General features: G+C 70.7%; 822 protein-coding genes, 10 tRNA genes, 2 other RNA genes, 4 pseudogenes and 2 riboswitches (2 of these 840 only partly in view). Of the genes and pseudogenes, 309 read left to right on the top strand and 529 right to left on the bottom strand.

Features of this window, described 5'->3' with window-relative positions:
• Together ABFY20_RS09440 and ABFY20_RS09435 are read left to right on the top strand one after the other, a co-directional pair.
• Positions 1-2,027, top strand: the 3' portion of a protein-coding gene (locus ABFY20_RS09440) for a 3-hydroxyacyl-CoA dehydrogenase NAD-binding domain-containing protein (protein ID WP_368499675.1). Its footprint begins 118 nt before the window's first position; the window shows 2,027 of its 2,145 coding nt (coding positions 119-2,145); its start codon lies beyond the left edge, outside the window; the stop codon is at positions 2,025-2,027.
• A gap of 131 nt (positions 2,028-2,158) precedes the next feature.
• Positions 2,159-2,701: a dihydrofolate reductase family protein gene (locus tag ABFY20_RS09435; RefSeq protein WP_368499674.1), complete on the top strand. Its 543-nt coding sequence runs from the start codon at positions 2,159-2,161 to the stop codon at positions 2,699-2,701.
• Positions 2,702-2,720: 19 nt separating this feature from the next.
• Here ABFY20_RS09435 and dxs read toward each other — a convergent pair whose 3' ends face one another.
• The 6 genes from dxs to dut form a co-directional block, all read right to left on the bottom strand.
• On the bottom strand, positions 2,721-4,676 hold the full coding sequence (dxs, locus tag ABFY20_RS09430) for a 1-deoxy-D-xylulose-5-phosphate synthase (RefSeq protein ID WP_368499673.1): 1,956 nt from the start codon (positions 4,674-4,676) through the stop codon (positions 2,721-2,723).
• Positions 4,677-4,774: 98 nt separating this feature from the next.
• The gene (gene acnA, locus ABFY20_RS09425) at positions 4,775-7,612 is read right to left on the bottom strand and encodes an aconitate hydratase AcnA (RefSeq protein WP_368499672.1); all 2,838 of its coding nucleotides are present in this window, start codon (positions 7,610-7,612) and stop codon (positions 4,775-4,777) included.
• A 141-nt stretch (positions 7,613-7,753) separates the two neighbouring features.
• Entirely contained in the window at positions 7,754-10,132 is a 2,379-nt protein-coding gene (locus ABFY20_RS09420) for an HAD-IC family P-type ATPase (RefSeq protein ID WP_368499671.1), read from the bottom strand.
• Complete coding sequence (locus ABFY20_RS09415) at positions 10,129-10,905, bottom strand: DUF3159 domain-containing protein (RefSeq protein WP_368499670.1); 777 nt, start codon at positions 10,903-10,905, stop codon at positions 10,129-10,131. Before ABFY20_RS09415 ends, ABFY20_RS09420 begins: the two co-directional genes overlap by 4 nt.
• A 2-nt stretch (positions 10,906-10,907) precedes the next feature.
• A complete protein-coding gene (locus tag ABFY20_RS09410) occupies positions 10,908-11,573 on the bottom strand; it encodes a DUF3710 domain-containing protein (RefSeq protein ID WP_368499669.1) in 666 nt (221 codons plus the stop codon).
• Complete coding sequence (gene dut / locus ABFY20_RS09405) at positions 11,570-12,028, bottom strand: dUTP diphosphatase (protein ID WP_368499668.1); 459 nt, start codon at positions 12,026-12,028, stop codon at positions 11,570-11,572. Before dut ends, ABFY20_RS09410 begins: the two co-directional genes overlap by 4 nt.
• A gap of 39 nt (positions 12,029-12,067) precedes the next feature.
• Here dut and ABFY20_RS09400 point away from each other — a divergent pair, with 39 nt between their 5' ends.
• The gene (locus ABFY20_RS09400; RefSeq protein WP_368499667.1) at positions 12,068-12,514 is read left to right on the top strand and encodes a DUF3093 domain-containing protein; all 447 of its coding nucleotides are present in this window, start codon (positions 12,068-12,070) and stop codon (positions 12,512-12,514) included.
• 22 nt (positions 12,515-12,536) lie between these two features.
• Here ABFY20_RS09400 and ABFY20_RS09395 read toward each other — a convergent pair whose 3' ends face one another.
• Positions 12,537-12,830: a DUF4193 domain-containing protein gene (locus ABFY20_RS09395; protein WP_171704923.1), complete on the bottom strand. Its 294-nt coding sequence runs from the start codon at positions 12,828-12,830 to the stop codon at positions 12,537-12,539.
• 199 nt (positions 12,831-13,029) lie between these two features.
• On the opposite strand from ABFY20_RS09395, the gene sepH reads away from it, so the two are divergent.
• On the top strand, positions 13,030-14,160 hold the full coding sequence (sepH, locus tag ABFY20_RS09390; protein WP_368499666.1) for a septation protein SepH: 1,131 nt from the start codon (positions 13,030-13,032) through the stop codon (positions 14,158-14,160).
• Positions 14,161-14,184: 24 nt separating this feature from the next.
• Here sepH and ABFY20_RS09385 read toward each other — a convergent pair whose 3' ends face one another.
• Positions 14,185-15,333, bottom strand: a complete 1,149-nt coding sequence (locus ABFY20_RS09385) for an alkaline phosphatase family protein (protein WP_368499665.1) — start codon at positions 15,331-15,333, stop codon at positions 14,185-14,187.
• 41 nt (positions 15,334-15,374) lie between these two features.
• Between ABFY20_RS09385 and ABFY20_RS09380 the strand changes: the two genes are divergently transcribed.
• Positions 15,375-17,867 carry a DNA topoisomerase (ATP-hydrolyzing) subunit A gene (locus tag ABFY20_RS09380; protein WP_368499664.1) on the top strand — a complete coding sequence of 831 codons (2,493 nt, stop codon included), beginning with the start codon at positions 15,375-15,377 and terminating at the stop codon, positions 17,865-17,867.
• A gap of 23 nt (positions 17,868-17,890) precedes the next feature.
• Here ABFY20_RS09380 and ABFY20_RS09375 read toward each other — a convergent pair whose 3' ends face one another.
• Positions 17,891-18,121, bottom strand: coding sequence for a hypothetical protein (locus tag ABFY20_RS09375; RefSeq protein ID WP_368499663.1), 231 nt, complete (start codon positions 18,119-18,121; stop codon positions 17,891-17,893).
• 191 nt (positions 18,122-18,312) lie between these two features.
• Between ABFY20_RS09375 and ABFY20_RS09370 the strand changes: the two genes are divergently transcribed.
• Positions 18,313-20,400 (top strand): type IIA DNA topoisomerase subunit B, encoded by a 2,088-nt coding sequence (locus ABFY20_RS09370; protein WP_368499662.1) that lies wholly within the window; start codon positions 18,313-18,315, stop codon positions 20,398-20,400.
• 310 nt (positions 20,401-20,710) lie between these two features.
• Here the strand turns inward: ABFY20_RS09370 and ABFY20_RS09365 are convergent, their stop codons facing one another.
• The 5 genes from ABFY20_RS09365 to ABFY20_RS09345 form a co-directional block, all read right to left on the bottom strand.
• Positions 20,711-21,454 (bottom strand): type 1 glutamine amidotransferase, encoded by a 744-nt coding sequence (locus ABFY20_RS09365; protein WP_368499661.1) that lies wholly within the window; start codon positions 21,452-21,454, stop codon positions 20,711-20,713.
• A complete protein-coding gene (locus ABFY20_RS09360) occupies positions 21,451-22,773 on the bottom strand; it encodes a MurT ligase domain-containing protein (protein WP_368499660.1) in 1,323 nt (440 codons plus the stop codon). The genes ABFY20_RS09365 and ABFY20_RS09360 overlap by 4 nt, the downstream gene beginning before the upstream one ends.
• A 4-nt stretch (positions 22,774-22,777) precedes the next feature.
• Positions 22,778-24,091: an RNA polymerase sigma factor gene (locus ABFY20_RS09355; RefSeq protein WP_368499659.1), complete on the bottom strand. Its 1,314-nt coding sequence runs from the start codon at positions 24,089-24,091 to the stop codon at positions 22,778-22,780.
• A 169-nt stretch (positions 24,092-24,260) separates the two neighbouring features.
• Entirely contained in the window at positions 24,261-25,607 is a 1,347-nt protein-coding gene (locus tag ABFY20_RS09350) for a nitrate/nitrite transporter (protein ID WP_368499658.1), read from the bottom strand.
• Between the two features lie 91 nt (positions 25,608-25,698).
• Positions 25,699-26,631, bottom strand: coding sequence for a proteasome assembly chaperone family protein (locus ABFY20_RS09345; protein WP_368499657.1), 933 nt, complete (start codon positions 26,629-26,631; stop codon positions 25,699-25,701).
• 104 nt (positions 26,632-26,735) lie between these two features.
• Between ABFY20_RS09345 and ABFY20_RS09340 the strand changes: the two genes are divergently transcribed.
• The 3 genes from ABFY20_RS09340 to sucB all read left to right on the top strand — a co-directional run bounded on the left by ABFY20_RS09340 (position 26,736) and on the right by sucB (position 31,265).
• The gene (locus tag ABFY20_RS09340) at positions 26,736-28,244 is read left to right on the top strand and encodes a leucyl aminopeptidase (protein WP_368499656.1); all 1,509 of its coding nucleotides are present in this window, start codon (positions 26,736-26,738) and stop codon (positions 28,242-28,244) included.
• An 85-nt stretch (positions 28,245-28,329) separates the two neighbouring features.
• The gene (lpdA, locus tag ABFY20_RS09335; protein WP_368499761.1) at positions 28,330-29,703 is read left to right on the top strand and encodes a dihydrolipoyl dehydrogenase; all 1,374 of its coding nucleotides are present in this window, start codon (positions 28,330-28,332) and stop codon (positions 29,701-29,703) included.
• Between the two features lie 74 nt (positions 29,704-29,777).
• Positions 29,778-31,265 carry a 2-oxoglutarate dehydrogenase, E2 component, dihydrolipoamide succinyltransferase gene (gene sucB / locus ABFY20_RS09330; protein WP_368499655.1) on the top strand — a complete coding sequence of 496 codons (1,488 nt, stop codon included), beginning with the start codon at positions 29,778-29,780 and terminating at the stop codon, positions 31,263-31,265.
• On the opposite strand, the gene ABFY20_RS09325 is transcribed toward sucB, so the two are convergent.
• Positions 31,262-32,866, bottom strand: a complete 1,605-nt coding sequence (locus tag ABFY20_RS09325) for a hypothetical protein (RefSeq protein ID WP_368499654.1) — start codon at positions 32,864-32,866, stop codon at positions 31,262-31,264. The two genes, sucB and ABFY20_RS09325, sit on opposite strands and share 4 nt — an antisense overlap.
• Positions 32,867-32,998: 132 nt before the next feature.
• On the opposite strand from ABFY20_RS09325, the gene ABFY20_RS09320 reads away from it, so the two are divergent.
• From ABFY20_RS09320 to glnA, 3 genes are all read left to right on the top strand, one after another.
• The gene (locus tag ABFY20_RS09320; RefSeq protein WP_171704937.1) at positions 32,999-33,712 is read left to right on the top strand and encodes a DUF4191 domain-containing protein; all 714 of its coding nucleotides are present in this window, start codon (positions 32,999-33,001) and stop codon (positions 33,710-33,712) included.
• A 7-nt stretch (positions 33,713-33,719) separates the two neighbouring features.
• The gene (locus ABFY20_RS09315; protein ID WP_368499653.1) at positions 33,720-34,130 is read left to right on the top strand and encodes an RDD family protein; all 411 of its coding nucleotides are present in this window, start codon (positions 33,720-33,722) and stop codon (positions 34,128-34,130) included.
• A 116-nt stretch (positions 34,131-34,246) separates the two neighbouring features.
• Entirely contained in the window at positions 34,247-35,671 is a 1,425-nt protein-coding gene (glnA, locus tag ABFY20_RS09310) for a type I glutamate--ammonia ligase (protein WP_368499652.1), read from the top strand.
• Between the two features lie 158 nt (positions 35,672-35,829).
• Here the strand turns inward: glnA and ABFY20_RS09305 are convergent, their stop codons facing one another.
• From ABFY20_RS09305 to ABFY20_RS09285, 5 genes are all read right to left on the bottom strand, one after another.
• Positions 35,830-36,225 carry a hypothetical protein gene (locus ABFY20_RS09305; RefSeq protein WP_368499651.1) on the bottom strand — a complete coding sequence of 132 codons (396 nt, stop codon included), beginning with the start codon at positions 36,223-36,225 and terminating at the stop codon, positions 35,830-35,832.
• Between the two features lie 98 nt (positions 36,226-36,323).
• A complete protein-coding gene (locus ABFY20_RS09300; RefSeq protein ID WP_368499650.1) occupies positions 36,324-37,520 on the bottom strand; it encodes an Ig-like domain repeat protein in 1,197 nt (398 codons plus the stop codon).
• 171 nt (positions 37,521-37,691) lie between these two features.
• The gene (locus tag ABFY20_RS09295; RefSeq protein ID WP_368499649.1) at positions 37,692-40,685 is read right to left on the bottom strand and encodes a bifunctional [glutamine synthetase] adenylyltransferase/[glutamine synthetase]-adenylyl-L-tyrosine phosphorylase; all 2,994 of its coding nucleotides are present in this window, start codon (positions 40,683-40,685) and stop codon (positions 37,692-37,694) included.
• A 28-nt stretch (positions 40,686-40,713) separates the two neighbouring features.
• Positions 40,714-42,051, bottom strand: coding sequence for a glutamine synthetase family protein (locus ABFY20_RS09290; RefSeq protein ID WP_368499648.1), 1,338 nt, complete (start codon positions 42,049-42,051; stop codon positions 40,714-40,716).
• A gap of 125 nt (positions 42,052-42,176) precedes the next feature.
• Positions 42,177-44,108 carry an alpha/beta fold hydrolase gene (locus tag ABFY20_RS09285; RefSeq protein ID WP_368499647.1) on the bottom strand — a complete coding sequence of 644 codons (1,932 nt, stop codon included), beginning with the start codon at positions 44,106-44,108 and terminating at the stop codon, positions 42,177-42,179.
• Positions 44,109-44,208: 100 nt separating this feature from the next.
• Here ABFY20_RS09285 and panB point away from each other — a divergent pair, with 100 nt between their 5' ends.
• The 4 genes from panB (at position 44,209) to rnpB (ending at position 46,500) form a co-directional block, all read left to right on the top strand.
• Positions 44,209-45,042 carry a 3-methyl-2-oxobutanoate hydroxymethyltransferase gene (panB, locus tag ABFY20_RS09280; protein WP_368499646.1) on the top strand — a complete coding sequence of 278 codons (834 nt, stop codon included), beginning with the start codon at positions 44,209-44,211 and terminating at the stop codon, positions 45,040-45,042.
• 80 nt (positions 45,043-45,122) lie between these two features.
• Positions 45,123-45,311 (top strand): SPOR domain-containing protein, encoded by a 189-nt coding sequence (locus ABFY20_RS09275; RefSeq protein ID WP_171704947.1) that lies wholly within the window; start codon positions 45,123-45,125, stop codon positions 45,309-45,311.
• Positions 45,311-46,111, top strand: a complete 801-nt coding sequence (gene ppgK / locus ABFY20_RS09270; protein ID WP_368499645.1) for a polyphosphate--glucose phosphotransferase — start codon at positions 45,311-45,313, stop codon at positions 46,109-46,111. Before ABFY20_RS09275 ends, ppgK begins: the two co-directional genes overlap by 1 nt.
• A 14-nt stretch (positions 46,112-46,125) precedes the next feature.
• Positions 46,126-46,500: RNase P RNA component class A (gene rnpB, locus ABFY20_RS09265), an RNA gene on the top strand.
• Between the two features lie 34 nt (positions 46,501-46,534).
• On the opposite strand, the gene ABFY20_RS09260 is transcribed toward rnpB, so the two are convergent.
• From ABFY20_RS09260 to ABFY20_RS09250, 3 genes are read right to left on the bottom strand one after another with little or no spacing between them, the layout of a single operon-like run.
• The gene (locus ABFY20_RS09260) at positions 46,535-47,272 is read right to left on the bottom strand and encodes a zinc ribbon domain-containing protein (protein ID WP_368499644.1); all 738 of its coding nucleotides are present in this window, start codon (positions 47,270-47,272) and stop codon (positions 46,535-46,537) included.
• 58 nt (positions 47,273-47,330) lie between these two features.
• Positions 47,331-48,149, bottom strand: a complete 819-nt coding sequence (locus tag ABFY20_RS09255) for a Nif3-like dinuclear metal center hexameric protein (protein ID WP_368499643.1) — start codon at positions 48,147-48,149, stop codon at positions 47,331-47,333.
• A gap of 20 nt (positions 48,150-48,169) precedes the next feature.
• Entirely contained in the window at positions 48,170-48,436 is a 267-nt protein-coding gene (locus tag ABFY20_RS09250; RefSeq protein WP_368499642.1) for a hypothetical protein, read from the bottom strand.
• A gap of 79 nt (positions 48,437-48,515) precedes the next feature.
• Between ABFY20_RS09250 and ABFY20_RS09245 the strand changes: the two genes are divergently transcribed.
• Positions 48,516-48,588, top strand: a tRNA-Val gene (locus tag ABFY20_RS09245).
• Positions 48,589-48,636: 48 nt separating this feature from the next.
• Here the strand turns inward: ABFY20_RS09245 and ABFY20_RS09240 are convergent.
• A complete protein-coding gene (locus ABFY20_RS09240) occupies positions 48,637-50,130 on the bottom strand; it encodes an FAD-dependent monooxygenase (RefSeq protein WP_368499641.1) in 1,494 nt (497 codons plus the stop codon).
• A 136-nt stretch (positions 50,131-50,266) separates the two neighbouring features.
• Here ABFY20_RS09240 and ABFY20_RS09235 point away from each other — a divergent pair, with 136 nt between their 5' ends.
• Entirely contained in the window at positions 50,267-50,701 is a 435-nt protein-coding gene (locus ABFY20_RS09235; protein ID WP_368499640.1) for a winged helix-turn-helix transcriptional regulator, read from the top strand.
• 28 nt (positions 50,702-50,729) lie between these two features.
• Here ABFY20_RS09235 and ABFY20_RS09230 read toward each other — a convergent pair whose 3' ends face one another.
• Complete coding sequence (locus ABFY20_RS09230) at positions 50,730-51,485, bottom strand: DsbA family protein (RefSeq protein ID WP_368499760.1); 756 nt, start codon at positions 51,483-51,485, stop codon at positions 50,730-50,732.
• A 135-nt stretch (positions 51,486-51,620) separates the two neighbouring features.
• Here ABFY20_RS09230 and ABFY20_RS09225 point away from each other — a divergent pair, with 135 nt between their 5' ends.
• The gene (locus ABFY20_RS09225) at positions 51,621-52,325 is read left to right on the top strand and encodes a hypothetical protein (RefSeq protein WP_368499639.1); all 705 of its coding nucleotides are present in this window, start codon (positions 51,621-51,623) and stop codon (positions 52,323-52,325) included.
• 33 nt (positions 52,326-52,358) lie between these two features.
• Here the strand turns inward: ABFY20_RS09225 and ABFY20_RS09220 are convergent, their stop codons facing one another.
• From ABFY20_RS09220 to ABFY20_RS09210, 3 genes are read right to left on the bottom strand one after another with little or no spacing between them, the layout of a single operon-like run.
• Positions 52,359-53,216: a hypothetical protein gene (locus ABFY20_RS09220; protein WP_368499638.1), complete on the bottom strand. Its 858-nt coding sequence runs from the start codon at positions 53,214-53,216 to the stop codon at positions 52,359-52,361.
• On the bottom strand, positions 53,213-53,854 hold the full coding sequence (locus ABFY20_RS09215; protein ID WP_368499637.1) for a SatD family protein: 642 nt from the start codon (positions 53,852-53,854) through the stop codon (positions 53,213-53,215). Before ABFY20_RS09215 ends, ABFY20_RS09220 begins: the two co-directional genes overlap by 4 nt.
• A 50-nt stretch (positions 53,855-53,904) precedes the next feature.
• A complete protein-coding gene (locus ABFY20_RS09210; RefSeq protein WP_368499636.1) occupies positions 53,905-54,378 on the bottom strand; it encodes a peroxiredoxin in 474 nt (157 codons plus the stop codon).
• Positions 54,379-54,588: 210 nt separating this feature from the next.
• On the opposite strand from ABFY20_RS09210, the gene aceE reads away from it, so the two are divergent.
• From aceE to ABFY20_RS09180, 6 genes are all read left to right on the top strand, one after another.
• Positions 54,589-57,315 (top strand): pyruvate dehydrogenase (acetyl-transferring), homodimeric type, encoded by a 2,727-nt coding sequence (aceE, locus tag ABFY20_RS09205; RefSeq protein ID WP_368499635.1) that lies wholly within the window; start codon positions 54,589-54,591, stop codon positions 57,313-57,315.
• 49 nt (positions 57,316-57,364) lie between these two features.
• Positions 57,365-58,618, top strand: coding sequence for a PucR family transcriptional regulator (locus ABFY20_RS09200; RefSeq protein ID WP_368499634.1), 1,254 nt, complete (start codon positions 57,365-57,367; stop codon positions 58,616-58,618).
• Between the two features lie 124 nt (positions 58,619-58,742).
• Positions 58,743-59,663 (top strand): ACP S-malonyltransferase, encoded by a 921-nt coding sequence (locus ABFY20_RS09195; protein ID WP_368499633.1) that lies wholly within the window; start codon positions 58,743-58,745, stop codon positions 59,661-59,663.
• A gap of 50 nt (positions 59,664-59,713) precedes the next feature.
• Positions 59,714-60,718, top strand: coding sequence for a beta-ketoacyl-ACP synthase III (locus ABFY20_RS09190; protein WP_368499632.1), 1,005 nt, complete (start codon positions 59,714-59,716; stop codon positions 60,716-60,718).
• 93 nt (positions 60,719-60,811) lie between these two features.
• Positions 60,812-61,060 carry an acyl carrier protein gene (locus ABFY20_RS09185; RefSeq protein WP_066038612.1) on the top strand — a complete coding sequence of 83 codons (249 nt, stop codon included), beginning with the start codon at positions 60,812-60,814 and terminating at the stop codon, positions 61,058-61,060.
• A gap of 124 nt (positions 61,061-61,184) precedes the next feature.
• A complete protein-coding gene (locus ABFY20_RS09180) occupies positions 61,185-62,423 on the top strand; it encodes a beta-ketoacyl synthase (RefSeq protein WP_368499631.1) in 1,239 nt (412 codons plus the stop codon).
• Between the two features lie 126 nt (positions 62,424-62,549).
• Here ABFY20_RS09180 and ABFY20_RS09175 read toward each other — a convergent pair whose 3' ends face one another.
• Complete coding sequence (locus ABFY20_RS09175) at positions 62,550-63,053, bottom strand: DUF3145 domain-containing protein (protein WP_368499630.1); 504 nt, start codon at positions 63,051-63,053, stop codon at positions 62,550-62,552.
• Between the two features lie 197 nt (positions 63,054-63,250).
• On the opposite strand from ABFY20_RS09175, the gene ABFY20_RS09170 reads away from it, so the two are divergent.
• On the top strand, positions 63,251-63,829 hold the full coding sequence (locus ABFY20_RS09170; RefSeq protein ID WP_368499629.1) for a PadR family transcriptional regulator: 579 nt from the start codon (positions 63,251-63,253) through the stop codon (positions 63,827-63,829).
• Here the strand turns inward: ABFY20_RS09170 and ABFY20_RS09165 are convergent.
• The 5 genes from ABFY20_RS09165 to ABFY20_RS09145 all read right to left on the bottom strand — a co-directional run bounded on the left by ABFY20_RS09165 (position 63,776) and on the right by ABFY20_RS09145 (position 69,586).
• The gene (locus ABFY20_RS09165) at positions 63,776-66,064 is read right to left on the bottom strand and encodes a transglutaminaseTgpA domain-containing protein (protein ID WP_368499628.1); all 2,289 of its coding nucleotides are present in this window, start codon (positions 66,062-66,064) and stop codon (positions 63,776-63,778) included. The two genes, ABFY20_RS09170 and ABFY20_RS09165, sit on opposite strands and share 54 nt — an antisense overlap.
• Before the next feature lie 236 nt (positions 66,065-66,300).
• On the bottom strand, positions 66,301-67,794 hold the full coding sequence (locus ABFY20_RS09160; protein WP_368499627.1) for a DUF58 domain-containing protein: 1,494 nt from the start codon (positions 67,792-67,794) through the stop codon (positions 66,301-66,303).
• A 10-nt stretch (positions 67,795-67,804) separates the two neighbouring features.
• On the bottom strand, positions 67,805-68,740 hold the full coding sequence (locus ABFY20_RS09155) for an AAA family ATPase (RefSeq protein ID WP_368499759.1): 936 nt from the start codon (positions 68,738-68,740) through the stop codon (positions 67,805-67,807).
• 86 nt (positions 68,741-68,826) lie between these two features.
• Entirely contained in the window at positions 68,827-69,267 is a 441-nt protein-coding gene (locus ABFY20_RS09150; protein ID WP_368499626.1) for a hypothetical protein, read from the bottom strand.
• Complete coding sequence (locus ABFY20_RS09145; protein ID WP_368499625.1) at positions 69,248-69,586, bottom strand: hypothetical protein; 339 nt, start codon at positions 69,584-69,586, stop codon at positions 69,248-69,250. The genes ABFY20_RS09150 and ABFY20_RS09145 overlap by 20 nt, the downstream gene beginning before the upstream one ends.
• 119 nt (positions 69,587-69,705) lie before the next feature.
• On the opposite strand from ABFY20_RS09145, the gene ABFY20_RS09140 reads away from it, so the two are divergent.
• A tRNA-Ile gene (locus tag ABFY20_RS09140) sits at positions 69,706-69,779 on the top strand.
• Positions 69,780-69,979: 200 nt separating this feature from the next.
• Here the strand turns inward: ABFY20_RS09140 and ABFY20_RS09135 are convergent.
• The 4 genes from ABFY20_RS09135 to ABFY20_RS09120 form a co-directional block, all read right to left on the bottom strand.
• Positions 69,980-70,336, bottom strand: coding sequence for a hypothetical protein (locus ABFY20_RS09135; RefSeq protein ID WP_368499624.1), 357 nt, complete (start codon positions 70,334-70,336; stop codon positions 69,980-69,982).
• Between the two features lie 4 nt (positions 70,337-70,340).
• A complete protein-coding gene (locus tag ABFY20_RS09130) occupies positions 70,341-70,856 on the bottom strand; it encodes a hypothetical protein (RefSeq protein ID WP_368499623.1) in 516 nt (171 codons plus the stop codon).
• A 234-nt stretch (positions 70,857-71,090) separates the two neighbouring features.
• Positions 71,091-72,287, bottom strand: coding sequence for a glycosyltransferase (locus ABFY20_RS09125; protein ID WP_368499758.1), 1,197 nt, complete (start codon positions 72,285-72,287; stop codon positions 71,091-71,093).
• A 133-nt stretch (positions 72,288-72,420) separates the two neighbouring features.
• On the bottom strand, positions 72,421-73,335 hold the full coding sequence (locus ABFY20_RS09120) for a DMT family transporter (protein WP_368499622.1): 915 nt from the start codon (positions 73,333-73,335) through the stop codon (positions 72,421-72,423).
• Positions 73,336-73,377: 42 nt separating this feature from the next.
• On the opposite strand from ABFY20_RS09120, the gene def reads away from it, so the two are divergent.
• Positions 73,378-73,944 carry a peptide deformylase gene (def, locus tag ABFY20_RS09115; protein ID WP_368499621.1) on the top strand — a complete coding sequence of 189 codons (567 nt, stop codon included), beginning with the start codon at positions 73,378-73,380 and terminating at the stop codon, positions 73,942-73,944.
• A gap of 13 nt (positions 73,945-73,957) precedes the next feature.
• Here the strand turns inward: def and ABFY20_RS09110 are convergent, their stop codons facing one another.
• From ABFY20_RS09110 to dusB, 8 genes are all read right to left on the bottom strand, one after another.
• Positions 73,958-74,263: an AzlD domain-containing protein gene (locus ABFY20_RS09110; protein WP_368499620.1), complete on the bottom strand. Its 306-nt coding sequence runs from the start codon at positions 74,261-74,263 to the stop codon at positions 73,958-73,960.
• A complete protein-coding gene (locus ABFY20_RS09105; RefSeq protein WP_368499619.1) occupies positions 74,260-74,955 on the bottom strand; it encodes an AzlC family ABC transporter permease in 696 nt (231 codons plus the stop codon). Before ABFY20_RS09105 ends, ABFY20_RS09110 begins: the two co-directional genes overlap by 4 nt.
• A 73-nt stretch (positions 74,956-75,028) precedes the next feature.
• Positions 75,029-75,101, bottom strand: a tRNA-Asn gene (locus ABFY20_RS09100).
• Between the two features lie 67 nt (positions 75,102-75,168).
• Entirely contained in the window at positions 75,169-76,107 is a 939-nt protein-coding gene (locus ABFY20_RS09095) for a D-isomer specific 2-hydroxyacid dehydrogenase family protein (protein ID WP_368499618.1), read from the bottom strand.
• Entirely contained in the window at positions 76,104-77,144 is a 1,041-nt protein-coding gene (locus ABFY20_RS09090) for an ATP-binding cassette domain-containing protein (protein ID WP_368499617.1), read from the bottom strand. The genes ABFY20_RS09095 and ABFY20_RS09090 overlap by 4 nt, the downstream gene beginning before the upstream one ends.
• Before the next feature lie 24 nt (positions 77,145-77,168).
• On the bottom strand, positions 77,169-79,187 hold the full coding sequence (gene dnaG / locus ABFY20_RS09085) for a DNA primase (protein ID WP_368499616.1): 2,019 nt from the start codon (positions 79,185-79,187) through the stop codon (positions 77,169-77,171).
• Between the two features lie 4 nt (positions 79,188-79,191).
• A complete protein-coding gene (locus ABFY20_RS09080) occupies positions 79,192-80,511 on the bottom strand; it encodes a deoxyguanosinetriphosphate triphosphohydrolase (RefSeq protein ID WP_368499615.1) in 1,320 nt (439 codons plus the stop codon).
• A complete protein-coding gene (gene dusB, locus ABFY20_RS09075) occupies positions 80,504-81,694 on the bottom strand; it encodes a tRNA dihydrouridine synthase DusB (protein ID WP_368499614.1) in 1,191 nt (396 codons plus the stop codon). Before dusB ends, ABFY20_RS09080 begins: the two co-directional genes overlap by 8 nt.
• Before the next feature lie 81 nt (positions 81,695-81,775).
• On the opposite strand from dusB, the gene ABFY20_RS09070 reads away from it, so the two are divergent.
• Positions 81,776-82,288, top strand: coding sequence for an aminoacyl-tRNA deacylase (locus ABFY20_RS09070; protein WP_368499613.1), 513 nt, complete (start codon positions 81,776-81,778; stop codon positions 82,286-82,288).
• Between the two features lie 64 nt (positions 82,289-82,352).
• On the opposite strand, the gene ABFY20_RS09065 is transcribed toward ABFY20_RS09070, so the two are convergent.
• From ABFY20_RS09065 to leuA, 6 genes are all read right to left on the bottom strand, one after another.
• A complete protein-coding gene (locus tag ABFY20_RS09065) occupies positions 82,353-82,535 on the bottom strand; it encodes a hypothetical protein (RefSeq protein ID WP_368499612.1) in 183 nt (60 codons plus the stop codon).
• Positions 82,532-83,209, bottom strand: a complete 678-nt coding sequence (locus tag ABFY20_RS09060) for a DsbA family protein (RefSeq protein ID WP_368499611.1) — start codon at positions 83,207-83,209, stop codon at positions 82,532-82,534. The genes ABFY20_RS09065 and ABFY20_RS09060 overlap by 4 nt, the downstream gene beginning before the upstream one ends.
• Before the next feature lie 27 nt (positions 83,210-83,236).
• Positions 83,237-84,097 (bottom strand): isoprenyl transferase, encoded by an 861-nt coding sequence (locus tag ABFY20_RS09055; protein ID WP_368499610.1) that lies wholly within the window; start codon positions 84,095-84,097, stop codon positions 83,237-83,239.
• Complete coding sequence (recO, locus tag ABFY20_RS09050) at positions 84,094-84,846, bottom strand: DNA repair protein RecO (RefSeq protein ID WP_368499609.1); 753 nt, start codon at positions 84,844-84,846, stop codon at positions 84,094-84,096. The genes ABFY20_RS09055 and recO overlap by 4 nt, the downstream gene beginning before the upstream one ends.
• Before the next feature lie 96 nt (positions 84,847-84,942).
• Entirely contained in the window at positions 84,943-85,617 is a 675-nt protein-coding gene (locus ABFY20_RS09045; protein WP_368499608.1) for a GAP family protein, read from the bottom strand.
• Between the two features lie 74 nt (positions 85,618-85,691).
• Positions 85,692-87,458: a 2-isopropylmalate synthase gene (gene leuA / locus ABFY20_RS09040; protein WP_368499607.1), complete on the bottom strand. Its 1,767-nt coding sequence runs from the start codon at positions 87,456-87,458 to the stop codon at positions 85,692-85,694.
• 205 nt (positions 87,459-87,663) lie between these two features.
• Between leuA and ABFY20_RS09035 the strand changes: the two genes are divergently transcribed.
• The 4 genes from ABFY20_RS09035 to ABFY20_RS09020 all read left to right on the top strand — a co-directional run bounded on the left by ABFY20_RS09035 (position 87,664) and on the right by ABFY20_RS09020 (position 90,061).
• The gene (locus tag ABFY20_RS09035; protein ID WP_368499606.1) at positions 87,664-88,107 is read left to right on the top strand and encodes a TlpA family protein disulfide reductase; all 444 of its coding nucleotides are present in this window, start codon (positions 87,664-87,666) and stop codon (positions 88,105-88,107) included.
• Entirely contained in the window at positions 88,104-88,571 is a 468-nt protein-coding gene (locus ABFY20_RS09030) for a DUF4395 domain-containing protein (RefSeq protein WP_368499605.1), read from the top strand. The genes ABFY20_RS09035 and ABFY20_RS09030 overlap by 4 nt, the downstream gene beginning before the upstream one ends.
• 94 nt (positions 88,572-88,665) lie before the next feature.
• On the top strand, positions 88,666-89,091 hold the full coding sequence (locus ABFY20_RS09025; protein WP_368499604.1) for an OsmC family peroxiredoxin: 426 nt from the start codon (positions 88,666-88,668) through the stop codon (positions 89,089-89,091).
• A 73-nt stretch (positions 89,092-89,164) separates the two neighbouring features.
• Positions 89,165-90,061, top strand: coding sequence for a TIGR01777 family oxidoreductase (locus ABFY20_RS09020; RefSeq protein WP_368499603.1), 897 nt, complete (start codon positions 89,165-89,167; stop codon positions 90,059-90,061).
• Between the two features lie 37 nt (positions 90,062-90,098).
• Here ABFY20_RS09020 and ABFY20_RS09015 read toward each other — a convergent pair whose 3' ends face one another.
• Complete coding sequence (locus ABFY20_RS09015; RefSeq protein WP_368499757.1) at positions 90,099-90,536, bottom strand: hypothetical protein; 438 nt, start codon at positions 90,534-90,536, stop codon at positions 90,099-90,101.
• A gap of 23 nt (positions 90,537-90,559) precedes the next feature.
• A complete protein-coding gene (gene dapB, locus ABFY20_RS09010; RefSeq protein WP_368499602.1) occupies positions 90,560-91,432 on the bottom strand; it encodes a 4-hydroxy-tetrahydrodipicolinate reductase in 873 nt (290 codons plus the stop codon).
• Positions 91,433-91,504: 72 nt separating this feature from the next.
• On the opposite strand from dapB, the gene ABFY20_RS09005 reads away from it, so the two are divergent.
• Complete coding sequence (locus ABFY20_RS09005; RefSeq protein WP_368499601.1) at positions 91,505-91,978, top strand: GNAT family N-acetyltransferase; 474 nt, start codon at positions 91,505-91,507, stop codon at positions 91,976-91,978.
• Here ABFY20_RS09005 and ABFY20_RS09000 read toward each other — a convergent pair.
• The 10 genes from ABFY20_RS09000 to rpsO form a co-directional block, all read right to left on the bottom strand.
• Complete coding sequence (locus ABFY20_RS09000) at positions 91,975-92,577, bottom strand: histidine phosphatase family protein (protein ID WP_368499600.1); 603 nt, start codon at positions 92,575-92,577, stop codon at positions 91,975-91,977. The genes ABFY20_RS09005 and ABFY20_RS09000 overlap by 4 nt on opposite strands.
• Positions 92,577-93,938, bottom strand: coding sequence for a M16 family metallopeptidase (locus tag ABFY20_RS08995; protein WP_368499599.1), 1,362 nt, complete (start codon positions 93,936-93,938; stop codon positions 92,577-92,579). The genes ABFY20_RS09000 and ABFY20_RS08995 overlap by 1 nt, the downstream gene beginning before the upstream one ends.
• Before the next feature lie 42 nt (positions 93,939-93,980).
• Positions 93,981-94,766 (bottom strand): hypothetical protein, encoded by a 786-nt coding sequence (locus tag ABFY20_RS08990; RefSeq protein ID WP_368499598.1) that lies wholly within the window; start codon positions 94,764-94,766, stop codon positions 93,981-93,983.
• A 143-nt stretch (positions 94,767-94,909) separates the two neighbouring features.
• Positions 94,910-97,207 (bottom strand): polyribonucleotide nucleotidyltransferase, encoded by a 2,298-nt coding sequence (locus tag ABFY20_RS08985; RefSeq protein WP_368499596.1) that lies wholly within the window; start codon positions 97,205-97,207, stop codon positions 94,910-94,912.
• A 250-nt stretch (positions 97,208-97,457) separates the two neighbouring features.
• Complete coding sequence (locus ABFY20_RS08980; protein WP_368499595.1) at positions 97,458-98,057, bottom strand: hypothetical protein; 600 nt, start codon at positions 98,055-98,057, stop codon at positions 97,458-97,460.
• Positions 98,058-98,061: 4 nt separating this feature from the next.
• Positions 98,062-98,802 carry a class I SAM-dependent methyltransferase gene (locus ABFY20_RS08975; RefSeq protein WP_368499594.1) on the bottom strand — a complete coding sequence of 247 codons (741 nt, stop codon included), beginning with the start codon at positions 98,800-98,802 and terminating at the stop codon, positions 98,062-98,064.
• Entirely contained in the window at positions 98,802-99,968 is a 1,167-nt protein-coding gene (locus tag ABFY20_RS08970; protein ID WP_368499593.1) for a type III polyketide synthase, read from the bottom strand. The genes ABFY20_RS08975 and ABFY20_RS08970 overlap by 1 nt, the downstream gene beginning before the upstream one ends.
• A 102-nt stretch (positions 99,969-100,070) precedes the next feature.
• Positions 100,071-100,721: an FMN reductase gene (locus ABFY20_RS08965; protein ID WP_368499592.1), complete on the bottom strand. Its 651-nt coding sequence runs from the start codon at positions 100,719-100,721 to the stop codon at positions 100,071-100,073.
• Positions 100,721-101,872 carry an LLM class flavin-dependent oxidoreductase gene (locus ABFY20_RS08960; protein ID WP_368499591.1) on the bottom strand — a complete coding sequence of 384 codons (1,152 nt, stop codon included), beginning with the start codon at positions 101,870-101,872 and terminating at the stop codon, positions 100,721-100,723. Before ABFY20_RS08960 ends, ABFY20_RS08965 begins: the two co-directional genes overlap by 1 nt.
• A 170-nt stretch (positions 101,873-102,042) precedes the next feature.
• Positions 102,043-102,312 (bottom strand): 30S ribosomal protein S15, encoded by a 270-nt coding sequence (rpsO, locus tag ABFY20_RS08955; RefSeq protein WP_171704996.1) that lies wholly within the window; start codon positions 102,310-102,312, stop codon positions 102,043-102,045.
• A gap of 195 nt (positions 102,313-102,507) precedes the next feature.
• Between rpsO and ABFY20_RS08950 the strand changes: the two genes are divergently transcribed.
• Positions 102,508-103,578, top strand: coding sequence for an isopenicillin N synthase family dioxygenase (locus ABFY20_RS08950; protein WP_368499590.1), 1,071 nt, complete (start codon positions 102,508-102,510; stop codon positions 103,576-103,578).
• Positions 103,575-104,897 (top strand): MFS transporter, encoded by a 1,323-nt coding sequence (locus tag ABFY20_RS08945; RefSeq protein WP_368499589.1) that lies wholly within the window; start codon positions 103,575-103,577, stop codon positions 104,895-104,897. The genes ABFY20_RS08950 and ABFY20_RS08945 overlap by 4 nt, the downstream gene beginning before the upstream one ends.
• 34 nt (positions 104,898-104,931) lie before the next feature.
• Here the strand turns inward: ABFY20_RS08945 and ABFY20_RS08940 are convergent, their stop codons facing one another.
• The 8 genes from ABFY20_RS08940 to ABFY20_RS08905 all read right to left on the bottom strand — a co-directional run bounded on the left by ABFY20_RS08940 (position 104,932) and on the right by ABFY20_RS08905 (position 115,393).
• Positions 104,932-107,268, bottom strand: coding sequence for a UvrD-helicase domain-containing protein (locus ABFY20_RS08940; protein ID WP_368499588.1), 2,337 nt, complete (start codon positions 107,266-107,268; stop codon positions 104,932-104,934).
• A 476-nt stretch (positions 107,269-107,744) separates the two neighbouring features.
• Positions 107,745-108,119, bottom strand: a complete 375-nt coding sequence (locus ABFY20_RS08935; RefSeq protein WP_171704999.1) for an FKBP-type peptidyl-prolyl cis-trans isomerase — start codon at positions 108,117-108,119, stop codon at positions 107,745-107,747.
• An 80-nt stretch (positions 108,120-108,199) separates the two neighbouring features.
• Positions 108,200-109,492: a PrsW family intramembrane metalloprotease gene (locus ABFY20_RS08930; protein ID WP_368499587.1), complete on the bottom strand. Its 1,293-nt coding sequence runs from the start codon at positions 109,490-109,492 to the stop codon at positions 108,200-108,202.
• Positions 109,493-109,530: 38 nt separating this feature from the next.
• Positions 109,531-110,925, bottom strand: a complete 1,395-nt coding sequence (locus ABFY20_RS08925; RefSeq protein ID WP_368499585.1) for an FAD-binding oxidoreductase — start codon at positions 110,923-110,925, stop codon at positions 109,531-109,533.
• On the bottom strand, positions 110,922-112,469 hold the full coding sequence (locus ABFY20_RS08920; RefSeq protein WP_368499584.1) for an aspartate ammonia-lyase: 1,548 nt from the start codon (positions 112,467-112,469) through the stop codon (positions 110,922-110,924). The genes ABFY20_RS08925 and ABFY20_RS08920 overlap by 4 nt, the downstream gene beginning before the upstream one ends.
• A gap of 65 nt (positions 112,470-112,534) precedes the next feature.
• Positions 112,535-113,935 carry an aldehyde dehydrogenase family protein gene (locus tag ABFY20_RS08915; RefSeq protein WP_368499583.1) on the bottom strand — a complete coding sequence of 467 codons (1,401 nt, stop codon included), beginning with the start codon at positions 113,933-113,935 and terminating at the stop codon, positions 112,535-112,537.
• A gap of 40 nt (positions 113,936-113,975) precedes the next feature.
• Complete coding sequence (locus ABFY20_RS08910) at positions 113,976-114,212, bottom strand: hypothetical protein (RefSeq protein WP_368499582.1); 237 nt, start codon at positions 114,210-114,212, stop codon at positions 113,976-113,978.
• A complete protein-coding gene (locus ABFY20_RS08905; RefSeq protein ID WP_368499581.1) occupies positions 114,209-115,393 on the bottom strand; it encodes an anion permease in 1,185 nt (394 codons plus the stop codon). Before ABFY20_RS08905 ends, ABFY20_RS08910 begins: the two co-directional genes overlap by 4 nt.
• Positions 115,394-115,542: 149 nt before the next feature.
• On the opposite strand from ABFY20_RS08905, the gene ABFY20_RS08900 reads away from it, so the two are divergent.
• Positions 115,543-117,663 carry a S9 family peptidase gene (locus ABFY20_RS08900; RefSeq protein ID WP_368499580.1) on the top strand — a complete coding sequence of 707 codons (2,121 nt, stop codon included), beginning with the start codon at positions 115,543-115,545 and terminating at the stop codon, positions 117,661-117,663.
• Between the two features lie 52 nt (positions 117,664-117,715).
• The gene (locus ABFY20_RS08895; RefSeq protein ID WP_368499579.1) at positions 117,716-118,777 is read left to right on the top strand and encodes a hypothetical protein; all 1,062 of its coding nucleotides are present in this window, start codon (positions 117,716-117,718) and stop codon (positions 118,775-118,777) included.
• A gap of 30 nt (positions 118,778-118,807) precedes the next feature.
• Here ABFY20_RS08895 and ABFY20_RS08890 read toward each other — a convergent pair whose 3' ends face one another.
• Positions 118,808-120,922, bottom strand: a complete 2,115-nt coding sequence (locus ABFY20_RS08890) for a DEAD/DEAH box helicase (RefSeq protein WP_368499578.1) — start codon at positions 120,920-120,922, stop codon at positions 118,808-118,810.
• A 103-nt stretch (positions 120,923-121,025) separates the two neighbouring features.
• Positions 121,026-121,361: a DUF6804 family protein gene (locus ABFY20_RS08885; protein WP_368499577.1), complete on the bottom strand. Its 336-nt coding sequence runs from the start codon at positions 121,359-121,361 to the stop codon at positions 121,026-121,028.
• Between the two features lie 39 nt (positions 121,362-121,400).
• Between ABFY20_RS08885 and ABFY20_RS08880 the strand changes: the two genes are divergently transcribed.
• From ABFY20_RS08880 to ABFY20_RS08865, 4 genes are read left to right on the top strand one after another with little or no spacing between them, the layout of a single operon-like run.
• Positions 121,401-121,799, top strand: coding sequence for a hypothetical protein (locus ABFY20_RS08880; protein WP_368499576.1), 399 nt, complete (start codon positions 121,401-121,403; stop codon positions 121,797-121,799).
• Between the two features lie 14 nt (positions 121,800-121,813).
• Positions 121,814-122,761 carry a pseudouridine-5'-phosphate glycosidase gene (locus tag ABFY20_RS08875; protein ID WP_368499575.1) on the top strand — a complete coding sequence of 316 codons (948 nt, stop codon included), beginning with the start codon at positions 121,814-121,816 and terminating at the stop codon, positions 122,759-122,761.
• Between the two features lie 12 nt (positions 122,762-122,773).
• A complete protein-coding gene (locus ABFY20_RS08870) occupies positions 122,774-123,757 on the top strand; it encodes a carbohydrate kinase family protein (RefSeq protein WP_368499574.1) in 984 nt (327 codons plus the stop codon).
• Entirely contained in the window at positions 123,754-125,199 is a 1,446-nt protein-coding gene (locus ABFY20_RS08865; RefSeq protein ID WP_368499573.1) for a M20/M25/M40 family metallo-hydrolase, read from the top strand. The genes ABFY20_RS08870 and ABFY20_RS08865 overlap by 4 nt, the downstream gene beginning before the upstream one ends.
• 40 nt (positions 125,200-125,239) lie before the next feature.
• Here the strand turns inward: ABFY20_RS08865 and ABFY20_RS08860 are convergent, their stop codons facing one another.
• Both ABFY20_RS08860 and ABFY20_RS08855 read right to left on the bottom strand, forming a co-directional pair.
• On the bottom strand, positions 125,240-125,824 hold the full coding sequence (locus ABFY20_RS08860) for an SGNH/GDSL hydrolase family protein (RefSeq protein ID WP_368499572.1): 585 nt from the start codon (positions 125,822-125,824) through the stop codon (positions 125,240-125,242).
• Positions 125,821-127,338, bottom strand: coding sequence for an SDR family oxidoreductase (locus ABFY20_RS08855; RefSeq protein ID WP_368499571.1), 1,518 nt, complete (start codon positions 127,336-127,338; stop codon positions 125,821-125,823). Before ABFY20_RS08855 ends, ABFY20_RS08860 begins: the two co-directional genes overlap by 4 nt.
• Before the next feature lie 147 nt (positions 127,339-127,485).
• On the opposite strand from ABFY20_RS08855, the gene ABFY20_RS08850 reads away from it, so the two are divergent.
• Positions 127,486-127,905 carry a hypothetical protein gene (locus tag ABFY20_RS08850; protein ID WP_368499570.1) on the top strand — a complete coding sequence of 140 codons (420 nt, stop codon included), beginning with the start codon at positions 127,486-127,488 and terminating at the stop codon, positions 127,903-127,905.
• 180 nt (positions 127,906-128,085) lie between these two features.
• Here the strand turns inward: ABFY20_RS08850 and ABFY20_RS08845 are convergent, their stop codons facing one another.
• From ABFY20_RS08845 to ABFY20_RS08805, 9 genes are all read right to left on the bottom strand, one after another.
• Complete coding sequence (locus tag ABFY20_RS08845) at positions 128,086-128,949, bottom strand: aldehyde dehydrogenase family protein (protein WP_368499569.1); 864 nt, start codon at positions 128,947-128,949, stop codon at positions 128,086-128,088.
• A complete protein-coding gene (locus ABFY20_RS08840; protein ID WP_368499568.1) occupies positions 128,946-130,412 on the bottom strand; it encodes an aldehyde dehydrogenase family protein in 1,467 nt (488 codons plus the stop codon). Before ABFY20_RS08840 ends, ABFY20_RS08845 begins: the two co-directional genes overlap by 4 nt.
• Before the next feature lie 10 nt (positions 130,413-130,422).
• Positions 130,423-131,430 carry a deoxyribose-phosphate aldolase gene (deoC, locus tag ABFY20_RS08835; RefSeq protein ID WP_368499567.1) on the bottom strand — a complete coding sequence of 336 codons (1,008 nt, stop codon included), beginning with the start codon at positions 131,428-131,430 and terminating at the stop codon, positions 130,423-130,425.
• A 66-nt stretch (positions 131,431-131,496) separates the two neighbouring features.
• Entirely contained in the window at positions 131,497-132,807 is a 1,311-nt protein-coding gene (locus ABFY20_RS08830; protein ID WP_368499566.1) for a CynX/NimT family MFS transporter, read from the bottom strand.
• Complete coding sequence (locus ABFY20_RS08825; protein ID WP_368499565.1) at positions 132,794-133,732, bottom strand: bifunctional riboflavin kinase/FAD synthetase; 939 nt, start codon at positions 133,730-133,732, stop codon at positions 132,794-132,796. Before ABFY20_RS08825 ends, ABFY20_RS08830 begins: the two co-directional genes overlap by 14 nt.
• Positions 133,729-134,142 (bottom strand): hypothetical protein, encoded by a 414-nt coding sequence (locus ABFY20_RS08820; protein ID WP_368499564.1) that lies wholly within the window; start codon positions 134,140-134,142, stop codon positions 133,729-133,731. The genes ABFY20_RS08825 and ABFY20_RS08820 overlap by 4 nt, the downstream gene beginning before the upstream one ends.
• Positions 134,143-134,167: 25 nt before the next feature.
• Positions 134,168-134,536, bottom strand: a complete 369-nt coding sequence (locus ABFY20_RS08815) for a hypothetical protein (RefSeq protein WP_368499563.1) — start codon at positions 134,534-134,536, stop codon at positions 134,168-134,170.
• On the bottom strand, positions 134,533-135,522 hold the full coding sequence (gene truB, locus ABFY20_RS08810) for a tRNA pseudouridine(55) synthase TruB (RefSeq protein ID WP_368499562.1): 990 nt from the start codon (positions 135,520-135,522) through the stop codon (positions 134,533-134,535). Before truB ends, ABFY20_RS08815 begins: the two co-directional genes overlap by 4 nt.
• A gap of 10 nt (positions 135,523-135,532) precedes the next feature.
• Positions 135,533-136,147, bottom strand: a complete 615-nt coding sequence (locus ABFY20_RS08805) for a hypothetical protein (protein WP_368499560.1) — start codon at positions 136,145-136,147, stop codon at positions 135,533-135,535.
• Between the two features lie 54 nt (positions 136,148-136,201).
• On the opposite strand from ABFY20_RS08805, the gene ABFY20_RS08800 reads away from it, so the two are divergent.
• A complete protein-coding gene (locus tag ABFY20_RS08800) occupies positions 136,202-137,092 on the top strand; it encodes an A/G-specific adenine glycosylase (protein WP_368499559.1) in 891 nt (296 codons plus the stop codon).
• Positions 137,093-137,170: 78 nt separating this feature from the next.
• Here ABFY20_RS08800 and rbfA read toward each other — a convergent pair whose 3' ends face one another.
• The 5 genes from rbfA to ABFY20_RS08775 all read right to left on the bottom strand — a co-directional run bounded on the left by rbfA (position 137,171) and on the right by ABFY20_RS08775 (position 143,930).
• Positions 137,171-137,608, bottom strand: a complete 438-nt coding sequence (rbfA, locus tag ABFY20_RS08795; protein ID WP_368499558.1) for a 30S ribosome-binding factor RbfA — start codon at positions 137,606-137,608, stop codon at positions 137,171-137,173.
• A 152-nt stretch (positions 137,609-137,760) separates the two neighbouring features.
• On the bottom strand, positions 137,761-140,583 hold the full coding sequence (infB, locus tag ABFY20_RS08790) for a translation initiation factor IF-2 (RefSeq protein WP_368499557.1): 2,823 nt from the start codon (positions 140,581-140,583) through the stop codon (positions 137,761-137,763).
• Positions 140,584-140,667: 84 nt separating this feature from the next.
• Positions 140,668-140,940 (bottom strand): YlxR family protein, encoded by a 273-nt coding sequence (locus tag ABFY20_RS08785; protein WP_368499556.1) that lies wholly within the window; start codon positions 140,938-140,940, stop codon positions 140,668-140,670.
• Between the two features lie 169 nt (positions 140,941-141,109).
• Positions 141,110-142,108: a transcription termination factor NusA gene (gene nusA / locus ABFY20_RS08780; protein WP_368499555.1), complete on the bottom strand. Its 999-nt coding sequence runs from the start codon at positions 142,106-142,108 to the stop codon at positions 141,110-141,112.
• A 58-nt stretch (positions 142,109-142,166) separates the two neighbouring features.
• Positions 142,167-143,930, bottom strand: a complete 1,764-nt coding sequence (locus ABFY20_RS08775; RefSeq protein ID WP_368499554.1) for a proline--tRNA ligase — start codon at positions 143,928-143,930, stop codon at positions 142,167-142,169.
• Between the two features lie 125 nt (positions 143,931-144,055).
• Here ABFY20_RS08775 and ABFY20_RS08770 point away from each other — a divergent pair, with 125 nt between their 5' ends.
• The gene (locus tag ABFY20_RS08770; protein WP_368499553.1) at positions 144,056-144,571 is read left to right on the top strand and encodes a methylated-DNA--[protein]-cysteine S-methyltransferase; all 516 of its coding nucleotides are present in this window, start codon (positions 144,056-144,058) and stop codon (positions 144,569-144,571) included.
• Between the two features lie 13 nt (positions 144,572-144,584).
• On the opposite strand, the gene ABFY20_RS08765 is transcribed toward ABFY20_RS08770, so the two are convergent.
• The 23 genes from ABFY20_RS08765 to ABFY20_RS08655 all read right to left on the bottom strand — a co-directional run bounded on the left by ABFY20_RS08765 (position 144,585) and on the right by ABFY20_RS08655 (position 167,842).
• On the bottom strand, positions 144,585-145,334 hold the full coding sequence (locus ABFY20_RS08765) for a YaaA family protein (RefSeq protein WP_368499552.1): 750 nt from the start codon (positions 145,332-145,334) through the stop codon (positions 144,585-144,587).
• A 76-nt stretch (positions 145,335-145,410) separates the two neighbouring features.
• On the bottom strand, positions 145,411-145,677 hold the full coding sequence (locus ABFY20_RS08760) for a F0F1 ATP synthase subunit epsilon (protein WP_368499551.1): 267 nt from the start codon (positions 145,675-145,677) through the stop codon (positions 145,411-145,413).
• 2 nt (positions 145,678-145,679) lie between these two features.
• Positions 145,680-147,143 carry a F0F1 ATP synthase subunit beta gene (gene atpD / locus ABFY20_RS08755; RefSeq protein WP_368499550.1) on the bottom strand — a complete coding sequence of 488 codons (1,464 nt, stop codon included), beginning with the start codon at positions 147,141-147,143 and terminating at the stop codon, positions 145,680-145,682.
• Positions 147,144-147,166: 23 nt separating this feature from the next.
• Positions 147,167-148,069, bottom strand: a complete 903-nt coding sequence (locus tag ABFY20_RS08750; protein WP_368499549.1) for a F0F1 ATP synthase subunit gamma — start codon at positions 148,067-148,069, stop codon at positions 147,167-147,169.
• A gap of 2 nt (positions 148,070-148,071) precedes the next feature.
• Complete coding sequence (gene atpA, locus ABFY20_RS08745) at positions 148,072-149,709, bottom strand: F0F1 ATP synthase subunit alpha (protein WP_368499548.1); 1,638 nt, start codon at positions 149,707-149,709, stop codon at positions 148,072-148,074.
• 53 nt (positions 149,710-149,762) lie between these two features.
• Complete coding sequence (locus ABFY20_RS08740) at positions 149,763-150,560, bottom strand: F0F1 ATP synthase subunit delta (RefSeq protein ID WP_368499547.1); 798 nt, start codon at positions 150,558-150,560, stop codon at positions 149,763-149,765.
• A 4-nt stretch (positions 150,561-150,564) separates the two neighbouring features.
• Entirely contained in the window at positions 150,565-151,113 is a 549-nt protein-coding gene (locus ABFY20_RS08735; RefSeq protein WP_368499546.1) for a F0F1 ATP synthase subunit B, read from the bottom strand.
• A 30-nt stretch (positions 151,114-151,143) separates the two neighbouring features.
• Complete coding sequence (gene atpE, locus ABFY20_RS08730; RefSeq protein WP_269909045.1) at positions 151,144-151,380, bottom strand: ATP synthase F0 subunit C; 237 nt, start codon at positions 151,378-151,380, stop codon at positions 151,144-151,146.
• A gap of 48 nt (positions 151,381-151,428) precedes the next feature.
• A complete protein-coding gene (gene atpB / locus ABFY20_RS08725) occupies positions 151,429-152,211 on the bottom strand; it encodes a F0F1 ATP synthase subunit A (RefSeq protein WP_368499545.1) in 783 nt (260 codons plus the stop codon).
• Between the two features lie 192 nt (positions 152,212-152,403).
• Positions 152,404-152,874, bottom strand: a complete 471-nt coding sequence (locus tag ABFY20_RS08720; protein WP_368499544.1) for a hypothetical protein — start codon at positions 152,872-152,874, stop codon at positions 152,404-152,406.
• A gap of 3 nt (positions 152,875-152,877) precedes the next feature.
• Complete coding sequence (locus ABFY20_RS08715) at positions 152,878-154,074, bottom strand: MraY family glycosyltransferase (protein WP_368499543.1); 1,197 nt, start codon at positions 154,072-154,074, stop codon at positions 152,878-152,880.
• A 3-nt stretch (positions 154,075-154,077) separates the two neighbouring features.
• The gene (locus ABFY20_RS08710) at positions 154,078-154,740 is read right to left on the bottom strand and encodes an L-threonylcarbamoyladenylate synthase (RefSeq protein WP_368499541.1); all 663 of its coding nucleotides are present in this window, start codon (positions 154,738-154,740) and stop codon (positions 154,078-154,080) included.
• 46 nt (positions 154,741-154,786) lie between these two features.
• Positions 154,787-154,975, bottom strand: coding sequence for a PLDc N-terminal domain-containing protein (locus ABFY20_RS08705; RefSeq protein WP_368499540.1), 189 nt, complete (start codon positions 154,973-154,975; stop codon positions 154,787-154,789).
• 21 nt (positions 154,976-154,996) lie between these two features.
• Positions 154,997-155,890, bottom strand: coding sequence for a peptide chain release factor N(5)-glutamine methyltransferase (prmC, locus tag ABFY20_RS08700; protein WP_368499539.1), 894 nt, complete (start codon positions 155,888-155,890; stop codon positions 154,997-154,999).
• Positions 155,891-155,900: 10 nt separating this feature from the next.
• Positions 155,901-156,980: a peptide chain release factor 1 gene (gene prfA / locus ABFY20_RS08695; RefSeq protein WP_368499538.1), complete on the bottom strand. Its 1,080-nt coding sequence runs from the start codon at positions 156,978-156,980 to the stop codon at positions 155,901-155,903.
• Positions 156,980-159,286 (bottom strand): transcription termination factor Rho, encoded by a 2,307-nt coding sequence (rho, locus tag ABFY20_RS08690; RefSeq protein ID WP_368499537.1) that lies wholly within the window; start codon positions 159,284-159,286, stop codon positions 156,980-156,982. The genes prfA and rho overlap by 1 nt, the downstream gene beginning before the upstream one ends.
• Before the next feature lie 192 nt (positions 159,287-159,478).
• Positions 159,479-160,450, bottom strand: coding sequence for a homoserine kinase (gene thrB, locus ABFY20_RS08685; protein ID WP_368499536.1), 972 nt, complete (start codon positions 160,448-160,450; stop codon positions 159,479-159,481).
• Positions 160,447-161,553 (bottom strand): threonine synthase, encoded by a 1,107-nt coding sequence (gene thrC, locus ABFY20_RS08680; protein WP_368499535.1) that lies wholly within the window; start codon positions 161,551-161,553, stop codon positions 160,447-160,449. Before thrC ends, thrB begins: the two co-directional genes overlap by 4 nt.
• Positions 161,553-162,890, bottom strand: coding sequence for a homoserine dehydrogenase (locus tag ABFY20_RS08675; protein ID WP_368499534.1), 1,338 nt, complete (start codon positions 162,888-162,890; stop codon positions 161,553-161,555). Before ABFY20_RS08675 ends, thrC begins: the two co-directional genes overlap by 1 nt.
• Positions 162,887-164,293, bottom strand: a complete 1,407-nt coding sequence (gene lysA, locus ABFY20_RS08670; protein WP_368499532.1) for a diaminopimelate decarboxylase — start codon at positions 164,291-164,293, stop codon at positions 162,887-162,889. Before lysA ends, ABFY20_RS08675 begins: the two co-directional genes overlap by 4 nt.
• Positions 164,294-164,430: 137 nt before the next feature.
• Complete coding sequence (locus tag ABFY20_RS08665) at positions 164,431-165,228, bottom strand: DUF2993 domain-containing protein (RefSeq protein WP_368499531.1); 798 nt, start codon at positions 165,226-165,228, stop codon at positions 164,431-164,433.
• A 57-nt stretch (positions 165,229-165,285) separates the two neighbouring features.
• A complete protein-coding gene (gene argS / locus ABFY20_RS08660; RefSeq protein WP_368499530.1) occupies positions 165,286-166,962 on the bottom strand; it encodes an arginine--tRNA ligase in 1,677 nt (558 codons plus the stop codon).
• Positions 166,963-167,047: 85 nt separating this feature from the next.
• Complete coding sequence (locus ABFY20_RS08655; RefSeq protein ID WP_368499529.1) at positions 167,048-167,842, bottom strand: transglutaminase family protein; 795 nt, start codon at positions 167,840-167,842, stop codon at positions 167,048-167,050.
• Positions 167,843-167,923: 81 nt separating this feature from the next.
• On the opposite strand from ABFY20_RS08655, the gene ABFY20_RS08650 reads away from it, so the two are divergent.
• From ABFY20_RS08650 to ABFY20_RS08635, 4 genes are all read left to right on the top strand, one after another.
• Positions 167,924-167,996, top strand: a tRNA-Arg gene (locus ABFY20_RS08650).
• 121 nt (positions 167,997-168,117) lie between these two features.
• Positions 168,118-168,318 carry a hypothetical protein gene (locus tag ABFY20_RS08645; RefSeq protein WP_368499528.1) on the top strand — a complete coding sequence of 67 codons (201 nt, stop codon included), beginning with the start codon at positions 168,118-168,120 and terminating at the stop codon, positions 168,316-168,318.
• 128 nt (positions 168,319-168,446) lie between these two features.
• Complete coding sequence (locus tag ABFY20_RS08640; protein WP_368499527.1) at positions 168,447-168,806, top strand: hypothetical protein; 360 nt, start codon at positions 168,447-168,449, stop codon at positions 168,804-168,806.
• Between the two features lie 175 nt (positions 168,807-168,981).
• Positions 168,982-169,173, top strand: coding sequence for a hypothetical protein (locus ABFY20_RS08635; protein ID WP_368499526.1), 192 nt, complete (start codon positions 168,982-168,984; stop codon positions 169,171-169,173).
• Between the two features lie 33 nt (positions 169,174-169,206).
• Here the strand turns inward: ABFY20_RS08635 and ABFY20_RS08630 are convergent, their stop codons facing one another.
• Together ABFY20_RS08630 and ABFY20_RS08625 are read right to left on the bottom strand one after the other, a co-directional pair.
• On the bottom strand, positions 169,207-170,508 hold the full coding sequence (locus ABFY20_RS08630) for a C40 family peptidase (RefSeq protein ID WP_368499525.1): 1,302 nt from the start codon (positions 170,506-170,508) through the stop codon (positions 169,207-169,209).
• A gap of 168 nt (positions 170,509-170,676) precedes the next feature.
• Complete coding sequence (locus tag ABFY20_RS08625) at positions 170,677-171,414, bottom strand: gamma-glutamyl-gamma-aminobutyrate hydrolase family protein (protein ID WP_368499524.1); 738 nt, start codon at positions 171,412-171,414, stop codon at positions 170,677-170,679.
• 105 nt (positions 171,415-171,519) lie between these two features.
• Here ABFY20_RS08625 and ABFY20_RS08620 point away from each other — a divergent pair, with 105 nt between their 5' ends.
• The 5 genes from ABFY20_RS08620 to ABFY20_RS08600 all read left to right on the top strand — a co-directional run bounded on the left by ABFY20_RS08620 (position 171,520) and on the right by ABFY20_RS08600 (position 177,357).
• A complete protein-coding gene (locus ABFY20_RS08620; RefSeq protein WP_368499523.1) occupies positions 171,520-173,778 on the top strand; it encodes a TPM domain-containing protein in 2,259 nt (752 codons plus the stop codon).
• 78 nt (positions 173,779-173,856) lie between these two features.
• Entirely contained in the window at positions 173,857-174,600 is a 744-nt protein-coding gene (locus tag ABFY20_RS08615) for a PspA/IM30 family protein (protein ID WP_368499522.1), read from the top strand.
• Positions 174,601-174,615: 15 nt separating this feature from the next.
• Complete coding sequence (locus ABFY20_RS08610; protein ID WP_368499521.1) at positions 174,616-175,455, top strand: arginase family protein; 840 nt, start codon at positions 174,616-174,618, stop codon at positions 175,453-175,455.
• 55 nt (positions 175,456-175,510) lie between these two features.
• Complete coding sequence (locus ABFY20_RS08605) at positions 175,511-176,959, top strand: NAD(P)/FAD-dependent oxidoreductase (RefSeq protein ID WP_368499520.1); 1,449 nt, start codon at positions 175,511-175,513, stop codon at positions 176,957-176,959.
• On the top strand, positions 176,956-177,357 hold the full coding sequence (locus ABFY20_RS08600; RefSeq protein WP_368499519.1) for a Fe-S oxidoreductase: 402 nt from the start codon (positions 176,956-176,958) through the stop codon (positions 177,355-177,357). Before ABFY20_RS08605 ends, ABFY20_RS08600 begins: the two co-directional genes overlap by 4 nt.
• A gap of 19 nt (positions 177,358-177,376) precedes the next feature.
• Here ABFY20_RS08600 and ABFY20_RS08595 read toward each other — a convergent pair whose 3' ends face one another.
• The 10 genes from ABFY20_RS08595 to add all read right to left on the bottom strand — a co-directional run bounded on the left by ABFY20_RS08595 (position 177,377) and on the right by add (position 188,124).
• A complete protein-coding gene (locus ABFY20_RS08595) occupies positions 177,377-177,763 on the bottom strand; it encodes an SIP domain-containing protein (RefSeq protein ID WP_368499518.1) in 387 nt (128 codons plus the stop codon).
• Positions 177,764-177,807: 44 nt separating this feature from the next.
• Complete coding sequence (locus ABFY20_RS08590) at positions 177,808-178,938, bottom strand: acyl-CoA dehydrogenase family protein (protein WP_368499517.1); 1,131 nt, start codon at positions 178,936-178,938, stop codon at positions 177,808-177,810.
• Between the two features lie 50 nt (positions 178,939-178,988).
• On the bottom strand, positions 178,989-179,729 hold the full coding sequence (locus tag ABFY20_RS08585) for a GntR family transcriptional regulator (protein WP_368499516.1): 741 nt from the start codon (positions 179,727-179,729) through the stop codon (positions 178,989-178,991).
• Complete coding sequence (locus tag ABFY20_RS08580) at positions 179,726-180,646, bottom strand: ABC transporter permease (protein WP_368499515.1); 921 nt, start codon at positions 180,644-180,646, stop codon at positions 179,726-179,728. Before ABFY20_RS08580 ends, ABFY20_RS08585 begins: the two co-directional genes overlap by 4 nt.
• Entirely contained in the window at positions 180,643-181,818 is a 1,176-nt protein-coding gene (locus tag ABFY20_RS08575) for an ABC transporter permease (protein WP_368499514.1), read from the bottom strand. The genes ABFY20_RS08580 and ABFY20_RS08575 overlap by 4 nt, the downstream gene beginning before the upstream one ends.
• Complete coding sequence (locus ABFY20_RS08570) at positions 181,815-183,614, bottom strand: adenine deaminase C-terminal domain-containing protein (RefSeq protein ID WP_368499513.1); 1,800 nt, start codon at positions 183,612-183,614, stop codon at positions 181,815-181,817. The genes ABFY20_RS08575 and ABFY20_RS08570 overlap by 4 nt, the downstream gene beginning before the upstream one ends.
• A complete protein-coding gene (locus ABFY20_RS08565) occupies positions 183,611-185,209 on the bottom strand; it encodes an ABC transporter ATP-binding protein (RefSeq protein WP_368499512.1) in 1,599 nt (532 codons plus the stop codon). Before ABFY20_RS08565 ends, ABFY20_RS08570 begins: the two co-directional genes overlap by 4 nt.
• Positions 185,209-186,231, bottom strand: coding sequence for a BMP family ABC transporter substrate-binding protein (locus ABFY20_RS08560; protein ID WP_368499511.1), 1,023 nt, complete (start codon positions 186,229-186,231; stop codon positions 185,209-185,211). Before ABFY20_RS08560 ends, ABFY20_RS08565 begins: the two co-directional genes overlap by 1 nt.
• 64 nt (positions 186,232-186,295) lie before the next feature.
• Positions 186,296-186,988, bottom strand: coding sequence for a hypothetical protein (locus tag ABFY20_RS08555; RefSeq protein ID WP_368499510.1), 693 nt, complete (start codon positions 186,986-186,988; stop codon positions 186,296-186,298).
• On the bottom strand, positions 186,985-188,124 hold the full coding sequence (gene add / locus ABFY20_RS08550) for an adenosine deaminase (protein WP_368499509.1): 1,140 nt from the start codon (positions 188,122-188,124) through the stop codon (positions 186,985-186,987). The genes ABFY20_RS08555 and add overlap by 4 nt, the downstream gene beginning before the upstream one ends.
• A gap of 197 nt (positions 188,125-188,321) precedes the next feature.
• Between add and ABFY20_RS08545 the strand changes: the two genes are divergently transcribed.
• Positions 188,322-188,822, top strand: a complete 501-nt coding sequence (locus ABFY20_RS08545; RefSeq protein ID WP_368499508.1) for a nucleoside deaminase — start codon at positions 188,322-188,324, stop codon at positions 188,820-188,822.
• An 8-nt stretch (positions 188,823-188,830) separates the two neighbouring features.
• Here the strand turns inward: ABFY20_RS08545 and ABFY20_RS08540 are convergent, their stop codons facing one another.
• Positions 188,831-190,024: an amidohydrolase family protein gene (locus ABFY20_RS08540; RefSeq protein WP_368499507.1), complete on the bottom strand. Its 1,194-nt coding sequence runs from the start codon at positions 190,022-190,024 to the stop codon at positions 188,831-188,833.
• Positions 190,025-190,098: 74 nt separating this feature from the next.
• Here ABFY20_RS08540 and ABFY20_RS08535 point away from each other — a divergent pair, with 74 nt between their 5' ends.
• Positions 190,099-190,557: a PPC domain-containing DNA-binding protein gene (locus ABFY20_RS08535; RefSeq protein ID WP_368499506.1), complete on the top strand. Its 459-nt coding sequence runs from the start codon at positions 190,099-190,101 to the stop codon at positions 190,555-190,557.
• On the opposite strand, the gene ABFY20_RS08530 is transcribed toward ABFY20_RS08535, so the two are convergent.
• The 6 genes from ABFY20_RS08530 to ABFY20_RS08505 are packed head-to-tail and all read right to left on the bottom strand — an operon-like array spanning position 190,472 to position 195,371.
• Entirely contained in the window at positions 190,472-191,317 is an 846-nt protein-coding gene (locus ABFY20_RS08530; RefSeq protein ID WP_368499505.1) for a creatininase family protein, read from the bottom strand. The genes ABFY20_RS08535 and ABFY20_RS08530 overlap by 86 nt on opposite strands.
• A 40-nt stretch (positions 191,318-191,357) precedes the next feature.
• Positions 191,358-192,785 carry an amidase gene (locus tag ABFY20_RS08525; RefSeq protein WP_368499504.1) on the bottom strand — a complete coding sequence of 476 codons (1,428 nt, stop codon included), beginning with the start codon at positions 192,783-192,785 and terminating at the stop codon, positions 191,358-191,360.
• 32 nt (positions 192,786-192,817) lie between these two features.
• The gene (locus tag ABFY20_RS08520) at positions 192,818-193,408 is read right to left on the bottom strand and encodes an N-acetyltransferase family protein (RefSeq protein ID WP_368499503.1); all 591 of its coding nucleotides are present in this window, start codon (positions 193,406-193,408) and stop codon (positions 192,818-192,820) included.
• Between the two features lie 9 nt (positions 193,409-193,417).
• On the bottom strand, positions 193,418-194,110 hold the full coding sequence (locus ABFY20_RS08515; RefSeq protein WP_368499756.1) for a uracil-DNA glycosylase: 693 nt from the start codon (positions 194,108-194,110) through the stop codon (positions 193,418-193,420).
• A gap of 14 nt (positions 194,111-194,124) precedes the next feature.
• Complete coding sequence (locus ABFY20_RS08510; RefSeq protein ID WP_368499502.1) at positions 194,125-194,868, bottom strand: peptidase S51; 744 nt, start codon at positions 194,866-194,868, stop codon at positions 194,125-194,127.
• A complete protein-coding gene (locus ABFY20_RS08505) occupies positions 194,865-195,371 on the bottom strand; it encodes a phosphoribosyltransferase (RefSeq protein WP_368499501.1) in 507 nt (168 codons plus the stop codon). Before ABFY20_RS08505 ends, ABFY20_RS08510 begins: the two co-directional genes overlap by 4 nt.
• 42 nt (positions 195,372-195,413) lie before the next feature.
• Between ABFY20_RS08505 and ABFY20_RS08500 the strand changes: the two genes are divergently transcribed.
• Positions 195,414-196,871, top strand: coding sequence for an MFS transporter (locus tag ABFY20_RS08500; RefSeq protein WP_368499499.1), 1,458 nt, complete (start codon positions 195,414-195,416; stop codon positions 196,869-196,871).
• Here the strand turns inward: ABFY20_RS08500 and ABFY20_RS08495 are convergent.
• The gene (locus ABFY20_RS08495) at positions 196,861-197,631 is read right to left on the bottom strand and encodes an SDR family oxidoreductase (RefSeq protein WP_368499498.1); all 771 of its coding nucleotides are present in this window, start codon (positions 197,629-197,631) and stop codon (positions 196,861-196,863) included. The genes ABFY20_RS08500 and ABFY20_RS08495 overlap by 11 nt on opposite strands.
• Before the next feature lie 67 nt (positions 197,632-197,698).
• Here ABFY20_RS08495 and ABFY20_RS08490 point away from each other — a divergent pair, with 67 nt between their 5' ends.
• The 6 genes from ABFY20_RS08490 (at position 197,699) to ABFY20_RS08465 (ending at position 205,266) form a co-directional block, all read left to right on the top strand.
• Entirely contained in the window at positions 197,699-198,790 is a 1,092-nt protein-coding gene (locus tag ABFY20_RS08490; protein ID WP_368499497.1) for an acyltransferase family protein, read from the top strand.
• Positions 198,791-198,855: 65 nt separating this feature from the next.
• On the top strand, positions 198,856-200,181 hold the full coding sequence (locus ABFY20_RS08485; protein ID WP_368499496.1) for a bifunctional o-acetylhomoserine/o-acetylserine sulfhydrylase: 1,326 nt from the start codon (positions 198,856-198,858) through the stop codon (positions 200,179-200,181).
• A gap of 521 nt (positions 200,182-200,702) precedes the next feature.
• Positions 200,703-201,935, top strand: a complete 1,233-nt coding sequence (locus ABFY20_RS08480) for a homoserine O-acetyltransferase (protein ID WP_368499495.1) — start codon at positions 200,703-200,705, stop codon at positions 201,933-201,935.
• 181 nt (positions 201,936-202,116) lie between these two features.
• Positions 202,117-203,280, top strand: coding sequence for an ATP-binding protein (locus ABFY20_RS08475; RefSeq protein WP_368499494.1), 1,164 nt, complete (start codon positions 202,117-202,119; stop codon positions 203,278-203,280).
• Entirely contained in the window at positions 203,277-204,542 is a 1,266-nt protein-coding gene (locus ABFY20_RS08470) for a hypothetical protein (protein WP_368499493.1), read from the top strand. The genes ABFY20_RS08475 and ABFY20_RS08470 overlap by 4 nt, the downstream gene beginning before the upstream one ends.
• A 19-nt stretch (positions 204,543-204,561) precedes the next feature.
• Complete coding sequence (locus ABFY20_RS08465; RefSeq protein ID WP_368499492.1) at positions 204,562-205,266, top strand: response regulator; 705 nt, start codon at positions 204,562-204,564, stop codon at positions 205,264-205,266.
• 6 nt (positions 205,267-205,272) lie between these two features.
• On the opposite strand, the gene ABFY20_RS08460 is transcribed toward ABFY20_RS08465, so the two are convergent.
• Both ABFY20_RS08460 and ABFY20_RS08455 read right to left on the bottom strand, forming a co-directional pair.
• The gene (locus tag ABFY20_RS08460; protein ID WP_368499491.1) at positions 205,273-205,581 is read right to left on the bottom strand and encodes an MTH1187 family thiamine-binding protein; all 309 of its coding nucleotides are present in this window, start codon (positions 205,579-205,581) and stop codon (positions 205,273-205,275) included.
• A 2-nt stretch (positions 205,582-205,583) separates the two neighbouring features.
• On the bottom strand, positions 205,584-206,864 hold the full coding sequence (locus ABFY20_RS08455; RefSeq protein WP_368499490.1) for a glycosyltransferase 87 family protein: 1,281 nt from the start codon (positions 206,862-206,864) through the stop codon (positions 205,584-205,586).
• Positions 206,865-206,973: 109 nt separating this feature from the next.
• On the opposite strand from ABFY20_RS08455, the gene ABFY20_RS08450 reads away from it, so the two are divergent.
• The gene (locus ABFY20_RS08450; protein WP_368499489.1) at positions 206,974-207,648 is read left to right on the top strand and encodes a YceI family protein; all 675 of its coding nucleotides are present in this window, start codon (positions 206,974-206,976) and stop codon (positions 207,646-207,648) included.
• Here the strand turns inward: ABFY20_RS08450 and ABFY20_RS08445 are convergent.
• A complete protein-coding gene (locus tag ABFY20_RS08445) occupies positions 207,629-208,522 on the bottom strand; it encodes an NAD(P)H-hydrate dehydratase (protein ID WP_368499488.1) in 894 nt (297 codons plus the stop codon). The two genes, ABFY20_RS08450 and ABFY20_RS08445, sit on opposite strands and share 20 nt — an antisense overlap.
• A gap of 77 nt (positions 208,523-208,599) precedes the next feature.
• On the opposite strand from ABFY20_RS08445, the gene ABFY20_RS08440 reads away from it, so the two are divergent.
• Positions 208,600-209,691: an NADH:flavin oxidoreductase/NADH oxidase gene (locus tag ABFY20_RS08440; protein WP_368499487.1), complete on the top strand. Its 1,092-nt coding sequence runs from the start codon at positions 208,600-208,602 to the stop codon at positions 209,689-209,691.
• 13 nt (positions 209,692-209,704) lie between these two features.
• Here the strand turns inward: ABFY20_RS08440 and ABFY20_RS08435 are convergent, their stop codons facing one another.
• From ABFY20_RS08435 to ABFY20_RS08425, 3 genes are all read right to left on the bottom strand, one after another.
• Complete coding sequence (locus ABFY20_RS08435; RefSeq protein ID WP_368499486.1) at positions 209,705-210,739, bottom strand: hemolysin family protein; 1,035 nt, start codon at positions 210,737-210,739, stop codon at positions 209,705-209,707.
• Positions 210,732-212,075: a hemolysin family protein gene (locus ABFY20_RS08430; protein ID WP_368499485.1), complete on the bottom strand. Its 1,344-nt coding sequence runs from the start codon at positions 212,073-212,075 to the stop codon at positions 210,732-210,734. The genes ABFY20_RS08435 and ABFY20_RS08430 overlap by 8 nt, the downstream gene beginning before the upstream one ends.
• A 92-nt stretch (positions 212,076-212,167) precedes the next feature.
• Positions 212,168-213,607 carry a GuaB1 family IMP dehydrogenase-related protein gene (locus ABFY20_RS08425; RefSeq protein WP_368499484.1) on the bottom strand — a complete coding sequence of 480 codons (1,440 nt, stop codon included), beginning with the start codon at positions 213,605-213,607 and terminating at the stop codon, positions 212,168-212,170.
• Positions 213,608-213,754: 147 nt separating this feature from the next.
• Between ABFY20_RS08425 and ABFY20_RS08420 the strand changes: the two genes are divergently transcribed.
• A complete protein-coding gene (locus ABFY20_RS08420; RefSeq protein WP_368499483.1) occupies positions 213,755-217,573 on the top strand; it encodes a multifunctional oxoglutarate decarboxylase/oxoglutarate dehydrogenase thiamine pyrophosphate-binding subunit/dihydrolipoyllysine-residue succinyltransferase subunit in 3,819 nt (1,272 codons plus the stop codon).
• 72 nt (positions 217,574-217,645) lie between these two features.
• On the opposite strand, the gene ABFY20_RS08415 is transcribed toward ABFY20_RS08420, so the two are convergent.
• The 3 genes from ABFY20_RS08415 to ABFY20_RS08405 all read right to left on the bottom strand — a co-directional run bounded on the left by ABFY20_RS08415 (position 217,646) and on the right by ABFY20_RS08405 (position 219,780).
• Complete coding sequence (locus ABFY20_RS08415) at positions 217,646-218,659, bottom strand: cell wall-binding repeat-containing protein (RefSeq protein ID WP_368499482.1); 1,014 nt, start codon at positions 218,657-218,659, stop codon at positions 217,646-217,648.
• Between the two features lie 249 nt (positions 218,660-218,908).
• Positions 218,909-219,148, bottom strand: coding sequence for a zf-HC2 domain-containing protein (locus ABFY20_RS08410; RefSeq protein ID WP_368499481.1), 240 nt, complete (start codon positions 219,146-219,148; stop codon positions 218,909-218,911).
• Complete coding sequence (locus ABFY20_RS08405) at positions 219,145-219,780, bottom strand: sigma-70 family RNA polymerase sigma factor (RefSeq protein WP_368499480.1); 636 nt, start codon at positions 219,778-219,780, stop codon at positions 219,145-219,147. The genes ABFY20_RS08410 and ABFY20_RS08405 overlap by 4 nt, the downstream gene beginning before the upstream one ends.
• Before the next feature lie 97 nt (positions 219,781-219,877).
• On the opposite strand from ABFY20_RS08405, the gene aroA (ABFY20_RS08400) reads away from it, so the two are divergent.
• From aroA (ABFY20_RS08400) to ABFY20_RS08385, 4 genes are all read left to right on the top strand, one after another.
• On the top strand, positions 219,878-221,251 hold the full coding sequence (gene aroA / locus ABFY20_RS08400) for a 3-phosphoshikimate 1-carboxyvinyltransferase (RefSeq protein WP_368499479.1): 1,374 nt from the start codon (positions 219,878-219,880) through the stop codon (positions 221,249-221,251).
• 24 nt (positions 221,252-221,275) lie between these two features.
• Positions 221,276-222,319, top strand: a complete 1,044-nt coding sequence (gene rsgA / locus ABFY20_RS08395) for a ribosome small subunit-dependent GTPase A (RefSeq protein ID WP_368499478.1) — start codon at positions 221,276-221,278, stop codon at positions 222,317-222,319.
• A 20-nt stretch (positions 222,320-222,339) separates the two neighbouring features.
• Positions 222,340-223,164 carry an inositol monophosphatase gene (locus ABFY20_RS08390; protein ID WP_368499477.1) on the top strand — a complete coding sequence of 275 codons (825 nt, stop codon included), beginning with the start codon at positions 222,340-222,342 and terminating at the stop codon, positions 223,162-223,164.
• Between the two features lie 87 nt (positions 223,165-223,251).
• Positions 223,252-223,758, top strand: coding sequence for a septum formation family protein (locus tag ABFY20_RS08385; RefSeq protein ID WP_368499476.1), 507 nt, complete (start codon positions 223,252-223,254; stop codon positions 223,756-223,758).
• Between the two features lie 52 nt (positions 223,759-223,810).
• On the opposite strand, the gene ABFY20_RS08380 is transcribed toward ABFY20_RS08385, so the two are convergent.
• Positions 223,811-224,611: an META domain-containing protein gene (locus ABFY20_RS08380; protein ID WP_368499475.1), complete on the bottom strand. Its 801-nt coding sequence runs from the start codon at positions 224,609-224,611 to the stop codon at positions 223,811-223,813.
• Positions 224,612-224,743: 132 nt separating this feature from the next.
• Here ABFY20_RS08380 and ABFY20_RS08375 point away from each other — a divergent pair, with 132 nt between their 5' ends.
• The 4 genes from ABFY20_RS08375 (at position 224,744) to ABFY20_RS08360 (ending at position 227,721) form a co-directional block, all read left to right on the top strand.
• Positions 224,744-225,403 (top strand): histidine phosphatase family protein, encoded by a 660-nt coding sequence (locus tag ABFY20_RS08375; protein ID WP_368499474.1) that lies wholly within the window; start codon positions 224,744-224,746, stop codon positions 225,401-225,403.
• 402 nt (positions 225,404-225,805) lie between these two features.
• Positions 225,806-226,012 carry a hypothetical protein gene (locus ABFY20_RS08370; RefSeq protein ID WP_368499473.1) on the top strand — a complete coding sequence of 69 codons (207 nt, stop codon included), beginning with the start codon at positions 225,806-225,808 and terminating at the stop codon, positions 226,010-226,012.
• 188 nt (positions 226,013-226,200) lie between these two features.
• Complete coding sequence (locus ABFY20_RS08365) at positions 226,201-227,364, top strand: MFS transporter (protein ID WP_368499472.1); 1,164 nt, start codon at positions 226,201-226,203, stop codon at positions 227,362-227,364.
• 162 nt (positions 227,365-227,526) lie between these two features.
• Positions 227,527-227,721: a hypothetical protein gene (locus tag ABFY20_RS08360; RefSeq protein ID WP_368499471.1), complete on the top strand. Its 195-nt coding sequence runs from the start codon at positions 227,527-227,529 to the stop codon at positions 227,719-227,721.
• A gap of 317 nt (positions 227,722-228,038) precedes the next feature.
• Here ABFY20_RS08360 and ABFY20_RS08355 read toward each other — a convergent pair whose 3' ends face one another.
• Complete coding sequence (locus ABFY20_RS08355) at positions 228,039-228,299, bottom strand: hypothetical protein (RefSeq protein ID WP_368499470.1); 261 nt, start codon at positions 228,297-228,299, stop codon at positions 228,039-228,041.
• Between ABFY20_RS08355 and ABFY20_RS08350 the strand changes: the two genes are divergently transcribed.
• The 3 genes from ABFY20_RS08350 to ABFY20_RS08340 all read left to right on the top strand — a co-directional run bounded on the left by ABFY20_RS08350 (position 228,298) and on the right by ABFY20_RS08340 (position 229,335).
• Positions 228,298-228,444, top strand: coding sequence for a hypothetical protein (locus tag ABFY20_RS08350; protein ID WP_368499469.1), 147 nt, complete (start codon positions 228,298-228,300; stop codon positions 228,442-228,444). The genes ABFY20_RS08355 and ABFY20_RS08350 overlap by 2 nt on opposite strands.
• Positions 228,444-228,749, top strand: a complete 306-nt coding sequence (locus ABFY20_RS08345) for a hypothetical protein (RefSeq protein WP_368499468.1) — start codon at positions 228,444-228,446, stop codon at positions 228,747-228,749. The genes ABFY20_RS08350 and ABFY20_RS08345 overlap by 1 nt, the downstream gene beginning before the upstream one ends.
• Before the next feature lie 202 nt (positions 228,750-228,951).
• A complete protein-coding gene (locus ABFY20_RS08340; protein ID WP_368499467.1) occupies positions 228,952-229,335 on the top strand; it encodes a hypothetical protein in 384 nt (127 codons plus the stop codon).
• 596 nt (positions 229,336-229,931) lie between these two features.
• On the opposite strand, the gene ABFY20_RS08335 is transcribed toward ABFY20_RS08340, so the two are convergent.
• Together ABFY20_RS08335 and ABFY20_RS08330 are read right to left on the bottom strand one after the other, a co-directional pair.
• Entirely contained in the window at positions 229,932-230,255 is a 324-nt protein-coding gene (locus ABFY20_RS08335) for a hypothetical protein (RefSeq protein WP_368499466.1), read from the bottom strand.
• 133 nt (positions 230,256-230,388) lie between these two features.
• Positions 230,389-231,222 (bottom strand): hypothetical protein, encoded by an 834-nt coding sequence (locus ABFY20_RS08330; RefSeq protein ID WP_368499465.1) that lies wholly within the window; start codon positions 231,220-231,222, stop codon positions 230,389-230,391.
• A gap of 82 nt (positions 231,223-231,304) precedes the next feature.
• Here ABFY20_RS08330 and ABFY20_RS08325 point away from each other — a divergent pair, with 82 nt between their 5' ends.
• Positions 231,305-231,553 carry a DUF3263 domain-containing protein gene (locus ABFY20_RS08325; protein WP_368499464.1) on the top strand — a complete coding sequence of 83 codons (249 nt, stop codon included), beginning with the start codon at positions 231,305-231,307 and terminating at the stop codon, positions 231,551-231,553.
• Between the two features lie 497 nt (positions 231,554-232,050).
• Positions 232,051-232,239 carry a helix-turn-helix transcriptional regulator gene (locus ABFY20_RS08320; RefSeq protein ID WP_368499463.1) on the top strand — a complete coding sequence of 63 codons (189 nt, stop codon included), beginning with the start codon at positions 232,051-232,053 and terminating at the stop codon, positions 232,237-232,239.
• 278 nt (positions 232,240-232,517) lie between these two features.
• Here the strand turns inward: ABFY20_RS08320 and ABFY20_RS08315 are convergent, their stop codons facing one another.
• The 3 genes from ABFY20_RS08315 to ssrA all read right to left on the bottom strand — a co-directional run bounded on the left by ABFY20_RS08315 (position 232,518) and on the right by ssrA (position 234,503).
• Positions 232,518-232,955, bottom strand: a complete 438-nt coding sequence (locus ABFY20_RS08315; RefSeq protein WP_368499462.1) for a hypothetical protein — start codon at positions 232,953-232,955, stop codon at positions 232,518-232,520.
• A 188-nt stretch (positions 232,956-233,143) separates the two neighbouring features.
• Positions 233,144-233,689 (bottom strand): hypothetical protein, encoded by a 546-nt coding sequence (locus ABFY20_RS08310; protein ID WP_368499461.1) that lies wholly within the window; start codon positions 233,687-233,689, stop codon positions 233,144-233,146.
• Between the two features lie 415 nt (positions 233,690-234,104).
• Positions 234,105-234,503: a transfer-messenger RNA gene (gene ssrA, locus ABFY20_RS08305) on the bottom strand.
• Between the two features lie 129 nt (positions 234,504-234,632).
• Between ssrA and ABFY20_RS08300 the strand changes: the two genes are divergently transcribed.
• Positions 234,633-235,355 (top strand): SIMPL domain-containing protein, encoded by a 723-nt coding sequence (locus tag ABFY20_RS08300; RefSeq protein ID WP_368499460.1) that lies wholly within the window; start codon positions 234,633-234,635, stop codon positions 235,353-235,355.
• Positions 235,355-236,260 carry an SDR family NAD(P)-dependent oxidoreductase gene (locus ABFY20_RS08295; protein WP_368499459.1) on the top strand — a complete coding sequence of 302 codons (906 nt, stop codon included), beginning with the start codon at positions 235,355-235,357 and terminating at the stop codon, positions 236,258-236,260. The genes ABFY20_RS08300 and ABFY20_RS08295 overlap by 1 nt, the downstream gene beginning before the upstream one ends.
• 27 nt (positions 236,261-236,287) lie before the next feature.
• Here the strand turns inward: ABFY20_RS08295 and smpB are convergent, their stop codons facing one another.
• The 4 genes from smpB to prfB all read right to left on the bottom strand — a co-directional run bounded on the left by smpB (position 236,288) and on the right by prfB (position 240,070).
• Entirely contained in the window at positions 236,288-236,764 is a 477-nt protein-coding gene (smpB, locus tag ABFY20_RS08290; protein WP_368499458.1) for an SsrA-binding protein SmpB, read from the bottom strand.
• 59 nt (positions 236,765-236,823) lie between these two features.
• The gene (gene ftsX / locus ABFY20_RS08285; protein ID WP_368499457.1) at positions 236,824-237,738 is read right to left on the bottom strand and encodes a permease-like cell division protein FtsX; all 915 of its coding nucleotides are present in this window, start codon (positions 237,736-237,738) and stop codon (positions 236,824-236,826) included.
• On the bottom strand, positions 237,735-238,850 hold the full coding sequence (gene ftsE, locus ABFY20_RS08280) for a cell division ATP-binding protein FtsE (RefSeq protein WP_368499456.1): 1,116 nt from the start codon (positions 238,848-238,850) through the stop codon (positions 237,735-237,737). Before ftsE ends, ftsX begins: the two co-directional genes overlap by 4 nt.
• Before the next feature lie 113 nt (positions 238,851-238,963).
• Positions 238,964-240,070: a peptide chain release factor 2 gene (gene prfB / locus ABFY20_RS08275; RefSeq protein WP_368499455.1), complete on the bottom strand. Its 1,107-nt coding sequence runs from the start codon at positions 240,068-240,070 to the stop codon at positions 238,964-238,966.
• A gap of 65 nt (positions 240,071-240,135) precedes the next feature.
• Here prfB and ABFY20_RS08270 point away from each other — a divergent pair, with 65 nt between their 5' ends.
• The 3 genes from ABFY20_RS08270 to ABFY20_RS08260 all read left to right on the top strand — a co-directional run bounded on the left by ABFY20_RS08270 (position 240,136) and on the right by ABFY20_RS08260 (position 242,327).
• Complete coding sequence (locus ABFY20_RS08270) at positions 240,136-241,386, top strand: MFS transporter (RefSeq protein ID WP_368499454.1); 1,251 nt, start codon at positions 240,136-240,138, stop codon at positions 241,384-241,386.
• 42 nt (positions 241,387-241,428) lie between these two features.
• A tRNA-Leu gene (locus ABFY20_RS08265) sits at positions 241,429-241,510 on the top strand.
• Positions 241,511-241,568: 58 nt separating this feature from the next.
• Complete coding sequence (locus ABFY20_RS08260; protein WP_368499453.1) at positions 241,569-242,327, top strand: DedA family protein; 759 nt, start codon at positions 241,569-241,571, stop codon at positions 242,325-242,327.
• A gap of 16 nt (positions 242,328-242,343) precedes the next feature.
• On the opposite strand, the gene ABFY20_RS08255 is transcribed toward ABFY20_RS08260, so the two are convergent.
• Genes ABFY20_RS08255 through murI form a run of 4 tightly spaced genes read right to left on the bottom strand, consistent with a single transcriptional unit; the run spans position 242,344 to position 245,624 of the window.
• Positions 242,344-243,366, bottom strand: coding sequence for a cation diffusion facilitator family transporter (locus tag ABFY20_RS08255; protein ID WP_368499452.1), 1,023 nt, complete (start codon positions 243,364-243,366; stop codon positions 242,344-242,346).
• Between the two features lie 46 nt (positions 243,367-243,412).
• Positions 243,413-244,009, bottom strand: coding sequence for an RdgB/HAM1 family non-canonical purine NTP pyrophosphatase (rdgB, locus tag ABFY20_RS08250; protein ID WP_368499451.1), 597 nt, complete (start codon positions 244,007-244,009; stop codon positions 243,413-243,415).
• Positions 244,006-244,770 carry a ribonuclease PH gene (gene rph / locus ABFY20_RS08245; RefSeq protein ID WP_368499450.1) on the bottom strand — a complete coding sequence of 255 codons (765 nt, stop codon included), beginning with the start codon at positions 244,768-244,770 and terminating at the stop codon, positions 244,006-244,008. The genes rdgB and rph overlap by 4 nt, the downstream gene beginning before the upstream one ends.
• Positions 244,767-245,624 carry a glutamate racemase gene (murI, locus tag ABFY20_RS08240; RefSeq protein ID WP_368499449.1) on the bottom strand — a complete coding sequence of 286 codons (858 nt, stop codon included), beginning with the start codon at positions 245,622-245,624 and terminating at the stop codon, positions 244,767-244,769. The genes rph and murI overlap by 4 nt, the downstream gene beginning before the upstream one ends.
• A 48-nt stretch (positions 245,625-245,672) precedes the next feature.
• Here murI and ABFY20_RS08235 point away from each other — a divergent pair, with 48 nt between their 5' ends.
• Positions 245,673-247,001 carry a nicotinate phosphoribosyltransferase gene (locus ABFY20_RS08235; protein WP_368499448.1) on the top strand — a complete coding sequence of 443 codons (1,329 nt, stop codon included), beginning with the start codon at positions 245,673-245,675 and terminating at the stop codon, positions 246,999-247,001.
• Here ABFY20_RS08235 and ABFY20_RS08230 read toward each other — a convergent pair.
• From ABFY20_RS08230 to ABFY20_RS08220, 3 genes are read right to left on the bottom strand one after another with little or no spacing between them, the layout of a single operon-like run.
• Positions 246,974-247,273: a DUF3039 domain-containing protein gene (locus tag ABFY20_RS08230; RefSeq protein ID WP_171705110.1), complete on the bottom strand. Its 300-nt coding sequence runs from the start codon at positions 247,271-247,273 to the stop codon at positions 246,974-246,976. The genes ABFY20_RS08235 and ABFY20_RS08230 overlap by 28 nt on opposite strands.
• 35 nt (positions 247,274-247,308) lie before the next feature.
• Positions 247,309-248,880 carry an ABC transporter permease gene (locus tag ABFY20_RS08225; RefSeq protein WP_368499447.1) on the bottom strand — a complete coding sequence of 524 codons (1,572 nt, stop codon included), beginning with the start codon at positions 248,878-248,880 and terminating at the stop codon, positions 247,309-247,311.
• A complete protein-coding gene (locus ABFY20_RS08220; RefSeq protein ID WP_368499446.1) occupies positions 248,856-250,010 on the bottom strand; it encodes an ATP-binding cassette domain-containing protein in 1,155 nt (384 codons plus the stop codon). The genes ABFY20_RS08225 and ABFY20_RS08220 overlap by 25 nt, the downstream gene beginning before the upstream one ends.
• A 209-nt stretch (positions 250,011-250,219) precedes the next feature.
• Here ABFY20_RS08220 and ABFY20_RS08215 point away from each other — a divergent pair, with 209 nt between their 5' ends.
• From ABFY20_RS08215 to ABFY20_RS08200, 4 genes are all read left to right on the top strand, one after another.
• Positions 250,220-250,912, top strand: coding sequence for an NTP transferase domain-containing protein (locus ABFY20_RS08215; RefSeq protein ID WP_368499445.1), 693 nt, complete (start codon positions 250,220-250,222; stop codon positions 250,910-250,912).
• A 65-nt stretch (positions 250,913-250,977) separates the two neighbouring features.
• On the top strand, positions 250,978-251,784 hold the full coding sequence (locus tag ABFY20_RS08210) for an ABC transporter permease (protein WP_368499444.1): 807 nt from the start codon (positions 250,978-250,980) through the stop codon (positions 251,782-251,784).
• A gap of 1 nt (position 251,785) precedes the next feature.
• Positions 251,786-252,535 (top strand): ABC transporter ATP-binding protein, encoded by a 750-nt coding sequence (locus tag ABFY20_RS08205; protein ID WP_368499443.1) that lies wholly within the window; start codon positions 251,786-251,788, stop codon positions 252,533-252,535.
• Between the two features lie 81 nt (positions 252,536-252,616).
• Positions 252,617-252,922: a hypothetical protein gene (locus ABFY20_RS08200; RefSeq protein WP_368499442.1), complete on the top strand. Its 306-nt coding sequence runs from the start codon at positions 252,617-252,619 to the stop codon at positions 252,920-252,922.
• Positions 252,923-252,936: 14 nt separating this feature from the next.
• Here ABFY20_RS08200 and ABFY20_RS08195 read toward each other — a convergent pair whose 3' ends face one another.
• From ABFY20_RS08195 to ABFY20_RS08185, 3 genes are all read right to left on the bottom strand, one after another.
• The gene (locus ABFY20_RS08195) at positions 252,937-253,242 is read right to left on the bottom strand and encodes a helix-turn-helix domain-containing protein (protein ID WP_253743749.1); all 306 of its coding nucleotides are present in this window, start codon (positions 253,240-253,242) and stop codon (positions 252,937-252,939) included.
• A gap of 102 nt (positions 253,243-253,344) precedes the next feature.
• Positions 253,345-255,786, bottom strand: coding sequence for an ATP-grasp domain-containing protein (locus ABFY20_RS08190; protein ID WP_368499441.1), 2,442 nt, complete (start codon positions 255,784-255,786; stop codon positions 253,345-253,347).
• Complete coding sequence (locus ABFY20_RS08185) at positions 255,783-256,307, bottom strand: SRPBCC family protein (RefSeq protein ID WP_368499440.1); 525 nt, start codon at positions 256,305-256,307, stop codon at positions 255,783-255,785. The genes ABFY20_RS08190 and ABFY20_RS08185 overlap by 4 nt, the downstream gene beginning before the upstream one ends.
• 58 nt (positions 256,308-256,365) lie before the next feature.
• On the opposite strand from ABFY20_RS08185, the gene ABFY20_RS08180 reads away from it, so the two are divergent.
• Positions 256,366-256,656, top strand: coding sequence for a hypothetical protein (locus tag ABFY20_RS08180; protein ID WP_368499439.1), 291 nt, complete (start codon positions 256,366-256,368; stop codon positions 256,654-256,656).
• Here ABFY20_RS08180 and ABFY20_RS08175 read toward each other — a convergent pair.
• A complete protein-coding gene (locus ABFY20_RS08175; protein WP_368499438.1) occupies positions 256,616-260,296 on the bottom strand; it encodes a TM0106 family RecB-like putative nuclease in 3,681 nt (1,226 codons plus the stop codon). The genes ABFY20_RS08180 and ABFY20_RS08175 overlap by 41 nt on opposite strands.
• A gap of 72 nt (positions 260,297-260,368) precedes the next feature.
• Here ABFY20_RS08175 and ABFY20_RS08170 point away from each other — a divergent pair, with 72 nt between their 5' ends.
• Positions 260,369-261,190, top strand: coding sequence for an SDR family NAD(P)-dependent oxidoreductase (locus ABFY20_RS08170; protein ID WP_368499437.1), 822 nt, complete (start codon positions 260,369-260,371; stop codon positions 261,188-261,190).
• A 15-nt stretch (positions 261,191-261,205) separates the two neighbouring features.
• Here ABFY20_RS08170 and ABFY20_RS08165 read toward each other — a convergent pair whose 3' ends face one another.
• On the bottom strand, positions 261,206-261,859 hold the full coding sequence (locus ABFY20_RS08165) for a TetR/AcrR family transcriptional regulator (protein ID WP_368499436.1): 654 nt from the start codon (positions 261,857-261,859) through the stop codon (positions 261,206-261,208).
• A 91-nt stretch (positions 261,860-261,950) separates the two neighbouring features.
• On the opposite strand from ABFY20_RS08165, the gene ABFY20_RS08160 reads away from it, so the two are divergent.
• Positions 261,951-263,480 (top strand): MFS transporter, encoded by a 1,530-nt coding sequence (locus ABFY20_RS08160; RefSeq protein WP_368499435.1) that lies wholly within the window; start codon positions 261,951-261,953, stop codon positions 263,478-263,480.
• A 27-nt stretch (positions 263,481-263,507) separates the two neighbouring features.
• Here ABFY20_RS08160 and ABFY20_RS08155 read toward each other — a convergent pair whose 3' ends face one another.
• Together ABFY20_RS08155 and ABFY20_RS08150 are read right to left on the bottom strand one after the other, a co-directional pair.
• The gene (locus ABFY20_RS08155) at positions 263,508-264,233 is read right to left on the bottom strand and encodes a PhzF family phenazine biosynthesis protein (protein ID WP_368499434.1); all 726 of its coding nucleotides are present in this window, start codon (positions 264,231-264,233) and stop codon (positions 263,508-263,510) included.
• A 75-nt stretch (positions 264,234-264,308) separates the two neighbouring features.
• The gene (locus ABFY20_RS08150; RefSeq protein WP_368499433.1) at positions 264,309-264,746 is read right to left on the bottom strand and encodes a hypothetical protein; all 438 of its coding nucleotides are present in this window, start codon (positions 264,744-264,746) and stop codon (positions 264,309-264,311) included.
• 122 nt (positions 264,747-264,868) lie between these two features.
• On the opposite strand from ABFY20_RS08150, the gene ABFY20_RS08145 reads away from it, so the two are divergent.
• Positions 264,869-266,158, top strand: a complete 1,290-nt coding sequence (locus ABFY20_RS08145; RefSeq protein ID WP_368499432.1) for a M18 family aminopeptidase — start codon at positions 264,869-264,871, stop codon at positions 266,156-266,158.
• A 110-nt stretch (positions 266,159-266,268) separates the two neighbouring features.
• Here ABFY20_RS08145 and ABFY20_RS08140 read toward each other — a convergent pair whose 3' ends face one another.
• Positions 266,269-266,721: a DUF3817 domain-containing protein gene (locus tag ABFY20_RS08140; RefSeq protein ID WP_368499431.1), complete on the bottom strand. Its 453-nt coding sequence runs from the start codon at positions 266,719-266,721 to the stop codon at positions 266,269-266,271.
• Between the two features lie 81 nt (positions 266,722-266,802).
• Here ABFY20_RS08140 and ABFY20_RS08135 point away from each other — a divergent pair, with 81 nt between their 5' ends.
• Positions 266,803-267,462, top strand: a complete 660-nt coding sequence (locus tag ABFY20_RS08135) for an HAD family hydrolase (RefSeq protein WP_368499430.1) — start codon at positions 266,803-266,805, stop codon at positions 267,460-267,462.
• 18 nt (positions 267,463-267,480) lie between these two features.
• Here the strand turns inward: ABFY20_RS08135 and ABFY20_RS08130 are convergent, their stop codons facing one another.
• On the bottom strand, positions 267,481-268,416 hold the full coding sequence (locus ABFY20_RS08130) for a LysR family transcriptional regulator (protein ID WP_368499429.1): 936 nt from the start codon (positions 268,414-268,416) through the stop codon (positions 267,481-267,483).
• 131 nt (positions 268,417-268,547) lie between these two features.
• On the opposite strand from ABFY20_RS08130, the gene ABFY20_RS08125 reads away from it, so the two are divergent.
• Positions 268,548-269,903: an MFS transporter gene (locus tag ABFY20_RS08125; protein WP_368499755.1), complete on the top strand. Its 1,356-nt coding sequence runs from the start codon at positions 268,548-268,550 to the stop codon at positions 269,901-269,903.
• Complete coding sequence (locus ABFY20_RS08120) at positions 269,900-270,685, top strand: 3-hydroxybutyrate dehydrogenase (protein ID WP_368499428.1); 786 nt, start codon at positions 269,900-269,902, stop codon at positions 270,683-270,685. Before ABFY20_RS08125 ends, ABFY20_RS08120 begins: the two co-directional genes overlap by 4 nt.
• A gap of 139 nt (positions 270,686-270,824) precedes the next feature.
• On the opposite strand, the gene ABFY20_RS08115 is transcribed toward ABFY20_RS08120, so the two are convergent.
• Positions 270,825-271,430: a GIY-YIG nuclease family protein gene (locus ABFY20_RS08115; RefSeq protein ID WP_368499427.1), complete on the bottom strand. Its 606-nt coding sequence runs from the start codon at positions 271,428-271,430 to the stop codon at positions 270,825-270,827.
• Between the two features lie 162 nt (positions 271,431-271,592).
• Here ABFY20_RS08115 and ABFY20_RS08110 point away from each other — a divergent pair, with 162 nt between their 5' ends.
• Together ABFY20_RS08110 and ABFY20_RS08105 are read left to right on the top strand one after the other, a co-directional pair.
• Positions 271,593-272,744 carry a hypothetical protein gene (locus ABFY20_RS08110; RefSeq protein ID WP_368499426.1) on the top strand — a complete coding sequence of 384 codons (1,152 nt, stop codon included), beginning with the start codon at positions 271,593-271,595 and terminating at the stop codon, positions 272,742-272,744.
• A gap of 9 nt (positions 272,745-272,753) precedes the next feature.
• Positions 272,754-273,515 (top strand): DUF1992 domain-containing protein, encoded by a 762-nt coding sequence (locus ABFY20_RS08105; protein WP_368499425.1) that lies wholly within the window; start codon positions 272,754-272,756, stop codon positions 273,513-273,515.
• A gap of 32 nt (positions 273,516-273,547) precedes the next feature.
• On the opposite strand, the gene ABFY20_RS08100 is transcribed toward ABFY20_RS08105, so the two are convergent.
• The 7 genes from ABFY20_RS08100 to ABFY20_RS08070 form a co-directional block, all read right to left on the bottom strand.
• The gene (locus ABFY20_RS08100) at positions 273,548-275,788 is read right to left on the bottom strand and encodes an acyltransferase family protein (protein ID WP_368499424.1); all 2,241 of its coding nucleotides are present in this window, start codon (positions 275,786-275,788) and stop codon (positions 273,548-273,550) included.
• Between the two features lie 12 nt (positions 275,789-275,800).
• The gene (locus ABFY20_RS08095; RefSeq protein ID WP_368499423.1) at positions 275,801-276,424 is read right to left on the bottom strand and encodes a signal peptidase I; all 624 of its coding nucleotides are present in this window, start codon (positions 276,422-276,424) and stop codon (positions 275,801-275,803) included.
• Positions 276,421-277,278 (bottom strand): hypothetical protein, encoded by an 858-nt coding sequence (locus tag ABFY20_RS08090; protein ID WP_368499422.1) that lies wholly within the window; start codon positions 277,276-277,278, stop codon positions 276,421-276,423. Before ABFY20_RS08090 ends, ABFY20_RS08095 begins: the two co-directional genes overlap by 4 nt.
• Complete coding sequence (locus ABFY20_RS08085) at positions 277,275-278,207, bottom strand: hypothetical protein (protein ID WP_368499421.1); 933 nt, start codon at positions 278,205-278,207, stop codon at positions 277,275-277,277. Before ABFY20_RS08085 ends, ABFY20_RS08090 begins: the two co-directional genes overlap by 4 nt.
• 11 nt (positions 278,208-278,218) lie before the next feature.
• The gene (locus ABFY20_RS08080) at positions 278,219-278,812 is read right to left on the bottom strand and encodes a hypothetical protein (RefSeq protein WP_368499420.1); all 594 of its coding nucleotides are present in this window, start codon (positions 278,810-278,812) and stop codon (positions 278,219-278,221) included.
• Positions 278,813-278,831: 19 nt separating this feature from the next.
• The gene (locus tag ABFY20_RS08075; RefSeq protein ID WP_368499419.1) at positions 278,832-279,410 is read right to left on the bottom strand and encodes an alternate-type signal peptide domain-containing protein; all 579 of its coding nucleotides are present in this window, start codon (positions 279,408-279,410) and stop codon (positions 278,832-278,834) included.
• Between the two features lie 191 nt (positions 279,411-279,601).
• Positions 279,602-281,284 carry a CHAD domain-containing protein gene (locus ABFY20_RS08070; protein ID WP_368499418.1) on the bottom strand — a complete coding sequence of 561 codons (1,683 nt, stop codon included), beginning with the start codon at positions 281,282-281,284 and terminating at the stop codon, positions 279,602-279,604.
• 67 nt (positions 281,285-281,351) lie between these two features.
• Here ABFY20_RS08070 and ABFY20_RS08065 point away from each other — a divergent pair, with 67 nt between their 5' ends.
• Complete coding sequence (locus ABFY20_RS08065; RefSeq protein WP_368499417.1) at positions 281,352-282,251, top strand: aminotransferase class IV; 900 nt, start codon at positions 281,352-281,354, stop codon at positions 282,249-282,251.
• A gap of 552 nt (positions 282,252-282,803) precedes the next feature.
• On the opposite strand, the gene ABFY20_RS08060 is transcribed toward ABFY20_RS08065, so the two are convergent.
• Positions 282,804-283,184, bottom strand: a complete 381-nt coding sequence (locus ABFY20_RS08060; protein ID WP_368499416.1) for a winged helix-turn-helix transcriptional regulator — start codon at positions 283,182-283,184, stop codon at positions 282,804-282,806.
• A 109-nt stretch (positions 283,185-283,293) separates the two neighbouring features.
• Here ABFY20_RS08060 and ABFY20_RS08055 point away from each other — a divergent pair, with 109 nt between their 5' ends.
• Positions 283,294-284,163 (top strand): SDR family oxidoreductase, encoded by an 870-nt coding sequence (locus ABFY20_RS08055; protein ID WP_368499415.1) that lies wholly within the window; start codon positions 283,294-283,296, stop codon positions 284,161-284,163.
• 109 nt (positions 284,164-284,272) lie between these two features.
• On the opposite strand, the gene ABFY20_RS08050 is transcribed toward ABFY20_RS08055, so the two are convergent.
• The 3 genes from ABFY20_RS08050 to ABFY20_RS08040 all read right to left on the bottom strand — a co-directional run bounded on the left by ABFY20_RS08050 (position 284,273) and on the right by ABFY20_RS08040 (position 286,682).
• On the bottom strand, positions 284,273-285,238 hold the full coding sequence (locus ABFY20_RS08050; protein ID WP_368499414.1) for a TIGR03557 family F420-dependent LLM class oxidoreductase: 966 nt from the start codon (positions 285,236-285,238) through the stop codon (positions 284,273-284,275).
• Between the two features lie 125 nt (positions 285,239-285,363).
• Positions 285,364-285,924, bottom strand: coding sequence for an MOSC domain-containing protein (locus tag ABFY20_RS08045; protein ID WP_368499413.1), 561 nt, complete (start codon positions 285,922-285,924; stop codon positions 285,364-285,366).
• A gap of 14 nt (positions 285,925-285,938) precedes the next feature.
• Positions 285,939-286,682 carry an acetolactate decarboxylase gene (locus ABFY20_RS08040; RefSeq protein WP_368499412.1) on the bottom strand — a complete coding sequence of 248 codons (744 nt, stop codon included), beginning with the start codon at positions 286,680-286,682 and terminating at the stop codon, positions 285,939-285,941.
• A gap of 48 nt (positions 286,683-286,730) precedes the next feature.
• Between ABFY20_RS08040 and ABFY20_RS08035 the strand changes: the two genes are divergently transcribed.
• Entirely contained in the window at positions 286,731-287,552 is an 822-nt protein-coding gene (locus ABFY20_RS08035) for a hypothetical protein (protein WP_368499411.1), read from the top strand.
• A 98-nt stretch (positions 287,553-287,650) separates the two neighbouring features.
• Positions 287,651-287,899, top strand: a complete 249-nt coding sequence (locus tag ABFY20_RS08030; RefSeq protein WP_368499410.1) for a hypothetical protein — start codon at positions 287,651-287,653, stop codon at positions 287,897-287,899.
• A 40-nt stretch (positions 287,900-287,939) separates the two neighbouring features.
• Here the strand turns inward: ABFY20_RS08030 and ABFY20_RS08025 are convergent, their stop codons facing one another.
• From ABFY20_RS08025 to ABFY20_RS08005, 5 genes are all read right to left on the bottom strand, one after another.
• On the bottom strand, positions 287,940-289,232 hold the full coding sequence (locus ABFY20_RS08025) for a CDP-glycerol glycerophosphotransferase family protein (protein WP_368499409.1): 1,293 nt from the start codon (positions 289,230-289,232) through the stop codon (positions 287,940-287,942).
• A 99-nt stretch (positions 289,233-289,331) separates the two neighbouring features.
• On the bottom strand, positions 289,332-290,204 hold the full coding sequence (locus ABFY20_RS08020) for a glycosyltransferase family 2 protein (RefSeq protein WP_368499754.1): 873 nt from the start codon (positions 290,202-290,204) through the stop codon (positions 289,332-289,334).
• A complete protein-coding gene (locus tag ABFY20_RS08015; protein WP_368499408.1) occupies positions 290,201-291,031 on the bottom strand; it encodes a CDP-alcohol phosphatidyltransferase family protein in 831 nt (276 codons plus the stop codon). The genes ABFY20_RS08020 and ABFY20_RS08015 overlap by 4 nt, the downstream gene beginning before the upstream one ends.
• Positions 291,032-291,033: 2 nt before the next feature.
• On the bottom strand, positions 291,034-292,104 hold the full coding sequence (locus ABFY20_RS08010) for a glycosyltransferase family 2 protein (protein WP_368499407.1): 1,071 nt from the start codon (positions 292,102-292,104) through the stop codon (positions 291,034-291,036).
• A 118-nt stretch (positions 292,105-292,222) separates the two neighbouring features.
• Complete coding sequence (locus ABFY20_RS08005) at positions 292,223-294,001, bottom strand: S1C family serine protease (RefSeq protein WP_368499406.1); 1,779 nt, start codon at positions 293,999-294,001, stop codon at positions 292,223-292,225.
• 197 nt (positions 294,002-294,198) lie between these two features.
• Between ABFY20_RS08005 and ABFY20_RS08000 the strand changes: the two genes are divergently transcribed.
• The gene (locus tag ABFY20_RS08000; protein ID WP_368499405.1) at positions 294,199-295,404 is read left to right on the top strand and encodes an aminotransferase class I/II-fold pyridoxal phosphate-dependent enzyme; all 1,206 of its coding nucleotides are present in this window, start codon (positions 294,199-294,201) and stop codon (positions 295,402-295,404) included.
• Here the strand turns inward: ABFY20_RS08000 and ABFY20_RS07995 are convergent.
• Genes ABFY20_RS07995 through ABFY20_RS07970 form a run of 6 tightly spaced genes read right to left on the bottom strand, consistent with a single transcriptional unit; the run spans position 295,391 to position 301,911 of the window.
• The gene (locus ABFY20_RS07995) at positions 295,391-296,215 is read right to left on the bottom strand and encodes a carbon-nitrogen hydrolase family protein (RefSeq protein WP_368499753.1); all 825 of its coding nucleotides are present in this window, start codon (positions 296,213-296,215) and stop codon (positions 295,391-295,393) included. The genes ABFY20_RS08000 and ABFY20_RS07995 overlap by 14 nt on opposite strands.
• A gap of 26 nt (positions 296,216-296,241) precedes the next feature.
• A complete protein-coding gene (locus ABFY20_RS07990) occupies positions 296,242-297,279 on the bottom strand; it encodes an alcohol dehydrogenase catalytic domain-containing protein (RefSeq protein WP_368499404.1) in 1,038 nt (345 codons plus the stop codon).
• A 9-nt stretch (positions 297,280-297,288) separates the two neighbouring features.
• Positions 297,289-298,494, bottom strand: coding sequence for a cytochrome P450 (locus tag ABFY20_RS07985; protein WP_368499403.1), 1,206 nt, complete (start codon positions 298,492-298,494; stop codon positions 297,289-297,291).
• Positions 298,491-299,504 (bottom strand): 3-oxoacyl-ACP synthase III family protein, encoded by a 1,014-nt coding sequence (locus tag ABFY20_RS07980; protein WP_368499402.1) that lies wholly within the window; start codon positions 299,502-299,504, stop codon positions 298,491-298,493. Before ABFY20_RS07980 ends, ABFY20_RS07985 begins: the two co-directional genes overlap by 4 nt.
• Complete coding sequence (locus tag ABFY20_RS07975; RefSeq protein WP_368499401.1) at positions 299,501-300,532, bottom strand: NAD-dependent epimerase/dehydratase family protein; 1,032 nt, start codon at positions 300,530-300,532, stop codon at positions 299,501-299,503. Before ABFY20_RS07975 ends, ABFY20_RS07980 begins: the two co-directional genes overlap by 4 nt.
• Positions 300,529-301,911 carry a F390 synthetase-related protein gene (locus tag ABFY20_RS07970; protein WP_368499400.1) on the bottom strand — a complete coding sequence of 461 codons (1,383 nt, stop codon included), beginning with the start codon at positions 301,909-301,911 and terminating at the stop codon, positions 300,529-300,531. Before ABFY20_RS07970 ends, ABFY20_RS07975 begins: the two co-directional genes overlap by 4 nt.
• A gap of 62 nt (positions 301,912-301,973) precedes the next feature.
• Here ABFY20_RS07970 and ABFY20_RS07965 point away from each other — a divergent pair, with 62 nt between their 5' ends.
• Positions 301,974-302,681 carry a GAP family protein gene (locus tag ABFY20_RS07965; protein WP_368499399.1) on the top strand — a complete coding sequence of 236 codons (708 nt, stop codon included), beginning with the start codon at positions 301,974-301,976 and terminating at the stop codon, positions 302,679-302,681.
• A gap of 115 nt (positions 302,682-302,796) precedes the next feature.
• Here ABFY20_RS07965 and ABFY20_RS07960 read toward each other — a convergent pair whose 3' ends face one another.
• The 6 genes from ABFY20_RS07960 to ABFY20_RS07935 form a co-directional block, all read right to left on the bottom strand.
• Entirely contained in the window at positions 302,797-304,335 is a 1,539-nt protein-coding gene (locus tag ABFY20_RS07960; RefSeq protein WP_368499398.1) for a family 14 glycosylhydrolase, read from the bottom strand.
• Between the two features lie 66 nt (positions 304,336-304,401).
• On the bottom strand, positions 304,402-306,102 hold the full coding sequence (locus ABFY20_RS07955) for a M28 family peptidase (protein WP_368499397.1): 1,701 nt from the start codon (positions 306,100-306,102) through the stop codon (positions 304,402-304,404).
• 61 nt (positions 306,103-306,163) lie between these two features.
• Positions 306,164-307,027 carry an ABC transporter ATP-binding protein gene (locus ABFY20_RS07950; protein WP_368499396.1) on the bottom strand — a complete coding sequence of 288 codons (864 nt, stop codon included), beginning with the start codon at positions 307,025-307,027 and terminating at the stop codon, positions 306,164-306,166.
• On the bottom strand, positions 307,014-307,841 hold the full coding sequence (locus tag ABFY20_RS07945) for an ABC transporter ATP-binding protein (protein WP_368499395.1): 828 nt from the start codon (positions 307,839-307,841) through the stop codon (positions 307,014-307,016). Before ABFY20_RS07945 ends, ABFY20_RS07950 begins: the two co-directional genes overlap by 14 nt.
• Positions 307,831-308,688, bottom strand: coding sequence for an ABC transporter permease (locus ABFY20_RS07940; protein ID WP_368499394.1), 858 nt, complete (start codon positions 308,686-308,688; stop codon positions 307,831-307,833). The genes ABFY20_RS07945 and ABFY20_RS07940 overlap by 11 nt, the downstream gene beginning before the upstream one ends.
• 5 nt (positions 308,689-308,693) lie before the next feature.
• Complete coding sequence (locus tag ABFY20_RS07935) at positions 308,694-309,506, bottom strand: ABC transporter permease (RefSeq protein ID WP_368499393.1); 813 nt, start codon at positions 309,504-309,506, stop codon at positions 308,694-308,696.
• A gap of 5 nt (positions 309,507-309,511) precedes the next feature.
• Here ABFY20_RS07935 and ABFY20_RS07930 point away from each other — a divergent pair, with 5 nt between their 5' ends.
• Complete coding sequence (locus ABFY20_RS07930) at positions 309,512-309,802, top strand: hypothetical protein (RefSeq protein ID WP_368499392.1); 291 nt, start codon at positions 309,512-309,514, stop codon at positions 309,800-309,802.
• Here ABFY20_RS07930 and ABFY20_RS07925 read toward each other — a convergent pair.
• The 4 genes from ABFY20_RS07925 to ABFY20_RS07910 all read right to left on the bottom strand — a co-directional run bounded on the left by ABFY20_RS07925 (position 309,799) and on the right by ABFY20_RS07910 (position 315,054).
• Positions 309,799-311,358, bottom strand: coding sequence for an ABC transporter substrate-binding protein (locus tag ABFY20_RS07925; protein ID WP_368499391.1), 1,560 nt, complete (start codon positions 311,356-311,358; stop codon positions 309,799-309,801). The two genes, ABFY20_RS07930 and ABFY20_RS07925, sit on opposite strands and share 4 nt — an antisense overlap.
• Before the next feature lie 46 nt (positions 311,359-311,404).
• Entirely contained in the window at positions 311,405-312,811 is a 1,407-nt protein-coding gene (locus ABFY20_RS07920; RefSeq protein WP_368499390.1) for an LLM class flavin-dependent oxidoreductase, read from the bottom strand.
• A 77-nt stretch (positions 312,812-312,888) separates the two neighbouring features.
• Positions 312,889-314,220, bottom strand: a complete 1,332-nt coding sequence (locus ABFY20_RS07915; protein ID WP_368499389.1) for an aminotransferase class I/II-fold pyridoxal phosphate-dependent enzyme — start codon at positions 314,218-314,220, stop codon at positions 312,889-312,891.
• Between the two features lie 87 nt (positions 314,221-314,307).
• The gene (locus tag ABFY20_RS07910; protein WP_368499388.1) at positions 314,308-315,054 is read right to left on the bottom strand and encodes an alpha/beta hydrolase; all 747 of its coding nucleotides are present in this window, start codon (positions 315,052-315,054) and stop codon (positions 314,308-314,310) included.
• 129 nt (positions 315,055-315,183) lie between these two features.
• Between ABFY20_RS07910 and ABFY20_RS07905 the strand changes: the two genes are divergently transcribed.
• From ABFY20_RS07905 to ABFY20_RS07895, 3 genes are all read left to right on the top strand, one after another.
• Entirely contained in the window at positions 315,184-316,509 is a 1,326-nt protein-coding gene (locus ABFY20_RS07905; RefSeq protein WP_368499387.1) for an O-acetylhomoserine aminocarboxypropyltransferase/cysteine synthase family protein, read from the top strand.
• A gap of 20 nt (positions 316,510-316,529) precedes the next feature.
• On the top strand, positions 316,530-317,588 hold the full coding sequence (locus tag ABFY20_RS07900; protein WP_368499386.1) for an LLM class flavin-dependent oxidoreductase: 1,059 nt from the start codon (positions 316,530-316,532) through the stop codon (positions 317,586-317,588).
• Positions 317,589-317,731: 143 nt separating this feature from the next.
• Positions 317,732-318,076: a hypothetical protein gene (locus ABFY20_RS07895; RefSeq protein ID WP_368499385.1), complete on the top strand. Its 345-nt coding sequence runs from the start codon at positions 317,732-317,734 to the stop codon at positions 318,074-318,076.
• A 64-nt stretch (positions 318,077-318,140) separates the two neighbouring features.
• On the opposite strand, the gene ABFY20_RS07890 is transcribed toward ABFY20_RS07895, so the two are convergent.
• From ABFY20_RS07890 to ABFY20_RS07865, 6 genes are all read right to left on the bottom strand, one after another.
• Positions 318,141-320,918, bottom strand: coding sequence for a glucosidase (locus tag ABFY20_RS07890; protein ID WP_368499384.1), 2,778 nt, complete (start codon positions 320,916-320,918; stop codon positions 318,141-318,143).
• A gap of 59 nt (positions 320,919-320,977) precedes the next feature.
• Positions 320,978-321,418, bottom strand: coding sequence for a Fe-S cluster assembly sulfur transfer protein SufU (sufU, locus tag ABFY20_RS07885; protein ID WP_368499383.1), 441 nt, complete (start codon positions 321,416-321,418; stop codon positions 320,978-320,980).
• Complete coding sequence (locus tag ABFY20_RS07880; protein ID WP_368499752.1) at positions 321,418-322,677, bottom strand: SufS family cysteine desulfurase; 1,260 nt, start codon at positions 322,675-322,677, stop codon at positions 321,418-321,420. The genes sufU and ABFY20_RS07880 overlap by 1 nt, the downstream gene beginning before the upstream one ends.
• An 84-nt stretch (positions 322,678-322,761) precedes the next feature.
• Positions 322,762-323,319: a DUF4287 domain-containing protein gene (locus ABFY20_RS07875; RefSeq protein ID WP_368499382.1), complete on the bottom strand. Its 558-nt coding sequence runs from the start codon at positions 323,317-323,319 to the stop codon at positions 322,762-322,764.
• Positions 323,320-323,347: 28 nt separating this feature from the next.
• The gene (locus ABFY20_RS07870; RefSeq protein WP_368499381.1) at positions 323,348-323,671 is read right to left on the bottom strand and encodes a YbjQ family protein; all 324 of its coding nucleotides are present in this window, start codon (positions 323,669-323,671) and stop codon (positions 323,348-323,350) included.
• A 48-nt stretch (positions 323,672-323,719) separates the two neighbouring features.
• Complete coding sequence (locus ABFY20_RS07865) at positions 323,720-324,694, bottom strand: AraC family transcriptional regulator (RefSeq protein ID WP_368499380.1); 975 nt, start codon at positions 324,692-324,694, stop codon at positions 323,720-323,722.
• Positions 324,695-324,883: 189 nt separating this feature from the next.
• Between ABFY20_RS07865 and ABFY20_RS07860 the strand changes: the two genes are divergently transcribed.
• From ABFY20_RS07860 to ABFY20_RS07850, 3 genes are read left to right on the top strand one after another with little or no spacing between them, the layout of a single operon-like run.
• A complete protein-coding gene (locus ABFY20_RS07860; RefSeq protein WP_368499379.1) occupies positions 324,884-326,065 on the top strand; it encodes an acyl-CoA dehydrogenase family protein in 1,182 nt (393 codons plus the stop codon).
• Positions 326,066-326,114: 49 nt separating this feature from the next.
• Complete coding sequence (locus tag ABFY20_RS07855) at positions 326,115-328,664, top strand: ATP-binding protein (RefSeq protein ID WP_368499378.1); 2,550 nt, start codon at positions 326,115-326,117, stop codon at positions 328,662-328,664.
• Positions 328,661-329,377, top strand: coding sequence for a response regulator transcription factor (locus ABFY20_RS07850; RefSeq protein WP_368499377.1), 717 nt, complete (start codon positions 328,661-328,663; stop codon positions 329,375-329,377). The genes ABFY20_RS07855 and ABFY20_RS07850 overlap by 4 nt, the downstream gene beginning before the upstream one ends.
• A gap of 67 nt (positions 329,378-329,444) precedes the next feature.
• Here the strand turns inward: ABFY20_RS07850 and ABFY20_RS07845 are convergent, their stop codons facing one another.
• The 4 genes from ABFY20_RS07845 to ABFY20_RS07830 all read right to left on the bottom strand — a co-directional run bounded on the left by ABFY20_RS07845 (position 329,445) and on the right by ABFY20_RS07830 (position 334,396).
• Positions 329,445-329,909: a BLUF domain-containing protein gene (locus tag ABFY20_RS07845; RefSeq protein ID WP_368499376.1), complete on the bottom strand. Its 465-nt coding sequence runs from the start codon at positions 329,907-329,909 to the stop codon at positions 329,445-329,447.
• Positions 329,910-329,990: 81 nt separating this feature from the next.
• Positions 329,991-330,064, bottom strand: a tRNA-Met gene (locus ABFY20_RS07840).
• An 85-nt stretch (positions 330,065-330,149) separates the two neighbouring features.
• The gene (locus ABFY20_RS07835) at positions 330,150-333,050 is read right to left on the bottom strand and encodes a UPF0182 family protein (protein ID WP_368499375.1); all 2,901 of its coding nucleotides are present in this window, start codon (positions 333,048-333,050) and stop codon (positions 330,150-330,152) included.
• Positions 333,051-333,271: 221 nt separating this feature from the next.
• Positions 333,272-334,396 carry a PDZ domain-containing protein gene (locus ABFY20_RS07830; RefSeq protein ID WP_368499374.1) on the bottom strand — a complete coding sequence of 375 codons (1,125 nt, stop codon included), beginning with the start codon at positions 334,394-334,396 and terminating at the stop codon, positions 333,272-333,274.
• Between the two features lie 164 nt (positions 334,397-334,560).
• On the opposite strand from ABFY20_RS07830, the gene ABFY20_RS07825 reads away from it, so the two are divergent.
• Complete coding sequence (locus tag ABFY20_RS07825) at positions 334,561-335,928, top strand: zinc-dependent metalloprotease (RefSeq protein ID WP_368499373.1); 1,368 nt, start codon at positions 334,561-334,563, stop codon at positions 335,926-335,928.
• 896 nt (positions 335,929-336,824) lie between these two features.
• On the opposite strand, the gene ABFY20_RS07820 is transcribed toward ABFY20_RS07825, so the two are convergent.
• Positions 336,825-338,573 carry an ATP-dependent helicase gene (locus ABFY20_RS07820; RefSeq protein WP_368499372.1) on the bottom strand — a complete coding sequence of 583 codons (1,749 nt, stop codon included), beginning with the start codon at positions 338,571-338,573 and terminating at the stop codon, positions 336,825-336,827.
• Entirely contained in the window at positions 338,570-339,592 is a 1,023-nt protein-coding gene (nudC, locus tag ABFY20_RS07815) for an NAD(+) diphosphatase (RefSeq protein ID WP_368499371.1), read from the bottom strand. The genes ABFY20_RS07820 and nudC overlap by 4 nt, the downstream gene beginning before the upstream one ends.
• A gap of 61 nt (positions 339,593-339,653) precedes the next feature.
• Between nudC and ABFY20_RS07810 the strand changes: the two genes are divergently transcribed.
• Positions 339,654-340,715, top strand: a complete 1,062-nt coding sequence (locus ABFY20_RS07810; RefSeq protein ID WP_368499370.1) for a phosphotransferase — start codon at positions 339,654-339,656, stop codon at positions 340,713-340,715.
• A 61-nt stretch (positions 340,716-340,776) separates the two neighbouring features.
• Here the strand turns inward: ABFY20_RS07810 and ABFY20_RS07805 are convergent, their stop codons facing one another.
• Positions 340,777-344,085: a UvrD-helicase domain-containing protein gene (locus ABFY20_RS07805; RefSeq protein WP_368499751.1), complete on the bottom strand. Its 3,309-nt coding sequence runs from the start codon at positions 344,083-344,085 to the stop codon at positions 340,777-340,779.
• Between the two features lie 89 nt (positions 344,086-344,174).
• On the bottom strand, positions 344,175-347,462 hold the full coding sequence (locus tag ABFY20_RS07800; RefSeq protein ID WP_368499369.1) for a PD-(D/E)XK nuclease family protein: 3,288 nt from the start codon (positions 347,460-347,462) through the stop codon (positions 344,175-344,177).
• 134 nt (positions 347,463-347,596) lie between these two features.
• Between ABFY20_RS07800 and ABFY20_RS07795 the strand changes: the two genes are divergently transcribed.
• Both ABFY20_RS07795 and ABFY20_RS07790 read left to right on the top strand, forming a co-directional pair.
• Positions 347,597-347,821, top strand: a complete 225-nt coding sequence (locus ABFY20_RS07795) for a DUF3107 domain-containing protein (protein ID WP_368499368.1) — start codon at positions 347,597-347,599, stop codon at positions 347,819-347,821.
• 4 nt (positions 347,822-347,825) lie between these two features.
• On the top strand, positions 347,826-348,134 hold the full coding sequence (locus ABFY20_RS07790) for a hypothetical protein (protein WP_368499367.1): 309 nt from the start codon (positions 347,826-347,828) through the stop codon (positions 348,132-348,134).
• Positions 348,135-348,152: 18 nt separating this feature from the next.
• Here ABFY20_RS07790 and ABFY20_RS07785 read toward each other — a convergent pair whose 3' ends face one another.
• Positions 348,153-348,869 carry a ferritin-like fold-containing protein gene (locus ABFY20_RS07785; RefSeq protein WP_368499366.1) on the bottom strand — a complete coding sequence of 239 codons (717 nt, stop codon included), beginning with the start codon at positions 348,867-348,869 and terminating at the stop codon, positions 348,153-348,155.
• Between the two features lie 251 nt (positions 348,870-349,120).
• On the opposite strand from ABFY20_RS07785, the gene ABFY20_RS07780 reads away from it, so the two are divergent.
• On the top strand, positions 349,121-350,641 hold the full coding sequence (locus ABFY20_RS07780; RefSeq protein WP_368499365.1) for a DEAD/DEAH box helicase: 1,521 nt from the start codon (positions 349,121-349,123) through the stop codon (positions 350,639-350,641).
• 51 nt (positions 350,642-350,692) lie between these two features.
• Here the strand turns inward: ABFY20_RS07780 and ABFY20_RS07775 are convergent, their stop codons facing one another.
• On the bottom strand, positions 350,693-351,562 hold the full coding sequence (locus ABFY20_RS07775; RefSeq protein ID WP_368499364.1) for a PHP domain-containing protein: 870 nt from the start codon (positions 351,560-351,562) through the stop codon (positions 350,693-350,695).
• 61 nt (positions 351,563-351,623) lie between these two features.
• Here ABFY20_RS07775 and ABFY20_RS07770 point away from each other — a divergent pair, with 61 nt between their 5' ends.
• Entirely contained in the window at positions 351,624-353,153 is a 1,530-nt protein-coding gene (locus tag ABFY20_RS07770) for an aminopeptidase P family protein (RefSeq protein ID WP_368499363.1), read from the top strand.
• A 64-nt stretch (positions 353,154-353,217) separates the two neighbouring features.
• Here ABFY20_RS07770 and ABFY20_RS07765 read toward each other — a convergent pair whose 3' ends face one another.
• Positions 353,218-353,712, bottom strand: coding sequence for a general stress protein (locus ABFY20_RS07765; RefSeq protein ID WP_368499362.1), 495 nt, complete (start codon positions 353,710-353,712; stop codon positions 353,218-353,220).
• 82 nt (positions 353,713-353,794) lie between these two features.
• On the opposite strand from ABFY20_RS07765, the gene ABFY20_RS07760 reads away from it, so the two are divergent.
• From ABFY20_RS07760 to ABFY20_RS07745, 4 genes are all read left to right on the top strand, one after another.
• Positions 353,795-355,138, top strand: a complete 1,344-nt coding sequence (locus tag ABFY20_RS07760) for a CBS domain-containing protein (protein ID WP_368499361.1) — start codon at positions 353,795-353,797, stop codon at positions 355,136-355,138.
• On the top strand, positions 355,119-355,721 hold the full coding sequence (locus tag ABFY20_RS07755) for a DUF1003 domain-containing protein (protein ID WP_368499360.1): 603 nt from the start codon (positions 355,119-355,121) through the stop codon (positions 355,719-355,721). The genes ABFY20_RS07760 and ABFY20_RS07755 overlap by 20 nt, the downstream gene beginning before the upstream one ends.
• Positions 355,718-356,887, top strand: a complete 1,170-nt coding sequence (locus ABFY20_RS07750; protein WP_368499359.1) for an Mrp/NBP35 family ATP-binding protein — start codon at positions 355,718-355,720, stop codon at positions 356,885-356,887. The genes ABFY20_RS07755 and ABFY20_RS07750 overlap by 4 nt, the downstream gene beginning before the upstream one ends.
• Positions 356,888-356,979: 92 nt before the next feature.
• Positions 356,980-357,951 carry a hypothetical protein gene (locus ABFY20_RS07745; RefSeq protein ID WP_368499358.1) on the top strand — a complete coding sequence of 324 codons (972 nt, stop codon included), beginning with the start codon at positions 356,980-356,982 and terminating at the stop codon, positions 357,949-357,951.
• A 360-nt stretch (positions 357,952-358,311) separates the two neighbouring features.
• Here the strand turns inward: ABFY20_RS07745 and ABFY20_RS07740 are convergent.
• Positions 358,312-358,569 (bottom strand): annotated as a pseudogene (locus tag ABFY20_RS07740) (Sec-independent protein translocase TatB); the annotation flags it as partial.
• A gap of 93 nt (positions 358,570-358,662) precedes the next feature.
• On the opposite strand from ABFY20_RS07740, the gene ABFY20_RS07735 reads away from it, so the two are divergent.
• Complete coding sequence (locus tag ABFY20_RS07735) at positions 358,663-359,295, top strand: O-methyltransferase (protein WP_368499357.1); 633 nt, start codon at positions 358,663-358,665, stop codon at positions 359,293-359,295.
• 120 nt (positions 359,296-359,415) lie between these two features.
• On the opposite strand, the gene ABFY20_RS07730 is transcribed toward ABFY20_RS07735, so the two are convergent.
• The 3 genes from ABFY20_RS07730 to dapE form a co-directional block, all read right to left on the bottom strand.
• Entirely contained in the window at positions 359,416-359,589 is a 174-nt protein-coding gene (locus tag ABFY20_RS07730; RefSeq protein ID WP_022897336.1) for a DUF3117 domain-containing protein, read from the bottom strand.
• A 71-nt stretch (positions 359,590-359,660) separates the two neighbouring features.
• The gene (locus ABFY20_RS07725; protein ID WP_368499356.1) at positions 359,661-360,932 is read right to left on the bottom strand and encodes a mannosyltransferase family protein; all 1,272 of its coding nucleotides are present in this window, start codon (positions 360,930-360,932) and stop codon (positions 359,661-359,663) included.
• A 19-nt stretch (positions 360,933-360,951) separates the two neighbouring features.
• Entirely contained in the window at positions 360,952-362,052 is a 1,101-nt protein-coding gene (gene dapE / locus ABFY20_RS07720) for a succinyl-diaminopimelate desuccinylase (protein ID WP_368499355.1), read from the bottom strand.
• Between the two features lie 43 nt (positions 362,053-362,095).
• Between dapE and dapD the strand changes: the two genes are divergently transcribed.
• Complete coding sequence (gene dapD / locus ABFY20_RS07715) at positions 362,096-363,061, top strand: 2,3,4,5-tetrahydropyridine-2,6-dicarboxylate N-succinyltransferase (RefSeq protein WP_368499354.1); 966 nt, start codon at positions 362,096-362,098, stop codon at positions 363,059-363,061.
• Positions 363,062-363,365: 304 nt separating this feature from the next.
• On the opposite strand, the gene ABFY20_RS07710 is transcribed toward dapD, so the two are convergent.
• The 5 genes from ABFY20_RS07710 to ABFY20_RS07690 all read right to left on the bottom strand — a co-directional run bounded on the left by ABFY20_RS07710 (position 363,366) and on the right by ABFY20_RS07690 (position 367,915).
• Positions 363,366-364,370 (bottom strand): hypothetical protein, encoded by a 1,005-nt coding sequence (locus ABFY20_RS07710; RefSeq protein ID WP_368499353.1) that lies wholly within the window; start codon positions 364,368-364,370, stop codon positions 363,366-363,368.
• A gap of 166 nt (positions 364,371-364,536) precedes the next feature.
• A complete protein-coding gene (locus ABFY20_RS07705) occupies positions 364,537-365,790 on the bottom strand; it encodes a citrate synthase (protein WP_253743855.1) in 1,254 nt (417 codons plus the stop codon).
• A gap of 220 nt (positions 365,791-366,010) precedes the next feature.
• On the bottom strand, positions 366,011-367,126 hold the full coding sequence (gene dapC, locus ABFY20_RS07700; protein WP_368499352.1) for a succinyldiaminopimelate transaminase: 1,116 nt from the start codon (positions 367,124-367,126) through the stop codon (positions 366,011-366,013).
• A 13-nt stretch (positions 367,127-367,139) separates the two neighbouring features.
• Entirely contained in the window at positions 367,140-367,460 is a 321-nt protein-coding gene (gene fdxA, locus ABFY20_RS07695; protein WP_368499351.1) for a ferredoxin, read from the bottom strand.
• 20 nt (positions 367,461-367,480) lie between these two features.
• On the bottom strand, positions 367,481-367,915 hold the full coding sequence (locus tag ABFY20_RS07690; protein ID WP_368499350.1) for a DUF6113 family protein: 435 nt from the start codon (positions 367,913-367,915) through the stop codon (positions 367,481-367,483).
• Between the two features lie 158 nt (positions 367,916-368,073).
• Here ABFY20_RS07690 and efeU point away from each other — a divergent pair, with 158 nt between their 5' ends.
• The 4 genes from efeU to ABFY20_RS07670 all read left to right on the top strand — a co-directional run bounded on the left by efeU (position 368,074) and on the right by ABFY20_RS07670 (position 373,049).
• Complete coding sequence (gene efeU, locus ABFY20_RS07685; protein WP_368499349.1) at positions 368,074-368,940, top strand: iron uptake transporter permease EfeU; 867 nt, start codon at positions 368,074-368,076, stop codon at positions 368,938-368,940.
• Positions 368,941-369,001: 61 nt separating this feature from the next.
• Complete coding sequence (efeO, locus tag ABFY20_RS07680) at positions 369,002-370,195, top strand: iron uptake system protein EfeO (RefSeq protein WP_368499750.1); 1,194 nt, start codon at positions 369,002-369,004, stop codon at positions 370,193-370,195.
• Positions 370,196-370,211: 16 nt separating this feature from the next.
• Complete coding sequence (gene efeB, locus ABFY20_RS07675; protein WP_368499348.1) at positions 370,212-371,558, top strand: iron uptake transporter deferrochelatase/peroxidase subunit; 1,347 nt, start codon at positions 370,212-370,214, stop codon at positions 371,556-371,558.
• Positions 371,559-371,663: 105 nt separating this feature from the next.
• Complete coding sequence (locus ABFY20_RS07670) at positions 371,664-373,049, top strand: MFS transporter (protein ID WP_368499347.1); 1,386 nt, start codon at positions 371,664-371,666, stop codon at positions 373,047-373,049.
• Here the strand turns inward: ABFY20_RS07670 and ABFY20_RS07665 are convergent.
• The 6 genes and pseudogenes from ABFY20_RS07665 to ABFY20_RS07640 form a co-directional block, all read right to left on the bottom strand.
• Positions 373,019-373,489 (bottom strand): hypothetical protein, encoded by a 471-nt coding sequence (locus ABFY20_RS07665; protein WP_368499346.1) that lies wholly within the window; start codon positions 373,487-373,489, stop codon positions 373,019-373,021. The two genes, ABFY20_RS07670 and ABFY20_RS07665, sit on opposite strands and share 31 nt — an antisense overlap.
• Before the next feature lie 56 nt (positions 373,490-373,545).
• Positions 373,546-375,452 (bottom strand): annotated as a pseudogene (gene typA / locus ABFY20_RS07660) (translational GTPase TypA).
• Between the two features lie 96 nt (positions 375,453-375,548).
• Positions 375,549-377,294, bottom strand: a complete 1,746-nt coding sequence (locus ABFY20_RS07655) for a dipeptide ABC transporter ATP-binding protein (protein ID WP_368499345.1) — start codon at positions 377,292-377,294, stop codon at positions 375,549-375,551.
• Positions 377,291-378,244: an ABC transporter permease gene (locus ABFY20_RS07650; RefSeq protein WP_368499344.1), complete on the bottom strand. Its 954-nt coding sequence runs from the start codon at positions 378,242-378,244 to the stop codon at positions 377,291-377,293. The genes ABFY20_RS07655 and ABFY20_RS07650 overlap by 4 nt, the downstream gene beginning before the upstream one ends.
• Positions 378,234-379,163, bottom strand: coding sequence for an ABC transporter permease (locus ABFY20_RS07645; RefSeq protein WP_368499343.1), 930 nt, complete (start codon positions 379,161-379,163; stop codon positions 378,234-378,236). The genes ABFY20_RS07650 and ABFY20_RS07645 overlap by 11 nt, the downstream gene beginning before the upstream one ends.
• 102 nt (positions 379,164-379,265) lie before the next feature.
• Positions 379,266-380,873, bottom strand: coding sequence for an ABC transporter substrate-binding protein (locus tag ABFY20_RS07640; RefSeq protein ID WP_368499342.1), 1,608 nt, complete (start codon positions 380,871-380,873; stop codon positions 379,266-379,268).
• A 204-nt stretch (positions 380,874-381,077) separates the two neighbouring features.
• Here ABFY20_RS07640 and ABFY20_RS07635 point away from each other — a divergent pair, with 204 nt between their 5' ends.
• On the top strand, positions 381,078-381,854 hold the full coding sequence (locus tag ABFY20_RS07635; RefSeq protein WP_368499341.1) for a CPBP family intramembrane glutamic endopeptidase: 777 nt from the start codon (positions 381,078-381,080) through the stop codon (positions 381,852-381,854).
• Between the two features lie 8 nt (positions 381,855-381,862).
• Here ABFY20_RS07635 and ABFY20_RS07630 read toward each other — a convergent pair whose 3' ends face one another.
• From ABFY20_RS07630 to ABFY20_RS07600, 7 genes are all read right to left on the bottom strand, one after another.
• Positions 381,863-382,720: a pentapeptide repeat-containing protein gene (locus ABFY20_RS07630; RefSeq protein ID WP_368499340.1), complete on the bottom strand. Its 858-nt coding sequence runs from the start codon at positions 382,718-382,720 to the stop codon at positions 381,863-381,865.
• A 73-nt stretch (positions 382,721-382,793) separates the two neighbouring features.
• Positions 382,794-385,682, bottom strand: coding sequence for an aminomethyl-transferring glycine dehydrogenase (gene gcvP / locus ABFY20_RS07625; RefSeq protein ID WP_368499339.1), 2,889 nt, complete (start codon positions 385,680-385,682; stop codon positions 382,794-382,796).
• An 8-nt stretch (positions 385,683-385,690) separates the two neighbouring features.
• Positions 385,691-386,062, bottom strand: coding sequence for a glycine cleavage system protein GcvH (gcvH, locus tag ABFY20_RS07620; protein WP_171705210.1), 372 nt, complete (start codon positions 386,060-386,062; stop codon positions 385,691-385,693).
• Position 386,063: 1 nt separating this feature from the next.
• A complete protein-coding gene (gene gcvT / locus ABFY20_RS07615; RefSeq protein WP_368499338.1) occupies positions 386,064-387,209 on the bottom strand; it encodes a glycine cleavage system aminomethyltransferase GcvT in 1,146 nt (381 codons plus the stop codon).
• Between the two features lie 62 nt (positions 387,210-387,271).
• Positions 387,272-387,374: riboswitch (glycine riboswitch) on the bottom strand.
• Positions 387,375-387,462: riboswitch (glycine riboswitch) on the bottom strand.
• A 65-nt stretch (positions 387,463-387,527) separates the two neighbouring features.
• Positions 387,528-388,259 (bottom strand): copper resistance protein CopC, encoded by a 732-nt coding sequence (locus ABFY20_RS07610; RefSeq protein ID WP_368499337.1) that lies wholly within the window; start codon positions 388,257-388,259, stop codon positions 387,528-387,530.
• 29 nt (positions 388,260-388,288) lie between these two features.
• Positions 388,289-389,245, bottom strand: coding sequence for a fatty acid desaturase (locus ABFY20_RS07605; RefSeq protein ID WP_368499336.1), 957 nt, complete (start codon positions 389,243-389,245; stop codon positions 388,289-388,291).
• A gap of 336 nt (positions 389,246-389,581) precedes the next feature.
• A complete protein-coding gene (locus tag ABFY20_RS07600; protein WP_171705213.1) occupies positions 389,582-389,788 on the bottom strand; it encodes a cold-shock protein in 207 nt (68 codons plus the stop codon).
• 172 nt (positions 389,789-389,960) lie between these two features.
• Here ABFY20_RS07600 and lgt point away from each other — a divergent pair, with 172 nt between their 5' ends.
• The gene (gene lgt, locus ABFY20_RS07595; RefSeq protein ID WP_368499335.1) at positions 389,961-390,947 is read left to right on the top strand and encodes a prolipoprotein diacylglyceryl transferase; all 987 of its coding nucleotides are present in this window, start codon (positions 389,961-389,963) and stop codon (positions 390,945-390,947) included.
• 4 nt (positions 390,948-390,951) lie between these two features.
• Here lgt and ABFY20_RS07590 read toward each other — a convergent pair whose 3' ends face one another.
• The 9 genes from ABFY20_RS07590 to ABFY20_RS07550 form a co-directional block, all read right to left on the bottom strand.
• Positions 390,952-391,797, bottom strand: coding sequence for a hypothetical protein (locus ABFY20_RS07590; RefSeq protein ID WP_368499334.1), 846 nt, complete (start codon positions 391,795-391,797; stop codon positions 390,952-390,954).
• A 72-nt stretch (positions 391,798-391,869) separates the two neighbouring features.
• Complete coding sequence (locus ABFY20_RS07585) at positions 391,870-393,363, bottom strand: FAD-binding oxidoreductase (RefSeq protein ID WP_368499333.1); 1,494 nt, start codon at positions 393,361-393,363, stop codon at positions 391,870-391,872.
• A gap of 113 nt (positions 393,364-393,476) precedes the next feature.
• The gene (locus tag ABFY20_RS07580) at positions 393,477-394,118 is read right to left on the bottom strand and encodes a LysE family translocator (protein WP_368499332.1); all 642 of its coding nucleotides are present in this window, start codon (positions 394,116-394,118) and stop codon (positions 393,477-393,479) included.
• An 18-nt stretch (positions 394,119-394,136) separates the two neighbouring features.
• Complete coding sequence (locus ABFY20_RS07575) at positions 394,137-394,598, bottom strand: aromatic ring-opening dioxygenase LigA (protein WP_368499331.1); 462 nt, start codon at positions 394,596-394,598, stop codon at positions 394,137-394,139.
• A 112-nt stretch (positions 394,599-394,710) separates the two neighbouring features.
• Entirely contained in the window at positions 394,711-395,118 is a 408-nt protein-coding gene (locus tag ABFY20_RS07570) for a hypothetical protein (RefSeq protein ID WP_368499330.1), read from the bottom strand.
• A 3-nt stretch (positions 395,119-395,121) separates the two neighbouring features.
• Positions 395,122-395,280, bottom strand: a complete 159-nt coding sequence (locus tag ABFY20_RS07565; RefSeq protein ID WP_368499329.1) for a hypothetical protein — start codon at positions 395,278-395,280, stop codon at positions 395,122-395,124.
• Positions 395,281-395,310: 30 nt separating this feature from the next.
• Positions 395,311-395,661, bottom strand: coding sequence for a hypothetical protein (locus tag ABFY20_RS07560; RefSeq protein ID WP_368499328.1), 351 nt, complete (start codon positions 395,659-395,661; stop codon positions 395,311-395,313).
• A gap of 19 nt (positions 395,662-395,680) precedes the next feature.
• On the bottom strand, positions 395,681-396,754 hold the full coding sequence (ychF, locus tag ABFY20_RS07555) for a redox-regulated ATPase YchF (protein WP_368499327.1): 1,074 nt from the start codon (positions 396,752-396,754) through the stop codon (positions 395,681-395,683).
• A 99-nt stretch (positions 396,755-396,853) separates the two neighbouring features.
• On the bottom strand, positions 396,854-398,353 hold the full coding sequence (locus ABFY20_RS07550) for a CoA-acylating methylmalonate-semialdehyde dehydrogenase (protein ID WP_368499326.1): 1,500 nt from the start codon (positions 398,351-398,353) through the stop codon (positions 396,854-396,856).
• 154 nt (positions 398,354-398,507) lie between these two features.
• On the opposite strand from ABFY20_RS07550, the pseudogene rmuC reads away from it, so the two are divergent.
• Positions 398,508-399,995, top strand: a pseudogene (gene rmuC / locus ABFY20_RS07545) (DNA recombination protein RmuC); the annotation flags it as partial.
• A gap of 698 nt (positions 399,996-400,693) precedes the next feature.
• Here rmuC and glpX read toward each other — a convergent pair.
• The gene (gene glpX, locus ABFY20_RS07540) at positions 400,694-401,677 is read right to left on the bottom strand and encodes a class II fructose-bisphosphatase (protein ID WP_368499325.1); all 984 of its coding nucleotides are present in this window, start codon (positions 401,675-401,677) and stop codon (positions 400,694-400,696) included.
• Positions 401,678-401,810: 133 nt separating this feature from the next.
• Positions 401,811-403,091 (bottom strand): four-carbon acid sugar kinase family protein, encoded by a 1,281-nt coding sequence (locus ABFY20_RS07535; protein WP_368499324.1) that lies wholly within the window; start codon positions 403,089-403,091, stop codon positions 401,811-401,813.
• 140 nt (positions 403,092-403,231) lie between these two features.
• Here ABFY20_RS07535 and fbaA point away from each other — a divergent pair, with 140 nt between their 5' ends.
• Positions 403,232-404,257: a class II fructose-bisphosphate aldolase gene (gene fbaA / locus ABFY20_RS07530; protein ID WP_368499323.1), complete on the top strand. Its 1,026-nt coding sequence runs from the start codon at positions 403,232-403,234 to the stop codon at positions 404,255-404,257.
• Positions 404,258-404,345: 88 nt separating this feature from the next.
• Positions 404,346-404,936: a DUF6264 family protein gene (locus ABFY20_RS07525; protein ID WP_368499322.1), complete on the top strand. Its 591-nt coding sequence runs from the start codon at positions 404,346-404,348 to the stop codon at positions 404,934-404,936.
• Between the two features lie 22 nt (positions 404,937-404,958).
• Here the strand turns inward: ABFY20_RS07525 and ABFY20_RS07520 are convergent, their stop codons facing one another.
• Positions 404,959-405,993 carry a 4-hydroxy-3-methylbut-2-enyl diphosphate reductase gene (locus ABFY20_RS07520; protein WP_368499749.1) on the bottom strand — a complete coding sequence of 345 codons (1,035 nt, stop codon included), beginning with the start codon at positions 405,991-405,993 and terminating at the stop codon, positions 404,959-404,961.
• Between the two features lie 146 nt (positions 405,994-406,139).
• On the opposite strand from ABFY20_RS07520, the gene xseA reads away from it, so the two are divergent.
• From xseA to ABFY20_RS07495, 5 genes are all read left to right on the top strand, one after another.
• The gene (gene xseA, locus ABFY20_RS07515) at positions 406,140-407,378 is read left to right on the top strand and encodes an exodeoxyribonuclease VII large subunit (protein WP_368499321.1); all 1,239 of its coding nucleotides are present in this window, start codon (positions 406,140-406,142) and stop codon (positions 407,376-407,378) included.
• Positions 407,379-407,402: 24 nt separating this feature from the next.
• Positions 407,403-407,621, top strand: a complete 219-nt coding sequence (locus tag ABFY20_RS07510) for an exodeoxyribonuclease VII small subunit (protein ID WP_368499320.1) — start codon at positions 407,403-407,405, stop codon at positions 407,619-407,621.
• Positions 407,622-407,629: 8 nt separating this feature from the next.
• On the top strand, positions 407,630-408,322 hold the full coding sequence (locus tag ABFY20_RS07505) for a DUF4245 domain-containing protein (protein ID WP_368499319.1): 693 nt from the start codon (positions 407,630-407,632) through the stop codon (positions 408,320-408,322).
• On the top strand, positions 408,319-408,990 hold the full coding sequence (locus tag ABFY20_RS07500) for a carbonic anhydrase (protein ID WP_368499318.1): 672 nt from the start codon (positions 408,319-408,321) through the stop codon (positions 408,988-408,990). Before ABFY20_RS07505 ends, ABFY20_RS07500 begins: the two co-directional genes overlap by 4 nt.
• A gap of 111 nt (positions 408,991-409,101) precedes the next feature.
• The gene (locus ABFY20_RS07495; protein WP_368499317.1) at positions 409,102-410,520 is read left to right on the top strand and encodes a class II fumarate hydratase; all 1,419 of its coding nucleotides are present in this window, start codon (positions 409,102-409,104) and stop codon (positions 410,518-410,520) included.
• 277 nt (positions 410,521-410,797) lie between these two features.
• Here ABFY20_RS07495 and ABFY20_RS07490 read toward each other — a convergent pair whose 3' ends face one another.
• The 4 genes from ABFY20_RS07490 to ABFY20_RS07475 all read right to left on the bottom strand — a co-directional run bounded on the left by ABFY20_RS07490 (position 410,798) and on the right by ABFY20_RS07475 (position 414,819).
• Positions 410,798-411,472, bottom strand: coding sequence for a hypothetical protein (locus ABFY20_RS07490; RefSeq protein ID WP_368499316.1), 675 nt, complete (start codon positions 411,470-411,472; stop codon positions 410,798-410,800).
• Between the two features lie 99 nt (positions 411,473-411,571).
• Complete coding sequence (locus tag ABFY20_RS07485) at positions 411,572-412,207, bottom strand: dihydrofolate reductase family protein (RefSeq protein WP_368499315.1); 636 nt, start codon at positions 412,205-412,207, stop codon at positions 411,572-411,574.
• A gap of 109 nt (positions 412,208-412,316) precedes the next feature.
• Positions 412,317-413,687 carry a PhoH family protein gene (locus ABFY20_RS07480; RefSeq protein ID WP_368499314.1) on the bottom strand — a complete coding sequence of 457 codons (1,371 nt, stop codon included), beginning with the start codon at positions 413,685-413,687 and terminating at the stop codon, positions 412,317-412,319.
• Between the two features lie 349 nt (positions 413,688-414,036).
• Positions 414,037-414,819: an isoprenyl transferase gene (locus ABFY20_RS07475; RefSeq protein WP_368499313.1), complete on the bottom strand. Its 783-nt coding sequence runs from the start codon at positions 414,817-414,819 to the stop codon at positions 414,037-414,039.
• 57 nt (positions 414,820-414,876) lie between these two features.
• Here ABFY20_RS07475 and ABFY20_RS07470 point away from each other — a divergent pair, with 57 nt between their 5' ends.
• Entirely contained in the window at positions 414,877-415,659 is a 783-nt protein-coding gene (locus tag ABFY20_RS07470; RefSeq protein ID WP_368499312.1) for a hemolysin III family protein, read from the top strand.
• Here ABFY20_RS07470 and ABFY20_RS07465 read toward each other — a convergent pair.
• On the bottom strand, positions 415,649-415,990 hold the full coding sequence (locus ABFY20_RS07465; protein ID WP_368499311.1) for a hypothetical protein: 342 nt from the start codon (positions 415,988-415,990) through the stop codon (positions 415,649-415,651). The two genes, ABFY20_RS07470 and ABFY20_RS07465, sit on opposite strands and share 11 nt — an antisense overlap.
• Entirely contained in the window at positions 415,987-416,898 is a 912-nt protein-coding gene (gene mca, locus ABFY20_RS07460; protein ID WP_368499310.1) for a mycothiol conjugate amidase Mca, read from the bottom strand. The genes ABFY20_RS07465 and mca overlap by 4 nt, the downstream gene beginning before the upstream one ends.
• 139 nt (positions 416,899-417,037) lie before the next feature.
• On the opposite strand from mca, the gene ABFY20_RS07455 reads away from it, so the two are divergent.
• Entirely contained in the window at positions 417,038-417,442 is a 405-nt protein-coding gene (locus tag ABFY20_RS07455) for a DUF4307 domain-containing protein (RefSeq protein ID WP_368499309.1), read from the top strand.
• A gap of 61 nt (positions 417,443-417,503) precedes the next feature.
• Positions 417,504-417,989, top strand: coding sequence for a transcription elongation factor GreA (greA, locus tag ABFY20_RS07450; protein ID WP_368499308.1), 486 nt, complete (start codon positions 417,504-417,506; stop codon positions 417,987-417,989).
• 618 nt (positions 417,990-418,607) lie between these two features.
• On the opposite strand, the gene ilvA is transcribed toward greA, so the two are convergent.
• The 6 genes from ilvA to ABFY20_RS07420 form a co-directional block, all read right to left on the bottom strand.
• Positions 418,608-419,873 (bottom strand): threonine ammonia-lyase, encoded by a 1,266-nt coding sequence (gene ilvA, locus ABFY20_RS07445; RefSeq protein WP_368499307.1) that lies wholly within the window; start codon positions 419,871-419,873, stop codon positions 418,608-418,610.
• On the bottom strand, positions 419,866-421,161 hold the full coding sequence (locus ABFY20_RS07440; RefSeq protein WP_368499306.1) for an AI-2E family transporter: 1,296 nt from the start codon (positions 421,159-421,161) through the stop codon (positions 419,866-419,868). Before ABFY20_RS07440 ends, ilvA begins: the two co-directional genes overlap by 8 nt.
• Positions 421,162-421,214: 53 nt before the next feature.
• Positions 421,215-422,312 carry an ABC transporter ATP-binding protein gene (locus tag ABFY20_RS07435; protein WP_368499305.1) on the bottom strand — a complete coding sequence of 366 codons (1,098 nt, stop codon included), beginning with the start codon at positions 422,310-422,312 and terminating at the stop codon, positions 421,215-421,217.
• Positions 422,309-423,187 carry an ABC transporter permease gene (locus tag ABFY20_RS07430; RefSeq protein WP_368499304.1) on the bottom strand — a complete coding sequence of 293 codons (879 nt, stop codon included), beginning with the start codon at positions 423,185-423,187 and terminating at the stop codon, positions 422,309-422,311. The genes ABFY20_RS07435 and ABFY20_RS07430 overlap by 4 nt, the downstream gene beginning before the upstream one ends.
• Complete coding sequence (locus ABFY20_RS07425; protein ID WP_368499748.1) at positions 423,184-424,026, bottom strand: ABC transporter permease; 843 nt, start codon at positions 424,024-424,026, stop codon at positions 423,184-423,186. Before ABFY20_RS07425 ends, ABFY20_RS07430 begins: the two co-directional genes overlap by 4 nt.
• Positions 424,027-424,100: 74 nt before the next feature.
• Positions 424,101-425,240 carry an ABC transporter substrate-binding protein gene (locus ABFY20_RS07420; protein WP_368499303.1) on the bottom strand — a complete coding sequence of 380 codons (1,140 nt, stop codon included), beginning with the start codon at positions 425,238-425,240 and terminating at the stop codon, positions 424,101-424,103.
• 233 nt (positions 425,241-425,473) lie between these two features.
• Here ABFY20_RS07420 and ABFY20_RS07415 point away from each other — a divergent pair, with 233 nt between their 5' ends.
• The gene (locus ABFY20_RS07415) at positions 425,474-426,661 is read left to right on the top strand and encodes a winged helix-turn-helix domain-containing protein (RefSeq protein WP_368499302.1); all 1,188 of its coding nucleotides are present in this window, start codon (positions 425,474-425,476) and stop codon (positions 426,659-426,661) included.
• Between the two features lie 395 nt (positions 426,662-427,056).
• On the opposite strand, the gene ABFY20_RS07410 is transcribed toward ABFY20_RS07415, so the two are convergent.
• The 7 genes from ABFY20_RS07410 to ABFY20_RS07380 all read right to left on the bottom strand — a co-directional run bounded on the left by ABFY20_RS07410 (position 427,057) and on the right by ABFY20_RS07380 (position 434,591).
• Positions 427,057-427,929, bottom strand: coding sequence for a M48 family metallopeptidase (locus ABFY20_RS07410; protein WP_368499301.1), 873 nt, complete (start codon positions 427,927-427,929; stop codon positions 427,057-427,059).
• Between the two features lie 26 nt (positions 427,930-427,955).
• Entirely contained in the window at positions 427,956-428,522 is a 567-nt protein-coding gene (locus ABFY20_RS07405; protein ID WP_368499300.1) for a LemA family protein, read from the bottom strand.
• A gap of 76 nt (positions 428,523-428,598) precedes the next feature.
• Positions 428,599-430,086: a GH1 family beta-glucosidase gene (locus ABFY20_RS07400; protein ID WP_368499299.1), complete on the bottom strand. Its 1,488-nt coding sequence runs from the start codon at positions 430,084-430,086 to the stop codon at positions 428,599-428,601.
• The gene (locus tag ABFY20_RS07395) at positions 430,086-431,399 is read right to left on the bottom strand and encodes a D-arabinono-1,4-lactone oxidase (protein WP_368499298.1); all 1,314 of its coding nucleotides are present in this window, start codon (positions 431,397-431,399) and stop codon (positions 430,086-430,088) included. Before ABFY20_RS07395 ends, ABFY20_RS07400 begins: the two co-directional genes overlap by 1 nt.
• Positions 431,396-432,649, bottom strand: coding sequence for an alanine racemase (locus tag ABFY20_RS07390; RefSeq protein ID WP_368499747.1), 1,254 nt, complete (start codon positions 432,647-432,649; stop codon positions 431,396-431,398). The genes ABFY20_RS07395 and ABFY20_RS07390 overlap by 4 nt, the downstream gene beginning before the upstream one ends.
• Positions 432,650-432,651: 2 nt before the next feature.
• On the bottom strand, positions 432,652-433,944 hold the full coding sequence (locus ABFY20_RS07385; protein ID WP_368499297.1) for an MFS transporter: 1,293 nt from the start codon (positions 433,942-433,944) through the stop codon (positions 432,652-432,654).
• Positions 433,941-434,591 carry a TetR/AcrR family transcriptional regulator gene (locus ABFY20_RS07380; RefSeq protein WP_368499296.1) on the bottom strand — a complete coding sequence of 217 codons (651 nt, stop codon included), beginning with the start codon at positions 434,589-434,591 and terminating at the stop codon, positions 433,941-433,943. Before ABFY20_RS07380 ends, ABFY20_RS07385 begins: the two co-directional genes overlap by 4 nt.
• A 189-nt stretch (positions 434,592-434,780) precedes the next feature.
• On the opposite strand from ABFY20_RS07380, the gene ABFY20_RS07375 reads away from it, so the two are divergent.
• Together ABFY20_RS07375 and ABFY20_RS07370 are read left to right on the top strand one after the other, a co-directional pair.
• On the top strand, positions 434,781-437,192 hold the full coding sequence (locus tag ABFY20_RS07375; protein ID WP_368499295.1) for an Ig-like domain-containing protein: 2,412 nt from the start codon (positions 434,781-434,783) through the stop codon (positions 437,190-437,192).
• A 55-nt stretch (positions 437,193-437,247) separates the two neighbouring features.
• Positions 437,248-437,853, top strand: coding sequence for a flavin reductase family protein (locus ABFY20_RS07370; protein WP_368499294.1), 606 nt, complete (start codon positions 437,248-437,250; stop codon positions 437,851-437,853).
• 11 nt (positions 437,854-437,864) lie between these two features.
• On the opposite strand, the gene ABFY20_RS07365 is transcribed toward ABFY20_RS07370, so the two are convergent.
• The gene (locus tag ABFY20_RS07365; RefSeq protein WP_368499293.1) at positions 437,865-438,215 is read right to left on the bottom strand and encodes a hypothetical protein; all 351 of its coding nucleotides are present in this window, start codon (positions 438,213-438,215) and stop codon (positions 437,865-437,867) included.
• A 126-nt stretch (positions 438,216-438,341) separates the two neighbouring features.
• Positions 438,342-438,698, bottom strand: a complete 357-nt coding sequence (locus tag ABFY20_RS07360) for a hypothetical protein (protein WP_368499292.1) — start codon at positions 438,696-438,698, stop codon at positions 438,342-438,344.
• A gap of 193 nt (positions 438,699-438,891) precedes the next feature.
• Between ABFY20_RS07360 and ABFY20_RS07355 the strand changes: the two genes are divergently transcribed.
• Positions 438,892-439,035, top strand: a complete 144-nt coding sequence (locus tag ABFY20_RS07355) for a hypothetical protein (protein WP_368499291.1) — start codon at positions 438,892-438,894, stop codon at positions 439,033-439,035.
• A gap of 185 nt (positions 439,036-439,220) precedes the next feature.
• Here ABFY20_RS07355 and ABFY20_RS07350 read toward each other — a convergent pair.
• The 12 genes from ABFY20_RS07350 to hisS form a co-directional block, all read right to left on the bottom strand.
• Positions 439,221-439,294: transfer RNA gene (locus ABFY20_RS07350), tRNA-Leu, on the bottom strand.
• Positions 439,295-439,401: 107 nt separating this feature from the next.
• The gene (locus ABFY20_RS07345) at positions 439,402-440,961 is read right to left on the bottom strand and encodes an NAD(P)/FAD-dependent oxidoreductase (protein ID WP_368499290.1); all 1,560 of its coding nucleotides are present in this window, start codon (positions 440,959-440,961) and stop codon (positions 439,402-439,404) included.
• Positions 440,962-441,004: 43 nt separating this feature from the next.
• The gene (locus ABFY20_RS07340) at positions 441,005-442,249 is read right to left on the bottom strand and encodes a S8 family serine peptidase (RefSeq protein WP_368499289.1); all 1,245 of its coding nucleotides are present in this window, start codon (positions 442,247-442,249) and stop codon (positions 441,005-441,007) included.
• Positions 442,249-442,764: a DUF501 domain-containing protein gene (locus ABFY20_RS07335; protein WP_368499288.1), complete on the bottom strand. Its 516-nt coding sequence runs from the start codon at positions 442,762-442,764 to the stop codon at positions 442,249-442,251. Before ABFY20_RS07335 ends, ABFY20_RS07340 begins: the two co-directional genes overlap by 1 nt.
• Positions 442,761-443,276: a septum formation initiator family protein gene (locus ABFY20_RS07330; protein WP_368499287.1), complete on the bottom strand. Its 516-nt coding sequence runs from the start codon at positions 443,274-443,276 to the stop codon at positions 442,761-442,763. Before ABFY20_RS07330 ends, ABFY20_RS07335 begins: the two co-directional genes overlap by 4 nt.
• 33 nt (positions 443,277-443,309) lie before the next feature.
• A complete protein-coding gene (gene eno, locus ABFY20_RS07325; protein WP_368499286.1) occupies positions 443,310-444,590 on the bottom strand; it encodes a phosphopyruvate hydratase in 1,281 nt (426 codons plus the stop codon).
• Between the two features lie 60 nt (positions 444,591-444,650).
• Positions 444,651-445,253 (bottom strand): TetR/AcrR family transcriptional regulator, encoded by a 603-nt coding sequence (locus ABFY20_RS07320; RefSeq protein ID WP_368499285.1) that lies wholly within the window; start codon positions 445,251-445,253, stop codon positions 444,651-444,653.
• On the bottom strand, positions 445,250-445,699 hold the full coding sequence (locus tag ABFY20_RS07315) for a MarR family winged helix-turn-helix transcriptional regulator (protein ID WP_368499284.1): 450 nt from the start codon (positions 445,697-445,699) through the stop codon (positions 445,250-445,252). Before ABFY20_RS07315 ends, ABFY20_RS07320 begins: the two co-directional genes overlap by 4 nt.
• A 20-nt stretch (positions 445,700-445,719) precedes the next feature.
• On the bottom strand, positions 445,720-447,399 hold the full coding sequence (locus tag ABFY20_RS07310; RefSeq protein ID WP_368499283.1) for an MDR family MFS transporter: 1,680 nt from the start codon (positions 447,397-447,399) through the stop codon (positions 445,720-445,722).
• Between the two features lie 127 nt (positions 447,400-447,526).
• Positions 447,527-448,750 (bottom strand): MFS transporter, encoded by a 1,224-nt coding sequence (locus tag ABFY20_RS07305; protein WP_368499282.1) that lies wholly within the window; start codon positions 448,748-448,750, stop codon positions 447,527-447,529.
• 2 nt (positions 448,751-448,752) lie between these two features.
• Positions 448,753-449,226: a MarR family winged helix-turn-helix transcriptional regulator gene (locus tag ABFY20_RS07300; RefSeq protein WP_368499281.1), complete on the bottom strand. Its 474-nt coding sequence runs from the start codon at positions 449,224-449,226 to the stop codon at positions 448,753-448,755.
• A gap of 35 nt (positions 449,227-449,261) precedes the next feature.
• A complete protein-coding gene (gene hisS, locus ABFY20_RS07295) occupies positions 449,262-450,569 on the bottom strand; it encodes a histidine--tRNA ligase (RefSeq protein WP_368499280.1) in 1,308 nt (435 codons plus the stop codon).
• A gap of 165 nt (positions 450,570-450,734) precedes the next feature.
• Here hisS and ABFY20_RS07290 point away from each other — a divergent pair, with 165 nt between their 5' ends.
• A complete protein-coding gene (locus ABFY20_RS07290; RefSeq protein ID WP_368499279.1) occupies positions 450,735-451,697 on the top strand; it encodes an ABC transporter ATP-binding protein in 963 nt (320 codons plus the stop codon).
• Complete coding sequence (locus ABFY20_RS07285; protein WP_368499278.1) at positions 451,694-452,830, top strand: ABC transporter permease; 1,137 nt, start codon at positions 451,694-451,696, stop codon at positions 452,828-452,830. Before ABFY20_RS07290 ends, ABFY20_RS07285 begins: the two co-directional genes overlap by 4 nt.
• A 129-nt stretch (positions 452,831-452,959) precedes the next feature.
• Here the strand turns inward: ABFY20_RS07285 and ABFY20_RS07280 are convergent, their stop codons facing one another.
• From ABFY20_RS07280 to mfd, 3 genes are all read right to left on the bottom strand, one after another.
• The gene (locus tag ABFY20_RS07280) at positions 452,960-453,718 is read right to left on the bottom strand and encodes a MazG family protein (protein ID WP_368499277.1); all 759 of its coding nucleotides are present in this window, start codon (positions 453,716-453,718) and stop codon (positions 452,960-452,962) included.
• Positions 453,719-453,740: 22 nt separating this feature from the next.
• Positions 453,741-455,588 carry a cell wall-binding repeat-containing protein gene (locus tag ABFY20_RS07275; RefSeq protein ID WP_368499276.1) on the bottom strand — a complete coding sequence of 616 codons (1,848 nt, stop codon included), beginning with the start codon at positions 455,586-455,588 and terminating at the stop codon, positions 453,741-453,743.
• 150 nt (positions 455,589-455,738) lie between these two features.
• Positions 455,739-459,362: a transcription-repair coupling factor gene (gene mfd / locus ABFY20_RS07270; protein WP_368499275.1), complete on the bottom strand. Its 3,624-nt coding sequence runs from the start codon at positions 459,360-459,362 to the stop codon at positions 455,739-455,741.
• A 135-nt stretch (positions 459,363-459,497) separates the two neighbouring features.
• On the opposite strand from mfd, the gene ABFY20_RS07265 reads away from it, so the two are divergent.
• Positions 459,498-459,932, top strand: coding sequence for a hypothetical protein (locus ABFY20_RS07265; RefSeq protein WP_368499274.1), 435 nt, complete (start codon positions 459,498-459,500; stop codon positions 459,930-459,932).
• A gap of 3 nt (positions 459,933-459,935) precedes the next feature.
• Here the strand turns inward: ABFY20_RS07265 and pth are convergent, their stop codons facing one another.
• Positions 459,936-460,520, bottom strand: a complete 585-nt coding sequence (pth, locus tag ABFY20_RS07260; RefSeq protein ID WP_368499273.1) for an aminoacyl-tRNA hydrolase — start codon at positions 460,518-460,520, stop codon at positions 459,936-459,938.
• Between the two features lie 11 nt (positions 460,521-460,531).
• Positions 460,532-461,146 (bottom strand): 50S ribosomal protein L25/general stress protein Ctc, encoded by a 615-nt coding sequence (locus ABFY20_RS07255; RefSeq protein WP_368499272.1) that lies wholly within the window; start codon positions 461,144-461,146, stop codon positions 460,532-460,534.
• Positions 461,147-461,381: 235 nt separating this feature from the next.
• Here ABFY20_RS07255 and gndA point away from each other — a divergent pair, with 235 nt between their 5' ends.
• Positions 461,382-462,839: an NADP-dependent phosphogluconate dehydrogenase gene (gene gndA / locus ABFY20_RS07250; RefSeq protein WP_368499271.1), complete on the top strand. Its 1,458-nt coding sequence runs from the start codon at positions 461,382-461,384 to the stop codon at positions 462,837-462,839.
• Between the two features lie 191 nt (positions 462,840-463,030).
• Here gndA and ABFY20_RS07245 read toward each other — a convergent pair whose 3' ends face one another.
• Entirely contained in the window at positions 463,031-467,008 is a 3,978-nt protein-coding gene (locus tag ABFY20_RS07245; protein WP_368499270.1) for an AAA family ATPase, read from the bottom strand.
• A 144-nt stretch (positions 467,009-467,152) separates the two neighbouring features.
• Between ABFY20_RS07245 and ABFY20_RS07240 the strand changes: the two genes are divergently transcribed.
• Positions 467,153-468,457 (top strand): ThiF family adenylyltransferase, encoded by a 1,305-nt coding sequence (locus tag ABFY20_RS07240; RefSeq protein ID WP_368499269.1) that lies wholly within the window; start codon positions 467,153-467,155, stop codon positions 468,455-468,457.
• 88 nt (positions 468,458-468,545) lie between these two features.
• Here the strand turns inward: ABFY20_RS07240 and ABFY20_RS07235 are convergent, their stop codons facing one another.
• Together ABFY20_RS07235 and moaA are read right to left on the bottom strand one after the other, a co-directional pair.
• Positions 468,546-468,800, bottom strand: coding sequence for a MoaD/ThiS family protein (locus ABFY20_RS07235; protein ID WP_368499268.1), 255 nt, complete (start codon positions 468,798-468,800; stop codon positions 468,546-468,548).
• Complete coding sequence (gene moaA / locus ABFY20_RS07230) at positions 468,800-469,909, bottom strand: GTP 3',8-cyclase MoaA (protein WP_368499267.1); 1,110 nt, start codon at positions 469,907-469,909, stop codon at positions 468,800-468,802. Before moaA ends, ABFY20_RS07235 begins: the two co-directional genes overlap by 1 nt.
• A 172-nt stretch (positions 469,910-470,081) precedes the next feature.
• On the opposite strand from moaA, the gene glp reads away from it, so the two are divergent.
• The 5 genes from glp to ABFY20_RS07205 all read left to right on the top strand — a co-directional run bounded on the left by glp (position 470,082) and on the right by ABFY20_RS07205 (position 477,016).
• Positions 470,082-471,467, top strand: a complete 1,386-nt coding sequence (gene glp, locus ABFY20_RS07225) for a gephyrin-like molybdotransferase Glp (RefSeq protein WP_368499265.1) — start codon at positions 470,082-470,084, stop codon at positions 471,465-471,467.
• Positions 471,460-471,939, top strand: coding sequence for a cyclic pyranopterin monophosphate synthase MoaC (gene moaC / locus ABFY20_RS07220; protein ID WP_368499264.1), 480 nt, complete (start codon positions 471,460-471,462; stop codon positions 471,937-471,939). Before glp ends, moaC begins: the two co-directional genes overlap by 8 nt.
• The gene (locus tag ABFY20_RS07215; RefSeq protein ID WP_368499263.1) at positions 471,936-472,958 is read left to right on the top strand and encodes a molybdenum cofactor biosynthesis protein MoaE; all 1,023 of its coding nucleotides are present in this window, start codon (positions 471,936-471,938) and stop codon (positions 472,956-472,958) included. The genes moaC and ABFY20_RS07215 overlap by 4 nt, the downstream gene beginning before the upstream one ends.
• Before the next feature lie 141 nt (positions 472,959-473,099).
• Positions 473,100-473,996, top strand: a complete 897-nt coding sequence (locus ABFY20_RS07210; RefSeq protein ID WP_368499262.1) for an FAD binding domain-containing protein — start codon at positions 473,100-473,102, stop codon at positions 473,994-473,996.
• The gene (locus ABFY20_RS07205; protein WP_368499261.1) at positions 473,993-477,016 is read left to right on the top strand and encodes a molybdopterin-dependent oxidoreductase; all 3,024 of its coding nucleotides are present in this window, start codon (positions 473,993-473,995) and stop codon (positions 477,014-477,016) included. Before ABFY20_RS07210 ends, ABFY20_RS07205 begins: the two co-directional genes overlap by 4 nt.
• A gap of 215 nt (positions 477,017-477,231) precedes the next feature.
• On the opposite strand, the gene ABFY20_RS07200 is transcribed toward ABFY20_RS07205, so the two are convergent.
• Positions 477,232-478,173, bottom strand: a complete 942-nt coding sequence (locus ABFY20_RS07200) for a LysR family transcriptional regulator ArgP (protein WP_368499260.1) — start codon at positions 478,171-478,173, stop codon at positions 477,232-477,234.
• Between the two features lie 69 nt (positions 478,174-478,242).
• Between ABFY20_RS07200 and ABFY20_RS07195 the strand changes: the two genes are divergently transcribed.
• Positions 478,243-478,866, top strand: a complete 624-nt coding sequence (locus ABFY20_RS07195) for a LysE/ArgO family amino acid transporter (protein ID WP_368499259.1) — start codon at positions 478,243-478,245, stop codon at positions 478,864-478,866.
• Between the two features lie 173 nt (positions 478,867-479,039).
• Here the strand turns inward: ABFY20_RS07195 and ABFY20_RS07190 are convergent, their stop codons facing one another.
• Both ABFY20_RS07190 and ABFY20_RS07185 read right to left on the bottom strand, forming a co-directional pair.
• Positions 479,040-480,566, bottom strand: a complete 1,527-nt coding sequence (locus tag ABFY20_RS07190) for an 8-oxoguanine deaminase (RefSeq protein ID WP_368499258.1) — start codon at positions 480,564-480,566, stop codon at positions 479,040-479,042.
• Positions 480,563-481,834 (bottom strand): XdhC family protein, encoded by a 1,272-nt coding sequence (locus ABFY20_RS07185; protein WP_368499257.1) that lies wholly within the window; start codon positions 481,832-481,834, stop codon positions 480,563-480,565. Before ABFY20_RS07185 ends, ABFY20_RS07190 begins: the two co-directional genes overlap by 4 nt.
• Before the next feature lie 195 nt (positions 481,835-482,029).
• On the opposite strand from ABFY20_RS07185, the gene ABFY20_RS07180 reads away from it, so the two are divergent.
• Positions 482,030-483,337, top strand: a complete 1,308-nt coding sequence (locus tag ABFY20_RS07180; RefSeq protein ID WP_368499256.1) for an amidohydrolase family protein — start codon at positions 482,030-482,032, stop codon at positions 483,335-483,337.
• 207 nt (positions 483,338-483,544) lie between these two features.
• On the opposite strand, the gene ABFY20_RS07175 is transcribed toward ABFY20_RS07180, so the two are convergent.
• The gene (locus ABFY20_RS07175) at positions 483,545-484,534 is read right to left on the bottom strand and encodes a 2Fe-2S iron-sulfur cluster-binding protein (protein ID WP_368499255.1); all 990 of its coding nucleotides are present in this window, start codon (positions 484,532-484,534) and stop codon (positions 483,545-483,547) included.
• Entirely contained in the window at positions 484,531-485,121 is a 591-nt protein-coding gene (locus ABFY20_RS07170; protein WP_368499254.1) for a helix-turn-helix domain-containing protein, read from the bottom strand. Before ABFY20_RS07170 ends, ABFY20_RS07175 begins: the two co-directional genes overlap by 4 nt.
• Before the next feature lie 246 nt (positions 485,122-485,367).
• Between ABFY20_RS07170 and ABFY20_RS07165 the strand changes: the two genes are divergently transcribed.
• The 7 genes from ABFY20_RS07165 to ABFY20_RS07135 all read left to right on the top strand — a co-directional run bounded on the left by ABFY20_RS07165 (position 485,368) and on the right by ABFY20_RS07135 (position 492,500).
• Complete coding sequence (locus ABFY20_RS07165; protein ID WP_368499253.1) at positions 485,368-486,675, top strand: amidohydrolase family protein; 1,308 nt, start codon at positions 485,368-485,370, stop codon at positions 486,673-486,675.
• An 8-nt stretch (positions 486,676-486,683) separates the two neighbouring features.
• A complete protein-coding gene (locus tag ABFY20_RS07160) occupies positions 486,684-487,457 on the top strand; it encodes an ABC transporter ATP-binding protein (RefSeq protein ID WP_368499252.1) in 774 nt (257 codons plus the stop codon).
• Positions 487,458-487,470: 13 nt separating this feature from the next.
• Entirely contained in the window at positions 487,471-488,322 is an 852-nt protein-coding gene (locus tag ABFY20_RS07155; protein ID WP_368499251.1) for an ABC transporter permease, read from the top strand.
• Positions 488,323-488,417: 95 nt separating this feature from the next.
• A complete protein-coding gene (locus tag ABFY20_RS07150) occupies positions 488,418-489,593 on the top strand; it encodes an ABC transporter substrate-binding protein (RefSeq protein WP_368499250.1) in 1,176 nt (391 codons plus the stop codon).
• 176 nt (positions 489,594-489,769) lie between these two features.
• Positions 489,770-491,101 carry an FAD-binding oxidoreductase gene (locus ABFY20_RS07145; protein ID WP_368499249.1) on the top strand — a complete coding sequence of 444 codons (1,332 nt, stop codon included), beginning with the start codon at positions 489,770-489,772 and terminating at the stop codon, positions 491,099-491,101.
• Positions 491,098-491,931 (top strand): creatininase family protein, encoded by an 834-nt coding sequence (locus tag ABFY20_RS07140; protein ID WP_368499248.1) that lies wholly within the window; start codon positions 491,098-491,100, stop codon positions 491,929-491,931. Before ABFY20_RS07145 ends, ABFY20_RS07140 begins: the two co-directional genes overlap by 4 nt.
• A complete protein-coding gene (locus ABFY20_RS07135) occupies positions 491,928-492,500 on the top strand; it encodes a pyridoxal 5'-phosphate synthase (RefSeq protein WP_368499247.1) in 573 nt (190 codons plus the stop codon). Before ABFY20_RS07140 ends, ABFY20_RS07135 begins: the two co-directional genes overlap by 4 nt.
• 74 nt (positions 492,501-492,574) lie before the next feature.
• Here the strand turns inward: ABFY20_RS07135 and ABFY20_RS07130 are convergent, their stop codons facing one another.
• Positions 492,575-494,296, bottom strand: a complete 1,722-nt coding sequence (locus tag ABFY20_RS07130) for an alpha-keto acid decarboxylase family protein (RefSeq protein WP_368499246.1) — start codon at positions 494,294-494,296, stop codon at positions 492,575-492,577.
• Entirely contained in the window at positions 494,293-495,408 is a 1,116-nt protein-coding gene (locus ABFY20_RS07125) for a methylenetetrahydrofolate reductase C-terminal domain-containing protein (protein WP_368499245.1), read from the bottom strand. The genes ABFY20_RS07130 and ABFY20_RS07125 overlap by 4 nt, the downstream gene beginning before the upstream one ends.
• A gap of 157 nt (positions 495,409-495,565) precedes the next feature.
• Here ABFY20_RS07125 and allB point away from each other — a divergent pair, with 157 nt between their 5' ends.
• Both allB and pucL read left to right on the top strand, forming a co-directional pair.
• On the top strand, positions 495,566-496,963 hold the full coding sequence (allB, locus tag ABFY20_RS07120) for an allantoinase AllB (protein WP_368499746.1): 1,398 nt from the start codon (positions 495,566-495,568) through the stop codon (positions 496,961-496,963).
• A 127-nt stretch (positions 496,964-497,090) separates the two neighbouring features.
• Positions 497,091-498,011, top strand: a complete 921-nt coding sequence (pucL, locus tag ABFY20_RS07115; RefSeq protein ID WP_368499244.1) for a factor-independent urate hydroxylase — start codon at positions 497,091-497,093, stop codon at positions 498,009-498,011.
• 130 nt (positions 498,012-498,141) lie between these two features.
• Here the strand turns inward: pucL and uraH are convergent, their stop codons facing one another.
• Both uraH and ABFY20_RS07105 read right to left on the bottom strand, forming a co-directional pair.
• Positions 498,142-498,492, bottom strand: coding sequence for a hydroxyisourate hydrolase (gene uraH, locus ABFY20_RS07110; protein ID WP_368499243.1), 351 nt, complete (start codon positions 498,490-498,492; stop codon positions 498,142-498,144).
• Positions 498,489-499,040: a 2-oxo-4-hydroxy-4-carboxy-5-ureidoimidazoline decarboxylase gene (locus ABFY20_RS07105; RefSeq protein WP_368499242.1), complete on the bottom strand. Its 552-nt coding sequence runs from the start codon at positions 499,038-499,040 to the stop codon at positions 498,489-498,491. Before ABFY20_RS07105 ends, uraH begins: the two co-directional genes overlap by 4 nt.
• A 14-nt stretch (positions 499,041-499,054) precedes the next feature.
• On the opposite strand from ABFY20_RS07105, the gene ABFY20_RS07100 reads away from it, so the two are divergent.
• Entirely contained in the window at positions 499,055-499,771 is a 717-nt protein-coding gene (locus ABFY20_RS07100) for an NTP transferase domain-containing protein (protein WP_368499241.1), read from the top strand.
• Positions 499,772-499,788: 17 nt separating this feature from the next.
• The gene (locus tag ABFY20_RS07095) at positions 499,789-500,439 is read left to right on the top strand and encodes an NADPH-dependent F420 reductase (RefSeq protein ID WP_368499240.1); all 651 of its coding nucleotides are present in this window, start codon (positions 499,789-499,791) and stop codon (positions 500,437-500,439) included.
• Between the two features lie 49 nt (positions 500,440-500,488).
• Here the strand turns inward: ABFY20_RS07095 and ABFY20_RS07090 are convergent, their stop codons facing one another.
• Genes ABFY20_RS07090 through ABFY20_RS07070 form a run of 5 tightly spaced genes read right to left on the bottom strand, consistent with a single transcriptional unit; the run spans position 500,489 to position 506,997 of the window.
• Positions 500,489-501,364 carry a MurR/RpiR family transcriptional regulator gene (locus ABFY20_RS07090; RefSeq protein WP_368499239.1) on the bottom strand — a complete coding sequence of 292 codons (876 nt, stop codon included), beginning with the start codon at positions 501,362-501,364 and terminating at the stop codon, positions 500,489-500,491.
• Positions 501,361-502,704 (bottom strand): allantoate amidohydrolase, encoded by a 1,344-nt coding sequence (locus tag ABFY20_RS07085; RefSeq protein WP_368499238.1) that lies wholly within the window; start codon positions 502,702-502,704, stop codon positions 501,361-501,363. The genes ABFY20_RS07090 and ABFY20_RS07085 overlap by 4 nt, the downstream gene beginning before the upstream one ends.
• Entirely contained in the window at positions 502,701-504,077 is a 1,377-nt protein-coding gene (locus ABFY20_RS07080) for an alanine--glyoxylate aminotransferase family protein (RefSeq protein ID WP_368499237.1), read from the bottom strand. Before ABFY20_RS07080 ends, ABFY20_RS07085 begins: the two co-directional genes overlap by 4 nt.
• A gap of 51 nt (positions 504,078-504,128) precedes the next feature.
• Positions 504,129-505,892, bottom strand: coding sequence for an AtzH-like domain-containing protein (locus ABFY20_RS07075; RefSeq protein ID WP_368499236.1), 1,764 nt, complete (start codon positions 505,890-505,892; stop codon positions 504,129-504,131).
• Positions 505,885-506,997 (bottom strand): acetamidase/formamidase family protein, encoded by a 1,113-nt coding sequence (locus ABFY20_RS07070; RefSeq protein WP_368499235.1) that lies wholly within the window; start codon positions 506,995-506,997, stop codon positions 505,885-505,887. The genes ABFY20_RS07075 and ABFY20_RS07070 overlap by 8 nt, the downstream gene beginning before the upstream one ends.
• Positions 506,998-507,160: 163 nt before the next feature.
• On the opposite strand from ABFY20_RS07070, the gene ABFY20_RS07065 reads away from it, so the two are divergent.
• Entirely contained in the window at positions 507,161-507,862 is a 702-nt protein-coding gene (locus tag ABFY20_RS07065) for a YoaK family protein (RefSeq protein WP_368499234.1), read from the top strand.
• Between the two features lie 99 nt (positions 507,863-507,961).
• Here the strand turns inward: ABFY20_RS07065 and ABFY20_RS07060 are convergent, their stop codons facing one another.
• The 5 genes from ABFY20_RS07060 to ABFY20_RS07040 form a co-directional block, all read right to left on the bottom strand.
• Positions 507,962-508,945, bottom strand: coding sequence for an Fpg/Nei family DNA glycosylase (locus ABFY20_RS07060; RefSeq protein ID WP_368499233.1), 984 nt, complete (start codon positions 508,943-508,945; stop codon positions 507,962-507,964).
• An 8-nt stretch (positions 508,946-508,953) separates the two neighbouring features.
• Positions 508,954-509,691 (bottom strand): ribonuclease III, encoded by a 738-nt coding sequence (rnc, locus tag ABFY20_RS07055; protein ID WP_368499232.1) that lies wholly within the window; start codon positions 509,689-509,691, stop codon positions 508,954-508,956.
• A gap of 23 nt (positions 509,692-509,714) precedes the next feature.
• Positions 509,715-509,918, bottom strand: a complete 204-nt coding sequence (rpmF, locus tag ABFY20_RS07050; RefSeq protein WP_368499231.1) for a 50S ribosomal protein L32 — start codon at positions 509,916-509,918, stop codon at positions 509,715-509,717.
• A gap of 66 nt (positions 509,919-509,984) precedes the next feature.
• Positions 509,985-510,494, bottom strand: coding sequence for a DUF177 domain-containing protein (locus ABFY20_RS07045; protein ID WP_368499745.1), 510 nt, complete (start codon positions 510,492-510,494; stop codon positions 509,985-509,987).
• A gap of 65 nt (positions 510,495-510,559) precedes the next feature.
• Entirely contained in the window at positions 510,560-511,555 is a 996-nt protein-coding gene (locus tag ABFY20_RS07040; RefSeq protein WP_368499230.1) for a LysR family transcriptional regulator, read from the bottom strand.
• 143 nt (positions 511,556-511,698) lie between these two features.
• On the opposite strand from ABFY20_RS07040, the gene ABFY20_RS07035 reads away from it, so the two are divergent.
• Positions 511,699-511,896, top strand: coding sequence for a hypothetical protein (locus ABFY20_RS07035; RefSeq protein ID WP_368499229.1), 198 nt, complete (start codon positions 511,699-511,701; stop codon positions 511,894-511,896).
• Here the strand turns inward: ABFY20_RS07035 and ABFY20_RS07030 are convergent.
• From ABFY20_RS07030 to ABFY20_RS06995, 8 genes are all read right to left on the bottom strand, one after another.
• Positions 511,863-513,200, bottom strand: coding sequence for an aspartate aminotransferase family protein (locus ABFY20_RS07030; protein WP_368499228.1), 1,338 nt, complete (start codon positions 513,198-513,200; stop codon positions 511,863-511,865). The two genes, ABFY20_RS07035 and ABFY20_RS07030, sit on opposite strands and share 34 nt — an antisense overlap.
• A 140-nt stretch (positions 513,201-513,340) precedes the next feature.
• On the bottom strand, positions 513,341-514,495 hold the full coding sequence (locus ABFY20_RS07025; protein ID WP_368499227.1) for an ABC transporter substrate-binding protein: 1,155 nt from the start codon (positions 514,493-514,495) through the stop codon (positions 513,341-513,343).
• Positions 514,496-514,597: 102 nt separating this feature from the next.
• Positions 514,598-515,371 carry an ABC transporter permease gene (locus ABFY20_RS07020; RefSeq protein WP_368499226.1) on the bottom strand — a complete coding sequence of 258 codons (774 nt, stop codon included), beginning with the start codon at positions 515,369-515,371 and terminating at the stop codon, positions 514,598-514,600.
• A complete protein-coding gene (locus ABFY20_RS07015; RefSeq protein WP_368499225.1) occupies positions 515,368-516,249 on the bottom strand; it encodes an ABC transporter ATP-binding protein in 882 nt (293 codons plus the stop codon). The genes ABFY20_RS07020 and ABFY20_RS07015 overlap by 4 nt, the downstream gene beginning before the upstream one ends.
• Positions 516,246-517,106, bottom strand: a complete 861-nt coding sequence (locus tag ABFY20_RS07010) for an ABC transporter permease (protein ID WP_368499224.1) — start codon at positions 517,104-517,106, stop codon at positions 516,246-516,248. Before ABFY20_RS07010 ends, ABFY20_RS07015 begins: the two co-directional genes overlap by 4 nt.
• A 6-nt stretch (positions 517,107-517,112) precedes the next feature.
• The gene (locus ABFY20_RS07005) at positions 517,113-518,129 is read right to left on the bottom strand and encodes a TIGR03842 family LLM class F420-dependent oxidoreductase (protein WP_368499223.1); all 1,017 of its coding nucleotides are present in this window, start codon (positions 518,127-518,129) and stop codon (positions 517,113-517,115) included.
• Positions 518,130-518,155: 26 nt separating this feature from the next.
• Positions 518,156-519,592: a dihydropyrimidinase gene (gene hydA, locus ABFY20_RS07000; RefSeq protein WP_368499222.1), complete on the bottom strand. Its 1,437-nt coding sequence runs from the start codon at positions 519,590-519,592 to the stop codon at positions 518,156-518,158.
• Positions 519,593-519,618: 26 nt separating this feature from the next.
• Positions 519,619-520,467: a nitrilase-related carbon-nitrogen hydrolase gene (locus ABFY20_RS06995; RefSeq protein WP_368499221.1), complete on the bottom strand. Its 849-nt coding sequence runs from the start codon at positions 520,465-520,467 to the stop codon at positions 519,619-519,621.
• A 137-nt stretch (positions 520,468-520,604) separates the two neighbouring features.
• Between ABFY20_RS06995 and ABFY20_RS06990 the strand changes: the two genes are divergently transcribed.
• Complete coding sequence (locus ABFY20_RS06990; protein WP_368499220.1) at positions 520,605-521,942, top strand: aminotransferase class I/II-fold pyridoxal phosphate-dependent enzyme; 1,338 nt, start codon at positions 520,605-520,607, stop codon at positions 521,940-521,942.
• Positions 521,943-521,952: 10 nt separating this feature from the next.
• Here the strand turns inward: ABFY20_RS06990 and ABFY20_RS06985 are convergent, their stop codons facing one another.
• From ABFY20_RS06985 to ABFY20_RS06970, 4 genes are all read right to left on the bottom strand, one after another.
• On the bottom strand, positions 521,953-522,747 hold the full coding sequence (locus ABFY20_RS06985) for a MerR family transcriptional regulator (protein WP_368499219.1): 795 nt from the start codon (positions 522,745-522,747) through the stop codon (positions 521,953-521,955).
• Positions 522,740-523,273, bottom strand: a complete 534-nt coding sequence (locus tag ABFY20_RS06980) for a VOC family protein (protein ID WP_368499218.1) — start codon at positions 523,271-523,273, stop codon at positions 522,740-522,742. Before ABFY20_RS06980 ends, ABFY20_RS06985 begins: the two co-directional genes overlap by 8 nt.
• A 61-nt stretch (positions 523,274-523,334) precedes the next feature.
• A complete protein-coding gene (locus tag ABFY20_RS06975) occupies positions 523,335-523,601 on the bottom strand; it encodes a hypothetical protein (RefSeq protein ID WP_368499217.1) in 267 nt (88 codons plus the stop codon).
• Positions 523,602-523,756: 155 nt separating this feature from the next.
• A complete protein-coding gene (locus ABFY20_RS06970; protein ID WP_368499216.1) occupies positions 523,757-524,293 on the bottom strand; it encodes a hypothetical protein in 537 nt (178 codons plus the stop codon).
• Positions 524,294-524,337: 44 nt separating this feature from the next.
• Between ABFY20_RS06970 and cofD the strand changes: the two genes are divergently transcribed.
• A complete protein-coding gene (gene cofD, locus ABFY20_RS06965; RefSeq protein ID WP_368499215.1) occupies positions 524,338-525,339 on the top strand; it encodes a 2-phospho-L-lactate transferase in 1,002 nt (333 codons plus the stop codon).
• Positions 525,340-525,367: 28 nt separating this feature from the next.
• Here the strand turns inward: cofD and ABFY20_RS06960 are convergent, their stop codons facing one another.
• Together ABFY20_RS06960 and guaD are read right to left on the bottom strand one after the other, a co-directional pair.
• Positions 525,368-526,369 (bottom strand): hypothetical protein, encoded by a 1,002-nt coding sequence (locus tag ABFY20_RS06960; protein ID WP_368499214.1) that lies wholly within the window; start codon positions 526,367-526,369, stop codon positions 525,368-525,370.
• 5 nt (positions 526,370-526,374) lie between these two features.
• The gene (guaD, locus tag ABFY20_RS06955; protein ID WP_368499213.1) at positions 526,375-527,775 is read right to left on the bottom strand and encodes a guanine deaminase; all 1,401 of its coding nucleotides are present in this window, start codon (positions 527,773-527,775) and stop codon (positions 526,375-526,377) included.
• A gap of 223 nt (positions 527,776-527,998) precedes the next feature.
• Here guaD and ABFY20_RS06950 point away from each other — a divergent pair, with 223 nt between their 5' ends.
• Positions 527,999-530,644 (top strand): bifunctional FO biosynthesis protein CofGH, encoded by a 2,646-nt coding sequence (locus tag ABFY20_RS06950; protein WP_368499212.1) that lies wholly within the window; start codon positions 527,999-528,001, stop codon positions 530,642-530,644.
• 103 nt (positions 530,645-530,747) lie between these two features.
• Here ABFY20_RS06950 and glpK read toward each other — a convergent pair whose 3' ends face one another.
• From glpK to ABFY20_RS06935, 3 genes are read right to left on the bottom strand one after another with little or no spacing between them, the layout of a single operon-like run.
• Positions 530,748-532,277 (bottom strand): glycerol kinase GlpK, encoded by a 1,530-nt coding sequence (gene glpK / locus ABFY20_RS06945; protein ID WP_368499211.1) that lies wholly within the window; start codon positions 532,275-532,277, stop codon positions 530,748-530,750.
• Between the two features lie 54 nt (positions 532,278-532,331).
• The gene (locus ABFY20_RS06940) at positions 532,332-533,099 is read right to left on the bottom strand and encodes an MIP/aquaporin family protein (protein ID WP_368499210.1); all 768 of its coding nucleotides are present in this window, start codon (positions 533,097-533,099) and stop codon (positions 532,332-532,334) included.
• A gap of 41 nt (positions 533,100-533,140) precedes the next feature.
• Positions 533,141-534,880, bottom strand: a complete 1,740-nt coding sequence (locus ABFY20_RS06935; protein ID WP_368499209.1) for a glycerol-3-phosphate dehydrogenase/oxidase — start codon at positions 534,878-534,880, stop codon at positions 533,141-533,143.
• A gap of 138 nt (positions 534,881-535,018) precedes the next feature.
• On the opposite strand from ABFY20_RS06935, the gene ABFY20_RS06930 reads away from it, so the two are divergent.
• A complete protein-coding gene (locus ABFY20_RS06930) occupies positions 535,019-535,984 on the top strand; it encodes a sugar-binding transcriptional regulator (protein ID WP_368499208.1) in 966 nt (321 codons plus the stop codon).
• Here ABFY20_RS06930 and cofC read toward each other — a convergent pair.
• Complete coding sequence (gene cofC, locus ABFY20_RS06925; RefSeq protein WP_368499207.1) at positions 535,944-536,627, bottom strand: 2-phospho-L-lactate guanylyltransferase; 684 nt, start codon at positions 536,625-536,627, stop codon at positions 535,944-535,946. The genes ABFY20_RS06930 and cofC overlap by 41 nt on opposite strands.
• 62 nt (positions 536,628-536,689) lie before the next feature.
• On the bottom strand, positions 536,690-537,163 hold the full coding sequence (locus tag ABFY20_RS06920; protein ID WP_368499206.1) for a hypothetical protein: 474 nt from the start codon (positions 537,161-537,163) through the stop codon (positions 536,690-536,692).
• A gap of 127 nt (positions 537,164-537,290) precedes the next feature.
• On the opposite strand from ABFY20_RS06920, the gene ABFY20_RS06915 reads away from it, so the two are divergent.
• The 3 genes from ABFY20_RS06915 to ABFY20_RS06905 all read left to right on the top strand — a co-directional run bounded on the left by ABFY20_RS06915 (position 537,291) and on the right by ABFY20_RS06905 (position 539,247).
• Positions 537,291-537,704 carry a DapH/DapD/GlmU-related protein gene (locus tag ABFY20_RS06915; protein WP_368499205.1) on the top strand — a complete coding sequence of 138 codons (414 nt, stop codon included), beginning with the start codon at positions 537,291-537,293 and terminating at the stop codon, positions 537,702-537,704.
• A gap of 167 nt (positions 537,705-537,871) precedes the next feature.
• Complete coding sequence (locus tag ABFY20_RS06910; RefSeq protein WP_368499204.1) at positions 537,872-538,318, top strand: DUF6412 domain-containing protein; 447 nt, start codon at positions 537,872-537,874, stop codon at positions 538,316-538,318.
• Between the two features lie 131 nt (positions 538,319-538,449).
• Positions 538,450-539,247 (top strand): YidC/Oxa1 family membrane protein insertase, encoded by a 798-nt coding sequence (locus tag ABFY20_RS06905; RefSeq protein ID WP_368499203.1) that lies wholly within the window; start codon positions 538,450-538,452, stop codon positions 539,245-539,247.
• Between the two features lie 130 nt (positions 539,248-539,377).
• Here ABFY20_RS06905 and ABFY20_RS06900 read toward each other — a convergent pair whose 3' ends face one another.
• The 5 genes from ABFY20_RS06900 to ABFY20_RS06880 all read right to left on the bottom strand — a co-directional run bounded on the left by ABFY20_RS06900 (position 539,378) and on the right by ABFY20_RS06880 (position 544,987).
• Positions 539,378-540,205, bottom strand: coding sequence for a coenzyme F420-0:L-glutamate ligase (locus tag ABFY20_RS06900; protein WP_368499744.1), 828 nt, complete (start codon positions 540,203-540,205; stop codon positions 539,378-539,380).
• A gap of 62 nt (positions 540,206-540,267) precedes the next feature.
• Positions 540,268-541,269, bottom strand: coding sequence for a TIGR03557 family F420-dependent LLM class oxidoreductase (locus ABFY20_RS06895; RefSeq protein ID WP_368499202.1), 1,002 nt, complete (start codon positions 541,267-541,269; stop codon positions 540,268-540,270).
• A gap of 3 nt (positions 541,270-541,272) precedes the next feature.
• The gene (gene coaD / locus ABFY20_RS06890) at positions 541,273-541,764 is read right to left on the bottom strand and encodes a pantetheine-phosphate adenylyltransferase (protein WP_368499201.1); all 492 of its coding nucleotides are present in this window, start codon (positions 541,762-541,764) and stop codon (positions 541,273-541,275) included.
• Positions 541,765-541,800: 36 nt separating this feature from the next.
• The gene (locus tag ABFY20_RS06885) at positions 541,801-542,547 is read right to left on the bottom strand and encodes a hypothetical protein (RefSeq protein ID WP_368499200.1); all 747 of its coding nucleotides are present in this window, start codon (positions 542,545-542,547) and stop codon (positions 541,801-541,803) included.
• A gap of 139 nt (positions 542,548-542,686) precedes the next feature.
• Entirely contained in the window at positions 542,687-544,987 is a 2,301-nt protein-coding gene (locus ABFY20_RS06880; RefSeq protein WP_368499199.1) for an ATP-dependent DNA helicase RecG, read from the bottom strand.
• An 83-nt stretch (positions 544,988-545,070) separates the two neighbouring features.
• On the opposite strand from ABFY20_RS06880, the gene rsmD reads away from it, so the two are divergent.
• The gene (gene rsmD, locus ABFY20_RS06875) at positions 545,071-545,673 is read left to right on the top strand and encodes a 16S rRNA (guanine(966)-N(2))-methyltransferase RsmD (RefSeq protein WP_368499198.1); all 603 of its coding nucleotides are present in this window, start codon (positions 545,071-545,073) and stop codon (positions 545,671-545,673) included.
• Between the two features lie 31 nt (positions 545,674-545,704).
• On the opposite strand, the gene ABFY20_RS06870 is transcribed toward rsmD, so the two are convergent.
• Positions 545,705-546,826: a thiamine-phosphate kinase gene (locus tag ABFY20_RS06870; RefSeq protein ID WP_368499197.1), complete on the bottom strand. Its 1,122-nt coding sequence runs from the start codon at positions 546,824-546,826 to the stop codon at positions 545,705-545,707.
• A gap of 24 nt (positions 546,827-546,850) precedes the next feature.
• On the opposite strand from ABFY20_RS06870, the gene ABFY20_RS06865 reads away from it, so the two are divergent.
• Positions 546,851-547,456 (top strand): DUF3515 family protein, encoded by a 606-nt coding sequence (locus ABFY20_RS06865; RefSeq protein ID WP_368499196.1) that lies wholly within the window; start codon positions 546,851-546,853, stop codon positions 547,454-547,456.
• On the opposite strand, the gene ABFY20_RS06860 is transcribed toward ABFY20_RS06865, so the two are convergent.
• The 6 genes from ABFY20_RS06860 to leuC all read right to left on the bottom strand — a co-directional run bounded on the left by ABFY20_RS06860 (position 547,453) and on the right by leuC (position 553,842).
• Positions 547,453-548,541 carry a D-alanine--D-alanine ligase family protein gene (locus tag ABFY20_RS06860; RefSeq protein ID WP_368499195.1) on the bottom strand — a complete coding sequence of 363 codons (1,089 nt, stop codon included), beginning with the start codon at positions 548,539-548,541 and terminating at the stop codon, positions 547,453-547,455. The genes ABFY20_RS06865 and ABFY20_RS06860 overlap by 4 nt on opposite strands.
• On the bottom strand, positions 548,441-549,589 hold the full coding sequence (locus ABFY20_RS06855) for an NAD(P)H-dependent glycerol-3-phosphate dehydrogenase (RefSeq protein WP_368499194.1): 1,149 nt from the start codon (positions 549,587-549,589) through the stop codon (positions 548,441-548,443). The genes ABFY20_RS06860 and ABFY20_RS06855 overlap by 101 nt, the downstream gene beginning before the upstream one ends.
• Positions 549,586-550,299, bottom strand: a complete 714-nt coding sequence (locus tag ABFY20_RS06850; protein ID WP_368499743.1) for a lysophospholipid acyltransferase family protein — start codon at positions 550,297-550,299, stop codon at positions 549,586-549,588. Before ABFY20_RS06850 ends, ABFY20_RS06855 begins: the two co-directional genes overlap by 4 nt.
• A gap of 65 nt (positions 550,300-550,364) precedes the next feature.
• Positions 550,365-551,735 (bottom strand): UDP-N-acetylglucosamine 1-carboxyvinyltransferase, encoded by a 1,371-nt coding sequence (gene murA, locus ABFY20_RS06845; protein WP_368499193.1) that lies wholly within the window; start codon positions 551,733-551,735, stop codon positions 550,365-550,367.
• Positions 551,736-551,779: 44 nt separating this feature from the next.
• A complete protein-coding gene (gene leuD, locus ABFY20_RS06840; protein ID WP_368499192.1) occupies positions 551,780-552,376 on the bottom strand; it encodes a 3-isopropylmalate dehydratase small subunit in 597 nt (198 codons plus the stop codon).
• Positions 552,377-552,381: 5 nt separating this feature from the next.
• A complete protein-coding gene (leuC, locus tag ABFY20_RS06835) occupies positions 552,382-553,842 on the bottom strand; it encodes a 3-isopropylmalate dehydratase large subunit (protein WP_368499191.1) in 1,461 nt (486 codons plus the stop codon).
• Positions 553,843-554,035: 193 nt separating this feature from the next.
• Here leuC and ABFY20_RS06830 point away from each other — a divergent pair, with 193 nt between their 5' ends.
• Positions 554,036-557,140, top strand: coding sequence for a hypothetical protein (locus ABFY20_RS06830; protein ID WP_368499190.1), 3,105 nt, complete (start codon positions 554,036-554,038; stop codon positions 557,138-557,140).
• Positions 557,141-557,170: 30 nt separating this feature from the next.
• On the opposite strand, the gene ABFY20_RS06825 is transcribed toward ABFY20_RS06830, so the two are convergent.
• From ABFY20_RS06825 to ABFY20_RS06805, 5 genes are all read right to left on the bottom strand, one after another.
• Entirely contained in the window at positions 557,171-558,475 is a 1,305-nt protein-coding gene (locus ABFY20_RS06825; RefSeq protein WP_368499189.1) for a cell wall-binding repeat-containing protein, read from the bottom strand.
• Between the two features lie 97 nt (positions 558,476-558,572).
• Positions 558,573-559,598 carry a TerC family protein gene (locus ABFY20_RS06820; RefSeq protein ID WP_368499188.1) on the bottom strand — a complete coding sequence of 342 codons (1,026 nt, stop codon included), beginning with the start codon at positions 559,596-559,598 and terminating at the stop codon, positions 558,573-558,575.
• A 232-nt stretch (positions 559,599-559,830) separates the two neighbouring features.
• Positions 559,831-560,499, bottom strand: a complete 669-nt coding sequence (locus tag ABFY20_RS06815; protein ID WP_368499187.1) for a PadR family transcriptional regulator — start codon at positions 560,497-560,499, stop codon at positions 559,831-559,833.
• Positions 560,496-561,377, bottom strand: coding sequence for a DUF4097 family beta strand repeat-containing protein (locus ABFY20_RS06810; RefSeq protein WP_368499186.1), 882 nt, complete (start codon positions 561,375-561,377; stop codon positions 560,496-560,498). The genes ABFY20_RS06815 and ABFY20_RS06810 overlap by 4 nt, the downstream gene beginning before the upstream one ends.
• 164 nt (positions 561,378-561,541) lie before the next feature.
• Entirely contained in the window at positions 561,542-562,255 is a 714-nt protein-coding gene (locus ABFY20_RS06805; RefSeq protein ID WP_368499185.1) for a M23 family metallopeptidase, read from the bottom strand.
• 117 nt (positions 562,256-562,372) lie between these two features.
• On the opposite strand from ABFY20_RS06805, the gene ABFY20_RS06800 reads away from it, so the two are divergent.
• On the top strand, positions 562,373-564,148 hold the full coding sequence (locus ABFY20_RS06800) for a glycoside hydrolase family 15 protein (protein WP_368499184.1): 1,776 nt from the start codon (positions 562,373-562,375) through the stop codon (positions 564,146-564,148).
• Positions 564,149-564,198: 50 nt separating this feature from the next.
• Positions 564,199-564,693 (top strand): FBP domain-containing protein, encoded by a 495-nt coding sequence (locus ABFY20_RS06795; protein WP_368499183.1) that lies wholly within the window; start codon positions 564,199-564,201, stop codon positions 564,691-564,693.
• A 65-nt stretch (positions 564,694-564,758) separates the two neighbouring features.
• On the opposite strand, the gene ABFY20_RS06790 is transcribed toward ABFY20_RS06795, so the two are convergent.
• The 4 genes from ABFY20_RS06790 to ABFY20_RS06775 all read right to left on the bottom strand — a co-directional run bounded on the left by ABFY20_RS06790 (position 564,759) and on the right by ABFY20_RS06775 (position 566,874).
• Complete coding sequence (locus ABFY20_RS06790) at positions 564,759-565,352, bottom strand: DUF998 domain-containing protein (protein ID WP_368499182.1); 594 nt, start codon at positions 565,350-565,352, stop codon at positions 564,759-564,761.
• Between the two features lie 85 nt (positions 565,353-565,437).
• Positions 565,438-565,644, bottom strand: a complete 207-nt coding sequence (locus ABFY20_RS06785; protein ID WP_368499181.1) for a hypothetical protein — start codon at positions 565,642-565,644, stop codon at positions 565,438-565,440.
• 185 nt (positions 565,645-565,829) lie between these two features.
• Positions 565,830-565,902, bottom strand: a tRNA-Glu gene (locus ABFY20_RS06780).
• Positions 565,903-565,956: 54 nt separating this feature from the next.
• Positions 565,957-566,874, bottom strand: a complete 918-nt coding sequence (locus ABFY20_RS06775; protein WP_368499180.1) for a diacylglycerol kinase family protein — start codon at positions 566,872-566,874, stop codon at positions 565,957-565,959.
• Between the two features lie 111 nt (positions 566,875-566,985).
• On the opposite strand from ABFY20_RS06775, the gene ABFY20_RS06770 reads away from it, so the two are divergent.
• Entirely contained in the window at positions 566,986-567,624 is a 639-nt protein-coding gene (locus tag ABFY20_RS06770; protein WP_368499179.1) for an MBL fold metallo-hydrolase, read from the top strand.
• Here ABFY20_RS06770 and ABFY20_RS06765 read toward each other — a convergent pair.
• Positions 567,590-569,098: a phytoene desaturase family protein gene (locus tag ABFY20_RS06765; protein ID WP_368499178.1), complete on the bottom strand. Its 1,509-nt coding sequence runs from the start codon at positions 569,096-569,098 to the stop codon at positions 567,590-567,592. The genes ABFY20_RS06770 and ABFY20_RS06765 overlap by 35 nt on opposite strands.
• A 114-nt stretch (positions 569,099-569,212) precedes the next feature.
• Between ABFY20_RS06765 and ABFY20_RS06760 the strand changes: the two genes are divergently transcribed.
• From ABFY20_RS06760 to ABFY20_RS06700, 13 genes are all read left to right on the top strand, one after another.
• Positions 569,213-570,889 carry a class I adenylate-forming enzyme family protein gene (locus tag ABFY20_RS06760; protein WP_368499177.1) on the top strand — a complete coding sequence of 559 codons (1,677 nt, stop codon included), beginning with the start codon at positions 569,213-569,215 and terminating at the stop codon, positions 570,887-570,889.
• Between the two features lie 98 nt (positions 570,890-570,987).
• A complete protein-coding gene (locus ABFY20_RS06755) occupies positions 570,988-571,494 on the top strand; it encodes a sigma-70 family RNA polymerase sigma factor (RefSeq protein WP_368499176.1) in 507 nt (168 codons plus the stop codon).
• Complete coding sequence (locus ABFY20_RS06750) at positions 571,491-572,336, top strand: anti-sigma factor (RefSeq protein WP_368499175.1); 846 nt, start codon at positions 571,491-571,493, stop codon at positions 572,334-572,336. Before ABFY20_RS06755 ends, ABFY20_RS06750 begins: the two co-directional genes overlap by 4 nt.
• 110 nt (positions 572,337-572,446) lie before the next feature.
• Positions 572,447-573,799 (top strand): 3-phosphoshikimate 1-carboxyvinyltransferase, encoded by a 1,353-nt coding sequence (aroA, locus tag ABFY20_RS06745; protein WP_368499174.1) that lies wholly within the window; start codon positions 572,447-572,449, stop codon positions 573,797-573,799.
• Positions 573,796-575,607, top strand: coding sequence for an AMP-binding protein (locus tag ABFY20_RS06740; protein ID WP_368499173.1), 1,812 nt, complete (start codon positions 573,796-573,798; stop codon positions 575,605-575,607). Before aroA (ABFY20_RS06745) ends, ABFY20_RS06740 begins: the two co-directional genes overlap by 4 nt.
• Positions 575,604-576,821 (top strand): acyl-CoA dehydrogenase family protein, encoded by a 1,218-nt coding sequence (locus ABFY20_RS06735; protein WP_368499172.1) that lies wholly within the window; start codon positions 575,604-575,606, stop codon positions 576,819-576,821. Before ABFY20_RS06740 ends, ABFY20_RS06735 begins: the two co-directional genes overlap by 4 nt.
• The gene (locus ABFY20_RS06730) at positions 576,818-577,753 is read left to right on the top strand and encodes an SDR family oxidoreductase (protein WP_368499171.1); all 936 of its coding nucleotides are present in this window, start codon (positions 576,818-576,820) and stop codon (positions 577,751-577,753) included. Before ABFY20_RS06735 ends, ABFY20_RS06730 begins: the two co-directional genes overlap by 4 nt.
• A gap of 7 nt (positions 577,754-577,760) precedes the next feature.
• The gene (locus ABFY20_RS06725) at positions 577,761-579,941 is read left to right on the top strand and encodes an FAD-dependent oxidoreductase (protein WP_368499170.1); all 2,181 of its coding nucleotides are present in this window, start codon (positions 577,761-577,763) and stop codon (positions 579,939-579,941) included.
• Between the two features lie 72 nt (positions 579,942-580,013).
• On the top strand, positions 580,014-580,658 hold the full coding sequence (locus tag ABFY20_RS06720) for an FMN-dependent NADH-azoreductase (RefSeq protein ID WP_368499169.1): 645 nt from the start codon (positions 580,014-580,016) through the stop codon (positions 580,656-580,658).
• A gap of 128 nt (positions 580,659-580,786) precedes the next feature.
• The gene (locus tag ABFY20_RS06715; RefSeq protein WP_368499168.1) at positions 580,787-582,079 is read left to right on the top strand and encodes a sensor histidine kinase; all 1,293 of its coding nucleotides are present in this window, start codon (positions 580,787-580,789) and stop codon (positions 582,077-582,079) included.
• A complete protein-coding gene (locus tag ABFY20_RS06710) occupies positions 582,076-582,771 on the top strand; it encodes a response regulator (RefSeq protein WP_368499167.1) in 696 nt (231 codons plus the stop codon). Before ABFY20_RS06715 ends, ABFY20_RS06710 begins: the two co-directional genes overlap by 4 nt.
• A 175-nt stretch (positions 582,772-582,946) precedes the next feature.
• Positions 582,947-583,285 (top strand): SHOCT domain-containing protein, encoded by a 339-nt coding sequence (locus tag ABFY20_RS06705; RefSeq protein WP_368499166.1) that lies wholly within the window; start codon positions 582,947-582,949, stop codon positions 583,283-583,285.
• A 266-nt stretch (positions 583,286-583,551) separates the two neighbouring features.
• Positions 583,552-584,121, top strand: a complete 570-nt coding sequence (locus tag ABFY20_RS06700; protein WP_368499165.1) for a cyanamide hydratase — start codon at positions 583,552-583,554, stop codon at positions 584,119-584,121.
• 756 nt (positions 584,122-584,877) lie between these two features.
• Here ABFY20_RS06700 and ABFY20_RS06695 read toward each other — a convergent pair.
• A complete protein-coding gene (locus tag ABFY20_RS06695) occupies positions 584,878-586,854 on the bottom strand; it encodes a DUF222 domain-containing protein (RefSeq protein WP_368499164.1) in 1,977 nt (658 codons plus the stop codon).
• 36 nt (positions 586,855-586,890) lie between these two features.
• Positions 586,891-587,454, bottom strand: a complete 564-nt coding sequence (locus ABFY20_RS06690; RefSeq protein ID WP_368499163.1) for a type II toxin-antitoxin system PemK/MazF family toxin — start codon at positions 587,452-587,454, stop codon at positions 586,891-586,893.
• 190 nt (positions 587,455-587,644) lie between these two features.
• Here ABFY20_RS06690 and ABFY20_RS06685 point away from each other — a divergent pair, with 190 nt between their 5' ends.
• Together ABFY20_RS06685 and ABFY20_RS06680 are read left to right on the top strand one after the other, a co-directional pair.
• Entirely contained in the window at positions 587,645-589,030 is a 1,386-nt protein-coding gene (locus tag ABFY20_RS06685; protein WP_368499162.1) for a hypothetical protein, read from the top strand.
• A 111-nt stretch (positions 589,031-589,141) separates the two neighbouring features.
• A complete protein-coding gene (locus tag ABFY20_RS06680; protein ID WP_368499161.1) occupies positions 589,142-589,480 on the top strand; it encodes a hypothetical protein in 339 nt (112 codons plus the stop codon).
• A 30-nt stretch (positions 589,481-589,510) separates the two neighbouring features.
• Here the strand turns inward: ABFY20_RS06680 and ABFY20_RS06675 are convergent, their stop codons facing one another.
• On the bottom strand, positions 589,511-590,362 hold the full coding sequence (locus ABFY20_RS06675) for an SDR family oxidoreductase (protein WP_368499160.1): 852 nt from the start codon (positions 590,360-590,362) through the stop codon (positions 589,511-589,513).
• Between ABFY20_RS06675 and ABFY20_RS06670 the strand changes: the two genes are divergently transcribed.
• Both ABFY20_RS06670 and ABFY20_RS06665 read left to right on the top strand, forming a co-directional pair.
• Complete coding sequence (locus ABFY20_RS06670) at positions 590,361-590,534, top strand: hypothetical protein (RefSeq protein WP_368499159.1); 174 nt, start codon at positions 590,361-590,363, stop codon at positions 590,532-590,534. The two genes, ABFY20_RS06675 and ABFY20_RS06670, sit on opposite strands and share 2 nt — an antisense overlap.
• Positions 590,535-590,565: 31 nt before the next feature.
• Positions 590,566-591,579 carry a LysR substrate-binding domain-containing protein gene (locus ABFY20_RS06665; RefSeq protein WP_368499158.1) on the top strand — a complete coding sequence of 338 codons (1,014 nt, stop codon included), beginning with the start codon at positions 590,566-590,568 and terminating at the stop codon, positions 591,577-591,579.
• Between the two features lie 4 nt (positions 591,580-591,583).
• Here the strand turns inward: ABFY20_RS06665 and ABFY20_RS06660 are convergent, their stop codons facing one another.
• The 6 genes from ABFY20_RS06660 to ABFY20_RS06635 all read right to left on the bottom strand — a co-directional run bounded on the left by ABFY20_RS06660 (position 591,584) and on the right by ABFY20_RS06635 (position 600,131).
• On the bottom strand, positions 591,584-592,891 hold the full coding sequence (locus ABFY20_RS06660; protein ID WP_368499157.1) for an acyl-CoA dehydrogenase family protein: 1,308 nt from the start codon (positions 592,889-592,891) through the stop codon (positions 591,584-591,586).
• Positions 592,888-594,078: a zinc-binding dehydrogenase gene (locus tag ABFY20_RS06655; protein WP_368499156.1), complete on the bottom strand. Its 1,191-nt coding sequence runs from the start codon at positions 594,076-594,078 to the stop codon at positions 592,888-592,890. Before ABFY20_RS06655 ends, ABFY20_RS06660 begins: the two co-directional genes overlap by 4 nt.
• A gap of 41 nt (positions 594,079-594,119) precedes the next feature.
• Positions 594,120-595,715, bottom strand: a complete 1,596-nt coding sequence (locus ABFY20_RS06650) for an FAD-binding oxidoreductase (RefSeq protein WP_368499155.1) — start codon at positions 595,713-595,715, stop codon at positions 594,120-594,122.
• Between the two features lie 2 nt (positions 595,716-595,717).
• Positions 595,718-596,278, bottom strand: coding sequence for a nuclear transport factor 2 family protein (locus ABFY20_RS06645; protein WP_368499154.1), 561 nt, complete (start codon positions 596,276-596,278; stop codon positions 595,718-595,720).
• 140 nt (positions 596,279-596,418) lie between these two features.
• Positions 596,419-597,942: a dihydrolipoamide acetyltransferase family protein gene (locus tag ABFY20_RS06640; protein WP_368499153.1), complete on the bottom strand. Its 1,524-nt coding sequence runs from the start codon at positions 597,940-597,942 to the stop codon at positions 596,419-596,421.
• Positions 597,942-600,131, bottom strand: a complete 2,190-nt coding sequence (locus tag ABFY20_RS06635) for a thiamine pyrophosphate-dependent enzyme (RefSeq protein WP_368499152.1) — start codon at positions 600,129-600,131, stop codon at positions 597,942-597,944. Before ABFY20_RS06635 ends, ABFY20_RS06640 begins: the two co-directional genes overlap by 1 nt.
• A gap of 158 nt (positions 600,132-600,289) precedes the next feature.
• Here ABFY20_RS06635 and ABFY20_RS06630 point away from each other — a divergent pair, with 158 nt between their 5' ends.
• From ABFY20_RS06630 to ABFY20_RS06620, 3 genes are read left to right on the top strand one after another with little or no spacing between them, the layout of a single operon-like run.
• Positions 600,290-600,844: a VOC family protein gene (locus tag ABFY20_RS06630; RefSeq protein ID WP_368499151.1), complete on the top strand. Its 555-nt coding sequence runs from the start codon at positions 600,290-600,292 to the stop codon at positions 600,842-600,844.
• Between the two features lie 5 nt (positions 600,845-600,849).
• The gene (locus tag ABFY20_RS06625) at positions 600,850-601,515 is read left to right on the top strand and encodes a GntR family transcriptional regulator (RefSeq protein WP_368499150.1); all 666 of its coding nucleotides are present in this window, start codon (positions 600,850-600,852) and stop codon (positions 601,513-601,515) included.
• 45 nt (positions 601,516-601,560) lie between these two features.
• A complete protein-coding gene (locus ABFY20_RS06620) occupies positions 601,561-602,937 on the top strand; it encodes an aldehyde dehydrogenase family protein (protein ID WP_368499149.1) in 1,377 nt (458 codons plus the stop codon).
• Between the two features lie 413 nt (positions 602,938-603,350).
• Here the strand turns inward: ABFY20_RS06620 and ABFY20_RS06615 are convergent, their stop codons facing one another.
• The 3 genes from ABFY20_RS06615 to ABFY20_RS06605 form a co-directional block, all read right to left on the bottom strand.
• Positions 603,351-604,475 carry a zinc-binding dehydrogenase gene (locus ABFY20_RS06615; protein WP_368499148.1) on the bottom strand — a complete coding sequence of 375 codons (1,125 nt, stop codon included), beginning with the start codon at positions 604,473-604,475 and terminating at the stop codon, positions 603,351-603,353.
• 208 nt (positions 604,476-604,683) lie between these two features.
• Complete coding sequence (locus ABFY20_RS06610; RefSeq protein ID WP_368499147.1) at positions 604,684-605,655, bottom strand: DMT family transporter; 972 nt, start codon at positions 605,653-605,655, stop codon at positions 604,684-604,686.
• Positions 605,652-606,680 (bottom strand): ketopantoate reductase family protein, encoded by a 1,029-nt coding sequence (locus ABFY20_RS06605; RefSeq protein WP_368499146.1) that lies wholly within the window; start codon positions 606,678-606,680, stop codon positions 605,652-605,654. Before ABFY20_RS06605 ends, ABFY20_RS06610 begins: the two co-directional genes overlap by 4 nt.
• 178 nt (positions 606,681-606,858) lie before the next feature.
• On the opposite strand from ABFY20_RS06605, the gene ABFY20_RS06600 reads away from it, so the two are divergent.
• Together ABFY20_RS06600 and ABFY20_RS06595 are read left to right on the top strand one after the other, a co-directional pair.
• Positions 606,859-607,170: a Dabb family protein gene (locus ABFY20_RS06600; protein ID WP_368499145.1), complete on the top strand. Its 312-nt coding sequence runs from the start codon at positions 606,859-606,861 to the stop codon at positions 607,168-607,170.
• Positions 607,167-608,240, top strand: coding sequence for a zinc-binding dehydrogenase (locus tag ABFY20_RS06595; RefSeq protein WP_368499144.1), 1,074 nt, complete (start codon positions 607,167-607,169; stop codon positions 608,238-608,240). The genes ABFY20_RS06600 and ABFY20_RS06595 overlap by 4 nt, the downstream gene beginning before the upstream one ends.
• A 90-nt stretch (positions 608,241-608,330) precedes the next feature.
• Here the strand turns inward: ABFY20_RS06595 and ABFY20_RS06590 are convergent, their stop codons facing one another.
• Positions 608,331-609,041: a helix-turn-helix domain-containing protein gene (locus ABFY20_RS06590; RefSeq protein ID WP_368499143.1), complete on the bottom strand. Its 711-nt coding sequence runs from the start codon at positions 609,039-609,041 to the stop codon at positions 608,331-608,333.
• Between the two features lie 171 nt (positions 609,042-609,212).
• On the opposite strand from ABFY20_RS06590, the gene ABFY20_RS06585 reads away from it, so the two are divergent.
• Both ABFY20_RS06585 and ABFY20_RS06580 read left to right on the top strand, forming a co-directional pair.
• On the top strand, positions 609,213-610,595 hold the full coding sequence (locus tag ABFY20_RS06585; RefSeq protein WP_368499142.1) for a M24 family metallopeptidase: 1,383 nt from the start codon (positions 609,213-609,215) through the stop codon (positions 610,593-610,595).
• On the top strand, positions 610,592-611,521 hold the full coding sequence (locus ABFY20_RS06580; RefSeq protein ID WP_368499141.1) for an NAD(P)-dependent oxidoreductase: 930 nt from the start codon (positions 610,592-610,594) through the stop codon (positions 611,519-611,521). The genes ABFY20_RS06585 and ABFY20_RS06580 overlap by 4 nt, the downstream gene beginning before the upstream one ends.
• A 123-nt stretch (positions 611,522-611,644) precedes the next feature.
• Here ABFY20_RS06580 and ABFY20_RS06575 read toward each other — a convergent pair.
• A pseudogene (locus tag ABFY20_RS06575) lies at positions 611,645-612,474 on the bottom strand (ABC transporter permease).
• Positions 612,475-612,490: 16 nt separating this feature from the next.
• Between ABFY20_RS06575 and ABFY20_RS06570 the strand changes: the two are divergent.
• Positions 612,491-612,619, top strand: coding sequence for a hypothetical protein (locus ABFY20_RS06570; RefSeq protein ID WP_368499867.1), 129 nt, complete (start codon positions 612,491-612,493; stop codon positions 612,617-612,619).
• A gap of 103 nt (positions 612,620-612,722) precedes the next feature.
• Here the strand turns inward: ABFY20_RS06570 and ABFY20_RS06565 are convergent, their stop codons facing one another.
• From ABFY20_RS06565 to ABFY20_RS06540, 6 genes are all read right to left on the bottom strand, one after another.
• Positions 612,723-614,255 (bottom strand): sugar ABC transporter ATP-binding protein, encoded by a 1,533-nt coding sequence (locus ABFY20_RS06565; protein WP_368499140.1) that lies wholly within the window; start codon positions 614,253-614,255, stop codon positions 612,723-612,725.
• Positions 614,256-614,259: 4 nt separating this feature from the next.
• On the bottom strand, positions 614,260-615,459 hold the full coding sequence (locus ABFY20_RS06560; protein ID WP_368499139.1) for a substrate-binding domain-containing protein: 1,200 nt from the start codon (positions 615,457-615,459) through the stop codon (positions 614,260-614,262).
• Positions 615,460-615,491: 32 nt separating this feature from the next.
• Entirely contained in the window at positions 615,492-616,679 is a 1,188-nt protein-coding gene (locus tag ABFY20_RS06555; RefSeq protein WP_368499138.1) for a sugar ABC transporter substrate-binding protein, read from the bottom strand.
• A gap of 141 nt (positions 616,680-616,820) precedes the next feature.
• The gene (locus ABFY20_RS06550) at positions 616,821-618,785 is read right to left on the bottom strand and encodes a hydantoinase B/oxoprolinase family protein (protein ID WP_368499137.1); all 1,965 of its coding nucleotides are present in this window, start codon (positions 618,783-618,785) and stop codon (positions 616,821-616,823) included.
• On the bottom strand, positions 618,782-620,818 hold the full coding sequence (locus ABFY20_RS06545) for a hydantoinase/oxoprolinase family protein (RefSeq protein ID WP_368499136.1): 2,037 nt from the start codon (positions 620,816-620,818) through the stop codon (positions 618,782-618,784). The genes ABFY20_RS06550 and ABFY20_RS06545 overlap by 4 nt, the downstream gene beginning before the upstream one ends.
• A 10-nt stretch (positions 620,819-620,828) precedes the next feature.
• Positions 620,829-621,050 (bottom strand): hypothetical protein, encoded by a 222-nt coding sequence (locus tag ABFY20_RS06540; protein ID WP_368499135.1) that lies wholly within the window; start codon positions 621,048-621,050, stop codon positions 620,829-620,831.
• 131 nt (positions 621,051-621,181) lie between these two features.
• Between ABFY20_RS06540 and ABFY20_RS06535 the strand changes: the two genes are divergently transcribed.
• The gene (locus tag ABFY20_RS06535; RefSeq protein ID WP_368499134.1) at positions 621,182-622,009 is read left to right on the top strand and encodes an SDR family NAD(P)-dependent oxidoreductase; all 828 of its coding nucleotides are present in this window, start codon (positions 621,182-621,184) and stop codon (positions 622,007-622,009) included.
• A 19-nt stretch (positions 622,010-622,028) separates the two neighbouring features.
• Here the strand turns inward: ABFY20_RS06535 and ABFY20_RS06530 are convergent, their stop codons facing one another.
• Positions 622,029-623,171 carry a flavin reductase gene (locus ABFY20_RS06530; protein WP_368499133.1) on the bottom strand — a complete coding sequence of 381 codons (1,143 nt, stop codon included), beginning with the start codon at positions 623,169-623,171 and terminating at the stop codon, positions 622,029-622,031.
• A 129-nt stretch (positions 623,172-623,300) separates the two neighbouring features.
• Between ABFY20_RS06530 and ABFY20_RS06525 the strand changes: the two genes are divergently transcribed.
• Together ABFY20_RS06525 and ABFY20_RS06520 are read left to right on the top strand one after the other, a co-directional pair.
• Positions 623,301-623,747: a cupin domain-containing protein gene (locus ABFY20_RS06525; protein WP_368499132.1), complete on the top strand. Its 447-nt coding sequence runs from the start codon at positions 623,301-623,303 to the stop codon at positions 623,745-623,747.
• 5 nt (positions 623,748-623,752) lie between these two features.
• Positions 623,753-625,318, top strand: a complete 1,566-nt coding sequence (locus ABFY20_RS06520; RefSeq protein ID WP_368499131.1) for an FAD-binding oxidoreductase — start codon at positions 623,753-623,755, stop codon at positions 625,316-625,318.
• Positions 625,319-625,334: 16 nt separating this feature from the next.
• Here the strand turns inward: ABFY20_RS06520 and ABFY20_RS06515 are convergent, their stop codons facing one another.
• The 11 genes from ABFY20_RS06515 to ABFY20_RS06465 all read right to left on the bottom strand — a co-directional run bounded on the left by ABFY20_RS06515 (position 625,335) and on the right by ABFY20_RS06465 (position 636,150).
• Positions 625,335-626,492, bottom strand: coding sequence for a zinc-binding dehydrogenase (locus ABFY20_RS06515; RefSeq protein ID WP_368499130.1), 1,158 nt, complete (start codon positions 626,490-626,492; stop codon positions 625,335-625,337).
• Positions 626,489-627,319 (bottom strand): SDR family NAD(P)-dependent oxidoreductase, encoded by an 831-nt coding sequence (locus tag ABFY20_RS06510; RefSeq protein WP_368499129.1) that lies wholly within the window; start codon positions 627,317-627,319, stop codon positions 626,489-626,491. Before ABFY20_RS06510 ends, ABFY20_RS06515 begins: the two co-directional genes overlap by 4 nt.
• A 38-nt stretch (positions 627,320-627,357) precedes the next feature.
• A complete protein-coding gene (locus tag ABFY20_RS06505; protein ID WP_368499128.1) occupies positions 627,358-628,743 on the bottom strand; it encodes an FAD-binding oxidoreductase in 1,386 nt (461 codons plus the stop codon).
• A 38-nt stretch (positions 628,744-628,781) separates the two neighbouring features.
• Positions 628,782-630,356 (bottom strand): FAD-binding oxidoreductase, encoded by a 1,575-nt coding sequence (locus ABFY20_RS06500; protein WP_368499127.1) that lies wholly within the window; start codon positions 630,354-630,356, stop codon positions 628,782-628,784.
• A complete protein-coding gene (locus tag ABFY20_RS06495) occupies positions 630,353-631,117 on the bottom strand; it encodes a carboxymuconolactone decarboxylase family protein (RefSeq protein WP_368499126.1) in 765 nt (254 codons plus the stop codon). Before ABFY20_RS06495 ends, ABFY20_RS06500 begins: the two co-directional genes overlap by 4 nt.
• On the bottom strand, positions 631,114-632,025 hold the full coding sequence (locus ABFY20_RS06490) for an NAD(P)-dependent oxidoreductase (protein WP_368499125.1): 912 nt from the start codon (positions 632,023-632,025) through the stop codon (positions 631,114-631,116). The genes ABFY20_RS06495 and ABFY20_RS06490 overlap by 4 nt, the downstream gene beginning before the upstream one ends.
• On the bottom strand, positions 632,022-632,429 hold the full coding sequence (locus tag ABFY20_RS06485; RefSeq protein WP_368499124.1) for a carboxymuconolactone decarboxylase family protein: 408 nt from the start codon (positions 632,427-632,429) through the stop codon (positions 632,022-632,024). Before ABFY20_RS06485 ends, ABFY20_RS06490 begins: the two co-directional genes overlap by 4 nt.
• A gap of 4 nt (positions 632,430-632,433) precedes the next feature.
• A complete protein-coding gene (locus tag ABFY20_RS06480; protein ID WP_368499123.1) occupies positions 632,434-633,411 on the bottom strand; it encodes an NAD(P)-dependent oxidoreductase in 978 nt (325 codons plus the stop codon).
• 1 nt (position 633,412) lies between these two features.
• Positions 633,413-634,228 (bottom strand): N-acyl homoserine lactonase family protein, encoded by an 816-nt coding sequence (locus ABFY20_RS06475; protein ID WP_368499122.1) that lies wholly within the window; start codon positions 634,226-634,228, stop codon positions 633,413-633,415.
• Positions 634,225-635,187, bottom strand: coding sequence for an NAD(P)H-binding protein (locus ABFY20_RS06470; protein WP_368499121.1), 963 nt, complete (start codon positions 635,185-635,187; stop codon positions 634,225-634,227). Before ABFY20_RS06470 ends, ABFY20_RS06475 begins: the two co-directional genes overlap by 4 nt.
• 117 nt (positions 635,188-635,304) lie before the next feature.
• A complete protein-coding gene (locus tag ABFY20_RS06465) occupies positions 635,305-636,150 on the bottom strand; it encodes an SDR family NAD(P)-dependent oxidoreductase (RefSeq protein WP_368499120.1) in 846 nt (281 codons plus the stop codon).
• A gap of 201 nt (positions 636,151-636,351) precedes the next feature.
• Between ABFY20_RS06465 and ABFY20_RS06460 the strand changes: the two genes are divergently transcribed.
• The 7 genes from ABFY20_RS06460 to ABFY20_RS06430 all read left to right on the top strand — a co-directional run bounded on the left by ABFY20_RS06460 (position 636,352) and on the right by ABFY20_RS06430 (position 644,018).
• Positions 636,352-637,071 carry a GntR family transcriptional regulator gene (locus ABFY20_RS06460; RefSeq protein WP_368499119.1) on the top strand — a complete coding sequence of 240 codons (720 nt, stop codon included), beginning with the start codon at positions 636,352-636,354 and terminating at the stop codon, positions 637,069-637,071.
• A 105-nt stretch (positions 637,072-637,176) separates the two neighbouring features.
• Entirely contained in the window at positions 637,177-638,214 is a 1,038-nt protein-coding gene (locus tag ABFY20_RS06455) for an ABC transporter substrate-binding protein (RefSeq protein ID WP_368499118.1), read from the top strand.
• 2 nt (positions 638,215-638,216) lie between these two features.
• Positions 638,217-639,089 (top strand): ABC transporter permease, encoded by an 873-nt coding sequence (locus tag ABFY20_RS06450; protein ID WP_368499117.1) that lies wholly within the window; start codon positions 638,217-638,219, stop codon positions 639,087-639,089.
• Positions 639,089-639,943 carry an ABC transporter permease gene (locus ABFY20_RS06445; RefSeq protein WP_368499116.1) on the top strand — a complete coding sequence of 285 codons (855 nt, stop codon included), beginning with the start codon at positions 639,089-639,091 and terminating at the stop codon, positions 639,941-639,943. Before ABFY20_RS06450 ends, ABFY20_RS06445 begins: the two co-directional genes overlap by 1 nt.
• A gap of 14 nt (positions 639,944-639,957) precedes the next feature.
• Positions 639,958-640,809, top strand: a complete 852-nt coding sequence (locus ABFY20_RS06440) for an ABC transporter ATP-binding protein (RefSeq protein ID WP_368499115.1) — start codon at positions 639,958-639,960, stop codon at positions 640,807-640,809.
• On the top strand, positions 640,806-641,909 hold the full coding sequence (locus tag ABFY20_RS06435) for a zinc-binding dehydrogenase (RefSeq protein WP_368499114.1): 1,104 nt from the start codon (positions 640,806-640,808) through the stop codon (positions 641,907-641,909). Before ABFY20_RS06440 ends, ABFY20_RS06435 begins: the two co-directional genes overlap by 4 nt.
• Before the next feature lie 81 nt (positions 641,910-641,990).
• The gene (locus ABFY20_RS06430) at positions 641,991-644,018 is read left to right on the top strand and encodes a cell wall-binding repeat-containing protein (protein WP_368499113.1); all 2,028 of its coding nucleotides are present in this window, start codon (positions 641,991-641,993) and stop codon (positions 644,016-644,018) included.
• A 104-nt stretch (positions 644,019-644,122) separates the two neighbouring features.
• Here ABFY20_RS06430 and ABFY20_RS06425 read toward each other — a convergent pair whose 3' ends face one another.
• Positions 644,123-644,581 (bottom strand): MarR family transcriptional regulator, encoded by a 459-nt coding sequence (locus ABFY20_RS06425; RefSeq protein ID WP_171705418.1) that lies wholly within the window; start codon positions 644,579-644,581, stop codon positions 644,123-644,125.
• A 133-nt stretch (positions 644,582-644,714) separates the two neighbouring features.
• On the opposite strand from ABFY20_RS06425, the gene ABFY20_RS06420 reads away from it, so the two are divergent.
• The gene (locus ABFY20_RS06420; protein WP_368499112.1) at positions 644,715-645,944 is read left to right on the top strand and encodes a hypothetical protein; all 1,230 of its coding nucleotides are present in this window, start codon (positions 644,715-644,717) and stop codon (positions 645,942-645,944) included.
• A gap of 81 nt (positions 645,945-646,025) precedes the next feature.
• Here ABFY20_RS06420 and ABFY20_RS06415 read toward each other — a convergent pair whose 3' ends face one another.
• The 3 genes from ABFY20_RS06415 to ABFY20_RS06405 form a co-directional block, all read right to left on the bottom strand.
• Positions 646,026-647,090, bottom strand: coding sequence for an alpha/beta fold hydrolase (locus ABFY20_RS06415; protein ID WP_368499111.1), 1,065 nt, complete (start codon positions 647,088-647,090; stop codon positions 646,026-646,028).
• The gene (locus ABFY20_RS06410; protein WP_368499110.1) at positions 647,087-648,367 is read right to left on the bottom strand and encodes an acyl-CoA dehydrogenase family protein; all 1,281 of its coding nucleotides are present in this window, start codon (positions 648,365-648,367) and stop codon (positions 647,087-647,089) included. Before ABFY20_RS06410 ends, ABFY20_RS06415 begins: the two co-directional genes overlap by 4 nt.
• A 61-nt stretch (positions 648,368-648,428) precedes the next feature.
• Positions 648,429-649,136, bottom strand: coding sequence for an SDR family NAD(P)-dependent oxidoreductase (locus tag ABFY20_RS06405; RefSeq protein ID WP_368499109.1), 708 nt, complete (start codon positions 649,134-649,136; stop codon positions 648,429-648,431).
• A gap of 172 nt (positions 649,137-649,308) precedes the next feature.
• Between ABFY20_RS06405 and ABFY20_RS06400 the strand changes: the two genes are divergently transcribed.
• Positions 649,309-650,754 (top strand): amidohydrolase family protein, encoded by a 1,446-nt coding sequence (locus ABFY20_RS06400; protein WP_368499108.1) that lies wholly within the window; start codon positions 649,309-649,311, stop codon positions 650,752-650,754.
• Positions 650,755-650,858: 104 nt separating this feature from the next.
• On the opposite strand, the gene aroQ is transcribed toward ABFY20_RS06400, so the two are convergent.
• The 4 genes from aroQ to ABFY20_RS06380 are packed head-to-tail and all read right to left on the bottom strand — an operon-like array spanning position 650,859 to position 654,340.
• On the bottom strand, positions 650,859-651,515 hold the full coding sequence (gene aroQ, locus ABFY20_RS06395) for a gamma subclass chorismate mutase AroQ (RefSeq protein WP_368499107.1): 657 nt from the start codon (positions 651,513-651,515) through the stop codon (positions 650,859-650,861).
• Positions 651,516-651,536: 21 nt separating this feature from the next.
• Positions 651,537-652,217 (bottom strand): NUDIX domain-containing protein, encoded by a 681-nt coding sequence (locus tag ABFY20_RS06390; protein ID WP_368499106.1) that lies wholly within the window; start codon positions 652,215-652,217, stop codon positions 651,537-651,539.
• Positions 652,218-652,241: 24 nt separating this feature from the next.
• A complete protein-coding gene (locus tag ABFY20_RS06385) occupies positions 652,242-653,261 on the bottom strand; it encodes a hypothetical protein (protein ID WP_368499105.1) in 1,020 nt (339 codons plus the stop codon).
• Between the two features lie 50 nt (positions 653,262-653,311).
• Positions 653,312-654,340, bottom strand: coding sequence for an alpha/beta hydrolase (locus ABFY20_RS06380; RefSeq protein WP_368499104.1), 1,029 nt, complete (start codon positions 654,338-654,340; stop codon positions 653,312-653,314).
• Positions 654,341-654,601: 261 nt separating this feature from the next.
• Between ABFY20_RS06380 and ABFY20_RS06375 the strand changes: the two genes are divergently transcribed.
• Together ABFY20_RS06375 and ABFY20_RS06370 are read left to right on the top strand one after the other, a co-directional pair.
• A complete protein-coding gene (locus ABFY20_RS06375) occupies positions 654,602-657,004 on the top strand; it encodes a CocE/NonD family hydrolase (protein ID WP_368499103.1) in 2,403 nt (800 codons plus the stop codon).
• Positions 657,005-657,104: 100 nt separating this feature from the next.
• Positions 657,105-658,769: an ATP-binding protein gene (locus ABFY20_RS06370; protein ID WP_368499102.1), complete on the top strand. Its 1,665-nt coding sequence runs from the start codon at positions 657,105-657,107 to the stop codon at positions 658,767-658,769.
• Between the two features lie 88 nt (positions 658,770-658,857).
• Here the strand turns inward: ABFY20_RS06370 and ABFY20_RS06365 are convergent.
• Positions 658,858-658,929 (bottom strand) — tRNA-Gln (locus ABFY20_RS06365).
• Positions 658,930-659,096: 167 nt separating this feature from the next.
• The gene (locus ABFY20_RS06360) at positions 659,097-659,558 is read right to left on the bottom strand and encodes an Lrp/AsnC family transcriptional regulator (RefSeq protein ID WP_368499101.1); all 462 of its coding nucleotides are present in this window, start codon (positions 659,556-659,558) and stop codon (positions 659,097-659,099) included.
• 105 nt (positions 659,559-659,663) lie between these two features.
• Between ABFY20_RS06360 and ABFY20_RS06355 the strand changes: the two genes are divergently transcribed.
• A complete protein-coding gene (locus tag ABFY20_RS06355; protein ID WP_368499100.1) occupies positions 659,664-660,131 on the top strand; it encodes a DUF2000 domain-containing protein in 468 nt (155 codons plus the stop codon).
• Positions 660,132-660,275: 144 nt separating this feature from the next.
• On the opposite strand, the gene ABFY20_RS06350 is transcribed toward ABFY20_RS06355, so the two are convergent.
• From ABFY20_RS06350 to ABFY20_RS06340, 3 genes are all read right to left on the bottom strand, one after another.
• The gene (locus tag ABFY20_RS06350) at positions 660,276-661,967 is read right to left on the bottom strand and encodes a phosphatase PAP2 family protein (protein ID WP_368499099.1); all 1,692 of its coding nucleotides are present in this window, start codon (positions 661,965-661,967) and stop codon (positions 660,276-660,278) included.
• A gap of 209 nt (positions 661,968-662,176) precedes the next feature.
• Positions 662,177-663,001, bottom strand: coding sequence for a putative glycolipid-binding domain-containing protein (locus ABFY20_RS06345; protein WP_368499098.1), 825 nt, complete (start codon positions 662,999-663,001; stop codon positions 662,177-662,179).
• 118 nt (positions 663,002-663,119) lie between these two features.
• On the bottom strand, positions 663,120-663,566 hold the full coding sequence (locus tag ABFY20_RS06340; protein ID WP_368499097.1) for a MarR family winged helix-turn-helix transcriptional regulator: 447 nt from the start codon (positions 663,564-663,566) through the stop codon (positions 663,120-663,122).
• A gap of 71 nt (positions 663,567-663,637) precedes the next feature.
• Here ABFY20_RS06340 and ABFY20_RS06335 point away from each other — a divergent pair, with 71 nt between their 5' ends.
• Positions 663,638-664,006, top strand: a complete 369-nt coding sequence (locus ABFY20_RS06335) for a VOC family protein (RefSeq protein ID WP_368499096.1) — start codon at positions 663,638-663,640, stop codon at positions 664,004-664,006.
• 167 nt (positions 664,007-664,173) lie between these two features.
• On the opposite strand, the gene ABFY20_RS06330 is transcribed toward ABFY20_RS06335, so the two are convergent.
• The 3 genes from ABFY20_RS06330 to gltX form a co-directional block, all read right to left on the bottom strand.
• A complete protein-coding gene (locus ABFY20_RS06330; protein WP_368499095.1) occupies positions 664,174-664,827 on the bottom strand; it encodes a DedA family protein in 654 nt (217 codons plus the stop codon).
• Positions 664,828-664,926: 99 nt separating this feature from the next.
• The gene (locus ABFY20_RS06325) at positions 664,927-665,904 is read right to left on the bottom strand and encodes an NAD(P)/FAD-dependent oxidoreductase (RefSeq protein ID WP_368499742.1); all 978 of its coding nucleotides are present in this window, start codon (positions 665,902-665,904) and stop codon (positions 664,927-664,929) included.
• A gap of 23 nt (positions 665,905-665,927) precedes the next feature.
• Positions 665,928-667,442: a glutamate--tRNA ligase gene (gltX, locus tag ABFY20_RS06320; RefSeq protein ID WP_368499094.1), complete on the bottom strand. Its 1,515-nt coding sequence runs from the start codon at positions 667,440-667,442 to the stop codon at positions 665,928-665,930.
• 98 nt (positions 667,443-667,540) lie between these two features.
• Here gltX and ABFY20_RS06315 point away from each other — a divergent pair, with 98 nt between their 5' ends.
• A complete protein-coding gene (locus ABFY20_RS06315) occupies positions 667,541-668,362 on the top strand; it encodes a DUF1206 domain-containing protein (protein WP_368499093.1) in 822 nt (273 codons plus the stop codon).
• Between the two features lie 135 nt (positions 668,363-668,497).
• On the opposite strand, the gene ABFY20_RS06310 is transcribed toward ABFY20_RS06315, so the two are convergent.
• The 3 genes from ABFY20_RS06310 to ABFY20_RS06300 all read right to left on the bottom strand — a co-directional run bounded on the left by ABFY20_RS06310 (position 668,498) and on the right by ABFY20_RS06300 (position 671,625).
• The gene (locus tag ABFY20_RS06310; protein ID WP_368499092.1) at positions 668,498-670,078 is read right to left on the bottom strand and encodes a transporter; all 1,581 of its coding nucleotides are present in this window, start codon (positions 670,076-670,078) and stop codon (positions 668,498-668,500) included.
• Entirely contained in the window at positions 670,063-670,821 is a 759-nt protein-coding gene (locus tag ABFY20_RS06305; protein ID WP_368499091.1) for an ABC transporter ATP-binding protein, read from the bottom strand. Before ABFY20_RS06305 ends, ABFY20_RS06310 begins: the two co-directional genes overlap by 16 nt.
• A gap of 183 nt (positions 670,822-671,004) precedes the next feature.
• Positions 671,005-671,625, bottom strand: a complete 621-nt coding sequence (locus tag ABFY20_RS06300; protein WP_368499090.1) for an NADPH-dependent FMN reductase — start codon at positions 671,623-671,625, stop codon at positions 671,005-671,007.
• Between the two features lie 142 nt (positions 671,626-671,767).
• On the opposite strand from ABFY20_RS06300, the gene ABFY20_RS06295 reads away from it, so the two are divergent.
• The 8 genes from ABFY20_RS06295 (at position 671,768) to ABFY20_RS06260 (ending at position 679,909) form a co-directional block, all read left to right on the top strand.
• On the top strand, positions 671,768-672,127 hold the full coding sequence (locus ABFY20_RS06295) for a winged helix-turn-helix transcriptional regulator (protein ID WP_368499089.1): 360 nt from the start codon (positions 671,768-671,770) through the stop codon (positions 672,125-672,127).
• 118 nt (positions 672,128-672,245) lie between these two features.
• Complete coding sequence (locus tag ABFY20_RS06290) at positions 672,246-672,623, top strand: hypothetical protein (protein ID WP_368499088.1); 378 nt, start codon at positions 672,246-672,248, stop codon at positions 672,621-672,623.
• Positions 672,624-673,139: 516 nt separating this feature from the next.
• Positions 673,140-673,895 carry a VOC family protein gene (locus ABFY20_RS06285; protein WP_368499087.1) on the top strand — a complete coding sequence of 252 codons (756 nt, stop codon included), beginning with the start codon at positions 673,140-673,142 and terminating at the stop codon, positions 673,893-673,895.
• 94 nt (positions 673,896-673,989) lie between these two features.
• Positions 673,990-675,090: a BMP family protein gene (locus tag ABFY20_RS06280; protein WP_368499086.1), complete on the top strand. Its 1,101-nt coding sequence runs from the start codon at positions 673,990-673,992 to the stop codon at positions 675,088-675,090.
• A gap of 101 nt (positions 675,091-675,191) precedes the next feature.
• Entirely contained in the window at positions 675,192-676,130 is a 939-nt protein-coding gene (locus tag ABFY20_RS06275) for a nucleoside hydrolase (protein WP_368499085.1), read from the top strand.
• Positions 676,131-676,133: 3 nt separating this feature from the next.
• Entirely contained in the window at positions 676,134-677,657 is a 1,524-nt protein-coding gene (locus tag ABFY20_RS06270; RefSeq protein ID WP_368499084.1) for an amidohydrolase family protein, read from the top strand.
• A 149-nt stretch (positions 677,658-677,806) separates the two neighbouring features.
• Complete coding sequence (locus ABFY20_RS06265) at positions 677,807-679,291, top strand: MFS transporter (protein WP_368499083.1); 1,485 nt, start codon at positions 677,807-677,809, stop codon at positions 679,289-679,291.
• Between the two features lie 42 nt (positions 679,292-679,333).
• Entirely contained in the window at positions 679,334-679,909 is a 576-nt protein-coding gene (locus tag ABFY20_RS06260) for a histidine phosphatase family protein (protein WP_368499082.1), read from the top strand.
• 86 nt (positions 679,910-679,995) lie between these two features.
• On the opposite strand, the gene ABFY20_RS06255 is transcribed toward ABFY20_RS06260, so the two are convergent.
• From ABFY20_RS06255 to ABFY20_RS06245, 3 genes are all read right to left on the bottom strand, one after another.
• Positions 679,996-681,036, bottom strand: a complete 1,041-nt coding sequence (locus ABFY20_RS06255) for a hemolysin family protein (protein WP_368499081.1) — start codon at positions 681,034-681,036, stop codon at positions 679,996-679,998.
• Positions 681,033-682,421, bottom strand: a complete 1,389-nt coding sequence (locus ABFY20_RS06250; protein ID WP_368499080.1) for a hemolysin family protein — start codon at positions 682,419-682,421, stop codon at positions 681,033-681,035. Before ABFY20_RS06250 ends, ABFY20_RS06255 begins: the two co-directional genes overlap by 4 nt.
• A 202-nt stretch (positions 682,422-682,623) precedes the next feature.
• Positions 682,624-682,899, bottom strand: coding sequence for a hypothetical protein (locus ABFY20_RS06245; protein WP_368499079.1), 276 nt, complete (start codon positions 682,897-682,899; stop codon positions 682,624-682,626).
• Between the two features lie 154 nt (positions 682,900-683,053).
• Here ABFY20_RS06245 and ABFY20_RS06240 point away from each other — a divergent pair, with 154 nt between their 5' ends.
• Entirely contained in the window at positions 683,054-683,560 is a 507-nt protein-coding gene (locus ABFY20_RS06240; protein WP_368499078.1) for a cyclase, read from the top strand.
• A 254-nt stretch (positions 683,561-683,814) separates the two neighbouring features.
• Here the strand turns inward: ABFY20_RS06240 and ABFY20_RS06235 are convergent, their stop codons facing one another.
• The 5 genes from ABFY20_RS06235 to ABFY20_RS06215 all read right to left on the bottom strand — a co-directional run bounded on the left by ABFY20_RS06235 (position 683,815) and on the right by ABFY20_RS06215 (position 688,761).
• Positions 683,815-684,063: a hypothetical protein gene (locus tag ABFY20_RS06235; protein WP_368499077.1), complete on the bottom strand. Its 249-nt coding sequence runs from the start codon at positions 684,061-684,063 to the stop codon at positions 683,815-683,817.
• Between the two features lie 99 nt (positions 684,064-684,162).
• On the bottom strand, positions 684,163-685,929 hold the full coding sequence (locus tag ABFY20_RS06230) for a cellulase family glycosylhydrolase (protein ID WP_368499076.1): 1,767 nt from the start codon (positions 685,927-685,929) through the stop codon (positions 684,163-684,165).
• A 151-nt stretch (positions 685,930-686,080) separates the two neighbouring features.
• The gene (locus ABFY20_RS06225) at positions 686,081-686,980 is read right to left on the bottom strand and encodes a response regulator (protein ID WP_368499075.1); all 900 of its coding nucleotides are present in this window, start codon (positions 686,978-686,980) and stop codon (positions 686,081-686,083) included.
• The gene (locus ABFY20_RS06220; RefSeq protein WP_368499074.1) at positions 686,977-688,431 is read right to left on the bottom strand and encodes a sensor histidine kinase; all 1,455 of its coding nucleotides are present in this window, start codon (positions 688,429-688,431) and stop codon (positions 686,977-686,979) included. Before ABFY20_RS06220 ends, ABFY20_RS06225 begins: the two co-directional genes overlap by 4 nt.
• Positions 688,432-688,515: 84 nt before the next feature.
• The gene (locus ABFY20_RS06215) at positions 688,516-688,761 is read right to left on the bottom strand and encodes a hypothetical protein (RefSeq protein WP_368499073.1); all 246 of its coding nucleotides are present in this window, start codon (positions 688,759-688,761) and stop codon (positions 688,516-688,518) included.
• Between the two features lie 23 nt (positions 688,762-688,784).
• Here ABFY20_RS06215 and ABFY20_RS06210 point away from each other — a divergent pair, with 23 nt between their 5' ends.
• The 5 genes from ABFY20_RS06210 to ABFY20_RS06190 all read left to right on the top strand — a co-directional run bounded on the left by ABFY20_RS06210 (position 688,785) and on the right by ABFY20_RS06190 (position 691,835).
• Entirely contained in the window at positions 688,785-689,258 is a 474-nt protein-coding gene (locus ABFY20_RS06210) for a MarR family winged helix-turn-helix transcriptional regulator (RefSeq protein WP_368499072.1), read from the top strand.
• A 64-nt stretch (positions 689,259-689,322) separates the two neighbouring features.
• Positions 689,323-690,030, top strand: a complete 708-nt coding sequence (locus tag ABFY20_RS06205; protein ID WP_368499071.1) for a class I SAM-dependent methyltransferase — start codon at positions 689,323-689,325, stop codon at positions 690,028-690,030.
• An 83-nt stretch (positions 690,031-690,113) separates the two neighbouring features.
• Complete coding sequence (locus ABFY20_RS06200; protein ID WP_368499070.1) at positions 690,114-690,998, top strand: class I SAM-dependent methyltransferase; 885 nt, start codon at positions 690,114-690,116, stop codon at positions 690,996-690,998.
• 65 nt (positions 690,999-691,063) lie between these two features.
• Entirely contained in the window at positions 691,064-691,585 is a 522-nt protein-coding gene (locus ABFY20_RS06195) for a ribonuclease H (RefSeq protein ID WP_368499069.1), read from the top strand.
• 34 nt (positions 691,586-691,619) lie between these two features.
• Positions 691,620-691,835, top strand: a complete 216-nt coding sequence (locus ABFY20_RS06190) for a DUF2945 domain-containing protein (RefSeq protein WP_368499068.1) — start codon at positions 691,620-691,622, stop codon at positions 691,833-691,835.
• Positions 691,836-691,842: 7 nt separating this feature from the next.
• Here the strand turns inward: ABFY20_RS06190 and ABFY20_RS06185 are convergent, their stop codons facing one another.
• Entirely contained in the window at positions 691,843-692,685 is an 843-nt protein-coding gene (locus ABFY20_RS06185; protein WP_368499067.1) for a LuxR C-terminal-related transcriptional regulator, read from the bottom strand.
• 110 nt (positions 692,686-692,795) lie between these two features.
• Between ABFY20_RS06185 and acs the strand changes: the two genes are divergently transcribed.
• Complete coding sequence (gene acs / locus ABFY20_RS06180) at positions 692,796-694,766, top strand: acetate--CoA ligase (RefSeq protein ID WP_368499066.1); 1,971 nt, start codon at positions 692,796-692,798, stop codon at positions 694,764-694,766.
• Between the two features lie 17 nt (positions 694,767-694,783).
• On the opposite strand, the gene ABFY20_RS06175 is transcribed toward acs, so the two are convergent.
• A complete protein-coding gene (locus ABFY20_RS06175) occupies positions 694,784-695,635 on the bottom strand; it encodes an SDR family NAD(P)-dependent oxidoreductase (RefSeq protein ID WP_368499065.1) in 852 nt (283 codons plus the stop codon).
• Between the two features lie 46 nt (positions 695,636-695,681).
• Here ABFY20_RS06175 and ABFY20_RS06170 point away from each other — a divergent pair, with 46 nt between their 5' ends.
• Positions 695,682-696,026, top strand: coding sequence for a DUF3140 domain-containing protein (locus ABFY20_RS06170; RefSeq protein ID WP_368499064.1), 345 nt, complete (start codon positions 695,682-695,684; stop codon positions 696,024-696,026).
• A gap of 34 nt (positions 696,027-696,060) precedes the next feature.
• Here ABFY20_RS06170 and ABFY20_RS06165 read toward each other — a convergent pair whose 3' ends face one another.
• From ABFY20_RS06165 to ABFY20_RS06120, 10 genes are all read right to left on the bottom strand, one after another.
• Positions 696,061-697,584, bottom strand: coding sequence for an alpha-N-arabinofuranosidase (locus ABFY20_RS06165; RefSeq protein WP_368499063.1), 1,524 nt, complete (start codon positions 697,582-697,584; stop codon positions 696,061-696,063).
• Position 697,585: 1 nt separating this feature from the next.
• Complete coding sequence (locus ABFY20_RS06160; protein WP_368499062.1) at positions 697,586-698,917, bottom strand: family 1 glycosylhydrolase; 1,332 nt, start codon at positions 698,915-698,917, stop codon at positions 697,586-697,588.
• A gap of 9 nt (positions 698,918-698,926) precedes the next feature.
• Positions 698,927-699,745: a carbohydrate ABC transporter permease gene (locus tag ABFY20_RS06155; protein ID WP_368499061.1), complete on the bottom strand. Its 819-nt coding sequence runs from the start codon at positions 699,743-699,745 to the stop codon at positions 698,927-698,929.
• Positions 699,745-700,695 (bottom strand): carbohydrate ABC transporter permease, encoded by a 951-nt coding sequence (locus ABFY20_RS06150; protein WP_368499060.1) that lies wholly within the window; start codon positions 700,693-700,695, stop codon positions 699,745-699,747. Before ABFY20_RS06150 ends, ABFY20_RS06155 begins: the two co-directional genes overlap by 1 nt.
• Entirely contained in the window at positions 700,692-701,960 is a 1,269-nt protein-coding gene (locus tag ABFY20_RS06145) for an ABC transporter substrate-binding protein (protein WP_368499059.1), read from the bottom strand. Before ABFY20_RS06145 ends, ABFY20_RS06150 begins: the two co-directional genes overlap by 4 nt.
• Before the next feature lie 146 nt (positions 701,961-702,106).
• Complete coding sequence (locus tag ABFY20_RS06140; RefSeq protein ID WP_368499058.1) at positions 702,107-703,126, bottom strand: LacI family DNA-binding transcriptional regulator; 1,020 nt, start codon at positions 703,124-703,126, stop codon at positions 702,107-702,109.
• 56 nt (positions 703,127-703,182) lie between these two features.
• Positions 703,183-704,130: an NAD(P)H-hydrate dehydratase gene (locus ABFY20_RS06135; RefSeq protein ID WP_368499057.1), complete on the bottom strand. Its 948-nt coding sequence runs from the start codon at positions 704,128-704,130 to the stop codon at positions 703,183-703,185.
• On the bottom strand, positions 704,114-704,854 hold the full coding sequence (locus tag ABFY20_RS06130; RefSeq protein WP_368499056.1) for a histidine phosphatase family protein: 741 nt from the start codon (positions 704,852-704,854) through the stop codon (positions 704,114-704,116). The genes ABFY20_RS06135 and ABFY20_RS06130 overlap by 17 nt, the downstream gene beginning before the upstream one ends.
• A 96-nt stretch (positions 704,855-704,950) precedes the next feature.
• Positions 704,951-705,352 (bottom strand): hypothetical protein, encoded by a 402-nt coding sequence (locus ABFY20_RS06125; protein ID WP_368499055.1) that lies wholly within the window; start codon positions 705,350-705,352, stop codon positions 704,951-704,953.
• A gap of 35 nt (positions 705,353-705,387) precedes the next feature.
• Complete coding sequence (locus tag ABFY20_RS06120) at positions 705,388-706,410, bottom strand: TerC family protein (RefSeq protein ID WP_368499054.1); 1,023 nt, start codon at positions 706,408-706,410, stop codon at positions 705,388-705,390.
• A 212-nt stretch (positions 706,411-706,622) separates the two neighbouring features.
• Here ABFY20_RS06120 and ABFY20_RS06115 point away from each other — a divergent pair, with 212 nt between their 5' ends.
• Positions 706,623-707,303, top strand: coding sequence for an RraA family protein (locus tag ABFY20_RS06115; protein ID WP_368499053.1), 681 nt, complete (start codon positions 706,623-706,625; stop codon positions 707,301-707,303).
• Positions 707,304-707,813: 510 nt separating this feature from the next.
• On the opposite strand, the gene ABFY20_RS06110 is transcribed toward ABFY20_RS06115, so the two are convergent.
• From ABFY20_RS06110 to ABFY20_RS06100, 3 genes are all read right to left on the bottom strand, one after another.
• Positions 707,814-709,862 (bottom strand): hypothetical protein, encoded by a 2,049-nt coding sequence (locus tag ABFY20_RS06110; protein ID WP_368499052.1) that lies wholly within the window; start codon positions 709,860-709,862, stop codon positions 707,814-707,816.
• Positions 709,855-711,240 (bottom strand): magnesium chelatase, encoded by a 1,386-nt coding sequence (locus ABFY20_RS06105; RefSeq protein ID WP_368499051.1) that lies wholly within the window; start codon positions 711,238-711,240, stop codon positions 709,855-709,857. The genes ABFY20_RS06110 and ABFY20_RS06105 overlap by 8 nt, the downstream gene beginning before the upstream one ends.
• A 75-nt stretch (positions 711,241-711,315) precedes the next feature.
• Positions 711,316-712,905 carry an ABC-F family ATP-binding cassette domain-containing protein gene (locus ABFY20_RS06100; protein ID WP_368499050.1) on the bottom strand — a complete coding sequence of 530 codons (1,590 nt, stop codon included), beginning with the start codon at positions 712,903-712,905 and terminating at the stop codon, positions 711,316-711,318.
• Between the two features lie 60 nt (positions 712,906-712,965).
• Here ABFY20_RS06100 and ABFY20_RS06095 point away from each other — a divergent pair, with 60 nt between their 5' ends.
• Entirely contained in the window at positions 712,966-713,886 is a 921-nt protein-coding gene (locus ABFY20_RS06095; RefSeq protein WP_368499049.1) for a DUF5996 family protein, read from the top strand.
• A 2-nt stretch (positions 713,887-713,888) separates the two neighbouring features.
• Here the strand turns inward: ABFY20_RS06095 and ABFY20_RS06090 are convergent, their stop codons facing one another.
• The 7 genes from ABFY20_RS06090 to ABFY20_RS06060 all read right to left on the bottom strand — a co-directional run bounded on the left by ABFY20_RS06090 (position 713,889) and on the right by ABFY20_RS06060 (position 720,443).
• Positions 713,889-714,116: a hypothetical protein gene (locus ABFY20_RS06090; protein ID WP_368499048.1), complete on the bottom strand. Its 228-nt coding sequence runs from the start codon at positions 714,114-714,116 to the stop codon at positions 713,889-713,891.
• 116 nt (positions 714,117-714,232) lie between these two features.
• Positions 714,233-715,237 carry an alpha/beta fold hydrolase gene (locus ABFY20_RS06085; protein WP_368499047.1) on the bottom strand — a complete coding sequence of 335 codons (1,005 nt, stop codon included), beginning with the start codon at positions 715,235-715,237 and terminating at the stop codon, positions 714,233-714,235.
• Positions 715,234-716,133 carry an SDR family oxidoreductase gene (locus tag ABFY20_RS06080; RefSeq protein WP_368499046.1) on the bottom strand — a complete coding sequence of 300 codons (900 nt, stop codon included), beginning with the start codon at positions 716,131-716,133 and terminating at the stop codon, positions 715,234-715,236. Before ABFY20_RS06080 ends, ABFY20_RS06085 begins: the two co-directional genes overlap by 4 nt.
• 96 nt (positions 716,134-716,229) lie before the next feature.
• Positions 716,230-717,777, bottom strand: a complete 1,548-nt coding sequence (locus ABFY20_RS06075; protein ID WP_368499045.1) for a GMC family oxidoreductase — start codon at positions 717,775-717,777, stop codon at positions 716,230-716,232.
• Entirely contained in the window at positions 717,774-719,246 is a 1,473-nt protein-coding gene (locus ABFY20_RS06070) for an alpha/beta fold hydrolase (protein ID WP_368499044.1), read from the bottom strand. Before ABFY20_RS06070 ends, ABFY20_RS06075 begins: the two co-directional genes overlap by 4 nt.
• Complete coding sequence (locus ABFY20_RS06065; RefSeq protein ID WP_368499043.1) at positions 719,239-720,324, bottom strand: putative zinc-binding metallopeptidase; 1,086 nt, start codon at positions 720,322-720,324, stop codon at positions 719,239-719,241. Before ABFY20_RS06065 ends, ABFY20_RS06070 begins: the two co-directional genes overlap by 8 nt.
• Positions 720,321-720,443 carry a hypothetical protein gene (locus ABFY20_RS06060; RefSeq protein WP_368499042.1) on the bottom strand — a complete coding sequence of 41 codons (123 nt, stop codon included), beginning with the start codon at positions 720,441-720,443 and terminating at the stop codon, positions 720,321-720,323. Before ABFY20_RS06060 ends, ABFY20_RS06065 begins: the two co-directional genes overlap by 4 nt.
• A gap of 180 nt (positions 720,444-720,623) precedes the next feature.
• Between ABFY20_RS06060 and ABFY20_RS06055 the strand changes: the two genes are divergently transcribed.
• Positions 720,624-721,844, top strand: coding sequence for an MFS transporter (locus ABFY20_RS06055; protein ID WP_368499041.1), 1,221 nt, complete (start codon positions 720,624-720,626; stop codon positions 721,842-721,844).
• 47 nt (positions 721,845-721,891) lie between these two features.
• Here ABFY20_RS06055 and ABFY20_RS06050 read toward each other — a convergent pair whose 3' ends face one another.
• The 5 genes from ABFY20_RS06050 to ABFY20_RS06030 form a co-directional block, all read right to left on the bottom strand.
• Positions 721,892-723,751 carry a glycoside hydrolase family 15 protein gene (locus ABFY20_RS06050; RefSeq protein ID WP_368499741.1) on the bottom strand — a complete coding sequence of 620 codons (1,860 nt, stop codon included), beginning with the start codon at positions 723,749-723,751 and terminating at the stop codon, positions 721,892-721,894.
• A gap of 52 nt (positions 723,752-723,803) precedes the next feature.
• Positions 723,804-724,604 carry an SDR family NAD(P)-dependent oxidoreductase gene (locus ABFY20_RS06045; RefSeq protein WP_368499040.1) on the bottom strand — a complete coding sequence of 267 codons (801 nt, stop codon included), beginning with the start codon at positions 724,602-724,604 and terminating at the stop codon, positions 723,804-723,806.
• 56 nt (positions 724,605-724,660) lie between these two features.
• Positions 724,661-724,819: a hypothetical protein gene (locus ABFY20_RS06040; protein WP_368499039.1), complete on the bottom strand. Its 159-nt coding sequence runs from the start codon at positions 724,817-724,819 to the stop codon at positions 724,661-724,663.
• A 29-nt stretch (positions 724,820-724,848) separates the two neighbouring features.
• Complete coding sequence (locus tag ABFY20_RS06035) at positions 724,849-725,739, bottom strand: SDR family oxidoreductase (protein ID WP_368499038.1); 891 nt, start codon at positions 725,737-725,739, stop codon at positions 724,849-724,851.
• 141 nt (positions 725,740-725,880) lie between these two features.
• The gene (locus ABFY20_RS06030; protein WP_368499037.1) at positions 725,881-726,822 is read right to left on the bottom strand and encodes a 5'-3' exonuclease H3TH domain-containing protein; all 942 of its coding nucleotides are present in this window, start codon (positions 726,820-726,822) and stop codon (positions 725,881-725,883) included.
• Between the two features lie 87 nt (positions 726,823-726,909).
• Between ABFY20_RS06030 and ABFY20_RS06025 the strand changes: the two genes are divergently transcribed.
• The 3 genes from ABFY20_RS06025 to ABFY20_RS06015 all read left to right on the top strand — a co-directional run bounded on the left by ABFY20_RS06025 (position 726,910) and on the right by ABFY20_RS06015 (position 729,676).
• Positions 726,910-727,764, top strand: a complete 855-nt coding sequence (locus tag ABFY20_RS06025; protein ID WP_368499036.1) for a M23 family metallopeptidase — start codon at positions 726,910-726,912, stop codon at positions 727,762-727,764.
• Between the two features lie 118 nt (positions 727,765-727,882).
• Complete coding sequence (locus tag ABFY20_RS06020) at positions 727,883-728,890, top strand: hypothetical protein (protein WP_368499035.1); 1,008 nt, start codon at positions 727,883-727,885, stop codon at positions 728,888-728,890.
• Between the two features lie 111 nt (positions 728,891-729,001).
• Positions 729,002-729,676 carry a response regulator transcription factor gene (locus tag ABFY20_RS06015; RefSeq protein ID WP_368499034.1) on the top strand — a complete coding sequence of 225 codons (675 nt, stop codon included), beginning with the start codon at positions 729,002-729,004 and terminating at the stop codon, positions 729,674-729,676.
• A 58-nt stretch (positions 729,677-729,734) separates the two neighbouring features.
• Here the strand turns inward: ABFY20_RS06015 and ABFY20_RS06010 are convergent, their stop codons facing one another.
• From ABFY20_RS06010 to ABFY20_RS05995, 4 genes are all read right to left on the bottom strand, one after another.
• The gene (locus ABFY20_RS06010; protein WP_368499033.1) at positions 729,735-730,916 is read right to left on the bottom strand and encodes a sensor histidine kinase; all 1,182 of its coding nucleotides are present in this window, start codon (positions 730,914-730,916) and stop codon (positions 729,735-729,737) included.
• Between the two features lie 160 nt (positions 730,917-731,076).
• Positions 731,077-732,522 (bottom strand): hypothetical protein, encoded by a 1,446-nt coding sequence (locus ABFY20_RS06005; RefSeq protein ID WP_368499032.1) that lies wholly within the window; start codon positions 732,520-732,522, stop codon positions 731,077-731,079.
• 14 nt (positions 732,523-732,536) lie between these two features.
• Positions 732,537-733,337, bottom strand: a complete 801-nt coding sequence (locus ABFY20_RS06000; RefSeq protein ID WP_368499031.1) for a TIGR03943 family protein — start codon at positions 733,335-733,337, stop codon at positions 732,537-732,539.
• Positions 733,330-734,379 carry a permease gene (locus tag ABFY20_RS05995; RefSeq protein WP_368499030.1) on the bottom strand — a complete coding sequence of 350 codons (1,050 nt, stop codon included), beginning with the start codon at positions 734,377-734,379 and terminating at the stop codon, positions 733,330-733,332. Before ABFY20_RS05995 ends, ABFY20_RS06000 begins: the two co-directional genes overlap by 8 nt.
• Before the next feature lie 154 nt (positions 734,380-734,533).
• On the opposite strand from ABFY20_RS05995, the gene ABFY20_RS05990 reads away from it, so the two are divergent.
• Positions 734,534-735,349, top strand: coding sequence for a dienelactone hydrolase family protein (locus ABFY20_RS05990; protein WP_368499029.1), 816 nt, complete (start codon positions 734,534-734,536; stop codon positions 735,347-735,349).
• A 66-nt stretch (positions 735,350-735,415) separates the two neighbouring features.
• On the opposite strand, the gene dgt is transcribed toward ABFY20_RS05990, so the two are convergent.
• Positions 735,416-736,987, bottom strand: coding sequence for a dGTP triphosphohydrolase (gene dgt / locus ABFY20_RS05985; RefSeq protein ID WP_368499028.1), 1,572 nt, complete (start codon positions 736,985-736,987; stop codon positions 735,416-735,418).
• A 6-nt stretch (positions 736,988-736,993) separates the two neighbouring features.
• Positions 736,994-737,329: a hypothetical protein gene (locus ABFY20_RS05980; protein ID WP_368499027.1), complete on the bottom strand. Its 336-nt coding sequence runs from the start codon at positions 737,327-737,329 to the stop codon at positions 736,994-736,996.
• A gap of 104 nt (positions 737,330-737,433) precedes the next feature.
• Here ABFY20_RS05980 and ABFY20_RS05975 point away from each other — a divergent pair, with 104 nt between their 5' ends.
• A complete protein-coding gene (locus tag ABFY20_RS05975; RefSeq protein WP_368499026.1) occupies positions 737,434-737,778 on the top strand; it encodes a LysR family transcriptional regulator in 345 nt (114 codons plus the stop codon).
• Between the two features lie 6 nt (positions 737,779-737,784).
• On the opposite strand, the gene ABFY20_RS05970 is transcribed toward ABFY20_RS05975, so the two are convergent.
• The 6 genes from ABFY20_RS05970 to ABFY20_RS05945 all read right to left on the bottom strand — a co-directional run bounded on the left by ABFY20_RS05970 (position 737,785) and on the right by ABFY20_RS05945 (position 743,905).
• Positions 737,785-738,462 (bottom strand): Pr6Pr family membrane protein, encoded by a 678-nt coding sequence (locus tag ABFY20_RS05970; RefSeq protein ID WP_368499025.1) that lies wholly within the window; start codon positions 738,460-738,462, stop codon positions 737,785-737,787.
• A 32-nt stretch (positions 738,463-738,494) separates the two neighbouring features.
• Positions 738,495-738,671 (bottom strand): twin-arginine translocase TatA/TatE family subunit, encoded by a 177-nt coding sequence (locus tag ABFY20_RS05965; RefSeq protein ID WP_368499024.1) that lies wholly within the window; start codon positions 738,669-738,671, stop codon positions 738,495-738,497.
• 3 nt (positions 738,672-738,674) lie between these two features.
• Positions 738,675-739,709 (bottom strand): intradiol ring-cleavage dioxygenase, encoded by a 1,035-nt coding sequence (locus ABFY20_RS05960; RefSeq protein WP_368499023.1) that lies wholly within the window; start codon positions 739,707-739,709, stop codon positions 738,675-738,677.
• A 67-nt stretch (positions 739,710-739,776) separates the two neighbouring features.
• A complete protein-coding gene (locus tag ABFY20_RS05955; protein ID WP_368499022.1) occupies positions 739,777-741,696 on the bottom strand; it encodes an ATP-binding cassette domain-containing protein in 1,920 nt (639 codons plus the stop codon).
• A 196-nt stretch (positions 741,697-741,892) separates the two neighbouring features.
• Positions 741,893-743,320 (bottom strand): MFS transporter, encoded by a 1,428-nt coding sequence (locus ABFY20_RS05950; RefSeq protein ID WP_368499021.1) that lies wholly within the window; start codon positions 743,318-743,320, stop codon positions 741,893-741,895.
• Positions 743,321-743,329: 9 nt separating this feature from the next.
• Complete coding sequence (locus ABFY20_RS05945) at positions 743,330-743,905, bottom strand: ArsR/SmtB family transcription factor (protein ID WP_368499020.1); 576 nt, start codon at positions 743,903-743,905, stop codon at positions 743,330-743,332.
• A gap of 106 nt (positions 743,906-744,011) precedes the next feature.
• On the opposite strand from ABFY20_RS05945, the gene ABFY20_RS05940 reads away from it, so the two are divergent.
• The gene (locus tag ABFY20_RS05940) at positions 744,012-745,403 is read left to right on the top strand and encodes a GNAT family N-acetyltransferase (protein ID WP_368499019.1); all 1,392 of its coding nucleotides are present in this window, start codon (positions 744,012-744,014) and stop codon (positions 745,401-745,403) included.
• A 45-nt stretch (positions 745,404-745,448) separates the two neighbouring features.
• Here ABFY20_RS05940 and ABFY20_RS05935 read toward each other — a convergent pair whose 3' ends face one another.
• Complete coding sequence (locus ABFY20_RS05935) at positions 745,449-745,655, bottom strand: hypothetical protein (RefSeq protein ID WP_368499018.1); 207 nt, start codon at positions 745,653-745,655, stop codon at positions 745,449-745,451.
• A gap of 144 nt (positions 745,656-745,799) precedes the next feature.
• Between ABFY20_RS05935 and ABFY20_RS05930 the strand changes: the two genes are divergently transcribed.
• Positions 745,800-746,648, top strand: coding sequence for an MBL fold metallo-hydrolase (locus tag ABFY20_RS05930; protein WP_368499017.1), 849 nt, complete (start codon positions 745,800-745,802; stop codon positions 746,646-746,648).
• A gap of 32 nt (positions 746,649-746,680) precedes the next feature.
• Here ABFY20_RS05930 and ABFY20_RS05925 read toward each other — a convergent pair whose 3' ends face one another.
• Entirely contained in the window at positions 746,681-747,241 is a 561-nt protein-coding gene (locus ABFY20_RS05925) for a TetR/AcrR family transcriptional regulator (protein ID WP_368499016.1), read from the bottom strand.
• Between the two features lie 102 nt (positions 747,242-747,343).
• Here ABFY20_RS05925 and ABFY20_RS05920 point away from each other — a divergent pair, with 102 nt between their 5' ends.
• A complete protein-coding gene (locus ABFY20_RS05920) occupies positions 747,344-748,279 on the top strand; it encodes an SDR family oxidoreductase (protein WP_368499015.1) in 936 nt (311 codons plus the stop codon).
• A gap of 174 nt (positions 748,280-748,453) precedes the next feature.
• On the opposite strand, the gene ABFY20_RS05915 is transcribed toward ABFY20_RS05920, so the two are convergent.
• Positions 748,454-749,332 carry a LysR family transcriptional regulator gene (locus ABFY20_RS05915; protein WP_368499014.1) on the bottom strand — a complete coding sequence of 293 codons (879 nt, stop codon included), beginning with the start codon at positions 749,330-749,332 and terminating at the stop codon, positions 748,454-748,456.
• 81 nt (positions 749,333-749,413) lie between these two features.
• Here ABFY20_RS05915 and ABFY20_RS05910 point away from each other — a divergent pair, with 81 nt between their 5' ends.
• Positions 749,414-750,721, top strand: coding sequence for an MFS transporter (locus ABFY20_RS05910; protein ID WP_368499013.1), 1,308 nt, complete (start codon positions 749,414-749,416; stop codon positions 750,719-750,721).
• Positions 750,722-750,734: 13 nt separating this feature from the next.
• Here ABFY20_RS05910 and ABFY20_RS05905 read toward each other — a convergent pair whose 3' ends face one another.
• Positions 750,735-750,953: a DUF1653 domain-containing protein gene (locus ABFY20_RS05905; protein ID WP_368499012.1), complete on the bottom strand. Its 219-nt coding sequence runs from the start codon at positions 750,951-750,953 to the stop codon at positions 750,735-750,737.
• Between the two features lie 25 nt (positions 750,954-750,978).
• Between ABFY20_RS05905 and ABFY20_RS05900 the strand changes: the two genes are divergently transcribed.
• The 11 genes from ABFY20_RS05900 to ABFY20_RS05850 all read left to right on the top strand — a co-directional run bounded on the left by ABFY20_RS05900 (position 750,979) and on the right by ABFY20_RS05850 (position 763,869).
• Complete coding sequence (locus ABFY20_RS05900; RefSeq protein ID WP_368499011.1) at positions 750,979-751,380, top strand: hypothetical protein; 402 nt, start codon at positions 750,979-750,981, stop codon at positions 751,378-751,380.
• Positions 751,377-752,399: an aldo/keto reductase gene (locus ABFY20_RS05895; protein WP_368499010.1), complete on the top strand. Its 1,023-nt coding sequence runs from the start codon at positions 751,377-751,379 to the stop codon at positions 752,397-752,399. The genes ABFY20_RS05900 and ABFY20_RS05895 overlap by 4 nt, the downstream gene beginning before the upstream one ends.
• A gap of 49 nt (positions 752,400-752,448) precedes the next feature.
• Positions 752,449-753,540 carry a hypothetical protein gene (locus ABFY20_RS05890; protein ID WP_368499009.1) on the top strand — a complete coding sequence of 364 codons (1,092 nt, stop codon included), beginning with the start codon at positions 752,449-752,451 and terminating at the stop codon, positions 753,538-753,540.
• Between the two features lie 105 nt (positions 753,541-753,645).
• Positions 753,646-754,299: a hypothetical protein gene (locus ABFY20_RS05885; RefSeq protein WP_368499008.1), complete on the top strand. Its 654-nt coding sequence runs from the start codon at positions 753,646-753,648 to the stop codon at positions 754,297-754,299.
• Entirely contained in the window at positions 754,296-755,699 is a 1,404-nt protein-coding gene (locus ABFY20_RS05880; protein ID WP_368499007.1) for a serine/threonine-protein kinase, read from the top strand. The genes ABFY20_RS05885 and ABFY20_RS05880 overlap by 4 nt, the downstream gene beginning before the upstream one ends.
• 4 nt (positions 755,700-755,703) lie before the next feature.
• Positions 755,704-760,377 carry an FtsK/SpoIIIE domain-containing protein gene (locus ABFY20_RS05875; protein WP_368499006.1) on the top strand — a complete coding sequence of 1,558 codons (4,674 nt, stop codon included), beginning with the start codon at positions 755,704-755,706 and terminating at the stop codon, positions 760,375-760,377.
• A 9-nt stretch (positions 760,378-760,386) separates the two neighbouring features.
• Positions 760,387-760,683: a WXG100 family type VII secretion target gene (locus ABFY20_RS05870; RefSeq protein WP_368499005.1), complete on the top strand. Its 297-nt coding sequence runs from the start codon at positions 760,387-760,389 to the stop codon at positions 760,681-760,683.
• 2 nt (positions 760,684-760,685) lie between these two features.
• The gene (locus ABFY20_RS05865) at positions 760,686-760,979 is read left to right on the top strand and encodes a hypothetical protein (protein ID WP_368499004.1); all 294 of its coding nucleotides are present in this window, start codon (positions 760,686-760,688) and stop codon (positions 760,977-760,979) included.
• Positions 760,972-762,573, top strand: coding sequence for a hypothetical protein (locus ABFY20_RS05860; protein WP_368499003.1), 1,602 nt, complete (start codon positions 760,972-760,974; stop codon positions 762,571-762,573). Before ABFY20_RS05865 ends, ABFY20_RS05860 begins: the two co-directional genes overlap by 8 nt.
• Positions 762,566-763,177: a hypothetical protein gene (locus tag ABFY20_RS05855; RefSeq protein ID WP_368499002.1), complete on the top strand. Its 612-nt coding sequence runs from the start codon at positions 762,566-762,568 to the stop codon at positions 763,175-763,177. The genes ABFY20_RS05860 and ABFY20_RS05855 overlap by 8 nt, the downstream gene beginning before the upstream one ends.
• Positions 763,174-763,869, top strand: coding sequence for a hypothetical protein (locus ABFY20_RS05850; protein ID WP_368499001.1), 696 nt, complete (start codon positions 763,174-763,176; stop codon positions 763,867-763,869). The genes ABFY20_RS05855 and ABFY20_RS05850 overlap by 4 nt, the downstream gene beginning before the upstream one ends.
• A 135-nt stretch (positions 763,870-764,004) precedes the next feature.
• Here the strand turns inward: ABFY20_RS05850 and ABFY20_RS05845 are convergent, their stop codons facing one another.
• Entirely contained in the window at positions 764,005-765,312 is a 1,308-nt protein-coding gene (locus tag ABFY20_RS05845; RefSeq protein ID WP_368499000.1) for an MFS transporter, read from the bottom strand.
• Between the two features lie 226 nt (positions 765,313-765,538).
• Between ABFY20_RS05845 and ABFY20_RS05840 the strand changes: the two genes are divergently transcribed.
• The 4 genes from ABFY20_RS05840 (at position 765,539) to ABFY20_RS05825 (ending at position 769,548) form a co-directional block, all read left to right on the top strand.
• Positions 765,539-766,609, top strand: a complete 1,071-nt coding sequence (locus tag ABFY20_RS05840; RefSeq protein WP_368498999.1) for a FecCD family ABC transporter permease — start codon at positions 765,539-765,541, stop codon at positions 766,607-766,609.
• The gene (locus ABFY20_RS05835) at positions 766,606-767,634 is read left to right on the top strand and encodes a FecCD family ABC transporter permease (protein WP_368498998.1); all 1,029 of its coding nucleotides are present in this window, start codon (positions 766,606-766,608) and stop codon (positions 767,632-767,634) included. The genes ABFY20_RS05840 and ABFY20_RS05835 overlap by 4 nt, the downstream gene beginning before the upstream one ends.
• Positions 767,631-768,425 (top strand): ABC transporter ATP-binding protein, encoded by a 795-nt coding sequence (locus ABFY20_RS05830; RefSeq protein ID WP_368498997.1) that lies wholly within the window; start codon positions 767,631-767,633, stop codon positions 768,423-768,425. Before ABFY20_RS05835 ends, ABFY20_RS05830 begins: the two co-directional genes overlap by 4 nt.
• 100 nt (positions 768,426-768,525) lie before the next feature.
• Positions 768,526-769,548, top strand: coding sequence for an ABC transporter substrate-binding protein (locus ABFY20_RS05825; RefSeq protein WP_368498996.1), 1,023 nt, complete (start codon positions 768,526-768,528; stop codon positions 769,546-769,548).
• 110 nt (positions 769,549-769,658) lie between these two features.
• On the opposite strand, the gene ABFY20_RS05820 is transcribed toward ABFY20_RS05825, so the two are convergent.
• Complete coding sequence (locus ABFY20_RS05820) at positions 769,659-770,021, bottom strand: MmcQ/YjbR family DNA-binding protein (RefSeq protein ID WP_368498995.1); 363 nt, start codon at positions 770,019-770,021, stop codon at positions 769,659-769,661.
• A gap of 80 nt (positions 770,022-770,101) precedes the next feature.
• Here ABFY20_RS05820 and ABFY20_RS05815 point away from each other — a divergent pair, with 80 nt between their 5' ends.
• Both ABFY20_RS05815 and ABFY20_RS05810 read left to right on the top strand, forming a co-directional pair.
• Entirely contained in the window at positions 770,102-770,968 is an 867-nt protein-coding gene (locus ABFY20_RS05815) for a siderophore-interacting protein (protein WP_368498994.1), read from the top strand.
• Position 770,969: 1 nt separating this feature from the next.
• Complete coding sequence (locus tag ABFY20_RS05810; RefSeq protein WP_368498993.1) at positions 770,970-771,431, top strand: GNAT family N-acetyltransferase; 462 nt, start codon at positions 770,970-770,972, stop codon at positions 771,429-771,431.
• Between the two features lie 111 nt (positions 771,432-771,542).
• Here ABFY20_RS05810 and ABFY20_RS05805 read toward each other — a convergent pair whose 3' ends face one another.
• Positions 771,543-772,592, bottom strand: a complete 1,050-nt coding sequence (locus tag ABFY20_RS05805) for an NAD(P)-dependent alcohol dehydrogenase (RefSeq protein WP_368498992.1) — start codon at positions 772,590-772,592, stop codon at positions 771,543-771,545.
• 280 nt (positions 772,593-772,872) lie between these two features.
• Here ABFY20_RS05805 and ABFY20_RS05800 point away from each other — a divergent pair, with 280 nt between their 5' ends.
• A complete protein-coding gene (locus ABFY20_RS05800; RefSeq protein ID WP_368498991.1) occupies positions 772,873-773,562 on the top strand; it encodes an exonuclease domain-containing protein in 690 nt (229 codons plus the stop codon).
• A 26-nt stretch (positions 773,563-773,588) separates the two neighbouring features.
• Here the strand turns inward: ABFY20_RS05800 and ABFY20_RS05795 are convergent, their stop codons facing one another.
• Positions 773,589-775,070: a cation:dicarboxylase symporter family transporter gene (locus tag ABFY20_RS05795; protein WP_368498990.1), complete on the bottom strand. Its 1,482-nt coding sequence runs from the start codon at positions 775,068-775,070 to the stop codon at positions 773,589-773,591.
• A gap of 192 nt (positions 775,071-775,262) precedes the next feature.
• Here ABFY20_RS05795 and ABFY20_RS05790 point away from each other — a divergent pair, with 192 nt between their 5' ends.
• Both ABFY20_RS05790 and ABFY20_RS05785 read left to right on the top strand, forming a co-directional pair.
• Positions 775,263-776,861, top strand: a complete 1,599-nt coding sequence (locus tag ABFY20_RS05790) for an ATP-binding protein (protein ID WP_368498989.1) — start codon at positions 775,263-775,265, stop codon at positions 776,859-776,861.
• Entirely contained in the window at positions 776,858-777,610 is a 753-nt protein-coding gene (locus tag ABFY20_RS05785) for a response regulator (protein WP_368498988.1), read from the top strand. Before ABFY20_RS05790 ends, ABFY20_RS05785 begins: the two co-directional genes overlap by 4 nt.
• Before the next feature lie 11 nt (positions 777,611-777,621).
• Here the strand turns inward: ABFY20_RS05785 and ABFY20_RS05780 are convergent, their stop codons facing one another.
• Positions 777,622-779,151 carry an MDR family MFS transporter gene (locus tag ABFY20_RS05780; RefSeq protein WP_368498987.1) on the bottom strand — a complete coding sequence of 510 codons (1,530 nt, stop codon included), beginning with the start codon at positions 779,149-779,151 and terminating at the stop codon, positions 777,622-777,624.
• A 241-nt stretch (positions 779,152-779,392) separates the two neighbouring features.
• Here ABFY20_RS05780 and ABFY20_RS05775 point away from each other — a divergent pair, with 241 nt between their 5' ends.
• Positions 779,393-779,830: a MarR family winged helix-turn-helix transcriptional regulator gene (locus ABFY20_RS05775; protein WP_368498986.1), complete on the top strand. Its 438-nt coding sequence runs from the start codon at positions 779,393-779,395 to the stop codon at positions 779,828-779,830.
• A 43-nt stretch (positions 779,831-779,873) separates the two neighbouring features.
• On the opposite strand, the gene ABFY20_RS05770 is transcribed toward ABFY20_RS05775, so the two are convergent.
• The 4 genes from ABFY20_RS05770 to serA are packed head-to-tail and all read right to left on the bottom strand — an operon-like array spanning position 779,874 to position 784,458.
• A complete protein-coding gene (locus tag ABFY20_RS05770; protein ID WP_368498985.1) occupies positions 779,874-780,635 on the bottom strand; it encodes a fumarylacetoacetate hydrolase family protein in 762 nt (253 codons plus the stop codon).
• A 2-nt stretch (positions 780,636-780,637) separates the two neighbouring features.
• Positions 780,638-781,750, bottom strand: a complete 1,113-nt coding sequence (locus ABFY20_RS05765; protein WP_368498984.1) for a branched-chain amino acid aminotransferase — start codon at positions 781,748-781,750, stop codon at positions 780,638-780,640.
• A gap of 14 nt (positions 781,751-781,764) precedes the next feature.
• Positions 781,765-782,838: a 3-isopropylmalate dehydrogenase gene (locus ABFY20_RS05760; protein WP_368498983.1), complete on the bottom strand. Its 1,074-nt coding sequence runs from the start codon at positions 782,836-782,838 to the stop codon at positions 781,765-781,767.
• Positions 782,839-782,868: 30 nt separating this feature from the next.
• Positions 782,869-784,458 (bottom strand): phosphoglycerate dehydrogenase, encoded by a 1,590-nt coding sequence (serA, locus tag ABFY20_RS05755; RefSeq protein WP_368498982.1) that lies wholly within the window; start codon positions 784,456-784,458, stop codon positions 782,869-782,871.
• A 64-nt stretch (positions 784,459-784,522) separates the two neighbouring features.
• Here serA and ABFY20_RS05750 point away from each other — a divergent pair, with 64 nt between their 5' ends.
• On the top strand, positions 784,523-784,921 hold the full coding sequence (locus tag ABFY20_RS05750) for a DoxX family membrane protein (protein ID WP_368498981.1): 399 nt from the start codon (positions 784,523-784,525) through the stop codon (positions 784,919-784,921).
• Positions 784,922-785,008: 87 nt separating this feature from the next.
• Here the strand turns inward: ABFY20_RS05750 and ABFY20_RS05745 are convergent, their stop codons facing one another.
• From ABFY20_RS05745 to otsA, 8 genes are all read right to left on the bottom strand, one after another.
• Positions 785,009-785,371, bottom strand: coding sequence for a hypothetical protein (locus tag ABFY20_RS05745; protein ID WP_368498980.1), 363 nt, complete (start codon positions 785,369-785,371; stop codon positions 785,009-785,011).
• Position 785,372: 1 nt separating this feature from the next.
• A complete protein-coding gene (locus ABFY20_RS05740; protein WP_368498979.1) occupies positions 785,373-785,879 on the bottom strand; it encodes a DNA polymerase III subunit gamma/tau in 507 nt (168 codons plus the stop codon).
• Between the two features lie 78 nt (positions 785,880-785,957).
• On the bottom strand, positions 785,958-786,983 hold the full coding sequence (ilvC, locus tag ABFY20_RS05735; protein WP_368498978.1) for a ketol-acid reductoisomerase: 1,026 nt from the start codon (positions 786,981-786,983) through the stop codon (positions 785,958-785,960).
• Positions 786,984-787,028: 45 nt separating this feature from the next.
• Positions 787,029-787,538 carry an acetolactate synthase small subunit gene (gene ilvN / locus ABFY20_RS05730; RefSeq protein WP_368498977.1) on the bottom strand — a complete coding sequence of 170 codons (510 nt, stop codon included), beginning with the start codon at positions 787,536-787,538 and terminating at the stop codon, positions 787,029-787,031.
• Between the two features lie 4 nt (positions 787,539-787,542).
• Positions 787,543-789,360 carry an acetolactate synthase large subunit gene (locus ABFY20_RS05725; protein WP_368498976.1) on the bottom strand — a complete coding sequence of 606 codons (1,818 nt, stop codon included), beginning with the start codon at positions 789,358-789,360 and terminating at the stop codon, positions 787,543-787,545.
• A 43-nt stretch (positions 789,361-789,403) separates the two neighbouring features.
• Complete coding sequence (ilvD, locus tag ABFY20_RS05720) at positions 789,404-791,098, bottom strand: dihydroxy-acid dehydratase (protein WP_368498975.1); 1,695 nt, start codon at positions 791,096-791,098, stop codon at positions 789,404-789,406.
• 9 nt (positions 791,099-791,107) lie between these two features.
• Positions 791,108-791,908 carry a trehalose-phosphatase gene (otsB, locus tag ABFY20_RS05715; RefSeq protein ID WP_368498974.1) on the bottom strand — a complete coding sequence of 267 codons (801 nt, stop codon included), beginning with the start codon at positions 791,906-791,908 and terminating at the stop codon, positions 791,108-791,110.
• Positions 791,905-793,506 (bottom strand): alpha,alpha-trehalose-phosphate synthase (UDP-forming), encoded by a 1,602-nt coding sequence (otsA, locus tag ABFY20_RS05710; protein WP_368498973.1) that lies wholly within the window; start codon positions 793,504-793,506, stop codon positions 791,905-791,907. Before otsA ends, otsB begins: the two co-directional genes overlap by 4 nt.
• 67 nt (positions 793,507-793,573) lie before the next feature.
• Here otsA and ABFY20_RS05705 point away from each other — a divergent pair, with 67 nt between their 5' ends.
• Entirely contained in the window at positions 793,574-793,768 is a 195-nt protein-coding gene (locus ABFY20_RS05705; RefSeq protein WP_368498972.1) for a hypothetical protein, read from the top strand.
• A 114-nt stretch (positions 793,769-793,882) separates the two neighbouring features.
• Positions 793,883-794,521, top strand: coding sequence for a hypothetical protein (locus tag ABFY20_RS05700; protein ID WP_368498971.1), 639 nt, complete (start codon positions 793,883-793,885; stop codon positions 794,519-794,521).
• 60 nt (positions 794,522-794,581) lie between these two features.
• On the opposite strand, the gene ABFY20_RS05695 is transcribed toward ABFY20_RS05700, so the two are convergent.
• Both ABFY20_RS05695 and ABFY20_RS05690 read right to left on the bottom strand, forming a co-directional pair.
• On the bottom strand, positions 794,582-795,967 hold the full coding sequence (locus tag ABFY20_RS05695) for a glucose-6-phosphate dehydrogenase (RefSeq protein ID WP_368498970.1): 1,386 nt from the start codon (positions 795,965-795,967) through the stop codon (positions 794,582-794,584).
• 423 nt (positions 795,968-796,390) lie between these two features.
• Positions 796,391-799,156 carry an AAA family ATPase gene (locus ABFY20_RS05690; protein ID WP_368498969.1) on the bottom strand — a complete coding sequence of 922 codons (2,766 nt, stop codon included), beginning with the start codon at positions 799,154-799,156 and terminating at the stop codon, positions 796,391-796,393.
• 216 nt (positions 799,157-799,372) lie between these two features.
• Between ABFY20_RS05690 and ABFY20_RS05685 the strand changes: the two genes are divergently transcribed.
• Complete coding sequence (locus ABFY20_RS05685) at positions 799,373-799,657, top strand: hypothetical protein (RefSeq protein ID WP_368498968.1); 285 nt, start codon at positions 799,373-799,375, stop codon at positions 799,655-799,657.
• 232 nt (positions 799,658-799,889) lie between these two features.
• Positions 799,890-800,570, top strand: a complete 681-nt coding sequence (locus tag ABFY20_RS05680) for an SDR family NAD(P)-dependent oxidoreductase (RefSeq protein ID WP_368498967.1) — start codon at positions 799,890-799,892, stop codon at positions 800,568-800,570.
• Positions 800,571-800,627: 57 nt separating this feature from the next.
• Here ABFY20_RS05680 and ABFY20_RS05675 read toward each other — a convergent pair whose 3' ends face one another.
• Together ABFY20_RS05675 and ABFY20_RS05670 are read right to left on the bottom strand one after the other, a co-directional pair.
• Positions 800,628-800,843: a hypothetical protein gene (locus ABFY20_RS05675; protein ID WP_368498966.1), complete on the bottom strand. Its 216-nt coding sequence runs from the start codon at positions 800,841-800,843 to the stop codon at positions 800,628-800,630.
• Between the two features lie 4 nt (positions 800,844-800,847).
• The gene (locus ABFY20_RS05670) at positions 800,848-801,078 is read right to left on the bottom strand and encodes a hypothetical protein (protein WP_368498965.1); all 231 of its coding nucleotides are present in this window, start codon (positions 801,076-801,078) and stop codon (positions 800,848-800,850) included.
• A gap of 192 nt (positions 801,079-801,270) precedes the next feature.
• Between ABFY20_RS05670 and ABFY20_RS05665 the strand changes: the two genes are divergently transcribed.
• Positions 801,271-801,762: an N-acetyltransferase family protein gene (locus tag ABFY20_RS05665; RefSeq protein ID WP_368498964.1), complete on the top strand. Its 492-nt coding sequence runs from the start codon at positions 801,271-801,273 to the stop codon at positions 801,760-801,762.
• Between the two features lie 206 nt (positions 801,763-801,968).
• On the opposite strand, the gene ABFY20_RS05660 is transcribed toward ABFY20_RS05665, so the two are convergent.
• Both ABFY20_RS05660 and ABFY20_RS05655 read right to left on the bottom strand, forming a co-directional pair.
• A tRNA-Lys gene (locus ABFY20_RS05660) sits at positions 801,969-802,044 on the bottom strand.
• 58 nt (positions 802,045-802,102) lie between these two features.
• Positions 802,103-802,627, bottom strand: coding sequence for a septum formation family protein (locus ABFY20_RS05655; protein ID WP_368498963.1), 525 nt, complete (start codon positions 802,625-802,627; stop codon positions 802,103-802,105).
• A 113-nt stretch (positions 802,628-802,740) separates the two neighbouring features.
• Here ABFY20_RS05655 and bcp point away from each other — a divergent pair, with 113 nt between their 5' ends.
• Positions 802,741-803,223, top strand: coding sequence for a thioredoxin-dependent thiol peroxidase (gene bcp / locus ABFY20_RS05650; RefSeq protein WP_368498962.1), 483 nt, complete (start codon positions 802,741-802,743; stop codon positions 803,221-803,223).
• Between the two features lie 63 nt (positions 803,224-803,286).
• On the opposite strand, the gene ABFY20_RS05645 is transcribed toward bcp, so the two are convergent.
• On the bottom strand, positions 803,287-803,733 hold the full coding sequence (locus ABFY20_RS05645; protein WP_368498961.1) for a hypothetical protein: 447 nt from the start codon (positions 803,731-803,733) through the stop codon (positions 803,287-803,289).
• Positions 803,734-803,924: 191 nt separating this feature from the next.
• Between ABFY20_RS05645 and ABFY20_RS05640 the strand changes: the two genes are divergently transcribed.
• Entirely contained in the window at positions 803,925-804,173 is a 249-nt protein-coding gene (locus ABFY20_RS05640; RefSeq protein WP_077055322.1) for a WhiB family transcriptional regulator, read from the top strand.
• A gap of 456 nt (positions 804,174-804,629) precedes the next feature.
• Here the strand turns inward: ABFY20_RS05640 and ABFY20_RS05635 are convergent, their stop codons facing one another.
• Positions 804,630-806,123: a sensor histidine kinase gene (locus ABFY20_RS05635; RefSeq protein WP_368498960.1), complete on the bottom strand. Its 1,494-nt coding sequence runs from the start codon at positions 806,121-806,123 to the stop codon at positions 804,630-804,632.
• A 433-nt stretch (positions 806,124-806,556) separates the two neighbouring features.
• Here ABFY20_RS05635 and ABFY20_RS05630 point away from each other — a divergent pair, with 433 nt between their 5' ends.
• Positions 806,557-806,976 (top strand): Rv3235 family protein, encoded by a 420-nt coding sequence (locus ABFY20_RS05630; RefSeq protein ID WP_368498959.1) that lies wholly within the window; start codon positions 806,557-806,559, stop codon positions 806,974-806,976.
• 64 nt (positions 806,977-807,040) lie between these two features.
• Here ABFY20_RS05630 and secA read toward each other — a convergent pair whose 3' ends face one another.
• The 6 genes from secA to mtrA all read right to left on the bottom strand — a co-directional run bounded on the left by secA (position 807,041) and on the right by mtrA (position 815,699).
• Positions 807,041-809,923, bottom strand: coding sequence for a preprotein translocase subunit SecA (gene secA, locus ABFY20_RS05625; protein WP_368498958.1), 2,883 nt, complete (start codon positions 809,921-809,923; stop codon positions 807,041-807,043).
• A gap of 130 nt (positions 809,924-810,053) precedes the next feature.
• Entirely contained in the window at positions 810,054-810,761 is a 708-nt protein-coding gene (raiA, locus tag ABFY20_RS05620) for a ribosome-associated translation inhibitor RaiA (RefSeq protein ID WP_368498957.1), read from the bottom strand.
• 108 nt (positions 810,762-810,869) lie between these two features.
• Complete coding sequence (locus ABFY20_RS05615) at positions 810,870-811,526, bottom strand: ComF family protein (protein ID WP_368498956.1); 657 nt, start codon at positions 811,524-811,526, stop codon at positions 810,870-810,872.
• Positions 811,527-811,613: 87 nt separating this feature from the next.
• Complete coding sequence (locus ABFY20_RS05610; RefSeq protein ID WP_368498955.1) at positions 811,614-813,326, bottom strand: GerMN domain-containing protein; 1,713 nt, start codon at positions 813,324-813,326, stop codon at positions 811,614-811,616.
• Positions 813,323-815,011 (bottom strand): MtrAB system histidine kinase MtrB, encoded by a 1,689-nt coding sequence (mtrB, locus tag ABFY20_RS05605; RefSeq protein WP_368498954.1) that lies wholly within the window; start codon positions 815,009-815,011, stop codon positions 813,323-813,325. The genes ABFY20_RS05610 and mtrB overlap by 4 nt, the downstream gene beginning before the upstream one ends.
• Before the next feature lie 10 nt (positions 815,012-815,021).
• Complete coding sequence (gene mtrA, locus ABFY20_RS05600) at positions 815,022-815,699, bottom strand: MtrAB system response regulator MtrA (RefSeq protein WP_368498953.1); 678 nt, start codon at positions 815,697-815,699, stop codon at positions 815,022-815,024.
• Between the two features lie 206 nt (positions 815,700-815,905).
• Between mtrA and ABFY20_RS05595 the strand changes: the two genes are divergently transcribed.
• From ABFY20_RS05595 to ABFY20_RS05575, 5 genes are all read left to right on the top strand, one after another.
• A complete protein-coding gene (locus tag ABFY20_RS05595; RefSeq protein WP_368498952.1) occupies positions 815,906-817,396 on the top strand; it encodes a hypothetical protein in 1,491 nt (496 codons plus the stop codon).
• Positions 817,393-818,073, top strand: coding sequence for a DUF4129 domain-containing protein (locus ABFY20_RS05590; RefSeq protein ID WP_368498951.1), 681 nt, complete (start codon positions 817,393-817,395; stop codon positions 818,071-818,073). The genes ABFY20_RS05595 and ABFY20_RS05590 overlap by 4 nt, the downstream gene beginning before the upstream one ends.
• Positions 818,070-819,341, top strand: coding sequence for a DUF4350 domain-containing protein (locus ABFY20_RS05585; protein ID WP_368498950.1), 1,272 nt, complete (start codon positions 818,070-818,072; stop codon positions 819,339-819,341). The genes ABFY20_RS05590 and ABFY20_RS05585 overlap by 4 nt, the downstream gene beginning before the upstream one ends.
• Before the next feature lie 111 nt (positions 819,342-819,452).
• A complete protein-coding gene (locus ABFY20_RS05580; protein WP_368498949.1) occupies positions 819,453-820,439 on the top strand; it encodes an AAA family ATPase in 987 nt (328 codons plus the stop codon).
• Positions 820,440-820,452: 13 nt separating this feature from the next.
• The gene (locus tag ABFY20_RS05575) at positions 820,453-821,760 is read left to right on the top strand and encodes a DUF58 domain-containing protein (protein ID WP_368498948.1); all 1,308 of its coding nucleotides are present in this window, start codon (positions 820,453-820,455) and stop codon (positions 821,758-821,760) included.
• A 22-nt stretch (positions 821,761-821,782) separates the two neighbouring features.
• Here the strand turns inward: ABFY20_RS05575 and ABFY20_RS05570 are convergent, their stop codons facing one another.
• Complete coding sequence (locus tag ABFY20_RS05570) at positions 821,783-822,778, bottom strand: stage II sporulation protein M (RefSeq protein ID WP_368498947.1); 996 nt, start codon at positions 822,776-822,778, stop codon at positions 821,783-821,785.
• A 17-nt stretch (positions 822,779-822,795) separates the two neighbouring features.
• Here ABFY20_RS05570 and ABFY20_RS05565 point away from each other — a divergent pair, with 17 nt between their 5' ends.
• Entirely contained in the window at positions 822,796-823,623 is an 828-nt protein-coding gene (locus ABFY20_RS05565; protein ID WP_368498946.1) for an RDD family protein, read from the top strand.
• A gap of 29 nt (positions 823,624-823,652) precedes the next feature.
• Here ABFY20_RS05565 and ahcY read toward each other — a convergent pair whose 3' ends face one another.
• Positions 823,653-825,158 (bottom strand): adenosylhomocysteinase, encoded by a 1,506-nt coding sequence (gene ahcY / locus ABFY20_RS05560; protein ID WP_368498945.1) that lies wholly within the window; start codon positions 825,156-825,158, stop codon positions 823,653-823,655.
• 66 nt (positions 825,159-825,224) lie between these two features.
• Positions 825,225-825,428, bottom strand: a complete 204-nt coding sequence (locus ABFY20_RS05555) for a DUF3499 family protein (RefSeq protein ID WP_368498944.1) — start codon at positions 825,426-825,428, stop codon at positions 825,225-825,227.
• Between the two features lie 92 nt (positions 825,429-825,520).
• Here ABFY20_RS05555 and ABFY20_RS05550 point away from each other — a divergent pair, with 92 nt between their 5' ends.
• Positions 825,521-825,964 (top strand): metallopeptidase family protein, encoded by a 444-nt coding sequence (locus ABFY20_RS05550; protein ID WP_368498943.1) that lies wholly within the window; start codon positions 825,521-825,523, stop codon positions 825,962-825,964.
• 122 nt (positions 825,965-826,086) lie between these two features.
• Here ABFY20_RS05550 and ABFY20_RS05545 read toward each other — a convergent pair whose 3' ends face one another.
• The 3 genes from ABFY20_RS05545 to ABFY20_RS05535 all read right to left on the bottom strand — a co-directional run bounded on the left by ABFY20_RS05545 (position 826,087) and on the right by ABFY20_RS05535 (position 832,084).
• Complete coding sequence (locus ABFY20_RS05545) at positions 826,087-827,520, bottom strand: DUF5719 family protein (RefSeq protein ID WP_368498942.1); 1,434 nt, start codon at positions 827,518-827,520, stop codon at positions 826,087-826,089.
• Between the two features lie 74 nt (positions 827,521-827,594).
• The gene (locus ABFY20_RS05540; RefSeq protein WP_368498941.1) at positions 827,595-831,659 is read right to left on the bottom strand and encodes a glycosyltransferase; all 4,065 of its coding nucleotides are present in this window, start codon (positions 831,657-831,659) and stop codon (positions 827,595-827,597) included.
• 104 nt (positions 831,660-831,763) lie between these two features.
• Positions 831,764-832,084 carry a WhiB family transcriptional regulator gene (locus ABFY20_RS05535; RefSeq protein WP_368498940.1) on the bottom strand — a complete coding sequence of 107 codons (321 nt, stop codon included), beginning with the start codon at positions 832,082-832,084 and terminating at the stop codon, positions 831,764-831,766.
• Positions 832,085-832,274: 190 nt separating this feature from the next.
• Between ABFY20_RS05535 and ABFY20_RS05530 the strand changes: the two genes are divergently transcribed.
• Positions 832,275-833,231, top strand: coding sequence for a GlxA family transcriptional regulator (locus tag ABFY20_RS05530; protein ID WP_368498939.1), 957 nt, complete (start codon positions 832,275-832,277; stop codon positions 833,229-833,231).
• Between the two features lie 42 nt (positions 833,232-833,273).
• Here the strand turns inward: ABFY20_RS05530 and manA are convergent, their stop codons facing one another.
• Positions 833,274-834,554 (bottom strand): mannose-6-phosphate isomerase, class I, encoded by a 1,281-nt coding sequence (gene manA / locus ABFY20_RS05525; protein WP_368498938.1) that lies wholly within the window; start codon positions 834,552-834,554, stop codon positions 833,274-833,276.
• 171 nt (positions 834,555-834,725) lie between these two features.
• Between manA and ABFY20_RS05520 the strand changes: the two genes are divergently transcribed.
• From ABFY20_RS05520 to ABFY20_RS05505, 4 genes are read left to right on the top strand one after another with little or no spacing between them, the layout of a single operon-like run.
• On the top strand, positions 834,726-835,904 hold the full coding sequence (locus ABFY20_RS05520; RefSeq protein WP_368498937.1) for an acyl-CoA dehydrogenase family protein: 1,179 nt from the start codon (positions 834,726-834,728) through the stop codon (positions 835,902-835,904).
• A 32-nt stretch (positions 835,905-835,936) separates the two neighbouring features.
• A complete protein-coding gene (locus ABFY20_RS05515) occupies positions 835,937-837,328 on the top strand; it encodes an O-antigen ligase family protein (protein ID WP_368498936.1) in 1,392 nt (463 codons plus the stop codon).
• The gene (locus tag ABFY20_RS05510; RefSeq protein WP_368498935.1) at positions 837,325-838,656 is read left to right on the top strand and encodes an O-antigen ligase family protein; all 1,332 of its coding nucleotides are present in this window, start codon (positions 837,325-837,327) and stop codon (positions 838,654-838,656) included. The genes ABFY20_RS05515 and ABFY20_RS05510 overlap by 4 nt, the downstream gene beginning before the upstream one ends.
• Positions 838,653-839,534 (top strand): glycosyltransferase family 2 protein, encoded by an 882-nt coding sequence (locus ABFY20_RS05505; protein ID WP_368498934.1) that lies wholly within the window; start codon positions 838,653-838,655, stop codon positions 839,532-839,534. Before ABFY20_RS05510 ends, ABFY20_RS05505 begins: the two co-directional genes overlap by 4 nt.
• A gap of 57 nt (positions 839,535-839,591) precedes the next feature.
• On the opposite strand, the gene ABFY20_RS05500 is transcribed toward ABFY20_RS05505, so the two are convergent.
• The 4 genes from ABFY20_RS05500 to ABFY20_RS05485 all read right to left on the bottom strand — a co-directional run bounded on the left by ABFY20_RS05500 (position 839,592) and on the right by ABFY20_RS05485 (position 843,920).
• Positions 839,592-840,806, bottom strand: coding sequence for an LCP family protein (locus ABFY20_RS05500; protein WP_368498933.1), 1,215 nt, complete (start codon positions 840,804-840,806; stop codon positions 839,592-839,594).
• Positions 840,807-840,872: 66 nt separating this feature from the next.
• Complete coding sequence (gene erm, locus ABFY20_RS05495; RefSeq protein WP_368498932.1) at positions 840,873-841,631, bottom strand: 23S ribosomal RNA methyltransferase Erm; 759 nt, start codon at positions 841,629-841,631, stop codon at positions 840,873-840,875.
• A gap of 199 nt (positions 841,632-841,830) precedes the next feature.
• On the bottom strand, positions 841,831-842,580 hold the full coding sequence (locus ABFY20_RS05490; protein WP_368498931.1) for a glycosyltransferase: 750 nt from the start codon (positions 842,578-842,580) through the stop codon (positions 841,831-841,833).
• 41 nt (positions 842,581-842,621) lie between these two features.
• Entirely contained in the window at positions 842,622-843,920 is a 1,299-nt protein-coding gene (locus tag ABFY20_RS05485; protein ID WP_368498930.1) for a hypothetical protein, read from the bottom strand.
• Positions 843,921-844,015: 95 nt separating this feature from the next.
• On the opposite strand from ABFY20_RS05485, the gene ABFY20_RS05480 reads away from it, so the two are divergent.
• Genes ABFY20_RS05480 through ABFY20_RS05465 form a run of 4 tightly spaced genes read left to right on the top strand, consistent with a single transcriptional unit; the run spans position 844,016 to position 847,731 of the window.
• Positions 844,016-844,942 carry a glycosyltransferase gene (locus ABFY20_RS05480; RefSeq protein ID WP_368498929.1) on the top strand — a complete coding sequence of 309 codons (927 nt, stop codon included), beginning with the start codon at positions 844,016-844,018 and terminating at the stop codon, positions 844,940-844,942.
• A 25-nt stretch (positions 844,943-844,967) separates the two neighbouring features.
• Positions 844,968-845,723, top strand: coding sequence for a glycosyltransferase family 2 protein (locus tag ABFY20_RS05475; protein WP_368498928.1), 756 nt, complete (start codon positions 844,968-844,970; stop codon positions 845,721-845,723).
• The gene (locus ABFY20_RS05470; protein ID WP_368498927.1) at positions 845,720-846,148 is read left to right on the top strand and encodes a DUF2304 domain-containing protein; all 429 of its coding nucleotides are present in this window, start codon (positions 845,720-845,722) and stop codon (positions 846,146-846,148) included. The genes ABFY20_RS05475 and ABFY20_RS05470 overlap by 4 nt, the downstream gene beginning before the upstream one ends.
• On the top strand, positions 846,145-847,731 hold the full coding sequence (locus tag ABFY20_RS05465) for a DUF2142 domain-containing protein (RefSeq protein WP_368498926.1): 1,587 nt from the start codon (positions 846,145-846,147) through the stop codon (positions 847,729-847,731). The genes ABFY20_RS05470 and ABFY20_RS05465 overlap by 4 nt, the downstream gene beginning before the upstream one ends.
• 112 nt (positions 847,732-847,843) lie before the next feature.
• On the opposite strand, the gene ABFY20_RS05460 is transcribed toward ABFY20_RS05465, so the two are convergent.
• The 7 genes from ABFY20_RS05460 to ABFY20_RS05430 all read right to left on the bottom strand — a co-directional run bounded on the left by ABFY20_RS05460 (position 847,844) and on the right by ABFY20_RS05430 (position 859,918).
• Positions 847,844-848,917, bottom strand: a complete 1,074-nt coding sequence (locus ABFY20_RS05460) for an NAD-dependent epimerase/dehydratase family protein (protein ID WP_368498925.1) — start codon at positions 848,915-848,917, stop codon at positions 847,844-847,846.
• A 57-nt stretch (positions 848,918-848,974) separates the two neighbouring features.
• Positions 848,975-851,809: a hypothetical protein gene (locus ABFY20_RS05455; protein WP_368498924.1), complete on the bottom strand. Its 2,835-nt coding sequence runs from the start codon at positions 851,807-851,809 to the stop codon at positions 848,975-848,977.
• A complete protein-coding gene (locus ABFY20_RS05450; protein WP_368498923.1) occupies positions 851,806-852,351 on the bottom strand; it encodes a hypothetical protein in 546 nt (181 codons plus the stop codon). Before ABFY20_RS05450 ends, ABFY20_RS05455 begins: the two co-directional genes overlap by 4 nt.
• Positions 852,352-852,427: 76 nt before the next feature.
• Positions 852,428-852,952 (bottom strand): hypothetical protein, encoded by a 525-nt coding sequence (locus tag ABFY20_RS05445; protein ID WP_368498922.1) that lies wholly within the window; start codon positions 852,950-852,952, stop codon positions 852,428-852,430.
• 86 nt (positions 852,953-853,038) lie between these two features.
• Positions 853,039-855,573: a hypothetical protein gene (locus ABFY20_RS05440; RefSeq protein WP_368498921.1), complete on the bottom strand. Its 2,535-nt coding sequence runs from the start codon at positions 855,571-855,573 to the stop codon at positions 853,039-853,041.
• A gap of 140 nt (positions 855,574-855,713) precedes the next feature.
• Entirely contained in the window at positions 855,714-857,921 is a 2,208-nt protein-coding gene (locus ABFY20_RS05435; RefSeq protein WP_368498920.1) for an acyltransferase family protein, read from the bottom strand.
• 125 nt (positions 857,922-858,046) lie between these two features.
• Positions 858,047-859,918, bottom strand: a complete 1,872-nt coding sequence (locus ABFY20_RS05430; protein WP_368498919.1) for a hypothetical protein — start codon at positions 859,916-859,918, stop codon at positions 858,047-858,049.
• 54 nt (positions 859,919-859,972) lie between these two features.
• Between ABFY20_RS05430 and ABFY20_RS05425 the strand changes: the two genes are divergently transcribed.
• Positions 859,973-863,521 (top strand): glycosyltransferase, encoded by a 3,549-nt coding sequence (locus ABFY20_RS05425; RefSeq protein WP_368498918.1) that lies wholly within the window; start codon positions 859,973-859,975, stop codon positions 863,519-863,521.
• Between the two features lie 25 nt (positions 863,522-863,546).
• On the opposite strand, the gene ABFY20_RS05420 is transcribed toward ABFY20_RS05425, so the two are convergent.
• Positions 863,547-864,629, bottom strand: coding sequence for a glycosyltransferase family 2 protein (locus ABFY20_RS05420; RefSeq protein ID WP_368498917.1), 1,083 nt, complete (start codon positions 864,627-864,629; stop codon positions 863,547-863,549).
• 87 nt (positions 864,630-864,716) lie between these two features.
• Between ABFY20_RS05420 and ABFY20_RS05415 the strand changes: the two genes are divergently transcribed.
• Positions 864,717-867,272: a glycosyltransferase gene (locus ABFY20_RS05415; RefSeq protein ID WP_368498916.1), complete on the top strand. Its 2,556-nt coding sequence runs from the start codon at positions 864,717-864,719 to the stop codon at positions 867,270-867,272.
• 78 nt (positions 867,273-867,350) lie between these two features.
• On the opposite strand, the gene ABFY20_RS05410 is transcribed toward ABFY20_RS05415, so the two are convergent.
• On the bottom strand, positions 867,351-868,112 hold the full coding sequence (locus ABFY20_RS05410) for an ABC transporter ATP-binding protein (protein WP_368498915.1): 762 nt from the start codon (positions 868,110-868,112) through the stop codon (positions 867,351-867,353).
• The gene (locus tag ABFY20_RS05405; RefSeq protein WP_368498914.1) at positions 868,109-868,945 is read right to left on the bottom strand and encodes an ABC transporter permease; all 837 of its coding nucleotides are present in this window, start codon (positions 868,943-868,945) and stop codon (positions 868,109-868,111) included. The genes ABFY20_RS05410 and ABFY20_RS05405 overlap by 4 nt, the downstream gene beginning before the upstream one ends.
• 64 nt (positions 868,946-869,009) lie before the next feature.
• On the opposite strand from ABFY20_RS05405, the gene ABFY20_RS05400 reads away from it, so the two are divergent.
• The 3 genes from ABFY20_RS05400 to ABFY20_RS05390 are packed head-to-tail and all read left to right on the top strand — an operon-like array spanning position 869,010 to position 871,890.
• Entirely contained in the window at positions 869,010-870,140 is a 1,131-nt protein-coding gene (locus ABFY20_RS05400) for a glycosyltransferase family 4 protein (RefSeq protein ID WP_368498913.1), read from the top strand.
• On the top strand, positions 870,137-871,072 hold the full coding sequence (locus tag ABFY20_RS05395) for a glycosyltransferase family 2 protein (protein ID WP_368498912.1): 936 nt from the start codon (positions 870,137-870,139) through the stop codon (positions 871,070-871,072). Before ABFY20_RS05400 ends, ABFY20_RS05395 begins: the two co-directional genes overlap by 4 nt.
• Positions 871,069-871,890, top strand: a complete 822-nt coding sequence (locus tag ABFY20_RS05390; protein ID WP_368498911.1) for a hypothetical protein — start codon at positions 871,069-871,071, stop codon at positions 871,888-871,890. The genes ABFY20_RS05395 and ABFY20_RS05390 overlap by 4 nt, the downstream gene beginning before the upstream one ends.
• A gap of 30 nt (positions 871,891-871,920) precedes the next feature.
• On the opposite strand, the gene ABFY20_RS05385 is transcribed toward ABFY20_RS05390, so the two are convergent.
• From ABFY20_RS05385 to ABFY20_RS05360, 6 genes are read right to left on the bottom strand one after another with little or no spacing between them, the layout of a single operon-like run.
• Complete coding sequence (locus tag ABFY20_RS05385) at positions 871,921-872,910, bottom strand: SDR family NAD(P)-dependent oxidoreductase (RefSeq protein WP_368498910.1); 990 nt, start codon at positions 872,908-872,910, stop codon at positions 871,921-871,923.
• A gap of 53 nt (positions 872,911-872,963) precedes the next feature.
• Positions 872,964-873,836: a glucose-1-phosphate thymidylyltransferase RfbA gene (gene rfbA, locus ABFY20_RS05380; protein ID WP_368498909.1), complete on the bottom strand. Its 873-nt coding sequence runs from the start codon at positions 873,834-873,836 to the stop codon at positions 872,964-872,966.
• Complete coding sequence (locus ABFY20_RS05375) at positions 873,836-874,447, bottom strand: dTDP-4-dehydrorhamnose 3,5-epimerase family protein (protein WP_368498908.1); 612 nt, start codon at positions 874,445-874,447, stop codon at positions 873,836-873,838. The genes rfbA and ABFY20_RS05375 overlap by 1 nt, the downstream gene beginning before the upstream one ends.
• A gap of 23 nt (positions 874,448-874,470) precedes the next feature.
• Positions 874,471-875,295: a hypothetical protein gene (locus ABFY20_RS05370; protein ID WP_368498907.1), complete on the bottom strand. Its 825-nt coding sequence runs from the start codon at positions 875,293-875,295 to the stop codon at positions 874,471-874,473.
• A gap of 1 nt (position 875,296) precedes the next feature.
• Positions 875,297-876,145 (bottom strand): FkbM family methyltransferase, encoded by an 849-nt coding sequence (locus tag ABFY20_RS05365; RefSeq protein WP_368498906.1) that lies wholly within the window; start codon positions 876,143-876,145, stop codon positions 875,297-875,299.
• A complete protein-coding gene (locus ABFY20_RS05360) occupies positions 876,142-878,331 on the bottom strand; it encodes a glycosyltransferase (RefSeq protein ID WP_368498905.1) in 2,190 nt (729 codons plus the stop codon). Before ABFY20_RS05360 ends, ABFY20_RS05365 begins: the two co-directional genes overlap by 4 nt.
• Positions 878,332-878,447: 116 nt before the next feature.
• Here ABFY20_RS05360 and ABFY20_RS05355 point away from each other — a divergent pair, with 116 nt between their 5' ends.
• A complete protein-coding gene (locus tag ABFY20_RS05355) occupies positions 878,448-879,257 on the top strand; it encodes a methyltransferase domain-containing protein (protein ID WP_368498904.1) in 810 nt (269 codons plus the stop codon).
• Between the two features lie 46 nt (positions 879,258-879,303).
• Here the strand turns inward: ABFY20_RS05355 and rffA are convergent, their stop codons facing one another.
• Genes rffA through ABFY20_RS05330 form a run of 5 tightly spaced genes read right to left on the bottom strand, consistent with a single transcriptional unit; the run spans position 879,304 to position 884,822 of the window.
• Complete coding sequence (gene rffA, locus ABFY20_RS05350; RefSeq protein ID WP_368498903.1) at positions 879,304-880,455, bottom strand: dTDP-4-amino-4,6-dideoxygalactose transaminase; 1,152 nt, start codon at positions 880,453-880,455, stop codon at positions 879,304-879,306.
• Positions 880,452-881,555, bottom strand: a complete 1,104-nt coding sequence (locus ABFY20_RS05345; protein ID WP_368498902.1) for a glycosyltransferase — start codon at positions 881,553-881,555, stop codon at positions 880,452-880,454. The genes rffA and ABFY20_RS05345 overlap by 4 nt, the downstream gene beginning before the upstream one ends.
• A 14-nt stretch (positions 881,556-881,569) precedes the next feature.
• On the bottom strand, positions 881,570-883,468 hold the full coding sequence (locus tag ABFY20_RS05340; protein WP_368498901.1) for a hypothetical protein: 1,899 nt from the start codon (positions 883,466-883,468) through the stop codon (positions 881,570-881,572).
• On the bottom strand, positions 883,465-884,304 hold the full coding sequence (locus ABFY20_RS05335) for a glycosyltransferase family 2 protein (RefSeq protein WP_368498900.1): 840 nt from the start codon (positions 884,302-884,304) through the stop codon (positions 883,465-883,467). The genes ABFY20_RS05340 and ABFY20_RS05335 overlap by 4 nt, the downstream gene beginning before the upstream one ends.
• A complete protein-coding gene (locus ABFY20_RS05330; RefSeq protein WP_368498899.1) occupies positions 884,304-884,822 on the bottom strand; it encodes a GtrA family protein in 519 nt (172 codons plus the stop codon). Before ABFY20_RS05330 ends, ABFY20_RS05335 begins: the two co-directional genes overlap by 1 nt.
• A gap of 110 nt (positions 884,823-884,932) precedes the next feature.
• Here ABFY20_RS05330 and rfbB point away from each other — a divergent pair, with 110 nt between their 5' ends.
• From rfbB to ABFY20_RS05315, 3 genes are read left to right on the top strand one after another with little or no spacing between them, the layout of a single operon-like run.
• Positions 884,933-885,919 carry a dTDP-glucose 4,6-dehydratase gene (gene rfbB / locus ABFY20_RS05325; RefSeq protein ID WP_368498898.1) on the top strand — a complete coding sequence of 329 codons (987 nt, stop codon included), beginning with the start codon at positions 884,933-884,935 and terminating at the stop codon, positions 885,917-885,919.
• Between the two features lie 8 nt (positions 885,920-885,927).
• A complete protein-coding gene (rfbD, locus tag ABFY20_RS05320; RefSeq protein WP_368498897.1) occupies positions 885,928-886,779 on the top strand; it encodes a dTDP-4-dehydrorhamnose reductase in 852 nt (283 codons plus the stop codon).
• Positions 886,779-887,918, top strand: coding sequence for a glycosyltransferase family 4 protein (locus ABFY20_RS05315; protein ID WP_368498896.1), 1,140 nt, complete (start codon positions 886,779-886,781; stop codon positions 887,916-887,918). Before rfbD ends, ABFY20_RS05315 begins: the two co-directional genes overlap by 1 nt.
• 293 nt (positions 887,919-888,211) lie before the next feature.
• On the opposite strand, the gene ABFY20_RS05310 is transcribed toward ABFY20_RS05315, so the two are convergent.
• The 6 genes from ABFY20_RS05310 to ABFY20_RS05285 form a co-directional block, all read right to left on the bottom strand.
• Positions 888,212-888,526 carry a DUF2277 domain-containing protein gene (locus ABFY20_RS05310; protein ID WP_368498895.1) on the bottom strand — a complete coding sequence of 105 codons (315 nt, stop codon included), beginning with the start codon at positions 888,524-888,526 and terminating at the stop codon, positions 888,212-888,214.
• Between the two features lie 138 nt (positions 888,527-888,664).
• Positions 888,665-890,101, bottom strand: a complete 1,437-nt coding sequence (locus ABFY20_RS05305; RefSeq protein ID WP_368498894.1) for an LCP family protein — start codon at positions 890,099-890,101, stop codon at positions 888,665-888,667.
• The gene (gene purE, locus ABFY20_RS05300) at positions 890,098-890,613 is read right to left on the bottom strand and encodes a 5-(carboxyamino)imidazole ribonucleotide mutase (RefSeq protein ID WP_368498893.1); all 516 of its coding nucleotides are present in this window, start codon (positions 890,611-890,613) and stop codon (positions 890,098-890,100) included. Before purE ends, ABFY20_RS05305 begins: the two co-directional genes overlap by 4 nt.
• A 17-nt stretch (positions 890,614-890,630) precedes the next feature.
• Positions 890,631-891,767 carry a 5-(carboxyamino)imidazole ribonucleotide synthase gene (locus ABFY20_RS05295; protein WP_368498892.1) on the bottom strand — a complete coding sequence of 379 codons (1,137 nt, stop codon included), beginning with the start codon at positions 891,765-891,767 and terminating at the stop codon, positions 890,631-890,633.
• A gap of 41 nt (positions 891,768-891,808) precedes the next feature.
• Positions 891,809-892,621: a PH domain-containing protein gene (locus ABFY20_RS05290; protein WP_368498891.1), complete on the bottom strand. Its 813-nt coding sequence runs from the start codon at positions 892,619-892,621 to the stop codon at positions 891,809-891,811.
• 59 nt (positions 892,622-892,680) lie between these two features.
• Positions 892,681-893,523, bottom strand: a complete 843-nt coding sequence (locus ABFY20_RS05285) for a biotin--[acetyl-CoA-carboxylase] ligase (protein ID WP_368498890.1) — start codon at positions 893,521-893,523, stop codon at positions 892,681-892,683.
• A gap of 140 nt (positions 893,524-893,663) precedes the next feature.
• Between ABFY20_RS05285 and ABFY20_RS05280 the strand changes: the two genes are divergently transcribed.
• Positions 893,664-895,235, top strand: a complete 1,572-nt coding sequence (locus ABFY20_RS05280) for an acyl-CoA carboxylase subunit beta (protein ID WP_368499740.1) — start codon at positions 893,664-893,666, stop codon at positions 895,233-895,235.
• A gap of 133 nt (positions 895,236-895,368) precedes the next feature.
• Here ABFY20_RS05280 and galE read toward each other — a convergent pair whose 3' ends face one another.
• A complete protein-coding gene (gene galE, locus ABFY20_RS05275; RefSeq protein WP_368498889.1) occupies positions 895,369-896,367 on the bottom strand; it encodes a UDP-glucose 4-epimerase GalE in 999 nt (332 codons plus the stop codon).
• Positions 896,368-896,413: 46 nt separating this feature from the next.
• Entirely contained in the window at positions 896,414-898,924 is a 2,511-nt protein-coding gene (locus ABFY20_RS05270; RefSeq protein ID WP_368498888.1) for a rhomboid family intramembrane serine protease, read from the bottom strand.
• Positions 898,925-898,972: 48 nt separating this feature from the next.
• Here ABFY20_RS05270 and ABFY20_RS05265 point away from each other — a divergent pair, with 48 nt between their 5' ends.
• Positions 898,973-899,209 (top strand): acyl-CoA carboxylase subunit epsilon, encoded by a 237-nt coding sequence (locus ABFY20_RS05265; RefSeq protein ID WP_368498887.1) that lies wholly within the window; start codon positions 898,973-898,975, stop codon positions 899,207-899,209.
• A 239-nt stretch (positions 899,210-899,448) separates the two neighbouring features.
• On the opposite strand, the gene ABFY20_RS05260 is transcribed toward ABFY20_RS05265, so the two are convergent.
• Positions 899,449-900,459, bottom strand: coding sequence for a hypothetical protein (locus tag ABFY20_RS05260; RefSeq protein WP_368498886.1), 1,011 nt, complete (start codon positions 900,457-900,459; stop codon positions 899,449-899,451).
• On the bottom strand, positions 900,456-901,594 hold the 3' portion of the coding sequence (locus tag ABFY20_RS05255) for a sensor histidine kinase (protein ID WP_368498885.1). It continues 121 nt past the right edge of the window; the window shows 1,139 of its 1,260 coding nt (coding positions 122-1,260); its start codon lies beyond the right edge, outside the window; the stop codon is at positions 900,456-900,458. The genes ABFY20_RS05260 and ABFY20_RS05255 overlap by 4 nt, the downstream gene beginning before the upstream one ends.

The following is a 901,594-nucleotide window of genomic DNA, read 5'->3' as shown; positions in this document are numbered from 1 at the left end:
TCACGCTCGACAACGGGCGAGACCACACCCGGCCGAACACGCTCGGGCCCGTGGGCCTGCTGGAGTACCTGCACACCCTGCAGGCGCTCAAGGTGCGCGCCTCCGCCGGCGAGATCGACGCCGTCGCCGTCACCGGAAAGCCGTACATCCTCGCTGCAGGCGCCGACCTCAGCAAGGTGGGCGAGGTGCCGAGCAAGGATGCGGCGCGCAAGCTCGCCCAGCTCGGTCACTACGCCTTCGCCTCGATGAAAGACATCGGGGTGCCCACGTTCGCCTTCATCAACGGGCTCGCCCTCGGTGGCGGTGTCGAGGTGGCCCTGGCCGCCGACTACCGCACGGTCGACTCGTCCATCCCCGCCCTGGCGCTGCCCGAGGTGTTCCTCGGCATCATCCCCGGCTGGGGTGGCGCATACCTCCTGCCGAACCTCATCGGCATCGAGAACGCCCTGAAGGTCATCGTCGAGAACCCGCTGAAGAACAACCGCACACTGAAGGGCCAGGAGGTCTTCGACCTCGGCATCGCCGACGCCATCTTCTCCCCGCGCAACTACCTCGAGGAGTCGCTGGCGTGGGCAGACGGCGTGCTCGCCGGTCGCATCAAAGTGAAGCGGCCGAACGAGCCCGGCAAGATGGAGCGCCTGGTGAAGTGGGACGTCGCCATCGGCATCGCCCGCAAGATGCTCGAGTCGCGCATCGGCACCGTCGCGAAGTCGCCGTACGCAGCCCTCGATCTGTTGAAGGCCGCGAAGTCGGGTACGCCAGAGGAGGGCTTCGCCCGCGAAGACGAGGCTCTTGCCGAGCTGATCTCCGGCGACCAGTTCCAGGCCAGCATCTACGCCTTCAACCTGGTGCAGAAGCGCGCCAAGAAGCCGGCCGGCGCGCCCGACAAGGCGCTGGCGAAGCCGGTCACCAAGGTCGGCATCATCGGCGCCGGCCTCATGGCCTCGCAGTTCGCGCTGCTGTTCGTGCGCCGCCTGCAGGTACCCGTCGTCATCACCGATCTCGACCAGTCGCGGGTCGACAAGGGGCTCGAGTACATCCGCGGCGAGATCGCGACGCTGCTGTCGAAGGGCCGCATCTCCTCCGACGACTCGAACCGCCTGAACGCCCTCGTCACCGGCACCACCGACAAGTCGCAGTTCGACGACGCCGACTGGGTCATCGAGGCCGTGTTCGAAGAGCTCGGGGTGAAGCAGGACGTCTTCGCCGAGATCGAGCAGCACATCTCCGAGACCGCCGTGCTCGCCACGAACACCTCCTCGCTCTCGGTCGAGCAGATCGGTGCGAAGCTGAAGCACCCCGAGCGCCTGGTCGGCTTCCATTTCTTCAACCCGGTCGCGGTGATGCCCCTCATCGAGGTCGTGAACACGCCGGCGACGGATGAAGCGACGCTGTCGACCGCCATGGTCACGGCGGCGAAGCTCAAGAAGAACGCCGTCATCACCCGCGACACCCCCGGGTTCGTGGTGAACCGCATCCTGGCCAAGGTGCTGGGCGAGGCGATGCACGCCGTCGACACCGGCACCCCGTTCGAGGTGATGAACCGGGCGCTCGACCCGTTCGGCCTGCCGATGACGCCGTTCGAGCTGCTCGAGCTCGTCGGGCTCAAGGTCGGCGCGCACGTGCTCGACACGCACCATGCGGCGTTCCCCGACCGTTTCTTCGAGAGCACGAACCTGCACGAGCTCGCCGAGCACGGAAAGATCTTCGACCGCGACGACAAGGGCAAGATCAAGGGCTTCGACAAGAAGGCCGTCGCGATCGTGTCGCCGCCGAAGGGCTCCGCCACCCCCATGACCGAGGCGGAGATCCTCCGCCGCGTCGAGGACGGCCTCGCCGACGAGGTGCACCGCATGCTCGAAGACGACGTCGTGCACGCGGCAGAGGACATCGACCTCTGTCTCATCCTCGGTGCGGGCTACCCCTTCCAGATGGGCGGGCTCACCCCCTACCTCGACCGCGTGGGCGCCTCGGAACGCGTCTTCGGCGACACCTTCCACCATCCCGTCATCCGCGGCGTCGACTAGAGCCTGCGGTTCGAAACCATAAACGTCGCGCCGTCCGCAGCCCTCCCGGGCTCGGGCGGCGCGACGTTTGCGTTTCTGAACCGGCCCGGCAGTGAGGAGGGAGTGTCGGGGGTGGCGGGTACGGTCGGGGCATGACGAAGACGCAGTACTACGTGGCGGCGAGTGTCGATGGGTTCATCGCCGATCGGGAGAACGGGCTCGGGTGGCTGCTCGAGTTCGGGATGGAGGAGTTCGAGGGCGACTACGAGGAGTTCCTCAGCGGCGTGGGCGTGGTGGTGATGGGGTCGCGCACCTATGAGTGGCTGCTCGCCGAGGGGAGCCCGTGGGTGTACCCCGAGCAGGAGGCCTGGGTGCTGACGTCGCGCGAGCTGCCGCCCATCGAGGGTGGGGAGCGCATTCGGTTCGCCTCGGGCGATGTCGCCGCCCTGCATGCCGACTGGGTCGAGGCTGCCGCCGGGAAGAACATCTGGGTGGTCGGCGGCGGCGAGGTCGCCGCACAGGTGGCCGATTCGGGGCTGCTCGACGAAATCTGGCTCACCATCATGCCGGTGGTGCTGGGCGCGGGTGCTCCCCTGCTGCCGATCGCGGCGAACACCTCAGCGCTCACGGCATCGAACGTCGTCGCGCTGCCGAGCGGTGCGATCGGCGTGCGCTACGACCTCAGGGCGAGCTGACCCGCGCCGGCGCGAGTGCCTAGCGGGTGAGGTGCTCGATCGAGATGCTGCCGGTGTCCGAACGAGGACCACGCGGGCGTGCGATCGGGATCTTGTCGCCGCGCACCTGCGCGATGACGTCTTCGGCGATCTTCGCAGGCGTCAGCCCCACGCGGTCGAGGATCTCGTCGCGACTCGCGTGCTCGAGGAACTCGTCGGGAAGCCCCAGCTCGGTGACCGCGGTGTCGACGCCCGACTGCCGCAGGTCTTGACGGATGCGCGTTCCGATCCCGCCGACCCGCACGCCGTCTTCGATGGTCACCACGAGCCGGTGCGCATCCGACAGCTCGATGATGCTCCACGGCACGGGCACCACCCAGCGCGGGTCGACGACGGTCGTGCCTATCCCCTCGGACGCCAGCAGCTTCGCGACGTCGAGCGCGATCTCCGCCATCGTTCCGACAGCGACGATGAGCACGTCGCCGCGCTCGTCTTCGCGCAACACGTCGACGCCGTCGTTCGTACGCCGTACCGCTGTCAGCTCCGCGCCCACCGACCCCTTCGGGAACCGGATCACCGTGGGTGCGTCGGTCACCTGCACCGCCTCGCCCAGCAGCTCGCGCAGCCGCTCGGCGTCGCGCGGCGCGCTGAGCCGGATGCGCGGCACGACCTGGAGGATCGCCAGATCCCACATGCCGTGGTGGCTCGCCCCGTCGGGGCCCGTGACCCCCGCACGATCGAGCACGAAGGTGACCCCCGCCTCGTGCAGGCCCACGTCCATGAGAACCTGGTCGAAGGCGCGATTGACGAAGGTGGCGTAGAGCGCGACGACGGGGTGCAGCCCGCCGAACGCCATGCCGGCGGCCGAGGTGACCGCGTGCTGCTCGGCGATCCCCACGTCGAAGACGCGGGCCGGGAAGCGCTCGGCGAGCTTGTGCAGTCCTGTCGGGCGTAGCATGGCGGCGGTGATGCCGACGATCGAGGCGTCGCGCTCGGCCTGCTTCACGATCTCGTCGGCGAACACACCCGTCCAGGACGGGGTTCCCGAGCCCGAAGAGAGCGGCTCGCCGGTCTCTGGATCGATCTGCCCGACGGCGTGGAACTGATCGGCCACGTCGGCGAGGGCGGGCTCGTAGCCGCGGCCCTTCTCGGTGATGGCGTGCACGATCACCGGCGCCGCGTAGTCCTTCGCCTGCCGGAGAGCCTCCTCCATCGCCTGCACGTCGTGCCCGTCGACCGGGCCCACGTACTTGATGTCGAGGTTCGCGTACAGCGAGGCGTTGTTGGTCATGCGGCTGAGGAAGCCGTGGAGACCGCCGCGCACACCCCGGTACAGCGCCCGGCCGAAGGCCCCGCCGACCCGGTCGAACACGCGCCAGCTGGTCTGGTGCAGTTGACGGTAGCCGTTCGCCGTGCGCACCCCGTTGAGGTAGCGCGCCATGCCGCCGATGGTGGGCGCGTAGGAACGGCCGTTGTCGTTGACGACGATGACGAGGTTGCGCGAGTTGTCGTCGCTGATGTTGTTGAGGGCCTCCCAGGTCATACCGCCCGTGAGCGCCCCGTCGCCGACGACCGCCACGACGTGCCTGTCGGTCTGGCCCGTCATCTCGAACGCCCGCGAGATGCCGTCGGCCCACGACAGCGAACTCGAGGCGTGCGACGACTCCACGACGTCGTGGTCGCTCTCCGAGCGCTGCGGGTAGCCGGCGAGGCCGCCCTTCTGGCGCAGCCGAGAGAAGTCCTGCCGGCCCGTGAGCAGCTTGTGCACGTACGACTGGTGCCCGGTGTCGAAGACGATCGAGTCGCGCGGGGAGTCGAAGACCCGGTGGATGGCGATCGTCGTCTCGACGACACCGAGGTTCGGCCCCAGGTGACCGCCGGTCTTGGAGACCTCGGTCACCAGGAAGGTGCGGATCTCCGCCGCGAGCACCTCGAGCTCCTCCGAGGAGAGAGTATCGAGGTCTCGCGGCGTGGTGATCTTCTCGAGCAGGCTCATGTCATCCACCTTCCCATGACACCGTGATCTTTGAGTCTACGACGCGGGAAAGCTCGGCGAGCTGTGACGCGGGAACGACGGGCGAGCAGTCAGGCTCCTCAGACGAGGCTCCGCAGCACGTACTGCAGGATGCCGCCGTTGCGGTAGTAGTCGGCCTCACCGGGCGTATCGATGCGCACGACGGCGTCGAACTCGACGGTCTCCTTGCCTGCGGGCGAGTTCTCGCTCGGGGCGGCGACGACGTGCACCGTCTTCGGGGTGCGACCCTCGTTGAGCTCCTCGATGCCCGTGATCGACACGATCTCGGTGCCGTCGAGGCCGAGTGACTCGACGCTCTCCCCCGCCGGGAACTGCAGCGGAACCACGCCCATGCCGATGAGGTTCGAGCGGTGGATGCGCTCGAAGCTCTCGACGATCACGGCCTTCACACCGAGGAGCGAGGTGCCCTTCGCCGCCCAGTCGCGCGACGAACCCGATCCGTACTCCTTGCCGCCGAAGATGACGAGCGGAATGCCCTGGGCCTGGTAGTTCATCGACGCGTCGTAGATGAACGACTGCGGGCCGCCCTCCTGCGTGAAGTCGCGCGTGTAGCCGCCCTCCACGCCGTCAAGCAGCTGGTTCTTCAGACGGATGTTCGCGAAGGTGCCACGGATCATCACCTCGTGGTTGCCGCGACGCGAGCCGTAGGAGTTGTAGTCCTTGCGGGCCACACCGTGCTCGTCGAGGTACCTGCCGGCGGGGCTGTCGGCCTTGATGTTGCCTGCGGGCGAGATGTGGTCGGTGGTGACCGAGTCGCCGAGCTTCGCGAGCACGCGGGCACCGCTGATGTCGGACACCGGGGTGGTCTCGAGCGTCATGCCCTCGAAGTACGGGGGCTTCCGCACGTAGGTCGACTCCGAGTCCCACTCGAAGGTGGGGCCGGTGGGCGTCGGCAGCGACCGCCAGCGCTCGTCGCCGTCGAAGACGCCGGAGTACTCGTGGTCGAACATCTCGGTGTTGATCGAGGTGTCGATGGTGCGCTGCACCTCGGCCGAGTCGGGCCAGATGTCGCGCAGGAACACGTCGTTACCCTCGGTGTCTTGCCCGAGCGCGTCGGTCTCGAAGTCGAAGTTCATCGAGCCGGCCAGGGCGTAGGCGATGACGAGCGGCGGCGACGCCAGGTAGTTCATCTTCACGTCGGGCGAGATGCGGCCCTCGAAGTTGCGGTTGCCCGAGAGCACCGCGGTGACGGCGAGGTCGTTGTCGTTGATGGCGGCGCTGACCTCGTCGATGAGCGGGCCGGTGTTGCCGATGCACACCGTGCATCCGTAACCCACGGTGTAGAAGCCGAGGGCCTCGAGGTCGGCGGTGAGGCCGGCCTTGGCGTAGTAGTCGGTGACGACCTTGGAGCCGGGGGCGAGCGTCGTCTTCACCCACGGCTTCGCCTTGAGCCCGAGCTTGTTGGCGTTGCGTGCCAGCAGGCCCGCCGCGAGCATGACCGAGGGGTTCGAGGTGTTGGTGCACGAGGTGATCGCGGCCACGGCGACGGCCCCGTGGTCGAGGGTGTACTTGTCGCCGGATGCGGTGGTCACCTTCGTGGGCTTCGAGATGGCGGGAGCATGGCTCACGTGGCTCGTCGAGTGGGAGTGCTCGTGCGCCTGGTTCTCGTCTTCGGCGGTGAAGCCGATGGGGTCGGAGGCCGGGAAGGTGCCCTCGACCGCGGCGTCGACGACGGTGAGGTCGTCGGCCGCGGCGTAGTTGGCGAGGTCGCGTTCGAAGGTCTCCTTGGCGACCGAGAGCTCGACGCGGTCTTGCGGGCGCTTCGGGCCCGAGATCGACGGCACGACGGTACCGAGGTCGAGCTCGAGGTACTCGCTGAACACGGGCTCCTGCGAGGGGTCGTGCCAGAGCTTCTGCAGCTTCGAGTAGGCCTCGACGAGGGCGACCTGCTCGTCGCTGCGGCCGGTGAGTCGCAGGTAGTCGAGCGTGACGTCGTCGATGGGGAACATGGCGGCGGTGGAGCCGAATTCGGGGCTCATGTTGCCGATGGTGGCGCGGTTCGCGAGGGGCACCTGGCCGACGCCCTCGCCGTAGAACTCGACGAACTTGCCGACCACACCGTGCTTGCGCACCATCTCGGTGATGGTGAGCACCACATCCGTCGCCGTGACTCCGGCGGGGATGGAGCCGGAGAGCTTGAAGCCGACGACCTTGGGGATGAGCATCGAGACGGGCTGGCCGAGCATCGCGGCCTCGGCCTCGATGCCGCCGACGCCCCAGCCGAGCACGCCGAGCCCGTTCACCATGGTGGTGTGCGAGTCGGTGCCGACGCAGGTGTCGGGGTAGGCGCGCAGCACGGTCTGACCGAACGAGTCGACGACCTCGCGGGTGTAGGTGACGCGGGCCAGATACTCGATGTTCACCTGGTGCACGATGCCGGTGCCCGGGGGCACCACCTTGAAGTCGTCGAACGCGGTCTGGCCCCAGCGCAGGAACTGGTACCGCTCGCCGTTGCGCTCGTACTCGATCTCGACGTTGCGCTCGAGGGCGTTCTCGGTGCCGAACAGGTCGACGATGACGGAGTGGTCGATGACGAGCTCGGCGGGGGCGAGTGGGTTGATCTTGGTGGGGTCGCCGCCGAGGGCGCCCACAGCCTCGCGCATGGTGGCGAGGTCGACGATGCAGGGCACACCGGTGAAGTCCTGCATCACCACGCGCGCCGGGGTGAACTGGATCTCGGTGTCGGGCTCGGCGGTGGGAACCCAGCTGCCGAGCGCCCTGATGTGCTCGGAGGTGATGTTCGCACCGTCTTCGGTGCGGAGGAGGTTCTCGAGCAGCACCTTCAGGCTGAACGGGAGCTTCTCGTGGCCTTCGACCTTGTCGATCCGGTAGACCTCGTACGACTTGTCCCCGACCTCGAGGGTGTCTTTCGAGCTGAAACTGTTCACTGCCGACACGTCGACCTCACCTTCGCTGACTCACGACAATCTTTGTTCGCGAGGGGCGTGAGGGCTAGGAAGGCGAGCCTTACAACAGGCCTGCATCCCAGCATCCACGCCGAAAAAATTTATCTTGACGTCAAGATAAATGTACCACCGTCACTCGCGGTCGAACACCAGGCCGCGGCTCTTCGCGACGCGATACCAGAGCTCGATGCCCGCAGCGCCGAGCGCTCCGACCCCGATCGCGAACAGCAGGGCGACCGGGTGGCCGAGCTGCAGGGCGAAGAAGTCGCGGGAGAGCGGCACGAGGAACGCGGCGGTGAACACGACGGCCACGACGACGACCATGCCGAGGCGCCACGAGGTGAGCGGTCGCGCCAGAACGCAGAGCACCCAGAGCGAGACCAGGAAGAGCGTGACGGTGACGAGGCTGCGCGCCTCGGCCAGCGGCACCCAGGCGCGCAGCACGGCGAAGGAGGCGAGGATGGCGACCGCCGCGAGGAGGCCCGAGGGGATCGAGAACGCCAGCACGCGCTTCAGCACCCCCGGCTGGTAGCGACGACGGTTCGGGGCGAGGGCGAGGAAGAAGGAGGGGATGCCGATGGCCAGTGACGACACCAGGGTCATCTGCCGGGGAAGGAAGGGGAACTGCCAGAGCAGGAAGGCGCTGGCGAGGGCGAGCACGATGCCGTAGACGGTCTTCGAGAGGAAGAGGTTCGACACGCGCTCGACGTTGGCGATGACCCGGCGGGCATAGGCGAGCACGGTGGGCAGCCGGTCGAAGCGGCTGTCGAGCAGCACGATGCGCGAGACGGCCCGGGTCGCGGGGGTGGCGTTGCCCATGGCGATGCCGAGGTCGGCGTCTTTCACCGCCATGGCGTCGTTCACGCCGTCGCCCGTCATCGCGACCACGCGCCCGTCGCCCTGCAGCGACTTCACCACTCTCCGCTTCTGCTCAGGGGCGACGCGACCGTACACGCTGGTGCGGCCGAGCGCCTCGGCGAGCTCCTCGTCGCTCTCGAGCGTGCCGGCGTCGACCGCGCCGGGCGGCAGGCCCAGCTCGTCGGCGATCGCGCCGACCGTCACCGGGTTGTCGCCCGAGAGCACGACGACCCGCACGCCCTGGTCATGGAAGTACGACAGCGTGTCACGCGCATCCGGTCGCACCGATTCGTGGAACACGGCGATGGCCGCAGGGCGGAAGCCGCCTCCCGGGTCGGTGCGATCGGCGTAGTCGCTCGCGAGACCGGTGCCGAGGCCGAACGCGAGCGCCCGCCTGCCCGAGGCGGCGATGGCGTTCGCCTGGGCGAGGGCGGCGGGGTGCGCGGCGAAGAGCCGCTCCGGGGCGCCGAGCAGCCACGTCTCGTCCCCGTCGTCGCGCTGCAGGCTGATCGCACTGAAGGCGCGGCGCGAGCTGAACGGCAGACGTTCGAGCACGTGCGATCCATCGAGCACGAAGTGCGGGCGCAGCGCGAGCGCCGTCTGGTTCGCCGCGACGTCGTGGGCGATGATGCCGAGCACCCGGTCGAGCCGCTCGGTCGCGAAGCCCTCGTCGAGGGTGACGAGCCGCTCGAAGCCGATCTCGCCCGTCGTGAGGGTTCCGGTCTTGTCGACGCAGAGCACGTCGACCCTGGCCAGCGCCTCCACCGCGGCGAGCTCCTGCACCAGCACCTTCTGCCGCCCCAGCTGGATGACGGCGACGCCGAAGGCGAGGCTCGTGAGCAGCACGAGCCCCTCCGGGATCATGCCCACCACGCTGGCCACGGCATCGAGCCCCGCGGCCCGCCACGACTCGATGCTCACGGTGTGCAGGCCGTCGAGCCCGCCGTAGGCGAGCACCCGGCCCACCACCACGATGGCGATGACGGGCAGCAGCAGCCAGGTGAGGTACACCAGGATGCGCGTGGTCGCCGCCCGCAGCTCGGAGTACACGAGGGTGCGCTTCTTGATCTCGCGGGTGAGCGAGTTCGCGTAGGCGTCGGCTCCGACGGCCGTGACGAGCGCCTCCGCGGTGCCGGAGACGATGAGGGAGCCCGACAGCACGGTCTCGCCGGGGCGCTTGGCGACGGGCTCCGACTCCCCGGTGAGCATGGACTCGTCGACGAGGAGGTCGGCGACCTCGCCGAGCTCGGCGTCGGCGGTCACCTGGTCGCCGGGGCGCAGCAGCATGAGGTCGCCCAGCACGACCTGCTCGGGCCGCAGCACCACGACGTCGCCGCCGCGTCGCACGGCGGTCTCGGGCGCGGCCAGCAGGGCCAGCCGGTCGAGGCTCGCCTTGGCCCGCAGCTCCTGCACGATGCCGATGAGCGCGTTCACCACGACGATGCCGTAGAACAGCCCGTCGCCCAGGTCGCCGAGAAGCAGCACGGCGACGAAGCAGACGGTGAGGATGCCGTTGAAGAAGGTGAAGACGTTCTCCCGCAGGATGCTCCCCACCGACCGCGAGGTCGTGGAGTCGCTCACGTTCACGAGGCCGCGGGCCTGTCGATCGGCGACCTCCGCCGCATCGAGCCCCGGCGACCCCGGCGGGATCACGCCGCCGGTTTCTTCGCGTAGGCGGCGCGCACGAGCAGCCACGTCACCCAGAGCAGGCCCGCGTACAGCGGGACACCCATGATCAGCTTGACCGACCCGAGCAGCTCCGTCTGACCCGCCCAGTAGAGGGGAAGCTCGACGATGAGACGGGCGGCGAACAGTCCCACCCAGCACCAGGTGGCGACGAGCACCACGCGGCCCTTGGCCTTGTCGGTGCGGTAGCCGCCCGGGTCGTTGGCGAGCAGGCCCACGATCACCCCGATGAGCGGTCTGCGGGCGATCAAGGAGACCAAGAGCACCACGAGGCACACCACGTTGATGGCGATGCCCACCAGGAAGTTGTCTTCGGCGCGCCCGGTGAACAACGCGAGCCCCGCAGACACCCCGACGCCGATGAGCCCGGCGATGGCGGGCATGGGCGCGCTGCGGGTGATGAGCCGCACGATGACGAACACCACCGAGACGGCGACCGGCGCGCTGACGGCCAGCACGAGATTCTTCGTGAAGGTGAAGAGCACGAGGAAGGCGAGGCCGGGCAGGATCGACTCGATCAGCCCGCGCACCCCGCCGATGGCGCGCAGCAGCGACGACGCTGTCGGCGTCTCCCCCGGCTTCACCTGCCCGATGCCGGCGTTGCGCGCCGCCTGGGCGAAGGCCTCGTGGAAGGTCTGCGGCGCATCCGTCTTCTCGGCCGGCGCAGCAGCGCGGTCGATGGATGCCGCGGTGTCGTCGGACGGGCTCGGCACCCCGGCCTCGTGCGGCTGGCTCGTCATGCTCAGGCGCCGGCGGCCTGCGCCCCGCCCGAGGCGGCGGTCTTCGGGATGGTGAGCGGGATGAGGTCGCGCGGCGGCATCGGCGCGGTGCCACGCACCACGACGACGCTGCGGAAGAGCTCCTCCACCGCGGCCTTGGCGGTGGGGTTCGTCATCGCCTCACCTGCGATGACCCCGCGCAGCAGCCAGCGCGGACCGTCCACCCCCACGAAGCGCGCGACGCGCATGCCCTGCTGGCCATCGGGCCCGACCGCGGGCACGCCCGCCACGAGCTCGGGGCCGAACGGGCCGTTCTGCACCGTGCTCTTGCCGCCCTGCTTGAGGATCTGGTCTTCGATCTGCTCGCGGATCTCGTGCCACAGGCCGGTCGAGCGCGGCGCGGCGAAGGCCTGCACTTGCAGGGTCGAACCGGCGTAGTCGAGCCCGACGGCGACGACGCGGTTCGTTCCTTCCTCGACCTCCAGGCGGAGGTGGAGTCCCTCCCGCGGAAGGATCTTGAGCCCGCCGAGATCGACGTAGGGCCGCGCGGGGCTCGCCTCGCTGGCGTCGAAGGGGCCCTCGGTGGCACGGTCGTCGGGGGCCGACTTGCTGTCGTCGGGAGCGGAGTCGCTGCCGTCGGGCGTCTGGGGTTCCGGCTGCTCGTCGGGCACGATGTCTTTGTCGGTCATGACTGGCTTCCGTTCGTGGGCGACGAGTATCCGGTCGACCCGAATCCGCCTGCCCCGCGATCACTCCCGGGGAGCGTCTCGACGGGCACGAACACGGCCCGGGTCACCGGCATCACGATCAGTTGCGCGATTCTGTCGCCGACGGCGATATCGTACGGCACGTTGCTGTCGGTGTTGAGGAGCACGACCTTGATCTCCCCGCGGTACCCGGCATCGACCGTGCCGGGAGAATTGACCACGGTGATGCCGTGCTTGGCGGCGAGCCCGCTGCGCGGCACCACGAAGGCGGCGTAGCCGTCGGGCAACGCGATCGAGACCCCTGTGCCGACCATCGCCCGTTCACCGGGGGCCAGGGTGAGCGCCTCGGCGGAGTGCAGGTCGGCGCCGGCGTCTCCGGGGTGGGAGTAGGCGGGGGCGCGTTCCGCGGTGAGCAGGATCTCGATCGAAGAAGTCACGAGTCGAGGCTAGTGCAGAAAGAATGATCGAATAGAGCCATGCAGCACTACCGCGAGAGGCTCCACCCGTCGCTCTGGGTCTACCTCTCCACAGCTCTCGTCCTGCCCGCCAGCACCATCGTGTTCGCACCGCTCACCACGGTTCCCGGCGTGCTGGTCGGCCTCGTGGTGGGGCTCGTGCTCTACGCGGGCATCGTCGTGATCCTCGTCGCCACCTCACCCGTGCTCGAGGTGACCGAGAACGAGGTGAGGGTGGGGCGGGCCCGCATCGCAAAACGCCTCGTCGGAGACTGCCAGGCCTACACGGGCCAGGATGCCGCCCTGCAGCGAGGCCGCCTGCTCGATGCGCGCGCCCACCTCTGCATCAGGGGGTGGATCGACCCGGTGGTGAACATGCGAATCGCCGATCCGCAGGATCCGACACCCTACTGGCTGGTGTCGACCCGGCGTCCCGGCGATTTCATCGATGCGGTGACGATGCGCTGAGCGCGCGTGCCGCGGGAGGCGCTTAGGAGGCGCACTCCACGCAGATCGCGCCGAACTTCTCCTCGTGATCGATCTGCGAACGGTGCTTCACCAGGAAGCAGCTCATGCAGGTGAACTCGTCGGCCTGCGGGGGCAGGACGACGACGTCGAGATCGAGGTCGGAGAGATCGGCTCCGGGCAGCTCGAAGCCGCCCGGGTTGTCGGCGTCATCGACATCTACGACGCCGGACATCTTGTCCGGAACCCGCTCCTTCAGCGCTTCGATCGAATCCGAGTCGTCATCGGTCTTGCGCGGTGCGTCGTAATCAGTCGCCATGCCTATCCACTTCTTGAATACCCATTAACAAAATCGGCGGCGTTAGTTTGCATCAAAGAGGCTGGAATAGCAAACCGCCGAATGAGCAGTGATTACTCACGCGGCCATCAACTTGCGGCGCGCCCGGAACATTCCCCGTCGCGGCAGCCGCGACGTGTCATCCTGTCAGCGAACAGCGACCTCTGGAGGGCCTTTCACCATGCAGGAATTGACGGTTGTCGGCGTCGAGGACGAGGCGCTCGTCGTCTCGAGCGACAGCGGCGAACGCTTCAGGATCGTCATCGACGAGGTTCTCCGATCCAAGCTCAGGCAGGGTATCGCCGCGGGCTCGGGCGGCCGGAAGGTGCCGCCGCGCGAGATCCAGACCCACATCCGTGCCGGCCTCTCCGCCGCAGAGGTGGCCGAGCTCACCGGGGCCTCGGTGGAGTACGTCGAACGCTTCGAGGGCCCGGTGGTCGCCGAGCGCCAGTTCATCGTCGATTCCGCTCTCCGCGTAGCCGTGCAGCCCACCTCACCGGCCGACCCGCTCGGCGAGGAGCCGCTCTCCACCTTCGGCGAGGCGCTCGAGGAGCGCCTCGAGGGTCTCGACGCCCGCGACGTGCGCTGGGCCAGCTGGAAGGACGAGACGGGCTGGACGGTGAAGCTCACCTTCACTTCCAGGGAGATCGAGCACGACGCCCGCTGGCAGTTCGACCCGAAGCGGCACGTCCTCACTCCGCTGAACAACGAGGCGACGACGCTCTCGCGCCACGGCGAGCTCACCGAGGGCCTCATCCCGAGGCTCCGCGCCGTCGGGTTGCCGAGCGACGACGACTCCCGCTTCGACAGCGGGGCCTTCTCCCCCCTCGATCGCGAGCAGCCGGCTGCCGCCGCTCCGACCGAGACGACGGATGCTGCAGCCACGACCACCGCGGAGACCGCGGCCCGAGAGCTGCCTCCCCGCCCGCTCGGCACCCGGGAGCCGCGCCCCTTCGACGCCTACTCCGTGAAACGCGCTTCCGACGACTCCGACACGGCCGACCACAACCAGACCGCCGACCTGCTCGAGGCGCTCAGGCGTCGGCGCGGGGAGCGCGAGGCCGCCACCTTCGACGGCAACCCCGTCGACGAGCACCCCGTCTTCTCCGGCCCGCGGGCCGTATCGGCCCCGCCGGCAGAACCGGTCGACACCCCGCTGCCGGGGCTCGAGCCCGAGCCCACGGTCGATGCCGAGGGCACCCCCGCGCCCGACACCCGCGCCAAGCAGACGGCCGCACGGCGCCAGCGGGCGGCGATGCCGAGCTGGGACGAGATCGTCTTCGGCGCACGCAGCGAGGACGACCCGGCCTAGCGCGGCGCGTGTCGGGGTGGGCTCTCAGCCCGCCGCGTAGGCTCCCGCGCGCAGCAGAGGCACCATCGTCTCTTCCGCGGTGAGGGAGCCGTGCTGGCCGATCATCGACCTGCCGCTCGTATCGCCCCCGCGACCGTCGTAATAGGCGACGAGTTTGCGAGCCGCGACGAGTACGTCGCCGATGCGGGGAAGCACCTCGCCGTCGACGTCACCGAACCACCCGGCACCCACGGCCTCCTCGCGCGTCGCGACCCAGGCGCGGGTGCTCTCGCTCGCCCGCCAAGCATCCGCGAGCCGTTCGCGCTCGGCTGCCGACGCATCCGGAGCCAGGTAGAGCTGCAGGCAGCGCGGGTCGCCGCCCACGTGCTCGACGCCGGCGACGAGCTCGGGTGCCTCACCGAAGACGATCTGCGATGTCGCAGGCACGTCGACCACGCCGTGGTCGGCGGTCAGCAGCAGGCCCTCCCCCCGGCGGAGCGTGCGTTCGAACGCGCCGAACTCGGCGTCGAGCGCTTCGAGGGCCGCGAGCCAGCGGTCGGATTCCCACCCCTTCGCGTGCGCGAGCTGATCGAGCTCGGGCACGTACAGGTAGACGAGCTCGGCCGACCCCTCGTCGAGCACCCGGCGCGCGGCGGCGAAGCGGTCGGCGATACTGCGGGCCGGCGTGTACACGGCGCCGCGGAGAATGGCCCGGGTGAGGCCGGAATCGGCGTACTGGGCCGGACCGATGGCGGCGGAGGCGCCGCCGGCCTCGGCCGCCCGCTCGAAGACCGTCGGCCGGCGCTGCCAGGTGGCCGGTGGCATGGCGTCGTTCCAGCCGGAGAGCTGGTTGAGCACGCGCCCGGCCGCGGGCACGAGGGCCGTGTAGCCGACGAGCCCGTGCTGCCCGGGTGCCGTGCCGGTGGCGAGGCTGGCGAGGGCGGCAGCGGTCGTCGTGGGGAAGCCGCTCGAGAGCACGGCGCGCTTGGTGAACAGGCGGGCCAGCGCGCGTGCGTGCCCGACACGGGCCCGCAGGGCTGCGGCGCCGAGGCCGTCGACCAGCACCACGACACCCCGAGAGGCCGGAGGCAGACCCAGCCGGTTCGCCCCGCCGCCGAGCGACGCGACGCAACTCGGCAACACGTCGGCGAGCGTCGGCTCCCCCGCGGCACGCGTCGGTAGCATGGTGGACATTCGGCCAAGTCTGGCACAGCACCTCTTTCAGAAAAACAGGAATGACACAAGCGAAGAACGATCCCTCCGAGAGCGCGGTCGAGAAGATCCTCGACGTCGACGTCGCCACCGAGATGCAGGATTCGTTCCTCGAGTACGCGTACTCGGTCATCTATTCGCGCGCGCTCCCCGATGCGCGCGACGGATTGAAGCCGGTGCAGCGCCGCATCCTGTACATGATGAGCGAGATGGGGCTGCGCCCCGACCGCGGGCACGTCAAGAGCGCCCGCGTCGTCGGCGAGGTGATGGGCAAGCTCCACCCGCACGGCGACACCGCCATCTACGACGCCCTGGTGCGACTCGCCCAGTCGTGGACCATGCGGGTTCCGCTCATCGACGGCCACGGCAATTTCGGTTCGCCCGACGACGGGCCGGCCGCCCCGCGCTACACCGAGGCCCGGCTCGACTCCCCCGCCATGACCATGGTGGAGGGCCTCGACGAAGACGTCGTCGACTTCGTGCCGAACTACGACAACCAGCTCACCCAGCCCGACGTGCTCCCCGCCGCCATCCCGAACCTCCTGGTCAACGGAGCGAGCGGCATCGCGGTCGGCATGGCGACGAACATGGCACCGCACAACCTCATCGAGGTCGTCGCGGGTGCCAGGTACCTCATCGAGAACCCCGATGCGACGCTGGACGAGCTGATGACGTTCATCCCCGGCCCCGACCTGCCGGGTGGCGGCACGATCGTCGGCCTCGCGGGCGTGCGCGACGCCTACGAGACCGGCCGCGGAGCCTTCAAGACCCGGGCGAAGGTGTCGATCGAGAACCTCACGCCCCGCAAGACCGGGCTCGTCGTCACCGAGCTGCCGTACCTCGTGGGCCCCGAGAAGGTGATCGCGAAGATCAAGGACGGCGTGACCGCCAAGAAGATCCAGGGCATCAGCGACGTCACCGACCTCACCGACCGCACGAACGGGTTGCGCCTGGTCATCGGAATCAAGACCGGCTTCGACCCCGCGGCCGTGCTCGAGCAGCTCTACAAGCTGACGCCGCTCGAAGACGGGTTCAACATCAACAACGTCGCCCTGGTCGACGGCGGGCCGCTCACGCTCGGCCTCCGCGACCTGCTCGTGGTCTACGTCAACCACCGCATCGACGTCGTCACTCGTCGCACCCGCTACCGACTCGATCGGCGCCGCGAGCGGCTGCACCTGGTGGAGGGCCTCCTCATCGCGATCCTCGACATCGACGAGGTCATCCAGGTCATCCGCGGAAGCGACGACACGGAGCAGGCGCGCGTGCGCCTCATCGACGTGTTCGAGCTGAGCGTGCTGCAGGCCGACTACATCCTCGAACTGCGATTGCGCCGGCTCACCAAGTTCTCGCGCATCGAGCTCGAGGCCGAGCGCGACCAGCTGCAGGCCGAGATCGCCCAGCTGGAGGCGCTGCTCGGAGACCCGGCGCTCATCCGCAAGGCCGTCTCCGACGAGCTCGACGAGGTCGCCGAGAAGTACGGCACGCCGCGCCGTACGTTGCTCACCGAGGCGCGGCCCGCGCTTCCTGCGGCGTCGCGACGCGCCGCCCCCGTGCTCGAGGTCACCGACGTGCCCTGCGTCGTGTACCTCAGCACCACAGGGCGGGTCGTGCGGGTCGACCGCGAGGACGCGGAGGGGGCAGCCGGCTCCGGCATCGGCTCGGCGCTCGGTGCGCCGACGGCTCCGGTGCGCCGCAGCAAGCACGACGCCATCCGCAGCGAGGTCGTCACCACCCGCCGCTCCGAGATCGGCGCCATCACCGATGCAGGGCGGCTCGTGCGCATGCCCGTGCTCGACCTGCCGGCCGTACCGGCCTCGTCGGTGCAACTCGGCGCGGGCGTGAAGGTGGGCGAGTACCTCGCGCTCGACACGAAGCGGGAGAAGGTCGTGGCGCTGGTGTCGCTCGACTCCCCCGTGCCCGTCTCGCTCGGCACCGCCCAGGGTGTCGTGAAACGGGTCGCCCCGGGCACCTACCCCGCGCGACCCGACTTCGAGATCATCGCGCTGAAGCCGGGCGACTCCGTGGTGGGCGCCGCGCAGCACTCCGAAGACGACGAGCTCGTCTTCATCACCTCAGACGCCCAATTGCTGCGCTTCTTCCAGGCGAGCGTGCGGCCCCAGGGTGCCGCCGCAGGGGGAATGGCGGGGATCAACCTGGCTGCCGGAGCATCCGTCATCTGGTTCGGGTCGGTGCCCGACGGGCAGGATGCGGTGGTGGTGACCATCGCGGGCAGCACCTCCACGCTGGCCGGCACCGACGCCGGGAGCGGCAAGGTCTCCGACTTCGCCGAGTTCCCGCCCAAGGGTCGAGCCACCGGCGGCGTGCGCGCCCACCGCTTCTTGAAGGGCGAAGACGTGCTCACGGTGGCGTGGGCCGGCGTCGCGCCCGCCCTCGCCGTCGGAAACGACGGCGCCGCCCGGAGCCTCCCCGAGGTGGGGGCCCGGCGCGATGCGTCGGGGGCGGCTCTGAGCGGCGTCGTGGGTTCGATCGGGTCGGCCCGCTCCGCGAGCTGAGCTCGGCGGGCGGGGCGACAGCGCTAGTCGTTCAGCAGTTTGGACGACTCGTCGTGCCAGCCGGTCGCGACCTGGGAGAGCTTCTCCTGGTACTTGCGACCGTGGTGCGCGCAGAAGAGCAACTCGGCTCCCGACGGCATGTCGACGCGGATGTAGGCCTGCGCTCCACAGCTGTCGCAGCGGTCGGCCGCCGTGAGCTGGTAAGCGTTCTCGAGATCGGAAACAGCGCCGGGTTCTGTTGCAACGGTGTGCATCTTCTGCTCCTTAACGGCTCGAACGGTGACTGACTGGTACAGCCATCCAAGCACTGTTCCATCACGGTCAGGACTCAATCCGGTTGCGTTTCGCTGTGCGCGTAGTGTGCGTTCGCCTCGGCGCCCGGCAGGAAGCACCCCGGGCGGGTGTCGTGGCGCCCGCTGTCGGAGGCGGCAAGTAGCCTTGACGGGTGGCATCAGCGTCCGACTACTCCGCCAGACACCTCTCCGTGCTCGAAGGGCTCGAGGCGGTGCGCAAACGCCCCGGCATGTACATCGGGTCGACCGACTCGCGCGGCCTCATGCACTGCCTCTGGGAGATCATCGACAACTCCGTCGACGAGGCGCTCGCCGGCCACGGCACCTCCATCGGCGTCGTGCTGCACGACGACGGCAGCGTCGAGGTGCGCGACACCGCCCGGGGCATCCCGGTCGACATCGAACCGAAGACGGGGCTCTCGGGCGTCGAGGTCGTGTTCACCAAGCTGCACGCGGGCGGCAAGTTCGGGTCGGGATCGTACGCCGCATCCGGTGGCCTCCACGGGGTGGGCGCCTCGGTGGTGAACGCCCTTTCCGAACGGCTCGATGTCGAGGTCGACCGCGACGGGAAGACCTGGGCCATGTCGTTCCACCGCGGCGAGCCCGGCGTCTTCGACGACGGCGGCAAGGAACCCAGCCCGGATGCGCCGTTCACCCCGTTCGACAAGCGCAGCGAACTGCGGGTCGTCGGCAAGGTCGCCAAGGCGAAGACGGGCACGCGGGTGCGCTACTGGGCCGACAGGCAGATCTTCACGAAGGGCGCCGAGTTCCAGAGTGACGAGCTCCTCGTGCGCGCGCGGCAGACCGCGTTCCTCGTTCCGGGCCTCGAGATCAGCATCGACGACGAACGCGGCGACGAGCCCCGCACCGATTCCTTCCGGTTCGAGGGAGGCATCTCAGAATTCGTCGACCACCTCGCCACCGACTCACCCCTTACCGAGATCTGGCGCATCCAGGGCAGCGGCACCTTCAAGGAGACCGTGCCCGTGCTGAGCGACAGCGGGGCGATGGTGCCCACCGAGCTCACCCGGGAGTGCACCGTCGACCTTGCTCTGCGCTGGGGCGTCGGCTACGACACCGCTTTCCGCAGCTTCGTCAACATCATCTCGACCCCGAAGGGCGGCACCCACCAGGCCGGGTTCGAAGCGGGCCTGCTGAAGTTCCTGAGGCAGGCCGTCGAGGCCAATGCTCGCCGGCTCAAGGTCGGCAACGACAAGCTCGAGAAAGACGACGTGCTCGCCGGGCTCACCGCCGTGCTCACCGTGCGTCTGCCCGAACCGCAGTTCGAGGGGCAGACGAAGGAGATCCTCGGCACGCCCGCCGTTCGTGCGATCGTCTCCAACGTCGTCACGAAGGGGCTCGCCGAGCGGTTCTCGTCGGCCAAGCGCGACGACAAGGCGCAGACCGCGCTCGTGCTCGACAAGGTCGTCGCCGAGATGAAGTCCCGCATCTCGGCGCGCGCCCACAAAGAGACCCAGCGCCGCAAGAACGCACTCGAGTCATCGTCGCTGCCCGCGAAGCTCGTCGACTGCCGCAGCAGCGACGTCGCGCAGAGCGAGCTGTTCATCGTCGAGGGCGACTCCGCGCTCGGCACCGCGAAACTCGCCCGCAACAGCGAGTTCCAGGCGTTGCTGCCCATCCGTGGCAAGATCCTCAACGTACAGAAGGCCACGGTGGCCGACATGCTCTCGAACGCGGAGTGCGCGTCGATCATCCAGGTCATCGGGGCGGGCTCCGGCCGCTCCTTCGACCTGTCGGCGGCCCGGTACGGCAAGATCATCCTGATGAGCGACGCCGACGTCGACGGGGCGCACATCCGCACCCTGCTGCTCACCCTGTTCTTCCGCTACATGCGCCCCCTCATCGAAGACGGGAGGGTCTATGCGGCCGTCCCGCCGCTGCACCGGGTGGTCGCCATCAACCCCGGCTCCAAGCCGAACGAGACCATCTACACCTACTCCGAGGCCGAACTGCAGGGTGTGCTGGCATCGCTCAAGAAGTCGAACCGCCGCTACCAAGACCCCATCCAGCGCTACAAGGGCCTCGGCGAGATGGACGCCGACCAGCTCGCCTCCACCACCATGGACAAGCGCTACCGCACCCTCCGCCGCGTCGGAGTCGCCGACGCGGCGGCCGCCGAGCACATGTTCGACCTCCTCATGGGCGACGACGTCGCCCCCCGCAAGGAGTTCATCATCCAGGGATCAGACGCGCTCTCGCGCGAGCGCATCGATGTCTAGCTGCCGGCGGGGCCGTGCTGCGCGCGGCCCCGCCGGGGCGCGCCGCCGCTTCTGCGGCGCGCCGCGACATGTGAGTGTGCGGTCGCTTCGCGGCCGCGCACTCACCCTGGGTCGTTGATAAGAGCCCGTTGCGTCGGACCCCGCGCCGAAGCTCGGGCAGAGTGAGCTCGCCCCTAGTTAGTCGCCCGAAGTGTCCCCATTCCCGGGAATGCGAGCACTTTGCGCGACTAAAGCCGTGGGGGCGCCTTGCGCGGGGCGGGCACCCTCGGGGGTCGGTGTGCAGCGCCGCGAGGCGACCCGCGCCCTCGGGTTACTCGCTCAGCGGCCGAGCGGCGATGGTCGCGCGAGCCTGGCGGGCTCGCTCGTCGATCACGCGGAGGGCGTCGGGGTCGGGGGTGGTGTAGTCGAGTCCGCGGCGGAGACGGGCGGTGTCGAGGAGGGAGTCGGCGATGACGGGGTTGTTCGCGAGGAGCGGCCCGTGCATGTGGGTGCCGAGCAGGTTGCCCTCCCAGAAGCCCTCGTTGCCGGGGGTCTCGGTGTTGCCGCGACCGTAGACGACCCGGCCGAGGGTCTCGTGGGGGCCGACCTCCACGAACGAGCCGCGGTTCTCGAAGCCGACGACGGGACCGAGCCGGGGCGAGTCGAGCACGAAATCGCCCACCACGCGGGTGCCGCCGTGGCGGGTCGTGACGGGGAACACCCCGGCGCCTTCGAGCACCTCGCCGTTCTCGAGGGTCACACTCTCGCCGAGCAGCTGGAACCCGGCGCCGATCGCCAGGAAAGGCACACCGTCGGCCGCGAGCTCCCGCAGCGGGGCCGCGATCGTCAGCACGAGCGGATGCGCGATCACCTCTGCCGAGACCGGTCCGCTTCCGATGAACACGAGATCGGCATCCGCGAAGCCGACCGGCTCGCCCCCGTCGTAGCGGGTGACCTCGACGGGCAGCCCGCGCCACTCCGCGCGCAGCCTCAGGATCTCGACGTTGCCGGCCTCACCGTTCAGCCCGAGCAGCCGGGGGAACAGGTGGAGGATGCGCAGAGCACTGCCGGTCATGCCGCTCCCCCGCCCTCGAGCTCTTTGAAGCCCAGGATCTTGCGGATGTCCATCATCTGCTCGTAGTTGAGGATCATCACCTTGTGTCCGGTCGAGGGCTTCGGCAAGGCGAGGAACGCCTTGAGCGCCGCCCGCACGTCGAGGTCGACCGACCCGACCGGGATGCTGAGATACCCGAAGCGCACCGCGAACTGCCACGCCTTCGATCCCGTGATGCCGTCGACGTGATCGAGTGCGGAGAAGTCGATGTCGTAGATCCACGAAGGGTCGGGGGTTCCCTCGTCGACCGCCAGGAACACCTGCTCCGGCGCACTCTCCAGCGAGTCGAGGTTCAGCTGCAGGCTCGCCGGGTTCTTCATCATGATGATCTCGATCTGCTCGCCGTTCACCACGAGCATCTCCCCGCGTCCGTACACGGTGGCGAGCGAGTCGAGGGCGGCGGTCACGAGTGCCGGCTTGAAGCGGGCCCCGAGCACGCTGCGTGCCGCGGCCGCGGCACCGGCCGCGTCGAGCGCGTAGTGCAGTCCACGGGCGGGCAGCCGCACCTCTATCTCGGTGCGCTCGGCCACACCCGAAGTCGGCAGCACAGCGCCCTCGATGGCGAGGGTCGCCCGGGCGCCGTTCAGCGCGACCACCTCGACGGCCGCGGGGCGCGAACCAGGGCTCGCCGCCGACTCGCCGAAACGATCGGCCGACGCCACTCCGTGGCTCGCCGGCTCCACGAGCGCCGGCACGCCGCCGAAGAACGACACCGCACGACCGGCCTTGGCCGGGATCTGCTGGTCGAGATCGACGAGGAAGTTGTCTTCGCGGTTGAGGATGAGGCCCTCGGTCGAACTCGCCGCGACCCGGCCCAGCATGGCGGCGACGCGATCGGGCTCGTGGTACCGGTTGAGCTGGTCGATCTGGATGTTGAGCAGCAGCACCGTCTTCGGCTTCAGCAGCTCGGCCAGGCGCGTGCCGTATCCCTCGTCGACCTCGAGCACGGCGATGTCGGAGTCGAGCTTGCCCGACACCGATACCTCGGAGAGCAGGGCAGAGGCGATGCCCTGCGGCAGGTTGCCGCCCGAGGGGTTCGTGAACACCGAGAGACCGTGCGCACGCACGATCGCCGAGAGCATGTTCGTGGTGGTCGACTTGCCGTTCGAGCCCGACACCGCGACGACACCGTCGGGGATAGCGGCGATCGTGCGCTCGAGGAACCCGGGATCGATACGCAGCGCGATGTTTCCCGGTATCGCCGAGCCGCCGCCGCGCAACCGCGCAGCGACGCGCACGGCACGCCCGACGAGAACCGCCGCCGTGGTTCGCAGACCCATCGGCCTACTCGAGGTAGTCGCGCAGCGACTGCGATCGCGACGGGTGGCGGAGCTTCGCCATGGTCTTCGACTCGATCTGACGGATGCGCTCTCGCGTCACGCCGAAGGTGTCACCGATCTGGTCGAGCGTCTTGGGCATGCCGTCGCCCAGCCCGAAGCGCATCCGGATGACACCGGCCTCGCGCTCCGACAGCGAGTCGAGCAGCGACTCCAGCTGCTTCTGCAGCATGGTGAAGCCCACGGCGTCGGCAGGCACGACCGCCTCGGTGTCTTCGATCAGATCGCCGAACTCGCTGTCGCCGTCTTCACCGAGCGGGGTGTGCAGCGAGATGGGCTCGCGGCCGTACTTCTGCACCTCGATGACCTTCTCGGGGGTCATGTCGAGCTCGCGGCTCAGCTCCTCGGGCGTGGGCTCGCGGCCCAGGTCTTGGAGCATCTGGCGCTGCACGCGGGCGAGCTTGTTGATGACCTCGACCATGTGCACCGGGATGCGGATCGTGCGCGCCTGGTCGGCCATGGCGCGTGTGATGGCCTGGCGGATCCACCACGTCGCGTACGTCGAGAACTTAAAGCCCTTGGTGTAGTCGAACTTCTCGACCGCGCGGATGAGGCCGAGGTTGCCCTCCTGGATGAGGTCGAGGAACTGCATGCCGCGGCCGGTGTAACGCTTGGCGAGCGACACCACGAGACGGAGGTTCGCGCCCAGCAGGTGGCTCTTGGCGCGCTGACCGTCTTTCGCGACCCACTGCAGCTCACGCTTGGCCGAGGGGCTGAGGTTCTCGGTGGTGGCCAGCTTGTCTTCGGCGAACAGACCCGCCTCGATGCGCATGGCGAGCTCGACCTCTTCGGCGGCGTTGAGCAGCGCCACCTTTCCGATCTGCTTGAGGTAGTCCTTCACCGGGTCGGCGGTCGCGCCCGTGATCGTCGTCGAGTAGACGGGCACGTCGTCCTCGTCGTCGACGAGCGAGAGCACCAGGGCACCGCTCGGCAGCGCCTCCTCGGCAGCGGCAGGGGCCTTCTTGGCCTCGTCGTCGGAGTCGCCCTCGGCATCCGTGTCGGCGGAGTCCGCGTCGGTGGCGTCGGTGTCGGCCTCGGCGGTGTCGCCGTCGGCCTCGTCGTCGAGCTCTTCCTCGTCGATCTCGTCTTCAGCGTCGTCGTCGACCTTCGAGGCCTTCTTCGGGCTCGCCTTCGACGCCGCCTTCTTGGCGGGTGCTCGCTTCGCGGCGGCGCGCTTGGGCGCGGCTGCGGCCTTCACCGACTCCGTCTCGTCGGGCGCCACTGCCGTCTCGAGGGTGTCGGCGGACTTGGGGGTGGCCATGAGATCACCTTTCATGCCACGTGGGGTGAGGAGTTGAGTGCGTTCCCCCGGCAAGCGATCCGCCACGTGAAGATGTTTTTGGACAGTACTAAGACCCATGTCAAGTGCTGGTTCGTCGCAGCCTCATCAGAGCTACTGCACCACGCACAGGAACGGGTCTTCATATCAATTATTGCACGGAACCGGTAGCCCTCTTGCCGCCCGGGCCCCGGCGTTTCCATGCCCTGTACAGTGCAACCCAGATGGGGCCCACGGATATTCCCTCGTCCTCCTCGAGCTTGCGCCTGGTGCGCCGCCGCGCAAGCAGCAGCATCACCACCCCGAACCCGATCACCGGGTACTGCACCGCGAACGCGATCCGGAACGCGTCGAGATCGTAGAGGGTGCCGCTCAGCCCGCTGTCGAACTGCAGGTCGAGCACGAGGCCGATGAGGAACATGATCACGAAGCTGGCCGTGAACCCGCCGACGTTGACGATGCCGTTCGCCGAGCCGAGCGACCGGATGGGGTTGAACGACCGTGCGAAGTCGAAACCGATGAGCGAACCAGGCCCCCCGACTCCCATCGCGACCACCAGCACGAGGATGAGCCACGCCGGCGGCACACCCGGCCAGAGCAGTACCGCCGCCCACACGGCGAGCAGCAGCGCGGCGATGCCCAGCACGAGGTTCGAGCGGCGCAGCGGGAAACGTGCGGTGAGGATGCCGAGCACCGGCCCCGCCACGAGCCCCGTGAGCACGATGACGACGAGGTAGAAGGATGCGGTGCCTTCGTCGAATCCGAGAGCCGAGACCATGAAGGGGAAGCCCCAGAACAGCGCGAAGGCGGTGCCCGACGACTGGCTGACGTAGTGCGACCAGAAGCCGAGTTGGGTGCCCGGGCGCCGCACCGTCTGCCCGAGGCCGTGAAGCGCCTCCTTGATGGAGGCGGCCCGCGGTGGTTCGGCGGCGTCTCGTGGGCGATCGGCGAGGAAGACCAGGCACAGCACGAAGCCGGCGAACGAGAGGGCTGCGGCGGCCGAGAAGGCGACCGACCAGCCAGCCTCGTGCAGCAACCAGGCGAACGGCACCGCCGACAGGATCTGGCCGATGGCCCCCACATTGCCCGTCCACTGCGACAGCATCGGGACGATGCGGCCCGAGAACCAGGAGTTCACCAGTCTGATCAGCGAGATGAAGATGGCGGCGTCACCCGCACCGACGAGCATCCGGCCGACGATCGCCACACTGATCTCGGGGGCGAAGGCGAGCGTGGTCTGACCGGCGACCATCACGGCCGAACCGACGGAGATGAGCACTTTCGGGCCGACGCGGTCGATGAGGATGCCGATCGGTACCTGCAGGCCCGCGTACACGATGAGCTGCACGACGGCGAGGGCCGACAGCAGCGCGGCCGTGGTGTCGAAGCGTTCGGCTGCCGACACACCGGCGACTCCGAGTGTCGAGCGTTGCATCACGCCCGCCATGTAGGCGAACACGCCGACCCCGAAGACGAGCCAGGACCGACGGGAGTTCACCGCCCCCAACCTACTCCGTGCGCGCGGCAGGGATGTGCGCACGGAGTACCACGTGCGCCGGGCCCGCGGAGGGGCCGCGGTCGCCCCCGCGTCAGCGCCCCGTGGCCTCCGGCGAGTCGTCGCCCGGGCGGTTGCCGGCGAGGAACCGCTCGAGCTCGTCGGCGATCTCGTCGGCCGAGGGCAGCTCGCCGTCGACGTCGGTGAGCGGCGACCGCAGGCTCGTGCCCTCCATGTAGGTGTCGTGGCGCTCCTCGAGCGTCTGCACCAACCGGGCAAGCTCGGCGTTCGACTGCACCTGCTCGTCGATCTTCGACGCGAACACGCGCCCTTCTTCGCGCAACCGGTCGGTGGGGAAGATGAGGCCGGTCGCCGAGCTGATGCTCTCCACGCCCACCAGGGCGGTGGCAGGGTACTCGGTGTCGGCGAGATAGTGCGGAACGAGCAGCACGAACCCGGCGATCGGATGCCCGAGCTCCTGCAGCCGGTACTCCACGAGGTGAAGCACGTTGGCGGGGGCCTGCGTGCTCGGCCGCCACACCGAGAGCGCGTCGATGAGCTCGATGCGGTTGCCGCTCACCGTCACGTTGATGGGGCGGGTGTGCGGAACGGGCATGGGGATCGCGTGCACCCAGGTGGTGGTCGAGATCTTGAACCTGTCGACCAACTGGATGACTGCTGCGGCGAACCGCTCCCACTGGAAGTCGGGCTCGAAGCCGTTGAGGAAGAGGAAGCGCTGGCCGAGCTCGTCGGTGACGAGGTGAAGGCGCAGCGTCTGCGGCTCGTACTCGCTCACGTGGTCTTGGTCGAAGGTGATGATCGGCCGGCGAGCACGGTAGTCGAGGAGGATGTCGGCATCGAACTCGACGACCACGGAGCTCTGCAGGGAGTCGAGGAGGTAGTCGCCCAGCTGCGAGACCGCACCGCCCGCGTCGGTGAACCCAGTGAGCGCAGCTACGAGTGGCAGCCCCTCGGGCACCAGGCCGTCTTCGGCCACGATGTCGTACAGTCCGCGGGGGTCGTCCATGCATCAACTCTAAACCGCGGTGCTGACGGCGCCCCGGAGCCGCAGCATGCCGAGAGCGAACACGCATCGGGAATATCGGGCGCGCCGCTGGATAGCATCGAGGGATGACCTCCTCCCCGCTCTCCGTCTCCCCCGCACACCGCGACGCCACCGCCGAGGAGCTGCTCGTCGTCGGCGCCTCCGTCATCGACGGCGGGCCCGTCGTGCGGGGCGATGCGGCATCCGCGTTCCCCACGCTGGCGGGTGACCTCGCCGCCGTGGGCTTCACGGGCAAGAAGGACGAGCTCGTGCGCCTCCCGGCTCCGGCGGGCAGCTCGGCCGCGGGGCTGGCGGTGGTCGGTCTCGGCGCAGCCGAGGCGGATGCGGATGCGCTGCGCTACGCCGCGGGAGTGGCGGCTCGCCGGCTCTCCGGGTCGTCGGCGCTGCTCCTGCACCTCACGCCGTCGTCGGGTGAGGAGCTCGACGCCCTCCTCGAAGGCGCGGGACTCGGCTCCTATGACTACGCCGAGCAGCGGGGCGCCGGATCGCGCTCCGGGGACGACGAGAAGGGTCCGCACGCCATCGAGGTCGACGCCGGAGACCTCGCTGCCGACGCCGCCGAGCGGGCGCTCCGTCACGCCGGAGCCACGGTCGACGCGGTGAACCTGGTGCGCGACCTCGTCAACGAGCCGGCACTCGACCTCTATCCCGAGTCGTACGCCGACCGGGTGCTGCAGCTCACCGCAGACCTTCCGCTCGACGTGCGGGTGTGGGGGCTCGACGAACTGCGCGAGGGGGGCTTCGGCGGGATCGTGGGGGTCGGCCAGGGCTCCAGCCGGCCGCCTCGCCTGGTGAGGGTGGACTACGCGCCGGCCGGAGCATCCGCGCACCTCGCCCTGGTAGGCAAGGGGATCACCTTCGACACCGGCGGCCTGTCGTTGAAGCCCCCGGTGTCGATGATCGGCATGAAGTACGACATGGCGGGCTCGGCGACCGTGCTCGCCGCCACCGTCGCGGCGGCACGGCTCGGTCTTCCGGTGCGCATCACCGCGTGGCTCTGCCTCGCCGAGAACATGCCCTCGGGCACGGCGATCCGGCCGGGCGACGTGCTCACCATCCGTGGTGGGCGCACCGTCGAGGTGCTGAACACCGATGCCGAGGGTCGGCTCGTGCTGGCCGACGGAATCGTCGCCGCCGGCGAGGAGAACCCCGACGTCATCGTCGACGTGGCGACCCTCACCGGCGCGGCGATCGTGGCGCTCGGCAACCGCTACGTCGCCACCATGGGCGACGACGAGGTGGTGCGACGACTCGTCGAGGCCGCCGGCCAGACCGGGGAGACACTCTGGCCGATGCCGCTGCCCGGCGAGCTCCGGCCGATGCTCGCCTCCGACATCGCCGACATCGCGAACGTGAAGCCGGGCAACACGGCGGGCGGGATGCTCGTGGCCGGGGTCTTCCTCAAGGAATTCGTCGGCGACCGCGAAGACGGCACGCCGATCCCCTGGGCGCACCTCGACATCGCGGGCGCCGCGCACAACAAGGAAGGCGCCTACGGGTACACCGGCAAGGGACCGACCGGGGCCACCGTGCGCGCCCTGGTCCGATTTGCCGAGTTGTATACCAGCGCGTAGTAGGCTCGGAGGGGCGAAAAAATCTCGCCCTTCTCCTGTGTCGTCTGAATCGGCACAGATGAGTGATGCACGAGGGAGTTACGTGGTGTCGGAGCAGAATTTTGACATTGTGGTCCTCGGCGGTGGCAGTGGCGGCTACGCAGCCGCACTGCGCGCCAGCCAGCTGGGCTTCACGGTCGCGATGATCGAGAAGGACAAGGTCGGGGGGACGTGTCTGCACCGCGGCTGCATCCCGACCAAGGCGCTCCTGCACTCGGCCGAGGTGGCCGACGTCTCGCGCGAGTCGGCCAAGTACGGCGTGAACACGAGCTTCGACGGCATCGACATCGCCGCCGTCACCGCGTACCGCGAGGGAATCGTGTCGTCGAAGTACAAGGGCCTCGAGGGCCTCGTCAAGGCGCGCGGCGTCACCACCATCGCCGGGGAGGGCCGGCTGACCTCCCCCACCACGGTGCAGGTCGGCGACGACGTCATCCGCGGCAAGAAGATCGTTCTCGCCACCGGCTCGTACTCGCGCACCCTCCCCGGCCTCGAGATCGGCGGGCGGGTCATCACCTCGGAGCAGGCACTCTCGCTCGACTTCGTGCCCAAGAAGGTCGTCATCCTCGGCGGCGGCGTCATCGGCGTCGAGTTCGCCAGCGTCTGGAAGTCGTTCGGTGCCGACGTCACCATCATCGAGGCGCTTCCGCACCTCGTCCCGAACGAGGACGAGGCCATCTCGAAGCAGTTCGAGCGCGCCTTCCGCAAGCGCGGCATCGCCTTCAACCTCGGCGTGCGCTTCTCCGGCGTCACCCAGAACGAGAACGGCGTCGTCGTCACCCTCGAAGACGGCAAGACCTTCGACGGCGAGCTGCTGCTCGTCGCCGTGGGCCGCGGCCCCGCCACCCAGGGGCTCGGTTTCGAAGAGGTCGGCGTCACCGTCGACCGCGGCTTCGTCATCACCAACGACCGCCTCGAGACCAGCGTGCCCGGCGTCTACGCCGTCGGCGACATCGTGCCTGGCCTCCAGCTGGCCCACCGCGGCTTCCAGCAGGGCATCTTCGTGGCCGAGGAGATCGCAGGGCTGAACCCGCAGGTCGTCGAAGACGTGAACATCCCGAAGGTCACCTATTCCGACCCCGAGGTCGCCTCCGTCGGCCTCACCGAGGCGAAGGCAGCCGAGAAGTACGGTGCCGACAAAATCTCGTCGTACGACTACAACCTGGCCGGCAACGGCAAGAGCCACATCATCGGCACCACCGGCTCGGTGAAGGTCGTGCGCGTGAACGACGGGCCGGTCATCGGCATCCACATGATCGGTGCGCGCGTCGGCGAGCTCATCGGCGAAGGCCAGCTCATCGTGAACTGGGAGGCGTACCCCGAAGACGTCGCTCCTCTGGTGCACGCCCACCCGACCCAGAACGAGGCCCTCGGCGAGGCGCACCTCGCCCTCGCGGGGAAGCCCCTCCACGCCATCTGAGCCGGTTCCCCCGAGCGCAGCACCAGACACGCCAGTAGGCTTGCAACGAACCGTTCCATAAGGAGACAAAGGTCATGAGCGAATCCGTCAACCTTCCCGCACTCGGTGAGAGTGTCACCGAAGGAACGGTCACCCGATGGCTCAAGAACGTCGGCGATCGCGTCGAGGTCGATGAGCCCCTTCTCGAGGTGTCGACCGACAAGGTCGACACCGAGATCCCCTCGCCGGTGGCGGGCGTGATCGAGGAGATCCTCGTGCAGGAAGACGAGACCGTCGAGGTCGGCACCGCCCTGGTGACGATCGGAGACGGGTCAGGCGCCGGTGCCGCTGCGGCCGGGCCGCAGGCTCCGGCCGAGGAGGCGCCCGCCGAGGTCGTCGAGCCCTCGACCGAGGCGCCCGCGCCCGCCGAGGAGACGCCGGCCGAGCAGCCCGCGCCGGTGCAGGAGGCCCCGGCCGCCGCGCCGGAGGCGACTCCCGCTCCGCCTGCTGCGCCCGCACCTGCCGCTGCTCCGGCTCCCGCTGCTGCGCCTGCTCCGGCTGCCGCCCCCGCGGCTGCTCCGGCTGCCGCCCCCACGGCTGCCCCGGCTCCTGCTGCCGCGCCGGCTCCTGCCGCTGCACCCGCAGCTGCCGCTCCGGCCGCGTCGTCGGCACCCTCCGGCTCGAATGCCGGTTACGTGACTCCTCTCGTGCGCAAGCTCGCTCACGACCGCGGTGTCGACCTCGCGTCGGTGACCGGCACGGGCGTCGGCGGTCGCATCCGGAAGGAGGACGTGCTCGCCGCTGCTGAGGCGCCTGCTGCTGCAGCTCCCGCTGCGTCGGCCAAGCGCGCCCCGCTCGAGGTCTCGCCGCTGCGCGGCACCACGCAGCCCATGTCGCGCCTGCGCAAGGTCGTCGCCGAGCGCGCGGTCGCGTCGATGCAGGCGTCGGCCCAGCTCACCACGGTCGTGGAAGTCGACGTCACCAAGGTGGCTCAGCTCCGCGACAAGGTGAAGGCGTCGTTCCTCGAAAAGACCGGCACCAAGCTGTCGTTCATGCCGTTCTTCGCCATCGCGGCGGCCGAGGCGCTGAAGGCGTACCCCGTCATCAACGCAACGGTCGACGGCGAGAACATCGTCTACCCCGACCACGAGAGCATCAGCATCGCCGTCGACACCGAGCGTGGACTCCTCACCCCCGTGGTGAAGAATGCCGGCGACCTCGACATCGCGGGCTTCGCGGCGCAGATCGCCGACCTCGCCGCTCGCACCCGCGACAACAAGCTGAAGCCCGACGAGCTTGCCGGCGGCACCTTCACGCTCACCAACACGGGTTCGCGCGGCGCGCTGTTCGACACCCCGCTGGTGTTCCTGCCCCAGGTCGCGATCCTGGGCACCGGTGCCGTCGTGAAGAAGCCCGCCGTGGTGACCGTCGACGGAACCGACGCGATCGCCATCCGCTCGACGGTGTTCCTGGCGCTCAGCTACGACCACCGCATCGTCGACGGCGCCGACGCCGCGCGCTTCCTCACCGCCGTGAAGAACCGCCTCGAAGACGGCGACTTCGAGGGCGACCTCGGCATCTAGCCAGGGTCGTCGCGACTCGCGTCGATCGGTCTGACCTTCCAGCCGGTCTCGCTCCTCACCACGAGGAGCGAGACCGGCTTCGTCGTCTCCTCCCCCGCAGCGCCCGTCGAGACGAGCTGCCCCGCGACGATGACAGCACCCCCGAGCTCCTCGTCGACCCGCGCCCCCTCGAGCCGAGCGCCCCAGCTCGCGACCTCGTCCGCCGCAGCCTTCACGGGGTCGCCCCCGGGCGCCGAAGCGGTGGGTACCGAGTTCGTCGGAGGCGACAGCGGTGCCGGGGGCGGTGAGGGCAGCGAGGTCGCCGGTGGCTCAGAAGCGGGCATCCCGTCGAGCACCGGGTTCGCGCCCGCCCCTGACTCAGGTGTCGCCGTTCCGCTGACCGTCGGCTCTCCCACGGCAGCACTCTGATGCGCGGTCGCACCGCCCTCGACCGCCGCCGTCTCCCCGGCGCTCCTGCCGGGCAGAAGGCCGCAGACAGCGGCCGTCACCACGACCGCCCCGACCACTCCACCCACCAGCAGCTTGCGTCGCCTCGTCGACACCAGCTCCCGTCGGCTCGACCGCACCTTCCTCCGCACCGCCCTCCGCACGACATCCGCCAGCGCGACGACCGCCTCCCACGCCGGATCGATGGCCTCCGCCATACTCGGCTCCCGCCGCTCCTCCTCGACCACCGCCTCCTCCCACACCCATTCACCGGCCCCCGCCCGCGTGAACCCCACCCGCGCCTGCTCGACGAACGCAGCACCTCCGACACCCACCCCAGGGTCCGAAGAAACCTCCAGCGCCGTCCCACCGCCGCGCCGCACCTCCTCCACCCACGTGCCACCGCAGCGCCGCGCCTCCTCCACCCACGTGCCACCGCCGCGCCGCGCCCCCTCCGCCGACGGGTCGTCGGCCGGCGTCGTCGCGGGCGGCGCGGCGCCACCTGGCGTCGCCACGGTCGCCGGGCCACCGCCGGGACCCACGCGCGGGGCCGCAGCACGACCGCTGAGCGGAACGACGCGTGCGACCGGAGCGCCGACGGCGGCGGCGAGGGCGGTCAGGGCGTCGAGGTCGCGGGCGCGCATCCGTTCGAAGCGTGGGTACGTGCTCGCCACTGAACGACCGAAGCCCACGAGGCTGACCCGCCCGCTTCCCTCGAGCAGCACGCTCGAACCGTCGATCCCCCCATGGGCGAAGCCCGCCGCATGCAGGGTCTGCACCAGCTCGCGCAGCGACTCCCCCACACCGTCGAACCCACAACCGTGCCGACCGAGCAGCGCTTCGAGCGGCACCCCCGCGCAGCGCGTCATGACGACAGCCGTCGGCGGCGCGCCACGCGCACCCCCGTCCACCACCTCGATGAGCCGGGGCATCCGCTCGAGGGGCCGAGCCCGCAGCACCTCGACCTCCGCCCCCGCCCAGGGGCCCGCGGCGGCACCATCTGCGGCCCGCGCGTGCCGACCACGCGTCATCGCCACCTTCAGCACGACCACCTCTCCCTCCGCGCGGCCCTCGCGCCCCTCCCGCCGCGCGAGGTACACCGTCGCCCGCATCCCCACCGACACCACCTCGAGCAGCCGGTAGCCGGCGACCAGGGGCCGGGGATCACTTCGCATGCCTTCGAGACTTCAGCACGACCTTCCGAGCCGCCGGGCGACCGCGAGATCTGTGCACAGAACCGCGCGTGCGTCCGGCTGTGCACAATTCCCGTGCGCGGGAGCGCGGGTCGGACGAAGTATCCTGGTGGTATGGCACGCAAGACCGACACCGCACCCAAGAAGCCGAAGGAGCCGGGCCGCATCAAGCAGATGTGGCAGGTCTTCCAGATGACCCGCCGCTACGACTCGAACGCCGTATGGTTCATGGTGCTCGGCTTCGCGCTCCCCGTGCTCGCCGGAGTGGCAGCCGCGCTCATCTTCGCGGGCGGCAACGTCTTCGGCATGGTGATGTGGATCCTGGCGGGCGTGCTCGCGGGCCTCCTCGCCGCTCTGATCATCCTCGGTCGTCGCGCCGAGCGCGCCGCCTACAAGCAGATCGAGGGGCAGCCGGGTGCCGTCGGTGCCGTCTTGCGCAGCTCGCTGAAGCGCAGCTGGACGGGCAGCGAGATGCCTGTGGCCGTCAACGGCAAGACTCAGGATGCGGTCTACCGCGCCGTCGGCCGCGGCGGCGTCGTGCTCATCAGCGAGGGCCCGCGCAGCCGCACCACGAAGATGCTCGAGGAGGAGCGCCGCAAGGTGCTCCGCATCCTCCCCAACGTCCCCGTGACCTTCCTGTCGGTCGGGCCAGACGCCGATGCCGTTCCGCTGCACCGGGTGGCCGCTCAGATGGCGAAGCTGAAGCCCAACCTCACGAAGCCCGAGGTGCTCGCCGTGAGCAACCGCCTGAGCTCGCTGTCGAACTCGCCGCTGCCCATCCCGAAGGGCATCGACCCGATGCGGATGCGCCCCCAGCGCGGTCGCTGAGGCCCGGGTGACAACCTCGTCGGGCAGTGCTGCGCCGAGTCAGTGGCCGGGCGAGCGGCTCGGCTTCAACAGAGAAGGGCACGGATCGGTCGCGCGCCCAGGGCGACGCATCGCCGCCCTGCTGATCGATTTCGCCTTCTGCTACGTCGTCTATTTCGCCTTCTTCTTCGAGAACCCGTGGGCGTCGAGCCTCATCTTCCTCGTCGAGCAGGTCGTGCTCATGGTCACGCTCGGCGGTGGCCTCGGTCATCTCATTCTCGGCATGCGTGTCGTGAGACTGGACGGCGGCTACGCAGGCTGGTGGCGACCCAGCCTCCGCACCGTGCTGCTCATGCTGCTCATTCCGGCGTTGATCTGGGATTCCGATCAACGGGGTCTGCACGACGTGTTCTCCGGGACGGTGCTGGTCAAGAGGTAGCGCCGTAACATTCCGGAAACAATGGCGTCACGGACGGGTAATCGGGTCACGCTACCCTGGGATCGGCTACTCTTTCGTAGTTTTTCCAGTTCCAAGCCAGTTGGAGACCCCTTCACATGTTCAGTGATTCTTCCGAGGTGCTCAAGTTCATCAAGGACACCGACGTCAAGTTCCTTGACATCCGCTTCACCGACCTTCCCGGCGTGCAGCAGCACTTCAACATCCCCGCGTCCACCGTCGACGAGGAGTTCTTCGCCGTCGGTCAGCTCTTCGACGGCTCCTCGATCCGCGGCTTCGCGTCGATCCACGAGTCGGACATGCAGCTCATCCCCGATGTCTCCACGGCTTACATCGACCCGTTCCGCGCCGAGCGCACCCTCATCCTCGTGTTCGACATCTACAACCCGCGCAACGGCGAGATCTACTCCCGCGACCCGCGCCAGGTGGCCAAGAAGGCCGAGAAGTACCTCGCCTCGACCGGCATCGCCGACACCGCCTTCTTCGCACCCGAGGCCGAGTTCTACATCTTCGACGACGTGCGCTACGAGGTGAAGCAGAACTCCTCGTTCTACTCGGTCGACTCCTCCGAGGCCGCCTGGAACACGGGCCGCGTCGAAGAGGGCGGCAACCTCGCCAACAAGACCCCCTACAAGGGCGGCTACTTCCCCGTCTCGCCGGTCGACCAGCACGCCGACCTGCGCGACGACATCTCGCTGAAGCTCATCGACGCCGGGCTCATCCTCGAGCGCGCGCACCACGAGGTCGGCACCGCAGGCCAGGGCGAGATCAACTACCGCTTCGACACCATGGTGCACGCGGCCGACGACATCCTGAAGTTCAAGTACATCGTCAAGAACACCGCGAACCTCTGGGGCAAGACCGCGACCTTCATGCCGAAGCCGCTGTTCGGCGACAACGGCTCGGGCATGCACACCCACCAGTCGCTCTGGAACGACGGCTCGCCACTGTTCTACGACGAGGCGGGCTACGGCGGCCTCTCCGACATTGCTCGCTGGTACATCGGCGGTCTGCTGAAGCACGCCCCCGCCGTCCTGGCCTTCACCAACCCCACGGTGAACTCCTACCACCGTCTGGTGCCGGGCTTCGAGGCCCCCGTCAACCTGGTCTACTCGGCCGGCAACCGCTCGGCGTCGATCCGCATCCCGATCACCGGCACCAACCCGAAGGCCAAGCGCATCGAGTTCCGTGCTCCGGATGCTTCGGGGAACCCCTACCTCGCCTTCGCCGCGCAGCTCATGGCCGGTCTCGACGGAATCCAGAACCGCATCGAGCCGCACGAGCCCGTCGACAAGGACCTCTACGAGCTTCCGCCCGAGGAGGCCAAGAACATCCCCCAGGTGCCGGCGTCGCTCGGCGAGGCCCTCGACGCGCTCGAGGCCGACCACGAGTTCCTCACCAAGGGCAACGTGTTCACCCCCGACCTGATCGAGACCTGGATCTCATACAAGCGCGAGAACGAGATCAAGCCCATCGCCCAGCGCCCGCACCCCTTCGAGTACGAGCTCTACTACGGCGTCTAGCCACTACCGCTGACTCAGCGGGGATCGGAGGGCCTCCGATCCCCGCTGGGCCGCCCCGGTCCGCACGAGCCCCAGACCCTTCTGGACGACGGCTCGTGCGGATTCGTCGTTTCAGCAGTGGATGCCCGGGAAGCCGAGAGGTTCAGGCCACCCAAGGGTCAGACAGGCGGGAGCGACAGGGGGCCCGCGATGAGGACGTCGCCGGAGGGCTTGAGGATGACGGCGCGCACGGCCAGGTGCGATGAGGCGGCCTCGGGGGTGAGGGTGAAGAAGGCGATGCCGTTCGCGTCGAGGGTTCCGCGCACATACACGTCGTAGGTGGCGCTGTCGAGCTCGAGAACCTCGGCCTCGTAGGGCCATTCCACGAGTTCCTCGCCGGGCGCGTCGACGATGACGCGGTAGGTGTGCTCGCCGCTGGCGATGCCGACGTAGAGGAGGTTCGCGGTGGTCTCAGCCGTCGAAGCGGCAGCTGTCGGCGCAGCGGCGGCGAGCACCACCACAGGCACCGACCAGGCTCCGGCTCGCATCAGGTCTCGGCGTGTGAAGTCCCCCATACCCCTGACCGTAGCTGATGCGCACCGCTCAGGAGAGTCCCCCTTCCGTGTGCACCTCGTTGGAGGGGTACGGGGATCGGCGAAACGCTTGCGCCTTCTCAGTGGGCGGCGCGGCGGCGGGCCCGCGACTGCACGACGGCGAGGGCCGAGGTCGAGGCGAGGAGCATGAGGCCCGCGAAGATGGCGACGAAGACCAGCCAGAACGACGGCCCGACGGTCGCCTCCTCGCTCACGCTTGTCGACGAGATCGTCTCCGGGGCGCTACCGTCACCACCGGGCGCACCGCCGCTCTGAGCGGGGGCCACCGGAGTCGCCGCCGGCGCCGGCGCTGCCGGCTGCTGCGGCTGCCGCGGGGCAGCCGGCGCGGGGGCGGCCGCCGCCGCGGGGGCGACGGGCACCACGACCGTGGGGCTCGAGGAGGCGTTGTAGACGGCGTCGCCGGTGTAGGTCACGACGAGCGACCGGTCTCCGGCGCCGCCGAGGGTGACGTCGGCGAGGGCGTACCCGCGAGGGTCTCCCGGCAGGGCGAACACCGGTGAGGTGGAGACCAGCGCGCCGTCGTAATAGAACTCCACGGCTCCCGACACGGGTGCGGGCCGCAGCGAGCCGTCGCCGGTCACCGGATGCTCGACGGTGGCGGTGACGGAGATGGCCCGCCCGCTCACCAGGTCGGAACCGCGGGTGTAGTCGACCGATGCGGAGGTGGCTGCCGTCTCGACGGCGATCTCGGTGGTGCTCACGGAGGGCGCGAGCGTGCTGCCCTCCGCGGGCAGGAACTTCGCCCCGACCACCAGCGCACCGGGCTGCGGCAGCACGAGGCCTCCGTCGACGCCCTCGGCCAACCCGGTGAAGCTGAACTCGGCGGTGCCATCGGTGAGCGGAACAGGCGCCCCCTGATCGACGCCGTCATGGGCGATGAACTGCACGCTCCCTGACGCCACGGCGCCGGCACCGTCGGTGACGCGCGCGACCACCCTCGTCGACTCGCCGTAGCCCATCGTGTCGGGAGCCTCGAGCGCCACCACGGCGGGCACCCGGTCGTCGGGGGTCGCGGAGGGTGTGGGCGTGCCTGTCGGGCTCGTCGATTCGCGGGGAGACGGCGCCGACGTCGGTGAGGGCGTCGACTCGGACGAGCTCGGCGCAGAGAGGGCGACGACGGCGGGCGCCGGACGAGCGGAGATGGCCGGCTTCTCGAACGCAGCGGCCGGTGCGGCAGCACCACCCAGGGCGAGAGCCCCGACAGAAGCGGCGACGAACACGTGCAGAAGCGCGCGACCACGCCCCTGCCTCGTCATGCAACCCTCGATCCGCACCCACGGATGCGCCCCATCCGTCAGAGAAAATCGTACCCCGGGCGCCCCACCGGGCATCGGAGGCACGCATCACAGCTGCGTAACGTCGCTGCCACGACCCACCCCGCAGACACCCGCCGGCCCGGGGCCGAGCCGGCCACGCGCATCCGCTCGTCAACCGCCGTAGAACAGCCTCTCGAACACCGCCCGCGAGCGACGGGTGACACCGAGATAGTCCTCCTCGAGCTGCGTCGCCGAGCCGGGCGGGTATTCGAGCAGGCGCGCCACACCCTCGAGCTGCCGCCGATCGGTGGGCAGAACGTCGGACGTCTTGTTCGTCCACAGGGTCATCGCCGATCGCGCCCGGCTGGCGAAGATCCAGGCGTCGTGAAGCCGTCGCGCGTCGTCATGGCCGATCAACCCGGCATCTTCCTCGGCCTTCAGGGCCTCGAGCGTCGAGGTGGTGCGGATGGCGGGAACGTGGGCGGCGTGCTCCAGCTGCAGCAATTGCACGAGCCACTCGACGTCACTCAGCGACCCACGGCCGAGCTTGAGGTGCCGGGCGGGGTCGGCGCCCTGGGGCAGCCGCTCCTTCTCCACCCGCGCCTTGATGCGCTTGACCTCCCGCACCTCCGTCTCGGAGATGCCCGCGGGATACCTGACCGTGTCGGCGAGGGCGTGGAAGTCCTCGATGAGCGCCTGGTCGCCCGCCACACCGTTGGCCCGCAGCAGAGCCTGCGCCTCCCAGGTGAGCGACCAGCGTTCGTAGTAGGCGGCGTACGACTCCAGCGATCGCACCGCCGGCCCGTTCTTGCCCTCCGGGCGGAGGTCGATGTCGAGGACGAGCGGAAGCCTGCTGTCGTCGGTGAGCCGGTTGAGCTCGTTCACGATGAACTGGGCGACCGACTGCGCGGTCGGCTTGTCGACGCGCACGGGCCGGTAGACGTAGAGCACGTCGGCGTCGGAACCGAACCCGAGCTCGCCTCCGCCGTTGCGCCCCATGCCGATGATCGCGAACTCGATGCCGTCGCCCGCAGCCGGCGCCGCCGACTGCCTGATCACGCTGAGGGTGCCCCTGAGGTGCGCCGTCGTGATGGCCGTGAGTGCCGCGCCGAGCTCCTCGACGGTGACCATGCCGAGGATCGACGAGATCGCCATGCGCAGCACCTCGCGCCGGCGCGCGAACCGCAGGGCCATCGCCGCGGTGTCGGGCGACTCGTGCCGCGCCGCGATCGCGGCGACCTCCTCGAGCAGAAGTTCGAGCGGGCGTGGGCGCAGCTCCTCGTCGTTCTCGAGCCAGGCCGCGGCTTCGGGGATGCGCTCGAGCAGCTCGCCCACGAACCGCGAGCCCGAGAGCAGCTGGGTGAGCCTCGCGGCGGCGCCCGAGGAGTCGCGCAGCATGCGCAGGAACCAGTACGTCTCGCCGAGCGTGTCGGAGAGCCGCCGGAACGCGAGCAGCCCGTAGTCGGGGTCGGCCCCGTTCGCGAACCACTGCAGCATCACGGGTAGCAGGGTGCGCTGGATGGACGCCCGCCGCGACACGCCCGACGTCATGGCGGCGATGTGGGCGAGCGCCCCGCCCGGGTTCTCGAAGCCGATGGCCGCGAGCCGGGCCTCTGCCTGCTCGCTGGTGAGCGCCTGCTCGTCGGGAGACAGGGCCGCGACGGCGGCGAGCAGAGGGCGGTAGAACAGGCGTTCGTGCAGGCTCCGCACGCGTACCTTCACGTCGGTCCACCGGGCGACGAGCTCGCTCGCGCTGGAGGCGAGGCCACTCCCCCGCGCCAGCACGCGCTGCTCGGCCTCGTCGCGGGGCATGAGGTGGGTGCGGCGCAGGTGCCGCAGCTGCAGCCGGTGCTCGAGCAGCCTCAGGATGCGGTAGTCCTGCGCGAACTCCACCGACTCCACGCGCCCGATGTAGCCGAACTCCGCCAGCGCGGCGAGGGCGTCGAGCGTCGAGCGCTGCCGCACGCGCTCGTCGGTCTGCCCGTGCACGAGCTGAAGCAGCTGCACCGTGAACTCGATGTCGCGGAGGCCCCCCGGCCCGAGCTTCAGCTGGTACTCCACGTCTGACGACTTGATGTGCTCGGTGACGCGTTCGCGCATCCGTTGCACCGACTCGACGAAGTTCTCGCGCGACGCGCTCGACCACACCTTCGGAGCCACGACCCGGGTATAGGCGTCGCCGAGCTGGAGGTCTCCGGCGAGGGGCCTCGCCTTCAGCAGCGCCTGGAACTCCCAGTTCTTCGCCCAGCGGTCGTAGTAGGCGGCGTGCGAATCGAGCGAGCGCACGAGCGCGCCCGCCTTGCCCTCGGGGCGCAGGTTCGGGTCGACCTCCCACAAGGAAGGCTCGAGCCCGGTCTCCCCGATGCCGCGCATGGTCACCATGGCGAGTCGGGTGCCGATCTCGACGGCGGTGCTGGTGGCGAGTCCCGCGGCCTCGTCGCCGTCCGCGACGAAGATCACGTCGACGTCGCTGACGTAGTTGAGCTCGCCCGCCCCGGCTTTGCCCATGCCGATGATCGCGAACCGTGTCGCGCGCACCTGCTCGGCCGGGAAGTACCAGAGCCCGTGCCCCTTCGTCGAGACCTCCGTGCGGGCCACGGCCAGCGAGGCCTCGAGCGCGCCCGCGGCGAGATCGGCGAGGCTGCGGGCGACCCGGTCGAGCCCGGCCACCGGGTTCGGTTGCTCGAGGTCGTAAGCGGTGACCCGGGCGAGCAGCACGCGATACCGGATGCGCAGCGCCGTCCAGGCGTTCTCCCCCATCACCGCAGAGAAGCCGTCCTGGGCGCCGACCGAGTCGAGCAGCGCGCGCTTGGCCTCGTCGGCGTCGGGCAGTTCGAGTCGGGCGTCGCCGAGGGAAGCCAGTTGCGCCGGGTGCCTGCAGAAGAAGTCGATGAGACCCTCGGAGGCCCCGAAGAGGCGCACGATGCGGCCGCGCAGCACCTCGTCGCGCAGGGCGGAGTGTGCGGCATCGGCCGAGCGCTGCTCGAGTCGCAGCACCCCCTCGAGCGCGAGGTCGGGGTCGGGAGCGTCGCGGAACACCGCGAGCAGCTCATCCGCGATCACACCGGCACGCTCGCCGAGCGCCGCGAGCTCCTCACCGGCCCAGCTCAGCCGGGAGAAGCCGGCTCTGGCCAGGTCGGTGAGGGTGGTGTTGGAACGCGGCATGACGGAGGGCGCCCCCGGGCGCCGTGGTTCAGAGGATCTCGAGGTTCGACTTCAGCTCGTACGGGGTCACCTGAGCCCGGTAGGCCTTCCACTCCTGGCGCTTGTTGAGCAGCACATAGTTGAAGACCTGCTCGCCGAGGGTCTCGGCCACCAGCTCCGACTCCTCCATGAGGCTGATCGCCCGGTCGAGCGAGGCCGGGAGCGCGTCGTACCCGAGGGCACGGCGCTCGGCGTCGGTGAGACTCCACACGTTGTCTTCCGCCTCCGGCGGCAGCTCGTAGTTGCCTTCGATGCCGCGGAGGCCCGCGGCCAGCAGGAGCGAGTAGGCGAGGTAGGGGTTCGCCGCCGAGTCGATGGCGCGGTACTCGATGCGCGACGACTGGCCCTTGTTGGGCTTGTACAGCGGAACCCGCACGAGCGCCGACCGGTTGTTGTGGCCCCAGCAGACGAAGCTCGGCGCCTCGTCGCCGCCCCAGAGCCGCTTGTAGGAGTTGACGAACTGGTTCGTCACCGCGGTGATCTCGGGGGCGTGGCGCAGCAGGCCCGCGATGAAGTTGCGGCCGATCTTCGACAGCTGGTACTCGGCGCCCTGCTCGTAGAAGGCGTTCGCGTCGCCCTCGAACAGCGACAGGTGCGTGTGCATGCCCGACCCGGGGTGGCCAGAGAGCGGCTTCGGCATGAAAGTGGCGTACACGCCCTGCTCGATGGCCACCTCCTTGATCACCGTGCGGAACGTCATGATGTTGTCGGCGGTGGTGAGGGCGTCGGCGTAGCGCAGATCGATCTCGTTCTGGCCGGGACCCGCCTCGTGGTGGCTGAACTCCACCGAGATGCCGAGGTCTTCGAGCATCCGCACCGACCGGCGCCTGAAGTCGTGGGCGGTGCCACCCGGCACGTTGTCGAAGTAGCCCGCCGAGTCGACCGGCTCCGGCCCCTCTGGCCCGTACTGCGACGACTTCAGGAGGTAGAACTCGATCTCGGGGTGCGTGTAGAAGGTGAAGCCGCGGTCGGCGGCCTTCGCCAGGGTGCGCTTCAGCACGTTGCGCGGGTCGGCGACGGCGGGCTGGCCGTCGGGGGTCGTGATGTCGCAGAACATGCGCGCGGTGGGGTCGATCTCACCGCGCCACGGGAGGATCTGGAAGGTGGTGGGGTCGGGATGCGCGAGGACGTCGGCTTCGAACGACCGGGTGAGGCCCTCGATGGCGGAACCGTCGAAGCCGAGGCCCTCGGCGAAGGCGCCTTCCACCTCGGCGGGGGCGATCGCAACGGATTTCAGGGTTCCCACGACGTCGGTGAACCACAGTCGCACGAACTTGATGCCGCGCTCTTCGATCGTACGAAGAACGAAGTCCCGTTGCTTATCCATCGTCGGAACAGACCCTCTCTCCGGCACCGGTTCATGCCCATCTCTAGGCTAGTGGCTCCGCCGCGAGAACGGGTCTCGTCGACTCCCGTGTCGATGCCGTCGGCCCCTCGGCCCGCCGGCCGGGGTCAGCTCGGGAGCACCGCCACCCAGACGAACCAGACGATGGCCGCCAGCCAGACCAGGGTGGCGCTCGCGGCAAGCGCGGCCGAACCGCGGCCGCCGAGCCGCCACACCGGGATGAGACCGAAGAAACCGACACCGAGAAGTGCCAGGCCGAGCCAGGGCACGATGGTCGGCACGCCGACGAGAGTGAAGCCCGGGTAGGCGGCCTGCCCTGCGCTGACGGTGAGCCAGAGCGTGCCGAGGAAGGCCAGGCCCGTGACGGGGGCGATGCCGCTGGCCAGCATGAGCCCGAACGGCTCGCGCCTGATGGCCTGCACCAGCACACCGATCACCCACCCGACGAACCACAACGCGGCGAACACGCCGAAGATGAGCGGGATGGTGAGCTCGAACCAGTTGCGCTGATCGACGGCGGTGACCACCGAGGAGAACCGCGAGGTCGGATGCACGGCGTCGGCGGGCAGCACGGGGAACGCCTCGGCGGCGTCGGCGCAGTTCGTCGTGCTGACGGGCGATCCCGGCGAGGCGAGCCAGCCGGCGAGCACGTCGAGTGCGCAGGCGTCGGAGGCGGCGCCGGCGCGGCCGTTGGCCTCCACCACGACCATCTGGTTGTCGGCGAACACGGCGCGGCCCGCCTCGGCGCCCGGCCCGGCGTACAACGGGTCGGAGTCGCTGCGGAAGATCAATGTCGGCTGCGACACCGGCGTGGGTGCGCGCAGCTCCCCCGACGACGGCGGAAGCCCGATCGCACCGCAGAGCTGGTCGGCGGCCGTGAAGTTGCTGAGCACAGGCAGGGGCACCGGGTCGGTGCTGTCGGAGCCCTCCTCGGGGGCGACCGTGGGGTCGGCGCTCCAGTAGGGCTGCTCGTCACGGCAGGCGTTCAGCCAGAACAGGCTGAGATCGCCCGAGGTGAGCTGGTCGAGGGCGGCGGGGATGAAGGGGTTGATCGCATCCTTCTCGCCGTCGGCGAGCCGGCTGAGCAGGTACGGGACGGCCGAGGCGGTCGCCGGGTCGTACAGCGCCTGCTGCACGATGGTGACGACGTCGGAGCCGGTGAGCGAGTAGTAGCGCTGCTTTCCCGTGACGGGGTTCGTGAGCAGCCCGTGAGCGGGGTCGTCGCTGAACACCTCGGCAGCAGCGGTGAGGTCGCCGTTCAGGTCGGGATACTCCCCGTTCGAGCGCGCCGAGATGGCGTTCAGCGTGTCGGCGAGGGCGAAGTAGGCGTCGCCCTTCAGGTCGCGGTCGAGCGGCGAGAAGCCGTCGAGAACGATGGCGTCGACCCCGGCGTTGTCGCGCTGGGCGGTGAGCTGCATGATCTTCGTCGACCAGGACTCGCCGTACAGCGTCCAGGTCGGGTAGCCGAGGGTGGCGCGAAGGTCGACGAGGTCGGCCGAGAAGTCGGCCCTGGTGTAGGCGGAGGTGTCGCCGCCGGCCTCCGCGAAGGCGGTGAGGCAGGCCTGCATCGCCAGTCCGACCTCCGACATCTCGGTCGAGGGCGGGTCGTCGGTGGTGAAGGTGTCGATGTACGCCGAGGTGGCCGCGGGGCAGGAGAACGGGGCACTCGACTCGGTGCTGCCGCGCTGCGCGAGCACCACGACGTCGCGGCTGCCGCCGATGCGCGGGTCGGCGGCGAGGGCCTCCGCGGTGGCCGTCGTGGTCTCCCCAGGGCCGCCCGCGAGGGTCACGACCGGGGTGCCCGAGGCCGGCTGCGTCTCGGCGGGGATGACGACGTAGGGAAGGTCGAGGAAACGCGACTCGGGGTTCGATCGACCCTCCGAGACGGTGAGGGTGCCGCAGACGGCGCGGTCGGGAAGACCCGGCTCACACTCCCGCTCGGTGACGCCCGCGGCGTTCGCTGCGGCGCTCTGTCCGGCGACGAGAAGAGCCGCGATGACGACGCCCCACGTGATCTGGGCGATGGTTCGACGGCCCACGTCTCCCTCTCGGCTTCGGGTCAGGATTTCACGCATTCGGGTTACGTGCCCCCCAACCTAACCCATCCCCCGCCTCCGACGGCGGAACTAGGATGGGGACATGCCAGAGCAGACACCGCCGTCGACCGACTCCGCGCCGAAGCGGGTGCGCACCCGGCATTTCCAGAACGCGAAAGACAACGGCATCCGCATCACCGGCCTCACCAGCTACGACATGCTCTCGGCCCAGATCTTCGACGAAGCGGGCATCGACTTCCTCCTCGTCGGAGACTCCGCCGGCAACAACGTGCTGGGCTACGACACCACCGTGCCTGTGACGGTCGACGAGCTCATCCCCCTCGCGCGCGGCGTGGCGGGGGCGGTCAAGCGCGCCTTCGTGGTCGCCGACATGCCGTTCGGCTCCTACGAGAACAGCGCTGAGGAGGCCCTGCACACCGCGGTGCGCTTCATGAAGGAATCGCGGGCGCACGCGGTCAAGCTCGAGGGCGGCGTGCGCAGCGCCGACAAGATCAAGCGCATCGTCGACGCCGGCATCCCGGTGATGGCCCACGTGGGGTTCACACCGCAGAGCGAGCACGGCCTCGGCGGGCACATCATCCAGGGCCGAGGCGACGCGGGCGAGGAGGCCCTGCTCGCCGACGCGCTCGCCGTCGAGGAGGCCGGAGCGTTCTCGGTGGTGCTCGAGATGGTTCCCGCCCAGGCGGCGGCCCGGGTCACCGAAGCCCTGCGCATCCCCACCATCGGTGTCGGTGCCGGCCCGCACGTCGACGGCCAGCTCCTCGTCTGGACCGACTTCGCGGGCTTCTCCACCGGGCGCATCCCGAAGTTCGTGAAGCAGTACGCCGACCTGCGTGGCGTGCTCACCGACGCCGTCACCCGCTTCCGGGCCGACGTCGAGTCGGAGAGCTACCCGGGTCAGGAACACAGCTACTGAGACGGATGCGCGGCCTCGCCCGCGCATCCGTCGCCATCGGCCATGATGGATGACGACCACCCAGCGACAACGGAGGAACCATGAGTGAAGACCCCTCGACCCAGTACTGGTACAACATGAAGACCGGAGAGGTCGAGAAGGGCTACCAGTCGTCGGTCGTCGACCGCGTCGGCCCTTTCGCCACCCATGAGGAGGCCGAGCACGCCCTCGAGAAGCTGCGCGCGAACAGCGCGAAGTGGGCCGAAGACGACGCGGCCGACAACCGCTGATGTCGGAGAGCACGCCGGAGCCCTCCGCTGCCGACACCAAGACGGTCGCCGTCGGCATCGACATCGGCGGCACGGGCATCAAGGGCGCGATCGTCGACGTCTCCACCGGAGAGCTGCTCACCGACCGCAAGAAGCTCAACACGCCCGAGGGCGGCAAGCCCGACGACATCGCCGAGACCGTGAAGGAGCTCGTCGCCTCGCTCGGCGACATCCCCGCTGAGGCGAGTGTCGGCATCTGCTTCCCTGCCGTGGTGCGGCACGGGGTGACCATGTCGGCGGCGAACGTGTCGAAGAAGTGGATCGGTTTCGAGGCCGAGAAGCTGTTCGAGAAGACCCTCGGCCGCGACATCGCGTTCGTCAACGACGCGGACGCGGCCGGCTTCGGCGAAGCCACCTACGGCGAGGCGAAGGGCAAGGGCGGTCTCATCATCGTCACCACCCTCGGCACCGGCATCGGCTCGGCGCTGATCTACGACGGCGTGCTCATCCCGAACGCCGAGCTCGGCCACCTCGAGATCGGTGGGGTCGACTACGAGACGAAGGCCGCCTACTCGGCCAAGGAGCGCGAAGACCTCAGCTGGAAGAAGTGGGCCGAGCGTCTGCAGGTCTACTACGAGACGCTCGAGAAGCTGTTCTCGCCCGATCTGTTCATCGTCGGCGGCGGCGTGTCGAAGAACCACGAGCACTTCCTGCCCCTGCTCGACCTCGACACCCCCATCGTGCCGGCGACGCTGCGCAACAACGCGGGCATCCTCGGTGCCGCTCTGCTGTCGACCAAGCGCAGCTCGCTCGTGGAGTAGGCTGTCGGTCGTGAATGGGCCGGCAGACGGTCGCGTCATCCGTTCCCGGTCTCGTGCCGGGCGGGTGCCGAGGAACGTCCGGGCTCCACAGAGCAGGGCGGTGGGTAACACCCACCCGGGGTGACCCGCGAGACAGTGCCACAGAGAACAGACCGCCACGGGCTCCGGCCCGCGGTAAGGGTGAAACGGTGGTGTAAGAGACCACCAGAGGCCGCGGTGACGCGGTCGGCTCGGTAAACCTCGCCCGGAGCAAGGTCAGACAGGATGCGTCAACGCTGCTCGCTCAGCATCCGGGTAGACCGCTCGAGGGCTGCGGTGACGCAGCTCCTAGATAGATGGCCGTCAGGGATCCGTCCCTACAGAACCCGGCGTATCGCCGGCCCATTCACCTCATCGGCCGCTCGGGTCGTCGGCCGCTCGGGGTCACAGCCCCGACTCGTCGGTGCGCACCAGGATGCAGCTCGACTCGGGGTCGATGATGACGTCGTCGGGAGCAGCCGCCCTGATCTGCGCCAGGTCGGTGGCCGTGAAGGCCACGTTGCTGCCGAGCGAGACACCACGGTGCAGCATCGCCGCGCCGATGCCGTAGCGCTCGCGCTGCTTCTCGTAGAGGGCGAGGAGTTCGGCGCTCGCGATACCCGCCGCCACCGTCTCGCGATCGCGGCGCGCCGCGGCGAGCTGCGCTTCGAGGCGTACCTTCTGCTCGTCGCGCGTGCCCGCGAGCAGCCGCTCCTCCACCCCGATGTCGTCACGGCGGGCGGCGATGGCGGCGAGACGCAGCTCGATCTCCTCGACCCGTTCCATGAGCTCGAGCTCGGTGTCTTCGAGGGCGGAGCGGCGGGCGGCGAGCGAGGCGAGCTCGTGCTCGAGGCCCTGGATGTCCTTCGATGAGGAACTCGCCTGCAGCCGTTCGCGGTCGCGCTTCTCGCGGGCCTCGACCGTGGCGATGTCGGCTTCGACGCGCGCGATCTCGGCCCGCGCATCCTCGAGTTCGCCGTTCACGCCGCCGTACTCCTGGCGGGCCGCGGCGGAGTCGCGCTGCAGCTCGGCGAGGCGTGACTCCTGCGGCAGGGTGCGCAGCGAGTGCTGCAGCTGGGCGATGAGGTTGTCGGCCGCCTGGAGGTCGAGGAGCTTCAGCTGTTCGGATGCGGGAGCCTTCATTCGTGGTCCTTCAGGTCGGGGGCGGAGGGGGTGTCGGCTGCGGCGCTCGGCCTGCCGCTCATTGCGTGACGACGAAGTCCCACGGGTCGGTGTTGAGGTCACTCACCGTCACCTCGAGCTCAGGCAGGGCATCCCGAAGCTGCCGGGCGGCGACGTCGAGCCACAACCATTCGCTCGCCCAGTGCGAGATGTCGATGAGCGCGGGGCCGGTGCCGGCGAGGCTCTGCTCGCGCGACTCGGAGGCCGGGTGGTGGCGCAGGTCGGAGGTGATGTAGAGGTCGGATGCGCGCACAGCGGGGTCGGAGAGCAGCGAGTCTCCCGCTCCCCCGCAGAGGGCGACGGTCGAGACGAGCTGGTCGTAGTCGCCGGCGACCCGCACGCCCGTCGCCGTGGCCGGCAGCAGCTCGCCGAGCGCGAGCGCGATGCGGCCGAGCGGCTGCGGCTCGGGGAGCGTGCCCACCCGCCCGAGGCCGGTGCCCGGGCGCTCGCCCTGCACGATGGGGCGCTGCTCGATAAGGCCGAGGCCGCGGGCGATCACGGCCGAGGTGCCGTCGTCGACGATGTCGGCGTTCGTGTGCGCGGCGATGAGCGCGCACCGCGAGCGGATGAGCTTGGCCAGCAGGGCGCCCTTGTACCCCGTCTCGGCGACGGTGGTGACGCCGCGCCGCAGCAACGGGTGGTGCACCAGCAGCACGTCGGCGCCGTTCGCCACCGCCTCCTCGACCGTCGCGGAGACGGCATCGACGGCGAGGAGCACGCGCGAGACCTCGTCGTCGGGTGCACCGCTCAGAAGCCCCGGCGCATCCCACCCCTCGGCGAAGGCCGTCGGCCAGAGCGACTCCACGACCGCGTTGAACTCGGAGACCGTTGTCGACACCCCCCAAGCCTACCGGCGGCTCATCTCATCAGCAGCATGATCGAGACGTACATCCCCACCGCGACCGCCACGACGCTCGCCACCCCCAGGCCGAGCGCGATGCCACCGACCATCCATCCCGAGAGCGCGCGTTCACGGCGGGCCAGGAGCCCCCATACCAGGATGTTGAGCCCGAGCACGATCACGAAGTACGAGATGAACAGAAGCCCCAGGTCGGCCCACCCCAGGAAGCAAGCCACGGCGAGCAGCAGGCCGATCCCCGCAAGCACCACGCCTGCTCTGCACATCGCCCTCGACTCCATGCCCTCACCGTAGTCAGGCGAGCCCGCCGCACCCGCTAGGATCGTGGTGCGCCGTGAGGCGCGGGGGCCTTTAGCTCAGCTGGTAGAGCGCCACGTTTACACCGTGGATGTCATCGGTTCGATCCCGGTAGGGCCCACCGAGAGGTGAGACGCCGACCCGGCGGCGGGCGCGGGGGCGAGCCTGGTCAGGCGCCGAGGCGGGCCGCGTGGGTGGCGAGTTCGGGGGCGTCGGCGGGGCGGAAGGCTCCGGCGATGTAGCCGTCGGGGCGCAGCAGCACGGTGCCGCCGTGGGAGGCGAGGCCGAGGGAGCGGGCGGCCGGATGCTCGGCAGCCACGTCGACGCGCGTAGCGCCGAGCGGTGCGCCCGCCGCAGCATCCGTCGTGCGCAGCGATACCGGGAGGGCGTCACCGGCCCGCACGTGCGCCCGGTGGGACGCTCCGTCGGTGGCGCCGAGCGGGCCGCCTCGGTAATCGACCCCGATCTCCTCGATCTCGGCGGCGAGGCGCGCGCGGGCGGGGGCGAGCCCCGACATCGCAGCGAGCAGGTGGTCGCGCACGAATCGGCCGGGGCGCGTGTCGAGGGTGCCCACCTTCGTCATGCCCGTGCTGAACCGGATGACGCGGGCGGCGACGGGGTGCCGCTCGGCCTCGTAGCTGTCGAGCAGCCACTCGGCGTCGGCCGGTGCGAGCGCCCCGTCGGCGACGAGGGCGAGTTTCCAGCCCAGATTGAACGCATCCTGCATGCCGGTGTTCATGCCCTGCCCTCCGGCCGGCGAGTGCACGTGCGCGGCGTCGCCGGCGAGCAGCACCCTCCCGACTCGGTAACGCGGCACCTGTGCGTGGTGGATGTCGAAGGTGGTCAGCCAGTGCGGGTCACGGAGCCGCAGCCCCATGCGCCGCTCGTCGACGACCCGCTGCAGCCAGTCGAGCGTGGCAGGCGGCGCCTCGCCGGCGGAGTCGATCTCGACGATGACCCGCGCCCGGGTGCCGGCCATGGGGAACACGACTCCTGGCCCGTCGGCCGCGCCCAGGTACATCTGCATCGACGAGCGGTCGAGCTCCCTCTCGGCGTCGGCTTCGACGTCACCCATGAGGAAGCGCTCGCCGTGGAAGGAACCGACGAGCCTCTCGCCCACGTGGTGCCGCACCGCGCTGCGCGCCCCGTCGCATCCCACCACCCACCCGACCTCGAGCGTCTCGGTGCCCAGCTCCCCCGCGAGCTGAACGCGCACGCCGGACTCGGTCTGCGTGAGATCGGTCAGCTGCACCCCGCGCTCGATGGTCACGCCGAGCTCGTTCAGCCTCCGCGTGAGGATGCGCTCGGTCTCGGTCTGCGGGGTCGTGATGCTGTACGGATGCGGGCTGTCGACCCCCTCGAACGAGAAGCGGGCGACGGTGCGTTCCGCTCCATGGAACTGCACTCCGGTGGTCACGACTCCGGTCGCCCGGAGTTCGTCGACCAGCGACCCGCCGAGTGCATCCATCATCTCGAGGCTCCGCGCGTGCACGACCACGGCCCGCGACTCGGTGGTGGGGGCGGCGAGCCGATCGACGATGCGGAACGCGACGCCGCGGCGGGCGAGTTCGATGGCGAGCACGAGGCCCACGGGGCCCGCCCCGACTATCAGCACCTGCGATGCGGCGGACGGGCGGACGGACGCTTCTTCGGGCTCGACCATGCGCCCACCCTGGCAGACCGGTGGTGCACCGCACCAGCACCCCGTCCGGGGGAACACCGCGGCTCCCGCGATGACATACTCATGGTGAGGTAGCCCGACGATCAGTGGGTGACGAGGGCTCGGAGAGGATGAGCGGATGGCATCGCCCAGGACGATCAGCGGCCCGTGCCTGGCCTGGCCCGAGAACAGCGCCTTCATCCGCGAAGTGCTCGACCGCATCGGCGACAAGTGGTCGGTGCTCGTCATCAGCACGCTCGGCGGAGAACCCCTGCGCTACTCGGATCTTCAGGCGAGCATCCCGGGCATCTCGCAGCGGATGCTCACCGTCACCCTCAAGGCGCTAGAACGCGACGGGCTGCTGACCCGTACCGCCTACCCCGAGGTGCCGCCGCGCGTGGAGTACGCGCTGACGCCGCTCGGTCGCTCGCTGCTCGACGCCGTGATGGCGCTCGCCGGATGGGCGGCCTCCCACCACGAAGGCGTCGCCGCCAGCCGGCGCGAGCACGAGGAGACCGGCGTGGGTCGCGGTAAGGCGCAACGCCCCCGGGGCCCGCTGGCCACGGCCCCCTGAACCCCGGGAGCCTCCTCCGGCGGCGGGCTCAGCCGGTCGCGCCGGTCGCGCCGGGGGCGCCGTTCGTGCCGGGGGCATCGGTCGCGCCGTTCGCGCCGGGGGCACCGGTCGCGCCGGGCGCGTCGACAGCCTCCACCACCGCGTCGAGTGCCCGCCGATACCCCTCCACCGACTGCGCGCCCGACGCCCCGAAGCGTCGACCGAACACCGCGAACGGCACGCCCCGCGCCCCGAGCGCCGCTCCCTCGGCGACGTCGGCGCGCACCGCGTCGGCGTACTCGTCGCCGGCCAGCACCTCGCGCACGCGCGACCCCGAGAGGCCGAGCGACTCCGCCACCGACGCCATCGTGTCGGCGTCGTAGGGGTCGATCTCCCCCGCGAAGAAGCGGTCTTGGAGCCGCGAGAAGAACTCGAGGCCCTTGCCCGCCTCCTCGGCGTAGTGCATGACCCGGTGCAGGTCGAAGGTGTTCGCGTTCAGGCGATCGAGGTCGAACGCGAGCCCCTCGCTGCCGGCGAGGGCCTGGACGCGGCGCTCCGCCCGCATCACGCCCTCCGCGTCGCCGCCGTGGGTGCGCAGGAACACGGCTTCGATGCTCTCCGGCTCCTTCGGCGCATCGGGATTCAGCTCGAAGGAGCGGATCTTCAGCTCGAACCGTTCAGCATCCGGCCGCTCCTCGATCGCCCGCTGCAGCCGGTGCTTCCCGACGTAGCACCACGGGCAACCGAGATCGGCCCAGACCTCGATCACCACCGGGGTCTGTGTGGCCTGCTCGGATTTCTCCATCACCCTTACCTCATCCTTTGTGCGTCACGCCATTGTTCGCCGGTGAGAGGGCCGCTACAAAAGGCACTTCGGAGTGCGTGCCGGGCCGGTCGCGCCTCCGCAGGAACCGGAGCAGGGCGGGAATAGACTGCGACGATGGCTGATGAGGATGCGCCCACGGCGCACGACGAGCGGGCCGAGGCCGAGCACCGCTGGCCTGCGGCGGTGGGGGCGCTCGTCATCCTGACGAGCTACGTCACCCTGTCGCCCGAGCTGTTCGGCGTCGTGCGCTACGGGGTCGCCGTCGTGTGCCTGCTGCTGCTCGTCCCGATCATCGTGATCAACCCGCACCGGTTGCGACGTCAGACCACGTGGTCGCGGCGCGTGAGCGTGGCACTCGTGCTCATCATCGGTGTCACCAATCAGGTTCTGCTCGTCGGGCTCGTGCAACTGCTGGTGGCGAACACCGAGGACGGGCCGACGGTGCTGCTCGCCGCGCTGCAGGTCTGGCTCACGAACGTGATCGGCTTCGCGCTGCTCTACTGGGAGATCGACCGCGGCGGGCCCGTCGTGCGCACGCAGCGTCGACGCTCGGAGCTGCCGCCCGCCGACTTCCGCTTCCCGCAGGACGAAGACCACGACGCCTCCCCCGAGGTGGCGGCCCACTCGTCGAAGTCGAGCAACTGGCTGCCGGGGTTCGTCGACTACCTCTACTTCTCGCTCAGCAACTCCATGGCGTTCAGCCCCACCGACGTCATGCCTCTCACGCACCGGGCGAAACTGCTGATGGGGCTCGAGGCCTTCGCCGGGTTCGTGTTGCTCGCCCTGGTGATCGCCCGCGGCGTCAGCCTCCTCGGCTGAGAAGATAAGCCGAGCGCTTATATTCGTGAGATATCAGCTCTGAGCTGATATCCAGATACCCCCGGCCAGAGCGAGCGCGAGCGACCAGCTGACGAGACTGCCGACCAGGAAATACTCGGCCTTCGAACCCCGTGCCCCGTCGGCCGAGATCTCCGGGAAGCGCACGATGCCCTTCGCCGCGAAGACGCCCGCCACGATCGGCAGTGCACCGGCGAGCGTGAGCGCCACGATGAGCAGTCGCTCGAGCGGCCCGATCAACCTCCCGCCCTTCAGATCGGGGATCGGGACCGGGGCGGCCACCGGCGCCGTCGGGCGTGACCACCAGTGCCTTCGTGGCGGGGCGGACGCCTCCCGCTCACTCGCCGCGGACTGCCGAGGCGCCCCGTCGGCTTCAGCAGCGGCGACGGCGAGGGCCGCATCCGCAGCATCCGACTCCTCCACCGCGGGCCTCAGTGCAGCCCGCACGATGATGTTGGAGCTCTCGATCAGGAAGACGAGCGCCCCGAGCGCGAACACCAGCGTCTCGAGCGGCACGGCACCCACCGCCGGGGGCGCCGAGGCGTGCCAATCGACGAGGAAGCCCCGCGCCTCGAACAGCAAAGGCCCGCTCACCAGCGACACCGCGACCACCACGAGCACACCGATGCCCGGAAGGATGCCCGACGCGCGCCTGACGTCGGCCTTGGCCGAGGTCGTCGCGAGCCACACCGCAGCGAACCCCGCTACGACGACCGCCCACCACCAGGGCACGCCCAGACCGGTGACGGCGACGGCGGCGAGTGCCCCCCACAGGACGAGGACGACGACGGTGGCGGCGGCCCGGCCGAGCCGCGCCACCCGCACCAGGTCGGCCGAGCCGACGACGAGCAGCAGCAGCGCACCGAGAATCACAGCGACTCCCCCAGCCTGTCGATGGTGGCGATGAGGCTCGCCCCACCCGACCGCCGGAGCGCCTGCGACACCGCGGACTGGGTGATCCCTTCGTCGGAGGCGATGTCGCCCTGAAGCCTCCCGGTCATGGTGGCGAAGGTCACGCGGCGCGCGCGATCGTTCATTCCCCCGATCACGTGGTCGCGGGCGAGCAGGTAGGCGTTGACGAGCGCCTCGAGACCCGCCTCGTCGTCGGCAGCCCTGAACCAGCTGCGGGCCGACGGGGTGCGCCCGTCTTCCCGCTCGTGCGCCTCGACGATCGCCTCGCGGGCGCGCCACCAGCCGGGGCCGTCCTGGATGGCGGCGGAGGCAGCGCCCTCGCCCACCTCGCTGACGGAGCCGCTCCCCAGCCCGAACCGGCAGTCGACCTCGGCGGGAAGTGCGAGCCGCGCGAGCAGGGTCGCGTGCAGCGCCGCGCCGAGTGAAGGGTAGAGCGCCTGGAACTCGTCGCCGACGGTGGGACGGATCGGCTGCGTGTGCAGCCCCCGGCGATCGATGCCGGCGAACGCCTCTTCGATCGCCCGCTGCGCGCCCCGGCGGTCGGTGAGCTGCCGAGACCCCACGATGTCGATGATGACGGCGACTGTCGTGTCGTTCATGAACATTAGCTTAGCGCTAATATTCGAGGAATATAAGCCCTGGGCTTATGTCAGACGCGGGCGCCGACGAGGTCTTCGAGCGCCGCTCGGTAGGCGGCGATGGAACGGGCCTCACCGGGAGCGGTGATGAAGGAGGCGCGGATGATGCGGTTCTCGTCGATGAGGAAGGTGGCGCGGTTCGCGAACCCCTTCTCCTCGAGGAACACGCCGTAGTCCTTCGCCACGTCGCCGTGCGGCCAGAAGTCGGCGACCAGCGTGAAGTCGTAGCCCTCCTTCTCGGCCCAGGCGCGCAGGGTGGCCTTGGAATCGACCGAGATCCCGATGAGCTCGACGTTCGCGTCTTTGAACAGCGCGAGATTGTCTTCGAGGGCGCACAGCTCGCTGGTGCAGACACCCGAGAAGGCGAGCGGGAAGAAGACGAGCGCGACGAGCTTCTTCCCCTGGAACTGACTCAGCCGCACCCGCTCGCCGTACTGGTTCGGCAGATCGAAGTCGGGGGCGAGTGTGTCGTTCTCCAAAGCCATGATCGGCTTCCTTTCCGCGCCGGTCCGTCCAACCGGCAAACGCGGCAATGGTAGTCCTCCTCTGCGAAAACGCCAAACACCGGGGCACCCTCGGCCCGGACGGCGCTCACCGTTTAACTCACTAGGCTGGTCGGTGGCGTTCGGCCCATCATCCCGGGTCACGACGCACGACACGAAGAAGTCTGTCTACAACAGAGGAAGAGGTCGACGGTGACGGTCAACGACCAGGACCCATATTCGGCGGGACACGTCGATTCCGATCCCGAGGAGACCGCCGAGTGGAATGAATCCCTCGACGCCCTCGTCGCAGCCCAGGGCCATGGCCGGGCGCGCGACATCATGCTCAGCCTGTTGAAGCGGTCGAAGGAGCTGCACCTCGGTGTTCCGATGGTGCCGACCACCGACTACATCAACACCATCGCTCCCGAGAACGAAGCCGAGTTCCCGGGCGACGAGGCCCTCGAGCGCAAGTACCGCGCCTGGATCCGCTGGAACGCGGCCATGACCGTGCACCGCGCCCAGCGCCCCGGCATCGCCGTCGGCGGCCACATCTCCACCTATGCCTCGAGCGCGGCGCTCTACGAGGTGGGCTTCAACCACTTCTTCCGCGGTCAGGACCACCCGGGCGGTGGCGACCAGATCTTCATCCAGGGCCACGCCTCCCCCGGCACCTACGCCCGCGCCTTCCTCGAGGGCCGGCTCTCCGCCGACCAGCTCGACGGCTTCCGCCAGGAGAAGTCGCACGCCGGCGGCGGGCTCAGCTCCTATCCGCACCCGCGGCTCATGCCCGAGTTCTGGCAGTTCCCGACGGTGTCGATGGGCCTCGGCCCGATCAACGCGATCTACCAGGCGCAGCTCAACAAGTACCTCACCAACCGTGGCATCAAGGATGCGTCCGACCAGCAGGTCTGGGCCTTCCTCGGCGACGGCGAGATGGACGAGGTGGAGAGCCGCGGCCAGCTCCAGGTGGCGGCCAACGAGGGTCTCGACAACCTCAACTTCGTCATCAACTGCAACCTGCAGCGACTCGACGGCCCGGTGCGCGGCAACGGCAAGATCATCCAGGAGCTCGAGAGCTTCTTCCGCGGTGCCGGCTGGAACGTGATCAAGGTCATCTGGGGCCGCGAGTGGGACGACCTGCTCGCCCGCGACAGCGAGGGCGCCCTGCTCAACCTCATGAACACGGTTCCCGACGGCGACTTCCAGACCTACAAGGCCGAGTCGGGCGCCTACGTGCGCGAGAACTTCTTCGGCCGCGACCCCCGTGCCCTCGAGCTCGTCAAGGACTACACCGACGACGACATCTGGAACCTCAAGCGCGGCGGCCACGACTACCGCAAGGTCTACGCGGCGTTCAAGAAGGCCTCTGAGCACAAGGGCCAGCCGACCGTCATCCTGGCGCACACCATCAAGGGCTACGGTCTCGGCCCGGCCTTCGAGGGTCGCAACGCGACGCACCAGATGAAGAAGATGACCCTCGACAACCTGAAGACCTTCCGCGACCAGATGCACATCCCGGTCTCGGATGCCCAGCTCGAGGAGAACCCCTACCTCCCGCCGTACTACCACCCGGGCGAGAACGACGAGGCGATCCAGTACCTGCACGAGCGCCGCCGCGCGCTCGGCGGCTACGTGCCGGAGCGCCGCACGAAGCACACGGCCTTCACCCTCCCCGACGACTCCTCGTACCAGACCCTGAAGAAGGGCTCCGGCAACCAGGAGATCGCCACGACCATGGCGTTCGTGCGCCTGCTGAAAGACCTCACCCGGGCGAAGGACTTCGGCACCCGCGTGGTGCCGATCATCCCTGACGAAGCACGCACCTTCGGTATGGACGCGTTCTTCCCGTCGAACAAGATCTACAACCCCAAGGGTCAGCACTACACCTCCGTCGACCGCGAGCTGCTGCTTGCGTACAAGGAGAGCCCGCAGGGCCAGATCATCCACGTGGGCATCAACGAGGCGGGCGCCCTCGCGGCGTTCACCGCGGTGGGCACGAGCTACTCGACCCAGGGCGAGCCGCTCATCCCGATCTATGTGTTCTACTCGATGTTCGGCTTCCAGCGCACGGGCGACGCCCTGTGGGCCGCGGGCGACCAGATGGCGCGCGGCTTCGTGATCGGAGCCACCGCGGGCCGCACCACCCTCACGGGTGAGGGCCTGCAGCACGCCGACGGCCACTCGCACCTGCTGGCGGCCACGAACCCCGCTGTCGTCTCGTACGACCCGGCCTACGGCTACGAGCTCAACCACATCGTGCGCTCGGGCCTCGAGCGGATGTACGGGGGCACGCACAGCGACCCGAACGTCATGTACTACCTCACGGTCTACAACGAGCCGCACGTGCAGCCCGCCGAGCCCGAGAACCTCGACGTCGACGGCCTGGTGCGCGGCATCTACAAGCTGAAGGGCGGTGCGATCGAGGGCCCGAAGGCCCAGATCCTCTCCTCCGGCGTGGCGGTGCCGTGGGCCCTCGAGGCGCAGCAGCTGCTCGCCGACGACTGGGGCGTGTCGGCCGACGTGTGGTCGGTCACCTCGTGGACTGAACTCCGCCGCGACGGCCTCCGCGCCGAGGAGCACAACTTCCTGCACCCGAATGAGGAGCGCCACGTGCCCTACCTCACCTCGAAGCTGCAGGATGCGCCTGGCCCGTTCGTCGCCGTCAGCGACTACATGCACGCGGTCACCGACCAGATCCGGCAGTTCGTGCCGGGCGAGTACGCCACGCTCGGCGCCGACGACTTCGGCTTCTCCGACACCCGGCCCGCCGCCCGTCGCTACTTCAAGATCGACGGCCCCTCGGTCGTGGTGCGGGTGCTCGAGCAGCTCGCCGCCCGCGGCGAGGTCGACCAGAACGCTCCGGGCTGGGCGATCGAGAAGTACCGCCTCTACGACGTGACCGCGGGCACCAGCGGTTCCGCCGGCGGCGAGAGCTGAGCCGCACCCGAACGATGACAGTGCTGATCGATCGCGGTCGGGGGCGATGATGCCCAAGACGAAGGCGCAGACCCTGGCGTGGCTGCGCACCATCTCGGGTGAGCTCTCGACCGCGACGATCAAGAGGCTCGACGCCACGCTGCCCTGGTACGGCGACATGCCGCCGGGGCGGCGTTCGGCGGTCGGGCTCGTGGCGCAGGCCGGCATCAAGTCGTTCATCCAGTGGTACGAAGACCCGTCGACCACCACCTGGATCGCCGCCGACGTCTTCGGCTCGGCACCCCGGGAGCTCCTGCGCTCGGTGAGCCTGCAGCAGACGCTGCAGCTCATCAGGGTCGTCGTCGAGGTCGTCGAAGACCGTGTCGCGGGGGCGGATGCCTCCCTCCGCGAGGCCATCCTCCTCTACTCCCGTGAGATCGCGTTCGCTGCGGCCGACGTCTACGCCCGCGCCGCCGAGGCCAGAGGCCTCTGGGACGCAAGGCTCGAGGCGCTCGTCGTCGACAGCATCCTGAGCGGCGAGTACGACGACGAGCTGCCGAGCCGCATCGCTGCCCTCGGCTGGCACGGGCACGGCGAGGTGAGCGTGCTCGTGGGCACCACGCCGCGTCAGCTCGACGTCGACCAGCTGCGCCGCACCGCCAGGCACCTCAACGCCGACCTGCTCATCGGTGTGCAGGGCGGGCGGCTGGTGCTCGTGATCGGCCGCGCCATGCCCGTGAACGGCGGCGCGCACGGCGACGGCACCGAGAGCAACGGTCTCGCGCTCGCCTCGGCCCCGGAGGAGGAGAACGGCTCAGCGTCGGATGCCGAGCCGCTGTCGTTCCTCGACATCGCCACGCAGCTCGAGCCGGGCTTCGGCCCTGGCTACCTCGTGCTCGGGCACGAGGTGCCGAGCCTCGTCGACGCCTCACGGAGCGCCAAGGCCGCTCTCGCCGGGTTCGCCGTCGCCCGCGCCTGGCGCAACGCCCCGCGCCCGATGCTCGCCGACGACCTGCTCCCCGAGCGGGCCCTCGCGGGAGACCCGCTCGCCAGGTCGACGCTCGTGAACCGGGTCTACCGGCCGTTGCAAGACCAGTCGCCCGAGCTCATGGCCACCCTGTGGTGCTACCTCGACAACGGCCGCTCGCTCGAGGCGACGGCGCGCGAGCTGTTCGTGCACCCGAACACCGTGCGGTACCGCCTGAAGCGGGTGACCCAGGTGATCGGGTGGGATGCGACGGGGGCGCGTGAGGCCCTCATCCTGCAGTCGGCGCTCATCCTCGGGTCGATGAACGACCACGACGGCGCGGCCCCCCGGCGATGAGACGGCGGGACGGATGCGCCGACGCTACTGTGAGGCCGCTACTGTGAGCCTTGGACAACGAATTCACGAATCTCTTGGATGTGCCCGACACATCCTCTGACCGAACTCTTGGGAGACTGAAGCAATGATCGTCGTCGTATGCCCCGGCCAGGGGTCGCAGACCCCCGGATTCCTCGAGCCCTGGATCGCCGATGCCGGCGTGCGCGCCCGCCTCGTCGAGCTGGGCGAGGCGGCCGGGGTCGATCTGGTGCAGCACGGCACCCTCAGCGACGCCGACACCATCCGTGACACCGCTGTCGCCCAGCCGCTCATCGTCGCGGCGGGTCTGCTCACACTCGACGCCCTCCGCGCCGACGGCCGCGCCGAGCGAATCGGCGGCATCGCCGGCCACTCCGTGGGCGAGATCACGGCAGCGGCCGGGGCGGGCATCCTGTCTCCCACCGACGCGATGCGCATCGTTGGAGAGCGCGGGCGGGCGATGGCGGACGCTGCGGCGCTCACCGAGACCGGCATGAGCGCCGTCGTGGGCGGCGACCAGGCCGAGCTGCTCGCCCTCTTCGACGAGGTCGGCGTCATCCCCGCCAACTACAACGGCGGCGGCCAGATCGTCGTCGCCGGCGCGCCGGAGGCACTGGCCGCCCTCGCCGAGCGGGCACCGCGCGGCGTGCGCGTCATCCCGCTGCAGGTGGCGGGCGCCTTCCACACGCACTACATGCAGCCTGCCGTCGAGCGGCTCGCCGCGGTGGCCGCCACGGTCACCCCCGCAGACCCGGTGCTGCCCATCTGGACCAACAACGACGGCAGTCGCGTCACGAGCGGCGCCCGCTTCGTCGAGCTGCTCGTCGGCCAGGTGTCGTCGCCGGTGCGCTGGGACCTCGACATGGAGGCCTTCGCGGAGGCCGGGGTCACCGGCATCATCGAGGTCGCCCCCGCCGGGGCCCTCACCGGCCTCGCCAAGCGCGGTCTCAAGGGGGTTCCGGCGGTCGCCGTGAAGACGCCCGACGACCTCGCCGCCGCCTACGAGCTTCTCGACCAGGCCGCCTGAGCGACCGTCACCGACCACCCTCTACGCACGGAAGGCATCGCGGCAGCGCCATGACCCACCCCACCCTGAAGCAGGCCACCGGCCCCCAGTTCACCCGCATCTACGCGATCGGGGCCGCCCGTGGCGACCTCTCGGTGCCGAACGACGAGCTGGTCGGCCCGATCGACTCCTCCGACGAATGGATCCGCCAGCGGACGGGCATCGTCGAGCGCAAGCGCGCCTCGCACGACGTCTTCGCCGTCGACCTCGCCGAAGCTGCAGCGAAGGAGGCGATCGAGGGTGCGGGCATCATGCCCTCTCAGATCGGCGCCATCCTGGTCTCGACCATCAGCAACCCGGTCATCACCCCCTCACTCGCCACCCACGTGGCTGAGCGGATCGGCGCGCCACTCGCCGCCGCCTACGACATCAGCGCGGCCTGCGCGGGCTACGCCTACGGCATCGGCCAGGCCGATTCGCTCATCCGCTCGGGAATGGCCGAGTACGTGCTCGTGATCGGTGCCGAGAAGCTCTCGGAGTACGTGCACCCCGCCGACCGCTCCATCTCGTTCCTGCTCGGCGACGCCGCGGGGGCTGCGGTGGTGGGCCCGAGCGAGTTCCCCGGCATCGCCCCCACCATCTGGGGTTCGGATGCGACGAAGCGCGACGAGATCCACATGACCGGCACCTCCATCCAGTTCCGCGATCAGGAGGCCGAGTGGCCCACCCTGTGGCAGAACGGGCAGGCCGTGTTCCGCTGGGCCGTGTGGGAGATGGTGAAGGTGGCCAAGCAGGCCCTCGACGCCGCCGGTGTGACCGTCGACGACCTGGCCGCGTTCATCCCGCACCAGGCGAACATGCGCATCATCGACGAGTTCGCGAAGCAGCTGAAGCTGCCCGAGGGCGTCGTCATCGGCCGCGACATCGAGACCACCGGCAACACCTCGGCCGCCTCCATCCCGCTGGCGACGCACCGGCTGCTCACCGAGCATCCGGAGCTCTCGGGCGGACTCGCCCTGCAGATCGGCTTCGGAGCCGGGCTCGTCTACGGCGCCCAGGTCGTGGTGCTGCCCTGACCCGTGTCGTGCACCGGCTCCGCCGTGCACGAACACCGCCCTGTGCCGCGACTACACTGAGTCTCGGTCACAATCACCCCCAAGGAGAGAACAATGGCATTGTCCACCGAAGAAGTACTGGCCGGACTGGCTGAGCTCATCAACGACGAGACCGGCATCGCGACCGACACTGTCGAGCTGGACAAGTCCTTCACCGACGACCTCGACATCGACTCGATCTCGATGATGACCATCGTCGTGAACGCCGAGGAGAAGTTCGACGTGAAGATCCCCGACGAAGAGGTGAAGAACCTCAAGACCGTCGGCGACGCGGTGACCTTCATCGTCGCGGCCCAGGGCTAGGCTCCGGCCTCTGCCCTCCCCCACGCGGATGGTCGGCGGGCTCGCTGACGACAACGGCGAGCCCGCCGACCGAACTGCGCCGTCCCGGCGCGCACTGGACTGACCACCCACAGAAAGTTTCACCATGAGCACGAAGAAGATCGTCGTCACCGGCATCGGTGCCACCTCTCCCATCGGCGGTACCGCCGAGGAGAGCTGGAAGAACCTGCTGGCGGGCCAGTCGGGAGCCACCACCCTCGAGCAGGAGTGGGTCGCCGAGCGCGAGCTCCCCATCACCTTCGCCGCTCAGGCCCGGGTTCCCGCCTCGGAGGCACTCGAGCGCATCGAGACCAAGCGCCTCGACCCGGGGAGCCAGTTCGCGCTCATCGCCGCCCGTGAGGCGTGGGCCGACGCGGGGGCACCGGATGTGGTTCCCGAGCGTTTCGGCGTCGACTGGGCGACCGGCATCGGTGGCGTGTGGACGCTCATCGACGCCTGGGACACCCTGCGCGAGAAGGGCCCCCGACGCGTTCTGCCGATGACCGTGCCGATGCTCATGCCGAACGGTCCTGCTGCCGCCATCGAGATGTCACTCGGTGCCCGCGCCGGAGCGCGCACCGTCGTCTCCGCCTGCGCCTCGAGCACCGAGTCGATCGTGAACGCCTACGAACACCTGCAGGCAGGTTACGCCGACATCATCATCGCCGGTGGTTCCGAGGCCGCCATCCACCCGCTGCCGATCGCCGCCTTCGCGGCCATGCAGGCGCTGTCCAAGCGCAACGACGATCCGGCCACGGCTTCCCGCCCCTACGACCTCACGCGCGACGGCTTCGTGCTCGGTGAGGGCGCAGCCGCCCTCGTGCTCGAGACCGAGGAGCACGCGCTCGCCCGCGGTGCCCGCATCTACGCCGAGCTGCTCGGCGGCGCGGTCACGAGCGACGCCTACCACATCACCGCCCCCGACCCCGAAGGGTCGGCCGCGGCACGCGCCATGCTCGCCGCCGTCGAGAACGCCGGGCTCTCGCTCGACGACGTCGCTCACATCAACGCGCACGCCACCAGCACCCCGGTCGGCGACATCGCCGAGTACAAGGCCCTGCTTCACGTCTTCGGCGACCGCCTCCACGACATCCCCGTCTCGGCCACGAAGGCCTCCACCGGGCACCTCCTCGGCGGCGCCGGCGCCATCGAGGCGATCTTCACCGTGAAGGCCCTCCAGGAGCGCACCGCACCCCCCACCATCAACCTCAGCGAGCAAGACCCCGAGATCCCCCTCGACGTCGTGCGCGAACCGCGCCCCCTCGGCGACGGCGACCTCGTCGCCATCTCGAACTCGTTCGGGTTCGGCGGCCACAATGCCGTGGTGGCGTTCAAGACTGTGTGAGGGGGCGGCAGGGCCGCGCCGCGCGAGGCTCTGCCACCTCTTGTTGGTCGAGTTGGTCGCGCAGAGTGCTCTCATCTCACGGGATGAGAGCACTTTCTGCGACCAGGATGCGCTGGCGGGCTTCTCTCAGCCGACGCGGTGGAGGTAGACGACGGGGTTGAAGTCGCTGGCGTAGCGGAAGGGCTCGAGTTCGTCGTCCCAGGCCTGGCCGAGGGCGAGGCGGAGTTCGCGGTGCAGCTCGAGGGCGTTGGTGCCCGCGGTCTCCATGGCGTCGCGGATGCGGTTCTCGGGGATGACGGTGTTGCCGGCCGAGTCTAGTTGGGCGTAGAACACGCCGAGGTCGGGGGTGTGCATCCAGCGGCCGCCGTCGCTGCCGTCGCTCGGGTCTTCGGTGACCTCATAGCGGAGGTGCTCCCAGCCGCGGAGCGCCGATGCGATGGCGGCGCCGGTGCCGGGCGCGCCCTCCCAGAAGAAGTCGGCGCGCTGGGAACCGCGCAGCACAGGCTGCTCGATCCAGTCGAAGTTCACTGCACGACCAATGGCGCGACCTGCGGCCCACTCGACGTGGGGGCAGAGCGCGCGGGGAGCGGAGTGGATGTAGACCACTCCGCGTGCGACGGTTGCCACCATAGCTCTCTCCATTCCTGAGGTGCGTCTTCCCCAACGACCTCGAACAGAAAACCTGGTGGCGTGTGCAGTTGTGCTCACATTATGCCGGAGCCGCGGAGCGAATCACAACCGTGTCATCCCCGACGCGCCCGACTCTCAGAACTATACTGAGCGGACAATTGCGAAAGCGAGTCGTCTCGCGGCGGATCGGAGGGTGCATGTCGGTGCGAGCGGGCATCCTTGCGCTGCTCTCCGAAGGCGACGCCTACGGGTTGCAGCTGCACGGCGAACTCGAGCAGCGCACCGATCGGGTGGGCCGCGTGAACGTCGGCCAGATCTACTCCACCCTGGAGCGGCTGAGCGGCGCCGATCTCGTCGCCGCCGCCGGGAGCACCTCCGACGGGCTGCCCCTCTACCGCATCACCGAGCTCGGGCGCGCGGAGGCCGACACCTGGTTCGGCGCATCGGAAGTCGACTCCCCCACCGCCTGGCCCGACATGGTGTTCAAGGTTCTGCTCTGCACGAGCCTCGGTCGCCCCGAATCGTCGGCGCTCCTCGACGGCTATGGGCGAGCCTGGCGAGCCCAGCTCGACGAGACGCAGCTCGACGAGACGCAGCGCGACGCCGCGCCCCCACAAGCGGATGCGGCAGCCCTCGCGCGCGCCTCCCTCGCGCACGCGGCCGTGCGCTGGCTCGACACCCTCGCGTCACTGCCCGGGGGCCTGCCCTCTCTTGCGCGGGAACTACGGAGCGAACGCCCCCGCCGCGGGCGTCGACCGGCGACGACGCAGGAGTGACACCGGGACGAATCGAGCCCGATACCGCGCCCCACGTTCCTCACCGGCGTCGATGGCCGTGAGGAGCCGACGCAGGTCGCTCTCGATCGCGCCCCGCGCATCCGCATCGACCCCGTCGGGCACCCCGTACTGCTCCCGCTCCACGGCCCGGCGCAGTCGGCCGAGAGCCTCCTCTGCCTCGCTGTCGAGCGGCAGCTCGTCGAGCAGACGCCGCTCGAGATCGTGCACGGTGTCGCCCTGCGATCGCTGCACGCGGTGATCGTCGAGCGTGTCTTCCCACTCCGCCCAGGCGAGGGTTCCCGGCAGCGGGTGATGCAGCAGGCGCGCGAAGCGGTTGCGCCGGCGCAACCGACGGATGGCCCAGGGGGTCAGTACGACCAGAGCGACGGCGGCGACGATCCCCACGAACGAGGCCCAGCCGCGCAGCTGACCGAGGGCGAGCTGCTCCGGGCTCTGCACGGCGCCCACGTCGAGAGCGTCGTCGGGTCGTTCCGCGGCCGACGTGGAGGTGCTGCTCGGGGCGGGCGCTGACGTGTCGCTGGTCGACGACTGCTGCGCGTAGTCGGGCAGGCTGTAGTCGGGCGGTGTGAAGTCGAGCCCGGGGGTGGGCTCGAACGGCAGCCAGCCGACACCCTCGAAGTAGAGCTCCGGCCAGGCGTGCAGCTGGTCGGTGTAGACCTCGTAGACCGCACCACCGGCGGCGGTGGAGTCGGGCGATTGACCGGGTGCGTAGCCGACCGCGATGCGGGACGGGATGCCGAGCGTTCGTGCCATCACGGCCATCGCCGCGGAGTAATGGACGCAGTAACCCGACTTCACGTCGAGGAAGACAGCGATGGCGTCGGCCGTGTCGCCATCGAACCCGCCTTCGACGGGGGTCTGCAGGGAGTAGCTGAACTGGTCGGAGCGGAAGTACTCCTGCAGTGCAACCGCTCGCTCGTACCCGGTCGACGCCCCCGCGGTGACGGCGGCGGCGGTGTCGGCGATGACGGGCGGGAGTCCGCCGGGCAGCGCCAGGTAGTCGAGCAGGGGGTCGGGAATGACCGACCCCGCCACAGCGAGCTGCTCGGCGGTGGGCTGCGGAGACAGCGAGGTGACCTGGTAGGCGAGGCCCCTGGTGTCTCCACGCAGGTCGGTCATCGTGAATGTCGACGGCGTCAGCAGCCAGCCGTCGTCGAGACCGTCGACCTGTTGCGTGGGGTACGGGAGGGGAAGCCAGTCGCTGCGGAGAGCGGCTATCGTCACGGAGGTGGTGGTCTCGGCGACGGGCACGTCGGCAGCGAGCCCGGGTGGGCTCCCGAACGACTCCCCGTCGGTGTATCCGTTCGCCGAGTAGGGCTGCTCGGGCTCCCAGGCGCCGGTCGAGAAGTCGCCGAGGGTGAGCATGCGGAGGTAGAGTCCCTCCTCGGAGTCGGTCGAGTACGTCAACGAGAGCACGGGCTCGCTGCGGCGGAGGTCTCGGCCCAGCTGGATCGACGGGTCGATGCCGGTGCTGTACACCGAGGGCAACAGGTTGCCGCCGGGTTCGGTGAACGAGTCCGCGGTGAGGCCCGGGGTGACGGTCGGCACGACGATCATGGTGGCGATCGCCGCAGCGCCGAGGCCCGTCGCCGCCAGGCCGTTGCGACCAGCTCGCGTCAGCGTGGGGTTCGCGCGAGCCGAAACGCCGCCGGGGGGCGAGGATGCGCCGTACTCCTGGCCGCGGCCGATGCGCGAGCCGAACCACAGCACGCCGAGCCAGGCGACGGCGGTGCACACGTACACGACCAAGTTCGGGTCGTCGCGGCGCACCAGGGGGGCGATGGAGAGAATGGCGACCGGTCCGACACCGCTCAGCACCGGCGTGCGCAGACCGGAGGCGAGCTCGTCGGAGACCACGGCGATGAGCCCCACCGACATCACCAGCAGCTGGGTGATGGCCCCGTCGGCGACGGCCGGTGCCTCCTGCACGGCTATCGAGACGCGAGCCGCGTCGAGATCGGCGCCGAGGTCGGTCAGGGTGCCGACGGTCGGGAAGACGAACCAGAGCGAACCCGGTGCGTAGAGCAGCACGACCAGCACGGCCCAGCCGACCGCCGCCGACAGCACGACCACGAGCTCGGGCGCGCCTCGCCCGCGGATGACGGCCATCCCTCCGAGCAGCACGGTCACCATCGCCATGACGGCGAACCACCACCCGATGCCCTGCAGCAGCGGGCTCAAGGAGAAGAGCGCGGCGCCGATCCCCGCCGCCACGCACAGCGTGCTGCGCCAGGCACCGCGACGCTCGAGCCGCCGGAGGGCCGCAAGGCTTTGTCGTGCCCCACTCGCGCGGCCGCCGCCGCCGCCGCCGCCGCGGCCTGCATCGGCGCCGGCGCGCCCGGCCTCACCGGATCGCGCATCCGCACCGGAGCCGGCACCGACCCCTGCACCGCGCTCCGACCTCGCGCTGCCGGGCCGCCGAGGGGCAGCGGTACCCGCCGCCTGGGCGTTCACGACAGCCCCCGCGCGGCGCCGAGCGACTTCCACAACGCCGGCAGGTCGTCGCCGGGCCGGCACGCCACCACGGCCCAGCCGGCACCGCGCAGTGCCGCCGCCTCGCTCGACTCGCCGCGCCCCTGCTCCGAGCGGCGTCGGCCCGCTCCGCGGAGCCGACGCGTGCCGGCCGGTGAGCCCGAGCCACCCGACAGGGCGGAGCCGCCCACGAGGAAGACGACGGGGTGGGACGACAGGGCGGCGAGGTCGCGGATGCGATCGCCGGCCCCGGGGGCGTCGGCGACGACGGCGAACACCGGTGGGGCGTCGGGCGAGGTGAGCGAGGCCTGGTCGATGGCTTCACGGAACTCGGCGGCGTCGTTCAGCGACTCCGGCTCGACCACGGCGAGATCGCGCAGTATGCGCGACGCACCGAACGGTGCCACGTAGACCTCGTCGGCCGACGTCGCCCCCGACTCGCCTTCAGCCCCCACCACCCGAACGCCGAAGCCCTCGTTCATGAGGTGCACCGCGATGGAGGCGACCGCTGAGACCGCCCACTCGAAGGCCACCTCGTCGGCGTCGAGACCGCCGGGCCCACCTGCCAGGAGTTGGTCGAGGCCTTCGACGCCCGTCGCCCCGGCACCGCTGCCTGCGCCCCATCCCGGTCCCGCGAAGCCACGCCCCGAACGCCCCGCCGTCGCTGCGGCGGCGTCGAACCACGACGTCTCGCTGAACGAGGCCGCGTCGAGCAGTACGACGGCGTCTTGATCGTTGCGCTGGTCGTCTTGCCGCACCATCAGCTCGCCGTGCTTCGCGGTGGCGGGCCAGTGCACGCGACGCATCGAGTCACCGGGCAGGTACTTGCGCGCGATCACGTCCTGCTCGCCGCCGCCGACGAGCCGCCGGGAGACCTGCTCGGCCCCGTCGCCGGTGGCCAAGCGCAGGTCGATGCGGGCGAGCTCGAGCGCGATCGGGGTTACCAGCACGCTGTCGGTGGAACCGACCCGCAGCTGCCGTCGAGCGCATCCGAACGGATCGGTGATCGAGACCGTGAACGGACCCACCCGATGAGCTCCGCGCGAGCGGGTGTCGAGCCGATAGCGCAGGGGCGTCGAGACCGGCGTGTCGAGTGCTGACGAGGCGAAGCCCGGCAGCGGCGGCAGCACGGCGGGAGAGCTCGGCGCGAGCGGCGCCGCGGCCTCGTCGGACCACAGCATCGTGGGGGTGCGGAGGCTCCCCCAGTTCTGCACGAGCAGCGTGACGGTGATGTTCTGGCCGACCGAGCCCGACTCGGGAGTGAAGATGCGACGAACGCTGAGGGAGGAGCGCCGAAGCGCCACCCAGAGGAAGGAGTAGAGCGGCACCGCGAGGAGGAAGCAGGCGAGATACACCAGCTCGTGCCGGTTCACCACGTGCGCAACCACGAACGCGGCGATCGACGCGATGACGAGACCCCAGCCCCTGATGGTGGGGAGCGGGATGCGGTGGTCGGTCGTCGGTGTGGCCATGGGGGTGCCGTCAGGCGCCGCGCGACCTGGTCAGGGGCACGGGTGTCGCAGCGACGATGGCCCGGAGGGCAGTGGCGATGGCTTGGAGGCCTCCGCCCCGCGCGTCGCCCGCCGCACGGCGGGTGGCGACGATGCGGTGGGCGAGGATGGGCACCACGAGCTGATTGACATCGTCGGGCACCACGAACTCCCGGCCGTTCAACGCCGCCAGCACCTTCGCCGCCCGCACGAGATGCAGCGTTCCGCGGGGGCTCGCGCCGAGCCTGAACTCGGGGTGGCTGCGGGTCGCCTGCACGATCGAGACCACGTACGACTCGACGGCCCGGCTGACGTAGATGGAACGCGCGGTCTCGATCATCTCGGCGAGCTGCGACTTGTCGACGACGGCGGTGAGCTGGTCGAGCGGACTCGTCGTCTCGCGGTGGTGCAGCATCGAGAGCTCGGCCGCGGCGTCGGGGTAGCCCATCGAGATGCGGGCCATGAAGCGGTCGCGCTGGGCCTCGGGCAGAGCGTAGGTGCCCTCCATCTCGATCGGGTTCTGGGTCGCCACGACGATGAAGGGCGGGTCGAGCGGATGCGTCGTGCCGTCGAGCGAGACCTGCTGCTCCTCCATGCACTCCAGAAGTGCCGACTGGGTCTTCGGCGAGGCCCGGTTGATCTCGTCGGCGATGACGATGTTGGCGAAGATCGCCCCCCGTTTGAACTCGAACGCGTGGTCGACCTGGTTGTAGATCGACACACCCGTGACGTCGGAGGGAAGGAGGTCGGGGGTGAACTGGATGCGGCTCACCGTGCATCCGACACTCGTCGCCAGTGCCTTCGCCAGGGTGGTCTTGCCCACACCGGGGACGTCTTCGACGAGCAGGTGCCCCTCGGCGATCAGGACGATGAGGGCGAGGGTCGCGGCCTCGGTCTTGCCGTCGATGACCCGCTCGAGGTTCGCCATGATGGCGCCGGTGTAGTCGTTGAACTCGGTGAGCGACAGCGGTGCGCCCGTGGTCTCGGCGGGCAGGGCGTGGTTGGGCTCGAGGCTCATGAACGGGCATCCCATCGGGTGGCGAGCAGGAAAACGGTGCCGATGAGTGTGGCCAGCCCGAGCAGGGTCAGCCAGGGCGACAACTGGAACATCATCATGAGCATCGGGTAGTTCTGTGTGAATCCGCTGGACGAATAGATCGCCTCGTTGAGCGCGGTGAGCACGACGATTCCCCCGACCACCAGGGCCGCCCCCACCACCCAGAGGGCGACGACGAACCCGTCGACCAGTCGGCGGGGCCGCAGAAAGCCGGCGCCCCGGCCCTCCGACGCCCCCTCGTCGCCGGTCAGACCCGAGTCGTCGAAGAGCGAGGCCGCATCGGTGTCGATCTGGTCGCTTCCGGAGGACGCCGCGAAGGGGTCGGGCTCCTCGAAACCGGGCTGGAAGGCACGATCGAATCGAGAGTCGTACGTTCTCTCAGGGGTGCTGTCTCGCACTCTGCTCCTCGGGTCTGCGCCGCTGCCGTGCCTCAACGATAGGCACAGGCGCCGACATTAGCGAGTGCACTCTCTCGACGGGCAGGATCGCGGTGGGGACTCCGTGACCGATGACGAGCTGCACCGTGCTGCGTTCGAGGTCGTCGCCGAGGTATCCGTAGAGGGTGTGCACGGCGGTCCTGCGCCGCCGGCAGAGCTGATGGATGTGCGCGGCGAGCAACTGCGACTGGGTCTCGTCGACGTCGATGGTGGCCCGCCCGTAGTGCACCCTCTTCATCGGTGCGGCAGCGCGGGCGGTCTCTCGTGCATCCGTCTTCATACTCCCAAGGTAGGCAGCCACCGCCGCCGTCACGATGGGGAGCACTCCCCGTGCAATGCGCCCGCAATGCCGTCGGCGGCACGGTATCGTGGTGTCGCGGTCGGCTGGTGCCGGCCGACGGGGCGGTAGCTCAGCTGGTCAGAGCAGTGGACTCATAATCCATCGGTCACGGGTTCAAGTCCCGTCCGCCCTACTCGTCTAATTACCAAGGATTTATGCCCTCACGGACTCTCGGCTTTAGCAACCGGCGCGCCCGGATAGCGCAAGGTTCGCGCGAGCACCAGCCGTGGTACCTGCATCCCTACCAGCAAGTGCCCTAAGAGGTGATCCTCGAATGCTAGCGATTTCAACAGCACTACGCCCGTCCGGATCAACCCGCCGTTCGAGTCAGGGCTATTCGGAGTCCAGTTCCGTTAGGTCGTTGAAGATTTCGTCCTTTAACGAGCCGATGCCTAGAGCGGACAATTTAGAGGACGAGTACAGGGTGCTCATCGCGTTTTGAAGCTCGAGTTCATCTCGGCTGCTGATGACTTCAAGCACCATTCCACGATTTCCCTCTGCGTACACCTGAAACTGATATGGCGGAGCATCGTCGTCGTCTCGCGGCTTGATGTAGTAGACGAATTTTGCGGTTTCGGCCTCCATTTCACCTCGGTCTTGGTAGGGCCGCCACTTCAGCTTTCCGCTCTTAGTCGAATTGATCAATCTCTCAATCACGGCTAACAGTTCATCCTTCTCAAGCAATGCCATGATTTCAGTCCACTTCGTTTTGTAGTCGGGCAATCAACTCAGTTGCTTCATCGGTAGCCTTTGAGACTTTGTCTAGGGTTACCTTCGCGATCTCGAACAAGGGCCGCGAAGTGCCGCCAGCAATCTCCACTTTTGCGGCTCTCGCAGCGCTTCGACTAGCTCGGATAAGCGCCACCAATTTCTCATCCTTCACCGTCTCGTTGGTCGAGAGGTGACCTTGGATTGTTCCGGCATGCCGCGCGTAGAGGACCAGTGCCTTCTCAAGTTGGTCAGCATCGTTGCCCTTTGCCCGTTCGAAGAGGTCGTCTTCGAGGGCATGCAGCTGAGGAAGCAGGATAAGCAAGTCATTCGTCAGAAGGCGCTTCGAGAGCAGGTCTCGCGTAGCGCGAACGGCGCTCGCTGTTTTCCACAATGGGATCGCCGCGAGACCCAAACCGACCACAGTTCCGACAAGCTGGCCCAACGAAAGCCAATCGCCGGTAGACCAGCCGGTCTCCCTGATCGCCTGTGCCAACTCCACAGTCATAGATTAGTGCAGCGACCACTTGCGTCCGGAGAAACCGGCATTCAGGTTTCCGAACTGAACTTCGGAAAGCGCTAGAGGTAGCGCCCTCATTGTAACTACTCGATGTGGTTCACGAAGACTTCAACACGTCCTGTGACGCCCCATAATCCATCTGTCACAGGTCAAATCCCGTCCGCCCTATCAAGGTTGACACGGTTGCGAGTCTCCGAAGCACAAGACGGCACCGGCTCAGGACGGGCGGGGAGCTCCATCGGGCTCGCGGGTGGGGGGAATGACGACCGGGTCGGTGACGGGCTCGCCGCGGTAGAGGTGCTCGAAGGTGGTCAGCGTGCGCTGGATGTCGTGCGCCGACACGATGCGGAGCGACTCGCGCTTGAACGCCTCGAGCTCGGGCTCGGGCATGCCCAGCACCCTCTCGAGCTTCGCCGCGAGGTCGCCCGCGTCGCTCGGGGTGAACAGGTAGCCGTTCTCGCCGTCGTGAACGAGGTGCGGCAGCGCCATCGCGTCGGCGGCGACGACCGGCAGACCGCTCGCCATGGCCTCCATGGTGGCGATGCTCTGCAGTTCGGCGATGGAGGGCATCGCGAACACGGTCGACCGCGTGTAGGCCTTGCGGAGGTCTTCTTCGGAGAGGTACCCGGTGAAGGTGGTGCGATCGCCGATGCCGAGCTGCTGGGCCATGACCTGCAGGTTCTTCAGCTGGTCTCCGCCGCCCACGATCTCGAGCTTCACGTCGAGGTCGGCGGGCAGCTGCTGAACCGCCTTCAGCAGCACGTCGATCTGCTTCTCCCCCGCCACCCGTCCGACGAAGAGGATGCGGTTCTCGGTGCGCGGGGTGAAGTCGGGGGTGTAGCTGTCGGCGTTGATGCCGCAGGAGATGGCGTAGACATCGTGGATGCCCGTCGCCTTCTCGAAGAAGTCGGCGGCACGGCGGGTGGGAGCCGTCACCGCATCCGCCCGGATGAAGGAACGACGTGCCGCCGCCCATTGCAGGCCGATGGCCCAGGCCTGGAGGAACTTCGGGATGCCGCTGAACTGCAGCATGTTCTCGGGCATCACGTGGTTCGTGCCCACGATGCGGATGCCGCGCTTCTCGGCCTCGCCCGAGAGCCCCCGGCCCACCACGATGTGCGACTGGAAGTGCACCACGTCGGGCTTCACCTCGTCGATGATGCGAGCGGAGTTCTGACGGATGCGCCACGGCAGGGCGAACCGCAGCCAGTCGTGCGGGTACCAGCGCCAGCTGCGCAGCCGGTGCGCCGTGACGACCTGGCCGTCGTAGACCTCTTTCCAGGTGCCGTGCTTGCGGCTCGCCGCCGGCACCACCACGTGCACGTCGTGCCCGCGGGAAGCGAGCCCCGAGGCGAGGTGCTCGGCGAACCGCGCCGAGCCGTTCACGTCGGGTGAGAAGGTGTCGGCACCGATCAGGATCCTCAGCGGCCGTGCCTCCTCGCCCTGCGCTCCTGGCGCATCCGCTCGGGTGCTCGGTACTCGGGAGTCAGTCAAACCATCGTCTCTCTTGCTCGTCGTGGAAGGTTCGTCTTCGCAAAAATGTACCCTAGCGCTTCGCCTGAGGGTGGTATCGCGCGAGGCCGAAGACACCCAAAATGGCCACGGCACCGAAGATGACGAAGGCGATCAGCGCCCACGCCGGCGCCTGCGATGCCTCCCCGAGCACCGTGATGCCGATGGCCACCGCCACCAGCGGGTCGATGACCGTGAGACCCGCGATGACCAGGTCGGGTGGGCCGGAGGAGTAAGCGTTCTGCACGAAGTACCCGCCGAGCGCCGCGGCGGCGAGGAGGCCGATCAGGGCGAGCACCGTGAGCCACTCGAAGTGGGCCTGGAAGATGCGGCTGATGACCACCTTCGCGAGCGTCGCCACGAAGCCGTAGAGCACCCCGGCGCCGACGATGTAGGCGATCGCCTTGAACCGGCGGCGCAGCACCACGAAACCGAAGGCGAACAGGAGGAGCACGATCGCCAGGATGATGAGGATGACGATGAGGTCGCGCGTGGTGACCGGCTTGTCGACGGCGGTGAACGCGGCGACCAGCACGAACAGCCCCACACCTCCTACGCAGAGCACGATGGAGATGACGGAGCTGCGGTTCAGCTTCACCTTGCTCACCCGCGAGTTGAGCACCGCGGTGATGACGAGCGCCACGGCACCGAGCGGCTGCACCACGATGATGGGCGAGAAGCCGAGGCTGGTGAGCTGGAACACGACGGCGAGGCCGAGCATGAGGGTGCCGATCACCCACGACGGCCGGGCGAGCAACGCCATGAGCTGCTTGACGCTCAGCCCCTTGTCGGCACCGTGGGTGCGCGCCTCGACCTTGGCGACGCCGCGGTGCTGGAACTGCGCGCCGAGGCTGAGGAAGACAGCTCCGACGAGGGCGATCGGGATGCCGATGAACTGTTTCGGGTCGAGGGCGATCGTCTCGCTGAGCTCGCTAAGTCCGGGGGGCACCCGTAGACACTACCCCGGTGGGCCCGCCGTTAGGCTTAGCGAATGGCCGTTCTCCCGATCCGGATCTCCGGAGACCCCGTGCTGCACTCCCCCGCCCGCGAGGTGGAGCAGATCGACGACGAACTGCGCACCCTGGTCGCCGACATGTTCGAGACGATGGATGCGGCGCCCGGGGTGGGTCTCGCCGCACCGCAGGTGGGCGTGCCGCTTCGCGTCTTCGTCTACGGCTGGACCGACGACGACGACGTCGAGCACCGCGGCGTCGCTGTGAACCCCGAGTTGTTCATCACCCCCACCTCGACCGAGCCGGCCGACCCCGACGACGAGTCGGAGGGCTGCCTCTCCTTCCCGGGTGAGCGCTTCCCGCTCGCCCGCGGCGCCCGCGCCCTGTTGCGCGCCACCGACCTGGAGGGCGCCCGCTACGAGCTCGAGGTCGACGGTTGGCTCGCCCGCATCTTCCAGCACGAGTTCGACCACCTCGAAGGACGCCTGTACGTCGACCGTCTGGGCAGGCCGTTCGACCGGGTGGCCCAGAAGATCGAGCGCAAGCGCGGCTGGGGTGTCGCAGGGCTCAGCTGGCTGCCGGGGCGCGACGACCTCGACGCCTGACGCGGCGGCCTCGTCAGAACACGGCGCGGATGAGCGCCGCCACCACCGCGGCGGCGATCACCACGACGACGAACGGCACCTTCAGCGCGTACAGCACCGCCGCCACGACGACAGCGGGTACCCGAGCGTCGAGCTGCACGCTCTGGCCGACTCCGAGCGTCTGCACCGCGATCAGCGCCGCGAGGAGGGCCACCGTGAGCAGGTTCGCGATGCGGGCGATGGTCGGGTGCTCGAACGCCTTCGCCGGAATGAGGTAGCCCAGCACCTTCAGGCCCACGCAGATGATCGAGGCGAGCAGCACGATGTTCCAGGTGCTCACGAGGTGCGCCTCGCTCCCAGCAGGTTGAACGCTCCCACGACCACGGCGACGGATGCGGCGACCAGCACGGGCAGGCCCGGCACCAGCACGGGGGTGAGCAGTGTCGCCACGACGGCGGCGCCCACCGCCACGGCCTGGGTCTGCCGTTCCTTCAGCCGCGGCCAGAGAAGGCCCAGGAAGGCCGCCGCAGCGGCCGCGTCGAGACCGTAGGCGCTCACGTCGCCGAGGAGGTCGCCGATGAGCGCTCCGACAAGGGTGGTCAGGTTCCACCCCAGGTAGATGGCGACGCCTGTCACCCAGAATCCGAGGCGCTGGCTGCGGAGGGTCGGCTGCGCGGTCGCCACCGCCACCGACTCGTCGATGGTGAGCTGCGCGGCGGCGGCCCGGCGCAGGAAGCCTCGGCCGATGACGGGCGACATGCGGATGGAGTAGAACACGTTGCGCGTGCCGAGGAGCGCTGCACTCGTGATGGCCGCAGGCCCCGCGGCGAGCCCGCCCGAGGCCAGCACGCCGATGAGGGCGAACTGCGAGCCGCCGGTGAACATGACGAGGCTGAGGAAGCAGGTCTGCCAGACGTCGAGGCCCGAGAGGGTGGCGAGAGCTCCGAACGAGACGCCGTAGACGGCGGTGGCGAGGCCCACGGCGAGACCCGCGCGCACGGCTGCGCGCTCCTCCGGCGATCGGGCGGCCATCGGCGCTCCCCCCCTCGTGGCGTCTCGCAGCGGCAACGAAAAAGGCCCCGCGGGTGGAGCCGCGAGGCCTTCGCTCCCCGACTTGGACTCGAACCAAGAACCTGCCGGTTAACAGCCGGCTGCTCTGCCAATTGAGCTATCGAGGATTATCGCTGTCGAAACAGCGATGGAAACACTATCACCCTTTCGAGAGTGATTTCGCCACCCGGCGGCTCAGTACCCCTGGCCGGGGTCGACGACGCCCGTGAATCCGCCTCCGTCGAGGTACGCGCCGACGTTCGCGCGCACGCGGTCGGCGAGCAGCGGTCTGGTCATCTCGGGCGTGTCCGCGGTGTGCGGGGTGACGATGGCGCTCGGGTGCCGCCAGAGCGGGTGCCCGTCGGGCAGGGGTTCGGGGTCGGTGACGTCGAGGCCGGCCCCGGCGAGGCGACCGTCGTCGAGGGCGGCGACCAGAGCATCCGTGTCGAGGAAGGCTCCTCGTGCGACGTTCACGAGGTAGGCCCCGGGTTTCAGACGGGCGATCCTCTGCGCATCGAACAGTCCTGTCGTGGCGGGTGTGAGCGGCGCCGCGAGCACGACCACGTCGGCGGACGCCAGCGCCTCGTCGAGGCGATCGATGCCGACGGTGCGCGCCGCATCCGGAACCGCCGTCGTCTTGCGGCGTACCATCGTGACGTCGACCCCGAAGGGCCGGAGGAGCCGCAGGAGCTCTTGTGCGATGCCCCCGGCGCCGACGATCAGCACGTGGAGCCCGTGGAGCGACGTACCGCCCTTGCCGCCCCAGGAGTCGGCGCGGATGCGCGTGGGCATCAGTCGGAGCAGCCCCAGCAGCAGGGTGAGGGCGTGCTCGGCGACGGGCCGCGCGTAGGCGCCCTTCGCACTCGTCCAGACCCGCCCGGGGCGGTCGTGCCGCCGCAGCACCTCGGCGAAGGCGTCGACGCCCGCCCACGGCAGCTGCACCCAGTCGACAGCGGGGTGCGAGTCGAGCACCTCATCGAGACCGGCACCGCCCGCGTTGTCGAGCCAGACGATACCGCGGGTGGCCGAGGACAGGGGCGCCACGGTGCCGCCCGCCGAGCGCACCGCGTCGACGAAGAGAGGGTCGGCGGAGGGGAGGACGGCGAGCGGGCCGGGATGCGGCGTCTCGGTCATCGGGGGCCGGTGGAGCCGCGGTTCCCGGTTCGCTCGGACTCAAGGCCGTCGGCTACGGCGTCGTGGGCGACGGTGTCGTGGGCGACGGTGTCGGCGTCGTGGGCGCCGGGGGCCTCGTCGTCGTAGGCGGGCTCATCGGAGTCGTCGTCGAGGTCGTCGTACGGGAGCTCATAGCCCCCAGCATCTCCGTCGGCGTCACCCTCGGTCTCGGGTTCGGCGTCGGCGTCGATCTCGGGCAGCACCTCACGGGCCAGACTCGCCACGTAGGGGTGCCTCGGGTCGCCCAGCACCTCGTCGATGGTGCCGAGCCCCACGACGACGCCCTCGTGGATGATCGCGATGCGGTCGACCGAGCGGCGCAGCGCGTCGAGATCGTGGCTGACGATGAGCGCGGCAGCCCCGCGGCGGCGTTGCAGTGCCGCGATCACGTCGATCACAGCGCCGCGCACTGAGACGTCGACTCCCGCGGTGGGCTCGTCGGCGATGAGCAGGGAAGGCTCGAGAATGAGGCCGCGGGCCACGGCGACCCGCTGGCGCTGGCCACTCGAGAGCTCGTGCGGCTGCTTCAGCATCGTGCCCACGGGCAGCAGCAGCGCATCGACGAGGGTCGCGGCCCTGAGGCCCGCTTCGTGCCGGTCGAACCGCTTGTCGCGGAGGAAGAGGGGTTCGGCGACCAGCTCGGCGACCGTCATGTTCGACGTCAGTCGCGAACCCGCATCCTGCGCCACGTAGCCGACACCCAGGGCGAGCTTGCCCGCTTTCGATCGCCGCATGCCTCGCACCCGGTAGCCGAGGACCTCGAGCTCGCCGCCCACGATCCGGGGCGAGCCGTCGCCCGCCGTGCGCAACGCCGCTTGCCCGGAGGCGAGCTGGGCGAGCGTCGACTTGCCCGAACCGCTCGAGCCGACCAGGCCGACGATCTCGCCGGGCGCGATGTCGAGCGTGAAGCCCTTCACGGCGGTGTAGGCGGGGCTCACGCTGTGCGACGGATACTCGATCGTCACATCGGAGGCGGACAGGACCTTCGGCTCACTCATCGATTCGAGCCTATGCCGACGACCTCATTCCGCCAGGAAGGCGCGACGGTCGGCCTCGAGTTGCACCAGCTGCACCTGCAGGTCGCGATACCCGACGGGGTCGGCGACGGCGTCGGTGCGCTGGAGGCGGCCGATGAGGTCGTCTTTACGGCGCTGGAGGTGCCGGGTGATGAGGTCGCGCACGATGCTGCGGAGGTAGCCCTCAGGCTGGCGCTCGGGACGTTCGGGAATGGGGGCGACAGCGAGTTCTTCGACGAGCGTGCGGTACTCCTCCGGCACGTCGGCCTGCACCGTTGCCACCCACTGCGGGCTGTCGAAGGCGTCGAGGTTGCGCCCGATGGAGTCGCGCACGGCTGCGAGGGGTGCATTGCTGAACCCGCACACGGTGGCGTGGGCGATGAGGTCGCGGCCGACGATGACGGGGGTCTGCAGGATGGCGACGAGCGCGTCGCGCTCCGTGCGCATCGCCGTGGTGACGGGCAGCTGGGTGAGAGTGACCCGGGGGCGCACGGCCGGCTCGGGGGCGAGGCTCGTGACCGAGGGCACCGACGACTCCGACACCGCCAGCACACCGGATGCCGCGGGGTCGACACGGCCGCCGTCGCCGGGCCGCGCTCCCCCGATTCCATGATCGCCACCTCGCGGGAGGGCCCCGCGATCGCCGCGGTCACCACGATCGCCGCGGTCACCGCCGCGCTCGGCCCCCCGGTCGCCTCCGCCCGAACGGCTGCCCGAACGCTCGACCACCTGGCTCACCTCGCCCAGCTCCATCGCGAGCATCTTCGCGAGCTCACGGGTGTAGGCGGGGCGCAGGGCGCTGTCGCGGATGTCGGCGACCACCGGCGCGGCGTCGCGGAGCGCCGCGACCCGTCCCTCCACCGAGTCGAGGTCGTAGGCGGCGAGCTTCTGCTTGATGACGAACTCGAACATCGGCTTCTTGCTCTTCACGAGCCGGCGCACCGCGTCGTCGCCCTTCGCCAGACGCAGATCGCAAGGGTCGAGCCCGTCAGGCGCCACGGCAACGTAGGTCTGCGCGGCGAACCGCTGCTCCTCGCTGAACGCGCGGAGCGCCGCCTTCTGGCCCGCGGCGTCAGGATCGAAGGTGAAGACGACCTCGCCGAGCCCCGAGCTGTCGTCGGAGAGCACGCGCCGCATGATCTTGATGTGGTCGACGCCGAAGGAGGTGCCGCAGGTGGCCACCGCGGTGGTGACCCCGGCGAGGTGGCAGGCCATCACGTCGGTGTATCCCTCGACGACCACCACCTGGCGGGTGCGCGAGATGTCGCGCTTGGCGAGGTCGAGCCCGTAGAGCACCTGGGCCTTGTGGTACACGGCGGTCTCGGGGGTGTTGAGGTACTTCGGGCCCTTGTCGTCGTCGAACAGGCGGCGTGCGCCGAAGCCGACGGTCTGACCGGTCTGATCGCGGATGGGCCAGACCAGCCGGCCGCGGAACCGGTCGTAGCTGCCGCGGTCGCCCTGGCTCACGAGCCCCGCCGCCGAGAGCTCGGCCTCGGTGAAGCCCCGCCCGCGCAGATGCTTGCCCAGGTTGTCCCATCCCTGTGGGGCGTAGCCGACACCGAAACGGGAGGCAGCCGACGCATCGAAGCCTCGTTCGCCGAGGAAGGCCCGCCCGGCGTCGGCGCCGGGTGCCGTGAGTTGCTCGGTGAAGTACTCCCGCGCCGCCTCGTTCGCCGCGAGCAGGCGTGCGCGGTTGCCGTGGTCGACGGCGGCGCCGCCGTCTTCGTAGTGCAGTTGGTAGCCGATGGTGGCGGCGAGTCGCTCCACCGCCTCCGAGAAGGTGACGTGGTCCATCTTCTGCAGGAAGGTGAAGACGTCGCCGCCCTCGCCGCAGCCGAAGCAGTGGTAGTAGCCGACCTGGGGACGGACGTGGAAGCTCGGCGACCGCTCGTCGTGGAACGGGCACAGCCCCTTCATCGAGCCGACCCCGGCGCTCTTCAGGGTGACGAAGTCGCCCACCACGTCGGCGATGTTGATGCGCGAGCGCACCTCGTCGATGTCGCTGCGGCGGATCAGACCTGCCATGGGCTCACGACACGTTCCGCACGGGGAGGGCGAGCCTCGGTCGCGAGCCGCCGCACAGCCGCTCGTACCAGGCCACGGCGGTCTGGTCGGTGAGGCTCGCCACCTGGTCGACGACGACGCGCCGGCGTGCCGTGTCGTCGACGGCCTCCCGCCAGTCAGCGGCGAAGGCGGCGTCGAGGTTTGCACCCTCCGACTCGAGCAGAGCGTCGGCGAGCTCGCCGAGCAGTTCACGCTGGTCGACGTACAGGGGCTGGCGCGCATCCGTGCTCATGACGAAGACCGACACGATGCCCTTCAACGTCGCGATCTCGGCGGCGACCCAGTCGGGAACCACGACGTCGGCGCCGTAGCGGGTGATGCTCGGGGTGGGGAACGCCTCCCGCGTGGCGCGCGTCGCCGCACCGGCGAAGCGTCCGATCAGCTGGCTGGTGAGGTTCTTCAGAGAGGCGTGGGCGGCGCGCGAATCGTCCCACTCCGACAGCCAGACCTTCAGCGAGTCGAGGCGGTCGAAGGCCTCGGCCAGCTCGTCGAGCTCGAAGCCGCCGCCCGCCCGTAGGTGGATGCGGCGCACCAGGTCGGCGTGGTCGACCCGGTCGCCGAGCACCGAGACGTCGATGTAGCCGTTCAGCACGGCGTCTTCGAAGTCGTGCACGGAGTAGGCGATGTCGTCGGAGAGATCCATCACCTGCGCCTCGACACAGAGCCGGCGTGAGGGCGCCTCGGCCCGGAACCAGTCGAACACCTCGATGTCGTCGTCGTAGACGCCGTACTTCAGGCGGCCGCTCGGGTCTTGAACGGGGTCGCTCGCCGACCACGGGTACTTGCAGCTGGCGTCGAGGCTCGCCCTGGTGAGGTTGAGGCCGAAGCTGCGGCCGGTCTCGCCGACGACCTTGGGCTCGAGGCGGCTGAGGATGCGCAGGCTCTGGGCGTTGCCCTCGAAGCCCCCGATCTCGCGCGCCCAGTCGTTGAGCGCCCGCTCGCCGTTGTGACCGAAGGGCGGATGCCCGAGGTCGTGGGCGAGGCAGGCGGTGTCGACGACATCGGGGTCGAGGTCGAGGCTCGCGGCGAGCTCGCGGCCCACCTGGGCCACCTCGAGCGAGTGGGTGAGCCGGTTGCGGGCGAAGTCGGCGACGACCGCGGGGCTCAGCACCTGAGTCTTCGCGGCCAGCCGGCGCAGCGACGACGAGTGCAGCACGCGGGCGCGGTCGCGCGCGAAGTCGCTGCGCCTGGTGTAGTGCTCCTCGGGCAGCAGGCGCTCGGCATCGGCCTCGCTGTAGCCCTTGGTGGGCGCGTAGGTGGCGAGGTTCTGCAGGGGTTCAGCCACCGCTGTGGTCCAGTTCGGCTTCGGCGAGGTCGGCGCGCCCCGCGCCGCCGAGGGCGCGCGAGTCGAGCCAGTGCTCGGGCAGGGCGGGCTTCTTGGGGCTGCCGGTGCGGCCCCGGGGGCCCTCGGCGTCAGCCCCCGGGTAGGGCATCGACCAGTCGAGGGTGGCGAGGATCTCGTCCATCGCGTCGAGCGTCTTCACGGTGCTGAGCGCTGCCCGCACCTCGTGGCCGGCCGGATAGCCCTTGAGGTACCAGGCGACGTGCTTGCGGATGTCGCGGCAGGCGCGGTCTTCGTCGCCGAAGAACTCGGTGAGCAGCTCGGCGTGCCGGCGCAGGGTACGCGCGACGTCGCCCAGCGAGGGGGCCGCGCGCAGTGCCGCCGCCTCCTCTGCGGGGAGCTCGCCCGACCGCACCCGGAACGCCGCGGAGAGGTCGCCGAACAGCCACGGGCGCCCGAGACAACCGCGACCGACCACCACGCCGTCGCACCCGGTCTCGTCGACCATGCGCACCGCATCTTCTCCCGACCAGATGTCGCCGTTGCCGAGCACCGGAACACCGGTGATGGTCTCTTTCAGGGTGGCGATGGCGCCCCAGTCGGCCGTGCCGCTGTAGAAGTCGGAGGCGGTGCGGGCGTGCAGGGCGATGGCGGCGACCCCCGCGCCCTCCGCCGCGCGGGCGGCCTCGAGGTAGGTGAGGTGGTCGGAGTCGATGCCCTTGCGCATCTTCACCGTCACCGGGATGTCTCCCGCGGCGTCGACGACCGACTCCACGATCTCTCGGAAGAGATCGAGCTTCCAGGGCAGTGCCGCTCCCCCGCCCTTTCGGGTGACCTTCGGCACGGGGCAGCCGAAGTTCATGTCGATGTGGTCGGTGCGGTCTTCGTCGACCAGGATGCGGGCCGCGTCGGCCATCGTCTTCGGGTCGACACCGTAGAGCTGGATCGACCGCGGCGTCTCGCTCGGGTGGTGGGTGATGAGCCGCATCGTCTCTGGCGTGCGCTCGACGAGGGCGCGGCTCGTGATCATCTCGCTCACGTACAGACCGGCACCGAACTCCCGGCACAGGCGGCGGAACGCGGTGTTCGTGATGCCGGCCATGGGTGCGAGCACGACGGGGACGTCGAGCTCGATGGGGCCGATGGCGAGCTTGGAGCCGCCCGCGAGGAGAGTGGAGGAAGTCATCGGGGTCAATTCTTCCAGACGGATGCGGCGAGCGCGTCGCCGACGGGAATCCTGTGCACGCGCATCCGGTTCAATGGTGCTGTGGAGAACTCATCCGACACCGCAGCCCAGCCCGAGGGGATCGAGCGGGTGCGCGCCGACGCCGCGCGCCTCGGACTCGACGTGGAGATCGTCGAACGGCCCGCCGCCGACTCGCTCGAGGCCGCCGCGGCGCTGCTCGCCCTCGAGCCCGCCGACATCATGAAGAGCCTCGTCGTGAAGCGCCACGACGGCGGCTTCCTGTTCGCACTCATCCCGGGCGACCGCCAGATCAGCTGGCCGAAGCTGCGCGCGCTGGTGGGGGTCAACCGGCTGTCGATGCCCCACCAGGACGTGGCTCGCGAGGCAACGGGGTACGAACGCGGCACCATCACCCCGCTCGGCAGCAGTACGCCGTGGCCGGTGTACCTCGATGCGGCGTTCGCCGGCCGGTCACGTGTCGCGATGGGGGCGGGTGCGCACGGCCACAGCGCCTTCGTCGACGCCGATGCGCTGGCCGCCGCGCTCGGGGCCACTGTGGCCGACATCTCCGATCCGATGGCGCCGCGGTCGTGAGCCGGGTCGCTGCCGTGAGCCGCTCCGCGACCTGAGTCCGCTGCGACGACAACGCGCTGCGGGCTCAGAACGAGCAGGAGTCGCCTTCGCAGCTCGCACCGGCCGGCCCGAGCAACGCCAGCGGCATCACCGCCGGCGTGACGGCGGTCTCCGGCGTCTCGGGGGCGTCGGTCTGTCCGACCCGGACGACGACGGGACCGTCCGCCTGAGTCGCGGCCTCGGCCGGGGTGGTGCCGGCCGAGCTCACGCCCCCACCTCGCGTCGGTCGCCCGCGACCTGCGACAGCACCTGCACGAACGCCGCGGCATCCTGAGCACCCGAGACGCCGTACTTGCCGTCGATGACGAAGAAGGGCACGCCCTGGATGCCGTAGGCCGCCGCCTGGCGCTGGTCGGCGTGCACGTCGGCGAGGTATTCGTCGGTCTCGAGCGAGCGCACCACGTCGTCGCGGTCGAAACCGAGCTCGGTCGCGAGGTCGGCGAGGTCGTCGAGGCGCCCCACGTGCCGTCCGTCGACGAAGTAGGCCTTCAGCAGAAGCTCCTTCGCCTCCAGCTGCTTGCCGCGGGCCTTGGCGTAATGCAGCAGCTCGTGCGCCTTCACCGTATTGGTGTGCTTCACCGCGTCGAAGTCGTAGTCGAGCCCCACCGACGACGCGATGCCCGTGACGCGGTCGAGCATCTGCTCGACCTGCGCGACCGGCATGCCCTTGCGCGCGGCGAGGTAGTCGGTCGTGCTGCCGTCGAAGTCGACCGGGGTGTCGGGCGACAGCTCGAAGGAGTGGTATTCGATCTCGACGGGCAGGGAGTCGCCCGACTGCGCGTACTCCTCGAGCCCGTTCTCCAGCTTGCGCTTGCCGATGTAGCACCAGGGGCAGGCCACGTCTGACCAGATGTCGATCTTGATGGGTTCGGTTTCACTCACGACGGAAGCAACGCGCAGCGCGCCCGACTATTCCGCCTCCGACTCCTCCACAGCGACGGATGCCGACGGCTTGTCCACAGCTCCGCCGAAACGGCGGGCGCGCCCCTTGTAGCGCTCGATAGCCTCCCACAGGTCGACCCGCGTGAAATCGGGCCACAACCTGTCCAAGAAGACCATTTCGGCGTAGGCCGACTGCCAGGGAAGGAAGTTCGAGGTGCGCTGCTCTCCAGAACTTCGCACGAAGAGATCGACGTCGGGAAGCTCGGGCACGTACAGGTGCCGTTGGATGAGCTTCTCCGACACCGCGGAGGGGCGGATGCGCCCCGCGGCCACGTCGTCGGCGATGGCCCTCACGGCGTCGGCGATCTCGGTGCGGCCGCCGTAGTTCACGCACATGGTGAGGGTGAGGGTCGAGTTCGCGGCCGTGAGCTGCTCGGCGAACTGCAGCTCTTTGATCACGCTCGCCCAGAGCTTGGGCTTGCGGCCCGCCCAGCGGATGCGCACTCCCCACTCGTTCAGCTGGTCTCGCCGGCGGTGCAGCACTTCGCGATTGAAGCCCATGAGGAAGCGCACCTCGTCGGGCGAGCGCTTCCAGTTCTCGGTCGAGAACGCGTAGACGCTCACATGCTTCACGCCGATCTGGATGGCGCCTGCCACCACGTCGAGGAGCGCGGCCTCACCGGCGCGGTGACCCTCGATGCGGGTGAGGCCGCGCTGGTTCGCCCAGCGCCCGTTGCCGTCCATCACGATCGCGACATGCTTCGGGACGGCAGCCGCGGACATGTCGGGGGGCTGCAGGCCGGTCCAGTCGAGCGGCCTGAAGGGCTCTGCGTAGCGGGAGGTGGTGCGGGGAGGCTCGGCGCCTGAGCGTCTGAGGACAGGACTCACGGGGAGGGGACCTTCTTCGTCGTCTGCGACCGTTCGACGTGCTCGAGAGAGCGGAGCCCGCGTTCCAGGTGCCATTGGGTGTAAGCCGCCACGATACCGCTCGCCCGTGATCGGGTCGGCGCTTCCGACGCGTCGGCGGTCTGCCAGTCTCCTGTGAGGAGGGCGGCGAGAAGCTCGAGGGTGCCGGGGTCGAGGCGCGGCGTGCCGGGAGGTGCGACGCCGTCGCTCACCACCCCGCCGAGCTGCACCACGAAGGCGGAGTGCGGGCCCGCCTCCCCCGTCACCGCGCAGTCGTAAAAGCTCGGCGCCCAGCCGGCCATGGAGAGCGCACGAAGCAGGTAGGAGTCGAGGGTGAGCGCGGGCCCGTGCTCTCCCCGGGCGAGGGAACGGAGGGCGCCCACCAGGAGGAGGTACTGCTGCAGCGACGGCTCGGTCTCGGTGAGCTTGTCTGCGGTCTCGACCATGGCATTGGCCGCCGTGTAGCTGGCGTAGTCGGCGGTGATCTCGGCACCGTACGAGCCGAGCGTCACGGCCTGCGTGATGGTGTCGAGGGTGCGGCCCTCGTAGAACTGCACGTCGGCGACCATGAACGGCTCGAGCCTGGCCCCGAACTTCGAGCCGGTGCGGCGCACACCTCGGGCCACGGCACGCACCTTGCCGTGCTGGCGGGTCAGCAGGGTGACGATGCGGTCGGCCTCCCCCAGCTTGTGGGTGCGCAGCACGACGCCTTCATCTCGGTAGACGGGCACCCTTCCAGTATCCCTCTCACCGGTGCCCCCACGGCCGGGCCGCGCCGCGCACGCGCTGCGCCCGCACCCGCGCCTCCGCGGCACCCGTCTCGCGGCTCAGAACGACTCGAACGCCCTGCCGAGCTGGATCGCGCCGAGCAGCACGAACAACACCGCCATGATGAGGGCGTTGTGCCTGATCAGTCCCACCTTGGCCGACTGCAGCCCGGCCGACACTGTCGTCGAGCCCGAGCCGCCCACCGCGCAGAGCACCAGGAGCCCGAGCGACGACACCCCGGCGAACACCGCGCTCGCCACGATCACGAGCGGCCAGTCGAGGTGCTTGCTGCCGATGACCGCGCCGGCCGCCACGGCGATCGGGATGTTCTTGAGGTTCACGAGGCCCAGGAGGAGTCCGAGCCCCGCCGACTTCATCACGCCGAACGAGTCGATCGACGCGAGCCACCTCGGCTCCGCCGGCTTCTGGACTTTCTTCGGCCGCTTCTGCCAGCTGCGGAAGGCCAGGTAGAAGAACAGTGCAGCGAACGCGAACCCCAGCACGATGTGGAACACCCGGGCGAAGAACGCGTCGTTCTCGGTCGTGCCCTTGAGGCCCGACGACAGACCGAGAGTGAGCGCGAAGAACGCGACGGCGAACGCCACGGTGAACACCACGGCGTTGCCTCGGCCGCGCGGCCCGAGCGAGAGCGTGATCACCGCGACCAGGGGCAGCGGCGAGATGATCACCGCGAACGCGAGCGGGAGCGTCTCCCCCAGCACCTGCCAGAACATGTGCTCACCCTAGCGGGCGGGCTCACTGTCGACGGTCGGATGCTGCGAGGAGACGCCCCCGGAGAAGCGTGCGGTCAGACCCCGGCCAATTCGCGATCGGCGTCGCGCACCCGGATCGCCCGGTTCACGGCGCTCACGACCGCCTTCAGCGAAGCGGTCGAGATGTCGGCGTCGATTCCGACGCCCCACAGGCGCGTGCCGTCGACCTGCAGCTCGACGTACGCCGCGGCCAGCGCGTCGCCCGATGCACTCAGCGCGTGCTCGACGTAGTCGTACAGCTTGATGTCGACGCCCTGCTCGCTCATCACCTTGAGGAAGGCGTCGATCGGGCCGTTGCCGACGGCACCCGCGTCGATGACCTCGTCGCCGATGCGCAATTCGACGTCGAGCGACACCGATCCGCCCAGATCGCTCGCCGTGCGGGTGCGGGTGAGCTCGAAGCGCCCCCACTTCTCCTCGGCGCGGTCGGCCGGAGCCGGCAGGTACTCGTCGTTGAAGATCGCCCAGATCTGGTCGCTGGTGACCTCGCCGCCCTCCGCATCCGTCTTGGCCTGCACGACCCCGGAGAACTCGATCTGGAGCTTCCGCGGCAGGTCGAGGGCGTGGTCGGTCTTCAGCAGGTAAGCGACACCGCCCTTGCCCGACTGGGAGTTCACCCGGATGACGGCCTCGTACGAGCGGCCCAGGTCTTTCGGGTCGACCGGCAGATACGGCACCGCCCAGACCAGGTCGTCGACCGACTTGCCGTGCTCGGCGGCCTCGGCGGCCATCGCCTCGAAGCCCTTCTTGATCGCATCCTGATGCGACCCGCTGAACGCGGTGTAGACCAGGTCGCCGGCCCACGGGCTCCGCTCGTGCACCTTCAGCTGGTTGCAGTACTCGGCGGTGCGTCGCACGTGGTCGAGGTCGGAGAAGTCGATCTGCGGGTCGATGCCCTGGGTGAACAGGTTGATGCCGAGCGCCACCAGGTCGACGTTGCCCGTGCGCTCACCGTTGCCGAACAGGCACCCCTCGATGCGGTCGGCCCCGGCCAGGTAGCCCAGCTCGGCAGCGGCAACCGCCGTGCCCCTGTCGTTGTGCGGGTGCAGCGAGATGATGACGTTCTCGCGGTACTTCAGGTGGCGCCCCATCCACTCGATCGAGTCGGCGTAGACGTTCGGAGTCGCCATCTCGACGGTCGAGGGCAGGTTGATGATGACCTTGCGCTCCGGCGTCGGCTCGAACACCTCCAGCACCTGGTTGCAGACGTCGACGGCGAACTCCAGCTCGGTGCCGGTGTAGCTCTCGGGCGAGTACTCGTAGTAGACGGCGGTCTCGGGCACCGTCTTCTCGAACTCGCGGCACAGTCGCGCGCCCTCGAGCGCGATGTCGATGATGCCCTGCTTGTCGGTGCGGAAGACCACGTCGCGCTGCAGCACGCTGGTGGAGTTGTACAGGTGCACGATCGCCTGCTTCGCGCCGGCGATCGCCTCGTAGGTGCGCTTGATGAGGTGCTCCCTGGCCTGCGTCAGCACCTGGATGGTGACGTCGTCGGGGATGGCGTTCTCCTCGATGAGCGAGCGCACGAAGTCGAAGTCGGTCTGCGAGGCGCTCGGGAAGCCGACCTCGATCTCCTTGTAGCCCATCTGCACCAACAGATCGAACATGATGCGCTTGCGTTCGGGACTCATCGGGTCGATGAGTGCCTGGTTCCCGTCTCGCAGGTCGACGGCGCACCAGCGCGGCGCCTGGGTGATGACCTTCGACGGCCAGCTGCGGTCGGGCAGCTCGACCGCGATCTGCTCGTGGTACGGGCGGTACTTGTGGATCGGCATGGCCGACGGAGCCTGATTGTTCTTCATGACGTGCGTTTCCCTCTGCGTTCTCGGCGAGATGTGTGGTCAGCCCATGGCGAACTCCGCGACGAGGGAGGCCTGAGAATTAGGACTCGTCGCGGCAGCTAAGAAGGAGCAGACCGAACAGCACGGCCCCAGGTTACCACTACGACGCGTCACAATCGTCACACTCGCCCCGGCCCGGGCTGCAGCGCCCTACTCTTCCCTCATCATGAGCTGGACAGCACCCCTCGCCTTCATCGTCGCCCTGGTGGCGCTGTCGACCGTGCTCGGCGTGCTCTGGCGCGCCCGTCAAGGACGCGCCACGCCCACCCCGCGGCGCGTGACCGGCACGGGCGCGAACCGCCAGGCGCTCGAGCCGGCCCTGTTCGCGGCGGGCGGCTTCGGAGACCGGGCGACCCTGGTGCAGTTCTCCACCGACCACTGCGCCTCGTGCCCGTCGACGCGGCGCGTGCTGCGCGAGATCTCGGCGGCGACGACGGATGTCGCGTACCTCGACGTCGACGTCACGAACCGCGCCGACCTGGTGCGACGGTTCGCCATCCTGCAGACCCCCACCACGCTCGTGCTCGACCGCCACGGCGTCGTACGCACCCGCATCGGCGGTGCCGCCCGCCGCGCCGTCGTCGAGAAGACCCTCCAGGAGCTTCGATGATCGACCCCCGCGCACCCCGCTTCGCCGCCGGCATCACCGCCGTGCTCCTGCTCGTCGTGGTAGGCCTCGCCTTCGCCTTCCCCACCGGGCCGGAGACTCCGCTCGAGGTCCGCATCGGCAACCCCGCCTTCGCCCTGCTCGCGGCGCTGGCACTGCTCTTCCTCTGGGGAGCCACGGCGGGCGTGCGCCGGCACCCCTTCGGTGTGCTGTTCCGCGAGCTGGTGCGCCCCCGACTCGCCCCTCCCACCGAGCTCGAAGACCCCCGGCCACCGACCTTCGCGCAGCTCGTGGGGTTCGTCGTCACCGCGGCAGGCCTGCTGCTCGCCCTGATCGGAGTGCCGTGGGCCCTTCTCGCGGCGGCCTCGCTCGCCTTCGTCGCCGCGTTCCTCAACGCCGTGTTCGGCTACTGCCTCGGGTGCCAGATCTACCTCCTCCTCGTGCGCCTGAAGCCCGTGCGCGTCTGAGCTGCAGCTCGGTGCCCCGCGTGGCGACCAGCGCATCCGGTGTCTGCGCACGACGGAGCGCATAGTCTGGGAGCTACCGAGAGGGAGGTTGCCCATGGCCATCACGAGTGAAGCGACGACGGTCTGGCACGGAGACCTCCTCTCCGGCGCCGGCACCACCACCCTCGACAGCTCCGGTGCCGGGGCGTTCTCGGTGAACTGGAAGGCCCGTTCCGCGGGAGCGGCAAGCACCACGACCCCCGAAGAGCTGCTCGGCGCCGCGCATGCCTCCTGCTTCTCGATGGCGTTCTCGCACGCCCTCGCCGAGTTCGGCACCGTGCCCGAGTCGCTGCAGACCACGGCCGCCGTCACCTTCGACCCCGCCGAGGGCATCACGGGCAGCCACCTCCTCGTGAGCGCCGTCGTGCCGGGCATCGACGAGGCCGACTTCCAGCGCATCGCCGAAGAGGCCAAAGCCGGCTGCCCCGTGTCGCGAGCCCTGGCCGGTGTGCCCATCACCCTGGAGGCGAGCCTGGCATGACGCACCCGCCGACCGTGCGTGACGAGATGACGACCGACGGATGCGCGAAGCGGCGCACTGAGGAGACGACCCGATGAGCGCCTCCAAGACCGTCCTGATCGCCGGGGCCTCCGGGTTCATCGGCACCGAGCTCACCGCCCAGCTGGAGGCCGCCGGACACACGGTGCTGCGCCTCGTGCGACGCCCCGCCCGCACCGCGCTGGAGCGCACCTGGGACCCGGAGGCGCGCTGGATCAAGACCGTGCACCTCGACGACGCCGACGCCGTGGTGAACCTCTCCGGCGCCTCGATCTCCCGCCTGCCGTGGACCTTCCAGTACAAGAAGGAGATCCTGCAGTCGCGCATCGCCGCGACCACCACCCTCACCGAGGCCATCCTCCGCTCGGAGAACCCGCCCGAGGTGTTCGTCAGCGGTTCGGCGGTCGGCTTCTACGGCGACCGCCCGGGCGAGCTCCTCACCGAGTCCTCGCCGATGGGCACCGGGTTCCTCGCGAAGGTCGCCGCGGCGTGGGAGCGTGCGGCCGAACCGGCCCGGGCGCGCACCCGGCTCGTGACGGCGCGCACCGGCATCGTGGTGGGCAACGGCGGCGGGGCGCTGAAGCCCCTTTCTCTGCTCGCCAAGTTCGGTCTCGCGGGCCCCCTCGGCGACGGCTCGCAGATCTGGCCCTGGATCAGCCTGCACGACGAGGCTGCCGCCATCCGTCACCTGCTCTTCGGCACCGAGGTCGCCGGCCCCGTCGACCTGGTCGGTCCGCACCCGGTGTCGGCGGGCGAGATCGCCCGCAAGCTCGCCGAGAGCATGCACCGCCCGTACTGGCTGCCGGCTCCCGCGTGGGCGATCAAGGCGGTGCTCGCCGACGCGGGGCGCGACCTGCTGCTGTCGAACCAGAACGTGTCGGCGCAGAAGCTCGTCGCCTCGGGGTTCGTGTTCCGCGAGCAGACGATCGACGAGGCGCTCGCGCGGCTGTAGAGATTCGGAACGCGGACACGCCCGCAGCCGGCGTGCCTCAGGCGGAGGCGGGCCTGCCCTTGCGCTCGTCGCGCTCGAGTGCGATCGCGGTGCGCAATGCCGCGCGGGCCCTGCGGCGGTCGCCCGACGCGTCATAGGCGAGTCCGAGCCGGAACCACGCCCGCCAGCTCGTCTCGTCGGCCTCCACGTCGAGGCGGTACTGCTCGAACTCCGCGTCGGCCGCGGCGCGCTCGGGCCTCCCGCTCGGGCGCTTCGGCAGGTCGTCGACGGGCAGCTCGTCTTCGCGTTCGAGCCGCTCCACCAGCTGCTGGGTGCGCACCCCGAACATGAGCTCGCGCACGAGCGCCCAAGCGCCCACGATCGGCAGCACGATGAGGAAGACGCCGATGGCGATGCCGATCGGCTCGCCGGTCATCACGAACATCACGGCGCGCTGGCCCACCAGCACCAGGTAGACCGCGAGCAGCACCGCCATCAGGATGGCGGCGGCGCGACCTCTCACGGGGTCACGCTCGTGGCCGAGGCGGCCTGTCCCGAGACGTTCTCGGGGGCCGCGTCCGGGGTGTCGGCGTCGGCGCCCGGTGCGCCGGAGGCACTCGTGCCGTCACCGGCACCCGCCTTCGCACCACGGCTGCTCGCCGCGTCGAGGTCGAGCACCTGGTCGAGCCCCACGACGACACCCCGCGCCGTGACGGCGGCGGCCAGCGCCACCCGGATCCCCGACTCGTAGGCGGTCGACGAGATCGTCTCATGGCTGATGGTGAGCACCTCGCCGGTGCCACCGAACACCACGTCCTGTTTGGCCACGATGCCGTTCAGCCGCAGGCTGTGCACCGGGATGCTCGCCACCTGCTGGCCGCGAGCCCGCTGGTCGCTGTGCGGCGCCGCGACCGGCCCCTGCGCGGCGCGCGCGGCCTGCATCAGCTCCGCCGTGCGCACAGCGGTGCCCGACGGTGAGTCGACCTTCGAGGCGGAGTGCGCCTCGATCACCTCGATCGAGTCGAAGAACCGCGCGGCGAGGGCGGCGAACGAGGTGGCCAGCACCGAGCCGAGGGAGAAGTTCGGGATGACCACGACCCCCGACTGCGGCTCGTCGCCGAGGGTGCGGCGGAGCGCGGTGATGCGCTCGTTCGACCAGCCGGAGGTGCCGATGAGCACGTTGCGCCCGTGGGCGACGGCGAACTCCACGACGCCCTGGCTCACCCCGGGCACGGTGACGTCGACCACGACGTCGCCTGCGAGCATCTCCTCGAGCTCGCTGCGGGAGTCGAGGGCCGCGGCCAGCTCGTACTCCTCCGACGCCTCGACGATGGCCGTGACGACCCGTCCCAACTTGCCCGTCGCGCCGACGACCGCCACCTTCGTTGTCATGCCTTCAATCTACCCGGCACGAGCCTGCGCCCGGCCGAGCGCCCACCTCGTGGGGGTTTGTACTGTGGATTCATGCGCATCCGCACCGGCGACGTCTCGGCCCCGGCCGAACGCGCCCTCCTCGACGACTACTTCGCGTACCGCGCCGCGGCGTTCCCCACGGCAGGCGGCTACTCCGTCGCCCATCCCGACCCCGCAGCCTTCGAACCCCCGGCCGGGGTCTTCCTGGTCGTGGAGGACGATGCAGGAGTCGCCGTAGGGTGCGGCGGCATCCGGATGCTGCCCTCGACCGAGGCGGAGACTGTGCGCTACGAGGTCAAGCACGTCTGGATCGACCCGGCAGCCCGTTCCCACGGCTGGGCGACCGAGCTGCTGCTCGAACTGGAGCGGCGGGCGCTCGAGCTGGGCGCCACCGAACTCGTTCTCGACACCCACCACACCCTCGAAGCGGCGGCCCGGCTGTACTCCCGCCTGGGCTACCTGCCCACCACCCCCTACAACACCAACCCCAACGCCACCCGCTGGTACCGCAAGCCCCTGGCCTAGTAGGGCTGCGGCTCGTTCACGCCCGTCCGCAACTCCACAGGCAGGTGTCCGAGGTCGTTGTAGGCGACGAGTTCGGGCATGCGCCCCGACTTCGACCTGATGATGGTGAGGCCGCAGTGGGCCTGGTTGAGGCCGACCCAGCGCCAGTCGGGCGCGTCCATCGCTTCGCGGACGAACCAGGCGATGACGAAGTTGTGGGTGATGAGCAGCTCGTGGGTGGTTCCGCGCCCCGGGGTGAGGAACTCGGCGGTCGCGTCGGCCATCTGCGCCCGGCCGGCCTCGGTCTGGTCGTCGGTGACGGAGTTGAAGAAGGGCTCGAAGCTGTGCGGCATCTGTGGCGAGTAGCCGGTGGGCACGCAGTCGAAGAGCAACGCGGAGGGTTGCGGGTCGAGCGCCGGGAGATGCTCGGCCATGATCGTCGCCGTCTCTTCGGCGCGCTGCAGGGGAGAGTGCCAGACGGCGTCGAACGGCACCCCGCCGAGCCGGTCGGCGAGGGCCCGCGCCTGCCTCTGGCCGCGCGGAGACAGCGGGCCGTCGTCGACGCCGTGCTCGGCGTCGAGCTGCTCGCCGTGGCGGACGAGGTACAGGGTGTGAGCCATCAGACCGGCGCCACCTGACGGAAGGCGTAGTCGTCGATGGGGCCCACCGCCGCGACGCTGAGGGGGCCGGCGGCGAGTTCGCGGGCGAGTTGCTGCACGTCGTCGGCCGTGACGGCCATGAGCCGCCGCACGCTCTCGTCGAGGTCGACGAACTCACCCAGCGTGAGCTCCGAGCGACCGAGCCGCGACATGCGGGTGTCGCTGTCTTCGAGCGCGAGAGCTGCAGAGCCGGAGAGCTGGCCGTGTGCCCGGTCGAGCTCGTCGGCGGTGATGCCGTCGGAGGCGAGGCGGCCGAGCTCGGCGAGCATGAGTTCGCTGACATCGCCTTCGCGGCCGGGCGTGCATCCGGCGAACATGGCGAACACGCCCGCGTCGGAGTAGCTGGGGGCGAAGGAGTAGACGGAGTAGGCGAGGCCGCGCTTCTCACGCACCTCCTGGAACAGCCGCGACGACATGCCGCCGCCGAGCACCGAGTTGAGCACGGCCATGGTGGTGCGGCGCTCGTCGGTGGCGACGATGCCGGGCAGACCGAGCATCAGGCTCACCTGCTCGGTGGGCTTGCCGACGACGCGCAGCGGGGAGGCGCCCACGAGCGGGGCGGCAGTCGACGAACGGCGGGGGCGGGGCGCGGCGGCGAGGCCGAGGTTCCAGCCGGCCGCGACGAGGGCGGTGGTGACCTGGGCCACGAGCACGTCGTGGTCGACGGCTCCGGCGGCAGCCACCACGAGGTCATTGGCCCGGTACTGGGCGCGATAGTGCTCCCAGACGGCGTCGCGGGTCGCCGCTCGGATGGTGTCCGGGGTTCCGCCGACGGGCCGGCCGAGCGGATGCGCGCCCAGCACCGCCTCGAACAGCCGCTCCCCCACGACGTCGCCCGGGTCGTCTTCGGCCATCGCGAGCTCTTCGAGGATGACCCCACGCTCGGTCTCGAACTCGTCGCTGTCGAGGAGCGAGGAGGTGAGCATGTCGGCGATGACCTCGACCGCCATGGGCAGGTCGGCGTCGCGCACCTTCGCGTAGTAGCAGGTGTATTCCTTGCTGGTCACCGCGTTGTGCTCGCCGCCGACCGAGTCGAAGGCGATCGCGATGTCGAGCGCCGAGCGGCTCGGGGTGCCCTTGAACAGAAGGTGCTCGAGGAAGTGGGTCGACCCGAAGTGCGACGGCGAAGCGCCCTCGGCGCCGGTCTCGTCGCGCGAGCCCGCGGCCACCCAGTAGCCGATGGTGGCACTGCGTGCGCCCGGGATGTGCTCGGTGAGGATGCGCACCCCGCTCGGCAGGATCGTGAGACGTACGACCCCTTCGGCGACATCGCCGATGGTGAGCTCGGACAGGTCGAGAGGGAGAAGTACGGCGCCGTTCATCACCTCAACCCTATCCGGCGCATCCCGTCCCCCACCTGTGCGTTACGCCCGTGGCGTACCCGCTGCCATCACACTCCAACCGTCGCTCCACCCGAGTGCGAGCCCGTCGGGCCCGGCGTCCACCCTGATGGGTGGGTCGCAGATGACGAGGTACCCGGAGCGCATCCAACAGTGGTCGATCAGCCGAGCGGCCTCGATGAAGGGCCGCCATGCCTCGAATTCGCGGGCTCCGAGCTCGGTCATCACCTCGGCGAATCGGGCGTCGAGCGCGAAGTCGATCGAGTACAGGTCTCGGTAGAAGTACCATGCCGGTGGCGACGCATCGTCGAGGGCATCGATGATGGAACGCCGGAGGTCGGCGAGCTCAGGGGGCTCGCAGGCACCCCAGCACTCGTCGACGACATCGGCGCCGTGCACGTCGCGAGCGCGTCGCAGGATGTCGGCCCACAGCCGCGCCTCCGGCGGCACCTCCCGGTCGAGGGCGAGCGCCCGACGGGGTCGGCCGGCAATCGACGAGCCGACCTGTCCGCGGAGGTCTTCGACGAACCGGTGAGGCACAGCATCCTCGGCCCGAGAGTCGGCGGGCGGACGGTCGAGTCCCAGCGCATCGCCGTAGAGAAGCGGTGCGATCCCGCACGCCCACATCCCGGCGCGGGGCGACTCCACATGCACCACGAACTGGGCGTCGCAGGCGTAGGCGACCCGGTAGGCAGCTCTGAGGGCGGTTTCACGCTCATGTCGCCCGATACCCGTGGTGCGCGTCGGCCAGTTGGCGAATCGGGCCGCGACGCGACATCGAACCTCGTGTGGGGTGAGCGTAGGCGACATCTACTCAGTTTAGTGGCGCAAAGCGCTCTCAACACGATCTTGGGAGCACTGTGCGCGATCGACGCGGCAATCCGGAGCGCCAGACGACGGATGCCCGCCCCACCGGAGTGGGACGGGCATCGGTCATCGTGCCTGCGGGGCTCTCAGCCCTCGGCGGGCGCCTCGGGGCCCTCGCTGTGCGCGGAGGAACCCTCGGTGTCGGCCGGGTCGGCCTCGGCGAGCACCGGGGCGAGCGACAGCTTTCCGCGGTCGTCGATCTTGGTGATCTCGACCAGGATCTTCTGGCCGACGCCGAGCACGTCTTCGACGTTCTCCACACGCTTGCCGCCGGCGAGCTTGCGCACCTCGGAGATGTGCAGCAGTCCGTCTTTGCCCGGGAGGAGCGAGACGAAGGCACCGAAGGTCGCGAGCTTCACGACGGTGCCGAGGAACTGCTCGCCCACCTCGGGGTTCTGCGGGTTCGCGATGGCGTTGACCTGGGCGCGAGCGGCCTCGGCCGACGGGCCGTCGACGGCGCCGATGTACACGGTGCCGTCGTCTTCGATCGAGATGTCGGCGCCGGTCTCGTCCTGGATGGCGTTGATCGTCTTGCCCTTCGGGCCGATCAGCTCGCCGATCTTGTCGACGGGGATCTGCACCGAGATGACGCGAGGTGCCGTGGGGGCCATCTCGTCGGGCTGGTCGATCGCCGCGTTCAGCACGTTGAGGATCGCCTCGCGGGCGGCCTTGGCCTGCTTCAGCGCACCGTCGAGCACCGAGGTGGGGATGCCGTCGAGCTTCGTGTCGAGCTGGATCGCGGTGATGAACTCCGAGGTACCGGCGACCTTGAAGTCCATGTCGCCGAGCGCATCCTCAGCACCCAGGATGTCGGTGAGCGCCGCGTAGCGGGTCTCACCGTCGACCTCGTCGGAGACGAGGCCCATCGCGATGCCGGCGACGGGTGCGCGCAGCGGCACACCGGCGTTCAGCAGCGACAGGGTGCTGGCGCACACCGATCCCATCGACGTCGAACCGTTGGAGCCGAGGGCCTCCGACACCTGACGGATGGCGTAGGGGAACTCCTCGCGCGAGGGCAGCACCGGCACGAGCGCGCGCTCGGCCAGGAAGCCGTGCCCGATCTCGCGACGCTTCGGCGAACCCACGCGGCCGGTCTCACCGGTCGAGTAGGGCGGGAAGTTGTAGTGGTGCAGGTAGCGCTTCTTCGTGATCGGGCTCAGCGAGTCGATCTGCTGCTCCATCTTCAGCATGTTCAGCGTGGTGACGCCCAGGATCTGGGTCTCGCCGCGCTGGAAGATGGCCGAACCGTGAACGCGCGGGATGACCGCGACCTCGGCGTCGAGCGGACGGATGTCGGCGAGGCCACGACCGTCGATGCGCACACCCTCCTTGAGGATGCGACCGCGCACGACCACCTTGGTGACGGACTTGTAGGCGGCCGAGACCTGGCCGAGCACGGAGGCGTCGAGCGAACCCTCCTCGACCCGGGCCGCGATGGCGGCCTTGACGCGATCCTTGAGGGCGTCGTCGGCGTTCTGGCGCTCGATCTTGTCGGCGATCTGGTAGATGCCGACGAGCTCGTCGTAGGAGAGCTCGGCCACGGCGTCGTAGGCGGCCTGGGTGTACGGCGGGAAGACCGGGTAGTCGAGCACGGCCTTGTTCGCCTGCTGCGCCATCGAGGCCTGCGCCTCGACGAGCTGCTTGATGAACGGCTTCGCGGCCTCGAGGCCCTCGGCGACGACGGCCTCGTTGGGTTTCGTGGCGCCGGCCTTGATGAGGTTCCAGGAACCCTCGGTGGCCTCGGCCTCCACCATCATGATGGCGACGTCCTGCGAGCCGTCGGCCGCGGTGACGACACGACCGGCGACGACGAGGTCGAACACGGCCTCCTCGAGCTGCGAGGCCTTCGGGAACGCGATCCACTGGTCGGGCTCGGTGCCGAAGCCCGGCATGAGCGCGAGGCGCACACCACCGATGGGGCCCGAGAACGGGATGCCGGAGATCTGCGACGACGCCGAGGCGGCGTTGATGGCGAGCGAGTCGTAGAACTCGTCGGGTGCGATCGACAGCACGGTGATGACGACCTGCACCTCGTTGCGGAGGCCGTTGACGAACGACGGGCGCAGCGGGCGGTCGATGAGACGGCAGACCAGGATCGCCTCGGTCGAGGGACGGCCCTCACGACGGAAGAACGAGCCGGGGATCTTGCCGGCGGCGTAGGAACGCTCTTCGACGTCGATGGTCAGCGGGAAGAAGTCGAAGTTGTCTTTGGGGTGCTTCGACACGCTCGTCGCGGAGAGCAGCATGGTCTCCTCGTCGAGGTACGCGGCGACGGCTCCCTGAGCCTGCTGCGCGAGACGGCCGGTCTCGAACCGGACCGTGCGGGTGCCGTACTTGCCGTTGTCGAGAACGGCTTCGGCGAATTTGATCTCAGGACCTTCCAAGAGGTCTTTCTCCTTTGTTTAGCGTCGCGGCCCCGTGTGGGCGCGCGACTCCTCGCGTGGGAGCAGGCGGAATAGCAGGGATTTCAGACGTTCCCTGAACGTGTCGAGGGGCGTGTGCTGGCCACCAGTAGACAATCTCCGAACGAGGGTTCGGAAACCAACCACCGAGGACCAGCTTCCTGCCGGCCTGCTCTCAACTTCACCATTCTAGCAGCCCCGGCCCACGGAACCGAGGATGGCTCGCGCCGATTCACGCTGTGATCTCCACGGTGAACGGCCGCGCGGTGCCGATGAGCCGCACCGGGACCTCGGCGACCCGGCCCTCGGCGGCCAGCGGATGCACGAGCCGGTTCAACCGCGCATCCACGTGCCGCGGCACGAAACCCGCTCGGTACACCCGCCCGTCGTCGCCCACCAGGTCGACGGCGACCCGCAATTCCCTTCCCAGCCAGCGGCTCGCATCCGGAGTCAGCACCGCACGGAGCGTGCGCGAGGTCGCCTGGGCGGCGTCGATGGAGGTCTGCCGGCGCTCGGAGCCCTCGAGCTCCATGCGGTGCACCGGCGTGTCGTCGCCCGCGGCCGCGGCGATCTCGCTGAGAGGCACGGGCTCGAGCGAGCCGAGGGTACGAAGGGTGTTCTCGCTGTCGCGGCCGGAACCGCGAAGCAGCGGCACCACGAGCGCTGCGGCGAAGGCCACCGCGAGGGCGAGCAGCAGCACGGTGAGCACCGGCGTCAACACCGGCCAGTCGGCGCGGGTGACCACGTTGGCGGCCATGGCCGAGACCAGCACCATCGCGAAGAGGAAGACCTCCCAGCGCCAGAACGGCTTGAAGCGTCTGTTCTCCTGCATGCCCCTAGTCTGCCGTGCCAGACGGTTCCGTCTCGCGCGCTGCAGCACTCGCGGCGTAGGTGAGGAGATTGCGGAACGGAGCCTGCGACTCCACGTTCCACTCCCGCCGGGCGGCGACCCTCAGCTCGGGGGTGGTGTAGCTGCGCCTGATGGAGGTGAGACCGTCCTGCCGCACGAACGACCCGCGGAAGAGCACGAGGGTCGCCGCCCAGTACTCCAGGTAGGCGAGCCTGCTGCGCCGGATGTCGCTGTGGATCGACAGCCCTCGGCACAGCAGCTCGCAGTCGATGAGGAGGTCGGTGAGCTGCTGGGGGCTCAGGTGGTGCAGCACGTGGTTCGAGATGACGAAATCGAACCGGAACGCGCGGTCGACGAGCGCACTGCTGTCGAGGGTGAGGAAGGTCACCCCGTCGGGGTTCGGCGCCCGCGTCGCCGCGGCGATCGCCCTCGGGTCGGGGTCGATGCCGGTCACCTCGAGCAGCAGACCGTCTCGCCTGGCCCAGCGCGCGAGGTCGCGCGCGATGTCGCCGCCACCGCAGCCCACGTCGATGAGCGTCGACGGGGTCGTCGCCGACAACAGGGGCCGGATGCGCTCACGATACGTCCCCTTCCAGCCGGCCACGAGACGGTTGACCCCTTGGAACTGCTCGAAGGTGCGGGCGAGCAGCTGCGGGTCGCAGTCGGGGTCGTCCATCAGCTCCCGCGCGGTGACCGCCCGCTTGCGGAGGTCGGGCAGGACGGGCATCAGCGAACCTCCTCCGACCGCCCGGCGATGGTGAACAGACCCGCCTCGACGGTGAGCCCTGGCCCGAACGCCATCGCGCAGACGCGCTCGCCCGCCGCGGCGCTCCCCGATTCGAGGATGCGGCGGAGCACGAAGAGCACGGTCGCGCTGGAGAGGTTGCCGACCGTGCGCAGCGTCTGCCGCGAGGGATCCATCTCCGCCTCCCCCAGCTGCAGCGCACCCTGCACGCGGTCGAGCACGCTGCGCCCGCCGGGGTGCACCGCCCAGTGACCGGCCATCGACCGCGGGGTACCTCCGGCGGCGCCGAGCAGCGGGGCGAGAGCACCCTCGATGTGCTCGTCGATGATCTTCGGCACGTAGCTGCTCAGCACCATCTCGAAGCCCTCGTCGCCGATGGTCCAGGCCATCGCCTCCTCGCCCGTCGGCGTGAGGGTGGTGGTGAACTCGTCGAGCCGTAGGGCGAGGCCGCCCCCGTCTCCGCCACGGTCGCCGGAGGTGACCACGGCGGCTGCGGCACCGTCGCCGAAGACCGACGACGCGACGATCTGGTCGCTCTCGTTCGAGGAGCGCATGTGGAGGGTGCAGAGCTCGACGCTGACCACCAGAACCACGGCATCCGGATCGGCCTCGCAGAACGCCTTCGCCGCACGCAGGGCGGGGAACACCCCGTAGCAGCCCATGAAACCGACGTGAAGGCGTTGGGTGGTCGGCCTCAGCCCGAGTTCGCGCACGAGCACGTAGTCGGGACCCGGGGCGAAGAAGCCCGTGCAGGAGACGGTGACGACATGGGTGACGTCGGCGGCGGCGACTCCCGGCACCCCGGCGAGAGCCTCGCGCGCTGCGTCGAGGGCGAGCTGAGGCGCCCGCTCGATGTAGCGCTCGTTGCGGATGCGCGTGGAGGGAGCGAGGAAGACCCCGTCTGCGCCGACGAAGACGGGTTCGTGAACGTCGGGCCCGTCGGTCGAGCCTGGCACAGCGGAGCCCTCGGTCAGCTCGTCGACCACGGTGTACCGGGTGTCGATGGCCGAGGCGTCGAAGGAGGCGGTGACGAGACGGCGGCCGAGCCGCGAGAGGCCGGGCTGGGCGGCGAAGAGGTCGCGGGCGCGCCCCTGCGGGAGGGCGGCGCCGGGCAGCGCCGTTCCGATGCTGCGGAGGTACACGGCCATAGCCCCATGTAAGCACGATCGCCCGACAGCGGAGCCGCGCCACGGAGAACTCCGACGGCCTCGACGGGCCGCCGGAGTTCTGCTACCGTCCAGCGCCTTGCGCTACTGCGCGCCGAACCCGCCGACCGGGCTGAAGCCCGCGTCGAGGGCGAACGGGTCCTTGATCTCGCCCGAACGGGTCGACGCCGCGACCGACGTGGCGAGCTCGCCCGCCGCGCGGTGGATGCGGTCGGGCAGCGTGGGGAACCCGTCGTCGGCCGCGCCGCTGCCCCAGTCCTCCGCCGCCGCGAACACGCTCGTCGGCAGCACGGGCGCCCTGAGGTAGCCGAACAGCGGCCGCATGGCGTGGTCGAGCACCAGCGAGTGGCGGGGTGTGCCGCCGGTGGCGGCGATGAGCACCGGCAGGCCGGTGAGCGCGGTGTTGTCGATCACGTCGAAGAACGACTTGAAGAGGCCCGAGTAGCTCGCGGTGAACACGGGGCTCACCGCGATGAGCCCGTCGGCGCCGGCCACCGCGTCGAGGGCGGCCTGGAGCTTGGCGCTCGGGAACCCGGTGAGCAGGTTGTTCGTGATGTCCTGCGCGAGGTCGCGCAGCTCGATCACGGTCAGCTCCACGTCCACCCCGCGCCCGGCGAGGTCGGAGACCGTGGCCTCGGCCAACCGGTCGGCGAGCAGCCTCGTCGACGACGGCTGGCTGAGCCCGGCCGAGAGTTCCACGAGGCGCTTCGGCGCCGTGGTCTCGTAGCCGGGCATCAGGCACCCACCCGTGCGGCCTCGGCGGCGACTGCCGACTGGGTCTCGTCGTCCTGAGCCTGCTTCGCGGCCTCGCGGGCGCGCATCCGCTCGATCTGCGACTGGTGGGTCGGGCCGTCGGGCACGTGCGCGGGTCGCTTGGCGTCGAACTCCTTGCGGAGCACGGGCACCACGAGCTCGCCCAGCATGTCGAGCTGCTCGAGCACCGTCTTCAGCGGAAGGCCGGCGTGGTCCATGAGGAACAGCTGGCGCTGGTAGTCGCCGAAGGTCTCGCGGAAGGTGAGTGTGCGGTCGATCACCTGCTGCGGACTGCCGACGGTGAGCGGGGTCTGCTCGGTGAAGTCCTCGAGGCTGGGGCCGTGTCCGTACACCGGCGCGTTGTCGAAGTAGGGGCGGAACCGGTTCACCGCATCCTGCGAGTTCTTCGTCATGAAGACCTGGCCGCCGAGGCCCACGTAGGCCTGGTCGGCCTGACCGTGACCGTAGTGCTCGAAGCGCTGACGGTAGAAGGCGATGAGGCGCTGGAAGTGCTCCTTCGGCCAGAAGATGTGGTTCGCGAAGAAGCCGTCGCCGTAATAGGCGGCCTGCTCGGCGATCTCAGGGCTGCGGATGCTGCCGTGCCAGACGAAAGGAGCGACGCCGTCGAGGGGGCGCGGGGTGCTCGTGAAGCCCTGGAGCGGGGTGCGGAACTGGCCCTCCCAGTCGACGGTGTGCTCCGTCCAGAGGCGGTGCAACAGCGCGTAGTTCTCGATGGCGAGCGGGATGCCCTGGCGGATGTCCTTGCCGAACCAGGGGTAGACCGGTCCGGTGTTGCCGCGACCCATCATCATGTCGACGCGGCCGTCGGCGATGTGCTGGAGCATCGCGTAGTCTTCGGCGATCTTCACGGGGTCGTTCGTCGTGATGAGCGTCGTGCTGGTCGAGAGCAGGATGTTCTCGGTCTTCGCCGCGACGTAGCCGAGCATCGTCGTGGGGCTCGAGGGCACGAAGGGCTCGTTGTGGTGCTCGCCGAGCGCGAAGACGTCGAGGCCGACCTCCTCGGCCTTCTGCGCGATGGTGAGGATCGCCTTGATGCGCTCGTGCTCGGTGGGGGTGGTGTCGTTCGTCGGGTCGGTCGTGACGTCTCCGACGGTGAAGATTCCGAACTGCATGTCGACCTCTCAAGTCACTCTGCCGCCTGTCGCGGCTTTCAATGCGTTTGCATGAACATCCTTCTCAACACCCCGTCGGCGAATCTATTCCCGACCTCGAGCAGGAATGCAGAAAGGCCGCCACCCCGGAGGGTGACGGCCTTCTGTGACGTCTGAGACGACCCGGTCGCTTAGCGGCGGAGGCCGAGACGCTCGATCAGCGAGCGGTAGCGCTCGATGTCGATGTCCTGGAGGTAGCCGAGGAGGCGACGACGCTGACCCACGAGGATGAGGAGGCCACGACGCGAGTGGTGGTCGTGCTTGTGCTCCTTCAGGTGCTCCGTGAGGTCCTTGATGCGCTTGGTCAGGATGGCGACCTGCACCTCAGGGGATCCGGTGTCACCGGGGTGGGTAGCGTACTCGTCGATGATCGCCTTCTTGACGTCTGCTTCGAGTGCCATAGATGGGATCCCCTTTCTCTCGTTGCGCGGTGCCAGTCAGCCGGATGCTGTGGCTCTCTTTATCCGCGGCCGTTCACACGGCAACCTGAAGAGCTTAGCAGAAACGCCGTCGTAACATTCGGTGCTCCAGTTCGACGGCGAACCGGGAACACACCATAGTTGACATGCGTTAGTAGTTCGCGGAACGGACGGAAAATGACACTCGACATCCCCAGCACCAGCACCCTCGACTCGGCCACCCTGCCGGTTCTCGACCTCAGCCGCCTCTCGCAGGGCGACGCCGAGGCGGAGGCCTTCCGGGTCGACCTGCGCGAGGCCACCCACGACTACGGCTTCTTCTACCTCACCGGGCACGGCGTGCCCCAGCAGCTGATCGACGACGTGATGGCCGTCTCGCGCCGCTTCTTCGACCTTCCCGAGGCCGACAAGATGGCGATCGAGAACATCAGGAGCCCGCACTTCCGCGGCTACACCCGCGTCGGCGGCGAGCTCACCCAGGGCAAGGTCGATTGGCGCGAGCAGATCGACATCGGCACCGAGCGCGAGCCGGTCACCGACCCCGACGCGCCCGACTTCATGCGGCTCGAAGGCCCGAACCAGTGGCCGGATGCGCTCCCCGAGCTCCAGACGACGGTCTCCGAGTGGTACGACGAGCTCAGCCGCGTCGCCCTCACCCTGCTGCGCGCCTGGGCCGTCTCGCTCGGCGCATCCGAGGACGTCTTCGACGAGGCCTTCGCCGAGCGCCCCTCCACCCTCATCAAGATCGTGCGCTACCCCGGCAAGAGCGACCCGGAGCCCAAGCAGGGCGTCGGCGCGCACAAGGACAGCGGCGTACTCACCCTCCTCCTCGTCGAGCCCGGCAAGGGCGGCCTGCAGGTGGAGAAGGACGGTGAGTGGATCGACGCTCCCCCGATCGACGGCGCCTTCGTCGTGAACATCGGCGAGCTGCTCGAGGTCGCGACCGACGGCTACCTCAAGGCGACGGTGCACCGCGTCATCTCGCCGCGCATCGGCACCGACCGCATCTCGATCCCGTTCTTCTACGCCCCGGCGCTCGACTCGACGATCCCCGTGCTCACCCTCCCCGAGGAGCTCGCTGCCGAGGCGCGCGGCATCACCGTCGACCCCGGCAACCCGATCTTCACCACCTACGGCGAGAACGCGTTCAAGAGCCGGCTGCGCGCCCACCCCGACGTGGCGGCGATCCACCACTCCGACCTCGTGGAGAAGAACGCGGCCGCCGCCGCGCAGAACAGCATCGCGTGAGCGACCCGCAGTCGGAGCCGGCCGCGCGACGCAATCCGTTCGCCGATCTCACTCCGCTGCGGGCCAGCCCCGCGTTCGCGCGGTTGTGGGCGGGCCAGGCGATCTCGGGCATCGGCAGCCAGATGACAATCGTGGCCGTCGGACTCGACATCTACCGCCTCACCGAGTCGACCCTCGCGGTCTCCGGGGTCGCGCTGTTCGCCCTGCTGCCCATGATCATCGCCGGTCTCTACGGCGGGATGCTCGCCGACGCCTTCGACCGCCGGAGGGTCGCCCTCCTCGCCGCGATCGTCGCGTGGGGTTCGACGGCACTGCTCGCCACCCTCGCCTGGACGGGCGCCGACAGTGTCGCCGCCCTCTACGCGCTGGCGACGGTGAACGCCGTGGCGGCGACAGTCATCCAGACGACGCGTGCGGCGATCTACCCACGCATCCTGCCGCGCGAGCTCCTGCCTGCGGCCGCGGCCCTCAACGGCATCACCATCGGCGTGATGGTCACGCTGGGCCCGGCCCTCGCGGGCGTGCTGGTGGCCACGGTCGGCTACGGCTGGACCTACACGATCGACGTCATCCTCTTCGTCGCGGCGTTCGTCGGCATCCTCGGCCTCCCGCGCATCCTGCCCGAGGGCGACATCCATCGCCCGGGTCTCGACTCGCTGAAGCACGGGTTCGCCTTCCTGAAGCGCGCGCCGAACATCCGCGCCTCCTTCCTCATCGACATCGCGGCGATGACCTTCGGGCAGCCGCGCGTGCTGTTCCCCGCCATCGGCGTGCTCGTCATCGGCGGCGGCCCCATCACCGTCGGCATCCTCACCGCCGCCTCGGCGATCGGAACGATGCTGGCGAGCGTCTTCTCCGGCCGGCTCGGCGGGGTGCGCTGGCAGGGCAGGGCCATCGCGCGCGCCGTGCAGTCGTACGGCGTGAGCATCGCGCTGTTCGGGTTGGTGCTGCTCGTCACCACACTCGCCGGGGCACCCGCGAACGACGACTTCTCGGAGGTGAACGTCACGGCGCTCGTGCTCGCCTCGCTGGCACTCGCCGCGTCGGGGGCCTCCGACGAGGTGAGCGCCATCTTCCGGTCGACGATGCTGCAGACCGCGGTGCCCGACAACATGCGCGGGCGGCTCCAGGGTGTGTTCACCGTCGTCGTGACGGGCGGGCCCCGCATCGGCGACATGTACGTCGGGCTGCTGTCGGTGTTCGCGGCGCTCTGGTTCCCTCCCCTTCTCGGCGGGATCGTGATCGTCGTGGCGGCGGCGCTCATCCTGCGCCTCGTGCACACCTTCCGCGCCTACGACGCCCTGAACCCACTGCCGTGAGGCCAGGGCACCGGCGCGCGAGCGGGCCCGCATCTCAGAGCCCGGCGGGCGGCGTCTCCCCCGATGCGAGCACGAGCACGAGCCGCTGCGTCGGCCTGGTCATCGCGACGTAGAGAGCGGATGCGCCCCGCGCGTTCTGGTCGACGACGGCGGCCGGGGAGACCAGCACCACGTTGTCGAACTCGAGCCCCTTCGCCTCCGCGGGGTTGATGACGGCGACGGGGCGCGAGAGCCCCGCTGCGCCGACACCGACCCGATCACCGAACGCCTCGGTCAGCGCGTCGGCTGTCGCCGAGACCGCAGAGTCGGCGGCGATCACGGCCGTGGTGCCGCCCCCGCCGACCATCTCGGCGGCGATGCGCTCGACGAGCGAGCCGAGTTCCGCGTCCGTCGTCGACGAGAGCGCCTCGACCGGCCAGTCGGTGGTGCGCACCGAGCGTGAGTGCGTCACCTCGAGGCCGCCGGCCACCGCCACGCGCTCGGCGGCGTCGACGATCTGCGCGGGAGTGCGGTAGTTCACCGTGAGCTCCTCGAGACGCCAAGAATCGCCGAGCAGCGGGTCGAGGGTCGAGCTCCAGCTCGTGGCCGAGGCCGCCGAACTCGCCTGGGCGATGTCGCCGACGATGGTGAAGGAGCGCAGCGGGGCGCGGCGCAGCAGCAGCCGCCACTGCATGGGTGAGAGCTCCTGAGCCTCGTCGACGACGATGTGCCCGTAGGTCCAGGTGCGGTCGGAGGCGGCCCGCTCGGCCGTGGTGAGGCTCGCCGCGCTCTCGGCGAAGCCCGCCACGACCGTCTCGGCCGAGACCAGGCCCGCGACGTCCATGTTGCGGATCGCGTTCTTCGCGTTCTCGAGGTCGCGCTTGTGCTGGGCCTTCTCGGCACGCTTGCGGGCACTGTCGCCCTCGTCGTACTCGCCGAGCAGTTCGGCAGCCTCGTCGAGCAGCGGCACGTCGGAGACGGTGAACGCCGAGCCCCGCTCCCGGCGCAGCAGCTCGCGCTTGGCCTTCGACCAGTGGCCGGTGAGCGAGGTGAGCCACTGCGGCCTGGCATAGAGGTCTTCGAGGAGCTTCTCGGGGGTGAGCGGGATCCACGCGGTGTTGAGCGCGACGCGCACGTCGTAGGCGGTGCGGATGTCTTCGCGGAGGTACGCGAGGTCGGCGTCGTCGACCGTGCCCCCGCGGCGGCGCAGCTGCTCGGCGAGCTGCTTGGTGAGCTGGCCGAGCATGGTCTTCACGAACGACACGCGTGCCTCGTTGTAGGGCTTGCCCGACTCGCGCGCCTTCGCGATGGCATCGGCGATGGCCTGCGGCAGCAGCTCGATGCGCTCCCCGTTCACCTCGAGCGTCTGCGGTTCGGCGGGCACGCGCTGACGGGAGCGCACGGCACGACGGATGAGCGCCGCCATCTCCGACGACCCCTTCAGCGCGGCGACGGCGGGCTCGTCGTCGGCGACCGCCTCCACCCCCGGGTAGAGCTGCCCCAGGCTCGCCAGCACCACACCGGTCTCGCCGAGGCTCGGCAGCACCGCGTTGATGTACTGCAGGAAGGCGCGGCTCGGGCCCACGACGAGCACACCGCTCGAGCCGAGGCGTTCGCGGTGCGTGTAGAGCAGGTAGGCGGCGCGGTGGAGGGCCACGGCGGTCTTGCCGGTGCCGGGGCCGCCCTGCACCACGAGAACCCCTGAGAGCTCGGAACGGATGATGCGGTCCTGCTCGGCCTGGATCGTCGACACGATGTCGTGCATGCGGCCGGTGCGCTGCGCGGAGAGCGCGGCGAGCAGGGCCCCCTCGCCCTGGAGGCGGGTTCCCTCCTCGTCGAGGAGAGCGGTGTCGAAGACCTCGTCCTCGATGTGCACCACCTCGCGGCCGCGAGTGGTGAGGTGACGGCGGGCACGGGCACCGAGGGGCGTGGCCGCGGTGGCCTGGTAGAACGCTGCCGCCTGCGGCGCGCGCCAGTCGAGCAGCAGCGGCTCGAGGTTCTCGTCGCGGAGCCCTATACGCCCGATGTAGCGCAGCCGCGATCCCGCAGCGCCATCGACGCCATCGGCGCCGTCGGCGCGGGTGTCGCGGTCGGCGTCGCTCGCGCCGTCGGCGCGCGCGTCACGCGAACCGGTGCCGCTGTCGCCGTCACCCGGATCGGCGAGCTCGAGGCGGCCGAAGGCGAGGCGCTCCCCCACGTCGCGCAGCTGACGGATGCGGTCTTCGTACACGCGCGCGAACGCATCCCGCTCGGAGCGCGACTGGTGGTTGCCGCCCACGCTCTCGCGCCGCACCGAGGCGAGCTCCCGCTCCGCCTCAGCCCGCAGCCCGTCGAGCCGTGCGTACAGCCCGGCCACGTAGTCCCGCTCCCCCGCGAGTTCGGAATCCGCCACGCCCGCACCTCTCGTCACCCCGGAACTCGAATTTCCCGGCAGATAAGTCTAGCTGTGCCAACCACCCCCCACGCTGGTCGCGCAAACCGCCCCACCCCACCCCGCCGCACGAGACTGAGCCAGCCCACATTGGTCGCGCAAATTGCTCGCATCTCGCGAAATGGGGACAGTTTGCGCGACCAACGCGCACCTGTCACGAGCACGAACCCCGAGCGAGGCCCGAGGCCCGAGGCCAAAAGGCCGTTATCGACGACCCAAGGCGGCGAGGTGAAGGGTGGCCGCGCCAGCGGCCACCCATGTTGGTCGCGCAGAGTGCTCGGGCGGGAGCCACGAGGGGCGACGCAACGGGCCGTTGTCGACGACCCAAGGTGAAGGGGTGGCCGCGCCAGCGACCACCCCTTCACACGCCGCGTCGCGCCGCAGCAGCGGCGGCGCGACCCGTCGGAGCCGCGCGCAGCACGGCCCCGACGGCAACATCACGGCACAGAGATCAGGTCGATCACGAAGATCAGCGTCTTGCCCGCGAGGAAGTGGCCGGAGCCGGCGGGGCCGTAGGCGAGGTGCGGGGGGATGGTGAGCTTGCGGCGGCCGCCGGCCTTCATGCCGGGGATGCCCTCCTGCCAGCCGGCGATGAGGCCGTTCAGGGGGAAGCTGATGGTCTCGCCACGGTTCCAGGAGGAGTCGAACTCTTCGCCGGTCTCGTACTCGACGCCGAGGTAGTGCACCTCGACGGTGCCGCCGGGAACGGCTTCGGCGCCGGTGCCCTCGACGATGTCGACGATCTCGAGCGTGGTGGGGGCGGGGCCTTCGGGGAATTCGATCTCGGGCTTGGAACCGGTGGAATCTGTCATGACTCCATCCAAGCCCACCCGGAGGGACAGGTCAAAAGGCCCGCCCGCCGGGCAAGTCACACGGTCACGGGGTCACGACGTCACACCCCGCGCGCCTGCAGCACGGTTCCGAGCGCCGCCCGGTCGGCGAGCAGCTCGTCGAGCAGCTGCGCCTCGTCATGCCGCGGGCCGATCGCGGAACGGCCGACGAGCATCCGCTGCCGCACGAAGGCGAGCCGGGTGGCGTGCTTCATGAACGACTTCATCGCCGCAGACCCCCCGGGCGGCAGGGTGCGTGCCCAGGCCTTCGCCTGCCGGCGCCCGGTGCCCGTCGAGAGCATGTCGACCTCGGCGTCGCTGAACCAGCCGGCGGCGGCGTACTCCTGCAACCTCGCCCTGGTGAGTCTCGTCTCGGCCCGCCGCAGCAGCACGACGAACACCACGGCGAGGGCGAACAGCGGCACCTGCACGACGAGGTAGAGCAGGAAGAAGCCGCCGAGCCCCTCCACGAGGTAGGTCGAGCCGTTCCACAGCGCGTGCAGCCCGATCGCGAGCAGCAGGCCGAGCAGGAAGATGCCGACGCCGGCGAGCCAGGCGCGGCGCCGCACCGCGAACCCGAGCGCGACACCGGTGCACGCGGTGAACATGACGTGGGCGAACGGCGACATGATGCCCCGCAGCACGAAGGTGAAGCCGAGCCCGACGCCGCCCGACTCGATGAGCGACTGCCCGAAGTAGAGGATGTTCTCGGTGAACGCGAACCCTGCGGCGATGGTGGCGCCGTAGACGAGCCCGTCGACCGGGCCGTCGAACTGCTTGCGGAAGAACAGCAGCAGGATGAGGATTCCCGCCGCCTTGGCCCCCTCCTCCACCACCGGCGCCTGGATGACCGACCCCCATAGCTCGCTCGTCGTGTTGAGACCGTCGCTCGCGGCGTACACGATGAGCTGGATGCTGAAGTCGGCGATGAGCGCGATGGCGACGGATGCCGCGGCGCCCCAGAGGAACGCGAACCACAGCGCGGGCCGCGGTTCGGGCTCCCAGCGGTCGATGAGGGTGATGGCCGTGATGACGACGGCGAGCGGCACCAGCGCGACGACGGCGCAGATGACGAACGCGACCGGCCCGAGGCCGAGCACCAGGTAGCCGATGACGGCGAGGAAGACGAAGCCGAGCACGAGCAGCCCGACGATGCCGAACACGAGCGACGAGGTCGACGCCCCGCGAGGCCTGGTCGCGACGGGCATCATGGGTGCGGCGGGCAGAGCGCCGGCGGGCGCTCGAGGCGCAGGCGACTGCAGTGCGGCCGCGGCCACGGCGGGTGACTGCACCCCGGACGGCGAGGCGGCGCCGCCGGTCGGCGCGCCGGACGGGTCGAAAGCACTCAAGAGCATTCCTCACTTCGCAGGGACGACACCCAGCGTAGCGGCCCTCAGTAGACCTTGCCAGGGTTCATGACCCCGCGCGGGTCGAACACCGCCTTGACACGCTTCTGCAACTCGAGCTGCTCGGCGCCGAGTTCGCCCTCCAGCCAGCGCTTCTTGAGCAGCCCCACCCCGTGCTCTCCGGTGAGGGTTCCCCCGAGCGCCACGCAGGTCTCGAACAGCTCGTCGGCGGCAGCCCAGACGTGGTCGGGCACCTCGAGAGGGGCGCCGGACGGGCGGGCGGCGCCTTCGCGAGGGATGACGAAGTTCGGGTGCAGGTTGCCGTCGCCCGCGTGCGAGACCGTCGGGATGCTCAGCCCGTACGCCGCGCCGATGCGCTCGATCGCCGCGAACATCTCGGCGAGCCGCGACCGGGGCACGCACACGTCTTCGACCAGCACGTCGCCGTCGGCCTCGAGCGCGGCATGGAAGCTGCGACGGAACGCCAGCTCGGCCTCCCCCTCCGCCGCATCGGCGGTCGAGCGCAGGCCGAGCGCCCCCGCGGCACCCAGCACTGTCGCGATCTCCGCCGCCTCGATCTCCGCCCCCGCACCGTCGGTCTGCACCAGCACGTAGGCGGCGCCCGCCGCCGCGGAGGGCCGGCCGAGCAGCCGGTTCACGGCGGCGACCGCCGCGGCATCCATCAGCTCCATCACCGCGGGCCGGAGCCGCGCCGCCGTCACCGCGGCGCACGCGGCGGCGGCCTCCGTCACGCTGCCGAAGAACGCACCGAGGGTGACGACGGGGCCGGCAGGCAGGGGCCGGATGCGCACGGTCGCCTCCACGATCACCCCCAGGGTTCCTTCCGACCCGGTGAACAAGGCGGTGAGGTCGTAGCCCGTCACGCCCTTCACCGTGCGCCGGCCGGTGTGCAGCAGGGAGCCGTCGGCGAGCACGACGGTGAGACCGAGCACCGCCTCCCGGGTCACCCCGTACTTCGCGCACAGCAGCCCGCCGGCGTTCGTGGCGATGTTGCCGCCGATGGTCGAGATCGCCTTGCTCGCCGGGTCGGGCGAGTAGACGTACCCGTGCGGCAGCAGGGCGTCGCTCAGGTGCTGGTTGATGACTCCGGCCTGCACCACCGCGAGCTCGTCGTCGAGCGAGATCTCGACGATGCGGTCGAGCCGGTCGAGAGCGAGCACCACCGAGCCCTCGGTCGAGGTGGCGCCGCCCGCGAGCCCGGTGCCCGTGCCCCTCGGAACGATGGCGACCCCCTCCGAGGCGGCGAGGCGCACTGCAGTCTGCACGTCGGCGACCGACTCGGCGGTCACCACGCATAGGGCACCCTCCTCCGACCGCCAGCCCGACTTGTCGCTGCGCACCTGTTCGAGCGTCGCGGCATCCGTCGTCACCCTGTCGCCGAGTTCGGCCCGCAGCGCGCCGAGCAGCTCCGCGGGAGTCACTCCGGGGTTCCGGAACCGCCGCGCGACGCCGAAGAGGACGCCGATGCCGCCGCCGCTGCCTCACGCGCCGCCTGTGCCGCCGCCTCGGCCCGCGCCTGCTCGGCCTCCAGGTCGATGATCGGCATCGCCGCCGTGATCGCCTCGATGCCCGACAGCCGCGCCGGCGACGTCAGCTTCGTCACCTGCTCCCGGCTCATCAGGTCGGCCTCCACGACGAGGTCGGCGATGTTGCGGTGGGTGAGCAGGGCGGTCTTCGCGAGTGCCGACGCCGCCGCATAACCGATGTAGGGCGTGAGCGCCGTCACCACTCCCACCGAGGTCGAGACCATCGTGTCGAGCCGGTCGAGGTTCGCGGTGATGCCGTCGACGCAGTTCAGGCGCAGGGTGCGGCAGCCCGCGGTCATCCAGGCGAGGCTCTGCAGCAGGGAGTGCGCCATCACGGGTTCGAAGGCGTTCAGCTGCAGCTGCCCGGCCTCGGCGGCCATGGTGACGGTGAGGTCGGCGCCCGCCACCGCGAACGCCACCTGGTTCACCACCTCGGGGATGACCGGGTTCACCTTGCCGGGCATGATGCTCGAGCCCGCCTGCCGCGGCGGCAGGTTGATCTCGCCGAAGCCGGCCTGCGGTCCGCTGGAGAGCAGCCGCAGGTCGTTGCAGATCTTCGAGAGCTTGATCGCCGAGCGCTTCAGCACGCCCGAGAGCGTCATGAACACTCCCGTGTCGCTGGTGGCCTCGACCAGGTCGGCTGCGGTGACGAGGTCGAGCCCCGTGAGCTCGCGCAGCTGCCGGCAGACCGTCGCCGCGTAGTTGGGGTCGGCGGTGATGCCCGTGCCGATGGCGGTGGCGCCGAGGTTGATCTCGCACAGGAGCGGCACGGTGTAGCCGAGCCGATCGGTGTCTTCGGTGAGGGTGGTGGCGAAGCCGTGGAACTCCTGGCCCAGGGTCATCGGCACCGCATCCTGCAGCTGCGTGCGGCCCACCTTGAGCACGTGCTCGAACTCCACGCCCTTCGCGGCGAACGAGTCGCGCAGCAACCCGTGCTCCACCAGCAGCCGTCGGAGCGAGAACACCGCGGCGAGCTTCACCGCGGTGGGGTACACGTCGTTGGTGCTCTGGCTGCGGTTCACGTCGTCGAGCGGATGCAGCACCCCGTAGTCGCCGGGAGCGTGGCCGTTGGCCACCAGGGCCACGTTGGCGATGACCTCGTTCGCGTTCATGTTCGTCGAGGTCCCCGCCCCGCCCTGGATGACCCCCACCACGAACTCGTCGTGGAACTCGCCCGCCTTGATGCGCTCGCAGGCGGCGTCGATCCACTCGGCCTTCCACGCATCCAGCACGCCGATCTCGCGATTGGCCCGCGCCGCCGCCTGCTTCACCGTGGCGAGGGCGTTCACGAGATCGGGGTAGACGGAGATGGGCCGGCGCGAGATGGCGAAGTTCTCGAGCGCCCGGGCGGTGTGGATGCCCCACAGCGCGTCGCGGGGTATCTCGATGCTGCCCAGGCTGTCGGTCTCGGTGCGGGTGGGCGGCGGCGTGGTGGTCACGGTGGTTCCTCTCGGTGCGACCGCACTCGTGGTGCGGCTCCTGGCTCGGCGCTCGTGGCGCCCTTCTACCGCAGCCGTCGCATGAGACCGCGGATGAAGTTCTCCTTCTTCGCCGTGAACGGCGGATACACCAGCTTGAGGGTGTCGGGCGCGAGCCGCTTCGACAGCACCGACTTGGTGTGGCTGAAGATCTCGATGCTGCGCCGCCCGTGGTACGAACCCATCCCGCTCTCGCCGACGCCGCCGAAGGGCAACCCCGGCACCGTGAGGTGAGCGACGGGGACCCCGAAGCCGACGGCTCCCGACGAGGTCTCGGTGAGGATGCGCCTCGCCGTCTCCTTCGACGAGGTGAAGGCGTAGAGCGCCAGCGGCTTCTCCCCCGAGCGGATGAAGGCGATGGCGTCGTCGAGGCCCGTCACCCTCACGATGGGGAGGATGGGGCCGAAGATCTCCTGGGCCATCACCGGTGCGTCGCGCGACACCTCGTCGAGCACGGTGGGGGCGAAGTAGCGGGCGCGCTCGTCGCGCTTGCCGCCGGTGCGGACGGTCTGACCCTCCAGCAGCCCTGACAGCCTGGTGAACTGCTTGTCGTTGATGATGCGGCCGTAGCTCGAGCTCGTGCGCGGGTCGCCGTCGTACAGTTCGCTGATGGCGTCGACGAGGTGCGGCACCAACCGCTCGGCGACCGAGTCGGTGGCGAGCAGGTAGTCGGGGGCGACGCAGGTCTGCCCGGCGTTCATGAACTTGCCCCAGGCGATGCGCCTGGCGGTGGCGGCCAGGTCGACGGTGTCGTCGACGTAGACGGGAGACTTGCCCCCGAGTTCCAGCGTCACGGGCGTGAGGTGCTTCGCGGCGGCCTCCATGACGATGCGCCCGACGGTGCCGTTGCCGGTGTAGAAGATGTGGTCGAAACGCTCGGCGAGGAGCGCCGTGGTCTCCTCGACCCCGCCCTCAACCACCGCAACGGCGCGGCTGTCGAGGTAGAGCGGGATGAGCTCCGCCATCACCGCGGAGGTCGCCGGTGCCAGTTCGCTCGGTTTCATGACGACGGCGTTTCCGGCGGCCAGCGCGCCCGCAACGGGAGCGAGCAGCAACTGCAGTGGGTAGTTCCAGGGGGCGATGACGAGCACGACGCCGAGCGGTTCGAGCATGGTCGCGGCGGAGGCAGGTGCGAGGGCAAGCGGCACCGGTACACGCCGCGGCCGCAGCCAGCGGCGCAGATGAGTGAGCGTGTGCTCGATCTCGCCCGCCACCACCCCGATCTCGGTGAGCTGAGACTCGGCGGGGTTCTTGCCGAGGTCGGCGAACAGGGCGTCCTCGATCTCGGCCGACCGCTCCTCGAGCATCGACTTCAGCGCCCTGAGCTGCCTGACCCGCCAGGCGTAGGAGCGGGTCACGCCGTGCTCGAACGACGACCTGAGGATCGGGACGACGGGCGATTCGGCGACGGTGCTCTGCGCTGTCATCCCCTCATCGTAGGGGAGGGCGCCCGGTCGCGGTAGCGGATCAGCTGTGGAAGAAGGGGACGATCAGGTAGATGCCGAACAGCACCGCGCATCCGCTGAGGACGAAGCACAGGTACGACAGCACGGTCGCCCACGCGGGCCGTGAGCTCTCGCCTGTCGTGGCATCGATGCGGCTGAGGAACCGGAACCGCAGCCCGAAGGAGTACAGGCTCACCACGGCGGCCGTGGCCACCAGGGAGGCGGCGGCGACCACCAGGAAGGCGCCCCAGTCGATCATCGTTCGGCCTTCCTCTTGCGGCGGGTCGCTTTGGGACTGCGCACGGCGATGGTGGCCGCGTCGACCTCGCTGATGGCGTTGCCGGAGTCGACCCGGTTGCGGCGCGAGAGCAGGAAGATGGTGCCGATGATGGCGAGGCCCACCACCAGGTCGATGACGATGCCGACCGTGCCGAAGGTCGCCACGAACGCGGCGAGGGCGCCCACGAGGGCTGAGGCCGGGAGGGTGACGACCCACCCGAGGCCGATGCGCCCCGCCGTGCGCCACCGCACGGAGGAGCCCTTGCGGCCGAGGCCGGAGCCGATCACCGAACCGGAGGCGACCTGCGTGGTGGAGAGCGCGAACCCGAGGTGGCTGGAGGCGAGGATGGTGGCGGCGGTGCTCGTCTCCGCGGCGAAGCCTTGGGCGGGCTTGACCTCGGTGAGCCCCGAACCGAGGGTGCGGATGATGCGCCACCCGCCCATGTAGGTGCCGAAGGCGATGGCGAATGCGCAGGTGACGATGATCCAGAGGTCGGGGCCGCTGCCGGCGGGGAGCATTCCTGCCGAGATGAGGGTGAGGGTGATGACGCCCATGGTCTTCTGGGCGTCGTTGGTGCCGTGGGCCAGCGCGACGAGCGACGAGGAGAAGATCTGGCCGTAGCGGAACCGGCCGCGCACCCCTGACTGGGCGCTCGAGCTCGGCATGTTCGTGATGGCGTAGGCGAGGCGGGTAGCGACGAAGGCGACGACCCCGGCCACGACGGGGGCCACGAGCGCGGGCAGCACCACCTTGCTGAGCAGCACGGAGTAGTCGACCACACCGAAGCCCGCCCCCACGATGGCGGCGCCGATGAGGCCGCCGAACAGGGCGTGCGAGGAGCTCGACGGCAGACCGAAGAGCCACGTCACCAGATTCCAGACGATGGCTCCGATGAGGCCGGCGAAGATCATCTCGGGGAGGATCTGCACTCCCCCGTCACCCTCCTTGATGAGGCCGCCCGAGATGGTCTTCGCGACCTCGGTGCTGAGGAACGCCCCGACGAGGTTGAGCACGGCGGCCAGGGCGACGGCGACCTTCGGTTTCAGAGCGCCGGTCGCGATCGGCGTGGCCATCGCGTTGGCGGTGTCGTGGAAGCCGTTGGTGAAGTCGAAGAACAGGGCGAGGGCGATCACCAGCACGACGATGACGGTGATATCCACCAGGGGGCTGCTCCAGACTGTCGCGCGGGTTCGCAGCCACCGGATGTTCACTCCGAGTTCGTCCGTTCGCGGTTGCCGGAGGATGGCGCGAGTCGATAATCGCATCCGCCTCTGCCGAGGTCAACTCGGGCGGGCCGTACGCTGGAACCATGGCATCCGTTGCTCCCCACGCCCGCAGAGTCCCGACCGAACGCGTGCACCACGGAGACGTCGTGATCGACGCCTTCGAGTGGCTGCGCGACAAGGACGACCCGGAGGTGATCGCCTATCTCGAGGCGGAGAACGCCTACACAGAGGAGCAGACCGCGCACCTCGAGACACTCCGCGGGAAGCTGTTCGACGAGATCAAGTCCCGCACCCTCGAGACCGACCTCTCCGTGCCGGTGCGCGACGGCGACCACTGGTACTACACCCGCACGATCGAGGGTTCGCAGTACGGCGTGCACTGCCGCGCGGCCGTGGCGGGGCCCGGCGACTGGACGCCGCCGAAGCTCGTCGCCGGGGAGCCCGTGCCCGGCGAGCAGATCGTGCTCGACGACAACGTCGAGGCGGAGGGCCACGAGTTCTTCTCTCTCGGCTCCTTCGACGTGAGCCCCGACGGCAATCTGCTGGCCTACGCCGTCGACGTCGTGGGTGACGAGCGGTACACCCTGCGCATCCGTGACCTCCGCACCGGCGAGAACCTGCCCGACGAGGTGGGCAATACCTTCCCCGGAGCGGTGTTCTCGGGCGACGGGGAGTCGGTGTTCTACCCCACGGTCGACGAGGCCTGGCGGCCCGACACCATCTGGCGGCACCGGCTCGGCACCGACGCCGCAGACGACGAGAAGGTGTTCACCGAGCCAGACGACCGCTACTGGGTGGGCATCGGCCTCACCCGCAGCAAGCGGTACCTCGAGATCGCGCTGGGGTCGAAGATCACCAGCGAGGTGCACCTGCTCGACACCACCGACGCCGACGCGACCTTCGAGGTCGTGTGGCCCCGTCGCGAGGGTGTGGAGTACAGCGTCGAGCACGCCGTCGTGGGCGGCGAAGACCGGTTGCTCATCCTGCACAACGACGGTGCGCTCAACTTCGAGCTCATCTCGGTGGCTCCGGATGCGCCCCTCGACCGGTCTCGATGGGAGGTGGTGCGGGCTCACGACCCCGCGGTGCGGCTCGAAGACGTCGACGCCTTCGCGAACCACCTGACGCTCGACTCGCGGCGCGAGGGGCTCACACGGGTGTCTGTGCTGCAGCTCGACGCCTCTGTCACCTCACTGGAGAACGCGCCCTTCGCCGAGCTCGAGTTCGACGAGCCGCTGTTCTCCGTGGGCACCTCGGGCAACCCCGAGTGGCAGCAGCCGACCATCCGCTACGGCTTCGGCTCGTTCGTCACGCCCTCCTCGGTGTTCGACTACGACATCGCCTCGGGCAGCTCGACGCTGCTGAAACAGGCTCCGGTGCTCGGCGGCTACGACCCCGCACGCTACGAGCAGCGCCGCGATTGGGCGACCGCGGCCGACGGCACTCTGGTGCCGATCTCGCTCGTGGCGGCGCGAGGCGTGTTCGACTCGGGCGCTCCCGCCCCCCTCGTGCTGTACGGCTACGGGTCGTACGAGGCGTCGATCGACCCGGCGTTCTCGATCTCGCGGCTGTCGCTGCTCGACCGCGGCGTCGTGTTCGCCATCGCGCACGTGCGCGGCGGCGGCGAGATGGGGCGTCAGTGGTACGAAGAGGGCAAGACGCTCACCAAGAAGAACACCTTCACCGACTTCGTCGCCTGCGCCTCGCACCTGGTCTCCTCTGGCGTGACCGCGCCCGAGCGGCTCGTGGCGCAGGGCGGGAGCGCCGGCGGGCTGCTCATGGGAGCCGTGACGAACCTCGCGCCCGAGCTGTTCGCCGGGGTGCTCGCGCAGGTGCCGTTCGTCGACGCGCTCACCTCGATCCTCGACCCCGAGCTGCCGCTGACGGTGATCGAGTGGGACGAGTGGGGTGACCCCCTGCACGACCCCGAGGTGTACTTCTACATGAAGGAGTATTCGCCCTACGAGAACGTGACCGCCCAGCGCTACCCGCGCATCCTCGCCGTCACGAGCCTCAACGACACCCGCGTGCTCTACGTCGAGCCCGCCAAGTGGACGGCGCGGCTGCGCGAGGTCGACGCCCCCGTGCTCCTCAAGACCGAGATGTCGGCCGGCCACGGCGGCGTCTCCGGCCGCTACGAACGCTGGCGCGAGGTCTCCTACGAGACCGCCTGGATCCTCGACGTCCTGGGTCTCGCCGCCTGAGCGGGATGAACCGCCTGAGAGGGATGAACGGCCTGAGCGGGAGGGACGCGCCGTGAGCGACGAGGGCCTGTACCTCGTCTTGGCGGCTGCCGGCGGGCTTGCCACCGTCGTGCTCCTCCTGACGGCGTGGGCCGCCACCGGCGTCACCCGTCATCTTCCCGCGTCGCCGGTGGTCGAGTTCGGGCCGCCCCCGGGGGAGCTGATCGACCACGCGATCGCAGCGCGCGCAGAGAGGCGCATCCTCGCCGCGGGGGTCGTCGATCTCGCGGTGCGCGGTCGGGTGCAGGTGATCGCCCCTGGCGGATCATCAGGCGCGGTGGCGATCCAGCGCATACCGGGCGTACCGCTCGGCGAGTGGGAGTCGAGCCTGTTCTCGGCGCTCGTCGGCCCTGACACCACGGGCAGGCAGCGGCGTCGACGCGGCCGGGCGCTCGCCCTGATCGGAGTCGCGGAGGACCGAGGCGACGTGGCGTTCCTCACCGGTCCTGCGTCGTTCCCCGTGCAACGCGCGCGGGCGCTCGCGCTCCTCGTCGACGACCGGCGTCAGCACCTCGAACGGCGCGGGCTGACGAAGGGACGTCCTGTCGGTCTCCATCTCGCCGTGGTCGCCCTGGCGTTCCTCACGGCGCTCACCGTCGGGGTGGTGCTCGGCCTGGCCGCTCTCGTCGACGGACTCTGGCCGGTCGCGGTGCTCGTGCCGGTGGTGCTCGCAGCACTCGTGTGGGTGATCGCGCTGACACCGCCCCCGATCCAGCGCTTCACGGTGAAGGGCGACGAGCTGCGGCGTCAGCTCTCCGGGCTGCGCGATTACCTGAGGTTCGCAGAACGTGACCGCATGCGGTTGCTCCAAGGTCCGTCCACAGCCCTCCGCGACGACGCGGATCGTCTCGTGCTCACCGAGAAGCTGCTCCCCTACGCGATCATCCTCGGTGAGGAGCGCGCCTGGAGGAGAGAGCTGGCGCAGCTCGCCGATCTCCAGTCCAACGACGGCCTCCTCGCGCTCGGGTCGACCGTCGACTCACTCGCGTCGATCCTGGACGCGATCTCGGCGATCAGCGCCGTCGCCCGGCTCGTCGGACTCGTCTTCGGCTCAGTGCTCCGCATCTTCGACTGAAACCGTGCACGGCACCGGCCGGACCGTGCGTCAGCGTTCCAGGGCGGAGCGGAGGAGGGAGACGAGGGCGTCGAGCTGCACGCTGTCGGAGGAGGTGACGTCGACGTCGGAGCCGTCGAGGGCTCGGGCGGCGAGGCCCTGCTTCGAGTCGATGAGCTCGGCGATCCGGGTGTCGATGGTCTGCGCCGCCACGATGCGCCAGGCGGTGACCGGCTCCTCCTGACCGATTCGGTGCACACGGTCGATTGCCTGGGTCTGCTCGGCAGCCGTCCACGACAGCTCGGCGAGCACGACGTTGGACGCGGCCTGGAGGTTCACGCCCACGCCGGCCGCGGTGAGCGAACACACCGCCACCGAGACCTCGGGGTCGGTGTTGAAGGCGTCGATCTCACGCTGACGCAGCAGCGCCGACTGGTCGCCACGGATGGAGACGGTCTTGAGCTCGCGCTTGGCGAACAGCTCCTCCGCCTGGTTCATCACGTCGATGTGCTTGGCGAAGAACACCACCTTGCCCACGGAGCGCGCGAGCTGCGCCGCGTAGTCGGCGGCGAGGCCGGCCTTCGCCGTGCCGATGCGGCGCACCATGGTGAAGACGTTCAGGCCGTCTTCGGTCGCCTTGGTGTCGTCGAGCTCCTGGCGGGCGACGAGGCGCATGAGGTCGTCGTCGGGCAGCTCGTCGGGCTCGTCGCCGCGCGATGCCGCTCGGGCGGCGACCAGGCGGCGGTAGCGGGTGACGAGCCTCGCACCCAGCTCGCGCTCCGCCTCACGGATCGACTTGCCCATCTCGTCGTCGAGCTCCACCGGCAGGTCGACGATCCGCTTCGCAGGCAGGTCGGCTGCCACGTCGATCTTGCGGCGTCGCACGATGCCCATGTCGATCACCGCCTCGCGCGCCTCGGCGAAGAACCCGGTGTCGGCGGGCGTCAGCCCGACCTCCTCGAGCCGCTCCATGAGCACCGGCGTGGGCTTCTGCCCGTCGATCCAGCCGAGGAACTGCCAGATCGCCCTGAAGTCGTCGACGTCGTTGATGAGCGGCGTTCCGGTGAGCGCCATCATGAGCGGGTTGCCGCCGGGAGCGGTGCGACGGATGCGGTCGGCGAGCGCCAGCACGTTGCGCGACCGCAGCGACGACATGTTCTTGATGAAGTGCGCCTCGTCGACCACCATGCCGCGGAAGCCCATGGTGCCGAGCCACGACAGGTGCCGGTCGAGCACCTCGTAGTTCACCACCACGACGTCGGCGAAGGCGTCGAGGTTCTCGCCGTCGCCGTGCACGACGGTGGCCCTACGGTGCGGGGTCCAGATCTCGACCTCGCGCGCCCAGTTCATCTTCACCACGTTCGGCACGACGGCCAGCAGCGGGTAGGCGTCGGCGACGGATGCGGCGAGCAGCGACTGCGCCGTCTTGCCGAGACCGGGCTCGTCGGCGAGCAGGAAGGTGCGGTGGCCCGCCTGCACGCTCTGCAGGAAGCGGGACTGGTGCACCATGAGCTCGCGGCCGGCGGGCGAGAGCCGGTCGATGGTGGGCGCGGGGGGCAGCTCCATGCTGGCCGCGTTGCCGCCGGCGCCGTACTCGAACGCGCGGTAGAGCGGGCCGAGCAGCTCCCAGTTCGAGAGCCTGCCCACGCCGTGCGGCTTCGCCGGCGTGAGGTCGGGGGCCATGAACGGGTTCGCGAGCTGCCTCGACTTCACCGAGGTGGGCACCACCTGGCGCTCGGCGAGCTCCGGGGGTACGACGGTCGCGGTGGGAGCCGGCACGTCGGGCTCCTCGTCGGGCACGTCGTAACCGGCGTCTTCGAGGTACTCGCGGCGCAGCTTCTTCGCGGCGGGCGAGACGGCGGCGTCGTTCTCGAGCAGGGCGATGAGCGAGGTGTCGCGCGCCGCGGTGCGGGCGAGGATGCTGGCGATGCCGTCGAGCCGTTTCAGCTGCTCGGCGCGCTCGGCGTCGCTGAGCGACGCATCCGTCTTGATGGAGGCGCGCTCCTCGCGCATGAGGAGCGCCACGACGAGGAACTTGGTGCGGTTCGAGGGCGCCACCTTGCCGCGCTGGGCGGCGGCTTCGACCTCGCGCACCTTGCGGGCGAGGATGGGGATCAGACCGGTGTTGTCTGCGGTTCGCGTTCGGCGGTTGCCGGACCTTGACATCGTTCTCCTGGGGAGTCTGCGGAACACCACGGGAGCCTGGGCACCTGAGCAACGTGACGGGGGTCACGGTCGGTGCGAAGAGCGGGTTGACCCGCGGCGGCACCTAGTCTACGCGATGCACCTTGATGAGGAGTCCACTCGCCACGAACACGATCGCGCCGACCACGTGGCAGATCTGCCAGGCCACGAGCGGCAGGTCGAGCGGGAGCACCGGGTTCCAGAGCACGGCGATCGCGAGGAGCGGCGGAATCCACCACCACTGCTTGGCCTGACCGGCGAACACGCACATGATGAGCGCGAGGATGCTGACGACGTAGCGCGCGATGGTGAACCAGTCGGTGTCGACCACGGCGATGAAGGCCATCATGGCGACGGCACCGAGGAGACCGGGCGCGAGGGCGGGGCGGGTGAAGGCCGGCTGGGTCTGTCGGGAGCTCATGTCTCGCCAATCCTACGCGCCGGTGGCTAGTCTGATTTCATGACATTCTCGACGCCGTCGTCCGGCTCTGTGTTCGCAGGTCCCGAAGGACTCTGGACAGCCGACCCCGAAGAGCTCGCAGCCCGGCTCTTCGTCACGGTGTTTGCCGGCCAGGGCGCCGTTCCCCTGCCGCAGAAGGATGTCTCGGAGGTGTACTCGACCCTCGCCGGCCTCGGCGGCTACTCGCTGCCGGATGTGCGCTCGGGCAACACGCAACCGCTCGGCCTCACCGTGCAGCTGGCTCAGGAGGCCATCCTCATCTGGGAGCGCGCGACCGTCGCCACCCGCCTCAGCGCGGGTGCGGGCCCGGTCTCGCACACCATCACGATGCTCCGCTTCGGGCCCGGCGTGCTGAACGCCTCCGACCCGGTGGCCGCGCTCAAAGCGCGCCTGCACTGAGCGGGGTGAGCACGGTGTCGCGAGCGTCCCGGCCCTTCCACGTCTCGGCCGAGGTCGCCGAGGCCCTCGACTCCGGTCGCCCGGTGGTGGCGTTGGAGTCGACCATCATCTCCCACGGCCTCCCGCGTCCCCGCAATCTCGAGGCGGCGCAGGAGTTCGAGGAGATCCTCCGCTCGGCGGGCGTGACCCCCGCGACCATCGCCGTGCTCGACGGCGTGCCGCACATCGGTCTCGACGCCGAGGGCGTGCGCCGCATCGCGGGCGAGGAGATGGCCAAGGCCAGCGTGCGCGACCTGCCGATCCTCGCCGCCAAGGCCGCGAGCGGAGCGACCACGGTCGCGGCCACCGCGTACCTGGCCGGTCGCGCCGGCGTACGGGTGTTCGCCACGGGCGGCCTCGGCGGGGTGCACCGCGGCGCCTCCGAGTCGTTCGACGAGTCGGCCGACCTCAGCGCTCTCGCCCTGTCGGGCGTCACCGTGGTGTCGGCGGGAGTGAAGTCGGTGCTCGACATCCCGGCAACCCTCGAGCGCCTCGAGACGCTCAGCGTTCCGGTGGTGGGCTACCGCACCACCGACTTCCCGAGCTTCTGGCTGAGCGGCTCGGGCCACACCATCGACTGGAGCGTCGACGACGCCCCCGAGATCGCCCGCGTGATGCGCAGTCAGGACGAGCTCGGTCACGGCCAGGGCATCGTCGTGGCGAACCCGCTGCCGCTCGAGAAGCAGTGGAACCCCGAGGAGCACGACCGGGTGCTCGCCACCGCGTTCGCCGCCGCCGAGGAAGCGGGCGTGACCGGTAAGGCCGTCACCCCCTTCCTCCTCGGCTTCATCGTCGAGGCCTCCGGCGGTACGAGCCTCGAGGTGAATCTCGACATCGCACGCAACAACGTGCGGCTCGCCGGCGAGATCGCCATCGCGTGGAGCTCGCTGGTCTCCGACGCCTCCGACGACTCGGCCGACTGAGCCGGGCAGCCCGTGCCCGCCACTTCCGCCGCACCGATCCTCGTCGTCGGCGACGTCTTCGACGACCTGATCGTCACCCCGCACGGCGAGGTGCGGCCCGACACCGACACCACGGCGAGCATCGAGCGTCGCGACGGCGGCTCGGCGGCCAACGCGGCGGCCTGGTTCGCGGCCTCGGGCCATCCGGTGCGCTTCTTCGGCACAGTGAACCGCATCGACGTCGACCGGCACACGGCCTCCCTCGCCGAGGCCGGCGTCACCGCCGTGCTCGCACCCTCGGAGCTGCCGACCGGCACCATCGTCGTCATCCTCCAGGACGAGCGCACGCGCACCATGCTCACCGAGCGGGGCGCCAACGCCGTCACCTCCGCCGCCGACGTCGACCCCGGTCTCCTCGTGGCGGGCGCGCACCTCCACCTCACCGGCTACACGCTGTTCAACGGCGGCGACGAGCCGACCGTCGACCGTGGGGTGCACGAGTTCGCCACGCTCATCGGATGCGCGCGGGCGGCTGGCGCATCCGTTTCGGTCAACCCCGGTTCGGCCGGGTTCCTGCTCGACCACGGTGTCGACGACCTGCTCGAGGCCACCGACGGCGCCACCGTGGTGCTGCCGAACCTCGACGAGGGTCGCGTGCTGACGGGCGAGGAGGAGCCGGAGCGGATCGTCGCCGCGTTGCTTCAGCGGTACGAGGTCGTCGCGCTCACCCAGGGCAGGAACGGTGTGCTCGCCGGCGCCCGGTCGGGCGCGCGGGCCGAGGCGCCCGCCGTGCTCGTCGACCCCGTCGACACGACCGGTGCGGGCGACGCGTTCGGTGCGGCGTTCGTGAGCAGTCTGCTCGGCGACGGCTCGCAGCAGCTCGTGGGGCGCCGCGTCGACGAAGGTGCGTTGCGCGCGGCCGCGGAGGAGGGAGTGCGGGCCTCGTCGCGCGCCGTGACTCGGCTGGGGGCGCGCCCGCCCGCGTCGGGCACGCCACGGGCGGAGGCCGTGCGATGAGCGGGTCGTCGCCGGAGCCGTCGCCGCAGCCTCAGCGGCCGTCGTCGCCGCAGCAGCCCTCGGCGTCGCAGCCGCAGCCCCGGCCGCCCGCGGCCGCCAGCGCCGAGCTCGACGAGCAGGCGGCGCTCGAGCGATTTCGCGCCCTGCTGCGCATCCCCACCATCTCGAGGCTCGAGGTCGACGCGGTCGAGTGGCAGAACTTCGACGACTTCGTCGCGACGGTCGAGCAGCTCTACCCCGCCCTGCACGCGGGCCTCGAGCGCGAACTGGTGGCCGGGCACACCCTGCTCTTCCGCTGGCGGGGCCTCGACGACACGGGTGCCGCATCCGTGCTCATGGCGCACTACGACGTGGTGGCGGCGACCGACGAGGGGTGGGAGCATCAGCCGTTCTCGGCCGAGCTCACCGGCAGCGGCTCCGGGCGCGTGCTGTGGGGTCGGGGCACGCTCGACGACAAGGGATCGGTGGTGAGCATCCTCGAGGCCGTCGAACGCGCGGTTGCCGCGGGCTTCACCCCCGCCCACGACGTCTACCTGCTTTTCGGGCACGACGAGGAGACCCACGGTACGGGCGCCGAGACCGCCGCGCGGCTGCTGCGCGAGCGCGGCGTCGAGATCGGGCTGGTGCTCGACGAGGGCGGGGCGGTCGTGGAGGGGGTGATCCCCACGGTCGAACGCCCGATCGCCGTGGTGGGGGTGAGCGAGAAGGGCACGACGAGCTTCTCCCTCACCGTGGAGCAGAGCGGCGGTCACGCCTCGACTCCCCCGCGCGTGACGGCGAGCGATCGGCTCGCACGCGCGATCGTGCGCCTCAACACGCACCCGTTCCCGGCGCGGCTGAACAGCGTGACCGAGACCATGATCCGCACGGTGGGGGCCCACGCCCGCAATCCGCTGCGCTTCGTGTTCGTCCGCGCGAGGTTCTTCCGCCCGCTGTTGGTGGCGGTGTTCGGCCGGCTGGGCGTCGACACCGCCGCGATGGTGCGAACGACCACGGCGGTCACCCAGCTCTCGGGCGGGCTCGCGGCGAACGCGCTACCCGAGCGGGTGCAGGCGACCGTGAACGTGCGCATCGCCATCGGCTCGTCGGTGAAGGCGACGAAGGCGCGACTGGCCCGCATCATCGACGACCCCGCGGTGCAGATCGGCGTACTGTCGAGCGGCGAGCCGGCCCGCGTGTCGCATATGAACGGCCCGCGGTGGGAGCTGCTGAAGGCCGCCATCGAGGCGGGCTACCCCGACGCCGTCGTCACGCCCTACGTGCAGACCGGCGCGACCGACTCGCGCCAGTTCTCCCCCGTGAGCCGCTCCGTGTACCGCTTCAGCCCGTTCGAGATGACGGGCGAGGAGCGGTCGACGCTGCACGCGAAGAACGAACGGATGCGCGTGCAGACCTGGTTCACCGGCATCCGGTTCTTCGACGGTCTGCTGCGGAATCTGTGAGGGTCGAGAGCCAACCAGCCGGCCGTCGAGCCGCGCGCGCTCAGCCCTTCAGCTCGCCCAGCTCGGGCAGGCGGATCGGCCTGCTCGACGGCGGCAGCCCCTGCACCCGCTCGAGCGCCGGTTCGAGCTCGGAGAGCCACGCCTCGTAGCCCGCCGCGTTCAGGTGCAGGCGGTCTTCGGTGTAGGCGGGGTTCAGCTCGCCGTCCTCCTCGGCCATCACGGGCCAGAGGTCGAGGTAGTGCGCCTTCACCGTGGCAGCGAACTGCCACACGTGACGGTTGATCTCCTTGACGAACTCGGCGTACTCCCGCCCACGCGGCAGCACCGACTGCACCAGGATGCGCGCATCCGGCAGCTCTTGCCGCAGGTTCACCAGGATGGTCTCGATGTTGCGCACCACCTGCTCGACGGCGCGGCGGTTGGCCACGTCGTTCGTGCCGATGAGGAGCACCACCGTGTCGGGGTCGTGCTCGGCCACCTCGCCGAGGCGCTCGATGAGCCCCTCGGTGGTGTCGCCGCCGACGCCGAGGTTGATCGCCTCGATGTCGGGGAACCACTCCTGCCAGGAACCGCCCTCGGTGAGGCTGTCTCCGATGAACACGGTCGTCGATCGTTTCTCGGTCATGAGGTCCTCCCGGATTCTTCGCTGTCAAGTCTAGGGGCGGGCTCGGTCGAGGCCAGTGCGGTGGCCGTGATGCGGTTGGCCATGCCGTTGAAGATCACGCCGTGGAACGGCAGGATCGCGAACCAGTAGAGCCGCCCGCCGAGGCCGCGGGGGAAGAAGATGGCGCGCTGGTCGTAGACCGAGCCGCCGCCCTCGGCGGGTGTCGCCCGCATCTCGAGCCAGGCCCGACCCGGCACCCGCATCTCGGCGCGCAGCCGCAGGAACGAGCCGCGGTCGATCTGCTCGACCCGCCAGAAGTCGAGGGCGTCGCCGGTGTTGAGGCGGGTGGCGCTGCGGCGGCCGCGGCGGAGGCCGACGCCGCCGACGAGCTTGTCCATCCACCCGCGCACCGCCCAGGCGAGCGGGAAGGAGTACCAGCCGTTCTGGCCGCCGATGCCCTCGATCACCGTCCAGAGGGCCTCGGCAGAAGCATCCGTCTCGCGCTTCTTGATGTCGAGGTACACGGTGTGCCCGGCCCAGTCGGGGTCGCTCGGCAACGGGTCGCTGGCGGCGCCTTCGACGAAGCCGTCCTGCCAGCTGGTCTCGACCTCGCCCGCCTTCATCTTGCCGAGGGCGAGGCGCACCGCGCGCCGATAAGGGGTGAGGCCGCCCTCGGGGTCGGGCACGAAGTCGCGGATGTCGTGCTCGTGGGTGACACAGTCGAACTGCAGCGAGGCGATGATGGGCATGGCGAGGGCACGCGGAATGGGGGTGACGAGGTTCACCCACTGCGACGCCAGCCAGGGCGTGAGCACGGGCAGCGCGGCGATGGGGCGCTGCTTGAGGCCCGCCTCGAGGGCGTAGCCGTTCATCATCTGGCCGTAGCGCAGCACGTCGGGGCCGCCGATGTCGAAGGTGCGGTTGACGCTCTCGGGCAGATCGGCGGAGCCGATGAGGTAGTGCAGCACGTCGCGCACGGCGATGGGCTGGATGTGGTTGCGCACCCACTTGGGCGCGGGCATGTAGGGCAGCACCTCGGTGAGGTGCCTGATCATCTCGAACGAGGTCGAGCCGGATCCGATCACCACACCCGCCTGCAGCGCCGCGGTCGGCACGCCGGAATCGAGGAGGATGCGCCCGACCTCCACCCGCGACCGCAGGTGCGGCGAGAGCTCGCCCTGCTCGGGGTGCAGCCCGCCGAGGTAGACGATGCGCTTCACGCCCGAGGCCGCCGCGGCGTCGGCGACGTTCTGTGCCGACTCACGCTCGATCTGCTCGAAGTCGCCCTTGCCGCCCATCGAGTGAACGAGGTAGTACAGCACGTCGATGCCCTCGGTGGCGGCGCGCAGTGAGTCGACGTCGCCGAGGTCGCCCTCGGCCACCTCCACCCGGTCAGCCCAGGGCACGTCCCGCAGCTTGTCGGGGTTGCGCACCAGCACCCGCACCTGGATGCCGGCGTCGAGCAGTCTCGGCACCAGCCGGCCACCGATGTATCCCGTGGCCCCGGTGACAAGGGCCTTGCGCACGTCACTCACCCCCTCGACGCTATCCCCCCTCGCCCCCTCCCGCACCGTCCCCCCGCCTCAGGCTCCCTCCGCACTTGCTACGGACAAAGTCCGTCCGAACGCGACTTCTGTCGGACTTCGTCCGCAAGAAAGTGCAGGGGCGGGTACCGTGGCGGCATGGGGTGGATGCGCGGGGCGGGCGTCGTCATGACGCTGGCCGTGGTCGTGGGGCTCAGCGGATGCACGTTCCTCCGCGGCGGCGACTCGTGTCTTCCCGGGCTCGAGGTCGCGCCCTCCCCGGCGGTGGCGGGTGCCTCGATCACGATCTCGGCGCCAGACCCGTGCGGCGTCGAGGTACCCGACGGGGGCTGGGAGGTCGTCGTCACCCTCGGAGACGGCGGCGACCCCGTGCTCACCCGCACCACCACGCAGCCCTTCGACGGCTCGTTCGAGCTCACGATCGACCTCCCCGCCGATCTCCCGCCCGGGCAGGCCTACGTCGACGTCGCCAACTGGACCTACGTCCCCTGCGACGACACCGGCACCGGCAGCTGCGCCACCGCCGCCCGCCCCTTCGAGATCGTCGCCCCCGAGTAGCACTCCCGCCGAGAGGGCGCGTAGTGCCGCCTCACGCGTCGGGAAGCGGCACTTTGCGCCCCGTCGCCGACGCGTCTCGAGCTGGTCGCGCCCTGGCCGCACCCACGAGAGGGCACGAAGTGCCGCCTCAGGCGGGGCGAGGGGGCACTTCGCGCTCTGTCGCGGGTGGAGGGCCGGGCTCTACAGGAGGCTCTTGGTGTGCCAGACGGTCTTGGTCTCGGTGAAGGCGGTGATGCGGCCGAAGGTGGGGGCGGCGGCGTCGGGGCCCTGCTCGGGCGGGAGCACGCGCGTGAGTGTCTCGGCGGCGGCGATCTCGAGGTCGACCCAGTCGAGGTCGGCGGCTCCCGTGAGGTCGAGCGCGTTGACGTCGGCGTGGGCGGCGAGCCACGGGGCGATCTCGGCGGGCGAGCCGGTGAGCACGTTCACGACACCCTTCGGGAAGTCGCTGGTGGCGAGCACCTCGGCGAGGGTGATGGCCGAGAGCGGATGCTTCTCGCTCGCCACCACGACGACGGCGTTCCCCGGCACCAGCGCCGGCGCTATCACGCTGACGAGCCCGAGGAGCGCCGAGTCCTGCGGCGCGACGATGGCGACGACACCCGTCGGCTCGGGCACCGAGATGTTGAAGTAGGGCCCGGCGACGGGGTTGGCGTTGCCCGCCACCTGCGCGAACTTGTCGGCCCAACCGGCGTACCAGACCCAGCGGTCGATGGCCTCGTCGACCTGGGCGCGGGCGGCACCGCCCGACACGCCCTCCTGCTTCACGATCTCGTCCTCGAACTGGGCGCGACGGCCCTCGAGCACCTCTGCCACCCGGTACAGCACCTGCCCACGGTTGTAGGCCGTGGCACCGGCCCAGCCGGAGACGGCGGCGCGGGCGGCAACGACGGCGTCGCGCGCATCCTTCCGCGAGGCCTTCGCCGCGTTGGCGAGGAACGCACCCTTGGCCGACACGACCTCGTACACCCGACCCGACTCGCTGCGCGGGAACGCGCCGTTCACGAATAGCTTGTAGGTCTTCGGAATGCTGATGTGCGCGCTCATGCGAGCCCTCCCTTGCGGTCGGCGGCGAGCCCTGGCTTGAGGTACGCGGCGAGGCCGTGGCGGCCACCCTCGCGCCCGTAGCCCGACTCCTTGTAGCCGCCGAAGGGCGACGCCGGGTCGAAGCGGTTGAAGGTGTTGGCCCAGACGACCCCGGCGCGCAGCTTGTCGGCGACGGCGAGGATGCGCGAGCCCTTATCGCTCCAGATGCCGGCCGAGAGCCCGTAGGGCGTGTTGTTGGCCTTGGCGATGGCCTCGGCCGGGGTGCGGAAGGTGAGCACCGACAGCACCGGGCCGAAGATCTCCTCGCGCGCGATGCGGTGCGAGGTCGAGACGTTGGTGAAGATGGTGGGCGCGAACCAGAACCCGTTCTCGGGCAGCTCGCAGGCCGGGCTCCAGCGCTCGGCGCCCTCGGCCTCGCCGATCTCGGAGAGCTCACGGATGCGCGCCAGCTGCTCCGCGCTGTTGATCGCCCCCACGTCGGTGTTCTTGTCGAGCGGGTCGCCGACGCGCAGCGTCGAGAGGCGGGCCTTCAGGCGTTCCACGACGTCGTCCTGGATCGACTCCTGCACGAGCAGACGCGACCCGGCGCAGCAGACGTGCCCCTGGTTGAAGAAGATGCCGTTCACGATGCCCTCGACCGCCTGGTCGATGGGCGCGTCGTCGAAGACGATGTTCGCCGCCTTGCCGCCGAGCTCGAGGGTGAGCTTCTTGCCGGTGCCCGCGGTGGAGCGGGCGATCTCACGGCCCACGGCCGTCGACCCGGTGAAGGCGACCTTGTTCACGTCGGGGTGGTTGACGAGCGCACGGCCCGTCTCCCCCGCGCCCGTGACGATGTTCACGACCCCAGCGGGGAGGTCGGCCTGCTGCAGGATCTCAGCGAACAGCAGCGCCGTGAGCGGGGTCGTCTCGGCGGGCTTCAGCACCACCGTGTTACCGGCGGCGAGGGCGGGCGCGATCTTCCAGGCGAGCATGAGCAGAGGGAAGTTCCAAGGGATGACCTGGGCCGCTACTCCGAGCGCGCGAGGGTTCGGCCCGAGGCCGGCATGATCGAGCTTGTCGGCCCAGCCGGCGTAGTAGAAGAACCAGGCGGCGACGAGCGGAACGTCGACGTCGCGGCTCTCTTTGATGGGCTTGCCGTTGTCGAGCGACTCGGCAACGGCGAGCTCGCGGGCACGCTCCTGCACGAGCCGCGCGATGCGGAAGAGGTACTTGCCGCGGTCGCGGCCCGAGAGCTTCGACCAGGTCTTGTCGTAGGCCCTGCGTGCGGCAGCGACCGCGCGGTCGACGTCGCCTGAGTCGCCCGCGGCGACCCGGGCGATCACCTTCTCGGTGGCCGGCGAGATGGTGGCGAAGGTCTCGCCCGACCCGGCGATGAACTCTCCGCCGATGAAGTGCCCGTACTCGGGCTTCAGGTCGAGGATCTTCGTCGACTCGGGGGCGGGTGCGTATTCGAGGAATGACATCTGCGTGCTCCTAGTCGATCGTCACGTAGTCGGCGCCGGAGTAGTGCCCGGTGCGCAGCTTCTGCCGCTGCAGCAGCACGTCGTTCAAGAGGCTGGAGGCCCCGAACCGGAACAGGTGCGGCACGAGCCACTCCTCCCCCACAGTCTCGGCGACGGTGACGAGGTACTTGATGGCGTCTTTCGACGAGCGGATGCCGCCGGCCGGCTTCACACCGATCTGCTCGCCGGTGAGGCGGTGCCAATCGCGCACGACCTCCAGCATGAGCAGCGTCACCGGAAGGGTGGCGGCGGGCGCCACCTTTCCGGTGGAGGTCTTGATGAAGTCGCCGCCCGCGAGGATGGAGAGCCAGGATGCCCGGCGCACGTTGTCGTAGGTGTTCAGTTCGCCGGTCTCGAGGATGACCTTGAGGTGGGCGAACGAGCCGTCGGCCCGCTGACAGGCCTCCTTCACGGCCACGATCTGGTCGAAGACCTCGCCGTAGCGCCCCGCGAGGAAGGCCCCGCGGTCGATGACCATGTCGATCTCGTCGGCTCCCGCCGCCACAGCGTCGGCCGTGTCGGCGAGTTTCACCGCGAGCGAGGCCCGACCGGAGGGGAACGCGGTGGCCACGGCGGCGACGTTGATGCCCTCGTCTCCGCCCCCGGCGTGAGCCGAGCCGAGCGCCTCGACGGCGTAGGGCACCATGTCGCCGTACACGCAGACAGCCGCCACCCGCGGGGTGCTCGGGTCTGACGCATCCGGAACCAGGGCCTTCGCCACGAGCGACCGCACCTTGCCGGGCGTGTCGGCGCCCTCGAGCGTGGTGAGGTCGATGAGCTCGATGATGCGGTCGAGCGCCCACGCCTTCGACGTGGTCTTGATGGAGCGGGTGCCGAGGCCGGCCGCCCGCTGTTCGAGGCCCACGGCGTCGACGCCGGGGATGCCCTCCAGGTAGCGCTTGAGGGTGGACTCGGTGAGATCGTCACCGAGCACCTCGAGCGCGCGTTGTGCGGGGTTGACCGCTCTGTCGATGGTCACGACGCCTCCGTGTCTGTCTCGTCGCTCGCGGCACCTCGGCCGCAGGGGCGCCTCACGGCGCACCCGTCAATTGTGCCACTGGTCTTCGAGCATCCGCGGTTTCGCGACCACTGCACCGGCGATCCACAGGGCGAGGGCGCTGCCGATCAGCACCAGGAGAGCGGCTGTCCAGCCGCCCGTGAGGTCGTGCAGCACGGCGAGCAGCAGGGGGCCGAGCGCACCCAGCACGTAGCCGAAGCTCTGCACGAAGGAGCTCAGCGCGACGGTTCCCTGCGGCGTGCGCGTGCGCAGGTTGATGAGCACGAGGCAGAGCGGGAACAGCAGCGGGCCGAGCCCGATGAACGCCACCCAGAGCCAGAGCGGCCCTCCAGGCAGGAGCAGCAGGCCTCCGTAGCCCGCCAGGTAGAACAGCACACCGGCGGTCAGCAGCGACCCCACCGAGCCGAGCCGTGTCGCGAGCACGGGGACGAACAGCGAGGCGGGCAGCCCCATCACCGAGAACAGCGAGAGCAGGAGACCCGCCGTGGCCTGGTCGACACCCGCCACCTGGGTGAGGATCTCCGGCAGCCAGGCGAACATCGCGTAGGCGTTCATGGAGGTGATCGCGAAGGTGAGCATGAGCGACCAGGCGATGGGCGACCGCACCATCCTGCCGAAGGTGACCGCAGGCGCGCCCGCCGCGGGGGCGCCCGCGGCGGGGGCGGCGCCCGGCGCGGCGGCGGGGCGGGTGCCCTGCGCTGCCTCGGCGGCGGCACGCGTCCGGTCGGCGGATGCGTGCATCCGTTCGCTCACGGTCAGCGTCACCAGCGGCGCGAGCGCCAGCGCGGCGAACACCGCCCAGAGCGCTACCGAGGTGCGCCAGCCCGCCGACTCGGCGACCGGCACGGCGACGAGCGGCGGCACCGTCGCGCCGATGGCCATGACGGTGGCGTAGACCGAGGTGAGGAGTCCGATGCGGTCGGGGAAGTAGCGGCGCACGAGGGGCGGGAGCAGGATGTTCGCCACCCCCATGCCGGCGAAGGCGAGGGTGCTCCCCACCACGAGCACGAGGTAGTCGCCCGAGCTCGCCCGCACCAGGTGGCCGGCGAGGAGCACCACCATCGCGCCGATGACGGTGGGCTGAAGCCCGAAGCGGCGCTGCAGGAAGGGGGCGACGAGGCCCACGACTCCGAAGCAGACGGGCGGGAGCAGGCCGAGGAACCCGATGCCGATGCTGCCGAGCGCGATGTCGTCGTCGATCTGGTCGAAGATGGGCGAGAGCGCCCCGACGGCGGTGCGGAGGTTCAGCGCCACGAACACGATGGTGAACAGGGCGAGCACCCTGCCGCGCCAGAGCGGCGACGGGCGGAGTGGCCCCGGGCGCTCAGTCTGCGGCACGGAGGATGGCGCGCACGCCCTCGACATCGCGGTTCATCTGATCGATCAGCGGGTCGATGCCGGTGTACTTCACCATGCCCCTGATGCGCGCCACGAACGCCACCTCGACCACGTGCCCGTACAGGTCGAGGTCTTCGTCGAGCACGAACGCCTCGACCTGCTTCGGCGGCACCCCGTCGAAGGTGGGGTTGCTGCCCACCGACACGGCTGCCGGGTAGCGCCGGTCGCCGTCGGTGAGCCAGCCGGCGTAGACGCCGTCGGCGGGGATCATGCCCTCCGACTCCGGCGAGAGGTTCGCCGTGGGGAAGCCCAGCTCGCGCCCGCGCTTGGCCCCGTGCACCACCTCGCCGCGCACCGCGGGCGCCCGGCCGAGGAACTCGCCGGCACGGGCGACGTCGCCCTCGGCGAGCAGCTGCCTGATCCAGCTCGACGACACCTTGCGGGCGTCGCCTGGCTTCACCTCGGGAATGAGGTCGACGTCGAAGCCGAACTCCTCCCCCAATTCGCGGAGCGTGCCGACGTTCCCGCTGCCGTCGACGCCGAAGCGGAAGTCGTCGCCCACCATGACCACCGACGCGCCGCACACCTCGACCAGCACCCGCTCGACGAACTCGCGCGGGCTCATCGAGGCGAACGCGGCGTCGAAGCCGAGGAAGAGGGTGGTGTCGATGCCCGTGGCCTCGAGCAGCTCGAGCCGCTGCTGGTTGCTCACCAGCACGTCGGGCCGGGCCTTCGGGTCGAGCTGGGCGAGCGGATGCCGGTCGAAGGTGATGACCACCGACTCCAGCCCGCGCGCCCTGGCCACGTCGATGAGCTCGCCGATGACGGCCTGGTGGCCGATGTGCACGCCGTCGAACTTGCCGATGGTGACCGCGGAGGGGCCGAGCGGGGCGGGGACGGACGAGAGGTCGAAGTACGTCTTCATCGGGTGCGCCGCAGCCAGAGCATGCCGAGCACGGGGAGCACGAGCGGGATGAACAGATAGCCCATGCCGTACCACGACCATACCGAGGCCTTGGCGAACAGCTCCGGCAGGAAGAGGCTGAGCGTGCCGACAGTGAGCACGCCGGCGAGCTCGAAGGTGATGGTGACCCAGGCCACGCGATACCAGACCGGGCCGGGGACCATGAGCGCGATCGTGGCGACGATGTAGACGACGGCGGCGACCGCCGAGAGCGTGTACGCGAAGGGTGCCTGATCGAACTTGCCGATGATCTCCACCACCGAGCGCCCGGTCGCGCCGAGGGCGAGGATGGCGTAGACGACGATGAGCACCCGCCCCACGCCGCGGGCACGGGTTCGGGGCGCAGGCGGTGCGAGGGTGTCGTTGGTCATGGCAGTACGAGTTTATGGCACCGGCTCAGGCCAGCTGCACGAACCAGATGACGTTCATGCGGTACACCATGACGGCGACGGCGAGGCACACCGCGCCGAGCACCACGGTGCTCCAGCGGGTGCGGTCGATGAGCGCCCAGAACCCCCCGGCGAGCGGCAGCAGCACCGCCGAGACGAGGTACACCCAGAACTCGAGCGGGTCGCCCGTCGGTGTGTTGCCGAACGCGGGGGCGACGAGGGACATGACCAGCTGCACCACGAGCAGCACCTCGACGAGTGCGGTGGCGCCCATGGTGAGGTCGTTCGGCACCTTGCCGATGAGGCCGAGCACGACGCAGAGGAGCCCCGCGACGACGGCGACGGCCACCTGGGTGTAGCTGAACCACTCGATCACGCCGTCACCTCGCGTTCGTCGGGCGGAAAGTTGACGACGCTCTTGGCCGTACGGCCCGTCACCTCGACGAGGCCGAGCAGGGCGCCACCGGGAGCGATCGCCGCGACGGGAGTGCTGCCCTGAGCCGAGGCGCGCACGTCCTCCGGCGCCTCCACCCGCTGCCCGTGGCCGAGCGCGACGGCCTGCGCCTCGTCGAGCCGCCAGACCGGGAACAGCGTCTCGGCGGCCGCCGCAGCGGCGATGAGCGGTACGGATGCGCCCGACTCCACGACGGAGCCGAGCTCGTCGAGGGAGTGCGCATCGTCGACCGAGAACGGCCCGATGCGCGTGCGTCGCAGCGCGGTGAGGTGCCCCCCGACGCCGAGCGCGGCGCCGACGTCACGCGCGATGGCGCGGATGTACGTGCCCGAGGAGCAGACCACCCGCACGTCGACGTCGACGACCTCTGCACCAGTGCCGGGCGTTCCGTCGTCGGCGACCGCACGGCGCGGAGCGCCCAGCAGCTCGATCTCGGCGATCGTGACGCGCCGCGCGGCGAGCACGACGTCCTCCCCCGATCGCACGCGCGCGTAGGCCCGCTTGCCGTCGACCTTGATGGCGCTCACCGAGCTCGGCACCTGCTCGATCTCTCCGGTCTGGCCGGCGAAGGCGGCGGCGAGGCGCGCATCCGTCACCCCGGCGAGGAGCCCGTCGCCCGCGGGTTCGCCGAGGGCTTCCCCCTCGGCGTCGTCGGTGGTGGTGACCACGCCGAGCCGCACGGTGGCGAGGTACTCCTTGTCGAGGCCGACCACGTAGGTGAGCAGGCGGGTCGAGCTGTTGACGCCGAGGATGAGCAGGCCCGTCGCCATCGGGTCGAGGGTGCCGGCGTGCCCGACCTTGCGGGTGCCGGCGAGGCGCCGGGTGCGTGAGACCACGTCATGGCTCGTCATGCCGCCGGTCTTGTCGACGAGCAGGATGCCGCTTGCCGTGCTCGTCGCGTTTTTCACGCCTGCAACGCTAACAGGAGTCGGCGAAGCTCCGACGCGGCCGCTCGGGGTCGTTCACGTCGATGATGGCGCTCGCCCCGAAGCGGGGCCCGGCCTCGGCCTGGTAGAGCTCGTCGGCACCGGCGACCACCTCGGGCAACCCGAACCGGCGGGTCTCGAGGTAGGCAGTGAAATTGAGCTGGCCGCGCAGGCCCGGCCGCTGCAGGAAAGGGCCGTCGAGCACGAGCACGGCGTCGGCGGGGGCGGTGAGCCAGCGCGACTCACGAGCCGTGTCACGCTCGGCGTCGAACGACGCGGTCTGGAAACCGGCGCTGCCACCCAGGCGGAAGGGCTCGACGAGCACCCGCTTCAGGGTCGAGTCGTCGTAGCGGTCGAAGTAGTAGCCGGCGGCGGAGTCGGCGCCCCGCAGCTCGCGCTCGACCCTGGGCCTCTGGAAGTCGTCGAGGGAGGCCCTGAAGGTGTCGACGCCGTCGCGGCGGAACGCCTCGGCCAGGGAGTCGGCGAAGCGCGCCGTGCCCTCGACGCCGTCGACGCCGACGATCACCCGGCCGCGCCGGTAGTTGTGCCGGATCTCCCCCACCAGGGCGTCGGCGAAGTCGGACTCGGGGGTCGGCGGTTGCACCATGCTCCGAGTGTACGACCGTGCGGGGCGGGTGCTGCCGCCGCCTACAGTGGAAGGATGCCCGCATCCGCAGCACCGCGCGAGGAGTTCGCGCGTCTCGTGGTCGACTGGTTCACCGTGCACGCCCGCGATCTGCCGTGGCGCCGGCCCGGCTTTCCGCCGTGGGGCACGCTGGTGAGCGAGTTCATGCTGCAGCAGACGCCCGTGGTGCGGGTCATCCCGCGTCTCGAGGAGTGGCTGCGACGCTGGCCCACGCCGGCCGACCTCGCGGCGGAGCCCCCCGGCGAGGCGGTGCGCGCCTGGGAGTCGCTCGGCTATCCGCGCCGCGCCCTGCGACTTCACGCCTGTGCCGTCGCGATCGCCGAGCGTCACGACAACGCCGTACCCGACGACGTCGACGCGCTGCTCGATCTCCCGGGCGTGGGCGACTACACGGCGCGTGCGGTGGCCGTGTTCGCGTTCGGTTCGCGCCATCCGGTCGTCGACACGAACATCCGCCGGGTGATCGCGCGGGCGGTCGACGGGCTTCCGGATGCACCGGCACCCAACGCGAGGAGAGACCTGCCCGCGATGACCGCCCTGCTGCCCGCCTCCGACGACGACGCGGCGCGGTTCAACGCGGGGATGATGGAACTCGGGGCGCTGGTGTGCACGGCTCGCTCCCCGAAGTGCGAGAGCTGTCCGCTGGCGTCGGTGTGCGCGTGGCGCGCCGCCGGCTACCCGGAGACGGAGGTCGCGCGCAGGCCCGTGCAGAAGAAGTACGAGGGCTCCGACCGGCAGGCGCGCGGTGTCGTGCTGCGCGAGCTGCGCGCCGTCGACGGGCCCGTGCGGCACGAGCGGCTGCGCGCCGCACTCCCCGAGGCGGCACGCCTCGGTCGCGCCCTCGAGGGACTCCTCGCCGACGGCCTCGTCGTTGCCGTCGGCGACGACCTGTACGCCCTCCCGTAGCCGTCGGCCCGTCGAGAGAGCACGAAGCGCCTCCTCCGCGGTCGGGAGGGGGCGCTTCGTGCTCTGTCGAGGCGACCGTCAGTCGTCTTCGTCGAGGGTCTTGGGCTTGACGTAGGGGTCGGCTTCGCCGGCGTACTGGGCGCCCTTGGCGAGGCCTTCGACCTGGGCGTCGCGCGCGCGGGCCTCGGCGAGCAGGTCGTCGAGCACCTTCGCGTTCTCGGGCAGCGCGTCGGCGATGAACTCGAGCGACGGCGTGAGCCGCGCGGTGATGTTCTTGCCCACCTCGCTGCGGAGCATCCCGGTCGCCGACTTCAGCGCCGCAGCCGAGTCGGCCCGCTCCTTCTCGTCGCCGTACACGGTGTAGAAGATCGACGCGTGCTGCAGATCTCCCGTCACCCGCACATCCGTGATCGTCACGAAGCCGAGCCGGGGATCCTTGATCCCCTTCTCCAACCTCCGCGCCACGATCTCCTTGATCCGATCCGCCATCTTCGCAGCCCTCTGAGGATCAGCCATGTCTCTCTCTTCTCTCTCACACTCACATCACCATCGACCGTGCCGGGGGTGAACGCAAGGAATCCGAGGGGGGTCTTCGCTCCCCGCCGCCTTTGAGCTGCGCTCAACCCCTAGGCGGGGAGTGAAGATCCCCCTCGGATTCCGACCGAAGGTCAGACCCGCGGCTTCTCTTTCATCTCGATGGTCTCGATCTCATCGCCCACCTGGATGTCGTTGAACTTCCCGAGCCCGATACCGGCTTCGAAGTCCGTGCGCACCTCGGTGACGTCGTCCTTGAAGCGACGCAGCGACTCGATGGCGAGGTTGTCGCCGACGACGACGCCCTCGCGGATGACCCGGGCCTTGGCGTTGCGCGTGATCGTTCCCGACCGCACGATGACACCGGCGATGTTGCCGAACTTCGACGAGCGGAAGATCTCGCGGATCTCGGCGACACCCGACTGCACCTCTTCGAACTCGGGCTTGAGCATGCCCTTGAGCGACGACTCGATGTCGTCGAGCGCGTTGTAGATGACCGAGTAGAAGCGGATGTCCACTCCCTCACGGGCTGCACGCTCGCGCGCCTTCGTGTCGGGTCGCACGTTGAACCCGATGATGATGGCGTTGTCGACGGTGGCCAGGTTGACGTCGGACTCGGTGACCGCACCCACACCGCGGTGGATGATGCGGAGCTGAACCGAGTCGTCGACCTCGATCTTGAGCAGCGACTCCTCGAGTGCCTCGACGGCACCGGAGACGTCACCCTTGATGATGAGGTTGAGGGCTTCGACCTTGCCTTCTTCGAGGGCACGGGTGAAGTCTTCGAGCGAGATGCGCTTGCGGGCCTTGGCGAGCGACGCGTTGCGCTCGGCTGCTTCGCGCTTCTCGGCGATCTGACGGGCGGTGCGGTCTTCCTCGGTGACGAGGAAGGTGTCGCCGGCGCGGGGCACGGTCGACAGACCCTGCACCTGAACCGGACGCGACGGGGTGGCCGCGGTGACGGTCTCGCCGTTCTCGTCGACCATCGCACGCACGCGGCCGTAGGCGGTGCCCGCCACGATCGCGTCTCCGACGTGGAGGGTTCCCGACTGGATGAGCACGGTCGCGACGGCGCCGCGGCCCTTGTCGAGCTTGGCCTCGATGGCCACACCGCGTGCGTCCTTGTTCGGGTTCGCCCGCAGGTCGAGACCGGCGTCGGCGGTGAGGAGCACCGCGTCGAGCAGTTCCTGGATGCCGATGTTGTTGCGCGCCGACACGTCGACGAACATGACGTCGCCGCCGTACTCCTCGGCGACCAGATTGTACTCGGTGAGCTGCTGGCGCACCTTGGCCGGGTTCGCGTCTTCCTTGTCGACCTTGTTGACCGCGACCACGATCGGCACGTTGGCCGCCTGGGCGTGGTTCAAGGCCTCGATCGTCTGCGGCATGATGCCGTCGTCTGCGGCGACCACGAGGATGGCGATGTCGGTCACCTGCGCACCGCGGGCACGCATGGCGGTGAACGCCTCGTGGCCCGGGGTGTCGATGAAGGTGATCGGGCGCTCGATGCCCTCGTGCTCGGTGACGACCTGGTAGGCACCGATGTGCTGGGTGATGCCACCCGCCTCACCGGCGACCACGTTGGCGTTGCGGATCGCGTCGAGCAGGCGCGTCTTACCGTGGTCGACGTGACCCATGACGGTGACGACCGGGGGACGGATCTCCAGGTCTTCGTCGGTCTCGTCTTCCAGCTCCTGGTCGAGGTCGATGTCGAAGCCCTCGAGGAGTTCGCGGTCTTCGTCTTCCGGCGACACCATCTGGATCTTGTAGCCGAGCTCTTCGCCGAGCACCTGGAAGGTGGCCTCGTCGAGCGACTCGGTCGCCGTCGCCATCTCACCGAGGTGGAACAGCACGGTCACCAGGTTGCCGGGGCTCGCGTCGATCTTGTCGGCGAAGTCGGTGATGGAGGCACCACGACGAAGACGGATGACGGTGGAACCGTCGCCGCGGGGAACGCTCACGCCGCCGAGCGACGGGGCTTCCCTCAGCTCGAACTCGGCCCTCTTCGTCCGCTTCGACTTGCGCGCCTTGCTCTTGCCGCCACCGCGACCGAAGGCACCCGCGGTACCACCGCCGGGGCCACGGCCGCGACCGCCACCACCGGGGCGCGAGAAGCCGCCGGCGCCGGGAGCGCCGCCACCCGGGCGGAACCCGGGCGAACCGGGAGCCGGGCGAGCGCCGCCGCCCTGCGGGGCACCGGGACGGAAGCCACCGGCCGCGCCGGGGCGAGGTGCGCCCGGGCGCGGGGCGCCGGGACGGGGAGCACCCGGACGCGGAGCGCCGGGGCGAGGAGCGCCCGGACGCGGGATGGCGCCGTTCGCGCCACCACCGCTGCCGCTGCGGCCCATGCCCTGCTGGCTCGCGAAGGGGTTGTTGCCGGGGCGCGGGGCGCCGGGGCGCTGCATGCCCTGCTGGCTCGCGAACGGGTTGTTTCCCGGGCGCGGGATGCCGGGGCGCGGGGCACCCGGACGGGGCGCTGCACTGCCGCCGGCACCCGGAGCGGGGGTCGACGACGACGGAGTCGACGGGGCCTGCGCCGCGGGGGCCGCGGGAGCCGCCGGCGCGGGAGCCGAGGGGGCCGCGGGAGCGGGAGCGGCGGGAGCCGCCGACTCCGCCGGAGCGGCCGGGGTCGAGGCGGCCGCAGCCGCGGGAGCCGTCGGCGCCTGCGGTGCCGGAGCACCGGGGCGTGCGCTCGAGGGGGTCGGCGCACCGGGGCGGGCGCCCGGGCGGGGCGCGTTCGACCGGGGCGCGGCGGGAGCCGCGGCTGCGGCAGAGTCGCCACCTGAGGCGGCGCCGGCCTTGATCAGAGCTTCTTTGAGGCGTCGAGCCACGGGCGGCTCGATGCTCGAGGACGGGCCCTTGACGAACTGGCCCATCTCCTTCAGGGTCGCGAGGGCGACCTTGCTGTCGACGCCGAGCTCGGCGGCGACTTCATGTACGCGTGGTTTTGCAGCCACAATTCTCCTGTCTGGGGCCCGCCCCGGACAGGGCAGGCGTTAGTTGCGGACGGATCTCATTTCGAGCCGCTCATCAGTTGCCACTCATGGGTTCACGGTGCCGTTCAGCCTGTTCTCTACTGTCGACGTGCCGAGGGTTCCCTCGACACGGAGTGCGCGCCCGAAAGCCCGCCGCGTGACCGCGGCACGAAAGCATTCGGGTGAAGGGTGGAGCCACGCGCCACGGCCGGGAAGAGTGGCCGTCTCGTCGACGACCAGTTCAAGCCCTGTCGGGCCTTCGGCCCTGGCCACGACCCTCAGCAAGGAGGACCGGCTGGCGCGCGCGCGGCACCCCACGCACGTTCTAACGGGTTCCATCGTACTCCATATTCGCTGAACGCTCGCCGACCGACCCGGCCGCACCGAGCATCCGGAACTCTGCGATCAGTCCTCGTCGAGGATGGAATCGGGCTGGATGCTTCACATTCCACCGAGTAGCCGACGCGATGCGTCGTCTGCTCGGCGCGAAAATCGGCATCCAGCCCGATCAGTCCTCATCCAAAATGGAATCGGGCTGGATGTCGATCTTCGCGCCCGTGAGCTTCGCCGCGAGTCGAGCGTTCTGGCCCTCCTTGCCGATGGCGAGGGAGAGCTGGTAGTCGGGAACCAGGGCGCGCACGGCCTTGGTGTTCGCGTCGATGACGAAGGCGCTCGACACCTTGGCGGGCGAGAGCGCGTTGGCGACGAAGGTGGGCAGGTCGTCGGAGTAGTCGACGATGTCGATCTTCTCGCTGCCGAGCTCGGAGGTGACCGCACGCACGCGCTGGCCCAGCTCGCCGATGCAGGCGCCCTTGGCGTTCACACCGGGCTCGGTCGCCCGCACCGCGATCTTGGTGCGGTGACCCGCCTCACGGGCGAGCGACACGATCTCGACGACCCCTGAGGCGATCTCGGGAACCTCGAGCGCGAACAGCTTGCGCACGAGTGACGGGTGCGTGCGCGACACGGTGATCGACGGGCCCTTCGGGCCCTTGGCGACACTCGTGACGTAGACGCGGATGCGCGAACCGTGCGCGTACTCCTCGCCGGGCACCTGTTCCTCGGGCGGCATGATCGCCTCGATCGTGCCGAGGTCGACGTGCACCATCTTCGGGTTCGGACCCTGCTGGATGACGCCCGCGACGATGTCGCCCTCGCGCCCCTTGAACTCGCCGAGCACCTTGTCGTCGCCGATGTCGCGAAGGCGCTGGTTGATGACCTGCTTGGCGGCGAAGGCGGCGATGCGACCGAAGTCGCTCGGGTTCTCCTCCGCCTCGCCGATCACCACCCCGTCGTCGTCGATCTCGGGTACGAACACGCTGATGTGGCCCGACTTGCGGTCGAGGTGCACACGCGCCGACGGGGTGCCGTCGTCGAAGGAGGCGGGTCGGTCGGTGTGCTTCAGGTACGCCGTGAGGATGGCCTGCTCGATGATCACCACCAGTTCCTCGAAGGGGATCTCTCGTTCACGCTCCAGGAGACGTAAGACGCTGAGGTCGATGTCCACTTCCGGCCTCCTCTGTTCAGATCTGGACGCCGAAGTCTCCGGCAGTCAAACGTCTAGATTACCCGAAGCTCGCCGCGACGTCATCCAGGGCGACGCTCGTGCGCTCCCCCGTCGCCCGGTTCCAGAGCTCGACCTGACCCTCGGCGACCCCGCGCCCCACGATCACGATCATCGGCACACCGATGAGCTCGGCGTCGCCGAACTTCACACCGGGCGAGACCTTGGGGCGGTCGTCGTAGAGAACCTCGAGGCCCTTCGCCTCGAGGTCGGCGACCACCGACTCCGCGGCCTGGTAGACCTCGGCGTCGCGGCCGGTGGCGATCACGTGCACGTCGAACGGTGCGACCGAGGCCGGCCAGACGAGACCCTTCTCGTCGTTGTTCAGCTCGGCGATGATGGCCAGGATGCGCGTGACACCGATTCCGTACGAGCCCATGGTGACCGTCACCAGCTTGCCGTTCTCGTCGAGCACCTTGAGCCCCAGGGCCTCGGCGTATTTGCGGCCGAGCTGGAAGACGTGACCGATCTCCATGCCGCGGGCGAGCTCGACCGGGCCCGAACCGTCGGGGGCGGGGTCGCCCGCCCGCACCTCGGCCACCTCGACGATCCCGTCGGAGGTGAAGTCGCGCCCGGCGACCAGGCCGAACACGTGCTTGCCGTGCTCGTTGGCGCCCGTGATCCACCCGGTGCCGTCCACCACGCGGGGGTCGACGACGTAGCGGATGCCCGTGCTCGACTCCTCGCCGAGCACCGCACCGTCGGCCGACCAGGGCCCGATGTAGCCCTTCACGAGTCCCGGGTGTTTGGCGAAGTCGGCCTCGGTGGCCGCCTCGATCTCGGCGGGGGCGAAGGCCACCTCGGCGCGCTTGACGTCGACCTCGCGGTCGCCGGGGAGCCCGACGACGACGAGTTCGCGCGACCCGTCGAGGTTCGTGAGCGCCAGCACCACGTTCTTCAGCGTGTCGGCTGCAGTCCAGGCGCGGCCGTCGGGCCTGGGGTGCGCCTCGTTGGCCCTGTCGACGAGCGTCTGGATGGTGGGGGTGTCGGGGGTGTCGAGCACCTCGGCGGGGGTGAGCCCGTCGAAGGAGCGGGGCTCGGGCGGCACGGTCGTGTAGGCCTCGACGTTCGCCGCGTAGCCCCCGGCCGAGCGCACGAAGGTGTCTTCGCCGACGGGGGTGGGGTGCAGGAACTCCTCGCTCTTGGAGCCGCCCATCGCGCCCGCGTCGGCCTTCACGATGACGTACTCGAGGCCGAGGCGGGTGAAGATGCGCTCGTAGGCGTCTCGCTGGGCCTGGTAGGAGGCGTCGAGCCCCGCATCCGTGTAGTCGAAGGAGTAGGCGTCCTTCATCGTGAACTCACGGCCGCGCAGGAGGCCCGCGCGGGGGCGCGCCTCGTCGCGGTACTTGTCCTGGATCTGATAGATCGACAGCGGCAGGTCTTTGTAGCTCGAGTACAGGTCTTTCACGAGCAGGGTGAAGACCTCTTCGTGCGTGGGCGCGAGCACGAAGCCGGCGTCCTTCCGGTCGTTCAGCCGGAACATGCCGGGGCCGTACTCGACGTAGCGGCCGGTTGCCTCGTAGGGCTCCTTCGGCAGCAGGGCGGGGAAGTGCACCTCGAAGGCGCCGGCGGCAGCCATCTCCTCCCGGATGATCGCCTCGATCTTCGCCTTCACGCGCAGCCCCAGCGGCAGCCACGCGAAGATCCCCGGTGCCTGTCGGCGGATGTAGCCGGCCCGCACGAGGAGGCGGTGGCTGGTCACCTCGGCGTCGGAGGGGTCTTCGCGGAGCGTACGGAGGAAGTAGTTCGAGAGGCGTGTAGGCACGAGAACGAGTGTAGCCGCGAGCTGCGGGGCGGTCTGTTCTGCACAGGCGAGCGGATGCGCGCCCCTGTCCACAGGCGCGCACCGGTCGGGTTCAGGGCGACCGCGCTGTGCGTAGCGTCGCGCCCATGGACACACTGACGCAGATCCGCTCGGCCTCTCCCTATCTGCAGCGCTGCAGCACGCCCATCGGCCGGGTCGAGGTGATGAGCGACGGGGAGAGCATCACCGGCGTGGGCCTCGAGCACAACGGCATGCTCCCGCACGACGGTCTGGCGTTCGACTCGACGGCGGTGGCCGATGAGGCCATCGCGCAGTTGCTCGACTACTTCCAGGGCACGAGGCGCCGTTTCACGGTGCCCATCGCCCACTACGGCACGCCGTTCCAACTGCAGGTATGGCGGGTGCTCGCGGCGATCCCCTGGGGTCACTGCACGAGCTACGGGGCGATCGCGGCGACGGTGGGGCGCGCGGGTTCGGGCAGGGCCGTGGGCGGAGCGATCGCCTCGAACCCCACTCCCCTGCTCGTCGGCTGCCACCGGGTGCTCTCGGCTGCCGGCCGAGTCACGGGGTGGAGCTGGGCCGACGGCACGCGCACCAAGTCGTGGCTGCTGCACCACGAGCGCATCCCCCACCTCCTGTGAAGGCGGTCGCGGGTCAGACCTCGAGAACGAGCTCGCCGTCGGCCGCGAGCGAGAGGCGGTGACCGCTCGCGGCCCCCCAGGCGATCAGCTCGTCGACGTCGGCGAAGTCGACGCCGTGCTGCACGAGGGCACGCACGAGCTCGCCCTTGCCCTTCTTGTTGAAGTGGTTGAGCGCACGCCGCACGCCGTCGTCGCCGGTCGTCACGACCCGGAGGAAGTAAGTGCGCGAGGCCGCGGGTGGAACCGGGCCGAGGTGCACGTAGGCCTCCGAGCGCAGGTCGAGCACCAGCTCGTCGCGATGGGCGAGCAGCTCCTTCGAGACGGCCTCGGCCCACACCGTCTTGATCGAGGGCGCGTCGAGCCGCGAGTCGTGGGAGAGACGGTAAGCGGGGACCGGGTCTCCGGCGCCGACCAGCCCGAACAGGGCCGAATGGATTCGCACGTGCTCGGCCGCGAAAGCGCGCGCCGCGGGATCGAGAGCGGGAGCGTCGAGGGCTTCGTACAGCACCCCCGTGTAGCGGTCCATCGCGGGCATGGTCGCGCTCTTCGTGACGAGGCGGTTACGCTCCACCTCGAAGGCGAGCTTCGGGCCGAGCTTCAGCCGCTGCATCATCTCGTCGGGGGTGCGGGCGAGCGTCGCGACCCGACGCACCAGCGGCTTCCGCACCCGCGTCAGCGCCGGGTGCGACAGCGCCGCGAAGTCGAGCGGCGCGCCCTCTCCCCCGTCGCGTTTGGTCTCGGAGGGTGGCAGCAGCACGAGCACGCGCATCCCCTTTCACGAAGAAAGACCGCCGCACCCGGCTCCGAGGAGCGGGTGCGGCGGTCGGGTGTCTTGACGGCTACTTGATCAGCTCGGCGTCGCGAGCGACGATCGTGACTGTGTCGTTCTCCACGGAGAGGAACCCGTCGTCGGCGCGAACGACGAGTCGCTCACCGCTGGCGGCGTTCACCCGCACCTCGCCCGCCGAGAGGATGGCGAGCAGCGGCTCGTGACCGGCCAGGATGCCGATCTCGCCCTCGACCGTCTTGGCGATCACCATCGTCGCGTCGCCGGCCCAGATCTGCTGATCGGCCGAGACGACGCTGACGCTGAGGTTCTTCGCCATGATCAGCCGTTCTCCTTCTGGATCTGCGCCCACTTCTCCTCGACGTCGGAGATGCCACCGACGTTGAAGAAGGCCTGCTCGGCGACCGAGTCGAACTCGCCCTTGACGATCGCGTCGAACGACTCGATGGTCTCCTTGAGCGGAACGGTCGAGCCCTCGACACCGGTGAACTTCTTCGCCATGTAGGTGTTCTGCGAGAGGAACTGCTGGATGCGCCGGGCGCGGGCCACGGTGATCTTGTCTTCCTCGGAGAGCTCGTCGACACCGAGGATGGCGATGATCTCCTGCAGCTCCTTGTTCTTCTGCAGGATCTGCTTCACGCTCGTCGCCACGCGGTAGTGGTCGGCGCCCAAGTAGCGCGGGTCCATGATGCGCGAGGTCGAGGTGAGCGGGTCGATCGCCGGGTAGAGACCCTTCGACGCGATCTCACGCGAGAGCTCGGTGGTGGCGTCGAGGTGGGCGAAGGTGGTCGCCGGAGCCGGGTCGGTGTAGTCGTCGGCAGGCACGTAGATCGCCTGGAGCGAGGTGATCGAGTGACCACGGGTCGAGGTGATGCGCTCCTGGAGCACACCCATCTCGTCGGCGAGGTTCGGCTGGTAGCCCACCGCGGAGGGCATGCGGCCGAGCAGCGTCGACACCTCGGAGCCCGCCTGCGTGAAGCGGAAGATGTTGTCGATGAACAGCAGCACGTCCTGGTTCTGCACGTCGCGGAAGTACTCCGCCATGGTCAGAGCCGACAGGGCGACGCGAAGACGCGTTCCCGGCGGCTCGTCCATCTGGCCGAAGACGAGCGCGGTCTTGTCGAAGACGCCCGCCTCCTCCATCTCGTGGATGAGGTCGTTGCCCTCACGGGTGCGCTCGCCGACACCGGCGAACACCGACACACCACCGTGGTCCTGCGCCACGCGCTGGATCATCTCTTGGATGAGGACGGTCTTGCCGACGCCCGCACCACCGAACAGGCCGATCTTTCCACCCTGCACGTACGGGGTGAGGAGGTCGATCGACTTGATGCCGGTCTCGAACAGGTTGGTCTTCGACTCGAGCTGGTCGAACGCCGGGGGCTTGCGGTGGATGGGCCAGCGCTCGGTGATCTCGATGGTCTCGCCGGGCTCGGCGTTGAGCACCTCACCGATGACGTTGAAGACCTTGCCCTTGGTGACGTCGCCGACGGGCACCGAGATGGCAGCGCCGGTGTCGCGCACCTCCTGGCCGCGCACGAGACCGTCCGTAGGCTTCAGGGCGATGGCGCGCACGAGGTCGTCGCCGAGGTGCTGAGCGACCTCGAGCGTGATCTCGGTGGCGGTGTCGCCGATGGTGATCGTGGTCTTCAGGGCGTTGTAGACCTCGGGGATCGAGTCATGGGGGAACTCGATGTCGACCACGGGCCCCGTGACGCGCGCAATTCGGCCGACGCCGCTGGGCGCCTCGGCGGCCGGGACTGGCGCGATAGCAGTGTCAGTCATTGTGCTTCTCTTTTCTTCGATGACTACTTGGCGGAGCTGAGCGCGTCGGCGCCGCCCACGATTTCGGAAATCTGCTGCGTGATCTCGCTCTGACGCGCGTTGTTGGCAAGACGCGTGTAGTCGCGGATGAGGTTGTCGGCGTTGTCGCTCGCCGACTTCATCGCCTTCTGGCGCGCGGCGTGCTCGGCGGCCGCCGACTGCAGCATCGCGTTGAAGATGCGGCTCTCGACGTAGATGGGCAGCAGCTTGTCGAGCACCGTCTCGGCGTCGGGCTCGAACTCGTAGAGCGGGTAGACCTCGTTCGACGAGGCCTCGGGCGCTGCGCCCTCGACGATCTCGAGCGGGAGCAGACGCACGACCTCGGGAACCTGGGTCACCATGCTCACGAAGCGGTTGTAGACGAGGTGGATCTCGTCGACGCCACCCTCCTGGTCGTCGAGGTTGTAGGCCTCGACCACAGCATCCGCGATCTCCTTGGCCGTCTCGAACACGGGCTGGTCGGTGCCGCCCGTCCACGAGGCCACCGAGGCGCGCTTACGGAAGCTGAAGTACCCGACCGCCTTGCGACCGACGAGGTAGTACACGACCTTCTTGCCCTCGCTCCGCAGGAGCTCGGCGAGCTGCTCGGCCTCCTTGAGGATGGAGGACGAGAAAGCGCCCGCGAGACCGCGGTCGGAGGTGAAGATGACGATCGCCGCGGTGTCGAGCTTCTCGCGCTCGCTGGTGAGCGGGTGATCGACGTTCGAGTACGTCGCGACCGCCGAGACCGCACGGGTGATGGCGCGCGAGTACGGGGCCGAGGCGGCCACGCGCTGCTGCGCCTTCTGGATGCGCGAGGCGGAGATGAGCTCCATCGCCCTCGTGATCTTCTTGGTCGTCTGGGCAGACTTGATCTTCTGCCGGTAGACCCTGAGCTGAGCACCCATCTCTAGCGGCGACCCTTGACGATCTTCTCCTGGCCGACGTCTTCCTTGGCGGTGGCGTCGAACTGCTCCTTGCCCACCGAGGCGAGCGGCTTGCCCTCACCCGTCTGGAACTCGAGCTTGAACTGGTCGACCGCCTTGTCGAGCGCGGCGACGGTGTCGTCGTCGAGCTTGTTGGTCTCGCGGAGGGTGGTGAGGATGTCGGTGGTGCGGCCGATGTAGTCGAGCAGCTCGGCCTCGAAGCGCAGGATGTCTTCGACCGGCACCTCGTCGAGCTTGCCCTTCGTGCCGGCCCAGATCGAGACGACCTGCTGCTCGACCGGGAACGGGGAGTACTGCGGCTGCTTCAGCAGCTCAGTGAGGCGGGCGCCGCGGGCGAGCTGACGACGCGAGGCGGCGTCGAGGTCGGAGGCGAACATCGCGAAGGCCTCGAGCGAGCGGTACTGGGCGAGCTCGAGCTTGAGCGTTCCCGAGACCGACTTGATCGACTTCACCTGGGCGTCGCCACCGACTCGCGAGACCGAGATGCCGACGTCGACAGCGGGGCGCTGGTTGGCGTTGAACAGGTCGGACTGGAGGAAGATCTGGCCGTCGGTGATGGAGATCACGTTCGTGGGGATGTACGCCGAGACGTCGTTGGCCTTGGTCTCGATGATCGGGAGGCCGGTCATCGAGCCGGCGCCCAGCTCGTCGGAGAGCTTGGCGCAACGCTCGAGCAGACGCGAGTGCAGGTAGAACACATCGCCGGGGTACGCCTCGCGTCCCGGCGGGCGACGCAGCAGCAGCGACACGGCGCGGTAGGCCTCGGCCTGCTTCGACAGGTCGTCGAAGATGATGAGGACGTGCTTGCCGCCGTACATCCAGTGCTGGCCGATGGCCGAGCCGGTGTAGGGGGCGAGGTACTTGAAGCCGGCGGGGTCGGAGGCCGGGGAGGCGACGATGGTGGTGTACTCCATCGCTCCGGCGTCTTCGAGGGCGCCCTTCACCGAGGCGATGGTCGAGCCCTTCTGGCCGATCGCCACGTAGATGCAACGCACCTGCTTGTTGACGTCGCCCGACTCCCAGTTAGCCTTCTGGTTGATGATGGTGTCGATCGCGATGGCGGTCTTGCCCGTCTGGCGGTCGCCGATGATGAGCTGGCGCTGACCGCGGCCGACGGGGATCATGGCGTCGATCGCCTTGATGCCGGTCTGCAGCGGCTCGTGCACCGACTTGCGCTGCATGACGCCGGGGGCCTGGAGCTCGAGCTCGCGGCGGCCCTCCGCTGCGATGTCGCCGAGGCCGTCGATCGGGTTGCCGAGCGGGTCGACCACGCGGCCGAGGTAGCCGTCGCCGACGGGCACCGACAGCACCTCGCCGGTGCGAGTGACCTCCTGGCCCTCCTCGATGCCGGTGAACTCACCGAGCACCACGACACCGATCTCGTCCTCGTCGAGGTTCTGGGCAAGGCCCAGGGTGCCGTCGGCGAAGCGGATGAGCTCGTTGGCCATCACACCGGGGAGTCCTTCGACGTGCGCGATGCCGTCGGCGGCGTCGACGACGTAGCCCACCTCGGTGGTCGCCGCCTTGCCGGGCTCGTACGCCGCGACGAAGTCTTTGAGAGCGTCGCGGATCTCATCGGGGCGGATCGTAAGTTCAGCCATCGTTTTCCCTTTTCTGATGGGGTATGCCCCCAGTGTGTTCCTGTGCGCGCCGATCAGCCGGCGAGCTGAAGTCTCAAATCGTTGATGCGGGTGGCGACACTGCCGTCGATGACGTCGTCGCCGATCTGGATGCGCACACCGCCGACCACGGACGGGTCGACGATCTGGTTCACCTGCACCGCACGGCCGTACTGGCCCGCGAGGGCCGACTCGAGCCGCCCGCGCTGGGCCGCGCTGATTGGAGCCGCAGTGGTGACCGTGGCGACGGCGGAGCCGGACTGGTCGGCGACGACGCTCGAGGCGAAGCGGAGCAGCTCACCGATGCGGCGGCCACGGGGCTGGGTGATGAGCTGACGCACGATGGCGACCGTCTGCGCCGAGAAGCGGCCTCCGAGCAGACGCTCGACGAGCGCGCGCTTCTGGTCGGTCGAGCCGAGCTTCGACCCGAGGGCCAGCTCGAGCTCGGCGTCGCCGGAGACAGCGCGCGCGAACTCGAACAGCTCCGAGTCGATGGCGAGACCAGCCGGAGCCGAGCTCGCCACGGCGCGGATGCCGATCTCCTCGATGCCGGCGAGCAGGTCGCTCTGCGTCGACCAGCGGCTGGTGGCCACCGTCTCGAGCAGACCCACCGTGACGGCCGAGTACGAGGGGCCGAACAGCCGGGAGACGAGCGCGGCCTTGGCGGCCGGCTCGGCTCCGGGGTCGGAGAGGGCTCCGAGCAGGTGCGACGAATCACCGATGATCCGACCAGCGGCGAAGAGCTCTTCTCCCGTGGCCAGATCGACCTGGGAGCCCAGAGCCGCGAGGCGGTCTCTGGCGTCACCGAGGGCTACTCTGGTCGCGCTTCCCATCGTGTTACTTCTTTCCTGAGGTGTCAGCCTCGAGGTCGGCGAGGAACCGGTCGACGAGGGCCGTGGCCTTGGCGTCGTCGGAGAGGGACTCCCCGATCACGCCGGAGGCCAGGTCGATCGCCAGCGTGCCGACCTCGGAGCGGAGCGAGACGAGGGCTGCCTGACGGTCTGCCTCGATCGCCACCTGGGCGTTGGCCTTCACGCGCTCGGCGTCGCTCTGCGCCTGCGCCTGGATGTCGGCGCCGATGCGCTGGGCGTCGACACGGGCCTGCTCGCGGATCTTCGCGGCCTCGGCGCGCGCCTCGGCCAGCTGAGCGGTGTACTGCTGAAGAGCGGCCTCCGCTTCGCGCTGAGCGATGTCGGCCTTCTCGATGTTCCCCTCGATCGCGGCGGCACGCTCGTCGAGGAGCTTCTTCATGCGAGGCAGCACGAGCCTCCAGAAGAAGAAGAGGATGACGACGAAGCACACGAACGACCAGATGATGTCGTACGGAGCCGGGATGAGCGGGTTCGTCGATTCGCCCTCGGTCGCAGCCAGAACTGCCTGAAGCATTCCAGCCTCCTTATCGATCGAAGCGGGCTACTAGTTGGTGAAGATGAAGTAGGTAGCGATACCGATGAACGCAAGCGCCTCGGTGAACGCGATACCGATGTACATCAGCACCTGGAGACGGCCGGCGAGCTCGGGCTGCCGGGCGACACCCTCGATGGTCTTGCCGACCACGATGCCCACGCCGATGGCGGGGCCGATCGCTGCGAGGCCGTAGCCCATGGTCGCGACGTTGCCGGTGACCTCAGCGAGGATCGATACATCTGCCACGTTGTGTTCCCTTTCGTGATGGTGGTTCAGGCGGACGCCTGGAACCGCTTAGTGTTCCTCAGCCAGCGCGAGCTGGATGTAGACGGTGGTGAGCAGGGCGAAGACATAGGCCTGGAGCACGGCCACCAGGATCTCGAACAGCGTGAAGACGAAGCCGAAGGCCAGGGTGCCCACGCCGAACAGCGACCAGAAGCCGCCCGCGGTGAAGAAGAAGAACTGGGTGGCCGCGAAGAAGAGCACCAGGAGGAGGTGGCCCACGACCATGTTCATGAGGAGTCGGAGCGTCAGCGTGATGGGCCGGAGCACGAAGGTGGAGACCAGCTCGATCGGCGTGACGATGATGTAGAGGGGCCACGGCACCCCGGGCGGGAACAGCGCGTTTTTGAAGAACGCCCCCGGGTGCTTCTTGAGACCGGCGTAGATGAACGCGAACCAGGCCACGACGGCGAGCACGAGCGGCACACCGATGACCGAGGTACCGGCGATGTTCAGGAACGGGATGATACCTGTGATGTTCATGAACAGCACCATGAAGAAGATCGTGGTGATGAGCGGCAGGAAGCGACGACCGTCCTTCTTGCCCAGCAGGTCTTCGGCGATGTTCACCCGGGCGAAGTCGAGGCCCATCTCGACGACCGACTGGAAGCGACCCGGAACCACCTTCATGCGGCGGGTGCCGATCCAGAAGATGAGGACGATGGCCAGCACCGCCAGGAAGCGGATGAGGATGATCCTGTTGATCTCGAACGGCGTGCCAGCGAAGAAGATGACCTCGGGGAAGAATTCCTCGATCGATGGGCCGTGGAAACCGCCGTCATCGGAGGTGGCCATCGGGGCTAGCAGGTTCACAGCGTTAGCTATCAGCGCTATCTCCTGTTTCGGGGCGTGGAACTGGTCAGAGTTCTCGCGACGACGAACGGTGGGGGGTTGTGCGAACTCCGGACGCTGAAGGCGACTTCGGTCGGCGGAACGTGCATCCTAACCCTATCAAGTGTTGGGAGCTCCTGACGAATCGGCAGGCTCTCAGTGGCCGCCCGGGAGCTTCACATCCGACGCGTACGGCATGCGCCCCTTCGCCACCACCACGACGTCGACCACCAGCGTGCCAATGACCGCCACGACGATGCTGAGGAAGAGGATGAGGTCGTTCACGAACGGCTGGCCGCGAAGCAGCACCACGAGCACGATGAACAGCACGAACTTCACGATCCACGAGCCCAGCACGATGACGAAGAACAGTGTCGTGTAGAGCGGCGACGCGGTGAATCGGTTGGCCACGAGGATGCTCGCCGCGGTGATGCCGGCGAACACCAGCACCATGGCGGTGCCGATGAGGGCGCTCACCGTTCCGGTCCATCCGTCGGCGAGGTAGCCGACCACTCCTCCCACCACGGCGATGACCGCGGCCAGCAGGGCGTCGAACTTGAGGATCGTGGCGAAGATGCCGCTCGAGCTCGGGGTCGGGTAGTTGCCTTTGATCACGGGGTCGGTCACGGCTCAGGGCTCCTTGATGGGGTCGGCTGCCGCGTCGAGCGGGTCGTCGCCGGCTTTGAGGTCGGCTTCGAGGGTACCGGCATCGGCTGACTGGGCAGCGATCTCGCGGCGCTTCAGGGGGCTGAGGGGGGCGAGCGTGAACGCGGCGCACACCACGATGCCCACCCCCAGGAAGATGAAGGCGAGCCAGTACGGCGTCAGCACGAACAGCAGCAGGCAGCCCACCGAGATGACGGCCGTCCAGCCGTAGAAGATGAGCACGGCCTGCAGGTGCGAGTGACCCATGTCGAGCAGGCGGTGGTGCAGGTGCTTCCTGTCGGCGCTGAACGGGCTCTTGCCCGCTCGGAGGCGCCTGATGACGGCGAGACTGAAGTCGAGCAGTGGCACGACGAGGATGGCGAAGGGCAACAGGATCGGCAGGAACGCGGGGAACAGCTGCGATCGGCCGAGCTGGGCCGGGTCGACCTGACCGGTGACGGCGATGGCGCTGGTGGCCATGAGCAGGCCCACCAGGAGCGCACCGGCATCGCCCATGAACAGCTTCGCGGGGTGGAAGTTGAGCGGCAGGAAGCCCGCGCAGGCTCCGATGAGCACAGCGGTGATGAGCGACGCGAGGTTGAAGTAGTCGGTGGGCGAGGTGTCGCGGGCCAGCAGGTAGCTGTAGAGGAAGAAGACGCCGTTCGCGATGAGGGCGACCCCGGCCACCAGCCCGTCGAGCCCGTCGATGAAGTTGATTGCGTTCATCACGAGCACCACGGCGAGGATGGTGATGAACAGCGACATGCCGCTCGAGCCGATGGTGAGGCCACCGATCGGCAGCGAGACGATCTGCACGCCCTGCCAGGCGAGGAGGCCTGCGGCGATGATCTGGCCGGCGAGCTTCGTGAGCCAGTCGAGGTCCCAGATGTCGTCGGCGACGCCGATCGCGACGATGATGAAGGCGGCGCCGAGGATCGCCCAGACCTTGCCCGGTTCGGCGAACACCAGGTGGAACCAGCTGATCTGCGAGGCGACACCGATGGCCACCACCACGCCGAGGAACATGGCGATGCCGCCGAGCCGCGGGGTGGGGCGGGTGTGCACGTCGCGCTCGCGGATCTTCGGGTACAGCCGGTAGCGGTGGCTGAGCTTGTAGATCACCCAGCTCAGGCCGAAGCTGACGACCGCCGAGACGAGTGCGACGAGGAGGTAGAACCGCATGGATCAGGCGCCGGGTCCTGGCGCCAAGAGCTCCCCCACGACCTCGCGGATGCGCTCCTCGGCCACGGCGCCGGCACGCACGATGCGCAGCATCCCGTCGTCGCCCGTCGCATCGACGATCGTGGAGGCGAGCGTGTCGGAGCGCTCACCGGCGTCGAGGTAGACCTCGACGCTGTCGCCGAGCATCTCCACCGCCTCGGCGGCGCTCGTGGCGGCGGGACGGCCGGTGAGGTTGGCGCTCGAGACGGCGAGCGGCCCGGTCTCCTGCAGCAGCTCGAGGGCCAGCGGGTCGGCGGGCATGCGCAGCGCGACCGTGCCGTTCGTGTCGCCCAGATCCCACATCAGCGACGGCGTGGCGCGGAGGATGATTGTGAGGCCGCCCGGCCAGAACTCGGCGACGAGCGTGCGCGCCGCCTCGGGGATGTCGGTGGCCAGGGCGTCGAGCGTCGCGAGTGCGGGGATGAGCACGGGCGGGGGCGACTGGCGGGTGCGGCCCTTCGCGTCGAGGAGGCGCTGCACCGCGCGCGGGGAGAAGGCGTCGGCCGCGATGCCGTAGACCGTGTCGGTGGGGATGACGACGAGCTCGCCCCGGCTGATCGCACCGCGGGCGAGGCGCATTCCGGAGAGGAGCTCGGAGGACACGGAGCAGTCGAATGTGGCAGCCATCGAGCCTCAATGATAGTCGCGGTGGCCGGGAGAGGCCCGCACGACGTCAGCGGTTGACGCGACCGCGCCCGAAGATCAGCCAGAGGATCGACCCGAGGATGGAGAGGAAGAATGCCACGAGGATCCAGACGAACTTGCCGAGGCCCCCGTGGTTCGGGTTCCTGACGATCGACACCACGGTGACGATGAAGATGATGAGCCCGACGATGCCGAAGGTGAAGCTGATGGGTTCCATGCTGCCGAGTGTACCGGCGCGTCAGCGCACGGCGGTGGTGGCGCGGTCACGCCCGGTGAGGTCGCGGTGCGTCGCCACGGCGCGCCAGCCGTCGGCGGTGAGGAGCGCGCGCATCTCGGCGCCCTGCAGGTCGCCGTGCTCGATGACCAGGGCTCCACCCGGGCGGAGCAGGCGGCGCGCGGTGGCCGAGACCTCGCGCACCACGACGAGACCGTCGTCGCCCCCGTAGAGCGCCTGCTCGGGGTCGAACAGCCGCACCTCGGGGTCGCGCGGAATCGCGCCGAGCGGAATGTACGGGGGGTTCGACACCACGACGTCGACCGTGCCGTCGAGCTCGGGCAGGGCGTCGGCGAGGTCGATGAACACCAGCCGCGCGTTGCCGGGATCGACCCGGCGCAGATTCTCCTTCGCCCAGACGAAGGCGCGCGGCGAGTTCTCGACGCCCACCACCGCCGCGTGCGGCACCTCGACGGCGAGCGACAGCGCGATGGCCCCACTGCCGGTGCCGAGGTCGACCGCGACCGGTGGGTCCTCCCCCGCCGGCACCACCGCGCGCAGGGCGTCGATGGCGAGGCCGGCGACGAACTCCGTCTCGGGCCGAGGCACGAACACGCCAGGGCCCACCGAGAGCTCGAGGGAGCGGAACCAGGCGACGCCCGTGATGTGCTGCAGCGGCTCGCGCGCAGCACGGCGTTCGACGGCCTCGACGATGGCGAGCGTGTCTTCGGGGCCGACCGGAGCATCCGTCACCGTCATCGACTGCACCCGGCCGCGCGAGGCGCCGAGCACGTGCCCGATGAGCAGCTCGGCGTCGACCTGCGGATCGAGCACGCCGCCGGCGGCGAGGATCTCGACCGAGCGCTGGTAGAGCGAGCGCACGGTGACGGGTCGGTCCCTGGTCTCGGAGACGGTCATCCCCCGGCGCCTAGCTCTCGGTGCCCACCGCGGCGAGCCGCGACTCCTCGTCGGCGGCGATCGCCGACTGGATGATGGGCTCGAGAGCGCCGTCCATCACCTGGTCGAGGTTGTAGGCCTTGAACCCGGTGCGGTGGTCGGCGATGCGGTTCTCGGGGAAGTTGTAGGTGCGGATGCGTTCCGAGCGGTCGACCGAGCGGATCTGGCTCTTGCGCGCGGCACTGGCCTCGGCGTCGAGCTCCTCCTGCTGCTTGGCCAGGATGCGCGCACGCAGCACGCGCATCGCCGCCTCGCGGTTCTGCAGCTGGCTCTTCTCGTTCTGCATCGAGACCACGATGCCCGTCGGCAGGTGGGTGATGCGCACCGCGGAGTCGGTCGTGTTCACCGACTGGCCACCGGGGCCGGAGGAGCGGAAGACGTCGATCTTGAGGTCGTTCTGGTTGATCTCGACCTCTTCGGGCTCGTCGACCTCGGGGAAGACCAGCACGCCCGCGGCGGAGGTGTGGATGCGGCCCTGCGACTCGGTGGCGGGAACCCGCTGCACGCGGTGCACCCCGCCCTCGTACTTCAGGTGCGCCCAGACGCCCTCGGCGGGGTCGCTCGAGCGCCCCTTCACCGCGATCTGCACGTCTTTGTAGCCGCCCAGATCGCTCTCGGTGCGTTCGAGGAGCTCGGTCTTCCAGCCCTTCGACTCGGCGTAATGCAGGTACATGCGGAGGAGGTCGGCGGCGAAGAGCATGCTCTCGGCACCGCCCTCGCCCGCTTTGATCTCCATGATCACGTCGCGCGCGTCGTCGGGGTCGCGCGGGATGAGCAGGCGCCGCAGCTTCTCGGCGTTCTCCTCGAGGCTCACCTCGAGGGCGGGGATCTCGTCGGCGAAGGCCGGATCTTCGGCGGCCAGCTCACGCGCGGCCTCGAGGTCGTCGACGTTCTGCTGCCAGGCGGCGTGCGCGGCGACGATGCGGCTGAGCTCGGCGTAGCGCCGGTTCACCCGCTTCGAGCGCGCCGGGTCGCCGTGCAGTTCGGGGTCGGAGAGCTGCTGCTGCAGGTCGTCGTGCTCGGCCCGCAGCGCGGCCACGGACTCGAACATCACTCCCCCTTGTGGTGACCGTTGCCGTTGCCGCCCGCGGGGGTGGGCATCGACTTCTGCACCTGCATGAGGAACTCCACGTTCGAGGAGGTCTCCTTGAGGCGCGACAGCACGATCTCGAGGGCCTGCTGCTGGTCGACGCCCGCGAGGGCACGGCGCAGCTTCCAGGTGATCTTGGTCTCGTCGGCGCCCATGAGCAGCTCTTCGCGACGGGTCGACGAAGCGTTCACGTCGACGGCCGGGAAGATGCGCTTGTCGGCGAGCTGGCGCGACAGACGCAGCTCGGAGTTGCCGGTGCCCTTGAACTCCTCGAAGATCACCTCGTCCATCTTCGAGCCGGTCTCCACCAGCGCGGTGGCGAGGATGGTGAGCGATCCGCCGTTCTCGATGTTGCGCGCCGCGCCGAAGAAGCGCTTCGGCGGGTAGAGAGCGGATGCGTCGACACCGCCCGAGAGGATGCGGCCCGAAGCCGGTGACGCCAGGTTGTAGGCGCGGCCGAGGCGGGTGATGGAGTCGAGCAGCACGACCACGTCGTGGCCGAGCTCGACCAGTCGCTTGGCGCGCTCGATGGCGAGCTCGGCGACCGTCGTGTGGTCTTCGGCGGGACGGTCGAAGGTGCTCGCGATGACCTCGCCCTTCACCGTGCGCTGCATGTCGGTGACCTCTTCGGGTCGCTCGTCGACCAGCACCACCATGAGGTGCACCTCGGGGTTGTTGGTCGAGATCGCGTTGGCGATCTGCTGCAGCACGATGGTCTTGCCGGCCTTCGGGGGCGCGACGATGAGGCCGCGCTGGCCCTTGCCGATGGGGGCCACCAGGTCGATGATGCGCTGCGTCAGCTTGGCCGGCTCGGTCTCGAGGCGCAGGCGCTCCTGCGGGTAGAGCGGGGTGAGCTTGCCGAACTCGACGCGGTTCTGCGCCTCGTCGACGGGGAGGCCGTTGATCGACTCGATGCGCACGATGGCGTTGTACTTCTGGCGGCCGCCCGCGTCGCCCTCGCGGGGCTGGCGGATGGAGCCGACGACGGCGTCGCCCTTGCGCAGGTTGTACTTCTTCACCTGGCCGAGCGAGACGTAGACGTCGCTGTTGCCCGGGAGGTAGCCGCTCGTGCGCACGAAGGCGTAGTTGTCGAGGATGTCGAGGATGCCGGCCACAGGCAGCAGCACGTCGTCTTCGCTGATCTCGGGCTCGACGTCGTCGCCGCCCGACTGGCCGCGGCGCTTGCGGTCGCGGTACCGGTTGCGTGCGCCTCGCTCGCTGCGCTCCTCCTCGGCGGGGCCGTTCCGGTCGTTGCCGCGCTGGCCCGACTGCTCGCCCTGCTGCTTGGACTCGTTCTGCGCGTTGCCGCCCTGGCCCGAGCCGCCCTGAGCGGCGCCGTTCTGGCCACTGCTGTTCTGGCCGCCGCTGTTCTGGCCGTTGCCGCCCTGAGCGGCGCCGTTCTGGCCGCCGCCGTTCTGGCCGCCGCCGTTCTGGCCCTGCGCGTCGGCGTTCTGGTTCGCACCGCCGTTGTTGTTGCGGTTGCGACCACGGCGGTTGCGACCACGGCCGCCCTCGGGCCGCTCGTTCTGCTCGGGCTGGACGCCCTGCTCCGAACCCTCGACCGCGGCGGGCTGCTCGGCGTCGTTCTGCCTGGTGTCGTTCTGCTTGGCGTCGTTCTGCTCGCCCTGCTCGGCCGGCACGAGGCCGGCGACGGTGGCGTCGTCACGGTTCAGGTGGCCACCGGCCGGCACACGCTCCGCGCCGCGACGCGAGCCGCCGCGCTCGGCTGCGGGAGCCTCCTCGCCACTGCGGCCGGAGGCGGTGCGCTCGATGGCGTAGCCGCCGTCGACCGACGTGACGCGGCGCGAACCGCGACGCTTGGGGGCGACCGGGCCCTCGGGCAGTTCGATGACGATCTGCTCGCGCGGGGCGCTCTGCGTCGCCGGGGCCGCACGCAGCAGCTCGTCGGGAACGATCGGGCCGTCGACCGGCGCTGCCTGATCGGCGGCGGGGGTGTCGAAGTCGAAGGTGAGTGGCGCGGAAGCCGGCGCCTCGTCGGCGGGGGCCGCCGGTGCCTCATCGGCGGGGGCCGCCGGTGCCTCATCGGCCGAGGCGGGAGCCGCTGCCTCGGGCTCCGCAGCGACGGGCTCGAGCGTCACCGGGAGGCCGGCGGGGAGCTCCTGGCCCTCCTGAACCTTACGGATGGCCTCGATGAGGTCGCCCTTGCGGAGCTTGGAAGCGCCGGCCATGCCGAGCTGGGAGGCGATCGCCTGCAGCTGGGAGACCTTCAGTGTCGAGAGCTCGGCGCTTGAGTTGACGTCTGTCACGGGAGAAATGTGTCCTTCCCCTGCCGGCAGGAAGAGCCAGACAGAGACTGCCTGCGCACCGCTACGTCGTCGGTGTGCGCGATCACCGGGATCGCCCACGGGGCCGGAACGTCTCTGCACGCGGCAGGAATGAGTTGAGGAAATACAGCCGGGACGGGATTCGAAGAACCCCGGAGCTTAGTCGCTCGGAGGTTACTTGCCTTCGTCCGGGTGCAGCACAACTGTAGCACCTTTGAAGTCGACGGCCAGAACGAGCGACTGCCAGGGTGTCGCGGAGCGCCGGGCGACGAGCTCGACGGCTTCGAGCCGCTGCCCGGGGTCGCTGCAGAGCACCAGGATGCTGGGGCCGGCCCCCGAGACGACCGCAGGGAAGCCCTCGGCGCGGAGCTCCTGGATGAGCCGGTCGGTCTCGGGCATGGCGCTCGCCCGGTAGCTCTGGTGCAGCTTGTCCTCCGTCGCCGCGAGCAGCAGCTCGGGGCTCTGGATGAGCGCGGCGATCAGGAGCGTCGAGCGCGACACGTTGAAGATGGCGTCGGCGTGCGGCACCGACTCCGGCTGGAGGCTGCGCGCCAGCGCGGTCGACATCGTCTCCTGCGGCACGAGCACGAGCGGCGAGACGCCGCGGTGCACGTTGAGCTTCTTGAACTGGGGGCCTTCCGGGGTGACCCAGGCGATGGTGAGCCCGCCGAAGAGGCCGGGTGCGACGTTGTCGGGGTGGCCCTCGAGCTCGGTCGCGCGGGCCAGGAGGCCGAGCGGGTCGATCTCGACGATGCCGGAGAGCAGGCCCTTGGCGGCCATGATGCCCGAGACGATCGCCGCGCCCGAGGAGCCGAGGCCCCTGCCGTGCGGGATGACGTTGCGCGCCGTGAGGTGGAGCCCGGGCAGCGGCTGCCCGTAGGCGGCGAAAGTGTGCGCGATCGAGCGCACCACGAGGTTGCTCTCGTCGGTGGGCACCTCGCCCGCACCGACGCCGTTCACGTCGACGAAGGCACCCGGCTGCTCGCGCACCGTGACGGTGAGCTCGTCGTAGAGCGCCAGGGCGAGCCCGAGGGTGTCGAAGCCGGGCCCGAGGTTCGCCGTGGTGGCCGGAACCCGCACGGTGACCGTGCGCCCCACCGGCACGACGGCCTCCGCGGTACCCTCCGTCGAGGGGGCGTCGGTCACGACGCGTCTTTCGCGAGGCCGAGCACGCCGGCGATCTCGGCGGTGTCGACGGGCACGATCGTGGGCTGCACCTCGGAGCCGTCGGCCGACTTGAGGGCCCACTGCGGGTCTTTCAGGCCGTGGCCGGTGACCGTGATGACGACGGTCGCGCCCGCGGTGATGACGCCGGCGGCCGCGCGCTCGAGGAGTCCGGCCACGCCGATCGCAGAGGCCGGCTCGACGAAGATGCCGACTTCGGCCGAGAGCAGGCGGTGGGCGGCGAGGATGTCGGCGTCGCTGATGGCGCCGAAGTACCCGTCAGTGCGCTCGCGCGCCTGGAGCGCGAGCTCCCACGAGGCCGGGTTGCCGATGCGGATGGCGCTGGCGATGGTGTCGGGGTCGAGCACCGGGTGGCCGAGCACGATGGGGGCCGAACCCTCGGCCTGGAAGCCGAACATGCGCGGCAGCTTGGTGGTGACGCCACGGTCGAGCTCTTCGCCGTAGCCGCGGGAGTACGCGGTGTAGTTGCCCGCGTTGCCGACCGGCAGCAGGTGGAAGTCGGGCGCATCCTGCAGCACCTCGACCACCTCGTAGGCTGCGGTCTTCTGGCCGTTGATGCGGTCGGGGTTCACCGAGTTCACGAGGTGCACCGGGTAGTTCTCGGCGAGCTCGCGGGCGAGGTCGAGGCAGTCGTCGAAGTTGCCCTGCACCTGGATGAGCTCGGCGTTGTGCGCGATGGCCTGGCTGAGCTTGCCGAGGGCGATCTTGCCCTCGGGCACCAGCACGGCGGCGGTGATGCCGGCGTGGGTGGCGTAGGCGGCGGCCGAAGCCGAGGTGTTGCCGGTGGAGGCGCAGATGACGGCCTTCGCACCGTGCTCGACGGCCTTCGAGATGGCCATGGTCATGCCGCGGTCTTTGAACGAGCCGGTGGGGTTCATGCCCTCGAACTTGATGTACACCTTGGCGCCGGTGCGCGCGGAGAGCGCGGGGGCGGGGATGAGCGGGGTGCCGCCCTCCCCCAGCGTCACGACGGGAGTGGCGTCGGTGATGTCGAGCCGGTGGGCGTACTCGTGAAGGACCCCGCGCCACTGGCGGGAGGGGATGCGGGGCGTGCTGTCGGCCACTAGGGCGTTTCTCCTTCGACTCGTAGGACTGATTCCACCCGAACGACGGCGTCGTGCGAGGAAACAGCCGCCACCGTGGCCGAGAGGGCCGCGTCGGTGGCTTCGTGCGTGACTATCACAAGGGTAGCGGTGAGCGGCTCGTCGCCCGACCGCCCGGGCGGCGCGGTGGCGACGGTCTGCTGCACGGCCTCCACCGAGACGCCGTGCTCGCTGAACAGCCCGGCGATCTGAGCGAGCACACCCGGCTTGTCGGTGACGACGAGGGTGAGCTGGTAGCGGGTGGTGACGGCGCCGATCGGGAACACCGGGAGGTTCGCGTGCGTCGACTCCCCCACGCCGGGGCCTCCGGCAAGGTGCCGGCGCGCTGCCGACACCAGGTCGCCGAGCACCGCGGAGGCCGTCTCGGTGCCGCCGGCACCCGCGCCGTAGAACATGAGGTCGCCCGCGGCCTCCGCCTGCACGAACACGGCGTTCTTGGCCTCGTGCACGGCGGCGAGCGGATGACGCCGGCTGATGAGCGAGGGATGCACGCGGGCGACGACGCCCTCGACGCCCGTCTCGGGGTCGGTGAGACGCTCGCAGATGGCGAGCAGCTTCACCACGAAACCCGCCTTCTCGGCGGCCTCGACCTGGGCTGCCGTGACGGTGGTCATGCCCTCACGGTGCACGGCCTCGACCGGCACCACGGTGTGGAAGGCGAGACTGGCGAGGATTGCCGCCTTCTGCGCGGCGTCGTAACCCTCCACGTCGGCCGTGGGATCGGCCTCGGCGTAGCCGAGCTCGGTCGCCACGGCGAGAGCGTTCTCGAACGAGTCGCCCTCGAGGTCCATGCGGTCGAGGATGAAGTTGGTGGTGCCGTTGACGATGCCCATCACGCGGTGCACGCGGTCGCCTGCGAGCGAGTCGCGGAGCGGACGGATGATCGGGATGGCTCCACCGACCGCCGCCTCGTAGTAGAGCTGGGCGCCCACCTGGTCGGCGACGGCGAAGAGCTCCGGGCCGTGCGTGGCGAGCAGCGCCTTGTTGCCGGTGACGACGTCGGCACCCGAGTTCATGGCGAGGGTGATGTATTCGCGGGCGGGCTCGAGGCCCCCCATCAGCTCGATCACGATGTCGGCCGACTGGATGAGGGCCGTCGCATCGGTGGTGAGCAGCTCGCGCGGGATGGCGCTGTCGCGCGGGGCGTCGACGTCGCGCACCGCCACGCCGACGAGCTCGAGACCGGCGCCGACGCGGGCCGCGAGTTCGTCGCCGTGCTCGAGCAGCAGCCGGGCGACCTGCGAGCCGACCGAGCCTGCCCCGAGCAGGGCGATCCTGAGGTTGCGGTATTCGATCATCGTGACTCTCCGAGGTAGGCGGTGTCGCGCGCGAGCAGGTCGTGCTCGGTCTCGCGGCGGATCAGCACCCGGGCCTCGCCGCCTGCGACGGCGACGACGGCGGGACGCCCGAGGTAGTTGTAGTTGCTCGACAGCGACCAGCAGTAGGCGCCGGTCGCCGGCACCATCACGAGGTCGCCCGGGGCGACATCGCCCGGCAGGTAGTCGGCCTGCACCACGATGTCGCCGCTCTCGCAATGCTTGCCCACCACGCGCACGAGCGCCGCATCCGCGTCGCTCGTGCGATTCGCGAGGCGCACGGAGTAGTCGGCGCCGTAGAGCGCGGGCCGGGCGTTGTCGCTCATGCCGCCGTCGACGCTCACGTAACGGCGCACGGAGTCGGTGCCGTCGGCACCCACGAGCACGTCTTTGATGGTGCCCACCTCGTAGAGGGTGGCGCCCGAGCGGCCGATCACGGTGCGACCGGGTTCGAAGGCGAGCGCGGGAACCGGGATGCCGAGGCGGGCGCACTCCGTCGCGACGGTGCCGACGATGAGCGACGCCAGCTCGGCGATCGGGGTCGGGTCGTCGGCGGTGGTGTAGGCGATGCCGAAGCCGCCGCCGAGGTTGAGCTCGGGCACGTCGCCGTCTGCGAGCAACTCGGCCTGCAGCTCCAGCAGGCGCGCAGCCGACTCGGCGAAGCCCTCCGAACCGAAGATCTGCGAACCGATGTGGCAGTGCAGACCCAGGAAGCGCAGCGACTCGTGCGAGCGGATGGCGGCGACGTACTCGGCCGCCTGATCGAGCCGCACCCCGAACTTCTGGTCTTCGTGGGCGGTGGCGAGGAAGTCGTGGGTGTGGGCGTGCACGCCGCTGTTCACCCGCAGACGCACCTCTTGCACGCGGCCGAGCCGCGCAGCTGTCGCCGCGACCCGCTCGATCTCGATGGCGCTGTCGAGAACGATCACGCCGACGCCCGTCGCGACGGCCCGCTCGATCTCGTCGAGCGACTTGTTGTTGCCGTGGAGACCGAGGTGCGCGGGGTCGACGCCTGCGGCGAGAGCGACCGCGAGCTCTCCCCCGCTGCAGACGTCGATCGAGAGACCGGCCTCGCTCATCCAGCGCGCGACCTCGATGGTGAGGAACGCCTTCCCCGCGTAGTACACCTTCGCGCGGGTGCCGGCCTCGGCGGCGGCGGTGTCGAAGGCGGCGCGCACCTCGACGGCCCTGGCCCGTGCATCCGTCTCGTCGACGACGTAGAGCGGGGTGCCGAAGCGCTCGGCGAGCCGGGAGACGGCGACCCCGCCGATCTCGATCTCGCCGGCGGCCGTGCGACCCGCGGTGGCGGGCCAGACGAGCGGCGGCAGCGCATCGGCATCGGCAGGCTCGGAGAGCCACTCGGGGGCGAGCGGGCTGGAGGTCATGAACGGTTCCCTTGGCGGTGTCGTCGACGTGCGGATGCACGGCCTGGCGAGTGGAAGGGGCGAGCGGACCCGGCTTGGTCCCTGAAGCCGTTCCCGGGGTGCGATCACCCGGGTGCTACGAGCTTAGCGGCTCCGGCTCACCCGCAGCTGCCGAGGGTGCGCAGGCTCTCCTCGTCGACCACGAAGTCGTCGGCCGAGAGCACGGCCGTGGCACGGCCCTCGGTGATCTCGAGCGAGTCGACGGTGGCGCCCTCGGGGAGGTACTGCGCGACGCACACGGAGATGGGGTCGTCGGCGAGGCTGCCGAGCAGCTGGTCGAGGTCGATGTCGAGGTTGCCCGCCCCCTGGGTGAGCGAGGCCGAGCGCGGCTCGACGAGCACACGGTCGCCGTCGGCGGTGACGACGCCCGTCACCTGGTAGCCGAGCTGGAAGCCGAAGATCGACAGCGTGCCCTCGTAGGAGACGTCGCCCGCGCCCAGCACGAGCCCGGAGTCGCCCGGGATGTCGACGATGCCGTTCACCGCATCCTGATCGATGGAGATCGAGGCGCTGATGGTCTCGATCGGCTTCATGAGATCGGTGGGCACCCCGTTGGCCACCGCGTGGGCGGCGAGCGGCACGCCGTTCACCGAGAGCTCTGGCGCGTCGAGCACGACCTCGGAGAGCCTGCCGGTGAGGGCCTGGGCGAGGAAGGAGAAGCCGCCGATCTCGACGGTGACGTCGCCCTCGACGTTCTCGGGCAGCTGTTCCTCGATCTGGGCGGCCGCCTGGGACTCGACCGAGGCACGCACCGCGATGTCGGCGATCACGAGCCCGACGGCGACGAGCACGAGCACCACCACGAGCACCCACGGCCAGCGGCGCCGGCGCCGCGCCGGGGCGGTCGCTACGGGAGGGGTGGCGGCGGGCGGCGGAGTGATCGGCTCTGTCGTCATGCGTCAATCCTGCCGTGTGCGGCGCGCATCCGCTTCGACGACGGATGCGCGCACGCCTCACATGCGGTCGGGAGCGGAGACGCCGATGAGATCGAGACCGTTGCGGATGACCTGGCCGGTGGCGTCGTTCAGCCACAGCCGGGTGCCGTGGATGGCCGAGACCTCCTCGTCGCCGAACGGCAGCACACGGGTGGCGTCGTACCAGCGGTGGTAGTGGCCGGCCAGGTCTTCGAGGTAGCGGGCGACACGGTGCGGCTCGCGCAGCTCGGCGGCGTGCGCGAGCACCCGAGGGTACTCCTGCAGGGCGCCGAGGAGCGCGGTCTCGGTGGCGTGGTCGAGGAGCGCGGGCTCGAAGGCGTCGCGGGTGACACCTGCCGCGGAGGCGTTGCGCGCCACGGAGCGGGTGCGGGCGTGGGCGTACTGCACGTAGAACACCGGGTTGTCGTTGGTGCGCGAGCGCAGCTTCTCGCCGTCGAGCGACAGCGGCGAGTCGGCCGGGTAGCGGGCGAGCCAGAAGCGCAGGGCGTCGGCGCCGAGCCAGTCGAGGAGGTCGTCGAGCTCGATGATGTTGCCGGCGCGTTTGGAGAGCTTCGCGCCGTTGAGGTTCACCAGCTGGCCGATGAGCACGCTGAGCCCGGTGTCGGGGTCGTCGCCCGCCGCAGCGGCGAGGGCCTTGAGGCGCCCCACGTAGCCGTGGTGGTCGGCGCCCAGCAGGTAGATCTTCTCGGGGAAGCCGCGGTCTTTCTTCGACAGGTAGTACGCCGCGTCGGCGGCGAAGTAGGTGACGACACCGTTGCCGCGGGTGAGCACGCGGTCTTTGTCGTCGCCGAAGTCGGTGGTGCGCACCCAGACGGCGTCGTCGGCCTCGAACACGTGCCCCTGGGCGCGCAGTCGCTCCTCGGCGTCGTCGATGGCGGTCTTGCCGGTCACCGCATCCGGAGTGTGGAGGGTGCGCTCGGAGAAGAACACGTCGAAGTGCACGTGGAAGTTCGCCAGCGACTGCTTGATCTCGGCGAGCTGGTACTCGTAGGCGAGGTCGCGGGCGATCGCCACCGCCTCGTCGTGCGGTTTCTCGAGCAGATCGGGCACCGCCTCGAGCACGCGCTGGGCCAGGGTCTGGATGTAGGCGCCCGGGTAGCCCTTCTCGGGCGTGGGCTCTCCCTTCGCGGCGGCGAGCACCGAGAGGCCGAAGACGTCCATCTGGCTGCCGGCGTCGTTGATGTAGTACTCGGCGGTGACCTCGGCTCCGGATGCGCGCAGCACCCGGGCGATCGAGTCGCCGAGGGCGGCCCAGCGGGTGTGGCCGATGTGCAAGGGGCCGGTGGGGTTTGCCGAGACGAACTCCATGTTGATGGTGTGGCCGGCGAGCACGTCGCTGCGGCCGAACGACTCCCCCGCCTCGACGATGGTGCGGGCGATCTCGGCGGCCGCCGCGGTCTCGAGAGTGATGTTGATGAAGCCGGGGCCCGCCACCTCGACGGAGGCCACGCCGTCGATCGCCTCGATCGCCGGGGCGAGCTCGAGGGCGAAGGCGCGCGGGTTGGTGCCGAGGCGCTTGGCGAGCTTCATGGCGATGTTCGACGCCCAGTCGCCGTGCTCCCGGTTGCGCGGGCGCTCGAGCGCGGTGTCGGCCTCGGTGACGGTGAGCGCGGGCTCGCCGTTCTCGGGCGCGACCGCGGCCAGGCGGGCCGTCACGATGGCGAAGAGGTGGGCGGAGAGGTCTTCGGGAGTCACGAGGGTCGATTCTATCCCGGCGGATGCGGGGCGATCGGCGGCCGAGCAGGGAGGGAGGGCCGGTGGTGCGGGCTCGGCCCCGCGGTCAGCCGAGCTCGACGAGGAGGTCGAGGTCGTCGATCGGGAGGAGGTCGGCGGTGGCGGTGACCTCGAGGCGGTCGAGGGTGAGGTAGCCGCCGTGGTTGGTGAGGAACGCGGTGTCGGCGGCGTCGCGGCCGGTCGCGATGCGCACGAGGCTCTGCCGGGGCGCGAGCACGGTGGCGTCGATGACGTGCCAGGCGCCCTCGGTGTAGGCCTCGGCGACGGCGTGGAAGTCCATCGGCGACAGACCGGGCGCGTAGACGGAGACCAGGCGGGCCGGCACATCGAGCGCGCGCAGCAGAGCGATGGCGAGGTGCGCGTAGTCGCGGCACACGCCCTGGCGCAGGAGCAGGGTCTGCACCGCGCCGTCGGTCGGGGCGCTCGACCCCGGTACGTAGCGGAGCTCGGCCCCCACCCACGAACTCACCGCGTCGAGCAGCGCCCGGCCCTCGAGCCCCGTGAACTCGGCGGCGGCGGTGGGCAGCAGCCTGTCCGACTCGCAGTAGCGGCTCGGGCGGAGATAGCGGATGAGGTCGAGCTCGTCGATCGGCGCCGGTGCGGCCTTGCCATCGACCTCGGCGTGGTAGCGCGCCGTGAAGCCGCCCGGCGGAACGTCGAAGCGGTGCAGGCGGGTGCCGAGCGCATCCGTCAGCTCCACCGGTTCGATCGGTTCGCCGTCAATGCGGTAGTCGATCGACTCCGCGACGACGTCGGCCCCTTGGGCGACGGCGAGCGAGAACACGACGGTGGTGGCGCGGTCGACGGTGGCGTCGATCTCGGCGGACACGATGCGCTTCATGACACGATCCTCACACGGCTGACGAGGTGGTGATGACGGTGGCGGCCCCCACGGCCTGCTACCCTGGATAACGCACCCCGGGCCCCCATAGCTCAGGGGATAGAGCGTCTGCCTCCGGAGCAGAAGGCCGTAGGTTCAAATCCTACTGGGGGCACACCATCCACCCGCCTCGAGCGTTCTCGGCGGATTCCGCCCTCCGCATCCCCCTGGCTCTACAATGCTGGGCACGGCCCACCCAGCCGCACCCGTGTCATCGTCAGCGAAGGAGCGCGATCATGACAGCCGTCGAGACGTTCAGGAGCCGCAACATGTGGCACAACCGGATGCAGGGCGAGGAGAGCGACCTCTCCACCCACGTCATCCGCACCCAGGCCATCGCCGAGGGCCGCACCTGGGCGATGACCCGCCAGTGCGACCACATCATCCGCAACGCCGACGGCACCGTCGAGTCGATCACCTCCTACGCCCGCGACTGACCCGCCCCTGACGGCGACCGGCGGCGGTCCTCGCTGTCGGACACGAGCTGCTGGACGGACCGGAAGACGGTACGCTCACGCCATCGGCTGCCCGGCTGTATCTGCTCCGCACGCTCGACGCCGATCACGTGCCGGGTGACTCCCTCGCCGAGTTCAACCAGCTCATTCCCTGCTGCGGACACTTCATCTGGGAGGAGGAGGGTCGCTGCGTGATCCTGGGCTGCCCCTCCGGCGTCGACCTGTCCGTCGTCACCGTAGGAGATCGCGTCACCCTCACTCGCGGGAACCGCTCTGCCGTCGCGACGCGCTCGCAATGGCGCGACGCGATTCTCGGATTCGTCGATCAGATCGACGCGTTCTACGCCGACTCCGCTCCTCGAGCACCGATCGACGACAACGAGTTGTCCGCCGGCTGGGCGTCGTTCTTGCGAGAGTGGCGCCACCGCCGCCACGCTGGCGCTCAAGAGAGTGTGGGTTTTGCTGACTGAGCCCACAGCGCGCGACGAGTGGGCACTCGCGGCGGCGCCTTCGTTTCCTGGGGCTCCTTCTCGTCGTAGGGTGCACGCAGGGTGTGGGGAGAGGCGCGAGCTTTGAACGAGGGGTGATCGTGGTTGCGATGTTGGTCGGCATCGCCTCCGCGTCGTTGTGCGCGAGGTGGTGGAGATGACCTTCTACGTGCTGTTGGCCGCATCGCTGGTGTGCATTCTCGTTCCGGCGTTCTGGCAGGGCCGGCATCCGAGGTACAGGAGAGGCGAGCCCCAGTTCCGGATGCGGCTGTTCATGCTCGGCCTCGCCGCGTTCGGGGCGTCGCTCGCGATTCTGAACCTCGTGCTGTTTCTGCTGGTGCAGCGGTGACGAGTGACGTTCCGGCTCGCACGGGGCGGCGGGTCAGACGAGGCGGACGAAGTAGTAGCTGCCCCAGAGGCCGGTGGCGTGGGTGACGTAGCGGCCCCAGTCGGGTGAGTGGATGACGCCGCCGTGGCCGTCGTAGATGCCGATGTGGGCTCCGGGCCACACCACGAGGTCGCCGGGCTGGGCGTCTTGGGGCGACACGCGCACGCCCATCGCGGCCTGGCGGCTCACCAGGCGCGGCAGGGAGATGCCGAACTGGCCGTAGACGTACTGGGTGAGACCGTCGCAACCGAAGCTGTCGTTGGGGTCTGCTCCCCAGCCGTAGGGGACGACGCCGACGAACTGCTCGGCGTAGTCGACGACGGCCTGGCCGCTGTACGACTGGGCGGGCGGAGAGACCGAGATGCCGCCGCCACCGCCGCCTGACGAGCCACCGCCGCCGCCGCCTGACGAGCCGCCACCGCCACCGGCAGCCTCGCGGTTCCGCGCCTCCTCCTCGGCAGCAGCAGCAGCCGCAGCCGCAGCCGCCTGCTCCTCGGCGATGCGCCGCTGGCGCTCGGCCTCGACGCCGGCCTGGTACTGAGCCTCGGTGGTGATCGTGTTCTGCTGCAGGGCGGCGAGCTGCACGGTGAGCTCCGCCTGATGCTTCTCCTGCTCGAGCAGCGCCCCCTGCACCGCCTTCTGCGCCTCGACCGCGGCCTGCAGCGACGCGTCGGCAGCCGCCGCGAGGGAGGCGAGCTCGGCCTGGGCCACGTCGGCCTGGTCGCTCAGCGACGACGCGGTGTTCGCATCCTGCTTCGCCTTCTCGAACACGCCCTGGCTGGTCTCGCTGAGCTTCGACATGGCGCCGAGCTGATAGAGCAGGTCGTCGCTGCCGTCGCCCGAGACCATGAGCCGCGAGGTGAGGTCGTTGCCGGCGCTCCGCGCGAACTGGCCGGCGAGGGCCGCGGCCCGCCGGTTCGACTCCTCTGAGCGGGCGGCGGCGGCATCGGCGCCGGCCCGCAGCTCGTCGGCCTTCCTGGTGCCTTCGGTGAGCGCCTGCTGCGCCACCTGGTCGGCCTGCCAGGCCTGATCGGCCACGGCTTCGGCGGCGGAGACCTCGGCCTCGAGCCCGCTGATGAGCCCCTGCAGCTCGGCGATCTGCGCCGACTTGGCCGTCTCGCTCGACTTGGCCGCGAGCACGTCGTCCCACGACGGGTAGTCGGTGGCGGCTGCGGGCGAGCCCGCCATCAGCGTGGCGACGAGGGCCCCCACCGCCAGAAGCGCGCCGGACGACCTCACGGCTCGGCGCCGGCGCGCGTGAACGACGCCCGTGCTCGTCTCAACGGTGGTGTGCATAGGGGTTCCCGACCGATCGGATGCTGCGCCGACAACCCAAGCCCGTCACTTGTGTCTCACTCGTCACAGAAACAACACGAGTCACATTAGCAACACACCGGCGATTCGCCCAGCCCGAGCGGAAACCCGACGTATAGTTCGCGCCCCAGCCGGGCGTGTCGCAGGGGCTCAGGCGGCGAGACGGAGAGCGGGCGTCGCCAGGCCGGCGAGGAGAGCACCGAGCTGCCCACGCGGCGCGCGCGGGTCTTCGGGGTGCCACTGCACACCCGTGATGGGCGCGGTCTCGTGCTCGACCGCCTCGATCAGACCGTCGGATGCACGGGCGACGACCCGGAGGCCCTCACCCAGCCGGTCGATGGCCTGATGGTGCGCACTCCGCGTGATCACCCGGCCGCCGAGAACCCCGTGCAGACGCGAGCCCGGCTCCAGCTCGACCTCGTGGTCGCTCATCACCCGATGGATCTCGACGCCGTCGTTGCGATGCCCCGAGTGCTCACCCAGGTCTTGCACGAGCGTGCCGCCGAGGGCCACGTCGATGATCTGGTGACCGCGGCAGATGCCGAGGAGCGGCGTGTGCCGCCCGAGCGCCCGGCCGACCAGCGCGATCTGCGCCTCGTCGGCGCGCTCGGCGTGGGCGCCCTCGGCGCGGTAGCCGCGCGCCGCCCGGTAGAACTCGGGCGCGATGTCCTCTCCCCCGAGCAACACCAGCGCCGCGGCGCGCTCGGTGCGGCGAAGGGTGGTGGCGACGGAGACGTCGGCTGCTGCCACCCTCTCGACCCGCCAGCCCGCGCGACGCGCCCCCCGCGCGGTGCGCTCTGCCAGCATCGCCGAGTACGCGTGGTACTCAGGGGCGTGCGGGCGCGCATCCGTCACGGAGACGATGCTGAGCAGGGGGGCTGACGACACCTCTCCATCCTGTCGAGCGGCACGGCGGCGCGCATCCGTGACGTCACACGACGCAACACAGATTCCGGAGGCGCTTTCGAGCGGTCCCTCCTAGACTCGGGAGGGATGAGAGCTCAGCACCGAACTCGCCGCGTCGCGAGCATCCGATCCGTCCTCGCCGCCGTCGCCGGCCTCGCCGCGGGGCTCCTCGTTCCTGTGCTGCTCATCGCAGCACCGGCCTCCGCCACCGACCCCGTCGACCTGGCCGGCCGCTATGTCGTCGACGACGCCGGCGTTCTCGACGCCGCCGCCCTGCAGCAGGTGCAGGACGCCGTCGACGAGCTGGCCACCGAGCAGGGCGTCAACCTGTTCGTCGTCTACACCGACTCGTTCACGAACCCCTCCGACCGCCAGGCCTGGACGGACGAGGTCGCCTCGATCAACCAGTTCGGCCGCAACGACGTGCTGCTCGCGGTGGCCGTCGACGATCGCGTCTACCAGCTGTCGGTCGACTCGTCGTTCGCCCTCGACGACGACCAGCTCACCTCCATCGAGACCGACGACATCGTGCCGCAGCTGCACGACTCCGACTGGGCGGGCGCCGGCGTCGCCGCAGCCGACGGCATCTCGCGCGAGCTCGGCGGCGACGGGGTCGCCGGGGGCTCGGGTCACGCGCAGGAAGGTCTCGGCATCGGCGGCTTCATCTGGGTGATCGCCGGCATCATCATCGTCGTGGGCCTCGCCGTGCTGGTGATCGTGCTGGTGCGTCGCCGCAAGACGCTCGACCGGCGCGACACGGCCGCCGCCGAGCTGGCGGGCCCCACACAGAAGGAGCTCGACCAGCGAGTGGGTGCCGTGCTCATCGACCTCGACGACGCGGTCACCTCGAGCGAGGAAGAGCTCGGGTTCGCCGTCGCGCAGTTCGGCCAGGAGGCGACAGCCCAGTTCACCACTGTCCTCGGTGAGGTGAAGGGGTCGCTCTCGCAGGCGTTCGCCCTCAAGCAGAAGCTCGACGACGCGGTTCCCGACACCGACGAGGAACGTCGTGCCTGGTCGCAGCAGATCATCGAGATCTGCGACGCCGCCGCCGACCGCCTCGACGACCAGCTCGAAGCCTTCACCGCCCTCCGCGACCTCGAACGCGACCCCGCACCCGCCCTCGCCGCGGCGCGCCAGACGCTCGCCACCGTGGGCGCCTCCGAAGACGACGCCAGGGCTCGCCTCGCCACGCTCGGCACGAACTACGACCCCGGGGCCCTCGGCACGGTGGCGGGCAACGTCGACCAGGCCGACAAGCTCCGCGACTTCGCCGAGGCCGAGCTCGACACCGCCGCAAGGCTCGTCGGGGCGGCGGATGCGTCGACGGCGGCCGGGCCGTCGGCGAGCCCGGCGGCTCACGCGAACCCCGCCCCGACCCCCGCCGCCCAGGCCGGCGCAGCCGCCCCGGTCGGCTCACCCGACTCGGCCGCAGCGCGGGGCGGCAGCGCCGAGGCGGCCCTGCGCATCCGCAATGCCCAGCAGGCACTCGCCCAGGCGGTCACTCTGCTCGAATCCCTCGCCACCCTCGAGCGCGACCTCGGCGCCGCCCAGTCGGGCCTCGGTGCCGCCGTCGACGACGCCGCCCTCGACATCGCCGAGGCGGAGAAGCTCGCCGCAGCGCAACCCGGGGCGAACGCCGAGATCGAGCGCATGGCGGCGGCTCTCCGCATCGAGCTCGACCGGGCCCGTTCGCTCGGCGCGCGCGACCCGCTGAACGCACGCATCGCGCTCGAGAAGGCGAACGCGCCGCTCGACACCGCCCTCGCCGCCCTTCGCGACGAACGGGAGCGGGCGGCGCGGCTCCAGGCGCAACGCGACCGCGCGATCGCTTCGGCGCAGAGCGAGGTCGCTGCCGCTCAGAGCTTCCTGCAGACCCGCCGCGGCGCCGTCGGGTCGGACGCCCGCACCCGGCTCTCCGAGGCCGAACGGCACCTGCAGCAGGCGATCGCCCTCTCCGCCACCGATCCCGCGAGGTCGCTCGACGAGGCCACCCAGGCTTCGAGGATGGCCTCCCTCGCCACCGCCTCCGCCCAACAGGACGTCACGTGGGCCCGCGACACGAACTGGGGCGCGGGAACGTCGAGCTCCTCCCGCGACGACAGCTTCGGCGGCGCCGTCCTCGGCGGCATCCTGGGCGGGCTCTTCGACGACGACCGGGGTGGCGGCAGCAGCTGGTCGAGCGGCTGGAGCGGCGGCTGGGGCGGGGGCAGCCGAGGAAGCAGCTGGTCGAGCAGCAGGCGCTCGAGCGGCGGGAGCTTCGGCGGCGGCCGGTCGAGCAGCAGGGCGAGCAGGTCGAGCAGCCGCTCGAGCGGCGGCGGTCGACGCGGCGGAGGCGGCCGCTTCTGACCCCGCCGGCCTGACCCCGATACAGGGACCATCAACCACACGACACGATTGATCACGCACGACACGAAGGAGAACCACATGTCCACCAAGCAATCGATCTTCGGCCGCATCGCCCAGCTCGCGAAGGCCAACATCAACGCGTTGATCGACCAGGCCGAAGACCCGCAGCTCATGCTCGACCAGCTGGTGCGCGACTACACCTCGAACATCGCCGACGCCGAGAGCGCCATCGCGCAGACCATCGGCAACCTGCGTCTGCTCGAGGACGACCACCGCGAAGACGTCGCGGCCGCCGCCGACTGGGGCCGCAAGGCCCTCGCCGCGAGCACCAAGGCGGATGAGTTCCGCGCTGCGGGCAACACGGTCGACGCCGACAAGTTCGACGCCCTGGCCAAGGTCGCACTGACGCGCCAGCTGCAGTCGGAGAACGAGGCCAAGAGCGCCGAGCCCTCCATCGCGTCGCAGACCGAGTCGGTCGAGAAGCTCAAGTCGGGCCTTGCCGCCATGAAGGAGAAGCTCAACCAGCTGAAGATGAAGCGCGACAACCTGGTCGCCCGCGCCAAGACCGCCGAGGCGCAGGGCAAGGTGCAGGATGCGCTGAAGAACATCAACGTGCTCGACCCGTCGAGCGACCTGGGCCGCTTCGAAGACAAGATCCGCCGCGAGGAGGCGCGGGTGCGTGGCCAGGAGGAGCTGAACGCCTCCAGCCTCGACGCTCAGTTCGAGAGCCTCGACGACCTCGGTGAGCTCACCGAGGTCGAGGCGCGCCTGGCCGCGCTGAAGGCCGGCTCGCCCACCAAGGCCGTCACGAGCGGCGAGTAGCGGGCAGCGGCAGTCATGTCGGCGACCTTCATCGTGGTGCCGCAGTGGCAGGGCTCGAGCTCGAGCCGGGCCATGCGGCTGATCGACGGCGCCGAGGCGATCCGCGGCGACCTCCCGTCGGCGGCGACGCGTACCGTCGAGATCCCGGCGGGAGCCGGCGAGTCCCTCGAGACGGGGATCGCCCGCTTCTCGTCGATCTCGGCGGTCGCCGACGCCCTCGACGCAGCGCTCGACGACACGGTGCCCGGCATGACCCCGGTCGTCGTGGGCGGCGACTGCGGTGTCGAGTACGCCGCCGTGCGCCACGCCGTGGCGGCGCGGAGCGAACCCGTCGCCGTGGTGTGGTTCGACGCCCACCCCGACATCCACTCCCCCGAGACCTCGCCCACGGGCGCCTTCCACGACATGGTCGTGCGGGCCCTGCTGGGCGAGGCTCCCGAGCAGCTCACCGGCGGGCGTCGCGTCGTGGCGCCTGAGCACCTCGTGCTCGCCGGCACGCGGGCGTTCGACGACGCCGAGGCCGCCTACCTCGGCTCCACCTCGATCGCCGTCATCGACGCCGACGGCCTCGGCCGTGGCCCACAGGCGCTCGTCGACGCGGTGCGCGCCACGGGAGCCGGGGCCGTCTACATCCACGTCGACCTCGACGTGCTCGACCCGGCCGAGATCAGCGGCATCACGCATCCCGAACCGTTCGGGCTGAGCGTCGCCGCTCTCACCGACGCCGTGCGCGCCGTGCGGGCCGAGTTCGAGCTCGTCGGCGCGGGGATCACCGAGTTCGCGCCGAGCGCTCCGGATGCGGTGGTCGACGACCTCCCCGCCATCCTGCGCATCGTGTCGGCCCTGGTGCGCTGAGCGAGCATCCTCCGCCCACCCCTTCCCACCCCACCAGCGACCAGCAGGAGCAGTCATGTCCCAGGAATTCGACGTCATCGTGATCGGCGCAGGGGCGGTGGGCGAGAACGTCGCCGACCGAGCCGTGCAGGGTGGCCTCACCGTCGCGCTGGTGGAGGCGGAGCTGGTCGGCGGCGAGTGCTCCTACTGGGCCTGCATGCCCTCGAAGGCGCTGTTGCGGGCGGGCGAAGTGGTGCACGCCGCGAAGACGGTCGACGGGGCCGCGCAGGCCGTGACCGGCGACATCGACGTGGCGGCGGTGCTGAAGCGCCGCAACTCGTTCACCAGCGACTGGAACGACAGCGGGCAGGTCGACTGGGTGCGCGGGGCCGGCATCGACCTGGTGCGCGGGCATGCCGTCTTCACGGGGGTGAAGGAGCTGTCGGTGACCGCGGGCGATGGCACCGTGTCGAAGCTCACCGCCCGGCACGCCGTCGTGGTCTCCACCGGCTCGACGGCGCTGCTGCCCGACATCCCCGGCCTCGCCGAGGCGGCGCCGTGGACGAGCCGCGAGGCGACCAGCGCCCAGAGCATCCCCGAGCGCTTCACCGTCATCGGCGGAGGCGTTGTCGCCTGCGAGCTCGCGACCGCCTACGCCACGCTGGGCTCCCGGGTCACGGTGGTGTCGCGCGGCGCGCTGCTGGCGAACCAGGAGCCCTTCGCGGGCGAGGCCGTCGCCGAGTCGCTCGGGGCGATGGGCGTCGAGCTGCACCTCGGCGCCTCACCCGCCTCCGTCGAGCGGCGCCCCGACGGGGTCGTCGTCACCACCCTCGACGACGGCACCGCGATCGAGGGCGACGAGCTGCTCGTCGCCACGGGGCGGCTCCCCCGCACCGGCGACCTCGGTCTCGAGACCGTCGGGCTGGAGCCCGGCGAGTGGCTTCGCACCGACGACACGCTGCTCGTGCTCGGCTCCGACGGCAAGCCGCTCGAGGGCGAGTGGTTGTACGCCACCGGCGACGTCAACCATCGCGCATTGCTGACCCACCAGGGCAAGTACCAGGCGCGGGCCGCCGGCGACGTGGTGGCTGCGCGGGCGAAGGGCGAGCCCGTCGACGACGCCCCGTGGGGACGTCACGTGGCGACCGCCGACCACCAGTCGGTGCCGCAGGTGACCTTCACCGACCCGCAGGTGGCGTCGGTGGGCCTCACCGCCGCCGCCGCAGAGAAGGCCGGCCACAGCATCCGGGTCGTCGACTACGAGATCGGCAACGTCGCGGGAGCGAGCGTGCACACCGACGGCTACCAGGGCACCGCGCGCGCCGTGGTCGACGAGGAGCGGAAGGTGCTGCTCGGCGTCACCTTCGTGGGCCCCGACGTGCAGGAGCTGCTGCACTCCGCCACCGTCGCCGTCGTCGGCGAGGTGCCCCTCTCGCGGCTCTGGCACGCCGTGCCCTCGTACCCCACCATCAGCGAGGTCTGGCTGCGGCTGCTCGAGACCTACGGTCGAGACGGCAGCGCATGAGCGACGAGGGGGCGATGGCCCGCGTGCGAGCCGTGCTCTACGCGCCGCCGGTCGCCCGGGCGGGCTACCTCTACGCCACCGGTGTCGCCCTCCTCATCGGCAGCGTGTTCGGCACCGGGCGCATCCGCCGGGTCGACGGCCTGTTCGTGTGCACGGGGCTGCCGCGCTGGGCCTTCCGCCGCGGCGGCACCTGCGTGGGCGGGGTGTACCTCACCGACGACAACGACGCGCCCGCGGTGCTGCGGCACGAGAAGGTGCACCGGCAGCAGTGGAAGCAGTACGGGATGATGTTCCCGCTGCTCTACGCGCTCGCCGGGCAGAACCCCCTGACGAACCACTTCGAGGTCGAGGCGGGGCTCGAAGACGGGAACTACGTCAAGCGGGGGCGGGCGCGATAGCCCCTGAGCGGGTTCTCGCTCACACCCCGGCGAAGTCGTTCGGCACGTCGCGGCCGAGCCACACGCACACCGCGTCGCCGTCGATCTCGGCGTCGCCGGTCGACATCTCGCCCACCCAGGCCCGTACGGCCCGGCGCAGCGCCTGACCGGGGGCGCAGGCGAGGCCCGTGCCCATCTCGCCGGTGCGGATGTCGCGGCGCAGCCACGTCACGGTGACCCGCTCCGGCGTCTGGATCGGGTCGATCTCGGCCGCCGAGGGCACCTCGACGAAGACCTGGCCATGGGCACGCTCCCCCAGGGTGGCGACGATGGCGCGCACCTCGTCGAGGTTCGACTCGGTGGCGGCGATCAGCACGCGACCGGATGCTCGGGAGACGACGGTGGAGTCGGTGGCGATCTCATACATGGCGAGATCAGTATAGGCATACCTAAGTTAGGCATGCCACACCTCTAGCTGGGAACCGGCTCCGACAGCACCCAGCCGCCGACGATCTCCTGGCTGAACGGCACCGAGTAGGCCATGAGAGCCCCCGCCTGCGCGTCACGGAAGATGCGCTGGATGGGCGAGCGCGCGAGGAAAGCACTGCCACCGCCCACCTTGAGGGCGAGCGCGGCGGCCTTCTTCGCCACCTCGTTGGCGAGCATCTTCGCCTCCGTCGCGGCGGCCATCGCCTGCGGGTCGCGGCGGTCGGCGAGCCACGCGGTCTGCTCCGCGAGCAGCCGCGCCGCACGCAGCTCGGCCCACACCATCGCCGTCTCCGACTTCACCCAGGGGGCGTCGGCGAGCCGCTCGGCCGCCGGCCCCTTCGCCACCGAGGCCGACGCGGTCAGCGCGTCGATCGCCGACTCGGCGATGCCGATCGAGAGCGAGGCGAAGCCGACGGTGATGAGGTTCGCGTAGTCGGCCGGCGGGATGCCGCAGCGCCTCGACGCCGGGAGGTGGGTGCCGTCGAACACGATCGTGCGGCTGCGGGTCGCCCGCATGCCGATGGTCTGGTCGAACTCGGGCAGCGAGAAGGTGTCGTCGCGGTCGACTCCGAAGAAGCCTGGAGTGCCGTCGACGCGGACGTTGAGGAAGACATGGTCGGCGATCTCGGCGCCCGAGACGAAGAGCTTCCGCCCCGAGAGCGTCCAGCCGCCGTCGGCCGGCTCGACGTCTTGCTGCGAGGAGAGGAAGAAGTTGCCGCCGGCGGGCTCCGAGAGCGCGTTCGAGAAGCGCGCGCCCGACCGCAGCCGCTCGGCGAAGAACTCCGCGTTCGAGGGTGTCGAGAGGGTCACCAGGGCATGGGCCGCCCCGATGTGCATGAGCCACACGGCGGCGGCAGCGGGATGCGCGGCGGCGAGGATGCGCACCACCTGCGCCAGAGCGGCGTACGACAGCGTCTCGCCGCCGAACTCCTTCGGCAGGAAGGCGACGTCGAGGCCGCTGGCCGAGATCGCCCGGAGCCCGTCGGCCGGCAGCTCTCCCGAGACGTCGTCGGCGGCGACCTCGCGACTCAATCGTGCGGCGAGGGCCGTCGCGGTCTCGATCCAGGCGAGCTCGTGTTCGGGAACCTGCACCGGAGAGGGTCGGGTGAGCATGGGCTGGTCCTTTCGCGAACGGGTCGGGTGGGGCGGGGGTGCGCCCGGGGTCAGAACTGGTAGCGCGCCGTCGAGAACACCTGCGGCGGCCGCACGGTGCGCATCATCGAGTACGAGACGGTCTTGGGGTCGTGGAGCTCCCGGGCGTGGAACAGGCGGCGCCCGCTCAGCCCGATCCCCACGATGTCGAGGGTGAGCACCGGCGTGCCCACGGGGTGCTCGAACAGCGCTGCATCCTGTTCCCCGAGCACCTCGGCCGACGGGGTCGCCACCTCCCAGGCGACCGCCTCGCCCCACACCCGCGTGGCGGCGGTGTAGATCGAGTCGCCGAGGTCGACCTCGTCGCGCGGGAACGGAAGCGGCATGATGCTGAACGCGAGCATGGCCACGGCGCCGTCGGCGCGCCAGCGCTTCACGATGCGGGCGGCGGGCCGCCCGGGCTCCACCATGAGCAGCCCCGCGCTCTCGGGCGGCATCGGCACGTCGGCGATCTCGAGCACGTCGACGCTGCTGGCGTAGCCGAGCTGGCGCAGCAGAACGCTGTACTCCAGCTGGTCTTCGAACCGCACGCTCATGCGGGTGGCCACGGGGTCGACCTCGGTCGCCGCACCCTGCCGGCGCAACACCACGCCCTGCTGCTCGAGCGAGGCGAGCACATCGCGCACCTGGCGGCGGGTGCAGCCGACGCGCTCGGCGAGCTCGACCTCACCGGGGAGGGTGGAACCGGATGCCGCGGCATCGCGCACGAAGCGCAGCACCCCGGCGAGCACCCGCTGGTCTTCGTCGGTCATGTCGTTCTCACCTTCGTGCTGCGGTACAGCCTCCGCAGCTGCCGGCGTGACGTGATGACGAGCACCACGAGGGTCACCACATACGGTATCGATTGGTAGACCTCGCTCGGGAGGGTGAGCGCCGTCGACTGCGCCAGCAGCGCGAAGCTCTGCAGGAAGGCGAACAGCAGGGCGCCGAGCGCGATGCCCACGGGGCGGCTGCGGCCCATGATCACGATGGCGAGCGCGATGTAGCCGCGGCCGGCGGTGATGTCGGGGGTGAACGATCCGATCGTGCCGATGGTGATGACGGCGCCGCCGAGCCCGGCGAGCGCTCCCCCGATGAGGAGCGCCGACGCTCCGGTGCGCTCCACCCGCACCCCGCGGAGGGCGGCGGAGGCCGGGTCGGTGCCCACCGCCTGCACGGCGAGACCGAACCGGGTGAACCGCATCACGGCCCAGGCGACGACGAGCAGCAGCGCGGCGAGGTAGACGAGGGGACTCTGCCCGAACAGGATCGGGCCGATCACCGGGATGTCGGCGAGGGGGCCGAGACCCGTGCGCGGGACGGTGGGCACGGTGACGTTCGTCTGCCCGCTCGGCACCCAGAGCTGGAACAGGTAGGTGCTGAGGCCGAGGCCGAGCATCGTGACGCCGAGGCCCACGACGATCTCGTTGGCGTGCAGCCGGTACACCACGAGGTTCATCCCGACGGCCAGGAGGAGCCCCACCGCGATGCCGGCGAGGAGGCCGACGAGGGGCCCGCCGAGGCTCGCGCCCCACACGCCCGCGAGAGCGCCCATGATCATCATGCCCTCGATGCCGAGGTTGATGCGGCCCGCGCGCTCGACGAAGCCCTCGCCGATGCCGGCGAAGACGAGCGGAGCGGCGAGGGCGAGGGTGCCGGCGAGGATGGCGACCCAGAGTTCGACGGTCACGGGCGGCCTCCTTCGTTCTCGGCCTCGACCAGCGTTCCGATGGTGGCCTCGTGGGCGGCGCCGCCGCCGGGCGGCTCGGCCGAGAGCACCGTCGGGTCGTCGGCCGCCTCCTTCGCGCCCACGGGCCGCACGGCGGCGGCGGGGTTGCGCTGGTAGGCGGCGATGCAGGCGACACCGATGAGCAGCACGCCCTTGATCACCTCGGCGATCGAGGCGGGCACGGTTCCGGTCGCCGACTGCATGCCGACCGCGCCCGCGGCGAGCGCCGAGAAGAACAGTGCGGCGAGCACGATGCCGACGGGGGCGAGGCCGCCGAGGAGGGCTACCGCGATGCCGGAGAAGCCGACCCCTCCCGAGACCGAGTTGAGCAGCCGGTCGTTGACGCCGGCCACCTGGATCCAGCCGACGGCGCCCGCACCGATCCCCGAGATCAGCATCGTCGAGTAGACGGTGCGCGAGCGGGTGGCGCCGAGCCGGAGGGCGAGCTTGGGGCGGCTCGCGAAGACGGTGAGGCGCGTGCTGGCGGCGGAGCGGTTCCACAGCACGAGCAGCACGGCGATCACGACGACGAGCAGGATGCCCCAGTGGGCCCGGGTGCCGGGGAGGAGCGGGGGCAGCGAGGCCGCCTCGGGCAGCTTCGCGCTCTGCGGCGTGGCGGTCTGCTCGGGGGTGGCGAGCCAGGTGCGCAGGGTCCAGCCGAGGAAGCCGGCGGCGAGGTAGTTGAGCAGCAGCGTGCTGAGGATCTCGTTCACCCTCCAGCGCACGGCGAGAAAGGCGGGGAGAAGGGCCGTCGCGGCGCCGCCCGCAGCGCCGGCGAGAAGACCCACCGGCCAGAGCACGAGGCTCGGCGCCGCCCCCCCGAACAACTGGTCGACGGCGAACACGGACCCGGTGGCGGTGATGGCCCCGATGATGATCTGCCCCTCGGCGCCCACGGAGAACACTCCGGCGCGGAGGGCCGGGATGAGGGTGAGAGCGACGATGCCGATCGGTACGGCGCCGACGAGCACCTCACCCACCCGGTAGGGCGAGCTCGACACCCCCTCCACGAGACCCTGGAGTCCCTCCAGCGGGTCGGCGCCGGCGAACAGGATGAGCGCCCCGGCCGTCACCAGCACGACGGCCACGACGGCGGCGGTGAGCAGCCAGCGCTGCCGGTCGAGCGACCTCACGAGCCGTGCCCCTCGTGGCCGCAGCGGTCGACGTGACCGGGCAGCAGCACGTCGACGAACGACTGCGAGGTCGTCTCGATGAGCCCGAGCTCGGTGATGCCGAGGTCGGGCACGACGTACAGGCCGACGAACGACAGGATGATGTAGGGCGACGGGATGGTGCAGCCGAGTGCGTGGGTCGCCTCGTGCCCGGCCCGCAGCGCCTCCGCCGTCTCCTCGAACGGGGCCGCGCTCATCATGCCGCCCACCGGCAGCGGCACCCGCCCCACGACCTCGCCGTCGGCGACGGTGACGAAGCCGCCCTGCATCGCACGGAGCTCTTCCACCGCCTGCAGCATCGATGCGTCGTCGACGCCGACCACGGCGATGTTCATATTGGGGCAGTTCATGGTGATCGCGATGGCGCCGCGGCTGAGGCCGAAGCCCTTCACGAAGCCCAGGCCGGTCAGCGCGTCGCCGTGGTGGCGGTCGACCACGGCGATCTTCAGCACGTCGTTCGCGGTGTCGGTCTGCACGAGTCCGTCGACCACCTCGAGCTCGGCCTCGAAGGCGTGCTTGAAGTAGCCCTTGTACATCTCCATCGCTCGCACCCGTGCCGTGTCGCCGGGAGCGGGGAGCGCGAACATCTGCGGGTCGAGCATCTCGGGGAGCCGTACCGTGTCGGTCATCCAGGCAGGGAGCGCATCCGTGTTGGCGAACAGGGCTACGCCGTTGCGGGCGACGACCCTGCCCTCCACCACCACGACCGAGGGTCTCACCTCGGCGAGGTCGGGGATGAGCTGCAGGTCGGCGAGGCGCGACGGGGCGAGCAGCCCGAGCACCTGGTCGAGCCGGTAGTACGCGGCGGGCTGGGTCGTGGCCATGCGGTAGGCGAGCTGGGGGTCGACCCCGAACCGGATCGCCTGCCGCACGTGATGGTCGATGTGCCCCTCGGTGTGCAGGTCGAGCACGTGCTTGTCGTCGGCGCAGAAGCAGAGACTGCGAAGGGCGGGGGCGACGCGGTCGAGGTCGGCGAAGATGGGGACGGTGTTGTCGGTGAGCGAGGCACCCATGACGGTGATCATCGCCCCTAGCCGCACCCGCTCGAGCACCTCGTCGACGGTCGAGGAGTTGTGGTCGTCGCCCACCCCCGCGGCGAGGTAGCCCCAGAGCGACTCCTCGGTCTGCGCGGCGGTGTGGCCGGTGATGCGGCGGCCGGCGACGAGCGCCTCGCGGAACCTGCCGGTCGACTCCTCGCCGTAGTCGAAGGGGTTGCCCTCGCCGAGGTTCGTCGTCACCTGGTCCCAGAGCCGGGAGCGCACCTCGGCCTCGGGGATGACGGCGCCGCCCCGCTCGAGCTCCGGCGAGCCGGGGGTCTTCGGCGACACCTGCTGGAAGATGTGCAGCGGCGTCGAGGTGCGAAGCAGCTCGTCCATGCCGCGGGTGCCCCACACGTTCGCGGCGCCGTTCGGGTCGGTGAGCACCGTTCCGGTGCCGCGCGCCACGCTCAGCCGGCCGAGTTCGCCCGGGGTGAGATTGGTGTACTCGATGTGCAGATGGGCGTCGATGAAGGTCGGCACCACGTGGCATCCGGATGCGTCGATCTCCTCGACCGCGTCGGCGACATGCCCCCAGGGCGTGAGGGCGGCGATGTGCCGGCCGGCCACGAGGATGTCGCGCTCCAGCCACTCCTCGGTACCCGGGGACTGCACCAGGCCGCCGCGGATGACGAGGTCGGGCAGCTCGGCCCCGACCGCCACGGCGCGGAGCCTGCCGAGCTCGGCAGCCGTCGGGTAGAGATCGGTCTTGTCGGTCATGGGAGCTCTCTCTCGAAGCCGGCGGGCCGGGCGGCGCCGGCGGGGCCTTCTGGTTCGCCGGGGGCCCCGGATGCGGCGGGGTCGTCGTATGCGGCGGGGTCGTCGGCGAGGCCGGCCATCGCCCGCCCGAGGCGGTCGGTGGTGGCAAGGGCTGCGGGGAGGTCGGCCACCAGCCGCCCCCCGAACATCACCACGATGCGGTCGGCGACGGCGAGCACCTCCTCGAGGTCGTGCGAGGCGATGACGACCGCGGCGCCGGCGGCGGCCTGCTCCACCAGCCGGTTGCGGATCGCCTGCGCCGCCCGCAGGTCGAGGCCCTGTGTCGGGCCGTAGGCGAGCACAGCGCGGGGCGCGGTGTGGGGCCCGAGCTCCCGGGCGGCGAGCAGCTTCTGCTGGTTCCCGCCGGAGAGCCCCGAGGCCTGCAGTTCGGGGCGGGCCGGGCGCACGTCGAACGCGCCGAGCACCGCCTCGACGTCAGGGCGGGTGCGGTCGCCGGCGGCGGCGCCGCGCGCCGCCGAGTAGAGACCGAGGTTCTCGCGCAGCGAGAGCCCGGGCACGAGGGCTTCGGCGCGCTCCTCCGGAATCCAGGCGAGCCCGCCGTTCAGCAGCTGAACCGCGGAGCCACCCGGCGCGCATCCCTCGAGGGTCACCGTGCCCTGGTCGGGCTGTACGAAGCCGCCGAGCACGTCGAGCAGCAGGTTCTGTCCGCTCCCGGCGACCCCGGCGATGCCGAGGATCTCGCCCGAGCGCACCTCGAGGTCGACCCCCTCGAGGCGGGCGTCGCGGGTCGACCCGGCGACGATGCCCCGCGCCGACAGCACGACCTCGCCGAGGGTGCGGGGCGTCTTCGCCGGCGCGGGAGGCAGCTCGCCGACCATGAGGCGGGCGATCTCGCCCGAGTCGAGGCCGGTGGCCGAGCCGTGGTGCACCCCTTCGCCGTGCGAGAGCACCGTCAGGTCGTCGGCGACCTGGCGCACCTCGTCGAGGCGGTGGGTGATGAGCAGAACCGCCGTGCCGAGGTCGCACAGCGACCGGAGGTGCTCGAACAGTCCGCCGACCTCGAGCGGACCGAGGCTCGCGGTGGGCTCGTCGAGGATGAGGGTGTGAGCACCCTCCGCCAGCGCCACCACGATCTCGCCGAGCTGACGGTGGGCCTGGGTGAGTGACGAGGTGGGCGCGTCGAGATCGACCTCCACCCGGGCGCGATCCAGGGTGCGGGCGAGCAGCGCGCGCGCCGAGCGGCGGTTCGCCACGCTCCGCGGCCCCACCAGTAGGTAGTTCTCGACAAGGCTCAGCTCGCCGACGAGGCTGAGCTGCTGCGGCACCATGTTGATGCCGCGACGCTTGGCCTCGCTGCGGTCGCGCGGCGCGAACGGCGCCCCGCCGAGCGTCATGGCGCCGGAGGTGGGACGCTCGATTCCGGCGAGCACCTTGGCGAGCGTCGACTTGCCTGCGCCGTTCTCGCCCACCAGGGCATGCACGGCGCCCGGTCGCACGACGATCGACACGTCGCTCAGAGCGGCCACAGGGCCGAAGCTCTTGGAGATGGACCGCGCCTGCACGACGCGGTCCATCTCCTCGGAAGACGAGACCATCAGCCGATCGTGACGGATCCGTCGCCGATGCTCGCGATGAGCTCCTCGACCTTGCCTGCGACATCGTCGGAGACCTTGCCGTCGACGGTGTTGACGGGCTGGTACACAATTCCGCCGTTCTGAACAGTGGACGTCACGCCCTTGCCGCCGAACTTCCCTGCGGCCACCTCGTCGACCCAGGCCTTCACGATGGGGTACATGTCGAGGTCGACGGTCGAGACGTTGGTGGCGAGGGCCGCCTCGCCCGCGGCGGAGGAGACGCCGATGCTCAGCACGCCGGCGTCGGCGGCGGCCGATCCGACCCCCGTCGCGATCCCGTCACCCGTGGTGTAGACGAGCTGGGCGCCCTGGCCGACGAGGCCCGTGGTGGCCGCCGCGGCCGCCTGCGCGTCATCGAAGCTCCCCGCGTAGACCACGGGCAGCAGGGTGGCGGAGGGGTTGGCCGCCGTCACACCCTGCTGGAAGAACGCGTCGGTCGCCTTGATGAAGTCGAGCTCGAGGCTCTCGACGCGCCCGATCGGAGTCGCGCCGGTGAGGCCTGCGATGTACCCCGAGAGGTAGCCGACCTGGGGGGTGTCGTAGGTCCAGGTCTCGACGTTGTCGGTGTACTTCTCCAGGATGTCGGGGCCACCGGATGCGGTGAACTCCACGTCGGGGAACTGCTCGGCGACCGAGAAGATGGCGTCGCCCAGCTCGATGCCGTGGCCGATGACGAGGTCGTAGCCCTGGCTGGCGAAGTCGGCGATGACCGGTTCGCTCTCGGCGGGGTCGGACATCTGGTCGCGCAGCTCGTACTCGATCAGCCCCTCGTCCTGCAGCTTCTGCAACGCGTCGGCGAGCGACTGGTTGAAGGCGCCGTCGTTCGTGTTGCCTGGGGTGAGCGCGCCGACCTTGATGACCTCGGAGGCGGAGGTGGCCGCCCCCGTCGAGGTGCCGGAGCTGCTGGAGCTGCACCCGGCGAGGCCGAGGGCTGCGACTGCGGTGAGAACGGCTCCGGTGAGGAGTGCTCCGCTTCTTCTCATGGTGTTCCTTTCGGGAGGTGGTGCGGGACGTGGTGCGGTGGGTGTGGTGCGGTGGTGGTGCGGGTCAGCGCGGCTGATCGACGAGCCCGTCCGCGAGGGTCGGGCCCACGAAGGCCGAGCTGGGGGTCGACCAGTGCCCGAGGAGGGCGCCGGTCGCGATCGAGAAGCAGGGGTCGAGGCCATCGACGGTGGGTGGAGAAGCCGGGTAGAGCATCCGGTCGGAGACGCACACCACCGGGTGGCCGTGGAGGGTGCGCGCGGTTCCGGTGGCGTCGGCGGCGAGCACGCCCCGCTGCAGGGCGCCGAGCAGCGCGGCTTGGGCGAGGAAGCCGCGGAGGCCGGGGTCGTCGGCGCACTCGGCTGCCGGCTTCGTGCAGCCCTCCATCCAGCTGACGCGGCCATCCGGGTCGAGCTCGACGGCACCGTGCTGCACCCCCAGGGCGCTCTCCCCCTGCGACTCGACGTCGATGGTGAGCGTGAAGCGGTCGCCGTCGCGGAGCGAGGTGATGTGCTCGACATACAGCGGCTCCGACTTCGTGCCCGAGACGGCATAGCCCGTCGGCCACGCCGCGGCCACCGGCGCGAGGGCGATCGACGCCCCGTCGGGCACGGCTGCAGCCCCGGCCGCCGGCCTGCCGTCGCCGTCGCCCGCGACGGCGCTTCCGGCCGCCAGGAGGAGCACCGTCACCAGGGTCGCCGCCGCGACCACCGAGACGACGGCGGGAACGACGGCACGCGGAAGGGGGCGAGCGGTCACGGCACCGGCTCCGGGTCCGGCACCGTCGTGGAGCGGGTGAGCGCCTCGGTGGCGTCGGTGAGCTCGGCGAGCAGGTCGCGCTTCAGGTCGTCGTCGGCGAACGACGCCCTGATCGACTCGGCCGCGAAACCGGCCAACGCTGTGAGGTCGTAGCCGAACACTCCCGCGGCGACAGCCCAGTCCTCGTCGAGGGTGCAGCCGAGGGGCGCCGGGTCGTCGGTGTTGATCGTCACCCGCACCCCGGCGGCCGCGAGGCGGGGCAGCGGATGCGACGCCCAGTCGGGGTAGACGCCGAGCGTGATGTTGGAGCGGGGGCACAGATCGAGCGGGATGCCCTCGTCGGCGAGACGGCGCACGAGCACCTCGTCCTCGATGGAGCGCACTCCGTGGTCGATGCGCTCGGCGTGCAGGTGGTCGAGGGCGTCCCACACCCCGTCCGGCCCGCTCGACTCCCCCGCGTGCACGGTGCGGTGGAGCCCGCCGGCCTCGGCGAGGCGGAACGCCGCGCGGAACTTCTCGCCGGTGGGGCCGCTCGCCTTCTCGTCGCCGTCGACGCTCAGCGCCACGACGCGCCGGGGTCGCCGCTCGAGCAGCGCGCCGACCGCCTGCTCTGCTTCGGGCGCGGTCTGCGTGCGCAGCAGCGAGTAGGCGATGCCGGTGACGCACAGGCCGTCCTGCTCGGCCTCGTCGAGCCCGGCGGCGAGAGCCTCCATGAGGGCGACCTCCCGGCCGCGCCACGCGCTCCAGTGGGTGGGATTGACGATGACGTCGGAGTAGCGGATGCCCGACGTGGTCTGGCGGGCGGCGAAGGAGTAGGCGATGCGCGCGGCCTGCTCGGGCGTGCGCACGAGACCGCACTGCCAGTCGAGGAAGCGCAGGAAGCCGGTGAGCCCGGCGCCGCCGACCCCCCGGCCGGTGCCGCCGGTGGTGACCTCGGGCATCGCGAAGGAGTCGTGGGTGCTCACGTCGAAGATGGTGGCGGCGGGCCCGGGAAGGGCGACGCCGTTCTCCTTGGCCAGGGTCAGCAGGTCGACGAGCGCGAACGTCCCCTCGAGGTGCACGTGCACCTCGGCCTTCGGGAGCAGCCGGATGTCCTGTTCGTCGACTCGAACCTCGGCGGGGACGTGCGCGGGCATGGTGACCTTTCGGGAGGGAGAGCGGCTCGCGGACTGCGGCGCGACAGCAGGCTAACCCGCGCGCTCCACTTGTGAACAAGTTGAGCGCAAGTTGTTCCACGACGGTAACGGGGCCGTAACACACCGACGCATTTCCGGTGTTCGATGACATCGTGAAGACTTGTACAGCACGTCTTGTGCACAGGTGGGAGGACTCCATGGACGACCAGACGACGACAGCACTCGACACCGCCGACGCGGAATTCCTGCGGGAGAGCCTCCGGGTCGCCGAACTCTCGCGTGCAGACGGCCGGCATCCCTTCGGCGCCATCGTCGTCGACGCGGCGGGCACCGTCGTGGCGTCGTTCGGCAACAACTCCCTCCCGCCCGAGGGCGACCCCACCCAACACGCCGAGATGCGGGCGGTCGCCGCCGCCTTCCGCAACCTCGGGACGGACGGCATGGTCGGCAGCACGCTGTTCACCAGCGCCGAGCCCTGCGCGATGTGCTCGGGAGCGGTGTACTGGACGGGCATCGACCGTGTGGTCTACGCCCTCTCCGAGCGGCGCCTCCTCGAACTCACCGGAGACCACCCCGAGAACCCGACCTTCTCGCTCCCCTGCCGCGAGGTGTTCGCCCGGGGCCAGCGCGCCATCGCCGTCTCGGGCCCGCACCTCGAGGAGGAGGCGGCCGCCGCCCACCTCGACTTCTGGAACTGACGGATCGCTCAGTCGGGCAGGGAGCCTGCGAGCAGTCTCCCCCGGCTCACCACGGCGACGATGCTCTCCGCGGTCAGCTCGCCGAGGTCGCGCCACGGCCTCGCCCGCACCACGACGAAGTCGGCGGCGTACCCCGGCTCGACCAGGCCGAGCCGATCGCCGAGGCCGAGGGCGTCGGCGGCATCCGAGGTGCCGGCCACGAGCGTGCGCTCGTCTGACCAGCCGAACGCGGTCTTCATCGCCCTGAGCTCGTCGAGCTGCCCGCCGTGCCGCACGAATCGGCCGTTCGCATCGGTGCCCAGCACGAAGCGCACGCCCGCACGCCCCGCCGCGAGAAAGGCGGGATCGCGCCCGTCGATCGCCTCCCTGGCCTTGGCCGCGGCATCGGGCCTGATGCCGTCGCCACCCCGCGCGACCAGGTCGTTGATGAGCAGCGTCGGTGCGACCGGGATACGCGAGGCGACGAGCGCATCGAACTGCCGGGGGACGATGCCGGTGGCGTGCTCGAGCGAGTCGACGCCCTCCTCGAGGGCGATGTCGATCCCCTCCTCGGTGTGCGCGTGGGCGGCCACGAGCATCCGCAGGGCGTGGGCCTCGTCGACGGTCGCTGCGATCTCGGCCCGGGTCTGATTGCGCCAGCCGACCCGGTCGCCCATCGAGAGGATGCCCCCGCTGGTGTAGATCTTGATGCCGGTCGCACCCTCCCTGGCCCACTGACGCACGAGACGGCGGCACTCGTCGGGCGAGTCGGCGACCGGCGGCCGGTTCGCGAAACGGGGAGGGGTGAACAGGTCTCCATGGCCCGCGGTCATGCCGACCGGGCCGCTGGCGAGCAGACGCGGGCCGTCGACCACACCCTGGTCGAACGCGCGGCCGACGGCGATCTGCACGGGCGACGCGGCCAGGTCGCGCATCGTCGTCACACCGAACGAGGCGAAGCGAAGGGCGTGGGCGACCACGTGCACCGCCTTCTCGGCGTCGGGCGTGACGAGGGGCCACGAGTCGCCCGCGCCCGCGCCGTCGAGCACGCTCGTGTCGAGGTGCACGTGGGTGTCGATGAGCCCAGGGATGACGGCGAGACCCGGATGCCGATCGTCGGCCGAAGCCGCCTCCTCGATGCGATCACCGGCCCAGCCGAGGCGCACGGCGCCTCGTTCCTCCCGGCCGTTCCACAGCGTGATCCCGTCGAGAACGCGAGTCATGGGGGCTCCTGTCGGCAAGTCGTGAGACGACTACGCTATCGGTCGGCGGAAGAACCCCGCCCGGGAGGATGCCCATGTTCGCGGCCATCGCCGAGACCGGCCGCACGGTGCTCGCCGTGCTCGAACCCGGAGACGGGGTGCTCGAAGGCCTCGCCGAGGCGTGCTCCCGGTTCGGCATCGAGAACGCGGTCATCCCCGTCTTCCTCGGCGCGTTCAGCGAACTCGCGTTCATCGGCGCCCCGGAGCCGCCCCTCGACGAGGACGAGCCGATGACGTCGGCGACGGTGGTGCGCAATTGCGAGGGTCTCGGCTCGGGCACGGTGACGAGCGGGCCGGAAGGGCCGCAGATCCACCTGCACGCCTCCGTCGGGGCCAAGGGCGAGTCGGCTCGCGCGACCGCGGGGCACGTGCTGCGCGGCACCGTGCAGTACCCCGTCGAGGTCGTCATCACCGAGGTGCTGTCGCCCGCCCTCTCGCGCCGCCGCCCGAACGACCGCGCCCGGGGCATCGCGACGCTCCACTTCGAGGGCTGAAACAGACCGGAGACTCGCCCGCGGGCTCGCTCACGCCCGGCCGCGGTGAGAGTCGATCTCCTCGATCGCCCGAGCGACCACGAACGAGATGATCGTCTCGCCCTTCGCCGCCGTCGAGGCGCGCGGGTCGCCGAACACCCCGCTCGGCGAGAGGGTGTCGAAGGGGATCGGCCGCGTGCCGAAGTCGGCGGGCAGCTCGGGGTAGGCCGCTTCGTAGCGCTCCGGCCGCCAGTCGAGGTTCGAGAGCGAGCACCATCGAGGTCTCGAGCTCGTCGGCGTGGCAGAGACCGGGTGCCGCCCACGGCGATTCCTTCACCGCGTCGCCCACCTCGACGAGGCCCGGGTAGTCGAGCACCAGCACGTCGCCGTCCGCCGCCAGGGCGGCAGCCGCGGCGTGCACGGGAGCCCGGTTGCCGTAGTCGCCGTTGACGATGACGAGGGTGGTGACGCCGAACGACCAGACCGCTTGGGCGATGTCGGCGCAGAGGGCGCTGACCGTCGAGGGCTTCAGCGACACCGTTCCGGGGAAGGCGGCATTGTCCCAGGTGCTGCCGTAGGAGACGGGCGGCAGCAGAAGGGCGGAGTAGTGCTCGGCCAGCCGCTCGGCGACGGCGGTGCACTGCAGGGTGTCGGTCGAGAGCGGGAGGTGGGGCCCGTGCTGCTCCAGCGCGCCGAAGGGCAGGAAGGCGAGCGTGCCGCCCGACGCGACGTGGTCTCGCACGTCGGTCCAGCTCGCCTCGGCGAGTCTCAGCAACGTCATGCCCTCACGATAACGCCCGTGCCGCGACGGCCGGCCGAGCTCACCACTGCGGGGGGTGCATCCGGTCGCCGTGCAGGCGCCGCTCGAGCTGGCGGGCGAGGGAGAGAAGCGTCGCCTCTCCCCCGGGCCGGCCGATCAGCTGGGCGCCCATCGGCAGACCCCCGGCCGTCTGCAGCACCGGAAGCGTGATCGCGGGCAGGCCGCTCACGTTCACGAAGGAGGTGAACGGGGTGAAGAGCACCTGCTGCTCGAAGTTGCGCTCTCCGTCGTCGGGGTCGTACCAGCCGAGCGGCCGCGGCGGGAGGGCGAGAGCGGGCGTGAGCACGGCGTCGAAGCGGCTGAGCTGGGCGATCAGCGAGCGCTCGTAGAGCGACAGCGTGCGCAGCGCCCACGCCAGCTCGGAGGCCGGCAGGGCGCGACCGCGGTGCATCAGCCAGCGCGTGAGCGGCTCGAGCAGGTGCTCGTTCGAGTCGTCGGCGGGCAGCTGCGAAGCGCCCGCCTGCCAGATCACCCGGAAGGCGCGACCGTAGTCGGGGGCCGGGTCGAGGGCGAGCTCCTCGACCCCGTGCCCGAGAGCGTCGAGTCCGCTCCGGGCGGCATCGAGCGCCGCACGCGCCTCGGGTGAGACCACGATCTCGTAGTCGGTGGCCCACGGTGTGTCGGTGGTGACGCCGATCTGGAACCTGCCCTCGCCCCGCACGGCCGCACCGAGGAAGAGCCCGTCGTCGTCCTCCGGTGGCCGCAGCGTGTGCGTGAAGGCGATGCGGTCGCCGCGGCGTTCGATGAGCCCGTCGAGGAGGAACGCAGCGTCGGTGACCGTGCGGGAGATCGGGCCCGCCACGGGCAGCCCGGCGAGCGCGTCGAGGCCGGAGCCGGCGGGAACGAGCCCGCGCGACGGCTTGAGGCCCACCAGCCCGCAGGCAGCGGCCGGGATGCGCACCGACCCGCCGCCGTCGGAGCCGGGAGCGAACGGCACGAGCCCTGCCGCCACGGCGACCGCAGCCCCGCCGCTCGACCCGCCTGGGCTGAGCGCGGTGTCGTAGGGATTGCGGGCGGGCGGGGCGACGAGCGTCTCGCTGTGGCTCGGCAGCCCGAACTCCGGCGTCGCCGTCTTGCCGAGGCTGACGGCTCCGGCGGCGTCGACGCGCAACGGCAGGGCGTCGCTCTCGTCGGGCACGAAGTCGGCGAACAGGCGTGAGCCGAAGGTGGTGCGCACCCCGGCGCGTCGCCACAGGTCTTTGTCGGCGAGCGGGAGGCCCCAGAGCGGCGCCGTGCGGTCGTCGGAGGCGTCGAGCGCCCGCGCGCGCTGCCGGGCGGCCTCGGGCGTGACCGTGACGAAGGCGCCGAGCTCGGGGTCGATCCGCTCGATGCGCTCCAGGTAGTGGTCGACCAGCTCGAGCACCGAGAGCTCTCGGCTCTGCAGCAGTCGGTACTGCTGCAGAGCCGTCAGCTCGTGGATCCGCACCATCCTCAGAGCCTAGGGCGTGTCGTCGGCGCCGCCTACTTCAGCGACTTCTGCAGCAGCACCGTGCCGAGCCAGTGCCCGAACTTGAAGCCCACCCGGCCGAGCCGTCCGGCCTCCTTGAACCCGAAGCTCTCGTGCAGCTTGATGGAGGCCTCGGCGCCCTGGTCGGCGATCACCGCGAGCATCTCCTTGATGCCCGCCTGCTTCGCCCGCACGATCAGTTCCCCGAGGAGCGCCCGCCCGAGACCCTTTCCCGTCGCTGCCGGGCCGAGATAGATCGAGTTCTCGACGGTGCGCCGGTAGGCGGCCTTCTGCTTCCAGGCCGAGACGTAGGCGAAGCCGAGCAGGGTGCCGCTCGGCGAGACGGCGACGAGGAACGGGTAGTTCTGCTTCCTGGTCCAGGCGAACTTGTGCCGCCACTCCTTCAACGTCATCGCGTCTTCGTCGAAAGTCACCACGGTGTTCGCGACGTAGTGGTTGTAGATCTCCCTGACGTACGGCAGATCGGTCTCCACCGCATCCCGGATCGCGTACTCGAAGGGAACCTCGAGCGGTGGCTTCTCGGTGGTGGCGGGGCGCAGCCGACGCGGCAGCTCGCGGCGCGGCTGATACTCCTCTTCCAACATGCGTCAAGCCTACCGAGCGCGCCAGTCGACCGCCGGGGCACCCTGGGCGGCGAGCAGCTCGTTCGCCCGTCTGAACGGCCTCGAGCCGAAGAAGCCGCGGCTCGCCGAGAGGGGGCTCGGATGCGCCGACGAGACGTGAGGCACGTCGCCGAGCATCGGCACGAGTCCCGTTGCGTCACGCCCCCAGAGAATGGCCACGAGCGGCAGCTCCCGGGCGACCAGCACGCGGATGGCGTGCTCGGTCACCTCCTCCCACCCCTTGCCTCGGTGCGAGGCGGGGGTGCCGGGGCGCACGGTGAGCACGCGGTTGAGCAGCATCACGCCGTTCTCGCTCCAGGCGGAGAGATCACCGTGCTCGGCGGGCGGGATGCCGAGGTCGTCGTTGAGCTCCCGGTAGATGTTCGACAGGCTCCGCGGGAGCGGGCGCACGTGGCGCTCGACGGCGAACGACAGGCCGATGGGATGCCCGGGGGTCGGGTAGGGGTCTTGCCCGACGATGAGCACCCTCACCTCCGACAGCGGCGCTCGGAACGCCCTCAGCACGTCGGGGCCGGCGGGGAGGTAGCCCCGCCCGGCCGCGTTCTCGGCGCGCAGGAAGTCGCCGAGCGCGGCTATCCGGGGTGCGACCGGCTCGAGTGCCTCCGCCCACCCCTGGTCGATCGACCCGGCGGCGGCGAGTTCGGGAAGAGAGAGCGCGGGCACGGGGTGGTCTCCGGTCACGCCTCGGAACCGGGCTCGGCGTCGGCACCGACAGTCGACACGCGAACGCTGCCCGAGTCGGGAGTGACCTTCCAGACGCTCCCCCGGCCGGCGACGCGCAACGGACCCTCGCCGATGATGAACGCCGTGTGCTCGTCGATCGCCACACCGCCGTCGACGAGGCCCGCCTCCGTCGCGGCGATGAGCCGCGAGACGGTTCCCCACTGGGCGGCGTGCACGTCGACGGCGAGGTCGATGAGGCCGATGCCGGGCGCGACGGTGAGCTGCTCGAGGTCTTCGGAGGCCTCTTCGGCGCCGATCTCGACGGAGTCGATCTTCCAGCCCCCGACGAGGGCCTGCTCGGCGGCGATCGCCGCGCCGGCCGAGAAGCCGAGATAGGGCACTCCGCCCGCCACCAGACGGCGGAGCTCGCCGAAGGAGGGCTCGAGCGAGGTGCGGTAGGCGGGGGTCAGACCGCCCCACACCACGATGCCGTCGGCTCCGTCGAAGACGCCGGGCTGGATGGGCGCGTTCTCGGCCGCGAGCACGGCCACGGGCTGGATCTTGCCGAGCTGCGAGAACGCGGCGACGATCTCGGCGAAGCGCTCGGCGGCGTCGCCGTCGCGCACCAGCACGACGGGGAGGGTCGCACCCTCGAGCTTGCCCGCTGCCTCGGCGTGGGCGGCGATCTCGGCGAAGAAGCGGCGGTAGACGACGTCGTCGTCGATGGGCCAGCCCCCGCCGACGAGGTGGATGCTCATGCGGCGCCCACCGGGGGCAGCGCCGACCAGGGGAAGACGATCCACTTGTCGGTGGTCTTCCAGTGGAAGTCGGGGGCGATCACCGAGCGCGGCTTGATGTAGAGCGTCGCCGAGCGCACCGTGATGTCGACCTTCTCGAGCAGCTCCACCACCAGGGCGAGGGTACGGCCCGAGTCGGCCACGTCGTCGACGAGCAGCACGCTCTTGCCGATGAGGGGTTCGTTGTCGAGCAGCGGCGGCAGGATGATCGGCTCCGGCAGCGTCTCCTCGATGTCGGAGTAGAACTCGACGTTGAGGCTGCCGCAGCTCTTCACCCCGAGCGCGTAGGCGAGCGCTCCGCCGGGGATCAGCCCGCCGCGGGCGATCGCGATGACGAAGTCGGGGCGGAAACCCGAGGCCACGATGTCTTCGGCGAGCGAGCGGGTGGCGTCTCCGAAATCGGAGTAGCTGAGCACCTCGCGCTCGGGCGCTGCGGTCGTGTCGGCGGTGTCGGTCTCGCTCATGCGACAACTCTATGGGGTGCGCGAATGCCCTAACATCCGATCATGACGTCGACACTGCGCGGTTCGATCGGCATCACCGCCTCCCTCATCGGGTTCCTCGCGCTGGTCGAGGTGACGAGCGGCATCATCCAGGGCTTCTACGTCCCGCTCATCCCCGACCTGGTCGACCACCTCGGCATCGTCGACGCCGACTTCAACTGGTTCGAAGCCGCGCAGCTGCTGCTCTCGGCGATCGTGGTGCCGGTGCTGGCGAAGCTCGGCGACATGGTGGGCCACAAACGGATGCTCCTCCTGGCCACGGTGGTGACCGCCGGCGCCAGCTGGTGGCTGGTCGCCGCGGGCGACTTCACGAGCTTCCTCATCGCCTGGGCGCTGCAGGGCTTCTACGTGGTCTGGCTGCCGCTCGAGGTCGCCCTCATCTTCGACCGCGGCCGCCGCAGCGGGCGGGGCGCCGCGCAGACCAGGCGCGCCGCCGGCCTCCTCGTCGTCGCCCTCGAGGCCGGCGCGATCGCCGGTGCACTCGCGAGCGGCCGTGTGTTCGACGCCGTCGGCGGGAACGTCGCCCTCACCCTGATGGTTCCTGCCGTCGCCGTGACCCTCGTGTTCTTCGTCATCCTGTTCGGAGTGCCGGAGTCGACCCCGTCGCCCGGGCGACGCCTCGACGTCGTGGGGTTCACCCTGCTCACGCTCGCTCTCCTGCTCATCACGAGCGGCTTGACGTTCGTGCGCATCAACGGGCCGGAGACCTGGTGGGTGTGGCTGCTCGTCGCCGCCGGCATCCTCATGTTCCTGCCTTTCGGCGCCTGGGAGCTGCGCACACCCGACCCGGCCATCGACCTGCGGATGCTCCGCCGGCCCACCATGTGGCCGGTGCAGCTCACCGCCGGTCTCATCGGCATCAGTCTGCTGGGGGCCCAGGCCCCGCTCAGCACCTTCGCCGGGACCGATCCGGTGAACGGCTACGGCCTGGGGCTCGACGCCAGCTCCATCTCGAACCTCATCGGGCTCTACCTGGTCTCGATGATCGTCGGCGCTCTGCTGTTCCCCGTGGTCTCGAACCTCACCACGCCGCGCATCACCCTGATCGGGGCGGCGGCGCTCGTGGGCGTCGGCTACGCCCTCTTCCTGCCCTTCCACGTGGAGACCTGGCAGGTGTTCGTGAACATGGCCGTCGCAGGAGTCGGCTCCGGCGCCCTGGTCGGCGCGATGCCGGCGGCGGCCGCCGCTGCGGCACCCATCGGCCAGACCGGCATCGCGTCGGCCCTCACCAACACCACGAAGACCATCGGCGGGTCGTTCGCTTCCGCCGTGTTCGGCGTCGTGCTGTTCCAGGGCGCGTCGAGCGCGGTGACGGCCACCGCATCCAGCCTCTCCGGCTACATGACCGTGTGGGCGGTGTGCGCCGGGGGCGCGTTCGTGGCGGCGGTGATGCTGCTGTTCGTGCCGAAGCTCGCCTTCGGCGACCCGCAGCAGCCCACCGCCGCGCTGCCTACTCCTTGACCTTCAGCTCGCCGCGGGCGACCTTGTACACCGCCGACTGCGCCACCGGCTTGATCACCACCAGGTCGAGACTCACGTGCGGCGGCATGGTGAGCATCGCCGTGATGGTGGCCGCCACGTCGTCGGCGCTCAGCGGGTCGGGCACATTCGCGTAGACCGACTCGGCGCGATCCTGGTCGCCCTTGAAGCGGTTGAGCGAGAACTCCTCGGTCTTCACCATGCCCGGAGCGATCTCGAGCACGCGGATGGGCTCGCCCGAGAGCTCGAGCCGCAGCACGTCGACGAGCGAGTGCACGGCGAACTTCGCGGCGTTGTACCCGCCACCGCCCTCGTACGACCAGTGCGCGGCGGTGGAGCTGACGGTGAGGATGTCGGCCGAGCCGCCCGGCTCGACCGAGGCTCGAAGCAGCGGCAGCAGCGCGCTCGTCACGCGCCGCACGGCGAGCACGTTGACGTCGAACATCCACTGCCAGTCGGCGGTCGAGCCGTTCTCCACCGAGTCCATCCCTGCCGCGCCGCCGGCGTTGTTGACCAGGGAGCTCACTCCGCCCGTCGCCGCCAGATGGTCGCGCAGCGCCTCGACGTCGGCATCGGAGGTGACGTCGGCGACGAAGTACTCCGCGCCGGTCTCCTCCGCGAGCTCCTTCAGCCTGTCCTCGCGACGGGCCACACCCACCACCGACCACCCTGCGCGGCGGAGCGCGCGCACCGTCGCTGCTCCGATACCCGAACTCGCTCCCGTGACCACTGCGCGCTTCATCGACGTCCTCTCACGACGACCGGGACCACCCCGGTCCCTTCCGTACCCACAACGGTAGTCTGGAATGATGTCCTCACCGGTCGCCGCAGCCCCTCGCACGCCGCGACGACCCGTGCGCATGCCGCTCTGGGACAACGCCCGCTTCGTCGCCATCACGCTGGTGGTGATGGGCCACGCCATCCTCAAGCTGATCGCCGAGTCCGATCCCGCCTACGGCGTCTATCTCTTCATCTACGCCTTCCACGTGCCCGTCTTCGTGGCGGTGGCAGGCTACTTCGCCAAAGCGACGCCTCCCGGCGTCAAGCAGCTGAAGAAGCTCGTCACCGACCTGGTGCTCCCCTACCTCATCTTCGAGGTGATCTGGACGATCGTCCGGGCCCTCGTCACCGGCCGGTTCAACCCCGACCTCGCCACACCGTCGTGGACCCTCTGGTTCCTCCTCGCCCTCATCATCTGGCGGGTCGCCCTGCCCTACCTGGCGCTCCTGCGCTTCCCGCTGCTCATCGCCGTCGTCATCTCGGTGGCGAGCGGCTACCTGCCCGCCATCGGCAGCGTCTTCGCTCTCGACCGCACCCTCGCGCTCCTGCCCTTCTTCGTGCTCGGCTGGAAGCTCAGGATGCTGCCGGTCACCACCCTCTGGACGGAACTGCCGCTGCGGCGCGTCTGGTGGTGGCGGGCGGGAGCGATCGCCGTGTTCGCCGCCCTCGCCCTGGTGATCGCCACGAACGTGCCGCTCTGGCGCGAGCTCAAGGTGCGCCGGGTGCTGCTGTTCGAGGAGGCCTACCCCGAGTTCGGTTACGACCAGTGGTGGGCCGGCGGGCTGCGCCTCGCGGCCATCGCCCTCGCCGTGCTGCTCGTGTTCTCGTTCCTCGTGCTCATGCCCCGGCGGGCCACCTGGATCTCACCACTCGGCCAGGCGACGCTCTACGTCTACCTGCTGCACAGCTTCGTGCTCTACCCGATCCGCGAGTCGGGCTGGCTCGACGTGCCCCGCGACGACCTGTTGCTCATCGGCATGATGCTGTTCAGCATCCTGCTCACGCTCGCCCTGACGAGCCGGCCCGTGCGGCGGGTGTTCAGGCCGCTCGTCGAACCGCGCGCCGAGTGGCTGTTCGCCCGCGGCGACGAGAAGATTACGCCGCGCGTCGGCGCCGATTGACCCTGCCGGGCACCGCTCCTACGCTTCCATCAGTCCCCCACCCCACGACTTTGAGGAAGAAGTCCATGAGCGACAACTCGGCGAACTGGAAGTTCGAGACCAAGCAGATCCACACCGGCGCCCAGCCCGACCCCACCACGAACGCGCGCGCCACGCCGATCTACCAGACCACCTCGTACGTCTTCAACGATGCAGACCACGCGAAGAACCTGTTCGCGCTCGCCGAGTTCGGCAACATCTACACCCGCATCCACAACCCCACGCAAGACGTCGTCGAGCAGCGGGTCGCCGCCCTCGAAGGCGGCACCGCGGCCCTCCTGGTCTCCTCCGGCCAGGCCGCAGAGACCTTCGCCGTGCTGAACATCGCCCAGGCCGGAGACCACATCGTCTCCTCGTCGTCGATCTACGGCGGCACCTACAACCTGTTCAAGTACACCCTCGCGAAGCTCGGCATCGAGACCACCTTCGTCGAGAACCAGGACGACCCCGAGGAGTGGCGCCGCGCAGTGCGCCCCAACACCAAGCTGTTCTTCGCCGAGACCATCGGAAACCCGAAGATCAACATCCTCGACATCGGCCTGGTGTCGGGCGTCGCACACGAGAACGGTGTGCCGCTCATCGTCGACAACACCATCGCCACCCCCTACCTCATCCGCCCCCTCGAGCACGGAGCCGACATCGTCGTGCACTCGGCCACCAAGTTCCTCGGCGGCCACGGCACCGTCATCGGCGGCATCATCGTCGACGGCGGAAAGTTCGAGTGGTCGAAGAACGTCGAGAAGTTCCCCGGCCTCACCGAGCCCGACCCGTCGTACCACGGCGTCAGCTACACCGGCGTGCTCGGCGACCCCATCGCCTACATCATCAAGGCGCGCGTGCAGCTGCTGCGCGACCTCGGTGCGGCGATCGCGCCCGCCAGCGCCTGGCAGCTCATCCAGGGCATCGAGACCCTGTCGCTGCGCATCGAGCGCCACGTTCAGAACGCGCAGGAGATCGCGGAGTGGCTCGACCAGCACCCCGACGTCGCCACCGTCTACTACGCCGGGCTCCCCACCAGCCCCTGGTACGCCTCCGCCAACAAGTACGCGCCCAAGGGCGTCGGCGCGGTGCTGTCTTTCGAGCTGAAGGGCGGAGTCGACGCCGGACGCACCTTCGTCGAGAGCCTCTCCCTGTTCAGCCACCTGGCGAACATCGGCGACGTGCGCTCCCTCGTCATCCACCCCGCCTCCACCACCCACTCGCAGCTCACCCCCGAGCAGCAGCTCACCACCGGCGTCACCCCCGGACTCGTGCGTCTCTCCGTCGGCCTCGAGAACATCGACGACCTCAAGGCCGACCTCGAGAGCGGGCTGGCGGCGGCGCGGGAGACGGTGCGGGCTAACGCTGTTTAGGTGCCGGATGGGGGGTACCGAACGTGCGGTACCGCGCGTCTTGGGTTCGCGCGCTGTGCTGGCTGCCGGCGGGGCCGTGCTTCGCGCGGCTCCGCCGGGCGAAGCCGGTCCTCGCCCGGCTTCGCGCGACATGTGAAGGGGTGGTCGCTCTCGCGGCCACCCCTTCACCTTGGGTCGTCGAAAACGGCCTGAAACGATCGCCACTCGGTGCCCTGGCTCGGCAGAATGGCGGGTTCGGCACGAGGGGTCGAGGGCAGGCACGTAACATTCACATCCGAAGCTCTTCGTATTGCCAGAATGAAAGCTGCGGGCCGCTCTTGGACAACCCAGGGTGAGTGCGTGGCCGCGAAGCGACCGCGCACTCACATGTCGCGTCGCGCCGGGCGAGGACCGGCGCGACCGGCCGGAGCCGCGCGCAGCACGGCCCCGGCCGCAGCCAACACAGCCGCGTGCCTGACCAAGAACTCCCGGTACCTCTCCAGCACCCGAGAACGTCCGGCACCCGACCCCGATAGGACCCCATGGACTGGCAGACCAACGAAGACACGGTGCCGAGCGGGTTCATCACGGAGGCGCAGATCCGGTCGTTGTTCGGCAAGCCGCCGGCGTCGGGGGCGTGGCGGGAGGGTGACCCGGTGGGTCGGCGGTCGTTCGCCGAGATCGGGCGGGTGGAGTTCGAGAGCGGGGAGAGCATCCCGAACGCCCGTCTCGCGTATCAGACCTACGGCACGCTGTCGCCGGAGCGGGACAACGCGATCCTGGTGCTGCACGCGCTCACGGGTGACAGCAACCTCAATCATCCGGCGGAGCCCGGGCATCCGACCGACGGCTGGTGGCCTGGGCTCGTGGGGCCGGGTCTCCCGGTCGACACCGACCGCTGGTTCGTCGTGGCCCCCAACATGCTCGGGGGGTGCCAGGGCAGCACGGGCCCGGCGTCGATCGCTCCCGACGGCGCGGAGTGGGGCGCGCGGTTCCCGTTCACCACGATCGCCGATCAGGTGCGGGCGCAGCACGCGCTCGCGCGGTTGCTCGGCATCGACCGCTGGTTCGCCGTGCTCGGCGGGTCGATGGGTGGGATGCACGTGCTGGAGTGGGCTGTGCAGTTCCCCGACGAGGTCGACCGCATCGCGGTGATCGCCGCGCCCGCCATCAGCTCGGCCGACCAGATCGGCCTCAACTCGGTGCAGGTGCAGGCGATCAAGGCCGACCCGCTGTTCCGCGGCGGGCGGTACTACGACGCGCCCGACGGGGAAGGACCGCACCAGGGGCTCGCCTTGGCCAGGCGCATGGCGCTGCTGAACTACCGCAGCCCGAGCGAGCTGAACGACAGGTTCTCCCGAAGCTGGCAGAGCGGCATCAGTCCGCTGGGCGGCGGCGGGCGCTTCGCTGTGGAGTCGTACCTCGACTTCCACGGCAACAAGTTCACCCGGCGCTTCGACGCGAACAGCTATGTCACGCTGGTGGAGGCCATGAACTCGCACGATCTGGGGCGGGGCAGGGCGGGCGTGCAGGCGGCGCTGGAGTCGATCACCGCCACCGCACTGGTGGTGGGCATCGACAGCGACAGACTCTTCCCCGTGGCCGATCAGGAGTACATCGCGAAGCACCTGCCCGGCAATCTCGACGGCGAGGTGCCGGTGGTGATCGAGTCGAAGTTCGGTCACGACGGCTTCTTGATCGAGTTCGACGTGGTGGGCCGCGAGATCTCGAGGCTGCTCGCCGCCGACGCGCCGACGCGCGCGCAGGGCTCCTGACCGTCATGGGGCCGGGGGGCCGCACACGGTGCGAGCCCCCCGGCCAATTCCCCCCGGATCTGCACTCCACGATACCGACACCTGTCGAATGCACCACGCCCCACTTATGGGGACACGGCTCGCGTTATCATTCGAGAGTGCGGAGACCGGGGGCGACACCACGTCAGAGCCGTCGTCGCTGATGGCACGCACCGAGCGCGAGCGGCGCAAACTCCTCACCAGGGCCTCCCGGAGCCTCGGTCTGCTCTTCACCGGAGCGTCACTGCTCAGCCTCCTGGTCGCCGTGCTCGACGAACCCGCCGTGCTCTGGCCGAGCCTCACGCTCATGGCCGCGACCGGTGTCGCGTTCTACTTCGTCGGCGGCTCCCGCACCCAGGCGTGGCCCCTCCTCACCTACGTCGTCGCGCTGCTCGCACTCGGCGCCTTCCTCGTGCCGGGACAGGCGGTGTCGAGCATCGCCGCCACCTCGGCGGTGACCTTCTTCGCCTCCACGGCCATCCCCTCGCTCATCCCCACGCTCGCCTCGTCGGGCCGCCTGTTGTGGCTGGTGCTCCCCGCCTATGCGCTCGTGCTCGGACTGACCGTCGCCGCCACCTGGCCGTCGGGTCGCGGCGTCTTCGTCGTCGCCTCGGTGCTGGTCGGCTGGCTGTCGCTGTTCGTCTGCGCCGTCTGGCTCTCGGGCAGCCTCCGCCGGGCGTTCGTGGGCATGGCGCGTCTCGGCCGCGCGCACGCGCTCGAACGCCAGTCGAGCGAGTTCGAGGCGCAGCGCCGCCAGGGCGCGCGGCTGCTCCACGACACGGTGCTCGCCACGCTGACGCTGCTCGCCCACTCCGGCATCGGCGCCGACCCCGACGCCCTGCGCCACCAGGCCGCCGAAGACGCCCGGCTCCTGCGGCAGCTGCGGCTCGGCGGTACCCCGATGCCCCGCTCGTCGGGCGGCTACACGCTCGAACGCGTGGAGACCGGTGAGCTCGGCCACACCCTCGAGTCGGTGAAGCAGCGCTTCGGCCGCATGGGCCTTCAGGTCTCCTGGCACGGCACCGGGCAGATCCTGCTGCCGAGCCACGTGCTCGACGCCTTCCTGCTCTCGCTCTCCGAGTGCCTCGAGAACGTGCGCCGCCACGCCCAGGTCGGCTCCGCCGACGTCACCATCACCGAGGACGAGCTGAGCGTGCGTGCCATGGTCACGGATGCCGGCGTGGGTTTCGACCTCGACAGCGTCGACGTGGGCAGGCTCGGCCTCGCCGAGTCGGTGATCGCCCGGGTGCGCGACGTCGGGGGCAAGGTGCGGCTGTTCAGCTCCCCCGGTTCGGGAACGACGGTGGTGCTGGAGGTGCCGAAGTGAGCGGTCCGACGAATTCCCGGGTGCGCACCCGGCCGAGCGACGACGGCGTCCTCACTCAGCTGGTGCGCGCCAGGCGGCTCGGTCCGGATGCGGTGGAGGCTCTGCGCCACGACCTCCAGCGCGATTCCCGGCTGGGTCTCGGCTACCTCGGCGTGGGCTCGGTGATCGTCGGTGTCATCCTGATCGGCCGTGGCCTGGTGTCGTTCGGCTGGACACTGCAGAGCAATCCGTGGCTCTGGCTCACCGCGGTCGGCTGGCTTCTCGTCATCGCCGCCTTCAGTCTCCTCGCCGTCTCGGCTCGCCGCCGCCGGGGAATGGTGCCGCTCGGCGTGTACGTGATGGTGCTGACCTTCGACGGCGCGGCCCTCACGCTCGACTCGATCGCGCTCTGGGGGAGCAACGACCCGGCGAACTATCTCACCGTCGGCATCGGTATCGGCGCCACCCTGCTCGCCGCCGTCACCTTCAGGCCGCTCGACAACACGGTGGCCGCCACGGCCTCGCTCACCGTGCTGCTGCTCGCCGACATGGTGGCGCGGGCCGTGCTGGCCCCCGGCACCATCGGGCCCGCGGTCGGGACGATGGTCTTGAGCGTCGCTCCCGTGACGGCCGGGATCATCGTCGTGCGCTCTTTCGGGCAGCTCGTGCAGCGCGAGCTCGACCGCACGGTCGCCGAGAGCACCATCACCGCGCCGCGCTACGGCGTGGGGCTCCTCGCCTCCACCGAGCTGGCTCGGCTCGACCTCGCCGCCGAGGAACTGCTGCAGGACGTCGCCACCGGGAGGGTCACCCTGCCCCTCGACCGCGAGCTCGCCTCCACCGCCTCCGGGCTCGCCACCGACCTCCGCCGCATGCTGGTGGCGGGCCGGCGCGAGAGCTGGCTGCACCACGCCATCACCGAATCGGAGTACCTCAACCCGATCGTGATCCTCGTCGACTCCGACGGACTCGCGGGCTACCTCGAGCCCGCCCAGCGCGACGGCCTGCTCTCGGCGGTGTGGCTCATCCTCGACGAATCGGGGCGGCAGACACCCACCATCGAACTCGAGATCGGCCACCCCGCCGCCCGAACCGGGTCGGCGCCTGACGATAGGATGGTGCTCCCGATAGTCATCTCGATCGGCGGAGTACCCCGTCGCCGCATCGAGTCGGCTGTGTGGTCTGCTCTGTCCCGGGTCGGCCAGTACTCGGTGGAATCCCGATCCGGACGCCTGCGAGTCAGAGTCGACGCCCATGTTGTCGTACCGGATCCCTCACGGTGATCCGCTGGAAGGAGATGCTGTGAGCATCGAGCGAGACCCGATCCGCCTGGCCATCGTCGACGACCACCGCATGCTCCTCGGTGCGCTCACGGAATGGATCCGTGGCGCCGCCGACGACATCAGCATGGTCGCCGCCGTGACGACCTGGCCGGACCTCCTCACGCATCCGGAGTTCCCCGTCGACGTCGTGCTGCTCGACCTCGACCTGAAAGACAACCTGCCGGTCTCGGTGAAGCTGCGCGCGCTGAAGTCGGCGGGCGTGAAGACGGTGCTCATGAGCACGTACTCCGAGCCCGTGATGGTGCGCGAGGCGATCGCGGCCGGCGCCCTCGGCTACCTGGTGAAGAGCGAGGAGGCCGACATGATCGTCGAGGCCATCCGCGCCGCCGCGGTGGGCGACAGCTTCATCTCGACCGAGCTCGACCTCGCCCTCGCCGCAGACGACCTCGACTCCTCGCCGCGCCTCAGCGCCCAGGAGCGCCGCGTGATGGCGCTCTACGGCGGCGGCGAGCCGGTGAAGCAGGTGGCGAAGGCGCTCGACATCTCGGAGGAGACCGCGAAGTCGTACCTCAAGCGCATCCGCGAGAAGTACCGCATGGTCGGCATCGACGTCGGCACCAAGGTGGCGCTGCGCAAGCGCGCCATCCAAGACGGCCTGCTGCCGCGCGACGAGTACCTCGCGAACCAGACCGCCGACGACTTCGAAGACGACCTGCTCCCCTGACGCCCGTCAGGCGTTGTCGCGGATGGCCTCTTCGAGGCGCTCGACCTTGCCGGTGAGCTCGCCGGTGTAGCCGGGGCGGATGTCGGCCTTCAGCACCAGCGACACGCGGCTGCCGTAGGCGCCGACCGCCTCGGTGGCACGGCGCACGACGTCGAAGACCTCGTCCCACTCCCCCTCGATGGTGGTGAACATCGCGTCGGTGTGGTTCGGTAGCCCGCTCTCGCGCACCACCTTCACCGCGGCCGCCACCGCGTCGTGCACACTCGCGTCGGGGGCACCGCCGCCGGAGGGGGCGACGGAGAAGGCGACCAGCATCGTCAGCTCCTCGTGGTGGATCGGTCGGGGTCTGTTCCGACTCTACCCATCCCGTCTTCGCTCGGCAGCCCCGCGGTTCGGCGGGAGCGCCAGAGCATCACGGTGGCGAGCACCAGCATCACGATGCTGAGGCCGTTGCGCAGGGTGAGCACGCCGATCATCAGCGGGTCGAGTCCGAGCAGCCAGTCGTAGCCGTTCGGGTAGATGATCTGGGTGAGACCGCCCATCACGAACGCGAGCACGGCGGGCGCGAAGAAGCGCCTGCCCTGGGTGACGATGCCCAGGATGATCGGAGCCGAGAGCCACACCATGAACTGCGGCGAGCCCACCTTGTTGAAGACGATGAGGGCCATCACGAGGGCGAGCACGAGCGGCGGCAGCACGACGGTCGACGGCGTACCCGAGCGCACCACGATGACGGCGAACACCAGCACCACCGCCACCGCGACGACGAGCAGCGGTGTCATGAGCATCGCGGCGACATCGCTCCCGGCACCCGTCACCTGGAAGGTGAGGATGTCGAAGTCGTAGTACGCCCGCGCACCGGTACCGGCGGAGGCGAGCCACATCCAGATGGTCGACACGGGAGCTTCCACCTGGAGCCCGCGGCCGGTCTGCTCGGTGACGAAGCTGAAGACGTTGAGGCCGGCGCCCATCGCGAGAGCGGCGACCGCCACCGCGACGAGCGTGACGCCGGCGCCCACGGCGACGCGCAGCCGCGTGCGCATGGCGATGACGGCGGCGGCGATGACGGCGGCCGGCCACACCTTCACCCAGGTCGCGAGCGCGAGCAGCACCCCCGCGACCGCGGGGCGGTTGCGGATGACGAGGAGACCGGCGATCACGAGGTCGACGGTGAAGATGTCGATGCGGCCCACGGCGACCGGGCCGATGAGCAGCAGGAACAGCAGCCACCACCAGGCCGCGACGATGCGGCGCCCGCCCGCCGACCCGGTGCGGCGAGAGCCGGTGAGCAGGTAGGCGAAGACGGCGGCGTCGGCGAGGGTGACCATGAGCATCCAGCCGACGCCGTAGAGGTCGGGGCCGAGCACCATGGAGGCGAGCATGGGCACGAAGGCCAGCAGCGGGTACACCCAGGGCCCGTCGATGCCGAGCCGATAGCCCTCGAGCGACTGCTCGACCCAGGGCCGGTACACGTTCGTGACGTCGCCGAAGGGGAGGTTCGGATGCGTCAGGCCGCTGTAACCGAGCCACAGGTGCACGGCGAGGAAGACGATCCACAAGACCACCGGCGACGCGGCGAGTCGGCGGAGAGTGAGCACGACGGCCAGCCTAGCGCCCGCGGCACAGCGCCCCTTGCGCTCTCTCCCAGGCAGCCACCACCTTCGCTTGATTGACTGGGTGAGACCGTCCCGACCGGAAAGTTGACGCGTGAACAAGCCCGCCAAGTACTTCGTCGCCCTCGCCGCCGGTGTCGCGGCCGTCGGCGTCGTTGCCGTGGTGGCTGTGCCCATCGTCTCGAGGGGCGCCGAGATCGACATGTCTGCGACCATGCAGCAGGTCGTACCCACCGTGGTGGGCTCGTCGGCCGACGGCCACGACGTCGACTCGGCGCACACCTGGACCCTCGACGCCGGCTCCTCGGTGGGGTACCGCGTCGGCGGCGCCGACGCGCCCGTGGTGGCGGGCCGCACCGAGCAGATCTCGGGTGCGATCACCCGCACCGACACCACGGTCACCGACGCCGAGTTCATGGTCGACCTGTCGACCCTGGTGGGCGACGACCTCGCCAAGGCGGCGATGCTCGACGCCCTCATCCGGGCCACCGGCGGCAACTCCGTCGCCTCGTTCGTGCTCACCAGCCCGGCCGAGCTCCCCGAGGGCGGCGAGGGCACCGTGCCGATCGTCGGCACCCTCACCCTGCGCGGCGTGAGCCAGCAGGTGGAGGGCGAGGCGACCATCTCCTTCGACGACAGGCAGGCGGTGATCGAGGGCAGCATCCCGATCGAACTCGCCGACTACGGCATCCCGGTGCCGTCGCTCGGCGGCTCGGTGCTGGGCGGCACAGCCGCGATCGACGTCGACCTCACCGCCTCGCCCCGCTGACGCCCCCGACGCCCGTGAGCAGGCGGGCGACGACGGCGGGCAGCGCCGCCGCGATGTCGAGCGCGGCGATCGGCCCGCCGCCCGAGGCGCGCTCGGCCGCCCAGGCGTGGAGGTACGCGCCGGTGGCGGCGAGACCCACGAGGCGGGCGGGGTCGTCGGCGAGTCGATCGGCTTGACCGGCGAGCAACGCACCCAGCACGCCGCCGAGCACATCGCCCGAGCCCGCCGTCGCGGCCCAGCTCGAGGGCGCCTCGACACGCGCGGCGACGCGCACGCCGCCGGGCGCCCACCGCCCCGACGCGGGACCGCAGACGTGCGTGACGCTCCCTTTCAGCACGATCACCTTGCCCGTGAGGTCGGCGGCGCGCTCCGCCCAGCCTGCCGGGTCGGCGCTGACCGTCGCGCGGTCGGTGTCGACGCCCCGCGCCGACAGCAGCGTGACCAGCTCGCCCGCGTGCGGCGTGAGCACGGCCGGGCCGGCCGCGGCATCGGAGAGGTCGAGGGCTCCGGCGTCGACGACGACGGGCACCTCTTGGGCCAGCGCCCTCTCGAGCCGGTCGAGCGTGGCCTCGTCGCGCCCCGTGGGCGACATGCCCGAGCCGATCAACCAGGCCTGCACCCTGCCGTCGGCGGTCACCGCCTCGGGCCGCGCCTGCAGCACGAGGGAGCTCGGCCGCTCCGCGCCGAGGTAGCGCACCATGCCGAGACCGGTGCGCACGGCGGCCTCGACACCGAGCACCGCGGCACCCGGGTACTCCTCCGAGCCGGTGACGACACCGAGCACCCCGCGCGAGTACTTGTCGTCGTCGGCTCGGGGCGCCCGGAGGTGCTCCGAGGCCGCGAGCTCGGTCCAGTCCCGCCACTCGGTCGTCATGATCCCACGATACGGCGGCCGTGACGGGAGAGGTCGAGGAGCCGGAGATAATCGAAGGCGACGACGAAAGGCGCAGTATGACCGCATCCGCTCTGTTCACCCCGCTCACCGTGCGTGCCACCACGATGCGCAACCGCCTGTGGGTGGCGCCGATGTGCCAGTACTCGGCCGAGGAACGAGACGGTCTCACCACCGACTGGCACCTGGTGCACCTCGGCTCCTTCGCGGTGGGCGGTGCGGGGCTCGTGATGACGGAGGCGACTGCGGTCTCGCCCGAAGGGCGGATCAGCCCGGAAGACCTGGGCATCTGGACGGACGAGCAGCGCGACCGCTTCGCGCGCATCACCGCCTTCATCAGGGCTCAGGGGGCGGTCGCGGGCATCCAGCTGGCGCACGCCGGGCGCAAGGCGTCGACCTGGCGCACCTGGGCCGAACAGCAGGGCTCGGTGCCGCTCGAGGAGGGCGGCTGGGAGACGGTGGGGCCTTCCGCCGTTGCCTTCGACGGCTACCGTGCTCCGCGCGCGCTGACCGTGCCGGAGATCGCGGGCGTCGTCGACGACTTCGTGGCGGCCGCCCGGCGGGCGCTCGACGCCGGCTTCGAGGTGCTCGAACTGCACGCGGCCCACGGTTACCTGGTGCACCAGTTCCTCTCGCCGCTGTCGAACCTGCGCGACGACGAGTACGGCGGCCCGCTGGAGAACCGGGCGCGCCTGCTGCTCGAGGTGGTCGCCGCCGTGCGGGCCGAGGCGGGCGAGGGGGTGCCACTGTTCGTGCGCTTCTCGGCCACCGACTGGGCGGAGACGGGCGGCTGGACGGAGGAGGACACGGCCGTCGTCGCCGGCTGGGCGGCGGAGGCCGGGGCCGACGTGATGGACATCTCCTCGGGCGGCAACCTCGCCGGTGCGCGCATCCCGGTGGGGCCGCTCTACCAGGTGCCGTTCGCCGGGTATGTGAAGGAGCGCGTGCCCGAGCCGGTGCGGGTCTCGGCGGTCGGCCTCATCACGACGCCTCAGGAGGCGGCCGACGTGGTCGACTCGGGCCGGGCCGATGCGGTGATGCTCGGCCGCGAGATGCTCCGCGACCCGCACTTCCCCCTCCGCGCCGCCACCGCCCTCGGCACCACCATCCCCTGGCCCGTGCAGTACGAGCGCGCCCGACCCCGCCCCTGACCCCGAGCGCCGGCTACCGCCGCGTCGCGTCCTGCACCTCGCCCACGAGCTCCTCGATGATGTCTTCGAGGAAGAGCACGCCGCGGGTGTCTCCGGTCTCGGAGAAGGAGCGGGAAAGGTGTGCGCCGGTGCGGCGCATGGTGGCGAGGGCGTCTTCGAGCTCGGTCTTCTCGAAGATCGAGGGGAGGATGCGCACCCGTTTCGTCGGGATGGGGTCGTCGTATTCGTCGTCGTCGAGATCGATGACGTCTTTGAGGTGCACGTAGCCGATGGGGATGCCTCCCTCGTCGACGAGCACATAGCGCGAGAAGCCGTGCTTCGCCACGGCGCGCTCGACGTCGCCCGGGGTGGCCGTCTCGGGGAGGCTGACCAGCGACTCGAGCGGTACCGCCACATCCGCCACCGTCTTCGAGGTGAACTCGAACGCGGCGCTGAGTGTTCCGGTGCGGTCGGAGAGCACCCCTTCGCGGGTCGACTGCTCCACGATGGTCGACACCTCGTCGAGCGTGAACGCGCTCGCGGCCTCGCTCTTCGGCTCCACCCGGAACAACCGCAGTACCCCGTTGGCACTGGCGTTCAACGCCACGATGACGGGCCGGAACACCCGGGCCACTCCGACCAGCGGCGGCGCGAGCAGCAGCACGGCGCGGTCGGGCAGCGAGAACGAGATGTTCTTCGGCACCATCTCGCCGAGCACCACGTGCAGGAACGACACCACGAGCAGCGCCACGATGAACGCGATGGTGCCGATCATCTCCTCCGGCAGCACGGTGAGGTGCAGCGGCACCTCGAGCAGGTGGTGGATGGCGGGCTCTGAGACGTTCAGGATGAGCAGCGAGCACACCGTGATGCCGAGCTGCGTGGTCGCGAGCATGAGCGTCGCGTGCTCCATCGCGTACAGCGCCGTCTTGGCGCTCGCTCTGCCCTGCTCGGCGAGCGGTTCGATCTGCGAGCGGCGCGCCGAGATGACGGCGAACTCGGCCGCGACGAAGAAGGCGTTGCCGGCCAGCAGCACCACGAGCCAGACGATTCCGAGCCAGTCAGCCACGTCGGGCCTCCTCCTCGACGGCGGCGGCCACGGCACTGGTCACCGGGTCGGCGATGAACCGCAGCCGGTCGATGCGCCGGCCCTCGAGCCGCTCCACACGGAGCGCCCCTTCGGGCAGCCTCACGGTGTCGCCGACCACCGGCAGCCGCCCCAGCTCGCTCATGACGAAGCCGCCCACGGTCTCGTACGGGCCGTTGTCGGGCACACGGATGCCCGCCTGGTCGGCGAGCTCGTCGGGGCGCAGGAGTCCGGGGAACACGGTGTCGCCGCGCGACTGCACCACGCCCGCTCTCGTGCGGTCGTGCTCGTCGACGAGCTCGCCCACGAGTTCCTCCACGAGATCTTCGAGGGTCACGACGCCGGCGGTGCCGCCGTACTCGTCGATGACCACCGCCATCTGGTAGCCGCGCCCGCGCAGTTCGCCGAGCAGCAGGTCGAGCTGCATCGTCTCGGGCACCCGCAACGCCTCTGTCATGATGGCGGCGGCCGGCACCTCGGGGCGCCGGTCGCGCGGGATCGCCACGGCCTGCTTCACGTGCGCCAGCCCGACGATGTCGTCGACGCCCTCGTCGATCACCGGGAAACGGGAATGCCCCGTCGTGCGCGCGAGCTCGAGCACCACCTCGACCGAATCGTCGCGTTTGACGCTCCGGATGCGCGGTCTCGGCGTCATGACGTCGGAGGCGTCGTGCGAGGAGAACAGGAGGGTGCGGTTCAGCAGTGTGGCGGTGTCGACATCGAGACTGCCCTCCATGGCCGACCGGCGCACGAGCGACGACAGCTCCTCCGCCGTGCGCGCTCCGGAGAGCTCTTCCTTGGGTTCGATGCCGACGAGGCGCAGCAGGGCGTTGGCGCTGTTGTTGAGCAGTGCCACCGCAGGGCGGAAGACCGTCGTGAACACGAGCTGGAACGGCACGACGATGCGCGCGGTCGCACGTGGCAGAGCCAGAGCGAAGTTCTTCGGCACCAGCTCGCCGATGATCATCGACAGCAGGGTCGCGACGGCGATGCCGATCACCGCGGCGAGAGGAGACACCACCGACTCGGGGATGCCGATGGCGGTGAACGGACCGCGCAGGAGGCTCGAGATCGCCGGCTCCATCGTGTACCCGGTGAGCAGCGTCGTGAGGGTAATGCCGAGCTGCGCACTGGAGAGGTGCGTCGAGGTGTGCTTCAGCGCGGTGATGGGCGGCTGCAGCCCCTTCTCCCCCCTGGCCGACCTGGCCTCGAGGTCGGAGCGGTCGAGGTTCACGAGCGAGAACTCGCTCGCCACGAAGAAGCCGGTGCCCACCGTGAGCACGAGGCCGATGCCGAGCAACACGAGCTCAGAGACCACGAGGGCCTCCGCTCATGGCCGGGACGGCGGTCACGATGGGAACCGGATGCGCAGAGGGAGGGTCGTCCATGGTGTGCTCGATCCTACCCGCGCTACCAGCTCACCGGGAGCGCCTTGCCCTCCTCGTACCCCGCAGCCGACTGGATGCCGACGAGGGCGCGGTCGTGGAACTCGGCGAGCGTCGACGCCCCGGCGTAGGTGAACGAGCTGCGCACCCCCGAGGTGATCATGTCGAGCAGGTCTTCGAGCGAGGGCCGCAGCGGGTCGAGGTAGATGCGGCTCGACGAGATGCCTTCCGCGAACAGGGTCTTGCGTGCCAGCTCGTAGGCGTCGAGCCGGCCGAAGCGCTCCTTCACCGCCTTCGTCGATGCCATGCCCCAGCTCTCCTTGTAGAGCCGGCCCTCCGCATCCGTGTGCAGGGTTCCCGGCGCCTCGATGGTGCCGGCGAACCACGAGCCGATCATCACCGAGGAGGCGCCCGCAGCCAGCGCGAGCGCGACGTCGCGCGGGTAGCGCACGCCGCCGTCGGCCCAGACGTGGGCTCCCCGCTCGTGGGCGGCAGCCGCCGTCTCGAGCACGGCCGAGAACTGCGGCCTGCCGACCGCGGTCATCATGCGGGTGGTGCACATGGCGCCGGGCCCGACACCCACCTTGAGGATGGTCGCACCGGCGTCGACGAGGTCGTTCACCGCCCGGGCCGTCACCACGTTGCCCGCGGCGATCGGCACGCCGAGGGCTGCGGCGCCCAGAGCCTGGAGCGCCCGCAGCATGCCCTCCTGGTGGCCGTGCGCGGTGTCGACCACGAGCACGTCGACACCGGCGGCGACGAGCGCCCTCGCCTTGTCGACGACGTCGCCGTTGATGCCCACCGCCGCCGCGACCCGCAGTCGCCCGTCGGCGTCGACCGCCGGGGAGTAGAGGGTGGCGCGCAGCGCGCTGGTGCGGCTGAGGGTTCCGACGACGGCGCCGTGGCGCAGCACCGGGGCGAAGTCGATGTCGGCCGCGACCATCGCGTCGAAGGCGTCGCGCGGCCCGTCGAGGTCGTCGGCCGAGAGCGAGGTGAGCGCGCCGTGCACGAGGTCGCCGAGCTTCGCGTCGGGCAGGGCTGTGGCGAGCCTCGCCGCCGGGATGCAGCCGAGGTACTCCCCCGCGCCGTCGTGGAGCACGATGCCCTGACCCGCGACAGCGGGGACGAGCAGCAGTGCCTCCTCCACGGTCTGCTCGGGGCGCATCTCGAAGGGTGTGTCGTAGTCGACCGGCTGCGCCTTCACCCAGCGGATGGCTTCCGCCAGCTGCTGCAGCGGCATGTCCTGCGGCAGCACACCGAGACCGCCACGGCGGGCGAGACTCGCGGCAAGGCGCGGGCCGGTCACCGAGTTCATGTTGGCCGACACGATCGGGATGGTCGCGCCGGTGCCGTCGTCGGGAGCGAGCGACACGTCGAGCCGCGAGGTCACCGCGGATCGGGAGGGGATGAGGAACACGTCGGAATAGGTCAGGTCGTCGCGAGCGGGGCCACCGTAGAACTCCATGGGAACAACGCTAGACCGCTGCCGGCATGGCCGGAGCACCCGCGTAGAAGGTCTAGGCTTGACGGTGCACGTGTCCACGCGTGAACAAGCAGCGCAGCAGACACCGGCACGTGCCACGTGAGGCAAACGGGAAGTGGGCGATCGGCTTTGGCTAGCCAGGTGACGGGAACGAGTACCGACGAAGGTGCATCAGGCGAATTCGGCGCGAACGAATGGCTCGTCGACGAGCTGTACGAGCAGTACGTAGCCGACAAGGAGTCGGTCGACAAGTCGTGGTGGCCGGTGCTCGAGAGCTACCGCTCGCACCTCGCCGCGAACGGCGGCCAGGCCGATGCGGAACCCGCCACCGCTGATGCGTCCGCCACGGCCGAGGCGGCACCCGCCGAGGCTGCAGCTCCCGCCGCGCCGGCGCCCGCCGCCCCGGCGGCGCCCGCCGAAGCCGCTCCTTCCCCCGCCACCGACCCCCGCCCGGCCACCCAGCCCATCGCGAAGACCACGAGCGTCGAGGCGAAGCCCCAGCCCATCCCGGCCGAGGCCCCCTCCACCCGGTCGGTCACCGCGGAGGAGGCCGCGAAGGACGCCGCCGAAGACGCCGAGAAAGACGTCGTGACGCCGCTGCGCGGCATGGCGAAGTCGCTGGCCACGAACATGGATGCGAGCCTCACCGTTCCGACGGCGACGAGCGTGCGCTCCATCCCGGCCAAGCTGATGATCGACAACCGCATCGTCATCAACAACCACCTCCGCCGCGCCCGCGGCGGCAAGGTGTCGTTCACGCACCTCATCGGCTGGGCGCTGGTGCAGGCGCTCAAGGAGTTCCCGAGCCAGAACGTCTACTACGACGAGGTCGACGGCAAGCCCTCCGTCGTGGCCCCCGCCCACGTGGGCCTCGGCATCGCCATCGACATCCCGAAGCCCGACGGCTCCCGCGCCTTGCTGGTCCCCGGCATCAAGCGCGCCGACACCATGAGCTTCAACGAGTTCCTCGGCGCCTACGAAGACCTGGTGCGCCGGGCCCGCGCCAACAAGCTCACCGCCACCGACTTCCAGGGCACCACGATCTCGCTCACCAACCCGGGCGGCATCGGCACCGTGCACTCCGTGCCGCGTCTCATGAAGGGTCAGGGCGCCATCATCGGTGCCGGTGCCCTCGAGTACCCGGCGGAGTTCCAGGGCTCTTCGCCGAAGGTGCTGGCGAACCTCGGCATCGGCAAGGTCATCACGCTCACCTCCACCTACGACCACCGGGTCATCCAGGGTGCGGGGTCGGGCGAGTTCCTGAAGAAGGTGCACGAACTGCTGCTCGGCGAGCGCGGTTTCTACCACGACATCTTCGCCGAGCTCCGCATCCCCTACGAGCCCATCCAGTGGGCCGCCGACATCGACGTCGACCTGGCCAGCGCCATCGACAAGACGGCGCGCGTGCAGGAGCTCATCAACGCGTTCCGCGTGCGCGGCCACCTGATGGCCGACATCGACCCGCTGGAGTACCGTCAGCGCACGCACCCCGATCTCGACATCGCCACCCACGGTCTCACCTTCTGGGACCTCGACCGCGAGTTCGTGACGGGCGAGTTCGGCCTCACCCGCCAGTCGTACCTGCGCGACATCCTCGGTGTGCTGCGCGACTCCTACTGCCGCAAGATCGGCATCGAGTACATGCACATCCAAGACCCGGCGCAGCGCCGCTGGATCCAGGAGAAGGTCGAGCGCCCCTACGCCAAGCCGGGCCACGACGAGCAGATGCGCATCCTGGCCAAGCTCAACGAGGCCGAGGCCTTCGAGACCTTCCTGCAGACGAAGTACGTCGGCCAGAAGCGCTTCTCGCTCGAGGGCGGCGAGTCGGCGATCGCGCTGCTCGACGCGATCATCCAGGGCGCCGCCGAGGAGGGCCTCGACGAGGTCGCCATCGGCATGGCCCACCGTGGCCGGCTCAACGTGCTCACCAACATCGCCGGCAAGACCTACGGTCAGATCTTCCGCGAGTTCGAGGGCACCCAAGACCCGCGCACGGTGCAGGGCTCGGGTGACGTGAAGTACCACCTCGGCACGGAGGGAACCTTCACCTCGGCCGACGGCACGGAGATCCCGGTCTACCTCGCCGCGAACCCCTCGCACCTCGAGGCCGCCGACGGTGTGCTCGAGGGCATCGTGCGGGCCAAGCAGGACCGCAAGCCCATCGGCACGTTCTCGACCCTGCCCATCCTCATCCACGGCGACGCGGCCCTCGCAGGCCAGGGCGTCGTCGTCGAGACCCTGCAGATGTCGCAACTGCGCGGCTACCGCACGGGCGGCACCATCCACGTCAACATCAACAACCAGGTGGGCTTCACGACTCCGCCCACGGAGTCGCGTTCGTCGGTGTACTCGACCGACGTGGCGAAGACCATCCAGGCGCCGATCTTCCACGTGAACGGCGACGACCCCGAATCGGTCGTGCGCGTCGCGCAGCTGGCGTTCGAATACCGCCAGCAGTTCCACCGCGACGTCTTCATCGACCTCATCTGCTACCGCCGTCGCGGGCACAACGAGGGCGACGACCCCTCGATGACCCAGCCGCTCATGTACAACCTCATCGAGGCCAAGCGCTCGGTGCGCAAGCTCTACACCGAGGCGCTCGTCGGCCGAGGCGACATCACCGAGGAGGAGTACGAGGCGGCGCACCGCGACTTCCAAGACCGCCTCGAGCGCGCCTTCGCCGAGACGCACGCCGCGCAGACCTCGTCGATCCCGGTCATCACCGACGACACGAAGCCGGTCTCCGATCTCGAACGACCCGAGGCGCAGCGCGACGACAGCGCCACCGCGCCGTTCGAGACGGCGGTCTCCGAATCGACAGTGCACCTCATCGGCGACGCCTTCGACAACAAGCCGGCCGGTTTCACCGTGCATCCGAAGCTGCAGCAGCTGCTCACCAAGCGTGTCGACATGAGCCGCAACGGCTCCATCGACTGGGCCTTCGGCGAGCTGCTCGCCCTCGGCTCGCTGCTCGTGGAGGGCACCCCCGTGCGTCTCGCGGGTCAGGATGCACGCCGCGGCACCTTCGTGCAGCGTCACGCGGTGCTGCACGACCGGGAGAACGGCCAGGAGTGGCTGCCGCTCGCGAACCTCTCCGACGGTCAGGCCAGGTTCTGGATATACGACTCGCTGCTCAGCGAGTACGCGGCGATGGGCTTCGAGTACGGCTACTCCGTGGAGCGCCCCGACGCGCTCGTGCTCTGGGAGGCGCAGTTCGGCGACTTCGCCAACGGGGCGCAGACCATCATCGACGAGTTCATCTCCTCGGCCGAGCAGAAGTGGGGCCAGCGCTCCTCGCTGGTGCTCCTCCTCCCCCACGGCTACGAGGGTCAGGGTCCCGACCACAGCTCGGCGCGCATCGAGCGCTACCTGCAGCTGTGCGCCGAGGACAACATGACCGTGGCGCGGCCGTCGACCCCCGCGTCGTACTTCCACCTGCTGCGCCGTCAGGCCTACGCCCGCCCGAGGAAGCCGCTCATCGTCTTCACCCCGAAGGCCATGCTGCGTCTGCGCGGCGCCACCAGCTCGGTCGACGACCTCACCTCCGGCCGTTTCGAGCCGGTCATCGACGACGCCCGCATCACCGACAAGGGCGCCGTCACCAAGGTGCTGCTGCACTCCGGCAAGATCCACTACGACCTGGCGAGCGAGCTGCAGAAGAACCCGAACGAGGGCATCGCCCTGGTGCGGCTCGAGCAGTTCTACCCGCTGCCGCTCGTCGAGATCAACCGGGTGGTGTCGCAGTATCCGAACGCCGAGCTGGTCTGGGTGCAGGACGAACCGCAGAACCAGGGAGCCTGGCCGTTCATCTGCACCGAGCTCGCCTCGCGCCTCGAGGGCCGCACCATCTCGGTGGTCTCGCGCCCGGCAGCGGCGTCGCCTGCCGCAGGCTCGGCCAAGCGCCACGCCGTCGAGCAGGCCGAGCTGCTGGCCCGCGCGCTCAGCTGATCCCGCTCAGCCCCGAAGGGCGGCCGCCGGTTCGCACCGGTCGGCCGCCCTTCGTCGTTTCCGCGACGGGCCTCACCACGCGCAGGGTGTGAGCGCTGCGACGTCGGCGCTGAGGGACGCCGTGCCGCCGAGGAGCACGACCTGGCTCGTGCCGTTGGCGTCGAGCTGGGAGAGCACGCCCCTCGGCACGCAGGTGCCGGGCACCACGAACAGAGGATTGTGCCGCGTTCCGGCGAGCACTCCCCCCGCCAGGGCATCGGGGAAGTTCTCGCCCGTCACCAGGTAGACGCGGCTGAAGTCCTGCAGCACGCGCGCGTTCAGCGCCTGGGACACCCGGTAGCGATCGACCCCGTCGATGCGCTGCACGTCGCGGGTCAGCTTCAGAGCGAACTCCGCCTCGGCCGAGACCGACGATGTGCCGCCCACCAGCACCGCGGTCGTGGTGCGGAGGCTGCCGAGGAAGCTCTCGGTCGGGATGTCGACGCCGGGCAGGGCTCCGTCGACGAGCAGCACCGGCAGATCGGAGGTGCCGGCGGCGGCGCCTGCCGAGAGCGCATCGGGGAACGACCGGCCCGTGGCCACGAAGGCCACGGACGCTCCCCCGGGGAAGGCGTCGCGAATGACCGCGCGGCTGCCCTCGTATCGGTCGGCGCCCGACACCCGCGCCACGCCGGCCCGCGGCACCGCAGCGGAGATCTCGGCCAGCACCGCGTCGCTCACCGAGAGCGGCCCGCCGACGACGATCACGCTCGTCGGCGCGAGGGCCACGAGCGCCGAGCGCGCCACGGCGGGGAACGCAGTGGGCTGGACGAGAAGCAGGGGCGCGCCGCGGTGCACGGCGGCCGGGCCGGCGCTCAACGCGTCGGGGTAGTTCGCCCCCGACGCGACGTAGACGGTGCGGGCCCCTGCGGGCGCGGTCTCGAGGGCGAGGCGGGCGGCGAGCTCGTAGCGATCGGCCCCTGCGATGCGGGTCACCGTGGGTCGCAGCGCCGAGTCGACCACGTCACCGCCCGAGTCGGCCGATGCGGCCGGTGCTGCGACCAGCCCTCCGGCTACGACCACCAGCAGGGCGACGAAGGCCGACACGGCCCTCCTCGCCCGAGAGTCGTTCCTGTCGTACGCCAAATGCACATCCATGCGACACCGCTTCCCAAACACGGAGCCGCACCCCTGCGGCTCGTTCGCGGGCAAGCCTAGGGGCAGATTCGCGCAGTCATGAGAAATACTCAGACCGTTGCGCTCCTGCCGTGCGAGGCATTACAGTCTTCGGTCGCCGACGAGGCGGCTCAGTGGGCGTGCAGGCTCGTGGGGTCTGCAGGTCAGTAGGTCTGCAGGTCAGTGGGTCTGCAGCGTGCGGAGGCGTGCCAGCAGCTGATCGCGCAGCTCCTCGGGTGCCGTCTCCTTGCACGCGCGCTGCACCGTCTGGGTGAGCACGATGCCGATGTGGAGCTCCGACTGGCACCCCTCGCAACTCTCGAGATGGGCGCGGATGTCGTCGGCATCCGTTCGGCAGATCTCGTTGCGCAGATACTCCTCGAGCTCCGCCCTGGCCTTGTCGCAGCCGCAGTCGTTCATTTCTTGCTCCCTGTGCCGGTCGCCTGGGCGACGGCGAGGCCGCGCTCCCGGGCGTAATCGGTGAGAAGACCGCGCAGCAGCCGTCGGCCACGGTGCAGACGGCTCATGACGGTGCCCACCGGGGTCTTCATGATGTCGGCTATCTCCTGGTAGGAGAAGCCCTCGACGTCTGCCAGGTACACGGCCAGACGGAAGTCTTCGGGAATCGACTGCAACGCCTCTTTCACGTCGCTGTCGGGGAGGTGGTCGATGGCCTCCGCCTCGGCGGAGCGACTCGACATCGCCGTCGCCGACTCGGCCGAACCGAGCTGCCAGTCCTCCATCTCGCTCGTCGAGCCCTGGTAGGGGTCGCGCTGCTTCTTGCGGTAGGTGTTGATGAAGGTATTGGTGAGGATGCGGTACAGCCACGCCTTGAGGTTCGTGCCCTGCTCGAACTGACCGAACGCGGCGTAGGCCTTGACGAACGTCTCCTGCACCAGGTCTTGGGCGTCGGCGGGGTTGCGCGTCATACGCAGCGCCGCGCCGTACAGCTGGTCGAGGAAGGGGATGGCCTGCTCTTCGAAGAGCGCGCGGGGGTCGGCGGGTGCCGGCGTCGCCTCGTCGCCTTCTGGTGCGGTGCTGGGAGTGCTCATCACCGGCAAGTCTACGACCGGTGGTGCCGTCAGAACGGCTGTGGCCATCACGCGGGGATCCTCCAGGGTTTTCGGGAGCGGACTATCCTCATAACCGATGCCTGTTCAGAGATATTCCGCGCCGCAGTTCAACCCCTACGGCGACGACGCGCCGGTGGAGCGCGAGGAGCACTGGGCCGCGCCGCGGGCGACGGCCCCGCTCGACGCCGTCGTGTCGTTGCCCGGCTCGAAGTCGCTGACCAACCGCGAGCTCGTGCTCTCGGCCCTCGCCGCCGAGCCCTCGGTGCTGCGCTCGCCCCTGCACTCGCGCGACTCCGAGCTCATGGTGGAGGCATTGCGCTCGCTCGGCACCACCGTGGAGGCCCTCCCCTGTGCGGGACCTTTCGGCCCCGACCTCGCCGTCAGCCCCGCCGCAGAACTCCTCGGCAGCACCACGATCGACTGCGGCCTCGCCGGCACCGTCATGCGCTTCCTCCCCCCGGTCGCCGCGCTGGCGCTCGGCCCCACCACCTTCGACGGCGACGAGGGGGCGCGCCGCCGCCCGATGGCGACCACCATCAGCTCGCTCCGCGCCCTCGGCGTCGACATCGGCGACGACCGGCGCGCCGCGCTCCCGTTCACGGTGCACGGCACCGGGCGCGTGACCGGCGGGTCGCTCACCATCGACGCCTCCGCCTCGAGCCAGTTCGTCAGCGGGCTGCTGCTGAGCGCCGCACGCTTCGACGAAGGGCTCGAGCTTCGGCATGAGGGCGCCCGCCTGCCGAGCCAGCCGCACATCGATATGACCCTGGCCGCCGTGAGAGCCCGCGGTGTCGAGGCCACGAGCACCGGCGAGGGCGGCTGGTCGGTCGCGCCCGGCGTCATCGCCGGCGCCGAGGTGGCGATCGAGCCCGACCTCTCGAACGCCGCTCCCTTCCTCGCGGCAGCCCTCGTCACGGGCGGTAGCGTCACCATCACGGGGTGGCCCGAGTCGACCACCCAGGTCGGCGCCGATCTCGCCGAACTCCTCCCCCTGTTCGGCGCCACCGTCACGCGCGACGGCGACAGGCTCACCGTCACCGGCAGCCCCGACGGCATCAGGGGCGTCTCCCTCGATCTCAGCACCGGCGGCGAGCTCGCACCGCCGCTGGTGGCCCTCGCCGCGCTCGCGAACGAGCCGAGCGAGATCACCGGCATCGGCCACATCCGTCATCACGAGACCGATCGGCTCGCCGCGCTCGCCACCGAGATCAACAACCTCGGCGGCGAGGTCACCGAACTTCCCGACGGTCTCGCCATCGCCCCCCGCCCGCTGCACGGCGGACTCTGGTCGAGCTACGCCGACCACCGCATGGCGACGGCGGGCGCGATCATCGGGCTCGCGGTCGACGGCGTGCTGATCGAAGACATCGCCACCACCTCGAAGACCCTGCCGCAGTTCCCCGAGCTCTGGCACGGCATGATCGCCGGTCGCGCAGCGGCGGGCGCATGACGGCAGAAGGGTGAGCCCGGCCGCATGAGCTGGTGGAACGACGGCACCGACGACGAAGACGACGACGACTTCGACGAGTCGATGGTGCGCGTGCGCCCCAACCCCAAGGGCAACCGGCCGCGCACCAAGACCCGGCCCGACCATAAAGACGCGGTGCCCGGCCGCATCATGACCGTCGACCGCGGGCGCTTCGCGGTGCTGGTGGGGCAGGACACCGACGACGAGCACGAGATCACCGCCTCGCGCGCCCGCGAGCTCGGTCGCACCCCCATCGTCACGGGCGACTGGGTCGACCTGGTCGGCGACACCACCGGCGAGGCGGGAACCCTCGCCCGGGTCGTAAGGGTTCACGAGCGCAGCACGCTGCTCCGTCGCAGCGCCGACGACTCCGACGCGGTGGAGCGGGTGATCGTGGCGAACGCCGACCAGATGCTCATCGTCGTCGCCGCCGCCAACCCCGAGCCGCGCGCCCGTCTCATCGACCGCTACCTGGTCGCCGCGTTCGACGCGGGAATCGAGCCGGTGCTCTGCGTCACCAAGACCGACCTCGCCGACCCTGCAGCCCTCCTCGCCGAGTTCGCCTGCCTCGACATCCGGGTTGTCACACTCTCCCGCGACGACGTTCCCGTCGACGAGCTCACCGAGCTGCTCGTGGGGCGCACGACGGTGACGGTGGGGCACTCCGGTGTGGGCAAGTCGACCCTGGTCAACGCGTTGGTTCCGGATGCACGGCGCGCGACGGGCGTGGTCAACACCGTCACCGGTCGCGGCCGGCACACCTCCTCCTCCACCGTGTGCCTGCGGCTGCACGCGCCCGACGGCCGCACCGGCTGGATCATCGACACCCCCGGGGTGCGCTCCTTCGGTCTCGGACACGTCGACCCCGAGAACATCCTGCGCTCCTTCGCGGCCACAGCGCACGTGCCGGAGGGCGACCCGCCGGGCGGCATCCCGCTCGCCGAGGCCCACGACTGGGAGATCGTCGACCGCGTGCAGGCGGGAGAGCTCGGCGAGGGCGGCAAGGCACGGCTCGAGTCGCTGCAGAAGCTGCTCGAGAGCACCGCCTGAGCCGCCGGTAGCCTGAAGGGGTGACCCAGAACCACACGGCCGACGCCGATCTCGATCTCGCCCTCCGCCTCGCCGACCTCGCCGACGGCATCTCCCGCTCGCGCTTCCGAGCCTTCGACCTTCACGTCGTGGCCAAGCCCGACCGCACGCCCGTCACCGACGCCGACCGGGCGGTGGAGGAGGCACTCCGGGCCCTCCTCGCCGAGGAGCGCCCGCACGACGGGCTGCTCGGCGAGGAGTTCGGCGAGCGGGCGGGCGACGAGGGCGCGTCGACCAGGCAGTGGATCATCGACCCCATCGACGGCACCGCGAACTACATGCGCGGCGTGCCCGTGTGGGCGACCCTCATCGCACTCGCGGTCGACGGCGCGCCCGTGGTCGGCGTCGTGAGCGCGCCCGCGCTCGGCCGCCGCTGGTGGGCGGCGAAGGGCCTCGGCGCGTTCACCACCGATGCCCTCGACGACCGCACAGATGCGCCGGTGCGGCTGCGCGCATCCGGCATCTCCGAGCTCGCCGACGCCTCGATCAGCTACAACAGCCTCAAGGGATGGGACGAGGCGGGCCGGCTCGACGAGCTCACCGCCCTCTCACGAGCGGTCTGGCGCACCAGGGCGTACGGTGAGATGTGGTCGTACATGATGGTGGCCGAGGGGCAACTCGAGGTCGCCGCCGAGTTCGATCTGCAGCCCTACGACATGGCTGCACTGGTGCCCATCGTCGAGGAGGCCGGGGGCCGGTTCAGCTCCGTCGACGGGGTGCCCGGTGTATGGGCCGGCAGCGCGCTCGCGAGCAACGGTCTGCTTCACGACGCGGTACTCGGGATCGTGGCACAGTCGTCGAATTGACCCGCGTACAGGTGCCCCCCATAATGGTGACACGAGGGGGCTCTCAGCCTCCTCACAGGCACCGATTCCCTACGCACCGGAGTACCCATGACGATCTCAGCCCCCACCCGCATCACCCTCGGAGTCGCCGCAGCACTCGCCCTCGGGCTGACCTTCTCGGGGTGCACCGCGCTGTTCCCGAGCTCGGCCCCGCCCGCCACCGACTCGTCGACGGGTGAGGAGATCGAGCAGACCGACACCGACGTGTTCACCCTCGCCGTCGGCGACTGCATGAACGACACCTCCTCCACCGAGGTCACCGAGGTGCCGATCGTCGACTGCGCCGACGAGCACGACTTCGAGGTGTACTACGACTTCCAGCTCGATGGCACCGACTACCCGGGCGACGAGGCCGTCGACACCGACGCCAACGCCGGGTGCCTCGAGGCCTTCGACGGCTTCGTCGGCATCTCGTACGACGAGTCGCAGTACGACTACACCTACTTCACCCCCACCGAGGGCTCGTGGACCGATGGCGACGACCGCCTTGTCTCGTGCCTCATCGGTGACGCGAACGGCAAGCTCACGGGTTCGCTGAAGGGCGTCGCGCAGTAACCGCAACGTCCGTCATCCCGGCAGCACCCTCAGGCGCCCGGGTCGGCACACCTCAGCCCTCGAGGCGGAGCGTGCCGATCTGGGCGCCTGCCGCATCCACCACCGTCGCCGACGACCCGTCGAAGCTCAGAGCGTTCGCGCGCGACAGCCAGGTGTCGACGCCCTCGCAGGCCTTCTTGGTGCTGGCGAGGCCGCCGAAGGTGACGACGCCGTCGGCCTCCGTCCAGCTGCCGGTGAGGGTGTTGCAGCCGTCGGAACCCGACACCGAGCCGTCGGCGGCGAGGGTGAGGTGCACGTCGACCCCGGCAGGGGTCTCCGCGCGCCAGGTGCCGGCGGCGCCGCCGACGACCGCGCCCGCGTCGTCGCCCGCAGCGGCGCCCTCTGTGGCGTCAGCCGTCGAGTCGTCGGAGGGGACGAGGGTCACGATCGTCGCGCCGTCGCCGTCGGTGAGCAACAACGATCCGTCGTCGATCAGGGCCTTCGACGCCTTCGTCAACGACTTCGGCAACGGTGCGCCCGAGCAGGCCATCAGCGTGCTGAGTCCGGCACTCGTGGTGAGGCCTCCGTCGGAGGAGATCGACCACTCTCCCGAATTGCCGTTGCACCCGTCGGAACCGTTCCAGCTGCCGTCGGCGGCGAAGGTCAGGAACGGCAGCTCGGGCGAGTCGTAGCTCTCGCCGGTCACCCAGGTGCCCACGAGCTGCTCGGCGGTGGCCGGAACGGGGCCCGTCGCGGGGTCGTCTTCCGCGTCGGTGCCCGACGAGGAACCGCCCGCACAGGCGGAGAGCGCCAGCAGCACCGAGAGCCCGAGGGCGGTGGCGCCCGAGACGGCGGACAGTTTGCGGAATCGCATGGTGCTCCTCACCGCGGCCCCCGCACCTCGGGGTGCCGCCCCTACCAGGCTAGCGACCGGTGGTCGTCGCGGGTCGAAGGTTCCCTCCGAATCGTCGAACGCGGCTTCGTCGATCACCGTAGGGTGAGAGGGATGCGACTCCTCCTCATCCGCCACGGCCAGACCATCGACAACGTCAAGGGCGAACTCGGCACCATCGTGCCGGGGCCGGGGCTCACCGCCCTCGGGCGCCGGCAGGCCGAGGCCATACCCACGGCGCTGTCGGCCGAGCGGCTCGACGCGATCGCCGTCTCGACGATGCTCCGCACGCAGGAGACCGCTGCAGCGCTCGCGTCCGCTCGCGGCCTGACCCCCCGCGTGCTCGACGGCCTCCGCGAGATCGACGCGGGCGACCTCGAGGGCCGGTCGGACCACGAGGCGGTCACCACCTACCAGCACACGCTCTACGCCTGGTGGACCGACTTCGGCGCGCGCATCCCCGGCGGCGAGAGCGGCACGGAGTTCGTGGAGAGGTACGACGCGGCGATCGCGGCGCTGTTCGACGAGCATCCGCACGGCACGGTCGCCGTGGTCAGCCACGGCGCCGCCATCCGCACCTGGGCGGCCTGGAACTCCGTCAACGTCGACGCCGAGTTCAGCCGCACCCACGGTCTCGAGAACACCGGCGTCGTCGTGCTGGAGGGCGGGCCCGCTACGGGCTGGCGGGCGCTCTCGTGGCAGCAGACCCCGCTCGGCGGCACGGCCCTCGACGATGCGGCAGCGCCCGATCCGACCGGCGAGCCCGTCGCCTGAGCGCGAGTCGGCCGCGCCACGTCTTCCAGGCTCCTCAGCGTGCGACAGCGACCGTCGTGGAGATGGGGGGGCATTGCGCTCCGAGCTCGCTGATCGCCGCAATGACGCGGATCGCGAGCGGTTCAGTCCGCCCCTAGTCCGCGAGAGTGTCGCGCATCAGCTGCGACAGGGCATCCTTTGCTCGTGAATCCGGGCCGCGGAACCGGGCCGCGTACACGTCGAGGGTCAGGCTGCGGTGCTTGTGCCAAAGCTGCCTTTGAACGGTCGCGGCGTCGCAGCCGGCCGCGATCATCCCTCCCGCTGCGTAGTGGTGCAGGTTGTGGAACTTGGTGTCAACGCCGGCCGCTCGCCGGGTGCGCGTCCACTCAGCCGGTACCCACGGCGGCGCCACTGAACCTCTGCATGGCCCACCTCGCAGAGGCCGCCCACTTCTTCCGCAGCATCGATACCACCGAGCGCGCACCCCACACATGCGACACCTGCCAGGAGACGACCTCCTTTGACCTGCCCCTGGGCGGGACCGAATGCGCGTACTGCGGACAGCGAACCGACGATGCCCGCGGGGAGCTTGTGCTCACCGATCGCGAGCGCGAGCAACTTTCTTTCTGAATCCGCTTGACAGCCCCACGATGTCGTCCCCTAGCTTCGAAACTACGCACTACTGCACCACCGGATGAGCCGCACGAGCGGGCCCGGTGGTTTCGCACTTCTGGGGCGTCAATCACGTCTTCCGCCGATCTGTTCCGGCAGGAGGCCGCGAGGTGCGGCGAGGGGCCGCGAACTCATACAGTGGTCGGATGTCGATGAACCCCGTGCGCAGCCGAGCGATAAGGACATCGGCGACGCTGCTGAGTGGGCCTGTCGAACTGCTCGACTTTCTCGTTCCGCTGTGGGCGGGAGCGATGCTTGGGCTCGGAGCCCCTGTGATCGGATGGCTGGTGGCCGCAGAGCTTGTCGTGTCGGTGCTCGTGCGACCTCTCGCCGGCTATCTTGCTGATACACGACCGCGGTCCCGGGTTGCGGCGGTCGGAGCCTTCGTCTTCAGCCTCAGTTGCTTGATCTACGCAGGAGCGAGTACACCCGCAATGGCGTTCGTTGCGGCAGTCCTCGGCGGGATCGCAGGCCCGCTGTTCTGGATCTCCCTACGCGCGATTGCCGCCGAGTATCTCGCAGACAACTCGGGAACGTTCGCGGGACTCATGTCCGCAGAGGCTCTCGGATCATGGATCTTCTGGGGGCCAGCGATGGTCCTTCTCGGGGCCTTCGGATACTCGGCAGTCTTCATCGGACTCGCCGTTGCGGCGGTCGCCGCCGGCGCACGCTTGATGCTCACCCCCAAGGAACCGCTCGTCGTGCGAGCGGAGCTCGTCGGCGGAATCCGTGAACATGTCCGCCGACTCGCACCTTTGATGACGATCGGAGGCTTCGTCACTGCAGCCGAGGCTGGTGTGGGGCTGGCGCTTCTGCTGCAGCTGCAAGCTGCTGGTCTTGAGGTCTGGCAAATCGCTCTGGTCTACCTGCCAGGCGGTATCGCGCTCACCGTTCTTCCGCGCCCCCTTCACGCTGTCGTTGAGCGATGGGGTCGTAAACCCGCCTACGTCGCTGCTTCTCTCGCGACTGCTGTGAGCACGGCTGCGCTGGCCTTCTCGCCGCCGGTGATCCTCATAGCCGCACTGTGGATCATCATGTCCGCCTCACTCGCGGTCCTCTACCCGCTGCAGAAGACCCTCGTCTCGGAGGCAAGCGGCGACCGGGTCGCCCGCGGGATGAGCCTGCAGGCGAACGCGGACACGATCGGTGCGGCAGTCGGAGTGGTCGCTGTGGGCGCCATCGTCGCCGACGGCCGGTGGGCACCCGCATTCATCGCCTGTGCCATCATCATCTTGTGCGGCGCGGCCCTAGCTCCCTGGGTCATTGATCGCACCGGCCAGGAGTACCGAAAAGAGGCAGCGAGGGGCTGAACGCCCCTCGAAGTGGTGGTCAGACCAGTCGATGACACGTCGGCGCCCGGCGGCTTCCCTATCGAGGAGTGATGGGCGCAGCACTTCACCCAGTTCGCCTGACCCGCGGCACGGCGGCCGGAACGGCACCCACGTCACCGCACCGTCAGATTCAGCACAAGGTTGAGGATCGCGGACCCGAGCCCGACCAGGGCGACGACGACCATCGACCACCTCATCCGGCTGCGCAGCCCGGCCCGCCCCGTTGGATACCTCCTCAGCCCCGGCCTCGTCACCACGAACACGCAGACCAGCGTCACCGCGAGCAACGGCAGCGTGAACCACATCATGATCGGACTCCTCGGCGCGTCACGTTGACGCCGAAGAGCAGTCCCCACGCGCTCAACGCCAGCCAAAGAATTGCGGACACCCCGAAAGGCAGGGGCACCGGCCCAGCGTGACCCCAGAACGGCTGAGACGCCAGAAGCCAACCGGCCATACCAAGCAGAGGTGGTAGGGGCAGAAGAACAAGGAGCGCACACCACCGAGGCGTGCCCGTCCTGACCGGCGCGAGCCGGTCCAACCAATCGCCCCTTCGCGAAGTCACAGCGACCACCTTGCCGGAAGCGCGACCAGCATGATGACGACGAAGATCGCCAGCGCGATGATGACGAGCACGGCCCGCGACGCCCGGTTCACTCGCGCTCACCGGCGGCTGCGACGTCGGTCTCGGCCACCTCCCGGCGCTCCAATTCAGCCCGCCACAATTGACGAGCCTGCACAGCGTGCACCAACCCGATCACAGCCCACATTGCCGCCAGGAGCCACCGGGCGGCGATCCAATTTGAGTCGGAACCCCAAAGCAGGTTGACGACCGCGCTTCCAAGCGCGATGAATCCATACCCGATTGCGATGAGCCGCATGCTCTTCCAGAGCGCCCGCTTCCGTTCCCCCATGCGTGCACCCTACGACGGAAAAGACACGATGAGACCCCTGCCCGTGCTCATCGTCTGCGTGACGCTCGCAAAGCTCGCCGTGCTCACCGCCCTGTACTCGCTGCGCCTCTCACCCGCCGACCCAGGCCCCCTCAAGGACGACTGATGGTGGCGAAGCGCGCACGCGACGGCAAGGGACACCGCGCCTACCGCCGTGCCCAAGCCGCGTTGAAGAAGCGCACCCGCGCCGAGCAGCTGCCCTGCGGTCACCAGTCACCGTCCAGGTGGGGATGCGGTGAACAGATCGACACCACCCTCGGCTCGAAGGACGCCATGTCCTTCACCGCCGACCACGACATCGTGCTCGGCAATGGGGGCCGCCTCGTCGGTCAGGCGCTCGTGCCCATGCACCGGCGCTGCAACAGCATGAAGAACGACCACGCCACCGTTGAAATCTGGACCGCAACCTAGAGAGCTGCACTATCTTCAACCCATGAGCGTGTGCGGATGCTGCCGTCTTACCCCCGTCTCCGGAAGCCAGAGGGATCATGACGATCATCGCCCGCTGCTGTGCGAGCCATGTCGGGAAACTGAGCACAAGCAACATTCGGGGAGGCGTGACGAGGATCACAAGGTGCGGTGGCGTGAGCACCACGAAAGAATCGTCGCTCAAATGTCCTCTACCATCCAGGACCTGCGCGTCAAACTCGAGGACCCCGATGCCCGCGTGAACGACGCCGAAAGCCGGGCAGCATCCGCACTTCGAAGTCGCGACCGGGTCCTCGGTTTAGCCTCTTATGTCGAGGAGCTTCATCACTCAGCGGGTGCCGACCTTTGCACATGTGGCAAGAAGCAGATCGCGTGTTCCGAGTACAAAGCTATGTACGTGATGCGAGAAGCTATCGCCCAGTGGGAACGTCGCAACAAAGACCGCATGCGACGAGGTCAGGCACATGACCTCCCGCGCGACCATACCCTCGCGGAACCGGACCGCGCACCGCTCTGGCGCGGCCCTCAGTCGCTAGAAGACGAGTACCGGCAAGCCCGACGCAGCTGAGAAAAATTTAGCAAGTTCGATCTGCTGCCCACCTCCCACATCCATCTACGTGTGAGTGACGACCCCGCTGTCGGCGACTCCGGCGAAAATTACCCTCGTGATCGCCCCGCTGGATGACCCGGAGGCCCCATTCTCGCGATCGGAGCCGGAAGCTCCTGGGTGGGTTGTCTCCATGTCCGGGTATGTGGCGGTGGCAGAAACAGTTGCGCCGGTGGAGCCGGGATCGACCACCGTGTTCTGGTTCAGCTATTCTCTGCCGGCCGCCGCTGTTCTGACGAGTAGCACAGTGCAGTATCCCGGCTACCCTGACGTGGAGCTGACAGCGATCTCTGCTGGCGGGGTCTAAGTCTCAGCCTGCTTTCCTTCGCTCCGTCTCTCACCAGGCGTGAGACTCCTCGTAGTTCGTGGCGCATTCGTCGGAACAGAACCGGTCGCCGGAGAACCTTTTCGCGCCGGGCAGATGCCTGCCGCACTGACGGCACCGTAGCCCGAAGAAGAGGCCGAGGTATCGGGCGAGCCTGGCTGCGGGAGTCATTGCTCCTATTCGGAGCGGTCGCCTGCAGCGACTGGTTTGGGCGGAGCCGGATAAGGGGGCTTCACCACCGAAGAGCATCGCGAAGTACAGTGGCCGCAGGTGGGGATCGCAGCTTACCCCACGCGCCCTTCGGTAGGAGGTTCAGCGCGAGCCGGATGCGCCCCGCAGGCACCGTGTAGCCGACGGCGCGATCGGCTGCCTCCCGCGTGCGGAACCGGCCGATCAGGCGACGCTCCGCTGGGTCGATGTCGAAGGTCACGACACGGTAGTGCTCGACCTCGGTACCGGGGTGCATCCGTCGCACGAGCGCGGCAGGCGCGCAGGGGTCGTTCCGGACCAGCGTCGACTCGTGCTCACCGATGCGGATGCGGCCGGTGCCGATCATGCTGCGCTCCCTCGTGGTGGAGCGCGCCGGCCCGCGCAGCATCGATCGTAAACAGCCCCACCGGCGACACGCCAAACGCGCGAATGCCCTCGACCAGCGCCTCATGCTGGCCGAGGGCATTCTCTGTTTTCTGCTACGGCTTGACGAACACGTCGTCGGCCAGGATCCCCGGACGCACGCGCACGAGAGCTGTCTCACCGTCAGGCACGGCGAAAGCCGCAGAGCCGGTGGCGGAGGCTCCGTTGAACAGCTCATCGAGGCTGATCGAGTCGTTCAGTGAGACGATGGTGTCGTAGCTGTTGATCACGTTTCCTGCACTGGTTACCATGTCGACGCCGACCTCGGCGGCGATGCTCGAGTCCTCGCCAGTGTAGGTGACCGTGTAGTTCACGATCTCGTAGTGAGACCCCGCTGGGGCAGTGTCGTTGAACTGATTCGCTTCAGCGACGACTGCGTTGCCGTCGGCGTTCACGGAGTTGATGACGACCGTCCAGTCCTCCGACGCGATCGTTGCGCCAACAGCGACAGGATTATCGCGGCTGCCAGCTTCGCCCGCAGCGTCTTCGGCCTCGGCGTGCTCTTCGGCGGGCGCCTCAGCCGCTCCGGTCGACTCTTCGATGACGACCGTGTCGTCGCTGAAAGCGTCGTTGAACGATGCGGCCACGACTGCAAAGAAGACTACGAATGCGACGATCGTGCCGACGATAGAGATGATGAGGCCTGCGATGCCGAGGCCCTTCCCACGGCCCTTCAGGAACAGAGACACGAGCGAGAGAACGAACGCGATCGGGAGAAGGACCCAGCCGACGATGAGCGCGCCAGGGATGCAGGCGAAGATGAACCCGACGACGGCGACGATCAGAGCGATGAGGGCTAGGACGTTCCGGTTGGCTGGCGGCGGCGGCGCGAGAGGCGCTCCGGGCTGTGGGGGTGGGGTGTATGCGGGAGGTTGCTGTGAGTACGTCATGAACGAATGATGGCAGACAGGTGTCGATGGGGCGAGTACCAGTGGTGGTATCTGTGGCGGTGGGTGCTGGAATGATCCCGGCATGCTTACCGACAACGACCGCATCATTCTGGACTTCGAACGCAGATGGATCGACCGCCCCGAGGGCGCCCGAGAGAAGGCCATCCGCCGCACCTTCGGATGGAGTCACGCCCGATACCTGCAGCGACTCAACCAGCTGCTCGACACCCAGGCCATCGCGGCGGACCCGCAGCTCGTGTATCGGTTATGCGGGCGCATCGAGGCCCGGAGAGCGACGGAGGTCCGGCGCCTGCTGGACCGCTCGACGTGACCGAGCCGACGCGATACCTGTCGCCCGAGCAGGTGTGCGAGCTCGTTCCTGGGATGACGACGAAGCGCCTCGCAAATCTCCGCGGAGCTGGTCGTGGGCCGCGCTACTACAAGCCGACGGCAAAGACTGTCGTGTATGCGCTGGACGACGTCAATCGGTGGGTGGCTGCTTCCGTTCTCTGAGACTCAGCAGTCACCGTAGTCACGTGAGCATCGAGCAGATCATCCGAGCCATCGTCCGAGAAGAGCTGCAGCTCATAATCAGTCGCTTCCCCGCGGCGCCAGCACCGCCACCGCGTCCTTCACGCGACCCACACCGGCACACCGTTACCGCGGCTGCCGAGTATGCACGTAAGCACCCGGTTACCATCCGCAACGCGCTCCGCTCTGGCACCCTGCACGGAGGGCAAGCCCGCAGAGGCGGCACCTGGAGGATAGTGCGCCAGTGCCTCGATAGGAGATGTCAGGGCAGGCTTGCGATCACATGTCAGCGCGCCCATGAGACGAATGATGTCGCCCGACGAGCTCGCCGAGTATGTCGGGGTTGCGAAGCAGACGCTCGCGAACTGGCGCGTCATGAAGGTCGGCCCCACCTTGTTCAAGATCGGCCGACTCGTCCGCTACTGGGAGGCCGACGTCGACCAATGGCTCGCCTCCGGAGGGGGTGCTACATCGGAGTCCGAGTGACCTCGACCTGACCCGACCGCATGCAGGTGTCGACCTCGTCCTCCGCGTACCGGACCAGGCGCCCGATCCGCGAGAACGGAAGATGTAGCCGCTTCAAGCGCCAGTCTCGAAGCATCCCGACCGGTATACCTGTCATCTCCGAGGATTGCCGCTCGGTCAGCCAGCGAGTGACCATCACGAGTCCAGCATGGACAGACTGGCCGGGGGGGTGGGCAACCCGTCGCGTTGGCGTCTGAACGTGGGTTCGAGACGCCCCGAAACCCGGCCGAGAACGACCTTTAGCGCCGTGTGGTGGAGTCGCGGACCTCGGCGAGCACGGCACTGACGGCAAGCTGCACCTCGAGCGCGTCGCGCTTGTAGCGCGGCATCTCAGGGTCTGCCATAGCGGCGCGTAGCTTGTTGTCGTCGCCGATCTTCTCGGCCCACAGCTTGGGCAGACGGTCGGGTGCGAGTGGCCCGGTGAGGGTGAGCGCTTCGATGCCCATCCTGGCCGACTCGTCAACGTCGGCCGAGCCGCCGCGGTTCATGTTCTCCGAGAGCTTCACGAGCGCGTCGAGCTCGAACATGAGGTGCGCCTGACGCAACGCTTCGCGGCGGTCGTCAGCGGCGATGTCGCGGGTGTTCTTCCGGTCTTTGGCGGAGATGACGAGGGCGATGATGGCGGCGCCCACAGCGGCGATTACGGCCGCGGCCTGGATGATGTCGGAGAAGGTCATTTGAGTCAGCCCCCCGTGATCATCTTCGCCACGGTGTCGCTGTCTGCGATTAACCCGAGGGTGTAGCCAACTGGACTGGCGACGGGTACGAGTCGCGCTGCGAGGGCCCGCATCTTGTCGATGGGGCCGGCGGGTTGCTCGTTCGCTTCTGCGTTGTTCGCGAATGTGAGCAGAACGCCGATCAACTCCTAGATGTGGCGCAGTAGATCGACGTCTCCGTATGAGTCTGCGTCTTCCAGCAGATTCCGGATCGACAGGATGAGGCGCCGGACATAGGCAGAGCTGGGTCCGTCGAGGGGCAGCTCACCGCTGTCCAGTAGCTCGTCAAGGTCGTCGAGGACGGACCCGATGTCGAGCTTCGCTTTCTCAGGGACCGTCACGCCTGAGAAACCTACGTCGTCTATGTTGTCGGCGAGGCCCGCGATCTGATTGATGGCCCACTGGGGGATCAGCTCGACCTTCTGTCCGCCGTGGTTCCATTGAACGTCTGGGGCGAAGATGCATCGGAAGGCCGCCACCATCGCTTCTCGATAGTGTCCGACGGGCCGGCCGGCAGACTCGCGCGCTTCGAGGATCTGATCTACCTCCGCTACGAGCCGTAGAGCTCGTGCTTGGCCTCGCCAGAACTGCACGTCGCCGGGGTCTACGCCGTCGCGGGTTGGGTAGATGCCGGACACACCCCACAGCCGGTAAGCGGAGAGGATATGGACGAGCTCGCGCGCTGGATTCCCCATCCTGGGAGCGTATCGGCGGCATCGGGCAGACGACCCGATCGAAGTCGTACTTTCGCTTCATGGTCGTGTGAGAATCGTGCAGCGCCCCCTCGCAATGGCAAGATGCCAGCTGCACGGCCCGTAGAGGCCCCTCGTCGGCCCGCGGGCCTTTCCGCTGTTCTGAGACGTGCACGGGGCGCAGAGCGGCTGGGAGGGGTGTCTGGCGGACGGACGCCCTCGCCCCGCGGGTGTGCGTGCGACGCACACCCACTCCCTGGTAGCAAACATGGGGCGGGCGGATGGCGAGCATCCCCGCTTAGTCCGCAGGTAGTCCGGGCGAACGCCAATGTGGTACGCATCTCGCCAACTCCCCACAACGCACAGATCGGCGGAATGACGGGAGACTCACGCTCCTCAGCGTGCGACAGCGGACCGTGGGTGGAGATGGGGGGAATTGAACCCCCGTCCATCGCTGTGATCCCACGTCTTCTACGGGTGTAGCCTGTGCAGGCGTTCTGCTCGGCCCCGACCCTTGCCACAGGCAGCCAGGTCGACGGGCCCAGTCACAGTAAGAGTCCCGCGTGACCCTGAGACACGATCACGCAGCAAGCTCTCTAGCTGATGCCGGAACCCGGGTAGAGAGCATTCCCGGACCGACAGTTCCTAGGTGCTAGGTAAGGGGACCTTACGCCGCGAGGGCGAAGGCGGCCTTCTTAGCCGGAACAGTGCTGTTGGAATTGGCACTTATAGGTTGCGGAGGGCGTTAACGAGATAACCCCGCATCCTCGACCCGCTTCTCGTCGTTTCGCAGGCGATGTCGAAACCGATCATCCCCGTGCTGGGTCGCTGTCGCACGCTGTGGAGTTGTCAACCGCTTCTCGCGACGAACCCGTTCTGAAGCAGCCCTCAAGTCTACGACAGCGACAGCCCTCCAGTCCACTCCCGATGGAATATCGTGGAAGCCATGCCAGACACGATCATCACCGTCTCCGGGTCGAACGAGCAGCGCCACAACCCCGAGCTCGCGGTGGTGCGCATCGGGGTGGGCTTCGAGGGCTCGAAGCGCGACAGCGTGCTGGCTGCCACCCGCGCCGCCCACGAATCGCTCACCGGCTCGCTCGAGAGCCTCCGCGACGAAGACCACGGGCCCGTGCGGGTCTGGCACTCCGAAGACATCAGGGTGTGGGGCCAGCGCCCGTGGAGTCAGGACGGCACGCGTCTCCCGGTCGAGTTCCACAGCGCCGTCTTCGTCGACGCCGAGTTCGACGATTTCGAGGCGCTCTCGGAGTGGATCGACGTGGTGGCCGTGCGCGAGGGCATCGCCGTCGACGGCATCACGTGGTCGCTCGCCCCAGAGACCGACGCCGTGGTGCGGGCCGAGGCCCGTCGCGCCGCGGTGGCCGACGCCGTCGCGAAGGCGGAGGACTACGCCGCAGCGCTCGGGCTCGACGAGATCTCGCCCGTGTCGATCGCCGACGCGGGCCTGCTCGACGACACGGGGTCGAGCGGCGGAGCACCCGCGCCCCGCGCCATGGCACTCATGGCCAAGAGTGCGCCGACCCCCGGCGGCATGGAACTGCGCCCGGCGGCGATCGTGGTGGAGGCGGTGGTGCACGCCCGCTTCGCGGCGGCCCGCGCAACGACCGAGTCCTCCACGAGTGCCGACGCCACCACGGCGAGCGAGTGATGACCACTCCCGTCCACATCGTCACGGGCGGCACCGGGGGCCTCGGCTACTGGGCCGCCGAGCAGCTCGCGGCCGCGGGCGCCTCCGTGGTCATCGCCGCCCGCTCCGAAGCCCGGGGCGAAGCAGCCCTCGCGAGCATCCGGCGGCACACACCGGGCGCCGAGGTCTCCTTCGTGCACCTCGACCTCGCCGACCAGTCCTCCGTCGCCCGGGCGGCCGAGGAGCTCTCCGCCCTCCCCCGCATCGATTCGCTACTGGCCAACGCCGGCGTGCTCTCGACGAAGGGCAGACACGAGACCGTCGACGGCTTCGAGACGATGATGGGCACCAACCTGCTCGGTCACGCAGCCCTGATCGGCCGGATGCTCCCCGCACTCTCCGCGCAGCCCGCGGCCCGCGTGGTGAGCCTCGGCAGCATCAGCCACGAGTTCTTCCGCCTCGACCTCGACGATCTGCAGTCCGAACGGGGACGGTTCCGCGAGTTCCGCAGCTACGGCCGCTCGAAGCTGGCTGTGATGACCTTCGCGTTCGAGCTCGACCGGCGCCTGCGCGCGGCGGGCTCCCGGGTGTCGAGCCTGGTGGCGCATCCGGGGTTCGCCGTCGACGAGCTCGCCCCCGGCCGCGACATCCTGCCTCGCCCGAAGACGGGGAACGCCGTGAGCCGCGCGGCATTCCGCACGATCGGCCAGGGAAAGGATGCGGGGGCGCTCCCCCTCGTCGCAGCGGTCACCGACCCGCAAGCGGCGGGCGGCCAGTACTGGGGGCCGAGTGGCTGGCGGCAGCTCAAGGGCTCCCCCACCATCGTCTCCGCCAAGGACTACGCACGCGACCCGGCCGTCGGCGCAGAGCTCTGGGCGCGCGTCGAGAGCCTCACCGGCGTGCGGTTCGCCCTCGGTCCGGCCTGAACGGGGGTGACCTGGCCCCGCCCCGGCTCAGTCGCCGAGGTTGCGCCGGCTCGCCATGGCGCGGTCGGCCTCGCGCTTGTCCTGCCGCTCGCGCAGGGCGTGACGCTTGTCGTACTCGCGCTTGCCCTTCGCCACCGCGAGTTCGACCTTCGCGCGCCCGTCGCTGAAGTAGAGCGACAGCGGAACCAGGGTGTAGCCGCCCTCTTTGGTCTTGTTGTGGATCTTGAGGATCTGCTCCTTGTGGAGCAGCAGCTTGCGCTTGCGCCGCGGCGGGTGGTTGTTCCAGGTGCCCTGGTTGTACTCCGGGATGTGCACGGCATCGAGCCACGCCTCTCCCCCGTCGATGAAGGCATAGCCGTCGACGAGCGATGCGCGCCCGGCCCGCAGGGATTTCACCTCGGTTCCGGTGAGCACGAGGCCGGCCTCGTAGGTGTCTTCGATCGTGTAGTCGTGACGCGCCTTGCGGTTGGTCGCGACGGTGGTCTGTCCGCGTTCGCGTGGCATGGCGCCCCTTAGGTCGAGTGAGAGAAGATGAGCCGCTCCGAAGGAGGCAGCCCACCATTCTAGACCTTGAGGTACCTCGTGATGGCGAACTTCGCCGAGAACGCCGCGAGCACCGCGCCGAGCACGACGAGTATCGGCACCACGAGGAGCGCGTCGCCGAGGTTCACGAACGAGGTGAACGGCAGCGACGGCACCAGGAAGTCGCGCACGAAGAACTTCACGATAGCCACGATGGCGAGCCCCGCCAGCACCGAGCCGATGAGCGAGGCGATGATGCCCTCGAGGATGAACGGGGTCTGGATGAACCGGTTGGACGCGCCCACCAGCCGCATGATGCCGAGCTCCCTCCTGCGGGAGAATGCGGAGAGCCTGATGGTGGTGGCGATGAGCAGCACCGCGGCCACGAGCATGAGGGCGGCGATGCCGATGGCCGTGTAGCTCGCGGCGTTCAGGATGGAGAAGATCTGCTCGAGGTAGCTGCGCTGGTCGGTCACGCTCTCCACCCCGGCGAGGCCGGAGAGGCTCTCGACCAGCACGTCGGACTGCGTGGGGTCGACCAGGTTCACCCAGTAGGTCTGGTTGAGCAGGTCGGCGGTGACGTAGTCGGTGACGGGGTTGCCGGCGAACTGCTGCTGGAAGTTCTCGAACGCCTGCTCGTGGTCTTCGAAGTAGTACTGCTCGATGAACGGCGCCAGGGTGGGCGAGTCGAGTTGCGCCATCACGGCGTCGATCTGGTCTTGGGACGCCTCTCCCCCGGCGCAGTTGTCGCCGCCGGAGGTCGCCGTGCACATGTAGATGGCCACCTGCGCCTTGTCGTACCAGAAGCTCTTCATCTGGTCGATCTGCATCTGAAGCAGGATGGCGACACCCACGAAGGTGAGGGAGATGAACGTGACGAGCACGACGGAGACGACCATCGAGACGTTGCGTCGGAGGCCGGTGCCGACCTCGCCGAGGATGAGTGCGAATCTCACGTCGTGGGCCCCACGTTCTGGTCGTTCGAGGAGGAGCCGCTGCTTCCGGGCGCGCGCAGCCCGAGCTTCTCGGCCAGCGACAGCGACTCGGTCGCGGGGTCGCCCGGCTCGGGAGCGGTCGGGGTGAGCGGCATCGGCGGCACGACTCCGGTGTGCTGGGGGGCCGCGGGAGCGGCCTGCGGCGCCGCGGGGGGCACCGTCGGGTTCTGCGAGGTCACGGGGGCGGTGGGCATCTGCGGAACGGTGCCCGTGGCAGCGGGGGCGGCGGGGGCGGAGGCCGCTGCGGCGGCCGTCTGCGTCGACCCACCCGCCGGCGCGCCCACCGGCTGAGGGGCCGGATGCGGCTGCGCCGGCCCCGCCCGGCGCACGAGCCCTTCGGCGAGTGCGATCTCGGCGGTGAGCCCGGAGTCCTGGAGGGCGATCTCGGCGGTCATGCCGTAGCCGCCCTGGTCTTCGTCGCGCACGATCTGGCCGGTGACCAGCTCGATCACACGGCGCTTCATGTGGTCGACGATGGCGTTGTCGTGGGTGGCCATGACCACCGTGGTGCCGCCGGCGTTGATGCGCTCGAGCACCGTCATGATGCCGGCGCTGGTCGACGGGTCGAGGTTGCCCGTCGGCTCGTCGGCGAGCAGGATGGCGGGCTTGTTCACCACGGCGCGGGCGATCGCCACGCGCTGCTGCTCGCCGCCGGAGAGCTCGTTGGGGAGGCGGTTCGCCTTCTCGGCGAGGCCCACCATCTGCAGCACGTCGGGCACCGCTTCCTGGATGAAGCCCTTCGACTTGCCGATGACCTGGAGGGTGAACGCGACGTTGTCGAAGACGTTCTTGCCGGGGAGGAGGCGGAAGTCCTGGAAGACCACACCGAGGTTGCGCCTGAAGTAGGGCACCTTGCGGTTGGAGATGGCCCCGAGGTCTTGCCCGAGCACGTGGATGTTGCCGCTCGTGGGCTTGTCCTCCTTGAGGATCAGCCTCAGGAAGCTCGACTTGCCGGAGCCCGACGCCCCCACGAGGAAGACGAACTCACCACGGAGGATCTCGAGGTCGATCGCGTTCAGCGCCGGCCTCTTGGTGCCCCGGTAGGTCTTGGTTACACGGTCAAAGCGAATCATGTCGTGACGACTTTAGGCAGACGCATCCGGAATCGACGCCGCGACTCGCTGGGGTGCCGGATTCATAGGATTCACATGTTCGCGGGGAGCCGCGGCGCCCCCGCCCGCGGCGATCAGTCGTGCTTTTGCTTGCGCCACCGGATGCCGGCGTTGATGAAGCCGTCCAGGTCGCCGTCGAACACGGCGGAGGGGTTGTTGACCTCGAACTCGGTGCGGAGGTCCTTGACCATCTGGTAGGGCGCCAGCACGTAGCTGCGCATCTGGTCGCCCCAGCTGGCGGTGATGTTGCCCGCGAGCTCCTTCTTCTGGGCGGCCTCCTGCTCGCGCTGGATGAGCATGAGGCGCGACTGCAGCACCCGCATCGCCGCGGCGCGGTTCTGGATCTGGCTCTTCTCGTTCTGCATCGAGACCACGGTTCCGGTGGGGAGGTGGGTGATGCGCACCGCGGAGTCGGTCGTGTTCACCGACTGGCCACCGGGGCCGGAGGAGCGGAAGACGTCGACCCTGATGTCGCTCTCGGGGATCTCGATGACGGCGGCCTCCTCCATCAGCGGGATGACCTCGACCGCGGCGAAGCTGGTCTGACGCTTGCCCGCCGCGCCGAACGGGCTCATGCGCACCAGGCGGTGGGTGCCCGCCTCGACACCCAGGGTGCCGAAGGCGTAGGGGGCGTCGATCTCGAAGGTCGCCGACTTGATGCCGGCCTCTTCGGCGTAGCTCGTGTCCATGACGGTGGAGGAGTAGCCGTGCTTCTCGGCCCAGCGCAGGTACATGCGCATGAGCATCTCGGCGAAGTCTGCGGCGTCGACGCCGCCGGCGCCGGCACGGATGGTGACCACAGCGGGTCGCGCGTCGAACTCGCCGTTCAGCAGCGTCTGCACCTCGAGGTCGCCGAGCACCTTCTGGATGGCGGCGAGCTCGACCCGTGCCTCCTCTGCGCTGTCTTCGTCGCCCGCCTCGTTGGCGAGCTCGATCAGCACCTCGAGGTCGTCGAGCCTGGTCTGGATGCTCTCGATCTTCGCCAGCTCCCCCTGCCGATGACTGAGAGCACTGGTGACCTGCTGCGCCTTCGCCGTGTCGTCCCAGAGATCGGGCGCCCCCGCCTCCTCGCTCAGCCGGGCGATCTCCGCGGTGAGGGCGTCGACGTCGACGACGGTGCGGATGTCGTGGAAGGTGCTGCGCAGGGCGGCGATCTGTTCGGAGAGGTCGAGTTCAAGCATCGTGCGGCAAGTCTATCGAGTGGGCCGACGCGCCCGAGGTACTTGCCGCGCGTAAACTAGACGGAATGACCACCTCGATCGACGACGGCTTCCGCTTCAGGTCGATCGCCCTCCCCGCCCTCGTGCCCACGCTGCTGTTCGGGATCGGCGAGGGCGCCGTCATCCCGATCATCCCCGCGGTCGCCGCGTCGCTCGGCGCCGACCTGGCGGGTGCGGCGCTCATCGCCGCAATGATCGTGGTCGGGCAGCTCGCGGGCGACATCCCGGCCGGCTGGCTGGTGTCGAAGATCGGAGAGCGCCGGGCGATGATCGGCGCCGCCCTGCTCTCCCTCCTAGGCATCGCCCTCGCAATCATCGCGGTGCAGGCCGCCGTGTTCGGCCTCGCCGTGTTCCTCATCGGCCTCTCCGCCGCCACCTTCGCGCTGGCCCGCCAGGCGTTCATGACCACCTACGTGCCGGTGCGCATCCGTGCCCGTGCCCTGTCGACGCTCGGCGGTGCGTTCCGCGCGGGCTGGTTCGTCGGCCCCTTCCTCGGAGCCGCCGTCATCGCCGTGACCGGCACCGTCGAGGCGGTGTTCTTCGTGCACGTGGCCTGCGCCGTCGCCGTGCTCGTGGTGCTCGTGGTCATGCGCGACCCCACTGAAGGGCTGCAGCGACCGGATGCGGGTGAGCGCGAGCTCGCCGCCGAGGCGCCCGGTCTCTTCCGCACCATCTGGCTGCACCGCGGAGTGCTCCTGCGGATGGGCACCGGCGCGGGCGTGGTCGGCGCGCTGCGGGCGAGCCGTCTGGCCATCCTCCCGTTGTGGGCGGTGAGCATCGGACTCTCCGAGCAGACCACGGCACTCGTCATCGGCATCGGCGCCGCCGCCGACTTCGCCCTGTTCTACACCTCGGGCCAGATCATGGACAGGTTCGGCAGGCTCTGGAGCGTGGTGCCGTCGATGCTCGGCATGAGCATCGCGTTGCTGACGCTCTCCGTCACGCACGAGCTCGGCAGTGCGGTGCAGTGGTTCGTGGTCATCGCCGTGTTCCTCGGGGTGGCCAACGGCGTCGGGAGCGGCATCATCATGACCCTGTCGGCCGACCTCGCACCGCGCGAGAACCCCGCGCCGTTCCTCGGCGCGTTCCGTTTCGCCGCCGATGCCGGCGCCGCCGTCGCGCCGCTCGCGGTGGCGGGAGTCGTGGCCGTGGCCTCCCTCTCCGTCGCGACCGGGCTCGTGGGTGTCGTGGGGCTGGCGGGTGTCGCCATCCTGTGGCGCAACATCCCCCGCTACGTGCCGCATCCGCGGGCCCGGCCGGCGGGCGGCACCGGCTGAGGATGCGCCGCCAAGCCACCCCCTACACTGGATTCCAGCCGCGCGGGAGTGGTGAAATTGGCAGACACGCAGGATTTAGGTTCCTGTGCTTTCGAGCGTGAGGGTTCAAGTCCCTTCTCCCGCACTCCCGAGCCGACTCACCGCCGGGTGGCGTGGCCGCCCCGACGACTGGAGACCATGCAGTGACCGCCGTACCGTCAGCCCTCATCCCGTGGCTCGATCCCAACACGCTCCTGGGCGGGGTGTTCGGCCCGGTGGCGCTCCTCGTGGTGTGCGCGATCGTCTTCGCCGAGACGGGCCTGCTCGTCGGTTTCCTCCTCCCGGGCGACACGCTGCTGTTCTTCACCGGCGTGCTCGCCGTCGGCGGCAAGTTCGGCATCGACATCTGGTGGGTGTGCCTGGCGATCTCCTTCGCCGCATTCCTCGGCGGTGAGGTCGGCTACCTCATCGGCCACAAGCTCGGACCCCGCGTGTTCGAACGCCGGGAATCGGGGCTGTTCAGCGTGCGCAACGTCGAACGCACCAACGCCTTCTTCGAGCGCTTCGGCGCCCTCGCCGTGATCATGGCCCGCTTCGTGCCGATCGTGCGCACCTTCGCTCCCATCGCCGCGGGCGTCGGGCACATGAACTACAAGAGGTACTCGCTCTACAACGCCATCGGCGCCATCATCTGGGGCTCAGGGGTCACGCTTCTCGGCTACGGTCTCGGCCAGATCCCGATCGTGAAGGAGTTCGCCGAGAAGTACCTCGACGTCGTGCTCATCGCCGTGGTCGTGCTCACCGTCATCCCCACCGTCTTCCACTACCTGCGCGAGCGCAGCAAGGCGAAGAAGTCGGTCGCCGCCGCCGAGGCCGAAGAGGTGGAGATCACCGGCGCCGCCGAGAAGCTCACCCTCGAGCCCGAGGTGTTCGGCAACGACCTCGACTCACCGCGCTCCTAGCGCCAGCGTCGACCATTCACTCGTGAGCCGACTGCTCGTGCCGGGCGTGCTCGGCGGGTTCGAGCTGGAAGGTCGAGTGCTCCACGTCGAAGTGCCCTGACAGGCAGCCGCCGAGGCTGTCGAGGAGGGGGCCCGTCTCGCCGCGCTCGAAAACCTCGCGCTCCACCACGACGTGCGCCGAGAACACGTAGCGGCCCGAGGTGATCGCCCACACGTGCACGTCGTGCACGTCGACGACGCCGGGCTCGGCGAGGATGTGGCCGCGGATGCCCGCGACGTCCATCGACGCCGGGGTCGACTGACTCAGCACGGCGACGACGTCGCGCAGCAGCGAGATCGCGCGCGGCACGATCATGGCGGCGATGACGAGCGAGGCGATGGCGTCGGCCTTCTCGAAGCCGGTGAGCAGGATGACGCCCGCGGCGACGATGACGGCGACGGAGCCGAGGAGGTCGCCGAGCACCTCGAGGTAAGCGCCACGCATGTTGATGGAGGTCTTCGCCCCGCCGCGCAGGATCATGAGCGAGACGAAATTCGCCACCAGGCCGATGCCGGCCACCAGCAGCATCAGGCCACCGCGCACCTCCCCCGATTCCTCGGCGAGGAGCCGCGAGACGGCCTCCCAGGTGACGAAGACGGCGAGCCCTACCAGGATGAGGCCGTTGGCGAGCGCGCCGAACACCTCGGCCCGCTGGTAGCCGTAGCTGTGGCGCTGGTTCGCGGGGCGGGCCGCCACGATGGTGGCGACCAGAGCGATGATCAGCCCGATGAGGTCGGAGAGCATGTGTCCGGCGTCGGCGAACAGCGACAGCGAGCCGCTCAGCACCGCCCCCACGGTCTCGACCACGAGCACCGTGGCGACGATGGCGATCGCGATCGACAGCCGCGTGCGGTTGGCGCCGGAGGCGTGGTCGTGCGAGTGGCCGCCGCCGGTCGGGGTTGCCGCCCCTGCCGTCTCGGAGACGGCGTGCGTGCGCGCGACCGAGCCGCCGCATCCGTGGTCTGCGACGTGATCGTGGGTGTCGGTGTGCTCGGCCATCGCATCAACCGTAGCTCGCCGCGAGCGGTGCGAGGGCGCGTCGGGGCTAGTCGGGAATGACGTTCATTCTCAACACCGGGATCGCCGCCTCGAACGCGCGGGCGCGGTGGCTGATGGCGTTCTTCTGCGCGGCTGTGAGCTCGGCCGCCGTGATGTCGTGCCCCTCCGGCACGAAGATCGGGTCGTAGCCGAAACCGCCCTCCCCGTGCACCTCGGTGGCGAGCCGCCCCGGCCAGCTTCCCGAGACCACCGTCTCGAAGCCCGAGGCGGGGTTCACGATGGCGATGTGGCAGGCGAAGGAGGCGGCGCGGTGCTCAGGGGCGATGTCGGCGAGCTGGTCGAGCAGCAGCTCGAGGTTCGCGACGGCACCACGACCGTGGCCGGCCCAGCGGGCGGAGAAGATGCCGGGCGCGCCACCCAGCACGTCGACGCAGATGCCCGAGTCGTCGGCGAGGGCGGGCAGGCCGGTGTGCGCGGCGGCGGCACGCGCCTTGATGAGCGCGTTCTCGTCGAAGCTCGTGCCGTCTTCGACCGGCTCGGGGCCGTCGTAGGCGACGATCTCGAGCTCGGGAAGGGCGCGGCCCAGGATGCCCTGGAACTCCTCGACCTTGTGGGCGTTGTGGGTGGCCAGCACGACCTTCATCGGGCGGTGCCCTCGTCGCCCGGGGCTGCGAGCACCGCGCCCTGCAGGAGGGCGAGCTCCGAGGTGCCCACCAGCGCGAGGTCGAGCAGGGAGTCGAGCTCACGGCGGTCGAACGGAGCGCCCTCGGCGGTGCCCTGCACCTCGACGAACAGGCCGCGACCGGTGACCACGACGTTCATGTCGGTCTCGGCCCGCACGTCTTCGACGTAGGCGAGGTCGAGCATGGGCTCGCCGTCGATGATGCCCACCGAGACCGCCGACACCGAGTCGATGAGCGGCTTCGCCTTCTGCGCGATGAACTTCTTCGTGCGCGCCCACTCGATGGCGTCGGCGAGGGCGACGTAGGCGCCGGTGATGGCTGCGGTGCGGGTGCCGCCGTCGGCCTGCAGTACGTCGCAGTCGATGACGATGGTGTTCTCGCCGAGCGACTTCATGTCGACGACCGCGCGCAGCGACCGCCCGATGAGGCGCGAGATCTCGTGAGTGCGGCCGCCGATGCGGCCCTTCACTGCCTCGCGATCCATGCGGTCGTTCGTCGAGCGCGGCAGCATCGCGTACTCGGCGGTCACCCAGCCCTTGCCGGAGCCCGCCTTCCACCGCGGCACGCCGTTGGTGAAGGACGCGGTGCAGAGCACCTTGGTCTTGCCGAAGGAGACCAGGGCGCTGCCCTCGGCCTGCTCGCTCCAGCCGCGCTCGATGGTGACGGTGCGGAGCTGGTCGGCGGTTCGGCCGTCTTTGCGCAGGGGTGCGGTGTCGGTCACGGGTTCTCCTCGGTGGATCGGTGGGGTCGTGGCTCGCTGCGGGGCAGCTGGATGGCTCCGGTGTGCACCAGCTCGACCGAGGAGACCTCGGGGCCGAGGAACTGGTCGGCGAGGCGCAGGAACTCGGCGGCGCTGCCGCCGGTGGCCTCGTAGCGGTAGACGGGGCGGCCCGGCGCGGTGCGTTCGATGCCGGCACCCACCAGGGTGCGGTAGACGTCGTTCGCCGTCTCGGTGTCGCTCGACACCAGGCGCACGCCCTCCCCCATCACGTAGCTGATGGCGCCCTTGAGGAACGGGTAGTGGGTGCAGCCGAGCACGAGGGTGTCGACCTCGGCGGCGACGAGCGGGGCGAGATACTCCTCGGCGAGGGCGACGAGCTCGCGGCTCGTCGTGTCGCCCGCCTCGACGTGACTGACGAACTCGGGGCACGCCTGGGTGAACAGCTCGAGGTGCGGGGCCGCGGCGAAGGCGTCGTCGTAGGCGCGCGACATGATGGTGGCGGCCGTGCCGATGACCCCCACCCGGTTGTTGCGGGTGGTGGTGACGGCCGTGCGCACGGCGGGCTGGATGACCTCGACCACGGGTACGCTGTAGCGCTCCCTGGCGTCGCGGAGCATCGCCGCCGAGGCCGTGTTGCAGGCGATGACGAGGAGCTTCACGTCTTGGGCGACGAGGTCGTCGAGCACCTCGAGGGCGTAGCGCCGCACCTCGGCGAGCGGCTTCGGGCCGTAGGGCGAGTGCGCGGTGTCGCCGACGTAGAGGATCGATTCGCGGGGCAGCTGGTCGCGCACCGAGCGGGCGACCGTGAGCCCGCCGACCCCGGAGTCGAAGATGCCGATGGGTCTGTCGCTCACGACAGACCAGCCTACGACGTGCGGAGACCCCACCGTATGCTCGGAGGCGTGGACACGTCGACGGCACTCCTCACCGACCGGTACGAGCTCACCATGATCGATGCGGCGCTCCAGGCGGGCACGCACGATCGGGAGAGCGTGTTCGAGGCCTTCGGGCGGAAGCTGCCGGGGGGCAGGCGCTACGGCGTGGTCGCCGGAACCGGGCGGCTGCTCGAGCTGGTCGAGCGGTTCCGCTTCGGAGACACCGAGCTCGACTTCCTGCGCGAGCACGCCGTGGTGAGCTCCGCCGCCCTCGACTGGCTCGCCGACTACCGTTTCGGCGGAACCATCCGGGGGTACCGGGAGGGCGAGGCCTATTTCCCCGACTCGCCCATCCTCATCGTAGAGGCAGGCTTCGCCGAGGGCGTCGTGCTCGAGACGCTCGTCCTCAGCGTGCTGAACTACGACTCGTCGGTGGCCGGTGCCGCCGCGCGCATGGTCCAGGCGGCCGGCGGCCGTCCGCTCGCGGAGATGGGGTCGCGGCGCACCGGAGAGCGTTCGGCCGTCGCTGCCGCGCGCGCCGCCTACATCGCGGGCTTCGGGGCCACCTCGAACCTCGAGGCCGGCCGCAGCTGGGGCGTTCCGACGATGGGTACGGCGGCCCATGCCTTCACGATGCTGCACGACAGCGAGGAGCAGGCCTTCCGGGCGCAGGTCGCCGCGCTCGGCGCTTCGACCACGCTGCTCGTCGACACCTATGACGTGGCGGCCGGTGTGGAGACCGCGGTGAAGGTGGCGGGCTCCGGGCTCGGTGCCGTTCGCCTCGACTCCGGAGACCTGCTCACGCTGGTCGGTGAGGTGCGCCGGCAGCTCGACTCGCTCGGCAACCGAGCGACGAAGATCACGGTCACCAACGACCTCGACGAGTACGCGATCGCGGCATTGGCCGCCACCCCGGTCGACTCCTACGGCGTCGGCACCTCGCTGGTGACCGGCTCCGGGCATCCGGCAGCGGGCATGGTCTACAAGCTGGTGGCACGCCGCGGCGACGACGGGCGGTGGGTTCAGGTGGCGAAGCGCTCGGCCGACAAGGCGACCCACGGCGGACGCAAGGATGCCGTGCGGGTGCTCGACGCATCCGGAACCGCGGTGTCGGAGACCGTGCTCGTCGGTGAGCCCACCGGGCCGATGCCCGAGGGCAGGCGACTCGTCGTGCCTCTCATGGTCGACGGCGTCGCCGACGCGAGCATGACCGGGCCCTCAGGCGTGCAGGCCGCGCGGGCGCACCGTGAGCTGTCGCTCGGCGAGCTCCCCCGCGAGGCCTTCCGCCTCACTGCGGGAGACCCGGCGCTGCCGACCGTCTTCGTCGATCACTCGTCGTCGAGCAGCCGTTCGTAGATCTCTTTGCAGGTGGGGCAGATGGGGAACTTGTCGGGGTCACGCCCCGGCGTCCACTTCTTGCCGCAGAGGGCCTTGACCGGCTTGCCGGTGAGAGCCGACTCGAGGATCTTGTCTTTCTCGACGTAGTGCGAGAAGCGCTCGTGGTCGCCCGGATCGATGTTCTCGGTGTTGAGCAGCTCTTCGAGCTCACGGTCGAGCGTCGTGGTGCCACCACCGCCGTCGGGGAGGCCGCCCGGCTCGGAGACTCGAGCGGAGGGGATGTGTGCCATGCTCTCGATTCTAGGCCGAGGGAGGCGCGGCACGGTCAGTTGCGCTGGGCGGCAGCGAGGATCTCGGGGCCGCGGCGGTTGAAGACACGGGCGCCGATCGCCACCCCGGCCACCAGCACGACGACGCCGACGCCGATGCCCCACCACAACGACAGCCAGTAGTACTCGCGGTTGACGAACACGCCGAGCACGCCGTAGACGATCGCGGGCGTCGACAGCAGCACCGTGCCGAGCAGCGAGAAACCGGGTGAGAGCACCCAGGCCGCCCCCGCCGACTGGGGCTGGGTGAACGCCCCGTCGCCCGGCCGGGTCGCGGCGTAGGGGAAACGCGCCGAGAACACGCTGCCGAGTCCGAGGCCCACGAGCACCAGGCAGGTGCTCGTGCCGAGCACGGCGGGGAGCGCGTCGAGCTCGTTGGCGAAGAACACGCTGAGGAACGAGCCGATGCCGATGAGCGGGATGGCGATGAACACGATGGGCACCATGCGACCGATGCGGTCGGCGACCCCGAGCCGGCCGGCGGCGACGTGCAGCCAGATCGCCGTGTTGTCGAAGGCGACGTCGTTGTGCACCACCCAGCCGAGGAACATGCACATGACGGGCACGGGAAGCAGTGCCGTGTACTCGATGGGCACGCCGACGAAGACGAAGACGATGATGGCCACCACCGGAACCACCGGCACGATCACCAGCTGGGCGTAGTACCGCGGATCGCGCGCCCAGTAGGTGAGCAGCCGCGCGGCGATGGCACCGGTGGGCGTCGTCGGGGTGCGCCCGAACCAGCCGAGGCCGCTGTGCTCGCGCACCTCGACGCTCCGCCCGGGCGTCACCGTCATGACGGCGACGAGGCCCTTCCAGGCCAGCCAGATGAGGGCTGCAGTGGCGAGGGCGATGAGCAGCTTGAGCACGGCGAACACCCACTGGCCGTTCGCGGCGTCTGCGGGAACCGCCCAGACCGCGCCGAGCGGCGTCCAGCCGAGCACCGAGGAGAGGGAGGAGAAGAAGCCGCGTCCGTCGTCGCCCCACCCGGTGAGGGCGAGCAGCACGATGGCGGGGACGATGAGGATGATCGCGAAGACCCCTGTCGCCGCACCGATCTCTCTCGCCCGCCGCGTCGCGAAGGCGAACGCGGCCAGCGAGACGCTCAGCCGGGCGCCGAGCACGCAGGTGAAGGCGCCGACGATCGCTGAGACCAGAGCGAGAACGGCGAGGCCGGGTGATCGCGACCAGGTCGCGACGGTGGCGAAGCTCGCGACGGTGACGACGAGGGAGGGGACACTCACGAAGGCCACCACGGCGAGGGCTGTGGCGATCTTCGAGTCAGTGAGGCCGAGCAGGCTGAACGATCGCGGATCCATCGAGTCGCGGATGGAGAACACGACGGGGACGAGCAGGAAGCCCGCCACCACGACGGAGCCGCCGATGACGACGACGTTGCGGGCGAATTCGGGCTCGGCGTCGCGGAGGCCCGCCAGCACCAGCACGAGCAGCACCGCCATGATGACGGCGTAGGCGACGCCGACGATGAGGCCGATGAGCTGAGGGGTGGTGCGTCTGCCCGCGTTGCCGATCAGGCGGAACTTCAGTCGGAGGAACTCAGCAACCATTCCATGCCTTCCGCGCTCTTGCGCCCGCCCGCGAGGTCGAGGAACCGCTGCTCGAGGGTACCGCCCTCGCGCACCTCGTCGACCGTGCCCTTGGCGAGCACACGCCCTTCGACGATGATGGCGACACGGTCGCAGGTGCGCTGGATCATGTCCATGCTGTGACTGGAGAGCACGACGGTGCCACCCCCCGAGACGTACTTCTCGAGGATCTCGATGACGTTGGCCGCCGAGACCGGGTCGACCGACTCGAACGGTTCGTCGAGCACGAGCAGGCGCGGCGAGTGGATCATCGAGGAGGCGAGCGCGATCTTCTTCGTCATGCCCGCCGAGTAGTCGGCGACCAGGCGGCCGAGCGCATCTTCGAGACCGAAGGCCGCGGCGAGGTCGTCGCTGCGCTGCCGCACGGTGGCGGAGTCGAGACCGCGGAGGGAGCCGGAGTAGTGCAGCAGCTGCCGGCCGGTGAGCCGGTCGAACAGCCGCAGGCGGTCGGGCAGCACGCCGATGAGCCGCTTCGCCGCGGCCGGGTCGCGCCAGACGTCGTGACCGAGCACCGTGATGCTGCCGCCGTCGGGTCGCAGCAGGCCCGTGACCATCGAGAGCGTCGTGGTCTTGCCTGCACCGTTCGGGCCCACGATGCCGTAGAACGAGCCGACGGGCACGTCGATGTCGACACCCGCGACCGCTGTGGTGCTGCCGAACTTCTTGGTGAGGCCGGAGATGGCGAGGCCGATGTCGTTCGGGTCGAGATCGCGCACCACCGAGGGCGGCGGCGCGGCGACGGTGCGGGGACGGGCCGGCGTGCGCGGCGTGCGGGGGGTGCGCGATGCGGCGGCCGTTCCGTCGGCGGGGCGCGCCCCAGAGGGCTTGCGCGGTGCGGCGGGGCGCTTGGGCGAGACGGGCTTCGCGGCTGAAGCCGCAGGGGCCGTTTCTTCGAGGGCACCGTCGTCAGCAGCTGGGACTGCTTTCTTCGCGGCTGCCGTCTTGGCCGGGGTCGCACGGGGCTTCGAGGCAGCGGGCCGCTTCGCCGGCTGGCGGGCGCCCGACGCCGCCTTGGCGGGAGCTCGGCGCGGGGCGGGAGCACGTCCGGAGTCGGTGGTGCCGACGTCTGGAGTGTCTGACTCTGAGCTCACCGCACCAACCTATCAATCCCGCCGATGCCACGCATGGGAGGCGTCACGCATCGAACCCCTGCCGCGAGGGCGTCCCGGGCCACTCCCCCTCGCGGCATCACGAAAGAGAAACGATACAGGCCCGGCGCCCTTGCCGCGACCGACGACCCGGATAAACTGTTCACGAAATGTTCACCCGTGTGAACGACGAACATCGTTAGGAGCTGCTCGTGACCACCCAGGTCGTCATTCTCGCCGCAGGCATGGGAAGCCGACTCGGTCGCGCCCTCCCGAAGCCCCTCACCGAGCTGAGCGACGGCCGCACCATCATGGGCCAGCAGTTCGACAACATCCGTCACACCTTCGGGTCCGCGGCCCGCGTGAGCATCGTCGTCGGTTACAAGCTCGAGCACATCATCGAGGCTTTCCCCTCGGCCTCCTTCGTCTACAACGAGGAGTACGACCAGACCAACACCTCGAAGAGCCTGCTGCGCGCCCTGCTCGCCTCCCCCGCCGGAGGTGTGCTGTGGATGAACGGAGACGTCGTCTTCGACCCGAGCGTTCTCGACCGGGCAGTTCCCTTCATCGCACGAGACCAGTCGTTCGTGACGGTGAACACCGCCAAGGTCAGCGACGAAGAGGTGAAGTACACCACCACGGCCGAGGGCTACATCGACGAGCTGTCGAAGACGGTCGTCGGGGGTCTCGGCGAGGCCGTGGGAATCAACTACATCTCGAGCCGCGACAAGGCCGCCTTCGTGCGCCAGCTGCAGCGGGTCGGAGACCAGGATTACTTCGAGCGCGGCCTCGAGCTCGCCATCGCCCGCGACGGCGTGCTCGTCGAGCCGATGGACATCTCCGACCTCTACGCCGTCGAGGTCGACTTCGCCGAAGACCTCGACCGCGCGAACCTCTACGTCTGAGCCCTTCCTTCGCCGCGCCGAGGGCGCTGCTCGCGTTAGAGTGAGCCCTTGATGAGAGAGCTTCCATGGTGATCACGCCGGCCGTGGCGCCGCGAGGTCGGCGGCCCACCGGGTGGCGCGCCTACGGCCATTCGCTCTGGCTCCTCACACGCCGCGACCTGCGGGTGCGCTACTCGACCTCGGCGCTCGGCTACCTCTGGTCGATCCTCGATCCGCTGGTGATGGCGGGCATCTACTGGTTCGTCTTCACCCAGGTGTTCCATCGCCCGGTCGGCACCGAACCGTACATCGTGTTCCTGCTCACCGCGCTGCTGCCCTGGATGTGGTTCAACGGGGCGGTCTCCGACTCCACGCGCGCGTTCCTGCGCGAGGCGAAGCTCATCCGTTCCACGAAGATCCCCCGAACCATCTGGGTGAACCGCCTGGTGCTGTCGAAGGGCATCGAGTTCGTGGCGAGCATCCCGGTGCTCGCCGTCTTCGCCATCGTCGGCGGCGCATCCGTCGGCCCCGACCTGCTGCTGTTCCCGCTCGCAATCGTGCTCCAGGGCGTGCTCACCGCGGGTGTCGCCCTCATCGTGGCACCGCTCGTGGTGTTCTTCCGCGACCTCGAGCGGGCCGTCAAACTCGCCCTGCGCTTCCTCTTCTACGCCTCCCCCATCATCTACGGCACCCACGATCTGCCCGGGGCCCTGCAGCCGCTCGCCGCCTTCAACCCGCTGAGCGGCATCTTCTCGCTGTATCGCGCGGGCTTCTTCGCCGATCAGCTCGACTGGTACCAGGTGGGGGTGGGTGGAGCGATGTCGGTGCTGCTGCTGGTCGTCGGGCTCCTGGTCTTCCGCTCCTCCGAGCGAGCCGTGCTGAAGGAGATCTGAGATGAGCGAGCAGGGCGCGGCGGCGGTGATCGAGGTGACGGATGCGGGAATCCGCTTCAAACGCAACCGCCGTGCCCGGCGCAGCTTCAAAGACCTCTTCGCCGGCAGCCGCCGGCGGGCGAGGCCCGACGAGTTCTGGGCGTTGCGCGGTGTGAGCTTCAGGGTGCAGCCCGGCGAGGCGATCGGGGTGATCGGCCGCAACGGCCAGGGCAAGTCGACCCTGCTGAAGCTCGTGGCCGAGGTGGTGCTTCCCGACGAGGGCCGGGTTGCCGTACGCGAGGGGGTGGCGCCGCTCATCGAGATCACGGGCGGCTTCGTCGACGACCTCTCGGTGCGCGAGAACGTGTACCTCACAGCGGGCCTGCACGGTATGACGAAGCGTGAGGTCGATGCGCGTTTCGACGACATCATCGCCTTCGCCGAGATCGGCGACTTCCTCGACACTCCGTACAAGCATCTCTCGAGCGGCATGCGGGTGCGCATCGCGTTCTCCGTCATCGCGCAGCTCGAGGAGCCGGTCATCCTGGTCGACGAGGTGCTCGCGGTCGGTGACAAGGCGTTCCGCGAGAAGTGCTATCGGCGCATCGAGGAGCTGCTGGCGGGCGGACGCACCCTGTTCTTCGTCTCGCACAACGAGCGCGACCTCAGGCGCTTCTGCACCAGGGGCCTCTACCTCGACGGCGGGCGGCTGGTGTTCGACGGACCGATCGACGAGGCGCTCGAGCTCTACGCCTCCACCACAGGCAGCTGATCTGCACCGGTTCTCCACAGCTCTGCGGCGACAGGGCGGATATCGGCCCCGAGCGTCGGTGGTCGGGTCTTCACTTCCGGCATGGCAACCAGCTCACTCTCCGAACCACGCTCGCTCCCGACCGCCTACCCCGTGCCGCTCCGTCTCGACCGGCGCGACGCTCCGCACAGCTACACCCTGAAGAACATCGGCGACGAGCCTCTGCGCGGCATCTCCTTCAGCCTGCTCGGCCCCGGTCTCATGCGGGCGACACCCCCCGTGCTGCTGCAGCCGGGCGAACGACTGCGCCTGCGCATCCGGGGCACCGGCCTGTCGGTCGGCACGGTGCTCGTGGTGCGCTGGTTCCGGCCGGGGGGTGACGAGTACCTCTGGCGCATCAGCTTCTAGGTGCGAGCGACGGCTCAGTCGACGCTGCCCTGCTCGCGGGCCCTGATGAGATCGGCGACGGTGATCTTGTGCGGCCGGTCGGGCAGCATGTCGGCGGTCATGCCGTCGACGAGCACCGCGGGGTTCAGGTTGAGGGCCCCGGCGATGCGCAGGATGGTGTGCAGCGACGGGTTCGCCTGCCCGCGTTCGATCTTGCCCAGGTTGGTGAAGTGCAGGCCCGCGAGTTCGGCGAGCTCCATCTGGTTGATCGCGAACTTCTGTCGCTCATCACGGATGCGGGAGCCCAGCAGCCGTGCTGCGTCGGAAGGCGTCGAACTCACACACCATGCCTACCTGCCCGACGCCCGCGCAACCAGAGCTTCACCGACGCATGTGTCACTGCACCCGGCACTAACACCACATGTGATGAAGTCTCATGGCTGTCACAGGCCCGCGCGAGTCACCAACGGCACGGCGATGCCGCGCACGACGTGCTCGAGCGCCGCCCAACCGAGACGGCGAGGCCAGGGAAGGTGGCGCGTGAAGACGGCGGTGTACTCGATTTCGGGCTCGGCACCGCGGTGGCGCTTGAACGCGGCGACGCCGCTGGAGTTGTGCAGCTCGACGCCTGCCGCATGGGCACGCCGCGCCACCTGCAGGCTCAGCATGCGGTAGAGACCGAGCCGCTGCGGCAGCGCGGTGTCGTAGCCGAAGACGGGCGCGGCCAGGTATCCGTGAGCGACCGAGTACCCGAACACGCCGTCGACACTGCCGTCGGCTCGCTGCAGGAGCACGAAGCGGAGGAAGCCCGCGCGCTGGGCGGCCGCGACGAACTCGGCCGTGTACCGCGGATTGAGCGCCGAGTACTTCTCGACGTAGAGCAGGCCGTAGAGTTCGGCGATGCGCTCGCGGAGCTCGAGCGGCGACGCGCCGGTCGCCGGGTCGAGCGGCGCGTCGACCTCCCGGTACCCCGAGCGCTCGAAGACCGCCCGATCGCGCGCGGCGTCGCGAAGCCGCTCCCACTCCCCCGTGGTGGTCGGAGTGAAGAGCACGCTGCGCGACGGGATGAGGCGGTACCCGGCGCGCCGGAGCACCTCGGGGTTCGTGCTGCGCCGGCCGTGCACGCTGCGCCAGGCGATCGCCGAGTCGGGATGCTCGCGGGCGAGGGCCTCGGTGAGGGTGCGGAGTTCCCGCTCGTCGAGCTCGGGGAGCAGGTTCGTCGAGACCACGCCGTTGCCGACGATCACCGTGCGGTCCAGGCGCGCGGGGGCGACGAGGCGATCGAGCACCGCGATCACCGCACCGGCGACGGCACGGAGGGTGCGGGAGTCGAGTTCGCCGAGTTCCTCGCGCGCATAGCCGATGAAGTGCGTGCGGGGCGCGATCACATAGCTGAGGCCCTCGGCGGGCCCGCGATCGGCCGGCCTGCGATCGGCGGGCCCGCGATCGGCCGGCGGCTGCGGTGGCGACACCGGCGACGGCGGGAGCGGCGGGGGGACGGTGACCGGCACGCTCTCGCCCGATACGCGCACCGAGGTCATCTCGCCCGCGAGGTTGGGCGCGAGCGACGCGAGGCCGCCGGAGCGGCCGACCTCCTCGACGAGACGCGCTCCCCAGCCGGGGTCGCGCCCCGAGCCGCGGGCGCCGGGCCCGTTCCATTCGAGGTCGTGGGTGGAGGCGGCCGTGAGCGGAACACCTCGGGTGACGGCGGTGCGCAACTGCACGGCGAGCGAGCGGAGGAGCGCCGGGGTGCCGACGCCGTCGTGGCGGGTGACCAGCGCATCCGGTGCGCGCAGCAGACCGAGGAAGGTGGCGGCGTCGCGACGGTTCCGGATGCTTCCGGCGGCCATCAGGTGCGGCAGCCCGAGCCGCGCGGCCCTCCGTGACGCCGTGACGAGACCGTCGCGTGATCGGGTGCGGTCGGTGAGTTCGAAGGCACGGGGCAGCCCGTCGGCCGGGGTGAAGAGATGCACACCGCTGGTGGCGCGGGGGTTGCATTCGAGAAGAGTGACACCCTCCGGTGCGGCGATGAGGTCGAGGCCGAACTGACCGGTGAGGTCGAGGGCGGCGGCGAGGCGGGAGGCCGCTGCGAAGGCCTCGGCGGCCGCGCCGGTGCGGTGGTCGAGGCGCTCGAAGGCGACTCCGGCCCCGGCGCCGAGGCGCCAGGCGGGGCGGTAGGCGACGAAGGCTGTGAGGCGGCCGGCGACGGCGATCGCCGAGACGCACAGTTCCTCGCCCAGCACCCGTTCCTGAAGGAGCCAGGGGGCGTGGGGGTGGAGGCCGCCGAGCGTCGGCAGCGGCTCACCCCGGCCGATGCGCATCACCCGCGTTCCGAAGCGGGAGAACGCCGGCTTGGCGATGAGCTCCGGGGCGCCTGCACCCCGGGCCGCCGAGCGACGACGCCAAGCGATCCCCGTGGTGACGACCTCGGTCTCCGGCGCTCGGAGTCCGAGCGTGCCGACGAGGGTGACGAAGGCCGCCTTGTCATGGAGGCGGGTCAGGGTCGGCGGATCGGGAGCGAAGAGGGCGCGACCGAGAACCGCCGCCGGGCCCTCGCCTCCCTCGCCTGCCCCGCCTGCCCCGCCTCCGGCGGCGAGCCAGAAGACCTCCTCGCAGGTGGGCACCACGAGATCGACACCATGCCGCGACACGATGCCGGCGACGGCCGCGCGGTACTCCTCGGGCCGGAACCGAGCCGAGGGGACGCGATACGCCCGGGTCACGGCTCGCGACCGGGAGGCGAGTGCCGGCTCGCTGTCGGCGGTGAAGACGGTGGCGCCGTCGGCGGCGAAGAGGCGAGCCAGATCGAGCGCGACGGGCGCCCTCGACCCCGTCACCAGCACGCGACGGCCAGGCACCCCGGTGTCGGCAACGCTCGCGCTCACCCGGTCTCCGCCACCCGCGCGCAGACGGCGATGCTGCGGTGCATGTAGCGCATCCAGATCGGGCCGATCACCCGCCGCACCAGGAACGTCCTGCCCGGCAGGGGGCGGTAGGCGTAGCTCCACTCGATGACCGAGCCCGAGGTGGCGAAGTCGAGCCCGTTGGGCCCGTCGGCCACCGGCGCAGGCCGGTACCGCCAGCGGGCCTCTGCGTCGGAGACGAGCAGCGACAGGATGCCCGTGAACCGATCGACCGCGTAGTCGAACCTCCCCTCCGCCTCGGGCCGATCGGGTCGGTCGTAGCGGGTGATCCGTTCGCGGAAGCTGCCGCCGTCGGAGAGCAGCACGGTGCGCTCCTGACCCACCACGTTCCACGGACCGGTGGCTCCGCGCACCCCGGCGACCGCCGGCAGCACGAGGTACCCCGTGAACAGCGTGCTGTCGTCGCGCGGCACCACCCGGTCGAACGCGAGCTGCGCCGGCACGGCGGCGAGGGCGTCGACAGTGAACCGCACGAGCTCCATTCCCCCACCGTAGCCGGTGGGTGCAGCACGCCACAGCTGACGCTCTAGCCTTGGGGGCATGAGCTCCTATCGCGTCACCATGATCGTCGGCCCCCTCGAGCTGGGCGTGAAGCCCGAGACCGTGCTGCCCACGCTCACCCAGGCCATCGCCGACTACACCGTCGTGGAGTCGTCGGACATCGCCGTGGTCGCCGGCTCGCCACGCGTCACCGTGCGGTTCACCGCCGACGGCGATGAGGCGGCCTTCCTCGTCGCCGAGCAGGGCATCGACGGTGCCCGCGTGTCGGCTCAGCCGATCGCCTGGCAGCTCACCCGGATGGTGCAGGGTCGCTGGGAGCCGCTCGACTGAGCCGAAGGAACGCCGAGAGCGTGGCGAGCTCGCGAGCGTCGTAAGGCAGGTGGTCGGCGAGCGCGGGCGAGAACACCAGGTGTGCCGCCCACATGGCCCGCGAGATCGCGACGTTCAGGCGGTTCTTCATGAGAAGGAACTCCATGCCGCGCGGCACCTCGGCCGCCGAGGAGGCGGCGAGGCTGACGATGGCCACCACGGCTTCGCGCCCCTGGAACTTGTCGACCGTGCCGACCGGCACACCCTCGAGGCCCGCCGCGGCGAGGGCGGCGCGAACCGTCTCGACCTGCGCGTTGTAGGGCGCGACGACGATGACGTCGTCGACGCCGAGCGGACGCGCACCGTCTCCGTCTCGACCCGTCTCCACACGGTCGCCGCCACCCGCCACCGCGTCGCCGTCGAGCCACCGATGACCGAGCACACTCCTCACGATCTGCACGACCGTCTCGGCCTCCGCCACCGACGACGTCGAGTCGCCGTGATGCACGACCGGATGCACGGTGAGCCCGGGCGCCACGCCCTCCAGCGAGCGATCCGTGGTCTCGGGCAGCTTCGAGTGCAGGGCCCCCTCGTAGGAGAGCTCACTCACCGGGGCGCAGACGGCGGGGTGCATGCGCCAGCTGCGGTCGAGGAAGTAGCCGAGGTTCGCCGGCAGCACGTCGTGGCCGTCGCTCAGCCAGCCGAGGGCCGAGCTGTCGACGGCCTCCGGATGCACGCCCTGGCTCACCTGGGGAAGCTGCTGAGGGTCGCCGAGCAGCAACAGGTTGCGCGCGGCGACGCTGACGGCGATGGTGTTCGCGAGCGAGTACTGCCCCGCCTCGTCAACGACGAGCAGGTCGAGGCGCCGCCGAGGCACCCGACCGACGTTCGTGAAGTCCCACGCCGTTCCGCCCACGACAACGCCCCGGCCGGCATCGGCTGCCTCGTGCAGGTACCGGCCGAGACCGTTCGGGCGCTTCGGGAGTGCCGTGTAGGGGGTGTTCTCCTGCTCGTCGACCTTCGCCACCGACCCGGCATCGAGGCCCGCCCGCACCACGGCACCGAGCATGTTCTCGACGACGGCGTGCGACTGGCCGACCACGCCCACCGTCCAGCCGTGATCGCGCACGAGCTCGGCGATCACCCGGGCACCGGTGTAGGTCTTACCGGTTCCCGGCGGGCCCTGCACGGCGAGATAGGAGTCGTCGAGTGCCAGGAGCGTGTCGCGAATGGCCCCGGGCATGCCGTCGGGCCCCACCGGTTCGGGACCACCGCCGTCACGCCGGCGAGGGGGTATCCGGCGCAGCAGATCGACGGCGGCGTCGGCCGGGAAGGCGGGAAGCGCGGTCGCGAGCGCACGACCCCACGAGGTGATCGCCGCCTGCAGCGGGGCCGTCATGGGCGGTCGAGCCGGCACCACGGCCAGGGGCGTCGCCCGGTATCGTTCGCCGCCCACGGGCAGCGCCTCCTCGAGGTGATACACGGTGGCACCGTCGGTCGCGACGGTGACGTCGGTGATGAGGGTGCGGTCGTGCGCGACCCGCTCGCTCGCCCGAGAGCGCGGCGAGGGCCACGGGTGCGGTGGGTCGTACACGACGAAACGCCGGCTCGCCCCCGCCTCCAGTCGGCTGCCCGGCGCGAGCTCACCGCGCAGTCGCACCAGTCGGCGCTCCGCGCGACGCGCTCCGTCGCTCGACCACTCGTCGTCGACGCGCGCAGCGCTGACGACGAGCACGTCTCGGCTCTCCGCCCACTCCTCGACCGGCTGGTCGAGCCGGTTGTAGTGCTCCCACCAGAACGACTTCTCCTCGCGGCGGTGGTAGTCGATGGCTGCGGCGGCGAGCGCCAGCGCAGTCTGATCCGCGGTGCGGTCGCCATCGGCGCCGCCGTCGGAAGCCCGACCAGCGGGGAGATGACCGATCCAGGCCTGCAGCGCCTCGTGCAGGGCACTGGGCTCGAAGGCCGCCTCGATCTCGCTCCGGCTGGGCGGCGCGACCTCCTCCTCATCGCTCGGCTCCGGTGGGGAGACGGGAGGGTCGGGTCGCACGCCGTTCTCGGCGGCGCGATCGCGCAGCCAGTCGCGGAGCCCCAGGGTGCTGACGCAGTCGTACTCGTTGTAGTCGGCGATCTGGCGCAACTGCTCCACGGCCTCGGCCGCCGCCACGGGATCGGTGCGCCCGGCCTCGCGCAGCTGCGCGTAGTGCACGTACGCCGTGATCGAGTCGGCGCCGGTGGTGACCTCGCTGGCGCGGTAGCGGTCGCCCATGTAGAGCGGCTCGAGCTTCTTCAACCCGTAGGAGGGGGAACCGACCCTGATCGATTTCTTCACCAGCGGGTAGAGGTCGACGAGCACTCCGCGGCGCAGCAACTCGTCGAGCTGCTCCTCCCCCACTCCGTGACGGGCGCAGAGCGACTGCAGATGCGCCCGCTCGTAGTTGGCGTAGTGGTAGACGTGCAGGCCGGGATGCCGGCGGAGCCGCGCGGTGACATGGTCGAGGAAGGCCACCAGCGCGGCCTTCTCCTCGGCGTGATCGTGGGCCCAGAACGGCCGGAAGACTGTCGCACCCGGCACGACCGGGTCGTGTTCGACGAGGCCGAAGAGGTAGTCGAGACCCCAGTCGTGCCCGTCGCCCTCGGTGTACAGCGGGTCGCCCTCGAAGTCGAAGAAGATGTCTCCCTCGTCGGGCTCGGGCAGAGCGCCGAGTGGTGCGGGGTCGTAGACGCGGTAGACGAGCCCGCCCGCGCTCGGCAGACCGGCGGGCGGTGCCGCCTGCATGCGTGCCTGGTCGCGCAGCGACTCGAGGGTGGAGGCGGCCAGCGCGGGTACGGCTCCCGTCGACGCGGCGAGTTCGTCGATGGTGGTGATTCCGGCGGCGCGCAGGCGTTCGCGCTGCGACGGGCGCATACCTGCCACCAGCAGCAGGTCGCGGTGCAGCTCGACCTCGGGCTGGCAGACCTCGCAGCGGCCGCACGCGGTGTACCGCGGGTCGCCCCACTGCACGGCCTCCTCGTCAAGCCGTGAGTCGAGAAGACGCTCGAGCCGCTCGCGCCGATCGAGGTAGACGGGAAGGATGTCGCGGAGGGCGTGACTCGAGGTCGACCCGTCGCCGAGCAGCAGGTGCACCTGCTGCTCGACCGGGATTCCCGAGCGCTCGAGCTGATCGGCGTAGGCGGCGACCTGAAGGAGCGCTGTCACCTTCGCCCGCCGCGCAAGCTTCGTGTCGAAGACCGCGTAACGGGGGGCCTCGCCCTCCCCGCCCTCGACCCTCACCAGGAAATCGGCGTACCCGAGGAAGCGGCCGTCGAAGAACGCCGCCTGGAACACCACATCGGCACCGGCCCGCAGGGCGGCGAGCGACTCCTCTTTCGCCGTCTCGAGACCGTCGGGGAAGGCCCGCTCGGGGCGGTCGATCTCGGCGACGCCGCGACCCTCGTCGGGGCGGTAGGGGCCGAACCGCTCCCGGTACTGCTCGAGCACCCGCTCCTCGTGGCGGTCGCCGAGCCTCGCCGCACGCTCGAGCATGGGGTCGTCGGGGTCGGGCGGCGTCTCCACGCGCCCGAGCTTGGCGTCGAGTCGGCGCACCAGGTTGAACTCGCAGCGCGCAGCGGCGGTGAGATCGGTGGCGCTGTAGAACACCACCGGGCCGTCGACGACTATCACCTGCACTCCCTCTCTGTCACGCCCCAGGCTAGTCGGGGCCACTGACAGCCGACGGGGCTAGGGTCGAGCACCATGGACAGGACGATCGTGGTGACGGGCGCCAGCGACGGCATCGGTGCCGCAGCGGCGCGGGCCTTCGCCGCCCAGGGCGAGCGCGTCGTCGTGGTGGGGCGCTCGCCCGACAAGACCCGCGCTGTTGCCGAGGGCATCGGCGCCGAGCACCACCTCGCCGACTTCTCCCGGCTCGAGGAGGTGCGCGACCTCGCCGACCTGCTGCTGGAAAGGCACGAGCGCATCGACGTGCTCGCCAACAACGCGGGCGGCATCATGGGCGAGCGCACGGTGACCGTCGACGGCTACGAGCTCACCTTCCAGGTGAACCACCTCGCGCCGTTCCTGTTGACCACGCTCCTCCTGCCCCGGATGCTCCCCGTGGGCGGGCGGGTCATCACCACGTCGAGCGTGGCCCACCGCTTCGGCGGCACCCTCGACCTCGACGACCTCGGCTCCGCGCGGCGGTACAGCCCCGAACGCGCCTACGGGGCGTCGAAGCTCGCGAACATCCTGTTCACCGTCGAGCTGCATCGCCGGTATCGTGCCGATGGCCTGCTGAGCGCCGCCTTCCACCCCGGCGTCGTCGCCACGGGCTTCTCCGCCGACTCGAGCACCGCGCTGCGGCTGCTCTACCGCACGGGGCTCAGCCGTTTCATCCGCTCCCCCGAGAACGGTGCGGAGACGCTGCTCTGGCTCGCCGACGGCGAGGAGGGCGTCCACTGGATGAGCGGCGGCTACTATGCCAGGCGCGCGCCAGCCCGGTGTTCGAAGCAGTCGCGCGACCCCGCCCTGGCCCGTGGCCTCTGGGAGCGCTCGGAACAGCTCACCCGCCCGAGGTAGGCAGGATCGGGCGGCTCAGCCGCGCGCGGCCGGCGCGATGCCGGCGGCGGGGAGGATGACGCCGTCGATGATGCTCAGCAGGAACTCGCGGTCGACCGGCTTCTTCTGCACCAGGCTCCGGTAGGCGGCCATCGAGACCGACACGTTCGAGAGCACGTCGATGTCGCAATCAGGAGAGGCCTCCCCCCTGTCGACGGCGCGCTGCAGGAACAGACGGTTGAGTCGCGCCCGGGGTTCGATGATGGCGGCGTCGACGGCTCCGGCGAGCTCGGGCGAGCGCGTGAGCACGGAGGCGAGCCCGGCCATCACCTGCACCTTGCGCTCGGCGTCCTCGATGGTGCGCGGCCTGATCATGGCCACCAGGTCGCCTCGCAGCGTGCCGGTGTCGGGGAGGGCGTCGTAGTCGATGTCGCCCTGCTTCATGCAGGCGACGGCGTCGACGACGAGCTCGCCCTTCGAGGCCCAGCGCCGGTAGACCGTCGCCTTACCCGCCTTGGCCCGGGCCGCCACCATGTCGATGGTCATGCCGTCGTAGCCCTCTTCGGCGAGCACCTCGATCGCCGCGGTGAGGATGTCGGCGTCGCGGGTGTGATCGCGCCGTCGGCCGGGGCGGACGGCCTCGGCGGGCGGCAGCCCGGAACCGGCGGCGTTCGCTTCGATCTGCGTCATCGCAGGCCTCCTTCCCTCCCTGCGATGATACGCGGGACTGAATCGAAACTCAAGGTTTCCGAAACTGGTCAGTTCCGTATAGAGTCCTGCCATGGCATCCGAAACCGCAACGTCACCGACGTCCGCCGCCGCGCCCGCCGCCCCGTCCCGGCGGCGCTGGCTCACCCTCACCACCGTCGCGCTCGCCCAGCTCATGGTGGTGCTCGACGCCACCGTCGTGAACATCGCCCTCCCCTCCGCCCAGGCCGACCTCGGCTTCTCCGACGGCGACCGCCAATGGGTGGTCACGGCCTATTCCCTCGCCTTCGGCAGCCTGCTGCTGCTCGGCGGCCGGCTCTCCGACCTCATCGGGCGCAAGCGCGCCTTCATCATCGGCCTGGTCGGATTCGCCGCCGCCTCCGCCCTCGGCGGAGCCGCCGACAGCTTCGGCACGCTCGTCGCCGCCCGCGCCCTGCAGGGCGTCTTCGGCGCACTGCTCGCCCCCACCGCCCTCGCCGTGCTCACCACCACCTTCACCATCCCCAAGGAGCGCGCGCGGGCGTTCGGCGTGTTCGGCGCGATCGCCGGGGCCGGCGGCGCGATCGGCCTCCTGCTCGGCGGCGTGCTCACCGAGAGCTTCGACTGGCGCTGGAACCTCTACATCAACGTGGTCATCGCGGCGATCGCGATCGCCGGCGCCGTCGTGTTCGTGCGCCACGTGCCCCGCACCGGCCCGCGCCCGAAGCTCGACGTGCCGGGAACCGTACTCGTCTCGGGCGCCCTGTTCGCCCTGGTGTTCGGCTTCTCCCACGCCGAGACCGACGGGTGGGACGCCCCGCTGACCTGGGGCATGCTCGCCGCCAGCGTCGTGCTGCTCGTGGCGTTCGTGCTGTGGCAGCGTCGCGCCGAGCATCCGCTGCTCCCCCTCTCGATCGTGCTCGACCGCAACCGTGGCGCCGCCTACAGCTCGGTGCTCATCGCCGGCATCGGCATGTTCGCCATCTTCCTGTTCGTCACCTACTACCTGCAGGCGACGCTGCACTACACGCCCATCCAGACCGGGCTGTCGTTCCTGCCCATGATCGGCATGCTCGTGGTCGCCGCGCAGCTCGGCACGAACATCTTCGTTCCCCGCTTCGGCCCCAAGGTGATGGTGCCGATCGGCATGAGCCTCGCCGTGGTGGGGATGGTCTACCTCACGCATCTCGGCCCCGACAGCCAGTACGCAGCCGACCTGCTCGCGCCGCTCATGATCCTCGGCACCGCGATGGGCACGATCATGCCGGCGTCGATCCAGACGGCGACGCTCGGCGTCGACCGGGAGTTCGCCGGGGTCGCGTCCGCCATGGTGAACACCAGCCAGCAGGTGGGCGGCTCGATCGGCACAGCGCTCCTCAACACCCTCGCCGCGACGGCAGCCGCCGACTACGTGGCAGCGAACCTGCCGAGCACGCCAGAGGTCATGGCCGAGGCCGCCGTGCACAGCTACGCCACCGCCTACTGGTGGGCAGCCGGGTTCTTCGCGGTGGGCGCCGTGCTCTCGGCGCTGCTGTTCCGCCGCAGCGGCCATGGTCGCTCCGGGCAGCAGCCTCACGATGCGGGCGACGGCGCGGCCGAGGCGGTGCCGACCTCCGCGCACTGAGCCTGCACGGAGGGTGGCGGCGCCCGCTCAGTCGAGGGTGATCGTCACCGGCTCGACGGGGCGGGTGCGGCCGCCCACCTCGACCAGACCGTCACCGAGTACGCGGGTGAGGATGCGCGAACCGGCCCCCTGGTCGATCATCAGGTCGCGGCCGAGCAGGGTGGTCAGGCGCACCGCCGCCGCGCCGGTCGCCTCGTCTTCGACGATGCCGAGGTCGGGGGCGAACATCCGCGATCTGAGGTGGCCCGCCTCCTCGTCGACCCACGCCCAGGCGTAGTGCTTGCCGCTCGCGAACTGCGCGGGGTCGAGCCGGTCGACCTCGGCCGGGTCGGCGAGCTCGTGCCAGATGAACTCGGGCGCCCATTCCGCCCGCCCGGCGATCCAGGTGATGTCGCCGTCGGCGCGCACCGGTACGTCGCCCGCGCCGACCGCGAGTCGCGTCACCGGGGTGCCCGCCGCGGCCAGCCACCACGACACGCCGACGCTCGGGTGCCCGGCGAAGGGCAGTTCTTCGGCGGGGGTGAAGATGCGCACGGTCGCCACCCTCTCCCGAGGCGCCCCGGGGGCGTGCGGAGCGCCCGTCTCGAGCAGCTCTTCGACGAAGACGGTCTCGCTGTAGCCGAGAACTCGCGCGATCTCCTGCTCCCGCCCGGCGGCCGCAGGCGACCGCACGATGCCGAGGAGGTTGCCGTGGCCACCCTCCGAGTCGGTGAACACGGTGACGACGTCGACGACGAGTTGCTGGGGGCTCATGCCACGAGTCTGCCCGATCGGGGCGCGCGGCGTCGGCCTGGCGTCACCCGTGAGTGGCGCGCTCATCGGCTCGCGTCACTCGCGCACCGCGATGTTCGGTGCGATCGAGGTCCAGCCCGCACCCACCGTCATGTACTCGGTGTGCAGCCAGAAGCGCTGGCCCGGCTCCCCCACCTCGAGCGTCGCCCCGCGGGCGCCGAAGCGCTCCGCCTCGACGCACTCGGCCTGCGTGTCGCCCGCCTCCGCGATGAAGCAGACCCGATCGTCCTTCGTCACTCCCACCCAGAACGAGGTACCGTCGTGCTCGGTGAGGCGGCGCAGCGACGAGTCGACGATCCCTCCGTCGACCCCTGACACCACAGGCGGAAGGAGCGCGGAGCCAGGGTGGTCGCCCGCCGCGAGGTGGGCGAGTTTCGAGAGAGCGTCGGTGGGCTGTGCCGAGCACCCGGCGAGGAGGATGCCGGCCGTCACGACAAGACAGGCGACCACCGTCGTCGAACCCGGTCTGCGCATCCGCTCCCCCACTCCAATAGCCCCGACGGAATATGACGTCGGCGGTGACTCTACGGCACGAAGATGACCGCACGCTCGGAGCGGGCTCGCTCCTGGACGAAGGCCGGTGGTTGGATGGGGGAATGGCCGACAGCACCGCTTACATCGACGATCTCGCCTCCTTCGTCACGGCATCGCCGTCGTCGTACCATGCGGCTGCCGAGGTGGCGCGAAGGCTCCGCGCGGCGGGCTTCGAGCAGCTCGACGAGAGCGCCGACTGGGCGGGGGCGACGGGCAGGTACCTCGTCGTGCGCGACGGAGCGGTGCTGGCCTGGGTGGTGCCGGAGGGCGCCGATGCGTCGGCGCCTTTCCGCATCCTCGGTGCCCACACCGACTCACCCGGCTTCAAGCTGAAGCCGCAACCCACGGTCGCGGCGCAGGGCTGGCTGCAGGCCGGGGTCGAGGTCTACGGCGGCCCGCTGCTGAACTCCTGGCTCGACCGCGAACTGGAACTCGCGGGTCGCGTGGTGACGGTCGCAGGCGAGGAGATCCTGGTGCGCACGGGGCCGTTCCTGCGCATCCCGCAACTGGCCATCCATCTCGACCGCGATGCGAACGCGGGCCTCACCCTCGACCGGCAGCGCCACACCATGCCCGTGTTCGGCGTGGGCGACCGGGGCGACGCCGACCTCGTGGGCATCCTCGCCGGGCTCGCCGGGCTCACGAGCGGCGACGAGATCGCGGGGTTCGACATCGTCACCGCCGACACCGCCTCCCCCGCGCGCTTCGGTCTCGACCGGGCGCTCTTCGCCTCGGGCAGGCTCGACAACCTCAGCTCGGTGCACGCGGGCGTCACCGCCCTCATCGAGTCGACGGGGCGGCCGGATGCGCGTGCCGGCCACATCTCGATGCTCGCCGCCTTCGACCACGAGGAACTCGGCTCCGAGTCGCGCTCGGGGGCCAGCGGCCCGCTGCTCGACGACGTCACGGCACGCATCACTGCCGCCCTCGGGGGCACGCCGGCCACCAGGGCCCGGGCCTTCGCAGCGTCGTGGTGCCTGTCGAGCGACGCAGGGCACTCGGTGCACCCGAACTACCCCGAGAAGCACGACCCCGTGAACCATCCGGTGGCGGGCGACGGGCCGATGCTCAAGATCAACGCGAACCAGCGCTACGCCACCGACGCCCACGGAGCTGCGCTCTGGCGACGGCTCACCGAGGCCGCGGGGGTGCGCGCCCAGGAGTTCGTGTCGAACAACACGGTGCCGTGCGGGTCGACCATCGGTCCGCTGACGGCGACGCGCCTCGGGCTCCGCACGGTCGACGTGGGGGTGCCCCTGCTCTCGATGCACTCGGCCCGCGAGCTCGCGCACGTCGACGACCTGGTCGCGCTCGGGGCGGTGGCGCGGGAGTTCTTCGCCGGCGCCGCCTGAGAGGCGCGTGGGCGCGAGTCGCTCGGCTCGGTGTGCCCTCGACGGCAGCCGTGCGCGCCTCCGCGGCGTGCGCCGACCTGGCGCGCCGCGAACGCGCGGTGCCCCTCGGCTCAGACCGGCGGGCCCGCCACCAGAGCGACCACCGTGAGCAGCGCCACCACCACGACGAGGGCGGCGGCGAACAGCCACGGCCGGGCGAGGAACCAGCGCAGCATCCTGTCGATCGGGTGTGCGTCGCGCGGGTCGTCGCCCGGCTCCAGCCGCCAGGCGCCCTCGAGGCGCCCCCGCCGCTCGAGCACGACGTCGGCGACGACGGTGCCGTAGGGCGGCACCGCGGCCAGCGCGGAGAGCACGATGGCCCACCAGGCCCAGCGCTGATTGAGTCCGACCACGACGCACACGGCGACGAAGGCGATGAACACGACGCCGTGGGCGAGACCGACGGCGAAGAAGAACGGAACCTCGGCCGCGAACACGTACCGGGCGACCATCGCGGCGATGAGCGCGGTCCAGGTGACGGCTTCGGCGACTGACGCGATGCGGAAGACGGTGCGGGGAGTCATCCCTCCCGAGCCTATCGGAGCGCGGCGCGAGGGCCGGCCCGGACCGCCCGCGGGGTCGCCAGCCGCGCCTACACTCGGAGGGTGCTGCTCCTCGTCGACCTCGACAACACCCTGCTCGACCGGGCCGGAGCGTTCGTGCGCTGGGCGGAGCATTTCGCGGGCGAGTACGCGCTCGGCGAGGATGCCGTCTCGTGGATCGTCGGCGCCGACCGCAACGGGCACACGCCGCGCGCCGAGCTCGCCGCTGCGATCGTCGGGCACTGGCAGCTCGACGTCGAGCCGACGGAGCTCGTCGAAAGACTGGTGTACGAGCACGTCGACACCATCGAGGTCTACGACGGAGTCGCGGAACGCCTGCACCGGCTCGCCGATTCCGGCGTGGTGCTCGTCATCGTCTCGAACGGTCCGGTCGAGCAGCAGACCCGCAAGATCAGGCGCACCGGCGTCGACGAGTGGATGCTCGGCACCGTCATCTCCGAAGCGGTCGGCGTGAAGAAGCCGGAGCGCGGAATCTTCGATGCGGCGTTCGAGCTCGCCGGGGGCGCGCATCCGGAGACCTGGATGGTGGGCGACGACGTCGTCAACGACATCCAGGGCGGCCGGGCACTCGGCCTCAGCACGGGCTGGGTGTCGCACGGCGCCCGGTGGGCGAAGCAGTGGCGGCCCACGGTGACCGCGGAGACGCCCGCCGAGGTGCTCGATCTGATCGGCGAGACCAGGGCCGAGGCCCAGCGGGGCTGACGCAATCGGCCGACGGGATCAGCCCACGCCGCCGCGCAGCTCCCCCGCCATCTCCCGGGTGCGGCGGCGCACCGCCTCCACCACGGCAGCCACCGCCGGCTGCGCGAGCGAATCGGGCCGCAGCACCATCCAGTACGGCAGCACCTCGGCGACCTCCTGCGGCAGCACGCGCACCAGGTCGGTGTGGCGATCGGCGACGAAGCAGGGCAGGAAGCCGATGCCTGCTCCCGCGCGCGTGGCCTCGACGTGCACGAACACGTTCGTCGAGCTGAGCGAATCACGCATGGCGGGAACCAGCCGGCGGGGTGCGTCGAGGTCGTCGACCTGCAGCATGGAGTCGATGAAGTAGACCAGCGGATGCCCGGCCAGCTCGTCGAGCGAGAGCGGCTCCCCGTGGCGGTCGAGGTATTCACGGCAGGCGTACATGCCGAGAACGTACTCGCCGAGCAGCAGGGCCTCGGCCCGGTGCACCTGGGGACGGCCGACCACCACCTCGATGTCGAGCCCGGAGCGCTGCTGCAGGGCGCGCCGGGTGACGGTGACGATCTCGACCCTCAGCTGCGGATGCTCGCGCTGCAGGGCGGCGACCGCCGGCGCGGCGATGAGGGCGCTGAAGCCGTCGGTCGCCGACATGCGCACCACGCCCGACAGGCTCGGCGTGGCGGCCTCCGAGTCGAGCGAGCCGACCGCCTCCTCCACCTCCTCGGCGGCGCGCACCGCTCGCCGGCCCAGCTCGGTGAGCTCCCAGCCGCCTGCGGCGCGGGAGAGCACGCGCCCGCCGAGGGCGCGCTCGAGGCTCGCGATGCGCCGTGAGACCGTGGTGTGGTTCTGGCCCAGGGCGTCGGCTGCGGAGGTGAACCGCCCGGTGCGCGACACGGCGAGCAGCACGAGCAGATCCTGCGGGTCGGGCTTCACATCTGCAATTATGCACATCTGCTGTTCGGAATTGACCATTGCTCGCCTGGAGGTGTGCACGAATACTCGTTGCAGTCAACGACGACCAGCAAGGAGTCACCGTGAGCGTCAATCCCACTGCCACCCGAACAGCCCCCGCCGACCGAGGTCGCGCCCCCGCCCCGACCGGTCTGAAGAAGGTCGTCGCCGCGTCGATGGTCGGCACTGTCGTCGAGTGGTACGAGTTCTTCCTCTACGCCACCGCGGCCAGCCTCGTCTTCGGCACCGTGTTCTTCCCCAACGCCGGCACGAAGCTCGACGGCATCATCGCCGCCTTCCTCACCTACGCCGTGGGCTTCGTCGCCCGACCGCTCGGTGGAATCGTGTTCGGGCAGATCGGAGACCGCCTCGGCCGCAAGCACACCCTCCAGGTGACGATCGTGCTCATCGGCGTCGCCACCTTCCTCATCGGCTGCTTGCCCGGATTCGACACCATCGGCTACTGGGCGCCTGCACTGCTCGTGGCGTTGCGCTTCCTGCAGGGCTTCGCGCTCGGCGGCGAGTGGGGCGGGGCCGTGCTCCTCGTCGCCGAGCAGAGCCCGGACCGCTCGCGCGGTTTCTGGGCCAGCTGGCCGCAGGCTGCGGTGCCGGTGGGCAACCTACTGGCCACCCTGGTGCTGCTCATCCTCTCGACCGCCCTGCCTTCCGACCAGTTCCTCGGCTGGGGCTGGCGCATCGCGTTCTGGATCTCGGCGGTGATCGTGCTCGTCGGCTACTACATCCGCACCCACGTGAACGAGGCCCCCATCTTCGTCGAGGCGCGTGCCGAGATGGAGGAGGAGAAGGCGGGCTCGTGCGGCGTGTTCGAGGTGCTGCGCCGCTACCCGAAGGGTGTGTTGAAGGCGATGGGGCTGCGCTTCGCCGAGAACATCCTCTACTACCTCATCGTGAGCTTCTCGATCGTCTACCTCACCACGGTGCACGAGTACGCCACGAGCCAGCTGCTGCTCGCTCTGCTCATCGCCCACGCCGTGCATTTCGCCGTCATCCCGCTCGTGGGTCGGCTGTCCGACCGCATCGGCCGGAAGCCCGTCTACTTCGCCGGCGCCGTGCTCGGCGCCACCTGGGCCTTCTTCGCCTTCCCGATGTTCGACACGCTGAACCCGGTGCTGATCGTGCTCGCGGTGACCATCGGCCTGTGCTTCCACGCGCTCATGTACGCCGGGCAGCCGGCGATCATGTCGGAGATGTTCCCCACGCGCATGCGCTACTCGGGGGTGTCGCTCGGCTACCAGGTCACCTCCATCGTGGCGGGCTCCCTGGCCCCCATCATCGCCTCGGCGCTGCTGCAGCAGTACCAGGCCTGGCTGCCGGTGGCGCTCTACCTGGTCGCGGCCTGTGCGGTCACCGCGGTCACCGTGCTGACGCTGCGCGAGACGAAGGGCGCATCGCTCCGGGCCATCGACGAGGCCGACGCCATCCGCTTCGCAGCCCAGCGAGGGACGACACCGCGAGGCGTGCAGGGCTCGCGCGGGTCGCGGGCATGACCGCCCCGGAGCGCTCCCTGACGCTCCGGGGGCGCACCGCCCTCGTCACGGGCGGCGCGGGCGGCATCGGCGCCGCCGCGGCACGCGAGCTCGCCGGTCTCGGCGCCCGGGTCGTGGTCGCCGACCGTGACGGTGAGGCGGCGGCACGGCTGGCCGACGAGCTCGAGGGCTCGTCGTGGGAGATCGACCTGGCGGAGCTCGACGCGCCCGCGTTCGCCGACGACGCGTTGCAGGAGCGACTCGGCGACGTCGACATCCTCGTCAACAACGCCGGACTGCAGCACGTCGCTCCCATCGCCGAGTTCGGCCGGGAGGAGTACCGGCGCATCCTCGCGGTGATGCTCGAGGCGCCCTTCCTGCTCGTGCGGGCAGCGCTGCCCGGCATGTACGAGCGCGGTTTCGGCCGGGTCATCAACGTCTCCTCGGTGCACGGGCTGCGCGCGTCGCCGTTCAAGAGCGCCTACGTCGCCGCCAAGCACGGCCTCGAAGGGTTCTCGAAGGTCGTCGCCCTCGAGGGAGGGCCGCACGGGGTGACGAGCTGCTGCGTGAACCCGGGCTACGTGCGCACCGCCTTGGTCGAGCAGCAGATCGAGCAGCAGTCGGCGCTGCACGGCATTCCGCCGCAGGAGGTGCTCGAGCGCGTGCTGCTCGCCGAGAGCGCGGTGAAGCGGCTGGTCGAGCCCGAGGAAGTGGCGTCGCTCATCGGCTGGCTGGCGTCGCCCGCGGCGGGCATGGTGACGGGATCGAGCCACACCATGGACGGGGGATGGACGGCGCACTGAGGGGTGCGCACTCCCCAGCCGCAGCCGGGCGCGTGGCGCCACCGGATGCGCGACGCGGGTGGGGGTGCCGGGCGCGGGCGCGCGGTGGCCGGGGTCGCTCGGCGGCGGGCGGAGGGTGGCACGCCCAGCCGCGACGCGCTCAGCCGCGGCGGGCGAGCGCTTCGCTCCGCCAGCGGGCGTGGAGCTCCCACGGGTCGACTTGCTCGGCGCGGAGCCCCTCGATGTGCTCGAGGAGCTCGGGGGCCCGCTCGAACCACTCGCGGCCCGCGCGGCAGGCGGCGAACTCGCGGTGCCGACGCTGCTCGAGCGCGCGGCCGCCGCGCTCGAAGGCGAGCAGCTCCTCGTGGGCGATCTGCGCCAGCCGGGCGCGCGGGTTGGAGGAGGTACCGATCTTCACCAGCCCGCGCGAGGCGAGGTAGTAGACGACGTCGACCCGCACAGGAGCCACGTCGTCGTCGGGGATCTCGCCGTGCCGCCACTCGCACACCGCGCACAGCCAGCCCGACGGGTACCGCACCCCGAGCCTCGACCCGCAGGCGATGCACGGCGAGGGCAACGGGTCGGTGACCCCCACCTCCCCCAGCACCGCCTCGTGGGCGAGCAGCAGGTGCCGGCGGCACAGCACGAGACCGGCGGATGCGCCCACCGGGTCGCCGGGAGCGCCGCACGCCGCCGAGACGGTCGCGTCGAGTGAGAGCTCGACGACGCCGCAGCGCGGTTCGTCGGTCTCGGTGGGGGCGGTCATCGCATCTCCTTCGTCGGGGTGACGCTACCCGCCGCCACCGACACGGCGGCCCGACCGTGCGCGGCGGCCCGTCCGGACGCGGCGAGGGCGGATGTCGGTGGCCGCGGCTATCGTCGCGCGGGAGGGCGCGGAGGCGTCACCGAGAGACGGGAGCCGACGGTCGTGCCGGAGAACATCGAGGCCTGGTGGAGCAGAAGGCAGCGCTCCAAAGGGGTCGAGGTGCCCTATCCGGTGGGGAGCTACCGCGAGGCCTGGGCGCCCTACGCGGTGCTCAAGCGGCAGTACCACCCCGACCTCAATCGAGGCATCACGCTCACCCAGATCCCGCCCGCCGCCGACGTGTACCTCACCTGGCAATGCGAGGTGGGTCACTACTTCATCGCCACCCCCGCCGAGCAGCGCAGCCGGCCGGGCGGCGGGGTGCGGCGCCGATCGGTGTGGTGCACCCTCTGCACGCTGCTCGCGAACCCTCCGCGCATCGCCCCCGCCAAGCCGCCCGTCGCCGAGAAGGCTCCCGCGCCGATGCACCACCCGGTCGGCCCGGCCACCACGCAGAGAGCGGCCCCTCAGACTCCACCTCCGCGCCGACGACGGGCGGCCACGGGCCTTCCGTCGTCGCACGCGAGCCCCGGCTCCGGACTGGCTGCACAGCGTGCCCTGTCGACCGAGAGCCGACGACGAGCACCCCTGTCACGCAGCGGCGGATCGGCCAGCCGGGGTGGGCCTCCGTCGCCACCGCGCGTGCAGAGCCCCACGCCGAGCCCCTCCGCATCCGTCCCGGGGAGCATCGAGTGGCTCGAGTCATCGGGAGCGGTCATCGACGAGGCACCCGTGGTGCGCGCACCGGGCCAGGCCTTCTGGAGCGCCCGGGCCCCGAAGCCGGCCTCGGCCGCCGAGGCCGAGCTGCGTCAGCGCCTCGGCCGCCGGGTCGACCTCGACCTGGGCCTCAACGCCGTCGCCGTGCGCCAGCCCTTCTTCGGTAGACACGAGGTGTGGCCCGACTTCGTGCTCGCCGAGCTCGCGGTGGCGGTGGAGTTCGACACCCCGGGTCGTTTCGGTCTCGAGCACCTCGGCTCCCGCCTCGACGTCGACCGGCGCAAAGACCGCCTGTTGCGCGCTGTGGGGTGGGAGGTGGTGCGCATCCGCTGCGGTTCCCTGCCGCTGCTCGGCGAGCACGACATCGAGGCGGCGGGGGTCTCGGCGCGGCTCGTCGATCGCCTGCTCGACCGGCTGCGCGAGGTGCGCGGCCCCTTCCTGGTCGACGCCTATCTCCGCGAGCCCGGCTCGGAGCGGACGCCGGGAGATGGTGCCTAGGCTGGATCCATGGTGAGACGCAGGCCGCTGAGCGACGCGAGACTGAGCGCCGCCCGCTATCGCTCGCAGCAGGTCACACCTGTCGGCGGCGATCAGGTGTCCGGCGATGCTGTGCGCGGCGACAGCGCGCACGGGGACGGCCCTCATCGCGACAACGCGAAGGTCGACGGCGTGCACGGCGCCGGCAGCGAGAACCCGACGCACCACGACGCGCGGGCCGGAGCCGGGCTCGGCACCGCGGGCCGTTCGGCCGACGACGAGGCCGATGCGGGCGCCCCCACGATGGAGCAGCGGGCGGCGATCGTCGAGATCGCCATCACGCAGGCCATGCGGCGCGGCGACTTCGACGACCTCCCCGGGGCCGGCAAACCGCTCGCCGGTCTCGGCCGCACGTACGACCCCGACTGGTGGATCCGTCAGAAGATCGAACGCGAACGCCTCACCGGTCTCGGCCCGCCCGCGCTGACGCTGCGCACCGAGCACGCCGAGCTGGATGCCCGCCTCGACACCCTCGGCACCGAGCACGAGGTGCGCGAGGTTCTCACCGACTTCAACCGTCGCGTCGTCGAGGCCCGCCGCCAGCTCCTCGGCGGCCCTCCCGTCGTGACCCCCACCCGCGACATCGATGCCGAGGTCGAGGCCTGGGCCTCCCGCCGCGACGAGCGCCGTCGCGAGTCGGAGCTCGCTCGAGTCCGTGCCGAGGAGGAATGGTCGCGCCTGTCCCGCCGCGAACGCCGCGCCGCCCGCCGCAACGGCACCGCCCCGCACTGACCCCGCCCGCGAGCCTCAGAGGCACAGCTACCTCAGAACAGGCCCTGCGCCGCGAGCTCCCATCGGATGGACGGGGCGACCTTCTCCGCGTACGCCGGGGTGAGGTGCACCTGGTCGTAGCGGGTGGGCACCGTGCCCGCGAACGCCGGACAATACCCCTGGGCGCAGCTGAAGCCGAGCGAACTCACGTAGTGGTCGCCGGTGCCCGCCGCGGCGAGGGCGGCTCGGGTCGCCGACTCGAAGTCGTACCAGGCCTGATCGATGCCTGTCATGCAGTTCTGCGGGCTGGTGACGGGCGAGTAGCAGGCGCCGAGGTTCGCCCCGAGCGGAGGGGGTGCGAGCTGCACCACACGTCCGGGCACCTGGTAGGAGGCCGCCTCGGCCAGGGTCGATGCGACGAGGTCGGTCGTCGAGAGCGGACGGCGGTCGGGCGTGTTCCCGAGCGCGTAGGCGTTCGACATCACGACCAGGCGCGGCTGGTCGGCGGCGATCATCGCCCGCACGTCGGCTTTGCGCTGCTCGCACCATTGCATGACACCGTCGCCGTCGTTCTGCACCGCCACCTGCGTGAAGCGGCAGCCGTACAGCCCGATCGCCGTCACCCGCCACCGGCCGCCGCTCTGTTCGGCGAGCGCCTTGAACGCGGGTGCGTACGACAATGCGGTGGAGTCGCCGACGAGGTAGAGGTGGTCGGGTGCGTCGCCGCTCCCCCACGTGCACGCGCCGGCGTCGGGGGTCGGGCCGGGGGTGAAGCAGTCGCGTGCCGGGTTGTGGCTGGAGTTGTCGGAGATGGCCTGATCGAGCGAAGGCGAGAGGTCGCCGGGCCAGGCCGTGGCCGCCGCTGCCGCATAGAGCTGGGCCTGCAACTCGTCCTCCGGGTTCACGGATGCCGGTGCCTGCGCCTCGCCCGACCCTGCGTCGGTCTCGCCACCCGGCTGGCCCTTGTCGCCCGGTGAGCCGGCCGCAGCATCCGGGGCCGGCGCGTCGGGGGTCTGCACCACGGGGGCGCTCGGCAGAAGGGCGGCGAGCGGCCCCTCGCCCTTCACCCCGAGCTGCACCACGACCGTCGCGGCGATGACGAGCACGACCAGGGCGGCGCCCGAGAGCATGGCTTGCGCGCCGAAGCGGTCGCGCCACTCCTGCCAGGCCTTCGACCGCTCCTCCGATGCGGTGCCGCGCGGCGACTGCGGGGCGCGGTGCAGCGGCTGTTCGACGAGGAAGTACGACAGCAGTGCGACCACGAGCACCAGCCCCAGCACCACGAGGGTCGTCTCGAGGGAGGCCGGCAGCAGCAGGGTGACGAACACCAGCACCGGGAAGTGCCAGAGGTACAGCGAGTACGACACGTCGCCCACGAAGGTGGTGACGGGGTTGACGATCGGAACGAGGTGCCGCTGTGCGCCGGCGGTCGAGCCGGCGGGCGCGATTCCCGCCACCACCACGGCGACGGTGGCGAGCACCGGGGCAGCCGCCCAGGGGCCGGGGAACGCGAGCGACGAGTCGATGAGCAGCATCGAGGCCACGACCCCGGCCAGACCCGCCCAGCCGAGCAGCACCCGGGCGCCGAACGGCATCGTCGCGAACAGTGGCGCCGCCACAGCGAGCAGGCCTCCGGCTCCGAGCTCCCAGACACGGGTGAGAGTCGAGAAGTACGCCGTGGTGGGCGCGGCGCTGCTCTGCCAGAGAGCGAAGACGAAGGAGGCGACGACCACGACGGCGAGCACCACGCCGAGGGTGGGCCGGAGCCGCGACCGGCCCGTCGGGGCCCCCGCGCCCGACGGCCTGCCCAGCACGACCGCCACCACGATGAGCACGATGAGGGGCCACACCAGGTAGAACTGCTCCTCGACCGACAGCGTCCAGAAGTGCTGCAGCGGCGACACGGCGTCGCCCGCCGAGAAGTAGTCGGTGCCTTCGGCGGCGAAGCGCCAGTTCGACACCAGCAGCAGAGCCGAGACGGCGTCTCCCACCGTGCTCCAGAACCTCGGCTGATTGAACAGGAACCACGCCGTGACCGTGGTGGCGACGAGCACGAGCACCGCGGCCGGCGCGATGCGTCGCACCCTCCTGCCGAAGAAGCCGGTGAGCGATACCCGGCCGTCGCGTTCGGCCTCGCGCAGCAGCAGACCGGTGATGAGGAACCCGGAGAGCACGAAGAAGACGTCGACGCCGACGAAGCCCCCGGAGGGCCACCCGAGCACGTGGTCGAGAATGACGGCGATGACGGCGAGGGCCCTGAGCCCCTGGATGTCGTGACGAACCTGAGACTTCATGGCTCGGGAATCTTAGCGCGAGCGACGACCCTCTTTTCGACGGTCGACGACCGCCGACACCAGCATCCACCCGGCGTACCCGAACAGCAGCGTCACCGCCACCGGCACGATCACCGAGCGCGCCTCGCCGTTCACCGCCTGGTTCACCCAGCCGAGCAACGGGATGCTGTACCAGAGCGTGCCCACCACCTGCACCTCGCGCACCGGCTTCTCGTCGGCGGCATCGTTGTTGTCGCCCTTCGTGACGAACTCGATCTCGCCCCGTGAGCTGGTCGATTTCTCGACGACGCGATGGCTGACGACCCCGGGCCTCCCCGACTCGATCTGGTAGGTCAGCACGTCGCCCAGGCGGATCTCTTCCGCCGGCATCGGCCGCACCACGACGAGGGTTCCGGGAGGGAACCCGGGCTCCATCGACGAGGTGAGCACGGTGAGCGCCCGGCCTCCGACGAGGAGCGGAAGGAGGATGGTGAGCACCGCCAGCATCAGCACGAGCACCAGCGACGCGGCGCTGAGGGCGACACCCAGGTAGTGGAGCAGCGACGGCGACGCGCGTCCGGCCGCGCCCTCGGCACGGTGTCTCGCCGGTGGCAGGGCCCGGTGCCTGGCCCCGGTGACAGCCGGCGCGCCGGTCACGGCGATGCCTCCGCGCGCCCGGGCGGCCCGGGGTGCTCCGCCGATTCCGGATGCTCGGCGGGCCGGGCGGTGGAGGCGCGACGCCGTCGCCGCACCGAGGCGAGAGCTGCGGCGCCCGCGACCACCCCCACCGACCCCGCCATCGCCAGCGCCACGGCTCCGAACCCGGTGGCCGCGATCGGGTCGCCGGCCCCCGCAGAGGGGCGGTCGGGAAGGGCGGAGACGACGGCCCCGCCCGAGCACCCGTCAGCGTCGGCGTCGGGGTCGGAGGGATCGCGCAGCCCCGCCACGAGGTCGAAGCCGGCGTGGGCGTCGTGACCGGTGCGCCCCGTGGCCGAGGCCGCGAAGGTCACCGCCACCCGCACAGCAACGGTGCCTCCCGGCTCGAGCACCCCACCGGAGAGCAACACGGCGCACTCGCCACCGCGGGTGAGCGGCACGGCCACGGTGTCGGGCGACCCGGCCCCGGAGTCCGCGACGGCCCCGGACAGCGCGTGCCCGGCCTCCGCCGACAGCAGCAGCTCGTCGGCGAACGCATCGCTCGTCCACCACCCGTCGACGACGCTGAGCCGCAGCACCCCGGGCAGCTCGCCCGCGTTCCGCACCCAGAGCGTGCGGGCGACGCTGTCGCCGGGCACGACCGTCGGCGTGGACTCGAACAGCGGGAGGTCGAGGCTGCCCGAGAAGCGCGTGCCGTCGGAGCTCACCTCCACCCCGGGCTCGGTCGTCGTCGTCGCGGCCGCTGCCTTCTGCCCGCCGGCCGTGAGCAGCAGAGCGAGCGGGACGAGCGCCCCCGCCACCAGCACGCCCGTCAGCAGCGTGCCGCGCGCCCCGCGCATCCGCTCGTCCGTCATGTGCCGCACGTCACGTTGAGCAGCACGCTGTAGTTCGCGTTGCGGGTCACCGCGGTCGACGTGGTGCCGTAGGTGGTCTCGTTCGCCGTGATGGTGATCGGGATGCTCCCTGCCGTCAGCACGGTCGAGAGCCCGAGCTGCAGCGAGCCGATGTCGACCTGGGGCCGGGTGGAGCCCGAGGGCTGCGCCACCGTGGTGATGACGGTGGTGGTGCCCGACACGGTGCGGCTCACGGTGTAACTCGTCGCCGAGGGCACCTGCGCCCAGGAGAACCGGGCGACGTCGCCGACGCCGATGATGGTGACGTTGGCGCACTGCAGGGCGGTGGGCGGCCCGATGCGGTAGACGCTCTGGGTGAAGCCTGGCGTGGTGCCGGCGGTCGCCGTCCAGAGGCCCGCGGTTCCGGTGAGGGCGAAGCTCGCCGTGAGCGACTGCCCCTGCGACTGCGCGACGGTCGTGGAGAGCTTGGTGGCGGCGCACAGGGTGAGGGTGGTGCCTGGCGCGACCGCCGAGAAGGCACTCGGCAGCGACGGGGTCGAGGCGAGGGTGCCGACCGAGGTCCCCGTGCCGGGGACGGATGATGCGCACACGCCCGCGGCACCTGTTCCGAGCCAATAGGTCAGCGACACGTTGGCTGCCGAGAGGGTTCCGCTGGTGGTGACGCCCACGGCGAAGGCGAGCGGCGACGTTCCCGTGTTCTGGAAGGTGAACGGCACGATCGCCGGGGTCTGGTTGGGCGGGAGCGTGGCGGTGCTGAACTTGTACTCGAAGGTCGTGCCGCTCCCCCCGCTCGCGCTCACCGTCGCTGTGGCCGCGTTCACGGTGGCGGCGAGCGGAACCGGGGCCGCCGACCAGAGCGCAGCGGCGCCGAGGTGGGTGGCGCCGAGGAGGAACACGAGGGCGAACACGCCGAACGTGAGGCGGAGCATCCGGCCGCCGCTCACGGCTGACGCCCGTCGATGTTCACCGTGAACGTGGTGGCGGCGAGCCCCTTTGCCGCGTCGGGAGCGGTGGTCGCCAGCTCCGCGATGACGCACAGCACCCCGCTGCCCTGCTTCGCCAGTGTGAGCGGGAGGTCGGAGGTGGTCGCCGCGGCGAAGGTGCCGCTCCAGCTCGGCGTCGCCGCAGTCGTGCAGGCGGCTGTGGAGCTCACCACGCCCACCCGGATGACGAGGGCCTGCGAGAAGGCAGTCGACGAGCTGGTGCGGGTGAGGCCGGCGGCGCGCACGACGAGCGGCACGTCGCCGGTGTTCTTCACGACTGCGGCTGCCGCCACCTTCGCACCCGGGTAGAGAGCCGTGGTGGGCAGGGCCAGCGGGGTCGTCACCGAGAGGGTGGCGGTGCCCGCCGCGATGGTGCCGCCGCCGGTGCTGCGCGACGCGGTGAGGAACGCGTAGGTGCCGCCGGAGGCGGCGACGCCGACCGCCACCGCCGCAGCGACGGCGGCGGTGACGGTGAGCATCCTCGCCACGAGCGACCGGGCCACCCCGCGGGGGGCGGCTCGGACGTGCCGCGGCGGGTGGGCCGTGGTCACGGAGAACTCCTCGAGGGTGCTACTGGATCTGGCTGAGGTTGACCGCCATGTCGTCGAGCACGGCCGTGCCGAGCTTCGCGTCGTTGTTGCTGCCGGCGGTGCCGTAGGGGAACGGCACCGTGACGGTGACCACGACCGGCACGTCGGTGATGCCGGAGGCGCCCGCGGTGATGGTGTAGTTCGGGCTGGTGCCCGAGATCGCGGGGTCGTTCGCGGCGAGGTCGACCGTGGTGTTGGCGGTGAGGTAGCCGACGAGCGCGGTGTCGGCGGCGGTGGGCGAGGCCGGGGTGTGGATCGCGTTCGAGGTGAGGCCGAGGGTGGCCTCGAGGTTCTGCCCGACGGCCGTGACGAGCAGGGTGTCGGTGTACGTCAGCGTGTCTCCCGGCACGATCTTGTAGGTCGAGAGGTTCACGGTGGCGCCGTTCTGGTCTGTCCAGACGCCCGCGGCTCCGTCATCGGTGACGACGAGGTTTCCGGCGCTGATGGTGCCGCCCGTCACGGCGGCGGTCGAGTTCCAGAAGGCGAAGGTTCCGGCGCCTCCGAGGAGGAGGACAAGGCCGGCGGCTCCGGCGATCGCGCCCTTGGCGAGCTTGTTCATTGCTGTGCTGTCCTTCCGTGCCGTCGTGCGGCACACGTGCGCGACACTCGTCGCAGAGCTGGTGATGCATCGAGTGTCGGAAATCCCGCACAGCACACGGGAGAGGCGGGGGTTTCATGGCGCGCGCACGACGCCTCCTGTCGCGCAGATCATGCACCCCCCTCGCTCGGGGGACACGAATCGGCGGCGCCTCAGACCATCCGCTTCAGCGCCCTCCTGGCGTCGTCGGCGAGGGCGAGCGCCCTGGCCGCCTGGTCGCGGGCTCGCTGATGGAGCACACCGTAGGTGAACGTCGACTCCCCCGCCGCGTCGGCGCGATGCGCGGTCAGCAGCACGAACTCGGCGAACAGTGAGGCGTCGCGGTGCCAGCCGAGCGCATCCTGCAGCTCCTCGGCGGCGTCGGCGACGCGTTCGCCGCGGCCGCCCAAGGTGCTCGCCGGCGCCGTGTCGGCGAACTCGACGGTGTAGCGCAGCCGCCGGGCGGCCTTGCGCGAGGCGTGGAGGGCGGCGAGGGCGCGTGCAGCCTCGACCGGATCGACGTCGTCGACCCGGCGGGCGTGCCGGGGGGAGACTGTGCGCTTCAACGCCCGGCTCGCCTCCCGCCCCGCGACCCTGCGGGAGAGCTTCCGTGGCGACGACGGGCCGGAGGGGGCGTCGGCGAGCAGCGCGGGCACGGGCCCCGCGAGGAGGAGGTCGAGTTCGTCGAGCAGTCGGTAGTAGGGCGTGTCGCTCATGGCGGAGACGAGGCGACGGTGCGCGTCGGCGTGCTCGGCCCTGGTGTCGTCGACGAGGCGGCGGCGGGCGTCTGCGTCGACGACGCCCCGGTCGGCCTCGACCTCGGCGAGCGCGTCGGCGGCCCACCGGGCACGCACCTCGAGGTCGCGGGTCTCGCCGAGGAGGGCGCCGAGACGGGAGAGCGAGTCGCGGAGCCGACCGAGCCCGTCGCCGTCGAACAGCTCCCGGTGCGAGGCCAGCACCGACCGCAACCGCCGTACGACGACGCGCAGGCGGTGCACGGCGTCGTCGTCGTCGGCGCGCACCCGGGGGTCGAGCTCGACGATCTGCGTCGCGAGGTCGCGCACCCCGGCGAGCACCACGGCTGCAGCGGGGGTGAGCGTCGACTCGATGGTGCGAGCGGATGCGTGGGCCGGCTGCTCGGCGTCGGCGCCCTCTCGCTCGGGCCCTCCAAGGCCCGTGCGGCCGAGCGCCTGTGCCAGCTTCGACACGCTCGGCGAGACCTCCGCTCCGGCCGCCAGGAGCACGGCCGCCGCCTCCTCGAGCAGGGCGGCTCGCTTCTTCGGCGTTCCGGGAGCGGCCTCGCCCAGTTCGACCTCCCACTCGCGCCAGGCCCGCACCACTCCCGCCCTCGCATCGCTTGCGACCACCCGGTCGTCGGCGAGCTCGATGACGACCCGCCCGTCGGAGTCGAGCAGGTTCGTCACGGTCCGGGTCGTCGAGATGCGCGCCAGAGGGGTGAGGCGGTGGTCACGCACGTGCACGCGCACGGCGTCGAGCACCTCGAGCGGAACCTCGACCGCCTCAGCGGTCGACGGCTGCCCGGTGTCGCTCACGCCGTCGCTGCCGCCGTACGGGAGCGCACCCTCCACGGCGAGCGGCCACTGGAGTTCGGTGCGCCCCTCTGCGGCGGGCAGCTTCACGTGCCACCCCTCGTCGTGTCCGCCCTGGCGACGTCGCAACGCGATGCGCCGGCGCGCCAGCGCGAGGGAGTCGGTGTCGTAGTAGACCGCTTCCAGCACGACCGGGTCGACGTGATCGACCGCGGTGACAGCGCCGATGCCGGTGAGCTCGGGCACCGCCCTGTCGTCGGCGATGGAGAACTTCTGCTCGATCTCGGTCTGCACGGTGTGGGCCATCGTTCCGGTCTACCTCTTCGCGGCGCGTTCCGCCCGGGGGCGGGATGATACGGAGGACACTGGGAGCGTGTCGGCCCCCGTACTCATTCTGGTCACCCGGCCCGTCGAGGTCGAACCCGGCGCGGAGCCGGGCGAGGCGTCCCGTCCCTTCCGCCTCGCCGACGTCGCCCTGCCCCAGCTCAGTGTGCTCGACCTCGGCGTGACGCGCGGCGACGGAGTGTTCGAGAGCGTGCGGGTGGGGCCGTCGGGCTCCCCCGACCTCGAGGCCCACCTCCGGCGCTTCGTCGTCTCCGCGAGCCTGCTCGACCTTCCCGCCCCCGACCTCGAGGTATGGCGGCAGGCCTTCGCCGCGGCGGTCTCCGAGGCCCGCCGTCGCGGAGGCGACGACGAGGTGCTCGGAGTGAAGCTCGTGCTCACCCGGGGAATCGAGGGCCGGGGTGTGCCCACGGCGTGGGTGCTCGCCCAGCCCGCCCCCGATCACACGGCGGTGCGACGCGACGGCCTCGCAGCGATCACCCTCGACCGGGGCTACCGGCACGACGCCGGCGCCGCCTCACCATGGCTGCTGCTGGGCGCCAAGACGCTCTCCTACGAGGTGGCTGCCGCCGCGACGAGGGAGGCGGCGAGGCGGGGAGCCCGCGAGGTGGTCTTCGTCAGCTCCGACGGTTTCGTGCTCGAGGCCCCGACCTCGAGCGTCGTCATGCGCTTCGGCGACCGGGTGGTCTCCCCGCCCGCCGAGGTCGGCATCATCGCGGGCACCACGGTCACCCGAGCACTCGCGTTCTTCGCCGAGCGCGGGTTCGAGACGGCCGAGGAGCGCATCCCGGTCTCCCGCCTCGCTCGGGCCGACGCGGTGTGGCTCGTCTCGAGCGTGCGCCAGGCCGTCCCTCTCACCGCGCTCGACGGGCGCCCCCTCCACCTCGACGCCACCCTCACCGCGGCCCTCAACGCGCACCTCGGCACCTGACCCACCCGCCCCGCCCACCGCGCACGCACGTCCCACCCGAGAGACCCCAAAACGCCCCCTCACCCGCCCCGACCCGGCACTTCCCGCCCTCTCGCCGGGTGGGTGACGCGGATGCGAAGCGCACCACGAAAGAACACAACACGCCCCCTCACGCCACGTGAGGCGGCACTTCCCGCCCTCTCGACGCAGGTGGCTGGGTGCGCGGGGCGCGGGTGCACGGGGGCGCTGCGACAGGGCGGAAGTCGCCCCTTCACGCCGGGCGAGGCGGCACTTTGCGCCCTCTCGCGGCGGGATGAGACGCGGATGCGCGGCGCACCACGAGAGAGCACAACACGCCTCCTCACGGCAGGTGACGCGGCACTTCGCGCACCTTCGGCGCGCGGGTGACGAGGTGCGTGGTACGCGGGGCGGCGGGCCCACCCGCGCCGCGAGAGGGCGCAAGTCGCCCTCTCAAGCCAGGTGAGGCGGCACTTTACGCCCTCTCGACGCGGTGGTGGGGTGCGCGGCGGGCGCCGACGCGGGGCGCGAGGGGCACGGGCGCGCGAGCGCGGGTCAGGCGGAGGCGGCGAGGGGCACGGTGGTGCGGTGCACGTTGTCGCCGACCCAGCGCACGAGGGGAACGAGCACCTCGGCGAGCTCGCGGCCGAGCGGGGTGAGGCTGTAGTCGACGCGGGGCGGCACGGTGCCGTGCGACTCGCGCAGCACGAAGCCGTCGCTCTCGAGCGCCCGCAGCGTCTGCGCGAGCATCTTCTCGCTGATGCCCTCGATGCGGCGGCGCAGCTCGCCCCAACGGCGGGGCTCCTCGTCGAGGGCGACGAGCACGAGCACGCCCCACTTGCTGGTGACATGGTCGAGCACCACCCGGCTGGCGCATCCGGATGCGAAGGGGGACGCCGCGCGCTCGCGGCCGAGGCTCTGCCAGATGTCGTCCATTCCCTTAACTTACCAAAAAGTGGGTACCCCCAGACGGGAAGTTTGGGCGGAAGACCCCGGTTCACCCTCTCGACGGCCCGCGAGCGCGGCGCCGGAAAGGACACAGACCATGACCATCGTCGTCACCGGAGCCACCGGACACCTCGGCCGCCTCGCCGTGGAGCACCTCGTCGCCCGCGGCGTCCCCGCGAGCGACATCGTCGCCGCCGGCCGCACCGAGTCGAAGCTCGCCGAGCTCGCCGAGACCCTCGGCGTGCGCACCGCCGTCGTCGACTTCACCTCCCCGGCGACGCTCGACGGCGCCCTGGCCGGTGCCGACACGCTCGTACTGGTCTCGGGCAGCGAGGTGGGGCAGCGGGTCGCCCAGCACCGCAACGCCGTCGAGGCGGCCGCGCGGGCCGGTGTCTCCCGGTTGGTGTACACCAGCGCGCCGTTCGCCACCGAGAGCCCCCTCATCCTGGCCCCCGAGCACAAGGCGACCGAGGAGCTCATCGCCGCCAGCGGCATCCCTGCCGTCATCCTCCGCAACGGCTGGTACCACGAGAACTACGCCGGAGCCTTCGAGCAGGCCGCCGCGTCGGGCACCTACACGGCGTCGACCGGCTCGGGCCGCGTGTCGAGCGCCGCGCGCAGCGACTACGCCGAGGCGATCGCCGCCGCGCTCACCACCGACGGTCACCTCGGGCAGGTGTACGAGCTGTCGGGCGACACCGCGTGGGACGGCACGGAGTTCGCGGCCGCCGCCTCTGAAGCACTCGCCAGCACCGTGGTGTTCAACCCCGTCTCGCCCGAGGAGAATCTCGCCCTGCTCACCGCCGCCGGCCTCGACGAGGGAACAGCGGGCTTCGTCGTCGCCCTCGACGCGAACATCGCCGAGGGGCTGCTCGGCCACACCCCAGGAACCCTGCACGAGCTCATCGGGCACCCCACCCTGCCCCTCGTCGACTACTTCAGAGCGCTGGTCGCGCAGCGGGGCTGACCCCGCGGGGCACCGCTCGGCGTAGCCCACCGAGACCGGCCCGGCCGAGCCGAGCAGGGCAGGCCGGTCGTGCACCCGGCTCAACCGGGTCGCGCGACCGGCCTTCCGTCTACAGCGCCCGCAGCTTCTCGAGCAGCGCCGGCGCGACCTCCGCCAGGAAGCGGTCCTGACCCTCGTCGCCCACCTGCACCAGCGCCACGTCGGTGAAACCGGCCTCGAGGTAGGGCTTCACGCTCTCGGCGAGCTCGTCGAGATCGGGGCCGCAGGCGATCGACCCGGCGACGTCCTCCTCGCGCACGAACTGCGAAGCCGCCGCGAAGCCGGCCGGGGTGGGCAGATCGGCGTTCACCGACCATCCGCCGCCGAACCAGCGGAACTGCTCGTGGGCCTGCGTGACGGCCGCTTCCTTGTCGGGCCCCCAGCAGATGGGGATCTGCCCGATGGCACGGCTCGGCTCACCGGCGACCGCCGACCAGCCCGAGACGAGCTCCGCATCCGGTTCGACCGCGATGAGGTGGTCGCCGAGAGGCGCGAAGCGCTCGATCGACTTCTCGCCCGAGACGGCGAGCGCGATCGGCACGCCGCCCTCGGCGACGTCCCAGATGCGCGCGGAGTCGACCCGGAAGTAGTCGCCCTCCCAGGTCACGAGCTCGCCGGTGTGCAGCTCGCGGATGATGTGCACGGCCTCTTCGAGCATGTCCTGCCGGGCGGCGACGGCCGGCCACCCCTCCCCCACGACGTGCTCGTTGAGGTTCTCGCCCGAACCGAGGCCGAGGATGAACCTGCCGTCGGAGAGGAGGCCGAGGGTCGCCGCCTTCTGTGCGACGACGGCGGGGTGGTACCGGATGCTCGGGCAGGTCACGTAGCTGACCAGCTCCACCCGGGAGGTGGCGTGCGCGACGGCGCCGAGCACCGACCAGGCGTAGGGGGCGTGGCCCTGCTCGGTGAGCCAGGGCGAGTAGTGGTCGCTGGAGACCTCGAAGTCGAAGCCCGCCTCCTCGGCCGCCACGGCGTAGCGCACCAGATCCTTGGGGCCGCTCTGCTCGGTCATCAGGGTGTAGCCGAAGCGCACCATGTCATCCTCCCGTCGCGGTCGCCCGCGGTCAGTCGCGAAGGGCGGGCCGGACGGCCGCCCCATCGTCGACGCTGCCACGGAGGCACGCCCCCCGCAGGGGCTTGCGGCGGAACCGGCGGAGGCGTTTACTCGGCGGCCGCGAACAGGGCGGGCTCGCGCTCGACGGGCACGAGGGTGGAGAGCACGGCCGGGCCGAGTCGCAGCACCCCGTCGACGAGCGGCTCGCACCTCACGCCGCCCCGGCGGCGCAGGGCCTTATGGGCGCCGTCGGCGAGCACCACGTTCATCCAGGCGCAGGGGTTGGCCGCGCGATGGCCCTGGAACCGCACCGGGCCGTCGCCCGAGTCGAGCTCGAACTGCTGACCGACGAGGGCGTCGATGTCGGCACCGCGCACGATGATGTTGCGGCGCGTGAGCGCCGGGTCGAGCCGGCGGTCGAGGCCGAGGCCCGCCCGCACCTCGTCGAGCGACTCCGCCGCCATCACCGTCACCGCCGAGGTGCGATGGGCGCCGTGCCCGAAGAACCGGTCGCCCACGATGCCGAGGCCCGCCCGCACCTCGATGCACTCGCGCGACTCGGTCGCCCCGGCCGGCAGCGGCAACGGACCGTCGGCGGGGCGCCCCTCGTAGCGGTGCAGGGGCGAGGCCAGCAGGTGGACGATCTCGACCTCGGTCCGGAACGTCATCGGGTCGGGCGCGCTCATCGCTGGTGGTCGGACTCGGCGTGACGGATGGCGCCGTCGACGTCGCCCAGCTCGAGATCGGCGCCCAGGAACTCGGGGGTGGTGGGCAGGCGCACCGTCACCCCCGGGTAGGTCTCGACGGCGAGCTCCCCGGTCGCGCCCCCGATGCCGAGCACGTGGCCGCCCACCGTGCCGGTGGTATCGAGGAAGTGGAAGTGCGGGCCCGCCACGCTGATGCCCTGGAACACGCTCGGCGCGACGAACCCCAGCAGCGTTCCCGTCACATCCGTCACCGTGTTCTCGCGCTGGTCGTGCACCGCCTCGGCGAGCGGCAGGTAGGGCTTCGTCTGCCGCTTCGCCTCTCGGAGGCTGAGCGTGGCGAAGTGCGCGTCGAAGCGCACGGCGTGGAAGAGGTTCGGGCTCACCACCCGTTCGGCGACGGCTGCGGTGAGGGCGTCGATCGAGTCGACCGCCTCGACGAGCTCGGCGGCGACGGGGCCGAAGTCGACGACCTCGGCGAAGGCGAGGGTGTCGTCGGCGGCGAGCACGCTCACCGTGCCGTCGCCGTGGCAGAGGTGGAAGACACCGTCGAGCACCACGAGCTCACCGTCCATGTGGTCGCCGCAACCGAGCCCGAGGTGGCCGCGTCGGCCCACCTCCTCGACGCTGAACACCCCGTCGAACAGCCCCGCCACCAGGGCGTCGACATGGGAGAACTGCTCGACGAGCTTCGCGTCGCGGGCGGCGGGTCTGTGGCGCATGTAGGGCATTCTCGCGCACTGCACAGCAGAACGCAGCAGAGTAGGAGTATGTCCTCCCGAATCGAGCGCAACGTCGACCGTCTGCTGAGCGTGCACCGGCCGGTCGTGCTCGCCCATCTGCGCAGCATCCGCCGACTGCACCCGAACGCCTCACCGGAGCAGCTGCTCGTCATCCTGGAACGTCGTTACGTGACCGCGGTCACGACCGGAGGGGCGGCCGTCGGGGCGAGCTCGATGCTGCCGTTCGTCGGCACGGGCGTGTCGCTCGGGCTCAGCGCACTCGAGACGGCCGGGTTCCTCGAGACCACCGCGCTGTTCGCGCAATCGGTGACCGAGGTGCACGGCATCGCCGTCGACGACCCCGATCGGGCAAGGGCGCTCGTCATGACCCTCCTCATGGGCAAGGCGGGAACGGATCTGCTCAAGCAGATCGCGGGCCAGGCCACCGGCGGGCTCGGGCGCAACGCCTACTGGGGCCAAGTGGTGACCTCGAGCCTGCCGCAGTTCGTGGTGGGGCCGATCGCCGATCAGCTGAAGAACCACTTCCTCCGGCGATTCGCCGTGGGCCAGGGCACGAACGCCGTCGGCCGCCTGGTGCCGTTCGGCATCGGCGCCGCGATTGGCGGCGTCGGCAACCTCATGCTCGGGCGCACCGTCATCGAGAGCGCACGCTCCGCGTTCGGGGCGCCGCCTTTCGGCTACCCGCCGGAGCTCGCCATCGAGATCAAGGTTCCGAAGACCAAGGCTCCGAAGGCCGTGCGCGAGGGCCGCAACCCGCTGGCTAAGCTCGCGCCGCGCCGCCGTCGCGAGGTCACGATGGCTCCGCAGCACGTCTCCGACGTCGGCGCTCCGGGCGACATCCGCATCTGAAATACCGCTGTCCAGCGACCCGGTGATAATCTGGGGGTGTTGCCAGGTTGTTCCCGGGCAGCACGAAGATGCGACGAGACGACGTCAGGAGGCCGAGCGTGACCATCACCCGCCGCCTCCGCCGCGCCGTCGTCGCCTTCGTGGGAGTGCTCGCGGCCACCGCAGCCGTCGTGCTCGGGGCGAGTTCGGCGGCCTGGGCCGGCCAGCGCGACGAGACGCAGCCGGTGCTCGCGCAGACGGGCTACGACTTCACGCCGATGCTCGTCACCGCCGCCGTGGTACTGCTGGTCGCCGGTGTCGTCGTGCTCATCGCGAAGTACGCGCTGGCACGCTCCAGCCACTCCTGACGCAGCGCCGGTAGGTACCGACGGCGCCGCGCGCCACCCCTCAGGCCGTGAGCCGTTCGTCGTCGTCGGCGGTCACCTCGTGGTCGCGCAGGTCGACGGGAAGGTCGCGCGCGTGCAGCGCCGCGTTCCGCGACCACTCCGCGAACAGGTGCTCGACGGCCTCGTGGAACCGCGCCGTCGCCGCGCCGGGCGTCGTGTCGCCGAAGTAGTGCTCGACCCAGCGGCCGAGACGCACCCCGGCGGCGGAGTCGTGCGAGACCTGGTCGAGGCGCGAGCGCACCGCGGGTGCCTCCTCGGCAGACAACCATTCGCAGTCGGAGAGGTAGCCGCCCGTGTCGAGCTGAGCATCCGGCGACACCGGCCGGGTGACCAGGAGGGGCTTGCCGGTGGCGAGGCGGTCGTAGATCATCGCCGAGACGTCGACGATCGCCACGTCGGCGGCGGCGAGCTGCCAGCCGAGCTCGGGCCCGGTGTCGTAGACGTGCCCGGCCGACGGGTCGGCACGGTTTGCCGCGGCGATCATGGCCACGATCTCCCGGTTCGCCGCGCCGTACGCCGGGTCGACGACGCCGCTGCGCGGGTGCGGCCGGTAGATGAGCCTGTGGTCGGGCGAGGCGAGCAGGTCGCGCACGAGAGAGACCCCGTGGCTGGCGATCGACCCGTAGTGGGCTGCGGCGCGGTCACCCTCCCAGGTGGGCGCGTAGAGCACGACCTGGCGGTGGTCGGCGGTGAACGGCACTGTGCCGGCGTAGTGGTCGGCCTGGGGGCGCCCGATGCGGATGGCGCGCTTGTCGAAGTCGTAGTCCCAGAGCACGCGCTGCAGCCGCGAGATGGCGGCGTCTCCGGCGACGAAGCTGTAGTCGTAGGCCTTGAACTGGTTCGTCGTCATGTACATCTTGTCGCTCTCGCCGTGATTGATGAACACGTGCCAGCGACGGCCGTACCGCATCATCTGGAAGTTGCGGGCGTTCTGATTGACGTAGAACACGATCTTGAGCTCATGGTCGAGCAGCAGCTCTTCGAGCGAGCGCACCGAGCGCACATGGGCGACCGGAACCGGTGACTCCTCGAGAAGGGCGGAGGTGGCGGTGGGGTTACGGCTCAGGATGACGACGGGGTGTGTCTTGTCGAGCTCGGCCAGCGGGCGGTACCACTGGCGCAGCTGATAGAGGTTCACGTCGCCGTCGGCGAAGTACACCCCGATCTCGTAGCGGCGCTTCGGAAGCGGGCCGCGGGCCTCGAGCTGGGAGGCGAGCTTCGACCGGATGCGCCGCGACCGCAGGAGGTCGCGCGCCACGCGCCAGCCGAGTTTCGCGTCGTTCATCAATCCCACCGCACAAGGCTAACCATGGGCTCGGGCCGAGCCCGACCGATCAGCGGCCACCCGGGTCTTCTTTAGGCAATCGTGACCTTCGCGGTCGTGCTGCGGCGCTCAGACGACCGGGGGCCGGCCCGCCCGCGCCATCCGCGCCACCGTGCGCCACGACATCGGCCGCCGCTCCCCCGCGTCGCTCCGCCACCCTTCCGCCCAGCCGCCGAACCAGGCGCGCAAGGCCGCCGGCCGACGCGCCCAGCGCAGCACCTGGATGCCCGTCCAGCTGCCCACGTACAGCGGCACCAATAGCCACGGCAGGTTGCGCTTGGCGAGCCAGACCCGATTGCGCGCGTTCAGCCGGTAGTAGTAGGCGTGACGGGTGGGCTCGATCGCCGGGTGGTTGGCGACGAGGTCGCCGGCGTACCAGGTGACGAGCCCCTGGTTCCACACCCGCCAGGCCAGCTCGATGCCCTCGTGGGCGTAGAAGAACGGCGCGGCCCACCCCCCGGTGCGATCGAACACCGCCCGCGGCAGGAGTGTCGCACCCTCCCACACCGAGAACACCGGCCCGGAGTCGCCCGCGTCGCCCTTGCGGATGCGGGGCACCCAGCGCCTCGGGTTGGTGGCGCCCGACGGGTCGACGACCCGCGGCTGGAGCAGCCCGATGCGCGGGTCGGCGACGAGCTTCACGATCGCGTCGGCGAGGAAGCCGGGGTCGGGCAGGCTCGCGTCGTCGTCGAGGAAGAACACGTACTCCCCCGTCACGACCCGGGCGCCGGCGTTGCGGCCGGCCGGGATGCCGACGTTCTCGGGCAGTGCCAGGGTGCGCACCGCATCCGGGAGCCCCTCGGGCACCCAGCCGTTGCCCACGCAGACGATGTCGAGCGTCACCCCCCGCTGGGCGAGGAGCGACTCGGCGCCTCGGAGCAGCTCGGCGGGCCGCGTGCCCCGGGTGAGCAGCACCACGCCGACGGTGGGTGCGGTGCTCAGGACCGCACCCGCTTCGACGCCATGATGGCCACGAAGTGCCCCACCAGCGCGAGCATCGACAGCGGCACCAGCGCCACCAGCAGGATGCGGTCGGCAAGCACCCCACCGATGAACAGGCCCACCACGGCGAAGACGAACACCAGCATGGTGAGCTCGACCGAGTGGTAGAGCCGGTGGAACGGCACGAACCGGGCGGCCCGGCGGAGCTTCGCCACGAGGGCCTGCGAGGGTTCCGACTCGCCCTGCTTGTCGGCGAGTTTCTCCAGCCCGGCGTTCGCCCGAGCGACGTGCACCATGTCGTTGAGCGCCTTGTTCAGCACGATGACGAGGGCGAGCAGGAGGCCGAGGGTGGTCCAGAGGAAGTCGTCGGGCGTGTCGAAGGGGAAGCCGGCGGCGCGGATGCCGAGCACGATCGGGATGAGCGCCTCGGTCGTGTAGTGCCCGACCTTGTCGAGGAAGACGCCCGCGGGAGACGAGGTGCGCCGCCAGCGGGCGACCTCGCCGTCGCAGCAGTCGACGAGCATCTGCATCTGGCCGAGCACCAGGGCGAGGGCGGCGCCCGCGATGCCCGGGATGAGCAGGGCCGCTGCGGTGGCCCAGCCGGTGAGGATCATGAGCCCGGTCACGCCGTTGGCCGAGATGGAGGTCTTCAGCAGCACCCAGGTGACGTAGGGCGAGAGCCGCCTGAGGTAGAGCGAGGCCGTCCAGTGCTCGGCGTTGCGCCGGCCGCGCACCTCGGGCGGCTGGGCCACGGCCTTGAGCTCGGCGATCGAGCCGGGGCGGGCGGTGTTCGGCCCTGCGGCGTTCGGCCCTGCGGTAATCGGCACTGTCACCTTCCCGTGTGCGCGGCGATGTTCTTCGTCAGCTTGAGGAAGCCGAGGATGAAGCCGAGACCCCAGCTGAAGTGGATGCACGGCAGGACTACGAGAAACCATACCCCGGTTGGCGCACCCTCCTTCCGGGCCGCGCCCAGCGCCGCGACGGCGACGAAGAGCAGGTAGACGGCGGGAACGACGAAGCCGACGAGGAGCCAGGAGGCGGGCCCGCCGCCCGCCAGCGCGCTGACGAGCCCGACCACCCCGAGCACGAAGCCCAGCACGGCCGCAGTCACCATGACGGGCGGCACGAAGTAGCGCAGGGCGTTCGCCGAGAAGAATCGCCGGGCGAGCTCCCCGCGCCAGAGTCCGGTGGAGAAGAACTGCCGGGCGAGCCGCTCGAGCGACGGGCGGGGGCGGTAGACCACCACGAGCTTCGGGGTGAACCAGACCACGCCGCCGGCGGCCCGCAGACGGCGGTTGAGCTCCCAGTCCTGCCCGCGCCTGATGTCTTCGTTGAACAGCCCGACCCTGCTGAGCCAGGAACGGTCGAACACGCCGAGGTAGACCGTCTCGGCGGGCCCCTCCTCGCCGCCCAGGTGGTGGGCGCCGCCGCCGAGCCCGGCTTTGGAGCCGTAGGCGAGGGCGACCGCCGACTCGAACGGCGTGGTGCCCTCGGCCTTCATGATGCCGCCGACGTTGGCGGCCTTCGTGCGGAGGATGGTCTCGACCGCGGTGCGCGCGTAGTCGCGGGGCAGCAGGGAATGGGCGTCGACCCTGATGACGATCGGATGCTGCGACGCCTCGATGGCGACGTTCAACCCGCTCGGGGTGGAGCCCGTGGGGTTGTCGATCACCCGGATGCGGCGGTCGACCCGGGAGAGTCGCTCCACGAGCTCGGTCGTGCCGTCGATCGAGGGGCCGAGGGCGACGATGACGTCGAACGGGCCCCGGTAGTCCTGGTCGAGCAGGCTCGCGATCGCCGCCTCCACGTGGGTGACCTCGTTGAGCACCGGCATCACGTAGGAGACACCGGGAAGCACCTCACCGTGGGGCGCCTCGGTCTCGTCGCGGGGCTGGGTCATCGCATCCGTTCGCTCGTCGCCGCACGCCGACGAGGCCGGTGGGCCGACGCCGCCTGAGGGCGACGACGAGCCTACCAGCCTCGTCAGGAGTGGGGTCGGAGCGCCGGGCTCCCGCCGGTTACTGCGTGAGCTGCCCGAGGGTGACGTCGATGGTCTTCGAGTCGCCGCCGCGCAGGTAGGTGATCTTCGCGTCGGCTCCGGCGGCCTGGGTGCGCACCAGGGCGGTGAGGTCGATCGAGTCGGTGACCGGGAGGCCGTTGAACTCGGTGACCACGTCGCCCGCCTGGAGGCCCGCCTTCTCGGCGGCGCCACCCGAGGTGACCGACTGGATGATCGCTCCCGCGGTGGTGCTGCCCTCGGCCGAGGCGGCGTCGCCGACCGTCGCTCCGAGGAGGCCGTGGGTGGCGCTGCCGTTGTCGATGATCTCCTCGGTGATGCGCTTGACCAGGTTGACCGGGATGGAGAAGCCGACACCGATGTTGCCCGAGGCGCTGCTGCTGCTCGAGGAGCCCGCACTCGCGATGGCGACGTTGATGCCGATGAGCTTGCCCTCCGAATCGAGCAGGGCGCCACCGGAGTTGCCGGGGTTGATCGCGGCGTCGGTCTGGATGACCGAGAGCGAGATGGACTGCTGCTGCGACGGGGCCTGCTGACCCTGCTGGCCCTCCGAGCCGCCCTGGCCGGGGATGTCGAAGTTCCAGAAGTCGTAGGGGCCCTGCGACCCGTCGCCGTTCTGGTCGGGTGCGGGGTTCGTCTCGGTGTCGTTCGGAGCAGCGGACGAGGCCACCGTGATGCTGCGGTTGAGCGCGCTCACGATGCCGTTGGTAACCGTGCCGGAGAGCCCGAGCGGCGCGCCGATGGCGATGGCGACGTCACCCACGTTGAGCTTCGAGGAGTCGCCGAACTCGATCGGCGTGAGGCCTGAGGCGTCGGTGAGCTTGATGACGGCGAGGTCGGCGACCGGGTCGGTGCCGACGACGGTCGCCTTGTAGAGCTTGCCGTCGTTCGTCTGCACGTTGATGCTCGCGTCGGCGGTCTCGCCGTCGAGCGTGACCACGTGGGTGTTCGTGACGACGTAGCCGTCGGAGCTCAGGATGACGCCGGAACCCGTGCCCGCGGCCTGGTCGCTCGCCACCGAGATGGTGACCACGGAAGGAGAGGCCTTCGCCGCTACCGCGGTGATGAGGTTCGCGTCGCCGGGGTTGTTCACGGTGATGCTCGTGGGGCTCGAGGCGCTCGTGCTGGAGCCGCCGCCGTTCTGGTTCACGGCCCAGGCGGTGACACCGGCACCGGAGGCGCCGCCGATGAGGGCGCCGATGGCGAGGGCCGCCACGAGGGCGACGCCGCCGCGGCGCTGCTTCTTCGGCTTGCGCTGCTGGTTCGCCTGGTTGGTGTAGGCGCCCGACGCCGCGTAGTGGGCGGAGTTGAAGTTCGGGTCGGGAACCGCGCCGTAGCTCGCGCCGCCGGCGGGCGGGGTGCCGAAGGAGCCGTTGCCGTAAGAGGCGCCGGCCGTGGCGGGAGCGGCCTGGGCGTACCCGGGGTGGCGCACGGCCTGCTGCTGGCCGTAACCCGGGTGCGGGGCCGGCTGAGCGGGGGTGTGCGGGGCCTGGTAACCCTGCGGTGCCGCCGGGAAGCCCTGGGCGGGGTACGGCGTGGTGGGCTGCGCTGCCGGCACCTGGTTCTGCACGGGGGCGACGACCGGGGGAACCACGACGGTGGTGTTGTCGTTCGGAGCGGCCGGGGCTTCGGGGACTGCCGGGGCGTTGTGGCCGGCCGGGGCCTCGGAAGCCGCGGGAGCGATGGGGGCAGCCTGAGGGGCTGCAGAAGTCTCGGGGGCGGCGGCCTCGCCGGTGCTGTCGGCCGAGATGTGGTCGGGGTTCTCGGTGCTGTCTGACATGTGGTGCTCCTTCCAAGCACTCGCAAGCTTCCTCACCCAAGCTGAGGGAACTCTATGGACAGGCTGTGCGCCGACTGCCGTGTGGTTATGACGGAGCTAAGGAGTGCATCCGGGGCAGGTGACCGGCGTGCTCGGGCGAAGAGGAGAGGCTGTCGGGCAGCCGGTAGGTTGGAGGGCGACCCGAATCGGAGACACCCATGAGCATCAGCGGATCCTGGCAGCGTACGGCACGAGGTGCCGGCCTCCTCGGCGCCGACGGCCGTATCGCCTCGACGATCTTCGCCGAGATGAGCGGACTCGCCCAGCGCACCGGAGCCATCAACCTCGGCCAGGGCTTCCCCGACGAGGACGGACCGGCCGAAGTTCTCGAGATCGCCCGTCAGGCCATCGCCGACGGGGTGAATCAGTACCCGCCGGGCCCCGGCATCCCGGCCCTCCGGCACGCCGTCGCCGACCACCAGAAGCGCTTCTACGACCTCGACGTCGACGGCGACACCGAGGTGCTCGTCACCGCAGGAGCGACCGAGGCCTTGGCCGCCACCATCCTCGCCCTTGTCGACGAGGGCGACGAGGTGCTCACCCTGGAGCCCTTCTACGACGCCTACGGCGGGCTCATCGCCCTCGCGCGCGGCGTGCACACCACCGTGCCGCTCCGGCTGCCCGACTTCCAGCCCGACCACGACGACCTGAGAGCCGCGGTGACCGACCGCACCCGGGTCATCCTGATCAACAACCCGCACAACCCGACCGGTGCCGTGCTCCCCCGCGAGACCCTCGAGCTCGTGGTCGAGCTGGCCGAGGAGCACGACGCGGTGATCGTCACCGACGAGGTGTACGAGCACCTCACCTTCGGGGTGAAGCCGGTTCCGGTGGCGACGCTCCCCGGCGCGCGCGAACGCACCGTCACCATCTCGTCGGCGGGCAAGACCTTCAGCACCACGGGGTGGAAGATCGGGTGGATCGTCTCGACACCCGAGCTGGTGACGGCGATCACGGCGGTGAAGCAGTTCCTCACCTTCACCTCGGGTGCGCCCTTCCAGCCCGCCGTCGCCGCGGGGCTGGCACTTCCCGACTCCTTCTACGAGGGCATCGCCTCGACGCTGGAAGCCAAGCGCGACCTGCTCTCGGCGGGCCTCCGGGCGGCGGGGTTCGATGTCTCGACCCCGCAGGGCACCTACTTCGTTGTGGCCGACGCCGCGCCGCTCGGCTACCGCGACGGCGCGGCGCTCTGCCGGGAGCTCCCCGGCCTCGCCGGCGTCGTCGGGGTTCCGATCAGCGCCTTCTGCCACCCTGCGCTGGCCGAGGAGTACTCGAGCCTCGTGCGCTTCGCGTTCTGCAAGAAGACCGAGGTGCTCGAGCGCGCGGCAGGCCAGCTGGCGCAGCTGCAGCTCAGCGGGGCCTGACCTCAAACCGCCGCAGCGCGAGGGCGGGGTTCACCCGGCGCACCTCGTCGATGCGCCGCGGATCGACCCAGGCGACCGCCACGTCTTCGCGCTCGCCGAGCGAGGCGATCGTCACCCCCATCGGGTCGACGACGAGGCTCGACCCCACGCCGATCGGAGGGGTCTGATCGGCGGCGGCGACGTAGATCGTGTTCTCGAGAGCCCTGGCCACGACGAGCGAGCGCCAATGGTGCTCCTTCAGCGGGCCGCGCACCCACTCGGCGGGAACGGCGACGAGGTCGGCACCGGCATCGACGAGCCGCCGCGTCACCTCGGGGAAGCGGATGTCGTAGCAGGTCTGGAGCCCGATGGTCACGCCCTCGATCGAGAAGGTCTCGGGCTCGTCGAGGCGCCCTGCCTCCACCCAGTCGCTCTCCCGGCCACCGAACGCGTCGTAGAGGTGCAGCTTGCTGTAGCGGGCGACGAGCCCCTCGGTCGGCGACACGGCGACCAGCACGTTCGCGAAGCGCCCCGGGTCTGCGGCCGTGGCCACGAGACCGGCGATGAGGTGCACGTCGAGTTCGTTCGCGAGGGCTGCGAGCTCCGTGACGAACGGGCCGTCGAGCGGTTCGGCGTTCTGCACCAGCAGCTCACCCAGAGGGTCGACGAAGTAGGAGGAGTACTCCGGGAACACCACGAGCGAAGCACCGCGCGCCGCGGCTTCGCGGGCGAGCCGACGGATGGTGGCGAGGTTGGCCGCCTTGTCGTCGCCGGGCGCGAACTGCGCGACGGCGACGCCGAACCCGACGGCACCCTCGCCCGCGGGGTGCAGGCCCGCGCGGTGCTCCTCGGCCGCGCTCACGACACCCTCGCGAAGGCCTTGACGGCCCGCCGTTCGTCCATCGCCGCGTACCCTTCGGCGAGGTTCTCGAACGACACCTCGTAGTCGATCACCTGCCCGGGCGCGACGCGCCCCTCGAGCACTTCGGTGAGGAGCTGCGGCAGGTAGGCCCGGGCCGGGGCGAGGCCCCCGCCGAGCCCGACGTTGTTGCGGAAGGCGATGCCGAGCGGGAACTCCACGTCGTGCGGCATGCCCACGATGCCCACGCGGCTGCCCGGCCTCGCTAGGGCGAACGCGGTGGTGAACGACTCGGCCGTGCCCACGCACTCCAGCGTAGCGTCGACCCCCACACCGCCCGTGAGCTCCACGACCTCGGTCACCGCATCCGCTCCCCTGCTCTCGACGAGGTCGGTGGCGCCGAAGGCGGTGGCGATGGCCTGCCTGGCGGGGTTGCGGCTGAGCGCGACGATGCGGGAGGCGCCGAGGCGCGAGGCCGCGAGCACCCCGCTGAGGCCCACGGCACCGTCGCCCACGACCGCCACCACGTCTCCCGGGCGCACCCCGGCCGTGGTCGCGGCGTGGAACCCCGTGCAGTAGACGTCGGAGAGCGCGAGCAGGTGGGGCAGCAGCTCGACGGCGGGCTGACCGCCCGGCACCACCACGAGCGTGCCGTCGGCGAGCGGCACCCGCACGAATTGGCCCTGGCCGCCGTCGACGCCCCCCGAGGCGTAGAACCCGCCGTGCACGCACGAGCTCGTGATGCCGTTCACGCAGTGCACGCAGCTGCCGTCGCTGTACATGAAGGGCGACACGACGAAGTCGCCCACGGCGATGTGCCCGACGTCGGTGCCGACCTCCTCGACCACGCCGATGAACTCGTGGCCGATGCGCGAGCCCGGCGGGCGCTCCGACTCGCCCCGGTAGTACCAGAGGTCCGACCCGCAGACGCAGGTGGCGACGACTCGCACGATGGCATCGGTCGAGACCTCGATGACGGGGTCGGGGACGTCGCTCATGGTGACCGAGTAGGCGTCGTTGTAGAGGAGCGCGCGCATGATCAGACTCTACCGGCGTGCGAGCACCAGGGAGCGGTACCCCGGGATGAGGGTTCGCCGCTGGGCTCGCCGGTCGACGATCTCGAGCGGAGCCTCCTGCTCGGCCGCGAGCACCGCCTCGAGCACGAGCCCGATCTGGGCCATGGCGAGCGGTGCACCCAGGCAGAAGTGCGCCCCGGCGCCGAACCAGAGTTGCTTGAGCGAGGCAGCCGGGTTCGCCACGGGGTCGAAGGCCCCGGATGCGCGGTCGGCGAGGAAGGTCGCCAGCACCAGGCGGTCACCCGGCCGCACCCGCACGCCGGCGAGCTCCGCCTCGGCGACGACGCTGCGCAGCATCACCGGCGACGGCGTCGTCACCCGGAGCCCCTCCGCGACGGCGGCGTCGACGAGGGAGCGGTCGTGGGCGAGCCGCCCCAGCCATCCGGTGTCGGCGAGCACGGCGATCAGGCGGGGAAGGTACGACACCAGGGTCTCGGTGCCGGTGAGCACGAACGCCCCGACCGCCCCCATCGCCTCACTCTCCCCGAGGCCGAGTTCGCGCATCCGCCCCGGCACGGTGTCGGCACTTCCGTCGCGGTAGGCGCGACGGGCGTGCCGGGTGAGGTCGTCGAGCACCGCGCGGGCGGCGGTGGCCTGCTCCTCGGTGAACCGCGGACGCGACAGCCGCACCAGCCCCGTGACCCCCGAGACCCGCGCGAACAGCTCCTCGCCGAGCACCTCCTCGTCGAGACCGACCAGCCGGCTGATCACCCGCCCGGCGTACTCGCGCACCTCGGCCACGAGGTCGACCCGCTCCCCCGCGCGCAATCGCTCGGTGAGACGTTCCGCCGACGCACCGACGGTGTCCCGGGTGAGCTCGGCGACGTAGCCGGGGGCGAACAGGGGGGCGAGCCGTCGGCGCAGGGCGTGGTGGTCGGCGCCCTCCATGTTGAGCAGCACCGAGGGGCCGAGCACCGGGGTCCACAGGTCGGCGGGCGAGCCGGGCCCGGTCTTCGTGAAGCGCTCCTGGTCGAGCAGCACCGAGCGCAGCACCGCGGCGTCGGAGACGACGACGCCGATGCGCGGCACCCGCAGCACCGGGCGCCGCACCCGGCTGAGGAGCGGGTAGACGAGCGGATGCGCGGTGCGCTGCACCCGCTCCTCCCACCGCCGCTCCGGGGCGACGGCCCGCGCATCCGTTCGCGTCACCGCCTCGCCACGGCGCTCCCGCGTCACAGCCGCACCACCATCACGCCGAGCGAGATGCCGCCCGCGAGCCCCACCAGCGCCACGAGGCTGCCGGGGCCGACGAGGCCGCGCTCCCGGGCGAGCTGGAGCTGCAGGGGCAGGGTCACCGAGGCGAGGTTGCCGTGCTCGGCGACGGTGAGCAGCGAGCGGCCCGGATCGAGGCCGAGGGCCGCGACGATGGTCTCGTGGTACGCCGCCGCCACCTGATGCACCGCGACGAAGTCGAGCTCGTCGACGCGGTGGCCCACCTCGGCGAGCGCCTCCTCGACGAGCCCGACACCGAGTTCGGCGAAGGCGCGCTGCAGGGCCGCGCCGTCCATGTCGAAGTAGCTGCCGCCCTCGGCGTGGGGGTTCACCGACCCGCCGGTGGGGAGGGTGCCGACGGGCCAGTGCTCCGAGTGGGCGATGAACCTGCTGCCGAGGATCCCCTGCTCCGCCCCTGCCGGGGCCGCCTCGAGCAGCACCGCGGCTCCGGCATCGCTCATCGTGTAGCCCGCGAAGCTGCGGAGGAACTGCGCCTTGTCGTCGACGCGCCAGCGCACGGCGTGGGAGGGCTGCTCGCCGCTCGCGACGAGCACGCGCCGGTAGCGGCCGCCCGCGATGAGCGCCTCGGCGACCTCGAGCGCGTTGATGACGCTGTTGCAGGCGTTCTTGACGTCCATCACCGGGCAGTCGAGGCCGAGCTTCGCCGAGACGATGTGGCTGGTGGCGGGTTCGATGAGGTCTTGGCTGGCGGAGGCGAACAGCAGCAGGTCGATCGGCGCCGGCGACTCGGCGAGCGCCGTGCGGGCGGCGGCCACGGCGAGGTCGGAGGTCTGCCAGCCCTCGGGGCGCAGGTGCACCGCCTCGACACCGGTCAGCCGCGCGACGAGCCCGGCCGGGAGGGCCAGGTCGGGGTTCTCCTGCCGCAGCCGTGCCTCCGTCTCGCCCGCCGAGCGGCGCTCCTCCGGGAGGTAGGTGGCGACGGCGGCGAGGCGGGCGCGCATCCGTGCCGTCATCCCTGCTCGCCCTTCACGGAGGCGATGAAGCGCTCGATCCCCTCATCGAGCGTTACCGCGGGTTCGCCGAGCAGAGCGAGGCACGGGCTCACGTCGAAGGTCTTGCTGAAGGCTGACACGATGATCGAGTATCTCGTGATCGGGGGCTCCCCGCGACGCCGGAGCACCCGCCACGCCGCCTCCACCGCCGTCGCCGCCGCCAGGGCGACCCGCCGCGACACCGTGCGGGTGGGGGCCGGGAGCCCGGCACCGGTGAGGATCCGCGCGAGGGTCGCCTGCAGCGGCACCGGATGCGCGTTGGTGACCGCGATCGTGCGGCCGGGCACCCCGTCGGCGGTGAGCGACCGCACGAGGTACTCGACGAGGCTGTCGATGTAGACCAGGTCGCTTAGCACGGGGCGGGCCCGCGGCTCCCTGAAGCGCGGGAGCCTCCCGCGCTCGGCGAGGGCGGCGAGACGGGGGTAGAGCGTCGTGTCGCCCGGCCCAAACACCGCCCGCGGCCGCAGCACCACCCACTCGCCGCGGTAGCCGCGCACGACCTCCTCGGCCTCGGCCTTGGTGGCGGCGTAGCGGTTCACGAAGCGCGGGGGCAGCGGGGCGTCGTCGCGCAGCAGCAGCTGGTCGCGCGCCTGGTAGAGAACGGATGCGGTCGACACGAACACGAGGCGCGGTGCCCGGGCGAGGCCCTCGGCGTAGCGCACGACGGCACGGGTGGCGCCGACGTTCTCGGCGGTGAACTCGGCGGCGGTGCCCCAGGGTGCGCTGCGAGCCGCGGCGTGCACGACCACGTCGGGGGTGAACGGCGCGAGCGCGGCTAGCTGCTCCTCTGCGCCCGGTAGGGAGAGGTCGACCGAGTGGTAGAGCTCGTCGTCGAGGGCGCGCCGGCCGGTGCCCCGCACGTCGACGGCGGGGTCGTGGCGCAGGCGCTCGACGAGCGCTCCGCCGACGAAGCCCGACGCCCCCGTCACGAGCACGCGGATCGGGCCGGCCGCGGCGGCCTCGCCCGGCGGGGTGGTCTCGCGCGTCACGCGGCGGGCTCCCGCGCGATGCGCCGCAACTTCGTCGCCGGATCGCGCCCGGCCCAGGGTTCGACGACCAGCTGTGCCGCGCATCCGTGGCTCTCGAGCAGGCGCTCGATCGCCGCCACTACAGTGTCGACGGCGCCGGGGGCGGGGTCGAGCAGCGAGACGTGCAGGTCGAGCCCGCGCTGCCGGAGCGTCCAGTCGGCGAAGGGCTCGCCGCCCTGCGGCAGCCTCACCGAGGCGAAGGCCTGGCGCACGGTGTCGGGGAACAGCTCGACGACTCGGCGCCCGTCGGTGGCCGGCAGCTCGAGAACGGCGTCGGCGCGCCCCTCCACCTCGGCGACCACCGTCGACACCCGGCCGCAGGAGCAGCGTTCGGGGGCTGCCGGGTCGATGCGGAGCACGTCGTCGAGCCGATAGCGCAGCACCAGCTGGGTGCGGCGCTCGACGTCGCTCAGCACCGGAACGAACCGGGTTCGGGCCGCATCGAGCCACTCGCGCTCGACCAGCACCGACTCCTCGTTGAGGTGCAGCGCCCCCGCCGAGCAGGTGACCCCCAGCAGCCCCTCGGTGGCCTGGTACACCTGCCGCACCGGCCGGCCCCAGGCCGCCTCGATGCGGCGGGCGAGGTCGGGCTCGAGCACCTCGGCGACCGACACCACCTGCAGCGGCCTGAACTGCGAGGCACCGGCCAGGGCGTCGCGCGCCAGGGCGTCGAGCATCGATGCGGGGGCCACGAGCAGCTCGGGCGCCTCCCCCGCCGCCTCGGCGCGGGCGAGTTCGGCGCGGTGCACGTCGAGAGGCTCGGTGAGGTCGAAGAAGGTGAAGCGCACCCGCGAGCTCGACACCGACTCGTAGAGGTGCCCGCCCGCTCGCAAGAAGAAGGCGATGCGCAGCGGCGGCTCCCAGAACCGCGCGATGCGGCCCAGGGCGCCCGTGTCGAGCAGCCGGCCGAGCACGGTGCCTGCCCAGAGCATGCGCTCGCGGGGACTCACGAGGAACACGCCGCGCCGGCCGGAGGTGCCGCTCGAGAGCCCCACGGTGAGGTCGCCGGCCACGACCGGCGCGAAGTCGCGGCTGCGCTCGGCCTCGAGCGCGACGGCGAGCGCTTCGGCGAGTCGTACGCCCCGGATGTTCAGCTCATCGAAGTGGGCGAGCACCGTGTGCTTGTCGACCACAGGGAAGTCGGCGAGCCGGGTGGTGCCGGGAGCGACCCGCGACGCGTAGAACGGCGAGCGACCCGCGCGTCGCAGCAGGGCGGCGAGCAGGCGTGCCCGGCGGCGTTCGAACGCGGCGCGCGACCGGGAGCGGCGACCCCAGCGGGCGGTCACGAAGCGACCGAGCAGTGTCGCGGTGAGGAGGTGCTCGGAGAGGTGCCGCGTCACTCCTCCAGGATACGGGCCGCGTTCCGCCGACGAGGGAACCCGCCGCCTCGTAGACTGACGCCATGGCAGGGATCATCGGGCACATCCTGCCTCTCGCGCTCGGCGTGGCGCTCAGCTCGGTGCCGATCGTGGTGATGGTGCTCATCCTGCTGTCGCCCCGCGGCCGATGGTCGGGTCTGGCGTACCTCATCGGTGCCGTCGTCGGCCTCGCCGGGCTGACCGGGCTGTTCACGGCGGTCGCCTCGCTCATCCCGCCGGTGCCCGGGTCTGGTCACAGCCCGCTCATCGCGGTGATCGAGTGGGTGGTGGGAGCCGGCCTCATCGTGATGGCGGTGATCCGCCTCGTGCGCGCCCGGCGCAAGGCGCACTCGTCGGCCGACGGCCTCGCGCTGCTCGACGACGAGGTGCCCGCCACCACCCCGGCGTGGATGACGCGGCTCACCCGCCTCGGCCCGCTGCCCTCGCTCGGGGTGGGCTTCGTGCTCATGCTGCGACCGAAGAACCTGCTGCTCACCATCGCCGCGGGTGTCGCCATCGCGACCGGCAGCACCTCGTTCGCCGAGACGGTCGTGGCCATCGTGGTCTTCGTCGTGTTGGGCATCTCGACGCTCGCCGCCCCGATCATCGTCGCGCTCGCCGACCCCGCCCGCACGGCGAAGCCGCTCGAGGAGACGCGGGTGTGGATCACCCGCAACAGCGCGACCGTCACCACCATCGTGCTGCTCGTGCTCGGCACCGTCGTCATCGGCAGCGGCCTCACCCACTTCTGAGCGGCCCCTCCCCCTCGGGTGGCCCCCACCCCTCTCACTTCGAGTTGGTCGCACAAAGTGCTCTCAATTCGCAGAATGCGAGCACTTTGCGCGACCAACGCGAGGTCTGTCCCTCTCAGTGGAAGTCGCGCAGGAAGCGCTCGAACTCCACGCGGCCCGTCGAGGCGGGCGCACCCGTCACCTCGCCGATGCGAAGCACCGTGAGCCCCGAGTAGGCGGGCGTGATGCCCGAGAACGCGTCGCGGATGTGCGACCAGCCCACCGCGCTCGTCGTGCCCGCGGCCGCGAGGTTGTCGGCGAGGGCGTTCTCGCCCTTCAGGGTCACGCCGGCCTTGTTCGCGGCCGCCCCCACCCAGCGCACGAGCGATGCCGCATCGGAGTAGGCGTGGTCTCCCCCGTCCCACTCCCGACCGTCGGGCATCTCGAGTGCCGTGAAGTGCAGCACGACGGGGTGCGGGCCCGACGCGGTGGCGATGCCCCGCACGGCGGCGAGCAGGGGGTCGTAGCCGAAGTCGGTCGACGAGCCGTTGTAGTCCTGGTCGGTGTGGACGAGCCCGGCGGCCACTTCAGGAGCCCGGCGGAGGGGGCTCGTCGACATGGTCTGCCAGTGCACCCCGGGGATCTTGATGCCGAGCGGCACCGTGCCGAACCCGCCGTCGAAGGCCCTCGCCGCCTCGGCCATCACCTCGCTGCCGTGCCTCATGAGGCTCTCGTGGTACCAGCGGGTGAAGTCGCGGCCGTAGCGGATCGCATGGTACGACCCCGAGGTGATGAAGCGGTCGTGGTCGGTGGGGGGCGTGATGGCGGAGTAGCTCAGACCCGGGATGCCCCAGGCCGCACCGACACCGGCGACGGAGCCGTACCGGGCCACCGCCCAGTCGGCGAACGACCGCACCGCGGAGTCGGTGTAGCTCTGGAAGGTGCCCCGGTTCGGGTAGCCCGCCGGATTCCCCGCGACCTTCGAGTCGTGGATGTTGTACGAGGGGTAGCGCAGCTCGCCGGCCGGGCCGGTGCTCACCGAGATCTCCTGCACCCGCCCGGTGTAGTCGTGGCCGGGCGAGGTGAAGTGGTCTTCGAAGGCGTTCATGAAATCGCGCATGTCGGCCAGCGTGCGATCGGCGCCGACACCCCAGGGGGCGGGCGCCTCCTTGCTCACGTTGCCGTACTCGCTCACGTAGTAGTCGTCGACGGGTGCGCTCGAACAGCCGGCGATGCCGCAGATCTGGTACGGCTCCCACACCCAGGCGGGAACGGAGATGTCGCAGACGTCGCCGACGTTGCTCTTGCACTCGTGGAACGACATGAGGGGCACCAGGTCCAGCCCCGCATCCGTCACCGCGGCGAACAGCTTGTCGTAGTAGCCCCAGTCGAAGGAACCCCTGGCGGGCTCGGCCTTGCCCCACCAGACGTCGACGGCGACCGCGTCGACGCCCTGCCCGGCCGCCACCGACAGCGAGGAGGAGAACTGACGCCAGCGCGGGCCGTCGCTCGCCCAGTCGTCGATGAACAGCGGGGCCATGACGTTGACCGTGTGGGCCGGCCCAGGTGGGGCGGCGGTGGCCGCCGGGGCCAGAGCCGGGGCTGCGGCGAGGGAGGAGGAGAGGAGGACGGTGGCCGCGAGCGCGAAGCCGGTGCGGGTCAAGCGAGTAGACATCCCGTCACGCTAGGCGCGAGCGGCCACCGTTCCTCCTGAGTACTTTCCACCTACGCGGTGGCGCGGCTAGCGCACCGAGTGGCTCCTCCGGCGCAGCACCACGAGGGTGGCGCCGGCCACGACCAGCAGCAGGGCGCCGGGCACGATCACGCCGAAGGCCGCGGCCTCGACTCCCGTCGCCGCCAGCTCGCCACCGCCCGAGCCGCCCGAGCCGCCACCGGGCGTGGGGGTCGAGGTGGGTGCGGGAGTGGGCGCCGGAGTCTCGGTGGGCTCGGGGCCGGGCAGCGGGGCCACCCCGTTGATGGCCGAGGTGTCGTTCGCGAGCTCGGCGGTGACCGACGAGATGGCGCCGATCATGATGCCGAGAGCCTCCTGGTTGACGTTCGAGATGTCGTCGGCGGCCGAGTGGTAGTTCGGGTCGTGGGTGATGCCCTCGGTGCCCCCGAACAGCTCGACCTCCTCCGCGGTCTTCACGTCGTCGGCGCCGGTGAACAGGCCCGAGGCGGGGATGTCGTTGAGGATGAACGCCTCGTAGTCGCTGCGGCCGTCGAAGGCCGTGTCGATCCACGGCTGGCCCTCGGCGTCGAAGTGGTCGGTGAGGGACTTCTCCGTGGCGACGGAGCCCTCGGGCACCTCCACCGGAGCCTCGTAGGTCGACTGGTCGGCGTCGTAGACGCTGATGACGTAGTTCGGGGAGGCCACCATGTCGAAGTTGAGGTAGGTGGCGATCTTGTCGAGCTCGCCCTCGCCCTCGGGCAGCTCCTCGTCGGCGAGCGCGAGCTGGTCGACGTAGTAGGTGGAGCCCACGAGGCCCACCTCCTCGGCTCCCCACCAGGCGAAGCGCACAGCGTTCTCGAGCTCGCCCGAGGCGGCGAGCTGCACGGCCGTCTCGAGGATGGCGGCCGAACCGCTGCCGTTGTCGTTGATGCCGGGGCCCTCGGGCACCGAGTCGAGGTGCGCGCCGAGCATCACGACGTTGTCGGTGCGGCCCGTCGGCGTCTGAGCGACGATGTTGAAGGTGTCGACCACCGTGGTCGTCTCCTGGATCTGCAGGTCGACGGTCACCGGCCCCTCGGCCAGTGCGGCGACGACCTCGGCGCCCTCCTCCTGGCTGAGGCCCACCGAGGGCACGAACTCGGGCTGCTGCTCGCCGAGCGTTCCCGACAGGGCTCCCGGTTCGTTGTTGTACACCAGCAGCGCCTCGGCACCCGCGGCGCCCGCGGCGATCGACTTCTCGGAGAAGGAGCAGATGCCGCGCGAGACGACGGCGACCTTGCCCGTCGCGTCGACGCCGCCCCACTCGGCGGAGTCGCATCCCGTGGCCGTGGTCGGTGCGATGAGCTCGAGACCCGTGAGGCCCTCGACCGGCGTGGCCGGTGTGCCCTCCATGGGAAGGCGTGTGGCGTCAGGGCTCTCGATATCGTCGAGGTCGGTCGTGGTGCCGAGGAGCGTGATCGAGAAGGCGTCGATCGTCTGGCTCGTGGCCTGGAAGTCCTGTCGCTCGGGGCTGTACCCGGCGGCGGTGAGCACCTGCTCGATGTACTGGCCGCTGGCCTCGTACCCCGCGGTGCCGATCGCGCGGTTGCCGTCGTTCGCGTCGGCGATCTGCTGCAGCGCCTCGAGGTGACCCATCACCCCGGCGACGGTGACCCGGCTCTCGAGGTCGTCGGGCTCGACGGCCCAGGCGGCGCCGCCGCCCGCGACACCCGCCACCACCACCCCCGCTCCTACTCCGAAAGCGGCGAGCCTGCGATGGCGTCTTGTCACGTGTGTCTCCCCTGATCGCGTGAGCGTTTGCAGAAGAGTACCCCGAGAGGGGGGTACGAGATCAAGAGCCGGGCGACGAGTCGGCCGCCAGCTCCCGGCGAAGCCGCCCCCTGGTCTCGCGGTCGACGCCGCCCCCGGCGAGGGTCGTCGCCGACCCGATGAGCAGGCGCGTGTACGGGTGGCGCGGACGCGCGATCACCTCGCCGGTGGGCCCGGTCTCGACGATCTCGCCGCGGTACAGCACGGCGATGCGGTCGGTGATGCCGGCGACCGAGCCGAGATCGTGCGAGATGAACAGCTGCGCGATGCCGTTCTCGCGACCCAGCCGCCGCAGCAGGTCGAGCACCTGGATGCGGTTGGCGGCATCCAGAGCGCTCACCGGTTCGTCGAGCAGCAGCAGCCGGGGCTCGACGGCGAGCGCCCGGGCGATGACGACCCGCTGACGCTGGCCGCCCGAGAGCTGCGCGGGGAGCCTGTGCAGGAGCGCCTCGTCGAGGCCCACCGCCACGAGTGCGCGGCCCACCGCCGCGTCGACGGCGTCGCGATCGAGACCGCCGCGAAGGCGCAGCCCCTCGGCGATCGAATCACCCACCGTCACATCGGGGTCGAGGCTCAGCAGCGGGTCTTGGAAGACGTACTGCAGGGCCCCCGATCGGCGGAGCTCGCGGAGCGCCCGGCCGCGGAGCCCCGAGATCGCCGCCCCGTCGAAGCGCACCGACCCCGAGCTGAGGCGGGTGAGCCCGAGAACCGTGCGCGCGAGCGTCGTCTTGCCCGAGCCGGTCTCGCCGATGAGCCCCACGGCCTCGCCAGGAGCGACCTCGAGCGACACACCCTTCAGCACCCGTCGCTCGGCCTTCCCGCGGCCGTACGAGACGTCGACGCCGTCGACAGACAGCAGAGCCCTGCCTCGGTCACGCTCGGACATGCCAGTCACCCTCCTCGAGGAAGCGTTCGATGCCGTAGGCGGCGTGGTGCTCGATGAGCGACCTGGTGTAGTCGTGGGCGGGCCGGCGCAGCACCTCGTCGGTGGGGCCGGCCTCGACGATCGCGCCGTCCCTCATCACGACGACGTGCTCGCACACCTGAGCCACCACGGCGAGGTCGTGCGAGACCAGCACGAGGGTGAGCGATCGTTCGCGCCTGAGGTCGTCGAGCAGGTCGAGCACCTCGGCCTGCACCGTCACATCGAGCGCCGTCGTCGCCTCGTCGGCGATGAGCAGTTCGGGCTCGGCGGCGAGGGCGATGGCGATCAGCACGCGCTGCAGCATGCCGCCCGAGAGCTCGAACGGGTACTGGTGGTACACGTGGGCGGGCTCACGGAGGCCCATGCCGGCGAACAGCTCGACGGCCCGCTGGTGCGCTGCACGTCGTCCGAGGCCCGTCTTCACCCTGAGCACCTCGGCGAGCTGCCTGCCGACGGTGAGCGAGGGGTTGAGGTACGACGCGGGGTCTTGGAACACCGCCGAGATGCGCGTGCCGCGCAGCGCCTGCCACTCGCGGTAGCCGAGCTGCGTGACCTCCTGGCCGTCGAAGACGACGGAGCCCGAGCTGGTGTGGAGTCCGGGCGGGAGGATGCCCAGCACGGCACGGCAGGTCAGCGACTTGCCGCTTCCCGACTCGCCGACGATGCCGAGGGTGCCGCCCCGGGGCACCGAGAACGAGACCCCGTGCACCAGCCCGGTGCCCGCATCCGTGCGGATGCGGAGGTCGTCGACGCGCAGGATGTCGTCATGCGGCATGGCTGAGCTCCCGTCGGGTCTTCTTCGCCACCGGCGCGGCGACGCCGCCGGAGTCTTTGAGGGCGTCGGCGAGCGCGTTCAGCGCCCAGACCGTGCCGATGATGACGAGCGCGGGCACCACCGGGCCGAACGGCCGCTGGTAGAGGTTCGCCAGATCGGTGGCGAGGAGACCGCCCCAGGTGGGCTCGGGCGGCACGATTCCGATGCCGAGGAAGGTCAGCGATGCGACGATGACGAGGCTCGCGCCCGTCATGCCCGCCGTCGTGACGGCGACCGCCGGAAGCACCTTCCGCCAGACGTGCTTGCGTACCACCCAGCTGGTCGAGGCACCGAGCAGTTGCGCCGCCTCGACGTAGGGCGAGTGCGACACGGCGAGCGCCGCCGCCCGGGTGACCCGGTAGAACGCGGGGGCGATGAGGATGCCGACCGCGATCATGGCCTGCGTGAGCCCGTTGCCGAGCAGGGCCGTCATGGCGATGGCGAAGACGAGGAACGGCAGGGTGATGAAGCTGTCCATGAGGCGGAGCGTCACCCACTCGAACGCGCGGCCGAGGTACACCGACAGGAGGCCGGGCAGTGCGCCCAGCGCGAGCCCGACGACGACCGATTGCAGGGCGGCGAGCACCGAGACGGTGGAACCTGCGAGCAGGCGGCTGAGCACGTCGCGGCCGAGGCCGTCGGTGCCGAGCCAGTGCTCGGCGGTGGGGCCCTGGAGGATCTCCTTCGAGTTCTGGGCCAGCGGGTCGAGGGGGGCCAGGAGCGGGCCGAAGAGCGCGAGCACGGCGATGACGACGAGGATGCCGACGGCGATCCTGGCGCTCGGGAGGCGGAGAGCGGAGCGGAGCACGGGCGTCACCTCCCCCGCCGGGAGGCCGGCCGCAGGCTGCCGAGCACGACGTTCACCACGACGTTGCAGAACAGCACCAGCACGATGGCCACGACGAGCGTGCCCTGCACCACGGGGACGTCTCCGCGCAGGGCGGAGTCGGCGGAGAGCATCCCGAACCCCGGCATGCTGAAGATGGTCTCCGTCACCACGGCACCGCCCAAGAGGGTCGGGATCTTCATGCCCAGGATGGCGACCGCCGGGCCCGCCCCGTTGCGGAGGGCGTGCCCGAACAGCACCCGCCGCCGGCTGAGCCCGCGCACCACGGCACCGGTGATGTAGTTCTCCTGCAGGGTCGAGACGAGGCCTGTGCGCAGCTGCCGGGCGAGCTCGGCGACGGTGTCGAGGCTGAGCGCGATGGCCGGCATGGTGATGAGCGAGAGCCAGCGCCAGAAGTCCTGCTGCGGCGGCACGTACCCGGCCGAGGGCAGCAGGTGGAGCCAGATGCTCAGCACGACGATGAGCCCGATCGACACCACGAAGGGCGGCAACGTCGACATGAACGAGGCGACCGCGGTCACCGCCCGGTCGACGAAGCGCCCCTGGTTCACCGCGGCGACGAGGCCGAGCAGGGTGCCGAACACCACCCCGATCACGAGGGCGAAACCCGCGATCGAGGCGCTGCTGATGGCCAGCCGCTGGCCGATGAGCTCCGCCACCGGGGTGTTGTTGAACCACGAGGTGCCGAGGTCGCCCGTGAGCACGCCGCCGATCCACTGCAGGTACTGCACGACGAAGGGCTGGTCGAGGCCGTACTGCGCGTCGATCTGCGCGATCATCGGGGGTGGCGTTGTCGCCCGCGAGGGCGGCGGCGGGGTTCAGCCCGCTCGCCGACCCCAGGGCGAAGGTGATGAGGGTCGAGAACAGGAACACCGGCACCACGACCAGCAGGGTGCGCGCGAGCCACCACAGCACGGTGCGCACGCGGCGCCATCCGTCTCCCCGCACGGGGTGCCTGAGCTCGGCGACCCGCGGGGCGAGCGGCGCCGCGAGCGCGTCGCCGGGCGGTGCGATCAGCTGGGTGGTCATGGTCGTGCTCCTGTTCTCGACATCGACGGATGCGCGCCGGGGCTAGTGCCCCACCGTCACGCCCTCCCAGCGGAACTGGGACGGCAGCAGGTTGAGCTCGCTCACCGACGAGCTGGAGGCGACGACCCACGGCGAGCTGTAGAGGTAGTTCGTCGGCGACTGCTCGACGCCCGCCTTCACGGCTGCCTGCAGCACCTCGGGGTAGGTGGCGTCGTCGAGGGGCGTCTCACGCACCTTCTGCAGCGCGGCGAGGAACCCGTCGGAGGCGTTCGGGCCGGAGAGGTTCATGATGCCCTGCGGCCCGTAGACCGCGAGCAGGTTCTGCACGGGGGTCTCGCGGCCGATGGTGCCGTCGATGGCCAGCTGCGGGTTCTTCGCGATGTAGACCTCGCTCTGCCAGGTCGACGACCCCGGCGGCACGAGCGAGATGGTGGAGTCCACGCCGATCTCGGCGAGCTGCGCCTGGGCGATCTCGGCACCCTGCTCGCTGAACGACGCCGCCGTGATCTCGAGCGAGAGCTCACCCTCGTCGTAGCCCGCCTCCTTCAGCAGGGCCTTCGCCTTCTCGGGGTCGTAGTCCCAGAACTTCTCGACCTCGGGGTTGAAGGCCGGGTTGCCCTTCGGGAACGGCTGGTGCGTGACCTCACCCTTGCCCGAAGTGATGACGTCGACGAACTGCTGGCGGTCGAAGGCGTAGCGGAACGCCTCCACCACCTTCGGGTCGTCGAACGGAGCCTTGTTCGCGTTGATGGAGACGTCGCTCACCGCGAGCGACGGCTTCACGGTGACGGTGAGCCCCGCCGCCTCGGCCTCCTCGATCTTCGTGGCGGGGAGGGTGGCGACGTCGAAGGAACCCGACTGGATGCCGGCCACCAGCGTCGCCGCATCGGGGGCGACGGTCAACTCGAAGCGGTCGATGTGGATGTCGTCGGCATCCCAGTAGTCGGGGTTCTTCTCGAAAGTGGCGTGCGACTCGGGCACGAACTCGGTGATCGTGAACGGGCCGGCGCCCACCGGCCAGGCGGCGAGCTTCTCGGGGTCGGCCTCGGCGGCAGTGGGGCTCGCGATCGCTCCGGTGCGGCCGGCGACGAGGGCGGGCACCTGGTAGTCGACACCGGTGAGGTGAAGCGTGACGTCGGTCGCACTGTCGGCGGTGATCGTGTCGACGGTGGCGAGCTGGTCGCGCAGGAAGGAGTCCTCCTGCGTCTTCCCGCGCTCGAAGAACTCTTTCACGGCCTCGGCGTCGAGCGGCGTGCCGTCGCTAAAGACGAGGTCGGGGCGGAGGTGGAAGGTGACCGCGGTTCCCGCGTCGTCGTAGTCCCAGCTCTCCGCGAGGGCCGGCAGCACGGTGCCGTCGGCGTCGATCTGGGTGAGCGAGGCGTAGGCGAGGCTGATCGTGTTGATGTCGTTGCCGGTGCGGCTGGTCACCGGGTCCCACGAGGTGGGGAGGCTGAACGCCCAGCGCAGAACGCTCGGCTCGGTGCTCGTCGCATCCGTCGAGCTGGCGGGGGCCGCGCATCCGGTGAACAACAGGGCTGCGGCGGCGACGACGGCTGCCGTGCGGGCGGCTCGGAACAGGGGTCTGGGAGGTGAGGTGGTCATGGTTCTCCGGAATGCTGTGTGGGCAGGAATTGAGCAGTGTCTCGGGTCAGGCGTTCGCCACGAGGCCGTGCGCGGCGTCGAGCTCCTCGCGCTCGGCCTGCTCGGCGCGGCGGCGGGCGAGGGTATGGCGGTTCTCCAGGAACGGCAGCCCGAGGTTCTCGCGGAGGGTCGATCCGCTGTACTCCTCGCGGAACAGACCCCGCTCGCGCAGGATCGGCAGCACCTCGTCGGTGAAGCGGCCGAACTGGTCTGGCCTGCCGACGTGCAGGTTGAAGCCGTCGACGGCGCCCGCCTCGAACCACTGCTGCAGCGCGTCGGCAACGGTCTCGGCCGTGCCGGTGAAGGGACCGGGCTTCGGGCTCGCCACGGCCTCGATCACCTGCCGGAGGGTGAGCCCGTCGGCCTCGGCGAAGGCCACGATCTTCTCGGCCTGGGTGCGGAAGCTGCGCTCGGCGAAGCGCAGCACCCCGGCGGGGAACGGCGCGTCGAGCTCGTACTGCCGGAAGTCGTGCCAGCCGAAGGAGCGCCCGAACTCCCCGAGCGCCTTGTCGAAGCCGCCGTCGGCGAGCTGGGTGGCGCGCTCGATCTCGCGTGCTTCGTCGTCGGTGTCGCCCACGAAGATCGTGGTGCCGGGCAGGATGAGCACGCCCGAGGGGTCGCGGCCGAGCGCCGCTGCCCGCGCCTTGAGGTCGGCGGCGAAGGCCTTGCCCTGCTCGAGCGAGGGCGCGAAGGTGAAGATGCCCTCGCCGATGCGCGCGCCGAGGTCGCGGCCCTGTTCGGAGTCGCCGGCCTGGAAGATCACCGGCTGGCCCTGCGGCGAGCGCGAGATGTTGAGCGGGCCCGCCACCTGGAAGTGCTCGCCGCGGTGGTGCAGGGCGTGAAGCCTCGACGGGTCGAGGAACACCCCCGACTCGCGGTCGCGGGGGAAGGCGTCGTCCTCGTAGGAGTCCCAGAGCGCCTTCACCACCTCGACGTGCTCGAGGGCGCGGCCGTAGCGGGTGTCGTAGTCGAAGTGCTCGTCGAGGCTGAAGTTCGACGCGGTGCCGGCGTCGCCGCTCGTCACGACGTTCCAGCCCGCGCGCCCGCCCGAGATGAGATCGAGCGAGGCGAAGCGGCGGGCGGTGTTGAACGGGTCGTTGTAGCTCGTCGTCACCGTGCCGACCAGGCCGATGTGGGTGGTGGTCACCGCAAGGGCCGAGAGGAGCGTGAACGGCTCGAGGCGGTTGAGGTAGTGCGGCGGCGAGTCGGGGGTGATGAACTGCGAGTCGACGATGAACACCAGGTCGAGCTTCGCCTGCTCGGCGAGGCGGGCCTGCTCGATGTACCAGGTGACGTCGATCGAGGAGTCGGCCTGCACCTGCGCATCGCGCCAGGCGTTGGCGTGGCCGGGGCCGCCTGCCCCGGTGAGGATGGCGCCGAAGATGATCTGACGGCCGTTGCTCTGTTCGCTCATGCCTCGATCATGGCGAGCACGCGAACAAAGATCCCGAACGTTGCACTTTGTTTCGGTCACAGACCGTTACAAAGAGATCAGTCGAAGAACTCCCTGGCGCCACCACGCGCCGCCCGGGCGACGGCGCGGGCGAGCTCACCCACCCGCTCCTCGTCGTCGGGCAGCTGCGTGACCGAGATGCGCAGGAGCGGCACCGGCACCGCACCCGCGAACGACTTCGAGCCGAGCCCCACGTACATGCCCTCCCGTGCCAGGGCGACGGCCGCCGTCGCCTCGTCGGCGACCTCGACCCAGACCACGAGCGACTGCTCCCCCGACCGCGCGACGGCGCCCTCCCGCCGCAGCGCGGAGAGCAGCGCCATCCGTCGCGAAGCGTAGGCGGCCCGAGCCGTCGCCACCGACCGTGCGGCGGCGTGCGATTCGACGAGATGCGCCAGCGTGTTCTGCAGGATGCGGCTGTTCGAGCCCACCCCGAAGCTGCGCAGGCGGATGCTGCGGTCGACGAGCTCGCGGGCGCCGCCCAGCACCGAGGTGCGCACGTCGATGCCGAAGGCCTTGCAGTAGCTGCGGATGCGGATGACCCGCTCGGGAAGCACCGCACCGAGCGAGGGCGGCTCGGAGCCGGCCAACGGCCCGATGGAGTCGTCTTCGACCACCCAGAACGCGGTGTCGGCGGCCTGCCGCTCGATGACGGAGGCGAGCTCGGCGGCGCGCTCGGCGGTCACCGTGTAGCGGTCGGCGAACGGCGCGCCCGGCTGGAAGACGAAGGCGACGGCACCGGCGGCCAGCGCTCCGGCGAGCGCGTCGGGGAGCGGCCCGTCCTCGTCGGCGGCGACGGCGATCGGGGTGAGGTCGAGGTCGCGGAGGGTGTCGAGGAAGCCGGGGCTGAGCGGCTCGTCGACGGCGACGAGGCTGCCGCGGGGTGCGGCGGCCGCGGTGGCGAGAAGGAGAGCCTCGGTGCCGCCGCCCGCCGTCGTCCAGGACTCGGGAGCGAAGGGCCAGCTCGGCTCGACCGCCGCGCGCAGCCGCTCGGTCATGTGCTCGCGGCCGAAGACGTTGAGATCCTTGTCACCGAGCGAGGCCAGCAGCGCCTCCCCGAGCTCCGGCTGCAGGGCGATGTCGGGGGCGCTCTGCGCGAGGTCGACGGCGGCCCAGCCCGGGAACGGCGGTGCCTCGGGTGCGGGGGCGGCACCGAGCACCGTGGTGCCGCCGCGGCGGTGGGTCTCGATGAGCCCGCGCTCACGCAGCAGGTTCCAGGCGGCGAGCACCGTGCCGATCGAGGAGTCGGCGACCCCGGCGAACTCCCGCACCGTGGGCAGGCGCACACCCTGTTCGAGCTCCCCCGAGACGATCAGCGACTCGACGGCGGCGGCGACCCCGGCGGCGGTGCGGTCGCCGAGGCGTTCCACGAGCCACGCGGGGTCGACGGCCCGGCGGCCGGCCTGGGAAACGACGATGGTGGTGCCCTTCGATCCGCACGCCGCCGGGCGACGGCGTCAGATCTTCATCGTAGCCAGCGGCAGGGCGTCGCGGGCGGGCACGACAACCCGCTCCCGCCCAGGGTTCCGCAGCCGTTCGAGGAAGAGCACGATCGTCGCCGCCACCGAGCGGTGGGTGACGTCGTTGAGGATGTCGTGCCTGCCACCCTCGACGAGGTAGCTCTCGATCTCGGGTGCGGCCTCGTAGACGGCGGCGGCCGTCCCGGCCGGACTGATCACGTCGGCGCTGCCGTGCACCGTCAGCACGGGCACGAGCACCCCGGCGAGGGTGCGCGCGTCGACGGAGTCGAGCAGGGGGTGGCGCCTGGCGAGCGCGCCGTGATCGACGGCTCCCGGCTCGGCGAGCACCCCCCGGTGCACGGGGCAGGCGCTCCGCGCCTCGAGCTCGTCGCTCCAGTCGAGCTCGCCGGCCCTCCCGGGCGCGTCGACCGGGAGCCCCGCGAGCACGGCGACGTCGGCGAACACGAGCCCCTGGGCGAGCAGGGTCGCCGCGACGGAGGCGCCTGTGTCCGACCCCACGAGAACCCGCGGCACGTCGGTGCGCTCTCCGAGCAGCCGCGTCGCCTCGGCGACGGTGTCGTCGAGGTCGGCGGCGGCGTCGGCGATCACGGCGACGCGGTAGCCGTCGTAGGCGAGCCTCGCGGCGAAGCGGCGGTACACCGCCCGGTGCTCGCCCCGGCCCGCCAGCACGACGATCGATCCCCGGAGGGCGGCTGTCGGCTCGACCCAGTCTTCTGTCGTCACGGTGCTCCTTCAGCTGTCCGGTCGCGGCGAAGTGTTTGTTCGGGCCAGTATGACCCAGCTGGTGCTTTTGTTCTGAAACAAATCGTAAGAAGGGGGCCGTCGGTGACGCCTCCCGGTGAGACTCGGTGGGTGACCACAGACGACAGCGCGACCGCCGAGCGGTTCTCGACCCTGCAGACACGCGCCGGCTTCACCACCGCGACCGCCCAGAACCCCGCGGCGGTGCCGATCTACCAGACCGCCGCCTACGAGTTCGAGAGCTTCGCCGCGGCCCGGGCCGTGTTCGCGCTGCAGAAGAAGGGCAACCTCTACAGCCGCACCGGCAACCCGACCCAGACCGTGCTCGAGGAGCGGGTCGCCGCGCTCGACGGCGGCGTCGCGGCGCTGGCCACCGCGTCGGGGCAGTCGGCGGTGCTCGTCTCCCTCCTCGCCTTGGCGAAGAAGGGCGAGCACATCGTCGCCGCCCGCCAGCTCTACGGGGGCACCCTCGACCTGCTCACCGACACCTTCGCCGACTTCGGCATCGACGTGACCCTGGTCGACCAGAACGACCTCGCGGCCTGGCGGGCCGCCGCCCGCCCCACCACCCGGGCGTTCTTCGCCGAGACCATCACGAACCCGACGGCCTCCGTGCTCGACGTGCGGGCCGTGGCCGACATCGCCCACGCCGCGGGCGTGCCGCTCATCGTCGACAACACCGTCGCCACTCCCTACCTCCAGCGTCCGAAGCAGTTCGGCGCCGACATCGTGGTGTACTCCGCCACCAAGTTCCTGGGCGGTCACGGCACCTCGCTGGGTGGGGTCATCGTCGACCTCGGCACCTTCGACTTCGGGGCCGACCGCGCTCGCTGGCCCCAGTTCACCGAGCCCTTCGAGCGCGTGGGCGACATCGTGCTCTGGGATGCCTTCGGCAGCGCGGGCAGCGCCTACCTGGTGTACGCCAAGGTCAAGCTCGTGCACGACCTCGGCCCCGCGCTGTCGCCCTTCAACAGCTTCCAGATCCTCCAGGGGCTCGAGACGCTCGACCTCCGGGTCGCCAAGCACTCGGCGAACGCCCTCGCCGTCGCGGCCTTCCTCGACTCCCATCCCGCCGTGTCGCTCGTGCGCTACCCCGGCCTCCCCGACGACCCCGGCTACGAGGCGGCCCGGCGCTACCTCCCCCGCGGCGCCGGCTCGGTGTTCTCCTTCGACCTCGTGTCGGGCGACCAGCGGGTCGAGGAGTTCATCGACAGCCTCGGGGTGTTCAAGCTGGTCGCCAACTTGGGTGACGCCAGGAGCCTCGTCATCCACCCCGCCACCACGACGCACAGCCACCTCAACGACCACGATCTCGAGGGGGCCGGCTTCACCCGCGGCACCGTGCGGCTCTCGATCGGGCTCGAAGACGTCGAAGACCTCATCGCCGACCTCGACTCCTCTCTCACCCGGCTGCTCGAACCGGCCGGCCGGCTCTAGTCACACCCCTCAGGAGAATCATGCACTTCGGATACTGGACCCCCGTCTACGGCGGCTTCCTCCGCAATGTCGGCGACGAGAGGATGCCCGCCACCTGGGACTACATCAGGCAGGTGTCGACGCTCGCCGACCGGCTGGGCTTCCACACCACCCTGGTGCCCGAGCTCTACCTCAACGACAGGAAGGGCGTCGAGGCGCCGAGCCTGGAGGCCTGGTCGCTGTCGTCGGCGATCCTCGCCGTCACCGAGCGGCTGCGGGTCATGACCGCGGTGCGCCCGGGGTTCCACCTGCCCACGGTGGTCGCCAAGACCTCTGCCACGCTGAGCGACATCGGGTACGCGGCATCCGGAACCGACCGCTTCGCCCTCAACCTCGTCGCCGCCTGGTGGGCGGAGGAGGCCAGGCAGTACGGTGGCACCTTCGCCCCGCACGACGACAGGTACGTGCAGGCGGGCGAGTTCGTCGAGGTGCTGAAGGGGCTCTGGCGCGAGACGCCGTTCTCGTTCTCGGGCAACTACTACGACGTCGACCAGGCCGTGCTGTCGCCGAAGCCGGCGACGGCACCGGTGGTGTTCGCGGGCGGTGAGAGCGAGTCGGGCCGCGAGGCCATCGCGTCGTTCGCCGACGCCTACGTGCTGCACGGCGGCACGGTCGAGGAGGCGCGTGAGAAGGTCGCCGACCTCGACGCACGTCGGCTGCGGCGTGTGGGCGAGCCGTTCCGGGAGTTCGGCATGGCGGCCTACGTCATCGTGCGCGACACCGAGGCCGAGGCGCGGCGCGAGCTCGAACGCATCACCACAATCGACCCGGCCTCCCCCGGCTACGCCTCCTTCGAGCAGTTCCGGGCGAACTCCCGCCTCGACGTCGAGCTGTCCAAGCGCGAGTACTCGGTGGGCACGAGGGGCCTCCGGCCGAACCTCGTGGGCACGCCCGAGCAGGTGGCCGAGCGCATCCTCGAGTTCGAGCGGGCCGGCATCACGCTGCTGCTCATCCAGTCCTCCCCGCTGCACGAGGAACTCGAGCGCATCGCCACCCAGGTCTTCCCCCTCGTGCGCCAGGCCTCCCCCGCCCTCGTCTGAGCGGCGGCGGGCCACCCCGCCCATCACCGCGCCGTTCGAAACCGCACACGTCGCGGCAACCGAGCCCTCTATAGGTCCGGATGCCGAGACGTGTGCGCTTTCGAACGCTCCGCGCGGGGGCGCGGCGTAGACTCGCCCGCATCATGCAGGATGGCGAGAAGGAGCCCGACCCCGACGACGACCCCACCCGGGTCGTCAACCAGCCCTCGCTCACCCGCTCGCAGGGCACCGTGTGGCTCGTCGTCGGCGGCGTGATGGCGGCGATCTCGGTGGTGCTGCTGCTCGCGCTCCGCGACGTCGACAGCGGCGCGACCCCGCTCGTTGCCGTCGCGGTGATCGTGCTGCTCTACCTCGCGATGGTCGAGGTGCGCCTGCTGGTGCGGCCGTTGCGCCTCCGACTCGGGCTGATGGCGGTGTGCTTCGGGGCGATCGCCGCGGTCGCGCTGCTCTCGGTGGTGCTCATCGGCATGGGGCAGGTGCTGCCGTAACCGCGGCCGCCGCCCGGCTCGGCGCAGCGGCCGGCACCCCGCAGCGGCTCCCGCAGCCCGCCCCTCAGCGCCGCCGCGTCACGATCAGGTGCGCCACCAGCGCCGTCCACCCCGTCTGGTGCGAGGCCCCGAGCCCCTGCCCGGTGTCGCCGTGGAAGTACTCGTAGAACGCGATGTTCTCCCGCCACCGCGGGTGCTCCGACAGCAGCGGATACCGCGCATCCGAGGGCCGCGGCCCCCCGTCGGGCGCGCGCCGAAACAGCGACACCAGTCGCTTCGCCAGGTCGTCGGCGATCTCGCCGAAGCTGTGCTGCACGCCCGAGCCCGCCGGGTACTCCACCGTGTGCCGTTCGCCGAGACTCACGTCGTAGCCGCGCAGCGACTCGATGATGAGCACGTTGAGCGGGAACCACACCGGCCCGCGCCAGTTCGAGTTGCCCCCGAACAAGCCCGAGGTCGACTCCCCTGGCTCGTAGTCGACGACCGCCTCGACCCCGTCGACCTCGACCCGGAACGGATGCTCGCGATGCCAGGCCGAGATGCTCCTGATCCCGTAGGGCGACAGCATCCGCGTCTCGTCGACGACACCGGTGAGCACGCGCTCGAGCTTCTCGGGCGTCACGAAGGCGAGCAGGCTCTTCACCCCGTCGGCACCGCGACGGATGTGCACGAGCGAGCGGTACGCCGGGTGGCGGTCGAGGAAGACGGCGCCCCGGCGCACGAACTCGTCGAGCTCGCCCATCTTCTCGCGCTCGAACACGAGCGAGGCCGTCACCGGCACGAGACCCACCAGCGACCGCACCTTCATCGGCACGTCACGGCCGTCGGCCAGGTGCAGCACGTCGTAGTAGAAGGCGTCTGTGTCGTCCCACAGCCCCGCCTCGTTGGCGCTGCCCGCGATGGCGAGGAAGTGCTCGAGGAACTTGGTCGCCACGTCTTCGTAGGCCGGGTCGTGAGCGGTGAGCAGCAGCGCCATGTCGAGCAGGTGCAGCGCGTAGGTCGCCATCCAGCCGGTGGCGTCGGCCTGCTCGAGGGTGCCGACCTCGGGCGGCAGGGTCGACCGGTCGAGCGGCGCGATGTTATCGAGGCCCATGAAGCCGCCCTCGAACAGGTTGTTGTCACCGTGGTCCTTGTTGTTCGTCCACCAGGTGAAGTTCATCAGCAGCTTGTGGAAGATGCGGCTGAGGAAGTGGAAGTCACGCGACCCGTCGATCTCGAACACCCGGAGCGCCGCCCAGGCCTCGATCGGCGGGTTCACGTCGCCGAAGTCCCACTCGTAGGCGGGCAGCTGCCCGTTCGGATGCATGTACCACTCGCGCAGGATGAGCACGAGCTGCCGCTTGGCGAACTCCGGGTCGATGTGGGCGAGGGTCACGCAGTGGAAGGCGAGGTCCCAGGCGGCGAACCACGGGTACTCCCACGGGTCGGGCATGAGGATGACGTCGTGGCTCGACAGGTGCCGCCAGTCGCCGTTGCGCCGAGCCCCGCGACCGCGCGGCGGGGGCGGAGCCGTCGGGTCGCCGGCCAGCCAGCGGCGCACGTCGAAGTGGTAGAACTGCTTCGACCAGAGTAGACCGGCGAAGGCCTGGCGGGCGATGCGGTGTTCCTCCTCGTCGGCCTGGGCGGGGAGGACGGATGCGTAGAAGTCGTCGGCCTCGGCTCGTCGAGTCGCGACCGTGGCGGCGAAGTCGGCGAACGCCGTGGCTGCGGCAGGAGCATCCGCTCGTCTGGTGAGCCGCAGCCGCAGCTCGCGGCTCTCGCCGGGAGGAACGGTGAGGATGCGGTGGAACGCGGCCTTCGAACCCTCGCCCGCGGGGTTCACGGTGGGGGTGCCGGAGACGACGTGATCGCCGATGCCGTCTTTCGGGTAGGGGGTGGTGGCGGGTTCGTCGTAGAGGCGGGAGCGGTTGCTCTCGTTCTCGCAGTACAGGAGACGGTCGGCGGGGGCTGCGGTGTCGGCGGCGCGCGTGCCGGTGATGCGGTCGAGGCTGGGATCGAGGCGCAGCAGCAGCTCCTCGTCGCCGGGGAGCTCGGCGACCACGGCGGTCGGCTCGCCGTCGACCGTGCGGAGGCGCGGTCTCGGCGGCTGCTCGAGATCCCAGCTCCAGGTGTCGCGCAACCACAGGCTCGGCAGCACGTGGAGGGTCGCCTCCTCGGGGCCCGCGTTCTCGACGGTCACGGTCATGAGCAGGTCGTGGGCGCTGGCCTTGGCGTAGTCGACGGTGACCACCCAGAACCTGTCGTCGTCGAACACGCCGGTGTCGGCGAGCTCGAACTCGGGCTCGTCCTTGCCGCGACGGGCGTTCTCCTCGACCAGCCGCTCATAGGGGAAGGCGGCCTGCGGGTAGTGGTAGCGCCAGCGCTGCCAGGAATGAGAGGGGGTGGCGTCGAGGTACCACCAGTACTCCTTGGCGTCTTCGCCGTGGTTGCCCTCGGGGCCCGCCAACCCGAACATCCGCTCTTTCAGGATGGGGTCTGCGCCGTTCCACAGCGCGAGACCGAGGCACCAGCGCTGCTGCTCGTCGCAGAAGCCGGCCATACCGTCTTCGTTCCAGCGGTAGGTGCGCGATCGGGCGTCGTCGTGAGGGAAGAACCGCCACGCGTCGCCGCTCACCGAGTAGTCCTCTCGTACCGTGCCCCAGGCGCGCTCGGCGAGGTAGGGTCCCCAGTCGCGCCAGGCGCCCGGCGAGCCCGGCCCGGCGGCATCCGCCTCGGCGAGCCTCCGTCGCTCGGCGCCCCGCTCGGCGCCCGGCTCGGCTCGAGGCACGCGCTCGGGGCCGCCCTCGTACGCGTCGCCGGTGTCGGGTCGGGCGTCGGGCGCGGGCACAGCGTCGAAGCTCATACCGCGATCCTAGGGACTCCCGCGCCACCTCAGGGCAGCCGGCGGAGACAGGCGCGGGCTCAACGGCCGAGCAGCGCCTGCTCGAACGCGACCCAGGGCAGCATCGCGCACTTGATGCGGGTGACGTACCGCGACACCCCGCCGAGGGCGACCGCGTCGCCGAGCAGCTCCTCGTCGCCCTCGACGGCCCCCTTCGACTGCATGAGCTCGCGGAACGCGTCGATCCGCGCCCCCGCCTCGTCGTCGCTGAGATCGACGACGAGGTCGTTCAGCACCGACGCCGACGCCGTCGAGATGGAGCAGCCCTGCCCCTCCCAGCTGATCGACTCCACCCGCCCCGCCGCGTCGCGGTGAACCTGCAGGGTCACCTCGTCGCCGCAGGTCGGGTTGATCTGGTGCGAGGAGCCGGTCGCCCCCTCGCGCAGCCCGAAGCCGTGCTTCTCTTTGGCGTGGTCGAGGATGACCTGCTGGTACATCGACTCCAGTTCTCGCGACGCCATCACGCCACCCCGAAGAACACGCGCGAGTCGGCGACCGCGGCGATCGCGGCGTCGACGTCGGCCGTCGTGTTGTAGAGGTAGGCCGAGGCGCGGGTCGTCGCCGTCACGCCGAAGCGACGGTGCGCGGGCTGCGCGCAGTGGTGACCGACGCGCACGGCGATTCCGCGGTCGTCGAGGAACTGCCCCACGTCGTGGGCGTGAACCCCGTCGACCACGAAGCTCGCGAGACCGACCCGCTCGACTCCGCCCGACGCATCCGGAGCGGGCCCGAGCACGCGCACGCCGGGAAGGGCCGAGAGGCCCTGGTAGAGGCGCCCGCCGAGCTCGCTCTCCCAGGCGTGGATGCGATCCGGCCCGACCCTCTCGAGGTAGCGGACGGCCTCGGCGAGGGCGATCGCCTGCGACACCCGCTGGGTACCGGCCTCGAAGCGGAGCGGCGCAGGGAGGAACTCCGACTCGGTGAGCCCGACCGTCGTGATCATCGAGCCGCCGGTGAGGAAGGGGGGAAGCGCGTCGAGCAGCTCCTGCTTGCCGTAGAGCACGCCGATGCCGGTCGGGGCCAGCATCTTGTGCCCCGAGAACACGGCGAAGTCGACGTCGAGGGCGCCGAGGTCGAGGGGCATGTGCGGCGCCGACTGGCAGGCGTCGAGCACGGCGACGGCACCGACGCCGTGGGCGAGGGCGACCAACTCGGCCACCGGGTTGACGGCCCCGAGAACGTTCGAGACGTGGGCGAAGGCCACCAGGCGGGTGCGCTCGCCGATGATCTCGGCGGCCTGCCCGAGGTCGAGGCGGCCGTCGTCGGTGAGCCCGATCACGCGCAGGGTGGCGCCCGTGCGGAAGGCGAGCTCCTGCCAGGGCACGAGGTTCGCGTGGTGCTCGAGCTCGGTGACGACGATCTCGTCTCCCTCGCCGAGGCGGAACCGTCGGGCAGCCTCCCCGCCGCGACCGAGCGTGGCGTTCGAGATGCCGTAGGCGATGAGGTTGAGGCCCTCGGTGGCGTTCGAGGTCCAGACGATCTCCTCCGGCCGCGCCCCCACGAAAGCGGCGACGGTGGCTCGGGCGTCTTCGAAGAGCTCGGTGGCCTCGCCCGCGAGGGTGTGGGCGCCGCGGTGCACCGCCGCGTTGGTGGTCTCGTAGTAGGCGCGCTCGACGTCGATGACGCTCTGCGGCTTCTGCGAGGTGGCGCCCGAGTCGAGGTAGACCAGCGGATGCCCGTTCACGGTGCGCGAGAGGATCGGGAAGTCGGCGCGCAGCAGCTCGGCGGCCCCGTCGTCGAGGAGAGGCGCGGTCGTGGTGTCGGGCGGCGAGGGGTCGGCGTGGATCGTCACCCCTCTATTGCATCACGCCTCGGCGTACGCCCTGTCGATCCAGCCCAGAAGCTCGGCGTCGAGCTCACCGGGCTCGTCGAGACGGGCGCGGTGGGTGACCATGGCGTTCCACGTGCCCGACGGTTCGAAGCGCTCTCCGGGGTCGTCGTTCTTCAGCTTCACGCCGAGGTCGAGGCGCTTCGCGGTGGCGGCGACGACGGCGAACTTGCGCCCGTCGCGCACCAGGCTCACGTAGCTGTCGGTGGGGGCGACATCGACGTCGGAGCCGAGTGACCTGGCGTGCGCGACGATGGCGTCGAAGGTGGGGCGCCACACCGCCTTCGCGCCCGCGAACTGCTTCGCGACCCTCTCGTCGGGAGCAACGCGGGGTGCGGCGTCGTTCTTCAGGATCGAGTAGATCGCCATCGCGTGACCGCGCCCGAGCCCGAAGTCGTCGGCGAGCCACGCCACGACGTCGCCGGCCTTCACCCCGGGGCCGGTGAGCCCGCGGTCGGCCGCGAGCGCCCGGAAGTCGTCGGGCCCCTTGCCGGTCTTCGCCTTGATGGTGTCGAGGTAGGCCTGGAAGGTCATGGCCCCGTCGTCCCCTCTGCAGCCCTGGTCAGAGCTGCTCGACGGTGACGGCCGTGCCGTAGGCACAGACCTCGACGCCGCCGGTGTCGGCGTAGTCGTTGGTCTCGAAGCGGAAGGCGACCACCGCGTTCGCGCCTTTCTGCTGCGCCTCCGCCTCGAGGCGCGACAGCGCCTCCTGCCTGGTCTCGTGCAGCAGCTCGGTGATGCCCTTGAGCTCGCCGCCCGCCAGCGCCTTGAACGAGGCGCCGATGTTCGAGCCGATGTGCCGCGAGCGCACGGTGAGGCCGAACACCTCCCCGTAGACCTGGGTGATGCGGTGGCCGGGAACGTCGTTGGTCGTCACGATGAGCATGCGCTCACCCTACTTGCCGCCCCCGACGCCCGACCAGACCCGAGCTGCTCACCGCGGTGAACCCCGCAGCGTCTCGTGCGGGCTCTCCCCGAACCGCTCGCGGTACTGGGCAGCGAATCGGCCCAGGTGGTGCAGCCCCACCGAGTGCGCCGCGTGCGCGACCGAGTCACAGCTCCCGTCGCTCAGCGCCCGGCGCGCGCGGTCGAGCCGCAGTCCGCGGAGGTGGCGCTGGGGCGAGGTGCCGACGGAGCGGCGGAAGGCGTCGTAGAGAGTGCGCTCCGAGACGCCGACCGCGGCGGCCAGCTCGGCGGAGGAGATCGGTGAGGCCAGGTCTGCCTCCAGATGCTCGACGGCACGCGAGACCAGCCGCGGTGAGGGGGCGGCGACCGGAGCGGAGAGTGCCGCGCTGTAGCTGTGACGGTGACCGAGCAGCAGGGCCGAGATGAGCAGTTCTTCGAGCCGGCCTATGAGCCCCGGGTTCGGGCCACCCGCGCTGGTGCCCTCGAGCGCTCCCGACATGGCGAGCACGGCCCCTGACACGCTGCCTCCTGCGCCCGACCGCGCGAGGAACGGCGAGAAGACGAGCGGCTCACGGCGGAGCCGCACCATTCCTCCGAGCCGGTCGAGCAGAGCGTCCTGGTCGATGCGTGCGACGACGAGACGGAGATCGCTCGACCACCTCATGCGCACCGGGCTGCCGTGCGAGAAGACGGCTGCGGCATCCGTCTCCACCCGGTGCCAGACGCCGTCGTGCTCCACCAGGAGCCGCCCCGCCACGGGCACGTGAACCGTGGAGTAGCCCTCGAGCGGGGCCGAGCAGATCTCGGTGGCGAGACCGTACTCGAAGGAGAGCAGCGCGGAGCGCTCGAGCCGGGCCGCCCGGATGCTCGCCCGCATCGTCCGCACCGGCCCGGGCAGGTACATCCGATGGTCGCTCATCAGCCGTCGCGCCTCGCGGTAGACGACGTCGGGGCTCGTCGAGCTGAGGTCTCGCACCTCTCGCAGGGGGCTGACGGAGTCCACCGGCGGGCACCTCCTCGTGCGGGTCGACGTCGCTCGCATTATGCCCCGCGCAGTCGCCGCGTTCAACCACGTCGGCTGCAGGATGCGGACGACGCTCTCCGGAATCGGATCGAATCGAGCGGCGCATCCGTCTAGCGTCGCCCTCACGGCCCGCGGGCCGCTCAGGGCACTGCGACGAAGGAGACAGCCATGACGATCACCGACACCCTCGAGGCCACCACCGTGATCGAGGCCGTCGACTCCGCACGGGAGACTCTGCGCGAGAACGGCCTCCGCGGCGAGAACGAACGCCGCGTGCCGCAGGAGTCGATCGACCTGCTCGAACGCGCGGGCGTCTACCGCATCAGCACACCACGGGAGTACGGAGGGCTCGAACTGCCGCTCACCGATCAGGTGAAGGTGCTGTCGGCGGTCGCCAGGGGCGACCTCTCCACCTCGTGGGTGAGCTCGCTGCACAGTGTCGGCACCTACTTCGTCGCCCACTACCCCGACGAGGCGCAGCGCGAGGTGTTCACCACTCCCGACGTGAGGGTCGCCAGCATCTTCAGCCCGGGTGGGCGGCTCACGCCTGTCGACGGCGGGTACCTGCTGAGCGGTCGCTGGCCCTTCAACACCGGGTGCCGCTCGGCGAGCTGGGACACGCTCGCCGCCGTTCTCGACGACGGCAGCGACGGGCCTCCCATGATGCTGCTCGCGCTGCTGCCCATGACCGAGCTCACCATCGAGGACGACTGGGACCCGTCGGGCCTCGCCGGTACCGGCAGCAACGCCGTCACAGCCGACGCCGTCTTCATCCCCGCCCATCGGGTTCTGCCCCTCATGGAGGCGCTCGGCGGACTCAACCTCTCCGAGACCACGAAGGCCTCTCCGCTCTACCGCGCCGCCTTCTTCCCGTTCGTGCTGGTCAACAGCATGGGCGCCCCGGTCGGTGCTGCCGAGGGTGCTCTCGACGCCTTCCTCGATCGGCTTCCCGGGCGCTCCATCACCTACACCTCCTGGGTGCAGGCCGAGGCCCCGATGACCCACATCGACGTCTCCGACGCGGCGAGCACCACGAAGGCCGCCGCGCTGTTGCGCGACGATCTCGCCGAGCGGGTGATGTCGGCGGCGATCGACGGCCGCGACCTCGACGTCTCCGCCCGAGCCGCGGTGCGAGGCGAGGCCTCGCAGGTGGTGAAGCTGTGCCGCCAGGCGGTGCGCACCCTGTTCGACATCAGCAGCGCCTCGGCGATCCAGCGCACCGTCGACATCCAGCGCATCCATCGCGATCTCGATGCGCTGTCGCTGCACGGCGCGCTCGCACTGAAGACGAACTTCGAGGTGCACGGGCGGGTGCTCACGGGGCAGGAGCCTGCGACGCCGTTCCTGTAGAGCGAGGCGTCGGCCTCGGCGTGGGAGAGACTGGTGTCGTGAAGGCACGATGAGGCAGGGTCGGTTGCGGGTGCTGCTCGGCGCCGCCCCGGGCGTGGGGAAGACCTACGCCATGCTCGAGGAAGGCAGGCGGCTGCGTGCGGCGGGCAAGGACGTGGTCGTCGCGATCGTCGAGACCCACGGGCGCGCTGCGACCAAAGCGATGACGGCCGGGTTCGAGATCATCCCCCGCGCGCTGGTCTCCCACCGGGGTGTGCAGCTGGAGGAGATGGACCTGGATGCGGTGCTCGCCCGCGCACCTCGGGTCGCGCTCGTCGACGAACTCGCCCACAGCAACGCGCCCGGGTCACGGCACGAGAAACGGTGGCGCGACGTCGAGACCCTCCTCGACGCCGGTATCGACGTGATCTCCACCGTGAACATCCAGCACATCGAGTCCCTCAACGACGTCGTGCAGCAGATCACCGGGGTCCCCCAACGCGAGACGATCCCGGATGCGGTGCTCCGGCAGGCCGACCAGATCGAGGTCATCGACCTCGCCCCCCAAGCCCTCCGCGACCGCCTCTCCGAGGGGGTGGTGTATCCGGCGGCGCGGATCGACGCGGCCCTGTCGAACTACTTCCGGCTCGGGAACCTCACCGCCCTGCGTGAACTCGCGTTGTTGTGGCTCGCCGACGAGGTCGACTCGTCGCTGCAGAAGTACCGGGTCGAGCACGGCATCGGCCAGAAATGGGAAGCCCGCGAACGCGTCGTCGTCGCCCTCACCGGCGGCCCCGAAGGCGAGACCCTCCTCCGCCGCGGCTCCCGCATCGCCGCCCGCTCCGCGGGCGGGCAGCTGCTGGCCGTGCACGTCACCAGCCAGGACGGTCTCCGCCAAGCCGACCCCGGAGCCCTCGCCGCCCAACGGTTATTGGTCGAGAGCCTCGGGGGCACCTTCCACCAAGTCGTCGGCACCGACATCCCCGCCGCGCTGGTGGAGTTCGCGCGATCGGCGAACGCCACCCAGCTCGTCATCGGCGTCAGCCGCCGCTCCCGCCTCGCCGCGCTCATCACCGGAGCAGGCATCGGCGCGACCGTCATCCGCGAATCCGGCGACATCGACGTGCACATCGTCAACCACCCCGCCGCCGGCGGCCGGGTCTCCCTCCCCCTCGCGCGAGGATCGCTCACGCTGCGGCGGCGCATCCTGGGCTTCGTGCTGGCCCTTGCCGGCGGGCCGCTGCTCACCTGGTTGCTCGTGACGCTGCGCAGCGACGACTCCATCACCACCGACGTGCTGAGCTACCAGCTGCTCGTGGTCGTCGTGGCGCTGATGGGCGGCATCTGGCCGGCCCTGTTCGCGGCGGTGATCGCCGCCGTCACCCTCGACTTCTTCTTCATCGAGCCGTTCTACACCGTGACCATCGACAGACCGACCCACCTGGCGGCCCTGGTGCTCTCGGTCGTGATCGCGCTGCTGGTCTCCCTCGTCGTCGACCGCGCGGCGCGGCGTTCGCGGGCGGCGCGGCGCTCGGCCGCCGAGTCGGAGCTCATCGCGGGTGTCGCGGGCGAGGTGCTGCGCGGGCAGGACTCGCTGCAGGCCTTCGTGACCCGCACGCGCGAGGCCTTCGGGCTCGCCGGGGTGCGGCTCGTCGTGAGCGAGCGCGTGCTCGCGAGCGACGGCGAGCCGGCGGGACTCGGGAGTGCCGCGAGCGCGGAGACCGAGAGCAAGGACTCCGCGGACATGTCGGACACCCCGACGTCCACCACCGAGCCCCGCGACCGCATTCCCGTCACCGGCTCCGCCGTGCTCGAGCTGCATGGCCGGCCCCTCTCGGCGGGCGACCGCAGGCTGCTCGGGGTGATCGTCGCCCAGCTCGCGGCGGCCCTCGAGCAGGCCGATCTCGAGCAGAGCGCCCGCGAGCTCGCCCCGCTCGCCGCCGCCGACCGCGTGCGCAGTGCGCTGCTCGCGGCGGTCGGCCACGACCTCAGGCGACCGCTCGCGGCCGCCACCGCCGCGGTGACGGGCCTGCGGGGCGGTGCCCTGAACGACGACGACCGCGCCGAGCTGCTCGACACCGCCGAGACCGCCCTGCGGCAGCTGAACACCCTGCTCACCGACCTGCTCGACGTGAGCCGACTGCAGGCGGGCGTGCTCGCGGTGTCGTCGCGGCCCGTCGACGTCGCCGACCTCGTGCCCTCCGCCCTCGAGGAGCTCGGCGTCGGCCCCGACGACGTCGACATCGACCTCCCCGCCGACCTCCCCCTGGTCGAGGCCGACCCGGTGCTGCTCGAACGCGTGCTCGTCAACCTGCTCTCGAACGCCCTGAAGCACTCCCCCGCAGGCGCCCGGGTGCTGGTCTCCGCCTCGGCCTTCCGCGACACGGTGCAGCTGCGCGTCGTCGACCGGGGTCCCGGCATCCCGCCAGATCGGAGGGAGGATGTCTTCGTGCCCTTCCAGCGACTCGGCGACACCGACAACACGACGGGCCTCGGCCTCGGCCTCGCGCTCTCGAAGGGATTCGTGGAGGGGATGCGCGGCACGCTCGAGGTCGAGGAGACCCCTCAGGGAGGATCGACGATGGTGGTCACCCTGACGGCGACGGCGGTGTCGGCATGAGGATCCTGGTCGCCGACGACGACCCGCAGATCGTGCGCGCGCTGCGGGTGACCCTCGGTGCCCACGGCCACGAGATCGTCACCGCCTCCGACGGCCGCGAGGCCATCGCCGCCGCCTCCGCGCATCCGCCCGACCTCATCCTTCTCGACCTCGGCATGCCGCACCTCGACGGCGTGGAGGTGATCACGGCGGTGCGCGCCTGGTCGGCGTTGCCCATCCTCGTGGTGTCGGGCCGCACCGACTCCGCCGACAAGGTCGACGCGCTCGACGCCGGCGCCGACGACTACGTCACGAAGCCCTTCGCCATCGACGAGCTGCTCGCCCGGGTGCGTGCGCTCACCCGTCGGGCGCCCGCGCCGGGCAGCGCGGGAGCGGGGGCCGCGAGCCCCGTGGTGACCCTCAGCGGTCTCACCGTCGATGTGGGCGCGCACGTCATCTCGGGCGGGGGCCGGGGGTCGGTGAAGCTGACTCCGACCGAGTGGAAGATCCTCGAGCTGCTCGTGCGGCATCCGCACCGGCTCCTCACACACGCCGATCTGTTCACCGAGATCTGGGGCACCTCGAACGTGCACGAGACGGGTTACCTGCGCCTCTACATCGGTCAGCTGCGCAAGAAGCTCGAGCCGGTGCCCTCGCAGCCGCGCCACATCCTCACCGAGACCGGCATGGGCTACCGCTTCGAGCCCGACCCACCCGCCGCGCCCGCCGCCTGAGCGGTCGGTCCGCCATCAGAGCCGCCTGCCCCTCGCACCCGCTCGATCCAGCACCGGTGCCCTCCCGCTACTCCCGCTCGCCCGTCGCGCGGGCCCGGTGCTCGAACCAGCGGATGAGCGCCCTCAACTCCGGCACGCGAACCGACGACCCGGTGTCCGCCTCGATGTCGGAGAACGTGCCGAGGAACCCGGGCACGTCGCCCACGTCGTGCGCATCGACAGCGACGTCGGACGGGAACCCCATCGTCCACTCCGGGAACTGGCGGGCCGCCGACTCCTCGTCGACCAGCACACGCACCTTGCGGTGGCGACCGTCTGCGACGATGACGGCCATCCGAGCGTGCACGGCCGACGCGGGGCCTTCGAGCACCTGGATGAACCGGCCGGCGTGATGCAGCAGCAGCCCGGTGAGACCGTCGCGCCCGTTGTTGCGACGGCTGGTGTCGAGCAGCGCGAACAGCTCGGCCGCGCCGAAGGGCTCCGAGGCGATGCTGGTGTACACGAGCGTGCCGATCGGTGTCGGTTCCGTCATCGCGCGCTCCCCGGGCCGCTCGCTCGTCGCAGAAAAAGCGAGAGCCCGTCTCGAACTTTCGTTCGAGACGGGCTCTTCTCGTTGCGGGGACAGGATTTGAACCTGCGACCTCTGGGTTATGAGCCCAGCGAGCTACCGAACTGCTCCACCCCGCGGCACAAGAAGAAACTCTAGCACGGGATTCGGCACGATGCGAATCGGCGCTCGATCGGGCCCGAGATCGGGCCCGATCGGCTCCGATCAGCCGTTCGCGGCGGCGATCGCCCGGTCGATGGCGGCCTTGAGGCGGGCGTCGGCCTCCCCGTACGCGGTCCAGTCGCCGGCGGCCATGGCGGCGTCGCGGTCGGTGAGCGCCTGCTCGGCGTCGGCGAGGGCGGAGGCCACGGCGGGGTTGCCCGAGACGGGCGAGCCCGTGCCGGTTCCCGTGTCGGTGCCGGTGCCCGTGCCCGTATCCGTGCCGGTGCCCGTGTCTGTTCCCGTCCCCGTTCCGGTGTCGACGGGCGTCACGTCGCCGTCGCCGGCCGACGCCCCCGAGTCTCCCCCGAAGAGGGAGTCGAGTGCACCGTCGAGCGTGTTCTCGAACGCGATCTTGTTGCCGAACGAGACCAGCACCTTCTGCAGCAGCGGGAAGCTCGTCTCACCGCGCGACTGCACGTAGACCGGCTGCACGTAGAGCAGACCGCCGCCCACGGGCAGGGTGAGCAGGTTTCCGCTGATCACCGAGCTCTCGCCCTGGCGCAGCAGGTTGAGGGCCGAAGAGACCGACGGGTCGGCCGAGAAGCTGTTCTGCACCTGCCCGGGGCCGGGGATGGTGTCGTCCTTCGGCAGGGTCAAGAGCCTCAGCTTGCCGTAGTCGGGAGACTTCTCCCCCGCGGTCTCGCCCGCGTTCGCGTCGACGGCGAGGTAGCCCGTGAGCACGTTCCGCGACGACTCGGCCTCCTGCTGCGAGAGCGGGATGAACGTGGAGTAGAGCGAATACGACGGGTCGGTCTGCGTCGGCATCTGCAGCGTGAGGTAGTACGGCGGCTGCAGCGTCGGGTTGGTCGACGGCGAGGTCGGGTCGTTGGGCGTCGTCCAGGCGTCTTCCTGCGAGTAGAAGGAACCCGCATCCGTCACGTGGTACTGGCCGAGGATGGAGCGCTGCACCTTGAACAGGTCTGCCGGGTAGCGCACGTGGCTCATCAGGTCGCCCGACATGTCGCTGATCGACTTGATGGTGGCCGGGTAGATCTTCTCCCAGGTCTGCAGCAGCGGGTCGCTCTCGTCCCACGCGTACAGGGTGACCTTGCCGTCGTAGGCGTCGACAGTCGCCTTCACCGAGTTGCGGATGTAGTTGATGTCGTCGACCGCGTACGCCGGGGTGGGCGTGTAGGTGTCGGCGATCGACTCGCTGAGCGACTGCACGCGGGAATAGGGGTAGTTCGCCGAGGTGGTGTACCCGTCGACCACCCAGACCACCTTGCCGTCGACGACGGAGGGGTACGGGTCGGAGTCGATGGTGAGGTACGGCGCCACCTTCGACACGCGCTCCGCGGGGTCGCGGTCGTAGAGGATCTGCGAGTCGTCGTTCACGGCGTCGGAGAGGAAGATCTGCTCCGACTGGAACTTCAGCGCGTAGACCAGGCGCTTGAAGATGTTGTCGAGCTTCGGCCCACCGTCGCCCTGGAACGTGGTGTAGGTCTGCGAGGCCCCGTCGGAACCCGAGGGGTAGTCGAGCTCGATGTTCGAGCTGCCCTCCGGGCCGCCCACGATGGAGTACGGCGGCGAGTTCTCGCCGAAGTACACCCGCGGCTCGAAGTCGCCGAGCTCGCCCACCGACGGGATGCCCGACTCGAGGAACACCGGCTGGCCGTCGGCCGAGCGCTGGTTGCCGTAGGCGGCGACCACGCCGTAGCCGTGGGTGTAGACGACGGTCTGGTTGTACCAGGTCGCCGACGAGCCGAGCGCGTCGATGTCGATGTCGCGCACGGCGACCACCGCATCCTGGCTCTGACCGTTGATGTCGTAGCGGTCGACGTCGAGCTGGTCGGGGAACTGGTAGTACTGCCGGAACTGCTGCAGCTGCTGGAACGACCGCGTCACGAGGGCAGGGTCGAGGATGCGGATGTTCGCCGTCGTCGCCGCGTCGTCGCGCAGCGCCCCGGCCTCGGCGTTCGTGGTCGCCTCGTAGGGCGTCTCTTCGAGGTCGGAGACGCCGTAGGCCTCGCGGGTCATGTCGATGTTGCGCTGGATGTACGCCTGCTCGAGCGTGCGCTCGGAGGGGTCGACCTGGAAGCGTTGCACGACCCACGGCGCGAGCGAGCCGAGGATGAGCGCACTCACGATGAGGAGTGCGGTACCGATGATGGGCAGCCGCCAGCGGCCGATGACCGCGGCGACGATGAACAGGATGGCGACGATACCCGCGATGCCGGCGAGGATCTGGAGGCCGGGGATCGTGGCGTTCACATCGGCGTAGCTCGCACCCGTGATGAGCCCCGAGCTGTTCGCCAGGGTGGCGTACTGGTCGAGCCAGATGCTCACGGCCTGCAGCAGCAGGTAGACCGTGGCGGTGACGGCCATCTGGATGCGCGCGATCTTCGAGATGCGCACCTCCCGCTGGGAGAAGCGGATGGCGCCGTAGAGGTAGCTGGTTGCGATCGCGGCGAGGCCGGAGACGATCACGACGGCGCTCGCGAACCCGACGACCCCGCGCCAGAACGGCAGGTCGTAGATGTAGAAGGAGATGTCGAGACCGAACTGCGGGTCGGTCTGGCCGAACGCGGTGCGGTTCAGGTACTGCAGGGTGAGCTGCCAGCGCGAGGCGGTCGCCACGCCGGCGAAGAGGCCCAGCACGGCGGGCACACCGAAGGTGGCGAGGCGGCGGAGGGGCTCGATGACCTGCTGGTAGCGGTCGAGCTGCGAGTTGAGCTTGGCGTAGACCGGCCGCCAGCGGAAGGCGATCTCGATGGAGGCCCAGACCGGGATGGCCATGGCCAGGAAGCCGATGACGAACATGACGCCGCTCGCGAACCACTGCGTGGTGAGCACGTTCAGGAAGCCCAGCTGGTCGTACCAGAGGATCTCGGTGTACAGCGTCGAGAAGACGAAGAAGAGGATGGCGAGAACCACCACGATCGCTATCGCGATGGCGAGCGTCACTCTCGATCGTCGTGCGGGCTTCTCTGTCGTTTGGGAAGTCACTTGTGCCTCTGTGCTCTTGCGGCGATACGCGGGTTCGCTGTGCGGTGTCCAACAATCCTAGACGCCCCCGATCCTAGGGAGGGCGGCTGAGAGGGCGCTGGCCACCCGGTCACGGGGAGGTCACAGTGGAGGTCACGGATGCGCGGGCCGACACGGCGTGCACCGCCGGCGCACGGGCGTCACGACCCGGCGAGCACGCTGTCGCAGGTGGGCAGCGCCTGGGTGTCGCCGCCTGAGGAGATGGTGTCGAGCACAGCGATGGAGTCGTCGAGCGTCGACACCGCGAACACCTGGATGCCGTCGGGAACGTGGCCGACGACCTCGTCGCAGTTGCCGGCCGGCGCGAGGAACCAGGTCGCCCCCGCGTCGCGCGCGCCGAACATCTTCTGGCGGATGCCGCCGATGCGGCCCACGTTGCCCTGGGCGTCGATGGTGCCGGTGCCTGCGACGTTCTGGCCCCCGTTCAGCTCTCCCGGGGTGAGCCGGTCGATGATGCCGAGGGCGAACATCATGCCGGCGCTCGGGCCGCCCACGTCGTCGAGCTTGATCTCGACGTCGAACGGGAAGGTGTAGTCGTAGCCGACGCTGATGCCGATGGCCGGAGCACCTGTCTGCTCAGACACCACCGGCACGATCGACAAGGTCTCCTCGGTGCCGTCGTCGTGGCGCACCAGCACGCTCGCCGCAGCATCCGTGCCGTTCGCGGCGAGCGCAGCCCGCAGCCCCTCGAGGTCGTCGGCGGAGACGCCGTTCACCGAGACGATGACGTCGCCCGCGGTGAGCACGCCGGCGCTCGGCCCGTCGGGGTCGACGGCGGCGACGTCGACCTGGGTCTGGTAGGCGATGTCGAGGTGCCCGAGGGCGGCGGCGATGGCCTCCTGCTGGCTGTCGACCATGAGCGCGGCGTTCTCCTGATTGCGCTGCTCGGTGGTGACGGTGGGCGGGTAGACCGCGTCGATGGGCAGCACGGCGCGGCTCGAGTCGAACCAGGAGGTGAGGATCTCGGCCCACGACGGGCGCTGCTCGCGTGTGCCGCGCACGGAGACGGTGAGCATGTCGAGGGTGCCCGCGGTCGGGTAGGTCTCGGCGCCCTCGATCGAGATGAGCGGCACGTCTTCGCCGTCGTGCTGCTGGGTGCCGAGGGTGTCGAACACCGGGCCGGGCTGCTCGATGACGTAGGGGGCGGGCAGGAAGCTCATGACGAGCCCGAGCACGAGGCCGACGATGAGCACGGTCCAGCCGGTGCGGGCGCGACGCGACGGGCGCGGCCGGGGATCGCCCTCCGCGGGTTCGAACAGGCTCACGGAATCCTTTCGCTGCGGCTCGTGGCCGGTTGTTCGCCACGGGCGCACGGCACGGCGCTCAAGCATATGGAAAACCCAGCCTGGGCGGTGGGCCACGGGCTAGCGTAGGAGCACAGTCTGACAGCACGCATGGAGCTTGTCGGGAGCGCAGGGAAGGACACATCGTGAGCGACGAGCCACGCGACCAGCCGGAGGACGAGTTCCGCGACATGCTGCGCTCCTTCCTCTCGGGCAACTCCGACATCGACCCCTCGAAGCTGGCGAGCGCCGCGGGCCTGCCCTCCGACCCCGCGGCGGTGTCGCAGCTCATGGCCCAGCTGCAGAACGCCATGCAGGCGAGCACCGACGGCGTCAACTGGGACGCCGCGCGTGCCCAGGCGAAGGAGATCGCCGGGGCCGGCAGCCTCTCGGTCACCGACCAGACCCGCACCCAGCTCGACCAGGCGCTGCACATCGCGTCGCTCTGGCTCGACGAGGTGACCGGCCTCTCCGACAGCGCCGCGACGCCGCGGCTGCTCACCCGTGAGGAGTGGGCCACCACGACCATCCCGGTGTGGACGGAGATCGCCGAGCCGGTCGCGCTCAGCATCTCGGATGCGCTCACCGACGTTCTGAAGGAGCAGGCGCCCGAGGAGATGGCTGGCATGATCGCAGGCGCGAGCCAGCTCATGCGCAACCTCGGCGGCACCCTGTTCGCGATGCAGCTCGGGCAGATCGTCGGCCGACTCGGGCAGGAGGTCGTGTCGGGCGGCGACATCGGCATCCCGCTGCTCGAGGAGGGCCAGGCGGCTCTGGTGCCGCAGAACATCGCGGTGTTCGGCGAGGGCCTCGACATCCCGGCCGAGGAGGTGCAGCTCTACCTCGCCATCCGTGAGCTGGCGCACGCCCGGCTGTTCCGGCACGCGCGCTGGCTGCGCCTGCACGTCATCTCGTCCATCAGGGAGTTCGCCCAGGGCATCACCATCGACACCGAGCGGCTCGAGCAGCTCGCCGAGAGCTTCGACCCCTCCGACCCCGAAGAGCTCAAGGAGGCGATGGCGAGCGGAGCGCTCATCCCGCCGAAGTCGGAGCAGCAGCTGCACGCGCTGGCCCGCCTCGAGACCACCCTCGCCCTCATCGAAGGATGGGTCGACGTGGTCACGGCTCAGGCCTCGGCGCGGCTGCCACGCTGGAACGCCATCGCCGAGACGGTGCGGCGCCGGCGAGCCACGGGCGGGCCGGCCGAGTCGGCGTTCGGCGCCCTCATCGGTCTTGAGCTCCGGCCCCGACGTCTCCGCGACGCCGCCGCCCTGTGGCAGACGGTGACGGATGCGGTGGGCCAGGAGCAGAGAGACGCCCTGTGGTCGCACCCCGACCTGGTGCCCACCTCGGCCGACCTCGACGACCCTGCGGGGTTCGTCGCCCGGCTGCAGGCCGGCGAGCCCGAGCCCGACGAGATGGACCAGGCGCTCGAAGACCTGCTCCGCGAGGAAGAGGGTCGCGACGGCGATCGCGAGGAGGGACGCGGCGGCGATCAGCCGCCGGCGGTCTAGCTCGTCACCTGCTGCGGCGGGTTGCTCACAGCTGGCGGTTTCTGCCGCCGGTGTCGGGTCTGCTGTGGATAACCGCGGCGCGTGGCCGTTCGTGGTGCACGATTCGGTGATGGCCCTCCGTCTCGACCCCGCGCATCCCCTGGTCTGGCGCACGCCGCGCTGCGTGCAGTTCGGCGTCGAGCACCCCGTCGCCGTGATCGGCGAGGTGCAGCCGGTCGAGGAGTTCGCGCTCGGGTTGCTGGCGCGGGGCATCACCCGGGTCGTCGCGGAGCGACTGCTCGCCGAACGCGGGTTCGGCCCGGCGCGGTTCTCGGCGTTCCTGACGCGACTCGGGCCCGCCGTCGTCGACGTCGACGAGACGTCCGTTCCACCGCCCGGGCCCTGGGTCGCCGTCGACGGGCGCGGGCGGGCAGCCGAGAGCATCGCCTCGCACTTCGTGATCGGCGGCGCCCGGCTCGGCTCCCCCGACGACCCGGTCGAGCTCGCCGTCATCGTCTCGGCCTTCGCCACGGCGCCGCGGCGGGCTGCGGCGTGGTTGCGTCGCGACATCCCCCATGTGCTCGTGGAGTTCGGCGATCGCTCGGTGCGGGTCGGTCCGGTGGTGCGGCCGGGAACCGGGCCCTGCGCCAGCTGCCTCGAGCTCGCCCGCCGCGACGCCGATCCGTGCTGGCCCGCCGTCGCGTCTCAGCTCGTCGATCGAGCGGCCCCGGCTGCCGACGCCCTCGGCATCGCCGTGGCGGTGCCGCTCGTGGAGCGGGTCGCCCGCGAGCACCTCGCCGACCCCGGGTGCGGGTGGGGAGAGCACGCGGTGCGATGGCTGCACCCCCTGCGTGGCCCGTCGCCCGGAGTCGCGGGAGGGCCCTCGACGCTCGGCGACGCGCTCGTGGTCGAGCGGGTCAGAGCCCATCCCGAGTGCGGATGCCGATCTCCTGAAGGAAACGGGAGGGCTGACGATCGACCCCTCGGCGCACCCCGGCCGCCGCCCACGACAGCTCGAGTCGTTCCCGTGCCCGCGTGATGCCCACGTAGAGCAGCCGGCGCTCCTCGTCGGCGCCTTCGAGGCCACTGGCGTGACTGATGGGAATGAGCCCCTCGGCGACGCCCACGATGAACACCACCGGCCACTCCAGACCCTTCGCGGAGTGCAGGGTGGCGAGGTTGACGGCGCGCACGGTCGGCTCGTGCTGAGTCGCCTGCCTGGCCATCAGTTCGTCGGTGAACTCGCGGAAGGTCGTGCCCGCAGGCATCGACTCGGCGAGCCCCATGATCGCGTTCAGCGACTCCCAGCGGTCGCGCACGGCGCCGACGCCCTCGGGTTCGTGCTGGGTCCAGCCGCGGGAGCGCAGGACGTCGCTCACCGATTTGAACAGCGGCTCTGCGGTGATCGACACCGAGGCGGCGCGCAGCTCCATCACGGCGCGCTTCACGTCGGGCTGGTCGAAGAACCGGGTGCCCCCGCGCAGCTGATAGCTGACGCCGGCCTCCGTGAGTGCCTGCTCGAGCGGCGCCGACTGCGAATTGACGCGGTAGAGCACGGCGATGTCGTTCGGAGCCACCCCCTCGGCCACGAGCTCGGAGATACGGGCGGCAACGCCTGCCGCTTCGGCGAGGTCGTCGCGGTAGGCGGTGACGACGGGCTCGGGCGGCCCGGGGGTCATCGGCGCAGCCGGGGCCGCGGGCGATTCCGCCGCGCTTCGCGATGCCGCGTGAAGGGTGAGGGCTCCCGCTCTGCCCCGCATGAGCCGGTTGGCGGCGGCGACGATGGGTTCGGTGGAGCGGTAGTTGCGTTCCAGCGACACCACCGTCGCGCTCGGGTGACGGCGCTCGAAGCCGAGCAGGTAGTCGGCGCTCGCCCCGGCGAAGGAGTATATGGTCTGGCTGGCATCGCCCACCACGCAGAGGTCGCGACGGGTGCCGAGCCAGAGCTCGAGCAGGTGGTGCTGCAGCGGCGAGACGTCCTGGAACTCGTCGACCACGAAGAATCGGTACTGCTCACGCACCTGGATGGCGACCGAGGGCTCGAGCTCGATCATGCCCGCGGTCGCGAGCAGCACGTCTTCGAAGTCGAGCTGGCGGCGCTCATCCTTCAGCGCCTCGTAGCGCTGCTGCAGCTCGAGCATCTGCTCGAGACCGAGGTTCGACGGCAGCGTGCGCGACGACCGCGCCGCCAGCGCGTACTCCTCGATGCTGAGGTTCGACACCTTGCGCCATTCGATCTCGGCGGCGACGTCGCGGAGCGTCGCGGTGTCGACCCGCAGCTTCACCAGCTCGGCGGCGTGGGCGATCGCCTTCGCCTTGTTGTCGATGATCTTCGGCGCCTCACCGCCCACCACCTGCGGCCAGAAGTAGTTCAGCTGCGACAGCGCAGCGGCGTGGAAGGTGCGCGCCGCGACCCCGCCTGCCCCCAGCGGACGCAGTCGCGACCGCAGCTCGGCGGCGGCCCGACTGGTGAAGGTGAGGGCCATCACGCGGTTCGGCGAGTACACCCCGGTCGCTACTCCGTAGGCGATGCGATGGGTGATGGCACGCGTCTTCCCGGTTCCTGCACCCGCGAGGATGCACACCGGGCCGAGCAGGGCACGGGCGGCGACGCTCTGTTCGGGGTCGAGCGCGGTGAGGAGGTCGTCGGCAGACGAACCCGTCATGCCCTCTCCCGCTCGGGCAGCGGCCCGCCGAACCAGCGTTCGACGATGGCGCGCGCGATGGAGGAGCGGCCGGGAAGCAGCACGTCCGACCGCGGGTCGGCGATCTCGTCGCGGGTGAACCAGCGCAGTTCGAGGATCTCGTCGCCGTCGGGGCGGAGCTCCGCTTCGTGGTCGGCCGAGACCCGTGCCATGAAACCCACCATGAGCGATGCGGGGAACGGCCACGGTTGCGAGCCCACGTACTCGGGATCGTCGATGACGACTCCCGACTCCTCGCCGATCTCGCGCACGGCGGCCGACTCGAGCGACTCCCCCGGCTCCACGAAGCCGGCGAGGAGCGAGAAGCGGTTGTTCTCCCAGAGCGCGTTCGAGCCGAGCAGGAGACGATCATCGGCGTCGACGATGCCCACGATGACGGCGGCGTCGGTGCGGGGGAAGAGCTCGATGTCTTCCTTCGTGCAACGGCGAACCCATCCTCCGGCCTCGACCGTGGTCGACGAGCCGCAGCGGGGGCAGAAGCGGTGAGTGGCGTGCCAGTTGGCCATCGCCAGCGCCTCGGTGAACACGCCTGCACCCACGTCGTCGAGGTCGGCGGCGACCATCCGCAGGTCGAGCCACTCCGCCGGCGCCGGGTACGACTCGGCGAGGAGGTCGTCGAGGGCGAGGGCGAACAGCGGCGAGCCCTCCGGCAGCTCGGCGGAGCCGGCCGTGACCCGGCCCAGGTAGAGCCTCACCGGGGCGGAGTCGCCCTCCGCCGCCCGCACCGCCTCTGCCATCAGGCGCGGTTCGGTGAGCGCGATGACGGGCCGCACGGGCACCTCGGGGGCCGAGCCGAATCCGTCCCAGCCCACGGGGTTCGAACCCGTGGCCGCGAGCGCGCGACCGCGGTGCAGCAGCAGCACCCGCGCCTCGGCAGAAGCCCAGAGAGCGTCGAGCGCGGCGGGGTCGGAACGGGTGGCGTGGTCGCGATCCACACCGTGGCGGGCAAGAGGCAGCGAAGCCTGAAAAGCGCGTGACATGGTTGCTCAATCGTGCGTGGCGAAAACCGTGGCCGGACCAGGTCGCCCTACCCTAGAGGCTATGGCGAGATCCCACCTCACTCTAGCCGCGCTCGCGACCTCGGCCGTCGCCGGTGCCGACATCGTGGGCTCGCGTCCGCTCTCGAGCTCCACCACCCACCGCTTCGACTCGGCGGTGGTGACGCTGCGCTCCGGCGAGGAGTACGCGGTGCGGGTGCCGGTGAACTCCGACGCCGAGGCGGAGCAGTCGCGCGACCTCGTCGCCCTCCGTGCCCTCACCGCGGGGGTGCGTACGAGACTGCCGTTCCACATCCCCGACCAGCTCGGCCAGGCCCCCATCGGCGAGACCCGCGCCGTGGTGTACGACTTCATCCAGGGGCGCCCCGCCTCGCTCGCCGACGTGGGAGGCGAGGGCAGTGCCAGCGACTCGATCGGCCGGGCGATCGCCGCCATCCACTCCCTCCCCACCTCCGTCGTGTCGGATGCCGGACTGCCCTCCCACACAGCGAGCCAGATCGCTCTGAGCTCCCGCAAGCTGAGCGACCGTGCAGCCGCGTCCGGCCGGGTGCCGAAGGAGCTGCTGACGCGCTGGTCGCTGGCCCTCGAAGACAGCGCGCTCTGGCAGTTTCAGCCCACGGTGGTGAACGGGTCACTCGGGCCGGAGTCGTTCCTCGTCATCGACGACCAGGTGATGGGTGTGCTCGGCTGGCAGGAGCTCAAGGTCGGCGACCCCGCCCTCGACCTGTTCTGGCTGAACTCCGCGGCGCGCTCCGAGAGCGCCGACCGGGTGTTCGCGGCCTACGAGCACGCTCTCGCCCGACCCGCCGACCGTCAGCTGCGCAAGCGCGCCCGGCTGTACGCCGAGCTCGAGATCGCACGCTGGCTGCTGCACGGGGTCGACAGCCGCGACGAGTCGATCATCGCCGACGCCGAGGGCATGCTCGACGCACTGCGCACAACGGTGCAGAACGACCTGCTCAACCCGCTGTCGACCGACACCGGGCAGATCATGGCGGTCGAAGACGTCGAGGCCATGCTCGATCGCACGCCGCTCCCCGGCCGCTCGACCACGAGCGTGGGCGGGGAGAGCAAGGCCCACGCGAACCGCATCGCCGAGGACTGACCCTCCGCGCAGCTCGGCACGGTACGGCCCGCTCGCCTCAATCCGGCTCGACGCAGCTCAGCTAGCTCAGCGAGGTGAGCACGAGGCGCTCCAGCTCCTCCTCGGCGTACAGCCGTTCGGGGCGCACCACGCGATCTTCGGGCACGAAGTAGAAGCAAGCGTCGACGCGCTCAGGCTCGATGCCCTTCCAGCGCGCGTAGGCGAGCCGGTACAGAGCGAGTTGCAGTTGCTTCAGCTCGAGGTCGTCGGCGTCGCGGGGTGCCTTTCCCGTCTTCCAGTCGACGACCAGGAACCCGTCGTCCTCGGGGAAGACGGCGTCGATCTTGCAGACGATCACTCGGCCACCGAGCACCAGATGGATCTCGGTCTCCACCTCCACCGGCTTGCGCGTGGCGAACTCCGACGCCTCGAACACCTCGATCAGGCCGCGCATCCGCTCTTCTTCGTCTCGGTCGTCTCGGTCGTCGTCCCCGGCGCCGCGGTCATGATCAGCCCCCGTGCCACTCCGGGGCAGGGGTTCCACCTCGACGGCCGAGGCGGGTGTGCCGGCACCGAACGACTCGAGCTCATCGTCGAACGGTTCGAGCTCGTCGTCGTAGACGTCGACCAGGTCGCCGCCCGAGAACGGGAGATCGACCAGGTGGTCGTCGCCTCCGCGGAACCTCTCCTCCACCCAGCTGTGGAAGCGGGTGCCCAGTCGCGTCTGCCGGAAGGGCCGTTCGGGCATCGGCCGCCGCAGCGCCCTCACCACGGCCTCCGGGTCGGAGACGTAGTCCTTGAACCTCGACGCCGGGATGCGCACCGGCACCTCGAGCCGGTCTCCGGCTCCCAGGGCGGCGCGTTCGGCGAGCAGCAGCTCGATCTCGGCGTCCCACACCGTGGCGGCGCCGGGGTCGGCACCGCGCACCGCTTCGGCGGCGAGTTCGAGGCGGCTCCGCCGTCCGCCGAGCGGGTCGCGTGGCCATTCGACCCGGTTCTCCGACTCGGCGAGCGGATTCTGCTCGAAGGCGGAGGCCTCGGGAAGCACCCCCTCCGCGACAACTCCGACCGCCTCGAGCTCCCGAAGGTAGCGGCTCGGCGGGCGGGGCTTCACCCCCGTCGACCAGAACGAGCCGCTCAGCAGCAGCGAGTGCCGGGCACGGGTGAGCGCGACGTAGGCAAGCCTGCGCTGCTCGGCGGCGTGGTGCTGGGCGTTGGCCTCGCGGAACTCGTCGAGCACCGCACCGAACTCGTTCTGAGCCTCGAGGCCCTGCCAGGCCAGGGAGGGGAGCTCGGCGGAGTCTCCCCGGAAGTCGAAGGGCAGCTCGCCGAAGGTGAGCCAGCCGAGCTTCGAGCGGGGTTCGCCGGGGAGTTCACCCTCCACGAGGCGCGGCACCACGACGACGTCCCATTCGAGACCCTTGGCGCCGTGGATGGTGAGGATCTGCACCGTGCCGGGTTCGGCGTCCTCGGTGCGGGGTTCGAGGCGCTCACGCTTCTCGGCCTCCTCGAGCCAGGCCAGGAAGTCGCCTAGCCCTGCAGAGGGGTCGAGGGCGAGGAAGGCCACCAGCTGCTCCGAGAACGCCTCGAGCCCGGCGCGCCCCTCGGCGGCGTGGGGGCTCGCCAGCACCTCGATGTCGAGCATCAGCTCCTGCTGCACGAGGTCGACGTAGTCGACGAGGCCGAGGCCCGCACGGGTGCGCAGCTGCGCCAGTTGCACCGCGGCGCGGCGCAACCGCTCGAGACCGGGCTCGCTGAAGCCCGCGAGTGCGGAGTGCGCCGGATCGGCGGTGGCGACGAAGTCGAGGGCGTCGACGATCGACCTGTCCTCCTCGGCGACCACCGAGCCGCGCAGGCGCTCGGAGACCCCGGTGTCGAGGCGCTGGAAGCGGTGGTCGCGCTCCGCGATCCAGGAGGCGAGCGCCCGGAGTGCCACGAGGTCTTTCGCCCCGATGCGCCAGCGTGCCCCGCCGAGCACCCGCACGAGGTCGGCGCCGGCCGTCGGGTAGTACAGCACGCGCAGAGTCGACACCAGATCGGCAACGGCGGGTTGGGCCAGCAGCCCGCCGATGCCGAGCACGTGGTACGGGATTCCGCGGGCGTCGAGTGCCGCGGTGAAGGGCTCGATCTTCTTCACCGAACGGCACAGCAGCGCCGCGCTCGGACGGGTGCCGTCCGGCGCGTCGGGCGTCAGACGCTCGGCCAGCCAGTCGGCAACGGCTCGCGCCTCGTCGGCGACGGTCTCGGCGAACACGGTGTCGACGAGCCCCTTCCCGGCCCCGGGCCGCGCCGAGAGCTGTTCGACTGCGACCCCTGCGCCCGCCGACAGCGGGCCGACCAGGGTGTTGGCGGAGTCGAGCACCCCCGTGGGGTTGCGCCAGCTCGTCGACAGGGCGAAGGGCGCCGAGCCGCGGGGGGCCGCGAAGTCGGCGGGGAACCTCGCGAGGTTCGCCGCGCTCGCGCCGCGCCAGCCGTAGATCGACTGGTGCGGGTCGCCCACGGCCATGACGGGGTGGTCGCGGAACAGCGCAGCCAGCAACCGGGTCTGCACGACGCTGGTGTCTTGGTACTCGTCGAGCAGCACCACCCGGTAACGGTCGCGGTAGTCGGCGACCACCCCGGGCGAGCTCTCCACGATCTGCAGGGCGAGGGCGATCTGGTCGGAGAACTCCACGTAACCTCTGCGCACCTTCTCGGCCGCGTAGGCGTCGGCGAGCTCCAGCACGAGCGGCAGCGGGGCGACGGCGTCGATGGCGCTCTGCAACGGGCGGTAGACGTTCTTCACCCGCGCCGAGCCGGTGGGCAGCTCCGCGAGAGACACGAAGCGCTCGGCATACCGCGCGACCTCCGACGAGCCCACCACGTTCTCGGAGAGCGCTCGGCTAAGGGCCAGCACCGCCGAGGTCACGACGTCGACCGAGCGGTCGACCTGCAGCAGGCGCTGGTCGCCGCTGCCCACCACGACCTTGCGCGCCAGCTGCCAGGCCGAGGCCTCGCTCAGCACCGCCGCCTCGCCCTCGCGGCCGATCGTCACGGCGCTCTCGCGGAAGATGCCGTTGGCGAAGGCGTTGTAGGTCGAGATGGCGGGCACGTCGAACGGGTCGGATTCGCGCTGAACGAGCCCGGAGGCCGTGAGCTCTCGAAGACGCTTGCGGATGCGCTCGGCGAGCTCACCCGCCGCCTTGCGTGTGAAGGTGAGGCCGAGCACCTCTGGCACCTCCACCAGGCCGTTGGCGATGAGCCAGACCACCCGGTTCGCCATCGTCTCGGTCTTGCCGCTGCCGGCTCCCGCCACCACGATGCGCGGCTCGAGCGGAGCTTCGATCACCGCCTGCTGCTGAGGAGTGGGCCGGGGCAGGCCCAGCCGGTCGGCGATCTCGACTGCCGGCACGACGGCCCGCGCCGCAGGCTCCGGCGTCTGCCCGGGCGGGGCGAACGCCTCGGGCCGTTCGAGGTCGGCGAGGTCGAACAGCGCGTCGCTCACTCCGACACACCCTTGATGAGCTGGATGCGGTACTCGTACCGGTTCTGCACGTCGCGTTCCTCGGGTTCGGCCACGCCGTCGAAGGTGGCGGCGGCCATGCCCTCGGCCACGGCCTCGATGCGTGCGGCGACCGCCGCGAGCGCCTCCTGGTCGAGCGGCTCCTGCTCGAGCAGGGTGAACCGGATGCTCTGGGTTCCCTTCGCGACGTACAGCAGCGCCGCCCCAGCCGACTCGGGACCAGGGTGGGCCGCACTCTCGCCGCCGGCCTCGAGGTCTGTGCCGAGCCCCTCCACCGACGCCGTCGCGAGGGCCAGCTGATAGCTCGCCAGCTGGGCATGGCCAGGAAGATCGGCGCGCCGCACCGGTGTCTTACCGGTCTTGAGGTCGATCACGAGAAGTCGGCCATCGGGAAGCCGCTCCACCCGGTCGATCGACCCGTTCACCTCAGCCCGCCCGGTGCGGAAGGAAAACCGCGCCTCGGCGCCCGCGAGCTCCCGCTCGCCGGCGTCGAAGTCGCGGAGATAGTCGGCGAGGCCCTCGAGCTTCGTGCGCAGCGCGCGTCTCTCGCGCTCCTCGATCCACGGCGCCTCGAAACTCAGCTCGCTCCACCGCTCCTCGGTGGCACGCATCAGCTCGTCGACCCCGACGCCCTGATGCCCGGTCGTGGAGGCCTGCTCCAGAACGGAGTGGACGATGGTGCCGATGCCCGCGGCGACGCTCTTCGACCCACCAGCCACCTGGTCGACGAACCAGACCAGAGGGGACTGCTCGAACGACTCGATCTTCGATGGCGACACCCGCACCACGGCCTCGGTGTCGGCCGGATCGACCAACGGCTCCTCGGTCGACGGCGGCAGGAGGCCGTACCACTCCGACGGGTCGGCGCCCGCGACCTCGGCAGCGGCGAGGCGGGCGAGCGCCGCGGCTGCACGCCGGTCGCCGTCTTCGGTGAGCCTGCGGCGCAGATGCCCGGTGAGCCCGCGCAGGGTCAGCGGATGCCGCACGGCGGGAACGGGATCGGCGTCGGGCGCCAGCCCGATGAAGGCCGAGGGCTGCTCGTCGTCGTTGGCCACGCAGCTGAGCACCGTGAGCTCGGTCGAGCGCGACACGGCGAGGGCGAACATCCGCAATTCGTCGGAGAGCACTTCGGCACGGCTTTCGCCGGGCGCCGCGTCGACCGCCGGGTCGGCGTGACCGGCCGCGAGGGGCGCGAGGCGCTGTGCGTGAAGCAGCGAGCCGCGCAAGCGCAGATTGGGCCACACCGACTCCTGCAATCCGGCCACCACGACCACCGCCACCTCGGCGCCGACCACCCCGGTGGGGGTGGTGACGAGCACCGAGCCCGTGCGGGAGCGCGGGGAGAGCGTGTCTTCGGGCACCTCGGCACCGAAGAACTCATCGACGAAGAGCGCGGCCGGGCGGTCGGGGTCGCGTTCGACCGCCCGGCGGGCCGCCGTGAACAGCGCGACGGCTCCGTCGAGGTTGCGATCGGCCTCGTCGGCGAGGATTCCCGTTCCCTTCGCCAGCTCGCCCCAGCGCGCGGCGAGCCCGCTGCGCTGCCACAGCCCCCAGAGCAACTCCTCGACGCTCGCCCCTGCGAGGGCGCTCTCCCGCGCTGCGGCGAGGGACGTACCCAGGGAGGCGACTCGCCGAGCCGGTGCCGAGTCGATCGCGACGAGCACGCCCGGGGTCTCCAGCGCCTCGCGCAGCAGCTCGTCGGAGTGCCGGCCTCCGCCGTGCGCCAGCTCTTCGTGCCGGAGCGCGAGCCTCAGCCGCCGGAGGCCGACGGCGTCGACACCGCAGAGCGGACCGAGCGCGAGCGATTCCACGACCTCGGGGGTGGGTTCGAGACGGTCGAGAGCCACGGCGAGCGCTTCGGCGAGGTGGCGCGCCGCGTAGTCGTCGCGGAGAGCCTGCACCGCCGACAGGGTGCGGGTGGGAACCTCGGCCAGGCCGAGCCCGCGCGCGACGGCGGGCACCAGCGAGCCCGACCGCACCACCACCGCCATCTGCGACCAGGGCGTGCCGTGCAAGAGGTGCCGCTCGCGCAGCAGTCGCGCCACCGTGGCGATCTCCCCCGCCCGCGTCTCCGCCTGAATGCGCAGCACCCGCCCGGCCACCCGGCCCGGTGCGGCGTGCTGACGCGTTCGTTCTCCCCGTCCGCCCCCCGGGCCTGCCGCAGCCCCCGCCTGCTCGGCGGCCTCGGGCACGTCGTCTGACCGCACTGCCGCCCCTGCCTGCTCGGCGGCACCGGGCTCCACGGTGTCGCGCTGGCGCCCCGCCGCCGCGGCGCCGATGCGCTCGGTGACCCGACGGGTGAGGGCGCGCAGCTCGCCCCGCTGTCGATGCGACGTGCGCAGAACGACCGGTTCGCCCACCTCGACGCCGAGCACCCGGCCGAGCTGGCCGAGCGCCCTCACGTCGGAGCCGCGGAAACCCGCCGTCGCGGCGTCGGGGTCGCCGAAGGCGACGACGGCTGCGCCCTGCCGCGCGAACTCGCGCAGCAGGTTGAGCGCTCCGACGGGCAGGTCGTGAACGTCGTCGGCCACCACGAGGCGCGCGTCGAGTGAGACGGCGCCCGTGCGCAGCAGAGCTCTCGCCTCCGCCAGCAGCTCGGCAGAGTCGAGGTGGGCGACATCGAAGCTCTCGACCGTGTTCTGGTACTGGCCGAGGAACGCCCCAGCCGAGACCCACTCGGGAACGCCGTGCTCGGCACCCAGACGGGAGAGTCGCTCGGGCGACACGCCGTTCTCGGTGGCGCGCATCATGAGGTCTCGGAGCTCGGTGCGGAACGCGCGCAGCCCCCTCACTTCAGGCGGCAGCCCCTCGGGCCAGGCGATGGCCTCGCGCCCCTCTTCGGCGTCGTCGATGCCGCCCTTCAGCAGCTCGGCGATGATGCGGTCTTGCTCGGCGCCCGTGAGCAGCGCCGCGCGGCGCGAACCGGGGAGGGCATCGCGGGTGCCCGCCCGGCGCACGAGGTCGAACGCCGCCGAGCTCGGCGTGCGGGCCAGCGGCCCGTTGCTCGGGAGCCCGAGCCGCAGCGCGACCCGGTCGCGAAGGCGGGTGGCGCTCTGCCTCGTGGTGGTGAGCACGAGCACCTCTTCAGGCGCGAGCCCGCCGTGCAGCACCCGATCGGCGACGAGCTCGACGAGGGTCGTCGTCTTGCCGCTGCCGGGAGCGCCGATGACAGCGAACGACGACTCGAGCGGCCGCGTGAGCACCGCACGCTGGGCCTCGTCGAGGGGCACCGCGCCCGCCGTCTCGAGACCCGCCTGAACTGTCATGGCCCCCACGCTAGCCGCGCCCACCGACAACGCCCGGCCGACCCGCGAGACGGGGGTCGCGTTGTTCGCTCAGGGCGGGAGGAATCGACAGCCGGGCGACTCTGGCGTGCGCGACCGTGCCGTAATCTGGCCTCATGGACATCCGCATCGGCATCGCCAACTCGCCCCGTGAACTCTCCTTCGAATCGAACCAGACCCCGGCCGAGATCGAGCAGACCGTCGCCGCAGCACTCGCCTCAGCGGGCACCCACATCTCGCTCACCGACAACAAGGGCAAGGTCTACGTCGTGCCCGTCGGCGCACTCGCCTACGTCGAGATCGGCAGCGAAGAGTCGCGCCGCGTCGGCTTCGTCGGCTAGCACCGTGGAGCTGCTGTTCATCACGCTCGGCGGGGCCATCCTGGGCCTCGCCGCCCGCTACCTGCTGCCCGACCGCGACCGGCACGGCGTCGTGCTCATGCCTGCCGTCGGAGCCGGTGTCGCCGCGGTCGTCTGGGTCGCCCTCACCTGGCTCGGCTGGGCGTGGGACGGCGGGTGGATCTGGGTGGTCAGCCTCGTCGTCACCGGCCTGGCGGTGGTCGCCACCGACATCCTGGTCGGCCGCCGCCGCAAGGAGCACGACGTGCACCGCCTCGACGCCCTGCTGAACGGTCGTGCCCCGCTCGCCCGCTGACCTGGCGCGAGCGCGGTCTCAGGCGGTGAGCCCCAGCCCGTCCATGCGGCGGGTGTGGGCGGCGATCATCTCGGTGAACACCGGCTCGATGCGCTGCTCGTCGGACTCGGGGTTACCAGTGAGGTGGATGGCGGAGCGGCACACCAGCAGGGTGTCGCCCACCACGCGCCGCCCCCACATCGCCAGGCGCGAGCCCAGCACCGGGTCGGCGGTGATCGCCTCGGACAGCAGCGCGGTGATCGCGCCCCGCGCGTGCTCGGCATCGAGGATGGCCACGCACCGCGGGCCGATGTCGCTCGGCAGCCCCTGGGCGAGCAGGCTGAAGAAGTCGTCGAGGATGCCGGCGGTGAGGTACACGCTCGCCAGCTGCTCGAACCAGTCCCCGCCCTTCACCACGGCGCGGTAGCGGTCGATGCCCACGGTGAACGGCTCGATCACCTCGGAGGGGTTCGCCACGCGGCGACGCAGCTCGGCCACGAGGCGCTCGTGCTTGTCGAGCGCCTGCCCCGCCGCCGGGGCCAGCATCTGCTTCGCGGCGACCGTCGGGGCCGCGTTGATCGCATCCGAGATCTCCTCGAACACCGCCAGCTGCACGTAGGCGACCTGCCCCAGATACGGGAGCACCTCGGGCGTCAGCTCGGCGAGGTTCACCTTCGGATAGTTCGCGACGTCTTCCCGGGGCTTCAGCCGCGGGATCTCGATGCGCACCTTCGGGCGGCGGAGGAATCCGAACACGACGCCAATCCTATCCGGGCCGCGCGGGCGACCCTGACGCGCCGCCCGGAGGCCTTCCAGGCCGCCCGAGCCGCCGTTCCGCTAAACTCGGCTCGGGCCCTGACGACAACTCGGGGCAATCGCCGCCGTCCGGCGCCATCGCCGGTCATCGCTCCGCCGCCGTGCACTGCATCTCGCAGCCGCGGCCGGGCGCCGTTCTCCCCCACGGCGGCACCGCATCGAACGGGTTTCCCCAGACAGGTTTCCAGACAGTGACTTTCAGCGAACTCTCCATCGACCAGGACATGGTCGACGCCCTGGCGTCGAAGGGCATCCTCGAGCCCTTCCCCATCCAGGAGCAGACCATCCCCCTCGCCCTCTCCGGGCAGGACATCATCGGCCAGGCCAAGACCGGCACCGGCAAGACGTTCGGCTTCGGCCTCCCACTCATCCAGCGTCTCGGCACCGACCCCGCACCCGGCGTCAAGGCGCTCGTGGTCGTCCCCACCCGCGAACTCTGCGTGCAGGTCACCGAAGACCTCGAGCTCGCGGCCTCGAACCGGCCCACCAAGATCGTGTCGATCTACGGCGGCAAGGCCTACGAGGGCCAGATCGAGCAGATCAAGGCCGGCGCCCAGATCGTGGTCGGTACCCCGGGCCGCCTGCTCGACCTCGCCGGGCAGCGCCTGCTGAACCTCGGCGCCGTGCAGGAGATGGTGCTCGACGAGGCCGACAAGATGCTCGACCTCGGCTTCCTCGCCGACATCGAGAAGCTGTTCGCGCAGACCCCCGCGAACCGCCACACCATGCTGTTCTCGGCGACCATGCCCGGCCCGATCGTCGCGCTGGCGCGTCGCTTCATGAACAAGCCCATCCACATCCGGGCGAGCGATCCGGATGAGGGGCTCACCCAGGCGAACATCAAGCACCTCGTCTACCGAGCTCACAACCTCGACAAAGACGAGGTCATCGCCCGCATCCTGCAGGCCAAGGGCCGCGGCAAGACCGTCATCTTCACCCGCACCAAGCGTGCGGCTGCGAAGCTCGTCGAGGAGCTCAACGACCGCGGCTTCAACGCCGCCGCCGTGCACGGCGACCTCAACCAGGAGCAGCGCGAGCGCGCCATGGCCGCGTTCAAGGCGGGCAAGAAAGACATCTTGATCGCCACCGACGTCGCGGCCCGCGGCATCGACGTCGACGACGTGACGCACGTCATCAACCACACCATCCCCGACGACGACAAGACCTACCTGCACCGCGCCGGGCGCACCGGCCGCGCCGGCAAGACCGGCATCGCGGTGACCTTCGTCGACTGGGACGACCTGCACAAGTGGGCCCTCATCAACCGCGCGCTCGAGTTCGGTCAGCCCGAGCCCACCGAGACCTACTCCTCGTCGCCGCACCTGTTCACCGACCTCGACATCCCCGAGGGGACTCGCGGCCGCCTGGCTTCGGCGGCCCCCAAGTCGGCCGAGGGCTCGGGTTCGGCCGGCCGCAGCGGCTCGCGCAGCGCCACCGCGGGCCCGCACGGCGGCACAGATGCGGGGGCCGGCTCCGGCGAGGGCCGCCCCGCCCGCAGCCGCAACCGCAACCGCACCAGGAGCCGCAGCGGCTCGGCGGGCGGCGCGACCACCGCATCCGACACCACCGCGGGTGCGGGCGCGGCCACCGCCACGGCGGCGGCCACCGAGTCGACCTCGGCCGGCGCCGGCTCCGAGCACCACGACGGCAACAGCGCCCCGCGCCGCCGCAGCCGCACCCGCCGCCGCTCCCCCCGCCCCGCGGCCGAGTAACCCGCCGCCCGGCGCCGCCGCCGCTTCCCCGCGCTGCCGCTCCCCCGCGCCTCAGGCGTAGGTGGGGGTGGTACCGGTGGCGCGGGCGATCATCGCCTCGAGAACCTCGGGGCGGGTGGTGTTCTCGCCGAGGCGGTTGGGTTTGCCTGCGCCGTGGTAGTCGCTCGAGCCGGTGACGGCGAGCCCGTAGCGCTTCACCAGGCGCTCTAGCCGCACCCTGCCCTCCGGGGTGTTCTCGCGGTGGTCGAGCTCGAGGCCGAACAGCCCCGCGTCGACGAGCGCGTCGAACTCCTCGTCGAGCTGGATGTCGGCGCGGCTGCGCGTCGCCGGATGCGCGATGACGGGCACTCCCCCGGCCGCCACCACGAGCCGCACCGCCTCGAGCGGGTCGGGCGCGTCGTGCGGCTGGTAGTAGCCGGCCCGCCAGTGCAGGATGCCCGCGAACGCCGCACTGCGGTCGTCGGCGAGCCCGCGTGCCACGAGCGCGTCGGCGATGTGCGGGCGGCCTACGGTGGCCCCGGGCTCGGTCTGGGCGAGCACGTCGTCCCAGCTCACGTCGTAGTCGCGGGCGATGCGCTCCACCATCTGCTCCGCCCGGTGCAGCCTGGCCTCCCGGATGCGCGCCGTCGCGTCGAGCAGATCGACGTTCTCGGGGTCGAACAGGTAGGCCAGCAGGTGCACGCTCGACCACCCGATGCGGGTGCTGAGCTCCATGCCCGGGATGAACGTCACGCCCACTCGGGACGCCTCGGCGACGGCTTCGGCCCACCCGGCCGTGGAGTCGTGGTCGGTGAGTGCGACCGTGCCGAGCCCCGCATCCTTCGCCGCCCGCACCAGCTCGGCGGGCGCTTCGGTGCCGTCGGAGACCCTGCTGTGCGTGTGCAGGTCGATCGGCTCCCTGAACAGCCGAGCGGAAGACATCCCCCCATCGTATCCCGCCGCTTCGCCCCGACCGTCAGCACCCGGGGTGGAGAATGGAGGCATGGCCGAGACCACCGAGACCGTCCCCACCACCGCGACCGACACGACCGCGACCGACGCCGCCGCGCCCACCACCCCGGGGCACGTCGACACCGACGCGCCAGAACCCCGCGCCACGAGCAACCGCTCCACGACGCCGGGCTCCGACGCCTTCCGCGACTACATCGCGAGCGGCTGGGCCGAGCGCACCGAGACCCTCCCGCCCGCGCGGGAGCAGGCGAGGTTCGCCGCCCGGCGCCGGCGCCGCCTCTCGGAGGCCTTCCCCGGCAAGCGGCTCGTCATCCCCTCGGGCGCCCCGAAGCAGCGCTCGAACGACACCGACTACCCCTACCGCGCGCACTCCGCCTTCTCGTACCTCACCGCGTGGGCCTCCGACGCCGAGCCGGGCACCTTCCTGGTGCTCGAGCCCTCCGCCGCCGGCCACGACGCCACCCTCTATTTCCGCGAGCGGGCCGGCCGCGACTCCGACGAGTTCTACGCCAACCCCGAGATCGGCGAGTTCTGGATCGGCCCCCGCCCCTCGCTCGCCCAGGTCGCGAGCGATCTCGCCCTCGCCACGCGCGGCATCGCCGAGTTCGAGGCCGTCGACTTCGACGAGAGCACGATCGTGCTGCGCGAGGCCGACCCGGCCCTTCCCGCCGGCGCCGGCGACGCCGCCGACGAGGAGCTCGCCCGCGTGCTCTCCGAGCTGCGCCTGGTGAAGGACTCCTACGAGATCGCGCAGATGCGCGAGGCGGTCGCCGCGACCGCGCGCGGCTTCGACGACGTGATCGCCGACTTCGCCCGCAGCTCGCAGCACGCCCGCGGCGAGCGCCTCGTCGAGGGCGTGTTCAACACGAGGGCGCGCCTGGACGGCAACGCGGTCGGCTACGACACGATCGCCGCCTCGGGGCCGCACGCCTGCATCCTCCACTGGACCCGCAACGACGGGCCCGTCACGCCCGGCGACCTCATCCTGCTCGACGCCGGCGTGGAGCTCGACTCGCTCTACACCGCCGACATCACCCGCACGCTCCCGGTGAACGGGCGCTTCACCGAGGTGCAGCGCCGCGTGCATGAGACCGTGCGCGAGGCCGCCGACGCGGCGTTCGCCATCGTGCGGCCCGGCATCCGGTTCCGCGAGATCCACCAGGCGGCGATGGCCGTGATCGCCAGGCGCACCGCCGAATGGGGCCTGCTGCCGGTGACCGCCGAGGAGGCGCTCGAGGTCGACAACCAGCAGCACCGCCGCTACATGGTGCACGGCACCAGCCACCATCTCGGCATCGACGTCCACGACTGCGCGAAGGCCCGCCGCGAGATGTACCTCGACGGTGTGCTCGAGCCCGGCATGGTGTTCACCATCGAGCCGGGGTTGTACTTCCAGCCCGACGACCTGACCGTGCCCGAGGAGCTGCGCGGCATCGGGGTGCGCATCGAAGACGACATCCTGGTCACCGACGACGGCGCCGAGAACCTCTCCATCGGCATCCCGCGCACCGCCGACGACATCGAGGCCTGGTACGCCCGGCTGAACCCCGAGGTGTCGTAGCCGCAGGCCGAGCGGACGTGGGCCGACCGGGAGGCCCCGCGCGGGGCGAGCCGGGCGACCTCCTCTAGCCCTCCGAGCGGTCGAGCACGTTCCGCGCCCGGTTCGCGAGCTCCACGCTGACGACGACGGCGTAGGAGCTCGCGACCACCTGCATCACGGAGGTGTAGTCGCGCCTCCGGCGGCCGAGGCTGTAGACGACGATGTTGAAGAACAGTCCGAAGCCCGCGCCGATGAGCGCGGCGGCGACGAGGAACAGCGGTGTGGTGCTGGTGGGCGAGAGCAGCACGAGCAGCAACCCGAAGAAGATGCCCACCCAGAGCCCCGAGAGGGCACCGGCGAGCGCCGCACGACCGTAGCTCATCTTGCCCGTGACGCGCTCGACGCTCTTGAGGTCGCTGCCCACGATCGAGAGCTCCTTCACCGGGAACTCCGCCCGCGCGAGCCGGTCGACCGCGGCCTGCGCCTCGGCGTAGCTGTCGAAGGTGGCGACCGTCTCGCCCGAGGGGATGACGGCTCCGCGCGGCTGGCGACGGCGGGCTGAGGGCTGCGGATCGGTCACCCCGGCATTGTCCCACGGCCACCTCCGGCGCGCCTGAGCGCTCCCGGCCGGAGGCGCAGGGCGAAGGTCTAAGTTAGTAGTCGTGAGTGCCACCAGAGTCTTCGTCGCCCGATTGGTGGGGTGCACCGTCTTCGACCCCTCCGGCGACCGCCTGGGCAAGGTGCGCGACGTGCTCGTGGTCTACCGCAAGAACGACCCGCCGCGTGTCGTCGGCCTCATCGTCGAGATCCCCGGCCGCCGGCGGGTGTTCGTGTCGATCGGCCGGGTGACGAGCATCTCGAGCGGCCAGATCATCACCACCGGCCTCATCAACGTGCGCCGCTTCGAGCAGCGCGGCGGCGAGGTGCGCGTGGTGGCCGAGCTGTTCGGCCGGCAGGTGGTGTTCGCCGACGGCTCGGGCCAGGCGACCATCGAAGATGTCTCGATCGAGGAGCACGGGCCCGGCGAATGGTCGGTCGCCCAGCTGTTCGTGCGCCGCCCGAAGACCGGCCCCTCCCCCTTCGCCAAGGGAGCCACGGTGTTCGCGGCCTGGGACGAGGTGCGGGAGCGCACCTCAGCCGGGCAGGCGCAGTCGGCCGAGCAGCTCATCGCCACGTTCAGCGACCTGAAGCCCGCCGACCTCGCCAACACCCTGCTCGACCTCCCCCCGGCGCGCATGCTCGAGGTGGCCGAAGAGCTGCCCGACGACCGTCTGGCCGACGTCCTGGAGGAGATGCCGGAGGTCGATCAGGTCGAGATCCTCTCGAAGCTCGACGACGACCGCGCCGCCGACGTGCTCGACCAGATGCAGCCCGACGACGCCACCGACCTCATCGCCCTGCTCTCCGACGAGCGCGGCGAGCACCTGCTCGAGCTCATGCAGCCCGAGGAGGCCGACGACGTGCGCATGCTCCTCGCCTACGCCCCCGACACCGCCGGCGGTCTCATGACCACCGAACCCATCATCGTCTCGGCCGACGCGACGGTGGCGGAGGGTCTCGCGCTCATCCGGCGGCACGAGCTCGCCCCGGCCCTCGGCGCGGCCATCTGCATCACCCTCCCCCCGTTCGAGCCGCCCACTGGGCGCTTCCTCGGCATGGTGCACTTCCAGCGGATGCTGCGGTACCCCCCGCACGAACGGCTCGGCACCATCCTCGACCAGGGTCTCGAACCCGTCACCGCCGGCACCTCGGCGGCGGTCGTGGCGCGCATCCTGGCCAGTTACAACCTGGTCTCCGTCCCGGTCGTCGACGACAACCACCGACTGGTCGGGGTGGTGACCATTGACGACGTCCTCGACTACCTCTTGCCCGACGACTGGCGAAGTAACGACAGCGATGACGACACCGACGAGGTGTCGGATCGCACCCCCTCGCGAGCGCTGAGCGGAGCGCCGCGCACCCCTGCACGCGGAAGGAGGACCGGACATGGCACGATCGGGCGATAACAGGCAGCGCTCGGCGCTCGACGCACCGAAGGGCCGTCGCACCACGGTCATCCCGCGGCGCCCCGTGACGAGCCGCGACCGGTTCGGGCGGGTGACGGAGGCGATCGCGCGGGCGATGGGCACCCCGTGGTTCCTCGTGGGGCTCACGCTTTTCGTCGTGGTGTGGATGCTGTTCAACACCTACGGCCCCGAGAACTGGCGCTTCGACTCCGCGGCCATCGGCTTCACGGCCCTCACGCTCATCCTCTCGCTCCAGGCCAGCTACGCCGCGCCGCTCATCCTGCTCGCCCAGAACCGGCAGGACGACCGCGACCGCGTGCAGTTCGAGCAAGACCGGCAGCGGGCCGAGCGCAACCTCGCCGACACGGAGTACCTCGCCCGCGAGGTGGTCGCGTTGCGGCTCGCGCTGCAAGACATGGCGAGCAAGGAGTTCATCCGCGCCGAGCTGCGGTCGCTGCTCGACGAGCTCGACCGCGACCGCGATCGCGACGACACGGATGCTCGCACGGCCTCCCCCTCCTCCCCCTCCCTGCTCGGCCCGGCCACCGGCTCGGTGCCCACGCAGCGGAACCCGCGCCGGTGAACGCAGCCACCGCATCCGGTCTCCCCGAGGCCGTGCGGGGGGCGCTCGCCCGCGTCGTCGACCCCGAGATCAGGCGGCCCATCACCGAGCTCGACATGGTGGGCGCGGTGGCGGTCGACGACTCCGGGGTGGCCGACGTCGAGCTGAAGCTCACCATCGTGGGGTGCCCGGCGGCCGCCACGATCGAGCGCGACGTGCGCGAGGCGACGCTCGGCGTGCCGGGCGTCAGCGCGGTGCGGGTCGACGTCACGGTGATGACCAACGAGGAGCGGGCGGCGCTCACCGAGCGGCTGCGAGGGCCGGGGCGGCGCGAGATGCCGTTCGGGCCCGGAACGCTCACCCGCGTGTACGCCATCACGAGCGGCAAGGGCGGGGTGGGCAAGTCGACGCTGACGGCGAACCTCGCGGTGGCGCTCGCCCGCCGCGGGCTGTCGGTGGGGCTCGTCGACGCCGACGTGTACGGGTTCTCGATCCCGGGCATCCTGGGACTCGTCGACGACACGGGGGTGGCGGCGCGGCCGACCCGGCTCGACGACATGATCCTTCCGCCCGTCGCCCACGGGGTGAAAGTCATCTCGATCGGCATGTTCATCGACCCGTCGCAGGCATCTGCCACCGGCGGCGCCGTCGCGTGGCGCGGGCCGATGCTGCACCGCACGATCGCCCAGTTCCTCACCGACGTGTACTTCGGTGACCTCGACGTGCTGCTGCTCGACCTCCCGCCCGGCACCGGCGACGTGGCGATCTCGGTGGGGCAGCTGCTGCCGAACGCCGAGGTCGTGGTGCTCACCACCCCACAGCCCGCCGCCGCCGACGTCGCCGAGCGCTCGGGTCTCGTCGCCATGCAGACCGGTCAGAGCGTCTACGGGGTCATCGAGAACATGGCGGGCTTCGCCGGACCCGACGGGCAGACGGTCGAGCTGTTCGGGTCGGGCGGCGGTGCCGAGGTGGCGAGACGGTTGAGTTCGCGAGCCGGCCGGGAGGTTCCACTGCTCGCCTCGGTGCCCCTCAGCGTCTCGCTGCGCACCGGGGGCGACGCAGGGGCGCCCGTTGTGCTCGCTCACCCCGACGACCCCGCCGCCCGCGCCATCGACGCCGTCGCCGACACCATGGCGCGCCGCGGCCGTGATCTCGCCGGCCGCCGCCTGGGGCTCGCGCCGGTATGAGCGGCGACCGCGCCCGGCTACCCGCGCGCGGCACGGGAGCTGCGGCGCGGGGTTCGAGGTGGATGCGGCTACCCGCGCGCTTGCGGGCCGGCATGGCAGGTCTCGTGCTGGCGGCGGCCGCCACGACGAGCGGATGCACGATGTCGGGCCCCGAGGGCGACACGACGTCGGCCACGGCGGCAGTCGCGGCGACGCCCTCGGTTGCGGCCACGCCCGCGCCGACGTCCGCTCCCACCGTGGTCGACGGGGTCGGCCTCGAGATCCTGCAGAGCCGCACCGACTACGCGACCCGCGGCCTCCAGGTCTCGATCACCAACGCCGGTGACGAGCCCATCGTGGTGACGGCGGCGAGCTTCGAGAGCCCGCACTTCGCGACCCCCGCCCACTGGAGTGGCGCGCCCGTCGAGGTGCCGCCCGGGCTCACCCGCCACCTGCCGGTGGCGCTCGGGGCCGCCGTGTGTCCCGCACCCGAGGGCCCGTCAGAGTTGATTGTCGAGCTCAGGGGCGGGGGCGACAGCGAGGGCAGCAGCGGGGGCAGCAGCGGGGGCAGCAGCGACAGCGGTGTGGGCGATGCACGCACCGTTCGGGGCGAGCCGAGCGACCCCTTCGGCGCGTTGTCCCGCATCGCGAGCGAGGACTGCCTGCAGCACGCGGTCGCCGAGACGGCGGCGCTGAGCTTCTCGGCGCTGCGGGTGGAGGGCTCGGGCCCGGGCTCGACAGCCCTCCTCGAGCTGCGCATCGCTCCCACCGGAGCTGCCGGCGGCCCGGTGCTGCAGCTCACCGAGGTGCGGCCCAGCATCCTCCTGCAGCCCCGCAACGGCGGCTCCTGGCCGCTCGATCTCGAGGTGGAGCCCGGCGACCCGCCCTCCGCCCTGACTCTGGAAGCGGTTCCCGCCCGCTGCGACCCCCACGCCGTCGCGGAGGACAAGCGCGGCACCGTGCTGCCCCTCGACCTCGTGCTCGACGACGGCACCGACGGCACCGTCGATCTCGCCGCCGACGCTGCGGTCACGCAGCAGGTCTACGACTTCATCGCCGAATCGTGCGGGTTCGCCACCGAATGAGGTCGCGCATCCGTCGGCACACCTGAGTCAGCGGTGTCAGGTCGCTTCGGAGTCGTAGGCCGAGGCGGCTGCGGGAGCGGGGGCAGGCGCGTGCTCGCCGGTGGTCTCGCCCGGGAAGGCGGGGTCTCCGGCGACCGGGTCGCCCTCGGTGCCGGCTCCCGAAGCCGCCACGGCAGCAGCTGCCGCGCCCGCGGCAGCCCCGGCGATGCCCGTCGGCCCGCCGGCCCCGGTCGCGCCCGCGGCGCCTTCGCCGGTCGTGCCGATCGCAGTCGGCCCCCCGGCCGACTTCGCCTTGTGCTGGAGGTACGCGGGCTCCGGCCTCGTCGCCGGCTTCGTCACCGGGCGCACGGCCGGCGTGGCCGGGGTGTCGTCGAGCAGTGCCTCGCGGATGATGCGGCGCGGGTCGTACTGCCTCGGGTCGAGCTTCTTCCAGTCGACGTCGTCGAAGTCGTCGCCCATCTCGTCTTTCATGCGGGCCTTGGCACCGTTGGCCATGTCGCGCGCGCTGCGGATGAACTGCGCCAGCTTCTGCGCGTAGCCGGGAAGACGTTCGGGGCCGAGCACGAAGACCGCGATGATCCCGATCAGCAGCAGCTTCTCGAAGGTCAACCCGAACATGCTGAAACTATACCTTCCGCAACCGACCAGCCCCCGCGCGTGGCGACCCGGCGGAGCCTGGGCCGTTCTCTAAGCTGTCAAGCGGAGGGCACCGTGTCAAGCAAAGAGTCCAGCTGGAAGTACGCCGACGACCTCGTCGCCGAGACGCCGCAGATCGTGGCGGCGCGCGCGCACGCCGCCGAGGTGGGCGTCGAGTCGGTGTCGCCCGCCATCGGCAGCCAGCTCGGGGTGATCGCCGCCGCCACCGCGGCGAAGTCGATCGTCGAGATCGGCACCGGGCTCGGCGTCTCGGCGCTCTGGATGCTGCGGGGCGCTCCCGAGGCCACCATCACCTCCATCGACACCGAGCTGGAGCACCAGCAGGTGGCGCGCGCGGCGCTGCTCGACGCGAAGGTGCCGGCCAACCGCATCCGTCTCATCACCGGGCGGGCGGCCGACGTGCTCCCCCGCCTCAACGAGAACTCCTACGACCTGGTGCTCGTCGACGCCGATGCAGCGAGCGTCATCGAGTACGTCGAGCACGCCCTGCGACTCGTGCGCCGAGGCGGAACCGTGCTCGTGCCGCACGCCCTCTGGAAGGACAAGGTCGCCGACCCGGTGCAGCGCGGTGAGACCGTCACCGACTTCCGCACCCTCATCGCCGAGCTGGCCGCCTCGGAGGCCGTGCTCACGGCGCTGTCACCCGCCGGCGACGGGCTGCTCCAGGTGACGAAGATCGTCGGCTGACGCATCCGCTCGCCCGTCGCGAGCACGTGCCACCCCGCCCACGCGAAGGCCCCGCCACCGGATGCACCGGGGCGGGGCCTTCGCTCGTGCAGGGCGCCTGAGCGCCGTGCGCCAGGGGCGCTACGCGGGATTGACCACGCCGGCGAGAGCGTCGTGCAGCTCCTTCGCCTCCGCGTCGTTGACGGAGACGACGAGGCGACCCCCGCCCTCCAGCGGTACCCGAACGATGATGAGGCGTCCTTCTTTCACTGCCTCCATCGGTCCGTCTCCGGTCCTGGGTTTCATGGCGGCCATTCGGCTCCCCTTTCGTGGTGTCGGTTACCATTATCGCCGAATCGCGACAACTGACGAAACTCACGCACCGGTCACGGCGGTGTCCAGTCGCGGCCGTCGACCCCCCAGCCGATCGCCATCCACCCCACCTGCCCGGCGATGCACACGACGACGAGCGCCACCCGGTACACCGGCGAACGCGGCAGGGCGAGCGCGCCGAGCGCCGGGAACAGCGGCATCAGCAGCCGGAACGTGCTCGACTGCGGGAAGAACACGGCGAGCAGGTAGAGCGCGTAGCTCGCGAGCCACAGCCTCAGGTCGACGCCCAGCCGCTTCACCACGGGCGTGAACAGGAACGCGGCGAACCCCGCGATGAGGAGCACCACCACGACGGCGCCGAGCGGCGCCCCCAGCCACCAGTTGCCGCCCTGGAACCAGGCCGTGAAGGGCACGAGCTCGCCGTAGCCGATGTACGACGCGCGCCAGGCGAGCTCGGTGTCGGTGTAGGCGGTGAGCTCGCCCGTGACGAGCCAGGCGATGCCGGGCCAGGCGAGCCCCATGAGCCCGCTGAACACGGCGAGCGCCACCGTCGTCACGCGCTCCCTCACCGGGAACGGGTCGCGGCGCCGCGTGAGGTACCGGTGCACGACGTGCAGGCCGACGAACAGCGCGAAGGCGAGGCCGGTCGGCCGCGTGAGCGCCATCACCACCACCACCGGGAACACCCAGGCGTAGCGCCTCGTCACCATGAGGTAGAGCGCGGTGACGAGCAGCAGCAGGCCCATCGCCTCCGCGTAGGCGAACTGCAGCAGCGGCGACAGCGGTGCGACGCAGAACAGCACCACGCTGAACAGCGCCGCCCCGTCGTCGTGCAGCACGTGCTTCATGAGGCGGTGGAACACCAGCGCCGCGCCGAGCGAGCAGGCGATCGACACCACGACCGCGATGAGTTCCCAGCTCGAACCGGTCGCCCAGCGGAGCACGCTGACGAGGAAGGGGTACCCCGGCATGAACGCCCAGGCGTTCTCGCCGATGTGCCCGTCGGCGTTGACCGGCAGCTGAGACGGGTAGCCGTAGAACGAGATGATCTTGTACCAGTTGCCGTCCCAGATGGCGGCGTAGCTGAGGTACGGCGGGTTCGCACCCGTCCAGGCGTTCGGGCCCTGCGCCCGGGCGAAGAGCAGGGCGATCACCGTCGTGATCACCCGCGAGAGCGCGAACACCACGAGCACCTGCGCCCAGCCCGGTACCCGGCTGAGCAGAGCGGATGCGCGACCCGGCCCGGTCACCCGGCCGCGACCGGCTGCGGGGCCCGGTCGCCCGTTGGGGGCGGCGGCATCCGTCGACGCAGTCGTCTCGCTCACCTCGCGCTCGCCCGCGGGCTCAGCTGGCGCCGGTGAGCCAGGCCCGCAGGCCCGCCTCGCACGACTCGATCTGGCTCACCCGCACCCGCTCGTCGTCGGCGTGCGCCTTGAGCGGGTCGCCCGGGCCGTAGTTCACGGCGGGAACGCCCATCGCCGAGAAGCGGGCGACGTCTGTCCACCCGTACTTGGGCTTCGCCTCGCCGCCCACCGCGGCGAGGAAGCGCTGCGCGAGCGGGGCGTCGAGGCCGGGGCGGGCGCCGACGGCGAGGTCGACGATGCGCACCTCGTAGTCGCCGAACAGCTCCTCGATGTGCGCCACCGCCTCCTCGCCCGAGCGGCTCGGCGCGAAGCGGTAGTTCACGTGCACCATCACCTCGTCGGGGATGACGTTGCCCGCGACTCCCCCGCTGACGCCCACGGCGTTCAGCCCCTCGCGGTACACGAGCCCGTCGACCTCGACCTGGCGCGGCTCGTAGGCGGCGAGCCGGTCGAGGATGGGTGCCGCCTTGTGGATGGCGTTGTCGCCCACCCAGCTGCGGGCCGAGTGAGCCCGCAGGCCGTAAGCACGGATCTCGGCGCGCAGGTTGCCGTTGCAGCCGCCCTCGATCTGCGAGTTCGACGGCTCGCCGAGGATGGCGAAGTCACCCGCGAAGAGGTCGGGGCGGTTCGCAGCGAGGCGGGTGAGGCCGTTGAGCTCGTTCGAGACCTCTTCGTGGTCGTACCACATCCAGGTGATGTCGACGACGGGGTCGGTGAGCTCAGCGGCGAGCTTCAGCTGCACCGCCACCCCCGCCTTCATGTCGACGGTGCCGCGACCCCAGAGGTACTCCTCGCCGTCGAGCGTCTCGTACCGGGTCGGCAGGTTCGCGTTGAGGGGCACCGTGTCGATGTGCCCGGCGATCACCACGCGCTGCTCGCGGCCGAGGTTCGTGCGGGCGACGATGGTGTCGCCGTCGCGGAACACCTCGAGATGCGGCGCCTGCTCGGCGAGCGCGGCGACGATCGCGTCGGCGAGCAGCGCCTCGTCGCCCGACACCGACTCGACGTCGCAGATCTGCTGGGTGAGCACCGTGGAGTTCTCGGTCAGGTCGAGAACCGGATGCGCGGGGTCGAAGGCCATTGCCCAAGTCTAGAGGCGGGCCGCATCTCGCTACGCTGGAGTCATGCCCGCAGACGAACTCGCCACAGCATCCGCCACCCACGCCTGGGGTCACGGTCTGCAGACCGTCGCCGCCGACGGCACGGTGCTCGACACCTGGTACCCGGCTCCCGCACTCGGCGAGCTGCCCGCCGACGCCGTCGCTCCCGAGGAGCTGCAGGCTCACGCGGTACCGGATGCGCGGCGGGCCGTCACGGTCGAGGTCACCACGGTGGGCATCGAGCTCGCCGCGCCGCCCGCGTCGACCCCCGACGCGTACCTGCGCCTGCACCTGCTGTCGCACCTGTTGGTGGCGCCGAACGGGCTCAACCTCGACGGCATCTTCGCTCACCTCCCGATCGCGGTGTTCACGAACGCCGGCCCCGTGCATCCTGACGACTTCGATCGTCTGCGTCCGTCGCTGCAGCGGGCGGGCATCCAGGCCTACGGCATCGACAAGTTCCCGCGGCTGCTCGACTACGTCACGCCCGCGAAGGTGCGCATCGCCGATGCGTCGCGCGTGCGGCTCGGCGCGCATCTCGCGCCCGGCACCACGGTCATGCACGAGGGCTTCGTGAACTTCAATGCCGGCACCACGGGCGCCTCGATGGTGGAGGGCCGCATCTCGCAGGGGGTCGTGGTGGGAGACGGCTCCGACATCGGTGGCGGGGCCTCCATCATGGGAACGCTCTCGGGCGGCGGAACGCAGCGCGTCTCGATCGGGCGCCGGTCGCTGCTCGGCGCGAACGCGGGCATCGGCATCTCGATCGGCGACGACTCCGTGGTCGAGGCCGGGCTCTACGTCACGGCGGGCACCAAGATCGTGCTCATCGACGGATCGGGCTCCGACGACGAGAACCGCATCGTCAAGGCGTTGGAGCTCTCCGGTGTGCCGAACCTCCTCTTCCGCCGCAACTCCCTCACCGGCGCCGTCGAGGCCGTCGCCCGCACCGGCACCGGCATCACCCTCAACCCCACCCTCCACGCCTAGCCCCCGCGCGTGCCGCGCCGCCCCGCGCCCCGCATCGCACCCTCGCCGAGAGAGCGCAAACCGCCCCCTCCCGACGCCTGAGGCGGCACTTCGCGCCCTCTCGCCCCGGGTCCGGCACCCCACTCACCCGCCACGCGCACCTCGCACCCGCCGAAAGAGCGCAACACGCCGCCTCTCGGGGCACGAGGCGGCACGTCGCGCCCTCTCGCGTGATGAGCGACGGGCCCTGGAGAGGTGGGCGGATGCACGCACCACGACACGGGCGGGCTTGCCTTCAACCGCGCCACCCTCAACCGCGCCACCCTCAACCGCGCCACCCGCGGGCGCGCAGAGCGCGAGCAGCACGTGTGGGGGCGGAGCGCGGGCCCACCCGGGGCGACTCCTTGGTCTCGCGGATGAGCACCCATCCTGCACGCTGCAGAGCTTCGTGGCGCTCGATGTCGCGGTAGAACTGGCGGGCGTCGGTGCGGTGCTGCTCACCCTCGTACTCGACCAACACCTTGAATTCGGGATAGACGAGATCGCCGAACGCGATGAACGCGCCGCGCGACGACCGGATCGCGGCGTTGAGTACGGGCTCGGGCAGCCCCCACCGCACGAGATTGAGCCTGAGGCGCGTCTCGCGTGCCGACTCGGCGCCGTCACGTATCCACGGCAGCGCTTCGACAGCGAGCCGTCTACCCCGCCCCGAGAACGCCGACACGCGCCGACGAAGCTCCTCCACCGTCGTGTACGGTCTCTCCGCTCCAGGCGTCGCCCGCCGCGGCGTGAGCACGAGGTGGTCGCCCGCCGCCACGAGTTCGTCGAAGCGCGATGTCGCCGCGAGCTGGAGCCAGACAGTGGCAGGGTCGACGACGGGCAGCTCCTGCCTCAGGAGGATGAACACTGCCGGGTCGGACAGCACATGGCCGGTCACTCCTGCACACCGCGGTCGCGGCCCGCCGTGCAGGGCCGAAACGTGCAGCGCCCGCTGCCCGTCGGGACGAGCGTCGCCACGTTCGCGGTCGGGGGCGACCTTGGAGCCGGCCGCACCGCCCCGCCGATGTCCGTCGAGGGGAACGCCCCAGAGCGCAGCCGCCGTCTCGTGGCTGAACGCTTGCGCGGGCTTCATCCGCACCGCGTACGCCCGACAGACCGCGAGCAGCCCGTTGTCGGCAGCACCTCGCCGCCTGCGCACGCCGTGGAACGGCCGGTCGAGGTCACCCGCGCGCATCCGTCGCTTCGACAGCCCCGCCTGCGCCCCACGGCCCACGGAGAACGCGACACCCTCGAGATCAAGGGGTAACGGGCGGGCGGGGACGGGCGACATGCGCCCATGCTGCGCGCCCACGACCCCACACCCCCGACCCCCCCGAACCTGTGGACGCATCCCGCACCCCCGCGCCCCTGTGCAGAACGTCGAGAGAACGCAAAGTGCCCCCTCCCGGGCGGGGAGGCGGCACTTTGGGCACTCTCGGTGAGAGAGGGGGCGGGCCCTAGGGCAGGTCGCGGGAGGGGGAGCCCAAGTAGAGCTGCTGGGGGCGGCCGATCTTGGTCTGGGGGTCGGTGGCCATCTCGCGCCAGTGGGCGATCCAGCCGGGGAGCCGACCGATGGCGAAGAGCACCGTGAACATGCGGGTGGGGAAGCCCATGGCCTTGTAGATGACGCCGGTGTAGAAGTCGACGTTCGGGTAGAGGCGACGCGAGATGAAGTAGTCGTCGTTCAGGGCGACCTGCTCGAGCTCCTTCGCGATGTCGAGCAGCGGGTCTTTGACGCCGAGCGCCTCGAGCACCTCGTCGGCGCTCTCCTTCACGAGCTTGGCGCGCGGGTCGTAGTTCTTGTAGACGCGGTGGCCGAAGCCCATGAGACGGATGCCCGCCTCCTTGTTCTTCACCCGCTCGACGAACTTGTCCACGCCCTCACCCGAGTCGCGGATCTGCGCCAGCATCGACAGCACCGCCTCGTTCGCCCCACCGTGCAGCGGCCCGAAGAGCGCGTTGATGCCTGCCGAGATCGACGCGAACATGTTCGCCTCGGTGGAGCCGACGAGCCGCACGGTCGAGGTCGACGCGTTCTGCTCGTGGTCTTCGTGCAGGATGAGCAGGCGCTCGAGCGCCTTCGACAGCACCGGGTCGATCTCGTAGGGCTCGGCCATTGTGCCGAAGTTCAGGCGCAGGAAGTTGTCGACGAACGACAGCGAGTTGTCGGGGTAGAGGAAGGCCTGCCCGATGCTCTTCTTGTGCGCGTAGGCCGCCATCACCGGCAGCTTCGCGAGCAGGCGGATCGTCGAGATCTCGACGTGCTCGGGGTTCCGCGGGTCCATCGAGTCCTGGTAGTAGGTCGACAGGGCCGAGACGCCCGACGAGAGCACCGACATGGGGTGCGCGTTGTGCGGCAGGGCGTCGAAGAAACGCTTGAGGTCTTCGTGCAGCAGGGTGTGGTGACGGATGCGGTCGTCGAAGTCGCTCAGTTCAGAGGGCGTCGGCAGCTCGCCGTAGATGAGCAGCCACGCCACCTCGAGGTAGGTGAGCTTCGTCGCCACCTGCTCGATGGGGTACCCGCGATAGCGGAGGATTCCGGCGTCGCCGTCGATGTACGTGATCGCCGACTTGGTGGCTGCGGTGTTGACGAAGCCGTAATCGAGCGCCGTGAGGCCCGTCTGCTTGGTGAGGGTGGAGAGGTCGATCGACGACGCCCCATCGACCGAGGGCAGGAGCGGGAACTCCGCGGTGCCGCCCGGGTGGTTCAGCGTGACCGTTCCGGGCCCCTCGGCAGAGCCGGTTTCTGCCTTCGCGGTGTGATCGACGTCCGTCACGGCGCCTCCTCGAGATGATCTGCAAGCGTTGTCGTCAGCGGGCGCCGCAGCGAGTTCGTGACCGTGACTGCGCTGACCCTCATACAGCCTAATGTCACCGGAACCCTACTGTTGCATTCACCCAGAGTGGGCGGTGAACCTTGGAGGAACTCTCCTACACGCTGCGGTAGCCGCCGAGCCGGGAGGCGGCAGCGGCGATGCGCTCGTCGTGGGCGGTGAGGGAGAACCGCACGTGCTGCGGGTAGTGCTCCCCGTAGAACGGCCCCGGCCCCGCGACGATGCCGATCTCGGACAGGGCCCGGATGCTCTCCCACGAGTCACGCCCCTCCGTCGCCCAGAGGTAGAGCCCGGCCTCGCTGCGGTCGATGCGGAACCCCGCTGATTCGAGCGCCGGTTTCAGCACGGCGCGCCTGGCCCGGTAGAGCTCTTTCTGCGCCGCGACGTGCTCGTCGTCGCCGAGCGCAACGGTCATGGCGGCCTGCACGGGTGCGGGCGGCATCATCCCCGCGTGCTTGCGCACGGTGAGCAGTCGGGCGATGAGCGCCGGGTCTCCGACCGCGAACGCCGCCCGGTACCCCGCGAGGTTCGACTGCTTGCTGAGGGAGTACGCGGCGAGCACCCCGCTCGGGTCTCCCCCGGTGACGCGCGGGTCTAGCACGCTGGGCACCGGGGTCGACGCCCACTCGCCCTCCCAGCCGAGCTCGGCATAGCACTCGTCGCCCACCACGACCGCACCGAGTTCGCGGGCCCGTCGGACGGCGGCGGCGAGCTCGTCGACGCCGAGCACGCGACCGTCGGGATTGCCCGGGCTGTTCAGCCACACCAGACGCGTCGTCTCGGGCCACGAGGCCGGGTCGTCGGCGGCGACGGCCGTGGCACCGGCGATGGTGGCCCCCATCTCGTAGGTGGGGTAGGCGGCGAGCGGATGCACGACCACGTCGCCCTCGCCGAGGCCGAGCATGAACGGCAGCCAGGCCACGAACTCCTTCGAGCCGATGGTGGGGAGCACCATCTCGGCGGTGAGCCCGGTGACTCCGCGTCGCCTTGCGTACCACTCGACGACCGCCTCGCGGAGCGCCGGCGTGCCCGCGGTCTGCGGGTAGGCGTGGGCGTCGGTCGCCTCGGCGAGCGCCGCGCGCACCACCTCGGGGGTCGGGTCGACCGGCGACCCGATGGAGAGGTCGACGATGCCGCCGGGGTGGGCGCGAGCCCGCTCGACGAACGGGGTCATCGCGTCCCACGGGTAGTCGGGCAGGGCGCCTAGAGCCACCGGTGCGGGCCGCTCAGTGCTCTTGCGGCGGGAGTGCGGCGATCACGGGGTGGTCGTGCTTGATGACGCCCACCTTCGCGGCGCCGCCCGGCGAACCGATCTCGTCGAAGAACTCGACGTTCGCCTTGTAGTAGTCGCCCCACTCGTCGGGCAGGTCGTCTTCGTAGTAGATGGCCTCGACGGGGCAGACGGGCTCGCAGGCACCGCAGTCGACGCATTCGTCGGGGTGGATGTAGAGCGAACGCTCGCCTTCGTAGATGCAGTCGACGGGGCACTCGTCGATACACGCGCGGTCTTTGACATCCACGCACGGGAGGGCGATGACATAGGTCACAGTGGTTCAGATCCCTTCGATTACCCGAGCTTCAAGTCTAGGGCGTCGGAACCGGTGGTCGGCACCGCGGACTCCCGCGGTTCACGCGGCTTCACGCGCGGCCAGGCCAGGACGACGACCGCCACGAGGGTCGAGCCGATGAGCCAGGCGAGGCCGAGCGGACTGTCGGGGATGAGCACCGAGCCGCCCGGGCTCGGCAGCGCGAGAAGAGCGACCATGCAGATCGAGCCGATGGCGGCGGCGAGCGCCGCGAACCGCGTGGGCGCCGCCAGGCGGAGGCCGATGAGGAGGAGCGCTAGTGCGGGAAGCGCGACGATGAGCCCCACCGGCAGGTCGAACAGCCCGAACACGCTCACCGAGATCTGGTGCACGATCGTGCCCAGCACGCCGAACAGCAGGCCGAGGAACAGCGAGGCCCCGATGGCGAGGAGGCGGGTGGTTCGTGCAGGATTCACGCGATCAGCGTACGGCCGCGTGCCGCGAACATCCTGAACCCGGCGGATCTGTGGACAGATCGGCGCGTGCGCTCCGGAGTGGACAAACCACCGGCGGAGGTCTAGCCTCAATCTTTGGTAAGGCAACCCTTACCGCTTTCCTGTGAAGAACGGTGCCCGTGTTCGCCAACTTCTTGATCGGCCTGCGTGAAGGCCTCGAGGCCGCATTGGTGGTCGGCATCCTCATCGCCTATGTGAGGAAGCTCGGTCGCCACGACGTGCTCGCCCGCCTCTGGATGGGCGTCGGCCTCGCCGTCCTCGTCGCCCTCACCCTCGGCGCGGTGCTCACCTTCGGCGCCTACGGGCTGAGCTTCGAGGCGCAGGAGGCGATCGGCGGCTCGCTCTCGATCATCGCCACGGGCTTCGTGACCTGGATGGTGTTCTGGATGCTCCGCACCAGCCAGAACCTCAAGGGAACCCTCCACGACGACATCGACAAGGCGCTCGTCGGCGCCGGGTGGGGACTCGTGCTGGTCGCCTTCCTCGCGGTGGGCCGCGAAGGCATCGAGACGGCGCTGTTCATCTGGGCTGCGGTGCAGGCCACCGGCGAGACGACCCTGCCCATCCTGGGTGCCGCCCTCGGCATCGCCGCCGCCGTCGTGCTCGGCTACCTCATCTACCGCGGGCTCGTGCGGATCAACCTCTCGACGTTCTTCGCCTGGTCGGGCGGGTTCCTCATCCTGGTCGCCGCCGGCGTGCTCTCGTACGGGGTGCACGACCTGCAGGAGGCGGGGATCCTGCCGGGCCTCAACAACCTCGCCTTCGACGTGAGCGGCGTCATCCCGCCCGCGAGCTGGTACGGCACCCTGTTGAAGGGCACCGTCAACTTCTCCCCCGCCACCACGTGGCTCGAGCTCGCCGTCTGGCTCGCCTACTTCGTTCCCACCATGCTGCTCTTCCTCCGCGCCGTGCGCCGGGGGCCGAAGAAGGTGGCCACCACAGCACCGGCCGCAGCAGCAGCAGCAGCACCCACCCGCACCGCCTGACCTCTCCCCGATCACCAGAACAGGAGCTCCTGTGAGACTCACCCCCGCCACGAAGCACGCGATGCCCGTGAAGCCCGCACTCCTCACCGCGTCTGCGGCCCTCGCCCTCCTCGCCCTCTCCGGCTGCGTGCCCAACAGCCCCGCCTCCGCGGGCGACGGAGCCGCGGCCGGTGCGATCACCGTCGACAGCTCGTCCGACGCGTGCACCGTGAGCGCGTCGAGCGCCACGAGCGGCACGCTCACCTTCTCGGTCACGAACTCCGGCGACCAGGTGACCGAGTTCTACCTGCTCGCCGACGACGGCCTGCGCATCGTGGGCGAGGTCGAGAACGTCGGCCCCGGCATCTCCCGCGACCTCGTGGTGCAGGCGCAGCCGGGCGACTACTTCACGGTCTGCAAGCCGGGCATGGTGGGCGACGGCATCGGCAAGGCCGCGTTCACGGTCTCGGGCGACAAGGTCGAGCTGGCCGGCGACCTGCAGGACCAGGTCGACGCCGCAGCACTCAACTACGTCGCCTACGTCAAAGACCAGGTGGCCCAGCTCGTGGTGGGCACCACGACCTTCACCGACGCCTACCTGGCGGGCGACGACCAGAAGGCCCGCGACCTCTACGCCGTCACCCGCGCGAATTACGAGCGCATCGAGCCCGTCGCCGAGTCGTTCGGCGACCTCGACCCGGCCATCGACTTCCGTGAGGCGGATGTGGCCGACGGCGAGGAGTGGACCGGCTGGCACCGCATCGAGAAAGACCTCTTCCCGCCGACCGCGGCCGAGAACGGCGGTGTCGAGTACACACCGCTCACCCCGGAGGAGCGCGCCACCTACGCGGACAAGCTCGTCGCCGACACCCAGCTGCTCGCCGACGCCGTGAACGACCCCGGCTACACGGTGTCGATCGACGCCATCTCGAATGGCGCGATCGGCCTCCTCGAGGAGGTCGCCTCGGGCAAGATCACGGGCGAGGAGGAGATCTGGTCGCACACCGACCTGTGGGACTTCCAGGCCAACCTCGAGGGCGCCCGCGTCGCCTACGAGGGTGTGCGCGACATCGTCGAGACCAAGGACCCGGAGCTCGTCACCACCATCGACGAGCGCTTCGCCTCGCTCGAGAAGACGCTCGCCGGGTACGGCAGCCTCGACACCGGGTTCACGTACTACGACGAGCTCACCCCCGACCAGGTCAAGCAGCTCGCCGACGGCGTCTCGGCGCTGAGCGAGCCGCTCAGCCGCCTCACGGCGACGCTGGTCGGCTGAGCCCTACCCTGATTCCATGACCGATCACGACGAACCCGCCCAGGCGAAGCCCGGCATCTCCCGCAGGGGGCTGCTCGGCCTCGTCGGGGCGGGTGTCGCCGGGGTCGGCGTGGGGGTCGCCGCCGATCGCTTCGCGGCACCGGCGATCGCCCAGGCGGCCTCGGCCGCCTTCGGCGCGGGCGAGGGCGCAGGCACCGGCCCCGGCGGCAGCGGCATCGCCTCCGGCACCGTCTACCCTTTCTACGCCGAGCACCAGTCGGGCATCGTCTCCCCCGCCCAAGACCGGCTGCACTTCGCCGCCTTCGACGTCGCCTCCGATCTCACCCGCGACGACCTCGTCGAGCTCCTGAAAGACTGGAGCGCCGCCGCCGCGCTCATGACCGCGGGCGACCCGGTCGGCGTCTACGGCGCGGTGAACGGCCCCTACGACGCCCCGCCCGACGACACCGGCGAGGCGCTCGGGCTGCCCGCCGCCGGCCTCACCATCACCTTCGGCTTCGGCCCCACGCTGTTCACCGCTGCCGACGGCACCGACCGCTTCGGCATCGCCGACCGGCGCCCCGCGGCGCTGGTCGACCTGCCGCACTTCCCGGCCGACATGCTGAGCGAGACGCTCACGGGCGGCGACCTCTGCATCCAGGCCTGCAGCGACGACCCCCAGGTCGCGGTGCACGCCATCCGCAACCTCTCCCGCATCGCCTTCGGGCGGGCGGCGATCCGCTGGTCGCAGCTCGGCTTCGGCCGCACCAGCTCCACCACCACCGCCCAGGCGACGCCCCGCAACCTGTTCGGCTTCAAGGACGGCACCGCGAACGTCAAGGCGGAGCAGACGGATGTCGTCGACCAGCAGGTGTGGGCCTCCGCAGACGACGGCGCCGACTGGATGGCGGGCGGCTCCTACCTCGTCGCCCGCAAGATCCGCATGACCATCGAGACCTGGGACCGCACCTCGCTTCGCGAGCAGGAGGCGATCGTCGGCCGCACGAAGGGCGAGGGCGCGCCCTACTCGGGCGGCACCGAGTTCTCCGAGCCCGACTTCGAGGCGACCGGGCGCGGCGGTGAGCCGCTCATCGCCGCGGATTCGCACGTGAGGCTGGCGCATCCGACCCAGAACGCGGGCGCCCAGCTGCTGCGCCGCGGCTACAACTTCGTCGACGGCAACGACGAGCTCGGCAGGCTGAACGCGGGCCTCTTCTTCATCGCCTTCCAGCGCGACCCGCGCACGCAGTTCATCCCGATCCAGATGAACCTCGCGAAGAACGACGCCATGAACGAGTACGTCAGGCACGTCGGCTCGGGCATCTTCGCGGTGCCGCCCGGCGCCTCGGAGGGCGGCTACGTCGGCGAGACGCTGTTCGGCTGAGCCGAGGCGCGCCGCGCCGCTGAGCCGAGCCGCACCGCGCCGCGCCGCGCGGCTGAGCCGAGGCGCGCCGCGCCGCTCGGCACCCCACCCGCTACGGTCGTAGTCGTGACTGTTCGCGAGGGACCGATGTCGGCCCGCTACCGGCTCATCACCCTGGGTTCGGTGGTGCTGGTGTTCGTCGCCGCGTTCGAGAACCTCGCCGTCACCACCGTGATGCCGGTCGTGAGCGACGAGCTCGACGGCGCGACCCTCTACGCCGTCGCGTTCGCAGCCCCGCTCGCGGCGTCGGTCGTCGGCATGGTGGTCGCGGGCATCCTGTGCGATCGCGGCAGCCCGCGCCTACCGCTCGTCGTCTCGATCGCGCTCTTCGTCGCCGGGCTCGTGCTGGCCGGAACCGCCGTCTCGATGCCGATGCTCGTGCTCGCACGGCTCGTGCAGGGCCTGGGCTCAGGGGGCACCATCGTCGCCCTCTACGTCATCATCGCGCGGGTCTACCCGGCACCGCTGCAGGCACGCATGTTCGGCCTGTTCTCGGCGGCGTGGGTCATTCCGGCGCTCGTCGGCCCGTTCGTGGCGGGCGTGGTGGGCGAGACGTTCGGCTGGCGCTGGGTGTTCCTCGGCGTGGTGGCGCTGGTGCTGCCCGCCGCGTTCCTGGTGCTCCCGGCCGTGCGCAGCCTCCGCTCGGGGCCCGCGACCGAGACCTCGGCCGTCGTCGGCGCCCCGTGGCCCGTGGCGCGCGTGATGTGGGCGGTGCTGCTGGCCGTCGCCATCCTCACCCTCAGCGTGGCCGCCGAGTTCGAGCTGGCGCTCACCGTCGTGGTGGCGCTCGTCTCCCTCGCCGTCGCGGTGGTGGTGCTGCGCCCCCTGGTTCCGCGCGGCGTGCTGACGGCCCGGCCGGGACTGCCGAGCATCGTCACGACGCGGCTCCTGCTCGCCGCCGGCTTCTTCGCCGTCGAGACCTACCTGCCCTACCTGCTCACCGCGCAGTACGGCCTCAGCCCTGCGTTCGCGGGCCTCACCCTCACCGCGAGCGGCATCGCCTGGGGTGCGGCGTCGATCCTGCAGAGTCGCGCGGGGGGCCGCCTCGCCGAGGGCAGCGGCGTTCCGCTCGGCGCGTGGATCACCGTGGCGGCGATCGCCCTCGTCGTCGTGTCCGCGGTGCTGCACCTGCCCGCGGCCGTCGTCATCGTGGGCTGGGCGCTCTCGGGCGCGGGCATGGGCCTGGCCTACCCGCGGCTCTCGGCCCTGCTGCTCGCCCGGTCGGCACCCGCCGAGCAGGGCTTCAACAGCGCCGCACTGACCATCGCCGACGGAGCGGGCCCGGCCGCCTCGCTCGCCGTGGCGGGCATCCTGTTCCACAGCGTGCCCGCGCCGGAGCCGGGCTCGTTCCTGGCCGTCTTCCTTCTCGGGCTCGGCCTGATGGTCGCCGCGGCCGTGGTGGGGCCGCGGGTGCGCGAGCGCTACTCGGCGGAGTTGGCCGACACGATGTAAGTGGCGGTCACCTGGCCCGAACCGTCGTCGGCGACCGTGACGAGCACGCCGTAGTTCGCGCCCTGGTACATGCCGGTGCCCGTGCCGTCGGAGAACCCGGAGAACTGCGACTCGAAGCCCGCGGCCACGAGCTGGTCGTTGATCGAGGTGAAGGACGCCTCGGGGTCGGCGACCTTGACGATGACGGTCCACCCGCCGTCGCCGTCGGCGACCCCCACGCCCATGCCTCCCACGATCTCGCCGTCGTAGAGCGGCACCTCGGTGGGGAACCCGTCGGGCAGCCCGCCGTCGGAGTTGAGGTCGACGTCGCCGCCGCCGGCCTGCTCGACGGCGCCCTCGACGATCTGCTCGACCGGGTTGCCGATGCAGCCCGCGAGCGCCGGGGTGAGAAGGATCGCAAACGCGACCGCGAGAGCGGCCGACCTGGTCGTGTGCCTCATGGCCACGATTCTCCCAGCTCGGCCGCTCTCGGCGCTACAGCGATCGGATGCGCGTGCTACTGGTTCGCGCGCTTGAGGTTCGCGGTGCGGCGGGCACGCGCGTTCTGATCGAGCTCCACCTTGCGGATGCGCACCATCTCGGGCGTCACCTCGACGCACTCGTCTTCGCGGGCGAACTCGAGGCACTCCTCGAGCGAGAGCTGCCGCGAGGGCGTCATCGACTCGAAGTTGTCGGCGGTCGACTGACGCATGTTGGTCAGCTTCTTCTCTTTCGTGATGTTCACGTCCATGTCGTCGGCACGCGAGTTCTCGCCGATCACCATGCCCTCGTAGACCTCCTCGGTGGGGTTGACGAAGAAGGTCATGCGCTCCTGCAGCGCGATGATGGCGAACGGCGTGACGACACCGGCACGGTCGGCGACGATGGAGCCGTTGTTGCGGGTGACGATGGCACCCGCCCACTCGCCGTAGCCGTGCGAGATCGCGTTGGCGATGCCGGTGCCGCGGGTGATGGTGAGGAACTCGGTGCGGAAGCCGATGAGACCGCGCGACGGCACGATGAACTCCATGCGCACCCAGCCGGTGCCGTGGTTCGACATGCCCTCCATACGGCCCTTGCGCGCCGCGAGCAGCTGCGTGATGGCGCCGAGGTACTCCTCGGGGGCGTCGATCGTGAGGTGCTCGTAGGGCTCGTGGGTCTTGCCGTCGACCTGCTTCGTGACCACCTGGGGCTTGCCCACCGTGAGCTCGTAGCCCTCGCGGCGCATGTTCTCGACGAGGATGGCGAGCGCGAGCTCGCCGCGGCCCTGCACCTCCCAGGCGTCGGGCTTTCCGATGTCGACGACGCGGAGCGACACATTGCCGATGAGCTCGCGGTCGAGGCGGTCTTTCACCATGCGCGGGTGAGCTTGTGACCCTTCACCTTGCCGACCAGGGGCGAGGTGTTGGTGCCGATGGTCATCGAGATGGCGGGGTCGTCGACGACGATCGCCGGCAGCGGCCGCACGTCGTCGGGGTCGGCGATGGTCTCGCCGATGGTGATGTTCTCGATGCCCGCGATGGCGACGATGTCGCCGGGGCCCGCCGACTCGGCGGGCACACGGGTGAGGGCGACGGTCTTCAGCAGCTCGGTGATGCGCTGGTTCTGCACCGTGCCGTCGTGCTGCACCCAGGCCACCTGCTGGCCCTTCTTGATGGTGCCGTTGAAGACCCGCAGGAGCGCCAGACGACCGAGGAAGGGCGAGGAGTCGAGGTTCGTGACGTGGGCCTGCAGCGGCGCCTCGTCGTCGTAGGTGGGGGCCGGGATGTGCTCGAGGATGGCCCCGAACAGCGGCTCGAGGTCGTCGTTGTCGGGCAGCGAGCCGTTCTCCGGCTTGTTCAGCGACGCGGCGCCGTTTCGGCCGGAGGCGTAGACGACCGGCACGTCGAGGATGGCGTCGAGGTCGAGGTCGGGAACGTCGTCGGCCATGTCGGATGCGAGGCCGAGCAGCAGGTCCTGCGACTCGCCCACGACCTCGTCGATGCGCGCATCCGGGCGGTCGGTCTTGTTGACCAGCAGGATGACGGGGAGCTTCGCCTCGAGCGCCTTGCGCAGCACGAAGCGGGTCTGAGGCAGCGGGCCCTCGGAGGCGTCGACGAGCAGCACCACGCCGTCGACCATCGAGAGGCCGCGCTCGACCTCGCCGCCGAAGTCGGCGTGGCCGGGGGTGTCGATCACGTTGATGGTGATCGGCTTGCCGCCGGCGTGCACGCCGTTGTATGAGATCGCCGTGTTCTTGGCGAGGATCGTGATGCCCTTCTCACGCTCGAGGTCGTTCGAGTCCATCATGCGGTCGTCGGCGTCGAAGTGCGCGTCGAAGGAGTTGGTCTGCGTGAGCATGGCGTCGACCAGTGTGGTCTTGCCGTGGTCGACGTGGGCGACGATCGCGACGTTGCGCAGGTCATCGCGGGTGGCTTGTGCCATGGGAGTTCCTCAGGATTCATGAACCCGGAACGATGGCACAGCCACCCAGACGGGCTCGCAGGAGCGGGGTTGGAGTGGGCTTCGTGGCCCGGAACGCTAAACGCCCAGGGTGATTCCAGCGCCCGGGATGGCGTTCAGCAACTCCTTAGTGTACTGCTCCTGCGGGCTGTCGAAGACCTCGTCGGTCGAGGCGGCCTCCACGATCCTGCCCTTCTGCATCACGCAGACGTTGTCGGCGATGACGCGCACCACCGCGAGATCGTGCGTGATGAAGAGGTAGGTGAGCTCCAGTTCCGACTGCAGGTCGGCGAGGAGTTTCAGGATCTGCGCCTGCACCAGCACGTCGAGCGCCGAGACAGCCTCGTCGAGAACGACGATGTCGGGCTTCAGCGCGAGGGCTCGCGCGATGGCCACGCGCTGGCGCTGGCCACCCGACAGCTCGTTCGGGTAGCGGGCGATGAGCGTCTGCGGCAGGGCCACCTGGTCGAGGAGCTCCAGCACGCGCTCACGGCGCGCGGTGCGGTCGCCCACACCGTGCACCTGCAGCGGTTCGGCGATGGTGTTGCCGATGTTGCGCAGCGGGTCGAGCGAACCGTACGGGTCTTGGAACACCGGCTGCATGCGGCGACGCAGGTCGAGCAGTGCCCGGCCCTTAAGCGGCGCCACATCGGTGCCGTCGATGAGGATGGAGCCGCTCGTCGGGTCTTCGAGCTTCAGGATCATCTTCGCCACGGTCGACTTGCCCGAGCCCGACTCCCCCACGATCGCCGTGGTGGTGCCCTTCTCGACGGCGAAGTTCACGTGATCGGCGGCGGTGAGCTCGCTCGCCGCCCCCTTCTTCTGCCCGCGGATCTTGTAGACCTTGGTGAGGTCGCGCACCACGATGGCGTCGGGCCGCTTCACGGCCGGCTGGTGCTCGACCCGCTCCTCGGCGGCGGCGATGAGGTCGATGCCCGAGGTGACCGAGGTCGGCGCGTAGTCGAGGTCGCTCAGCGTGTGCGACTCCGACTGCAACGTCGCGGTCTGGATGCGGCGAGAGGCGAGGCTCGGTGCCGCGGCGACGAGACGCTGCGTGTACGGGTGCACCGGGTTCTGCAGGATCTCCTTCGACGGGCCCGCCTCGACGATGCGGCCCTTGTACATCACCACGAGCTGCTCGGCGCGCTCAGCGGCGAGTCCCAGGTCGTGGGTGATGAACAGCACGGCGGTGCCGGAGTCGCGGGTGAGCGTCTCGAGGTGGTCGAGGATGCGCCGCTGCACGGTGACGTCGAGGGCGGAGGTCGGCTCGTCGGCGATGAGGAGCTTGGGACGGCTGGAGAGTCCGATGCCGATGAGCACGCGCTGCCGCATACCGCCGGAGAACTGATGGGGGAACTGCTTCAGTCGCTTGTCGGCATCCTGCAGCCCCGCCTCACGGAGCACCTGGATGGCGTGCTGGCGCACCGCCTTCTTGCCCGAGGCGATGCCGTTGGCGCGGATGGTCTCCTCGACCTGGAACCCGACGCTCCACACTGGGTTGAGGTTCGACATCGGGTCTTGCGGCACGAAGCCGATCTGTCGACCGCGCACCTCTTCCATCTTCTTCTCGGAGTAGGAGGTGAGCTCCTGCCCGTCGAACATGATCGACCCGCCGGTGATGCGCCCCGCACCCGGGAGCAGGTTGATGATGGCGTGCGCCGTCGTGCTCTTGCCCGAGCCCGACTCCCCCACGATGGCCAGGGTCTGGCCGGGCATCAGGGTGAGGTCGACACCGCGCACCGCGGGAACGATGCCGCTCGTGCTCTGGAACCCGACCTCGAGGTCTTTGATCTCGAGCAGCGGTTTCTGGGTGGGGTCGCTCATCGCTGGGCCCTCGCCTTCGGGTCGAGGGCGTCTCTGATGACCTCGCCCATCATGATGAAGGCGAGGACGGTCACGGAGAGCGCGATGGACGGATAGATGAGCGTCTGCGGGGCCGTGCGCAGGTCGACCTGGGCGGCCGAGATGTCGTTGCCCCACGACATGGTGGAGTTCGGGAGTCCGACGCCGAGGAACGACAGGGTCGCCTCGGCGACGATCGCGGCACCGAGCGAGATCGTGGTCACCACGATCACCGGCGCGATCGAGTTCGGCAGCACGTGCCGCAGCAGGATCTTGAAGTTCGACACACCGAGGGCGCGGGCGGCCATCACGTAGTCGGACTGCTTCACCCGGAGGATCTCGGCCCTCAGCACGCGAGCGGTGGCCGGCCAGGCGAAGATGCCGATGGCCAGGGAGATGACGAACACGTTCCGGTAGGCCGAGAACACCGACATGATGACCACGGCGGCGAGGATGTAGGGGATCGAGAAGAAGATGTCGCCCGCGCGGGAGAGCACCGAGTCGACCCAGCCGCCGTAGAAGCCGGCGAAGGCACCGAACAGGATGCCGAGCACCGTCGTGAGCACCACCACGATGATTCCCACCGAGAGCGAGGTCGAGGTGCCGTGCACGATGCGCGAGAACACGTCGCAGCCCTGCTTGTTGAAGCCGAGGATGTTGGCTGCCGTCGGCGCCCCGTTGCTCTGGGAGAGCACGCACTCGCGCGGATCGACCTGCGTGAACAGCGTCGGGAAGAGCGCGACGATCACGACCAGCAGGATGAACGCCGCCGAGATCCAGAACATCGGGCGGCGGCGCATGTCGCGCCAGGCGTCGATCCAGAGGTTCGACTTGCGCTCTCCGACGTTGACGGCGTCGACGGCGACGAGAGGGGTCTCCTCGAGCGGGGCGACGAAGTGGCCGGGGGTTGGGGCCGGGGTGTTATTTGACATAGCGGATCCTCGGGTCGAGAAGGCCGTAGAGGAGGTCGACGACGAGGTTGACCACCAGGTAGATGAGCACCATCACGGTCACGAAGGACACGACCGTGGGTCCTTCGCCGCGGATGATGGCCTGATAGAGCGTGCGCCCGACGCCGGGCACGTTGAAGATGCCCTCCGTCACCGTCGCGCCCACGAGCAGCACGCCGAAGTCGGTGGCCGCGTAGGTGACCACCGGGATGAGGGAGTTCCGCAGGATGTGCACCGGGATGATGCGGCGTCGGCTGAGACCCTTCGAGTAGGCGGTGCGCACGAAGTCGAGGCCCTGGGTCTCGATGACGGATGCGCGGGTGAGCCTGATGAGTTGGGCGAAGGTGATCGAGGCCAGCACGAAGGCCGGGAGTATCAGGTCTTGGATCGGCGCTCCGGTGGACACCGTCGTCCTCACCCAGCCGAGCTGGATGCCGAACACGTACTGACCGACGAAGGCGATGACGAAGATGGGGAGCGAGATGAAGATCAGGCTGATGACGAGCGCCGATGCATCGAACAGCTTGCCTTTACGGAGGCCGGAGATGAGACCGATCAGCACGCCGCCGACGAACTCGATGATGAGCGCCATGATGGCCAGCCGGATCGTGACCGGGAAGGTGCGGGCGAGGATCGCCGAGACCGGTTCACCCGAGAACGAGGTGCCGAAGTCTCCGCGGAAGATCCCGCCGAGGTAGAGGAAGTATTGCACGATGAACGGCTGGTCGAGGTGGTATTCCTCGCGGAGCCGTTCGAGAAGTGCCGGGTTCGGGGTCTTGTCCCCGAACAGGGCGAGCAACGGGTCGCCCGGCATGGCGAACACCATGAAGTAGATGAGGAAGGTCGTGCCCAGCAGGACGGGGATCGCCTGCAGAAGACGCCTGAGGATGTAACCGGCCACGAATCAGACCGTACCAATCAAGCTCGGGGGCGGGAAGCCACGGGATCAGGAACATGAAGTGGGGGCGGCGGCACATGGCCGCCGCCCCCACAGGAGCGGGTGTTACTCCTTGGTGATCTCGTAGTAGAGCGGCACCGAGTTCCAGCCGAACTCCACGTTCTGCACGTTCTCGCCGTAACCACCGGTCACGTTCGAGTACCACAGCGGGATGGCGGGCAGGTCCTTCAGGAGGATCTCCTGGGCCTTCTGGAAGTCCTCGTTCGCGGTGGCGGAGTCAGCCGTCGACGAACCCTCCTGCAGCAGCTTGTCGAAGTCGGGGTTCGAGTAGTCGCCGTCGTTCGAGGATGCGTTGGTGGCGTACAGCGGGCCGAGGAAGTTGAACAGACCCGGGTAGTCGGCCTGCCATCCGGTGCGGAACGCGGTCTGGATGGAGCGGTCGGTGATCGCGGTGCGCGCCTCGGCGAAGGTCGGGTACGGAGCACCCGACGCGTCGATGCCGAGCGTGTTCTTGATGCTGTTCGACACGGCGTCGACCCACTCCGCGTGCCCGCCGTCGGCGTTGTACGCGATCTGGAACGAGCCCGACCAGGGCGAGATGGCGTCGGCCTGGGCCCACAGCTTCTTGGCCTCGTCGGCGTCGTACTTCAGCACGTCGGCGCCCTCGAGCGAGTCGCTCCAGCCGTCGATCACCGGGGAGGTGAAGTCGCTGGCGGGGGTGCGGGTGTTCTCGAAGATGATGTCGGTGATCTCGTCGCGGTTGATCGCCATCGACAGAGCGGCGCGGCGGAGCTTGCCCTCTTCGTCGTTGCCGAAGTGCGCGAGGCGCTCCGGGATGGTGAACGACTGGAAGATCGCGGCGGGCTGGTTGACAGCGCGGTCGCCGAGGTCGTTCTCGAAGGTCGCGAAGGCGCTGGCCGGCACGGCGTCGAGCACGTCGAGGTTGCCACCGAGGAGGTCGGCGTAGGCCGCGTCTTCAGAGGCGTAGAAGACGATGGTCAGACCACCGTTGGCAGCCTTGCGGCCGCCCTGGTAGTCCTCGTTCACGACCAGGTCGATCTTCTCGTTGTGAGCCCAGGCGGTGTCGGAGGCCAGCTTGTACGGGCCGTTGCCGACGGGGTTCTGACCGAACGCGTCCATGTCCTCGAAGGCCGAGGCGGGCAGCGGGTAGAACGCCGAGTAGCCGAGCCGCAGCGGGAAGTCGGAGCGCGCTTCCTTCAGGGTCACGGTGAAGGTGAGGTCGTCGACGACCTCGAGGCCGGTGAGGGGGCTGTCCTCGTCGTAGCTGAAGCCCTCGATGTCTTCGAAGAAGTAGCTGTTCAGCTGCTCGTTCGACAGGAGAGCGCCGTACTGCCAGGCGTCGACGAAGCTCTTCGCGTCGACGGGCTCGCCGTTGGTGAACTTCTGGTCGGGCTTGACCTTGATGGTGAAGGTCTTCGAGTCGTCGGTCTCGATCGACTCGGCCATGTCGAGCTGGGGGGCGCCGGAGGCGTCGTAGTACTCCAGGCCCGCGAAGATCGAGTCGAGGATCTTGCCGCCACCGGTCTCGTTGGTGTTGGTGGGGATCAGGGGGTTCTGCGGCTCGGAGCCGTTCGCCGTGATGACCGCTGCGCTGTCGCCGGACGAGCTGTCGGTGCTGCCGCTGGCGCAACCGGACAGGGCGAGCGCACTCGCGGCGATCAGCGCGATCGCGCCGATGCCATACCGTCTCATTTTCAATTTTCCTCCTGTGCAGAATGGGTTGGCCGCAGGACCCTTCGTGAGGGGCGAGACCTAAGGAAGTACCCTAAGTGGGGGGCACCCCCGCTGCAAACCACGGGGAAAAAAGTTACAGACTAGAAACTAATTCTTGGGATTCTTTGTGCCGATCCCACAGATGACGTGAGAATCTGGCGTCTTACGCAAGAAAGTGGAGCGATGTCCCGAGCCCTCGACTGGACCGCACTCCGGCGCCGCCGGCTGGGCACCGAGATCGCCATCGTGCTCGCCGTCTCGCTCGGCGCATCCGCCGTCTACTCGGTGGTGAGCCTCGTGGCCAAACTCACCAAGGGCACCGCCCTGGCCGACCAATCGACGACCCTGAACGGGGCGCTCAGCGACCGGCAGTGGCTCGATGTGACCTACCAGTTGCTCGCCATCGCCTTCGACCTCGCCCCGGTCGCCCTCGCCCTGTACCTGCTCGCCATCTCGGGAGCGAATCCGTTCCGGCGTGTCGGCCTCGACTTCCGGCAGCCGCTGCGCGACCTCGGGCGCGGCTGGCTGCTGGTGCTCGTCGTCGGCGTGCCCGGCATCGTGCTCTACGCGGTGTGGCGGCTGCTCGGCCAGAGTGCCGCGGTGATCGCCTCGCCCCTCGACGCCCACTGGTACACCATCCCCATCCTGGTGCTCTCTGCCCTCCGGGCGGCCCTGCAGGAGGAGGTGATCGTCGTCGGTTACCTCTTCACCCGGCTCAGGCAGCTCGGCTGGCAGAAGTGGTGGATCATCCTCGCCGCGGCGGCACTGCGCGGCAGCTACCACCTCTACCAGGGGCCGGGTCCGTTCGTCGGCAACTTCCTGATGGGCGTGATCTTCGGCTGGTGCTACTGGCGCTGGGGCCGGGTGATGCCGCTCGTCGTCGCCCACTGGATCATGGACATCGTCTCGTTCGTGGGCTTCCCCGTGGCTGTCGCCTGGTTCCCCGACCTGTTCGGCTGACTCGCGGCTCAGGCCGCTCGACGGCCCCTCGGCGAACTGCCCGATTCCCGGCCGCGCGATCGACGTCCCGACCCGCCTCCGCCCGATCCGCGGTTCGCGAACACGAATGCGGCGATGCCGAGCACGAGCAGCAGCCCGCCCCCGATGAACCCGATCACCATCGCGACGTTGAGCTCGTCGTCGTCGCCCGCCGCCGGCGTGCTGGGCGGGTCGGTGAACAGCGGCTCGCTCGTGACAGGCGTGGCGGGCGGAGCCACCTCGATGGCGACGAGGGCCGTCGCGGTGCCGGTGAACGACGACGAGATGGTGCACACCATGTTCGACGTGCCGACGGGGAAGGCCTGACCCGACTCGACGGGGGTGCCCACGATCGTGCAGCCGTCGAGGGTGAGCCCGGCCGGGGTGACGGGCTCGATGGCGACGGTGGCCGTGCCCGAAGCATCCGCCTCGGCCTGGAGGGTGGCGGGGAGGATGCTCGAACCGGTGAAGTCGGCACCCACGATGCGCGCACCGGTGAAGTCGGCCCCGGTGAGATCGGCACCGGTGAACACGGCTCCCTGCACGTCGCCGTCGACGAACGACGCGCCGGTGAGGTTCGCCCCCCGGAAGTCGGCCTCCCCGAACCGGGTGCCGCTCAGGTCGACACCGGCGCACTGCGCCCCGCCGCCTCCCCCGTCGGTCGTCGGCAGCACGACGCACGCGCCGTCGTCGAACAGCGGATCGGCGACGACGGCCGCAGGAGCGGCCTCCGCAGCACGGGCGGGCACCGCCGCGCCCGCTCCCGCGAGCGCCATCGTCGCCCCGAAGCCCGCCACCAGCCCCGTCAGGAGCAGAGAACGGATGCGGGCGACCGGCTCGACAGGCATGGTGCGACCCTACCAGCGGGGTCCACGGGGTTCTCCGTGCCGCAGACCCCTTGACCGGAGGGCCGGGTCATCCCTACTCGAAAGCCTCCGGCGGTGGGCAGGCGCAGACCAGGTTGCGGTCTCCGTAGGCTTGGTCGATGCGCCGCACCGGCGGCCAGTACTTGCCGCGCACGAGCGACTTCACGGGATACACCGCCCGTTCGCGGTCGTACGGGTGGCTCCACTCGCCCTCCACCACCGAGCGGGCGGTGTGGGGGGCGTTCCGCAGCGGGTTGTCGTCGGCGGGCCACACCCCCGCGGCGACGGCGTCGATCTCGGCCTTGATGCCGATCATCGCGTCGATGAAGCGGTCGATCTCGGCGAGGTCTTCGCTCTCGGTGGGCTCCACCATGAGCGTTCCCGCCACCGGGAAGCTCATGGTCGGCGCGTGGAAGCCGTAGTCGACGAGCCGTTTGGCGACGTCGTCGACGCTCACCCCCGTGCTCTGCGTGATGCCGCGCAGGTCGAGGATGCACTCGTGGGCCACGAGACCGTTCTCGCCGGTGTAGAGCACCGGGTAGTGGGGCGCGAGCCGGGCGGCGACGTAGTTCGCGGCCAGCACCGCCGACGCGGTGGCCTCGGCGAGCCCCTCGAGGCCCATCATGCGCACGTAGGCCCAACTGATGGGAAGGATGCTCGGGCTCCCGTACGGCGCGGCCGAGACGGCGCCCCCTCCGTGCACGACGCTCGAGCCGTCGACCATCAGGTGCTCGGCCTCCTGGGCGAAGATATGCCCCGGGAGGAATGGAGCCAGGTGCGCTTTCGCCGCCACCGGCCCGACTCCGGGGCCGCCGCCGCCGTGCGGGATGCAGAAGGTCTTGTGCAGGTTGAGGTGCGAGACGTCGCCGCCGAAGTCGCCGAATCGGGCGAAGCCCAGGAGCGCGTTGAGGTTGGCGCCGTCGACGTAGACCTGCCCGCCCGCCTCGTGCACGCGCGCGCAGATCTCGACGACGTCGTGCTCGTACACCCCGTGGGTGGACGGGTAGGTGATCATGAGGGCGGCGAGCTGCTCGGCGTGGGCCTCGATCTTCGCGCGCAGGTCGTCGAGGTCGACGTTGCCGAGCTCGTCGCAGGCCACCACGACCACCCGCATGCCCGCGAGCACCGCCGATGCCGCGTTGGTGCCGTGGGCGCTCGACGGGATGAGGCACACGGCGCGTTCGAGGTCGCCGCGTGAGCGGTGGTAGCCGCGGATGGCGAGGAGTCCCGCCAGCTCGCCCTGGCTGCCGGCGTTCGGCTGCAACGACACCGAGTCGTACCCCGTCACGTCGGCGAGCCACCGCTCGAGCTGGGCGATGAGTTCGAGGTAGCCCTGCGCATCCGTCTTCGGGGCGAACGGATGCACGCCCGCGAACTCCCGCCACGTCACGGCCTCCATCTCGGAGGCGGCGTTGAGCTTCATGGTGCACGAACCGAGCGGGATCATGCCGCGGTCGAGCGCGTAGTCGGCGTCGGCCAGCCGCTTGAGGTAGCGCATCATCGCCGTCTCGGAGCGGTGGCTGGAGAACACCTCGTGCCCGAGGAAGGCGCTCGTGCGCTCGAGGCCCGCCGGGAGCGACGGCGCGGTCTCGTCTCCCGCGTCACCCGTGGTGACGTCGAAGACCCGCAGTAGCTCGAGCAGCTCGGGGTCGCCCGTGGTCTCGTCGACCGAGACGGCGACCGTGTCGTCGTCGACGAAGCGCAGCAGGATGCCCCGGGAGTGCGCGTGCTGCACGAGACGCGCCGCACGCTCGGGCACCGACACCTCGAGCGTGTCGAAGAACTCGGTGTGCCGCAGACGGTGACCGGAGGCCACGAGCCGCGAGCCCAGGGTGCGGGCGGCGCGGTTGACCTCGCGCGCGATCGCGGTGAGCCCCTCCGGCCCGTGATAGACCGCGTACATCGCGGCCATCACGGCGAGAAGCACCTGGGCGGTGCAGATGTTCGACGTCGCCTTCTCGCGCCTGATGTGCTGCTCGCGCGCCTGGAGGCTGAGCCGGTAGGCCGGATGCCCGTCGGCGTCGACGCTCACCCCCACCAATCGGCCGGGGAGCTGCCGCTCGAGTCCGGCGCGTACCGCCAGGTAGCCGGCGTGCGGGCCGCCGAAACCCATCGGCACGCCGAAGCGCTGACTGGTGCCGACCACGACGTCCGCGCCGAGTTCCCCGGGCGGCGTCAGCAGCGTCAGCGCGAGCAGGTCGGCGGCCACGACGGCGATGCCGCCCTGCGCCTTCACGGCGGCGATGACGGCCGAAGGGTCGGCGACCCGGCCCGAGGCGCCCGGGTACTGCACGAACACGCCGAAGGCGTCGCCGAGAGCCGCTGGGGCCCCCGCGACCTCCGACGCCTCCGCATGAAGCGGCAGCACGTCGATCTCGATGCCGACGGCCTCGGCCCGCGAGCGGAACAGCGAGATCGTCTGCGGGAAGGCGTCGGCGTCGACGACGAAGCGGTTCGATGCCGACTTGCCGGCGCGGCGCGCCAGCAGCATCGCCTCGACGGCGGCTGTCGACTCGTCGAGCATCGAGGCGTTCGCGGTCGCCATGCCGGTGAGGTCGGTGACCATGGTCTGGAAGGTGATGAGCGCCTCGAGGCGCCCCTGCGAGATCTCCGGCTGGTACGGCGTGTAGGCGGTGTACCAGCTCGGGTTCTCGAGCACGTTGCGGGTGATGACCGCGGGCGTGATGGTGTCGTAGTAGCCGAGCCCGAGGTACGAGGTGGCGACCGTGTTGCGCGCGGCGAGGGCGCGGAGCTCCGCCACGGCCTCCCGCTCGGTGGCGGCCGGGGGCACCAGCGAGTCGTGCAGGGTGCGGTCGAAGGCGATCGAGCCGGGTACGGCGGCGGCCATCAGCTCGGCGAGGCTGCCGTAGCCCACGGTCTCCAGCATGTGGGATCGCGCAGCAGCATCAGTTCCGATGTGGCGGCGGGCGAAGACGTCGGTCATCGGTGCGGTCACTCCCCCGTCAGAGCCGCGTACTCGGCTGCCGAGAGCAGGGCGGGGAGCTCGGTGAACTCCACCTTGAGCAGCCAGCCGGCGCCGAACGGGTCGTCGTTCACGAGCTCGGGGCTGTCTTCGACGGCGGAGTTCTTCTCCACGACGGTGCCGTCGACGGGCGCGAACAGCTCGCCGACCGACTTCGTCGACTCGATCTCGCCCACCACCGAACCGCCCGCGACCTCGGTTCCGGCGTCGGGCAGGTCGAGGTAGACGATGTCGCCCAGCTGGGCCGCGGCATAGGCGGTGATTCCGATCGTGGCGACGGAGCCGTCGACCTTCACCCACTCGTGCTCGGCGGTGTAGCGCAGTTCTTCGTGGTCGGCCATGTCAGTCCTTCTTCCGGCGGTAGAACGGGTGGGGTGCGGTGCGGTAGGCGAGGCGCTTGCCCCGGATGTCGACGCTCAGCTCGGCGTCCGGTGCGGCGAATGCGGGCGCCACGTAGGCGAGGGCGATCGGATGCCCGAGGGTCGGTGAGAGTGCGCCGCTCGTCACGACGCCCACCGCCTCGGTGGAGTCGTCGGAGGCGAAGACCTCGTAGCCGGCGCGAGCCGCTCGCTTGCCCTCGGCCACCAGCGCGACCAGCACGGGCGCACCGTCGGGAGCGCCGGCGAGGAGCGCCTCGCGGCCGACGAAGTCGCTCTTGCCGAGGTCTGCCACCCGACCGAGGCCCGCCTGCTCGGGCAGCGTCTCGAGCGAGAGCTCGTGGCCGTAGAGCGGCATCCCCGCCTCGAGGCGCAGGGTGTCGCGGCTGGCGAGACCGGCGGGCACGAGGCCGAGCGGCTCGCCCGCGGCGAGCAGGGCGTTCCAGAGCGCGGGCGCGGCGGCACGGTCGAGGTACAGCTCGAACCCGTCCTCCCCCGTGTAGCCGGTGCGCGCCACGAGGAGGTCGACACCGTCGAACGATCCGGGGGTGCTGCGGTAGTACCGCAACCCGTCGAGACCGGCGATCCGGATCCCCGCGGTCTGCTCGAGCACCTGCCGGGAGGCCGGGCCCTGCACCGCGACGAGCGCCGTGGCCGCGCTCTCATCGGCGATCTGCGCGTCGAAGCCCGCCGATCGCTCGCCGAGCGCCTCCGCCACCGGGTCGTGGTTCGAGGCGTTCGCCACCACCAGGAACTCCTCGGCCCCCAGCCGGTAGACCACGACGTCGTCGACGATGCCGCCCGACTCGGCGAGCAGCAACGAGTACTTCGCCTGACCCTCCTCGATCGCCGAGAGCCGGCCCGCCAGCGCGTGGTCGAGCAGGGCGGCGGCCTCCGGCCCTCTCACGCGGAACTCCGCCATGTGCGAGAGGTCGAACAGACCGGCGGCGGTGCGCACCGCGTGGTGCTCGGCGAGGTCGCTGGAGTAACGCACCGGCATCTGCCAGCCGGCGAAGTCGGTGAAGGAGGCGCCGGCGGCGCGATGCGTGTCGAGGAGCGGCGACTCGAGGGCGGGTGCCTCGGGTGTCGCGGGGTCGGTGGAGCCGGTCACGAGTTCTCCGTTCCCGCCGGCGCAGCCGGCGATACGTGGGAGCGCTGATGCGCTACGAGAACTCCCCCTCTGTCATCGTGCCTGAGAGTTTCACCCTCCGGTCGTCGGGAGGGCTTTCACCGTGGGCGAGCCGCCGTCGATGCCGCGGACTGCTTTCCAGAGTGGCCAAGCGATGCGGTACGAGGACCTGAGAGATTATCGGGGAGGATTGCTCCTTCGGTGTCGCCTGAGGCGACTCTCCCGCATCGGGTTGATGGCCGGTCGATGTTCGATTGTGAGCGGATGCGGGGCACCCGCTGCGCCGAGTGTAGCGCGAAGTCACTGCCCGCCGAAGCCGCCGCCCCGGCTGCGCCGCACCACGATGACGATGATGACCGCCAGGGCGCCCGCTGCGGCGACGGCGATCAGCACGATCGCGTACCAGGGAAGGGGGGCGGGTGCTGCGGCGGGGTCGCCGGAGTCGGCACCCGGGTCGGTCGCCGCCGCGGTGCTCGGAGCCGTCGTCGCCACGGAGGAGTCATCGGTGGCCGTGGGGGTGGGCTCGGCCGCCGTGGGGGTCGGCGTCGGGGAGCCGTCGGGTGCTCCCGACCACGGCTCGCCGCAGACCGGCGCCTGAGTGAGCCCGTCGGCGGCGTTCGCCAGCGACTGCGGCTCGTAGTCGAACTCGAACTGACCCGAGGTGGGGTGCCCGTCGGAAGAGACGACCTGCCACAGCACGACGTAGCCGCCGGCGTCGCCCAGCGCGACCGGACTCGTCACCTGGGCGCCGTCGAGGGCGAGGCATCCCGATTCGTAGTGCAGGCCCTCGGGGTCGACGACCTGCAGGGCGAAACCGTCGGTCGACTCCCCCAACGAGAGCAACGGCTCGGAGAAGGCCAGCGTGACCACGCCCGGGTCGTCGGCGATCGACGAGTCGGCTGCCGGGTTCGACGACACGAGGTCGTCGTGCGCCCATGCCGACGCGGCCGGCAGCGCCGCGAGCCCGACCGCGGCGACGGCGGTCGCAGCTAGGAGGACGGCACGGCGGGCGACGGCGATCGGTGAGTTCACGCCTCCACGATACCGAGCACCGTGCGGGCTCACGCCCGCTTGACGCGGTACTGGTTCACCAGGGGGCAGTCGAACGGGTCGGGTGCAGCGAGCCCGACGCGGCTCATGTAGGCGATCACCTGGCGATGGGCCTCGAGCAGCGATGTCTGGGTGTACGGGATGTTGTGGGAGGCGCAGTACTCCTGCACGATCGGGCGCACCCGCATGAGACTCGGGCGGGGCATGCTCGGGAAGAGGTGGTGCTCGACCTGGAGGTCGAGGCCGCCCATGAACGTCGTCATGCCCCAGCCGCCGCGGATGCTGCGCGAGGAGAGCACCTGCTTCGACAGGAAGTCGACGCGCGAGCCCGCCGGGAACACCTTCATGCCGATGTGGTTCGGGGCGAAGGAGGCGCCCATGTAGAGCCCGAAGACCGCGAGCTGAACGCCGATGAAGGCGAAGGCCATGCCGAGCGGGAGGCACCAGAACACGACGCCCAGGTACACCGCGAGTCGCAGACCGATCGACCACAGCTCGACCTGCCTGCCCTCGACCTTGCCGCGGCCGAACAGCGTCTTGAAGGAGAGGTAGTGCAGGTTGATGCCCTCGAGCAGCATGAGGGGGTAGAGCAGCCAGCCCTGGTGGCGGGTGAGGAGCTTCATCGGGCCCCTCGCCCGCGCGGCGTCCTGCTCGACGAACGAGACCGTGTCGCGATCGATGTCGGGGTCTTTGCCGACGGTGTTCGGGTTGCCGTGGTGGCGGGTGTGCTTCGACATCCACCAGGCATAGCTCATGCCGACGAAGGCGGTGGCGAGCGTGCGGCCGGCGCGGTCGTTCGCGCGGTTCGACTCGAACACCTGACGGTGGGAGGCCTCATGGGCGAGGAAGGCGAACTGCGTGAGGATGATGCCGAGCGCGGCGGCGATGAGCAACTGGTACCAGGTGTCGCCGAGCAGGATGAACCCGGTCACGGCACCGCCGAGCGCCGCGACGAGCACGCTGAACATCGTGATGTAGAAGCCCTGGCGCTTGCGCAGCAGACCGAGGTCTTTGACGGTGGAGAGCAGCTCGGCGTAGGCCGCGGTGGGATGCGCACGGCCGGATTTGCGCGGAACGGTGGCACGGGCGACGGACGAAGAGGAGATGCTCAGGGGGGCCTCGCAGAGTCGGATTCGACTTCTCAGCCGCGGTGGTGAGCTGATGCGCTCGTCAGATGCTTCGACCGTACGCGCCGAACCTGCGTGTTGCCCCGGTAGGCGTCGGGGCGTCGCCGATGATGCGCCTCACACGGCGACGAGCCCGCACCCTGTCGCGGGTGCGGGCTCGTCGAGGAGAAGGCGAGATCAGCCGAGGGGCGTGATGTTCTCGGCCTGCAGGCCCTTGCGGCCCTGGGTGACGTCGAACTCGACGCGCTGGTTCTCTTCGAGGTTCTTGTAACCGGATCCGTTGATGCCGGAGTGGTGGGCGAACACGTCTTCGCCGCCGTCGTCGGGGGAGATGAAGCCGAAGCCCTTTTCGGAGTTGAACCACTTCACGGTGCCAGTAGGCATTGATTTTCTCTTTTCGAAATCAGCGGCCCCGCCTGCCGGGACCTACTGTCGCGGTGTACTTTCTTCCGCATTCGAAATACAAGCCAACACAACAACTGTGTCAATCATAGCGGCGCACCGATTCGGAGGCTACTGGTTCGTCTCGGAGAGCCTCCACGCTTTACAATTCAGCGTGCCCTCCTTCTCGCCACTCAGCATCCCGAGCCCGGATCCGGTGTTCCAGCAGTTCAACATCGGGCCGCTCACCATCCACACCTACGCTCTGTGCATCCTCGCCGGCATCATCGTCGCGATGTTCTGGGTGAACGCCCGCCTCACCAAGCGCGGCGGCGAGCCCGGGGTGGTCGTCGACATCGTGCTGTGGGCCGTGCCGCTCGGCATCGTGGGGGCGCGGTTCTACCACGTCTTCACGCACCTCGGCGACTACTTCTACGACGGCGCGAACCTGCTCAACGTCTTCGCCATCTGGGACGGCGGCAACGCCCTCTACGGCTCGCTCATCGGCGGAGCCATCGGCGCCTACATCGGCTGCCGCTTCTCGGGCATCAGGCTGTGGTCGTTCGCCGACGCACTGGCCCCGGCCATGCTCGCCGCGCAGGCCATCGGCCGCATCGGCAACTACATCAACCACGAGCTGTTCGGTCTGCCGACCACGCTCCCCTGGGGTCTCGAGATCGAATCGACCAACGGTAAGTTCCCGGTGGGCCTCGCCGACGGCACCCTGTTCCACCCGCTGTTCCTCTACGAGATCATCTGGAACGTCGTGGGCATCGCGCTGCTGCTCCTCCTCGAGCGCCGCTTCCAGCTGCGCTGGGGCAAGCTGTTCGCGCTCTACCTCGTCTGGTACGGGCTCGGCCGCTCGTGGCTCGAGGCCATCCGCATCGACCCGACGAGCGACGGCTTCCTCGGCATCCCGGCGAACGTGTGGGCGTCGTTCCTCGCCGTCGCGCTCGGCATCGTGCTCTTCATCGTGCAGTCGCGCCGCCACCCCGGCCTCGAGAACTCGGTCTACCGCCCGGGTCGTGGGCCGCGTGTCGTCGAGCCGCGCAAGAAGAAGGGCGCGGCTGCGGAGGCCGACGCGTCGGGCTCCGACTCCGACGTCGCCTCGGAGGATTCAGGCGTGTGGACCGACGAGGAGCTCTCCACCCCGTCGAAGTGACGCCTCAGCGCGCGGTGGCACCCGCATCCGCTTCGTCCTCAGCCCCGACCTGCTCGCGCAGTGCGGGGCTGAGGTGTTCCAGGCGACGGCGGTCGCGGATGGCGACGAAACCGACGCACACCACCCACACCAGCCACGGGAAGGTCGCGAGCATCGCGGTGGCGGCGCCGCCCGCGGCGAAGAACGAGTCGGGAGCCGTGCCGCCGAACATCGTCGGTACCGACAGCAGGTTGAGGCCCGCGACGGCGTAGGCGATGTATCCCGTCCACTTCGGCAGTGCCTCGGAGGCGATGGTGAGGTAGGCGGCGGAGGCCGCGACGAGAGCGTTCAGCGTGCATCCGATCGAACCGAACATGAGAGTGTGGCCCACGGTGAGCGCACGCAACGACGACGCATCCGGGTCGAGCCCCATGGTGTCGAGGGCGGTGCCGCCCTCCATCGCGTCGCCGACGAGGGTCACCGCGATGAACAGCAGGCCCGCACCGTACATGATGTTCGCGACCCACTGCAGGTCGGGCCTGGTGTGGGTGATGAGCTGACGGAAGCCCGAGATGAAGACGATGAGCGCCGCCATAAGGAAGGTGTCGATGAGGATGGTGAAGAGGGTCTGATTGGCCGTGCGGGTCATGAACTCGGTGAGCGCGCGGTCGTCGTCGAGAGCCGGGCGCGCGCCGACGAGCAGCGCCTGCACGAGGAACTCGGCGAAGGTGAGCAGGCCCACGGCGATGGCGGCGATGCCCGTCCAGAGCCGCACGTCGGGGTTGAGTCTGCCGTTCTTCACGACGGTGAGCATGTGCGCGTGCGTGTGCATGTGCAGATGCGTGTGCGTGTTCGTGTTCCCGGTGCTCATCCGACCCCCTTGACGTGCGACGGCGACCTCCAGCGGTGCGCCACGCTCCGACAGTAGCAATGCGTGGGGGTGTCACTCCCCCGGGTAGCTGTGGAACACGCCGTCGGGGTCGAAACGCCGGCGCAGCTGCTGGATGCGCTCCCAGTCCTCGGCACGGAAGGAACCGGGCACTCGCTCGGGACGGTGGCGGATGTCGGCCTCGCTGATGAAGTTCCCGGTCGCGGTCGGCTCGAGGGCCGCTGCCACCTCGTCGAGCCAGGCGCGGTTGCGGGCGTCGTCGGCCGGGTCGTCCCAGATCGTGTAGACGATGAGGCACGTCGTGTCGTGCATGCCGTAGGCGGCCTCGCCCGGGGTGAGGAGGTCAGCTCCCGCGCCGTTCGCCGGGAGTCCTGCGAGCACATAGCTGCGGCCGGAGGGTGCCTTCGCCATGAGGTCGGGCAGGAGTGCCGTCGTCTCGACGAGGTCACCTGAGAACCAGAAGGTGTCGGCGAGGTAGCGGGCGCCCTCGGGGTAGGTGGCGTCGACGGGCACGTGGAGCTGATCGAGGCGCACGTCGAGGAAGGCGGCGTGGTCGAGCGGCTCGACGCCGGTGGCGGGTCCATCACCCAGGGGCGCGAGGGCCCGTCGTGCCTCGTCGTCGTCGGCGGCGAAGACCGTGGCCGCGACGCCCACGACAAGCGGATGCGGGTCGTCGGCACCGAGGCCGCCCGGCCGCTGGGGGCCCGACGTCACGAGGGAGAGCTCGACGTTCGTCGGGAGCAGGGGTGACGCATCCGTGATCCAGGCGGTGACGGCCGCGAGATCGGTGAGCGGGAACGACCAGGTCGAGACGCGGATGGCGCGGGGCAGCGGCTGCAGCTCGAGCTCGAAAGCGGTGACGACGCCGGGGAAGCCCGGGCCGCTGCCGCGGGCGAGCCAGAACAGATCGTCGTTCTCCACGGGCGAGGCGGTCACGGCCTCGCCGTCGGCGGTGACGACCCTGAGACTGCGGATGGAGAAGCAGGCGGGTTTCCAATGCCCCCAGTTCACACCGAGGCCGCCGCCGAGCAGGAAGCCTCCGACGGCAGGGCGCCCGCAGTGCCCGACCGGGAACGCGACGCCGGCCGCGACGAGCTGCGGCGACAGGTCACCGCCTCGCACGCCAGCGCCCACGGTCGCGCGAAGGGCGGGCGCGTCGAGCTCGACGCCGTCGAACGCCTCGAGGTCGACGAGCACGCCATCGCCCCGCACCGTCGACGCCACCCAGCTGTGGCCCCCGGAGCGCACCGCTATGCGCTGCCCGGTGGCGCGGGCGGCACGGACGATCTCGACCACGTCCGCCTCCGTCTGCGGAAAGACGATCGCGTCGGGCAGCGGCAGCGGCTCCCCCGTCGCGGCGGCGACGACGTTGAACACGCCGTCGGTCACGGCCTCTTCGAAGCCTTCGTCGCCTCTCAGAAGGCCCGCGGGCCGCGTCGACCCGTGGGGCCGGCCGTGGGCGTGCCGCCCCGGGCCGTGCTCACCCGAATCGGACTCCGCTGTGCCGTGCTCCCCCGAATCGGACTCCGCTGTGCCGTGCTCACCCATGTCGCTCCTCCTGCACCGAGCGACGCGCCCGCCCTGCGCCCCGAGCGTATGCCGCGCCGGTGCACCCGCGCCTCCCCCAGAACGGGCCGGTCGGGCGGCGGGACGCTATGACGCTACGACTTCGAGCCGGTGAAGACGAGGGCGCCGCCGAGGCCGATCATCATGACGCCGCCGGCGGCTCCGAGGCGCGGGAGGCTGCGGGGGTGGCGGGCGAGGAAGGCGCGGGCCGAGCCGGCGGCGAGCGCCCAGACGCTGTCGCAGGCGAGGGCGATCGTGAAGAAGATCAGGCCTAGTTCGGCGAGCTGGAACGGGATGTTGCCCGCGCCGTAGTCGACGAACTGCGGCAGCACCGCCACGAAGAAGACGATCGTCTTGGGGTTGGTCGCCCCGACGACGAAGCCCTCCCCCACCAGGCGCCACGGCGACGGGCGACGGCGGGGAGCATCCGTCTCGCTGTCGGTGTGGTCGTTGCGGTGACGGATGACCTGCACCCCGAGGTAGACGAGGTAGGCGGCGCCCGCGATCTTCATGATGGTGAACACGACGACCGACTGGGCGACCAGCGTTCCGACACCAAGGGCGACCAGGGCGATGGCGGGGAGCATACCGAGCGCGTTGCCCAGCACGCTCAGGAGGCCGCCGAGACGCCCCAAGGCGAGGGAGCGACCGACGACGAACAGCACGCTCGGGCCGGGGATGAGGATGAGCGCGAGGGCCGCGAGGGCGAACGTGCCGGCGAGGGAGGCGGGTACCATTACGGGCTACCCGCGGTTCTACCGACCGGCTCGGCGCAGCACCGAGCCGGTCACGACGAAGAAGGCGCCGAGGCCCGTCACGAGGGCGCTCACGCCGTAGGCGAGCACGGAGGTCATGAGCGCGGTGCGCAGCGACGCGGCGGTTGACAGCGACATGCTCTGCTTGCGGAGTTCTGCCGCCTCGTCGCTGCCTGGTGCCACCTCGCGCAGGGCTGCGCTGATGTCGGCGAAGGTGCGGCCGCCGGCTCCGCGCTCAGCGTTGCCCTTGATCACGAGCGCCTCCACGTAGGCCGTCGCGGGGCCCTGCACGGGCTTGCCCGCGAATGCGGGTGCGTTCCCCGGCACCTCGATCTTCTCGGCGCGAAGTTGCCGGGTGACGACCGTCCACGCGGTCGCGCCCGCGGCGACGAACACCGCACCGGCGGCCAGGGTGAAACCACCGGCACGGGCGAGGGCGTCGGTGGTGGTCGATGTCGGCATGGAGCATCCTTCCGTGACAGTGCTGCGACTCGGATGCTACCGGAGAACATCCGTGTCAGAGAGCCGCTCGTCCCGATCTGTGGACACGGCCGGGCCTGTGCAGGAGGTCTGCTCAGGCCCCGACTCCGCGCAGCGGCACGAGTCCCCGGTTGCGCCGGATGTCGCGGTAGTTCCACTGCAGTTCGCGCGCCTTGCCCAGCCAGCGCCGAAGCGCCGCCGAATCGATCTGCCCGGGGTCGGTGTAGCGCGCCTCGGCGGCCTGGAAGCTGCCCTCGGGCGTCAGGCCTGGTTCGTCGAAGGCCCGCCCGCTCCAGAACAGCAGCCGCACCGAGGCCTTCAGCCGGTCGTACCCCACCACCGGGTTCCCCTCGAAGAACCACACCGGATGCGCGTGCCACACCTTGCGGTCGGCGTCGGGGAGCTCTCCTTCGATGACTCTGAGCAGCACATCGCAGACGGCCCGAGACTCGTCGTCGAGCCGAGCCTGGTAGCCGAGGATGTCGTCGGGGACGCTGCGCACGAGTCAGCCCCAGATGTCGGAGACGGGCATGGCATTGCTCATCGTCCAACCGTACCCGGGGACGAACGCAGCGGAGCGGAACTCGGTGTAGTTGCCGATGGCCAGCCTCGGCAGTGCGCTGATGTAGTACCCCAGGAGTTGGTCGACTGGCCCTCTCGCCACCGAGCGCGATGGCGCGGCACATCGCGCGGCTCACTCGAACCGCCTGACCTCCTCGATCACGCCGATGATGTTGTCGTTCAGCGCTTCCAGATCCTCCGCCGGAATCCAATACTCGAGGATTGTCTGACCGCCCACCTGATGGACGTCGAAGTCGTCGAGGAAGGCCTTGCGGACGGCGAAGCGAGTCACGTACCCGACTCCGGACGCCGGCACGTTCCACTCGCGAGCGATCCGATCCGCGTAGTCTTCGTTCAGGACGGGATAGAAGATCGGCTGATCCGGGAGACGGGGTGGCCACCGCTTGAATCCCGACTCCCGAACGAGCTCGAACTCTTCCGGACCGGTCGGCCGCCACAACCAGACGACATCCGGCGCCCCCATGATGCTGACCGGCTCCGGCTCAGTTGTTGAAGCGGAACTCGACGACGTCGCCGTCGTGCATGATGTAGTCCTTGCCCTCGATGCGGGCCTTGCCCTTGGCGCGGGCCTCGGCGACGGAGCCGGTCTCGACGAGGTCGTCGAAGGAGATGATCTCGGCCTTGATGAAGCCCTTCTGGAAGTCGGTGTGGATGACACCGGCCGCCTGCGGAGCCGTCCAGCCCTTGCCGATGGTCCAGGCGCGCGACTCCTTGGGCCCGGCCGTGAGGTAGGTCTGGAGGCCGAGCGTGTCGAAGCCGATGCGGGCGAGCTGGTCGAGGCCGCTCTCCTCCTGGCCGGTGGAGGCGAGGAGTTCGGCGGCGTCTTCGGGGTCGAGGTCGATGAGCTCCGACTCGAGCTTGGCGTCGAGGAAGATCGCGGTGGCGGGCGCGACCAGGGCGGCCAGCGCATCCTTGCGGGCAGGATCGGTGAGGATCTCCTCGTCGACGTTGAACACGTAGATGAACGGCTTCGCGGTGAGCAGCCCGAGTTCCTTGATGGGCTCGAGGTCGATCGACGAGGTCGAGAGCGGCTTGCCCGTGTCGAGGTAGGCACGCGCCTCCTGGGCGGTGGAGAGCACGATCGGCTCGAGCTTCTTGCCGCGCACCTCCTTCTCGTAGCGCGCCTCCGCCTTCTCCAGCGTCTGCAGGTCGGCGAGGATGAGCTCGGTGTTGATCGTCTCCATGTCACTCGCCGCGTCGACCTTGCCGTCGACGTGCACGACGTCGGAGTCGGTGAAACCGCGGATGACCTGCGCGATGGCGTCGGCCTCACGGATGTTCGCGAGGAACTTGTTGCCGAGCCCCTCACCCTCGCTCGCACCCTTGACGATTCCCGCGATGTCGACGAACGACACCGGGGCCGGCAGGATGCGCTCACTGCCGAAGATCTCGGCCAGCTTGGTCAGACGCGGGTCGGGCAGGTTCACCACTCCCACGTTCGGCTCGATGGTCGCGAACGGGTAGTTCGCCGCCAGAACCTGGTTCTTGGTGAGGGCGTTGAACAGGGTGGACTTGCCCACGTTGGGGAGTCCGACGATCGCGATAGTAAGAGCCACGAGGGTCAATCCTAGCTTCCGGATGCGCGCCCGCCGGATCGGGGGTGCGCCGACGGATGCACGGGCCAGTCTGTGTGGGCCGGCCCGCGCATCCGCTCGTCAGTTCTGCGGGAAGCCGAGGTTGATGCCGCCGTGCGAGGGGTCGAGCCAACGCGAGGTGACCGCCTTCTCCTGGGTGAAGAAGCGGAAGCCCGCGAGGCCGTAGGCCTTCGTGTCGCCGAAGATCGAGTCTTTGACACCGCCGAAGGAGTGGTAGGCGACGGGCACCGGGATGGGCACGTTGATGCCGATCATCCCCACCTCGACCTCGTTCTGGAAGCGGCGGGCCGCACCCCCGTCGTTGGTGAAGATGGCGGTGCCGTTGCCGTAGGCGCCGTTGTTGATGAGGTCGACGCCCTCCTCGTAGGAGTGGACGCGCACGACGGAGAGCACCGGGCCGAAGATCTCGTCGAGGTACACGGTGGAGCTCGTGGGCACGTTGTCGATGAGGGTGGGGCCGAGCCAGAAGCCGTCGGCCTCGCCGTCGACCTCGACCCCGCGGCCGTCGACCACGACGGTGGCGCCGTCGGTGTGCGCGACGTCGATGTAGCCGGCGACCTTGTCGCGGTGCACCCTCGTGATGAGCGGGCCCATGTCGCAGGAGCGGCGGCCGTCGCCGGTCTTCAGCCCGGCCATGCGCTCCTGGATCTTCGCGACCAGCTCGTCGGCGATGGTGTCGACGGCGACCAGCACGCTGATGGCCATGCAGCGCTCACCGGCCGACCCGAAGCCGGCGTTGATGGCGGCGTCGGCGGCGAGGTCGAGGTCGGCGTCGGGAAGCACCAGCATGTGGTTCTTCGCGCCGCCGAGAGCCTGCACGCGCTTGCCGTTGCGGGCCGCGGTCTCGTAGATGTAGTGGGCGATGGGGGTCGAGCCGACGAAGGAGATGCTCTTCACGTCGCGGTGCTCGAGCAGGCCGTCGACCGCCTCCTTGTCGCCGTGGAGGACGTTGAACACGCCGTCGGGAAGACCGGCCTCTTTGAACAGCGCAGCGAGCCAGTTGGCGGCGCTCGGGTCTTTCTCGCTCGGCTTCAGCACGACCGTGTTGCCCGCCGCGATGGCGATGGGGAAGAACCACATCGGCACCATCGCCGGGAAGTTGAACGGGCTGATGATGCCGACGACACCGAGGGGCTGCTTCAGCGAGTAGACGTCGACCCCGGTCGACACGTTCTCGGAGTACTCACCCTTCAGCAGGTGCGGGAAGCCCGTGGCGAGCTCGACCACCTCGAGGCCGCGCGCGATCTCGCCGGCCGCGTCGGAGAGCACCTTGCCGTGCTCGCTCGTGAGGATCTCGGCGAGTTCGCCGCGGCGGCTGTTCAGCAACTCGCGGAACGCGAACAGCACCTGCTGCCGCTTCGCGATGCTCGTGTCGCGCCAGCCCGGGAAGGCCGCCTTCGCCGCGGCGACGGCGGCGTCGATCTCGGGGCCGTTCGCGAGGGCGACCTCTTTCGTCTGCACACCGAGAGCGGGGTCGTAGACCGGTGCGGTTCGGCCGCTCGTGCTCACGAGTTCGGCGCCGGAGACCCAGTGGTTGACCACGGGGAGCGTGTCTGGCATGGTTCCTGCTTCCGTCAGAAGGCGTGGCCGGCACTCGTCGGCCCGTTCGATGCAGGCAAGCCTAGATGCTGCCACCGACGCCGGACAGGGTGTTTTCGACGGCCCCGCGACGAGCCGCCGACCCGATGTCGGTGGCTCCTGCCACACTTGCTGCATGGAAGCCCTCCTCCCCCTCCTCCTCGGTCTCGTGATCGGCCTCGCCCTCGGCGTAGTCGGCGGCGTGCTGGTCGCCCGCGCTCGCAGAGCGGATGCAGGGGTCGGCTCAGATCCCGCCCTCGAGAGCGCCCTGGCCGAGCGCACCGCAGACCTCGCGGGTGTGCGCACGAAGGTGGAGAACCTGGTCGAGGAACGCTCGACGCTCCAGGCTCGGCTCGCCGCCGTCGAGGCCACGGCCCTCGCACTGCGCGAGCAGGCGGAGGCCACGGCCCTCTCGCACCGCGAGCAGCTCGCGCAAAACCGCGAGCAGGCGGAGGCCGTCGCCGCGGCCCACCGCGAGCAGACGGCAGCGGCCAGGCAGCAGTTCGAGCAGCAGCTCGCCTTCGCGCAGGAGCAGAGCCGGCAGCGGCTCGCCCAGCAAGACGAGCAGTACCGGGCGCAGATCGCGGCGCAGGAGGAGCGTCTCACCGAGTTCCAGGAGCGCCTGCGGGCACTCAAGGAGGCCGAGGCGGCCCGCGTCGAAGAAGACGGCAAGGTGCTCGTTGCCCTCAGCCCGGTGCAGGAGAGCCTGAAGGCCGTGCAGGCGAAGGTCGTCGAGCTCGAGGCCCAGCGCCAGCAGCAGTACGGCGAGCTGTCGCAGCAGCTCAAGTCGGCGACCGAGTCCGAGGAGCGGCTGCGCTCGACCGCAGAGTCGCTCGCCTCGGCACTGCGCTCGAACAGCACGCGCGGCGTGTGGGGCGAGACGCAGCTGCGCAGCGTGGTCGAGGCCGCCGGCCTCATCGAACGGGTCGACTTCGACGTGCAGACCTCCATCGTGAGCGACTCCGGCGCGGGGCGCCCCGACATGGTCGTGCACCTGCCGGGCGGCAAGAACATCGCCGTCGACGCGAAGGTGCCGTTCGACGCGTACCTCGAGGCCTCGGCCATCCCCGCCTCGGCAACCGGCGCCGAGGGCGATCGCCGCAGCCAACTCATGAAGAAGCACGTGAAGGCGCTGCGCGACCACATCACGGCTCTCGGCAGCAAGGGGTACTGGAACGGGCTCGAAGCCTCCCCCGAGCTCGTCATCGCCTTCATCCCCAGCGAGTCGCTGGTGTCGAGCGCCCTCGAGGCCGACCCCGGCATCATGGAGTTCGCCTTCGGCAAGCGCGTCGCGCTGGCCTCGCCCGTCACCCTCTGGTCGGTGCTCAAGACCGTCGCCTTCTCCTGGCAGCAGGATGTGCTCACGCAAGAGGCGCGGCAGCTGTTCGACCTCAGCCAGCAGCTCTACACACGCCTCGGCAAGACGGCCACCCACATCGACAAGCTCGGCCGCACGATCGACCGAACGGTGAAGGACTACAACGCCTTCATCGGCTCCTTCGAACGTCAGGTGTTCCCCACGGCGCGCAAGCTCGGCGCGCTCTCAAGCGAGAGCCTCTTCCCCGAGCTCACCACGCTCGAGGAGTCGCCCCGCGAGATCGCGGGCCACGAACTGCTCGCCGAACTCGAAGCGGCCACCCCTGCGGCACTCGACGCGGTCGCGCACGCGAACGACTCCGCCACCCGCGACGACACCAGCGCTCCGAAGCGCGCCCGCGGCTCCAACCGCACTCCACGTCCAGGCGCGAAGCGTCTCTCCGGTGACGCTGCCGACGAGAGCGCCGGGGTCGCGGCAGACAGCAACGATTCAGCACCTGAGTCAGAGACGGCCGGGCCCATCGAGCAGAGCGACGAGGAGCGCACGGCCGAGGTCGAGCGCACGGTCGCCGAACTCGACGCCCTCGGCGGCGGCGCTCCGCGCCGCGACGCCGACTACCTCGCTCGCGAACACGACGCCCTCGTCGTCGATCTCGAGATCGACCTCGACGACGACCGCCCCACCGGCACCACGGGCCCCCGCCTCCTCTGAAACCCCAGGGCGCGCGACCAGCCTCGGGACAGGTCGCGCGACAATCCATCACATCAACGATGCCGCCCAGGCTCGACACGAACCGGGCGGCTTCGTCGTCTCCGGGCCCGCCGGCGACGCACATCCCCGAGTCCCTTTCGGGCTCTCCCCTGTGGGCCGGCACCGCGCCAGGCCGACATCGCGCCCAGCTGGGCGGCCGCCGCCCACCTGGGCGGCGGCAGGCACCACACGGGGAGACGCCCCTCATGCGGGCTCGGTGGCCCGCCCGCGACCTCACCGGGCCGGAACGGCCGCTAGAGCCACTTCTCCAGCAGGTGGTCGGCCTCGATACGGCGGATGGTGCCCGAGTGCGAGCGCAGCACGATCGACTCGGTGCGGATGATGGGGCCGAGACGCTTCACGCCGGCGACGAGGCCACCGTCGGTCACACCCGTCGCGACGAAGAAGGTGTTGTCGCCCTTCACCAAGTCGTCGGCGGTGAACAGCTTGTCGATGTCGAGCCCGGCGTCGATGCCCTTCTGACGTTCCTCGTCGTCCTTCGGGGCGAGCCGCGTCTGAATGAACCCGCCGAGCGCCTTGATGGCGCACGCCGTGGCGACACCCTCGGGGCTGCCGCCGATCCCCACGCACATGTCGATGCGCGTGCCGTACCGCGCCGCGTTGATGCCACCGGCCACGTCGCCGTCGAGCATGAGCCGGGTTCCGGCCCCGGCGGCACGGATCTCGTCGATCAGCTGCGCGTGCCGCGGCCGGTCGAGCACGGCCACGCGGATGTCGCCGACATCCTTGCCCTTCGCCTTCGCCAGCGCCCTGATGTTGTCGCCGATGGGCCGGTCGATGTCGATCACCCCGATGCCGTCGGCGTCGGTGACGATCTTGTTCATGTAGAACACCGACGATGCGTCGAGCATGGTGCCACGGTCGGAGACCGCGAGCATGGAGATCGCGTTCTGACGCCCCGCCGCGGTGAGCGAGGTGCCGTCGATGGGGTCGACGGCGATGTCGCAGGAGGGCCCGCGGCCCGTTCCGACGTGCTCGCCGTTGAAGAGCATCGGCGCTTCGTCTTTCTCCCCCTCGCCGATGACGATCACACCGTCGAAGTCGACGGTGCCGAGGAACGCGCGCATCGCGTCGACTGCCGCCCCGTCGGCGGCGTTCTTGTCGCCCTTGCCGATGAACGGCTGCGCGCGGATGGCGGCGGCTTCGGTCGCGCGCACCAGCTCCATCGCCAGGTTGCGGTCGGGGTGGGCATAGAGGGGTGCGGAGTCCGCGGTCATCGCTGTCCTTCCAGAACAAGATCAGATCAGCGCGTGATCGCGCCGTGACGTACGCCGGGAGGCGGCGAGCCGCCGTGCCGTGCCGTCTCAAGCCTACCGGGAGGGCTCCACCCCTACCGGGAGGGCTCCACCCCTACCGAGAGGGATCCACCCCGAGGGCGTCGAGCACGCGCACCAAGGTGCGGTCGTCGCCCACGTTCCCCGGCACCACGACGTACAGCAACGACCGTCCGTCGACCGCAGTGAGCCGCCACACCGACACCCCGGGCAGCACCTGCCCGAGCACCGTCGCCGACCCGGCGCCGAGACCCACGCGGGCCACCTCGGCCGAGGTGATGCCGCCCTTCGACACCACCACACCGACCTCGGGCAGCAGCGCGCGCACCGCGGTGGTGAGCGCCTCCATCACCCGCTCCCCGTGCCCGAGTGTGTTGTGCGACGTCGATCGCACCCGCTCGGTCGTCACGACCGCCATCGACCGGGATGCGAGCCCCGAGCGCGCGGCGTCGGCCGCCCGCCGCCCCTCCGCGGCCGCCGCGACGAGCGCGCGGTCGGTGTCGATCACCGAGAACCCGCCCCACAGCCGCGCCACCTCGGCCAGTTGGGCCGTCGCCCCCGCCGTGTGCGACCCGCACACGAGCAGCGTCGCGACCGGCTCCGAGACGAGCGGCACAGGGAGCAGCCCGACGCTCTCCACGCCCGCCAGCGCCGCGGCAAGCGGCGACGCGCTCCGCACGACCACGGCGCGACCACCCCGGCGGGCCTGGCCGACGGCCCGCGCGATCGACCGGATGTCGTCGTTCGTCTCCGCATCCGGAACCACCACCGACCCCGCAGGGGCAGAAGACAGCAGCGCCGCGAGTGCACCAGGCTCCGACCGCACACGCGCGAGCGGGAACGGCACAGCCGCCCGCGACGACTTCGCCGCCACGTAGTCGACGAGGCGTGCCGTCTCGAACGGGAACACCGGGTCGTCGGCGAACTCGGTCTCGTCGGCCGGGAGCGTCTCCCCGTTCACCGAGACGTAGTGCACCCCGTCGACGGTGGTGCGCCCGCCGTCGGGGAACGCGGGAACGAAGACGAGCACCGCATCCGCATCCGCCTCGAGGAACACCTCGCTCTCGGCGAAGACGTGCCCGCGCAACGTCGAGTCGCCGCGCAGCACGAACTGCACCTCCTCGCGGAGGGCCTCGCCGGCGAGGAGGCTCTGCTCGCGGATGCGCGTCACGAGCGAGACCGCGGCCGGCTCGTCGACCGCCCTCGAGTTGGTGAGGAGGTACACGCTGTCGTGCTGCTCGAGAACCTCGACCAGGAGTGCCGAGTCGAGCGGGTCTGCCGAGGTCGCGAACAGCACAGGGACGTTCGAGGCCGACTGCGTTCCGGTGGGGTCGTCGTCGAGGATGACGGTCTTCATGGCGCGGCCTCCTGGCAGAAGGGTCGGAGCTTCCAGGCTAGAGCCCCGGCGGCACCTCGGCGGCCGGGCGCGCATCGCTAGACTCGGAACCGAACGGCACCGGCCGGCGCGACGCTTCCGCGCCCACCAAAGGAGATGACATGCCCATTGCAACCCCCGATGAGTACGCAGAGATGCTCGACAAGGCGAAGGCAGGCGGCTTCGCCTACCCCGCCGTCAACGTCTCCTCGTCGCAGACCCTGAACGCGGTGCTGCAGGGCCTGGCCGAAGCCGGTTCCGACGGCATCATCCAGGTCACCACCGGAGGTGCCGACTACTTCGCCGGGCACACCGTGAAGGCTCGCGCCACCGGCGCCCTCGCCTTCGCCGCCTTCGCCCACGAGGTCGCCAAGAACTACTCGGTCAAGGTCGCTCTGCACACCGACCACTGCCCCGAGCCCGCCCTCGCCGACTTCGTGATGCCCCTCATCGCCGCCTCGGAGGAGGAGGTCAAGGCCGGCCGCAACCCGATCTTCCAGTCGCACATGTGGGACGGCTCGGCCATCCCGCTCGACGACAACCTCCGCATCGCCGAAGACATGCTGAAGCGCACCAAGGCCATCAACGCCATCCTCGAGGTCGAGATCGGCGTCGTCGGCGGCGAGGAAGACGGCGTCAGCCACGACATCAACGAGCACCTCTACACCACGCTCGACGACGCCATCAAGACGGTCGAGGCCCTCGGGCTCGGCGAGAACGGCCGCTACATGGCCGCCCTCACCTTCGGCAACGTGCACGGCGTCTACAAGCCCGGCAACGTGAAGCTTCGCCCCGAGCTGCTGAAGGAGATCCAGGACGGCCTCGCGGCCAAGTACGGCCACGGCCCGAAGCCGCTCGACCTCGTCTTCCACGGCGGCTCGGGATCGACCGACGCCGAGATCGCGGAGGCCGTCGCGAACGGCGTCGTGAAGATGAACATCGACACCGACACCCAGTACGCCTTCACCCGCTCCATCGCCGGCAGCATGTTCACCGGCTACGAGGGCGTGCTGAAGATCGACGGCGAGGTCGGCAACAAGAAGCAGTACGACCCCCGCGCCTGGGGCAAGGTCGCCGAGACCGCCATGGCCGCCCGTGTGGTCGAGGCCACGCAGCAGCTCGGCTCGGCCGGCCACTCCTCGAAGTGAGAGAACGGATGCTGCGCCGGGTCTGGTCGGCGCAGCATCCGTCTCCCCTGTCAGAACAACGATCGATCAGAAGGATGCGTCACCCCGCGTGAGCGACGAACGACCGAAGCCGAAGTACGGAGAGCTCGCACCCGAAGGCTGGGTGTGGCAGCCGCCTCAGGAGCGGCAGCCCGAGAGCGCTCCGCCGGCTCCCCCGGCCGCGCCCGTCGGCGCGCCCGTCGGCCCGAACCCGTCGCAGCCGCAGCAGCCGCAGCAGTGGGCGGCGCCGGCACCGGGAACCGAGGTTCCCGGATCGGCCCCCGTGCCCCGTCGCAACGGCGACCGCATCGCCACGCTCGTGCTGCTCGTGATCGGCGCGTTCTGGAGCGTCAACACGGCGTTCGGCATGTTCAGCCTGCCGGCGGCGCTGCAGCAAGCCATGGACATTCTCGGCATCCCGGGCACCTACACCGCCTACGACACCGCCAACTCGGCGGGCGTCACCGGAGGCGTGCTCACCCTGCTCACCTTCGCCCTCACCGTGCTGTACTCGCTGCGGCGCCTGCGAGCGAACAAGCTGGCGTTCTTCATCCCGCTGATCGGCGCCGTCGTGGCGTTCGTCATCAGCCTTGTCGTGTACACGATCGCCATGACCGCCGACCCCGCGCTCATGGACGGGCTGCTGCGCACGGCGCCGTAGCTCGCACCCAGCCGCGGGCGGCTCAGGCGCGGTGACGGCCGCCGAGGGCGCGCGAGTCGCGCTTGCCCGAGGTGTCGCGACGCAGTTCTTTGGGGAGCGAGAACACGAGGTCTTCCTCCGCCGTCTGCACGGTCTCGATCTCGCCGTAGCCCGCACCCGCGAGGTCGTCGAGCAGCTCCTGCACGAGCACCTCGGGCACGGAGGCGCCGGAGGTGACGCCGACGGTCTCGACGCCGTCGAGCCACTCCTGCTTGACCTCGTGCGCGTAGTCGACGCGGTAGGCAGCCTTGGCGCCGTACTCGAGAGCGACCTCGACGAGACGCACCGAGTTCGACGAATTCGCCGAGCCGACGACGATCACGAGGTCGGCTCCCTGCGCCACCTTCTTGATCGCGACCTGGCGGTTCTGCGTGGCATAGCAGATGTCGTCGGAGGGCGGGTCTTGCAGGTTCGGGAACTTCTGGCGCAGCCGGCGCACCGTCTCCATGGTCTCGTCGACCGAGAGAGTGGTCTGCGACAGCCACACCACCTTGTCGGGGTCTTTCACCTCGATGTCGTCCACAGCATCCGGGCTGTTGACCAGGGTGATGTGCTCAGGCGCCTCGCCTGCAGTGCCCTCCACCTCTTCGTGGCCCTCGTGGCCGATGAGGAGGATCTCGAAGTCGTCGCGGGCGAAGCGCACGGCCTCGCGGTGCACCTTGGTGACGAGCGGGCAGGTGGCATCGATGGCCTGGAGGCCGCGATCGGCGGCACCCTGCACCACCGCCGGCGAAACGCCGTGGGCCGAGAAGACGACGTGGGCGCCCTCGGGCACTTCGTCGACCTCGTCGACGAAGATGGCGCCACGCTTCTCGAGCGTGGAGACCACGTGCACGTTGTGAACGATCTGCTTGCGCACGTAGACCGGGGCGCCGTAGTTCTCGAGTGCCTTCTCCACAGCCACCACCGCGCGGTCGACTCCTGCACAGTACCCCCGGGGGGCGGCGAGGAGCACACGCTTCTGACCGGCCACAGGGTTATCCTTGAGCCGGTTGCGCGCGCCGGGGATTCTCGGCATGGGCAGGCTGATGGTCGTCGCAGTGCTCACCCTGGAAGTCTACGTCGGCCTGACTGTGCGGCGGCCGATCATGCAACGCCGGTTCCGCCGTCGTCGCCTGTCCCCGCCGACCACTCCCCTGCCGACCCCCCTGAAGGAGATTCACCGTGAGCGAGACGCCCGCCTTCGTCTCGGGCCCGCCCACGCTCGAGAACCCGTGGCCCGTGGGCGAGCTCGCGCAGAAGGTGCGCGCCTACATCGACCGGCTCGGCACCGCGTGGGTGGAGGGAGAAATCACCCAGTGGGGCGTGTCGGGAGGCAACGTCTACGGCAAGCTGAAAGACCTCACGGGCGACGCCACCATCGGCTTCACGGTGTGGTCGTCGGTGCGGGCGAAGATCCCCGCCGACCTCAAGCAGGGCGACCACGTCATCGCGCTCATCAAGCCGAACTACTGGGTGCGCGGCGGCACGCTCACCATGCAGGTCTTCGACATGCGCCACGTGGGCCTCGGCGATCTGCTCGAGCGCCTCGAGAAGCTCAGGGCACAGCTCGCCGCGGAGGGACTGTTCGCGCCCGAGCGCAAGCGCCCCCTCCCCTTCCTCCCCAGCGGCGTCGGACTCATCACCGGCAAAGACAGCGACGCCGAGAAAGACGTGCTGCGCAACGCCCAGCTGCGCTGGCCCTCGGTGCGCTTCGAGGTCGTGCACACGGCCGTGCAGGGCGACCGCACGGCGCGCGAGGTGGCCAGGGCCATCGCCCGGCTCGACGCCGACCCCGCCGTCGACGTCATCATCGTTGCCCGCGGCGGCGGCGACTTCCAGAACCTCCTCGGGTTCAGCGACGAGGCGGTGGTGCGGGCCGCGGCGGCCGCGACCACTCCCATCGTCAGCGCCATCGGCCACGAGGCCGACACCCCGCTGCTTGACCTGGTCGCCGATCTGCGCGCCTCGACCCCCACCGACGCCGCCAAGCGGGTCGTTCCCGACGTCGGCGAAGAGCTGAGCCGGGTCGACCAGGCCAGGTCGCGCATCCGGAGCCGGATCGCTCACCTCGTGTCGGTGCAGGTCGACCGGGTGGAGCAGATCCGGTCCAGGCCGGCGCTCGCCAACCCGCGGTGGATCGTCGACTCCCGCTCAGAAGACCTCACCCGCTTCGTCGCTCGCGGCGACGAGCTCGTCACCCGCGTCATCGAGCGCGAGAGTGACCGGGTGCGCGAGCTGGCAGGGCACCTGCGGGCGCTCTCGCCCCAGCGCACGCTCGACCGCGGCTACGCCATCGTGCAAGACGGCGGCGGTCACATCGTGCGACAAGCGGATGCGGCGCCCGCGGGCGCCTCCCTCACCGTCACCGTGGCCGAGGGAGCCTTCGACGCCGTGTCGTCGGGCGCTCGCAGCGACCGGTGACCTCGAAACGTTAGGATTGTATACATGCCCACCACGCCCGCGTCCGACGTGCAGACGCTGAGCTATGAAGAGGCTCGCGACGAGCTCATCCGGGTGGTAGGAGAGCTCGAGCAGGGTTCCTCGACCCTCGAGCAGTCGCTCGCCCTCTGGGAGCGCGGCGAAGCGCTCGCCACGCGCTGCGAGGAGTGGCTGCTCGGCGCCAGGGAGCGGCTGGACGCCGCCCGCAAGTCGGCCGGCGAGTAGGCGGCGAAATGGCGAAGAACACCGAGCGGCGCGTCGTCGCCGAACTGGGCCGGCCGGAGACTCCCGAGGAGGAGGCAGCCCGCAAGGCCGAGCAGTCGCGGCTCTACCGCGACCGCAAGACGCTGCGCAACCTGCTCTACGCCCTCCTGGTCTCCGTGGGGCTGGTCGCCGCCATCGTCTTCCTCGTGCCGCGCTCCGAGGAGTCACTGCTGCAGCCCGTCGACTTCGCCCAGGTCGCCGCCAGTGCCCAGAACGCCGTGCCGGTGCCCCTCGCGGTGCCCGAGCTGCCCGAGGGCTGGACGTCGAACGCCGCAGAACTGCGCACGGCCACGGCCGACGACGTGGTGTCGTGGTACATCGGGCTCATCACTCCTAGCGACGAGTACGTCGGGCTCACCCAGGCTCTGAACGCCAACCCCAGCTGGGTGTCGGAGCAGGTGGGCCGTGGGCTCGCGACCGGCACCGTCGACATCGACGGAGTCTCCTGGACCGTCTACGACAACCGCGCCACCGCTGCCGGCGGCACCGACCTCGGCAATGTGGAGTACGCGCTCACCGCGGAGTCGGGCCCCACCACCTACATCGTCTTCGGCACCGCCGACGACGCCGAGATCGCCGAGGTCGCGGCGTCGATCACCGGCAACCTGCGCGATCAGCCCGCCACGGCACCCGCCGACGACACCACGGAGGACAACGGATGACCCCGCCCGACAGCGATTTCGCGACCGACCCGGAGCCCACCACCCCGGCCCGCGTGTGGGCGACGATGCAGCGCGGAAACGCACGATTCGTCGGCGGCACCCCGAAGCATCCGCGGCAAGACGTGGAGACCCGGTCGACGCTCACCGCCTCCCAGACGCCCCGCGCCGCCCTGTTCGGCTGCAGCGACTCGCGCCTCGCTGCCGAGATCATCTTCGACCTCGGCCTCGGCGACCTGTTCGTGGTGCGGAACGCCGGCCAGGTCGTCTCCGATTCGGCGCTCGGCAGCCTGGAGTACGCGGTCGAGGTGCTCGGCGTCTCGCTCATCGTGGTGCTCGGCCACGACTCCTGCGGTGCGGTGCGTGCCGCCATCGACTCGCAGCTGCCCGGCGCCGCTCCCCTGCCCGGTCACATCCGCGGGCTCGTCGAGCAGATCGTGCCGGCCATCTCCCAGCTCTCCCCCGAGCGCGACGCCGAGGGCGCCCTCGTCAGCGAACCGGATGCGGGGGCCGTCGGCAAGGCGCACCTGCGGGCGACCGTGGGCAAGCTGCTGGAATCGTCGGAGATCATCAGCGCCGCCGTCGCCGAGGGTCGTCTCGGCATCGTGGGCGCGAACTACCGCCTGGCGGAAGGCCGCGCCGTGTCCCACGTCTCCATCGGCGACCTCTGATCTCGTCGAGCCGAGGCTCGCGCTCTCTTTTCCGAACATCCGCACTCTTCCGAACAGCCACAACACACCAGCTGCCACCCGCGGCAGCGACGAGGAAAGGACGACCACACAGTGGTGGACAACGCTCCCAGCACCGAATTCCGCATCGAGCACGACACGATGGGCGAGGTGAGGGTTCCGGCCTCGGCGCTCTACGGCGCGCAGACGCAGCGGGCCGTCGAGAACTTCCCCGTCTCGGGTGACGGCCTCGAGCCCGCTCAGATCGCCGCCCTCGCCCGCATCAAGAAGGCAGCGGCCATCGCCAACGCCCGTCTCGGCGTGCTCGACCAGGGAATCGCCGACGCGATCGCCGCCGCTGCCGACCGCGTGGTCACCGGCGAGTTCGACGGCACCGACTTCCCGATCGACGTGTACCAGACCGGGTCGGGCACCTCGTCGAACATGAACATGAACGAGGTGCTGTCCTCCCTCGCGTCGGCCTCGCTCGGCTCGAAGGTGCACCCGAACGACCACGTGAACGCCTCGCAGTCGTCGAACGATGTCTTCCCCACCTCGGTGCACGTCGCTGTGACGGGCGCACTCATCCACGACCTCATCCCCTCGCTCGAGCACCTCGCCGAGGCACTCGAGGCGAAGTCGACGCTCTGGGCCACCGTCGTGAAGTCGGGCCGCACCCACCTCATGGACGCCACGCCCGTCACCCTCGGCCAGGAGTTCGGCGGTTACGCCGCGCAGATCCGCCTCGGCATCGAACGCGTGAAGTCGGCGCTGCCGCGCGTCGCCGAGGTGCCGCTCGGCGGCACCGCCGTCGGCACCGGCATCAACACGCCCGCCGGTTTCCCGCAGCTCGTCATCTCGCTGCTCGCCGAGGAGACCGGGCTCCCCATCACCGAGGCACGCGACCACTTCGAGGCGCAGGGTGCGCGCGACTCGCTGGTCGAGGCATCCGGCGCCCTTCGCGTGCTCGCGGTGTCGCTGACCAAGATCTGCAACGACCTGCGCTGGATGGGCTCGGGCCCGAACACGGGAATCGGCGAGCTGCACATCCCCGACCTGCAGCCCGGGTCGTCGATCATGCCCGGCAAGGTCAACCCCGTCATCCCCGAAGCGGTGCTCATGGTGGCGTCGCGGGTGATCGGCAACGACGCGTCGATCGCGTGGTCGGGCGCGTCGGGGGCGTTCGAGCTGAACGTGGCGATCCCGGTGATGGGCACGGCACTGCTCGAGTCGATCCGCCTGCTGGCGAACTCGGCGGTGCTGCTTGCCGACAAGACCGTCGACGGCCTCGAGGTGAACGTGGAGCGTGCTCGCGCCCTCGCCGAGTCGTCGCCGTCGATCGTCACGCCGCTCAACCGCATCATCGGGTACGAGGCGGCGGCGAAGATCGCCAAGCACTCGGTGGCGCGCGGCATCACGGTGCGCGAGGCCGTCATCGACCTCGGCTTCGTCGAGCGCGGCGAGGTCACCCTCGAGCAGCTCGACACCGCCCTCGACGTGCTCTCGATGACGCGGCCGCCGGCCGCGAAGTAGCGCGCGGCGGCGCCGCAGCCGCGCGCTGCTCGCGCGGCGGCGCCGCTGGCACCTCTCGCGCCTCCTCCGAACGACGGAGTCTCAGCCCTTCACCGGGTCGAGACTCCGTCGTTCGGTGTTTCGGGCCCGAAGCTCCGTCCTTCGCCGTGTCCCACCTCCGCCCCCTCCGAAGCGGATGGAGATCGAGCCCGGCACGCCATGGAGGCTCCATCCGCCCGCACGCACATCCGAACTCCATAGCGCTCGGCAGAGGAGGGAGCTCGGGAGCGGGACGCGGCTAGCGTGCGAAAGGGAGGAGCACGCCGAACCAGAAGCCGGCGAGGAGGGCGGGGCCGAACGGGATGCGCACGGTCACGCGCTCGGGACCGGTCGCCCGCCGTGCGCCCACACCCGCACCCGCCCCGGCGCCGCCGCGCCCGCGCGCGAGGGCCGCGTGCACGACGGCCACGCGCTCGGGACCGGTCGCCCGCCGTGCGCCGACACCCGCGCCCGCCCGGGCGCCGCTACGCGCGCCCGCGAGGGCCGCGAGAACGAGGGCGCAGGAGGCGGCCGCCGCGGCGGCGAGGCGCACGGGGTCGAGGGTGCCGGTGAGGGCGGATGCGCCCGCCATCCAGCCGAGCAGCTTGACGTCGCCGAGCCCGAGCCAGCCGGCGCGCCACCCCAGCGCCGTCACGGCGAGCACCCCGACGAGGCTCACCCCGGCGAGGCCGTCGCCGACGACGACCACCACCGTGATGGTGACGACGAGTCCCGGCATCGTCAGCGCGTTCGGCAGCCGCAGCGCCTGCGCGTCGGCCCACGCCAGCGGCAGCGTCACCAAGCCGAGGTGCAGCAACGGCAGCAGCGACACCGTCCCCACCCCCGACGGCGCCAGCGGCGCCAGCGCCAGCGTCACCGCGCCGAAGTGCAGCAACGGCAGCAGCGCGAGCACGCAGGGCCATGCATCGTCCATGCGGGAACGGTAGGTCGCTGCCGAAACCCACCGCGCATCCGTCGGCACATCTGTGGACGGCGAACCCCGCATCCGGGACGTGCAGGAGTCGCCTGAGGGTCAGACCCCGCGGTCGTCGGCGCTCATGTCGCCCGTCGCCACCGCAGGCCCCGGCCTGTACCGGAGCAGCAGCGAGCCGCGCACCCCGACGAGCGGCGGCTCGAGCAGCGTCAGCCCGAGCGCCGGGCCGTCGTCGGGGAACAGTCGTTTGCCCCGGCCCAGCACGATCGGGTAGACCCACAGGTTGAGCACGTCGAACAGGCCCCCGCGCACCAGCGAGCGCGAGAAGTCGATGCTGCCGATGACGTGAACCGACGCGTGTCGCTCGCGCAACTCCGCGATCTCCTCCGCGAGCGAGGGCCCGAGCAGATGCGAGTCGCGCCACGGCAGCGACGGTGCGCCCCGCGAGGCCACGTACTTCGGAATCGAGTCGAACTTCCGGCCGATCTCACCGTCGGGCCCGTCGACGTGCTGCGGCCAGTAAGCCGCGAAGATGTCGTAGGTCGTGCGGCCGAGCAGCAGCGCATCCATCGACCGGATGCCCGCGATGACCTGCTCCCCCATGCTCTCGTCGAGCAACGGCGCCTGCCAGCCGCCATAGGCGAACCCGCCGCTCGGGTCTTCGTCGGGCCCGCCCGGTGCCTGAGACACCCCGTCGAGCGTCGTGAACAGGTCGATGACGATCCTGCCGGTCATGTCGTCCTCCCCGTCGAGGTCGAGTCCCGCCCGTCTCGCAGCCGGGGACAGAAAGCTCAGGGATGCGGCGCCGCCCCACGCAGGAACGCGAGGCGGCGCCGCACCAGAGTCACGCCAGCTCGTTCGACTCCAGCATCTCGGTGACGAGCGCGGCGATCGCCGACCGCTCCGAGCGCGTCAGCGTGATGTGGCCGAAGAGCGAGTGGCCCTTCAGCGTCTCGATCACCGAGGCGACACCGTCGTGCCGGCCCACCCGCAGGTTGTCGCGCTGCGCCACGTCGTGGGTGAGCACCACCCGCGAGTTCTGGCCGATGCGCGAGAGCACGGTGAGCAGCACGTTGCGCTCCAGCGACTGCGCCTCGTCGACGATCACGAACGCGTCGTGCAGCGAGCGGCCGCGGATGTGGGTGAGGGGCAGCACCTCCAGCATCCCGCGGTCGATCACCTCGTCGAGCACGTTCTGCGACACCAGCGAGCCGAGCGTGTCGAACACGGCCTGCGCCCACGGGTTCATCTTCTCGGCGGCGTCGCCCGGCAGGAAGCCGAGCTCCTGCCCGCCCACCGCGTAGAGCGGACGGAACACCATGATCTTCTTGTGCTGCTGCTTCTCGAGCACGGCTTCGAGTCCGGCGCAGAGGGCGAGCGCCGACTTCCCCGTCCCGGCTCGACCTCCCAACGAGACGATGCCGACCTCGGGGTCGAGCAGCATGTCGATCGCCACGCGCTGTTCGGCCGAACGGCCGTGCAGCCCGAACACATCGCGATCGCCGCGCACCAGCTGGAACGAGCCGCGACCGGTCACCCGGCCGAGCGCCGACCCGCGGTCGGAGTGGATGACGAGCCCGGTGTTGATGGGCAGCTCGGCCACGAGGGGCGACTCGAGCGACTCGTCTTCCCACAGCTTCGCCATCTGGTCGGCGCCGAGGGTGATGTCGGCCAACCCCGTCCATCCGGAATCCGGGGCGAGCTCGGCGCGGTACTCCTCCGCGGCGAGGCCGATCGAGGCGGCCTTGACGCGCAGCGGCAGGTCTTTCGACACCACGGTGACGTTGAGCCCGTCGTTCGAGAGGTTCTGCGCCACCGCGAGGATGCGCGTGTCGTTGTCGTTCAGCTGCAGACCCGACGGCAGCACCGACATGTTGGAGTGATTCAGCTCGACACGGAGGCTTCCCCCCTCCGTGCCCACCGAGATCGGGAAGTCGAGACGCTCGTGCTGGATGCGCAGTTCGTCGAGGTTGCGCAGCGCCTGGCGGGCGAAGTACCCGATCTCCGGGTCGTTGCGCTTCGACTCCAGCTCGCTGATCACGACGACCGGCAGCACGACCGAGTGTTCGGCGAAACGGAAGATCGCCTTCGGATCAGACAGAAGAACCGAGGTGTCCAGTACGTAGGTCACCTCGGCCGTGTGCGTCGAGCTCGTCGTGCGGGTGGTGGGTGATGCATCCTTTCCGGTGTTCGTCCTGCTGGGCTTCTGAGTCATGGGCTCGGCCACATCCACTCCAACCCCGGGCGCCAGGCGCTCGGATCAGTAGGCGATCGGGCCACGGTCAGGTCGGTCGAAACGTACTTGTGTGGCCGTCTCGATCAGGCGCCATGCCTGATGAGATGAACCTACGTCCGATTCCGGATGCGCGGGTTACGACACGCATCACAGTTGATTAACGCTGTGTTACACGGTTGTAATTCGGGCAGAGCCGCACCACGGAGGCGACGCGACGGGCCCTTGTCGACGACCCAGGGTGAGCGCGTCGCCGCGGAGCCCGACCGCAGGCCGGGCTCCGCGACGGCACGCGAACATGTCGCCCGCGCCGCAGCAGCGGCGGCGCGGCCTAAGAACCGAACCTCCGCTGCCGCCGCGAGTAGTCGCGGAGGGCGCGGAGGAAGTCGACCTCGCGGATGTCGGGGCCGAGCGCCTCCATGAAGTAGAACTCGCTGTGGGCGCTCTGCCAGAGCATGAAGTCGCTGAGCCGCTGCTCGCCGGAGGTGCGGATGACGAGGTCGGGGTCGGGCTGACCGCCCGTGTACAGGTGGTCGGCGATGAGCTCCTGGTCGATGTCGGCCTCGAGCTCGTCGAAACCGTGGCCGAGGGCGCGGTGCTTCTGGATGATGCTGCGCACCGCATCCGCGATCTCCGACCGCCCGCCGTACCCGACGGCGAGATTGACGTGGAGGCCGGTGCGCCCCGCGGTGCGCGCCTCCGCCCCGTCGAGGGCGGCGATGAGCGGCTCGGGGAGGCCCGCGTTCGAGCCGACGTGCTTCACCCGCCAGTCGCGGTAGCGCGAGATGTCGTCGGCGAGATCGGCGATGATCTCGATGAGCTCGGTGAGCTCCTCGCCGTCGCGGTTGGAGAGGTTGTCGGTGGAGAGCAGGTAGAGCGTCACGACGTCGATACCGAGGTCGTCGCACCACACCAGGAACTCGCGGATCTTCGCCGCCCCCGCCCGGTGCCCGTGTGCCGCGGTGCCGAGCAGCCGTTGCTTCGCCCAGCGCCGGTTGCCGTCGAGGATCATCGCCACGTGCTTCGGCAGCACCTGCCCGTCGAGGTGCTGACGGATGCGCCTCTGGTAGAGACGGTAGAGGAGGCCTTTCCCGGCTGGCTGGCGTTTCGGCACACGCATACGTTACCCGCTTTCAGCGGCCGTGCATGGGAGCGGGGTTAGTCTGAAGCCATGGCTGCACCCGACACTCCCGACACGCGCCAAAGCTCTGTTCCGCCCGCCCCGGGCGCGACGGCGGAGACGGAGCGGGACGGGGGCCCGGAGCTGCCGAAGATCCCGCTGCTGGAGGATGCGCTCGACCACCCACCGGTCGAGGTCAAGCCCACCTGGCGCGGCTGGATCCACGCCGGCATGTTCCCCTTCACCATCGCCGCCGGCATCGTGCTCATCTGCCTCGCCGACGGCGCGACGGCGAAATGGGCGAGCGCCGTCTTCATGCTCACCTCGATGATGCTCTTCGGCAACTCGGCGCTCTATCACCGCATCAACTGGAAGCCGAAGACGAAGCTGCTCCTGAAGCGGATCGATCACTCGAACATCTTCCTGCTCATCGCGGGCACCTACACGCCGATCGCTCTGCTGGCGCTGCCGCCCGAGAAGGGCGTGCTACTTCTCAGCATCGTCTGGGCGGGGGCGCTGCTCGGAATCGGCTTCCGGGTGTTCTGGATCGGCGCGCCGCGCTGGCTCTACGTCATCCTCTACCTGGCGCTCGGCTGGGCGGCTGTGATGTACCTCGTCGACATCCTGAACGCCAACGCCGCGTCGATGATCCTCGTCGTCGTCGGAGGTGTCGCCTACACGGTCGGCGCCCTCGCCTACGCCCTGAAGCGGCCGAACTTCTTCCCGGGGCGGTTCGGGTTCCACGAGGTGTTCCACACCTTCACGGTGATCGCCTTCCTCTGCCACTGGACGGCCATCCTGCTGCTCGCGATCGACCCGCCGTTCAACGGCTGACGCCGGGCGCGTCTGCTTCGCCGTCACCGGTGGCGGGGGCCGCACCCGGTGCTCCTTCGCCACCGTCAGCATCCGCCGCGCTCTTCGCGGCCAGCTCCGCCTCGAGCTCCTCGCGCACCTGGGCACGGTAGTTCACCCGGCGCACCCGCCGCACCATGTCGATGACGAGCAGCAGCGTCACCGCTGCCACACCGAAGGTGGCGATGAAGCCGATGATGCCGGGGGTGACCGAGTCGGGATCAGGCGTCTTCGTGTCGGCCACGAACGCCGCGACGGTCGAGAAGGCCGAGGTGAGCGTGGTCGCGACCGCGGTCAGGGCGATGGCGCTCATGCGCGCACCGCGTCGTTGCCGGGCTGTTCATCGACCGGCGTGCCCACCGCATCCGTATCGACCACACCGTCGAAGAGATCGCTCTCGTCGTCGACCGCGGGAATGCGCGACTTCGCGAGCTGGAAGTCTTCGTACGGCCACGCCCGCTTCGACAGGTCGTCAGGCCAGAAGAAGAAGGGGTGGTCGGGTGCCACCTGGCTGGCGTGGGCGCGCAGGGCGGCGTCTCTGGCGTCGAAGAAGTCGACGGCGGGCACGCGCACGGTCGCCACGTAGGGCCACTCCTCGGTGCGCCGCTCCCGCATCTCGGTGAGCTGCTTGAGGAACGGATGCTCGGGCGCCTCCACGCTGAGCAGATCGAACACGGCCTGGAAGCGCCTGGGGTTCATGATCTGGTCGTAGTAGAGCTTCGACACGGCCCACGGCTCGCCGAGCTCGGGGTAGGCGTCGGGGTCGGCAGCCGCCTCGTAGGCCCGGGCGGAGACCTCGTGGCAGCGGATGTGGTCGGCGTGCGGGTAGCCGCCGTTCTCGTCGTAGGTGACGAGAACCTGCGGCTTGAACTCGCGAATGAGTCTCACGAGCGGCGCCGCCGAGATCTCGACCGGGATGACGCTGAACGCATTGGTGGGGACGACGTCGTCGGAGCCGGGCTCCTGGTAGCCCGAGTCGGCGTAGCCGAGCCAACGGTGCTCGAAACCCACAACGGCCTGGGCGGCCGCCATCTCGACCCGTCGGAGGCCCGCCATGTCGCGCTCGGCCCAGGCGCGCGGCTCGAGCTTCTCGTTGAGCACGGAGCCGCGTTCACCCCCGGTGCAGCTCACCACCATCACCTCGACACCGCGGTCGAGGTAGTAGGCATAGGTGGCCGCGCCCTTCGACGACTCGTCGTCGGGGTGGGCGTGAACGGCCATGAGGCGCAGCGTCAGCGGTCTCAACTCCTCGTTGTTGCGATTAGCCTTGTTGTGAAGGGCGTCTCCAGCTTAATCGCCCGCGCCTGACGTTCAGCCCCATCCGCCGCATCCACCTCGCCGACCGACCCGGGAGACCCTCGTGAGCACAGACGACGATCTGCTCGCCTCGCGTTACGGCCGCACACCCGGCCGACGGATGCGCGGCCGCCTCATCGCGGGCATCGCCGGGGCCGCGGTTGCCGTCGTCATCGCCGCCTGGGTGGTGTGGGCGGGGCTCGACGGCACCAACTCCACCATCGGCACGCAAGACACCGCGCACCGGGTGATCGACGACCGCAGCGTCGAGGTGTCGTTCGACGTCACCATCCCGGTCGGTGACACCGCGAGCTGTGTAGTGCAGGCGCTCAGCGAGAAGTTCGCGGTGGTGGGGTGGAAGGTCATCGACATCCCCGCCTCCGATCGCGCGACGCAGTCGTTCAGCGAGCTGGTGCGCACGAGCGAACTGGCCACGACGGGTTTGATTTACGACTGCTGGCTCACATAGGCTTTCCTGATCGTCCGGGCCGGTTCGGCCTGGGCGCACGTGTGTTCGAGGGAGAAGTCCGATGTCCGATGGCACCGTCACCTGGCTCACCCAGGAGGCCTACGACCGCCTCGCGAACGAGCTCGAAGAGCTGAGCGGCCCGGCCCGCACCGAGATCGCCAAGCGCATCGAGCAGGCGCGCGAAGAGGGCGACCTCAAGGAGAACGGCGGCTACCACGCCGCGAAGGACGAGCAGGGCAAGATCGAGGCGCGCATCCGTCAGCTCACCCAGCTGCTGCGCACCGCCGAGGTCGGCGAGACGCCCGAGAGTCACGGCGTCGTGGAGCCCGGAGTCGTCGTGACGGCGCTGGTCGCGGGCGGCGAGGAGAAGTTCCTCCTCGGCAGCCGCGAGATCGCCGGCAACACCGACCTCGACGTCTACAGCGAGCAGAGCCCGCTCGGCACCGCCATCCTCGGCCTCAAGATCGGCGAGAAGACCACCTACCAGGCCCCCAACGGCCGCGACATCACCGTCGAGATCACCGACGTCGCCACCTTCACCGGCTGAGTCCCGGGCTGGCGCGCGTCGACGCGTCATAACCCCGTGAGGGCGGCGCTTGGTGCGGTTCGTTACGGACGCTTTGCGCCTAATCAGTCAGGAAATGGCGACGCACGGGCGCTTAACGAAGGCAGACGACACCGTCGCCGGGCAGCCTCGTGCACGAGCTGAAGCTGAATTCATATTTCAGAAGAACTGCGTCGGTGTCCGTCATCGGAACCCCGTCGCGCCGATCGAAGAACCATGCTGTAAGTCCGTTCGCGGTCTGTTCCGAGACAGCATAGAAGTCCAAGAACCCGCCGGGACCCCAAGGTCCCCATCCGGGCCCGCCCGTTCCATTGCCGAGAGGGCCGGCTTGGCAGCCTCCGTATGGTGATTCAGTGCACGCGGGCGGCTCAGTCATCTCTGCATGGGCTGCGGTGGGAAAAGCGACGGCAGCAAGCGCGGCTAGAGTGACGGCGGCCATTGCAGTCTTTGTGATACGGAACATGCGAAGAGAATAGTGATCTCCGGTCGAGATTCGACGCGAGTAATTCTTACTCAGTCGAAGGCCGAGCGTCCCGCGCATCGACCGGTCACGCATCGCCCCTGAGTGCGGGGTTCGGGGCGGTTCGGCGCGGCTGCCGCTTACTGCTCGACGCGGAGTTCGAAGCCGGCGTCGCGGAGTTTGGCGACGACCTGGTCGCGGTGCTCGGGGCCGCGGGTCTCGATGTGCAGCTCGAGCTCGACCTGGCTGATCTGCAGGCCCTTGCCGTGCCGGGTGTGCAGCACCTCCACCACGTTCGCGTTGGCCTCGGCCACGAGCTCGGCGGTGCGGGCCAGCTGGCCCGGGCGGTCGGGGAGCATGATGCGCAGCTTCAGGTAGCGGTCTGACGCGGCGAGGCCGTGGCTGATGACGCGCTGCATGAGCAGCGGGTCGATGTTGCCCCCCGAGAGCACGACGACCGCGGTTCCGGCGTCGACGATCTTGCCCGAGAGCATCGCCGCGACGCCCACCGCACCGGCCGGCTCGACGACCTGCTTGGCGCGCTCGAGCAGCAGCAGCAGAGCGCGGGCGGTGTCGGCCTCCGACACCGTGACGACCTCGTCGACGAGCTCGGTGATGATGTCGAAGTTGAGCAGCCCCGGCTTCGACACCTGGATGCCGTCCGCGATGGTGGGCGTGGTGGTGATCTCCACCGGCGCCCCGGCGGCGAGGGAGGGCGGGTAGGCCGCCGCATTGGCGGCCTGCACACCGATGACCCGCACGGTGCGCCCGGTCTGGGCGGCCCGCTGCTTCACAGCGCTCGCGATGCCCGAGATGAGTCCGCCGCCCCCGATGGGAACCACGATGGTGTCGGCATCCGGAACCTGGTCGAGGATCTCGAGCCCGAGGGTCGCCTGCCCCGTCACGACGTCGATGTGGTCGAACGGCGGGATGACCACGGCACCCGTCGCCGCGGCGAACTCCGCCGCCGCCCGCAGCGCCTCCTCCACCGAGTGACCGCGCAGGATGACGTCGGCGCCGTAGTTGCGCGTGGCCTGCAGCTTCGGCAGCGGCACACCGATCGGCATGAAGATCGTCGCCTTGATGCCGAGCTCGCGCGCCGCGAACGCCACTCCCTGCGCGTGGTTGCCCGCCGAGGCGGCGACGACGCCGCGCGCCTTCTCGTCGTCGCTGAGACTCGAGATGCGGTTGTAGGCGCCGCGGATCTTGTACGACCCGGTGCGCTGCAGGTTCTCGCACTTCATGAACACCGGCGAGCCGATGATCTCGGCGAGGAAGCGCGAGCTCTCCATCGGCGTGACCTGCGCCACCCGACCCACACGCTCGCGCGCCGCCTCGATGTCGGCGAGCAGCGGCGCCGCGGAGACGGCGGTCTGGACGCGGGGCGAGAAGTCGGTGTCAGTCATGCGGAGAGGGTTCTTTCTGCGGGGGTTCGAGGAGAGCAGGAGGGACGGATGCGCGCCACGCTCCCCCGGCCACGTAGGCGATCATGACGTTGAGGGTCGCGACCAGCGGCACGGCGAAGAAGGCTCCGGCGATGCCGGCGACCATCGACCCGCCGGCGACGGCGAGCACCACGGCGAGCGGATGCACCTTCACGGCGGTGCCCATGACGAAGGGCTGCAGCACGTGGCCCTCGAGCTGCTGCACCAGCAGCACGATGCCGAGCATGATGAGCGCGATCACCCAGCCGTTGTAGACGAGCGCGATGAACACCGCGACGGCTCCGGTGACGACCGCTCCGATGATGGGGATGAACGAGCCGAGGAACACCAGCACGCCGATCGGGATGGCGAGCGGCACGCCCAGGATGGCGGCTCCGACGGCGATGCCCACCGCGTCGACCGACGCGACGAGGATCTGCACCTTCACGAAGTTCTGAAGCGTGCGCCACCCGGTGCGGCCAGCCCCGTCGGTGGCCGCGCGGGCCTTCCGCGGGAAGAGCTTGACGATCCACGACCAGATGCGCTCCCCGTCGATGAGGATGAACAGGGTCGAGAACAGCACGAGCAGCACCCCGGCGAGCACGTGGCCGATGCTCGAGCCCACCGCGGCGGCACCTGAGAGCAGGGTCTGGCTGTCTTGCTGGATCGACTGCCAGATCTGCGCGACGTAGGAGTTGAAGTCGTCTTCGGAGACCTGCAGCGGCGACTGCGCGAGGAAGGCTTTGAGGTCGTTGTAGGAGGCGACCGTCTGGTTCTTGAGGTCGTCGAAGCCCGACGACACCTGGGTCGCGACCAGGAAGACGAGCCCCGCGACGACGACGAGGGTACTCAGCTCGGCGACCGTGACCGCGAGCCACTTCGGCCAGCGGTGACGCACCAGGAAGTTCTTGAAGGGCACCAGGAGCGCCGAGAGCACGATCGCCACCATGAGCGGGATGACCAGGAACCGCAGCTGCACGATGAGGAAGCCGAACACCGCCAGGGCACCGAGGAGCACCAGGATGCGCCACGACCAGGCGCCCGCGATCTGCATGCCCATCGGCACCGCGTCGAGGGCGGTGCGCGAGGGGGGTTCGGCGGGAACGCTCGTGCGCGTGACCCGCGCGGCGGGTTCGGCACGCGGTGCCGGCCGAGACGCGACAGACTCGGAGCGCGGCGCGGCCCCGGCGGAGCGCGATACGGGCGCCTCGGGGCGCGGCGAGAACAGGCGCTTCAGCAGGCCACGGCGCGGTCGACCGGTCTCGGACATGAGCCAATTGTAAGAGCGCTCGTATGCGCCCGCCCGCATGTGCGCCGAATGAGTCAGACGGCGCGACGCTCGACCGCGACCGGGGCCCCCGCGAAGGTGAGCACGAGGCGATCGTCGACGGCGGGCGCGAAGCCCGCGGCGTGCTGCACCGAGACCACGGTGCCGTCGTCGAGGGCCACCGAGGTGCGGCGGTACGAGCCGAGGAAGCTCGTCGCGACGACCTCGACCGGCAGCCCCTCGCCCGACACCGACAGCCCGAGGTCTTCGGGCCGCACGAAGGCGACGACGTCGCCGTCGGGGGTCGTCTCGTCGATGAGCGGCAGCCGCACGCCATCGAGGTCGACCGCACCTCCCGAGACGACACCGGCGAGCCGGTTGGTCTGCCCCACGAACTCGGCGACGAACGGGGTCGCCGCCCGCCCGTAGAGCACCTCGGGCGCGCCGATCTGTTCGATGCGCCCCGCCCGCATCACGGCCACCCTGTCGGCGACCGCGAGGGCCTCCTCCTGATCGTGGGTGACGAACACGGTCGTGATGCCGAACTCGCGCTGGATGCGGCGGATCTCATCGCGCAACTGCACCCGCACCCGGGCGTCAAGGGCCGACAGCGGCTCGTCGAGCAGCAGCACCCGCGGCTCGGTCACGAGCGCCCTGGCGAGCGCGACCCGCTGCTGCTGCCCCCCAGAGAGCTCGTGGGCGTAGCGCGAGCCCATGCTGCCGAGCCCCACCATCTCGAGCGCCGCCGCAGCCCGTTCGCGACGTTCCTTCGGGGCGACCTTGCGCATCCGGAGACCGAACTCGACGTTCGACTGCGCCGTCAGGTGCGGGAAGAGCGAGTACGACTGGAACACCATGCCGATGTCGCGCCGGCGGGCCGGCACGCCCGAGACGTCGCGCCCGTCGACGAGCACCTCCCCCGCGGTGGCGGTCTCGAGCCCCGCGAGCACACGGAGCGCCGTCGTCTTGCCGCAGCCGCTCGGGCCGAGCAGCGCCACGAACTCGCCGGGCTCGATGACGAGGTCGATGCCGTCGAGGCCGCGGTGCCCGCCCGGGAACTCCTTCTCGATGCCGCGCAGCTCCACCCGCGAACCGGTGGTGGCGGAGGACGGCGCGGCGGCCGAGGTGTCGGGGCGGTCGATCGAGATCGTCATGCTCGTGCTTTCTGTGGAGCGTTCTGGCGAATGGTGGGGATGCGGTCGCGGCGTCTCGCAGACGAATCACGCCGCGACGACGGGCCGCGGGCGCCGATGAAGCCGATGGCGAGCAGCAGCACGAAGGCGAACACGAGGGCCAGCACCGCGAAGATGATCGAGACGAACGGATCCGCCTTGCTCACGATGACGAGGGCGGTCTGCAGGTTCACCCGGTTGAGCAGCGCGGCGATGGTGTATTCGCCGAGCACCACCGCCACCGAGATGAACGAGGCGGCGAGCAGCCCCCGCCTGATGTTCGGCACCACGACCCGCAGCAGGATGGTGGGCCACCCGGCTCCGAGCGTGCGCGCGGCCTCGCTGAGGGTGACCACGTCGATCGCCTGCAGGTTGGTCTGGATGGCACGGTAGGCGTAGGGCAGCACGATGACGCCGTAGGCGAAGGCGAGCGGCCACACCCCTGAGCCGACGATGCGGGCCACCACCGAGTACACCGGCGCGAGCCCCACCACGAGCACGATCGCGGGAATCGTGATCGGGACGAGGCACACGAACTCCAGCACCCGCTGCAGCTGCGGGAAACGGATGCGCACCAGCACCATCGTGGGCACGAGCAGCACCAGCATGATGGCCACCGTGACGACGGCGAGCAGCAGCGAGTTCGTGCTCCCGGTGAGGATCGGCTTGTACTCCCCCGTCAACCCCGTGCTGAACACGGCGCTCCAACGGCTGAGGTCGTAACCGCCCTCGAGGCCGCGGCGCATCGTGAACTCGAGCATTGCGACGATGGGGACGAGGAAGAGGCCGCCGATCACCGCGACGATCACCCAGCGGGTGACACGGCCCGGCCCCGGGTGCACCGACCCGGCGCTCACCGCTGCCACCTGGCCGCGCGCCGCATGAGCAGCGAATAGAGGGCCATGACGAGCACCATCACGACGATCATGCCGAGGGCGAGCGCGCCGGCGAGATTCTCCCGCCCGAGCACGGTCTCACTGGTGAGCGCGCCGCGGATCTGCAGCGGCACGATCTGCGACCCCTGACTGGTGAGGGCGGCAGCCGTCGCGAACGAGGAGAAGGCGTTGGCGAATAGCAGCAGCAGGCAACCCACGAAGGAGGGCAGCAGCACCGGACCGCCGATGTGCCGCCAGTACCCCGCCCCGCTGCCCCCCAGCATCGCGTTGGCCTCGGCCCACTGCGGCTTCAGCCCCTCGAGGGCCGGCAGGAAGGTGATGATCATGAGCGGCACCTGGAAGTAGATGTAGGGCAGGATGAGCCCGGGCGCCTCATAGAGCCAGACACCGTTCGCGAAGATGTCGATGCCGACCGTGTCGCGCAGGAAGATCGTGATCATGCCCTGGATGCCGATGGTCGCCACGAAGGCGAAGGCGAGCATCACGCCGCCGAACTGGGCGAGCACTCCGCTCGCCGCATCCACCACCCGTCGGAGGATGCCGGTCGGCTTCGCACCGATGAGCGGGTAGCAGAAGAGGGCGCCGAGCACCGCTCCGACGGCTGCGGTGAGCGCGGAGAGCCAGAGCGAATTGCCGAAGGTGCTGAGGATGACCGGGTCGCCGAGGGCGGCGACGTTGTCGAGGGTGAACGCGCCGTCGCCGTCGACGAACCCGGTGACCAGGGCGATCACGGTGGGCAGCGCGAGGAAGAGCACGATGTAGGCGGTGAAGGGCACGAGCCCGAGAACGCTGCCGTTCAGGAGCGTGCGGGGCCGCGCCCGGGAGCCCCGGGCAGGCGCGGTGGCCTGCCCGGGGCTCAGGGCGACGGTGTCGGTCACTGGACGGCGGCCGCCCACTTCGCGCCGAGCAGCTCGGCCGCGGCGGCGGCCTGGTCGGCGTCGGGCACGACGGTCTCGCCGTCGATGACGGGAAGCGCCTTGTAGAGCGCGTCGTCGATGGTGCCGGCCTCCGCCATCGCCTCGGCGCGCACCGGGCGGGCGCCGCCGGCCAGCCAGAGGTTCTGCGCCTCGTCGCTGTAGAGGAACTCCTGCCAGAGGCGGGCGGCGGCCGGGTGCGGCGCGTCGACGTTCACGGCCTGGTTGTAGTAGCCGGCGTAGCCGGTGCCGGGCAGCACCGTGACCTCCCAGTTGCGCTGGCCCTCGAGGTCGGCGCCGTACCCCACGTTGAGGTAGTCCCAGTCGAGCACCACGGGGGTCTCACCCGAGGCGATCGTGGCGGGGGTCGGGTCGATCTTCAGGAAGTTGCCCGCCTTGTTGAGCTCGGAGAAGAAGTCGATACCGGGTTGGAAGTCGTCGACCGATCCGCCGTTCTGCACGGCGGCCATGCCCACCGCGGCGAACGCGGCGCCGGCCTGGGTGGGGTCGCCGTTGATGGCGACCTTGCCCTTGTAGGCGTCGCCCAGCAGATCCTTCAGGCTCGTGGGCTCCGGCACGGCGTCGGGGTCGTAGCCGATGGCCATGTAGCCGCCGTAGTCGCCGACCCAGAGGCCCGACTGCTCCTTCAGCGCATCCGGGATGTCGCCCCAGGTCGCCACCTGGTAGGGCGCGAACTGGTCGGTGTTGGCGAGGGCGACCGCAGCGCCCACGTCGAAGACGTCGGGGGCGGTGTCCTGGCCGGCAAGGCTCTGCGCCGCCTGGATCTCCTCGGCGCTCGACGCGTCGGGCGTCGCCTCGTTGATGGTGATCTCGGGGTACTTCTCGGCGAAGGCGTCGAGCACGGCGCCGTAGTTCGCCCAGTCGCGCGGGAGCGCGATGACGTTGAGGGCGCCCTCGGCCTTGGCGGCCTCCTCGAGACCGGCGAGGCCGCCGAAGGCGTCGAGGTTCGTGGCGGTGGCGGCGTCGACGCCGGAGGCGCCGGTCGAGGATGCGGTGGCGTCTGACGAGCATCCGCCGAGTGCGAGGGCAAGGGCTGCGGCGACGGCGGTACCGGTGATCGCGAGGCGCTTGGTGTGCAAAGGAGTTCCTCCATCGTGCGGCCCGTGGCCGCCCGCGCTGTGTGCGGGCTGTTCTGTGCCGTCGGGCCGACTCCTGCACGGTAGGGGTGGCGAAAGGCGCGTCGCCGACGGGGTCGTGAACCGTGCGTGAACGACGGGTGTCTGCGCGCTGCACCGCGCATCCGTGCCGGTACCGCCCGTGACCTGGCTGGGGCGTCGTGCCGCTGTCGGAGGTGCTCGCTAGGCTCGCCTCGATGGTCGAGACGATTTCTCCCGCGTTGGCGCGGCGTGTGGCACTGGCGGCGCAGGGCTTCGGAAGGGTTCCGGATGCTCGGCCCGGCACCCGCCAGTTCAACCTGCTGCTGAGGCGGCTGGGGCTGCTGCAGATCGACTCCGTGAACGTCTACGAGCGCAGCCACTACCAGCCGGTGTTCGCCCGGCTCGGCGAGTACGACAAAGCGGTGCTCGACAAGCTGACCTACGGCAGGGGCGTGACGGAGTACTGGGCGCACGAGGCATCCTTCCTGCCGGTCGAGACGCTTCCGCTGATGGACTGGCGGAAGGCCGACTACCGCGAGTGGTACCGCACCCACCCCGAGTCATGGGGGGCCTCGAACGAGAAGACGATCGAATGGCTGCGCGCCGAGCTCGCCGAGAAGGGGCCGCTGCGCGCGAGCGAGATCGAGCACGAGTCGAACGTGCGGCAGGGGCCCTGGTGGGGGTGGTCAGACGTCAAGCGCGGGCTCGAGACGATGTTCCGCCGGGGCGACGTGGTGTCGGCGGGGCGCACGCGCTTCGAACGGGTCTACGCGCTGCCCGAGCAGGTGCTGCCGGCCGAGGTGCTGAACGCCTCGGTGTCGCGCGAGGATGCGATCGCCGAGCTGATGTCGATCTCGGCGCGGGCGCACGGCATCGGCACGCTCACCGACCTCGCCGACTACTTCCGCCTGAAACGCGTCGACGCGCAGCCCGCGATCGACCGGTTGGTCGAGTCGGGCGAGCTGCTGCCCGTCACCGTGCCGGGGTGGGGGAAGCCCGCCTGGCTGCACCGCGACGCCCGCCTCCCGCGGCGCGTGGAGACCGCGGCACTGCTCTCGCCGTTCGACCCCGTCGTCTGGGAGCGCGCCCGGGCGCTGCGCCTGTTCGGCCTGCACTACCGCATCGAGATCTACACCCCCGCGCCCAAGCGCGTCTACGGCTACTACGTGCTGCCCGTTCTCATCGACGACCGCATCCCTGCCCGCCTCGACCTCAAGAGCGACCGCCAATCGGGAGTGCTTCGCGTGCAGTCGGCCTGGGCCGAACCCGGCCTGGTGCCCGATGACCTCCCCCGCATCGCCGCTCTCCTCCGCTCGGCCGCCACGTGGCAGGGCCTCCCCGGCGATATCGTCGTCGCCGACCGCGGCACCCTCAGCGCGGCGCTGCGCGCCGAGCTGGGCTAGCTGCGGTGCTAGCTGCCGGCGGGGCCGTGCTGCGCGCGGCTCCGCCGGGGCGCGCCGCCGCTTCTGCGGCGCGCCGCGACATGTGAGTGTGCGGTCGCTGACGCGGCCGCGCACTCACCGTGGGTCGTCGACAAGGGCCCGTTGCGTCCCGCCCGCCACTCGTGTCAGGGCGCGGTGGCGTGTCCCACCCCCACGCTGGTCGCGCGAATGGTCCTCATTCCCGGGGATGGGAGCATTTTGAGCGCCCAACGCGTGTTGCGGGCTGCCTTCACGGGCCACACCCCTCGCACCAGTGCCACACGCTGGGGCAGAGGGGGATCATCCACCCTCGAGTTGGTCGCGCAGATGGTCGCCATTCCCGGGGATGGGAGCACTTTGAGCGACCAACGCAGGAGCTAGAAGCTGCCGCCCATTTTGTGGAGGCGCTCGACGCGGTCGGGGATGGGCGGGTGGGTGGAGAAGAGACGGTCGATGATGCCGGGCTTGTTCGGGTCGGCGATCCACATGTGCGACATGGAGGTCGACTGGCGCTGCATGGGCCGGCCGTAGGCGGCGAGCTTCTCTAGGGCGCTGGCGAGGGCCTCGGGGTGGCGGGTGGTGAGGGCGCCGGTGGCGTCGGCGAGGTACTCGCGCTGGCGCGAGACGGCGAGCTGCACCACGGTCGCGACGAGTGGTGCCACCAGGATGGCGACCAGCCCGAACACCATGACGATCGGGTTCGAGTTGTTGTTGTTGCGGCCGAAGAACGCCATGCGCAGGAACATGTCGGCGATGAAGCCGACGGCGACGACGAGCCCGAACACGATCATCGACACCCGGATGTCGTAGTTGCGCACGTGCCCGATCTCGTGGGCCATGACGCCCTCGAGCTCCGCGTCGTCCATGATGGCGAGGAGGCCGGTGGTGGCCGCGACCACCGCGTGCTCGGGGTCGCGCCCCGTGGCGAAGGCGTTCGGTGCCGGGTCGTCGATGATGTAGACCTTCGGCATGGGCGTGCCGGTGGTGATGGAGAGGTTCTCGACGACGCGGTACAGCCTCGGGTTGTCGCGCTTCTCGATCTGCCGCGCGCCGCTCATGGCGAGCGCCTGGCCGGAGGCCGCGAAGTATTGGATGAGCGCGTAGCCGATCGACACCACGATCGTGATGACGACGATCGACAGGTTGCCGTAGATGTAGCTCGCCAGGTAGCCCAGCCCGCCGATGATCAGCAGGAACAGGATGATGATGAAGACCGTGTTGCGCTTGTTCTTCGCGATCGCGGAATACATGGAACCCTAGTCAGGCGGGCGACGCGTCAGAACTGCACGCGCGGCGGCTCGGCGATGGCCGCGACGTCGGAGACCTCGAAGAACTCGCGCTCGGAGAAGCCCAGCTGGCGCGCGAAGATGTTGTTCGGGAAGACCTTGATCTTGGTGTTGAGCTCGCGCACACCGCCGTTGTAGAACCGGCGCGAGGCCTGCACCTTGTCTTCGGTGTCGACGATCTCGGCCTGCAGCTGCAGGAAGTTCTGGCTCGCCTGGAGCTGCGGGTAGGCCTCGGCGACCGCGAAGATCGACTTGAGCGCGTTCTGCATGTGGTTCTCGGCGACGGATGCTTCGGCCGGCCCCTGCGCGGAGAGCGTCTCGGCGCGTGCCTTGGTGACGTTCTCGAACACGGCCTTCTCGTGCGCCGCGTAGCCCTTCACCGACTCGATGAGGTTGGGCAGCAGGTCGGCACGACGCTTCAGCTGAACGGTGATGTCGCTCCAGGCCTCGTCGACGCGCACGTTCAGCGTGACCAGCGAGTTGTAGGTCGCCCAGAGGTAGATGCCGATGATCGCAACGATCACGACGACGATGATTACCGGGATCAGCCATTCCATGGCTCAACTATATCGAGTGACGCTCACGCGGTCACGAGCGGCGGGCAGCCTCACAGCAAGCCGCTCTCGACAGCTGTCAGCGCGACTCGGCGAGGAGTCTCAGCCATCGGTACGAGTCTTTCGGCGTGCGCGTGAAGTCGGCGAAGTCGACGTGCACCAGCCCGAAGCGCTGACTGTACCCGGCGGCCCACTCGAAGTTGTCGAGCAGCGACCACACGTAGTAGCCGACGACCTCCACCGATGACGCCGAACCCGCCGCGCCCGAACCCGACCCCGCCGCCCCCAGCAGCGCGTCGAGGTGCCGCGCCAGGTAGTCGATGCGCGACCCGTCGTGCACCTGGGCCTCACCCGTCTCCGGATGCAGCTCGACCGCGTCCGGGAAGCTCGCCCCGTTCTCGGTGATGACTACGGGCGGCAGCAGCGAGCCGTAGCGCTCCCCCAGCTCGGCGAGCGTCGTGACGAAGAACTCAGGGGCGATGGGCCAGCCGAACCCGGTGCGCGGGTACTCCGGCCAGTCGGCGAGGTGGAACGGCAGCGACGCCATCGCCGACGACTCGCCGTCGGGGGTCGCCGCCGTCCCCGATCCGGCGGCGATGCGCGTGGGCATGTAGTAGTTGAGGCCGTAGAAGTCGAGCGGTTGGGCGATGAGCGCCAGGTCGGCGGGGTCGACCTCGGCGAGGGCGGTGAACAGCGCCTCGAAGCCCTCGGGCGGCTGCGGGTAGTGCCCGAGCAGCACCGGGTCGGCGAAGACGCGGTTGTGCAGCACGTCGAACAGCTGCGCGAACACGGCGTCGGCCTCGGCCGAGGGCCCGGAGTCGGTGGCCGGCACCACGGGCGTGTGCACGTTCACGATGCCCACCCCACCGCGCACCCCGGCCGCCCTGAGGGCCTGCACGCCGAGGCCGTGGGCGAGCAGCTGGTGGTGGGCGGCGGGCAGCGCGTTGAACAGGCGGGCGGCGCCCGGGGCGTGCAGCCCCAGCGCGTAGCCCTCGAGCGTCACCGTGGCGGGTTCGTTGACCGTTGCCCACTGGGTGACCCGGTCGCCGAAGCGCTCCCCCATGGCGTGGGCGAAGTCGCCGAAGCGCAGGGCGGTGTCGCGCGAGAACCAGCCCCCGGTGAGCGCCGTGGGCGTGTCCCAGTGGTAGAGCGTGGCGAGCGAGCGGATGCCCGCGGTCTCGAGCTCGTCGAGCAGCCGCTCGTAGAAGTCGACGCCCTCCCGGCGCAGCGCGCCCTTGCCCTCGGGCTGCAACCGGGGCCAGGCGAACGAGAAGCGGTAGGAGTCGACCCCGAGGTCGCGCACGAGCGCCACGTCTTCGGGGAAGCGGTGGTAGTGGTCGGTCGCCCGATCGGCCGTCGCGCCGCCGAGGATGCGTCCGGGTTGCGCCGAGAACGCGTCCCACGCCGACTCCCCGCGCCCGCCCTCGTGGGTCGCCCCCTCGATCTGGAAGGCGCTCGTGGCGACGCCCAGGGTGAACCCCTCGGGCAGCCTCGCGCCGAGCTCGCGGGCAAGCTCCCTGCGTTCTTCGGGGCTCATCGCGCCGGAGCGCGCATCCGTGCCGGCCATCAGGCGCCCAGCACGCGATCGAGGTAGTCGTTGGCGAACAGTCGTTCGGGGTCGAGCCTGTCACGCAGCGCGACGAAGTCGGCATGGTGCGGGTACAGCTCGGCGAGCGCCGCCGCGTCGCGGGTGTGCAGCTTGCCCCAGTGCGGCCGGCCGGCGTGCGTCGTCATGATCTCCTCGACTGCTTCGAAGTACTCCTCGTGATTCTCCCTGAAGTAGCGGTGCACCGCGATGTATCCGCTCGGCCGGCCGGAGGCGGTGGAGAGCCAGAGGTCGTCGGCGGCGGCGAAGCGCACCTCGACGGGGAACGAGATGCGCCACCCGCGCGAGTCGATGAGCCGATCGACCTCGGCGAGCGCCTCGGGGACGTCGGCCGCCGGGAGCGCGTACTCCATCTCGCGGAACCGCACGGTGCGCTTGGTGGCGAACACGCGGTGCGAGGCGTCGGAGAACGAGCGGTCGCCCCACAGCCGCTCGGCGAGCGAGTTCACGGCGGGCACGATGGCGGGTGCCACCGAGCCCGCGGCGCAGGTGACCCGGTAGACGCCGTTGGCCATGAAGGTGTCGTCGACGAAGCTGCGCAGCGGATGCAGGGGCCGGGTCGGCGACGCGGAGTCGCGCCGCATGTTGGTCTTCGTGACCGCGGTGCGCGTGCCCGGGAACCAGTAGAACTCGAAGTGATCGCAGCCGTCGACGTGGGAGTCGAGCCCGGCGAGCACGCCGTCGAGGGGCAGTGGCTTCTCGACGGCCTCGAGCACGAAGGCGGGCACGCACTGCAGCGTGATCTCGACCAGGATGCCGAGGGCGCCGAGCCCCAGGGCGACCGCGGGGAGCAGCTCGGGCTGGTGCTCCTCGTCGACGGTGAGCAGCTCGCCATCGGCGGTGACCATGGTGGCCCCGACCACCTGGGTGGAGATGCCACCGAACCGAGCGCCGGTGCCGTGGGTTCCGGTCGAGATGGCGCCCGCGATCGACTGCCGGTCGATGTCGCCCATGTTGGTGAGCGCGAGCCCGTGCGGCTTCAGCAGGGCGGGCAGCTGGAACAGCCTGGTGCCGGCGAGGAGGGTCACCCGGGCGCGCTCGCGGTCGACGCTCACGATGCCGCTCAGCTCGTCGAGGTCGAGCAGCACACCGGTGGCGACGGCGATGCCGGTGAAGCTGTGGCCGGCGCCCACCGCCTTGATGCGGGTACCCGACCGCGCGGCTCCTTTCACGGCTCGCTGCACGGCGCCGATGGTGGCGGGCCTCTCGACGCGTTCGGGCGTGACCTTCTGGGTGCGCGCCCAGTTGCGCCAGGTTCCGTTGAGGGCGGTCACAGGAACGCCTTCCCTTCTCCTCGGTAGCTCGGCACGACGTCGACGACCTCGCCGTCCTGCACGAGCTGGAACTCGTTCACGTGCTCGGAGAGCTCGCCCGACTTGGTGTGCCGCAGCCACACGCGGTCGCCCACGCCCAGGGCCGCAGCACCCCTGCCCGAGAGAGGGGTCTGCACCTCCCCCGCCATCTCGCGCGCCTGCATGCGGGTGTTTCGGGGCCACACCACCTCAGGCAGCCGGTCGGGGCCGGGAGGGCCGGATGCGATCCACCCGCCGCCGAGGAGGGTCGCCATGTCGGGGGTCGGCTTCCGCACCACTGAGAGGGCGAAAGCTGCCGCAGGGGCCGGGCGGAAGCGCGAATAGGTGTCGAAGAGGTGGCCGCCGAACAAGCCGCTGCCGGCGGCGATCTCGGTGACGGAGGGGTCGTGCGAGGTCGACTCGAGCGACCCGGTGCCTCCGCCGTTCACGAACTCGAGCGGAGCGATACGCCGCACCGCCTGGACGGCGGCGCCGCGCCGCTCGGCCAACTCGGCGGCCGAGGCCCGCTGCATCCGCTCGATCACGCGCCCCATCACGGCGCCCTTGAGGCTGCCGCGGCCCGGACGGTCGCCCACCCCGGCGATCTGCGACTCGTACGCCATCATGCCCACCAGCGCGTAACCCGGGCGCGCCACCACCTCGCGCGCGAGCGCCGCAGCCTGCTCGGCCGTCGACACGGGCGACCGCCACACCCCGAGCCGGCCGAGCCCAGGCGCAGTGAACGCCGCGTCGAGCTCGAGGGCGACCCGGATGGGTGCGGCCCGGCGCGCGGCGGGCGCGGCGAGGTCGATGAGGTCGAGGTGCTCGACCGAGTCGATCATGAGGGTCACCCGCGCGAGCAGACGCTCGTCGGCGGCGAGACGCGCGATCGCCCCGCGGTCGACGCTCGGGTAGCCGACGACGACGTCGTCGACGGTCTCCCCGAGCCAGAGCGCCTCGGGGAGGGTGTAGGCGAGAACCCCCGCGTACCCCGGAAGGGCGAGCAGAGCATCCTGCACCGCGCGCACCCTGATCGACTTGCTGGCGACCCGGATGGGGCGGCCGCCCGCCCGGCGCAGCATCGACAGCGCGTTGTGGGCCATCGCCTCGGCGCCGATGACGGCGAGCGGCGGATCGAGTCGCGCGGTCGCCTCGGTGAGCCCACGCCAGTAGCGCTGCTCGTCGCGCCAGAGCGCGGGTGCCGACTCCGCGGCCTCGAGGTCGATCGTGATGGTCACCGCACACTCCTCACCCGGGACACCGCGACGGCGCCCGCGAAACCGAACAGCGCCGACACCAGGAACAGCGCCGGGAATCCGCCCAGCCAGCTCACCACGGCCGCCCCGAGCAGCGGGGCGACGGCCTGCGGCACGGCGGTGGCGATGTTCATGATGCCGAGGTCTTTGCCCCGCGACGCCGGGTCGGGAAGCACCTGCGTGGCGAGCGCCTGGTCGACCGAGAGGAAGCAGCCGTAGCCGAGGCCGAGCAGCGCCGCCGCCACCATCGTGACGGTGAGCTCGGGCACGAAGGCGAGCAGCAGCGCGGCGAGCGCCTGCAGCACCGCGGCCACCAGAACGAAGGCGCGACGCCTGGCGAGCCGGTCGGAGAGCGCGCCCGCGCCGATCGAGGCGACCACCACGAACACCGTGTAGATGACGATGAGCAGGAGCAGGTCGTCTTCGGCGTTCGGGTCGTTCAGGCCGAACATCAGGAAGTACAGCAGCAGGGTCGTGCCGAGCGCGTTGCCGATGTTCACCAGGATGCGGCTGAGCAGCGTGAAGCCGAAGTCCGGATGCTCGCGCGGGCTCACCCACATGCCCTCCACGAGAGCGCGGAAGGTCAGCGGCGGCCGGTCGGCCGGGTCGAGCCGTGCATCCGGCATGGTGAGGCAGAACGGGGCCACGAGCACGACGAGGAGCACCGCCATGGCCGTGTAGCCGAGGAACTGGCCGGTGAAGAGCGTTGTCGCGAGCAGCACGCCGAGGATGAGGCCCACCGCCTGCGGCGCCGAGATGAAGCTCGATACGAAGCCGCGCTGGTTCACCGGCACCTGGTCGGAGATGGCGGCGGTGAGGGCCGAGGAGAGCACGCAGAAGCCGATGATGGCGAGGGTCCACCAGAGTCCCACCCCGACGAGGTCGCTTTGGAGGCCCAGAACGAAGAGGGCCACGGCGAACAGGGCGCCGCCGCCCGCGATCCACGGGCGCCGGCGGCCGAAGCGCGAGGTGGTGCGATCGGAGAGCGCGCCGGTGAGCGGGAAGGCCAGCAGCGCGAACACGCCGGCGATCGCCGAGATGATGCCGAAGGCGACGACCGAGTCGGTCCAGTGACCGCTCGCCGTGGAGAGGCTGAGGCGGTCTTCGATCTGCACCGGGAGGAGGAGTTGCACGGGGGTGAGCTGCGCCATCCAGATGCCGAGCCAGGCGGTGCCGAACAGGGCGATCCAGGCGCCGCCGACCCGGCGTACCGGTTCGGCGAGGGCCGCCGGCGCGGCGGTGGCGCCGGCGGCGTCGGCATCGGCGCTCATCGGGCTCCTCCCGTAGCGCCGCTGACGGAGGCCACGGGCACGGGCGCGTCGCCATCGGTCTGCGCCTCCGCCGCCAGGGCGCGGGCGGCGAAGGCGAGCCCGGCGAGAGCCCGCTCGTCGTCGCCGTCGGCGAGCCACGCCAGGGTGACACCGTCGGTGAGAGCGACCAGCCACCCCGACACCCGGTCGACCGGTACCTGCCAGCGGGCGCCCGTGCGGCGCGAGGCCTCCTCGAGCGAGCGGCGCGCGAGGCGGCGGTAGCGTTCGTATTGCCGCTCGGCGACGGGGGCGAGGCCCGGAGTGCGGAGCGCGTACTGGGTGAGCTCGAACAGGGCGCGCTCCCTCAACGGGTCGCGGCGCACGCCGTCGAAGTAACGCACGAGCCCGTGGTGGAGCACCTCGACGAGGGAACTGCCGGGGGCGGCGGCGATCTCGAGCACCTCCTGCTGGGTGTCGAGCACGGCGTCGACGAGCTCGGCGAGAAGCTCCTCCCGCGACGCGAACGCGTAGTGGAAGCTGGCGAGCTTCATGCCCGCCTCCTCCACCACGGCGCGGGTGGTGGCTCCCGACACGCCCGACCGGGCGATGACGGCGAAGGCGGCCTCGAGCAGTCGCGCTCGGCGCTCGGCGACGGGTAGGCGGGCCATGCTTCCTCCTCGATCTCGGTGAGGTGGTGCGTCGGAGCTGCGGGTGAGAGACGGCGACTGGGTCGTCTGACCCAGTCGCGCCAGTATGGCGCACGACGACCGCTCTTGTACACGGTGCTCTCCGAATCCCGCACGAAACTGTGCCCTGGGACTTGGATTCGGGCACCGTTTCGTGTTGGAGTGGGGTAGGTGTCGGATTCGCGGAGCGTGTGGGGTCGAGCGCCGTCGCGACCGAGTGACGGCGTCGCCGGGCGATCCCGCAGCCGGGCGAAGCGTCCCCGTGCGGCGGTCGCCGCAGGTCTGGCGGGCCTCGCCCTCATCGGCATGACGCTCGTCGGCACGGGGCTCGGTGCCTCACCCGCCGCGGCGACGACGGCACCCACGCCCTCCGCGGCACCGAGCCCCGAGACCACGCCGACACCCGCACCCACGGCCGCCCCCGAGCCCTCCCGCACCCCCGTCACGCCGACCGACCCACCCGGGTCGACGCCGCCGCCCACCGATCCGGGCGGCCCCGGCACCCCCACCCCGCCGCCGCCCTCACCGGTCGAAGCGACTCCCCCGGTCATCGTCGCCCCCGCCCCGGGCGAGCTGCTCGACGGCTCCGTGGAGGCCCTCGGTGAGGCGACGCCCGGGGCGACCGTGCAGATCCTGCTGGCCGGAGCATCCGAACCCTTCTGCATCGTCGAGGTGCCCGCCTCGGGCGCCTGGTCGTGCACGATCGAGGGGCTGGAGAGCGCGAGCTCGACGACCCTGCGCGCCGTCGAGATCGCCGAGGGGTCGACGGCTGAGTCGGGCGTGCAGGTGCGCGTTCTCACCGCGCCCGTCGTCACGGGAGGCCCGCGCGGCCCCCTCACCAACGCCGTGGTGCAGGGCACCGCCTACCCGGGCGCCACCGTCACCGCCACCACGGGGGCCTTCGACTGCACGGGCACCGCCGACTCCTCGGGCGCGTGGATCTGTCCGCTCGACCCGGCCATCACCGACGGCCCGTATTCGGTGACCGCGACGCAGACCACCTCGTGGAGCGAGGGTGCCTCCTCCCCCGCCGGGCCCGCCGTCGACATCGAGGTCGACGTGACGGTGCCCGAGGCACCCGTGGTGCTGTCGCCCGCGGCGGGGGCGCGACTCCCCGTCTCCGGCGCCCTGTTCTCGGGCACCGGAGAGAACGGCGCCACCGTGACGGTGTTCGCCGCGGCCGAGGTGCTCTGCGACGCGACCGTCGCCGACTCACGCTGGTCGTGCACCGGCTCGCCGCTCGCCGCCGGTCGCTACGCCGTCGCCGTGCTGCAGCAGGATGCGGCGGGCAACGTGAGCGTGCAATCGGGCCCGCTGGCTGTCGTGTTCGGCGCGCCGTCCCCCTCCGCCACACCCCGGCCCACACCGGGTGCGACCGTGCCCTCCGCGCCCTCGGCGAGCGGTTCGCCCACCACGCCGCCCGCTCCGGGAACCGACGACGGCGCGACCGGTGCTCCCTCTCCCTCCGACGGAGCTCCGGGCGCCGACGGAAACGGGGACGGAGGAGGAAGCGACGCACCGGACGGCACCTCCCCGACCCAGGTCTCCCCGGGCGACGGAGGCAGCTGGGCCGACGGCACACGATTCACCACCGCGCTCCAGCCTGTGCTCGGCGCGGGCGCCTGGTGGTGGGTGGCCCTCGTCGTGGCCGCCCTCGTGCTGCTGCTCGTCGCGCTGCCGGCCCGCCTGCTCGCCGGCACCGTGGGAGCCCTCTCCGCACCGCTCGCCGAGGGATCGACCCGCCGACGGATGCTCGCCCGCCTCACCGGGCGCAACCGCACCCCGGTGCAGGAGTACGACGAGGCCCCCCGCATCGCGCTCGGCCGGCCGGCACGTGCAGCCCTCGCCGTGGTCGCTTCGGCGGCGCTCGTCACCCTCTCGGCACCGGTCTTCGGCGAACCGGCCTACCTGCGCCTGTTCCTGTCGGCGGTCCTCGCCGTGGCCCTCCTCAGCGCCGCGGCCACCGTCGTTCCCGCACTCCTCGCCCGCCGCCTCCTGGGCGTCTCCGCGCACGTCGCGATCGAACCGCGACTGCTGTTCGTCTCGGCCGGCTTCGCCCTTGTTTCGAGACTCGCCGACCTCGACACCGCGCTCGTGTTCGGGCTCGTCGCGAGCGTCGCTCTCACGGCTCCCGTGAGTCGCGCAGCGCGCGGCATCGTCGCCGCCCTGCAAGTGGGGGCGCTTCTCGCCACGGGTGCCGGCGCGTGGCTGCTGGCCCGAGCGGCCGGCCCGGCAGGCGTCGACGCTGTCGGCGGCCCGACGGGGGTCGTCGCGGCGGCAGGGTCGGAGCTCACCACCATCGTGGTGCTCGGTGCCTTCGGCGCAGCATCCGCCGTTCTGCTGCCGTTCGGCGGGTCGGTCGGGCGACGCATCGTCGACTGGTCGCCGCTCGTCTGGGTGGCGCTCACGCTCGGCTCCTTCGCCGGACTCGCCCTCGCCTTCGCACCGGCTCTGGCCCGGGGAGCGCAGAACGGTGGACTGACGGTGCTCGTGGTGACGGCGATCGGGTTCGCCGTGGTGAGTGTCTCGGCCTGGGCCTGGACGCGCTTCGTCGTACCCGAGGCCGAGGACGAGGAGGGATGACGCCCCGTTACGGGCGGGCGACCGGCGGCAGGTGAGCACGACCTACACTCGAACCATGAGTGCGAAATCCGAGTCCGACCGACGCTTCGAGCCCAAGTCGACGCCTGCCGGCGAGGTTCTCCAGCACACCGCGGGCGCGACCACGGTCACGCCCGAGCAGTTCAAAGCGGCGTTCCGCAACCACCCCGCCGGTGTCGCCGTCATCACCGCCGACGCGGGAGACGGCCCGGTCGCACTCACCGCCACCTCGGTGTTCTCGGTGAGCGCCGAGCCGCCGCTGCTCGTCTTCTCGGTGTCGGAGCTCTCGTCGAGCACCCCCACCATCAAGCGGGCCGACACGGTCGTGGTGCACCTGCTCGGCGCCGGTCAGCTCGACATCGCGAAGCTCGGCGCCACGAGCGGCATCGATCGCTTCGCCGACACGTCCATCTGGAAGCGGCTGCCCACGGGTGAGGCGTACTTTCCCGCTGCGCACGCGTGGATCCGCGGGCGGGTCGTCAACAAGATGGAGGCCGGAGGGTCGACCGTGGTCGCCGTGCAGGCGCTCGAGATCCACGCGCCGCCCGCGGGAGACCCCGCCGCCGACGCCTCGACGGCCGAGCCGCTGGTGTACCACAACCGCACCTGGCACCGGCTCGGCGATCACTCGAAGATCGGCTGACGCATCCGGGCTCACCCCGCGATGAGCTCGATAGCCTCTTCGAAGGTCGCCACGGGGGTCATGAGCGACGTGACGTCAGGGGCGAGCTCGGAGGGGGCGCCCGCACTGCGCACGACGATCACACGCGCGTCGGCGAGGCGGCAGACCCTGATCTTGTAGTTGATCGAGACGCGCTCGCCCGGCCGTTGTTCGACGATCATCACATCGGTGGGGAACGCAGGACTCGTGAGCATCTGACCGAGCGACTCCGCGGCGATCCGCAGCTCCAGCCCGGGCACCGCCTCGAGAGCCGCGCTCTTGACCGCGAGTGACCGCGGATCGGCATCGAACACGCCGACGGTCGTGTGCGTGGCACCGCTCATCTGGAATCTCCCCACAGCGCACCCTTGCGCCGGTTCATCTTCGACCCTACCCAGTTCGCCCGGTTCCGCCCACGTCGCTCGCGGAACCGGGCGGAAACCGGGCGGGATGCGACGCAGAATCGATCGCTACTCGATGCAGGCCATGGCATCCTGGACGGCCGGTGAACCGGTGTCGACGTCGCCGGCCGTGAACACTGAGTACTCGCCGGCCGTCTCCCCCACCGAGGTCAGCGTGACGGGTTGCTCGACCGTGGGGTCGTCCCCCGTCCACCACACGGCCTCGAGCGCGCCGGCGGCGTCCGAGGTGGTGAAGGTCGCGGTGACGAACCAGCCGCCCTTCCCGTCGGACATCGCGGCGATGGCGTTCATCGCCGCATCCGGGCGCGCATCGGTGAGACCCTGCTGCACGAGATCCATCGCGGTGCGGCTCACACTGGTGCACGGCTGAGGCGGCAGCGGCGGCGCGGTCGCCGCGGTCTGCATCGACGGCACCCCCACATGCGCACACCCCGCCAACAGCACGACAAGAAGTGCCGTGGCCACCCCAACTGGCACCGAAGAACGTCTTGACATACGCCCACCGTGCACCCGCGCGACAGTGCTGACAAGCCCTCGCCAGAGACGCCGTTCGGGCGTAGGAAGGAGAGTTCACGTTCCCCCGCCCGAAGGAGCAATCATGAGCGACGAGAAGAAGCCGGACACCGACGAGGCGAACCTCGGCAAGGACGGCACCATCCCGAACTCCGACGACGGACTCGCGGTGGGCCACGACCCCGACGGATCGCACTTCAACCAGGAGGAAGAGGCCGGCGAGGAGTAGGCCGTCCGGGACGGGTCGCCGTACGCCGCGCAGCGTCAGCTCGGCGGCAGCGCCATCGCGGCGGGCCCTGTCATCGCGGCGGTGAAGTGGTAGCCCGCCTCTGGCACGAAGACCCGCACCCGCGCCGCGTCGGAAAAGTCGATGGCGGCCTGACAAAGCGGGCCGTCACCTCGGAGCGATACTCGTACCCCCACTGGGACTCGAACCCAGACTGAAACGATTTTAAGTCGTCTGCCTCTGCCGATTGGGCTATGGGGGCGGGGAGTTCATCGTAGCGGCAGCTTCTGCGGCTGGAGCCGAAACGGCGAAGCGCGCCGCGCATCCGGGCTCTGCTGAGCGGATGCGCGGCGCGCGTCGTGAGGTCGGCTACTCGCCGGCCGTCGCTGCCGCCTTGGTGCGCGGCTTCGCGGTCTTCTTCGCCTGCGCGGGCGCCGCGGCGTCGTTCTTCGGGGCCTCGGGAGCGCTGTCGGTCGCGGCGACACCGTTGACCTCGGCGGTGGCGGCCGGGGTGGAGCTGTGCGAACCGGGGAGCTCGGCGTTCGGCTGAGCAGCGGCAGCACCACCCGACGCAGCCGGAGCCGCGGCAGCAGGGGCCGCAGCGGGCGCGGCGACGCGCGGACGGGCGGCGAACTCCTCGAAGGCACGGCGCGGGTGCACGCGGGCCTCGAGCGACACGTTGTCGCGACCGAGGAAGAAGTTGTTCACCCATCCCCAGATGACGCGCAGCTTGCGCTCCCACGACGGCATCGCGAGCCCGTGGTAGCCGCGGTGGGCGAACCAGGCGGGGAGGCCCTTGATGGCGAGCTTGCCCGACTGGAACACGCCGATGCCGATACCGAGACCGGCGACCGCGCCCATGTTCTTGTGGTAGTAGTCCTTGATGCCCTCGCCACGCAGGTCGGCGACGATGTTCTTGGCCAGCAGCTTGCCCTGGCGCACGGCGTGCTGGGCGTTCGGCACGCAGTAGCCGCCGACACCGCCACCCGTGAGGTCGGGCACCGCCGACACGTCGCCGGCACCCCAGGCGCCCTCGACGATGCCGTCGTCGCCCTCGACCCGCAGGTCGGCGCGCACGCGCAGGCGCCCGCGCTCCTCGATGGGGAGGTCGGAGTTCTTGATGTCGGGCGTGGCCATGACGCCGGCCGTCCAGATGATGAGGTCGCTCTCGAAGCTCTCACCGGTCGACAGCTCGACGACGCCGCCGACAGCCGACTTGAGCTGGGTGTCGAGGTGCACGGTCGCGCCGCGCTTGGCGAGGTTGTCGATGACCCAGAGGCTCGTCGGGAGGCTGACCTCGGGCATGATGCGGCCCATGGCCTCGATGAGGTGGAAGTGGGTGTCTTCGAACCCGATCTCGGGGTAGCTCTCGATGAGCGCCGAGACGAACGAGCGCAGCTCGGCGAACACCTCGATGCCCGCGAAACCGCCGCCGACGACCACGACGGTGAGCAGACGGTCGCGCTCGGGGCCGGCGGGCAGCTGGGCCGCCTTGTCGAAGTTGGTGAGGATGCGGTCGCGGATGGCGGTCGCCTCCTCGATCGTCTTGAGGCCGATCGCCTCGTCGGCGACACCAGGGATGGGGAAGGTGCGCGAGACGGCGCCCGCGGTGACGACGATCTGGTCGTACTCCTCGTCCCACTCCTCGCCGACGTTCGCCACGATGTGCGCGGTCTTGTCGGCGTGGCTGATCTTCGTGACCTTGCCCGCGACGACGCGCGTCTTCTTGAGGTGACGACGGAGCCCGGTGACGGCGTGACGGGGCTCGATGGAGCCGGCTGCCACCTCGGGGAGGAAGGGCTGGTAGGTCATGTAGGGCAGCGGGTCGACGACAGTGACCTCGGCCTCGCCGGACCTGAGCCACTTCTCCAGCTTCCACGCGGTGTAGAACCCGGCGTAGCCGCCGCCGACAATCAGGATCTTGGGCACAGTGAAACGCTCTCCTCAGTACAGGTGGCCTGGGTACAGGCTACTACTTGTGGAGCAGTCGCCTGAAATGAGCGACAGCCCCCAGAGCGAGTGTCGCCATGAGGATGAGGAAGCCGAGCAGCAGCCCCAGCGGCACCGCCCAGTGAATCAGAGTGTACACCCCGGGTTCGCCCTCCTCCAGAGCCACGGCGGGCGGCGGGGTGGGAGGGGGCGAGTCGGCGGGGATGACGATGGAGTCGATCGATCCTGCATCGGAGGAGGGGCGGTAGGTCGAGATCCACGAATCGAGGTCGCCCATGGGGTTCGCGGTGACGGGCGCGACGTCGGCGCCGACCGCAGCACCGGCATCGATGAGACCGTGACCGTAGATGGGCCCGGGAACCGGCTCCCCCTTCGGTCGTGCGGTCGCGACGATGCGGTTGATCACGTTGGCCGCATCGAGCTCCGGATGCGCGGCCTTCACGAGCGCCGCCAAGCCGCTCACGAGGGGGGCGGCTCCGCTGGTGCCGCTCCAGTCGACGTAACCGCCGCCCGGCACGACCCCCACCAGCTGTTCGCTCGGAGCCGCCACGGCGATGGTGATGCCCTGCGAGGAGGCGTCGAAGCTCGCGTCGCCCGCCACGTCGACTCCGGCCACGGCGACCACGCCGGGGATGGTGGCGGGGGCTCCCACCTCGTTGGTGCCGTTGGCCCGGTTGCCCGCGGCAGCGACCACCACGACGTCGTGGTCGAAGGCGTAGGAGAAGGCGTCATCCCAGCTCTCCGGCCAGTCGAGGCTGTTGCGGGTGAGCGACATGTTGATGACGTCGGCCCCGTGGTCGACCGCCCAGCGCACGGCGTCGGCGACCTGCTCGTCGGGGTCGACGACCTCGCCGTTGGCCAGCGCGATCGAGATCGACAGCAGAGACGCCTCGGGCGCCACGCCGAGCACCCCGTCGCCGTAGCCGGTGCCGCGACCGGCGATGAGGGAGGCGACCATGGTGCCGTGCTCGGGGTTGTCGTCGCCGACGGGCAGCTGCCCGTCGGGCGCGCCGAGCCCCGACACGTCGGTGCCGTCGACGACGGCGCCGCGGAGTTCGGGCACGCTGCCGTCGACCCCGGTGTCGATGACGGCGACCGTCGCGCCGGCGCCGAGGGTGTACTGCCAGGCGTCGTCGAAACCGTAGGCGTCGAGCCAGTACTCCGCGCCGCGCACGGAGTCGGCCTGGGCGGGCGCCGCGACGGCGAGCGGCGCGAAGACCGCCAGGGCGATCACCGCAGCTGCAGTCGCCCGCCGCACAGCCGCCATCAGGGCTCGAGCACGTAGTCGACGCACTCGCAGACGGCGGGCGACCAGTCGCCGCGCTCGAGGGCGAGGTCGCCGATGGGGTTCACGCCGGGCCCGGCCGCGAGCGAATGGGCGGCCAACGCGTGCAGGCACTTCACGCGCGTGGGCATGCCGCCGGCCGAGATGCCGGCGATCTCGGCGACCTCGCCGTAGACGGCACGGTCGGCGAGGTACGACTCGTGCGCAGCCGCATAGGCCTCGCCGCGTGCCGGGTCGTCGGCGAGCGACTGCTGCAGCTCGGCCATGACGTGCTCGGCCTCGAGATCGCTCATCGCCGCCGTCGCGGCGGGGTGGCTCAAGTAGTAGAGCGTGGGGAACGGTGTGCCGTCGGCGAGCCGGGGTGCGGTCGCGACCACCGTGGGGTTGCCGCAGACGCAGCGCGCGGCGATGCCGAGCACATTGCGCACCGGTCGGCCGAGCTGCGCCGAGGCGACCTTCAGGTCGCGCTCGGAGGCGGGCTCGAAGGGCGGTCTCACTGTACGACTCCGTCGTTCTGAAGCTGGTCGGGGGTGGCGGTGGAGAGCCCGGCGGTCATGCCGGAGACGAACAGCGACGACAGCCAGTCCACCTGCGTGGTGCTGATGGTGTCGCTCGGTGCACCGTCGGTGCCGCCGCCGGAGACCGCAGGCACGTCGTCGACCACCAGGAAGCTCGTCTCACCGGGCATCACGTAGTACAGCCGGTCGCGGGCCTCGGCCTTGATGTAGGCCGGGTCGCTCCACCGGGCGACCTGTTCGGTGAGGCTGTCGTTCTCGGCACTGCGGTCGTCGACGGCAGCGTGCAACGCGGCGAGCTGCTGCCGCTGCTCGATGTAGACGCGAAGACCCGGCGCGATGATGATGACGAACATCACGATCACGACGAACATGAGTACGGTGAACCCGGAGAAGCGGATGCTCCGCAGCCAGCTTCCCGGGCCGGCGGCGGTGGCCTGCGGCAGCGCGACCGGAATCCGCTTCGAGCGGGATTCGGGTGCGCGCTGCCGCATGACTACCTCTGCTTCTCGGCGCCTCGCGGGATGCTAGGCGGTGAAACGGGGGAACGCGCTGCGGCCGGCGTAGACGGCGGCCTCGGCGAGCTCCTCCTCGATCCTGAGCAACTGATTGTACTTGGCCACGCGCTCGCTCCGGGCAGGCGCACCGGTCTTGATCTGGCCGGCGTCGGTGGCGACGGCGAGGTCGGCGATGGTGGTGTCCTCGGTCTCACCCGAGCGGTGCGACAGGATCGCCGTCATGCCCGAGCGCTGCGCCAGCGAGACGGCGTCGAGGGTCTCGGTGAGGGTACCGATCTGGTTCACCTTCACCAGGATCGAGTTGCCGGCCTTCTGGGCGATGCCCTGGGCGAGACGCTTCGGGTTGGTGACGTAGAGGTCGTCGCCGACGAGCTGCACCTTCTGGCCGAGCTCGGCGGTGAGGTGCGTCCAGCCCTCCCAGTCGTCTTCGGCCAGCGGGTCTTCGATCGAGACCAGCGGGTAGTTCGCCACGAGCTCGGCGTAGTACGCCGACAGCTCCTGCGACGACAGCTGCTTGCCCTCGAAGGAGTACGAGCCGTTCTCGAAGAACTCGGTGGAGGCCACGTCGAGCGCGAGCGCGACGTCGGTGCCCGGCGTGAACCCGGCCTGGGTGACGGCCTCGAGGATGAAGTCGAGCGCCTCACGGTTGTTCGGGAGCTCAGGGGCGAAGCCGCCCTCGTCGCCGAGACCGGTCGACAGGCCCTTCGACTTCAGCAGCGACTTCAGCGAGTGGTAGACCTCGACACCCCAGCGCAGGGCCTCGGAGAAGGTCTCCGCGCCGAGCGGCACGGCCATGAACTCCTGGATGTCGACGCCGGTGTCGGCGTGCGCGCCGCCGTTCACGATGTTCATGAGCGGCACGGGGAGGGTATGCGCGTTGGGGCCGCCGACGTAGCGGAACAGCGGCAGGTCGGAGGAGTCGGCGGCAGCGCGCGCCACGGCGAGCGAGACGCCGAGGATGGCGTTGGCGCCCAGGCGCTTCTTGTTGTCGGTGCCGTCGCGCTCGATGAGCGCGGCGTCAACGAGACGCTGGTCGGTGGCGTCGAAGCCCTCGATCGCCGGGCCGAGCTCGTCGATGACGGCGTCGACCGCCTTCTCGACGCCCTTGCCGAGGTAGCGACCCTTGTCGCCGTCGCGCAGCTCGTAGGCCTCGAACGCTCCGGTGGAGGCGCCGGAGGGGACGGCGGCGCGCGAGACGACGCCGTCGTCGAGGAGGACTTCGACCTCGACGGTCGGGTTTCCTCGCGAGTCTAGGATTTCTCGAGCGCCAACGGCTTCGATGAGTGCCACGGGTGGTTTCTCCTCTGATAGCAAGCGGGGTGGTGGTCGCGTTGCTGCGCCCGCCGCAGGCTAGTCTAACGAGTCGCGGCAGACCGCCTGCATGGTCGTGACGGCGCCGAACAGCCACTCCGCGAACTCCTCGGCACCGCCTTCGAAGGCGTCGGTCTCGAGCGGCCGGTGGAGGGCGCAGTCGACCGCCGACATCACCATCGCCACCGAGAGCTGGGCGCGCTCGGGGGTGGTGCGCCGGCTCGCCAGCAGCACGATGTCGTGCCGCAGCTCGGCGGCGAACTTGATGACGTCGGGGGTGAGTTCGGGCCGCCGGTGCAGCAGCTCACGGATCGCCTGGCGGTCGGAGCCGTCGCGCGCCGAAGCATCCATGATGCCGCCGACGAGGGTGCACAGGTCGCGCACCAGCCATCGCTCTCCGTCGTTGTGAAGGAAGGCCTCGCGTTGCGCATCCGTCACCTCGAACGACGACAGCCCGACGATCGCCGACACCTTCGACGGGAAGTAGTTGAAGAAGGTTCGGGTGGAGACGCCCGCCTCGGAGCAGATCGCGTCGACCGAGGCGTGGGCGGTGCCGTTCTCGGCCACCAGCCGCAGTGCGGCCTCGTGGATGGCCTGCCTGGTCTCCACCTTCTTGCGCTCCCGCAGTGACGTGGTGGTCATCGCCGTTCGATCCTGTCGTTGAACTCGCCGAGCAGTCGCACGAACTGGGCGACGTCGCCGTCGCTCCAGTCGGCGAACACGTCGGCGTAGAGGCTCTGGGTCTCCCGGCGGATGCTCGCCATGCGCTCCACCGTCGCATCCGTGGGGGCGTACAGACTGGCGCGCCCGTCGGCCGGGGCGGGCTCGCTGGTGACGAAGCCCAGGTCTTTCAGCACCCGCAGCTGCCTGCTGAGGGCGCTCTTGTCGATGCCGAGCTGGGCGATGATCTCACCGGGCGGCGTGGGGTGGTGCTTCACGATGAAGCCGAGCACGAGATACCCCGACGGCTGGAGCTCGGGCGAGAACAGCTGCGCGTGATGCTGCACGACCATCCTCACCCGCCGGAGGATCCGCGCCATCTCGCCTTCGACGGCGAGGATGGCTTCGGATCGATCGGTGCTGTTCACAACCTCCAGGGTATCGGGAGTCATCGCGAGCCCGGCCGCCCGCTCCGCTCGGCGTCGTCCTCCTCGAGGGTGAGGCTGACGCCCTCGGTGTCGGCGGCGACCTCGGCACCCGAGACGGCGACCACGGTGGCGGCCTCCTGCTCGGCGATCTGCTCGACCGAGGTCTTCGTGCCGAGTGCGCGGTTCGGCAGCAGGGAGATGGCGACGATGGAGATCACCGCGAGCGGCACAGCGATGAGGAACACGTCGGCGACGGCCTCGCCGTAGGCCGACTCCACCAGGATGCGGATGGGATCGGGCAGCTTCGACAGGTCGGGGATGCCGCCGCCCTCGAGTCCTCCGGCTTGCGAGGGGTCGACGCCGAGCTTCGTGAGACCGTCGGTGACGAGCGTGGTGATGCGGCTTCCGAGCACGGCACCCATGACGCTCACGCCGATGGTGCCGCCGAGGCTGCGGAAGAAGGCGACCGAGGCGCTCGCCGTGCCGATCTGGCGCGGATCGACGGCGTTCTGAACGATGAGCACGAGGTTCTGCATCACCATTCCGACCCCGGCGCCCATGACGAACATGTAGAGGAAGACCAGGGCGAAGCTCGTGTCGTAGCGGATGGTGCCCATGAGCGCGAGGCCGATGGTGAGCAGCACCGAACCGGTGACCATGTACCGCTTCCACTTACCGGTGCGGCTGATGACCTGACCGATCACCATGCTCGACACCAGCACGCCGGCGATCATCGGAATCGTGTAGAGCCCCGACTCGGTGGGGGTCTTGCCGCGCGCCAGCTGCATGTACTGGCTGAGGAAGACGCTCGTGCCGAACATCGCGACGCCCACCGAGATGGAGGCGACGACCGCCAGCCAGAAGGTGCGGTTGCGGAAGAGCGTCATCGGGATGATGGGCTCCTTCACCTTGAGCTCGGTCAGAACGGCGAGACCCAGCAGAGCGACGGCGCCGACGACCATGAGGATGCTCGTCACCGAACCCCAGTCGAACTGGTTGCCCGCCATGGTGACCCAGATGAGCAGCAGGGACACTCCCGCGGCGATGAGCACGGCGCCGAGGTAGTCGATGGTGACCTTGCGGCGGTGCGATGGGATGTGCAGGGTGCGCTGCAGCACGATGAGCGCGGCGACCGCGAAGGGCACGGCGATGTAGAAGTTCCAGCGCCAGCCGATGGAGTCGGTGATGACACCGCCGAGCAGCGGGCCACCCACCGTGGCGACAGCCATCACCGCACCGAGCAGGCCCATGTAGCGGCCACGCTCGCGGGGCGGGATGATGTCGGCCATCGCGACCTGCACGAGGGCGGTGAGACCGCCCGCGCCGAGGCCCTGCAGCACGCGGAAGAGGATGAGCATCTCGGTCGACTGGCTGAGACCGGCGAGCGCGGAGCCGACGACGAAGACGACGAGCGAGAGCTGGATGAGGAGCTTGCGGTTGGTGAGATCCGCGAGCTTGCCCCAGATGGGCGTCGAGACGGTGGTGGCCAGCAGGGTCGAGGTGACGACCCAGGTGTAGCCGGCCTGGGTGCCGCCCAGGTCGCCGATGATCTTCGGCAGCGAGCTCGACACCACGGTCGACGCGAGCATCGCCACGAACATGCCGAGCAGGAGGCCGGAGAGGGGGACGAGCACGTCGCGGCGCGAGGGCGATGCCTGGTCGGCGCCCTGCGCGGGCGCGTCGGAGGTTTTCAGGGACACGGTTCTCCAGAACTAGAAAAAGTTGATCTGGGTCAACAGTACGCCGACTGTTGATCCAGATCAACTAATTCCTGCAGAAAGTGCAGAATTGCAGTTCCTGCATGGCGCGGGCCGCGCATCCGCAGCTCTAGAGCTGCTCCCCCGCCGTGATGGCCTCGGCCTCGACGAGCTCCGCCTCCTCCTCGTGGTCGACGTGAGCGATGGCCCGGTGGCCGACGATGACGATGAACGAGGCGACGACCACCGAGCCTGCAGCGACGTAGAAGGGAACCGCATCCGTCGTCGCGGCGGCGATGAGCGAGGCGACCGGCGGCGCGACGGCACCGCCCAGGAAGCGCACCGCGGAGTACGCCGACGAGGCGACCGGACGGGGCAGGTCGGTGGCCGCCATCACCGACTCGGTGAGCACGGTGTTCATGACTCCGAGGAGCGCGCCACCGACGATGACGCAGGCGATGAGCCCCGCCGCCGACTGCACGAACAGACCCGCGGCGACCAGATCGGCGCCGAGCAGCAGCAGCACCACCCACAGCACACGGGTGCGTGGCAGCCGGCGGGTGAGCCAGGGGGCGGCCCACACCGAGGTCACCGCCACCGCGATGCCCCAGCCGAAGAAGGTGAGGCCGAGGCCCATCGCGTCCAGCCCGAGGGGGAATGGTGTGTACGCGAGCAGGATGAAGAAGCCGATGTTGTAGAACAGCGCAGCGACGGCGAGCACGGCGAGAGCGGGCCGGGTGAGTGCCTTGAACGGCGCGGACAGCGGGCTCGGGGTGGGCCGCTGCGGCTCCTTCTTCATGAGTACGAGGATGGCGATGAAGCCCACCGCCATGAGCGCCGAGGTGCCGAAGAACGGCCCGCGCCAGCTGATCGAGCCAAGGAGGCCGCCGAGGAGTGGGCCGATGGCGATGCCGAGGCCGAGCGCGGCCTCGTACAGCACGATCGCCGAGCTCGCTCCCCCGCTCGCGGCGCCCACGATGGTGGCGAGCGCCGTCGAGATGAACAGGGCGTTGCCGAGGCCCCAGCCCGCACGGAAGCCGATGACCTCCTCGACGCTCTGCGAGAGACCGGCCGCCAGGGCGAACAGCACGATGAGGCCGAGCCCGATGAGCAGGGTGCGCCGCGCCCCGATGCGGGTGGAGAGCCAGCTGGTGAAGAGCATCGCGAACCCGGTGATGAGCAGGTAGCTCGTGAACAGCAGGCTGGTCTGGGTCTGGCTGGCGTGCAGGCTCTCCGCGATCGCGGGGAGGATGGGGTCGACGAGGCCGATGCCCATGAAGGCGATGACGCAGGCGAAGGCGACGGCCCAGACGGCCTTCGGCTGCTTGAGGATGGAGTTTCCCGCGGCGGCCATCCTCAGGCCGCCTTCACGACGGAGTCGCTCTTCGCACGCAGCTCGGTGGCCTCGCTGATGAGGTCGACCGCGCGGCTGATGACGTCGAGCTCGGAGGCGTCGAGATCGTCGAACAGGGGCGAGAGCGCCGAGCCGAGCCGGGCGCGCCAGTCGGCGAGCGCCGCGATGCCCTTGGGGGCGAGGGCGATCTGCCAGCCGCGGGCGTCGTCGACGACAGCGATGCGGCGGATCCACTCCACCTCGTTGAGGTTCGCGACGATCTTGGTCATGGTGGGCTGGCTCACCCGGCTCTGCTTGGCGAGCTCGCCGAGGCGCATCGGCCCGAAGGAGCTGAGCACGCTGAGCGTGCGCCAGGTGGCGGGTGAGGTGGAGTCGCCCGTGGCCTGGGCGGCGATGCGGGTGAGGCGGTGCGTGACCGAGACGAGGTCGGAGAGCAGGGCGGAGAGTTCGGGGGTTGAAGGGTTGTCGTTGATCACGAACAACTATTTTACATAGGTAAACTATGTTTCGGTCATTCCGGTGAAGAAAGTTCCTTCAGCTCGAGCTCATCGGCCCGAACCGTCTCCCGCCCCACCAGGGCGAAGTGGGAGAAACCGGATGCTGCGGCACGGTCGAGCAGCGGGGTGAGGTTCTTCGTGCGGCGCTCGAGGCGCACCCTCACGCCCTGCTCCAGGAAGCCTGCCTTCAGAGCGAGCAGACGCTCGGGCTCGGCGGCCTTGTCGTGCACCAGCACGATCGAGCGGGATTCCGACCCCGCGGGGTCGTCGATGAGGTCGATGATGCGCTCGAACCCGATGGAGAAGCCGCAGGCGGGAACCTGCTCGCCGAGGAACCGGCCGATCATGCCGTCGTAGCGGCCGCCACCGCCCAGCGAGAAGCTGAAGTCGGGGTGCTCGATCTCGAAGATCGTGCCGGTGTAGTAGCCCATGCCGCGCACGAGGAAGGGGTCGAAGACGAGCTCGCCGTGCACCCCGGCCGCCTCGAGGGCCGCGCCGATGGAGGCGAGGGCGGCGACCGCATCCGGAGCCACCCCCTTGGGGAGGGCAGCCGTCACGGAGGCTACGGTGAGGAGAACGCTCTCGGCAGCCCCCGTCACGGGGGTCGACTCGAAGTACGCGGCGAGCGCGTCGACGGCGGCGGGGGTGGCGCCCTTCGAGCGCAGCTCGTCGACGACTCCCCCGGTGCCGACCTTGTCGAGCTTGTCGACGGTGATGAGCACCGAGGCGTGCTCCTCGGGCGCGAAGCCGAAGGCGTCGAGCATGCCGGTGAGGATGCGGCGGTCGTTGATGCGGATGCGGCACCCCGTGAGGCCCAGGGTGTCGAGCGTCGCGAGGGTGGCCGTGAGCAGCTCGATCTCGGCGAGGATTCCCGCCTCGCCGATGATGTCGATGTCGCACTGCACGAACTGCCGGTAGCGACCCTTCTGGGGGCGCTCGGCCCGCCACACCGGGGCGATCTGCACCGCGCGGAACACCTGCGGCAGAGCCGCGCGGTGGGTGGCGTAGAAGCGGGCGAGCGGAACGGTGAGGTCGAAGCGGAGGCCGAGGTCGGCGAGTGCGTCGGGATCGTCGGCAGCGGCGGCATCGGCGAGATCGGAGGCGGCGAGTCCGCGCTTCATCACGTTGAACGCGAGCTTCTCGTTGTCGCCGCCGAGGCCGGCGTGGAGCCGGTCGAAGTCCTCGACCACGGGCGTCTCGATCTCGTCGAACCCGTGGGCGGCGTAGGTGGAGCGGATGACGCCCAGCACCCTCTCGCGCTTGGCCTTGTCGGCGGGGAGGAAGTCGCGCATGCCGCGCGGTGCGGAGACGGGAGTTGCCATGGAATGAGTGTATTTGGCGGCCGGTATCCCTCCCGAACTCGGTGGAGTTCTGGCCCCGTGGCGGAACTCGATGGACAACGGGCCCCAATTCCTCCGAATCCTCCATCGACTTCGTCTCGCCTCGGGGCCGGCTGTTACGTTCGGAGACGACGAAGTGGGGGGACTATGAGTCAGCTACCGGTCTATCCGGGCGGGGCGTCGGCCGTGGGGGCGGGGATCGTCGTGGAGGGGGTGCGGCGGGCGTTCGGGGCCGTGGAGGCGGTGCGGGCGGTGAGCTTCGAGGCGCAGCCCGGCAGCGTCACGGCGCTGATCGGGCCGAACGGGTCGGGGAAGACCACGCTGCTGCTCATGCTGGCGACGCTGCTGCGGCCCGATGCGGGGCGCATCCTGATCGACGGCGTCGACCCGGTCGCGGAGCCCCGCGCGGTGCGCCCGCTCATCGGCTGGATGCCCGACGCGCTGGGCTCGTGGAACAACCTCACCGTGCACTCCGCGCTCGAGATGACACACCGCTTTTACGGGCATCCGCGCGCCGTCGCGACCGCGCGGGCGTGGGAGCTCATCCACCTCGTCGGGCTCACCGAGCTCGCCACCCGCCCCACCCGGGTGCTCTCCCGCGGCCGGAAACAGAAGCTCTCGCTCGCGCGGGCGCTCGCCAACGACCCTCGCGTGCTGCTTCTCGACGAGCCGGCATCGGGACTCGACCCGGTGGCACGCATCGAACTGCGCGAGCTGCTGCTCGGGCTCGCCGCCGAGGGACGCACCATCCTCATCTCGAGCCACGTGCTCTCCGAGCTCGACGAGCTCGCCACCGACGCCGTCTACCTCGACCACGGAGTCACCGCGTCTCGCGAGGCCGTGGCGCGGGCCAAGGCGTCGTCGCGGGTGTGGCGGGTGAAGTCGCTCGACGGCTTCTCCCTCGGTCCGCAGCTCGAGGGCATCGGGGTCGACGCCTCGCGCATCGGCGCCGACAGTCAGGGCTTCACGGTCGCGATGGCCGACGAGACGGATGCTGCTGCCGTGCTCACGGCTCTGGTGGCGGCCGGGGTGCGGGTCACCTGGTTCGCGCCCGCCTCGGGCGAGCTCGAACGTACGATGCAGGGGTTGCGGGACGGGGGCGCGGCATGAGCGGGCAGGGCGATGTGAGCGGGCACGCGGGCGCAGGAGGGAATGCGGGTGTGAGCGGGCCGGGCGGATTCGCCGGATTCGCTGGATTCTGGCGCGGTGTCGCCCTCATCCTGGCGCTCGAGCTGAAGCAGCGGGTGCGCGGGGTGGCGTGGTACGTCATCCTCGGCGTCTCGTTCGCCCTCGTCGCCGTCGTGACCCTGGGGGTCGCCGTCATCGCGGGCGGCTTCGGCACGACGGGCGGCGCGCTGTACTCCTCGGTCGTCTACTTCGTGCTGCTGCTGGCGAGCCTCATCACGCCCGCCCTCTCGGGCGCCGCCGTGAACGGCGAGCGCGAGGGCGGAACCCTGGCGACCATCCAGGTCACCTCGGTCACCACGGGTCAGATCGTCATCGGCAAGTGGCTCGCCGCCTGGGTGGCGTCGCTCGCGCTGCTGGCGGCGACCTCACCCTTCCTCGTGCTGGCGTCGGCGTTCGGCGAGGTGTCGGGAGCGACGGTGCTGTCGTCGCTGCTCATCCTCACAGCTCAGCTCGGTGTGCTCTCGGCGATCGGCGTGGGGCTGTCAGGGGTCATCCGCAAGCCGCTGTTCTCGGTGGTGGTGAGCTACCTCACCATCGCAGCGCTCAGCCTCGGCACCCTCATCGCCTTCGCCATCGCCGGATCGGTCACCCAGGTGACCGTGACGAGCACCACCGTCGAGCCCGTCTACTCGGCCGACGGCTCGACCTTCGAGTGCAAGCCGGGCACCACCACCTCGACCTACACGGTGCCGCGCTTCGACCCGTACTGGGGGCTGCTCGCGGTGAACCCCTACGTCGTCGTCGCCGACGCGTCATACGGCGACTTCGACGACAACGGCAACCCGCAAGACCTCTTCGGCTACATCGCTCTCGGCGTGCGGCAGGCGCAGATCGCGCCCGAGACCGAGACCTTCACCGACTACTGCGCCCTCGCCGTCTCGGGCTTCGAGGGCGACGACGAGCCGACCCCTGAAGAGCTCCTCCGCACCGGGGTGCCGAGCTGGTTCATCGGCCTCGCTCTGCAGGCCGGGCTCGCCGCCCTGGCCCTCTGGGGTGCCTGGGCGTCCACCCGCACCCCGGCCGGCGGCCTCGCGAAGGGCAGCCGCATCGCCTGAGCGGCAGGCAGCCCCGCTGCCCGCGGCCTCACGGCCCGGCAGCACGACGGCTGCTCGTGGCGAGCCGCCGAGCCGACCGAACGACGGAGTCTCAGGCCATTCCGGCAGAACGACGGATGCTCGTGCGGCTCAGCCGCCCGGCTTCCGTTCTTCGGCCACGTAGTCGGCCCCCGCATCCGGGGTCTCGGCCGCGGTCGACTCTGACGTCGCCACCTCCGCCGCCGACATCTCGGCCCGCAGAGTACGCAAGGCGGAGCGGAGCGCACGCTCGGGGTCGAGGCCGCGTGCGCGCGCAGACCCGACGACGGAGAGCAGCTGCGCCCCGAGCTCGTCTTCGTCGGCGGCGGGCGCAGCGAGCGGCACCTCGGGCGCCGTCACGCCGAGCTTCCGGGCCTTGCCGAGCAGCTTGTCGGCGAGCGCGAGCGCGGGCATGCCGAGAGGCACGCCGTCGAGCACGCTGGTGCGGGCGGGTTTCTCGGCGGCCTTGAACGAGTCCCAGGCGTTCTCGACGTCGCCCGCCGTGCTGAGGTCGAGGTCGCCGAAGACGTGCGGATGCCGGCCCACCATCTTCGCGGTCATGTGTGCCGCGACATCCTCGATGGTGAACTCCTCCCCCGGCGTGTGCGCGGCGATGTCGGCGTGGAACACGACCTGGTAGAGCACGTCGCCGAGCTCCTCGAGCAGTTCGTCGCGCGACCCCGCCTCGATGGCGTCGATGAGCTCGTGGGTCTCCTCCGTGAGATAGCGCACGAGCGACTCGTGCGTCTGCTCCGCATCCCACGGGCACCCGCCCGGCGCCCGCAGCAGTGCTGTCACCGCCACCAGCCTCTCGAGCTCGCTCGACGCATCCGGAAACGGCATCGGCAGGGGCGCTCGGTTCTCGCTCATGCCCCGAGCCTAGTTCGCGCCCTCACGCACACCGCTTCAGGTCGAGCACGGATGCGGAGAGCGAGTTCGGCCCACCGAGCAGCGTCACCTGGGTGGTGCCCCAGTCGGCCAGGGCGTCGAGCACGCTGCCCGGCACGCAGTCGGCGCGCGCGAGGAGCAGGGGCGCCTCGTGCTCGGCTGCGAGCGTGCCTCCGGTGAGGGCGTCGGGGAAGTTCTGGCCGGTCGCCAGGAACACCTCGGGCGCCGTCGAAAAGTAGGCCCGGTTTACTGCCTCGGCAACTGCATACCGATCAGGACCGCCGATACGTGTCACGTGCCCCGCACCGAGCCGGCTCACCAGGTCTCGTTCGATGTCCGGCGACACACTCACCGGTCCGCCGACGATGACGACGTCTGTCGGTCGCATCCGCCGCACGGCATCCGCCGTTCCTTCGTCGAGAGCACCGCCTCGACCGTCGACGAGGAGGATCGGCGCGTGCTGGGACGCAGCGGCCGGCACCGTCGAGAGTGCGTCGGGAAAAGTCGTGCCGGTGGTGATGAAGACGGTCGAGGGCGAACCGGGGAAGGCCTCGACGGCGATCGTGCGCGAGACCTCGTAACGGTCGGCACCGTCGATTCTGCGCGTCAGGGTCTGACCGTGCTCCTGCTGGAATTCGAGCTCCCACCCGGGCGAGACCGAGCGCGGACCTCCGACGATCTCGACAGTCCTCGGAGTGAACGTCTGCACGTAGGCGACCATGGGCCGGTACTGCGGATCCCAGGAGTCGTAGGCCGACGGAACAAGGAGGAGCGGCCGATGGAGGGCTGCCGCCAGGGGCGCGATGCTGAGGGCATCGGGAAAGACCTCTCCCGAGGTCACCTCTACGGTGTCAGCCGTCCGCAGGAAGGACGCGCGGGCCACCGCGGATGCTCCGGCATACCTGTCGGTCCCGGAGATGCGCGTGGTCGTGACTCCACCGCCCGCATCGTCGCCGAGAACGATCCTGGAATACAACACAGACTGGTGACGTGGGCCTTCGACGACGACAGCCAGCCAGACCCGGCCGGACAGGGCGAGCAGAGGCGCCAGGTCGAACTCCTGCGGCACGCTCACGCTCACGACCTCGTTCTCGGCCGACACTTCGGTGGCGAGCGCCACACCCGGGTCGATCTCGGGCTGCTCACCCCATGTGAAGACACGCGCAGACACGTGATCGCCCGGCTGGGTCTTCAGACCTCCGACCTCGAGAGGTGCGCCGGGTGCGACCCAGAGGTCGTCGACGGGCTCGAACCAGCGGAACGCCGAGTACTCGAAGGTCGTCGCCCTGTCTGCGTCGAGCGCGATCGTGGGTGTCACGCCGGAGTCATCCCCCATCAGATAGAAGCGGCCCGTGATGTCGATGTGATCGGGCGACTGCGACACGAACAGGGCGTTGGGCGGCATGGGCTGGGTGGGGCGAGACCAATCATCGGCGTAGACGCGAAAGGCGAGGTAGGGCTGCTCTCCATCGAACAGAGGCGTGATGGCGGAGAGCTCGCCGGCACCGAACATTTTCATCGCGGTGTTCGTGGTGCTGTCGACCTCCACCGGGTCGCCGCTGATGCGCTCGCTCTCGCCGCGGACGGAGATGGAGACCTTCTCGATGCCGAATGTCGTGAACTCGACGGGGAGTTCCCAGGCCACGGTCGTGGCCGCCACGGGGATCCCGAAGCCGCCTTCCGACATCGGAGCGTCGAAGGTCGCCGAAAGCGACTGCCGATAGGCACCGTCTGGCGCGACGATCGAGTCAGCTGCTTCCTCGATCGTCCGGCTCGTGCCACCGGGTGCCGCAGCGGCAGGGGCACCCACGACGATCGTCGTGGTGATGGCCATGATGGTGGCGAGTGCCACAGTTCGCGCTTCGGTGCGCATCATTCTCCCCGAGGGCCGTGTCGACGACGATCGTCGAACAGCACTCACTGTAGACCTGAGCGCGGGGCGCCCCGCACACGTGGTCGGCGCGGCCGATGGCTGCGCTCGCGACTCGTCGCCGAACCTGCCCTACGCCGACGCCGCCGTTCCCGCGGGCTCCGACTTCGAGGCGGGGAAGAGCGCGTCCAGGAGCTGGGTGGCCCAGGCGATGAGGTCGGCGTCGGCGAGGGGGGCGCCGTCGACGACGGGCATGGGGAGCGAGATCGAGCTGGTCTGCGCGAAGTACTTCGAGCCCGGGTACATGCGCTTCAACCGCACCTGCAGCGAATCGGGCAGGTCGGCGGGGGCGATGCGCAGGTTCGAGCCCATCGTCACCACCTCGCTGAGCGACGCCTTCTGCGCCTGACGTCGGAGGCGCGACACGGCGAGCAGGTTCTGCACGGGCTGCGGCGGCTCGCCGTAGCGGTCGGTGAGCTCCTCGACGACACGGTCGATCGAGTCGTCGGAGGCGGTGGGCGCCGACGCGGTGGAGAGCTTCTGGTAGGCCTCGAGGCGCAGCCGCTCGCTGTCGACGTAGTCCTCCGGGATGTGCGCCTCGACGGGCAGTTCGAGCCGAAGCTCGGTCTGCCCCTCCGCGACGTCGCCGCGGAAGGTCGACACCGCCTCGCCGATCATGCGCAGGTACAGGTCGAAGCCGACACCGGCGATGTGGCCCGCCTGTTCGCCCCCGAGCAGGTTGCCAGCGCCGCGGATCTCGAGGTCTTTGAGCGCCACCTGCATGCCCGAGCCCAGCTCGTTGTTGGCGGCCAGAGTCGAGAGCCGGTCGTTCGCGGTCTCCGACAGCGGCTTGTGCTCGTCGAACAGCAGGTACGCGTAGGCGCGCTCGCGCCCGCGACCCACACGCCCGCGCAGCTGGTGCAGCTGCGACAACCCGTACTTGTCGGCCCGGTCGACGATGAGCGTGTTCGCGTTGGCGATGTCGATGCCCGTCTCGATGATGGTCGTCGACACGAGCACGTCGAACTTGCGCTCCCAGAAGTCGACGATGACCTGCTCGAGCACGTGCTCGTTCATCTGCCCATGCGCCACCGCGATGCGCGCCTCGGGCACGAGCTCGGCGAGCTGCGCGGCGACCCTGTTGATCGACGACACCCGATTGTGCACGAAGAACACCTGTCCCTCGCGCAGCAACTCGCGCCGGATCGCGGCCGCCACCTGCTTGTCGGAGTAGGGCCCGACGAAGGTGAGGATGGGATGCCGGTCTTCGGGCGGCGTCGCGAGCGTCGACATCTCGCGGATGCCGGTGACCGCCATCTCGAGCGTGCGCGGGATGGGCGTGGCGCTCATGGCGAGGATGTCGACGTTCGTCTTGAGCTTCTTCAGTGCATCCTTGTGCTCCACGCCGAACCGCTGCTCCTCGTCGATGATGAGGAGACCGAGGTCTTTGAAGGCGATGTTGTCGCTCAGGATGCGGTGGGTCGCGATGACGACGTCGACGGTGCCGTCGGCGAGCCCCGCGATGGTCTCGCGGGACTCCTTCTCGGTCTGGAACCGGCTGAGCGCCTTGAGGTGTACGGGGAATCCGGCGAAGCGCTCCTGGAAGGTCTCGAGGTGCTGCCGCACGAGGAGCGTGGTGGGCACGAGCATGGCGACCTGCTTGCCGTCTTGCACCGCCTTGAACGCGGCGCGGATGGCGATCTCGGTCTTGCCGAAGCCGACGTCGCCGGAGAGCAGCCTGTCCATCGGGATGGGCCTCTCCATGTCGGCCTTCACCTCGTCGATGACGGTGAGCTGGTCGGGGGTCTCCTGGAACGGGAAGGCCTCTTCGAGCTCGTGCTGCCAGGGCGTGTCGGGGCCGAAGGCATGACCCTTCGAGGCCATGCGCGCCGAGTAGAGCTTCACGAGCTCGACGGCGATGTCGCGCACCGCCTTGCGTGCCTTGCCCTTGGCCGCCGCCCAGTCGCTGCCGCCCATCTTGCTGAGACCGGGGGCCTCGCCGCCGACGTAGCGCGAGAGCAGGTCGAGCTGGTCGGTGGGCACGTAGAGCTTGTCGCCCGGGTAGCCGCGCTTGGACGGCGCGTACTCGATGACGAGGTATTCACGGGTGGTCTTGACCGCGTTGCGGCCGCCCGAGGAGACCTCGCGCTGGGTGAGCTCGAGGAACTTGCCGATGCCGTGGGTCTGGTGCACGACGAAGTCGCCGGCCTTCAGTTGCAATGGGTCGACGACGTTCTTGCGCCGGCTCGCGAGCTTCTTCACCTGGCGGTTGTCGTAGCCGACGGTGCGGCCGTAGAACTCGGTCTCGCCGATGAGGGCGATCTTGAGTTCGGGCAGCTCGAAGCCGTGCTCGACGCCCGCCTGCACGAGGTAGGCGGCCCCCGTCTCGGGGTCGGCGGGGAGGTCGTCGACGATGCGCGCCGCGACCTCGCGTTCGCCGAGCACGTCGGCGGCGCGCTCGACGAGCCCCTGGCCCTTGGCGGCGACGACGACCACCCAGCCGTCGGCGAGGCGGCTCGCCACGTGCGCGATGGCGCCGTCGGCGTTGCCGGAGAAGCTCGGCACGGCGTCGGCCTGGATGCGGATGGTGAGGTGCTCCTCGAGCTCGCGGTGCTCGGGCAGCACCTCGCTCTCGTCGGGGCCCTGCTGGAACTCGCTGAGCGTCCACCACGGGCGGCCGGTGCCGGCCGCGTGCCGCAGGTCGGTGAGGGTGATGAACTCGCCCGAGGCGAGGTCGATGGGGGCCTCGGCCCCGGCGGTGGCCGCCGTCCAGGCGGCGGCGAGGAACTCGCGGTTCGTCTCGGAGAGGTTGACCGCGCGCGTCGCCACCCGCTCGGGCGAGACGACGGCGACGGCGGCGCCCTCGGGCAGGTAGTGGGCGATGGTGACGAGCTGGTCGAGCAGGGCGGGCGCGAGCGACTCCATGCCCTCGACCGGGATGCCCGCCGAGATCTTCTCGAGCATGCCGGCGAGGCTCGGGAACTCGTGCTGCATCTCACGGGCACGCTGTCGCACCGGGTCGCTGAGCAGCAGCTCGCGGCTCGGCGGCAGCACGACCTGCTCGACGGCGTCGGGCAGCGACCGCTGGTCGGCCACCGAGAACGCACGGATCTCGTCGACCTCGTCGCCGAAGAAGTCGACGCGGTAGGGGTGGTCGGCGATGGGCGGGAAGACGTCGAGGATGCCGCCGCGCACCGCGTACTCGCCGCGCCTGGTCACCATGTCGACGCGCGAGTAGGCGAGCTCGACCAGCTGCAGCGACAGCGCCGAGAGGTCGAAGCCGCGGGCGCCCTTCTCGAGCACGATGGGGTCGAGGTCGGCGAGGTTCGCGGCGATCGGCTGCAGGGCCGCGCGCACGGAGGCGACGACCACGATCGGGTCGGGGTTCTGCCCGGCGTCGGATGCGCGCTGCCAGTCGACCAGACGCCGCAGGGCGTCGATGCGTCGGCCCACGATCTCGGCGCTCGGGCTGAGGCGCTCGTGCGGCAGCGTCTCCCAGGCCGGGAACTCGACGATGCACGCGGCGGGCAGGTAGCTCGAGAGCGACTCGCGGAGCTTCTCCGACTCGCGGCCGGTGGCGGTGACGACGAGCATCGCCGCCGGGAGACCCCGCTCGACGCGACGGCCGAGCATGGCGGCGAGGAACGGCCCGCGGATGCCCTCGGGCATTGAGAAATCGCTGTCGCGGCCGGCGTTCGCCAGCCCTCGTTCCACCGTGGAGGCGCGCGAGAGCGCAGAGATCAGGCCCTGAAGCATGCCTGCGAGTTTACGCGCCCCCACCGACACCGGGTGCGAGCCGGGTCGACGTCTCCGCACCGAGGCCGCGCGGGGACTACCATGACGACAGCCGTACTTCCGGGGGAAGGTCGGCGGGGCCGAGCCGGGGGAAGAATGACGGAGAACGCCTACTCATCAGACGTGGTCGACCGCGACCGCACGGCCCGCACCGCTCGCACGGAGCCACGCACGGCGGGCGTGGTCGCGTTCGTCATGAGTCTCGTCGTGCTCGTCGGCACCACTCTGGCGGTGACTCTCCTCTGCGTCGCGGCTGCGGACTTCATCCGCGAGGCGGCGACCGGTGCCGTCGACGTCAGCCGGCCCACCACGTCCCAGCTGGACACCGCCGCCGAGTTGCGCGGAGAGCTCGCGACGTTCCTCACGCTCGGAACCGGGTTCGGCCTGTGGGCCCTCGTCCAGGGCATCGTCGCCGCGGTCCGGCGCCGCGGCCGCGCCTGGGGTGTCGCCGCCATCGCGATCTCCGCGGCCGCCCCTGTCGTGTGCCTGGTGCTCTACGTGGCACTGACGATCGGCCTCACGACGACCTGACGACTAGCCCGTGTGCACCTTCAGCTGGGCGGCGGTGAGGCCGGAGCCGGCGATCAGTTCGACCGCATCCGCTGCGTCGACGATGAGGTTGGGGAGGGTGTCGCGTTCGGTGGCGGAGAAGTTCTGCAGCACGAAGTCGGCGGCCTGCTGCCGGCCGGGGGGCCGCCCGATGCCGACGCGCACGCGCACGAAGTCGCTGCTGCCGGTGGCGGCGATGATGTCGCGCAGGCCGTTGTGGCCGCCGTGGCCGCCGCCCTGCTTGAGCTTGAGGGTGTCGTAGGGGATGTCGAGCTCGTCGTGCACCACGATGAGCTGCTCGGGCGCCAGACCGTAGTACTTGAGCAGGCCGTTGGTCGGCCCGCCCGACACGTTCATGTAGGTGTTCGGCTTCGCGAGCACGAAGCGCGGGCCCCCGGGGACTGTTCGTCCTTCGGCGACCCGCGCGTTCGCTTTGTGCGGCTTGAACGATGCGCGCATCCGGCCGGCGAGTTCGTCGACCACCATCTGGCCGACGTTGTGCCGGTTGGCCGCGTAGCCGGGCCCGGGGTTGCCGAGCCCGACCACGAGCCACAGATCGGATGCGCTCATACGGAGGGGTGCTACTCGGCCTCGGGAGCCGGGGTGACCGACTCCTCTTCGCCCTCGCCCTCGGCGGGCGCCTCGTCGTCGGACTCGGCGACGGGCACGGTGATGCCGACGACGACCATGTCCTCCTCGCTCAGGAGGGTCGCGCCCTTGGGCAGCTCGAGCTCCTTCGCGTGGACCAGGGTGCCCTCCTCGAGGCCCTCGATCGACAGCACGATGCGCTCGGGGATGTTCGTGGCCTCGACCTCGAGCAGCACGGTAGCCGCATCCTGCGTGGCGATGGTGCCCGAGAAGGACTCGCCCTCGAGGTGCACGGGCACCTCGACCTGAACCTTCTCGCCCTTGCGCACGACGATGAGGTCGATGTGCTCGATGATCTGCAGCACGGGGTCTTTCTGCACGTCCTTGACCAGGGCGAGCTGCTCGGTACCGTCGATGTCGAGCTCGAGCACCTGGTTCGCCTTGCGCAGGATGAGCGCGGTCTGGTGACCGGGCAGGGTCACGTGCTGCGGGTCGGTGCCGTGGCCGTAGATGACGGCGGGGATCTTGTGGGCGGCACGGATGCGGCGGGCCGCTCCCTTGCCGAACTGGGTGCGGACCTCCGCAGAGACCTTGTTCTCGTCAGCCATGATGTTCTCCTTCTGCGGCGAGCATCGTGGCCCGCCTGATTCGTATGATTTTCAACTCGACCGCGTGAAGCGAGAGGAAAGACGGTTCAAGGTCCAGCCCACCGCGTCGATAACGGATGCTCGTGCCGGCCCTCACGGACCCGCTGCGGCATCCCTCGCCGAAGTTCAGTCGCCCAGCCTACCGCATGCGCTCTACTACGCTGGAGCCATCCACCTCTTCCAAGGAGCAACACGCATGTCTGAAGCGTCGGGAACCGCCAACATCGGAGTCGTCGGGATGGCGGTGATGGGATCGAACCTGGCCCGCAACCTCGCCAGCCGCGAGGGCAACACGGTGGCCGTCTACAACCGCTCCCCCGAGCGCACCCGCAAGCTCGTCTCCGAGCACCCCGAGGCCGGCTTCGTCGCCTCGGAGTCGATCGACGACTTCGTCGCGTCGCTCGCGAAGCCGCGCACCGCGATCATCATGGTGCAGGCGGGGGCAGGCACCGACGCCGTCATCTCCGAGCTGGCCGAGCGGTTCGAGCCCGGTGACATCATCGTCGACGGCGGCAACGCGAACTTCCACGACACCATCCGCCGTGAGAAAGACGTGTCGGCGACCGGCATCCACTTCGTCGGCACCGGCATCTCGGGCGGCGAGGAGGGCGCGCTGAACGGCCCTTCGATCATGCCCGGCGGCACCGCCGAGGCGTACAAGACGCTCGGCCCCATCCTCGCGTCGATCGCCGCCGTGGCCGAGGGCGAGCCCTGCGTCACCCACATCGGCACCGACGGCGCCGGTCACTTCGTGAAGATGGTGCACAACGGCATCGAGTACGCCGACATGCAGCTCATCGCCGAGGCCTACGACCTGCTCCGCACGGTGACCGGCCGCGAGCCGGCCGAGATCGCCGAGGTGTTCGACGCCTGGAACTCCGGTGACCTCGAGTCGTACCTCATCGAGATCACCGCCGAGGTGCTGCGCCAGGTCGACGCCGACACGGGCAAGCCGTTCGTCGACATCGTGCTCGACCAGGCCGGAGCCAAGGGCACCGGATCATGGACCGTGCAGAACGCCCTCGACCTGGGCGTGCCGGTGGGCGGCATCGCCGAGGCCGTGTTCGCGCGCTCGGTGTCGTCGAAGCCCGAGCAGCGCGCGGCGGTGCAGGGTGTCGTCACCTCGCGGCCGTCGGTCGTCTCGGTGGACGTCGACTCGTTCGCCGACGACATCCGTGCCGCCCTCTACGCCTCGAAGGTCGTCGCCTACGCGCAGGGCTTCGACGAGATCATCGCGGGCGCCGCGCAGTACGACTGGGACATCGACAAGGGTGCTGTGGCGAAGATCTGGCGGGCGGGCTGCATCATCCGCGCGCAGTTCCTCAACCGGATCGTCGAGGCGTACGAGAACAACCCGCAGCTCGCGACGCTGCTCGAAGACCCGTACTTCGCTTCGGCGGTCGCTGACGGCGAGGCCGCGTGGCGGCGCGTGGTGTCGACGGCGGCGCTGTCGGGCGTGCCGATCCCGGGCTTCGGTGCGGCGCTGTCGTACTACGACTCGCTCGCGTCGACGCGGCTCCCGGCCGCGCTCGTGCAGGGGCAGCGCGACTTCTTCGGCGCCCACACCTACAAGCGCGTCGACCGCGAGGGCACCTTCCACACCCTGTGGTCGGGCGACCGCACCGAGGTGGAGACCGAGCCCTCCACCCACTGAGCGCGCGCTGAGCCGGGCCCGCGGGCCCGACTCGCGCCGCGCGGTCATCGACCCGTCACAAAACGCCCCTTCCGCCCGTCGGAGGGGGCGTTTTGCGACGGGTCGGTGGTGGCTGCGTGGCGCGAGAGGCGGGTTGGTCGCACAAAGTGCCCTCTCCCGCCCACGAAGAGCACTTCGCGCTGGGGCGCGGGTCAGGAGGCGGCGCGGTCGGGGGCGACGCGTTGGCCGACGACGGCGGAGACGCCGTCTTGGCGCATGGAGACGCCGTAGAGGGCGTCGGCGATCTCCATGGTGCGCTTCTGGTGGGTGATGACGATGAGCTGGCTGGTGGCGCGGAGGTCTTCGAAGATGGTGAGGAGCCGGCCGAGGTTGGCGTCGTCGAGGGCGGCCTCCACCTCGTCCATGATGTAGAACGGGCTGGGGCGCGCCTTGAAGATGGCGATGAGGAGGGCTACTGCCGCCAGCGACCGCTCGCCGCCCGAGAGCAACGAGAGGCGCTCGATCTTCTTGCCGGCCGGCTTGACGCTCACCTCGATGCCGGTGGTGAGGAGGTTGTCGGGATCGGTGAGCGAGATCGACCCGGTGCCGCCCGGGAACAGCACCGGGAAGACCTTCGTGAAGGCCTCCTGTGTGTCGGCGAAGGCGCTCTCGAAGATCGACTGCATCCGTTCGTCGATCTCGTCGATGATCGTGAGCAGGTCTTTGCGGGTGTTGGTGAGGTCGGTGAGCTGCTCGGTCAGAAAGCGGTGCCGCTGCTCGAGGGCGTCGAACTCCTCGAGGGCGAGCGGGTTGACGCGCCCCAGTTCGGCGAGCTTGCGCTCGGCCTTCGCCAGTCGCTGCTGCTGCTCGGCACGCACGAACGGGTGACCCTCGGGCTCGGAGGGCTCGGCGGGCTCGGAGTCGGCGGCGACCCCCGCACTGCCGTCGCTCGCAGCCGTGACCCCGTCATCGTCTGCCGGCACCGGGCCGACACCGGATGCGCGTGACGACATCTCAGGCACGATGGCCCGGAAGGCTTCGTCGTCGTCGCTCTCGGCCGCCAGACGATCGGCCTCCAGCTGCTCGGTGGCGGCACGCACCGCGGCCTGGCTGGTGTCGATGATCGCGACGGCGGAGTCGTCGGGGATGAGCTGGTCGGGCCCGTACTCGGCCACGAGCACCTCTTCGACGAGCCCGAGCTCACTCGCTGCCCGTTCGAGGAGGCCCGAGAGGTGGAGCTTCTTCTCGTAGATCTGCAGTTCGAGCCCGTGCACGTTCTCGGTGATGGCCTGCAACCGCTCGCGGAGAGTCGCCTCCTCACGTCGCAGAGCCAGCAGCTCCTCGTTCTGCTGCGCCCGCTCGGCCTCGCGCTGCGAGAGCTCGAGCCGCGCCTCGGCGACGGAGCGGTCGACGGAGTCGAGCACCGCGGGCAGTGCCTCGGCCACGTCGGTCGCCGCGGCGATCTGGCGGCGACGGATGACCGCACGCCGCGCCGCGGCCTCGGCCGCCGCACGATCGGCCTCGAGCTGCCGCTCCAACGCGGCCGTTCTCGCCTGCTCGGCGCGAACCCGCTCGCGGGCCGTCTCGACACCCAGCCGGGCCTCGACCTCGCGCTCGCGCGCGGACTCGAGCTCGGCGAGCAGCCCCTCCCGAGCACTGGCGTCGAGGATCGGCCGCGGACGCGCCCTCACCACGTCGAGCTCTGCCCGGGCCTTCTCGGCGGCCTGCTCCGCCTGGGCGACGTTCTCCTCGGCGAGCTTCGACGACTTGCCGAGACGCTCGAGCTCGGCGACCGAGGCGTCGAGCTGCGCCTTGAGCCGGCTCACCCGTTCGCTGCGGGAGGCGAGCTTCGCATCGAACTCGCGCAGCGCCGTGAGCGCCCTCTGCGACTGCTCCTTCGCCACCTGCACGACGCCACGCTGCTCGGCCAGCTCGAAGCGAGCCCGTTCGATGATCGAGTGCTCCTCGGCGAGCAGCGCCGCCGCCGAGTCGCGCTCGGCGACGAGCTCGATGCGCGAGCGTGTCGCCCCCGACCCGCCGCGGAGCACATAGCGCGAGAGCACCTCCCCCGCCTTCGTCACCAGGGTGAGCGAGGCGAGCTGCGAGGCAGCGAGATCTGTCCCGCCCGTCGCCCCGGAGCCACCGCGGACACCGGACGACCCCGCACTGCCGGCCGCAGCTTCTTCGAGCGCCGCCCAGGCCGCACGTGCGGACTCGAGATCGTCGGCCACCGCCACCGCGCCGAGCACCCCGAGCACCCCGTCGGGTGCGGTGACGACGTCGACGGCGGGCACGACCCCGTCGACGGCGCTCCGGTCGGAGGACGCCCGGGCACGCTCGAGCAGCAGCGCTGCGGTACCCAGGCCCAAGCCGTCGCGGCCTCCACCGGCACCATTCGCGCCGCCGCCGACGGCCGGTCCCTCGTCATTTGCACCCGAACCCGCTGCCGAGGACGAACCCTGACCTGGGCCCGGACCAGAACCCGCGCCCGGCCGCGCGATGACGAGCTCGACCCGCCCCATGTCACCCGCAGCCGCCGCGGAGGCCGCCGCCACCGCCGCACCCTGGTCGTTCGCGAGCACTGCGTCAGCGAGACTGCCGAGCGCTGCGGCGACGGCGGCCTCGTAACCGGGCGAAACCTTCATGTGCTCGGCGACGAGACCGGCGATGCCCTCCAGGCGCGCGGCGACGAGCTCTGCCGATCCGTCTTTCTGGTCGAGTGCCATGCCGAGCGCGCTGGTGCGCGCCGCGAGGGCATCGCGCTCGCGCTCGTGGGTGTGTAGCTCTTCACGCAGCAGTTCGATCTCGGCCTCGGCCTCGAACACCTGCGACTGCGCGAACTCGTACCCCTCGTCGAGGCCGGTGGCGTCGAGCTCCGACTCGGCCGACTCCTCCTCGGCCTCGGCGTAGTCGGCGGCGGCCCGTTCACGGCGGGCTTCGGCCGCCTCGAGGGCATTGCCCTGCCGCAGCACCTCGCCGCGCACGGCGGCGAGCCGGGAGTTGGCCGACTCGAGCTGGCCGGTGAGCTTCGACAGCTCGAGGTCGTGCTTCGACACGAGGGAGCTCTGGTAGGCGATCTGCTCGTCGAGCGCGTCGAGCGCAGCCCTCGCCGCGGCAGTCGCCTGCTGCGCCGCCTCCCATCGCTGCTGCGAGGCGAGCACCTCGCCCTGAAGTCGCTCGGCTTCGTCGCGCGAGTCGGCGACCATTCCCGGGCTGACGCTCGGCGACGCCTCGGGAAGACCCTCTTCGCCGCCGAGCAGCGCGAGACGCTGGGTGGCTAGATTGAACAGGTTGCGCAGGCGTTCTTGCACCGACTCGAGACCGAATGCGGTGCGCCGTGCGAGGTCGACGGCATCGCCCACCTGCGCCTGCTCGAGGCGGCCGATGCGCAGCTGGTTCTGCTCGAGCCGCTCCTGCAGCACCAGGCGCTCGGTGTGGCGCTCGTTCTCGCTGCGGGCCGCGGCGTCGAGGGCGGCCCGCAGGCCCACCACCTCATCGGCGAGCAGTCGTGCCTTGGCGTCGCGAACGATAGCGGCGATCGATTGCGCCTGCTTGGCCACCTCGGCCTGCCGCCCGAGCGGCTTGAGCTGGCGCCTGATCTCCCCGGCCAGATCGCTCAACCGCGTGAGGTTGCCCTGCATGGCGTCGAGCTTGCGCACCGTCTTCTCCTTGCGGCGGCGGTGCTTCAGGATGCCGGCGGCCTCTTCGATGAATCCGCGCCTGCCCTCGGGGGTGGCGTGCAGCACGGCGTCGAGCTGGCCCTGACCGACGATGACGTGCATCTCACGCCCGAGCCCCGAGTCGGAGAGCAGCTCCTGCACGTCGAGCAGGCGGCACCCCTCCCCGTTGATGGCGTACTCGCTGCCCCCGTTGCGGAACAGGGTGCGCGAGATGGTGACCTCGCTGTAGTCGATGGGGAGCGCGCCGTCGGCGTTGTCGATGGTGAGCGTGACCTCGGCCCGGCCGAGCGGGCCCTTGGTCGAGGTGCCCGCGAAGATGACGTCTTCCATCTTCCCGCCGCGCAGCGTCTTCGCCCCCTGCTCCCCCATCACCCAGGCCAGCGCGTCGACGACGTTCGACTTTCCCGAGCCGTTCGGACCGACGACGCAGGTGACGCCGGTCTCGAAGGCGAAGGTGGTGGGGTTGGCGAAGCTCTTGAAGCCCTTGAGGGTGAGGCTCTTCAAGTACACGCGCCACCCCTTTCGCTGCGGCCGACGAGCGGGACTGCCCGAGCGGTGAGCACTACGGTATCGAATCGCCCGCCCGATCACGGTCGGCGCGGCGACACTGTTGACGGATCCGCCGCCTACGCTGGTTGTGCAGAAAGGACTCCGATGCCCCGCCAAGCCCTCGTCTCCCCGGCAGCCGAGCTCACACGAGCCGAGCTCGTCCGCTACGCGCGCCAGATCTCGCTGACCCACATCGGCCTGGAGGGGCAGCGACGGCTGAAGAACTCACGCGTCGTCGTGCTCGGCGCGGGCGGCCTCGGATCACCGGTGCTGCAGTACCTCGCCGCCGCCGGCGTCGGCACGCTGGGCATCGTGGATCACGACACCGTCGAGGTCTCGAATCTGCAGCGCCAGACCATCCACCCGGATGCGGCGGTCGGCTCCCGCAAGACCGCGTCGGCCGCAGCGGCGGTGCGCGCCCTCAACCCCCTCGTCGAGGTGATCGAGCATGATGTCGAGATCACGCCCGACACCGTGCTCGAACTGGTCTCGGAGTACGACGTGGTGGTCGACGGCACCGACAACTTCGAGGTGCAGTACGTGATCGACGCCGCCTGCGCCCTCGTCGGCACACCCATGGTGTGGGGTTCGGTGCTGCGTTTCGACGGGCAGGCCACGGTCTTCTGGGCCACGGCGGAGGGCGACGGTGCCCGCACACTCGACGACCTCTACCCCGAGCAGGGTTCCGATCCCGCCGAGAGCTGCGCCGTCGCCGGCGTGCTGGGTCCGGTGTGCGCCGCTGTCGGTGCCGTGCTGGCGACCGAGACGTTGAAGCTGCTCGGCGGCTGGGGCGAGGTGCTGCTCGGGCGGCTGCTCGTTCACGACGCGCTCGACGCGAGCTGGCGCGAGGTGCCGTTCGGGAAGTCGGCGATCCGCCCTGGCACGAGGGGAGCGACCCGCGGCGCCGCGAACATCGGCGAGCCGTACGACGCAAAGGTGCAGGGGGTCGGCGCCTCCAGCCCCGCCACCCGCCTGTTCGAGCGGCAGGCGGCCACCACGGCCACCACGGCCTCGGCGAGCGCCACAGCCCCAGGAGCCGAGACCTCGCGCCCGGCCGCCCCCGCATCCGTCTCCCCCGCATCCGTCTCCCCCACCGAGCTCAAGGAGATGCTCGACGCCCGTGACCGCGGCGACGCCGACTTCGTGCTGGTCGACGTGCGCGAGAGCTACGAGCACGAGCTGGTCGCCATCGAGGGCGCGCACCTCGTTCCGCTCGGCAACGTGCTGAGCGACGCGGCCCGCGAGGTGCTTCCGCCGCAGGAGAAGGTCGTGCTCTACTGCCACCACGACACGCGTTCGGCTCACGCCGCGCAGCTGCTGCAGCAGAACGGCTGGGACGACGTCGTGTTCGTCCGTGGCGGCATCGACGCCTGGGTGCGCGAGATCGAACCAGGCAAGCCCCGCTACTGACGATCCAGGCGAACCCGGCGAGCCCTGCAGCCTCCGCGCCCGGCACACCCGGCAAGCCTGTGCCGTACCTCCGACGAGGCTGGCGCCCTCACCCCCCGGCGAACGGCGGCAGCACGTCGACCGTGTCGCCGTCGGCGAGCACCGTCGAGAGTTCCTTCGTCGCCCGCGTGTTGTGCAGGAAGCTGCACCGCCCCAGCACGGTCGCCGTCGTGGCGGCGTCGGCAGTCCCCGCGGCGAGCTCGTCGAGCACCGACGCGATCGTGCGTCCGGCGGCGTCGAGCTGCTCCGAGGGCCGACCGAGGGCCGCTTTGGCCGCCGCGAAGTAGGTGAAGGTGACGCTCATCAGCCGCCGATCGCGCTCATCGGGCGCTCGGGCTGGGTGAAGCCGAGCTCGTTCATGCGGTGCCCCGCGGGCTTCGCCCACATCGCTCCGCGCCAGAGGTCGGCGACCTCCGCGTCGCCCGCCCCCGCCCGCATCGGGCCGAGCAGGTCGATCTCGTCGTGCGAGAACAGGCAGCTGCGCACAGCACCCTCCGCGGTGAGTCTGGTGCGTCGGCAGTCGGAGCAGAACGGCTCGGTGACCGAGGCGATCACGCCGACGAGTCCGAGCAGTCGATCGTCTCCGTGCTCGCGCACCTCGAACAGCTCGGCGGGAGCACCGTCGCGTGGCGCCGGGTCGGGGGTGAGCAGGTACCTCTCGGCGATCCGCTCGCGGATGCCTTCTGCCGTGATCATCGACTCCCGGCTCCATCCGTGGTCGGCGTCGAGGGGCATCTGCTCGATGAAGCGCAACTGGTGCCCTCCGGCAAGCGCCCAGGCGAGCAGGTCGACGGCCTGGTCGTCGTTGATGCCCGGCATGAGCACGGCGTTGATCTTGGTGCGGGTGAGACCGGATGCGCGCACCGCGTCGATGCCGGCCAGCACCCGGTCGAGGAAGGGTCGCCGGGTGATCGCGGCGAAGGTGTCGGGGTGGATCGAGTCGAGCGACACGTTCACCCGGTCGAGCCCGGCCTCGGCCAGCGCCTGGGCGCGGGAGGCCAGGCCGATGGCGTTCGTGGTGAGCGAGATCTCGGGCCGCGGCTCGAGCGCGGCGACGGAGCGCACGATGTCGACGAGGTCGCGTCGCAGCAGCGGCTCTCCGCCGGTGAAGCGGATCTGCCGCACCCCGAACTCGGTGACGGCGATCCGCGCGAGCCGCGTGATCTCGTCGAGCGACAGGAGCGCGGGCGGCGGGAGGAACGGGAGACCCTCGGCGGGCATGCAGTAGGTGCAGCGGAGGTTGCAGCGATCGGTGAGCGAGATGCGCAGATCGGTGGCCTCACGGCCGAAGCGGTCGAGCAGGGTCGGCACTGCGGGCCGCTCGGAGGGAAGCTGCGCCACGCCGCCGTCGGCGCGCCCGGAGGGCCGCGGGTCGCCCGCGCGCATCCCCGGCATACCCAGTGCGACGCTCATCCCCTCAGCGTAACCCGCTGACGGGAGAGTGCTGCCAGGAAGGAGGGTGCTGCCAGGAAGCGCGGATGCTCGGATGCGCGGATGCGCGGATGCGCGGCGCAGCATGCGACAGGACACAGTGGGACGACGGACGGCCGGGCCGGGGCGCCGCCCGGTGGGGCAGGATGGAGGCGTGCGAACCATCGACGACCACAGGCGCGAGATCTCGGCGCTGCTCGCGCCCGTCTCCGAGGCGCTCGGGATCGAGACACTCCCCGTCGACGCGGCGATGATGGCCGCTTCGCCCGAGCTCTACCGTCGTCGTGTTCTCGCCGACGACCTGCGTGCGCCGTCGAGCCTCCCTGCCTTCGACAACTCGCAGATGGACGGCTACGCGGTGCTCGCCGCCGACCTCGCCTCCGCCACCGCCGACTCCCCCGTCACGCTCCGCGTCGTTCAGCGCATCGCGGCGGGCGACGCGGCCGGCGAGCACCTCGGCGGCACGGCGACACCCATCATGACCGGGGCACCCGTTCCGCGGGGAGCCGACGCCGTCGTGCAGATCGAGCGGGCCGACCCGCCGGTCTTCCCGTCCCAGGTGAGGGGCCAGGCACGCTCCGGCCAGAATCATGCAGGGCAGGCCCGGGAGACCGTGCCTGGCGAGGCCGCGCCTGCGGAGGCCGCGGGGCCTCCGGAGCCTCCGGCGGCCGCGCCTGTCGTCGCGTTCGCCTCCCCCGTCGACCCGGGCACGTTCATCCGTGCCGCCGGAAGCGACGTCGCCACGGGCGAGGTGCTTCTGCCCGCGTCGACCGAACTCGGCCCCGCCCAGTTCGGCGTCATCGCCGGAACCGGAGCCATCGAGATCACCGTGCGCGCCCGCCCCAGGGTGCTGCTGGTGTCGACGGGACACGAGATCCGCGACCCGGGGTCGCTGCTCGCACCCGGCCAGATCTTCGACGCCAACAGCGCAGCACTCACGGCGGCACTGCTCGAGATCGGCTGCGCGGTCACCCCGGTGCCCTGCCGATCCGACGACGCCGAGGTGCTGCTCGAACTGCTCGACGAGCACGCACCGCACCACGACGTCGTCGTCACGGTCGGCGGCGTGAGCGCGGGCGTGCGCGAGGTGGTGCGCGACGCGCTCGGGCCCCGCGGGGTCTCGTTCGTGAAGGTGGCGATGCAGCCCGGTGGCCCGCAGGGGTTCGGGATGCTGCGGCTCGGCGACGCAGACACCCCCGGCCCGGCGATCCCCACGGTCTGCCTGCCCGGCAACCCGGTGAGCGCACTCGTCTCGTTCGAGGCGTTCCTGCGCCCGGCTCTCCGGGGCACGCTGGGGGTCTCCCCTGTGCTGCGCGAGAACAGGAGGGCGCCGGCCGCGCATCCGTTCACCTCTCCTGCCGGACACCATCAGCTGCGCCGCGGCGTGCTGAACGACGACGGAGCACTCGAACTCGTGGGCGGCCCGTCGAGTCACCTGCTGCATTCCTACGCCGCCTCCACAGTTCTCGTGCACGTGCCTGTCGGCACCGCCGAGGTCTCGGCGGGCGACGAACTCGACTACTGGAGGATCGATGGCTGACGGCGACGAGCTCACCCACCTCGGGGCCGACGGCTCCGCGCGCATGGTCGACGTGTCGGAGAAGGCGGTGACGAAGCGACAGGCCACCGCGCAGGCTGTGCTCCACACCACCCCCGAGGTGATGCGATTGCTGGTGGCGGGCGAGCTGCCGAAGGGTGAGGCGCTGGCGGTGGCGCGGGTCGCCGGCATCCTGGGCGCGAAGCAGACCTCGTCGCTCGTGCCACTGTGCCACCCCCTGCCGATCTCCTCGGCCGCCGTCGACTTCGAGCCCGCCGGATCGTCGGTGCGCATCGTCGCGACGGTGAAGACGACGGGTGTGACCGGTGTGGAGATGGAGGCGCTCACCGCCGCCTCGATCGCGGCGCTCACGGTCTACGACATGATCAAGGCGGTCGACCGCGCCGCGGTGATCGGCGAGGTGAAGGTGCTCGCGAAGTCGGGTGGAGCGAGCGGCGACTGGGAGCAGGCATGAGCGACGGCGGCGTGATGGATGCTCGGGTCGTCGTGGCCTCGACGCGCGCGGCGACAGGGGTCTACGACGACGAGACCGGACCGATCATCCGGGAGTGGCTCGAGGGCCGCGGATGGGCGGTCGCGGTGGAGGTGGTCGCCGACGGGGAGCCGGTCGGCAGGGCGCTGCGCGCCGCCGTCGACTCCGGCGCCGGGCTCGTCGTCACCACGGGTGGCACGGGGGCGAACCCCACCGATCGCACGCCCGAGCAGACCAGGCCGTTGCTCGATCTCGAGCTTCCGGGTGTGGCGGAGGAGATCAGGCGGCGCGGCACCTCCGCGACCCCGCTCTCGGTGCTCTCCCGCGGGGTCGCCGGAGTTGCGGGACGCACGATCGTGGTGAACCTTCCCGGGTCGCGGGGCGGGGTGCGCGACGGGCTCGGGGTGCTGGCGGAGGTGCTCGATCATCTTGTGGATCAGGTGCACGGGGGCGATCACGCGCGCGGTGGCGGGGGTGCGGACGCCGGTGCTGGTGCCGGTGCTGGTGCCAGTGCGGGCGCTGGCGCGGGCGGCGGTGCGGGCGCGAGCGGCGGTGCGGGTGCCCCCGCAGCGGGTTCGGGGCGGGTGGCGCTGACGCGGATCTCCGAGACGCCGATCACTGTGGAAGAGTGCTCCGACGCCGTGGCGACGGCGACCGCCGGCGCCGTCGTGACCTTCGCGGGTGTCGTGCGCGACCACGACGAGGGCCGCGGTGTCACTGCGCTGTCGTACACCGCGCATCCTGACGCCTCCTCGTTCCTGCGTGCGGCGGCGGAGCGCGTCGCGGCGACTCACCCCGAGGTGGCGCTCGCCGTCACGCACCGGGTCGGTGATCTCGTCGTCGGTGATCTGGCGCTCGGCGCCGCCGTCTCGTCGGCGCACCGGGCCGAGGCCTTCGCGGCCTGCGCCGCGCTCGTCGACGATGTGAAGGCGACGGTGCCGATCTGGAAGGAGCAGTCGTTCGACGACGGCAGCACCGAGTGGGTGGGCGCACTGGGCTGACCCGCCGCGCCTCGCGCCCGGCTGCGTGACTTCTCCACAGGTCGACCGATGAATCGGGTTACCCCCAAAACAGGGCGGCGTTACATCACAGACACATTCCTGAGGTTCACTGAGGGGAGCACCACACGAACGGAGCCCCAGGTGGATCTCAACACCGTCACCGCCATCACCCCCGCACGATCCCGGTCCGACCTCGCCGCTCTCGGTGAGGGCGTCGCACCGTTGGCGGGAGGCTCGTGGCTGTTCTCCGAGCGGCAAGACCATCTCACCGGTCTCGTCGATCTGATGGGGCTGCGGTGGGAGTCGCTCGTTCCGGGCGTCGACGGTCTCGAGGTGGCCGCCACCTGCACCCTCGCCGAGCTCGCGGCGATGCCTTCTCGGCCCGGCTGGGCCGCGCATCCGCTCTTCTACCAGTGCTGCACGGCGCTTCTCGGGTCGTTCAAGGTGTGGAACGTGGCGACGGTTGGCGGCAACGTGTGTGCGTCGCTCCCCGCCGGCCCCATGACCTCGCTGTTCTCCTCTCTCGACGCGGATGCGTTGGTCTGGCGCGCCGACGGCTCCGACGAGCGGGTACCGGTGGCGCACGTCGTCACAGGCAACGGCATGAACGTGCTCGGCCCGGGCGACGTGCTGCGCTCGTTCCACGTGCCCACCGGCTCGCTCGAAGCGCGCAGCGCCTATCGCAAGATCGCCCTGTCGCCGCTCGGCAGGTCGGGAGCAGTCATCGTCGGGCTGCTCCGCACAGACGGCTCGGTGCTGCTCACCGTCTCAGGGGCCACCGTGCGACCGGAGCAGCTCCGCTTCGACTCGCTGCCCGGTGCGGAGGAGGTGGCGGCCCGGGTGGATGCGATCGACAGCTGGTTCACCGACCCGCACGGTGCCGCCGACTGGCGGCGCTCCGTCTCCACGGCTCTCGCCCTCGAGATCGTGAACGAGCTGGGGCTGCCGCCGGGCGAGGCACCGCCTTCCGCGTACACCACCGAGCGGTACGTTCCGACCGCACCCGCGACCGCAGGCTCCGAGGGAGAGGCACGATGAGATTCGTCATGAACGGTCGCCAGCTCGAGGCCGATCCGGCTCCCGGCCAGTGTCTCCGCACCTTCCTCCGCGAGCAGGGAGGGTACGAGGTCAAGAAGGGCTGCGACTCGGGCGACTGCGGGGCGTGCTCCGTCATCGTCGACGGCACCCCGGTGCACTCGTGCATCTACCCGGCCTACCGCGCCGAAGACCGCATCGTCACGACGGTCGCCGGCCTCGGCGACCCCGACGACCTCAGCCCCGTGCAGCAGAGCTTCGTCGACAACCTCGGCTTCCAGTGCGGCTTCTGCACCGCCGGCATGGTGGTGACGGCGTCGACGCTGACGCCCGAGCAACTCGGAGACCTTCCGCGACTGCTGAAGGGCAACCTCTGCCGCTGCACCGGGTACCGGGCCGTCGAGACCTCCATCCGCGTGGGCGTCTGCGCGGCGGCGAGCCTGCGCGGGGGTGCGGATGCTGCGGGTGCCGGTGGCACCGGCGGCTGCGGTGGCGTGTGCGGCTCGACCTCAGGTGCACCGGCGCACGCCGCGGTGGATGGCACGACACAGGATGCCGAGACGTCTGGCGTCGCGAGCGCCACCCCTGACGCTGCTTTCTCCGTCCGCGATGACGCGGCCGTCGGCACGGATTCCTCCGTGCTCGACAACACGGCCCCCGCCGACGTCGCGAGGCTCCCCGAAGACGCACCGGCGAGCGTGCCGACGCCGCGCACCGTGGGCACCTCGGTGCGGCCCCCCGCTGCGCGGCGCATCGTGTCGGGTCGCGAGCCCTACACGCTCGACGAGCCGGTTCCCGGCGCTCTCCACCTCAAGCTCGTGCAGAGTCCCCACGCGCACGCGCGCATCCTGTCCATCGACACCGCTGCGGCGGAGGCGCTCCCCGGTGTCCACGCGGTGCTCACGTCCGCCGATTCCCCGGCGAGGCTCTATTCGACGGCGCGTCATCAGTTCCGCGTCGACGACCCCGACGACACCCGGTTGTTCGACACCGTGGTGCGGTACCGCGGCCAGCGGGTCGCCGCGGTCGTCGCCGACTCCGTCGCCATCGCCGAAGCGGCCTGCCGGCTCGTCGAGGTCGAGTACGAACCGCTGCCCGCGGTCTTCGACCCCGAAGACGCACGACGCCCAGGTGCTCCCCTGCTGCACGGCGACAAGTCGACCGAGGTCTCACGCATCGCCGAGCCCGAGCGCAACGTCATCGCCTCCGTGCACAGCGAGATCGGTTCGGTCGCCGAGGCCCTCGACGCCTCCGAGGTGCGGGTGTCGGGAACGTGGCAGACCCACCGGGTCTCCCATGCCGCCCTCGAGACCCACGGCTCGGTCGGCTGGTTCGACGACGACGGGCGTCTCGTCGTTCGCACGAGCTCACAGGTGCCCTTCCTCGTGCGCGACGAGCTCGCGCACGTCTTCGGTCTCGACCCCGCCTCGGTGCGGGTGTTCACCGCGCGGGTCGGCGGCGGGTTCGGGGGTAAGCAGGAGATCCTCACCGAAGACGTCGTCACCGCGGCCGTGCTGAAGACCGGCAAGCCGGTGCAGTTCGAGTTCACCCGCAGCGACGAGTTCACCATCGCGCCGTGCCGTCACCCCATGCGGGTGAAGGTCGAGCTGGGGGCGAACCGCGACGGCAGGCTCACGGCGATCGCCGTCGACGTGCTGAGCGACACCGGCGCCTACGGCAACCACGGCCCCGGCGTGATGTTCCACAGCGTGGGCGAGACGGTGAGCCTGTACACGGCTGCGAACAAGAAGATCGATGCCGAGGTGGTCTACACGAACAACATCCCCTCGGGCGCGTTCCGCGGCTACGGTCTCGGCCAGGTGGCGTTCGGCATCGAATCGGCGATGGACGATCTCGCCCGCGAGCTCGGCATCGACCCGTTCGAGCTGCGCCGCCTCAACGTCGTGAAGCCGGGCGAGCCGCTCGTGGCCTCACACGTCGAGGGTGACGACCTGGTCTTCGGCAGCTACGGCCTCGACCAGTGCCTCGATCTCGTCGAGGCCGCGCTGCACCGCGGCGGGGGTTCCGCTGACGCTGCGCCTGGCGCGACCGCTGCCATGCCTGCGGGCGGCGCAGTCCCGGCGGTGGCGAGCGCACCCGAGGGCTCGGAGTGGCGGGTCGGGACAGGCATGGCGGCCGCGATGATCGCGACGATGCCGCCCCGGGGCCACTTCTCCACGGTGTCGATGTCGCTCGAATCAGACGGCTCCTACGTCGCGGCGGTCGGCACCTCGGAGTTCGGCAACGGCACCACCACGGTTCACACGCAGATCGCCTCGAGTGTGCTGGGGACGGCGGCGGAGCGCATCCGCATCCGTCAGTCCGACACCGACGCCTCGGGTCACGACACCGGCGCCTTCGGGTCGGCGGGCAGCGTCGTGGCCGGCAAGGCGCTCTACTCCGCTGCGCTGTCGCTGCGTGCCGCCATCCTGCGCACGGCTTCGACGCTCGTGGGCGCGTGGAGCGAGGGCCACCTCGAGGCCGACGGCGTGCGCATCGGCGACCACTTCGTGCCGCTCGCCGAGATCGCGGCCGCCGCCGGGGGGTCGCTCACCGCCGAGGGCAGTGAAGACGGCTCGAAGCGCTCGATCGCGTTCAACGTGCAGGGCTTCAGGGTGGCGGTGAACACCACCACCGGCGAGGTGCGCATCCTGCAGTCGGTGCACGCGGCCGACCCCGGCGTGATCCTCAACCCCGAGCAGTTGCGTGGGCAGATCGAGGGGGGCGTGGTGCAGGCGATCGGGTCGGCGCTGTACGAGGAGATGATCCTCAAGGAGGGCTACGTCACCACGCAGGTGTTCCGCAGCTACCACCTCCCGCAGCTCGCCGACGTGCCCGTCACCGAGGTGTACTTCGCCGAGACCGAAGACTCGGTCGGGCCCTTCGGCGCCAAGTCGATGAGCGAGGCGCCCTACAACCCGGTCGCACCCGCCCTCGCCAACGCCGTCCGCGACGCCATCGGCGTCCGGCCCCACGAACTCCCCATCTCCCGCGACCGCGTCTGGAGGTCGCTCCAGAACTGACCAGCCGGAACTCTCCCGACCCCGCCGGCACCGGCTCGCTCTCGCGCGAGCTGCGAGCCCGTGTGGGTGGAGCCCGAACCCGCGCAAGCGGGTCCGCCTCCCGCCCCTGCGCGCAGCCGACGCGCTACGCCGGAATTCCCACCATCCCGTGGTGAGCGGGCCGCTCGCGGGCGCGGTGGGGTCAGGATGAGAGCCCCCCCCCGCCATTGCGAGGCTCAGCGGCGGAGGGCACGGGAGGCAGCGACTCGCACCGCTTCAGCAGTGCGAGCGAGGGCAGCGGTGTGCAGCTGCCACTGCTGCCAGTGGAGCAGCACGTCGACGCGGTGGGAGGGGTCGAGGGCGACCAGGGAGTCGTCGTCGCGCACCTGGAGTTCAGGAACCATGCCCCAGCCGAATCCGCGACGAACCGCCTCGACGAAGTCGGCCGACGACGGCACGAAGTGGCAGGGCGGCGACGACGCCTCGACGCCCCTGAACCTCAGGTAGCGGTACTGCAGGTCATCGGAGCGGTCGAACACCACGACGGGCGCCGCCGTGAGACCCTCGAGCCGCTGTGCGCCGGTGCCGCCCCTGCGTGCGCCACCGCTCGAGAGCCACCTGTCGACAAATTCCGGAGAGGCCATCGGCCGGTAGCGCATGGCCCCCAGCGCCACCGACGAGCATCCCTGCACGGGTGCCGGGTCGGTGGTGATCGCCGCCATCACCGCACCCTGTCGCAGCAACTCCGTGGTGCGGCTCTCGTCGGCGCGCTGCATCTCAAAAGCGATGTCGCCCGCGAGCGGTTGCAGTGCCGGCAGCAGCCAGGTCGCGAGCGAATCGGCGTTCACAGCGAGTGACAGCGGCTCGAGGCGCGGCAGCGCTGCGTCGCCGTCGTCCCCATCGCCGTCGCCCGGGGCTCGCTCCCGCCCGAGCGCCGCATCCGCGTCGCGCCCGAGCGCGTCGACCTGCCGCGCCAGCCGCAGCAGCACTTCGCCCGACGCGGTGGGGCGCACCGGCTTGCTCCGCTGCACCAGCACGCGCCCGGTCTCGGTCTCGAGCGAACGGATGCGCTGGCTGATCGCCGACGGCGTCACAGACAGCTCGCGTGCCGCCCCCTCGAAGGTTCCGGCATCGACGGCGGCGCGAAGCGCGTCGAGGCGCGCTTGGTCGAATCGCATGAAGCCACTCTAATGATCCATGAGAATATTTAGCTGGAGTCGCCCCCGCGCGGCTTTTAGGGTCGGGGTGTGACCACAACCTCCCTCGACCCGCTGGCAGCCCTGGCCGGTCTCGGCTTCGGACTCTCGCTGATCGTGGCGATCGGCGCCCAGAACGCCTTCGTGCTGCGGCAGGGGTTGCTGCGACGCCACGTTCTTTCCGTGGTGGCGGTGTGCGCGCTCTCCGACGTGGCGCTCATCGCCCTCGGTATCGCCGGCGCCGGCGTCGTCTTCGACGCGGTGCCCTGGCTCGCCACCGCCGTGCGCCTCGCGGGAGCCGCGTTCCTCCTCGTGTACGCCGTGCTCGCCGCTCGACGCGCTTTCCGGCCTGCCGCCCTCACCGCGGGCGAGGAGCGCTCCTCCCCCGGCCTCGCCGCCACCATCCTCACGTGCCTCGCCCTCACCTGGCTGAACCCCCACGTCTACCTCGACACCGTCGTGCTGCTCGGCACGGTGGCGAACACGCACGGCGACTCGCGCTGGCTGTTCGGTGCCGGCGCCGCAGCGGGCAGCATCCTGTGGTTCAGCGCACTGGGTTACGGCGCTCGTCTTCTGCAACCCCTGTTCGCGCGCCCGCGGGCCTGGCGCATCCTCGACGGCGTCATCGCCCTGGTCATGACCGCCATCGCCGTGTCACTGCTGCTGGGTCTCTGACCTCACGCGCTCATCCCGCCTGCGCCTCGGCTCCCCCGCCTACCTCCGCCCGACTGGGGCCTCCGCGCACCTCGGCTCACGCACCTGACCTCCGCTCGACTCGGGCTCCGCGCACCTCCGCCCGCTCGGGCCCTCTCGCACCTCGGCCCGCGCACCTCGGCCCGCCGCGGCCGTCAGCCCCGCAGCACCCCGACTGCGGCGCGAACCTCCCGTGCGATCGCACCCTCGTCGGCGTTCACCAGTGCGCCCTCGCGCACCACCGGCAGCCCGTTCACGAGAAGCAGGTCGAGCGGCGGCATCGCGCCGAGAGTCAGAGCGGCCACCGGGTCGGTGATCCCCGCATGCTCGACGCCGTCGATGCGCCACAGCGCCAGATCGGCGAGCTTGCCCACCTCGATCGACCCGAGCTCGGCCTCGCGCCCCAGCACCCGCGCTCCACCCCGGGTGGCGACGAAGAGCGCGTCGCGCCCGCTCATCGCCTGTGCGCCGCCCCGCAGCCTGTTGGCGAGCACCGCCATGCGCAACTCGGTGCCGAGCTGCCCCGACTCGTTGGACGCCGCGCCGTCGACACCGAGCCCCACCGGGACTCCGGCCCTCAGCAGTTGTGGCACCGGAGCGATCCCCGCCGCAAGCCGCGCGTTCGACGACGGACAGTGCGCGACCCCCGTGCCGGTGGCCGCGAAGCGCGCGATCGCCGCGTCGTCGAGGTGCACGCAGTGCGCCATCCACACGTCGTCGCCCAGCCAGCCGAGCTCGTCGAGGTACTGCGTGGGTGTGCGGCCGAAGCGCTCGAGGCAGTAGGCATCCTCCTCCACCGTCTCCGAGCCGTGGGTGTGGAGCCGCACCGCTTGGTCGAGCGACCGCGCCAGCACGGCCGCCTCGCGGAGCAGCTCGGCGGTCACCGAGAACGGCGAGCAGGGAGCGATCGCGATCTTCACCATCGCCTCGCGGGAGGGGTCGTGGAAGCGCGCCACCGCATCCGCGCTGGCCTGCAGCGCATCGGCCGTGGTCTCGACGGCGAAGTCGGGCGGGAGGCCGCCCTGCGAGGCGCCGAGATCCATCGAGCCCCGGGTGGCATGGAGTCTCAGCCCCAGGGTCGACGCGGCGTCGACGATCGACCCCAGGATGTCGCCCGACCCGCGCGGGAAGACGTAGTGGTGGTCGCCCATCGTGGTGCACCCCGACAGCGCGCCGACGGCGAGGGCACCGAGCGCTCCCGGGCCCACCGTGTCTGCGGTGATGCGCGACCAGGTGGGGTAGAGCGCGGTGAGCCAGTCGAACAGGATGGCGTCTTGCGCGATGCCTCTGGTGAGCCACTGGTACAGGTGGTGGTGGGTGTTGATGAGCCCCGGGGTGAGCAGGTGCCCGCTGCCGTCGACCCGCTCGACGCGGGTGGGAACCGACGCGGCACGGGAGCCGGATGCGCCTCCGGGTTCGGCTGCGCGGCCGGAACCGGATGCGCGGGCGAGCCCGGATGCGTGGCCGGAGTCGGATGCCTGGCTCGCCTCGCCTGCAGTGGCCCACACAGGGGCCGGGCCCGGCCCCACCGCCACGATCTCGGCCCCGTCGACCACGACGTGCCCGCTCTCGAACTCGGTGCCGAACGGGTCGACGGTCGCGACGTGGGCACCCTCGATGACCGTGCGGATGAACGGTGGCGTCAGCGGTGGGGCGTCGACGGGCGAGTGCCCGGCGCTCACCGAGCGACCTCGGCGACCCGCGTCGGTTCGGCGTCGGCGGCCGGCCGGTGGATGGCCCCCGACGTCTCGCGCAACGGGCGCGCGCTCGCACCCGTCTTCACCGCGAGCACCTCGGCGAGGATCGACAGCGCCGTCTCCTCAGGCGACGACGCACCGAGATCGAGACCGATCGGCGAGTGCAAGGCAGCGAGAGCATCCTCCGCCACGCCGCGCTCGCGCAGGGCGCTCAGTCGCCGCTCGTGCGTGCGCCTCGAGCCCATCGCGCCCACGTAGGCGAGGGGAAGCGCGAGCGCCGCCTCGATGAGTGGCACGTCGAACTTGTCGTCGTGGGTGAGGATGCACACGACCGTGCGCTCGTCGATCTCGGCCTCGGCGAGGTAGTCGGTGGGCCAGCGGTTGACCACCTCGGCCGCGGGGAAGCGTTCGGGCGTGGCGAACACGGGGCGGGCGTCGCACACGGTGGTGCGGTATCCGAGCAGCGCCGCCGCGTTCGACAGCGCCACCGAGAAGTCGACCGCCCCGAAGATGATGAGGTGCGGGGGCGGGGCGGAGACGAGCAGCACGGCATCGAGCACCTCGCCCTCGCACTCGATGGCGCGCCGCGACGACAGCCCGGCCCGCACGGCCCCCGAGAGCTCGGCAGCCACCCGCGTGTCGACGTCGAGCAGCGACGCGATGCCCCGCGCCCCCTCACCCCGCGGCGCCTCCGCCCGTGACTCCTTATCCCGCGGCCCCCCGGCCCGCGATTCCTCCACCTGCGGCCCTTCGCCGCGCGACCTCTCGCCGCCCGACCGCTCACCGCCCGACCCCTGGGCGGAGACCACCACACCCGAGTGCGCCCCCACGAGGCGAACCGGGTCGGCGCCGATCAGCACAGCCAGGCCCGCCGCCCGCTTGTCGCGCGCCCGCTCGAGTTCGACCCGGAGGGCGGCATCGACCGCACCAGGCTGCCCTTCGGGCGCGAGCTGCTGAACCCACACGGTGAGCCGTCCACCGCACGCAAGACCGACGGCGAAGGCGTCGTCATCACTGAAGCCGAACTCGCACAGCTCCGGCCGGCCGGATTCCAGCACCCGGCAGCACGCGTCGTAGACGGCACCCTCGACGCAACCGCCCGAGATGCTCCCCATCACCCGCCCGTCGACGGTCACCGCCATCGACGTGCCGAGCGCTCGCGGTGCACTGCCGTCCACGGCGACCACCGTCGCGACCGCGAGCCGCTCCCCCGTCTCGAGAGCGGCGAGGAGGGGGCGGGCCAGCTCGAGCATCCGTTCTCCTCCTGAGTCTGATCGTGCACCCCGCCCCGGGAAGGCCGCGCCGCAGCGCGGGTGCGCGTGCGGGTGCGGGTGCGCGTGACCTCACCCTAACGCCGCCGACCGGGCGCCCTGTAGTCCGCAGCACCACGGTAACGAACCCGTCATCTGCGCAATCAGCCCGACACATGGGCGTGTTAGAACGGCACCATGCTCATCGTGCACGACGCCTTCCGCATCATGATCGACTCGCAGACCGAGACGGGCGGGGATCTCGTCGTGGCGGAGGAGGTGCTGAGCCCCGGCGCCGTCGACCCGGGCGACCTGGCGGCAGCCGAGCGCCTCGACGCCTCGGGCTGCGTGGTCACCCCCGGGCTCGTGAACGCCCATCACCATCTCCTGCAGAGTGCCTTCCGCACGCTCCCTGGCACCCGTGGGGTGCCGATGCACGTCTGGCTCCCCACGATGGCCGCGGCGTATGCCGCTGTCGGCATAGATCCCGAGCTCGCCCGTGTCGCGGCGAGGGTCGGGGTCGCGGAGGGCCTCCTCAACGGCGTCACGACCGTCGCCGACCACCATCTCACCTGGCCCTCGGGACGTGACACGGTGTCCATGGCCCGTGCCACCGCGGGCGCCGCCCGCGAGCTCGGTGGCCGCCTCGCCTTCGTGCGCGGCTCGGCCCGCGACGACCCTGAGGAGGCCGCCGCCTCGGCCGACGCCATTGCCGAGGCGCTGCTTCCGGATGCGGTGGGCGGTGTGAGCGACGATGGCCTGCTGCAGCTGGCGGTCGGCCCGGCCGGCGTGCACAGCGACAGTGAGGCGACGTTCCGGCTGCTCGGCGAGGTCGCGGAGCGACGTGGACTCCGTCGGCGCACGCAGGCCAACGAGCAGGTCGACGTCGCGATCGCCCTGGAGAAGTACGGGCGACGACCGATCGAGCTGCTCGAGGAGTGGGGCTGGATCGCACCCGACGTCACCCTCGCCCACCTCTGCGCCGTGACGGAGCGCGAGATCGAGCTCCTCGCCGCCCAGGGCGTGACCGCGACGCACGCACCCGGATGCGACCTGCCGATGGGCTGGGGCGTCGCCCCCGTCGCCGCCCTGCTCGACGCCGGAGTGCCCGTGGGCCTCGGTACGAGCGGCGGGGGCAGCAACGACGCAGGGCATCTGCTCGCCGACGCACGTCTGGCAATGCAGGTCGCGCCGCTGGCGGGGCGACCCCTCGACGCCCGCACCGTGCTCGGCCTGGCCACCGAGGGCTCGGCGATCGGCCTCGGCCGCAGCGAACTCGGGCATCTTCGCCCCGGTGCCGCCGCCGACCTCTGCGTCTGGGACGTGTCGGGCGTCGCCGATGCCGGTGTCGCCGACCCGGTGGCGGGTCTCCTCTGGGCCTCTCCCGGGAGGCGCCCGAAGCACGTGGTGGTGGCCGGGCGGGTCGTCGTGCGCGACTACCGCCTCGTCGCCGACGACGACCGCGCCATCGCCGCCGAGCTGCGAGCGCTCCTCGACGCCCGCTGACGGAGCCGCACGCCGCACGCCGCACACCGCAGTCCGGCAGCCGCACGCCGCAGGCCGGGAGCCATAGTCCGCAGGCCGGCAGCCGCACGCCGCACGCCGGCAGCCGCACGCCGCAGGCCGGGAGCCGCAGGGCCGCACGCCGCACGCCGCAGGCCGCGCCGCGTACCCGCTCGGGCCGCGGCACGCGCGCACCGCCCGGACCGCGCCCTACAGCTCCAGCACCAGTCTCGGGCAGGCAGCCCGCGACACGCAGATCATCATCACCTCGTTCGCCTCCTGCTCGTCGGGGGTGAGCACCGAGTCACGGTGGTCGACCTCTCCAGACACGACGGGGGTCTCGCAGGTGCCGCAGGTGCCCTCGCGGCACGACGAGAGCACGAGCACCCCGGCCTCCTCCACCACCTCGAGGATGGAGCGGTCGGGCGGTATCTCGATGGTCAGCCCCGAGAGTTCGAGCTCCACCTCGAAAGCCTCGTGCCGCACCGGTTCGGTCATCTCCTTGGCCTCGAAGCGCTCGAGGTGCAGGGTGCCCGACGGCCACGCTGCGGCGGCGGCGACCTGTTCGAGCTCGGCGAGCATCCGTGCCGGGCCGCAGCTGTAGACCGCGACGGGGCGCGACACCGACCCGCCGTCGAGCGACGAGAGGTCGAGTCGCCGGCCGTGCTCGGGCGTGTACACCGAGACCCGCGAGCCGTACGAGGTCACCAGTTCGTCGACGAACGGCATGCGCTCGAGCGAGCGACCCGCGTAGTGCAACTCCCACGACACGCCCGCCGCGGCGACGGCACGCACCATGGGCAGGATCGGCGTGATGCCGATTCCGCCCGCCACGAACACGTAGTGCGGCAGGAGCGGGGTCGAGGCGGGCGGCAGAGAGAGCTCGAAGTGGTTGAGCGGCCCCCGCACCCGGAGCGTCGAGCCCTCGGCGACGTGCGCGTGGAGGTGAAGCGAGCCGCCGCGGCCGTCGGGCTCGCGCAGCACGGCGATCCGATAGACACTGCGGTCTGTGGGGTCGCCGCAGAGCGAGTACTGGCGCTCGACGCCGGGCTGCACCTCGACGTCGAGGTGGGCGCCCGGGGTCCAGGCGGGGAGGGAGGAGCCGTCGGCGGCCCGGAGGGTGAGCAGCACGACGTCGGTCGCCACCACCTCCGCGGCGGTCACGACGGCCTCGATCTCGGTCAGGGTGACACCGGTCATGCGCCGGCCCTCCGCTCTTTCACGATGAACAGGTGGTACTCGCCCTCGCCGAGGGAGCACCAGCGGTGGAGGGTTCCGCCGCGGTAGTGGATGGAGTCGCCCGGCTCCAGCCGGTGCTCCCCCTCGTCGCCCAGATCGACGAGCACGACACCCGCCACCACGTGCAGGAACTCGTCTTCGTCGTGGCGGTAGAACTCGCCGAGCTCACGGTTGTGGCCGCGGAACTCCATCGGCACGAACGACACGTCGCCGTGCACCAGGATGCGCGCCTCACCGCCACCGAACGGCCCCTGCGGCCCTTCGCGCCGGTGCACCACCGACACACGCGAGGCGCCGGCGGGAGGCAGCAGGTCGTCGGTGGCAGCGGCGATGAGCTCGATCTGGCTCGACCCGAGCGCCCGGGCGATGCGTTCGAGCGAGACCATGCTGGGCCTCGCCTGACCCCGCTCGAGCTGACTGAGGAACGGATGCGACAGGCCGGCGAGCCTCGCCAGCTCCACCAGGGTGAGCCCCCTGGCGAGCCGGAACGAGCGGATGCGCGCACCCAACCGCACGGTCTGCTCATCGATGGCGACGCTGGAGGACATGGGTCGGGTACCGCTTTCGACGGGGGCGGGCTCGGGCCGGCGGGAACGGCCGGGGGCCGGGTTCGCGAGGGAACACCACGACAGTAACCACGAAGTCGCTCCCGCGCGAAATCGGCGCGGAACGGAATTTACAGAGGGAAATGTTTGCGTTACGTGATGGAAACGCGCTCTCCGTAGCGTGGCCCGTGTTGAGCCCATCAACATCACCGAGTCGGCCCTGCGCCGCGCAGCAAGGAGGGATGCATCGTGGAGACCCTCCCCGCCCAGCTCGCCGCCATCACGAACGCGACCCTCCCCGACGGCTCGCTGGTCGACGTCGAGATCGCGGGCGACACCGTGGTGTCGGTCTCCCCCGCCTCCTCGGAAGGACGCCGCGACGCCGCCGATCACCCGCGCTCGACAGGGCCGACCCTCGATCTCAGCGGCTTCCTTCTGCTCACCGCTCCCGCCGAGCCGCACGCGCACCTCGACAAGGCGCTCTCCTGGGACCTCATCGACCCGCCCATGGGCGACCTCGGTCTCGCCATCGACTCCTGGAAGCGCTACTCGGCCGGCATGACCGTCGACGACATCGCCGACCGCGCCCGTCGTCAGGCGCTCGCCATGCTGGCCAACGGCACCACCGCGATCCGCTGCCACGTCGACATCCTGCAGGGCGACCAGCCGCTGCGCGGGGTGCAGGCACTGGTGCGGGTGCGCGAGGAGCTGAAGGGCCTCCTCGACCTCGAGCTCACCGCGCTCGCCGGCCCCACGGTTCCCAGCGAGCACGTGCTCGCGGCGCTCGACCTCGGCGTCGACCTCGTGGGCGGCGCTCCGCACCTCGCCGACGACCCGGATGCCGACCTCCGCCGCCTCCTCGACATCGCGACCGATCGCGGCATCGGCGTCGACATGCACACCGACGAGAGCCTCAACGGTGCCCTCACGATGCGCACCCTCGCCGCCGTGGTGCGCGACTGGCCGGCCGAGCGGCCGGTGACCGCAGGGCATTGCGTGCGCCTCGGCACCCTCGAGCGTGCCGAGCTCGCCGAGGTGATCGCCGAGATCGTCGCGAGCGACATCGGCATCGTCACCCTCCCCATCACAAACCTCTACCTGCAGGGCTGGGAGCACCCGGTCGCCACCCCGCGCGGTCTCACCGCGGTGCGGGAGCTCCTCCACGCCGGGGCACGCCTCGCCGCCGGCGCCGACAACGTGCGCGACCCGTTCAATCCCGTCGGCCGCAGTGACGCCCTCGAGACCGCCTCGCTCCTCGTGACCGCCGGTCACCTCACCCTCGACGAGGCCTACACCGCGGTCAGCGACGGGGCGCGCTCAGTCCTGAGCCTGCCGACGGCCGGAGTCGCCGTCGGCGCCAAGGCGGAGCTGCTCGCCGTGCGCGGCGACACCCTCTCCCAGGTGATCGGCGAGGCCTCGGGCGACCGCTACGTCGTGCACGGCGGCCGGCTCGTCGCCCACAGCGAGGTCACCCGCCGCATCGCCCTGCCCGCCCTCGACCCGACGACCGGTCAGCCGACCGTGCCGGCCACCGAATCCCTTCTCGAAACGAGGTGAGAAGCACCATGACCATCGCCCCACCGACAGCCGCGCCTTCCACGAAGACCGACCAGCTGCTGCACTTCGAAGACGTCGCGATGACCTTCCCGAACGGCACCACCGCCCTCTCGGGAGTGGATCTCACCGTCAACCGCGGTGAGTTCGTCACCGTCGTCGGGCCCTCCGGATGCGGCAAGTCGACACTGCTGCGCATCGCGTCGGGTCTCACCCCGGCCACCGAGGGCGTGACCGAGGTCGACACCACCCGCATCGGCTACGTCTTCCAAGACGCCACCCTGCTGCCCTGGCGCGACGTGCAGTCGAACGTGGAACTGCTCGCCGAGCTCAACGGCATCCCGAAGGCCACCCGACGCACGACCGCCGCCGAGGCGATCGAGCTGGTGGGGCTGAAGGGCTTCGAGAAGCACCTGCCGAAGACGCTCTCGGGTGGCATGAAGATGCGCACCTCGCTCGCCCGTTCACTCACGCTCGACCCCGAGCTCTTCCTCTTCGACGAGCCGTTCGGCGCCCTCGACGAGATCACCCGCGAGCGCCTCAACGACGAACTCATCAAGCTGTTCACCGAGCAGCAGTTCGCCGGGCTCTTCATCACCCACTCGGTCTCCGAGGCCGTCTACCTCTCGACGAAGGTCGTCGTCATGTCGGGTCGCCCCGGCAAGATCGTCGACACCTTCCCCGTCGACTTCGCCTTCCCGCGCGACCCCGAGATCCGCTTCACAGCGGAGTTCGCCGAGCTCTGCGGCAAGGTCTCCCACGCCCTCCGAGAAGGCCACCACTAGGAGGCATGACAGCATGACCACCACCCCTCCGGCCCCGCCGAAGAACCGCACGCTGATGCGACCCGCGACCGTGAAGTCGGGGCGCAAGAAGAGCGCCACCTGGGTTCCCCCTCTTCTCGTGGCGCTCGGCATCATCGCCGTCTGGTACCTCGTCTCCTACGTCTTCCTCGACGAGAAGCGCCGCTTCCTGCTGCCGCCGCCGCACGAGATCTTCACCGAGGCGTTCTTCCAGCCCGACGTGTTCGGCGACATCATGATCGCGCTCGGCCGAACGGCGGTCGTCGCGCTGGTGGGCCTCGCCATCGCGATCGTCATCGGCATCGCCTGGGCGGTCGCCATGTCGCAGGCGCGCTGGATCGAACGCTCCACCTTCCCCTACGCCGTCATCCTGCAGTGCATCCCGATCCTCGCGCTGGTTCCGCTCATCGGATTCTGGTTCGGTTTCGACTACCCGGCCCGCATCATCGTCTGCGTCATGATCGCGCTGTTCCCGATGGTGTCGAACACCCTGTTCGGGTTGCAGTCGGTCGACAAGGGTCAGCGCGAGCTGTTCCAGCTGCAGAAGGCGTCGCGGTGGACTGTTCTCACGAAGCTCGAGTTCCCCGCTGCCCTTCCCGCCATCTTCGCCGGGATGCGCATCTCGGCGGGCCTCGCGGTGGTCGGCGCGATCGTCGGCGACTACTTCTTCCGTCGCGGTGAGCCGGGCCTCGGCTCGCTCATCTCGAACTACCAGTCCCGCGTTCAGTCGGCCGAGCTGTTCGCCGCGATCATCACCGCGAGCCTGTTCGGAGTCGTCATCTTCGCCTTCTTCGGCTGGCTCGGCAAGCGCGTCGTCGGCAAATGGTACGACTTCAGCGCGAGCTGACAGTAGGCACCGAGCGCCAGCTGACCTTTTCCCATCCGCACCACAGCAGCATCCCTTCCGCATCACCCCTGCATCACAGAACCCAAGGAGTAGCCATGCGCAGCACCCGATCCCGGCTCGCCATCGCCGTCGGTCTCACCGCGGTCACCGCGGTCGCCCTCACCGCCTGTTCCAGCGGCTCGTCGGCGACCGACTCGACCCCGTCGGCCGACCTCACCATCGGCTCCACCGACCTCGCCGCGGCGGGCTGCCCGGCGAAGGTCGTCATCCAGACCGACTGGAACCCCGAGGCCGAGCACGGCCACCTCTATCAGATGCTCGGCGACGACTACACCGTCGACGCCGACAACAAGCTGGTCTCAGGCCCGCTCATGTCGAGTGGCGAGTACACCGGTGTCGACGTCGAGATCCGCTCGGGCGGCCCCGCCATCGGCTTCCAGACGGTGACCAGCCAGATGTACACCGACCCCGACATCCTGCTCGGTTACGTCTCCACCGACGAGTCGATCCAGCTCTCGTCCGAGATGCCGACCACCGCCGTGTTCGCACCGCTCGACATCAGCCCGCTGATGATCATGTGGGACCCGGAGACCCACCCCGACGCCAAGACCGTGCAGGACATCGTCGCCGACGGCGCCGTCATCCGCTACTTCGGAGGCTCCGCCTACATGGAGTACCTGATGGCCGCGGGCATCGTCCCGGAGGCCCAGGCCGACGGCTCCTACGACGGCACCCCCGCCTCGTTCATCGCGTCGGCCGGCAAGGACGCTCAGCAGGGCTTCGCCTCGGCCGAACCGTACATCTACGAGAACGAGGTCGAGTCGTGGATGAAGCCGGTCGCGTACCAGCTCATCAACGACACCGGCTACCCCTTCTACATGTCGGCGATGGCCACCCGCGCCGATGACCTCGAGGCCAACAGCGAGTGCTTCAAGGCCCTGGTGCCGGTGCTGCAGCAGGCCGAGGTCGACTACTTCGCCGACCCGGCCAAGACGAACGCGCTCATCCTCGACCTGGTCGACCAGTTCGACACCGGCTGGGTGTACTCGCAGGGCGTCGCCGACTACTCGGTGAAGACCATGATCGACGAGGGCATCGTCGGCAACGGCGAGAACGACACGCTCGGTGACTTCGACGAGGCTCGCGTCTCGGAGCTGCTCGAGAAGACCACTCCGGTCTTCACCGACCTCGGCACCGCGCCGGCCGACGGTCTCACCACCGCCGACCTCTACACCAACGAGTTCATCGACACCTCGATCGGCCTCAAGTAGCACCCGGGGGCGGTCTGCGGCGTGGGAACTCCCCGCCGCAGGCCGCCCCGCTCCGTCTGCACCGCATCCGCACCGCCCGCACCGCACCGCACCCTCCGCATCCGCACCGCCCGCACCGCCCCCACCGCATCCGCACCGCCCGCACCGCCCGCTCCGCTCGCAAAGGACCGCCGACCATGACCGCCACCGCCGAACAGATCATCGCCCTCGCCGACGAGCTCGTCGCCCTCCTCGGCCCGCGCGGCGTCACCACCGAACTGCGCGGCCGCGAGAAGGCGTCGCTCGACGGCGCCAAGATGTCCCCCATCCTGAGCGAGCAGCTGCCCCTCGGCCTCGCCGACATCGTCGCCTTCCCGGCGAGCGCCGAGCAGATCGCCGAGACCGTCGCCGCCGCCGTGCGACACGGCGTCGCCGTCACCCCCCGCGGCAAGGGCACCGGAAACTACGGGCAGGCCATCCCGATGCGGGGCGGCCTCGTGCTCGACATGTCGAAGGCCCGCGCCATCGTCGAGGTGGGCGACGGCTACCTCACCGCCGAGGCCGGTACCCCCATGATCACCATCGAGCAGGCCGCCCGCGAGGCCGGCCAGCAGATCCTCATGTACCCCTCCACCGCCCAGTCGAGCCTCGGCGGGTTCCTCTCGGGAGGCTCGGGCGGCACCGGTTCGATCAAGCACGGCAGCAACATGAGCGGCGACTACGTGCTCGGTCTCGACGTGGTCTACGCCTCCCCCGTCGCCGAGCTCGTGCACGTGGAGGGCGAGGAGGCCCAGCCCTACGTGCACACCTACGGCACCGCGGGCATCATCGCGCGCGCCACCATCGCTCTCGAGCCTCTGCAGGAGTGGGTCGGGTTCTACGCGAGCTTCCCGGCCTTCGAAGACGCGACCGGCATCATCCGCCAGATCGGCTGGCTCGAGCCCACCCCGCGGCTCGTCTCGGCCGACCTGCCCACCATCGCCAACGCCCTTCCCGCCGACCCCGCCATCCCCCGCGACCGTGCGTCGCTCCGCGCCATCCTCGACCCTTCCACCGTCGCCGCGGCCACCGCGCTCGTCGAGGGTGCGGGCGGTCGTGTCGAGGAGGTGCGCGAGGGGCCGCAAGCCACGGTCAAGATCTCGATGCTGAGCTACAACCACCCCATCGAGTGGCTGCAGAAGTCATCGGTCGAGACCTACTTCCATGTGGAGGTCTCGGGTGCCGCCCTCGTCGAACGGCTCGACGAGGTGCATCAGGCCTACCCTGGGGCCATGCTGCACATCGAGGCCCAGCGCGACCACCCCATCGGCATGCTCGCCGCGCCCTACGTGAGCGCCGAGGAGGTGTACGCCGGGTTCGAGCGCCTCACCGCGATCGACGTGGGTTACCACAGCCCGCACCAGTGGTTCGTCGACTGGAACGTCGAGCGCACCCGTGAGCTCGCCGGCACCACCGACCCCGACGGGCTTCTCAACCCGGGCAAGCTCCCGGCACCCGGCACCGTCACCACCGCGGGAAAGAAGGCATGAACGCCGTGACCTCCACCCGCAAGCTCGCCGAGCTCTCCGGCAACGCCGCGGCGGCGGCCCTCGGCCCCGACTCCGTCGTCGTGCTGCCCACGGGGGCGATCGAGTACCACGGGCCGCATCTGCCGCTCATGACCGACTACCTCATCGCCGACAGCGTCGCGAACGCCGCGGTCGACGCCGCTGCCGCGAAGGGCCTCGACGTGTGGATCCTCCCCACGATCGCCTACACCAAGTCCGACGAGCACCACTGGGCCCCCGGCACGATGTGGATCAGCTGGGACACCCTCATGCAGACCGTCGTCGAGCTCGGCAGCTCGCTCGCCGCCACCCCGGCGAAGAAGCTCGTGTTCTTCAACGGCCACGGCGGCAATCTCGCGCTGCTGCAGGTGGCGTGCCGGGAGCTCCGCCGCCGCTTCGGGCTGCAGACCTTCCTCATGGGCGCCACCGTGCCTCCCGGCGACCACGACGGCCCCGAAGAGCTCGGTCTCGGCATCCACGCCGGTCACGCCGAGACCTCGCTCGTGCAGCATCTGCGCCCCGAGCTCGTCGACCTCTCCGTCGCCGAGCCGAGCGTTCCCGCGCACCTCGCCGAGTACGAGCACATCGGCTTCCGCAAGCGGGTGACCTTCGGCTGGCTGTCGAACGACTTCGCCACGAACGGCACCCTCGGCGACCCGACCGGCGCGAACGCCGCCTACGGCGCAGAGCTGTTCGACAGGTCGGTGACGGATGCGGTGGCCGCCTTCGCCGAGATCGCACGGTTCGACGCGGCCGGCGGTGCGGGCGGCGGCATGGCCGGCGGTGCGACGCCCGCCGGAGCCTCCTCGTGAGCCTTCCCGCGTCGGCTGCCGCGCTGCTAACCGAGTGGCTGCCGAGCAACGACGACCCGGTCAGACCCCTCATGACCCTCGGCACCATCGACCCGTCCGGGTATCCGGATGCGCGCTCGGTGCTCCTGTCGGAATACGACGACACCGGGTTCTTTTTCCACACCGACTCGCGCTCGCGCAAGGTGCGCGACGTGACGGAGACCCCGCGGGCGGTGCTGACGCTGGTGTGGCCCGGTCGACAACTGGTGGTGCAGGGTGACGTGAGTCCCGCATCCGCCGACGAGCTCGACCGGGCGTACGCGCACCGCTCGCGCTACCTCCAGCTGCTGGCCTGGCTCAACACCCCCGAGCTCGCGATGCTCGACCACGAGGAGCGCCTCGCGCGCTGGGCAGCGTTCGCGGCCGAGCACCCGGAGGGCACGCTGAGCGCCCCCGAGACCTGGGCGGGCTTCGTCGTGGAGCCCGTGCGGCTGACGTTCTGGCACGGCGACCCCGACACCGCGTCGCGGCGGGTGGAGTTCGCGCGCGCCGCGAACGGGGAGTGGGCGGAGTCGATCCTCCCCGGCTGAGGCACACGCGCCGACGCGGCGTCGTCGAGGGGTCTGCTCCGGTGCACCGTCGGCCCGCGACGCGGCACGTCTCGTCAGCGCGCGGCTGCCGCCTTCGCGGCGGCGGCGATCGCGTCGGTGAGCACCGTGAGCAGGCGCGGAGAGTCGAGCTTCGGCAGCACGACCTCCACCAGCACGGCCTTGTCGTCGGCCGAGTGGGCGAGCGAGAGCGCTGCGGCGAGTTCGTCTTCGGTTCGTGCGGTCGTGGTGAGCACCCGGTCGCCCGCGCCGAGGGCTGCGGGGATGAGGGTCCAGTCCCACGACGTGATGTCCTGATAGACCGCCGACGGGCTCTGGATCTTGCGCTCCACCGTGTACCCGTCGTTGTTGAGCAGGAAGATAACCGGCGTGAAGCCGCGGTGGAGGATGGTGGCGAGCTCCTGCACCGTGAGCTGGGCCGCCCCGTCGCCCACGAAGAGCACGGCCCGGTGGCCCGGTGCGGCGACGCAGGCGCCGAGGGTCGCCGGCACGGTGTAGCCGATCGCCGACCACACCGGCTGGCCGAGCAGCGCCGAGTCGTCGGGCAGCACGAGGTCGAGGGCGCCGTAGAACGAGGTGCCGGCGTCGGCGATCACCGTCGTCCCCGGACGCAGCCAGTTCTGCACGGCACCCCAGAAGTGCTCCTGGCTGAGCGCCTTGCCGGCCACCGGGGCATCGGCGTCGGGAACGGGCGGATGCCCGACCGGCACCACGGCCTCCCGCTCGAAGCGGCCGAGCACCTCGTGCAGCGCCGCGAGCGAGTCGGTGAGCCGCACGCCGTAGAAGGTGGTGTCGGCGATGCGCGCCGAGGTGAGTCCGAGCTCCACCGCCTGCTGCTCGTCGAAGCGCTGGGTGAAGAAGCCGGTGAGGAAGTCGCTCATCACCGTTCCGGCGAGCACGAGCAGCGGCGCCTGGTCGACGGCGTCGCGGGCCTCCTCGATGCGGGTGAAGGCTCCCATGTAGGTGCCGAGTGAGGCGGGGTGCGACTCGTCGAGCACCGCCTTCGACATGTTCTGCGACGCCACGTACACCCCGTCGTGGTCGGCGATGCTGCGGATGAGCGGCTCCTGCGAGGTGCGGTGCACCTGGGGCCCGACGAGCAGCGTCACGCGCGGATGCTCGGAGACGGCCTCCTCGAGGGCTGCGGTGAAGCGGGCGAGCTCCCCCGCATCCGAGGTCGCGGCCACGAGAGGCGACCGCAGGTTGGCCGAGGGCACCGGTGCGACGGCGACGTCGGCGGGGATGCCGAGGTAGACCGGCTTCGACTCGCGGAGCGCCGTCATGAGCGCGGCGTCGATGTCGCGCGTCGCTGTCGTCGCCTTCACGATGGTGGCGGAGGCGGTGACCTCGCGGTAGGCCCGGTAGAAGTGGTCGTAGTCGCCGTCGATGAGAGTGTGGTGCAGGTGCAGTCCTGCGGCGCGGGCCGTGGTGGAGGGCATGCCCGTGATCTTGACGACGGGGACGTCTTCGGAGAAGCTGCCGGCCACCCCGTTGATCGCCGAGAGCTCGCCCACGCCGAAAGTGGTGACGAGGGCGCCGATGCCCCGTCGCAGGCGGGCGTAGCCGTCGGCGGCATAGGCGGCGTTGAGCTCGTTCGTGGAGCCCACCCAGGTGAACCCGTCGACCGTCACCATCTGATCGAGAAGGCTGAGGTTGAAGTCGCCGGGGAGGCCGAACACGTGGTCGGCGCCGAGCTGCACGAGGCGGGTGGCGAGGTACTGGCCGACTGTGACGACCGCGGGGTGGGAGCTTGTTCCGGATTGTGTCTGGTCACTCATGGTGTCAGCTTAGGGCTCGCCGCTCGGCCGTCGGGGCGGCCGAGCTGCAGCCGGTCGGCGACCTCGGCGAGCGCCGCGGCGAACTCGCGCTCCTTGCCGTCGGCGGCCCCGCCGGAGAGGTTCACCCCGACGACTCCGTCGAGGGCGAGCAGCTGCTCGCTGAGGGCGAGAGCGGCATCGATCCCGGCGCGGCGAGGATCGGCAGCGGCCAGGATGCCGTCGAGATACCCCTCGGGGAGCACGAGGGTGGTGAACGAACGGAGCAGGGTCGCACTGCCGTGGTCGACCACCATCGGGACGCACGCGATGAAGCCTGGGGCGGCACCCGCATCCCAGCTTTCGGCGATGAAGCGGCGCACGGGCTCCGCTCCCCCGGCGTGATTCACGAAGCAGAGGTCTGCCCCCGCCCGCACCTTCTCGGCGAGACGGGCGGCACGGCGGTCGTGCGGCGGAGTCGTCGGGGACTCGCCCACCGAGACGAGATGGCCGGCCCGCCGCGCGAGCGCGGCGGCCCTGGTGGAGTCGAGGTCGAAGACGGGCAGCGCGTCGGGGCGGTCTCCGGTGAGGGTGTGGTCACCGGTCACGCAGTGCACGGCGGCGACGCCCACCTCGGAGAGGCCGGCGAGTTCGCTCTCGAGCGCGACGCGGTTGCGGTCGCGGCAGTTGAGGCCGGTCCACACGGCGAGCCTGCGCTGCTGGATGAGGTGGGCCCGGTAGGCGGGCGGGAACTGCACGCGGCTGCGGCCGGAGTCGCCGGCGAGGGCGGCGTCGACGCGGCCGGCGAGAGTGTCGGCGCACTCCTCGAGGGATGCCAGGTCGAGGGCACGGCCCGGGAAGTCGGCGACGACGATCTGGCGGGTGGCGAGGAGGGCGCGCATCGCTCGCGCGCCCGAGGAGCCCGGCGCAGTCGGCGCGCCCGTCGCGCCCGGCGCGTCCCTCGCAAGGCGGTCGTCGTCACCCTCGCCGCCACCCCGCCAGCGCACGGTGGGGAGGTCGAGGAACACGCAGCGGAACTCGCCCACCTCGCAGCTGCCGTCGAAGTCGACGCCCCCGCAGGGGCCGTACTCCATGTGCTTCGGGCAGGCCTCCCGCAGCTCGGGCGTCGCGTTCATGCGGTCATGCTAGCCAGCTGCTGTGACGGGGGTGTTTCAGCGGGCGCATCCGCCGCGTTTCAACGTCACGGCGCTGTCGGAGGGTCGCCCTAAGGTGGTGGGAGCATCAGCCGTGAGGCACCGGCCCGGGCAGGTGCGCGACAGCGAGGAGTCACCGATGAGCAACCCCTACGACCTGGTCGTGCGCGCCGAGTCGGTCTTCGTCGACGGGGAGTGGCGGGCGGCCGCCGTCGCCGTGCGCGACGGCGTTGTCGCGGCGATCGCCGAGTACGACGAGGAGATCCCGGCGCACCAGGTGGCCACCCTGCCCGAGGGGCAGGTGCTCGTGCCGGGGATCGTCGACACGCACGTTCACGTCAACGAGCCGGGCCGCACCGAGTGGGAGGGCTTCGACACGGGCACGCGGGCCGCCGCCGCGGGCGGGGTCACCACCATCGTCGACATGCCGCTCAACAGCATCCCGCCCACCACCACCGTCGAGGCGCTCGAGCTCAAGCGCGCGGCCGCGGCGCCGCAGGCACGGGTCGACGTGGGGTTCTGGGGCGGCGCGATCCCCTCGAGCCTCGGCGCCCTCGAGCCGCTCTGGAACGAGGGGGTGTTCGGGTTCAAGTGCTTCCTCTCCCCCTCGGGGGTCGACGAGTTCCCGCACCTCGACACCGAGCAGCTGAACGCCGCTCTCGCCGAGATCGCGGGCTTCGGCGGGCTGCTCATCGTGCACGCCGAAGACCCCGACGTGCTCGACGCCGCCTCCTCGGCGTCGCACGGTGGCCCCGGCTACCTCGACTTCGTCGCCTCGCGACCCGACCTCTCCGAGGAGGATGCGATCGCCCACGTCATCGCGGGCGTGCGGGCGACGGGTGCCAGGGCGCACATCCTGCACCTCTCGAGCGCCCGTGCCCTCGACGCCCTGCGCGCTGCCAAGGCGGAGGGGCTGCCCCTCACCGCCGAGACCTGCCCGCACTACCTGAGCTTCTCGGCCGAGCACATCCCCGACGGGGCCACGCAGTACAAGTGCTGCCCACCCATCCGCGACGAGGCCAACCGCGACCTGCTCTGGGAGGGCCTCCTCGACGGCACCATCGACCTCATCGCGAGCGACCACTCCCCCTCCACCGCCGAGCTCAAGTTCGCGGGCTCGGGTGACTTCGCCGAGGCCTGGGGCGGCATCTCGGGGCTGCAGCTGTCGTTCCCCGCGGTGTGGACGGCGGCGCGCGAACGCGGCATCCCGCTCGAGCGCGTGCTGGGGTGGATGGCCGTGAACACGGCGGCGCTCGTAGGGCTGGGCACGAAGGGCGCCATCGCGGTCGGCGGCGACGCCGACCTCGTCGCCTTCGCCCCCGAGGAGACCTTCGTGGTCTCGGCCGAGGAGCTCGAGCACAAGAACAAGGTGTCGGCCTACGACGGCAGCACCCTGCACGGAGTGGTGCACACCACCTGGCTCGCGGGCGAGGTCGTCCACGTCGTGGGCGACCGCCCGGGGGCGCCCGAGCGGGTGCCGAGCGGCAGGCTGCTCACCCGCCCCGGTGCGGGGCCCGAGGCCCGTTCCACCGAGTGAGCCCCCTTGTAAACAGATCGTAAAATCAGGCGGCGGCCCCGCGCATCCGTTCTCCGGCGACCGGCGCAGGCGCAAGACTTGAGGCGCGCACCACTCATGCGACCCGGTGCGCAGTGAGCAGGAGAGCATGTCGATCGTCCTCGGACCGCACCAGTACGGCAAGGCGGAGAACCGCATCGTGAGGGTGTACCGCGACACGGCGCGGCACGAGATCCACGACGTGAACGTCTCGACCGCGCTGCGCGGAGCCTTCGACGCGGCCCACCTCGTCGGCGACCAGAGCGCCGTGCTTCCCACCGACACGCAGAAGCAGACCGCCTACTCCTACGCCAAGGAGAAGGGGCTCACCTCGATCGAGAGCTACGGACTGGTGCTCGGCACCCACTTCGTCGACGACGTCGAGCCCGTCTCGGGCGCCCGCATCGAGATCGAGGAGTACGCCTGGGAGCGCGCCGTCGTCGACGGGGTCGAGCACGACCACGCCTTCGTGCGCAAGGGCCAGGAGGTGCGCACCGCCGCCATCACCGTGGAGGGCAAGGGCGCCGAGCAGAAGACCTGGGTGATCGGCGGCCTCAAAGAGCTCGTGCTGCTGAAGACCACGGGTTCGGAGTTCAAAGACTTCCTCGAGAACTCCTACACCCGGCTGCAGCCCACGACCGACCGCATCATGGCGACCTCGCTGGTGGCGAAGTGGCGCTTCTTCGAGCCCGCCGAGGGGTGGGGGTCGATCGACTGGGAGGCCACCTACACCGGCATCAAGCAGACCATGGTGAGCGTGTTCGCCACCCTGCATTCGCTCGCGCTGCAGCAGACCCTGTACGAGATGGGCAAGGCGGTGCTGGAGGCGTACCCGTTCCTCGCCGAGATCCGTCTGTCGGCACCCAACAAGCACCACTTCCTCTACGACCTGTCGCCGTTCGGGGTCGAGAACGACAACGAGGTGTTCCACGCCGACGACCGGCCCTACGGCCTCATCCAGGCCTCGGTACTCCGCGACGACGCGCCCCCAGCCGGCCCCGCCTGGGACATCGCCGGCGGCTTCGCGTAGCCGACCGACGGTCGGGCCATCCGACCCGGACGTTCTCGCCCACTTCTGCCCTCGCCGCGACGTTCTCGCGTACAAAGTCCGTGAAGACCTCGGTTATCACGGACTTTGTGCGGGAGAACGCCGGCGGAGGTCAGCTCCCGCGGTAGGTCGAGTAGGCGAAGGGGCTGAGCAGCAGCGGCACGTGGTAGTGCGCGGCGGGGTCGGTGAGCTCGAACACGATCTGCACCTCGGGGTAGAACGCGCGGATCTCCTGCTCGTGGAAGTACACGCTCGTGTCGAAGCTGAGACGGTAGCGCCCGGCAGGCAGCTCGGTGGGGCCGAGCGCGGTGGCCCGCCCGTCGGCGTCGGTCTCGGCCGAGGCGATCATCACCCAGTTGCAGAGGTCGTCGTGCTCGAGCCGCACCGGCACGCCGGCGGCCGGCAGCCCGATCCCTGAGTCGAGCACGTGCGTGGTGACCTTGCTGCGGACATGGGCGTTCATGCGTCTCCTTCGGCACGAGGCGAGGTTCCGGATGCGGCGGTCGCAGCGGTTCCGGATGCTGCGGTGGGCGGGTAGAGCGACGCGAGGCGCAGGAGGGTGATGTCGTGAAGCTCGGAGGCCACCGTCGCCGCCTCGGCGGCGTCGTCGAGCACGAGCCGGCGGGTGAGCTCGGCGAGGATCTCGGCCCGCCCACGCCCGGCCGCCCTGACGAGGAACACGCGGTCGAAGCGCCGTTCATAGGCGGCGTTGCCGTCGGCGATCGCTTGGGCGAGGCCCGCATCCGAGGCCTCGGCCGACGACTGCTCCGAGCGGCTGAAGCGCTGCGACTGCCCGTCGCCGGCGGCCCGCTCGCCGATGCGCGGGTGGTGGGCGAGCGCCGCGTCGACCTCGGCCGGCGTGAGCGTGCGGGCCACGGCGTCGGCGGTGGCGAGCAGTTCGTCGTTCGTCGCGAAGGGCGCGGCGCCGGCGACCTCGGCGACGAAGCGCTCGACCCCCAGGCACGACCTCAGCGCTTCGCGCAACTCCCCCGAATCCACGACTCCCGTCATACCCCGAGTTTACGATGAGCACCATGCACGCGGATGCCACCGACCCCGGTTCGGGGCCTGCCCCGAGCCCACCGGTCCGGTCGGGCGTGCGGGCGACCGGCGTGCTGCTCGCGGCGGGCGCCGGCACGCGCATGGGCCGGCCGAAGGCCCTCGTCTCCGATCCACTCACGGGTGAGCCGTGGCTGCTGCGCGGCATCCGCGCCCTCGTTGACGGCGGCTGCTCCGCCGTCGTCGTGGTGCTGGGCGCGCGAGCCACCGAGGCGCGTGAGCTGCTTGCCACCACAGTGGGTGGCTCCCCCGCCGGAGGCATCCGTGTCGCCCCATCCACGACGACGATCACGGTCATCGAAGCGCCCGACTGGCACGACGGCCTCTCCGCCTCCCTGAGGGCCGGGCTCTCCTCCCTCGACCCCACCACCATCGACGCCGCCCTCATCACCCTCGTCGACCTCCCCCGGCTGCCCGCCGCATCCGTGGCTCGGCTGCTCGACGTCGCGTCACCGCGCACCGCCCTGCGGCAGGCGGTCTACGACGGCCGCCCCGGGCATCCGGTGCTCATCGGGGCCGATCACCTCGCAGCGCTCGGCGCGTCGCTCGGCGGAGACCGGGGCGCCCGCTCCTACCTGCGCGCGCACGGCGCCGAAGAGGTCGACTGCACCGACCTCGGGGGCGGCGACGACGTCGACGGACCCCGGCGAGCACTCCGAGAATCGGGAACACACAGCCCCTGACGCGGGTTGGCGTCTGCATGACCGCAACAGGACTCACCACCATCGGATTCATCGGCTCGGGCAACATCGGGGGCCAGCTCGCGCGACTCGCCGTCGCTCACGGCTACTCGGTCGTGCTCAGCAACTCGCGTGGGCCCGAGACGCTCGCCGACCTCATCGCCGAGCTCGGGCCCCAGGCCACGGCGGGCACACCGGAGGAGGCGGCGACGGCGGGCGAGCTCGTCGTCGTGACCGTGCCGCTCAAAGCCTACGAGCAGGTGCCCGTGGCGCCCCTCGAGGGCAAGATCGTGATCGACACGAACAACTACTACTTCGAGCGCGACGGGCACCTGCCGGTGCTCGATGCCGGAGAGGCCACCGTGTCGGGTCTGCTGCAAGCCCACCTGCCCGGCTCGACCGTCGTGAAGGCGTTCAACAACATCATGGCCGCCGACCTCACCACCACCGGATCGGCGACCGGAACGCCCGACCGCCGCGGCCTGCCGATCGCCGGCGACGACGCCGCGGCCAAGCAGCTGGTGGCCACACTGCTCGACGAGTTCGGCTTCGACGCCGTCGACGCCGGCACCCTCGACGAGAGCTGGCGCTTCGAGCGCGACCGCCCCGCCTACGTGGTGCGGATGACCGCGGCCGAGATCCCCGGCAAGCTCGCCGGGGCCGTGCGGTAGCACGGGTCCCGAACCCCGGGTCAGGGCCCCGGGCCCGCGCCCCGGGGCCCTACTCGAGCTCGCCGAAGGCGTCGTAGAGCGTGTTGATCGAGGCGATCCGCGTGCGCGCGTCGCGGGGCCGCGCCGCGAGAGCCCCGGAGGCGAGCACGTTCACCAGGCTCATGGCGCTCGCGTAGCTGTCGAGCGGGGTGACGCTGTCGATGGGGCACTCGAGCCAGAGCTGAGCGAACTCGGCGTAGCGCCTGGCCGATGCGTCGCCGATGAGGAGCACTGGCACGCCGCGTGCCGCGATCCCCTGCACCAGCCGCGCGAAGCCCGCCGGCCGCCGCCGGAAGCCGAACACGACGGCGACGTCACGCGCATCCCGATCGGCGAACTCCTCGGCGATGGTCTGGCCGGGCTGGGGCGCGAGCAGCACCCCGGTGCGGGCCTGCGCGAGCTGCTCCCTGAGGTGCAGCGCCGGCGCGAAGCTGTTGCGCATGCCCACGACCACCACCGAGCGGCTGTGCACGAGGAGCGAGATGGCCTGCTCGAGCCGCTCGGGGCCGAGCGCGTCGAGGCAACGCCTGAGGTTCTCGACCTCCCGCACGAGGTGGGCGCTGAGATCGGCCGATGCCCCGGGCGTCGCTCCCCCGACCGGCACGCCGGACGAGCGCAGCGACCGCGCGTGCTCGCGCACCTCCTGGGCGTTCTCGAAACCGAGCCGCCTGAACAGCCGCGAGACCGTCGCCTTCGAGACTCCGCTGCGGTGCGCGAGCTCGGTGCCGGAGTAGATCGCCAGGTCGGTGAGGTGATCGAGGATGAAGTCGGCGGCGCGCTGCTCCTGCGGAGACAGCTCGCCGTAGCTCTTGTCGATGCGCTGCCCGATGGTGAGCGGGCGCTCGGCGACGTCGTCGGGCCGAGCCTGCACGCCGCCGCGGTTCACAACCCCTGCTCCGTCTGCACCGCCGGCGCGGGAGCATCCGTCTGCCCGACCGGCGCGGGCGCATCCGTCTGCTCCGCCAGGGCGAGCACCGCACGCTCGAAGGCGTCGATGGTCTTCGCCACGTCGTCTTCGGTCACCCGTTCCTCGGGGTTGTGGCTGACCCCGCCCTCGCAGCGCACGAACAGCATCCCGATCTCGGTGATCTCGGCCACCGCCATCGCGTCGTGCCCGGCCTTCGAGAACAGCGACATCGGCCGCTTGTCGCCTGTCGACCTGATGCCGTCGGCGATCACCCCGCGCAGCCGCGCACTGCAGACCGCGGCGGGTGCCGAATGGGTCTCCACGCTGTCCCAGCGCAGTCGCCGCTGCCGGCAGATGTCGTCGAGCAGCCCCTGGATGACCGTCCAGATGCGATCGCGCTCCGAGTCGTACTCACCGCGCAGATCGAGACTGAACTCGACCTTGCCCGGGATGACGTTCACTGCATCCGGGAACACCTGCAGGTGCCCGACCGTGGCGATCAGCTGTGCCGAGCGGGCGAGCCGTTCGATGGCGATGATCGCATCCGCCGCACCCGCGAGGGCGTCGCGACGCCGCTCGTAGGGGGTTCCCGAGTGGCCTGCCTTGCCGGTGACGGTGAGGATGAAGCGGCGTGCGCCCGCGATCGACGACACGATGCCGAGTGCCTTGTTCTCGTCTTCGAGGTAGGGACCCTGCTCGATGTGCGCCTCGAGGTAGCCGATGAGCTCCTCCGGCCGGCGGGCGGCGTCGCCGATCGTCGCCGGGTCGAGACCCCAGGCGGTGAACGCGTCGCGAAGCGACACACCGTCTTCGCCGTGCAGCTCCCACCAGGCGTCGTCCCAGGTGCCGGCGAGTGCGCGGCTGCCGAGCAGGGCGCGGCCGAACCGGGTTCCCTCCTCGTCGGCGAAGGCGACGACCTCGAGCGCGAACGGCAGCTCGCGCCCCGAGGCGTTGATGCGCTCCACCACGGCGATGGCGCTCAGCACACCCAGGATGCCGTCGTACTTGCCGGCGGCGGGAACGGTGTCGAGGTGGCTGCCGAGCAGCAGCGCCGGGAGCCCCGGAACGGCGCCCTCGAGTCGCCCGCACTGGTTGCCGGCGGCGTCTTGCCAGGTGGTCATGCCGGCGGCCTGCATCCACTCGGCGGCGAGGGCGTTGACCTGGCGGTGCTCCTCGGAGAGGTAGACGCGTTCGATGAGCCCGTCGGGCATCGAGGAGTACCCCGCCAGCACCTCGCAGCGGCGCAGCAGCTCGGCGGCGGTGGTGGACTCGGGAACCTCGCGCGCTGTGGCGGTGACGGGGGTCTCGACGGGGGTCATCGGGCGATCTCCTCGGCGGGGATGGGGGCGGCGGCGGTGCCGGCGCCGGCGCCTGCGCTTGCTCGCGTCTCAACGCCCACGCCCACGCCCACCCTGGTGCCGGCGGCCGTGTTGCTCACCGCATCCTGATACACCTCGTAAGCGGCCCCCACGCCACCTCCGCCCACGACCGCCGCACCCTGCCGGCGCAGCACCTGCTCGAGCGCGGCGAGCGTGGTGAGCACCGCATCCTTCCGGGCGTTGTAGCCCATCGTGCCGATGCGCCAGACCTTCCCGTGCAGCGGACCGAACGAGGTGCCGATCTCGATGCCGAAGTCGTTCAGCAGCTCGCCGCGCACCGCGTCGCCGTCGACCCCCGCGGGGATCTTCACCGCCACCACGTTGTTCATCTTCACGGCCAGGTCGCCGAAGGTCTCCAAGCCGAGCCCGCCGACACCGGCGAGCATCGCGGCGCCGTGCAGGCGGTGCCGCTCCACCGCGTTCGCGAGTCCTTCCTCGACGAGCAGCCTGGCGCACTCGCGGGCGCCGTACAGCATCGAGGTGGCCTCGGTGTGGTGGTTGAGGCGCTTCTCACCCCAGTAGTCGAAGATCATGGCGAGGTCGAAGTAGTTCGAACGGATGCGCGCCGCCCGCACCACGTCGCCCTCCGACGCGATGCCCGCCTCGATGCTCTTGCGGGAGTCGATGACCTCGACGGCCCGAGCCGAGAAGGTGGCGGGCGCCGACCCCGAGGGCCCGCCCAGGCATTTCTGCAGGCCGGCGGTGACGGCGTCGAGGCCGAGAGCGTCCGTGTCGAACTCGTTGCCGGCGAGACTCGCGGTGACGTCGGTGTAGAACAGCACGCCGTGCTTCGCGCAGAGTTCGCCGACGCCCTCGAGGGGCTGGGCGACCGTGGTGCTCGTGTCGCCGTGCACGACGGCGAGCAGCTTGGGCTTCGTAGCGGCGATGGCCTGCTCGAGCTCGGCGAGGGTGAAGACGGTTCCCCACTCGCGCTCGATGACGTGCACCTCGGCCCCCGCCCGCTCGGCGATCTCGCGCAGCAGATGCCCGAAGCGGCCGAAGACGGGCACCAGCACCCGGTCGCCCGGCTCCACCAGCGACACGATCGCCGCCTCGATGCCGGCCCGCGAGGTGCCGTCGATCAGCAGCGTCTGCTCGTTCCGCGTGCGGAAGACCTCGCGGTACAGCCCCATCGTCTCGTTCATGTAGGCCGTCATGACGGGGTCGTACTGCCCCACCAGCTGCGCCGACATGGCACGCAGCACACGCGGGTCGGCGTTGATCGGCCCCGGCCCCATCAGGAGGCGGGTGGGCGGGTTCACGGGCTGTGCGACGATGACGACTCCTCGAAAATCCTGTTTCTCTCCTCCCATCCTACGAAACGAACGTTTCAGGAGTGTTTCGGATGCGCCTCCGCCCGTTGGTCAGGGGGTGAGATGCGTGGCGACGGATGTGGCGAGGTCGAGGAGGGGGAGGTCGGTGCCGCGGGGGCCGATGAAGCAGAGGCCGACGGGGGCGGTGCCGCCCGGGGCCGGCACCCGCAGCAGGGGGGCCGAGACGGCGGGGTACCCGCCTGCGCCCGCCACCGAGGTCATGCGCAGGGTGGCGGCCCGCACCGAGGCGATCACCTCGGCCGAGGCGTCGAGCGCGGGCGCCGACGACGACGCCGAGGGCAGGAGCAGCACGCGGCCGGCGAGCACCTCGTCGAAGCGGTGGCGGGCCTCGGCGAGGAGGGCGCGGGCCGCGTCCTCCTCCGCGGCCGTCACGCGCGACCCGGTCTCGAAGCGCTCGGCGATGTCGGGGCCGAGGGCCCCCGGATGCTCGGAGATCCACGCCCCGTGCTGACGCCAGGCCTCGGCGCCCTGCACGGTGCGGAAAGCCGCGAACACGGCGTCGAGATCACCGAGGTCGACCTGGTCGACGAGCCCGAACACGAGCTCGTCGGTGACGTGGTCGAACGCCTCCTGCACCTCGGGCGTGCAGCCCGCCACGAGGTCGGCGCACACGACGAAGCCCGACTCGAGCGCGGCCGAGCCGCCGGCCCCGGCGCCGGCCGCGGCCCCGGCACCGGCTCCGAACGTCGCCACCGCCGCCGCCCGCAGCACCTCGGGCGTGCGGGTCAGCCACCCGACCGTGTCGAACGTCGGCGCGAGGGGCAGCAGTCCGCGCGCCGACACCGACCCGTGGGTCGTACGGATGCCCCACAGCCCCTGATACGACGCCGGCACCCTGATCGACCCGCCCGTGTCGGTGCCGAGCCCGATCGTCGCCTGCCCGAGGGCGACCGCCGACGCCGGTCCGCTCGACGAACCCCCGCCGATCGCTCCCGGCACGGCCGGGTTCGGCGTGGTGCCCGAGTGCACGTTGCGGCCGGCGACGCTGTAGGCGAACTCGTCGGTCTGGGCGATGCCCACCACCGACGCTCCGGATGCGCGCAGAGCAGCCACCGCATCCGCATCGTCGTTCTCGAACGGCGCCGTCGCGAGATACTCGGGTACCCCGGCACCGATCGCGAACCCGCGCACCGCGAACAGGTCTTTCACCGCCACGGTCATGCCGTCGAGCGGGCCGCTGCCTGCCGGCGGAACGAGCGGCGCTCCCGCCACGCGCCAGATGCGGCCGTCGACCGCGGGCGCCGCAGCGTGCACGTGGGCCGCCGAGATCGCCCACCCGGTGTCGAGGCGGGTCCAGAGCTGCGTCTGCAAACCCGAGCCGCCTTTCGCGGGCACGCTGACCGATACCACGAGCACGGAGAGCGGGTTCGACCCGGCGACCACCCGCAGGTGCACCTCGGTGAGGCTGCGCGGGGGAACGCCCCCGCGCAGCCCACGGAACGCGCTGATGCGATCGTGACCCACGAGCAGGGCCGCCGTGTCGCCGCGGAGCGTGGCGGGGCCGGGAGCGAAGAAGCGGTCGAGCGCGTCGAGGTCGTTCGCCATGAGGGCCGCCTCGTACCCGCGAAGGGCCCGGAGCAGCTCGTCGAGCGTCTCGTCGTCGAGCACACCGTCGATCGAGGTCACGCCCTCGGGGGCATCGTCACCGGCGGCGAAGACGGGTTCGCGCACGACGTCGGCGCCGGCCTCCTCGTCGACGACCTCGCCGTCGGGGCCCATCCCCGCCCGCACCGCTCGCGCATCCGCGTCGTCGGCGAACTGCGCCTCGAAGTCGTCGACCCAGCCCTCAACCACGGTGCTTCACCCCCGCTGCGACACCGGCGAAGTCGGCGACCCGCACCCGCGCGTGCACGCCTTTCACGATGTCGACGACCTGCGAGATGTCGAAGTCGGTGGCGGCGCTGAGGTAGGCGTAGGCGAGGGCGCGGTCCATGCCGTAGCGTGCCTCGAGCAGTGCGAGGGCGGCTCGCACGCAGTTCTGCACGGCGACGTCGAGGTCTTCGTCCATGCCCGTCGGCACGAGGAACTCGCTCGTCTCGGCCATCGGCCCCACCAGTTCGCCGAACGAGGCGACTGCTTCATCCTGCGGAACCAGGTCGAACCGCACGGTCACGCGCAGCGACGCCTCCATCGCCGTGAGCGCCACCTCCCCGTCGCCCTGTGCGAAGTGCGGGTCGCCCACGTAGGCGAGCGCCCCGGGCACTTGCACGGGCAGGTAGAGCGACGAGCCGACCGTGAGCAGGTTGATGTCGATGTTGCCACCGTGCGCCCCCGGCGGCACCGAGTGCGGCCGCACGTCACCTGCCACCGCCACGCCCATGATGCCGAGGAACGGCCGCAGCGGGAACCGCACCAGCGGCTCGCCGCCGGGAACGAGCGGCAGCGCCCCGACCTGGAGCCCGTCGAGCGTGTGCTGCAGCTCGGCGAAGATGCTCACGTTCGCCTCGGCCGCCGGTAGCTCCCCCACCAGGGCGCCCTTGCCGTGCCGGTTCGAGATGACGCCGTAGGGCACGCGGGGGGTGGTCTCGACGACGGTCATCTTGAGCAGGTCGCCCGGCCGGGCCCCACGGATGCCGATCGGCCCGGTCACGACGTGCGGTCCGTCGGCGGGCGTGCGCGGATAGTCGGAGCCGGCCAGCGCGATCGCGTCGTCGAGCACGAACGAGCTGTCGACGCCCTGGGCGGCGAAGAAGGCGCGCGGGTCGCGACCCTGGTCTTCGAGCAGTCCCTCGTGGCTGATGGTGTCGATGGTCACCTCGGTGCCCGGGTCGATCTCGAGGACGGGCCGGTCGGCGGCGCAGGGCAGCCGGCCCCAGACGACGTGATCGCGGGTCGCGGCGAGGTACTCGGTGGCGCGGATCTCTCCCGCGCCGGGCTGGAGGGCAGCTGTCATCGACATGCTCCCGAGGGTAACGCCCGTTTGCCCCGTGCACCGTCGCCGGGCTACCGTGTCAACGCCCCGTGGGCGCGGACGGCCCGAATCTGTTACAAGCCCGAAACGTGCACGCGCGAGGCTCTAGCCCTATCACCTCATCGACTCAGCTCACTCGACGGGACAGCTCGTGCTCACGAAACTCCGCGCCAAGCGCGACAACCTCCACCTCGCGCTCATGCTCGCGCTCACCTTCTCGACCGGAGTGGTCGACGCGGTGGGGTACCTGGGTCTCGACAAGGTGTTCGCGGGCAACATGACCGGCAACGTCGTCATCCTGGGCATGGCCCTCGCCGGCGCCGACGATCTCCCCTGGGTCGGCCCGCTGCTCGCCCTGTTCGCATTCATGTTCGGCGCCGTCATCGGTGGCCGGGTGCTGCGCCCGGTGAAGGCAGGCTGGACCACCCGCACCACGTGGCTCTTCCTCGTGGTGGGGATCGTGCTGACCGCGTTGACGGTGACGCTGTTCATCACCCAGGGCAAGCCGCCGCAGCCGTGGGAGCTGCTGATCACCTTCTTCCTCGCCGCCGCGATGGGTCTCCAGGCCGCCACCGCCCGCCACATCGCGGTGAAGGACGTGACCACGGTGGTGGTCACCTCCACCATCACGGGCTTCGCCGCCGACTCGCGACTGGCGGGCGGGAAGGGTCAGCCGTGGTTCCGTCGCGCGGCGGCCATCGTGCTGATCGCCGCGGGTGCCGGCGTCGGTGCCCTGCTGCTTCTCCTCGGCATCGCGTGGGGTGTCGCCGGCGCGGCCCTCATTACGCTGATCGCCGCTCTCCTCGGCCACATCGCCGCCCACGTCAAGTACCCGGTCGCCGACCCCGCGTAGCCCCCCGCCACTCGCCGCCCCGCCACTTTCGTGCGGACAAAGTCCGTCGGAACGCACATTCGGACGGACTTTGTCCGCAAGAAAGTGGGGCGGGGCGTGTCAGCCGGCCGCCGGCACCCGCGCCCGGCGCTGACAGCGGGGGCAGAAGTGCGAGCCGCGGTTCATGAACGACTCGCGCACGATGAGGGTGCCGCAGCGCGGGCAGGGCTTGCCCTGGCGGCCGTAGACGTTGAGGCTGTGCGAGAAGTAGCCCGAGGCGCCGTTCACGTTCACGTACTGCGCGTCGAAGCTCGTGCCGCCCTCGGCGAGGGCCCGCTCGAGCACCAGCCGCACTTCGGCGAGAAGCTGCCGAGCCCTGGCCCGCGGCAGCCGGTCGGCGGGATGCTCGTAGTGCACACGCGCCGCCCAGAGCGATTCGTCGGCGTAGATGTTGCCGATGCCGCTCACGAGGGTCTGGTCGAGCAGCGCGCGCTTGATGCCGGTGCGCTTGCGGGCGAGGGCCGCGAGGAACGCGCGGTCGTCGAACGCGGGGTCGAGCGGATCGCGCGCGATGTGCGCCACCTGCGACGGCACCGTCGCCAGCCAGTCGAGCGCCCCGCCGGAGTCAGAGGTCGAGTCGGCGGAGTCGGCGGCGGAGTCGGCGGCGAGCGCACCGGCCGCCCCCGCGAAACCGCCGGGGGCGCCGTCGGGTGTCGGCAGCATCCGGTCGACGGCCATCGAGCCGAAGATGCGCTGGTCGACGAAGTTCACCCAGAACTCGCCGTGCACCGGATGCTCGATGCCGAGCCGGATGCGGAGCAGGCCGTCTTCTTCGACGCCCGGTGTGCGCAGCAGCACCTGCCCGCTCATGCCGAGGTGCGTGACGAGCGCCCGCCCTGACGAGAGCGGGAACCACAGGAACTTGCCGCGGCGCACGGCAGCGAGCATCCGTTCTCCGCCGAGGAGCGCCTCGAAGTCGCCCTCGACGGGGCTGTGGCGCTTCAGCGACCGGCGGTCGAACACCTCGACGGCGCCGATGACGGCGCCGGTGACGGCGGGCTCGAGGCCCGCCCTGACCACCTCAACCTCGGGGAGCTCGGGCACGCCGGGCCTCAGCCGTCGCCGAGCAGGAGGAACGCCGACGCAGCCGCGGCCATCTCGGCCTGCTTCTTGCTCGACCCGGCGCCCTCGGCCGCCACGACGCCGCGGCGCCGGGCGGCGGCGGCACCGGCCGAGCCTGCTGCGGGTGTCAACGACACCGTCGCCCGGAAGCTCTTCTGGTGGTCGGGGCCCGACTCCTGCATCGCGTAGACCGGCGACTGGTACCCGCGCTGCGCCGCGCGCTCCTGCAGGGCGGTCTTCGGGTCCATCGAGATGCCGAAACGACCCGGGTCGTCGGCGAGGGGCATCACGAGCCGCAGCACCAGTGCGGTGGCGACCTCGGGCCCCTGGTCGAGGTAGGTGGCGCCGATGATCGCCTCGACGGTGTCGGCGAGGATGGAGGCCTTGTCCCGACCCCCGGTGAGCTCTTCTCCCCGGCCGAGCTTGAGGTAACCACCGAGCCCGACCGTGCGGGCGATCTCGGCGAGCGCCACCGTGCTCACGAGTGCGGCACGGCGCTTGGCCAGCTCGCCCTCGTCGAGGCTCGTGTAGGTGGTGTAGAGCATCACCGTGACGGCCTGGCCGAGGATGGAGTCGCCGAGGAACTCGAGTCGCTCGTTGGTGGGCACGTTGCCGTGCTCGTAGGCGTACGACCGGTGGGTGAGTGCGAGGTCGAGCAGCTCGGGCGAGAGCTCGATCTGCAGGGTCGCCAAAAGGTGCGACCGGTCTCCTTCAGCGTCAGAAGACATGGGCCGCACCTTTCGAACCGGCTTTAGACGTCGGCGACCTTACGGCCCTTGTACTCCATGAAGAGCGGGGTGCCGGCGGAGTCTTCGACGACCTTCGCGCGGTGGGGAAGGCTGTAGGTGGTCTTGCCGTTCTCGACGGTCTTGACGAGGGTGGGGACCTCGGCCTTCCACTGCGAACGACGCGCGTGGGTGTTGGAACGTGACTTCTTCCGCTTCGGAACAGCCATGACTATCTCTCTTCTCTTCTGTCGGTGCCGCGCTCTCGCGCCACACCGGCGGTTTCGACACCCGGGCTAGTTGCCTTCGGTGTCCGTGTCTTCGGAAGCCTCCGCCTGCTCGGCCCCGCCGCCTTCCGACCCGCGCAGGCCGGCCAGCGCCGACCATCTCGGATCGATCGGCTGGGCAACAGGGGCTACCGGATGATCGGCCAGTCTCTCCCCCGTCACGGGGTCGAGGCCCGGGCAATCCGGCGTGCACACCGGCTGGAACGGCAGTGACAGCACCACCGAGTCCCTGATCAGAGGTTCGAGATCGACATGGTCGTCGTGAACCTCGTGATCGAAAGCTTCGTCAGAAGAATACGCGAAAAGCTCCTGGAATTCGACTTCGACAGGCTGACGGATCTCCCGGAGGCACCGACCGCACTCGCCGTCGGCCTCCGCCTCGACCTCGGCGGTCACCAGGATGCCCTCGTGCACCGACTCGAGCCGGAGCTCGACATGCAGCTCCTCACCCGCCTTCACGGCGATGAGGCCCTCGCCGAGCTTCTCGGTGACCGGGATGTCGAAGGAGTGCTCGCGCATCTCCCCCGGCTTGTGGAGGAGGTCGCGCACGTTGACCGTGTAAGGGGTCTTCTTGAATGTGCTCACTACGAGATCCTACCGTCGCCCGAGGGGGTCGGCGTCGCTCGGGGTGGGTCGGCGGGCGCCGCGGCGGGTGGGTTGCGGTGGGCGTTCGCCGCGACGACCGCAGCCGCCTCCGCCCGCAGCGCGTCGATGACGGTGCGCACCGCGAGCCGCTCGGCGCGGTCGGGGCGCATGAGGGCGAAGATGTGCCGCTCGGCGACCACGCCGCGCAGGTTCCGCAGCACGATCTCGCTGCGATAGGCGCCGCCGGCCGTGTAGCAGGGCAGGATGGCGATGCCGAGCCCCGCGGCCACGAAGGCCTCGGTCACGCGGGTGTCGCCGAAGCGCTGCACGATGTTCATGGGGGCGCCGGCCGCCGCCGAGATCTCGTGGATGGTGCGCTCGAACGGGTACCCCCAGGGAACCCCGATCCAGCGCTCACCGATGAGGTCTTCGGGGTCGAGCAGGTCTTTCGCCGCGAGCGGGTGCCCGGGCGGCAGGGCGATGTCGAGCGGCTCGGTCATGAGCTTCACCATCACCACCTCGCGGCTGGCCCAATTGGTGGCGGCCGGGGTGGGCGTATGGGCCAGCACGATGTCGAAGTCGGCGGTGATGGAGGGGAAGTCGTCGCTCTCGAGGTCGCGGTCGGAGCAGTGCAGCGTGAGCCCGCCCACCTCGTCGAGCCGGTGCAGCACCCCGGGCAGGAGCATCTGCCCGCCGGTCGGGAACGAGGCCAGCGACACCTCTCCCGTCGGGTCGTTGCGGAATTCGTCCCAGAGCGCGTTCGCGTGCTCGATGGCCACGGCCACGTCGGTGGCGCTCCTCGCCAGGGCCCGGCCGGCGTCGGTGAGCACGATGCCGCGCCCCGACTTCTCGGTGAGCGGCAGACCGGCCTCGCGCTCGAGCACGCGCAGCTGCTGCGACACCGCCGACGGGGTGCGGTGGGTCGCCTTGGCGACCTCGGTGATGCTCCCCCGCTCGGCGAGTTCGCGCAGCAGCTCGAGCCGTCTCACATCCATGAAGCGATGCTACACCGAAGGCGAAGAACTCTGCGATTGATCTACAGAGCGGATGCTGCCACCGTGAGCCTTACCGACCAGCACCACCGCACCGCCGGCCCACCCCCGCCGGAACGCCCTCGACCCTCATGAAAGGAACCCCGATGATCACTGTTCTCGTCCTCCTCGGCGCACTCGCCGCATCCGGAATCGCCGCCACGGTCGTCGCCGTGGCCCGTGACGGCCACCGCAGGGTCACGACTCGGGGCAGCGGCCGGGCCGAGGGGTGGGCGCACGCCGCCTGGGCGGGCACCCCACCCCTCCCCGACTACGAGGCGAGCGAGGCGAACGCCTCGTCGTAGATCGCCAGCGCGCGGTCGACCTCGTCGTCGGTGACGACGCAGGGCGGCACCACGTGCAGCCGGTTGTCGGCGAAGAACGGCAGCAGCCCGCGCTCGAGCAGCGCCGACTTCAGCGCTCCGACGACGGATGCGGGAACCGGCTCGCGGGTCTCGCGATCGGTGACCAGGTCGAGCGCCCAGAACACCCCGAGCCCGCGCACCTCGCCGATGAGCTCGTACTTCCCGGCGAGCGCGGCGAGGCCAGGGGCGAGCTTCTCGCGCCCGATGCGCTCGGCGTTCGCGACGATGCCCTCCGCCTCCATGGCGTCGATCGTGCCCACGATGGCGGCCATGGCGAGTGGGTGGCCGGAGTAGGTGAGGCCGCCGGGGAAGACGGCGTCGTCGAACTGCTCGGCGATGGACGGGGAGATGATGACCCCGCCGGCCGGCACGTAGCCGGAGTTCACGCCCTTGGCGAAGGTGATGAGGTCGGGCTGCACGACGACGCCGTCCTCGGCGAGCGACTGGAAGGCGAACCAGCCGCCGGTGCGGCCGAACCCGGCCATCACCTCGTCGAAGATGAGCACGATGCCGTACTCGTCGGCGAGCGCCCGCACCCCGGCGAGGTAGCCGGGCGGGGGCACGATGACGCCCGCGGTGCCCGGGACGGTCTCGAGGAGGATGGCGGCGATGGAGGCGGGCCCCTCGGCCTGGATCACCCGGCGCAGGTGGTGCAGCGCGCGCTCGCTCTCCTGCTCTGGGCTCTCCGCCCAGAACTCGGAGCGGTAGGAGAACGGCCCGAAGAAGTGCACGTGCCCGCGCGAGTACTCGTTCGGCACCCGACGCCAGTCGCCGGTGGCGACGACAGCCGCCCCGGTGTTGCCGTGGTAGGAGCGGTAGGTCGAGAGCACCTTGTCGCGACCGGTGTGCAGCCGCGCCATCCTGATGGCGTTCTCGTTGGCGTCGGCGCCGCCGTTGGTGAAGAACACCTTCGAGAACGAGCTGCCCGCCTTCTCGAGGATCTTCTGAGCAGCCTTCCCCCGCGTGAGGTTCGCGTGGGCCGGGGCGACCGTCGTCAGCACGTCGGCCTGCTCCTTGATCGCGGCGACCACCGCCGGATGCTGATGCCCGATGTTGGTGTTCACCAGCTGCGACGAGAAGTCGAGGTACTCCCTCCCCTCGAAGTCCCACACGGTCGCGCCGAGCCCTCCGGCGATCACCATCGGGTTCAACGCCCCCTGCGCCGACCACGAATGAAACACATGCGCCTGATCCAACTCCCGCGTCAGCCGCTGCTTCTCCGTACCTTCTTCTTCAACACTCATTCTTCTAGCCGTTCTGTGTGGTGCCGCTTGCTACTCGAGGTGATGCGGGGGGCGGATTCTCGGCCTCAGCCGCCTTTGAGCTCCGCTCAACCCTTAGGCTGAGGACGAGGATCCGCCCCCCGCATCACCGCCGCGAGAACCTAGTTCCCGCCCTCCTTCAACTCAACCGTGATCGGCTCGAAGTCCGCCCCCATGACGTCCACTCCCTCATCCTTCAACTCCGCGAGCGCCTTCTCGACGTACTCGTTGCTGTAGGCGGTCGCCGGCGGCTCGGAGGTGATGACCGTGGCTCCGGTCTCATTCGGGGTGTCCATCGCGATCTTCACGGTCTGGTCCCACTGGTCCTGGTTGATCGTGCCGACGCCCGAGGTGCTCGGCCAGATGAGCTTGTTGACCTCGTTGGTCATCCAGAGCTGGTGGCTCTCCCCGAGCTGCGAGCCGGAATCGGTGACGATCGCCGCGGCCTCTGCCGCGTTGTCGCGGGCGTAGGCCCAGCCCTTGATGGAGGCCTTGATGAACTTCACCGCGGTGTCGGCGTAGTCGGCGTCGTCGGCGAGGCGGTCGCTGTCGGCCCAGATGGCGTCTTGCAGCATCGCGGTGCCCTCTTTGTTCCAGTCGATGAGGTTGAGCTCATCGGGCTGGTAGAGCTCACCTGTTGCCGGGTTGACGGTCTCGAGAACCTGGGCGTACTCGTTGTAGGTCATCGCCTGCGCCGCCTGGATGTCTCCGGCGAGGAAGCCGCTCATGTCGAAGGCCTGCTGCACGAGCGAGATCTTGTCGAGGGTGACACCGGCCTTCGCCATCCCGGCGAACAGCTCCCATTCGTTGCCGTAGCCCCAGCTGCCCACGGACTTGCCTGCCAGGTCGGCGGCGGTGGTGATGTCTTCGTCCTTGAACGAGACCTGCGTGGTGCCCGAGCGCTCGAAGATCTGGGCGATGTCGGTGACCGCGGCGCCCTGCTCGATGGAGCCGAGCACCTTGGGCACCCAGGAGATGGCGAAGTCGGCGTCGCCGCCCGTCAGCACGTCGATCGGCACGATGTCGGCGGCGCCTTCGAGGATGGTGACGTCGAGGCCCTCGTCTTCGTAGTAGCCCTGCTCGAGAGCGGCGTAGTACCCGGCGAACTGCGCCTGCGAGTACCACTGCAGCTGCAGCGAGACGGGGGTGAGCTCGCCGGCGTCGCCGTCGGCGGCGCTGGTCGAGGTGCCCGAGCCTCCGCTCGAGCAGCCCGCGAGCGCGAGGGCGGTGACGGCGAGAGCGCCGACCCCTGAGATGAGACGGGTGCTGTGTTTCATGTGTTCCTCCTTGTGTGCTGCGGCGTGTGGTGCGGAACGGTCGGTGATGCTGTCGGATGCCTCCGGCCGGGCGCGTGGGCGGGCCGGGGGCGCGGTGCGGGTCTAGGTGCTGGGGCTGTAGTGCCGGGTGGCGAACTTCTCGACGGCGAGCGTGACGCAGTAGAACACGAGCCCCACGAGGATGGCGCCGAGCACGTAGGCCCAGGCGAGGTTGTAGTTCGACGAGGCGGCGGCCGAGGTGATCGACTTGCCGAGGCCGCCGACCGGCCCGCCGAAGTACTCGGCGATGAGTGCTGAGATGACGGCGAGGCTCGACGCGATGCGCAGCCCGGTGAAGATGAACGGCAGGGCGCCCGGCACGGTGACCGTGCGGGTCATCTGCCACGACGACGCCGCGTACACACGCATCAGGTCGCGGTGCACCGGCCGTACCTGGCGGAGGCCGCGCAGGGTGTTGATGTAGACGGGGATGAACACAGCGATCGCCGCGACGAGCTGCCTCGCCGTCTCGGCACCCGCACCGAACATGTTGTAGAGCACGGGGGCGAGCGCCACGATGGGCACCACGGCGACGGCCGAGACGATCGCGGCGCTCAACTCGTCGACCACGCGCACCAGGGCGGCCAGCACGGCGAACAGGATGCCCACGACGCCGCCCACGACGAGCCCCACGAGGGCGTTGCCCCCCGTGACGAAGGCGCCCTGGGCGACCGTGGCGATGTTGTCGCCGAACTCGGCGCCGATCGCGACCGGGCCTGGCACGATGAACGGCTTGATGTCGAAGGCGACGACGATGAGCTGCCACAGCGTCAGCGCCACGATGCCGAGCACCACGGGTGCCAGCACCGTGCGGAACGGCTGCGCCTCGGCCCTCATCGGTTCTCGACCCCCTTGATGCCGACCGGTGTCTCCCCGTGCAGCAGCTCCCGCACCTTGCTGACGTTCTCGAAGAAGCCCTCGTTCTCGCGCAGTTCGTCACCGCGCTCCCCCGCCGAGCCGAGCGACACGGTGAGGATGTCACGGATGCGACCGGGGCGCGGCGACATCACGACGACGCGGTTCGACAAGAACACGGCCTCGGGGATGGAGTGCGTGACGAACACGACGGCGGCACCGGTCTCGCCGCAGATGCGCACGAGCTCGGTCTGCATCCGTTCGCGCGTCATCTCGTCGAGGGCTCCGAACGGCTCGTCCATGAGCAGCAGGCGCGGGCTCTCGGCGAGCGCCCTGGCGATCGCCACGCGCTGCTGCATGCCACCCGAGAGCTGGTCGGGGTAGCTCTCGGCGAAGTCGGCGAGGCCGACGAGGGCGAGCAGTTCGGCAGAGCGGGCCTTGCGGGCCGCCGACGAGACCCCGTGGAGCTCCAGCGGCAGTTCGATGTTACCGGTGACGGTGCGCCAGGGCAGCAGGCCCGCCTGCTGGAAGGCGATGCCGTACTCCTGGTCGATCCTCGCCTGTCGGGCCGTCTTGCCGAACACCTCGACGGTTCCGGTCGACGGGCTGTCGAGGTCGGCGATGAGACGCAGCAGGGTCGACTTGCCGCAGCCCGACGGGCCGATGAGGGAGACGAACTCGCCGGGGGCGACGGTGAGGTCGACCGCCTGCAGCGCCGTGACGCTCGGCTTCGACTTCTTCTTCGGCACGAACACCTTGTCGACGCCCACGACCTTCACGGCGGGCACGGATGCGGCAGCGGCCGCTGGCCCCGATGCGGCGGCAGCGGCGGGAACGGATGCGGGGGTGGCGTCGCTCATGCGGGCACTTCTCCTCGACGGTAGCGGCGGAGCAGCACTCCGAGCAGGGCGATGAAACCGGCGGCCACGAGGCCCACGGCGATGGCGCCGAAGATCGGCGCCCAGGTCTTGGCGGGGTCGCCGGAGGCCTGCTGGGCGAACTCGATGATCATGCGGCCGATGCCGCCGCGGAGCCCGATGGAGACCTCCGCCACGACGGTGCCGATCACGGCGTTCGCGGCGGCGAGTCGGAGGGCCGGCAGCAGGTACGGGACACTCGCCGGAAAGCGCAGCGTGACGAGGGTGCGCCACCAGCCGATGCCGTAGCTGCGGAACAGCTCGACGTGGATTCGATCGGGCGAGTTGAGCCCGCGGAGCGCCCCGATCGACACCGGGAAGAAGGCGAGGTAGCTCGCGATGACGGCGACCGACATCCAGTTCTCCCAGGTGAAGTCACCGAACTGCAGCTGCGCTCCCCAGCGCCGCACCAAGGGGGCGATGGCGATGAGCGGAACAGTCTGGCTGAGGATGATCCACGGCAGCACCGCCGACTCCGCCGTGCGGAACCGCTGCATCAGCACGGCGAGCAGGAGGCCCACCACGACGCCGACGACCCACCCGACCGCGGCCACCCCGAGGGTGAACACGGCGGCCTGCCCCACGGCGAGCCAGACCGGCATGGCCCTGCGCCCGTTACCGCTCATCTCGAACAGCCTGGCCACCATGTCCCAGACGTGGGGCATGGCGAGGTCGGTGGTGCGGGGCAGGATCGTGAGATCGCCGACCATCACCCCGGTGGCGGGCCCGAGCGCTTTGTAGAGTTCCCAGACCACGACGAGCAGCACGATGCCGCCGGCGCCGAGGAGGACTTTACGCATCCGGGCTCAGGCTTTCGCGGTGATGTGCTCGCGGAGCGCGGGCATCACGGTCTCGCCGTACACGCGGAGGGTCTCCTCCTTGTTGTCGTGCTGCAGGTATCCGGCGAACTGGGTGCAGCCGATCTCGCGGTACTGCTCGAGCTTCTCGATGTGGTCCTTCGCGGTACCGAGCACGCAGAACCGATCGACGATCTCGTCGGGCACGAAGGCGGCGTGGGTGTTGCCGGCCTGCCCGTGCTGGTTGTAGTCGTAGCCCTCTCGGCCGGCGATGTAGTCGGTGAGCGCCTGCGGAACGGCGCCGTCCGTTCCGTACTTCGCCACGATGTCGGCGACGTGGTTGCCCACCATGCCGCCGAACCAGCGGCACTGATCGCGCATGTGCTCCCAATCGGTGCCGATGTACATGGGAGCCGCGATGCAGAACTTGATCGCCAGGGGGTCGCGCCCGGCGTTCGAGGCGGCGGTGCGCACGGTCTCGATCATCCACTTCGCGATGTCGACGTCGCCGCACTGCAGGATGAAGCCGTCGCCGACCTCGCCGGTGAGCTTCAGCGCGAGCGGGCCGTAGGCGGCCACCCACATCTCGAGCTCGGAGCCGTGGCTCCACGGGAACTGCAGCGTCGCACCGTTGTACTCCACCGCCCGGCTCGACGCGAGTTCGCGGATGACGTGGATCGACTCGCGCAGCGCCTTCAGCGTCGTGGGCGCCCCGTTGGTGACCCGCACCGCCGAGTCGCCGCGGCCGATGCCGCACACCGTGCGGTTGCCGTACATCTCGTTGAGGGTGGCGTAGACGGATGCGGTGACCGTCCAGTCCCGGGTCGCCGGGTTGGTGACCATCGGGCCGACCTTGATCTTGTGCGTCTCGGCGAGGATCTGGCTGTAGATGACGTATGGCTCCTGCCAGAGCAGGTGGGAGTCGAAGGTCCAGAAGTAGTCGAAGCCGTACTGCTCGCTGAGCTTCGCGAGCCCCACGGTGCGGGCTGCGGGGGGATTGGTCTGAACGACCGCGCCGAATTCCATGGTGGTTCCTGTCTGTGGAGTGCGGGTCAGATGAGGTACTGGCTGAGGCCGCGCTTGAAGTACGCGCCGTCACCCTTGCGGCCGAGGTAGCTGTCGTCGTCGACGATCTTGCGACCGCGGGAGAACACGGTGTCGACGTGGCCGTCGATCTCGAAGCCCTCCCAGGCCGAGTAGTCCATGTTCATGTGGTGCGTCTTGCCGAGGCCGATCGAGGTGTGGCCGTTCGGGTCGTAGATCACCACATCGGCGTCGGCACCGGGCTGGATGACACCCTTCTTGCCGTAGACCCCGAACATCCGCGCCGGCGTCGTGCTGGTCAGCTCGACCCAGCGCGGCAGTGAGATCTCGCCCATCACGACGCCCTGGTAGATGAGGTCCATACGGTGCTCCACCGAACCGATGCCGTTCGGGATCTTGGCGAAGTTGCCGAGGCCCATGTCTTTCTGGCCCTTCATGCAGAACGGGCAGTGGTCGGTCGAGATCACCTGCAGGTCGTTCGTGCGGAGGCCCTGCCACATGTGGTGCTGGTGGCCCTCGTGCTTCGAGCGCAGCGGGGTGGAGCACACCCACTTGGCGCCCTCGAAGTCACCCCATTCCTCGCTCGAGGCGCCCAACTGGTCTTCGAGCGAGAGATACAGGTACTGCGGGCAGGTCTCGGCGAACACGTTCTGGCCGTTGTCGCGGGCCGCGGCGATCTGCTCCACCGCCTGCTTGGCCGAGACGTGGACGATGTAGAGCGGGGCGCCGGTGAGGTTCGCGAGCATGATGGCACGGTGCGTGGCCTCCTCCTCGGCCTGCCACGGGCGCGAGACGCCGTGGTAGTACGGGGAGGTCTCGCCGCGCTCCAGGTGCTGCTGCACCAGCAGGTCGATGACCGAGCCGTTCTCGGCGTGCATCATGATGAGCGACCCGTTGTCGGAGGCGCGCTGCATCGCCTTCACGATCTGACCGTCGTCGCTGAGGAACACACCCTTGTAGGCCATGAACAGCTTGAAGCTCGTGACGCCCTCGTTGATGAGCTCGTCCATCGCCGTGAGCGAGCTGTCTTGCACGTCGGAGAGGATCTGGTGGAAGCCGTAGTCGACGGCGCAGTTGCCCGCCGCCTTCTCGTGCCAGAGGTTGTACTGGTCGAGGATGTTCTCGCCCGCGTACTGCACGACGAAGTCGATGATGCTCGTCGTGCCGCCGTGCGCCGCGGCGCGGGTGCCGGTCTCGAAGGTGTCGCTCGCCTCGGTGCCGCCGAACGGCATCTGCATGTGCGTGTGGGCGTCGATGCCGCCCGGGATGACGTACTTGCCGGTGGCGTCGACGACCTCGTCGACATGGCCGGCGACGTCGAAGCCGAGCAGCGTCGAGCCGGGCGCGAGAACCGCGGCGATGGTGTCGCCGTCGAGCAGCACGTCGGCCTGGGCGGTGCCGGTGGCGTTCACGACGGTGCCACCGGTGATGAGGGTCTTGGTCATGGTCAGCTCCGTTGCTCGGCTCGGGGTCAGGGTTTCGGGATGCTCGTGTAGGCCTCCGGACGGCGGTCGCGGTAGAACTGCCAATCGTCTCGCACCGCACGGATCATGTCGAGATCGAGGTCGCGGATGACGAGGTCCTCCGCATCGCCCGAGGCGTAGCCGCCGACGATGTTGCCCTGCGGGTCGGCGAACTGGCTGGTGCCGTAGAAGGTGACGGCGAGGTCGCCGTACTCGTTGTCCTCGCGGCCGACCCGGTTGGGCGCGGCGACGAAGTAGCCGTTGGCTGCGGCCGCCGCAGGCTGCTCGAGCTCCCAGAGGCGGTTCGACAGGCCGGGCTTCGTGGCGTTGGGGTTGAAGACGATCTCCGCGCCGTTCAGCCCGAGCTCGCGCCAGCCCTCCGGGAAGTGGCGGTCGTAGCAGATGTACACGCCGATGCGGCCGACCGCGGTGTCGAACACCGGGAAGCCGAGATTGCCCGGGCGGAAGTAGAACTTCTCCCAGAAGCGGTCGACGTGCGGGATGTGGTGCTTGCGGTACTTCCCGAGGATGGTGCCATCGGCATCCACCACGACCGCCGTGTTGTAGTAGATGCCCGGCTGGTCCTCCTCGTAGATGGGGAGCACCATCACGAGGTTCAGCTCCTTCGCCAGGGCGGCGAAGCGCTGCACGATCGGGCCGTCTGCGGCCTCCGCGTAGGCGTAGTACTTCTTGTCCTGCGTGATGCCGAAGTAGGGCCCGTAGAACAGTTCCTGGAAGCAGATGACCTGGGCGCCGTCGGCTGCCGCGTCACGGGCGAACTGCTCGTGCTTGGCGATCATCGATTCCTTGTCGCCCGTCCAGCTGGCCTGGGTGATCGCCGCGCGTACTGTTGTCATCGAGGATCCTTCCGGTCTTTTGTTATTATTCGGCTTGAACATTTCTCGTGTGTTTCACCATGTGACGCAGGCGTAAATATGTCAAGAGTTGTCAAGCAGTCGTCCATGCGCTAGCCGAACCACGGAATCGGGGCCGGATGCTCGTCCAGATCGTCGATGCGGTGGAACACCGCACGCCCGACGGCATCGCTGCCGCCATCTCTCGTCTCATCCGTTCCGGTGAGCTCGCCGCCGGGGAGCGCCTGCCCACGGTGCGCGTGGTCGCGAGCGAGCTCGGGGTGAGCCCGGCCACGGTGAGCAACGCCTGGCAGGCCCTCGCGGGCGTCGGGCTCATCACCTCGCGCGGGCGCGCCGGCAGCTTCGTGCTGCAGGCCTCCACCGCCTGGATGCCGCCGCACTTCGGCGAGCTGGCCGGCTCGCACGTGGAGGCACGGCTCGACCTCTCGACCGGCACGCCCGACCCCGAGCTCCTCCCCGACCTCAGCGCGGCGTTCCGCTCGTTACCCACCCGCGCCGACACGGCGAGCTACCTCAGCTCGCCCGTGCTGCCCGAGCTCGAACGCCACCTGCGGGCGTCATGGCCCTACCCCGTCCCCGCGATCACCATCGTCGACGGGGCGCTTGATGCCGTGTCGCGGTCGCTCGAGAGCCTCGTGCGGTTCGGCGACCGGGTCGTGGTGGAGAATCCGGGCTTCCCGCCCTTCCTCGACCTGCTCGACCACTTCGGCGTGGAGCGGCTGCCCGTCGACATCGATGCGGAGGGGCTGCGGCCCGACCGCCTGGCGAACGCGCTGGCGTCGCATCCGGTGGCGATCATCCTGCAACCGCGCGCCCACAACCCGACCGGCATCTCGATGACCGAGGAGCGCGTGCGCGACATCGCCCGGGTGCTCAAGAGCCACTCGCACCTCGGCGACCCCGTGGTGATCGAAGACGACCATTCGGGAGAGATCTCGAGCGCGCCCGCGTTCAGCGTCGGCAGCTGGCTCCCCCAGCGCACGCTGCACGTGCGGAGCTTCGCGAAGTCGCACGGGCCCGACCTCCGCATCGCCGCGCTCGGCGGGCCCGACCAGCTGCTCGATCGGATCGTGGCGAGGCGGATGCTCGGGCCGGGTTGGACCTCGCGGATGCTGCAGACCATCCTCTACGAGCTGCTCACCGCGAGCCCGTCGCTCAACACGGTTCACGATGCCCGGCGCATCTACCAGGCCAGGCAGCGCCGGCTCTCGGAGGCCCTGGTGCGGCACGGCATCGGGCACTTCCCCTCCGACGGCATCAACACCTGGGTTCCCGTCGCGGACGAGAAGGCGGCATCGGTCGCCCTGGCCGCCGGGGGTATCCGGGTGGCCTCGGGGTCGACGTTCTCGTCGTCGTTCTCGCCGGAGCCCGAACAGCACCTGCGGGTGACCGCCGGCAACGTGCGCGACGACTTCGACCGCATCGCGGGGCTGCTGGCGGGTGCGGCCCGGGCGTGATGCCCGCGGGTCACTCCCATTCGGCGGTCTCGGGGTCGATGCCATGCGAGCGCGCGCTCGCGTCGATGCTGCGGCGGAGCCAGGCCGCGAGGCCGGGGCGCAGCCCGTCGTAGTGAGCGGCGAAGGCGGGATCCCCCTCGTACAGGCGCCCGAGCACCACGTGCTTGCTGCGGGAGATCGGGAAGTACGCCGAGAACGCCGCGCGGTGACGTTCGACCAGCTCGTCCGCCTCCGGACTGCCCGGCTCGACGCCCGCCGCCATCGCCTCGGCGAGGGCTCGTTCCGCGGCAGCACTCGCGTCGGCGACCGCTTTCCAGTCGCCCGGTGCGCGCCCGGCCGAGCGCTCGGCATACTGCTGCCACTCAGCCGAGTCGCCCCAGCGCTCCCGTGCCTCGGCGGGCCAGCTCGGGTTCCAGCCGGGGCCGAAGGCCGCTGTCTGCTCCTCGTCGCTCAGCACGATGCCACGCTCGTGCGCCGTGATCATCGTGTCGAGCTCGCCGCCCAGCGCGGTGAGACGCTCGACGCGCTCGGCCAGCTGCGCCCGCTGGGCGCGCAGGGCGCTCACCACGTCGGTCGCGGGGTCGTCGAGCACGGCACGCACCTCGTCGAGGCCGAGGCCGAGCTCGCGGTAGACCACGATGCGGCGCAGCCGCTCGAGGTCGGCCTCCGTGTAGAGGCGGTAGCCCGCCGCCGAGCGGGAGGTGGGCCGGGCGATGCCGATCTCGTCCCAGTGGTGGAGGGTGCGCACGGTGAGGCCGAGCACCGCCGCCGTGGCGCCGACCGTGAGTTCGGTGTCGTCAGGCATGGTCACCGTCGTTCGGTCCACCGGTCCGCGAAGGTTCGATGCCCATCTCCTCGAGGTTCCGCGCCGCGGCGCTGCCCGGGTCGAACTGCTTGCCCGCCGTGAACACCACGCGCACGTTCTCGGGGGTGACGACCTCGACGTCCCTGGTGTTCCACGGCGTGTCGTGCGGCTCGCCCACCGTGCCGGTTCCGACCTCACGGCAGCGCTCCGCGATCGTGTCGAGCTCGTTCAGCACGCACGCGAAACTGGCACTCATCGACGGCACCGTGTCGCCCGGCGACCCCGGCACCAGCAGCACGTCCTGGAACATCCACCGCCGCAGGTGCACGAGCCGGCCCGGCACCCCGAACAGCTCGAAGAATCCGAGCCCGCGCGTCCAGAACTCGACGGATGCCGCCAGGTCACCCGACGGGATCGTCACGAACGCGGGCATGCCGTAGATCCCCCGGAACAGCTCCGGTGCCATCGCTCCGTCTCCGGGCACCGGCACCGGACTCACCTCGAACGCCTCGAACATCTCACTCATACCCCCACCCTCACCCCTCCCGCTCCGTGAGGGTCAACCCCAGGATTCCTCCCGCCGCGGGTCAGACGGGACGGGCGGCGAGGTGGTCGACGAGGTAGACGGCGGGGCGGAGGTCGAGGTGGGGTTCGGAGGCGCGGAGGGCCGCCACGGCCCGCACCGGTGAGGCGGCGGGGTCGACCTGGTGCTCGGCGAGCACGCGGGCGCCCCAGGCGATGGCCTCGGGCTGCGGAGCTGCCGAGTTCGGGTCGGCCTTCGTGCCGACGATCTGTTCCAGCGCGACGCGCGGGTCGCGCGAGTCACCGTGCAGGAGTCGCTTCAGTCGGTTCATGCAGTCGATGCTACGAGCGGCCGTCGACACCCGCATCCGTCGCGCGGATGAACGTGTGCGTCGACCACCTCGGCCAGCAGCGGGGGCGCTCAGCAGCGGTCGCGGGACGCGCATCCGTCGTTCAGGTGGAATCGACACCGGCGGCACCGGACGGGTCAGCACTGCGGGTCGGTGACGCGGATGCGGAGGGTGAAGTCGGTGCGATCGGTGTCGACGAGTTCGAAGCGGGCGCCGGAGGAGTCGAGGGTGCTGATGCCCGTCACACCACCGTCGAGCTGGCGTTCGCCGTCGACGGGCGCGAAGCCGTTCGCCTCGAGCGTGGGGCCGAGCACGGCGAGCAGCTCGTCCCAACCGCCGGCCGTTTGCACGAGCGAGGGGCGGGCTTCGGCGGGCCCGACCACGACGACGCAGCCCTCCCCGCTCGTCGACTCGATGCGCGGGCCACGATCGTCGGCCCGCGTCACGGCCACCGACGGGAAGGCCTCGGTGAGCGCTCCGGTGATCGCGGCGGCAACCCCACCGTAGGTCTCGAGCGCCTGGCTCGACGCCATGGTCGGCTCGGGCAGCTCCGTCGTCGTGCTGCAGCCCGTGAGCAGCGCCGCGGCTGCCGCAGCCAGCACCATCGCCGCGCCCCGTCTCGCCCGGCGCGAAGAGGCGCCGGCGCGCCGTTCACGAACCCTCAGACCTCTCACGCGACAAGCCTAACCACGCCCGGCGCGCATCCGGATGCTGTTGAATGAATGCCGTGAAGGTGACGGTTCTCGCGGGCGGTGTCGGGGGTGCGAAGTTCCTGAAGGGGCTGCGCACCGAGCTGCGGAGGCGCTTCCCGAACGGCGACGGCGGGTCGACCGCCGAGATCACCGCCGTGGTGAACACGGGCGACGACATGTGGCTCACGGGCCTGCGGGTGTGCCCCGACCTCGACTCGATCATGTACGCCCTCGGCGGCGGCAACGACGAGGTGCGCGGCTGGGGCCGCGCCGACGAGACCGAGCGGGTCGCCGCCGAGCTCACCGCCTATGGCATCGGCTGGCCCTGGTTCACCCTCGGCGACCTCGACCTCGGCACCCACATCGCCCGCTCGAGCTTCCTCCGCGACGGCCTCACCCTCACCGAGGCGACCGCCCGCCTCTGCGAGCGCTGGAACCCGGGCGTGCGGCTGCTGCCGATGAGCGATCAGCCCGCCGAGACGCACGTCGACATCCTCGTCGACGGAAAGCGGCGCATCGTTCACTTCGAGGAGTGGTGGGTGAAGTACCGGGCGACGGTTCCGGCGCAGCGCTTCATCCAGGTCGGGGTCGACAAGGCGAAGCCGACACCGCAGGTGCTGCACGCGATCGAGCACGCCGACGTGGTGCTCGTCGCCCCGTCGAACCCGGTGGTGTCGATCGGCACCATCCTCGGGGTGCCCGGGATGCGGGAGGCGCTCCGCGGGGCACGCGCACCCATCGTGGGTGTCTCGCCCATCATCTCGGGTGCCGCCGTGCGCGGCATGGCCGACGCCTGCCTCACGGCGATCGGCGTGGAGACCACGGCCGCCGCCGTGGCGAAGCACTACGGGGCGCGCAGCCGGGGCGGCATCCTCGACACGTGGCTCGTCGACACGAGCGACGCGGCGGTCGTGCCGGTGCTCGAGGGCTCGGGCATCCGCACCCTGGCGGTTCCGCTGTGGATGAGCGACACCGACACGAGTGCGACCCTCGCGGGCGACGCGCTCGACGCCGCCCGCGCGCGCTGACGCCGCAGCCGGCGCCGGCCCGGCGAGCTCAGCCTCCGGCACCCCCGTACGGCACCGGCCCGAGCGAGATCAGCCATGCGTACACCGCCATCGACACCGCGTACAGCGCCACGATGATGGCGTAGCCGGCGAAGTGCACGCGGGGTGCACGGTCGCGCTTGATCCACCAGCCGAACAGCTTGAACGCCCACGGCACCAGCAGCCAGCCGAGCAGCTGCGTCGACACCAGGTTGCCGATGAACAGGGCCAGCCAGAACGGCATGCCGTTGCCGATGAGCAGCGGGTCGGCGATGAAGTAGCCCCAGAGGAAGACGACGGGGTACAGCATCAGCAGCACGATGAGGTTGCTCTTGAATACCGGGTCGGGGAGCGAGGTGCGGCTGCCCGTCCAGAACCCGAAGCCGTAGCTCGCCTTCGTCAGCGTGAGCTGCTCGTTGTAGGCCTTGCCCTCCTCGAGCAGCTCCTTGCGCTCGGGCGAGTCGATCCAGGCGTTCAGGTGCGCCTCGGTATCGAAGCTCAGCACCACCACCCAGTCATCCTGCACGCCGGGGACGGGCCGCTCGATCTTGTGCCCGAGGAAGCCGTCGAACCGTGATTCCGCCGCCGAGATCTGGCGCTGCCAGTCGAGGAACGCCCCTTCCTCGTCGACCGGCACGCGGCTCGAGATGAGCACGGATGCTGCCTCCGACGGATGCCTCGCCTCCTCCGTGAAGAGGTGGATGTCGTCGTTGCCGATGAAGCGGTCTTTGATCTCGCCCATCAGCTGCGCGCGCTCGGCGCTCTGCAACCAGCCGCGGGCCGACTCGACGTCGCGGAAGCGCTGCACGATGATCCAGTCCACCTGGAGCGGCGGCTTCGGCGCGATGACCTGCCGGTCGAGGAAGCCGGGCCAGTGCGCGATGCGCTCGCCCACCTTCTTCTGCCACGCCTCGTAGGCGGCGTAGCTCTCCTCCGCCAGTCGTCGGCGCACCACGAGCGACACGGCCTCTCCGGCCAGGCCGGCGGGAACGCCCGAGGCCGTCTCGGTCATGGCTGTCACGCCTTCTGGTAGGCGAGCTCGCCCATCACCCAGGTCTGGTCGACGGCGCGCTCGTCGGCGACCATCATGATGCCGAAGAGCAGGTCGGAGACCGTGTCGAGCGAGAGCTCGTTCCCGCCCTTCTCGAGCAGCAGCGAGGCGTGCCACGGTGCTGCAGGGGGCCCGGCGGTCCAGTCGAGGGCGACGAAGTCGGCCTCCTTGCCGATGTCGAAGGTGCCCACCTTGTCGTCGATGTAGAGCGACTCGGCGCCGCCGCGGGTGAGCAGGTAGAAGGCCCGCAGCGAGGAGAGCTTGTTGCGCTCCGACTCGGCGAGGTCCTGGTCGCTCGGCACAATGGAGCCGTCGAGGATGGTGTTCTGCAGCATCCCCACCTTGTAGGCGTCTTCGAGGGAGTTGAGCAGGCTGAAGCGGTTGCCGCCGCCCATGTCGGTGCCCACCGAGATGAGCACGCGGTGCTCGGGGTCGAGGGCGCGGCCGAGGCGGAAGAGACCGGAACCGAGGTAGAGGTTCGACGAGGGGCAGAACGCCACGGCGGCCCCCTTCTCGCTGAAGCGCCGGAACTCGTTGTTCGACAGCCACACGCCGTGACCGCCGGTGAACTTGGGGCCGACGAGGTCGAACTTCTCGTAGACGCCGAGGTAGTCGGTGCAGTCGTCGTGCAGGGCGAGCACGCCGTGGATCTCGGCCGGATTCTCGGAGATGTGCGTGTTCACCCACAGATCGGGGAACTCCTGCTTCAGCCTCTGGCAGGCGGCCATGAGCTCGACCGAGGCGCCGAAGGCGAAACGGGGGGTGATGGCGTAGAGGTTGCGGCCGGTGCCGTGCCATTTCTCGATGAGGGTCTTCGAGTCGTCGTAGAACTGCTCGGGCGTGTTGGCGAAGTAGTCGGGCACGTGGGTGTCGATGCCGGTGAGGCCGCCGATCATGCGCATGTTGCGCCGCGACGCCTCTTCGAAGAACACCTCGTTGCAGGTGAGGTTGCCCGTGGTGAAGGTCTGCGCGGTGGTGGTGCCGGAGGCGAGCAGGTTGTCGAAGAAGTGCTTGGTGCCCTCCTCGGCGTACTCGCGCTCGGAGTACTTGTGCTCCTCGGGGAAGACCCACTTCTGCAGCCACGGCAGGAGCTGTTCGCCGTACGCGCCGAGCACGCGAGTCTGCGGCAGGTGGATGTGCCCGTCGATGAAGCCGGGGAGGATGATGCGGTCGCGGATCTCGGTGATCTCCACACCCTCGTGACGTGGTGCCACCTCGTCGTAGGCGCCGAAGTCGGTGATGATGCCGTCCTCGGTCACGAGGAGTCCGTCGACGTGGAACCGCACCGCGGCCTGCTCGTCGCCGACATGCTTCCACGGGTCGTCGATGAAATCGACGAAGGTGCCGCGCACTGCTTTCTTGACCACGTGAAATCCCCTTTTGTCGTGTTGTGTCCATGCTCACACAGAGCATCCCTCAGCGCTCCGGAGGGGGCCGCCCCAATGCAGGGGGTAGGCTCGAGGCATTCTGTGTACGGGCCTGGCTTTGGGCTCACTTCTCGTCGTTCCCTCTCGACCGTTTTCCTCGGCTCCGCACGAGCATCCTCGTGCGTGAGCTCACCGAGACCCACCGAGACCCACGAGGTTCACCATGCCGTCCGACCTTCCCGTACCCACCCGCCGCCGCGCCGAGCCGCAGCCCGTGGTGCAGAGCTTCATCCCGAACGCCTCGGCCATCCGCCGGGCTCTGAAACGCGCCGATGAGGGTGTCGCGCTGAACGCCACCGAGGCGGAGACGCTGCTCCACGCTCGCGGCGACGACCTCGAACGCCTCCTCACCGCCGCGAGCCGCGTACGCGATGCCGGGCTCGAGATCGCCGGCCGCCCGGGTGTCATCACCTATTCGCGCAAGGTGTTCATCCCGCTGACCCACCTCTGTCGCGACCGCTGCCACTACTGCACCTTCGTCGAGACCCCCGGCGGGCTCGCCAAGCAGGGCAAGGCCCCCTACCTCTCCCCCGACGAGGTGCTCGACATCGCCCGTCAGGGTGCGGCGCTCGGCTGCAAGGAGGCGCTGTTCACGCTCGGCGACCGCCCCGAAGACCGCTGGCCCGCCGCCCGCGAGTGGCTGGATGCGCACGGCTACGACTCGACGATCGCCTACCTACGCGCCATGGCCATCCGGGTGCTCGAGGAGACCGGGCTCCTCCCCCATCTCAACCCCGGCGTAATGACGTGGGAGGAGATCCAGCGCCTCAAGCCCGTCGCGCCGTCGATGGGGATGATGCTCGAGACCACCGCCACCCGCCTGTGGAGCGAGAAGGGCAACGCCCACTTCGGCTCGCCCGATAAAGACCCGGCGCTGCGCCTGCGGGTGATCGAAGACGCCGGCCGCTCGAACGTGCCGTTCACCAGCGGCCTCCTGCTCGGAATCGGCGAGAACTACGAGGAACGCGTCGACGGCATGTTCGCGCTGCGCTCCGCGGCCCGCCGGCACGGGCACATCCAGGAGGTGATCGTGCAGAACTTCCGGGCGAAGCCGGCCACCGCCATGATGGGTGCCGACGACCTCGAGACCCAGGAGTACGTCGCAGCGGTCGCCGTCGCCCGCCTCGTGCTCGGGCCGAAGGCGCGACTGCAGGCACCGCCCAACCTCACGGATCCGCGGGAACTGTCGCTGCTCATCCGTGCCGGCATCGACGACTGGGGTGGTGTCTCCCCCCTCACGCCCGACCATGTGAACCCCGAGCGGCCGTGGCCGCACATCGACGACCTCGCGCGCCTCACCGCCGAGTCGGGCTTCTCGCTACGCGAGCGCCTCACCGCGCATCCGCACTACGTACGAGCGGAGGAGCCGTGGCTCGACCCACGGGTCATCCCGCACGTGCGCGCGCTCGCGGGCGCCGACGGGCTCGCCGTCGAGGGCACGGTGCCGAGCGGTCTGCCGTGGCAGGAGCCGGAGTGGGGTTCGACGTCGTCGGGCCGCACCGAGCTGCACACCGAGATCGACACCGTCGGGCGCAGCGCAGACCGCCGCAGCGACTTCGACGACGTCTACGGCGACTGGTCGGAGCTGCGCGAGCAAGTCGGGGCGAACCCCGGCAACCGCACCCGGGCTTCCGGCGACCCCGCGGTGCGCGCGGCGCTCGCCCGCGCCGCCGAGAACCCCGCAGGGCTCGCCGACGCCGACTACCTCACGCTGCTCGGCGCCGACGGCCCCGACCTCGACGCGCTGGCCGCTGTGGCCGACGACGTGCGCCGCGCCACCGTGGGCGACGAGGTGGGCTACGTGGTGAACCGCAACATCAACTTCACCAACGTCTGTTACACCGGGTGCCGCTTCTGCGCGTTCGCGCAGCGGCGCAACGACGCGGATGCGTACACGCTGTCGATGGAGCAGGTGGGCGACCGCGTCGACGAGGCCTGGTCGATCGGGGCGACCGAGATCTGCATGCAGGGCGGGATCCACCCCGACCTCCCCGGCACGGCGTACTTCGACCTCGCGCGCACGGTGAAGCAGCGGCAGCCCGACATCCACCTGCACGCCTTTTCACCGATGGAGATCGTGAACGGGGCGGCCCGCACGGGGCTGTCGTTCCGCGACTTCCTGCTCGAGGCCAAGGCGGCGGGGCTCGACACGATTCCGGGAACCGCTGCCGAGATCCTCGACGACGACGTGCGCTGGGTGCTCACGAAGGGCAAGCTTCCCGCTGCGCAGTGGATCGAGATCGTCACCACGGCGCACGAAGTCGGGCTGCGGTCGTCGTCGACCATGATGTACGGGCACGTCGACAACCCCGCGCACTGGGTGGGGCACCTGCGCACCCTGTCACGCATCCAGGACGAGACGGGCGGCTTCACGGAGTTCGTGCTGCTGCCGTTCGTGCACATGAACTCGCCGGTCTACCTGGCGGGCGTCGCCCGGCCGGGCCCGACGCTGCAGGAGAACCGGGCCATCCACGCGGTGGCGCGCCTGATGCTGCACGGGCGCATCGACCATGTGCAGACCTCGTGGGTGAAGCTGAGCGACGCCGGCACGCAGCAGATGCTGCAGGGCGGTGCCGACGACCTCGGCGGAACCCTCATGGAGGAGACCATCAGCCGCATGGCGGGCGCCGACAACGGCTCGGAGAAGACGGTCGACGACCTGGAGGCGGTGATCCGCGGCATCGGGCGTGTGCCCGTGCAGCGCACCACCACCTACGGCCGTCCGACGGCCGAGCGCGCGGCGGTCGCCCGCGAGTTCGCCTCCCGCGGCTTCGCCGCCACCGGCAAGAAGCTGCTCACCGTGCTGTAGCGCGCGGGGCGCGTTCGAAAACGCAAACGTCGCGCCGACCTCCGCCCATATAGGCGCGGTCGGCGCGACGATTGCGTTTCTGAACTCGCCGGCGGGCTCTGTGTCAGACGACGTCGTCGTCGACCCAGTCGAGGGTCTTGGTGACGGCCTTCTTCCAGTTGCGGAGCTGGCGTTCGCGCTCTGCCTCGTCCATCTGCGGCTCCCAGCGGGAGTCCTCCTGCCAGTTGGCGCGCAGCTCGTCGAGCGAGCCCCAGTAGCCGACCGCGAGGCCCGCGGCGTAGGCGGCGCCGAGCGCGGTGGTCTCAGCGACGACGGGGCGCACGACGGGAACGCCGAGGATGTCGGCCTGGAACTGCATGAGCAGGTTGTTGGCGATCATGCCGCCGTCGACCTTCAGCTCGGTGAGGTCGACACCCGAATCGGCGTTCACCGCGTCGAGCACCTCGCGGGTCTGGAACGCGGTCGCCTCCAGGGCGGCACGCGCGATGTGCGCCTTGTTCACGTAGCGGGTGAGGCCGACGAGCGCACCGCGCGCATCCGACCGCCAGTACGGGGCGAACAGACCCGAGAACGCGGGCACGAAGTACGCGCCGCCGTTGTCCTCGACCGAGGCCGCGAGGGTCTCCACCTCGGGCGCCGACCCGATGATGCCGAGGTTGTCGCGCAGCCACTGGATGAGCGAGCCGGTGACCGCGATCGATCCTTCGAGCGCGTAGTGGGCCGGCTGGTCGCCCAGCTTGTAGCCGAGGGTGGTGAGCAGACCGTTCTTGGAGTGGACGATCTCGGTGTCGGTGTTGAAGATGAGGAAGTTGCCCGTGCCGTAGGTGTTCTTCGACTCGCCGGCGTCGAACGCCGCCTGGCCGAAGGTCGCGGCCTGCTGGTCGCCCAGGATGCCCGCGACGGGAACCTCGCGCAGCAGGTTCGACGACTCGACGGTGCCGTACACCTCGGAGGACGACTTGATCTCGGGCAGCATGCTGCGGGGCACGCCGAACTCGGCGAGGATGTCGTCGCGCCACTGGAGTGTCTCGAGGTCCATGAAGAGCGTGCGGGAGGCGTTCGTGACGTCGGTGGCGTGCACGCCGCCGTCGGTTCCGCCGGTGAGGTTCCACAGCACCCAGGTGTCGGTGGTGCCGAACAGCAGGTCGCCGGCCTCGGCGGCCTCGCGGGCGCCGTCGACGTTCTCGAGGATCCAGACGATCTTGGTGCCCGAGAAGTAGGTCGCGAGCGGCAGACCCACGATCGGCTTGAACCGCTCGAGGCCGGCCTCGTCACCGGCGGCGAGCCGGTCGACGATGGGCTGGGTGCGGGTGTCCTGCCACACGATCGCGTTGTAGACGGGCTTGCCGGTGTTCTTGTTCCACACCACGGCGGTCTCGCGCTGGTTGGTGATGCCGACCGCGGCGATGTCGTGGCGCGTGAGGTCGGCCTTCGACAGGGCGAGGCCGATGACCTCGCGCACGTTGTCCCAGATCTCCATCGGGTCGTGCTCGACCCATCCCGCCTTGGGGAAGATCTGCTCGTGCTCCTTCTGGCCGGTCGACACGATGGTGCCGGCGTGGTCGAAGATGATGGCGCGCGACGAGGTGGTTCCCTGGTCGATCGCGAGGACGTACTTCTTCTCGTCAGTCATGACATAACTCCTTCGTTGATGCTGTCGTCTGGTGTCGAACGGATGCTCGGCCGACTAGGTGAGGATGGGCAGGAGCGGGATGGCGGCCCAGCCGGCGAGGAGACCGCCGATGATGGGGCCGGCGACGGGTACCCAGGAGTAGGCCCAGTCGGAGGAGCCCTTGCCCTTGATGGGGAGCAGGGCGTGGGCGATGCGCGGGCCGAGGTCACGGGCGGGGTTGATCGCGTACCCGGTCGGGCCACCGAGGGAGGCGCCGATACCGATCACGAGCAGAGCCACCGGCAGAGCACCGAGCGCGGCGAGACCGCCGCCGTCGCCGTTGCGGCCGAAGCCGATGACCACGAACACCAGCACGAAGGTGCCGATGATCTCGGTGATCAGGTTCCATCCGTAGGAGCGCATCGCGGGCCCGGTGGAGAACACGCCGAGCTTGTTGCCGGCCTCGGGCTCGGCGTCGAAGTGCTGCTTGTAGGCAAGCCACACGAACACGGCACCGATGATCGCACCGATCATCTGCGCCCCGATGTAGGCGATGACCGACAGGAAGTTCACCGGCACGGAGGTGGCCTCCGACCCGAACGTCGGCGCGCCGTTGGCCACGAGTCCGAGGGTGACCGCCGGATTAAGGTGGGCGCCGGAGGCGTAGGAGACGATGACACCGGCGAAGACCGCGAGGCCCCAGCCGATGTTCACCATCAGGAACCCGCCGTTGAAACCTTTCGTGCGCACGAGCGCCACGTTCGCGACGACGCCGCAGCCGAGGAGCACGAGCAACGCCGTCCCCACCAGTTCGGCGACGAAGTCGATTCCGAGATTGTCCACATTGACCTTTCGTTCGGAGCGGCACCCACGCCGCCCTCGGGTTAGTTGACGGCGCCCGCCGCCGTCTTGTTCGACGCCTCCACCACGATGCCGTGGAAGAAGCGAAGATTCTCCGCCGCCTGCGCCCGCTCGTCGGCGAGACGCTCCGGCGACCAGCCGTGGGCCGCGGCGGCGAGCTCGCTGAGCTCGTCGAACACGGCCTGGTCGAGCGAGCCGACGAAGGCGATGATGCTGCGGCGCAGCACGAGGTCGCTGAGGTGAACTGTGTGCTCGCCCATCAGGTAGCCGATCTCGGCGGTGCTGTAGCCCGGCAGGGTGGCCAGGGGCGCATCCGTCTCCTCGGCGGCGACGATGTGCGCGATCACCTTCGCGGCGTTCGTGCCGTAGCGGGCGAGCAGGATGCGCGTGCGCTCCTCACCGAGGTCGGCCCCGTTCGCCTTCACCCAGTTGGTGACCGCGGCGGGGGTCTGCGGGAAGCCCACGCCGCCGCCGATGGCGAGGTCGGTGGTGCTCACGGTGCGGCTGCGGCCGAGGAGGGCCAGGGTGTCGTTCGCGAGGTGCTCGGCGAGGGCGCGGAAGGTCGTCCACTTGCCGCCGACGAGGCTCAGCTGCGTGACGGTCTTCGACGAGCCGAAGCTCGCCTGCTCGATGCGGTAGTCGCGCGAGACGAAGCCGGGGGCGGTGTCGCCGTGACCGGGAAGCGGGCGGATGCCCGAATACCGGTAGACGATCTGCGGGCGCTCGACCGTGATGGTGGGGAAGACGTGGCCGACGAGCTCGAAGAAGTAGTCGACCTCCTCCTCGGTGCAGAGGGCGGGCTCGCTGGGGTCGGCCTCGAGGTCGGTGGTGCCGACGAGCACGCGGCCGTTCAGCGGGTAGATGAGCACGATGCGGCCGTCGTTGTTCTCGAAGAACACCTCGCCACCGGCGCAGGCCTCGTAGAGCTCAGGGTTGTCGAGCACGATGTGCGACCCCTTGGTGCCGCCCATGAAGCGGGTGGCCTCGCCGAGGGCTGCGTTGGTGAGGTCGGTCCAGGGGCCGGTGGTGTTCACGACGACCTCGGCGGTGACCTCGAAGGTCTCGCCCGTGACGGTGTCGCGGAGCACGACGGGGTCGCCGTTCGCGCCGACGGCCTCGACGTAGTTGGCGGTGCGGGCGTGCGGGCCCGTCGCCAGCGCATCCTGAACCAGGTCGAGCGCGAGGCGCTCGGGGTTCTCGACGGCGGCGTCGTAGTAGGTGGCGGTGTACTTCACGTCGGGACGCAGCTTCGGCAGCTTCGCGAGCGACTTCTTGCGGCCCACGAACTTGTGGCGGGGCACGGTGCCGCCGTCGCGCGAGAAGGAGTCGTAGCCGAGCAGGCCCACCTTGATGAGCAGCGCGCCGCGCTCCTTCGGCTTTCCCGACTTGTGGGTGAGGAAGCGAAGCGGGGCGCTCAGGATGCCCGAGAAGGTGGAGAAGATCGGGATGGTGGTGGGCAGCGGCTTCACGTAGTGGGGAGCCAGGCGGAGCAGCCGGTTGCGCTCCTGCACGCTCTCCTTCACGAGGCGGAACTCGCCGTTCTCGAGGTAGCGCACGCCTCCGTGGATCATGTGGCTCGACGCGCTCGACGCACCAGAGGCGTAGTCGCCGCGCTCGACCAGCACCACGTCGACGCCCTGGAGGGCCAGGTCGCGGAAGGTGCCGATGCCGTTGATGCCGCCGCCGATGATGAGCACCTGTGTTCTGGGGTTGCTCCGGATGGCCTGGACGTCGGAGCGGATGTCGGTCTGTGAGGTGCTCACTGTGTACTCGCCTTCGTGTTACGTCAGGGTTGCGGGCGGCAATCCATGCGACGACATACAGTTCTACGACCAAGTTCACATATGATCAAGCTCGTTGCACATATGTGCAGTTCCTGGTTCGAAAGGATGCGACGACGCATGGCCGGAGACGGTTTCACGAGCGAGAAGGAGCGCGACGCGCTCCGGGCCGCACATCTGTACTACATGCAAGACCTCACCATGGAGGCCATCGCAAGCGAACTCCACACCTCGCGGTCGTCGGTGTCGAGGCTGCTCGGCTACGCCAGGGATACCGGGCTCGTCGAGATCCAGGTGAAGTCTCCTGTCGATCGGCTGTCGTCGGTGCAGGACCGCATCCGCGAGCGCCACGGAGTGACGGCGCACGTCGTGCCGGTGCCCGACTCGACGGCCGAGGTCGACCGACTGGAGCGGGTGGCGATGAGTGCCGCACGCATCCTGGGCCCCTTCTTCGACTCGAACATGACGATGGGCATCGCCTGGGGGTCGACCCTCTCGGCGGTGTCGCGGCACCTGCAGGAGAAGGTCACCCACAACTCGCAGATCGTGCAGCTGAACGGTGCCTCGAACGCGCGCACCACGGGCATCGGCTACGCCAGCGAGATCATGAGCCGCTTCGGAACAGCCTTCGGCGCCTACGTGCAGCAGTTCCCGGTGCCGGCGTTCTTCGACGACCCGCGTACCAAGGAGGTGCTCTGGCGCGAGCGCAGCATCCGCCGGGTGCTCGAGATCCAGAAGCACATGGACATCGCGCTGTTCGGGCTCGGCTCGGCCTACGCCGAGGTGCCCTCGCACGTGTACGTGGGCGGGTACCTCGACGACGCCGACTTCGAGCAGCTCGGGCGCTCGGCGGTGGTGGGCGACGTGGCGACGGTGTTCTACCGCGCTGACGGGTCGAGCGAGGACATCCCGATGAACGCCCGCTCGTCGGGGCCGTCGCTGGCGGTGCTCAAGAAGGTCGCGCGGCGGGTGTGCGTGGTGTCGGGCAGGTCGAAGCTCCCGGCGCTGCGAGGGGCGCTGGCGGCCGGCGTGATGACCGACCTCATCATCGACGAGGCGACGGCGCACGCACTGCTGGAGGGCTGAGCTCCGCGGGTGCGAGCGCGCGACGGGTGTGGGCACCGACACCCCGGGCGACCGCCTCGGCGAGATCGGCCTCCGTGTCGACGTCGAGCCGGAGCGTCGAGTCGGCCGGAACGTCGAGCACGACATGCCCCGCCTCGCGGTGCCGGCGCGCTGATCCTGCCCCGAATCGCGGTATCAGCACGGCTCCGGGTCGCGCCGTGACGAGAGTTGTCCCCGTGCCCTGCGCATCGGGGACGACGGCGAGCGGATGCGTCTCCGCTGCGGCAAGGGCCTCCTCCAGGTCGTGCGGCACGAGCGCCGGCAGGTCGCCGAGCAGCACGGCTCGGTGCGCGTCGCCCGCTGCCCCCAGGCCCGCGATGACGGCGGCATTGAGGCCGCTGCCCGGATCGGGGACGATCTCGACGTCGGGGATCCTGAGCGCAGTGGCTCGCCGCGCGGTGGCAGGGCCGGCCTCCGGATCGGTGACGACGATCAGCCGGCCCACGGAGGGCGTGTCACGCACGGCGGCGAGGGTGTCGAGGGCGAAGGCCTCGGCGAGGAGGGCGCGGAGAGCGCTGTCGACGCCGGGCGACATCCGGCTCTTCCCGGCGGGGGTTCCCTTCACCGGCACGACGACCGTCCACACCGCTGCCGCATCACTCACCGTCCCGATTATCGTGCACGGGCGGTGGGGTCATCGTGCACGGGCGGCGGGGACCGATGCGCTCAGCGGGTGATCTCGATGTCGACGCTGGCGAAGGGGAACGGCAGCAGGGTGGAGAACGGCTCGCCAGGAGACCACCCCGCGGTCGGGTCGGTGGCCCACCAGAGATAACAGACCGCGAGCGAAACGACCGCGAGAAGCCCGATGGCGGCGGCCGCTCGATCGCCGAGGCGCTCGGCGACGCTCGCGTCTGAAGCTCGCCGGGCGATGCGAGCGAGGGCGACGAGGAGGATCGACGCCATCGCCAGGAACACCAGGGGGCTCGGGGAGAGCGTGACCGAGATGCATCCCTCGCCGAGGCCCGTCGCGTCTGAACCGCCACCGGGGCAGCGGCCCATCGAGGCCTGGGAGAAGACGGCGTAGGCCGCCGCCGAGATCGCGGTCACGACCACCAGTCGTCGACGTCGCGGAGACTCCGTGGAGGTCGGCGCGAGCGCCGTCTGCGGTTGCGTCGGCACCATCTCACCTCCCGACATGTGTCGTTCTCGCGTGTTCCAGCCTTCGCGACGACGGGACAGGTGTCAAGCGGGCGGGGCGGGGTGAATCCAGAACGATCGTTCTTTTTCCGGGAATGATACGGATGCATGCGATGTTGTCTCGAACGTGAGCAGAACATTCCATGAGATCGAGGGCGAACGCGGCGAGGTGTCGCGGTATCGCCGCCACCCCAACGGCAAGGGCTTCGTGGCCGTGGGCTCCGAGGTCGACCCGAGTGCGTTCGTCGACCCGAGTTCGTACGTGGAGACCGGAGCGCGCGTCGGCCCGCGGGCCAGCATCGGCCCCGGCAGTTGGGTCGAGAGTGGAGCCGCCATCGGCACCGGCGTGCTGATCGAGGCCAATGTGCACATCGGCGCGGGGGCACAGATCGGGCGCGGCGCCCGCATCGGCAGCCACTCGCGCATCGGCGCCCGCGCCGGGGTGGCCGACGAGACGCGCGTCGAGCGCGACAGCACCATCGCGCCCGGGGCACTCGTGCGCCGCTCCGGCCCGGCCGGCGAGTACATGAAGGCCGCCTGACCCCGGCGGCACACCCGGCCTGAGCGCACCGTCGACCCGAGCGCACCACCCGGCCCGGGCGTGGCAGCCGGCGCGGGCGCATCACCCGGCCGGGCGGACCGCCCAGCCGGAGCGCGGTCACCCGACCACCGCGCGGTGTCCCATCCGGGCGCGATAGCATCGCGGGTATGGACCACCTCCGGCGAGACGCGCACTGGCTCGAGCGCGACAGCGCCGGGGCCGGCGTCGGCGTGAGCGCCCGGGGACTGTGGAGCGCGTTCGACCAGTCGCCGTTCCTGCGGCGGCTGAGCGTGCTGCTCGGCCTGCTGAGTGTGGGTTCGGCCTCGGCGATGATCTTCTCCGCGCTCGGTGCGGTCGGTGCAGCGGGCAGCGCGGGCACCGGCACCGGTACCGACGGAGTCCTCACCGCCCTGGCCCTGGCCGCCGTCGTCACCACCGCCTGCGCCGTTGCGGCGCTGGCCGTCGTGCTCCTCGCGGCCTCCACCCGCCACCGCCACACCCGACGCTGCGAGGCGGCCGACGACGACCTCCCCACCGTCATCACCCAGTCCCGGCCCGACGCGCCGGGGCGGCCCCGCACGAGGGCTCCCGGGCGTCTCCTCGCGATCGCCTAGGAGACTCCCGCACCGCACCACGCCGCACCGCACCGCGCGGTGCGTGATGCCGCGGCGCGCCTGCCCGCGCCGGGCACCCGTTCATCTCCTCGGCGATCACACGGTCCATCCGTCACTGATCGAGGAGTCCCATGAACATCTACGAATTCCCGCCCGTCGCGGCGGCGCTCGACGGCGCCTACGCCGTCGTGCAGTTCCTCACCGAGCTGCTGTCCCCTGTGGCCGGAGCCGGCGCCGCAGCAGCCGCCGTCGTGCTGCTCACCGTGCTCGTACGCCTTGCCCTCATCCCGGTCGGGGTGTCGCAGGCGCGCGCGCAACTGATGCGCAAGCGGCTCGCCCCCCGACTGCAGGAGCTGCGTCGCCGCCACTCCAAGAACCCGGAACGCCTGCAGCGCGAGACCATGGCCCTCTACGCCGAGGAGAAGGCGTCGCCGTTCGCGGGCTGCCTCCCCCTGCTCATCCAGGCCCCCGTGCTCTCGCTCGTCTACGGCGTGTTCCTCCTGCCGACGGTGAACGGCCATCCGAACTCGCTGCTCACCGAGACGCTCCTCGGCGCACCCCTCGGCCGCAGCTTCGTCTCCGCGCTGACCGGTGGCGACGACCCGGTCGGCGTGGTCGTGGGTGCGATCGTGCTGCTCGTCATCGCCGTGGTCGCCGTGCTCTCGCGTCGTCTCTCCATGCGACTCGCAACGCCCGGTGGGACCTCCGCGGCGATGGCCCCCGGGCGGCCGGCCCCCCGCGGAACGGACACGGCGGATGCTCTCGCCGCGCTGGCTCCCGACGGCAGCGTCGGCCGGCTGCTCAGCTGGCTCCCGCTGCTCACCGTGGCCTTCGCGGCGTTCGTGCCGCTGGCGGCCAGCCTCTACCTGCTCACCAGCACGAGCTGGACGCTGGGCGAGCGCACCGTGCTGAGCCGCCTCATCCGGTGAGGTGCCGGGCGCGGCGGGGGGCGCTGGAGACGCAGGGTGGAGGTGCGGGTAGGAGTGCGGCCGGGGCGCGTGCCGGCGCGCGGCGCGCGGCAGGCCCTGCGGCAGCCCGCCCCGTGCCCGCTCCCCCGCCTCAGCCCTGCGCGCCCCGCTCGCGGCTCGCCGCCTCCGCCGCCGCGAGCCCCGCGGCGAACCCCGCCTGGTACCCCTCGGCGTACCCCACCGCGCGCCCTTCCGCGAGCGCCTCGTCGGTGCCCAGCCGGAACATGTCTCCTGGCCCGGTGCGGGTGAGGGCGCGGGCGGGGGTGTCGAGCGACTCCACGACGGCGTGCCCTGCCCCGCGCACGATCGCCACGGGCATCCCGCTCGCCTTCCCCTTCACGAGATCGCCCGCTGAGGCCAGCTCGTCGGCGACCGCCGCCTGCGTGACGACGAGCTGGTGCCCGAAGCTGTCGCGCGAGCCGCGCAGGTCGTCGAGCACCGCCACCCCCGCCGCCCCGATCGCCTGGTCGATCTGCCCCTGCCGCCACGGCCGGCCGAGCGTGTCGGAGACGATCACCCCGAGCCGCACCCCGAACCGCTCCCGCAGCCCGCGCGCGAGCCCCCGCGCCGAGGCATCGGGATCGACGGGAAGCAGCAGCACCGTGCCTTCCGGCGTGTTCGACGCATCCACCCCGGCCGCCGCCTGCACGATGCCCTGCCGGTTCTCGACGATGCGGGTCACACCCCCGGGGTGCGCCCGGGTGGCCACCACCCGCACCGTCTCGGCGGTGATGGCGTCTTCGCGGTCGGCTGCGGCCACGATGCGCCCTTCCGCCTTCGAAACGATCTTGCTCGTGACCACGAAGACGTCGCCGTCTCGCGGCTCGAACCCGGCGGCGAGCACCGCGTCACCGATGAGCGCCACGAGGTCGTCACCCGCCGTGATCTCGGGGATGCCCCCGAACGCCGCGACCCGCAGCCCCCAGCCGGCGGGTTTGCCCTCCTCGTGCGTCTCGACCGGCGCGGCACCCTCTCCCCCGCTCACCGGTGCAGCTTCGGGATGACGTCGCGACCGAACACGTCGATCCACTCCTTCTGGTTGCGCCCCACGTTGTGCAGGTAGATGCGGTCGAAACCGAGGTCGGCGAAGCGCTGGATGTAGGCCCGGTGCGCATCCGGATCGCTCGAGATGTTGAGCCGCCCGTCGAAGTCGTCGGGCCGCACGAGACGGGCGATCTGCTCGAACTCGAACGGGCTCCTGATGTCGGCCTTCGGAAACCTCATGCCGCCGTTCGGCCACTCGGTGACGGCGTTCGCGAGCGCCTCCTCGTCGGTCGGCGCCCAGGAGAGGTGCAGTTGCAGCACCTTGGGCATGGTGGAGGGGTCGCGCCCCACCTCGCGGGCCCCGTCGTCGAACTTCGCGAACAGACCGGCGATCTTCTCCAGCGGCGCGCCGAGGTTGATCATGCCGTCGACCGTGCGCCCCGCGCGCCTCGCCGTGACCGGGCCCGCCGCCGCCACGAGGATCTCGGGAGCCTTCTCGGGCATCGTCCAGAGCCTCGTCGACTCGAGGGTGAAGTGCGGGCCGTGGTGCTTGGCGTCTTTTCCTGCAAGGGATGCGGAGAACAGCTTGTTGATCACGTCGACCGCTTCGAACATGCGGTTGATGCGCTCCGATGCCTCCGGCCAGTAGCCGCCGACGACGTGTTCGTTGAGCGCCTCACCCGGGCCGATGCCGAGCCAGTGCCGCCCGGGGTACATGGCCCCGAGAGTGGCGGACGCCTGCGCCACCATCGCGGGGTGCCAGCGGAAGCTCGGCACGGTGACGCCGGGCCCTATGTCGCCGTCGGTGCGCTCACCGAGCGCGGCGAGCACGTTCCAGACGAACGCGGCCTGCCCCTGCTTGGGCACCCACGGCTGGAAGTGGTCGGCAGCCATCACCCCTGTGAACCCGTGGTTCTCGGCGTAGACCGCGAGCTCGACGGCATCGCTCGGGGCGAACTGCTGCAGCATCGCGGCATAGCCGACGGGGATGCGCGCCACCCGTCAGTCCGCGGTGTGCTTGAGGAACTCCGCCACCACGCCCGGCACGTAGGGCGCCACGTCGCCGCCGAGCGCCGAGACCTGGCGCACGAGGGAGCTCGAGACGTGGGCGTGGGCGGGGTCGGGGAGCAGGAAGATGGTCTCGACCTCGGCGAGGTTGCGGTTGACGATCGCCATCGGCGTCTCGTACGCGACATCGATCTGGGAGCGGATGCCCTTCACGATCGCCGTCGCGCCCACGTCGGTGCAGTAGTCGACGAGCAGGCCCATGCTCCACGAGCTGATGACGATGCCCGCACCGACGAGCCCGCGCTCGTCGAGCGACTTCTCGATGAGCGACACCCGGTGGGCGATCGGGATGAGCGCCTGCTTGTCGGGATTGTGCACGACCACCACGTGCACCTCCTCGAAGATCGAGGCAGCGCGCTCGATCACGTCGAGGTGACCGAGGGTGATGGGGTCGAAGGAACCGGGGACGACGGCCACACTGCTCATGCCCCAAGGCTATCAAGGGCGGATGCGGCGATGACGTCAGGAGACGAGCTGGCTGCGCACCTTCTCGGCCGCCACGGCCGGCATCGCCTTCGTGGCACCGGTCTCCGCGGCGACGAACCTCTCGACCAGGGCGATCGAGGAGGCGAGCAACGCGTAGAGGCGGTCGTCGGGGAAGTCGGCGCAGGCCGAGCGCACCCCGTCGACGGCCATCGCGATCGTCGCCTGGGTCTGCCGCCGCGTGATCTCGCCGCGCTGCCAGCGCAGGTTGCGGTCGAGGAACCTCGCCGCCCACCGATGGGCGTCGGGTGCCGCCGCGAGCGCCTCCTCGACCTCGGCGAGAGCCGCGGCGGTCGCCTCGACGTGATCGGGCGCCTCGGCGTCGGGCAGGCGGAGCAGCGCCGCCCGGCACACCAGGGCACCGACGGCGAGGGCGTGCTGCCTGTCGACGGGGGCCTCGGGCAGCGAGAGGGCGACCGTGTGCACGGCGAGCAGCAGGTCGAGCCTGATGTCGTCGCTGGTGAGACCGATGACCCCGGGCACGAGGGGAGCCAGCCGGCCGCGCGCCTCGTTCGAGGTGAGGTCGTTCACGGCGCGGGCGAGGTGCGCGAGCCCGGCGTGGGTGCAGGAGGGATGGTCGCTCCATCGCTCACCGGCGAGGAAGGAGGCGTACTCCATGAAGCAGGCGCCGGAGCGGGCGCTGCGGTGCTTTCCGGCACCGAGCACCGGGAGGGAGTCGACGCTGAGACCTTCATGCTTCGTGCGTCGTGGCTTCAGGATTGACATGTCCACCTCGTCTCCACGGAGGTCACCGTGCGGACTTCCGCCCGCTGACTTCCGCCTGTTGACATCCACTGTGCGCCCGCGACGCGCATTTATCAATGGTCGGCGAAGCCCAATTGCCCCGAGGCGGATGCGGCGACGATCAGGTCTTGGCGAGGAAGCTGCGCTCCGACTCCCGCAGACGGCGCTCGAGGGCGTCGCGGAGGGCCGGATGCTCGTCGAGCCCGGGGTCGTCGCCCACCACCGCGAAGGCCGCCGCCCGCGCCTCCTGGATGAGGTCGGCGTCTTTGACCACCCGCAGCAGACGCAGTGACGAGCGACCGCCCGACTGGGTGCTGCCGAGCACGTCGCCCTCGCGTCGCAGCTCGAGGTCGACCTCGGCGAGCTCGAAGCCGTCGAGCGTCGCCGCCACCGCATCGACCCGCTGCCTGGCGACCGACTCGGCCTCCGCGTGGCTGACGAGGAGGCACAGGCCCGGCACGCCGCCCCGGCCGACGCGGCCTCTCAACTGGTGCAGCTGGCTCACCCCGAAGCGGTCGGCGTCGAGCACGACCATCGTCGACGCATTGGGGACGTCGACGCCCACCTCGATGACCGTCGTTGCCACCAGCACGTCGATCTCGCCGGCGGCGAAGGCCCTCATCACGGAGTCTTTCTCGTCGCTCGCCATCCGCCCGTGGAGCGCCTCGATGCGCCGACCGGCGAGCAGGGGCATGGCCTTCAGCTGCGCCAGGGTGTCGACGACGTTCGCCTTCGCGGGAGCTGTCGCGCCGTCAGCATCACCGGCGGCGGCCGCGGTCGCGTCGCCCTCTCCCCTCTCGGCCGGGTCGGCGGGCTCGACCGGATCGGCAGGGTCGATCGCAGGGCACACCACGAACGCCTGCCTCCCCTGCGCGAGCTCCTCGGCGACCCGCTGCCAGATGCGCGGCCCCCAGCCGGGCTTCTCGGCGAGCGGAACGCTGAAGCTCTCGATGCCCTGCCGGCCCGCGGGGAGCTCGGAGATGGTGGAGACGTCGAGGTCGCCGAACACCGTCATCGCGACGGTGCGCGGGATGGGTGTCGCCGTCATGACGAGCACGTGGGGCGGGGTGGCACCCTTCTGCCGGAGGGTGTCGCGCTGCTCCACACCGAAGCGGTGCTGCTCGTCGACCACCACGAGCCCGAGGTCGTAGAACTGCACCTTCTCCGACAGCAGCGCGTGCGTGCCCACCACGAGCTTCGCCTGGCCGGAGACCATGCGCAGCAGCGCCTTCTTGCGCTCGGCGGTGGAGAGCTGACCGGTGTGCAGGGTGGGCATCAGCTCGGCGGCGAGGTCGGGGCCGAGCACCTTCACGATCGACCTCAGGTGCTGCGAGGCGAGCACCTCGGTGGGCGCGAGCAGCGCCGACTGCCCGCCCGAGTCGGCGACGGCGAGCATGGCGCGCACCGCCACGAGCGTCTTGCCCGAACCCACCTCGCCCTGCAGCAGACGCATCATGGGGATGTCGCCCGCGAGGTCGCGGGCGATCTCCGACCCCACCAGCTGCTGGTCGGAGGTGAGGCGGAACGGCAGCGCGGCGTCGAAGCGCTCGAGGTAGCCGCCCGGCTTCGGCACCCGCGGGGCGGTCTTCACGGCGTGCGCGGCGCGGCGCTGACTCACGAGAGCCGACTGCAGCACGAAGGCCTCGTGGAAGCGCAGCGTGTCGCGGGCGCGCATCCATTCCCCGTCTTTCTCGGGCCGGTGGATCTGCTCGTAGGCGCGCCCGAGCGGCAGGATGCCCTGCTCCGCCCGGAGCTCGGCGGGCACGGGGTCGGGTACGGCCCCGTGCAGGGCGTCGAGCACGAGCGCCACCGAGTTCGCGATCTGCCAGCTCTGCAACGTGGAGGTGGCGGGGTAGATGGGGATGGGCATCTCGGCCCAGCGGCGAGCCTCGGCGTCGTCGAGCGCCGACGGATCGGCGAGCCCCGACCCGGATGCACCCCCGAACTCGTCGAACAGCTCGTAGTTCGGGTGTGCGAGCTGCAGGGCGCCGCGGTAGTTCGAGACCTTGCCGGCGAAGATGCCGCGCACTCCCGGCCGCAGCTCACGGGCACGCCAGGCCTGGTTGAAGAAGGTGAGGGTGATGATGCCCTCGCCGTCGGAGATGGAGACCTCGGTGAGGGAGCCGCGGCGCGCCCGCATCTGCCGCTCCTTCACGTCGCGCACCTCGGCGACGATGGTGACGTTCTCGTCGAGCGGGAGCTTCGAGATGGCGGTGAGCTCGCCCCGCCGGGCGTAGCGACGCGGGTAGTGGCTCAGCAGGTCGCCTGCGGTGGCGATACCGAAGGCCTTCTCGAAGGCACCCGCGGTGCGCCCGCCGAGCAGGCCGTTGAGCTTGCTGTCGAGGGTGAGGCCCGCCGCGGCGTGCCCCGACGTCGACCCCGCCGTGCTGCCGCCCGAGGGGGTGCGAGCGGGGCCGGTCATGCCTCGAGTCTAGGCGCGGCCGCCGACAGCCGGGCGGTGCCGGAGGTCGAGGGTGATGACGGTCGGAGGATAGGGTGCTCCACGTGACTCGCATCATCGGAGGGGCCGCAGGCTCCCTCACCCTCTCCGTGCCCCGCTCGGGAACCCGACCCACCAGCGACCGCGTGCGCGAGGCGATCTTCTCGGCGCTCGACGCGCGCGGCGGCCTCGACGGGCTGCGCGTGCTCGACCTCTACGCCGGATCCGGCGCTCTCGGGCTCGAGGCCCTCAGCCGCGGTGCCGCGTCGGTCACACTGGTGGAGCGCAACGCGGGCGCTGCGCGCGTCGCGCGGCAGAACGCCGCGACCGTCGAGCGCGCCGTGCGCTCAACCGGCGCAGCGGCAGCGGATGCTCCCCCGGCCAGAGTGGTCGTCGCCGCCCAAGCGGTGCAGCAGTTCCTGCGCGGCCTGCCGGTGGTGCCGGGCGCCGGGTTCGACGTCGTCTTCCTCGACCCGCCCTACGAGCTCGACGAGACCGAGCTTGCCGCCGACCTCGAGCTGCTGGTGCCTCTGCTCGACCCCGACGCCGTCGTGCTGGTCGAACGCAGCAGCCGCTCACCCGAGCCCCGCTGGCCCGGCGGTCTCGCACTCGACCGCACGAAGGCCTACGGCGAGACCGTGCTCTGGTGGGCCTCACCCGCCGGTTGACCCCACCACCTCGGCGCGCCGGATGCACGGCTCAGCCGGCGGCGCCGTCCCACCCCGCGTAGGGGTCCCAGCCGCCGATCGACGAGTACGGCGTGTCGCCGACGAGCACCGGCTCGGGCGAACCGAGCCGCTCCCCGATCTCGCCCAGCCGACGGAACCCGTGCGGCAGGTCGACCCCCGGAGGGAAGGTCGCGAGCAGTGCGTGGTCTTCTCCGCCCGCCAGCACGAAGTGCGAAGCGTGGTCGGAGACCACGGCGTCGAGGTCGTTCAGGGCCCTCGCCTCGCGGGCGACGGCTGCGGGGTCGAGCCGCACCGTGCATCCGCTCGCCACCGCGAGCCGCCGCGCGTCGAGCACGAGCCCGTCGGAGACGTCGAGCATCGCCGTCGCCCCCGCGAGGGCTGCCTGCACCCCCAGGCCGATCGGCGACACCGGGGCGAGCTGGGCCTCGACGAGCTGCGGATGCGCCGCGTGCGCCGCACGAGCCCTCACCTCGTCGGGAACGAGCGAACCGTCTCGCTCCGAGACGCCGTCGCGGAACAGCAGCCACAACCCCGCGCCCGCCCGGCCGAGGTCCCCTGCCACGGCGAGCACGTCGCCGATGCCGGCTCCCGACCGGGTGACCGGAGCGCGGCCGTCGAGGTCGCCGAAGGCGGTGACCGCGAGGGTGAGGGTCGACGACACGGAGAGGTCGCCTCCCACGACTCCGCAGCCGGGAGCGGCCAGCGCGCAGGCGTCGCGCAGCCCGTCGGCGATGCCGAGCAGCGTCGACACCGGGGTCTCGAGCGGCGCGGCGATCGCCACCACGAGCGCCGTCGGCTTCGCGCCCATGGCGGCGACGTCGGAGAGGTTCGTCATCGCGGCCTTCCAGCCGAGGTCGTGCGGGGTCGACCACGCCGACCTGAAGTCGGGCCCGTGGATCATCATGTCGGTCGTCACGACGAACCTGCCGTCGGGCGCCGCCACCACCGCGGCGTCGTCACCCGGGCCGAGCAACTCGGCCTCGGCGTGCGGCAGTCGGGGGAAGATGCGGCGCAGCGTCTCGCCCTCCCCCACCGCCTCGAGCGTCTCGGAGTCGTCGACGCGCGCGTCGCCCCGGCCGGTCTCGGAGTCGTCGGGGCCGTCGTTCGCAGCGAAACCGGAGTCGGGGAGCACCTCACAACGGTAGCCTGAACAGCGATGTCCTCGCCCGAACGCTCCACCTCCCGCTCCACCGCCGCCCGTCCTCGTGGCCGGCGCCGCACGGCCCTCCGCGCCGCGTCGCTCGCCACCAGCGCGCTCGCCGCCGCAGCCCTCCTCACCGGGTGCTCGGCCGCCGTGGCATTGGAGCCCGCTCCCGACGCCACCGACCCCGCCTGCGCCGACGTCATCGTGCGCCTTCCCGACACGGCGGCGGATGCCGAGCGCCGCGAGACCGACGCACAGGCGACCGGCGCCTGGGGCGACCCGGCCTCGGTGCTGCTGCGCTGCGGTGTCGAGCCCTACGGCCCCACCACGCTGCCGTGCGACAACGTGAACGGTGTCGACTGGATCCGCGACGACTCCGAAGCCCCCACCTACGTCTTCACCACCTACGGTCGTACCCCCGCCGTGCAGGTCGTCGTCGACTCGAACGCGGTCTCGGGCACCAGTGCCCTCGTCGACCTGGAGGCCGCCGTCGCCGCCATCCCGCAGACCACGGCCTGCCTCAACGCCGACGACGTGCTCGGCACCGAGACGCCCGCACCGAGCGAGACCCCCGCGCCGAGCGAGTCCCCCGCGCCGAGCGAGACCCCCGCGCCCTAGCCTTCCAGCGCCAGCGCGATGAGCTCCTCGATGAGCTCCGGGTACGACACCCCCGAGGCGATCCAGCACTTCGGGAACATCGAGATGGGCGTGAACCCCGGCATCGTGTTGATCTCGTTCACCACGAAGCCCGTGGGCGTGAGGAAGAAGTCGACCCGCGCGAGCCCGGCTCCGTCGATGGCGGCGAAGGCGCGGGCGGCGAGCGACTGCATCTCGGCGAGCTCGTGCGGCTCGAGCGCGGCAGGGCACACCAGTTCGACCCCGGCCGCCCCGAGGTACTTCGCCTCGAAGTCGTAGAACTCGCGCGTGGTCATGACGATCTCGCCCGCCACCGACACCCGCGGCGACCCGCCGCCCCGCCCGCCGAGCACGGCGCACTCGACCTCGCGGCCCACGACCGCCTGCTCGATGAGCACCCGGGAGTCCTCCCGCAGCGCCACCTCGATCGCCGCGGCGAGACCCTCGGGGGCCGAGACCTTGCTCACGCCCACCGACGAGCCGGCCCTGGCGGGCTTCACGAACACCGGATAGCCGAGCGCCCCCGCCGAGGCGACCACCGCATCCGGAGCCGCGGCCCACTCGCGCGCCGTCACGGTGCGCCACGGCGCCACCGCGATGCCGGCCTTCTCGAGCACGGTCTTGGTGAAGTGCTTGTCCATGCCGAGCGCCGACGCGAGCACGCCCGAACCCACATAGGGCAGGCCGATGAGCTCGAGCAGCCCCTGCACGGTGCCGTCTTCGCCGAACGGGCCGTGCAGGATGGGGAACACCACATCGATGTCGCCGAGCGAGCGTTCGGCGCCGTCGGCCTCCCGCACGGTCAGCTCGCGCGACCTGGTCGACTCGGGCCAGTGCACCCGGGTGCCGTTGTCGACGACTTCGGGCAGGGCCTCGACGTCGAGCCGGAACTTCGCCGGGTCGGCGTCTTCGAGCACGAACGCCCCGTCGCGGGTGATGCCCACCGGCACGACCTCGAAGCGGTCGCTATCGATCGCCTCGAGAACCCCGCCCGCCGTGGCGCAGCTGATCGAGTGCTCGCTGGAGCGACCTCCGAAGAGCACCACCACCCTGGTCTTGCCTGGCATCGAGAGTCCTTTCGCCCTGCGGCGCCGAGTCGTCGTCGGTCGTCAGGTGGGGGGCAATGTCTTTCGGATCGAGCGTACCGGCCAGCACCTGGCTCACCTGACGGCAGATGGGCATGTCGACGCCCTGGGCCTCGGCGAGCGCGAGCACCGGCGCCACCGAGGCGAGCCCCTCCGCCGTCTGCTGCATCGACTTCACCACGTCGGCGAAGCTGTAGCCCTGGCCGAGCAGGCGCCCTGCGGTGTTGTTGCGGCTGAGCGACGATCCGCTCGTGGCGATGAGGTCGCCGAGCCCGGCGAGGCCGGAGAGTGTCTCCGGATGCCCGCCGTAGGCCACGGCGAAATCGGTCATCTCGACAAGTCCCCGCGTGATGATCGACGCTTTGGTGTTCTCGCCGTAGCCGACGCCGTCGACGATGCCGATGGCCACCGCGATGAGGTTCTTCAGCACGCCCCCGAACTCGGTGCCGATGACGTCGGTGTTCACGTACGACCTGAAGTACCGGTTGGTGGCGATCGTCGCCACCTTCTCCGCGGTCTCGAGGCTCGTGGAGGCCACGACCGCCGCGGTGGGCTGCTCCTTCGCGATCTCGAGGGCGAGGTTCGGCCCTGAGGCGACGGCGATGCGCGCCGGGTCGATCTCGAGCACGGTCTCGAGCACCTCGCTCATACGGAGGCCGGTGCTCTTCTCGACGCCCTTCATGAGGCTCGTGATGGGCGCCTGGGGCGGCAGGGCGGAACGGATGTCGCCGAGGTTGCCCCGCAGCGACTGGCTCGGCACCGAGACGAACACGTACTGCGCGCCGTCGAGTGCCGCCGCCACGTCGGAGGTGGCGGTGACCGAGGCGGGCAGGTTGACGCCCGGCAGGTAGTCGCTGTTGCGCTTGGCCTCGCGGATCTCCTTCGCGAGCTCGGGGCGGCGGGCCCACAGGGTGACGTCGGAACCGCCGTCGGCCACCACCTTCGCGAAGGTGGTGCCCCAGCTGCCCGCCCCCAGCACCGTGACGCGGGGGCGCGGCGCCGGCGCGTGCCCCCGGGAGGCGCGGCTCACTGCTCGCGCTCCTCGAGCCGGCCGTACTCGGTCTGGTTGTGCGCCACCGGGTTCCAGCGCTCGGCAGGGGCCGTCTCGCCGCGGAGCTCCTCGAGCAGGGCGGTGATCGCCGCCATCACCCGGTCGGTGCCCTCGACGAGCACCTTCTGGGTGATGGGCTGCCCGCGCAGGTCGTCGAGGTCGACCGGTTCGCCGAAGGATATCTCGATGCGCTTGCGCGGGAACACGCTGAGCTTCTTCGAGTAGCGCGGCAGCACCTCCTGGGTGCCCCAGTGCGCCGCCGGGATGAGCGGCACGCCGTGCTCGAGCGCGAGCCTCACCGCCCCCGTCTTGCCGCGCATCGGCCACATGTCGGGGTCGCGGGTGAGCGTGCCCTCGGGGTAGACGATGACGCCCTTCTCGTGCTCCACGAGGTCGTTGGCGGCGGCGATCGGAGCGTTGCCCCGGCCCGACCCCGCGCGGTCGACCGGGATCTGCCCGCTGCGGCGCAGCGCGAAACCCACGACGGGGACCTTGAACAACGACGCCTTCGCGAGGAAACGCGGCGCCCGCCCCAGCTTCCACACCGCCCACGCCATGATGACGGGGTCGATGTTGCTGTAGTGGTTCGGGCTCAGCACGAACGGGCCCGTGGCCGGGATGCGCTCCCCACCACGGATGTCGAGCTTCGCGATGACGTTGAGGAACGGCACCACGAGGGCCTCGAGCATGGTGAACGCCACCGTGCGCTCGTGACGACGGCGCTTCGGCACAGGCTCCGGAGACACCGCCGCCGTCACCGGAGGAACGAGAAGTCGGCGCCCAGTTTCTCGAGCTTGCCCACGAAGTCGCCGTAGCCGCGGGCGATCAGACCCACGTTCGAGATCTCGGAGCGGCCCTCTGCCACGAGCGCGGCGATGAGGTGACTGAAGCCGCCGCGCAGGTCGGGAACCTCGAGCTCGGTGCCGTGGAGCTTCGTGGGCCCGGTGATGACCGCCGCCTGCTCGAGCGGGCGGCGGGGAACCCGGCGGTTCGGGTCGGCGAGCCCCTCCTTGTGCACCTCGATGTTCGCACCCATCTTGATGAGCGCATCCGTGAAACCGAAGCGATTCTCGTACACCGTCTCGTGCACGATCGAGGTGCCATGAGCCTGGGTGAGGGCGACGATGAGCGGCTGCTGCCAGTCGGTCATGAAGCCGGGGTGCACGTCGGTCTCGATGACGACCGGCTTCAGGTCACCACCGGGGTGGTAGAAGCGGATGCCGTCTTCTTCGATGTCGAAGGCGCCACCGATCTTGCGGAAGACGTTGAGGAAGGTCATCATCTCCGACTGCTTGGCGCCGGTGGTGAAGATCGAGCCGCCGGTGGCGAGCGCCGCCGAGGCCCAGGATGCCGCCTCGTTGCGGTCGAACAGCGCACGGTGGTTGAAGCCGTTCAGCGTCTCGACGCCCTCGATGAAGATCGTGCGGTTCGGCTCCACCGAGATGATGGCGCCCATCTTCTGCAGCACGGCGATGAGATCCATGATCTCGGGCTCGATGGCCGCGTTCTTCAGCTCGGTGGTGCCCATCGCGCGCACACCCGTCAGCAGCACCTGCTCGGTGGCGCCGACGCTCGGGTAGGGCAGCTCGATGTTCGCGCCGCGCAGCCCGTTCGGAGCAGTGATGTTGATGCCGCTCGGGAGCTTGTCGACCACGGCACCGAAGGCGCGGAGCGCGTCGAGGTGGAAGTCGATGGGCCGGTCGCCGATGCGGCAGCCGCCGAGGTCGGGGATGAACGCGTGACCGAGGCGGTGCAGAAGCGGCCCGCAGAACAGGATGGGGATGCGGCTCGAACCCGAGAGCGCGTCGATCTCGGCGCTCTTCGCGCTCGCCACGTTCTCGGGGTCGAGCTGCAGCACGCCGGTGGCGGCGCTGCCCGTGATCTTCACCCCGTGGATCTCGAGCAGGCTCGCCACCACGTGAACATCGCTGATGTCGGGAACGTCTCGCAGGGTCGACGTGGTGTCACCGAGCAGGGAGGCCACCATCGCCTTGGTGACGAGGTTCTTCGCCCCACGCACGTCGATCGTTCCGCGGAGCGGACGGCCGCCGTTGATGACGATCGTGTCGGATGTCAATCCGACGCGTTCGGCTGCCTTCCGCGCATCCTGGACGAGACTGTTCACTGGATCACCTGCACTGACTTCTGTCGCTTGTTCGACCGATTCGATTACTTCACCGGAAGTGTTCTAGGTCGCCAACTCTCGCGGCGGCTCTCGAATTCCGTGATGGCCGCCTCGTTGCGGAGAGTCAGCCCGATGTCGTCAAGACCCTCGAGCAACCTCCACCGAGTGTAATCGTCGATCGCGAAGGAGACTGAGAGGTCGCCGATGGCGGCGGTTCGCTCGATCAGGTCGACGGTGATCTCGACACCGGGCTGCGCCTCGATGGCCGCCCAGAGCCTCTCGACGTCGTCTTCGTCGACCTGGGCGGCGAGCAGACCCTGCTTGCCGGAGTTGCCGCGGAAGATGTCGGCGAAGCGCGGGGCGAGCACCGCCTGGAAGCCGTAGTCGCGGAGCGCCCAGACGGCGTGCTCGCGGCTCGAGCCGGTGCCGAAGTCGGGGCCGGCCACCAGCACGCGGGCGTTCTGGTAGGCGGGCTGGTTCAGCACGAACTCGGGGTCGCTGCGCCAGGCGGCGAACAGAGCGTCTTCGAAGCCCGTCTTGGTGACGCGCTTGAGGTAGACGGCGGGGATGATCTGATCGGTGTCGACGTTCGCGCGCTTCAGCGGAACGGCAACCCCGGTGATGATGTCGATCTTGTCCATGGGTATCAGGCTCCTACCATCTCGCGCTGCGCATCCGCTGTCTCGTCGAGGTCGGCGACGCCCGAGAGCGTGCCCCGGATGGCGGTCGCCGCGGCGACCACGGGCGAGACCAGGTGGGTGCGGCCGCCCTTGCCCTGGCGGCCCTCGAAGTTGCGGTTCGACGTGCTGGCGCAGCGCTCACCCGGAGCGAGCTGGTCGGGGTTCATGCCGAGACACATGGAGCAGCCGGCGAAGCGCCACTCGGCGCCGAACTCCTCGACGATCTTGTCGATGCCCTCGGCCTCGGCCTCGATGCGCACGCGGGCGCTGCCCGGAACCACCATCACGCGCACGTTCTCGGCCTTCTTGCGGCCCTTGATAATGCTCGCGAAGGCGCGCAGGTCTTCGATGCGGCTGTTCGTGCACGAGCCCATGAACACGGCGTCGACGGCCACCTCCTTGAGCGGGGTGCCGGCCTTCAGGTCCATGTACTCCAGGGCCCGCTCGGCGCTGGCGCGCTCGTTCGGGTCGTCGATGTCGGCCGGGTTCGGCACGACGTCGCTGAGCGAGACGCCCTGACCCGGGTTGGTGCCCCAGGTCACGAACGGCTCCAGCGCATCCGCGTCGATGAAGACCTCGGCGTCGAAGACGGCGCCCTCGTCGGTGGGGAGGGTCTTCCAGTAGGCGACCGCGTCGTCCCAGTCCTGGCCCTGTGGAGCGTGCGGGCGGCCCTCGAGGTAGTCGAAGGTGGTCTGGTCGGGGGCGACCATGCCGGCGCGGGCGCCCGCCTCGATCGACATGTTGCAGATGGTCATGCGGCCGTCCATCGACAGCGAACGGATGGCGCTGCCGCGGTACTCCAGCACGTAGCCCTGGCCGCCACCCGTGCCGATCTTGGCGATCACGGCGAGGATGATGTCTTTCGCGGTGACACCCGGCTTCAGCGTGCCCTCGACGGTGATGGCCATCGTCTTGAAGCGCTTCAGCGGCAGCGTCTGCGTGGCCATCACGTGCTCGACCTCGCTGGTGCCGATGCCGAACGCCATCGCGCCGAACGCGCCGTGGGTGGAGGTGTGGCTGTCGCCGCACACCACCGTGATGCCCGGCATGGTGAGGCCGAGCTGCGGGCCGACGACGTGCACGATGCCCTGCTCGACGTCGCCGAGCGAGTGCAGGCGCACCCCGAACTCCTGCGCGTTCTTCCGCAGCGTGTCGATCTGGGTGCGGCTCGTGAGGTCGGCGATCGGCTTGTCGATGGCGAGCGTCGGGGTGTTGTGGTCTTCGGTGGCGATGGTGAGGTCGAGGCGGCGGAGGGGGCGGCCCTCGGCGCGCAGGCCGTCGAAGGCCTGGGGGCTCGTCACCTCGTGCACCAGGTGCAGGTCGATGTAGATGAGGTCGGGGCTGCCGTCTTCGCCCTTGACCACGAGGTGGTCGTCCCAGACCTTCTCGGCCAGGGTGCGGGGTCGGGTGCTCGCGGGAGTGCTCATGATTCGCGTGTCCTTCGGAGAGTAAGTGGGTCAGCCAACGACGAACTCCGCGACGAGGGAGGCCTGAGAACTAGGACTCGTCGCGGCAGCGAAGGAGAAGGCGACCGAACAGCACCTGCCGATCGTACCACTGCCGTGTCGTCGGGTCGTGGTGGCTCACGCTCGTCTTGTACTGTCGTGCCCAGGGGGAACAATGACTCGGTTCGATCGTCGGGTGCTCACGGGCGCTCTCGCTGTACTCTGCTCGTTCGCGCTCACGGGGGCGCCGGTCGCGGCTTCGGCGGCATCGGCAGCGGGCTCGCCGACAGCGGGCTCGCCTGCGGCGGGCTCCTCGCCTGCGGCGGGCACCCCGGCCGCGGGCACCTCCGCGCCGGCCGCTCCGGTGGCCACGGGCGCCGACTGGACGGTCGAGGCACTCGCCGACGGATCGGGCTACCGCGTCACCAAGACCGTCAGCGAGCTCCCCGACCGCTCCGCCGTTCCGGTGCTCTGGGCAGACGGGGTGGCGCTCGGCGCCGCCGTGCTCTCCGCCGACGGCACCTCGCTCAGCGTGGTCACCCCCGACGAGGCGGTGCTCACGGCAGGCCAGGTGCTCGTGGGCTGGAGCGGGGAGGGCGACCCGGCCCGCGACGCGGCCACGCGAGACGACGGAGGTCTCGGCGACGGGCCCGCAGCATCCGGCAGCGTGCCGTCGGCCGCTCCCTGGCTCGACCTCGACCCTGGAACCGCGGGCCCCTACACGGTCGAGCGCGCCGACTACGACCTCGGCGACGAGGCCGAGGAGATCTACGGGTTCGACGGCGCCCGCGGGGAGATGCGCGCCGCCGTCTACCTGCCTGAGGGGCTCGCCGGCGAACTGCCCGTCGCGATCCTCCTCCACGGTCAGCACATCGCGTGCGCCACCGACGACGACCAGGCGCCTCCGGTGTGGCCGTGCGCCGAGGGAGAGACCGAGATCCCGAGCTACCTCGGCTACGACGGCCCCGCCGAGGCGCTCGCCTCGAACGGCTACGCCGTGGTGTCGATCTCTGCCAACGCCATCAACCGCCTCAACGGGATGCACGGGTCGGACCAGGGGACGGATGCGCGGGGCCACCTCGTGCTCGACCACCTCGCGCTGCTCCGCGCCGCCGATGCCGGCCCCGTCGAGGGCATCGGCTCGGCACTCGTCGGGCGCCTCGACCTCGACCGGGTGGGGCTCATGGGGCACTCGCGCGGGGGCGACGGGGTCGTGCGCGCAGCCGTGCTCAACGCCTCGACGCTCGTCGGCGCCCCGGGCGGCCCCTTCGGCATCGCCTCGGTGCTCCCCCTCGCCCCCACCGACTTCACCCGCACCGCCCTGCCCGACGTGCCCACGGCGGTGGTGCTGCCCTACTGCGACGGCGACCTCACCGACCTGCAGGGTCAGCATTACATCAACGACTCGCGGCACGCCTTCGGCGACGACGTGCTGCGATCGTCGGTGCTCGTGATGGGGGCGAACCACAACGCCTTCAACACGGTGTGGTCCTCGCCCGAGTACCTCGAGTCGGGCGACGACTGGGACACGAACCCGATGCTCGGGCCCGACGACCCCACCTGCGGCTCGACAGCCCCCTCTCGCCTCAGCCGTGAGGAGCAGTACGCGGTGGGCACCGCCTACGTGGCCGGCTTCTTCCGGCTCACCCTGGGCGACGAGACGGCATTCCTCGGCCAGTTCGACGGCTCGGATGCGCGGCCCGCGTCGATCGGTCGCGCCGATGTGCGCGTCACCGCCGTCTACCCCTCGTCGGCCCGTCTCGACGTGAACACCTTCGCCGACCCGGCCGTCGAGGTGACCACCACCGGACGCGGGGTGTCGTCGTACTGCCAGAGCACCGAGAACATCGCCGATCCCTCGTCGCTGCCGTTCTGCCTCACCGGCAACGTGCGCCCCGAGCAGGCGGGCGAGTTCGCCGACTCGCTCTACGGCGCCCGCATCCCGACGACGACGTCGGTGCACTTCCAGTACTCGACCGAGCCCGCGGGCCGCGCGGAACCGTCGACGCTCGTCGTCGACGTTCCGGGCGGGGCGCTCGACACGTCGAGCGCCGAATTCCTCACGGTGCGGGCGATGCCCGACGAGACGATCTCCGACTCGGTGTCGCTCACGGTCACCGTGGTCGACACGGCGGGCGGGTCGGCCACCGTCGACGCCGCCGAGTACGGCGCGGCACTCACCCGGCTGCCGGGCTCCAGCGCGGCACTGCCGAAGATGCTCTACCAAGACCTGCGCATCCCGGTCTCGGCACTGCAGGGCGTCGACCTGAGCCGGGTGGAGTCGGTCTTGTTCACCGGGGTGGGCACGGGCGCGGTGCTGCTCTCCGACCTCGCGTTCGTCACGGCTCCGTCGATCGGCGAGGCCGCCGTCGTGCCGCGCACGGCGCTCTCGGTGGTGCACGGCGCCGTCGACGTCGACGCTTCGGTGGAGTCGGCGCGCGTCGCCGTCGTGCTCGCCGCGCCGACCACCGACCCCGTGAGCGGCTGGCTCACCCACTACACCGCCCCCCAAGACATGCACGCGCTGCCGTTCACCATCGCAGCGGGCGAGCGGTGCGCCGCCGTCGACGTTCCGCTCGGCTCGCGACGGCCCGATGCGGGGCGCCGCTCGGGCTTCGGCACCAGCCTCGGACTCGTGACGGGCGCCGGGGTCGTGGGTGCGGGTTTCGACAACGTGCTGCTGCGCGACACGGCGGTTCCCGTCGTCGACGGTGACCCCTCGACCCTTCCCTACGGCCTCCAGGGCGATGCCTGTGCGGAGGCACTCGCTGCCCAGTCGCCGGTGCCGCTCGATGCCCCGCCCGCCGCCGAGCAAGGTTCGCGCATCCCGCTGGCGGCGACGGGCTACCGCCCGGGCGAAGGGGTCGTCGTCACCCTCGGCGACACGGCGATCGCCGCCACCATCGCCGACAGCTCCGGCACCGCATCGCTCTCGGCCACCGTGCCCGCCGTCACCCCGGTCGGCACGGCGCCCCTCACTCTCCGGGGCTCGGGCTCCGCCCTCCGCGCCCAGGCCGACCTCGACGTCACCGCCGCGGTTTCACCGACCCCGACACCGACGCCGGCTCCGCCTCCCGGCCCCTCCCCTTCGCCGACACCGGGTTCCGGCGCGGGCGACGGCTCGACCCTCGCGGCCACGGGCTCCACCCCGCACGCCGTCGCGCTCCCGGCCCTCGCCGCCCTGGCCTTCGTCCTCGCGGGGGCGGCACTCCTCCTCCGCCCCCGCCCCCGCACCCGCCTCGGCGGCGGCGGCGCCCGAACCAGGAACGCAGGCAGGTAGGCACCTCGGCCGAGCGCCGGGGCCCGCCCATCACCCCAGGTGGGTCGCGAGCTCGTCGTAGGTCGCCGCGGAGACGGTGTGGGAACCACCCAGCACGATGATGCGCGTCGGGTTGAGGCGATCGAGTTCGGTCGCGGTGGCGGCGGGGATGCCGTCGCGGGTGACGAGAAGCACCGGGGCGTGTGCCCGGATGGCCGCGGCCGAGCCGGCGAGTGCGTCGGGAAAGACCTCGCCCGACGCCACGTAGACCGTGTGGTCGACAACCGGGAGGAACGACTTCTCCGACACGGTCGCCGCGGTCGCATAGCGGTCGGCGCCCTTGATGCGAGTACCCACCAGGCCGGCGAGGCGGTCGACCTCGGCGCGGGTGGCCTCGGTGACGGTGTTCTCGCCTCCGAGCACCACGACCGCGAGCGGCTTCAGTCGCTCGAGCTCGGTGGCCACAGTCGCCGGCACCGCATCCCTCTGCACGAGCAGCACGGGCCCTCCGAGATGACCGGCTGCCGCCGAGCCCGCCAGGGCGTCGGGGAACACCTCGCCCGAGGCGATGTACACCACCGGGCGCGCCGGGGCGAAGGTGCGCGCCGAGACTGCTGCCGAGACGGCGTAGCGGTCGACGCCGTCGACGCGGGTGACATCCATCGCCCCGTAGCCGCCGAGCGCCGACTCCACGGCGGCGGAGACCGTGTTCGACCCGCCGAGCAGCACGACGTGGTCGGGGGCGAGCCGGCGCAGCTCGGTGTCGACGACGGCCGGGATGGCGCCCTTCTGCACCAACAGCACCGGAGCATCCTCAGCCCCTGCCGCCGCCGAGGCCGACAGCGCGTCGGGGAACACCTCGCCCGACGCCACGAACACCGTGTCGACCCCCGCGGGGAACTTCGCAGCCGACACGGCGGCCGCCGTCGCGTACCGGTCTGCTCCGTCGATGCGCTCGATCACCGGCGTGGTGGTGACCGTCACGGTCGCCGTCGACCCGGCGCAGAAGGCCAGGGGCACGGGGAGCTTGAGGCAGTAGCTGAAGGTGTCGACGCCCGCCCACCCCTCGAGCGGAGTGTAGGTGAACGACCCGTCGGCCGTGATGCCCGACAGCGTGCCGTGCACGGGCGGTGTCTCGAGCGAGATCAGGAGACCCAGCCCTGGGTCGACGCCGAGGTCGTTGGCGAGCAGCCCCGACGCGGCGTCGGCCGTGAGCACGGTGCCGGTCGAGAGCGAGTACGCGTCGTCGACCGCGTCGGCATCGGCGGCCGACGCGGCGTTCGGGGCGGCGAGCACGAGGGCGGCGACTGCCGCTGCGGCGAGCAGGGGGCCCACGCGGGGAACGGATCGGGACATGGCATCCTCCAGGATCGAGTGACCATCCACGCCGACGCGACGTGGTGCCGTCAATCCTGGGGGCGGAGGCGCCCTGGGCAGCCTGAGTAATTGATGCCTACTCGCCGGCGCCGCGGTCCCCCTGGGCCGCCTCTTTGAGCTCCTCCTTCACCGAGGCTCCGCGTCGCTTCATGACGACGAGAGAGGCGATGGTGGCCACGGCCATCGAGAGGATGATGACGGCGAGGGAGGTCCAGGTGTCGATGTCGGGGATCCACTCGATGTGCTCACCTCCGTTGATGAACGGCACCTCGTTCTCGTGCAGCGCGTGGAACACCAGCTTCACCCCGATGAACGCGAGGATGAACGCGATGCCGTAGTGCAGGTAGATGAGCCGGTCGAGCAGGCCCCCCAGCAGGAAGTAGAGCTGACGGAGCCCCATCAGCGCGAACACGTTCGCCGTGAACACGATGAACGGGTTCTGTGTGATGCCGAAGATCGCCGGGATGGAGTCGAGTGCGAAGAGCAGGTCGGTCGAGCCGAGCGCGATGAACACGATGATCATCGGGGTGAAGATCTTGCGGCCGTCGACCACGGTGCGCACCTTGGCCCCGTCGAAGTCGTCGGAGATGGCGACCCGCCGCCGCAGCATCCGCACCAGCCGGTTCTCGCCTGCGCCCTCGTCGTCGTCGTGCCCGAAGGCCTGCTTGAACGCCGTGTAGAGCAGGAACGCGCCGAAGATGTAGAAGATCCAGCTGAGCGACTCGATGAGCTGCGCCCCGATGAGGATGAAGATGCCGCGCAGCACGAGCGCGATGATGATGCCCACCATCAACGCTTCCTGCTGGTACTTCCTCGGCACGTTGAAGCGCGACATGATGATGACGAAGACGAACAGGTTGTCGATCGACAGGCTGTACTCGGTGAGCCACCCCGCCAGGAACTGGCCCGCCTGCTCCCCGTCGGAGAACAGCAGCATGAGCAGTGCGAACACCAGGGCGAGCCCGACGTAGAACACCACCCAGAGCGTCGCCTCCTTGAACGACGGCACGTGCGGCCTCTTGTACGCCAGCACGAGGTCGGCGGCGAGGATGAGCACGAGCACGACGAGCGAGACGATCTCGAACGCGAGGGGCAGTTGCACGGAGGCGACCTTTCAGGAGAATTCAGACAGCACGAAGCCGCGAAAGTCTCTCCTGCGCCCGCAGCGCGACGACCGGGTCGACGGATGCGGGAACCGCTGCCCCCGGGTGCGCGACGACGGGCACCGTGATGACGATGGCAGCGAAGTGGATACTCCCCTTCTCCGCCCATAGTACAGCCGCGCCGACCGGTCCTCGCATCCGGTCGGCGCGGCTACCTCCTGGGCCGCAGGCTCAGCGTGGCTTGAGCTCGTCGCGGAACTCGGCCCGCACCTCATCGAGCCGCAGCTTCAGCCGATCGACGATGGCGGGGTCGAGGCTCCGCGCCGAGGCCCTTCGCAGGTCGAGCCGCATCGACTGCCTGAAGTCGGTGAGCGCGACGTCCGCCGACCGCAGCGCCTCGGCCGACTCGGCCCGGCTGGGGAACCCGGATGCGTCGGAACCGCGGGTCTCCGACCACCCGGCCCCGGAGGCTCCCGCCGACCGGGCCGACCGCGCCGACTCCTTCGCCGCGACACGCGCCTCGCGGGCGGCGGAGGCCAGATCGGCCTTGAGGCTCTTCATCGCCTCGTTGACCCCCGAGCGCACCTCGTCGGCGATGCGCCGCACCGAGTCGGAGAGCTGCGCCTCGATCTCGTCGAGCTCACCGCGACGCGACTCCACCTCGGCGCGCCCCGCATCCGTGATGGAGTAGACGGTCTTCCGCCCGTCGGCGGTCTTGGTGACGAGGCCCTCCTCCTCGAGCTTCGCGAGACGAGGGTAGATCGTGCCCGCGCTCGGGCTGTACGTGCCGCCGAAGCGGTCGCTGAGCGCCTGGATGAGCTCGTAGCCGTGCTTGGGCGACTCGTCGAGCAGGCTCAGCAGGTAGAGGCGCAGGTGTCCATGGCCGAAGAGCGGAGTCATGCCGTCGCCCCCTCGTCGAACGACGGAGCGCCGGACGAAGACCCGGTCGAGGCAGCCGAGTCGAAGGCGGGCTCGCCCTGCCCCTCCCGGAACATGACGGTGATGTCTCCGGAGACCGAGTTCGCCCTGAACTCCGTCCAGGCGCCGTCGAGCTCGCCGGTGCGGCCGTTGTAGCCGCCTCCGCGCAGGCCCTTGATGGTCGAGGTGCCGAGCTGCAGCGTGCCCGACACCGAGTTCACGTTGTAGCGCACCGCGGTGCTCGCCTCGAGCCGCACCGTCAGGTCGCCCGAGACGGTGTTGTTCTGGATCTCGTCGGGCACACCGGTGGTGTCGACGAACACCTCTCCCGCGACGCCGTCGCAGGAGAAGCGGCGGATGGCGCCGGAGACCGTGATGTCGCCCGACACGGTGTGCGCGTTGACGAGCCCGGTGTGGTCGCGCACCAGAACCTCGCCGCTCACCGTGTTGAGGTCGAGGTCGCCCGTCACCGAGTCGACGACGACGTCGCCGTTGACGGTGCTCACCCGAGCATCCGCCGTGAGCCCCGAGATGAGCCCCGATGCCGAGATGACCCCGAACTTGAGGGCGACGTCGCGCGGCACCAGGATGCTCACGTCGGCCCTGGCGTTGCCTCGCCACGACTTGAACACCTCGATGAAGTTGTCCCATCGCAGCTGGGGGTGGTCGATCTCGAGGGCGTCGCCGTCGATGGAGATCTTGAGGTCTTTGCCCGAGACGGAGTGCACCTCGATGCGTGCTCCGGGCTCGTCGTGCCCGATGATGTCGACCTGCCCGCCGATGAGGCCGACCTTGAGCGAGCGCACGAGCTCGATGTCGATGACTTTCGGACCGTCGACGATCCACTTCTCCAAGACCATGATGACCTCCCGGTCGAAGTCGCGTTATATCGCGTTTCTGCTTCTGCAGACACGATAGATCGCGAGGGTTCGCGATGTCAAGATATATCGCGACCCAGGACACGCATCCTGACTCCCCGGTCGGCGTCGGGAGACGCGACGGCACCGGATGCGGCGATCCCGCGTCAGATGATGCCGTGCTCCGTCATGAACGGCATCGGGTCGTAGCGCACACCGTCGGCACCGTAGAGCTCGAAGTGCGTGTGCTCGGTGGTCGCGTTGCCCGTGCGCCCGGTGAGACCGATGACCTGGCCGGCCTTCACGGTGTCGCCGACGCCCGCCATGAGCGAGCCGTCCTGGAAGTGCATGTACATGCTGCAGACCGCCACGCCCCCCACCTTGTGGGCGATCGATATGTAGACGCCGCCGGTGCCCCCGTTGCCGGAGGCTCCGATGACGATGCCGTCGGCGATCGCGTGCACCGGCACACCGGGCCCGTTGAGCATGTCGATGCCCTTGTGGAAGCCTTCGGCGCGCGGGCCGAACAGGTCGGACATGCGGTTGCCGTCGGGGTAGACGGGTGAGAAGCCCGCGGTCTCGGTCACCGCATCCGCACCGGCCTGGCACTGGGCACCGCCGTAGCCGCCCTGACTCGACGCGACCGGCTTGGGCGTGGGAGTCGGGGTGGGGGTGTGGATCACGTAGCCGTCGCGGGCGACGGCGGCGAGCTGGCCCGACGCGGCGTCGAACGACTGCTCCGCCCCGGGTGCGGCGTCGATGCGGATGTCGTCGAACGAACCGACCGTCGCGAGCGAGGCCGCGGGAACGGAGGTGGCCACCGCGACGCCGACCACGAAGGTCATGGCGACGACGCCCAGCACGGTTCCGCGGTACTTCACCTCGACATTCTTCATCGGCGGGTGCCGGAGCACAACCGGGGGGGGGGCAGGCGCGGCACGGCCGGAGCCCCCGCGCGCCCGTGTGCGCGTGTCGGTGGTTCGCACCAGAATCGGATCATGTCACTCCCCATCGCGGACTACGCGCTCATCGGCGACTGCCACACGGCGGCCCTGGTCGGAATAGACGGGAGCATCGACTGGCTCTGCCTGCCCCGCTTCGACTCCGCGTCGACCTTCGGCGCACTGCTCGGCACCGAGGAGCACGGGCGCTGGGTCGTGGCCCCCGTCGACCCGGGCGCCACCAGCACCCGCTCCTACATCGACGACACCTTCGTGCTGGTCACCCGCTGGCAGACCGCGGGGGGTGTCGCCGAGGTCGTCGACTTCATGCCGATGGGCGCGGGCCGCGCCGAGGTGGTGCGCCGGGTGCGGGGCGTCGAGGGCACGGTGCGCCTGCGCGAAGAGCTCGCCATCCGTTTCGGCTACGCCGACGCGCTGCCGTGGATGCGGCAGGCACCCGAGCAGGGCGGCCACGCGGTGGTGGGCGTCGCCGGGCCCGACGCCGTGATCGTGAGGGGCCCCGCCCTCAGGGCCACCGATCACGCCCACGCCGCCGAGTTCGAGGTGAGCGAGGGCGACGAGGTCGACATCGTGCTCACCTGGTACCCGTCGCACCGCAACCCCCCGGGGGCCCTCGACGTCTCGGAGCAGCTCGACGACACTCTGGCCTGGTGGCGCGAGTGGGCGTCGGCGGCGCCGATCGAGGGCGAGTACGCGGCCGCGGTCAGGCGCTCGCTGCTCGTGCTCCGAGCCCTCACCCACGCCGAGACGGGCGGCATCGTGGCGGCCGCGACGACGAGCCTGCCCGAACAGTTCGGCGGCGCCCGCAACTGGGACTATCGCTACACCTGGATTCGTGACGCCTCCCTCACGCTCAGCGCGCTCATGATCTACGGCTACGAGGCCGAGGCCGGCCACTGGCGCCGGTGGCTGCTCCGGGCCATCGCGGGCGACCCCGCCGACATCCAGATCATGTACGGTCTCTCCGGCGAGCGGCACCTGCCCGAGTACGAAGTCCCGAGCCTCCCCGGCTACCAGGGCTCCTCCCCCGTGCGTGTCGGCAACGACGCCTCCACGCAGTACCAGGGCGACATCTTCGGCGAGCTCATGATCGCCCTGCGCGAGGCACGGCGCATCGGCGTCGAGGAAGACCAGTACTCCTGGCCGCTGCAGCGCGCCCTGCTGGGTTTTCTGGAGAAGACCTGGCAGCGGCCCGACAACGGCATCTGGGAGATCCGCGGGCCTCAGCAGGCCTTCACCCACTCCCGCGCGATGATCTGGGCCGCGTTCGCCTGCGGCGTCGAGGCCGTCGAGCGCTACGGCCTGCCGGGCGACTCCGCGCGCTGGGCGGAGCTCCGCGACGCCATCCGGGCCGAGATCGAGGAGCACGGCTTCGACGCCGAACGCAACACCTTCGTGCAGCACTACGGCGGAACGCAGGTCGACGCCTCGTTGCTGCTGCTCGGGCAGATCGGCTTCGTCGCCCCCGACGACCCACGGATGCTCGGCACCGTCGCGCAGATCGAGAAGGAGCTGCTTCGCGACGGCCTGCTCATGCGCTACCGCACCGAAACCGGTGTCGACGGGCTCGCCGGCGGCGAGCATCCGTTCCTCGCCTGCTCGTTCTGGCTGGTGCAGCAGTATGCGCACTCGGGGCGGCTTGACGACGCCCGGGCGCTCATGTCCAAGCTCGTCGCCCTGTCGAATGACGTGGGTCTGCTCTCGGAGGAGTACGACGTCGAGGGCGCACGGCAGGCCGGCAACACCCCGCAGGCCTTCTCGCATCTCGCGCTCGTACGTGCCGCCGATGCCATCGCGCGCGCATCGCAGTAGGTGCCGCACCGGCTTTGCCGTGTCGACGGCCGAGGTTTACGCTCGTACCGATGAAGCCACTCACCGAGGCGGAGATCCGCGGGTCGTTCACCAACATCAGCGAGCACGAGCTCGAGCGCATGGTGCTCCCCGGGCTCCATGAGATCGTGTGGGAAGACCGGGAGTTCCTCGGCTGGCGCGACCCGCACGCCATCCACCGCGGGTACATCGTGTTCTGGCGCGACGGCGAGCCCGTCGGCATCCTGCTGAAGGCCGCGGGCTCGCGGTCGCGGCCCGGCATCGCGGCGATGTGCACGTTCTGCCGCACCCCGCTCCCCGGCGGGCAGGTGACGCTGTTCAGCGCACCGCGTGCGGGTCAGGCGGGCTTCGACGGCTCGACCGTCGGCACGTACATCTGCAGCGACCTGGGTTGCTCGAACCTCATCAGGATCGTGCCGCCGAGGTCGGAGCTGCAGCCCGACCCCGACGCCGTCATCGCGCTGCGCGCGCACGGCTTGTCGACCCGGCTGAACTCGTTCACCGAGAACGTGCTGCGCGCGAGCTGAGGCGGCACGCCCCAGAGAGGTGAACTGGGTCAGAGAGGTGACCTGGGTCAGAGAGGTGACCTGGGTCAGCTCGTGAGCGCCGATGTGCCGAGTACGGCGATCCACACGATGAACGCGAGGTAGATGAGCCGCTCGCCGAAGCCGAAGCCCCAGGCCAGGCGCGGGCTCCGGCGTGAGACGAGCATGAGCAGGGTGCCCACGACCCCGACGACGCCGCCGATCGTGGCCACGAGTCCGGCGGCCGTGAGTCCCGCGTCGTGGAGCATGCCGGCCGCCACGAACATGGCGGCGATGACACCGCCGAACGCCAGGACCGCGAGCAGGTCGTGCACCCGCCCCGTGGTCGTCTTCGACGCCTCCGGCGCGTCCATCGGGAAGAAGGGGATGAGGATGCGCGCCGCCGCGAAGACGGCCAGCAGCACGACGGTGGGCAGCGAGCCCGGCAGCGCGGCGACGGCGATGAGGGAGCCGATGCCGGCGATCCCGGCACCGAATGCGGCGGTGGCGTACCCCGACTTGAAGCGGGTGATGCCGTAACGGCTCACCGGGTCGCGCAACGGCGACAGCCCGGTGGGGAGCAGGTGCAGGGCGATCAGGGCGAGGGTCGCGACGGCGATCGCGATCAGCGCGACGAGCCCACCCCACTGCGTCGACGTCATGGGGCCGAGCCTATCGAGCGGCCCGGTGGCTCCGCGTCAGGCGATCGGGGGATTGACCCGCGCCACCGGCGACGTGCAGGCCCGCTCAGCCGTCGTTCTCGACGATGTCGTCATCGTCGGTCGCCACCTCGGCGTCGTCGTTCTCGGGCTCGTCGGCGACGCTCGGGTCGACGCCGGAGGGCACTGCCTCGGTGGTGGGGCCGTTGCCGACCACGCCCTCACCGTCGGGGTACCCGGCGTAGTCGGGGTATTCGATGTCGCTGAGGTCGACGGGCTCGTTGCTGTCGGTCATGGTGGCTCCTTCTGGGTGACGGATGCGTCTCCCTGTCGAGTCTGCACCGATCCCCCGGAAACGCCGATGCCCCGAACATGCCGATGCCCCGAACCTGCCGATACCCGGAAACGCTGATGCGCCTGACGTGCCGATACCCGGAAACGACAGAACCCCCGGCCGAGACCGGGGGTTCTGTCGTGTTGTGACCCCAGCGGGATTTGAACCCGCGTTACCGCCGTGAGAGGGCGACGTCCTAGGCCGCTAAACGATGGGGCCGTTTTTGCAACTTAACGAGTATGCCACAGGGCCTCCGGCGATTCCAAATCGACCTCAGGCCAGCACGCGCAACGCGCCCGGCACGAGTTCGACCAGCAGGGGAAGCTCGCCGAACCGCTCGCCGTCGGCGTACCCGACGATCTCGTCGGCAGCGACCGAGACCGTACGACCTCGGCGGAACTCCACAACGGGAAGACCGACATGGGTTCCCGAGAACACTTTGGGGAACAGCCTGATGAATCGCAGCCTCGACACCGGCTTCACGATGAAGACGTCGAGCAGGCCGTCGTCGAGCTCGGCGTCGGGGGCGATGCGCATGCCGCCGCCGATGGTGGTGTTGTTCGCCACCGCGAGCAGGCACGAGTCGACCTCGACGGTCTCGCCGTCGATCTCGAGCCGGTAGCGGCGCGATTTCAGGGTGATGAGCTCGGCGACGAGCGCGAGCACGTAGCGGGAGGCGCCTTTCGGGAAGCGCATCCCGTTGGCGCGTTCGTTGACGCGGGCGTCGAACCCCGCCGAGAGCACCCCCGCGAACCAGCGCGGTTCGGCGAGCGCCTCGCCCGAGACCCTGGCCGCGTCGACGGTGCGGGGGCCGGTGTCGAGGGTGGCGAGCAGATGGGCGATCGCCGCATCCATGTCTCCCGTCGGCACCCCCACCGCTCCCGCGAAGTCGTTGCCGGTTCCGGCGGGGATGATGCCGAGCGGAACCGGGGTGCCCGCCACGAGGTTGACGCCGAGGTTCACCATGCCGTCACCGCCCACCACCACGAGTGCGTCGGCGGGTCGCGCCCGGTCGGAGACCGCTTCGCGCGCGATGCGCACCAGGCCGTCGAAGTCGGGGGCGCTGAGCGGCACGACCTCGTGACCGCCCGCTCGCAGCGCCGCCACCACCGCCGGCCCGACGTGGCGGGTGGCGCCGAATGACGCGTTCGGGTTGATCGCGACGACGATCCGCTTCGGAGGGGAGCCCATAGCGGTCGATTATCCCGCATCGATCTCGGGCAGGGTGCCGTGGGCCATCGACGCCCGACGCGCGGCGCCCCACGTTGCGCGACGCCCCGGCGCGGTGTTGAGTCGAACATCATGAGACTCACGAAATTCGAGCACGCCGCACTCCTCCTCGAGCAGTCGGGCAGAAAGCTCTTCGTCGATCCCGGCTCGTTCACCACCCCCATCACCGATGCCGCGAACACCGTCGCCGTCGTCATCACCCACGAGCACCCCGACCACTGGACCCCCGACCAGCTGCGTCGCATCCTCGAGGCCTCCCCCGACGCGATGCTGTACGGGCCGGAGGGTGTGGTGCGGGCCGCCTCGGACTTCGCCGTCACCCGCGTCGATCCGGGTGACACGGTGGAGGTCGCGCCGTTCTCGTTGCGCTTCTTCGGCGGCCGGCACGCCGTCATCCACTCCTCGATCCCGGTGATCGACAACGTCGGCGTGCTCGTGAACGACACGCTCTACTATCCGGGCGACTCCTGGGCCGTGCCCGAGGGGGTCGAGGTCGACACGCTGGCCGTGCCGGCGGGGGCTCCGTGGATGAAGATCGCCGAGGCGATGGACTACGTGCTCGAGGTGAAACCGAAGCGCGCTTTCGGCACCCACGAGATGGTGCTCTCGGTAGCCGGCAAGTCGATGGCCGCCGACCGCCTGGCCTGGGCCACCGCGGAGGGCGGCGGCGAGTACGTCAACCTGCAGCCGGGCGATTCGCTCGACCTGTAGATCGTGGTGGAGGTGCCCCCGCAGGCCCGAGCCGGGGCGCCTCGGCCACCCCGAACACGTCGCGGAGGGCGGCCCGGGCCGCGCCGTACCCCGCCATGCCGTGCACGCCGGGCCCCGGGCTCGTGCTCGATGAACAGAGGTACACCCCGGAGAGCGGCGTGCGCCAAGGCGTGGGCGAGAGCACCGGCCGCGCAAGCAGCTGGGCGAAGCTCGCCGTGCCCGAGGAGATGTCGCCGCCCGGGTAGTTCGCGTCGTACGACTCGTAGCCCCTGGCGGTGATCGCCGCCGACGCCACCACCCGGTCGCGGAAGCCCGGCGCGTACTCCTCGATGCGCGCCGTGACGACCTCGGTCATGTCGCGCTGCGACCCCCGCGGCACGTGCGTGTACGCCCAGAGCACCTCGTGGCCCGCCGGGGCCCGCCCACGGTCGACCACCCCGGGCTGGGCGACGAGCACGTAGGGGCGCTCAGGGTGGCGGCCCGCGGCCACCAGCCGCTCTGCCCGGTCGATCTCGACCGCGCTGCCACCGAGGTGCACGGTGCCCGAGCGGGCCACCTCCGGATTCGCCCAGGGCACCGGCCCGTCGAGCACGAAGTCGACCTTCGAGGCGGCGTCCCCGTAGCGGAAGCGCTCGAGCGCCCGCCGGTACCGCGCCGGGAGCACGTCGCCCGTCATTCCGAGGAGCGCCCGAGGGGTCACGTCGAGCAGCACCGCCCGCGCCGGCGGCAGTTCCCTCAGCGAACGGATGCGCGCATCCGTCACCACCTCTCCCCCGTGCGCCTCGAGATCGGCCAGCAACGCTCCGACGATCGCTCGCGACCCGCCGATCGGCAGCGGCCAGCCCCCGCTGCCGTGGGCGAGGGCACTGAGCAGCACACCCGCGCTGCGGCCGCCGAAGGAGCTCACCGGCTGGATGGCGTGAGCGCTCGCCCCGGCGAGGAGCGCCGCTGCCTTCTCGGTGCGGAATCCCGCCGACAGCGACCGGGTGGAGGCGAGCACGGCGAGGCCGAGCTGCGCCATCGCGACCGGATGCTTCGGCACCGAGACGATCGGCGACAGCGCGCTCTCGACCACGGCGTCGAGTCTGGCCACGAGAGGCCCGACGAGGCGCTGCCAGGCAGGTCCGTCGACGCCCAGACCCTCGGCGGTGCGCTCGAGCTCCTGGTAGGCCAGCGCTGCCCTGCCGCCGCTCAGCACGTGGGCGTAGGAGATCTCGGGGATTCCGAACTCCAGCCGCTCGCGCAGCCCGAACGCGGTGAAGAACGGGGAGGTCAGCGCCATCGGGTGCACCGCCGAGCACACGTCGTGCAGGTGTCCCGGGAGGGTGAGCTCGGCCGTGCGCGCGCCGCCGCCCGGGGTCGCCGCGGCTTCGTACACCCGCACCGACAGGCCGGCCCGCGCCATCGTCACGGCGGCGGCGAGACCGTTCGGCCCGCTGCCCACCACCGCGACGTCGACCGCATCCGTGCCCATGCCGAAAGACTAGCCAGGCGCGGCGCCCGGTGTTCCCGACCCGGTGTTTCGGAATGGCCCCGAGCCGCCTGACGGTTGTATATCTGGATGCAGGCTGGACGAGAACGAGGAACGATGAGCACTCCGAACACCGACTACGACACCTCCGCCTTCCGCGAGGTGTTCGAGCAGCACTTCACCTGGGCGTCGGCGGTGGAGCGCAACGTGCACCGCTACGCGAACCGCACCGCCATCACCGACTCCGTCTCGGGCGAGTCGTGGACCTACCGGCGCCTCGGCGAGGTGACCGGAGCGCTCGTCGCCGGGCTCGCCGAGCGCGGCGTCGGGGTGGGCGACCTGGTGGGCTACCAGCTCATCAACCGCCCGGAGTTCGCCTTCCTCTACGTGGCCGCCCAGGGCCTCCGGGCGGTCTCCTCACCCATGAACTTCAGACTGGCGCCGGCCGAGACGGCGCACATCCTCGACCAGTCGCGGCCGAAGATCTTCGTCTACGAGACCGCGCTCGCCGAGCAGGTGCGCACCGCACTCGAGCTCGCCGAGCACACACCCGACGTGCTCGTGGCGGTCGGCGACCCCGATGGCGCCGGGCTCCTCCCCGGCACCGTCCCCTTCGCCGAGCTGCTCGTCGAAGGGGCACCGAGCTTCCACGCCCCCGCGGGGGCGACCGTGTGGGACGAGACCTCACGGCTCTACACCTCCGGCACCACCGGCATGCCGAAGGCGGTTCCGCTCACCAGCCTCAACGAGACCTTGAGCGCCCACGACGCCATCATGCACTTCCCGCTCGGGCCGACCGACAAGACGATGAACATGTCTCCCTGGTTCCACCGCGGCGGCAACTACTGCGCCGGCCCGAACACCGCCTTCTACGTCGGGTCGGAGGTGGTGACGCTCCCCCAGTTCGAGCCCGGTCTCGTGCTCGACCTCATCGAGCGGCATCGGCTCAGCTACGTCATCGGCGCCCCCACCAACCTCGAACGCCTCGCGGATGTGCAGGAGGCGTCACCGCGCGACCTGAGCTCCCTCTCGGGGATCGTGACGATGGGCGCCCCGCTCGACCGCGCCGCGGCGCTGCGCTACCAGAGCACGCTCACCCGACGCATCGCGAACGGCTACGGCACCACCGAGGCGTTCTGGAACACCTACCTCCGCCCCGAAGACCTGCCCGAGGCGGCCGGCGCCGCAGGGCGCGCGTGCCTCGACGACGACGTGGCGGTGGTGAAGGTCTACGACGACCGCTTCGCCGACCCCGACGACCTGGTCGCGAAGGACGGCACCGAGGTCGGCGAGGTGATCATGAGGAGTGTGAAGAGCGGGTACGGCTACGTCGACAACCCCGAGGAGCAGGCGAAGAAGTTCCGCGACGGCTGGATGTACCCAGGCGATCTCGCCACCTGGAACGACGACGAGATCGTGACGATCATCGGCCGCAAGGACGACATGATCATCTCCGGGGGCGAGAACGTGCATCCGGTGCAGGTCGAGGAGGCGCTGGCCGCGCATGCCGACGTCGCCGACAGCATCGTCACCGGACTCGCCGACCCGGAGTGGGGCGAAGTGGTGGTGGCGTACGTGAAGCCGCGCGAGGGGCGCCTGGCCGACGCCGTCGCCGCCGCGGCCGAACTCGACCGCCACTGCCGCGAGAGCGTGACGCTCGCCCGCTTCAAGCGGCCGCGCCGCTACGCCTTCGTCGACGAGCTCCCCTACACGGCGACAGGCAAGAAGCAGCACTTCGTGATGAAGCAGCAGGCGCCCGCGGATGCGGCGGCGGGCGTGTTCCACACCCCCTGACGATCCGGTGCGACGATTCGGCCCTCGGCCTGAACGTTCGGACCGGGTCGTTCGTTGTACCGGGTGAAGCGGTGTGCGCGAGGCGGAGGGAGGACGAGGTGTCCGACGACCAGGCAGCGCTCCTCCGCGCCATCCACGATGCGCACGGGCCGGCGCTGCTGCGCTACGCGCTGCGGCTCACCCACGACCCCGAGCTCGCCCAAGACCTGGTGCAGGAGGCTCTGCTGCGCGCCTGGAAGAAGCCCTCCGTGCTGGAGCAGGACGACGAGGCGGTGCGCTCCTGGCTCTACACGGTCACCCGCAACCTCGTCATCGACGACCGCAGGAGCGCCCGGCACAACCGCGAGTTCAGCACCGACGAGCTTCCGGAGCGGCCGGTTCACGACGAGACCGACGCGGTGCTCGACCGCTGGCTGCTGTCGGATGCGCTGCTCGCGCTCTCGCCCGAGCACCGGTCGACGATCGTCAACTCGTACTATCTCGGGCACACCGCCGTAGAGATCGCCGCGCAGGAGAGCGTTCCCGTCGGCACCGTGCGCTCGCGCGCGCACTACGCCTTGCGTGCTCTGCGCCTGGCCCTGCAGGAAAGAGGGGTGACCCGGTGAACGCACCCGATCCGTTCCGCGACTGGGACGCCGCCTACGTGCTCGGCATGCTCTCCGCCGACGAGCGCCGCGCCTACGAAGACCACCTCACCGAGTGCCCGCCCTGCGCTGCCGCCGTGGGCGAGCTCGCCGGCATGCCCGGCATCCTCTCCCGGCTGTCGGCCGACGAGGCGACGGCGCTCCTCGGTGACGACACCGAGGCCGCACGTGCCGGGGCCGACGCCGACCTCGCCGGCCTCGGAACGTCGCACGGCGGCGACGAGGGTGCCGGCCACCAGCCCTCCCCGGTGCGCGCTCTCGCCCGCTCGGTGGGCCGCCGACGGAGCCGGGCCCGGCGCCGGGTCGTCGCGCTCGTCGCCGGCACCGGGTTCGTGCTCGCGCTCGCGGGTGTCGGCGGCGGCTGGGCCATCGCGACCATCGGGCAGACGGATGCTCAACCACCGGTCGCCGCCACCGAGCCCGCCACCGAACAGGCCACCGAACCCGGAACGGCGGGGACCGCTCCCGCGACCGCGCTCCGCGCCATGGCGCAGGTGGAGCCCGGCTGGATCGACGCCGAGCTGCTCGTCACCGAGAAGGGGTGGGGCACCCGCTTCGACTGGGACTGCAGCTACCAGGAGAAGTGGGTGGAGGCCACGGCGGACTCGCGGGAGGACGGTGTCACCTACGATCTCGTCGTCACCGATCGCGCCGGCGCCGAGACGACGGTCGCGAGCTGGACGGCGTACGGCGAGGATGCGGGCAACCTGTCGGCCTCGACGAGCATCGCCACCGCCGACATCCGCTCGGTCGACATCAGGGTGGCGGGCACCGACCGACCCATCGTGCGCACCGTGCTCTGAGGCCTCTGCGCGCATCCGTGCTCCGGCGGGATGGCAAGATGGTCACGCAAACCTTGGTCGAAGCCTGTGGTCTCCCTGAGCGGAGCCCGGGAACCGTATGGGGGTAGGAAGTGCAGCTGGTCGTGGGCGGGTCGCAGGGCGCGATCGCGGGGGAACTCACCGTGCCGGTGTCGAAGTACCACCTGCACCGTGCCCTGGTGCTGGCGTCGCTGGCGCCGGGGCGGAGCGTCATCCGCGGTCTCTCCGAAACCCGGCAGGTGGTGTGGACGATCGGGGTGCTGAGGGCTCTCGGCACGCGGATCGAGATCGTGGGCGACAGCTACGTGGTCGACGGCGGGCCGTACTCCACGCGGGAGCCGCTGGTCGATCACGGCTCGAACTCGGCCGAGGGGTTGCTGAACGTCGGTTCCTCGGGCACCACGCTCTATTTCATGACGGGTCTCGCCTCGCTCGCCGACCGGCCGATCACCCTCACCGGCATGAAGTACTTCAGGCGCCGGCCCATCAAGGCGCTGCTCGACGCGCTCGGCACTCTCGGGGTGCGCTACGAGTCGACCGACGACTGCCCGCCGATCGTCGTGCAGCCGGGCGGACCCGAGGGAGGGCACGTCGCCATTCCCGGCACGCTCTCGCAGTGGCTCTCGGGCCTGCTGCTGCTCGCTCCGTTCGCGCGGCGCGAGACCACCATCGAGGTGCTGGGCGAGCTCAACGAGCAGCCGTACGTCGACCTGACGGTGCGCATGATGCGGCACTTCGGGCTCGAGGTCGAGGTCTCCGACGACTGGCGTCGGTACACCGTGAAGCCCGGCCAGACCGCCCGGCCGGCCGAGTACGTGGTGCCGCCCGACATCGGCTCGGCGGCCTTCGGGCTCGCCGCGACGGCGTTGCACCCCTCCGACGTGCTGTTCCGCGGGTTGCACGCGCGCGCGTCGCAGGAGACCGACCACCCCGAGGCCGAGTTCCTCGACATCGTGCGGACGATGGGTCTCACCCTCCAGCGCGACGAGCCGACCGGATTCGTGCGCGTGCGCCACGACGGGCTGACGCTCGCCCCGATCGACCTCGACTTCCAGCCCATCCCCGATCTGCTGCCTGTGGTCTCGGCACTCGCGAGCTTCGCCGACGGCACCTCCCGCTTCCACAACGTCGCCCATGTGAGGCTCAAGGAGAGTGACCGGGTGAACGCGATGCTCCAGCTCGTCAAGCTCGGCGGCCGGCTCGACGACCGCGGGTCGGAACTCGTCGTCACCGGGGTCGACTCGCTCGTCGGGGCGCCGATGTCGTCGTTCAACGACCACCGCGTGCTCATGTCGCTCGCGGTCGCGGCGACCCGGGCTTCGGGGACGTCGCGCCTCACCTATCCGCATGCGTACCGCATCTCCTACCCCGCGTTCCTCGACGCGATGACGGGAGTGGGGCTCGAGCTCAGCGTGCCCCCGCGGGACCGGAAGCCGGCATCGTGACGGCGCTCCCCGACCTGGTCGACGCGGTGGCCGACGACCCGCTGCGCAGCGGCTCGGCCGCGGTGATCGAGGTCGGCGAACGGCCGATCACGCTCGACTGGGCACAGCTGCGCCGGAAGGCCGACCGGGTCTCAGCCGTGCTCCTCGATCTGGGAGTCGAACCGGGCGAGTCGGTGGCCTACCAACTGCCGAACTGGGCGGAGTGCGTCGCGGTGACCCTCGGCGCACTGCAGATCGGCGCCGTCGTGGCACCCGTGATGTCGGTGTTCGGGCCGCGCGAGGTGGGTATGGTGCTCTCCCGGTCGCGCGCACGGGTGGTGGTGGTGCCGCAGTCGTTCCGCGGGCGACTTCATGCCGACGAGCTCGCCGCCGTCGCGCGCGAAGCGGAGGTGCAGGGCCTCGACCTGTGCGTCGAGCATGTTCTCGTCGTGGGCGACCGCGACCCGTCGGGGCACGCGCGCGCCGGCACCGACGCGGCGCCCTCACGTCGAGCCCTCGCGCCGGCGTCCGAGGCCTCCGAAACCCCCACCCCGGTCGGCCTGGTCGCCCCAGGTCGCACAGACGTTCCGGGCGCCGGGGACGCCCTACCCGCTCCTGGCATGATGCCGTGGCCCCACCGCGACTTCGACGACGCGCTCGCCGCCGCGGCCGTCGACCGAGCCGCGCTGCGCCGTCGCCGCCCCGCGGCCGACGATCTCGCGCAGCTGCTCTTCACCTCGGGCACCACGGGCGAGCCGAAGGGCGTGCAGCACACGCACCGCACGCTCGCACGGGCCACCGCGATGGAGGTACGGCATCTCGGCCTCACCCCCGCCGACCGGGTCTTCATCCCCTCGCCCCTCGCCCACCAGACGGGCTTCCTCTACGGACTCGTGCTGAGCTGGCAGCTCGGCACGACCGCCGTCGTGCAACCCGAGTGGAACGCCGGGGTCGCTCTCGACCAGGCATTCGGCGAAGCAGGTGCGACCTTCGTGCAGGCCGCGACCCCCTTCCTCATGGATCTCGTCGACGCCGTCGAGTCGGGCGCCCCCGCCCCCGCGTCGCTCCGCGTGTTCGTGGCCACGGGCGCGGCCGTGCCGCGCGAACTCGCCGGGCGCGCCACGAGGGTGCTCGACACCGCGGTGTGCGGCGCGTTCGGCACCACCGAGACCTGCCTCGGCACCCTCTCTGCACCCTTCGACCCTCCTGCTTCCGCCTGGGGAAGCGACGGGCGTGCGCTCGAGGGCATCCGCATCCGCATCGTCGACGACGAGGGGGTGGAGCTCGCCGCGGGCCGGGAGGGGAACTACGAGCTGCACAGCCCCACCATGTTCGCCGGCTATCTCGGCCGGCCCGACCTCACCGCCGAGGTGTTCACCGCCGACGGCTGGTACCGCACCGGCGATCTCGCCGTGCTCGACGAGCAGGGCTACCTGCACATCACCGGCCGGGTGAAGGACGTGGTGAACCGGGGTGGGGAGAAGGTGCCGGTCGTCGAGATCGAGAACCTGCTGTTCGCGCATCCGTCTGTGCGTGACGTCGCGATCGTGGCGATGCCCGACCCCCGGCTCGGCGAGCGCGCCTGCGCCTTCGTGGTTCCCGCCGCCGGTGTGCCTCAGCTCGACTTCGCCGGCCTGCAGCACCACCTCGCCGCGGCCGGGGTGTCGAAGTACTACTGGCCCGAGAGGCTCGAGACCATCGAGGCGCTGCCGCGCAACCCGGTGGGCAAGATCCAGAAGAATGTGCTGAGGGAGCGCGTCGCTGCGATGCTCGCGGCCGAGCAGGCTCAACGCGCCGACCAGGCCGCACGAAAGAAGGAACGATCGTGACCGACACCCACCTCGACGACACCGCCTTCGACGACATCGCCTTCGACGACATCGCCTTCGACGCGCTGAAGGCCGAGCTCGACGCCTGGGTGCGCGGGCCGGGCGAGGTCTGGGCCGAGCGCATCGAGGCCGAGGGCGACGTGCCCCGCGAGCTCTACGACGAGCTCCGCGAGCGGGGCTGGCTGAGCCTCGCGGCCCCGGTCGCTCTCGGCGGGCGCGGCATCCCCTTCTCGCGTTACCTCGAGCTGCTCGAGATCGTGTCGCGATCGCACGGCTCCATCCGGATGCTCGTGCACGTCAACAACGGACTCTGGCGCGCCCTCGAACCCTTCGTCGACGACGCCCAGCGCGAGCTGCTCCGCCACTCGGTCTCGGGGGAAGCGCTCATCGCCTTCACTCTCACCGAGGCCACGGCCGGCACCGGCACCGACATCCGCAGCACCGTGCGCCGGGAGGGCGACGACTACGTGCTGAACGGCGAGAAGCACCTCATCACCTTCGGCGTGAAGTGCGACTACTGGCTCCTCTTCGCACGCCTCGAGGGCACCTCGACCGCCGACGGGGCGGCCGGCACGGTGGCCCTGCTGGTGCCGAACTCCGGCATTCCGGGCATCGAGGTGATCGACGACTCCGACACGATGGGGGTGCGCGGCACCGACCACGCCGTCCTCCGCTTCCGCGACGCCCGGGTGCCCGTGAGCGCACGAGTGGGGCAGGAGGGCGAGGGTCTCGCCGTCGCCCTCGGCGGCTTCCTGCTGCCGAGCCGCGTGTCGGTGGCGATGAGCGCGGTGGGGCTCGCCGAGCGCGCCCAGGAGCTCGCGGTCGACTACGCGCTGACGCGCGAGACCTTCGGCAAGCGCCTCGCCGAGCGCCCCGTCATCCAGGCCTACCTCGCCGAGAACTACGCCGACATCGCTGCGGCGCGAGCGCTCGTGCTGGAGGCGGCCCGGGCCTACGAGGAGGGCCGAGCGGATGCCGGCGCCCTCTCCAGCGCCTCCAAGATCGTCGCCGTCGACATGCTCGCACGGGTGACCGACAAGGCACTTCAGGTGCACGGCGGTCAGGGCTACTGGCGCCGCAACCCCATCGAGCGGGTGTACCGGGATGCGCGGGCGCAGCGCTTCGAAGAGGGCACCAACGAGATCCAGAAGACCGTCGTGGCGCGCGAGGTGCTGAAGCGCGCCGCCGCCCACCCTCGGAAGGACCCCGCATGACCGACTCCCCCGGCACCATCCCCGGCTCGACCCCCGGCGCGACGCCGCGCGTCGTCGTCATCACGGGCGCCTCCCGCGGCATCGGCCGGCTGCTCGCCCGGAAGCTCGGGGCGCAGGGCGCCGCGGTCGTCGTGAACTACAAGGTGAACGCCGAGCTCGCCGAGGAGTCGCTCGCCGACGTCGTCGCCGCGGGCGGCAGCGGCTTCACCATCCAGGCCGACGTCGAGCAGCCCGAGGCGATCGACGCCCTGTTCGACGCGGTGCAGGAGCGCTACGGCCGCCTCGACGGCTTCGTCGCGAACGCTGCGGCGAGCGCCTTCAAGCCCGTCGCACACTTGAAGCCCCACCACCTCGACCGCAGCTACGCGATGAACACCCGCTCGTTCGTGCTGGGCGCCATCCGGGCTGCCGAGCTTATGGATGCCGGCGGCCGCATCCTCGCCATCACCAGCTACGGCTCGCAGCGCGCCTTCGCCACCTACGCGGCCCTGGGTGCCGCCAAGGCGGCGAACGAGTCGTACGTGAAGTACATGGCGAACGAGTTCGGCCCGCGCGGCATCACGGTGAACGCGGTGAACGGCGGACTCATCGACACCGATTCGCTCGACTACTTCTACAACCGGGTTCCCGGCATGGCACCCGTCGAGACGGTGTTCGAGAAGATCCCGCTCGGGCGGCCGGGCACCGCCGACGACATGGCCGATGCCGCCGACTTCCTGCTCTCGGAGAAGGCCGGTTACATCACCGGACAGGTGCTCACCGTCGACGGCGGCCTCACCGTCGTCGCCCCGCCGTTCTGGGCCGACACCACGGGCGCCCTCCGGGCCGCCGTGCTCGGCGAACCCGATGAGGCCGGCGAGCCCGATGAGGCCGGCGAACCCGGTGTGGCCGGCGACCGCGGCACGCCGCTCGGCATGCCCGGCGGCGAATAGGCACGCCGTGCTCGAGCGCACCTTCTCCCCCTGGCGGCTCGGCGCCCTCGAGCTTGCCCACCGCGTGGTGATGGGCAGCATGCACACCGGTCTCGAGACCCTCGACGACGGCGGCGAGGCCCTCGCGGCGTACTACACCGAGCGCGTCCGAGGGGGCGCCGCCCTCATCGTGACCGGCGGGCTCGCCGTCAACGCGGAGGGTTGCGGCGCCCGCGACTTCAGTGTGCTGGGCGACCCGGCGAGCGACGCCCGCCTCGCACACGCCGTCGAGGCGGTGCACGCCGAGGGCGGCCGCATCATCGCGCAGCTGTTCCACGCCGGTCGGTACGCCCTGCTCGACGGGGTGACGGATGCGCGGGGCCGCCCCGTGCATCCGGTCGCCCCGTCGCCCCTGGCCTGGCGCAGCGCCGGCGCGGTGGTGCCGGTGGAGCTCGACGAGATCGGCATCCTGCGCACCGTCGGCGACTTCGGTTCGGCAGCCGAGCGGGCCGTCGAGCTCGGGTTCGACGGGGTCGAGATCATGGCCTCAGAGGGCTACCTCGTCAATCAGTTCTGTTCGCCGGTCACCAATCGACGCGACGACGACTGGGGTGGGGACGCGGTGCGCCGCAGACGCTTCGCGATCGAGGTGCTGCGGACGGTGCGGCGCGCGGTGGGCTTCGAGGTGCCCGTCGTGGTGCGCATGTCGGGTGCCGACCTCGTTCCCGACTCGAGCACCCAGGAGGAGACGGATGCGCTGGCCCGCGACCTCGTGCGTGCCGGTGCCGACGCCCTCAACATCGGCATCGGTTGGCACGAGTCGAAGGTGCCCACCGTGCAGGCCGCCGTGCCGCACGGCGTCTGGCTCGGCTACGCGCTGGCGGTCGCGCGGGCGATCTCGCTGCCGGGCGAGCCGGGCTCGCCGACGGCCGTTCCGGTGATCGCGAGCAACCGGCTCACCGATCTGCGCGACGCCGAAGACGTGCTCGCGAGGGATGGGGGTGCGATCAGCGCCGTGGCGTTGGCGCGCCCGTTCCTCGCCGACCCCACGATCGTCGCGCGCTCCCGCGCCGGCGGGTTCGACAGCGTGAACACCTGCATCGGATGCAACCAGGCCTGTCTCGACAGGTCGTTCCGGATGCAGCCGGTGTCGTGCCTCGTGAACCCCCGGGCCGCCCGGGAGTCGGTGTATCCGGTGGCGCTGACTCGGGAATCCTTGCGCGTCGCCGTCGTGGGGGGCGGCCCGGCCGGCCTCGCCGCCGCCGTGGATCTCGCCGAGCGCGGCCACCGGGTGACCGTGTTCGAGGCTGCCGACCGGCTGGGCGGGCAGTTCGCGCTCGCCGCGCGCATCCCGACCAAGGAGGATTACGCGCTCACCGTCGAGTACCACGAGCAGCGGCTCGCCGCGCTCGGGGCGGAGCTACGGCTCGGCGACACGGCGACCGTCGACGAGCTCGCGGGCGGCTTCGATGCGGTTCTCGTCGCGACCGGCGTGCGGCCGCGGTCGCTCGAGGTGCCCGGGGCCGAACTGCCGCACGTGATGAGCTACGAGCGGGCACTCCGCGACGGGGTGCCGCCCGGGCGCGTCGCGGTGGTCGGCGGCGGGGGCATCGGCATCGACGTGGCGAAGTTCCTCGTGCTCTCGCACGACCCGGCCGAACGCGCCGCGTCGTTCGAGCACCATTACGGACTCCCCGTTCCCGGCACCGCCCTGGAGTCGGGAGCCTTGCCGCAGCGGGCTCGCGCCGTCGCAGCATCCCTCGGCCTGCTCGGTGATCCTCACGTCGGGGCTGCTCACGTCGGGGCTCCTCACGTCGGGGCGGGACTGAACCCGGTGCTCCGGCCCGGTGCCGACGTGACCGTGCTGCGCCGGTCGGGATCGTTCGGAGCCGGGATGGGCATCACCTCGCGATGGGTCGCACTCGGCGAGTTGCGGCAGGCGGGGGTCGCCTTCCTCAGCGGGCTCGAGTACGAGCGCATCACCCCCGAGGGTGTGCTCGTCGTGCTCGAGGGCGGAACGCGAGAGCTCGTGCCGGCCGATGTGGTGATCGTCTGCGCGGGTCAGGTGTCGCACGAGACGCTCGCCGCCGGGCTCGCGGAACGCGGCATCGCGCACGAGGTGGTGGGCGGAGCCCTCGACGCAGGAGGGATCGACGCGGTGCGGGCGACCCGGCAGGCCCTCGATGCCGCGCGGCGGCTCGCGCCCTGACGGCGCGAGCCGCCGCGCGTGATCCGAAGCCCGACCTGACAGCGGCACGGAGCTTGCCGGTAGCGTGAACCCATGGCACACCTTCTTCACCTCGACTCCTCCGCCGATCCGGAGCGTTCGCGATCACGGTCGATCACGCGCGCCTTCGCCGACGCCTGGATCGCCGCGGCGCCGGGCAACACGGTCACCCACCGCGACCTGCACCGCGACCCGCTTCCGCACATCCCCGATGCGGCCCTGCACTGGCCGGCACGCCTGCGCCCGCCGGGAGCGGTACCGCCGGCCGACGCCGAAGCCCTCCAGGAGTCGCTCATCGCCGAGCTGGTCTCCGCCGACGCCGTCGTCGTGGGCGCCCCGATGTACAACTACTCGCTGCCGTCGTCGCTGAAGGCCTGGGTCGACTACATCCATGTGCCGGGCGTCACCGCCCCGTTCGACGTCGACTCGCAGCCCCTCGCCGGCCGGCCCGCCGTCATCGTCACCGCCCGCGGCGCCTCCTACGACCCGGGCTCACCCACCGACGGCTGGGACCACACGGTGCCCCCGCTGCAGCTCATCCTCGGCACCTCGCTCGGCATGGAGGTCACCGTCGTCGCCACGAGCCTCACCCTCGCCGACTCGGTGGCCGCCCTCGCCGCCGAGCTTCCCCGCTCCCAGGCCGAGCTCGAAACAGCCCTCGCCGAAGCTGCAGAGCTGGGAGCCCGACTGGGGGCCTGACCCGGGCCGGCTCCCCGCCGCACCTCGACGCTCAGCTACTCCCCCGGGAGTACGCCACGGGGTCGCGCGCTCCGGATGCGGTTCTGCCGGACGACGCCCGCCCGGTCGGCCGAGGCTACGATCGACGCATGCCGCATCCGGACGAGCGCCCCCCGGCCGCCGCCACCGCGTGGCCGCGGTTCCGGTTGGGTGGGCCGCTCACGCTGTGGTTGCCGGTGGTGGTCTCGTTCGTCGTGCAGGTTCCGGCGGCGCTGCTCCGCTGGCACGCGCGGGCCCTGGTGTCGAGCTTCGACGACGATCCGGTGCGGTTCACGGCGCGGCTCGTGCTCGCCGTCGCGGGGCCGGTGGCGCTGGTGTTCGCCCGGCGGTTCCCAGGACCGGTCGTCGCCGTGGTGGTGGCCGCAGCATCCGGATACGTGCTCGTCACTTCGGGCGACGCGGCACCGCCCTACGTCGCGTTGCCGTTCGCGGTCATCGGTGCTGTCGTGCGTGGGGCGCGGATCTGGGCATGGATCTCGCTCGGTGTCGGCTGGGTGGTCACGCTCGCGGCCGGCATCGCGCTGCGGGTGCCGTGGCAGCCGGCGCTCGTCGTGGCGGTGTCGCTGGCGCTGGTGCTGTTCGTGGCGATCGGGGAGAGCATCCGCACACGGCGTCGCCGCTGGGACGAGGCGCGGCGCTTCGCCGAGGAGCAACGCAGGTCGGAGGTGCAGGCCGAGCGGATGCGCATCGCCCGCGAACTGCACGACGTGCTCGCCCATTCGCTCAGCCAGATCAGTGTGCAGGCCGGGGTGGGGCTGCACCTGCTCGAGTCGCGGCCCGAGGAGGCGGCCAAGGCGCTCACCGACATCAAGGCGACGAGTCGCTCGGCGCTCGAGGAGGTGCGGTCGGTGCTCGGGGTGCTGCGAGACGGGGGTGAGATGACGGGGGTGCGGACCGACTCGCCCGCCCCGCTCGTGCCGACGCCCGATCTCAGGCGGCTCGACGAGCTGCTCGACTCGGTGCGGTCGCAGGGGCTGCGGGTCGAGGCCTCCGTCGATCCGGCGGCGCACGCGGCCCCGGCGGCGGTGCAGCTCGCGATGTACCGGATCGTGCAGGAGTCGCTCACCAACGTGGTGAGGCACTCGGCCGGTGACCGGGCCGAGGTGGCGATCGTGGTGACGGATGAGGGCTACCGGGTGACCGTCGACGACCCCGGGCCCGCTCGCGGGGGCACGACGGTCGGGGGTCCGGGTCGTGGTGGCCCACGCGAACCCGGCGGCCCAGCATCCGGCGGCCCCGCATTTATAGGCTCTGGTCGCGGCGTGCTCGGCATGCGGGAGCGCACCGAGCTGCTGGGCGGCCGGTTCTCGGCGGGGCCCGTCGCTGACGGCCGGGGCTTCCGCGTGATCGCCGATCTGCCCGAGCTGAGCGGCTCGTCATGATCAGGATCGCTCTCGCCGACGATCAGCACCTCATCCGTGCGGGGTTCAGGGCACTGCTCGACTCCGAGCCCGACTTCACCGTGGTGGGCGAGGCCGGGTCGGGAACGCAGGCGGTCGAGCTGGTGCGCGCTCAGCGGCCCGACGTGCTCCTCATGGACATCAGGATGCCCGACGGCGACGGCCTCTGGGCCACGGAGCAGATCACCGCAGATCCCCGGCTCGAGGCGACCCGCATCGTGATCGTCACGACCTTCGAGCTCGACGAGTACGTCGGGCGCGCGATCAGGGCGGGGGCGAGTGGATTCCTGGTGAAGCACACCGAGCCGGTCGAGTTGATCAGGGCGGTGCGGGTGGTCGCCGAGGGCGACGCGCTGCTCAGCCCCGGGGTGACGCGGCGGCTGCTCGAGCGTGTCGCCCAGGGGGAATCGCTGGGGGACGTGCCCGATGCGCCCGACGCGCCGACCGCATCCGTCGATGCGGGTGTGCTCTCGGTGCTCACCGCGCGTGAGCGGGAGGTGCTGGCGCTCGTGGGTCGGGGGCTCACCAACGAGGAGATCGGAGAGGCGCTCCACCTGAGTCCGCTCACGGCGAAGACGCACGTGTCGCGCATCATGGCGAAGCTCGGTGCGCGCGATCGGGTGCGGCTCGTCATCGTCGCCTACGACGCCGGGCTCGTCGCGCCGGGTACCTGATTCGCGTCGGCGCGTCGCCCGGCCGCAGGCCCGCGGGCCGCGGGCCGCAGGTGCATCCCGAGGGCGTACGTGTCCGACGGAGATGTCACCCCCGGGCGGATTCGCTGCCTCGCGGGATGCGCGACGGTGAAGGGGAAGAGGTTCCGCCGGAACCCGTGACCGAAAGAAGTCGATCGTGTTGAGCTCTGTCGTCCTCGCATCCTCTGCGGCTGTCGCCGCGCATCCGGGTCTCGTCGGCCACCCGTGGGGGTGGGGTGGAGGTGGTCCCGGGTTCCTGCTGCTCCTCGTCCCCCTCTTCTGGATCGCCGTCATCGCCGTCCTCTTCGCCACGGTCGGGCGCCGTTGGCGGAGGGCGGCGTGGGCGCAGCGGGTCGGTGCCGACCAGCCGGGGCGTCGGGCCGAGGCCACTCTCGCCGAGCGTTTCGCGCAGGGTGACATCGACGAAGTGGAGTACCGGGCGCGGCTCGAGGTGATCCGCACGAACAACCCGGCACCGCAGTACCCCGGGCGGTGAGGTCGGCGGGGCGGGGACGTCGCTCGCGCCTGGTCGGCGTCGGGCGGGTCGTTCCGGACAGTCTTGCGGTGCGATCCTGCCATTCCGGTGCTGGGAGAGCGGATGCGCGACACCTGCGGGTGCTGCGTCGGCAGACTGGGCGCATGACCGATCTGCGGCGAGACCCCGCCCCCGCATCCGCATCTACCTGTGCTTCTGCTCCTGCTTCTGCTTCTGCTTCTGCTTCTCGTTCGACGTGTTCGTGGTTGCCGCAGGGCCCGTCGTCCGTGGCGGCGCTCGATGTGGCGAGCACCTACCACTCAGAGGCGATGCTCAACCACGGCATCCGTTCGTATCTGTGGGCGGCTGAGCTCGCCCGGGTCGAGAGGCTCGAGGTCGATGATGAGCTGCTGTTCGTGTCGGCGGTACTGCACGACATCGGGATCGAGTCGTCGTTCGACAACCGGACGCTGTCGTTCGAGTACGCGGGCGGTGAAGTGGCCTGGGTGTTCGGTGCCGGTGCGGGTTGGACGCGCGACCGTCGTCGACGTGCCGCCGAGATCATCGTGCGGCACATGGAGGACGATGTCTCGGCCGTCGACGATCCTGAAGGGTACCTCCTGTGTGAGGCCACCGGGCTCGACATCTCGGGTCGGGGTGTCGAGCGGTGGTCGGAGGAGTACCGGGCACTGGTGGTGGCCGGGTTCCCGCGGCCCCCCCTCCCCGAGGAGTTCGTGGGTTGCTTCGAGGTGCAGGCGGCGGCCAAGCCCGACTCGTCCCCCGGAGTCGCTCTCGCGGGCGGCCTCGCTGCGCGCCTCGCCGCGAACCCGCTCGATGGAGCTGCGCCGGGTCGGTGAGGTGGTGCGGTGCGGTGCGGTGCCTCGCCACACTCAAGCGCACACGCCTGCCCTGCGCTGGAGGGCAGCGCCCGGTCGATGAGGTGGTGCGGTGCGGTGCGGTGCCTTACCGCACTCAAGCGCACGCGCCTGCCCTGCGCTGGAGGGCAGCGCCGGGTCGGTGAGGCGGTGCGGTGCGGTGCCTCGCCGCACTCAAGCGCACGCGCCTGCCCTGCGCTGGATGGCGAAGGCGTGCGGAGGCGGGGGCGGTCGGATGAGAACCGGTCGGGTCGGAACGGTCGAGTCGGAACGGTCGAGTCGAAACTGGCGGGCCGGAACTAGCGGGTCGGAACTGTGGCGGGTCGGAGTTAGCGGGTCGGAACGGTCGGCTTGGAACTGGCGGGACAGAACTGGCGGGTCGGAAATGGCGTGGCAGAACTGGCGGGGCAGAACTGGCGGGTCAGAACGGTGGCGGGGCAGAACGGCGGCGGGGCAGAACGGTGGCGCGGCAGAACGGTGGCGGGGCAGAACGGTGGCGCGGCAGAACGGTGGCGCGGCAGAACGGTGGCGCGGCAGAACGGTGGCGCGGCAGAACTGGCGGGGCAGAAGTGGAGGATCAGAAGTGGAGGGTCAGAAGTGGAGGGTCAGAAGTGGAGGGTCAGAAGGGGAGGGTCAGAACGGTGGAGGGTCATCGTCGCCGTGGCGAGCCGGGGTTGGTCGTGAGCGCGGTCTGACGTCGGTGGCGCTGGTGGCCAGGGTGGCGCGTCCGGCCCTGAGTCATTCGGCGAGGATTCCGCGAGCGCCGGCGTGCAGAGATGGCGTCTCGGAGTCGGTGGTGGGGTCGGGAACGGGACCGAACGCCACCCGCGCATGGGAAGAACGAGCGCGAAGCGAATCAGCTGTGCCGTGCCGCGGAGGGTGCGCGGTCGAGGCAGTCCGCGCATCCGGTCGGGCGAACATGGCGGAAGCCGTCGGGCGGCGCTGCTCCGACTGCGAGGATGCCGTGTGCTCCGTCTGCGAGCGCTCAGCAGCGAGCGGCATCAGGGCGGAATGTGACCGATCCAAGCGAGACGGCGACGAGTCCGCGGCCGGCCACGGTGGGGACGAGGCTGCCGACTGGCCAGATGGACATGAGGTCACCGTCGGCGGTGGCGGGGACGACGACGCGACTGGTGGGCGTGACGGGGATGGGCGTGGCTCTGCCGGACGACCTTGGGGAGTCGTCGTGTGGTGGGAGCCGGTGGGAGTGCTCCAGGTGAGGGTGCGGGAGCCCGAAGGGTCTTGGGTGACCGACCAGCCGCGGCTGTGCTTGAGGTGGTGATGGCGGGAGCAGAGGTGGGCGAGGTTGGTGGGGTCGGTGGTTCCCCCGTCTTCCCAGGCCAGGGTGTGGTCGAGTTCGCAGCGGTCGGCGGAGCGGGAGCATCCGGGGAAGCGACAGGTGCGGTCGTCGTGCTGGAGGAGAGCTCGTAGCGCGGCCGGCGGGGAGTAGCGCGTGCGCCCGAAGCTCAGCGGCGCACCCGTGGCGGGGTCGTACACGAGCTCGAACACCGATGAAGCACCCGCGGCCAGCCGACGCGCGGCAGAGCCGTGGATGGGGCCGTAGCCGAGCAGATCGGCAGGGGCATCGGCGTCGTGGTGAGGCGTGTAGTCGGAGGCATCGGACCGCCGGTGAAGCATGTCGTCGACCGTGTGGACGCCGCCGCTGTGAGGCCGGCCAGCTGGAGTGCGTGCGCCGCGGTGAAGTGTGTCGGCGGGGATGGTGGCGCCGCGGTGAGGCAGGCCGGCCTGGGCGTCTGCGCTGCGGTGAGGGCGGCCAGCTGGAGTGAGTGCGCCGCGGTGGAGGGTGTCGGCGGGGATGGTGACGATGACGGTGGGGGTGATGCGGGGCCGACGGGCCGTCGGACGCGAGTCGATGGCGTGCGGGCGCGATGGGAAGCGCGACGGAGACGCAGAGTCGACGGTGTGTGTGGGTGACGGTGACGCTGGTGCGCCGCCGGGGGCGGTCGCGCCGCACGGAGCAGGGTCGAGGAGGAGGTCGCGGAAGACGTCGGAGCGGAGTTGCAGCTGGGTGCGCGGTTCGTCGGGAGCGCGGAGGCTTCGAGCTGTGCGATCGAGGAGGTCGTGGATGGCGAGGGCGTCGACGGCGGCGAGGTGGTGGTGCAGGGTAGCCATGCCGTCTCGCTCTGCGTCGAGCCAGACCCCACGATCGTCGTGGGCCTGACGGGAGCGCTCGGCGATCGACTCCGGATGCAGGTGCTCGCGAAGTCGCCGTGCACGCTCGTCGAAACGCGCCGGGGTGAGAGCCTCTGCATCGGGCAGCACGGCGACCTCGAACTCGCAGACCGCATCGGAAGGCAGGGTGCGGGCGTGCGACAGGAGGGCACGGACATGGAGGTAGGAGATCGAGCCCTGTGCCAGCGCATCGACAGTGGCGGGAAGGATGGCGACCAGGGACTCGGCCTCGTTCACGAGCCGCGCCACCGTGCGCTCGGAGCGACGCGACAGGCAGCACAGTTCGGCCGCCAGGGATCTGCGCGCCCACTCACGATCGACCGCCGTGCACCGGCGACCCTCGACAGCGGCCGAGCGCTCGGCGAGGAGGTCGCCGAGTTCGGCGGCCCGCGCCAGATGGGACACCCTCGCAGCCTCTGCTCGGGCGATCGCCTGCTCGTCGGCGACGACGGCGGCGAGCGCCTCCGTGTACTCGTGCCGGAGCACGCTCTCGCGGAGGTGGGCGGTGGTGGTGTCGTTCATGAGGATGAGTCAACACCATGCCACCGACATCGGGGTTCAACCCCGACCGAACATCCTTCCCAGGATGCGGCGCAGCACGCCCGGCCTACCACCCGACGAAGCCGAGCGAGACGAAGCCGGTCGCGTCGACGAACGCCACCCGAACATCCGCTCGAGCTCCCCCGCGACAGCCTCGAACTCGCGCGACCCCAGCGCCACACCCCGGCGCCGCACACCGCCCTGGTGGAGCCGGAAGACCCGCTCGAGGCGCACCCAGCTGGGACGGCCCGCCGGATCCCACGGCCCGCTCCCGATCGCCACGTCCCACCGGTCGTCGTGAGGCTTCGAGGTGAGTGCGACACCGAGCACGGTACCGCCCGGTTCGGAGGCGATGACGAGCACGGGGCGGTCTTTGCCGCGCCCGTCGGCCTCCTGGTAGGGCACCCACGTCCACACGACCTCACCCGGGTCGGCCGACCCATCGGCCCTCGGGTTGTAGGCGATGCTCACCGCTCCCACCCGCCGCGGGTCGACCTCGCGGGTCGCCGCCGCCCCGAACCGTCCGGGGCTGTCGCCCCCATCGTCGCCCGGTCTCCGTGCCGAACCAGCCGATCTGCGCATCCGCCGACACTAACAGCCGCTCCCCGCAACCCGGATGCACCCACCACCACACCACGGATGCACGCTCCACGGCCTGATCCCCACCTCCCGCCGATTCGCGAATCACCGTGGGCGGTGCCGACCGAACAGCAGCCCAGGGGTTGAATTGCTGTCTGGGCGCTCCGCTCGCTCCCGAACGCTCCGAGGACACATGACCCACCACTCACCCACCGCGCGCCGCGCCCGCGCCAGCGCCCGCGCCCGACGCAGCGCCCGCCGCTCCCCGCTCCTCGCCGCCCTCCTCGCGCTCTCCGTCGCTGCCGCCGCCACCGTCGCCGCCGCGCCCGCCCTCACGCCGGTCGCTCTGCCGGCCGCCCATGCCGACGACTACCCCAGCTGGGACGACGTGCTCGCGGCGCGCTCGAGCGAGAGTGCGAAGCAGGACGAGATCACCCGCATCAAGGGCGTCATCGCCGACCTCGAGACCAAGGCCCAGGCCGCGCGCGCCCTCGTGGAGCAACGCACCGCCGAGAACGACGAGGCGCAGGCCGCCCTCACGGCCGGCCAGGCACGCGCAGACACCCTGACCGCCCAGTCGACCGCCGCCACCGCGAAGGCGGCGGAGTCGGAGCGTCGTGCCGCCCTCATCGCCGCCCAGTTCGTGCGCACCGGCGGCTCCGACCTCACCTCGATGCTCCTCACCTCGAGCTCGGGCCAGGCCGACGACCTGCTCGCCCAGCTGAGCTCGGCGGGCCAGCTCACCCAGGCCGTGAACGCGATCTACGCCTCCGCCGAACTCGACAGCAACACCGCGCATTCGCTCACCGAACAGGCCGACGTCGCCGAGGCGAAACTCGGCACCCTCGCCGATGCGGCCCAGGCGGCTCTCGAGGCGGCCGCCGAGGCCCAGCGCCAGATGGTCGCGGCACTGCAGGAGCAGAACGCGCACCGCGAGGAGCTCGATGCGCAGCTCACCAGCCTGCAGCAGAACCTCGCCACCACCGAGGAGCAGTATCAGGCCGGGGTCGCCGCCCGAGCTGCCGCCGCAGCCGCAGCGGCCGCCGCAGCAGCGGCAGCGGCGCACCAGGGCGGGCAGGTCGTCGGTCCGGTCTCCGACGACGCCCAGGCCCTCGCCGAGGAGCTCATGGGCTATGTCGCGAACGGACAGTTCCACGGCTCGAGCCCCGATCACATCTTCGAGATCGCCTGGATCGCCCAGGGCCAGGACGTCGCCAACTGCGGCATCGACGTCACCATCCTGCAGGCGCTCGTCGCTGCGGTGCGTGCCTTCGGCAGCGCGGGCGTCTCCGACATCAACCGCCGCTGCACCGGTCAGATCGAGGGCGCAGGAACCGCCTCCACCCATTACATGCAGGGCGGCGGCCACGCCGTCGACTTCACCTCGGTGGGCGGCGTGCCCACCCTCGGCGCCAACGACGCCTCCCTCAACCTCATCGCCGTGCTCGACCCGATCATGCCCCCCGGATCCCGCGTCGGCCAGGCCAACTGCCGCTATGCCGCCGGCAACGAGCCCTCGTTCATCAACTTCCGCGACTTCTCCGACACCTGCAACCACCTCCACGTCGACGACTTCTGATCGTCCGTCGTCGGCGGGCTCCGGATGCGCGTCACACCCCGTGCGGACGACCCCCGAATATGGTTAGATCACCTAGCGAATCACCTCTCGGCGACCGTCGAGGGGGGCGGGGTGATCGGAGGGGTCATGGATGCGGGGCGTGGCGCAGCGGGGATGCACCCGGCGCGCATCCGTTTCGACAGGTCGCTCGCCGACGAGGTCGTCGTGTGCCGTGAGGGACATCGCTGGCGCCTGAGCGTGCTGCGCTTCACCGGAGACGTGCTGGCCACCACCGTGCTGCACCTCGACGGGGACTTCTCCGCGACCGTCGCCCGCATCGCCTGCCGCACCCTCGAGACCATGGGCCTCGCGGTGGCACCGTCCAGCGAGTGGAGGCGGCACGACGCCGCCTGGAGCGCCTCGGTCGTCGACGCCCGCACGTACCCGCACGGCGACCCGGTCAAGCTGTAGGCGCGAGCCCCGGAAAGGGCGTGCGAGCGGCTACCGCTCGAAGTCGAACGCGCTCTCGATCGCGCGGTGACGAGCCGTCACGAGATGCGCCCACTCCGGATGCGTGATCGCATAGCGACGCCCCACTAGTAGCGCCTCCACCGCCACGTCCGCGACGTCGCGCGGGTCGTGCCACGGGAGGCCTCCCCCGTCGCCCGCCGACAGGTCGACGTCGACGAGCCCCGCGCCCGGCGCGTCGTCGGCCCGGTTGCGCGAGCTGGAGCCCAGCCGGGTGCGCACCGGACCGGGCGCGAGCAGGGTCACGCCGATGCCGTCGGGTTCGAGTTCGGCGGCGAGCACCTCGGTGTAGGCGGTGAGGGCGAACTTCGTGACGCCGTAGCCGCCCATGCCGGGGTCGGGCGCGAGGCCTGCCATCGATCCGGTGACCAGGATGCGCCCCCGGGTGCGCCTGAGCTGCGGCAGGAAGGCGCCGATGGTGTGCACGGCGCCGTAGAGGTTGACGCCGAGGAGCCAGCTCCAGTCGGCGTCGGTCATGCGCTCGAGAGGTGCCGTCGAGGCGACCCCCGCGTTGCTCGCGAGCACGTCGACGGGGCCGAGGGCGGCCTCCACTCCCGCGGCGAGCTGCTCGACGCTCGCAAGCGAGCTGACGTCGACCCGGAAGGCCGACCCGCCTGTCTCGGCTGCGACCCTCTCGGCGGCGTCGAGCTCGATGTCGGCGGCGGCCACCCGGGCCCCGGCAGCGGCGAACCGGAGCGCGAGCGCGCGGCCGATGCCCGAGCCGGCGCCCGTGACCACGGCGACCCGCCCCCGGAGGGCTTCGGTGTGTGTCCTGTCGGGCGCTTCGTCGGGAGCGGTGTCGTTCGTGCTGTCGGCTGCTGTCATGGGGATCGCCTCTCGTCGTCGTCCAGCGGTGCAGTACCCGGAGGTGTCGCAGCGGGCGGTGTCGCAGCGCACGGTGTCGCAGCGCGCCGTCTCGTACCCGGCGGTGTCGCAGCGCGCCGTGTCGTACCCGGCGGTGTCGCAGCGCGCCGTCTCGTACCCGGCGGTGTCGTAGCATGGCGGTGGTGCGCGACGAGGAGGTGCCGATGCGTTCGACAGCGCTCAATCTGCGCCAGCTGGAGTGCTTCCTCGCGGTCACCGATGCCGGATCGATCGCGCTCGCGGCGACCGAGCTGCACACCTCGGAGTCGGCGGTCTCTGCGGCGGTCTCCGGCCTCGAGAAGGCCCTCGGCGTGCAGCTCCTCGTGCGTCGCCGCGCCCAGGGTGTCACCCCCACCGCGAGCGGCAGGCTGCTGCGGCAGCGTGCCCGGGTGCTGCTCGACGACGCGGTCGAGCTCGAGATCGCGGTATCGGGCGGAGCGAGCTCCGACGGCACCCCCGCGCCCCTCGTGGGCTCGGTGACGATCGGATGCGCGGAGGAGATGGCCCCCGTCATCCTCCCGCCCATCATCGAACGGCTCGCCACCGAGCAGCCCGGGGTCACGCCGCTCGTCGAGATCGGGCTCGAGGAGTCGTTCTGGCCGAGGCTGCTCTCGGGCGAGATCGATCTCGCGGTGACCCTCGACCACCGGCAGCCGACCGAGCTCGAGGCGATCAGGCTGAAGCCACTGCCGCTGAACGTGGTGCTGCCGGCGGAGCATCCGCTCGCCCGTCTGGAACGCATCACCCCGGCCGAGCTCGCCGACGAGGACTGGATCATGCTGAGCACCGAGCCCGGCGCCACCCATTCCTTCTCGATGTTCAACGCCGCGGGGGTGACGCCCAAGGTGCGGTTGCGCACGCCGAGTCACGAGCTCGCGCGATCGCTCGTGGGTCGCGGACTCGGCTACACCCTGCACATCCACCGCCCGTTCGGCGACGTCTCGCAGGAGGGCCGAGCGCTGGCGGTGCGACCGCTCGTCACCAGCGCACCCGTGGAGTGGGCGACGCTCGCCTGGTCGGCCGAGACCCGGCCATCGCCGTGGGCGCGCGCCGTGATCGGCGCCGCGACGCGCGCCTGGCCGGGCGACGCGGGCGCGACGAGCGCAGCGGGCGCAGCGGGCGGAGCGGGCGCAGCGGGCACGACAGGCGCGGCGAGCGCAGCGGGCGACGCGCGCTGAACGCTCAGGCACCGGAGGCAGGGGTGCCCGGCGCAGCCGGCACGGCGGGGAGGTCGAACGCCGACTTCTGCACGCCGAGAACCGTGGCGCCGATGCCCTGCATCCACGCACCGTACTGCGTCGCAGCGTGCGTGCGGTACATCATGATGTCGCGCGCGTAGCGCTCCATCTTGCGCCCAGGCCGCGCCTCCGAGCTCCCCGCCGAGCGGAACAGGAGGTCGACGGCGTCGGCGGCGAGTCGCCCGGCCTCGAGGGTGAGGCCGTTCAGGCGCGTGTCCATGGCCCGGGTGAGCGGGGCGCGGCCGGCCACGAAGTCGGCGGCCCAGCGTTCCACGGTCTCGACGGCCTGCAGCAGGATGGCCTCGGCCGCATCCGTCTTCACCGTCGCCTCGCCGAAGAGGCGCTGGCTGCCCGGGTCGTGGTCGCGCTTCGCGAACGGCGGGAGCGGAGCCGAACGGATGCGCGCCAGGGCCTCCCACTCATCGAGCGCCGCGCGGGCGGTTCCGACGGCCACGGCGGCGAGCTCGGCGCCGAGGAACGACTGCACGCTGCCGAGATAGAGCGGGTTGCCGTGGAGTGCGGCGCCCGTGAGAGCCGGGTCGGTCTCACCCGCCCAGGTGGCGTCGACGAGATGGTCGGCGGGGACGAGGGCGTCTTCGAAGGCCACCGAGTTCGACCCGCTCGCGCGCATGCCGAGCACGCGGTCGCCGCCCCAGTCGTCGAGCGGGCGGTAGAGCGCCCTCGGCAGCAGCACCTGGGCGGTGCGCTGGGCGCCGTCGGAGGTCGTCTCCCCCTCGACGGTGACGTAGACGATGGCGTGCGTGGAGTAAGGGGAACCCGACTGGTAGCGCGAGACTCCGCTCAGCAGGTAGCCGCCCTCGACCTTCTTCGCGGTGCCGGCCGGCGCCAGGCTGTGCGACGCCCGGAAGTAGCCCGCCGGGTCGCTGAAGGCCTCCCGCTGCACCCGCTCGGGCCAGAGCGACGCCAGCTGGATGACGTGGGAGTGACCGAGGCAGTAGCACCAGCCCGACCCGGGGTCTCCGGTCGAGATCTCGATGACGGTGCGGAGCCAGGTGGTGAGCGAGACCTCGGCACCGCCGTAGGCGACCGGGGCGAGCAGGTGGTAGAGGCCGAGGTCGAGCATCTTCTGGTGCATCTCGTCGGTGTAGTGGCCGAGGCGTTCGGCCTCGTCCTGCTGCTCTCGGAGCAGCTCGCGGAGGCTGCGGGCGGCGGCGACCGGGTCGGCCGGATCGGTGGCCGGACCGGTGGGACGCGGCCCGGCGGGAGCGGGTGCGAAGGTCGTGGGGGTCATGAGGCGGGCTCCTCTCGAAGGGGCATGGGGTGGTCGGGGGCGGGACCGCCGCCGGAGAGCACGATGATGGCGGTGAGCGAGCGCGGGTCGCGCAGCAGCTCGTAGGCGGCGGGGGCCTCGTCGAGCGCGTGCTCGGAGGTGATGACGAGCTCGGCGGGCAGCTCGCCGCCGGCGAGCATCCGCTCGTACTCGGGAACCATGCGCAGCACGTCGCCTCCCCCGCACTGTGCACCCCTGATGGTGCGCGAGCCCAAGGAGTACTGCAGGTTGTCGAGGCACACCACAGCCGTCTCGCTCTCGAGACCGGTCGGCACCACGGTGGCGCCCAGCCGTGAGAGCTCGAACGACTGCCGCAGCGCCAGCGTGGTGCCCGCGGCCTCGAGCGCGACGTCGGCGCCACGGCCCTCGGTGAGGTCGCGCACGGCCGCGGTGAGGTCGAAGGACCGATCGGCGTCGAGGTCGTCGAGCCGTGGGTCGAGAACGTGGGTCGCCCCGGCCTGGAGCGCCCGCTCCCGACGCCACGGGTGGGGCTCGATCGCGACGACCGGATGCGCGCCCGCCAGAGCGGCGGCCCGCACCATCCAGAGGCCGAGGTGCCCGCATCCGGAGACCGCGACCGACTGGCCCGCGCTCACCCGCGCGACCTCGCGCACGGCACCGGCACCCGAGGTGATCCCGCAGCCGAGGAGCGCGAGCTCACGGGCGGCGACGAGGCCCTCGACCCGCACGAGGTTCGACTCGACGAACACCATGCGTTCTGCGTGGGTGCCCATGCCGCCGTCGCTCCAGACCGGCTCGCCGTCGGCGGTGGTGCCGACGCGGCGCTCCATGAGGGCGAAGATCTCGTCGCAGGCGCCGGGCGCGCCGTTCAGGCAGTAGAAGCAGCTGCCGCACTGGCGGGTTCCGGTCACCACGACGCGGTCGCCGGGAGCGACCCGGGTGACCGAGGGGCCGACCGACGTCACCGTGCCCGTGGCGGCGTGTCCCAGCACGGTGATGCGCGCATCCGCACCGCTCGGTCGTTCATGGCCCGCCTCCGCCCGGTCGACCGTCATGAGCTCGGTGCGGCACACAGCCGCGGCGGCGAGCTCGACCAGCACGTCGTGCTCGCCGAGCGGCACCAGCTCGACCGTCGTCACCTCGGGCGCCGACCCGTCACCCCGGGCGACCAGTGCGCGGGTCGTCACCCGTGCATCCGTGGCCCCGTTGCGTGCTGCGACCGCCACCGTCACAGCGGCCAGACCCCCTGCTTTCCGGGGGCGAGGATGCCCCTCGGGTCGACCGCCTGCTTCAGGGTGCGGGTGAAGTGGAGCAGTGAGGAGTCGTTGAAGTCGAAGCGGGAGGCCACGGCGTCCATGAAGTCGAGGTGGGCGCGGTACTCGCCGTAGCCGGCGTCGGCCAGCAGCGGCACGAGCTCGCCGAAGGCGCGCTTCACCCGCTCCGACTCCTCGGCGTCGGCGGCGTCGAAGAAGATCATCAGCACGTTCACCGCGTGACGCCCGGTGCCGAGCCAGCCCCCGATGTAGTCGAAGCCGGCCGCCTCGATGTGGGTGCGCATGATGCGACCCGCCTCCACGACGTGGCGGCCGGTGAGGGGCGACACCGGGCAGAGGCCGATGTGGGCACCGGTGGGCCGGTCGGCGCGCCAGCGCACACCGCCCGCGAGCAGCATGCCGGGGATGCCCGCGGCGAAGTGGTCGAAGGGCTCCACCTCCTCGGCCGACGCGTCGCCGTCGTAGCGATGGGCGACGATCCGCGACCCCGGGATACCGGCCAGCACCTCGTCGATGCGGGCGAGCTTGAGGTCGAGCATCGCGTCGGAGCCGTACACGGCGAACTTCACGTTCCACCGGCCGATGCCGAGGTCGGAGGCGATGGTGTCGACGATCTCGTCGGGCACCACCCCGTCGCCGTCGTACCAGCGCTCGCGCGAGGAGCTGCCGGCGGCCACGCCGACCGCGTTCGCGGCGTTGACCACGCCGTCGATCATCCCCTCGAGACCGAGCTCGCGCATCGCGTCGACGAGCGCCGGCAGGGAGCTCTCGCTGTCGATCGCCACCCGGCAGGCCGCGAAGCGCTCGGGGCGGGGCATAAGCCAGATTCCCATCTTCGTGACGATGCCGAGGTTCGACTGCAGGAAGAGACCCTCGAAGCCGGGGCCGAAACCGCCGCGATACAGGGGCCAGGCCTCCGAGGCGGGCATCGCTCCCATGCCGGTGCGGATGAGCTCCCCTGTCGGCAGCACCACCTCGAGTCCGCAGATGAACTGCTGGTGGTCGCCGTGAGCGGTGTAGCCGTAGCCGCGCTCGAGCGCATTGCCGACGACACTCCCCCACCCGAGGTCGGGCACCGACGACCACAGCCGCGACTCGCGGCGGCGGAGCTCCTCGTAGAGGTCGAAGAAGCTCACCCCGGGTTCGACGATGGCGTAGGCGGTCTCGTCGTCGACCTCGAGCACGCGATTCATGCGGCCGAGATCGAGCACGACCGTGCCGCTCTGCCTCGGCGCCGACCCGCCGTAGCCGAGGTTCTTGCCGCGACCGACCGGCCACAGCGCGACGCCGAACTCGTTCGCCGCGCGCACGACCTCCTGCACCTCGTCGACCTCGGCCGGGCGCACGGCGCCGCCCGGCAGATGGGCCAGGGGGTCTCCGAGGGCGTAGACGTCGAGGTAGTCGTCGACGTCGTCGGGGGCCGAGACGTGCTCGGCGCCCACGATCGCGGCGGCGCGTGAGAGGAAGTCGTCGAGGGCGGCGCGGGGTGCGGCGGCTGCTTCGTTCAGGGTGTCGGCGTCGGCCTCGCTGCGGGGTGGCGCATCCGTCATCGTCAGTGCGACCCTCCGTGCTGCGCGGGGCCGGCCGGGTCGGGGTGCTGCTCGGTCGCGGGATGGGTGGCAGAGCGCAGCGGGTGCTCCGCGTTCCCCGGCCAGCGCTCGACCCAGCGCCGCACGAAGCGCCACTCGTCGCCACGGCGCTCGATGGTGTCGAAGGAGTGACCGGTGGAGCTCAGCGACACCTCGCCGCTGTCGGCCTCGCGATGGGTCGTCGACCAGTACGAGCGCAGCCGCACCCGGTCGGGGGCGTCGCCGTCGAGGTAGACCCGGTTCGACTCGCGGTGCTGGTGGCCGTTGTAGCCGCCGAAGTGCGAGGCAGTGAACTCACGGATGCTGTCGACGCCTTCCCATGACAGCACCTCCCCGTCGAGCTGGGTCTCGATGAACGCGGCCTCGGGCCAGAAGGTGCTGAGGTAGACCTCGATGTCCTGCGTGTCAAGGGCCCAGAGGTAGGTGGCGTAGAGGTCGTCGATGGCGAAACGCACCTCGGCGGGCGGCGAGATGCGGGCCGAGGCGGCGGGCGCGACTGCGCTCCGGGTCGTGACGTCGGTCATGGGTGCGGCTCCTTCGCTGCGGGCGGCACGCTCGCCGTGCCTCCCTCCGACGCTACGGACGACGGCGCGGCCCGGTCAACGACGGGCTCCCGGGGAACATCCCCGGAAAAACCACGGAATCGACCGGGCCGCGCCCGGCGTCACACGAGGATCGAGAACGGGCTCTCGATCTTCTTCACGAATGCCGCCAGCCACTGCGCGGCGAGAGCGCCGTCGAGCACCCGGTGGTCAGCCGAGAGCGTCACCGTCATGACGGTGCCGACCGCGAGCTCGCCGTCGACGACCACGGGCTGCTGACGCGCCGCACCCACGGCGAGGATCGCCGACTGCGGAGGGTTGATGATCGCCGAGAACTCCGTGACGCCGTACATGCCGAGGTTCGACACCGCGAAGCTGCCGCCCTCGAGCTCGTGCTGGCGGAGGCCGCCGGAGCGGGCCCTGCTCGCCAGATCGGCGACGGTGCGTGCGATCTCGGAGAGCGACGACCTCTCCACACCCCGCAGCACGGGGGTGACGAGCCCGCCGTCGATGGCGACGGCCACCGACATGTCGACGCTGTCGTAGCGGCGCACCGCGGTGTCGCTCCAGGTCGCGTTGGCCTCGGGCACCTCGACGAACGCCGCTGCCGCCGCCTTCAGCACGAAGTCGTTCACCGAGATCTTCACCGGCGACGCCTCGTTCACCGACTTCCGCAACGCGAGCAGCTCGTCGACGCGGCAGTCGGCGACGAGGTAGAAGTGCGGAACCGTCGACTTGCTCTCGGTGAGCCGACGCGCGATGGCGCGGCGCATGCCGGTGTGCGGCACCTCGGTGAAGCCGGCGCCGCCGGGGGCGGGGGCCGCGGAGGTCGCGGGCTTCGCGGCAGCGGGTGCCGGGGCGGGTTCGGCCTGGGCCGGCGCGGCTTGAGCCGGCGCGGATGCGGGGGTCGCCGCGTCGGCGGACCCTGCTGTGGCCGGGGCGGTCGGCTGGGCGCCCGCAACGGGGCCGCGCTCGAGGTCGGCGCGCACGATGCGGCCGCCCGGGCCGGTGCCGCGGAGGGTCGCGGGGTCGATGCCGCGCTCCTTCGCGAGTCGGCGGACCAGCGGGCTCACGAAGAGGCGGCCGCCGGTGTCGGCGCCGGCGTCGCCTGAGGCGGCAGCGGACGCGGAGCCGGAGGCGGCAGCGGTGTCGGCCTGGCTGCCGTCCGACGGCAGCGTGGTCGGCGCGTCGGCGACCGGCGAGCTCGTGCTCTCGGGGGCGGTCTCCGGCTCGGGCGCGGGTGAGCTCGGCTCGGCGGCGGTCGCGGCGGCGGCAGCGGCATCCGGAGCCGTCGCGCCGAGCGCGGCCTGCGCATCCGGAGCGTTCCCGCCCGACGCGGGCGCAGCATCCGGAGCGACCCCGCCCGCAGCAGCAGGAGCATCCGGGGTCACGCCGTCGGCGCTCTCGCCGGGCTCGCCCACCACGGCGATGGGGTCGCCCACGTTCACCGAGGCGCCCTCGTCGACGAGCACCTTGAGCAGGGTTCCGCCGATCTCGGCGGCGTACTCGACGGTCGCCTTCTCGGTCTCGACCTCGGCGAGCGGCTCGCCCACCACGACGGGCTGACCGACCTGCACCAGCCATGACTGGATGGCGCCCTCTGCGGCGCCTGCGAGAACTTCCGGCATGCGGATGAGCGTGGCCATCAGCGGTCTCCGAATCCGAGTCGAACACGTTCGAGGCCGGCGACGACCTCTTCGGTGCGGGCGATGGCGGCGCGCTCGAGCACCTTCGAGATGCTCGGCGACGCCTCCGTTCCTGTGACACGTTCGACGGGCTGGTCGAGCCAGTCGAAGAACCTGCGCTGGATCTCATCCGCCAGCCAGCCGCCGTACGAGGTGCCCTGGGCGCCCTGCTCGACGATCAGCACGGAGTTGGTCTTGCGGATGCTCTCCCCGATGGTGTCCCAGTCGATCGAGGCGCGGTCGAGCCAGCGCAGGTCGATCACCTCGGCGTCGATACCCGTCTGCTCGACGGCCTCGAGGCTGTGGCGCACCATGGAGAGGTAGCTGATGACGGTCACCTCGGAGCCCTCGCGGCGCACCGCCGCCTTGCCGGGCGGGAGGATGTAGTCGAGGTCGCCCTCGGGCACGCGGTCGGCGGTGCCGTAGAGATCGACGTGCTCGATCACGAGCACCGGGTCTTCGAGGGCGAGTGCGGCGTTCATGAGGCCCACGTAGTCGGCAGCCGTCGACGGGGCGACGATGCGCCAGCCGGGGCTGGTGGCGAAGATTCCCGCCGGGTCCATGAGGTGCTGCGAGCCGTAGCCCGAGCCCATCGCGACCTTGGTGCGCAGCACGAAGGGGACAGGGGTGTTGGCGCCGAACATGTGGCGTGCCTTGCCGATCTGGTTGAACACCTGGTCGGCGGCGACCCACATGAAGTCGGGGTACATGAACTCCACCACCGGCCGGAAGCGGCCGTCGAGGGCGAGCCCGCCACCGAGGCCGGTGAAGGCGTTCTCGCTGATGGGGGTGCCGAGCACGCGGTCGGGGCCGTACTTCTTGGCCAGGCCCTTGGTGGCGCCGTTGGTGCCGCCGTTCAGGCGGTGCACGTCTTCGCCGAGCACCACGATGCGCGGGTCGGTCTCCATGCGGCGGTCCATCACACCTGAGACGGCGTCGACGAACTTGAGGTCGCGCCAGCCGCCCTCGTGCTCGATGGGCTCGGCGACGGTCAGGGCGCCGAGCTCGCTCGCGTCGCCGCGCACGCCCACGTCGACGTACCCGGGGTCGGGCCAGAGGTCGGGGCGGATGCGGCGCTTGCCCTCGGAGTCGGGGTCGGCTTCCAGCAGCTCGGCCACGGCGGCGGCCATGCCGGCTTTCGCGGCCTCGCGCACAGCGGCGACACCGGCCTCGTCGATGAGTCCGAGCTTCGTCATCTCGCGGGCGACGCGGTCGAGCGGGTCGCGGGCGCGCCACTCGGCCTCCTCGTCCTTCGGGCGGTAGCCGAAGGCGCTGCCGGGGTACGGGCCGTTCTGGTGGAAGAAGCGGTAGACCTCGGCCTCGATGATCGTGGGGCCGTCGCCGGCGCGCATCCGTTCCTCGGCCGCCTGGGTGGCGAGGTGCACGGCCAGCGGGTCCATGCCGTCGACGCGCCAGGAGGGGATGCCGAAGCCCTGGCCGCGCACCGAGAACCGCGTGTCGGCGGTGATCTCGTCGGCGCGGGTCGACACGGCGTAGAGATTGTTCTCGATGAAGAACATCACCGGAAGCTTCCAGGCCGCGGCGAGGTTCATCGACTCGAGCACCGAGCCGATCTGGGCCGCGCCGTCGCCGAAGTAGTTGATGGTGATGTCGCGGGTGCCGGAGTGCTTCTGCGCCCAGGCGTTGCCGGTGGCCATGGGCGCACCGCCGCCGACGATCGCGTTGGTGCCGAGGGCGCCGGCCTCGAACCACTGCAGGTGCATCGATCCGCCACGGCCGGAGCAGTAGCCCTGCGCGAGGCCGAGGATCTCGGCGAGCGTCTTCTGCAGCACGCCCTGGATGGCGGGGGTGACCGGGTTCGCGGGGTCGATGGTTCCCTGCGACACGTGGGTGAGCGCCTTGGCCAGGAACTGGTGGTGGCCGCGGTGGGAGCCGTTCACCGCATCCGTGGAACCGAGACCGACGATGCTGCCGACCGCACCGCCCTCCTGACCGATGCTGGAGTGGGCGGGACCGTGGACGAGGCCCTCGCTCGCGAGCTCGAGCACCGTCTCCTCGAACGCCCTGATGAGGTGGAGCTCGGCGAGCATGGTTCCGAGCAGGGCAGGATCGGCCGCCTTCCAGTCTGCGGGCGTTGTCGTGAGCTGCTGCCACGAGACCCCGGTGTCAAGTCGACGCGTCTTCGGCATCTTCGCCATTCCTTCCGCACGGATGCGCCCGGCGGCACATCTGGTGATCTCACGGTAGACAACATTGCATCCAATTACAAGCACGGTTCTGCTTCTTCTCTGGCTTTCGGCACTCGTTGCGCGCATAATGGATCCAATCGAAGCGTCAAGGAGGTCGCATGAGCAACGGAATCCCCGGAGCCAGGGGCATCGACCACATCGGCATCACCGTGCCCGATCTCGACGAGGCGGAGGCGTTCCTCGTGGGCGTGCTGGGTGCGGTGCACGTCTACACGCTCGGCGCCAAACGCGCCGACGACGACTGGATGCAGGTGCAGATCGGCGTGTCGCCGCGCACCGAGATCAGCGAGATCCGGTTCTACCGGCTCGGGAACGGATCGAACCTCGAGGTGTTCGAGTACCGGGTGCCCGCCGACGACGAGCGGCAGCAGGTGCTCGTTCCGCCGATGAACAGCGACATCGGGGGTCATCACCTGGCGATCTACGTCGACGACATGGATGCGGCGGTCGAGCACTTGCGGTCGCACGGCGTCGAGGTGATGGGAGAGCCTGTCGCGAGCAAGCAGGCCGCGGAAGGGCAGCGCTGGGTCTACTTCAAGGCCCCGTGGGGCCTGCAGCTCGAGCTGGTGAGTTTTCCCCAGGGCAAGGCCTACGAGCACTCCTCCACAGATGTTCCGGTCAAGCTCTGGCACCCGGCCCACCCGGCAGAATGACCGGTATGACTCTCGAGCACACCAGCCACGGCGCCGCCGGGGCCCGCGTCGCGGCCGAACTCCGTGAGGCGATCCTCGCGGGGGTGCACCCGCCGGGGGCGCGCATCCGGCAAGAAGACGTCGCCGAGCGCTACGGCGCGAGCCGTGTGCCCGCGCGCGAGGCACTCCGCATGCTCGAGGCCGAGGGGCTCGTCACCGTGGTGGCGAACACGGGGGCGTGGGTCACGAGCCTCAACCTCGCCGAGAGCGAGGAGGTCTACCAGGTGCGCGAACGGCTCGAGCCGCTGCTGCTGCGCTACAACGTGCCCCTGCTGTCGCCCGAGTCCATCGACGAGCTCGAGCACCTGGCCCTCGAGATGGAGTCGGCGAGCGACATCGAGACCTTCCTCCGGCTCGACCGCGAGTTCCACCTCACCTCCTACAGCGCCGCCACCACCACGATGCTGTTCGACACGGTGCTTCGATTGTGGAACCGCACGCAGCCCTACCGGCGCGCGTACACCTCGGTCTTCCTCTCCGAGGGCGACCGCAGCGTGCACCACGAACACCACCTGCTCGTGGCCGCCGTGCGCCGGCGAGACGCCGACGAGGCCGAGCGCGTGCTCGCGTCGCACATCAGGCGCACGCGGCTCGAGCTGGCACGGCACCCCGAGATCTTCGCGGCGCCGTAACCCCTTTTCTTCTCCGCTTCCCTCCTTCCCTACCGAAAGGCAACCATGGCCATCGCCACCATCAATCCCGCCACCGGCGTCACCGAGCGCGAGTTCGAGGCGCACACCGAGGAGGAGGTCGACACCTGCATCGGCGAGGCCGTCGCGGCCTTCGAGGCGCTCCGCACCAGCACCTTCGCCGAGCGTGCCGCGTGGATGCACAAGGCGGCCGATCTGCTCGACGCTGACGTCGAAGAAGCGGCACTCATGCTCACCACCGAGATGGGCAAGACGCTCGCGCAGGCGCGAGCCGAGGTTCACAAGTCGGCGAAGACGATGCGCTTCTACGCCGACAACGCCGAGGCGTTCCTGCAGGGGCGCACCATCGAGGAACCCTCGCGCATGAACGCCTCCGGTGCGTATACGCGCTACGAGGCGATCGGGCCCGTGCTCGCGGTGATGCCGTGGAACTACCCGATCTGGCAGGTCATCCGCTTCGCCGCCCCTGCTCTGATGGCGGGCAACACGGGCCTGCTGAAGCACGCCTCCAACGTGCCTCAGGCCGCTCTGTACCTCGACACGCTGTTCGAGCGCGGCGGGTTCCCCACGGGGTCGTTCCGTGCGCTGCTCATCCCCGCGGCCCGGGTCGAGCGGGTGGTGCGCGACCCGCGCGTGGTGGCCGCCACCCTCACGGGCTCCGAGCCCGCCGGGCGCTCGCTCGCGTCGATCGCGGGCTCCGAGGTGAAGCACGTGGTGCTCGAGCTGGGCGGGTCAGACCCGTTCATCGTGCTGCCGAGCGCCGACCTCGAGGCAGCCGTCGCCACGGCGGTCACCTCGCGCACCACCAACAACGGTCAGGCCTGCATCAACGCGAAGCGCTTCATCGTGCACGAGCAGGTGCACGACCAATTCGTGGCTCGGTTCACCGAGGCGATGGCGGCACTGCGGGTCGGAGACCCGACCGCCGAGACCACCGACGTCGGGCCGCTCGCGACCTCCTCGGGCCGCGACGACCTGGTCGAGCTGGTCGACGACGCGGTCGCCAAGGGTGCCACCGCCACCACCGGCGGCACGGTTCCTTCGGGCGACGGCTGGTTCTACCCGCCGACCGTCATCACCGGTGTCACCCCGTCGATGCGCCTGTACGCCGAGGAGGCCTTCGGCCCCGTCGCCACGGTGTTCAAGGTCTCGGGCGTCGAGGAGGCCCTCGCTGTGGCGAACGACACCACCTTCGGCCTCAGCTCCGCCGTCTGGACCAACGACTCCGCCGAAGAGGAGGCCGTCATCGACGGCCTCGTCGCCGGCGCCGTCTTCGTCAACGGCATGTCCATCTCCTACCCCGAGCTCCCTTTCGGCGGCACCAAAGACTCCGGCATCGGCCGCGAGCTCTCCGTCGAGGGCATCCGCGAGTTCGTCTCCCTGAAGTCCGTCTGGCGCGCCTAGCACCACGCGGCGCGCATCCTCAGGCCCCCGCTCCCGGCACGCACCACGCCGGGCGCGGGGGCTTAGAGTTCCACGCGCACTCGTGTGCTCCCCCCGTCTCTTCACCCGCGCCTCGCTGCGTCGCGGCGCGTCGCGGCACGCACATCATCGCTGCGCCGCATCACCACCACCTGCCTCGTCACCTCACCCGCGCCGGCCTTGCTCACCCCACCCACCTTGGTCGCTCGAAGTGCGCTTATCCCGCCGGATCCGAGCATTTTGCGCGACCAACGCCCCCTGCTCGGGCTCGGCACGTGCCCCACACCGACTCGAGGCTCCCTCCCCAGTCCCATCCACGTTCTTGCGGACAAAGTCCGTGACAACGGAGCTCCTCACGGACTTTGTCCGCAAGAACGTGTGACGGGAGGCCGGGGTCAGGGGGTGAGGATGGGGGTGATCTCGGTGCGGTCGCGGGAGGCCGCGAGGGCGTCGTTGATCGAGGCGAGGGGGCGCACGGGGCCGAGCATGGCGTCGACGTCGACGGCGCCCGACTCGAGCCACGGGAGGAACTGAGCCAGATCGCGTGTCATGTCGAGCCGTCCGCTCTGCGAGCTTCGGAGGTCGCGCCCGCGCAGCGCCAGGTCGAACAGCGGGAGCGAGACCGAGGTGTCGCGGGTGACGTACGAGGTGATCGTCACGACACCACCGATGCGCGTCAGCGCGAACGCCTGCTGCACCGACTCGACGCTGCCGCCGGCGTCGAAGCCATAGTCGGCGCCGCGCCCGCCCGTCGCTCCGAGAACGACGTCGCGCACCCGCTCGGCTCCCTCGGCGCTCGGCTCCAGACCGGGGTCGGCGACGGCCGTCGCGCCGACTCGAAGAGCGAGCTCCCGCCGCTCCTCGAGCGGGTCGACAGCCACGATGTGACTTGCCCCCAGGATGCGCGCGGCCTGAATCATCCACAGACCTTCCTGCCCGCACCCCACGACCACCACCGAGCTGCCACTCTCGGCCCGCGCCACATTCACCACGGCTCCCATGCCCGAGATGATGCCGCAGCCGAACATCGCCAGCCACGAATCAGGGAGATCACTGTGCACCGGAAAGACTTGGATGTCGCGAAGAACACTCCGCTCCGCATACGTCGCCGACGCCCCGGGCGCCCGCACCTCGCGCCCGTCGTCGAGCGTGCCGATCACCGGCGCCGGCACGAAGAGCTTCTCGCACTGGTCGATGCGGCCGCTGCGACACCAGAAGCATTCGCGGCACTCCGGAGTCGCCGTCACGATCACCCGCGCGCCCACGTCGATGCCCGATGCCGCCCCGCGCTCGACGACCCGCGCCACCGCAGAGTGCCCGAGCACCACCGGGTAGGGATCGGGCACGAGACCCGGCAGCCCGGTATCGCCCCGCACGGCGATCCAGTCGCTGTAGCAGAACGCCGTCGCGTCGATCTCGACCATCACGTCGCGCTCCCCCGGGTCACGCAGCGTCATGGTCTCGACCCTCAGCTCGGTCTCGCCGCGATGGGCGACGGCAGCGGTCACTCGTGTGGGCATCGGCGCTCTCCGTTCCTGTCGGGCGGTGTCTGCACGGCGGCGGCTCCGGCGACCTGCCGAGCACCCGTCGCCGAGAAGGCAGCGCCACGGCTGCGTCTGGGGCCCGGCCTCGGGCACCCGATCGCCGAGGAGCCGGCGTCAGAGCGCCGTCCGCGGCGCCCGCCGGCCCTCGAGGTCGGCGGAGAGCCGGCACCTGCATGCCGTCGAGTCATCGGGGAGCCACCGCCGTGGTCGCGTCGGCGTCTGAGATCGGGCCGCGACGACGGGCCGCAGCGGCTGCCCCGAGCCCGGCGATGCCGACAGCCGCCACGGCGAGCACCGCGCCGACGACGGCGGTGGGCGTGAGCCCGAGGGCGTCGACCGGCACCACCAGGTCGAGCAGCACCGACGCGATGGCCTGGCCGGCGGCGATGCACAGGATGGCGCTCAGCACCCCGATGGTGCGCACGGTGAGCGCGGTCACCACTCCGATCACCGCGCCGAGCAGCCCGCCGAGCGGAGCCCACGGCGGCAACGACCCGAAGTCGATCGGATGCACGAACAACGACACCACCAGCGCCAACCCCACGAAGACCCCCGAGGTGAGGAAGTTGATGACAGACATCGCCGCGAACTCGCCCGTCACCACGACGAGCCAGCCGTTGGCGGCCTGCTGGATGGCGATGACGACACCCGCCAGCACGACGATCGGGATGACGAGGGCGTTGCTCACGTCGAAGCGACCGATCGCGCCCACGAGCACCGCCACGACTGCGACACCGAGCCCGACGGTGCGCAGCAGGTTCAGGCGGCGTTTTCCTCCGGGCCCGAGGTTGAAGGAGTCGGCGATCACCGAGCCGATCAGCTGTCCCAGGGTGATGGCCACCCCGACGGCCACCACACCGACCTCGGGGGTGACGGTGATGATGGCCAGCACGGCGACGAAGCCCATGAGACCACCGAAGAACCACCAGCGCTTGATCTCGCTCCGCCGCGCTTTCAGCGACCGCACCGCGCGAGGGAGGGCGCCCATCGCGAGGGCGACGATCAGGGCGATCGCGAGCGCCGAGCCGTGGTTCACCGCCGTGGCGAGCACCGGCGACCCGGTGTCGACGCTGACGTGCCCGTTCACCGAGGTCTGCACGGCCACGGCGGCGCCAGCGGCGAGGGTCGCCGCCGTCGCCAGCACGGGCGACCTCACGCGATGGCTCGAGACAGCTCCGCCAGATGCCCGGGTTCGGGGCGCGCCTCGCCCCGTTCGATGCGGTGCGCGACCTCCACCACGGCAGCATTCACCGGGGTCGGCACGCCGAGGCGACGCCCGACCTCGAGCACGTGTCCGTTGAGGTCATCGACCTCGCTGTGGCGGCCCTTCTCCCAGTCCTGCAGCACGGTCGTGGTCGCACCGGGAACGACGAAGCCCGCGAAAAGCTTGTCGGTCATGATCTCGACCACCCGATCGGGGTCGGAGATCTCGTCGGCGGTGAGACCGAAGATGGGGAGCACAGGGTGACCGAGGGCCATACCCACGGCGATCGCCTCGTTGCCCGCCGCCACCATGAGCTCCCGGTAACCCGGGGTGTGCAGGGCGTCGAGCATGGGGAGGCCGAGGATGGCGGAGGTGACGAGCAACGTGGAGTTGCTCACCAGCTTCATCCACTTCGCCGCCTCGATGTCGTCGAAGTGCGCCACGGTGCCGGAGTGCCGCAACAGCGCGGCGATCTCCTCGGAGCGCCCCGCGGGCCCGCCGGGCAGCTCACCCACAGCGAACCATGAGCGATCGACACCGGTGTGCCGATGCACGACCCCGGGCTCGTTCATCGTCGCCGAGCACTCGATCACCGTTCCGATCGTGCGGTGCGCACCCACGACGTCTTCGACGACGCGGGCGGTCATGCCGTTCTGCACCCCGGCCATGAGGCCGTCTTCGGCGAGATAGGGGCGGATGAGCTCTGCAGCCCAACGGGAGTCGTAGGCCTTCATGAGCATCAGCACCACGTCGAACGACTGCCGGAGCTCGGCGACCTCGCAGAGGTTGATGACCCTCGGGCGCACGTGCAGTTCGCTCTCAGGGGTGATGATGCGCACACCCTCGGCGCGCATCCGCTCGACATGCGCCGGCCACTGCTCGATCAGCACCACGTCGAGACCGGCGTTCGTGAGATCGGCCCCGATGGAGGCGCCGTTGGCGCCTGCCCCCAGAACAGCGATGCGAGGTCCGCTCATCCGTCTACCTCCCTTGGTATTGCGTGACGGCACTGTGAGACTAGCGCGACATCCGAGAATTGTCATACGAACCGATGATCTCGACATCGCGCAGTCCAAGTGTAAATTGATACTGGACACGGTGTCGATCAGGACACTCGGCCGATAAGCAGACCTCGACGAAGAGAGCAGGAAACCGATGATCCTCCACATCGCCTCATTCCGTTGGAAGGACGACGTGACCGAAGCCGACGTGAGCGGGCTCACCGATGCCCTCCGCGAGATGGCGAAGGGCATCCCCGAGATCAAGTCCTACACGGCGGGGCCCAACCTGCACTTGCGCCCGGCCGGCGCCGACTACGGCGTCGCGGCCATCCTCGACGATGCGGCAGGGCTCGACAGCTACCTCGACCACCCCGACCACCTCGCGGTCTATGAGAAGTTCCTCAGCCGCATGATCTCCGAGCGCTCCGCCGCTCAGCTGCCCCTCACCGAAGGGGCCTTCGCGTGACCCTGGAGAAGACCGTGCGCGCAGCAGTGCTGCACGACGTCGGCGATCTGCGCATCGAAGACCACCCGACACCGACGCCCGGGGCTGGCGAGGTGCTCATCAGGGTCGCGGTCTGCGGCGTCTGCGGCAGCGACGCCACCGAGTTCGGCCATCACCTCGCTCTCGCGAAGCCGCCGGTCGCGCTCGGCCACGAGTTCGCCGGCGTCGTCGAGGCCGTCGGCCCCGGCGTCACCGCACCCCCGGTCGGCGCGACCGTGGTGAGCGGCGCGGGCATCTCCTGCGGCGAGTGCAAGCCGTGCCGCCAAGGCCGCACCAACCTGTGCCGCAGTTACTCCACCATCGGCTTCCATCACGACGGCGGGCTGTCGGGCTACGTCGTCTCACCCGCGTCGATCACGCTCGACGTCTCCGACTCGGGTCTCTCCCTCGACACCCTCGGGCTCACCCAGCCGATGGCGATCGCCGTGCACGCGGTGCGGCGCAGCGGACTGTCGGCGGGCGATGACGCCGTGGTGGTCGGCGTCGGCGGCATCGGGGCGTTCATCACCGTCGCCGCCGCGGCCACCGGGGCGCGCGTGCTCGTCGTCGACCTGAACGACGAGCGTCTCGAGCTCGCTCAGCGCCTCGGCGCGGCGGAGACGCTGAAGGCCGGCACCACCTCGCTCACGGAGCAGCTCGACGAGCTCGGCATGGATGTCGACGTGTTCTTCGAGGTCAGCGGCTCCGGCCCCGGCCTGGCCTCGGTGCTCGACGCAGCGAAGCCCGGCGCGACGATCGTGCCGGTCGGCATCCAGCGCGGCGAGCCGGCCCTGCCCCTCGGAAAGTGGACCCTCAGCGAGTACACGATCATCGGCACGGTCGCGCACGTCTTCTCGACCGACTTCCCCGAGGCAGTGCGTCTGCTCGGCACCCGCGACGACTGGTCGGACATCGCGGGCGAGGTCATCCCGCTCGACCGCGTGGCCGACGACGCACTCCAGCCCCTCCTCGAGGGCCGCAGCACGCAGATCAAGACGCTGGTCGACCCCTGGGCGACGGATGCGCGCCCCGCGGTGCACAGGAAGAGCTGAGAACACAGAACGACAAGACGGGGCGGGGCCGAGGTGGCCACGACCACCCGGCCCCGCCGAACCCCCGGGACACCCGGCCCCGCCGAACCCCTACAGCCCGTCCATTGCGCGGAGCACGTCGACCGCCGATCCCGGCGCCGACGCAGAACCCACCGCCGCCGCGCTCGACACCACAGGTGCATCCCGCATCGACTGGTTGTGCTGACGCCGCCCGAAGACGAACCACACACCCTTCGCCGGAACGCTGCCCTGGTTGGAGTACAGGTGGGGTCGCACCGAGTCGAACTGCAACGAGTCGCCCGGCTGCAGCACGTGGGTGTCGAAGTCGATGTGCAGGGTGAGCTCGCCCTCGAGCAGGTATGCGTACTCCACACCGGCGTGCCTCATCAGCTTGCCCTCGACCGAACTCGCGGCGCCGGGCTCGTAAGTGACGAGGAGGGCGTCGACGGGGCCGCCCGCACCGACGGCGAGCCGCTCCCAGCGCACGCCGTTCTCCATCTCGATGACGGGATTCTCTGCTCCCCGCTGCACGTCGGGCAACGCGGGCCCCGAGTGCCCGAACATCTCAGGGGTCTTCGTGTCTTCGGGCGCAGGCCCGGCCGGCAGGCCCACGAGCTCGTCGAGCGAGACGCCGAGATGGCTCGCCAGCGCGTACAGCGTCTGCACCGAGGGCTGCGTCTTGCCGATCTCGACCTGCGAGATGAGCGAGGCCGAGACGCCGAGCGACTGCGCGACGCTGCGCAGACTTAGTCCGCGCTTGGTGCGGGCTTCGCGTAGGCGTTCACCGAGGCTGTCCGGCATCTGGGCTCCCCTGGAAGTCATGGTCTCGTGGTGCGGCTCTGCACTGCACGTCCGACCGAAGATCTCCCATTGTACGGTCTGGGTGCTGTAAAGTCATGCTGTACGCCCGTGCAGTTTCAAGCACGTCGGCGACACCATGACTCGCGAGATCAGCGATACGAGGAGGACTCGATGAAGAGCACCGGAACGACCGGGACCAACGCCGTCGACTGGGAGGAGCGCGTCGACATGGATCGGCTGCGCGACGCCCGCCTGGCCCGATTGAAGGCCGAGCTCGACCTGTCGGAGCTCGGTGCGGTGCTCGCGTTCGACTTCTCGAACATCCGGTACATGAGTGCCACGCACATCGGCACCTGGGCGATGGACAAGCTGATCCGTTTCGCCCTCCTCACGCGCAACACCGACCCCGTGGTGTGGGACTTCGGGTCGGCGGCGAAGCACCACAAGCTCTACAACCCCTGGCTCGACACGACGACCGCCGAGATGGACGCCGACCCCAACGCCCCGCACGAGGGCGCCAAGCGTCCGCGCCTGGAGTCGGGCGCGCGCGCTGGCATCTCCACCCTCCGCGGAGCCTTCCCGCCCGAGGCCGAGATCGCGCAGAAGGTGGCGAAGAAGATCAAGCGCGAGCTCGAGAAGTTCGGGCTGGCGAACCAGCCGCTCGGCGTCGACGTGATCGAGCTGCCCATCCTGTTCGCCCTGCAGCAGGAGGGCATCCAGGTCGTCGACGGCCAGCAGGTGTTCATGGAGGCGCGTCGGGTGAAGACGCCCGACGAGATCCGCCTGCTCACCCAGGCCGCCTCGATGGTCGACGCCGCCTACGAAGACCTGTACCGGTTCCTCCGCCCCGGCGTGCGCGAGAACGAGGCCGTCGGTCTCGTCGCGAAGACCCTCTACGACCTCGGCTCCGAGTACGTCGAGGGGGTCAACGCGATCTCGGGCGAGCGCTGCTCGCCGCACCCGCACGTGTTCTCCGACCGGCTCATCCGCCCCGGCGACCCGGCGTTCTTCGACATCCTGCACTCCTTCAACGGCTACCGCACCTGCTACTACCGCACCTTCGCGGTCGGCTCGGCGAGTTCCGCCCAGCGAGACGCGTACACCCGCGCCCGCGAGTACATGGACCGCGCCATCGCCCTGGTGAAGCCGGGCGCCACCACCGCCGACATCGTCTCGGTGTGGCCCACCGCCCAGGAGTTCGGCTTCGCCGACGAGGAGGCGGCCTTCGCCCTCCAGTACGGCCACGGCGTGGGCCTGTCCATCTGGGAGAAGCCGATCTTCTCGCGCCTGACCTCGCTCGACCACCCCGAGACCCTGCAGGAGGGCAACGTGTTCGCGCTCGAGACCTACTGGCCCTCGGCCGACGGATGGGGCGCCGCCCGCATCGAGGAAGAGGTCGTCGTGACCGCAGACGGCTGCGAGGTCATCACGAAGTTCCCGGCCGAGGAACTGCTCGTGGCGGGCAAGCGCTACTACACCATCGACGGACCGCTGAACCTCGAGCGCGACTCGCAGTCGCACCTCAACACCACGTGGGGACGCGGCGAAGCGTGAGCACGGACCCCACGCACGACGGCACCACCGAGGCCGGTGAGATCGCCGCCCGCACCACGATCGGCTTCCTCGGCCTCGGCTCGATGGGCTCGGGCATGGCCCGCCGCCTCGTCGACGCCGGCCACGACGTGGTGGTGTGGAACCGCTCCCCCGCCGCCGTCGACGAACTCGAGGCCGCGGGCGCCCGGCGGGCGGCGAGTGCCGCCGAGGCGCTCGCGCCCGAGCTGTCGTTCTCGATGCTCGCCAACGACGAGGCCGTGCAGAGCGTGCTCGACGAGGCGGCGATCGCCGAGCTCGGGCGCCGTGGTGCGACCCACGTCATGATGGCGTCGATCAGCCCCGACCTCGCCGACCGGCTGGCGCAGGCGTTCGAGAAGGCAGGAGCCGTCTACGTAGCGGCCCCCGTGCTCGGGCGCCCGCCCGTGGCCGCGGCGGGGCAGCTCAACATCCTCGCCGCGGGGCCCACCGAGGCGCTCGACCGGGTGGAGCCGTACTTCGCCGAGCTCGGCAAGCGCACCTGGCGCGTCTCCGATCGCCCCTCGGTCGCGAACGCGGTGAAGGCGGCGGTGAACTACAACATCATCCACGCCATGCAGGCGATCGGCGAGTCGGTCGCCATGACCGAGCGCCAGGGCGTCGACCCCGAGCTCTTCACCGAGCTGCTGTCGAGCACCCTGTTCGGCGGCGTGGTCTACTCCGGTTACGGCGGCATGATCGCCCGCGGCGAGTACACGCCCCCCGGGTTCCACATCGGCCTTGGCCGCAAAGACCTCGGTCTCGCGCGCCAGGTGGCGGATGCGGGGGGCGTCTCCCCCGCGACGATGCCGGCTCTCGAGGCGGTCTTCGAGGCAGCCCTCGCCGATCCCGACCTCAAAGACGCCGACTGGAGCGCGATCGCCGAGGTGACCCGGCGCGACCTGCTGTAGTCCGGCACGCCCGACAAGAGCCGCCGAGAAGACGCGAAGTGCCCCCTCCCGCCGTGGGAGGGGGCACTTCGCGCTCTGTCGCGGAACGCGCTGGGCGCGCAGGCCGCGGGGCGCGCAGACCGGTCAGGCCTTCTTGCGGCCGAAGGTGGGGGTGGCGCGGCGGATGGCGGCACCGCGCTTCGCGGTGCGCTCCCAGCGCGACAGGCCCACGGCGGCGAGGAGGGCGACGCCGTTGAACAGGTCGCTGACCCAGTTCTGGGCGCCGAGGAGCTGGAGGCCCTTGATGCCCACGGCGAGCACGTACACCGAGATGACGGTGCCCCACACGTTGAAGCGGCCGCCTTTGAACTGGGTCGATCCGAGGAACACGGCGGTGAGGGCGGGCAGCAGCAGGCCCGGGCCCACGGTCGGGTCTCCCGCGTTGATGCGGGAGGCCAGCAGCACACCGGCGAGGGCGGCGATGATGCCGCCGGCGACAGCGACGCGATCTGCAGCCGGGCGACGTTCACGCCCGAGAGGCGGGCGCCGTCGGGGTTGTACCCGGCCGCGTACATGCGCCGACCGACGGGGGTGCGCTCGAGCACGTACCAGACCACGAGCGCGACCAGCAGCATGATGAACACCGGGTTCGTGAGCTTGAACGCGGGGTTGTCGGGAACGAGCGGCAGGCCGCCGGTGGCGAAGAGGCGGAACCCGTCTTCGAGACCGATGATCTGCCGGTTCTCCGACAGGAACGCCAGCCCCGCGAGCAGGATCGAGCTCATGCCGAGGGTGGCGATGAACGAGTCGATGCGCCCTTTCGTGATGATGAGGCCCGACACGATGCCGATGAGGGCACCCACCAGGATGGTCAGCGGGATCGCGATGCCCCACGGCAGCTGCAGCTTCGTCTGCAGCACCGCCACGAGGATGACCGCGAACCCGACCTCCGCACCGATCGCGAGGTTGAACACACCGTTGACCAGTGGGATGAGCACCGCGATCGCCGCGAGCACGGTGATCGACTGCGCATCCAGCAGCACCAGCCAGGTGCCGGGGGTGAGGAAGGTGCGCGGGGTGATGATGGCGAACACCGCGAACAGCACGATGAAGATGTAGATCGCGCTGATGTTGCGGAACGACAGCGCCGCCGCCAGGCCACCGCGCTTCGGGCCCGACCGCACGTCGGGTTCCTCCGCGAGGTTGATTGCTTCGGTCTTCTTCACTGCTCGTCCTCGCTCTTCAATCCATAGCCTTCGATGACCAGCCGCGTCTCCGTCAGCTCGTCGCCCGCCAGTTCAGCGGCGATCCTCCCGTCGCGCAGCACCAGCACGCGATCACACAGCCGCACCAGCTCCTTCGCCTCGGAGGAGCACACGAGCACGCCCGCCCCACCCTCGGCCGCGCCGTCGATCGCGTCGTAGATCGCCTGCTTCGCGCCGATGTCGACACCCTGAGTGGGCTCTTCGAGCAGCAGCAACCGCGGCTTGTTCCGCAGCCACTTCGCGAACACGATCTTCTGCTGATTACCGCCCGAGAACTGCTGGAACACCTGCTCCGCCCGCGGCGGCTTCACGTCATACGCCTCCACGAGCGACGCCGCGTGCGCCTTCTCCCGGGCGGTGCTGATGGCACCGAGCCCCGTGGTCAGCGACTTCAGTTCGGGAAGCGTCACGTTCTCGCGCGCCGTCATCGGCCGCACCGAACCCAGCTTGGCCCGGTCACCCGGCACGAACGCGACACCACGACGGATGCTCTCCCCCGGTGAACGCTTCAGATACGACTTCCCCGCCAAGGTGAACGAGTCGACGTCAGCGGGCACCGATCCGAAGATCATCGCCGGCAGCGCCTCACGACCGGAGCCGAGCACACCGGCGACACCGACGACCTCGCCCGCACTCACCCGCAGGTCGATGCCGTCGAGGATCTCACCGGCGAGGCCGCGGATCTCGAGCACGACGTCGCCGTGCACCCGCGCGTTCTCGCCATGCTCGGCCTCACCCACCGGGATACCGGTGACGTAGGAGACGAGCCGGTCGTGGTCGAGCCCGACCCGCTCCACGTCGGCGACCTTGCGGCCGTCGCGCAGCACGACCACACGGTCGGCGAGATCGAGCACCTCGTCGAGCCGATGCGAGATGAAGATCACACCCGCACCGTCGGCCGCGAGCTTCTTCACCGCGTCGAACAGCACCTTCACCTCCGAAGCGTGGAGCGCCTCGGTCGGCTCGTCGAGGATGAGCACGTTGCGCGGATGCTGCCACCCGTCGAGCGCGCGGGCGATGCCGATGATCGAGCGCTGCGCCGGAGCCAGCTTGCTGATCGGCACGTCGACGTCGAAGGGCTCGCCGAACCGGCTGATCAGGGCGCGGGCCTTGGCCCGCTCCTTCTTGCGGTCGAAGGGCGCGAACGACGACGCGCCCTTGTAGTGCGTGATTCCCAGATTCTCGATGCCCGTGAGCTCGTTCGCGAGCCCCAGGTCTTGGTGGATGATGTGCAACGAGGTGTCGACACCGTCGTGGGAGGAGAGCTCCACGGTGCCGCCGTCGGAGGTGTACACCCCGGCGAGGATCTTCACGAGAGTCGACTTGCCCGACCCGTTGTGCCCCACGACGGCGACCACCTCGCCGCTGCGGACATCGAGCGACACGTCATCGAGGGCCCGGTTGCCCGGGAAGTCCTTGATCATGCCTTCGATGTGCAGCAGCGGCGAGGTGTCGCGGCTCGCCTCGACGGTCGGCGAGAGATTCGTCATCTGATCACTTGCCCCAGAGCGTCGTGAACTGGTCCTCGAAGCCCGGGAGCGCGACGTAGCCGGCCGGGGTGAGGTACTGGTCGGCGTTGCGGACGGTGACGATGTGCGACACCGCACGCGCCGCCGACTCCCAGTCACCGTCGAGGTAGGGCACCTCCATGCCCTGCATGGCGCGCAGACCCTCGTCGACCTGCAGCCACATGAACATGTTGAAGTCGACCACGTAGCCCGCGACCTCGGTGCCGTCGGCGATCTGCTGGATGTTCTGCGGCAGCGACGACTGGCCGACGCCGTAGGCGTTGGTGAGGCCGGCGAGCTGCGCCTTGTCGGCGAGGCCGATCTGGTACTGGTCGGCGAGCGAGATGAAGAACTGCGTCTCCGGATGCGCCTGCAGGTCGCTGACGATCTTGTCGGCCGGGCTGGGGTCGGCGATGGAGATGTCGACCGTGCGGATGTTGCACTGGGGGCAGAGCTCCTTCAGCGCAGCGGGAACCGCCTCGTTCTGGATCTCGGAGGCCGGGATCTCGGGGATGGAGTACATGACGAACTCCGTCGCGGTGCCGCAGGTGAGCGAGACGGCGGCGTTCGCCAGCACCTTGCTGTTCACCTCGATGCTGCCCGCGCCGCCGAGCGAGTCGCGGAGCCCGAACTCGTCGGCGTTCAGCTGCCCGCCGTAGACGATCGCGGCGCCCTGCTGCTCGAGCTGAGCCAGCTGGTCTTGGAAGAACCGCGCGTCGACGGACTGGTCGAAGACGATGTCGGGATTCATCTCGACGACCGAGTTGAGGGCTGAGTTGATGCTCTGCGCATCCGTTCCCGTGTCGACGTTGACGAACTGGATGCCCGCCGCCTCCGACGCGGTCTGGAGGCCCGCCTGGAACAGGGCGGCGATCGGAGTGCCGTTGTTGAGGTACACCGCCTTGGTGTTCGGGTCGATCGGCTCCTTGAGCTTCTCGGTGGCGAGGATCTCGGTGGCCGGCTCCTCGAAGGTCTTCACCAGCGCGTCGGCGGTGGCGAAGTCGATGCCGTCGGCGGGGCCGCTGGCGCAGGAGCCGTCGTTGGCCATGTAGGTGAGCGGTACGGAGTCGCCGGCGGCTCCGGTGGAGCCGCCCCCGTCGCCGCCGGCCGAGCAGCCGGCGGCGAGGAGGGAGAAGGCGCCGAGCACGGCTGCCGCCCGGAGCGTCGAGGTGATGCGTCGAGTCATGGTGTCCATTTCCTTTACGTGCCCGTGAGGGTCTACTTGCCCCAGAGGGCCTTGAAGTCGTCCTGCATGCCCGGGTAGGCCACGAAGCCGTTGAGGTACTCGCCCGCGTTGGCCGGGGTGAGCACGCGCGAGACCGACCGGTTCACGGCCTCCCAGTCGTCGTACGGCTTGTACACGCCCTGGATCTTGCGGAAGGCCTCGTCGAGGGTGAGGTACATGTACATGTCGAGGTCGACGGCGAAGCCTGCCGACTGGAGGCCGTCGGCGAGCTGCTGCACGTTCGGCGGCAGCGACGACTGGCCGAAGCCGTAGGCGTTCGTGAGGCCGGCGAGCTGTGCCTTGTCGGCGAGACCGATCTGGAACTGGTCGGCGGGGGTGATGAAGTAGTCGGTCTCGGGGTGCGACTGCAGGTCGCTGACGATCTTGTCGGCGGGGCTGGGGTCGGCGATCGAGATGTCGACCACGCGCAGGTTGCAGTCGGGGCAGAGCTCGGCGAGGTACTCCTGGGTCGACTCGAGCTGGATGGCCGAGAAGCCGAGCTCGGGGATGTTGTAGAAGACGAAGTCGTCGCCGGTGCCGCAGGTGAAGGCGACGGCGCCGGCGGCGAGCACCTTGCCGTTGACGAGCGAGCCGTTGTAGCCGCCCAGGGAGTCGTCGAGACCGAAGTCGTCGGCGTTCGGCTGCGAGGAGTAGACGATCGGCACGCCGTTCGCCTCGAGCTGCTTCAGCTGGTCCTGGTAGAAGGTGGCGTCGATGGCGACGGAGATGACGGCGTCGGGGTCGAGCTCGACCACCGAGTTGAGGGCGCTGTTGATGCTCTGCGCGTCGGTGCCGGTGCTGACGTTCACGAGGTTGATGCCGGCGTCGGCGGCGGCCTTCTGGATGGCCGCGTACATGATCCCCGCGACGGCGGTGTCGTTGTTGAGGAAGGCGATGGTGGTGTCGGGCCCGAGCGGCTGCGGCAGCTTCTCGGTCTGCAGCAGACCCTCGGAGGGCTGCTGGAACGACTTGATGAGGGCGTCGGCGGTGTCGTAGTCGACACCGTCGCGGGGGCCCGAGGCGCATTCGCCCTCGGGGCTCTGGTAGGTCAGCTCGACGTCGCCGCCCGAGGCGGAGTCGGTGCTTCCGGCGTCTCCACCGGAGGAACAGCCGGCCGCGAGGAGGGAGACGGCGGCCAGGAGGGCTGTTGTTCGCAGAGCTGCTGTGGTGCGACGGTGCATGTGATCGCTCGCTTTCTGGGTGACATCATTGTCGGTTTGTCCGACATTGATTGTCGGACAATGGGGTAATCATACACTTTCGGAGGGCTGAGTCCAGAGCGGATTCGACGAGTCGTACGCTCAGGCTTTACAGCGCCGAACTCACGCTCGTTCGGCGCGCATCCGCTCCCTCAGGGCTCGGGTGGCATCGAGATCGAGAGACAGACCCTCCGGGTCACGCCGAGGGTCTCCCTCGACGACGACGCCGTAAAGTCGGGCTGCACCCTCCGGCGTCACGTACTCGTCGCGCACGTCGACGAGCACGCGATCGGGCTCCCGGTCGAGCGGGTCGCCCCATCCGCCCGCGCCGTTCGTGATGTAGCGCAGCACCGATCGGCCGGTACTCACCGTCGATCGTGAGAAGGGATACACGTACTCTCCGGTCGGTGACGGCGTGTTGGTCGCCGGGTCGATGACCCCGGCCCAGGCGGTGCCGGCCGCGAAGGAGTCGCGACCGGTGCCGGGCACCTGTGCCTCGCCGGAGTCGTCGGGCGGGAAGATCCAGACACCGCCGTTCACGCCGCCGCCTCCCCCGTTCACCCCGAAGCCGGTGACCGTCTTGTGACGCAGCTCGATGATGGAGTGAGCGGCATCCGTGAGCCAGAGGGTGTCGCGCAGCATCGCGTTGCCGCCCCGGTGCACTCCCGGCCCCGCGGTGTCGGCGACGGGCTCGTGCCGCAGCATCACGACGGGGTTCTCCTTCTCGACCGCCTCGACCGAGGGGGCGATGCCGTTGGCGAGGTACGACATGCACTGGCTGTCGGCGTCGCCGTGGCGGTTGGCGCCGAACGGCCCGATCTCGCCGCCGCACTGCATGGCCGACACCCACGGGGAGCCGTCGGGGCGGGCCCCGAAAGCGGTGTGCAGATTGGTTCCCGCCCGGTCGCCCGCGATGGCCCGGTCGCCGAGCGCCTTCTCGAGCGCGATGAGCACCGTGGCGAGGATGACCTGGCTCTGCTCGAAGTAGAGGAAGACGGCTCCGTCGGGCGGCAGCGCCGACACCACCGAACCCTCCGGGATGAGGATGTCGATGTTACGGAAGAGCCCCGAGTTGAACCGGCCGCGCGGGTCGACGTTGTACTTCAGCGCCACACCGATGGCGGTCTTCACCTCCCAGGCGGTGGCGTTGATGGAGGTGCGCGCCTGCCGGTGCGTGCCCGAGAAGTCGACCTCGATGCGGTCGCCTCGCTTGCGGATGGCCACGTGCACCGGGTAGCTCTCGGTGTCGTCGACCCCGTCGCAGTCGACTCCGTGCTCGGCCTCCCAGTCGCCGTCGGGGAGCTCGGCCATGCCGAGGGCCATGCGCTCGGCGGCGACGTCGGTGGCGTAGCGCATGGCGCCGTGGAAGGCCGCGAGCCCGTAGCGGTCGATCGACTCCCGCACCAGCCGTTCGCCGAGCTCGAGGCTCGAGCACACGGTCTTCATGTCGGGGTAGAGCACCTCGGCCATGCGCACGTTGTCGAAGATCACGTTCCACGACTCGGGCACGTTGACACCCTCGCTCACGAGCAGTCGCGGCGAGAGCACGAGACCGTTCTCGAACACGTTCTGCTTGGTGGCGCTGAACCCGCCCGGCACCGTGCCGCCCATGTCGAGCTGGTGAGCGTTGAGGGTGACGAAGGCGACGATCTCGTCTCCGTCGAACACCGGGCGGGTGAACACCAGGTCGTTGTTGTGGTTGCCGGTGCGATAGGGGTCGTTGGCGATGAGCACGTCGCCCGGCCGCAGGCGCGAGATGCCGTACTCCTCGACCATGTTGGGCACCGCGTCGATGGTGGTGCCCGCCATGAGCACGATGCCGTTGCTCGCCGCCGGCACCGGGTAGCCGAGCGAGCGGGGCCCGGCGACGGTGCAGGCGAGGTCGTAGAAGTCGCGCAGCACGGGTGAGAAGGCGCCGGTGAGCAGCCTCGCACTCATGTGCTCGACCAGGTAGTCGAAGCGGTTGCCGAGCACCGTGGCGGTGTAGCGGTCGCAGTCGTAGTGCTCGCGGAAGGCGGCCTCGTCGAGGTCGCGGATGAGCGTGGGGGTCGTGCGCGAATCGGATGCGGGCCTGTCGATGATGGTCATGCGTCGCTCCTCGAGGTGATGATCAGCTCGCCGCAGCGGCCGGCGGTCGCGGTCTGACCCGCCGCGACGAAGGTGGTGCTGAGCTCCTCGCGGATGACCGCGGGGCCCGTCACCGTGGCGCCCACGGCGAGCGCCGAGCGGGAGAACCACTCGGCCTCGATCGGCTCCGCGGTGAGGTGGCGGAGCGTCGTGGTGCCCTCCGGCACGGCCGGGAAGGGCGGAACCTCGGGAGCCGGCTCGTACGACACCTTCTCCGAGGGCACGACGAGCTCGACCCGGTAGGTGACGCCCTCCACCGGGAAGGCGTCGAAGCGGTTGCCGTTGCGCAGCTCGTAGCTGTCGTGGAAGCCGGCCACCACATCCGCGATGCTCCGGGCGGTGATGGGCCCGGCGGGAATCTGCACGAACGGCGTCTCCCAGCTCTGGCCGACGAGCCGCCCGTCGAAGCTGCGACGCACGGGCAGCCCCTCGGCCGCCTGGCCGAGGCGGGAGCGCAGCCGCTCCTCCATGCGCGTGTAGACCTCGTCGATGCCGGCAGCGGTGTCGGGGCCGAAGACCACGTAGGCGCTCTCCGCCTCGTAGTAGACCTGGTCGGCCGAGAGCAGCCCGATCGCCGAGAAGAGGCCCGGATGCGGCGGGATGACGACCTCCTTCAGGGGCAGCAGGTCGAGCGCCGCCGACAGCAGCATCCCGCCCGCCGCGCCGTAGGCCATGAGGCTGAAGTCGCGGATGTCGACGCCGTGGCGCACAGCCACGTTGAGGATCTCCTCCGCCATGTGCGCGACGGCGAGCCGGTAGGCGGTGCGCACGCGCTCCTCGAACGGCACCGGGGTGTCGAGCGACTCGAAGGCACGGCGCGACGCCTCGACGTCGAGCTCGAACTCGCCGCCCGCGAACCCCGCGGGGTCGAGGATGCCGATGAGCAGCGCCGCGTCGGTGACGGTGGGCTGGGTTCCCCCGCGGCCGTAGCACGCCGGGCCGGGCTCGGCGCCCGCACTGCCCGGACCCACCAGGATGCCGCCCGACGAGGAGACCGTGACGAGGCTGCCCCCGCCCGCTCCCACGCTCGACACCTCGGTGGAGAGCGCGTTGATGATGAGGTCGTGCTCGATCTCGAAGGTGTTCTGCACGAACGGCGCACCGTCGACGATGATCGACACGTCGGTGGAGGTGCCGCCCACGTCGGCGCAGAGGATGTCGCGCCGCCCGATCGCCGCCCCGAGGTGCCCGCTCGACACCGTGCCGGCGGCCGGCCCGGCGAACAGGATGCGGAACGGGCGTTCCAGCGCCTCCTGCCACGGCAGCAGGTTGGCTGCGCAGTCGGCGAAGTTGAGCTGCCCGGTGAAGCCGAGGCCGCCGAGCTCGGTGTGGAGCTGCCCGGCGTAGTCGCTGAACAGCAGCTTCATGATGACGTCGATCACGGTCGTGGAGGCGCGCTCGTACTCCTTGGCGAGGGGCGAGGTGGTCGCCGAGAGCGACACCTCCACCTCGTCGCCGAGGATCTCGCGCACCAGCTCGCGCAGCCGCTGCTCGTGGGCGTCGTCGACATAGGCGTTCAGCAGGCAGATGGCGACGCCCTCGACCCCGCAGCGGCCGAGCAGCTCGATCTGCTCGCGCGCCTGCGCCTCGTCGAGCTCGATCAGCGTGGCGCCGTCGGCGGTCTTGCGCTCCACCACCCCGCGGCGGAGATAGCGCGGCACGAGCGGGCGGGCGGCGTCGCCGAAGGTGCGGCGCCACGACGGGTCGGTCTGGGCGCTGAGCGGCCGGTGCACCGAGCCGCGGTCGAGCACGTCGCGGAAGCCCTCCGTGGTGAGCAGACCGATCTTCGGCAGACGCCGTTCGAGCACGGCGTTCAAGCCCATCGTGCTGGCGTGGTTGAACACCGCGCTCTCGTCGACGCCGAGTCGCCTCGCCCCCTCCACGACGCTTCCCGCCGGGTCGGTGCGCGAGCTCGGCACCTTGGTCACCGCGACCTTGCCGTCGGTGATCGACACCACGTCCGTGAAGGTGCCGCCGACATCGACTCCGATCATCGCCGCCGCCTCAGACCGTGGTGCCGAGCGGCACGAAGGAGCCGAGGGCGGGGGCGGGGGTGCGCTCGAGCGAGGCGAGGCAGTCCTGGCACTTCACCACCTGCCACCACCCGCCCTCGCTGAGGGCGCGATAGCTCCGGATGTCACTGCCGCCGCACTCGGGGCAGCTCGCGTCGACGGTGACGCGCTCGACCGAGAGCCGCTCCGATCGGGGTCGGGGGAAGGTGTGCACGTGAGATCTCTCCTTCGAAATCCGGTGGTGTCGACGGCGACTTGCGTCTACAGTCGGCATCATTGTTGTACGACAATCTGACAAATTGCAAGTGGCGCGACAGAGCAGTGCGCCAGGACGGGAGGGCGACGATGCCGAACCACGACGAGACCATTGCTGTTCGAGTAGGGCAGACCGAGGTGGAGACCTGGGGCGCGCGGCGCTTCGCCGGCCGCGTGGCGGTCGTGACCGGGGCGGCCTCCGGCATCGGGCGCGCCGTCGCCGAGCGTCTCGTGGCCGAGGGGGCGGCTGTCTACGCGCTCGATCTGGGCGCCGAGGCGCTCGACGCGGTCTGGGCCGGAGTCGACGGCGTGACCGCCCTCGCTGTCGACGTCACCGACAGCACCGCCGTGAACGCCGCCTTCGAGCGCGTCGCCGCCGACCACGGCCGCCTTGACGCCCTGGTCACCGCGGCGGGCATCGCCGACGCACCGTGGCGCCTGCGCGAGAACAACAGCGACCCCGACCCGTCGACGATCGACGACGAGGCCTGGGATCTCGTGATCAGGGTGAACCTCACCGGCAGCTTCTACTGCGTGCGCGCCGCCCTGCCACTGCTCCGCAAGAACGGCGAGCGAGGCGGAGCCGTCGTCACGATCTCGAGCGTCGGCGCCCTCGCGCCGTACCCGCTCGCCGCCGCCTACCCCGCGGCCAAGGCGGGGGTGCTCGGCATGACCCGGGCGATCGCCGCGCTCGTCGGCAAGGAGAACATCCGGGTCAACGCCGTCGCCCCGGCCGCCACGAAGACGCCCATGCTCCCCGACGACGAGGAGCTGCTGGCGTCGATGGTGGCGCTGCAGCCCATCCCGCGCGTCGTTCCACCGTCGGAGATGGCGGCGACGATCGTCTACCTCTGCAGCGACGAGGCTCAATTCATCACCGGGCAGACAATCAACGCGAACGGCGGCATGGTCATGTGACGAGGTTCAGGCTGCGGCCTCAGGAGACGAGGCCGGCCGCCGCGGCGGCCTCGGCCCGCGTCTCCTGGGGCCGCTTCGCGTGCGCGGTGAGCGTGCGGAGCACGAGGGCGACGTCGCCCTTCTCGTAGCCCTCGACGATGGCCCGGTGGTCGTCGTGGAGCGCGGCGGTCGCCCTCGTCGACTCGCGGATGGCGCGCTGCTCCATCGCCGGCAGCCGCAGCCCCTTGTAGGTCTCGGTGAGGATGACGCTGCCGGCGAGCCCCACGAGGTACTCGTGGAAGGCGTTGTTCGCCCGGATCCACCCCTCGGGGTCGCTGAATTGGCCGTCGACGCTGTACTCGAGGGTGGCCTCGAGCAGCGCCCGCAGCTCGGCGAGCTGGTCAGGGCCGACGGCACCCACGGTCTGGGCTGCGGCGCCGATCTCGATGGCGAGCTTGGCGGCGTAGTAGTCGAAGATGACCTGGTCGGGTACGGGCTCGACCTGGAAGGTGGCGCCCGTGCGGCGCACGAGGCCCTCCGTGGTGAGGGCGACGAGCGACTGGTAGGCGCGACCCACCTCGATGTCGAGCTCGGCTGCGATCGCCTCGGCGTCGAGCGGCTGGGCCTCGTCGGTGACCGCCCCGACGACGTAGTCGCGCACCGCGTGCAGTGCCGCAGCATCCGGAGCCGTCTCCATGCGGCCGAACGAGCCGCGGAAGTAGGCGAGCGGGTTGCCCGGCTTCGACGACACCCGCACCACGCGGGCCAGGAAGACGAGGTGGGTGCCGCCGCGCACGGTCTCGTCGACGACGCACTCGAAGTGGGCGATGCACCCGGCGATGAGGGGAACCCCGGTCTGGCCGCGCTCGACGGCGATGGTCTGGAACTTGTCGGGCGCCTTGCTGGCGAAGCGCTGCGCGATGGGTGCGGAGTCCTCGGCGAGCACGTTGACGGCGAAGGTGCCGGTCTTCACGATCGCCTGCGCCGTGGTCGACGTGACGTTGAGGCAGATGAGCAGGCTCGGCGGTTCGTCGGAGAGGGAGCTCACCGCGCTCGCGGCGGCACCCAGGTCTTCACCGTCGAGGGTGGTGGTGATGACGGTGACGCCGCTGGCGAACCGCCCCATGACATCTCGGAACTCGCCCTTGCTCGGGCCGTCGGCCGTGATCTCGACTTCGGTCATGTCTCGCCCCTTTGCGCTGACTGATGCGGCGGGGCAGCTGCCCCGGCGACAGAGGCGATGCTAGCATTTGGTTACAACAGCTACAACTACTTTGTGGCGAGGACGACGACGTTCAGCAAGGAGTGCAGTATGCAGATCATCTCGGGCCGATCGGGTGCCCCCTCCATCACCGCCACCGGCACCTTCACGGGCCAGGTGTTCCAGGACCCCGTGCTCGGCGGGCGCGACGACGTGAAGATCAACACCGTGATCTTCACCCCCTGCTCGCGCACCTACTGGCACCACCACGAGAACGGGCAGCTGCTGCAGGTGTTCCGCGGCAAGGGCTTCGTCTGCGGCGCCGACGGGGTGCCGCGGGTCATCGCCGAGGGCGACACCGTGTGGATCGAGCCCGGTGAACGGCACTGGCACGGCGGCACCGCCGAGACCCTGCTCGGTCACACGGCGATCACGCTCGGTGGCACCGAGTGGCTCGAGGAGGTCTCCGAAGAGGAGCACGCCGAGGCCGCTCGGGTGAACGGCCTGGCCGGCGACACCGCAGTCTCGTCCCCCGCCTCGTCCCCCGCGGGAGCCTGACGCCCATGCCCACCCGCCGACCCGAACCCGCCGTGCTCACCGACGCCGCCCGCGACGAGCTCATCGCCCTGCTCGGCCGCGACCGGATGCTCCTCACCGAGGAGGAGCGCGACACCTTCCGCGACCCCTACTGGTTCCACGACGACCGCAGCTACGACTCCTCCGGCGTGGTCTTCCCGCGCACCGTCGAGGAGGTGCAGGAGGTCGTGCGCATCGCCGCGCGTCACGAGCTGCCGGTGTGGACCTCCTCGCAGGGCCGCAACAACGGCTACGGTGGGCCGTCGCCGCGCGTCGCCGGGTCGCTGCTCATCAGCCTGCGCGAGATGAACCGCATCCTGCACATCGACACCGAGCTCGCCTACGCCGTGGTCGAGCCCGGGGTGCGCTGGCTCGACCTGTATGCGGCCCTGCACGAGCAGGGCGACGAACTCATGCTCTCGGTGCCCGACATCGGGTGGGGGTCGATCATCGGCAACTCGCTCGACAACGGCATGACCTACCTGCCCATGGGCGTCGACTTCCAGGCCCCCACGGGCATGGAGGTGGTGCTCGCCGACGGCTCGCTCTTGCGCACCGGCATGGGCGCCATCCCCGACTCGAAGTCGTGGCACCTCTACAAGCGCGGCCTCGGGCCCACGCTCGACGCACTGTTCACCCAGTCGAACTACGGCATCGTCACCCGGATGGGCGTGTGGCTGCAGCGCCGCCCCCGCGTCTACGCACCGCTCTACCTCTCCGTGCCGCGCGATCACCAGCTCGCGCAGGCGGTCGACATCATCCGCGAGCTGCGGCTCGACGGCGTGATCAGGGGCGTGCCGAACCTGCAGAACCTCATCACCATGGGCACGCAGTTCCCCGAGCACATGGGGATGTTCCCGGGGGCCGACGCCACCTGGAGCGAGGAACGCCTCGACGGCCTCGCCGACGCCACCGGCATCGGGAGGTGGGGGGTGCGCACCGCGCTCTGGGGCGACGGGCCGGTCGTCGATCATCACCTGGCGCGCATCCGTGAGGCCTGGTCGGCGATCGAGGGTTCGAGGGTCGACGAGCTCGGGCGGTTCACGCCGGAGAACTGGGACGAGATCAGCACCTTCATGCAGAAGATCTCGGCCGGCATCCCCACCATGGAGATGATGGAGCAGATGCCAGACTGGGTGGGTCACGTGGGCTTCTCCCCCATCGTGCCCCTGCAGGGCGCCGAGGTGACCGCCGTGGTCGACCGCATCAAGGCGAGGGTGATCGAGCGCACCGGCACGAACTTCGTCTGCGCCATCTTCCCCACGAACGACCGCAGCGCGATGATCGTGAGCTCGGTGAGCTTCGACCGCACCAACGAGGCCGACGTGGCGCGCACGTTCGAGACCGTGCGCATCCTCATCGAGGAGATCGCGTCGCTCGGCTACGGCGAGTACCGCGCCCACCTCGACTTCATGGACCTGGCGAGCGAGCAGTACTCCTTCGGCGACCACGCTTACCGTCGCTTCACCGAGGCGATCAAGGATGCGGTCGACCCGAAGGGAATCCTCTCCCCCGGCCGCCACGGGGTGTGGCCCGCGCGCTACCGCGAGTAGCGGGTGTGCGGCATCATCAGTGGTCGAAGACGATGATGCCGCACACGTCGTCGAGCGAGCCCGAGCGGTCGCGGGCGAGGTCGAGCTCGGCGAGGGGGTAGCGGCGGGTGATGATGGGGTCGGGGTCGAGCAGACCCCGCTCGAGGAGCGCCGTGTAGCGCTGCAGGTCGCTCTTCATGTGCACCTGTCCGTTCTGCGAGCTCAGGATGCGGCGGCTCTGCAAGGCGGTCTCCACCTGCGGCAGAGGCAGGGTCGCGCCCCCGATCTCGAACCCCGTGAGCACGATGCGGCCCGCGCGGCGCGCGGCCTGCACGGAGAAGCTCTGCGACACCGCGGGGCCGGCGGCCTCGAGCACCACGTCGGCGCCGCGTCCGCCCGTGGCGGCGCGCACGGCGGCGAGCGCCTCGGCGGCGCCTTCGGTCGCGTCGTCGGCGGCCTGGCCCGACCCCGAGGCTCCGGGGTCGACGAGCACGTCGGCCCCGAGCTCACCTGCGAGCGCACGCCGCCCCTCGTGCGGTTCGACGACCACGACCGTGCCGGCACCGGCGAGTCGGGCGGCCTGCAGCATCCACAGACCCAGGTGCCCCGCACCAACGATGGCCACCGATTCTCCCGGCTGCACCTGGGCGACGTTGAACACCGAGCCCACGCCGGTGGAGATGCCGCAGCCGAGCATCGACAGCACGTCGGAGGGGAGATCGCTCTCGATCGGGAACACCTGGTTGCCCGAGATCGACATGTACTCCGCGTAGCCCCCCACGCATCCGGCGCAGGAGATCTGCGCGCCGTCGTCGCCCTGGGCGATGTCGGGGTAGATGCCGCCGAGATCGAAGAGCTCGCTGCACTGCCACGGCTCGCCGATGGAGCAGTAGTAGCAGCGCCCGCACTCGGGGGTTCCCGGCACGACGACGCGCTGGCCGACCCTGATGCCGGCGGACTCAGGCACCGCCGAGCCCACCTCGACGACCTCACCGATGGAGGCGTGCCCGAGGATGGTGGGCGGGATCTTGTACAGCTTGCCCATCCAGTTCTTCACGTCGGTGGAGCAGAACGGGCTGGCGTGCGTCTTCACCACCACGCGGGTGGGGTCGAGCGGCAGCAACTCGACCTGCTCGATCGAGAACGGCTCCTTGATGGCGCGCAGCACGCCGGCCTCTCCGCGCCAGGTGCTCACGACTCGCTCCCGGCGGAGTCCACCACGGCGGGGTACTTCTCGAAGGCCTCGCGGATGGCGGTCTGCCGCGCCTCGACGATGCCCCACCAGTCGGGGTGGGTGAGCGCGTAGAGGTCGTCGTTGCGGATGGCGCGGGTGACGATGCGGCCGGCCTCGATGGGGTCGATCCAGCGGAGTTCGGAGGCGACGCCCTCTGAGATGTCGACGTCTTCGAGCGCGCCCTCGGCACCGGCGGGCCGGTTGCGGGTGCTGGTCTTGATGTTCGTGCGCACGGTGCCCGGAGCGAGCAGGGTGGCGTGCACCGGAGACCCGTCTTCGGCGAGCTCGAGCGCGAGGGCCTCGGTGAGCGCGGCGACGCCGTACTTGGTCACGGCGTAGGCACCGCCGCCCGCCATCGGCGCGAACGAGGCCATCGACCCCGTGTTGACGATGTGGCCGCCGTCGGGGTTCGCCTGCAGCAGCGGAAGGAACGTCGTGACCCCGTGGATGACCCCCCACAGGTTCACGTCGATGAGCCATTTCCAGTCGGCGAGCTTGAGGTCGGCGATGCGGGCGAGCGGCCCCACCCCGGCGTTGTTCACCAGGATGCCCACCGAGCCGAAACGCTCCATCACCTCGGCCGCGAGCGACTCGACGCTCTCGGGGTCGGTGACGTCGACCCGGATGCCCACGGCGCCGATCTCGGCGGCTGTCGCCTCGAGCGCATCCTGCTGCACGTCGGCGATCACCACCGTCGCACCTTCGGCGATGAGCTGCTCGGCGATGCCGCGGCCGATTCCGGAGGCTCCCCCGGTGACGACGGCGACGCGCCCTTCGATGCTGGTCATGGTCTCGTTCCTCTTATATGGGGGCTCTGTAAGGGCGGTCAGTGGCCGTAGGCGAAGGTGCCGGCCGGGTCGTACCGCTTCCGCACCTCGGCGAGCTTCGCCGCCGTCTCGGCGGGCCACAGGCGCCTGAAGGCGGCGGGCGTCGGATGGCCGGCCCAGTTGTAGTTGATCTCGTCGTGCGAGTAGTCGGCGACGGCGTCGAACAGAGCGGGCCCCGCCACCGGCAGCGCCTCGTCGTTCAGCCCGGGGATGACCGCGGCGATGACGAGCAGCGAGTACTTCGCGCCGCGGCCGCCGATGGCGTTCGGGAGGGCGGCGTCGCGCGCGATGGCTCCACCGAGCAGGCGGGTCTCGACGGTGGCGAAGGGCGACTCGACCGAGCCGCCGGCCTGGTCGAGCACGGCCTGCACGTAGTCGTGGTCGATCTCGTCGAGGAACTCGCCGCGCTCCCAGATGGGCAGCGGGCCGAACGGCTCGGCGTGGATGGTGCCGACCTCGGAGGTCGGGAGGAGGCCGCAGAAGTCGAGGTAGACGGGGGCCGCCTCGAGAAGCGGCGCGAGCAGTTCGGCCCCGCGCGACTCGAGCCGGGCCGCATCCGCTCCCTCCTCCACGTAGGCGAAGCGCACGTGGGCGAGGGTGCGCCCGGCCAGCGGCTCGGGGACACCCTCGGGAGGAAGACGGAGGATGGCGATCGAGGTGTTGGCCGCTTCGGGAAGCGTCGCCGCCCAGTCGAGCCAGGCGTGGTGCACCTGGTCGATGTGCTCCTGCGCGAAGAACAGGCCGCCGCCGAAGATCTGCGGCAGCGCCACGGCCTCGAGCGTCATCTCTGTGACGACGCCGAGCCCGACCTTGCCGCCCTTCAGCGCCCAGAACAGGTCGGGGTGGTGATCGGCGTCGACCTCCACCACAGAGCCGTCGCCGATCACCACCCGGTAGGAGACCGCACGGTCGGCCGCCCAGCCGAGCGTGCGGCTGAGGGGGCCGACGCCCCCGCCGAGGGTGAGCCCGACGGCGCCGACGCTCGGCGAGGAGCCTGTCACGGCGGCGAGCCCGTGCTCGGCGAGCTGCGGGAGGATGCCCATCCAGCGCGTCCCGGCACCGATCGTGTAGGTGCCCGCCTCCGCATCGACGGTGACGGAGTCGAGCCGGTGGGTGCGGATGAGGAGGCCGTGATCGACCCCGCGGTACGAGCCGTGGCCGGTGGCCTGCACCACGACCTCGAGGTCGTGGGCGGCGGCGAAGCGCACCGCGGCCTGGACGTCTGCCTCGCCGGTGGCGCCGACGACGAGGTCGGGTGCCATCGGCGAGAGCGAGTTGAAGCCGTCGATCTCGGCCTGGTAGCCGTCGTCGCCGCGCTCGAGCAGCGGCCCGGCGAGCTCGGAGCGGAAGGCGGCGAGATCGGCCTCGGTGATCTGGTGGGGCATCGTTGCTCCTCTACTGCGGGGTGGGTGGATGGTGCAGATCAGGTGGTGCGGCGGTTCGCGGGCCAGATGCCCTGCTTGCCGGGCGAGAGGATGCCCTTCGGGTCGACGGCGTCTTTGATGCGCTCGACGAAGCGGAGGTAGGCGTGGTCGCCGAAGGAGTACTCGGCGGCCGCCTCGTCCATGAAATCGAGGTGGGCGCGGTACTCGCCGTAGCCGAGCTCGCCGACCTCGCGGATCATGGTCTTCACGGTGCGGTAGGCGTCGCGCACGTCGGCGTCGTTCGCGGTGTCGAAGCCGAAGCCGCCCACCACGACGGCGGTGCGCTCGTTGGCGACGCAGATGCCGACGAGGAAGCTCGCCGTGGTCTCGCGCTTCACGGTCGATTCCATCAGCTCGACCACCTTCACCATCTCGCTGCCGACGAGCGGCACCGCCGGCGAGAAGCCGACGTGGCCGAAGCCGGGGGGCATCGACTCGAGCATGTCGAGGTTCGGGATGCCCGCCTGCACCTTGTCGGCGAAGTCGACGATCTGGTCCCACTCGTCGCGGAGGAAGGTGCGGTGGTGGTCGACCCGAGCGCCGTCGATCGCCGACCACGCCTCGGTGATGCGCTCGACCTGGCGGGCGACGACCACCTCGTCTCCCCAGACCGCGGTGCGCATCCCCCACCGACCCACCCCTGAGGCGTCGGCGAGGGCGTCGAGCTGCTCCTCGCCGAGGGTGCCCTCGGCCTGCATGGGGCCGAGGAGCTCGGGGAAGTGGGAGGCGAGGGTGAGCGTGTTCTGCATCACCGGCACGCCGCGGATGAGACCGGAGAGCCGGAGCTCGCGCAGGATGTCGATGGCCTGCTCGAGCTGGTGGGTGCGCGGCACCGTGAGGAAGAGCGGGGCGTAGGCGTCGGGCTTGCGCATGAGCCAGTAGCCCATCTTCGTGACGATACCGAAGTTCGACTGCACGAACAGCGGGTCGAGCACGGGGCCGAGCCCGCGCTTGTAGGTGTGCCACGCCTTCGAGTTCGGCAGGGCGCCCATCCCGGTGCGCAGCAGCGACCCGTCGGCGAGCACCACCTCCATGCCGGTCGGGGCCTGGAAGTCGACGCCGAGCGGAAGGTAGGTGACCCCGCTGTCGAGCGAGTTGCCGACCACCGATCCCCAGCCGAGGTCGGGCACCGAGACGAGCAGGTCGTTGTGGCCGGCCTCGGCGATGGCGGCGTGCAGCTCCATCCAGCTCACGCCCGGCTCCACCACGGCGTAGGCGAGGGTCGGGTTGATCTCGAGCACCCGGTTCATGCGGCGCAGGCTCACCAGCACCGAGCCGGCGACCCTCGGCGAGGGCCCGCCGTAGCCGTTGTTGCGGCCCTGCGACGAGACCCAGAGCGGCACCTCGAGCTCGTCGGCGAGGCGCACGACGGCCTGCACCCCCTCGGTGCTCGAGGGGTAGAGCACGGCGGAGGAGTCGTAGCTGCGGTCTCCCTTGATCCAATAGGGGTCGGCGTAGTCGTCGCGGCCCGCCCGGTCGGTGACCACGGCGTCGTCGCCGAGCAGCTCGCGGAAGCGCTGCTCGGCGTCAGCGCTCAGCTCGTAGGGCGAGGCATCCGGGGCCGGCCGGGTCATGACAGCTTCCTGGCTTCCTCGACGAGCACCGGGGCTGCCTCGAACACGCCGTGGATGCCGAGGGTGGCGGCGATCTCCATCACCTCGACGATCTCGGCGGCGGTCGCGCCGTACCGCACCGCGTTCTCGATGTGGAGACGCAGGCCCGAGGTGTAGAGGTGGGTGGCCGCGGTGTCGAAGGCGATGTACATGAACTCCTTCACCTTCGGCTCCAGGGGCCCGGAGACCCAGGGCACCGAGCTGAACTCGGTGTAGGCGTCGAAGAACTCGGGGGCGAGCTCGAGGATCTCGTTCCAGAAGCTGTGCCAGTAGCCGCGCTTCTCGGTGAACTCGGCCTTGAGGCGCTCCTGGTACTCGTCGAGCTCGGCGGCACCCGTGCGGATGCCCTCCTGCTCGAGCACGTCGACGAGGATGGGCACGCCGATGTTCATCGAGTGGATGCCGAGGGTGGCGCAGCACTCGAGCACCTCCATCACCTCGGCCGGTGTTGCACCCGCCTGGAGGGCGCGACGGATGTGGCCGCGCACCGGCGGCAGATAGAGGTGGGTCGAGTTCGCGGCGACGGCGAGGCGCACGAAGTGGCGCACCTTCTCGGGCAGGGCGCCCACCCGGTCGGGAACGGCGGCGAGCTTCGAGTACGCGGCGAGGAACTCGGGGTCGAGGTCGAGCACGGCCTGCGTTCCGCCGTCCCACTCGCCGTGGGCGGCCTCGTACTCGTGGCGGATCTCGGCCTTGCGGGCGTCGGCGGACTCGGCGGTCATGACTTGTTCTCCTTCTCCTGCTGCCGCAGCCATCGGGCCACCTCGGTGTGGTCGGCGCCGACGCCGAGCTCGGCGTCGGCGGTCGTCCAATGCTCGACGGCCCGGTCGCTCAACGTGTGCGGCACACCGAGGCTCTCGGCGAGACCGGTGGCGATGCGCATGTCCTTCAGCATGAGGGCGAGGCCGAAGCCCGAGTCGTAGGTCTCCCCCACGATGAAGTTCGGCCACTTCAGCTGGGTCGACCCGCTCCGCCCGCTCGAGGTGTTGATGGCGTCGAGCATGACGTTCGGGTCGAGCCCGAAGGCGATGCCGGTGAGCATGGCCTCGCTGGTCACCCAGAGGTGGGCTGCCGACATCAGATTGTTGATCGCCTTCAGCGCGTGACCCGCGCCCACCGGGCCGACGAGGGCGGGCTTGCCGAGCACCTCGAGCACACCCTGGGCGTCGGCGAGGTCGGCCTCGGCACCTCCCACCATGATGGTGAGGGTGCCGGCGACGGCACCTTTCACGCCACCGCTCACGGGCGCGTCGATGAGACGCGCGCCGCCCGCGGCGACCGTCTCGGCGAGCGCGCGCGTGCGCAGCGGCTCGGAGGAGCTCATGTCGACGAACAGGGTTCCGGGGCGGGCCACCGCCAGCACGCCACCGCCCTCGGAGTCGCCACCTGTCACGACGGCCTCGACGATCGCCGAGTTGGGGAGCATGAGGATGACGAGGTCGGCGCGGGAGACCGCATCCGCTGCGCTCTCGGCGCTCTCGCCGCCCGCGGCGACGAGGCGTTCGCGCGCGGCCTCGGCGACGTCGCTGCCGATCACGTGGTAGCCCGCCGTCACGAGGCGTTCGGCCATGGGGCTGCCCATGTTGCCGAGGCCGATGAACGCCACGACGGGGCGGGTCACGTCGCTCACAGCTCGCCGGCCGTCTTCATCTCGGTGAGCTTCGACTCGGCGACACGGAACGACTCGAGCGCGGCGGGCACCCCTACGTAGACCGCGGTCTGCAGGAGCGCCTCCTGGATCTCCTCCACGGTGACCCCGTTGCGGATCGCGCCGCGCACGTGCACGCCGAGCTCGTGCGGCCGGTTCAACGCCGTGAGCATGACGAGGTTGAGCAGGCTCCTGGTGCGACGATCGAGCCCGTCGCTCGTCCAGACCGCTCCCCAGCAGTACTCGGTGACGAGCTCCTGGATGGGGCGAGAGAACTCGGTCACCGCGCCGAGCGAGCGCTCGACGTGCTCGGCACCGAGCACCTCGCGGCGCACCTGGAGGCCGGCCTCGTAGGTCTCGCCCCTGGTCGCGTCGTGGTTGGTCATGGCTTCAGTCCTTCGTGTCGGTGGGTCGTGCCGTGCCGGCTGCGGGCGAATCGGGGGTCTCGGGTTCGTGCAGGCGCACATGGCCCGAGACGTCTCCGATCGCGTCGACGACGGTGTTGCTGATCTGGTCGGCGTAGCCGAGTGATTGGGCGAGGCCGAAGCTCGCCATCGGGCCCGGCGCGTTGAGCGAGGCGACCCCGAGCTCGTGCAGGTGGTCGACGTAGAGCACCACGTCCTTCATCATGAGCGCGTTGGTGAGGCCGCCCTTGAGGTAGTCGCCCGTGATGATCTTCGGAAAGCGGTTGAGGGTGGCGAAGTTGACGCCGGAGCTGGCGTTCAGCACGTCGAGCACCGTCGCCAGGTCGAGCCCCGCCTTCTTCGCCGCCACCATCACCTCGGCGGTGGCCGAGAGGCTGATGGCGTTCAGGAAGTTGTTGAGCAGCTTCGTCGAGTGCCCGGCGCCCGAGCCGCCCATGAGGAAGACGTTCGTGGCGAAGTGGGCGAGCACGGGCCGCACCCGGTCGAGGGCCGTGGCGTCGCCGCCCACCATGAGGGTGAGAGCGCCCTTCTCGGCTGCCGCCGCGCCGCCGGAGATGCCCGCGTCGAGGTAGTGCACGCCGCGCGCCGCGAGCTTCTCGTGGATGCGCTGGGTCGACGACGGCGACGCCGTGCTGAGATCGACGACCACCGCGTTCTCATGGAGCGCGGGGATGAAGGCCGTGTCGGCGAGCAGCACCCGCTCGACCACCTTGCTGTCGGGAAGGGACAGGAACACCACGTCGCTCTGCTCGGCGACCGCGACCGCCGATTCGAGCGGCGTCGCGCCCGCCGCCTCGACTGCGGCGCGCTGCATGTCGAAGCCCCGCACGGGCACCCCGCCGTCGACGATGCGGCGGGTCATGCGGCCGCCCATGTTGCCGAGGCCGATGAAGCCGATGCGGTCGGTCGTCGCCGGCCGATCGGTCGCTGTGGGATCGGTCATCTCAGGCGGGGTCCTTTCGTGGGGTGCCGATGGTGGCGGCGATGCCGGCGAGCGGGCCGGCGGTGACGGCGGTGAAACGATCGAGGGTGGAGGGGTCGTGGCCGCACACGAGGTGACTCACGCCGCCGTCGAGCAGCTCGCGGATGCGGTCGAACCCGGCGTACATACCCGGCAGGTCGGCGACGAAGGCGAACGGCATGTCGTCGTCGTACTCCTCGTAATAGTGCACGGCGTCGGAGGCGAGCAGCACATCGCCGTCGGCTGTGCGGATGCGCGCGATCGCCTGGCCGGGGGTGTGGCCGCCCACCTGGATGAGCTCGATGCCGGGCGCCACCTCGATCGAGTCGGTGAAGGTCGTCACGCGACCCTCCTCGACGGCCGTGCGCAACGCGTCGATCTCCTCGGGCTCGGTCGACCAGGCGAACTGGGAGCGCTCGCCCATCGAGGAGAGCCAGAAGTCGAGCTCGGCCTGGGCGATGACGATGCGCGCCTTCGGGAAGGCGGCGAGGTTGCCGATGTGGTCGTAGTGCGCATGGGTGACGACGAGGGTCTGCTCGGCGTCCATGTCGATCCCGAGCGCCGCGTAGATGTCGGGGATCTCGGCGACGAAGGTGCGGTTGCGGTTCGCCCCGCCCTGCACCGAGAAGCCGGTGTCGAAGAGGATGGTGCGCTCGGCGTTGCGGGCGACCCAGACGAAGTAGTCCATGTCGATCGGCCCGTCGGGCTGCCCGTGCACGTGGTAGTTGAGGTAGACCTCGGCCCGGTGCCCGTGGCGGGTGCCGTACTTGACGATGGTGAACTCGTACTGGTCGCTCATGCGACGTCAGCTCCCTCGGTGTCGGCCTCGCTGGCCGTGCCGGCGGGCGCGGGAGGCCAGCCGCCGCGGCGCTCGAGCATGAGGTCGCGGAGCGCCCTCGGCTGACGGCCCGTGAAACGCTCCACCACGTCGGTGAGCCTGGCCAGGTGGCCCGCCCTGATCATCCGGCCGAAGGTCACCATCCCGTCGCTCCCCCACGGCACGGGCGACTTCGAGAAGTCGCCTGTGGCGTCGCGCGGCACGCCGAGGGCGTCCCACATCGCATACATCTCGTCGTCGCTCAGGTCGACGATCGTGATGGGCGCACCGCTCAGCTCGGCGATCATCTCGCCCACCTGTCGGTAGCTCAGCAGCTCCGGCCCGGTGACGTCGTAGCCGGTGTCGGGTTCTCCGGCGCCGAGCATGATCTCGGCGGCGACCGCGGCCACGTCGGAGCGCGCGACGAAGCCGACGAGCCCGTCGCCGGTGTTGCCGATGCTCTGCCCCGAGGTGATGGCGATCGCCGCCTGGTTCTCGGCCATCGCATCCGCGTACTGGTTGTTGCGCAGCACGTTCCAGGTGAGTCCGCTCTCCCGGATGAGGGCCTCCGTGAACTTGTGGTCGGCGACCTCGACGGAGTTCACCTCGTCGCGCTCGGTGCCGATGAAGGAGGTGTAGACGATGTGCTGCACCCCGGCTTCCGCCGCCGCCTCGACGGCGTTGCGGTGCTGCCCCTGGCGGCTCGGCCCGGCCTCCATCGCCGAGACGAGGAACAGGCGGTCGCCCCCGCGGAAGGCCTCGAGGAGCGAGGCCTTGTCGTTGTAGTCGGCGTACCGGGCGTCGACTCCGCGGCCACGCCAGGCCTCGAGGGTCTTCTGGTCGCGGCTGGTGACCACGAGCTGGTCGGCGCCCTGCGCCTCGAGCAGCCGTTCGGCGACGGATGCGGAGACGTAGCCTCCTACGCCGGTGACGATGTTCATGCGGTTTCCCCTTCGAAACTGCCGGGTCGCATCGATGCGCCCCGTGGCTCCATGCTGTCGCACGGATTGTATGATGTCAATATCGTCTGACAATCTGTGTCGACGGGCGTCGGACGGTCAGCCCTCGACCCCGGCGCGCCAGGCGGAGACGAGGTCGTCGTCGATGCCCGCCGGGTCCCAGAGTCCCGCACCGCCGCCGTAGCGGTTGGTGTTCTGCACGCTCGCTCCGCCGTCGACCGAGAGCACGGCGCCGGTCACGTAGGAGGAGTCGTCGCTCAAGAGGAACGCCACCGCCGCCGCCACCTCGTCGGGCTCCCCGGCCCGCCGGAGGGGCGAGGTGCTCGCACGCTTCTTCATGTCCTGGATGCCCGCCTCACCGAAGATCGGGGTGGGCACGATGCCCGGGGCCACGCCGTTCACGCGCACTCCGATCGGGCCCGCGTAGACCGCAGCGCCGTGCACCAGACCGATCACGCCGTGCTTGGAGGTGGTGTAGGCGAGCAGGTCGGCGGCGCCGCGGAGGCTCGCGATCGAGGCGGTCACGACGATGGAACCCGTCGTGCCGGTCTTCACGAAATGACGCAGCGCCGCCCGGGTGCCGAGGAACGGGCCGCGGAGGTTCACCGCCATCACGGCGTCCCACTCGTCGACCGCGGCGTCGGTGAGCTGCACGCCGGGCTTGCCGGCGATGCCGGCGTTCAGGTGGTGCAGGTCGGCCGACCCGAAGGTGGAGATCGCCGCCTCGATGTAGGAGTCGACCCCGGCCTCGGTCGACACGTCGGCCTGCACCCCGATGGCCTCGCCGTCGAGAGCGTCGGCGGCGGCCTTCGCGCGATCGCCGTCGAGATCGACGATCACGAGCTTCGCACCTGCGGCGGAAAGCCTGTCGACGACCGCAGACCCGATCCCGCCGGTCCCTCCCGTCACGATCGCGACCTTGCCCTCGAGCCCTGCGTACGTCATCGTGCCGCCTTTCCTCTACGGCCCAGGGCCGCTCCGGGCGCCGGGCGCTCCCTCGCGCCCTGAGTCTCACCTCGGATTGTCTGACAGTAATATATTCTCGCCCCCCGTGCATCCGGCGCAACCCGGCCCGCCGCGCGGCTGACAGACAGGATGCGTGCCCGCTGTATGATCGGCACACCATCCCGCCGCGAAGGAGGCACGATGACCGCTCCCAACACCCTCTCTCAAGCCTGGTCGAGCGCACACGTCGACCGCGTCGCGGCCCCGTTGCGCGAACAGGTCATCTCGGCCCTCCGCTCGGCGATCCTCGACTTCACCCTGCGCCCCGGCCAGCGCCTCGTCGAGCGCGAGCTCATCGAGCAGCTCGGGGTCTCGCGCACCACCATCCGCGAGGCGTTGCGCGAGCTCACCAGCGAAGGCCTCGTCACCGTCGTGCCGCAGCGCGGGGCGATCGTGAGCGCCCCTTCGCTCGCGGAGGCCGAAGACCTCTATGAGATCCGCGCCGTGCTCGAATCGATCCTGGTGGAACGATTCGTCGAGCGCGCCACCGACGAACAGCTCGCCCGCCTCGACGACGCCGTCGAGAACTTCGCGGAGTTCTCCACCGGCGAGCAGGAGATCAAGCTCGTGCTCGACGCCAAGGACGGCATCTACGACGTGCTCATCAAGGGCGCGGCGAGCCCCACTCTGCAGAACATCATCGAGGGCATCCAGGCCAGGGTGCGCATCCTGCGGGCGACCTCGATGGCCGAGCCCGGGCGCGCCGTCGAGGCCGCAACGGAGCTGCGGGCCATGGCCTCGGCGGCCAAGAAGCGGCACGCGAAGGAGGCCGCAGAACTCTGCGCCACGCACGTGCGCAACGCCTCGAAGACCGCCCTGCTGCACCTGCGGCAGGCCGACAACGGCTCCGACCAGAACTGAGCTCCGGCCCGCGGTGCGGGCGGGCAGACGGGTTGACCATTCAGCCAGATCATCATATTGTCTGACAAACACACGTGATCTGAACTCAATGGAGAGGACGTCATCATGCCTGCACGCTCACAGCACAGCCGGGGCCGACACCGCATCGCGAGAGGCACCCTGGGAGGGGCGCTCGCACTGGGTCTCGCAGCCTCGCTCGCAGCCTGCGCTCCCGGCGCCGATTCCGGATCGGGCGGCGCAGCCGACACCCTTGCGGCCGGCGACCCGAACGCCCCTGAGGTGACCGACGTCTCGCTCACCGGCATCAAGGGGCCGGGCACCATCCCGTTGCAGCTCGCCGCCGACGAGTTCGGCAGCGAGTACGGCCTCACCATCGAGCCGTACTTCGTCGACAACTCCGGTGTGGCGGTCACCTCGGTGATCTCGGGCGACGCCGCAGCGGCGAACACCAGCTACTTCGGCGTCATCGACGCCATCAAGCAGGGCCTCGACCTCGTCGTCATCGCTGAGGGGTGGGCGTCGTCGCCCGGCACGAGCTCCCTCGAAGCGCTCGAATCGTCGGGGATCACGTCGCTCGCCGACCTCGAGGGCAAGACCGTGAACGTCATCTCGCTCTCGTCGAGCCACGCCATCAAGCTGCGCGACGCGATGCTGAAGCAAGACCTCGACCCCGACGCCGTGAACTGGGTCGAGCTGCCCTACGGCGAGGTCGCCGCCGCCCTCGAGCAGGGCACCGTCGACGCCTCGAGCGCGGTCGGCCCGACGCTCGCCGCCGTTCGCGGTCTCGGCAGCGTGAGCGTGTTCGACTACGGAGCCGACGACTATGAGGGCATGGCCGAGTCGGGCTGGGTGGCCTCGCGTCAGTTCGCGGAGAAGAACCCGAACACCATCGCGGCGATCCAGTGCGCGATCTTCGACGCGCAGGGCGCCCTGGTCGATGACCGCGCCTACTTCGAGGAGCAGTTCTCGGCGTTCCTCGGTGCTCCCGCCGAGGTGGCCGCCAAGGAAGTGATGCTCGAGTACCAGACCTCGAACCGTCTCGACGAGATCCAGCGCAACGCCGACGTCTACTTCTCCAGCGGCCGGCTCACCGAAGAGTACGACCTTGCCGCACACGTGCTGCCCGCGCCGGAGAGCTGCTGATCGTGGCCATCGCCGTGACGTCCACGAGCCCCCCCGGCGGCACTGCCGCCGCCACGTCCCCGCCCCCGCGCCGCACTCGCGCGCGGGGGCGGGCCCCCCGCCGCACCGCGCTCTGGCGCGGGCTCGCCGGCGCGGTGGGGCTGGCCCTGCTGCTCGAGATCGTCTCGCGCGCAGGCCTCGTCAACCCCGACTTCCTCCCCCCGTTCTCGAGCGTGCTCACCAAGTCGGTGCTGCTCTGGACAGAGGCCGACTTCCGGGCCGATGTGCTGGCCACCCTTCTCACCTACGTCTACGGCATGCTCATCGCCTGCGCCGTCGCCGTGCCGCTCGGCATCGCGCTGGGACTGTTCAAGCCCGCCTACCGCAGCGCGCGCGCCATCGTCGAGCTGATGCGCCCCATCCCGCCGGTGGCGCTCGTGCCGCTCGTTCTCCTCATCCTCGGCGCCGGGCTCGAGATGAAGCTCGTCATCGTCGTCTTCGCCGCCGTCTGGCCGATCATGTTCAACACGCTGTACGGCGTTCACGACGTCGATCCCTACGCCAAGGAGATGGCACGCAGCTTCGGCGTCGGCCGCTTCGGCGTGGTGCGTCGCATCGTGCTCCCGTCTGCAGCCCCGTTCATCGTGACAGGAATCCGCATCGCCTCCTCGATCGCGCTCATCGTCGTGATCACCGTCGAGCTCATCGCCGGCGGCGCCCAGGGCATCGGCGCCTTCATCTCGCGCGAGCGCGCCTACGGCGACGCCGAGTCGTACCTCGCCGTGCTGGCGGCAACCGTCACCGCGGGCCTGCTCGGGCTCGTCATCAACCTCGGCATCGGGTGGCTCGAACGCCGCTACTTCGGCTGGGACTCCACGACGAGGCAGGGAAGCTGATGGCCGTCATCGACCGCACCCAGGGTTCGCCCTCCACCGCCGCGGCCCGTCGCGACCGGCCGCGGCACGGCCGCAGCATCCTCGTGAGCATCGCGTACTTCATCGTCCCGCTCGCCGTGCTCGTCGCGCTCTGGCAGCTCGCGACCGCGCTCTGGCCCTCGCCGTTCTTCCCGCAGCCCTCGGCCATCGGCCAGAACCTCGTGCGGCTGCTCTTCGGCGGCGAGCAGCTCGTCACCCCGGTGTTCACGGGAGACTTCCTCACCACGGTGGGGCGGATGCTCGCCGGCTACGCCCTCGGAGCCGCCTGGGGCATCGTGATCGGCACCGCGATGGGCCTCAGCCGCGCCTCGCGCGAGACGGTGACGCCGATCGTGGAGTTCCTCCGCTCCATCCCGGCCACGGCGACGCTGCCGCTGTTCATCATCCTGCTCGGCGGAGGCGACGACATGCGCGTCATCTTCATCGCCTACGGGGTCTCCTGGTTCGTGCTCATCAACACGGCCGCGGGCGTCGGGTCGATCCACCGCACCATGCTCGACCTCGGCAAGGTGTTCAAGGTCTCGCCGGTGCGCCGGCTGTTCAGCATCATCCTCCCCGCCGCGAGCCCGAAGATCTTCGCCGGTCTCCGCATCGCGTCGACGGCGGCGCTGCTGCTGGCCATCGTGTCGGAGTTCATCCTCGCCACGAACGGCATCGGCTTCCAGCTCATCCAGGCGCAGGGGCGGTTCCAACTCCTCGACATGTGGTCGTGGATGCTCGCCCTCGCCCTCCTCGGGCTGCTCCTCAACTCCCTCCTCGACCTGGTCGAGGGCCGGGTGCTCTCCTGGCACCGGCTCTCCCGCCAGAAGATCTGAAAGACGGTGCTCCCATGACCGACCAGACGACCGCGGCTGCCCCCTCACCGGCCACCACATCCGCCTCTGCCCCACCCGCCCCCGGCACGCCGGGTGCAGCCGTGGTGGTCGACCACGTCTCGCACACCTACGGTCGCGGCGAGAGCGCCCACCAGGCCATCCGCGACCTCGCCTTCTCGGTGCAGCCGAAGGAGTTCGTCTCGATCGTCGGCCCCTCGGGCGCCGGCAAGACGACGCTCCTGCGCACCCTGGCCGGGCTGCTGCAGCCCAGCGAGGGCGCCGTGTGGGTGAACGGGGTGCGCAGCACCGGCGTGCCCGACGGCATGGCCATGGTGTTCCAGGACTACAGCCGTTCCCTGCTGCCCTGGCTCTCCGTCGAGCGCAACGTGGCGTTCCCGCTCCAGGGTTCGTCGATCTCGAAGGACGAGCGACGGCAGCTCGTCGCCGAGTCGCTCGAGGCTGTGGGGCTGCGGGGCTTCGAGAAGCGCTACCCGTGGCAGCTGTCGGGCGGCATGCAGCAGCGCGTGGCGATCGCCCGGGCGCTGGCGTACCGGCCGAAACTGCTGCTCATGGACGAGCCGTTCGCCTCGGTCGACGCGCAGACCCGTGAGGGGCTCGAAGACCTGGTGCTGCAGATCCGCGACCGGTACCACATGACCATCCTGTTCGTCACTCACGACATCGACGAGAGCGTGTACCTCGCCGACCGCGTGCTCGTGCTGTCGCGACCGCCGGCGACGCTGGTGGAGGACATCCGCATCGAGCTGCCGGAGCCGCGCGACCAGATCACGACGCGGGAGAACCCCGAGTTCATCCAGCTGCGCGGGCACGTGGCCCGCCTCATCCACGGCGGACCAGCGGCGTGAACACACTCGCCGCCCGGGCCGCCGTGCTCACGGAGTTCGAGAGCCCGTTCTTCGTCGGGCAGATCGAGCTGCGGGAGCCCGGCCCCGGGCAGCTCGTCGTGCGCACCACCGAGGCGCCGTTCTGCTCCACCGACTGGATGGGGTGGCGCGGCATGCGCCGCAAGACCCCGCCCGTCGTGCTCGGGCACACGGCCGTCGGCGTGGTGGAGCACCTCGGGCCGGGGGTCGAGGGGCTCACGCCGGGCACCCGCGTGCTCGTCGCCGGCACACCGCAGTGCGGCTCGTGCTTCTACTGCGGCATCGGGCGGCCCGACCAGTGCTCGGTGCTGCTCGACGGCAGCGACCCCGTCGTGGCGAGCCTCGACTCGGGCGGCGGGCGACTCGACGTGCGGGCGGCCGGCCGAGTGGGGGCGTACGCCGACCGGATGCTCGTGGAGCGCATCCAGGTGCATCCGCTTCCCGACGAGCTCCCCGACTCCCTCGCCTGCCTGCTCGGCTGCGGGGTGTCGACCGCGCTCGGCGCCGTGTTCACGATCGCCGACGTGCAGCCCCGGCAGTCCGTCGCGGTGCTCGGGCTCGGGCATCTCGGGCTGTGGGCGGTGCAGGGCGCCCGGCTCGCCGGTGCGGGTCGCATCGTCGCGATCGACGGGCACCCGGGGCGGCGCGCGATCGCCGAGTCCCTCGGCGCCACCGACCTCGTCGACGCGCACCGGGGTGACCCGGTGGCGGCGGTGCAGGCGCTCACCGAGGGCCGGGGAGCCGACGTGGTGATCGAGGCGGCGGGCCCGGCGCTCGCCAGCCGCCAGGCCGTGCTCATGGCGCGGCGGGCGGGCACGGTGGTGCTCACCGGGGTGGCGCACTCGGCGACCGAGGTCGAGCTGCCCCAGCTGCAGCTCACGGTGCACGGCAAGAAGGTGGTCGGCTGCCAGAACGGGCAGATCACGCCCTCCGTCGATCTCCCGCGCTGGACGGGGATGCTCGCCTCCGGCGAGCTCGACGCCTCCCCCTTCGTCACCCGCCGTTACTCCCTCGACGAGATCGACACCGTGGTGCGGCGCTCGCTCGCGCTCGACGACATCACGGGAGTGCTTGTGCCGTGAGGCCCGTTCTGGGCCACACTCGTCGATGTGGGGTACATCGAGCAAGGGGGCAGCATGGGCCGTCGAGGGGTTACGCGAGTCGTGGCGGGAGCCGGGGCGTGGGTGGTGGCGAGTGCGCTGGCGGTGACGCTGGCCGTGCCGGCGGCGGCAGCGTCTGGGCCGACGGCAGCAGCGCCGATGGCAGCAGTGCCGGGGGCAGCGGTGCCGGGGGCAGCGGTGCCGGGGGCGGCTGCGCCGGCGGCTGCCGAGGTGCCCGAGCCGACCGTCGGCCGGATCTCGGGAGCCGACCGCTACGCCACTGCCGTCGAGATCTCCCGCGCCGCCTACCCTGACGGCGCCGAGGTCGCCTACGTCGTCACCGGGGAATCGGCGCCCGACGCACTGTCGGCCGGTCCGGCCGCCGCAGTCGCCGGCGGCCCGCTGCTGCTCACCCGTTCGGGCTCGCTGCCGGCCGAGGTCGCCGACGAGCTCGACCGCCTCGACGTGCAGCGTATCGTCGCGGTGGGCGGGCCCGCGTCGGTCTCCGACGGCGTGCTCGCGTCGCTGCGCGACATCACCGCTGAGGTCAGCCGGGTCGTCGGCCCCGATCGCTACGCCACCTCGCGCGCGGTCGCGGCATCGCCGGTGTTCGCCGGCGGATCGTCGGTCGCCTATCTCGCCACCGGCCGTGACTTCCCCGACGCGTTGAGCGCGGGTGCAGCGGCGGGGTCGCGCGAGGCGCCGGTCGTGCTGCTCGACGGCCTGGCCCCCGCCGTCGATGAGGCGACGCGCGACGTGCTCACCAGCCTCGGGGCTGAACGTCTTCTCGTGGCGGGTGGGCCCGCATCCGTCTCCCCCGCCGTGGAGGAGTCGCTCGGCGCCCTCGCGCCCGTTGCCCGACTCGGCGGCGCCGACCGCTACGAGGCATCGGCGGCGATCAACGCCGAGGCGTTCGAGAGCAGCGAGAGCGCGTTCCTCGTCACGGGCGCCGGCTACCCGGATGCTCTGGCCGGCTCCGCCTGGGCCGGTCACCTCGCCGCACCCCTCTACGCCGTGCACGGCGACTGCGTGCCGCGTGCGACGCTGACCGCGCTGGGCGAGCAGGGTGTGACCCGGGTGACACTGATCGGCGGAGTCGCGACCCTCGGCGAGGGTGTCGCGGCGCTCACCCCGTGCGAGCCCGCACCTCAGACCGCACCCGTGCGCGTGCCCGTGTCGTGCGCCGCGGTGCTCGACCAGGCCACGGCAGAGCGTCTCGTGGGTGGCACGGTGGAACAGAAGGACGGTCCACGCTCCGTCGTCAACCCGCTGAACTTCGCCGACGACCGCGCCGGTGCGCTGACCTGCCGGTGGGAGGGTGCGGCGTCGCCGACGACGTCGTTCCCGGCAGCGGCGACGCTGACGATCGTCCCTGAGGTATCGAGCGACGACTACGACGCGACGGCGAATGGGGAATTCTTCGGCGGGTCACCCGTGATACCCGGCTTCAGCGAACTGTCCCGCGAGTACTGCCGGGTGGGGAACACCAGCTCACCCACCTGCGGAATGGTCGAGACCGTCGGAGGCTACGGCGTGCGTCTCATCGTCACACCCGTCGCGGCGGCGGTGAGCGACGAGGCCCTAGCCGCCACCCGAGCTGCCTTCAGGGTCGCGGTCGATGCTGTCGCGGGCGCGGGCGCACCGGGGCCGCTGTGGCAGCCCGAGGGTGCCACGCTGGCGGGTGCCACCGAGTGCGACGGGCTCATCACCGAGAGCCGACTCGGCGAGATCATCGGCGACCCCGGCGTGCGAGAGTTCCGCACCTTTGAGTGGGAGTACTCCCTCGCCTCCTTCCGCAGCAACGCCCAGGTCGGCGGCTTCGGCTGCTCCTGGACGACCGGCACCGACCAGTACTCCGCCACGGTGCTCCCCGGCGGCGCGGGCTACTTCCCCCGGTCCACGCCCATCGGCGGCGGCACCTGGCACCCCGTCTCGGGCTACCCGGGCGAGGCGTACCTCTCCGACTCGGGCGAGCAGGTGAGCGTGCTCGTCGACAACGCCTGGTTCTCCGTGCGCACCCCCTCCGGCGACACCGCATCCCTCCCCGCCTTCACCGCCGAGGTCATCGCCACCGTCCGCGCCGCCGGCTGACCAGCTACCGAACGGTATGAGAATCGCGCGCTAGAGCCCCCCGGAGGCTTCACGGCGTGATTCTCATACCGGTCGTCTCCCGTAGCGAGCTGCGCGGCGAGCGCCTACTGGGCGCGCGACTCCGCGGCGAGGGCCTCGGCGATCTCGGAGAGCACGTCGACCGCGATGGCGAGGCGCTCGTCGTCGGCGGTGGAGAGCGGGGCGAGATGCTCGGCCCACACCCGGCGGTACCCGGCGAGGTTCTGCACCGCCTCGTCGGTGGGGTGCACCCGCACCTCGCGGCCGTCGCCCGCCGCCGAGGCCTTCTCGGCGAGGCCCTTCTCGACCAGGGCGGCGATGCGCGCGCTCGTGTTGCTCTTGTGCTGACCGAAGGCGCGGGCGATCTCGGTCACCGTGATGCCCGGCTCCTCCATGATGATGCGCATGATGTCGGCCTCGGAGCGCGTGATGTGGATGAGTCCCGCGTGCGGCACGGTGACTTCGCGCTGCAGGTAGCGGAACGAGTCGATGACGCGCTGGCCGAGCTCACCGAGGAGCTCCGAACGGGGCGGTGTGCCGGTCATCCGACGAGCATATCCCCGGCTCCGCCGCGATGGCTTGCAGCCTCGCCGAGCGATACATATAGTTATAGTTACTATAATTACCGAGTCCGGCGAGCAGCCGGTACCGCAACGACGCGAATCGGAGAAGCCCCGCATGTCACTCCTGCACGACCCCCCGATCACGAAGAACCCCACCGCCGACGAACTCGTCGAGTACGCGCGGAGCCTCCGCCCGCGCCTGCGCGAACTGCAGGGCGAGCACGCGAAGCTCGGCACCTACTCCGAGGAGATCCACCAGGCCTTCATCGCCGGCCGCCTCTACGACATCCTTCGCCCGAAGCGCTTCGGCGGTCTCGAGCTCGGTCTCGAGACCTACTTCAGGGTCGCGATCGAGATCTCGCGCGGCGACCCCGGCGTGGGCTGGTCGTGGGAGCTCGGCTCGAGCCACGCCTACCAGTTCGCCTCGCACTTCCCCGAGCGCGCCCAGGAGGAGGCCTTCGCCGCCGAGCCCTTCATCTCGGCGTCACGCGCCTTCCCGCAGAAGGCGAGCGTCACGAAGGTCGACGGCGGGTACCGGCTCACCGGTCGCTGGGACTACAACAGCGGATGCACGTTCAGCACCCATTTCATGCCGGTCGCGTTCATCGACCAGCCCGACGGTTCGAAGGTGCCGTACATGTTCATCCTCCCCCGCGAGGACTTCACCATCATCGACGACTGGGGCGAGGGCCGCACCATCGGTCTCCACGCCTCGAGCTCGAACTCGATCGAGATCGACAACGCCTTCGTCGCCTCGTACAACGCCGTGCCGTTCAACTTCAAAGACATCGAGTGGGGCGCCGAAGGCACGCCCGGGTACCAGCTGCACGGCAACCCGCTCTACCTCGGCCGCACCTCCTCCATCTTCATCGCCGGTCTCACCCAGACGATGGTGGGCTGCGCGCTGGCCTGCATGGACGAGTACGAGCGCCTCATGGCGCGTGGCTCGAGCTTCCCGCCCCGCGTGCCGCGCAGTCAGTCGCCCGAGTACCAGCTCTGGTACGGCAAGGTGGTGTCGCTCGCCGAGGCGTCGGCGGCGCTGCTGCTCGCCGCCGTGCGCGAGTTCGAGGAGCTCAACCAGGCCTGGGTCGACGGCGGGCCCGAGTTCACGACGCGCGAAGACGTTCGTGTGCGCGGCCAGATCGTGCAGGCGGCACGCCTCGCCCAGGAGGCCATCGACGTCGCCTTCACCACCGCCGGCACCAGCTCGGCGGCCCTCGCCGGCACGCAGATGGGCAAGTACTACCTCGACGCCGCCATGTACCGCACCCACATCGGCGCCCAGCACGACGTGCTGCTCGCCTCCCTCGGCCGCGTACTCCTCGGCCAGCCCCTCACCATGTGAGAGGCGCCGCGAGAGAACGCGAAGTGCCCCTTCCCGCGAGGTGAAGGGGCACTTTGCGCGTTGTCGACGAAGGTCGGAGGGTTACCGGATGCGCGCGATCCAGTCGAGGATCGGCACGACCGCAGCGTCGGAGTTCTTCTCGAGCATCATCGCGTGGCCGTTGCCGTGCACGCCGGCGTCGCCGAGGTTGAGGAACTCGGCCGAGCCGCCCGCGGCGTTCACGTACTCCACCATGAGCGGAGCCCACGCGGTGAACGGCGAAGTCTCCCCCACCACCACCACCACGGGCAGCCCGTCGAGGGCGGGCAGCCGGTGCGAGCCGGGCGACGCCTCGAGCTCGGCCGGGTCGGTGACCTCGGGCTCGTAGCGCAGCGGGGCCGCGGCGAGCCCCCAGTCGAGGCGAGCGCCGGGGCCGAACTCGTGGAACGGCGGGCCCATCGGCTCGATCGCCACGTGGGCCTTCACCAGCTCGGGCCGCGCATCCGCGACGAGCCAGCCGGTCGGGCCGCCAGCCGAGTGCGTGACCAGCACGGCCGGGCCGATGCGGTCGAGCAGACGGCTGATGCGGTCCTGGTCCATGCGGTGCGACTCGGCGAGGTCGGCGAGCAGGAACCCCATGCCCGCCGTGAGCTGGTCGAGACCGGGGTCGCCGATGCCGCCGCTCCACAGCGACTGGTCGTGACCCGGGATGTCGGTGTCGAACAGGCCCATCGCCATCTCGTAGCTGAACTGGGCACCGGGAGCACCCACCACATCCGGATGCGCCCACGAACGCCCGTGCGCCGGCCGGTCGACGAGATACACCAGGTAGCCGGCGTCGACGAACTTGTCGGCCCAGCCGGGCCGCCCGTCGGGGGTGCCGCGCCAGTCGGTGATCTGCCCGCCGCCGCCGTGCACCAGCACCAGCGGGTAGGGGCGCGTGATCTCCTCGGGCGCCTCCCACTCCACGAACAGCGGGGCGCGCTGCACGGTGCCGCGCTCGCCGGGCACCCGCTCGCCCGCCACCCAGAAGTGGCCGCGACGCGTGGTGCGCAGCGGGTAGCGCTCGAACTCGGTGGGCAGCGCGGCGGGGGTGACGAATACGCCTGCCGCGGCAGGAGCATCCGTCACCGTGGTCGCCGTGCCGGTCGCCGTCTCGGCGCTCATGCGTCGGCCGCGGCGGCGAGCGTCTGGCGCGCGATCATCTGGAACGTCGCGTCGCGCAGCTGCGGGTTGCGGTGACCGGCAGCTTGAGCCATGTCGCGGAAGATGAGCTCGAAGCGCTCGCCCTTCTTCGACGCGGTGGAGCCGATGGTGCGGTAGAGGTCGCGCTCGACGACCTCCCAGGTCTGGATGATGACCTCGCGCCCGATGGCGCCGAGCAACGCGTCGGTGCGGTCGCTGAACGGGGCGACGCCCGCGACGTTGTCGCGCGCGGCGTCCTGCCACATCTCGAGCGCCTTGTAGGTGGCGGCCTCCGCGGTGGCGAGCTTCGCGATGGCGCCGCCGAAGTAGCGCAGGAAGTCGGGGTCTTGACTGCGGGAGACGAAGGGCGGGATCGTCGTCTTGCGGGTGGTCATGAGCGACTCGTACTCGTCGAGCGCCGCGTACGCGCCGCCGAGGGTGAGCACCGCGAGCGCCAGGCCGAACGAGCTCATGTGGCGCGCCGAGTACATCGAGTTGCCGTAGGCGGCCGATCCGGGGCTGTCGCCGTCGAAGCCGTAGTCGATGAGGTTGGCGTCCTCGACCATGAAGCGCTCGGGCAGGAAGGTGCCGTCGAAGCGGATGCTGTTCGAGCCAGAGGAGTTGAGACCGATGGTGGTGCCCCAGTCGTCGAGGATCTCGAAGGTCTCCTTCGGCGCGATGTAGAGGCCCACCCGCGGGCCGCCGTTCTCAGCCTTGCCCGGCAGCATGCACTGGCCGAGGAAGTAGGTCGACCACGGGATGCCCGAGCAGTAGTTGACCACCCCGTCGAGCTGGTAGCCGCCGTCGACCGGGGTCGCCTTCACGGTCGGCGCGTACATCGACGCGGCGCGGAAGTTGCCGCCGTCGTACACCTCTTCGTGGATCTCCGCCGGGAACCAGTTGGCGAACATCAGCGCGTGGTTCGCCGACAGGCAGAAGCTCCAGCCGATGCCCATGTCGGCCCGAGCGATCTCCTGCACGACCTTGAAGAACGTCACCGGGGGCACCTCGAGGCCGCCGTGGGCGCGAGGGATGTACATCAGGTAGAAACCCTCCTCCTCGAAGCGGTGGTGAAGCGCCTCGGGGATGTGGGTGATGCGCTGCCCCTCGGCCGAGTAGGAGATGATCTCGTCCCGCATCCCGCGGGCGGCGGAGACCAGTCTCTCCTCGAGAGCCTGCGGATCGAGGGCCAGCAATTCGTCGTGGCTGTGCGCCGGCGACGGCGCGGGGGCAACACCGGCCACCTGGGTCGAAGTCATCGTGCGTTCCTTTCGTCGTTGAGAGGTTGTTGCAAGGGGCACCCGGGAGGGGGGTGTCGGGTCAGGTGATCGACCAACCACGGTCGACGTAGAGGTTCACGGCCGAGACGCCGCGGTTGCGCAGCAGGAACTGCGTCGCGTCGACGACGTCGGCCATGGTGGCGAGCTTCCCGCCCGGGGTGCGGCTCTCGTAGCCGTCGAGAACGCCCTCGGGCTTGTTCGCCCAGAACGGGCTGTCGCCGATGATGCCCGGGTGGAGGGCGTTCACGCGGATGGGCGCGAGCTCGAGGGCGAGGGTGTTGATGAGGCCGGTCACGCCGCCGTTGATCGACGAGACGGTGGTTGAGCCCGGGTACGGGAGGTCTTTCGCGCGGCCGCCGAACAGCACGATGCCGGTGTCGACGCTCGGGTCGAGCCGGTCGAGCAGAGCGTGCACGGTCTCGGCGTAGCCGACGAGCTTGAGGGTCACCAGTCGGATGGCCCGCTCGATGTCGTAGTCGCGGATGGTGTTCGCGTCGCGCTCAATCGCGGCGAGCACCAGCCCGTGCACCTGGCCGATCGACTCGAGCTGGCCGGCGATGGTGCGGGGTTCCGAGATGTCGAGGGCGACGCCTGAGGCCGCCGGGCCGAGCGAGGCGGCGATCTCCTCGGTGCGCGCCTGGTCGCGGCCCGTGATGACGACACGGTCTCCGCGCTCGATGCTGTCCTTGGCGATCTCCAAGCCGATACCGGAGGTGCCTCCGACGACGACGATGGTCTTTTCGCTCACTGCTTCCCAGCCCTTCTCGGCGCATCTTCACGCCCGGTGGTTTTAGATAGTATAACCATTTCTGGCCTCGACATTGTCCGACAATACAGCCAGTAATACTGGACAATGTGTGAAGCGCCGCTTAATCTGAGCGCACGAGTGAAACGCAAGTCAAGGAGGATGAGCGACCACAATGTCCGACACCCTGAAGCCGCAACCCGGCCAGCCCATCGTGTTCCGCAACGGCATCGTCTTGACGATGGACGACGCGCACACGGTGATCCCGAAGGGCGACGTTCTCGTCGTCGACGGGAAGATCGCCGAGGTGGGCGTCGACCTCAGCGCGCCGGAGGGCGCCTTCGAGATCGACGCGTCCGGAGGCATCCTCATGCCCGGCATGATCGACACGCACCGCCACATGTGGCAGACCGCCATGCGCGGCTACGGCGCAGACTGGACCCTCACCCAGTACTTCGTCTGGTACTACCTCGAGCACGGCATGAAGTTCCGCCCGCAGGACGTCGCGGCGGGCAACCTCATCTCGGCGCTCGACGCCGTGGAGTCGGGCGTCACCACGAGCGTGGACTGGTCGCACGGCCTCCGCACCCCCGAGCACGGCGAGGCGGCCCTCGAGGCGCTCGCCTCCTCGCCCGGCCGGTTCGTGCTCGCCTACGGCAACCTCGCCGCCGCCCCGTGGGAGTGGACGCAAGACCCCGAGGTGCGCCGCCTGGTCGAGCGCGCCCGCGACGACTCGCGTCTGTTCGGCGCACAGCTCGCCTTCGACGTGCCGGCCGCCGAGGAGTCATTCCCCGAGCGCGCCGCCTTCGAGGCAGCGCGCGAGCTCGGTGTGGGTGTCACCACCCACGCGGGTGTGTGGGGTGCGACGAACGACACCGGCATCCGTCGTATGTACGAGAACAAGGTGATGGACCCGGGCACCGTCTACGTGCACGCCGCCACCCTGAACGACGAGTCGTACCAGATGATCGCCGGCACCGGCGGCACGGTGTCGCTCTCGACCGAGAGCGAGCAGACCTGCGGCCAGGGCTACCCGCCCGCGCACGCGCTCCGCCGCTTCGGCATCCAGGGCTCGCTGTCGGTCGACACCAGCGTGTGGTTCAGCGCCGACATGTTCTCGGCGATGCGCTCCACCATCGGTGCCGACCGTTCGCTCGAGCACCTGCACGCGCACGAGAAGAACGAGACCATCACCCACGCCATGCTGCGCGTGGAGGACGTCGTCGACTGGGCGACCCGCGGCGGCGCCAAGGCGCTCGGCAAGTTCGACCAGGTGGGCAGCCTCGAGGCGGGCAAGCTCGCCGACATCGTGCTCATCAAGAACGACGACTCCCCCACCATGACGCCGATCGTGAACCCCTACGGCCACGTCGTGTACCAGGCCGGCCGCGGCGACGTGCACACGGTGCTGGTGGGCGGCGAGGCCGTGAAGTTCGACGGCAAGCTGACCGGCGGGCACCTGCCCGACGTGCGCGCGAAGCTCGAGGACACGGTCTCGTACCTGCAGTCGGAGCTCGGCGACGCCACCTGGAAGGCGGGGATGAACCCCGAGATCCCCGAGGTCGAGATCCTCTCGAACCCCTACCAGTACCTCAAGGAGGACGCGGGGCACAGCCACTAGGCGCCCTTCGGCTTCACGATTCAGTCGCGGCCCGGTTCGGCCCCGTCACACGACGGGGCGACCGGGCCGTGGTGCGTTCCCTGACGGCTGCCGCAGCCGTGCCCTCAGTCGCAGAGGCTCGCGGTGGCGATGGCCAGGGCGCCGTTCGCCGAGGGGGCCAGCTGGGGCGAGGCGGTGGCGACGGCCTCGCCGACGGCGGCGCCGCATCCGTCCGCTCCGCGGTAGTCCTCGGCGGCGGCGAGCGCCGGCACCAGTTCGGTGGTGATGCGGTCGAGCACAGGGCGTACCTGGGTGGCCAGGTCGGGCGCCTCGGTGGGCGCCGGTGTCTCGCCCGAACGCCACTCGGCGAGCAGCGCCTCCTGCACTGCCTTGCTCGCGGCGATCTGGTCGGCGAAGACGTCGCGCACGTACGCGGGGTCGGCCCCCGCCGCGGTCGCCGCGTCTCCCGCCGCCTGCAGCACGGCCTGCTCGCGGGCTTCGTCGGTGACGGGCTGACCGCTGAAGAACTTCGACGCCGCCACGTCGGGGGCGGCGTTGAGGCGCTCGACGAGGAGCGTGAGCACGGGGTCGAAGGCGGCGGAGGGGATGGCGTCGGCCGTAGGGGTCGGGGCGGTGGTGGGAGCGGGGGTCGACGCACTCGTCGCCGGGCTCGGGCCGGTGGGCGTGCAGCCCGCGAGCGCCGCCAGCACGAGCACCGCCGCGGGCGCGACTGCGCGCAGACGGCGAACGGATGCGGCAGTGGGCTGTGTCGTCTCGGTCACGCCGTCAGACTAGCGGCCCCGTCATCCGCCCGCGGCCAGGTGCTCGCGCAGCGCGTCGAGCACCGGCAGCTGACCCGCGACGAGCTTCTCGGCAGCGACCTCGAGGGTGAACCACTCGAGGCGGTCGATCTCGGGGAAGCTCTGCATCCGGCCCGAGCGCGGTGGCCACTCGAGCTCGAAGACACTTCCGCCCTCGAGCGGAGGCAGCTCATCGATCTCGACGACGAACACCGTCACCCGCTTGCCCGACGGCTGCCGGAACTCGCCCAGCCGCTGGAGCCCCGCGCCCGCCCCGGACCAGGCGTCGGCCCCGGCCACCGAACCGGCGCCGGCCACCGAACCGGCGCCTGCGCTTGCCCCGGCCCCGGCCCCGGCCCCGGGCAGAGGGTGCCCGGTCTCCTCCTCGAACTCCCGCAGCGCCGCGTCGAGCTCAGACTCCCCCTCCTCGACGAGCCCCTTCACCACCGACCAGCCGCGCGCATCCTTCTTCGCCCAGTACGGCCCACCCATGTGCCCGAGGAACACCTCGACGCCGATCCCACCGATCCCACCGATCCCGTCCCCGTCGCCGCCCCCACGCCGGCGATACGGCAGGATGCCCGCGCTCCGCTCGGGCACCTCAGCCCTCCCCGCCCGGCCGAGATGGTTCAGAACGACACCATTCCGGGTGACCGAGCCGTAGAGGGCGTCGGTTCTCGCCAAACGTGCGCTTCTGAACCGCCACCGTCAGCCCTCCCCGTCGAATCGCGTCGAGGCGAGCCGGTGCAGCAGCAGCGCGACGTCGAGTCGGGTGCGGCCGAGAGGTGTCAGCGGGTCGAAGCCGAGCAGGGCCGGCAGTTCGTGCACCCGCGCGCCCATCGTGGAGTGATGCACCCCGGCCCGCGCCGCCAGCGCACGGCGGCTCGCCCCCGCGGCGAGATCGCGCAGCAGCGGCTCGCTCCAGTGGGTGGCGAGCGCGCGGTCGAGCGCGGCGACGTCGGGGTGCGGGGCGGCACGCTGATCCTCCGCCTCGGCGAGGCCGAGCAGCGGGCCGAGCGACTCGGCCCAGACCACCGGACGCTCCTCCTCCGCGAGCCGCAACGCCACCAGAGCCGAGCGCCACGACTGCCGCACCTCCTCGGGCGTCCGCGCGGGCACCCCCACCCCGGCCCGCTCGGCCGTGGCGGGGTCGTCGAGGGTGGTGATGACGGCCCGCACGACCCCGAACCGGCTCCCCACCACCGCCTGTGCCGCCGGCCGGGTGACACGCATCACCGCCGGCACCGCGACCGCCCGCACCGCGGCGTGAAGCGCCAGCCCGAGGCGGTCGGCCGCCTCCTGGCGCGCGGCCTCGGTCGAGTCGCCGAGCAGCAGCACCTCGACGGCGCGCCGCGTGGGTGCCGCGGTGTCGAGCCGCTGCGAGAGCACCGACAGCGAGATCGCGAGCCGCTCGAGGATCATCGCGTCGTTCGCGTGCGGCTCCCCGGCCCGCTCGAGCCACACGACGTCGCCGTCGCCGATGGCCACGCCCGGCCAGTCGCCCGGGCCGCCGTCGGCGAGGGCAGCCCCGTCGGCACCGAAGCGACGGCCTTCCGCCCGGCCGGCGGTGAGTCGCCCGACCGGCGCGCCGCTCAGCACCGCGGCCCCGCGGAGCATCCCTTCGGCGCCGACCCGACCGTCGACGAGCCGATCGAAGTACGCGATCACCCTGAGGGTCTCGCTCGCCGCCGGGTCGAGTGCGGCGAGCCTGCCTGCGAGCTCCCTCATCGGCACTCCTTCGTCGAGGCCTCCACCCTACGCTCGAACGCTCCGCGCCCTCACCCCTCGATCATCCGCGTCAGCCAGGCGTTGCGGGCGGCGACCATGGCGATCGACAGCTGCGCCTGCGGAGCGAGCGCGTCGAAGCCGTGGAACCCGCCGGGCCAGACGTGCAGCTCGCACACCCCGCCTGCCTGCCAGATGCGGCTGGCGTAGTCGACGTCCTCGTCGCGGAACACCTCGGCGCTGCCCACGTCGATGAAGGTCGGCGGCAGCCCCGAGAGGTCGGTGGCGCGCGCCGGCGCGGCGTAGCTCGAGACGGCGTCGGTGTGTCGGCGGTCGCCGAGCAGGGCGTCCCACCCGGTGTCGTTGCTGGTGCGGTCCCACACGCCGATGCCCTGCAGCTGGTGCGAGGAGACCGTCTGGTTGCGGTCGTCGAGCATGGGGTAGATGAGAAGCGACGCCCGCAGTCCGGGGCCGCGACGATCCCGGGCCATCAGCGTGACTCCCGCGGCGAGTCCGCCACCGGCGCTCGCTCCCGCCACGACGAGGCGCGAGGGATCGATGCCCAGCTCGTCGGCGTGCTCGGCCGTCCAGACGAGGCCGGCGTAGCAGTCCTCCACCGGGTACGGGTCGGGGAACTCGGGCGCGAGCCGGTACTCGACCGACACGATGACGGCACCGTGGCTCGCCACGTAGGGCAGAAAGCTCTGCACGCCCCCGAAACGGTCGCCGATGATCATGCCCCCGCCGTGCAGATGGTAGATCCCGGGCCCCGCCGCCGTGGGCACCGCGGGCCGGAAGATCGACACCACGATCTCGTCGCCCTCGTGCCCCGCGATGGTGCGTTCCTCGTGCACCGCCCCCACCGCCGCGATCTGCTCGTCGAGCGTCGGGTCGGCCATCCCCTGCCGGAACAGCGGGATGTGCTCGGGAAGCAGGGTCGGCGGGATCATCTGCCCCACGAACTCCAGCGCGGCGGCCAGCTCGGCGTCGAACGGCGGTGGCGCCGGGTGGTGCGAGCCGGCCGAGCCGCCGGGCGCAGCGGATGCTCCGGATGCGGTGGATGTGTCGGTCTCGATGGTCATCTCGAACTCCCTCGGTCGAACGGGCCGCGACGCTGCGGCTCCCTCCGATCCTCGCGCCCGCCGCCGCGCGGCACCACCGCCGGGTGCGCGACTTCCCGGGCCGGCACCCCGCCAGCTGGCGCGATGGCGCCGGTCGCACCCCGCCGAACCGGTAGAAACTCACGAATGCCCCACTCCCCTGCGCCCGCACCGATAGTGTCGGCTCGACGACGAAGACGGAGCCGAGGGCGACGATGCCCGCGGCCGGGGACTGGGGGACACATGAACGCGATCCGACGCGCGGCGACACTGGGTACGGCGATCGCCCTGGGCGCGGTGATGCTCACCGCCGGCCCGGCGTTCGCGGAGGGGACGAACCCGGCACCTGCGCCCGCGCCTGCCGCATCCGCCGTCACCCTGTCCGAGGCGGCATCCGCCCTCTCCCGCGGCACCACCCACGCCCAGAACCCCTCCGTGCCCGAGGGCACGGCCTGGACGGAGCACTACTTCCCCTCCCCCGTCGCCTCCTCGAACGGAGACGCCGTCACCCTGCACGCCGACGTGCTGCGCCCCGAGGGCCTCGCCCTCGACGCCCGCACCCCGGTCATCATGTCGGTCGGCCCGTACTTCTCGCACTCGGGCATGAACGAAGACACCCACCCCGAGCACACCGGCCCCTCCGCGCGCTTCACCGACCTCATCGTGGGTGCCGGGCTGCCGGCGAAGGGCTATACCTTCGTCTACGTCGACCTGCGCGGCTTCGGCGGCAGCACCGGCTGCATCGACTGGCAGGGCCCGGGCGAGCAGGGCGATGTTGTGGCGGCGGTGGAGTGGGCGGCGAGCCAACCCTGGTCGACCGGCGCCGTCGGCCTCTACGGCAAGTCGTACGACGCCTCCACGGGCCTCGTCGGCATCGACCGGCAGCCCGAGGGCCTCGAGGCCGTCGTGGCCCAGGAGCCCAGCTGGAGCGCCTACGACTATCTCGTCACGAACGACGTCCCCCGCCCGCAGCAGATCCTCAGCCCCCAGTCGTACCTCGGCATCGCGAACCTCCCCGGCGTCGACCGCGCCTACCAGCAGGACGGGTACGACATCGCACCCGACACCGACACCTACCTGACGGCAGCCGCCTACGAGAAAACGCACCCCGAGTGCGCCGAGACCGTGCTCGCCGGCACGAAGGCGACCGACCGTTCCGGTGAGTTCTGGAGCATCCGTGACTTCCCCGCGAACGTGAACGGCTCGACGGTTCCCCTCCTGTTCACGCAGGGGCTCACCGAGCAGAACACCAAGCCCGAGAGCATGCAGGAGTTCCTCACGAACCACGGTGGCGAGCAGCGCGGCTGGCTCGGCCCGTGGGACCACGTGCGCGGCAACGAGAAGGACGCAGAGGGCCGTCTCCAGATGGGGAGGGCCGGATGGTTCGACGAGGTGATGGACTTCTACGACCGGCACCTCGTACAGCACAGCGACAGCATCCTGTCGCGCTTCTTCGTGCAGGACAACTTCGGGCACTGGAGAGTGCAGGATGCGTGGGGCACGACCCCGAAGTCGGTCGCGATCGAGCTGCGGCCGGGCTCCTATCTCGACACCGGCCGGGGCACCGTCGTCGACGACGAACCCGACCCGACCAACCCGAACCCGCTCGTGCAGACGGCGGCACTGGCCGCGGGCGACAGCCCCGGCGCGCCCGGTACCCGTGCCGACGGAGCGGATGCCGGCGGCGGCATCGACGACGCCCCGGCGACGAACGACCAGAAGCTCGGCGTCATCACCGAGTCGCAGGCGCTGCGCACCGACGTGCGCCTCACCGGAACCCCCTCGATCGAGCTGCGCACCGAGGGCACCGGCAACGTCGCGGTGCAGCTGTGGGACGTCGCGCCCGACCGCACAGCGGTCACGATCAACCAGAACGTCGCGAAGCTCTCCACCGACGGGGCCACCCGTTTCACGCTGCTCGGCATGGACTGGACGCTCCTCGCCGGTCACACCCTCGCCGTCAGCTACGACACCATCGACTGGGGCTACTGGAGCCCCACGCCGAGCAACGCCGAGGTGGTCGTCACTCGGGCGACACTCGATGTCGACGTCGAACCCACCGCCACCGACGTCCCCACCGAGGGCGACCGTGCCCCCTTCCTCGACGAGTACATCAAGCGCTTCACCTGGGACGACCCTCTGCCCGTCACCGCGCCCTCGTTCACGCTCTCGGCCTCGACCGGGTCGATCGGCACGAGTGCCGCGTCGGTCGTCGCCGGCGGCACCGTCGAGATCGTCGGTGCGGGGTACGACCCCGGTGCACCGGTGGGGCTCTCCTGGGTCGCGGGTGAGGTCGACGGCGCGGTGGCGGATGCGCAGGGCGCGTTCCGCGCATCCGTCACCGTACCCGCCGGTCTGGAGCCGGGCATCCTGACGCTGACCGCCACGGCGGAGGACGGCAGCGTCTCGTCGCTCGACCTCGAGGTGACGGCAGCGGTCGTGCCCACGCCGACGGCGACCCCGGCGCCCGCACCCACCACGACGCCCGCGCCGGCTCCCGGCGAGCCGGGTGCCGGGTCGGGCGGGTCGCTCGCGGCGACCGGAGCGCCTTTCGGCGCCTTCGGTGCCGGTGCCTCGGTGGCGGTGCTCGCCTCCCTCCTCGGCGCGGCCCTCGTCCTGCTGCGCCGGCGTGCGCCGCGCAGCTGAGACCCCGTCCGGTCGAGTGCGGTTTGGCAGCCGGCCGCCCTCGGGTCGATGATGGGGTGATGCCGTCGTGCGAAGGCGGACACGGCAGCGAGGGGGAACCGTGCCGCTGCTCGAGGTGGGGACGAGACCGCGAGGGCGGCTGAAGGTCTTCGTGCGGGCTCAGCTGCCGCTGCTCGTCGGCACCCTCTTCGTCGCGGGGGTCGCCGCGCTGCCCACCCCGGTGGAGTTCGGATCGCCCCTGCTGCTCGGTGGTCTGGCGATCGTCCTGCTCGCGTCGCTTCTCGTGCTGGTCGTGCCGTGGGAGCGGCTGCCTCCCATCGCGATGATCGGCATTCCGCTCGTCGATGTCGTCGGTGTGGCCTTCATCCGTGCCGAACTCTTCCCCGTCCTGCCGTCGTCGGGCATGCTGACGATCTTCCCGGTGCTGTGGCTGGCGTTCGCCTTCGGCCGGCGCGGTATCGCGGTCGCGGTGCTGTCGACGGTGTTCATCTCGAGCTTCTTCTTCGTGTACCGGCAGAGCTGGCCCGCCGACCTGGTCGACTGGGCGAACGTCGTCACGCTACCCGTGCTGATCGTGGGTGTCGCGCTCGTGGTGAACTTCGCAGCCGCTCAACTGCGGCGCAATCGCGGTCGCCTGGTCGAGGCCAACGAAGCGCTCACCGAGGCGCTCGCACGGTCGCAGGACGAGACGCTGCTGTCGCGGGCCATCCTCGACACGGTCAGCACGGCCGTGGCGTTCTTCGACGGCTCCAACCGGCTGACGCTCTCGAATCAGCAGGCGCGGGACTTCGCGGAGCTCGCCGGCTTCGATCTCGGCGCCGCCGAGTATTCGGGCGACCGGGTGCTGAGCGCCGACCGCACCTCGCCGATCCCGCCCGAGGAGCAGATCGTTCCGCGCGCGCTCCGCGGCGAGACGCTGCTCGAGCACGTGGAGTGGGTGGGGCCGCCCGACCGGCAGCGGGCGATGGTCGCCGCGTCGTCGCGGGTGCATCGCGCCGACGGCGAACTGCTCGGCACCGTGATCGTCGCCTACGACATCACCGAGCTCGCGCACGCGATCGAGATCCGGGAGGAGTTCCTCAGCACGGTGAGCCACGAGCTGCGCACGCCGCTGACGAATGTGACGGGGTACCTGGAGTTGCTCGTTGACGCCCTCGAGGAGCCCGGGCCGCCCGCGACGCCCGGAGCTGTCGACCCGGTCGCACGCGGCTACCTCGACGTGGTGGCGCGCAACGCCGAGCTGCTGCGCACCAGGATCGACGAGCTGCTCGCCGCCACCGAGACGACCTTGCCGCCGGTGAAGCGCCCCACCGATCTCACCGAGCTGCTGCGGGGCGCGGCAACGGCGGCGCGACGCGTCGCCGACGGGAAGAACCAGACGGTCGAGCTGCGGCAGCACACGGAGGAGGAGTGCGTCGTCGAGCTCGACCCCGACCGCATCGGCCGTGCGCTCCGCGAGGTCGTCGACAACGCCGTGAAGTTCAGTGCTCCCGGCACCACCATCGGCATCTCCCACGACTGCTCCGACGGCCGCGCCACGATCTCGGTGAGCGACCAGGGCGTCGGCATGGGCCGAGCCGAGCAGAGCCGCATCTTCGACCGCTTCTACCGCACTCCCTACGCCCGCCGTCAGGCGGTGCAGGGCTTCGGCCTCGGCCTCACCCTGGCCCGCAGCATCGTCGCCTCCCACGACGGCAGCATCTCGGTGCAGAGCGCCCCCGACACGGGCACCACGATGACCATCACGCTCCCCCACACGACCTAGCGCACGACCCCGTCTCGCGCGGGGTCACGCATCCCGGTCGCGTGTGCGCGGGCAACGAAAAAGGCCCTCCGGAGAGGGCCTTCATGTGCTGGGGTACCTGGACTCGAACCAAGAACAACGGTACCAGAAACCGCCGTGTTGCCAATTACACCATACCCCACTGGCCTCTGCCGCAGCGCGGGCCGACGATTACTCTAGCTCATCCTGGCGCTCCCGCCAAAAGCTGGCGACAGTCCGGGCTGTTGGTCGCGCGAAGCGCTTCAAAGAGCGGGAATGAGAGCGGTTCGCGCGACCGAGGTGCCGGCGGCGTGGGGGTCGGCGCGGGCCTCAGGGGCGGGCGGGCTCGACGCGGCGCTTGCGCAGGTGTTCGTAGACCACCGAGGTGCGCACGTCGGCCACCTCGGGGCGCTCGGTGAGGCGATCGATGACGAAGGCGTAGAGGCTGTCGTTGTCGGCGACAGCGACATGGATGAGGAAGTCCTCGGTGCCGGAGGTCACGAACACCCCGATCGTGTCGGGCAGCGCGGCCACCCAGTTGCGGAACCCCTCGATGTTGCGTCTCGACGGCGGCCGGATGCGCACCGCGATCATCGCCTGCACCGGGCGGCCGATCGCAGCGAGGTCGACGTCGAGGCTCGCACCCCTGATGACACCCCGGTCCCGCAGTGCCCGCGTGCGGTCGAGCGCGGTCGTGGGCGACACTCCCACGGCGGCGGCGATGTCGCGATTGGTTCGCCGTGCATCCGCCTGCAATTCGCGGAGGATTGCCGTATCAAGTTCGTCGAGCATCCGCGGTTCGCCTCCTGTCGCGCATTAAGTACGGGCTGTTTGTGGTCGGTTCGACACTATGCCTAGTCTCGTGCCCAGTTCCCGCACGACAGACAAGGAGATCGCGTGTCGATCGATGTTCCCGCCTACAGCCCCGACGAGATCGTCACCGGCGAGTCGACTCGGGCCTCGCGGCTGAAGTGGGTGGTCGTCGTCGACTCCGAGCTGCCTCCGGGGCGCCTCGCGAACGCCGTCGCGTGCGTGGCGGCGGCGACCGGCGACGCCATCGTCGGACTGCTCGGGCCGGGCGGCGACGACGCGGCCGGAGTTCACCACCCGGGGCTCCCCTGGGCCGGCTGCACGGTGCTCGGCGCTTCGGCCGAGCGGATGCGCACCGTGCGCGAGAAGGCGGTGGCCGCCGAGGGGGTGTGGGTCGCCGACATGCCGCTGGCCGCGCAGACTACGCGGGTGTACGACGACTACCTCGCCGCCCTCGGCACGACCGAGGCGGAGTCGCTCGAGGTGTCGGCGCTCAGTCTCGTGGGACCCCGCGCGACGATCGACTCGATCGTGAAGAAGCTGCGGCTGCTCTGACGGCCGATCGGCGGGGCCGCGCAGGCGAATCACAGTGCCACCATGCGGCGGGACAGTCACGGTGCCGGACGGGCTCTCGGCGCCTGTGATGCGGTTCGGTCCGGGGATGTGCGTCGCGCATCCGTCGACGCTCGCGTATGCGCGTCAGCGCCCCTGACGATCGGAGGGGTCGGCCGCGGGCCCGCTCGCCGCCGCACCCGCGCGACGTCGGCGCGAGCCGAGGGCTGCGACGACGGCGGCAGCGACGCCCGCGGCGAGAGCGCCTGCGGCCCAGCCGACGGGCGCGCCGGTGTCGAGTCCGGTGTCGGCGAGGGAGGGCCCGCCGGGCGTCGTCGGCTGCGGCCCACCCGTCGGCACCGGGGTCGGGGTGGGCGTGGGAGCCGGCACGGGCAGGACCGTCGCCGCGCCGCCGACCGAGACCACCGAGACGCCGCCGTCGGCGTTCAGCTGCACGGTGGCGCTCGTGGCCGCGGCGAGGTCGACGCGCTGCCACGAGCCCTCCCCCGTCGGTGTCGTGTCGAGGGCGTAGCCGGAGTCGATCTCGGTCTGCGCGATCACCGAGGCACGCTGCTCGTCGGTGAGCCCGGGGAACGTGGTGAGCAGCAGGTTCTCGGCGCCGGCGGGCACGGCGGGTGCCAGCCCGGTCTCGCCCGGGGGCGCGAAGGCGTAGGTCATGCGCTCCTCGTAGACGGCGACCCCGGAGGCCCGGTCGGTCACGATCTGCGCGGTGCCACCGGGCATGACGGCGCCGTCGTACGGGTCGTTCGTGTAGGGCGAGCCCTCGGCCGCGCAGGCCGCGATGGTGCCGCCGCACCGCTGCTCGAGGTAGCTGCGCAGTTCGACGGTGGCGGGCAGGATCTCGTTCGCCACGAAGTCGGGGCTCGACCAGAGTGCGGCGATGGCGGCGTGCCCGCTGATGCGCCCTCCCATGATGTCGAGCGGCGAGTGCACGCCGAGCACGAGCCTGTCGTTGCCGTTCTCGGAGGCGCGGGCGAGGATCTCGGGCGCGAGTTCTGGCAGCATCGTCGCCAGCGTCACGCCGGCCTGGTAGGCGGTGGTGGTGTGCCCGCTCGGGAAGCTGCCCGAGGTGCACAGCCCCTCGTAGTCGCCGTCGAGCTCGACGTCGTCGGAGGTGAACTCATGAGTGTCGTCGAGCTGCGGTGCGACCTGGACGATGTCGAGATCGCCCTCCGCGTTCGCGTAGGGCTTCCCCACGCGGTTCGCCTGCAACGACGACGCGTTCACTGTCGCCGGGTCGCACGGGCCCGGTTCGGATGCTCCCTGCTGGCTCGGCAGGAACGGTCGCGGAAAGCTGTAGGCCTCCTTGGCCGCCTCCGTCGAGACGAATGCCCCGGCCGAACCGTCGGTGCTCGACAGCAGCGCGCTCGTGAGGGGCAGCGCCCCGCTCTGGCGACCCTCGACGTAGAGCGGACCGAGCACCGACCCGAGCCCCGTGGAGATGGTGATCGACTGGTCGTAGCCGTCGGGGCTCACGCCGTACTGCGCATCCTGCAGGGCGGCGAACTGCTGGGCGGGTGTGGCGTGGGTGTTGATCCAGGAGACCTGCCGGTCGTTGGTCGCCAGCACGACGGGGTCGACGACCTCACCGTGGAGGGGGTAGTCGGGGTCGGGCACCCAGAAGTCGGTGACGCCGTCGAGCAGGGCGACCAGGTCGGGTTGCGGGGGCGGTGGGGCGGCAGCCGGGGCGGTCGCCGGCGCGGCGACGGTCGCGGGTGCGGCGGCGGCTGCCGAGGCCGACCCTGCCCCGGGCGCCGCGGCGAGAACGAGAGAGGCGAGCACGGCCGCCCCGGTGATTCCGGCCTTCGATCGCTTCATCGCGCATCCCCCTACTGGTCGCATCGTCGTCGCGATGCACCGCTCAGAGTAGAGCCCACGGGACTCGGGCGCGACCCCTTGTGCCCGACGGCCCGGGACGGGTCACGTTCGAAACCGCAAGGATTCGTGAGACCAGGGCCGTATGCAGCTCGGTCGTCGAAATATTTGCGGTTTCGAACCGCCACACCCTCCCGTGGGAGCGAAGTGGCTCAGCCGCGCTCCTCGCCGCTCGTCGACGACGGATCGGAGACGGCGCGGAGCGCCCTGCGCACCGTCGCACGCTGCGCGACGACCCGGGCGGTGTCGCCCTCCGCGCTGACGCCGGGGTCGGGAACCGGATCGATCCCGGTCGCCGTGCCGCCCACCACGGTGAGACGAGCGGGCGCGTGCGCCTCGTCACGCCCGCGGCCAAGCGTGGGAACCGCATCCGAACCGTGTTCACGTGCCGTCGTCCGCGCATCCGTTCGCCTCCGCGGGTCGAAGCCGAGGCGGCGGAACAGGCCCGGGTACTCGAGCACGAAGCCGTCGTCGTCGACCTCCAGGTCGCGCACGAAGTCGCTGTCGAGCGACTCGTAGCGGTACACGTTCGGCTCGACGCGGGTGTAGCGCTGCGGATCGGGGGTGACGTGCAACGAGGGCACGTCGATGTACGCGGTCACGATGTCGCGCGACTCCCCCACCTGGAGGTCGAGCCGGCGCACCGGGAGGGTGTTGCTGAACGGCGTGGCGCTGATGTCGACGTCGACCGCGCCGTCGAGGTCGGCGATCGGGTCGCCGTCGTCACCGACCCACCGCGAGTCGGGGGTGACGTGGAGCTCGAGGCTGCGCTGGGTGAGGGTGTCGGCGACGCTCACGGAACGCGTACGCCACCGGGCATCGCACTCGACACGGTAGAAGATCTCGAAGCGCTCGGGTGCGTGGGCGACGACGTGACCGATGGCCGTGCATCCGTTCGCGTCGATCGTGACGGCGACGTCGTCGTGCCCGGTTCCGGATGCGTCGAGCCAGGTGAGACCGCGTGCTCGGTTGTGCATGTGGGGCGGGCTCCTCTCCTGCGGACGGTGTGCGTGTAGGAACCTACTCCACCTCCGCGGTGGTCGGGAGAAGCTCGCCGTGGCAGAAGGGACGCGCGGGTGCCGTCCCCGGCGGCGCCTACGCCCCGCGCAGCGACGTGGTCATCGATTGCAGGATGCGGAACGCGGTGCGCTGGTCGTCGGGGCCGAGACCGGCGAGCATCCGTCGTTCGACCTCGCGCACCGCGGCACTCGCCGTCTCCAGCTGCCGGCGGCCGTGCGGCGTGAGGCGGGCGGGGAGGACTTTGCCGACACGATCGGAGTCGGGCCGGCTGACGGACCCTTCGCGCTCCAGCGCCTGGAGGAGCACGTTCATCGATTGCCGGGTGACGAAGGCGCCGCGCGCGAGCTCGGAGTTCGACAGGCCAGGCCGCTGGGCGAGCAGTTCGAGGCAGGAGTAGTGGGTGATCGTCATACCGAGGGGGCGCAGCACCTCATCCATGGCGGCGCGGAGGGCGCTCGAGGCCTCCTTGAGGAGGTAGCCGAGCGACGTGTCGAGGTCGATGCGTGCCGGGTCTTGACTCATGTCAGTAGTCTGACATACTTGCAGGGAGCGATGTCAAATAACTGACACGCCGGATCGAAGTGGAGAAGCCCATGCCCGTCATCGGACCCGATTTCGTCTCGCTGCAGGTGCGCGACCTCGATGCCTCCCAGTACTTCTACGAGAAGCACCTCGGGCTCGTGCGCTCACAGGCCGGCCCGCCGCACGCCGTGGTGTTCGAGACCTCGCCGATCGCCTTCGCGCTGCGCGAGGTGGTCGCGGGAACCGACCTCGACTCCATGCCCCAGCCCGGGGTGGGAGTGGCGTTGTGGATGCTCGCCACCGGTGTCGACGACATCCACGCCGGCCTCGTCGCCGGGGGCGTGAGCATCGTGGCTGAGCCTCTCGACGGTCCGTTCGGGCGCACCTTCACGTTTGCCGACCCCGACGGTTACCACGTCACGCTCCACGACCGCGGGTGAGGTGGTGCGGGGGCGCGGGTGGGGCACCGGCGGGCGGCGGGTGAGGGTGCGAGCGCAGGCGGCGGCTCGCGAGAGGGGGTGCGGGGCGGCGGCCCGCGGGTGGGCGTTGATGGTGCGGCTCTCGGGGAGACGGCTTCTGCCCGCGGGTAGGGCGACGTCGGGTGGCGTCAGTCGTCGGGGGTGGCGGAGCGGCGGGCGCGGGAGCGCTGACGGAGATAGGCGATGACGGCGGAGCCGACGGTCACCACGACGAGACCGATGAGCACCCACTCCATGTAGCGCTCGACGATCGCTGCGACCTCCGGGATGGAGCCGAGCGCGTATCCGACTCCGATGACGAGCGTCGACCAGAGAACGGCACCGAGCGCGTTGTAGCCGATGAAGTGCGAGTACTTCATCTTGCCGACACCGGCGGCGACCGGAGCGAAGGTGCGCACGACGGCGACGAAGCGCGCGATCGTCACCGCCCAGCCGCCGAAGCGGTCGAAGAAGCGCTGGGTGCGGTCGACGTTCTTGCGGCTGAAGAACCCGGAGTCGCGGCGTTCGAAGACGGAGGGCCCGGCGCGCCGGCCGATGACGAAACCGAGCTGGTCGCCTGAGAAGGCGGCGAACGCGACCGCCGCGACCACGAGCGCGATGGGGACGGGGACGGCGCCGGTGTAGGTGAGCAGTCCGGTGAAGAACAAAAGGGTGTCTCCCGGCAGGAAGAACCCGATCAACAGACCCGTCTCGGCGAACACGATCGCGCAGACGATGAGGAGCCCCCACACCCCCGCGCCCTGGATGGCCGCCTCGACACCGAACAGATCCGCAGGAGCCATACCCGCGACCCTACGCCGGTCTTGCGCTCACGCACGCCGCGCTACTCAGCGAACGCGCGCCCCGATGGATGAGAGGAGAATCCGGCATGCGGGGCGGCCCTAGAGGGGGCCGAGGAGGTGGCGGTTGACGGCGGCGGCGACGCGGGCGCCTGCGCCGGCGGCGACGATGAGCTGCTGGGGGCCGGGCGGCGTGATGTCGCCGGCCGCGAAGAGGCCCTCGACCGAGGTGGCACCTCGGGAGTCGACGACGACGTAGCCGTCGGGGTCTCTCTCGAGCTCGGACTCGAGCGTCTGGGCGAACGGCAGCGGTACCGACCACAGCGGGCGCACGAAGCCGCCCGAGCGCGCGATCGTGGTGCCGTCGGCCAGCACGACGCCGGTGAGCCCCGAGCGGTCGCCCACCACGTCGGAGAGCTCACGACGCTCCACGACGACGCCGCGCGCGGCCAGAGCCGCCTCCTCTGCCTCGGTGACGACGTGGGCGCCGCCCGTGAAGACGATGAGATCGTCGCTCACCTGCGAGACCAGCACCGCGCGCTCGGCGAGATCGGGGGTCGAGCCGATGAGGGCGAGCGGCTCGTCGCCCTTCTCGAACCCGTCGCACTCGATGCAGCTGTGAAGGCTGGTGCCGTAGTAGGCACGGATGCTCGGCAACGCCGGCAGAGTCTCGGCGAGCCCGCTGGCGAGCACCACCACCGATGCGGAGACCTCACGATCGGCGGAGCCGCGCACCCCGCGTGAGGAGATGCTGAAGACACCCGTCTCGGCGTCGCGCCGCAGGGAGCCGACGAGTCCCTGGTGGAACTCGGCAGTGGGGTACCCCGCGAACTCCTCTCGGCCCAGCGCGCGCAGCTCGAGCGGCGAGACGCCGTCGCGGGTGATGAACCCGTGCGAGACGAGCGTTGCGGAGTGCCTGGGGCGGTTGCTGTCGAGGATGAGCACCCGTCGCCTCGCCCGCACCAGGTTCAGGCCGACCGACAGCCCGGCAGGGCCACCGCCGATGACGACGACGTCGTAGTGCTCGCCGCCCGCGACCCCGTCGACCTCAACGCCTGCGGCAGCACCCGCAGCACCCACGCCACCCGCCGCCTCCACGCCGCTCACCGCGCGTTCGCCAGACGCACGAGCCGGGCCACGGTCTCCTCCTTGCCGAGGATCTCCATCGACTCGAACAGCGGTGGCGAGATCCGCCGCCCCGACAGCGCCACCCGAAGCGGCCCGTAGGCGACCCGCGGCTTGAGCCCCAGCCCTTCGATCAGCCCGGCCGACAGCGCGGCCTGGATGGACTCCGCCGTCCACTCCGACACCGGCACCTCCTGCAGCGCGCCGATGGCGGCCGCCAGCACGACTCCGGCGTTCTCGGGGAGCGAGCTCAGCGCATCCGGAGCGTAGTCGAGCTGCTCGCTCGAGACGAAGAAGGAGGCGAGCAGCTCGGGTGCCTCTCCGAGCAGTGCCATGCGCGTCTGCACGAGGGGCGCCACCGCGGCGAGCACCTCCGACTGCTGCGGCGTGAGCGGAGTGGTGACGACTCCCGCCGCCTCGAGGTAGGGAACCAGCCGCGACGTGAAGTCGTCGACCGAGAGCAGGCGGATGTGGTCGCCGTCGATCGACTCGGCCTTCTTGAGGTCGAAGCGGGCCGGGTTCGGCAGCACGTCGACGACGTCGAACGCGGCGACCATCTCGTCGAGCGTGAAGACGTCGCGATCGGCCGCAAGCGACCAGCCGAGCAGCGCCAGGTAGTTGACGAGCCCCTCGGGGATGAAGCCGCGGTCGCGGTGGTGGAACAGGTTCGACTCGGGGTCGCGCTTGGAGAGCTTCTTGTTGCCCTCGCCCATGACGTAGGGCAGGTGGCCGAAGCGTGGCACGAATGTGGTGACGCCGATCTCGATGAGGGCGTGGTAGAGCGCGATCTGCCGGGGTGTGGAGGAGAGCAGGTCTTCGCCGCGCAGCACGTGGGTGATGCCCATGAGGGCGTCGTCGACCGGGTTCACCAGGGTGTAGAGCGGATGCCCGTTGGGCCTCACGATGACGAAGTCGGTGAACGAACCGGCCGGGAAGGTGATCTCGCCCCGCACCAGGTCGTCGAAGGAGAGGTCGGTGTCGGGCACGCGCAGCCGCAGCGCGGGCTCGCGGCCCTCGGCGCGGAAGGCCGCCTTCTGCTCCTCGGTGAGGTCGCGGTCGACGTTGTCGTAGCCGAGCTGCTTCGCCCGGCCGGCGGCCTCGTTGCGCGCGTCGATCTCCTCGGCGGTCGAGAAGCTCTCGTAGACGTGGCCCGACTCGAGCAGCCGGTCGATCACGTCGCGATAGATGTCATAGCGCTGCGACTGGCGGTAGGGGGCGTGCGGGCCGCCCTTGTTCACCCCTTCGTCCCAGTCGAGGCCGAGCCAGGTGAGCGCGTCGACGATCTGCTCGAAGCTCTCTTCGGAGTCGCGCGCGGCATCCGTGTCTTCGATGCGGAAGATCAGCTTGCCGCCCGTGTGCCGGGCGTAGGCCCAGTTGAACAGGGCGGTGCGCACGAGACCCACGTGGGGGGTGCCGGTGGGCGACGGGCAGAACCGGACGCGCACGTCGGTGCCGGTGGCGGTGGAGAACGGATGCGGTGAAGTTGCGCTCATGACCCGCCAATTCTAGAGGGGCGAGGCGGGTGCCCGCCGGGAGGGTCGCTGCCTGTGGAGAGAATGCCGCCTGTGCAGAAGGGTGGCACGCTGAGGGGATGGCGAACGCGAGGACGGCGGTGCGCGAGGCCAGCGACAGCCCCGTGTTCCAGGTCGTCGCACGGTCGGGATTCGCCGTGAACGGGCTCATCCACCTCATCGTCGGCGGCATCGCGATCGGAGTCGCGGTGAGCGGCGGCAGAGGCGGCGAAGCCGACCCGACCGGCGCACTCAAGGGCATCGCGCAGACACCCGGCGGCTTCGTCGTGCTCTGGGTGGCCCTGGTGTGCCTGTTCGCGCTCGGGCTCTGGCAGGTGGCGGCGGCCGTGCTCGTTCCCCGCGGCGGCGACGAGCCGCGAGACCGGATGCGGCGGTGGGGCAGGCGGGTGACCGAGGCCGGCAAATCGCTGGTGTACTTCGCGCTCGGCGCCACGACACTCGCCGTGGCACTCGGCAGCAGGGCCAGTTCGTCGGAGTCGGCCACCGATCTCAGCGCGCAGCTGCTCGCCTCACCGGGCGGCGTGTTCGTGCTCGTGGCCATCGGGCTCGCGTTCGCCGGCGCCGGGATCGGATTCATCTCGATCGGCGTGCGGCGCACCTTCCGCAAGCTGATCGTCGTTCCCGAAGGGGCGTGGGGCGCTGCGGTGACGGTGCTCGGGCTCGTCGGCTACATCGCCAAGGGGATCGCGCTCGGAGTGGTGGGCGTGCTGCTCGTGGTCGCCGCACTGGCCCTCGACGCAGAACGGGCGACTGGGCTCGACGGCGCCCTCAAGTCGCTCGTCGCTCTCCCCTTCGGCGTCGCCATCCTCATCGCCGTGGGCATCGGCCTCATCGCCTACGGCCTCTACCTCATCGCCCGCACCCGTCTGGCCCGCTTCTGAGCCCGCGGGGGCCCACCGGCGACCGGCACGCCCGCGCGCGCCCCGCGGGGGCCCACCGGCGACCGGCACGCCCGCGCACGCCCGCGCGGGCCCGCCAGCGACCAGCACGCCCGCGCACGCGCGCGCCCGCCGACCCTAAGCGCTCCGCAGCATCTTCAGGCGGGCGAGCAGCGCGGGGCCGCGCCGGTCCAGCAACCGGCCACCCACCCGCAGGCCGATGGCGAGGAAGACGGCCCCGAGCACCACCCCGACGGCGAGCGTCAGCCACCCGAACAGCGCCGACGAGAACACCAGGCTCAGCACGGCGAGCACCACGGCGGGCAGCAGCAGGGCCAGCGAGACCCCCCAGGTCGCGAACCCGCTGAGCATGGTGGTGAACCCGGCGCCGGGGGCCGACTTGAACGGGTTGTCGCCCGCCTGCGGCACCGGCACCACGATGAGCGCCGAGGAGACGCTCACCACGGCGTAGCCGCCGAGGAGGGCCGCCGCGTCGAGCCCGAGCAGCATCGGCAGCGACCCCCACGACGAGGTGACCCCGGCCGTGACGAGGGTCGCCACCAGCACGACGGGCACCGCGATCACCGAGACGGCGAGCAGCCGCCCGAGCCGGTCGGCGCTCCCCCGCACCCCGTCGGCGAGGTGGGTGGCGAATGCCGTGCCGTCGTAGGAGATGTCGGTGTAGAGCGCCAGAGAGAGGAAGAACGCGATGAGCGGCCCGCACAGGTTGAGCAGCACGGGGTTGCCCATGTTGGTTCCGTAGAACCAGAGGAACACGGGGATGAGCGGCACCATGATGAGCTGCCGCGCGTAGCGCGGGTCGCGCCGCCAGTAGGTGAGGCAGCGGGCCGCCACGGCCCCCGTCGGCGTCGCCGGGAACAGCTGGAACAGCCCTGTCTTGCCGCGCGCGACCCGGCGGGAAGCGGATGCGGGCGGCGTCACGAGCGCGACGGCGAGCGCCCGCCGCCAGATCACCACGAGGAGAGCCAGCGTCGCCAGGGCGATGAGCAGCTTGGCACCGGCGGCGAGCCAGTCGCCCGCCGCCACATCGACCGGCACCGCCCACGCCGCGCCGAGCGGCGACCAGGCGAGCCCGCGCGCGAGCTCGGGCAGCACGTCGGCCGAGGTCGCGAGCCCCCGCGTGATCCCGATGATGATGGGGCCGATGAGCACGATGGGGATGAAGATGAGCACTCCGCCGAGCTCGCGGAAGCGCCGGTTCGCCTGCAGGCTCGACGACAGCGCGGCGACCGTGCGGGAGCCCACCACGCAGATGACGAGCCCCAGGATGCCCGCGGGCACGGCGACGATCGCGGCGACCGGTGCGTGGGTGATCCAGGGCAGGAAGGTCGCGATCGCGACGACTCCCGTCACCATTCCCGGCACACCGAGCACGCCGGCGAGGGTGAGACCGACGAGCAACTGCTTCATCGACAGGGGGAACACGACGAGCCGGGCCGGGTCGAGGGTCTGCTCGATCCCGAAGGCGACGAGCGGGACGACGATCCACCCGAGCACGAGGGCGGAGCCGGCCAGCACGAGCACCGTCGAGATGAGCTCGACCGGCGCGAAGTTGAGGGCGAACAGCCCGGCCACCGCGGCGAAGAGCACGCCGAGGCCGTAGAGTCCCCCGATGATGACGGCGACCAGCTGCCAGGGGCTGCGCTTCAGGGAGTTGCGCAGCACCAGGAAGCGGAGCTTGATCAGCGACGCAACCATTCCGGCCCCTCCGCGTGGGTGCGGCCTCCGACGAGGTCGACGAAGCGGTCTTCGAGCGTGGAGCCCGCCCGCACCTCGTCGACCGTGCCGGCGACCAGCACGGTGCCGTGGGCGACGACGGCGACGTGGTCGCACATCCGCTGCACCAGGTCCATCACGTGGCTCGACACGATGACCGTGCCCCCACCTTGCACATAGCCGGTGAGGATGTCGCGGATGTTCGCGGCCGACACCGGGTCGACCGACTCGAACGGCTCGTCGAGCACCAGCAGTTTCGGCGCGTGCACCAGTGCGCAGGCGAGCGCGATCTTCTTCGTCATGCCCGCGGAGTAGTCGACGACGAGGGTTCCCGCCGCCGACTCGAGGTCGAGCAGCTTCAGCAGGTCGCCGGTGCGCTCCGCCACCTCGGCGCGGTCGAGACCGAACAGCAGGCCGTTGTAGGTCACGAGCTGCTCACCGGTGAGCCGGTCGAACAGCTTCACGCCGTCGGAGAGGTTGCCGACGAGCGCCTTGGCCTTCAGCGGCTCGCGCCACATGTCGACGCCGTGGATGAGCGACTGCCCGGCATCGGGGTGCAGCAGCCCCGTCGCCATCGACAGGGTGGTGGTCTTGCCGGCGCCGTTCGGGCCGACGAGCCCGTAGAACGAGCCCACCGGCACGGTGAGGCTGAGGTCGTCGACCGCCACCTTCTGCCCGAAGACCTTGCGCAGCCCCGTCAGCTGCAGGGCGGGTTGATCGGACATGCGCGTCCCCTCACGTGTCGTGTTCCGAGTGCGGCCTGGCGGCACGGATGCGTGACGCGGCCCCCTCCACCCTGCCTGCCGCATCCGTCTGGGACAAGCCGACCCTCCGGCGTCGCGGAGAACACCGCGATGTCGGAGGGCCGGTTCAGGAGGCGGCGAAGGCGCCGGGTCGACGGATGCGCGTCAGGCAGCGACCTCGGCGGAGGCCTCTTCGACGACGGAGGCGGCCGAAGCGGCCGTGGCGGCCGGCGCGTGCAGCGGCTCGAGCGCCTTCGACCACGCCACGAGCTGGTCGAGCATGGTGTCGACCTGCGGCAGCAGGTGCTCCCCCGGGGTGAAGACGGAGAAGTTCTCGAACTCGGTGATGAGCGAGATGGCGACCTGGGCGCGCACGGTCGCCAGCTGGAGCTCGGAGGCGATGAGGCGGAGGTGCTCCACCGCGCGGGCACCGCCCACGCCGCCGTAGCTCACGAACGCCGCCGCCTTGTTGTTCCACTCCTTGTAGAGGTAGTCGAGGGCGTTCTTCAGCACACCCGAGGTGGAGTGGTTGTACTCGGGGGTGACGAACACGAATCCGTCGAACTCGTCGATCCTCGCCGACCAGGCTTTCGTGTGGTCGTTCTGGTAGACGCCCCAGGCCGCCGACCCGGGCTCGTCGAGGTGGGGCAGCGGGTAGTCGGCGAGGTCGACGAGCTCGAACTGGGCGTCGCTGCGGCGCTGGGCGATCTCGAGCACCCACTTCGCGACGGCTTCGCCGTTGCGTCCGGGTCGGGTGCTGCCGAGGATGATGCCGATCTTGGTCATGGTGTCCTTCACTGTCGTGGGTTGGGAACGTCTCGCGCCCGCGGCGCGTTGCCCCTCGTTGAACGCCGTCGCGACGGGAAAAATCCCGCCCGCGGCCACGCACTTTGAAGTGCCTCAGGCACACGGAAGGACGTAACGCGCCATGACCGACCTCTGCGAGGCGACCCCCTCCGTGCGCGTCATCGTGCGCGACCTGTTCGGTCTCACGAGCGACCGCTGGTCGATGGCGGTGGTGCGTGCGCTCTCCGGAGGCCCGTTGCGCTTCACCCGTCTCATGGCGGAGGTCGAGGGCGTGTCGCACCGGATGCTCACGAGAACTCTTCGAGGCCTCGAACGCGACGGCCTGGTCGCCCGCACGAGCTACCCCGAGTCGCCTCCGCGGGTGGAGTACCGGCTCACCGAGCTGGGCCGCTCCTTCGACGAGCCGGTGAGCGCCTTCGTGGAGTGGGCTCACGCGCACCGGGACGAGATCGAGCGCAGCCGTGAGCGGTTCGACGCGTGAGCGGGCCGCGGGCGACGCGACGCGACGAGACGGCGGGCGGTGGCGCCCGCATCCGCTAAAGTTCTGAGTGACTCGTGTGCTGCCGCCCGGCACGCCTGACGACGAAGGAGCGATCGACGTGACTGCTGTGCTGTGGCCCGAAACGCCGGTGAAAGAGCTGAACAAGAAGGTCGCCGGAGGCGTCTTCGTACTGTTCTGGCTGACCGCTCTCGCGCTGTGGATCATCGCTCCGAACATCGCCGACCCGCGCCTCGGCGCGTACGTCATCGACACCGGCCTGGTACTCGCCTCCGTGGGCTTCGCCGCCCCGCAGATGTTCTCGCGCCGCGCCTTCGGCGCCGTGCTCGCCGCCGCCTTCCTGGCGCTCGGCCTGTTCGCCCTCGGCGACTTCCTCGAGATCACGGTGCTCAGCTACTTCCTGCGCATGTTCGTGCCCTTCATCGCCCTGCTCTCGGCCCTCTACGCCGCCGCCGGCAAGCTGAAGGTCTGGTACTGAGTTCCTCGCGACGCCGCTCCTCGCGCGGCGTCGACGGCCTGTGGACGTGCGGGCGCCACACCCGGCATGCGGTCGCACGCGCCGGCCGCGTCGCCGGGTTGGCCCGTTCGAAATCGCAAACGTCGCGGCAGCCGAGCCTCCCACGGGGCCGGATGCAGCGACGTTTGCGATTTCGAACGGCCATGTGACGAAACCGAACTGTACGCGCCACGAAACACGCGCGACACACGCCTGCTCTAGCGTCGATGCCATGAGGATCGCGCACGAATCGGAGGGCTTCTGCCCCTGGTTCTGCCTGCGTCGCCAGAGCGGCCACCACAACACCTCTGTCTTCTCCTTCAACTCCTGACCGCGCCCCGCGTCGGGGCACCCGTCTGCCTTCCGGCGGACGGCCCCGCGCGACGGGCCGCTGCGCGAACCCCTCTCCCCTCTGAGGCGAGCCGGTTCGCGTGTCTGACGTGAGCATCCGCTCGTCTCCCTCCTCCGGGAGCGGGCGCGGAACGAGGAGATTCCCCCATGCGTCTCGACGACGTCTGCATCGTCAACAGCGATGTCACCGCGAGCGACGACTTCTACCGTGAAGGCGTCGGACTCGAACGGCGGATGCGCAACGTGCGCTTCGCCGATTTCCTCCCGGGAAGCGGCCCCCGGCTGGCGATGTGGCTGCGGCCGAGCATCGCCGAGACCGTCGGGCCGAGCTACCCCACGGCCCAGGGTCTGCCCTTCCGGGTCACGCTGGCACTCCCCGATGCGGCGGCGGTGGAGGCGGCGGCCCGCCGCATCCCCGGTGCGGCGCGGCTGCCCGGCACGGGGGCGGTGGTGACCGACCCCGACGGTTTCGTGACGGTGCTCACCGCACCCGCCGCGTCGACGGGCCCGGGCATCACCTCGGTCGAGCTCGCCGTCTCCGATGTCGGGCGCACCGCCGACTTCCTCGAGCGCATGGGCTTCGTGCGCCGGGGAGTCGCGTCGGACGCCCGGGTCGAGTTCGACGGCGGTGACGTGACGCTGACCGTGCTGGCAGCCTCGACCGTCACGCCAGAGGCGGTCGGTGAACCCGACACCTTCACCCGCTCGGGCGGCCACGTCATGCTCGCGGTCGAACTCGACTCCGGCGAGCGCGTCGACGAGCTCCACGCCGAGCTCAAGGCTCGCGGGCTCGTCGACTCGGGGCCGCCCGCGGTCTACGAGTGGGGCGCTCGCTCGTCGTACTTCGTCGACCCTGACGGGTACATATGGGAGATCTATGCCTGGGTAGAGACCCCGCGCTGATCCTCCGCTCCCCGCTTCACCCGCTCCAACACCACCTTTCCCGCACCACCACCCCATCCCGCACCACCCGACCCTCCACGACAAGGAGCACCTCATGTCCCTCCCCACTCCCACCCGTCGCCTGCTCGCCGCGGCGGCACTCGCCACGGCCGGCGCGCTCGCCTTCACCGGCTGCGCCTCGGCGCCGAGCGATGCCACCGACGCGACGGGCGCTGCCGGCGCGAGCACCGCATCCGGTGACTTCCTGCCCTGCATCGTCTCCGACGAGGGCGGCTTCGACGACCAGTCGTTCAACCAGCTCGGCCTCGAGGGCGTGACGATGGCGGCGGATGCGCTCGGCACGAAGCACATCGACGTTCAGTCGCAGACCGAGAGCGACTACGCACCGAACATCCAGAGCCTCGTCGACCAGGGCTGCACCACGATCGTCACCATGGGCTACCTGCTGGCCGCCGCGACCGGGGAGGCGGCGACCGCCAACCCCGACGTGCACTTCATCATGGTCGACGACGCCACCATCTCCGCCGACAACGTGAAGGGCGTGGTGTGGGACACCTCGCAGGCCGGCTTCCTCGTGGGCTACGCCGCGGCGAGCTACTCGACGACGGGCAAGGTCGGCACCTACGGCGGCGCGCAGATCCCGCCGGTGACGCTCTACATGGACGGCTTCGCGCGTGGCGTGCAGTACCACAACGAGCAGAAGGGCACCGACGTGCAGGTGATCGGCTGGAACCCCGACACCCAAGAGGGCCAGTTCACCGGCAACTTCAGCGACATCAACGCGGCGAAAGTGCTGTCGCAGGGCATCCTCGACCAGGGCGTCGACGTGATCACTCCCGTCGGCGGGCCGATCTACCAGGGCGCCGCCCAGGCCATCCGCGAGTCGTCGAAGCCTGTCGCGCTCGTGGGGGTCGACACCGACATGTACCTCTCCGACCCGGAGTACGACGACATCTGGTTCACCTCGATCGCCCGGGACATGCCGAAGTCGATCTCCGAGGTCATCCAGGCCTCCGCCTCGGGCGAGTTCGACAACGAGACCTACGTCGGCACCCTCGAGAACGGCGGCGTGCTGATGAGCCCGTTCCACGACTTCGAGTCGAAGGTCGCCCCCGAGCTGCAGGGCGAGCTCGACGACATCGAGGCCGCGATCGTCGCGGGCGACATCACCATCGAGACGCCCTCCGCCCCGTAACCCACCCGCCCGCTCACCGAGCCGTCGCCATCCGCCCTTCCCGCGCATCCGAGGGGCGGATCGTGACGGCTCGGTGGGGGGCCCGCACCCGAAAGGCACGCATGCGCGAGCTCATCTGCATCACCGACCCGGGGCAGGAGCAGGCCGTCGCCCTGATGACGATCTTCGCCTCGCCCGACGACTTCCGCGTGCTCGGCATCATCGCGAGCGCCGGCAACACCACGCTCGAGAACACCGTCGAGAACGTGTTCAAGGTGCTCGAGCTGGTCGGCGTCGACGACGTGCCCGTCTACAAGGGCGTGCCCAGGCCGCTCGTGCGCCCCCTCGTCACCGCCGCGCACGTGCACGGCGAGACCGGGCTCGACGGCTACGACTTCCCACCCGTGCGCGGCCGGGCCGAGGAGGAGTCGGGGGTCGCCGCCCTCATCCGACTGCTGCGGGGCGCCCCACCCCACTCGGTCACCATCGCCCAGTTCTCGAGCATGACGACGCTCGCCGTCGCGCTCACCGAGGCACCCGACATCGCCCGGGGCATCGCCGAGATCGTCATGATGGCGGGCGCCTACTTCGAGGTGGGCAACATCACCCCGGCCGCCGAGTTCAACGTCTACGTCGACCCGCACGCGGCGGCGATCGTGCTGGGCTCCGGCGTGCCGATCGTCATGCTCCCGCTCGACATCACCCATCAGCTGCGCAACACCCGCGCCCGACTCGACGCCTTCTCGGCGACCGGCACCGAGTGCGGCAGGGCAGCGGATGCTCTGCTCACCTTCTCGGAGACCTTCGACCTCGCCAAGTACGGCTGGGACGGCGCGCCGCTGCACGGCCCCGTGGTACCGCTCTACCTGCTGAGGCCGGAGCTCTTCCACGGCCGCACGATCAACGCCCGCGTCGAGACCGGCAGCGAGCTCACGATGGGCATGCTCGTGGCCGACTACTGGCAGATCACCGGGCTGCCGCAGAACGTGTTCTACGCCCGTGACGTCGACGCCGATCCGTTCTACGCCGAGCTCACCACCCGCCTCGCCCGGCTACGCTGAACCGTGCGCACCCTCTGGCGAAACGCCCTCCTGCTCGCCTGCGACGACGAGCACGGCACCACCCCGTTCCGCGGCGACCTCCTCGTCGACGGCAGCGACATCGTCTCGGTGACGGATGCGCGTCCGGCCCGCGTCGACGACGTGACAGAGGACGACACCACCGTCGTCGATGCCACCGACCTCTTCATCACCCCGGGTCTCGTGAACGCCCACACCCACTCCTGGGAGGTGCTCCTGCGCGGCACGAGCGAACCCCTGCCGCTCGAGATCTGGACGCTGCTGAGCTACCCGCCGGAGGGGGTCGAACCCGCCTCCGAGCGCCTGGTCTACCTCCGCACCATCGTGGCGGCGGTCGAGGCGCTCCTCGGCGGCGTGACGACGGTGCTCGACGACACCGGCGAGCTGCCGATGCAGACCCCGGAGAGCACCGAAGCGCTGTTCCGCGCCTATGACGACGCGGGACTCCGAGCCACCTGCGCCGCCAGCACCGTCGACGTGCCGCTCGTCGACCGGCTGGCGTTCGCCGAGGAGGTGCTGCCCGCATCCGTCATCGAGGCGTCACGCGCGGCGATCACCGACCTCGACGGGCTCCACGACGACTACGTCACCCTCACCGAGACCGCGCGGGCGATGGCGGCGGGCTTCGCGCGCATCCGTGTCGCCCTCTCGCCGAGCGCCCCGATGCGGGTCACCGACGACTACCTCGTCGACTGCGCGCGCCGCGCGCGTGGGGCGGGTGAGGTGCTGCACACCCACCTGCTCGAGACGGTGCTGCAACGCGAGCTCGCCCGCACCCGCTACGACGGCAGCACGATCGTGGAGCACCTCGACCGGCTCGGGGTGCTCGGGCCGAACCTCACGGCGGCGCACGGGGTGTGGCTCAGCGACGGCGACCTCGAGCTGCTCGCGGCCTCGGGCACGAGCGTCGTGCACAATCCGCTGTCGAACCTCAGGCTCGGCTCGGGGATGCTGCGCTGGCGCGACCTCCACGATGCCGGCGTGCGCGTGGCGCTCGGCACCGACGGCGCTTCTAGCAACGACTCGCTCAGCCTGCACGAGGTGATGAAGGCCGCCGCGCTGCTGCACACGCTCGACGACCCCGACTACCGGCGCTGGCCCGTGGTCGGCGAGGTGCTGCGGGCGGCGACGGTGAACGGGGCGCGCGCCGCCGGATGGGGCGATCGGGTGGGGTCGCTCCTGCCCGGGCTCGCCGCCGATCTCGTGGTGTACGACCTCACCGCGGGCACCGCGTTCACGCCCCTCCACGACGCGGCCCGGCAGCTCGTGCTCGCCGAGAACGGCAGCTCGATCAGTCAGGTGTGGGTCGACGGGCGCCTCGTGGTCGAGAACGGGCGCTGTCTGCTGATCGATGCGGATGCGCTGCTCGCCGAGTTCCGCGAGGAGTCGGCACGCTACCTCGAGGAGCAGCTACCGCGGTGGAGGGCGTTGCAGGAACGGTTCGAGCCCGCCGTGCGCACGGCGTACCTGCGCGCGTGGGGCGAGGCGACCGCGGAGGGCGATCGCTGAGGTCGGCGCCCCGTTCGATGTCGTCGGCCGCGGCTAGACTGGAGCCCTGACCGGCCACGTGCGCCGGTGTGGTCGTGCGGGCGAGGAGTTCTGCAGATCCGAGGCTGGAAACCTCCGGCATCCGCACTTCCCACCTGGAGGTCTCGTCCGTGTCCCTTCCCGCATCCGCCGGCCGCGCATCCGCCGGCCGCTCGTCAGCCCGCCGCGCGCCCAACAAGTGGTGGGCGCTCGCCGTGCTCGCCCTCACCCAGCTCGTCGTGGTGCTCGACAGCACCATCGTCAACATCGCACTGCCGCAGGCGCAGCAGGAGCTCGACCTCACCGACGGCCAGCGCCAGTGGGTCGTCACCGCCTACGCGCTCGCCTTCGGCGCCCTTCTGCTGCTCGGGGGGCGCATCGCCGACTACTGGGGGCGCAAGCGCACCTTCCTCGTCGGAATGGTCGGCTTCGGAATCGCCTCGGCGGTCGGCGGCCTGGCGCAGAACGGCATCGAGCTCATCGTGGCCCGAGGCTTCCAGGGGCTGTTCGCGGCGATGCTCGCGCCCGCCGCGCTCGCGCTGCTCACGGTCACCTTCACCGCGGGCCGCGAACGTGCCACGGCGTTCGCCGTGTTCGGCACCATCGCCGGCGCGGGGGCCGCCGTCGGGCTTGTGCTCGGCGGCGTGCTCACCGAGTTCGCCGACTGGCGCTGGTGCCTGCTCGTCAACATCGTCTTCGTGGCGGTCGGGTTCGTGGGCGGCCTCCTGCTCGTCACCGAGTCGAAGGCCGACGGCGACAACCGCTACGACGTGTGGGGTGCTGTGACCGTCACCCTCGGACTCGGCTCGCTCGTCTACGGCTTCAGCCTCGCCGAGCACGGCTGGGGCGAGGTCGACACCCTGGGGTTCCTCGCGCTCGGGGTGGTGCTGCTCGTCGTGTTCGTGCTCATCGAGCGCAGGGTCGCACAACCCCTGCTGCCCCTCCGCGTCGTGCTGAACCGGGTGCGTGGCGGGGCCTTCCTCATCCAGGCGGTGGTGGGCAGCGTCATGATCGGGGTGACGCTGTACCTCACCTTCCACCTGCAGATCGTGCTCGGCATGGCCCCGCTCGAATCGGGGCTCGCCAACCTCCCGCTCACCATCGCCATCATGTCGGTGGCGCCGGTGGCCACCCGGTTCCTGCCCGTCGTGGGCCCGCGAGCGCTGCTCATCGCCGGGCCGCTGATCGTCGCGATCGGGCTCGGGTACCTCAGCTTCATCACGGCGGGCGGCGACTACTTCGCGCAGGTACTGCCCGGGCTCGTCATCATGGGCATCGGCATGGCGCTGGTGTTCGTGCCGCTGCAGAACCTCGCGCTCACGGGCGTCGCACCGCACGACGCCGGTGCCGCCTCGGCGACGGCGAACTCGGCGATGCAGATCGGCGGGTCAATCGGTCTCTCGGTGTTCACCGCGCTCTACGCCGGTGTGGTCGGCGGAGCGACGGTGACGGATGCGGCGTCGCAGCTCGCAGCGTTCACGAGCGGCTACTCGGCGATCTTCCTCGCCGCGGCGGGCGCGATGGTGGCGGCTGCGGCGATCGCCGTGTTCGTCATCCGCGGTCGCAAGGAGGAGCTGCTGCCCGAGCGCGGCGCGCCGGCTGTCGTGCACGCGTAGCGGCGGGCGCCGGGCGGCGCGCGGGGTTGAGATGATGGGGGCATGACCCTTCGTCTCCACCTCGTGCGCCACGGCCAGACCACCCTGAACGCCGAGGAGCGCGTGCAGGGCTGGGACGACTCCGCGCTCACCGCCGCCGGGCTCGCCGGGGTGCGCGAGACGGCCGAGGCGCTCCGCGAGGTCGCGTTCGTCGCCGCCTACGTGTCGCCGCTCGGGCGCACGATGGCGACCGCAGACGAGATCCTCTCCCATCACCCGCTCGTGAAGCCCGTGCTCGACGACCGGCTCAAAGAGCTGCACTTCGGCAGCTACGAGTCGCGCCCGACCCTGTCGCTGCTCGAGGTCGGCGACTTCGCCACCATCGGCGCCGGCATCACGGCCGGTACCTTCGAGGGTTTCGGCGGCGGGGAGCACTCCCGCGACTTCGTCGCACGCATCACGCAGGCCTTCGACGACATCGTCGCCGCGCATCCGGAGGGCGAGGTGCTCGTGGTGAGCCACGGCGGCACCATCCAGACCCTCATCGCCCGCGTCGCGGCCTACTCGGGACCGCCGCTCGCGAACGCCAGCGTCACCGTGCTCGAGCGCACCGCCGACGGCTGGACGCTCAGCGCGTAGCGTTCGAAAACGCAAACGTCGCGGCATCCGAGCCCCATACGAGGCCGGATGCCGCGACGTTTGCGGTTTCGAACAGGTCCCGCGCGTCAGCGCCGGGTGGCGTCGTCGACCTCGCCGACGAGCTCCTCGATGATGTCTTCGAGGAAGAGCACTCCCGTCACCGTGCCGTCGGCCGTCTGCGAGCGCGCCACGTGCGAGCCCGAGCGGCGCATCACGGCGAGCGCGTCTTCGAGGTCGGCGTCACGTGCCACCGAGGTGAGGCGACGGATGCGCTTGCCCGGCACCGCCTCATCGAACGTCGACCCCGCGGTGAGGTCCATCACGTCCTTCAGGTGCAGGTAACCCGTGGGCTCCCCCGACCCGTTCGTGAGGATGTACCGCGAATAGCCGTGCTCGGCCACCGCCGCCTGGATGGCCCGCGGCGACGAGTCGGGCGCCAGCAGCACCATCTCGGCGATCGGCACCTCGACGTCGCTGACCTTCTTCGCCGTGAACTCGAATGCCGCCGAGAGGGTGCCGGAGGCATCGGTCAGCACACCCTCGCGGGTCGACTGCTTCACGATGGTCGCCACCTCGTCGAGCGTGTACGTGCTCGTCGCCTCGTCTTTCGGCTGCACCCGGAACGCGCGCAGGATGAGGTTCGCGATGCCGTTGAGCGACCAGATCACCGGCCGCACCACCTTCGACACGAACACCAGCGGCGGCGCGAGCAGCAGCGCTGCCCGATCGGGCACCGAGAAGCTGAGGTTCTTCGGCACCATCTCGCCGAACACGACGTGCAGGAAGGTCACCAGCACCAGTGCGATGACGAACGCCACTCCGCCGATGAGCTCGGGGCTGAGCGGGGTGAGCGCGAGCGGGTACTCGAGCAGGTGGTGGATGGCGGGTTCGGAGACGTTCAGGATGAGCAGCGAGCACACCGTGATGCCGAGCTGGCTGGTGGCCAGCATGAGCGTGGCGTGCTCCATCGCCCAGAGCGTCGTCTTCGCGGCCTTGCTGCCGGCCTCGGCGCGCGGCTCGATCTGCGAGCGGCGGGCTGAGATGACGGCGAACTCGGCGCCGACGAAGAAGGCGTTCACGACGAGCAGCACCACGAGCCACACGATTCCGGGGATGATGTCGCTCATCGGGCGTCCTCCTTCTCGGCGTCTTCGGTTCTGCGGGCGGCCTCGGCGAGGGGTGCGGTCAGCGCGGCGTGGGCCGCATCCTCCGACTCGGCGAGCGGGATGAAGCGGATGCGGTCGAGTCGCACCCCGTCGACGCGCTCGACCCGCAGCACACCGCCGTCGATGGCGACCTCGTCGCCGAGCTCGGGCAGGCGGTCGAGCTCGTCGATCACGAAACCGGCGACGGTCTCGTGGCCCTCGTCGTCGTCGGGAACACGGATGCCCGTGCGCTCGAGCAGCTCGTCGGGCCGGAGCCCGGCGTCGAACACGACCGAACGGCCCGTGCGCACCACGCCGGCGTGAGCCCGGTCGTGCTCGTCCTCCAGCTCGCCCACGAGCTCCTCCACGAGGTCTTCGAGGGTGACGACACCGGCGGTTCCGCCGTACTCGTCGGTGACGACGGCGATCTGGAAGCCGCTGCCCCGCAGGAGGCCCAGCAGGGTGTCGATGCCCATCGACTCGGGGATGCGGAGGGGTTCGACCATGAGGTCGCCGACCCGCGCATCCGCCTGCCGGTCGAGCGGCACGGCGAAGGCCTGCTTCACGTGCACCACGCCGACGATATCGTCGACGCCGCCGTCGCCCGTCACCGGGAAGCGCGAGTAGCCCGTCGCCAGGGCGAGCGCGACGACCTCGGCCGCCGTCGTGGCCGGAGTGACGCTCGCCATGCGCACGCGCGGGGTCATGACGTCGGAGGCGTCGCGCTCGGCGAAGCGCAGCGTGCGGTCGAGCAGGGTGGCGTGATCGCTGTCGAGCATGCCCTCGGTCGCCGAGCGGCGCACGAGCGAGCTGAGCTCCTCGGCGGTGCGGGCGCCCGAGAGCTCCTCCTTGGGCTCGATGCCCATGGCACGGATGAGCGCGTTCGCCGTGTTGTTGAACAGCAGGATGACGGGCTTGAAGACGGTGGTGAACAGCGTCTGGAAGGGCACCACGAGCTTCGCGGTCGCGAGCGGCAGCGCGAGCGCGAAGTTCTTAGGCACGAGCTCGCCGATCACCATCGAGAACAGCGTCGCGAGCAGGATGCCGACGACGGCGCCCACGCCGGGCACGATCGTCTCGGGCACGCCGATGCCGATGAGCGGGTCGCGCAGCATCGACGAGATCGCCGGCTCGAAGGTGTAGCCGGTGAGGAGGGTGGTCAGCGTGATGCCGAGCTGCGCACCGGAGAGGTGCGTCGAGGTGATGCGCAGGGCCTTGATGGTGGGGCCGAGGCGCCTCTCGCCGCGCGCCTGGCGCTGCTCGAGCTCATGCCGGTCGAGGTTGACCAGCGAGAACTCGCTGGCCACGAAGAGGCCGGTGCCGACGGTGAGCACGAGGCCCACGCCCACCATGATCCATTCATACAAGGGGCAGCCCCCTGAGAGTCGGACCGGTGGTCAGAGTGTCAAGGGGCGTCGATCTGTGATGAGGAGGGTCGTCCATAGTCACGGCAGACTACCGGCCCCTCATGTGAAACGTCTATGAGGGGCCGGGGCTGCGGCGCGGCCGGGGCCGGTGCCGGGCGTCGGACGGGGCCGGTGGCGGGCGCCTGCCGGGGCCGGATGCGCGTCAGGCCGAGATGCCGGCGTCGCGGAAGAGCTTGCGCAGATCGACGACGAGCTGCTCGTCCACATCCTTGTGACGAGGCTTGGTGATGACGATCCGGCCCTCTCCGAGCTTCACGACGAACTTGCCGTCGTGCTCCTCGGTGACCTCGGCCACCTCGTTCAGCAGACCGATCACGTCGTTCCACTCCAGGTTGCGCGTGGTCGGGTGCGCCTCGATGCGCTGCAAGGTGGTGCGGTGGTGCTGGCTGAGGTGCTCGGGGGTGCCGGCGTCGGTCATGGTCTCTCCTCGAGGGCGGTGGGCTCCGGCGGGCCGGGAGCCGGGTGATGGCATCCGTTCGGTGCCGTGTCACCGCTCACAGTAGCGCCGACGGGTATCGTCGAGGGATGCGCTGGGTGATTCCCCGTTGACCGCCCGTTTCGAGGTCGTGACGATGTCGCAGCATCCCGTCGAGGTGCTCTTCGACCGTGCCCGGAGCATCGACGAGCACGTGGGGTCGATGTCGGGCACCCGCGAGCGCGCGGTCGCCGGGGTGACGAGCGGGCTCATCGGCGAGGGCGGAGAGGTGACCTGGGAGGCTCGGCACTTCGGACTGCGGATGCGGTTGTCGAGCCGGGTGACCGAGTTCGCGTACCCGACGCGGTTCGTCGACGAGCAGGTGGCGGGGCCGTTCGGGGCGTTCCGGCACGAGCACGAGTTCTCGCCTGCGCCGGTGAGCTCCGCCTCGGACGACTCGGCGACGGCGGACTCGCCGGTGCTCGACCCGGCGGCGATGCTCGACCCGGCGGCGATGGGCGGCACGGGCGGCGGCTCGATGATGATCGACCGGGTGGAGTTCCGGGCTCCGTTCGGGCCGCTCGGGCTGATCGCCGAACGGGTGGTGCTGCGGCGGTATCTGCGACGGCTGATCGAGGAACGGGGGCGGTACCTCGCGGCGTGAGCGCGGGCGGGGTGCCGCACCACGAGGTGCGGGATCGACCGGGGCAGGCTCGTGCTCGTCGAGGTGGTCTCGGCCGCGGTCGCCTGCCTCGAGCTCGGGCGCCGAGGGCGCAGGCGTTGGCTCTCGCTCGCCGTTGCCCTTGTGGTGGCGGTTCACGTCGTGCTGCTCGGCGTCGGGCTGGACGACGCCGGACTCGCCGGACTCATCGTGCTCGGCCTCGCCCATGCCCCGCCCCGCCACGCCCCGCGGACTCGTCACTCGGCGCCGAGCTCCTCCTCGAGCTGCTCGGCGGTGAGGCGGTCGCCGGCGGTCGGACGGCGGAACGACGTGTGCTCGGCGTGCTCGCGCTCCCGTGCCGCTGCGGCGTCGGCGTCGGCGTCGGCTTCGCCCGCGTGGGAGGCGTCGGCGAGTTCGGAGTCGATCTCGCCGTCGAGGTCGTGGTCGCGCGGGTCGGGCTCGGGCGCGGGCTGCCCCGCCGGGAGGAACGGCTCAGAAGAAGACATGAGCCGAGGATGCTGTGCCCGCGTGAACACCGCGTGAACTCCCGGAAGGAGTGTCGCGCCTCGATGTCGGGTCGCCGAGGCGCACCATCCGCCGGTCTCCTACGTCGCCGTGACCGTCAGCGTGGGCGACGCCGGTGCCGTGGCGGAGGCGACCTGCAGGCCGACCCGCACCTCCTGGCCGGGGGCGAGGGCGGCGGCCCAGTCGCTACCGGTGCAGGTGATGGAGACCTTCGGCTTGACGGTGCAGCTCATGCCCCAGGCGTTCACCACGGAGGTGGCGGCGGGGTCGCTCCAGGTGGCCGTCCACGAGGAGGTCGTGCCGGTCGACCTCACGACGAGGTCGGCGACGTAGCCGTCGCCCCACGAGCTCTGCAGCTGCCAGCTGGCCTGCACCCCGGCAGGAGCCGCGGTGGGAGCGGGGGTGGGTTTCGGGGTCGCCGTCGCCGTGGGCTTCGGGGTGGCCGTGGGAGTCGGCGTCGGCTTCGGGGTGGGGGTCGTGGTCGGCTTCGGGGTGGGGGTCGTGGTCGGCTTCGGGGTGGGGGTCGTGGTCGGCTTCGGGGTGGGGGTCGTGGAGGGCTTCGGGGTGGCCGTGGGTGGCGACGCGGTCACCGTGGGGACGGGGGTGACCGTGGGTCTCGGGGTCGCCGTCACCGTGGGTTTGGGGGTGGTCGTGGGTGCAGGCGTGGGCGTCACCGTTCCGCCGGCGCCGAGGATCGGGCGGAGGGCCTGCACCTTCGCGGTCTGCGGGGTCGTCCAGTCGTCTTTCACGAGTCCGCCGGTGTCGCCGCTGTTCGGGTTGAACGACCAGTAGGCGAAGCTCATCTTCTTCGAGCCGAGGTAGCTCACCAGGCTCGCGAGCCACTTCTTGTCGCTCTCGGTCTCGTACTTCGTGCCGAACTCGCCCAGCAGAACCGGTGCGATCTTCTTCGTCGAGATGAAGCCCCAATTCTTCTCCCAGACCCCGGCGAGGTTCGCGGGGTAGTTCGCCGCCTGGAACCACGACTGGTTGAACACCGTCGACGGGTAGTCGTGGGGCGAGTAGACGACCTGGTTCGCCACCCTGAGTGTGACCGGCTTGCCGGCGACGCCAGAGAGCCCGCCACCCCACCAGGTGGAACTGCCGTCGGGCTGGCGTTCGACGCCCTCCACGACGATCAGCAGCTTCGGGTTCACGGCGAGCACGGCGTTGCCCGCACGGGTCGCAGCGGCCTGCCAGTCGAGAGACGGGGTGCCGCAGCCCCAGCAGGCGCTGCCGTGCGGCTCGTTGTGCAGGTCGACGCCGATGACCGTGGGGTCGGTCTTGTAGCGGGAGGCGAGCATCTTCCAGTCGGCGATCCACTTCGCCTCGCTGTACTGCCCGGTGTACCAGAGCTCGGACTGACCACCGGAGTCGGGCCGGTGCCTGTCGAGGATGACGCTCAGGCCGTAGGCCTTGGCCCGGGCGATGACGCGATCCATCAGCTGGAGCGGACTGAGCGCCCCGAGCCCCGGGTTGACCTGCTCGTTGATGGAGTTCGGCTTCGCCTGGGCGAGGCACTCGTTCGAGAACGGCAGCCGGATCGTGTTGAACCCCATCGAGGCGATCTGCGCGAGGCCGGAGTCGAGCGAGATGCTCCACAGCCCGTGAGGGGCGCAGTTCGAGGTCTCCATGCCGAACCACGCGACTGCCTTGATGACGTAGTCGGAGCCCGACGCGGTCTTGATGCTCGCGCCGCTCGTGTGCAGCCAGCCCGGCTGCGTCGCCGCGGACGCCGTTGACGCCCCCGACCCGGCGGTCGCCGGGACGACGAGCCCCGCCACCACGAGCGCGAGGGCGGCGAGCCCGGCCGCGAGGCGGCGCCGCCGGCGGGGCGCGGAAGCGGGCATCGGTTCGCCGTCGTCGCTTCGAGCGCGCATCGATCCTCCGAGTTGCATGTCTGGCCCTGGGTGAACTGCAACCCCCGCACGAGTTCCCAACACCTCGGAGGTGACCTCATGCTAACCCGAACCCGCCCGCCCCGCGGGCCGATCTCGGATCTCAGAAGATCAGCAGGCGGTTCTCGTACGCGTGAACGACGATCTGGGCGCGGCTCGTCAGCGACAGCTTGGCCAGGATGCTGCGGACGTGCGACTTCACCGTCGACTCCGTGACGAACGCGGCCTTCGCGATGTCGGCATTGCGGAGTCCGCGGGCGGTGAGCAGGTAGATCTCGCGCTCGCGCGGCGAGAGCTCGGCGATGGGGCCGTCGGGGGCGTCGGGATCGGCCCGCCCGGTGCCCGAACTGCGCGGGGCGCCGGCCGTGGACGGCGACACGCCGCCGCCGGACGACCCGGTGGGCGCGCCGACGGCTCCGGCCTGCCCGAGGTGGCCGCGCACGACCGTGCCGATCAGGGTGGGCGGCGCGTCGCCGGCGTGCACCGACCTGATGGTGTCGAGGAGCACCTCCGGCGCGACGTCTTTGGTGACGAAAGCACTCGCACCGTGCTTCATCGCCTGGAAGACGGCCTCCTCCTGCTGGAACGTGGTGAGCACCACCACCCGGCACATCCCTTCGCCACTCGCCCCGTCGCGCCTCGTCCCATCGCCGCTCTTTCCCGCGCCCGAACGGTCAGCCCCGCCGCCGGCGCACGCGGTGCCGCCACCGGCCGTGACGATGCGATGCGTGGCCTCGATGCCGTTCATTTCCGGCATACGTATGTCGAGGAGCAGCACGTCTGGTCGTTCGCGCCGGGCGATCTCGACGGCGGCCGCGCCGTCGCCGCCGGTGCCCACGAGCTCGAGGTCGGGCTGCGACTCGATGAGCATGCGCAACCCGTAGACGAACAGCTCCTGGTCGTCTACGACGGCGACACGGATGCGCTCACCGGCCGACGAGGCCCCTGCAGGGGCGGAGTCGTCGAAGGGCGCCGCCGCCGGGTCTTCGCCGCACCCCGTCACGGCCGCTCCCCCGTCTCGACGAGCTCGCGGGACGGAGTGGCCCGGGCAGAAGCGAGGTGAACCGGAATGAACGCGGTGACGACGAACTCCTCCCCCTCGGCTGACGCCGTGAGCCACCCGCCCGCCAGCCGCGCCCGGTCTCTCATGCCCGTGATGCCGAACGACCTCACCGGCTCCGCGCCGGCACCGGCACCGGCACCGGCACCGGCCACCCCCAGCGCCGGCTCGGGTCGGGCGGGGGCACCTCCGCCCGACAGTGATCCGCTCACGACACCGACGACGAGACCGTCGTCGCCCCAGGCGAGCGACACCGCCGCACACGGGCTCTCCCCTCCGTGCTTCAAGGCGTTCGTGAGGCTCTCCTGCACGATGCGGTAGACGGCCGCTTCCTGCGACGGGGTGAGCCGCCGGGGCTCTCCGAACTGCTCGAACCTCACCTCCATGCCCGTCGACGACATGCGGTCGACGAGCGCTCCGAGGTCGACGAGCCGGGGCTGGGGGCGCCGCGTCTGGTCGTGGAGACCCTCGAGCAGGCCCCGCAGATCGAGAAGTGCAGTGCGAGCCGCGGCGGCGATCTCACCGAGAGCGTCGTCGGTGCTTCGCTCGCGCGCCATCGCCGACGTCACGTCGCCATCCCCACCACGCCCGTCGCCGTCCCCACCGCGCCCGTCGCCGTCCCCGACGCGGCCGACCGGCGGGGCGCTCTCGACCAGCCCGGCGGCCCGCAGGAATCTCGTTCCGTCGGCCACGGCGATGACCACCGCGAGCGAATGGGCGAGAACGTCATGCACTTCCTGGGCGATCTCATCGCGCTCCTTCACACTCCGCAACTCCACGTCGGCGACGGCGAGTTCGGCCTCAGTCTCGGCGAGGAGGTTCTGTTCGGCTCGGCGCCGGCGCGAGATGTGGAGAAAGACTCCCGCGCCCCAGGCTGTGAGGAAGACGAGCGCCGCCAGCACGAAGAGCACGAACACCCAGATCGCGCGCGGATTCTCGATCCTCGTCAAGGCGCCGCCTTCGAACACCGAGGTGCCCCCTGTCCAGCTCAGCCAGTCGCCGTCGAACACCAGGACGACCGCGGCGACGAGCGCCTGCACCAGGCCACCGGCGAGTCCCGACCATCGGATGCGCGGATCGGGCGAGCATCCGGCAGCGAAAGCGACGACGATCACAGCCTGATAGAGCGGCCACGCGGTCGAGGTGGGCGCCGTGAGCAGCCCCACCAGTTGCAGCAGCGGCACGAGCACCACGATGACGATCGACACCGTCGTGAGCCGCCGCGACACCGCGATGGCCACGGCGTAGGCGCCGAGGGCGAGGTAGAACCCGGGTTCGGGAGATCTGCCGATCTCGGCGTTCACCCAGAGCAACGCGTACACCACCGCGATCGAGGGCTCGAGCAGGGGCCGCAGGCGCCGGAGGGACAGCAGGGCCTTCAGGGTCGATGGCATGACCTCACGCTAGGCGCAGCAGCGCTGCGGATGCGCGTGCGCGACCGTCTTTCATCCCAAATGACGAGGTGACGGACGGCACGCTCAGACGCTCGGGCAGTGCAGCTGCGTGCGCTCCCCCGAGCGGTCGATCTCGTGGCGGGCCATGGGCTCACCGCACAGCGGACAGCGCGGATCGGCCGGCGGCACGTACGGCGCCTCGGCCCGCCCGATTCCCACCTGCGCCGGGCCGGCATAGCGGTAGACCACGCGGTTGATCGCGTTGACGAGACCCGGCCTGCCGTCGAACGGGTTCATCGGGTCGGGGGTGCGAGGCTTCTTTCGTGCCATAACCCTTAGTATACTAACTATCCATGACGAGGACTACCGACGCCGACCTGCTCCAGCTCGACCGGCAGCTCTGCTTCGCGCTTGCCGTCGCCTCCCGCACCGTCATCGGCGCCTACAAGCCCATCCTCGAACCGATGGGCTTGACCCACCCGCAGTACCTCGTGATGCTCGCGCTCTGGGAGCGCGAGCCGCGCTCGCTCTCCGCTCTCGCCGAGGTGCTGCGCCTGGAACCCGCCACGCTGTCTCCGCTCGTGAAGCGCCTCGAGGCGGCAGGTCTGGTCACCCGTCGACGCTCCGCCGACGACGAACGCCAGCTGGCGGTGATGCTGACGGACGCGGGACGGGCGTTACGCGTCCAGGCCGAGGAGGTGCCGCCCCAAGTCGTCGCGGCGCTCGGAGTCGACCTCGACGAGTTGACCGAGCTGCACTCCCGCCTGAGCGCGATCATCGAGCGGATCGCCCCGCTGCCCGGTGCGACCGGCGGCGCACCGGCGTAGGCGCGCGACTTGCCGCTTCGGCACAGGGTTGTGAGCTTCCCGGAGGCCCGTGCATCCTGATCTCATGAGCGATCACGACGAGCACCCGACCGCCGGCCACACGCACGGCGGCCACTCCCACGGCGCCGGGCGCACCATGCCCTCGACCGAGGGCAAGGACGCCATCACCTTCTGGGAGGAGCTCTACCGGCAGACCCCCCAGATCTGGAGCGGACGGCCGAACAAGGTGCTCGCCGACCTGGCCGCAGGCCTCCACCCCGGCACCGCGCTCGACCTGGGCAGCGGCGAGGGCGGCGACTCGCTCTGGCTCGCCGAACGAGGCTGGCAGGTGACGGCGATCGACATCTCCCCCACGGCGCTCGAGCGCTCAGCGGCCGAGGCGAGCCGTCGCGGCATTCCCGCCCACCGCATCGAGTGGCAGCAGGCCGACCTCACCGACTGGCGACCGGCCGGCAGCTACGACCTGGTGTCGGCGTGCTTCCTGCACTCGCCGGTCGGCTTCCCGCGCGAGGAGGTGCTGCGGAGGGCCGCCACCGCAGTCGCGCCGGGCGGCTCGCTCCTCGTCGTCGGGCACCTGAGCTTCCCTTCGTCGGCGGCGCTGCCCGAGGAGGAACGACCCTACCTGCCGACGCCCGACGAACTGCTCGCGTCTCTCGCCCTCCCCGATGGCGACTGGAGCGTCGCGGTGAGCGAGGTGCGGGCGCGCACCCAGAGCGGGCCCGACGGCGAGATCGAGCTCGACGACGGCGTGCTCCTCGTCACGCGCAGCTGACCCGGTCTGCCGACCACGGAGGGACCGGACCGGGGACCCGGATGCGGTGGGCCACTGGATCCGCACCGGGTATCCTTCCTCGCGTGACCGACGACGCCCGCCCCCACAGCCCCGCCACCGCCGATGCCCTCACCCTGACCGACCACCTCGCGGCCAATCGCGCCAACTGGGACGACCGCGCCACCGTGCACTCCACCCGCACCGGACTCGGCTACGGCGTGCAGCGCTTCGTCGACGACCGCGCCCTGATCTCCCAGGTCGTGGAGTTCGACCGCGAGCGACTCGGCGACATCGTGGGCCTGCGCACCGTGCACCTCCAGTGCCACATCGGCACCGACACCCTCTCCCTGGCGCGCCTCGGCGCGCAGGTCACCGGGCTCGACTTCTCTCCCACCGCGATCGCGGAGGCCCGCAGGCTGGTGGCGGAGACGGGCGACACGGTCGAATTCGTGGAATCGGATGTCGCATCCGCTCTCTCCGCGCTCGCCCCCGGGTCGTTCGATCTCGTCTACACGGGCATCGGAGCCCTGTGCTGGCTGCCTTCCGTCGCGGAGTGGGCGGGCGTGGTGGCGGGCCTGTTGAAGCCCGGCGGGCGGCTGTTCGTCCGCGAGGGCCACCCCATCCTGTGGGCGATGGACGAGAGCCTCGACGACGACCTCCACCTGCGCTACCCCTACTGGGAGCACGCGACACCGCTCGAGTGGGACGACGATGCAAGCTACGTGCCCACCGACCGCCCGCTCACGGCCACCAAGACCTACGAGTGGAATCACGGGCTGGGCGAGATCGTGACGGCACTGCTGGATGCGGGCCTCGTGCTGACGATGCTGGTCGAGCACGACAGCGTTCCCTGGGAGGCGTTGCCCGGGCAGATGGTGGAGCGCCCCGACGGCGAGCACGCCCTCGGCGAGCGCGCCGGGGTCGTGCCGCTCAGCTACACCCTCCAGGCAGTGAAGCCCTCCGCCTGAGCCGGCCGCTCGGCGGCGGTGCACACCGGACGTGCCTGCGGCCCGAACCTGTACCCTGGAGCACGATGACGATCACCGCTTCCGCCGACGGCTCCGCGCTCGGCAACCCCGGCCCCGCGGGCTGGGCCTGGTACATCGACGACGACACCTGGGCGGCCGGCGGCTGGCCGCACGGCACGAACAACATGGGTGAGCTGAAGGCCGTGCTCGAGCTGTTCCGTGCCACGGCGCACGTCGACGACCACCTGCACGTGCTCTGCGACAGCCAGTACGTGATCAACACGGTCACGAAGTGGATGCCCGGCTGGAAGCGCAAGGGCTGGCGCAAGGGCGACGGCAAGCCGGTGATGAACCTCGACCTCATCAAGGAGATCGACGCCGCCGTCGCCGGCCGCCGCTACACCTTCGAGTGGGTGAAGGGCCACGTCGGCCACACCCTCAACGAAGCAGCGGATGCTCGTGCCCGCGCCGCCGCGGAGGCCTACCAGAAGGGCCGCACCCCCGACACCGGCCCCGGGTTCCCGGGAGGCTCGGCGCCGCTCGTCGAGCCGGCCCCCGTCACCACGCCCGACGACACCCTGTTCTGAGCGCCCGCCGCCCCGCGGGAGTACGGTGACCCGCATGGCTGACGATCTGCACAAGGGCGACAAGGTCTCGTGGTCGACCCACGGAACCACCACCTCCGGTGAGGTGAAGAAGAAGATCACCTCCGACACGAAGGCGGCGGGCCGTACCGTCAAAGCGTCGAAGGACGAGCCCCAATACCTCGTCGAGAGCGACAAGTCGGGCAAGGACGCCGTGCACAAGCCGGAGTCGCTGCGCAAGAAGAAGAGCTGACCGGCGCTCAGAGCAGGCCGCGTTGCTGGGCGAACAGCACGGCCTGCATCCGTGTGCCCGCACCGAGGCGGGCCATCAGCGCCCGCAGGTAGCTCTTCACCGTGAGCTCCGAGAGGCCGAGGCGCGTGGCGATCTGAGGGTTGGTGAGGCCACACGCGACGAGTTCGAGCACGTCGCGCTGGCGCTCGGTGAGGGCGCCTTCGGCGGCCACCGCCGGGCGCGGCGCGAGGATGGCGCGGAGTTCTCGAGCCGTGTTCGGGTCGCTCGTCCGGTCGGCGACGCGGGCCAGTCGTTCGCGCAGCTGCGCCGAGGGCCGCTCGGCCTCCGCAGCTCGCGCCGCGAGCTCGGCCTGCGCCGCCTGCGCCTGCTGCATCGCCACGCGCTCGTCGACCAGGTCGCGCAGCCGCAGCTCCTGAGCCACCGCCGACGCGACTCCGGCCAGACGCGTCGTGTCGAACTCGCCCGACCTGTCGTCGTCGCTGCCCCGGCGACCCGCGTAGAGCAGGCCCCGCACCTGCGTGCCGACGACGATGGGGGCCACGGCGAGCGCGGTGATGCCCTCGCCGAGGATCTGCGAGTCGAAGTCGTGGGTGATGTCACCCGCGAGCGCGTAGTCGCTCACCACCCGGGGCGCCCGGGTCTGCCAGGAGAGCCCGCCGAGACCACGGGAATTCCGCACCACGATGCTCTGAAGCCGATCGGTCTGAGCGCCGAAGCTCGTGGTGATGGGCACGCTGTGCTCGGTGCGCAGCCCGCCGAACGCGACCGCAGCATCCATGCCGCGCCACAGCGAGCGCGTGGCCTGGCGCACCAGCTCGCGATCGTCGGGTCGCATCGTGTTCGTGGTCATGGTTACCGCCTTTGGAACCTAGTGGAGCATGCGTCTCGCGTTTCATGCTGTGCGTGGAACCCAGGTTCGACAGTCTAGACGCGCCCCGGGAATTGACGAAGGAGTCACGGATGCATACCACCGAGCAGAACATCGACAACCTCCTGCACGAGACCAGGCGGTTCCCCCCGACCGAGGAGTTCGCCCGCGACGCCGTGGCCACCGCCGAGCTCTACGACCGGGCCGATGCCGACCGCGCAGGGTTCTGGGCCGACCAGGCACGCGAGCTGCTGCACTGGCACAAGCCGTTCACGAAGGTGCTCGACTGGTCGAACCCGCCGTTCGCCACCTGGTTCGACGACGGCGAGCTGAACGTCGCGTACAACTGCCTCGACCGGCACGTGCTGGCCGGCAACGGCGACCGCATCGCCCTGCACTGGGAGGGTGAGCCGGGCGACTCCCGATCGTTCAGCTACGCCGAGCTCACCGCGGAGGTGAAGAAGGCGGCGAACCTGCTCACGGCGCTCGGCGTGGGGCAGGGCGACCGGGTCGCCATCTACCTGCCCATGATTCCCGAGGCGGTCGTCTCGATGCTCGCGGTGGCCCGCCTCGGCGCCATCCACTCGGTGGTGTTCGGAGGTTTCAGCGCCGACAGCCTGCGGGCGCGCATCGACGACGCGGATGCGAAGCTCGTCATCACCGCAGACGGCGGCTACCGCAAGGGCAAGGCGTTCCCCCTCAAGCCGACCGTCGACGCGGCACTCGCGCCGAACGAGGCGGGCGAGGCAACGGGCGTGGAGCACGTGCTCGTGGTGAACCGCACCGGGGGCGAGATCGACTGGGTCGAGGGACGCGACCTGTGGTGGGGCGAGGAGCTCGCCCAGGTCGACGCCGAGCACGAGGCGCGGGCGTTCCCGGCCGAGAACCCCCTGTTCATCCTCTACACCTCGGGCACGACCGGGAAGCCGAAGGGCATCCTGCACACCTCGGGCGGATACCTCACGCAGACCGCGTTCACGCACAAGAACGTGTTCGACCTGAAGCCCGAGACCGACGTGTACTGGTCGACCGCCGACGTCGGGTGGATCACGGGGCACTCCTACGTCGTCTACGGGCCGCTCGCGAACGGCACCACGCAGGTGATCTACGAGGGCACACCCGACACGCCCCACCCGGGCCGGTGGTGGGAGATCATCCAGAAGCACAGGGTGAGCATCCTGTACGCGGCGCCGACGGCGATCCGTACCTTCATGAAGCTGGGGCGGCAGATCCCGCAGCAGTTCGACCTGTCATCGCTCAGACTGCTGGGCTCGGTGGGCGAGCCGATCAACCCGGAGGCGTGGGTCTGGTACCGCGACGTCATCGGGGGCGGCACCACCCCCATCGTCGACACCTGGTGGCAGACCGAGACCGGCGCCATCATGATCAGCGCGCTGCCCGGGGTCACGACCCTGAAGCCCGGGTCGGCCCAGGTGCCGATCCCGGGTATCGACGCGAAGATCGTCACCGAGAAGGGCGTGCCGGTGGGGCCCGACCAGGGCGGGCTGCTCGTCGTCGCGTCGCCGTGGCCGTCGATGCTGCGCGGCATCTGGGGCGACCCTGAGCGCTACAAGGAGACCTACTGGGAGAAGTTCGGCGATGTCTACTTCGCGGGTGACGGCGCGCGCTACGACAAGGACGGGCACATCTGGCTGCTCGGCCGGGTCGACGACGTGATGAACGTCTCGGGTCACCGTCTCTCGACGGCGGAGATCGAGTCGAGCCTGGTCGCGCATCCGATGGTCGCCGAGGCCGCCGTGGTGGGCGCGTCCGACGAGACCACGGGGCAGGCCGTGGTGGCCTTCGTCATCACGAAGGCCAGCCACGCGGATGCTGCGGGCGCCGCCGACGCCGCCGAGACGCTGCGGGGCCACGTCGCCCAGCAGATCGGGGCGATCGCGCGGCCGCGGCAGGTGTTCATCGTCACCGAGCTGCCGAAGACCCGCTCCGGCAAAATCATGCGCCGCCTCCTCCGCGACGTCGCCGAGGGCCGCGAGATCGGCGACACCACCACCCTCGCCGACACCCAGGTGATGAAGATCATCACCACCACCATGAGGTAGCGGGCCCAAGGGCCGGATCAGAGGGTGAAGCGGGGGTCGCGGCGGTAGTCGGAGAGTCGCGAGTCGAGGGCTGCCTGCACCTGCGGGGGCGCGTCGTCGCCGATGAGCAGACGGAGACGATCGTCGGGGTCGGCGACGAAGCGCAGCAGCTCGGCGGCGGCAGCCGCTGGGGCGGTGCCGCCCGCTGTCGCCTGCTCGGCGGCCCAGGGCCACGGCACGTCGGGCGACCCGAACACCTCGGTCCGCAGGGAGTCGTAGGCGGCAAGGGGCTCGCTGAACCGCATGTTCCCGGTCGCCCAGGCGGTGTCGAGCGCGCCCGGTTCGACGATGGTCACACGGATGCCGAGGCCCTTCACCTCGGCAGCCAACGCCTCCGTGAACCCCTCCAGCGCCCACTTGGCCGCGTTGTAGAGGCCCAGCGTGGGCATGGTGCCCACGGCACCGGTCGTCGAGATCTGCACGACGTGACCGGAGCCCTGTTCGCGCATCACGGGAAGGGCGGCCTGCGTGACCCAGAGCGCCCCGAGGAGATCGGTGTCGATGATCTCGCGCGCCTGCGCCTCCGACACCTCCTCCACCGCGCCGACGAGCCCGAAGCCGGCGTTGTTCACCACGACGTCCAGACGGCCGAAGCGTTCGACTGCGGCCGACACGACGCGCGAAGCCGCAGCCCGGTCGCGCACATCGAGCTCCTCCACGAGCAGGGTGCCACCCGCCGAACCGCCCTCCAACGAGCCGGTCGAGGGGTCGCGCATCGTCGCGACGACGCGATGCCCCGCGCCGAGAGCCGCCTCCGCGATCGCCCGCCCGAACCCTCGGTTCGCACCGGTCACCAGCCAGATCTCGGCAGCATCCGTCTCATCGCCCATGACCAGACCCTACGCGGATGACCGGGACCGGCCTAGGGTGACCAGCATGAGCGACGAGGGCAAGGACGACGACAAGAAGACGCGCGAGGAGTTCGCCGATGCGGTGAACATGACGGCGAAGCAGCTGCGGGAGTGGCTCGACAGCGACGAGTCGAAGGCCGTCGGCCAGAAGCCGGCGGGCGGGGGCGAGTCGACGGGGCACGAGAGCGGGCGCCACATCGTGCGGATCCTCGAGAAGAAGCAGGCCGACTACACCGCCGGCGACTACGCGCACATGCGCAAGGTCGTCGGGTACGTCGCCCGGCACTCGGCTCAGCGGCCGAAGGGCGACATCGAGGACACCGCGTGGCGGCACTCCCTCATGAACTGGGGCAACGACCCGCTGAAGTAGAGCGGGCGTCACCGCAGCGCGGCGTCGGGCCGGCCTACCCCGCCGCGCTCTGCAGCGTGATCACCGTCCAGGAGACCGGGGGAAGCACGATCGATCCCCCGTCCTCCGACACCCGCAGCGTCTCGTTCGGCGCGACACCCACGCGCGTCGGCTCCTGCAGGGTGTTGACCGCGTAGGGGTCGGCGTCGGAGAGGGTCTGGGCCGACGCATCCGTCACCGCGCCGAGGCCGTCGAGGGGGAACTCGAGCATCACCTCGTCGCCCCGCGAGCGGTTGACCACGAAGATGCTGGTGCGCCCGGTGGCGGCATCGTGCGTGGTGACCGCGTCGACGAGGGGCACCCGGCCGTAGGCGGCGGTGTCGTAGCTGTCGCTCTCGATGCGCGTCGTGACGGTCGACCCGGTGGCGAGCGCCGAGGTGAGGGCGAACGGGAAGTAGGTGGTCTGCTTCCACGCGATGCCGCCCGGCTCGGTCATGATGGGCGCGATCACGTTCACCAGCTGCGCGAGGGATGCGCTGGTGACCCGGTCGGCCCGCCGCAGCAGCGAGATGAGCAGGTTCCCGACCACCACCGCGTCGGCGACGGTGTACGCGTCTTCGAGCAGTCGCGGGGCGACCGGCCAGTTGTCGACCCCCGTGATCTTGTCGACCTTCTCGAAGCGCTCGTTGTACCAGACGTTCCACTCGTCGAAGGAGATGTTGACGACGTGGTCGCTGCCCTTCACCGCCTTGACATGATCGATGGTGGCGACCACCGACTCGATGAACGAGTCCATGTCGACGGCCGAAGCGAGGAAGCTGCCGAGGTCGCCGTCCTTCTCCTCGTAGTAGGCGTGGCAGGAGATGTAGTCGACGTCGTCGTAGCTGTGCGTCAGCACGACGCGCTCCCACTCGCCGAAGGTGGGCATGTGCGCGCTCGACGAGCCGCACACGACGAGCTCGAGCTCCGGGTCGAAGGCGCGCATGGCCCGCGCCGTCTGCGCGGCGAGCTTGCCGTAGTCGTCGGCCGAGCGGTGACCGAGCTGCCACGGGCCGTCCATCTCATTGCCGAGGCACCACATCCGCACGTCGAAGGGGGCGGGATGCCCGTTCGCCGCCCGCCGCTCGGCAAGCGCCGACCCGCCGCCGAGGTTGCTGTACTCGAGCAGGTCGAGCGCCTCGAGGGTGCCGCGCGTACCGAGGTTCACGGCGAGCATGAGCTCGCTCCCCACGGTCTCGAGCCACGACGAGAACTCGTGAAGGCCCACCTCGTTGGTCTCGGTGGAGTGCCAGGCGAGGTCGAGCCGGGTGGGCCGGTCGGCGACGGGGCCCACGCTGTCCTCCCAGCGGAAGCCCGAGACGAAGTTGCCGCCGGGGTAGCGGATGGCGCTCACCCCGAGGCCCTTCACGAGCTCGACCACGTCGGTGCGGAACCCGCGCTCGTCGGCGGTCGGGTGCCCCGGCTCGTAGATGCCGTCGTAGACGCTGCGGCCGAGGTGCTCGACGAAGGAACCGAACACGCGCCGGTTCACCTCGCCGACCGGGAGAAGGGTGTCGAAGATCAGTCGTGCGGTGGCCATCTCAGCCTTTCGGGGTGGTGGTCGCGGGTGCGGAGGAGGAAGACGCGGATGCGGCGCGGGCGCCGAGCGCGTGCTGACGGAATCTCTCCGCCACGGGGTTCTCCCGGCGGAGCAGTGGCCCACCCGGGGCATCGTTCTCGACGAGGTCGAACAACCCCATGCTGAGCAGGTGCTCCGATCGTGGGGCATCGCTGTGGCGGTAGGTCCACTCGTACATGTCGAACAGCGGCCACCAGGTGTACCCGACGACGGGCAGCCCGTCGGCGCGGGCCGCCTCGACGGCGGCGACCGAGCTGTCGAGCCAGTCGATGCGCGCGGCGGGCGTGTCGGTGACGCAGGTCTCGGTCACCATGACCGGCGCGCCGTAACGCGCGGCGTAGGTCTGCAGCGAGGCGATGAGGCCGTCGGTGCCGTGGTCTGCGGTGGGCCTCGGGTCGGCGAAGCCGCCCCCGTGGTGCACACCGGCCTCGAACAGCTCCGTGGAGTGCCGCGGGTAGTAGTTCACGCCCATCACGTCGGGCTGCACGGCGTTCGCGGCGTACCAGGCGAGGCTGTCGTCGCTCACGCCGTGCTCGCCGAGCAGGGCGACGAGCGGATGCTCGGCATCGACCATCCCGGTCACCAGGTCTTCGACGAGGAAGGCCTGGTGGCGCAATCGTTCCGCCGTCTCGCGATGCTCCGCAGCATCCGTGTCGCCCGCGTAGCGGAGGGTGGCGTCGACGTGGACGAACGCGGCCCGGTCGCCCAGCACCTCCGCGATGCCGCGCTGGGTGAGCACGAATCCCCGCGCCAGCGCGTCGGAGCTGGTGACGAGCCCCGCGACCCCGCCGAGGTACGGCGGCCAGTAGGCGTACTCGCCGCTGAACAGCGCGTGGATCATCGGCTCGTTCACGGGCGTGTAGTCGGTGGCGACGTCGCCGTAGCGCTCGGCCACGGCGACCGCGTACTCGGCGACCCGCTGCGGGTAGTCGGGGTGGGCGAACTCGCGCTCGAGCCAGAGTGGCGTGCCGTAGTGCAGGAGGTCGACGACGGGCCGGATGCCGTTCTCGCCGAACGCGGCCATGGCGCGATCGAGCCACGACCACTCCCACTCCCCCGGCGCCGGGTTCACCCGATGCCACGGGACGCCCCACCGCAGGAACTCGGCACCCACCTCCCGGGCGAGGGCGAAGTCGCCCTCCACCTGCTCGTAGTGCTCGGTGAGCTCGTACTCGTCGACGGCGCGCTCGCCGGCGCGCTCCTGGGGCACGAAGGTGTCTTCGACGCCGAGGCCGAAGTGCAGGCGGCCGTCGTCGAACCAGCGCGGCGCGCGGCCCGGTGTGTCGGTGGTCACGGTGATCTCCTACTTGAGTCCGGAGGTGGCGACGCTCTCGATGAAGCGCCGTTGCACGAAGAGGAACATGACGGCCAGCGGCACCACCGCGATGAGCGAACCCGCCATCATCACGCCGTACGGCACGATGCCGCTCGGCCCGGTGAGGAGGGTGAGCCCCGAGGTGATGGTGCCCATCTCCTGCTGCGTCGTGAACACCAGCGGCCAGAGCAGGTCGTTCCAGTTGTTCACGAAGGTGTAGATGCCGAGGGTCAGCAGCGCGGGAACCGCGTTCGGCAGCACGACGCTCCTGAAGATGCGGAACTCGCTCGCCCCGTCGATGCGCGCGGCGTTGTCGAGGTCGCGCGGCAGCGACAGGAAGAACTGACGGAGGAAGAAGATGCCGAAGGCGTCGGCAGCCCTGGGGATGATGAGCCCCCAGAAGGTGTTCACCCAGCCGAAGTCGGCGACCAGCTGGTAGATCGGGATGAGCGTGGCCTGGAACGGGATCATTAGGCTCGCCACGATGACCAGCAGCAGGATGCGGCTGCCCCTGAAGTCGATGCGGGCCAGCACGTAGGCGGCCAGCGAGTCGAAGACGAGGGCGCACAGCGTCACCCCTCCCGCGAACACGAAGCTGTTGAGGATGAGCCTCGCGAAGGGCAGTTCGGTGAAGATGCGGGTGAAGTTGTCGAGCGTCCACGCCGTGGGTACGAGCGAGGGCGGGAAGGCGTTCACCTCGGCCACCGGCTTGAAGGCGGTGAAGACGATGATGATGATCGGCAGCAGCACGACGAGTGCCACCACGAGCATGGCCGCGAAGAACAGCCAGGGGCCTACTCTGCGCATCAGACGGTGTCTTTCTCACGGCGGCCGGTGATGAAGAACTGCACCAGGCTGAGGATGAGGGTGGCGACCAGCAGCACGTACGACAGTGCCGAGGCGAAACCGAGGTCGAGGTCTTTGAAGCCGGACTGGTAGATCTGCATGACCACCGTCTGGGTGCTGCGGTACGGGCCGCCGCCCGTGAGCACGTAGATCTGATCGAAGGCCTGGAGGGCGGCGATGGTGGCGATGATGAGCACGAAGCCGGTGGTGTTGTTGAGCAGCGGCAGCGTGATGTTCCTGAACCTCGACCACGGGCCGGCGCCGTCCATCTTCGCCGCCTCGTAGAGGCTTCCGGGGATCTCCTGGAGGCCGGCGAGGAAGACGATCATGTAGAACGCGAAGTTCTTCCACACCGCGACCAGCACCACGGTCGGCATCGCGAGCACCGGGTCTTGGAGCACGTTGCCGATGCGGATGCCGAAGGTCGACAGCCAGTAGTTGAGTAGCCCCACCTGCGGGTCGAGCAGGTATTGCCAGGCGAACGCGGCGACCGCGAGCGAGACGATGAAGGGCAGGAAGAGCCAGGTGCGGAAGACTCCGCGCAGCGGCAGCTTCGGGCTGTTCAGGGCCATGGCCAGCAGGAGCGCCAGGATGACCGCTGCCGGGGTGAACATCACCGTGTAGAGCACGGTGTTGCCCATCGCCCGGAGGATGTCGGGGTCGGTGAACACCTGCACGTAGTTGTCGAACCCGATGTACTTCTCCCGGCCGAACCCCGAGGCGTCGGTGAAGGACAGCCGGAGGGCGGAGATCATCGGCCAGAACACGAACAGGACGAGGATGGCGAGGGCCGGCAGCAGGAAGCCGACGATGGTGAGGCGGCGCTTGGCCTGACCCCCGAGGGGGCCCCGCCCGCCGAGCTGCCCCGGGGGGCGGTATCGGCGCGCGGGGCGAGTGGTGTGCGTGGTCACTGGTCGTCGAGGGTGGCCTGGATGGCCTTCTGTCCGTCGGAGAGCAGGCTCGGGATGTCGCCACCCGCGAGTGCCTTCTGCGTCACCACGTCCATCTCGGTGAGCACGTCGGAGCTGTTGACGACGCCCGGGAGCAGCGCCCGGCTGGTGCCGGAGATCTCGGTGAGGGCGGCGACCGTCGGGTTCGACTCGACGGCCGAGGCGGGGATGTCGGTGCGCAGCGGCGGCCAGCCGGAGCCGAGCGACCACTCGGTGGCGACGTCTTCCGAGAAGAAGTAGGAGAAGAACTTCTCGGCGGCGGCGACCTTCGCGTCGTCGGCCTGGGCCGTGATGCCCATCGAGACCCCGATCGCGGAGGCGGCCTGGTCGACGGGACCGGCCGGGATGGCGGCGATGCCGTAGTCGATGCTGTTCTCGGTGGCGATCGACGACATCCAGGGGCCGCCGATGGTCATCGCGACCTTGCCCGAGGAGAACAGGCCGTCGGCACCGACACCGTCGACGCCGGTGGGCGAGATCTTGTCGTTCGCCACCGCATCGGCCCAGTACTTCAACGTCTCGGCGTTCTCGGGCGAGTCGAGCACGGCGGTGGTGCCGTCTTCGACGATGTCGCCGCCGTTGCCGTAGAACAGGCTGGGCCATACGCCGTTGGCCACGGTGGCGTGGTCGGGCAGCACCATGCCGTACTGCTCGGGGGTGCCGTCGCCGTTCTCGTCGACGGTGAGCTTCTTGGCGGTGTCGACCCACTCGTCCCAGGTGGTGGGGAAGGCGGTGATGCCGGCGGCGTCGAACAGCGCCTTGTTGTAGTAGACCGCGAGCGGCACGAAGCCGGTGGGAACGCCGTAGGCGGTGCCGTCGACGGTCTCCATCTCGACCGCCTGCGGGTTGAGCTCGGCGGTGTTGCTGTCGGCGGAGGCGTAGAAGTCGGTGAGGTCGGCGAACGCACCCTTCGCGGCGTAGACCGGGAGTCGCTCGGCGGGCATGGCCACCACATCCGGACCCTGGTCGGCCGAGAGTGCGGTGAGCAGCGTGTCGTCGATGACGGCCCAGGTCTTCACCTCGGTGCTGACCTCGACCTCGTCCTGCGAAGCGTTGAAGTCGTCGATGATGCTCTGCAGCACGTCGCCGTCGGCCTCGGTGTAGCCGTGCCAGAAGGTCAGCTGCACGGGGCCGTCTGCTGCGGTGCCGGCGTCGCCGGAGGAACAGGCCGCGAGGCCGAGGGAGGCGGCGGCCAGTACGGCTGCCGCGGCGAGGAGCTTTTTCATGGGAGGCCTTTCTGCTCGGCGACTGCTGTGTCGGCCGGCGGGACATCGTCGTCAGGGGTCGGGTGTGGTGCTTCAGCGTTTTTACAACGTTGTAAGTAAACGTTGTAAAGATAATGTAGCTGCCGCCGGCGAGACTGTCAACGACCTCAGCCCGCGAGCGTCGCCGACTCGCGCACGACGACGTCGAAGTCGACGAGCACCTGCTCCGGGTTCGCGGGACGACCGCCGCCCGCGGCCATCCTCTGCACCAGCAGTTCGACCGCGCGCTGTGCGATCTGCTCGCGCCCCGGGTCGATGGTGGTGAGGCTCGGCACGGTGTATTGGGCCTCGTCGATGTTGTCGAAACCGATCACGGCGACGTCGTCGGGAACCCTCATACCCGCCTCTTGCAGCACCCGCAGCGCGCCGAGGGTCAGTGCGTCGTTCAGGCCGAACACCGCGTCGAACCCGGTGCCCGCCTCGATCAGCGCGCGCATCGACGCCGCACCGTTCGCGCGGTGCCAGAGCGTGGTGAAGGTCACGAGCTCCGGGTCGAACGGGATGCCGGCCCCCGCGAGCGCCTCGGCGTAGCCCTGCAGGCGCAGAGCCGCCGAGCCCAGCACCTCGTTCTCGTGAGCCCCGATCACCGCGATGCGACGCCGGCCCGAGGCGATGAGGAACTCCGTCGCCGCGCGAGCGGCCTCGACGTTGCGCATCGTCACGTGGTCGACGGGGCCGCCGAAGATCCGCTCGCCGAGAAGCACCATCGGGTAGTCGACCTCGAGATGGGAGGCGTCGTCCTGCCCCATGCCCAGGGGGCTGAAGATGAGGCCGTCGGTGAGGCGCATGCGCGGGCTCGTCAGCACGGCGATCTCGCGCTCGCGATCGGCACCGGTCTGCTCGACGAGCACCACGAGATCGTGCGCTGCGGCCCGCGCGATCACGGCGTCGGCGAGCTCGGCGAAGTAGCTCAGGCTGAGCTCGGGAAGCACCAGGCCGATGACACCGCTGCGGCCTGACCGGAGACTCCGGGCCGAGAGATTGGGCTGGTAGCCGAGTTCGTCGATCGCCGCCTGCACGCGGCGCCTGGTCTCGGGCCTGATGTGCGCGAAGTTGTTGACCACGTTCGACACGGTCTTGATCGACACCCCGGCGAGCTGAGCCACGTCATGGAGAGTCGCCGCCATCGCCTGCCCTTCGTCGGAATGCCGCGACTCGATGATACAACGTTGTAACGGCCGGCTCAGCCCACCTCGACCAGCACCCTCGGCAGTTCGAGAAGCAGTTCGCTGGCGAGGAAGCCGAGGGGGCCCACCTCGACGGCGAGACGGTCGCCCGCGGCGGCGTGGGCGTAGGTGGCCCAGACCGCTGCCTCCTCGCGGGCGACACCCCGGGCGCAGAGGCCGGCGATGGCTCCCGAGAGCACGTCACCGCTGCCGGAGGTGCCGAGTCCGCCGTGGCCGGTGCCGACGAGCCAGAGCCTCCCGTCGGGATGCGCGACCCGGCTCTGACACGAGACGACGGCGTCGTAGGCACGAGCGAGGGCCCGCACCGTGCGCTCGATGTCGTCGTCGGCGGAGCCGTCGCCGTCATCGCCCGAACCGGCACCCTCGTCGTCCGAGCCGGCGCCGTCGTCCATCGCCTCGAGCAGCATCGTCGCCTCGCCCGGGTTGGGCGTGAGCACGAGCCTGCCCGCGAAGGCATCACGCGCCTTCGATCGGGGCAGCACCCCCAGGGCATAGGCATCGAGCACGACGGTGGTCTCGTCGCCGACCAGCGCGGGCAGCCGGTCGAGGAGTGCGAGGGTCTGCTCGGCGTCGTCGAGCCCCGGGCCGACGAGCACCGCGTCCGCCGGCTCCAGATCGTCGCGGGCCGCCTCGATCGACGAGCCCACGATCTGCCCGTCGCGTTCGGGGAGCGCGACGACCCCGCTCTCCCGGAGCGCGACCGCAGCCATGATGGCCGCCCCCTCGGCGAGCGCGATGGTCAGACGCCCGGCGCCGACCCGGAGCGACGCCTCGGCGGCGAGCAGTGCGGCACCGGGCGACCGCCGGTCACCCCCGACCACCACCACCTGTCCGCGGTCGTACTTGGAAGCACCCGCCGAGGGCAGCTCCCATTCGCGCAGCACCGCCGGCGTCACGACGACGGGGGCGGTCTCGGTGCGGGAATTCTCAGCGTGCCCGTTCATCCGTGTCTCCCTTGTGCTCGGTGGTCTCGACGCCCTGTCGCTCGAGGTGCTCGTCGGCCGCGAACTCGGCAAGCGTCCACCCGCCCCTCCCGCTCGCCCGCTCGAGCCGGGTGACCGATGCATTCGTCACGACGTGGTCTCGGGCGAAGTCGAGCAGCTCCTGCTCGCCGAGCCCGGTGCAGACGGAGAGGAACAGCATCACGACGGCGTCGTGGGCGACGACGAGCATCGTGCCTGCGTCGTCGGCCCGGTCGACGTCGCCGAGGAAGGAGCGGATGCGCAGCGCGACGTCGGCCCACGACTCACCGCCCGGGGGGCGATGGTAGAACTTGCCCAGGTGCCGCCGCCGCGCCGCCTCCTCGGGGTGGCGCCGCTCGACGCCGAGGGCGGTGAGCCGGTCGAGCACGCCGAGCTCGCGATCGCGCAGCCGCTCGTCGACGAGAGGATGCAGGTCGAGGCCCGCCGCCGCGAGCGCGATGTCGGCGGTCTGCCGCGCCCTCAGGTAGGGCGAGCTCCAGACGGTGGCGGGAACGCCGGGGCGGGCCTGCTCGGCGAGCCAGGTGCCGAACGCCGCAGCCTGCTCCTCGCCGGTGGGCGAGAGCGGCACGTCGGCGTCTCGCCACTCGACGTCGATCGTCTCGGCACCGCTTCGCTGCGCCGCCGTGGCGATCGGGTTCGCCTCGCTCTCGCCGTGCCTCACCAGCCAGATCTCGGTCGCGCCCATCACCTCACGCTAGAACGAATGACGTTCCCCGCCTCCCCCCTTGACGTGACGCCGGCCGGCGCACAGGGGGTGGCGGGGGCTGGGCCCGCCGACGGACTACTTCTTCTCGGTGACCACCACGGTGAAGGTGAGCGGCTGGATGCCGCCGTCGGAGTTGGTCATGGTGACCTCGGTCTCACCCACGCCGACGGCCTCGACGCCCGGGTTGAGCTCGGCGCCCGACCCCGAGCTGCCCTTCGAGAAGGTGGCGACGTCGGTGTCGGCGACCTCTCCGGTGTAGCTGTCGGTGGCGAGGTCGCCGGTGTTGATGTTGAGCACCTGGCCGACGATGAGGTCGACGGTCGCGCCCTGGAGGTCGTTCGCCTCCATCGTGACGGGAGTGATGACGTCGCCGCCGATGGGCGTCTCAGGGGTGTTCGACGAGGGTGACGTGCAGGCGCTGAGGCCGGCCGCTGCGACGACGATGGCGGCCGCGGCGAGGATTCGGGTGAGAGTCATGCCGACAGTATCCCAGTCGCCGCGGCCACCGCGGGTCACGATCCGGACACGCGCTCCGGCCGGTCGGCGCCGGGATGCGAACCGGTGAGGGTCTTCTTGTCGTTGCGGGTCTTCAGCAGACTCGCCACCGTGGCGACGGTGATGGTGGCGCCGATGAACAGCAACGAGAACCAGATCGGGATCTCGGGCACCCACAGGAGCGGCTCGCCGCCGTTGACGAACGGCAGCTCGTTGACGTGGAGAGCGTGGAAGACGAGCTTCACGCCGATGAAGGCGAGGATGACGGCGAGCCCCTGGGAGAGGTACACCAGGCGCTCGAGCAGCCCGCCGATGAGGAAGAACAGCTGGCGGAGGCCCATCAGTGCGAAGGCGTTCGCGGTGAACACGAGGTACGCCTCCTCGGTGAGCCCGTAGATGGCCGGGATGGAGTCGACGGCGAACACGAGGTCGATGAACCCGATGGCGACGATCGTGAGCAGCATCGGGGTGACGAAGCGCTTGCCGCTCTTCACCACGGTGAGCTTGTCGTCGTGGTATTCGTCGGTAACGGGGAGGATGCGGCGCACCAGCTTCATGAAGCGGCCGTCGGCGGGGTTCGACTCGTGGTTCGCGAAGGCCTGGCGCCAGGCCAGGAACAACAGCAGGGCGCCGAAGACGTAGAAGATCCAGGAGAGGTTCTCGATGAGGGTGGCGCCGATGGCGATGAAGCCGCCGCGGAGGATGAGTGCGATGACGATGCCGATCATCAGCACCTTCTGCTGGTAGGCCTTCGGCACCGCGAAGCCGCTCATGACGATGAGGAAGACGAACAGGTTGTCGATCGACAGCGCCTTCTCGGTGAGGTAGCCGGCGAAGTACTCTCCGCCGTACGCCCAGCCCGAGAAGATGCCGACACCCACACCGAACAGCACGGCGAGCCCGATGTAGAAGGCCGACCAGCGGGCGGACTCACCGATCGAGGGCTCGTGGGGCTTCCGCACGTGGGCGAAGAACTCGTAGACGAAGAAGGCGATCGTCACGGCGATCGTGATGATCCAGACGAGGGGAGTGATCTGCACGGCGTGCTCCAAGGGTCGGCTGACTGCGGTCTGCCAAGGTCTCCTCCATACCTGCCGCAGCGGGTACCGGTGGCCCGGGACGCATCGTCGAGTCCGTATTGGCGGACCTACCGCAGTCGGGAGTACTCCCCTTGTGTGCCATCATCGTATCCCGGTTTCCTGGAAATCGGCTCATGCCCGAGGCGGAATGCTGGGCAGGGCACAGTGGAGCCATGTCAGACTCCGTCGCCACGGCCGCGCTGGCCGATGTCTCCCTCCGCCTCGACGTCGCACTCGGCGTCGCGCCGACGGCGCTCCGGCCCGTCACCGCCGAGGCCGCCTTCTCAGGCCCGGCCGTGCCGGTCGCCCACGTCGGCAGCGTCGACGTCATCCTCATGGCCATCGACGACGCCGCACGCGGCTCGGTGCTCGTCGTCGACAACGGCGGCCGCGACGACGAGGCCTGCGTCGGCGACCTGCTCACCCTGGAGGCGTCGACGGCGGGCCTCGCCGGCATCGTCATCTGGGGCCGCCACCGCGACACCGCTCAGCTGCGCGAGATCGGTCTTCCCGTGTTCAGCCTGGGTGCGCATCCGTTCGGTCCCCGCTTCGCCCGCGCTCCCGGGGCACCCGGCACCCCCGTCTCGATCGCGGCAGCCGTCGTGCGCCCGGGTGACCTCGTGGTCGCCGACGACGACGGCGTCGTGTTCGCCCCTGCCGACCGCTCCCACGAGCTGGTGGCTGCAGCCCTCGCGCTGCAGCAGCTCGAGGGCTCCCAGGCCGAACGGATGCGCGCCGGCGAGACCCTGCGCACCCAGCTCGACTTCTCCGCCTTCCGTGAGGCGCAGCGCACCGACCCCACCCTCACCCTGCGCACCCACCTCGCCCGCATCGCCAAGGCGATCGAGGTCTGACCCGACCGCGCACCGAACTCAGAGTGCGGCGAGCCACTCCCCCCAGCCCGCAGGGACTTCGACGCCGGCTTCGACCGCAGCACGGTGGTGAAACCGGAGAGCAGCCGGGCGCGTCGCTCGTCGTCGAGCAACTGCTCCCTCAGGTGACCGGGGTCGATCTCGAGCAGCCTCGAACGGCTCACCGTGAAGCTGCCGTCGGGCATCTGCCCGGGCAGGCGCAACCCCACGATGCGCTCATAGCCGACTGCCACCCCCTGCGCCCACCAGCCACTGAGCTGCGGATTCTGCTCGTGCACCCACGCGGCGATCGCGGGATGCCCGGCGTCGCGGCCGGGGCCGGCGTCGATGAGCGCCACCCACTCCTCCCAGTGGCGCCCGGTCGCCTGGTGCACCGCCCAGTCGGGCGTCTCGGGCTCGGCGACCCAGTCGAAGGTACGGGCGGGTGCGTCGTCGGCGGCAGCACTCATGTGGACAGCGTACACAACCCCCCGAGATGCCGGAGTCCGCTGCTCAGAAGCCGAAGGGGTCGGAGCCGCCGAAGGAGGAGCGCCAGGAGCCGCGGGAGCCGAGGTAGGAGCCCACGACCGCGACGCCCAGGTCGTCGGCTTCGGGAGCCAAGACCGAGCCGCCGACGCGGCGGGCCATCGAGTCGATGAAGCGGGCGAGCCCAGCATCCTCCCCCAGCCTGAAGAAGGTGACCCGGGCGCCGAGCCGGCCGGCGTTGTCGAGCTCGCGCACCGCGTAGGCGATGGTGATCGGATGCGGCGGGTAGTCGAAGAACACCTCGCCGTTCGCCTCCAGGTGCGAGGTCGGTTCGCCGTCGGTGACGATGAGGAGCACGGGCTGGGCGTTCGGATGCTTGCGGAAGTGCCGGTTCGCCAGCAGCAGGGCGTGGTGCAGGTTGGTGCCCTTGTCCCACTTGGCGTCGAGGCCCACGAGCTCCTCGATCTCCATCGCGGCGGCGTGCCGCCCGAAACCGATGAGCTGCAGGTCGTCGCCACGGAAGCGGCTGGAGATGAGCGTGTGCAACGCGAGCGCCGTGCGCTTCATCGGCACCCACCGCCCGTCCATCGCCATCGAGAACGAGGTGTCGACGAGCAGGGCGACCGCCGCCTGCGTGCGGGCCTCGGTCTCCTGCACCTCGACGTCGTCGATACGGATGCGCACGCGCCCGAAGCCGTCTCCGTCGACAGGCCGCTCCCCCGCCGAGCTCACCACCGCGTTGGTGATGGTGCGGGTGACCTCCCACGGCTCGGTGTCGCCGAACACCCAGGGCCGCGTGGCACCCGAGAGGTCGCCCGCCGCACCCGCCTGCCGCAGGTCGCGGGCTCCGGTGCGGCCCGACATGCGGTCGGCGACGTCGCGCAGCAGAGCTTTGCCGAGCTGCCGCATCGCCTTGGGAGTGAGCTTGAGCCGCCCGTCGGAGCCGCGCTTCATCGCGCCGGAGTCGCGGAGCGCCCGCTCGAGCTGCTGCAGGGTGCGGGCGTCGACAGCCGACTCCTCGCCGAGCTGCCGCGCGAGCGCCTCGAGGTCGAGGTCGTCGATGCGCGAGCCCTCGTAGCCCTGCGCCAGCTGCTCCGAGAGGGCGTCGAGCTCGGCCAGGTCTTGGAAGACCCCGGTGCCGTCGCCGAGGCCGAGGCCCTGCTCGCCCTCCATCGACTCGGCGCCGTTCCAGTCCTCGCCCGGGCGGAGCGCGCGCAGGTTGCCGTCGAGCTCGGCCAGCGACGCCATGAGCTCGGGAGAGCCGAAGGCCTGCTGCGCGAGTGCGTCGAGCTCGGCGCGCTGTTCCGGGGTCATCGAGTTGCGCATCCGCTGCCCCGCCGCGGCCCGGGCCGCGAGGGTGTCGAGCAGCTCGTCGACCGTCGACGGGTTCTCGGGGAAGAACGCACCGTGGTGGGCCATGAACTGCTCGAACATCTCTTCCGTGTCGTCGCCGCGCCGGTGTGCCGTGAGCAGCTCGTTCAGGTCGGCGAGCATGGCGTTCACGGCCGAGCGGTCGTCGGCGGTGGCGTTCTCGAGCGCCTCCTTGAAGCCGGCGAAGCGCTGGTCGAGCAGCTCGCGGCCGAGCAGGTCTTTGATGGCCTCGAAGTCGGCCCGCGCCTCGGCGCTCCGCCACGAGTACCCGTTGAGCTCGTTCACCGCCGCGGCGGGCGAGGGTGGCAACGCGCCGATCTGCAGCTCGGCGAGGGCGCGGTCGCCCTCGTCCATGTCGACGTCCCGGGCGAGCTGCTTGCGCTCGGCGAGCACCGCCTTCTCGAGCAGGCGCTTCACCTCCTGCAGGGTGCCGTCGAGCTTGTTGTCGCGGGTGAGCTGCTCTCGGCGCTCGGCGACGCGGCGGGCGAGCTCGTCGAGCCCGGCGCGGTCGCGGCCCGTGGCATCCCGCCCGCTGCGGCGCAGGTACTCGCGCAGCGCCTGCTCGGGCGAGTAGCCCGCCATGACCTCGTCGCCGATGGCGTCGAGCGCTTCGCTCAGGTCGACCGGCGGCGCCAGCGGATCGGGACCGCCGTCGTACCTGCCGTACCGGGCGCCCCTGCCGAGCCTGCGGTTCTGCCTAGCCATAGACCGTCTCGCCGCCGCCGGTCTCCTTGCTCACCCGCCGCGCGAGGTAGAGCCCTTCGAGCGCGAGCTCGATCGCACCCGCGCGCTCGCCGTCGTTCCGGGCGCCGAGCCGCTCGCAGATCTGGTCATAGAGCTCCGACTCGCCGAGCGCGGGCAGCCCCGCCAGCACGTCGCGCGCCGTCACCTGCTCGCCCGTGGTGACGAGCGCACCCGACTCGAGGGCGTCGACGAGCACCGAGAAGTCGATGCCACGGAAGTGCTCGCGCACCGTCTCTGCGGTGGCGGTGCGGAGGAGGTGCTCGAGGATGTCGTCCTCCCGCCCCTCCTCGCCGGTCTCGAACTCGATCTTGCCGCCCAGCACGTCGACCGCCGTCTCGAGGTCGACGGGCCGGGCCACGGCGACCTCCTCGCCCTGACGGGAGGCCCGGTGCAGCGCTGCGGCGGCGATGGTCTCGGCGCCCGCGATCGCGAAGCGCGCGCTCACGCCGCTGCGCTGGTCGACCGAGCTCGACGACCGCAGCGCCCTGGTGAAGCGGGCGAGCACCTCGATGAGATGGTCGGGCACCTCGGCGACGAGCTCGGCCTCCTGCCGGATGACGGCCACCTCGTCGGCGAGTTCGGTCGGGTAGTGGGTGCGGATCTCGGCGCCGAAGCGGTCTTTCAGCGGGGTGATGATGCGGCCGCGGTTGGTGTAGTCCTCGGGGTTGGCGCTCGCCACCACGAGCACGTCGAGCGGCAGTCGCAGCACGTAGCCGCGGATCTGGATGTCGCGCTCCTCCATGACGTTGAGCATCGCCACCTGGATGCGCTCGGCGAGATCGGGCAGCTCGTTGATGGCGACGATGCCGCGGTGGCTGCGCGGGATGAGCCCGAAGTGGATGGTCTCGGGGTCGCCGAGCGACCGCCCCTCGACCACCTTCATCGGGTCGACGTCGCCGATGAGGTCGGCGACGCTCGTGTCGGGGGTGGCGAGCTTCTCGACGTAGCGCTCGGAGCGGTGCTTCCAGGCGATCGGCAGCTCGTCGCCGAGCTCGGCGGCCCGCCGGATGCTCGCCACCGTGATCGGCTCGAACGGATGCTCCCCGAGCTCCGACCCCTCGATGACGGGCGACCACTCGTCTAGCAGGCCTGACAGGGTGCGGAGCAGCCGGGTCTTGCCCTGACCGCGCTCCCCCAGCAGCACGACGTCGTGGCCGGCGATGAGAGCGCGCTCGAGCTGCGGGATGACGGTCGACTCGAAGCCGTGAAGGCCTGGCCACGGGTCGCGGCCCTCGCGGAGCGCTGCGAGCAGGTTGTCACGGATCTCGGCCCGCAGGCTCTTCTGAACATGCCCCGCCGCGCGGAGCTCTCCGACCGTTGCTGAGTTCGGGTGCGCCATTCCTTACACGTTACGCCCGCATCCGCGGCCCGACGTCGATCGCAGCAAACCCGCAGACGACGACCCGCCCGCGGCTCAGAGAGCGCCGGTCGCCGCGCGTTCCACGATCGTGGGAGTGCCGTCGAACACGAGCAGGCGGTCGGCGAGCTTGTCGACGAAGAAGCGGTCGTGGCTGACGACCAGCACGGCGCCCGGGAAGTGGGTGAGGGCGCGCTCCATCACCTGCGTGCTGGTGATGTCGAGGTGGTTGGTGGGCTCGTCGAGGATGATCACCGCGGCCCCCGAGAGCAGGCACTGCGCGATGGCGACACGGGCCCGCTGCCCGCCGGAGAGGTTCCCGATGCGCTGCTGCAGGTCGGCCTCGGAGAACTGCAGCATGGCGAGGAACCGGGCGACGCTCTTCTTCGTCGCGCTGAAGGCGAGCGAGTCGGGGTAGGCGTTCACGGCGTGGCCGACGGTGTCGGTGAGGTCGAGTTCGGCGAACACGCGGTTGTAGGAGACGAAGCGCACCCCCTTGGCCCAGCGGATCTGCCCCGAATCGGCCTCGGTCTCACCCGTGAGCACGTCGAGCAGCGTCGACTTGCCCGAGCCGTTCGCGCCCAGCACCGCGATGCGGTCGCCGCGGTGCAGGCTGAAGCTGAGGTCGTCGAAGAGCGCGGTGCCGTCGAAGCCCTTGCTGAGATGCGCCACGTCGAGCAGGTCGTTGCTCACCCTGAGGCCGCCGTAGATGTCGGTGATGATCTGATCGATCGGGCGCGGGGCCTGGCGCTTCTTGATGTCGGCGAGCCGGCGGGCGAGCGCGTTCGGGTTGCGGGCGGCCTCGCGGCGGGCCGCGGAGGCCGCCTGCTCGTAGGCGAGCAGCTCCTCCTCGTGGGCGAACTGCTTCTCGAGCATCTTCAGCCGCGACTGCTTCGCGTGCACGTAGGCCGAGTAGTCGCCGTCGTACTCCTGCAGCCGGTGGTTCTCGATCTCGATGATGCGGTCGACCACCTGGTCGAGGAACTGCCGGTCGTGGCTCACCACCAGCACGGCGCCGGCGTAGCGGCCGAGCCAGGTCTCGATCCAGCGCACCCCGTCGAGGTCGAGGAAGTTCGTCGGCTCGTCGAGCAACAGCACGTCGGGGGCCTCGATCAGGATGCGCGCGAGCGCCGCCCGGTTGCGCCAGCCTCCTGAGAGGCGGTCGACGGGCAGGTCGCGGCGGTGCTCGTCGAAGCCGAGGCTGGTGAGCACGGTGTCGATGGCGTTCTCGTACGACCAGCCGTCGAGGGCGTCCATGCGCTCGAACAGCTCCGCCTGCTCGGTGAGCAGCGCATCCATCGCGTCGGGCGTCTCCGGGTCGGCGAGCTGCTCGCCGATCGCGTCGAGCCTGGCCTGCGTCTTGTGCACCGCGGCGAAGTGACCGCTCAGGATCTCGCGGATGCTCTGCTCGCCGTCGAGCTCGGAGAACTGCGAGAAGTAGCCCACCGTGGTGCCGAGCGTCACGTCGACGGTGCCGGTGGTGGGCTCACGCCGACCGAGCACCAGCTCGAGCAGGGTGCTCTTGCCGGTGCCGTTCTTGCCGATGAGACCCACGCGGTCGCCCGCCTTGAGCTTGAGGAACGCCTCGCGCAGCACCGGCCGCCCCTCGAACTCGATGCCGACGTCGTTCAGGCGGATGAGACTCACGGGCGACCAGCCTACGGGGTCGGCCTGGAGCGCACCGGCCCCGGTCGCTACCGTGGGGTCATGAACGCGACCGCCGCATCCGCTGCTCCGAACCATGCCTGGCCCACCCTCACGACGGAGTCGTGGGGCCCGACCCGGGCGACCTTCCACATGTTCACCCAGATCGTGGGGAAGGTGCGCCTGGCGTTCGCCCCGATGGTGAACCACTGGTGGCAGGTGCCGCTCTACGTCACGGCGCGGGGGCTCAGCACCGGGGCTGTGCCCTACGAGGGCGACGTGTTCGACATCGAGTTCGACCTGCTCGCCCACCGGCTGTCGGTCCGCCGCAGCGACGGGCGGGAGAGCGTCTTCGCGCTCGAGCCGATGCCGGTGTCGGAGTTCTACCGCCGGGTGCTCGACGCGCTGGCCGAGCTGGGCGTCGAGGTGAGCATCCACGCGCGGCCGAACGAGGTCGACCCCGCCGTGCCGTTCGCCGACGACCACGAGAACTGCAGCTACGACGCGCCGGCGGTGACGGCGTTCTGGCGACAGCTCATCCAGGCCGAGCGTGTGCTCACGGTGTTCCGCTCACGGTTCACCGGCAAGGTCAGCCCGGTTCACTTCTTCTGGGGTGCGATGGATCTCGCGGTGACGCGCTTCTCCGGCAGGGAGGCCCCCGAGCATCCGGGCGGCGTGCCGAACTGCCCCGACCGCGTGATGGTGGAGGGGTACTCGCACGAAATCAGCAGCGCCGGGTTCTGGCCGGGCGGCGGAGCGGAGGGGGCGTTCTACTCCTACGCCTACCCGGGGCCGGCGGGCTTCGCCGAGTGGGAGGTGCCCGAGGGAGCGTTCTTCAGCCGGGAGCTCGGCGAGTTCCTGCTGCCGTACGAAGTGGTGCGGGCCTCCGCCGACCCCGACGGGCTCGTGCTCGAGTTCCTCGAGGCCACCTACGATGCCGCACGCACCCTGGGGCGATGGCCCGAGGGAGCCGGTGCGGCCTGAGCTCAGCGCATCGCCGAACGCGCCCGCTCCATCGCGACGGCGCGCTCCAGAGCTGTCTTCGCGTCGTCGAGCCGGGGGAAGGTGCCGAGCGCCCGTCCCGAGGCGGAGGTCACCTCGAATCCTTCCGTCCAGCGCTCCACCACGATGCCGGCCGCGCCGGCGCGATGCGACGCGATCCACAGCCCGGGCTGGGCGCACCGCCAGGTGACCGTGAGGCTCGTCTTCTCCATCTGAACGACCATTGTCCATCCGCCTTTCACCCGCCGTCGTTGCGCGGATGCTCTCGAGTGAACTCCGGGTGACGTCTGGCGGCGCGGGCTTGACATCCGCCCCGATTCAGGCATGGTCAGCGGCGCCGGGGTGCGTAGGCTCGCCAGAGCAGCTTCGCGTGCTCGGCCTTCGCCCTCGCCACCCCGCGTTCGTCGCGGCGCAGGGCGGAGACCCACTCGGCAGCCCTGCTCCCCATCGCCTTCAGCACGAGCGACACCCCGCCTCCCACCGGCTCGGGCAGGTCGGCCTCCTCCGACGACATACCCCCACGCCGGGCGAGGCGGCCGTCGACGAAACCCACCGTGAGCTTCGCCACTCCCACCGCGTGCGCGTTGATCACGGAGTGAGCCGCCCCCTCGATCTCCCAGGTCGAGGCCGAACGCGCCGCTCTCGCGAGCCGCGCGTGGAACCGCCGCGGCGAGGTGGTGTCGAGCTGCCCGCGGATGAGCAGCAGGCGGGCCTGCACGAGCGCCACGCGATCGACGACCCGGTAGCGCATCATGTGCGGCAGCACGGTGAGGAAGTACACCAGGCCGCACAGGAGGTACGCCGAGAAGGCGGTGAGGGCGAGGTGCAGCGTCTCGCGCGAGGCCGACTGTGCGAAGCGCAGCGCCTGCAACGGCAGGGCGCGCTCCTGGTCGTTGATGACCGGGCTCACGAGCACGGCCTCGGTGATGCCGGGTCGGTCGATGAGGAGTTCGATCACCACCTGCGTTCCCATGGAGTGGCCGATGAGTACCGGGTCGTCGAGCCCGTAGTGGTCGAGCACCGCCGACACCTGCTCGGCGAAGAACGCGGCGGTCGGCTGCTCGTGGGGTCGCGGGAGGCCCGCGAACCCCGGCAGGTCGAGCGCGTACACGTCGCCGAGCTCGGCCAGCGTCGGCGCCAGGAACTCGAAGTAGGTGGCCGCGACACCGACCCCGCCCACGAGCACGAACGACTTGCGGGCGGCGGGTTCGTCGGAATCCTTCCCGCCCGTCATGCTCACCCGGGTGACGCGGGTGGTGGCGCCCCGCGACCGCACCCGGTCGACGATCAGCTCGAGGGGCACCTCGTCGTCGTGCGAGAGGCTTTCGCTCACGGGGTGACCATGGCGCCGTTGACGTTGAGGGTCTCCCCCGAGATGTAGCTCGCCTCGGCTGAGGCGAGGAAGACGTAGGCGGGCGCGATCTCGGCGGGCTGGCCCGCGCGCTGGTAGGTCGACTCGTCGTCGAAGGCGCGCATCTGCTCGTCGGAGACCCCGCCCGAGACCTGCAACGCCGTCCAGGTGGGTCCGGGAGCGACGACGTTGACCCGGATGCCGCGGTCGGCGAGCTGCTGCGCCAGCCCCTTCGAGAGGTTGTTGATCGCGGCTTTGCTCGCGGCGTAGTCGAGGCGGTCGGGCGCGGGCTGATAGGCCTCGAGCGAGGCCGTGCTGATGATGGCGGAGCCGGGAGCGAGGTGCGGCAGCGCCGCCTTCGTGATCCAGAAGTTCGCGAAGACGTTCACGCGAAAGGTCTGCTCGAACTGCTCGTCGTCGAGGTCTTCGACGTTCTCGACGGCGATCTGCCTGCCCGCGTTGTTGACGACGATGTCGAGGCCGCCGAGACCTTCGACCGCGTCGGCGACCAGCTTGCGGCAGGCCGCCGGGTCGGAGATGTCGGTCGGCAGGCTCACACCAGTGCGCCCGGCGGCGCGCACCTGCTCGAGCACGTGCTCCGCATCCGAGGCCTCCTCGGGCAGATGGGCGATGGCGACATCGGCACCCTCTCGCGCGAACGCGATAGCGACGGCCCCGCCGATGCCCGAGTCGCCGCCCGTGATGAGAGCGCGCCTGCCGGTGAGGCGGCCGAGGCCCCGGTAGCTCGACTCGCCGAGATCGGGCACCGGCTGCATCTCGTACTGCACGCCCGGCTCGGGCTGGTGCTGCACGGGCGGCTCGACCCGCTGGTAGCGGGCGACGGGGTCTCCGGGGGCGAACTGGTCGTTGCTGCTCATGCCCTCGACCGTACGCCGGGGTGGGCTCTTCCGCCTGCGCCGGTACCGACGCTGGTTCCGGTGCCGGTGCCGGGCGCTCGCGCGGCCCGCCGCGCCTCAGCGCGCCGCGAGGAACCGGTCGGCGGTGCGCAGCGCGAGCGCCATGATGGTGATCGCCGGGTTGGCGATGAGGGAGCTCGGGAAGACGGAGTTGTCGCAGACGTACAGGTTCGACACCTCGTGCGAGCGCCCCTCCGGGTCGACCACAGAGAGCTCGGGGTCGGTGCCCATTCGGCAGGTGCCGACCGTGTGCGCCGTGCGCGCGAGCACCGTGGTCGAGCGCGCGCCGGCCGCCTCGACGATCGCGGTCATCGTGGCCACCGCGTGCTCGTCGATCGCCTTCTCGTTGTCGCCGGCCGTGAAGCTCAGCGTCGCCTTGCGCATCCCCACTTCGTCGACCTCGTCGGCGAGCTCGAGCAGGTTGCCCTCGGCGGGGAGGCACTCAGCATTGATGCCCACGCCTGCCATGAAGGGGTAGTCGTCGAGCGCCTCGAGGAGATCCTGGCCCCAGAGTCCGCCACCCCGCGTGAGCGTGGTCGCGAAGGTGAGCGGCATCACACCGAGGCTCTGCATCAGGTAGCCGCCCGCGAAGTCGGCGCCCGCGGGGCGCACCATGTCCTCGCTGATGATCGACGAGGGGTAGCCGCGGTAGCTCCGCATCTCCTCGTCGAACCGGCCCCACACCTGGGTGGCGCCGTGCACCATGAAGTGGCGACCCACCTGCCCGTTCGCGACGCCGACCCCGGTGTTCAGCAGCAGCCGCGCGCTCTCGACGCCGCCCGCGCAGAGGAAGACGGTGCTGCAGCGCTGACGCACGTCGCGCCCGTTCTGCCGGTACACCACGGCCGTGATGCGCCCGGCGGCGTCGCGCTCGAGACCGTGGACGGTGGCTCCCGCCCTGATCTCGGCGCCCGAGGCGACAGCGGCCGGCAGGTACGTCGTGTCCATGCTGGCCTTCGACTGGGTACGGCAGCCCTGGTGACAGGCGCCGCAGGAGATGCACGCCTGCCGCAGCCCGTGGTGCTCCTGGTGCCGGTCGCGGGTGATGACGGCGGCAGGAGCATCCGTCGCCCGGATGCCGACCGCCTCGCACCCGCGCATCATCATCTCGGAGGACGCGTTGCGGCGGGTCGGCGGGTAGGCGTAGCGGCGCGACGGATCCCACGGGTAGTGGGCGGGGCCGGAGACGCCGATGAAGCGCTCGACCCGCTCGAGGTAGGAGGTGAGCTCGTCGTGGTCGACGGGCCAGTCCTCCCCCACCCCGCAGTCGCTGCGGAGCCTGATGTCAGTGCGACTAGGCCGCGGCGCGAAGGCGCCCCAGTGCAGGGTCGAGCCGCCCACCCCGCGCCCGCTGTTGTTCTGCCCAAACGCGGTGGGGTCGTCTCCCCCGCTCAGCCGTTCCGACATCCAGTTGATCTCGACCGCCTCGGTCTCGTCGGGAGTGTGGTCGTCGGGCTCGAAGTTCGGGCCCGCCTCCAGCGCGACGACGCTCAGCCCGCGGGCGGCGAGAGCGGCGAGCAGGGGCGCACCACCCGCACCGGTGCCGATGACGACGGCGTCGACGACACCCTCGGTCGAGTGCAGTCGCATGCCGCTGAGGTTCATGGGGTGATGCTCCGGGTCGGGGTGGGGTGGGGTGCGGTGGGCGCGTTTCGAGCGGTGGGCGCGTGTCGTGCGGTGGGCGCGGCGAGGCCGACGCGGGAGGGCCCTGCTCCCGGCTCCCAGGGTTCCCGTGTACCGGCCGAGAGGATGCGGAAGCCGGTCTTGCGGGGGCCGTCCCCGCCGGTGGCGAAGCCGTCGAAGCCGACCCGCGCGAGCGAAGCCGGGTGGGCGAGCCACAGCCTGACGAGATCGGCTCTGGCGTCTTCGAACCAGCTCGCCAGGTGCGACGCGGAGAGCCTCGCGCCGACGGGTGCGAAGCGCGCCTCCGCCAGTTCGCGCAGCCGCGCATCCTGCTCGTCGGCGTCGAGGTCGGCGAAGCCGTCGAGGCCTTCGAGCGCACGCGCGTAGGCCTCGGGGTCGGCGGGCAGCTCGGCGTTGCGCCAACCGTCGCCGTCGCCCCGGTCCAGCTGCGCATCGAGTCGCGCCGCGAGGTCGATGGCGGGATGCTGCTGCGGCACCACGCGGTCGGCGATCGCCCGGAGGGTGTGCAGGGCCCCGGGCGTCAGCACGGCCGGCTGGTAGGCCGGGTCGTCGGCCAGGGCTCGCCGGGCCAGGATGCCCCGGGTGCGGCTGCTGGTGCGGGATGACGCGATGAGGGCGGCGGTCGCGGCCGGCACCTCGGGGCCGGCGAGTGCGACGGAGTCGGCGAACGTCGTGACGAGCGCCGCGACCTCGGCCGGCCGCTCCCAGGGCAGCAGGTGTCCCGCACCTGCCAGCGTCTCGAACCGGGCAGAGGGATAGACGGGCCCGTTGAGCTCGCGCTGCGCCTCGGCACCGAGGTCTCCGTCAGCGCCGCCGCTCACGATGAGAGCGGGCATGTCGAGCGTGCCGACGTTCGACGACCAGTCCTCGAGACTCCCGCGCTCGAGCCAGGCCGACCAGGCCTCGGGCGACGAGACGGTGACGTCACCGAGCGCCAGCGCGTCGCTGCGAGCCGGCAGCGCGGCCCCCACGTTCGCGTCGACGAAGGTGCGCGCGTCGTCGTGGGAGATGGCCGCACCGGTCACCCAGTCGAGCATCTCGTCGCGGCGCTCCTCGTCCATCGGCTCGGGCGCGGGCGGCGAGGCCGCGAGCAGCACGACACCGGCCAACCCGAACAGCGGCGCCGTGCCGTCGAGCACGCGGGAGGCGACGATCGTGGCGATCTTGCCGCCCATCGAGTGCCCGACCAGCAGCCACCGCGTGGGTGCCCTGTCGGCGATGCGGTCGATGACGAAGCCCGCCATCTCGTCGACGGTGGCGGCGCCGAGGTGCGCGGCCGAGCCGAAGCCCGGCAGGTCGACGGCGAGCGTCTCGAAGCTGTCGCCGAACCGGGCGGCGAGCTCATCGGCGGCGCGATGGCTCGACCCGAGGGCATGCAGGTACACGAGCACCGGCACGGACGATGCCGGTACGGGGGTGGGCTCAACCACGGGTCTCCTCGGGAGTGCGATCCACCGACTCGAGCGTGGGCGTCGGGGGCGTCTTCGGCGGCGGCGACGGTGTCGGGGTAGCGGCGATCCCCACGACGGAGGCCGCGAACGCGAGCTTCTCGATGACGCGGTCGGCAAGGATGAAGGGATACAGGTCGCGTGCCCCGAGGGAGCGGTTCACCACGTTCATGGCGGTAGCGAAAGGCAACCAGTCGTGCCGCACCACGTCGGCGAAGCCGTGCGACGGCGAGTCTGCCGCTGAGGGCGGGACGAGGTCGAACGCCTGCGCGGTCTCGAGGGTGTCCTCGATGTGGAGAACGTGGGCCCACGATTCAGCGAAGTCCTCGTAGGGATGCATCGTCGCGTACTCGCTGATGTAGGTCTCCTGCCAGCCCACGGGCGCCCCGTCCTGGTAGTGCCGATCGATCGCCGTCTGGTAGTCCTCGCGTTCGTCGCCGAACAGCTCACGCGCCTCATGCATCCGGTCGGTTCCCTCGAGCAGCAGCCACTCCACGTAGTGACCAACCTCATGCCGGAAGTGGCCCAGCATGGTGCGATACGGCTCGGCGAGGCGTTGACGCACCTTCTCACGGTGGCTGTCGTCACCCTCGGCGAGATCCATGGTGATCACACCGTCGGCGTGACCGATGGTGATGTCGTCGTCGACGCTCGAGAGCAGGTCGAAAGCGAGACCCCTCTGCTCGTCGACAGCCTTCCCGCTGACGGTCAGCCCGACGCGGCGGAGATCTCGGAGCAGATGCCGTTTGGCTGCCTCCGCCACCGGGAAGAGCGTGAGGCCCTCGAGGTCGTCGTCGGACGGACGCGTGCGGGTGAGGGAGCAGCTCGCACACGCCGACCCCGGAGTATCGACCACCCACGTGCACCCCGCCAGCGAGGCCTGCGAGCAACGGTGCCGGCTCGCGCCGGACGCGCCTTCCCCTTCCGCCTCTCCCGCCGTCGTCAGCGCGACGACCTCGTCGTCACCGTAGCGGTAGCCCGACTCGGTACCGCAGTGCAGGCACTGCGACGAGTCGAAGAAGACCTCCGTGCCACAGACCTCGCAGGCGAAGCGTCTCACGCAGCGTCTTCGAGGCTGTCGAGGATGAGGTCGTGCTCGGTGTAGCCGAAGCGGGTTTTCACATACTCGAGCATGTCGGGGTGCACCAGGGTGGTGATGGTGGGGATGCTGTCGGCCATGAGCTGCTCCAATCGGATGCGGTGTCACTAGTTGAACTAACCGTTAGACAGACTAGCAACTAGACGGACTCCAGCTCCACTCCTTGCCAGCGCATTCCATTCGCGGTAGTGGACGCATCGAGCGATCGAGCCCGTCTCGGGCCCCTAGGTTGGTAAGGACTGATCTGGAGGTCTGCCACCGTGGATGCCGCACTCGCGCGACGCCGTCTCGCCCTGTTCGCCCTGTTCTTCGTTCCGGGCGTCTCGCTGGCGTCGTGGGTGACGCGCACCCCCGCCATCCGCGACCTTCTCGGCGCCTCCACCGCCGAGATGGGTCTCGTGCTGTTCGGGCTGTCGATCGGCTCGATGGTGGGCATCCTGTCGTCGGGGGCGCTGGTCGCCAGGTTCGGCGCTCGCCCGGTCATCACGGTGGGGCTCGTCGGCATCGTCATCAGCATGCCGACGGTGGGGCTCGGCGCCGCCGTCGACTCAAGCCTGCTCGCGGCGTTCGGACTGTTCCTGTTCGGCCTCGCGATGGGCGGCGGCGAGGTCGCGATGAACGTCGAGGGGGCCGAGCTCGAACGGCGCATCGGCCGGCCTGTGCTGCCCGCCCTGCACGGGTGCTTCAGCCTGGGCACCGTGGTGGGCGCCGTCGCCGGCATCGTGTTCACCGCCACCGACTTCTCCGTGGTGCTCCACCTCCTGATCGTCGGTGTGCTCGGGCTCGTCATCTTCGTCGTCGCCATCCGGCAGCTGGAGTACGGCGTCGGCAAGGTCGACCGCGCCGCGCACGCGACGGCGACCGCGAGCACCCCGGTTCGCCGCGAACCCGTCTGGCGCGACCGGCGCCTGCTGCTCATCGGCGCCATCGTGCTCGCCATGGCTTTGGCCGAGGGCAGCGCGAACGACTGGCTGCCGCTGCTCATGGTCGACGGGCACGACTTCGACCCCGCCTACGGGTCTGCCGTGTTCGCCGTGTTCGCCCTCGCGATGACGGTGGGTCGCTTCATCGGCGGCTGGTTCATCGAGCGCTTCGGGCGCGCCCAGGTGCTGCGCGCGAGCGCCATCGCCGGGGTCGTGGGACTCGTGCTCGTCATCTTCGTCGACAACCAGATCGTCGCCGGCCTCGCCGTCATCCTTTGGGGGCTCGGCGCCGCCCTCGGCTTCCCGCTCGCCCTCTCGGCGGCGGGCGATTCCGGCCCCGACGCGAACCGGCGTGTCGCCCTGGTGGCGACCGTGGGCTACGTGGCGTTCCTGGTGGGGCCGCCCGTGCTCGGCTTCCTCGGCGAGGAGTTCGGTCTGCGGGCGGCGATGATCGTGCCGCTCGTGCTCGTGGCGGTGGCGATCTTCCTCGCCCCCGCCGTCGGGGGCCGCACGTCGCGACCCGCCGACGAGCAGGAGCCGACGCACACGGCGGCCTGAGGGGGCGATGCGGCACGACTCCGCGCTCCGGCCCCGCCCCGCCGCGTTCAGTGCGCGGCCCGCTCCCGCGCCGCGCGAATCGCCTCAGCAGCATCGACCAGCGCGAGGTGGCTGAGCCCCTGCGGGAGGTTCCCGAAGAACCTCCCCGTCTCCGGCTCGATCATCTCCGAGTACAGCCCCACGTCGTTGGCTGCCGCGACCAGGGCATCCATGCGTGACGTCGCCTCGTCGAGTTCGCCGAACCCGGCAAGCGCCTGCACGAACCAGAAGCCGCACGCGACGAAGGCCGCTTCCTCCTCGTGCACTCCGCTGTAGCGGTAGAGGTGCGGGCCGACCGCGAGCTCGGAACGGATGCGGTCGACCGTCGCGTGCATCCGCTCGGCCGGGCCGAAACCGGCTGTGGAGTGCAGCAGCACCGAGGCATCGAGCGCATCGGCCTTGGGGTACATGACGTAGGCGCGGTGCTTCTTCGACCACCCGTGCTTCGCGATCCAGCGCGCGAGGAGGTCGCGGTTCTTCTCCCAGCGCCCGAGCGATTCGGGCGTGGGGTGGATCTCCCCCAGCTCCGCCAGCCGGCAGGCGTCGTCGAGCGCGCGCCAGCAGCCCATCTTGCTTGACACGTAGTGGCGCTTGCGAGGCAGCTCCCACATGCCGGAGTCCTTCTCGGGCCACCGCCGGCAGGCGCTGTCGGCGAACTCCTCCAGTAGCGTCGCGGTGTTGCCGTCGAGGATGTTGCCGGCCTCGACGTACTGGCGCATGATGCCGATGACGTCGGCGTAGACGCCGAGCTGCAGTTGCGAAGCGGCCTGGTTGCCGATGTCGACGGGGCCTACGCCCTGCCAGCCTTCGGCTTCGACGCGCCTGAGGCCCGCGGGTTCGTCGCCGTCCAGCGTGTAGAAGATGCCGAGGGCGTTGCGGTGCCGCTTGAACGTCGAGAGCACCCAGGAGACCGCGGCGTGCGTCTCCTCGCGCAGCCCGAAGCGGGTGAGCGCGCCCACCGTGTAGGCGAGGTCGCGCACCCAGGCGAAGCGATAGTCGTAGTTCTTGGTGCCGCGGTCGTTCTCGGGGAGCCCGGTGGTGGCCGCGGCCGCGATGGCGCCGGTGGGCGAGAAGATGAGCAGCTTGAGCGCGAGCGCGCTGCGGTGCACCGCGTCTGACCAGGGGCCGTCGTAGCTGAACACCTCCGACCAGTGGGCCCAGTTGTCGATGCTGCGGTCGACGCCCTGATCGACGATGTGGGGGTCGGGCAGGTGGATGGGCTCGTCATCGGTGCCGCAAAGCGCGAGCAGGTGCCGCGAGCCCGCCGAGGCGGTGAAGGCGCCCTCGAAGCGCGGGGGCCCGGAGGTCGGGCCGGTGGGCGCGCCGGTGGGCGAGGCATCGGATGCCCCGGCGCCGCGACCGGGCGACGCTCCGCCGTCGTCGCCACGACCCGCCGGCGTCGTCGACTCGTCATGGTCGGTGCGTCCGTGTCCGAAGCCGACCAGCACGAGATCGTTCGTGCCGATGCGCAGCAGCGGACCGTGCAACGACTCCACCCGGCGCACGGGCTCCTCGGCGAACAGCCCGCCTGGCGCGACCTGCCAGGTGAACGGTACGGTGCCGCGCACGCCGTCGATGCGGCGGGCGAGCTCCGTCCAGGGCAGGCGACCGGCCACCCCGGTGACGAGGGCATCGGTGACGGTCGCCTCGCCCGTGGGCGTGATGAAGGTGGTGCGCAGCACATTCGTGCCGGGCACGTACTCCCGGGTCGACCGGAACGGGCCGGTGGGCCGGAGCTCGAAGAACCCGCCGCGTTCGGCATCGACCAGGGCGGCGAAGGCCGGTGCCGCGTCGAGCCCCGGCACCGGGAACCAATCGATACGACCGTCGGGGGCGATGGCGGCGACGGTGCGCCCGTCGCCGATCATCGCGTAGTCGCTGAGCTCGACGTAGCCGGGGTGCGACCCGTCGCGGAGCGCGTCAGATCGTGGCAACGGAGCCCGAATCGACACGGTAGTTGGAGCCGTTGACGAAGGAGGCTGCGTCGGAGCAGAGGAAGACCACGACGTTCGCGACCTCCTCGGGTTCGCCGCGACGCTTCAGCTCCATGTAGGGGCGCTCCTCGTCGAGGAACGAGGCGATCGCTTCCTCGGTCGGCACCCCGAGCTGCTCACTGCGCTTCTGCATCATCGCGTCGGTCATGGGGGTGTGGATGAACGCCGGCGAGACCGCGTTCACGAGAAGACCCTCCGCGGCATAGGAGCGCGACAACCCCTTCGCCAGCGCGAGCACCCCGGCCTTCGCCGCGCAATACGGCAGCTCGTCGTCATAGGGCTGCACGGCGTCTTCAGAGGCGAGGAAGACGAGCCTGCCCCACCCACCGGTGCGGAGGTCGGGGAGGAACTCGCGGGTCACCCGCACCGGACCGAGCAGGTCGGTCTCGACCGTGCTCACCCAGCCCTCGTCGTCGATCTCGTGGAACAGGCCCTGCGCACCCGTGACCCCCGCTGCCTGCACCAGGATGTCGATCTCACCGACCGCCTCCCGCACGCTGTCGTGGAGGGCCGCGAGCTGGGCGGTGTCGGTGATGTCGGCGGCGAAGGCGTGGAGGCGGCCGTCGGCTCCGTCGAGCCGCGCGGCCGCCTCGTCGAGGGCCGCCTGATCGCGGTCGGTGACCACGACCGTCGCCCCCTCGGCCAGCAGCAGTCGCGCCGTGTGCCACCCGATTCCCGAGTCACCGCCCGTCACGAGGGCCGTTCTACCGGTGATGCCGAGATCCATTCGTTCTCTTCCTGTCGGGGTGCCGGGGTCTGGGGCGAGGCGGGTGCGCTATGCAGCTACTCGTCGGCGCCGCCGCCGGAAGCGGTGTCTTCGCCCTCGCTCGACTCGCTGCCGTCTGACGACGAGCCGTCGGGCAGCTCGTCGGCGTCGGGGCGGTCACCGCCACGCAGGTCGTCGGTGTCGTCTCCGGGCTGGTGAGGCGTCTGGTCGGTCATGATCGCTCCTGTCTCGTGTTGGGTTCTCGTCAGTGGGTGGGGGTGCCGCCGGTGACGGCGATGGTCTCGCCGCTGATGTAGCTGGCCTCCTGAGAGGCGAGCAGCACGAACGGCGGGGCGAGCTCGGCAGGCTGGCCGGGGCGCCCGAGCGGGGTGTCTTCGCCGAACGACTCGATCTTCTCGTTCGGCACGAAGGCGGGCTGGAGCGGGGTCCAGATGGGACCGGGCGCCACGCCGTTCACACGGATGCCGCGCTCGGCGAGCTGCTGGGCCATGGCACGGGTCCAGTTGGCGATGCCGGCCTTCGAGACGGCGTACTCCGCGAGCTGGGGCGACGGCACGTAGCCCTGGATGCTGGAGCAGGTCACGATCGAAGCGCCCGGCTTCAGGTGCGGCGAAGCAGCCTTGGTGAGCCAGAACAGGGGGTAGATGTTCGCCTTCAGCACGTGGTCGAGGGTCTCGGTCTCGAAGTCGTCGATGCTGTCGACGGTGGGCATGGTGCCGGCGATGATGGCGAGGATGTCGAGGCCGCCGAACTCCTCGACGGTCTTCTCGACGAGCGCCGCGTTGGTCGCCTCGTCTTGCAGGTCGCCGGGGAACAGGAGCGCCTTACGGCCTTCGGCCTCGATGAGGGCGGCGACCTCTTCGGCCTGGGCCTGCTCTTCGGGCAGGTACGACAGGGCGACGTCGGCGCCCTCGCGGGCGTAGGCGATGGCGACGGCGCGGCCGATGCCGGAGTCGGCGCCGGTGACGATGGCCTTGCGGCCGGGGAGCCTGCCGTTGCCGACATAGCTCTCCTCGCCGTGGTCGGGCTTCGGCGTCATCTCGTGGATGTCGCCGGGGCCCTCCTGCTGCTGCGGAGGGAACGGCGGCCGCGGATAGAGGGTGGTCGGGTCCTGGGGCGTGTACATCGTGGACATGCGGGCAACCGTACGACCGCTCCTCCCGGCCGGCTACCCGGTTGCCGATTTCTCCCAGCTGGTGTGGAGTGCATCCCTCCTGTGGAGGAGTCGGTGGACCCGGGCAGTACTCAGCGGGCCCGGGCAGTGAGGACGAGCAGGTCAGTCTCCGGTGCGGTCGAGCGCGGCGAGAAGGCGGCCGACGGAGCCGCCCAGGTTCCACTCGGTCGCCAGGCGCTCGAGCTCGGCCCGGTTCTCCCCCGTCACCGGCTGCAGGTGCGCACCCGCCTCATCGAGTGACGGAAGCTCGAGGTCGCGCACCACGTTCACCACACGCGGCGCCACGTCGAGGTAATCGGCGGCGGCTTCGAGCTTCAGCCGAACGCTCCCCGAGAGCCCGCTGCCCCCATCCGTCACCGCCGCCCGCAGGGCCTCGAGGGTGCCGTACTGGCCGAGCAGCGTGGCCGCGGTCTTCTCGCCGATGCCTGCGACACCCGGAAGACCGTCGCTGGTGTCGCCACGCAGGGTGGCGAACGCGGCGTACTGCTCCGGCAGCACCCGGTACTTCGACACCACGACGGCGTCGGTGAGCACCTCCAGGTTCTTCATGCCCTTGGCGGTATAGATCACTCTCACGTCACGGGAGTCGTCGACGAGCTGGAACAGGTCGCGGTCGCCGGTCACCACGTCGACCGGCAGTTCCGCTTGGGCGGTGTAGCTGCCGATGACGTCGTCGGCCTCGTGCCGGGCGGCCCCCACCACGGCGATGCCGGCGAGCGCGAGCGTCTCGCGGATGAGCGGGATCTGCGCCTCGAGGGGGTCGGGCACGACCTCGACGTCGGGTGCCGCCTCGACCTCCTCGGCGACGCGGTGCGCCTTGTAGCTCGGAATGAGATCGACCCGCCACTGCGGCCGCCAGTCGTCGTCCCAGCAGGCCACGAGATGGGTCGCACCGAAGTCGACGGTGAGCCGCGCGATCATGTCGAGGAGCCCGCGCACCGCGTTCACCGGCGTGCCGTCGGAGCGGCGGATGCTGTCGGGCACCCCGTAGAAGGCGCGGAAGTAGAGGGACGCGGTGTCGAGCAGCATCAGGCGTGCGGGCATAGCCGATCCTGTCACGGATGCGCCCGGCTGCGCAGATCCTTGGCGTTTCCCAGGTCGCGCCTAAGAAATCCGCTTAGGGTGGAACGGATGTCTTCGAACGCTCCGCTCACCCGACGCGCCCTGCGCGAACAGCGAGAACGCGACGAAGCGGGTCGCAAGGCGCTCGTCCGGCGGTCGCGACCCCAGGCTTCTCCGACCCGCCCGCAGCGGTCTCTTCCCAACTGGAAGGGCGTCGCCGCGTTCTCCTTCGCCGCGCTGCTCGCCGCCGCCACCTCGCTCTCCGCCGTCGGCGGCCCCACCACCAGCAGCTTCGCCGAAGCCCCCGTCACGACCGAGCTCCCCGCCTCGCAGGAGTTGCTCACCGCCGCGGGCGGAGAGCTCTCGGTCACCCGCGACGAGTTCCGCGCCACCACCCCGGAAGAGCTCGCCGCAGCGCGGGCGGCCGAAGCGGCGCGGGTGGCGGCGGCGAAGGCAGCGGCCTTCGGCATCCGTACCGCCTCGACCTACACGAACAACACGCTGAGCGAGATCCAGTGGCCGTTCCCCGTGGGCGTCCCCATCAGCGACGGCTTCGGGCCGCGCTCCTCCCCCGGCGGCATCGGCAGCACCAACCACAAGGGCGTCGACTTCACGCCCGGCCAGGGCACGCCGATCGGCGCCATCGCCTCGGGCGTCGTGAGCAAGGTGGTGCGCAGCGACGGCGGTGGCCTCGGCGTGTACGTCGTGGTCGACCACGTCATCGACGGCGAGGAGGTGAGCAGCTGGTACGGCCACATGCTCACCGGTTCGCCCACCGTGAGCGAGGGGCAGGCGGTCGTCGTGGGGCAACAGCTCGGATCGGTGGGCAACACGGGAACCTCGACGGGTGCGCACCTGCACCTCGAGATCCACGTGGGGGGCTCGCCGGTCGACCCGTTCGCCTGGCTGCAGGCGCACAACTGAGGCGATCGTTCGTATGAACGGGCTGGGAGACACGGCCTCGTCGGGGAATTCCCGGGATGACGGGGCGGTCGTTCAGAACGCCGGGTGACGATGGAGGCCACCCGAACGGAAGGCCGACATGAGCAGTCTGCAGCGCATCCTGAACCTGGCGTCGAAAGCCCTCGACAAGGGCTCCGCGAGCGGCGGTACGACGGGCAGGGAATCCGCCCGCGGCACGCAGGGCGGAACTGACTGGCGCGAGCTCGTGCGCTCGGCCGCCGACCGGCTCACCGGCGACGGCGGGGCGGGCGCGACCTCGAGGCCCGGCTCGACGACGCCGGTCACCGGCGCGGGCGCGGCGCCGGGCGCGGGCGCGGGCTCGCATGGCAGGACGGATGCTCGTCCTGCCACATTCACGGCACCCGTCGACCCTCGTGACCGGGCGGCGATCGCCCGCTACGACTACCTCCTCCAGACGGCGGAGCCCGCGCAGCTGGAGCAGGTGCACCGTGAGGCTTTCGCGGCGCTCACCCCCGCCCAGCGCGAGCAGGTCGAGGCGCGTCTTCGCGCCGAGCTGCCGGCGAACGAGCAGCCCCGATCGGGCTCGGCAGACGACCTCGCCCTCGCCGCCACGCGCGGGGAGGCGCGGAGCCCGGGGTTCCTGCGCGGGCTGCTCGGGAAGATGCCGGGCGCGGGTGCGCGGGGCGGCGACGCGGATGCGGGCGCGGGTCGTCGAGGTGTCGGCGGGTTCGCGGCGGCGGGCGCCGGAGCCGCGGCGGGCCTTGGGCTCGGCGCAGCAGGGGGTCTGCTCGCCGCGGTCGCGGGAGGAGCGATCGTGAGCAGCGTCGCCACACCGCTGCTCGAGCAGGCGGCCGGGCTCGGTGTCGACTTCGAGGCGTTCTCCGGTGGCTTCGACGAACTCGCCGCCGGCGCGGGCGAGGCCGTCTCGGGCCTCGGCGAGCAGGCGGGCGCTCTCGGCGAGGAGGCCGTCTCGGGTTTCGGCGAGCAGGCCGGTGCGCTCAGCGAGCAGGCGGGCGCCCTCGGCGAGCAGGCGACCGGGTTCGGCGAGCAGCTGAGCGAGGCGGGCTCGGCGTTCGAGCTCCCCTCGATCGACCTCGGATCCCTCGGCAACTTCTTCGACCGCTGACTGCTGTGCCCGCGTCGCCAGCCGACCCGAGCGGTGCCGGGGCCGGCTCGTGACGTGGGCGTGCATCCGGGTTTCGCTACGCTGGATGATCGTGACATCTGGACGTGCAGCATGAGCGCCCCCGACCCGGGTGTCGCGCGGGGCCCGATCCGGGTGGCTGTGGTCGAGGATCAGCCGCTCTTCCGGCAGATGATCGCTGCGCTGCTGTCGTCGGCGGGCAGGTTCGACCTCGTCGGCGCCTGGCCCGACGCGGCCTCGGCACGCGAGGGACTCACCGGCCGCCGGCTCGACGTGGCCCTGCTCGACTACCGGCTCCCCGACGGCGACGGCATCACGCTGGGGCGGTGGCTGCGGTCCGAGCAGCCCGGTCTCGGCATCGTGCTGCTCTCCGCCACCGACAACATGAACGCACTGCTCGATCTCGCCGCCTCGGAGCTGCGCGGCTGGAGCTACCTCTCGAAGACGTCATCGCTGTCGAGCCGCGGGCTGCTGGCCGCGCTCGAGGCCACGGCCCAGGGTCGCACGGTGCTCGACCCGGCACTCAGCGAGCGTCGCTCGCCCCGCAGAGGCACCGGACTCGACGCCCTCAGCCCCCGCCAGTACGAGGTGCTCGAACTCGTCGCCGAGGGGCTCACCAACACGGCCATCGCCCACCGCCTCGGCATCGCCGACCGTTCCGTCGACAACCACGTCTCCACCATCTACCAGGCCCTCGAGATCAGCGCCGACGGCGAACGCAACCCCCGCGTCGAAGCCGTGCGCCGATTCCTCACCGAAACCGCCTGACCCGCCTGACCCGCCTGACCCGCCTCGCCGAGGTGTCAGGCCGGAAGCTGACGGCCGTTCAGGTGGGGAGCGGGAGCCGGGCTTCGAGCACGGCACCAGGGCCGGGCCCGCCGTCATCGTTGCCGCCGCGGAGAGCGAGCGCGCCGCCGACCGACTCGAGCTGGCGGCGCAGCCGCGCCAACCCGCTCCAGCGCGGATCGGGCGGCAGCCCGACCCCGTCGTCGCGGAGGGCGAGCACGATCGTGTCGCCGTCTACGTCCATCGAGAGTGCGAGCGCCGACGCCTTGCCGTGGCGCAGCGCGTTCGAGACGCCGTCTTCGACGACTCGCAGCACGAGGATCGCTGCGGGTTCGGGGAGGCGGGCGGCAGCAGCATCCGCTCGGGGGTCGATCGTCAACTCGGTTCGGATGCTCGGCGGGATGCGCGCGAACAGCGATCGCAAGGCCGTCGGCAGGCCGCGGTCGAGGTCGATGGGGTAGAGCATCTCGCTGAGAGCGCGCAGTTCGCTCTCGCGCAAGCGGTCGAGCTCGTTCGCCACCGCGCGGATGCGGTCGCCGCGGGTTCGGGGTGCGTCGGGCGGGCCGTGGGGCCCGTCGCATTCGTCGAGACCGTCGGCGACGGCGGCGAGCTCGGCCGCGAGGAGCACGAAGCGGTTCTGCACCGATCCGTGGATGTTCTCCGCGACCTCACGGCGCACCCGCAGCTCCTCGCGCTGCAGCGACTCGAGGGCCTCGCGGGCGGTGAGCTCCTGGGCGAAGCGCTGGCGCTCCTCGTCGCGGAGGCGACGGAGCAGACCCACGATCACGAGGCCCGCCACCAGCGTCACCGCGAACAGCACCGAGCCGATGAGTGCATCGGTGAGCACAGCGTTCGGCGGGTCGATCGGATACACACCGGCCGCCAGTTGCAACGCCCCGCGCAGCCCGGCGCCGCCGACGACGGCGGCGAGCCCGCGGAGGGCGAGGGCGGGCCCGCGGTGCTGTTCCACCTGCAGCACCGAAGTCAGCAGCACGACGACGCCCACCGAGAGCAGGTTGATGAGCACCCGCACGGTGACGTCGGCGAGCGGCGACGCGTCTTGGGCACGCAGCGTCGACGAGAACGCTCCGAGCACGAGCACTGATTGGATGCTCACGGTCACCCCGAACAGGCCGCTCGTGACACCGACCGTCGTGAGCATGGCACGGCGATCGGCGGCGATGCCGGCGGCGTCGGCGAGCGGGTCGTGTTGCGCCGTCACTGTCGTCTGGCCTCCCGACCACCCGGGCGGATCCACCGGCTCATGCACCTGAGGAGAACTGCCCACACCCTGGCCGGCCTCGGGTCGGCAAGCCGCTACGGTGAGCGTATCAAGACCCGCACTCGCCCCGCAGAGCGCCGGCCACGATGCGCGACACGCGCTACGCACACCAGTCGGGAAGGAACCCCGGCACGCTCCGGGTGACGGTGCCGGTGGCGATCTGCACGAAGGTCGTCGTCATCTCGGAGTAGCCGGGAAGCGGGTACCCGTCGGTGACGGCGCCCGACGCGATGGTCTCGACGGCGAGGTATTGCCCGTTGGGCGAGACGCAGAAGCCGCGGATGCGGGCCCCCGCCGAGGCGGGCCGGTACAGCTCGCGGGTTCCCGTGTCGTCGGCGTACACGATCTGCGACTGCTGCACGGGCGCGGCGGAGCTGTAGTCGACCTCGTCGTACTGCCGCACGGTCGCCCCGCTCGCCAACGTCACGATCGTGCCCGGGTACAGCGCGGGGTCGACCTCGGGGGCGCTCTGCACGAGCGGCGCCACCTGCCCGGTGGAGAGGTCGATGGTGGAGGTGCCCGCCGGGTCGGCCACCACGAGCTGCAGCCCCCCGGCGAGGAAGTCGCGCATCTCGGCGTGCTGCCCGAGCGGCACCGGCTCGGCCCCGCCGATCGGATCGAGAAGGTAGAGCTGCTGGTCGGTGCTCTGGGCCACGATCGACGAGCTGCCGGGCACGAACTGCCAGTCGACCACCCGCAGCGGCTCTCCCCCGAACCCGGCGACCTCCTCGGCCTTGCCCGACACCGACCGCGGGTCGAAGACGAACAGCGTGTTCTGGTACTCGCGCCCGGTGACCGCATCCGCGCCCCCGTTCACCGTGTACCCGAACAGTCCGGCCGAGACGGAGGCGTGGAGGTTCTGGATGCGCCCGCCGGCCGGCGTGAACACGGTTCCGCCGGTGCTCGCCCCGTCGGCTCCCTCGACCGACACCACGAGGGTGCTCGCCCCCTGCTCGTCGAGCTCCACCACCGCGAGCGCACCGGGAACCACCTGGAACTGCTGGATGCGCGGTGCCTCGAACACCACCTCGCTCCCCGCCCCGTCTCCCGCGGTGAGCGCGGACCGCACGATCTGGTCGCTCGGCTTGTCGGCGCCCGCGGCGAAGCCACCGCGGCGCAACAGCGTCGTCACGTCGACGTCGGGCGTCGTGAAGTCGAAGTCGAGGGCGCCCCGCAACCCCGTCGCCGACCCCTCGACGTCGTCGACCCGGATGCTGTACGCCGTCGCGTAGTCGAGCACGCCGGTGAAGGTGACCTGCACATCCGGCCCCGTCGACTCGACGGTGAACGGCGTCGCCGGGGTCACCTCCACCTGAGAGGCGTCGACCGGCGCGAGCGCCTGGTCGGCGTGCAGCACGAGCTTCTGCCCTGCGCGCGAGATGACCGATTGCGCGTTCACCGACCCGGCGTCGAGCTTCGGGCCGCGGAGCACCGCCGCCGCGCCGAGACCCGCTGCGGCGAGCGCCAGCACACCCAGCACCGCCACCGTGGAGCGCCGGAACCGCCGGTACCCGTTGTTCGTGCTTCGCGTTCGACCGATCGTCATCTCGTCTGCGCCCCTCAGCCCAGGTAGGGCTGGGCGGGCTGGTCGACCGCCTCGATCTCGGCGGGCACGAAGGCGATGGCCTGGGTGCTCGAGGCGCTGGGGTTCGACGAGAACCCGCCGCTCGCGGTGACCCACGAGTCGACGGGATAGCTCTGCTGCCAGTCGGGAAGGTAGACCGGAACACCCACGGGCTGCGCGTCGACGGCGCAGCAGGTGACGATGAACCGGGCGATGTAGAACACGTTCTCGGGGTCGCTCTGATCGGGGGTGACGAAACCTGTGAGGGTGGCGCTCTTGCCCGCGAAGTAGTCGTCGCCGGCCCCCTGGCGCAGGAGAGACGCCCAGTCCTTCACGGTGAAAGAGGCGGTGTCGCTGCCGACGAGGTTCTCCGTGGCCCCGGAGTCGGTGACCGCGGCGGAGGCGTTGAGGTCGCGCTGGTCGACCGTCGCCGTGGTGAGCGTGGAGGGCGGCACCACGAGGAGGGCCACCACGGTGCCCGCGATGACGAGAACCCCCGCCGCCGCCCAGACGAGGTCGAGGCCACGGCGCCGGGGTGCGGCCGGCGGATGCTCGTGCTCGTGCTCGTGCGCGTCTTCGTCGTCGTGACCGCTCGCATCCGCTCGCCCCGTCGGCACGACGGCGAACGCGGCGACCACCACCACCCCGGCGAGCACCGCCATCACCACAGTGAACTCGAAGTAGCGCGGGTGGATGTAGAGGCCGAGCTGGCCGCTCGCGGCGAGCCAGACGATGGCCACGACGCCGACGAGGCTGAGCGCGATGCCGCGCCAGCGCGAGAGCAGGCGGTCACGCAAGGAGGTTCACCCCGAATCCGAGTGCGAGAGAGGCAAGGCCCACCACGGCGACGAGCCGCACCAGGGCCGCCGTGGTGAAGGTGGTGCGCATGAGCGTGATCATCTTCACGTCGACCATGGCGCCGAACACCAGGAAGGCGACGATGCCGCCCGGGAGGAAGGTCGACCCGAAGGCGAGGATGAAGAAGGCGTCGACGTTCGAGCAGATGGCGATGACGAAGGCGAGGATCATGAGCGCGAGCACCGACCAGATGGGGTTGCCTCCGAGCACGGTGAGCACGTCGCGCGAGACCCCGACCTGGATGGCCCCGGCGATCGCCGAGCCCACGATGAGCGCGGGCAGCATGGTGGAGGTCTCTTCGGCGAAGGCGACGACACCGCGCCGCAGTCGAGAGCGCTGCCGGCCGGTCGCCTCGTGGTCGTGGTCGTGCCCGTCGGCGACCCGGCAGGCCGCGTCGAACGCGGGGGTGAGCAGCAGCTCGGGTTGCGGGTGCCTGCTGAACAGCCAGCCGACGAGGTTCGCGATGGCGAAGCCGCCCAGGATGCGCCCGAGGAGGATGCCGTCGTCCCACCCGAACGCCTGGTACGTCGTGACGATGGTGACCGGGTTGAGGATGGGCGCTGCGAGCAGGAACGTCATCGCCTCGGGAACGCTGAACCCCTTCATCATGAAGCCGCGGGCCAGTGGCACGTTGCCGCACTCGCACACGGGCAGCAGCACGCCGAGGAGCGAGATCGTGACCCGGCGGAGAGCCGGATTGCGAGGCATGATGCGGTGCATCACGCGGTCGGGCACCCAGAACCGCACGACGATCGAGATGAGGATGCCGAGGAAGACGAAGGGCAGCGACTCGATGACCACGCTGGTCGAGAGGGTGACGAAGTCGCGCAGCCGGTCGGGCAGCGCCTCGGGCCCCCACCCCGCGGTGACCGAGCGCAGCACCAGCAGGGCGACGGCGAGCACGGCGCCCACGACGAGCCCGCGCCCGGCGAGGCGGCGGGAGGGCGGGGCCTGTCGTGGCGCCAGCAGGTCGCTCGTCACGCGAGCAAGCGTAGACGGTGGAGGCTGAGGGTTTCGGGAAGGCGGCGGCCCGTCAGCCGGGTGACGGGCGTGGATGCGGGTGGCTGGGCCGGGTTGCGCGCAGCCGGGAACGTGGCAGGCCCGCGATCCGCACGGCCGGGAGCAGAATTGCTGCGTGACCACCGCATCCGCCGCCCCCACCGCCACCCTCGACGGGTGGGCGCGCTCGACGTTCAGCGCCGCCGGCCTCACCCACGACCGCTACGAGAAGGGGTCGGGCCCCGGGGTCGTGCTCATTCCCGAGCTGCCCGGGCTGACGCCGCAGGTGCTCGGGCTCGCCGAGCACCTGGTGGCCGAGGGGTTCACCGTCGTCGTGCCCTCCCCGTTCGGCACGCCCGAGCGCGAGCAGACGGGCGGCTACCTGTTGCGCACGGTGGGGCGCATCTGCGTGAGCGCCGAGTTCCGGGCCTTCGCCGTGAACGCTAAGCGTCCGGTCACCGCTTACCTGCGGGCCGTCGCCGCCGACCTCGCCGCGCGCACGCCGGCCGGCACGGTGGGGGTGATCGGCATGTGCTTCACGGGTGGCTTCGCGCTCGCGGCGGCGGTCGACCCCTCGGTCGCCGCCTCGGTGGTGAGTCAGCCGGCGGCTCCGTTCCCCGTCGGCGCGGCGCGGCGGGCCGACCCGGGGTTCTCGGAGGAGGAGATGGATGCGGTGGCCGCGCGGGCCGCGAACGACGGCTTCTGCGCACTCGGGCTGCGCTTCTCCGCCGACCGCAACTCGCCGCGCGAGCGCTTCGAGACGATCGCGGCGCGGCTGGGCGACGCCTTCGAGGTGATCGAGCTCGACTCCTCACCGGGCAACCCAGGCGGCTTCTCGCGCTCGGCGCACTCGGTGCTCACCTCGGAGGTGCGGGAGACGCCCGGCCACCCCGCCCTCGAGGCGCGCACCCGGGTGGTGGAGTTCCTCAGGGAGCGGCTCAGCGCATCCTGAGGAGGCGCATCCTGAGCGCGCACACCCCGAGCGGGCACACCCCGAGCGGGCTCGTCCTGAGCGGGCTCAGAGGCTCTGCCCGATGTCCCAGAGCCGATCGGTGCGGCCGTTCAGGGCCTCGGCGACGGCGATGGCCTGGCCGTCGGAGAGCGACGCCACGTAGTCGATCACGCCGCGGCCCCGGCCGAGCCGCCTGAGCTCGCTCGCCGCCGTGTCGTCGAGCAGGTAGGGCCGCTCGGCGGCGAGCCGCTGGTAGCCGTGGGTGGCGAGCTCGACCATCTCGACGAGCCGCCGCGGCACCCGCTTGCTGTCGTGGTCGTCGCCGAGCCACTCGGTGAACGCCTCGACGAGCGACACCAGCACCCGGCTGAGCCCGCGCTGATACATCGCGATGTCGGGCCGGTTGAGAATGAAGTGCTTGTGCACGAACTTCAGCACCTTCACCTCGTGCCAGGCACGGCGGTCGAGGGTGATGATGCCCGTGCGCGGCGTGTCGGGCGGGGCCGCGACGATGCTGCGCTCGAAGTGCGCGATCCAGCGGCTGGTGAAGGTGGAGAGGCGGCGTTCGGCGGCGATCGAGCCGTCGAACACGGTCGAGAGCAGCCCCTCGACCAGGTCGTCGGAGACCACACGAACCGCGGCGGCGAAGGCGTCGTCGTCGGCGATCCACGGGTCGTCGCGGTGCATGCGCCGGCGCAGCGCCTCGAGCCCCTCGCCGGCGTGGTTGCGGATGCCCTCGACCTCGAGCTCTGGTGCGTCGAGGCGCCGGAGAGCGGATGCGTTGGTCAGCCATCCGGTGAACTCGCGCGACACCGCGACCTGGCTCAGGATGCCGGCCCGGTAGAAGTCGTCGACGTCGTGGATCGAGTAGGCGATGTCGTCGGCGATGTCCATGGCCGAGCACTCCAGCGACTGCTCGGAGGGCGCGACGTTCGGCGCGGCGGCCCTCGCCTCGAGCAGGTCGTCGTGCTCGAGGAAGTAGGCGGAGTACTTGCGCGCCACCGGCCTGCCGTCGACCAGCCTGATGCCGCGCGGGAGCTCGGTGGTGGCGTCGGCGCCGTCGAGGCCGAGGCCCTCGAGGGCAGGGGTCCACGGGTACTTCGCGGTGGCGTTGCGCACGGCGGCGGTGAGGTTGAGCCCCTCTTCCGCGCCGTCGCAGACGTCGAGCACCGCGAGGATGCGGTAGGTCTGCGCGTTGCCCTCGAAGCCGTCCTTCAGGCCCAGGGTCTCGCGGGCGATGCGGTTCAGCACGTTCTCGCCGAGGTGACCGAACGGCGGATGCCCGAGGTCGTGCGCGCTCGCCGCCGCCTGCACCACGACGGCGTCGCATCCGCCGGGCGACGTGCCGGCCGAGAGCGCGGGGGTGCTGCCGACGAGAGTGTCGTCGACGGCGACCGCGATCGCCCTGGCCACGGCGGTGACCTTGAGGGAGTGGGTGAGGCGGTTGTGGATGAGGGGGCTCGCACCGGCCTGCGAGATGACCTGGGTGACCGCGGAGAGCCGCGAGAAGTACGGCGAGAAGCGCACCCGTTCGAGGTCGATGCGGTAGTCGGGGTTGTGGTCGGCGAGCTGGATCTCGTCGAGCGTCTCCGGCTGCCGCCGCTGGAGCCTGGCGTCGTCGGCCGCGGTGGTGCTCACGCCCACTCAGTGGCTCGCGATGTGGTCGGCCGACTTGCGGGCGAGGAAGTCGCACAGGGCCACGGCTTTGTCGAGCTCGCGGGCGAGCTCGGCGACCCCCGCGGGGTCGAGCACGAGATGCTCTTCGCGCGCGTTGAAGTGCACCTCCCAGCAGGCCTCGCCGGCCCGCACGGGCTGGAGGTAGACGTCGGTGGTGGCGCGCCCGAGACGCACCACGATGAGCCCCGTGTCGGAGCCGGGCCCGTCGTCGTGCCGCAGCACGTCGATGTCGATGGTGCCACCGGTCTCTGGCTCGAACTCGGCGACCCACTCCTCGAGCAGCTCCTTGGTGCGGAACGGCATGCTTCTCCCCCCTGTGAACGCGCCCGTCCAGCATCTCACAGCCTGCGGCGGCTCACGCTCACCCCCACCCGGTTCCCGGCACGGCGGGCCGGTAGCCTCGGAGCATGGACATCACCGACCTCAGGCACTTCCTCGCGGTCGCCGACGAGGGGCACTACTCCCGCGCCGCGAACGCCCAGCACGTGTCGAAGGCGACGGTGCAGGCATCCGTCACCCGATTGCAGGAGGAGCTCGACGAGGTGCTCGTCGCCGTCGACGACGAGGGCGAGACCACGCTGACCGAGGAGGGCGTGGCACTCCGCAACCGGGCTCGGGCGATCGTGGCGAAGGCCCCCGACCCGGTGGCCGCGAAGAAGGCCGGGGGCAAAGCGAAGGCCTCGAAGGGCAAGGGGCGGGCGCCGATCGTGAAGGGCGAGCCGAAGCCGTACAAGAAACGCCAGGGCCGGTGACCGCGCTCAGCGCGCCTGCCGCGCCTCGCGCCGCCTGAGCCCCACCCGCGACGTCAGCACGGCGAGCGCCCCGAGCCCCACCAGCACGAGCGTGAGGGCGACGATGTACGCGAAGACGCTCGGCCACCCGTCGGTGGCGGGGTCGAGGAAGGGGTACGGGTAGATCTCGCCGCCGCTGGCCGCGGCCCGCACGAAGGTGTAGCCCGCCCAGGCCACGGGGTAGATCGGCACGAGCCAGAGCGAGCGCCACGGCAGCGGCGGTCGCCCGGGCGCGAGGAACCAGTCGACGACGAGCAGCAGCGGCACCCACACGTGCACCACCTCGTTCGGCCACGACAGGACGACGAAGGAGTCGGTGGAGGGGATCGAGCGCAGCAGCAGGTTGTAGACCCCGCCGGTGACGATCGCGTAGCTGAGCACCGCCATCCTCACCGCCGTGAACCCCACCGGGTCGCGGGCGAGTCGCAGTGCGAGCACACCGCCGACGAGCAGCACCACGACCTCGAAGAGACTGGTCTGGATGGTGAAGTAGCTGAAGTACTCCCACGGGTCGAAGGCCCGGTTGGCGACGCGGTCGCCGATCTGCACGCCGATCGTGACGGCGAGGCCGAGACCGGCGAGCACCCGGGCGACGCCGGTGACGCGGCGCCGGGCGGATGCGCGGGCAGGCGGAGGGAGGGTCATCGCGCTCCCTTCTCCGCCTGCCCAGTATGCGACTACTGCTCCGATTCCGCTCGCTGTTCCTCGGGTTCGCGGAGCTCGCTGCGGAACAGGTGCAGTGAGCGCCCTGCGCTCTTCGCCAGCGCCGGCAGCCTGGTCGCGCCGAAGAACAGCGCCACGACGGCGAGCAGGATGAGGGCGTGCCAGCCCGTGAGGTTCTGCAGCACTCCCACGGCTCAGCTCCGCCCGGGTGCGCCGCCGGTACCGCCGGCCGGCGGGGTGCCTCCGCCGCCCGCACCTCCCGCGCCTCCGCCCGACGGGGCAGAGCCCGAGGTGGGCGCCGTGCCGGTGTCGACCCGCACGGTGAGCGCGACCTGGTAGCCCGCGCTCGCGTCTCCCGTCACGGTGGCCAGCTGCAGCGCACCGCCGTCGTCGCCGAACACGTTGTCGCTGTCGAGGCTCACCTGCGCCAGGTTGGCGCTCGAGCCCTCGTAGCCGCTCAGCGCGTAGACCGTCTCGCAGACGTTCTGCGGAAGCGCCACCTGCGAGGTCGCGATGGCGTTCGTCGAGTCGGTGATCGACCCCACATCGGGATAGACCTCGAAGTGGATGTGCGGCCACCGCCCGGAGTAGCAGGCCGGGAAGATGGAGCTGTAGCTCACCCGGCCGTCCGCATCCGCCACCTGCACACCGCGGAGGTAGGTCTCGTTCTCGATGCCGTCGGAGTACATCGAGTACCCGCCGGCCGCGTCGCAGTGCCAGACGTACACGGCGACGTTCTCGAACGGCACGTCGCCGTTCGCCTGGTCGAGCACGGTGAGCGTGAGCGCCATCGGCACCCCGCTCGCGGTGGTGCCGCCGTCGAGGCTCGACCGGATGTCGCTGCGCACGATGCCCGACTGCTCGAGCACGTCGACGCCGTTCGACCCGTCGCCCGGGTAGGGCCCCGCGGTCTCGTCGGGGATCTCACCGGCCGGCAGGCTCGACGAACCGGTCGCCGAGCCCGTCGACGAGCCCGTCGAGCCCCCGGCCGACGAGGTGGCGGTGCCGGGGGCACTCGATGCGGGCGTGCCCGAGTCGGTGGTGCAGGCGGCGAGCGCCACCGCGCCGAGCCCGAGGCCGAACAGGCCGAGCACATTGCGGCGGGTGAGGAGGGTGCGGATGTCGAAGGGCGCGCCCTGGTCGACCACCTCCTCGTCGGCACGGTCGAGCAAACGGCCCTCGTAGGCGGGCCCCTCGGGTGTGGAGTCGGGTTCGGGGATGCGGCTCATGATGATGGTCTCCTTGATCGGGAGGCTCCATCGTCGGTCGCGGCCCTTTCGCGACCCTATGGCCCTCCTATGACGTCTCTATGGGTGCCTCCCGGTCGAGGCGCACCAGGCGGCCGTCTCGGGTGAGCTCGAAGGTGGTGTCGGGGGCGAGCCGGTCGAGGAAGGCGTCGTCGTGGCTCACCACGAGCAGCGCTCCCCGGTAGGCCGCGAGCGCCTCGACGAGCTGCTCGACGCTCGACAGGTCGAGGTTGTTCGTGGGTTCGTCGAGCACGAGCAGCTGCACGGGCGGGTCGGCGAGCAGCAGTCGCGCGAGCGCCACCCTGAAGCGCTCCCCGCCCGAGAGCGAGGCGATCGGGCGGTCGACGGCCGCTCCGCGCAGCAGCAGGCGGGCGAGCTGGTCTCGGATGCGCGCCGGCGCGACCCCGGGAGCGGCACGCCGCACCTCCTCGAGGGCGCTGGCCTCGGGGTCGAGGTCGTCGAGGCGCTGCGACAGGTACCCGACGCGATCGGTGGCGAGAACGCCGGATGCGCGGGGCGGGTCGAGCGGGGCGCCGGCCGTGGGCCCGTCGGTGCGGCCCACCGCCTGGGCGTCGGCGCGGTCGACCGCCCGGGCGTCGGAGCGGTCGTCGGCGCGGCCGTCGGTGCGGCCTTCGGAACTGCCGTCGGCGCGGCCGTCGGCACTGCCGTCGGCGCGGCGTTCGGAGCTGCCGTTCGTCGAGCCGCCGTTCGCTGAGCGGCCGTCCGTGCGGCTGTTCAGGAGGTCGAGGAGCAGGGTGGTCTTGCCGACGCCGTTCGCGCCGACGAGGGCGACGCGCTCCGGGCCCTGCAGGTGCACGACGGTGCCGTCGGAGCCGCGCAGTTCGGCGATACGGCGAGCGCGGGGCACAGCCGGGTCGGGGAGATCGAGACGGATGTGCTGCACCTCGCGCACCCGCGCATCCGCTGCGTCGACGGCGGCCTGCGCAGAGTCGACCCGGCTGTCGTGACCCGAACGGAGCGCTCCCGCCGAGACCTGGGCCCGGTTCGCGAGACCACCGGCGAGGATGCGCGGTATGCCGCCACTCAACTGGGCCTGTCGAGCGGTGCGGGCGCGGCGGGCGAGCTTCGTCTCGGCCTCGATGCGCTGGCGCTTCTCGGCCTTGAGGGCCTGCTCGGCCGAACGGGCCGCCTGCGCCGCGGCGCTCTGCTCGCGCTCGAGGTTCTCGCGCCAGGCGCTGTAGGCACCGCCGAAGGTGGTGAGGCGGCCGGCGTGCAGCTCGGCGGTGGCGTCGACGCGCTCGAGCAGCTCGAGGTCGTGGCTGACCACGACCAGGGCTCCCGGCCAGTCGTCGACGAGGGCGCCCACCCGTGCCCTGCCTGCTCGGTCGAGGTTGTTCGTGGGCTCGTCGAGCAGGGTGATGGGGAGGTTCCTCAGCCGCAGGCCCGCGATGGCGACGAGCATCGCCTCACCGCCGGAGAGGGTGCCGACGGTGCGGTCGAGCACGGTGGCGCTCGGCGTGGCGGCGGCACCGGCACCGACCCCGGTGCGGTGCGAGGCGTCGCCCGGGCCGGCGCCTTCGCCCCACCCGAGCTCGAGCCGTGCCAGGGCTTCGAGGGCCCGCGCCTCGACGTCCCAGTCGTCGCCGACGGCGTCGAAGTGGTGCGGTGCGACGTCGCCCGCCTCGATGGCCCGGAGAGCGGTGAGGGTGCTGTCGATGCCGAGCAGCTCGGCGATGCTCGCCCCGGCGTCGAGGGTGAGGGTCTGAGGTAGATAACCGACCTCGCCGGTGGTGACGATCGTGCCGGAACTCGGCTGCAGGAGTCCGGCGACGAGCTTCAGCAGGGTCGACTTTCCGGTGCCGTTGTCGCCGATGAGGGCGGTGCGACCCGGGCCGAAGGTGCCCGAGAGCCCGTCGAGTGCGACCGAGCCGTCGGGCCACTCGAAAGTGAGCCCGCGGAAGGTGATGGCGGCCTCGGCCGACGAAGAGGTGTGCGAGGAGGATGACATGGAGCTGCTCCCAAGATGACGGCGAGGCGTGACGACGCGCTGGCGTTCTGACGCGCTCGCTGAGCGGATGGGTGAGACGGACACGGCGCGCGCACTGCGGCGGCCGGAGGGGCGAAGGAGCGCCCTAGTGTCTGTCGACCTCGATCTCCATGCCCACGATGCTACCAGGATGCGCATCGAGCGAGGCCGGTGCAGATCAGGAGCGTTCGCCCCCGCGCATCCGGCGTTCGCGGCGCAGGGCGGGGAGGTAGAGCAGGGCGCCCACGGTGCTCACGAGGCCGGCAGCCACGAACACCGGTGCGGTGCCGACGGCGTCGGCGAGCGGTGCCATCGCGAGCAGCCCGAGGCTGTAGGCGCCACCGGCGACCACCGAATTGATCGACAGCACGACCGCGCGGTTCTGCGGGCCTGCCTCGCGGTGCAGGAGAGTGGCGTGCATGGGGCCGCCGGCGCCGTGGGCGAGATAGGCGAGCCAGAAGGCGGCGACGAGGCCGAGCGGGCCGGCGACCAGCCCCATCACCACGACGAAGGCTCCGTTGAGGATGCGCGCGGCGATGGCCGTCCAGGCCACTCCGATGCGGCGGGCGGCGAATCCCGCGAGGGTCGAGCCGGCGGCGAAGAGCGCCCAGGCGGCGGCGGCCGCCGGGCCGAAGACGGCTCCGGCGGAGGATTCGCCGCCGAGCATCCCGGCGAGGCTGACGGGCGTGAACGTCTCGAACGCGATCATCGCGACGCTCCAGAACACCTCGACGAGCACGAGGGCTCGCAGCACGGGCGAGGAGGTCAGGAGGCGGCCTCCCGCGGCGAGCGAGCGGGGCACCTCGCGCATGCCGCGGCCGAGGGAGCGGAGGGCGGCGAGTGCGGCGGGCCGCCGGGCCCCCGCGGCGGGGCCCTCGGGGCTTCCGGGGCCTTCGGCATCTCCGGCGCCTGCGAGGCTTCCGGCGGCTGCGGGGGTTCCGGCGCCGCGGCGCGGCTCGGAGACCAGCACCGCGATCAGCACCGCGTGCGCCGCCGTGAGCGTCGTCGCCACCAGATAGGGCAGTACCAGCGCCGACAGGGCAGCCCCCAGCGGCGCCCACGCCACGAGACCGCCGCCGGCCAGGGCGCTGCCGGCGATGGCGACACCGAGCACGGTCGCAGCGCGGCTGAGGCCGCGCTCGACGGGCGCGGCGGGGTCGGCGGCGTGCAGCGCGTCGACGTACCAGGCCTCCAGCGGGCCCGAGTCGAGGGCGCGGAAGACCCCCTGTCCGGCGAGCGCCACCGCGAACATCCAGAACGAGTCGGCGACCAGGAACAGGGTGCTCGACAACACCGCCACCACGCCCGAGGCGACCAGCACGGGCCGGCGACCGAGCGCATCCGCCAGTCCACCCGTCGGCAGCTCGAGCGCGAGCACCACGAAGCCCTGTACCGAGAGCAGCACCCCCACCTCGGCGAGCGAGAGCCCGCGCTCGAGGGGCAGCAGCACGGTGAGCCCGAAGACGAGACCGACCGGCAGCCAGCGCGTGGCGGTGAGCAGGAGGAAGCGGCGCTCGACACTGCGGGCCAGGGGTACCGGGGCGGTGCGGGGGGCTGCGGGTGGGCCGGGAGCTCGGCCCGGGGTTCGATCGGATGTTCGCGTCATGGCCGGCACTCAGGCGTCGGGCGGGGTGAGGTCGAGCGGGCTCGACTGCACCGTCACGTGGATGCGCCGCGCATCCGGGTGGCCGGCTCCGGCCTGCCTGAACCGGGCGAGCAGCGCGTCGAGCTCGTCGCGCAGCTCGACGGCCTGCGCCGGGGTGACCTCGACGAAGCTGTCGCTGAGGCCCAGCGCGTCGACCCACTCGGCGGGCCAGCTCTCGCTGACGTCGAGCCAGCGTTCGGCCCGTGCGGCGAACTGGCGCACGTAGTCGCGCTGCAGCCAGCCGAGCGCCGTGCGCGCGTTCTCGTCGTCGGCGAAGCCGGAGTTCACCCAGGAGTGGAAGTCGCTCGCCGCCCGCCAGAGACGCCGGCGGCCTGTGCCCTCGCCCGTGTCGACGACGAGACCCACCTCCTCGAGGGCGCGGAGGTGGTAACTCGTGGCGCCGGTGTTGGTGTCGAGCAGGGCCGCCAGCTCGGTAGCGGTGGCGGGGCCCGCCACCCGCAGGCGCCCGAGGAGGCGCGATCGCAGCGGATGCGCGAGCACTTTCACGGCGCGGGCGTCGAGCTCGACTCCGGTGTACTCGTCCATACCTCGATGGTGCCATGCAGGGAAACTATGCACAAGTTCTTTGCACACTTTCGCTGCATCGACCTCCTCCCCCGCGGCTGTCGGAGGCGCATCTTAGGATCGGGACATGCAGTCCTCGCTCCACGGCCTCCGCATCGAGCGGGTGGGTACCGACGATGCGGCGCTCGTGCGCCTGGTCACCGAGCAGGAGCGGGAGGTGATGGCCCGATACGGCGCCGAAGAGCCCGGACCGCCGTTGGCCGCCGGCACGCCGGCCCTGCTCGCCAGCATCGACGGGGAGCCTGTCGGGTGTGTCGGTGTCGCTCGGCTCGACGAGAGCACCGGCGAGATCAGGCGCCTCTTCGTCGCTCCCGCCGCCCGGCGCGGTGGCGTCGCGAGGCAGCTGATGGCGGCGGCCGAAGCGCTCGCTCACGAGCTCGGCTACAGCACGCTGCGCCTCGAGACGGGAACCGGGCAGCCCGAGTCGCTCGCGCTCTACCGGTCGAGCGGCTGGGCCGAGATCGAGGGCTACGGGTACTACCGCGACTTCCCCGAGGTGGTCTCGATGGAGAAGGCTCTCGAGGCGCGGGCTTCCGCCCCGCTCTTCACCTACGACCACGCCCTGCGGGCGGCTCCGGCCTGGTGGCGCGGCGCCCTGGCGATCGTCATGCTCGTCGCGGGGTACTTCCTCGCGTCGGTGGTGTTCAGCGCAGCCGCCGTCGTCGTCGACCTCACGACGGGCGCCTCCACCGTCGATGACCTCGCCGACGGCATCCCTCGGCTCACACCCGTGCTCATGCTGGCCAACAACCTCGCGCTCGCGTCGCTGTGGCCGATCGCCGTGCTCACCCAGTGGGCGGTGTTCGGGGTGAGGCCGCGGTGGATGTCGTCGGTCGCCGGCGTCTGGAGGTGGCGCTGGATGCTGCGCCTCGCTCTCGTCATCGTGCCGGTGTGGGTGGTGTACGTGGGGGTCTCGCTGCTGCTCGGGCCGCTCGACCCGATCGAGCTCACCGGCTCGGTGGTCGCGATGCTGCTCGTCGTGGTGCTGACAACGCCGTTCCAGGCCGCCGGCGAGGAGTTCGCGGCCCGCGGGCTGGTGCAACGCGCGGTGGGATCGTGGTTCCGGCACCCCGGTGTCGCGTTCGCGGCGGGCACCCTCGTCTCGGGCGCACTCTTCGCCAGCGCGCACGCCGCCGCCGACCCCTGGCTCGTCGCCTACTATTTCGTCTTCGGCGCCTCGGCTTCGTTTGCCGCACGCCTCACGGGTGGGCTCGAGGCTCCCGTGCTGGTGCACGCGACGAACAACGTGCTGCTGCTCGTGCCGGTCGCACTGATGGGTCAGACCGATCAGGTGTTCGAGCGCGGCGAGGGTGCGGGGAGCGTCTTCATGCTGCTGCCGATGGCGTTGTGCCTCAGCGCGGCCCTGTTCATCGGGTGGTGGGCGCGGCGCGCGGGTGTCACGACGCGGGCGCCGCTGCCGCCGACCCGGGGCCGGCGGCTGCCGACGGCAGTGCCTTAGCCGTCGCGCTCACGGCCGAGGCGCGAGGCGGCCGGGGCGCGCCGCTCAGCCGAGGCGCTTCGCGGCCTTCTCGGCGGCCTTCTCGGCGCTCTTGTAGGCGCGGGTGCGGGCCTTCTTCACGGCCGGGTCGTCCCAGAACTTCTTCGCGGTGTTGCTGATCTCGCGGTAGCGCGACCGTCCGGCCTTGGTGCCGGCGACGTAGGCCGCCGCCCCCACGGCGACGACGGTGAGCACGGTGAGCGGCTTCGACATGAGTACTCCTTCTCGGGCTGCCCCCGAGACACCGGGGATCTGCTTCGTGTCTACGCCCCTCACCGAGCATCCCCAACCCCTTCCGAGTCCCTTCCCGGCGAGCGGGCCGTTCAGGCAGGACGTGAGCGGCAGTAGGGTGTCGGGATGCGCAGCGGGCACGGGGACTGGGAGCAGGTGGGTGCCGGGGTGTTCCGGCGGCGGTTCGAGCCGCTCGACGTGTCGATCGGGGTCGTCGTCGCTGCCGGCGGCCTCACCGTGATCGATACGCGCAACAACCCCGCTGAGGCGCGCGAGCTCGTCGCCGACGTCGGCGCGCGTTTCGAAGCTCCGATCGTCGCCGTCGTGAACACGCACGCCCACTACGACCACAGTTTCGGCAACCAGCACCTCGCCTCGCTCGACGGGCGGCCCCCGATCTACGGGCACGCGATGATCGCGCGCCACTACGCCGACCACGAGGCGCCGCGCCTCGAGGCGGTGCAGCGCGACCCGCAGCGCGAGCCCGACAAGTCGTGGGGCGAGGTGATGCTCACGCCACCCACGGTGGAGGTCGAACGTGCCGTCACGATCGAGCCGGGCGGCCGGCCCGTGCGACTGCAGCCCCTCCCGCGCGGCCACACCGACACCGATCTCGCGGTGCTCGTCCCCGACTCCCGCGTGTGGTTCGTCGGCGACGTGATCGAGGAGTCGGGTCCACCGATGTTCGGCTCGGGCTCCTTCCCGCTCGAGTGGCCGGCCGCCCTCGACGCGCTGCTCGCCCTGATCGAGCCGGGCGACGTCATCGTTCCGGGCCACGGCGCGGTCGTCGACCGCGACTTCGTGGTGCGCCAGCGCGACGCCTTCGGGGAGATGGCCGCGTTCATCCGCTCGTCCCGTGCGGCCGGGCTCGACGTCGAGGCGGCGGCCGCGGCCGCTCCCGCGCCACTCGCGGCGCTGTGGCCCTCGTCGTTCGTCGCCTCGGCATTGCGCGCCGGCTTCGCCGCGCTCGGCTGAGCGCGCCGGGAGGCGGACAGCCGGTCAGCGGGTCAGGACGTGAGGCTGCGTAACTCGGCGAGGGCGCGGGCGATGCACTCGGGGAGGCCGGGCGCCGACGGGTCGGCGATCCAGCGCTCGAAGCCGAGCTTGAAGACGGTGACTCCGGTCTCGCCGAGCAGGGCCGCCGCCGGTTCAGGCACGCCCCGCTCGCGGAGGGCCGCAGCCACCGCCGCCGCGAGGGTCGCCATCTTCAGCAGCTCGCGCTCCTGAAGACTCGGATGCGCGACGATCGCCGCGTACCGCAGCTGGGCGTAGTCCCGCCGGTCGTCGAGCACCTCTCCCGCGGCCTGCATTCCCGCACCGACGACCTCGATGGGCGCCGCGTCGGCGGGGGCGGCCGTGATCGCCGCGACCACGGCGTCCTGCAGCAGGGTCGACCCCTGAAAGAGCACCTCGCGCTTGTCGGCGAAGTGACGGAAGTAGGTGCGCTCGGTCACCCCCGCGCGCTGGGCGATGTCGAGCACCGTCGTGTCGTCGAAGCCGCGCTCGGCGAAGAGCTCGAGTGCGGCTCTGGCGAGGCGACCACCCGCATCCGGTTCCCAACGTCCCACGGGTCCAGTGTAGTCATGTCATTCACTGACATGATGTGCTACCGTCTGCATGACAGCGACTGACATCACACGCTGCCCACCGCTTCAGCAAGGAGAGAGAACATGCGCGTCTTCGTCACCGGAGCATCCGGGTGGATCGGTTCCGCCGTCATCCCCGAACTCCTCGCCGCCGGCCACCGGGTGTCCGGCCTCGCCCGCAGCGACACCTCGGCAGCGGCAGTGCACGAGCTCGGAGCCGAGACCCTCCGAGGAGACCTCGACGACCTCGACACGATGCGCGCGGGCGCCGACGCCGCCGATGCCGTGGTGCACCTCGGGTTCAAGCACGACTTCACCCGCCTCGCCGAGTCGGGCGCCACCGAGCGCGCCGTGCTCGAGACGTTCATCGACGCCCTCGACGGCTCCGGGCGACCGCTCCTGTTCGCCGCGGGGGTCGCAGGCATCACGCCCGGACGAGCGGTGACCGAGGACGACGCGACACCCGCGGTCGGGCCCGAGGCCCCGCGCGGGGGCGGAGAGGAGCTCGCGCTGTCGTCGGCGTCGCGAGGTGTGAGGCCGGTGGCACTGCGCTTCGCACCGAGCGTGCACGGCGACGGCGACCACGGCTTCGTGTCGACCCTCGCGCAGATCGCCCGCGAGAAGGGCAACGCCGCGTTCGTCGGCGACGGCTCGAACCGCTGGGCCGCCGTGCACCGCTCCGATGCCGCGCGGCTCGTGCGGCTCACCCTGGAGGCGACGGCTGCGGCCACCGCCGATGCCCCTGCTCCCCGCGTGGTGCACGCCGTGGCCGAGGAGGGCATCGCCGCGAGCGACATCGCCGCGGCGATCGGCAGCGCGCTCGACCTCCCCGTCACGTCGATCTCACCCGACGACGCGGCAGCCCACTTCGGCTGGATGGCTCGCTTCTTCGGCATCGACATGCCCGCCTCGAGCACCCTCACCCGCGAGCGCCTCTCCTGGACCCCGACCGGCCCCACCCTCCTCGACGACCTCGCCTCCGGCTCCTACTCCCCCGCCGCCGATGCCGCCCCTCGGTAGCGCCGCCTCGCGGTAGCGGTGCGACGCCCGCCCGAAGTCGGTTGGACTTCGCGGGCGTGGGCGGAACCGGATGGAGTCTGGAGCGCCCCACGCCACAGAGTCCCATCCGGTTCGGGCAGGCGAAAGCCGGCGGGCGGCCGCGGGCGGGCGGGCGGAGGCGGGAGGCGGGTCCGCTCAGCGGGCGGTCGCGCGGATGGCGTCGATGAGGGCCCTGATCTGCGGCCGGCGCACGGCCCCGTGCCGCGCCGCGATCGAGAACACCCACGGCTCGACGGGCACGGCGAGCGGCAGCTTGACGCACCCGGAGCTGTCGACCATGTCGGGCACCACCGCCACCCCGAGCCCCGCCGCCACGCACGGCCCGACGCTCGGCAGGTCGGCGAGCTCCGCCGAGACGTGCCGCCTGATGCCGTGCTCGGCGAGGATGCGGTCGAGCTGCACCCGGTTGCCGAACCCGGGCAGCACGTCGACCCAGTCGTCGCCGGAGAGCTCCTCGAGCGCGACCGACCGGCGGCCCTCGACCGCGAAACGGTGGCCGGGCGGCAGCAGCACCACGAACTCGAAGCTCGCGAGCGCCCACGAGTCGAGGTCGGGTGGCACTGCCACCCCCGAGAAGGCGAGGTCGAACCTGCCGTGGGCGAGGTCGTCGATGAGCCCCGTCGAGCCGGTGGGCGAGCCCGCGATCTGCACGTCGACGAGCGGATGCTCACGCCGGAACCGCCTGAGGGCCGCCGGCAGGTCGAGCACCTGCATCGCCGCGAAGGTTCCGATGCGCACCCGCCCGCGGAGCCCCGAGCCCGACTCGGTCGCCGTCTGCCGCAGCGCCTCGACGTCGTCGAGCAGCGCGCGGGCGAGGGGAAGCAGCACCTCGCCCGGTGGGAGCAGCCGTACCGCCTTCGTGCTGCGCTCGAACAGAGCGACGCCGAGCTCGCCCTCGAGGCTCTTCAGCCCCGCCGACACCGTCGACTGTGCGGCGAACAGGCGTTCGGATGCGCGGGTGACGCTCAGTTCGTCGGCAACCGTCACGAAGTACTCGAGAAGCCGCGTCTCCATATCGTCATCATAGACCAAACCGATCACACTCAGCGATACAATTCGTTGGACTCGATGATAAAAGAGGCGCATCATCGAAGCATGTCGACCCCTTCCCTGAGCCTGCCGCCCACCGCCTCCACCCCGGCCGTCTCCGTCACCGCCGAGGGGCGCCTGCTCACCCGCCGCCGCATCCGTCTGCCGCACCGGGCGGGCTTCTGGGTCACGGCCGTCGCCTTCCTCGTGATGATGGCTTTCAACACGGTGCCCACCCCGCTCTACGCCCTGTACCAGCAGCGCGACGGCTTCCCCACCGTGATGGTGACAGTGATCTTCGCCGCGTACTCCCTCGGTGTCATGCTCTCGCTCTTCCTCGCCGGCCACCTCAGCGACAGGTTCGGTCGTCGCCGCATGATCCTCACGGCGGTGGTGGTCGAGGTCGTCGCAGCGCTGATGTTCCTCCTCTGGTCGTCGGCCGAGGGCCTCGTGGCTGCACGATTCATCGCCGGTCTCGGCATCGGCATCCTCACCGCCACCGCCACCGCGCACCTCGCCGACCTGCGTCGTATCTCGCACCCCACGGCCACCCTCGGCTTCGCCGCCACCATCGCGGGCGTGGCGAACATGGGCGGGCTCGCGCTCGGCCCGCTGATCGGCGGTGTGTTCGCCGAGTGGATTCCGGCCCCGCTCATCACCCCGTACCTCGTCTTCCTCGCCGCGCTCGTGGCCGTCGGCTTCGCCTACGCGTTCGTTCCCGAGACCGTGGTGCGGGTACGCACCCGCGCACCGTACCGCCCGCAACGGGTGCGCGTGCCCCGCGACTCCCGCACCGCGTACTGGGCGGCCGGCATCGGCGGCTTCGCGGCCTTCGCCATCACGGGGCTGTTCGGTTCGGTGGCGCCCACGTTCCTCGCCCAGCTGCTGCATCAGAGCGACCGCTTCGTCGCGGGCGCCGTCTCGTTCTCGGTGTTCGGCGCGGCCGCCCTCGCCCAGGTCGTGTTCGCGAGGGTGAGCACCCGGCGCCAGATCGTGCTCGGGGTCACCCTGATCGTCGCGGGCCTCGTGTCGCTCGGCATCGCGGCCCTTACGATCACGGCCGCCCCGTTCGTGCTCGGCGGGATCGTCGCGGGCGCCGGGGTCGGTCTCGTCTTCCGCGGGGCGCTCGCGACCGCGGGGGCCCTCGCCCTCGAGGGCAGCCGCAGTGAGACCACCGCGGGCATCTTCCTGCTCGGCTTCGCCGGCATGACCGTGCCACCGCTGCTGGTGGGCATCGCGCTGCTCTGGGTGCCGCTGGTGCCTGCGTTCCTCGGCTTCGTCGTGCTGGTGCTCGCGCTCATCCTGTGGGCCGGCCCGCGCATGGTGCGTGCGACCAGCAACCGCAGCGGCACCGGCGCCACCACGGCCGGCTGAGCGCCGCGCTCAGCTACTCCACCCGGCGGAAGCGCGGCCCGGCGTACCCGTCGCGCTCGACCGGCTCGACGAACATGGCCAGCGGGCGCACCCACAGCGAGTGGTCGCCGTAGAGCGTGCGGTAGAGCACCAGCCTCTCCTCGGTCTCGCTGTGCGTGACGACGTCGATCACCTCGTACCGCGCCCCCTTGAAGTGCTCGTAGACGCCGGGCCGCGGCTCGTTCTCGCTCACGAACAGCGAGTCTAGGCTGGAACCGATGCGAGACGACGAGCGGATGCGACGCGCCGACGAACAGGAACGGCGCGCCCTCGAGGCACTCGGCTCGATCAGTCGCGGCGGCGACCTCGGGGCGGAGACCCTCGCTCTGTCGAACGAGTTCACCGACCGGCAGACCGCTCGGTTCGGTGCCTGGTTGCGCCGGCTGGGCCGCCGCCGGCTCGGCAACCCTGCAGCGCGCGACGAGCGCGCAGACGGCGAACGCGCGCACCACGAACGCGGGCACCCCGACCGCGCGCAGCACGACCCGGCGCACCCCGACCGCGCGCAGCACGACCCGGCGCACCCCGACCGCGCGCAGCACGACCAGGCGCACCCCGACCGCGCGAAGTACGAACCCGGCCACACCGACCGCCCGCAGCACGACGAGGACACGCGATGACCAGCACCCCGGCCCCCTACCCCGCCGACGAGACCGCAGACCAGGGCCCGACCATCGCGTCGCGGCTCGGGCTCGGGCTCGCCGCTCTGGGCCGACCCGCCTACATCACCTCGGGGCGCGGCACCGATCTGGGCGACCCGTCGCAGCGCTCGGTGGAGGCGTTGCGGGAGAACGCCCACCGCATGCTCGACGCGGCCTGGTGGCTCGGGGTGCGCTACGTCGATGCGGCGCGCTCGTACGGATACGCCGAAGAGTTCCTGGGGTCGTGGCTCGCCGCGCATCCGGGCCGCCGCGACGAGCTCACCATCGGTTCGAAGTGGGGCTACGACTACGTCGGCGGGTGGCGGATGGACGCCGACGTGCACGAGCGCAAAGACCACTCCCTCGCCCACTTCGAACGCCAGTGGCCCGAGACCCTCGAGGCGCTCGGCACCACTCCCGACGTGTACCTCGTGCACTCGCTCACCCCCGACAGCCCCGTGCTCGGCGACGCCGCCCTGCTCGACCGCTTGCGCGCACTCGCCGCCGACGGCGTGCGGGTGGGGTTCTCCACCAGCGGGCCGGCTCAGGGCAGGGTGATCGAGAGCGCCCTCGCCCTCCCCGAGTCCCCGTTCTCGGCGGTTCAGACGACCTGGAACCTGCTGGAGCAGTCGGCCGGTGGCGCCTTGGCCCGCGCCAACGACGCCCGCTGGCTGGTGGTCGTGAAGGAGGCGCTCGCCAACGGCAGGCTCGCCCCTTCTGCCGGTGCCGACGGCGGCGACGCCGCAGACCCGGCGGCCGACGCGGTGGCCGCGCTCGCCGAGGCCGACGGCCAGAGCGTCGACGGCTTCGCGCTGGGGGCAGTGGCGGCGCATCCCTGGGCCGACATCGTGCTGAGCGGCGCCGTCACCCGCGCGCAGCTGCGCGGGAACCTCGCCGCCCGGGTTCCCGGCCCTGCGTTCACCGAGGAGGCGCTCGGCGCGCTCGCCGAGCATCCGGAGACGTACTGGCGGGAGCGTTCGGCTCGCCCCTGGAACTGAGCGGGTCGACACCCCTCGCCGGAAGGGGCGGCGAGGGATAGCCTCGATCATGGCCACCCCGAGCTCGCCAGACGCCTACGGCAGGGCGCAGCGCGACAAGCGCTTTCGCGAGGCGCTGGTGCGGGCCTACGACGGCCGGCACGACGCCCTCGACGCGCTCTGGTGGCTCGGGCGACCTGACCGACCCTCCCCCGACGGCTCCCCGTCGCCGCGCGCAGGGCTCGCGGAGCTCGAGGCCGCCGTGTACGGGCCGGATGCGCGCCCCGGCGACACCGCGGCGCCCGCCGCCCTGGAGGGCCTGCTCGCCGAGCTCACCGCCGACCGGCTCGCCATCGAGCGGGCGCTGCGAGCGGCGGAACGGGAGGTCGACGGCGAGGGCGCGCTCTCCCGCGCCGGAGGAGACGGGCGGGACGAACCCGGCGCGGTCGACAGGGACGGCATGACCGGCATCGCGGGCACGTCGGGCACTCCGGGCACGTCGCGCACCGACAGCCTCGACCCCGACCTCGAGGGCGAGGCAGACCCTGGCCACGCATCCGGCGCCTTCCCGCGCCGGCCCCGCTCGATCCTCACCCTCGCGGTGGTCGCGGCCGCAGCACTGCTCGCCGGTGTCGCCGGCGGGATCGCCCTCGGCAGCGGCACCCTCGGCGACGCCTCCCTCGCCGGTGGCTCCGCGAGCTGGACGGGGAACGCCGAGGGCGGCTTCAACGGACTCACCCCCGGGGGCCGGCCCTCCCCGGGGGCGACAGTCGACACGCCCGCGGCGCTGCAGATCTTCGACCGCGAGCAGGTGCCGAGCGACCTCCCGCCGGTGCTGCACTCGCTGCGGCTGCGCGAGACCACGCTGCGGCCGCTCGGCCCGACAGCGACCGGCGCCCTCTATGCAGCGCGTGACGTCGATGACCGGGTGTGCCTCGTGCACGTCGACACTCAGGGGTCGTACGCCGCCTCCTGCGTGTGGCAAGGGGCCTTCCCCGCCGACGGCCTGCTGCTGCGGGTGTCGTCGCCGGTTCCCGTCAGGGGGCCCGACACGGGGAGCCTCCCCACCGGACCGCAGGCCTCCGACCTCGAGGTGCGGTGGATGCCCGACGGCTCGCTCACCGGTCAGGAGAATCCCACCCCGCTCGAGCCCGACTCCTGAGGGGCGGCGACGGCCTCGCGATTTGCCCCTCGACCGGGAGGGTCGCGGCGGCTACGGTGATGTTGTCCGTGCCGTGACGCCGTCCACCAGAAGAGGTCCCCGCCGATGACCCCGGCTCCTCCCCCACCCGCCCGGCGATCGCGTGCGGGTGCCGTGGTGCACACCGTCGTCAGGGCCGTTCTCGGTGCGACGCTCCTCGTGCTCCTCGTGCTCATCGCCCTCCGCTACGTCGGCGCCCCGTCGAGCACGGTCGCCGATCCGGTCGCCACCGACACCGCGGCGACGGAGTCGGCGACCCCCACCCCCACCCCGACCCCGACCCCGACCCCCACGCCGACCCCGACGCCCACCCTGCCCTCCGCGGGAGACGGTGGCTCGGGCGGCGGGGGCGACGGCGGCGGAGGCGGCACCGACGGCGGCGGCACCGGCGGCACGGCCGCCCCTGTGATCGAGTCGTTCACCTCGTCGGGCGCGGTCTCCTGCGCGCCCCCCTCCGAGGCACCCGACGGCGGCGTCGGCCGAGCCCCCGCACCCGTCGTGAGTTTCAGCTGGACCAGTAGCGGCGGCGAGGAGGCCTGGTTCGGCATCGGCACCTCCGACGCCCAGGCCGCGCCCTTCAGCCAAGTGGGCCTCAACGACTCGATCGCCCTCGACTACCAGTGCTCGAACGCCATGGAGACCTACGCGATCACGGTGGTCGGCCCCGGCGGCAAGACCTCCCAGACCGTCGACGTCGTGAACACGGGGTATGTCGGATGACCGGGCTGCCACCGATCCTCGACGGCTTCGACTACCTCGACACCCTGGGTTCGGGCGGCTTCGCCGACGTCTTCCTCTACGAGCAGCATCTGCCCCGGCGGCGGGTCGCGGTGAAGGTGCTGCACGGCGACGCCGTCGACGACGAGGCGGTCTCCCGGTTCCGCGACGAGGCGAACCTGATGGCGCAGCTGTCGTCGCATCCCTCGATCGTCACCATCCACCAGGCGGGGGTCACGGGCGACGGCCGCGCCTACCTCGTCATGGAGTACTGCGCACTGCCCGACTACGGCCGCCGGTTCCGGCAGCAGAGCATCCCGGTCGAGGAGGCGCTGTCGGTGGGGGTGCAGCTCGCGGGTGCCGTCGAGACGGCGCACCGCGCGGGCGTGCTGCACCGCGACATCAAGCCCGCCAACGTGCTCGTCACCGACTACCGCCGCCCGGCTCTCGCCGACTTCGGCATCGCGGGGACCGTCGGGGCCTCCCACGCCCCCGACGCCTACTCGGTGCCCTGGGCCGCACCCGAGACCTTCGGCGAGGGAGCGGTGCTCCGCCCCACCTCCGACGTGTACTCCCTGGGCGCGACGGTCTACACGTTGCTGGCGGGCAGGGCCCCGTTCGAGATCGCGGGCGGCGACAACTCGCCCGACGCACTGCTCGCGCGGGCGAGCGCCGGAGCACTGCCCGCCACCGGCCGAGCGGATGTTCCTGTCGCCGTCGAAGCACTGCTCGCCACCGCGCTCGCCGCGTCGCCCACCGCCCGCCACACCTCGGCGCTCTCGTTCGGGCGCGCCCTGCAGCAGGCCCAGCAGCAGCTCGGCCTCGCGGTGACCGGGCTCGACGTGCTCGACGATCCGTTCGCCCGGGGCACCGGCACGCCGACGGCGGCCTTCCCCGCGACGACCGCACCGCCGGCACCGAGCGCCGGCGCGGCGCCCACCGCGTCGCTGCCGTCGGGCGCCGCGGAGACCACGCCCGCTCCACCTCCCACCCAGCTCTACCCGACCGCGCCGGCGAGCCCCACCGCTCCCACCACCGTGCTCCCCGCGGAGGGCACTGCGGCAGGTGCGGCAGCCGCGGCAGGTGCGGCGGCACCACCGGCCGCGCCTGCAGCCCCCGCATCCGCTCCCCCCACCGCCCCCACCGTGGCGTTCCCGCACGCCACCACGGCACCGGGGGCGCCGGCGAGCGCCGAGACCCTGATGCGCTCGCATCCGGCACCCGCCGCCGGGGGTTCCCCCCTCGAGTCGACGGTGCGCCGGCCCGCGACAGCGCCGACCCAGGCGGCACCCGTGTACACCGCGCCCGAGCGCCGCAGGCCGCGCTGGCCGGGGGTCGTGCTCGACGTCGTGCTCGTCGTGGCGGTGGCCGGAGCTGCCGCCGTGCTCCTGATCGGGGGCTGACCGGGTGCGCCTGAAGTTCACGCTGCTGCGACGGAACGCCGGGCCCGCCGACATCGTCGTGACCACCGACGCCACCGCCTCGGTGGGCGACATCGCTGCGGCGATCGCCGCAGCCGACCCGCTCGAGCCGACCGCCCCCGGCCCGGTGACCCTCGTCGTATCGCCGCCCGCCTTCTCGAGCGAGACCGTGCTCGTGCCGGGCACCCCGATCGGCGAGGCCGAGATCGGCTCGGGCTTCACGGTGCGCATCACCAGGCCCGCCGACCCCTCCGAGCTCGCCCGAGCGACCCCCGGCGCCATCGCGCGGGTGCTCGCCGGGCCCGACGCGGGCCGCGAGTTCCCCCTGCCGTACGGGGAGAGCACGATCGGCCGCGACCCGTCGTGCACCGTCGTGCTCGCCGATCCGCTGGCATCGAAGGTGCACGCGAAGGTGATCGTCGCCGACACCCTCGAGGTCGCCGACCTCAACTCGGCGAACGGCCTGCTCATCGACGGCGGCGTCGTCACCCGGGTCACGGTCGACGAGCACCAGAGCGTGGTGATCGGCGACACCGAGCTCGGCTTCAGGCGCCTCGACCGCGCCAGCGCCCCGCGCGTCGCCGAGCGCGGCGGCGTGCTCCCGGTCAATCGTGCACCACGCGTCGAGCCGCGCTACCCGGGCCGCTCGTTCCCCACGCCTGCTGCCCCCGCGGCGCCTGAGAAGGGCCGCTTCCCGTGGATCTCGCTGGTCGCCCCCCTCGTCACCGGCGCGGCCATGTTCGCCCTGTTCCAGAGCCCCTTCGCCCTGCTCTTCGTGGCGCTGGCCCCCGTGCTGGTGCTCGGCAGCTATGTCGACAACGGCCTCACCCGGCGCCGGCGCCTCGACCAGGAGACCACGCGCTTCGACGCCGAGCTGCACGACCTCACCGTGCAGCTCGCCGAGGAGGTGCCGCGAGAGCGCGCGGTGCGGTCGGCCGAGACCCCGTCGACCTCCGAGGTCTCCGCCGACGCTCTCCAGCTCGGCCCGCTGCTCTGGACCAGGCGCGCCGAGCACTGGGCCTTCCTCGCCTTCCGCCTCGGCACCGGCACCCTGAGCAGCCGCAACACCGTCGAACCGGGGCCGGACGACCCCCGCGCCGTGCCCGAGCTGCGCACCCGGGCTCGCGACGCCGTCGCCCCGTTCGCGACCATCGCCGACGTGCCGCTCGTCGAGAGCGCCTACTCGGCCGGGGCCATCGGCGTAGCGGGCGAGCGCGCGACCGCCGCCGACTACGTGCGTGGCCTCCTGGTGCAGGCCGCAGGACTGCACTCCCCCGCCGAGGTGGCGGTCGCCGCGCTCACCAGCGCCTCCTGGTCGCCCGAGTTCGCCTGGCTCGGCTGGCTGCCCCACACCTCCTCCCCGCAGTCCCCACTCGGCTCCCAGCTCCACCTCGCCGACAGCGCGGCGACGGGCCAGGCCCTTCTCGCGTCGCTCGAAGACCTCGTGGCCGCCAGGGCCTCGGCCGAGGCGGCCCGTCGCGGAGCGATCGACGAAGCGGATGCCGTGGTCACCGAGGGCGCCAAAGTCGGTCGCCCCGGCGCGGCGGCACCTCCCGCCGGCCGCCACGGGCCAGCCCTGCTGCTCGTCGTCACCGACGATGCGCCGGTCGACCGGGCGCGATTGGTGCAGCTGGCCGAACGCGCTGCAGACGCCGACGTGCACATCCTGTGGGTGGCCGCGTCGACCCGCGAGCTGCCGGCCGTCTGCCGCAGCTGGGTCGACCTGGCGGGCGGGAGCGACGCGGCCGCGGTCGGCCTGGTGCGGCTCGGCGACACCGTCTCGCCCGTGCGCACGGAGCGCGTCGACCTCGCGCAGGCGACCGCTCTCGCGCGGAGGCTCGCGCCGCTCGTCGACTCCGGCGCCCGGGTCGCCGACTCGAGCGACCTGCCTCCGTCGGTGTCGTTCCTCGCTCTCGTCGGAGGCGAGTTCGGTGAGGCGGCGGCCTCCGTGGTCGACCGCTGGCAGCAGAACGACTCGCTGCGCACCGGGGCGGCGGGCACCGCGGCCCACGCCGCCGCCCCCTCGGCCGGAACAGCGCGCCCGGCCCGGCGAGCATCCGGACTGCGTGCCCTGGTGGGCGTGGCGGGGCCCGACTCGATGCACCTCGACCTGCGCGCCCAGGGCCCGCACGCCCTTGTCGGCGGCACCACCGGCTCGGGAAAGTCGGAGTTCCTCCAGGCCTGGGTGCTCGGCATGGCGCTGGAGTACAGCCCCGACCGGGTGACCTTCCTCTTCGTCGACTACAAGGGCGGCTCGGCGTTCGCCGAGTGCGTCGCGCTGCCGCACGCGGTGGGGCTCGTCACCGACCTGAGCCCGCACCTCGTGCGCCGGGCGCTCACCAGCCTCCGTGCCGAGCTGCAGCACCGCGAGCGGCTGCTCGGGCGCAAGAAGGCCAAAGACCTGATCGAGCTCGAGAAGCGCGGCGACCCGGAGTGCCCTCCGGCGCTCGTGATCGTGATCGACGAGTTCGCGGCCCTCGCCACCGACGTCCCCGACTTCGTCGACGGCGTCGTCGACGTCGCCCAGCGCGGGAGGTCGCTCGGCATCCACCTCATCATGGCCACGCAGCGGCCGGCCGGCGTCATCAAAGACAACCTGAGGGCCAACACCAATCTGCGGGTGGCGCTGCGCATGGCCGACGAGCACGACTCCACCGACGTCATCGGCGAGAAGAGCGCCGCCGCCTTCGACCCGTCGCTCCCCGGCCGTGCCATCGCGAAGACCGGGCCGGGCAAGGTCACGCCGTTCCAGACGGCGTACGTCGGTGGTCGCACCCGCTCCGAACCGGAGCGGGCCGCGGTGAAGGTCGCCGAGCTGCGCTTCGGTGCCGAGATCGTGTGGGAGGCACGGGCGGGGATCAGCGCGCCCGTGGAAGAGACCGGGCCGAACGACGAGGCGCGGATCGTCGCGACCATCGGCACTGCCGCCGTCGCGGCCGAGGTGCGACCGCCGCGCCGGCCCTGGCTCGACGAGCTCGCGCCGGTGTACGAGCTGCGCGAGCTCGTCACCGTCGACCGCCGCGGATCGGACGAGCGCAGCGAACCCGGCGGTCCCGCCGGTCCCGGCGCACCCGGCGACGCCGCCGCATCCGGTGACGCGACCGGGCTGCGGCTCGGCGTCGCCGATCTCCCCGAGACCCAGGAGCAGCGCACCGCACGATTCCTCCCCGACGTCGACGGCCACCTCGCCGTGTACGGCACGGGAGGCTCGGGCAAGACCGTGCTGCTGCGCACCCTCGCCGCCTCGGCCGGGCTCGCGCCCGAGAGCGACCCGACCGACGTCTACGCGCTCGACTTCGCCGGCGGCGGGCTCCGGATGCTCGAACGGCTCCCCCACGTCGGCTCCGTCATCGCGGGCGACGACACCGAGCGGGTGGCCCGGCTGCTGCGCATGCTGGGCGAGCTGCTCGACCAGCGTGGCCGCGACTTCGCCGCCGTCGACGCGGGCTCGCTCGACGACTACCGGCGCATCTCCGGCGAGCTCCGCACTCCCCGTCTCCTCCTGCTCGTCGACGGCTTCCCGGCGTTCCGCACCGAATGGGAGGCGGCGAGCGGCAGATCGGCGCGCTACAGCGAGTTCCTCCGGCTGCTCTCGGAGGGCAGACGGGTCGGGGTGCACGTCGCGTTCACCGCCGACCGGCCGGGCAGCGTGCCCACCTCGGTGAGCTCCTCGGTGCCGCGCCGCGTGGTGCTCCGGCTCTCCGACGACTCCTCCTATCTCATGCTCGACGTTCCCGACGACGTGCTCGGGCCGGGCTCCCCCGCCGGGCGGGCGCTGCTCGACGGCCACGAGACGCAGGTCGCCGTGCTCGGTGCCACCCGCAACGTGCTCGAGCAGGCAGCCGCTCTCGATCGCCTCGCCGAGGAGCTGCGGGCGGCGGCCCGGGCGAGCGGGCGCGGGGAGGCGGCGGCGATCCGCTCCCTGCCCACCGAGGTGCCGCTCAGCGACTTCCCCGAGCACGTCTCCTCGCGGCCGGTGCTCGGCATCTCCGACGACACCCTGCAGCCGATCGGCTTCGAGCCGTCGGGGGCGATGCTCCTCGCCGGGCCTCCCGGGAGCGGCCGCACCTCGGCGCTGCTCACCCTCGCCCAGTCGCTCCGGCGAGCCGAGCCGGGCATCCGGCTGCACTACCTCGGTCACCGACGGTCGCCGCTCGGAACCGCCCTCGACTGGGAGGCGCAGGCCACCGACACCGAGCGGGTGGCCGAGCTGGCGAGAGCCCTCGCCGCCGAGGTGACGGCCACGCCCGCGCCGACGGCCGCATCCGCGACCGGCACCGGCCACGCCACCGCCCGCCGCATCGCGGTGCTGGTCGAGGGCATCGGCGACTTCCTCTCGACGCCGGCCGATGCGCCCATCGTCGAGCTCATCCGTGCGATCAAGCGCAGCGACCACCTGCTGATCGCCGAGGCCGAGTCGAGCGCCTGGATCTCCTCCTGGCCCCTGCTCGCCGAGATCAAGAACACCCGTCGCGGAATCCTGCTGCAGCCGGAGCCCGCCGAAGGAGAGAGCATCCTGCGCACCGTGCTGCCGCGGGTGGCCCGCTCCGAGTTCCCGCCCGGCCGCGGCTACTACGTCGCCGGCAGAGCCGTGCGGGTTCATCTGCCGCTCCCGGCGGCCACCACCGCATCCGCCACCGCTTCATCGACCACCCCTTAGGAGAACACCATGGCCAACCTCAACGTCACGTACGAGGAGATGACCGAGGCCGCCGGCCGGCTCGACACCGGGCGCGACCAGATGACCACCACCCTCACCGACCTCCGCCGCCTCATCGACCAGCTCGTGGCGAACGGCTTCCAGACCCAGATGGCCTCTGGCGCCTTCGACGACACCTACGAGAAGTTCACCAACGGCACCACCCAGGCCGTGGAAGGGCTGCAGGGCCTGTCGCAGTTCCTGCGCTCGGCGGCCGAGGCGATGCAGAAGACCGACGAAGAGCTCGCCAAGGCGATCAGGCAGTAGCGATGGCCGACCTGCTCGTCGACACCGGCATGCTGCAGGAGCTCGACAGCGCCCTGAAGCTCATCGTCGACACCCTCGACGCCGCGGGCGGCATGAGCCGGTCGACGGCCCACGCCTGCGGCGACGGGGAGCTGGCCGGCGTGCTGATCGACTTCGCCGACGACTGGGAGGACACCAGGGAGGACATGCTCGAGGCGGTGCGGTCGATCAGCGACGCCGTTCACCTCGTCTCCGACGGCTTCGACAAGCTCGACAGCGAACTCGTGCGCACCCTGGCGGGCCTGGCGAATGGCTGAGCTCGGCCCGCTGCCGGGCGATCCCGACGTGGTGCAGCGCGACGCCACCCAGTACCTGCGCACCGCGGAGGCCATCGCCCGGGCCGCCGAGCAGCTCAGACAGCTCTCGGGTGACGGCTTCCGCAGCCACGCCGTGTCGGCGCTGGTCTCGAGCGCCGGCGACGCCGCCTCATCGATCACGCAGGCGCACGCGCGCTACGACGAGGCCTCCCAGGCGCTGCTGGAGTACGTCACGCCCATGCGCGACGCCCACGACCGGGCCCGGATGCTCACCGCGGCCAGCCACGACCTCACCGCCCGCGCAGACGAGGTGCGATCCCTCTTCGTCGATGCCGACCAGCAGGCTCAGCTCCCCGGCCCCGAGCAGGCGGCCGCCCTCGCCCGCGCCGAGCAGCTGCGCTCGGAGTGGGAGCAGCTTCAGCGCGAGCTCTCGCAGGCGGAGTCGGAGTGGAACGCCGCTCGAGATCAGCTCAGGCACGCGGCCGCGGTGGCGGCGGCGCGCATCCATCGCGGCAACGAGTTCGGCGACCTCAACGACAGCTTCTGGGACGACCTCGGCGACCTGTTCGACATCGTTCAACTGGTGGCGAATATCCTCTCGGTCGTGCTCAAGATCGTGTCGCTCGTGCTCACCGTGCTCGCCGTGGTGTTCGCCGTGCTCGCGGTGGTGATGCCGCTGTTCGCGGCTGTCGCGGCGGCGCTATTCGGCTACGCGCAGCTGGTCAACATCGCCATCGCCCTGCTGGCGCTGCTGCAGTTCGCCCTGAACGGGTTCCACCTGCTCGACCTGGTGGTGGCGGGCCTCGCCGTGCTCGCCGCCTTCGGCGGGGCGGCGCTCGGCACCGCACTCGGTGCCGCGGCGAAGTCGGCGGCGGCCGGGGCCACCCGCATCCTCGGGGAGGCGGCGAGCTCGACGATCGGCGAGATCGCGAAGCAGGCCGTGACGAAGGGTGTCGAGGCGGTCACGGACACGGTGGTCGACGGCGTGCTCTCGCTCGGCGGGAGCGAGGCGCGGTCGATCTACGACTCGCTCGACCCGCTCGCGGGCGACTTCCTCGACGCGAGCTTCGGCGAGGGTGTCGACTCGTTCACCTCGACGATGGAGGGGCTCGGCGAGAAGGTCGGCGCCGACTTCGCCGAGGGCGTCGACGCGAGCGGACTCGGCTCGGCGATCACTGCCGCCGCCGACTTCGGCCGCCCGGCCGCCGCGGCGCTCGGCTCCACGTTCGACTCCGTGTACACGACGGGGTCGAGCATCGCCGACGCCGTCGGCCGTGCCGCGAGCTCGGTGCAGCAGACTCTCGACCAGGGCGCGCGCGACGCGCTCGCGCCTCTCGCGGGCAGCGGCTTCGAGCACGTCGCCGAGCGGCTGCAGCACGATCTCGGAGGCGTGCTGGGCGGGCCCGACGTCGGCGACCGGGTCGGCAACCTGGTGAGCGGCGCCCTCGGCGACGTGCTCGGCGGGCTGCCCGGGGGCGACCAGCTGGCCCACGCCGCGGGCGACGGCTTCGGGGGGCTCGCACAGCGGCTCCACGATGCGTCGGTCGATCCGAAGCTCGCCGCCGTCGCGACGGGGGGTGCGACCCGTGGGTGAGTGGGGGTTCAGCCTGGGGCTGCCGACGGGGTGGCACGAGGTGCCCGCGGCCGGGGCGGGCGAGGCCCGCACGGCTCTCGCGGCCACAGGCCCGGCTTCGACGGGTGATGCGGAGGCGGATGCGGTGCTCGCGCGCGCACACCGGTTCGCCTCGGCGCAGGGCCGGCCGGCACGTCGCCACTTCGTGTATCTCGGCGGGTCGCAACCGGTGAGGGCGAGGGCGTGGGCCTTTCTGGAGCTGCTGCCCAGAGGCGGGGTGAGCATCGCGGAGTTCGCCACGGCGGCTGCCGCCACCCCCGCGGCGGGGGCATCCTCCCCGGCGGCAGACTCGCCGTCGGCCGGGCCGCGGTTCTACCGCCGCGAAACGGAGCAGGTCGAGCTGGCCGGCCTGCCGTGCGTGGTGGTGCACGACGTCGTGGAGCCGGGTGGAGCATCCGCTCGGGCGTTGCAGCAGCGGCTCGTCGCCACGATCTTCCCCGACGACCCCGCGATCGTCGTGCGGTTCGAGCTGTCGAGCCCCGATCTGCTCGTGTTCGACGACTTCGTGCGCTCCGGCGTCGAGTTCGCGAACACGCTGCGTCTTCACGAGGAGGCACCCGCATGAGCGACGAGTCGGCAGCACGAACGCGACGCACCCGCGAGGGCGGCTTCGACTTCGCGCTGCCGGGAGACTGGTGGGCGGTGCCGGTGGTCCACGCCGACGAGACCGAGCGCGCGGTCGCCGCGCTGGTGCGTGAGACGGTGGGCCGCCGCGACGAAGACGCCACGGCCCGCGCCGAACTGCGCAGCCGCTTCCTGTTCGCCGCCGATCGCGCCCGCGCCGCCGGCGCCACGCAGCTGCACCTGTGCCGCGAGGTGATGCCCGGGGTGCCGCTCCCGGCGACACTCACCGTGTACCACCCGCGGCTCACGCTGAGGCGCCTCGCCCCGACCCCGGCCGCCGCGCTGCGGGCCGTGCTCGGAACGGTGCGCGAGCCGTCGGGGCCGTCCGAGCCGGGCCGCGACCCGGGCGGCGACCCGGGCGGCGACCCGGGCGGCGAGGTCGCGCCCGACGCCGACCTCGAGCTGCCGTGCGGCCCCGCGGTGCGGCGGGTGCGCGAGGTGTCGGCACCCGCCGACTCACCCGAGGCGGGTCTCACCACCCTCGAGGTCGCCTACTACCTCGCCACCCCCGGCGACCGCGTGCTGCTGCTCTCCTTCGCCTGCGGCCTCCCCGCCCTCGCCGAGCAGCTCACCGAGCTCTTCGACCTCGTCGTGGCCACCGTGGCGTGGGTGCGAACGCCACCGCGAGGCTGAGGCGCGTTCCGCGCCCGCGGCCCGCCATCCCGACCCGCATCCTGAGCCGCTCCGGCGGCCGGAGCGCGCGTCAGCGCGGCACGTCAGCGCGGGGCCTCAGCGCGGCACGTCAGCGCGGCCCGTCAGCGCGGCCCGTCAGCCCGGGGCGTCAGCGCGAGGTGCATCGGCGGGCGCCGCACCCGCCGACGCCGCGGGCCGCCCGCGCGCGATCGACACGCTCACCACTGCCGCCACCGCGCACAACCCCGCAGCGCCGAACCAGGCGAGCGTGTACTCCCCCGTCGAGTCGCGCACGACTCCCGCGACCGTGGCGGCGATCGCCGCCCCCACCTGGTGGGCGGCGAACACCCACCCGAACACCACGGGGCCGTCGGCCCCGAACACCTCCCGGCAGAGCGCGACGGTGGGCGGCACGGTGGCCACCCAGTCGAGCCCGTAGATGACGACGAACACGATGATGGGCGGATGCACGGCCTCCGACAGCAGGAACGGCAGCACCAGCAACCCCAGCCCCCGACCCGCGTAGTACACGGCGAGCAGGATGCGCGGGTTCACGCGGTCGGTGAGCCAGCCCGAGGCGATGGTTCCCACGATGTCGAAGACGCCGACCACCGCGAGCAGCCCCGCGGCCGTGGTCTCGGGCATGCCGTGATCGTGGGCGCTCGGGATGAAGTGCGTTCCCACCAGCCCGTTCGTCGTCGCGCCGCAGATGGCGAAGCCCGCCACCAGCGCCCAGAAGGTGCGCCGCCGGGCCGCCCGCGCGAGCGTGCCGAGCGCGATGCGCGCGGGGTTGCCCACCGCCCGGGGCGCAGGCGCCCAGTCGGCAGCCGCACCGAACGGCGTGATGCCGAGGTCGGAGGGCCGGTTGCGCAGGAACAGCAGCACGAGCGGCACCACCACGAACGCACCCACCGCCACGAGGAGCGAGGCCTGCTGCCACCCCTGCTGCTCGACGAGCACGGCGATGAAGGGCAGGAAGGCGAGTTGTCCGGTGGCGCTCCCCGCCGTGAGCACGCCGACGACGAGCCCGCGCCGGCGCACGAACCACTGGTCGGCGACGGTGGCGGCGAACACGAGCGCCATCGATCCGGTGCCGAGCCCGATCATGACGCCCCAGGTCAGCACCAGCACCCAGGGCGCGGTCGCGTAGATGCTGAGCGCCGCCCCCGCTCCCACGAGCAGCAGTGCGGCGGTGGTGACCGCGCGCATCCCGAACCTCGCCATGAGCGCGGCGGCGAACGGCGCCATGAGCCCGTACAGCAGCAGGTTCACGGTGACCGCGAGCGAGAGCTCGGTGCGCGACCAGCCGAACTGCTCCTCGAGCGGCAGCATGAGCACGCTCGGCGCGGCCCTGAATCCCGCGGCGCCCACCAGCGCGAGAAAGGCGACCGCCGCGACGATCCAGGCCGGATGCACGCGGCGGGTTCGGAGGGCTGTCGACACTCCCCGAGTATCGCACCCGGGCGGATTCCGGCGGGCCGTGCCGGGCAGTCCACCTGCAGTTCGACGGCCTCGCCTCCGCGCTCGCAGCCCGGCGGTCTCGCCGGTCGGCAGGCCACCGCGACCCGTCCTGGCTTAGGCTAGCCTCACCTGCCCTGAACGACACCCCTGGCCGACAGCCCCGCCACACCCCGCGCCCCGCACCACCACGCCCCGAGGAGGCCCACCGATGAGCGCCGACCTCGACAGCCTGCGCCTGCCCACCGGCGCGGAGCGGGCGAAGGCGGCAGCATCCACCGGCATCGCCCGCAGTACCGCGTCCCGCCTCGGCATCCTCGTGGCCGCCCTGCTGCTGCTCGCCCTGGTCTCGGTGGCGAGCCTGTTCATCGGCTCGGGCGGCTTCTCCCCCGGGGTGGTGTGGCGGGCCCTCACCGAAGGCGGCACCGACACCACCTCCGTGCTCATCACCGACTTCCGGGTGCCGCGGCTGCTGCTCGGGCTCGTGGTGGGCTGCGCTTTGGGACTCGCCGGGGCCGTGATGCAGGCGGTCACTCGCAACCCGCTCGCCGACCCCGGTATCCTCGGCGTGAACTCCGGCGCCTACTTCGCCGTGGTGGTCGCCGTCGCGGTGCTGGGCACCGCCGACCTCTCGAGCTACATCTGGTGGTCGTTCGCCGGCGCCGGCATCGCCGCCGTCGTGGTGTACCTCATCGGCTCCCGCGGCGGCGGGGCCACCCCGGTGCGACTGGTGCTCGCCGGTGTGGCGCTCTCGGCGGCCCTGCAGGGCGTCACGTTCTCCATCACCATCCGCAACCCCGACATCTTCGACAAGATCCGGTTCTGGCAGGCGGGCTCGCTGCAGAACCGGCAGCTCGACACGGTGCTCGGCATCCTCCCGTTCTTCGTCGTCGGCGTGCTGCTCGCCCTGCTCGTCGCCCGCTCGCTCAACGTCGTCGCGCTCGGCGACGACCTCGCCACCTCGCTCGGCGCTAAGATCGTGCGCACCCGTCTCATCTCGGTCGTGGCCATCACATTGCTCTGCGGCGCCGCGACCGCCGCCGCCGGGCCCATCGCCTTCCTCGGCCTCATGGCGCCGTTCATTGCCCGCGCCATCGTGGGCCCCGACCAGCGCTGGGTGCTCCCCCTCACCATGGTCTTCGCTCCCCTCGTGTTCGTCTCCGCCGACGTCGTCGGCCGCGTGATCGTGCAGGGCGAGATGCCGGTGGGCATCGTCACGGCCTTCGTCGGCGCCCCCGTGCTCGTGCTGCTCATCCGCCGTTCGAAGACACAGGGCCTGTGACCGCCCGCCGCAGCTACCGGCTGGGCCCGGTGAGCGGTGTGCTGCATCCGCGCACCCTGGTGGTGGTGGGCGTGCTGGTCGTGGTCACCGCCGCCGTGGGCGCGTTCTCCCTCACCCAGGGCGAGTACCCCATCCCGCTCGACCAGCTGCTCGCCGCCCTCGGCGGCACGGGTTCCGACGGGGTGCTGCGCATCGTGCTCGACTGGCGCCTGCCGCGCGTGCTCCTCGCGGTGCTCGCCGGGGTCGCGCTCGGCCTCTCCGGCGCGCTGTTCCAGTCACTCACCCGCAACCCGCTCGGCAGCCCCGACATCATCGGTTTCAACTCCGGCGCGTTCTCCGGCGCCCTGCTCGTGGGGCTGGCGGCAGGCGGCAGCTACCTCGCCACTGTCACCGGGGCCCTGCTCGGCGGTCTCGTCACCGCGCTGGTCGTCTATCTCCTCGCCTTCCGCCGCGGACTCCAGGGCTTCCGACTCGTCGTCATCGGCATCGCGGTGGGCGCCGTGCTGAATGCCCTGAACGACTTCATCCAGCTCCGCGCCGACCTCAACGTCTCCATCGCCGCCGCCAGCTGGAGCATGGGCTCCCTGTCGGGTCTCGGCTGGGGCGAGGTGGTTCCCGTGGCCATCGCCCTCGCCGTCATCGTGCCGCTCGTCGCCCTCACCGCCGCCCGGCTCCGGATGCTCGAACTGGGCGACGACGCCGCACGCGCCCTCGGCGTGCCGCTCGAGCGCACCAGGCTCGTGCTCCTCGTGCTGGGCGTCGCCCTGGTCGCGACGGTCACCGCAGTCACGGGCCCGATCATCTTCATCGCCCTCGCCGCGCCCCAGATCGCGCGCAGGATCACCGGCGCCCCTGGGCTCCCGCTCGTGCCCGCTGCGGCGATGGGCGCGGCTCTCCTGCTCGCCAGCGACGTCGTCGCCCAGCGCATCATCGCCCCCGGCCAGCTCCCCGTCGGCGCCGTCACCGTCACGCTCGGCGGCGTCTATCTCATCGCAGTGCTCATCTCTCCCGCAGGAAGGCGGTGACCGTGTCTTCTCGTCTCGAGGCGACCTCCCTCCGCGTCGGCTACGACCAGCGCACCATCATCCCCGAACTCGACGTCGCCGTTCCCGACGGGTCGTTCACCGTCATCGTGGGCCCGAACGCCTGCGGCAAGTCGACGCTTCTGCGCTCGCTCGCGAGGCTGCTGAAACCGAGTGCCGGCCGGGTGCTGCTCGACGGGGGCGACATCGCGAGGCTGCCTTCGAAGGAGGTCGCGAAGCGGGTCGGTCTGCTGCCGCAGACCTCGATCGCACCGGAGGGCATCTCGGTGATCGACCTCGTCTCCCGCGGGCGCTACCCGCACCAGACCATCCTGAAGCGCTGGTCGCAGAGCGACGAGGATGCGGTGGCCAGGGCGATGGAGGCCACCAACGTCACCGAGCTCTCGGGCCGCACCGTCGACGAGCTCTCCGGCGGTCAGCGGCAGCGTGTGTGGGTGGCCATGGCCCTGGCCCAGGAGACCCCGCTGCTGCTGCTCGACGAGCCGACGACCTACCTCGACATCACCCACCAGGTGGAGCTGCTCGAGCTGTTCACCCGGCTCAACCGCTCGGGTGATCGCACCTTGGTCGCCGTGCTCCACGACCTCAATCAGGCGGCTCGTTACGCCACGCATCTCATCGCCATGCGCGACGGGGCGATCGTCGCGGAGGGCGCGCCCGGTGAGATCGTGACCGCCGAGCTCGTCGAGGAGGTGTTCGGGTTGCGCTGCCGCATCATCGACGACCCGGAGTCGCACACGCCGCTCGTGGTGCCGCTGGTCGGGGCGCACTGAGTCGGGGCGCACTGAGTCGGGGTCGTCCGTCGTTATCCCGTCGTGACTTACTCAGGGTAGCCTTACCTACATCCCTCGTCGTCTCACCCGAAAGACTCCTATGCGCCCCCTTCGCCGCTCGCTCGCCGGCATCGCCCTCGTCGCCGCCTCCGGTCTCGCACTCACCGCATGCTCGGGCACCACCTCCGCCACCACCGAGACGCCAGCCGCCGACGGCTCGTCGAGCACCGTCGACACGCTGTTCGGCGAGATCGCCGTCCCCGCCCCGAGCGACGACCTGAAGGTCGTCGCCCTCGGCTGGTCCGACGCCGAGATGGCACTGGCGCTCGGCGTCACCCCCGTCGGCGTCTACTCGTGGCAGGGCTTCACCGCCGGCGAGAAGGGTGTCGGCCCCTGGGCGACCGAGCTCTTCGGCGACGTCACCCCCGAGCTCATCGAGAGCACGGGCGACAGCGTGAACTTCGAGCAGATCCAGGCGCTCGACCCCGACCTCATCCTCAACACCCGCTCGGCCGGCGACGAGAAGGAGTTCCAGCGTCTCTCCGAGATCGCGCCGACGGTCTACGCCCCCCAGGGAACCGCGGCGTTCGCCACCGCGTGGGATGCGCAGCTCGAGCAGGTGGGCGCCGCCCTCGGCAAGAGCGACGAGGCGGCAGCCCTGGTCGACGAGACCAACGCGGCGATCGACGAGGCGGCTGCCGCGCATCCGGAGTTCGCCGGACTCACCACGGTGGCGGGCACGAAGTTCGGCGACGCCTACGGGGCCTACCTCGCCGGCGACGGCCGCTTCGACCTGCTCGCCCAGCTCGGCTTCGTGCAGAACCCCGCCGTGCTCGAGCTCGAGCCCGCCGGGTTCTTCGCCAACGTCTCGGCCGAGCAGATCTCCTCCCTCGACGCCCAGGTCGCCGTGCTGCTGCCGATCGGATTCACCGCGGCCGAGACCACGGCCGACCCGCTCATCCAGACCCTTCCCGTGGTGAAGGACGGTCGCGCCGTCGTGCTCGACCCGAACGACGAACTCACCATGGCCTACAGCGCCGCCTCGGTGCTGAGCATCCCCGTGGTGCTCGAGGGCCTGGTGCCCCAGCTCGCCGACGCCGCCGCCAAGGTGCCCGCGAACTAGCGCCGGGTCGGGCCGGTTCAGAAACGCAAACGTGGCGTCGCCCGAGCCCGTGAGGGCTGCGGACGACGCCACGTTTGCGGTTTCGAACCGGCCTTTCGGCGTCTCCGGGCTCACGGTCGCTGCGCGCGCGGCAACCCGGCCACGACGAGGTCGTAGGAATTGATGACGAGGTCGATCACCAGCTGGTGGTCGACCTCGTCGCCGTTCAGGGCGACGGTCACCCAGTGCCGCTTGTTCATGTGGTAGCCGGGGCGCACCCAGGCGTGGTCGCGCACGAGCGCCTCACCGTGCGGCGGCGCGACCTTGAGCGTCACGGTCTCGGAGCCCACCGGGGCGTCGAGCGGGACGATGGCGAACACCTTGCCCACCACCTTCGCCACGGCGGTCTCGGGCCCGAACGGGCGCTCGTCGGTGGTGGCGGGAAGGCCGGCGCACAGCTCGAGGACCTGCTCGCGTCCGAAGCTCTCGGTCATGGGCCGAGCGTAGCGCGGGGATGCGACATCGCTTCCACCGAATAGGTTTAGCTTAGGTTAGGATGCCCTAAACTGAAGGCATGTCGACCCAGCTCACCGTCACCGAGGCCGGATGGTTCACCCCGACCATCCGCCGCGTCACGTTCCACAGCGACGACCTGTCGGCGTTCGAGGGGAGCCGCTTCACCGACCGCTACGTCAAGCTCCTGTTCCCGAAGCCCGGGGTCGACTACCCCGAGACGCTCGACCTGAGGGCACTGCGCGGCAGCATGCCGCCCGACCAGCTCCCCGACGTGCGCACCTACACCGCACTGCGCCCCGACACCGCGGCGGGAACGCTCACCATCGACTTCGTCGTGCATGGCGACACCGGCGTGGCCGGCCCCTGGGCAGCGGCCGCGCGCCCGGGCGATACGCTGGTCGTGAACGGGCCGGGCGGCGCCTACCGCCCCGACCCCGCTGCCGACTGGCACCTGCTCGCGGGCGACGAGTCGGCGGTGCCCGCCATCGCCGCCGCCGTGGAGGCGCTCCCCCGCGACGCCGTGGCCCGGGTCATCCTGCTGGTCAACCGCGAGGGCGCCGAGCCGCAGCTCGACCTGCCCGCGCACGGCACGGTCGAGCACCTCTACCGGCACGCCGCCGACGGCACGGATGCTCCTGCCGACGCCCTCGAGATCGCGGTGCGCGCCCTCGACTGGCCCGAGGGCCGCGTTCACGCCTTCGTGCACGGGGAGGCGGAGGAGGTCATGCACGGCATCCGCCCCTACCTGCTCAGGGAGCGCGGGCTCAGCCGCAGCCAGGTCTCGATCTCGGGCTACTGGCGGCGGGGCCGCACCGAGGAGGGGTTCCGCCAGTGGAAGGCCGAGCTCGCGAGGGCCGAGGCGGAAGCGGAGGCCGAGGCCGCCACCGCGTCGAATGCCGGCGTCGCGCCCGGCGCGGCAGCCTGACGTGCCCGCCGCCCTGGCCGCGACCGCTGCCGACTTCGCCGCAGCCGCCCACCTGCTCGTCGACTTCAATCGCGAGTACGACGATCCGGCTCCCGAGCCGGCCTGGCTCGCCGACCGGCTCGCCGCCCTCTCCGCCGCGGGCGACACGAGCGTGCTCCTCACCGGGGAGCCTCCGCTCGGCGTCGCGGTGCTCCGCTTCCGCGAAAACCTCTGGCAGCCGGTCCTCGAGGCCTACCTGGCCGAGCTCTACGTCGCCCCGCAGCACCGCGGCCGAGGGCTCGGCACCGCCCTCCTCGACGAGGTGATCGCGCACGCGCGCTCCCGCGGAGCCGGCTACCTCGACCTCAACACCTCCGAAGACGACCTCGCCGCTCGGCACCTCTACGACAAGCGCGGGTTCGACTGCCACGAGGGCCGTGGCAGCGGCCCCCTCGCCGTCTACTACGAGCTCGACCTGGGCTGACGCGTCGAGGCGTGCCCGCGCATCCGCTCATCTCCCCCCGCCGCACCCGTCAGGAACGACGAGAGCCGCCCCCGATGCGGGAGTGGCTCTCGTCGTTCGTGGCGGCTCGGCTCAGCCGCCGATGGTCTCGGCGTCGATGACGAAGCGGTAGCGCACGTCGCTCGCGACCACCCTGTCCCACGCCCCGTCGACCTCGGAGGCCGCGATGGTCTCGATCTCGGCGGCGATGCCGTGCTCGGCGCAGAAGTCGAGCATCTCCTGGGTCTCGCGGATGCCGCCGATGTTCGAGCCGGCGATGATGCGCCGGGCGCTCGTGAGAGAGAACATGCTGAACTGCTGCGGGTTCTCTGGCAGACCGACGAACACCAGCGCGCCCCCGGTGCCGAGGAGGCCGAGGAAGCGGTCGAGGTCGATGTCGGCCGAGACCGTCGAGATGATGAGGTCGAAACTGCCGCGCAGGGCGCGCAGGCTCTCGGGGTCGCTGGTGGCGACGTACTCGTCGGCGCCGAAGCGCAGTCCGTCGTCCTTCTTCGACAGGCTCTGGCTGAGCACGGTGACGTGGGCGCCGAGCGCGTGGGCAATCTTCACGCCCATGTGGCCGAGGCCGCCCATGCCGACGATGCCGACGCGCACGCCGGGGCCGGCCTTCCAGCGCCTGAGCGGCGAGTAGAGCGTGATGCCCGCGCACAGGAGCGGGGCGGCGACGTCGAGGTCGAGCGAGTCGGGGATGCGCACCACGTAGTTCTCGTCGACGACGATCTGCCGGCTGTAGCCGCCCTGGGTGCGCACGCCGTCGTGGCCGACGGTGCCGTAGGTGTAGATGACGCCCTTCTGGCAGAACTGCTCCTCTCCGGCGAGGCACTCGGCGCACTCGCGGCAGGAGTCGACGAAGCAGCCGACGCCGACGCGGTCGCCGACCGCGTAGCGGCTGACCCCCTCGCCGACCTCGGAGACGATACCGGCGATCTCGTGCCCGGGGGTCAGGGGGTACTCGGTGGCACCCCACTCCCCGCGCACGGTGTGGATGTCGGAGTGGCAGATGCCGGCGTAGGCGATGTCGATGCGCACGTCGCCGGGTCGGAGGTCGCGTCGCTCGACGGTGCCGTTCTCGAACGGACCGGTGGTGGAGGTGGCGACGAGGGCGGGAACAGAAGTAGGCATGGGTCAATTATCCCGTGGTCGGGAGACATTCGCTCGATCACGATCGTCCCTGGGCTCGACTCGTCTGGTTCCGATGCGCTCAGGTAGGTGACGTCGCTGCTGTCGGCGATGCTCTCTGTCGCCCGCTCGGGTGCCGGTTCGAAACCGCAAACGTCGAGCCGTCCACAGCCCTACCGGGCTCGGATGGTGCGACGTGTGCGGTTTCGAACCGGGTCGGCAGTCTGAGGGCGAACAGGGGACCACCAATCTCGATGTCGGAGGGTGCTCGTAGCGTCGCAGCATGACCGGCCCGGGATTCGCGACCATCGACTTCGAGACCACGGGCCTTCAGGCCGGGCGGCACCGGGCGGTGGAGGTGGCGGTCGTGCACTCCGACGCCGACGGCACCGTCACCGGCCGGTGGGACACCCTGATCGACCCGGGCGAGGGGATCGGGCCTGGCCCCACGCGCATCCACCGCATCACGGCGGCGCAGTTGCGCGCGGCACCTCGCTTCGCCGAGATCGCGCCGAGTCTCGTGGGGCTGCTCGCCGGGCGGGTGATGGTGGCGCACAACGCCACGTTCGACCGCCGCTTCCTCCTCGCCGAGCTGGCCGCGGCGGGCCATCGCTCGTGGGCGCCGGCCGCCACGCTCTGCACCCTGCAGCTGTCGCGGCAGTTCCTGCCGCACGGGCCGCGGTCGCTCGCCGCCTGTTGCGCGGCGTTCGCCATCGAGCTGAAGGGAGCGCACCGCGCCTCGGTCGACGCGCTGGCCACAGCCCGCCTGCTCGGCGCCTACCTCGACCACTCCCCCGCCCGCGACGGCTGGAACGAGCTGCTCGCCCGAGCCGCCGCGCAGCCCGCGCCAGCCGGCGCACGGGTCTCCGGCATCGGAATCGACGCCGACGCCACCTGGGTGCCACGCGAAAGGGCCGGTGGCGGCGTCTTCGCCGCACCGGCCCTGCCCTCCTTCGGCTTCGCCCTCGGGTGAGGCGCGGCCGAAGGCCGGCCCGTGGCTCAGCCGAGCCGCGTACCTCCGGCGTTCGAGCCGACCAGCTCGGGTTCCTGCGCGGCGGGGGCCGTCGTCACCGGGTTCTCCGTCGTCGATCCGCTCGCTGCGGCCGCCGCGGGCACAGGGTGCTGCTCGCGCTGCACCTCGGCCGCTTCGTCGGCGCCCAGGTGGTCGTCGACGCTCATCGTCGACTCGTCGAACGGGCGCTCGCCGGCCAGCACGGCCGTCAGCTGCTCCCGGTCGAGCTCCTTCGTCCAGGTGCCGACGAGCAGGGTGGCGACGGCGTTGCCGGTGAAGTTCGTGAGCGCACGGGCCTCCGACATGAACCGGTCGATGCCCACGATCACGCCCACGCCGTCGACGAGGTCAGGGCGGTGCGCCTGGAGTCCGCCGGCCAGGGTGGCGAGGCCGGCGCCGGTGACCCCGGCAGCACCCTTCGACGCGATCATCATGAACAGCAGCAGCGAGACCTGCTCGCCGATCGAGAGCGGGGTGCCCATGGCGCTGGCGATGAACAGCGACGCCATGGTGAGGTAGATGGCCGTGCCGTCGAGGTTGAACGAGTAGCCGGTGGGGATGGTGATGCCCGCCACGGGCTTCGACACCCCCGCGTGCTCCATCTTCGCGATGAGCCGTGGCAGCACCACCTCGCTCGACGAGGTCGACACGATGAGCAGGTACTCGCGGCCGAGGTACTTCATCATCCGGAAGATGTTCACCCGGCCGACGAGCCAGAGCAGCGAGCCCAGCACGACCACGATGAACAGGGCGCAGGTGATGTAGAAGGCGATCATGAGGGTGCCGAGCGCGACGATGGCGCCGAAGCCGGTGTTGCCGACCACTGCGGCGATGGCCCCGAAGGCGCCGAGCGGCGCGACCCACATGATCATGGCGAGGATGCGGAACACCAGCGCCTGGATCTGCCGGATCGCCCCGAGGATGGGGGTGCCCTTCGTGCCCATCTTCTGCAGGGCGAAGCCCACGAGCAGCGCCACGAACAGCACCTGCAGGATGTTGCCGGCCGTCAGCGACGACAGCAACGAGGTCGGGATGATGCCGAGCAGGAACTTGGTGGTGGTCGCGGCCTCCTTGGTGCCGGAGGCGTCGTAGCTGGCGTTCGCGATGTCGAGGCCCGCGCCGGGGTGGATGATGTTCCCCACCACGAGCCCGATGCCGAGCGCGAAGGTCGACATCACGATGAAGTAGCCGAGCGCGAGGCCCCCGACCTTGCCCACCGTCGCCGCTTTGGCGATGGAGCCGACCCCGAGCACGATCGTGCAGAAGATGATCGGGGCGATCATCATCTTGATCAGTGCCACGAAGGCGTCGCCCACGGGCTTCAGCTGCACGGCGAACTGCGGGGCGGCGAGACCGACGATCGCGCCCGCCAGCACGGCGACGATCACGGCGATGTAGAGGTAGTGCGACGACCCCAGGTGCCGGCGGCGGCGGGGTGCGGTGTCGGTGGTTCGTGATCGGAGCGCCATTGCTTCCCTCATTCCTCGAGGCGGAACCGCCTGAGACGGATTCCTGTGATCGGATGCGTGACGCCCAGCTTCAGCGCCCGCCCCTGCACCGGGAGCCTTCTGTTCATAGTGTTCGCGCCGGGCTCGCCCCACGCACCGTGCTGCGCGCCTACAGTGAGGATGCAGGCGAGGAGGCGGCAGGAGGTGGGCGTCATGCGACGGTGGAGCATCGCGACGAGGCTCTTCGTGTCGCAGCTCGTCGTCATCCTGGTGCTCACCGGGGCGGCCGTGCTGGCGAGTTGGGCCGACGCGCGCGCCGACGTCGAGCGCGACGCCGCGGCCAGGTCGCTCGCCGTCGCCGAGACCATCGCCCACGACCCGTTCGTGATCGAGGGGGTCGCCTCTTCAGACCCCACGGCGACCCTGCAGCCCTACGCCGTCGACATCATGGACTCGGCGGGCATCGACTTCATCACCATCATGTCGCCCGAGCGCATCCGCTACACCCACCGCGACCCCGCCGAGATCGGCAAGCAGTTCCTCGGCACCATCGACCGGGCGCTCGCCGGAGAGTCGTTCACCGAGACCTACACGGGAACGCTCGGCCCCTCCGTGCGCGCGGTCGTGCCCATCGAGGATGCGGGCGGCAGGGTCGTCGCGCTGGTCTCGGCGGGCATCACCGTGTCGAACACGCAGGTCGCGCTCGGCGGCCGCATCGCGACGGTGCTTCTCGCCGCCGCGGCAGCCCTGGCGCTCGGCGCGCTCGCCTCCTGGGGCGTCAGCCGGTACCTGCGGCGGGTCACCTGGGGCCGCGGCGCCGAGGAGATGAGCCGCATGTTCGCCTACTACGAAGGTGTGCTGCACTCCATCGGCGAGGGGCTGCTGCTGCAAGACGCCTCGCGCCGGGTGGTGCTCTACAACGATCGCGCCGCCGAGCTGCTCGGCCTCCCCCGCTCGAGCGACGGCGCGCCCGTCGCGGTGTCGGAGCTGCCGCTGGCGGCTCCCGTCGCCGCCGCGCTCATCTCGGCCGAGGTCGCTGTCGACGAGATCGTGGTCACCGACACGCACGTGCTGGTGCTCGATCGCGACCGGGTGGTGTCGACGCCCGAGTCCGGGCGCGCCCGTGGTCGCGCGCAGCTCGTCGGCACCGTCACGACGCTTCGCGACCACACCCGGTTGCAGGAACTCGCGGGCGAACTCGACACGATGACGACCCTCTCCGACGCCCTGCGCTCGCAAACGCACGAGTTCGCCAACCGCCTGCACACCATCGTCGCGCTCATCGAGCTGGGTCGCGCCGCCGAGGCGGCAGAGCTCGCCTCCTCGCAGCTGGCCGTGAGCCAGCAGCTCGCCGACCGCATCCTCACCGCCCTCGACGAACCGGTGCTGCTCGCACTGCTGCTCGGCAAGGCGCCGCAGGCCGCCGAGCGCGGCGTCACCCTCGAGCTGGTCATCCCCGGTCGCGTCGACGTGGGCGGGCTGCCGCCGCACGAGCTCATCACCATCGTCGGCAACCTCGTCGACAACGCTCTCGACGCCGTGGCGGGCACCGAGCATCCGGTGGTCGAGGTGGGGATCGGGGCGGATGCGCGGGGTACGTTCCGCATCGAGGTCTCCGACAGCGGGCCGGGGCCGGGCGAGCGGCTCGCCGAGAGCGTGTTCGGCCTCGGTGTGACGACGAAGACCGGCGAGGGCCACGGCATCGGCCTGGCACTGGTGCGGCAGGCGGCACGGCGACTGGGGGGCGAGGTGACCGTCGAGGGTTCGCGGTTCACCGTGACTCTGCCCGTTCCCGCGGAGTCGGTGCGATGAACGGCGAGGGGCCCGCCGGCAGCGCGCCGTCGCCCGACATCCGGGTGCTGGTCGTCGAAGACGAACGGCTCACCGCGGAAGCGCACGCGGCCTACCTCGCCCGGCTCCCCGGCTTCGCGGTCGCGGCGACCGCCGGATCCGGAGCCGAGGCGATGCGGGCGGTGCGCGCCGCCGTCTCGGGGGCCGCGCCGGCCATCGACCTCATCCTGCTCGACGTCAACCTTCCCGACACCACCGGCATCGAGTTCTGCCGGTCGCTGCGCGCCGCCGGCGTCGAGACCGACGTCATCGCGGTCACGGCCGTGCGCGACGCGTCGGTGGTGCGCTCTGCCGTCTCGCTCGGCATCGTGCAGTACCTCATCAAGCCCTTCGGCTTCGCCGCCTTCGCCGAGAAGCTCGAGTCGTACCGCGACTTCCACGCGCGCATCGCAGGCGGAACGGTGACCGACCAGCAGGAGGTCGACTCCACCTTCGCCGCCCTCCGCCGCGACCATGGTGCCCCGCTGCCGAAGGGGCTCACCGCTGAGACGCTCGAGCGGGTGCGCGGGGCGTTGCGCGAGGCCGCGCCCCTCGGCGTCTCGGCTTCGGAACTGGCTGCCTCGCAGCAGGTGTCGCGCGTGACCGCACGACGGTACCTCGAGCACCTCGCCGACACCGGGGCCGCGCGCCGCGAGCAGCGCTACGGCACGCCGGGGCGGCCCGAGGTGGAGTACCGAGCCCGGGCCAGAACCCCCGGCGCGGAAGGTTGAGGACCGCGGGCTCAGTGCCCGAGCGGCGCTCCCTCTGCCGCGACCCCCGCTGCACCGTCGATGACGGCCTCGTCGCCCGGCGCCACGTTCGCGGGCCGCCGCACGAAGAACGAGGCGACGACGCCGCCTAGCGAGATGACGGCACCGCACAGGAACGCCGCCTTCACCCCGGCAGCAGTCGCACCGACCTCGCTCGCACCCGCGGCGGCGGTCGACGCGGTGACACCCGCCATCACGGCGATGAACAGCGCGGTGCCCGCGGCACCCGCCAGCTGCTGCACGGTGCCGATGGTCGCCGACCCGTGCGAGTACAGCTGCGGGGTGAGCGAGCCGAGCGCCGAGGTGAACAGGGGCGTGAACATGAGGGCGAGACCGACGCTCAGCGTGATGTGCGCGGCGAGCACCCACCACATCGAGGTGTTCTCGTTCACCAGCGTGAGGCCCCAGAGCACACCGCTCACGATGAACGCGCCGGGCACGAGCAGCGGCGTGGGGCCGACCCTGTCGTAGATGCGGCCGACGAACGGCGCGAGCACGCCCATCACCAGGCCGCCGGGGAGGAGCAGCAGGCCGGTGGTGAGGGCGTCGAGCCGCAGCACGTCCTGCATGAAGAAGGGCAGCACGATGACCGTTCCGAACAGCGCCATCATGCTGATCGCCATCATGACGATCGCGACGCCGAAGGTGCGCGAGCGGAAGGTGCGCAGGTCGAGCAGGGCGCGCGAGCGGCGCTGCAGCGAGATCTGGCGCCAGACGAAGGCACCGAGACCCAGCACACCCACCGCAAGCGGAACCCACGACGACACCGGGTCGCCGGCGCCCTCGCCGAGGTTACTCAGGCCGAACACCAGGCCGCCGAAGCCGAAGGCCGAGAGCACTACCGAGACGACGTCGATCGGCGTCGGCCGCGGCTCGGTGACGTTCTGCACGCGCAGGAAGCCGAGCACGAGCGCACCGACGGCGATGGGGAGCACGAGGATGAACATCCACCGCCAGGAGAGGGTGCTGAGGATGATGCCCGAGATGGTCGGGCCGAGCGCCGGGGCCACCGAGATGACGATGGAGATGTTGCCCATGGTGCGCCCGCGCGTGGCCGGCGGCACCAGGGTCATCACCGTCGTCATGAGCAGCGGCATCATGATGGCGGTGCCGCTGGCCTGCACCACGCGACCGACGAGCAGCATCTCGAACCCGGGCGAGGAGGCGGCGATGAGCGTTCCTACGCTGAACAGCGACATCGCGGCGATGAAGATCGGCCGCGTGTTGAAGCGCTGCAGCAGGAACCCGGTGATGGGGATGACGACGGCCATGGTGAGCATGAACGCCGTCGAGAGCCACTGTGCGGCGACCTCGGTGATGCCGAGGTCGGTGACCAGGTGCGGGATGGCGACACCCATGATCGTCTCGTTGAGGATGACGACGAAGGCCGAGACGAGCAGGAGGTTGATGACGAGCTTGTTGCGGCGCGCGAGGCGCGCCTGGTCGTCGGGCGGGGCGGTGTCGGCGGCGAGTGCTGTGGAGCCGGTGATGCTGTCGGTCACGAAGAGATCCTGTCGAGGCGCGGAGGAGGGCAGGGTGGAAGGCGGTGAGGAGACGAGGGGCTATCGGTGTGCAGCGCGCGTGGGGCGCCCGATATTCCGCGAAGGCGGCATCCTGTGGATGTGAACAGCGTCCACATTAGCGCCGCGGTGAACGGATGCGCAATGCCGGTCTCCACCCAGGCACGATGTTCATCGATGTGAAAGACTCGAGCCATCCTGTCGACCTGCACGAAAGCGCACGATGACCCACGAGACACCCTCCGACCGCGCCGATCTCGCCGCCCGGCTGGCCTTCTCGATCGGCCGGCTCAACCGGCGCATCCGTCCGGCCAGCGAGTTGACGCCCGGGCAGGTGTCGGCGCTCGCCACGATCGTGACGAGCGCGCCCATCCGCCCCGGAGACATCGCCCGGCTCGAACGGGTGGCGGCACCCACCGTGACGCGTCTGCTGGCCGACCTCGAATCGCGGGGCCTCGTGCAGCGGTCGGCCGATCCAGGCGACGGCAGGTCGTTCTTCGTCAGCCCCACGGCCGAGGGTACCGAGGCCATCCGTGTCGCCCGCGATGAACGCGCCCACCGCGTGCTCGAGGTGTTCGACGAGCTGAGCGAGGAGCAGGTGGCGAGCATCGCCGCGGCGATCGGCGCTCTCGAGGCTGCCGCCGAGACCACCTCCGCCTGAGCGGCCTGAGCCGGCTGAGGCGTGAGCAGCCGCGACGGGCGTCTCAGGAGACCGGGTTCGACAGCACGCCGATTCCCGAGACCTCGACGTCGACGACGTCTCCCGTCTCGACGAAGCCCACACCCGCGGGGGTGCCGGTGAGGATGACGTCGCCGGGGAGGAGGGTGAAGACCGCAGAGACGTAGGCGATGATCTCGGGCACCGAGTGGATCATGTCGGTGAGCGGAGCGCTCTGCACGAGAGAGCCGTTCAGCCGGGTCTCCACCGTGGCCGAAGCGAGGTCGAACTCCGTCTCGATCACGGGCCCCAGCGGGCAGAAGGTGTCGAACCCCTTTGCCCTCGCCCACTGTCCGTCGGTCTTCTGCAGGTCGCGCGCCGTCACGTCGTTGGCCACGGTGTAGCCGAAGATCACCCGCTCGGCGTCGGCAGCGGCGACGTTCTTCGCGACGCTCCCGATCACCACGGCCAGCTCGCCCTCGTAATCGACCCGATTCGACTGGGGAGGCCGCACGATGGTGTCGCCCGGGCCGATGACTGCGGTGTTCGGCTTCAGGAACAGCAGCGGTTCGGCCGGCGCCTCACCCCCGCCCATCTCGGCGACGTGGTCGCGGTAGTTCTTGCCCACCGCCACCACCTTCGACCGAGGGATGACGGGGGCGAGCAGGGTGGCGCTCTCGAGCGGCACCCGCTCCCCCGTGGTGTCGTAACCGGCGAACATGGGATCGCCGTTCAGCACCACGAGATCGCCGTCGTCGACGATGCCGAAGTTGATGGCACCCTGGTGGCTGAACCGTGCGATCTTCATGGTCAGGCGTCCAGCCGGGTCAGCCAGCCGTGGCGGTCGGGGATGCGACCGTACTGGATGTCGGTGAGCTCCTGCCGGATCGACATGGTGAGCTCACCCGCCGGCGCGTTCTCGTCGCCGATCGTCCCGTCGGGCGACTTCAGCGCCGAGATGGGCGTGATCACCGCGGCCGTGCCGCAGGCGAACACCTCCGTGATGGTTCCCGACCCGACGCCCTCCCGCCATTCCTCGATGGTCACGTCGCGCTCCTCGACGCTGAGCCCGCGGTCGTGAGCGAGCTGGATGATGCTGTCGCGCGTGATGCCCTCGAGGATGGTGCCGGTCAGGCGCGGGGTGACGATCTTGCCGCCCTCGTGCACGAAGAACACGTTCATGCCGCCGAGCTCGTCGACGTGCTGGCCGGTCTCGCCGTCGAGGAAGAGCACCTGCGCGCAGCCGTGCTCGTAGGCCTCCTGCTGCGGCAGCAGCGAGGCGGCGTAGTTGCCGCCGCACTTGGCAGCGCCGGTGCCGCCGCGACCCGCGCGGGAGTACTCGGTGGAGAGCCAGATCGACACGGGCGCCACACCGCCCGTGAAGTACGCGCCGGCGGGGCTCGCGATGACGTAGTAGCCCACCTTCTGTGAGGGGCGCACGCCGAGGAACGACTCGTTGGCGATCATGAAGGGGCGGATGTAGAGGCTCGTCTCCGGCGCATCCGGAACCCAGGCGCCGTCGACGGCGATGAGCTGCTTCAGCGACTCGACGAAGTCGTCGGTGGAGAGCTCGGGGAGGGCCAGTCGGCGGGCCGAACGCTGCAGACGCTCGGCGTTCTTCTCCGGCCGGAAGGTGTGGATGGAGCCGTCGGCGTGGCGGTAGGCCTTGAGGCCCTCGAAGATCTCCTGCGCGTAGTGCAGCACGGCGGCTGAGGGGTCGAGCAGCAGGGGGCCGTACGGGATGACGGCGGCATCGTGCCAACCGGCGTCGATGGTCCAGTCGATCTTCACCATGTGGTCGGTGAAGTGCTTGCCGAAGCCGGGGTCGGAGAGGATGACCTCGCGCTCCGCCTCGTCGCGCGCCGCCTGGGAGGGCGTGAACTCGAAGCGGAGGGGGAAGGTGGAGGTCTCTGCGATGCTCATGGGCTGTCTTTCGGTCAGTGTGTCGTGGCGGGTTCTGGGGCGGCCAGCGCAGTGACGATCGCGTCGCCGACCGCCGCGGTCGGGCGGGCGGAGCCGTCGCGGCCCGCGATGTCGGCGACCACGGCGGTGCGCACCGCCTTCGCCTCGGCCTCGAGCCCGAGGTGCTCGAGCAGGAGGGCGGCCGAGAGGATCGCCGCCGTGGGGTCGGCCTTCTGCTGGCCTGCGATGTCGGGAGCGGAGCCGTGCACCGGTTCGAACATCGAGGGATACGTGCCGTCGGGGTTGATGTTGCCCGAGGCCGCCAAGCCGATCCCGCCGCTGATTGCGCCGGCCAGGTCGGTGAGGATGTCGCCGAAGAGATTGTCTGTGACGATGACATCGAATCTAGCAGGGTCGGTGACCAGGAAGATGGTCGCGGCGTCGACATGCAGATAGTCCACGGCCACTTCTGGGAAGGTGGCCCCCACCTCGTCGACGATGCGCTTCCACAGCCCGCCCGAGAAGGTGAGCACGTTCGTCTTGTGCACCAGGGTGAGCTTCTTGCGGCGGGCCTGGGCGCGCGCGAAGGCGTCGCGTACGACGCGCTCGACACCATAGGCGGTGTTCACCGAGACCTCGTTCGCGATCTCGTGCGGGGTTCCCTGGCGGATGGCACCGCCGTTGCCGACGTACGGCCCCTCGGTGCCCTCGCGCACCACGACGAAGTCGACGTCGCCGTGCGAGGCGAGCGGCGAGGGCACGCCCGGGTAGATGACGGTGGGGCGCAGGTTCACGTAGTGGTCGAGCGCGAAGCGCAGCCGCAGCAGGAGGCCCCGCTCGATGTTGGCGTCCTTAAGCCGAGGGTCTCCTGGCACACCGCCCACCGCGCCGAGCAGGATGGCGTCGTGCGAGGCGATGGCGGCGAGGTCGTCGTCGGTGAGCACGTCGCCGGTCTCGAGGTAGCGTGCCGCACCGAGCGAGAAGTGCGTCTTCTCGAAGGTGACGGAGCTGCCCTCAGTCACGGCGTCGAGAACCTTCACCGCCTCGGCGACGACCTCCGGTCCGATGCCGTCGCCGGGAATGAGTGCGAGTTTCACGGTGCGAGCCATAGCTGAATTCTAGTGACCCGCACAGGCCGCCTACTCGACGATGTCGATCTCGCGCAGCACGTCGGCGTCGATGGCCACCCGCACGGTCTCGAGCAGGCCGTCGGGCACCGGGGAGTCGACGGTGAGGACGCTCAGGGCCTTGCCGCCGGCCTCGTGCCGGGCGATCTGCATGCCGGCGATGTTGACCGCCGCCTCGCCGAACTCCTTGCCGTAGACGGCGACGATGCCCGGGCGGTCGGTGTAGAGCATCACGATGAGGTGCTCGGCGAACGGCACCTCGACGTCGTAGCCGTTGATGCCGACGATCTTCTCGATCTGCTTGGTGCCCGTGAGGGTTCCCGACACCGAGATCTGCGAACCGTCGCTCAACGCGCCCTCGAGGGTGATGACGTTGCGGTACTCCTCCGACACGGCGTCGGTGATGAGGCGCACGGCGACCCCGCGCTGCTCGGCGAGCACCGGCGCGTTGACGTAGGAGACCGACTCGCTCACCTGGTTGGTGAACACGCCCTTCAAGGCCGCCAGCTTGAGCACGCTGACGTCGTAGTCGGCGAGCTCGCCGCGCACGACGACGTCGACCGAGGTGAGCGGGCTGGTCGCCAGCCCGGCGAACACCTGGCCGAGCTTCTCCACCAGGGGGATGCCGGGGCGCACGTACGGGTCGATGACACCGCCGGCAACGTTCACGGCGTCGGGCACGAGCTCGCCCGAGAGCGCGAGGCGCACCGACTTCGCCACGGCGACCCCGGCTTTCTCCTGCGCCTCGTCGGTGGAGGCGCCGAGGTGGGGGGTGACCACGATGTTGGGCAGGCCGAGCAGAGGCGAGTCCTTCGGGGGCTCGCTCACGAACACGTCGAGGCCGGCACCGGCGATGGTGCCCTCCGTGAGGGCGCGGTGGAGCGCATCCTCGTCGATGAGCCCGCCGCGGGCGACGTTCACGACGAAGGCGCTCGGCTTCATGAGCTTCAGCTGCTCGTCGCCGATCATGCCGGTGGTCTCGGGGGTCTTCGGCATGTGGATGGTGATGAAGTCGCTCTGCGTGAGCAGTTCGTCGAGGGTCACCAGGGTGACGCCGAGCTGCTGCGCGCGGGCGCTCGTGACGTAGGGGTCGTAGGCGATGACGTTCACGCCGAAGGCCTGAAGGCGCGCGGTGATGAGGGCGCCGATGCGGCCGAGGCCGATGATGCCGACGGTCTTCTCGTAGAGCTCGACGCCGGTGTAGGCGGAGCGCTTCCACTTGCCCTCGGCGAGAGCGGCGTGGGCGGCGGGGATGTGGCGGGCGAGGCTCAGGATGTGGCCCACTGTGAGCTCGGCCGCCGAGATGATGTTCGAGGTGGGCGCGTTGACCACCATGACGCCCGCGGTGGTGGCGGCGGGGATGTCGACGTTGTCGAGCCCCACCCCGGCCCGCGCGATGACCTTGAGCTTCGGGGCCGCAGCGATGGCCTCCGCGTCGACCTTCGTGGCGGAGCGCACGAGCACCGCGTTCGCCTCGGCGAGCGCCGCGAGCAGCGCGGGCCGGTCGGTGCCGTCGACGTTGCGCACGTCGAAGTCGGGGCCGAGGGCCTCGACGGTGGCGGGGGACAGTTCTTCGGCGATGAGCACGACCGGCTTCGACACGGAATCGGGTCCTTCGGTTCTACGGTGGGGAACCCGACAACTCTAGTGCAGGCAGAATGAGGGCATGGACCCGATGACGCTCGATGTCGTGGCGACCGTACTCCGCATCCTGGTGGCCGTCGTCTTCGTGGGCATGGGCATCAACCACTTCGTGCCGCGCTCGGTGCGCACCATGGCGGCGATGATCCCACCCCGCCTCCGTCGCGAGGGGGTGCTCTCGCCCCGGATGCTCGTGTACCTCACCGGGGTGTGCGAGATCGCGGGCGGGCTGGGTCTGCTGTTCCCGCCCACACGGCTCGCCGCGGGGATCGCCCTCGTGGTGTTCCTCGCCTGCGTGTTCCCGGCGAACGCCTACGCCGCCCGCCACCCCGACCGCTTCGGCGTCTTCGCCATCCCCCTCGTCCCCCGCCTCCTCGGCCAGATGGTGCTCGCCGCCCTCGTGCTCTTCGTCGCGATCGCCTGAGCTCAGCCCGCACCACCGGAGAGCTAGGGCGACGCCGAGCGAGCGGCTGAGCCGTGGGGATCTCGCCCGGCGCGAGGTCGACCCGGGTCAGTTGGCGAGGGCGAGGAGGTCGAGCGAGATGACCGAGACCACGGCGAAGCCCACGGCGAACACCACGATGCGGCCGAGGTTCGGCAGGGTGCGGCCCACGAACAGCGCGGCCAGGTACACCACGATCGGCACCACCGCGTAGCCGATGACGAGCGCCCAGACGCTGCCCGAGAGCTCGACGCCGTAGCTCGAGAAGGTGGCGACCACGCCGATGAGGTTCGCGACGCCTCCCCACAGGTGGTACGCGTAGAAGAACGCGGCGACCACCGCCACCGCCCAGCCGCGTCGGCCGAAGGTGCGGAAGCCGCGCTTGGCGGGGGCGCCCGGCGTTCCGGCGTGCGGCACGGATGCTGTGGTCACGTCACACTCCCATCAGGAACGGCCAGGGCACGAGCACGAGCACGCCGACGACGAGCCAGACGAACGCCCAGCGCACGTCTTTGCGCTGGGTCAGGAGCAGCGTGGCCACGAACCACAGCGGAGCGGCCGCCACAGCGAGCGACTGCGCGATGCGGTGGCTGAGCACGGTGAAGTCGACGTCGATCGGCTGCTCGTACCGCGCGAAGCTCACGATCCAGCCGATCGTGAAGAGCAGGTAGACGCCGCCGATCACCCCGTAGCCGATGAGGGCCGCCGAGCTCAGCTGGGCGCTTTCGGCCTCCGCCGCCGCGAGCTCGCTCTCGACTGCGCGGTCTTCGGCCTCCTCGGCCTCGTCGAGCACGGTCTTGCGGGGCGCTGCCGCCTCGGCAGCACCCGTCACGGCGTCGGAGGCGGGCCGCCGGGCTGGAACACCGACCGGCGCCAGCGTGGGGTCGTCGTCGCCGGCCCACCCCAGGGCATCCTCGTCGTCATCCCGCGGGTCGCTCATGCCCCTCACTGTACCCGGCCCCACGACGAAGGGCCCCCGAACCGGAGTTCGAGGGCCCTTCGTGGCGAGGGTCAGGCGTCAGCGCGCGGCGCTGCCGTCGGTGTAATCGGCATCCTGCTGCTTCCAGGCGAAGAGGGCGCGGAGCTCCTTGCCGGTGGCCTCGATGGGGTGCGCGGCACCCTTCTCGCGGAGCGCGAAGAACTCGGGGGCGCCTGCATCCTGGTCGTCGATGAAGCGCTTGGCGAACGCGCCCGACTGGATGTCGGCGAGAACGGCCTGCATGTTCTCCTTCACGTGGGGGTCGATGACGCGGGGGCCGGAGACGTAGTCGCCGTACTCCGCCGTGTCGGAGACCGACCAGCGCTGCTTGGCGATGCCGCCCTCCCACATGAGGTCGACGATGAGCTTGAGCTCGTGCAGCACCTCGAAGTACGCGATCTGCGGCTGGTAGCCGGCCTCGGTGAGGGTCTCGAAGCCGTACTGCACGAGCTGCGAGACACCGCCGCAGAGCACGGCCTGCTCACCGAACAGGTCGGTCTCGGTCTCTTCGGTGAAGGTGGTCTTGATGCCGCCGGCGCGGAGGCCGCCGATGCCCTTGGCGTAGCTCCAGGCGAGGTCCCAGGCCGAACCGGTCGCGTCCTTCTCGACGGCGACGATGACGGGCACGCCGCGGCCGGCCTCGTACTCGCGGCGCACGGTGTGACCGGGGCCCTTGGGGGCGACCATGATGACGTCGACGCCCTCGGGCGCCTCGATGTAGCCGAAGCGGATGTTGAAGCCATGACCGAAGACGAGGGTCTTGCCGTCGGCGAGGTTGGGCTTGATGTCGTCGGCGTAGATGCCGCGCTGGTGCTGGTCGGGCGCGAGGATGACGATGACGTCGGCCCAGGCGGTGGCCTCGGCCACGGAGAGCACGGAGAAGCCCGCCTCCTCGGCCTTGGCGGTCGACTTCGACCCCGCCTTGAGTGCGACGACGACCTCGACACCGGAGTCGCGGAGGTTCAGCGCGTGGGCGTGGCCCTGCGAGCCGTAGCCGACGACGGCCACCTTCTTGCTCTGGATGAGGGACAGGTCGGCGTCCTGGTCGTAGAAGATCTCGGTCACGTGGTTTTCTCTCCTTGGTTGTGGTTCGGTGCCGCCGGAAGACGGCTAGCTCTTGAAGACGCGTTCGGTGATGCTCTTGCCGCCGCGGCCGATGGCGAGGAGGCCCGACTGGGCGATCTCCTTGATGCCGTAGGGCTCGAGCACCCGCAGGAAGGCCTGCGTCTTGCCCGAGTCGCCGGTGACCTCGATGACGAGGGCATCGGTCGCCACGTCGACGACACGGGCGCGGAACAGGTTGACCGCTTCGAGCACCTGCGAGCGCGTCGTGTTGTCGACGCGCACCTTGATGAGCAGATGCTCGCGCTGGATCGCCTGCGACGGGTCGAGCTCGACGATCTTGATCACGTTGATCAGCTTGTTGAGCTGCTTGGTGACCTGTTCGAGCGGGAGTTCCTCGACGTCGACCACCACGGTGATGCGCGAGAGGCCCTCGATCTCGGTGGCGCCGACGGCGAGCGACTCGATGTTGAAGCCGCGTCGGGCGAACAGCCCCGCCACGCGGGTGAGGAGGCCGGGCTTGTCTTCGACGAGCAGGCTCAGAACGTGTGTGCTCATGGGTCTACTCCTCGTCCCACTCGGGGGCGTGCTCTTTGGCGTACTGGATCTGGCTGTTCGAGGTGCCCTGCGGGACCATCGGCCAGACCATGGCGTCGGCCGAGACGATGAAGTCGATCACCACGGGGCGGTCGTTCGTCTCGAGGGCGAGCTTGATGGCGGCGTCGACGTCTTCGGCCTTCGTCACCCGGATGCCCAGCGCACCGTACGCATCGGCCATCTTCACGAAGTCGGGGACCATGCGCGTCTCGTGCCCGGTGTGCAGGTCGGTGAACGAGTGGCGCCCGTCGTAGAACAGGGTCTGCCACTGGCGCACCATGCCGAGCGAGGAGTTGTTGATGATCGCGACCTTGATCGGGATGTCGTTGATCGTGCAGGTGGCGAGCTCCTGATTGGTCATCTGGAAGCATCCGTCGCCGTCGATCGCCCACACCACGCGGTCGGGCTCGGCCACCTTGGCTCCCATCGCCGCCGGAACCGCGTACCCCATGGTGCCCGCTCCCCCGGAGTTGAGCCAGGCGTTGGGGCGTTCGTACTGGATGAACTGGGCCGCCCACATCTGGTGCTGGCCGACTCCCGCCGCGTACACACCTTCGGGGCCGGTGAGCTCGCCGATGCGCTTGATGACGTACTGCGGCGCCATCAGCCCGTCGGTGGGCTCGGAGTAGCCGAGCGGGAACTTCTCCTGCAGCTCGTCGAGGTACGACCACCACTCGGCGATGTCGAGCTTCTCGCGCGAGATCTCGGCGTAGGCCTTGATGAGGTCGGAGATGACCTCCTTGGCGTCGCCCACGATCGGCACGTCGGCGACGCGGATCTTCGAGATCTCGGCGGGGTCGATGTCGACGTGCACCACCTTGGCGTGCGGGGCGAACTCGCTGGCCTTGCCGGTGACGCGGTCGTCGAAGCGGGCGCCGAGCGACACCAGCAGGTCGGCCTCCTGCAGCGCCAGCACGGCGGGCACCGTGCCGTGCATGCCGGGCATGCCGAGGTTCTGCGGGTGCGAGTCGGGGAACGCGCCGCGGGCCATCAACGTGGTGACGACAGGCGCGCCGGTGACCTCGGCGAGCTGCGCGAGCTCGGGGGTCGCCTGCGCACGGATGACGCCTCCGCCGACGTAGAAGACGGGCTTCTTCGACTCGGCGAGCAGCTGTGCCGCCGCCTGGATCTGCTTGCCGTGCGCCTTCGTGACAGGGCGGTAACCCGGCAGGTCGACCTTCGGCGGCCAGATGAACGGCGCCGTGTTCTGCTGCGCGTCTTTGGTGATGTCGACGAGCACGGGGCCGGGGCGCCCGGTCGAGGCGATCTGGTAGGCCGCGGCGAGGGTGGGTGCCACGTCTTCGGCGCGCTTGACCAGGAAGGAGTGCTTCGTGATGGGCATCGTGATGCCCTGGATGTCGGCCTCCTGGAAGGCGTCGGTGCCCATGAGGTGCGAGAACACCTGGCCGGTGATGGCCAGCAGCGGCACCGAGTCCATGTAGGCGTCGGCGATCGCGGTGACCAGGTTGGTGGCGCCAGGGCCACTGGTGGCGATGGCCACACCCACCTGGTTGGTGGCGGAGGCGTAACCCTCGGCGGCGTGGCCCGCACCCTGCTCGTGGCGCACGAGGATGTGGCGGATCTTGTCCTGCGTCATCAGCTCGTCGTAGAACGGGATGATGGCGCCGCCCGGGAGCCCGAAGACGTCTTTGACGCCGAGGAGCTCGAGGGCGCGGAGCACCGCGCCGGAGCCCGTCAGCATCTCGGGGGCTGCGGCGGAGTCGGCACCCGGAGCGGGTGGAGCTGTCTTTCTGGTCGGCACGGGGAAGGCATCCGTGGTCATGTGGTGTCCTCAGATCGAACGCGGTAGATGGATGCGCGCAGTACTACCCGGTGATGGCGCCGACAGCGGCGGAGTGCACCAGTTTGGAGTACTTCGCGAGAACGCCTCGGGTGTAGCGCGGAGGGAGGGGCGCCCAGCCTTCTCGGCGGGCTGCCAGCTCAGCGGGATCGACAAGTAGGTCGAGCGAGCGAGCGGCGATATCGACCCGTATCAGATCACCATCGCGCACGAAGGCGATCGGACCTGCGTCGACCGCTTCGGGTGCTATGTGGCCGATGCACAGGCCGGTTGTGCCGCCTGAGAATCGTCCGTCCGTCAAGAGTAGTACATCTTTGCCGAGTCCTGCGCCCTTGATGGCGGCGGTGATGGCGAGCATCTCACGCATGCCGGGGCCGCCCTTCGGGCCCTCGTAGCGGATGACCACCACGTCGCCCGCCTCGATGCGGCCCTCGGTGAGGGCGTCCATCGCCGCACGCTCGCGCTCGAACACCTTAGCGGGGCCCTCGAACACGTCGGCGTCGAAGCCCGCCGACTTCACCACGGCACCTTCGGGGGCGAGCGAGCCCTCGAGGATGGTGAGACCACCCGACTTGTGGATCGGGTTCGAGATCGGGCGCAGCACCTCGCCGTCGAGCGGGGCGATGCTCATCTCGGCGAGGTTCTCCTCCACCGTCTTGCCGGTGACCGTCATGGCGTCCCCGTGCAGCAGGCCCTCGTCGAGCAGCGCCTTCATCACCGCAGGCACGCCGCCGTGACGGTCGACGTCGTTCATGACGAAGCGGCCGAAGGGCTTGAGGTCGCCGATGTGGGGCACCTTGTCGCCGATCTTGTTGAAGTCGGCGAGCGTGAGCTCGACCTCGGCCTCGTTGGCGATGGCCAGCAGGTGCAGCACGAGGTTGGTGGAGCCGCCGAAGGCCATGCCCACGGCGATCGCGTTCTCGAGCGACTTCTTCGTGATGATGTCACGCGCGGTGAGCCCGAGACGCAGCATGTTGACGACGGCCTCGCCCGAACGGTGGGCGAAGTAGTCACGACGGCGGTCGGCGGCGGCGGGGCTCGCCGAGCCGGGGAGGCTCATGCCCATCGCCTCGGCGGCGCTCGCCATCGTGTTGGCGGTGTACATGCCGCCGCACGAGCCCTCACCCGGGGCGAAGGCGCACTCGATGCGGTGTGCGTCCTCCATCGACATACGGCCGGCGCGCACGGCGCCGACGGCCTCGAAGGAGTCGATGATCGTGATGTCCTTCTCGGTGCCGTCGGAGAGCTTCACCCAGCCCGGGGCGATCGAGCCCGCGTAGAGGAACACCGAGGCCAGGTCGAGTCGGGCGGCTGCCATGAGCATCCCGGGCAGCGACTTGTCGCAGCCCGCGAGCAGCACCGAGCCGTCGAGGCGCTCGGCCATCATGACGGTCTCGACGGAGTCGGCGATGACCTCGCGGGAGACCAGGGAGAAGTGCATGCCCTCGTGACCCATGGAGATGCCGTCGGAGACGGAGATGGTGCCGAACTGCAGCGGGTAGCCGCCGCCGGCGTGCACGCCCTCCTTGCTGGCGCGGGCCAGGCGCTCGAGCGAGAGGTTGCAGGGGGTGATCTCGTTCCACGAGCTGGCGATGCCGATCTGCGGCTTCTCCCAGTCGCCGTCGCCCATGCCGACGCCGCGCAGCATCCCGCGCGAGGTGAGGGCTTCGATTCCGTCGGTGACGGTACGGCTCCGCGGTTTCATGTCTGTTTCGGGCATGTGACGAGTTTAGTGGGCGCGCAGCTCCGCGAGTCGCGCCAGAACGGCAGCGACCTCGGCCGGGCCGGCCACGCGGTGCCGGGCGACCGTCTCGCCCTCCCCGCTCTTCAGCCCCAGGTCTCCCGGGCCGAGCGCCCGGAAGCCGTCTTCGTCGGTCACGTCGTCTCCGGCGAAGAGCACCGCGTCGGCACCGACCAGCTCGCGCAGCCTCCGCACGGCGTCGCCCTTGGTGGTGGAGCGCACCGCGAACTCGATGACGTTCTTGCCGCGACGCACCGTGAGCCCGTTCTCCTCGACGCCCACGGCAGCGAGCGCGGCGCGCTCGGCCTCCGCACTGTCGGACTCGCCGGCGAGCCTCGTGTGCAGCGCGAACCCAGCGGGTTTCGCCTCGACCCAGGCGCCCTCGATCGGCTCCGCGACGGCCCGTAGAGCTTCGCCGAGTCGGGCGACCTTTCGCTGCTCCTCGTCGTCGAGGGCGAGCTCGGTCACGCCGTCGTGCCGCACCTCGACCCCGTGCGAACCGACCAGGAGCGCCGATCCAGGCAGCCGGGTCACGTGCTCGAGGCTCTCCATGGCGCGACCCGAGATCATCGCCACGCTGGTCCCTGGCAGCTCGAGCAGGCGCAGCACGGCCTCGTGCGCCTCGGGCAGCGCCCGCGCGTCGTCGGGCCGGTCGACCTCGGGGGCCAGGGTGCCGTCGAAGTCGAGCGCCACGAGCAGGCGGGGCACGGATGCGAGGTGCTCGAGCGCCGACTCGGTCGCCTCGGTCGCCGGGTCACCGCCTGCTGCGGCGAGCGGGTTCCCGCTCATGCGCCGTCTCCTTCGCTACCGTCGTCGAGATCGGTCGGTGGACCTGAGCGGGCCGCCTTGCCCGCTCCCCGGTTCGCCTTCGGGAGGGCGAGACGCTCGGACGGGGTGGTGAGGGTCTCGAGGAACGACGACGACCAGCGGGCGACATCGAACTCCTGCACGCGCTTGCGCAAGGCGCGCATCCGTCGTGCCCGTTCGGCCTGCGGCATGCCCGCGGCCTGCATCATCGCCTCCTTGAGCCCCTCGATGTCGTGGGGGTTCACGCGGAGGGCGGTGCGCAACTCGTCGGAGGCACCGGCGAACTCGCTCAGCACGAGCACTCCGTCGTTGTCGAAGCGGGTCGCCACGTACTCCTTCGCGACCAGGTTCATGCCGTCGCGGAGCGCGGTGACCAGCATGACGTCGGCGGCGAGGTAGAGCGCCACCATCTCCTCCCGCGGGTACCCGTGGTGGAGGTAGCTGATCGCGGTGTGACTGATGGTGGAGTAGTCGCCATTGATGCGGCCGACCGTCAGCTCGATCTCGTCGCGCAGCATCTGGTAGGTGCGCACCCGCTCCCGGCTCGGGCTCGCGACCTGCACCAGGGTGACGTCTTCGACGTCGAGCTCACCGTCGGCGAGCAGCTCTCCGAACGCCTTCAGCCGGTGGCCGATGCCCTTGGTGTAGTCGAGACGATCGACCCCGAGCATGACGACGGAGGGGTTGCCGAGACCCTCACGGATCTCCTTCGCCCTGGCCTGGATGTCGGGGCGGCGGGCGAGCTCCTCGAAGCGGGCGGCGTCGATGGAGATGGGGAAGGCCTTCGCGACCACGGCGCGCACCGGCTGGTCGCCCTGAACGTTCGAGATGCGGTGCTTCGCGCTCGCCACCTCTTCCTCGGCGACGAGCGGCACGTCGATGACCGAGCCCTTGGTCTGGTACCCGAGCAGTCGCCGCACGGCGCGGGTGAAATTGCCCGCATCGGCGCTGCGCTGGAAGCCGATGACATCGGCACCGAGCAGGCCCTCGATGATCTGTCGGCGCCACGGCAGCTGGGAGTAGATGCCGTATGCCGGAAAGGGAATGTGGTTGAAGAAGCCGATGGTGAGGTCAGGTCGCAGCCGCCGGAGCATCGTCGGCACGAGCTGGAGCTGATAGTCCTGCACCCAGACCGTGCCGCCCTCGGCGGTGACCTCGGCCGCCCGGTCGGCGAAGCGCTGGTTGACGGCGACGTAGCTCTCCCACCACTCGCGGTGGTAGGCGGGCGGCGCGATGACGTCGTGGTAGAGCGGCCACAGGGTGTCGTTCGAGAAGCCCTCGTAGTACTCCTCGACCTCCTCCGGTGAGAGCACGACCGGAACCAGGTGGATGCCGTCGTGCTCGAAGGGCTCGACATGATCGTCGGGCTGACCGGTCCATCCGATCCAGGCGCCGTCGGCCTGCTGCATCACGGGCTCGAGGGCGGTGACCAGCCCGCCCGGGGAGGTGCGGAACGCGGGTTCGCCCGCTCCGTCGGAGATGCGATCGACGGGGAGCCGGTTCGAGACCACGACGAAGGTGAACTCCCCGGCGAGGTCATCGCCGGAGGTGGACGCTGAGGAGCTGTCTGAAGAAGCCATGTCTCCTCGCGAGTCTACCCGGGGTCGGGTCGGGGTAGTTTGGTGGCATCGACGAGAGAGGACGGCCGTGCGCAAGTACATCCTGAACACGAGCATCATCAGTTCGGTCATCGGCGCCGTGTCGGCCGTGCAGACCACCCGCAAAGGTCCGCGCGACTGGAGGCTCGTGCTCATGTGGGTCAGCTGGGCCATCACCGTCGCTCTCGCCATCGGCAGCGTGATGGAGCAGGACGAGGACGCTCGCGAGCTCGAACAGCGCTGACCCCACCGAAATCCGTTCCCCACCTGCGATTCGCTCGCCCGGTGCGGCGTGTCGACCCCGCCGATGTCACCGGCGCGGCGCACACTGTTCACAGGTGGCGGAGAGGGAGTTGCGATGATCGGATGGCGCCGGAAGGCCAAGGCGGTTCGCGAGAGCGCCGTCAGCCAGGAGCGGCTGTACGAGCTGGTCAATCAGACCCTCATGGAGAACTTCGGCCCTCTGGGCTCCTTCGCCATCACCCGTCGCACTGCCGTCGACACCGACGACATCTTCCACACCGCGCTCGCCCGCTCGGTCGCCCACGACATCGTGGCGAACCTGGCCGAGCACGGCATCGTGGTGAGCACGGCGGCGGGTGAGCGCGCTGCCGCAGCCGCGGCGGTCGCCGCCGCCTCGGCGCCCCGGGCCGGTGCCTCCTTCGCCGCGACGGGTTCGACTCGTTCCACGAGGCCGTGGCTCGCGCCCGTCGAGTCGGTTCCGGTTCACCGCGACCTCGCCAGGGCGGTGTCGGCGGCGACCCGCTCCGAGACGTCGCTGGAGCCTGCCGCCCGTGTCTCCGCGACCGCCCGTCCCGCTCCGGCCACGGAGATCCCCGCCTACCCCACCACCGCGCACGGTGTCGTCATCGGCGAGCGCCCGCTGATCGACGGCCCCGACCCGCTCGACGACGACGCGATGCGCTCCCTCGTCGCCCACCACCACGACGTCGAGGCAGCGGTCGCCGAGAAGGCGGCCCGCACCATCGCGATCTGAGCCCGCCCCGCGGCCGCGAGCGGTGAGGCGGGGTGACGGATACCCCGCCACCCCGGCCATTCAGCCGATTTGAGCCCAGCCGGCCGGTCCCGCGCTGCCCGCCGGGTACTCGTCGAGCGGAACCTCGTCGGCCTTCCACGCCGCGATGACCGGGGCGAGGATGCGCCAGCCCTCCACCGCCGAGTCCCCGCGCACGCTGAGCGTGGGGTCTCCGTCGAGGATCCCCGCGAGCACCTCGCGGTAAGCCAGCAGCTGGCCGTCTCCGAAGGTCGCGTCGAGGCTCGCCCGCTCGAGTTCGTAGGGGTCGCCGGGGCCGTTGATGTCGATCTCGAGCGACATCGCGTCGGGAGCGAGGTAGATGCGCAGCACCGTCGGCGAGTTGACGCCGGTGAGCCCTTGCGGCACCTGCTGGGCGGGCTTGAAAGTGATGACGATCTCGCGCCGACGCTCGCCGAGCGCCTTGCCCGAGCGCAAGGTGATGGGCACCCCCGCCCAGCGCCAGGTGCGCACCTCGAGGGCGACCTCGGCGAGGGTCTCGGTCTCGCGTGCCGGATCGACGCCCTGCTCGGCGACGTAGTCGGGCAGCTGCCGACCGTCGATGGTGCCCGCCGTGTAGCGGGCGCGGCGGCTCGATGCCACGGGGTCGTCGCCGAGGAGGTGGGTCGCCCGCAGCACGAGCTCCTTGGCGTCGCGCAGGTCGTCGGAACCGAGCGTCGACGGAGGCTCCATGGCCAGCACGGCCATCACCTGCAGCAGGTGGCTCTGGATCATGTCATCGAGGGCACCGGCCTTGTCGTAGTAGCCCGCACGCCCCTCGAGGCCGAGCTGCTCGTCGTAGACGATGTCGACCGAGGCGATGTGGTCGGAGTTCCACAGCGGCTCGAAGATGCGGTTGGCGAAGCGAAGGCCCAGGATGTTGAACACCGTCGAGCGGCCCAGGAAGTGGTCGACGCGGTGGATCTGGTTCTCGGGCACCAGTTTCGCGAGCTCTGCGTTGAGTGCGACGGCGCTGGCGACGTCCATACCGAAGGGCTTCTCGAGCGCGAGGGTGAGGCCGGCGGGGAACGGGATCTGGTGCAGGGTCGTCACGACGGCCGCGGCGACCGCCGGCGGGAGGGCGAAGTAGATGGCGGGCGTGCCCTTCGCCATGCCGAGAACCTTGCTGAGCTCGTCGGGGTCGGTGACATCGGCCTTCACGTAGCGGGTCGAGGCGAGTACGGAGTCGACGGCGGCACCCGAGGCGTCGACCTCGGCGAACGACTTCTTCACCACGTCGCGCCACTCCTCGTCGCTCCACTCGACTCCACCGGCGCCGATGAGTTCGAGCCGGCGCCGGGGCTGATCGGTGAGCAGCTGGGCCAGGCCGGGCAGCAGCAGGCGGGCCGTGAGGTCGCCGCTGGCGCCGAAGATGAGGAGGGTGTCGACACGTTGCGTGGAAGCCGTCATGTGTCTCACAGTAGCGACTCCCCCGCGCGGAGCGGCCGAGCATCCGCTGTACTGCTCAGCGTGCCGGGCGCGGCCCGGACCAGGTGCCGTGTGGGCCCGAATGAAAAGAGCAGGGGCGACCACCCGAAGGCCGCCCCTGCTCACGGACGCCGGCTGCGATCATCACGCGAGCCTCGAGACCTGGAGCTGACGAGTGAACCAGGAACGGCCGACGATCGGCGCGAGAACCCGCGCTGATGGATGACCCGCTCAGCGCCTGACACGATTCTCGCCGCCCCACGCCCCGGGGTGTGATGAGTAGTTTCTACCCGATCGACGCATCCCTGATCGACGGCTCGGCGGCTCGACGCCTCGGATGCTCTGTGGCTCGACGCCTCGGTGGCTCGGTGGCCCGGTGGCTCGGTGGCTCGGTGGCTCGGTGGCTCACCGTCCCACCGGGCTCGTCTCGTACGGGCTCTCGACCTGCAGGGCCCGTAGCTCGCCGGCGAGCTCGCGACGACCCGAGATGCCGAGCTTCTTGTAGATGCGGCTCAAGTGGTTGTCGACGGTGCGCACCGAGATGCCGTACTGCTCGGCGAGTTCGGCGCTGGTGCGGAGGGCCGCCGCGCCCGAGGCGAGCTGCCACTCCCGGTCGGTGAGTGGCATCACCCGCGGATGCAGCAGTCGACGGTGCTGGGCGATCGCCACGCCGGCGCTCACCGTCCAGCCGTCGGCCAGACGGATGGCGTGCGATGCACGCGCCGCGTCGCCCGTGCCCTCCGCCACCCACCGTGCCGCGTCGATCGCCGGCCCGAGCAGCCCGCGCTCGGCGAGCGCCTCGGCCACCGGAAGCACGTCGTTCCGGCTGAGCACGGCACGGGCGTGGGCCTCGCAGAGGGGCAGCGCGTCGCGCACCGCCGAGAGGTACGGGAGGGTGACCGTCGCGCCCACCACGGGGTCGATGCGCACCGCCTCGTAGGCGACGAGGGCGGCGAGGTAGCGGTAGCCGCCGGCTTCCGCGGCGGCAAGAGCCGGCACGACGCTTCGGGCGGCGAAGCCTGGTCTGCCCGACGCCGAGGCCACCCAGGCGCGCGCCAGGGCCGCGTAGAGCTCGACCTTCGCGTCGCGGAACCCTGCCGAACCCACCTGGTCGAGCCAGCTGCGGGCGATGGCGAAACGGCCCGTGCGAGCCGCGATCGCCGCCGAGAGTGCGTCGGCGACGGGGAGCAGGCCCGCGATGTCGCGCCAGACGAGGTCGCGGCGCCCCGAGGAGATGTGCTCCCAGGCGCGGGCGGGAGATCCGGTGTGCAGCTCGATCATCGCGAGCACGAACTTCCACAGCCCGCGGGCGCTCGGGTTGCCCTCCTCCGCATGCGCCAGGTGGGCGAGCGCAGCCTGCCGCGCCTCGGGGAACCGCCCCGTGAATGACAGGACGAGCACGCGCGAGAGCTGCAGCTGGTCACGGGCGTTCGGCAAGTCGACGGCGAAGCGGTCGCAGGCCTCGAGGCCGCGATCGATCGCGCGGTCGGCGAGCCGCAGATCGCCGCCCATGGTCTGCAGCATGGCCGTGAGCAGGAGCAGGTTGAGGTCGGCCGGCGTCGCCACCTCGCCGAGCGGGTGGAGAGGAGGCGGCACGGCCTCCCCCACGCCCCTACCGGCACCTGAAGCCGCGCCCGGGAGACCCGGCGTGCCCGGGATGCCTGCCATGAGCCGCCACCGTGCCGCCTCGGCTTCGACGAGCTCACGCGGCTCGCCTGCCTGGAGGCGGCGCAGTGCCTCGTCGGCCCGCTGGAGTGCGAGGTCGGGACGCAGGGTTCTGAAGGCGAGGTGGTTGCCCTCGGCGAGCGCCAGCCGCGCGGTGAACCCGTCGAGCTCTTCGCCCGCAGCACCCCCCGTGTCGAGCGCCGCCCAGGCCGCGGCGAACCGCTCGCCTGCCGACTCGAGTTGTCCGATCTGCGAGTGGGCCTGCGCCTGCACGTACTCACCGCTCGCCCGCAGCAACGGGTCGCCGCCGGCGCCGGTGACCGCGTGCTCGCCGAGCGTGATCGCCGTCGTGTAGCGCTGAGCAGCGAGTTCACCATGGGCGAGGTCGAGCAACCGGCGGGCGTCGACGGGCTGACGGGCCGAGAGCTGCAGCAGGGTGCGCCGCACCCGGTGATCGGGGTAGCCGTCGAGCATGTCGGCCCCGGCCGCACAGAAGCCGGTGCGCCAGAACTCCGAGACCGTGCTCAGCACGACGGGGGCGAAGAGCGGATGCGCGAGCGACACCCAGATACGCCCGTCGGCCGACCGCGTGGTCACGAAGCCCTGCTGCTCCGCGAGCGCCGCCGCCCTCTCGGAGGCGCCCGAGGTGCCGGCCTGCTCGACCGGGAGCTCGCCGGCGACGGCGAGCAGCGTGAGCAGGTCGCCCACGAGATCGTCGACGGCGAGCGGGTCGGCGGGGAGCGACGCCACCACCTCGCCCGAGAGATGCGGCCAACTCGTGCGCCACGGAGCACCGGGGTCCCGGAGGTCGTCGGCGCCGATCGCCGCCTCGGCGAGCGCGACGAGGGTGCGCGTGCTGCCGGCGGCGAGCCGGTGCATCTCCTCGGCGGCGGTGGGCCCGGCACTCGGGCCGAGGATGTCGTTGACCACCGAGTGCGCCTCAGGCACGGAGAGCGGGGCGAGCTCGACGACGTGCCGCGCCCGGGCGGCGAGGCGGCCCGCTGCGGCCGGCATGCCCGTCGACGACGGGTAGGACAGCAGCAGCGTCACCCCGGAGTCGGCGAGCTGCTCGAGCACGCACAGGGTCGAGGAGTCGAGCAGGTGCGCGTCGTCGGCGACCACGATCAGCCCGTGGGCCGCGGCGGCCCGGTGCAGCGCGATCATGAGTTCGCTGCTCGACCTGCCCACCGCATCCGTCTCGCCGATCGACGCCACCGCATCCGTCGGCGTGGGGGTGAACTCGGCGATGGCCGGAGCGAGCGCCCCGAGCGGCACGGCGGTCAGCTCGGCGCGCCCTCGCACGACGACGACTCGACGGCCGTCCGTGACGGCGGCCGCCGCGGCGTCGACCACGGCGGTGCGCCCCACGCCGGGCGCGCCCGTCACGGCGGCGACGGTCGGTGCCTTCGCCGGGGCGAGGGCTGTGGAGACCTGCGTGAGCGCACGGTCGCGGCCGTGCAGGCGGGTGGTGCCGGCGGTGAGCACGGCGTTCTTCGTTGATGCCATGGGTGCGGTGTGCTTTCTCGGTCGTACCGGTGGGTGGCCGGCGGAGCGGATGTGCGTCGGATTCGGTCTGAATCGCTCGGGTATGAGTAGGTTTTACTCACCGATCGGCGCCCGCGTGGCCTTCTCCTCCGGTGTTACGTAGTCGCGGCGACAGAGATACGTAGCACTGCGCAGGCCAGGTCGCGCGACGGCCCGGCGAGCGCCTATCGTTGTCGCGTGACCAGTGGCACCCGCAGACTCATCGTGCTGCTCCGCATCGCCTACGTCACAGGCGCTGCCCTCTTCCTTGTCGACGTGCTCATCAACGTGGGGCTGCGCATCCTGATCGCCGCCGAGGTGGTGTCGTTCACCGAGGCGAGCGGCCCCATCTTCACCGCGATGGACTGGATCGCCATCGTGGCCTTCATGTTCGCGGCACTGGGAGCGATCGCCACCGTGGTGGCCACCTCGGAGCTCACCCGGGAGTCGGGGGGCGACTCGTTCGAGCTCGAGCGGCACTGAGTTCCGGATGCACGCTCCGCCCTCACCGTGGACTCCCGGTCGTCGGGAACACCCGAGGCGGTCGGGCTGACGCCGTTCTGAGCGAGGCACGCACCTCGAGGTGCCTTTTGTAACCGCTTTCCAACGGACTCATCATGTTGCTACGCACTCATCGTGCGGTTGGGCGATTCCCACGCCCGCATCCGTTCGGTGATCGCATTTCACACATCGACATCGAGAACACGGGAGCATCATGCCCACCATCGCCATCATCGGCGCCGGCCCCGGTCTGGGGGCGGCACTCGCCCGCACCTTCGGATCGAAAGGGTTCGACGTCGCCCTCGTCTCTCGGAACGCCAAGAAGCTCGACGCGCTCGTCAGCGATCTCGCCGCCGACGGCATCAACGCGGCGGGCTTTCCCGCCGACGTGCTCGACCGCCCTGGGCTCCGCGCAGCTCTGATGGCGGCGAAGGAGCACTTCGGCGGAATCGACGTGCTCGAGTATTCGCCCGCCGACGCTTCAGCGGGGCCGCTGGCTCCGGTCGACATCCGCGAGGCCACCCCCGAGAACGTGCAGCCGCAGATCGAGTACTACCTGTACGGGGCGATGACCGCGGCAGATGTGGTGCTGCCCGAGCTGCTGGCCGCCGGTGCGGGCACCCTGCTGTTCACCACCGGGGCGGGGTCGATCTACCCGGTCGCCCGCTACGGCAACGTGACGGCGGGCGGGGCGGCGCTGCGCAACTGGGCGCTCAACCTTGCCGAGGCTCTGGCAGGAACGGGAGTCCACGTCGCCCATGTCGCGATCGCGCTGATGATCGCCGAGGAGGCGCCGGCCCCGGGCGTGGACTTCCTCCCGGCCGACGACATCGCGCCGCTCTATTGGGACGTTCACCACACCCGTGCCGTGCACGAGCTCGTCGTGAGGAAGTAGCCGACCGCTCGCGATCGCGGCGCACGGCAGCGGGGCCGGCACGCCCCTGGGGGTGGCTCACCGAGAGGGCTTCCTCGGGGGTGCGTCTGTCCAGCGCACCCCGCGACGTCGCGACGCCGCGAATCCGGCGCAGAACGCTCCCACTCCGACACCCACGAGCACCAGGGCACCACCTACGAGACGGGCTGACGACGAGACGAGACAGACCGCACCGACGACCAGAAGCGCGATCGAGAGCACCCCGAACACGAGGAGCCACCGATCGACGGTCATTCCGTCACCGCTGGGGCGGCTCGGACCGTTCGGCATGCTGTGACACCCATCTCTTCGATTGCCGCACGCTGAGCTGATCGCCGATGTCGAGTTCGTGCAGCGGGAACTCGGTGACCGCGTCGACGCCGTCGAGGATGACACGCAGGTAGTCGTCGCTCGTGGAGCCCACGATGACACCCTGGAGGCCGGTGGCGATCACCGTGAATCGGGTTCCGGGGAGGTTGCGATAGGGCAAAGCGATTCCTGTCTCTCAGAAGAGACCGAGACGGCCACGACGTTCCTCGCAGCATATCCGGGAGCCGTGCTTCCCGCGGCCGTCGCGGGCGCGCCCGGTGTGCGAGTGTGCGCTTACAGGACAACGAGCAGAGCGAGACGGCCCGCCAGCGGTGCGCGGCGGATCGTCGCAACCGACGCCTTACAGTGCGGGATGACCATGAGCATCCGACTGCGGCAGGGCACGACCGGCGACAGGGAACAGTGCCTCGCCCTCTGGGTGGCCGCGTGCGCCGCGCGCGACGGTCGCGCCGTGGAGGGGGTGGCCGACCGGGCGAGGCCCAAGTTCGACGAATGCGTCAGCTGGCTGATCGCAGGCGACCGCGATCGGGTCGACGGGTTCGCCCTCTCCACCAGGCTGCGCAGCGGCCGAGGGGCCGATCCGTACGACGCAGCGGTACTCGGACTGATCGCAACAGAACCAGAGAGACAAGGCCGCGGCCTCGGCCGTGCGCTCCTGCGCGCTGCGAGCCGCGACCTCGCCGCTCTCGGCTACGGGCGGGCCGTGCTTCACGCCCGCCTCGACAACGCGATCGCTGTCCATCTCTACGAGAGCGAAGGCTGGGTGCCCAGCGGCGAGGTCTACGAGCATCCGCTGTGGAGGCTGCCCACCCGCGCGTTCGTGAGAACTCTGCGGACAGCCTGAGCACGTCAGAGGGTGCCGATGTCCACGAGCACCCACCCGCCACTGGCTGCGAGGAGTGACGACGAGTCGGGCGCAAGAAGTCCCGGATCACTGCGGTGCGCCACTCCGTCAAAAAGGATGCAGGCTTCTACACGCGGCGGAATGGCGGGCGAGAACGCGAAAGGCCCCGATCCCTGCACGTGCAGAGAATCGGGGCCTTTGTCGTGTGGTGCACCCCCAGGGACTTGAACCCTGAACCCACTGATTAAGAGTCAGTTGCTCTGCCGATTGAGCTAGAGGTGCGTGGCCCGAGCGGGCCAGTCGTCAACATTAGCATGCTCGGGCGGGGTGCGCGAACCGGTCAGGATGCGGCGCCCTCGAGCGAGCCGGAGACCTTGTTGGAAGGGTCGTAGACGAGGCAGAGCACCTCGTGGTCTCCGCCCTTCGTCCACGAATCCGCGGTCGGGGTGAGGTGGTTGAAGTCGTACGCGGACTGCTCGTAGGGAATGCCGATGAACGTCGCGAAGGAGGCACCGCAGCCGTTCGTGGCCGCCTCGTCGACCGCCTCGTCGCCGGGGTAGTCGTCGCCCGGGATGTCGAAAGCCTCGTAGACCTCGTAGTCGTGCGCGGCCGCGCAGTCGACCTTCTGCACGTCTTGCACCGACTGCGACTCCCCCTCGTCGAAGCAGTCGCCGACGGAGAGCAGGAAGACGTCGGTGGTCTCCGAGCCGGCCGGCGCGGAGTCTGAGGTCGCGGGAGAGCCGGGGCCGTCGTCGCTCGACGGGGTGGGCAGTGTGATGCAGCCGGCGAGGGCGACGAGAACGACGCCGGTGAGGCTGGTGAGGGCCGCTGTGCGGAGGGTGCGGTGCAGGGAATGGAGGGTCATGGGGGTAGGTTCCCAGGGATCGGACGGGGTGGGTTCTGAGCAATTTCTACTCAAGGGATCTTCCCGGACGGGGATCGTCCATCGCGACTGCCGAGCCCTGGGATACTGGAGGCATGACCGACACGACAGCGCGCCTCCAGGCCGGCGACACCGCCCCCGAGTTCACCCTCGTCGACGAAGACGGCGTCTCGCGATCGCTCGCCGACTACCGCGGCCAGCGGGTCATCCTGTACTTCTACCCCGAGGCCGGCACCCCCGGGTGCACCACCGAGGCCTGCGACTTCCGTGACAACCTCAACTCGCTGAAGAGCGCCGGGTACACCGTGCTCGGGGTATCGCGCGACAAGCCCGCGAAGCTCCGCGGCTTCGTCGACGAGCAGGGGCTGAACTTCACCCTCCTCTCCGACCCCGACTCGGCCGTGCACGAGCTCTACAGCGCCTGGGGAGAGAAGTCGCTCTACGGCAAGACGGTGGTGGGCGTCATCCGCTCGACCTTCGTCATCGACGAGCAGGGCGTCGTGACGCTCGCTCTCTACAACGTGAAGGCGACCGGCCACGTGGCGTCGCTGCGTAAGAAGCTCGGCATCGACGCCTGAGGCGTCGGGCGGGAGCCCGGCGGCACCGCCGCCCTTCCGCTGCAGAAGGATGCGCGGGGCTGGTCAGAGCCGCCGGGTCGCCGCGACGACGGTCGGCGAGAACAGCAACACCAGGCTGAGCACCGCAGGGACGAGCAGGTACCAGCCCACCTCGGGTGACGCCACGAGACCCTGGAAGCACCCGATCGCGATCACGATCTGGAGGAGCTGCCAGACCAGGGTGGCCGCCCTCGTCCACGGCCTGGCACGGAGCGTGTGAACAGCGACGAACGCCAGGAAGACGGCGGCGATCGCCGCCAGCACGAGGATGGCCATCGCGGTCTCGTACGACGCCGGTCTATCGGTGAGAAGCTCGACGACGAGCCACAGCACGACCCCCGCCATCACGAGTGCCTCGGCACCGACGATGATCGCGAGGAGCACCAGCAGCACCGGCCGACGCGCCGGTCGAGCACCTGATGACACCGAAGATTCATCCGATGTCGGAGTGTCGTTCATCTCGTCGGTCATGCCCGTACTCCATAGAAAAGCCTTGATTTTGCAAATACCAGTATGCGACCATATTCGAGGTCAATGTTGCTCACAGTGACGTGAGCGGGTGCAGCCTCCTCTGGCTGCAGCGTCCACCGTGCCATTGACCTTCTCACCCGAATCACCTGGTCATTCGACCGATGCACCCTGGCTATAAGGAGCACCCGCTTATGGATTGGCGCGACAAAGCCGCCTGCCTGACCGCAGACCCCGAACTGTTCTTCCCCGTCGGGAACACCGGGCCTGCCGTCGACCAGATCGACAAGGCCAAAGCCGTCTGCGCCCGCTGCTCCGTCACCGAGGTCTGCCTCCAGTACGCCCTCGAGACCGGTCAGGACTCCGGAGTCTGGGGTGGCCTCAGCGAAGACGAGCGCCGCGCGCTGAAGCGTCGCGCCGCAAGGGCGCGCCGCGCCTCCTGATCGTGCAGGCGCTACCGCGCCCGCCGCGAACCTGGCACTTCGCGCACGCCGCAAGGGCGCGCCGCGCCTCCTGATCGTGCAGGCGCTACCGCGCCCGCCGCGAAGCTGCCGCTTCGCACGCCGCGAGGGCGCGCCGCGCCTCCTGATCGTGCAGGCGCTACCGCGCCCGCCGCGAAGCTGCCGCTTCGCACGCCGCGAGGGCGCGCCGCGCCTCCTGATCGTGCAGGCGCTACCGCGCCCGCCGCGAAGCTGCCGCTTCGCACGCCGCGAGGGCGCGCCGCGCCTCCTGATCGTGCAGGCGCTACCGCGCCCGCCGCGAACCTGGCACTTCGCGCACGCCGCAAGGGCGCGCCGCGCCTCCTGATCGTGCAGGCGCTACCGCGCCCGCCGCGAAGCTGCCGCTTCGCACGCCGCGAGGGCGCGCCGCGCCTCCTGAGCCGCCGCGCCACCTGAGGGTCAGGGCTTCTTCAGCCACCTGAACGGGATCTCGATCGTCACGACCGTTCCGCTGCCCACCATCGTGTGCCAGTCGATCGTGCCGCCGAGCTCCCCCTGAATGAGCGTGCGCACGATCTGGGTTCCGAGCCCGGAGCCGACCTTGCCCTCAGGCAAACCGGTTCCGCTGTCCTTCACCTCGACCGTCAGCGTTTCCTCCGAACGGGTGGCGACGATCTCGACCTCGCCCTCCTGCCCGGCGAGCCCGTGCTCCACGGCGTTCGTGACGAGTTCGGTGAGCGCGAGCGCGAGCGGCGTGGCGTACTCGCTCGGCAGCACCCCGAAGCTCCCCGACGACTTCGGATGCACGGTGGTGTTGTGCGCCGACGCCACCTCCGCGACGAGCAGCAGCACCCGATCGAACACCGTGTCGAAGTCGACCCGCTGATTGAGCCCCTCCGAGAGGGTGTCGTGCACCACGGCGATCGCGGCGACGCGGCGCATGGCCTGGGTGAGCGCATCCCGAGCCTCGTCGGAATGCGTGCGTCGCGCCTGGATGCGCAGCAGCGACGCCACCGTCTGCAGGTTGTTCTTCACCCGATGGTGGATCTCGCGAATCGTCGCGTCTTTGGTGATGAGCTCGCGCTCCTGGTGCCGCAGCTCGGTGACGTCGCGGCTCAGCACGATCGCCCCGAAGCGGTGCCCGCGGGTGCGGAGCGGGATCGCGCGGAGCGACACCGTCACGCCCCTCGCCTCGATGTCGGTTCGCCACGGAGCCCGGCCGGTGACCACGAGGGGCAGCGACTCGTCGACGATGAGCCTCCCGCTCAGCAGACCCGTCGTCACCTCGGCCAGCGACTGACCTTCGAGCTCGCCCGCGAAGCCCATGCGGTTGAAGGCCGAGAGGCCGTTGGGGCTCGCGAAGGTGACGATTCCGTCGACGTCGAGCCGCATCAGACCGTCGGATGCGCGGGGGGCTCCACGGCGAGGGCCTGTCGGTGCACCGAGGTCGGGGAAGTCGCCCGCCGCGATCATGGCGAAGAGGTCGTTCGCGCACTCGTTGAAGGTGAGCTCCTGGCGGCTCGGCGTGCGGGCCTCGCTGAGGTTGGTGTGCCGCGTGATGACGGCGATCGGCCTGTCGGTGGTGGTCTGCTCCGACGCCGACAGTCGCCGGAGCACCGGAACCGCACGCACGCGGGTGGGCGTCTCCTCGTACCAGTCGGGTGCCGCGGTGTCGACGATCTGGGCGCTCTCGAAGGCGTCGGTGACCTGCTTGCGCCATTCGGGCTTGATGGTCTGCCCCACGAAGTCGCGGTAGAACAGCGTCGCCGAGCTCGACGGGCGGGAGTGCGCGACGGCCACGAAGGTGCCGTCGTTCGTGGGCACCCACAGCACGATGTCGGCGAAGGCCAGGTCGGCGAGGAGCTGGCAGTCGCTGACCAGGAGGTGCAACCAGTCGACATCGGCCTCGGTGGAGCTGCCGTGCGTGGAGACGAGGTCGCTGAGTGTTGACACGACCCCTAGCCTACGATGACCCGACTGACGGAGAGATCAGAGCCGAAGACTCCGGGGCGAAGACTCCCGTGGCCGAGTTTCCCTACGAACCGGCCACGGGAGTCGCGTGGCTCCGGCCGGGACTCGGCAGGTCGGGGACGGGTTCCCGGCCGGAAGCTTCGTGCGCTCGCACAAGAGATTCCACCATTCGCGAGTCGCCCGTCGGTATGAGCAGTTTCCACTCATCGGGTCGGTCCGGCAGCGCCGTCCACAGGGCACAAACGCTTCTGGACAACGTCTGTCGACCCTGGTTGAGTGACAACCTCCGACACCGAGTCGAGCTTTTCTCATCGAAAGCTCGACTGCGAGGTCGGAGGGCGAGAACACATGGGGTGACTCGCCGATCGACGTCGAGCTTCGCCGCGGCGGGAGCTCATCAGCACGAAGGAGCTCCATGCCCTCGCACGCGACAGTCCTCGCACCTACGCCTTCGTTCGTCGAGAGTCCGCCGCAGTCGCCACCGCCCCCGCGGCGGCTGCCCGACCCGCGTCCGCTGGCGGAGGCCCTCGCCCGGTGCGTGGTCGAGATCCTCGCGGGCACCCGCGATCTCGATCAGATCGCCCGCTGGCTGACGGCAGAGGTGTATTCGCATCTGCTGAAGCGCGTGGTGCTGTCGCAACGTGCCAGGCGTGTGCGAGCCGAGTCGCCCAGCCGGCCGATCTTCACCATGGGCAGCACGGTCATCTGCGAACCCGAGAGCGGAATCGTCGAGGCGGTCGTCATCATCCACGGGCGGGCACGCTCCCGCGCCATCGCGCTGCGGCTCGAGGCGCTCGACACGCGCTGGAGGGCGTGCGCCGTCCACGTGCTCTGAGTCGCGGTCGACGCGGATCGCGAGGAGGAACGACTGTTCGGCCGCTGTTCACGGCCGCACAGACTCAGCGCTTCTTCTTGCCCTGCGCCCGACGCTGTGCACGGTTGTTCGAACCCCCCGCGCCGGAGCCCGTACCCGAGCCCTGGCTCGGAGCTGAACGCTGGGCCGACGACCCGGCGCCGTCGCCAGAGCCCTGGCGAGCAGTGCCGCCCTGAGCCGGGGCAGCGGCACCGCTGCGGCTGAACGAGCTGGATGCCGTCGGCGTCGCCTTTTCCTCCGCCTGCTGCGCCCTGGCGGTGGCAGCCTGCTCGATCTGCCCCTTCTGGTTGCGCACCTCGACACCGCCGGAGTCGCTCGGCGCCGAGAAGCTCAGCTTCTCCGTGGGGGCTGCCGGCTGGCTGAGCCCCTTCGCCTCGACGGTAGGGGTGCCCACGGCGTTCGGCGTCGCGTTGACCTCGACCTCGAGGTTGAACAGGAAGCCCACGGTCTCTTCGCGGATCTGCCCCATCATCGACTGGAACAGCGCGAAACCCTCACGCTGGTACTCGACCAGCGGGTCGCGCTGCGCCATGGCCCGGAGGCCGATGCCGTCTTTGAGGTAGTCCATCTCGTAGAGGTGGTCACGCCAGCGGCGGTCGATGACCGAGAGCACGACGCGTCGTTCGAGCTCGCGCATGGCGGGCTCGCCGAGGGTCTCCTCGCGGCGCTGATAGGCGAGCTTGGCGTCGGAGAGCACCTCGCGTGTGATGAAGTCGCGGCTCACGCGGCCCTTGCTGCCGGCCTCCGCCACCACTTCGTCGACCGAGATCGAGATGGGGTAGAGCGTCTTGAGCTCGGCCCAGAGCGCGTCGTAGTCCCAGTCGTCGCCGCTGCCGTTGCCCGCGTGGTCGTTGATGATCTCCTCGACCACGTCTTCGAGGAACTTCTGCGCCCGGTCTTGGAGGTTGTCGCCCTCGAGGATGTGTCGGCGATCGCTGTAGATCGCCTCGCGCTGCCGGTTGAGCACGTCGTCGTACTTCAGCACGTTCTTGCGGATCTCGGCGTTGCGGCTCTCGACCTGCGACTGGGCGCTGCGGATGGCGCGCGAGACCACCTTCGACTCGATGGCGAGGTCGTCGGGCACGCTCGAGCGGCCCATCAGGCTCTCAGCGGCGCCGGCGTTGAACAGCCGCATCAGGTCGTCGGTGAGCGAGAGGTAGAACCGGCTCTCGCCCGGGTCGCCCTGACGGCCGCTGCGACCGCGCAGCTGGTTGTCGATGCGGCGCGACTCGTGCCGCTCGGTGCCGAGCACGTAGAGGCCGCCGGCGGCGATGACGCGCTCGGCCTCGGTGTCGACCTCGGCCTTGACCGAGGCGAACACCTCGTCCCAGGCCTCCTCGTACTCCTCGGGGGTGTCGACGGGGCTGAGGCCGCGGGCGTTCATCTCGGCGACCGCGAGGAACTCGGCGTTGCCGCCGAGCATGATGTCGGTGCCTCGACCCGCCATGTTGGTGGCCACCGTGACCGCGCCGTGGCGACCCGCCTGGGCGACGATGGCCGCCTCACGGGCGTGGTTCTTCGCGTTCAGCACCTCGTGGCGCACACCGCGCTTGGCGAGGAGCCTCGAGAGGTACTCGCTCTTCTCCACGCTCGTGGTGCCGACCAGCACCGGCTGGCCCTTCTCGTGGCGCGCGACGATGTCTTCGACGACCTGATCGAACTTCGACTGCTCGTTCTTGTACACCAGGTCGGGCTGGTCGATGCGCTGCATCGGGCGGTTGGTGGGGATGGCCACCACACCGAGCTTGTAGGTCGACATGAACTCGGCGGCCTCGGTCTCGGCGGTACCGGTCATGCCGGAGAGCTTCTCGTAGAGCCGGAAGTAGTTCTGCAGCGTCACCGTGGCGAGCGTCTGGTTCTCGGCCTTGACGGCGACGCCCTCCTTGGCCTCGATCGCCTGGTGGATGCCCTCGTTGTAGCGGCGACCGGCCAGGATGCGGCCGGTGTGCTCGTCGACGATCAGCACCTCGCCGTTCAGCACCACGTAGTCTTTGTCCTTCTTGAACAGCGCCTTCGCTTTGATGGCGTTGTTGAGGAAGGAGATGAGCGGGGTGTTCGCCGACTCGTAGAGGTTGTCGATGCCGAGGTAGTCCTCGACCTTCTCGATGCCGGGCTCGAGCACACCGACGGTGCGCTTCTTCTCGTCGACCTCGTAGTCCTCGTTCGCCACCAGCTTCGTGGCGATCTGGGCGAACTCGTTGAACCACCGGTTGGCCTCGCCCGAGGCGGGACCGGAGATGATGAGCGGGGTGCGGGCCTCGTCGATGAGGATGGAGTCGACCTCGTCGACGATGGCGAAGAAGTGACCGCGCTGCACCATGTCGGAGGCCTGCCAGGCCATGTTGTCGCGCAGATAGTCGAAACCGAACTCGTTGTTCGTGCCGTAGGTGATGTCGGCCTCGTACTGCACGCGACGCTCGGCGGGGGTCTGACCCGCGAGGATGCAGCCCGTGGTCATGCCGAGGGCGCGGAACACACGGCCCATCAGTTCGCTCTGGTAGCCGGCCAGGAAGTCGTTGACTGTGATGACGTGCACGCCCTTGCCCGCGATGGCGTTGAGGTAGGCGGCAGTGGTGGCCACGAGGGTCTTGCCCTCACCGGTCTTCATCTCGGCGATGTTGCCGAGGTGAAGAGCCGCCCCACCCATGAGCTGCACGTCGAAGTGGCGGAGGCCGAGGGTGCGGCGCGCGGCCTCCCGCACGGCGGCGAAGGCCTCGGGCAGGAGGTGGTCGAGGCTCTCCCCCGACTCGTAGCGCTCGCGCAGACGCGGAGTCTCGTCTTTCAGTTCCTCGTCGCTGAGGGCCTGGAAATCGTCTTCGAGGGCGTTGATGGCCTTCGCGTAGGCCTGGAGCTTACGGAGGGTACGGCCCTCGCCGACACGAAGGACCTTTTCGAGTACTGAGGCCACGGAGTCTCTCCCACTGCAGTCGTACCTGGGCGCGTCGCACAGGCGATGACCATACTAGTTGCTCGTGCCTGGGCATCGGCGGGGCGTTCGCCGAGGCTCCGACCGTAGCGGGAGAGCACCCGTGCCGGCGTCAGCGCGCCGCGGCCTCGACGGTCTCGTTCGTGATCTCGGCGAAGGCGGCGGCGTTCTCGTCGAGGGCGATGACCCCGTAGTCCCAGCCCTTGCGCCGGTAGACGACGCTCGGCCGGCCGGACTCCGCGTCGAGGAAGAGGTAGAAGTCGTGACCGACGAGCTCCATGTGGTAGAGCGCGTCGTCGACGGTCATGGGCGTGGCTCCGAAGACCTTCGTGCGGATGACGACGGGGCAGTACTCGTCGGTCTCGGCGGCGTCGCCCGTTTCGGCGTCGGCAGGCGCGTCGTCGACGACGGAGAGCGAGCCCGTGAGCACCTCCACGTCGGCGGGCCTCACGTCGAGCGCGCTGAAGCCGTCGGTGCTGGCCTCGTGCAGGGAGAGCGGCCGGTGCTGACCGCGGTGCACCTTCTTGCGGTCCTTGGCCCGCCGCACCCGCTGCATCAGCTTGGCGAGTGCGAGGTCGAACGCGGCGTACTTGTCGCTCGCGGAGCTCTCAGCACGCACGAGGGGGCCGGGGCCGATGAGGGTGAGCTCGACGCGATCGTCTCCGCTCTGCGAGCCCGTCGAGGTGTTGTGGCGGCTCACCTTGATCTCGAGGGCGAGTGCCTTGTCGGCGAGATGACCGACCTTTTCCGCTTTCTCGCCCGCGTACTCGCGGAAGCGATCCGTGATGCCTAGGTTTCTTCCGGTGATGTTGATTTCCATGGAGACCTCCTAGCCAGTTGTGATGACGCGGATCCTGCACGCGGCGGGAACGTTCGCGCCTTGTGCCGTTCACGCTACCGCGACCTGCACCGCAGTGTCACCGATTAATCACCTGGGCGTCGTCTTGCGTTTGACCGTGTGTGCCAGACACGCCGCCCCGACCACTTGGCCCTCGGCCGCGGAGACCGCCCGCGCCGCCTCGCGGAGCGTCGAACCGGTCGTGACGACGTCGTCGACGAGCAGTACGCGGCGCTCCCGGAGTGCCGCGCCGGCCCGGAGGGCACCGCTCAGATTGCGCCGACGGGCACTGACCGACAGGCCCGCCTGGTCGTCGACCTCGCGGGTCTGGCGGAGCGATCCCGACGCGGCGGGGCGCAGGCCGGCGAGGCGCACCAGGGTCTCGACGGGGCGGTACCCGCGTGCCCGTCGCGCCTGCGCCGACGAGGGGATCGCGACCACAAGCACCGGCGCCGTCGTCTGGCTGAGCACCGACTCGACGGCCGCACGGAACGGCGGCGCCAGCGCTCGCAGCACGCCGGGCCTGCCGTGCTCTTTCGCCGCGCCGAGCAACGCCGACACCACCCCGCCGTAGTCGAGGGCCGCCGTGACCTTGAGGCCGCCGACGTCGACCACCCGGAGCGACGGGTCGAGCGCTCCCCGGCATCGGGTGCAGACGCTGCGGCCGTCGAGGCCGCAGCCAGCGCACGACACCGGGGCGAGCACGGCCGCCGCGTCGAGCAGCCAGGAAGTGAGGAGTGGCGTCATGCCTCGATCCTTCGCGACCGCTCCGCCCCGGCGCGGGGCGGCACCTCATCTGTGGACGAATCCACCACGCCCGCTCCTGGGGAGGAGTCAGTTCTGCACCGCGAGCCTGGTGACCCCGCTCGCCGTCACCTGCCAGGCGCTCCCCTGCTGCTGCAGGATGTCGCCCGTGGCCGTGAGGGCCCGCAGTCCGTCGATGTCGTTCCCGCCTGCGAGGCCGACGGCGTCGGCCGGGGAGCCGAGCGCGGTCATCCTCCCCCCGAGCCGCTGTGCCGTGGCCCTCACCTCCCCCGAGGGGAGCGCGTTCGCCGCCGCGACGCTGAACTGGTCGACCCAGGTGGCGCCCACGGGGGCGCCAGGGGCGCTCATCAGCTCGACGGCCTGGCCGAGCCGCTCGGGCACCCCCTCGGCGTTGCGGATGACGGCGGCGACCACGAGCTTCGGCACCCCGTCGAGCGAGAGCGACGCCACCGCCCTGGTGCCGTCGCGCGACACCTCGAACGAGGTGACACCCGATGCACCGTCCCAGGCCGTCGCGATGTCGATCGCCTGCGAGTCGGGGCCGTAGGCCACGAGCGCCGCCGGGTCGTCGGCCGGCACCGACCACACGTAGCCGAACGGGTCGACAGCGGGTGCGATGAGCCCGGCCCGCTGATCGAGCGGCGAGAGCGCCGCTGTGTTCGCCCCGCCCGCGCCGGCCCTCACGGCGAACACGGCACCGGTCGCACCCTTCACCGCAGCGGTGCCGGAGGTCTCGGAGTACGCGGCCGAGACCGGTGAGAGCGACTCCACCGCGTCGCTGATGCCGTCGACCGGGGACACGGAATCTCCGCCGAGGTAGCCGAACACGCCGTCGCGGAGCACCAGCGGACGGGCGTCGACGCGCGGTGCGGCATCCGGTCGTTTCACCGTCGAGCCCGGGATGGCGACGGTGTTCTGGTCGACGGTGATGGTGACGTTCGAGGCCGAGGCGAGGTCGCGGAGGCTCTCGCTCAGCTGGTACTGCATGCGCTGCAGGTCGTTCACGTCGGCCTGGAGCACGTTGGAGGAGAGCTCGACCTGGGTCTGGCCGCCTGAGGTCACCACGGCCGTGGTGTTGGTGCCGTCGGGGAACGCGGTGACCACGGCGCCCTCGCCGAGCCACGCGGTGGGTCCTGCGAGCAGGGCCTTGACGACCCGGGTGCCGACCGAGGTCGACGACGGGAACCAGCGCAGGTCGGGAACCAGGTAGGTGAAGGTCGGGTCGTAGAAGTAGAGGGCGTGCGAGCTGAACACCTGCTCGAAGAAGACGTCTTCGATGACGATGCCGTCGTCGAGTCCGCTGATGCGCCACTCGCCGTCGACCTGCCGGAAGCTGAACTGCAGGCGGGCGGGCGCGGTGGAGAGGGTCGGGGTGTAGCTGCCGTTCTGGTCGACCTGGGCGACCGGGGCGATGGTGAGTTCGAGCGTGCTGTCGTTGACCTCGGAGGTGCTGCGGTTGCCACTGTCGACCGTGGTCTCGACGTTCGGTTTCCAGAGCGCGGCAGCCTCGTCGGTGAGGTAGCGGCGCGCGATGGCGTAGTCGTCCTGGGGGCTCTTGGCGGCGAGGATGAAGCCGCTCAGGATCTGCTCCTGCGTCGCCCCCGCCGTCGGGTCGGCTGCGAGGAAGATGACGTCGATGTCGTCGTCGGTGCCGACGGCGTCGCCCGCCTCCACCGGCCCCGACCGCGGGATGCCGCTGCAGGCGACCACCGCGACGAGCAGCAGCCCGACGCCGGCGAGCGACAGGATGCCGCGCAGGAGGCGTCTCAGAGTTCCGGTCATGCGCCGCTCCCCCGTTCGTCCCTGATCCCGTCGTGGTGCGGCGGTCGGAGCTCCGCCACCGCGGGCGCCTCACCGAAGGCGTCGTCGGGTTCGAGCGGCAGCGGAGACGAGGCGAACGACCTCGTCTGCACCCGCGGCAGCGTGAGCCGGAAGCAGCTCCCCGCGCCCGGCCGCGACCAGACCTCGAGCGCTCCCCCGTGCAGGGTGGCGTCTTCGAGCGAGATGGCGAGCCCCAGACCGGTGCCGCCGATCGTCCGTTTGCGCGACGGGTCGGCCCGCCAGAACCTGTCGAACACCCGCTCGGCGTCGTCGGCGGTCATGCCGCTGCCGTAGTCGCGCACCGACAGCGCGACCGCTTGCTCGTCGCTGTCGACGCTCACCACGATCGGCCGCCCCTCACCGTGCTCGATGGCGTTGCCGAGGAGGTTCCGCACGATGCGGCGGATGCGTCGCCCGTCGACCTCCGCCTCGAAGTAGCCTCCCGGCGCGACCAGCCTGAGGTCGGAGCCGGCCGCCTCGGCGAGCGACTGCATCTGGTCGATGGCGTCTTCGGCGAGGCGCACGAGGTTCGTGGGCTCGGTGTCGAGGTGCGCCGAGCCGGCGTCGAAGCGGCTGATCTCGAGCAGGTCGGCGAGCAGCAGCTCGAACCGCTCGGTCTGCGTGTGCAGCAGCTCGGCGGTGCGGCCGGTGGCGGGCGGGAAGCTCTCGCGCTGGTCGTAGAGCACGTCTCCCGCCAGGCGGATGGTGGTGAGCGGCGTGCGCAGCTCGTGCGAGACGTCGGAGACGAAGCGCTGCTGCACCTGCGAGAGCTCGGCGAGCTGGGTGATCTGCGACTGCATGCTGTCGGCCATGCCGTTGAACGAGCGGGCGAGGGTGGAGATGACGTCTTCGCCTCGCTCCGGGATGCGCACCTCGAGGTGCCCGGCGGCGAGCTTCTCGCTGGTCTCGGCGGCCATGCGGATGGGCTGCACCACGAGGCGCACGATGAGCCAGGCCACCAGCCCGATGAGCGCCACCAGGGCGAGGCCGCCGAGCCAGAGGGTCTGCTGCACGAACACCAGCGTCTGCTCCGCCTCGGCCAGGTTGTAGCCGATGTAGAGCTCGAAGGCACCGGCGCCGGGGATGGTGAGCGGCGAGCCCACGATGATGCCCGGGTCGGTGCCGCCGTTCTCGTTGGAGAGCTCGACCGACTGCCAGTACTGGGTGCCCTCCGAGTCGGCGGCGACCTGGTCGCGGAGTTCGGGCGTGATCACCCCCGAGGTCGCCAGTTCGGGGCTCGCGAAGGAGAGCACCGTGGTGCCGCCGGTCGTCTGGCCGGGGGTGGCGTAGAGCGCGATGAGTCGGGACGAGGAGGAGGCGATGATCGCCGACTTCGCGGAGTTGAGCAGCGAGATGGTGGAGGCCTCACCGGCGGAGTCGGAGGAGTCGAAGATGGTCTGCGCGGCCCCCGCAGCGTTCTTCGACTCCACCAGCACCTGCTGCAACCGCGACTGGAACAGATCGTTGCCGATGCTCACCGCCATGTAGGCCCCCGTCGCCACGACGGCGAGTGCCGAGAGCACCACGGTGATGACCACCGTGCGGAACTGCAGCGACCGCCGCCACACGCCGACGACGCGACGCGGCCAGCCGCGCCAGTCTCGCCACGCCCGCCCGCGCATCCGGGTCTGCGGCCCCGTCGTCATGCGGGGGCGTTCAGGCGCTGCCGGCGCGGTAGCCCACGCCGCGCACCGTCATGACGATGGTGGGGTTGTCGGGGTCTTCCTCGACCTTGGCGCGCAGCCGCTGCACGTGCACGTTCACCAGGCGCGTGTCGGCCTTGTAGTGGTAGCCCCACACCTGCTCGAGCAGCATCTCGCGGGTGAACACCTGCTGCGGCTTCGAGGCGAGCGCGAGCAGCAGGTCGAACTCGAGCGGCGTGAGGTTGATGCGCTCGTCGCCGCGGCGCACCTCGTGGCCGGCGACGTCGAGCCGCAGGTCGCCGATCTGCAGCAGGTCGGGCGAGGCCTCCGGTGTGGGCCGCAGGCGCGTGCGGATGCGCGCCACCAGTTCCTTCGGGTTGAACGGCTTCACGACGTAGTCGTCGGCCCCCGACTCGAGACCCTTCACGACGTCGGAGGTGTCGGTGCGGGCGGTGAGCATGATGATGGGGGTGCCCGACTCGGCACGGATGAGGCCGCACACCTCGATGCCGTCGAGGCCGGGGAGCATGAGGTCGAGCAGCACGAGGTCGGGTTTGACGTCGCGGAACGCGGCGAGCGCCTCGCCCCCGTCGGCGCAGAAGTGCGGGTCGAAGCCCTCGGAGCGCAGCACGATGCCGATCATCTCCGCCAGGGCGGTGTCGTCGTCGACGACGAGGATGCGAGGATCCATGGGCCGTTCTCGCTCACATTCTTTCGCGGGGCCGGCCCGGGCTCCGTCGCCCTTGGCCCGCCGTCGGGGCTGCTGTTGCGACAAGAGTAGTCGAGCCGTTCGTGGGCCCTCTCGACACATGCCGGGAAAAGTCTGAGGGAGTGTGAAAGCATGGTCGGGAAACACCGGCGGGTCGGAACAGGCGGTGGGGGTTCGGAGGATCACCGATGAGCGAGAACGACAGCTGGACTGCACCGGGTGCCGAGCGGCCGGCGCAGGGGCCGCAGGAGCCCACGCCGGGAGCGCAGGAGCCCGCACCGGCTACCCCTCCCGCGCCTGCAGCGCCTACGCCCACGCAGCCCGCGCCCGCGCAGTGGGGGCCGCCCACGGTGCCGCCCGCGCAGCCCGCGCCCGCGCAGTGGGGGCCGCCCACGGTGTCGCCCGCGCAGCCCGCGTACGGTCAGTACGCGCCCCCGCCGGCCCCGCAAGCCCAGCCCGCGTACGGTCAATACGCGCCCCCGCCGGCCCCGCAAGCCCAGCCCGCGTACGGTCACTACGCGCCCCCACCGGCTCCACCCGCCTACGGGCAGTACGCCCCGCCGCAGGCCCCGCCCGCCTACGGGCAGTACGCGGCCCCCACCGGCGTCCCCGCCTACGCGCAGCAGGGCTACGCCGCCCCCGCGCCCCAGGGGTGGGCGCCGCCGCCGAAGCCCGGACTCATCCCCCTGCGGCCCCTCGGCTTCGGCACGCTGATGGGGGCGCCGTTCCAGGTGGTGCGCCGTAACCCCAAGGCGACCTTCGGCAGCGGCCTGCTCATCCAGCTCATCATCGTGGTGGTGACCGCGCTCCTCGTGGGTGCCGCGGCGGCTTGGGCGATCGGGCGCTCGGTGAGCGTCTCGAGCGCCGACTACGACTCCATCGAGGCCGGCAACGTCGCGGTGATCGTCATCTCGGCGCTCATCCCGCTCGTGCTCAGCGTGTTCGCCTCGGCGCTCCTGCAGGGGGTGCTCGTGCTCGAAGTCGCCCGCGGAACCCTCGGTGAGAAGCGGCGCCTCGGCGAGCTCTGGAAGGCGGCGTTCCGGCGCATCCTCCCGCTCACCGGCTGGCTGCTGCTCTCGGGCGTCGCGATCGTGATCGCCCTCGGCGTGCTCGTGCTCGTCATCGTGCTCGGGGCGACCATCGGCGACGCCGCGCTCGCCGTCGGCATCCTCGTCGCCGTGCTGCTCGGCCTCGGCTTCCTCGTGCTGTTCGCGTGGCTCGGCACCAAGTTCTCGGTCGTGCCGAGCGTCATCGTACTCGAGCGCGTGGGCGTGTTCGCGGCGATGCGACGCTCCTGGGGGCTCACCGCGGGCATGGCGAACTTCTGGCGCACGCTCGGCGTGATCGTGCTGGTGTACCTCATCCTCAACCTCGCCACGCAGCTCATCACCACCCCGTTCTCGTTCCTCCTGCCGATCGTGCTCACGCTCGTCGACCCGAACAACTCGGGTGCGGGAATCGGGGCCGTGGTGGCGGTGTACCTCTTGCTGGTGGCGGTCTCGGTGGTGATGGGCGCGCTGGCCTCGGTCGTGCAGGCGGCTACGGTCGCGGTCATCTACATCGACCTCAGGATGCGCAAGGAGGGTCTGGACATCGAGCTGGTGCGCTTCGTGGAGTCGCGCCACGACGAGGGTTCCGAGACCTGGCCCGACCCGTACCAGCCCGGACGGCAGGCGTGACGCCGCTCGCCCTCGTGACGCGTCTGGTCGCCGCTCCCCCGGTCGAGCCCGACGCCGACCAGGCGCGCGACTGGATCGTCACCGAGCTCGGCAAGCCGCCCTACCAGGCGGCGCGGCCGACCTGGTTCGACCAGGTCTCGAAGGCGATCGGCGACTGGCTGGGCTCCCTGCGTGTTCCCGACGGATCGGGCCTCGGCGGGCTGGTGCCGCTCATCGTCGTGATCGTGGTGGTGGTGCTCATCGTCGTCGCCTTCCTGGTGTTCGGGAGGCCACGACTGAACCGCCGCAGCCGCTTCGAGGCGGGCGCGCTGTTCGGCGCCGACGACACCAGGAGCGCTGCCGAACTGCGGGCCGCAGCCCACCGGGCCGCCGCCGAGGGCGACTTCGACACGGCGATCGAGGAGGCGTTCCGGGCGCTTGCCCGGCAGCTGGCCGAACGCACCGTGGTCTTCACGGCGCCGGGCACCACCGCCCAGGACTTCGCGGCGCGGGCGAGCCGGGCCTTCCCTGCTTCGGCGAGCGAGCTCGAGGCCTGCGCCGGCCTGTTCGACGAGGTGCGCTACCTCGACGTGCCCGGCACCCGCGCCGGCTACGACCGCGTGCGCGCTCTCGACGACCGCGTGCGCGCCGAGCGCCCCGCCGCTCTCGACGCCGTCGAGGCCGAGGTGGTTCGATGACGAAGGCCACCGCATCCGGCCCCGCCCCCTCCGGCGCACTTCCCCCCGCCGCGCCGGCCGAGGCACCGCCGCCCGACGGCACCGTCGAGACCCCGCGCCTGCGCTCGGGCCTCCGGCGCTCGGTGTTCTGGGTCGTCGCCGCCGTCGCCGCCCTCGCCTTCGCCGTTGTCTCGGTGCTGCTCACCTCGAGTGCCGTGCCCGACACCGACCGCTACTCGATCGAGAACGCCGGGCCGAGCGGCAGCCGTGCCGTCGCCGAGGTGCTGCGGCAGCAGGGTGTCGACGTCGTCGCCGCCGCCTCGCTCTCCGAAGCCCGGGCAGCAGCCGCCTCCGCGGGCGGCGACATCACCGTGCTGTTCGCCGACCCCTACGGCTACCTCGAGGGCGACAAGCTCGCCCAGGTGGCCGGACTCGGCACCCGCCTGGTGCTGCTCGAACCGGGCGCGACCGAGCTCGAGGAGTTCGCCCCCGGCGTGCGCAACGCGGGCTCGGCCGAGGAGACCGATCCGGTCGAGGCGGCCTGCGCCCTCCCGGCAGCCGAGCGCGCCGTCGAGATCTCCCGCCCCACGGCCACCTACCGGCTGGTCGGCGAAGGCGAAGGCGAAGGCGCAGACGCGTTCACCTGCTTCCCCTCCTACGACGACGCCTACGGGGTTGTCGCCCTCGACACCGACGACGGCGTCGTCACGGTGTTCGGCGCGGGCGACGCGCTCACCAACGAGTACGCGCCGCAGTACGGCAACGCCGCCCTCGCGCTCGGCGTGCTCGGCGAGAACCCCACCCTCGTCTGGTACCTCCCGGGCTACGACGACCTCGAGGGCGGTGCCCCCGAGACCCTGGGCTCCCTCACTCCCGACTGGGTGACCCCCGTGATGCTGCTGCTCATCGTCGTGGTGATCGCCGCCGGCATCTGGCGCGGGCGGCGCTTCGGGCCGGTCGTCGTCGAGAATCTGCCGGTGACCGTGCGCGCCAGCGAGACCATGGAGGGCCGCGCCCGGCTCTACGCCAAGCAGGCGGCCCACGGGCGGGCGCTCGACGCCCTGCGCATCGGCACGGTGTCGCGCCTGGCGACGCTGCTGAACCTGCCCCGCCACGCCACCGTGGTGGAGGTGAGCCGCGCCGTCGCCGCCGTCACCGGGCGGCACGTCGACGAGGTGCACGCTGTGCTCGTCGCGTCGGTGCCGACCAGCGAGGCCGAGCTGCTGCAGCTCTCCGACCGCCTGCTCGCCCTCGAACAGGAGGTGACGCGTGCCACCCGCCTGCTCTGACCCCCGAACGGATGCGTACGGCCCGGCCCCGCGCATCCGTCGGCCCCGCTCCGCTCCAGAACGAACACACCCCGCACGACCTCCGTTCCTCCGTACAGATAGGACCCCCGGATGACCGACACCACCCCCGCCCCCTCCCCCGCGGAATCCGGCGAGCTGCGCGCCGCCCTGTCGCGCGTGCGCAGCGAGGTCGGCAAGGCGGTCGTCGGCCAGGAGGGCGCGGTCACCGGGCTCATCATCGCGCTGCTCGCCCGCGGCCACGTGCTGCTCGAGGGCGTGCCCGGCGTGGCGAAGACGCTGCTCGTGCGCACCCTCAGTCAGACCCTGAGCCTCGACACCAAGCGCGTGCAGTTCACCCCCGACCTCATGCCGGGCGACGTCACCGGGTCGCTCATCTACGACGCGAAGGCGGGCGAGTTCTCGTTCCGCGAGGGCCCCGTGTTCACCAACATCCTGCTCGCCGACGAGATCAACCGCACACCGCCGAAGACGCAGTCGTCGCTGCTCGAGGCGATGGAGGAGCGCCAGGTGAGCGCCGACGGCGTCACCCGCAAGCTCCCCGACCCGTTCCTCGTGGCGGCCACGCAGAACCCGATCGAGTACGAGGGCACCTACACGTTGCCCGAGGCGCAACTCGACCGCTTCCTGCTGAAGCTCGTGCTCGACCTGCCCGAGCGCGACGTGGAGGTCGCCGTGCTCACGCGGCACGCGGAGGGCTTCAACCCGCGCGACCTCGTCGCCGCCGGCGTCACCCCCGTTCTCGACGCCGACCAGCTGCGTCGCGCGCAGGCCGCTGTTGCCACCGTGCAGGCCTCCCCCGACGTGCTCGCCTACGTCGTCGACCTCGCGAGGGCGACCAGGCAGAGCCCCTCGGTGAAGCTCGGCGTGAGCCCCCGTGGCTCGACAGCCCTCCTCGCCGCCGCGAAGGCCTGGGCGTGGCTGAACGCCTCCCCCGGCATCACCCCCGACCACGTGCAGGCGATGGTGCTGCCGGTGCTGCGCCACCGCATCCAGCTGCGACCCGAGGCGGAGCTCGAGGGCGTGTCGGTCGACGCCATCCTGCGCTCGATCCTCACCCAGGTGCGGGTTCCGCTGTGACGGCGGCCCGCTGATGGCGCTCACCGGCCGGCTGGTCGCGCTCCTGGCCGTCGGCATCGTGCCGGTGGTGCTCCTCGGCGAGCTCTACGGCAGGGCCGCCTTGGCGCTGCTGGGCTGGCTCGCCCTCATCGTGCTGCTCGTGGTGGTCGACCTGCTGCTCGCGGCCTCGCCGCGCAGGGTCTCACTCGACCGCACCCTGCCCGGCCGGGTGCGTCTCGGCGAGACGGCGACGAGCACGCTGTACCTCACCAACACCGGGCGACGGATGCTGCGAGCCGTCGTGCGCGACGCCTGGCAGCCCTCGGCGGGGCCGAGCACGAACCGCTCGCGGGTGGAGGTGCCCGCCGGTGAGCGCCGTGCCGTGACGGTGGCGCTCACCCCTTTCCGGCGCGGGGAGCGGCGCACCGAGCGGGTCACGATCCGCGCGACCGGCCCGCTCGGGCTCGCCGCGCGACAGGCGACGCTGCGCTCGGCCGGGCACATCCGGGTGCTGCCTCCGTTCAACGCGCGCAAGCATCTGCCGTCGCGACTGGCGCGCCTGCGCGAGCTCGACGGGCGGGCGAGCGTGATGATCCGCGGGCAGGGCACCGAGTTCGACAGCCTCAGGGAGTACGTGCGCGGCGACGACGTGAGGTCGATCGACTGGCGCGCCACCGCCCGCCACAGCGACGTGATGGTGCGCACCTGGCGGCCCGAGCGCGACCGCCGCGTCGTGATCGTCATCGACACCGGGCGCACGCAGGCCGCGCGCATCGGCGACGAGACGCGCATCGACACCGCGTTCGAGAGCGCCCTGCTGCTCGCCGCCCTCGCCACCCGAGCGGGCGACCGGGTCGACCTGGTGATGTACGATCGCCGGCTGCGGGGTCGCGTGCACGGAGCATCCGGGCCGGAGCTCCTCTCGCGCATGGTCGACGCCATGGCGCCCGTCGAACCCGACCTCATCGAGATGGACTGGACCGCGGTTCCGTCGCTCGTGCGGCAGGTCACCACCCAGCGTTCGCTCGTCGTGCTCGCCACCGCCATCGACGCGCCGGGCATCTCGCGCGAGCTGATGGCCATCGTGCCGCAGCTCACCCGCGACCACATGGTGGTGGTGAGCTCGGTGACCGATCCGGATGTGGCCGCCGGGGTGATGAGGCGATCCGACCGTGAGGAGGTGTACCGTGCGGCGGCCGCCGAGCGTGCACTCCTCGACGTGGCGCGGGTGACCACCGTGCTCAAGCGGTTCGGCGCCGATGTGATCACCGGGGCGCCCGCCGACCTGCCCCCGGCCCTCGCCGATCGGTACATCGCGCTGAAGGCCGCCGGGCGGCTCTGAGGGTGGGGCCGCCCGGCTCGCGCTAGCCTGCGACGAGCTGGGTGGCGCCGGCCTCGAACTCCTCGAGGTCACCCGTCTGGCCTGCGCGGTACGCCCGGCCGCCGACGAACAGCATGTAGAACAGGAATGCCGCGAGCGCCAGCACGCCGATGCCGATCTTCAGCCACCACGGCAGCGGCGACGGGGTGACGAAGCCCTCGATGACGCCGGAGACGAACAGCACGAACACCAGCCCGATGGCGACGGTGAAGAGGGCCCGGCCGTTCTCGGCGAGGGAGCGGCCGCGGGTGAGCGCCCCCGGCGCCACCCACGCCCAGAAGATGCGCAGGCCCGCCGCCGCCGCCACGAAGATGGCGGTCAGCTCGAGCAGCCCGTGCGGCATGATGTAGAGGAAGAACACGTCGCCGTGACCGAACTCGAACATGACCGCGGCGTTCACGCCGAGGTTCTGGGCGTTCTGGATGATGACGTACGGCACGAAGACGCCGAGTACCCCGAAGGCGATGCACTGCGCCGCGATCCAGGCGTTGTTCGTCCACACCAGGCCCGTGAACGAGGCCGCCGGGTTCTCGGAGTAGTAGTCGACGAAGTCCTCCTCCGCGATCTGCTTGAGGTAGGCGTTGTCGCCGATCGCGGCGAGCACGGACGGGTTCTGCGAGATCCAGACGGCGTAGAGGGCGGCGATGACCACCGTCGCGAGCGCGACCGCGAGGGTCAGCCAGCGAAGGCGGTACAGGGCCGCCGGGAGCTGCACGGCGAAGAAGACCGGGATCTGGCGGAACACGTTCGCCCCCGCACCCGTGAAGCGCAGGCGCGCCCGCGACAGCGAGACCGAGAGCCGGTCGCCGTAGGCAGTCGAGCCCGCGACGGTCTTGATCGCCGAGAGCTGCGTGGATCCCGACTGGTAGCGCTCGATGAGCTCGTCGGCCTCGCGGCCCGAGTAGCCGCGGCGGCGCCCCAGTTCGTCGAGACGATCCCATTCGTCTCGATGCGCGGCGGAGTAGGCGTCGAGGTCCATCTGCTTAGATGATATCCATGACCGGCGCACGCGACGACGAGCTGCTCACCGGCGAGGCCGTCGCCCTCGACGTGAGACCGGCGAGCTTCCTCCTGCGGAGCGCCAGCGGCGCCATCGACCTCGCCGTCTATGTCGGCGCCCTGTTCGCGGGCGTCTACCTCTACAGCATCTTCGCCGCCAGCGGCACCGCCTTCGACCCCGCGCTCGCCCAGGCCCTGTTCATCATGCTCATCGTCGTGTGCCTCGTCGTCGCGCCCATCACGGTCGAGGTCGCCAGCCGCGGCAGGTCGCTCGGCAAGCTCGCCATCGGCGCGAGGATCGTGCGCGACGACGGTGGCGCCATCACGCTCCGGCACTCCATCATCAGGGGCCTCGTCGGCTTCCTCGAGATCTACACCACCTTCGGGGTCATCGCCTTCGTCACCTCGATGCTCAACGGGCGCTCCAAGCGCCTCGGCGACCTGCTCGCCGGCAGTTACAGCCAGCACGAGCGGGTTCCCCGCCCCCTGCCCTTCACCACCCAGGTTCCGCCTGAGCTCACCATGTGGGCGCTCACCGCCGACGTCGCGAAGCTGCCCGACCGGCTCTCCCGCCGCATCGTGCAATTCCTCACCCAGGCGAGCCGCATGACGCCCGCCACCCGCGAACGCCTCGCCTTCGAACTCGCCGGCGAGACGGCGCCCTACGTGTCGCCGCTCCCCGACGTGCACCCGCACGCCTTCCTGCTCGGCGTCGCCGCCATCCGCCGCGACCGCGAGTACACCGCGCTCATGCTCGAAAAGCGCAGGCTCGACCAGGTCGAGCCCATCCTGCACGGTCTGCCGAACGGCTTCCCGGACCGCTGAGCCGCCGCGCTGACGGCTGAGCCGCCGCTCTAGTAGCGGTAGTGGTCGACCTTGTACGGCCCCTCCACCGGAACGCCGATGTAGGCGGACTGCTCGGGCCGGAGGGTGGTGAGCTCCACCCCGAGGGCGTCGAGGTGGAGGCGAGCGACCTTCTCGTCGAGGTGCTTCGGCAGCACGTACACGCCCACCGGGTACTTCTCCGGGGTGGCGTAGAGCTCGATCTGGGCCAGCACCTGGTTGGTGAAGGAGTTGCTCATGACGAAGCTCGGGTGGCCGGTGGCGTTGCCGAGGTTCATCAGCCGACCCTCCGACAGCACCAGGATGCTGCGCCCCGTCGGCAGCCGCCACTCGTGCACCTGCGGCTTGATCTCCACCCGCTCGGCGCCCGGCACCTTGGCGAGTCCCGCCATGTCGATCTCGTTGTCGAAGTGGCCCACGTTCGCCACGATGGCGAGGTGCTTCATCCTCAGCATGTCGTCGACCCCGATGACGTTCACGTTGCCGGTGCCCGTGACGAAGATGTCGACCTCCTCGACCACCGACTCGAGGCGCGACACCTGGAAGCCGTCCATCGCCGCCTGCAGCGCGCAGATCGGGTCGATCTCCGACACGATCACCCGCGCACCCTGGCCGCGCAGCGCCTCGGCGGCGCCCTTACCCACGTCGCCGTAGCCCACCACGAACGCCACCTTGCCGCCCATCAGCACGTCGGTGGCGCGGTTCAGCCCGTCGGGCAGCGAGTGCCTGATGCCGTACTTGTTGTCGAACTTCGACTTCGTCACCGAATCGTTCACGTTGATCGCCGGGAACAGCAGCTCCCCCGCCGCCGCCAGTTCGTAGAGCCGGTGCACACCGGTGGTGGTCTCCTCCGACACGCCTCGGATCTCAGCGGCGATCCTCGTCCACCGGTCTCCGCTCGCGGCGAGGCTGCCGCGCAGGAGCTCCAGCACCACGCCGTATTCCTCGCTGTCGTCGGCCGTGGTGTCGGGCACGCGCCCGGCCGCCTCGAACTCGCGGCCCTTGTGCACGAGCAGGGTGGCGTCTCCGCCGTCGTCGAGGATCATGTTCGGCCCGATCCACGACACCGCGCTCCCCGTCGCCGCCTCCTCGGCGGCGGCCTCCGCCGACCAGTCGAAGGCGCGCTCGGTGCACCACCAGTATTCGTCGAGCGTCTCGCCCTTCCAGGCGAACACCGGCGACCCGGCCGGCGCCTCGACGGTGCCGGTGGGGCCGACCACGATGGCGGCAGCCGCCTCGTTCTGCGTCGAGAAGATGTTGCAGCTCACCCAGCGCACCCGGGCGCCGAGCGCCACGAGCGTCTCGATGAGCACCGCCGTCTGCACGGTCATGTGCAGCGACCCCATGATGCGCGCCCCCGCGAGCGGCTTCGACTCGCCGAACTCCGCGCGCAGCGCCATGAGGCCGGGCATCTCGTTCTCGGCGAGCCTGATCTGGTGCCGGCCCGCCTCGGCGAGCGTGAGGTCGGCGACCTTATAAGGCAGGGCGGTGACGGATGCGGGGGGTGCGATGGTCATGCATCGATTCTCGCAGGTCCTCGCCGCGAGGAGGCTCCGAGCCGCGAGATCGGGGGCGAAGAGCGGCTACTGCGCGGTGACGTAGCGCATGACCTGCCATCCCTGCGGGGCGGAGAAGCGCTCGATGTGCCGGGCGCACAGGTCGTACCCGTGGGGCTGCACGACGGGACTCAAGGGGCCGACGACGACGAGGGAGTCGGCGTAGTCGTAGGTGAGGGTCGTGGTCGCCTCACCGCGGCAGGAGGGCCGCGAGCATTCCCGGTTCGTCATCGCCTCAAGACTAGGCCCGCGCATCCGTCGCCCCCGTGAGGCCGCGCCGGTGACGCCGCGCCGTGTCGCGCTCGCGCCCGTAGACTTGCGGCATGGCTCGATCGCGTAGACAGCCGGCACGTGCCGCCACCATCCGCGCACGCACCCGCAACAGGCACGGTCGCGATCTGCGTTCCTCGGTGGCAGGGCCGCACCTGCCCTTCCTGCGTTCGCGCATCGACCTGTTCGACATGACCGTCGCCTCCACGGCGGAATACCTGCGGAGTCTGTGGCCGAACGAGCTGGCGCAGGTGTCGTTCGAGGTCGCCACGATGCCGTTCGGCGAGTTCGGCTCGCCCGACCACGTCGACCGCTGGTCGGTCACGAAGAACCGGGTCATCCTGTTCCGGCTGCCGATCGAGCGCATGTCGCGCCTTCATCGCGACGACGAGGTGCACCGCAGGCTCGCCATCGAGGCCTGCGTGTTCCGGGCCGTCGCCGAGCTGCTCGGCAAAGACCCGTGGGACCTCGCGCCCGACAGGTTCCACCACTTCTGAGCCCCGGATGCGCGAACGGGGATGCGCGAACGGTATGAGAATCGCGCCGCCGAGGCTGGAGGGAGCTCGATGGCGCGATTCTCATACCGCTCGTGCGCGGCAGCGCGGGTCGCGGCCCCGGCTCAGGGGTAGATGACGAGGGGTGATGCGTCGGGGCTCGGCGGGGCGATGGCGAACGCCGAGGAGCGGCCCTCGCCCAGGTAGTCCACCATCGCCGACACCGGGCCCGACGACGACACGACGTAGCTGCTGCCGGGCTTCAGCGCCACCGAGCGGGCGCCGGGAACGAAGGTGTAGCTCTGCGTCTCGCCGCCGTTCTCGGCGACCGTCACCTCGACGTCAGCATCCGTCGTGTTCACAAGGTGCAGGCGCGGGTTGGGCCCGTCGGCGGTGGCGACCACGAAGTCGGTGCCGAGCTCGTCGAGGGTCTGGTACCAGGCGAAGTCGGTGACGCCGTTCACGAGGGTCGAGGTGCGCGCACCCATGACGATCGGCTGGTCGGACTCGGCCTCGACCGAGTAGGTGCCGTCGGGGATGTCCTGCAGCGGGAACTCGGTGACGATGCCCGGCGTGAGACCGACCTGGTAGTCGGTGCTGGCGCCGCCGTTGCGCTCCTCGGCGACCCGGAGGGTGACCGAGGCGGGCTCGGTGCCCGGCACGAACAGCCGCAGCACGCTCTGCAGGTCGGAGTTGTCGGAGTCGCTCAGCCGCTCGGCGATCGACGAGGTGCCCGAGATCTGCACCCCGGCCACGCGCTGCACCGTGGCAGGCGGTGCCGAGGGGCCGACGAGCTCGACGCCGCCGGGCTCGAGCCCGCGCACCACGCTCTGCTGCACCGCGGCGCTCACCGCACCGACGCTCGCCTCGACGTGGATGACGGGGGTGGCGAGATCGGGAGCGAGACCCGCCAGCGACAGGATGCGCGTGCTGCGGGCGGGCACGTCGATGTTGCGGCCTCCCGGCGCCTCCACGGCGCCGAGATCGCCGTACACCGTGAGGTCGACGACGGCGGGCACGTCGCCGGGGTTCGCCAGCACCACGAAGCTGGTGCGGCCCACGGTGGTGGAGCCGGCTACCATCCAGCTCTCGGACGACGCCTCGCCGCACGAGCTCGCGGCAAGGCCGACGAGCTCGCCCGAGGCGATGGTCTGCGACTGGGCGGCGGCGAAGAGGGTGGCGTCGGCCGACCCCGCGTCGGGCACCGGCAGTGCGATGCGCGAGGGGGCTGCGTCTTCGGTGCTGGTGCGGTCGTCGGGCGAGGCCAGGGGCGTGATGTCGAGCTGCGTCTCGGGCGAGGTGCCGGAGACCACGTCGGCGGTGCCGACGTGCGAGATCGCCGTCGCATCCTGACCGCTGTCGTCGGAGAGGCGCACCAACGGGCCGGCGCAGGCGCGCACCTGCTCGGCGGCCTGGGGCTCGACGGTGAACGAGGCGGGGGTCGCGGTGACGCCAGGGAGGGGCAGCAGGAGTGCCGCCGCGGCGACTCCCCCGGCCACGGCCAGGGTGACCACGCCGGTCGCGATCCTCGCGCCCGTGGCGATGCCTTTAGCGGCCATCGTTGTCACGCTCCTCAGGGTCGGTCGGGGTGGGTTCGCCGGAGCGGTGCCAGTCGGCGTCCTGCTCGTGGCGCTCACGCTCCACGGCGTCGCGCACGCTCACGACGGTCTCGTCGTTGGGGTCGTAATCGGCCGGAACCGCCGGCTCGGCCTGCGGGAAGACGGGGAAGGCCGGCAGGCCTGCCGTCGCCGGCCCGGCCGGCGCGGCGGGTTCGGCGAGCGCGGCGCTCTCGGCGGGCCCGGCGGCGTCGGTCGCGGTGCTGGAGTCCGCAGGCGCGGCGGGTGCGGCAGCGTCGGCGGGTACGGCGGCGTCGGCGTCGGCAGGCGCGGCGGGCGCGGCAGCGTCGGCGGGCGCGGCAGCGGCAGCGTCGGCGGGCGGCGGCAGCGTCGGCGTCGGCAGGCGCGGCGGGCGCGGCAGCGTCAGCAGGCGCGGCGGCAGCGTCGGCGGCGGCGGGCGCAGCAGCGTCGGCGTCGGCAGGCGCGGCGGGCGCGGCAGCGTCAGCAGGCGCGGCGGCAGCGTCGGCGGCGGCAGGCGCGGCGGGCGCGGCAGCGTCAGCAGGCGCGGCGGCAGCGTCGGCGGCGGCAGCGTCGGCGGGCGCCGCGGCCTGGGTCACCGGATGCTCGGTGGACTCCTCAGGATCGCCCGGTTCGGGAGCGTGGGCGTTGACGTGCGCCGAGGCGTGCACCGGCGACAGATCGACCTGCTCGTCGACCGCGTCATCGGTCGCACCCGGATCACCGGCTTCGCTCAGGTCGCCAGACCCGCTGAACCGCGACGCGGGAGCCGTCTCCGCAAACGGCGGAGCGGACGATGCGGCAGCCGTCTCGTGCCGGGCTTCGGGAAGCGACCCCGATGCTCCTGGGGCCTGCCCGTCAGCAGCATCGGAAGCCCCGGCGGCAGGAGTCGCGGAAGCCGGCTCGGCGGCCGGGAGGTCGGTGACCGTGACGCGCGGTGCGTTCTCGTCACGCGCATCCGCTTCGGCCGATCCGGTGGCCGGCTCGGCACCAGGGGCGGCACCTGACTCGGCACCGCTGGAGACGCCCTCGTCGCGATCGCGCTCGGCGGCGGGCAGCGCGATGGCCCCCGCGGCGACCGTGAGGCCGGAGGCAGCCCCCGCGGCGACCGCGTCGCCCGAGGGCGCCTGTGCACCCCCGTGGTGGGCGGCGACGGAGCCGTCGGGCGCCAGGTCGCGCTCCTCGACGGTCTCGAGGGCCTCGGGGTCTTCCCCCACCGGCACCTCGTCGTCGTACTCGTGGGTCTTCTCCTCGGCGAGGCGCTCCTCGACGGAGTCGGCGGCGGCGACATGGGCCGTGGCGCTCACCGCACGGGTGCCCTGCGTCTGCAGGCGGCCGGCCGGGAGCGCCAGCAGCAGTGCGATGAGGAAGACGAAGCCCTGCACCACGAGCACGAGCACGCCGTACGGGGTGCCGGTGTTCGTGGGCTCGGGAGCGGGCAGCGACGCGACCTCGCCGTCGCCCGCGACCTGCCACAGCTCGCCCACCGAGGTGTCGCCCACGAAGGTGAACTGCGCGTTGCTGTTCAGCGCGTTCGCTGCGCGCCCGCTCACGTCGTCTGCGGCTGCACCCGACTCCGCCGGCGCGGCGGGCGTGAGCAGCACGAACTCGATGCCGAGCGCGGTGAGGCGGTCGGCGACGTCGGCGCCGGAGATGGAGGCGAGGTTGCCGACGAGCTCCGAGAGCTCGGCCCCGTCGTCGCCCGAGGCGGTGCCGTCGGCGAGGTCGGCGGTGGCGGCGAGCGTCGACTGCTCAACGAGCACCGGGCCGGCGCCGTGCACGACCTCGGCCCCGAGCCCTCCGTTCGACTGCGGTGCGAGCATGAGGGTGCCGACCCGCGGTGTCGTCGAAGCCTCCGCGGTGACGTAGGCGGGGAGCTGACGACCGCTGCCCGCCGTGATCTCGGCGGTGCTGAGCAGAACACCGAGCCCGGTCGGCGCCACGATCACGGCGACCGCGACGGCGGCGACCACGGCCGGAACGCCCGAGAACCGCGGCAGCGACGACAGACCGATGACGGCGGCGCCGATGAGGCCGAGCCAGAACAGGCTGAGCCCGGAGCCCGCCCAGAGTGCGACGGACTGGGAGCCCGAGGTGCTGAGCGCCAGCTGAGTCGAGGCGACGGCGGTGGCGAAGCCGAGCACCGCGATGACGACAGGGACGACGGCGCGGTAGGAGCCGGGCAGGAACAGGGCAGCGAGCGCGATCAGCACCAGCGGCGCCGCGAGCACGAGCAGCACCACGAGCACGAGCGAGGAGTCGATGCCGAAGCCGGCGGCGATCGACTCCCACCGTCCGAGCCCGGCCGTAGGCAGCCCGATCAGCAGGTCGACCACCTGAACCGGGTCTCGCCACACCGGCAGGCCGGGGTCGGCGAGGAGCGCGAGCGGCGTGCCGCGCTGCACCTGATCCCAGGCGAGCGGGCCGAACAGCACCAGGGCCGGGATGGGGATGCCGATGAGGCGGGCGACGTCACGGCGGCTGGCGATGGTGGCGATGAGCCACACGACGGCCAGCGCGGGCCAGAGCGAGGGCGCGACGGCGAGCACCGCCGCCGCCAGGATCGACGCCATCGCCGACGCCGACCACGACTTGCGCGCGGCGAGCCCCGCGAGCATGAGCCACGGGAGGAGCAGGTGAGCGATGATCGGCGCGATCATGCCGGCGTCGAGCGCCGCGAGGAAGGGCGGTGCGATCACCCAGAGCACGGCGGCGAGCGCGCGCAGCACGGGGCGATCGGTGAGGCGAGCGGCGCACAGCCAGGCGGCGAGCGCGGCCAGCGGCAGCGCCACGAGGTAGAGGCAGACCACGGCGAACGACGGAGACCAGAAGGTGAGCGAGCCGAGCACCGCGAGCACGGAGGCGAACGGATCGGCCGCCCCGATGAAACCGAGGCCGACGTCGCGGAAGCCCGTGCCGATCTGCGACCACAGGCCGCCGACGCTGTCGGCGAGGGGAAGCGCCCCGCCCCCTGTGATGGCCGCGGCGCCGAACACCGGCAGGAAGACGACGAAGCCGACGAGGGCGACGATGAGCACCGTCGCCACTCCACCGCTCGCGATGAACTGGATGCGGTCACGGTCGCCGCGGAGGTAGGTGAGGGCGATCTCCCGTTGCAGCGAGCGCCGGCGCCTGATCTCGTCGCCCGGCATGCGCAGCGGCGCGATCGCCTTCCACCCCACGGTGCGGGACGCCTTGAACCGTGATCGGGCCTCACCGATGCGCGATCCGAACGCGGTCTTGAAGGCGGCGGCGAACTCACCGCCGATGGCGCCCGGCTGCTTGCGCACCAGCTGGAACAGGGAGCGCACCACGGCGAGCGGCACGAGCGAGAGCCAGTGGAACAGCACGGCGAAGGCGGGGGCGTAGACGAGCCTGCGGTGCAGCTGCGCCGCGCGGCGGGCGGTCTGCCGCTTGCGCCTCGCCGAGCCGCGGGGTGAACGACCCGGCCCCGAGAAGCCGTCGCCGTCGGTGGCGACCTTGGCCGCCGGCACCGCGATGACCCGGTGCCCCGCGAGTCGCACCCTGATCGAGAAGTCGAGCGCGTTGTCGGCCGTGGGCAACGCCGGGTCGAAGCCGCCGACCTGGTTCCACACCGTGTGGCGTACGAGCAGCCCGGCCGCGCCCATGCCGAGCACGTCGCTCATCGTGTCGTGCTGGGCCTGGTCGAGCTCGGTCTCGACGAGCGGCACACTCGCCCCGAGGGCCGTGATCGTCTCGCCGAACTCGCTGATGTAGGCGGCGTCGCCCCACTCCACCTGCTTCGGGCCTGCGGCGGCGACGGAGGGGTTCACCTCGACCGCGGCGAGCAGCGCCGCGAGGGCGTCGGGCTCGGGGGCGGTGTCGTGGGCGAGCAGCCAGAGCCACTCGTTCTCGTTCTCGGGCGGCGGGGCGACGCCGAGCGCATGGCTCACGGCGGTGCCGAAAGCCAGACGACTCGAAGCGGAGATGAAGCGGGTCGGATGCGCGTTCGCCAACAGGGTGGCCGTCGCGTCGGTGGAGGCGCAGTCGACGACGACCAGGGCGTCGGGTGCTCGGGTCTGCGCCGCGATGGCTTCCAGGGTTCGCGGAAGGTGTTCGGCTCCGTTCGAGGAGACGAGGACGGCAGTGACTCGAGCGTGCATCGCACTGACTCTAAGCTCAGCCCCGGCCTAACCAGCTCGGGCTGTGCGGCGTGCCGCCTTTATATGAATCCGATGTGAAGACCGCGGAATGCCGGCCGACGGCTTCAGCCGGCGCGCTTGCGGAGCTTGCGGCGCTCGCGCTCGGAGAGCCCGCCCCAGATGCCGAAGCGTTCGTCGTTCTCGAGCGCGTAGTCGAGGCACTGCGCCTTCACCTCGCACGAGGTGCAGATGCGCTTCGCGTCGCGGGTGGAGCCGCCCTTCTCCGGGAAGAAGGCCTCGGGGTCGGTCTGGGCGCAGAGCGAGTCTGCCTGCCAGGCGAGCGGGTTCTCGTCGCCGATGTTCTGCCTGACTCCGGGAACGCCGAGGTTGATGGGGTCGACGTACCAGTCGTCGGGAACACCCGAGCGATACTCTGACATGGCCATATCACGCTCCACCCTCTGAACCAGTCTGCGACCTGCCGACAAAAACCCCGTTGGCTAATTACATAACTGTAATTCGTTTCAGTCAAGTCGCGGATGGTAAACCCTCAACCGCTTCTGGAGGGTTAGCGCCCCGCACGGCGTGGCGCAGCAGCTGTCGCGCTTTCTGGTCGCACATCGATATCCTGCCATCATGCTGAAGAAAGTCGTGCTGCTCGCCCTCCCCGGCGTCGCCCCGTTCGAGTTCGGAGTCGTCTGCGAGGCGTTCGGCATCGACCGCACCGCCCACGGCGGTCCGGCGTTCGAGTTCGCCATCGCCGCCGCGCAGCCGGGCCCCGTGCCGACGAGCCTCGGCTACGACATGGTCATCTCCGGCGACCTCTCCGCCGCCGCCGACGCCGACCTCGTCGCCGTTCCCGCCCACGACATCGACGCAGACGTCGACCCCGCCATCGCCCGCGTCATCCGCGACGCCGTCGACCGCGGCGCCTGGGTGCTCAGCATCTGCAGCGGCGCCTTCACCCTGGCCAAGACCGGGGTGCTCTCAGGTCGCTCGGCGACGACGCACTGGATGCACGCCGAGCGGCTCGCGCGTGAGTTCCCCGACATCGACGTCGACCCCGATGTGCTCTTCGTCGAAGACGGGCGCATCATCACCAGCGCGGGAACGGCGGCCGGCATCGATGCCTGCCTCCACCTCATCCGCACCGAGCTCGGGGCCTCGGCCGCGAACGTCGTCGCCCGCCGCATGGTGGTGCCTCCGCAGCGCGCGGGCGGCCAGTCGCAGTACATCGCCACACCGGTGCCGATCTCGCGCAGCGACTCGTTCGCCGAGGTGACCGAGTGGATGCTCGCCCACCTCGACGAGGAGCTCACCGTCGACGAACTCGCCCGCAGGGCGCTGATGTCGTCGCGCACCTTCGCCCGGCGCTTCAAGGCCGTCCTCGGGGCCACACCGGGGGCGTGGCTCAACCGGCAGCGGCTGCTCCGCGCCCAGCAGTTGCTCGAGGAGAGCGACCTGGCACTCGACGCCATCGCCGCCGAAAGCGGCTTCGGCACCGCGGCGGTCATGCGTCACCACTTCGCCAAGACGCTCAGCACGACCCCTGCGGCCTACCGCCGCGCCTTCTCGGTGCGCGCCTCGGCCTGAGGCGCGCTCCGAGGGGCGGGGCGCGCCTCAGGCCTGTGCGATCTACGGCAGCTCGTGGGCCGGGGCACCCGGCGCGGCGAGGAACACCGTTCCGGTGCCCGCAGCCGAGAGCGCCCCCTCGTCGGGGGTGATGAAGACCGAGTCGCCACGCACCAGGGTGTGCGAGCCCGACGCGCCGGAGAGGGTCACCGAGCCCGAGAGGCAGATGGCGATCGCCGCCCCCAGCGGGGTGTAGTCGACGGTGGCCGGCGCATCCGCTGCCACCCCCGGCTCGATGCGGGCGAGCACGAAGTCGGGAACCGCGGGGGTGAACAGCTGCAGCCCCGGCTCGGGCGAGCTCGCCTCGAGGAAGGGCACCGGCAGCGGGTCGAAGTCGAGCACCTCGAGGAGCTCCGGCACGTCGATGTACTTCGGCGTGAGGCCGCCGCGCAGCACGTTGTCGGAGGCCGACATGAGCTCGACGCCGAGCCCCGAGAGATAGGCGTGGATGTTGCCCGCCGGGAGGAACAGCGCCTCGCCCTTCTTCAGGGTCACCCGGTTCAGCAGCAGTGAGATGATCACACCGGGGTCGCCCGGGTACTCCTCGTTCAGCCGCACCACCGTCTCGAGCGAGGGCGTGTACGGGTCGGTGAGGTGGGCGTGGGCGGGGTGGAGCGCCTTCTCGGCCGTGCGCACGAGGTGCCCCACCAGAGCCTCGACCGCCTCTCCCCCTTCGAGCAGCCACGCCACGACCGAGCGCAGCACCTCGGCGTCGGTCTCGGTGAGCGTGACGGAGTCTTCGAGCAGGTGCACGATGGGGCCGTACAGCTCCCAGCGCGGTGCGGTCTGCGCGTTGTCGATGGTGACCAGCAGGTCGACGATCTCGCGCACCTCGTCGAGCGGGCGGAAGCCGCACAGCGCCTCGTAGCGCTCGCTCAGCGCCACCACGAGCTCGGGCTTGTGCAGCGGGTCTTTGTAGTTGCGGTGAGGCGCGTCGAGCGGGATGCCCTGCTCGTTCTCGCGGCGGAAGCCCTCGCGGGCGCGCTCGAGGGTGGGGTGGGCCTGGAGCGACAGCGGAGCCGCGGCGGCGAGGATCTTGAGCAGGAACGGCAGCGAGCCGTCGCGCCCGACGATGCGGGTGGGGTCGGCAGCGATCCACTCGGCGAGGTCGTGGGCGCCGCCCGTGAGCGAGGGTTCGAGGATGCGGCTGGGGCTGCCGGGATGCGCGCCCAGCCAGAGCTCGGCCTGCGGCTCCCCGGTGACGGGGGTGCCGAGGAGCTCCGGGATGTCGGTGACCGAACCCCAGGCGTAGGGGCGGGGCGTGTTGGCAATCGGTACGAACATGATCCTGATCTCACTCTGCGCCCCGTGGCGGCCGAAGCCGGTTATGAGCGACCTACAATCCCTGGCGACGGCCCGAGTCGGCCCGTTGGTCCAAACTACCAAGCCCCGCGTGCGCCCCACGAACGAGCGGTTAAGCTCTGGGCGCCGCAACCCCACCGCAACGGAGCAGACATGACCTTCGAGCCCCTCGTCAGCGACTTCTACGACTACGCCTCCCTCCTCACGGGCGAGGAGCGGGTAGCGCTCGCCCGCCTGCGCGACTACCTCGAGACCGAGGTGAAGCCGGTCGTGAACGCGCACTGGGAGAAGGCGACGATGCCCGAGGGCATCATGAAGGGCCTCGCGGCGACCGGTGCCTTCTCGTTCGCCTGGGAGGAGACGAAGCCGTTCGAGAACTCCGCCGTGTTCCGCGGCTTCGTGGCTCTCGAGCTCGCCCGCGTCGACGCCTCGGTGGCCACCCTCGTCGGGGTGCAGAACGGTCTCGCCATGGGCTCGATCAGCGTCGCCGGCTCCGCCGAGCAGCGCGCCGAGTGGCTGCCGAGGATGGCGGCGGGCGAGGTCGTCGGGGCCTTCGGCCTCACCGAGCCGCAGTCGGGCTCCGACAGCGCCCAGGGGCTCCGCACCGTCGCCACCCGCGACGGCGACGAGTGGGTGCTGAACGGCTCGAAGCGCTGGATCGGCAACGCCACCTTCAGCGACATCACCGTCATCTGGGCCAAAGACGCCGCAGACGGCCAGGTGAAGGGCTTCATCGTCCCCACCTCCACCCCGGGCTACACCGCCACCAAGATCGAGGGCAAGCAGAGCCTCCGCATCGTGCAGAACGCCGACATCACGCTCGAAGACGTGCGGGTGCCCGACAGCCTCAGACTGCAGAACGCGAACTCCTTCCGCGACACCGCCAAGGTGCTGCGCCTCACCCGCGCCGAGGTCGCCTGGGCGGCTGTCGGGAATTCCGTCGGCGCCTACGAGGCCGCCCTCCGGTACGCCAAGGAGCGGGTGCAGTTCGGCAAGCCGATCGCGAGCCACCAGCTCATCCAAGACCTGCTCGTGAAGTCGATGGGCAATATCACCGCGAGCCTCGGCATGGTGGTGCGGGTGTCGCAGATGCTCGATGACGGCACCCAGAAAGACGACCACTCGGCTCTCGCCAAGGCCTTCACCACGGCACGGATGCGCGAGACCGTCTCGTGGAGCCGCGAGGTGCTGGGCGGCAACGGCATCGTGCTCGACTACGACGTCGCGCGCCACTTCGCCGACGCCGAGGCGCTGTACTCCTACGAGGGCACGCGCGAGATGAACACCCTCATCGTCGGGCGCAGTCTCACCGGATTCGCCGCGTTCGTCTGAGCCCGCCCCGCGGGGTAAGTAGGCTTCTCGCTATGCGCTACCCCACCGACGCCGCCGCCCGGTGGCTCGCCGTGCTCGTGTTCTTCACGGTCTTCGCCGGCGAGTTCTGGCGCGACCTCATCGGCTGGTGGGGCTACCTCGCCGTCGTGCTCGCCATCACGGTGACGGTCGCGGTGACGATGACGAGGCGCCGGCTGTGGAAGCGCCTCCGGCCGTCGAAGCTGCCGCGCACCCTGGTGCTCTTCGGCGCCCTCGCCGTGCTCTCGCTGGCGTGGTCGTTCTACCCGGGTGCGACGGTGCTCGGCATCCTGGCCCAGGCGGCGACCACGCTCGCCGCGCTCTTCCTCGCGGTCGCGCTCAGCTGGCCGCAGCTGATCGCCGCTGCCTCCAGAGCCCTCACGCTCATCCTGGGTCTGTCGATCGTGTTCGAGCTGGTCGTCGCGGTGTTCGTGCGTCAGCCCGTGCTGCCGTTCTTCACCGACTACTCGGGGCAGAAGGTGCCGGCCGCGTTCTACTGGTCGCAAGCCGATCTGTTCCACGGCGGACCCATCCAGGGCATCGTGGGCAACCGCAACATCCTCGCCTTCCTCGCACTGCTCGCGCTCATCACCGTGGGGGTGCAGCTGGCGCAGGGGCTCGTGCGCACCCGGCCCGCGGTGGCGTGGCTCGTGACCGCCGTCGTCGTGCTCGCGCTCACCCGCTCCGCCACGGCCATCGCCGCCGCCGTGATCGTCGCGGCCATGCTGGGGGTGCTCGTGCTCGCCCGGCGCGCGGGGCCCGGCCGTCGGCTGTGGCTGATGGGCGGCGTCGCCGTGGTGACCGTGCTCGCCATCGTCGCGGTGAGCACGTTCTGGGGCGCACTGCTGCAGCTGTTCGGCAAGTCGGACGACCTCACCGGCCGGGTCGACATCTGGACCTCCGTCGCCGAGCTCGCCGCCCAGCGCCCCGCCTTCGGCTGGGGTTGGGTGAGCTACTGGGTGCCCTGGGTGGAGCCGTTCGACGGTCTGGCCGTGCGCAACGGGGTGACCTACCTGCAGGCGCACGACGCGTGGCTCGACGTGTGGCTGCAGCTCGGCGTCGTCGGGCTCGTGCTCTTCATCGCGCTCGTGCTGGGAACCTCGTACCGGGCCTGGTGGCTGGCGGTCGATCATCCGCTCGACTCCCTCGGCCGGCCGCTCCCCCGCGTGGCGCTCACGCTCGCGCCGGCGCTCATCCTCGCCGCGCTCGTCGCGCAGAGTCTCGTCGAGAGCAGGCTCCTCGTGGAGGGCGGCTGGGTGCTGCTCATCGTCATCGCCGTGAAGACCAAGCTCGAGAACTCCGACGTCGCGCTCGAGCTCGGCGCTGCCGGTGCCGGTGCCGGTGAGACGACGGATGCGCGGCCGGGCAGGGCCGCATCGACCTTTCGGGCAGCCGCCCCCCGATGAGCGCGGCCGGGCGGCAGCAGCATCCGGTGATGGCGGGGGTGCTCGTCTTCTTCGGCGCCACCCGCTTCGCGAAGGCGCTCACCATCGCCGTCGTCGCGACCGCGTTCCTGTCGCACTTCCTGCGGTCGACGATCGGCTGGCCGGGCCTCGTGGCCATCGTCTGCGCGCTCGTCGCGTTCGCGGCGCTCTCCTTCGCCGGGCGCTGGAAGCAGCTCGACTGGCACGGACTGCTGCCCATCTCGCTGCTGATCTTCCTGGCCTGGTGCACCCTCACCATCTTCTGGAGCTCGTACGTGCCGTCGAGCCTCAACGGCATCGCGTACCTGCTCGCCTACGCCTTCCTCGGGGTGTACGTCGCCGTGGTGCGCGACCTCATCCAGATCGTGCGCGCAGTGGGCGACGTGCTGCGGGTGGTGATCACCCTCTCGCTGGCGCTCGAGGTGCTGTCGGGCGTGCTGCTCGACGTGCCCCTGCGCTTCCTCGGCATCACGGGCGCGCTGGCGTCGGGCGGGCCCATCCAGGGCGTGCTCGGCTCGCGCAACATGGTGGGGTTCGTGGCGCTGATCGCGCTCGTCACCTTCGCCGTGGAGCTCGCCACGCGGTCGGTGCGGCGCGGGGTCGGCGTCTACAGCGTCATCATCGCCGCCGGCGCAGCGGTGCTCTCGGGGTCGCCCGTCACCGCGGGGGTCGCGCTGGTGACCGCCGTCGCCGCGGGCGTACTGCTGCTGTTGCGCCGGGCCGCTCCCGAGACCAGGCGCACCTGGCACGTGGCACTGCTGGCCGTGGCCGTGGCGGCGGCGCTCCTGGCCTTCCTGCTGCGGGGGCGCATCCTCGACCTCCTGTCGACCCGGCGCGAGTTCACCTACCGGCTCGAGATCTGGCGCGAGCTCGGCCGCCTCATCGACCTCAACCCCATCGAGGGCTGGGGGTGGGTGGGGTACTGGCGGTCGAACGTGTCGCCCTTCTTCGCCCTCGACGTCGTGGGCGGCCGGGCGCACACCTCGGCGCTCAACGCGTTCGTCGACGTCTACTTCCAGGCCGGCCTCATCGGCTTCGCCGTGTTCACCGTGTTCGCGTTGCTCGCCTTCGGGAGGGCCTGGGTGGTGGCCTCCTCACGCAAGAGCATCGTCTTCCTCTGGACGGCGCTGGTGCTCGTGGTGCTCCTCGCCACCTCCATGGCCGAGAGCATCGTGCTGGTCGAGTACGGCTGGCTGCTGCTCGTGATCTGCTCGGTGAAGGCCGCCCGCGACCTCAGCTGGCGCCGGAGGCTCCGGCCGGCAGACGAACCGCCGCCCGAGCCGCGGCACGAGAGGATGGAGACCCCGTGACCCTCGACATCATGATGCCGTTCTGGGGTCGCCCCGACCACTTCCGCGAGGCGGTGCGGAGCGTGCTCGCGCAGACGGTCTCCGACTGGCGCCTGGTGATCGTCGACGACGTGTACCCCGACGAGGAGCCCGGGCGCTGGGCCGCGTCGCTCGGCGACCCGCGCGTGGTGTACCGCCGCAACGGGACGAACCTCGGCGTGGGCGGGAACTTCCGGGAGTGCGTGCGGCTGGTCGAGAACGAGCGGGCCGTGCTGATGGGCTGCGACGACCGGATGCACCCCGGTTACGTCGAGCGGGTCGCCGAGCTCGTGGCCGCGCATCCGTGGGCGGCGATCGTGCAGCCCGGGGTGGAGGTGATCGACTCGGAGGGCCGGGTCGCGCATCCACTCGCCGATCGGGTGAAGGAGCTCGTGCGTTTCGGCGGGACGGGAACGCGGATGTTCGGCGGCGAGCAGCTGCTCACGAGCCTCATGCACGGGAACTGGGCGTACTTCCCGTCGCTCGTGTGGCGGGCCGACGACCTCAGGCGCTTCGGCTTCCGGCCGGGTTTCGACGTGGTGCAAGACCTCGCCCTCATCGCCGACATCGTGCTCGACGGGGGTGCGCTGCTGCTCGACAACGAGGTGGTGTTCTCGTACCGCAGGCACTCCGGCAGCGTGTCGTCGCTGAAGGGGCCCGACGGGGCGAAGTTCGCCGAGGAGTCGGCGCTGTTCGCCGAGCTCGCCTCGCGCGCCGCCGCCCGGGGGTGGTCGCGCGCCGCGCGCGCCGCGACCCTGCACCTCACCTCGCGCCTCAACGCGCTCACCGAGCTGCCCGCCGCGCTCCGCGCCCACGACCCGGCCTCCCGCCGCGCGCTCCTGCGCCACGCCCTCGGCTGAGCGGCGTGGCGCCCTCGCGCAGCGCGGCGCGCGCCCGCCCGGCCGTCCGCGAGGCGCCTACTCGCTGAACGGGCTGGCGCAGGTCTGCTCGGCAGCGGTCTGGCCCTGGAGGCCCTCGATGACGTCGGGGGTCTCGGGCGAGTCGGTCGGCGCCTCGCTCGCGGGAGGTGCGGCCGGCGTGGCGGGGTCGGCGGGGTCGGCGCCGGCCTCGCCCTCGACGGTCGAACCGGTGGTGGTGGCGCCCGCGTCTAGCGTGAACGGCTGGTCGGTGGTGATGCGCTCGACGAGCTGTGCGGCGAGGTCGTCGACGGGCTGCACCTTGTTCGGGTCGTCGACGTAGGCGGTGACGGGGTAGGAGACGAAGACGACCTTCGACAGGTCGATGTCCTTCATCGCGAGGGCGAGCGAGACGAGGGTGTCGGTGCCGCTGATGCTCGTCGACGGCGTGATGTTCTGCGCCACGGCTTGCGCGAGCCCGTAGACCTTCGTGGGGTCGGAGAGGGTGCTCGAGCTCTTGATCGTGCGCAAGAGCGACGACAGGTACTGCTGCTGCGAGCCGATGCGCGCCAGGTCGCTGCCGTCTCCCACGCCGTGGCGGTTGCGCAGGAAGGCGAGGGCGTCGGCGCCGGCAAGGAGGTGATGTCCGGGCGTGAGGTACAGGCCGGTGAAGTCGTCTTGCATGACGTCGGTGACGCAGACGTCGACGCCGCCGACGGCGTTGCTCATCTCGATCACACCGTTGAACGAGGTCTCCATGGCGTACGGGATGTCGAGGCCGGTGAGCGATCGCACGGTCGCCACCACGCACCCCAGGCCGTTCTCGCCGCCCCTCTCCCAGGCGTCGTTGAGGGGCTGGGCGTCGACCGCATCCGAGGCGTCGCAGGCGGGCTGGGGGATGACGAGGTCGCGGGGCAGGCTCACGACCACGGCGTTGCGGTGATCTGCTGCGACGTGGATGAGGATGTTCACGTCGTTCAGCACCGCATCGCGCTCGCCGTACTCGTCGCCCTGGTTCTCGTCGTTGTCGCTGCCGACGATGAGCAGGTTGAACCCGCCCTCGATGGCGCCGAGGAACGGCGGCGCGGGCGGCGGTGCGTCGCCGCCGATGTCGACTGCCGCCTCCTGGAACGTCGACGAGATGCTCGATACCGCGTACCCCACCACCAGGAGCGTCGACACGACCACCACGGCCACCGCCACGCCGAGCGTGCGCAGCACGAGCGCCGCCGCCGAGGGGGTGTGCTTTCGCCCGTGTCGTTCCTGCGCCTGCATGCATCTCCTGTCTCGGCCCGCAGCTTGGCAAGCTACCGATCGAAACTGAGCGTTGGCGCACAGGTCTCACCCCCGGAGGGTGCGCCACAGAGCGGCCCACTGCTCTGCGTCGAGGTCGCGGGCAAGAGCGCCCCGGGCGTCGGCCCGAGCCACCGCGTCGCGCGCGACCGACGGAGGGGCCTTCCCGGCACCGGCGACGATGCGTTCGAGAGTCGCACCCCGCCCCGAGAACACCGCGCGCACGAAGCCCTCGTAAGCGCGTCGCTCGGCCCCGGGGAGAAGCGGATGCTCGCGGCGGGTGATCGACAGGATGCCGCCGTCGACGCCCGGGGCCGGCCTGAATCCCCATCGGGGCACCCGCCCGTGCAGCGCGAACTCGAACCAGGGCGCGTGCTGCGCCGTCATCATCGTGCCGCCGCCCACCCCCGCACGCTTGCGGGCGACCTCCCACTGGGTCAGGAGGATCGCGCGCTCCCAGCCTGGCTCCGCCAGCAGGCGACGGAGGATGGGCGTGGTGAGGTGGAACGGGATGTTGCCGACGACCGTGGGGGCGCGGAGCGGATGGTGCAGCGCGTCGGCCTGCAGCACGTCGGCGTGCGGCAGCGCCCTCCGGAGGCGGCGGACGCGGTGTTCGTCGATGTCGATGGCGGTGAGGGGCCGCCGTCTGGTGGCGAGAGGGCGGGTGAGCGCGCCGTCACCGGCGCCGAGTTCGAGGATGGGCCCGCGGGTCGCATCCACCAGCGCGAGGATGAGGTCGATCGACGGCGTGTGGGTGAGGAAGTTCTGGCCGAGTTCGTGGCGGCCACCATGGAGGGATCGAGGCATGAGCGGTGCTCCTGGGAAGAGGGTGGAGCACCCCGCGGGGCGATGTCGTGGCACGAGGAAGCGCCCGTCCGAGGTGCAGATGACGTCTCGGAGGACGGCGCGCTGAGGCGAGCGAGCGGCGGCGCGCCGTCAGGCGCGGCGGTCGCGGAAGGTGAAGAAGCGCCCCGTCACGGCTGCGCTGTAGAGAGTTCCCACGCCCTCATCGTAGCGACGCCGCGCGCCGAGCGCGACGGGCTGCGGTGGCGCGGCGGGTGGCCTCGGCGATGAGGCGGAGGAACATGACGCGGGCGCGGAGGATGGTGGGGAGCCCCCGGATGCCGAGGGGGGTCTGGTTCGAGCCGTGCAGACGGCGCTCGACGACGACCTCGTCGAGATGACGGATGCTCCCCCGCACGTTGCCCGTGATGGCGATCCAGACGTCGTGCGACTCGCTGACGTACGGCGGGATGGGCAGGATGCCCCCGTCGATCGCCTCGCGCCGGAAGCCCATCGCGCAGCCGAAGTAGGGCCGGTAGCCGACGAGCAGGGCGAACAGGTTCGCGAACCGCCGCTGCGACTGCGCGGCCCGCAGCGGCGGATACCAGAGTCGTGCACCGTTGCGGCCGAGGATGGAGTGGTTCGCGGCGACGACGAGCGAGCGCGAGAGCCCGGCGATCATGGCCTCGTGCCGCCCGGCCGTCCAGACGTCGTCCTGGTCGGAGAGGAAGACGTACGTGCCGCGGGACCGCCTGATGGCGGCCTCGAACGCCCGCACGTACCCCACGTTCGAGTCGGTCTTGGTGAGCAGGATGCGCGACTCACCGAGGCGCTCCGCCGTCGCCACCACGACGGAGGCGGTGTCGTCGGTGGAGCAGTCGTCGACCACGACGAGCTCGTCGTCGGGGCCGAGCTGCGCGACGATCGACTCGATCTGCTCGGCCACGTACGCCGAGCCGTTGTAGGTGGCCATGCAGACACTCGCCCGCACCTCGGAACGACCAGGCGACCGACTCACGACTGCTCCCCTTCCACGACGTGCGGCTTCTCGATGACGCGCGACCGACGGAGCGCCAGCGCGTGGATGCCGAGCCCGAGGAGCGGCCCCAGCAGCAGTGCCAGCACCGACCGCACCCCGGTGTCCAGCGGCAGCAGCAGCACGACGACGGCGAGCGCCGTCGCCGCCAGCCACCCCGCCGAGTAGGCACTGTGGCGATCGAGCGCGAGGCACAGCGCCCCGGTGACGGTGAGCATCGCCATGGCCGCCGCCGCGACGACGAGCCCGGCGACCACCCAGCCGTCGACGACGTACCCCGGCCCGTAGTACCAGCCGAGCAGCAGCGGCCCGAGCAGCCCACCCAGCACGGCACCCACCACGGCGATCAGGCCGATGAGCCGAGCGATCGGCAGGAGAGCCCGGAACCCCAGGTGCCGGTTGTTGAGGAAGTGCGCGATGGCCACACCCTGGTAGGCGTTCAGCGGGATGAGCAGCGGGGCCCGCGTGAACGTCACGGCGATGAGCAGGCCCGCCGCCGCCTCGTAGGCGGCCTCACTCGAGGTGAGGCGGAGGATGACGGGGAACCCGACCACGAGCACGGCACTCGACCCGGAGGCGAGGCAGGCGTGCCCGATCCGGCGGAGGAACGGTACCAGCGGCACGTCCGACCGGGCGGCCGCCGCCCGCCGGAGGGTGGGCGAGAACGCCAGCCCGATGAGCCAGGTGACGGAGGCGACGCTGGCCGCCACCGCGAGCCCCGCGACCGTCGCGGCGACGAGTGCAGCGCCCACGATGAGCGCGAGGCGCAGCAGCGAGTCGCCGATGACGAGCCGCGCGAAGGTGGCCCACTGCAGGCGACCGCCGAGCACCCCGACGATCACCGCGTGGCCCGAGAACAGGGCGATCGACGCACTGAGCGGGAGCGCGAGCCAGGCGTAGTCGGGCCCGAGGACCTGCGGCGCCCACCACAGGCTGGAGACGCTCAGCACCACCCCGAGGGCGATGCCCACCCCGAGGCCGACCGCGAGCATCCGTGGTTCACGTCGTTCGTGAGCGGCCTCCGTGCGCCGGTCGCTGTCGTGTACGGCTCTCGTCGACTCGGCGGAGAGACCGCCCAGGATGCCGAACCAGAGGAACAGGAACGACCAGAAGGCCAGGAAGTCGGTGACGTCGACCTCGCTCGGCAGCACCCGGGGTGCGATGAGGAGCACGGCGAAGCCGACACCGGCCGACACCAGCGAGGCGGCCCCGACGCCGATGAAGGAGCGGCGGCCGATGGTGGGGGTCGAGCCCCCGGTCGCCCGGCCCTCAGCCACGACGCGCTCGGCGCGGCAGGCGCAGGCGACGGGCTCGGATCATAGAGTGCAAGCATAGTAGGGCCGCCGGGAGCTCCCGGGGCGGAGAGGGAGCTGTGAACGACGACGTCGCCGCGGTCGTGACGGCCTTCGCGCCGGGAGAGGGTCTCGTCGCCCTGGTGCGCTCCCTGCTCCCTCAGGTCGCCCGCGTGGTGGTGGTCGACGACGGCAGCGACCCGCGCTTCGACCCCGTGTTCGACGAGGTGCGCGCCGCGGGCGCCCTCGTGGTGCGCCACCCCGGCAACCGGGGCATCGCCGCGGCGCTGAACACCGGCATCCGTGCCGCCAAGGCCGACGCCGTCGAGGCTCCGGCCTTCTTCCTCACCTTCGACCAGGACTCGGAGGTCTCGCCCGACTTCGTGTCGTGCCTCGTCGGCACCGCCCGCGAGGCGCGGGCCGCGGGTCTGGGCGTTGGCCTCGTCGCCCCCTCCGAAGTAGAGGGCCTCCCCTCCCCCGTCTCCGGGTACCGCAAGGGGTTCCTGCTCGGCTCCACCCCCATCCAGTCGGGTCTGCTCATCCCGCGCGAGACCCTCTCCCGCGTCGGCCTGTTCGCCGAGCCGCTGTTCATCGACGGCGTCGACACCGACTTCGCCCTGCGGGTCGCCCGTCAGGGGCTTCGCGTGGTGCTGTCACCGGCGACCCGCCTCGGCCACAGCCTCGGCCGCCGGCACCGGCCCACGCTCCTCGGCCGGCCCGTGACCGTGGGCGGCGAACCGTTGGCGCTGGTCTACAGCGCACCCTTCCGCTACTACTACCTGGTGCGCAACCGCATCCTGCTGAACCGGATGCACGGCCACGGCCGCCTCGCCTGGAGCGTTCGCGAGACGGTCGCCGACCTTCGGCACGTGGTGATCGTGCAGCTGTTCGTGCCCGGGCGTTCGCGCCGCGCCGCCGCCGCGCTGGCCGGACTTCGCGACGGCTGGGCCGGCCGAACCGGCCGCATCCCCGACGCGCTGGAGCGGGCCGTCTCCGGGGAGCGCTGAGGCACCCACGGCTATGATGGGGCGCATGCCGACCGCCCTCGAACGTACGCTCGTCGTGATGCCCGCGTACAACGAGGAGGAGGCCGTGGGCGACGTGGTGCGCGAGGTGTTCGCGAAGGTGCCCGGGGCGTCGGTTCTCGTCGTCGACGACGGTTCGCGCGACGCCACGGCACGCGTGGCTGAGGCCGCCGGGGCGACGGTGCTGCGGCTGCCGATCAATCTCGGCGTGGGCGGCGCGATGCGCGCGGGCTTCAAGTACGCGCTGTCGAAGGGCTTCGCGAACGTGGTGCAGGTCGACTCCGACGGGCAGCACGACCCGGCGGGCATCGCGGAGCTGGTCGATCGGCTCGCCGATCACGACCTCGTGCTCGGCGCCCGGTTCGCCGGCGTCGGCGACTACACGGTGCGGGGGCCGCGCAAGTGGGCGATGCAGGTGCTCTCCGGCATCCTGAGCAGGCTCACCCGCACACGCCTCACCGACACGACCTCGGGCTTCCGCGCCTCCGGCCCGCGCGCCGTCGCGCTGTTCGCCCGCCACTACCCCTCCGAGTACCTCGGCGACACCGTCGAGTCGCTCGTCATCGCCTCGCGCTCGGGGCTCAGCGTCACCCAGGTGCCGGTGGCGATGCGCGCCAGGGCGGGCGGGGTGCCCTCGCACAACCCCTACAAGGCTGCCGTCTACCTCGGCCGGGCCGGCATGGCCCTGTTCGTGGCGCTGATCAGGCCGCGGCTGCCGCTCGAGAGAACCGTCGCACCCCTCGACGAGGCCCTCACCGCATGAGCGTCGCCAGCTACCTCCTCGGCATCGTCGCCGCCCTCATCACCCTCGGCGTGGTCGTCGAGTCGCTGCGCCGCCGCCACCTCAGGGAGCGGCACGCGATCTGGTGGCTGCTGGCCGGCACCGTGGCGCTCGTCATCGGCATCTTCCCCGGCATCCTCGGCTTCCTCTCCGGGCTCGTCGGGGTGACCGTGCCCTCGAACCTCGTGTTCTTCCTCAGCATCGCCGTGCTGTTCTTCGTCTCCATCCAGCACAGCGGCGAGCTCACCGAGCTCGAGGGCGAGACCCGCACGCTCGCCGAGGCGGTGGCCCTGCAGGAGCTGCGCGTCTCGGAGCTGGAGCGCGCTCTCGCCGAGGTGCGGCGCGCCTCCGTCGACGACACGGGGTCTGACGCCCCAGCCCCCGGCACCGACCCAGGAAGAGCATGACCGCAGTTTCCACGCCGCCCGTCTCCCGCCCCCGATCCGTGCTGCGCTGGCTGCTGCTGCCGTGGCTGCTGCTGGCCCTGCTCGGCACGCTGTGGGCGCTCGCCACCCCCATCGGCGGCTCGCCCGACGAGCCCGCCCATGTGGTGAAGGCCGGGTCGGTGGTGCGGGGAGAGCTGCTGCCCGAGCGCATGATCGCCTCGGGCGGTGTGCTCGACGTGCCCGCCGCGCTCGACTGGGAGTACGAGCAGGGATGCTTCGCGTTCTACGCCGACACTCCCGCGTCGTGCGCGCCGGAGTTCACCGGCGACCCCGACCAGGTCGTCGAGAGCCACTCCTCGGCCAGCCTGTACAACCCCGTCTACTACTGGCTCGTGGGCTGGCCCTCGCTCGTGCTCCCCGACACCTCGGGCATCTACGCGATGCGCATCGTGAGCGCGGTGCTCACCTCCTTCTTCGTGGCGGCGTCGATCTTCCTGATCGGGTCGTGGCGCTCGCGCCGCATCCCGACCCTGGCCGTGATGGCGGGGCTCACCCCCATCGCGATCTACCTCATGGGCACTGTGAATCCGAACGCCCTCGAGTACACGGGCGGGCTCGCGCTGTTCACGGCCATGCTCTCGATCACCCTGCAGCCCGACCCGAGGCGGCTTCCCGCGCGGCTCGCGCTGCTCACGACGGCGGCGGTGCTGGTGTCGAACACGAGGGGCATCTCGCCACTCTGGGTGGCGGCGCTGCTCGTGGTGCCGCTCCTCCTGCTCACCGGTCGCGAGCTGCTGGCGCTGCTGCGCCGGCCGGCCGTGATCGTGAGCATCGTCGTCATCATCGCGGGGGCCGCGGTGAGCGCGTGGTGGACGCTGCGCAGCAATTCGCTCGGCACCGCCCCGAGCGCCGGCCCCTCGGTGGTGCCCGAGAACGAGGGTGTGGGGCTCAGCCCGATCGAGGGGTTCTTCGGGCTCATCGGCAACTTCTACCAGCAGCTGAGGCAGATGGTCGGCATCCTGGGCTGGCTCGACACCACGCTGCATCCGGTGGTCTACTACATCAGCTACGCCCTGTTCGCCCTGTTGATCGTCGGAGTCGTGCTCTGGGTGCGCGGGCGACGGCTGGTGTTCGTGATCGCGCTGGCGCTGGTGTTCTTCTTCGCGCCCCCCGTGGTGCAGGCGTTCTACGTGACGCAGGGCGGTTTCATCTGGCAGGGGCGCTACACGCTCGTGCTGCTGATGGCGCTGCTCGTCGGCATGGCGGCGGCGATGGCGACCTCGCCGCGCTTCGTCTCCCGGCCCGCACCTCGTGTGCTGCCGGTGCTGGCGTGGGTGGGCGCGGCGGGCTGGGCGTTCGCCACCGCCTACGCCTTCGCCACCACCATGCGCCGCTTCGCCTCGGGCTACGCCACCGACTGGCCGGCGATGCTCGAGCCGGATGCCTGGGTGCCGCCGCTCGGCTCGTTCACCCTCATCGCGCTCTACGCACTCGTGACGGCGGCCTTCGGCCTCACCGTCGTGCTGCTCGGGCGCGACGACCGCCCGCGCCCCACCGGGCCGGCCGCGCCCGAGCGCGAGCCGCTCACCGTCGGAACGGTATGAGAATCGCGCCGCCGAGCCTAGAGGGGGCTCGACGGCGCGATTCTCATACCGGTCGTACGGTGCAGGGGCACGCGCCGACGGTGCACGCCGGCGAGGGGACGGCGCGGCGCGCCTAGCGGGCGGTCTGCTCGGCGATCCAGCTCTGCAGGCCGGCGACACCGCGGTCGACCGGCCAACGGGGCTCCCAGTCGAGCATGCGCAGCGTGTCGTCGATGGTGCACTCTGCGTGGCGCACGTCGCCGTCGCGGTACTTGCCCGTGATGTGGGGCGCCGGCGCCTGGTGATAGGCGGCGATGGCCTCGGCGAGCTGCATGATGGTGGTGCCGACTCCCGAGCCCACGTCACCGACGATCGAGGCCTCCTCGGCGGGAAGGGCGAGGGCCGCGACGAAGGCGTCGGCGACGTCGTCGATGTAGACGAAGTCGCGCGTGATGAGGCCGTCTTCATAGATCGGGATGCTCTCACCGCGCTGGGCGAGCTGCGAGAACAGTGACACGATGCCGGTGTAGGGGTTCGACAGCGACTGGCCGGGGCCGTAGACGTTCTGCAGGCGGAGCGTCGTGAGCGTGGTGTCGCGGGCGTTCACCCAGGCCGAGAGCACGTGCTCCTGCGCGAGCTTGGTGGAGCCGTAGACGCTGGTGGGCGCCGGAACGGTGACCGCGGCACGGGAGGCGAGCGGCTTCGCGTCGGGGAAGTCCCACTGGCCGGCCTCGAACTGGGCGTGCGAGCGCTGGCCGGGGTAGTAGACCTCCCCGCTGCTCTTCTCCCACGCGCCCTCGCCGTAGACGGCGCGGCTCGACGAGAGGAGGAACCGCTCGGGAACGATGCCGCGGGCGCTCAACGCGTCGAGCATGACGGTGGTGCCGACGACGTTGACGTGCGCGTGCCTGGTGGCCTCGTTCAGCGACTGGGCGGTGCCGGTCTCGGCGGCGAGGTGGATGACGACGGTGGGCTCGATCTCGGCCAGCACGGTCTCCCAGACGGCGGGGTCGGTGACGTCGCCGACGATGAGCTCGGCGGCCTCGACGAGGGCGGCGGGCCGCTCCTGCACCTGGTGAACCTGGGGGTGGAGGGAGTCGACGACGACCCACTTCTCCGCCTTCGCGGCGAGGCGCTCGGCGAGGGCGCAGCCGATGAAACCGGCACCTCCGGTGACGATGACGCGCTGGCGGGAGAGATCAGTCATGCGATTGGAGTCCTTCGTTGCTTCGTGACGCGGCCTCGATGAGACCACCGGAACACCTTAGTACCCCGGGCCTGGTAGCGAGACGCTGACGGTGGAGCAGCCCAGCCGGGCGTCGTCGTCGAGCGATGCGATGTCGATCGGCGAACCGTCGTCGGGCGTGTCGTCGGATGACGGCACCGCGTACGCGCACACCTGGTGCTCCCCCGCCGCGACGGGAACCGTGGTGCTGTAGCCGACCGCGTCGCCGAGCCCGGGATTCGCCACGGCGACGTCGGCACGGCTGAGCTCCGCGCGGGTGCTCGCGGTGTAGACGTCGTCGACGAAGAACACGACCTCGACCGGCTCAGCGCTGTCGCGTTCGGCTGCCCATCCCGCCACGGTGACCTCCTGCGCGACGACCTCCACCGAGTCGAGGGCGCCGAGCGGCGCGCTGCTCTTCACGGTGACCGTGAAGCAGCCGAGCTCGGGGTTGTTGTCGGAGGAGGGCACGTTCACGCCGTAGGCGCAGACGCGGTGGCTGCCGGGCGAGGCCGGAACCGTGCCCGTGAAGCCGTGCTTGTCGCCGAAGCCCGGGTAGAGCGAGGCGACGTCGGGGCGGCTCTTGTCGGCCTTCATCCGCGAGGTCCACGCGTTGTCGACGTAGAACACGACGTCGATGGGGTCGGTGGTGTCGGGGTCGAGTGTCCAGCCCGACACTTTGATGCCGCCCGCGACGGCGGAGGCGGTGTCGAACGAGCCCACCGGCTTGCCGCCGTCGACGGCCAGGGTCGCGCATCCGATCTGCGGGTTGTCGTCTGACGAGGGCGTGTTCACCGCGTAGGCGCAGACCTTGTGGGTGCCCGCCTTCACCGGAACCGTCACCGAGAAGCCGTGCCCGCCGCCGTAGCCCGGGAAGACGTAGGCGACGTCACCACGCACCTGGTCGGCCTTGGTGGCCGAGGTCCAGCGATCGTCGACGTAGAACACGACCGAGATGGGCGCCGTGGTGTCGGGGTCGATGGCCCACCCGGTGACAGCGACTCCCCCGTCGGCGCTGCGCGCGGTCTCGAGGTAGCCGATGGGCTTTCCGGCCATCACGGTGACGGTGGAGCAGCCGAGCAGCGTGTTGCCGTTACCGCCCGTGTCCATCGCGTAGACGCAGATCGTGTTGACGCCGGGCGACGCGGGGGCGACCACGTCGTAGCCGTGCGCGTCGCCGTAGCCCGGCAGGTACCGCCCGACGTCGGGCCGGTTCTTGTCGGCCGTGGTGATCGACTTGAGCCAACCGTTCACGGCGATGTTGATCTGTACCGGTCCGGTGGTGTCGAGGTCGACTGCCCAGCCGCTCACCCGCACCCCGCCCGGGGCGGGGTCGGCGCGCTCGAAGCCGCCCGTCGGCGGGCCGGCGGTCGAGGTCGTCGTGACGCAGCCGAGCGAGGAGTTGCCGTTGCCGCCCTTCAGGTCGATGGCCGTGACGCAGACCTTGTTCGTGCCGATGGGCACGGCGAGCTTCGTCACCGTCCAGGCGTGGGCGCTGCCGTAGCTCGGGTATTTCTGGCCGAGGTCGGCGCGCCCGATGTCGGCGTCGAAGGTGCCCGCGTCCTTGCCGTTCACCGAGATCTGCACCTTGGTCGAGGAGGCCGTGTCGGGGTCGATCGCCCAGCCGCTGATCTGCAGCGAGGCGCCGGTCTGCTTGTAGTACTCGATGGCGCCGATGGGAGAGCCGGTGGGCGGCGAGACGGTGGGGCAGCCGAGCGGCTCGTTCTCGCCCGCGCCCACGTTGATGGCGTAGAGGCAGTACTGGGTGGGTTTGCCGGTGGCCGGGAGGGAGATGGAGAAGCCGTGGTTCGCGCCGTTGCCGTAGACCTTGTCGACGTCGGGCCGCGAGCCGTTCGCGGTGAAGGCTCCGACATAGCTGCCGGTGAGGTAGTTGCCCCCCGACCACACGTAGACCTGGATGGGGTTCCGGGTGTCGAGATCCTGCGCCCACCCGCGGAGCGTGACGGTCTTGAGGTCGGCTGTCGCAGCGTCGATGGAGCCGAACGGGTTGTGGTTGATCTCGGTGGTGCTGCCGAACCAGTCGGTGTAGAGGCGCCAGAAGTTGCGGTTGCCGTAGGCCGAGCATCCGTCGCCCGTGCCGTACAGGTTCGCCAGCGCCGCCGCGTTCGGCTGGTAGGGGGTGTAGTAGTAGAGCGCCGCGGTCGCCCGGGTCTGAATGAGCACCCGGCTCGAGCCGCAGCCGGCGTTCGGGTTGTAGAGCACGTTGGCATAGCCCCCCACCGGGTACCAGGTGAAGAAGTTGCTGGTGCCGGGCGGGTTGCCGTAGCGCTTGAACTGCCAGGCCGCCTTGTAGACCTGGTTGTAGAAGCCGAAGTACTCCGAGTCGCAGGGCGCGGTGTCGGGGCAGGCGAAGCCGGTGGCCCGCTCGTACTGGGTGGCGGAGGGCCAGGTGTCGGTGACGAGCGACTGCTCCTTCTGCAGCAGCACGAGCAGCACCGCCTGGCTGATGCCGCAGGCCTGGCCGACCTTCGCGATGATCTGGGCCGCGGTCTCGGCCCCCGCGCCGGTGTAGGCGTTGCACATGGGGTCGGCGCCGCGCGAGAAGGTGTTCACGCGGTAGTCCTTGAGGCAGGTGTAGCCCGCGCGGCAGTTCGGCACCTGTCCGTTCAGGAAGTTCTGCACGGCCTGGGCGTTCATCGCCTGCCCGTTGTAGAACTTCGCGTCGGAGATGATGTTGCCCGCCTGGAAGTCGCCACCCGTGGCGGCGGAGGCCGAGGATGCACTGAGCGGCAGGAAGGCGGTGAGCAGTCCGCCCATCACGGCGAGGGCGGCGATCATGGCGAGGATCGCGGGCGGGCGGCGTCGGCGCGGCGGCCGGCCGGGGGCCCGCACGGTGCTGCTCTGCTCGGTCATGAGACGACGACCTCTCCGCTCGTGCTGCCCTGCGCGGTGCCGTCGTCGAACACGACGGTCACCGTCCAGGTTCCGCTCGCCCCCGAGGGGAGGGTGGCGATCATCTCGGCGCAGTAGGTGACGGTGGCGTCAGCGGTGCTGGTGACCTGCGCCGCGGCGCTCTGCTCGCCCTGCACGACGCTCAGCGCGCAGCTGCCCGAGCTCGAGATGACGTTGCTCACCAGCGCGTCGACCCGCACCGTGCCCGCGGCCGGGTCGTAGGAGGAGTTGAGGATCGACACGCTCGCCTCGGTGGCCGGCTGCTCGGGCGGGGTGGTGGGCTTCGAGGGCGGCTCGGTGTAGGTGGGCTCGGGCACGGGCCCCTCCGTCTCGGTGGGCTCGGGGCTCGGCGTCGAGGAGACGGTGGAGGTCGGCGTGGGGGTCGAGGATGCCGTGGTGGCGCCGGGCGTCGGAGCCGCCCCTGGATCGACGCACCCCGTCAGCAGAACGGCGACGAGGCCGCCCGTGATCACAGCGGCACTCACCCATCGTCGCGTCCCCATCGCTCCACCGTAACCGAGGAGGGGCGAGCTGGGGGGAGCCCACACCGGCGACAGCAGCCGGATGCTCCCTCCGGGCCTACTCGGTGGTGAGCGAGACCCCCACCTCGGCGCACACCGAGACGAGCGCCAGATACGAGTCGAGGTACGCGTTGATCTCGTCGGCCGACGACTCGGCGCCCGGATACGTCGTCGCCGCGAAGGCGGCGAACGCAGCGGCGGCGCCCTCCCACTGCGCGTCGTTCGCGGCGGCCTCGGCCGCCTGCGCGGCGGCCTGGTCGCGGGCGGCCAGCCAGGCATCGCGCCCCGCGTCGTAGTTGGCGTTGAGGGTCTCGCAGGCGGCGACCACCGGACCGCTGGTGTCGACGGGTTCCGGCGTCGGCGTGGGCGTCGGAGTCGGCGTGGGGGTCGGCGTCGCAGTCGGCGTGGGGGTGGGGGTCGCCGTGCGCGTGGGCGAGGGCTTCGTGGGGCTCGGCGTCGACGGGTCGCCGCCCGGGTCGACGCAGCCGGAGAGCCCGACGGTGAGAGCGAGCGCGGCGGCGGCGAGGCCCCACCTCGTGGCGCGGCGGGCCGGGGTGGCCGGGATGCGCATCCGGTTCGTCATGGTCGTCCTCCTCGTTCGTTCGCGGATCGTTCGATCTCGGATCGTCCGGTCGCCGCTCGTTCGGTCGGGTGTCGTTCGGTGGGGGCTCAGGGCACGGTGACGGTGGCGCAGCCGAGCTGCGGGTTGTCGTTCGAAGCCGGCGTGTTCACCCCGTAGGCGCACACCTTGTGCGAGCCCTTCGTCGCCGGCACCGTTGCCGAGTAGCCGTGCTTGTCGCCGAAGGCCGGGAACTGCGCGGCGACGTCGTTCCGGCTCTGGTCGGCCTTGGCGCTGCTCGTCCACCGGTCGTCGACGTAGAACACGACGCTGATCGGGTCTCTCGTGTCGGGGTCGATCGTCCAGCCGTTCACCTGGATGCCTCCGTCGACGCCCCGTGCCGAGTCGAGCGAGCCGAAGGGCGCGGTCGACGCGATGCTGACCGTCGAGCAGCCGAGCAGGGTGTTGTCGTTCGACGAGGGCCAGTTCACGCCGTAGGCGCAGACGGTGCGGCTGCCCGCCTTGGCCGGTACGGATGCGGTGAAGCCGTGCTTGTCGCCGTAGCCCGGGTAGGCGGCGGCCACGTCGCCGCGGCTGCCGTCGGCGCGGGCCGAGGAGGTCCACACGCCGTCGACGTAGAAGACGACGTCGATGGGGTTGGCGGTGTCGGGGTCGAGCGACCAGCCGCGCACCGAGATCGATTGTCGGGCCGCCGAGGCACCGTCGAGCTTTCCGACGGGAGCCTGGTTCGGAACCGTGACGGTCTGACAGCCGATGAGCGGGTTGTCGTTCGACGACGGCGTGTTCACGGCATAGCCGCAGACGCGGTGCGAGCCGGGAATGGCGGGAACCGTCGCCGTGAAGGCGTGGTTCGGGCCCCAGGAGGGGTACAGCCGCGCGATGTCGGAGCGGGCGCCTGCGGCGCGGGTGGCCGAGGTCCACACGTTGTCGACGTAGAACACCACGTCGATGGGGCCCTTGGTGTCGGGGTCGAGCGCCCAGCCCGAGACCTGGATGCCGCGGGGAACACCGGATGCGGTGTCGAGCGAACCCACCGGCTGGCCGGCGGGCATGACGATGGTGTGGCAGCCGATGAGCGGGTTGTCGTTCGACGACGGCGTGTTCACCGCGTAGGCGCAGACCTGGTTGGTGCCGGGGCTCACCGGCACGGTCGCCGTGAAGGCGTGCTTCGCCCCGTAGCCCGGGAAGACCTGGCCCACGTCGGTGCGGCTCTTGTCGGCCCGGGTGGCGGAGGTCCAATGGTTGTTGACGTAGAACACGACATCGATCGGGTCGGTGGTGTCGGGGTCGATGGCCCAGCCGGTGACGAGGATGCCGGCCTCACCGCGGTAGGCGGTGTCGAGCGAGCCCACCGGGCGGTCCTTCATCATGGTGATGGTGGAGCAGCCGAGGCGGGTGTCGCCGTCACCTCCGGTGTCCATCGCGTGCACGCACACCTTGTGCGAGCCCCCGGTGGTGGGCACGAGGATGCCGTAGCCGTGCGCCGGGCCGTACCCGGGGAGGTAGGAGGCGACGTCGGGCCGGTTCTGGTTCGCCGTGGTGATCGCCTTCAGCTGCCCGTCGATGACGATGTTGATCTGCACGGGCCCGGTGCTGTCGAGGTCGACGGCCCAGCCGCTGAACCAGAGGCCGCCGGGTCGAGCCTCGGCGCGCTCGTAGCCGCCGATGGGCGGACCGTTGGTCTCGGAGACCCTGAGGGCTCCCGGCGCCTGGCCGATGTCGATATGCTGGTGGTTGCAGCTGTCGCCGAACTCGTTGGTGAGGTAGCTGTAGCCGAGCGACGCCATGGAAGGCCTGCCGTAGCAGCCGAGCTGACCCACGTGGGTGTTGGCCGGCATGAACTGGTTGAGCAGCGACAGCAGGTCGTTGGTGCCGTCGTTCCACCCGTTGGTGCTGCGGCCCCCGACCCGGCTGAAGTCGACGGCGACGGCGGGGATGCGGCAGTGCCACGGGCTCGGCGGGCGCTTCTCGCCCGTGCAGGTGTAGTCGCCGTCGTTGGCGCACCAGCGGTTGAGGTCGCTGACCCTCAGCGAGCCGAACGCCTTGATGGTGACGACGAGGGCCTGCAGCACGCGCTTGTCGATGTCGCAGCGCGCCTCCACGGTGCCGTTCGCGATGGGGGCGATCTCGGTGTCCCAGATCTCGTTGATGGCGCCGTCGACGGTGAACTTGCCCTGGTCGCGAGCGGTCAGGAGCCACTGCGCGGCGGCGCGGCCGGTGGCCGGCACGAAGGTGCAGGGGGCGCCGCAGCCGGGCGCGGCCTGCGCCACGACGTCGGCCGACTGCGGGTCGAGCGGCACCTCGGGCACGGCGGGGGCGTCGGTCGCGGGGACGGGTGTTGCGGCAGGGTCGCCTGCCGGAGCATCCGTCGCGGGAACCTCGGTGGCGGGCGCCTCGGTCGCGGGCTGGTCGTCTGCCGGAGCCTCCGGCGCAGGGGCGTCGGGAGCGGGAGCCTCGGTGGCGGGCGCGTCGGGCTCAGGAGCCGGCGACTCGCTCGCGATCGGGGCGGGTTCGACGGCGGCCTGCGCGGCGGAGCCGCCGCTCGGCGGTGCGGCGACGAGCGGGACGACGAGGAACGCCAGCACCATCAGCACCGACCCGAGCACACGCACTATCGAAGACAACGTTCCCCTTACGATCTCCGGGCAGCCTAGGGCACCGGGTGCCAGAGGCCTCGGAACCGCGCCGGAGTGTGCCGGGTCGGGTCTGTGCCGGGACGGGTCAGTGCCGGGCCGGGTCAGTGCCGGGCCGGGTCAGCGTCTGGTCAGCGGCCGAACGACTCGATCGCCGCGGTGAGGTCGCGGCCGAGGTGCGGGGCGATGCTGCGGGCGTAGGTGTTGCTCATGTGGTTGTTGTCGGCGTAGGTGACGACCCCTCCCACGAAGGTCATGCAGGTCTCGTCGGTGCAGAAGTACTGGCTGGTGTCGACCAGCGGGATGTCGCCGTTCTGCGCCACCGCCTGCAGCACGGTGTCGTCGATGATCGCCTTCTGCCGCGGGTTCGAGCACGGGGCCGCGGCCGGCACGGTGATGCCGGCGAGGCAGGTCGGCACGTCGCCCACGCTGTTGCCCGGCACGTCGCGCACGAAGATCACGTCTTTACCGCTGGCCTGCACGGCCGACCAGTTGGCGTCGATCTCGTCGCGGAAGGCCTGCAGCTGCCCGGGGTCGTCCGAGGTGAAGTAGGCCCTCGACCAGTCGGTGTACGCCACCACGTCGATGTCGTCGCGCGACTCGATGTCGGCGAGCACGTCTTTCGTCCAGTCGGTGCAGGCGATCTGCTCCGCCGCATCCTTCCCCACCATCTGCTCGGGCACGGTGGTGAGGCCAGGGCAGCCGAAGCGGGTGTAGGTGACGACGCGCCAGCCCTGGGTCTTGAAGTACTCGTCGAACGACGGGGTCATCGCGGCGGCGTGCGAGTCGCCCACGATCGCGATGGTGCCGTTCGGCCCCTTCGGGTCACCGTAGGTGCAGTTGCGCCAGACGTTGTCGAGCTGCACGAGGCACCAGTTCGGGTCGAGGTCTTGCGAGGCGTAAGCCGTGTCGATGGGCTCGGTCGCCGTGAACACGTCGGGGCAGGCCCCCTGGTCGAGGATGCCGTTGGCGCCGTAGCAGGGCTGCTCGAGCTGGGTGGTGGCCTGGTTCGCCGCCTCGTCGATCGACTGCTGGATGAAGGTCATGTTCGCCGCGATCACGGCGACGATGAGGGCGGGCACGCCCAGGGCGAAGGCGTAGGAGCGGATGCGCTTGGCCGCCCACCAGCGGTTGTAGCGCGCCGGGTCTTCGACGAAGCGGCTCGACAGCGCGCCGACCACGATGGAGAGCAGGCCGAGCGCGATGCCCGCCTTGATGCCGATGCCCACTCCGAACACGAGCGGGAAGAACACGATGATCGGCCAGTGCCAGAGGTAGATGGAGTACGACCACTTGCCGATGCTCTTCACCGGCCAGAACGCGCTGACGGTGCGCAGCCCGAAGCGCTCGGAGGCGGGCGGGTCGACGAGCAGCACCAGCAGCGCTCCGACCACCGGAATGGCGGCGACGATGCCGGGGAAGGGCAGCGCGCCCGAGAAGGTGTACGCGGAGACGGCGATGAGCGCGACCCCGACCCACGGCACGACCGCGCTGACGACGCGCATGCCCCGCGAGCTGCGGTCGAGCTTGCGGCGGTCGGCGAGCCACATCACGGCCACCGAGGCCAGGCCGCCGGCCGCGAATTCCCAGGCGCGCACGAAGGTGTTGAAGTACGCGGCCCCCGGCCGGGTGGCGGTGAGGTAGATCGAGTAGATCAGGGAGGCGGCGAACACGAGCACGAGAACGCCCACCACGAAGGGCCGGAGGCTCTTCCACGAGTCGGCGTCGATGCGACGGCGGAGCACCCAGCCGGCGACGAGCACCGTGCCCATGAGCAGCAGCGGCCACAGCACGTAGAACTGCTCCTCGACGGCGAGCGACCAGTACTGCTGCACCACCGAGTCGGCGTTGTTCTGCGCCAGGTAGTCGACGGCGTTGTTCGCGAGCACCCAGTTGATGGCGTAGAGCGCGCTCGCACCGATGTTGACGAGCTCGTCGGCGCGGTTGCTGAGCGGCACCCAGATGAGCGTGGCGACCAGCGTGACGACGAGCACGAGCAGCGATGCGGGGAGCAGTCTCCGGATGCGCCTGGCCCAGAACGACCCGATGGCCACCTTTCCGGTGCGGCGCAGTTCGCCGAGGAGATGCCCCGAGATGAGGAAGCCGGAGATGACGAAGAAGACGTCGACGCCGATGAACCCGCCGGGGAGGGCGCCCGGCCAGAGGTGGTAGATGACGACGACGCCCACCGAGAGGGCGCGCAGGCCCTGGATCTCGGGCCGGAACTCACGGAGCGCCGCCGAACCCGAGGAGCGTCGCGATGCGCGGGTGGCCACCGGAGCCGCGCCCGCTGCCGCGCCTCCGGCTCCGGCGGGCGCCGGGTGCTCTGAACTGGCCACGTCTGTCGTTCACTCCTCGCAGGATCGGGCCCGCATCGCTCGGCGCCTCGGGAGATCATAGTTGCTGCCGCCCCGCCGATCCTGACCGCACGCTGGTGCGGCGCATCCGGAGCCGGTCGGGCTGGTCAGCGGGCGGGCACGACGTCGGCGATCGAGAGCCCGTCGATGCAGACCGGGCTGCTCTGCGCTCCGATGGCGAGCTCGCCCGGGGCGATGCCGTAGGGCAGGTAGAGCACGGCGGTGCCGCTGCCCGCGGGCCGCTCCACCTCGGTCCAGCGGTCGCCCGCGAACACGGCGAACGAGTCGCCGGACGCTGCCGAGTAGTCGATGACGAGATAGCGGCCGCGGTCGGCCTTCGTTCCCGGGTACTCCAGATCGCTGTTGCCGTCGGTGCAGGCGGCGCCCTCGGAGGCGGCTTTGACGTCGTCGAGCGTCGCCGGCCCCGCGGCCCCGTCGGCGCCGACCACCCAGGCGCCCTCGAGCGAGCTGGTGAACGTCACCTCGCGCCCGAACACCGGCAGCATCGCCGAGGTCATGTTGTAGGGCCAGAGCGACGCGAGCGCGACGGGCTCGGGCAGCGGCGAGTCGATGAGCGGCGGCGCGTCGGCCGGCAGCGTGCGCTCCATCGTCTCCACCCACTCCCTGGCCTTCGGGCCGGGGTTGGCGGCGACGATGCGGTCGAACGAGCCCGCCCACGCGACGGCCGACACCGCGACGAGTGCCACGACGGCGAGCGCCGACACGACGGAGGCGACGAGTCGGCCGGTGCGCCGGCCGCCGCGTGCCGAGGGCGGCGCTGATGTCGACAGCCCAGCCCGCGCATCCGCCCGCCGCCGCAGCTCGAGCAGCGTGCTCACCACGACGACGCCGATCGCCGCCCAGACGAGCGCCGTGTTCTCGAGGTGGTAGCGCAGCTCGCGGCCGGCACCGATGCCGATGACGTCGGCGCGCCGGGAGAGCACGAAGGTGTTCGCCAGCACGACGACGACCGTGAACACCCACACGCCGGCGTTCGAGCGCTTCACGACGACCGTCGCCACCACGAACGCCGCGAACAGCAGGCAGGTGACGATGATGACGGGGTTCAGCAGCGTGACGGGCGCATGCACCAGGTCGAAGCCGAAGAACGAGGGGATGAGGCCACCCAGCGCACTGTGCACCATGAACTGCAGCGTGGTGGTGCCGGAGGGCGAGCCGTCCGACTCGGCGAGGTAGGGGCCGCCCAGGTAGAGGTACAGCTCGGCCAGCGAGATGACGACGACGCCGAGCCACACCGGCCAGCTGCGCAGCAGGTTCTTCAGCCGGGCGAGGAGGGGCTGGCCGCGCCAGATCACGAGCACGCACCACAGGAACAGGTGCATCGAGAACAGCAGCGACTTCTCGCTCGAGGCCAGAGCGAGGGCGTAGAGCACGAGCCCGGCGGCGAGACTGCCCCAGCGCGTCCAGCGCGTGCCCACCACGAAGCGGGTGAGGCAGCCGAAGGCGGCGAGCGAGACGGCGAGGGCGACCGTGTTGTTGAGGCTCGCGGCCCACCACAGCCGCAGGGCGATGGGGCCGAGCGAGAGCGAGAAGGCGAGGCCGGCGAGGAGCGCCATGCGGCGGGCGCCCGTCACCGCGTCGACGATGCGCACGAGGGCGGTGAAGGCGCCGGCGTGGATCACCCCGATGATCACCGCTGCGGCCGGCCAGGAGAGGCCGAACACCGCGAGGAACCCGGCGATGCTGGCCGCGTACGCCGGCATGAGGTGCCCGAACCAGCTGCGGGTGAGGGAGTCGACGCCGAACGGGAACTCGCGGAAGTAGGCGGGGAAGAACAGGTCGTCGGCGAAGAAGTACGACTGCCAGGCGAACGCCGCGGTGAGGCCGAGCACGAGCACGATCGCCACCGGAAGCTCCCACCGGCGACGACGTGCCGTGACGAAGCGCGACAGCGCTGCGGCCCAGGCCCACGCGCCGTCGCCCGACGCCGTGGTGGCGGCGGGGGCTGGTGATCGCATCCGGTCGAGTATAAGGTCCGGTCCCGCGTGCGAAGACCCCTGTAGCCTTGGTGGATGCGTGTCTTGCTCGTCAACCACAGCTCGGCCGAGAACGAACTCGGCGGTGCGGAACGGTCGTTGCTCGCGCTCGGCGAGGAGTGGGCGAGGCGCGAGCCGGGGCTCGAGATCGAGGTGGTCACGGCCTCGGCCGAGGGCGAGTTCGCCCGGGCCGTGCGCTCGCGCGGCTGGGAGCTGTTCGCCGTCCCGTTCTGGCCCTGGGCCATCCCCCACCTCTACCGCCCGGGCGAGAACCGCTTCGACAACGCACGCCGCGACGGGCGGGCCGTGCTGGCGATCGAGAAGCGCATCCGCGACACCTCGCCCGACCTCGTGGTGACGAACTCGGTGGTGAACCCCTGGGGCGCCGTCGCCGCCGGCCTCGTCGGCACCCCTCACGTGTGGTTCGCGCGCGAGTTCGGCGACCTCGACCACGGCCTCGAGTTCGTCATCGGCGTCGAGCAGAGCTGGGCCGACGTCGGGCTCCTCTCCGACCTCGTGGTGGCCAACTCCGAGGCGGTGCGCGCGCACGCCGAGTCGTTCCTCCCCGGTCGCGAAGTGCTCGTCACCTATCCCCCGGTCGACGTCGAGGCGCTGCGCACGGCGCCCGTCTCCGCCGCGGCGGGTGCGGCGGCGGCATCGGCGACGGATGCGCGCCAGGGTGGCGAGGGCACGCTCGAACTCCTCATGGTCGGCACCGTCGGCCCGGCGAAGCGCCAGCACCTCGCCGTCGAGGCGCTCGGCGAGCTCCGCGCGCGGGGCGTCGACGCCCGCCTCACCCTGGTGGGCCCGCTCGACCACCCCGAGTACCACGGCGCACTGCTCGACACGGCCGCCCGCCTCGGCGTTGCAGACCGGGTGCGCGTCGAGGGCTACCGTGAAGACCCGCGGCCCTACATCCGCGACGCCGACGTCGCCCTCATGCTCTCCCGCAGCGAGGCGTTCGGCCGGGTCACCATCGAATACCTCGCGCAGGGAACCCCGGTGGTCGGCATCGATGCCGGAGGAACGAGCGAGCTCATCGCCGACGGAAGCTCCGGCTTCGTCACCTCGGCCGAGGTCTCCGACATCGCCGACGCCCTCGCCCGCTACGCCGCCGACCCGGCACTGCTCCGTGCCCACGCGGCGGCAGCCCCTGGCGACGCAGCTGCGGTGGCCGGCCGCTACCCGCTCTCCGACGTCATCGACGCGATGACCGAGCTCTCGCGCACCGCACCCCGGGTGCCGAAGCTGCCCCATCTCACCGAGTTCTGGATCGGCCTCGCCGACGACGTCGAACTCATGCGCGACGAGTGGCAGACGGTGCGCAACCCCACCCTCGACGAGACGGTGCGACAGTTCGAGGAGGCCAGGGTGCGCTCCGGCCGCGCCGGAACCGCGGCGTCGGCGGCGCTGGCCACGGGCGCCGAAGACCTCAGCCCTCCCCCGCCGGTCACCATCGTGGTGCCGGTCTACGGCGACCTCCCCTCGCTCGAGCGCTGCGTGCAGAGCGTGCTCGAGCACGGCGACCTCGGTCGCAACCGCCTGCTGCTCGTGAACGACGTCGGCCCCGACGCCGACGTCATCGAGGCGCGACTGCGCGAGCTCATCGACGGTGTCGAGAACGCCTCCTACGCCCGCAACCCGAAGAACCTCGGTTTCGGCAGCACCTGCAACCGGGCTGCGTTCGAGCTCGACGACTCGGGCAACGACGTGCTGCTGCTCAACAGCGACGCGGTGCTGCTGTCGGGGGCCGTGGAGGAGCTCGCCCGCGTGCTGCACGCCGGCGAGAAGCACGGTGTGGTCTGCCCGCGCAGCAACCACGCCACCATCGCCTCCTTCCCGTTCGTGTCACGGCCCCGCCGAGGGCCCGACGACATCGAGCATTCGCTCCGCAAGTTCGCGTCGCTCCACGACGAGCTGCCGCGCTACACCGTCGCCCCGGTGGCCATCGGTTTCTGCTTCCTCGTGCGCCGCGCGCTGCTCGACCAGTTCGGGCTGTTCGACGAGATCTTCAACCCGGGCTACGGCGAAGAGGTCGACTTCTGCCTGCGCATCAATACGCACGGCTACTCCTCCCTGTTCGCCAACCACGCCTACGTCATCCACGAGGGCAGCCGCAGCTTCAGCGAGAGCGAGTTCGACTCCGACGGTCTGCGCACGCGCAACGAGGAGATCATCTTCGAGCGCTACCCGCACTTCCGCTCCTCCATCGACCAGTACCTCGAGCACGACATCGACCCGATCGACTGGTTCGCCGACTTCATCGACGGCAACGACCCCGACAAGCGCGTGCTGATCGACCTCTACGACCTGACCCTGCGCTACGACGGCACCTCGCGCAACGCGCTGTCGTTCCTCACGCTGCTCGCCGAGAAGCAGTCGCGCGGCGAGCTCGACGCCGAGTTCGTCATCGCTTCCTCCATCGAGGCGCAGAAGTTCTTCGGGCTCGACAGGTTCGGCTTCCGCAGCATCTGGAACCACGACGTCAACGAACTGTTCGACCTCGGCATCGCCCTCGTGCCGCTCGGCCACGAGAAGCAGATCCTGCGCTTCAACCGCTTCTGCGCCCGTTGGGTGGTCACCCACCTCGACATCATCGGCACCCGCCTGCTGTCGCTGCGCGAGAACGACGCCGCTCGCAAGCAGGTGCTGCGCGACTCGCTCGCGTACGCCGACCGCACGGTCGCCATCAGCCAGGCGACCGTCGACGACACCCTCGCCTACTTCCCCGAGATCACGGCAGAGGCGCGCAGCCGCATCACCGTGGTGCACCAGGGCGCCGCGCGGGTCGAACTCGAAGCGAAGAACGACGGCGACGAGCTGAGCGAGCGGCAGCGGGCCGCGATCGCCGCGGGCGGCTACCTGCTCGTGGTCGGCAACTCCTACCCGCACAAGCAGCTCGCCGAGACCGTCGCCGCGCTGCGCGGCGGGGGGCGCAGCGTCGTCGTCTTCGGCGGCGAGATCGACGACCGGGGCGACGAGATCGTGCCGATCCGCGGCGGCCTGCTCTCCGACCGTCAGGTGTCGAGGCTCTACGCCGGCGCATCGGTCGTGGTCTTCCCGTCGGCGTACGAGGGCTTCGGGCTGCCCATCGCGGAGGCCGCGAAGCACGGCAGACCCGTGGTGCTGTTCGACACCCAGGTGGCGCACGAGGTGGTCGACGGGCTCGGACTCGGCGACGGAGCGACCTTCTTCTCCCGCTTCGCCGACCTGCCGGACGCCGTCGCCACGGCCGAGCAGCTCAGCGTCACCGTGGCACCCGGCGAGGTGCGCTCGCTCGACGACTACAACGCTCGCCTGCTCGAGATCGTAGGCGAGGAGCTCGCCCTGCCCGTCGACCTGGCGCGGCTGCGCAGGAGGTTCCTGTACTTCCGTGCCGTCGCCGCCTACACGGCGCGCATCGCCGAGCGGTTCGCGGAGGCCTCGTACGACAACGAGCTGATCAGGGCCCGGCGCGCCTACAAGGTGGTGGAGGCGGTCGACACCGGTGCAGCGCGGGCCCGCCAGGTGCGCGGTCAGGTGCAGGAGCTCGGGCCGAAGGGCGTGCTGCGGGCGATCAGGCGACGGCTGCCGGGCGGCAAGTAGCGGGGCTCGCGGCCGGCGCCGCGGGTCAGCGGGCGAACTCCGCGAAGACGCGGCGGCGGTCGGCGGCGGAGCTGTGCCTGCGCCCTCCGAGCAGCGCGGGCGTCAGCCGCAGGACACTGCCGAAGTAGAGCCGCCACCCCGCCCGGGAGAGGAACGCACCCGATTCGGGGCCGCGACCGTGATGGCGGATGCCGCGCACAGCATCCGACGCCGCCCGAGCGACGGTGCGCGCCAGCACCGCCAGCACCGCGCGCGCCGGGGCGTTCTTCAGCATCGTGAGACTGCGGTTGCGGATGCTGTAGCTGCGCACCAGCGGCGAGTCGTGGTCGCTCGACCCGGCATGGCGGTGCACCACCCGCGCCCGGGGCTCGTAGACGATGTCGTAGCCGGCGAGGCGCATCCGCCACGACAGGTCGACGTCTTCGTAGTACATGAAGTACCGGGTGTCGAAGCCGCCGAGCTCCTCGAGCACCTCGCGGCGCAGGAACGCGGCTCCGCCGGTGAAGGCGAAAAGACGCAGGGACGACGGATGCGTGGGCTCGACCCCCGTGGGCCGCAGCCAGTCGCGGTCGTAGCAGTTGCCGGAGCGCGTCAGCACGACCCCGGTGCTGTTGGTGAGCTCGACGCCCGTGGCGTCGCCCTCGGGAGTGCGCACCCAGCGCTCGCCATCGATGCCGACCAGCGCGCCCGTGCCGGTGCGGTCTGCCGCGGTGGTGGGACGGTAGCGGCCCTCGAGCACGACGTGGGCGGCGACGGCGGCGACCGACCGCGGCGCTGCGGCGAGCCGGGCCAGCCCGGCGGCGAGGAATCCCGGCTCGGCGACCGCGTCGTTGTTGAGCAGTACGATCACCTCGCCCGAGGCGCGGGCGATGCCGCTCGACACGCCGCCGGCGAAGCCCTCGTTGCCGGGGTTCACCACCACGACGGCCTCGGGCACGCGCGCGCTCCAGAACTCCGCGGCTCCCGGCGCGGCCTCGTTCTCGACGATGACGATCTCGGCGCCCTGCCCGCGCACCGACTCCACGGCCCGTTCGGTGAGGGCGGGCTGCCGCCAGTTCACGATCACGACGCTGGTCGAGGGCGTCGGCGCGCCCGAGTTCTCTGCCACGGTTCACCGATCCTATCCGTTCAGGGAGCACGCTCTAGAGTGGACAGGGCCACGAGCGCCCGTCACCAACAGCAGGAGCCCGCACCCATGATCTCTTCCACCGGCTCGGTCTCGGTCGTCGTCGTCAACTTCCGCGGCGCCGACGACACCATCGAGTGCGTCACCCAGACGCTCGCGCTCCCCGCGAAGCCGGGTGCGCTCGAGGTCGTCGTGGTGGAGAACGGCTCGGGCGACGACAGCCTCGCGCGACTCACCGCCGCCTTCTCCGCCGACAAGCGGGTGCGCATCGTCACCAGCAAGGAGAACCTCGGGTTCACGGGCGGTTCGAACCTCGGCGCCGCCTCGGCCAAGGGCGAGTTCCTCGCCTTCCTCAACAACGACGCCAAGCCCGACGCCGCCTGGATCGACAAGGCGCTCGAACAGTTCGACGTCTCCCCCGCCGTCGCCGCGGTCGGCAGCAAGGTGCTCGACTGGGAGGGCCGCATCATCGACTTCGCCGGCCCCGGCCTCACCTGGTTCGGCATGGGCTTCAAGCCCAACCTGGGCAAGCCCGACGGCCCCGGTTTCGACGAGCCCCGCGACATCCTGTTCGGCACCGGGTCGGCCCTGTTCGTGCGCCGCTCCGTGTTCGCCGAGGTGGGCGGCTTCGACGAGCGGCTGTTCATGTTCTACGACGACGTCGACCTCGGCTGGCGACTCACCCTCCGCGGCTACCGCGTGCGTTTCGCTCCCGAGTCGATCGTGCGGCACCGCCACCACGGCTCCATGTCGTCGTTCGGGCAGTACCGCGAAGACTACCTGCTCGAGCGCAACGCCCTCATCGTGCTCTACAAGAACATCGGCGACGAGAACCTCGGCAGCTACCTCGCGGGGGCACTCGCGCTGGCGTCGCGGCGGGCCGTCGCCGAGACGGGGGTCGACTCCGAGTCGTTCGACATCCGCCGGGCCGGGGGTGCGGAGGAGAAGAGCGACGACCAGTCCACCCCGAAGAAGGTGCTCACCAGCGTCTTCGGCGCCGACCGCTTCGTGGCCGAGCTGCCCTCCCTGGCACCTGACCGCGCCGCCATCCAGTCCACGCGCATCCGCTCCGACACCGAGGTGTTCCGGCTCGCCGACGGCTTCTTCTCGCCGCTGTCGATGAACCAGGGCTACCTCGACGGCTACGAGGCCGTGGTGAACGCGCTCGGCATCCGCGAGTCGACGCAGAAGACGCGCATCCTCGTCATCACCGGCGACACCATCGGCGCGAAGATGGCGGGCCCCGCGCTCCGCGCCTGGAAGATCAGCCAGGCGCTCTCGGCCGAGCACGAGGTGCGGCTCGTCACCTGGACGAGCGCGAACCGTACCAGCCCCGACTTCGAGGTGCACCACGTGGGCCTGCAGAACGAGCGGCAGATGCGGGTGCACGAGGAGTGGGCCGACGTCATCTTCTTCCAGGGCTATGCGCTGCGGCACTTCACCACCCTGCAGGCGTCGTCGAAGATCATGATCGCCGACATCTACGACCCCATGCACCTCGAGCAGCTCGAGCAGGGCCGCGAGCACGGCAAGATCCGCTGGAACCACCAGGTGGCCTCGGCCACCGAGGTGCTGAACCAGCAACTGGAGCGGGCCGACTTCTTCCTCTGTGCCTCCGAGCGCCAGCGGCTGTTCTGGCTCGGCCAGCTCGCCGCGCTCGGCCGGGTGAACGCCGACAACTACGCCGCCGACGACAAGCTCGAGAACCTCATCGCGCTCGCGCCCTTCGGGCTCGACTCCACTCCCCCGCAGCACACCCGCACGACGCTCCGCGGCGTGGTGCCCGGCATCGGCGAGAACGACAAGGTCGTCATCTGGGGCGGCGGCATCTACAACTGGTTCGACACCCTGACGCTCGTGCGGGCCATCGGCAAGGTGGCCGAGACGCACGACGACATCCGCCTGTTCTTCCTCGGCGTCTCGCACCCGAACCCTGAGGTGCCCGAGATGGCGATCGTCCAGCAGACCAGGCGGCTCGCCGAAGAACTCGGGCTCACCGGCAAGAACGTCTTCTTCAACGACACCTGGGTCGACCTCGACGACCGGCAGAACTATCTGCTCGAAGCGGATGCGGGGGTCTCCACCCATTTCGACCACATCGAGACGACGTTCTCGTTCCGCACGCGCATCCTCGACTACCTCTGGGCGAACCTGCCCATCGTCACCACCGGCGGCGACTCGTTCGGCGACCTGGTGGCGGCGGAGGGCCTCGGCGTGGCCGTGCCGGAGCGGGACGTGGATGCGCTCGCCGCCGCGCTCGAGAGCGTGCTCTACGATCCCGACGCCAACGCTGCCGCACGCGCCGCCGTGACGAGGGTGCGCGAGGACTTCACCTGGGAGCGCGTGCTCGAGCCCCTGCTCGAGTTCTGCCGCAACCCCGAGCCCGCACCCGACCGAGCGCTCGAGCTCATCGGTGCTGCAGCGGGCAGGCCCACCGGCCGCTCACGCGCCGGCTTCCAGGTGGAGCTGTCGAAGGAGGAGAAGTTCCACCGCATCGCGTCGGGCCGGCACGGTCTCCGCCGCGACCTCGCACTCGCCCGCTACTACGTGTTCGAGGGCGGCGTGCCCATGCTCCGCGAGAAGGTCACCTCCCGCCTCTCGGCCCGCTCCGGCAAGAGCTCCTGAGGCGCCGTCGAGAGAGCGCGAAAGGCCCCCTCAGCTCGCTGATGGGGGCCTTCTGTGCTCTCTCGAGGGGTGGGGGGGTTACCCGTGCCCGCCCTCGCGCTCGCCGGCGGAGCCGAGCGAGTCGAGGTAGGCCTGGATGGTGGGGTCGGCCTCGCCGGCCGTCACGAGGTGCCCGTGGTTGAGCCAGGCGGCGTGGTCGCACATGTCGCGCACCATCTCCATCGAGTGGCTCACCAGGATGACCGTGCGGCCCTTGTCGCGGAGCTCCGAGAACTTGCGGCGGCACTTGTCCTGGAACTCGGCGTCACCGACCGCCAGCACCTCGTCGACCACGAGGATCTGCGGGTCGACGTTGATCGCGATCGAGAAGCCCAGGCGCACGTACATGCCCGAGGAGTAGTTCTTCACCGGCTGGTCGATGAACTCGCCCACCCCCGAGAACTCGACGATCTCGTCGTACTTCCCCTGGATCTCCTTGCGGCTCATGCCGAGGATCGACCCGTTGAGGAAGATGTTCTCGCGGCCCGAGAGCTCGGGGTGGAAGCCGGAACCCACCTCGAGCAGCGCCGCCACCTTGCCGTAGGGCGTGATGCTGCCCTTCTCGGGGTAGTAGATCTTGGCGAGGCACTTCAGCAGGGTCGACTTGCCCGAGCCGTTGCTGCCGATGAGACCGAAGGTCGAGCCCTCGGGCACGTCGAACGACACGTCCTGCAGGGCCCAGAAGTCTTCGTGCACCGAGCGGCGACCGCGCATGACGGTGGCCTTCAGGGTCTGGTTGCGTTCTTTGTAGAGCCGGAAGCGCTTGCTGACGTTCTCGACTTTCACGGCGAGCTCGGTCACAGGAGTTCAGCCAGTCCTTTCTCGCTGCGCCGGAACACCAGGATGCCGATGGTGAGCGACACGGCGGCCCAGATGACGCACACCAGGAAGTCTCCCCAGTCGGGCCAGCGGGCGTCGTAGAGCAGCTGCCGGAAGACGGAGACGAATCGCTCCATCGGGTTGAGCTGGTAGATGTCGAGCAGGGTGATGTTCGACCCGAACAGACCGCCGATGTCTCGCGACTGCGTGGCGACGAGGTTGATGGGGTAGACGATCGGGGTGAGATACATCCAGATCTGCATGATGATGCTCATGAAGTACTGGGTGTCACGGAAGTGCACGTTCGCCACGGAGAGCATGAGTGCCACACCGGTGGCGAACACGGCGAGCACCACCATGAGCAGGAGCGCCAGCGGCAGGAACGGCAGCACGAAGGCGCCGGCGATGCTGAGGGCGACGACGAGCACCGCCATCTCGAACAGCCAGTTGAAGCCCACCGAGCCCACGTACGACAGCGGCAGCACGATGCGCGAGAAGTACACCTTCTGCACCAGCCCGGCGTTCAGCAGCAGCGAGCCCATGCCGGAGTTCACGACGTTCTGGAAGAACGTCCACGGCAGCAGGCCGCAGAGCAGCCACAGGGCGAACACGTTGAGGCCCGAAGGGTCTCCCGGGTCGGGCTGCACGCGGAAGATGAAGGCGAACACGAAGGTGTAGACCACCATCGCGGCGAGCGGGTTGGCGAGCGACCAGAGCTGACCGAAGATGGTGCGCTTGTACTGACCCCGGATCTCGCGGAGCGTCAGATTCGCCAGGAGCTCCCGTGATCCGAAGACTTCTTTCAGGTATCCCATTCATCCTCGCTCGGTCGCACATCAGGGCGCGCGACCGCGAACAACGATAGCCTAAAGTTGGTGGGTGTCCCCTGAACCGCGCGTGCTCCTCGACGCGACCTCCATCCCGCCGTCCCGTGGCGGGGTCGCCCGGTTCATCGCCGGCGTAGCGACGGGGCTCCACGAGGCGGGTCGCTCCATCGATGTGGTGGTGAAGGAACGTGATCGCGATTTCCTCCGCGAGGCCGCTCCGTCGCATCGGTACCACCTCGCTCCGAAGCAGGTGGACAGCCGCGGAGGCCGCTTCGTCTGGGAGCAGACGGGGCTGCCGAGGCTCGCGGATCGTCTCGGCTGCACGGTCATCCACTCCCCCCACTACACCTTCCCGCTCACCACCCGTGCGCGGCGCGTGGTGACCGTTCACGACGCCACCTTCTTCAGCTCGCCCGAGGTGCACTCGCGCCTCAAGGCGACCTTCTTCCGGCGCTGGACGCGCTGGGCCTGCCGCTTCGCCGACGAGCTGGTGACGGTGAGCGAGGCCACCGCCACCGAGCTGCGCCGGCACGTGCCCGCCATCAGGCCCCGGATGTCGGTGGCGCGGCTCGGTGTCGACCGCACGGTCTTCCACCCGCCGACTCAGGATGCCGTCGACGAGGTGAGGGAGAGGCTGGGGCTCACGGGCGAGCGTGGCTGGATCGCCTTCCTCGGCACCATCGAGCCCCGCAAGAACGTTCCCGCCCTCATCCGTGCCGTTCAGGCCTTGCGGGCCGCCGACCCCTCGACTCCACCGCTCGTCCTCTCCGGCTCGCGCGGATGGGACGACGAGGCCATCGCGCTGCTCGAGGGTGGCGCCGACGGCGTCATCGAGGCGGGCTACCTGCCGCTCGAGCTGCTCTCGGCATTCCTCGGCGGGTCGCTGCTCGTGGTCTACCCGAGCCTCGGCGAGGGCTTCGGCCTGCCGGTGCTCGAGGCCATGGCCTCGGGCGCCCCGGTGCTCACCACTCGTCGGCTCTCCATTCCCGAGGTGGGCGGCGATGCCGTCGCCTACAGCGAACCCGACGCCGATTCCCTCGCCGCGGCTGTCGCGGCGCTCCTCGCCGACGACGCCCTGCGAACCCGCCTCGCCGCCGAGGGCTTCGCCCGCAGCGCGGCCTTCACCTGGCTCGCCTGCGCCGAGATCTACCTCGCCGCCTACGACGGGACCACCGCCGCATGACCTCGACCCCACCGATCGACGGGCAGACCGACGGGCCGACCGCCGGCGAGGCCGCAGGCCCCACCGAGAGCGCGGAGGCTACCGCCCTCGCCGTAGTGACCGTGAGCTACGCATCGGAGTCGGTGCTGCCCGGTTTCCTCGACTCGATCCATGCCGCCAGCTCCGCGCATCCGCTCGTCGTGATCGCCGACAACAAGCCCGGCGTCGTCGGCCCGTCGCCCACCGCGGCCCTCGCCGAGCAGCACGGCGCCGACTACGTTCCCCTGTCGGCCAACCCGGGCTACGGCGGCGGCATGAACGCGGCGGTCGCCACCCTCCCCGACTCGGTGCACTGGGTGCTCATCTCGAACCCCGACATCGTGCTGCACCCCGGAGCGCTCGACCTTCTCGTCGCCACCGGCTCCTCCTCGCCCGACATCGGCTCCGTGGGGCCGCAGGTGCTCACCGACGGGGTGACCTACCCCTCCGCCCGCGCCGTGCCGTCGCTGCGGAACGGAATCGGGCACGCCCTGTTCGCCCGCGTCTGGCCGGAGAACCCGTGGACGAAGCGCTACCACGCGGGCTCGCCCGAGGCCGGCGCCGCCGACGTCGGCTGGCTCTCCGGCTCGTGCCTGCTCGTGCGGCGCGCCGCCTTCGAGCAGCTCGGCGGCTTCGACGAGAGCTACTTCATGTACTTCGAAGACGTCGACCTCGGCTACCGGCTCGGCAAGGCCGGGTGGCGCAACCGGTACGAGCCCGCTGCGGTGGTCGAGCACTCCGGCGGCCACTCGACGGCGAGCGAGTCGGCTGTCATGATCGATGCTCACCATCGGAGCGCCTATCGCTTCCTGTCGCAGAAGTACCGCGGGCCGCTGCTGCTGCCGCTCCGGCTCGTGCTGCGGGCCGGCCTTCGCATCCGCACCCGACTCGAGACCAGAGGGAAGAGGGCATGAGCGCCGTCGACACCGCACGCACACTGGCCAAACGCGTCATCCGTCGCCGTCTGCTGCACGGGCACTACCGCAGCACCCGGGTGCACTACCAAGCGGCCACCGGGCGCGAGGTACCGGTGACCATGTGCCTCTGGAACCGGCCCACCCGCCTCATCGACATGCTCCGCTCACTCGACGCGCAGGACCACCCCGGCGGCGTCACCCTTCACATCTGGAACAGCAACAAGCTCGACCACGAGTTCTACCTCGGGGTGCTGCGAGAGTTCCGCGCCACCGGCGCGCTGAAGAGCGTGCAGATCGTGCGCACCCCCTACAACCTCGGATCGATGGGCAGGTTCTACCTGGCCCGCGAGCATGCCAAGACGCACGGGCCGGGCCCGGTGATCGTCGTCGACGACGACGAGAACCTGCAGCCGGGCTTCGTGAGCGCGGCCCGCGCCGCCTACGCCCCCGACGTCGTCGCCGCCTGGTGGGCCTTCGAGGTGGGGCGGGAGTACTACGACCGCAAGCCCGCCGAGGTGGGCGGCCCGGTCGACCACGTCGGCCCGGGCGGCATGATCTGCGACTCCTCCCTCTTCCTCGACGACGAGTTCTTCACCACCCTTCCCGAGCGGTTCTGGTTCGTCGACGACCTGTGGTTCACCTGGTACGCCAAGAAGCTCGGCAAGCGCCTGACGAAGCTCGACGTGGAGATCGAGTTCGTGATGGACGAGACGAACCAGTCGTACGGCCTGTTCGACCTCAAGCTCGAGTTCTTCGCCCAGCTCTACCCCGAGCTCGTCGGCACCCCGCCGAGGTTCGAGTTCCCCGAGGGCTGAGCCCCGGCCGCGGGCACCGGCCCGCGTGCCTCACCTCTCGTGCCGCAGCTCGAGGATCCCCGCCCAGGCGGTCTGCGAGTAGCTCTCCTCGGCGCTCGTGAGCTGCTCGTGGGCGATCTCGCCCGGCCGCGGCGCCTCGATGCGGTGCTGCAGCTCGCCCGCGTCGCCCGCCGCATCCGTCACCCGCTGCAGCACCTCGCCCAACGGAATGCGTACCGCGTCGGCGACGACGAAGGTGCTGCCAGCGGCCGACGCCGGGCTGGTGACGAGGGTGAGGAGGATGCGCACGGTGTCGTAGACCGACTGGTAGTAACGGGTGGTCTCCGGCCCGAACAGCGTCACCGGGAGACCCAGGGCGATCGACTGCCGCCAGAGCTCCACGACCGAGCCGCTCGACCCCCAGACGTTGGGCAGCCGCACCGACGCGGCACCGAGACCGCGACCGGCGGCTGCGGCGACTTCGAGCTCGGCGCGGTACTTGCTCTGCCCGAGCACGTTCATGCGGGAGGTGGCCTTGTCGGTCGAGACCAGCAGGAACCGCTCCACGCCGCGCTTCTGGCTCTCGGCGAGCAGGATGCGCGTGGCCTCCACGTTCACCCGCTCGGCGAGCCGCGGATTGGCCTCGCAGGTGCCGACGTGCTTCACGGCCGCCGCGTGCACGACCACCTCGGCCCGCACCTCGTCGAACACCTCGGCCATCTGCACCGGGTCGGAGACGTCGGCGACCACCGTGATGAGGTTGTCGCGGAGCCCCAGCGCGTTCACCCAGTTGATGAGCGAGGCCACGCTGCGCTCGTTGGTGTCGATCACCACGACCGGCGCGCTGCGCTCCGGGTCGCTGATGAGCTCGACGGCGAGCGCGCCGCCGATGCTCCCCGCCCCGCCCGTGACGACGACGCGCCGCGCCGAGAGGGCGCGACGGAGCTCGACGATCTCGCCGAGGTGCCGGAAGGTCTCCTCCACCAGCGGGACGGCGAGATCGCTGCCCAGGATGGTCATGGCGAGCTGAGGTGAGATCACGGACGTGTCAATCGATCAGGTAGGGAGACGAAAGCGACGGTGCGCTCACGGGTTCACTCGGCGGCGGCCTGGATGAGGGTCTTGAGGTAGGCGCCGTAGCCGCTCTTGACCAGCGGATCGGCGAGCTTGGAGAGCTGCTCGGTGTCGATCCAGCCGGCCCGCCAGGCGATCTCCTCGATGCAGCCGATCTTGAAGCCCTGACGGTCTTCGATCACCCGCACGTACTCCGACGCCTGCATCATCGACTCGAAGGTTCCCGTGTCGAGCCACGCGGTACCCCGGTCGAGCACCTGCACGTGCAGGGCACCCTGCTCGAGGTAGCGCTCGTTCACCGTCGAGATCTCGAGCTCGCCGCGGGCCGACGGGGTGATCGACTTCGCGATCTCGACCACCGAGTTGTCGTAGAAGTAGAGGCCGGGAACCGCGTAGTTCGACTTCGGCCGCTCGGGCTTCTCCTCGATGGAGATCGCGGTGAACGCCTCATCGAACTCCACGACACCGTAGGCGCGCGGGTTTGACACGTGATAGGCGAAGATCTTCGCACCCGAGAGCGCCTCGTTCGTGCGCAACGACGAGCCGAGCCCGACACCGTGGAAGATGTTGTCGCCGAGCACCAGCGCGACACTGTCGTCGCCGATGAACTCCTCACCGATGATGAACGCCTGCGCCAGACCGTCGGGCGAGGGCTGCACCGCATACTCCAGCCGGATGCCCAGCTCGCTGCCGTCGCCGAGCAGGGCCCGGAACTGCTCGTTGTACTCCGGGGTGGTGATGATGAGGATCTCGTTGATGTCGGCCATCATGAGGGTCGACAGGGGGTAGTAGATCATCGGCTTGTCGTAGATGGGCATCAGCTGCTTCGAGATGCCCTTGGTGATCGGCCACAGCCGGGTGCCCGATCCTCCGGCGAGGATGATTCCCTTCATCAGCGGCCCTTCTCCGTCAGCGACGCGTAGAACGCGCGGGCTTCCTCCCAGGTGGGGAGCAGACCTGACTCCTTGGCCTCGGCGAGGCTCGGAGCATCCGTGTCCTTCGGCGACAGCAGGAGCTCGCCGGCCTCCTCGGGGAAGCGCAGCTCGACCTCGGGGTCGAGCGGGTTGATGCCGTGCTCGCGCTCGGCGTTGAAGGTGGAGGTCACCAGGTAGCTCACCGTGGCGTTCTCGGTGAGCGCCACGAACGCGTGACCGAGACCCTCCGAGAGGTAGATGGCCCGGCGGTCGGTGTCGTCGAGGAGCACCGAGTCCCACTGCCCGAAGGTCGGTGAGCCCACCCGGATATCGATGACGTAGTCGAGCACGGCGCCGTGGGTGGCCGTGACGTACTTCGCCTGACTCGGCGGGATGTCGGCGAAGTGGATGCCCCGCACCACACCCCGCTTCGACACCGAGGTGTTCGCCTGGGCCAGGTCGAGGGAGTGGCCGATCTCGTCTTCGAGCTTGTCGAAGCGGTACCACTCGAGGAAGACGCCACGGTCGTCGCCGAACTGCTTCGGCGTGATCTCATAGCTGTCGGGGATGCTCAGTTCGCGAATCTGCACCCGACGATTCTAGGGGACGCCGCTCAGGCGTGACTGGTCGCCTCCGCGACCCGCTCGAGTTTCGACGCGAACACCTTCATGCCCCGCTCCTCGACCGAGGTGCAGCAGAAGCGCCGCACGAGCCGCATCGAGTTGATGGTGGAGAGCTCGCGGCTCACCGTCTCGCCGCCTGCGTCTCCGTACGCGTAGCCGTGCCTGGACTCGAGGGTGTCGATGTAGACCGACTTGCTGGTGCGGCCGAGGCGCACCGGGAGGCCGCCGTAGAAGTAGGCGTCGAACGCGCGGTTGTAGGCCTCGTGCGCCTCGCCCGTGTGCTTGGTCTGAGAGCTGCGACGGATGACGTCGGTCGGCTCGGTGAGGTCGGCGAACGCCGGGGCGAAGTAGGAGTGGTCGACCCCCACCACGCTCGCCCAGGTGTTGAACGAGGTCTCGCTGTCGGCCTTGGTGGCTGCGGAGAGCGCCTCGAGCACCTCGGCCTTGACGAGGAAGCGGTCGAACACCGGACCGGGCGAGGGCACCAAAGTGTCGCCATTCAGCTCGCGGGCGACGTCGGCGAAGCCGTTGCGCTCGAGACAGCCGCAGGCCGCGGCGTCGGCCGGCCAGTCGAACTCGGGCTGGAACACCGACCAGGGGGCGAGCACCTGCACCTCGGAGTCGCCCGCACGCGAGGCGGCGAGGGCGAGGAAGTCGGCGCTCAGCGAGACGTGCGAGGTGTCGGGCTCGCCGAAGGTCTCGGGCTGCGCATAGCGCCAGGCCGCGAGCTCGGGAGCGTCGAACGCCCACCAGAGGATGACGGTGCCGCCGAGGCGGAGCGAGCCCTCCTGACGGAGCTCGGGAGCGGTGGACATCTCAGATCCTGTTCTTGATCGTCGCGGCGTAGCGGCCGCGGGTGAGCACCATGTCGAAGTGGTCGACCCAGCGGGAGCCGAAGCCGACGAGCCGGGCCAGGCGCGTCGAGGAGAAGGCGGAGTAGGCGCTGCCCTCGCCGAGGAAGTAGGCGTCGAAGCCGGAGGCGGCGAAGCGCTCCACCATCTCGGCGATCGCCGACTCGCCCGCCCAGGCCGCCGGCGAGACCTCGGTGAACACGGTGAGGTTGCGCGGCAGGCCACGGCCCGGCCCGAGGGAGTCGAGCACCTGGCGTTCGAGGCCCTGCACGTCGATCTTCACCACGTCGCTGCGGTAGCGCTTGACGAGCGAGCGGAGGGTGGCGGTGGGAACGCGGTCGGCGGCGTCGGCAGCGGCACCGCCGGAGGCGACTCCCACCCGCGTGTTGCCACGGTTGGTCTCGTCGGGGATGACGGCCCACGCCTCGTCGGGCGAGTCGGTGACTGCGCCTTCGAGCAACAGGGTGTTGTCGAAGTTCGAGAGGTTGAGCGAGGCCAGTTCGAGGTTCGAGCGCAGCGGCTCGACGGCGACGATGCGCCCGTCGGGGATCTTCTTCGCGACCGACGCCGAGAAGTAGCCCACCATGGCGCCCACGTCGAGGAACGAGCTCTTCGGGGTGAGGCTGTCGAGCACGGCGGAGAGCACCGTGCCGTCCCACTCCTTCTTGCGCTCCATGTAGGGCGTCACCACCTGATCGGCGGCGGGAACGAGCACCTCGATGCCGTGGGTGCGGATCCAGGTGGCCGGCTCCGTCGGCCCCGCCGGCGAGAACACCGGAAGGGGCTGCTGGCGGGTGGGGGCGCTGAGGGTCACTCGGCCGCACCGCCCAGCAGGCGCTTCACGACGCGCCGACGGCGGCTGCCGACGGGGAGCAGGGTCACCGAGCTGTCGGCGAGCCGACGGGCGACCGAGGGGGCGCCAGCGTGCACGATCTTCTGCGCGGTGCGCTCGTCGAGCCTGAACTGGCGGTGCCGGAGCAGAGCGTCGAAGCCCGCGGTGACGACGGTCTGGGCAGTGTCGGACCACTGGTACTGCTGGGTCGCCGCCTCCCACAGCTCGCGCTGGCGCTGACGCGCGTCGAGGTCGTTCACCAGCTCGAGCAACGTCTGGGCGTCGGCCTCGTCGTCGCGGAACTCGAGGTACTTGGCGTCGGCAGGGCCGATGTCGCCGAGCCCGCCGCCCCGCGACGAGATGGGGGTGGAGCCGTAGTGCACGGCCTCACCGGGGATCATCCCCCAGCCCTCGGTGATCGACGGCGAGGCGACGAGCGTCGCGCCGCTGATGAGCCTGATCTTGTCGCTGTCGCTGACCCGGCCGAGGAAGGTGAAGCAGTCGGCGCCCGAAAGCTCCACCAGGTCGGCCTCGAGCTGAGCGGAGTGCCCCGAGTCGGGCGTCGGCCCGGCGAACACGAAGCGCCCCTCCCAGCCGAGCGACTTCAGCCGCAGCCCCACGCGCATGAGCCAGGGCACGTTCTTGTGCAGGTAGTTGGTGCCGAGCACGAGGATGTAGGGGGTGTCGGCGAGCGATTCCAGCCCGGCGTTCTCGAGGTTCCAGGCCCCGGCGGCGGGTGCCGGCTGCTCGGGTGAACCGTTCGGCAGCACCACGATCTTGTCGCTGTCGCTCGTGCCCGAGTAGTAGGCGGTGAGCGTCTTGGCCACGTGCGGGGTGAGCACGCCGATCGCGTCGGCGTTCTCCCAGCCCTTGCGGGCGACGGCGTTCTTCGCGGCGAAGTCGTCGTAGTCGACCGCGTAGTGGGGGTTGAGCAGCGCGATGAGGTCGAGCATCCAGATCATGTTGCGCCGTGAGAAGCCCGAGATGGCGGGCCAGGTGGCACCGGTGAAGTCCTGGTAGGGGCGGAAGGCCAGGTCGACGTCGACCTTCGCCGCGTACAGGTCGGCGATGGTGGAGACCTCGATGGTGTCGACCTTCGCCTCGGCGAGCATCGCGCGGAGCGGGCCCACCCGCTCGCCCGAGGCCACCCAGATGACGCGCTGCACGTCGGGGTGCAGGGCGAGCTTGCGCGAGAGCGCGAAGCTGCCCTCGAAGGTGCCGGTGAGGTTCGGATGCACGAGCTCGGCGTCGATGGCGATGGTGAGCCCGTGGATGACGGCGTAGGTGTAGCGCCGCACGCGCTCGAGCGGGGTCGCCTCGTCGGCTGCGAACTCCGAGATCCAGTCGTTCCAGTACTCGAAGCGGCGGGCCACCAGCTCGTCGTTGTCGATCTTGCGCCAGTTGAGCGCGACCTCGCCGAACGACTCCCCGGTGGCGTGGTAGGCGTAGACGTCGTCGACGGCGATGTGGTTGAAGCCGTAGGAGACGCAGCGCAGCGAGTAGTCGACCTCCTCGCCGTAGCCGGGGCTGAACTCCTCGTCGAGGAGGCCGACGACGTTCAGGGCGTGCCGGGCGAACAGGGTGCAGAAGCTCGTCGCCACCGGCACGAAGGGCCGTACCTGCTTGGAGGCGGCGGAGACCTTGCGGGCGACCTCGGCGAACTCGGCGACGGTCGGCGGCTGCAGCTTCCACGAGTCGGGGCCCTCGACGGTGAAGATCGTGGCGTTGGCCGAGAGGGCGGTCGCCGTGGCGATGTCGCTGCGCGAGCGCGCTGCGGCGATGAGCCTGGTGTCCCACTCGGGGCCGACGATGATGTCGCTGTTCAGCACGATCACGTCGGCGGGGGCGAGCTTCTGGAACGCCGTGTTGAGGTTGCCGACCACGCCGCGGTTCTTCGGCTGCCTGAAGTAGTGCACCTGCCTGCCGTAGCGCTTCTCCACCTCGGCGAGCTCCTGCACCGCGATCTCGCTCGGGCCGGCGTCGTCGAAGACGACGATGGGGGTGGTCTCGCTGGTGTGCTCGAGGAGGCTGGAGACGCACAGCTCCCAGGTCGAGCCGCCGGAGAAGAGCGTCAGCGCGGCGACCACGTCGCCGACCTGCAGCGGTCGGCCGAAGAGGTCATCGGTGTCGGTGAGCGCGTGAATCGTGATGCCCTTCGTCGTTCCCAAGTCTTGCTCACACAATTGAACCACGAGGAGGCTGAGCGGCCGATGCGGGCGCGAGCGGCCCTGTCGACTGTTATCCGATTCCCAGCGGGGCGGGCGGGCGGATCTAGGCTGGTGACATGGCACCCCGCGAGCAGTACACGCACGGTCACCACGAGAGCGTCCTGCGCTCCCATACCTGGCGCACGGTGGAGAACTCCGCCGCCTACCTCGCGCCCCGGCTCGCACCCGGGCTGACGCTCCTCGACGTGGGCTCGGGCCCCGGCACCATCACCGTCGACTTCGCCCGCCGGCTCGCACCCGGCGGTTCGGTGACGGGGATCGACGCCTCCCCCGAGATCGTCGCTCAGGCCACGGAGTTCGCCGAGGCGGAGGGTGCGACGAACGTGACCTTCGCGAAGGGCGACGCCTACGCACTCGACTTCGACGACGACACCTTCGACATCGTCCACGCCCACCAGGTGCTGCAGCACCTCGCCGACCCGGTGGCGGCACTCCGCGAGTTCCGCCGGGTGACGAAGCCCGGGGGCATCGTCGCGGCGCGCGACGTCGACTACGGCGGCGCCGTGGTCGAGCCGCCGCTGCCCGGGCTGGTGCGCTGGGGCGAGGTCTACGACGCCGTGCACCGCTCGAACGGCGGCGAGCCCTGGGCGGGCCGCGCGCTCAAGGGCTGGGCGCTCGACGCAGGGTTCACCGAGCTCGAGGTCACCGCGTCCGTCTGGTGCTTCGCCTCCGATGAGGAGCGCGCCTGGTGGGGCGGCCTCTGGGCCGACCGGTCGCTCCACTCGGCCTTCGCGCCGCGCGCGCTCGAGATCGGTGCCGCCGGCCAGGTGGGGCTCGAGGAGATCTCGGCGGCCTGGCGGGAGTGGGCCGAGACGCCGTCGGCGATGTTCCTGTTCCCGCACATGGAGATCATCGCCACGGCCTGAGCGGATCGTCGCGGCGACGGATGCGGGCCCACGGCGACGGATGCGGCTACGGCCGGTAGCTCAGCACACCCTCGATCACGCGCTCGACCTGCGCGTCGTCGAGTCCCGCCCACAGCGGCAGGCGCACCAGACGGCGGGAGAACTCGGCGGTGCGGCCGAGCCGTGTGAGCCTCCGCCCGAAGTGCTCCCCCGCGGGGCTCGTGTCGAGCGGCACGTAGTGGAAGGTCGCCCGCACGCCGTGCGTGCGCAGGTGCGCGATCAGCGCCTGCTGGCCCTCGTGGCCCGGCATCACCAGGTAGAACAGGTGGGCGGTGTGCTGCAGCCCCGGGTCGCTCGACATGAGCCGCACACCCTGCGCATCCGCCCACTCCCCCAGCGCGGCCGCGTACGCGTTCCAGACCCTGTGGCGCGCTGCCTGGATTGTCTCGAACTCCGCCAGCTGCGCGTCGAGCACGGCGGCGTTGAGCTCGCTCGGCAGATAGCTCGACCCCTGGTCCTGCCAGGTGTACTTGTCGACCTCGCCGCGGAGGAACCGGGCGCGGTCGGTGCCCTTCTCCCGCAGGATCTCGGCCCGACGGAACAGCACGGCGTCGTTCACCAGCAGCGCGCCGCCCTCGCCGCAGTGCACGTTCTTGGTGTCGTGGAAGCTCTGCGTGGCCATCACGCCGGCGCTGCCGAGCATCCGCTCTCCGTACGCGCCGCCCAGGCCGTGCGCATTGTCCTCGACGAGAGCGATGCCGGCCGGCTCGGTGACCGCGAGCACGGCGTCGAGGTCGACGGGCACCCCGCCGTAGTGCATCACCGTGACCGCCCGAGTGCGCGGCGTGAGCGCCTCGGCCACCTGGTTCGGATCGATGTTGCCGGTGAGCGGGTCGATGTCGACGAAGACGGGAACCGCGCCCCGCGCCACCACGGCCGTCGCCGCCGAGGGGAAGGTGAAGCTCGGCAGCACCACCTCGTCGCCCGGGCCCAGCCCGAGCAGCAGCCCCGCCATCTCGAGGGCGTGGGTGCACGAGGTGGTGAGCAGCGCATGCGGGGCGCCGGAGAGGGCACGCAGCCGCTCGGTCGCGCTCCGGGTGAAGTCGCCGTCGCCGTGGGAGTGGTCGGAGCGCAGCACCGCCTCGAGGTTCGCCAGCTCACCCGGGGCCCGGTAGGGGCGGCTGAAGACGACCTCATCGACGCCGCGCGAGCCGCTCATGCGCCGTCGCGGCGGTCGTCGAAGACGCCGGGCCGCACCACCGGGATGGTGCCCGTGATGGGCAGGGTGTCGGCGGTGGGCAGGTCTTCCGGCGCGATCGGCGGATCGTCGTCGGGCATGATCGTCTCGGGGTCGTCGACCACGAGGTAGAGGGGGCGGCCCATCGAGACGTTGAGCGACGCGCCGATGTATTCGGCGATCACCCCGATCGACACCAGGATGGCGCCCGAGCACAGCAGGATGACCACCATCAGCGAGGCCCAGCCCGCCGCCTCGGGGTCGCCGCCGACGGTCGGCGTGACGACGACGTAGACGACGACGAGCAGCCCGAGAGCGGCGATGACTCCGCCCAGCACGCTCACCGCCCGGAGCCCCGCGGTGCCGCTGGTCAGCACCATCCGCCAGAAGTACGCGAACAGGGCCCCGAGCGAGTAGCCCGAGACCCGTCCGTCGGCGGTGCGGAGCACGGTCGGCGAGGTGGCGACCCGGTTAGTCACCCACGACAGCGCGATGTCGAGATACACACCGGTCGCTGCGAAGCCGGCGAGCTTGCGGCCCACGTCGCCGCGCACCAGGCGGTAGCTCTGGAACTGCGAGGCATCGGGCATCTGGAAGGCGGCGCCGAGCATCCGCTTCGACGACTTCGAGGCGAGGCTGCGGAAGAAGCCGTGCGGGCGCTCGTTGGTGAAGCGGGCGTAGACGACGCCGGCCCGCTCACGGATGGCGGTGTCAAGGAAGTCGCCCATCGACGCCGGGTCGTGCTGGCCGTCTTCGTCGAGGGTGAGGATCCACCGCCCGGTCGACTGCGCCATGCCGGCGATGGTCGCCGCGTGCTGCCCGAAGTTGCGGCTCAGCCAGATGACGCGCACGAACGGGTAACGCTCCTCGAGAGCGCGCATCACCGCGTCGGAGTGGTCGGGGCCGTTGTCGTGAACGAGGATGACCTCGGTGATGCGGTAGCGCACACCCTCCCGCGTCGCGGTCACTCGCGTGTAGGGCTCGAGCTCGTCGACGACCGCCCCGAGCGTCAGCTCGCCCTGGTACACCGGGACGACCACCGAGATCGTGTAGACGGTCGTGTCGGATGCGGTACTCCTCACGTGTCGAGAAGATATCACGTCGTCATCTCCACGAAGCCGAAGCGCCCGTCGGGCGAGTCGAACGAGACGGCGCCGTCGCCGAGCACCGACTTCAGCTGGGCGATGAGAGCCTCCCCGTCGTCGGTGAAAGCGGCCCGGTCGACCACGAAGCCGCAGGCGCCGAGACCCCGTACCGCCATCACCATCGCAGGGACGGGGAGGTCGGCGTAGGCGCCCACGTCGTCGATGGGCGCGCGACCCTTGATGCCCCCCGCCGACCAGCGCAGCGTCGTGGAATGCAGGAACGGGCGCAGCTCGTCGGCGTCGGTGACACCGTTCACGGGCGGTGACTCGGGGAAGGGGATGTAGGGCAGCTGGTAGAGGAGGCACTCCGGGGCCACCGTGGCCTCGACCTGCTTCACGAAGGCCTCGTCGCTCTGGAAGCTCGCCACGGTCGCGGCGCGGGCCACGTGCTCGACGGGCGGGATCTGGTCCCACACGGCGACGAGCACGAGCAGGGCGGCGAGCGGTACGGAGACCGCTGCGCGCGCGAGGCGCGGCGGGAGGCGGCGCGGGACCGGGCGGGTCGCGGCCGGCCGGCCCGCGGCCGGGCGGTGCACGGCCGGGCCCGCGAAGCGCCGCGCGGCCCGGCGCACCACGTGGTCGAGCAGCAGCCCGAGCGCCGCGAGGGCGATGAGCGCCAGCAGGATGGCGATGCGGTTCCACGAGCGGATGGGGAAGTCCACGAACGACAGCAGCGTCGAGAGCCCGCCCACCGTGCCGAACAGGAAGGTCACGAGCGCGAGACCCGACAGCACGACGAGGCTGCGCGTGGTGCGCTTCGGCATCCGCCAGCCGGGCCGCCCCGCCGAGAGCAGCACCATCACCGCGATCACCACCAGCGCCACGAACCCGACGGCGGCGAGGAGGCCGAGCGCGGGGGCCTCCGACGGCAGCGGGTAATGCTCGTCGTACAGCGCGCGCAGCTGCGCGAACGGGGCGAAGCGGTGGCCGGGAACGGGCAGCAGCAGGCTCGCCAGCTTGAAGCTGTACAGCTCCGCCTCGGGCGGGCTGCGCACGAGCACCGCCTCGTTCAACCCGTTCGCCAGGCGGTACAGGATGCTCGGCAGCAGGTTCACGAGCATGGTCGCGGCGATGAGGAGGCCGGCCGCAGCGGCCCCGAAGAACTGCCGCCAGCGACGGGAGCGCCAGAGCGTCGCCAGCCCCGCGACGGCGAGCACGAGCGCCACGAACACCGAGTAGTAGCTCGACGCCGTGCCGAGCAGCACGAGCGTGCCGACAGTGGCGGCGTTCCGCCCCGAGAGCACCCTCCGCGACCACAGCGGCAGGCCGCGGGCCACCCGGTACACGATGCCGAGCGCGAGCGGCACCACGAAGTAGGCGGCGAGGAAGAGATGCCCCTCGCCCTTGATGAAGTGGTACGGGGCGATCGCGAAGGCGACGCCGAGCGCCGCCGCGAGCACGCGGCTCACGCCGACCAGGCGCAGGAACCAGACCCCGGTGATCGCCGCGAGCGGGAAGCCCAGCACGAAGTACACGTTCATCGCCACGCCGAAGTCACCGGTGAACACCCGCATCAGGCTCGCGGCGATGAAGTGCAGGTTGTCGGCCTGCGGATAGTCGCTGTAGAACTGGCCGTACGGGGCGCCGAGGTCGGGCTGGTGGGTGAACCACCCGGTCTCGAGGATGGTCTTGAAGTGCGAGGCCACGGCGAGCGCATCGCCGGAGTAGTAGAGGGGAACGCGCCAGTCGAGGTTCCACAGGTCGAGCCCGAACCACACGGCGACGAGCGACACCAGCGCGGCGACGGCGTAGGGCAGCCAGTGGCGGTCTCGGGTGAGCAGCCTGTCTCGGGCGCGCGGGCCGTTGCCGGGTGCGGCGTTCGAACCGGCGCGGGCGTCGGGCGCGCTCATGCCGCCGACCGCATCCGTCGGCTGTTCACCACGTAATACGCGCGGCGGGCCAGCGCCATGAGCTCGGCGCGGCGATCGCCGAGGCGCACGTCGGAGGCGCTGATGCGGTCGGGCGCGAGGCCCCGGCACCAGGCGTGGTAGGCCTTGGCCTGCCGCGCCTGGTCGTTCACCAGGGCGACGCTCCACTGGGCGTCGTTCACCCGGAATGCCGCCAGCACGCTGTCGACGGGCAGGTAGTCGCCGCGCATCAGCACCTTCGTGTAGCCGGTCTGGTCGATGAGATAGGGGAACCGCGCATCCCACCCCCCGGCGGCCTCGAGCTCGGCTCGCCGGAAGGTCACGCATCCGGGCTCGCCGAACACGTTCGTGCCGCGACGCACCGTCTGGCGCACGGCGTCGACCCCGGGTTGCACGGCTCGCCGCACGCCCTGGAGGCCGCGGCCCGCGATGGTGACCCGGCCGCGGGCGTCGACGATGTCGCGCCGGCTCGACACCAGCACGACGCCCGGATGCGCGTCGAGCGCCGCCGAGTGCGCCGTGAGGGCCCCGGGGTAGAGCACGTCGTCGCCCGGCAGCAGCTTCAGGTACTCCCCCGTCGCCGCCTCGGAGACCCGGCGCCAGTTCGCCTCGGCGCCGCCGCCCGGCGGGGTGCTCAGAAGGCGCACACGCGGGTCGTCGGCGTAGCGCTCGAGCAGGGCCGCCGTGTCGTCGGTCGAGGAGTGGTCGGCGACCACGAGCTCGAAGTCGGGATGGTTCTGACTGAGCACCGAGCGCACGCAGGCCTCGATGAACGGGGCGTTCTGGTAGGCGGGGACGACGACGGAGTACTTCGGCATCAGGCGGAGGTGCCCTTCTCGTCGGCGTGCACGTCTTGCTCGGAGTGCACGTCGATCTCGGTCGCCGCCTCGATCTCGTCTTCGGTGCGGCGGCGGAAGGAGAAGCCCTTGTGCCCGAACCAGCTGATGAGAGTGGTGATGACGAGGATGGAGAACTGGGCGAGGATGCGGTTCCAGCCGAGGTTCACCAGCACCGGCAGCACCACGGCGTTGATCGCGATCGACACCAGGTACACGCTCTCGAAGCGCGCCAGGTCGCGCAGCACGTGCCCCTTCACCGTGAACACGAACCGGCGGTACATGACGAACGCGAACAGCACGCCCAGCACGTGGGCGCAGGCGAGCGTGGCGAGCGACCCCACCGTCTCGTTCACCGCGCCGTCGAGCCACGCCCCCACCGTGAGGTCGAACGCGATGAACAGGAGGAACCCCACCCCCGTGTTCGCCGCCCCCACGAGAAGGAAAGCGACTCTCTGGTCTTTCACCAGACGCAGGAGCACCCCCGCCCGTTCGATCACGCTGACACTCTAGGGCCGCCACCCTGAGTTCCCCCCGCGACTGTCCGTCGGGGCGCGGAAGCGCCTGCCGGTAGAATCGGGCCGACGACCACACGAGGAGAACTCCCCCCATGAAGATTCTTGTCACCGGCGGCGCCGGTTTCATCGGCTCCAACTTCGTGCGCCGCACGATCGAAGACGCCTACCCCGGACTGGAAGGCGCCGAGGTGGTCGTGCTCGACGCCCTCACCTACTCCGGCAACCTCGAGAACCTGGCCTCGGTCGCCGAGAACCCGCGGTTCACCTTCGTGAAGGGCGACATCCGTGACGGGGCCCTGCTCGACGAGCTCTTCCCCGGTCTCGACGCCGTGGTGCACTTCGCCGCGGAGTCGCACGTCGACCGCTCGGTGCGCGACGCCTCCATCTTCGTCGAGACCAACGTGCTCGGCACCCAGCAGCTGCTCGACGCGGCGCTCCGCTCCGGCCTCCCCCGCTTCGTGCACGTCTCCACCGACGAGGTCTACGGCTCCATCGCCGAGGGCTCCTGGGCCGAAGACCGCCCGCTCGAGCCGAACTCCCCCTACTCGGCGTCGAAGGCCGGCAGCGACCTGCTCGCCCGCAGCTACCACCGCACGCACGGCATGAACATCTCCATCACGCGCTGCTCGAACAACTACGGCCCCTTCCACTTCCCCGAGAAGGTCATCCCGCTGTTCGTCACCAACCTCATCGACGACAAGCACGTGCCGCTCTACGGCGAAGGCAACAACATCCGTGACTGGCTGCACGTCGACGACCACACCCGCGGCATCGCGATGGTGCTCACGAAGGGCCGCGCCGGCGAGATCTACAACATCGGCGGCGGCACCGAGCTCACCAACAAGGAGCTCACGCAGCTCCTCCTCGACGCCACCGGCAAGGACTGGTCGTACGTCGACCGCGTCGCCGACCGCCTCGGCCACGACCTGCGCTACTCGGTCGACATCTCGAAGATCCAGGCCGAGCTCGGCTACGAGCCGCTCGTGCCCTTCGAGCAGGGTCTCGCCGACGTGGTGCAGTGGTACCGCGACAACCGCGCCTGGTGGGAGCCGCTCAAGGCCCGCGCGGCACTGAGCTGAGGCACCCGGTGACCCGTTACCTCATCACCGGAGCGGCCGGGATGCTCGGCCGCGACCTGCAGGAGGCCCTCGCCGGCCGCGACGTCGTGGCGCTCACCCGCGCCGACCTCGACATCACCGATGCCGTGGCCGTCGCATCCGCTCTCGCCGGCGTCGACGTCGTGTTCAACTGCGCCGCCTACACCGCGGTCGACGCCGCCGAGACCGACGAGGAAGCGGCCCACGCGGTGAACGCGCTGGGGCCGGCCACCCTCGCCGAGGCGACCGCGGCGAACGACGCGAAGCTGTTCCAGGTCTCCACCGACTACGTCTTCCAGGGCGACGCCACGGCGCCCTACCCCGAAGACGAACCGCGCGACCCGCTGAACGCCTACGGCCGCACCAAGGCCGGCGGCGAAGAGGCGGTGCTCGGCCTCAACCCGGCGGGCGGCTACGTCGTGCGCACCGCGTGGCTGTACGGCCGGCACGGCGCGAACTTCCCCGCCACGATGCTCCGCCTCGGCCGCGAGCGCGACAGCGTGAGCGTCGTCAACGACCAGGTCGGGCAGCCCACCTGGACCGCCGACCTCGCCCGCCAGCTCGTGCTTCTCGCCGACTCAGACGCCCCCGCCGGCGTCTACCACGGCACCAACTCGGGGCAGGCCAGCTGGTTCGACTTCGCCCAGGCAACCTTTCAGGAAGCCGGACTCGACCCTGATAAGGTCAAGCCAACGGACAGCTCGCAGTTTGTTCGTCCCGCCCCGCGTCCCGCGTACTCCGTGCTCGGGCACGACGCGTGGTCCCGAGCGGGATTGGAGCCCATGCGAGACTGGCGTGCCGCGCTCCATGAGGCGGCGTCATCGGGAGTTTTTGGAGAGTAATGGCGACGCTGCGGGTGATCATCGATCAGCTGGTGGCTCCCGTACCCGGCGGAATCGGTCGCTACACGCTCGAACTCACCAAGCAGCTCATCGCCACCGCGCCGCGCAACTGCGACGTGGAGGGCATCGTGTCGGCGGTGCCGACCGAGACCGCCGATGAGCTGACCGCCCGCCTTCCCGGGCTCGCCGGGCTCCATCGCGCCACCCTGGCCCGGCGGGAGCTCTCGGCGGCCTGGCAGCACGGCATCATCGGCTCCTCCGGCAACGGCATGGTGCATGCCACCAGCCTCCTCGCCCCGCTGCGCAAGCACGACCGGCGCGAAGAGCTCGGCACACAGGTGGCGGTGACCATCCACGACGTCGTGCCGTGGACGCATCCGCAGACCCTCACCCCTCGCGGCGTCACCTGGCACAAGGCCATGGCTAAGCGTGCGGCGAAGTTCGCCGACGCCATCGTGGTGCCCACGCACGCGGTGGCCGAAGACCTGTCGCGCTACCTCGACTTCGGCGACCGCATCCGGGTCATCGGGGGTGCCGTGAGCGACGAGCTGCGGCTGCCGCCGAACCCGGCCGAACGCGTCGAGGCGCTGGGGCTGCCCGACAAGTACATCCTCGCCGTAGGTACGCTCGAGCCGCGCAAGGGGCTGAGTGCGCTCATCCACGCCCTGGCGATGCCCGCCACCGGAGACCTGCCGCTCGTCATCGCCGGGCCGGAAGGCTGGGGCGACGTCGACGTGGCGAGCGTCGTCGAAGCAGCCGGAGTCGACGCGTCGCGGGTGAAGGTGCTCGGGTTCCTCAGCGACTCCGACCTCGCCCTGGTGCTCGAACGCGCCACCGTGTTCGTCTACCCGAGCCTCGCCGAAGGGTTCGGGCTGCCCCTCATCGAGGCCTTCAACTTCGGCACCCCCGTCATCCACGCCGACGTCCCCGCCCTCCTCGAGGTCGCCGCCGGCGCCACCGTCGTCGTCGAACGCACCACCCCGGAGGCGTACGCCGGCCAGCTCGCCGACGCCATCCAGCAGGTGGTCGGCGACAGCGCCCTGCGCAACCGCCTCGCCATCTCCGGCCTCGACCGCGCCCGCGCCTTCTCGTGGCGCGACTCGGCCGAGAAGGTGTGGCAGTTGCATGCTGATCTTTAGCCACGCCGCCGCTGCTGCGGCGTGGGCGGCATGTGGCGGTCCGGTCGGGGTGCCCGGCCTGCGGTCGGGCACCCCGGCCGGGCCGCCACTCTGGGTCGATTAGGCGCGGCCCGCGGCTTTCGTGCGGGTGGCGGGGCGGTCGGCACTCCGGTCGGGGTGCCGCTCTGGGTCGTTTAGGCGCGGCCCGCGGCTTTCGTGCGGGTGGGGGCGGTCGGCGAGGGTGCGAGTGTGTAGTTCGCTCCTCCTGAGGGCGGCTAGAACGCTGTGCGAGGGTGGATGAGGGTGGGTGGCGCTCAGGCGGGGGTGCGGGAGGCGCGTTTCTGGGCCTGGAAGGCTCGGAGGGCCTCGTAGCGGTCGGCGGAGCGGGCCTGGCGCTTGGCGGCCTCGTCTTCGCGCGACTTCGGCGGGGCGGTGGTGACGAGACCGTCGAGGAGCTCACGGGTGGCGCGGGCGATCTGTTCCACCGCCTCGTCGAACACCGCCTGGTTCACGCGCGACGGCTGCGTGGTGCCCGAGATCTTGCGCACGAACTGCAGAGCGGCGTCGTGGCACTCCTCGTCGGTCGCGGCGGGCGCGAGGTTGTTCAGCGGGATGATGTTGCGGCACATGCCAGCCAGGCTAGGCCGCCGACCCGACCGAGTCGACCCCTGTCGACGCGACCACGCGCATCCGTCGGCCGCCGCGGTCGGACGGCCGCGCCCATCCGGCCGCAGAGGCGGGCGCACGCGCCGACTCGCACAGAGACGTTAGTGAGCGGGCGTGTCGGTCGACGACGAGAGCACGAGGGCGTCGCCCACGGTCTGGCGCACGAGATCCCAGTCGGGGTTCTCGGGGTCGATGAGCGGCGGGGTGAGCTCGACGTTGTCGATCGGGAGGTCTTTGGTCTTCAGCGCCAGGTCGACGAAGTAGGCCAGGGTCGACTGCGGGATGTCGGTCTTCACGACCTGCGCCCCTGCCGCCGCGATGCCCTGGAACTTCGACAGCACGTTCACCGGGTCGAACTGCTGCAGGATGGCGGTCTGCAGCTGCCGCTGCCGCTCCATGCGGTCGTAGTCGCTCGTGGAGTGGCGCGAGCGGGCGTACCAGAGGGCGGTGTAGCCGTCCATGTGCTGCTCACCGGGCCAGATCCAGCCCTCGACCTCGTTGAGCTCCTCGTCGCCGCCCATGGGGAGGGCCTCGGTGACGTTGATGTCGACGCCGCCGAGCGCGTCGATGAGATCGGAGAAGCCCTGCATGTCGATGAGCACGTAGTACTGGATGGTGAGGCCCAGGGCGCCCTCGATCGCATCCTTCGTCGCCTCGATGCCCGGGAGCGAGCCCTCGGCCTCGGCGTTCGGATACAGGTCGGAGTCGAAGGCCTCCACGCGCGGGTAGAGGAAGCTGATCTGGCAGTCGCTGCCGCAGTCGTAGACGCCGTCGGGGGCGTAGTCGGTGCCGATGAGGGGCGAGTCGGCGGCGATCGGCACCTGCTGCAGGTCGCGCGGGATGCCGATCATGGTGGCGCGCCCGGTGTCGGCCTCGATCGAGACGACGGTCATGCTGTCGGGGCGGAGGCCCTCGCGGTCTTCGCCGGCGTCGCCGCCGAGCAGCAGGATGTTGTAGCGGCCATCGACGGGAGGCTCGGCAGCCGCCTGCACCGAGAAGATGGAGTTCACCAGGTCGCGCTGCACGCCGGCGAGGTAACCACCCCAGACCGCGCCGCCCGAGGTGAGCGTGAGCAGGATGACCGAGAACGCCGCGATGGCGGTTCGGGCCCGCGGGCCCGCCCGCACCAGACGCACGAGTCGCAGGGTGTCGAGGGTCAGCACCACCCAGAGTACGGCGTAGGCGACGAGCACGACCTGCACGATGGTGAGCGGGATGGGCAGGGTGGCGATGGAGAACAGCACCTGCGGCCAGATCTGGTAGACCACGAAGGCGAGGATGGCCGTGATCCAGAGACCGAACGTGAAGTAGAGGCCGAAGCGGCCGAGCTTGCGGTTGCCGGCCAGCACCTGCGCCGAGCCCGGCATGAGGAGGTTCAGCACCACGAGCCACCAGCCGCGCACGGTCATGGCACGCGGCGAGGTGGTGTCGGGGTAGCGGATGGGGCTCGCCGTCGTGCCGGCTGCGCTGCCGTAGGCGCGCGCGCCCGAACCGGTGCCCGCTCCCGGAACCGCGCCGGCGTAGGGATGCGCCGTCATGCGATGCGCTCCTGCAGCGCGGCATTCTTCTCCTCGACCAGGTCGACGAGGCCGGCCCGATAGCCGTCGAGGGCGGTGGCGAGCGCGTCGTCGGTCGTCGCGAGGATGCTCACGGCGAGGAGCCCGGCGTTCTTCGCCCCGCCGATCGACACGGTGGCGACCGGGATGCCGCCCGGCATCTGCACGATCGACAGCAGCGAGTCGAGCCCGTCAAGCTTCGCCAGCGGAACGGGAACCCCGATCACCGGAAGGGTGGTGACGGCGGCGACCATGCCGGGCAGGTGGGCTGCGCCCCCGGCGCCCGCGATGATGACGCGGAGCCCCCGCTCGCGCGCCGACCGCCCGTAGGCGACCATCTTCTCCGGGGTGCGGTGCGCCGAGACGACCTCCACCTCGAACGGCACGTCGAAGTCGCGCAGCACCTGCACGGCGTCGCTCATCACCGAGAAGTCGGAGTCCGACCCCATGATGACGCCCACGATCGGGCCCGGTCGGGTGGAAGCAGAGGGCATGCCCCCCATGCTAAATCTCAGCCCTGGAAGAACGCCGCAGCGGCGCGCGCGGAGTAGACGACCTCGTCGAGGTCGTCGCCGGAGACGGTGACGTGGCCGATCTTGCGGCCGGCGCGCGGCTCCTTGCCGTAGAGATGGAGCTTGGCGGTGGGCTGGGCGCCGAGCGCCGCGGCAGCCGGGCCGTCGAGGTCGCCGTCGGCGGGGCCGCCGAGGATGTTGATCATGGTCGACCACGGCGCCCGGTGCCCGGTGGCCCCGAACGGCAGGTCGAGCACGGCGCGCAGGTGCTGCTCGAACTGGCTGGTGGTGCTGCCGTCGATGGTCCAGTGCCCGGTGTTGTGCGGGCGCATGGCGAGCTCGTTCACCAGGATGCGCTCATCCGTCGTCTCGAACAGCTCGACCGCTAGCACACCGGTGACTCCGAGTTCTTCAGCGATCGTGGTGCCGATCTGCGCCGCCATCTCGGCGACCCGGCCGGCCGAGTGCGGGGCGGGGGCGAACACCTCGGCGCACACGCCGTTCTGCTGCACCGATTCGACGACGGGCCAGAGCGTCACGTCGCCGCTCGGGCGCCTGGCCACCAGCTGCGCGAGCTCGCGCCGGAAGTCGACCAGCTCCTCGGCGAGCAGCGCTCCCCCACGGCCGTCTTCGTCGAGGGCGAGGAACCACTCCTCCGCCTGCGCCCCCGAGGTGACCACCCGCACGCCCTTGCCGTCGTAGCCGCCGCGCGCCGTCTTCACGACGGCCGAGCCGCCGTGATCGGCGATGAAGTCGTCGAGCTGCTCGATGGTCGAGACCGCGGCCCAGTCGGGCATCGGGACGCCGAGCTCACCGAGCCGTTCGCGCATCCGCAGCTTGTCTTGGGCGTACTGCAGCGCATCCGGCCCCGGGTGCACGGGAACCCCGGCGTCGACGAGCGCGCGCAGCACCGACTGGGGCACGTGCTCGTGGTCGAAGGTGACGACATCGACGGTCTCGGCGAAGGCGAGCACGGTGTCGCGATCGGTGTAGTCGCCCACCCCGGTGGCGGCGATGGCCGCCGACATGCCCTCCGATTCAGCGAGCACTCTGATGTCGATGCCGAGTTCTATCGCGGGCGGCACCATCATCCGTGCCAGTTGCCCGCCGCCGATCACACCCACGCGAAAAGTCACGCGTCCAGCCTAGCGGCGGGGCGGTGGGCCCGGCAGGATGCTCAGCTCGGCAGCCGGTGGAAGGTGGGGGTCGGATGCTCGGTCAGCTCCCCGAGCATCGCCGCCACCAGTCGCGCCGAAGGAACGTCGCGGAGCACCACGGTGAGGTCGGGCCCGGCCGTGACGTGCACGTTGCCCGCCGAGAACAGTGCCTGCAGCGGGGTGCGGCGCAGCCGCACGTCGGTGACGCGGGCGAGGTAGAGGTCTCGGCGGGTGCGGGTGAGAAGGCCGGTGCGGGCGATGATGCGGCGCGAGGTGATGGTGTACCGGTGCCCGAGCCAGGCGATGAACGGCAGCAGCACGGCGAAGAACAGCAGGGCGGATGCTCCCACCAGCGCCGCGAGGTTCTGCCAGTCCTCAGCGAATCGGCCGCCGAAGTAGCCGTACACGGTCACCGTGGCGAGCAGCACGAGCACGGGCAGCGTGAGCCGTCGCGCGTGCGGGCGCACCCGCAGCAGCACGATCTCGGGGGCGGGCCCCCGTTCGCGCAGCGGGTCGACCGCCGCGGTGTACCCGGCGGGCGCGCGCGGTGTCGCCGCCGGCGCGCCGTACCCCGGCCCGGTGTCGACGCCCGCGTGCGGGTACGCGCCCGCACCACCGGGCGCTCCCCACCCGAACCGCTCGGTCGCGTCGTGGTCGCCGTCGCCGCGCGGGCTCGGCCTGTATCCCCGCCCGGGTGGCGCGACCCGCTCGGTGGCATCCGGGTCGCCGCCGGCGGGGGCTGCATCGAACCCGGAGGCGTCGCCGCGCAGCACCGCCGTGAACGAGTCGGTGCCCGTCGACGACCCGGTGTCAGCCCTGGAGCGCTTCGCCATGGCGCTCATTCTGCCCCGCCACCTGGGAAATGCCCCGGTGCCCCGCCGGGGCCAGGGCGTCAGGAGGCGTGGCGGAGGTGGGTGACGTCTCCGGCGGCGACGACGAGCGGCTCCGTGCCGTCGTCGAGGTCGATGACGAGCCGCCCGTCGGCGTCGAGCTCCCGCGCCACACCGGTGCGGAACACCCCACCCGGCAGCTCGACCCGCACCGCGCGCCCGAGCGTCGCCGACACCCTCGTCGCCTCGGCGAGGAGCCCCGACGCCACGGCGTCGCCGCCGTGCGCCGTCCATCGTGCGTACAGCTCGGCGAAGTCCTGGAGGTACCCCGCGAGCACCGAGTCGAGGTGCACCGGGTCGACCCCGGCGAGCGCGAGCGAGGTGGCCGTGGGCGTCGGCAGCTCGTCGGCGGCCAGGGTGAGATTGACCCCGGCCCCGATGACGAGCCCCGACGCATCCGGCAGCAGCTCGCCGAGGATGCCGCACACCTTCTCCTCCCCGATGAGCACGTCGTTCGGCCACTTCAGCCCCACCGGCAGCGCGGCGAGCGCGTGCGAGCTGCGCAGCCGCGCCGAGGCCACGAGCCGCCCCACCACCCGCGCCATCGCCACCCCGGCGATGAGCGGCACCGCACCCCAGCGATCGGTGGGCACCGACCCCGGCCGCACGAGCACCGACACGGCGAGGCACTTGCCGGCCGGCGCCGTCCACCCGCGCCCGAGGCGCCCCTTGCCCGCCACCTGGTCGTCGGTCGCCAGCACCGCGAGGTCGGGCCACTCCGAGGCCGGGGCGCCCGCCGCCTCCCGCACCAGCAGCTCGTTCGTCGACCCCGCCCGCGGCAGCCACACGAGCTTCCGGGCGACGGCCTCGGAGAGCGGAAGAGACGGATGCTTCGGCGTGCGCATGCCGCAAAGCTACCCGACGAGGCATCCGCAGGTGACAACGGGCGCGCATCCCTTTGGAGGGTTTCGTCAACGGGGAGGCGCATGTACTGGCCGGTAGAGTGAACCGCGTGAGTGAAGATCTGACCTCTGCCCAGCCCGACATGTACACGACGGCGGGCAAACTGGCCGACCTGAAGAACCGCTACCACGAGGCCGTCACCGCTTCGGGCGCCGCGGCCATCGAGAAGCAGCACAAGCGCGGCAAGAAGACGGCGCGCGAGCGCATCGAGCAGCTGCTCGACCACGGCTCCTTCGTCGAGCTCGACGAGTTCGTGCGGCACCGCACCCACGCCTTCGGCATGGAGAAGTCGCGCCCCTACGGCGACGCCGTCGTCACCGGCACCGGCACCATCCACGGTCGGCAGGTCGCCGTCTACGCCCAGGACTTCACCATCTTCGGCGGCTCGCTCGGCGAGGTGGCCGGCGAGAAGATCATCAAGGTGATGGACCTCGCGCTGAAGACCGGCGTTCCCATCATCGGCATGCTCGACTCCGGCGGCGCGCGCATCCAGGAGGGCGTCGTCGCGCTCGGCAAGTACGGCGAGATCTTCCGCCGCAACACCGCAGCGAGCGGCGTCATCCCGCAGATCTCGATCGTGATGGGGCCGGCGGCCGGCGGCGCCGTGTACTCCCCCGCACTCACCGACTTCGTCATCATGGTCGACAAGACCAGCCAGATGTTCGTCACCGGCCCCGACGTGATCAAGACCGTCACCGGCGAAGACGTCGGCATGGAGGAGCTCGGCGGCGCCCTCACCCACAACAGCGTCTCGGGCGTCTCGCACTACCTCGCGAGCGACGAGGACGACGCGCTCGACTACGCCCGCGCCCTGCTCGGCTTCCTCCCGCAGAACAACCTCGCCGAGCTGCCGGTGTACGACAGCGAGATCGAGCTCGAGATCACGGATGCCGACCGCAAGCTGAACACGATCATCCCCGATTCGCCGAACCAGCCGTACGACGTGCACACCGTCATCGAGCACCTCGTCGACAACGGCGACTTCCTCGAGACACAGCCGCTGTACGCCCCCAACATCGTCGTGGGCTTCGCCCGCATCGAGGGCCGCAGCGTCGGCATCGTCGCCAACCAGCCGAGCCAGATGGCGGGAACGCTCAACATCGAGGCCGGCGAGAAGGCGTCACGCTTCGTGCGCTTCTGCGACGCGTTCTCCATCCCGATCCTCACGCTCGTCGACGTGCCCGGCTACCTCCCGGGCACCGACCAGGAGTGGACGGGCGTCATCCGCCGCGGCGCCAAGCTGCTCTACGCCTACGCCGAGGCCACCGTGCCGCTCGTCACCGTCATCCTCCGCAAGGCCTACGGCGGCGCCTACATCGTCATGGGCTCGAAGCAGCTCGGCGCCGACATCAACCTCGCATGGCCGACAGCCGAGATCGCCGTGATGGGCGGCCAGGGCGCCGTGAACATCCTCTACCGCGGCGAGATCAAGCGGGCCGAGGAGGCGGGCGAGGATGTCGCGGCCGTGCGCACGAAGCTCGCGAACGAGTACACGTACAACGTGGCGTCGCCGTTCCTCGCGGCGGAGCGGGGGGAGCTCGACGGGGTGATCGAGCCGGCGGCCACGCGTGTCTCGGTCACGAAGGCTCTTCGGGCGCTGAAGACGAAGCGGGCGTCGTTGCCGCCAAAGAAGCACGGGAACATTCCGCTGTAGGGCGGGGGCGAACGAGGGGGAGGATATTCGCACTCCCGCCTAAGGGTTGAGCGGAGCTCAAAGGCGGCGGGAGCACGAATATCCTCCCCCTCGTTCTCGCGTTTCGGGAAGGGGAAGGGAGGGCTGCGCTCGACTACGCCGTCGCGGCTGCGGCTGCGGCTGCGGCTGCGGCTGCGGCCGCTTCGCGGGCTTGCCAGGCGGAGGTGACCATGTCGTCGAGGGTGTGGCGCATCTTCCAGTCGAGGTCGCGGGCGGCCAGGTCGCCGGTGGCGACGATCTGGGCGGGGTCGCCGGGGCGGCGGGGGGCTTCTTCGGGGGTGAAGGGGATGCCCGTTGCCTTTGAGACGGCGGTCATGATCTGGCGGACGGAGACGCCGTCGCCGGAGCCGAGGTTGTAGGCCGGTTCGAGGGGTTCGGCGGCGTCGAGCTTCTGAGCGGCGGCGACGTGGGCGAGGGCGAGGTCGGAGACGTGGATGTAGTCGCGGACGCAGGTGCCGTCGGGGGTGGGGTAGTCGGTGCCGTTGATGCGCGGGGTGCGGCCGTCGAGGAGGGCGTCGAAGATGAGGGGGAAGAGGTTGTGGGGGCTGGTGTCGTAGAGGGCGGGGGTGCCTGAGCCGACGACGTTGAAGTAGCGCAGGGAGGTGTGCTTGAGACCGTCGGAGACACCGAGGTCGCGCAAGAGCCACTCGCCGATGAGCTTGGACTCGCCGTAGGGGCTCTCGGGCGACTTCGGGGTGTCCTCGGTGACGATGTCGGTGGGCGGGGTGCCGTAGACGGCGGCGCTCGAGGAGAACACGACCTTGTCGACGCCTTCATCACGCGCCGCCTGCAGGAGAACCGCCATGCCGGTGACGTTCTGCTCGTAGGTGTGCAGCGGGCGCTGCACCGAGACACCGGCGTACTTGAACCCGGCGACGTGGATGATGCCGGTCACCCCGTGCTCGGCGATCGCCCGGCGCACGAGCTCGCCGTCGAGGATGGTGCCCTGCACGAACGGCACGTCGGCGGGGACGAACGAGGCGTGCCCGCTCGACAGGTCGTCGAGCACGACCGGGTCGAGACCCGCCTCCTTCAACGCGACGACGACGTGCGAGCCGATGTAGCCGGCTCCTCCGGTGACCAACCAGGACATGGGTTCCTTTCGGGATTAGCGCACCAGGGTACGGCTGTGTTGGTTCTCAGCGCACCAGGGTACGCACGAGCGACACGGCCTCCTTGGCCGACATCGTGGGCAGGTAGGCCTTGCCGAGCGCCCCGCCGATGGTGGGCAGCGCGAGCGGATCGGGGTACGCCATGTAGATCGTGGAGTAGCTCGGGTTGAACTTCGCCTTGAACTTGAACAGTGACGAGAAGCCGTAGGCGGGCTCGAGGGTCTTCGCGAGGAACTCGCTCAGCCCCGTCATCACGGTGGGTGCGGGCGGTTCCTCCCCCTTCGGTACCGGCGCCTGGGCGAGCGGAGCGCCCGAGAGGCTCAGCACCTCGACGCCCTCCTCCTTCATGTGCAGCGCGCTCGAGGCGATGAGGTACTCCATCGTGCCGCCCATCGACTCGTCGGCGCGCCGCATGAAGTCGAGCGTGTACCCCACGGCTCTGCCGTCGCGGTACATCGGCAGCCAGCTCGTCACGGCGGCGATCCTGCCGGAGGCGTCGAGGGCGAGCATGAGCTTCACGTCGGGGTCTTTGATCTCCTCGAGCGCACCGAGAGTGAACCCCATCTCCGGCAGCTCCTTCTCCGACACCCACGCCTCCGAGATGGCGTTGATCTGCGCGATGTACGGGCGCGGGAGCTCGTCGTACGTGGTCCACAGCGTGGTCATGCCTTCGCGCACGCCGCGGTTCAACGACGACCGCACGTTCTGCCAGGCCTTCCCCGTCATCTCGAGCGTCTGCGGGTGCAAGAGGGTCTCCTCGCCCACCGACATGTACTGCCACTCCATCTCGTCGAAGACGGGGAGGAACTGCTCGTGCACGCTGTAGAACACCGGCACCCAGCTGTTCGCGTCGCAGAACGCGGCGAAGTCGCGCACGGTCTGCCGCTCGTCGCCCGGCCGGCACACCGGGTCGGACATCGTGATGGCCACGCCGTTGATCACCCGGTAGGCCACCGCGGCGTCGCCCGCAGCGTTGAACCAGTACACGTTGCCGGGCCACGTGGTCATCCAGCCGAGCGTGCCTCCCCCGCCACGGCGCAGCAGTGCCCGGATGCGCTGGTGGTCTCCCACGCGCACCGTCTGGTCGTCGGCGTTCAGCAGCTGGAGGGAGGCGAGGGTGAACACCGCCCAGAACACCGGGCCGATCCACTGGAACAGCACGAGCACGAACCCCGGCGGCGGCACCAGCGCATCCTGGGTCACGCCGATGATGGTGACCGGGAGGAAGCGCCGCGGCAGGTCGAGCACGAGCTCGACGATCGTGGTCCCTTGCGGGATGTAGGCACCCACCACGAACGCTCCGGCGACGCTGTAGACCAGGGCGAGCACCGCGAAGGCCGCGGCGACGGTGACGGAGAAGCGGATGACCGCCTCACGGGGCGACTTGAGGGCGAAGCGCTTGCGGTGGACGAACAGCAGGATGGCGACGGCCGCGGGAACGGCGACGGTCGACCCGCCCCAGACGATGTACTCGCCGATGTCGATGGCGGCGAGCCCGGTGGTGTCGGTGGGGTCGGTGGAGGCGAACGACGCGACCAGGCTGAGGAAGACGAAGGCGAGCACGATCTGCCCGATGTTCACGACGATGCCGAGCCAGAGCGCGAAGCGCCGCCCGCGCCGGAGTCCCCAGGCGGCGACGAGCAGCAGGGCGAGCGGCACGAAGGTCTGCACGATGGGCCCGATGCCGCCGAGCTGGGCGAGCCGCTGCACGTCGTCGCAGACGGCGGAGGTCGCGCTCGCGCAGAGTTCCTGGATGTCGCTCGCGGTGGGGAAGATGTCGCCGTAGAAGCTGCCGGCGAGGCCGAACGCTCCGCTGCCGTCGGGGTCGAGCCAGGAGGTGAGGGGCCCGACGGCGACGATCACGACGATCGCGGCGATGAGCACGCGCGCCTCGCCGAACGAGCTCTTCAGCCAGGTGACGCGGCGCGCCCGTCCCGAGATGACGTGCCCGATGACGACGCCCGCGATGGCCGCGATGAGCCGGTACACGGTCGAGGTGTCGCCCACGTAGAGCGCGAACATGATGAGGAGGCCGAATGCCACGAGCCGCACGCGGCGGCGCCACAACGGGCCCATGAGCGAGCTGGCGGCGAGCAGCGCGCCGACGATGGGGGTGAGCGGGTCGACGGTGAGGTCGTAGCTGGTGCCGTCGGCCCACCACTCGCCGGCGAGCGACCCGACCCACTGCAGCAGCACGCCGATGCCCACGCCGACGAGGCCGGTGACCAGAAAGACGGCGACCATGCGGAGGCGCCCGAGCAACCGCTCGGCGACGCCGAGCAGTACCAGCGCGGCGAGGATGCCCGCCACCAGTTGGAACGGATCCCACGGGATGAACAGGGCGGTGAACACCGTCCACCAATGGCCCATGTCGACGACGGTGGTGACACCGGCAGCCCAGGTGTTCTCGGTGACCTCCGACGGGGGCCCGAAGAAGGTTCCGGCGACGAGCGAGGTGACGAGGATGAGCACGGCGAACGCGATGCTGAGGGGGATGGTGGCGAGATACCTCCGGGTGAACGCGAGCGTGTTCCTCATCCTGCTGATCCCCCTCCGGTGCCTGGCATCTAATGTAGCCTCGACGGTGTGACCGATTCGACAGCCGCCGAGCTGCAGCAGCCGCTCATCCACGTGCTCACGTCCGGCGTCACCGCCGATGAGGTGGCCGCGGTGACCGCGGTCATCGGGGCGGCGGTCGAGGAGGAGCTCGACGAGCTCCACGACCAGGTCGACATCGACCCCTCCGCCTGGGAGCGGAGCCAGCGCGCCCTCCGCGCGCCGCTTCACCCTGGGCCCGGTGCCTGGCGGGGTTTCAGCGGCTGACCGACTCGCTGCTTTCTGGATGCTCGGTGGGAGAAATCTGAGCGCAGCGGCGAAAATGTCCTCCGAAATACCTACTGTGCGCTTGCGCGCTGACCGTCAGGATGGACGTTGCTAGGTGTGGCTTCTCGAAGCCGCACCGCCGGATCGGGCCGACTAGGGTAAGCGGGCCCGGTTCCGGGGGCGAGTCAGGGCGATATTCGGGTTGTCGCCCTGACTCGAATACCCCCACCTCAGACGGGTCACTCCTCGACGATCGCCGTGCGCGGCACCTCGAGCCAGAGCTGCAGCTCCGCCTCCTCGTCGTCTCCGGTCGGGTCGTTCAGCGCGACGATCGTGACGGCGGTCTCGTCGTCGTGCTGCGCCGTGCGCACGATCACCCGGTCGGCGCTCGCACGGCCCACCTCGCGGGCGATCGTCGACAGCACCCTGCTGAGCTCGCGCCGCTCGAGGTCGTCGATCCCCCCGTCGTCGAGCAGGGTGACCTCGACACCGCGGCGCCTGGCGCCCCGCACGGCCTCCCGCACCCGGTCGTCGAGCAGCGTGCGCCCGCGGATCTCGTCGCGCATCGCCGCTTCGAGGTGAAGGCACTCGCGCCGCTCCGCGTCGTCGAGCCGGCCGCCCGTGGCGACGATCCGCCGGAGCATCGGAGCCACCAGCGTGTTCATCTGCGCCAGCCGTACGCGGCGCTCGAAGAACTCGGCCTCCTCCTGGGCGTGCCACTCGGCAGCTCGCTGCTCGGCCCGCTCGAACAGGCGCGCGTCGCGGCCGGAGCGCGAGATGGTGACCGTCGTCGCCTGGCCCACCGCGACCCAGATCGGCCCGCCGATCGCGCCGAGGGCGGGGAGGGCGAGGGGGTCGCGCGACCAGATGACGAGCGCCACCAGCATGACGCCGATCCCGCTCCAGGCCACCCAGGGCCGCTGACGCACCACGGTGATGGTCATGAGCGTGCCCGCCGCTCCGACGATCCAGGTGGCGTAGCCGTTGTCGTTGTCGGGGTCGAGCTGGGCGAGCACCAGGATGAGGCCGACGGCGATCGCCCCGAGGTTGAGCGCGGCGATCGCCGGGGGCATCCGCACCGACCGCGAGGGGGCGAGGCTGAGCGCGGAGGCGACCGCGTAGAGCGTCATCGCCGCGATCGTCGCCGCCGGATTCTCGACGAGGTCGAGGGCCGAGAGACCGAGCACGATGTGGAAGGCGGAGAAGAGGGCCGCCAGCCCGACCAGCAGGAATCGGGGGACGGAGATCACGGGAGTCCTCCCGCGCGGTCGTCCGGGGAGCCGCCCGCGCCGTCCTCGGCCGTCGGCTGCGCGCGCTCGGCCGGCCAGTCGATGACGACCGATGTGCCCTCACCCCGCACCGAGCGCACCGTGGCGCTCCCTGCGATCGACTCCACCCGCTCGCGGATGGAGATGCGGAGGCCGAGCCGGTCGGCGGGCACGGCTGCGGGGTCGAACCCCGCGCCGGTGTCGGCAACGACAACGGTGAAACCGCCCCCCTCGGCGTGCAGCGAGATCGAGCGCAGCACCCCCGCTCCCCCGGCGTGCTGGAGACTGTTCTCCACCGCCTGCACGGTGGCCGAGTACACCCCCTCGACGACGCGGGCCGGCGCCTTGCCCGAGAGCCCGCCCGAGGCGGAGAACGTGATGTCGGCGGCGGAGGAGTCGGCGAGTGCACGCAGCCGCTCCGCCAGCACGGAGAGGGCGACCGGTGCCCTGACCTCGCTCTCGGCCTCGGCGCTCTGCAGCGCGACGAGAGCGCGCTCGGCCATCTGCACGCTGCGCATCCGTTCGTCGTCGGTCTCGCTGCGGGCCGCCGCCAGCAGCGTCGAGAGCACCCGGTCGTGGATGACGGTGTCGACCCTGGTGCGCTCGTTCTCGGTGGCGTGCCGCTTCGCGGCCTCCGCGTAGGCCGCCATGGCCGTGCGCTGGGCGGCATCGACGCGGGTGGCGGTGGTCCGCAGCATCGTCACGACGATCACGACGAACACCCCGAGCAGCAGGGAGTAGCCCGCGTCGAGCACGGCGTGCAGCACGTCGGCGCCGCCTCCTGCCGGCATCACCCGCAGCACCGCGAACACGACAGGGACGCCGACGGCGTAGACGGAGGCCCAGACGGTGGTGAACGAGATCGCCGCCGCGGCGATCGCGACGATGACGATGTACCAGAGCCAGGGCTGCGTGCCGAGGGCCGCAGTGGGTGAGCGTACGGCGAACGGCCAGAGCACCAGGGTCACGACGAAGACGCAGGCGACGAGCCCCATCGCCGGCCGCACCCCGCGGTCGAGCAGGGACGAGACCAGGGCGAGGAGGATCGAGCCGAACAGGGCGATGGCGATGCCCCTGCCCCATTCGGGCCTCAGCGTGTGGGCTGCGTCGTTCAGCA

Origin of the sequence: Herbiconiux sp. A18JL235 (assembly GCF_040939305.1) — a bacterium.
Lineage (GTDB): Bacteria > Actinomycetota > Actinomycetes > Actinomycetales > Microbacteriaceae > Herbiconiux.
This window is presented reverse-complemented; position numbering and strand designations above follow the sequence as displayed.

Excerpts from the sequence above, each read along its gene's own strand:
- leuD (WP_368499192.1), bottom strand. The coding sequence starts at position 552,376 with ATGGACAAGATCGACATCATCACCGGGGTTGCCGTTCCGCTGAAGCGC.
- ABFY20_RS06785 (WP_368499181.1), bottom strand. The coding sequence starts at position 565,644 with ATGACCGACAGCAACGAGCCCGTCGACCTCAGCGACATCGAATACCCC.
- dxs (WP_368499673.1), bottom strand. The coding sequence starts at position 4,676 with ATGAGCCTGCTCGAGAAGATCACCACGCCGCGAGACCTCGATACTCTC.
- ABFY20_RS08890 (WP_368499578.1), bottom strand. The coding sequence starts at position 120,922 with ATGTCAAGGTCCGGCAACCGCCGAACGCGAACCGCAGACAACACCGGT.
- ABFY20_RS09195 (WP_368499633.1), top strand. The coding sequence starts at position 58,743 with ATGATCGTCGTCGTATGCCCCGGCCAGGGGTCGCAGACCCCCGGATTC.
- leuA (WP_368499607.1), bottom strand. The coding sequence starts at position 87,458 with ATGAAGAACAATCAGGCTCCGTCGGCCATGCCGATCCACAAGTACCGC.
- sucB (WP_368499655.1), top strand. The coding sequence starts at position 29,778 with ATGAGCGAATCCGTCAACCTTCCCGCACTCGGTGAGAGTGTCACCGAA.
- ABFY20_RS06980 (WP_368499218.1), bottom strand. The coding sequence starts at position 523,273 with ATGAGTGAGATGTTCGAGGCGTTCGAGGTGAGTCCGGTGCCGGTGCCC.
- ABFY20_RS07710 (WP_368499353.1), bottom strand. The coding sequence starts at position 364,370 with ATGTCGCCCGTCCCCGCCCGCCCGTTACCCCTTGATCTCGAGGGTGTC.
- ABFY20_RS09305 (WP_368499651.1), bottom strand. The coding sequence starts at position 36,225 with ATGGGGGACTTCACACGCCGAGACCTGATGCGAGCCGGAGCCTGGTCG.
- ABFY20_RS05785 (WP_368498988.1), top strand. The coding sequence starts at position 776,858 with ATGAACGGCGAGGGGCCCGCCGGCAGCGCGCCGTCGCCCGACATCCGG.
- acs (WP_368499066.1), top strand. The coding sequence starts at position 692,796 with ATGCATACCACCGAGCAGAACATCGACAACCTCCTGCACGAGACCAGG.
- glpX (WP_368499325.1), bottom strand. The coding sequence starts at position 401,677 with ATGACCGCGGACTCCGCACCCCTCTATGCCCACCCCGACCGCAACCTG.
- ABFY20_RS07745 (WP_368499358.1), top strand. The coding sequence starts at position 356,980 with ATGGCAGGTCTCGTGCTGGCGGCGGCCGCCACGACGAGCGGATGCACG.
- ABFY20_RS06095 (WP_368499049.1), top strand. The coding sequence starts at position 712,966 with ATGAACGCGACCGCCGCATCCGCTGCTCCGAACCATGCCTGGCCCACC.
- ABFY20_RS07290 (WP_368499279.1), top strand. The coding sequence starts at position 450,735 with ATGAGTCAGCTACCGGTCTATCCGGGCGGGGCGTCGGCCGTGGGGGCG.
- ABFY20_RS09365 (WP_368499661.1), bottom strand. The coding sequence starts at position 21,454 with ATGACCGGCAGTGCTCTGCGCATCCTCCACCTGTTCCCCCGGCTGCTC.
- gcvH (WP_171705210.1), bottom strand. The coding sequence starts at position 386,062 with ATGGCCGACCACGAAGAACTGCGCTACACCGCCGAGCACGAGTGGGTG.
- ABFY20_RS08315 (WP_368499462.1), bottom strand. The coding sequence starts at position 232,955 with ATGACCTTCTCCGACATCATCCAGGCCGCGGCCGTAATCGCCGCTGTG.
- ABFY20_RS05465 (WP_368498926.1), top strand. The coding sequence starts at position 846,145 with ATGACCGCAGTTTCCACGCCGCCCGTCTCCCGCCCCCGATCCGTGCTG.
- ABFY20_RS07185 (WP_368499257.1), bottom strand. The coding sequence starts at position 481,834 with ATGCTCGAGCTGGCCCGCCCCCTCCTCGCCGCTCTCGAGACGGGGGAG.
- ftsE (WP_368499456.1), bottom strand. The coding sequence starts at position 238,850 with ATGATTCGCTTTGACCGTGTAACCAAGACCTACCGGGGCACCAAGAGG.
- ABFY20_RS07920 (WP_368499390.1), bottom strand. The coding sequence starts at position 312,811 with ATGAGCGAACAGAGCAACGGCCGTCAGATCATCTTCGGCGCCATCCTC.
- ABFY20_RS05820 (WP_368498995.1), bottom strand. The coding sequence starts at position 770,021 with ATGACCGAGAGCTTCGGACGCGAGCAGGTCCTCGAGCTGTGCGCCGGC.
- atpD (WP_368499550.1), bottom strand. The coding sequence starts at position 147,143 with ATGACTGACACTGCTATCGCGCCAGTCCCGGCCGCCGAGGCGCCCAGC.
- ABFY20_RS05940 (WP_368499019.1), top strand. The coding sequence starts at position 744,012 with ATGCAGTCCTCGCTCCACGGCCTCCGCATCGAGCGGGTGGGTACCGAC.
- ABFY20_RS08500 (WP_368499499.1), top strand. The coding sequence starts at position 195,414 with ATGACGTCGACACTGCGCGGTTCGATCGGCATCACCGCCTCCCTCATC.
- ABFY20_RS07180 (WP_368499256.1), top strand. The coding sequence starts at position 482,030 with ATGCTCATCGTGCACGACGCCTTCCGCATCATGATCGACTCGCAGACC.
- ABFY20_RS08485 (WP_368499496.1), top strand. The coding sequence starts at position 198,856 with ATGAGCGACAACTCGGCGAACTGGAAGTTCGAGACCAAGCAGATCCAC.
- ABFY20_RS08060 (WP_368499416.1), bottom strand. The coding sequence starts at position 283,184 with ATGGACGACATCTGGCAGAGCCTCGGCCGCGAGCGCGCGGCGTCCCCC.
- ABFY20_RS05790 (WP_368498989.1), top strand. The coding sequence starts at position 775,263 with ATGCGACGGTGGAGCATCGCGACGAGGCTCTTCGTGTCGCAGCTCGTC.
- ABFY20_RS05455 (WP_368498924.1), bottom strand. The coding sequence starts at position 851,809 with ATGACCGAGCAGAGCAGCACCGTGCGGGCCCCCGGCCGGCCGCCGCGC.
- ABFY20_RS05270 (WP_368498888.1), bottom strand. The coding sequence starts at position 898,924 with ATGAGGAACACGCTCGCGTTCACCCGGAGGTATCTCGCCACCATCCCC.
- ABFY20_RS05915 (WP_368499014.1), bottom strand. The coding sequence starts at position 749,332 with ATGGAGACGCGGCTTCTCGAGTACTTCGTGACGGTTGCCGACGAACTG.
- ABFY20_RS05510 (WP_368498935.1), top strand. The coding sequence starts at position 837,325 with ATGAGCGCGGCCGGGCGGCAGCAGCATCCGGTGATGGCGGGGGTGCTC.
- ABFY20_RS08075 (WP_368499419.1), bottom strand. The coding sequence starts at position 279,410 with ATGAACAAGCTCGCCAAGGGCGCGATCGCCGGAGCCGCCGGCCTTGTC.
- ABFY20_RS06530 (WP_368499133.1), bottom strand. The coding sequence starts at position 623,171 with ATGACCGAAGTCGAGATCACGGCCGACGGCCCGAGCAAGGGCGAGTTC.
- ABFY20_RS07015 (WP_368499225.1), bottom strand. The coding sequence starts at position 516,249 with ATGAGCGACGCCACCCCCGCATCCGTTCCCGCCGCTGCCGCCGCATCG.
- ABFY20_RS09355 (WP_368499659.1), bottom strand. The coding sequence starts at position 24,091 with ATGGCCACCCCCAAGTCCGCCGACACCCTCGAGACGGCAGTGGCGCCC.
- ABFY20_RS05565 (WP_368498946.1), top strand. The coding sequence starts at position 822,796 with ATGACCGGCGCACGCGACGACGAGCTGCTCACCGGCGAGGCCGTCGCC.
- pucL (WP_368499244.1), top strand. The coding sequence starts at position 497,091 with ATGTCGATCGTCCTCGGACCGCACCAGTACGGCAAGGCGGAGAACCGC.
- ABFY20_RS06660 (WP_368499157.1), bottom strand. The coding sequence starts at position 592,891 with ATGACCCCCACGACCTTCGCACCCGCTCCCGCCGGGCCGCGTCCCACC.
- ABFY20_RS07845 (WP_368499376.1), bottom strand. The coding sequence starts at position 329,909 with ATGACGGAACCGACACCGATCGGCACGCTCGTGTACACCAGCATCGCC.
- gcvP (WP_368499339.1), bottom strand. The coding sequence starts at position 385,682 with ATGACCGACGTCTTCGCCCGCCGCCACATCGGAACTGATGCTGCTGCG.
- ABFY20_RS05880 (WP_368499007.1), top strand. The coding sequence starts at position 754,296 with ATGACCGGGCTGCCACCGATCCTCGACGGCTTCGACTACCTCGACACC.
- ABFY20_RS07550 (WP_368499326.1), bottom strand. The coding sequence starts at position 398,353 with ATGCCAGACACGCTCCCCGTGGTCAACCACTGGGTCTCCGGCGCCGAA.
- ABFY20_RS06380 (WP_368499104.1), bottom strand. The coding sequence starts at position 654,340 with ATGACCATCGAGACCGACACATCCACCGCATCCGGAGCATCCGCTGCG.
- ABFY20_RS07150 (WP_368499250.1), top strand. The coding sequence starts at position 488,418 with ATGCGCAGCACCCGATCCCGGCTCGCCATCGCCGTCGGTCTCACCGCG.
- ABFY20_RS07080 (WP_368499237.1), bottom strand. The coding sequence starts at position 504,077 with ATGGGAGGAGAGAAACAGGATTTTCGAGGAGTCGTCATCGTCGCACAG.
- ABFY20_RS06525 (WP_368499132.1), top strand. The coding sequence starts at position 623,301 with ATGCAGATCATCTCGGGCCGATCGGGTGCCCCCTCCATCACCGCCACC.
- ABFY20_RS06495 (WP_368499126.1), bottom strand. The coding sequence starts at position 631,117 with ATGACCGCCGAGTCCGCCGACGCCCGCAAGGCCGAGATCCGCCACGAG.
- ABFY20_RS06175 (WP_368499065.1), bottom strand. The coding sequence starts at position 695,635 with ATGGGCGATGAGACGGATGCTGCCGAGATCTGGCTGGTGACCGGTGCG.
- ABFY20_RS08130 (WP_368499429.1), bottom strand. The coding sequence starts at position 268,416 with ATGGTCAATTCCGAACAGCAGATGTGCATAATTGCAGATGTGAAGCCC.
- dusB (WP_368499614.1), bottom strand. The coding sequence starts at position 81,694 with ATGACTTCCTCCACTCTCCTCGCGGGCGGCTCCAAGCTCGCCATCGGC.
- ABFY20_RS05750 (WP_368498981.1), top strand. The coding sequence starts at position 784,523 with ATGGACCCGATGACGCTCGATGTCGTGGCGACCGTACTCCGCATCCTG.
- ABFY20_RS06640 (WP_368499153.1), bottom strand. The coding sequence starts at position 597,942 with ATGGCCACGCTCATCCGCATGCCGGAAGTTCTCGCAGGCGCCGCAGAG.
- ABFY20_RS06990 (WP_368499220.1), top strand. The coding sequence starts at position 520,605 with ATGCTCGTCCAGATCGTCGATGCGGTGGAACACCGCACGCCCGACGGC.
- ABFY20_RS08120 (WP_368499428.1), top strand. The coding sequence starts at position 269,900 with ATGACCGCCCCGGAGCGCTCCCTGACGCTCCGGGGGCGCACCGCCCTC.
- ABFY20_RS08055 (WP_368499415.1), top strand. The coding sequence starts at position 283,294 with ATGACCATCGTCGTCACCGGAGCCACCGGACACCTCGGCCGCCTCGCC.
- ABFY20_RS06440 (WP_368499115.1), top strand. The coding sequence starts at position 639,958 with ATGACCGACCAGACGACCGCGGCTGCCCCCTCACCGGCCACCACATCC.
- sepH (WP_368499666.1), top strand. The coding sequence starts at position 13,030 with ATGCAGGAATTGACGGTTGTCGGCGTCGAGGACGAGGCGCTCGTCGTC.
- ABFY20_RS08935 (WP_171704999.1), bottom strand. The coding sequence starts at position 108,119 with ATGACAGATTCCACCGGTTCCAAGCCCGAGATCGAATTCCCCGAAGGC.
- ABFY20_RS07795 (WP_368499368.1), top strand. The coding sequence starts at position 347,597 with ATGGACATCCGCATCGGCATCGCCAACTCGCCCCGTGAACTCTCCTTC.
- ABFY20_RS06025 (WP_368499036.1), top strand. The coding sequence starts at position 726,910 with ATGTCTTCGAACGCTCCGCTCACCCGACGCGCCCTGCGCGAACAGCGA.
- ABFY20_RS06060 (WP_368499042.1), bottom strand. The coding sequence starts at position 720,443 with ATGGCCGACAGCATCCCCACCATCACCACCCTGGTGCACCCCGACATG.
- coaD (WP_368499201.1), bottom strand. The coding sequence starts at position 541,764 with ATGAGCAGTGTGGCCGTCGTCCCCGGTTCCTTCGACCCCATCACCCTC.
- ABFY20_RS06190 (WP_368499068.1), top strand. The coding sequence starts at position 691,620 with ATGGCTGACGATCTGCACAAGGGCGACAAGGTCTCGTGGTCGACCCAC.
- ABFY20_RS06765 (WP_368499178.1), bottom strand. The coding sequence starts at position 569,098 with ATGGGCACGGATGCGGTCGACGTCGCGGTGGTGGGCAGCGGGCCGAAC.
- ABFY20_RS08520 (WP_368499503.1), bottom strand. The coding sequence starts at position 193,408 with ATGTTGGAAGAGGAGTATCAGCCGCGCCGCGAGCTGCCGCGTCGGCTG.
- ABFY20_RS07020 (WP_368499226.1), bottom strand. The coding sequence starts at position 515,371 with ATGAGGGCCGAGGCGCAGCCGTTCCGCACGGTGCTGGCACCCGTGGTG.
- ABFY20_RS06170 (WP_368499064.1), top strand. The coding sequence starts at position 695,682 with ATGAGCGACGAGGGCAAGGACGACGACAAGAAGACGCGCGAGGAGTTC.
- ABFY20_RS08150 (WP_368499433.1), bottom strand. The coding sequence starts at position 264,746 with ATGCGCAGACCGGGTTCGACGACGGTGGTCGCCTGTCTTGTCGTGACG.
- ABFY20_RS08355 (WP_368499470.1), bottom strand. The coding sequence starts at position 228,299 with ATGGGGGAACGGAAGCGGGCGCTCTGGAAGAGCATGCGGCTCATCGCA.
- ABFY20_RS08410 (WP_368499481.1), bottom strand. The coding sequence starts at position 219,148 with ATGAACGACTGCGGCTGCGACAAGGCCAGGGCGGAGCTCGAGGAGTAT.
- ABFY20_RS06535 (WP_368499134.1), top strand. The coding sequence starts at position 621,182 with ATGCCGAACCACGACGAGACCATTGCTGTTCGAGTAGGGCAGACCGAG.
- ABFY20_RS09025 (WP_368499604.1), top strand. The coding sequence starts at position 88,666 with ATGGCCATCACGAGTGAAGCGACGACGGTCTGGCACGGAGACCTCCTC.
- galE (WP_368498889.1), bottom strand. The coding sequence starts at position 896,367 with ATGTCCTGGTTGGTCACCGGAGGAGCCGGCTACATCGGCTCGCACGTC.
- ABFY20_RS08105 (WP_368499425.1), top strand. The coding sequence starts at position 272,754 with ATGGTGAGACGCAGGCCGCTGAGCGACGCGAGACTGAGCGCCGCCCGC.
- ABFY20_RS05640 (WP_077055322.1), top strand. The coding sequence starts at position 803,925 with ATGGATTGGCGCGACAAAGCCGCCTGCCTGACCGCAGACCCCGAACTG.
- leuC (WP_368499191.1), bottom strand. The coding sequence starts at position 553,842 with ATGAGCACTCCCGCGAGCACCCGACCCCGCACCCTGGCCGAGAAGGTC.
- ABFY20_RS05955 (WP_368499022.1), bottom strand. The coding sequence starts at position 741,696 with ATGTCATCCTCCTCGCACACCTCTTCGTCGGCCGAGGCCGCCATCACC.
- ABFY20_RS08950 (WP_368499590.1), top strand. The coding sequence starts at position 102,508 with ATGACACTCGACATCCCCAGCACCAGCACCCTCGACTCGGCCACCCTG.
- ABFY20_RS05490 (WP_368498931.1), bottom strand. The coding sequence starts at position 842,580 with ATGGCCACCTACAACGGCTCGGCGTACGTGGCCGAGCAGATCGAGTCG.
- ABFY20_RS06675 (WP_368499160.1), bottom strand. The coding sequence starts at position 590,362 with ATGACAGCAGCCGACAGCACGAACGACACCGCTCCCGACGAAGCGCCC.
- ABFY20_RS08530 (WP_368499505.1), bottom strand. The coding sequence starts at position 191,317 with ATGACGTTGCTGAGACTCGCCGAGGCGAGCTGGACCGACGTGCGAGAC.
- ABFY20_RS06995 (WP_368499221.1), bottom strand. The coding sequence starts at position 520,467 with ATGACAACAGTACGCGCGGCGATCACCCAGGCCAGCTGGACGGGCGAC.
- ABFY20_RS08675 (WP_368499534.1), bottom strand. The coding sequence starts at position 162,890 with ATGATCGAATACCGCAACCTCAGGATCGCCCTGCTCGGGGCAGGCTCG.
- ABFY20_RS06830 (WP_368499190.1), top strand. The coding sequence starts at position 554,036 with ATGACTCGGTTCGATCGTCGGGTGCTCACGGGCGCTCTCGCTGTACTC.
- ABFY20_RS06335 (WP_368499096.1), top strand. The coding sequence starts at position 663,638 with ATGCCCGTCATCGGACCCGATTTCGTCTCGCTGCAGGTGCGCGACCTC.
- ABFY20_RS06400 (WP_368499108.1), top strand. The coding sequence starts at position 649,309 with ATGTCCGACACCCTGAAGCCGCAACCCGGCCAGCCCATCGTGTTCCGC.
- ABFY20_RS06130 (WP_368499056.1), bottom strand. The coding sequence starts at position 704,854 with ATGGGCGCGACCGAGATCTGGCTGGTGAGGCACGGCGAGAGCGAGGCG.
- ABFY20_RS08560 (WP_368499511.1), bottom strand. The coding sequence starts at position 186,231 with ATGAGAAGAAGCGGAGCACTCCTCACCGGAGCCGTTCTCACCGCAGTC.
- dapD (WP_368499354.1), top strand. The coding sequence starts at position 362,096 with ATGCCCGCAGACGAACTCGCCACAGCATCCGCCACCCACGCCTGGGGT.
- ABFY20_RS08000 (WP_368499405.1), top strand. The coding sequence starts at position 294,199 with ATGAGCATCAGCGGATCCTGGCAGCGTACGGCACGAGGTGCCGGCCTC.
- ABFY20_RS06285 (WP_368499087.1), top strand. The coding sequence starts at position 673,140 with ATGCGTCTCGACGACGTCTGCATCGTCAACAGCGATGTCACCGCGAGC.
- ABFY20_RS05475 (WP_368498928.1), top strand. The coding sequence starts at position 844,968 with ATGCCGACCGCCCTCGAACGTACGCTCGTCGTGATGCCCGCGTACAAC.
- gltX (WP_368499094.1), bottom strand. The coding sequence starts at position 667,442 with ATGAGCGCAACTTCACCGCATCCGTTCTCCACCGCCACCGGCACCGAC.
- ABFY20_RS06760 (WP_368499177.1), top strand. The coding sequence starts at position 569,213 with ATGAGCACTCCGAACACCGACTACGACACCTCCGCCTTCCGCGAGGTG.
- bcp (WP_368498962.1), top strand. The coding sequence starts at position 802,741 with ATGACCGACACGACAGCGCGCCTCCAGGCCGGCGACACCGCCCCCGAG.
- ABFY20_RS09235 (WP_368499640.1), top strand. The coding sequence starts at position 50,267 with ATGGCATCGCCCAGGACGATCAGCGGCCCGTGCCTGGCCTGGCCCGAG.
- ABFY20_RS06770 (WP_368499179.1), top strand. The coding sequence starts at position 566,986 with ATGAGACTCACGAAATTCGAGCACGCCGCACTCCTCCTCGAGCAGTCG.
- ABFY20_RS08255 (WP_368499452.1), bottom strand. The coding sequence starts at position 243,366 with ATGGCCGAGCACACCGACACCCACGATCACGTCGCAGACCACGGATGC.
- ABFY20_RS08885 (WP_368499577.1), bottom strand. The coding sequence starts at position 121,361 with ATGAGCTCCCGACAGACCCAGCCGGCCTTCACCCGCCCCGCCCTCGCG.
- ABFY20_RS06005 (WP_368499032.1), bottom strand. The coding sequence starts at position 732,522 with ATGACGATCGGTCGAACGCGAAGCACGAACAACGGGTACCGGCGGTTC.
- ABFY20_RS07330 (WP_368499287.1), bottom strand. The coding sequence starts at position 443,276 with ATGCGGCAGCGCGCACCCGAATCCCGCTCGAAGCGGATTCCGGTCGCG.
- ABFY20_RS08345 (WP_368499468.1), top strand. The coding sequence starts at position 228,444 with ATGGTGGCGAAGCGCGCACGCGACGGCAAGGGACACCGCGCCTACCGC.
- ABFY20_RS05815 (WP_368498994.1), top strand. The coding sequence starts at position 770,102 with ATGTCGACCCAGCTCACCGTCACCGAGGCCGGATGGTTCACCCCGACC.
- ABFY20_RS06880 (WP_368499199.1), bottom strand. The coding sequence starts at position 544,987 with ATGACCGGCCCCGCTCGCACCCCCTCGGGCGGCAGCACGGCGGGGTCG.
- ABFY20_RS09395 (WP_171704923.1), bottom strand. The coding sequence starts at position 12,830 with ATGGCGACTGATTACGACGCACCGCGCAAGACCGATGACGACTCGGAT.
- manA (WP_368498938.1), bottom strand. The coding sequence starts at position 834,554 with ATGTTCGTACCGATTGCCAACACGCCCCGCCCCTACGCCTGGGGTTCG.
- ABFY20_RS06545 (WP_368499136.1), bottom strand. The coding sequence starts at position 620,818 with ATGATCGGAGTCGATGTCGGCGGCACCTTCACGGACGTGGTGTCGATC.
- ABFY20_RS05570 (WP_368498947.1), bottom strand. The coding sequence starts at position 822,778 with ATGGACCTCGACGCCTACTCCGCCGCGCATCGAGACGAATGGGATCGT.
- ABFY20_RS08405 (WP_368499480.1), bottom strand. The coding sequence starts at position 219,780 with ATGAGCACTCCCAGCACCGCACCAGAAGGCGACGAGGCGACGCCGGCA.
- prfB (WP_368499455.1), bottom strand. The coding sequence starts at position 240,070 with ATGCTTGAACTCGACCTCTCCGAACAGATCGCCGCCCTGCGCAGCACC.
- aroA (WP_368499479.1), top strand. The coding sequence starts at position 219,878 with ATGCCTGTTCAGAGATATTCCGCGCCGCAGTTCAACCCCTACGGCGAC.
- ABFY20_RS05555 (WP_368498944.1), bottom strand. The coding sequence starts at position 825,428 with ATGACGAACCGGGAATGCTCGCGGCCCTCCTGCCGCGGTGAGGCGACC.
- ABFY20_RS08595 (WP_368499518.1), bottom strand. The coding sequence starts at position 177,763 with ATGTATGAGATCGCCACCGACTCCACCGTCGTCTCCCGAGCATCCGGT.
- ABFY20_RS05535 (WP_368498940.1), bottom strand. The coding sequence starts at position 832,084 with ATGGCCATGTCAGAGTATCGCTCGGGTGTTCCCGACGACTGGTACGTC.
- ABFY20_RS08050 (WP_368499414.1), bottom strand. The coding sequence starts at position 285,238 with ATGGTGCGCTTCGGCTACACCCTGATGACCGAGCAGAGCGGCCCCAAG.
- ABFY20_RS08600 (WP_368499519.1), top strand. The coding sequence starts at position 176,956 with ATGAGCGACGAGGGGGCGATGGCCCGCGTGCGAGCCGTGCTCTACGCG.
- ABFY20_RS07510 (WP_368499320.1), top strand. The coding sequence starts at position 407,403 with ATGCCCACCACGCCCGCGTCCGACGTGCAGACGCTGAGCTATGAAGAG.
- ABFY20_RS08300 (WP_368499460.1), top strand. The coding sequence starts at position 234,633 with ATGCCAGACACGATCATCACCGTCTCCGGGTCGAACGAGCAGCGCCAC.
- rfbB (WP_368498898.1), top strand. The coding sequence starts at position 884,933 with ATGAAGATTCTTGTCACCGGCGGCGCCGGTTTCATCGGCTCCAACTTC.
- ABFY20_RS05280 (WP_368499740.1), top strand. The coding sequence starts at position 893,664 with ATGTACACGACGGCGGGCAAACTGGCCGACCTGAAGAACCGCTACCAC.
- ABFY20_RS08705 (WP_368499540.1), bottom strand. The coding sequence starts at position 154,975 with ATGGAACCCATCAGCTTCACCTTCGGCATCGTCGGGCTCATCATCTTC.
- ilvN (WP_368498977.1), bottom strand. The coding sequence starts at position 787,538 with ATGAGCACACACGTTCTGAGCCTGCTCGTCGAAGACAAGCCCGGCCTC.
- ABFY20_RS06105 (WP_368499051.1), bottom strand. The coding sequence starts at position 711,240 with ATGGCGCACCCGAACTCAGCAACGGTCGGAGAGCTCCGCGCGGCGGGG.
- mtrB (WP_368498954.1), bottom strand. The coding sequence starts at position 815,011 with ATGACGACGGGGCCGCAGACCCGGATGCGCGGGCGGGCGTGGCGAGAC.
- ABFY20_RS07965 (WP_368499399.1), top strand. The coding sequence starts at position 301,974 with ATGGCAGGGATCATCGGGCACATCCTGCCTCTCGCGCTCGGCGTGGCG.
- ABFY20_RS09155 (WP_368499759.1), bottom strand. The coding sequence starts at position 68,740 with ATGGCGAACCTCGAGCGGGTCATCGACGGCAAGACCGAGGCCGCGACC.
- ABFY20_RS08200 (WP_368499442.1), top strand. The coding sequence starts at position 252,617 with ATGGCAACCAGCTCACTCTCCGAACCACGCTCGCTCCCGACCGCCTAC.
- ABFY20_RS09200 (WP_368499634.1), top strand. The coding sequence starts at position 57,365 with ATGCCCAAGACGAAGGCGCAGACCCTGGCGTGGCTGCGCACCATCTCG.
- add (WP_368499509.1), bottom strand. The coding sequence starts at position 188,124 with ATGCCCGCGCACGTCCCCGCCGAGGTTCGAGTCGACGAACAGGACATC.
- ABFY20_RS09160 (WP_368499627.1), bottom strand. The coding sequence starts at position 67,794 with ATGGCCACACCGACGACCGACCACCGCATCCCGCTCCCCACCATCAGG.
- ABFY20_RS07255 (WP_368499272.1), bottom strand. The coding sequence starts at position 461,146 with ATGGCTGACGAGAACAAGGTCTCTGCGGAGGTCCGCACCCAGTTCGGC.
- ABFY20_RS08590 (WP_368499517.1), bottom strand. The coding sequence starts at position 178,938 with ATGCTCACCCGACCCTCTCCGGTGCAGGTTCCCGAACACGAGCTCGCC.
- ABFY20_RS06300 (WP_368499090.1), bottom strand. The coding sequence starts at position 671,625 with ATGACCAAGATCGGCATCATCCTCGGCAGCACCCGACCCGGACGCAAC.
- ABFY20_RS05740 (WP_368498979.1), bottom strand. The coding sequence starts at position 785,879 with ATGAGCGACCCGCGGGATGACGACGAGGATGCCCTGGGGTGGGCCGGC.
- ABFY20_RS09300 (WP_368499650.1), bottom strand. The coding sequence starts at position 37,520 with ATGACGAGGCAGGGGCGTGGTCGCGCGCTTCTGCACGTGTTCGTCGCC.
- ABFY20_RS08505 (WP_368499501.1), bottom strand. The coding sequence starts at position 195,371 with ATGAGCGAGACCGACACCGCCGACACGACCGCAGCGCCCGAGCGCGAG.
- ABFY20_RS07600 (WP_171705213.1), bottom strand. The coding sequence starts at position 389,788 with ATGCCTACTGGCACCGTGAAGTGGTTCAACTCCGAAAAGGGCTTCGGC.
- panB (WP_368499646.1), top strand. The coding sequence starts at position 44,209 with ATGCCAGAGCAGACACCGCCGTCGACCGACTCCGCGCCGAAGCGGGTG.
- ABFY20_RS09215 (WP_368499637.1), bottom strand. The coding sequence starts at position 53,854 with ATGAACGACACGACAGTCGCCGTCATCATCGACATCGTGGGGTCTCGG.
- ABFY20_RS05930 (WP_368499017.1), top strand. The coding sequence starts at position 745,800 with ATGCGCAGCGGGCACGGGGACTGGGAGCAGGTGGGTGCCGGGGTGTTC.
- ABFY20_RS09210 (WP_368499636.1), bottom strand. The coding sequence starts at position 54,378 with ATGGCTTTGGAGAACGACACACTCGCCCCCGACTTCGATCTGCCGAAC.
- ABFY20_RS06710 (WP_368499167.1), top strand. The coding sequence starts at position 582,076 with ATGATCAGGATCGCTCTCGCCGACGATCAGCACCTCATCCGTGCGGGG.
- ABFY20_RS07405 (WP_368499300.1), bottom strand. The coding sequence starts at position 428,522 with ATGGAATGGCTGATCCCGGTAATCATCGTCGTCGTGATCGTTGCGATC.
- ABFY20_RS08840 (WP_368499568.1), bottom strand. The coding sequence starts at position 130,412 with ATGTCATTCCTCGAATACGCACCCGCCCCCGAGTCGACGAAGATCCTC.
- ABFY20_RS06690 (WP_368499163.1), bottom strand. The coding sequence starts at position 587,454 with ATGCGCAGATCGGCTGGTTCGGCACGGAGACCGGGCGACGATGGGGGC.
- ABFY20_RS09020 (WP_368499603.1), top strand. The coding sequence starts at position 89,165 with ATGAGCGCCTCCAAGACCGTCCTGATCGCCGGGGCCTCCGGGTTCATC.
- ABFY20_RS08615 (WP_368499522.1), top strand. The coding sequence starts at position 173,857 with ATGTCCACCAAGCAATCGATCTTCGGCCGCATCGCCCAGCTCGCGAAG.
- ABFY20_RS06685 (WP_368499162.1), top strand. The coding sequence starts at position 587,645 with ATGACCCACCACTCACCCACCGCGCGCCGCGCCCGCGCCAGCGCCCGC.
- ABFY20_RS07440 (WP_368499306.1), bottom strand. The coding sequence starts at position 421,161 with ATGTCCGAGACCGGTCGACCGCGCCGTGGCCTGCTGAAGCGCCTGTTC.
- ABFY20_RS06080 (WP_368499046.1), bottom strand. The coding sequence starts at position 716,133 with ATGAGCAGCAACGACCAGTTCGCCCCCGGAGACCCCGTCGCCCGCTAC.
- glnA (WP_368499652.1), top strand. The coding sequence starts at position 34,247 with ATGTTCAGTGATTCTTCCGAGGTGCTCAAGTTCATCAAGGACACCGAC.
- ABFY20_RS06385 (WP_368499105.1), bottom strand. The coding sequence starts at position 653,261 with ATGAGGGAGCTCGCAGGCAGGCTCGCCGCACTCGACCCGGCGGCGAGC.
- ABFY20_RS09180 (WP_368499631.1), top strand. The coding sequence starts at position 61,185 with ATGAGCACGAAGAAGATCGTCGTCACCGGCATCGGTGCCACCTCTCCC.
- ABFY20_RS07535 (WP_368499324.1), bottom strand. The coding sequence starts at position 403,091 with ATGAAGACCGTCATCCTCGACGACGACCCCACCGGAACGCAGTCGGCC.
- ABFY20_RS05700 (WP_368498971.1), top strand. The coding sequence starts at position 793,883 with ATGATCGGATGGCGCCGGAAGGCCAAGGCGGTTCGCGAGAGCGCCGTC.
- ABFY20_RS05960 (WP_368499023.1), bottom strand. The coding sequence starts at position 739,709 with ATGAGCCGCATCCCCGAACCCGACTCCACACCCGAGGGGCCCGCCTAC.
- ABFY20_RS07030 (WP_368499228.1), bottom strand. The coding sequence starts at position 513,200 with ATGAGTGTTGAAGAAGAAGGTACGGAGAAGCAGCGGCTGACGCGGGAG.
- ABFY20_RS08165 (WP_368499436.1), bottom strand. The coding sequence starts at position 261,859 with ATGACGCAGATCGAAGCGAACGCCGCCGGTTCCGGGCTGCCGCCCGCC.
- ABFY20_RS06145 (WP_368499059.1), bottom strand. The coding sequence starts at position 701,960 with ATGAAAAAGCTCCTCGCCGCGGCAGCCGTACTGGCCGCCGCCTCCCTC.
- ABFY20_RS05305 (WP_368498894.1), bottom strand. The coding sequence starts at position 890,101 with ATGACGGCGCATCCCTACGCCGGCGCGGTTCCGGGAGCGGGCACCGGT.
- ABFY20_RS07465 (WP_368499311.1), bottom strand. The coding sequence starts at position 415,990 with ATGAGCGCCATCGCCCTGACCGCGGTCGCGACCACGCTCACCTCGGCC.
- ABFY20_RS06315 (WP_368499093.1), top strand. The coding sequence starts at position 667,541 with ATGGCGAACGCGAGGACGGCGGTGCGCGAGGCCAGCGACAGCCCCGTG.
- ABFY20_RS07990 (WP_368499404.1), bottom strand. The coding sequence starts at position 297,279 with ATGCGCGCGCTCCTCTACAACGACGCCTACTCGGTCACCATGAGCGAC.
- ABFY20_RS07585 (WP_368499333.1), bottom strand. The coding sequence starts at position 393,363 with ATGGGTGAGCACGGCACAGCGGAGTCCGATTCGGGGGAGCACGGCACA.
- ABFY20_RS06485 (WP_368499124.1), bottom strand. The coding sequence starts at position 632,429 with ATGACCAACCACGACGCGACCAGGGGCGAGACCTACGAGGCCGGCCTC.
- ABFY20_RS06230 (WP_368499076.1), bottom strand. The coding sequence starts at position 685,929 with ATGCCCGCTTCCGCGCCCCGCCGGCGGCGCCGCCTCGCGGCCGGGCTC.
- ABFY20_RS08710 (WP_368499541.1), bottom strand. The coding sequence starts at position 154,740 with ATGGCTGCCACATTCGACTGCTCCGTGTCCTCCGAGCTCCTCTCCGGA.
- ABFY20_RS06235 (WP_368499077.1), bottom strand. The coding sequence starts at position 684,063 with ATGTCTTCTTCTGAGCCGTTCCTCCCGGCGGGGCAGCCCGCGCCCGAG.
- ABFY20_RS05515 (WP_368498936.1), top strand. The coding sequence starts at position 835,937 with ATGCGCTACCCCACCGACGCCGCCGCCCGGTGGCTCGCCGTGCTCGTG.
- ABFY20_RS05585 (WP_368498950.1), top strand. The coding sequence starts at position 818,070 with ATGACGAAGGCCACCGCATCCGGCCCCGCCCCCTCCGGCGCACTTCCC.
- ABFY20_RS06950 (WP_368499212.1), top strand. The coding sequence starts at position 527,999 with ATGCCGTCCGACCTTCCCGTACCCACCCGCCGCCGCGCCGAGCCGCAG.
- ilvD (WP_368498975.1), bottom strand. The coding sequence starts at position 791,098 with ATGCCCGAAACAGACATGAAACCGCGGAGCCGTACCGTCACCGACGGA.
- ABFY20_RS07505 (WP_368499319.1), top strand. The coding sequence starts at position 407,630 with ATGGCGAAGAACACCGAGCGGCGCGTCGTCGCCGAACTGGGCCGGCCG.
- ABFY20_RS07355 (WP_368499291.1), top strand. The coding sequence starts at position 438,892 with ATGAGCGACGAGAAGAAGCCGGACACCGACGAGGCGAACCTCGGCAAG.
- ABFY20_RS08805 (WP_368499560.1), bottom strand. The coding sequence starts at position 136,147 with ATGGTGCAACCGCCGACCCCCGAGTCCGACTTCGCCGACGCCCTGGTG.
- ABFY20_RS08880 (WP_368499576.1), top strand. The coding sequence starts at position 121,401 with ATGACATTCTCGACGCCGTCGTCCGGCTCTGTGTTCGCAGGTCCCGAA.
- moaA (WP_368499267.1), bottom strand. The coding sequence starts at position 469,909 with ATGAGCGTCGCACTGGGTATGCCGGGGATGCGCGCGGGCGACCCGCGG.
- ABFY20_RS06505 (WP_368499128.1), bottom strand. The coding sequence starts at position 628,743 with ATGCCCCACCAGATCACCGAGGCCGATCTCGCCGCCTTCCGCTCCGAG.
- ABFY20_RS06460 (WP_368499119.1), top strand. The coding sequence starts at position 636,352 with ATGACCGCTCCCAACACCCTCTCTCAAGCCTGGTCGAGCGCACACGTC.
- ABFY20_RS08535 (WP_368499506.1), top strand. The coding sequence starts at position 190,099 with ATGTTCGCGGCCATCGCCGAGACCGGCCGCACGGTGCTCGCCGTGCTC.
- ABFY20_RS05450 (WP_368498923.1), bottom strand. The coding sequence starts at position 852,351 with ATGGGGACGCGACGATGGGTGAGTGCCGCTGTGATCACGGGCGGCCTC.
- ABFY20_RS09325 (WP_368499654.1), bottom strand. The coding sequence starts at position 32,866 with ATGCGAAGTGATCCCCGGCCCCTGGTCGCCGGCTACCGGCTGCTCGAG.
- ABFY20_RS06255 (WP_368499081.1), bottom strand. The coding sequence starts at position 681,036 with ATGAGCGACATCATCCCCGGAATCGTGTGGCTCGTGGTGCTGCTCGTC.
- ABFY20_RS07240 (WP_368499269.1), top strand. The coding sequence starts at position 467,153 with ATGCCCCGCCAAGCCCTCGTCTCCCCGGCAGCCGAGCTCACACGAGCC.
- ABFY20_RS05500 (WP_368498933.1), bottom strand. The coding sequence starts at position 840,806 with ATGCAGGCGCAGGAACGACACGGGCGAAAGCACACCCCCTCGGCGGCG.
- ABFY20_RS05900 (WP_368499011.1), top strand. The coding sequence starts at position 750,979 with ATGCGAGACGACGAGCGGATGCGACGCGCCGACGAACAGGAACGGCGC.
- ABFY20_RS08480 (WP_368499495.1), top strand. The coding sequence starts at position 200,703 with ATGGACTGGCAGACCAACGAAGACACGGTGCCGAGCGGGTTCATCACG.
- ABFY20_RS06585 (WP_368499142.1), top strand. The coding sequence starts at position 609,213 with ATGAAGAGCACCGGAACGACCGGGACCAACGCCGTCGACTGGGAGGAG.
- ABFY20_RS05575 (WP_368498948.1), top strand. The coding sequence starts at position 820,453 with ATGGCGCTCACCGGCCGGCTGGTCGCGCTCCTGGCCGTCGGCATCGTG.
- ABFY20_RS07265 (WP_368499274.1), top strand. The coding sequence starts at position 459,498 with ATGACGGAGAACGCCTACTCATCAGACGTGGTCGACCGCGACCGCACG.
- ABFY20_RS09000 (WP_368499600.1), bottom strand. The coding sequence starts at position 92,577 with ATGGCTCACACCCTGTACCTCGTCCGCCACGGCGAGCAGCTCGACGCC.
- ABFY20_RS07900 (WP_368499386.1), top strand. The coding sequence starts at position 316,530 with ATGCACTTCGGATACTGGACCCCCGTCTACGGCGGCTTCCTCCGCAAT.
- ABFY20_RS08740 (WP_368499547.1), bottom strand. The coding sequence starts at position 150,560 with ATGGGAAGCGCGACCAGAGTAGCCCTCGGTGACGCCAGAGACCGCCTC.
- ABFY20_RS07775 (WP_368499364.1), bottom strand. The coding sequence starts at position 351,562 with ATGTCTTCCGCTCGGCTGTTCAGGGAGCCGATCGACCTGCACACGCAC.
- ABFY20_RS05370 (WP_368498907.1), bottom strand. The coding sequence starts at position 875,295 with ATGTCCACCGCTCCCGAGCTCCGTCAGGAGGGCTCGCTCCGCCTCGGC.
- ABFY20_RS08445 (WP_368499488.1), bottom strand. The coding sequence starts at position 208,522 with ATGACGACCGAGTGGCGGGACTGGACCGAGCTCGCGGCCTCGGAGCAC.
- ABFY20_RS06475 (WP_368499122.1), bottom strand. The coding sequence starts at position 634,228 with ATGAGCGACCAGTACGAGTTCACCATCGTCAAGTACGGCACCCGCCAC.
- efeB (WP_368499348.1), top strand. The coding sequence starts at position 370,212 with ATGACCGATCACGACGAACCCGCCCAGGCGAAGCCCGGCATCTCCCGC.
- ABFY20_RS05550 (WP_368498943.1), top strand. The coding sequence starts at position 825,521 with ATGGCTCGATCGCGTAGACAGCCGGCACGTGCCGCCACCATCCGCGCA.
- ABFY20_RS08900 (WP_368499580.1), top strand. The coding sequence starts at position 115,543 with ATGGCATCCGTTGCTCCCCACGCCCGCAGAGTCCCGACCGAACGCGTG.
- ABFY20_RS08490 (WP_368499497.1), top strand. The coding sequence starts at position 197,699 with ATGTCCTCACCGGTCGCCGCAGCCCCTCGCACGCCGCGACGACCCGTG.
- ABFY20_RS06630 (WP_368499151.1), top strand. The coding sequence starts at position 600,290 with ATGAGCAACGGAATCCCCGGAGCCAGGGGCATCGACCACATCGGCATC.
- ABFY20_RS07935 (WP_368499393.1), bottom strand. The coding sequence starts at position 309,506 with ATGATCGCGCAGATCGACGCGCAGTACGGCCTCGACCAGCCCTTCGTC.
- ABFY20_RS08145 (WP_368499432.1), top strand. The coding sequence starts at position 264,869 with ATGGCCGACAGCACCGCTTACATCGACGATCTCGCCTCCTTCGTCACG.
- ABFY20_RS07365 (WP_368499293.1), bottom strand. The coding sequence starts at position 438,215 with ATGAGCGGTGCCACGCACACGACCGTCGGCGTGTTCGATGCCGATCCG.
- ABFY20_RS07045 (WP_368499745.1), bottom strand. The coding sequence starts at position 510,494 with ATGCGCGAGCACTCCTTCGACATCCCGGTCACCGAGAAGCTCGGCGAG.
- ABFY20_RS09175 (WP_368499630.1), bottom strand. The coding sequence starts at position 63,053 with ATGGTGGCAACCGTCGCACGCGGAGTGGTCTACATCCACTCCGCTCCC.
- ABFY20_RS06620 (WP_368499149.1), top strand. The coding sequence starts at position 601,561 with ATGGCCATCGCCACCATCAATCCCGCCACCGGCGTCACCGAGCGCGAG.
- ABFY20_RS09170 (WP_368499629.1), top strand. The coding sequence starts at position 63,251 with ATGTCGGTGCGAGCGGGCATCCTTGCGCTGCTCTCCGAAGGCGACGCC.
- ABFY20_RS08655 (WP_368499529.1), bottom strand. The coding sequence starts at position 167,842 with ATGAAGCGCATCGTGTCCGCCGAGATCGACGCCACCGTCGACCGCGCC.
- efeO (WP_368499750.1), top strand. The coding sequence starts at position 369,002 with ATGCCCGTGAAGCCCGCACTCCTCACCGCGTCTGCGGCCCTCGCCCTC.
- ABFY20_RS07630 (WP_368499340.1), bottom strand. The coding sequence starts at position 382,720 with ATGCCTGTCGAGCCGGTCGCCCGCATCCGTTCTCTGCTCCTGACGGGG.
- ppgK (WP_368499645.1), top strand. The coding sequence starts at position 45,311 with ATGTCGGAGAGCACGCCGGAGCCCTCCGCTGCCGACACCAAGACGGTC.
- rffA (WP_368498903.1), bottom strand. The coding sequence starts at position 880,455 with ATGAGCGGCTCGCGCGGCGTCGATGAGGTCGTCTTCAGCCGCCCCTAC.
- ABFY20_RS08540 (WP_368499507.1), bottom strand. The coding sequence starts at position 190,024 with ATGACTCGCGTTCTCGACGGGATCACGCTGTGGAACGGCCGGGAGGAA.
- ABFY20_RS08635 (WP_368499526.1), top strand. The coding sequence starts at position 168,982 with ATGACCTTCTACGTGCTGTTGGCCGCATCGCTGGTGTGCATTCTCGTT.
- ABFY20_RS07945 (WP_368499395.1), bottom strand. The coding sequence starts at position 307,841 with ATGCCGCATGACGACATCCTGCGCGTCGACGACCTCCGCATCCGCACG.
- ABFY20_RS05390 (WP_368498911.1), top strand. The coding sequence starts at position 871,069 with ATGAGCGCCGTCGACACCGCACGCACACTGGCCAAACGCGTCATCCGT.
- ABFY20_RS08385 (WP_368499476.1), top strand. The coding sequence starts at position 223,252 with ATGACGATCTCAGCCCCCACCCGCATCACCCTCGGAGTCGCCGCAGCA.
- ABFY20_RS08040 (WP_368499412.1), bottom strand. The coding sequence starts at position 286,682 with ATGCGCCACAGACCCGCCGCCCGCGACGCGAAGCTCGTCGAGCAGTTC.
- def (WP_368499621.1), top strand. The coding sequence starts at position 73,378 with ATGGCCGTTCTCCCGATCCGGATCTCCGGAGACCCCGTGCTGCACTCC.
- ABFY20_RS06815 (WP_368499187.1), bottom strand. The coding sequence starts at position 560,499 with ATGACTCCGCTCTTCGGCCATGGACACCTGCGCCTCTACCTGCTGAGC.
- ABFY20_RS08910 (WP_368499582.1), bottom strand. The coding sequence starts at position 114,212 with ATGATCGACTGGGGCGCCTTCCTGGTGGTCGCCGCCGCCTCCCTGGTG.
- ABFY20_RS05415 (WP_368498916.1), top strand. The coding sequence starts at position 864,717 with ATGATCTCTTCCACCGGCTCGGTCTCGGTCGTCGTCGTCAACTTCCGC.
- ABFY20_RS06280 (WP_368499086.1), top strand. The coding sequence starts at position 673,990 with ATGTCCCTCCCCACTCCCACCCGTCGCCTGCTCGCCGCGGCGGCACTC.
- ABFY20_RS07500 (WP_368499318.1), top strand. The coding sequence starts at position 408,319 with ATGACCCCGCCCGACAGCGATTTCGCGACCGACCCGGAGCCCACCACC.
- ABFY20_RS06415 (WP_368499111.1), bottom strand. The coding sequence starts at position 647,090 with ATGAGCGCCGAGACGGCGACCGGCACGGCGACCACGGTGACGGATGCT.
- ABFY20_RS06305 (WP_368499091.1), bottom strand. The coding sequence starts at position 670,821 with ATGTCCGATCAACCCGCCCTGCAGCTGACGGGGCTGCGCAAGGTCTTC.
- ABFY20_RS05980 (WP_368499027.1), bottom strand. The coding sequence starts at position 737,329 with ATGCCGTTCCGCACCAAGGAGCTGCTCGAGGAGTGGGTCGCCGAGTTC.
- ABFY20_RS06455 (WP_368499118.1), top strand. The coding sequence starts at position 637,177 with ATGCCTGCACGCTCACAGCACAGCCGGGGCCGACACCGCATCGCGAGA.
- ABFY20_RS05895 (WP_368499010.1), top strand. The coding sequence starts at position 751,377 with ATGACCAGCACCCCGGCCCCCTACCCCGCCGACGAGACCGCAGACCAG.
- ABFY20_RS08295 (WP_368499459.1), top strand. The coding sequence starts at position 235,355 with ATGACCACTCCCGTCCACATCGTCACGGGCGGCACCGGGGGCCTCGGC.
- otsB (WP_368498974.1), bottom strand. The coding sequence starts at position 791,908 with ATGAGCGGGAACCCGCTCGCCGCAGCAGGCGGTGACCCGGCGACCGAG.
- ABFY20_RS08620 (WP_368499523.1), top strand. The coding sequence starts at position 171,520 with ATGAGAGCTCAGCACCGAACTCGCCGCGTCGCGAGCATCCGATCCGTC.
- ABFY20_RS06775 (WP_368499180.1), bottom strand. The coding sequence starts at position 566,874 with ATGGGCTCCCCTCCGAAGCGGATCGTCGTCGCGATCAACCCGAACGCG.
- ABFY20_RS05795 (WP_368498990.1), bottom strand. The coding sequence starts at position 775,070 with ATGGCGCTCCGATCACGAACCACCGACACCGCACCCCGCCGCCGCCGG.
- ABFY20_RS06040 (WP_368499039.1), bottom strand. The coding sequence starts at position 724,819 with ATGACCGACCAGACGCCTCACCAGCCCGGAGACGACACCGACGACCTG.
- ABFY20_RS08495 (WP_368499498.1), bottom strand. The coding sequence starts at position 197,631 with ATGAAGCGCGCAGTGGTCACGGGAGCGAGTTCGGGTATCGGAGCAGCG.
- ABFY20_RS09190 (WP_368499632.1), top strand. The coding sequence starts at position 59,714 with ATGACCCACCCCACCCTGAAGCAGGCCACCGGCCCCCAGTTCACCCGC.
- ABFY20_RS06420 (WP_368499112.1), top strand. The coding sequence starts at position 644,715 with ATGTCACTCCTGCACGACCCCCCGATCACGAAGAACCCCACCGCCGAC.
- ABFY20_RS05885 (WP_368499008.1), top strand. The coding sequence starts at position 753,646 with ATGACCCCGGCTCCTCCCCCACCCGCCCGGCGATCGCGTGCGGGTGCC.
- ABFY20_RS07490 (WP_368499316.1), bottom strand. The coding sequence starts at position 411,472 with ATGGACGATGCATGGCCCTGCGTGCTCGCGCTGCTGCCGTTGCTGCAC.
- ABFY20_RS08860 (WP_368499572.1), bottom strand. The coding sequence starts at position 125,824 with ATGACCGAGAAACGATCGACGACCGTGTTCATCGGAGACAGCCTCACC.
- ABFY20_RS08750 (WP_368499549.1), bottom strand. The coding sequence starts at position 148,069 with ATGGGTGCTCAGCTCAGGGTCTACCGGCAGAAGATCAAGTCTGCCCAG.
- ABFY20_RS09145 (WP_368499625.1), bottom strand. The coding sequence starts at position 69,586 with ATGAAGACGGATGCACGAGAGACCGCCCGCGCTGCCGCACCGATGAAG.
- ABFY20_RS07320 (WP_368499285.1), bottom strand. The coding sequence starts at position 445,253 with ATGACCACCACGTCACTGCGGGAGCGCAAGAAGGTGGAGACCAGGCAG.
- ABFY20_RS06635 (WP_368499152.1), bottom strand. The coding sequence starts at position 600,131 with ATGCCGAAGACGCGTCGACTTGACACCGGGGTCTCGTGGCAGCAGCTC.
- ABFY20_RS06550 (WP_368499137.1), bottom strand. The coding sequence starts at position 618,785 with ATGACCATCATCGACAGGCCCGCATCCGATTCGCGCACGACCCCCACG.
- ABFY20_RS07105 (WP_368499242.1), bottom strand. The coding sequence starts at position 499,040 with ATGACGGGAGTCGTGGATTCGGGGGAGTTGCGCGAAGCGCTGAGGTCG.
- ABFY20_RS06215 (WP_368499073.1), bottom strand. The coding sequence starts at position 688,761 with ATGGCACGAAAGAAGCCTCGCACCCCCGACCCGATGAACCCGTTCGAC.
- ABFY20_RS05545 (WP_368498942.1), bottom strand. The coding sequence starts at position 827,520 with ATGGCCGCTAAAGGCATCGCCACGGGCGCGAGGATCGCGACCGGCGTG.
- ABFY20_RS08760 (WP_368499551.1), bottom strand. The coding sequence starts at position 145,677 with ATGGCGAAGAACCTCAGCGTCAGCGTCGTCTCGGCCGATCAGCAGATC.
- ABFY20_RS06375 (WP_368499103.1), top strand. The coding sequence starts at position 654,602 with ATGAACGCGATCCGACGCGCGGCGACACTGGGTACGGCGATCGCCCTG.
- ABFY20_RS05770 (WP_368498985.1), bottom strand. The coding sequence starts at position 780,635 with ATGAAGATCGCACGGTTCAGCCACCAGGGTGCCATCAACTTCGGCATC.
- smpB (WP_368499458.1), bottom strand. The coding sequence starts at position 236,764 with ATGCCACGCGAACGCGGACAGACCACCGTCGCGACCAACCGCAAGGCG.
- ABFY20_RS07145 (WP_368499249.1), top strand. The coding sequence starts at position 489,770 with ATGACCGCCACCGCCGAACAGATCATCGCCCTCGCCGACGAGCTCGTC.
- rnc (WP_368499232.1), bottom strand. The coding sequence starts at position 509,691 with ATGTCTTCTGACGCTGAAGGAGACCGGTCGCACCTTTTGGCGACCCTG.
- ABFY20_RS07235 (WP_368499268.1), bottom strand. The coding sequence starts at position 468,800 with ATGAGCGTCACCTTCACCTACTTCGCGGCGGCCAAAGCGGCCCTCGGT.
- ABFY20_RS06210 (WP_368499072.1), top strand. The coding sequence starts at position 688,785 with ATGACGAGGACTACCGACGCCGACCTGCTCCAGCTCGACCGGCAGCTC.
- ABFY20_RS07085 (WP_368499238.1), bottom strand. The coding sequence starts at position 502,704 with ATGACCCCCGTCGAGACCCCCGTCACCGCCACAGCGCGCGAGGTTCCC.
- ABFY20_RS06570 (WP_368499867.1), top strand. The coding sequence starts at position 612,491 with ATGAGCACCGCGATCGCCGCGAGCACGGTGATCGACTGCGCATCCAGC.
- ABFY20_RS05935 (WP_368499018.1), bottom strand. The coding sequence starts at position 745,655 with ATGTCGAAGCCGCTCACCGTGCTCACCGTCGTCGCCGTGGGGGCGGCG.
- prmC (WP_368499539.1), bottom strand. The coding sequence starts at position 155,890 with ATGACCGTCTCCGAGACCAGGGACCGACCCGTCACCGTGCGCTCGCTC.
- ABFY20_RS05445 (WP_368498922.1), bottom strand. The coding sequence starts at position 852,952 with ATGACGAACCGGATGCGCATCCCGGCCACCCCGGCCCGCCGCGCCACG.
- ABFY20_RS05975 (WP_368499026.1), top strand. The coding sequence starts at position 737,434 with ATGGACATCACCGACCTCAGGCACTTCCTCGCGGTCGCCGACGAGGGG.
- ABFY20_RS09260 (WP_368499644.1), bottom strand. The coding sequence starts at position 47,272 with ATGAAGGCTCCCGCATCCGAACAGCTGAAGCTCCTCGACCTCCAGGCG.
- ABFY20_RS08645 (WP_368499528.1), top strand. The coding sequence starts at position 168,118 with ATGACAGCCGTCGAGACGTTCAGGAGCCGCAACATGTGGCACAACCGG.
- ABFY20_RS08210 (WP_368499444.1), top strand. The coding sequence starts at position 250,978 with ATGGTGATCACGCCGGCCGTGGCGCCGCGAGGTCGGCGGCCCACCGGG.
- ABFY20_RS08995 (WP_368499599.1), bottom strand. The coding sequence starts at position 93,938 with ATGAACGGCGCCGTACTTCTCCCTCTCGACCTGTCCGAGCTCACCATC.
- ABFY20_RS09005 (WP_368499601.1), top strand. The coding sequence starts at position 91,505 with ATGCGCATCCGCACCGGCGACGTCTCGGCCCCGGCCGAACGCGCCCTC.
- ABFY20_RS05865 (WP_368499004.1), top strand. The coding sequence starts at position 760,686 with ATGGCCGACCTGCTCGTCGACACCGGCATGCTGCAGGAGCTCGACAGC.
- ABFY20_RS06905 (WP_368499203.1), top strand. The coding sequence starts at position 538,450 with ATGAACATCTACGAATTCCCGCCCGTCGCGGCGGCGCTCGACGGCGCC.
- ABFY20_RS07875 (WP_368499382.1), bottom strand. The coding sequence starts at position 323,319 with ATGACCTTCCAGGCCTACCTCGACACCATCAAGGCGAAGACCGGCAAG.
- ABFY20_RS08010 (WP_368499407.1), bottom strand. The coding sequence starts at position 292,104 with ATGACCCAGCCCCGCGACGAGACCGAGGCGCCCCACGGTGAGGTGCTT.
- ABFY20_RS06555 (WP_368499138.1), bottom strand. The coding sequence starts at position 616,679 with ATGCACCGTCGCACCACAGCAGCTCTGCGAACAACAGCCCTCCTGGCC.
- ABFY20_RS09185 (WP_066038612.1), top strand. The coding sequence starts at position 60,812 with ATGGCATTGTCCACCGAAGAAGTACTGGCCGGACTGGCTGAGCTCATC.
- ABFY20_RS09410 (WP_368499669.1), bottom strand. The coding sequence starts at position 11,573 with ATGACCGACAAAGACATCGTGCCCGACGAGCAGCCGGAACCCCAGACG.
- ABFY20_RS06165 (WP_368499063.1), bottom strand. The coding sequence starts at position 697,584 with ATGGCCACCGCACGACTGATCTTCGACACCCTTCTCCCGGTCGGCGAG.
- ABFY20_RS05615 (WP_368498956.1), bottom strand. The coding sequence starts at position 811,526 with ATGACGCCACTCCTCACTTCCTGGCTGCTCGACGCGGCGGCCGTGCTC.
- ABFY20_RS07520 (WP_368499749.1), bottom strand. The coding sequence starts at position 405,993 with ATGCCGAGAATCCCCGGCGCGCGCAACCGGCTCAAGGATAACCCTGTG.
- ABFY20_RS05725 (WP_368498976.1), bottom strand. The coding sequence starts at position 789,360 with ATGACCACGGATGCCTTCCCCGTGCCGACCAGAAAGACAGCTCCACCC.
- ABFY20_RS07340 (WP_368499289.1), bottom strand. The coding sequence starts at position 442,249 with ATGGCGGCTGTGCGGCGGGCGACTGCAGCTGCGGTGATCGCCCTGGCG.
- ABFY20_RS07415 (WP_368499302.1), top strand. The coding sequence starts at position 425,474 with ATGGTCGAGACGATTTCTCCCGCGTTGGCGCGGCGTGTGGCACTGGCG.
- ABFY20_RS09250 (WP_368499642.1), bottom strand. The coding sequence starts at position 48,436 with ATGTGCAGAGCAGGCGTGGTGCTTGCGGGGATCGGCCTGCTGCTCGCC.
- ABFY20_RS06695 (WP_368499164.1), bottom strand. The coding sequence starts at position 586,854 with ATGAACGACACCACCACCGCCCACCTCCGCGAGAGCGTGCTCCGGCAC.
- erm (WP_368498932.1), bottom strand. The coding sequence starts at position 841,631 with ATGCCTCGATCCCTCCATGGTGGCCGCCACGAACTCGGCCAGAACTTC.
- ABFY20_RS09035 (WP_368499606.1), top strand. The coding sequence starts at position 87,664 with ATGAGCTGGACAGCACCCCTCGCCTTCATCGTCGCCCTGGTGGCGCTG.
- ABFY20_RS06075 (WP_368499045.1), bottom strand. The coding sequence starts at position 717,777 with ATGAACCTCAGCGGCATGCGACTGCACTCGACCGAGGGTGTCGTCGAC.
- ABFY20_RS06030 (WP_368499037.1), bottom strand. The coding sequence starts at position 726,822 with ATGCCCGCACGCCTGATGCTGCTCGACACCGCGTCCCTCTACTTCCGC.
- ABFY20_RS07665 (WP_368499346.1), bottom strand. The coding sequence starts at position 373,489 with ATGAGGCACACGACCAGGTCGGCCGCTCTCGCGGTCGCGTTTGCGATC.
- ABFY20_RS08085 (WP_368499421.1), bottom strand. The coding sequence starts at position 278,207 with ATGCTCCGCCTCACGTTCGGCGTGTTCGCCCTCGTGTTCCTCCTCGGC.
- ABFY20_RS08325 (WP_368499464.1), top strand. The coding sequence starts at position 231,305 with ATGCTTACCGACAACGACCGCATCATTCTGGACTTCGAACGCAGATGG.
- ABFY20_RS07640 (WP_368499342.1), bottom strand. The coding sequence starts at position 380,873 with ATGAGACGGTATGGCATCGGCGCGATCGCGCTGATCGCCGCGAGTGCG.
- ABFY20_RS05805 (WP_368498992.1), bottom strand. The coding sequence starts at position 772,592 with ATGCCTACTTCTGTTCCCGCCCTCGTCGCCACCTCCACCACCGGTCCG.
- dapB (WP_368499602.1), bottom strand. The coding sequence starts at position 91,432 with ATGACAACGAAGGTGGCGGTCGTCGGCGCGACGGGCAAGTTGGGACGG.
- ABFY20_RS06330 (WP_368499095.1), bottom strand. The coding sequence starts at position 664,827 with ATGGCTCCTGCGGATCTGTTCGGTGTCGAGGCGGCCATCCAGGGCGCG.
- ABFY20_RS09340 (WP_368499656.1), top strand. The coding sequence starts at position 26,736 with ATGACCTCCTCCCCGCTCTCCGTCTCCCCCGCACACCGCGACGCCACC.
- ABFY20_RS08205 (WP_368499443.1), top strand. The coding sequence starts at position 251,786 with ATGAGCGAGCAGGGCGCGGCGGCGGTGATCGAGGTGACGGATGCGGGA.
- ABFY20_RS07870 (WP_368499381.1), bottom strand. The coding sequence starts at position 323,671 with ATGCTCATCGTGACGACCAACGACGTTCCCGGCCACCGCATCACCCAG.
- ABFY20_RS06470 (WP_368499121.1), bottom strand. The coding sequence starts at position 635,187 with ATGAACATCGTCACCGGCGTAGGAGGCTACGTCTCCGCATCCGTCGCC.
- ABFY20_RS07470 (WP_368499312.1), top strand. The coding sequence starts at position 414,877 with ATGGCTGCACCCGACACTCCCGACACGCGCCAAAGCTCTGTTCCGCCC.
- ABFY20_RS05695 (WP_368498970.1), bottom strand. The coding sequence starts at position 795,967 with ATGACGGCTTCCACGCAACGTGTCGACACCCTCCTCATCTTCGGCGCC.
- ABFY20_RS08585 (WP_368499516.1), bottom strand. The coding sequence starts at position 179,729 with ATGACCGACGAAGACCAGCGGGTGCTCGCCGGGGTGCTGCGCTTCGTG.
- ABFY20_RS09375 (WP_368499663.1), bottom strand. The coding sequence starts at position 18,121 with ATGCACACCGTTGCAACAGAACCCGGCGCTGTTTCCGATCTCGAGAAC.
- ABFY20_RS05310 (WP_368498895.1), bottom strand. The coding sequence starts at position 888,526 with ATGTGCCGCAACATCATCCCGCTGAACAACCTCGCGCCCGCCGCGACC.
- ABFY20_RS06730 (WP_368499171.1), top strand. The coding sequence starts at position 576,818 with ATGACCGACTCCCCCGGCACCATCCCCGGCTCGACCCCCGGCGCGACG.
- ABFY20_RS06360 (WP_368499101.1), bottom strand. The coding sequence starts at position 659,558 with ATGCTCGACGAACTTGATACGGCAATCCTCCGCGAATTGCAGGCGGAT.
- ABFY20_RS07200 (WP_368499260.1), bottom strand. The coding sequence starts at position 478,173 with ATGCGATTCGACCAAGCGCGCCTCGACGCGCTTCGCGCCGCCGTCGAT.
- ABFY20_RS07575 (WP_368499331.1), bottom strand. The coding sequence starts at position 394,598 with ATGCCGACATCGACCACCACCGACGCCCTCGCCCGTGCCGGTGGTTTC.
- ABFY20_RS05290 (WP_368498891.1), bottom strand. The coding sequence starts at position 892,621 with ATGGCGAAGCGCTCCAGGGCTGACACCGGGTCGTCGACGGGCACCGAC.
- ABFY20_RS07025 (WP_368499227.1), bottom strand. The coding sequence starts at position 514,495 with ATGAAACACAGCACCCGTCTCATCTCAGGGGTCGGCGCTCTCGCCGTC.
- ABFY20_RS06720 (WP_368499169.1), top strand. The coding sequence starts at position 580,014 with ATGGCACACCTTCTTCACCTCGACTCCTCCGCCGATCCGGAGCGTTCG.
- ABFY20_RS07890 (WP_368499384.1), bottom strand. The coding sequence starts at position 320,918 with ATGAGCTTCGACGCTGTGCCCGCGCCCGACGCCCGACCCGACACCGGC.
- ABFY20_RS05945 (WP_368499020.1), bottom strand. The coding sequence starts at position 743,905 with ATGGACGAGTACACCGGAGTCGAGCTCGACGCCCGCGCCGTGAAAGTG.
- ABFY20_RS07485 (WP_368499315.1), bottom strand. The coding sequence starts at position 412,207 with ATGACCGGCAGGATCGTCATCGACCTGTTCACGACGCTCGACGGGGTG.
- ABFY20_RS06670 (WP_368499159.1), top strand. The coding sequence starts at position 590,361 with ATGGGGATCGCCTCTCGTCGTCGTCCAGCGGTGCAGTACCCGGAGGTG.
- ABFY20_RS09400 (WP_368499667.1), top strand. The coding sequence starts at position 12,068 with ATGCAGCACTACCGCGAGAGGCTCCACCCGTCGCTCTGGGTCTACCTC.
- ABFY20_RS06340 (WP_368499097.1), bottom strand. The coding sequence starts at position 663,566 with ATGAGTCAAGACCCGGCACGCATCGACCTCGACACGTCGCTCGGCTAC.
- ABFY20_RS08320 (WP_368499463.1), top strand. The coding sequence starts at position 232,051 with ATGAGACGAATGATGTCGCCCGACGAGCTCGCCGAGTATGTCGGGGTT.
- ABFY20_RS07770 (WP_368499363.1), top strand. The coding sequence starts at position 351,624 with ATGGCCGAGACCACCGAGACCGTCCCCACCACCGCGACCGACACGACC.
- ABFY20_RS08045 (WP_368499413.1), bottom strand. The coding sequence starts at position 285,924 with ATGACGTTCCGGACCGAGGTCGAGATCGTCCACCTGCTGGCCTCGCCC.
- ABFY20_RS05825 (WP_368498996.1), top strand. The coding sequence starts at position 768,526 with ATGCGCCCCCTTCGCCGCTCGCTCGCCGGCATCGCCCTCGTCGCCGCC.
- ABFY20_RS07590 (WP_368499334.1), bottom strand. The coding sequence starts at position 391,797 with ATGAGCACCGGGAACACGAACACGCACACGCATCTGCACATGCACACG.
- ABFY20_RS07820 (WP_368499372.1), bottom strand. The coding sequence starts at position 338,573 with ATGACGGGTTCGTCTGCCGACGACCTCCTCACCGCGCTCGACCCCGAA.
- ABFY20_RS05470 (WP_368498927.1), top strand. The coding sequence starts at position 845,720 with ATGAGCGTCGCCAGCTACCTCCTCGGCATCGTCGCCGCCCTCATCACC.
- ABFY20_RS06920 (WP_368499206.1), bottom strand. The coding sequence starts at position 537,163 with ATGTCGGGAGGTGAGATGGTGCCGACGCAACCGCAGACGGCGCTCGCG.
- ABFY20_RS06865 (WP_368499196.1), top strand. The coding sequence starts at position 546,851 with ATGTCCTCGCCCGAACGCTCCACCTCCCGCTCCACCGCCGCCCGTCCT.
- mfd (WP_368499275.1), bottom strand. The coding sequence starts at position 459,362 with ATGCTTCAGGGCCTGATCTCTGCGCTCTCGCGCGCCTCCACGGTGGAA.
- ABFY20_RS05430 (WP_368498919.1), bottom strand. The coding sequence starts at position 859,918 with ATGCGATCACCAGCCCCCGCCGCCACCACGGCGTCGGGCGACGGCGCG.
- fbaA (WP_368499323.1), top strand. The coding sequence starts at position 403,232 with ATGCCCATTGCAACCCCCGATGAGTACGCAGAGATGCTCGACAAGGCG.
- ABFY20_RS06500 (WP_368499127.1), bottom strand. The coding sequence starts at position 630,356 with ATGACCCGGCCGGCCCCGGATGCCTCGCCCTACGAGCTGAGCGCTGAC.
- ABFY20_RS05950 (WP_368499021.1), bottom strand. The coding sequence starts at position 743,320 with ATGACGCGAACATCCGATCGAACCCCGGGCCGAGCTCCCGGCCCACCC.
- ABFY20_RS05890 (WP_368499009.1), top strand. The coding sequence starts at position 752,449 with ATGGCCACCCCGAGCTCGCCAGACGCCTACGGCAGGGCGCAGCGCGAC.
- ABFY20_RS05520 (WP_368498937.1), top strand. The coding sequence starts at position 834,726 with ATGACCTTCGAGCCCCTCGTCAGCGACTTCTACGACTACGCCTCCCTC.
- ABFY20_RS06850 (WP_368499743.1), bottom strand. The coding sequence starts at position 550,299 with ATGCTCGAGGCCCTCGTGGTGCCGTTCCTCAACGTCATCGCGAAGCTC.
- ABFY20_RS08185 (WP_368499440.1), bottom strand. The coding sequence starts at position 256,307 with ATGGAGCTCGTGCGGTTCACTGTCGACGCCCTCGCCGCCGTGCCGGCG.
- ABFY20_RS06800 (WP_368499184.1), top strand. The coding sequence starts at position 562,373 with ATGTCACTCCCCATCGCGGACTACGCGCTCATCGGCGACTGCCACACG.
- ABFY20_RS07650 (WP_368499344.1), bottom strand. The coding sequence starts at position 378,244 with ATGTCAAATAACACCCCGGCCCCAACCCCCGGCCACTTCGTCGCCCCG.
- rsgA (WP_368499478.1), top strand. The coding sequence starts at position 221,276 with ATGAGCTGGTGGAACGACGGCACCGACGACGAAGACGACGACGACTTC.
- rpsO (WP_171704996.1), bottom strand. The coding sequence starts at position 102,312 with ATGGCACTCGAAGCAGACGTCAAGAAGGCGATCATCGACGAGTACGCT.
- ABFY20_RS06715 (WP_368499168.1), top strand. The coding sequence starts at position 580,787 with ATGCCGCATCCGGACGAGCGCCCCCCGGCCGCCGCCACCGCGTGGCCG.
- ABFY20_RS05680 (WP_368498967.1), top strand. The coding sequence starts at position 799,890 with ATGCCCACCATCGCCATCATCGGCGCCGGCCCCGGTCTGGGGGCGGCA.
- ABFY20_RS06140 (WP_368499058.1), bottom strand. The coding sequence starts at position 703,126 with ATGGCGGCGACTCTCCATGACGTGGCTCAGCTCGCCGGGGTGTCGATC.
- ABFY20_RS08510 (WP_368499502.1), bottom strand. The coding sequence starts at position 194,868 with ATGAGCATCCACCTCGTCGGCGGGGGCTGGCCCATCGACGACGACGTC.
- ABFY20_RS06810 (WP_368499186.1), bottom strand. The coding sequence starts at position 561,377 with ATGGTCTTGGAGAAGTGGATCGTCGACGGTCCGAAAGTCATCGACATC.
- cofD (WP_368499215.1), top strand. The coding sequence starts at position 524,338 with ATGAATGCCGTGAAGGTGACGGTTCTCGCGGGCGGTGTCGGGGGTGCG.
- ABFY20_RS08270 (WP_368499454.1), top strand. The coding sequence starts at position 240,136 with ATGACCACCTCGATCGACGACGGCTTCCGCTTCAGGTCGATCGCCCTC.
- ABFY20_RS06035 (WP_368499038.1), bottom strand. The coding sequence starts at position 725,739 with ATGTCCACGATGTACACGCCCCAGGACCCGACCACCCTCTATCCGCGG.
- ABFY20_RS06260 (WP_368499082.1), top strand. The coding sequence starts at position 679,334 with ATGACCCTTCGTCTCCACCTCGTGCGCCACGGCCAGACCACCCTGAAC.
- ABFY20_RS08425 (WP_368499484.1), bottom strand. The coding sequence starts at position 213,607 with ATGGAGTTCTACGGTGGCCCCGCTCGCGACGACCTGACCTATTCCGAC.
- ABFY20_RS06275 (WP_368499085.1), top strand. The coding sequence starts at position 675,192 with ATGCGCGAGCTCATCTGCATCACCGACCCGGGGCAGGAGCAGGCCGTC.
- ABFY20_RS05765 (WP_368498984.1), bottom strand. The coding sequence starts at position 781,750 with ATGAGCATCGCAGAGACCTCCACCTTCCCCCTCCGCTTCGAGTTCACG.
- dnaG (WP_368499616.1), bottom strand. The coding sequence starts at position 79,187 with ATGGCAGGTCTGATCCGCCGCAGCGACATCGACGAGGTGCGCTCGCGC.
- ABFY20_RS05645 (WP_368498961.1), bottom strand. The coding sequence starts at position 803,733 with ATGACCGACGAGATGAACGACACTCCGACATCGGATGAATCTTCGGTG.
- ABFY20_RS05285 (WP_368498890.1), bottom strand. The coding sequence starts at position 893,523 with ATGCGCACGCCGAAGCATCCGTCTCTTCCGCTCTCCGAGGCCGTCGCC.
- ABFY20_RS06205 (WP_368499071.1), top strand. The coding sequence starts at position 689,323 with ATGAGCGATCACGACGAGCACCCGACCGCCGGCCACACGCACGGCGGC.
- ABFY20_RS08155 (WP_368499434.1), bottom strand. The coding sequence starts at position 264,233 with ATGAGCCCCCAGCAACTCGTCGTCGACGTCGTCACCGTGTTCACCGAC.
- ABFY20_RS08915 (WP_368499583.1), bottom strand. The coding sequence starts at position 113,935 with ATGACAGCGCAGAGCACCGTCGCCGAATCGCCCGTCGTCCCGATCCTC.
- ABFY20_RS07280 (WP_368499277.1), bottom strand. The coding sequence starts at position 453,718 with ATGAGCGAGAACCGAGCGCCCCTGCCGATGCCGTTTCCGGATGCGTCG.
- moaC (WP_368499264.1), top strand. The coding sequence starts at position 471,460 with ATGGCTGACGGCGACGAGCTCACCCACCTCGGGGCCGACGGCTCCGCG.
- ABFY20_RS06445 (WP_368499116.1), top strand. The coding sequence starts at position 639,089 with ATGGCCGTCATCGACCGCACCCAGGGTTCGCCCTCCACCGCCGCGGCC.
- ABFY20_RS05610 (WP_368498955.1), bottom strand. The coding sequence starts at position 813,326 with ATGACCGGAACTCTGAGACGCCTCCTGCGCGGCATCCTGTCGCTCGCC.
- ABFY20_RS07580 (WP_368499332.1), bottom strand. The coding sequence starts at position 394,118 with ATGGTACCCGCCTCCCTCGCCGGCACGTTCGCCCTCGCGGCCCTCGCG.
- ABFY20_RS06960 (WP_368499214.1), bottom strand. The coding sequence starts at position 526,369 with ATGACCGAGACGGCCTCGGGCGTTCCCGCCGGCCTGGCCGGAGAGGCC.
- ABFY20_RS06510 (WP_368499129.1), bottom strand. The coding sequence starts at position 627,319 with ATGACCAGCATCGAAGGGCGCGTCGCCGTCGTCACCGGGGGAGCCTCC.
- ABFY20_RS08605 (WP_368499520.1), top strand. The coding sequence starts at position 175,511 with ATGTCCCAGGAATTCGACGTCATCGTGATCGGCGCAGGGGCGGTGGGC.
- ABFY20_RS05335 (WP_368498900.1), bottom strand. The coding sequence starts at position 884,304 with ATGCCGAAGTACTCCGTCGTCGTCCCCGCCTACCAGAACGCCCCGTTC.
- ABFY20_RS08005 (WP_368499406.1), bottom strand. The coding sequence starts at position 294,001 with ATGTCAGACAGCACCGAGAACCCCGACCACATCTCGGCCGACAGCACC.
- ABFY20_RS05630 (WP_368498959.1), top strand. The coding sequence starts at position 806,557 with ATGCCCTCGCACGCGACAGTCCTCGCACCTACGCCTTCGTTCGTCGAG.
- ABFY20_RS07950 (WP_368499396.1), bottom strand. The coding sequence starts at position 307,027 with ATGTCCGAGCGTGACCGAGGCAGGGCTCTGCTGTCTGTCGACGGCGTC.
- ABFY20_RS07215 (WP_368499263.1), top strand. The coding sequence starts at position 471,936 with ATGAGCGACGGCGGCGTGATGGATGCTCGGGTCGTCGTGGCCTCGACG.
- ABFY20_RS06825 (WP_368499189.1), bottom strand. The coding sequence starts at position 558,475 with ATGTCCCGATCCGTTCCCCGCGTGGGCCCCCTGCTCGCCGCAGCGGCA.
- ABFY20_RS07360 (WP_368499292.1), bottom strand. The coding sequence starts at position 438,698 with ATGCAGACCGCGGCGACCGCGCCGCCGCTGCCGCCTCAGCCGTGCACC.
- ABFY20_RS06975 (WP_368499217.1), bottom strand. The coding sequence starts at position 523,601 with ATGAACCGACTGAAGCGACTCCTGCACGGTGACTCGCGCGACCCGCGC.
- ABFY20_RS06045 (WP_368499040.1), bottom strand. The coding sequence starts at position 724,604 with ATGGATCTCGGCATCACCGGTAGAACGGCCCTCGTGACGGGCGGTGAC.
- gndA (WP_368499271.1), top strand. The coding sequence starts at position 461,382 with ATGTCTGAAGCGTCGGGAACCGCCAACATCGGAGTCGTCGGGATGGCG.
- ABFY20_RS05395 (WP_368498912.1), top strand. The coding sequence starts at position 870,137 with ATGACCTCGACCCCACCGATCGACGGGCAGACCGACGGGCCGACCGCC.
- ABFY20_RS05355 (WP_368498904.1), top strand. The coding sequence starts at position 878,448 with ATGGCACCCCGCGAGCAGTACACGCACGGTCACCACGAGAGCGTCCTG.
- raiA (WP_368498957.1), bottom strand. The coding sequence starts at position 810,761 with ATGGAAATCAACATCACCGGAAGAAACCTAGGCATCACGGATCGCTTC.
- ABFY20_RS08785 (WP_368499556.1), bottom strand. The coding sequence starts at position 140,940 with ATGGAACCCGTTAGAACGTGCGTGGGGTGCCGCGCGCGCGCCAGCCGG.
- ABFY20_RS08970 (WP_368499593.1), bottom strand. The coding sequence starts at position 99,968 with ATGGCCGTGTACCTCCGCAGCATCGGAACGGCGCTGCCCGGCGCCGCC.
- ABFY20_RS08100 (WP_368499424.1), bottom strand. The coding sequence starts at position 275,788 with ATGAAGTCTCAGGTTCGTCACGACATCCAGGGGCTCAGGGCCCTCGCC.
- ABFY20_RS05840 (WP_368498999.1), top strand. The coding sequence starts at position 765,539 with ATGAGCGCCGACCTCGACAGCCTGCGCCTGCCCACCGGCGCGGAGCGG.
- ABFY20_RS08610 (WP_368499521.1), top strand. The coding sequence starts at position 174,616 with ATGTCGGCGACCTTCATCGTGGTGCCGCAGTGGCAGGGCTCGAGCTCG.
- ABFY20_RS07160 (WP_368499252.1), top strand. The coding sequence starts at position 486,684 with ATGACCATCGCCCCACCGACAGCCGCGCCTTCCACGAAGACCGACCAG.
- ABFY20_RS07005 (WP_368499223.1), bottom strand. The coding sequence starts at position 518,129 with ATGGAATTCGGCGCGGTCGTTCAGACCAATCCCCCCGCAGCCCGCACC.
- ABFY20_RS09360 (WP_368499660.1), bottom strand. The coding sequence starts at position 22,773 with ATGGGTCTGCGAACCACGGCGGCGGTTCTCGTCGGGCGTGCCGTGCGC.
- ABFY20_RS05425 (WP_368498918.1), top strand. The coding sequence starts at position 859,973 with ATGCGTGTCTTGCTCGTCAACCACAGCTCGGCCGAGAACGAACTCGGC.
- ABFY20_RS08365 (WP_368499472.1), top strand. The coding sequence starts at position 226,201 with ATGTCGATGAACCCCGTGCGCAGCCGAGCGATAAGGACATCGGCGACG.
- ABFY20_RS05910 (WP_368499013.1), top strand. The coding sequence starts at position 749,414 with ATGTCGACCCCTTCCCTGAGCCTGCCGCCCACCGCCTCCACCCCGGCC.
- ABFY20_RS07895 (WP_368499385.1), top strand. The coding sequence starts at position 317,732 with ATGCAGGATGGCGAGAAGGAGCCCGACCCCGACGACGACCCCACCCGG.
- ABFY20_RS08525 (WP_368499504.1), bottom strand. The coding sequence starts at position 192,785 with ATGGTGCGGATCCACGAGCTGACGGCTCTGCAGCAGTACCGACTGCTG.
- ABFY20_RS08160 (WP_368499435.1), top strand. The coding sequence starts at position 261,951 with ATGGCATCCGAAACCGCAACGTCACCGACGTCCGCCGCCGCGCCCGCC.
- ABFY20_RS08820 (WP_368499564.1), bottom strand. The coding sequence starts at position 134,142 with ATGACCAACGACACCCTCGCACCGCCTGCGCCCCGAACCCGTGCCCGC.
- uraH (WP_368499243.1), bottom strand. The coding sequence starts at position 498,492 with ATGAACGCCCATGTCCGCAGCAAGGTCACCACGCACGTGCTCGACTCA.
- ABFY20_RS06015 (WP_368499034.1), top strand. The coding sequence starts at position 729,002 with ATGAGCGCCCCCGACCCGGGTGTCGCGCGGGGCCCGATCCGGGTGGCT.
- ABFY20_RS06795 (WP_368499183.1), top strand. The coding sequence starts at position 564,199 with ATGAAGCCACTCACCGAGGCGGAGATCCGCGGGTCGTTCACCAACATC.
- lysA (WP_368499532.1), bottom strand. The coding sequence starts at position 164,293 with ATGACCTCCAGCCCGCTCGCCCCCGAGTGGCTCTCCGAGCCTGCCGAT.
- ABFY20_RS07175 (WP_368499255.1), bottom strand. The coding sequence starts at position 484,534 with ATGACCGGTGTCACCCTGACCGAGATCGAGGCCGTCGTGACCGCCGCG.
- ABFY20_RS06135 (WP_368499057.1), bottom strand. The coding sequence starts at position 704,130 with ATGAACGGGCACGCTGAGAATTCCCGCACCGAGACCGCCCCCGTCGTC.
- ABFY20_RS07655 (WP_368499345.1), bottom strand. The coding sequence starts at position 377,294 with ATGAGCGACCCCACCCAGAAACCGCTGCTCGAGATCAAAGACCTCGAG.
- ABFY20_RS05860 (WP_368499003.1), top strand. The coding sequence starts at position 760,972 with ATGGCTGAGCTCGGCCCGCTGCCGGGCGATCCCGACGTGGTGCAGCGC.
- ABFY20_RS07925 (WP_368499391.1), bottom strand. The coding sequence starts at position 311,358 with ATGACCACCTCACCTCCCAGACCCCTGTTCCGAGCCGCCCGCACGGCA.
- ABFY20_RS07960 (WP_368499398.1), bottom strand. The coding sequence starts at position 304,335 with ATGTCTACTCGCTTGACCCGCACCGGCTTCGCGCTCGCGGCCACCGTC.
- ABFY20_RS06605 (WP_368499146.1), bottom strand. The coding sequence starts at position 606,680 with ATGAGCGGACCTCGCATCGCTGTTCTGGGGGCAGGCGCCAACGGCGCC.
- ABFY20_RS07855 (WP_368499378.1), top strand. The coding sequence starts at position 326,115 with ATGAGGCAGGGTCGGTTGCGGGTGCTGCTCGGCGCCGCCCCGGGCGTG.
- ABFY20_RS08370 (WP_368499473.1), top strand. The coding sequence starts at position 225,806 with ATGGCCCACCTCGCAGAGGCCGCCCACTTCTTCCGCAGCATCGATACC.
- ABFY20_RS08340 (WP_368499467.1), top strand. The coding sequence starts at position 228,952 with ATGTCCTCTACCATCCAGGACCTGCGCGTCAAACTCGAGGACCCCGAT.
- ABFY20_RS07850 (WP_368499377.1), top strand. The coding sequence starts at position 328,661 with ATGAGGATCCTGGTCGCCGACGACGACCCGCAGATCGTGCGCGCGCTG.
- ABFY20_RS09090 (WP_368499617.1), bottom strand. The coding sequence starts at position 77,144 with ATGAGTGAGCCGAAGGTCCTGTCCGCCTCCGATGTGACGATCGAGTAT.
- ABFY20_RS07100 (WP_368499241.1), top strand. The coding sequence starts at position 499,055 with ATGAGCACCATGCACGCGGATGCCACCGACCCCGGTTCGGGGCCTGCC.
- ABFY20_RS06625 (WP_368499150.1), top strand. The coding sequence starts at position 600,850 with ATGACTCTCGAGCACACCAGCCACGGCGCCGCCGGGGCCCGCGTCGCG.
- ABFY20_RS07205 (WP_368499261.1), top strand. The coding sequence starts at position 473,993 with ATGAGATTCGTCATGAACGGTCGCCAGCTCGAGGCCGATCCGGCTCCC.
- ABFY20_RS08330 (WP_368499465.1), bottom strand. The coding sequence starts at position 231,222 with ATGACGTACTCACAGCAACCTCCCGCATACACCCCACCCCCACAGCCC.
- ABFY20_RS07560 (WP_368499328.1), bottom strand. The coding sequence starts at position 395,661 with ATGGGGGCGCCGGATGTCGTCTGGTTGTGGCGGCCGACCGGTCCGGAA.
- ABFY20_RS06155 (WP_368499061.1), bottom strand. The coding sequence starts at position 699,745 with ATGCGCAGAGTAGGCCCCTGGCTGTTCTTCGCGGCCATGCTCGTGGTG.
- ABFY20_RS07860 (WP_368499379.1), top strand. The coding sequence starts at position 324,884 with ATGACGATCACCGACACCCTCGAGGCCACCACCGTGATCGAGGCCGTC.
- prfA (WP_368499538.1), bottom strand. The coding sequence starts at position 156,980 with ATGTTCGAGTCCGTGGCCGCGCTGCGGGCCGAGCACGACGACCTGCAG.
- ABFY20_RS05340 (WP_368498901.1), bottom strand. The coding sequence starts at position 883,468 with ATGAGCGCGCCCGACGCCCGCGCCGGTTCGAACGCCGCACCCGGCAAC.
- ABFY20_RS06590 (WP_368499143.1), bottom strand. The coding sequence starts at position 609,041 with ATGCCGGACAGCCTCGGTGAACGCCTACGCGAAGCCCGCACCAAGCGC.
- ABFY20_RS08180 (WP_368499439.1), top strand. The coding sequence starts at position 256,366 with ATGAGCTCCTATCGCGTCACCATGATCGTCGGCCCCCTCGAGCTGGGC.
- ABFY20_RS09135 (WP_368499624.1), bottom strand. The coding sequence starts at position 70,336 with ATGGCATTGCTTGAGAAGGATGAACTGTTAGCCGTGATTGAGAGATTG.
- ABFY20_RS05315 (WP_368498896.1), top strand. The coding sequence starts at position 886,779 with ATGGCGACGCTGCGGGTGATCATCGATCAGCTGGTGGCTCCCGTACCC.
- allB (WP_368499746.1), top strand. The coding sequence starts at position 495,566 with ATGAGCAACCCCTACGACCTGGTCGTGCGCGCCGAGTCGGTCTTCGTC.
- ABFY20_RS08850 (WP_368499570.1), top strand. The coding sequence starts at position 127,486 with ATGGGGTGGATGCGCGGGGCGGGCGTCGTCATGACGCTGGCCGTGGTC.
- ABFY20_RS09290 (WP_368499648.1), bottom strand. The coding sequence starts at position 42,051 with ATGGATAAGCAACGGGACTTCGTTCTTCGTACGATCGAAGAGCGCGGC.
- ABFY20_RS07070 (WP_368499235.1), bottom strand. The coding sequence starts at position 506,997 with ATGTCGATGACAGCTGCCCTCCAGCCCGGCGCGGGAGAGATCCGCGCC.
- ahcY (WP_368498945.1), bottom strand. The coding sequence starts at position 825,158 with ATGACCATCGCACCCCCCGCATCCGTCACCGCCCTGCCTTATAAGGTC.
- ABFY20_RS09320 (WP_171704937.1), top strand. The coding sequence starts at position 32,999 with ATGGCACGCAAGACCGACACCGCACCCAAGAAGCCGAAGGAGCCGGGC.
- greA (WP_368499308.1), top strand. The coding sequence starts at position 417,504 with ATGTCCGATGGCACCGTCACCTGGCTCACCCAGGAGGCCTACGACCGC.
- otsA (WP_368498973.1), bottom strand. The coding sequence starts at position 793,506 with ATGGCTTCTTCAGACAGCTCCTCAGCGTCCACCTCCGGCGATGACCTC.
- ABFY20_RS08090 (WP_368499422.1), bottom strand. The coding sequence starts at position 277,278 with ATGACGGACGAGCGGATGCGCGGGGCGCGCGGCACGCTGCTGACGGGC.
- ABFY20_RS08335 (WP_368499466.1), bottom strand. The coding sequence starts at position 230,255 with ATGATCGGCACCGGCCGCATCCGCATCGGTGAGCACGAGTCGACGCTG.
- ABFY20_RS08140 (WP_368499431.1), bottom strand. The coding sequence starts at position 266,721 with ATGACTCCCCGCACCGTCTTCCGCATCGCGTCAGTCGCCGAAGCCGTC.
- ABFY20_RS09275 (WP_171704947.1), top strand. The coding sequence starts at position 45,123 with ATGAGTGAAGACCCCTCGACCCAGTACTGGTACAACATGAAGACCGGA.
- ABFY20_RS06345 (WP_368499098.1), bottom strand. The coding sequence starts at position 663,001 with ATGCACAACCGAGCACGCGGTCTCACCTGGCTCGACGCATCCGGAACC.
- ABFY20_RS06885 (WP_368499200.1), bottom strand. The coding sequence starts at position 542,547 with ATGTCAATCCTGAAGCCACGACGCACGAAGCATGAAGGTCTCAGCGTC.
- ABFY20_RS05775 (WP_368498986.1), top strand. The coding sequence starts at position 779,393 with ATGACCCACGAGACACCCTCCGACCGCGCCGATCTCGCCGCCCGGCTG.
- ABFY20_RS08800 (WP_368499559.1), top strand. The coding sequence starts at position 136,202 with ATGCCCGCATCCGCAGCACCGCGCGAGGAGTTCGCGCGTCTCGTGGTC.
- atpA (WP_368499548.1), bottom strand. The coding sequence starts at position 149,709 with ATGGCTGAACTTACGATCCGCCCCGATGAGATCCGCGACGCTCTCAAA.
- ABFY20_RS08570 (WP_368499513.1), bottom strand. The coding sequence starts at position 183,614 with ATGACCGACAAGACCGATCTCTACCCGACGGCTGCCGAGCTCGGCAGG.
- ABFY20_RS07385 (WP_368499297.1), bottom strand. The coding sequence starts at position 433,944 with ATGAGCGCCGATGCCGACGCCGCCGGCGCCACCGCCGCGCCGGCGGCC.
- ABFY20_RS08380 (WP_368499475.1), bottom strand. The coding sequence starts at position 224,611 with ATGCGATTCCGCAAACTGTCCGCCGTCTCGGGCGCCACCGCCCTCGGG.
- ABFY20_RS08475 (WP_368499494.1), top strand. The coding sequence starts at position 202,117 with ATGGCACGCACCGAGCGCGAGCGGCGCAAACTCCTCACCAGGGCCTCC.
- ABFY20_RS08460 (WP_368499491.1), bottom strand. The coding sequence starts at position 205,581 with ATGCTGGTCGCCTTCTCCGTCGCCCCCTCCGGCGGCGGTGCCCCCGAC.
- ABFY20_RS07130 (WP_368499246.1), bottom strand. The coding sequence starts at position 494,296 with ATGAGTGACCAGACACAATCCGGAACAAGCTCCCACCCCGCGGTCGTC.
- ABFY20_RS05405 (WP_368498914.1), bottom strand. The coding sequence starts at position 868,945 with ATGGGATACCTGAAAGAAGTCTTCGGATCACGGGAGCTCCTGGCGAAT.
- ABFY20_RS09225 (WP_368499639.1), top strand. The coding sequence starts at position 51,621 with ATGGCTGATGAGGATGCGCCCACGGCGCACGACGAGCGGGCCGAGGCC.
- ABFY20_RS06985 (WP_368499219.1), bottom strand. The coding sequence starts at position 522,747 with ATGCCTGACGACACCGAACTCACGGTCGGCGCCACGGCGGCGGTGCTC.
- ABFY20_RS08930 (WP_368499587.1), bottom strand. The coding sequence starts at position 109,492 with ATGCTCTTGAGTGCTTTCGACCCGTCCGGCGCGCCGACCGGCGGCGCC.
- ABFY20_RS05800 (WP_368498991.1), top strand. The coding sequence starts at position 772,873 with ATGACCGGCCCGGGATTCGCGACCATCGACTTCGAGACCACGGGCCTT.
- ABFY20_RS05760 (WP_368498983.1), bottom strand. The coding sequence starts at position 782,838 with ATGGCTCGCACCGTGAAACTCGCACTCATTCCCGGCGACGGCATCGGA.
- ABFY20_RS05580 (WP_368498949.1), top strand. The coding sequence starts at position 819,453 with ATGACCGACACCACCCCCGCCCCCTCCCCCGCGGAATCCGGCGAGCTG.
- ABFY20_RS08770 (WP_368499553.1), top strand. The coding sequence starts at position 144,056 with ATGGACACACTGACGCAGATCCGCTCGGCCTCTCCCTATCTGCAGCGC.
- ABFY20_RS07140 (WP_368499248.1), top strand. The coding sequence starts at position 491,098 with ATGAACGCCGTGACCTCCACCCGCAAGCTCGCCGAGCTCTCCGGCAAC.
- ABFY20_RS08665 (WP_368499531.1), bottom strand. The coding sequence starts at position 165,228 with ATGACGACAGAGCCGATCACTCCGCCGCCCGCCGCCACCCCTCCCGTA.
- ABFY20_RS07125 (WP_368499245.1), bottom strand. The coding sequence starts at position 495,408 with ATGAACGCGACGCCCGAGCTGCGGGAGGCCTGCCCGAAGCACATGGAG.
- hydA (WP_368499222.1), bottom strand. The coding sequence starts at position 519,592 with ATGACCAAGACCCTCATCACCGGTGGCACCGTCGTGAACGCCACCGGC.
- ABFY20_RS07435 (WP_368499305.1), bottom strand. The coding sequence starts at position 422,312 with ATGACGATCTCGATCGACCGCCCCGACACCTCGGCCGCCGCGCCGTCC.
- ABFY20_RS08975 (WP_368499594.1), bottom strand. The coding sequence starts at position 98,802 with ATGCCCGTCCTGCCCGACCTCCGCAAGCGGGCGGTCACCGCGCGGGAG.
- rpmF (WP_368499231.1), bottom strand. The coding sequence starts at position 509,918 with ATGGCTGTTCCGAAGCGGAAGAAGTCACGTTCCAACACCCACGCGCGT.
- ABFY20_RS08865 (WP_368499573.1), top strand. The coding sequence starts at position 123,754 with ATGAGCGGGTCGTCGCCGGAGCCGTCGCCGCAGCCTCAGCGGCCGTCG.
- ABFY20_RS07480 (WP_368499314.1), bottom strand. The coding sequence starts at position 413,687 with ATGACTCAGAAGCCCAGCAGGACGAACACCGGAAAGGATGCATCACCC.
- ABFY20_RS06020 (WP_368499035.1), top strand. The coding sequence starts at position 727,883 with ATGAGCAGTCTGCAGCGCATCCTGAACCTGGCGTCGAAAGCCCTCGAC.
- hisS (WP_368499280.1), bottom strand. The coding sequence starts at position 450,569 with ATGGCAACTCCCGTCTCCGCACCGCGCGGCATGCGCGACTTCCTCCCC.
- ABFY20_RS07040 (WP_368499230.1), bottom strand. The coding sequence starts at position 511,555 with ATGGATGTGAGACGGCTCGAGCTGCTGCGCGAACTCGCCGAGCGGGGG.
- ABFY20_RS05920 (WP_368499015.1), top strand. The coding sequence starts at position 747,344 with ATGCGCGTCTTCGTCACCGGAGCATCCGGGTGGATCGGTTCCGCCGTC.
- rfbA (WP_368498909.1), bottom strand. The coding sequence starts at position 873,836 with ATGAAGGGAATCATCCTCGCCGGAGGATCGGGCACCCGGCTGTGGCCG.
- ABFY20_RS07755 (WP_368499360.1), top strand. The coding sequence starts at position 355,119 with ATGGCACGATCGGGCGATAACAGGCAGCGCTCGGCGCTCGACGCACCG.
- ABFY20_RS08545 (WP_368499508.1), top strand. The coding sequence starts at position 188,322 with ATGGACGACCAGACGACGACAGCACTCGACACCGCCGACGCGGAATTC.
- ABFY20_RS05850 (WP_368499001.1), top strand. The coding sequence starts at position 763,174 with ATGAGCGACGAGTCGGCAGCACGAACGCGACGCACCCGCGAGGGCGGC.
- ABFY20_RS07635 (WP_368499341.1), top strand. The coding sequence starts at position 381,078 with ATGTCCCGAGCCCTCGACTGGACCGCACTCCGGCGCCGCCGGCTGGGC.
- ABFY20_RS09435 (WP_368499674.1), top strand. The coding sequence starts at position 2,159 with ATGACGAAGACGCAGTACTACGTGGCGGCGAGTGTCGATGGGTTCATC.
- atpB (WP_368499545.1), bottom strand. The coding sequence starts at position 152,211 with ATGGCCACCTCCGATGACGGCGGTTTCCACGGCCCATCGATCGAGGAA.
- ABFY20_RS07305 (WP_368499282.1), bottom strand. The coding sequence starts at position 448,750 with ATGGCCGCCGCGGGAAACTCCATCCTCAAGCAGCCGAAGGCCGTCTGG.
- ABFY20_RS06115 (WP_368499053.1), top strand. The coding sequence starts at position 706,623 with ATGTCAGACTCCGTCGCCACGGCCGCGCTGGCCGATGTCTCCCTCCGC.
- ABFY20_RS05870 (WP_368499005.1), top strand. The coding sequence starts at position 760,387 with ATGGCCAACCTCAACGTCACGTACGAGGAGATGACCGAGGCCGCCGGC.
- ABFY20_RS06665 (WP_368499158.1), top strand. The coding sequence starts at position 590,566 with ATGCGTTCGACAGCGCTCAATCTGCGCCAGCTGGAGTGCTTCCTCGCG.
- ABFY20_RS08565 (WP_368499512.1), bottom strand. The coding sequence starts at position 185,209 with ATGGTCTCGTCTTCCGAGGAGATGGACCGCGTCGTGCAGGCGCGGTCC.
- ABFY20_RS06425 (WP_171705418.1), bottom strand. The coding sequence starts at position 644,581 with ATGACCGGCACACCGCCCCGTTCGGAGCTCCTCGGTGAGCTCGGCCAG.
- ABFY20_RS06565 (WP_368499140.1), bottom strand. The coding sequence starts at position 614,255 with ATGACGAATCTCTCGCCGACCGTCGAGGCGAGCCGCGACACCTCGCCG.
- ABFY20_RS07800 (WP_368499369.1), bottom strand. The coding sequence starts at position 347,462 with ATGACAGTTCAGGCGGGTCTCGAGACGGCGGGCGCGGTGCCCCTCGAC.
- ABFY20_RS09030 (WP_368499605.1), top strand. The coding sequence starts at position 88,104 with ATGATCGACCCCCGCGCACCCCGCTTCGCCGCCGGCATCACCGCCGTG.
- mca (WP_368499310.1), bottom strand. The coding sequence starts at position 416,898 with ATGGCCGTTCACGCCCACCCCGACGACGAGTCGTCGAAGGGCGCGGCC.
- ABFY20_RS08980 (WP_368499595.1), bottom strand. The coding sequence starts at position 98,057 with ATGCAGGAGAACAGACGCTTCAAGCCGTTCTGGCGCTGGGAGGTCTTC.
- ABFY20_RS08440 (WP_368499487.1), top strand. The coding sequence starts at position 208,600 with ATGACCGCATCCGCTCTGTTCACCCCGCTCACCGTGCGTGCCACCACG.
- ABFY20_RS08630 (WP_368499525.1), bottom strand. The coding sequence starts at position 170,508 with ATGCACACCACCGTTGAGACGAGCACGGGCGTCGTTCACGCGCGCCGG.
- ABFY20_RS06125 (WP_368499055.1), bottom strand. The coding sequence starts at position 705,352 with ATGACTCTCACCCGAATCCTCGCCGCGGCCGCCATCGTCGTCGCAGCG.
- ABFY20_RS06615 (WP_368499148.1), bottom strand. The coding sequence starts at position 604,475 with ATGCCCACACGAGTGACCGCTGCCGTCGCCCATCGCGGCGAGACCGAG.
- ABFY20_RS07170 (WP_368499254.1), bottom strand. The coding sequence starts at position 485,121 with ATGTCCTCCAGCGTCGCCATCGATGAGCAGACCGTGCGGTTGGGTGCG.
- ABFY20_RS08350 (WP_368499469.1), top strand. The coding sequence starts at position 228,298 with ATGCGTGCACCCTACGACGGAAAAGACACGATGAGACCCCTGCCCGTG.
- ABFY20_RS05675 (WP_368498966.1), bottom strand. The coding sequence starts at position 800,843 with ATGACCGTCGATCGGTGGCTCCTCGTGTTCGGGGTGCTCTCGATCGCG.
- ABFY20_RS06600 (WP_368499145.1), top strand. The coding sequence starts at position 606,859 with ATGATCCTCCACATCGCCTCATTCCGTTGGAAGGACGACGTGACCGAA.
- ABFY20_RS06350 (WP_368499099.1), bottom strand. The coding sequence starts at position 661,967 with ATGAAGCGATCGAAGGCCGGAATCACCGGGGCGGCCGTGCTCGCCTCT.
- ABFY20_RS07095 (WP_368499240.1), top strand. The coding sequence starts at position 499,789 with ATGACCGCAACAGGACTCACCACCATCGGATTCATCGGCTCGGGCAAC.
- ABFY20_RS08960 (WP_368499591.1), bottom strand. The coding sequence starts at position 101,872 with ATGCAGTTCGGAATCTTCACCGTCGGAGACGTCACGACCGACCCGACG.
- ABFY20_RS06050 (WP_368499741.1), bottom strand. The coding sequence starts at position 723,751 with ATGATCGGCGACGGGCGCACCGTCGCCGCCATCGCCCCCGACGGTCGT.
- ABFY20_RS08845 (WP_368499569.1), bottom strand. The coding sequence starts at position 128,949 with ATGAGCGCGCACATCAGCATTCCGAAGACCTACAAGCTATTCGTGAAC.
- sufU (WP_368499383.1), bottom strand. The coding sequence starts at position 321,418 with ATGGCGTCGCGAGAACTGGAGTCGATGTACCAGCAGGTCATCCTCGAC.
- ABFY20_RS06295 (WP_368499089.1), top strand. The coding sequence starts at position 671,768 with ATGACCGACCTCTGCGAGGCGACCCCCTCCGTGCGCGTCATCGTGCGC.
- ABFY20_RS06240 (WP_368499078.1), top strand. The coding sequence starts at position 683,054 with ATGTCGCAGCATCCCGTCGAGGTGCTCTTCGACCGTGCCCGGAGCATC.
- ABFY20_RS06520 (WP_368499131.1), top strand. The coding sequence starts at position 623,753 with ATGCCCACCCGCCGACCCGAACCCGCCGTGCTCACCGACGCCGCCCGC.
- ABFY20_RS08965 (WP_368499592.1), bottom strand. The coding sequence starts at position 100,721 with ATGCCCGGCTACGAGACCACGGCGCCGAAGCGCCTCGTGGAACTCTCG.
- ABFY20_RS06220 (WP_368499074.1), bottom strand. The coding sequence starts at position 688,431 with ATGCCATCGACCCTGAAGGCCCTGCTGTCCCTCCGGCGCCTGCGGCCC.
- ABFY20_RS08035 (WP_368499411.1), top strand. The coding sequence starts at position 286,731 with ATGTCCTCCCGAATCGAGCGCAACGTCGACCGTCTGCTGAGCGTGCAC.
- ABFY20_RS08070 (WP_368499418.1), bottom strand. The coding sequence starts at position 281,284 with ATGGCCCACACCGTGCAGACCGAGATCGAGCAGAAGTTCTCCATCGCC.
- ABFY20_RS08230 (WP_171705110.1), bottom strand. The coding sequence starts at position 247,273 with ATGGCACACATCCCCTCCGCTCGAGTCTCCGAGCCGGGCGGCCTCCCC.
- ABFY20_RS06090 (WP_368499048.1), bottom strand. The coding sequence starts at position 714,116 with ATGGAGAAGACGAGCCTCACGGTCACCTGGCGGTGCGCCCAGCCCGGG.
- ABFY20_RS06650 (WP_368499155.1), bottom strand. The coding sequence starts at position 595,715 with ATGACGGATGCGCCACCCCGCAGCGAGGCCGACGCCGACACCCTGAAC.
- ABFY20_RS06480 (WP_368499123.1), bottom strand. The coding sequence starts at position 633,411 with ATGACCGATCCCACAGCGACCGATCGGCCGGCGACGACCGACCGCATC.
- ABFY20_RS08735 (WP_368499546.1), bottom strand. The coding sequence starts at position 151,113 with ATGCTTCAGGCAGTTCTGGCTGCGACCGAGGGCGAATCGACGAACCCG.
- ABFY20_RS07400 (WP_368499299.1), bottom strand. The coding sequence starts at position 430,086 with ATGGCCGGCACGGATGCGCGCTCCGGCGCGATGAGCCCCGAAGAACGC.
- ABFY20_RS08375 (WP_368499474.1), top strand. The coding sequence starts at position 224,744 with ATGCGACTCCTCCTCATCCGCCACGGCCAGACCATCGACAACGTCAAG.
- ABFY20_RS05595 (WP_368498952.1), top strand. The coding sequence starts at position 815,906 with ATGAGCGAGAACGACAGCTGGACTGCACCGGGTGCCGAGCGGCCGGCG.
- ABFY20_RS06860 (WP_368499195.1), bottom strand. The coding sequence starts at position 548,541 with ATGCCAGGCAAGACCAGGGTGGTGGTGCTCTTCGGAGGTCGCTCCAGC.
- ABFY20_RS09230 (WP_368499760.1), bottom strand. The coding sequence starts at position 51,485 with ATGGAGAAATCCGAGCAGGCCACACAGACCCCGGTGGTGATCGAGGTC.
- ABFY20_RS06930 (WP_368499208.1), top strand. The coding sequence starts at position 535,019 with ATGGCCGGAGACGGTTTCACGAGCGAGAAGGAGCGCGACGCGCTCCGG.
- ABFY20_RS06790 (WP_368499182.1), bottom strand. The coding sequence starts at position 565,352 with ATGACGTCGACGCAGTGGGGTGGGCTCGTCGCGCTGATCGCGATCGCC.
- ABFY20_RS07155 (WP_368499251.1), top strand. The coding sequence starts at position 487,471 with ATGACCACCACCCCTCCGGCCCCGCCGAAGAACCGCACGCTGATGCGA.
- mtrA (WP_368498953.1), bottom strand. The coding sequence starts at position 815,699 with ATGGATCCTCGCATCCTCGTCGTCGACGACGACACCGCCCTGGCGGAG.
- ABFY20_RS06465 (WP_368499120.1), bottom strand. The coding sequence starts at position 636,150 with ATGACGTACGCAGGGCTCGAGGGCAAGGTCGCGATCGTGACGGGAGGG.
- ABFY20_RS06185 (WP_368499067.1), bottom strand. The coding sequence starts at position 692,685 with ATGACCACGAACACGATGCGACCCGACGATCGCGAGCTGGTGCGCCAG.
- ABFY20_RS06310 (WP_368499092.1), bottom strand. The coding sequence starts at position 670,078 with ATGGTTGCGTCGCTGATCAAGCTCCGCTTCCTGGTGCTGCGCAACTCC.
- ABFY20_RS05540 (WP_368498941.1), bottom strand. The coding sequence starts at position 831,659 with ATGCACGCTCGAGTCACTGCCGTCCTCGTCTCCTCGAACGGAGCCGAA.
- ABFY20_RS09105 (WP_368499619.1), bottom strand. The coding sequence starts at position 74,955 with ATGGCCGCCCGATCGCCGGAGGAGCGCGCAGCCGTGCGCGCGGGTCTC.
- ABFY20_RS07605 (WP_368499336.1), bottom strand. The coding sequence starts at position 389,245 with ATGTTCAGCGTGCTCGTCGCGGCGCTCGGCGGTGCCGTGACCGGGTTC.
- ABFY20_RS05665 (WP_368498964.1), top strand. The coding sequence starts at position 801,271 with ATGACCATGAGCATCCGACTGCGGCAGGGCACGACCGGCGACAGGGAA.
- ABFY20_RS07810 (WP_368499370.1), top strand. The coding sequence starts at position 339,654 with ATGGCGAGATCCCACCTCACTCTAGCCGCGCTCGCGACCTCGGCCGTC.
- glpK (WP_368499211.1), bottom strand. The coding sequence starts at position 532,277 with ATGACTGACGAGAAGAAGTACGTCCTCGCGATCGACCAGGGAACCACC.
- ABFY20_RS09385 (WP_368499665.1), bottom strand. The coding sequence starts at position 15,333 with ATGTCCACCATGCTACCGACGCGTGCCGCGGGGGAGCCGACGCTCGCC.
- ABFY20_RS07285 (WP_368499278.1), top strand. The coding sequence starts at position 451,694 with ATGAGCGGGCAGGGCGATGTGAGCGGGCACGCGGGCGCAGGAGGGAAT.
- ABFY20_RS05655 (WP_368498963.1), bottom strand. The coding sequence starts at position 802,627 with ATGACCCTCCATTCCCTGCACCGCACCCTCCGCACAGCGGCCCTCACC.
- ABFY20_RS05970 (WP_368499025.1), bottom strand. The coding sequence starts at position 738,462 with ATGACCCTCCCTCCGCCTGCCCGCGCATCCGCCCGGCGCCGCGTCACC.
- ABFY20_RS07410 (WP_368499301.1), bottom strand. The coding sequence starts at position 427,929 with ATGTATTCCGCGATCGCGAAGAACAAGCGCAACACGGTCTTCATCATC.
- ABFY20_RS09240 (WP_368499641.1), bottom strand. The coding sequence starts at position 50,130 with ATGGTCGAGCCCGAAGAAGCGTCCGTCCGCCCGTCCGCCGCATCGCAG.
- ABFY20_RS06245 (WP_368499079.1), bottom strand. The coding sequence starts at position 682,899 with ATGACCGACGCCGGCACCCCCGAGCACCTCAGCCAGCACCACCGCACC.
- ABFY20_RS06195 (WP_368499069.1), top strand. The coding sequence starts at position 691,064 with ATGACGATCACCGCTTCCGCCGACGGCTCCGCGCTCGGCAACCCCGGC.
- ABFY20_RS09295 (WP_368499649.1), bottom strand. The coding sequence starts at position 40,685 with ATGCCGCGTTCCAACACCACCCTCACCGACCTGGCCAGAGCCGGCTTC.
- ABFY20_RS07730 (WP_022897336.1), bottom strand. The coding sequence starts at position 359,589 with ATGGCCGCCATGAAACCCAGGACCGGAGACGGACCGATGGAGGCAGTG.
- ABFY20_RS09345 (WP_368499657.1), bottom strand. The coding sequence starts at position 26,631 with ATGGACGACCCCCGCGGACTGTACGACATCGTGGCCGAAGACGGCCTG.
- pth (WP_368499273.1), bottom strand. The coding sequence starts at position 460,520 with ATGAGCGCATCCGATCTGTGGCTCGTGGTCGGGCTCGGCAACCCCGGG.
- ABFY20_RS08715 (WP_368499543.1), bottom strand. The coding sequence starts at position 154,074 with ATGCGGTTCTACCTCCTCGTCGCACTCGTCTCGGCGGTCGTCAGCTTC.
- ABFY20_RS06910 (WP_368499204.1), top strand. The coding sequence starts at position 537,872 with ATGGACCACCTCCGGCGAGACGCGCACTGGCTCGAGCGCGACAGCGCC.
- ABFY20_RS08115 (WP_368499427.1), bottom strand. The coding sequence starts at position 271,430 with ATGACCGCCCCCACCGAGACCGACGAACCGCGCTGCGGCGTCGTCGAG.
- ABFY20_RS07380 (WP_368499296.1), bottom strand. The coding sequence starts at position 434,591 with ATGGCCCGCCTACCCGTCGCCGAGCGCCGAGCGCGACTGCTCGAGGCC.
- ABFY20_RS09015 (WP_368499757.1), bottom strand. The coding sequence starts at position 90,536 with ATGGCGGTGCTGCTCGCGGTCTACCTGGTGCTGGTGGGCCAGCGCGCC.
- ABFY20_RS08225 (WP_368499447.1), bottom strand. The coding sequence starts at position 248,880 with ATGGTTGCTGAGTTCCTCCGACTGAAGTTCCGCCTGATCGGCAACGCG.
- ABFY20_RS09415 (WP_368499670.1), bottom strand. The coding sequence starts at position 10,905 with ATGACGAGCCAGCCGCACGAGGCCGGGGTGCCGAGCCCGTCCGACGAC.
- nudC (WP_368499371.1), bottom strand. The coding sequence starts at position 339,592 with ATGTCACGCGCTTTTCAGGCTTCGCTGCCTCTTGCCCGCCACGGTGTG.
- ABFY20_RS08310 (WP_368499461.1), bottom strand. The coding sequence starts at position 233,689 with ATGGGGAATCCAGCGCGCGAGCTCGTCCATATCCTCTCCGCTTACCGG.
- ABFY20_RS08170 (WP_368499437.1), top strand. The coding sequence starts at position 260,369 with ATGGACAGGACGATCGTGGTGACGGGCGCCAGCGACGGCATCGGTGCC.
- rbfA (WP_368499558.1), bottom strand. The coding sequence starts at position 137,608 with ATGGCTGATCCTCAGAGGGCTGCGAAGATGGCGGATCGGATCAAGGAG.
- purE (WP_368498893.1), bottom strand. The coding sequence starts at position 890,613 with ATGCCCTCTGCTTCCACCCGACCGGGCCCGATCGTGGGCGTCATCATG.
- ABFY20_RS07370 (WP_368499294.1), top strand. The coding sequence starts at position 437,248 with ATGAGTGCGAAATCCGAGTCCGACCGACGCTTCGAGCCCAAGTCGACG.
- ABFY20_RS09380 (WP_368499664.1), top strand. The coding sequence starts at position 15,375 with ATGACACAAGCGAAGAACGATCCCTCCGAGAGCGCGGTCGAGAAGATC.
- ABFY20_RS06645 (WP_368499154.1), bottom strand. The coding sequence starts at position 596,278 with ATGACCGACGTCACGACCCGGAGCGCAGTCGCGCCCGCCGCCTCGGCC.
- ABFY20_RS07010 (WP_368499224.1), bottom strand. The coding sequence starts at position 517,106 with ATGCGTAAAGTCCTCCTCGGCGCCGGCGGCATCGTGCTGCTCGTCGTG.
- rdgB (WP_368499451.1), bottom strand. The coding sequence starts at position 244,009 with ATGAAGGTCGTGCTGGCCACCCACAACGCCCACAAGGTCGAGGAGTTC.
- ABFY20_RS09095 (WP_368499618.1), bottom strand. The coding sequence starts at position 76,107 with ATGACCGAGACGCCGCATCCCGGCCCGCTCGCCGTCCTCCCCTCCGCC.
- ABFY20_RS08825 (WP_368499565.1), bottom strand. The coding sequence starts at position 133,732 with ATGAAGACGTACTTCGACCTCTCGTCCGTCCCCGCCCCGCTCGGCCCC.
- ABFY20_RS05460 (WP_368498925.1), bottom strand. The coding sequence starts at position 848,917 with ATGACTGATCTCTCCCGCCAGCGCGTCATCGTCACCGGAGGTGCCGGT.
- ABFY20_RS09045 (WP_368499608.1), bottom strand. The coding sequence starts at position 85,617 with ATGTTCTGGCAGGTGCTGGGGGAGACGCTCCCGCTCGCGTTCGCGGTG.
- ABFY20_RS06560 (WP_368499139.1), bottom strand. The coding sequence starts at position 615,459 with ATGACTCGACGCATCACCTCGACGCTCCGGGCGGCAGCCGTGCTCGGC.
- ilvA (WP_368499307.1), bottom strand. The coding sequence starts at position 419,873 with ATGACTGACACCGACTTCTCGCCCCGCGTCCAGACCGCCGTCTCCGCG.
- ABFY20_RS07035 (WP_368499229.1), top strand. The coding sequence starts at position 511,699 with ATGATCACTGTTCTCGTCCTCCTCGGCGCACTCGCCGCATCCGGAATC.
- ABFY20_RS06110 (WP_368499052.1), bottom strand. The coding sequence starts at position 709,862 with ATGGCTAGGCAGAACCGCAGGCTCGGCAGGGGCGCCCGGTACGGCAGG.
- ABFY20_RS06410 (WP_368499110.1), bottom strand. The coding sequence starts at position 648,367 with ATGACTTCGACCCAGGTGGCCGGTGTTGCCCCCGCGCCGTCGCCGGCG.
- ABFY20_RS08990 (WP_368499598.1), bottom strand. The coding sequence starts at position 94,766 with ATGTCGCCTACGCTCACCCCACACGAGGTTCGATGTCGCGTCGCGGCC.
- ABFY20_RS05690 (WP_368498969.1), bottom strand. The coding sequence starts at position 799,156 with ATGGCATCAACGAAGAACGCCGTGCTCACCGCCGGCACCACCCGCCTG.
- dapE (WP_368499355.1), bottom strand. The coding sequence starts at position 362,052 with ATGGCCTTCGACCCCGCGCATCCGGTTCTCGACCTGACCGAGAACTCC.
- ABFY20_RS07980 (WP_368499402.1), bottom strand. The coding sequence starts at position 299,504 with ATGACGGCACGGATGCGCGCCCGCCTCGCCGCCGTCGCCACCTACCTC.
- ABFY20_RS05530 (WP_368498939.1), top strand. The coding sequence starts at position 832,275 with ATGCTGAAGAAAGTCGTGCTGCTCGCCCTCCCCGGCGTCGCCCCGTTC.